This is a genomic window from Hymenobacter sediminis (assembly GCF_003231285.1).
In the GTDB taxonomy this organism is placed as follows: domain Bacteria; phylum Bacteroidota; class Bacteroidia; order Cytophagales; family Hymenobacteraceae; genus Hymenobacter; species Hymenobacter sediminis.
The window spans coordinates 742,856-1,537,913 of sequence record NZ_QKNS01000001.1 but is presented as its reverse complement, the minus strand read 5'-3'; the positions used below and the strand labels follow the sequence as shown (position 1 = coordinate 1,537,913).

The window sequence follows — 795,058 nt, the reverse complement described above, 5'->3', positions numbered from 1 at the left end:
CAAGAGAAAAACTTTTTTCGAAGCGTTTTCTTCTCAGTACTTAGTGCCGGCTTCCGATTGAAGCGGGCTGCAAAGGTAAACAGCTTTTTGCTTTTTCCAAGTTCCAGACCACAAAACTTTTTTTCGCTTTTTGGCGCCCTGGTGGGCGGCTACCCCGCTTTTACCGCTGTATCAGAGGCAAGGGGTGGGGTGCTGGTTCTTGGCTTTTCCCAAGCCTCCTTTCGGGGTCGGGCTCCGCTTCCGGCTGAATCGGGGTGCAAAGGTAGCACACCTCATTTCACTTTCGCAAGCCCGCAGGCAAACTTTTTTTTCGACTACCGGCTAGAGCACTGTACTCTCGCCGCTGGTCCCCTCCGCGTTTCGGATTGGGAGTGCAAAAGTGCACCATGCCACGCGCTTTTCCAAACCCTGCCCCATCTTTTTTCGTTTCAGGCACCTCTTAAGGCTGGGCGGCTTGTGCTAGGCAGCAGAAGGGCAAACACTTACGTGGTGAAAAAATGTTCCATACATACGTCTTTTGATTTATGAAACCTGTAAGAAACTACAAAAGCCGCTCAATTGAGCGGCTTTTGTAGTTTCTTACAGGAAAATCTAGTTAAGATGCAGTGTACTTACTCTATCAGGGCCAACACTTACAATGCTTACAGGTACCTCAAGCTTCTGCTCCAGGAAATTGATATATTCTAGCAGTTGCTGCGGCAGCGCTTCTGTGTTAGTAATCGACTGCAGTTCGGTACGCCAGCCTGGTAAGCTAATGTACACGGGCTTTAGATTCTGAAGGTCTCCGTGGTCAGGCAGATGATCTGTTTGTTCGCCGTTAGGGAGCTGATAGTGGGTGCACACTCGGATTTCATCGAAATCATCTAAGACGTCAGCCTTCATTAGATGTATTTCGGTAACACCATTGAGCATGATACTGTACCGTAGGGCCGGCAGATCGATCCAGCCGCAGCGGCGGGGGCGTCCGGTTGTAGCACCGAATTCCCGACCGGCTGCACGTATTTGCTCCCCTACCTCGTCGTGAAGCTCAGTGGGGAAAGGACCACTGCCAACCCGGGTACAGTATGCTTTACTGATGCCGTAGACCTTATTGATATGGCGAGGCGCTATTCCTAGCCCAGTGCATGCCCCGGCCACGATGGTACTAGAAGATGTAACGAAGGGGTAGGTACCGAAATCGATATCCAGCATAGAGCCTTGCGCACCTTCTGCCAACACGTTTTTGCCTTGCTTCAGCAAATCATTGAGCAAGTACTCTGTATCGGCAAGCTGTAGGGTGCGAAGGAATTCAACGGCGGAAAAGAAATCGGCCTCGAATTCTTCGATTTCGAGGCCGCGGCCGTGGAATTCAGCCAGGGTAGCATGACGCGCAACAGCATCTTGGTAACGTTGCTGAAAGTCGGGAAGAAGAATATCACCTACACGCAGTCCAGTGCGCCCAATCTTATCTTGGTAGGTAGGACCAATGCCTTTAAGAGTAGAACCTATTTTGCTACCCCCACGAGCCTCCTCACTGATACGATCCAGCGCGCGGTGCGAGGGTAGAATCAGTTGGGCCTTGCGAGAAACGTATAGGTTGCTGCTCCAATCTACACCTCTATCTGTAAGCTTTTGGAGCTCCTGCCGGAACACAACGGGGTCCAAGACCACGCCATTACCTACTACATTAATAATGTGAGGGTGGAAAATCCCGGATGGCACTTGGTGCAGTACATGCTTGATACCATCGAAAGTGAGGGTGTGACCAGCATTAGGGCCACCCTGGAAGCGGGCTACTACATCGTAGGTAGGGGCCAGTACATCGACAATTTTGCCTTTGCCTTCATCCCCCCACTGTAATCCTACTAGTACATCAACGGGCATTAGTTCGCAGCTTTCAATTGTTGAGCAGCCGATTGTTCATCGTCTGCAATGGAGAATATGGCATTCAGCTTGGTTAGAGCCAACATTTTGCGTGGGTGGTCAGCAGGGTTGATTAGCATCATCTCGCCACCGCGACTGCGAAATTTGGTTAGCAAGGACACCAGCACACCGATACCAGTGCTATTGATGTAACGGATGCTTGACAAATCGACAGTGCAATGGCGAAGCTCATCACCGAGGTGCTGATCGACACTTTGCAGGAGCTGCTGAGTATCGGGGCTACCTATTAAATCACCGGAGAGGCGCACGAAGAGGATGCCGTCGCGGACGGCGGTGTCAGTTTTCATTCGGCTAAAGAGCGGGCAGCGGCTTTGGCGCGGCAGTCGCCGCACACGCCGTATAGGTTCAAAGAGTGGTGCAAGATATGGAAGTTGAGTAACTCCCCTACCATAGTCTGGATGCCGTGAATGCGCGGGTCACAGAACTCAACCACTTTGTGGCACTCAGTACAGATGACGTGGTCATGCTGACGATAACCATAGCTCTTCTCGTACTGGGCAAGGTTGCGGCCAAACTGGTGCTTGCTTACCAGGCCATGCTCCACTAGCAGATCAAGCGTATTATATACCGTAGCACGGCTTACCTGCAGTCCTTGCTCCTTCATGCCGGCATATAGCTCCTCTACATCGAAGTGGCCAGTACGGGAGTAGATTTCCTCCAAAATGGCATACCGTTCAGAAGTTTTACGCAGACCTTTATTTTCGAGGTAAGCAGTGAAAATCTTCTTCACCTCCTCAAATTTCTCTTTATCTAAGTGCTTCTCAGTGACGGACATTTTGATGCTCTATTATAAGGAGTAAGAACCAGTAGGTTTGGGAGAAGTTTGCATGATTATTAATCAGCTTCACACACCCATACTCCTGATCACCCCTTTATTTGTACCGTTTTATACTTCCCGCTTTTCTTAAAACTTTTTAAGGCTCCACTATGAGTCAAAGCGTTCAACGAGCAGCACCCCGTTCACCTTGGACAGACGTTGAATAAGCTTAGTTAAATGGTCTGTGTCATTCACAAATACCATAATCTGTCCTTCAAACATTCCGTCGTTGGAGTCGATGGTGATGGAACGCATGTTTACTTTAAGGCTATTGCTGATAATGCGGGTTACGTCGTTCACTAGCCCTACCCTATCAGAACCTTTAATGCGAATGCCAGCTAGGAAAGCTAATTCTAGCTGCTCCGTCCATTTCGCACGCACAATGCGGTTGCCATAGTTCGACATCATCTGCACGGCCTTCGGACAAGACGTCCGGTGAATCACAATGCCTTGCTCCGTTTCAAACCCAAACACATCATCGCCCGGTATGGGGTTGCAACAGGGAGCAATGCTATAATCAAACTTGTTTGTTTGCTCCCCAATAACCAGCATGTTGGCATTTACGCCGCGCACTTTCTGCACCTCATGGTCAAAGGCCTTTGGCTCCAGCATAGAGGGTAGGCGGGGCGCTTCTACATTGGAGTCAAAAAGGTGCTTTTGAATTTCGCGACCATCGACCTGCCCAATAGCTACCCTGTAAAAGAACTCCTGCGGATTGCTGGTATTAAAATGTGCAAGTAACCGATTCAGATTCTCCTGAGAATACTCTATGCCTAGCAGCTCTAAGCGCTTCTCAATGATGAAGCGGCCATCTTCCGCCTTATTGCGCTTATCGTCGCGGAGCCAGTCCTTTATCCGAGTACGGGCCTTTGAAGTAGTAACGTACTGAAGCCATTCCTCAGTAGGCTTCTGCTTATGCGAGGTCAGAATCTCGACCTGGTCGCCGTTACGCAACTGGTAGCTGAGCGGCTGCAGCTTCTGGTTTACTTTAGCCCCGAGACACTGTAAGCCAATGTGCGAGTGAATCTCGAACGCAAAATCGAGCGCAGTCGCCTTATCTGGCAGAATAACCAGTTTGCCTTTAGGAGTGAAGGCGTATACTTCTTTTACGAACAGGTTCTGGCGGAACTCGTCCATGAACTCCAGAGCACTGGAATTATTGGTTTCGAGCATCTCCCGGACCTTGTTGATCCACGACTCAAGGGTAGATTCGGGCTGGACAGTACCGCTGTCTTTGTACTTCCAGTGTGCTGCATAGCCTTTCTCGGCAATATCGTCCATACGGCGGGAGCGAATCTGCACTTCTACCCATTGCCCTGTGCGCGACATAACGGTAGTATGCAACGATTCATAGCCATTGGCCTTGGGTGTGCTGACCCAGTCGCGTAACCGGTCAGGATTTGGCTGGTAGAAATCCGTTACAACGGAATACACCTGCCAGCAAGCCGCTTTTTCCTGCTCCGGCGGCACATCCAGAATGACGCGAATGGCAAACAGATCATATACCTCATCGAAGGTAATATTCTGCTTACGCATCTTTCTGAGGATGGAATAGATGCTTTTTGGCCTACCCTTCACCTCGTACTGAAACCCCTGCGCCTTCAGCTCCTCATCGATTGGCTGCACGAACTCCTTGATAAAGCGGTTCCGGGCGGCACGGCTTTGCCGTACACGGTTTACTAGCTCCGTGTAAATTTCGGTGTCCGTATACTTCAGATAAAGATCTTCCAGCTCCGTTTTGATGGTATAAAGACCCAGGCGGTGAGCTAGCGGAGCGTAGAGGTAGATGGTTTCCGAGGCAATCTTCAGCTGCTTGTGCCGCGGCATTGAATCCAGAGTCCGCATGTTATGCAGGCGGTCGGCGAGCTTGATCAGGATAACGCGCACATCATCGGAAAGCGTAAGCAGCATTTTCCGGAAGTTCTCGGCTTGCTCAGAGGTGCCGTAGTCGAAGACTCCGGAAATCTTGGTCAGCCCATCCACAATGCGTGCCACCTTGGGCCCGAACTCCCGCTCTACATCGGCTACTTCCCAGGGTGTATCCTCTACCACATCATGGAGCAGCGCGGCCACAATACTGGTAGTACCCAGCCCAATTTCCTCCACCACAATTTGGGCAACAGCCAAGGGGTGCAGGATATAAGGCTCCCCAGACTTGCGGCGCATCTCCTTATGCGCTTCCAGAGAAGTGTTGAAAGCTTTCTTAATTAGCTTAGCATCGCCTTCCTTTAAATAAGGCTTAGCGGTGCGGAGCAGGCGGCGGTAGTGGCGCAGAATTTCTTGGCGCTCTACTTCAGGGTCGATGACAGTGGACATGGTACGCGGGCAGTGCCGGAGGCACCGAAATACTTGCTTGCTAAGGTACGGCTTGAGGCGGAAGCTTGGCTACCCCTCTCTGAGATATGAATCCATAAAGGGGGTAGCCCCTATAGAACATAGCTTCGGCTAGGTTGGTGCAGAATACTATTGTTAGGCGTTACACACTTAGTTTTTCGATGAATTTGCGGTTTAGCTGGCTCACAGGCCTGTTTTTCCTAAAAAGAATGCGCAACTATTGAGCTTAATTTGCTAAACCCGCTTGTTTTTAAATTTCGCTTGTGTAGTTTTGCGGCCCCGAGGCAGTTGGCCTCCGATGCGGATGTGGCGAAATTGGTAGACGTGCCAGACTTAGGATCTGGTGCCGCAAGGCGTGTGGGTTCGAGTCCCTCCATCCGCACTTATTTCTGGTTTTCAGCAGAAAACCGCTTTTAAACCCTCAACCCACCCGTTGGGGGTTTCTTTTTATCCGGGTTTTTTGCCCGACACTGACACCACTCGTAGTACCCTTAACCGACGACCCGTTTTGGACATTACCCTCGACAAGAAAGACGACCAGCTGAATGCCATCCTGACAGTAACCCTCACGGAGGCCGACTACGCTCCCGCCGTGGAGAGCAAGCTGAAAGAATACAGCAAAAAGGCGCAGATCAAAGGGTTCCGCCCGGGTAAGGTGCCGGTAACGCTGGTGCGCAAAATGTATGGCAAAGGCATTCTGGTTGATGAAATCAACGCCTTGCTGGGCAAGTCGGTTGATGACTATATCAAGGAGAACAACCTCCGGATTCTGGGCGAGCCCCTACCCGTACCCACGGACGTAGATTTCGACAACCAGAAAGACTACACCTTCCAATTTGAACTGGGCCTGCTGCCCGAGTTTGAGTTGCCCGCTGACCAGGCTGTTTCGGTTGACCGCCACAAAGTGGAGCTCGACGAGAACACCCTCAGCGAAACCTACGAGCAGTTGGAGCGTCAGTTCGGTGAAACTACGGAGCCCGAAACGGCTGAAGCTGGTGACTACATTTCTGGCAAGCTGAAAAAAGTTGGTGAAGAAGGCGAAGGCCGGGTAGTGTTGCTACCTACCAACAAGCTGAAGAACGATGCTGACAAATTTGTAGGCGTTAAGACAGACGACGAAGTAACCTTCGATCTGAAAAACGCTTTCGACGGCGACCTGACGGCTATTCGTAACTTCTCGGGCCTGAGCAAGGAAGAAGCCGAAGCTATTGAAGGCGAGTACGTGCTGACGGTGGGTAAAATCCAGCGTTCGGTTCCGGCTGAGTTCAACCAAGAGCTGTTCGATAAAGTATTCGGTAAGGACATCGTAACCTCGAAAGAAGACTTCGATGAGAAGGTTCGCTCGACGGTACAAGAGAACTACGACCGGGAAGCTGACAACCTGGTGAACCGTCAGATCATCGACAAGATGCTCGAAAACACCACTATTGAGCTGCCGAAGGAGTTCTTCAAGAAGTGGTTGCTGCGTGCCAACGAAGGCAAGCTGACTACTGAGCAAATTGAAGAGCACTACGAAGACTACGAGAAGGAGCTGAAGTGGTCCCTGATCCGCAACAAGGTAGTGGAAGCTCAAGAGCTGAAAGTATCGAACGAGGAAATCGTGGACCGCACGATGCAGAAGATCCTGGGTCAGTTCAACATGGAAATGACGCCGGAACTGGAAGAATCGGTACGCGGCTTTGCTGACAACTTCCTACGTCAGGAGAACGGCAAGAACTACGTGAACGAGTATGAGGCCATTCTGGCAGAGAAAGTGCTGGAAAACCTACGCGGCAAAGTTGTTGTTAATGACAACCCGATTACGGCCGAGGACTTCCGCAATCAAAATGCTGGCTAACCGCTAACATTTTTGGTTTTCAGACCAACAAAAAAGCCCTTACTTGTCGTATGGGCTTTTTTGTTGCCCTTGCGGTTTCGTTGTGCCACCTTACTTCTCCTAATTTTCTGACATGCTGAATAAAGAAGAGTTCCGCAAGTTTGCCGTGAAAGGCCAGGGCCTCAGCGGCCTGGGCGTTGATCAATACATTCAACACGTAGAGGGCCAGACCCGCAACGGGCTGATTATGCCCACGGGCATGACTCGCTCGGTTATTGAGGAGCGCCCTACCCGCTTCGCGGAGATTGACGTTTTCTCGCGCCTGATTATGGACCGCATTGTGTTCCTGGGTACGGCCGTGGACGATTACATTGCCAACATCCTGACCGCGCAAATGCTGTTCCTGGAGTCGGTGGATGCTAAGAAGGACATCTTGCTCTATATCAACTCGCCCGGTGGTTCGGTATATGCCGGTCTGGGCATCTATGATACCATGCAGTATGTAAACCCCGATGTAGCTACCATCTGCACGGGTCTGGCCGCTTCCATGGGTGCTGTACTGCTTGCTGGTGGTGCCAAAGACAAGCGCTCGGCCCTACCCCACGCCCGCGTGATGATTCACCAGCCTTCGGGTGGCGCACAAGGCCAGTCGTCGGATATTGAAATTACGGCTCGTGAGATTCTGAAGCTCAAAAAGGAGCTGTACGACATTCTGGCGCAACACACCGGCAAATCGTATCAGGAAATCCACGACAACTCGGACCGCGACTACTGGATGCGTGCCGATGAGGCCAAAGAGTATGGCCTGATTGACGAGGTTCTGGAAAAAAAGAAGGCGTAACCACTTAAGTTCACTTCTTTGCAGGGGGTAGGGAATCTGAGCTGTCACTCATTGAGTATCACCTAGATTCCTCTCTCCATTCGAAACAACAACAGCAAAAAGCCCGCTTCGGCGGGCTTTTTCTTTTAAGTAAGGGCCAAGCCCAACGGCACTTTTTTAGCGTAGCAGGGCGTTGGCCTTTTCGTACCTTTGGGGTAGGTTAGTGACAGTTATCTATCCTCCTCCCCTACCTGTGAGTTTTTCTGGCAATGGCTGATATAACGTGCTCCTTCTGCGGCAAGAGCAAAAAAGACGTTTCGGTGATGATTTCGGGCATCAACGCCCACATCTGCGAACGGTGTGTGGGACAGGCCCAGCAAATCCTGAACGAGGAAAATAAGATTCGGGCCAACTCCAAGGCTCCGAAATTTAACCTCGTGAAGCCGCGCGAGATGAAGGAGTACCTCGACCAGTATGTGGTAGGCCAGGACGAAGCTAAGAAGGTAATGTCGGTGGCGGTGTACAACCACTATAAGCGCCTGATGCAGAAACCCGCCAAAGACGATGTGGTGATTGAGAAGTCAAACATCATCATGGTAGGTGAAACCGGCACGGGTAAGACGTTCCTGACGCGCATGCTGGCTAATATTCTGCAGGTTCCCTTCTGCATTGCCGACGCTACCGTGCTCACGGAAGCTGGCTACGTAGGCGAGGACGTGGAAAGCATCCTGACCCGCTTGCTGCAAGCCGCCGACTACAATGTGGAAGCAGCGGAGCGCGGCATCGTGTACATCGACGAGATTGACAAGATTGCCCGCAAGAGCGATAACCCCAGTATTACCCGCGACGTGAGCGGTGAGGGGGTACAACAGGCCATGCTGAAGCTGCTGGAAGGCACTACGGTAAACGTGCCCCCGCACGGCGGCCGCAAGCACCCCGAGCAGAAGATGATTACGGTAAACACCGAGAACATTCTGTTCATCTGCGGTGGGGCTTTTGTGGGCATTGACCGGATTATCAAGAACCGCCTCAACACCAAGCCAATTGGCTTTGCCAAGACGCAACTGGAAGAGAAGATTGATACACAGAACTTCCTGCGCTATGTGACGGCTCAGGACCTGAAGCAATTCGGTTTGATTCCCGAGCTTATCGGCCGCCTACCCGTCCTGACTCACTTGAACCCGCTCGACCACGCTACCCTGCGCAAAATCCTGACGGAGCCCAAGAACTCCATCGTGAAGCAGTACCAGCGCCTGTTCGACATGGAGAACATTCAGCTGAGCTTCTCCGACGGCGCGCTGGAATATATCGTGGTGAAAGCCGACGAGTACCGCCTGGGTGCCCGCGGCCTCCGCAGCATCTGCGAAGCCATTATGACCGACGCCATGTTCGATATGCCCTCAGAAGAAGGTGTGAAGGAACTGGTAATTGACGAAGAATATGCCCGTAGTAAGTTTGAGCAGACGGCGCTAAAGCAGCTGCGAGCAGCGTAAAGAATTGAATAAGGTCAAAAAGAAGTGGTGCTACACAAAGAGTTAACTCTTTGTGTAGCACCACTTCTTTTTGACCTTATTCAACAAGAAAAGCCCTATGTTGATATTAGAATAATATTATTGTTATTCTCTAACATTTATAACACTATATACTCCCCTTATTAGTTTCGATCAAATAAATAATAACAACCGGTAGAAACAGTATTATCAGTGTCAGTAAATGTTGTTTTCGCTTTCTCTGACATCTAACAGCAGCAACAGCGAAACCGATGACATATGCTAAGATGATAAAGACAGTAATAAGGCCTAAGCCTATTGATGCACTACCACCAGCGTAGTTATTATCATACTCTTTAAAACAAAGAAAATAAATCAGATAGATCCACCATAAGCTGTACACCATTAACAATAGTTTTACCATATACTTACTTCATAAGTATTTAGACAGCCGTTCTGGCCTGTATTATTGCCTGCTCAGTAAAAGTGTTATATTCCTTTACCCCTTTAAATACCCCACCATTAGCTTAGCCGCTTTTTCGGCGGCGCGTTGCTGACCTAGCTTCTCGCGGATCTTAGCGTAGTCGGCTTTCTGCTGGGCAATGAACTCCTCGTCGGCGGTTATTTTCTTTAGCTCCGTGACGAGGTTACGGGCGTTGAAGTCGCCCTGGATTAACTCCTTTACTACCTCCTTGCCGGCAATGAGGTTTACCAGGGAAATGTACGGCACTTTGATTACCGCCTTGCCAATGGAGTAGGATACAGCGCTGGTGCGGTAACACACTACCTGCGGTACGTCGAACAAAGCGGTTTCCAAAGTAGCGGTGCCGCTGGTGACGAGGGCAGCGGTAGCGTGGGCCAGCAGGTCGTAGGTCTGGTCGAAGAGGATACGGACGTTGTTGCGCTCGAAGTTGGCGTAGTAGTTCCGGTCGAGGTTATCGACGCCGGCCACGATGAACTGGTAGTCCAGGAAGGGCGGCAGGATAGCCACCATTTCGTAGAGCATTTCCTCGATTTCCTGCTTGCGCGAACCGGGTAACACCGCAATAATGGGGCGCAGAGGGTCCAGGTTGTTTCGTTCGTAGAAATCCTCGGAATTGCGGTGTTCCGCCACGGCGTCGGCGGTAGGGTTGCCGATGTAATCTACTTTGTAGTCGAAGCGCTGGTAGAATTCCTCCTCGAAAGGTAGAATAACAAACATCTTGTCGACCAGCGCCTTCACTTTGTGCACGCGGCTCTGGTTCCAGGCCCAGATTTTGGGCGAGATATAGTAGAATACTTTCAGGCCGTTGGCTTTGGCGAACTTTGCAATCCGCATGTTGAAGCCGGCATAATCAACCAGAATTACTACATCGGGCTTGTAATCCAGCAGGTCGCGCTGACATTCTTTCAGGTAGCCGCGAAACTTGAGGATGCTGGTGGCAGCTTCCCAGAAGCCCATAATAGCCATTTCCTGGTAGTGGTGCACCAGCTCGCCGCCGGCCTCCTGCATCATGTCGCCGCCCCAGCAGCGAAACTCTGCCTGGGGGTCCTGCTGGCGCAGCTCGCGCATGAGGTTGGCCGCGTGGAAGTCGCCGGACCGCTCGCCAGCTATCAGGTAGTATTTCATTGAATGAAGTAAGAAGTAGCCCTTGTGAAGTAGTAACCGAGCGTACCCGCCGTTTTAAAGTAACTCGGCGGATACGCTCGGCATTTATTCTACTTATTCCTCTCCGAAGTATTCCACGAAGTTGCGCGGGGTTTCATAGAGCTTAATACTGTGCAGGTGGGCCGAAGAAATACGCTCTATTTCGGGCTGCAGAATCTTCCAGAAGGCCATCACCAAATTTTCGGTACTGGCCAGCTGTCCTTCCATAAAAGGCACATCTAGGTTCAGGTTTTTATGATCAACCTGATCTACAATGTGGGTGCGGATAACCGTGCTGAGCTGCTTAAGGTCGATGACAAAACCGGTTTCGGGGTCGGGCTTGCCTTTGACAGTCACAATGAGGTCGTAGTTATGGCCGTGCCAGTTGGCATTGGCGCAGGGGCCGAAGACTTCGCGGTTGCGTTCCTCGCTCCAGCTAGGGTTATAGAGCTTGTGGGCCGCGTTGAAGTGCTCCTGTCGGCTGATGTATACCATTCGTTCGGGTGTTGCAGTCGTAGAGCGTTGAGGGTTTGACTGATATAGTGGCCGGGATACTACCCTGTGCGCAACCGTCAACCCCCTTCAAACCCTACGAGCCTTGTTTTCGCAGCAAATATACGAAGAACGGTACGCCGAACAGGGCGGTTACGAGGCCTACAGGTAGGCCGGCGGGTGGGTAGAGCAGGCGGGCCAGCAGGTCGCAGATCAGCAAGAAATTTCCTCCGAGCAGAGCACAAAACACTAGGTTGCCACGGCTCACGGTGCCCAGCAGCCAGCGGGTGATGTGCGGTATAACCAAGCCTACAAACCCAATAGGGCCAGCCAGCGCCACTACGCACCCTGTAAGGCCCGAGGCAATGAGTAGCAGTAGCCAGCGCGTACGTGCAACCGGCAGACCCAGAGCGGTGGCACGCTCCTCGCCCAGCAGCAACAGATTCAGACTGTTATGCAAGAATCCGAGCAGCAGAAGCCCTACCCCCAGCGCCACTGCCGGATAAGGCAGAATGGCCCAACTGGCTTTATCAAAGCCGCCCAAGGCCCAGAACGTGATGGTGCGGAGCTTTTCTTCGGTAGCAGCCAGAAAGGTTAGCAAACCACCGAGCGAGGTAGTGAGGGAGCCCACGGCTACCCCAGCCAACAGCAGCTGAGCCGGAATAATGCGCCCCCGGCGGCTACCAACGATAACAACTACTAACGTGGTACCCAACGCCCCGAACAGCGCCGCCAGTGGGGGCAGATATAGCCCCGAAATAGTAAGCGCAGGGAAAAAGGTAAAAACTATACTGGCTCCCAACGCCCCGCCCGACGCCGTGCCCAGCAAATAAGGATCGGCCAGGGAGTTGTTGACCATGGCCTGCATGAGGTAGCCACTTACGGCCAGCCCGGCGCCGGCCAGCAGCGCTAATAGCAGCCGTGGCAAACGCAACTCAATCAACACCAGCTGCGCCGCATCCTGCGGGTTATAATGCAGCAGCGCCCGACCAATGAGGCCATAACTGGTTTCGTAGCTGCCCACTCGCAGCCCTACCGCCAACAACACGACGGTAAGCAGCAGACAAGCCAGAATCCAAGGCAAGGCGGGGCGCGACATCGGGGGGAAAGCCGTTTACGAGCCGGAAATTACTTGCTGCAGCTCCCGAACCCCTTCTACTACCCGCGGATTAGGGCGCGACATCAAATCGTCGGTGACGCGGTAGATGCGGCGGGTTTGGTAGGCCCGGATGCGCTTCAGCTCCGGGTATAGCTTGAAGAACGTGCTGTCCATTTTGCCGAAGGTTCCACCGATGATAACATCAGGGTTGAGCTTCAGAATATATTCGCGGGTGAGGGCGGGGTAGGGCTGGGCAAATTTCTCCACCACGGCATTCTGGCCGCCGGCCAAAGCAATTTTGTCAGTGAACAGCGTATTCTGCCCATACACATAGATAGGGTCTGACCACGTAATGGCGAGTACCCGGGGTTTGGGGCCGCTCAGGCTGGTAGCAGAAGAAATCTTCTTCAGCTCCGCCCGCAACGAATCGGTGAGGTGGCGGGCCTGCGGCTGCCGGCCCAGGATGCGACCCAAGTCGTTAAGCCCCCGAAAAATATGCTCTACACTGGTATACCGCTGGTAATAGACGGGAATGCCCAACTCCTGTAAACGCTGAGCATCAGCCAGCGAGGTTATGCCTTCGGTGGTAAACACCACATCGGGCTTAAGAGCCACAAGCCGTTCTATATCCAGGGGGTAGCTATTGATGACAGGCTTGCGCAACGCCGCAGCCGGGTAGTCGCAGACTTGGGTACGGGCCACGATGGTAGCCGTATCGGCTACGGCGTAAAGCATTTCCGTCATGGATGCCGCCAGAGACATGATGCGGCGCGGATGAGCCGGTATAATCAGGTCGCGGCCCAAGTCGTCACGCAGGTGTTGGGGGACAGCCGCTTCGGTAGTGGTGGGCTTATCGGGTTGGCAGGCGGTTGCCAGCAGTAGCAGGGGTAGCAACTTCCGGGCAGTGGCCGCGGAACGAAGAAATGAGAGCATAAGGCAAAGGTAGCGGAAGCAGCTTGGGGTTGCGCCTACCCCCTCCTTACAGATAAACGATGACGATTTCTGCTCAGATCAGGACTGTCATTCCTCGGCTTCTCTCGGAATTAGCCCCTTTCCCGCCTGCCAGCAACCTCCGGCAGGCCTAGAAGTAGTATAGCTGATTGGCGGGGGTAGGAGTTTCTGGGACCGATGTAGACCCGGTGCCACCGTGCTTCCGCCGCATCTGCTTACTTTTGGCTTAAATTTCTGCCTTATGATCGTCGTTACCGGAGCCGCCGGCTTTATTGCCAGCTGTCTTGTCACCCGCCTCAATGCCGCCAACTTCAACGATATCGTGGTGGTGGACAACTTCACCTCGGAGCGTAAGCTGGCCAACCTCACGGGTAAGCACCTGCGGGAGTACGTAGACCGCGAAGAGTTTTTTGAGTGGCTAGAAGCCAACCACGAGCAGGTAGAATTCATTTTCCACCTCGGGGCCCGCACCGACACAACAGAGCAAAACCGCGACGTGCTGAACGTACTCAACCTGGAGTACTCCAAAAATATGTGGCTGGCTTGCTGCCGCTACCAGTTGCCGCTGGTATATGCGTCCTCGGCTGCTACGTATGGCTCCGGCACCCTCGGCTACTCCGACGACGACGCCCTCCTACCCCTGCTGCGCCCCCTAAACCCCTACGGCGACTCCAAGAACGACTTCGATAACTGGGCCGTGCAGCAGCCAGAGAAGCCCTTCTTCTGGGCCGGCCTGAAGTTTTTCAACGTGTATGGCCCCAATGAGTACCACAAAGGCCGCATGGCCTCGGTTATTCTGCACGCCTTCCGCCAGATTCAGGAAACGGGCTCCATGACCTTGTTCCGCTCGCACAACCCTGATTACGCCGACGGTGAGCAGCAGCGCGACTTTGTATATGTGAAGGACGTAGTAGAAGTGTGCTTCTTTCTGATGCAGAACCGCCGTAACTCGGGCATTTACAACCTAGGCACTGGCGAGGCCCGAACCTTCCTGGATCTGACCCTAAGCACCTTCGCGGCTCTGGACCGCACTGCCGATATCCGCTTCCGCGACACGCCCGAGGATATCCGCGACACGTACCAGTACTTCACGGAGGCTGATATGAGCAAGCTCCGCAGCATCGGCTACGACCTGCCGTTCACGAAGCTGGAAGACGGCATTTCAGACTACGTTCGTAACTACCTTGTTCCGGGCCGCTACTACTAGCCCACACGCACTAGCAGCCACTTAGCGCTACTTTCCAGACAATATTTACAAAACCTCTGGGCTGCCCAAGCAACCCAGGGGTTTTGTTTTGATTATTAGGCGTTTATGCAGGTACAAGGTTTTAAAAGTCATTGCCTTACTGACTAAAACGTTTTACCATATTGCAAAAATTAATTTTTATATCATTTTTTCCAGAGTACCTTCCTGCCCCTAGTTCATCTCACTTCTACAGGCTGGTGCAACGAAAAAGCATAACTATAGTGGGTGGAGGGTTTTCCGGCTCCATGCTGGCCCTTCAGCTAGCCCGATTATCTAACCAGGAGTTAATTGCCTGCGACGTGCATCTGGTGGAACCCCGCCCGGTACCGGGTCCGGGGCTAGCCTACACGGCCCGCCGCCCTGAGTATCTGCTCAACGTACGGAGCCAGTTTCTGAGTGCCTTCCCTGACCAACCCGACCACTTTCTGAACTGGTTGCGCGTTACGCAGTCTGATGCGTGCGAAAACGACTTTTGCTCCCGGCAGAGCTACGGGCGCTACTTGCAGCAGCTCATCAGCCAGGTGCTGGAGTGGCCCTCCAGCAACGGCATCCGGTGTAAGTGGCACAACATGATGGCCCAAGCCGTAACAGTAGCCCCTGATGGCAAATCGGCCCAGGTGAAGCTGTCGTCCGGCACGGAAATCCACAGCGACTATGTGGTGCTGGCCCTAGGCAACTTTCCCCCACCCCCTCCTACCCGCGCTGATCTGCGCTACCTCCAGCACCCAGCATACCATGGCAACCCCTGGGCCCGGGGGGCACTGCGCGAAATTGCTTCCGACGACACTGTACTGTTAATTGGTACCGGCCTGACAGCCATTGACGTGCTGCTGGGTTTGCGGGCCGACGGCCATAGGGGCCAGATTACGGTGGTATCGGGCCACGGCCGCTGGCCGCTGGCATATCAAGAAGAGCCTACCCCCTACCCCAGCTTCTACGCCCAAGAGCTGGCCGGCCTAAGCAGAGTAGCAGATGTGCTGAAGATAGTGCGGCGGCATGTGCAGGAAGCCCAGCACCAGGGCATCGGCTGGCAGGCAGTTATCGACTCGCTTCGGCCTGATTTGGGACGTATTTGGGCGGCATGGCCGCTGGTAGAGCAGGCCCGGTTCCTGCGCCATTTGGCGGGCATTTGGTCTGTGGTCAGGCACCGCAGTCCGCCCCAGAACGCGCAAGCGGTGCAACAAATGCTGGATGCAGGCCTTGTGCGGGTGGAGCGGGGTAGGGTCCGAAATATTGAGCCAGAAGGAAAAGGCCTGGTTGTAACAGTACAGGCGGGCACGCAACAACTGGCCCGTCCTCTTGCAGCGCAGCACGTTATCAACTGTACCGGGCCGCTACTGGATTACAGCCGTATTCAGGCGCCGTTGGTGGTTAGCCTGCGAGAAGCCGGCCACTTGGTACCTGATGCGTTGCGACTGGGCGTCATGACGGATGAGCACGGCGCCTTGCACGATGCGCAGGGCAATGCGTCAGCGGTGTTGTTTACCCTCGGCCCCAGCCGCCGCCCCGCCTATTTCGAATCGACAGCGGTTCCGGAGCTTCGCAGCCAGGCCACTGAGTTGGCTCAGGAACTGGGTCGTCGGTTGCTGAAGGATACCGGTAGCTAAAGCTATTCTCCCACTTGGTTGAAGAGGGACCAGGGATAGTTGAACGCTCGTTGAGCATCTAACTAGTTTTAACTCTTAGGTCTAGTTCTTCAACCACCCCTACCCCCTCCTCATTGAAGGAAGGGAGGTTTCTAGTGGAGAACACCTATGACCATAAACAACAAAAGGCCGCACCCGAGAAGGGTGCGGCCTTTTGTGTATGTAAACAGCTGCCTGAAAACGCTAGGCGGCCAGATCGGGGTAGAGAGGACGCACAGTGGTCTCGGGTGCTTCCTCGGGTAAGGGCAGCGTGGGCAGTGCCGGGTAAGACACCTTGGTTTCGGCGGCGTGGCGGCGCAAGGCGCGCATCAATAGGTATTTGTACTTCTCCGCGTCGGCCAGGGCAAGCTCCACGGCCCGCACAGCATCGTCATACGCTACTACAGGCACCGATTCGGCGGCTTCGCCGGTAGGGTAGGTCAGCTCAAAAACAGGGCAGCTTAGGTATTCAGCAGGCGTTTTCATCAGGCAGCAAATCTAAGTTTTCAGTTGTCGGATAGATAACAGAACACCACGGATTTCTATTCCCGAAAACAGGATTTTTTATCTATTTTACACAAATTAAAATCACTGATTATTAACCTTTTATCTTCAATATTAATTTACCAAACTGTAGCCCTTCCGCCATGCGGTGAAGAGCTTGTTCACCGTCTGCCAAGGCAAACGTTTCATCCAGCACGGGCACAATAGCGTGCTGCTCAAAAAAGCTAACCATGCCGTTGAAGTCTTGGGTGGTGCCCATAGTAGAGCCCAACACCGATAGCTGCTTCCAGAAGATTTTGCGGGCTGTTATCATCGGGATATCACCGTGCGTAGCGCCGTAGAACACGATGCGCCCACCCGGAGTCGCGGCATCCAGCAGGTCGTTGAAACCGGGGCCCGCGGCGCTGTCGATAATCACATCGAAGCCGCCACCGGCCTGCTTGGTGAGAGTAGCGGGCCATTTCTCGGCCTTGTAGCTGATGCCCCCTTTCGCGCCCAACTCCACAGCTTTGGCTATTTTCTCTTCAGAGCCTGAGGTAACCCATACCTCGGCGCCATTGGCTACAGCCATCTGCAGGGCCAGCAAGGCCACGCCACCCCCTACCCCATTAATGAGCACCCGCTCACCAGGCTGCAGCCCCGCGCGGGTGAAAGCCGCCCGGTAGGCCGTAACACCGCCCAGAGGCAAGGCCGCGGCTTGCTCGAAGCTCAGGTGAGTGGGCTTGGCCCGCACCTGCACGGCATCTATGCACACAAACTCGGCAAACGTACCATCTTGGGGTAAACCCAGAATCTGGAAGTCGCGGCCCTGCGCGGCTGGATTATTCCCCCAGTAGTGGCCAGGGTTTATGAGCACGGCCTGCCCAAGCAGATCGGCATCTACGCCCTCGCCCAGGACCGAGACAATGCCCGCCCCATCGGAGCCCAAAATAATCGGGAATTTAAGCCCGGCGTACTGGCCTTTCTGAATCCAGACGTCGCGGTGGTTGAGGGCGGCGGCATGAAGCTGCACCTGCACCTGTCCGGGGCCGGGTTGGGGGGTAGGGAATTCCTGCAGCGTTACGGGTTGGCCAATTCCTTCGAGCACTAAGGCTTGCATAGAGGGGTAGTGAAAGCGTGAAAAGGAAATTATAGTTGACCCAGCTTACAAAAAACGGGCTTTCAATTCGGGGGTTGGAAGCCAGCAAGCCTCCTGCCGGCCAAACCAGCGGTAGCGGTTGCGGGCCACCAGCCGGTAAGCGGCGTCGCGCAGAAACCGGGGAAAAAGCTGGCCCACTGCACCTACTACCCCCCAAGCCCCTCCCAGGCCCCGCAACACCCCCAGGGCGGCGGCAGAATGGGTGTAGGCCTGGCCACCTTCCAGCAATACCACCGAATCGGGCTCTTGCTGGGGTTGCAGGCCGTGGTCCCGGAGCAACTCCTGCCCTACCCCCGACTGGAGCGACGCAAACCGGAAGCGGCCGGCGGCATCGTGCTCTATTACGAACTGCACGAAGCCGTTGCACAGATTGCAAACCCCGTCGAAAAGAATAGTAGCAGAAGGTGCAGAAGGCATGAGCAGAAGGGCTTAGATAGAAGAGCAGAGGAGTATAGTACCCGCCAGCTGGCCGGTTGGTTATGCCTCAGCCGGCAGCAGGTCGCAGTACCAAAACCCGGTAACAAAGGGCGACGATGCCGGCGCGGCATCTTCACTGGAGGCCGCGTCGGTGGTAGTGGAAGCGGGGGCCTGGTAGGTACGGCGCACTAGCTCGCCGCGTTGGAACGGAATAGGACTGCTGAAGTAGGGCGCATCGAAAACGAAGCTGTGGTACTCGCCATTCTCACCGCACGAATCGACGCCGGCGGGTAAGTCGCGCAGGAAGTCTTCATCGAGAAGGCGGCCGCAGAAGCTGGCATCAAGGTATTTCTCATTTACGCAGACGACCACCGCGCGGAAGCCTAGGTCGAGGTATTCGCGCAGCAAATCGGCGTTAGGGCGCTGCCAAAGCGGGAATACGGCGTGCATGCCTACCTGAGCCAATTGTTGCTCACGGTAGTGGCGCAGGTCTTCCAGGTAAATATCCCCGAACACTGCCCGCTGAATACCCTTGGCCTGCAAAGGAGCCAGAGTTGCGCGCATCTGCTGCTCGTAGAGGGCCATGTCAGGCATTTCGGGCAGTTCCAGCTTAGTAAGGGGTAGGCCGATGCGCTGGGCCTGTGCTTCCAGCAGTGCTACCCGCACGCCGTGCATGGACACGCGCCCGTAGTGAGCATTCACGCTGGTCAGCAAATCCGTGACGTGTAGGGTAGGGTCGAGCAGGGCGTGGTAGAGGGCCAAGGCCGAATCTTTACCACCGCTCCAGTTCATTAGGGTAGGAAAGGACATGGCCCAAAGGTAGGGCCCGCAGCCCTTGGCGCAACCGCAGCCTTGCTGGGTACGTTTGCCTTGGGAAATACTGAACTTCCTCTACCAAGTCTTCCATTCCCATGAAACGCCTTTTTTCTCTTCTGCTGGCCAGTGGCCTCCTGGCCTCCCTGGCTGCCTGCGACTACCGAAACACCCCGGGCAAAGACCCGCAAGCCTCCCAGGACTTCTCGACGTACCAAAAGGCACGCCCCGCCGAAACCATGCGTGACAGTGTCAGCGGCGGCGACGAGGCTTATACGCCCATCGGGACGGGCTCCGCGAATGATCAGAAAACTTCTACTGATGCCGCCATTGAAGGACAGCCCAACAATGCCAACTCACCCGTAGGCGATATGCCGGCTAACAACAGCGAAGTGCAGGCCACTAGCCGCGAGCAATAGTTTTAGCTCCTGAAGCCTACCTCTTGGTTTGGCCTCAACCCTCTACAGAAAAGCCCCGGCCGATGCTTCGGCCGGGGCTTTTCTGTTCTTAGCGCTATTTCATAGCTGCAGCCTTGCTACCTGTTGGGTACCTCTGTCTTCGACCCGACAGGTGGCTGGCTAATTCATTACAATACCCAACGCCGAGGCTGTGGGGCACCAGCATCCGTGCCTTTCGACAGGGCCAGCCCGATACCCAGCGTCAGGGCATCTTCCATACCGCCTACTACCCCACTAGAGAGGCCAGAACCCTCGGTGGCTTTTTTGCGCAGAAAATAGCCAGCATAGGTGGCACCAACGGCGGCTAGGGCCCCAACCAAGGCGCCAGTCAGTTGCTTGTCGTGATTGATTTTGTAGAGGGTAGCCCCTACCAGCGCCCCGGCCGCTGCCCGGCCCACCAGAGAAATAGGCACAATTCGGGCGGGCATTTGAGGCAGTTTATCGGCGGTCATTTCGCTGGCAGCCAGCAACTTTAAGCCATGGGCTACCAGGGGCTTTTTCAGCCAGCGCAGCGGCGACCCTTCCAAGGCGTGCGGATGGTAGGTTAGCAGGTTGCTGCTTAATAAGGCTGGTGCCGTCATGCTCCGCAGGCCGGCTACGGCGCCAAGCCCCACTGTTTGCCACAGATGCTTGCTCATATACAAAGGGTAGTGCAGCGTGAGTTTCGGCAGTACACTGCTGCCTTTAACGGATGTGGGCGTCGGAAGGTCAAGAAGGTTTGAAGGGTAGTTCGGGGTAGGAGCCACTAATATTTGCTTAACCATATTCCGTATTTATCCCTCCTATTTACGGGTAAACCCCCCTTTTTTTCTGCGTAATAGATTGATTAGAAATCCTTTCCTCAACCCATTACCACCACCGCTATGAAACACAAATGGATGTCCGTTCTCTTCGCCTCCATGCTCTGGGGCTCTTTAGCCCTCACCTCTTGCGACGACGATGATGACGACACAAACCCCGGTGGCACTACTTCGGGTAGCACCACCGGCTCTACCAGTGGCAACACCACCGGCAGCACGACGGGAACAACTGGCACCACCGGTACAACGGGCACTACCGGTACTACAGGAACAACTGGCACGACGGGTACCACCGGCAGCACGACGGGTACGACGGGAACGACCGGCACCACAGGTACGACGGGAACGACCGGCACCACAGGTACGACGGGAACAACTGGCACTACGGGCACAACTGGTACGACGGGCACGACCGGTACCACGGGTACTACTGGTACTACCGGCAGCACGACGGGCACTACTGGAACGACCGGCAGCACGACGGGTACGACTGGGACTACAGGTAGTACTACTGGTACCACTGGTAGCACCACCGGTACCACAGGTACAACCGGCAGCACTACTGGCACCACGGGTACAACTGGCAGCACCACTGGTACGACTGGTAGCACCACTGGTAGCACTACTGGCACTACTTCGGGTGGCGGTGGCACTACTTCGGGTGGCGGTGGCACCACTTCGGGTGGTGGCGGTACTACCTGAGCCCTACAACTGGCTTATTACAAAAAAGGGCAACCCATCGGGTTGCCCTTTTTTGTAATAAGCTTGTGTTTACTTCTGATTTATGGCCCACGTATCCATCTTGCGTTCCAGCACGGCCAGGGGCATTACGCCATCCTTCAGCAGTTCGTCATGGAAGTCGCTGAGGCGGAAGTGGGAGCGGCTCTGACCGGCGTATTTCTCGCGCAGCTTGTCGTTGTGAGCACCCAGCTGCTTCTCATACTTCTGGCGCAGCTCGCGGATTTTTAGGGCCCCGATTTTGTAGCTCAGGGCTTGGGCCGGAATAGCCATGTAGCGCTCAATTTCGGCCACTGCCCCGTCCTCGCTGATGGCTTCATTGTTCAGCATGTACTGAATGGCCTCTTCGCGGGTCATGTTCTTAGTGTGCATGCCCACATCTACTACCAGGCGTACGGCGCGGTGCATTTCGTCGCCAAGGGCGCCCATGTACTGGTAGGGGTCGGTGTAAAGGCCCAGCTCTTTGCCCAGGCTTTCGGTGTACAGAGCCCAGCCTTCGCCCATGGCGCCATACCAGGCAAACCGCCGGAACTTAGGCAAATCGGTATTTTCCTGCTGCAACGAAGTCTGGTAGTGGTGGCCCGGAATGGCCTCGTGCAAAAACAACGACTCCATGCCCGACGTGACATTGAATTTGGCAGCATCTACAATCGGGATGTAGAAAATGCCCGGCCGCGAGCCATCGGGGCTACCTGGGTTGTACTCGGCCGACGCCGAAGCTGCCCGGAACGCCTCCGTCTGGCGGATTTCAAATGGCGTTTTTGGGGTGCGCCCAAACATTTTCTTCAGGTTGGGCTCCATTTTGGTCTGAATAGCCCGGAAAGCTCCCAGCACCTCTTCCGGAGTTTTGTAGGGCATGAGCTTGGGGTCGGTTTTCAGGGAAGCGAAAAACGCCTTCAGGTCGCCTTTAAAGCCGACCTGCGCCTTCACTTTCTCCATCTCGCCCCGAATGCGAGCGACCTCCCGCTGGCCGGTCTGGTAGATTTCCTCAGGCGTCTTGTCGGTAGTCGTCCACGTTTTCACATAGTACTTGTACATCTCGGGGCCGCCCGGAATGGCTGCAATGCCCGTGCTGGGCCGCGACTTAGGCAGGTACTCCTTTTCCAGGAAGTCGCCGAGCTTTTTGTAGGTAGGCACCAGCTCTTCCTGAATAGCCTTTTTGTAGGCCGCCGTGATGCGCTGCTTGTCGGCGTCGATCAGGCCTTCGGGCAGCTTGTTGATGGGGCCGTAGAACAGGCTCTTGGTCGGGTCAGAGGTTTCCATGGCTCGCATCTGCGGAATCATCTTCACCACTAGCGCCTTGGGCAGCACTACTCCAACCTTCATGCCCTGCCGGAAGTTGCTGATGGCCGTATCGGCCCATACCGAGAAGCCGCGCACCCGGCCCAGCCAGTTGTCGTAGTCCTTGGCGGTTTTGAAAGGCTGCACACCCTCGCCCGAGCCGTATTGGCCCATGCTGAGGGGTAGGCCCCAGAACTGCTGGAAAGGCATCATCCAGGTGGGTTGCCGCAGGCCTTCCAGCTTGCTCTCCAGATCGTAGCGGAAGATGTCATAGCTGATCTTGTCGTTGGCCGACAGCTCCTCGCGGTTGAATTTCTGCAGGCCATTAAGGTACTTCTGGTAGAAGGCCTGAAGCTTGCCGCGAAACTCCTTGGTGCCGTCGTTGGGCAGCTGGTCGTTGTAGCGGTTGTCGCCCTGCGCGGTGGCTTCCAGCGGAAACAACCGGGCGTTTTCCTCCCAGTAGGCGTCAAAGAGTTGCTTTGTGTCTTTGATGTCGGCCAAGTTGGTTTCGGTGGTGGCCGCGCTGTCTTGTTCCGTTGATTTCTGCTGGTTGCAGGCGGCCAGGAGGGCGCAGGCGAACAGGCCGCCCAGAGCGAGTTTTTTCATGGAGAGAAAAGGAAGTTGCGTTCAGACCGGGAAGGTACACCGATGTTTTCTGAATTTGCTACCCCCAAGCTGGGCCGAAACCCGGGGCAGCAATGGGGGCGTACTACCGCAGGCGCGCTGTCTATTCTATGGAAAACCTCGAAATCGTAATTCTGCTGATGGCGGCGCTGGCGCTGCTTTACGCCCTGGCCAACCGCCTGAAGCTCCCCTACCCCGTGCTGCTGGTAGTGGCGGGGCTGCTGATTGGCCTGGTGCCCGGCCTGCCGGTAGTTCGCCTCAGCCCCAACGTGGTGTTTCTGGTATTTCTGCCGCCCCTGCTCTACGAAGCCAGTTTCAACACCTCGTGGCACGATTTCAAGCGTTACCACCGCTCCATTTCCCTGCTGGCCATTGGGCTGGTGCTGTTTACCATGGCAGCGGTGGCGGCCGTAGCGCATTACTTCATTCCGGGCATGACCTGGGCCCTGGGCTTTGTGCTGGGCGCCATCGTGTCGCCGCCCGATGCGGTAGCCGCTACCAGCGCTACTCACGGTTTGGGCCTGCCCCGGCGAGTATCTACCATTCTGGAAGGGGAAAGCCTACTGAATGATGCCTCGGCTCTGATTGCCTACCGCTACGCCGTGGCGGCCGTGGTAAGTGGCACCTTTGGACTCTGGGAGGCCGGCCTGCAGTTTCTGCTGGTGGCAGGCGGCGGACTGGCGCTGGGCGCGGCGTTGGGCTACCTCTTTACCCGCCTGCAAAGCCGCGTGCAAGACCCTACCCTGGCCACCGTGCTCAGCCTGCTCAGTCCGTTTATGGGCTACGTGCTGGCGGAGCACCTGCACATTTCCGGGGTGCTGGCAGTGGTGGCCACGGGCCTGGTGATGTCGTGGAATTCGTTTGAGGCCTACACGTTCCGGACCCGCATTCGGCGCAGCAACTTCTGGAAGGTCCTTACCTTTCTGCTCAACGGCTTTGTATTCATCCTGATTGGCTTGCAGCTGCCGGCTATTATGGAAGGGTTGGGCGCTTATTCCCTCCCCACCATTATCGGGTATGGGCTGCTGATTAGCGTGGTGGCCATTGTGGTGCGGCTGCTGTGGATTTATCCGGCGGGGTTTGCTTCCTACTATTTCGGGCGGGGCGGGCAGGAGTTTACTTCGTTTAAAGAGCAGGCCCGGGAGCTGTTCGTGGTGTCTTGGTCGGGGATGCGGGGGGTAGTGTCATTGGCAACGGCGCTGGCGTTGCCCATGGTGCTGAGCAATGGTGAGCCGTTTCCGCAGCGCAACCTGATTTTGTTTATCACCTTCTGCGTTATTCTCGTGACGCTGGTGGTACAGGGGCTTTCCTTGCCCTGGTTTGTGCGCCGCCTGGGTGTGCAGACACCGCCCGAGCAGGATCTGCAGGAGGCGCGGGAGCTGCGCCTGGAGCTGGCCCGTGCCGCCCTCACCTACATCGACTCGACGGTGGCCGGCGCAACGGATGCCCGCGCCTTCCGGGAAATCCGCAACCGTTTCGAGCACCGCATCAGCCGCCTGGAAAATCCCGTTCCGCCCGAAGCTACCTCTGATAATACCTTGAACCCCGCCGCCGAGCGCGCCGAGTTCGAGCAGATTCTGCGTCAGCAGCTGGCCGTTATTGAGCACGAGCGGGTACTGCTGGTGCAGTTGCACCGCTCCGGCACCTTCAGCGAGGAAGCCGTGCGGCGCGTGGAGCGGGAGCTGGACATCACCACCTCTACCCTCTATTCGCAGCTGAATGCCCTATAAGCGCCACACTGGCAACATCCGGCGGGCAAGCCGGTTGTAGTCTTTCTAAAACCGGCCGGAGCGGTACCCATGTCACCGCCGAGGCCGCCGAAAACCTCTTTTTCAACCTCTCCCTTATGGAATCATTAGCCGGTAAGAACGCCCTGGTAACGGGCGCTGGTAAAGGAATTGGCCGGGCCGTAGCCGTAGCTCTGGCTCAGGAAGGCGCCAACGTGGCCCTGCTGGCCCGCACCGAAAGCCAGCTCCGCGAAGTAGCCCAGGAAATTGAAGCCTTGGGCGTAAAAGCGGTGGTAGTAACCGCCGACGTAGCCGACCGCGCCGCCGCCGAAGCCGCCGTAAACCAAGCCCTCACCGAGCTGGGCAGCATCGACATCCTGATCAACAATGCCGGCATTGGCACCTTTGCCAAGCTCGTAGATATGGACCCCGAGGAGTGGGAGAACATCATTCGGGTGAACCTGCTGGGCACTTACTACATCACGCGTGCGGTGCTCCCCCAGATGATTCAGCGCGAGTCGGGCGATATTATCAACATTGCCTCAACCGCCGGCCAGCGCGGGGCCGCTACCACCAGCGCCTACAGCGCCTCGAAGTTTGCCCTGTTGGGCCTTACCGAGTCCTTGATGCAGGAAGTGCGGAAGCAGAATATCCGCGTATCGGCCCTCACGCCCAGCACCGTGGCTACCGAGCTTGCCATCAACAACAAGCTCACCGACGGTAATCCTGAGAAGGTAATGCAACCCGAGGACCTGGCTGAGTTCATCATCTCTCAGCTCAAGCTCAACCGTCGCATTTTCATCAAGGAAGCCGGCATGTGGAGCACCAACCCGTAATCGGGGCTTCGGTTAGCTTACGAAGACTTTCAAGAAAAAAGGCCCGTAGCGCAGTGCTACGGGCCTTTTTTCTTAGAATGCTATTGATTAACTCGTGCGCCGGGCTTCGGGGCGGGTTTCTTTACCATTGTCCCGAAAGCACCTTTCTGCTCGAAGGCCGCAATTACTTCGTCTTCGGCGGGGGTGCGTTTTACTACCGGGTTGTTGGCCCAGAACTCAGGGTCGTAGGGCTTGGCCCGAATGGCGTCCAGGTCGCGGTCCGTGAGGCTGGCGCGGGCATAGGGCAAGCGCGTGGGGGTAGTGGCCTGGTCGTAGAAAAAGGTGAACGACGACACGTTGATGGCCAGCGGTTTTTTGCCGGGCTCGGTCAGGTCGGTGGTCAGGTCCATCTTCATCAGCTCCAGGGGCGCCACGCTGGCTTTGCCCGCCGGGCGGAAGGCCATTTCAATGGTCAGCTTCGCGTTTTCGAACTTCTGGCGGGGGTTGTTAGTAGAGCCCGTGAAGCTAGGCTGCACCATGCGGTAACGCACCACCTGGTTGGTTTCAATATCAATCCAGACGGTGCCTTGGGCACGGTAGCGCACCTCGGGCCGGGTTTCAAACTCAATTTCGGCTACCCCACCGGTGGAGTCTTCGCCCACAATACCTTTCAGCTCCAGCAGGTAGTTTTTCTCCACGTTCGGGCTCAGCAAAGCCAGGGAGGTAGTGCTGTCCTGCTGAGGGTCGAAAAGGCCAAACTTGCGGGTGTACACCGAGAAGTTGCTCAGATTGATGGGCGCTTGCCGAGCGGCATAGCGGCCCTGAGCCAAGGTAGTACCATCAATACGGGCGGGGTTGGATTTTACATTCCAGACTACCTCCTGCAGCTCCGAAGGCTGGTTGTCGATGCGGGTAATTTGGCGGTAGAAGGCCTTGCCATAGTACGTGCGGCGGTAGTTGCGCTGCAAATTGCGGAAGGCGCGGTCTACCAGCTGGAAAGGGTAGCTGGCCACTTTCACTTCGGGCAGCACCACGGTGGCCGGTGCCAGTGCTACATCAAGCGCCGCACCTGAGGTAACACGCAGCGTATCCCGAACGTGGTTTAGCTCGGAGAAAAGCAACGTTACAGGCAGGCTCTTAACAACCAGAGTAAACTCGCCCTCCAGGTTGGTGGTAGTACCGTTGCTGGTGCCGGGCACTGCTACGCTGGCGAAGGGTAGCACCTCCTTGGTTTCCTTGTCGCGCACTACCCCGCGCAGCTGCACCTGAGCCTGGCTGATATGGGCAAGGCTAAGCAGCAACACCAGCAGCACAAGGGCGCCGCGAAGCGGCCGTGTAGCGGTTGAAGAGAAGACAGCGGGCAAACGAACTGGAAGCATAGCAAACGAGCAGCAGGAAAAAGAAAACGGCACACCGACCGGAATAACGCGGGCCCGACCCAAAACCGTGCCCACCTGCACAAAAGTAGGCGCTAAACGCAACAGCAAGGCCAGAATGTGGGTAAGTAGTGTACCTTGGGGCGCCGCTCCGGCCTAAATGGGGCGGCTGTCCTTCCACTTTTCCTTGTCCCCTACTCCCATGTTGAAGCGAGATTTCCTGAAAAATGGCCTGCTGGCCATGGTGGGTGCGCTGGTAAGCCCGGCCGTGCTGGCAGCGGCCCACGAAGAAAAACTCCTGCGCGAAGCCCGCGCTATGCCCATGGCCGATGGCCCCTTCACGCTACCGGCCCTTCCCTACGCTTTCAACGCGCTGGAACCTCACATCGACGCCAAAACGATGGAGATTCACCACGACGCGCACCACAAAACCTACGTTTCTAAGCTGAATGAAGCCGTAGCCGGTAAGCCCGAAGAAAAGCTGAGCCTGGCCCAACTGCTGGCCTCAGCCAACAAGCAGCCCGATGCCATCCGCAACAACGCCGGCGGCCACTGGAACCACTCGTTCTTCTGGCTTCTGCTCGACCCCAAAGGCGGCGGGCAGCCCACGGGCGCCCTGGCCGCGGCCATCAATAAGGACTTTGGTTCCTACGAGAAATTCCAGGACGAATTCACAAAGGCGGCTACCGGCCGCTTCGGCTCCGGTTGGGCCTGGCTGATTCACGATAAGAAGTCGGGCAAGCTGGCCATTACCTCCACGCCCAACCAGGACAACCCCCTGATGGATTTGCCCGGCATTCAGCGCGGCACCCCGCTGCTGGGGCTTGATGTGTGGGAGCATGCCTACTACCTCAAGTACCAGAACAAACGCCCCGATTACGTGAAAGCCTTCTGGAACGTGATTAACTGGGCCGAAGTAACCCGCCGCTTCGACGAAGCCAAGAAAGGCTAATTACAGTTTTCGATCAGCAAAAAGCCGCTTCTGAAAGTTCAGAAGCGGCTTTTTGCTTTTGTTTTCAGAAGGCGTACTGGCTACCCTATAGTAGAAGCGCGAAGTAGCGTTAGTGCAAGCGGGCTTGAAGTCGTAACAGTTCTTGTATACAGGATGAACTTCAGCGCAGCCTCTTTTCGAGGAGAAGCTTATCTAAAGGCAGAAGCCACAAAGTTTATTCCTCTTCGGCGGAAATAGCGGCTGGGCCTTCGGGTAGGTTCAGCAGGGAGCCTAGCAGCAGGGCATTGGTGAACAGGCGGGAAGTGCCATGCCAGTAGTGGCGGAAGTTGGGGTCGTCGGCGAACAGCACTACCCGGCCCGTACCCGCCTTGCTCACTACCACGGCCGCCGTGTTGCGAATCTGCTGCACGTTGTTGCGCGACACGTACCCGCTCACCAGCGGGGTAGCGGTGTACTGGGCCACGGTGGCGTAGGGGTTGCGGCTGGGCCGCAGGAACGTGGTACCATTGCGGAACACGTAGAGCTGTCGGCTGGGCAGCCCAAAGCCGATGGGGTTGGTAATGTCCACATCGGCGCGGTAGATGGAGCCGGCAATGGCGCGGGTGCCCTCCTGCTCCTGGGCCACGAAATCGAGGCGGCGGGCCGCGACGGATTTACCCTTGCCGCCGGCCGTGGCCGTGGTGTCGGCCCAGCCGCCGCTGGCCGGAATCAGCAGTTTTTCCTTTACAATACCTTGCTTAATAGCCCACTCCGAGGCGTTTTTGAGCGTAATGAGCGTGCCGCCCTCCTGCACCCAGCGGCGCAGTTTTTCCACCGCAGCTTTGTCGAGGGTAGTATAGGAGCCGCCTACCAGTACCAGACTGGTGTAGCGGCCCAGCGGGGCCCGGCCGAAGTTGCTCAGCTCCAGACGGCTCAGCGGCAACCCCAGCTGCTGGCTAGCTACAAACCAAGCCTCGCCCACCTCCGAGGCGTTCAGGCCGGTTCCCACCAGCAGGGCCGCCTTGGTTTCGGGCACCGTCCGCACGTTGTTTGAGCCCAGATCAATGCCGCTCAGGCTGAAGCCGGTGCCCACGCCGGTGAAGCTAACCTGTTGCTGCCGCCCTACCCGGCTCACTACCTGAAACAAGGAATCGGCGGGCAGCTTCTGGGCGGCTACCGGAATGACCAGAGTGCCGTAGCCGAAGTCGGTGGCTTGCTCGCTGGTGCCAGCCCGGAAGGGCTTAAAGCTGACCTTGGCCGTTACGCCGGCCCGCTGCAAGGCCACCAGGGCCCGCGGGGCGTTGTAGTCAGACCAAGGCAGCAGGTAGGCGTAGGAACTCTGGCCCCCGCGCACAGTGCCGGTCAGGGTTTTCGGCGCCGTTATGGGGGAGCCTTGCACCAAACTAGTGTTCTTCTGCTTGGCAAAGGGTAGGCCGTAGGCGTGGGCCTGGCTCCAGCCCGTCACGTCGTAGAATACGCTGTCGTGGAAGGTAGTCAGCTCCTCAAACAGGGAGTTGACGATGCGGTACTGGGGCTGGCTGGTGGGCACCACGTAGGCCTTGCCTTTCTCGAAGGTCTGCTTGTCCAAGGTGACGGTTTTGCCCAGTTCGTGCACCTGAATTTTGTGTTGGAGCAGCAAAGCCAGAAACCGGTTGGTCAGGGTCTCATCCTGGGCGTTGCCGAACACGTAGGCCTTGGTCTGGAACTTGCGGGCATCCGTAAGGGCTGAGGTGAAAAAGTCGCGCTGGTGACGCAGGTACAGGTCTTTTTCTTCCACCGCCCCGCGCACCGTGGCCAGGCCCGTGGCTACGTGGTTGCGAATGGTAAACGGAAAGGTCACTACCCCATTCGTGCCTTCCTGGGCCAGCCCGCGGGAGCTGCCTACCTCAAACGTCACCCCTACCCCACCCTGAAAATCGGGGTAGGTGGAGCCGTAGATGGGTGAGAGGTTATCGAACTGCTCCTTGGTCCAGTACAGGGAGCCCAGGTTGTCCAGGGACTTGGCAAAGTACTTGGCAAGGTGCACGTTTAGTACCTCGTAGGTGGCCCGCGGAATCAAGTCATTTTCAGTACTGAAGGGCTTGGAGGGCTCGAAGTAGTAGGTGCCGTTGGTGCCCATTTCGTGAAAGTCAATCATCACGTTGGGGTACCACTCATGGAAAAAGGCCATGCGGGCCCGGCTTTCCGGCTGGGTTAATGATAGCCAGTCCCGGTTCAGGTCGGTGTAGAAGTGGTTGGTGCGCCCGCCCGGCCAGGCCTCGGTGTGCTCCCGGTCCAGGGGGTCGGTGGGGTTAGGCCACGACTTGTTCTGGTCAAACCAGTGCGAGGCCCGGTCGCGGCCGTCGGGGTTTTCCAGCGGATCGATGGTAATGACGGCCTGCTCCAGCCACTGCTTGGTTTCGGGGGCGGTGGAGGCCGTGAGGTAGTAGGCCAGCAGCAGTGCCGCCTCCGAGGAGGAGCTTTCGTTGCCGTGCACTCCAAAGTTCAGGCTCACTACCACGGGCAGCTTGCGGTAGTCGGGCGCGGCCAGCTTGGGGTCGACGAGGGCCCGGCGGGCTTGCTGCAGGCCAGCTAGGTTCTGCTGGTTTTCCGGGGCCGTGATGGTGGCTATTACCTGGGGCCGCTCCTCGAAGGTGGTGCCAATTACCCGAAAGCTCACTTTATCCGACACCCGGTCCAGCTCCCGCAGGTAAGCCACAATCTGGTCGGTGCGGGTGTAGTGCGTGCCAATGGGGTAGCCCAGGAACTGCTCCGGCGTGGGCACTGCCGGGTCGAACGACGCAGCCGGGGCTGCGGGAAAGAAGTAGGTATTCTGGGCGGCAGCTGGTAAGTGTAGGGCAAAGCCCAAGGTCAGCAGGGCAGCGGAAGCGTAAGGTTTCAACATGGAAAGGAAAGTCGAAAGCGGTTGGTAGCAGAATGGCGCGGCTCTTCAGGTCGAGCCCGCGCAAGGGGTTTTTCGCTTGATATAGGATTGTCATGCTGAGCCTGAGCGAAGCATCTCTCCCGCTTCGTTGCTACCCTCTTGGATTAGCCAGAGGTAGAGATGCTTCGACTTCGCTCAGCATGGCAGTTAGTGTGGCAACGTCAGCACGCGAGATGTCTCGACAAGCTCGACATGACGGTCTGGGTTGGTCAGCAGTACTTTTAATACCCTGGGTTTTGCTCTAGGTCGGGGTCGGCTACTAAGTCGTTGAAGGGAAGTGGGAACAGCCAGCGGCGCTGGTCCGTGACGCCGAGCACGGCGCCGGCGCGGCCAGTGCGCACGAGGTCAAACCACCGGTCGGCCTCAAAGGCAAACTCCACCCGCCGCTCGTCTTCAATAGCTAGTAGCAGGGCGTCGGCGGTGGCGGCGGTGCTGGCCGGTACTCCGGCGCGGGCGCGCACGGCGTTCAGGTCGGCCAGGGCATCCGTCAGCTTGCCTTGCTTGGCCTGGGCTTCGGCCCGAATGAGGTATTGCTCGGCTAGGCGCAGCACGTAGCTAGGGTCGTCGCGCTGGGCGGAGCGGCTGTAGAGGTTGCCGTAGGTGACATTGCTGCCGGCAATGACGGTAGTAGCTAGCAGGGCCGAGCGGTTGCCGCCCACGGTGGGGTCGTTGAGCAGGGCAATGGCGGCGGGCACGGGCTGGAAGTTGAACTGCCCGCCCAGGGCGCTCGGAAACCAGTTGTTCCACATCGTGTTAGCATCGGAGTTGCTGAAAGTCAGCTCAAACACCGACTCCCGGCTCAGGAAGGGCGCCATAGAAATGGCGCGGTAGGGGGTCACAAGGCCATAATTGCTGCTGCTGATGACCTGGGTGGCGTAGGCTTCGGCTTCGGTCCACTGTTGGCGGTAGAGATGCAGGCGGGCGCGCAGGGCGCGGGCGGCGGCCTTCACCGCCCGGTTGCGGGTAGCCGCCTCGGGCAGCAGGGTTTCGGCCTGGGCTAGGTCGGTCAGCACCTGGTCGTAGGTTTGGGCAAGGGTGCTGCGACGGATGCCCCGGCCGTTTTCCTTGGTGCGAGTGGGCGTGAGTACCAGCGGCACCCCGCCCCAGCCCCGGCCCAAATCGAAGTACACCAGGGCCCGCAGGAAGTAGGCCTCGCCCAGCAACTGGTTTTTCTCAGTCGCTGTCAGTAGCGGGTCACTGAGGCCGGGCAGGGCAGCCAGCACGTTGTTGGCCCCGTTCACGGCCTGGTACATCTGAGTCCAGGCCTCGGTAATGAGCACATTATCGGCGCTGAGCTGGTTCTGGTCGATCTGCAGAAACTGGTTCAGCGTGCCATTGAAGCGTACATTCTCGCCGGGCAGAAAGCCCAGCACCGGCCAGTTCAGCTGGTAGTAGGCCTGCACCCGGTCGTAGACGCCAATGGTGGCGGAGCGGGCACTACTGGCATCGGTTATGGCTTGGTCGTCGGGGAGCTGTTGCACCGGCGTGGGGTCCAGCAAATCGTTGCAGGCCGAAAAGCTTAGGGTAGCAGCACCCAGCACGGCGGCAAACAGCAAGTGGTATAGCGAAGATTTCATCGTAGGAAAAGCTTAGAGTCCGACCGTCAGGCCTACCTGGAAGGTGCGGGGCTGGGGCACGGTGGCCCAGTCAATGTTTTTGGTGTTGGCTACCCCGCTCTGGGAATTCACCTCGGGGTCGATACCGGAGTAAGGCGTGATAGTGAGCAGGTTGGCGGCCTGCACGTAGAAGCGCAAAGAGTTGAGGTGGGCTTTAGTGGCTACCTCCTTCGGCACGGTGTAGCCCAGCGAGAGGGTACGCAGGCGCAGGAAAGAGCCGTCCTCCAGGTACCGGTCGCTCAGGTTCTGCACTACCCCCCCATAGTTGTTAGAGGCTGGGTTGGTGGTCAGGCGCGGAATGTCGGTTTGGTCGCCGGGCTGTTGCCAGCGGTCCAGCTGTTCGCGCAGGTAGCCGATGTTGCTCTGCGTGCCGCCGTGCACCAGGAAAAAGCGGTTCATGTTCATGATTTTCGCTCCCTGCTCGAAATTCAGAGTGAAGCCAAAATCCAGTCCTTTGTAGGTCACCGAGTTGGTCACGCCCCCGAAGTAATCGGGCCAGGCGTTGCCCACCAGCTTGCGGTCAGCCACCGACAGCTGCCCGTCGCCGTTCACGTCCTGGTACTGGGCGTCGCCGGTTTCGGGGTTCACGCCGGTTTGGTGGTACAGCCAGAACGAGTAGAGCGGGGCGCCTTCTTCGAGCCGGAAAATGTCGCGGGAGCCCGAGGTGATAGGGGCCGCCAGCTTCTCGATGCGGTTCACGTTGCGGGCCACGTTGAAGGTAGTGCTCCACTGCACGGCCGAAGCGGCTGGGAGCCAGTTGGCTGTTAGCTGCACCTCGAAGCCCTTGTTGCTCACGGCCCCGTAGTTTTCCACCACCGAGGCGAAGCCGGTTTTGCGCGGTACCGGCACGTTCAGCAGCAGGCCCGAGGTGTACTTGTCGTAGTAGTTCAGCTCCAGCAGCAGGCGGCTTTGCAGCACGGCCGCGTCCAGGCCCACGTTCCACTGCCGGGTGCTTTCCCAACTCAGGTTGGGGTTGGCCAGCTGCAGGGGGGTAGTGCCAGGCAGGTCGAGGTAGTTGGCCCCGCCCTGCACCAGGCCGCGGGCGGCAAAGTCGCTGATGCCAGCCTGGTTGCCGGTTTTGCCCACACTGCCGCGCAGCTTCAGCTCCTGAAACGCGTTCAGGTTCTTGATGAATTCTTCCTCACTCAGGCGCCAGCCCAGGCCCACGGCCGGGAAGTACCCCCAGCGGTTGTCGGCCCCGAAGCGGGAGGAGGCATCGGCCCGCAAACTCACGTCGGCGGTGTAGCGCTGCTTGAAGCTGTAGGTAGCCTTGCCGAAGAAGGACAGCAGCCCGGCCTGGGAGCGGGACGAGGAGCCCGTTTGGGTAGCCGCCGAGGCGATGCTGGTCAGGTCGTTGCTGGGGAACTGCTGGCCCGAGAGGCTGGTGCGCTGGAAGGTGTTTTTCTGGATAGTATTACCCACCAAGGCCTGCAGGGAGTGGTTTTCCCCGAAATCAACGGAGTAGTTCAGGGTCTGCTCGTTGAGCAGGGTAATGTCGCGGGAAAGGAAGGAGGTAGCCGTGCCCCGGGGCTGCCCAGCCAGGATGAGCGTGTTGTTGAAGTTGTTCTCGTACATGTCGTTGAAGTCGATGCTCCAACTGCTGCGCAAGGTGAGGTGCTTGCCGAACTGGTACTGGCCGTACACGTTCGAGATGACGCGCGAGCCCACCGCGTCGTTGTTCAGGTTGTCAATCAGGGCCTGGTGGTTGTCGAAGGAGCCGTACTTGGCGTAGGTACCATCGGGGTTGTAAATGGGCAGGTTGGTACGCGGAAACAGGGCCGAGTTGATGACACCCACCGGGTTGTTGTCGTTGCTGCTCACGTTGCGGTGGGTGCGCGTGAGGGCCGTGCTGGTGCCGATGCGCAGCCGGTCTGTCACCGAGTTGTCCAGGTTCACGCGCAGACTAAACCGGTCGAAGTTGGTAGGCCGGGCAATGCTTTCCTGCCGGAAATAGCCGCCTCCCACGTAAAACTGCGTTTTGGCCGAGCCCCCGGCTGCCGACAGTTCGTAGCTCTGGGTCTGGGCCGTACGGAAGACGTCGGAGAGCCGGTCGTAGGTTTGCTGCTCCTCGGGCAGGCCGCGCCCCCCGGAGGCTACCGAGCGGTAGGGCAGTTGGGTGGGGTTACCGCCGTCGTTCAGGAACCGCTCGTTCTCCAGCTGCGCCAGCTCCGGGCCGCTCACCAATTCGTACTGCTTGGGCGCCTTCGACCAGCCGTGGTAAGTGTTGAAGGTGATGCGGGTTTTGTCGCCGGCCTTGCCGCGCTTGGTGGTGATGAGTACTACCCCATTAGCCCCGCGCGAACCATAAATGGCTGTGGCGTTGGCGTCCTTCAGGATTTCGATGCTCTCAATGTCCTGGGGGTTGATGTCGGCCAGCGGGTTGCTGGATACCTGGTTGCCCAGGCCGGTGGCAATCAGGTTGGTATTGTTGATGAACACCCCATCCACCACGTACAGCGGGTCGTTGCTGGCATTCACGGAGTTGCTACCCCGGATACGGATGAACACCCCGCCCCCCGGCACCCCCGAGTTGGCCGATACCTGCACGCCGGGCGCTTTGCCTTGCAGCAATTGGTCGGGGCTGGCCGCCGGAATATCCTTAAGCGCGTCGCCCTTCACCGAGCTGATGGCGCTGGTCAGGGTTTTGCGGTTTTGCTCGCTGTAGCCCGTTACCACCACTTCCGAGAGCTGCTTCACATCAGCCTTCAGGGCTACGTTGATGGGGCCGCCGGTAGCTGCCACGGTCTGGCTTTCGTAGCCCACGGCGCTGATGGTCAGGGTAGTGCTGCCGGGCGGCAGGGTCAAGGAGAATGAGCCATCAGGCCCGGTGGAGGCACCCACGGTGGTGCCTTTCACCACTACTGTCACGCCCGGCAAGGGGCTGCGGTCCGTGGCATCCACAATGGTACCAGTTACGGTGGAGGCGGCCGTCTGGGCGAAGCTCGCCGGGGCCAGGCCTGCCACCACTGCTGGCACCGCCAGAAGGGTAGAGGATTTCATATGCAGGAAAGAGTTGGAAGGTGAGCACACCACTTCCCGGCCAGCCCCGGCACAGGGACCACGTTGGCAAATCCGGAAGTGGAAGCAAAGGGGGTGAAAACCCAGGAGCGGAAACCTTCTGCCCAAACCCGGCTCGTGCACAGCCGGAAGCTATTCGGTCGGCGGGAGCCAACGGAACAGCAGTTTGCGGGAAGACAAAGCGCCGCGGGGCGGCTACTCGGCAGCCGAAGTAACCGGCCGACAAGAAAAGCCCTCAGGCCTTATGGGCCCGGGTGATGCGTAGGAAAGTTGCGCGCTACCGCACTACCCTACCGGAGCAAGCAAAAAGCAAGTAAGGGAATCTCCCTCCGCCTTAGCAGCCCATGCCCAGCAGCCGCATACAGACGAGGCCACGCATCAGGCCACAACAGGCAGGCTGAGGCGCAACGTGACGATGGGTACTGCTGGGGGTGCTGGTGAAGGACTTCACGGCGTTGTTGTTTTTATATGGTCAGGACTTGGCACCGTTCCGGATGTTCCGGGGGTTGTCGGCGGTTCATCGAGCCTGTCTCTCCGCGCCTCTGTATAAAAACAATCCTTTGTGAGAGAAAGAATTGGTGCTGTAAATGTACAAGCGGAATTTTCAGAAATGCAAATCCTTCTTTCGAATTAAATCTTTGCCTAGTACAAAGCAAAGGTTGTGCTGCCCCTCACTCGTATGCGTTCTTCAGCTTTCAGCAGCTCAGCCTATACCATAGCGTCACTAGCTACAAGCCTGTATAACACGCATGCCTGGGTCACTGTTGATTAAACCAGTGACCCAGGCATGCGTGCTACATAAACTATTATAGTCAGATACTTATTTCAAAGCTTTGGCCGAATCCAGAGCGGCGGTCATCTGGTGTTCCAGTTCGGTTAGCTCTTGTGCTTCGGCCGCCCAAAAATCCTCGTACTGATGGGCGGTCAGCTGCACAGTGTCGGGCTCTTTGTACTGGTGCATCCACGTCATCATGGCGGCATCAGCGCGGCGCAAGCTCCTGATGGTGCGGTGCAGGCGCTCGGCTTTGGCCCGGCCCGAAGAGGTAGCGGAATCCAGGCCGACGAGTTGGGCGGCGAGGCGCTGGCGTTCCGATACCAAGCCATCCATGCGAGCCATCAACTCATCGTGGTGGTGCATCACAGCGGCCCGGGTAGCGGGCGTTTTGCTTTCGGCGGGTTGGTCTTGCTGGGGCTGGCAGGCCACGGCGAGCAGGCAAAGGGCCGCGCAACGCAGCCCTAAATTCAGGTTCATCGGCGTGCTCATTTCATCTTAATAAACAGCCACAAGCCCAGCACCGACACGGCCAATACACCCGCGGCCGCCAGCATCGTGATGATGTCGCGGATGTTTTTGCCCAGCTCCCCGGCGGCGTGGTACTTGTGCAGGAAGGCAAAGCTGAGGCCTTCATAGCGGGCCACATTCTCAACGCGGGCGGCCAGGCGGCCGGTGGCGGGCTCCACGTACAGGGTGGTTTGCTGCGGGGTATCGTAGGCCACTTTCATGACGGGCAGGCGCTTGTTGATGAAGCCGTACTCGCCTTCGAAATGATCCACCAGGGTAGGTTTGCCGCTCATGGCAGGGGTAGCACCATCGGCTTGTTGCAGGAAGGTGTTAGCCAGAAACGCCGCGTATTGGGTGGCGCCGTCGGGCAGCAGCTGGCCGTTAGCGGCATTGTAGTAGGTTACGGGGGTAGCCCGCACCGCTTCCACCGGCTGGCCCGTGCTGGCGCCGGCCGCCGGGCCGGTGGGCTTTTCGGCCGGAAGCTGGAATACCTGATAGTACACCTGCCCGTTCAGCTCCGCCAAGGTTACCTGCTGCACCGATTCCCAGGCCAGGGGCAGCTCCGTCAGGTCTACGGCCAGGACGGGGGTAGGCACGGCAGGGGCGTGTTGGTAGCGCAGTCGGTCGTCGGGGTGCAGCTTGAGGTAGACGTGGAAGGCCCCGCTGCCGGCAAAGGTGAAGGTGACCAGGGCCACGGCCAACCCTACCTGCCGGTGGTACTTACGCAGCCAGCCTACCTGATCCTGCGCATGGCGGGGCTTGCGGAATTTCTTCCATAGGAAGCCGTAAATCACCAGCCCGCTCACGGCTGAGGCGATGATGATGCCCAGCAGCACCAGCATGGTCAGCACCCGGAACGTATTGTTGCCTATCAGCTCCAGCCACGACCAGTTGTGGAACAAGTCGAACACCCGAATGAAGGCGCTACGGCTGGCGTTATTGAACGTAGCCAGCCGGGCCGGCGCGGTTTCTACATACACCACCAGTCCATCGGGCCGGTCGAGGGCAATGCGCCACACGGGCAGCAGCCGGTTCACGAACTTATACTCCTGGTCGAAGCCCGTGATGCGCACGGCGCTGCTCACCCGCGCCGTAGAATCCTGGGTGAAGTAGCGGGCCAATTGTTCGGCGTACTGCCGGTCGGCGGTGGCGGATAAGGACTGCCCGGTTTCGGCGCTAAAGTAGCGCGGCACGGCCGTAGGTGCTTCGGTACCCAGCTGCACCTGGTAGGCCGGCTGGCCCTGCCACTGCACTACGCGCACACTGCGCAGGCTGGTAATCTGATTCTGCTTCAGCACCTGCCGCAACGCCACTTTGGGCTTGACCACGGGGGTAGGTGCCAAGGCTTCGCGGGCTATTTTCGGCCGCAGCCAGTTGCTCATCAGCGGGTGCGCGAGGCCGCTGAGGGTCCAGAGGATGACCGGCACCACCGTCAGCAGCCCGATGATGCGGTGCCAGCGGTACATGTTGCGCTGCACCGCCCGCTTTACAGGGCCAGCGGCCCGAGCCGCCGGGGCAGCTTGTTGAATTGTTTGCATAGAAAATTTCTGTTGTCAAGGACGCAAAGCCTTGCTTGTTCTTTTGTAAGAGGCTATCCGGTACGCTGACGCACCCGGGTATCTGGCGGGCTGATGTTGCCACACTACTTGTCATGCTTCATCTGGCGTCCGCCCTGCAAAGCATCTCTACCGCTGGCTAACCCGTGAAGTCTGCCACGACCATTGCTCCATACCCCAAGGTGTAAACCTGAGCTGCTGAACCGCCCACGCGAAGCGGTAGAGATGCTTCGCGGGGCTCAGCATGACAGTTCTTTTACTTTGTCACCTGTCACTATTCACCTGTCACCATTTACCTCATCACTATTCACCTGTCACCTACTTCACTTCTTACCCACGAAATTGTACTGCACCCCTACCGACACGGTGTGGGGGGCAGCGGGGGTGAAAGTGGTGCGGTCGGTGGGGGCGTTGCCGCGGGTGGCGGCGTTGGCGTACAGCTCGTCGGTGAGGTTGATGACATTCACGAAGACTTCCAGCGTTTCGCGCCAGCTGTAGCCGGCCCGGGCGTTGAGCACGCTCACACCGCGGGCGCCAAACAGGGTCCGGTCATCGTAGCGCACCCGGTTTACCTGGTCCTGATACCAGCTGCTGATGCGCTGATATTCCAGAGAAGCGCGCAGACCACGCAGCCACTGCGGCTTGTAGGTCAGCTCGGTATTGGCGACCCAGCGCGGGGCCTGGGGCATTTGCTTGCCGTTCACGTCCTTTACCGCGTCGGTGGCTTTGGTGCTGAGGGCAAACTCCTCGAAGCGGTGCACGGCGTTGGTGCCACCGAAGCGAAAGAACAGCTCGGCGGTAGGCTTCCAGGTCAGGCTGTATTCGATGCCGCGGTGCAGGGTTTTGCCGGCGCTCTGGTAGTCGGTGGAGTTATCAGGCTGGCGGATGCTGAGCAGCTCGTTGCGCCCATCCAGCTGATACAACGCCACATCCACGTACACTTTGTTGTCTAGCAAGGAAGCCCAGCCCCCAATTTCGCGGTTGTAAAAGCGGGCCGGCTGCAGGTTGTAGTAGAACTCGGCGGGTATCACCTCGCCGGTGGGGGTAGTAACGCCAGTCCCGGGCCGCTTCCGGAAAATAGCCGTGAGGCCGGGCGGCGAGAAGCCCTGCGAGTAGTTGGCGTACAGTCCGCGCCCGTGGCCCAGGTCATAGGTCAGCCCGATTTTGGGGGTAGCCTGCTGGAAGGTTTTCGTGCCGCTCGACTTGTCTAGGTAGTTGTCGTAATCGAAAGACAGGCGGTCGAAGCGCCCGCCCAAGGTGAGCTGCAGCTTGGGCAGCGGGTGAACATCCAGCTGGGCGTACACGGCCGAGTTCAGCAGGTCGGTGTCGTAGTTGGCAATGGGGAGGTCGGGCCGGTTGGCGGTGATGGTGTACTTCTCCACCGACTTCTTATCGGCTCGCAGCTGGGCCGCCAGATCAATCTGGTGGGCGTCGTACTGGGTCGGCGAATAGTCGAGGCTGGCCCCACCAATCAGGCGCGAGTTCAGCCAGTTCCAGCGTACACTGTGCTGAGCAATCAGGCCGTAGCTTTTGAAGCGGTTCTCGTTGACCTCGCCCGTAGCAGTAGTAGCGCCGGCCCGCCACCGGATGCCGTACGAAGGGTTCTGGCCGATGCTGTTGTCGCGGAAGAAGCCCGTGAGGGTGGTCTGGTTCTGGGCATTCCACTGCTGCTCGGCGGTGAGGCGGGCGCGCAAAGCGTAGGTTTTGCGGTACGTGAAATCGGTGGGGCTGCTGTACTCGCGGCGGTAGTAAGCCACGCTGTCCACCGAGCCGCTGGTTTGGGAGTCGTAGTCGTTGTAAGAGGCGGCGGCCGTCAGGTGAGTGCGGGTGCCCAAGGCGTATTCCAGCCGGGCGTTCAAACTGATTTTGTCGTAGTCGGAGCTGGCGAGCCAGGAGTTGCGCTGCCGGGCCACGTAGCCACTCACGAAGCCCCCGAGCTGGGGCGTGAGCATGCCCCCGCCACCAAACTGCACCCGCCGGTAGCCGTAATTATCGGCCTGCACGCCCATGCTGGCCGTTGGTACGGCAGTAGGGCGCTTAGTCAGCAGGTTGAGGGCGCCGCCCACGGCCTCGGGGCCGTAGAGCGAGGAGGCTGGCCCCTTCACTACTTCAATAGAGTTGATGGCCAGCGGATTCGATTCCAGCAGCGCATTGTGGTTGAACACGCCCATGGGCCGCAGCGGAATTCCATCTTCCAGGTACAGGAAATAGGCGTTGGTGCCGAAAGGCTGACGGATGCCCATGGCGTGCTGTTCGTTGCCGTAGTTGAGCATCACCACGCCCGGCACCTTATTGATCAGCTCGGCCAGCAGGGTGGGTTTGGTGTCCTGCACCAGGGTAGGCGAAAGTTTGGCAATAGCCACCGGTGCGTCGGTGCGCAATTGGGCCTCGCGGCTGGCGGTTACCACCACCGTTTGCAGGTCCTGCACAGCCGGGTTCAGAGCCACGCGCAGGGGTAGGCCCTCGGCCGGCACGGTTACGGTAAACGGCTCATACCCCACTGCGGACACCACCAGCTCAGTAGCCGAGGTGGTCAGGGAGAACTGCCCATTCGCGTTGGTGGCGGTGCCTACCTGCCCATCGGGGGTCCGGATGGTGGCTCCAATTAAAGGTTCTTTGGTGGCCGCATCAAAGACGCGCCCAGTCAGGGCACGTTGGGCCCAGGCAGCCTGACTGGCGCACAGGGCCAGGGGCAGCAATACCGTTTTTATCACAGGAAGAAAGGCTGATTGACGGCAGGCCGCGCCAAGCCCCAGCACACACAGGTGCCGGGCCAGGCCGCGCGAGCCCACCAAATTCCGTAAAAACCGGGGTCAATCAGCCCTCTGCGGGCGGGTGGTCGGGGCCGGGCCGGTCCCAGGCGTAGGCCTCTACACGGTACGCCCCGTAGCGGGGGGTAGCCGGGAAGTGGGCCGGCGGTGTGAGGCGCAAGGGCAGCACCGTGGTGCAGAACAGGTTAATATCCTGCACTACCTGCTTGCTGCCGGGCTGCTGTTTTTTCTCGTGCTCGGCCACGGCCTTGAGCTGCTTGCGCAGGTGGCACTTGCCGTTACACTTCAGCTGGGGCTTGTCGCGGTTGATGCACAGCACCCGGGCAATATAGTCCTGATTCAGCCACCAGCTAACCGCAATACCCAGCTGCCCGGTGCAGTGCACCGAGAGCGAGAACAGCAGCAGAATAGCTATGGCCTGACGCACAGGAAACGGATGAGAAGCTATGAATACTGCTGCAAAGGAACGCCCTCCGGCCGCTCGCACCAAGTATTGTACGCCATTAGCGGGATTTTATACATCCTAGTACCCAGTTTTTGATAGCCGTATGCGGCCCTGGGCTATCTGTTACCATATTGCTACCCCGCGCGGGGCGGCGAAACCTAGATGCATCTTTGCCGCATGAAAACAGCCCTGACCTACCTGCTGGCCGCTGGCTCCCTGTTGCTGACCAGCCCGGCGGCTACCGCCCAAAAAGCCGGCACCGACCTGCGCATTGCCTTCGGCTCCTGCAACCGCCACGACCTGCCCCAGCCGCTCTGGGATGATATTGCTCAGGACAAGCCCAACGTCTGGATCTGGCTGGGCGACAATATTTACGGCGACTCCGACGACCCTGCCGTGCTCAAAGCCAAGTACGACGCCCAGCTCAGCCAGCCCGATTACCGCCGCCTGCGCGAGCAAGGCACTACCATCATCGGCACCTGGGACGACCACGACTACGGCCGCAACGACGGCGACAAGACCTACCCCTTCAAGGCGCAAAACCAGCAACTAGCCCTCGACTTTCTGCAGGAGCCCGCCGGTAGCCCGCGTCGCCAGCAGGAAGGTATTTACGCCGCGTACGAGTATAAGGCGGGTAAGAAAAAAGTGAAAGTCATCCTCCTCGACGACCGGTATTTCCAGGACCAGCTCACCCGCGATGCCCAACGGGTGTATCAGCCCAACCCTACCGGCGACATTCTGGGCGAGGCGCAGTGGCAGTGGCTGCAAACCCAGCTCCAAAACTCCGACGCCGACGCGCATATCATTGCCTCGGGTATACAGTTCCTACCCCAGGAACACCGCTTCGAGAAGTGGGCCAACTTCCCGGCCGCCCGCCAGCGCCTGTTCAACCTGCTGGCTTCCACCAAGGCCAAGGGCGTGCTGCTCATTAGCGGCGACCGGCACATTGGGGAGGTGTCAAAAATGACGGTACCGGGCATTTCCTACCCCGTGTACGAAGTGACCTCCAGCGGCCTCACCCACCCTGCCACCCAGAACACCGGCGAGCCAAACCAACACCGCGTGGGGCCCCTGGTAAACGAGAAGCACTACGCCCTCTTCCAGTTTCAGCCCAAAGGCAAGCGCCTGTTCGTCACGGCCTCGCTGCGGGGCGACGAGGGCAAAGTGTTTTACTCGGAGAAGATAGAGGTAGGCAAGTAGCGAGGAAGGCAGGTAGCAGAAAGGACAAAGAGTAAATAGACCGTCATGTCGAGCTTGTCGAGACATCTCGCGTGCTGATGTTGCAGTGGTAATCCAACGTCAGCACGCGAGATGTCTCGACAAGCTCGACATGACGTTCTTATTTTCAACAGAAGGACATTTCGACTGAGTAGACGGCCTGCCCATCCTCTTCAATTCCGCTAAATTCGCAGCCTACCCATTCTAACTGCTGCAACTGCCCTTGTCTTTCACTCGCTCCCTCCCGTTTCTGTGGCTGCTGCTGGCACTGCTGAGCCCCTTCGATGGCTCGGCCCAGCGCCGCAAAAAGAAGTCATCCGCTAAGAAAACTACTGCTACTGCTCGCCGGGCTGCCGCCCCAAAGGCGGCCGGAACCGCTAAACCGCTGGCCGCCAAAAAGCCTACCCCTACCAAGAACCGCAACCTGCCGGTACCCTTTGCCGGGCAGCTGGGCCAGTCGCGGTGGGTTGATTCGGTGATGAAGACCCTGACGCCCGATCAGCGGGTAGCCCAGTTGTTCATGGTGGCCGCCTACTCTAACCGCAAGCGCATTGATGAGGACTCCGTATCGGCCCTGATTCAGCAGTACGGCATCGGGGGGCTGATTTTCTTTCAGGGCGGACCGGTGCGCCAGAGCAAGCTCCTGAACCGCTACCAAAGCCAGAGCAAAGTGCCCCTGCTGGTGGCCATGGACGCCGAGTGGGGCGTGGGCATGCGCCTCGACAGCGTGCAGCGCTTCCCCTACCAGATGAGCATGGGCGGCATCCGCGAAAACCAGCTGGTGTACGACATGGGTACCGAGGTAGCGGCTCAGTTCAAGCGCCTGGGCATGCACGTCAACTTCGCCCCGGTGGTCGATGTGAACAACAACGCCCAGAACCCCGTCATCGGGTACCGCAGCTGGGGTGAAAACCGGGAAGGCGTCACGGAGAAAAGCTACCTCTACATGAAGGGCATGCAGGACGCGGGCGTGCTGGCCGTAGCCAAGCACTTCCCCGGCCACGGCGACACCGACACCGACTCCCACCTGGCCCTACCCCTGTTGCGCATCGACAAGAAGCGCATTGATACCCTGGAGCTCTACCCCTTCAAAAGCCTGATCAAGCGCGGCATAGGGGGCATGATGGTGGCCCACCTCAACATTCCGGCCCTCGATACGACGGGCCTGCCCTCTACCCTTTCCAAACCCATCATTCAGGGCTTGCTGCAGCAGAAGCTGGGCTTCGAGGGCATTATCTTTACCGATGCCATGAACATGAAGGGCGTCATCTCGAAGTATCCGCCCGGCGACGCGGACCTGCGTGCCCTGCTGGCCGGCAACGACGTTCTGGAGTTCTCGAAGAACATTCCGCTGGCCCTGAAGATGGTGCGCGAAGCCATCAACAAAGGCCAGCTCAGCCAAGCCGACCTCGATGCGCGCTGCCGCAAGGTGCTGGCCTTGAAAGAGTGGGCCGGCCTGAACAAGTACAAGCCCATTGAGCTGCGCAACCTTACCCAGGATTTGAACACGCCCCACGCCCAATACCTGAGCCAGCGCCTCACGGAGCTGAGCGTGACGGTGCTGCGCAACCAGAAGAGCCTCCTACCCCTCCAGCGCCTCGATACCCTGCGCTTGGCTACCCTCACCATCGGCACCAAAGACACCACCGACTTTCAGCGCATGGCCGCCGACTACGCCCCGGTGCGCCACTTCTGGCTGCCCGCTGCCCCTAGCCTGGATGAGCTGGCGCGCATGCGCGAAACCCTGAAACCCTACAACCTGCTGCTGGTGGGCCTGAATAACCTGGGGCGCCTGCCCGCCACCAACTTCGGTATTGCGCCCGAAACCAACGTGCTGCTGCGCGAGCTGGGCGGCAAGGGCCAGAAGTTGGTGGTGACGGTGTTTGGTTCGGCCTATGCCGTGGCGAAAGTCCGGGACCTGGACCGCGCCGATGCAGTGGTACTGGCCTACCAGGAAAGCAAGAACGCCCAGGACGTAGCCGCTGAGGTAATTTTCGGGGGCGTGTCGGCCAGCGGCAAGCTGCCCGTAACGGTTTCCGACCGGTACCCCTACGGCGCAGGACTGGCTACGAAGGGCGGCATCCGGCTGCGCTACAGCTTCCCCGAGGCCGTGGGCATGAACAACAACCTAGAAGCCCGCGTGGACTCCATCATGAACGGAGCGGTAGCAGCCCAGGCGTTTCCGGGCGGTGAGGTGCTGATTGCTCGCCGCGGCGTAGTGGTGCTGCGCAAAAGCTACGGCACCCACTCCTACCTCTCTGCCGCGGGCCAAACCGCCCGCCCCGTCCGCAACACCGACCTCTACGACCTGGCTTCCGTGACCAAGGTAGCGGCGGCCCTGCCCGCCCTGATGAAGCTGCAGGATGAAGGCAAGTTCAACCCCGACATGACCTTGGGCCAGCTGTTCCCGGAGTTCAAAGGCACCAATAAGGAAAGCCTGAAGCTGCGCGACGTGCTGACCCACCAGGCCCGCCTGAAATCCTGGATTCCGTTCTGGAAAAACTACACCAAGCCCCGCGGCCTGTTCAACTCTCTGCTCGGCAAGAGTCCCGATGCCAAGGACGTTTCGACTACCACACCCGCCGAGATGAGCCGCCGCTACTTCCGCCCCGATTCCTCGGCCCGCTTCCCACTGCCAGCCGGCCCCGGCCTGTGGGCCCGTCAGGATTTTCCGGAGCGCATCACCAAGGCCATTGCCGAGTCGCCGCTGAACGAGAAGCCGGGCTACGTGTACTCCGATTTGTCGTTTATCATGTATCCGCGCTTCATCAAGGCTACTTCGGGTAAGACGATTGACCAGTTCGTAACGGATGAGCTCTACCGGCCGCTGGGCGCTACTACCCTGGGCTACAACCCTACCCGCCGCATCCCGCTTAGCCGCATCACCCCCACCGAGTACGACTCCCTGTTCCGCCACGCCCAACTGCACGGGACCGTCCACGACGAAGGAGCAGCCCTACTGGGCGGCCTCTCGGGCCACGCCGGCCTGTTCGGCAATGCCAACGACCTGGCCAAACTGGTGCAGCTCTACGCTTGGAATGGTAAGTACGGCGGGCAGCTCCTCCTCAAGCCCGAAACCCTGGCCGAGTACACCAAGTGCCAGTTCTGCCCCGACAACCGCCGCGCCCTCGGCTTCGATAGGCCCGCGGCCAACCCCACGGTGAATTCGGCTAAAAGCGTATCACAGCTCAGCTATGGGCACACCGGCTTCACAGGCACCTACTTCTGGGTTGACCCCAAGGAAGATCTGACCTGCATCGTGCTGACCAACCGCGTAAACCCCACCCGCCGCAACAACAAAATCACGGAGCGCAGCGTCCGGAGTGGGGTACTTCAGGTGGCGCTGGAAAGCGTGCGGCAGCCCAAGAAACAGGCGGTAGAAAGCACCGTACCGCAGGAGCAGTAGACCAGTATGAACTGCGCAGATAGTAATAAAGCATGATAAGATAAGAGGACCGTCATGTCGAGCTTGTCGAGACATCTCGCTGGCTGACGTTGCAATGGTAACCTGACGTTAACTGAGCGAGATGTCTCGACTCCGCTCGACATGACGGTCCTCCAGAGAATGGCAACTCTTACTGTCCTTCCTGACAAGAAACCAAAAACACGAAGCCCCGACAGTAACTGTTGGGGCTTCGTGTTTTAAAACGACTTCGAGAACAGCTATTGAACAGCCAGGCGGCCGGGACTTAGCTGCAGCATCTCAATTTTACGGGTTGTTTCTTCCAGCTCCAGCCCCATGGCTTGCAGGGACTTCAGAATTTCCGCTCTACCGGCTTCCGGCTGTAGCTCCAGCTTCATATCATAACGCCCCAGCAGGCCCGTTTCATCTACCACGGGCTTGCTCGACATATTCTCCAGAAAGTCGCGCAGCATCTCCACCCGGCCCCCTTCTACCTCCAGCCCCCTACCCGACCACATGCCGCTTTCCGGCTTTTTGGATTCCGGCCAGGGTTGCCGGGTTTTGCTTTGCCGCAGCACGTACACCGGCCGGTTTTCACGCACTAGTTGGGGCTGTACCGGAAACTGGCGGGGTAGCTCCTGACGCAGGTGCCGGAGTAGATGCGCTTTATCCGCCGTGGGCACAATCAAATCCAGGCACACCAAGTTGGCGGGTTCCTGGCTGACTTGCAGGGTAGGCAGCTCGTTTTTCACTCGCAGGTGCGATACCCCATAGGCCTCGCGGAACAAGGTTTCCACGGGCACATTAATGGCCGTGAGTCGGCGCCCGCGCAGGCCGGGGGTCTGGTCGCGGCGCAGTTGGCTGTTTTGCCCCTGCAGATACGGCCGGACGCTCACGGCAAAACGGGTAGCTGTATCGGCCGGGAAGAACACCAACGGGTCCTTCACTACTACATCATGCTTGGCCTGCAGCTTAGCGTTTTTCCCAGCCAGAATAGCCCGCAGGGAAGTAGCAGTCAGCTGATCGGGCCGCGTAATGGCGAGCACGCGCTGGTCTTTGCCAATGATGATGGTGTGCGGTACGCTGTTGTGCGGGAAGTAGCGGTAGAGGGGAGCATCCTGATTGGGCAGGGCCGCCAGCGGAAGCTGCACCGGCCGCCGGGCCACAAACGTGCGCAGCCGTTGCTCCGAGTCGTTGGCTACCCCTACCACCTGCAGTTGCTGCGGAAAAGCTTGCTGCAACGAATCGAGGTGGAGCAGGGCCGGAATGCACGGGCCGCACCACGTTCCCCAGAACTCAATTACCAGCACCTTGCCTTTCGCTTCGGTAGAGCTGAAGCCGCCCCCACTACGGTTCACTACCTGCGAGAGGGTAAACGGCGGCACCAAGTCGCCTTCTCGCAAGGCTTGGCTAAACACCAGGGTGGGGCCGGCACACAGACCAGCTAGTAGGCATAATCGTGGATACATGGCAGGAGGTAGTTTATCGACGTCGTAAACTACTCTTTTCTCAGTAGCTTGTCTGCTACCTCGTTGCCTTCCGCCTAATTCCCCCGCTTACTATATGCTAGGTCTCATGATGAATACGCCCCTGCGCATTGCGGGGCTGCTGGAACACGCCGCCAAGTGGCACTCCGATACGGAAATAGTCAGCCGCCTGCCAGAAGGCGGCCTGCACCGCTACTCCTACGCCGCGGCCCACCAGCGCAGCAAGCAGCTGGCCAATGCCCTCACGGAGCTGGGTATCCGGCCCGGCGACCGGGTAGGCACACTGGCCTGGAATACGCACCGGCACTTCGAGCTGTACTACGGCATTTCGGGCCTGGGCGCGGTGTGCCACACCATCAATCCTCGGCTGTTTTTTGAGCAGCTCGTGTACATCATCAATCACGCCCAGGACCGGCTGCTGTTCTTCGACCTGACTTTCCTACCCCTGGCAGAGAAGCTGGCCGCGCACTGCCCCACCGTAGAAAGCTGGGTGCTGATGACCGGCCGGGCCCATATGCCCGAAGCTACTACCCTCCCAGACCTGCGCTGCTACGAAGACCTGCTCTCGGCCCAGTCAGCCGACTACGAGTGGCCCGTCTTCGACGAAAACACGGCTTCCTCGCTCTGCTACACCTCCGGCACTACTGATCAGCCGAAGGGCGTGCTCTACTCCCACCGCTCCACACTCCTGCACTCCTACGCCGCCTCCCTGCCCGACTGCTTTAACTGTTCCGCCCGCGACGTGGTGCTGCCCGTCGTGCCCATGTTCCATGTCAATGCCTGGGGCATCCCGTACATGGCCCCTCTGAATGGCTGCAAGCTGGTGATGCCCGGCCCTGGCCTCGATGCGGCCAGCCTTTACGAGTTGTTCGAGCAGGAAGGGGTAACGTTCTCGGCCGGTGTACCCACCATTTGGTTTGGGCTCCTGACGTTTATGCGGGAAAAGAAGCGCCGGTTTTCTACCCTCAGCAAGATGATTGTGGGCGGGGCCTCGTGCCCACCCGCGCTGCTGAAGGCTTTCGATGAGGAATTAGGGGTAGGAATCCGGCACGCCTGGGGCATGACGGAAACCTCACCGCTGGGTACCGTCTGTACCCTCAAGGCTCAACAGCTCAGCCTCTCGCCCGACGAGCAGTTTGCCATCCAGACCAAGCAGGGCCGGAGCATTTTCGGGGTGGACATGAAGATTGTGGACGACGAAGGCCGGGAGCTGCCCCACGATGGCGTGGCCTTCGGCGACTTGCTGGTGCGCGGCCCGTTCATTGTGGCCGACTATTTCGGCACGGAAAATCCGGGCGAGTTGACGGCCTCCGGCTGGTTCCGTACCGGCGACGTAGCCACCATCGACCCCGCCGGCTTCATGCAGATTACCGACCGCTCGAAGGACGTCATCAAGTCGGGCGGGGAGTGGATTTCGAGCATAGAGCTGGAAAACTTAGCCATCGGCCACCCCGCCATTGCCGAAGCGGCCGTAATTGGCGTGCCCCATCCCAAATGGAGCGAGCGGCCTCTGCTGGTGGTGGTACGCAAGCCTGAGGCCACTATTAGTAAAGAAGAGCTGCTGGCTTACTACGATGACAAAGTGGCCCGCTGGTGGATTCCGGAGGCCGTGGAGTTTGTAGACCAGCTACCCCATACCGCCACCGGTAAGCTCCTCAAAACCAAGCTCCGCCAAGATTTCGCCGAGTATCAGTGGTGAGGCTGCGAATGAGCGAAGTGGTGAGCTGACTATTATGCACACCAACATGCTACCCCTTGAAACGCAACAAGCCCTTACCTCCACCACGGAAGTAAGGGCTTGTTGCTTTTTGGGCTTATTACAGCAGCGAGGCAGGGCTTTACCTCATGGCTGTAACACTTCACCAACGCATTATTTCACTTCCCCAGCAGGAGCCTGGGTTTTCATTTTTTCGGCAATGGCCTGCTGGAGTTCCGGTAGGTGTTCCTGCATGCGCTTCTGGCCGATTTCCATGCCGGCGGCCATAAGCTGGGGCATTTTGGTGATGGTTTTGCGGCCGGTGGGCGTCTGGTAGAACTTGGTCAGGTCTTTCAGCTCTTTTTCCGTGAACTCGCGGGCGTAGAGCTGCACCATGTCTTCCTTCATCGACTGCCAGCTCATGTATTTGTTGAGGTAGGCGCGCATTTCGGGCTCCACGACTTTCATGCCGGGGTTTTGCTCTATCTGCGAGGCCAGCATCCGGTCGATGGTGGCGGTGAGGTTCTTTTCGGAGTCGGTGGCGGCGAGGAGTTCTTCGGCTGCCTTGCGCTGGCCCGCCGAAATGGGCGAGGACGCGCTGGTAGTGGCTGCCGTGGTCTGGGCCGTAGCGGCGGGGGCGGCCAGGGCCAGCCCGGCGGCCAACATCAGGAGTTTCTTCATCTTCCGAAGTACGAGAAATTATCCGACTAGGCTATTCCCCTACCCCCTCCGTACCCGCTACACCTTAATAATGATATTGCGGCGGTACATCAGCCAGAGCACTCCCAGCCAGATCAGCACGCACACAATGGCTCCGGCCAGGGAAGCATTTAGGGGGCTGAAGTAGGGCACGAAAAACGTAGCGTACAGCCAGTCGCGCAGGCCCGTAGGCTGTCCATCAGCGCCCGTCACCTTGATCATGTTCAGCAACCGCGGAATCAGGCCCGAGAGGAAAAACACGGTAATGGCATTCACGCCGTACACCAGTGGCGCTTTTATCCAGCCGCGGTAGCCTTGCACATCACACAACCAGTAGAGCCCGCCCAAGCTGGCCAGGGCCAACCCGCCGGTGTACAGCACAAATGAGCTGGTCCAGAGGCTTTTGTTGATAGGAAACCAGCCATTCCAGATCAGGCCCAGCAGCACGCAGCCGCTGCCGGCTACAAACAGCCACGCTACCCGGGTGGCCGGATCCACCTCTCGGCGGCGCAGCCACTGCCCCGCCAGCAGCCCCAGTAGCCCCGTGCCAATGGCGGGCAGCGTGCTCAGCAGCCCCTCTGGGTCCCAGGTGCGGCTTTGCTTCCAAAGGTGAGCCTCACCGAGCACAGTTCTATCGAACCAGGCGCCGAGGTTGGTGCCGGCTTCAAGGTTAGCGGGACCGTAGCCCGGCACGGGCACCAGCTGTAGCAGCACATTATAGAACACCAGCACAAATGCCAGCAAGCCCAACTGCTGCCGCCGAGAGGTTTTCAGGAACAGAATGCCGCACACCAGAAAAACCACTGCAATGCGCGCCAGCACGCCCGGAATCCGAACCGTACTGAAATCAAACGAAGGAAACAGGGCGCCAAACAACCCCAGCCCAAACAGAATAGCCGAGCGTTTCAGAATGCGGACAAAGGTGCGGCCGTGTGTTTCGGGCTGCCGCCGGGCTCCATCCAGCGCATAGGTAATGCTAACGCCGACAATGAACAGGAAGAAGGGAAAAATCAGGTCGGTGGGGGTGCAGCCGTGCCAATGCGCGTGTTCCAGCGGCGCGTAGATGTGGCCCCAGTCGCCGGGATTGTTCACCAGAATCATGGCCATGACGGTGAGGCCCCGGAACACATCGAGACTAACGAGGCGGCCGGGCTGAGTGGCCTCAGCAATGGCATTGGCGGTGGCGGCAGGGGTAGCGGCCTGGGTAGCGGTAGGCATAGATAGACGGGAAAGATGAGGCAGGGGCGAATACGAATTGGCGAGGTAAAAGCAAAAAGGTTGACTGACCCGACAGGGGTAGGAAAAACAGGACCAGCACAGCTTTCTGGCCAGGGCCTATTATTTAACTCAACCTCCAGAAAATACTAAATATAGTTGTTTCCATGAGTTTCATCTCATAGTTTTAGCCTTACCGCTCAGGTCTGCCACCACTCCTGAGCGTTCCGCCCCCTACCCCTCCTACCCACCCTTTTCTGTGCTGTCCGGCTGTTTTGCAGCCGCCCTGATGCCCTTCCTTCCCCGGCATAACCTTCCCATAATCCGGCCATAATGCAACTGCGCCCCGACGGTACCGGGGTTGCAGGCTCGTTTCGTTTCTCTCTCACTCTCTCATTTCTTTCCACTGCGTATGAAAAGACGTTTATGGTCTGCCCCGTTAGCTATGGGGCTGCTGCTGGCCGCGCCCACGGCGTGGGGCCAGCAGGCTACCACACGCACAGTTCAGGGCACCGTGACCGACGCGAACGGCCGCGCCCCGTTGCCAGGTGTAAACGTGCTGGTGAAAGGCTCTACCATCGGCACCCAAACCGATGTGGAGGGGCGCTACACCTTGGCCGGCGTACCCGAAGGCGCGACGCTGGTTTTCAGCTTTATTGGCTACACCAGCCTGGAGCGCCCCGCAGCCGCCGACAACCAGAATGTCACCCTGTCGGCCGATACCCGCAAGCTGGATGAAGTAGTGGTGACGGCCTTCGGCATCAAGCAGGAGCGCCGCCAGATCAACTACGGCGCCCAGGAAGTGAAGGCCAAGGACCTGATTGACTCGCGCCAGCCCAACATTGTAAATGCCTTGCAGGGCAAAGTGGCGGGGGTGCAGGTAACCAGTTCGGGCGGTGGGGCCGGCGAGGGCGCGTCCATCGTTATCCGGGGCGGCAACTCCCTCGATGCCGACAACCAGCCCCTGTTCGTTATCGACGGGATTATTATGGATAACTCCTCGTTTGCGGAAAGCACGGCGCCCGGCGGCGGCTCGGCCTTCAACGGCCTGCTGGGCCGCTCGGTGGGTAGCACCAACCGAGCCTCCGACATCAACCCCGAGGATATTGAGAGCATGACGGTGCTGAAAGGCCCGGCCGCAGCGGCCCTCTACGGGTTGCGCGCCGCCAACGGGGCCGTCATCATCACCACCAAGAAAGGCAAGGCTGGCCGCACATCCATCGACTTCCGCACCCAGTTTTCGGTGGATGAAGTGAACCGCCTGCCCAAGCTCCAGGACCAGTACAAGCAGGGCAGCGCCGGAATATTTGATGCTACCACCCGCAACTCCTGGGGGCCCCGGTTCCAGCCCGGCGAAACGGTGTACGACAACCTGGGCGAGTTTCACCAGCGCGGCACTACCTTCCAGAACTACCTGACTATGTCGGGCGGAACGGAGAAGGGCACTTTCCTGATTTCGGCCTCCCGCCTCGATAACAAGGGGGTAGTACCGGAAAGCCAGTACGATAAGTCAACGGTACGCCTGGCTGGTACACTGCAGCTTTCGCCTAAGCTGAGTGCTTCGGGCTCGGCGGAGTATCTGAACTCCGGGGCGGAGCGGCCGCTGCAGGGTCCGGGTCTGTTCGGAGGTACTGGCGGCTACCTCATCAGTTTGTTGAACTGGCCCCGCAACGACGATGCCCGGGTGTACCTGAACCCCAACGGCACCAAGCGGCGCCTGCTACCTGGCATCGTGGGCACCAACGATGCCGATAACCCGTACTGGACGGTCAAGAACAACCCCCAGACGGACCGCACCAACCGCTTTATCGGTAACACGCAGCTGAGCTATGACCCCACCAAATGGCTGAAAATCAGCTACAATATCGGCACTGACCTCTACACCGAGAAAACCCGTTCGGTGCGAGCCATTGGCACCTCCCAGCCGGGCAACCAGGACGGCGGGCTTTCGGAATCGACTACCCTCAACCGCCTGCTGAACTCCAACCTGCTGGCTATTCTTACCCACCAGTTCAACGAGAACCTGACCGGCGTGCTCACGGTGGGCAATACAGTGGAAGCCAGCAAGCGCGAAACCACCGACGTGCTGGGGCAGGTGTTCCGCACGCCGGGCATCAACTCTCTGAATAACACCGACAACCGTAGCGCACTGAACACGACGTACGAGCGGCGCCTGATCGGCAACTTTGCCCGCCTGAACCTGGACCTGCTGCAGCAGATTACCCTGGAGCTGAGTGGCCGCTACGACGTATCTTCTACGCTGCCGCGCAACAACAAGAACTTCGGGGGCGGCTTTTTCTACGGCTCAGCCGCCGCCGGCTACGAGTTTAGCCGCACTCTGGGCCTGGATCAGAACCCCATTTTCAACTACGGCAAGATTCGGGCGTCGGTGGCGCAGGTGGGCAAAGACCCCATCCCCTACCGCGTTGATTCGCCCCTGGCCCAGAGCACCTACATCGGTGGCGGCTTCCGGCAAGGATTTTACGGCGGAAACCCAGATCTGGTGCCGGAGCGCACTACCGCCTACGAGGCCGGCCTGGACCTGCAGTTTCTGCAGAACCGCGTCAGCCTGAACGCCGGCTACTACTACCAGGTAACCACCGACCAGCTGATCGCCCCACGCGTAAGTCAGCCCTCGGGCTACATCTTCCAGTACATCAACGGCGGTACCGTAACCAACCGGGGGGTAGAAATAGCCTTGGCCGGCACGGTGGTGAAGCAAGCCAATGGCCTGCAGTGGGATATTCTGGCCAACTTCTACCGCAACGTGAACGAGGCCACCAAGCTGCCCAGCTTCCTGACGGAAGTCAATCAGTCGGACGCCAACATTATTGACGTAGCGCGGGGTAGCGCCTTTCCCGGCCGTCCCATCAACTCTATTGCCGCCCTGGACTACGTGCGCGTAGCCGACGGGCCCTACGCCGGGCAGGTTATCATCGGGGCCAACGGCTACCCTACCATCAATACCAGCACCTACGTGTACGCCGGCAACCGGGCCCCCGACTTCACCACGCAGATTACCAACACCCTGACCTACAAAGGGCTGGAGCTGACCTTCCTGCTCGATTTCCGAAAGGGTGGCAAAGTGGTGAACGGCAACGACTGGTACACCACGCGCAACGGCCTAAGCACCCGCACCGAGGACCGCTTCAAACAGGCTGTGTTTGAGGGGGTAGTGCGGCAGGCCGATGGCTCGTACGCGCCCAACACCCGTCCGGTGGAACTCACCGAGCAGTACTTCCGGACGATTCTGGGCGCGGTGGGTACTCCCTTCATTGAAGATGGCTCCTGGACGCGCCTGCGCTACGTAACGCTCAGCTATTCTCTGCCGGCCGCATGGCTGGGCAACTCGGTGGTGAAGGGCGCGCAGATTAGCGTGACGGGCCGTAACCTACTGTTGCTGACCAACTACTCCGGCGCCGACCCCGAAACCGCAGCGGCCGGTGCGGGCGTCCGGGGCGGCGGGTCCGGCGGCTTCGACTATGGTAGCGTGCCCGGCACCCGCGGCGTGGATATGGCATTGCGCTTCAACTTCTAGCCGATGGCGTGAATGAGCCCAGCGGCGCGGTTTTACAACCTCCCCCGCCGGCTGCCTTCCTCTTCATTTCCTACTTCCGACTTTGATGAAAAAATATATTCTGGCCCTCGGGCTCTTATGTAGCAGTGGGCTGCTCACGTCCTGCGAAAGTTTCCTCGACGTAAACGACGACCCCAACAACCCGGTAGACGCTACGCCTAACTTCCTGCTGCCCGGCGCTATTTCTCAGGCGTTCCAGCAGCAGATGTTTACTTCCCTGACCACGCCCTACATCACGCAGTACATTGTGCGGCGCACGCCTCAGTCCAGCACTGACCAGTTCTTCCTGACGACGGGCAACGGCAATAACACCCTTAACTACTTCTACTACTGGTCGGCAGGCAATGCCCGCGAAGCCCTGAAAACGGCTGAGGCCGAAGGCTCGGTGTACTACGTAGGGGCTTCCAAAATCATTACGGCCATGGGCCTGGCCCATGCTACCGATATGCTCGGCGACGTGCCCTATTCCGAGGCCTTCCAGGGTGCCCAGAACTACACGCCCAAGTACGACCCCCAAGAGCAAGTGTACCAGAGCATTCAGCAGCTGCTCGATGAAGGCATTACGGAGTTGTCGAAGCCGGCTTCGGCTAACTTCCGCGCTTTTTACAGCACTTCTCCCAGTGTCAGCGGCGACATCCTGTACAAAGGTGATCCACAGAAGTGGGTTTGGCTGGCTAAAGCCCTCAAAGCCCGGCAGCTGCTGCACCTAAGCAAAAAAGCCAACTTCACGGCCCAGGTGGCGCCCCAGATTCTGAAGCTCGTATCCGAGAGCTTCAAGGGCTCGGCCGATGACGCCCAGATTCAGTTCCAAGCGGCGGTGGCACCTCTCACGGGTACTACTAACATCTTCGGTCCTACCCGCGCCAACTTCGCCAATACCACTACCTCGGCCACGTACTCAGCCAATATTATCAAGTACCTGAATGGCAACGCGCCGGGGGCTACCTACCCCGGTGTGGTGGACCCGCGCTTCCCCGTTATGGCTACGGCGGGTAGCACCGGCACTGACCCCGGCGTGGCCGGCGGCACCCCCATTTCGGCCGCTACTGGCAACGCCACCGACTTTTACAGCAGCTGGTACGCCCGCGACCTGGGCTACTTTGAGGTAATTACCTACCACGAGGTGAAGTTCATTGAGGCCGAGGTGAAGTTTATTACCGGTGACAAAGCCGGCGCCCTGGCCGCCTATCGGGAGGGCATTCGGGCCCATATGGCCAAAATTGGGGTAGGCGGCAGCAATGCCTCGCCCGCCGTAACCTTTGCCCCCATCACGGCCCAGCAGATTACGGACTACCTCAACAGCGCCGCCGTAGCCCAGACGCCCGATCAGCTGGACCTCAAGCGCATCATGGAGCAGAAGTACATTGCCATGTTCCTGAACCCGGAGTCGTGGTCCGACCTGCGCCGTTACGATTTCGACCCCAACATCTACGTGAACCTGCGCTACCCGGTGGGCGTGAATGCTACCCTGGCCAACCAGGCCGAGTACAAAAACCGCTGGCCCCGCCGCCTGCTGCCCGCTCTCACCGAAACCCAATACAACCCCCGCAATGTGGCGGCCGCCTATGCCGCCGTGGGCGCTACCAACGATTTCGAGTACATCAACAAGCCCGTGTGGTGGGACCAGCCGTAAGCGGCGCACTCCTTCAAGTTGATTTCTCCTGACCAATGACGCAACGAGTTGTATGATACCCTTGAAACCTACCCGCCGCTGGCTGCTGGCCGCGGCCCCCTTGCTGCTAACTGCCTGCAACGACGAGCTGGATACTATGTACACGGAGGTTGGCGAGCAAATCCCGACCTTTGTGGGGAACAACCTAGGCCTGAGCACGAAGTACGCCACCGGCGAGACCTTCACCTTCGAGCTGCAATACGCCCAGCAGACCGCACCCCTGCGCGACGTGCGCATTTACCAGCGCATCGAGCCGGCCACCGACTCCACGTTGGTGCAGACCATTCCCTACAAAGCGGCCTTCTCCAAGCGGAAAAACGCCGATACGCTGCTGGTTAATTACACCGTGCCCGCCGGGGTCAACAAGGCCAATGTGCGGGTGTCGGCGGTGGTAACCGCTGAAAACAGCCAGTCCAAGCTGCGCTCCTTTTCCTTCCGCCTGGCCGAGCCAACGCCGACCGTAAAAGTGAACAGCGTAACCAACGTAACCGCACCCGCCGGCAGCCCCCTGGTGCCCGGCGACGTGGTGCGTTACAACGTGGTGCTGAACGACGGCGGCATCAATGCCGCAACCAGCCTGACAGCGGCCGGCACGCTTTACAAAGACCTCGACAGCCTGATTACCTACGTGAAGGTAGGCACAGACCCCGAGCGGCGGGCCCTGCGCCAGCGCCTGCCCGCCACCGGCGCCCAAACCGGAGCCCGCACCGCCGTGGACGTGAACGTGACTCTGCCCGCCGGCTCCAGCGGCCAGGAAGTTACTTACCGTTTCGAGGCCAAGAGCCGGTTTGCCGGCACCCCCAGCGTACGGACCGGCTCGGCTACGGCCGCGCCCCTCACGCCGGGCACCGCCACGGCGCTGGCCACCGCTCGCACCCTCACGCTCACCTACACTGGCACCACCGGCGGCGACCAGGCCGCCCTGGACCTGACCACGCTGAGCACGGTGCCGGCCACCGGCGACCCACTGCTCAAGGACCTGGCCATTACCAGCACGGCTAGCAACGCCGTCCGGCTTCAGGCCCTGAACGGCCGGGCCGCCACGGGTACTACCCCCGCCGTGGAGCCCACCCGCTTCGTGAAAACCACGGCCGCCGTGTACACCGCTGCTACCCTCAACAGTATCCGGCAAACCTATCTGAGCGCCGCCACCACGGCCCAGGTAACCACCATCGACAACGCAGTGGTAGGTGACGTGTACATTGCCCGCCTGCGCAACGCCAACCAGTACGCCATCTTCACCGTGACGGGCCTCAACCGCACCGCCACGGATGTGACGCTGAACCTAGCAGTGAAAGCGCTGTAGACGCTTTTCGTTACGACACAAAAAAAGGGCCTTCCCGGTGTGGGGAGGCCCTTTTTGGTTAGGGCAGCTACCGCCCGCCGAACAGGCGGCGGAAGAAGCCGCCGCGCCGCTTGGGCTTGGTTTTAATTTTCACCTTAGTCGGCGTGCTGACGGTAGTAGTTGGTCGTGGGGTAACTGGGCGGGGTGTAGGGCGCGCCGGCGGCGCAGTGGGTTGGGTGGTGGCCGGGGCCGGGGTTGCAATGGGCGCCGTTCCGGGTGCGGGCGGTGCGGCTTGGGCCACTACCACCTCGGCGGCGCGGCCGGTGGTACGCACCGAAATCGGGCGGCTCTCATTGTGCAACCGGTCGAAGGAGGTGAGGTAGTAGGCGTAGCCGCGGCCGGCGCGGGCGGTGGTATCCGTGAACGTCAGGGGGCGGCCAGGCTGGGGCCGGACGAGGGCCAGCAGGTTACGCGGGTCGTCGGGGGTAGGCGTCTGGTCGTCCTGGAAGCGGTAGAGGGCGTAGTAGGCGGCCTGGTCGCCGTCGGTGGCGGCGGGGCCGGGCTGCCAGGTCAGGGTCGTGGCGGCGGCACCGGTTGCCACAGTCAGGTTCTGGGCCGGGCGCGGAGGCACGGCATCCAGCCAGGGCATCGTGGGCACTAGGGCGGGGTAGCGAAACTCATGCTGACGCAAGGAGTCAGTGGTGTGCAGCACGTTCGCCATCAACGACTTCGAGCTGAAGAATACGCTACCCCCCACTTCCGTCGGGAAAGTGCGGTTCAGGCGCACCTGACGGGGCAACTCGCGCGGATTGCGCCACACCGTATCCGACTTCGTGCTTTCCGACATGCGGTAGGCCCCGTGCCCGATATAGAGGTGGCGGCCTTTGCTGTTGCGGGCCCACCACTCTACCAGTACGGGGTATTGGGCTACCCGGAAGCCTGTGCTCCAATACAGCTGGGGCAGCACGTAATCAACCCAACCCTGGCGCAGCCACTCCAGCGCATCGGCATATAGGCCGTCGTAGCCCTGAAAGGCTTTGGTGGCCGAGCCGTTGGGGTCGGTGGTTTGGTTGCGCCATACGCCGAAGGGCGAAATGCCGAACTTCACCCAGCGCTTGGTGTGCTGAATGGTATCGTGCAGGTCGCGGATGAGGGTGTTCACGTTCTGGCGGCGCCAGTCGGCCAGCTTGAGGCCATCGGGGTTGAAGCGGGCGAAGGCGTCTTCATCGTGGATTACTTGCCCGCTTTCGGGGTAGGGGTAGAAGTAGTCATCGAAGTGGACGCCATCAATATCGTAGCGGCGCACCACGTCCAGAATTACCTCGCTGATGTAGTTGCGCACTTCGGGCAGGCCAGGGTTATAGAGCAGCTTGCCCGAGTAGCGCAGAAACCACTCGGGGTGTTTGCGGTAGGGATGGTTGGGGGCCAGCCGCCGCGTAACGGTGTCCATGGTGGCCCGGTACGGGTTAAACCACGCGTGAAACTCCATGCCACGGTTATGGGCTTCTTCAATCAGGAAGGGAAGCGGATCGTAGAACGGAGCTGGCGCCTTGCCCTGTTGCCCGGTCAGCCACTTGCTCCAGGGCTCCAGATTGCTCTGGTAGAAAGCATCAGAGGCGGGCCGCACCTGCACGAACACGGCATTGATGCCGCTGCGCTGGTGGTCATCGAGAATGCGGCGGTATTCGCGGCGCTGCTGCTCGGGCGTGAGGGCGCGGCTGCTGGGCCAGTCGATATTCTCCACGGTAGCAATCCAGACGCCGCGCAGCTCGCGCTTGGGCGGCACGTCGGCGGCCCGGGCATCCAGCCAGTTACAACTCAGAACCAGGAAAACGAGAAAACGGCAGGCGGCAAGTAATCGAAACATTACCACGAAGGTACGGGGTGCAAAGGGGAATCAGTGTGTAAAAAAGGTCGCGAAATAGCCTAGCCGCACCGAAAACACAGCGAGCCGGCACCGGCTGCTACCCCTTCATGAAGGGATAACCGCCTGGCACCGGCCCGCAGTAATAGGTTGTAAGCACAGTTTCAGCCGGCAAGAGCCGGACGACAACGGCTATTCCTGAGCCGATTGTTGCGGATCGGAGCGGTCCGATTTGGTTTGGCCGCCGCCTTCCAGACCGTTGGTCTGGTCACTGTCGCCGTAGCCGCCCCGGATGCCCGCGCCATCATCCTGCGAGAGTTCTTCTTGGGTGGTAGCGGGTTGCTTGGCGGCTTCGTTGGGGCCGGTGTTGGGTTGAGAGGCTTGCCCGCCGTTTTGCGGGGTAGGGTTGCCTTGCTGGGTTGCCATATTAGGGAGAGTTAGCGGTGGGAAATTAGAGTTGGGGTACCTGGCCGGTTTCGCCGCCCGAAACGCCCGAACCGGCGCTGATGCTGTTGCCGCCTACATCGCCATCCTGGGCGTTGCCGGGGGCATCGTAGTTAGGGGCGCCGGAACGCACGCGGGCGCCGCTAATAGACTGGCCGCCTTCGGTGCCGCCGCTGCCAAAGTTGTCATCGGCATTCATGCCGGTATCTTGGCTGCCGGGGAAAATGCGGCCTTCGGGCTGCTGGTCGTCGGAAATAGCGTCGGGGCGGTTGGGCAGCGAGCTGGCGTCAAGGAGTTCTTCGCGAGGAGTGCTCATGGCGTATAGTTCTTAGGATGAAGGATGCGGGCGGGTGGGGCCCGGCCTTGGCTATACGCAAGCGCTGCCGGGGTGTTGGCCTGCGGCAGCTGGTAGTCCGGACGCTTTTCACCAATTTGGAGGGATTTTTCCTGCTACTATACCTTACCGCCTTCGCATGGCTTCCCCTTCTGCGTCCGATTCTTTTCTGCAAAAAACCAATGAGGAGTTGCTGTACCTGGTGCAGCACCCAGAGCTGTATCATGCTGCCTTAGTGGCCGAAGCTGGCCGGGAGCTGCGCCGCCGTGGTGTGGGTTTGCCCAAGCCGCCCGCGCCCGAAGCCGCTGCCCCCGCCTACCCCCTCGATGATGCTGAACCTACCCCATCGGCCGTGGCGCGGTGGTGGCCGGCGCTGGCCCTGGCGTTGGTGATGCTCGGATTGGGCTGGTGGGGCCTGCGAAACCCTACTTCGGCTCCCAAGGAAGTGGCTGCCAAAAAACCGGCCGCGCCCATTGTCCTGGAAGCGGTAAAGGCAGAGCGTCTCCCCGATTTTGAAGCGGAAACAGCCGCACAGGTGGCTGAGGTACGCCGCCAGCTTTCGGCCGCCGACCGCGCCGACACAACCGCTACGGGCCGCTACCTGCGCATGGCCCGGCGCTACTGGCTGGCCGAAAATGCAGCCGTGCATCTGACAAACCAGGCCCGCCATGAGCCCGTCACGAGTGTCTTTCCCGGCCAGGTTGACCTTGCCTTGGAGCGCATCAGCTGGTTTATGCGGGCCAAAGCTTACAACCAGAATTTGACACTTACGATGGAAGCCAACCTGACGCTAATGCAGAAAGGCCTGAATCTGCGCCGCAGCTCGCTTCAAAGCTTTAAGTCGCGTTACAGGGCCCAGATGCCGATGATGGATAAAGAAGAGGAGCGCGTTCATCAGGAAGCGAGCGGCCTGGCTGATGAGCTGCGCGGCCGCTACCAAGCCAAGCCCGCTATTCGGGGCAACATCACGGAGCTATAAGGGGGTAGGGCGCAACCTTGTCAGGCCCTCGGGGGCTGGCAGGGTTTATGACGCCAGACACGGGCGCATCTTTCCGAAAACCGGAGAGGGGCGCCCGTTGTCTTCTTTGTGTATGTCTGCCGCCCCTGACCCCGCCACTCTCTTTGCTCAGAAAACCGATGCTGAGCTGCTGTACCTGGCTCAGCACGCCCGGCAGTACCCAGCGGCCGTGGGGCAAGCGGCCGTGCGGGAGCTGCAGCGCCGAGGCCTGATTCCGACTGAGCTACCTACCGGCCCCAGCCGCCCTCCCGAGGAACCTGCCCCCGTTGAGCCGGATGCCAGTCCGCTGGCCTGGGGAGTGTTGCGCGGCGTGTTCTGGCCCCGGCCCGGCTACCGCACTACTCCCCTGCTGCTTTGGCTAAACGTGCTCGTGTACTTGGCCATGGTAGTGATGGGCGCTGATGCCTGGCAGCCAGCCGGCGCCGACCTGATCCGGTGGGGTTCCAATTTTTCACCGCTCACTCCTGCTCAGCCGTGGCGCCTACTTACTAGCTGCTTTCTGCACGGCGGCGCGGCGCACTTGCTGCTGAATATGGCCTCGCTGGTGTTTCTAGGGCTGCTCACGGAAGGACTGGTAGGCAGTCGGCGCCTGCTAGTGGTGTACCTGCTAAGTGGAGTAGGCGGCAGCCTGCTGAGCTGGTGGTGGCACACGCAGGGCCTGAACTCGGTGGGGGCTTCTGGGGCTATTTTCGGGCTTTATGGCTTGCTGTTGGCGACGCTCATGCGGCAGCCAACGGCCTTTACCCGCTCGGGGCGCTACACGGTGCTGCTGTTTGTGCTTTACTTACTAGCCAGCAGTCTGGCCGGCGGCCTGCAGGCCCACACCACCGATAATGCGGCGCACGTGGGCGGGCTGCTAACCGGAGCGCTGGCCGGCGCGCTGCCCCGCCAGCGATAACCTACTGTCAGTCAGCGAATCACGCCTTGAATAATTATTATTAAATATTTCACTTTTCGCTTTATCCTTCTGGCCAATTGCCCGTAGTGCCTTTATCTACTTATCAAACTGAATACTATGCGACACCTGCTACGCACTTTTTCGGCAGCTTTAGCTTTGCTGATAACTGCCCCGGCGGCGATGGCCCAGGCCCCGGTCCCAAATGGCTCATTTGAAAACTGGGAGTTCCGCAATCCGGAGCGCGAAGTTCCTCAGAACTGGATTACTATAGAGGATATATTGGAGCAGGAGTTCGAAGAACAAATACCATCCTTCGGCCTTGTCAACAAGTCTACCACTGCCCGCCAAGGCACCTTTGCGGTGGAACTAACCAACGTTAACCTGGGCGACGCCGTGGAGCCGATCATTGTGCCAGGCATTCTGAGCAACGGCACCGTGGCCACGTATGGCGTGCCCTACACCTCGCGCCCCTCCCGCCTGGAGTTCTGGTACAAGCTCACCGGGCCCCAGGCTGCCGCCGATAGTGCTGGTATCCAAGCCATCTTAACCCGCTACTCAGAAGGCACAACCAAGTTAATCGGCGGCATCATCCTGTTCCTACCCCCCACTGAAACCTATACGTTGGTCAGCGAACCACTGGACTACACCCCCGAAGGCCTTTCCCCCGATACGCTGCTAATGGATGCCATCTCGGGTGATGCCGATGAAATTCATGCAGGCACCTCCTTACTACTCGATGATATCCGGCTGACGGGCAGCATTACGGCCACGCGCAACCCGGAAGCTGAGGCTGCCCTGCAGATTTACCCCAACCCCAGCACTACCGGCGAGTTTTCGCTGGCCTCCCTCACGAATGCGGCGGTCTCCACGGCGCCTTTCACAGTCACGGACGTAACAGGCCGGGTAGTTCTGCGCCAGGACAAAGCGCCGCTCAGCGCCGCCCGCGGCCGGCTGATTGACCTGCGCCAGCAGCGCGGCGGGGTGTACATGCTCCAACTGAACACCCCCGACGGCATCCTGACCCGCAAGCTGATTATTCAGTAATTTATTCTGAGAAGTCCTACCCCTACCTTCGGCCGCAAACCGGAGGTAGGGCTTTTTATTGCCTGGGTTGCGCCGCGCCAGACTACACGCCGGCCGCCGAAACTTTCGCACCTTCGCGGGCCGATCCGCGTTTTTAGGGCATACCATACCTGCCACCATGACCACCGAACCCAACGATTCTGCTCCACAGCCAGATGCCGATAAGCTGGCCTCGCGCTGGCAGCGGGCGGCAGCAGCGGTAGGCCGGGCGGCCCTGGCCCCATTGGAGGGAGTAGGGATGCTGTACCGCACGGGCCAGCAGAATATGCACTTTACTCTGCCCGTCCTCAACGGTGCATTTGGCGACCAGCTAGCGGCCCGCCACGACCGGCGCGCCATCCGGATGAACTTCCGCCGCTACGAGTCCGACGTGCCGGTAGAACAGCTGCGGCTGCCCAGTGCCCAGGGCCGCCCCCGCAAAACTGTGGTGTTTCTGCACGGCCTGATGGGCGACGAAATCATCTGGCAAACTGGTGAGGGGCCGGAGGATGTGCGCTTCGGCCCACGCCTGCAGCGGGAGCTGGATGTGCACTGCCTTTACGTACGCTACAATTCTGGCTTGCACATCTCCGAAAATGGCCGCCTGCTGCATAAGCTGCTTACTGACTTGGTTCGTACGTTTCCGGCGGCCGTGGGCGAGCTGGTGCTGGTAGGTCATAGCATGGGTGGGCTGGTAATTCGCTCGGCCGGCTATTACGCCTCTCAGGAAGCCGCCGCTGCTACCCCCGGTACAGCTGGCAACCCTTCCAGCCCGAACGAAAGCTGGCTGCCCCGGCTGCGCGACGTTTTTCTGCTGGGTGTGCCTAATGACGGCTCGTTTCTGGAGCAGAACAGCCACCTCACGTCCCTGATTCTGCGCAAAATCAACCTGTGGCCTACCCGCGCCATCAGTGGGCTGATTGACAAGCGCAGCAATGGCATCAAGGATCTGCGCTTTGCCCGGCTGGTGGATGAGGACTGGCAGAACGAGCACGCCGACGACCTGTTTCCGCCCCGCACGGTGGTGCCTCCGCTGCCGGGCGTGCGCTACCATGTGCTGGTGGGCTCCATGCTGAAAACCGCCGGCTCCGCCCTGCATGATTACTTTGGCGACGGACTGGTTGGTGGAGGCAGCGCCCGGGGCCGCATCTTCCAGGACCCCGCCGCCCCACCCGATTTGCTGATCAGTACCCACGTTTTCTCGAAGCTGCACCATGGCACCCTGCTCAGCAGCCCCGAGGTGTACCAGTACCTGCGCGAGCGAGTGGCCGAATAACTCGCGTTTCGCGGGCGGCGTACTGTCTGCGTAGCCTTATCTTGCTTTGGTGTGACGCAGCCCCTGATTATCCGCCGCATTGTTGAGGAAATTCCGGAAGTGAAAACCTTCTGGCTCGAGCCTCCGCAGCCCCTTCCCTACCAGGCCGGCCAATACCTCACCTTGCTCCGGCCCCGCCACCCGGAGCTGCGGCGCTCCTACTCCATGTCCTCCACGCCAGGGCTTGATGAAGGCTTGGCCGTGACGGTACGGCGGGTGGCCAACGGCTTTTTTTCGCGGTGGCTGATTGATGAGGCGCGGATAGGCGACGAATTACTGACGACCGGGGCCGGGGGCCTGTTTACCCTCCCTGACCCCACCCAACTGCCTTACCGCCAGGTGCTGCTGTTTGCGGCCGGCAGCGGCATCACGCCCATCTACTCGCTGCTGAAGGAAATACTTTATCACCAGCCCACCGTGCAGGTGCTGCTGGTGTACAGCAACCGTACGCCGGCCGCTACCATTTTCGGGGCCGAGTTGCAGCAGCTGGTTGCGCAGTTTGCGGACCGCTTCGTGCTGGAAATGCTCTACAGCGACCATCCAAACCTGGCCCGCGCCCGCCTCTACAAGGACCTGCTGGTGCAGCTTGTGCGGCAGCACGCTACCACTACCCCCAACCAAATGCTGGCCTTTAGCTGCGGCCCCGGCGAGTACATGCGCATGTGTGGCTACGGCCTACACGCCGCCGGAGTACCTTCTGAAAGGATTCGGCGCGAGAATTTCGTGCTGCCTCCGCCCGTCAAGCCAACCCTTCCACCAGACACGTCCACGCACCGCGTCGTTATCGAAACGCCACACCAGACGCATACCGTGGAAGTTTCCTACCCCCATACCATCCTGAAAGCCGCCCGCACCCAAGGCATAGCCCTGCCCTATAGCTGCGAAGCCGGCGTGTGCGGCAGCTGCACCATGCGCTGCCTGGAGGGCCAAGTGTGGCATTCCTACAATGAAGTCCTAACTGACCGTGACTTGGCCCAGGGCCTCGTACTCACCTGCACCGGCCACCCTTTGGGTGGCGACGTGCGGTTGATATTTTAAAATACTTACTTCGCCAGCTTTCCAATAAGTATACGCTAGCTTATTAAATAATTATAAAATAATCTCTCCCCAATATGGAATACTATTTACCTCATTACACATACTATCATTTTCAAAGATATGCTTAACCTCTTCTTTGAAATCATAATAATAGCCAGCATATCCCTTATCATAAATCAGCTCACCTATATTGAGATGACTATAAAGTTCATGCAATAGATAACTTCGCAGATTCCACCCATATACAATAGTATCGGCACCCCACACTGATAATACCGGCCTACAAGATAAATTCTGGCCACTTACTATAAACCGGTGTGACGTAAGCGGCAGTAGCTTCGGGGCTTTTTCAAACCAGTCAGAGTAAATCTGTTTTATATCCTCATCATGAGCGGGCCGCTCTCCCCATGATTTAAGCCATACTTTACTACGACCAGTAACATCATCATAGATAGTAGTAAAAGGCCAGTCTAATCTGTACCGTATTTCTTCGTCATCCTCTAGCCAGTTATAGAAAAAAGGACGTTCTTCTATCAACACCTCTGCATCTTCATCAAACGTCTCTGTATACTCGACCTTTTCCTTTCTATCGATAGTATGGAGTATTCTTAAAAACTCTCTATGCTCTGGCGTAAAAGCAATAGAATATTTCTTTTCAACATCATTGACTTGCTTTTCGGAAAGACCGACCCATTTAGCTCCAAAAAGCCAATTCTCACATACAATTTTATTTTTTGATGTTCCAGGGTTAATACTCCAAAATAATTCTGTTTTTGCCTTCACCCAGTATAAAAACTCAGTAAGGTTTTCAGGAATTTGATTCATTAGCTTCTTGCTGCTCTGGGTTATGTTTTTCTAGAAACTAACAAACCCCACTGGCTCACGCAACGCGCACACCAATGGGGTTCATAGATTGTTTGCAGGTAATGACTTACCCTACGGCCAGCTCTGTAAAGCCGGCGCTTACTACCACGCTCGGCAGGGTCAGGCCGGTTTCGGTGGTTACTTCGCTGATTTCGGCAGATTGACCGTCGGTGCTGAAGGCGGTAGCGGCGAAGGGCAGGCCGTGCAGAACTACGCGGTAGGTAGTCCAGGTGGGCTGGAAGTCGCCTCCGATGTGCTGCTGAATCAGCAGGCCTTTGTCGGTGCCGGTTACCGTGAAGCGGCGCGTGGTGCTCTGGCCCTGCTCATAGCCGTAGCCTTCGCCCCCGTCTTCATACAGCACGCTGGCTTCGGTGCCCTTCTTGTAGTACACATGCAGGGTAATTTCCTCCACGGTTTTCTCGCCTACGTACTGCATCAGGGGGTACATGGGTACCACGGCCCCGGCCTTAATGAAGAGCGGAATCCGGGTAAGGTCAGCAGCAGCCCACACTTCGGCACCACCCGCTTTCAGCTCGTCGGTGTAGTAATAGAACCAGTCGCCCTTCGGCAGGTACATCCAGCGGCCATCGGCGCCGGGCGTGGTGATGGGGCATACCAGCAGGTGGTCGCCGAGGCTGAACTCGGCCATGCGCAGGTAGGTATCCGTGTCGGTCTGGTCGAGGAAGGCCAGAGGGCGTAGCATGGGCGTGCCCTGCTGGGTGTACTGCCAGAACGTGGTATACATGTAGGGCAGCAGGCGGTAGCGCAGCTCAATAAAGCTACGGGCTATGGCCATGAAATCTTCGCCAAACGACCAAGGCTCCTGGTCGCCATGGTCGCCGGAGCTGTGGGTGCGGAAGAACGGGTGGAAGGCTCCCAGCGCTACCCAGCGCACGTATAGCTCGCCATCGGGCGTATCAATAAAGCCCCCGATATCAGAACCAATAAAGCTGAAGCCCGAAATGCTCAGGCGCTGGCATTGAATATTGGCCAGCCACAGGTGCTCCCAGGACGCGATGTTGTCGCCGGTCCAGCCGGAGGAGTAGCGCTGCCCGCCCGAGTAAGTGCTGCGGGTGATGGTGAAGGGCCGGTTGGGGTAGCTAAACTGCTTGACGCCAGCGGCTGTGGCGCGGGCCATCTGCATCCCGTAGATGTTGTGAGCCTTGCGGTGGGAGCCGGGGTGGCCCTCATAGTGGAAGCGCACGTCATCGGGGAAGGTGCCCTTTTCGAACACGGCCGGTTCGTTCATGTCGTTCCAAACGCCCTTCACGCCGGTTTCTGCAATCAGCCCTTTAAAGAGGCCAGCCCACCACTCGCGCACCTCGGGGCGGGTATAATCGGGGAAGTTGCAGAGGCCAGGCCACACAGAGCCCTTCATCAGGGGTCCGTCGGCGCGGCGGCAGAAGTAGTCGTTTTTCAGCCCTTCCTGGTACACCGGGTAATCGGGGTCAATCTTGATGCCGGGGTCGATGATGACAATGGTTTTGAAGCCATCTTCGGCCAGCTCCTGCACCATGCGCTTGGGCTCCGGGAAATGGGTAGGACTCCAGGTAAAGCACCGGAAGCCATCCATGTAGTCGATGTCGAGGTAAAGTGCGTCGCAGGGAATTTTCCGGTCGCGGAAGCCCTGGGCAATGGCTTTCACGTTGCTTTCGGGGAAGTAGCTCCACTTGCACTGGTGGTAGCCCAGGGCCCACAGCGGGGGCAGCTCGGGCGGGCAGGTCAGGCGGGTGTACTCCTGGGTTACTTCCAGCAGGCTGGGGCCGTAGATGAAGTAATAGTTCATCTCGCCGCCCTGAGCCCAGAACGAGGCCACATCGGCCCGCTCGGCAGCAAAGTCAAACCCGGCCTTGAAGGTGTTATCGAAGAAAATGCCATGAGCCGTTTTCTGGTGCAGGGCCAGGAAAAACGGAATGTTCTTGTAGAGCGGATCAGAGCCCTTCTGGTAGCCGTAGGTGTCGGTACCCCAGTTGGTGAACTGCTTGCCGCGCAGGTTCATGTTGTCGGGCTTGTCGCCGAGGCCGTAGTAGTGGGCCCCACTTTGCACCAGCTTGCTCATCTTCACGATGTCGTTGCCGGTTTCGTACTCGTACTCCCAATGGAAGCCTTTCTCATCTTCGCTTAGCACCAGGCCGGAGCGGTTGAGCACGCGGGTACGCAAGCTTTCCTTATCAACCACGCAAATGAGGCGGTCGGTGGTGATGCGGTAGTGGTCGGGCTTTTCGCGGAACTCCAGAAACTCCAGCTCCTGGCGCGTGGGCACGCCCTCAGGGAAGGCGTAGCTGAAATCGGCGGGGAAGCCAGCCTCGGTGGCGTAGCGGAAGCGCAGCACCTTGTCGGTAATCACCTGTAGGCTCAGCTGTACGCCATTGTCGCAACGGAAAATAAAATCGGTACCCTGCCGCTCGGCTTGCACTACCCGGCCGGGGTAGAACTCTTGCCTGGCTTGAGCGGCCAGGTCATTGATCATGTAATTGTTTTCCTGAATATTGTCGGCCATACGGGGTACGTTTTGGGAGAGAGAAGGCAAGCAGTTGCCGGCAGCACCGGTTTGCGCCTTACATAGTCGGCAAAGGTAAAAATGTTCCGGGCTACCGTAGAACTGGCTCAACCGTAGTTTTCGGCCGGATGCCGTAAAAGCACGACGGGTGGCTTTTTTCTCTACCTTGCCATACCTCGTGCTGCCCGCCGCTCATTTATCCACCGTATGATTTCCGCTCCGTTTTCTGTGTTGTTGCTTGGCTGGGATGAGGCTCCCCGGACCGGCAAATTGTCCGCGCCCGGTATCCGCTCATTGGTACAGGCGCTGGCGCCGCGCACCCCTTTGTCTGTGATGGTGCCCCGCCTACCCCATCCGCCCTTCGTAACCGCTCCCACTACGCGCCTCACGGCCCTGGCCGAGCTGACTCCGACCGAAGCGGCAGCCCCGCGCCCGCGCCCCGACCAGCGGCCCGGAGCCTGGCAGCGCCCGGCGGCTCCCTACCTCGGGGCTTCGGTGGTTGCTGCTACGGCGGCTTCAGGGCCAACTTCCTACCTAGCCGCTTCCGATGGCACCTGGCAGTCGCCGGCGGCACCTTACCTGGGCGCTTCCCCCTCCAGTGCTGGCCTGCCCTCCGACCTGACGATAGCCGTACTACCGGAAGCCAGCCCAGCGCCGGTGCCCCCAGTGCCAGCTTCGGCCACCTTCCCTACCCCTGCCGCCGCGCCAGACCCTACCCCGATTACGGAGCTTTCGGCCAGTGAGCTGCTGCTGAATGAAGATGAATTCGCGGGCGAAGCCGTGGAGCCCGACGCGACGGAAGCCGCCGACCTCAGCCAGCCCGCCGACGACCTGACGGCCGAACCCACGCCCCCTCCGGTTACGCCTCCGCAGCTGGCTACCCTCCCCGATGCCCTGGCTTCGCTGGCCGAGGAGCAACCTGCTACAGCCGACCTTAATTTTCAGGTGATTCAGTACGCCCGCTTTGCTACCCGCCGGGCCCTGCTGGAAGATTTTGGGGTGATTTACGCCGTTGACTGGCCGACGTGGCTGGCCGCGCTGGAAATCCGGCAGCAAACCGGCCGGCCGCTGGTGCTGCATGTGCTTAGCCTAGCTCAGGAACGCGCTACCCCCGCTGACCGAGGCTGGGCGCTGGAGCTGGAACGCTTGGCCCTGCGCCGCGCCGATGTAGTGCTGGCTGCCACCGAGGAGCTGGCGCAGCTGCTGCTCAGCCGCTACCCGGCGTTGGCACCCCGCCTGCAGGTGCTACCCCCCACCGACACCGAAACCCTCGACGCAACCCTCCGTCAGCTGGAAAACGGCCTGCCCGTTCGCCAACTGCCCTCCCCATTTTTTTCTCCTACTGCATGAGTACCGAAACTCCTCTCCGCCACGAATTCGACGCCCCCATGGAAATGGACGGGGCCGACAGCGGCGTTTTCCTGGTTGTTCCTTTCAGTGTACCCGAGGTGTACGGTACCAAGGGTCCGCTGCCCGTGCGTGGTACTGTGGACGGCTTCCCTATCCGGCTGAACCTGGTGCCCATGGGCGACGGCCAGCATATGATCAGCATCCGGAAGGAAGTACGCAACGCCATCAACAAAACCTGGACCGACACGGTGCATGTAGTTCTGGAGCGCGACACCGATTCCAGCGGCATTGAGCTGCCCGATGACCTCAAGTATGCTTTGGAACGGGCCGGCTTGCAAGTGAATTTTGATGCCCTACCCTACACCCAGCGCAAAGAGCTGGCCCAGCGGGTGGCCCGCACCAAAAAGCCCGAAGCCCGCGCTCAGCGCATTGAAGACGCCCTAGAGCAAGCTCAGTCCGGCCGCAAAACCAAGCACTAATTCCACTTCCTAGCAAAAACGCCCGTGGCTTCTTTCCTAATCAGGAAGGAAGCCACGGGCGTTTTCAGCGTATCCGGTACAAATAGCTACACTCTGCCTAGCACCAGCACGGTGCGGTTCGTGACGTAGAGGCTGAGCCGGTGCACGCCGTCTTCCTCGAAGGTTTCGTAGATGTAGTTGTTATCGATGCGGGTGAAGCCGCCAAACTCGGCATCGTCGGAGTTGAGCAAGATGCGGTAGCGGCCGGCGTGGGGCACGTAGAAGCGGTAGTCGGGCACGCTGCGGTCAACGTGGAAGCTAAACACGAAGATGAGTCCGCCCCGCTCGAAGATGAGGACTTGGTTGTGGGAGTCGATGTTCAACTCCCGGGCGGGGGTAGCGGCCAGCAGGCGCGTGGTTTTCGCCAGCTTAATCATCGACTTATCGAACTGCAGCAGAAACTGGTATTTCAGGTCGGGGTTATCGGCCAAGTTCCATTGGCGGCGGGCGAAGTGGTGGCTCCAGTTGTTACCCTGCCGCGGAAAGTCGACCCACTCCGGGTGGCCGAACTCATTGCCGATAAAGTTGAGGTAGGCCTCACCGCCCAAGCTCAGGGTAGCCAGCCGGATGAGCTTGTGCAGGGCAATGCCCCGGGCCGTAATTGGGTCGGGGTCATCTTTGTGCATGTGCTCATAAATGGCCTTGTCCAGCAGCCAGTGAGCCAGCGTTTTATCGCCTACCAAGGCTTGGTCGTGGCTTTCGGCGTAGGCAACAGTTTTCTCGCCCAGCCGGCGGTTGGTGAGCGTGTACCACAGGTCGTGCAGGTTCCAGTCTTCGTCGCGGGTGTGCTTGAGCAGCTTAATCCAGTAGTCCGGAATGCCCATACCCAGGCGGAAATCGAAGCCCATGCCGCCTTCCTCAATGGGTCGGCACAGGCCAGGCATGCCGCTCATGTCTTCGGCAATCAGCAGGGCGCTGCGCTTCACCTCCCGCACCAGGGTAGTAGCCAGCTGCAGGTACAGAATGGCATCATCGTCGGCATCAGGCCCGAAGTACTGGTCGTAAGAGCCAAACGCTACCCCCTCGCCGTGGTGGTGATAGAGCATGGACGTAATGCCATCGAAGCGGAAGCCATCAAAGTGAAACTCTTCCAGCCAGTAGCGCAGGTTGCTGAGCAAAAACTGCTGCACCTCGGGTTTGCCGTAGTCAAATAGCTTGGAATCCCAGCCCGGATGGTCGCCACGCGGGCCTTCGTGGAAATACTGGTGGCCCGAGCCATCGAAGTTGGCCAGGCCCTCAGCCTCGTTTTTCACGGCGTGCGAGTGCACCACGTCCAGCAACACGGCAATACCGCGGTTGTGGGCCTCGTTGATGAGGTGCTTGAGTTCCTCGGGCGTACCGAAGCGCGAGGACACGGCAAAGAAATTGGCCACATGGTAGCCGAAAGAGCCATAGTACGGGTGCTCCATCACGGCCATTAGCTGCAGGCAGTTGTAGCCTTCCTGCTGAATGCGGGGTAGCACATGCTCGGCAAACTCAAGGTAGGACCCCACCTTGGCTTCTTCCAGGGCCATGCCTACGTGGGCTTCGTAGATGAACGGCTCCCGCACGAAATTCGGCACCCTGAATTTTTGGTCGGTCCAGACGAACGGCGTTTCCGGCTTCCAGACTTGCGCGGCAAAATCTTTGGTTTCGGGGTTCTGCACGGCGCGGCGCAGCATGGCCGGCAGCCGGTCTTTGCCACCTGCGTGGGTTACTACGTGTACTTTGTAGAGCGAATGGTGGGTCAGGCGGTCCTGGTAGTCTTTATCGGCCAGGAACACTTCCCACACCCCGTCCTGACCACGCGTGAGAGGGGTAGCCTGCCGGTCCCAGCCGTTGAAGTCGCCGACCAGGTACACCCCTTCGGCAGCGGGTGCCCACTCCCGGAACCAGTGGCCGCGCCGGCGCTTATCGTAGTTGAGGCCGAGGCGCTGGTGGGCCTGGGCAAACCTGCTTAGGGAACCGCACTCGGCCACAATGTCACTGAGGCGCTGGGCCAGGCGCTGCTGGCGCTGAAGCAATACCGGCTCGTAGGGCATCAGCCAGGGGTCTTGCTGCACAAGCGGCAGGGTAGGTTCGGCGGTGTCGGCGGCGGTCAGCAGGTCTGGAGTCATAGCGCGAATTAGCAAGTCGGTCGGGCCCAAAGCTACAGGATTCGTTTAAGTTGCAGTAGGACGATGAGCCGGGGCTTCATACGGAAAACCATTCCTGAGCGGTGGAGTTTACTTCCTGCCGCCGGATTTTGAGGGGCTCGAGGGCACTATTCTGGTCAATCAACCTGCGGCTCCTGGCCGGTAACTTCCTCTCCATTCGGCATCCTACCCACAGATTTGGGCGGTGTACTGCGTGAGCAGTTTATTCGGCCCGTTGCTGCCTCCGGGCTCCCGACGGCAGGTTGTCGGGTGGCCTTACCTTTACTGTATGAAACGCTTTTTTTACCCGCTGGCCCTGGCCGGCCTGCTGGCTTGCTCCACCACCCAGACGACTACTGCCCCGGCCACTTCCGCCGTGCTGGCTACCCCAGTGCCGGCCGCTACCCCCGTCATCACCGACAAGGCCATGGTGGTATCGGCACACCCCGAGGCGACAAGAGTGGGCGTGGAAATTCTGCGCAAAGGCGGCAATGCCTACGATGCCGCCGTGGCGGTGCAGTTCGCCCTGGCCGTGGTGTTCCCGGTGGCGGGCAATATCGGGGGCGGCGGCTTCCTGCTCTACCGTGGAGCCGATGGTAGCGAAGGCGCCCTCGATTTCCGCGAAACCGCCCCAGCTGCCGCTACCCGCGACATGTACCTGGACCAGCAGGGCAACGTAATTCCGGACCTCAGCACCCTGGGCCATTTGGCCGCCGGCGTACCCGGCACCGTGGCGGGCATGGCCGAGCTGCACCAAAAGCTGGGCAAGCTCCCCTGGAAAGATGTGGTGCAGCCCGCCGTGGACCTGGCCGCTAAAGGGGTGGTATTGACCGAGAAGGAAGCCGCTGGGCTGAACCGCACGACATTTTTCTCTCCAGCCAGATTTGAGTTGCCCGGAGAGGGTCAGATGGAATGGGGAGATTATGCCAAACACCTAGGTAAATCCGCAGCAGCTTTCAAAAAGGAAGGAATTGAGTATTCAGGTCCTAGCTCACAAGATCTTGCCGCGCTTTACAACCCGTACAAACGGCCAAGCCGTGGAGCTTGGCAGCCCGGCGACACGCTACGACTACGAGGACTAGCCCGCACCCTGGAACGCATCCGCGACCAAGGCCGCGCCGGTTTCTATGAGGGCACTACTGCTGTACTAATTGTTCAAGAAATGCAGCGCGGCAAGGGTATCATTACCAAGCAGGACCTAGCTAACTATCAGCCCAAATGGCGCACGCCCCTACATGGTAAGTACCGTGGCTATGAGGTGCTGACGTTTCCGCCGCCCAGCTCCGGTGGGGTAGCGCTGCTGCAGATGCTGCAGATGCTGGAGCCTTACAACCTAGGCAAAGCCGGCTGGCACTCGCCCCAGGCCACGCACTGGATTACCGAAGCCCAGCGCCGCGTGTACGCCGACCGCGCTACCTACCTCGGCGACCCGGACTTCGGGCGGGTGCCGGTGGCGCAGCTGCTTGAAAAGCCTTACAACAAGCAGCGCATGGCCTCTACCCTGCCCTATCGGGCCACGCCCAGCGCCCAGGTAACGGCCGGGGCAGGCCTACCCGCTTACGAGTCGGACCAGACGACGCATTACAACATTGTGGATGCCCAAGGCAACGCCGTGAGCTGTACTACCACCCTCAATGGGGCCTACGGCAGCAAAGTAGTAGTAGCCGGGGCTGGTTTCCTGCTCAACAATGAAATGGACGACTTCAGCAGCAAACCCGGCACGCCCAACGCCTACGGGCTGGTAGGGGGCGCGGCCAACGCCATTGCGCCCGGCAAGCGCATGCTGTCCTCCATGACGCCCACCATCCTGACTAAGAGCAAGAAGGTAGCCCTGGTAGCCGGTACGCCCGGTGGTAGCACTATCATTACCAGCGTGCTGCAGGCTATCCTCAATACCATTGATTACGGTATGAACGCCCAGCAGGCTGTGGGCGCGCCCCGCCTCCACCATCAGTGGCTCCCAGATCAGATTGACGTGGAGGAAGGCGCACTCTTACCTGCTGCCAAGGATACCCTGCAGGCCCGCGGCTACCGCCTGAACCCGCGCGCGCCCTGGGGCCGGATGGAGGTGATTCGGGTGCTGCCCGGTGGTAAGCTGGAAGGGGGCGCAGACCCTCGCGGCGACGATTCAGCCCAAGGGTACTAATCCCCGCTAGCGCCACTTAATATCCTACCAACAGAAAAGGCCCCGCAGTGTGCGGGGCCTTTTCTGTTATACGCAGCCGGTAGGCAGATCAATTTATTGCTGTTGTTGCGCGTCGCGAGCGGTTTGCAGGTTGCGGGCCACATCGGTGAGCTGCTTGGAAAGCTGGTCTAAGGATTCGATGTAGCGCGGATTGGCATCATCCACAAAGCTGTTGATATGCTCGGCCAGGGTTTGAAGCACATCACTGATAGGGTTTGGGTCGGTACCGTTCAGGAAACCTTTCAGCTTTACCAGATCATCGGCAATGGTGGCGTGGGCAGTCTCACCCGAGTTCCGGAGCATATGCACCCAGCCATCAATATTTTCCGTGGCCTGGGCCACACCTTGGGTTACATCTTCACTGCGAAGAATGCGGAGGGTAGCCTCCAGTTGGTCGGCACTGGCAGAATGGGAAACGGACATAGGATATGAAGTTGGATGAAACATCAGGAATCTTCCTGTTTACTACACCCTTACGCTCAAGGTTAGCAACAGAGCCCGTACAACATTTGGTTTGTAGCCCAGCTTAGCCATTGTCTAACTGACCTGCAAAAGCATTTTTCCGGCCCGGCCTACAACTCCGCGCCTACCCCCAATCTGGGGCGCAGCGCTGCTAGAGCGTAGCCGCCGCCGCCCGGAGGGCCTCCGCTAACTGCATCAGCTTACCCTGAGAACCGGCATCAGCACTAGTGGCAGCCTGCGTGGTTAGCTCAGCAAGATTTTGCAGAATGCCCTGTACCTGCGGGCCAGCTGGGTTGTCGTGGCTGATGGCATTATACAGGTTCTGCAACTCAGCAATAAGCGGAGCAAACTGGTCGCCTTCCACGGTCTGGAGCATGTGCATCCAACGGTAGAGGTTGTCGCCGGCTGCCGGTCGCAGGTTGGGCAGGTGGTCGGTTTGCAGGGCGTGCAGGGTAGCTTCGAGGTGGGTTTGGCTACCCGCCAGTACCGAGCCGGGAGCATGGCCGTGGCCCGAACCCGTAGCAGATGAATCAGGTGTCATAGGAAAAGCGCTGAAGGTATTGGGAAAGGCCAAGGGTCAAAAAACAGCCCCGCCCGCTGGGCGAGGCTGCTAACCAAGGCTGAAAAGTGATGTAGGCTAGGAGACTTTCAGGTTGCCGGCGGCCGTAATCAGCACCTGGCCCAAGTGGCGTAGGTGGTCGCCTACCCCGTCGTGCATGTCGCGGGCAATGAGGGAGGTTTGCTGGCCCAGCAGCTGCAGAGAGTTGGCCATGGCCGGGCGGTCGTCGCGCTCTACAAAGGAGCGCAGGTTGCGCAGCTCAGTTTGCAGGCCGCTCAGGGCCGAGCCCCCAAGGCCATCGAGGGCCTGAATCCAGCTGTCGATGTGGCCCAGGCCAGCATCTACGGGGTGGTTATTGTGTTGCTCCAGGGCATGGTAGATGCCTTCAATAGTTTCTTCGATGCGGTCGGCGTGGTTCATAACGCAGGGAGTTGGGAAGAATGACGTAGGTAGGAGAACTGTACGCCAGCCACGGCGCGGGCGTTGCCTTCGGCTTCTCGTTCAGCCCGCATTCCTACCCTCAACCCACCCCGAAACCTCCTCGCGTATTGGGCAAAATGCGAGGCAGAAAGGTTGCGAATCGGTTTCCTTGGAAACGCAGCGTAGCAACCGCCGGTATCTTTGACGAACCTGATACCCTGCTGGCTCCGCGCTGCCTACCCCCTCACCTACTATGAAACCTAAAATCCGTGAATGGCTGCGCCGCTACCTACCCGCCGAGGTGCTATCGGTGGTGGCCACGCTGGCCGGGGCGGGCGTGGCATGGCACCTGGCGCCGGAACAGGATTTGCGGGCCGCGCTGGCAGGTACCTGGGCCGGGAACGTGGCTTATTTTGGGTGGCTGCTGGGGCAGGATATGCGGCTGGCACGCCGGGAGCTGCGGGCCCAGGGTCGGCACTACAGCGCGCGCACCTTTGGGCGCAACGTGCGGGCCCTAGCCGTGGAGTTTGGGCCGGCCGAAATACTCGACAGCTTCCTGATCCGGCCGGCGCTGATGTACTGGCTGCCCCGCTGGACCGGCAGTCGGGCGGGCGGCATACTGGCCGCTAAGTTTCTGGCCGACATCACCTTCTACATTCCGGCCATTATCAGCTACGAGCTCAGCAAGAAGCGGCTCCGTAACTTCGGCGAGTAACCTACCCTTTATGCAACCGCCCCGCCTGCCCGTCCTGACGCTTGAATCGTTTCCGCAGCAACGGCCGCGGCCGTGGTATCTGGAGCGGTTGGCGCGGCATGTGGCCAACTTCCCCGGTACCAGCCAGCCCCACGCCCACGACTTCTACCTGCTGCTTTACGTCACGCAGGGCCACGGCACGCACACTATTGACTTGGTGAGTTACCCGCTGGAGCCGGGCAGCCTGTTTTTCATGACGCCGGGACAGGTGCATCACTGGCAGCTTTCGGCAGACGCCCAGGGGTACGTGGTGCTGTTCGAGGCCGATTTCTACCTGGCACGTTACCCCGGTGGCCGACTCTACGAGTACCCGTTCTTCCACCACTTTCACGCGCCCGCACTGCAGTTAGGCAGTCCGGAAACTGAGCTGCTGCCACTGTTTGAGCGCATGTGGCAGGAGCACACTACCCCAGCCCCGCAGCAGGATGAGGTGTTTCGCTCCTACCTCCACATTTGCCTTGAACTGGCCGCGCGTCATTACCCCACCACTGCGGCTCAACCCGCTAGCGGCGAGCCGCGCCACGCCCAGCACCTCCTGCGCGAGTTTGGGGCCCTCATCAACCAGCATTTTCGCACTCAGCGGGAAGTACAGCATTACGCTGATCTGCTCCACGTTTCACCCAACCACCTCAATGCCCTGTGCCGCCGCCACCTAGGCAAAACCGCCAGCGCCCTTGTTCAGGAGCGCGTACTGATGGAAGCCCGCCGCCTGCTTCGCCACACGTCCGCCACCGTGGCCCAGGTAGCCGACACGCTCGGTTTCGACGACGCTTCCTACTTCGGCCGCTACTTCCGCAAGCACACTGGGCAAACCCCGGAGGGCTTTCGGTATGAGGGGAAGAGGTGACAGGTGACAAGTGAAATGAGAATGGTAGATGGTGACAGGTAGTGTAAATGATGATAGGTAAAAGCATCGTCCGGTCGAGACATCTCGCGTGCTGATGTTGTAGTGCTACCCCAACGATTCGGGCAATATGTCTCGGCAGCTCGACATGATGGTCCGGTTGCCAGCAGCCTCCTCACTCTTTACCTGTCACTATTCACCTACCTATCATCTTACCTCCCCACCATCACGAATTGATTTGTACCGGACAAACCCGGAAATGGCTCTTACGGGCGCAGGAAGGGCATTTTATCTTTGTTCTACGATTTCACCAACTACCTAGAAATCATGACGAAGATTCAATCTACGGCTTTGGCTATGCTGCAGCAGCGCTGCCCCCGCTGCCACGAAGGCCACTTGTTCACGCACTCTGCCGCTAACCCCGTTCACTTTGCTGAGATGCCGGAACGCTGCCCGGTTTGCGCCCAGGCTTACGAGCCCGAGCCGGGGTTCTATTGGGGCGCCATGTTCATTAGCTACGCCTTTTCCACGGCTATTATGCTGGTAACCGGCTTTCTGGTGTACTTCCTGCTCCACGACCCGGCCGTGTGGGTGTACGTGACCAGCGTAGCCGTGGTGGCCGTACTGCTGACCCCGCTCAGTCTGCGCTACTCCCGCACCCTGATGCTGTACTGGTTCGGCGGCGTCCGCTACGAGCCACGGGCCGCGCTGAAAGTTGGCTAGGGTTAAGTGTTAGACCGTCATTCCGAGCGCAGCCGAGGAATCTTGCGTGCTGACGTTGCAATGGTAACTTCAACATCAGCACGCAAGATTCCTCGGCTGCGCTCGGAATGACGGTCTTCTTTTATCCAACAGCTTTGCTGCTTAAACATCTTCACGCCGAGCTGTATGCCTTGCCGCCCGGCGCTTTTGCTACCTGCCATTGGGAGCCCAAGTGCCGGAAAAGGGGTACTTTTCGGCATGTCCCGCACTGTTCTTTCTTTACTGCTTGGTTTGCTGCTTCTGGCAGCCTGTCGCCAGACACCCACCACCGATTGCGCCCCGGCGGCCCCCGAAGCCTACACCATTCAGCACTCAGCCTGGGCTGATTCGGCCAGCATTTACGAGGTCAATATCCGGCAGTACACCCCCGAGGGCACCTTCCGGGCCTTTGAAGCGCACCTGCCCCGCCTCCAGAAAATGGGGGTAGGAATTCTGTGGCTGATGCCGGTGCAGCCCATCGGCAAACTCAACCGCAAAGGCACGCTGGGCAGCCAATATTCCGTGCAGGACTACCGGGCCGTGAACCCGGAGTTTGGCACCCTCGATGATTTGCGTCACCTGATTCAGACGGCTCACAAGCTGGGCATGCACGTTATTCTGGACTGGGTAGCCAACCATACCAGCTGGGACAGCCAGCTACGCCAGCAACACCCCGAGTGGTTTACCCGCAACGCTCAAGGTCAGTTTGTGCCACCCGTATCCGATTGGCAGGATGTTATTGACCTGGATTACAGCAAGCCCGAGTTGCGCCAGTACATGCAGGAAAGCATGGTGTACTGGCTGCGCGACGTAGGCTTCGATGGTTTCCGCTGCGACGTAGCCGGCCTCGTACCCATGGAGTTCTGGAACCAGACGCGCCCCATACTCGAGAAAGTAAAGCCCGTGTTTATGCTGGCCGAATGGGACGAGCTGCACAACCCGCCCTTTCTGAAAAAAGGCGAGTTCAACCCCAACACCGGCATGCTGGAAAAGGCCTTCGATGCCACCTACGCCCTGCGCATGCGCTACCTCCTCGACAGCATCAGCCGCCGCCAGCAGCCCCTCACCGCCCTCGATGCCTACCGCGAGGTAGAGCGCACGCGCTACCCGGCCTCGGCCTACCTCATGTACTTTACCAGCAGCCACGACATCAACAGCTGGGATGGCACCGAGTACGAGCGTCTCGGCAAAGACGCCCTCCCCCAGGCCGTACTCACCGCCCTGCTGCCCGGCATCCCGATGGTGTACAGCGGCCAGGAAGCGGCCCTTAAGAAGCGGCTGCGTTTCTTTGATAAGGACACAATTCCGTGGCGCGACTACCCCCTGCAGGAGTTCTACACTACCCTGCTTCAACTCAAGAAGCGCCACCCGGCCCTGCGCAACGGCGACCCGTGCAGCGAGTTTATCCGGATGGCGCCGGAGGCCAGCCCCGAAACCTATGCCTTCGTGCGTCGCAAGGGGCCAAAGGCGGTTTTGGTGGCCGTGAACCTAGGCCAGCAGCCTCACCAAATTCGTCTGGCTAACCTGGGCCCCGGCGTTTACCGCGACGTATTCAGCGGACAGGTAACTAAGCTAGGCTCAGGCTCCGACCTGCTGCTGACCCCGCACAGTTACCGCGTGTACGAGCAACTCCCGGACCCCGACAATAGCTGGTTTTAGAAGCCAGTATTTCTCTTGAACGTCATGTCGAGCTTGTCGAGACATCTCGCGTGCTGACGTTGAGCTACTATTACAACGTCAGCACGCAAGATGTCTCGGCAAGCTCGACATGACACGTTTTCGAGATAACACGTTTTCGGAATGTCCAGCTACTTCAGAAGAGGTAGGCGTTCTTGGAGTTCGGCTATGGAAGGCTGATTTCGCGTAGGCAGGTGCAGTCCAACTTGTTTTCGCCTACCCCTCTGCCGTGTCTGAACCTCAGTTGCACCCCAGCGCCCACCTGTTTCAGGTGCGCCACCCCGATTGGGCCGCCAACGCCACCATCTACGAAGTAAACCTGCGCCAATTCACGCCAGAAGGCACATTTCGGGCGTTTGCCGCGCACCTGCCGCGGCTGGCTTCCATGGGCATCAGCATCGTGTGGCTGATGCCTGTCCACCCTATTGGGGAGGTAGGGCGTAAGGGCACGCTGGGCAGCCAATACGCCGTGCAAGACTACTTCGGGGTGAATCCGGAGTTTGGGACGCTGGATGATTTGCGCTACCTGGTGAAAACTGCGCACGATTTGGGCCTCCGGGTGCTGCTCGATTGGGTAGCTAACCACACTAGCTGGGACAACCCGCTGGTGCAGCAGCACCCCGAGTGGTATCAGCACGACGCACAGGGCAACCTCCTACCCCCCGTGCCCGACTGGACCGACGTAGTGGCCTTCGACTACCGCCACCCCGAACTGCGCCGCTACATGACCGATGCCCTACTCTATTGGGTGCGCGAAGCCGATATTGACGGGTACCGCTGCGATGTGGCCGGCCTGGTGCCTACTGATTTCTGGGATGCCGCCCGCCTAGAGCTGGATGGGGTAAAACCCTTGTTTATGCTGGCCGAGTGGGACGAGCTGTACCCCTCGGGCGGACTGACCTGGGAGCAGTTTAACTCCGATACCAAGCTGCTGGAAAAGGCCTTTAACATGACCTTCGGCCTGCGCCTGCACTACCTCCTCGACCACATTGCGGAAGGCAAACAGCCCCTGCACGACATCGACGAGTATCTGGCGGCTGAGCGAGCGAAGTACCCGCCCTCAGTGTACCTGATGCACTTTACCAGCAACCACGACGTGAACAGCTGGGACGGCACTGAATATGAGCGCCTGGGTCCGCTGGCGTTGCCGTTTGCGGTCCTGACGGTGCTGCTGCCGGGCATGCCGCTGGTGTACACCGGCCAGGAAGCAGCCCTGAACAAGCGCCTAGCTTTCTTCGAAAAAGATACAGTGGATTGGCAGGACTACCCCCTGCAGGATTTCTATACCCGCCTGCTCCAGCTCAAACGCCGCCACTTCGCCCTGCAAAACGGCGACCCGCTCAGCCGCTTCCAGCGCTTGCCTGGCCCCCCTGACACGTACAGTTTCCTGCGCCAAAAAGGGCTGGCGGCAGTACTCACTGGCATTAACATCAGCCCCGAGCCTCAGTCACTCGCTGTTCCCGCTGAAGCTGCTGGCACCTGGATGGATGTTTTCAGCGGCGAGCAGCTTGTGCTTGCGGCAGGCGCAACCCTAGTGCTACCGCCTCAAGGCTGGCGGGTGCTGGAGAAACACTAGTTATGACCTAGGCTTCTACATCCAGCCCATTTCGCGCAGAATGTCCTCCGTTAGGGCCCGACGACCGGCCAAAAACTGCTCGTTGGCGGGTTGGCCTTTGGGTGGTTCTACGTTTAACGCAAAGAGAGCTGTGCGGCCATCGGGGCGCTGTACCCAACCCACAAACCAGCCGTTGTCGGGGTTGGTGGCGGAGCGGAAGCGCCAGCCGGTTTTGCCATATAGGGCATAGCCGGGCGTTTTCTGGAGCAGCAATAATTGCTTCACGGCCCGCTGGTGTCTCACCTCCACGGGCAGGGTTTCCGCCTGCAACCGACGTAGGAAATCAATCTGCTCGAACTGGCTGATGCGCGATTTTCCATCCAGCCAGAAGGTATCCAGGGTGCCAGATGTAATGAGGATGCCGGGGTAGCGCAGCTTCCGGAGCCACTGCTGGTAGGCCCCTACCCCCACCCGGCGCGCCAACTGCTGGTAGCACGGCACGCAGGACACGCGCAAGGCCCGGGCGTAGCTCATATCTTGGTTCCACTGCGGGAAGTCGCGCTTCACCCCGTCCCATTTGCAAATGGTGGCCGTGTCGGGCAGGGCGCCGGTTTGCAGCCCGATAAGAGTATTCGGGATTTTGAAGGTGGAAGCCGGTAGGAAGCCTTGGCGGCAGCGCTTTTCATTGTATGCCGTGAAGCCGCCCGTGCCTGTTTCATACAGCAGAAAGGAGCCCTGCACCCCATACCGGTCGAACTGCTTCTGAAAGTTTCGTTCGATTATGGGGGTAGCAGGCGCAGCGCCCAACAGCAGCGAAATACCCGAAGCGAAAAGCAAGTAACGAAACCGTAGCATGCCGCGAAGATAACGGCCTTGGGGCAGCCAGGCTTACTTCACGGCCATCAGCTGTTCTATTAGTTGGGCAATGCGCCGCTGTCGGGTTTCGGGACGGCGCACGGCGGTTAGCTGCTGCAGGTGTTGCTTGCGCACGCTGGGGGCCAAGCGCTGGAAGTTTTGCTCGGCGGCGGGGGTAGCGGCCAGGGCTGCGGCTAAGTCAGGGGGTAGCTGCAGGGCATCTACTTCATCCAGGGCGGCCCAGCTGCCATCCTGCTGGGCCAGGTCTATTTTGGCTTGCCCGGCCGGCATTAGCAGCCCAGCGGCGCGGAGCTGCTCCAGGCGCTTTTTATTCACTGCCGACCATACGCTGCCTTTTTTGCGGGGCGAGAAGTAGAGTTGGTAGCGGGTTTCATCGAGCTTGCGGGGTAGGGAATCAATCCAGCCGAAGCAAAGGGCTTCTTCCACTGCTTCGGCGTAGGTGAGGGTGCCAGATACGCTGTTTTTCTTGTGCAGCACCACCCACACGCCCACGGGCTGCTGGTGATGCGCTACCAACCACGCCCGCCACGCCGGCCGGTTAAAAACATCCACCACTTCCAAAGTATCGAGCTTGCGGGCCATGGGCATCAGCGTTAAAGGAGCATAAAAGTAGCCAACCTTGCCGCGTTGGTCTGGTTTAAGGTATTCATCCTACTTCATTTCTACTCCTTACGTGCATGCAACACCGTGAACTGGGCCGCTCTGGCCTGCGCATCGCTCCCCTCGTGCTAGGTGGCAACGTCTTCGGCTGGACCGCTGACGAGGCTACCTCTTTCCGCATCCTCGACGCCTTCGTGGCCGGGGGCGGCAACGCCATAGACACTGCCGACGGCTACTCCGTGTGGGTGCCGGGCCACGTCGGCGGCGAGTCCGAAACCATTATCGGCAAGTGGCTGCATCAGCGCGGCCGCCGCGACGACGTGGTTATTGCCACGAAAGTGGGCTGGGAAGTCAACCCCGAAAACAAGGGCCTGAAAAAGGACTACATCCTGCGCGCCGTGGAAGGCTCCCTACAGCGCCTGCAAACCGACTACATCGACCTGTACCAGTCGCACAAAGATGACCCGACCACGCCCGTGGAGGAAACACTGGAGGCCTACGCCCAACTGGTGCAGCAAGGGAAAGTGCGCGTTATCGGGGCTTCTAACTTTGATGCCGCCCGCCTGCGCGAGTCAGTGGAGGCCAGCCAACAACATGGGTTTCCGCGCTACGAAACGCTACAGCCCCTTTACAACCTCTACGACCGGGCCGAGTTTGAGCAGGAGCTGCTACCCCTCGTGCAAGAGCACCAGATTGGTGTGATTCCGTACTACGGCTTGGCGGCGGGCTTCCTCACAGGCAAGTACCGCACCGAGGCCGATCTGCAGAAAAGTGCCCGCGGTGGTGGCGTAGGCCAGAAATATCTGAATGAGAAAGGTTTGAAAATTCTGGGTGCGCTAGATTCCGTAGCAGCCCGCCAGCAGGCCTCGCCCGCTCAGGTAGCCCTGGCCTGGATTATGGCCCAGCCTGGTCTTACGGCCCCCATTGCCAGCGCCACCAGCCCCGAACAAGTAACGGAGCTGCTCAAATCCACGGAGCTTGCCCTGAGCCCCGATGACATCCAGGAGCTAAACCAGGCCAGCGCCTAGCCCTACCTTCTTTTAGCATTACATGCCGAACCCGGATCAGTCAGCAGTGGCTGCCCCGGGTTCGGCATGTGGCTTAATAGAGTGTTACCTCACTGCCAGAAGTGGGGTAATTTATCCCGGCAGCAGGGGTAGCGCCCTAGACCAACCCGATGATACAACACCAAGCTGCTGCAACGTGGAGCATGGCTTAGCGTCGTTTTCCGACTACCTTCCGCAAATTTTGCGCTTGCTCTTCCCTTGGTTTCCTTTGGTTTTTGCCTATGACCATCCGTACCGCTACCCGCACCGACCTCGACAACCTGTACCTGATTTGGCGCGAGCTGATGGATGAGCACCAGGCCTACCACCCCATTTTTGGGTACTACCCCCTGGCCGAAGCGGAACTAAAGCGCGTGCTGCTCCAGCGCCTGCAGGAACCCTATACACGCTTTTTTGTGGTAGAAAACGAGCAGGGCCTGATGGGCCTACTGGTAGCCATGTACCAGATCGGCAACAATGGCATGCACTACAACCGCCGCGGCTACATTGCTGAAACCATGGTGCGCCCCCAATATCGCCGCACCGGGCTGGGCCGGCTGCTGTTCGAAACGGCCCGCGAGTGGCTGACCCGGCAGGGCGCCGACCACCTGGAGCTGCAGGTGGCCGTGGCTAACCCCGGCGGCTTTCAGTTCTGGACGGCCCTAGGCTTCGCGCCCTCTACGCACCACCTCGTGCTGACCCTGCCTGCTGCCGGCTGAGCGAAGACACTTTTGGGTCAGGGCATTAATACCGTTTTAATTAACTGTTGAGCTACCCCCTACGTTAGACCAGAAACGGCCGAGCTGGCCGGTGTCTGCTTTTACGTTGCTCATGCTGCTTGCCTCCCCTATTGAACCCTTTGACTGGAAACGCATCTTCCTTTCCGACGACGCGCCCGCGCTGTTTCTGCTGGAAATTGCGTTCCGCTGCATAGTTACCTACTTAATGGTGCTGGGGGCCCTACGCGTAACGGGGCGGCGCGGCGTGCGGCAGCTGTCCATCTTCGAGTTAAGTATTATTCTGGCCCTAGGCTCCGCTGCCGGCGACGCCATGTTCTACGACGACGTGCCCCTGCTGCACGTAGCGGTGGTGTTCGTGCTGGTATCGGCGCTGTACCTGATTTTTAATCGCCTTACGGAGCAGTACCCGCGCTTTTCCGATTGGCTGGAGGGCGCTCCTATTTTGCTGATCGAGGAAGGAGAAATTAAGATAGAAGCCCTAAAAAACCAGAATCTGACGCAAAAGGAGCTGTTCGGGGAGTTGCGGCAACACCAGGTAGAGCACCTGGGGCAAGTGCGCCGGGCCTACATAGAAGCTACCGGCAATGTGAGCATCTATTTCTTCGAAACGGAAGACGTCCGCCCCGGACTCCCAATCTGGCCCGAGCGGGTTCAGCAAACCCAGCAGCGGGTAGCAGAAGCTGGTGCCCATGCCTGCGCCTGCTGCGGCCATGTGCAAACATTACCCCGCGGCGGCACTGCTAACTGTGTTGTATGCCACAAGGATAAGTGGATATCGGCTTGCACTTCCAAGCGTCTAGCATAAAACCGCACGCTACTACTAAGATTTAGTACTGTCCGATAACTGGTTGGTGAGCCAGCGCACTACATCGGCATCTACTTGGTCGCGGCACTCATCCAGGCCATGGCGGCAGCCCGCATAGAGCAGCAGCTCCTTGGGCTGGCGGGCCCGCTGGTAAATGCTTTCGGAGCAGATATGGGGCAGTATTTCATCGGCAGTGCCGTGAACCAGCAGCAGGGGCTTGGGACTTACGTGCGCAGCCAAGTCGGTGCCGTAGGTTTGGCTGCTCATGGCCACCACCGCTGCAACAGCCGGACTCAGGGCCCCGGCGCTGATTACTACCGCCCCACCAAATGAATGCCCCACCAGCGCAATGGCGCCATAGCCCCGCTGCTCTACTAAATACTGCACGCTTAGTAGCACATCTACTACGCAGTCTTCAAGATAGTTGGGCTGCCGGTAATGCAAACGCAGGGAAGCAATACCCTGGGAAGATAGCTGTCCGGCCAGCCGCGGGTACATCCCCCAGGCCGGTCCGTCGAGGCCGCCACCCGCGCCACCTACCCATACCACAGCGGCAGCCCCAGCTTCAGCCGGGTGCAGGCGGGCTATCATTGGGCCAGCATTGGTGCGCAAGGTTAATTCTTCTATGCCATCCACATAGTTATCCACTGTTGCGGCTTCCAGCACGTATTCCTTCTGTTGTCGTGCCATACTCTTAGCTAGTTTGCAGTTGCTTTTAAGAGTGTACTATAGCAGCTTGAAATGGATGCGGCCGAGCTAGCTGCTACCCCGCGCTACTGGCTTAGCTTTACTCCTATCCACTTTCCCCGAACCGCCTATGCTTCCCCTGCTCCACGTTCATCACATTGCCATTATCTGCTCAAACTATGCGCGCTCCAAACAATTCTACACCGAAGTGCTGGGCCTGCGCATCATTCGGGAAGTGCACCGGGCGGAGCGGCAGTCGTGGAAGCTGGACCTGGCCCTGGGCGAGCAGTATGTCATTGAGTTGTTTTCTTTTCCTACCCCTCCGGCCCGCCCCAGCCACCCCGAAGCTACCGGCCTGCGCCATTTGGCTTTTGCCGTAGCTGACCTGGATGCTACGGTGCAGTTGCTCACTACCCACGGGGTAGCCTCCGAACCAATACGAGTTGATGAATTTACCGGCCGGCGGTTCACCTTTATTCAGGACCCGGATGGGCTGCCTTTGGAATTTTACGAGGGGTAGGCCAGTGGCCTCACAACCGCAGCCTTTTCACTCTCCTCTGAACACAAAAAAGCCCGCTACTTATAGCAGTAGCGGGCTTTTTTGTGTGAGCTAGGCAGAATCTATTCTACCACTAGCTTCTGCACTACCTTACCATCCGGCAACTCAGCTTCCAGCAAGTAGATGCCCTGGGGTAGCTGATGCTGTACGGTAGTTTCAGTGGCATTTTTAGCCGGATGCTGCACCAGCACGACTCTGCCGGTCAGGTCGCGCACTACCAAGCGAGTAGGCTGCTGGCGGGCATCCTCGAAGCGCACCCGGAAGCTGCCGTGGCTGGGGTTAGGATACACCAGCAGACCTGCCGCGGCCTGTCCCGATTTGCTGCTCAGCACCGATTGATACTTCGCTTCCAGCCAGTTCAGGTTGAACTCCTTGGCTTGCATCAGAACACGCAATACGTGGCGACCCGCCGTGAGGGGCACGGCCACGGGAGCCGTGAAGGTGCGCCACGTTTGCCAGCCGCCGGTAATGGCGAAGGTGGCCGTATGCAGGTCCTGGGCGGTGCCGCTGTCCATGAGTTGCAGCTTCACGGCGCCAGCCGTGGTTTCGCTGGCTACCCGGTAGTCGATCTGGTACATGCCGGCCTGGGTCACGTTCACCACAAAGTCGAGGTAGTCGCCGGGGTCGGCGTGGCCCACGTTCAGGCCCCCGTCGGTGTCGCTGCTGTTCTCGGTTTCCAGACCGCTGTTCACGGAGAATTCAGCAGCCTTCACCCTGCCCGGCAGCTGATGTCGGATAACCTCTACTTTGTTGAGTATAAACTCGGCGTCAAAGGCTTGCAGTGGCGCATTGCCTACCGTCTTCACGTCGCCGGTGCCATCGTAGCTAACTTTTACCACGGTAGTTGGCGTGATGGTTTGGGGTAGGGTGAGTACCAAGCGCTGCTCGGCATCCAGGGAGGCGGCGCTTGCTGTGGCCGCTACCCCATTCAGCAGCAAGCGGAAGCCTTTCGGACTAACCGAAGCCGATGCTACAGGCTGGTTCAGGGTCAGGAGCACCGCAGTGCCTTCGGGATTCGTCTGGCCCGATACAAACCGCAGCGGAGTATTAGCTGGTACGCCCGTCAGGCGGAACTGCATCCAGTTCAGGTTGAACTCGCCCGATACTACATCAATACGCAGTTGCTGGCTACCGGCCGCAAGGCTGAAGGCTTTACCGCTGACGGTTTGCCAGGTCTGCCAGCCGCCGGTTGGGGCTACCGTCAAGGTTTCCAGCAGGGTAGTTTGTCCGTTAACTACGCTAGATATAGTGACCACGCCGGGAGGAGTAGCCCCGTTGGCTACCCGGTAATCAACCTGGTAAGTGCCCGTTTCCTTTACTGCCACATTATAAGCGAAGTAGTCGCCGGGGTTGAGGTAACCTACTTGTGAGCCACCGCCTACATCGGCCGCGCCGCCAACGGTTACTCCTTCGTTCACGTCAAAATTTTCAGCTTCGACGCGGCCCGGAATCAGCTTTACCGTGGCAGGGTTCACCAAGTCCAGGGTCACGGGTTGGTCGGTGAAAGCGGCCAGCGCTACGTTGGCGTCGTTCGTGACGGTAGTACCCGCGTAGCTGATGGTTACCACGTCGCCGTAGGTTACCGGTTTGTCCAGGTTAAGTACCAGCAGTTGGGGGCTACCCGCCTGCAGGGCTGCCGCGCTGATGGTCGCCGCCGTGCCGTTTACCTTTAGGGTGAATCCTGCAGGAGCCGTTACGGGAGCCAGTGCCTGGTTGAACGTCAGCACGATATTCTTGCCGGCCTCCGTAGTTTTGGCCGCCAGCAGTTGTGGGGCCGCCGTAGCAGCATGGGGGGCGCTAAATTGCAGGTAGTTCAGGTTGAAGCCGCCGTTTACTACGTTCAGCCGGAGCTTATTGGTACCAGCCGTCAGGTACACGTCCTTAATCTCCGCCGAAGTCCACTTCGCCCAGTCGCCGGAGCTGGGTAGCGTAACGGTTTTGGTGAGCGGCACGCCATTGCTGCTCAGGCTGATCTGACCGCCGCCCGAGGCCGAAGCTATACGCACCTGCACATCGTACAGGCCGCTAGCAGGCACTTCCACGGTGTACTGCAGCCACTCCCCCGTCGAAACCCAGCCCACATTGTAGCCATTCGTCACAGCGTCCCGGTTGGCTTCTATGTCCACACCGTCGTTGCGGTACGACCAGCCTTGGTTCCAGGCTTGGTACTGGTTAGTGTCGGAGTGGTAGGTAGCGGTGTCGAGGTCGTAGTAGGCTGCTCCGTTGCGGCCCAGGTCGTAGTTGACAGCAAACAGCGGCGCAGTGGGGCTGAGGGTATACTTCTGGAAGGGCTTGGTAGCTGCAGTAGCTACCTGGCGGAACAGAGCGTCGATGTAGTCGGGGTGGTAGAAGGTGTTTTCGATTTTGTAACCTTCGGCCAAGGCCGACAAACCAGCTACGGCTTCGCTTTCCGTGGGCTTGGCGCCCGAGCCTTTCCAGTAGTTCAGCAGCTTTTCATAGGCCGCGGGACGGCGCACTTCCAGCGGGGTGTTCAACCCTACCTTCTTCATCGTCCACCACGACCAGCCAATGTGGTTCTGCTCCAGCAGCTGAATGGCCGAGCGGTGCCAGCTGTTAGAGTTTTCGCCCGACTCGCCCATCCAGAGCGGCACGTTGTAGCGGCTGCTTTGATCCAGCATGCCCTGAATGGCGCTTTTCGTGTTAGCATTCCAGTATTTATGGAAGCTCATCACTACGTTGTTGTCGCTCATAGGCCACAGGCCGGAGTGGTTGCCCGCCCAGCAGTTGCCCTCCACGTAAATGATGTGCTGCTTATCAACCTCCCGGATGGCCGTGGTAATTTCCGTGAGTAGCGCTTTAAGGGGGGCGTTGGTTTGCTCGCTACAGCCGTGCGAGTCGCCGGTGGGGTCCGTGAAGCCCCAGTTGGTTTCGTTGATGACGTCGTAGCCACCAATCCAGGGCTCGTTGGCGTAGTGCTCGGCAATGCGCCGCCACAAGGCCACGGTTTTCTGCCGGTTCGCCTCGCTCTGCCACAGGCTGGGCTTGGTGGGGTCGTAGTCGGAAATGGCTGCATCAGTGCCCTGCCCGCCGGGCGCGGCGTGCAAGTCCAGAATCAGGTAGATGCGGTTCGCCTTGCACCAGGTCAGTAATTGGTCGGTCAGCTCGAAGCCTTTGGGTCGCCACGTATTTTGCCCCGCTACTGGCTCTTCTTCAATAGGCGCCGTGAACAGGTTGTAGTGCAGCGGCACCCGAATGGAGTTGAAGCCCCAGCGGGCCAGCGAGTCCACGTCGCGCTTGGTAACGTAGTTGTTGAGCCATGCATCGTAGAAGGCCTGCGTCTGGGCTTCACCTACCAGATCCTTGATTTTGGCCCTGATCTGGTACTGGGGGTTGGCAAAGCTTTCGGTTTGCAGCATGTAGCCTTCCTGCAGCATCCAGCCGCCCAGGCCCATGCCGCGCAGAATCACTTCCTGCCCTTGGTCGTTTACGATGCGCCGGCCGTCGGCGCGCAGGAGTTGGCCATAGCTAGGGGTGGTGCCCAGCAGCAACAGCAAGAGCCCGATGGCCCATGCGGGTAGCAGTTTTCGCATAAAATATGGTGGGTTTGGAAAGGTTGGCGCGGGAGCGAGGGGTAGCAACGGCGGCTACCAATACCCGAGGAATACCCCGGATATAGTTAAGTAGGTAGGAATTACCCCCGGGAAGAAACAGGAAAAACCCGCAAGTAAAAAGCTCCTTGATGCTAGGCCCGGGCCTTTCTGCTACCTCACCTTGGCTTACTTGCGACGTACGTGTATAGCAGCTACCAGCGCAAAGCCGGTATTCAACAGCGGGCTGCCCGTTTCGCGTGTGCCCATTCTGTAGCACAATTTTTTAGGAGTATTTGAGGGCCGCGCCGACGAAAGGCTACGGCCAGCCAACGAGGGTAGCAGGTTGCTGCTATCGGCATTTGTCTATCTGGTTCGGAAGTTTCTGGGCTATCGACCTAGTATTTCACGTAGTTTTTCCGCTTGAACCAGTCTTCCGTTCTACCTTGCTCCTACTATGCCCGAACAGTTGCAGCCACTCCCCTACCTCATTATCGATTTTGACAGCACCTTTACCCAGGTTGAAGGCCTCGACGAGCTGGCCGATATTGCCTTGGCAGGTCAGCCCAACCGGGAGGAGGTGGTAGGTGCCATCCGGGGCCTCACGGACCGGGGCATGAGCGGAGAGCTAAACTTTTCGGAATCCTTGAAGCAGCGGCTGGCCCTGCTGCCGGCCCGGCGCGAGCACCTGCCGCTGCTGGTGGAGCGTCTGCGTGGCAAAGTGTCCGAAAGCATCCAGCGCAACCGCAGCTTTTTCGAGAAGTTTCACGGGCGCATTTACATTGTTAGCAGCGGCTTCCGGGAGTTTATTGAGCCGGTGGTGGCCGAGTTTGGCATTGATGCCGACCATGTGCTGGCCAACACTTTCACCTTTGACGCAGATGGCCACATTACCGGCTTCGATGCGGAAAACGTGCTCAGCCGTGACGGCGGTAAAATTTTGCAACTGCGCCAGCTGGACCTCGACGGCGACGTGTACGCCCTTGGCGACGGCTACACCGACTACCAGATCCGGGAAGCCGGGCTGGCCAACCGCTTCTACGCCTTCACCGAAAACGTGCACCGCGAGGCCGTAGTGGCCCGCGCCGATGAGGTGCTGCCTTCCTTCGACGAATTTCTCTACCAGAACAAGCTTCCGATGACCCTCTCCTACCCCAAAAACCGCATCAAAGTCCTGCTCCTCGAAAACCCCGACCCGCGCGCCGCCGAGCTGTTCCGCCAGGAAGGCTACCAGGTAGATACCGTGCCCGGCGGCCTCGACGAGGACGAGCTAGTGCAGCATATTGAGGGCGTGAGCATCCTGGGTATCCGGAGCAAAACCCAGGTAACCCAGCGGGTGCTGGATGCCGCCAACCGCCTCATCAGCATCGGGGCGTTCTGCATTGGCACCAACCAGATTGACCTGACGGGCTGCATGAAAAAGGGCGTGGCCGTGTTCAATGCGCCCTTCAGCAACACCCGCTCGGTGGTAGAGCTGGCCCTGGGCGAAATCATCATGCTGGCCCGCCGCATCCCCGAGAAAAGCCCCAAAATGCACCAGGGCGAGTGGGATAAGTCGGCAAAAGGCTCGTTTGAAATCCGGGGCAAGAAGCTGGGCATCGTGGGCTACGGCAACATTGGCTCCCAACTATCGGTAGTGGCCGAGGCTGTGGGCATGCAAGTGCTTTACTACGATGTAGCTGAGAAGCTGCAGCTGGGCAATGCCGTGAAGTGCCGCACTCTGAAGGAGCTCCTACGTCAGTCCGACATCGTAACCCTCCACGTGGATGGTCGCCCGGCCAATACCAACCTTATCGGGGCGGCCGAGCTGGCTATGATGAAACCCGGCGCCCTGCTGCTCAACAACAGCCGCGGCCACGTGGTAGATGTACCGGCCCTGGCCGCCGTGCTGCGCTCCGGCCATCTCGGCGGGGCTGCCGTCGATGTGTTTCCCTACGAGCCCAAAACCAACCAGGAAAGCTTCGAGAGTGAGCTGCGCGGCCTACCCAATGTGCTGCTTACGCCCCACGTGGGGGGTAGTACGGCCGAGGCCCAGCGCAACATTGCCGAGTTCGTGCCCGAGCGGATTATACAGTACGTGAATACCGGCAACACCCAGCAGAGCGTCAATTTCCCCAACATTCAGCTGCCGGAGCAGCAGGCTCACCGCCTCATCCACATTCACCACAACGTACCCGGCGTACTGGCCCGCATTAACAACGTGCTGGCCCAGCACCACGTCAACATCCTGGGGCAATACCTGAAAACCAACGAGCACATCGGCTACGTGATTACCGACATCGACAAGCAATACGAGCAAGAGGTGATAGGTGAGCTGCGTAAAGTAGAGCACACCATCAAGTTCCGGGTGCTGTATTAAGGTCCACTATCCGCTACTACCCTAGTGGCTTTAGGATAGAAACTACCTTATAAAATTGAGTTACTAATATAGCTAATTGAGAATATGAAGAGAATTATCAGCGTTCTGTACCTATTGCTCGGACTTGGGTCAGCTAGCTACGCAATGACGCCTGAAACGCCCATTACCGTTGCTGGCTCAGAACCTTACGAGCTAACCAACATCATTCTGGCCTTAACTCCCTATGGCCGTGAGGATGAGTTTGAAGTGTATAAAAAGTCGCGCTACTACCGGCAGGTTTTGGCGCACTTTGAACCTTATATGCAGCACCCGCTCCTTGCTAAAGTTAATTACTCGCGCAAGGAGTGGGATAAGTATTTAAGCTTTCGAACCGACTCTTATGCCTTCGACTTCGCAGCCGATGGACAATTGCACCGACGCTTCCCATTTGCTACCCAAGATGATATCAAGCCGTTTGAGGATAACCTGAGTCTGGTGAATGATTTTGTGCGGGTCACTGGCTTCCGAAAGTTTTATCAGGCGCACAAGCCCTACTATGATTCTCTGCTGGTGGGCTACCAGCAGTCGCAAATGCTGCCCGAAATGATGGCGTTTCTGAAAGCCGAAATGGGTGGCACCTAGACGCTAGTGAAGTACGCCGTGGTGATTTCACCGCTGGTACACCGTATGAACTGCCACCGTACCGTGAATGGCGTGGCCACTGATTTTGTGAGCCTGCCTGGCTACGTTATTGACGGTACTACTCCTGCTAAAGTATCAGATTCGGAAAAGGCCTCTGGAATTCACATGCTTTTTACTGAGATGGATCATGGCTTTGTAAATCCGGTAAGCGACCACCATGCCTCCCATATAAAGGAGAGCTTTAGTAGTAAGCAGTGGGACACGGGCAGCGGCTACGAAAACCTGCAGCTGGCTACTTTTAATGAGTATATGACCTGGGCTGTATATGATTTGTTTTTGTACAAATACTTTCCGCAGGTCGCTCCGCAGGTTGCTCAGGATTGGGCCATGCAAAATGAGAGTCGAGGCTTCTTTGCCAGTTCTCTGTTCAATGCCAAGGTAAAAGCACTATACGACAACAAGCGCAAAAACCAGAAGATCAGCGACCTATATCCGGCTTTGTTAAAATGGTGTAAGCAAACCCAGCCGCAGCTTAGCCAACCCACCATCACGGCCTGTCCTCTGCAAAACGCTACCCTCACGCAGAGCCAGATGGCCGCTTATGAAATCACGTTTTCGGAACCCATGCAGGAGCTAAAAACCATTGATATGGTGCAGGTGGCGGCCACGGAACCCCGAAAAGCGCAAGTGGTAGCCCTGACCCCAGAAGCCAATAAACTGGCTTGGCGCGACAATGGTCAGAAGCTGTACTTTGAGGTACCTCTAGAGAACAACTGTCAGAACCAGGTTGCATTCAATATTCCCTGGCGGACTAAAACAGCGCTTAAAAGCAAGAAAGGGGTTGATTTGCTGGTCTACAAATCTATCATAACTACCCAAGTAAAAGCCACAAAGCCCGAGTAGACAAACTTCATCTACAGCCGCTCCCGCAACTGGGTCAGAATCTTCTCCATCTCGGAGCGCACCGGAGCATCGTCGCCGGGGAGGTTGTTATTCAGGAAGCTGAAGGCTAGCAGCCGGCCCGATTTTGTCCGGATGTAGCCCACCAAGTTGTGGTTGTTGGTGAGGGTGCCAGTTTTTCCCCACAGCCAGGGTTTGCCCGCCACTGGGCGGTAGCGGCGGCGCAAGGTGCCCTGCCCACCGCCCGCCGCCAGCAGGCTTAGTAGGCGAGGCTCCTCCACCTCCTGATGCAACCGCACGAGCAAGGCCGTGAGGGTGCGGGGTGTTAGCAGGTTGAGGCGTGAGAGGCCGGAGCCGTCTACCCAGATAGGGCGGTCGGGGAGCGTGCGGAGGTAGTTGGCCTGCATAGCCTTGATGACCCGGGCAGCACTCAGCGAATCTGGACTTAAGGTGGAGGCACACATAAGCAGCAACTGCTCGGCTAGGAAATTGTCGCTCACCCGAATCATGCGGCGGTACAGCGAATCAACGGGCAGCCCGCGCAGGGTGTATACTGCATCCTGGGGCCGCAGCCGAAAAGGGGTTTGCACCACCGGCCGGCGCAAGGTATCCTGCAGCAGTTGTAGCAGCAAGGTCGGGCTGGTGCGGAAGGGTGTTTCATCAACCCAGTTCTTAGCACTCGGAAACACGGTGAAGCGGTTTTCCAGTGGGGCGCGGCGCACGTGGTCGTCGGCAAGGTTGGGAGTGCCAGCTGGCGCCGCCTCCGTCAGTGGCCGGAAAAAGCGCGGGTACACGCGCGGCAGGGGCTGTCCGGCTTTGGCATAGAAGCGCACTGTGTGGCCATACACCGGAAACGCCCCGCGCTCCGGCTGAAAGTAGTAGTTGTAGTCGTCCCAGCTCCAGCCGGGTCCGAAGGCCGTGACGGTGGGAACCTCAGCGTAGAACAGTTTTTCGGAGCGGCTCTGCAGGAAAGCCAGAGCCCGCCGGGAGGGTATATCGCCGTGGAGCAAGGTAGGGTCGCCGGTACCCCAGAACAGGAGGGTATCGGGGCGTACTACGTAGCGCAGGGCCGGCAATGAATCGGGCAGCATGCGCAGGCCGGCATACAGGCTGAACAGCTTCATGGTGCTGGCCGGGGTGAAATACCGGTCTTCGTTCTGGCCGAAAAGCTGCTGGCCCGTGGTGGCATCGGTGAGGCACACGCCCACGTTGTGCCGTCGCAGCACTACCGACTCGCGCAATAGCTGTTCCAGCCAGGGCAGGTTGGTGGCGGAAGCAGGGGTAGCAACGGGCAGATTTTGGGCCGCAACAGCGCCACCCGACAGGCACAACAGCATCAACACGGCGCGTTGCAGAAAGCAAAAGAACGACATCAGGGCAGCAGCAATAGGCAAAACATCCGCAACTTGGGCAAAACCGCGGCGCTTTTCAACTATTAAGCTTTTCCGGGAAGTAGTCAATTAAGGCTTGCGCTCAAACTGCAGCCCTGCATGATGTTGCTTTTACCTGCTGACTTGCCATCTGGGGCCTGCCCTCTCCTACCCCCGCACGGCGCTTAAACCTTCGCTACCTCCCGCATGGCGGTCAACCTTTTCCAGCGTCGGCAGCGCCGGAGGTCATAATTTCATAGTGGCGGCACCACTCGCAAAGGCAACCTCCTCAGCACCTGTCAGTATGAGATATTATATCTATCACGAACTGCCTGCTGGTTATGTCTGTCACCAACGAACTACTCAATACCGTCCTGCGCCATGCTGGCCAGGAAGTTTCGCGCAAGGAATTTCTGAGCTTAGCGGGGCGCGGCCTCGCCGTGGGGGTAGCAGCTAGCACCCTCGCTAGCTGCCAAGATAAATCGTCTTCTGCCTCGGCGGCTACTACGCCTACTACCGGCACGCCTGCTTCGGAGGTAGATGGCTCGACGATTTACACCGCACCTGATGGCCAGAAAGTACCTTCTTCCGAAGCCGTATCGCCACCGGCCAAGGTGCCCACCGACCTGAGCAAGCCCATTGAACTGGAAGCGTGGAAGTCGGATGTGGACCCCCAATCGGGCCCGGTGCCTACCCCCCTGCCTATGGACAAACGGGTCGGCTACGCCTTAGTAGGCCTGGGTCACCTGACGCTGGAAGAAATTCTACCGGCCTTTGGAGAGTGCAAAAAGTCGAAGCCGGTGGCCCTGGTTAGCGGCTCGCCGGAAAAGCTCAAGAAAGTAGCCCAGCAATACGGTATTAAGCCCGAAAGCTGCTACAGCTACCAGGATTACGATAAGCTCAAAGACAACCCCGAGGTGCAGGTAATTTATATTGTACTGCCCAACTCCATGCACGCTGAATACACCATTCGGGGGGCCCAGGCAGGCAAGCACATCCTCTGCGAAAAGCCCATGGCTAACTCCTCCCAAGAGTGCCAAGCCATGATTGATGCCTGCAAAAAAGCCAATAAAAAGCTGATGGTGGCTTACCGCATTCAGTACGAGCCCTACAACCGGCAGGTGAAGGAGATGGTACGCGGTAATAAGTTTGGCAAGCCCAAGTACATCGAAGCTCAGAACAGCCAAAGCTCGGCCAACCCCGACCACTGGCGCCACAAAAAGGATTTGGCTGGCGGCGGAGCCCTCCCGGATATTGGCCTGTACTGCCTTAACACCAGCCGCTTTGTACTGGGCACCGAACCCACCGAGGTGTTTGCTTATTCTTACAGCACGCCGGGTAACCCCTTGTTCAAAGAGATAGAGGAAACCATGTCGTGGCAGATGCGCTTCCCGGAGGGCGTCATCGTCAACTGCATCACCCACTACAACACCCACGACTCGCGCTTTTATCGCGTGAACACCGAGCGGGGCTGGATTCATGTGGACAACGCCTACGCCTATACCGGCCAGCAACTGCAAACCTCGCACGCCGAAGGGCCAGCCAAGCTAAAAACGCAGATGGTATTGAGCGAGAAAAACCAGTTTGCCGCCGAAATGGACCACTTCTCGGAGTGCGTCATGGAAGATAAGCCGCCCCACACTCCCGGCGAGGAAGGTTTGCAGGACCACCGCATTATGGAAGCTATTTATCAATCGGCCCGCGAAGGCCGGCCGGTGAAGCTTACAGAAGTAAAAGGCACCGATGTATTCCGCGGCCCTGAGCCCAAACAAGCGTAAAAAACTGCTTCAGCCCAGCGCACAAAAGCACACTGGCCTCCCCGGAATAAAGCTATTCTGGGGAGGCCAGTGTGCTTTTGTGCGCTGGCAAGATCTAAAATTCAGCCGCTATCAGCTCATTATTAAGAAAAGCGCCGGCCTTGGACCCGTTGGCAGCAGCCTGTGCCAACTGACGCATGGGGGAGCTATTGTCGCCGGCCGCCGAAACGCCCGGCACTGAGGTTTGCCCGAACTCATTCACCCGAATAAGCCCCTGCTCAGTTAGCTCGCAGCCCAACTGCTGGGCTAAGGTGCCGGGCAGCACAAATGGCACGCGGGCATACAGTGCCGTTAGCGGTAAGCGCCTTCCCTCGGCTAGGTGAAGATGGTGCAGTTGGCCCCTCTCGTGCTCAATTTCAAATAGTGGCGCTTCCTCAATCCGGATGCCGTGGGCCACCAACTGGTCGGTCTGCGCTGCCGACAGCGTGGACGGGCCGTTGGTCAGCAAGTGCAGATTAGGCGTCCAGTGGCGAATGAGGCGAGCAAACTCAAAGCCCATATCCCCGTTGCCGAGCACCCCTATCTCCTGCCCGCGCACTTCATAACCGTGGCAGTAAGGGCAGTGCAACACCGATATTCCCCAGCTTTCAGCCAGACCCGGAATGGGCGGCAGCTGGTCCTGAATGCCGGTAGCCAGCAGTAGCCGCTTCCCTCGGAACTGATGCCCTTCAGCGGTAGTAAGCTGAAACAGGCCATCTTCCTGACCTGCTTTTGTTACTGTATGCATTAGCACCTGCACAGTTGGGTAGGCTTGCAACTGCGCCCGCCCCAGGGCCAGCAGTTGAGCTGGCGTTTCACCGTCGCGGGTGAAAAAATTATGCGAATGGGGTGTCTGGCGGTTGCAGGGCTGGCCGCCATCCAGCACTACTACCCTACGGAGGGCCCGCCCCAGCGATAATGCTGCGCTTAGCCCCGCTGTGCTACCCCCAATAATTAGTACGTCCGCAACAAGGTCGTTTTCCATTGGTACCGGAGTGATTAGGAAAAGAATAAAACAAGTGCAAATATATGAAACATTGTTGCATTTAAGAACAGCCAAAAGATAAGATGATAGGTTCTGCCACGCGCGTAGCACAAAGTTTCGTGGGCGCCCCCAGATATATCCGCTAACTTTGTTTCCCGTTATGCCAGACCGAACCTCCACTTCCGCGGCTGCCACTACGGCCAAGTTCATTTTCGTAACGGGCGGCGTTACGTCCTCACTGGGTAAAGGCATCATCTCGGCCTCCCTAGCCAAGCTGCTGCAAGCTCGCGGCTTCCGGGTTACTATCCAGAAGTTCGACCCCTACATCAACATCGACCCCGGCACGCTCAACCCTTATGAGCACGGCGAGTGTTATGTAACCGACGACGGCGCCGAAACCGACCTCGACCTGGGCCACTACGAGCGGTTCCTAAACGTACCCACCTCCCAGGCCAACAACGTCACCACCGGCCGCATCTACGACCACGTTATCCGGCAGGAGCGCGAAGGCGCCTACCTCGGTAAAACCGTGCAAGTGGTGCCCCACATCACCGACGAGATTAAGCGCCGCATGCTGCTGCTGGGCCAAACCGGCGACTTCGACGTGGTGATTACCGAAATCGGGGGCTCTATTGGCGATATTGAGTCGCTGCCCTTCGTGGAGTCGGTGCGCCAGCTGCGCTGGGAACTGCCTGAAAACAGCTCTCTGGTAATTCACCTCACCCTCCTACCCTACCTCAAGGCGGCAGGCGAGCTGAAAACCAAGCCTACCCAGCACTCCGTGCGCGACCTGCGCAGCGCTGGCCTCCAGCCCGATATTCTGGTGTGCCGCTCTGAGCACCCGATTCCAGCCGAAATGCGCCGCAAAATCGCGCTGTTCTGCAACGTGAACATCAACTCGGTTATCGAGAGCCTCGATGCCGACAGCATCTACTCGGTGCCCCTGCTCATGCTGAAAGAGCACCTCGACGAGCGGGTTATCAAGAAGCTGAAGCTGCAGGGCGGCGCCCCCCAGCCCGACTTGGAAGCCTGGAAGGATTTCCTGGGCCGCCTGAAAAACCCCACCGAGGAAGTGACGATTGCCCTGGTAGGGAAGTACGTAGAGCTACCCGACGCCTACAAGTCTATTAATGAAGCCTTCGTGCACGCCGGCGCACAGAACGAGTGCAAAGTGACGGTGCGCAGCATTCAGTCCGACCACATCAACCCCGATAACGTGGCTCAGCTGCTGCACGGCGTAGATGGAGTGTTGGTAGCGCCGGGCTTCGGCGAGCGGGGCTTTGAAGGCAAGATCCTGGCGGTGAAGCACGTTCGGGAGAACAACATTCCGTTCTTCGGCATTTGCCTGGGCATGCAGGTAGCGGTAGTAGAATTTGCCCGCAACGTGCTGGGGCTGCAAGAGGCTTCGTCTACGGAGATGAACGCCCAGACGCCCGACCCCGTCATTGCCATGATGGAGGAACAGAAGAACATTACGCAGAAAGGCGGCACCATGCGCCTAGGGGCCTACGACTGCGAGTTGCGTAAGGGCTCGAAAGCGGCTAAAGCCTACGGCCGCAACCACATCAGCGAGCGGCACCGCCACCGCTACGAGTTCAACAACGAGTATCTGAAGCGCTACGAGGAAGCGGGCATGCTGGCCTCGGGCCTTAACCCTGACACAGGACTGGTAGAAGTGGTGGAAATTCCGAACCACCCGTGGTTTGTGGCCGGCCAGTTCCACCCCGAGCTGAAAAGCACCGTCCAGAATCCGCACCCCCTGTTTGTGCGTTTCGTGCGCGCCGCCATTCAGAACCGCAAGGGGTAGGAAGCGGTGAGTTGATCTTTTGCCAAAACAAACGTGGCCGCTATGCTTCGGTAAGCATAGCGGCCACGTTTGTTTTAGTTGGTGCTTGCTCCCTCTTTTCACGATTTCCCTACCCCTATTTCACGTTTCTACCTGACAAAAGTGCCGGTGCGAAAAATATTCGCCTGACAAGTCCGACCTTTGCGGCAGCGGCGCCGGATTTTTGCTGGCGGTGCGCCTTCTCACTTCCTTTATTCGCCTTCATTAGTATCTGAATGGACCGAAATTCAGCAATAGGCATCTTCCTGATGGCTGCCTTGCTCCTGCTTTACCTGCAGTTTGCCCCCAAGCCAAAACCGGAACCAGCGCCGCAGCCGGCTAAAACCGCCGCGGCCGCCCCCGGCACTACGCCCGCGGCGCCCGATTCGGCGGCACTGGCCCGGCAGTTAGGGTCGTTTGCGGGCGCAGCCCAGGGCACTGCCCAGACTACCCAGCTCCAGAACGAAAACCTTACCGTCACCTTCTCCTCGAAGGGTGGCCGGGTGGAAGCAGTGCGCCTGAACAAGTACAAGACGTTCCGTGGGCAGCCCCTGGATTTGCTGGATGCCCAAAGCGCCCAGCTGGATACCCGCTTCCGTACTACTGATGGCCGCCAGATCAAGCTGTCGGATTTGTACTTCCGCCCCGAGCCCCAGGGTAGCAACGCCCTCCGTTTCGTGGCCGACGTGGCCGGCGGCCAGATTGAGCAGCTGTACACCCTGCCCGCCAATAGCTTTGAGTTGAGCTACAACCTGCGTTTCAATGGGCTGAACAATGCCCTAGCCCAGGAGCCTCTGACCTTCACCTTCCTTGATCGGGTGCGCCAGACGGAGAAGATGGCCAAGCAGAACCGCAACCACACCACCATCAACCACTACCTGGTTTCCGGCGACCATACGGCCTTGGCAGAAGCCTCGGAGAACCCCGAAGAAATTAAGGTGGCCGAGCCTCTCAAATGGGCTGCGCACAAGCACGACTTCTTCGTGGCCGGTATCATTGCCGATAAAGAATTCAGCACCGGGCAGTTCAACTCCACCGTTGACCTGAACGACACGACCTTCATCAAAACCCTGACCTCGACGCTAACCATTCCGGCCGCCGACGTGCAACAGGGCAATGCCAAATACCGCTTCTATTTCGGGCCTAACGCCTTTAATATTCTGAAGGAGGTAACTCCGGGCTTTGACCGGAACGTATACCTGGGCTGGGGCTTGTTCCGCTGGGTAAACCAGTTCGTGATTCTGCCGGTGTTCCATATTCTGGAGAAGTTCGTCAGCTCCTACGGCATCATCATTGCCCTGCTGGTAGTGCTGATTAAGCTGGTTACCTGGCCCCTGACGTATAAAACCTATGAGTCGCAGGCGCGCATGAAGGTGCTGAAGCCGGAGCTGGATGCCATCAAGGAGAAGTACCCTGATGATGCTATGAAGCAGCAGCAGGAGCAGATGAAGCTGTACCAGACCATGGGGGTATCGCCGCTGAGCGGTTGCATACCCACGCTGCTCACCATCCCGATTCTGTTCGCCATGTTCCAGTTCTTCCCCAACGCCATTGAACTGCGGCAGGAACACTTCCTGTGGGCGAATGACCTGAGCACCTACGATGACCTGATTAAGCTGCCGTTCACCGTGCCTTTCCTCGGAAACCACATCAGCCTGTTTACGCTGCTGATGACGATTTCGACGCTGGCCATGACCTACCAGACCAATCAGAACAACCCCACGGCCATGCAGGGCCCGATGAAGTTCTACAGCTACCTGATGCCGCTGATTTTCTTCTTCGTGCTGAATGACTTCGCCGCTGGTCTGACTTGGTACTACCTCGTTTCTAACCTCGTAACCCTGGGTCAACAGGCCCTCACCCGCCGCTTCGTCGACGACACCAAGGTGCGTGCTAAGCTGGAAGCCAACAAGGTGAAAAACAAGGACAAGAAGCCCTCAGGCTTCAGTGCCCGCCTGGCCGATGCCATGAAAGCCGCTCAGGAGAAAGAAGCCCAGGCCCGCCAGGGTGGAGGCGCCAGCCGCCCCGCCGCTGATGATACGGACGATACAGATTCCGAACCCGGCACCGGCGCCTCGGATATCTCGCCGAAGCGCCCACGTAAAACGCGCCGGTCATAATTCGTAGCCTGCGGCTACCCCCTCTAACACCCCGCATCCTTCCGGTGCGGGGTGTTATTGTTTTTGTTCGGTCCGGTTTTTGGCTTGGTTAGGCTGTCACCATTTCCCTACTCTCTATGCGCCTGCTCCTGCTGCTTCTGCCTTTTCTATTAGCTTGTTCTACGCAGGCTCAACAGCCCACTCGTTCTAAGGCTACCCTTTCTACACACACCAAGGCCAAACACAAGCAAACTGCTGCGGGCAAACCGGCTACTGCTACACAACCTGTTATTACGCTGGAGCGCACGCCCTGCTTTGGCCGCTGCCCCCACTACAGGGCCCATATCTTCCCCGATGGGAGGGTACAATACGAGGGCTTCCGCTACGCCCCCACAGAAGGCAAAGCCGAGTTCCGCTTACCGCTTGCAACAGTCCAGAAAATCCTGCAGCAAGCCGACGAAATTGGATTCCAGCAGTTGCAGAACGAGTACACAGGAGAAATTTCTGATCTTCCTTCTACTATTCTAACCATCCGCTACGGCACCACTACCAAGACGGTAAAGGCCGAGCAAGGAGCCCCGGCTTCGCTCCGGGAGCTGCTGGCTTTTGTGAGCACCGAAGTGGAGAGCAACGTAGGTAGCTCTGTCAAGTAAAGAAAAAGGCCCGCTGCATGCAGCGGGCCTTTTGTGTATATCCTTCTGTTTACTCTTTTCGCACCCGCTCTAGCACCAGTTGGTTCATGGGGTTGGGCGTGAGGCCCTGCACGTTGTTCTGGGTTAGGCGCACTACTTCGTCATAATACACCGCCACCACCGGGCACTCCTCCACTACAATGCGGTCCATCTGTTGGTAGAGGGCGTACCGCTTGGCGGCATCTTGCTCCAGCTTGGCTTGTTCGTAGAGCCGGTCGTAGGCAGCGCTTTTGAAATGGGTTTTGTTAGGACCGGCCGGGGCGAAGTTCTTGCTGTAAAATAGGGCGAGGTAGTTTTCTGCATCGGGATAATCGCCGAGCCAGCTGCGGGTGAAAAAGGCTGCCCGGCCGTTGTCAATCAGCTCCCCGTGGGCTGCTCCCTGGTTCACGTCGATTTCTACCTGCACCCCTACTTCGGCCCACTTTTTCTGGTAGTACTCGCAGAACTCCTTGGTTTCGGCTACCGTGCTCAGCCGCAGCCGCAGCGGTTTACCGGGTCCGTAGCCCGCGGCGCGCAGCAACTGCCGGGCCTTCTCGGGCTGGTAGGTGTAGCCAGGCACCTTCTGCTGGTCGAAGGAGGGTAGGGAAGCTGGCACGAAGCCCGAGCTGCCGGGCTTACCGACGTTATTGAGAAAGTAAGCCAGAAACTCGGGCTTGTTGAGGGCATAGTTCAGGGCCTGCCGCACGCGCTTGTCCTGGAGGGCCCGGCCGGTTTCGGCATTGTCGCCGAGCAGGTTCTTCAGGTCCTGCTGCATGCCCAGGTACTCGGTATTGAGGTAGGGCACTTTCTGCAGCCGAAACTTGCCCCGGAAGTCTTCGCGCACTGTCCCATCAGGGTACATAATTAAGTCGCGGGAGCCCGAGCGGATGCCGCTCAGGAAATCTAGCTTGCCCTGCATAAAGGTCAGGAACTCCGTCTTTCGGTCCTGAATGAAGCTGATCTGCACGGCATCCAAGTAGGGTAAGCGCTGGCCCTGGGCATCCTTCTTCCAGTAACGCGGGTTGCGGTGGTAGATGATGGCGTTGCCTTCGTCCCACTCCTTGAAGCGGAACGGCCCCGTGCCCACCGGGTGCTCCCGAAAATCCTTGCCGTATTTCTGCACTGCCTCGCGCGGCACCACGTAGGCGTAGGGCATGGTTAGGATGCCCAGAAACGGAATAAAGGGTTCCTTCAGGTGAATGCGCAAGGTAGAGTCATTTACCGCCACAAAGCACGTATCCGAGGGCTCCCCGTCTGCCTTCTCCAGCACTTTCCCCCGGAAAATCCAGCCGCCGGGACTGGCCGTAGCTCCGTCCAGCAAGCGCCGGAAGCTATACACGAAATCCTGGGCCGTTACGCGCCTACCCTTGCCACCCGGAAAAACCTCGGCGTCGTGAAAGTACACGTCGGGGCGAAGCGTGAAGGTGTAGCGGCGGCCATCGGGACTGATGTCGTAGCGGCGCGCGACCGAGGGGCCGGGCTTAAGGCTGTCGTCGAGCTCCACCAGCCCGTTGTAGAGCTGAGTCACGGCCCAGGTATTGGCCTGGTTGCGGGCAAAAGCCGGGTCGAGGGAGGTCAGGCTTTCCGGCTGGTTGTAGCGAAATACCCGGCGCGCATCGGTGGTAGAAGTCGGTTCGGAACAGCCCGTGAGCAGGCCGGTCAGAAGTAAAGCAAAACCGGCAACACGGCGCGAAAACGAAAGCATGGGAACGGCGAAACAGTGTATATTTGCAAAGGTATCCCACATCCGGGGTTTGCAGCTACTGCGCTGCTTAACTACCCTTTCCTTATGAACCTGACCTATTACGGCCACGCTTGCTTCTTGCTCGAAGCCGGTGGCAGCAAAGTGCTCTTCGACCCGTTCATCCGCCACAACCCCCTGGCTCAGGATGTTGATGTAGATAAAATCGAGGCGGATTTCATTCTGCTCAGCCACGGCCACGGCGACCATGTGGGCGACGTAGAAGAAATTGGTCAGCGCACGGGTGCTGAGCTGCTTGGTATGGTAGAAGTACTGGGCTGGTTTGGTCAGAAAGGCCTGAAAGCCACCTACGCCATGAACCTGGGTGGTACCGTGAAGCTACCATTTGGCTCGGTGAAAATGGTAGCAGCAGCGCATTCCAGCTCCATGCCCGATGGCTCGTACGGTGGTTTGGCCGCCGGCTTCGTTATCGAAACGGAAGGCAAAACCTTCTACTTCGCCGGCGACACGGCCCTGACCTACGACATGAAAATCATTGGTGAGCGGCACCAGCTCGACTTCGCCATCCTACCCATCGGTGGGCACTATACCATGGGCGTGGACGATGCCCTGATTGCTGCCGACTGGACGGGCGCTTCCAAGGTGATTGGGATGCACTACGATACCTTCCCTCCTCTCGTCATCAACCACGACGAAGCCAAAAACCAGGCACAGCAAGCCGGCAAAGAATTGGTGCTGCTGGCCATTGGCGAAACGATTACCTTATGAGTTACCAGTTGTCAGTTGCCAGTTGCCGGTTTACTAGCCTAGACTGCAGCTTGCACTCACTGACAACCGGCAACTGACAACTCACAACTGACGAAAATGGGCAAAATCATTGCGGTAGCCAACCAAAAGGGCGGGGTAGGCAAAACCACCTCCTCGATTAACCTCGCGGCCTCGCTGGCAGCGCTGGAGTATCGGACCTTGCTCGTGGATGCCGACCCCCAGGCCAACGCTACCTCCGGCGTGGGCTTCGACCCGAAGGATATTCAGACCAGCATTTACGAGTGCATGGTGGACGGTATCAACGTGCAGGACATCATCCTGCAAACCACCCTGCTCCCCCACCTCGACCTGATTCCTTCCCACATCGACTTGGTAGGAGCCGAAGTGGAGATGATCAACCTGCCCAACCGGGAAGAGAAGATGAAGGAGGCCCTGCGCCCCCTCGCCGATCAGTACGACTTCATCATCATCGACTGCTCGCCTTCCTTGGGTTTGATTACGGTAAACGCCCTGACGGCCGCGCACTCGGTTATTGTGCCGGTGCAGTGCGAGTACTTTGCGTTGGAAGGCCTGGGCAAGCTGCTCAACACCATCAAGATTATTCAGAGCCGCCTGAACGAGGAGCTGGAAATTGAAGGTATTCTGCTGACGATGTACGATGTGCGCTTGCGCCTCTCCAACCAGGTAGTAGAAGAAGTAAAGCTGCACTTCCAGCAGTTGGTGTTTGATACCATCATTCCGCGCAACGTAAAGTTGTCGGAGTCGCCGAGCTTTGGTATTCCGGTTATCCTGCACGACGCCGAAAGCAAGGGCAGCATCAGCTACCTTAACCTGGCCCGCGAAATCGTGGAAAAGAACGTTGTAGCAGCTGACCCCGAGCAAGAGCAAGCCGCCGAGGATACGGCAGCTTAGAGACAACAATGCTCCAAGAGTTCGTATGAACCAGCACTTGAAAAGTCGGCCAGTAACTTAAGTTGCTGGCCGACTTTGTTTTTGCCCGTATGTTCCACATTTTTTTTTCTGCGTGGAACAAAATTCCCCGGCATCCCGGGCGTTTGTGTATTTTTGAATTCCGCTTTCGTCCCGTGCTATTGGGCGAGGGCTGATTGTAGGTATGTCAGAGAAAAACGAAGAGAAGAATACGCCGGCCGCCGCTCCTGCCGCCGCTAAGCGCAAAATCGGCGGTCTGGGCCGGGGTCTGAACGCACTGATTGAAGGCAGCTACGAAAAGAAAAGCGAGCGGCTGGGTCTGGTGCCGCACCCGGTAAACTCCGTGGGCCTGATTGCCGTGAATCAAATTGAGGCCAACCCTTATCAGCCCCGCACTCACTTCGACCAGGCGGCTCTGCAGGAACTAGCTGAAAGCATCAGGCTGCAGGGCATCATTCAGCCCGTAACGCTGCGTCAGACTGGCACGAACACCTACCAGCTCATCAGTGGGGAACGGCGCTTGCAGGCCTCCAAGCTGGCTGGCCTCGATGCCATTCCGGCGTACATCCGGAAGGCTGATGACCAGCAGATGCTGGAAATGGCGCTCATCGAGAACATCCAGCGCGAAAACCTCAACGCCATTGAAATTGCCCTTAGCTACCAACGCTTGGTGAGCGAGTGTAACCTGAAGCAGGAGGAACTCGGCGACCGGGTAGGCAAAAACCGCTCGACGGTGACCAACTACCTGCGCCTGCTCAAGCTGCCCCCCGATATTCAGATTGGCCTGCGCGACAACGTTATCAGCATGGGCCACGCCCGGGCGCTGGTAAACGTAGAGGACACCGAGCAGCAGCTCAACCTGTTCCGCCGCATTGTTGATGAAGACCTCTCGGTACGTCGTGTAGAACAACTAGTGCGCAGCGGGGCCGGCGCTACCCCCGAAACAGAGAAGAAACCTGCCCAACCTGCTACGCCCATAGTGCCACCCGCCGAGTTGAAGCGGGCTGAGCGCCACCTCTCCGAGCGTTTTGGTAGCCGGGTGATGGTGAAGCCTGGCCCCCAAGGACGCGGCGAAATCAAGATTGCCTTCGACTCCGTGGAGGACATGCAGCGCATCCTCCACATTCTGCAACCAGCCTAGCATACGGAAGGGCGGAACTGTGTTCCGCCCCTTTCTTTCTATACCCTGCTATGCGCGCTTTTTTCCTTTTTGCCGCCTGTTTACTGATGGCCTTGCTTCAGCTGGCCAGTCCGGCTGCTCGCGCCCAAACCGTCACTACGGGACCTGATTCGGTGCAGGTGGCTACCCCGGCCGTATCTGACTCGGCACGACGGACAGAGCGGTTTCTCTGGATGCGGGTTACTAGGCCCAAGAAAGCTGCGCTGCTGGCTTTGGTGCTGCCGGGGGCAGGACAAGTGTATAACCACCGGTACTGGAAGCTCCCACTAGTGTACGGAGCGGTAGGCGGCACGGGCTACGGGCTATATTATTACCAGAAGCGCTACAAAGCCTATACCCAAGCCAGAAAGCAGCTGGATAATAGAAGGCCGCTGACTGAAGTCAGCGATGCTCTAGCAGCGAAAGGGTATAGAAGAGAAACAACTGCCCAAGGCGTACAAGCCGGATTACAAGGTTCTCGGACTTACCGCGACACCTTTATTGCCTATACGGCTCTGGCCTATGGTATTACTGTTCTGGATGCCCTGGTCGATGCACACCTGCGTGACTTCGACATCAGCGACGACCTTGGGCTACGCCTTAACCCGACTGTTCTGCCTACCCCCTCCCCAGTACCAACTGCTGGGCTGGCGCTTACTTTGTATGTAAAATAGAGCACCTAGCTTTTGCTCACTTGCCCTCAAGTAGCAAATTCCCACAGCGCTCTACACTTAGAATCCTTTCCAATGAAGCTCCTGCTGATTGGCTACGGCAAAATGGGCCGGGCCATCGAAGCCCAGGCTATTGCCCGTGGCCACCAGATTGCCGGCATCGTGGACCCAACCCGCCCCGATGTACGCATCTCCGATTTCACCGCCGCCACTGTTGACGCGGCCATTGAGTTTACCCACCCCGACGCGGCCTTTCAGAATGTGGTTGCCTGCCTGGAACAGGGCATTCCGGTGGTATGCGGCTCCACAGGCTGGCTTCATCATTTCCCGGAGGCACAGGCACTCAGCCAGCAAACCAGCACACCGTTGTTTTACGCCTCTAACTACAGCGTTGGCGTCAATCTGTTCTTTCACTTCAACGAGTACATAGCCGCCAAAATGCACCAGTTCGGGGGCTACGACGTGCAGGTGCGTGAGATTCATCATACTCAGAAAGTGGATCAGCCCAGCGGCACGGCTCTCACAGCCGCCGAAGGAATTCTGCGTCACTTCCCAACCAAAACCACTTGGCGCAACGAGGCTACGGAAGCTCCCAATGAGTTAGCTATTCTTTCGGAGCGTGAAGGCGCGGTGGTAGGCACCCATATTGTCACATACACTTCCCCCGCTGACACCATCGAGCTGAAGCATGAAGCCCACACCCGCGAAGGGTTTGTGCAGGGTGCTTTACTAGCTGCCGAATGGCTACCTGGCCGCCAGGGCGTATTCGGTATGAAGGATTTATTGGGGTTGTAAGAGCGAGTTGGTGAGTGAGTGAAGCAGCCCGCTGCCATTCGTCCTGACTAGGCCCCTACCCCCTAAAACCGCGCAAACCCTCGCCCCGCAAATAGCAGGGGGGTGTTAGTTAATCAGGAAGGGTACTCCGGCAAGATGGCTCGGGTAGCCTCCTTAGCGGGGTACTTTGTTTAGGACCTATTCACCAACTCACTATTTCACCTCTATCCGCATTATTTCGCATCTTCCGGCGTTCAAACCGGAAAGGGGCCGGCGCGTGCCGGCTGTTCGTTTTTTCTGGCCTCTGATTTATTATGGCAGTACAATCCTGGGAGAAATACCTCGAAGCAAATAAGCCGGCCCCCACTACCCCTACCGGAGAGCCCAAAAAGCGCAAAAGCGTAGCCCGTGAATGGGGCGACGCCATTCTTTTTGCGGTGGTAGCTGCCACTCTTATCCGGTGGGCTACGTTCGAGGCCTACACGATTCCTACCCCTTCCATGGAGCACTCCTTGCTGGTAGGCGACTACTTGTTTGTGAGCAAGCTCCACTACGGGCCGCGCACTCCGCAAACCCCACTGCAGGTGCCGCTTACGCACCAAACCATTTGGGGCACGAGCCTAAAAAGCTACTCCGATCTGATTCAACTGCCGAGCTACCGCCTCCCCGGCTTCTCGGAAGTTAAAAACAACGATGTGGTGGTGTTCAACGTGCCTTTCGAGGACAAGCACCCCGCCGACCTGCGCACCAATTACATTAAGCGCTGCATTGCCATTGCCGGCGACGTGCTGGAAATCAAGCAGGGGCAGGTGTTCATCAACGGGAAGCCCGCCAAGAACTATCCCGAAATGCAGAGCAGCTACTTCCTGCAGGTACCGCAGCCCGACGATGCCCTGCTGGAAGATTTCAAGCGCCTTGGGGTGGTAGAATACAATACCCAGGACGGCATTCCCTTCTATGGCGAGCGGCCAGGTTTGGGCCGAGGGTTCGATGTGCACATGACCCGCTCAGCCTACGACTACTTCCGGAAGCTGCCAACGGTAAAAGGCATTGTTGATTTGCAGACTCCTGTAGGACGTCCGGAACCGGGCCAGCAGGTATTCCCGAACTTCCCCGACTATTTGCCCAGCGAACCGGGCTACCCCCAGACACTGCCGTTAGCCAATCCGCCTTTCCCTACCTGGAACAAGGACAACTACGGCCCGCTGCAAATCCCGAAGGAAGGCCAGACAGTGCAGCTCACGCCTCAGAACTCGCCTATCTACCAGAAAATCATTCAGCGCTACGAGCACAACGAAGGCATAAGCGTGGATGCTACCGGCCAGATTCTGCAGAACGGTCAGCCCCTAAAGAGCTACACCTTTAAGCAGAACTACTACTTCATGATGGGCGATAACCGCCACAACTCCCTCGATTCGCGCTTCTGGGGTTTTGTGCCCGAAGACCATATTGTGGGTAAGGCTGTGCTTATCTGGCTGTCGGTGGACCCCAACGCTTCTTTCGCCAATAAAATCCGCTGGAACCGCCTGTTCAACTTGGTAGATTAAGCATCACAGCTGCAGACGAACTAATCGGAGGACGCTGATTTTAGTGACCATTTCATCCTTCAATAAAAAGGCCCTTGCTACGCGGCAAGGGCCTTTTTGTTGGTTAAAGCAACCTGAACGAATCCGTGCAATCTGACAAATCCGTGATTTACCAGGTGATGGGGGTTTGGCCGTGCTGCTGGAGGTAGGCGTTGGTTTGGCTGAACGGGCGAGAACCGAAAAAGCCCCGATCGGCAGCGTAGGGCGAGGGGTGCGCGGCCTTTAGGACCAGGTGCTTACGGGCATCAATGATTTCACCTTTCTTCTGAGCCGATGCTCCCCAAAGGATGAAAACCACATTCTGCTTCAGGGCAGATATTTGCTGAATTACGGCATCAGTGAACTGTTCCCAGCCTTTCTTCTGGTGGCTGGCCGGCTCTCCGCCCCGTACAGTAAGGGTAGCATTGAGCAACAGCACGCCCTGTTGCGCCCACCGGTCGAGGTTGCCATTAGGAGCGGGCGGCGTGCCCGGTATGTCGCTCTGCAATTCCTTAAAGATGTTCTGCAAAGAGGGCGGCGTCCGGACTCCCTCAGCTACTGAAAAGCTAAGCCCATGCGCTTGGCCTTTGCCGTGGTAGGGGTCCTGCCCAAGAATAACCACCTTCACCTCATCAAAGGGGCAAGCCTCAAAAGCATGAAAAATTTGGGGGCCGGGTGGATAGACAGTAGCGGTAGCGTACTCACCCTTCACAAACGCAATCAGGTGCTGAAAATACGGCTTTTCAAATTCGGCGGCTAGCACCTTGCGCCAGCTTTCTTCTATCTTTACAGACATACGGGAGAGGATTATTTTTTCGGTTGAGTGGGCCTTAACGTGCACTGGCTACGTAGATAAACCAAATTCCGCATACTGCTGTTAGCTTTTTCTACTCGGACCCCAAGCGCTATGAATACCATTTCCACCCAGGGGGTAACTGTTAGCGTTACCACCAACTACTTGCCCGATTATTCAAGCCCGGGTCAGGAGCATTACGTTTTTGCTTACAAAATTGATATCCGCAACAATAGCGAGTACACCGTGAAGCTATTGCGACGCCACTGGTACATCTACGATGCCAATGGGGTAGTACGCGAGGTGGAAGGCGAAGGCGTGGTAGGCCAGCAGCCAGTACTGGAGCCCGGCGAGTCTCACCAGTACGTATCGGGCTGTAACCTGAAGTCGGGGCTGGGCAAGATGCGCGGCACCTACCAGATGGAGCGCCTGATGGATGGCAGCGAGTTTACCGTTGAGATTCCTGAGTTTACGCTCGTGGTTCCCTACCGCCTCAACTAGGCCAAACCCTTTGCTTAGTGCTTTTCCTTGCCGCGCCGGAAACATCCGGCGCGGCATTTTTTATGGTTCTTGGCTTTGTGGGCAAGAAACCCCTACCTGAACACAGCGGGAGCCGTTGAACTCCAGCACAAGCACCCCTAACAGAAGCCAGACATAGCAGCGGGTTGGTGTATCTTCGCCACTCAGATATTTCTTTTCATACCGGCCTGCTTATCCAGCCTTTTCGCGTCTGCACGTTGTTTTTTCAGATTTTTAGCTACCTCCGCTTCCTGGCTCAATCCGGCAACGCGCACGGGCTGCACTCGCCCTTCGTATTCGGGCTGTACGCGCACGTTATCAATCATACGGGTCATTTCGCGGCCTACGATGCGGTAGAGACCCGGCGGCAGGAGCTTTTAGCCAACTCAACTGAAATTACGGTAAAGGACTTCGGTGCGGGTTCCCGAACCGGGGCCGGGCGCACCCGCCGCCTGCGCGATATTGCCCGCACGGCGGCCAAGCCTCCCAAGTTGGGCCAACTGCTTTTCCGGCTGGTTAATCATTTCCAGCCGCACACTATTGTGGAGCTGGGCACCTCTTTAGGCCTAACCTCGGCTTATCTGAGCACCGCTGATTCCCGCGCTCAGGTTATTACGTTTGAGGGCTGCCCCCAAACGGCGCAGGTTGCCCAAGAAACCTTCACCTCCCTGGGCCTGACAAATATTGAGTTGGTGGAGGGCAACCTTGATGACACCCTGGCCCCTACCCTTTCTCAGCTCGTAAACCCCGTGGACTTTGCCTTCTTCGATGGCAACCACCGCCTGGAGCCGACCTTGCGCTATTTCGAGCTGCTCAATCAACACCGCACCGAACACAGCGTCTTCGTGCTGGATGACATTCATTGGTCCCGGGAAATGGAGCAAGCTTGGGCGGCTGTAAAGCGCCATCCGGACGTTGCCCTAACTATCGACCTGTTTTATATCGGGCTGGTATTCTTTCGTCAGAATCAACCAAAACAGCATTTTTCCCTGCGGTTTGACCATATTCTTGACAGGGCTCTAGAGCGTACTCGGGTGCTTTCTTCTTGACAGTAAGCTCGACAGCAGTATTTTTACTAAAAAAAATAGCAAAACAAACCAGCCGAATACTAGTATATTTGGCACACGTACGGTTGTCACCCCGCCAACACGGCTGCCTAAAAAGCAGTGAAGCCCGTGTTGCGAGCACGGGCTTCGGGATAAGAAGGGTGTTTTGGCCACCCTCAAATCCATTGGTTATGGGACAGGGTCGTACTGACATGGATGGGCTTCGTTTCCAATGCTCCATTCATGTGACCACTACATTCGTTGTGAAGGTAGTGGCCGCTTTAGGCGGAATAGGAGGCTTATACCTCTTGTTTAACCCTTAGCGGTAACGGTAGCAGGGGGCGCGAGCTTCCTGCTACTTTCGTTTTCAACGAAACAAATATACTGGATGTTTTGGCAAACAATTTACCGTTGCCACCAACTATCCGCCGCTAATTTTTTCGACCCGAAGACTGTTTCTAGCGCACAGCTTCACGTACGCGCGTGAGCTTCACCAGCAGGTCTTCAAGCCGGTCGAGAGAGAGCATATTAGCGCCGTCCGATTTGGCCGTAGCCGGCGTTGGGTGGGTTTCGATGAACAGGCCATCGGCCCCCACGGCAATAGCCGCTTTGGCGATGGTTTCGATGAGTTGGGGCTTGCCACCCGTCACGCCACTGCTCTGGTTGGGCTGCTGCAAGGAGTGCGTCACGTCCATTACCACGGGCACGCCAAACTCGCGCATCACGGGCAGGTTGCGGAAATCAACTACCAAGTCAGAATAGCCAAAGGAGTTGCCGCGGTCCGTCAGGATAACGTTGTCATTGCCCGACTGCTTGACCTTATCCACCGCAAACTGCATGGACTCGCCGCTCAGGAACTGGCCTTTTTTCACGTTCACTACCTTGCCGGTTTTCGCGGCGGCAATCAGCAGATCGGTCTGGCGGCACAGGAAGGCCGGAATCTGGAGCACATCCACGTACTCGGCCGCGAAGGCAGCTTCTTCCGACTCGTGGATGTCGGTAACCGTGGGCACCCCAATTTCACGTCCTACCTTCTGCAGGATGCGCAAAGCCTTTTCATCGCCGATGCCGGTGTAAGAATCGAGGCGCGAGCGGTTGGCTTTGCGGTAGGAGCCCTTGAAGATGTAAGGAATCTGGAGTTTGTCGGTGATGTGGCGAACCTGCTCGGCAATGCGCAGGGCCATGTCTTCGCCCTCAATTACGCAGGGACCAGCCATCAGGAAAAACTGGCCGGAGTTGGTGTTGCGAAAGTGAGGCAGTACGTTGGCTAGGGCTTCAATCATGGAGAGGGGGTAGTGTAGTAAGGAGGTGATATGGTGATGAAGTGAATCGTAACAGGTTTCGGAAAGTAAGAGGGGTAGGAAAGAAGAGCGAGAGCCCCATCGAGCTATTCGCCTGATTGCCTTTTCCTCTGCCACGATTCACTTTCTTTCACTTCTTTTTCAAACAAATGAACAGTTCCCTGCCGCGGCGAGGAGGTAGAGAGTTGGTGGCCGTATCGAAATGCACGAAGTCGAAATAAGGCGCAAAGTAGCGCCGGTATTCTTCTTTCGACCCACCAAAGGGCGGCCCCGGCTGGCTAAACTCAGTATCGAACAGCAAACCCATTAGGGTACCTCCCGGCCGCAGCAAATGGGCACATTGCCGGGCGTAGGCCGGGCGCTGATGCGGGTTGAGGGCACAGAAGAATGTTTGCTCCACTATCAGGTCGTAGGGAGGGGTAGGCGGCAGCTGGAAAAAATCGGCTTGCAGCAGGTGCTGGGCAGGGAAATCAGGTACGCGCTGCTGCAGGTCGTGCAGGGGCGCGGCGGCTACATCGGCCACCCACACGCTGGGCCAGCCCTGGCGGTGCAGATACTCGGCTTCGTAAGCCCGGCCAGCACCCGGAATCAGAATGCGGCGGGCATCGGGTGGGCCAAGCTGCCTGAAATAATCCTGCAAGGGCGGCGTTATGCCACCCGTATCCCAGCCGGTTTGCCCAGCCAGGTAGCGTTGCTGCCAATATGCGGCATCAAGTAGCGAATCCGGGTGCATATTGTGGCGGGGTTGTACCTTCGGCACTTGCCTGGGTACGGAACTCCGTTATTTTTGCCCAAAGGTACTACCTGCGCCCGGACTCTCCGGGCTTCACTTAATCCCTCTTGCTATGGAACAAGACCAGAGCCCCGAGCCGAAGAACAACAACCGCGTCCTCCTAATTGTGGCCCTGATTCTGGTGCTACTTGGCATCAATGGTCTGCTGTTCTACATGAACCAGCAGAAAGCCAAGCAAAACGAACAACTTCAGGCCGATGTAGTCACCAAAGACGCTAAGCTGGAAGAACAAATCAAGCAATACGAGGCTTTGAAGGCCGATTACGAGCGCCAAAGCCAGGAAGTACAGGGTATGGGCCTAGCCAACGACTCGTTGGTAGCCAAGCTGGCTCAGATCAACGCCGACCTGCTCAAGCTGCGTTCTTTCCGCGCCGGTAGCTTCAGCATTGCGGAGCAACAGCGCTTTAAGCAGCGTGCAGCCAACTTTGAAGTTCAACTGCGCAAGAAAGACGAGGAAATTGCTCAACTGAAAGCCGACAATGAAGCCCTCTACACCGAAACGACTACTCTCAAGGAGCGCCAAAATAAGCTCACTGACACGATTTCGACGGTAGTACGCTCTAACCAGGAGCTAAGCGAGAAGGTAGCAGTAGCCTCGCGTCTGCAGGCCGAGAACATTCGGGTAGGCGTTATCAACAGCCGTGAAAAGGAAAAGGCAGACGACGACAACGAGTTTAAAGCCAAGCGTGTAGAGAAAATCAAGGTAACCTTCAACCTGGCTCGTAACGACGTATCGCCGAAGGAAACCAAGCAGATTCTGATGCGCCTGATTGAACCCGATGGCGCTGCTCTTTACAACCTGAGCACCGGCGGCGGCACCTTCATGATTGATGGCGCTGAGGCTTTCTACACCGCCAAGCAGGACATTGTGTACGATAACACCCGTCAGCCCGTGCAATTTCTGTATGCTAAAGGCGCTGGCTACAAAACCGGCCTGCACACAGTAGAGCTGTATGAAGGTGGCGTAATGATCGGCAAAACGACCTTCACCCTGAAGTAACCGCTAAGTTTAATTTTGACATAAACAAGAAGCCCCGGCTATACCAGCCGGGGCTTCTTGTTTATAGACCTCACTTGTAGCTCCGGGCTACACTGCCAGTGAAGCTTCAAACTCATCCAGTTTCTTGAGGGTGGCCTTGATGTTCTCAGTAAACAAGACCACAACAGAGCCAGGCTGAGCCGTATTCAGAACGTGGTCGATGGCTTCCATCTCGTTTTCAATGTAGGTAATGGGTAAGTCTGGCGTATCCAGGCGCAGGCCGCGGGTCATAATTTCCTTTAGCTCCTCGGCTGTTTTACCGCGCAGGTCCCGGTCCTGACGCAATACTACCTCATCGAAAATACGGCCGGCTACCCGGGCGAAGCTTAGGGTATCCTCATCGCGCCGGTCGCCTAGGCCCGATACTACCCCTACTTTACGCGTGGCCTCGGTAGCATCCAGGAATTCCGCAAATTTCTCGATGCCATGAGTATTGTGGGCATAATCCACAATCACTTCGAACGTGGGAAATTTGTATACATTCATGCGGCCCGGGGTTCTGGCCGCCGACGGCACGAAGGTGCGTAGCGCCTGCTTGATGTCGTCCTTATCAAACCCGTAGCAGTAGCAAGCCAGAGCGGCAGCCAGCGAGTTTTCAATATTGAAGGTGGCCCTACCCCCAAACGTAATGGGAAACTCGGCTGCCCGATCAATCCGCAGTTTGTAGCTGTTCTTGTAAATCGTGATGTAGCCTTCCTCGTACACCGCGGCCAAACCACCGTTTTCAGCATGCTCACGGATGCGAGGGCTATGTTCGTTCATGCTGAACAAAGCTACCCGGCATTCCAGCTTTTCGCGCATGGCGTACACCAAGTCGTCATCAGCATTCAGTACCGCCCAACCGTTTTTATGCACGGTGCGGGGTAGCACGCCTTTAACGGCGGCCATATCCTCCACGGTGTAGATGTCGCGCATCCCGAGGTGGTCGGCGGCCACGTTAGTGACAATGGCTACATCGCAAGTATGAAAGCCCAGGCCTGAGCGCAACATACCGCCCCGAGCCGTCTCCAGCACCGCAAAATTCACTGTTGGGTCTTTCAGCACGAACTCAGCGCTTTGACCACCCGTGCAGTCGCCGCTCTGCAGCTGCACGCCCTGAATGTAGATGCCGCTGGTGGTGGTATGACCTACTTTGTAGCCTTTAGAAGCCACAATGTGGGAAAGCAGATGGGTAGTCGTCGTTTTCCCATTGGTGCCCGTTACGGCAATAATAGGAATGCGCGACTGGCTGCCGGGCGGGAATAACATGTCAACCACTGGCGCCGCTACGTTGCGGGGTAGCCCCTCAGTTGGCGCAATGTGCATCCGGAAACCGGGGGCAGCATTTACCTCAATTACTGCTCCGCGGGTTTCGTTCAGCGGAATAGCAATGTCCGACGTCAACAAGTCGATACCACAGATGTCAAGCCCGATGATGCCGGCCACGCGCTCCGCCAGCAGCACATTATAGGGGTGTACCAGATCGGTCACGTCGGTAGCGGTGCCACCCGTGCTAATGTTGGCGGTGCTCTTCAGGTAGATTTCCTGCCCAGCCGGCAGCACCGAGTCCAGGGTCAGGTCGTGAGTTTTCAGGATATCCAGCGTGTGCTGGTCGGCCTTGATGCTGGTGAGTTCCTTTTCGTGCCCCACGCCACGACGCGGGTCTTCGTTCACTTTATCAATGAGTTGCTGAATGGTGCTGGTGCCATCACCGGTAACGGCGGCCGGAGTACGTTTTGCAGCGGCAATCAGCTTGCCATTCACTACTAGCAGTCGGTAGTCGTGGCCTTCAATAAATTGCTCCACAATCACGGCGCGGGAATACTTCTGCGCCGCTTTCAGTCCTTCTACCGCATCTTCCCAGTTCATAATGCGGATAGTAGCCCCTTTGCCGTGGTTGCCGTCCAGGGGCTTAGTTACAATCGGGAAGCCCAGATCCTCTATGGCATCGCGCAAGCCGGCCTCTGAGTACACGGTGGTGCCGTACGGCACCGGCACCCCAGCATCCTTGAGCATAGCCTTGGTGCGGTTCTTATTACCGGCTACCTCTACCCCCGCGTGCGAGGTGTAGCTGGTGGTAGTAGCCCAAATGCGCTTTTGATTAACCCCGTATCCCAGCTGAATAATATTGCTGTTCTTGAGCTGGATGTACGGGATATTGCGCGAAGCCGCCTCTGCCACGATGCTGTACGTGCTGGGCCCGAAGAACTCTTCTTCCCGGATTTCGTGCAGCTCATTAATGATGGGCTGCAGGTTTACGGCCCGGCCCTGGCATAAGTCTTCCACTATCTGCACGGCAGCCTCGGCCGCCACCCGTCCGGCGCGCTCTTCCTGGTAGCTGAACACCACAAAATCTACCCCTGCCTGGTGGGCCGGGTACGACTTCCCCCAGAATACCGGCATGCCTGCTGTGCGCTGCAGGGCCAGAGCTACGTGCAAAATAACGTGTCCCAGAGGCTCCCCATCAGCTAATTGCTCTTCCGTAAGGGGCGGGTGCTTTGCCGATGACTTCTCGGAGTCGGTGGGCTGGGGCTGCGCCAGCTCCGGCAGTAACACTGGCAATTGCTCGGCCAGGGCCGGTACGCTGTTCGACCACGTATCGGCCATGTCCTGCAAGTCCACTTTCATCACGATCAGCTTGTGATGCTTCACAGACCAGTAGCTAGGGCCGCGCATTGTGCGCAGGTCAATAATTTTCATGAGGAAGGGTGGAAAAGAGTACGTATGTGCGCGCTTCTACGCGGGAATGAAATGTAGGGATTATACTGATAGCATCATTTTTAGCAGCTTTTCTTCCACAATCCGCGCAGCGGCGTCATTTTCAGATATAATGCGTCAAAATTATTTTTCTCTTGGTTGAGTTATATCTGACCGCTGATTTAATAAGCTGATCCGTGCTACGGAGGCCTAAAATGCAAAAACCCCGGTCGGGGCTAATCGACCGGGGCACTAGGCACTCTGAAAACAGGAAAAAAGAGGTGACGAGCGGATTCGAACCGCTGTAGGAGGTTTTGCAGACCTCTACCTAGCCACTCGGTCACGTCACCAGTGGTTTTGAGGATGCAAACATACGCCTTAATCCGACTTTAGCCAAGCCAACCAGCGTATTTTCGCTTATTGGTAAGGTAAGTAGCTGGATTACTGCAAGAAATTTTGTTTGTATCTAACTTTTTGCGCCAAAGGAGTTCCGTATCCCAAGTAAGCAGAGAAATCTGCGCCCCGATCAGGATGCCAGGCTATCTTTCTTTGGTAGGTATGATAAATTTTCCTACCCCTTACTTCAACAAAAAGGCCCCGGATTGCTCCGGGGCCTCTTGTTTGGTCAGCCAATAGGCCAGCGAAATTACTCGCCGCCTTGCTCGTTGCCCAGCATCTTGTCGCGCAGAGCCGACAGAGCGTCCAGGTCACCGAGGGTCGACTTCTCAGCCTTCTTCAGGTCGGCCACTTTGCCTTCGCCTTGAGTAGCAGCAGCGCCAGCGGCGCCAGCAGGCTTCTTCTTAGCGAATTTGGCAGCACGGCTGTCTTCTTCCTGAGCTTGGTTGAACACCGCAGTGTGCGACAGCACAATACGACGGTCATCCTTCGAGAACTCAACCACGCGGAAGTCCAGCGTTTCGCCGTTTTCAGCGTTGCTGCCGTCTTCCTTCACCAGCGACTTCGGATAAGCGAAGCCCTCGATGCCGTAAGGCAGTTCGAGAACTGCACCACGGTCGTTTTTCTCGGTGATGGTAGCCTTGTGCACCGAGCCAGGAGTGAACACCGTCTGGAACGTATCCCAGGGGTTTTCTTCCAGCTGCTTGTGACCCAGGGCCAGACGACGGTTAGCTACGTCCAGTTCCAGAACTACCACGTCCAGACGGTCACCCACCTTCACTACTTCGGAAGGATGCTTGATCTTCTTGGTCCACGACAGGTCAGAAACGTGCACGAGGCCATCAACACCTTCTTCCAGTTCTACGAACAGGCCGAAGTTGGTCAGGTTGCGCACCAGACCGTTGTGGTTGGTACCTACAGCGTACTTCGTAGCGAAGTCACCACGGGTCCACGGATCTTCGGTCAGTTGCTTGATGCCCAGGCTCATCTTGCGGTCTTCGCGGTCGAGGGTCAGGATCTGAGCCTCCACTACGTCGCCCTGCTTGATGAAGTCCTGCGGGTTACGCAGGTGCTGGCTCCACGACATTTCCGAAACGTGGATCAGGCCTTCTACGCCGGGGATGATTTCCATGAACGCACCGTAGTCGGCAACGTTCACGATGCGGCCTTTCACCTTCGAGCCTACGCCCATGTCGGCGGGCAGCGAATCCCATGGGTGAGGAGTCAGCTGCTTCAGGCCGAGGCTGATACGCTTCTTGGCTTCGTCGAAGTCCAGAACTACGATGTTCAGCTTCTGGTCGAGCTGCAGTACTTCGCTAGGGTGAGCGATGCGGCCCCACGAGATGTCGGTGATGTGCAGCAGACCGTCTACGCCACCGAGGTCGATGAACACACCGAAGTTGGTCATGTTCTTGATAACGCCCTCGAGGATCTGGCCTTTTTCCAGGTTGTTGAGGATGGCTTCGCGCTGCTTCTCGAGGTCTTTCTCGATGAGGACTTTGTGCGAAACTACTACGTTGTCGAAAGCAGCGTTGATTTTCACCACTTTCACTTCCATACGACGACCTACATAGATGTCGAAGTCACGGATAGGCTTCACGTCAATCTGCGAGCCGGGCAGGAAGGCTTCAACACCGTCCAGGTCCATGATAAGACCACCTTTGGTACGACGCTTCACCACGCCTTCCAGAACGGTATCGTTCTCCAGAGCGTCGTAAATAGCTTTCCAAGCCTGCTTGATCTTAGCCTTCTTGCGGCTCAGAATCAGCTGACCGTTCTGGTCTTCCTGGTCCTCAATGAACACCTCAACCTCGTCGCCCACTTTCAGCTCGGGCAGGTCGCGGAATTCGGAGAGGGGCACCAGACCATCGGATTTGAAGCCGATGTTCAGGATTACGTCGCGGTCAGTGATGCCCACAACGGTGCCTTTGATTACTTCTTCTTCCTGGACAGTCGTCAGCGTGTTGCTGTACATCTGCTCCATTTCAGCGCGCTGCTCAGCGGTGTAGTTGCCACCGAAAGCGTTAGCTGAAACGTTGTCCCAGTCGAAGTTGTCTACTACTTCTGCCATGATATAGCGGATGGCCCTGGTGTACACGTCCGGCGCAGGGCCCGCCTCCGGAACGCGTTTTTACTTGATACACAGAGCCAAAGCCCTGGCCTCGCCACCCTGGCGGGGCGGCAAAGATACTGAAGTTTGAGGCTATTTGCTACAGCAGCAACGTGTTATTACTCGACCAACTTTATGTTATCTATCACATCGTATCGGACGCCCACGCTGCGCTTACTTAGCTCTTCCTTCAACTCTTTTAGGAACGTTGTGGCAGCATATAGTAACTCCTGCTCATCAATGAGTCTGTGGCAGGTGAATTTTTGCCAGATAGAACAGATAAGATAATTCGTATCATCAACGGGTGCCAACTTCAGTATTGCTCCTTCTGCCTCATCATGATCCATCGTGAAATACTTTAGAGTTACTGCCTTCTTCTTCACTTCAATTGTGCCTAGCCACTTTTTCAGTGCAAGACTGAACTCAGCTAGCAGCATATTTGGCTCACTGAAAAATACTTGCCCATCAATTTTTATGGTGAGCTCTCCTGCCAAGTAGGCTATAAAATATTTTGTCTGACTGTCGGTAGGGTACTCTTGAACAGCAAATTCAAAGACAAATCCTGAGTTATTCACTGATTCTAAAAATATTAGATAATAGAAAAAGGAGGACTGCTTCGGATATAAAGCAGTCCTCCTTCTCAATTTGTTTTTGAATTACGTTTAGGCCCTACCCATCTGACGCAGGAAGGAAACGTGCGAGGCTACGGCGTAGCGCATCTTTGGGTACTCGTTATAAACAATGCCATACTCGCTGCATACTTGCTTCAAGATTTTGCTGATGGCGGGGTAATGAACGTGGGAGATTTTGGGAAACAGATGGTGCTCCACTTGGAAGTTCAGGCCGCCGACCAGCCAACTGATGAGGCGGTTTCCGGTGGCGAAGTTGGCGGTAGTTTTCACTTGGTGAATAGCCCACTCGTCTTCCAGCTTATTGGTGGTTTCGTGGGGCACGGGGAAGGAAGTGGCCTCTACAGTATGGGCCAACTGAAACACAAGGCTCAGTACCAAGCCTGCGAAGCAGGTAGTAACTACAAAACCCACAAGCCAACCCAGGAATCCAACGGTGTAAATGGGCAGCGCCACATAGAGTATCAGGTTAAATACCTTGAAACCCCAGAACACCAGATGGTCGCTGAGAGCCATTTTCTTGAGCGGCATGTTCCCGATTTTGCGCGTGAAGTACTTCTGGTAGTCCATCACGAAAATCCAGGAGATGTAAAGCATGCAGTACAGAAACCAGAAGTACAGGTGCTGGAAGCGGTGCAACTGGTGACGAGGCTGATCGGGGGTCATGCGCATAAAAGGCCGAATATCGATGTCGTCGTCGTGGCCCTCAATGTTGGTGTAAGTGTGGTGTACCAAGTTGTGCTTGGCGTTCCACATGTAGCTGCTGCCACCGAGCACGTTCAGGGTAAATGCGGCAAAGTTGTTCAGCCATTTATACTGACTGAAGGAACCGTGAGCGCCATCGTGCATTACATTAAACCCAATGGCGGCAATAGCGCCGCCCAGAAGCAGGCACTCCAGCAGGGCCCAGGGGGTAGCGGGCGTGAAGAACACCAGATGCACATACAGCCCCACAAAGCTGAGCGTCAGTAAAACAGCCTTGCTGATGAGACTGAAGTTGCCGGTGGGGGTAGTACCAGCTTCCTCGAAATACTGGTTGATGCGAGCCTTAAGATCGGCGTGGAAGGACCGCGGGGCGGCAAATTTGGGTAGTGCCATACAGAAAAAGGGAAGTACACTAGTGAGCCCCGGTTGGCTGGCGCGTTGCGGGGAGTGCCGTTGTTCACCTTTCGGCAGACACAGCTGATCTGTTGGCACCTTGCCCAGATCAAACGCTATAAAAAAGAAAGCGTCGCTGACGGATTACCCAAACGAATGGGTCTTATCCGTCAGCGACGCTTTAAAAGGTCAGCTGTATAACGTGGGCTGCCTGAATAAAGTGCAGCTTCCTAATTTATTTCCGGCCTAGCTCCCGCAAGTGAGCTACGTGCGAGGCTACGGCGTACCGCATTTTTGGGTACTCATTATACTCCACACCGAACTCCTGGCACACTTGGCGAATGATTTTGTTCAGGGCCGGGTAGTGAACGTGGGAAATGTTCGGGAACAGGTGGTGCTCCACCTGAAAGTTCAGCCCACCAACCAGCCAGCTGATTATGCGGCTATCGGTAGCGAAGTTGGCGGTGGTTTTTACTTGGTGAATGGCCCACTCATCTTCAATCTTGTGGGTGGTTTCATGAGGTACCACAAAGCTGGTGTGCTCCACGGTGTGGGCCAGCTGGAACACGATGCTGAGGGTGAAACCAGCTACGGCCGCGAATACCAGGAAGCCGACCAGCCAAGCCACAAAACCGGTGGTATAAATGGGCAGAGCCACGAATAGACCCAGGTGCAGCGCCTTGAAGCCCCAGAACACGCCCTGGTCAGAGGCTGTCATCTTCTTGATGGGCATCTCCCCTATTTTACCACGGAAATACTTCTGGTAATCCATGTAGAAAATCCAGGCGATGAACAGCAGGGCGTAGAAAAACCAGAAGTACAAGTGCTGGAAGCGGTGCAGCTTGCGACGCGGCTGATCGGGGCTGAGACGGAGCCAGGGCTGGGCGTCCAGGTCGTCGTCCACACCTTCCACGTTGGTGTACATGTGGTGGATGAGGTTATGCTTGGCATTCCACATGTAGGAGTTGCCGCCCATTACGTTCAGGGTGAAAGCGGCAAACTGATTCATCCACTTCTTTTTGCTGAATGAACCGTGGGCGCCATCGTGCATGACGTTGAAGCCGATGGCAGCCCCGATGAGGCCTAGCAGCACGCACTCCAGCACGGCCAGCGCCGCAGAAGGAGTCCAGAACACAACGTGCAGGTACACGGCCACGAAGGCAGTTGTCAGGATAAGGGCCTTCACGAACAGGCTGGTGCCGCCAGTGGTAGATTTACCGGCTTCCTGAAAGTAGGCGTTGGTGCGGCGCTTCAGCTCCTGATGAAAGGAGCGAGAGGCCGCAAATTTGGGTGCTTGCATAAAAGTGGTGTGGAGAAACGTCTACAAAGATACCGCTTCTATAGCCGTAGTTCAGCTAAGGGCCTGGAAAGGCCGGATTTTACACGCGCTCCGCTCAGTGGTAGGGCTTGCTGCTTGAAGTGAGTTCCTTGGTAAGCTCAACGATGCTTACTTCGTTTATTTCCGCACTACCTCTGCCCTACCCCCTAAGGGTAAGCCAGGCTTCAGCAACGGCTGCAGGGCTGACAATGGCACAAACACCCGAATTTCACCTTGGGCGTAGGAGGCAACCTCATAAGGAGCATACACAAACACAGCCCCACCGCTGGTCAGGTACACGTTTGACGTAGCGGGTAGTGTATTTTCAAACAGCGCATCGGAAAGCGGCTGCGTGGGTTTCAGGCCCAATGTCAGGCGAGCATAGCGCCCCAACAGCTTTTCCAACTGAGCCTCAGTGCCGGGCCGGAAAATATCGGCAGAACGGAGGGAGCGGCCGGTGCGAGTATCGTAGCTGCACACGGTGGTGCCGTAGTTACCGTGGGCCCCACCTCCGTAATAGTAACCAAAGTATCCGATGCTGAGCAGGTCGCCTTCGTTCCAAAGCACATAGGTACTGGTTTGGTCTTCGTAGCGCAGGGTAGCAAATGGGCGGTAGCTGCTGGTGTCATTTTCCAATTCTGTCAGCATTAGGCCAGCCTCCTGCTGATAATCTGAGGTAAAGCTGCTGAGTTGCTCTTTCCAAAGGGCATCAAGAGTGGGAGCAAGCTGGGTATCGAGGGTGTCGCCGCGCAGACCACGCAGGATGTTAGCCGTTAGCGCCTTTCTCGCTACCCCCGAAACCGGCACCAACGCATGCAGAGAAACGTGGCCCATAATGGTATCCTGCGGGTGGTCGGGGCGGGCAAGAACTTTGGAGGCAAAGCTGCGTGCCACCAACTGGATGCCATGAGGCGGCTGCACCAGTCGCAGCTGCACGGGGCGGCCATTGCGCGTACCTACTAGGGTAGCCCCCTGCTCCCGCAAGCGCCACAGCAGACTCACATAATTCTTGTCTGTTACTTCTGCACTGATGTCGCGCAGGTTGAGGCTATCTGTATCGGCGGGCGTATCACCGGCCAACTCATAAGGGTGACCATCAGAGGCGGTGTAGAATCCAACCAACCGGCCCAGAGTGGTTTCGCCGGGGGCGTCGGACAAGCGTTGCAGATGCACTGTAATGCTATCCGTTGAGCCGGGCAGCACGCCCCGGTACTGCCGGTACCAAGTACCGGGCGAGTCGGTGAGGGAAGGTTCGGACTTCGTTGCTCCGGGAGGGGTAGTGGCGGTTTGTCCGCCTGGTTTATCGGAGCGGGAGTTACAGCCCGATAGAAGGGCACTGAGGCCAGCGCTGCTTAGCAAGCAGAAGAAGCAAACAGAACGGAAGCGGAGAGGTAAGCTCATCTGCCAAAGAACGTGGAATCCGGCCTAATCTGCTACTGCGTGCAACATCTTGTCATTGATGAGCCTGCAGACAAGCTCAAGCGTATGTAGGAACACAGCTTCCTTCCACATCTTCCAAACTATCTTTCCTTCCCTCACCATGAGCTACATCAAAGTAGGCCAAGATGCCAACGGCAACGACGTAAAACTGCATTATACGGACCAAGGAACCGGCAATCCTATCGTACTGATTCATGGCTGGCCCGCCACCTACGAAATGTGGGAATATCAGCTGGCCGAGCTGCCAAAGCATGGCAACCGGGTGGTAGCCTACACTCGCCGGGGCTTCGGTAACTCTTCCAAAACTTGGGAGGGCAACGACTACGACACCTTCGCTGACGATCTGAACGCTGTGCTGGAAACCTTAGACCTGCAAAACGTGACGCTGGTAGGTTTCTCGATGGGTGGCGGCGAAGTGGCCCGCTACATGAGCCGCTACAACGGAGCCCGCGTGGCGCGCGTAGCGTTTGTGTCAGCCGTAACGCCATTCCTGCTCAAAACCGATGACAACCCCGACGGTGCTGACAAATCGGTGTTCGATGATATGGTGGAGAACATCCGCAAAGACCGGTTCGACTTCCTGCAGAGCTTCGGCAAGAAGTTCTTTGGTGTAGGCGTCATCAGCCACCCCGTAAGCCAGGCCACCCTGGATTGGATGCAGTCTATGTGCCAACTGGCCTCGCCCCGCGCCACCGAGCAGTGCGTGTACGCCTTTGCCGCCACTGATTTCCGCCAGGATCTGGCAACTCTGAAAGTTCCTACCCTAGTAATTCACGGCAGCAGCGACGATACTGTACCAGCCAAGAACAGCGGTGAGCGGATGACCCAGTACGTGCCTCACGCGCAGTTTGTGGAGTACAGCGGCGCCCCCCACGGCCTATTCATCACGGAGAAAGACCGCCTCAACCGCGACCTGCTGGCCTTTGTTACCGGAGGCAAGGTAGGCGGTACCGCTAACGAGTTTTAGCCATTTGCCTGTTTATTGATAGAAAAGGCCCCTGCTGTCATAGTCAGGGGCCTTTTTGTGTCAGCGGATATCCCAGTTAGGCAAAGAAATTTCTGCCCCAATCGTTAGGGATTCGCAACAAAAAAACCGGTCAGCCACGCAGGCTGCCGGTTTTAGTGTAAGTAAGGATGCCAGTTTTGGTCGAGGGTACCGGCGCTGAGTTTGAGGAAACCTGTAAGGGTAGGTTTTTTAGGCTGCTGCCGAATGGTGAGGCCGGCTTCCTGCGGGGTGCGGTGGCCTTTGGCGTGGTTGCACCGTGCGCAGGCCGTAAGCAGGTTGCTCCAACTGGAGTCGCCGCCCCTACTTCGAGGTAATACGTGGTCCAGGGTCAGATTTTTCGTGGAGCCGCAGTACTGGCACTCGAAATGGTCGCGCTTCATCACGTTGTGCCGACTCAGAGCAATGCCTTTGTAGGGCACCCGCACGTAGCGTTGCAACCGGATGATGCTGGGCTTGGGGTAGGCTTTGCTTACCGTGCGCAGCACCCCGTTTTCCGACTTGGCAATCAGTTCGGCTTTTTCCAAAAACAGAAGCACAAAGGCCTTCTGTACACTGCACAGCGTGATAGCCGTGTAGTCACCATTTAACACAAGCACTTTTTGGTCCATACACGCTAAGAAAAAAGAATCTGGTCTGCCAGAAAGCTAGATGATTCTTAGCGCATTAACAACAGTTACTGGTTGCGAGTTGCCTGTTGCTAGGTATTCGTCTTCGAGGTAAGATCAACGAGTTAATCGTCGGGGAGGATGCGCTTAATCAGGCGGAGCTTGTGCGAGTACTTCTGCCAGTCGCGGCGGAAGATACCGTTGTGGTCCAGGGGGTCGATGCGGACCTCGCCGCTGGCGTGAATAATCTGCTGGTCTTCTAGCAGCAACCCTACGTGAATAATGCGCCCTTCGGCGTTATCGAAAAAGGCCAGGTCGCCGGGAAGAGTCTGGGATACGAAATGAACGGTCTGGCCCAGGTGAATCTGCTGGTTGGCGTCGCGCGGGAGCTGCACCCCAATCAGGCCGTAAAGCTGCTGCATCAACCCTGAGCAGTCGATGCCGAACAGCGTTTTGCCACCCCACAAGTAAGGCGACTTCAGAAACGTGAGGGCCATTTTCTGGAGCAAGCGCAGGCGCTGATCGACGGGGCCGTGAGGACCGTGGCCATTTTGGGGATTGGTAGCGGCGCCGTTATAGAACATCTGCTGCTCGCCCAAGCGCAGGGTCATGCCGTCGTAAAAGGGTAGGCGCGTGCCCAGCGTTACCGGAATGCGGTTGGCCGAGTCGCTCACCATCTGCACTACATCCAGGGTGCGGGGGTGGTCCTGAGACTGCCAGGCGTGTAGGTACTCCGCAGTGACCGGCAAGTGCTGCTTTACGTCAATCCAGCCCACGTACTGGTCGGCGGTCAGTTGTATCTGTCGCCACTGGTCTTGGGTACGCAAAATAGAATAGCACTCCCCAAAGATGAGCTGCGTAACAATTTCGGCCTTATCTGTAGGTTCGGCTCGCACCGGCACGGCGCTCAGGGCGCATATTCCGTAATCCACAATTGCTGATTAACGCTGATATTCTTGATTTCGCTGATTCAAATTATGCCTGATGCAAGCGCTGGCTTTTTTGATTCGTCGGGTACGAAGCTCCGGATAACTCTTCGCTTATCAAAAAATAGCCTTCCACCGATAGTATTCTTCATCAGCGAAATCAAAAAAATCAGCGCTCATCGGCTAATTAATAATCTCGGGCGCGGTCCATTTCGCGCTTCTGGTCTTTGGCTTTCAGATCGTCGCGCTTGTCGTAAAGCTTTTTGCCTTTGGCCAGGGCAATTTCCAGCTTGGCAAATCCCCGGTCATTCACGAACATCCGAATGGGAATGATGGTCAGGCCCTGCTCCTGGTTTTTGTTGGCCAGCTGCTTTAGTTCGCGCTTGTTGAGCAGAAGCTTGCGCGGGCGGGTAGGCTCGTGGTTGTTGTAGGTACCCTCCGTGTATTTGGCAATGGTGAGGTTGTGCACCCACAGGCTACCGTCGGGGTGGAAGGTGCAGAAACCGTCCTGAATCTGCACGCTGCCGTCCCGGATGCTCTTGATTTCGGTGCCTTGCAGCATAATACCCGCGTCGTACTTAACGATAAAGGCGTATTCGTGGCTGGCGCGGCGGTTGAGAATATTAACGCGCTTGGGGGTATCGTCTTTTTTGGTTGCCATAAGGAAGGAGCCACAGAAAGGGTGGCAGTAGCAAGGTTCGCAAATGCCGGGGGCAAGGTTGCGAAATAGGTTCGGGGAAAAGTCAGGGGGTAGGAAAGCGGGCTTGGGTGGCTACCCCAGCTTCAGGCGCGGATCGGAGCTGACGAACTGGTCGGCAAAGTCGCCGGCCTCGTACTGAAACTGAGCTGTCATGGCCACCATCCCGGCGTTGTCGGTGCAATACTGAAAGGCCGGAATAAATACCTGCCAGCCTTGGGTATCGGCCTCCTCCTGTAAGGCTTGGCGCAGGCCGCTGTTGGCCGCTACCCCGCCGGCCAAAGCAATCTGGGTAAGGCCTTGGTCGTGGGCGGCGCGGCGCAACTGGCGCAGCAGCGTCTGGATAATAGTATGCTGAATGCTGGCGCAGAGGTCGGCCAGGTTTTCCTGCACGAAGTTGGGGTTTTGGGCCGTTTCTTTCTTGAGAAAGTAGAGCACCGCCGTTTTCAGACCGCTGAATGAGAAATCATAGCCGGGCATGGCCCCTACCGGGAACTGGAACCGGGTAGGATTGCCCTGGCGGGCCAGCTTATCGAGGTGGGGGCCGCCGGGATAAGGTAGCCCGAGTAGCTTGGCCGTTTTGTCGAAGGCTTCACCAGCCGCATCGTCAATGGTCTGGCCAATAATTTCCATATCCAGTGCGCTGCGCACTACCACCAGCTGGGTGTGGCCACCGCTTACCGTCAGGCACAGAAACGGAAATACGGGCCGTGGCGCCTCAATAAAGTGTGCCAAAATGTGGGCCCGCATGTGGTTTACGGCAATGAGTGGCTTACCCAGTGCCAGAGCCAGGGTTTTGGCAAACATGCCCCCTACCAGCAAGGAGCCTAACAACCCTGGCCCCTGGGTAAACGCTACTACATCGAGCTCTTGTTTGGTGATGCCAGCCTTCTGCAGCGCCGCCTCCACCACCGGAATCAGGTGCTGCTGGTGGGCGCGCGAGGCTAGTTCAGGTACTACCCCTCCATATTGTTCGTGTACCTGCTGGGTAGCTACCACGTTTGAGCGAATTTCACCGCCCACCATAACGGCGGCCGAGGTATCGTCGCAGGAAGATTCAATGGCGAGAATGACGGGATTCATCTTTTGAGCAGCTAGGAGTTAGGAGCTAGAGGTCAGGAGCGGGAGTAAGAGGAAACAGAATGTATACATTCTCGCTCCCAACTTATAACTCCGGGGTTCTATAAAAACAGCCGCAAAGGTCGGGGCAAAACACCAGATTGCCACCGGCTGCGTTTTCAACTAACCCTGGCGCGGCCCGTAACGTTTTTCTGCCGGGCTTATTTGCCAGGCAACGGTCGGGGCCAACCCTGTATCTTTGCTTCGGGCTGCCTGTTGCGTCCTTTGTTTCTGCCGTCTGTGCCTCGTTTTCTGTCCGTAACGCTTAAGGTTCTGTTTGCCCTGCTCCTGCTGGTGATTCTGGCGGTGGTAGGTGCACTGGTAGCCCTGCGCATTCCGAGCGTGCAGACTGATCTGGCCCAGCGCGCCGCCAGCATCCTCACCGACAAGCTGGGGCAGAAAGTATTGGTAGGCCGAGTGGATATACGCCCCTTCTCCCGGGTGCTGCTGGAGGGGGTGCGGGTACTCGATCGGCGCGGTAATGAGTTGTTCAATATCGGGCGGGCCGACGCGGATATCCGGTTGTTCACGGTCTTCGACCCTAGCCACTTGCATGTAGGCAAGCTTACGCTGGAAGAGCCGCGCTTTAATTTGGTTACCTACAAGGACCAGCCCGATTCCACTACCCTCACCCAGTTCATCAGCTCCGTCAAGCGCTTGCTGGGCCCCTCGGATACCACCAAAGTCAGCAAGCCCTTCGACTTTAAGATTGAAGCCATTGGCCTGCGCAACGGCCGCTTTGTGCTGGAGCGCCAGGATGTTCCGCGCATCCCGGAATACGGCCTCTCGATGGATTATGCCCACATGTATCTGGATAGCATCTACGCTGATGCCGACCAGCTGTGGTTTAAAGGCGACACGATCCACGCCAATATTAAAGGGCTGCGTACCGTGGATACACCCTCCGGCACGCGCCTGCGGGAGCTGACTTCCGACATGACCTATGCCGGCAAGTTCTGGGAGTTTGACAAGCTGATGCTGCGGGTGCAGAACAGCCAACTCAGCAACTACATCCGCTTTGAGTACGACCATTTCCTCAACTTCACCGATTTCAACGACTCGGTAAAAGTAATTGCCCGGCTCCAACCCAGTCGTGTTAACTCCGACGATATTGCCAAGTTCGCGCCGCAGAAGTTTATGCGCGAGCTAAAGGAGACCGTCCTGATTTCGGGGCAAGCGAAAGGCTACGTCCGCAACTTCACCACCAAAAACCTGGATATTCAGTACGGCCGCAACTCGCGGGTGAAAGGGGATATCAACGTGGAAGGTCTGCCTAATATAAAGGAGAGCTTCGTGGAGATGCGCCTGCAGCCTTCCATAATTGATGGGCGCGACATCCGGCGCTACATTCCGGCCTCGGGCTGGCCCTACGTACAACGCCTGGGGGTAGTAAAACTCAAAGGCCAATTTCTGGGCTTCTACAACGACTTTGTAGCCAACGGCTCGTTTCAAACGGCGTTGGGTTCTGTAGTATCCGACGTCAACCTGAAGTTTAAGACCGACCCGCGCTACTCCAGCTACGAGGGGCAGGTGCGTACTACCGGATTTCAATTGGGCCGACTGCTGGGCAATGAAAGCGTGGTGCGCGATGTGACCATGAACGGCAAGGTAGCCGGCGTCGGCTTCGACCTGAGCACAGCCCGCCTCACGGCTAACGCCACAGTGCAAAGTATCTGGCTGAACGGCTACCGCTACCGCAACATCACCACCAACGGCAAGTTCAGCCGCGAGTCGTTTACCGGTACGGTGGCCGCCAACGACCCCAGCCTGCAGTTTGACGCCGATGGCACCATTGACTTAAACAAAGCAACGCAGGCTTTTGACCTGCGCGCCCGCGTGCGCCGCGCCGACCTGCGCGCCCTGGGCCTCACCAGCCAGAGCGTCACGGTGGCCACTACCGCCGACGTCAAGTTTTCGGGCCTGAAGCTGGACAACCTGCTCGGGTACGTACGCCTGCGCAACTCGCGCCTGGGCTACGACGGCCGCACCGTGCCTATTGATACCCTGGACGTTATCAGCCGCTACGGAGGGGGGCAGCGCCGCCTGACGGTGCGCTCGGAAGTGCTGAACCTAGATTTGGCCGGTAGCTTTACCCCGACCACCGTTATCCGCGACGTGACGACGCTGGTGAAAGAGTACCGCCTTAATTTCCAGAGCAATGACGCCACCATTGCCGACTATTACCGCCGCAAGCGTCAGCGCCCCCTGCCTGAATACCAGATTGCGCTTAACCTCTACCTGAAAAGGCCGAACCCCGTGTTGCGCCTGTTCATGCCCCAGCTGTCCATTTCCGACTCCACGCGCATCGACGGTAGCTTCCGTAACGGGCAAACCTCGTTTTTTCAGCTAGGGGGACACATCAACGAGTTCCGCTACGACAGCCTGCAACTGGCCGACAGTGACTTCGACCTGACAACTTCGAAGCTTCCCTATCAGCCCGAGGTACTAGCCCAGACCAGCATTACCTCGGCCCGGCAGCGCGTGCCGGGGCTGGGAGCTACCGAGAAATTCTACGTGGAAGGCGTATGGGACCAAGAGCGCATCAACTTCTCTACCTCCCTGGCCCAGACGGGCACCACCAACAAAGCCCAGATTAACGGAGCCCTCGCCTTCCTGGATGATGCCGTGAAAATCACCTTCCGCCAATCGGGGGTGAATGTGCTGGGCCGGGAATGGGCCATTGCCCCGGATAACTCCCTGCTCATTTCTGGGGGTGGCAAGGAGTTTGACTTTCAGAATGTAACCCTGAGCAATGGCACGCAAAGCATTAGTGCCCAGGGCTTTCTTTCCGAAAACCCCAACAAACCTCTGGCTCTCACCGTCAAGGACTTCGAGCTTTCCACGCTTAACGGCCTGACCGGCGGGCAAAAGTTTGCGGGTCGGGTAAATGCTCTTGGGACTATCAGCGGCGTGTATGGGGCGCTGGTTATCAACTCAACGCTGCAGGTTGATTCGCTACAGATGGACAAGGTGCTGATCGGCAACGTGCAGGGTCGCGGCGACTGGGACAACGCGGCCAAGCGCTTGGCGGTGAACCTGGACGTAGAACGGGACCAGCAACGTGCCCTGACGGTAACGGGCACTTACACCCCTAGCGCTGAAACCCAGCAGCTCAACCTCACCGGCGTGCTCGATAACGCACCCATCAAGCTGGCCGAGCCCTTCCTAAACACCCTGTTCCGCGACTTGCAGGGCACGGGGGTTGGGACGCTACGCCTCACCGGCAAGCTCTCGGCACCCGTGCTCACCGGCAACATCGACGTGACGGACGGGCAGCTCACCTTTATCTACTTAGGCACTACCTACACCTTTGCCGACCGAATCCGGTTTCTGGAGGACCGCATTGCCCTGCAGAACATTACTGTGCGCGACCCGCAGGGTAATACGGGGGTAATAAACGGCAATATTTTCGAGCGAGGCTTCCAGGATATGCGTCTGGACCTGAATGCGTCCTTCCGAAAACTGCACGTACTCAACACCACCCGCAAAGACAACGAGCTGTATTTCGGACAGGCTTATGCCACGGGCACGGCCACGGTGCGCGGCGATGCTGATAACCTGTTTATGAACGTTACGGCCCGTAGCGAGGCCGGCACCCGGGTATCCCTACCCTTCGACAACGCCGCAAAGGCCGAGCAGGCCAGCTACATCAAGTTTGTGAACCGCAACCTGCCAGACACAGCCCGCACCAAGGCCATAGAGGTAGCAGGCACCACCGACTTGTCAGGCATCCGGCTGAACATGAACCTCGACATTACCCCGGATGCCTACGTGGAGCTGCTGCTCGATGAAAGCACCGGCGACATTATTCGGGGTACGGCTACCGGCCAGCTGCGCCTCAACATTGACACCCGCGGCGACTTCAACATGTACGGGCAGGTAGAGATTGTGCGCGGAGCCTACAATTTTACGCTGCAAGGCCTGGTAAACAAGGAATTTGTAGTGCGACCTGGTGGCACTATCGCCTGGAACGGCGACCCGCTAGCCGGCGAGTTGAACGTGTCGGCCACCTATACCCAGCGCACCTCCCTCGCTCCTATCATCTTCAATACCGGAGAAGGCCCTACTAACGCGGCAGTAGTGCCAGTAACGGCCGTGATGAACCTGACGGGTCCGCTGCTCCAGCCTATTATTAGGCTCAACCTGGAATTCAATGATATTCCGTCATCGTTGGAAGGCGACCTGGCTCCGTTTTTCTCGGCCATTCGCAACGACGAGCAGGAACTAAACCGGCAGGTGTTCAGCCTGGTCGTATTCCGGCAGCTGACCCCGGTCGGCTCTCTGGCCGTCGCCCGGCTGGAAGGCGGCAACAACGCCCTAGGTAACAGCTTAGGGCAAATTATATCGACGCAGTTAGGTTTGCTGACTTCGCAGATTGACCCCAACCTGGAAATCAGCTTTAACCTGAACGGGTTGACTGCCGACGACCTGCAGGCCCTGCAACTCCGCCTAAGCTACTCCTTCCTGAACGGCCGCCTACGCATTACGAGGGAGGGTAGTATCGGGAGCAATACGAGCACCGGGGTACCAGGTGGCCCACCACCGGTAGGCAACGCCCAGAACTCCCTGATCGGTGACCTGAGCCTGGAGTACTACCTGCGCCCCGACGGGAAGTTCCGGGCCAAACTCCGCTACGAGACTACCCCCCGCGACCTGACCGGCCTGAGCCAGGTAAACCAGGCCCGCGCGGGTGTGTCGCTGCTGCACACCGAGCAGTTCGACTCGTTTCGGGAGCTATTTGCCCGCAAGCGCCTCCGCCGCCGCGACCAGAACGCCCGCAAAGCCCGCGAACTACAAATCGACGACGACCCAAGAACCGTGATGTAAAGGTGAAATTGGAAGGCGTGAAGTTGTGCAAGACACAAGTCGCCCTTTACCCATGTTCACGATTTCACTCTTCACAACTCTACCCTGATCCATGAATCGACCAACCCGAAAGAAGAAGCTGGGCAGCTACCCCCACACCATGGTAGTGTTTAGCATTACGCTGGCGCTGCTGGTCATTGGCTTGTTCGGGCTGCTGCTGATTCATGCCCACAAGATTTCGACGCTGGTAAAGGAAAACCTGGAAATGCAGGTGTACCTGGAGCGTGGCCTGCCCGAAACGCAGTTGCTACGCCTGCAGCAGGACTTTTCGCGCAAGCCTTACATTGCTATAAAAGACCAAAAGCCCCAGGTGCGCTTCCTTTCCAAAGAGGAAGGGGCCAAGCAGCTCATTGACCAGACCGGCGAAGACTTCCAGCAATTCCTGGGCGACAACCCCCTGCGCGACGCCTACCTCCTAAAAATCAACGCCGACTTTGCCGACGCCAAGAACCTAGCCCGCATCAAGCAAGAGCTGAAACAGGAGCCGGGTGTGTTTGAGGTGGAGTACGTGGAGAGCCTGATTACCTCCGTGAATGAAAACCTACGCAACGTGGGCTTGGTGCTGCTCGGTTTTGCGGCGGTACTCACGTTTGTGGTGGTGGTGCTTATCAACAATACCATTAAGCTGGCTTTGTTTTCCCAGCGCTTCCTGATCCGGAGCATGCAGCTGGTGGGCGCTACCTCTTCTTTCATTCAATGGCCATTCTTGCGGCGCGCTGTGTGGCAGGGCTTGGTGAGCGGAATTCTGGCCGGGCTACTGCTGCTGGCGCTGCTTCAATACGCCTACCTACAGCTGGAGGAGCTGCGCCTCTTCCGCGACGAACGCCTGATTGGCGCCCTGGTAGCTGCCCTCGTTGTGTTGGGTATGGGCATTGGCTTTCTGAGCTCTTGGCGGGCGGTGCGCAAATACACTGGTATGTCACTAGACGAACTTTATTAAGTAAGGAAATAGAGAATAGGCAGGCCTAACGTTCAGCTGGCGCTACCTGCGCACTTGAAACGTCGACCTCACCTGTTCACTAATTCACTATATCCCCATTTCACATTCCCTACCTTTGCCCTCATGGAACCGAATACAACTCCTCGCTTTGCTTTCGGGCCGCGCAACTACCGGCTGATGTTTATTGGGCTGGCGGTGCTGGCCGCGGGCTTTATCACGATGACCCTGGACTCGGAAGATTACGGGGAAGGGTTTCTGGGTATTACCCTTGGGCCGATTTTGCTGGCCATTGGGTTCCTGATTGAGTTCTGGGCCATCATGACGCGCCCTGGCACGTCCGCGCCCATCGCCCACGATACCACCACAACCAGCACGGTACCCTCTCAGCCTACCCCCGCCGCGCCATCGGCTCCGGTTGCACCGCCGGTAGCTACCCCGCAGGCTCCTACTTATAAGCGTTAATTTCTTTGGGCCTTATGGCCTGAGTGGGGGGTAGGGCCCTGGCTAATGCTCCCGCGTACCGCCGTGTACGCCGGATGTAGAATACGTACCTACCCCTCTCAGGTCATAAGGCCCTAATTCCCAAGCTATGTCCTACTGGCACGCGCTGCTGCTGGCTATTGTTGAAGGCCTGACCGAATTTCTGCCCGTTTCTAGCACGGGGCACATGATTATCGTTGCCAACCTGCTCGGTATTGGTCAGTTGCCCTTCACCGATACGTTTATTACCTCCATTCAATTCGGTGCTATCCTCTCGGTAGTGGTGCTGTACTGGCGGCGCTTCTTACAGAGCTTTGACTTTTACCTGAAGCTGGCGGCGGCGTTTATTCCATTCGGCATCCTGGGTTTTTTGTTGAAAGACGTCATTGAAGCCCTGCTGAAAGATGTGTCGGTGGTGGCCTGGGCGTTGGTAGTAGGTGGTATTGTGCTGCTGTTCGTGGACAGGCTGTTTACCGGGGAGCGGAAGCAGGTAACAACGCCCAACTTTGGGCAAGCCATCCGGATTGGTTTGTTTCAGTGCATTGCCCTGATACCAGGCGTGTCGCGCTCCGCCGCTACCATTGTGGGAGGCCTGGCCCAGGGATTCGACCGTCGCTCCGCCGCCGACTTTTCGTTTCTGCTGGCGGTGCCCACCATGTTCGTCATCACGGCGTATCAGCTCTATAAAACCTTCAAGGTAAGTGCGCCGGGCGCCGAGGACATCAAGCTGTTGCTGTTTGGTAATGTGGTGGCCTTCATCGTGGGGCTGCTGGCCGTCAAGTCGTTTGTTGATTTTGTGTCGCGCTTTGGCTTCCGGGCCTTTGGCCTCTACCGCATCGTGGTAGGCGCCGTTATTCTGCTGATGCTGGCCCTGGGCATCCCGCTTCAGATTATCTAATTGCCGCTTTTTAGTTGCCAGAAGCCGCTGATTTATCTGCCTTCCGGTTGTTGATGGGTATTCGGGCCCGGCCCCTACCCCCTCTTGCTTATGGAACACCCCGAACAATCTTCCGCTGCGCTGCCTTCCGAAGCCGCACTTCCTGCACTTTCTGCTTTCGACTTTGAAGCCGGCGAAGTTTTGCTGGTTGATAAACCCTTAACCTGGTCATCGTTCGATGTAGTGCGCAAGGTGAAGAACACGCTGCGCATCAAGAAAATCGGGCACGCGGGCACCCTCGACCCCCTGGCTACGGGCCTACTGATTTTGTGCACGGGCAAGAAAACCAAGGAAATCGACCAGATTCAGGCCCAGGAGAAAGAGTACACCGGCACCTTCCGCCTCGGCCAGACTACCCCCAGCTTCGACTTGGAAACCCCCGTGGACCAGGAGCTGCCCTACGAGCACCTGACGGAAGAGCAACTCCGCGCCGCCCTGCTGCCTTTCATCGGCCTGATTGAGCAAACGCCGCCTCTATTTTCGGCGGTGAAGGTGAACGGCGAACGGGCTTATGAGGTAGCGCGCCGCGGCGGCGAGGCCGAAATCAAGAGCAAGCAGATTACCATCCGGGAGTTTGAGCTGACGCGCATTGCCCTGCCGGAGGTTGATTTCCGGGTGACGTGCTCCAAGGGTACCTACATCCGCAGCCTGGCCCGCGACTTTGGGGCGACGCTGGGGGTAGGCGCCCACCTAACCAAGCTGGTGCGCACCCGCATCGGGCAGTATAGCCTCACCGATGCCCTGACCATGGAAGCCATCCAGGCCCTGCGGCCGCCGCGCCCGGCCGGGGAAGCCGAGCGGCCGGAACGCCCGCGGCGGCAGCGCCAACCGGAGCGCCGAACTGGCCTCGACTACTTCAACGCTACCCACGCTACCCCTACCCCTCCCGCCGGCGAAGAACCTCAATAGGCTCCGGGCAGTACACTCTAGCGCAGTACCACTCACTATCACCATCTCACCGCTGATGCACATCATTCAGGACCCCACGCAGTTTCCGCACCTTGGCAATGCCGTGGTTACCAGCGGCACCTTCGACGGGGTTCATGTAGGGCACCAGCAGATTCTGCGGCGCCTGCGCGAAGTGGGCCGGCACACCGGCGGCCCCACCGTCGTTATTACCTACTGGCCTCACCCGCGCCTGGTGCTGGCCCCCCCGCCTACCCACCCCGAGCCGCTGGATCTGCACCTGCTCAACACCTTGGAAGAGCGCACTGCCAAGCTTGCAGAAATGGGGGTCGATTACCTGCTGACTATTCCGTTTACCCGTGAGTTTGCGGCCTGGACTTCGGAGGAATACATCCAGAACATTCTGCTGCGCACCGTAGGCACCCGCACCCTGGTTATCGGCTACGACCACCGGTTTGGCAAGAACCGGGAGGGCGGCTTCGACTACCTCAGCCAGCACTCGGGCCGTTATGGCATGAGCGTGGAGGAAATTCCGCGCGAAGACGTGGACGCGGTGGGCGTGAGCAGCACCCGCATCCGGCGGGCTCTGGAAGCCGGCGACGTGCAGACGGCTAACCGTTACCTGGGCTATGCCTACCCTCTCACGGGCATGGTAGTGAAAGGCCGGCAGCTAGGCCGCACCATCGGCTGGCCCACGGCCAACATTGTCTGCCCTGAGCCGCTGAAATTAATCCCGGCCCGGGGCGTGTATGCCGTGCGCGCTACCACCGCTGCGGGTACCACCTACCCCGCTATGCTCAACATTGGAGTACGCCCCACTGTGGCCGGCGGCCTCGACCAGACCGTGGAAGCACACTTGCTTGGCTTCGAAGGTGACCTGTACGACCAAGACTTGAAAGTAGAATTTGTGGCCCGCCTCCGCGACGAGCAGAAGTTCAACGGCCTCGATGCGCTAAAGGCCCAGCTAGCCCAGGATGCCGAGTCGGCGCGGGCGGCTCTATAAGCCCGCCCGATACAAGCAGCATTTCCTTACCAAGTACCGCCAGTGGCTCACAAAGTGGGGCTGCTGGCGGTACGTTGTTTTGGCCCTTTTGGTACATGCTGCCAGAACCTACTACCTTGCCGCTCCCCAAACCACCCATTTTCCCATGATCAACAAAGTAGTGGCCGGTCCGGCTGAAGCCTTGCACGGCCTCCGCGACGGCATGACCCTTATGCTGGGCGGCTTCGGCCTGTGCGGAATCCCCGAAAACTCTATCCAGGAAATTTTGCACCTGGGCGTGCGAGGCCTCACCTGCATCAGCAACAATGCGGGCGTCGATGATTTCGGCATTGGCCGCCTGCTCCAGACCAAGCAGGTGCGCAAGATGATTTCCAGCTACGTGGGCGAAAACGCCGAGTTTGAGCGCCAGCTGCTGAGCGGAGAGCTGGAGGTAGAGCTGATTCCGCAGGGCACCCTGGCCGAGCGGTGCCGGGCCGGCGGCGCAGGCATTCCGGCCTTCTACACCCCAGCCGGCTACGGCACCGAGGTAGGCGAAGGCAAAGAAAGCCGGGAGTTTAACGGCAAGATGTACCTGCTGGAAACCGCCCTGCACGCCGATTTTGCCTTTGTGAAAGCCTGGAAGGGCGACACGGCCGGCAACCTCATCTACAAAGGCACCGCCCGCAACTTCAACCCTATGATGGCCACGGCCGGCAAAATCACGGTGGCCGAAGTGGAAGAGCTGGTACCAGCCGGCGAGCTAGACCCCAACCAGATTCATACGCCTGGCATTTTTGTGCAGCGCATTTACCAGGGCCAGAACTACGAAAAGCGCATTGAGCAGCGCACGGTCCGGCAGGGCTAGGGTTTGCCCGGCAGCATCTGCCATGCTGCCCTCCCGAAAAAGCCAGCATATCCCTACCCCTTGGGTCGAGGTGAACCTAGTTTCAGGAATATGAAAAAGACCGTTTTCGCGCTTGTATTAAGTTTCGCCGCCACCCACGCCTGGGCCCAAACTGCAGCGCCGGTCAAGGCCCAGACTGCCAAGGCCCAAACGCTGCAACTGGCACCCAAGCCGTTGCCGGCCTTGGACAAGCTGCTGCAGGAATATACCGCCGCCAACCGCGTGCCCGGCGCCATTGCCCTAATTGCCCAGAACGGAAAAATCATTTACCGCAAGGCAATAGGGATGGATGACGTAGCCACAAAAAAGCCCCTGCGGGAAAACGCCATCCTGCGCATAGCCTCCCAAACCAAGGCCATTACCAGCGTGGGCGTAATGATGCTCTACGATGATGGGAAGCTGCAGCTCGACGACCCCATTTCCAAGTATCTGCCCGCCTTCCGTAACCCGCGGGTGCTGGCTACTTTCAATGCCCAGGACTCAACGTACACCACCGTTCCGGCCCGCAGCGAGGTAACTATCCGACAGTTGCTCACCCACACGTCGGGCATTAGCTACCCCGTCATCGGCACCAAAGAAGCCCGCGCCATTTACGCCAAGGCCCGTATCCCTAGCGGTATTAGTACGCCAGGCGGTACGCTGGCCGAGGCCATGAATGCACTGGGCCCGCTGCCGCTTATGCACCAGCCCGGCGAGCAGTTCACCTACGGCCTGAGTGTGGACGTGCTGGGCCGCCTAATTGAGGTAGTGTCGGGTCAGTCGCTCGATGCGTTTCTGCGCACCCGCCTGTTTGAGCCCCTGGCCATGCGTGACACGTATTTCTACCTTCCGGCTGAGAAGCAGCCCCGCCTGGCCGTGCTTTACACCGAAGACGCCAGCAAGAAAACGGTGAAGATGGCCCCACAGGGCAGAATGAGCCCCGATTACCCCAAGGCCAAGGGCACGTACTTTTCGGGCGGGGCCGGCCTGTCGTCTACTATTGATGACTACGCCGTGTTCCTGCAGATGATGCTCAATGAGGGTGAATACCGCGGACAACGGCTGCTCAAACCTGCCACCGTGCGCCTGATGACCTCCAATCAAATCGGGGACGTCAATCAAGGTGAAAACAAGTTTGGGTTGGGCTTTAGCCTGACTACCAGCAAAACCGCCGCGCAAACCGGCCTTTCCGAAGGCTCTTACGAGTGGGGCGGCATCTTCGGGACTACCTACTGGGTTGACCCGAAGGCGAAAATCGTGGCCCTGCTCTACACCCAAAAATACCCCAACACTACCGGCGGCGACCTGGCCGGCAAGTTCAAGCGCTTGGTTCGGCAGGCGGTAATTGAGCCCCAGGCCGCGGCAGTGAAATAAGTTGCTCCTCCCTACCCCACCCATCATGTTAGATAAACACGGCATTGCCCGGCGCATCGCGCAAGAAGTAGAAAATAACTCCTACGTCAACCTCGGTATCGGCATCCCGACGCTGGTGGCCAACTACATTCCCGAAGGCATCAATGTGGAGCTGCAGTCCGAAAACGGGCTGCTGGGCATGGGCCCCTTCCCTACCGATGCTGAAGTGGACCCCGACCTCATCAATGCTGGCAAACAAACGGTGACTACCCTACCCGGCTCCAGCCTCTTCAGCTCCGCCGATTCCTTCGCCATGATTCGGGGGGAGCACGTGGACCTGACCATTCTGGGCGCCATGGAAGTATCAGAAACTGGTGACATTGCCAACTGGAAGATTCCGGGCAAAATGGTGAAAGGCATGGGCGGTGCTATGGACCTGGTGGCCTCAGCCAAAAACATTATTGTGGCCATGCAGCACGTCGCCAAAGACGGTTCCAGCAAGCTACTACCTGCCTGCACGCTACCTATTACCGGCCTGCGCTGCGTCAAGAAAATTGTAACTGAGTTGGCTGTCCTCGATGTGACGCCCGATGGCTTCGTGCTGCGTGAGCGGGCGCCCGGCGTAACCGTGGAGCAGATTAAAGCAGCCACCGCCGGCAAACTGGTCATTCCCGACAATGTACCGGAAATGAGCGGGGTATAGGCAGTATGTAAAATCGCCTGTCATCCTAAACGCTGCAAAGGCCCTTACTACGCAGAAACAAGTCGTTGTTACGGCTCGTGCTGGCGTAGTAAGGGCCTTTGCTATACTCAGATGATATACTTAGCTAGCGGCTACCTAATTATCTACTCCCCAAAAACGCCTTGGTCATAATGTGTTTGGCGGCTTCTAGGGTGAAATGAGAAAAATAGCGGCGGAAATGAACGAGGGCGTCGGGCGCTGAAAGCCCGCCAGCCTTCACAGCATCGGCGAGGTAGAAGGCTAGTGTTTCGGGCTGGCCAGTTAGCGCCGGAAACTCATGGTAGTCTTTGTAACGGCTCAGGATGCTCACGCGCAAGGTGGGGGTAGCCCCCGGCACTTGGCGCAGCAGCCGCTCCATCACTAATTGCACCTCATCCATAAACATGGTCCGCACCAGCCCCGGCGGTGCCGGTATGGCTTGTCCAGCTACTGCCGTCAAGACCACCGCGGCAGTAGTTTCGGGCTCCCAGCCCGTGGCATTGGGCGGGGCGCACAGCCAGGCCGTGGGCGGGAATGCCTCCGGGGCACGCAAGATGCGTTCCAGCGTTTGCAGACGTCGTTCTTCGGGCGGTAGCATATGGCAAGGTACGACGATACGGTCGGATGAGGATACGGGAGCTGGCTCAACCAAGCCAAGGCTTCTCCTATTTCCTACCCCTCTCTTTCCTCATAAACCATGCTGTTTCATTTGAGTGAGCCTTTTTGCTACCAAAGTTGTTGTGCAGCCGTAAGACAACCGCCGCGCCAATAAACAGGCCGGTATCTTTACGCTTCTTCCCTGACAATCTGCTCTGACGTATATGGCAACGAGTTCCAACGGCAAGGCTGGCAGCAGCCACGCCAAAAAACAAACCTTACCCGGCATGCCCCAAACCCCGGAGCTGCTGACGCCTACCGCCATTCCGGCCCACAAACTGGTGCTGCGCACGCTCAAGCGCGGCGACTTTAAGGCCGTGAAGGAAATTATGGATAAGGTGTACTCCAACATGGAGGGCTCCTGGGCCCAGGATGAGTACAACGCTCTGATCAAGAAATTTCCAGAGGGCCAGATCTGCATTGAGGACAATGGGCAGGTAGTAGCCGCAGCCTTGGCCATTATTGTGGAGTATAGCAAGTTCGGTGACAAGCACACCTACGCCAAAATCACGGGCAACGGCAAGTTTGACACCCACGACCCGGATGGCGATACACTGTACGGGGTTGACGTGTTTGTGGACCCTGAGTACCGTAGCCTGCGCCTAGGGCGCCGCCTCTACGATGCTCGCAAGGAGCTCTGCGAAAACCTGAACCTACGCGCCATGGTAGCCGGGGGCCGTATTCCGGGCTACGCGGCCTACGCCAACGAAATGACCCCGGGTAAGTATGTGGAGATGGTGCGTAACAAAGAACTCACTGACCCCATCCTGACCTTCCAGCTTTCCAACGACTTCTATGTTCGGAAGCTTATTCGGGGCTACCTCCCCTACGACTCCGAGTCGAAGGCTTACGCTACCCTGCTGGAGTGGATCAATGTGTATTACGACGAGGACGCTGGCAAGCTCATTGGCAACCAGAAGTCAAATGTGCGCATTGGTATTGTGCAATGGCAGATGCGCGCCACCAAAAACCTCGACGACTTCTTCCAGCAAATGGAATTCTTCGTGGATACCGTATCGGGCTACAAGGCCGACTGCGTGCTGTTCCCGGAGTTCTTCAACGCGCCTATGATGGCCCTAACCAACGAGGAGTCGCCTTCGGTGGCTATTCGCTCGATGGCGGCCTTCACTGAGCCCATCAAAACCAAGATGATGGAGTTGGCCGTGAGCTATAATATCAACGTTATTGCCGGCTCCATGCCGCTCTACGATGATGGCAAGCTCTACAACGTGAGCTACCTCTGCCGCCGCGACGGCACCGTGGATGAGCAGTACAAGCTGCACGTAACCCCCGACGAGGCCAGCTACTGGGGCATGCGCGGCGGTGACAAGCTCCGCTGCTTCGATACAGACTTCGGCAAAATCGGCATTCTGATCTGCTACGACGTAGAGTTCCCGGAGCTCTCGCGCATGCTGTCAGATGAAGGCATGAAGATTCTGTTCGTGCCGTTCTGGACGGATACCAAGAACGCCTACCAGCGCGTGCGCCTCTGTGCCCAGGCCCGGGCCATTGAAAACGAGTGCTACGTAGCCATTACCGGCTCGGTGGGCAACCTACCCCGCGTCGAGAACATGGACATTCAATACTCGCAAAGTGCTGTGTTTAGCCCTTCGGACTTTGCCTTCCCTCACGACGCCATTGTGGCTGAGGCTACCCCCAACACGGAGATGACTCTGATTGCGGACCTGGACCTGGACCTGCTGAAGGACCTGAACACCAGCGGAGCCGTACGGAACCTCCGCGACCGTCGCAAAGATCTGTACACGCTCAGCTGGAAGAAAACAGAACGCGACGATGAGCTACTGGCCCAGGGCGAAGAACGGGTGCAGAAGAGTGCCAGCCGCCGCAAAGCAGTAGCAGCCGGCTAATTTTTGGCTTTCTGCTTTTATTGAAAGCAACCATTGTCTTCAACGGCCTGTCAAGCGCTTGACAGGCCGTTTTTGCGTATAACAGGGTGTAGATTTTTGTCTTTATGAACCAAAAACCGGCTTTCCGATCAGATAGAATTAAAAGCAAATTAATTACTGTCGAGCCCAAAGCCAGAGTCTGTACCACTTCGTATCTATTCCAGACTATATAGGTCAATCACCCTAATCTGTCACTCATTCACCAATTCTACTTACTCCATCCATGTTTACACATTCTACTCGCCGGAAGGTAGCTCGTGGGGGCGGCTTTCTATTGGGCGCACTGGCCTTGTCGGCGGCTACCCTAGGTACCACGCAGGCCCAGACAGTTTATGGACTTACTTCAACTGCTGCTCCTAAACTAGTCACGTTTCAAGCCACCAGTCCCGGCACCTACACCTCAACTGTAGCTATTACCGGTTTGGCAACAGGCCAGACTCTGGTAGGTATGGATGTACGGCCTAATACCGGAGAGCTATTTGCGCTTGGCTATAACGCCAGCACCACTCAGGCACAGCTATACACGCTAAGTACCACGAGTGGGGCACTAACCCCTATCGGTAGCGCACTTACGCTTAACCTGGGCAATACTCCTTCTCCTATACCTTTAGACTACCCAATACGAGTAGGTTTCGATTTCAACCCTACCGTGGACCGGATTCGAGTGACTGGAGTAAACAATAGCAACTTCCGCCTAAACCCTAACAACGGAGCCCTGGCGGCCACTGATGGAAACTTAGCCTACGCCGCTACAGATGCCAATGCCGGTCAAACGCCATCTATAGGAGCGGTTGCCTACACCAACAGCTACATTGGGGCAACTAGCACCCGGCTGTATAATATTGACGAGGCGGCCAACCGGCTCACTTTCCAAGATCCGCCGAATAGTGGCACTTTGAATACTGTTGGCTCTCTAGCGCTGGGCAATGTTCTTCCGCAGAGTTTCGATCTGGATATATATTTCAATCCTGCTACGGGTACGAACCAGGCATACTTGTCGGCCTCTACCCTTGACCCAGCGGATTATATCAATGATTTCTACACTGTGGATCTGGCTACCGGAACTGCTACCCGTGTAGGTAGAACTGCTGGCGCGACCATAGCACCTTTAACGGATATTGCTGTTGCCATTGACCGCCCGGCTACCCTGCCGGCCGTAACAGGCCAGCTGGCCTATGCCCTGGCTGGCACCAACCTGCTCACGTTTGACACGGCCACGCCGGGTACCATCCGTACTTCGGTGGGCATTACGGGGGTAGCAACTTCCCAGACGATTGTGGGCATGGATGTGCGCCCCCTGAACAATGCCCTCTATGCGCTGGGCTACGATGCCACGGCTCAAACGGGCCAATTGTACACCATCAACGCCACTACGGGGGTAGCAACCCCGCTGGGCGGCACACTGGCCCTGGCGCTGGGTGCGGGCAGCATTGCCTTCGACTTCAACCCCAGCGCGGACCGCATCCGGATTGAGGGTGTAAATCGGGCTAACTTCCGCCTAAACCCGAATGACCTTTCGGTGGCTCCTACAGCGGATGGCACCATTAAATACGCCGATACTGACGCTAATGTGAGTGCTACTCCGGCCATCGGATCCGTAGCCTACACCAACAGCTACCCCGGCCCAGCCAGCACCACAACCCGCACCACTACCCTCTTCGGCTACGACGAAGCCCTGAACTTATTGGTTCGCCAGAATCCGCCAAACGACGGCCTACTGAACACGGTAGGTCCTTCGGGAATTACGGTTACGCCCGGAGCCAACGTTGATATGGACATCTTCAGCACGGCTGAAAATACCAATACTGCCTACCTGGTAGCTACCTCGGGCGGCTCCCTTAACTCCAGCATTTATTCGCTGAACCTGACTACCGGTGCCGCTACGGCTCCTATGATGATCGGCAACGGCATTACCGTCCGCGACATTGCCATTGCAAGCGCAGCAGGCGTCACGACGGGTATCCGCCGCGCGGAAGTCGCTACGGGTTTTACACTCTACCCGAACCCTGTTACGGCAGCCACCCGCCTCAGCTTCCAGCTGCCCCGCGCCGGCCAAGCTGAGCTCATCCTTACGGATGCTCTAGGCCGCACCGTGGAACGCAAGGCCGCTGGCAGCTTAACCGCTGGTGCTCACACGCTCAACTGGCAGTCGAACGGACACCAGGCTGGCGTGTACTTCCTGCGCCTTCTGGTTGATGGCCAATCGGCCGGCGCCCAGCGTGTAGTGGTGCAATAAACAACGAATAGGTCGGCACTTTCGCCTACCCCCATTCTTCACAAAAAAGCCCCCGGCCATAGCGGCTGGGGGCTTTTTTATGGAGCTCAGGGTATACTAGAAAGTCTTAGGCGTAAGGGCTTTCCTGGGCCGCCAGGTGGGCATGGTCGCGCAGAATGGTGCGCAGAAAGGCCTCGTCGGGCAAATCGGTATTAATGCCAGTTATGCTTTTTACTTTATCGGCTAGCTCATTCAGCAGCAGGTAATTTTCACTTGCCAAGCCTTTTTGCAGCAGCTGCCGGATGGTTGCCACGTCGTGGTCGGCAAGGCGACTAGCTTCGGGGAATACTACTACATAGCCGGCCTCCGTGAAAGCGGGAGCTAGGGCCCCCTCGCCCTGGCGAGGACGGGTGCTCACCACGGCCGTGCCCGCCGCCATATCGCCAATGCGCTGACCTTTGCCATTTACTAGCACCGCTACCACGGCTACCAGCCCACTCATGATGCCGGTATCCACAATGCGCAGAATCCAGCGAATCAGATAGTCGCCGAAGCGGGGCGGAGTGCCATCGAGGCGGATTACCTTGATGTGGCGTGCCTTCTTGCCCAAGCTCTGCCCATTCATGAATACTTCGCAGAGCAGATCATAGCTGATGTAGGGTATCCCAATCAGTAACCCCAGCACCACCACGAATACAGATTCGTTTGCATCCGTCCAGATAAGCAGCAATGCTACAATCCCGAACCATGCATAAAGAATAATATTATCAATGATGGCCGCCAGCACCCGGTCGCCAACACTGGCTACTTCATACTCAAGGCTGACGTTTTGCGTGGTCTGGACGCGAATGGTACTCATGGTGCAAAGGGGGTAGCGGAAATAAATAAGTAAGGGGAGGTATTCGCCATAGCACCGAAAAATTGCTAATCTTCGCAAGCCGGGACGCTGCGCAAATTACAGCCGGAAGCTTCAACTTCCGACCTCGCTTATCCGATTTCTATTCTGCGCCCCGGCCCCCTGTTGCCTACCCCATCTTTATGCGCGAAGCTGTATTTCTACGCCAGAACGAAGCCCGCTGGAAACAGTATGAGCAGCCCGCTGCCGGCCCCGAGGATCTGGCGGCCCGCTTCGTAGCCCTCACCGATGACCTGGCCTACGCGCAAACCTTCTACCCCGGCTCGCCAACCACCCGCTACCTCAACGACCTGACTGCGCGCCAGCACCAGGCACTGTACAAAAACAAGCCCGAGTCTACCGGGCGTTTTGCTGATTTCTGGCGCCGGGAGCTGCCGTTGCTAGTAGCCCAGCACCATGGCCCGTTGACATGGTCCCTGGTGCTGTTTACGCTGTTCACGGCCATTGGCGCACTTTCAGCGGCCTACGATGACACGTTTGTGCGGGTAGTGCTCGGCGACGCCTACGTAAACCAGACCCTGGCCAACATTGAGCGCGGCGACCCCATGGCCGTGTACAAGGGCCACGATGAAACCCCGATGTTTCTGCTCATCACCATGAACAACATTTACGTGTCGTTGGTGGCGTATGCGCTGGGGGCCACCCTCGGGCTGGGCACCATTTGGGCTCTGTTCCGGAATGGTGTGATGTTAGGCTCGTTTCAGTATTTCTTCTACCAGAAAGGCCTGCTGTTGCCGTCCTTCCTCACCATCTGGATACACGGCACATTGGAAATTTCGGCTATTGTGCTGGCCGGCGGGGCGGGGCTGGTGATGGCGCGCGGTATGCTGTTTCCGGGCACCTATTCCCGCACCGAAGCTTTCCGCCAAGCCGCCCGCGACGGCCTCAAGCTGGCCATTGGGCTGGTGCCTATCTTCATCACGGCCGGCTTTCTGGAAGGCTTTGTCACGCGCCATACCGAAATGCCGCTGCTACTGAGCCTGCTTATCATCGGCTCTTCTGCCGCCTTTATCATCTGGTACTTCATTCTGTATCCGCGGCAGCTGGCTTCCCGCCGCTAACTACCCGCCTTTGCTTTCAGACTGTTTCGTTATGCAACAAAAATTTACCCAGGAAGCTGAATTTCGGCAGGAGCGGGATTTTGGCCAGAAGATCGGGGCCACGTTCGAGTTCCTGGGGGCTCACTGGAAGCCGCTGGGAAAGTGTATCGTTTACTTTGTGCTGCCCATTTCGCTGCTGATTGGGGTAGGGATGGGCCTCATGTTCAACCCCCTCTGGGATTTGATGGGCGCTGCTCAAGCTGGCAAAGTGGGCACGATGCGAACTACCAGCTTCCCTTTTTCAAGCAGTTATTTCGGAGGGATAGGCTTAGTAATGATAGGCGGCTTTCTGGCCTTTACCGTACTGCTGGCCACGGTATACAGCTATATACGCCTGCTGGTGCTGTATGAACCCACAGGCGCGGCTCCTACCCCCTCGCAGGTATGGCAACAAGTGAAGCAGCACTTGGGCAAGGTGTTCCTGGCCTTCCTGTTTTTCTTCGGGTTGTACCTGGCCATCATGTTCGGTGGAACTATGGTTATTGGGCTACTGGCGCAGCTGCTGGGCAGTTGGGCGGCCCTGCTGTTTTTCGCTGTGTTTATTGGGGTAGCCTATGTGGTGGTGCCGCTGGCTCTGTATTTTCCGGTTCTGTTTCTGGAAGAGCGGGGGGTAGTCAACACCTTGCCCCGCTGCTTTGCGCTGATTCGGGGCAAGTGGTGGTCCACCTTCGGGGTCGTGCTGGTGGCAGGCATGATTCAGGGCATGATCAGCATCCTGTTCATGATTCCGCAGTACGCCATCATGTTTGGCAAAATGCTGCACCTTCCCGTGCTCAGCTCCGATGTGGTGGGTATTATTACGCAATGCCTGTACTCCGGAGGTATTATGCTCACTTACCCCATTCCATTGCTGGCAGCTCTGTTTCAATACTTCAACCTCGTGGAGAAGAAAGAAGGCTACGGGCTGCGCCAGATGGTGATGAACCTGGGCGGAGCCGCGCCGCACACGCCCTCCAACTCGGTACTGCGCCCCGATGACGAAGGCGAATACTAAGCGGTTTTTTTTACGCTCTATACGTTCCGTTTCGTCTCTTGATTTCTGTGCTCTGGTCTGCTGTTTTTCGTTCGGTTAGCGTACTGCTACTTAGCATGCTGCTTGCTACGCACGCGGCTCCGGCTGCCGTGCAGCCGCCCCCTACCCCTTCTACCTTATCCCAGCCTGCCCGCCCAAATCAAACACCTGCAGTACGGGTGCGCCGCCCCCAAGCAGCCCACCTGCGCGACTTGCGCGGACAGCGCGACTTTCGGTACGTGGAGGTGAAGGAGAAAAGTGAGCCAAGCGGCTGGGATTGGTTCTGGCTCCGCATTCTGCACTGGCTATCTGAAATGTTGGAAACGCCCACAGGGCGGGTGGCCTGGGAGTACGGGGGCTATGCCTTCTTGGTGCTGGCGCTAGGCTTTGCCGTGCTCAAATTTCTGCAGGTTGACCTGACCCGTGCTTTCGGGCGGGCTCCGCGCCGTACAGCTCTCAGCTACGACACCGAAGTGGAAGACCTGCATGCCCTCGATCTGGAAGCTGAGCTAGCCTCTGCCGAGCAGCAGCACAATTACCGGCTAGCCGTGCGCCTGGGCTACCTGAGTGTACTCCGCCAGCTGTCTGATAAAGGTCTGATCCGGTGGCAGCCCGACAAAACCAACCACGATTACCTCTATGAATTACCGGCTGGTGCGCTGCCGGAGGCTTTCCGGGAGCTTACCCGCCAGTTCGAGTATGTGTGGTACGGCGAGCAAGACGACCTGACGACCGCGGACTACGAGCGCGCCCGCACGGCCCGACTGGATTTCCAGCGCCGCCTCACTCCTGGCCGAAACGCTGCCTAACTTCTCCTTGCTATGACAACTTTCCGGTGGTATCTGGTGGGGCTGGCAGCATTGTTCGCGGCTTACGTGGCTGTGGAATACTACCGTCCCAAGCCCATCAACTGGACCCCTACCCTCGAAAACGACGACAAGATTCCCTACGGCACCTACGTGCTCTATGACCTGCTGCCGGGCCTAATGGGCGTTGAGCAGTCCTCGGTGCGTACCGTGCGGGTGCCGGTGTACAGCCAGTTAGAAGGTGTTGATGAGGAAAATGCTTCCCATTTGCCGGAAGAAATTGAGACAACCGCCGAAGAGGTAACGTCTCCCGAAACGCCCGCTCCTACCGATACGGCGCAGTGGGCCACCACCTCATCAGCACCTGATAGCATTGCCCAAACCCCTACCCCCTCCAGCGCCCCAAACGACGCAGATGAGTCGGATGCCGACTACGCTTCCGGTCTGGCTGATGGTGGCTACCGGCCCGCTACCTACCTGTTTGTGGCCAACAGCTTCGAGCTAACTCGGCTGGATTGCAAGTCGTTGCTACGCCATGTGGCGCGGGGTAACGATGTCTTTATTGCCGCCAGCCATTTCGCTGCTCACTTTGCTGATAGCCTCGGCTTCCGGACCCAGGATTACATGCCGCCGGTACAATGGCAGAAAAAAGGAGCTACCTCCTCCGACAGCTCCATCCTAAACCAGAGCCAACCCGGCCGGCAGCAGGATTCAGTGCGTCTGCATTTCACCAACCCGGCCGTGGCCCAGCAGGTAGGCGCTAATCGGTTTGCAATGCCGGCCCTATCCGCTACCAGCCGGTTTACCCTGCGGGCCGAACTGGCTGCCAAGGCTACAGCGCTGGCGGCTGATGAGCAAGGCCGTCCGGTGCTACTACGGGTGCCGCACGGGCGGGGGCACTTGTATTTGTGCTCCGTGCCGCTGGCTTTCTCCAACTACTTTGTGCTACAACCCCGGTCCGGCGATTTTGCCTTTGCCTCTCTTTCCTACCTGCCTACCGGCCGCGAAGTGTGGTGGGATGAATACCTGAAGCAAGGCCGCCGTGGGGAGCAGTCGTTGCTGCGGGTGGTACTGGAGCACGAAGCCCTCCGTACGGCTTTCTACCTGGCCCTGATTGCTGCCCTGTTGTTTGTGCTGTTCGAAGCCCGCCGCCGTCAGCGCATTATTCCGGTCCTGAAACCGCTGCCCAACACCACGCTGCTGTTCACCCGCACTGTAGCCGGTCTTTACCGCCAAGGCTCCAACCACGCCCTGATTGCTGAAAAGAAAATCGGGCTATTCCAGGAGTATCTGCGCAACCGCTACCACGAGCCCGGTCTCGACTTATCCGATGATGCTACCCGGGAAAGGCTTGCACAAAAGTCCGGTATTCCGCGGGCCGATGTAGATGCGCTGGTGCGTCGTATGAACTTTCTGCTGACTGCCCCTCAGGTTTCCGACGCGGAGCTACTGGCTCTAAATAAGGCCATCAACCAATTCCGTCAGCAGGCGGCTTGAGTTTTGTATTATTCTGCAAATGGTATTTTATTAATTTATAACAATTCTAATATCAACGCTATGGCCTTATATGCAAGTTTTTCACGTTATATACCCGGTAACTAATTAAAATATACTCATCTCACTCTTTGGCATGTTACTTCTGAAAGATGGAAAATAATTTAGACACCAACGAATTCGCAGAGCCGCTACCAAGCACCGAGTCTACGGCGGCAGCTACTACCGCTTTTGCGCCCCGCACCGACCTGAGCCACCTTAGCCGCCACGCCGAGGCCATTCGGCAGGAATTGAGCAAGGTGATTGTGGGCCAGCAGGCGTTAGCGGAACTGCTGCTGACGGCACTCCTCGCCGATGGACACGTACTGTTGGAAGGGGTACCGGGGGTAGCAAAAACCCTTACCGCCAAGCTCCTGGCCCGCACCCTGAGCGTGCCTTTTAGCCGCCTGCAGTTCACCCCCGACCTGATGCCTTCTGATGTGCTGGGCACGTCGGTTTTTCGGCCTAACAAATCGGAGTTTGAGTTCCGGCCCGGTCCTATCTTCGCCAGCATCATCCTCATCGACGAAATCAACCGCGCTCCGGCCAAAACACAGTCGGCGCTGTTTGAGGTGATGGAAGAGCGGCAGGTAACCCAGGATGGTACGCGCTACCCCATGCCAACGCCCTTCATCGTCCTGGCTACGCAAAACCCGGTGGAGCAGGAAGGCACCTACCGCCTGCCCGAAGCACAACTTGACCGTTTCCTGTTTAAGCTGAACGTGGGCTACCCCACCGTGGAAGAGGAAGTTGCTATTCTGCAGGGCCACCACGCGGGCTTCGGCGGCACACCCCTGGATGCGGTGCGCGCAGTAGTTTCGGCCGAGGACCTGCAGAAGCTGCGGGAGCAGGTGCGCCGACAGCACGTAGAGCCCAAGCTGCTGGAGTACATTGCCCGCCTCGTTGGCCAGACGCGCGCCCACAAGGGCCTATACCTTGGGGCTTCACCGCGGGCTTCTTTGGCCTTACTCAACGGCGCCAAAGCCCTGGCCGCCCTCCGCGGGCGCGACTTCGTGACGCCCGAAGATGTGCAGTACCTAGCCCCAATGGTGTTGCGCCACCGCATCCAACTCACGCCGGAGCGCGAAATGGAAGGCGGCACCCCCGACGACGTAGTAAAGCAGATTCTGCAGCAGATTGAGGTGCCTCGGTAAATGCGCTACTCTATTCCCTGGCTCCTGGAACAGCTGGCCCAAGGCCAACGAATCAAGTACTTACTCTTTTGGGGGCACCAACCAGCCAAAGGCGGGCAGATTACCAAAACCTGTTTTAGCCAATGGTGGCTATCCGATTTTGTAGTTGATGGCTGCACCTATCATTCGGCCGAACATTGGATGATGGCGGAAAAAGCCCGGCTGTTTGCCGATGAGCACATGCTAACAAGAATTTTAGCGGCAAATAGCCCGGCTGAGGCTAAAAAGTTAGGTAGGGAGATAAAAGGGTTTGTGCCAGCACTTTGGGATGAGCATAAATACTCCATTGTGGTAGTAGGTAACCGACATAAGTTCGGCCAAAATCAGCCGTTGGCTGACTTTCTCCTTTCCACCAAGGACCGGATACTGGTTGAAGCCAGCCCAGTAGATGCTATCTGGGGTATTGGCTTGGCCTCCGACCATCCGGAAGCAGAAAACCCAGCCAAATGGCAGGGAGAGAACCTACTGGGCTTTGCGCTTATGGAAGTAAGGGATGAATTAGCTAGCCTCTTATGAAATCCTTCTTTCTCACGCGCCGCTTTTTCCTGGTTGTGGTGGCCTTACTGGTAGGGCTGGTGGTAGCCTTTTTCCTACCCGGTTGGCTGGCCCCGGTGCAGTTGGCCCTGGGGCTACTGGTAGTCCTTGCGGGGCTGGACACAGTGCTGCTCTATGCTCCGGCGCGGGAAGGGGTAGGCAGCGTGTTCGGGCGGCGGGTGCTGGGCGACAAGTTGGCCAACGGCTCCGACAACGACATTGCCATCTACGTCGAAAACCACTACCGCTTCCCCATCAGCACGGAAACCATTGACGAGATTCCGCACCAGTTTCAGCGCCGCGACGTGCTGTTTCGGGCGGCCATCAAGCCCGGTGAAACGAGTGTAATTCGCTACCAACTGCGCCCTACCAAGCGCGGCGAGTACGAGTTCGGGGCCGTGAATGTGTACGTCACCTCGCCTCTGGGGCTCGTACGGCGGCGGTTCCGGTTTGATGAAAGCCGAGTAGTACCCGTGTATCCCTCGTTTCTGCAGATGCGGCAGTATGAGCTGCTGGCCATTCATAACCGCCTCACCGAAGCCGGAGTAAAGCGCATCCGGCGGGTAGGGCACAGCATGGAGTTCGAGCAGATCCGGCCCTACGTGCCCGGCGACGACCCGCGCGCCATCAACTGGAAAGCCACTGCCCGCCGTGCCACTACCCCGGAAGCCGCCGACGCCCTGGTTGTCAATCACTATCAGGATGAGCGCGCCCAACAGGTGTACTGCCTCCTTGACAAAGGGCGGGTGATGCGCATGCCGTTCGAAGGGCTGAGCCTGCTGGATTACGCTATTAATGCTACCCTCGTCGTCAGTAATATTGCCTTACTCAAGCACGACAAGGCTGGCCTGCTCACCTTTTCCCACCAGCCCGGCGCCATCGTGCCCGCTGACCGCCGCAGCGGCCATTTGCGCCGGCTGCTGGAGGTGCTTTACCGCCAGAAAACCAAATACCTGGAAACCGATTACGAACGGCTCTACATTTCCGTCCGCTCCAACATCCGGCAGCGGAGCCTGCTGATTCTGTTTACCAACTTCGAGACGCTGTACGGCATGCAGCGCCAGTTGCCTTACCTGCGCCGGATGGCCAAAGACCACCTGCTGCTGGTAGTGTTCTTCGAAAATACCGAGCTGCGCACCTACCTCGATGGGCCCGCCGACTCAACTCAGGATGTGTACAACCAAACCGTAGCGGAGAAATTTACCCAGGAAAAACGGCAGATTGTGCGGGAGCTGAACCGCTACGGCATCCACGCCCTGCTTACCGCTCCCCAAAACCTGACGGTAAACACCATCAACAAGTATCTGGAGTTCAAGGCACGCGGCCTAATATAAGCGCCGCTGGTTGCGACAGAGAAGCCCATCGGCGGCATCTTTCCATTCCTGATACCTGACAGATTCAAACCCCTGCTACTCTCCAATAGCAGGGGTTTACGCGTTTTGAGGGGGTAGCAACTGGCCTGATTGGCTGGTGTACCACCTTGCGCGGCAGCCCAACCATGCACTTCTGGCGCGGGGCTTGCTACCTTCGCTTCTCTGCCTACTTCATTCCCAATGATGCGCTCCTTCCTGTTTCTTGTGTTGCTGGCGTTGGCCGGCACACTCTCTGCCCAGACGCCTGACACCCGCACCCTGCTGCCCGTACCTACCCAAACAACCTGGGGCCAAAGCCGCTTCACCGTCAAGCCTGATCTGTCGTGGCAGGTGTTTACGCCCACCCAAACCGCGGCCAGCCAGGCAGCCGATTCAGCGGTGGCGCAGGCGGTAGAGCGGTTGGTACTGCCAGCCCTGTTGCCCGGCCGGACGGGGGTAGGCCCCTCACGCAAGCAAACTTCGCCCATGCCCACGGCCAGCATCGTGCTGCAGTATGGCCGGCCGGGAAATTTGCTAATGCTGGGCGAGGATGAGTCGTACACCCTGCGCGTGACGCCCATGGGCGTGGCCCTGAATGCACCCACCCACTTGGGCATTCTGCGCGGACTGGCAACGCTGCGCCAGCTAGCTACCACGGAGAAAAAGACGGTTTGGCTGCCGGAAGTTGACGTAGCCGATGCCCCCCGCTTTCCGTGGCGCGGGCTGCTACTAGACCCAGCCCGGCACTTCATGCCCGTATCGGTGATAAAGCGCAACCTGGATGGCATGTGGGCTACCAAGTTCAACGTTATGCACTGGCACCTCGCCGACGACCAGGGCTTCCGTGTAGAAAGCAAGCTATTCCCGCGCCTGCACACTGTTGGGGGCGAAGGCCAGTTCTACACCCAGCAGCAGGTGCGCGAAGTAATTCGCTACGCGGCCCAGCGGGGCATTAGGGTTATACCGGAATTAGATATGCCTGGCCATGCCACCGCCTGGCTGGCTGCCTACCCCCGCCTGGCCTCCAATGACTCCGTTTATGGTGTAGCGCGCAAGTGGGGCGTACTCAACATCGCCATGGACCCCACCAAGGAAACCACCTACTCGCTGATTGATTCGTTGCTCAGCGAAATGACGCGCCTGTTTCCGGACCCCTATTTTCACATTGGCGGTGATGAAAACGATGGCCGTCAGTGGAAGCGTAACCCGCGCATTGTGGCGTTCATGAAGCAGAAGGGTTTCGTAGATGCCAAGGGCCAGCCCGATAAGCACGCGCTGCAAACCTACTTTAGCCGTCGGGTGCTGCAGATGCTGACGCGCTATCAGAAGAAGATGGTTGGCTGGGACGAGATTCTAGGTCCTGATTTGCCCAAGGATGCCGTTATCCAGAGCTGGCGCGGCAAAAAAGGTCTCTACGATGCGGCCAAGGCCGGCCATGCTACCCTGTTGTCCAACGGCTACTACATCGACCTCAACCTTACCGCTGCCTCGCACTACGCCTCCGACCCCCTACCCCAGGATGCGCCCCTAACCCCGGAGCAACAGAAACTAATTCTGGGTGGAGAAGCTACTATGTGGAGCGAGTTTGCCGATTCCCTCATCGTGGACTCGCGCATCTGGCCCCGCGCCGCCGCCGTAGCCGAGCGCCTCTGGAGCGCCAGCACCGTTCGCGACGTGCCCGACATGTACCGCCGTCTGGCCTTGGTCAGCAAGCAGCTGGAAACGCTAGGCCTGCGCCATCGCTCTGCACCAGAGCAGCTCCTAACTCAACTGGCCGGCGGCCGACAGACAGCAGTTGCCCCGTTGCGTACGCTAGCTAACATGTTGGAACCCGTAGAAGAATACAAGCGTCACTTCCAGGGCTTCAAGTACACTACTCAAACCCCACTCAACCGCCTGGTAGATGCTGCCCCGGCTGAGTCGGAAGAGGCGCGGGAATTTAGCGTGGCCGTGGATGGCTTGCTGGCTTACCGCCGCACCGCGCAGGGCCAGGGTGCCGCTGGCCTTCAGGGCCAACCGGGCAAGGCGCTGGTGGCTTACCTCACCAATGAGCTAGAATACTGGCAGGCTAATGATGCGCTGGTGCAACCCATTCTCAAGCAAAATCCCAGCCTCCAGGAATACGCCCCCCTTTCTACCCAACTGAAAGCTGTGGCCACCTTGGGCCTGGAACGCCTCCGGCTGCTAGAGAAAGGCCAGGCCCCTACCCCCGCCTGGCAAGCCAATGCCCTCAAGCAGCTCGATGCCGCCAAAGCCCCGGCCGGCCAAACCGAACTGGCCGTGGTGCAAGCTATCCGGCGCCTTGTAGAGGCGAAGTAGTAATTTTGACTTAGCTGACAGCTTGCTGTTTCACCTTTACTGTTTATGAAGCATGTTTACCGGTTAGGAATTCCTTTTCTAATCTACAGTTTCGTCTTTTTTGTTTTTACATGGCCGCTCGCGGCCAATTTTTCTACTTCTTTTTTGGCTGTGCCGGGGCATGACACTTACCAGTTTTACTGGAATGTCTGGCACTTTCGGGAAGCAGTAATAGCTGGGGTCAATCCATTCGTTACTGATTGGATGTTTTACCCCACTGGCTCCTCACTCATCATGCATGCCTACATTCCAATTGTGGGAGCTATAGCAGTGATGCTGGGTGACGAAGTATTGGCAATTAACCTTGCTCTACTCGCCAGCTTTGCCCTCTCAGGTTTGGGGGCTTATCAATTAGCGAAGCGTTGGATTAGTAATCCGGCGTTGCAGCTGTTAGCTGGCTTTATTTTCGCGTACTCACCTTACAAGCTTCAACGGCTTCCAGAGCATTACAATTTAGTGCTCACCGCTACCGTGCCTTTTTATGTCCTAGCTTTTCTGCGGGCATTCGAGTTTCAAGAAGGTCAGTTTCTACCCAAGATTAAAAGCAAAAAAGCTATAGCATGGTGTATAGCGCTGGCTTTTATTACTCTGCTGAGCGACTACTACGCCCTATTTAGTCTTATTTATTTCTCTCTGCTCTACGCAAGCTGGTACTGGCTTCGAATTGGACGATTAAACTGGCGCCACTGGCGAACGTGGGCCGGCTTGGCAGTGCTGCTGATCATTAGCCATATTATTATTCGGCTGATGCGCTTAGCTGGGCTACACGAAACTGGCAGTTGGTGGGGCGGTGACCTGTTAGCTTACCTGATGCCTCCTGCCACCAGCCGCTGGCTCTACTTCGATTGGGCTGACCGTCTCTACCATGATCCAAGCATATTCAATATGCCTGGCTCCATAGAAAACACGGTTTTCATTGGTTATACGCTGCCTGCTTTAACGCTATTCCTATGGATATGGTCCTACCGCCTCCGCTCATTGCGAGCACAGGATGCGGCGGGACGTCCGCTGATTTGGGTGGTTGTTTTGTTTCTGCTATTTACTGTACCCACCTTCCGCATCCACGGACACAACTACCTAAACCTACCTACCTCTATTCTGCATTTTATTCCGTTTTTTAACAACATCCGCTGTCCTACCCGGTGGATTATGATGGTTGGGCTCTTGCTACCCATCATCTCTTTTAGTGCGCTGGAAGCCGCCTGGCAGCAAGCAAAACCAGCCTCAAGGCATGTGTTCACTCTATTGCTAGGGGTAGCCATTGTGTTTGAATTCTGGCCCAAATCTTACCAACAGACTGCCGCCACCGACATTCCGGCACTTTATGGCCAAATCGCGGCTCTACCAGGTACCACTCTCATTCCTATTCCAATGGGCGTTATGGATGGTAACACTCACACGGGGGAAATGTCAACTGAGCAGTTGTATTACCAAACCCGTCACCGCAAGAAACTACCGGGCGGCTATCTGTCGCGGGTTTCACCAGCGTTATTTGCCTCTTTTGAGCAGCAACCAGTCTTGCATGCTCTCCTCAAAATTCAAACTGATTCGGCGGCTATACATGACACTCCACAGTTAACAAATCAGCAAATAGAGAATTTCCTGCGACAGTATCGGCCGGCAGCGTTTGTTATTGACTCTAGTTATGCTCACCAGCCTATCCGTTTCTACTTGAGAGAATTGCTGCAACCTTACGGGTTCACCGAGCAGGTAATAGGTCAACAAGTACTACTGAAGCCTACTTCTCAACCTGACAAGTTTTAAAACTGATCTCAACGCTGTGCATATCCTACTTGCGCCTCACTAAAACAGCACCGATACCTGCATGCGGCCGGTATGCACGGCGTTGAGGCCGTTGGCTTTGCGGCCGTCGTAGGCCAACGTTACGTTGAGGCCGTTGCTGAGGCGCTGCTCCAGGTTCAGGTTCCAGGTGAAGTTGCTGCCGGGGCGCAGGGCATTTAGGATTTCCAGCCCGACCAAAGAGCCCTGGTCGCCCTCGAAAGTGACGCGCACGTAGCGGGTAGTAGCCGATAGAGTGCGCTTGCCCACTTGGCTGATGCGGGTTTCTACCCCTAACTCATCGAAAGAGCCTTCCGCATCCTCGTCGGGACCAGCGGTGTTTTGCTTGGTAGTGCGCAGGTAGGTACCGGTGAGGCGCAGCACGTTGGTGGGCTGATAGCTAATCTCGGGGGCCAGCTCATACTGCAGTACCCGGAAATTACGCGTTACCAGGTAATTCGAAAGATTCTCGCGGATACTGCGGGTAGCCGTGAAGCGGCCCGTGAATGACTGGGCCAGCGTCCGGCGCAGCAGCACGCTTTGGCTGGCCAGGTTGCGCGTGTCAGAGCCCTGAGTCAGCAGTACTTTCTGCTGGGTTTGTTGCACCGTAAACTCGGCCCCAAAGATGGGATTAGACCGGTTGAAGTAGAGCGTATTGCGCAGCAGCTTATTCAGGCTCAGTAGCAAGGAATCAGCCGTCTGGAAAGCAAAGGGGTTCAGCCGCGACGACAGTGTGTTCTCGGTGGTGCGGCGGTCAAGTGTTACCGTGCTCAGGGCCGAAAAGCGTCCGATAAAGCCGCGCAGTCCCGGCAGTTCGCGCCACCCGCGCGGGGCGTTGGTGGTAAGCCGGTAGCTGAAGCGGTTGGTGAAAGCTGGAATATAGTCGTCGGTGGGCAGAAAGACTTTGATGTGGGTGCGATACTGAGCGTCCGAGGTCTGGGCCTCGAAAAACTCGTCCTTATCCTGGCGGTTGTTGTTGTTGGCGTCGCCGCCGTAGTAGTGAGTGCCTTGGCCGTTGGGCACCGGCAGGAAGGTGTAGTCGCGCTTCAGCTCCCGCCCGGTAGCCACGGCGTAACTGAGCTCAGAGCGCAACAGGTTATCAAAGAAGCTGGCATTCCAGTCGAGCTTCCCCAGCACGGTGCGCTGCCGGGCTGAGTCGCGGGCGGCTAGGTCGCGGTAAGTAGCCAGAATAGCTAGGTCTTGCGTGGCGCCGAGGCGGGAAGTAAGGGTGCCCTGCCAAGTTTGAGCGCGGCCCCGCTCCTGCAGCTTGGTTTGCTCTAGGTTCGGGGTTTGGTCGCGGCGGTAGCTGTAGTCGAGGCGGAAGCGGGTGCGGGCAGAGTCGCGGCTTTGCAGGAACAGGGCGTGCTCATCGAAGTAATTAGCCGACGTTAGGGAGTCACCGTTCGCCTTGGCTACCCGGTTTTTATCGAAGCGGTAGGCGTAGCCGGGCACCACTGGCCCCGTCACGTAACGGGCCGTTGCCTCGCCCCGCGCCCACCGCGACTGGCGCCGGCCAGCCTCGGCGTTCAGCACAAACAGGTTGCCTCGCACCTGCACTGGCCCTACCTGCCGGGCTACATCAATCCAGTGCTGCACTCCGCTTACTTCTCCGGCCCGGTAGCGCCGGCTCAGGCGGTACCCAATGGCATTGTCTGCATCTTTTACTACCCCCACTGAAGCGTTGAGGATGTTGTCTTCGCGCGGCTGCTGGTTGTTGGTGATGAGCGTGTTCGAGGTACTCCAGTTGCGGTCAAACTCAATATCCCGGTACCGGTCGATAGGGGCGAAACGGCGGCTGGTGTATTCGTAGTCGAGGGTGCTGCGCAGCTTATAGCCCTGCAGACCAGGTAGGCGCACGGGCCGATCCTGTACCACGTAGCCCACGCGCATGGCCCGCCCCTGCGCCGACTCCGGCGAAAACCGGTTTACATCCAAATCCGACGCAGCCAAATCAACAAACACTGTAGCCGTCGAATCCAGCTGGTAGCTGGTGCCTACCGTCATGAGTTGCTTTTGCAGGGGGGTAGGCAGCACCCGCACGGGCTCGTAGGAGCCCAGGCCAGTGCCCACAAACTTATATACGCGGCCGTTGGCGAGGGCATCTTCAGGGGTGGTGCTCAGGTTGTAGCGGCCCTGCCCGGCCCCTACGTTGGTAAAGCGCACGTTATACACGGCCTGGGTAGTATCCAGGGGCGGATACACGTACACGGCTACCTGCTGCTGCGTGGCGGGGTCAAGCTGAGTTTCCTCCCGGTACTGTACCTGCTTCCGGTCGTACACCACAGTATCTACCCCCGACACAACGGCCTGGCTTACATTGTCGCCGATGGAGCGCAGTACGTTTTTCTCTGAATCCTTGAGGCTCAGATTCGGGGAGTTGTCGGGGTTGTCGGCTTCGCGGTAGAAGTTGGCGTGTACCTGCAGGCGGCCCAGCTGCTGGTAGTGGCTGGCCTGCAGCAAGGAGCGGGAATAGTTGAAATCGGAATACTCGAAATCAACCTTGATGCGGGAATTGCGGGTAATCAGGTGGCGCGGCGAAAACGTTACCTCCGCCTGGTTATAGTCGATAACGTAGTCGAAATCGAAGCCCCGCACCAGCAAGCGCCCATCTAAGTATACCCGCTCGGAGTTAGCTAATATGATAATAAACTGCTCTCCATTCAGCCCGCGCAGGCGGTAAGGGCCCTGCACGTTTTCGAGCGGAGAAATATCGATGCTAGCAAACTTGCCCTTGGCTACCCCGGCCGCCACGGAGGTAGTGGCAAACGCTTCACCCGGCTTAAAGGAAAGCAGCCCGCTTCGGCGCGGACCGCCCGTGGCCGTGGTGACGGTTTGACTGACACCGTTGGGCCCTACCCCGTTCGGGGTAATATTGTTGGGGCTGCCGGGTGAGAGGTTAGTGCCATTCTGAGTGGCGCCCGAGCCAGCGGGTGGTGGCACGGTAGGCGGCACCGTCACGAAGGTACCCGTGCTGGTTCCGGCCGCGTTGGGGTACTGAAACAGCTGGGGGTTGCTGACGCCCGGCCCGCTACCCCCGCCAAAGCCACCAACCGGCAACTGCCCGAAGTTGGTTTCCAGCGCCCCGCCCTGGATGTTCTTGTAGAAGCGAAGAAAGTAATCGGGCTTGTTGCGCAGCACCACGTCGCCGGCTGTCAGGTTCCAGCGGGGGTGGGTCAGGGTGATATAAATTCGGTCGAACTCCTGGAGCTGCTGCGTATTGCCCTCGGGCTGAAATGGCACATTCTGGTCCGAAATGGCCGCCGTTAGGGTAATTTGGTCGGTGAGTTTGCCTTCCAGCTGCAGGTTCAGCGAGGAGTTGACAAAGACGTTCTGCGCGTTACCGAAGGAAACACCCCGCGAAAGATTACCGGTTTTATTGATGCCCGGCGTTTTCAGAATCTGCTCTTTCACCATGAAGTCTTCTACCCCTATCATGGACGGGCGACGCCAGAACTCCAGGCTATCCATCAAGCGCTGGGGCCGCAGGTAGCGCGCCGCAGCCAGCTGTACCGGCAGCACCCGGTAGCACACCAACACGGAATCGGCCCCGGCGGGCAGCACAATATCAGGGCGGCCAGGCTCCGGCGCGGGGAAGCGCGTGCTGGGCCGCACCAGCTGGTACTGGTCGGTTCGGGCATCATACGCCAACGAGTGACCCGGCGCACTAACGGAGGTAGGAACAATGGTCAGCGAATCGCGAAGGCGAAACACCAGAGTATCCCGGTTCGGGGCCCAGCGCACCCATACGCAGCGGCGGGTGCTGGGTGGCATCTCGGGGCGCTGCTGGGCTTGTGCTGTTTGGCTTTTCCAGCTCAGGAACAGCACCATCAGCAGCCCGCACAAGCGCAGAAGGAAAGGCGTAGAGCTGCTGATCATTCAGTAAAAATACGAGGCCGGAAAGCTACGGCCACCATAACGCCAAAGGCCCCAGAATTCGTGCCACTTGTCGAGCCTGAATCCCTACCCTGCCAAGGGCAGCTCAATGCAGAATGACGTGCCTTTGTCTTCGTCCGTTTCAAACCAGATGCGCCCCCCGGCACTCTCAATGCCGCGCCGGGCTACGGCCAGCCCAATGCCCGAGCCTTTTTCCTTGGTCGTAAAGTTTGGCACGAACACCTTGTCGCGTACATCCACCGGAATGCCGGTACCGTTGTCCTGAATGCAGATGCGGATACGGTTGTCAGGCTGGGCCTCCAACCGGGCTTCCACCTCCGGCTTTCTGCCGGGCGGAATAGCCTGCAGGGCGTTGATGAGTAAGTTATTGAAGGTCCGGACCAGCAGGCTTTCATCAGCAAACACCACGTAGCGGCCGTCGTCAGCATCGTCGGGCAGCACCAGTCGGATGCCCGCCCCACTGGCTCCGCCCTGGTGCAAGCCTACGCACCGCCTCAGCACCGGCGCCACATCGAGGCGCTCAGGGCGCATGGCAGGCAGGTTGGTAAAGTTGCTGAATGAGGTAGCAATATCCGTCAGCACGTCAATCTGAGTGATGAGCGTCTGCGAAACCTTGTTCATCAGCTCATCGAGGTTGGGCCGCTTATCCTGGATGGCGCGCTGCAGAAACTGCAGGCTCAACTTCATGGGTGTAAGCGGGTTTTTGATTTCATGGGCTACCTGCCGGGCCATTTCGCGCCACGCGGCTTCTTTTTCCTGGGTAGCCAGCTCTTGCTTGCTTTCTTCTAGCTTCAGCAGCATCTGGTTGTACTCGCGCACCAACAGCCCAATCTCATCTTCAGACTCGTAAGCTAGCATCTCGTTTTGGCCCGTGAGGGTCGTGTGCTTCAGCTTTTCGGTGATAATTTTCAGGGGTTGGGTCAGAATTCGCGAGGCTAGAAAAGCCAGCATCAAAAACAGGATGAACATCACGGTGAAGATGTTCAACAGGGTAGATACCAGCTCGGTAAGCTTGTTATCCAGGTCTTTCTCTGAGTCGAAGAACGGAATGCCCACGTACCCGAGTACTGCCCCCGGCCGCCCGGCCTGCACGGACCCCGCTCGCAAGGGTAGGTACAGGGCGTTGAACGACAATGTACCGGCGCGCTCCGTAAGTAGCACCCTTGGCTGCCCGTCTTCGGTTAGTGCTGATACGGCCTGTGGGTTCATCAGCGAGCTTAGCACACTCGCCTCAAAAATGAGCGGCTGACTGCTGACCAGCAGCTCGCCGTGGGCATCATACAGGTTCAGGTCGGTTTCCGTGAGAGCAGCCACGTTCTCTGCCAAATCGACGAGGTAGGCGCGGTTGCCGGGGTCCGTCAGCAGGTCGCGGTTCTTGAGCAGGTTTTCCTGCACGGCCTGCCCGCGGCGCTGATAAGTGCGCAACAGATCATGCTTGTAGGAGTTGGTAACCTGACTGGCAATGGCTACGCTCACCACAATTAGGGGCACCAGAATGCCGAAGTTGAGGAAAAGCTGAATTTTGGTTCCGAAGTTCGTGCGCAACAGCTCCCGATACTGTCCTCTGGCTAGTAGGAAAGTACCCATCAGCAGGAGCCAGCAGAAGCTATGAGCCAGGAATAAGAACGAGAAGTTGGCCAGCCAGTCGGAGAAGGAGTAGGTAGCCGTCGTCACGACAATCATGCGCCCGGAGCGGTCATTTGCCCGAACCGCCAAGTGGTGGTATCCTTCCACAGCCACCCCGGTAGTGTATAGCCGCTTATCTCGGAAAAATCCCTCTGGAAACCGGTTTACATAGTCAAAATCGCCCTCACTGTATATGAGTTGCTGCTTCTGATAGCCTCCGTAGCTTAGCTCAGTACCCAGGCGGGGCTGAAAAAACTTCTGGTCCACCAGCAGTTCAGGCACTACACTGTTTGCCGTTAGCTTTTTCAGGGTGAGCTCTAGCACAATGGTACTTGGCCCCTCTTCTACCTCTTGGTTGGGGGTAGGCACTGAGAAGAAGGCAACGTAGCGGCGCGAGTTGAACTGCCCGCCTCCATCCCGAATCAGGTAGATGTTAGGATGATCGGTAGGGGTAGCATTTTCCAGTAAGAACTCACGGGTCTGCGCTAAGCTGCCGCCTACCGCTACGCCCCGCCCGGCAGGGTTAAAGACAATTACCCTAACCGCATACTTATCAAAGTAATTACGCAGGTAGTACTTAACCACCTTTTGCCGAATCAGATCTAGATTGACAAACGGGCTAGCCAGCATATTTTGCAACACTGCGTCCTGAGCCATTTCCTGCCCCCGCTCTACCAGCAGGTATTCTCCTTGCAGGTCGTTATCGGTCAACAGATTACTGGCTAGATTTTGCTTATTTATCTGGAGTTGCCGGTTAAAATGCTCGTACAGCGCAAGGCTGCCCACCGCGGAGCTTACGCCTAGCATCAGGAAAATAAACAGGTACACCTGATACGGCAGTACTACCCCTGCCGACTTCAGGCCCGTAAGACGCAGGACAAAAAAGAACAGCAGCGTAATACCCAGAATAGTAGCATGCACCTGCCCTGCTACCAGACCCAGGCTCAAAAACATTACCGCACTTACTAGCAGCAGCAGCAAGCCAGCATTACGGCTAGATGGCCGGACAATGCCTGTAAAGAGCTGCGACAATAGGTAGAAGCCCACAAGATAGCTACCCGTATGTAGCACTATAGCCACCACTAGCAGCACCTTGAAAATACTTACCTGAATATCCTGGGTAATATCAAGGATGAGTTGGGAGTTGCTGAAGCTACTGGTATAAAAGTCGAAGAGCAGTTCCAGCAGTCCGTAAAAAGTCAGCACAGTTACTGAACCAAGTAGCACGCGCTGTGGTAGGTGGCGCACCCGTTGGGTAAAGCGCATAATGCCGTAGCGCCGGAATAGTAGTAGTACATAGTAGGAGGCTACCACAAAGATGCCCGCGTTAAGCAGCAAGTCGCCAAGGGAAGGCGAAATCCAGGAAGCCGCGTACACCCGGGGGTCAAACAGCCGCACTTCCAGAAAGGAAAAGGGCAGCCCGAAGTAGAGCATAACAGCCCGTAACCCTACCAGAGGCATCACTACCGCTAATGCTCCCGCCCAGGCTTTGCCTGCGGCAAACTGCTGCCGGGCCACATAGGTCCAGGCTCCAATGTAAGCCCCTACCCCCAGCAGCAGCAGCAACAAGGGCAGGTACTTGCCAGTAATTGGGTCGGCCTGCAGGCTTTCAATGGAGAAGAGGTAATTGCCTTCGTTCGAGACAAGTCGTGGCCGGGTAGAAGTACCCTTCTCTACAATCAGCCGAACATTCTGGCCCTGGAAAATGCCCTGTCCATTACCCTCACGCAGGTAGCGGTTGCTGATACCATACTGGATTTCCAGCGGAATGTACGTCAGTACGGTATAGGGCCCTTCGGTGTGGCGCAACACCAGAAACTTGCCAAAGCGGGTTTCCAGCAGCCGCTCGTGGTAGCGCTGAGCCACCTGTTCCACATCGGGCCGCACGCTGTGGTCCGACCAGTAAGCCAACTGGTCGCCCCGGAAAATGAAGGTAGGATAGGTGGTGTGGCTGGTAAGACTTTGAAAACTTACCCGGCGAGTAGCCAGCCGTTGCAACACATCCGTCGATTCCCGCTCGCCTGCCAATTCCGCTTCCATCAGCAGTTCTTGTAGCCGGGTGGCCGATGCCCGCAGTACTACCTCCGGGTTTTGGCTGTAAAGGTTGCTGAGGTAGGCAGCCCCAAAGCACAGGAGCGCCAGCGTAAGCAACCAGGCCGGGGGAAAGCGGAAGAACTTCAAAGGGGAATAGAAATGGTGGAATCTGAACAGTGCAACCTTGATACCAAACAAAAATGCCGCCCTGCGGCGGCATTTCCTAACCTATACTATTGCACCGCAACTCAGCGGCGGCTAGCTGCATATCGGGCATCGTAGCGGATGCCACCAAATAAGTAGAGCATGAGAGTACGCGAGTAACGCAAGCTGAGCGGAGTCAGAAGCAGCGCAAAAATAGCCACCGCTGTGATGTACACCCAAGTATCAGGGTCATTTAGGAGGTAGTAAACTGCAAAGCCCACTACCAGCATAATTCCTGTTGAGAAAGCAAAGCTAATGTACATAGCCCCCCAGTAGAACCCCGGCTCCGGCTCATAAGCCTGCCCGCACACCGGGCAGGCTTCTGGCATTTCTGTGAACCGTGCCAAGTTCAGGGCCGAATGCGTGAACAAAGGCCCTTGATGGCAGCGAGGACAGCGTTGCTGGAGGATACCTACCAGGGAGGAGCTAGTGTTAGCCATGCGCGTTTTTCTTCTTTTGCTGGCTGTGCCGGTACCAGAAGTACCCCACGGTCCCAATCAATACGTAGGGAATCGTCATCAGATACAGGATTCCTTTGTTAAGGCCAGTTGTATCGTAACCGTCTTTCTCCTGGCGCGAAGCTTCTACTTGGGTTTTACACATAGTGCACTGCGCCTGCACGCTAAGTGGCAGCGCACTCAGCACTACCCCCAAAAACACGACGAACAGCCCGTTTAACAGTATCTTTTTCATGACATTGCTTGATTTCGTTGTAAGAGTAACCCCCTAGGTACTACCATAGTTCGGTTGTGCAAAGTCTTAATCCGTGTACTCTATTTTACCTGAACTTAGGTATAGTACGGAGCAATCATGAAATACACAATCACACCCGTCACCGACACATACAGCCAGATGGGATAGGTCCAGCGGGCAATCCGGCGATGCTTCTGGAACTGCTCAGTTAAGGCGAAGTACAGGGTAAACAGTACCAGCGCTACCGTAATAGCTGCTAGCAGAATGTGGGTAATCAGGATGAAGTAGTACACTCCACGGATCAGCCCCTGGCCCCCAAACTTGGTTACGATGCCTTGAGAGTGGTAGGCTACGTAGGAGACCAAAAACAAGGAGCCCAGTAAAAAGGCCATTCCCATCATGGCGCGGTGCTTAGCCACATCCTTGCGCCGGATGAAGTAGTAGCCTAGCACGAGGAACACTGCAGTCAGTGAATTCAGCACGGCATTTACTGCCGGCAGCATCTTCACATTAGCGCCCGGAATCCGAAAAGCACCCGGCATGAAATACAGTACGGCAACGGCGAGTGGCACTACTGCTCCCAAGACGCCAGCAGCAATTTTATACTTGGTGAAGTTGCCATGGTTGGCAACTGGTGAGTTATGGGTGGTCATAGGTGTAAAGCAACACTTCAATTTCAGTGATGAGCCGGTTCACGTCCTTTTCATTGCCGCCATCATACCGGCCGCGCAAGTGTCCGTCACGGTCTATCAAGAACAACTCATGGCTGTGGACCATTCCAGAGCCACTGCCAACAACGGGGGGTAGGCGCAAATCCTGAGTTATTAACCGATTGACAGCACCTTTGTCGCCGGTCAAGAAAAACCATTTGCCAGCAATAGCGCCGTATTGCTCGGCGTAGCGAGCCAGTACGGCAACTGAGTCCTGTTCCGGGGCCACCGTCATAGAAGCTAGCCGTACCCGGGTATCCTGCCGAAACTTTTCCTGTACACGCACCAGTTGGCTGTTCATGCGCGAGCAGGTTTGCGAACAAGCTGTAAAGAAAAAGCTGGCTACATACAGGCCTTTATTCCGCAGCTCCGCTCCTGTCACTTCTCTTCCCGATTGTGATACCAGTCGAAAGTCACCGATTTGGTGATAAACAGTATCGCGCTGCCACTTTCCATCAACCTGAGTAGAATCTACTCGCTCAGGCAGGAAAGTTGGCAGCGCGTAACGGTTGGTACCAAAGCTTTTCAGGAAAAGGAAAGCCAGAACCGGAACCAGCAGAATCAGGCCCAACACCAATGTTTGTTGGGGCCTCATCAAGTTAGCTAATCAGATTCTGAACCGCTTCGCCGATGTAGGAACCTTCAGTGATGAGTGCTACTAGCAGCCAAATCAGCAAGGCCATCGGAATCAGAATGCTCCAGATCAATCCTTTTGTTTCATGCTTCAAGTGCATGAACTCAGCCACGATAAAGAAGGCTTTGAAAATGGTGAGGATGATGAAGATAGAGTTACGGAAGGTGCTAGCCGGCATGAGGTAGGCAATAACAAATTCCAGGGCCGTAATTGCCGAAATAATCCAGAAGGTTCTCCAGATCCAAGCAGTATTTGGTTTTGGAATCTCGCCGGTCGGAACGGTATCGTGCGTTGCGTGCTGAGCCATGATGGTGGGTCGCTGAGTAACGAAGAAAAATACACGTAGAGCCGGGGTCCATAAAGGCCACCCGGCTCTACGTGCTTGCTGAAATTAAACCAAATAGAAGAAGGTGAAAACGAACACCCACACCAAGTCCACAAAGTGCCAGTACAGGCCAATCTTCTCTACCATTTCGTAATGGCCGCGCTTCTCGAAGGTGCCATTCGTGGTGGCAATAAACGCCCAAACCAGCAAGCAGACACCCGAGAATACGTGGGTACCGTGGAAGCCCGTGATAAAGAAGAACAGATCAGCGAACAGAACTGGGCCATACTGGTTCATAGCCAAGTTTGCGCCATGAAACACCGTACCGTCATTCATCACAGTTCCCGCTTCGGTACCAGTGATAAAGTGAGTCCATTCCCACGCCTGGCAGCTCAGGAAGGTAGCGCCAAACAGGATAGTCCACAGCAGCCACTTCTGTACGTCCTTCTTGTCGAAACGATGACCAGCTTCAACCGCCAGTACCATGGTAACTGAGCTGAAGATGAGGATCATTGTCATCAGAGCTACGAAGCCCAGCGGCAGGTGAGTGCCGTGCAGGCCAGGGAAAGCATCAAATACTTTCTCAGGGATGGGCCAGTAGTTGGTCGAGAACTTGAAAGCTTCAGGCGTACCCTCATACACCCCGTGGCGGTGACGAATCAGACCGTACGTGGTGAGGAAAGCGGCGAAGGTGAAGGCATCCGACAACAGGAAGAACCACATCATCAGCTTGCCGTAGCTCGCCTTAAAGGGCTCGTTCCCGCCATCCCAAGTGCCGGTACGCGGCTTATCCAGGGCGGAATCAGAAATTGCCTGCGTCGTGGAAATGGTGGACATAGCGTGCGGGGGTTGACAAAAATCAGTGGTTCAAAAGTAGGAACAAATACAGGTACAACCAAAGCGCGCCTAGGTAGTGCCAGTAGATGGTTACGTTGCCGATGGAGAGCATTTGGCGGGAATGCACCTGATAATTAAAGCTTTTACGCAAAACTATCAGCAGAAAGATAAGCCCTGTAATCAGGTGAAATGCATGGACGCCGGTTAATACATACAGAAAAGAGCCGGAAGGGTTGGCATCTGTACCCGCAAAAAAGATACGAGCCCCTACCAGTTGCTCCCACATCTGCCATTGGCCGATCAGAAAAGCTATGCCTAGCACCGTAGTTAACGCCAGAGCCGTGCGTACCTGAGTTAGCTCATCCTTGCGGGCGGCAAACCACGCCCACTGTACAGTGGCGGAGCTGGCGGCCAGAATAAGGGTAGTAATCAGAAAGCCAAAAGGCAGGTCAAACTCCAGCCAGTTGCCTTCGTTGCGACGTACGATGTAGGCACTGGTATAAGCCGCAAAAATCATGAAGATGCTGACCATCATCAGCACCAACAGGAAGCGCAAGGGATGAATCCCGGTGGCCGGCTGCTTGGTGGTTAATGCTTCGGAAGGATGCATATGATGAAAAGTAAAATGAGAAACAAAGTGCTACCTGTTCAACATGAGTCGAAGGTACTTTGTCCCACTCCCATGCTATCCTTTTGCACTTTTTAAACAAGGCTATAGCTTGTCTAAAACCAACGCTATCTGAACAATGGGCAAGTAGAGAAATGACCCAAACATGATGCTCATGGCCGCTTTCTTACTGACGGTGCGCATGAGGTAAAAGGTCTGCATTAGGAACAGCACGCCGCAAATAGCCGCCACCATTGGATAAGTGGTACTCGTCATGCCAAAGTAGAAGGGTAACAAGCTCAACGGAATCAAGACCAGCGTATAGGTCATGATCTGGAAGGCAGTGCGTAAATCCTTTTTGCCGGGGGTAGGCAGCATTTTAAAGCCTGCCTTCTTGTAGTCATCGTCTAAGACCCAGGCAATGGCCCAGAAGTGCGGAAACTGCCACATAAACTGGATGCCGAATAAGATCCATCCTTCCAACCCGAGGTAGCCCGTTGCTGCAACCCAGCCAATTAGGGGAGGCATCCCGCCTGGAATAGCTCCTACAGCTACACAGATAGGCGAAATAGTCTTGAGTGGGGTATAGATAAACCCGTATAAAATCAGCGAAATCAGGGAAAGCGCCGCTGCAATAGGGTTGAAAATAAAAGCTAGCAACCCTAGCCCTGCTACCCCAAGCAATATACTGAAGATCCATGCCTCGCGGACGCTGAGCACCCCTAATGGTAACGGACGCTTAGCTGTCCGCTTCATCAATCTATCAAGATCTATCTCGAAAATCTGGTTGATAGTATTGGCTGAACCCGTAACAGCCAGACCACCTAGCAACACTAACGCAGCACGCCCCCATTCCAACTCATGGGCTCCCAGCAGGTAGCCGATGGCGCTGGAAAAAGCTACCGTAAGCGCCAAGCGGAATTTAATTAACTGAAAGAAAGCCCTAGCCTTACTCATCAACTCCTGAAATAAGTTGCGCGGCGAAAAATCCGCCAAACGGGGCCGCAAAGTTACGCAACAACAGCCGGAGTAACCACCTGCGGCCTCAACTTCGTAGCCTGCCGGTAAGCTACCAACGCTAAAAACTGCGCTCCGAACAACAGGGTGGCCAAGGTAAGATGCACAGGTTGCACTGCAGCCGGGAATGAGAAATAGGCCAGAAGTATTCCAGCAGCTATTTCTGCGGCTATCAGTACAATGACTGAGGCGGCCAAACGATGTAAACGCCGCGATGGAAGATGATACAACCGATACACGAGGTAGGCGTTCAACAACAGCAGTAGTGCTGAAAATGACCGGTGCACCCGGAAGGTATTCCCTAATTGCTCTACCCATCCTTCTCGGTTCAGGTATTGAGCTGCCGAAGCCACTAAGTCGATTTCCTCTCGCACTTGGGTGCCCAGCACTATCTGTAAAAATGTTGTCAGCACTGCGACCCAAAGCCACAAGGTTAATCCTCGCACTCCCTGAATAGGTTCTATGGCCACTTCCCTACCCCTCTGCGACCGGTCAACAGCGTAAATCAGCATTGCTACAATCAGCAGTGCTAGCCCCATATGGATGGTCACCATGATAGGGAGCAAGTTGGTTGAAACTACCAAAGAACCCAGCCAGCCCTGTACTCCGGTTAGCAGAAATGATGCTAGAGCCAGCCAAAATACTATCCGGTCGCGGCGCCAGTAGGGCAAGGCAAAAACTACCGTGCCAAATACGAATACGCCAATCAGAGCTCCAACCAATCGATTCACATATTCAATCCAGGTTTTGACCGGATTGAAGTCAGTTTCTATGTACTGGGTGGGATGAGCGAATATGTCTCCTGCAACTTGGTGGAAGCCCATCCGCTCAAGTTTACTTGCCAGCTTTCGATTTTTCTCTACTCGCTGTGCGGTATAGATTTCCTTGTAATTAGCTGGTAACTGACTTATATCCGTAGGTGGCACCCAAGTGCCAAAACACTTCGGCCAGTCAGGACAACCCATCCCAGAACCGGTACTTCGCACAATACCACCTACCAAAATCAGAATGTACACGGCTACTACCGTGAGTATTCCAACAAACCTAAATCTACGAACAAATGTGGGGCTTGACATACTCAATGTGACTATGCAGGGTGTGCTGCTTTAACCATCAAAATGGCTATTTGCTTACAACAACAAAAGGGAAATCGGTATCCGGCACAGCCGGTCCGGATTTCCCTTCAGAAGTAAAGAAAATGGGCCGCCGTAGGTACAGCGGCCCATTTCAGAAGGCGAGGTGCGCGAAGCACTTATTCCATTTCCTTTTCGTACGGCAGGTTCGAAGATTGAGTCTGCGAGTATGGAACGTGCTGAGGGATGAAGTCTTCAGCAGCACCGGGCTTACTATAGTCGTAAGGCCAACGGTGAACAGCCGGAATAGCACCAGGCCAGTTGCCGTGGCCAGGTACTACCGGAGTAGTCCATTCCAGCGTGGTTGAGTTCCAAGGGTTCTCGGTAGCACGACGGCCGCGGAAGATGCTGTAGAAGAAGTTAAAGATGAAGACAAACTGAGCAAAGAAGGCAATGATAGCCGCTGCTGAGATGAACTTATTGAGGTCAGCAAACTGGCTGAAGGTATCAAAGCCAGTCCATGCATAGTAACGACGGGGGAAACCGGCAATACCAACATAGTGCATAGGCAAGAACACCAGATATACACCCAAGAAAGTCAGCCAGAAGTGTACATAGCCCAGCTTCTCATCCATCATCCGGCCGAACATCTTCGGGAACCAGTGATAAACGCCGGCCCACAGGCCAAAGAAGGCTGAAGAACCCATTACCAAGTGGAAGTGAGCTACCACGAAGTAAGTGTTGTGCATCTGAATATCCAGAGCAGCGTTACCCAATACAATACCGGTCAAACCACCAGCAATGAACAGCGACACAAACCCAATGGAGAAGAGCATTGCTGTTGTGAAACGGATGTTACCGCGCCACAGAGTAGCCAACCAGTTAAAGGTTTTTACCGCTGAAGGAACTGCAATAATCAGCGTCAGGAACATGAACACTGAGCCTAGGAATGGGTTCATCCCTGTCACGAACATATGGTGAGCCCACACAATGAACGAGAGGAGCGAAATCCCTAGCAGTGAGCCAATCATAGCACGGTAGCCGAAAATTGGCTTACGAGCATTGGTAGCAAGGATTTCCGATACCATGCCCATAGCAGGCATGATAACAATGTATACTTCGGGGTGCCCCAGGAACCAGAACAAATGCTGGAACAAGATGGGCGAGCCACCCGTGTTAGGCAGAGCCTGACCAGCAATGTAGATATCCGATAGGAAGAACGAAGTGCCGAATGAGCGGTCAAAAATCAGCAGAAGAGCTGCTGAGAATAGAACTGGGAAAGATAGCAAACCCAGGATAGCAGTTAGGAAGAATGCCCAGATAGTCAGGGGCAGTTTGCTCATGCTCATGCCCTGGGTACGCAGGTTGATAACCGTCGTGATGTAGTTCACACCACCTAGCAACTGCGACACGATGAATAGTGCCATTGATACCAGCCAAAGAGTTTGGCCAGCACCCGAGCCAGGAATAGCTTGAGGAAGCGCGCTAAGAGGAGGGTAAATTGTCCAACCAGCAGCAGCAGGACCCGTTTCGATGAACAGGGAAGAGAACATCACTACGCTCGACAGGAAGAAGAACCAATACGAGAGCATGTTCATAAACCCGGAAGCCATATCACGGGCACCAATTTGAAGCGGAATCAGGAAGTTGGAGAATGTACCTGACAGGCCAGCAGTCAGCACGAAGAACACCATGATAGTGCCGTGCATCGTCACCAGGGCCAGATAAAACTCTGGATTCAGTTTACCAGCTTCAATCCATTTACCAAGAAATGGTGAAAGCCACTCGAAAGTTGACTCAGGCCAGCCTAGCTGCAGACGGAAGAGGCTCGACAGCGTGCCACCAATGATAGCCCAGAAGATACCTGTAATCAGGAACTGCTTGGCAATTACTTTGTGGTCAGTGCTGAAGACATACTTCTGCAGAAAACTCTGCTCGTGGTGCTCGTCATGGTGCGCATGCTCATCGTGCGATACGCCCGGCTCGGTTACACCGGCGCCGCCTTGCACTTGCGCTTGAGTAGGAAGATTAGCAGCCATAGTGGAAGCGTGCAATTAAGTGATATTAGAGCGAAGCCTTAGCTGAAACCGGAACTACAGCTGCAGCCGATTCGGAAGCAGCTGATTCTTTCTCAACCAGTTTGTCCGACTTCTGTTTGAAGCTAGCCAATACATCAGGGTTCTGCTCAGAGAATGACTTCTGTTGACCAAACCACGCTACGTAGTCATCTGGTTCATCTACCACAATGTTCAGCTTCATAGCGAAGTGACCACGGCCACAGATTTGATTGCAAGCAAGCTCATAATTGAACTTCGGGTTACCCGTTTGAGCTCGCATCTCGTCAGTCGTTTTGGTAGGAGTAAACCAGAACTTAGTTGGCATACCAGGTACCGCATACATCTGTACACGGAAGTGAGGCATGTAAACCGCGTGAAGTACGTCGCGCGAACGGATTTTGAGCAGCACTGGATGTCCTTTAGGTACGTGTATCTCAGGTGCTACGAAATCATCAACCCCATTCTTATCGCTCAGATCAAAACCAAATTCGTTGGTAGCATCAATAAGACGATAGTTTACAACACCCAATTTCTGATCACGACCAGGGTAACGAACCAACCAGTTGAACTGCTTGCCCATTACCTCTACTACAACAGAATCTTTCGGAGCAGGCCCAGTAATACGTGTCCACTCCTTCCAGCCAGCAAACACGAGTCCTGCCATAACAATGGCCGGAATCAGAGTCCAGATAACTTCAATCTTGTTGTTATGGGGAAAGAAGAATGCGCGGCGGCCTTCTTTATGCTGGTATTTGTAAGAGTATACAAATAGCAGTATTTGAGTCAGGGTAAATACGATACCCAGAATGATCATCGTGGTCCAAAACATCCGCTCGGTAGCATGACCATGAACAGATGCAATGGGAGGATTCATCTTATCGTAATTATCGATGAACGACCATGCAAAGGCCGCTCCACCAACAACTAGAAAAATGATGAATAAGATGGCGTTTACGCGGTTACTAACGCCAACTTCTCGCGCCGAGCTGCCCGAAAAGATTGAGGTTAGAATCTGGAGACGGAACAGCAGGCCAAACACGACCAGCAGCAACACCAGCACCAGAAGAATACCAAGAGTAGTCATTAGCAGGAGGTAGAAGTGAGTACTGAGAGCGAGAGGTGAGTGGTGAAGGGTGTTCGCCCCTCACCTCTCCCAACCCAGCGTCTGAAATCAGGTGGTGTGGTGGACGCTTTCATCCAAGAATGGATGATGAACTGGCACAAGTGAAGCTTGCGAAAGGCGCTTAGTCATCAATAGAAGGAAGGCACCCAGGAAAACCAGAGCGGTACCTATTTCAATGATAAACCCGTTCTCGGCCTTCATCGTTCCGGGCATCAGCATCAGATAAAAGTCCGACCAGTGTCCGATCAGAATAGCTATGCTCACAATCTTCAGCATGATCATCTGACGCTTGGCATCACGAGTCATGAGCACAAGGAAGGGGAATACAAAGTTGATAACCAAGTTACCGAAGAACATCCATGTGTAACGGCCGTCGAAACCTCCCAAGCGCTGGTTATAGTACACAGACTCTTCCGGCAGGTTAGCATACCAAATCAGCATAAACTGGGAGAACCATACGTAAGTCCAGAAAATGCTGAAACCAAACATGAACTTGCCTAAGTCGTGCAAGTGGCCTTCTTTAACGAAGCGTAGGTAGCCAGCTTGTTTGAGGAAGATTGTGCACAGCGTTACAGCAGCAATACCTGATACCCACCAAGAGGCAAATACATACCAGCCGAACATTGTAGAGAACCAGTGCGTGTCTACTGACATTACCCAGTCCCAAGCAGCAATCGGCGACGACACTGCATAGATTACCAAGAACAGTGCTGATACATTGATACTCTTATGGAAATACTCAGTACCACCGTTGAGGTCCTCAGCCAGAGACAAGTCGCGCAGACGCTTTGTAAAGAACGCCCACAGTCCGAGGAACAGAACCATACGGATCAGGTAGAAAGGCAGATTTAGAAAACCTGATTTACCAGCAATGATGGCATCGTAATTCTCGTTGCCCTTTTCCATGATTCCTGGCATCGTCCAGTGGAAAATATCATGGTTAATGAGGCTAATGAGGAAAATGCCAATCATCAGAGCCAAGCCAGGAATCAACCAAGCACTTAGTGCCTCATTGATGCGCTTGATCAATACAGACCAGCCAGCATAGGCTACATACTGAATAGCCATAAATACTGTACCAATGGCAGATACACCGGTGAAGAACACGTTGTTATGCCACAGGCTTACGATTAGTCGCTTAAGCCAAGCAGGGCTGCCATGGTGTCCAGCAGCTGGACCTGCCCCATGGCTGGTAGCCTCGTGAGCAGCTGCCGCACCTTCGTGGTGTTCAGCGCCAATTCCCAGAGCTGCCAGCAGTAACCCGATAGCTAGAACAATAGCTCCGGCTACAATGATTAGGATGAACTTTTTACGAGCAGACGGCGAAACCTCCAGGTATTCAGCCGTAACGCTTTCTTGATGCGTCAGAGTTGCCATAGGAGTATATTAAAGTGCCGTACCGTTACGTGCTTTGTCACCTTGTCCAGGAGTTTGTGAGGCTTTGTCAGCCTGTGCTTCCTGTACGGGGCTCTGCGTTTGTGAATCGGTAGTTTGCGAAGAATCCGCTACTGCCGCATTATTTACTCCTGCTGCTTTCAGGAAATCAGTCATTCCATCAGGACCTTTGCCTTGCTGCAACATCCGGACATACATGGCAATTTTCCAACGCTCTTCCGGATTAACTTGTGAGCCATGAGGCATCATCCGGCCCTTACCCCATTGAATGACGTGGTAAATGTGACCGTCGTTCATGGTTTTGTATGCGCCAACTGAATAATTAGGCACACCCTTAAACTTAGCCCCAACTGGTCCATCACCAGCGCCTGATTCACCGTGGCAGTGTTGGCAGTTACGCGTGTAAAGAGTCTTACCCTCTTCCAAGGCATCCTTGCTGTAAGCAAAAGGATTACGCAACGTAGTTTCCGCAGTTGCTATATCGTCTTTGGCAATATGGGTGTAGTAGTTAGCCTTTCCACGCGGAACGGTACCTACAGCAGGAACACGCATGTTCAGACCTAAAGGATTTACCTTGTTTGTATGCTCCTGTTTGAGTGGCTCGTAAGGAATCGAGGCATACATCTCAGGGGCATACTCTAGGCCGGGGTCATCGGCTCGGTTGCAGGCGGTGGTGAACACCGATGCCAGCAGAACCGCCGACGCTTGCAGAGTCAATTTCAGCGAATGCGTCATTAGAACTTGGACATTTCTTTTTGGTTCACCTCCGAAGCGCCATTGTCACGCAGCAGCTGTGTCAGTTTGGTCATATCGGTGTTTTCATTCACCTCAATGGCTACTACAAACTTATCGTCAGTTGAGCGTACGTCCAGCACAGGGGTTTTCCAGCGTGGATACAGCTTGCTGATGGTATAGAATGTGATTACCATTCCATGGCAGCAAAACAGTACAGTCAACTCGAACGATACCGGAATAAAGGAGGGTAGTGCGATGTGGGGTTTACCACCGATAATCATCGGCCAATCGAAACCCAGCATGTATATCTGCATCCAGAGGGCGAAGCTCAAACCCGTAAGCCCGAAGAAGAAGGCTGCGATTGGTAACCGCGACCGTTCGATGCCAAGGGCATCGTCCATGCCGTGGATTGGGAAAGGAGTGAAAACTTCGTAGATCTTAACGCCCGCCTCGCGGACGTTTTCAACGGCGTGCAGCAGCACGTCTTCGTCGTCGAAGATGCCGAGGGCGAAGCGCTTAGTCATGCTTATCGTAGTTTACAGAGGCCGAGGCGGGAACTCCGTGGGTGGTAGCAGGCTGAGGAGTATGGTGATGCGGGTCATGGCCAGTATAGGTTGGGCCGTTATCCACCGTATATTTCAGTACAGACTTTACTTCTGCCATGTTGATTACCGGGAAGAACTTGGCAAACAGCAGGAACAAGGTGAAGAACAAGCCGATAGTACCAACATAGATACCGATATCGATGATGGAAGGCGAGAACATTACCCAGCTCGAAGGCAGGTAATCACGGTGCAAGGAGGTAACGATAATTACGAAACGCTCGAACCACATACCGATGTTCACGATAATCGACAACACAAAGGTTAGCGGAATGCTATAACGAACACGACGAATCCACACCAACTGCGGAGTGATTACGTTGCAGGTCATCATCGACCAATATGCCCACCAGTAAGGTCCCGTTGCGCGGTTGATAAAAGCGTACTGTTCGAATTCGACTTGGGAGTACCAAGCGATGAAGAACTCCGTGATATAGGCTACACCTACAATAGAGCCCGTAACCATCATGATTTTGTTCATGAGGGCAATGTGCTCAATAGTGATGTAGTCTTCCAGCTTAAATACTACCCGGGTAATGAGCATCAGCGTCAGTACCATTGCAAAGCCTGAGAAGATAGCACCCGCTACGAAGTAGGGAGGGAAGATTGTGGTGTGCCAGCCTGGAACTACCGAAGTAGCAAAGTCCATCGATACGATGGTGTGTACAGAGAGTACTAGAGGCGTAGATACACCAGCTAGAATCAGCGACACAGTTTCATAACGAGACCAGTGTTTAGCGGAACCTTTCCAGCCGAAGCTCAGCAGCGAGTAAGCTACTTTAGCAATGGGGCCTTTAGCTCGGTCACGGATGGTAGCAAAGTCTGGAACCAGACCCGTATACCAGAAAACCAAGGATACCGAGAAATAGGTCGAGATGGCAAACACGTCCCACAAAAGCGGGGAGTTAAAGTTTACCCACAGCGAGCCAAAGGTGTTTTGCAGTGGGAATACCCAGTATGCAAGCCATGGACGACCCATGTGCAATACAGGGAACATAGCGGCGCATATTACCGCAAAAATGGTCATTGCCTCAGCTGCCCGATTAATCGAGGTCCGCCACTTTTGACGGAACAACAGCAGAACTGCTGAAATAAGAGTACCGGCGTGGCCGATACCAACCCACCACACGAAGTTGGTGATGTCCCAGGCCCAGCCGACGGTTTTGTTCAGACCCCATTCACCGATACCATACCAAAGAGTACGGTAAACAGAGTAGAAGAACACGCCGAGGAGGACGAGAGCAACGCTGAGAGCGGCCATCCAGCGGATGTTGGGGGCGGCTTCTACCTGGTGCGCAACGTCCTGGGTGACGTCGTGGTACGTTTTCCCCCCGGTAACGAGCGGCTCCCGTACAGGCGATACGTGCTGCATAGTTTTTGGACTTAAAGGAGTAGGTGGGAAGAGCACTGGTACAGCAGGCACCGCTGCTCTTCCCCGTGGCTCAATTTCTAGGCGTTGAACTCCGACGATTCTGTGTTACGAATCTTCGTGAGGTATGTGATATTCGGCTGCGTGTTGATCGAGTCAAGTACGTGGAAAGCACGTTCTCCATCTTCACGGCGTAGGATCTGTGAGATACGCGAGTTAGGGTCACGCATATCACCGAAGACGATGGCTTGCGTGGGGCAGGACTGCGCGCAAGCTGAAACTACCTCACCATCTTGCGGACGACGCTTCTGCTTTTTCGCTTCCAGCTTACCGAGTTGAATACGCTGCACGCAGAACGAGCATTTCTCCATTACACCACGAGCACGAACAGTTACATCGGGGTTGAGAACCATACGGCCCAGATCGGTAAACATGTGGCCGTTTACAGTCTCGAACTTCTCGTTGGTGTAGTAAGAGAACCAGTTGAAACGACGAACCTTGTATGGGCAGTTGTTAGCGCAGTAGCGCGTGCCAACACAGCGGTTGTATGTCATCTGGTTGAGGCCTTCCGAACTATGTGTAGTAGCGAGTACTGGGCACACTGTTTCGCAAGGGGCGTGGTTGCAATGCTGGCAAAGCATGGGCTGGAATATTACCTGCGGATTCTCCGAAGGATCTTCCATAGCCGCGTAGGTATCTAACTTGCCTTTGGCTTCGAAATCTGACTTATGAGCCGCGGAGCTGTAATACCGGTCGATACGCAGCCAGTGCATCTCGCGACGATTGATTACTTCTTGCTTACCGACTACAGCTACGTTGTTTTCAGCTTGGCACCCAATTACGCAAGAGCCACAGCCGATACACGAGTTGAGGTCGATAGCCATGCCCCAATGGTGGTTCTTGTACTCATAGTCCTGCCACAGGGACACCTTGTTGGGCTTAGCCAGACCTTCCGGGGTCGAAATCTTTTCGTACTCCGTTACCTCCTTCGGATTCTCGACATACTGCTTCAGCGTCGCCTCCTGAACCACCTGTTTGCGGTCCATGATGGTGTGGTGCGTCTGGGTCTGAGCAATCGGCGATTTAGCTTCCGTCGGAGTGATCTGAACTGCGTTGCTATAGATGATAGCATCGTTGCGCATGGCTACCAAGGGTAGCACATTCTGCCCAAGTTCATTACCTACCTTACCTGCCTTAGTGCGGCCATAGCCGAGAGCAATACCAATCGTACCTGCTGCTTGACCTGGCTGGATAAGTACGGGAAGTTCAACCGACTTACCGTTTACACTCACTTTTACCACATCGCCCTGCTCCCATTTCTGGTCAGCAGCATAGGCACGTGGCACAGTTACATAGTTGCCCCAAGTAGCTTTAGTTACCGGATCTGGCAACTCCTGCAGCCAGGGGTTATTTGCTAAGAGGTTTGAGCCATTGCCGATAGCTACTTTCTCATAGATAGCTAACTCAATGCCTGAAGGCTTGGGCGCAGACTTGATAGCGCTGATGGCACCATTCACGTCCATAGCAGCAGCAGTCTGAGCTATCGGAGCAGGTGTAGCGGTGCCAGTGGCAACGCCATCGTGTACAGCCTTATCCCAGGCCTTGTTGAAATCACCACCTAATACTGCTTTCCACTGATTGCGGAGGTAGTTATAATAAGTGGTAGGATTACCAGCCCAAGTCAACAGAGAATCCTGTGCCTGACGGGTAGCAAAAAGCGGTGTAATTACTGGCTGCGCGAGGCTAAGGAAGCCACGCTTGGGCTCATAGTCATTCCAAGACTCAAGGAAGTGGTGGTCCGGAGCAGCGTAGGTGCACAACTCACCGGTTTCATCAAGCCGGTCATTCAGAGAAATGGTAGTACGAACCTTACCTGACTTTAGGGCGGCGGCTAAGTCAGCCCCCATCGGGTGGTCGAATACAGGGTTAGCGTTATAGAAAATAACGGCCCCAATTTGTCCGTTGCTGATATCGCGCAGAAGACGGCTCATGCGAGCATCATCACCTTGACGGATATAGGAAGGATTAGCAACATCAACCGCGGCTGATCCGAGTGCTTGGTTGATTGCCGCTACCAGCGTTTGAACTGCTGGGTCGTTTGAGCCGGATACTACCAGACCACGGGCGCCAGCACGCTTCAGTTCAGCAGCAGCAGTTTGCAGCAGCTTGTTGTTGTAGGAAGAAGCACTGCCGCCTCCTACTACTGTGTTGTAAACGGCCAGCACTGCCTCACCCATTTCGGATGGTTTCAGTGGCACGCGTACATCAGCATTAGAGCCTGTTAGGCTCATGTTGCTCTCGAATTGGAAGTGACGAGACATCGTCTGCTTCTCTTTCGAAACCTTACGGTTAGTGATATACTGACGGGCGTACTCTACTGGCGAGAGCCAAGTACCAAGGAAATCAGCACCGAAGCTTACAATTACATCAGCTTTGCTGAAGTCGTAAGCGGGTACTACCCCCCCGTTGGCACGCAACAGGCCCGAAGCCGAGTCTACGTCGTACATAACGTGCTCGGTACCGGCAAATCGGCCTGCAAATTCACCAATAACCTTCTTCGTAGAAGGGCTGATAATCGTAGGCGATACAACAGCAATTCGACCTGCACCAGCCAATGCGTTGCGCACTTCTTGGTCGAGTTGATCTTTATCAATCTTAGCGCCTTTTTTAGCAAAGTGCTGAAGGCGCCCACCATCGTACAGGCTTAGCACGGCAGCCTGTGCCCGGGCCGACAGACCACCGCGGGTAACAGGTGACTCTGGATTGCCTTCAAACTTAATCGGACGGCCCTCACGGGTTTTCACCAAGATGCTGTTATAATCTTGGCCGTTGAAGAAAGTGGAAGCATAGAAGTTGGCAATTCCCGGATCTACTTCCTCAGGTTTGTTGAGGTAGGGAATAGCCTTTCTAATTGGGGTTTCGCAGCTGGCGAGGGTGGCGGCGGCAATACCGAAGCCCATTAGCTTGAGGAAGTCGCGGCGGGGCGCAACGGCAGCATCGGTGCTGCCGTTGGATTCCTTCACCGGCAAGAAGTCAGCAAACTCAGTGAGTGCATTCTTCACGAACTCCGGTGAGTTCTCCAGTTCCTCAATTCCCTTCCAGTACTTAGGCGACTCTTGCATCGTGTTTTTGGAACTTAGGGTCTTAGAGACTTAGGGACGTCGTATCAAATTCCAGACAGTCTCTAAGCAGGCTTTTTAAAGGGAAGTGGGGGCTTAGGCTCTAGGAATCTTGGCAATAAATACTACCCCGTTTCCCGAGCCTAAGCCCCTATGATATTAGTAGTGGCACTTCGAGCACTCAGTGCCGCCGTTCGACGACACAGTGAATGGTACAGCACCATTCGACTTATCATGCAGCTTCACCAAGTTGTCGTAGTAACCGTTGCCCTTAGTATTCAGAGGGGTTTCGCGGTGGCAGTTGATGCACCAGCCCATGGTGAGAGGCGAATACTGATATACCACATCCATATTCTGGATAGGGCCGTGGCAGGTCTGGCACTCAATGCCACCTACTTGGGTGTGCTGAGCGTGGTTGAAGTAAGCCAGGTCAGGCAGGTTGTGAATACGTACCCACTGAATAGGCTGCTTACGCTCAATAGCACGGTAGATTTTCTTGATTTCGGGCGACTCCGTCTTGATCTGCGAGTGGCAGTTCATACAGATGTTAGCCGAAGGAATATTAGCCGAACGGCTCTTGTACACCGAGGTATGGCAGTATGCGCAGTTAATCTGGTGCTCGCCAGCGTGCAGTTTGTGCGAGAAGGCAATAGGCTGAGTAGGCTGATAGCCCTGAGTCAGGCCTACACCCATTGCGCCCTGAATCGACTCATACAGCACCGCAAGCACAAACACTACCCCTACAATGGCGCGAACTGCGGTTGACTTGTAGATTTTCGAGAAATCGAAACGCTGCTCCAACACTTCCCGGTCGCGACCATCGAGGTCCTTGCGGCCACGAAGTACGTCCTTCATAATGTTGGCAATAATTACTAGTGTTACTACCAACACAATCAGTACCACTACCAATACAATGAGCAGTACGTTCATGTATTTGCCAGCACCAGCTTCAGCAGTATCAGCACCGCCAGCAGGTCCTTGCTCGCCGGGCTTAATGCCCGTGCCAGCAGCATTGTCGTTAGGTCCGGTGGCCTTACCTTCTTGAGAAGTTACCCAAGCAACGATGGAAGTGATTTCCTGATCTGACAGCTGGAAGCTGGGCATCTGCTGCTTAGAGTACTGGTTGAAGATTTTTACCGAGTACTCGTCGCCACTGGCAACCATTTTGCTCGAGTTTTTCACCCAAGGAATGATCCAGGACATAGGCCGGCGCTTGGAAATGCCAGCAAGAGCAGGCCCTACTACTACCTCATTCACAGCGTGACACTGAGCGCAGTTGCCTTTGAAAAGAGCATCGCCGGCTGCGATTGCAGCAGCGTCGCCACCGCCAGCAGCGGGAGCAGCCGCCGTGGCGGGAGTTGCGGCAGCCGTAGCGCCGGGGGCCACGCCTTCCTTGCTCACGGCCGGAGCCGCACCAACCGCTTGCGCCAAGGATTCACCAATGGTAGCAACGGTCAGGAATAGAGCGAGAAAAAGGCGGGAAAGGGGACGAAGTCGGATGCTATTCATAGCACAATTTGACTGGAAAAAAGAAACGCGGGGGTGCTTCAAGGCCACAAATGTAGGTCGGGAAACCCAGAGAACAAACCAGCGTTGGCTAATTTTCGCCCTTACCAGCAAGCTTAGAATCATTCTAAAATACCAGCGCCTGCATACCTTATATATATAGATATGCTACCTCTAGGACTTTCACCAACAAAGCAACTGCTTGCCCAATGGACACCCATCTGCCAACGTCCTGCATTGCAGAAGGTTTTGCCGCTGGCATTCAAATTATTATCGGTGCCTTCTGTACTTAATAAAGTATAGGACATGAATAGAACTTGCGCTAATTACTGTTATCTTTGCCCCTCATTTAGTTTTTCACACAATTTTCACCCCGTCGTAATGGCAGTAAGAAATTACGAGACGGTCTTCATTCTGACTCCCGTGTTGAACGAGAGCCAAGTGCAAGAGACGGTCGAGAAGTTCTCGCAGGTGCTTAAGGAAAATGGCGCCGACATCATCAACACTGAAGCTTGGGGCCTCAAAAAGCTGGCGTACCCAATTCAGAAGAAAAACACTGGTTACTACTTCCTCGTGGAGTTCACCGGCGAAGGAAACATCGTTGACACGCTGGAGCTGGCATTCCGCCGCGACGAGCGCATCATCCGTTTCCTCACCACGGTTCTGGACAAGCACGCTGTGGCTTATGCCGAGCGTCGTCGTAAAGGCGAGATGAACCAGCAGAAAGCCAAACAATCGGAAGCCGTAGCCCAGTAGTTAAGAAAATGAGCCTCGCCAACGAAAAAATCCACAAGCAGGATACGCGCAAGAAATACTGCCGCTTCCAGAAGAACGGCATTAAGTACGTAGACTACAAAGACCCGAACTTCCTGTTGAAGTTCGTGAATGAGCAGGGCCGCATTCTGCCCCGCCGTATCACTGGCACCAGCCTGAAGTTTCAGCGCAAAGTAGCTCAAGCCGTAGCCAAAGCCCGTCACTTGGCTTTGATGCCCTACGTAACTGATTCGCTGAAGTAACCCGCCAACCGTAGTACTGACATGGAAGTAATTCTGAAAGACGACGTAAAAGGCCTGGGCTACAAGAACGATATTGTTACTGTAAAGCCCGGCTACGGCCGTAACTACCTGCTCCCGCAGGGTCTGGCTGTTCTGGCCGACAAATCCAATAAAAAAATCGTAGCTGAGAACGTACGTCAGGCTGCTCACAAAGCCGAGAAGGTGAAAGCTGATGCGCAGGCAGTAGCTGACAAAATCGGTGACGTAGTACTTGACATTCCGGCTAAGGTGGGTGAAAGCGGCAAAATCTTCGGCCGCGTAACCACGCTGCAGCTGACGGACGCCCTGAAGGCCAAAGGCATTGAGGTGGACCGCAAGCGTGTATCGTTCGACTCAGAGCCCAGCGTAGTAGGTTCTTACACCGCTACCATCGATCTGCACCGCGAAGTGAAGCACAAAGTGAGCTTCAACGTAGTTGCTGAGTAAGCTGTCATTAAATTGGCCTTTGAAAGCGCCCGGTTGCTTGAGCAGCCGGGCGCTTTTATTTTCTCACCAGGCAACACCTGCATTCATCTAATAGCGGTTGCAGCTCACTGAGCTTGTGCGGCTGGAAGTGAGAAACATATCCGGCTTTCTTTCGTGTATAGCTAGATTCCGCGAGAGACCGGAGAACCAGTGTGCTTTTAAAGGCTGGTCTGCTTCGTTTGGCTGAACGCGGGATGTTGAGTAGGTTGCCTGTCCGTTGGCCCGCAAAGGCCGTATCAAAGAAAATGTTTCGTACCGAACTACCGCTTACGCCCCACCCGCAGCAACTGCCGCATTCGGCCCGGGTATTGACGCTAGGCTCCTGCTTTTCTGATTCTATTGGGTCCCGGCTTCGCGACTTTAAAGTTGCGGCCATGGTGAATCCCTTTGGCACAGTATTCAACCCCATCTCAGTCTGCAAGCTGCTGCGCGCGGCGGCTGGGGAAGACATGGACTGGCAGCAGCACGTAGTGGAAGCCCGCGGCCGCTGGCAGAGCTACGACCTGCACGCTGAGGTAGGAGCCGATAGCCCAGTTGAGCTGCTACAGAATATTCAGACCCTCACGCGCGAGGTAGGCGTTTTTCTGGCTACCGCCGACGCAGTAGTATTGACGTTGGGCAGCGCCTATGCCTACCGCCTGCGGGAAACCGACGAGATTATCAGCAACTGCCACAAGGTAGCCGCCGATAAATTCAGCAAGGAATTGCTGACTGCAGATGATATTATTGCGGCCGTTGCGGAAACTCACGCCTATCTACGACGCATCAACCCGCGGCTACGCTTTATTCTGACGGTAAGTCCGGTTCGTCACATCAAAGACACGTTGGTGCTGAACTCAGCCAGCAAGTCTATGCTGCGGGTAGCGTGTCATTACCTGAGCGAGCTGTTGCCGGATGTTTCGTATTTCCCAGCGTATGAGCTCCTGCTAGACGACTTGCGGGACTACCGCTTCTATGCCTCCGATATGCTTCATCCTTCAGATGTGGCAGAAAACTACATTTGGGAGCGTTTCACCCGCACCTACTTCGATGCGGCATTTGGTCGTTTCAAGAAAGAGTGGGAAGGCATCCGACAGGCGCTGGGGCACCGCCCCTTATACGCCGCCGCACCAGAGCACCGGCAGTTTTTGGAAAGCACGCTGGAGCGGCTGCGCAGGCTTAGCTCTGTGGTGGATGTACGCATGGAGTTGCTGCATCTGGAGCGTGAGTTGGCGGCCCTACCCCTCCCTCCTCCCCCACCCGTGGAGGAGCCGGAAGAATTTGACGACGAGGAAGAGCGCATCGATATTGGAGAACCAGAAGAGGAAACCGCTTTGCCGGAAGCCAGTGCCCGGCTGGTAACGCGTGGATCTGGGGTATTGGTAGAGCCAGAACAGGATGAAGATGCCGAACCAGAAGAGGCAATTATTTCTTCGGAATCGGCTTACGAACACGCTTACTCGGCGGCACTAGCTGAGGAGGACGACGAAAATGACTCTGCGGAAGCGGAGGAAGCAGCACCAGAAACCGGCGAGGAAGAACCGGTGCGCAAGAAAAAGCGTCGCTCCCGGGGCGGGGCCAAACGCACGAAGCGCAAGCATGCACGCTTAGCAGCGGAGGCAGCGGCTCAGGAAGGCATTACAACAGAAGTTCCAGCCCCTGAAGCGCCGGAGCAGGAACTCGCTACCCCTGAATCCACAGCCGATGTCGTGTATATCACGGAGGCCGAACTGCGGGGTGGCAGACCAGAAATTCCTACCCCTGAGGAGGACCCGAAGCCATTAGGAGACACGACTGATGCAGCTGAGACAACGCCTGAGGAACCGGTTCGTCGTAACCGGAATCGGCGGCGCGATGCGCGCGAGGAGCGCCCTACCCGTGCTGGTGGTCGTAATGCCCGTAAACCCTTGTATGCTTCGGCCGAAGAAACTCCTGCTGAAGCTGTAGCGCCGGAAGAAGTATCTGTTTCGGTGCCAGAGGTATTGGCAACTCCTGAGGTAACGCCAGAAGCACCAACCAACGAGCAACCGATTGCTGTTCTACCGGCAATTCCTGTGGAACCGACGCCTGCCATAACGCCCGAGCTACCTGAGGTACCAACTGCAAGCCCTGAAGAACCTACTCCGACCAGCCGTAAACAGAGTAGAAGCAAGCCCGCCGCTGAACGAGCCCCACGTCCATCGCGGCGCAAGAAGCCGGAGCCAGCTTCTGCTGAGCTGCCTGCTGTAGCAGAGGAGGCAATAGCGCCAGCTTCTGATATTCCAGCTACTGCTCCGGAAACTAAGCCAGCAAAAGCGGCAGCAAAGCCTCGTAATCGGCGAAAAGCCCCAGAAGCAGAAGCCACCCCTACGGAAGTAACGCCCACAGAGCCTGCAGCGCCTGCACCAACGGCACGCAAACGGGCTCCTAAGCGGCCGGCAGTCGAAACCCCAATTGCTCCGGCCGAAGCCCGCCCGCCAGCAGAACCGGAAACGACCCCGGAACCGCCCAAGCGTCGGGCCCGACCACCCCGACGGAAACCAGCTGCTGATGCTCCGGCACCTGAAACTACGTAATCTGAAAACCCGACCGTTAGTGGTCGGGTTTTCTTTTGCACCAAGCATTAGCTTCTACAGTTGTCCATCTGAGTCGTCAGGACCTACCCCCCTATCATCCATGAACCCCTCCCCTAACCGTCTGGCGCTGGAATCAAGTCCTTATCTGCTGCAGCATGCGCATAACCCCGTGGATTGGTACCCATGGGGAGCTGAGGCACTGCAGAAAGCCAAGGTTGAGAACAAGCCCATTGTAGTAAGCATAGGCTACGCGGCCTGCCATTGGTGCCACGTTATGGAGCGCGAGTCGTTTGAGAACCTGCAGGTAGCCGCCGTGATGAACACGCACTTCGTGTGTATCAAGGTGGACCGGGAGGAGCGGCCCGACGTGGACCAAGTGTATATGGATGCCCTGCACGCCATGGGGGTACAGGGCGGCTGGCCTTTGAATGTCTTCCTGACTCCTGAGGCCAAGCCGTTTTACGGGGGCACGTATTTCCCGCCCCAAAACTGGCTGCAGCTGCTCACCAGTATTGGACGCGGGTACGCGGGTGAGTACCGGCACGAGCTACAAGCCTCCGCTGAGCAATTTGCGCAGGTGCTTCAGCGCAGTGAGCTAGATAAATACCGCCCCGCAGAGGTTTCCAATGGTCTATCGGACGAGGAATTCAAGCTTCTGGTGTATAATCTGGCGGCGAAGTTTGACCGGGAGAAGGGCGGCTTGAACCGAGCACCGAAGTTTCCGATGCCCAGCACCTGGCGTTTTCTGCTGCATGCCCATGCACTGAGCGGCAGCCCTACCCTCCTGAATCAACTCAACCTAACCATGCGCCAGATGGCCCACGGCGGTCTTTACGACCAGATTGGCGGTGGCTTTGCTCGTTACTCGGTGGATGAAGCCTGGTTGGTTCCGCACTTTGAGAAGATGCTCTACGATAATGGGCAACTGCTGACTTTGTACGCGGAGGCATTTCAGGTAGCCGGCGACCCGCTCTACCGACAGGTGGTCTATGATACCGTAGCTTTTCTGCAGCGTGAGTTGATGAGCCCAGAAGGCGGGTTTTTCTCTTCACTCGATGCAGACACGGAAGGCGTGGAAGGTAAATTCTACGCCTGGACTCAGCAGGAACTACAAGCCGTGCTAGGCGACGAAGAGCCGCTGGCCTCAGCTTACTATGCTTGCACCACTGAGGGCAACTGGGAGCACGGCGCGAATATTCTGCACCGCCTCGGCACGGATACGGAGTTTGCCCAACAGCACAGCCTACCCCTGGGTGAACTGCAAACTATGGTTAAACAATGGCAGGAAAAGCTACTAGCCGCCCGCAACACCCGTACCCGCCCGGCCCTCGATGATAAAATCCTGACTGGCTGGAATGCCCTGGCCCTGCAGGGTCTGACGGATGCCTACCGAGCCTTCGCGGAGCCACTGTTTCTGGAACTGGCTTTGCGTAATGCAAATTACCTCCGCACGAAGCTCCACACAACCGAAGGCCTTCAACGCAACTACAAAAACGGGCGCGCTACCATCCCGGCTTTCCTAGAAGATTATTCTCTTCTAATTCAGGCCTACATCAGCCTGTATGAGGTCAGCTTCGCGGAGGAGTGGCTACGAGAAGCCGAGCAATTGACCGAGTACGTGCTTGCCCATTTCTTCGACCCACAGGAGCAGCTATTCTTTTTCACGGCCGATAACGGGGAAACCTTGATTGCCCGCAAAAAGGAACTCTTCGACAACGTCATTCCGGCTTCTAACTCGGTTATGGCGCACAATCTACACCGGCTGGGCCTTCATCTGGAAAACAGCCACTACCAAGAACTGGCTGCTGCCATGCTCCGGCAAGTACAGGCATTGGTGGTGCAGGAACCCCAAAGCCTCACGAACTGGGCCATGCTGTACACGGCGCTGCTACGGCCATCGGCCGAAATTGCCATTACCGGGCCCAATGCAGAGCAGTTTCGTCAGGAACTCAGCCGACATTATTTGCCCAATACGGTTATAGCTGGCAGTGTGCATGCTAGCCCCCTACCCCTGCTGCAAGGCCGAACCTCCCGGAACGAGCAGACCACCATCTATGTCTGTTTTAACCGGGCTTGCCGACAGCCGGTGCATTCCGTAGCGGAGGCTCTGGCTCAGCTTTGATGCGTCGGCGGCTACCGGTTCCGGCCGCGGGTGTGTTATCTTTACCTTTCGCTTTCAGTCTGATTTTCCCTTGAGCCTCACGTTTGACTTTGTCCAGCCCCAGCCGGAACCCGCCGCCGACCGCCTCACGCTGTTCGCCGACGTGATTCTGCCGTTGCCGCTGCCCAAGCTGTACACCTACCGCGTCCCGTTCGAACTGAACGACCAAGTAGTAGTGGGCGGCCGCGTGATTGTGCAGTTTGGGGCCAAGAAAACGCTGAGCTGCATTGTGGCCGCCGTGCATGAAAATCCGCCCAAGGAGTACCAGGCCAAGTACATTCTGGAGTTCATTGATGATGCCCCGGTAGTAACCCAGCCGCAGCTGAAGCTTTTCCGCTGGATGGCCGATTACTACCTCTGCACCCTGGGCGAAGTCATCAACGCTGCCCTGCCTTCAGCGCTCAAGCTCAGCTCCGAAAGCCGCGTACAGCTGCATCCCGCTTTCGAGCCTGAAACCCATCCCTACCCTCTCAGCGAGCAGGAACAGAAGATAGTAAACGCCCTGAGTACTGGCGAAGAAGGCAAGTCCTTAACGTTTACGGAGGTAGGCGACCTGCTCGGCATTGCCTCGTTTCATAAGTACATCAAGTCCCTGATGCAGAAGGACGTGGTGTTCCTGTTCGAGCATTTGCAGGACAAGTACTCGCCCAAAGTGGTGAAGAAGGTGCGGCTGGCTCACCACCTAGTGGCCGAGGCGGCGCTGGAACAGCTGTTTGCCCAACTGGCTAGTAAAAGCAAGCAGCTAGACGTGTTGATGCGCTACCTGCAGCGCGTGCCGGTGTACCAGAACGAGTACGCCAACCACAAAGGCATGGAAAAAGCGGCCCTGACCAGTGCGCCGCACCTCTCGCCCTCGGCCGTGAACACGCTCATCAAAAACGGCATACTAGAGCAGTTCGATGTAATTGTGTCGCGCTTTCCGCTAGATGAAGACGATGCCGAGGCCAAGATGCACTTCACCCTGAGTGAGGCCCAGCAGGAAGCCCGCAACGACATCATGCGGCAGTTTCAGGAGAAGGACATCGTGCTGTTGCACGGCGTAACGGGAGCGGGCAAAACCGAAATTTACATTGACCTGATCAAGCAGGCTTTGGATGGCGGCGGCCAGGTGCTGTACCTGTTGCCCGAAATTGCGCTTACCGCCCAAATTGTTACTCGCCTAATGCGCGTTTTTGGCTCGCGGCTCGGGGTATATCACTCCAAATTCTCCGACAATGAGCGGGTAGAAGTATGGAATGGGGTACTGTCGGGGCGGTTTCAGGTGGTGATTGGGGTACGCTCCTCGGTGTTTCTTCCCTTCGATAACCTGGCGCTGACCATTGTGGACGAGGAGCACGAATCGAGCTACAAGCAATACGACCCCAGTCCCCGCTACAATGCCCGGGAAGTAGCCCTGATGATGGCTAACTTCCAGGGCGCCAAAACTCTGCTGGGCTCGGCTACCCCCGCCGTAGAAACCTACTACCAAACGCGTACGGGCCGCTACGGCTTGGTGTCCTTAACAAAGCGGTTTGGTGAGGCAGGCCTACCTGAGGTAGAGCTGGTAGACACCCGCAAAAGCCGGGAGCAGAAAACCATGCACAACCATTTCACGCCGGAGCTAATGCAGGCGATGGAAGGCAAACTGGCGGCCAAGGAGCAAGTCATTCTGTTCCAGAACCGCCGGGGCTACGCACCTTTCATCAACTGCCTCGACTGCGGCTGGATTCCGAAGTGCAAGAGCTGCGCCGTGAGCTTGAGCTACCACAAGCACAGCCACGAGCTGCGCTGTCACTATTGTGGCTACCACGAGCGTATGTATGCGCAATGCCCGGCCTGCGGCTCACGCAACGTAAAGACTGTGGGTTTCGGCACCGAAAAGCTAGAGGACGACCTGAAGGTGATGCTGCCCGAAGCCAACGTGCAGCGCATGGACCTGGACACTACCCGGGCCAAGAACGCCTACCAGCAGATTATTTCTGACTTCGAAAAGCAGAATACCAACGTGCTGGTGGGCACCCAAATGGTAACCAAGGGCCTCGACTTTGCCAACGTAAGTCTGGTAGGCATTATCAATGCCGACTCTATCATCCATTACCCCGACTTCCGGGCCCACGAGCGGGCCTTCCAGATGTTTGTGCAGGTAAGCGGGCGGGCGGGCCGCAAGGGCAAGAAAGGACGCGTTATCATCCAGACGGGCGACCCGCAGCAGGTAATCTTCGACAAGGTAATTCGCAACGACTACCTGGAGTTCTATGAGTACGAGATTCTGCAGCGGCGCGAGCATGGCTACCCCCCGTTCATGCGCATTATCCGGCTTACCGTGAAACACATGGATGCCGTGGTAGGCGAGCGAGCGGCTATTCTGCTCACCCAGGAACTAGTAGACCGGTTGGGCCGCGAGGCCGTACTAGGCCCTGAAGCGCCTTATATCTTCCGCATCCGCAACTTCTACCTGCAGGAAATTACCATCAAGCTCAGCCGGGAACATACTGTACTCCGTGCTGCCAAAGCTGATATTCTGGAAGCCGTCAACCTCGTCCGCGACCAGAAGGAGTTCAAACAGGTACGTATCGCCGCCGACGTGGACCCCATGTAAGCCGGTTCGTCGGATTACTTGAGCATCAGCAGTACTAAGCCAGTTATCAAGCACGCCAGCACGACAGACAACAAGATCAGGGCCAGGCCGCTTGGAAAGAGCAGATAAATAGCGCATGCTCCCACAATGCCGATTATAAACAGCGCTGCTTTACTCCGGCGGCTTCTCTGTAGCGGAGTAAGCGGAGGAGATAAATCAACTGGCTCCTCTTTCCGCTCCCGCCCCTCCCGAGCCTCGCGCAGGCGGCGTACCCGGCCGTTTTTTCCCTGGAAAAACAGCAATGGCGCCCCAAGCGCCATTATAACTAGCCCCTGCATAGCTAGCATAGCATTCCTTAATCCGCCCCACTCAGTTTTTGGCGTTTCAGCCGTAAGCCCAACAAACACCATTGCTATGCCTGCCACCGCCAAGATTACCCCTAAGGTGTTGACGAAGGTAGTTTCCGGGTCGTCCTTAAGGGCCACGGACTGCGGTTTATCCAAGGAACGCGCCCATATTGTATCGGAGCCTGCTACCAAGAACGTGTCGCGGGCAACGGGCTTTGTCGCGGAAGCTCGCTTCTTCACGGCAGTCCGCTTCGTGGTATCAACGAGTGCGGATGGCTGAATGCGGAGGGAGTGGAGCTTATTGGCGGCTTCCTTTCTCTGCGAAGGCAGATGCTTAGGTGTGATTCTTGCCTGCGTGTTAGAGTGTTCAGCTGGCCGCGCATCCAGCAACATTCTATATGATGGTGCTACGGGCGAAAACTGAGGAAGACGAGTGCTATGGCATGCACATAGCCCCCAGCACAACAGCCAGATTAATCCTAATCGTACACCCATACCGACAGAACTTAAGCTAATAATATTTGACTAACAGATTTATTCTTAATAATAGCAAATTATATATACATAGGAAAAATCTACTGCTGACCAGACTTTTCTTAATAAGAACAGGTGCTAGTTATACCGGGCGTTGGTACCCCCCTCAGCCAGCCAGCCTGGCTACCAGAGCTTTCCTGACCAGATCCAGCTTGGATGCGGTGGCTACTACCTGACGTTCGGCTACCACAGTCAGCGGAGTTGCCACCGACGTGAACCCGATATAAAAATCGGCGGTATTACTGGTGAGTTACAAGGATGCTACTACCGCAATCAGCCCTGATAAGGCGAGAACAATACCCGGAAGTCCAAAAAAGAATATCGCGTATCCTCCTAATAAGTAGGCGGCGGCTGTTAATAAAGCACCTGCAATAAATACAACGGCACCTATTTTAATCAAACGTGACTTTCTTCCCACAGGAGGTGCTTCTTCTTTTGGCTCACTACCCTGAGGATTTCTCGCCGCTCGCCGCGCCTTTCTTCGGGCTTGCCTACGTAGCCGTAAGCGACCGTTTTTGCCCTGATAAAGCATCAAGGCTACACCTACTGGAAACAGTGCTATTGCTACCAACAATAAGCTTAGGTTTACCCATTCCGAGGAAAATTCGCTATTGAAAGCTACTAAGGCACCTATTATTCCCGTCAGGCTAAGTGCGCCACCAATCAGGTTTACGGTAGTGGTTTCTCGATCAGGACCCGGTGCTGGTGGAGTCGCGCGTGCTACGGTTGTATCAGGCAGCGTAGCTGGGCGCTGTTGCAATGTGTCAATGGGTCGGGCTAGCTTTGGCCGAACCGGTTGAGGTAGTAGATACGAGCGTTTTGCTATACTGGGAGCACCGGAAGCATCTGCCAGCAGTTGGGGTGGCTCAGCCACCATATTATCTGACGATACATTCCGAGAAACCGGCTGTCGGCCGTACTCCTGAACTGCGGGCAATAAGGCAGGGACCCGAGCCGATTGGCAGCTTGTCAAGAACAATCCGCTTACCCAAAAGGCAAATAATCGAAATTTCATTCTGGATAAAAGTTGGTAGATAGTCTAAAAGAAATATTTCTGGCTCTAAGCACGAGAATTCTAGCATATAAAAAAAGCCCCGACCGCCAGTTGGCAGTCGGGGCTTTTTACAGATAGTAGCTGGCTACGCTACTATACTTCGTCGAGCAGGCCTAGTACGATGAATACGATACCGATAATGGCAATTACAGTACCCAGAATCGGAACGAGAAGTCCTACCAGAATACCGATCAGCAGCAGGATAATACCGAGCTTGATGTTGCGGCTGATGGCGTTGGCATCTTCCTTGGCAGCCGTTTCCGACTTCTTGTTCACTTGGGCCTTGGCAGCGAGTTTGTCGGCTTTCTTAGCCAGTTTAGCTACCAGCGCTTTCTGAGCCAAGTTCAGCTTGGGTGCGGTGGCCATTTTAGCCGGAGTGGCGGCTTGAGCCGGAGCGCTGGCTACAGCCTGACGCTCTGCTACCGGAGCCTGCACTGCCTGCGGAGTTGCTGGGGTGGCTGGTGCTTCCGTTGCTGCAACAGCTTCTGGAGCAACCGGAGCTTTCGTTTCCGGGGCAACAGTAGCAGCGGGGGCCGGAGCTACTACCACTGCCCGCTGGGTGCCATGGTAAGCCGACGACGTTTTGGGCAGCATAGCATACTCAGCGCGGTTGCAGCTGGTCAGGGCTAGGGCAACAGCCGCTACGGCCGTTAGCTTGTGCGCGATTCCGGATAGGTGTTTCATACTGGAAAAGAAGTTAGGGTGATGAATGTAATCGGGACTTGTACGGGCCAAATTAAAAAATGAAAATAAAAAACAGGATCTATTCCCTGCCAAGAGCTGCCCGTGCGCTGTTTCCATGCGGCTACGCAGGTACTTAACGTAGGGTTATTTTTTTGTAGCTACCAGCTCTGTCGAACGGTTCGAGCCACACAAATGTTAGTGTTCCGCTGTTAATTTGCACCTGTGCATATGCCGTTCCATCTGAAATACCTGCTGCCCTTGGGCGCATTTGGTTTGCTACTCGGGCCTCTGGCCTGCACGCAGCCCCTTACTGAAAGTACTGCTGCCCGAATGGTCGAGCATCAGCAGCGCGTACTGCCGGACACTACTGGATACGAGCGCCGCGCTCCTCAGGACCCCAACGGCATCAGCAAGTACTACATGGGTCGCCAGATTGCTCACGTAATGGGCCACGAAGGGGCTGGCTGGCTTGAGCGCGCCGACCGGCAACAAGAGGAGGGCACCGATATTCTGCTGCGGGAACTGAAGCTGAAGCCCTCAGATGTAGTTGCTGACATTGGCGCCGGTACGGGCTATTTCTCGTTTCGCATCAGCTCCCTGGTGCCCAAAGGCAAGGTGCTGGCCGTTGACATTCAGCCGGAAATGTTGCAGGCCCTGCGCGAAACGGCGGAAAAACGTCATATCCACAACGTAGTGCCGGTACGGGGTACTACACAAAACCCCAACCTGCCGGAAGGTGGAGTGGATTTGGTTTTGATTGTGGACGCGTACCACGAGTTTGACCATCCGCGCGAAATGATGCGGGCCATCCGCAGTTCCCTTACCCCATCGGGCCGGGTAGCACTGGTAGAATATCGGGCCGAAGACCCCAAGGTGCCTATTAAGCGTATTCATAAGATGAGCGTGGCCCAAGCGCGCCGGGAAATGGCGGCCATTGGTTTGCGTCTCACCGATTCGGTGGAAACCTTGCCTCAGCAACACCTGCTTTTTTTTCAGAAATAACCGAAGGCTTACCGGCTGCTTAGGCGGGGCGCGTGGGGTAGTGAGCTAGCTGCTTCACGCGCCCCGCTTTATCTTTGTTGGCTATGTCAGCTCCTACCTCCCCCGATCCGCGCCAGCTTTCTATTCACGACTTTACCTACCAGTTGCCTCCGGAGCGCATCGCACCGGAACCGCTGCCCAACCGCGACCAGTCGCGGTTGCTGCTCTACCAAGCCGGCCTTATTTCCAACCGGCAGTTTCGGGAGGTGCCAGCCTTGCTGCCGCCCGATAGTCTACTGGTGTTCAACGATACTAAAGTGGTGCGAGCCCGCCTGTTTGCCCGTAGGCCTACTGGAGGGGTAGTAGAGCTGTTTTGCTTAGAGCCGGTGGCTCCGCACCGAGCCATTGAGCCTGCCATGCAGCAAACAGGTCAGTGCGTATGGAAGTGCTTGGTGGGCAACGGTAAGCGCTGGAAATCCGGCCCTGTAACGCTAGAGTTCCAGGCACAGGGCCAGGAAGCAATACTTACGGCTGAGCGAATAGAGCAGGGAGAAGGCTACGCCCTAATTCAGTTCACCTGGGAGCCTGCCATGCTGCCTTTTGCTGAAGTGCTGCGCGGGGCTGGCCACCTACCCCTACCCCCTTACCTGAACCGAACCGATACCGAAGCCGATGCTGTGCGCTACCAAACGGTGTACGCCGTCCACGAGGGCGCGGTAGCAGCTCCTACCGCGGGGCTTCACTTCTCTGATGACGTATTAGCAGAATTAGCGGCCCGGCAAATTTCGTCGGCGCGCGTAACACTACACGTTGGGGCCGGCACTTTCCAGCCGGTGAAAGCAGAGCAAATGGCTGGGCACCCGATGCACGGAGAGCCCATTAGCGTGACGGCCACCACCCTGCAACAGTTGCTGGATCATCTGCCCCGGCCCATTATTCCGGTTGGTACTACTAGCTTACGGACCTTGGAAAGCCTCTACTGGCTGGGGGCACGCTTGGTGCAGCAGCCTACCCCCCAACCCACCTGGCACGTCAGCCAGTGGCAACCGTATGAGAACCAGCCCGACGTACCAGCTGCAGAGGCGCTGAAGGCCTTGCTGCAACACCTAGAAGCAAGCGGCTCCGACACGCTGCACGCTACAACTCAGCTCTTGATTGCACCCGGATATCAGTTCCGGTTAACCCGTGGGCTTATCACCAACTTTCACCAGCCTGAAAGCACCCTTCTACTGCTGGTAGCAGCGCTGATAGGCCCCAACTGGCGCACCGTGTATGAGCATGCGCTTGCCCACAATTATCGTTTCCTGAGCTACGGCGACTCCTCTCTCCTGTTGCCCTAAGCCAAGACATTTAGCCATCTTTCGAATACGAAAAAGGCCTCATATCTCTGTATATGAGGCCTTTTTCGTATAATCAATCGACTTGCTTTACAATATTCATCATGCGTGAATATATAAAGCATCAGCTTGCTTCACATTATAGCAGATTCCCTGAGGGGTAAAGCAAAGCTTAACAGGCTCTGTTATTGGCGATACAAAGAGCCTTGCTTGAAATTCTTTGACAAGAAATAGAATAATCGGGTAGAAATCTATTTCACTGATGAGTTTCAGCTTTTTCCGAGGGTAGCCAAATGCTCATTATCCTTTCTGGAGTGGTGATAGAGCCGCTTCTCACAACCAATTTTTAGCACGCCGTATAAGGACACATAACCTGTTTACCAACTCAGACTCTCCTCATGAAAAAGATATTGATGCTGGCCGCTGCCATAGCTTTCTCGACAGCTGCCTTTGCCCAAGGTGATAAAACAACTGTCCGCGACGATGCTAGTGGTGCTAAAACCACCGTTACGGAGCGCGACAACGGCACGGTGAAAGTAGAAGCCCGCTCGGGCCGCACAAAAGCCGGCCAGAAAGCTTACAACACGAAAGAAGACGTGAAGTATGCTGGCAAGAAAACGGGTGCCGTAGTAGAAAAAGGCGCTAAGAAAACTGGCCACGCTGTGAAAAAAGGCGCTAAAGCCGTGAAAAATAAAGCTGAGGATGTAGTAGATTAATCTGCCCCTCCTTCGGCAAAAGAAAAGCCCCGCTGGTAGCTACCGGCGGGGCTTTTTCGTGTTATCAGGGGTAGGGAATTTTTACTGGCCTACCATGAATACTGCGTTTCCAAATAGCAGCTTACCGCCCTGCCAGAAAGCTCGGAACAGCGGATTATCAACGAGGTATATCACTTGCCCGCGGCCCAAGTCCTGGGTACCGAGCACAAAGCTGTCGGTGAGGGCTGGTTGGGCTTTTCGACCGGTGAAGCCGGCTGCGTAGGCATTTTTCTTGAGTACACCCACGTTCCAGCCACCTTGGGGCATAAAGCGGTAGTTAGGCGTATCGCGCAGCAGAGCATAGTAGGTGCTGCCGTATCCGAAAGCCAGAGGGTGGGTGTTATCGAGTTGCACCCTGTAAACGCTACCCTGCACCTGTTCGCCAATCTGCTCACGCTCTGCATCAGCATAGCGGCGGAGGGCAGCATAGGGGTTGGGCTTCCTGGAGGAGGTAGTATCAGCCGATTTGGTTTTCAGCAGGAAGTCTTTTTTGCCGGCCAGAAAGCGGGACGCGCCTTCCAGGGCAATGAGGCGGCCACCACCGCGCACCCAGGTCTTTACGTTTTCTAGTCCACGCTCTGTCAGCACATTGTCGTATCGGCCATCGGGCAGAATCAACACTTCAAACTCACCTAGCGGCACGCTGCTGAAGTAATCGGTTCCGAGCACCGATACGGGGTAGTTAATCTGCTGCTCAAAGAAGTGCCACACCTCTCCGAATGCGGTAGCATCGACGCCCGGACCGGCCAGAATAGCCACCTTGGGTTGTTTAAGGGGCCGCACGGAGCGCGAGCCCAGGTCGCCGCCGCTAGTAGAAAGCCCTGACTGCACCACTTGCACTAACACACCAGCCGAGTCGGCCTGGGCGCGTACCAGTTGATCAAAGCGGGCACCCAGCCGCTCATTGCCCGTGCGCGGAATAATGAGCGTACCCCGCTGATATTTCTGACCTTCGGTTTCGAAGGGCTCATCAGCCACGCGTACTTTCACGCCCTGCTGCTGCAAACGTCCTAAAAACTGCACATCCTGCAGGCTATTCCACCGGGCCAGGTAAGCGTAAGGCGCCTGGGCAGGGGTAGTAGCCTGCGAACTGCTGACCACCATAGCCGACTTAGGCGCCGAGTTGTTGGCATCTACCCTGCCTTTCAGCGCGTAGCTCTTTAACCCGAAAGCATAGGGTAGGGACCATGCCGTGAGGTCGTAGGTCAGGGAATCTTCCAGATCAGCCTGGGGCTCAAACAGCACTTTTACCAGCGTAGACTTCGGTTGATACATGCTGATAACCAAATCCTGGGGCTCAATCTGTACGCTTTCAGTTTTGCCAGTTGCATAGTTGTAGCCCTGCTGTCGGCCGCGCTTGCTGGCAAAGCCATACCTGATCTGCTGACGGTCGAGGTACTGGGTGAGGGCCCGCACCTGGCCGGGGTCGGAGGAAGCAGCCACCACAAAGGATTTGTAGTCGCCGCGGGGTTTGGTGCGCGCATTGGTGTAAAACTTCTGAAACTCCCGAATTAGGTCGTCGTGACGGTCGGCGGCGGCCTGAATGGTAGCCAGGCTGGTAGCGTGGTGGTGGGCAATGCGCTGAGTCAGGGTCAGGGTGTCGCCATCGGCTTTGGTGTAGCTGATGCCGGCCGGGCCGCCTCCCCCCTGCTCGTAAGTCATGCCAATGGCGCCATTGAAGGAGGGCCAGGTGTCGCCATAAAAAGGCGCGAACAGGTCGTAGGTTTCGCGGGTAAAGTACAGCCAGTTGTTTTTGTCGAACACCTTGCGGTTGTAGTCACCGATGATGTTCTGAAATTGCCGCTGCCAGTCGGTGAGGTCGGCGTGGAAAGGTTTGGCCGCGGGCGAGAAGTAGTAGGGATTGTTAGGTCCCATTTCATGGAAATCGGCGTGCACCTGCGGCAACCACTGGTTGTACACGGCAATGCGCTGCCGGCTTTCCTGCTGGGTTTGCCAGGCCCAGTCGCGGTTCAGATCGAAGTAGTAATGATTATAGCGTCCGCCGGGCCAGGGCTCGTGGTGTTCCCAGCTCAGGGCCGAAGAGTTGGGCCGCTGGTTGGCCACGCGGTTGTACCACTGCGCGTACCGGTCGCGCCCATCGGGGTTCACGCAAGGGTCCACAATAACCACCAAGTTCTGGAGCCACTGCTGCATCTGCTGGTTCTGGGGGTTGGCTAGGTCATAGAGCACCTGCATCACGGCCTCCGACGACACCGCCTCATTACCGTGTACATTGTAGCTGAGCCATACCACAGCCGGTTGTTGGGTGGCTGCAGTACCGCTTTCCAGCCCTGCCAGCCGCAGGTTATTGCGCCGGATGTCTTCGAGGTTGGAAAGGTTGGAGGGGGTAGCCACATACACCAGCTCCAGAGGACGGTTTTCGTAGGTTTGGCCGTAGCGCTGCAGCTTCATTTGGGTGGGGCTGTGCTGCACTACGTGCTCTACATAGCGAAGCAGCTCGGCGTGGGGCGTGAAGCGGGTACCCAGTTCGTAGCCTAAGAATTGGCGCGGGGTAAGCAACGGACCGTCGGGGGCAGCTGTAGGGGCCTGAGCAAATACCTGTGGCACCGCCAGCAGGCATAGCAGCCAAAGCCAGGCCGCTCGTAATCGGGAGTTAAGCACGAGAGTAAGGGTAGCGCCGGCCTAGGCCGACGGGTTAAGAAAATGTTCGGTAATCAAAGAAAGCAGAATACCGGCTTCTGTGAGGAAAAAATGCGTTTGTCGCAGCTTTATAGAGCTGTGCTTCGGGCGCTTAGTAGCGTTGCATCAGCTGCTTTACTACCTTACCTCTCAGTGTCCGCCTCTTCCTCCTACCCTCTTTCCGTATGCCAACCTCTATCCTGCGCCCGAACCTTGTGGCCGCCCTCCTGACAGCTGGCACGTACGTCGCACAGGCGCAAGCGCCCATAACATACCCGCTGCCTTCCGCAACAGAAAAGCAGCAGTTAGCCATCACTCAGGCCGATACGCTCTTCATTCAGCAGCACTACAACAAGGCGGAATACCAGATTCCGATGCGCGATGGAGTAAAGCTGTACACGGTGGTGTACGTGCCCAAGGATGCCGATAAGGTAAGATATCCCATTCTGCTCAACCGCACGCCCTATGCCGTCGGCCCCTACGGTCCAGGTAAGTACAAGAAGAATCTTGGCCCGAGCAGCACCATGATGCACGAAGGCTACATTTTCGCTTATCAGGACGTGCGGGGCCGGTACATGTCGGAAGGCCAGTTCATGGATGTGCGCCCGGCAAAAACCAGCTATAAAGGCAAAACTGACACCGATGAAGGCACGGATACTTACGACACTATTGAATGGCTGCTTAAGAAAGGCCCGAAGAACAACGGCCGGGTAGGCCAGTGGGGCATTAGCTACCCTGGCTATTACACCGCTACCGGCCTGCTTAGCCGCCATCCGGCCCTGAAGGCTTCTTCCCCCCAGGCTCCCATTGCCGACTGGTTCTGGGACGATTTCCACCACAACGGGGCCTTCTTCCTGCCCCACGCCTTCAACTTTCTGGCCTCGTTCGGGCTGCCGCGGCCCCAGCCTACCCCTACCGGTAACCCAAGCTTCCAGCACGGCACCCCTGATGGGTACGACTTTTTTATGCGCCTAGGTCCGCTGAAAAATGCTGATACCCGGTACTACAAGGGCCAGGTAGCATTCTGGAACGAAATGGCTAGCCACCCAAACTATGATGAGTTCTGGCAGGCGCGCAACCTGCGGCCTCACCTCAAAAACCTCAATAAAGGCACGGCTGTGCTAACAGTGGGCGGCTTCAACGATGCTGAGGATCTGTTCGGGGCCCTGAAGATTTACGAAACTATTGAAAAGCAGAATCCCGGTATGCGCAATGCTCTCGTGATGGGCCCCTGGGTGCACGGCGGCTGGGCGCGCGGTACGGGTGAAATGGTGGGAAACGTGGCCTACGGTGAGTCGCCTTCCCTGTACTACCAAAAGGAAATTGAGGCGCCGTTTTTCAAGTCATACCTGAAGGACGGTAAGCCTGCTGCTACCCCCGAAGCTACCGTGTTTGAAGGTGGTACCAACCGGTGGCGCACCTTTGCCACCTGGCCGCCCAAGGAGGCCCACGAGCGCACGCTCTTCTTCCAGCCCAGCGGTAAAATTGGGTTTGAGCAGCCGACTACCGGAGTAGAGTTCGACCAGTATATCAGCGACCCAGCGCATCCGGTGCCCTTCACGGAGGCCACTGCCACCGGCATGACCCGTGAGTACATGACCGACGACCAGCGCTTTGCCTCGCGCCGCCCCGATGTACTGACCTACCAGACCGACGTGCTCACGGAGGACATGACCCTGGCCGGCCCCATTGAGGCGCTGCTCCAAGTGGCCACCACCGGCACCGATGCCGACTGGGTGGTGAAAATCATTGATGTGTATCCCGACAGTACTCCAAACAACCCCAACCTGAACCCGGCTGTGAAGCTAGGTGGCTACCAGCAGATGGTGCGCTCGGAGGTAATGCGTGGCCGGTTCCGTAACAGTTTCAGTAAGCCCGAGGCCTTTGTGCCCGGCCAGGTAACGGCCGTGCCGTTTACGGTGCAAGACCTCTGCCATACGTTCCGCAAGGGGCACCGCCTCATGGTGCAGGTGCAAAGCAGCTGGTTCCCGTTGGTTGACCGCAACCCGCAAACCTTCGTCCCCAATATTTTTGAGGCCGATGAAAAAGACTTCCAAACCGCTACCCACCGCCTTTATCATTCTCCGCAGCACGCTTCCCAGTTGAAAATACGAGTGCTCTGAATTTCCAACCAGTGAACCAACGGGTTTGCCGTTCTGGCTGTGCTAGTGGCACAATTAGCCTCAGCAAAGTCTATCAGTGGAAAGCCAAGCGTAAATGATAAAGCCCCAGCGGTAGCGACACCCGTTGTTCAACGATAGATGCCGCCCCGCTGGGGCCTTGGTCTAGTTAGGAGGGGTAGGCCGACGGCGGCTAGCTCAAAGCTCCTCCGAAATTTCAAAAGAAAGAGGATAAGCACTAGTTAATACCTACCCCACTAGTACTTGGCAAAGGGTGACAAAACGACAAAATCATCAGTTCGTCAACTCACTGTTTATAGCCGACCAATATTGCCGTAGTCTATGTCCCGGGGCTTTTCCTTGATCTGATACAAAACACTCTCTGCCACTCCGCGTCCGAACAGGCTGAGCCCGGCGTTGAATACAACCAGAGCGGCGGTACCAGCGGCTACCCACTCAGAAGTAGAGTGACCGTTGCGCTTTTTATCGGCGGCCCATTGCACCAGGCAGGAGCCCAGTCCAACAACTACCAGCCCGGCGGGGGCAAATACCAACCATTTGTCTTTGTGCGTCATCGCCATGCGGAACAAGTTAGGTGTGGGAGAGGAATACACGCAACCAGTAGCGGCAGCGTGACTACCAAAATACACAATCGTACCTTTGCCGCGTGGGGTTACGCTCAGCCCCAACTATATTTTGCCTTGGCACTTAATTGAGCAAGGCGTTTTTCTGCTTTTTATGCTTGTTCCTCCTTATCAGCGGTTGCTGCAACTGGCTTTCCCGACCGAGGCTGATGCGGCCCGCTACCTCCACCCTACTACTTTAGCCGCCTACCGCACCTTTGAGCAGGCCAGTCCCGATGAGCTGCCCTTCCGCTTCGAGCGGGTGCGCTTGGGTGTGGCCCTGGCCCTCATGAAGCTCCTCTCCGACCTAGGCGACCTAGAAGAAAGCCGCCGAGTACTGGAGGTACTACATCGAGCCCTCAAGGCAACTTCCGTGGCTGCCATCGATGCTACCATCACCAAAGAAGCTAACGTCTTCGAGAGGCTCTATACCAACCTCTACGTGAACGAGGACGGAGAGCAACTTCTCAACCTCTTCGAGCGGGCGTTAGACGCAGATTCTCAGCCCCTCATGGACGATGTTATCCGGGAGGCCCTCAAGCTGGCCCCTACCCTAGACTTCAGCCATTTGGATGAGGAAGATGACGATTAGAAAATATTGCATCTTTTACATGACTAAAAGCCAGAACCAGCCACAACAGTAAATAAAAAAGCCGCTCTGAATTCAGAGCGGCTTTTTTATTTACTAAACTCAACAAACTAGTAACCTGGATTTTGCTGAAGTAAGGGGTTTACGTTGATTTCACGCTGAGGAATAGGAAGGACTAAAATATCTTCTGTAATGGGCTCTGACGAAGTAACCCGCTTTCCTGTACGCTTAAGATCATGAATGCGGAAGCCTTCGAAAGCTAGTTCTAGCTGCCGCTCCAACAAAATTGCGTCTAATGTTAGATCTTCCGCCTTAATAGGTGTAGCACCTGAGCGCTCACGCACCCGATTAACATCTAATAGTGCCGCATCCTTGTTTCCTGCTCTAAATGCTGCTTCAGAGCGGATTAAATACATCTCAGCAAGGCGAATTACAGGGATATTTTGCCCATAAGCAGTGTATTTACCCGAGCGTAAAGCGCCCGCGCGGGCACCATTGCCCACATAAATCAGCTTTCGGGTCCGGTTGGGTGGCAGCGAGTCGGTTCCGCGGGCATCCTGCAATTCATACATCTCCGCGAAATACCCTTCTACGGCTACGTCAGCACGCCCCAGTTGCCCAATGCTGGCAAAGTGCGTAGCTAGGCCACTGTTAGCAGTACCTGCATTATTCTGATCATTTTGCTGAATTTCGAGCAGCGTTTCAGAAGAGTTGCGATTGGTAAAGACCGCCTGTAAGGTAGGCGATAATGATTTGGCGCTGTATGTGATTACGCTATCCGCCATTTCACCCGCCTTCTGAAAGTTGCCCTGTTGCAGGTACACTCGTGCCAGTAAAGCCTTGGCTGTATATCTGGAAGCCCGCGTGCCATTGCTCTTAGGTAGCAGTTTATCTGCTTGAACCAGGTCTGTGATTACCTGATTATATACCTCCGCCACTGTGCTACGAGGTACCTGTACCCCTGCCTGTTCTACATTTTTGACGGGAACTAGGTTGATAGGAACACCTAACTGAGTATTGGTCCCGCCAGCCTCATACTGCTTCGCATACAGACGCACCAATTCAAAATACAGGTCAGCACGAACAAAGCGGGCCTCCCCTTCATATTGCTTTTTAAGCTCCGGGGTAGTGACTACCGGCAAGGCATCCAGGATCAGGTTGGACTGGTTGATAGTCTGGTAAGCAACTCGCCAAATGCCCTCAGCCGTTGAGTTACGAGCATTGGTGGTGCGGTTGGCTATATCAGAAAAGTTAGTGAAGGTTCCTTGCCAGTTGATATAGGTTGAGTCAGCAGCTAGCAGTTCGGGTACCAGAATAAGGTTTGTTCCATACAGATTCGGGTCGTCGAGCAGGGCATACATCCCTACTACACCACTTCCTACCTTCTCCTCTGTGTCCAATGCAGTGGCTGCATCTACAGATTGAGCAGGATTCAGATCCAGTTGTTTTTCGCATGCTGTCAGCCCCATAGCTAAGCTCAAGGCGATGACAGAGGCGGAACGAGAGAATATTGTTTTCATCAGAAGTTCTTGCCAAAAGATTAAAAGCCCAGATTAACCCCTACCAAGAAGGTCTTAGCCAGCGGCGGAGTGTAGAAATCATGGCCCAGCAAATAGCTGGCGGCTCCGAATGAAGCTGTATTCACTTCCGGATCGTAGCCGTCATAATTTGTAATTGTGAACAGGTTTTGTGCCGATACATAAATGCGTGCCGATTGCAGATACCCGCGCTTGATCAAATCTTGGGGCAGCGAGTAGCCGAGCGTCACATTTTTCACCCGTAAGAACGAGCCTCCTGACACCCAGCGCGACGACACTCCTGTACCGTTGCTTGAGTAAAGTCGAGCCTGAGGCACATCGGTAAACCTATTATCAGGAGTCCACCGCTTCAGCTGATCAATCGTTTGATTGTCGAAATAAGTACCATTCGAGGATTGGTACGGCCCTGCTGCGTTGTAAATGTCATTCCCATATACAAACTGCCCCAGTATGCTCAAATCGAACCCCTTATAAGAGAATGTATTTGTAACACCACCCGTGTATTTGGGGTTCGGATCACCTACTTTCTGCTGAGCAGCCTGCCCAATTCGGTTCGTAGTGGAGCCCTCCGCTGTATAATAGAGCGCATCCCCATTTTCTGGATTAACGCCGGCGTACTTAGCTCCCCAGAATACACCGATGGGTTGGCCTTCCCGGACGCTTCCTAAGAATTGGCTCTGAATGGGTGCTGCCAGAGCTGTAATCTTGCTTCGGTTAAAGGAGATGTTGAAGTTAGTGGTCCACTTAAAGTCCTTATCGAAGTTGCGGGTATTCAGCGAAACCTCCAAGCCACGGTTTCGCAAGGAACCTACGTTTTCGGTTACGCTGCTTGCCCCTGTTACATAAAGTAACGGCCGGCTCAGCAGCAGGTCACGAGTTTTCTTCTCGTATACATCTACCTCGCCCGAAATCCGGTTATCGAGGAACCCAAATTCTACCCCTAAGTCTGCCTGAGCCGTGTTTTCCCAGGTCAGATTAGGATTTCCCACTACGTTGCTCCGAATGATACCCGCCTGGTCAGCATAAGGCAATGCGTTGTACAGATTACGCGAGGCAAAGTTGCCAATCTCAGCGTTACCCGTCAGGCCGTAGCTAGCCCGAATCTTCAGAAAGTTGAGCACACCATTGTCTTGTAGGAAGCCTTCTTCTGAAAGCACCCAGCCAATTGAACCTGCGCCAAAGGTGCCATACTGATTGTTGCTACCAAAGCGCGAAGATCCATCTCGACGTACACTTCCCGAAATCAGATACTTATTCTGGAAAGCGTAGTTTACCCGTCCGAAAAAGGATATAAATGAGAACCCGCTCTGTAGGGAGCCAGTGCCAGCAGTCTTAATGGCCGCACTTGCTATCCGGGTGAATTCAGCATTAGGGAAACCACGTCCTTCGGCTGAGGTTTCCTTTGTATCGGAACGCTGGAAAGAGAAGCCTGCCAGTGCTTCAATACTATGATCCTCTCCTATTGTTTTAAGATAGGTAGCAGTGTTATTAGTCGTATAGTTGATGACCTGTACTTGGTTGCTGAAACCATAGCCAGAGTTACCACCCGTCTGAGTACCGGCTGCCCGGTAAAAGTCCTCGTTCAGGTTCAGGAAGTCTGCCCCCGCCTCTGTACGCAGGGTCAGCCCTTTAATTGGCTGAAAATTCAGGTAGGCTGTGCTAAACGAACGATACGTACCAGCCCGGTTGGAGCCGTTTTCTAAATTGAGCAGATTGTTGTAATACAGCGTATTGGGATTAAGCTGTCTGGTAACCGGGTCAATTTTTGGCTGTAGAGGTGGTATAGCATTCAGCTGAATCGGGTTGTCAAACGCGTTATCAGTAGGAGTCCGGTCGTTCACAGAACGCGTAAGCGAGAGGTTTAGCCCTACTCGGAGCTTTTCGCTAATAGAGTGGTCTAAGTTAATGCGCGCGCTACCACGGCGGTAGCGGTTTCCTACAATAATACCGGTTTGGTCATTATATGTGGTACTCAGATAAAACCGGGTTTTAGCATCGCCACCACTTACGTTGAAATCATATTGGGTTACTTTGCCATCCCGTAGGCCGGCATCTACCCAATTTTCATCCACTCCGGAATTAAAATCGATGTTTGTGCGCTCGGACTCTGCTTCTTCCTGAATATCAAGTCGGCCAAACGGCGAGTTAAGTGCCGCTTCGGTGAGTAGCTCTGTATACTGCGCAGCATTTAGGAACTTACGTTTGTGGGTAGGGGAGCTAGTACCAATGTAGTAGCCTACGTTCACTTTGCTCTTACCCTGACGTCCCTGTTTGGTAGTTACTAGCACTACCCCGTTAGAAGCCCGCGAACCGTAAATAGCTGCGGAAGCAGCATCTTTCAGGATGGTAATCGACTCAATGTCATTAGGGTTCAGATCGGCTAGTGGGTTCAGCGGCTCAGTATCGGAGCCTACGTCCTGCGAGGTTACCGGAATACCATCAATCACATAAAGCGGCTGGTTAGAAGCCGTTACCGACGATGCTCCCCGCACTCGAATCTGCACGCCAGACCCAAGCTTACCAGAAGTTTGGTTGATGGTTACACCTGGTGTCCGGCCCTGAATAGCTTGCTCGAAGCTCACGACCGGGACGTTTTCAACGTCTTTAGCGCTAAGTTGAGTAACAGAGCCGGTTACATCGGCCTTAGTTTGGGTACCGTAGCCCACAACTACTGCCTCACCCAGTTCCGTAGCACTGCTTTTCAATGACGCCGCAATGGTCGTGCGGTCACCTACTGCTATGGTCTGTGTTTCGAACCCAATTGAACTGAGTACTAGAGTAGCGCCGGGCTGCACCGTCAGCGAGAAGCTGCCATCAGCTCCCGTGCTGGTGCCGTTGGTAGTGCCTCGCTCGAGAACAGTTACACCAGGTAACGCTGAGCCGCTGGCATCCGTCACGCGGCCACTAATGGTACGCGTCTGGGCCGTAGCGGAGGTAGCTACTAGCACACCGCATGCCAGTGGAATGAGGAAATTTTGTTTCATACAACCTGGCTTTCCTTAAAGCCGATTAGAGTGAAAAAAAGCCGGTCCGCTGAGCCGGCAAAAGCGGGTAAGACCGCAATGTACAAGCATTTGTTCAGCATGCATAACATGCGCCTGCCTGACTGGACCGAATTGGAAGTAAGATGTTTGCAATTAGCAATATAAAGTTTAAACTAAATCATATGAGATTCCCTATAGTTCAGCAGTGGCTTTGGTAACCTTGGCTGATTACCTTTACCCAAACTATAAGCAGGTATGTTATTGACATCTGCTTTTTTCTTCCCCTCGAACCTCCCCTAGTACATGCCTGATATTCAATATATCACGGAAGGGCCTGCAGTAGCGCAAGCTGCTCAGCGCCTTCACCAAAGCACACGTATAGCCGTTGACCTGGAGTTTGATGATATGCGGCACCGCTACGGCCGCAATCTGGCCCTGATTCAGATTTTTGACGGGAACACCGTATTTCTCATTGACCCCCTACCCCTTACCAACCCCGCTCAGGAGCTTGAACCCCTGTGGACGGTGCTCCGCGACCCAGCCGTAGAGAAGGTGTTCCACAGCTGCAAGTCCGATATCCTCCTGCTTGATGAGCTATATGGTGTGCATGTGCGCACCATCACTGATACCAGCGTACAATATACACTTTTAGCAGAAGCCGACAACAATATCTCGCTAGGCCGCCTAATTCAGCAGGAGCTTGGTTTTGAAGTGGATAAGGGGGAGCAGAAATCGAATTGGTTGAAGCGCCCCCTCACGGAAGCGCAGATGCACTATGCCGCCAATGATGTACTCTACCTATTTGAGCTGACCGACCGCCTAGCCGCTAAGTTAGCTGCATTGGGCCGCACCGACTGGGCCCAGCAGGAAAACCTGGCTCTAGAAGAAGTACGCTATTCCCGCGACGAGCGCCCCTACCTGCGCTTGGCGGGGAAGTATCGTATTCAGCCCCAAGAGCTGCCCATGTTCCGCGACCTGTTTCTGCTGCGCGATGAGGTAGCCCGCTACATTGACCGCCCTACCTACATGGTAGCCAGCAACGACCGCCTGGCCGAGCTTACTCGCCTGCCGGTAACCAGCTCGGGTAATTTACGCAATGCTCCTGGCCTGCACCCTGAACTAAAGCGCAGCCCCTTTGCCGAACGCCTGATTAACCTCACGCAGGAAGAGCGGGAGCCTGAGCCACCGCTTCCAGCTGAGCAGCGCCGCTTCCCGTTCCGGCGCCGCCTGACGGGAGCCAAAGCCGCCCAGGCCGATGCCCGCGAAGCCTTGCTCACTGCCCTGAAAACCCATCTGGCCGAAGACCACAGTCCTATTATGGCCAACCTTGTACTCAGCAACCGTCTGATTGCGGATATTATTGAGCAGGGAGCAAACCAAACATTGCGGGCCTGGCAGCACCAGCTTTTGCGCGATACGGCGGAACGCCACGGCCTGGATTTCGAGCAGATAGCTCATCCTTTTGACCTCAAGAACTAGCCAGCCCCTATCTCGCTATTTGGGAACAATCCTACGCGAAACCAGAAGCGGATGTGCTTCTGGTTTCGCGCATTTTAGGGGGTAGGCGGACTAGTGCAGCTTCTCATTTTGCTGGTGACGGCTAGCATCGCGGATGGTTTTCTTGGCAAGGTTGCGTTGCAGGGCTTCCGTGAGGTTGACACCGGTTTGGTTAGCTAAGCAAATCACCACGAACAGCACATCGGCCAGTTCATCGGCTAGTACCTTATCCTTGTCTGATTCTTTGAAGGACTGCTCGCCGTACTGGCGAGCAATGATGCGGGCCACCTCGCCTACCTCTTCGGTAAGCATGGCCATGTTGGTTAGCTCGTTAAAATACCGCACGCCGGTGGTTTGTATCCACTTATCTACGGTTTGCTGGGCTTCTTCAATGGTCATAAATACATGATTAAGTTGGCGTTTGACTGTAGCATATTCGGGCGCTTCACTCATTGCCTTTATCAAGGACGATGGTTACCGGGCCGTCGTTGAGGAGCTCTACCTGCATGTCGGCCCCAAACTCGCCGGTAGCTACCGAGCGACCTAGCTGCGCGGCTACCAACTGCACAAACTGCTCATACAGCGGAATGGCTATGGGCGGAGGGGCCGCCTCCGTGTAGCTGGGTCGGTTGCCTTTGCGGGCATCGGCCAGCAGTGTAAACTGGCTCACGACTAGCACCTCGCCGGCAATATCCAGCACGGAGCGGTTCATTTTGCCTTCCTCATCAGAGAAGATGCGCATCTGCACTAGTTTGCGCGCCATCCAATCGAGGACGGGGGTAGTATCCGTGGGGGCAAAACCAGCCAAAACCAACAAGCCGGGTCCAATTTGCCCGGTGATGCGCCCTTCTACGGTAACCTTGGCCTGCCGAACGCGCTGCACTACAATGCGCATAACTAGTGAGAGTGAGAAGTAAAGGAAAGGGTTGCTGGTACCGGAGGGGGTAGCAACCGTGCCCGCAAGTACGCCGCTACAGCCGGCAATTCGTAGTATTCAGGCCTGAAAACCTAATATTGCCTTTACTCAGCCCTGGTGGCGGGGTAGCTTCACCGATTTACATCTCGTCACTTGCCTTTCTCGCGCCCTCAACTTCCGTGGCTGCTAGCTGCCTTGCTGCTGGTAGCCTTGGTGCGGCTGTATGGACTGGCGGATGCAGCCCTGCCCGACTATGACTCCGTGCGCAACTGGCAAATTGTGCAGGAGGTAGCGCACGGGCAACTGCTACATCTTTTTCATCATGGCAGCCCACTGTTTTCGTTGCTGTATGCGCCGGTAGCTTGGCTGACTACTGATTACCGGGTGTTTCAGCACTTGAACGCGCTGGTAGCCGTGGCGGCGCTGGGTTTGCTGGCCAGTTTTATAGCGCGAGAGGCCCGGCTGGCTGGTTGGCAAACGGCGCTGCTCACGCTCCTGATGGGCACCAGCCTGTTCCTGACCTTTTCTGGCCGAGACTTCACCATGAGTTCCTGGAGTCTGCTGTGCTTTGCGGGATTGTTGCGGGCGTATTACTTCCGGCTGCAGCACGCCACGGCTACTACCCTGTACCGGGCGGCGGGTTGGCTGATGGTGGGTTTGTGCTTCAACTACAAGTTTCTGCTGACCCTACCCATTCTGTCGGTGCTGGAGTGGTGGCAGGCCGATAACCTGCTCTGGCGAAATGGCCACTGGTGGCGGGTAGCAGCATTGTTGCTGGCCCCTTACTTGGTGCTGGGTGGGGTAGGCGTACTGGCAGGCTTACCTTGGTACATTTGGCCCGCTATTTATTACAAGGTCGCCTTTCCGGAAGCAGCCAACGCAGCGGGCCGGGCCGCCACCATCCGGCCCGACGGGCTGTATTACCTGCGCTACCTCTGGGACTTTGAGTCGGGGATAGTGTGGCTGGGGTTGCTGGGGCCGCTGCTGGGGTTACTGCGCCTTCGTCGGGGCGCAGCCCTACCCTTAGAAATGTATCTGGCGGTATGGGGATGGTGCCTGCTGGCTGGCATGTCATTGCTGATTAAGGCTCCCCGAGGCCTTTTGTGGGCTTACGGCATCTGGTACGCGCTGGCGATGCTGCAGCTGCGGCAGTTACCCAAAGTAGGTATAGTGGTGGTAGTGTTGGGCGCTGTGGGGCTGAACGTAAGGCGGATTCAGCAGGAAATCTATGCCTACTCGCCCACTAGCTACCCTGCGGTAGCAGCCTGGCTGCAGCATCACAAGGCCGGACCAGTTATCAGCACAGTGGGCATAGGGCTGGCTCCTTTCCGTTCAGCTTCCGATTCAGTGAGGGCGGTGTTTTCAGACCAGCAAGCAGCTTTCTTACGTCGACGCGGCCACCGCTACTTACTACTCGACAACTATTGGCGCGTTACCAATGTGGCCGCCTTCGACTCTTTGCGCCGCTTGCCCAGCGTAGCTGCTTGGCCAGAGCCGCTGCTTACTTCTCCCCTACTCTTTCTGGAGCACTCTGAGTTTACCGGCCTCAGCTACGAGCAAACCTTGGCCCGCCAGCGTGCCGCTCACCTCGACTCCGCCCAACTCCGGATAATTCGGTGGTGAGTTTAACATACTGCACTGGCAGCGCACATAGCACGTCACACTCACCATCTTACCTCTTTACCCCCAGGCTATCCAGCCATTGTTGGTAGCGGCGGGCGTTTTTCTTGTGCTCGGCGAAGGTGGCGGCAAAATCGGAGTAGCCACTACCCCCAGGACGGGCGCAGAAGAACAGGTAATCGTGTTGGGTGGGCTTCAGCACGGCATCAAGACTCTGGCGGTTGGCGGAGGTGATGGGCCCCGGCGGCAGACCTTTGTGCTTGTAAGTGTTATAGGGTGAGTCTACCAGCTTGTCCCGGTTCAGCACCCGCCGTACTCCGAAGTTGCCGATGGCCCAAAGCAGGGTCGGATCAGCTTGCAGGCGCATACCGCGGCGGAGGCGGTTGAGGTAGGTGCCCGCAATTAGGGGCTTGTCTTCTTTCTTGGCCGTTTCACGCTGCACAATGCTGGCCAGTACATGCACCTCCGTTGGCGAGAGGCCCAGCGAATCGGCACGGCGGCGGCGCTCTGTCGTCCAGAAACGACGGTGAGTGGCGGCGGCAGAATCCAGAAATTGCGGGGCCGAGGTATTCCACAGAAACCGGTAAGGCCCCGGCAGAAACAGCGTCAGAATAGTGGTGGTATCAAGTTGGTAGCGGCGCTGGAGGTAGGCGTTATCTTGTAGCAACCGCCGCAGCCGCACAGAATCGGTTTCCAGCTGGCGGGCTACCTGCCGGGCCAGTTGAGGTTTGTATTTGAAAGCATCAAGCGTGAATGCTACCGTGTCTTGCTCGCCCTGGGCCAGCATCGTCAGCAATCCGGAGTTGCTTAAGCCGGGCTTCAGGAGGTATCGGCCAGGCCGCACCTGCTCAGGGTAATTGCGCCAGCGGGCTACCTGCTCAAACGTGCCAAAGTCGTGCAACAACTCATATTTGCGCAATGAGTCCAACACGGCTGCGTAGCCGGTTCCAGTGCGAATGTACAGGTAGGCTGGCCCAAAAGCCGAGTAGCGCACATTGGGCTTCCAGAGCACATACCAAGCTCCTCCTAGTCCGCCCAACAGCACAACCAACCCCAGTAAAGCGGGCACCAAGAGCCGACGAAAAATAGAACGAGAAGCAGCAGTCAAAGGCGGGAATAGTCTGTTCGTTAGTTTGATTAGATGCCGCCTACTCAGTCCGACGCCGAGGACGCCTGACCGGTTGGCTTCGTGCTGATGCCCGCCAAGGGTTTACCGACCGTGAAGGGGGTAGGCGGGTTTGTATGGGCGGCGCTGGCGTCGGACCCAACAGACGTTAGAGTTTCGCGCCTACCCTCCGTTTACCAAAGCAGCCACCGCGGCTTCCAACTCTTGCTGGCGCTGGCGGCGTTCTACTTCTACGGGGGCAGCGGCCCGCACCTCACAGTTTGGGATGGTGCACCGCTCACAGGTTTCGTTTACTTCCCGCTGCACAATGACCGGATCATCGAGAAAGCGGACCTTCTGGCGCAAATTATCATCGCAGAGCAGGCCTACGGTGACACTCACTGCGGGCTCGTTGGCCGCCCCGGCCCGGGCCACTGTCAGGCAGAGGTATTCGTCGTTGTTGGGGTAGCGCGAGCGTTGGGCGCCCAACGTGTAGTTAGGGGCCGTGGTAGCAGGCTGCTGGCGCAGTTCGGCAATCATACGCAGGGAAATCCAGCGGCGGCAATAGTGCTCGTGGAGCTCGTTGCCGTGAGGGTTGTGCAGGCGCGAGAGGTGCAACTCTTTGGTCAGCTTGTAACCAGCCGAAGCGTTGGCCTGATCGAAACGCAGGAAAAACAGGCTTTGGATTCCGAAGTGGCGCGGCAGCAGGTTGGTGATGCGCTGCATAAACATCTCCGGCGATACATCATACTTGGCCAGCAGTTCTAGCAGCAAAGCGGGCTCCCATTTCCGGGCCGTAAAGAAACGGGTGAGGTCGCGCACCAACATTTCTTCTTCCATCAGGAGCGCGCCCGCGAAGTAGGAGGCTTTGAAGTTGTTGAGCACTTCTTCAAAAGAACGTACCGGAAACGAGGCATTCACGTAGGGCCGCTCCCGCAGATTGAGGTAGTTAAACGCTACCTCCCGCCCCAGCACAAACCCTTCTTGCGCCCCGCTCATGCCGGGGCGCAGCAACAACCGACGAGTTTTAGGCTGAAACACGGAGCGCAGGCGCCCGAGGTGGGCGTACTCGTCTAGGCCGGTACGGTCAATGGTGTAGCCGTATTTCTCCACCAGCACGCGCTCTAGTTGGCTACGGTCGAGGGGAGCGGCGGCCGGGAGCTTGTGCTCTACCATGAAGGTGCGCACGTCCTGCTCTAGCTCCTCGAAATAGTTGTCGTGCATTTCTTGAAAAGAGCGCAGCGCAGCCAGGAAAAAGTGTTCCTGGCGCATTTCATAGTTGCGCGCTATTTCGAAAAGGGTGCTGATGAAGGCGTTCATCTTGGCCGGCGCATCGGCAATAAGCTCCACAATGCGCAGCGGGTCCAGCCCAAACATATCAAGCGGGAACTCCTTGAGCAGATCCGACTGCAGCAGCTCCGAAATAGGCTCCAGCCGGCGGCTCAGCGTCAAGGACGTCAGTTGGTCGTAGCTTACGCCCAGCACTTTGCTTAGGCTGAGAATCTTATCGGCTTTAGGATACTTCTTGCCCTTCTCAATCTCATTGAGGTAGGAAACCGAGACATCGCAGGCACGGGCCAGCTCCGCAGGGGTGTAGCCGCGCTCCTGGCGCAGCTCCCGCAGTTTCAGTCCAAAAATCAACCGGACAACCTGACCGTGACTTAGCATACCTGTGAATACATTAAAAGGGTGCGGCAAAAAGCGCCAAAGCACTCAGCCAACGCCTATACGTAGCCTAACCGCTTTGGTAACCGAAGGTCTGATTGCTGCTTTCGGCTCCAGTTCACTCCGGTTAAGCCCCGGAGCAAGCACATTTTACATCAAAAACCTGCAAATCTAGGCGTATAAGCGCACTTAAAGAAATCAGCAAATATTTGCTCTAGGGTAAAATTCGCTTGGTGGGCAACCAGCTACCCCCAAGTTGTAAGAGAGGGAGTTTACGCTCCATTAATTGGTTTCAGGACCTTGAGGCACCAGATAGACGTAAGTACTAGCTATTTTTACGCCGTGTAGCGCACAATCACCACCTACTAAACCAGCACTGCCGCCCTAGCCGGCAGCCGGAACAGGCTCAATTTTCATAGCGGAATTCGGTCAGGTCACCAACCCGTTTCTCGAAAGCTGACACCATGCACAACAACAAAGGCGCTCTGAATGAGCGCCTTTGTTGTTGTGTCAACAGCCTGTTGAGGTGCCACCTACATCCGCTAAATCATTCTAGACTAGTGGCGCTATCTTTCCCTCGCGAAACACCGGCACCAAGTGATACTCGTCTTGTCGCATGCAGAACTCCATGTCTTTGTGAGCCTCCAGATGATTCAGGCGGCGCACATGCGAGGACTTAAGCAGGTAGGAAGCGGCATCGGGTTGGGCAGCCTGCCAGAGGTCGAGGGCGGCCAGGGTAGCGTCAGAGTCGGTGGTGTTGAACTCAGCCTGCAGACGAGCGGCCAGGGCGCCCCCGAACAAGGTATCTTCAAGGCAGAAATTACCTTTCCAGCCGGCGCAGACCACCACTACATCTTTACCCTGCTTCCGCAGGTAATCCGCTACGGCCCCAATGTTCAGGAAAGCGCCCACCACAATATCATCGGCATCGGCAGAAAGGTGCAGGGCGCGGGTGCCGTTGGTAGTGGTGATGGCCACGGCGCGGCCGTGCACGGGTACTACCCCATCGAGGTAGCCGAACGGCGAGTTCCCCAGGTCTACACCTTCTGCCTGCCGGCCGTCGCGCTCAGCGGCGGTCAGGTACCCCTCAACCGATAGCGCCCGGCAAGCTTCCAGCTCACTGAACGGCACCATATGCGTTACGCCCTGAGCCAGTGCCGTAACAATGGAGGAAGTAGCCCGCAGAATATCCACTACCACCGCTACCCGGCCTTGCAGGTTAAAGAGGGGGAGCAGTTCGGGCGAAAAACAGATGTCAAAAGTGGGCATAATTGGGGTACCGGCAGGTAGTTGCCGGCTAAGGGGGTAGCAGGTTCAAACGGAGGGTTGCTACTTGTTGAGCAATGAAAACGCAGTTGCCAGTCGCCACATCACTATTGGCAACTGGCAACTAATAATTGGCAACCGCCTACGCTTCCTCAGTACCTTTCACAAAAGGCAGCTTCACGACGGTAGCGGGCAGCTGCTTGCCGCGCACTTGCACGAAAATTTTGCTACCTGGCGTGCTCAATTCAGTTTTCACGTAGCCCAAGCCAATGCCTTTGCTTAGGCTCGGCGACTGGGTGCCGCTGGTTACGTCCCCGATTTTTTCACCGGCTTCGTTTACCAGCTCGTAGTGGCCACGCGGAATGCCAGGGCCATCCATCAGGAAGCCCACCAGCTTGCGCTCCACGCCGGCGTCCTTCTGCTTTTTCAGATTATCGGCGTTGGTGAAGTCTTTGGTGAACTTGGTAATCCAGCCCAGGCCGGCTTCCAGCGGCGAGGTTTCGTCGGTGATGTCGTTGCCATAGAGGCAGTAGCCCATTTCCAGGCGCAGCGTGTCGCGGGCACCCAGACCAATGGGCTTCAGGCCGTGCGGCTGGCCAGCTTCCATAATTTTCTCCCACACCTGCTGAGCATGCTCGTTGGGCACGTACAGTTCAAAGCCACCCGCCCCGGTGTAGCCGGTAGCTGAGATGATAACATCGGGCGCGCCGGCGAAGGTGCCTTGCACGAAAGAGTAGTAAGGAATGCTGCTCAGGTCAGTTTCGGTCAGGGGCTGCAACGCGGCAATGGCCTTAGGCCCCTGCACCGCAAACAGGCTAATGTCGTCGGACACGTTCTGCAGCTCGGCGCCATCCTGGTTGAACTGCTGAATCCAGTTCCAGTCTTTCTCGATGTTGGAGGCGTTAACTACCAGCAGATAGTCTTCCTCGCCCAGCATGTACACCAGCAAATCGTCCACGATGCCGCCTTCCTGGTTAGGCAGGCAGCTGTACTGCGCTTTACCGGGCGTGAGCTTGCTGGCATCGTTGGAGGTTACGCGCTGAATCAGGGGTAGGGCCTGCGGGCCACGCACCCGAAACTCGCCCATGTGCGACACATCGAAAATGCCCACGGCGCGGCGCACGGTATGGTGCTCGTCGAGGTCAGAGGAGTAGCGCACGGGCATGTTGTAGCCCGCGAAAGGCACCATTTTGGCACCTAGCTGCTGGTGCACATCATTCAGCGGAACGGTTTTGAGCGTTTCGGACATAGGGTGGTAGGTGGAATTTCAATTACGTGAGTAAAGTGGCCATACCTCGCGGCCCGCACACCGTACAGATGGTTTGCTACTGCTGAGTAGTTGGCAGGGCGAAAGTAGCCAATTATGACCGGCTGCACTGTGGGTTTGGTTATCTTTGCAGGGTAGACTTCTGCCAAAGACGGGCACAACGCAGTGGCAGCTTTTCCGCCTACCTCGCCTGTTGCCGCTACCCTCTTACTGGCCTCTCCCTCCCCCTCGCATGAACCACGACCTGAAACAGGATTTCGAATCGGCATCCGTTAAGCATCTGCTGTTCAAATCGAAGCTGCGTTCTTTCCTGTACGGCAATGGCACCAGCGAAGGTCCAATCCGCGACCCGCAAGCCTGTATTTTTGGGCAGTGGATTACTAACCGAGCCCTCACCGACTATGGCCACCTACCCGAAAGCCGAGAGTTGGATCGGGTGCACACCCAGATTCATCTGGAGGCCAACCGCCTCATGGACCTGCACCAGAGTGGCCACCAGGAAGAAGCCATTGCGGGCTTGAGCGAAATCAACAAGATGGCCAACCGAATCACAGAGCTGTTGCGTACGATGGAAGAAAAACTCCGCGCCGGCCGGTAGCTGCCCTGCATGAAGCTAAAAATATCGACGAAACTCTTTGCCGGCTTTGTGGCCATCTCGCTGCTATTTGCGGGGGTAGTGGCTATTAATTACCAGCTTTCCAGGGCGGTGCTGCGCAACTCGCAGCGGGTTGAGCGCTCCACGCGCATTACAGGGGAAGCCACTACCCTGCTGCGCAACATCATTGATATGGAAACCGGGTTTCGGGGCTATCTGCTCATCGGCAACGAAATCGTGCTCGACCCCTATTATGCCGGCGAACGAAACTTGCTGGGCCGCTTTGCCGAGCTGCGCAACGAGTTGACCGTAGGCACGCCCCAATACGAGCGAATGGTACGGGCGCAACAGCTGTTTCAGCAGTGGGCCGCCTTCTCGCACCTGCTCATTAGTGAGAAGCGGGAGGCACTGCGTCGCAACCCCGAGCAGATGGGCCTCAACGGGCTAGAACACCGCAACCTCACTACCGATCTGACGGGCAAAAACCTGATGGATCAGATTCGGGTCCTGTTCGCGGCTTTTGAAAAGGTAGAGACAGAAACCCGCATCAAGCAGCGCATTAAGCTGCGCGACAGTATTCGGGAAACCCGCATTCTGTCGGTGAGCATTACGCTATCCACTATTTTCCTGGGGCTGCTATACGCCTCCTACCTGGTGCGGCAGCTCTCACGCCGGATTGGCAGCATGGTTAGCCAAGCCCAGCGCATTGCGGCCGGCAACTACACGGCTCAGGTGCGTGACAAGGAGCAGGACGAGATGCGGGAGTTGGCTGACTCGCTCAATACCATGACCGATACCATCAACACCAACATCCGGCAGTTGGAAAAGCGCAATCAGGAGCTCGACCAGTTTGCCTACGTGGTGTCGCATGATTTGAAGGCTCCGCTACGTGGTATTGAAACGGCTTCGCGGTGGATTGAGGAAGACATGGGCAAAGACTTGCCTGAGCACATTCGGGAGTTTCTGAAGCTGATGCGTACCCGCGTCCGGCGCATGGAAAGCCTGATTACTGGTATTCTGGACCTCTCGCGGGTGGGCCGCACGCTCCAAGCCGACGAGCCGGTGTTCGTGCGGCAGCTGCTGCGCGAAATCATCGACTCCTTGGAATTGCCCACCGGCTTTGAGGTAGAGCTGCCCTTTTACCTGCCTACCCTGCTCACCAACCGCGTGCAGTTGCAGCAGGTATTTACCAACCTGATCAGCAACGCCCTCAAATATCACCACCAACCTGAACATGGCAATGTGCGCATTGGGTGCATAGAGGGCCCGCAGTTTTACACCTTCTCCGTATCAGATGACGGCCCCGGCATTGCGCCAGAATACCACGAGCGGATTTTCGTCATTTTCCAGACCCTTACCGAGCGCGACACGCTGGAGAGTACGGGGGTAGGCCTGGCTATTGTAAAGAAAATTGTGGAAGGGCAGGGCGGCACCATCCGCGTTGAATCCGTTGAGGGTCAGGGAGCATCTTTCATCTTTACCTGGCCCAAAGAGCCGGTTCGGCGAGCTGAAAATAAGACGGTGCCGTCAGCTACTTCCGCCGTTGTGCGTTAATTGCCGTATAAACTCCGTGTAAATACGGCTGCCATATAGGCAACTACTGCTCTTCTTGCTATGGCTTCTGCTACCGAACACCCCAGCATTCTGCTCGTCGAAGACGACCAACTCGATATCATGAACGTGCAGCGCGAACTGCGCAAGCACAATGTGGATGTGCCCCTTTACATTGCACGCAACGGCCGCGAGGCCCTGAATATGCTGCGCGGCGAAGGCGGACAGGCACCCATTCCGAAGCCTAGCGTGGTAATGCTCGACCTGAACATGCCCCGTATGAACGGTCTGGAACTGCTTTCCACCCTGCGCTCTGACCCCGAGTTTGTGGGTCTCAACGTTTTCATCACCACTACTTCCGACCTGGAAACCGACCGCCTTAAAGCCCAGGACCTAGCCGTTAGTGGCTATATCATTAAACCTCTCAGCTTTGATAGTTTCGGCGAGGGCGGTACCACCGTTGATGGCTTCAGCCTTTTCCTCGATTTGCTGCGGCTGAAGGAATAACGAGTCAATAGCCTCGTTTTAACAACCCTTACTCAAGCCACAAGCCCCTACTTCTTATTTAGAGGTAGGGGCTTGTGGCTTGAATAAAGGCAGGCAATTCATCTAAAAATTTTGCCTAGTAGCCCTACCCCTTATAGCAGCCGAAAACCCATGCGGTGGTGTTCAGTAGGGCCAAAGTCGCGGATGGCGGCGCGGTGGGCAGTGGTAGGATAGCCAGCGTTTTGCTCCCAGCCATATTCCGGGTACTCCAGGGCCAGCTCTCGCATCCGCTCATCGCGGAAGGTTTTGGCTAACACTGAGGCAGCGGCAATGGAACGGTACACAGCATCGCCGCCAATGATGCAGGTATGGGGTAGGGAAGCGTGGGGCCGGAACCGGTTGCCATCTACCAACAAATGAGTTGGGAGTGGCCGCAACTGATCGGCGGCGCGGTGCATAGCCAGGTAGCTTGCCTGGGCAATGTTGATGCTGGCAATTTCTTGCGGTGAGGCCTCCGCTACGGCCCAGGCAATGGCTTCCTGGCATATTTCAGCGCGTACCTGCTCGCGCCGTTTGGCCGTCATCTGCTTAGAGTCGTTGAGGTAGCGCGGCGCAAAATCGGGCGGCAGAATAACGGCGGCGGCAAAAACGGGACCGGCCAGGCAGCCGCGGCCGGCTTCGTCGAGGCCAGCTTCCAGCGGCTCGCCAGTGTGAGAGGCTAGTAACATAGCCCGCAAAAGTACGTGCTGTCGGCAGCTCCTACCCCATCCTTAACCGCCAAACCCTTTGAAAATGGGAAAAGCCTCCGCAGTGGCCGAAGCACCTGCGGAGGCTTTTCTAGGGGATAATCAAAAGCTACTTTACTACGCTCATCGAGCGTGCGGCATGTTTATTTGTGGCTGCCAGCAGCGGAGCCAGCATCAGGACCGGCCGATTCGCCACGACGGAAACCCTGCTTGTCACGGGGACCTTCGTCAATGGAGTCGTCCTCGTCTGTAGTAATGTACACGTTAGTAACCGGGCCAAGGCCGCCGGTTTTCTCTGCCAGCTCCGACTCGGCCTGGGCATGCTTCAGATTGAATAGAGGATCGCCGGCTTGGGGCTGAGATGCTTGGTTTTTCGGTTGGTTAGCCATAAAAAGAAAAGCATCGGTCGGGAAATGAACGGCCGATTACGCTTTCCTACGCAGGCTAGAAGGCTGAGGTTAGCCTCACTTGCCTACAGGATTCGGGCTGCTACCCCTGAGAAAATAAAAAAGCCACTGCCTGAGGCAGTGGCTTTTTCCGTCGCATTGACCGGCAAATATCATTCATCCACCCTACTCCTTTTGCCGGCGGTCAACACTTCGCGGTACGAGCCTTCCTTTCCATAAACCCTACGCGCGCTGGTTAATTACTAAGTCAAAGGTAAGGCGGCCCTTAGCCTGCGTGCTGCATTATTGGATTAACGGCAGGCCTTACCCGGCCAACTACGCTTTCTGACCGGCGAGAGAGAAAGCACCGTGGGCAAACCGCCCTGTGTCCTACCTTTGCTGCTGTCACTTAGCCTTTCTTATACCCCGTATGGCCGCTACCTCTGCCCCCGAAGTTGATGAAAACCACAACCCATGGCAACGCCTGAGCTCCGAACTGAAATATCAAAATCCATGGATTCGGGTGCGCGAAGACCAGATTATCAACCCCGCCGGCAACCCCGGAGTTTATGGGGTGGTGTCAATGAAAAATAAGGCCTTGGGCATCGTTCCGGTTGATGAAGAAGGCAATACCTGGCTAGTAGGGCAGTACCGCTATGCGCTCAGCGAATACAGCTGGGAAATTCCGATGGGCGGCGGCCCTATTGAGCTAGACATTTTGGAATCGGCGCAGCGAGAGTTACGGGAAGAAACCGGTCTGCTGGCTACCCACTGGACTAACATGATGCGCTTGCACACCTCTAACTCCGTCACGGATGAGGAAGGCTTCGTGTTCCTGGCCCAGGGTCTGACTCAGGGCGAAGTAGAGCCTGAAGAAACCGAAGACTTGCGCCTGTGGAAGCTCCCACTGGCCCAGGCTGTAGAGCTGGTGATGGAAAGCCGAATTACTGACGCCATCAGTGTGGCTGGGTTGCTGAAAGCCGCCCGTTTGCTGGGCATCTAGAATTAGGTAAGAGCGGTTTTAGGCCCGGCTATCATCTGGTTTTCGGTGGTTGCGGCGCAGCCTGAGCCGCCCTTACGTGTAGGGCGCTTCTTACATTCCCCGTACTTTTGCACCTATGTCGCGCTTACTTCGCTTTATCGGCCACCGATTGTACACCACTTGGGCTACGTTCTGGTTTGTAATGCCGTTTGTGCTGACGTATCCGCTGCAACTCATACTGAGCCGCCGCCCGCAGTGGCACCGCTATCTGCACGCCCTGAACCGCAACTGGAGCAAGCTCTTTATCCAGATGTGGGGCATGCCGGTAGAAACCGTCTGGAAGAATCGACTGCCTGCCAATCAGCCCTGCGTGTACATCGCCAACCATAGCTCCTATATTGATATTCCGCTGCTGTTCCGCACCATTCCGGGCTGGCTGAATATCATGGGGAAAAGCTCTTTGGCGAAAGTACCGGTGTGGGGCCCCATCTTTGGCCGCGTTTACATCACGGTGGACCGCGAAAGCGCTGTGAGCCGGGGCCGCGCCATGGTGCAGGCCCGGCGCACTCTGGAGGCAGGTCGTTCCGTCATTATTTTTCCGGAAGGCGCTATTTCTAAAACGCCCGGGCAGCAGTTGGAGCCGTTTAAAGACGGAGCGTTTCAGCTGGCCATTGCCGCCGGGGTGCCTCTGGTGCCGGTTACCATGCCTCTGAACCACCGCTTCATGCCCGATGTTGAGGGCCTGCGGGTACGCTACTCGCCGCTGGCTATTATCGTACATGAGCCCATCCCGACAACTGGCCTTACCGCTGCCGATGCACCGGCCCTGAAGCAACGTGCGTATGAGGTCATTGCTAGTGCGCTTCGGCCCGAAGCGGGTGGCATTCCGGAAGCCAGTACCTGGCGGCGCCCTGCTCCACAGCCAGAGCAGCCGCCATTGGTTAAGCAAAGCCGCTAAGTAGGCGCATCTACCTTCACATTTTCATCTTCACATTTCTTTTTCCTGTGAGCACCGACCTTGCTACCCTCCGCGGGCTGGCCCACTTGGCCCGCCTCGAATTCGACGATACCAAAGAGCAGCAGATGCTCGGCGACCTAAATAAGATTCTGGACTGGGTGGATCAGCTCCGCCAGCTCGATACCACTGATGTGGAGCCCCTCGTGCACTTGTCACAGGAAATTAACGTACTGCGCCCCGATGAGCCGCAGAATACCGTAAGCCACCAAGATGGCTTGCGTAACGCTCCGCGCAAAGATTCGGACTACTTCCGCGTACCTAAAGTACTGGACTAACCACTGGTGCCTGCTCCTGCTACCCCCGCCGTTTCGCCGCGCTCCAGTTGGTGGTGCGGCCCACTTCTGCTGCTTGCCCTGTGCGCTATATTTGCTGTGGCCGCAGCCGGCTGGCACTATTTTACCGCTGCCGATGCCGTGCTGCCGGTGCGGCCCGTGGCCCAACTAACGCCCGTACCTACTACGGTAGCTACTGTGCGAATAGGCCTGGAGGCCCGGCCGGTACAAGCCAACACGTATCTGGTTACGCAGACGTATGACGTGGCCGGTCCGTTTCTGCGCTCTGAGGCAGCGTTTGCCTTGGTAGGTCTGCTGGGGGTAGGTCTTGCATACTTTTTAGGGGTAGTAAGTGGTTTCGCTCGACCGGCTTTCGTAGCCGGAATGGCCTTGGTCATCTTCCTGCTAATGTCGTTGAACGCCGACTTGCTGGGCGTGTTCAATGCCGAACAGCAGTATTTCCTGGTGCTAGCCTTAGCGGTGCTGGGGCTGCCGGCCTACTACTTCCACGCGTTCCGGCCCGACATTGGGTTTGAGAAACGCCTGCTGGTATTCGGTGTGCTGGTTGCGGGGCTAGGTCTACTGCTGTTTACTCAAAGCCCCAATCCGGCAGAGGTGACGGCCTTGCACTTAAGTGGCTTCTTCACAGTAAGTGGGGCGGTAGCCTTTGCGCTGCTGGTTTTGTGGGTGGCCTTCGAGAATGTGTACGGTCTGCTATGGCTGAATACGCAGGCTGAAACGCCGGCCGGCCGGTTTGGACGGCTGCCATTTATACTAGCCAGCAGCCTGTACCTGGGCACCCTTTTTCTGTATTACTGGAATAACGGCGAGGTAGAAATATTCCCTGGCTGGCAATTTGATCCGCTGGTGCTTCTGCTTCCAGCAGTCCTAATCAGCTGGCTCGGACTGCGGCGCCGGGCAACTACCTACCAGGCGTGGGTTCCCTACCAACCTGGTATGATGCACCTGTATTTGGTGCTCGTACTAGTGGCCGCTGGTGCTCTTGGCTATGCTTTGGCCACCGCCAACGACCCACTTCTGCTGGCTGCCCGCGACTTTACGGCCGTGGCTTTTCTGGCGGTGGGGTTTGCTTTCTTACTCTACGTGCTGCTGAACTTTGGTCCACTGCTTCGGCAGAAATTGCCAGTGCACCGGGTAGTGTATGAGCCCCGCCGTTTCCCTTTCTATGCCATGTATGGGCTAGGTATTGGATTGCTGGGGCTGGTGCTGCTGCGCAATCAGTTCATCATTGCCGATCAGGTAAAAGCCGGCTATTACAACAACCTGGGCGACCTTGCCCGTCTGCAAAGCGAGCTAACCCCCGACGATCTATCCCAAGCCTTGTTAGCGGAACGCTACTATGCCGAAAGTGACGTGCTAGACCAGCACAACCACAAGGCCAGCTTGGGACGGGCCGCTTTGTACCGCTTCCGGCAGCAGCGGCAAAACGAAATCAACATCCTGCGCCGGGCCCTGAGCCGGAGGCCGTCCGAGCGCATTTCTCTGCGCTTGGCTGCGCTTTATAACGAACCGCGCGACTTCTTTGACCGGCTTGCTATCCTGCGTGAAGCGCTAAAAGCGGCTCCTCGTAGCGCCCGCCTCAACGGCGACCTAGCCCAGCTGTACACCCGCGCCGCCCTCCCCGACTCAGTAGCTCTCTACCAGAGCCGGGCCCAGGCTGCGGATGCCGATGACGTGGTGCTGCAGGCCAACCATCTCGCCTACCTCATTCGGCAGCAGCAGTGGTCAGAGGCAAACAAGCTGGCTCAAGCGGCCTTGGCGTCTGACAACGATGCGCTGCGCAGCAATGCCTTGCTGCTAAACCGCTTCACGAATAAAGCAGTCAGCCCCTCTCCCCTGCCCGATACCGCAGTGGCTCTTACGCCCGCCAGCTTTGCGCATCTGTACCATGATGGGCTGAACCGCGCCCTGCGCCATGATACAACTCTGCTCCAACTGCTGCCCTACCTAGCTGCTCACGCTGAAAACGGCTCTTATCTTGATCAGCTGAATTTCCTGCGGGCCTTTACGCAGCATTACGGCGGACGCCCGGTAGCGGCCCAAACTACCATCCTACCCCTTGCCACTGGCTCAGGTCCCGCGACTGGCTACTACCAACAGCTCCAGGGATTGTGGCTGCTCGACCAGCACTTGCCTGCCCCAGCAGCTGGCCGCCTGACGGAAGCGCGCCAAAACGGAGTGCCTAGTGCTACCCTAGCTGCGGCCTACGCGCTGGCTCTAAGCAACCAGCCCGACTCCGCCCGACGGGTGGCGCGCCAAGCAGCTACCGGCTCTGACCTGGCTTCTATTCAGCCCGCCCGGCGGTTACTGGCCATTCTGGAGCCTGATTTCCGTACATATTCTGCCCAGGCACCTGACTCCTTACAGGTTCAGTATCTGGTTGTGCGCGGTGACGAGTTGCCCGCGACAGAATTATTGCCTGCTGCCCAGCGAATTGCTACCCCCTCGCTTCGCACGGAAGCCCTTCTAGCACAGTTGCCCCGGGCTATTCAGGCAGGCCAGCTTCCAGCTGCTCAGCAGGTGCTGGCGCAATTTGCGCCGGCAGTTAACGCTCCAAGCGCTTCTCGCTGGAACGTGGTACGGGGTGAGGCCTATGCCCAAAGCAAGCAGTGGCCGGCGCTTCGTCAGTTGGTAGCACAGGGGCGTTTCGAAGGATTTGACCGGTTTTACCAGCTTTATTTCAGGGCCGCCTTGGCCGAGGCCGCTAAGCAAGACAAACAGGCCGAGCAACTGTATACCCAATTGGTCCGGGAGGCTCCTTTTGTGGAGAATGGGGTAGTGGCAGCAGCAGGTTTTTACAGTGGTCGGCGCAACTTCTCAGCCGCTTACAACACCCTACTCCGGGGCATCGAATACAACCCAGAATCGGCGGTTTTACTGAAGGCTTATGTACTATCATCAGTTCCTGTTGGACTTACTGAATATGCAGAAGCACCACTTGCCCACCTGGGTGCATTGCTTTCCCCAGCAGATTACGCTACCTTTCGTACAGAGTACGCGGCTCGTCGGGCAGCTTACGCCTCAGCCACTGCTCCCTGGAACTAACCTGGCCTTCCTTTCTGGTTATGCTGCATCCTGTTATCGAAACCACTGATATTTCCAAAGTTTACCGCATGGGAACTGAGGAAATTCACGCGCTCCAATCGGTGTCCATTACCATTCAGCGCGGCGAGTACGTGGCGTTTATGGGCCCTTCAGGATCCGGCAAATCCACCCTCATGAACATTGTGGGTTGCCTAGATACTCCTTCCGGCGGGCGCTACATCCTCAATGGTAAGGATGTAAGCAACATGACTGATAACCAGCTAGCCGACGTACGGAACCGGGAAATTGGCTTTGTATTTCAGTCTTTCAACCTACTGCCCCGCGCCACTGCCCTCGATAACGTGGCCCTACCCCTCATTTATGCAGGGTATGGCAAGAGCGAGCGGCAGGAAATGGCCCGCGAAGCCCTGCGCAATGTGGGCCTTGCTGAGCGTGCCATGCACAAGCCCAATGAGCTGAGCGGTGGCCAGCGGCAGCGCGTAGCTATTGCCCGGGCGCTGGTCAACAACCCCAGCATCATTCTTGCCGACGAACCAACCGGCGCCCTCGACACCCGCACCAGCCACGAAATCATGGAGCTGTTTGAGGCTTTGTACGTGCGAGGCAACACCATCATTATGGTAACCCACGAAGAGGACATTGCCCGGCATGCGCACCGCATCGTACGCCTGCGCGACGGTCTGATTGAATCGGATGTGGAGAATACCGACTTGGCTACGCACCAACTCGCCGACCACTAGCCACAAGCGGCACTTGGTCCTGGGCAGAGGGGTAACATTTCGGGCTGGTTGTTGGTAGTTCAACTTTCCTTTCCACTGTTTTTGCCTCGCTATTGAAAATCTACACCAAAACCGGCGACCAGGGCCTTACCTCGCTTATTGGCGGGACGCGCGTGCCCAAATCCAGCCTTCGTATTGAGTGCTACGGCACAGTTGATGAGCTAAATTCCTACTTGGGCTTGGTGCGCGACCAGGAAGTAAATGTCAGTCGTCGCGGCCTTCTCAAAGAAATTCAGGACCGGCTTTTCACCATTGGCGCCTCCCTGGCTTCTGACCCCGAGAAGTCCAAGATGAAGATTCCGGACCTGCATGCGGAAGACATTACCTTGCTGGAGCAGGAAATGGACCGCATGAACGAGGGCTTGCCCGAGTTGCGGGTATTCATTCTGCCCGGCGGCCACCAGTCAGTTTCTTTTGCTCACGTAGCTCGTTGCGTGTGTCGGCGGGCTGAGCGGCTGGTTATCCAGTTGCGCGAAGACTCCTTCGTGGCTGATTTGGTGGTAATGTATCTGAACCGCTTATCTGATTTTCTCTTTGTGCTCAGCCGCCAAATGGCGCACGAGCTGCAAGCTGAAGAAGTGAAGTGGGAGCCGCGCATGTGACCCGCTGCTCTTGGCTAAACTAACAAGTGTTCGGAAGAAATTCTGCACCTTTACTTCACATTCGTTCTTATCTGCTGTTCCCTCCCGCCCCAGCACAAATGGCTTTAGCCCGTTTTAGGCTCCAAGCTCATCTTGTGTATTTGTTACCCTTTTCCCACCCCACTCCTCATGCTTGCTACCCTATCCATTCCTACGCAGCGGACTTCCGCTTCGCGGCTAGCTGAAGTTGATTTCGATCAGCTTGAGTTTGGCAAAACGTTTTCTGACCACATGCTGGTGGTAGATTACCACAACGGCGAGTGGCAGGAGCCCCAGATTCTGCCATACGGCGATATGCCTGTTAGTCCGGCCAACTCAGCCCTCCACTACGGCCAGGCCATTTTTGAAGGCATGAAGGCCTACAAAAATCAGCAGAACGAAATCTTCATCTTTCGTCCCTACGACAACCTCAACCGCCTGAACCTTTCCGCTGAGCGGATGTGCATGCCCGCCGTGCCCGAGGAAATCTTCATGCAGGGTCTGAGCCAGTTGATCCGGCTGGATGCGGAGTGGGTGCCCAACTTCCCAGGTAGCGCGCTTTATATCCGCCCGTTCATGTTTGCAACGGATGGTCTGCTGGGTGTGCGTCCTTCCGAATCTTACCGCTTCATGATTATTACCTGCCCGGTCGGTCTGTACTATAACAAGCCGCTGCGGGTACGTTTCGAGGAGAAATATGTGCGCTCAGCTGAGGGCGGCGCGGGATTTGCAAAGAACGCGGGTAACTACGGTGCGGCCATGTACCCCACCAAGCTAGCTCAGCAAGAGGGCTACAACCAACTCATCTGGACTGACGCTTCGGAACACAAGTATGTGGAGGAGTCAGGTACCATGAATGCCATGTTTGTTATCAACAACCGCGTTGTTACGCCGGCCCTCAGCACTTCTATTCTAGACGGCATCACCCGGCGGAGCGTGCTGCAGCTGGCCCGCGACTGGGGCATGACTGTAGAAGAGCGGAAAGTATCTGCCTTGGAAATTCTGGCTGCCCAAGCCAATGGCACTTTGCAGGAAGCTTTTGGGGTAGGCACCGCGGCCACCATTGCTCCTATTGCAGTTATTGGCTACCAGGGTCAGGATTACACCCTCCCTACTCCTCCAGCCGATGCCTTCTCCCACCGCGTATCCGCTGCGCTTGCAGCTATTCGCAGCGGCGAAGCACCAGATACCCACGAGTGGATGGTGCGCATCTAAACGCCTACCTCCTGCTTACCGCAAAACAAACGGACGATGCCTTATGGCGTCGTCCGTTTGTTTTTCACTCTAATTTCCCCGAAGGCCCTACCCTACTTATTTATGCTGACCTTTGTCAGGCCACAGCAGTGAAATTGGGCTGAGCATATTCTCGTTTTATCATTCATTCTTTTTTCCATGACCCACGACCAGGTGAAGGAATTGAAGGGCCGCGCTGAGGCCCTGAGGAGGTATCTTTGACTACGATGCCCGAAAAGCTCAAGTAGTCGAAACTGAGCAGCAAACCACCGCCCCTGGCTTCTGGGACGACTCGAAGAAAGCAGAGGCCACTATGAAGGAAATCAAGTCCATCAAAGTATGGACGGATGATTACGAAGCCGTCGAGAAGCTTGTCGGCGACGTGGAGGTTCTCTACGACTTCTATCGTGAAGGCGAGGTAGAGGAGGCGGAAATGCAGCAGGAATTTGAGGCCGCTCAACAGGCAGTGGAACAGCTCGAATTCAAACGCATGCTCTCCGACGAGGAAGATCAGTTATCGGCCATCCTGGATATTAATCCCGGTGCTGGTGGTACTGAAAGCCAGGACTGGGCCGAGATGCTCATGCGCATGTACATCATGTGGGGCGAAAAACACGGCTTTACGGTACGGCAGGTTAGCTATCAACCTGGTGAAGGAGCCGGCATCAAGTCGGCCTCGCTGGAAATTGATGGACCCTTTGCCTATGGCTACCTGAAAAGCGAAATTGGGGTACACCGCCTCGTACGCATTTCGCCCTTTGACAGCAGCGGCCGCCGTCATACCTCGTTTGCCTCTGTATTCGCCTACCCTGTTGTCGATGACACCATCGATATTCAGATTAACCCGGCCGACATTTCCTGGGATACGTTCCGCGCTGGTGGGGCAGGCGGACAGAACGTGAACAAGGTAGAAACAGCCGTGCGCCTTACCCACGCCCCATCCGGCATCATCATCGCTGTTCAGATTGAACGGAGCCAGCTGATGAATAAGGAACACGCCTTACGCATGCTCAAGTCTCGTCTCTACCAGATAGAGCTGGATAAGCGCAACGAAGCGCGTGCCGCAGTAGAAGCCGGCAAAAAGCGCATTGATTTCGGCTCCCAGATCCGTAACTACGTGCTCCATCCCTACAAACTCATCAAAGACCTCCGCACCGGCATCGAGCGCACCGATGTGCAAAATGTGCTGGATGGAGACCTTGATGAGTATATCAAAGGCTATTTGATGCAGAGTTAGTGGCGTTGTTGTATCTGTTGATATGATGTTTTACAAAAATCAAAGGGCTGCCTAATTAGGCAGCCCTTTGATTTTATCTAATCTGGGTTAGTTAGTCTACTACGTCCCAGAATATTTTGTTATACTGATTAATTCCTCCAGGAACATTTGCTGAGTTAGTACTGAGTTCATTTAGAGGGTACAACAATCGAGTAGGCAACTTATCCGGACGAGCAGATGCTGACTGGATAGAAGCTGGAAAACGGGGTAAGCCAGTACGCCGATAGTCATCCCAAGCTTCAACGCTTGCAATTGAGTTCAATGCCAAGTACTTCTGATAAATAATGATAGCTTGCTTACCTAGGTTGCCATTGGTTGCCGCCTCATCAAAATTTACCAAAGGGTTCTTAGCGTTACTACCATTAGCATCAGTAGTAGATATAAACGTGTTATACTGAGCAACACCCGGGGTCGCTGTAGTTACAGCATCAAGTGTTGTAGCATTAATTTCTCCTAATGAAGCGCTAGCGGGACGGTAGAAGTAAACGAACGACGCTTTAACAGCATTTAAATAATCTGTTTTAGCAGTAGCATCACCACCATCGAAGAGACCACGAGTTTCAGCCTCTGCCTTGTTGAATAGATGCTCAGATAACAACATTAGAGGCGTGGGTGCAGTTAAGCCTTTGAATATACCGCCAGGAGTTGCCGCACCAGGAGTAGTAGTTTCTGCCCCACGGAAGCGTGAGGCTTGGCGCGTAGTAGCTGTAGCTGTACCTGTAGCAGGAGGCGATGCTTCTCCCAGCACACCACCTACGTACTCGCGAACCGTCGCACCATTGACAACACGAGCGCCCATCGTATACAACTGAGAAACACGTGGGTCGTTGTTGTTAACATATTGATCAAGTACATACTGAGTAGGGACTTGATAGTTACGCTCAGTAGCAGAGGTGCCAGCTACCGTATAAGCATAACGATTGAACAGCGGGTTTTGCTGATTAGAGTTTGGCGCATAACCAGGCTGAACTACTACATCGGAAGTGATAAATCCATCTGGAGCAGTTTGTAGAGCTTTTAATTGAGTATTAACATCAGAGTCAATAGCAGAATTACCAGTCTGAGACTCACGTAGTAAGATACGCAGCTTCAAGCTATTAGCAAACTGCTTCCATTTAGTCATGTTGCCAGCAAACACTATATCCTCAGTGCTTACCAAACGCGCAGTTTGATCCTTAGCGGCAGCATCAATATCAGTGATTGCACCCGATAGCTGCACCAATAGGTCTTTATAGATATCTGCAGCTTTGTCATATTTAGGAGTCACATTACCTTGGCCCTGCAGAGCTTGAGAATATGGTATGTCACCATACTGATCAACCAACAACAAAAAGTTGTAGGCTTTCATAATACGGGCGATAGCGGCGTGATTAGGGTAACCACTGGCAATACCACGAGTCTGAATAATATTATAGTCGTTCAGATTATCGTAAGTATTATCAAACAAGCCTGCATAATATGAAGTAGAATAGTTATAAGTCTGCTCTTCTCCATAACCGCTAACTGTATTAGTCTTAGTCCAATAGCCTGCAACCCAACTAGCATAACTATTGTAACTGGGGTTGTTGCCAGTATAGTTAGCTGCTGTGGTACTCAATGCCTGAGCTAATACAACGTCTGGCGTTACTGTTGACTCCCTGAAGGCATTAGGATTCTCGTTTATATCGAGAAAATTATCGCAACTGGTTGTAGCAGCTGTAAGTGCGGCCGCAAACAGAACTCGTGGTAAGATTTTCATGGATATTAAAGCAGCTTAGAGAGTTACGTTGAGCGTTGCTCCGTAGAATTTGGTCGGAGGAGTGTTCAGGTTGGAATTGATACCAATAGCATTAGGGTTATTGGTAGAAGTGCTAAATTCCGGATCAGTGTAAATATTTTCCTTCGGCACCCAAGTGAAAATATTACGACCAAATACGTTCACTGACGCCCCTTTTACTAGTCCAATCTTTGACACAATAGAGGTTGGCAAAGCGTAAGCTAAAGACACTTCACGAATTTTAAAGAATTTACCAGAAGTGACGTAGTTCTCAGCTACTGTCCGGTTCCAAGTAGAATTCTGGGCCCAGAATTCTGCGCCACCTGGAGTCAGACCTGATGTATTCCGCACATAAGTAACATTACCGCTTGCGTCCGTCTGAGGAATAGCAGAGTTAGGGTAAACAAAATTCTGCCGATCGTACATCACACTACGAGCGCCACTACCAGTAAAGTCAAGATCCTCTCCTATTGAATTATACACTACATAGCCTGTACGAAGTTCCCCCTGCCCAGCCAAAGTGATTCCTTTGAATGTAAATGAGGTGTTAAAGCCATATCTGTATTTAGGCTGAGTGTTGCCAAATGTTTTCAGATCGCCCGCTTTGACAGGATAATAGTACTGTGTTGGGTCACCTGTTGGGTCGTAAGTATTACGCGTTGGAGCCATTACGACAAGGTTATCCGGAGTACGTTCGTAATATGAGCCCCGTAAAATTGGAAAAGGCTGCCCCACAATCGCATATACTTGGGCGTTACCCCCAGTTGACAATGCTAATTGAGTTAGTCCTCCAGGTAGTGCAACAACCTTGTTAGCATTGTAGTTGAAGTTACCACCTACTGTCCATGTCAGACCGTTGTCCAAACGAATTGGTGTAAGATTTAAGTCAATCTCAACGCCACGGTTCTCTACCTCACCTGTGTTGATCAAGTTTGTAGAATAACCGGATGCACGAGATACTTGAGTGGGAATTGTCTGATCCTTACTGTTTTGCTTGTAGTAAGTTATGGCCCCTGCTACCCGACGCTTTAAAAAGCTCAGCTCGATACCAGTTTCATACGAAATTGTAGTTTCCGGACCTAAAGCAGGATTCACTAATCCGTTGCCGGCCGTATAAGACGCAGTTGCACCAAAAGGATAGCCTGTTCCCAAGTTAAATACTGGTTCCAAAGCATAGGCACCAAATGATTGATACACCCCAACCGTGCTATTGAAAGCTCCAGAGGTAGTACCCCCCAAGTTAATCTGGCTTACTTTAGTGATACCACCACGAACCTTACCGTAGTCTAGAAATGATACATCTTTAAGGGCTGGAATAGCGTTACTAAAAATGAATGAAGCATCAACAGCCGGATAGAAGAAACTACGATTTTCTGAACTTAAATTAGATACATTATCGTAGCGTCCCGAACCGTGTAGGTATACAAAATCCTTATAACCTATAGTAGCATCAGCGTAAAATGCATATGATCGAACCCGAGCAGTAGCATCTTCGCCAGTTAGGCTACCAACGCGGTTTGATAAGTTATACAAACCTGGCGCAGACAACCCTGTAGAAGCAACATTACTATAATTCGAGCTGAACTGCTGTACGTTGTTACCAAGAATAGCCTGTAATGTGATGTCACCGAATGTCTTATCTAGGCTTAGAAAGGCATCTGAGTTAATACGATTCTGATTGCTTGCAATTTCCCGCACAAAGCCACCTGGCTGATAGGTTTTGTAAGTATTATCAGTTGTGTAAGTGCTTAGCAGAAGCTTATTCTGGAACTGCTGGCTGGATTGATCAATATTTGTGATACCGATGCGATATTGCGCACGCAGCCAGTCAAAGATTTTATAAGATAGATCAATACTACCAATCAGAGTATTACGCCGGTCATTTGTACGATTATTGTCGAGGATATAGTAAGGGTTGTGGTAGAAGTTATTATAGTAGCCATCAGGGGTTGCATACGGATTGTTGCGCCAGTCTTTATATGATGTAAGAGGCACCTGTACCCCCGTATTGAACCAATTCCAGTATACTGTCTCGTCACGAGTCAAGTTTGATGTAGCATCAACGCGTTGTAGAGTATAGGAAATGTTCGAACCAACTGACAAACGGCCTATTTCTCGTGAAGCATTAAACCGAAAAGTATTTCGATCAAACTTGTCCTTAGGCACAATACCGCTATTGCGCACATTCTGATAAGAAGCATAGAACTTCGTTTTTTCGTCACCACCTGAGAAGGTTGCCGAGTTCTGCATCTGGTAACCTGTATCCCAGAAGTCACGCTTCTCATCAGGCCGTGCGCTATAAGGCAATAGCTGTACACTTCCATCTGACAGTACATTACCCAGCGGCCTTAGTACACCATCGAAACGAGGGCCAAACTGCTGATTTTCGAAGCTATTGTACTGATAGTCTTCATTGATATCAACTTCGTTATTTGGCGCAAATACTGGACGCGTTTGGTTCCAAGAGTTTGCTCCCACACCAAATCCGGTCTGGAATTTGGGAAGAAAGGACACTGACTCAAACTGTGAAGTATGCGAGAAAGTAACTTGCTGAGTAGTGCTTCCTTTTTTAGTTGTAATAATCAAAGCCCCGTTTGAAGCCTGCGATCCATACAATGCTGCAGCATTTGCACCTTTCAGTACCGAAATGTTAGCAACATCGTCTGGGTTCAAAGCCAATAAGGCGTCATTAGTCGATATGTTTCCGTCTATTACGACTAATGCTTCGTTATTACCTAGCAGTGAGCGGTTTCCACGCAAAGTAACACGCACTTGCGGACTAACACCAGCACCAATTGTCTGGATCTGCAAGCCTGAAACTTTACCAGCTAAGCCATTAGTTACGTTAGTCACTCGAGCTTGATTGACCTCTTTCGTGTCAAGCGTAGCTGTAGCATACCCAACTTGCCGCTCTTGGCGTTGAATACCTAGAGCACCTGTTACAACTACTTCGCCAAGTTGCTTAGCATCAGTAGCAAGAGCAACATTGATAGCAGAAGCATTCCCGATAGCACGTTCTATAGCTGAGTAGCCAATAGAGCTAAATACCAGTGTAGTTGCAGAGGCAGGAGCACTAATGGTATAGGTGCCGTCGGCATTAGTCGATACGCCATTAGTAGTTCCTTTTACGAGTACGGTTACCCCCGGTAGACCCTGGCCATTAGCGGCATCAGTTACACGCCCCGAAATTTCGCGGTTCTGTGCGGCAGCCTGCTGCAACAGGATGGGGCCAGCTAGAAGCGCGGAAAGCATTGTTTTGCGCATGTGAGTGAAAATGTTAGAATGAACTTATATTCCGTAAAGAAACGAATACTTTTCTTGTTAACATTACAATTATACAGTGTATATGCTAAAAACTTTCCACTATGAGTTAGATTACGCACCTGCTGTTAGGTGACAATCATAGAAGGCCGATCAAAGATATATCACAAGAGTACAGACATTTATATAACAAAATCAACAATAAATTGACACTACAACTTATAATCTTCTTGGATAAATACAATAAATTGCTTTTTTAATTAAAAACATTTGTGGGATATTCTTTTAGCTAAATCACGTGGACCTATAAAGCTTGCATTTATAATGTACAATTATTTAATATAGACTATTGTCAATATATAAATAACTGGTGAATTATAAAAATTACAAATATCTACGCCCCCAAATACAAACTTTGCATACTGATGCTTACAAGTTTTTATATTATACAAAACCTAAGCATAATGCTATATCTGTATAAGATCAATAATAAAGACAAATCGGCTATTTTTATTTAATATATGAAGTAAAATTATGCTCAATTTATAAAATTGAAAAAAATGTAAATTTTAACAATTTTTTGATAAATTATAACACTATACCACGTTTATATAAATATTCAGCTGCTTTAATACCTTATGTTTGGGCATTTTGCTTTGCATAAAATGCTTACCATCATACATTTACTTATAGACAAAAGCTAAAATCAACCTAATTTAGATCTAACTAAACAAAAAAGTTACTGTAACATCATAGTTCTTTTATTAACTTCGCAATTATAATAAGCATACACACCTCGCTTTTTCAACACTTTCGCTTTTCTATGAAAAGATTACTACCTATAGCATTGCCGTTGCTTGCCATTGCAGCAACTGACGCAGTTGCTCAAACCCGGAGTATATCTGGCCGGGTAACAGATCGAACCACGGGTGAGGGACTTCCGGGTGTAACAGTACTTCTAAAAGGAACTACTAATGGTATTTCTACAAATTCGGACGGCACTTTTACCCTAACCGTACCAAGTACGGATGGCACTTTAGTATTTAGCTCTATAGGATTTATAACTGTAGAACGCCCAATAGGGACAGATCCTCAAATTAATGTAGGATTGGCCAGTGACTCCAAACAGCTTAGTGAGGTAGTTGTTACAGCACTAGGTATTGAGAGGGACACACGCACCCTAGGTTATGCTACTCAGGAAATTAAAGCTGACCAAATTGCTCAAAAGTCTGAGCCTAACGTCCTGAGCGCGCTACAAGGTAAAGTTTCTGGTGTAAATATCACCACCGCCAGCGGTCTACCAGGCGCATCATCCAATATTAATATTCGTGGCATCACGTCCTTTTCAGGTAGCAACCAACCTCTATTTGTAGTGGATGGTATTCCAATCAGTAACAACTTGGAAACTGCAGCAGCTGGCGCAGTGGGTTCCTACGGTTCACTGGGAGCTCCTCAGACTGCGAACCGAGCATTGGATATTGATCCAGAAACAGTCGAGAGTATTAACATCCTTAAAGGCCCAGCAGCAGCGGCTCTTTATGGCAGCCGTGCTTCTTCTGGTGCCATTATTATCACCACTAAAGGCGGACGTGGAGCAGCTAATAAGAAATTAGAAGTAACTGCTACTTCTGGTTTAACTTTCCAGAATGTATACGGCACAGCCGAACTACAGAACGATTATGGCCAAGGCACTGGTTTTCGTAACCTACGTACTACAGGCAACGATAACAGTGGTTCTGCTAGCTCTTGGGGCCCACGCTTTGGCACTACACCTACTATTTTCAATGGTCTATTAGATGCGAATGGAAATCCATTACCATACCAGTTGTACAAAGATAATATTAAAGATTTTTATCGTACAGGGCGCATTCTGACTAATGGCATCAACATTCAAGGAGGCAATCCAGATCAGAATGTATCGCTTAACATCAACAACACAGACCAAAAGGGTATAACAGAAACTTCTTATTTGAAGCGCACCAATGTTCAGTTAGCGGGCAATGTCAAGCTCATTAACAAATTAAAGGCTGGTGGCTCGGTTAACTTTATCCAAACAAACCAGCAAGGACCGCTCCAGGGTAACTCTGGATCAGTATTTGGCGCATTAGCTAACGTTCCTCGTAGCTATGACCTCCAAAATAACCCTTATGTAACAGCAGATGGCAGGAATATTTTTATTGCTGGTGCTGGCGATAACCCCTACTTTAACCTAAACCAAAACCCATTTACTTCTAACCTGACGCGTTTCATTAACGTAGCTAATGTTAGCTATGACGTGGCTCCTTGGCTTAATGTTGCCTATCGCGCAGGTCTTGATACCTATACCGATCGTCGTAAATCCGTGTTCTCTATCAGTGCTCAACGCGTACCGCTTGGTGCTGTTCAAGATCAATCTATCTACCGTAGCGAGATTAACGGAGACCTTCTTATTAATCTAAAGAAGGATAACCTCTTCTTTGAAGGCTTCAATGCCAACTTGTTACTTGGACAGAATATAAACCAGCGTCGTTATCAAAGCGTAGTAGCCCGTTCCGAGAACCTTATCTTCAACGGGTTTCCAAATTCAGCTGTTGGCAACGTGTTTTCTAATGGCACTGGTGAGTTTAGCTCGGTTCGCCGCCTGTTAGGTTACTATGGACAATTATCCCTTGGCTATAATAACTATTTGTTCTTGGAGTTGACAGGTAGAGCTGACCAATCCTCTACCTTACCTACAGCAAATAATACATATTTCTATCCATCTGCTACAGCTAGCTTTGTATTCTCAGATGCGTTCAAAATAGCTTCCGACATCTTTTCTTACGGCAAAATTCGTGCTAACGTAGCAAAAGTGGGTCGCGATGCAGACCCTTATAACCTTCAGACTAATTATAGTGTAGCCTCTTATGGAAATAACGTGGCAGCGGCGAACTTCCCCTTCACCGTTATCCCTAATGGTGGCAGTGCTTCAGTAATCTATCCAGGTTTTGCCCTAAGCAACGTAGCCGGTGGTGGCACGACGCTAGAGCCAGAATTTACAAAGTCATTTGAAGTAGGAACTAACTTAGGTTTTATAAATAATCGGGTTTCGTTAGATCTGACTTATTTTAAGACCATTAGTGAAAACCAAATTTCCTCAGTAGCGACTCCTGGGGCAACTGGCTATGTAGCTCGTGTAACAAATGTAGGCCGTATGGATAACCAAGGGATAGAGGGCTTGCTGAATATTACCCCAGTAAGAACAAATAGCTTCCGTTGGGACATCAGCGCTAACTACACCCGTATTCGAAACAAGGTTGTATCTATTGCTCCAGGGGTAACGCAGTCAGTAATATCTGGGGTCGACTACTTCGGAGGTATAGAGCCGTCAATTAAAGAAGGTGAACCCTATGGCGTAATAATTGGCTCTAAGAAGACTCGAGTAACCGACGAATCTAGTCCTTATTTTGGGCAATACGTCATCAATGGCACTACAGGCCTTTTTGCAACTGAGACAGCCAATCAAATTATTGCTGATCCTAATCCCAAATGGCAGGGAGGCCTGAGCAACACATTCAGCTTCAAGGGTCTATCGCTCTCTGTTTTAGTTGATACTAAGCAGGGGGGTGATGTATTCTCATTTACTAATTACTTCTTAAAGGCCCGTGGCGCCTTGAAAGAAACTGCAGAAATTGATCGTAGCTTGCCACGTATTATCCCAGGTGTTATTGAAAACGGTGATGGCACTTACCGTCCAAATAACATCCAGATTGCTGCTCAAAACTACTGGGGTTCTTTTGGCTCGGCAAATGAATTGAACGTTTACGATGCAACTGTGTATCGCCTACGTGAAATGACATTGAGCTATGCATTGCCTAAAACGTTGCTCGAAAAAACACCTTTTGGTCAGGCAAGTATCTCGCTCACAGGACGTAACTTGTTCTACTACGCTCCAAACGCTAATTTTGACCCAGAAGTGAACACCCAAGGCGCTGGTAATGTTCGTGGACTCGAGCTCCAAGGTGCCCCTAACACCCGGAACTATGGTGTTAACATTCGCTTCACTCTCTAATGGCATTTCTGCTTCATAAATAAATGAAACAACACCGTTATATAACGCTCACATTAGCCGCTAGTTTTGCTTTTGCTAGTGCTAGCTGTAGTAAGGACGAGTTCCTAGATGTGAACAACGACCCAAATAGCCCTTCAACTGTTTCGGCAGGCGTAAGCTTAACAAACATTGAGGTAGCCACAGGTTTTAATATGGGCAATGATGTTAATAGAGCTACATCTGTTCTCATCCAACACAATGCTGCCCTTGGGAATCAGGTTCGTGACTTCGATGTCTACAACTTGCGTGCTGTTGACTTAGGTGACACTTGGAACCGTTTCTATAGTGCTATCTTCAATGGAGAGCAAATGATCCAGACCGCCAATAGTACGAGTAGCCCGGCTTATGTAGGCGTTGGAAAGATCCTTAAGGCCTATAATTATTCAGTGCTCACTGATATGTTCGGTGATGTCCCTTATTCACAGGGGGCACAGGGCTTAAATAATTTGGCTCCGCGTTTCGATAAGCAGGAGGATATTTACAAAGGCAATGCTGGTCAAAATATTCAAAGCTTATTCGACTTAGTTCGAGAAGGTTTAGCAGACATCGATAAAGCTTCTGCTTTGAAGCCAACTGCTGCAGATGACCCGATCTACCAAGGTGATATGGCGAAATGGAAGAAATTTGGCAATACACTGTTGCTCAAATTTGCTAATACAATTAGCCGAAAGGATCCTGCATTAGCTAAAACGGTTATCGAAGAAGTATTAGCAAAAGGCGCTGCTAATTATATTAGCAGCAATGCTGATGACTTTCAAGTTCCTTTTGGAAGCACCTCCGGGAACCAGAACCCAATCTATTCTTTCAATTTTATAGGCCGCGTAGACGATCAACTGTTGAGCCAGCGTTTACTAGATAGCATGGTAGTGCGAAATGATCCGCGTTTGCCATTCTTCTATACCCCTACGCCTGCGAGAACAGCTACTGTCAACACAAGTGGCACGACTACTTCGTTACCGCTTCCAACGGGATCTGGCTTCTATACTTTCACTGGATTCCAAAATGGATCGACAAATGCTACTCCTGTGCTAGCTAATCGATCTAAGCCTGGTCCTTACCAAGTTGGCCCAAATGGTAATGCTCCTATTCGCTTAGTAACTAATTTCCAGAGAGCATTTATCTTAGCTGAAGCAGCAGTGAATGGTGTAACAAAAGCAGGCGATGCTCAAGAGCTTTATACAGAAGCTATAACTGCTTCTATGACTAAAGCGGGACTTACTCCGGCTCAAATCACTTCTTACTTAGATGCAAACCCGAAAGTGGCATTACTATCTGGTAGCAACGAACATAAGATAAATCAGATTATCACACAGAAGTGGATTGCGTGGGTAGGCAACGGCTTTGAAGCCTATAACGATTACCGTCGTACAGGCTTCCCACGCCTCGAATTGGTGCAAAATGCTATCGGAGACGACCCAACGAAAATCCCTGCTCGTTTTCCATACCCTACTTCTGAAATTAGCTCTAACCCGAATAACGCAGGTAACCCGCGTACCAACGAGCGTGTGTGGTGGGATGTCGACTAATAGTTGATATATACACTCAACTCAAACCTGACTTTTTTTATGAATAAGAACATTCTGAAAGGGTTTACCTTGTTGGCATTGACCTTTGGTATACTCTCCTGCGAAAAAGAATTTGATGACAACTCCTTGGCTCCAACTGAAGACCGTATTGCAAACATTCCGGTTACAGTTACAAATGCTGAGTTTTTCGAATTGTATCCAATAAAGACAACTTCGGTTGCTGCGGGCGGGAAGTTTTCTATCAATTTTCAAATTCCTGCCGATAAGGGCAAAATCAAAGAAATTTCGCGGGTTACGACTGGCACATCAATTGGCTTACCTAATGTGCAGGCTGGTAGCATCTCAACAGCTTATAACACAACAGGCTCAGGCACAACTTTAACAGTAAGTCCTATTGCTGGCAATGGAACAAATGAAATTGTGTTCTCCTCGGACTTAGCAACCTATACAGCTTACCGTAACAGGATAGGTACTAATGCTGGCCCTTCCGGACCAGCAACAACAACAGGAGGTCCTGTTACTGCACCGGTCCCTAGTACCACACAATCACCTACAGAGATTACATATTACTTCCTTCTTACTTTAGAAGATAATACTACGGTTATTCCAATGCCTGTGCGAGTCCGAGTTGTACAGTAAGCAAAAAAGCCCTGATTTAATCAGGGCTTTTTTTTGCCTTATCAAATAACTATCCTCTGAATTTTATTACAAGAGATATCATAAATCTGTAATTCGCAATACTACAGACCTATTTTCATATGACGTTTCACGTAGCCAGCTTACAATTTTATCTACTATGTCTACTGGGTTTGCTAACTTCCCTTTCTGATAGAAACTGGCAAACTTGGCAGCTTCGCTGAAGCTGTACTCATCAGCGGTGCGGATGTGCTCCTGCATGGCGGTGTCGAGGATGCCGGGGGAAAGGCTGCGGATACGGATACCGCTGCCGCGTAGGTCCTGCTCTTTTTGGGCGGTGCGGGACAGTGCATCAAGAGCCGCTTTGGATGCGGAGTACGCGCCCCAGCCATCTACTGCCCGTTGGGCAGCGCCGCTGCTGATATTGAGGATAGTACGCGGTATAGACAAGCCACTGTAAGCGCTGAGAAAGGTGTTCATTAACATGGCGGGAGCCACGATATTTACATCAAATACAAACTCGAAGTGCTCGTTCTGGTGCTCTCCTAAGTAACCGATTTCGCCGAGCACGGCGGCGTTGTTGATGAGGGTGATGCTCTGGGCATCGGGCCATTGGGGGAATACTTTGTGCAGGTTGTTTTGCACGGCCAGCATATCGGAAAGGTCGAGGGGTTGGTGGGAATACCGCTCGTGCTCGATGGTAGCGTGGCGCGAAACGCCAATGACCTTTGTATCGGGAAGGCTCAGTACGCTTTCCGCCAAGGCTTTGCCCAATCCGCGGCTGGCTCCGGTGATGATGTAATAGTGCATAGGGATGGTTGAGGGAGATGAGAGACCGATAAAAAGTACGGTCTAAAACGAAAAAGAGGCTACCGGGGCAGCCTCTTTTTCGTTTTCTGATTAGCAGATCATCACTCTCCTACCCCTTCCTCAAAGAATATACTGGCTAAGGTCGCGGTTGCGGACCATGTCGCGGAGACGGTCTTCTACCATGTCGCGGTTGACCAGAATCTGGGCATTCGGACCAATCTTATCCGGTACATCGAACAGGATATCATTGAGCAGGCGACTCATAACTGTGTGCAGGCGCCGAGCCCCGATGTTTTCTACCTCGCTGTTTACTTCAAACGCAATTTCAGCCAACCGCTCCAGAGCTGAATCTTCGAACGACAGGGCTACCCCCTCGGCCTGCAGCAAGGCCTCGTACTGCTTGGTGAGGGCATTTTTCGGGTCTTTCAGGATGCGGAAGAAGTCGTCCTTACTCAGGCTCTGCAGCTCCACCCGAATGGGAAAACGGCCTTGCAGCTCCGGAATTAGGTCAGAAGGCTTAGCAACGTGAAAGGCGCCGGCCGCAATAAACAGAATATGGTCGGTGTGGATAATGCCATACTTGGTGCTGACGGCTGAGCCTTCCACGATGGGTAGCAGGTCGCGCTGCACGCCTTCCCGGCTTACATCGGGGCCACCGCCCCCCTTGCCGCTACGACTAGCCACTTTGTCGATTTCGTCAATGAAGATGATGCCCGCATTTTCAGCGTGCCGAATGGCTTCATCCTTTACCTCATCCATATCGATGAGTTTGGCCGCTTCCTCATCGAGCAGAATCTTGCGGGCCTCGGCTACCGTTACCTTGCGCTTGCGAGTTTTTTTGGGGAGCATGGAGCCGAGCATGTCCTGGATGCCGGCCATGCTGGCCTCATCCATACCAGCTGGACCACCGATTACGCCGATGCCCGGGCTGCTGTTCTGCTGGACCCGAATTTCAATTTTGCGCTCGTCCATTTCTCCGTTCCGGATTTTCTCCCGAAACCGCTCCCGGGTGCGCTCATTCAGCTCATGATCTGAATCGGGCATCTCGTTAGCGGCCGTGGTTGGGAAGCCCAGGGCAGGTTTGGGGGTAGCAACCGAGGTAGTAACCGGCGGAATTAGGATGTCGAGGATAACATCCTCCACGGCCTGGGCCGCCTGCACCTTTACTTCTTCCTTACGGCGCTGCTTTACCATGTTCACCGACTGCTCCACTAGGTCGCGCACCATACTCTCCACGTCGCGGCCTACGTAGCCTACCTCGGTAAACTTGGAAGCTTCCACTTTGGTGAATGGGGCCCCCGAAATGCTAGCCAGGCGGCGGGCAATTTCAGTTTTGCCGACGCCGGTGGAGCCAATCATCAGAATATTATTGGGCACGATTTCGCGCTGCATCTCGCCGGGAGCATGCAGGCGGCGCCACCGGTTGCGCAAGGCAATGGCCACATGGCGCTTGGCCTCGTGCTGGCCAATGATGTACTTATCGAGTTCAGCCACAATTTGGGCTGGGGTGAGAAACTCAGCAGAGTCAAGCATAAGAATCAGGGTAAACAAGCCAGATAACGAAGCGGTGTGACTTCTGAAGTCCGGCGGAAGGAAGAACAGGTAGTTGCAGCAAAAGCAGGAAGCCTGCCAGATTAGCTACGAGCCAAGGGGTAGGAAAAGAGAGTAGTTACTGTGATTTTTTAAACAAGGAATCAAGGTTGCGGGCAATAGTGAAGTAGTTGGCCCCGCCGGAAGCATGGTAACCGGCGTGGGTATAATCAAGCTGAAACTGACTGACGCGCAGCATCACCCCAAAGGAAAAGCCCGCACCACCCGAAGTATTTTCCAGACGCAGTTCCCGGCGCTGCAGGTGGTTGTAGCCTACGCGCAGGTTGAGATTTTTGCTGAGCAACAGCTCTCCGCCTACCACAAAGTGCCGGGCAATCTTGTCACCTAAGCTTTTCTTGGGCTTGATTTCCTCGCCGTTCTCGTCTAGTTGGCCCCGCTGGTTGGGGTCGAGGTACACGATGTCAAGCTGCTGCAGGTGGTGGGCGGTGAAGGAAAAGCGCAGCGGTAGGTGTTCGGGCTTAAACGAAGTGCCTAGCTCCACATCCAGCGGCATCGGCTCCCGGTCGGCGCCATCGTAGGGCTTCAGCTGAATACCGGCATTGCGCACTACCAGGCCTACGGTAAAGTCCTGCTCTGGGTGTTTGAACAATCCGCCTACATCGGCCAGTGCTGCAAACGAGTGGTTGCCAGCAATACCCGAGCCGGCCAGTTTGAGGGTGCCGCCTATGGTAAAGGCCCCGCTAGTGTAGGAATCGGCGATGCTCAGGGCGTACTCGTTCACCGAAAACTGCCCCAAGGAGTTACCAGCCGCATCAAACTGCTCGAAGTTGCCATAGCTCAGGTACGTAAGACCTACCCCAAAGCGGCCCGCCTTCTCGGTATTAAACACGTACACGGCCGTGCTTTGCTTGATATCGGCCAGGTAGTCGACGTAGCCCAGGGCCAGCCGGCCATCCATATCGGCATTCAGCAGGGCCGGGTTGCCGTAGAGCATGGTGCCGTCGGCGTCGCGGGAGGATACATTCACGCCGCCCAGCCCGGCCAGCTTGGCACTGGTAGGCAGGTTGAGAAAAGAAAATGCCCGCTGCCCGCCAATCTGGGCTGTAGCCGGGGTAAGGCCGCCGAGGCCCAGCGCCAAGAAAGGAAGCAAGAAAAGGCTGTGGCGTAGAGGTCGAATCATCGGGGGAAAGATAAAGCAGGTTGCCCGATAAGGCGCCTACTTCCGCCGCTTTATTGCGTACCCAGTCGGAGACTTTCCTACCCCATTTAAGTTCATCAAAGAGGTAGGAAAGTCTCTGACAGCTTTAGCTAACCTCCACACTTGGGGAAGCTGGCACCGGTGCCTCGTCGCGCACCACCAGCTTCATGGGGTGAGCAACCTTTTCTTCCAGCAGCGCTACCCGTAACACATCATCCACGCGGTCGGCGTAGTGGATGGTCAGGTCCTTGAGGTAGTCGGCCGAAATTTCGTCGATGTCCTTTTTATTCTTGGGGCATAGAATAATGTCGCGGACGCCGGCCCGCTTGGCCGCCAGAATCTTTTCCTTGATTCCGCCCACCGGCAACACCTTCCCACGGAGCGTGATTTCGCCCGTCATGGCTAGGTGGCTCCGTATTTTGCGCTGGGTAAAGACCGAGGCAATGCTGGTAAAGATGGCAATGCCCGCGCTGGGCCCGTCCTTGGGCACGGCTCCTTCGGGGAAGTGAATGTGCAGGTCGTACTGGTCGAAGAGACGGTAGTCGATATCCAGCTCCTCGGCCCGGCTGCGCAGGTAGCTTAGGGCTGTCACAGCCGATTCCTTCATCACGTCGCCCAACTGGCCCGACAAGGTGAGTTTGCCCCTACCCCGGCTCAGCAGGCTCTCAATAAAGAGAATGTCGCCGCCCACGCTCGTCCAGGCCAGGCCTGTTACTACCCCGGCGGTTTCGTTATCCTGGTACTGGTCCCGGTCGAAAATGGCGGCCCCAAGGATGCGGTTGATGTCCTTAGGTTCCAGAGTCGAAGGGAAGGTTTCGTTCATGGCTTTGCTCTTGGCCACGTTGCGCACCACCGCGCCCAGCTTGCGCTCCAGACTGCGCACTCCACTCTCGCGGGTGTAGTCATCAATCACGCGCTGCAGGGCCGAGGTGCTAATGCCCGCATCCTTCGGGCCGAGGCCGTGTTCCTGCAGCAGCTTGGGCCAGAGGTGCTTTTTGGCAATCTGGGTTTTCTCCTCCAGCGTGTAGCCCGTCAGGTCAATGATTTCCATCCGGTCGCGCAGGGCCGGCTGGATGGTTTCCAGGGAGTTAGCCGTGGCAATGAAAAGCACCCGCGACAAATCGTATTCTACCTCCAGGTAGTTGTCGGTGAAGGTGGAATTTTGCTCGGGGTCCAGCACTTCCAGCAGCGCCGACGATGGGTCACCGCGGAAGTCAGAAGCAAGTTTATCAATTTCGTCGAGCACGATAACCGGATTAGAAGCGCCGGCTTTCTTGATCTGGGAGATGATGCGGCCGGGCATGGCCCCTACGTAGGTTTTGCGGTGCCCCCGAATTTCGGCCTCGTCGCGCACGCCGCCCAGGCTCATACGCACGTACTGCCGGCCCAGCGCCTTGGCGATGGAGCGGCCCAGCGAAGTTTTTCCTACCCCCGGAGGGCCGTAAAGGCACAGAATCGGAGCTTTCAAATCCTGCTTCAGCTTGAGCACTGCCAGGTACTCAATAATCCGCGCCTTCACCTTTTCCATGCCGTAGTGGTCCTGGTCGAGGATTTTCTGAGTCCGCTTCAGGTTGAAGTTGTCCTTGGTGTATTCGCCCCAGGGCAAGTCCAGTAGAAACTCCACGTAATTCAGGCTTACCGGGTACTCGGCAGCCTGGGGGTTGATGCGGGTGAGTTTGTCCAGCTCCTTGGTAAAGTGCTTGGCTACAGCCTCGGGCCACTTTTTGTCTTTGGCACGCTGGCGCAGCTTTTCTACTTCCTGATCGGGCCCATCGAAGCCCAGCTCATCCTGCAGCACTTTAATCTGCTGGCGCAGGAAATAGTCGCGCTGCTGCTGGTCAATGTCGGTGTGAACCTTAGTGTGGATTTCGCGCTTAATTTCCAGCAGCTGAATTTCCTTCAGCATAAGCTCTAGCAGCTGAGTGCCGCGCTCCACACCGTCGTTTATTTCCAGCAGCTGCTGCTTGATGCCTACCTCCACATTGATGTTGGAAGAAAGGAAGTGAGTCAGAAAGGAGGGCGACTCAATATTATCCAGAGCCACCTGAGCTTCTTGCGGAATTTCGGGATTCAGCTTCAGCATTTTGGCCGCCGCTTCCTTTAGCGACGACACCAAGGCCTTTACCTCCTTGGATTGCTTGTTGGGGAAGGCCTCGGGCGAGTAGCTTACCCGTGCCGTGAGGTAGGGCGTGGTCTGAACCTCGGCCTCAATGCGGAAGCGCGACTGGCCTTGGATGATGATAGTAGTATTGCCATCGGGCAGCACCAGCAGCTTCAGGATTTTGGCCATGGTGCCCACCTGATACAGATCCTGCAGGGTAGGATCGTCGCTCTGCCCGTTTTTCTGGGCCACTACCCCCACAATCTTGTTGCCGCGGTAGGCCTTGCGCACCAGCCGGATGCTTTTCTTGCGGGTAACCGTTACGGGCAGCACTACCCCCGGAAACAGCACCGTATTGCGTACGGGCAGCAGCGGCAGCACATCCGGCGATTCATCGGCGCTGAGCGTCTGATCGGGGTCGGCAGCCACAATGGATACCATTTCTTCAGAATCTTCAGCCATCAGCAGCAAGGAGGAAAGTGGTGACTTGGGTGAATTATATTGACTCATGCAGGGAGAGACAGGAAAGCAAAGCTGCGTGCCAGAATGACAGAAGCACGGTATAGCCTTGAACTTAAACGTAGGGAGTTATTCGAAGGTACGGATTCGGCAAGCGCCGTGCCACCAACCGGGCCGGCCACATCGGCAGAGCTCTACGGTAAGCTGCCGGTAGCCCAACGCTAGAAGCTAACGGATAGAGTATGTATACCTGCATCCAAAAATTCCTATTTTTGATGCTTGCCGGCTCCCACCGCTTCTGTGCTCTATCATTGCTATGCTTCGCTTTTTCCGTTTAGTGCTTTCTGGACCGTTGCTGCTGCTGGCATTGGTATTACCTGCTGTGGTAGAGGCGCAGCAAAAAAACAACTTACCCAACGCGCAACGGAAGCTAAGCGCCAAAGTTATCCGGAGTGCCCGGGCCCGCACCGATGCTACCCCCGATTTCCCGAACATTAATCGGTTGGCTTACTTCGAGGACAAGAAGGCACTACGGGAAATTCAGCGGGCCGAGAAACGCAAAAACTGGACGGCCGCCCGCAATCTGCTGGACGTGTACGTGAGCCGGTTTGGCATTGAGAACTTCTACAAGGATACCGGCTTGCTCTGGCGCCTGGGCCAGCTCTGGGAAAAAGCTGGCAACGAAGCCCGCGCCAAGGCCTATTACCGCCTCGCCCTCAAGCACCGCCGCCAAGATCTGAAGAAGGTGCAGCTCTACTACGACTCGCTGGAGCAAAAAACGGCTGACCTGTACGTACCCCTCAAAACGTACTACGACATTGTGGAGTACCGGAAAAACATTGCTGCTTTCCGGCCGCCCAAAGGCGTATACACCAGCATGGGCGACGCCATTAACTCCAAAGTGGAGGACTACGGCCCTACCCTCAACGCCGACGCGGACCAGCTTATCTTCTCCTCTAAACGCAAGATGCGCGGCATTCATGGGGTAGTAGATGAGGACCTGTACACCTCCCGGCGCGAAAACGGACTCTGGACGGAGGCCGAGCCTCTGCCCAAGCCCATCAACTCGTCGTACAATGAGGGTTCGGCTTGCATCAGTAAGGACGGCAAAACGCTATTCTTCGCCCGTTGCGAGTGCCCTACCTGCCACGGAAACTGCGACCTGTACGTTTCTACCTTCAAGGATGGGCAGTGGACTGCGCCCAAAACCCTCGGCAGCAACGTCAACTCCACGGCCTGGGACTCGCAGCCTACCCTCTCCCCCGGCGAGGATACGCTGTACTTCGCTTCTGACCGCCTGGGTGGCTTTGGCCTCTCGGATATCTGGTACACGGTAAAGCAGAAGAACGGCCAGTGGGGCAAGGCTCAGAATATGGGGCCGGTGGTGAATACCCGTGAGAGTGAGGTGAGCCCCTTCTACCACCCGCTCTACCACGTGCTCTATTTCAGCTCCCGCGGGCAGCTGCTCAACTTCGGCGACTTCGATATTTATAAGACGTACCGGGTACGTGGCCGCTGGCAGGAGCCGATCAACATTGGGCCGCTCGTGAACGGTAGGGGCTCAGAATATTACTTCACAATCGATTCTGAGTCGAAGAGCCTGTACTATGCCCGCTCTGAGGAAAAGGAAATGAAGAACCTCGACCTCTTCTCGTTCCCGCTGCCCATGGAGGCCCAGCCCTTGGCGACTACTCACGTAGAGGGTTCTCTTATTGACTCGGTAAGCCGCAAGCCGCTTAATGGCATCGTCAGCATCATCGATACGGATAACGGTATTGAGGTAGCCAGCAAGTATCTGCGCGACGACGGCTCTTTCGACTTCGACCTGATTGAAGGCTCGCACTACGTGATGCTGATTCAGAGTCCCGACTTTTTCAGCGTGGAAAAGAAGTTCGCGCTGCAGGGCGACACGGTGATGAAGCTGATGACCAACTCCATCGACTACAAGCTGCCGCTGATTTTCAAGAACATCGAGTTTGACCAAGACAAGGCCAACATCCGGGCCAGCATGCACCCTATTCTGGACCGGATTGCGGTATTCCTGGTAGATCACCCCACGTTCCGGCTCAGCATCTCGGGCCACACCGACAGCAAAGGCGACCCGGACTTTAACATGACTCTCTCGCAGGACCGGGCCGAAGCCATCCGCCGCTATATTGAGCAAAAGGGCAAACTCAAGCCCAACCGAATTGAGAGTATGGGCTACGGCAGCACCCAGCCCCTCAAGGCCGAAGACACCGAAGAAGACGCCCGCACCAACCGCCGCGTAGAGTTCCGCCTCATTAAGCCGGAAAACGAGCCTAAAGACGCCGGCAGTAGCGGAGGCTGGTAAGGCTTGTCAGGGCCAAATAGGCCAACGATGCTATGCTGCCTGATAGATTCGCTACCTCCTAATACGCGCCAAACCCTTACCTCCAAGCTGGATGTAAGGGTTTGGCGCCTTAGATGGTTTGCCAGTTATAAAAGGGGCAGGAAACTTTATCGGGCCACTAACTCATGGCAGACAGCGCCTACCATTTCAGTTGCTGTTGCTCCTCGCCGTCACGGAAAAGCAGGCTTTGCTTCTGGCCCTTGGCTTCCAGGTTGACGATGTTCATTTGATCAGGAAACAGATCCAGCAGCAGCTTATGACGCAGGCTCACGCTGGTAGCCGCGGCGGGTAGCGGCGCGGTGAAATACACCCAGTACGAGTCCTTTTCTTTCTGCAGCCCCACCAAGGTAAATGGCAATGCCTGCCCCGGCCGGGAACTGAACTGCACCGAGCGGCGCAATAGGTCCATCAGTAGTGGATCTAGCTGGGCCCGCGAGAGTTGGTCGGTACGCACGGGGGTAGGCTTCCCAACGGACAGGCTCTGCTCCAGGTCGTCAATAAAGATTTTCAGGGCCATTTCCAGCCGCTGCTTGCCGGGGTTAAAGCGCACTTCCATAATGCTGGCGTGGTAGGCGTGCGCCCAGGCTACTACATGAGCCACCAGCAGTAATACCGCTACCAGCCCGAAGCGCCGTAAGAAGGAAGAAGAAAACATGGGCAAAAGGTGTGAAACACAACCAGATGGTTGCAGGTACCAGGTCTATCATAAAAGCCGTGCCACCTCGCGGCAGCACGGCTTCTGAAAGTCAATAAGTCGAAGCTTACTTTCCGAATGACTTGAGCAGGGGGTTAATGATAAGCACGAATGCCATCAGTCCCAGAATCAGGATCATGCCCACTTTCTGCGCGTTTTCCAGAAACTTATCGGAGGGCTTACGGCCGGCAATCATTTCGTAAAGCAGGAAAATGACGTGACCACCATCGAGGGCCGGAATGGGCAGCAGGTTCATGAAAGCCAGCACCATGGACAGCATCCCCGTCAGGGTCCAGAAGCGGAACCAGTCCCATTTGCCACCGTACTGCTGGGCAATTTCAATGGGGCCCCCAATAGACTTGCGGAAGGAAGCCTCGCCGCGGAAGATCTTGGCGAAGGCCTTCACTTGCGTAGTTACTACCCCAAAGGCCTGCTTGGTACCCACCGGCACCGCCTCCGCCAGCCCATATTGGCGAGTAGCGTACTTCAGCAACGACTTCGGCAGAAAACCGATTTTGCCATCCTCATCCACATTTACGGTAAGCGTCAGGGGCTGGCCGCCGCGCTCTACTTGCAGCGGAGTGGCTTTCCCGGCATTATCCTTTAGGGCTTTTTGCAGCTCCGGGAAGAACTGGATGGGCTGGTTGCCTACCTTCAGAATCCGGTCGTTAGGTTGCAAACCAGCTTTAGCGGCGGGGCTGCTTCCTACCACCTGATCCACTACGAAGGGGTCGAGGGGCAGTACGAAAGCCGACTGGCCTTCATCGGCCAAACGGTCCATGAAATTATTTGGAACGTCGATGTCGAGCAGTTGCCCGCCCCGGTCAACAGTGTAATAAGCATTGTTGCCCAGCACTACTTCGGGGCTGTACACATCGTTAAATTCTGTGAAGGGCTGGCCGTTGATCTTCACAATCTTATCCCCATTCCGGAAGCCAATTTCCTTACCCAGCTCGTTGGGTACTACCCCATAGCGCGCCTCAGTAGCCGGCAAGTAGCTTTCACCATACTTAAAGGTGATAAGCGAGAAAATGATGATGCCGGTGATGACGTTCATGATGATGCCGCCCAGCATTACAATCAGGCGCTGCCAGGCTGGTTTGGCCCGAAACTCGTTGGGCTGGGGCTCGGCAGACAGGCTGTCGGCGTCCTGGGTTTCGTCGATCATGCCGTGGATGGCTACGTAGCCGCCCAGCGGAAACCAGCCCAGGCCGTACTCCGTTTCGCCCACTTTTTTCTTGAACAGAGCGAAATTCAGAACGCCCGGCAACGGAAACAGGAAGTCGAAAAAGATATAAAACTTATCGACCCGGATTTTAAAGTATTTGGCGGCTGCGAAGTGTCCGAACTCGTGCAAACCAACCAGAATGGAAAGGCCCAGCAGCATCTGCCCGGCCATGATAAGTCCTTCCAAAGGGGGTAGGGTATTTTAGGTGATTAGGTAAGTGGCAGGCCGCTGCCTAACATAACAGCAGGATACAAGCCTAGGAACAGAACACAAACAACGCACCGAACCCGAGAGTAGTGCCATTCCGGCCAGGGTGTCAGGCCCGGGCCCCGATCAGCTCTTGGGCAACTCGGCGCGTTTCGAGGTCGGTTTGTATGTAGTCCTCCAGGCTAGGAGCGGCAAGGTACGAAACCCGCGCGAGGCTAGTTTCTACTACCTCCGACATTTCCAGAAACCCGATTTCGTCGCGCAGGAAGGCGGCCACGGCTACTTCGTTGGCAGCGTTCAGCACACAGGGCGCATTGCCGGCCCGCCGCATTGCCTCGAACGCCAAGGCTAGGTTGCGGAAGGTACTGGTATCGGGCTGCTCGAAGGTAAGCTGGGGGTAGTCGAGGAAGCGGAAGCGCGGGAACTGACTGGGCAGACGCTGCGGGTAACCGAGGGCGTACTGAATTGGCAGCTTCATATCGGGCAGGCCCAGCTGAGCCTTCAAAGAACCATCCTCAAACTGCACCAAAGAGTGGATAATGCTCTGCGGGTGCACAATCACTTCAATCTGGTCGTCGCGCAGCCCAAACAGCCACTTGGCTTCAATTACCTCCAGCCCTTTGTTCATCAGGGAGGCCGAATCGATGGTGATTTTGGCACCCATGTCCCAGTTGGGGTGCTTGAGAGCCTGGGCCTTGGTGACAAGGGCCAGCTGCTCGCGGGTGCGGCCCCGGAACGGTCCGCCGGAAGCCGTCAGGACAATCTTTTCAATCGGGTTCTGCTCCTCCCCTACCAGGCACTGAAAAATGGCCGAGTGCTCGGAATCGACGGGATAAAGCCCTACCCCGTGTTTTTTCACCAACTCGGTAATCAGCTGGCCAGCTACTACCAGGGTTTCTTTGTTGGCCAGGGCAATGGTTTTGCCGGCCCGAATGGCGCGCACCGTGGGCAGCAGCCCGGCGTAGCCCACCATGGCCGTGAGCACTACATCGGTATCCTCGCGGCCGGCCACGTCGGCCAGGGCGGCCGCGCCGGTTAGCACTTCGGTTTCGGGCTGGCCGGCCAGGGCCGCTTTCACAGCTGGGTACTTGGCTTCGTCGCCGATAACCACGGCGGCTGGCTTAAACTCGCGGGCCTGCTGAATCAGCAAATCAGCATTTGACTGCGCCGACAGGGCTGTAACCGTAAACTGGCCGGGCTGGGCGCGCATTACATCAAGGGCCTGGGTCCCGATAGAACCAGTGGAGCCGAGCAGGGTAACGCGCTTGGGGGTAGGAAAGGACATACACAAAAGTAGCGCGAAGCTGGACTTGCACGCGCATCCTATTTCACTAGGCTATACTTTCTATACGTACCGGCTTGCCGTTGAACGTTGCCTGCTCCCCCGCCCGCTTGCCCGCCAACGCTACCGCCACGGGCGCCGCCGCCGATACGGCAAAGTAGTCTTGCCCCTCCACGGTAAGCTTACCGGCGCTGATGCTGATGTAAAACTGGCCCATGCTGGTAGAGACCAAGGCGCCAGGCCGCACTGTATCGCAGGGCAGTTCGGGGTTGATGCGCTGCACTTCGCCCTGTAGCTGCAGGGCCTGCTGGAGCTGCACGGCGTTCCGGTCCCGCTCGTTCTGGGCCATGGCCCTGCCGGTTTCGTACTTGTCGCCGGCGCTGCTTTTGGTTTCGGAGTTAGCCGATTCCTGGGCCGCCTGAATGGCTGCCTGGCAGGCTTCGATGCGCTCCTGCACGTAGGCCAAGCATAAGATGTGGAGGTGAGGTTTAAGAGTATTAGTCATTACCGGTCTTTTTCACTCTGTCCATACACCTTCATTTCTAACTCTTTAATTCGAGAAGTATTTTCGTTTGTCTTTATTAGATTATTAATATAAGTAGCAACACTTATAAAGGATGCTACAGCTATACCTAATATTTGCGCCCACCTTAAAAGATTTGCCTTCCCTTTTTCTTTACCATCTTCTAAGAGCTTTCTACTTAAAAAAGCTTTTGCCCCTTCAGGTGAACAAACAACTATAAATGGGGTCTTCTCTCTTTGTATATGAACCAGACCATTCATATTTAGTAAATAAGCAGCTTGTAACACATCTTCTGGTAGTATCCTCGTTTCACTTGCTATTTGATCAATGTTTGGAAATTGATTAACGCTAGGAGCATTGTAAGAAGCGCCTAGAACTAAATGCTGGTTTTTATAAATTTTAGGCAGTATCATTCCTTATATTTTTTCCTGTTCTAGTGCCTCTACTGCATCACCATGTTCACTACCACTGGAAAGTGGTCAGAGGGATAAAGGCCGCGCATAGAATCAGTGAGTACGGCGTAGTCGAGCACGCTAAATTGCTTGCTCACGAAGATGTAGTCGATCCGGTCAGTCAGGGGGGCGTCGAGCTTGAACCCAGTGAAGGTACCCACGGGACCATAAGCGGGCTGCTTGGTAGCGCGGAAAGAATCCGCAAGCAGGGTTTGCATGGCCTGAATCTGCTCTGTATCGGGGATAGAGTTGAAGTCGCCGACGCAGATAACGGGCGCATCTTTCGCAATTTCCTTGATCTTCTGCACCATCAGCAGGCCCGATTGCCGACGGGCTTCTACCCCTTCGTGGTCGAAATGGACGCTGAAGAAATAGAACTCCTTTTTCGTGCTGAGGTCCTTGAACTTGGCCCAGGTGCAGATGCGGTTGCAGCACTTGGCATCCCACCCTTTGGAAGGAACGTTGGGGGTCTGGCTCAGCCAGAAGTCACCGGTTTGCAGAAGCTGAAGGCGGCTTTTCTTATAGAAGATGGCGGAATGCTCGCCCGCTTCTTTTCCATCGTCGCGGCCGTGGCCCACAAAAGCATATTCGGGTAGTTCCGCTACATCCGTCAGTTGGCCGCGGAAGCCTTCCTGGGTGCCAAACACATCAAAGTTGTGGTAGCGCACCAGGCTTTTCACCATCTCCTTACGGTTAGGCCAGGCATTGATTCCGTCGCTGGCTACGTTCAGGCGCAAGTTGTAGGTAGCCACGCGTAGCGGCAGCCCAGCTTGTCGTGCAACGATTGGGTGGCTCCACAGCAGAGCATGTAACAGAACGAGAAAAAGTAGACGCATAGAATGGAAAGGAGAACGTGACGCAGGGCCAAATTACGTTTTCTAGTTTTTCTCTCCGTTTCCTTCTTGGTGTCGTTGCACAGCTGCCTGCACAGTGGCTACCCAATCCAGAGCCTCGGGCGGAACCACCACAACCCGAAATCCGTACCGCTCCCCTTCCAGTCGCACCCCTTCGGAGTCATCCACAAGCAAGTCAATACCGAATGTGGGCGGGTGCTTGGTACAGCGTACCCGCACTTCTCGATTGTGGCGCTGCTGATTGACGACGCCATCTAACCAGATGCCGTGCAACCAAAACAGCCGTCGGATATGCCACACACTTCGGTAAGAGGTAGTGTACACCCATACTTCCCACCCCTGCGCCCGGCAAAAGGCAACAACTTCCATTATTCCCTGGCGCAGTCCTTCGTCACCGAGCAAACCGGCCAGTAGCGGCCAGCGGGGCCGTTCCAGTGGAAATGCATGGTTGTTCTGAACCAGCGTATTGTCGAGGTCGAAAGCAAGGCGCATTCTAGGTCCAGCAGAAGAAAATGGTGCCTAGCAAGGCTCCACATACGGGGCTGAGGGCAAGTATCCAGGCAGTTCGGCCTAACGCTACATCACGCACCCCCTTCGTTATTACCAAAACCAAATTAATAATCCACCATACGCCAGCCCCTAGCAAGCCTAACGCGCTAAAGCCGTACCAACGCTCCCAGAAGGTAGTCCACCTTTGCTCCGCCAGCAACTGAGCGTGTTGCTCCTGAGAACCCAGAAAAAAGCAGGCTGCCAGGAGAAGCATCAACAACCCTAGCCCTACCGCTACAACCAGATTCACCGCACGCATCATTAGCTGCTTAGTAACCCTTCGGCTACCCCTCTATCATTGCTCAGCCTCGGCACTTTATTCTGGCCGCCGAGCTTGCCCAGGCTTTTCATGTAACGCTGGAAGGCCCCTGCCGACAGCGGTGTGAGTTGCAGCGGCGCCAGGATGTTACCACTCAGTAGGTCATCATAATACACGTTGCGGCGGCGAAGGCCGGTATCGAGAGCAGCGGCGAAGGCGGCGGCATCGTGGGGCGGGCGGGCAAACTCAATCAGCCACTCGTGGCGGGAAGGCACGGCGGGGTCGTCGCTCACGCGGGGGGCCACCGTGAATTCTACCACCTCTACCTCGGGATGTTGCTGCATAGCCTCGCGGAGGGTTTGCTCTACCTCTTCCCCGATGACATGCTCGCCGAAAGCGGAAAGGAAATGTTTAATGCGGCCCGTCACGACGACGCGGAACGGGTATTTCTGAGTAAAGCGCACCGTGTCGCCGATGCTGTAGCCCCAGAGGCCAGCGTTGGAGCTAAGCACCAGAGCGTAGTTTTTATCCAGTTCCACATCGGCCAGGGTCAGGCGGGGTGGGCACTTCTCAAAAAACCGCTCGGCCGGAATAAACTCGAAGAAAATGCCTGCGTTCAGGAGCAGAAGCAAACCAGGGTTGCCGGGCTCATCCTGGAAAGCCAGGAAACCTTCGGAAGCTGGAAACAGCTCAATGCTGTCCACGGGTCGGCCAATGGTTTCGAACAGCTTTTTACGGTAGGGTTCGAAGTTGACGCCCCCGTACACAAACAAATCGAACTGCGGAAACACCTCCCCTACCGGCCGGCCCGTGCGCGCTACAATCCTATCAAAGTACATCTGCACCCAAGGCGGAATGCCCGAAATCAGGGACATGGGCTGGGGTAGCGTTTCCTCCACAATTCGGTCGAGCTTGGTTTCCCAATCCTCGATGATGTTGGTTTGGTAGCTGGGCAGCTGGTTGCGGCGCAGGTAGGCGGGCACATGGTGGTTGGCAATGCCCGAGAGACGCCCGGTGTGAATACCCGCCACGGTTTCCAGCTCCGGGGAGCCCGACAGGAAAATCAGTTTGCCATCCAGGAAGCGACTTTTGCCGGTGGCGTGCACGTAGTGAAGCAGGGCATCGCGCGCGCCGTTGATGTGGTTCGGAATGCTGTCTTTGGTAATCGGGATGTACTTGGCACCGGAGGTAGTACCGCTGGTTTTGGCCAGATAGAGGGGCTTGCCGGGCCACAGTACATCGGGCTCCCCCGCCTTCACCCGGTTGAAGTAAGGGCTGAGGCCCTCATAGTCGCGCACGGGCACCTGCCAGGCAAAATCCTGAGTTGTCCGGATGCTGGCAAAGTGATGGTCGTGGCCGAAGGCCGTACGCTGCCCCTGGGCCAGCAGCACCTGAAGCAACCGTTGCTGGGTGCCGATGGGGTCTTGCTGCCACTGTTGGTACTGACGGGCAACGAAAGCGGCCAACGGCCGGCTCAGAGTAGATTTCAGGCCCATGGATGCTGAGGAGAGAAGTGGAGGAAGCGTGAACAGGGTTTGCCTTCTGGCTAAAGAAGGAACTCAAAGGTACTAGCTGCTGCCACACGGGTTTGCTACCCCTGAGCTTATCCTTAGTCGCTTATTTTCGTAGGAAGCACACAAGTTTACTTCTTCACTCTTCATTACCTCATCTCATGATCAACCAGCGTGGCAACGCCGAATGGAACGGCGACATCAAAGGCAGCGGCACTATTACTACCCAAAGCGGCACGGTATCGGCCCCGTATTCTGTGGGCGCCCGCTTTGAAGGGCAGAAAGGCACGAACCCCGAAGAGCTGATTGGGGCGGCCCACGCCGGCTGCTACACCATGTTCCTGACCAGCATTCTGACCAAAGACGGCAAGCAGGTAAAACAGATCCGCACTGAGTCGAAGGTGACGCTGGATACCTCCGGCGAGGTGCCCAAAATCGTGAAGATCAGCCTGACCACGGAGGGCGAGGTTGAAGGCATCTCGCAAGAGGAATTTCAGCAATATGCCCAAACAGCTAAGGCAAAATGCCCTGTTTCGCAGGTGCTCAGTGCCGTACCGGAAATGGAGCTGGCCTCAGCTACGCTGAAATAAACCTGCCATCCGTTGTTAGCTTTCTCACCTCGACTTACCCCTAGCCTACCCCACCGGCTGGCGAAAATGTAAAACGAAGCGCGAAAAGCAAACAACGAAAGCTGAACTCCTTACTTTTGCGAGTCTCAGCGACTTCAACGCCCTTATGCATCCCAACTCTACCCGCATTCGTCTTCAGCCCGCCAACACCCAGCGCATCCCGTTTCTAGGCCAGCTTTTCCTGGGTTTGCTCTGGATTGCCTACACGGTGGCGCTCATCGTAACGGGCGAGGGAGCCAGCGACATGCATTTTCTGCACTACGTATTCCTGGTGTTCAGCTTAATTTATTTGGGCTACGTGCTAGTACACAATGCGCCGGTGTTTGGAACGCAGAGCTACTTAGAGTTTACGCCCGCCTACATTGTGCATAAGGACGGACTGTTCCGGCCCAAGCAGGCTTTCCCAGCCGAGGGCATTGCTAGCCTGGAGCTAGTGCCGCAGCAACTGCGCGTGCTGCTCAAGGAAGGCGGCACCTACGCCATGAGTCTACGCCAAGTGAAAGGTGCTAAGCGCAAGCGTCTCATGCGCGAGCAGGTGAGAGCCTTCGCCGCCAAGCACAACATCGACCTGCGCGATACCCAAGCATAGGCGTACCCGCCCCTTTCTGCACCAGCTTCGCCTACCCCTTGCATCTGCCTAAACCCTCGGCAGATATCAGCACGAAGCTACCGGTCGGGCTCCTCTTGGGCCCCACTAGGCAAGGCCTCAGGTAAATATTCCTACCCCCAAGAAAAAGCCCAACCGGTAGTACCGGTTGGGCTTTTTCTTGGGGGTAGGAATGTACAATCTACTTTCCGGCGAATTTCTTCCGTAGCTCCGCAATGGTACCCCGGAAGGCTTTATCGGAGTCGATCAGGTCTGAAACCGTCTGCACGGAGTGGATGACGGTGCTATGGTCGCGCCCACCGAAGTGATGCCCAATGCTTTTCAGGGAGTGCGTAGTGTGCTCCTTGGCGAAGTACATGGCTACCTGCCGGGCCGTTACCACCTCTTTCTTGCGAGTTTTAGCTTTCAACAGGTCCAGCGGCACGCCAAAGTATTCGGCGCAGGTTTTCTGAATAAAGTCGAGGTTTACTTCGGCCTCCACTTCCTCAATGATGTGGCGTAGCGCCTGCTTGGCCATTTCCAGGTCAATCTCGCGGCGGTTGAGGCTACTCTGGGCCACCAGCGAAATCAGTACACCTTCCAGCTCCCGCACGTTGGTATTCACTGAGTGAGCCAGATACTCCACTACCTGCGGCGGAATGTCGATGCCATCCTGCTGCATTTTGTTTTGGATGATGGCCATGCGCGTCTCAAAGTCGGGGCTTTGCAGGTCGGCAGTCAGGCCCCACTTAAAGCGGGAAAGCAAACGGTCTTCCAGGCCCACCAAGTCGCGGGGCGGCCGGTCGGAGGTCATCACAATCTGCTTGCCCGCTTGGTGCAGGTGGTTGAAGATGTGGAAGAACATTTCCTGAGTCTTGTCCTTGCCCGACAGGAACTGCACGTCGTCCAGAATCAGGATATCTACCAGCAGGTAGAAATTGGCAAAATCCTGCACAGCATTGGAGCGCAGGCTTTCAATAAACTGATTCGTAAACTTCTCCGCCGACACGTACAGCACAAACTTGTCGACGTTGGTCGCCTTGATGTGGTTGCCAATGGCCTGCACCAGGTGCGTCTTGCCTAGCCCTACCCCTCCGTACACCATCAAAGGGTTAAAGGAGGTAGTACCGGGTTTGTTCGCCACGGCCAAACCCGCCGAGCGGGCCAGGCGGTTACAGTCCCCCTCAATATAATTCTCGAAGGTGTACGTAGTATTCAACTGCGACTTAAGGTAGTCGCGCTCAATAGTTTTGCTGGCTTCGAAGGGGTTACGCAGGGTAGGCGGTGCCGGGGCTGGCGCTACCGAGGCGGCGGCCGTGTTCCGGGCCGAGGCAGTCATGGCACTGGCCGCCATGGAGGTAGCCGCGTGCGTGGCTACCGTAGCCGGACCAGCCGTTTTGCGGGTGGTAGGCAGGTTAAGGGTGCGCGGCTTCTGCTGGGCATTGCCCTGGTCCACGACAATACTGTACTCCAACCGACCCTCCGGGCCCAGTTCCTGGTGGATGGCACGCTTGAGCTCCTCTACATAGTGCTCCTCCAGAAACTCGTAGAAATAGGTGCTGGGCACCTGTATCAATAAAACGTTATTGTGGAGCTGCACCGGCACAATGGGTTGAAACCACGTCCGGAAGCTCTGCTCACCAATTGTTGCCTTGATGACGCGAAGACAGTTGGCCCATACGGTTCGACAATCCTTCAGCATCAATCAGATAGGGCAAAAGCAACGGGTGTGCAGGTGAGGGGAATAACAGGCCAGCCACAGGCCCGGGAAGGCCTGTTTTTTTTAGGGGGAGACAAAAATGTGGAAAAGTCAGGAGACAAAAAAACGCCCCAAACTCTTGCTTCTTATGCCTTTTTACCAGAGAGCGGCCCCACCATAACAATGGAGCCCCTCCCGGTAACCTACGCGGCTTGTACGGGAACAACGGCGGTAGCGGCCACCGTAGGCTGGCGCGTGCCCCGCTCAAACGAGTAATCGAGGCGACCCAGGTTGATGCCCGACCAGCCCACTTGGTTTACCAAGGTGTTGCGTCCGTCGGGGCTGGCAATGGGCTCGGGTTGGTCAAGGAAGGTATGGGTGTGCCCACCCAAAATCAGGTCGATGCCGCTGACCTGGGCGGCCAGTTTTCGGTCATCAATCTTGGCGCCTTCGTACTTATAGCCCAAGTGAGACAGGCAGATAACCATGTCGCACTTTTCGGGGCCGCGCAGCTTGGCTACCATGTCCTTGGCAGTAGCCACGGGGTCGAGATACTTCGTGGCGCCAAAGTTTTTGTCGCCTACTAGGCCAGACAGTTCAATGCCCAGCCCAAACACACCCACCCGAATTCCCTGCTTATCGAACACCTTGTAGGGCTGAAACTTGCCGGCCAAGATGGTTTGAGAGAAGTCGTAGTTGGCAATCAGGAAGGGGAAGGTGGCATTGGGCAGTTGCTTCTGCAAGCCCTCTAGCCCATTATCGAAATCGTGGTTGCCAAGGGTGCTGGCGTCGTAAGCCATCTGGCTCATGAGCTTGTACTCCAGCTCACCCTGAAAGAAGTTAAAGTAAGGCGTACCCTGCCAGATGTCGCCGGAATCCAGCAGCAACACGTTGGACTCTTGCTTGCGTATTTGCTCAATGAGTGTGGCGCGCTTCGCCATTCCGCCCATGCCGGCCCACTGGGCCGCGTTGTCGGGAAAGGGCTCGATACGGGAATGCATATCGTTGGTATGCAGAATGGTCAGGCGGGTAGCCTTTTTATCGGCGGCAGCCGAGGGTAGCGCCGAAACGCCCAGCAGACCCAGCGTAGCGGCACCCAGGCCGGTATGTTTCAGAAATTCGCGACGATCCATGATGGAAGAGTAACTGAGTAAGGAGGTGGTTGAGTAGAGGGCAACTAGGTGAGGAAATAGCTGAGTAACCGTCTGGGCTAGCGTAAATAGCGCTGCAAAAGGCATTTACTCAGCTACTCTTTTTGCTTAGTTACTCACCCGTACCCGGCCTTCTACTTTGGCCTCAATAGGTTTGCCTTGCTGGGTAAGCTCGCGCATGTAGTCCACAATAGCCGAACGCAACAGCACCCCCGTTCCGCGGGGCTTGAGAGCCTTGAAAAACGTTAGGTTATCGCCGCCGCCGGCCAGGTAGTCGGAAATGGCAATGGTGTAGGTGCGGGATGGGTCGAGGGGCTGACTACCGATACGCACCTCCTGGGGCTTACCCTCCGCCGAAACTGTGTAGGTAGCACCCGAAACAGGCATTTTAACGCGGGCGGCGTAGTCAAAGAGCTGCTGCACTACAGCACCGGGGGCATCCAGCACCACCAGTTCATTTTCGAAAGGCATGAGTTCAAACACCGAGCCCACGGTAACGGCTCCGGCCGGAATAGGCGCCCGCAGGCCACCGCTGGTCATCACGCTTAGGTCTATGGGCTGCTTAAACTCCCGGCTGGCCCGCACCCGCTGGATATCGGCCACAAAGTTAGCTAGTGGCGACTCGCCACCGTTTTTGGTTATGGCTACCGGGGCCTGACCCAGTACGGCCGTCATCTGCTCGGTCACACGCTGGCGGTAAGGAGCAATGGTAGCGGCCGCTTTAGGGTCCTCAGGGATGGACTTACCTACGGGCTGGGCCGTAACGGGCGCTAGCTGGGCCTTGGGCACGTAGGCGCCGCGCTGGCAGGCGGGGGCTAAGGCCACTGCCGTCAGCAGACTTAAGGCAGCCAGACGGGAACGAAGAAGTTGCATGGGTCAGAGGAAAGAAAATCGAGCGACAAAGGTAAGGCCACGCGGCGGGAGTTGGCACGCCCCTGCTTTTCGCCCAAAAGAAGAAGCCGAGAACAGAAGTTCACTCTTCTGCTCCCGGCTTCTTGGCAGTGCACTTATTTAGTTAATTCATAGCTCAGTATCAGATAAAAGCGGTTAAGTAGGATACCGGATCTGTTGCATTTAAGAGCCCATCTGGGCGCTCATAGCACATATCGGAATCCAGGTTGCGGCCACCGACACGGGCCTACATAAAGCTCACGCCTATAATATCTCAATCTGGCATGCACGGGGTCTCTGCAAAAGCAATATGTCCCCTTTAGCTTTCATAGTGTTCGTCAGAAAAGACCAAATCCACATGACTGCTTGTTACATGGCGCATGTTTGTAGCGAGAAAAGCAGATAGGGTAGCATCCTAAAAAAGCGTATAGAGGTATAGCGTTAAGCTACCCGCATCCAAGGCTGCTTTATAGCCCCGAACCGGTATCTTTAAGCCCGCCTCTCGGGGCCTTTGTTTTCCCACCCCACCCCGCCACATTATGGCCGATTCGCCGCGCCCAGCGCCTGTTTCGTTTTCTGAATTTGATGCCGTTACTACCCCTCAGTGGCAGGAGCGTATTGCTCGTGACCTGAAGGGGAAAGATCCTGCCAGCCTGACCTGGCAAACGCCCGATGGTTTTCCGCTGCAGCCTTTTTACCACCAGGAAGCCCTGCAGAAGCTGGGTGGCGCCCCTACCCCCCAGGTGCGGCCGGGTCAGCACTGGCGCAACGTACCTACGTATTCAGTTCCAGCGCTGGAGCGGGGCCGCAACGCCATTGAGCGGGCCGCCGAAGCCCTAGAGCGCGGAGCCGACGGGGCCCACTTCGTGCTGGGCCACGCCGAGGGTTTTGATATTGACCAACTGCACCAGCGCCTACCCCTGACCGATACTTATGTAGCCTACACCGTCCGTAGCGGCGCGGGCCGCCTGATGCAGCGCTTGGCCGATCTGGACATTGCGCCCCGGGGCTTTCTGGTAGCAGACCCCGTAACCCGCCACGCTCCCGACATGGCACATCAGCTGGATGAGGTGCGCGCAGCCATTGATTTAAGTAAGAACTGGCCTGAGTTTCGGGCGTTGGGGCTGGATGTGGCCTATTACGGCAACCGTGGCGCCACCGCTACGCAGCAAATTGCCTTCGCTCTATCCACAGCCGCTACTTACCTCAGCGAGCTTCCTACCCCCGAGCTTGCCCTAAACGAGGTAGCAGCGGCTATGCACCTGCACGTAGCAATAGGTCCGAACTACTTTTTTGAAATAGCCAAGCTACGGGCTCTGCGTCGCGTGTGGGCTACCCTGCTGCACGCCTACAACCTCCCGGCTGAGGCAACCCAGCAGCTTACCATCTTCGCCAGCACGGCCACCTGGAGCCAGACTACCCTCGACCCGCATACCAACCTGCTACGCACCACTACTGAGGCCATGAGCGCCGTATTGGGCGGAGCCGATGCCGTAAGCGTAGGAGCTTTCGACTGCCTGTTTCATGCCCCCAACGAGTTTGCCGAGCGCCTGGCCCGCAACCTACCGGTGCTGCTGCGTGAGGAAGCCTACCTCGACAGGGTACAGGACCCGGCCGCCGGCTCCTACTACCTCGAAACCCTTACCGACCAGTTGGCTCAAGAAGCATGGGCGCTGTTCCAGAAGATTGAAGCCGCTGGCGGTTTGCCCGCCGCTACAGGCCTCGTGATGCAGGAGCTACACGCCTCGGCACAAGCTCAGTTCCGGCGCATTGCCAACGGCGAACAGGTGGTAGTAGGCACCAACAAGTTTCAGAACCCGAACGAGAAGTTCGACTATAACCCCAAGCGCCTGCTGCGCAGCCGGGAATTCGATAGCACCCGTGCTACCTACCCCACGGAGGTACTTCGCCTGGCTACAGCGCTGCACTTCGAGCGGCGGGAGAAAAAGAAGAAACGCGCCGCCATGGTGCTGCTTGGTGCTCACACCAATCAGATTATCCTGGAGTCGTTTCTGCAGACCCTACCCGAAACCGAGCGGACGGAACTGCACAGGGCGCACCCCGAGGGCACATTATCGGTGCTGTTTTCCTCGGCCGAAGAGGCTACGCTGATGTACGCTACCCCTGAGCAGTTCGGGCGTCTCTCCCGCGCCATCAGCCGCGTGCCGATTGATGAGCCCAACTTCATCCCGCCCGCCCTGCTCACCGCCGACCTGGCTACCATGCAGGAAGCCGTGCACGTCTTCGGCTTCAAGGAGTTCACCGTGCAAGGCTATAGCACCGAGGATGTACTAGCTCGCCTGCAGGGAAAAAAGTAGAGTCAGACAACTCATCCATCATCTGTCATCCTGAGCAAAGCGAAGGACCTCTGCCGCTTTGTTAGGGTAGTAAGTGATTAGTATTACAACGAAGCGGTAGAGGTCCTTCGCTTTGCTCAGGATGACAAACGGCACTCTTAGCGCCACCCCACCACCCATGAAGCCCGACTTCTCAACTATAGCCTACGACGCGGCCCAGCTGCCCGCGCCGCCCGCTGACGCCGCCGAAACCTCCACGCCCGAGGGTATTGCCCTGAAGCAGTTTTATACCGCTCAGGACGTGCAGCACCTCGACCATCTCGGTTTCGGGGCGGGGCAGGCGCCCTACCTGCGCGGGCCCTATAGTACCATGTACATCCAGAACCCCTGGACCATCCGGCAGTACGCGGGCTTCTCGACCGCCGAGGAAAGCAATGCTTTCTACCGCCGCAACCTGGCGGGGGGGCAGAAGGGCCTCTCGGTGGCGTTTGACCTGGCTACCCACCGGGGCTATGACTCCGACCACCCGCGCGTGGTAGGCGACGTGGGCAAGGCCGGCGTAGCCATCGATTCGGTGGAGGACATGAAGCTCTTGTTCGATGAGATTCCGCTGGATCAGATGTCGGTGTCGATGACCATGAACGGGGCGGTGCTGCCCATTATGGCCTTCTACATTGTGGCAGCCGAGGAGCAGGGCGTAATGCCCGAGAAGCTAGCGGGCACCATTCAGAACGATATTCTGAAGGAGTTCATGGTGCGCAACACCTACATCTACCCGCCCCTGCCGAGCATGCGCATCATTGCGGATATTTTCAGCTTCACGGCTCAGAATATGCCCAAGTTCAACAGCATTAGCATTTCGGGCTACCACATGCAGGAAGCCGGTGCTACCGCTGATCTGGAGCTGGCCTACACCCTGGCCGATGGGCTGGAGTACGTGCGGGCCGGGCTAGCAGCGGGTATGAGCATCGACCAGTTTGCCCCGCGCCTGTCGTTTTTTTGGGCCATTGGCATGAACCACTTCATGGAAATTGCCAAAATGCGGGCCGGCCGCCTGCTCTGGGCCAAGCTCATCCAGCAGTTCGAGCCCCAGAACCCCAAGAGCCTAGCCCTGCGCACCCACTGCCAGACCTCGGGCTACTCCCTTACCGAGCAGGACCCCTTCAACAACGTGGCCCGCACCTGCATTGAGGCCATGGCCGCGGCCCTGGGCGGCACCCAGAGCCTGCACACCAACGCCCTCGACGAAGCCATTGCCCTGCCCACCGACTTCTCGGCCCGCATTGCCCGCAACACCCAGCTCTATATTCAGCACGAAACCGACATTACCCGCGTGGTGGACCCCTGGGGCGGCTCCTACTACGTGGAAACCCTCACCCACGAGCTGGCCGACAAAGCCTGGGCCCTGATTCAGGAAGTAGAAGAGCTAGGCGGCATGGCTAAGGCCATTGAAACCGGCCTGCCCAAAATGCGCATCGAGGAGGCCGCTGCCCGCAAGCAGGCCCGCATCGACTCGGGCAAGGAAATAGTGGTAGGCGTGAACAAATACCGCGTGGATGAGGCCACCGACATTGAGGTGCTCGACATCGACAACGCCGCCGTGCGCGAGTCGCAGATTGCGCGCCTGAATCAGATTAAAGCCACCCGCGACAACGCCGCCGTGCAGCAGGCCCTGGAGGCCCTCACGGAAGCGGCCCGCACCGGCAACGACAACCTGCTGGCCCTAGCGGTAAATGCAGCTCGTCTGCGCGCTACCCTCGGTGAGATTTCCGATGCCCTGGAGAAGGTGTACGGCCGCCACCAAGCCACCATTCGGGCTATTTCGGGCGTGTATTCTCAGGAAATGAACTACGACGAGCAGTTTGCCAAGGCCCGCCAGATGGCCGACGAATTTGCCGCCCGCGAAGGTCGCCGCCCCCGCATGATGGTGGCCAAAATGGGCCAGGATGGCCACGACCGGGGCTCCAAAGTAATTGCTACCTCCTTCGCCGACGTGGGCTTCGACGTGGACATTGCGCCCCTGTTCCAGACGCCCGCCGAGGTAGCCCGCCAGGCCGCCGAGAACGACGTGCACGTAGTGGGGGTAAGCAGCCTCGCCGCCGGCCACAAAACCCTGATTCCTCAACTTATTGAGGAGCTCCAGCACCTCGGCCGCGAAGATATCCTGGTAATTGCCGGCGGCGTCATCCCCGCCCAGGATTACGACTTCCTCTACAACGCCGGGGTAGTCGGCGTGTACGGTCCCGGGACGGTTATTGCTGTGGCGGCTCAGGAGATTTTGGAGAAATTAGGAGAGTAGTATGCAAATGTTTTTGGCTTATAAACTTCATTTATATGAGTAGCAAGAATAAATCCTTGAAATTAATAAAAGAACTACTACATAAATTTAGACTAAACAGTGACGGAAGCAGTATCGCCAAACTTTATAATTTAGATGGAGAAGTTTCTAGCAACGATAAAATTATAGATTATTTAGATGTAGTAAGGAAAGGATTTATAGTCTCAGGAGAGGCCAAAATACAGCAATCATTCGTTTATGTAAGTATTCCGCAACCACATATTCGAAATCAAGACTTAGAATATATATTAGAAAGTCTTAACTTTTTCATGAGTGTATGCGGCTTTGAATATCAATCAGAAGAAGAACCCATTTTTGGGTCTTTTATTCAGAGTTTAATTTTCTGGACAAAGAAGCCTAAGACACAACAGCAAGTCCATGAAATTTATGACAAGGGTAAAGCTGCATTAGAAGCGAATTACCTAGGCAAGCCAGTTGCAGAGTCAACAGCTCAACTATCAAGTGCAGCCGCACAACTTATAGCAGCTTGTCAGAATGTTGATGAAATAGTTTTACGAACAGGAGCATTGATTCTAGTAAAGGCCATAATAGATGGAAGGACAATAATGAGTGTAGAGACTATCTCACCTCAGTTGATGGCTCATCTTGACCATAATCCAGGACTACTTAGAGACCCTCGCCTAGTTTATTATTTTCTAGAAAATCTTCCAGCAGCATTGAAACCTAACTCTGGTCAGACATTGACCTTTGGTGGATAGCCTTGATTTTACTATAACAATGAAGGTCTCATTGGCAATTCTTATTGCAGCTATAGCCTTTTTACTGGCATCATGCAGTACATATGAATATGAATCTCCAGACAATTCTAATGATGGCGTAGCCGGTATAGCCAATGTACTTATACTTAGTGACTCCAAAAGAGTAAACGAGCATGACATGGTTAAATACTTTAGAATCATATTAATTACAACTCATGATACTTTCTTGCTTCAACCTATTAACTCTAAAATAATATTTCCCAAACTGCATCACCCTTTAATTAGAGCAACTATTTTATTCAAAGACTTTGTATGCGAAGGTTATGATGGTTTGTTAAAGAACGAGCAAGGCAGTTTTTATTTCCCCGATGCTGATACCGCTAAGTTCGTGTTAGACCACTACCCATTCGAGACAGAGGGTTCTAAGCGTTGGAAAAATTTATCAAAGAATCAGATATACTTCGAAGTCAACGCAAAAAACGGACGTCGTTTTTACGGTAAGACAGATAAGGCTATCTATCAAAAATGATGTAGAATTCTGCTTACACCTGCCAGAAACAAAATGCGCATTGACGAAATAGACCAAGAGGACGCTGACATTGATTACTTCGCTACCGATGCGGTCGGCCATATCGTGCACGTAGCTTCCGGCGGCGGGATACTGCCTGAATCGGTGGCGGCTTCCCAGGAGGTGCTGCTGGAGCTGCACCAGTATTTCCTGACGCTGCCGGAAACCGATTCGGCGGTGGCGGCGGGGGTAGCCGAGGGCACGGATGAGGGCAGTTACCAGGGCTTCGCGCGCTACGCCCGCCGCGGGCTGTTCTCCTTCGCCAAAACCCGCCTGCACGAGCGCGCCGATACGCGCTACTACGTGGTGGCCCGGCCCCTGCAACCCCTCACGGTAAACCAGTTGCCCAAGCACATTGCTACCCTGCTGCGCCGCACGCAATTGCCCGGCCCGGTGGCGGAGCAAGCTACCCTCGATGTAGCAACGATTTTATAGTGCACTTCCTGGAAAGTGTCATCCTGAGCAGCGCGAAGGACCTCTACAGAAGGTAACTACTACCCTAACGAAGCGGTAGAGGTCCTTCGCGCTGCTCAGGATGACAGATACTTTTGGCTTGCTGAACAGCCCATACCGGCCCGCCTCTAGCGGGCCGGCTTGCTTTTAGGCTGGGTAATTACTTGATTTTACTACCTTAAGCGTCTTATCCTAAGTACCTCAGGCCGCGGTACCGGGGCTACCCTACCCGGGCGTCCGTGGGTCATTGTATTCGTGCTTCCTTGTCCTACCCATCTCATATGAGCCAACTTCCTTCCTTTCCCTCCCGCCGCGAGTTTATTAAGCAGAGCGCCGCCGCTGCGGCCACCTTCATGATTGTGCCCCGCTTTGTCCTGGGTGGCAAAGGCTACACCGCCCCCAGCGACCAGCTCCTGATTGCTGGCGTGGGGGTAGGCGGCAAAGGGGAAAGCGACCTGGCGTCGTTTGTTAAATCGGGCAAGGCCCGGATAGCCTACCTCTGCGACGTGGACGACCGGCGGGCGGCCCGCGCCGTGCAGGCCTACCCCCAGGCCAAGTATTACAAAGACTGGCGGCAAATGCTGGAGAAGGAGGGCAAGAACTTCGATGCCGTATCGGTGGCCACGCCCGACCACAACCACGCCGCCGTAACGCTGGCCGCCATGCAGCTGGGCAAGCACGTGTACGTGCAAAAGCCCCTCACCCACGACCTCTACGAAGCCCGCGCCCTTACGGAAGCGGCCAAGCGCCACAAGGTGGTTACGCAGATGGGCAACCAGGGCGCCTCCGGCGACGGTGTGCGCCAGCTTCAGGAGTGGTACGACGCCAACGAAATAGGCAAGGTGCACACCGTGTACTGCTGGACCGACCGCCCCGTGTGGCCCCAGGGTATTGCCTGGCCTACCACAGCGGCCAGCGTGCCCAAAGAGCTGGACTGGGACCTGTGGCTGGGCACGGCTCCCTACCGGCCCTACGTCGATAAACTGGTGCCCTTCAACTGGCGCGGGTGGTGGGAATACGGCACCGGCGCCCTCGGCGACATGGGCTGCCACCTGCTGGAAGCACCCTTCCGGGTGCTGGGCCTGCAGTACGCTAGCTCCGTGCAGGCCAGCGTGGGCAGCGTGTACGTAGATGAGTTCAAGCGCGGCTACTTCCCCGAGAGCTGCCCGCCCTCCAGCCACGTCATCCTGAAGTTTCCGAAAACCAATAAAACCAAGCACGAGGTAACGGTGCACTGGATGGACGGCGGCATTCAGCCCGAGCGCCCCGAGGAACTGGGCCCCAACGAGCTGTTCGGCGACGGAGGCAACGGCATTCTGTTCGTGGGCACCAAGGGCAAGATGATGGCCAGCACCTACGCCGCCGACCCGCGCCTGCTGCCTACCTCCCGCAACCAGGAGGTAAAAGTGAAACAGACCCAGGCCCGCGTGCCGGGCGGCGCCGAAGGCCACTACGCCCAATGGGTAGAGGCCTGCCTGGCTGGCCACGGCAACCACTACGTCAGCGCCCCCTTCGAAACCGCCGGCCCCCTGACCGAGGCCCTGCTGATGGCCAACCTTGCCATTCGGGGCTACGATTTGCAGCGGCCCAAAACTACCGGCCCCGGCATGGACTACCCCGGCCGCGGTGTTGAGCTGGTCTGGGACCCCAAGCAGCTACGCGTTACCAACTTCGACGAGGTAAACCAGTTTGTGAAGCGCAACTACCGCCCGGGCTGGCAGTAGTACCAACGACGACCGGTTCTAACCAGCTGCCGCAGCGGCTGATTAGAACCGGTCGTCGTTGACTTCAATCCAAAAGTTGTCGGGGTCTTGCAGGTACACTTGCTTCACGCCATCCGGGCGGGCGGTGGTTTGCTTTGCCTCTCCGGTCCAGCTGCTGTAGCGCGTCGCCGACTGATCCAGACGAGCCATGAATTTCCGGAGGTCTTTCACCCGAAAGGCTAGGTGCGTGTCTTTGGCGTGGTCTTCTACCCGGGCCGCGCCCTGAATGAGGTGGAGCTGGCTGTGTGGCCCCATTCGAAACCACGCGTGCCGCCCGTCATGGAAGGGCTCCGGGATTGGCTTTAGCCCCAGCACATTCTGGTAGAATGCGGTGCTTTTCTGCAAGTCATACACGTACAGCGCTACGTGGTTAACAGCCGGGCGCACCTGGGCTGCTACCTTGCCAGCGCCCATCAGGGCCAGTGCCAAGGCTGTGGTACCAAGAATCCTGTTGCAGGTCATTGAAATCGTCACGGTGATTGACACAGTATAAGGTCGGCAGAATTGCTGCCCCGCCGGATAAGTACGCTATTTCTCGGCAATTCCAGTAGGATAAGCTACTCCCAGCACTTAGCGCTGCTGTTGCAGCCACTTCACTGCTTCGGCTTCGGTTTCGCAGAACTGGTAGGTTAGGCGTTTTTTATGCGACTCTGCTGTGACTGACTTGGAGGCCAGACGGGCAAATACATCCAGGGGCAGGAGCACGGCGGCGTAGCGGTACGGGCCTTCGCCTACGGCGCGCGGTAACCATTCTTCCAGCACCCAGGTGCGTTCGGCTTCCGTGAAGGCCGTCAGGTCGCGTTGGTCGGCCAGCAGCTTGCTCCACTGGCGCAGCCGTAAGAGGCGGTCGAGCTGGCTGAGCACAGCCCGAAAGTCCTCGGGCTTGCGGCCCCCCTTGTGCCACTTTACTACGGCAAATCCCTCGGGGCTCTCACAAATGCGGGCCGCGGCATTTTCAAAGTAAACAGGCAAGGCCAACGACATACAGAGGAAGGCAAGGAGTAGAGAGTCAATCAAATATAGGCGGAAGAACACAAGTAACCGCGCAAGCAATGCGCCTGGCAGTCTGGGCACGGAGCACGCCTTGGTGCCCGGCGATGCACTGAACCTCGGCCCTTTGCGGTAAAATCGGCGCGCAGGCTTGGGCTTGCGTATAGGGGTAGGAAAACCTCAGCACCTATGGAACCAGATACCTTTTCGACCGGGCCGGCGGGCGTGTACGCACAGATTGAGCACAAGGGCCAACACCTCACAGTAGTGAAGCTGCAGGAAGCCTACGCCGACGACCCTGCCACCCTACTCCACCAGCTCACGGCTGCACTGGGCCTCTCGCCGGCCGCGCTGCTGCTGGTGCTACCCTCCGAGGGGGAGCCGCTGCTGGGCCAGGGCCCGGCCGAAGACCTGTACAACGATTTTCTATCAACCAATACGGCCGCCGTGGTAGAGCAAACCTGGAAGCCTCTGGAAAAGCGCGGGTAGGCCCAAACAGCCCGTCATGTCGAGCCCGTCGAGACATCTCGCTCGAATCGTTGGGTAGTAACTCAACGTCAGCACGCGAGATGTCTCGGCAAGCTCGACATGACATTAACTTACCCTACATCTTCTACTTCCTACCCCTACCCTACAAGCAAAAGCCTCCTGCCGCACGACGCGGCAGGAGGCTTTTTCATCGATCAGAAACTTACTGGTTGCTGCTATCCGTGCTGTTTCTGCCCGATAGCACGGCGACTAACACGCCGCCGGCCAGGGCCGCGAAGGTAGTCGCCAGGACGGGGTGCAGGCTGGCGCGGGTGTACAGACTCTTTTTCATGACGTAGCCCGGATGGTCGCCGTGGACTTTACCGTCCCGGACTTCGGGGCGGTGCAGGGAGCCGGCGGGGTGGCGCGGGGCCTCGTCGCGGGTCTGCATCTTCATGTTTACTTTTTCATTCATGAAGTCCATAGCGCGCGGGAAGTGCTTGTTCATGGAGCTGAACATCTTTCCGCCTCCGCCAATGTACACGTCGCGCTCCGGGTGCTGGGCAGCGTGAATAATGGCGTGGGCTACTTCCTCGGGCTCATACACGGGTGGGGGCAGTTGGGGCTCCCGGTCCATGTAGTTGCGGGCGTGCTGGGGGAAGGGCGTGTTGATGGCGGCCGGCTTAATCAGCGTTACCGACACGGGAGCGCCTTCTTCTTCCAGCTCAATGCGCAGGGCATCGGTAAAGCCTTTGATAGCGTGCTTGCTGGCTGAATACTGCCCCTGGAGCGGAAACGCAATGTCGGAGGCTACGCTGCCCAGGTTGATGAGGGCCCCGCCGTGCTTTTTGAGGTGCTTAATAGCTTCCAGGGAGCCATTCACCACGCCCCAATAGTTGGTATCGAACATGCGGCGGCTGTCCTCGTCGCTGATTTCTTCCAAACGCCCCCAGATAGAAGCCGCCGCGTTGTTAATCCAGGTATCGAAGCCACCAAACCGCTCTTGGGCCGTGGCGGCAATGCGCTGCACGTCGGGAATGTGGGCCACATCGGCCACTACGGTAGCTACCTTGCCGCCGCGCTTGGTGAGGTCGGCGGCTACGTGACGCAGGTCTTCCTCGCTGCGGGCTGCCAGTACCAAGTTGGCCCCAGCTTCGGCCGCCATGCGGGCCGTGCAGAGGCCAATGCCACTGGTGGCACCGGTAATAACCAGCGTTTGTTTTTTCAGGGGTTTGAGTTTCATAGTCGTACAGGTAAGATGCTTAGATCATCTTTCCCATACGACCAGATACCACTGACGGCCAGGCGATGCCAGAATTATGCTAAGCTTGACCTTACACGCTGATTATTCAGTAGCCCAGGGATTTCCCCTGGGCTATGGGCCGGTTGCAGCTTTTGCCCAGGTACCTACTCCTTACTCCTGAGGAAGCAGGTTGAGCGCGGTTTCGTTGCCTTGCTGAATGGCCAGGTCGCGGGCAGAGAGGCCGCGCACATCGCGCAGGGTAGCATCGGCCCCAGCCTTGAGCAGCACGGGCACAATGTTGTGGCGGCCGAAGAGGGTAGCAAACATGAGGGCCGTACCGTCGTTGCCATTGCGGGCGTTCAGGTCGGCGCCGTTGTCGATGAGCAGCTGGGCTATTTCGGGGTAGCCTTTAAAGGAAACGCCCATGAGGGCGGTGTTGCCGCTGGCGTCGTGCACGTTGGGGTTGGCACCGGCCTCCAGCAACACGCGGGTAGCTTCGATGTGCCCATCGTAGGCGGCCAGAATAAGGGGCGTGAAGCCGCGGCCATCCTGATAGTTTACGTCGGCACCTTCGGCCAACAGGGTTTTAATAGTTTCTACATCGCCCATGCGGGCCGCATTCGTGAGCAGATCTTCGGGACGGGAAGAGGTAAAAGACATGGGTAGGGGTAGCGTTGGTGAGTAGTGAATAACCCGCACCCACCGAATAGGTTGGGCTCTCCTTGCGGGGGGTGGGGCTGAAAGACAGTACGGCGCCGGCCCGAAATGGATCAGGTTGGCCGCTTGATAAAAACTAGTCGGCGGGCCCTGACAAAATGCTTCGTTACGGGTTATCCTACCTCATCCTGACTTCCAAACCCTTTCCCTAATGGATTTACAACTCACTAACAAAACGGCCCTGGTTACGGGCTCCACCGCTGGCATTGGGCTGGCCATTGCCCGCCGCCTAGCCGCCGAGGGTGCCGAGGTAATTCTGACCGGCCGCACCGAAGCACGCCTGCAGGAAGCCCGCAACGCCATATTGCAGGAAACGCCCGAAGCCACCATCCGCACCGTGGCCGTCGATTTCAGCAAGCCGGAACAGGTAACCTACCTGCTGCTGGAAGTGCCTAAGGTGGATATTCTGATCAACAACGTGGGTATTTTCGAGCCCAAGCCTTTCGCCGAAATTCCGGACGAAGACTGGCTGCGTTTCTTCGAGGTGAACGTAATGAGCGGCGTGCGCCTCTCGCGCCAATACTTCCCGCAAATGCTGGAAAAGAAGTGGGGCCGCATCGTATTTATTTCCAGCGAATCGGGCCTACAGATTCCGGCGGAAATGATTCACTACGGCACCACCAAAACCGCCCAGCTGGCCGTAGCCCGCGGCCTAGCCGAGCTGACAAAAGGCACGGAAGTAACCGTAAACTCGGTGCTGCCGGGCCCTACGGCTTCTGAAGGGGTAGAAGAGTTTTTGCAGAAGCTGGCCGGCGCGGGCAAAACCCGCGAAGAAGCCGAACATGAGTTCTTCCGCGACGCCCGCCCCTCGTCCCTGCTCCAGCGTTTCATCACCCCCGAGGAAATTGCCAACATGGTAGCCTACCTCGCCAGCCCCTTGTCGGTGGCCACCAACGGCGCCTCCGTACGAGTTGATGGCGGCGTAATCCGCAGCATTGGCTAAGTGGTCAGATACTGAAATGGTGAACGGGTGATTTTACCGTTCCGCCATGGTGTGCGGGCTACCCCTGAAAACAGCGTAAACCCTACCCGGCTGCCGGGTAGGGTTTACGCTGTTTTCAGGGGTAGCCTTTTTATGGTTAGCGGATGGCCTCCGCCACGCCTGTCCATTCCGGTGCGCTTTCTGGCTTGGCCGCCACGCGCTGGCGGCGTAGGTGCCACACCGTACCCACAATTGACAGGGCAATGGTCAGGCCGCGGAATACGTTGGCCCACAGGCTGCCCACGGCCGTATCCGACACCTCGAAGAGCATCCACCAGGCGTTCATGAAGATGTGCAGAAATACGGGCACCCACAGGTTGTTCCAGCTTTTGTAGAGCCAGGCAAACCACACGCCGCCGCAGAAAGTAACGCCCAGCACAGTGGCGGCCGATGCCCAATCGTGACTCTGGTATAGGTGCACCGAAGCAAAGAAACCGGATTGGACCAGCACCGCCAGCAGCCAATGCAGCCGCACCCGCCGGTAAAGCTGCCCGAATAGAAAGCCCCGAAACAGCGTTTCCTCGCTTATCCCAGCCCACCAGGCCCCCCGCAGTAATTTCGAGAACAGCTCGGGGCCAGCGGCGGAAGTAAACTGGAATACCCCGGCATAGCCCAGCAACATGGGCAAGGTGCAGCCCAGGCCCATCAGCAGGCCAGTGCCTACCGAGGCTTGCCAGCCCAGTTCCGGTAGCACCCGGCGCCACCCGTACAAGGCAGCCAGCGTGAGCATGGGCACTCCCAGCCACCAGGCCGCCCGTTGCAAGGAAAACATCAGGTCTGTAGCCTGCCGCGAGCTGTAGCCCAGCAGCGGATTGACATAACGAGCCCCGTACAGAGCCACCAGGAAGGCTACCAGAATAACGGCCGCAAGGAGTAAGCGCTTTTTCATAACCAACTAGCTCAGAAAGATGACGATGCGGGCAAGATGGTATGTTCGTCAGCCTCAGTCAACTGCTGGTGCGCCAAGTGTAGAAAAAGGCCGATGAAGCGGCAGCTTACTATTCTCAACTTTTGCTGAGTTGTTGCCGCTGCTAGCGGGGCCGCTTCATTTCCTGCTGGCGCATGGGCATGGCATCAATGGTAGCAAACAGCTGGGCTGGCGGCAAAGCCTCGGTTTCGCGCCGCTTCACGCCGCCATCCTTCCCAATCAGGACCACCTGAAAGGCCGTACCGCTTACCCCCAGCTTCTGGCTTAAGTAGCGCTGGTCGGCTGCCGGAAGCTGGCTCCAGATAACCTCACGCACAAGCAGGTCGCGGGTGTTCAAGTCGGCCTTTACGGGTCCCAAAAGCTGCTGCTGCCGGCGTAGTTCGGCATCGTCGGGAGTAGGCGCACAAAGCAGTAGTACCCGTTTCTGCCATTTGGCCTCTTTCACGAAGGTTGCCAAAGGAGTTGGGGGTAGGGTCTGCGCTGGCCCAAGGGTGCTACCCAGAAGCAATGCGCCTGCCACACCACTGATAAGGGAAAGAAAAGTCGTCATGGGCAAGAAACAGTGAAGTGAAAGCTAAGTCTAGTGACTAGTTCCCCTCCTTAGATGAGAAGAGGTTAGGAGTGGTTGACTACTCGTTGAACGACTTACTAGCTCTAGTCTTTCAACCACCCCTAGCCCCTCCTCATCTGAGGAGGGGAACTAGTCACTAGCTCTGGTTTCAGTTACGGCTTGAGGGTAGCATGTGCTACCGTGAGATGTTTCAGTAACCTTATTTCACCACTTCAGCCAGCCATTGAAACACTTGCTCATACGCCGAGGCGCGCACTTCCGGGGCCGATAGAAAGACATCGTGCACGGCGCCGGGTATGGCTTGCAGCGTTACCTGCGGGCCGAGGCGCGGGGCCAGGGCTTTGATGTGGGCCACGTTCAGCACGATGTCGGTGCGCTGGAAGTCGGGGTGCCAGGTGCGGCCGCCAGCACTGCGCTCGGAGTGCAGCACCAGCACCGGAAGCGCCAGTTGCAGCCCGCGCCGCACTTGCGCCTGCCCCCGCCGAATGGACCGCAGCCACCCGGCATTCACCCGAAATACGTGGTTGGGTTTCCAGGCTAGGTCATAGTCCCAGCAGCCGCGGTAGGCCCGGTGCAGGCTTTGGCCGTAGGTATCGGGTAGGCCGGCGGGCAGGGGCATATCGGGCCAGCGGGCGCCCACCGCCACGGCCAGGGGCACCGCTACATGCCGCCGCAGCCAGGGCTGGCGCAACTCCAGAAACGGACTATTCAGCACCAGCGCGGCCAGCCCGGCTTTCGGGCGCTGGGCAGCATAAAGGGCGGTGATGAGGCCACCGGTAGAGTGCCCGCTTAGCACCACATCAGGGTAGCCTTCTGCCCGCAGCTGTGCCAGGGCCGCATCCAGGTCAGCAAAGTATTCGGTCAGGTCGCGCACGTTGTTGGGCCGCTGGTGGGGTAGCAGGGCCCGGCCGTACTTGCGCAGATCAAGGGCGAAGAACCGGCAGCCGTGCCGGGTGTACTCCACGGCCATTTCGCGCTGAAAAAAGTAGTCGTTGAAACCGTGCACGTAGAGCACCGCGCAGGCAGTGGGTTGCGGTGGCTCGCGGCGGTAGCGCACCAGCACAGCCTGCACCCGACCCTCGTAATCGTTGGGCTGAGGAAGAACGAGCTGTTCAAAATCGTGGCCCAGCGGATCAGGGCAGTAGGCTACCGTGGAGGCAGCAACAGAAACGGCGGAAGCGGAAGGCATAGCAGCGGTACGAAAAACGGCCGGTGGACGATGACGTTCTACTTCTCTAACCTAACCAGAAATTAGGTTTATTTTCCTATATAACTCTTTCCCTATACTAAGCATTATGCAAGTACCGTTGAGGTTAAACCGCGTCCCGGCTGCGTTTTCGGGGACTTGCTATTTTTTATTCTATGCGTTTTTTAGTGCTGGTTGGAGCGGCCTTGCTGCTTACCCTGTATGCCCGCTCCACTGCGCGCCGCCCCGAGCCTAACCCTACTTTCCGCAACGAGCAGCTCCGGTTTCCGCGCGTACGTGCCGCCTATGGTTTGCACGAAACATCGGCCCACGCCCTGCTCCGCCGACATGGGTTGGCCCCCGAACGGCTAGAGCTGTTTCTGCGGGCGTTTAAGGTAGGGCGGCGGCTGGAGGTGTGGGGCCGCAACGAGGGGGCGGGGCAGTTTGTACTGCTGCGTACCTTCCGGCTGGCTGGCACCTCGGGCACCCTCGGCCCTAAACGCCAAGCCGGCGACGGCCAGATTCCGGAAGGCTTCTATACCATCGACAGGTTTAACCCTGACAGCAAGTACCACCTGTCTCTGGGCCTCGACTACCCCAACGCCGCCGACCGGTACCGCAGCGCCACTCTCGACCCCGGCAACGACATTTTCATCCACGGCTCCAACGTCACCATCGGCTGCCTACCCATCACCGACGCGGGAATCCGGGAGCTGTATGTGCTGACTGTGGAGGCCCGCGCGGCCGGACAAACGGCTATTCCGGTTCACATTTTCCCGTTTGAGCTTACCACTGAAAACCTGGCCCGCCGGCTGATGAGTCCGCACTTGGGGTTCTGGCAGCAGTTGGCGGTAGGGTATCAGTATTTCGAGGATAACCACCAACTACCCCTGGTTACAGTGGGAAGTGCCGGCGCGTACTCCGTGCGCTAGCCGAACAGGGAGACCGGGCCGTGCGTACCTTGCACCCATGGCAACCCCTAGCATTTACGATTTCATTGTTCCCAAAAACCTGCGCGAATCGGCCGTACTGGTGCCCGTATTTCGCGACGAGCACGGCGAAATTCAGGTAGTGATGGTACGCCGGGCAGCATTTGGCGTGCACGGCGGCCAGCTGGCTTTCCCGGGTGGCAAGCACGAGCCCGAGGACGAAAACCTGCAAGCCACGGCCCTGCGTGAAGCGTTCGAGGAAGTGAGCCTACCCCCCTCCAACGTGGAAGTGCTGGCGGCCCTACCCACCGTAGTAGTGCCCAGCGGCTTCCGGATTGCGCCTTTTCTGGGCCGTATCCGTCGGCCGGAAGCGTGGCAGTGGCAAACCTCGGAAATAGATGAGGTGCTGGAAATTCCGTTGCGCCACCTCGCCGACGTCACGAACCATACGGAGGAAACCTGGGAACTAGCCGGCTGGCCCGGCCCCCGCCTCGTACCGTTCTACCGCGTGGGCAACAATTACCCGCTGTGGGGTGCCAGCTACCGTATCATCCAACCCATTATCCCACGCCTGCTAGCCGGTGAGTGGGAAATTTAGGGGTTGTTGGTGATGAGGTGACAGGTGACAAAGAACAGTCATTCCGAGCTTGTCGAGGAATCTCGCGTGCTGGTGTAGGACTAAGACCCTAATGATTCGAGCAAGATGTCTCGGCAAGCTCGACATGACGTTCCTTTTACCCGTCACCAATTACTATTCACCTCCTCACCCCATCACCTTTTACCTGTCACGGTTTACTTCCTCCCCTATCTAAAACTGGCACGAAATTGCGTTCTGTACGTCTGTTGCTGTTTATGACTTCTATGAAACGACTTTCGCTTCTGCCGTTGCTGCTGGCGCTGCTGTTGCCCGGCGCGGTACTGGCTCAACGTGAGCAATCTATCTGGCTGTTTGGCCAACAGGCCGGACTTACGTTTCCGGCCGATGGCTCTGCCCCTACCCCCTTGCTGACCAGCAAGATGACCACCTACGAGGGCTCGGCGGTAGCTACCAACCAGCAGGGCCAACTGCTGTTTTATACCAACGGCGAGTATGTATTCAACCGTCAGCACCAGGTAATGCCCAACGGCAAAAAGCTGATGGGCTCCAACTCCAGCACCCAAAGCGCCCTCATCGTGCCCGACCCGGGTAGCGGCAACGTGTTTTACGTGTTTACGGTGGGTGCCCAGGGCGGCCCCAACGGCCTGCGCTACTCCACCGTGGACATGACCCGCGAAAATGGCCTCGGCGACGTACCCCGCTCCAACGCTCTGCTCATCACGCCCGTGGCCGAGAAGCTGGCTGCCGTGCGCCACCAGAACGGCCGCGACGTCTGGATTGTGGCGCACCGCTGGAACTCCAACGCCTTCGTGAGCTTCCTGGTAACAGCCGATGGGGTGGAAAGCAAGCCGATTATGAGTAACGTGGGCAGCATGCACGCCGGCCCTGGCCGCAATGCCATTGGCGCCATGAAGTTTTCGCCCGATGGCCGCAAGCTTGCCGTGGCACTCTGGCGCGAAGCCAACAAGTACGAGGTGTTCGACTTCGACCGGGCTACTGGCCAGGTGCGCAATGCAAAATCCTTCGCGCCCTACCCCGAAGCCTACGGGGTAGAGTTTTCACCCGATGGCAGCAAGCTCTATGGCTCCAGCAACGGTGAAGGCGGCGGTGAAGCTCAGATTTTTCAGTTCGACCTGAAAACCGGCAAAGCCACCGTCGTCGGCAAATCAGCTAACCGCAAAGTAGGCTCCCTGCAACGTGCCCCCGATGGCAACATCTACGTGGCCCGCGAGGACAACATGTTTCTGGGCATCATCCAGAACCCAAACTCCGCCACCGCCAAATATATTGATAACGGCCTGAAGCTAGGCGGCCGCCGCAGCAAGCTCGGCCTGCCCAACTTCATCACCGAACCAGGAAAGTAGTGGTAGTCAAGAAATGAGTTGCCATACCGCTAGCACTCATTCTGACCACCATCCTACCCCCTACTAAAGCAACAAGCCCTTACTTCCATGTGGAAGTAAGGGCTTGTTGCTTTAGTAGGCTTGTTGCCAAGAGCAAAAGGATGGCTTCACTGCTTTCCTCCTACCATCTTGCCAACCCGCTGCTACTGTGTTTTACTGCCGAGCCGGAAGCGCAAGAATCCGCTGGCCAGGGAGAGGTAGGGATTTTTGGAAGTGAGCAGGCCGGTGACGTCGCGGGTGCTGATGCCAGCTTCGTACACTTTGGTAGCCAGGGTAACACCGAAGGGCACGCTTACGCCGTAGCCTGCGCCGCCAGTAAGGCCGCTGCTCAGGCGCAGCCAGCGGGTGGGCTTGTAGTCGAGGCCAGCCCCCACGAAGGGGGTAGTAATGTTGCCAGCCACGTTGTTTAGCGGCAGGGTCACGTCGAGGCCGGCTTCAAAAAACTCGCTGATGCGTAGGCCCGCCCCGGCCCGCAGCTTGGTGGGCAGCTCGGCTCGGCGCTCCTGACCGGTTTCGTAGGTGAACAGGCTGTCGGTGCCGGTAGCGAAGATTTCGGCTGCTTCCTTGATGAAGTTGTAGCTCCCTACCCCCTCTGACTTCAGCTGCTTCAGCTTCTGGTCGTTGGCCGTAAGCAGGTTGCCCTCCCAGGTCATGTGGCCGATGTCGGTGACGGCTACCCCTAGGCGTAAGGATTTGCCTACCTCGGCAGCCAGGCCCAGGTCGAAGCCGTGACCCTTGCCAACGGGCCGAAGGCCGCTGCCGCCGCTGCGCAGGTTAAAGCTGGGGTCGTTTACCATGCTGCCGTAATCAATATCAAACACTGGCGACATGGAGCTGTAGGCCCGCAGGTTACCCGGCTGCACCCGAATATCAATAATGCCTACCCCCTGAATGTAGCGGTAACCCGCGCCAGCCGAGAGCTGGAACAGCGGTAAATCAATCACGCGGTTTCCCCAGGCCAGGTTAAACTCATTGAGCACGGCCAGTTGAATATCGGTACCTGCCAGCGCCTCCGACACCAGCGGCAAGTTGCCGGCACTAGCCGAGGCGTAAATGGGTGCGTCGCGGCCCAGGAAGGTAATTTCGGCGGCATTCTGGTTCAGTCCTACGTGCCCTGATGTACGCACCCGGTTGCTGATGGCAATGCCGCCAATGGCCGGCAGTTGCACCGCCAAGGCCAGGGTAGTAGCATCGCCGCTGAAGTTGAGGGCATTATCGGAAGTAAACGCACGGGCCAGCTCCTGCTTGTCGGCCAGGGTAAGGTTCTGGTTGGTATCCGTAATAAACTTACGCAGCTGCTGGCGCGTGAGCGACTGAGAGCCAGCTCCTACCCCAAACTCCCCAATCGTAAACGCTACCGTTGCGCCGCCTACCCGCCCCAGGTTAGCCGGGTTGATGCCGATAGATTGGTAGTCGGTGGCGAAGGTAGTGGCCACGCCACCGCGGCCGGTAGCCGTAAAGTTGCTCAGCTCGGTCTGAGCGTAAAGCGGCAGGGTACTCCCCAACAGAAAGGCCGCGAGAAGAGAGTAGAAATTTTTGCCCATACTGCTGATCAGGTAGAGACGGAAGATGAACGACGCGCACCCGCGGCCATTTTTTCAAATGTACGATATGGGGTAGTTTGCAACTCTATTCCCCGGCCGATGCGCTACTTTTCCCGCCCGGCTACGTTTCTGCTCTAATGGCCAAACGCTTTTCCGTTTCTGAATACACCGACGGCATCCTTTCCGGCAACCGCGTGCTGCTGAGCCGGGCCATTACCCTGGTCGAAAGCACCCTGCCTTCGGACCAGGTCCTGGCTCAGCAAGTACTGGATGCCGTACTACCCCATGCCGGCCGCTCAGTGCGGGTGGGTATTACGGGCGTGCCGGGGGTAGGAAAAAGCACGTTTATTGAAGCACTGGGGCTACACCTAGTGCAGGAGCAGGGCAAGCGCTTGGCCGTGCTGGCCGTAGACCCCAGCTCCCAGCGCAGCGGCGGCAGCATCCTCGGCGACAAAACTCGCATGAACCAGTTGGCCGCCCACCCCCAGGCTTTTATCCGGCCCTCCCCGGCTGGGCGCAGCCTGGGCGGCGTTACGCGCAGCACCCGCGAGGCCCTGGTACTCTGCGAAGCGGCCGGCCACGATGTCATCTTCGTGGAAACCGTGGGGGTAGGCCAGAGCGAAACCGCCGTGCACGGCATGGTCGACTTTTTCCTGCTGCTGATGCTGGCCGGGGCCGGCGACGAGCTGCAGGGCATCAAGAAGGGCATCATGGAAATGGCCGATGCCGTGACTATCACCAAGGCCGATGGGGGCAATGAGCAGGCTGCCCGCCGGGCCCGCGCCGAATACCAGAATGCGCTGCATCTGTTTCCGCTGGCGCCTAGTGCCTGGAGCCCCGTAGTCACCACCAGCTCGGCCGTTTCAGGAGCGGGCGTGCCGGAGGTGTGGGGCGTGGTGGAGCAGTACGTGCAGCAAACTCAGGCCAGCGGCTACTTTCAGCGCCGCCGCCAGGAGCAAAACCTGCACTGGCTCCACGAAACCATTCGCGAGGCCCTGGAAACCCGCTTCTACGCTCGCCCCGACGTAGCGGCCCAGCTTCCCGCCATCCGCCAGCAGGTAATGGACGGGCGTAAATCGGCCTTCGGCGCCGCCGAAGAATTACTGGGTTTATAGCGCAGAAATTCGTTTCGCGCTACACTTCACTAGTTAGCTCCGCAGCCGCTTCAGCATCAGATAGTCGAGGTAGTACAGTATCTTGATGGAAACGTTGTTGTTGTGTGGAGTATTGATGGTGTTGTTGAGGTTATTGAAGTAGAGGGGGGTAGCCTCATTGGCTTCCAGGAAAGAGGAGCTGGCATTTTTCCAGACGATGCTCACCTGGGAGCCGGGCGCGAACCACCACGAGTACACTGCATCCACGTTGAAGGCATTGAATGTGTTGTCGCGGTTGCGGCGGTAGTCCACCAGGGTTTCTTCTCCGTTTTTACCCAGACGAACAAAGTCACGGTAGTTTACGGTGCTGGTGTAGTGCCGCGTCCGGATGGTCAGGGACATGCGGTTGTTGAAAGTATAGGCCCCCGACAGCGTGTTGGTAACGGTCAGCACCCGGCGGCGGCCCAGCAGCACATCGGAAGGGTGTTTATCCCGAAAATCAGCATCGTCGGGCAGGCTTTCGTCCAGGCCTCCATTCACGTAGCCAATCTGATTGTTGGTCAACTCCCAGTTCAGGGTATAGCGGAAATTGAGCTGGTTGTTTACACGGTAGCGCGGAGATATGCTCCAGCCGTAATACATGCGGCGGGGCCGCACCAGCCGCTCATCCTCCGCATACCACCGAACACCGCCGGAGATGTCTCCAGCCAGCTTTTTACGATAATCCGACGACATATAGCCGCTCAGGTTAGCATTACCGGGTACGCGCACATAGTACTTACCCAACGGATACTGCCGCGGCTCATAATAATCGTGGGTTACCGGATTTGCCTCGAAGTTCGCCTCTACCGTCAGGAAATTCTTGGTAAATGTGGTGTTGAAGCCGCTGGAAAAGCTGAGGTTTTGGTAGCGGGTAGGCTTGTACAACAAGGAGTGATTCAGGTTGAACCACGTGTACAGGTTATTTACCTTCCAGAAAGGCTTGTATTTATTGTAGTTGGCATATGCCCCCTGGCTGATGTTGTTGTTGCCAAACAGGATACCCAAATCGTTCGGGTTGTACTTGTCCGACTCGATGCCGTGGTTCAGCCCCCAAGTGAAGCTGCCGCTGATTTTGCTGATGCCCACCTGGTACTTGTAGCCGTCCTGGTCGCTGACGCGCAATGTATCAGACCCGAACTCATTACCGCGCCGCCGCGAGTACACCAGTCGCCCGTCAATGGCGTAGGCGTTCTTCTTGTTGGCAAAGCGGAACAGGCCGCCCGTCACGTTGGCATCGTAGGTGCTGCCCCAGCGCGTCACGTTGGTGTTGATAAGCGAAACGTAGGAGTTGTTTTTCAGGCTTTGGTCGAGCACCACAATGTTGTAGTTACTGAACGGCTGGGTCAGTACCTCCCGCTCGCGCCCGCTGGCGGAGTCGCGCACGGTAGCGTACACATCATTGCTGAGGGCATTGAACACGCCTACCCCCAGCCCTTGCTTGGTACGCCCCGAGACCTTAGTGGCATTAAGCAGGCGCGTCACGCCGGGGTTGCTTACCACCGCCTCGCCCGGCCGGCGCTGCCCATCCAGCCCCATTTCGCCGGCACGCAGCTGTTTTTCTACGCTGCTGAAGCCGATGGGCTGGGCCCCTACCCTGCGGGAATAGAACAAGTTGCCTTTGTTGAACAGCTCGGTGCCTTCGGTGAAAAACTGGCGGTTTTCCTGAAACTGCACTTCAAAGGGTGAGAGGTTCAGCACTTGGTTGTCGCTCTGCACCTGCCCGAAGTCGGGCACCAGAGTAGCATCCAGGGTAAAGCTTTCGTTGATGCCCCATTTGATGTCGGCGCCGCCGTTGAAGCTGGTGCTGGAGTTGCGGGTTCCCTGCTCGTTGTAGGGGTAGTGATTCACGTAGCCCGACACGTAGGGCGTGAGGGAAAGGCGCAATGGAGGCTGAATATCGCGCAGGCCCTGCAGCTCGCCCCACTGGTTTACAAAGCCATCGACGGCGGGCTTCACCTCATTCCAGAAAAAAGCCTGGTTATCGCGCTTGCGCTGGCGCATAAAGTTGAGGCCCCAGAGCTGCTCGGCCGTCTTGCTGAAGCGAATAGCCGAGTACGGAATCCGCATTTCTGCTACCCAATCGGTGCCTTGCATGCTGGTGCGCGAGTCCCACACGGCATTCCAGTTAAAGTCCTCGCCCCCGGCCGGCGAGTAGCGGCAGTCCATCTGCACCCCGCCCGTCGTCACGAAGAAGCCATAGCCGTTGATTTTGTCGTGGTAGGTATCCAGAAACACCCCAATAAAGTCGGTGTTGTTGGCATCGTCGCGCGGCGAGAGTTCCCGCAGAATGGAGTCCTGGGATACGTCGTGCATTATCGCCCCAATGTAGAGGTTGGCATCATCATAAAGCACGCGCACCTCGGTGGGGTGCTTCTCGTGGGGGCCGGGGTTGGGGCGATTCTGGATGAAATCGGTGGCAATGGGTGCCTGCTGCCATAAGGCCTCATCAAGCACCCCATCCAGCTTTATGGCTTCCGTAATGCGCAGGGCCTGCAGTTGGCGCTTGGGCGCAGGCACGGCAGCCGTGGTGGCTTCGGTGGCGGGCTTTTGGGCGCGGGCCACGCTGGCAACCAGCAACAGGCATACCAAGAGAAACGCACGGTAACGGTTCACGACAAGGCGGCGGGAGTAAACGTGGGACAAGCAGGAAGAAACTGGGGGTGGATAAGGCGCCCGAAAACCGGCAGTGGGTGGGTTACGGCGTAGCAAGGGGGTAGTACCGCCGGCTGGGTAGCACCGGCGGAATGCTGCAATAGATGCGCTATGGGGCCGTACCGTTGCCTCTCTTTATTCAGAAATTACTATAAAAAACCGGCCGCCGTTGCAGCGGCGGCCGGGGAGGCAATAGAGCACTTACTCACTCACGGAAATCTGGATGTTACTGCGGCTTTTACCCCCATTACCAGAGGGCGCATTCAGCAGGCGGCGGTACTTATCGGCTAGGGTATCTGACTGCTTTTTGCCGTTTACCATCAGGCCCGACTCGTTAAGTTGGAGCTGAAACCCTTTCTCGTTGGCCCCGAGCAAGCCATCCTTCCGCAGTTCGGCGCGCACCTCATCGGAGTTCATGCGGGGTGGCAGCGGAGGTAGGGGTGGCAGGGATACATCAGGAGCACCCGGCGCGGCAGGGGCTGCAGGCACCGGTGGTACCATTGGCGCGCCCGGAGCCTGCGGGGCCCGCGGTGGGCGCGGCGGCCGGGGTGGGTTGCCCGCCCTATTGTAGGTAGTGTTGCGTGCGGTCTGGGTGTTCAGCACGAAGGAGCTGTTCGGGCCCAGCTTCCGGCCGGTTTGCTTTTCAACTAGCTGCAGGTATTTGTTGCGCAGGGCTGTAGATTGCTTCTTGCCATTCACAGTAAGCGTGTTGGCATTGAGGCTGAACTGGAAATTATCCGTGTCCTTAACCAGGCCATCCTTGCGTAGCTCCCGGCGCAGCGCATCTTCGGAAACCGAGCCCGGCCGGCGGGTAGTGGCGCTGGTATTGCCGCCAGTACGCACGGTGCGCTCCGTTTCGCGGTGGGCAGCTTCGGTTTCCCGGTGAGCCGCCTCGGTGTCGCGGTGGGCGGCCTCCAGTTGCCGCTCCAGGCCCTTCAATTCCGCGTTGAGGCGGTTAGCTTCGCGGGTATCCTTGCGGCTCTCAGCGGCCATCTGCTGGCGCGCTACTTCACCAATGCGGCGGGCAATATCTCCTTCCCGGCGGGCCCGGTCACCTTCCCGACGAGCAATGTCACCCTCGCGGCGGGCCGCTTCACTGATGCGGCGGGTAGTTTCTGCATCCAGGTCTGATTCCCAGCGTTCCTCCTGCTCCTCACGCAGGCTTTCCTCCCGGTCGTGGAGGCGCTCTAAGGCTTCTTCTATCTTCTCGCGCTCCTCGTCGGTTTGGGCGTTGTTGGCGGCCTCACGCAGGCTTTGCTCAGCGCGGCGCAGGGCCTGGGCGTGTTCGTTGCGGAAGGTGAAACCGTTACGGCTCCACTGTGGGTTTTCGCGCAGCTGGCGGCGGGCATCGGCCACAGCCCGGTCGGCGTCGCGGCGAATACGGGCTACATCGGCCTCATCAAGACCCCGGAACTGGAAGGAGCGGGCAAAGTTGTCGTCGAAGCGGAAGTTGTTGCCGGACCAGCCGTTGGCCGGCACCCGAATAACTTCTACCTCCTGATCCGATTTCTTGCCTTTCTTCTTGCCCGCTGAACCGGTATCTACAGGCTGCCCATTGACTGAGAGGTTGGTGATGCGGCCTTTCTTGTCTTTCTCGATAACCACCGTGCCGGCGCCGCCCCGGCGGGGCTCCTGCACCACTACCACCTGCTGGGCACTCTTCCGGCGCTTCTTCTTGTCTTTGTCATCATCGTCGTCGGCAGCAGCGGCCGAAAGGCTCAGGGCTGGCGCGGCTTCTTCCGCTTCGGCTACCTCTGCCACCTCATTGGGAGTAGTAGCCAGGGTAGCGGCCGGAGCCAGGGGTTTCAACATATCAGCATCCGGAATGGTGAAGTCGGTGCTCGCTAGTTCTCCCTTTTTGCGGGTAGTATCGGGTTCAGCTTCCAGGAAGGGTAGGCGCAGCAAAGCACTGCTTCCACCCTCTTCTGAGCCCGAAGCCGGTCGGGGGTCAGCCATAGCCACGGCCGACGTCAGCAGCACCATACCGCCCAGCACAACGCAGGCAGCCATAAAGCCCTCGGTGAAGGTGGGTGCCGTGCGGCCCTGCACCAGCCGCCGGATGCGACCCAGTACGGAGCCATCGGGACCCAGCGCCGACATGGCAAACTGGTTGACCGGCTCGGGAGCTGCACTCAGCTCGGCCAGAGCGGCCAGGGCACGGGCTACCGTCAGGGGGTTGCCGCCCACCATGGCCGTGGCCGCGTCGTCGCAGCAGTTTTCACGCTCGGTGCGCAGGCAGGCGGTAATAAACCACACGGCCGGATGATAAAAGAACATCGTTTCGGCAACTGACTGCAGTAGGTTCATGAGGTAGTCGCGGCGCTGGACGTGGGCCAGCTCGTGGGCCAGAATAGCCTCCAGATACGTGGCGCTCAGGCCCGTGACCGTACCAAGGGGTAGCAGCACAACTGGCCGCAGATGCCCTACTACCACCGGCACGCGCACCAGCGCCGACTCCAGCAGCTCAATGGGTTGGTGCAGGCCGGCCCGGGCGGCAAGGCTCGTCAGGCGCTCCTGCCACTCCTGAGCCAGGGGCTGCACCCGGTAGCGGCGCAGGCGCTGCACATAAGCCAGCCCACCCAGCAAGCGGAGCGTCATGGCCAGCAACCCCAGCAGCCACAAAGCCACCAGCACCGGAATATTTTGGTCAAAGTACACCAGCCAGGCCTGCAGACCGGTGGGAGCCGCCTCCACAGCAACGGCCTCCGTGGTCACGAGGCCATCGGCTGGAATTGCAGTTGTGCTGATGGCAGCTTCGGTGGGCATGATGCCGTCGGCCAGCACAGCCGCCTCATCGCCGGCCATGTAACCGGCCACGGTTACTGCTTCCCCGGGGGCCGCCATGTAGTAGCGCCCGAACGTGACGGCGGCCAGCAGCAGCAGCACGGCCAGGCCCAGGCCGGCGGTGCGGTAGCGAACCTCCGCGCTGTGTTTGCGCAACAGCAGCAGCAGGCCGGCCAGGGCTAGGGCTACCACAGCGCCCTGCCACAACGAGTGCACTAACGTCCAGCCCAGGGCGCGAATCAGCGCGGGCGGCAACAATTGTTCGAGCCAGTTCATGGGGCTTCGTCGGTTGAAGGTGGGGTAGTATCGTTCTGGATTTCAATGTCGTTGAGCAGGCGCCGGATCTGAGCCAGCTCCTCGCGGGACGTGCGACGGTTGCCGAGGGCCTGCATCACCAGCTTCATGGCGGAGCCGCCAAATGCCGATTCCACGAACTTATCGAGCAGCAGGCCCTGAGTTTCCTCTTCCCGCACCGCCGCGCGGTACACGTGGGTTTTGCTCTCGTCGTCGCGCAGTACCAGGCCTTTGTCCAGCATCAGCTGCAGCAGCTTGAGGGTAGTTGTGTAGCCTACCTCTCGTTTCTGGCTTAACTCGTCATTCACGAACCGAACCGTGCTGGGACCGTGCTGCCAGAGCACCTGCAAAATTTCCAGTTCCGATTCAGTAGGTTTGGGAAGGGGGGATTTACTCATCACACAAGAAGTAAGCGGTACCAGGTAAAAGACGTCTGACTGATTCAGGGCCGTTGCCTGCGGTTGGTTTCCTTCGCGCCGGAAAGCAGGCAGCCGAATCCTACGAATCAGTTCGTACATCAAACATATACGAAGCATATCGTAGAAGCAAGTTTAATCTACGATTTTTTTCGTATAATATTTAATCTCCCTGCAAATGAATTGCTTACTCTAGCTTTACCGCCTTGTTCAGCTTATATCTTCTACTTTGGACTCCCCTACTATAGAATCCTTCCGGCAAGCCTTCTTTGGCCCCATTGACAACTACCTATCCTGGCACGACGGCTTCGACTCAGTTATAGATGTAGCCGCCTCGCTTGGCGGGCTGACACCAGCGGAGAAAGAGCAGGCCGCCGCTGAGCTTATTCTGGCCCTGGAGCATGGCCCCGCCGATGCGCGCGTTGTGCTAGGGCTGGCGTACTTGCGGCACCGCCCGGCTCTACCTGCCCTAAACAGCTACATGCCTAACGCGGCGAACTACGTGCTGCAAGCCATCAGCCAGATTGACTCTACCCAACTTGATTTACAGCGGGTAGCGCGGGTGCTCGAAGCTCCGGATACACAATCCCTTATTGATGTGCTGACGGGGTTGGGCTATTACTACACCCACGCGCAACTGAATGCGGACATCGTTCAACGCATTATCAACCTGCTAACCCACCCCGATTACCTGGTCCGGTACCACGCTCTGCAGGCGGCCCGGAACATCCACGGCGTACCTGGCTTGGCCGACGACCTGAACAGCTTACGCGAGGATCCAATTTTCGCCAACATTATCAGCGACAAACGCCCCCGGGATTTTCGGCGCGCCCAGGAGCTCCTGCTAGCTGAAATCAGGAAAGTCACCGGCCCTGATAGCAGAGCCTAGGCAATGCCCCTACCTGTTGCCCCCGGCCGGACGCTTTCAGGGCCGGACCGGGGGTAGGGAGGTTAGCGGCGGCGCTCCAGGGTAATGCGGGCGCGGTGGCAGATGCCGCCCAGCGGTGGGTTAAACTTTGAAACGCTTACCCGCACCCCCTCGATGTAGGGAAACTCTTCCAGCACCCGGTCCATGACGCGGTGGCCCAGGTGTTCCAGCAAGCGGGCCGGGGCCCGCATTTCCTCAGCTACTACCCGATAAAGCACTTCGTAGTTAACCGTTTCGCGCAGCTGATCGGAGGCGCCGGCCGCGTGCAAATCGGTATCAATGTAGAGGTCGATGCCATACTTGTTGCCAATTTTCTGTTCCTCGTCGTAGTATCCGTGAAAGGCGAAAAACTCCATGCCTTCCAGTGCAATCTGGCCCATGTGTATAAAGTAGGGTGAGGTGGTGGGTGGTTAAAATGCGTGCAAGGGATTTGGCTTGCACATCGGGGGTAGGGCTTTCATCAACAGAAGCCAGCCCAAGGCTTTATTCCTTTAAACAACAAAGCCCACCCCGAAAGGTAGGCTTTGTGTGTAGAAGAGAGGTAGCAACAAAGGCTTACAACTCATCGAAAAATGACTTTTCACCGAGAGAAGCGGCAGTAGCGAAGCTAGGCTGGCCCGGATGCGTAACGGGTGCCGGCTGGTTGATTTCGGGGTGGCCGGGGCCGATGGGCTGAATATCCGGCGCCGTGGGCTCAACCTGCGGCGCGCCGGGGTCGGGCACGCGCGAAGGGCTTGGGGGCTCAACATGGGGAGCAGGAGAAATGCCAGGATTCTCGCCGGGGTTGCCAGGGCGCTCAATCTCGGGACCGGGCTGTTGGGCCGGGGCACCGGGGTCGGGCTGCTGACCGGGTTTGGGGTTATAGCCGGTGGTAGCGGGTTTCTCGGCTGGGGCGGCAGTACGCGCTGGGGCCGCTACTGGCTCGGCAAAAGAAGCTGCAGAGCCGCCGGCAACTGCGGCAACAGACGAGGTAGAGGCAGTGGAAACGTACATGGTAGCGTCGGGTTTAGGTGAGTCGTCGGCAGGAGTGTGCGGACGATTCACTTTTACGCTCGCGGCCCGCGAAAGGATGGCCGCCGTACTGGTTTTCGGACGGGAACGGGCCTTTTCCACTTTATCGAGAGCATCGGAGGCCAGGCGGTGCAAGTCGCGGGTGAGGCCATCCAGGAGGCTTTCCAGGCGCTGGCACTCTTGGCCCAAGCCATTCACTTCCTTCTGCATGTCGGCCAGGGTGCGCTCGGCCTGCTGGTAAGCATCATCTACCACACTGCGGGCTTTCTGGCGGGCATCGGCCAGGAGTTGCTCGGCCTGCAGCTGAGCCTCACGGATGCGCAGCTGGGCGTCACGCTGGGCCTGCTCTGTAATGCTGTTGCCGGTGTCTTCGGCGGTTTTCAGGGTGCGGTAGAGGCTGGTTTCTACCTCTCGCATCTTCTGTACCTCCTGGGTGGCGTGGTCGAGTTTAAGGCGCAGCTCCCGGTTTTCGTCTCCCATCCGCTCCCACTGCTGGGAAAGCGTCAGCAAAAAGGCTTGTACTTCGTCCTTGTCTAATCCCCGAAAGGCTTTTTCAAAGGTTTTCTGCCGGATATCGAGGGCGCTGATTTTCATGGGTAGTACCGGGTATTAGGTGGTAGGCAACGAGCGGCGGAAGGGTACGCCGTAGAATTACCCGATAACAGGGCCACAACGGCGGTTTTACTACCTATTCCCAACTACTCTATACCAATCTGCCACACCGCAAGGCTGCGGTCGTCGCTACACGAAACTAGCCTATTCTGCCTTCCCGGCCAAAATAACTTGTTTACAGACGTACCGTGGCCAGCGTGGCGGGCGCGGTCTACCACCCGCAGCAGTTCCCAGGAGCGGGCATCCCAAAGCTTAATGCTCTTATCCATGCTGCAGGTAGCCAGCAGAGCGCCATCAGGCGAAAAAGCCAGGTGGTTGATGGTAAACATGTGGGCCACAATGCTACGGTGCTCCCGATAACCCGCCGCTACCTCCCAAATGCGCAAGTGCGCATCGCGGCCGGCCGTGAGCAGGTAGCGCCCGTCGGGCGAATAGGTGGCGGTGAACACAGAGTTGGTAGCGCCCTCAATAACGTGCTTCACCTGTAATGATGCAGCATCCAGAATGCGCACCTGCCAATCGGAGCCACCTACGGCTAGTTCCCCACGCTCCTCGTGCAGAGCCAGGCAGCGCAGGCTTTTTTCGGAGAGGCGCACCAAGGTTTCCACCTTAAAATCGGCGGCACGCAAAACGGCCAGGGTGCCATCGCCGAGGGCAACGTAGAGGCGCTGTTGGGCTTCAGAATAGGCGATATCGAAAATAGCGGCCGCGGGCAGGGCGGTGGCGTAAGCCAGCTTTTTCTGGGCCAGATCAATGGCCTGAATGCCCTGAAAATTATGGCCCAGCACCAGCAAATTGCGCTGCGGCAGATGCAGCAAGGCATATACCGAGTTTTCAACTTTGGCCACTAACTCCCCATCCTGCTCGGGCACCTCTGCACTCCAAGCCGCTACCATCCCATCAGCCCCGGCCGAATAAAATACGTCTTGCCCCGGCGTGCCCGTCAGCGCGTACACACAGTCGCGGTGGCCGGTGAGGGTAGCAAGTTTCTGGACCTGAGGGCGGGAAGACAAGCGGTAATGGAATAAATGAGTGGATGAGTGCGCAAAGATACCGTCGGAACAATACCCAGGCGTAGTTCTGCCTCTCAACCAGCCCTACCCCATCTACTACGCAAGGAGCTCGGGGCAACTGCTACCAAAGAACTCAGGCTTCTTCCTTCGCTTAGAATGACGATTTTATCAGGCAGACGTACCTTCACTTATTCGCTCATCTACACCTTCACCGCTTGCCCCTCCATTCGCTTTCTCCCGTCTCCCAAACCTGCGTGCTGGGCCTCTGGCACCTCACTGAAGTCCTTGAGGAGCTGTGGCCCCTGTTACCAGCGCAAGCCCACTACCTAGCCCGCTACCCCGATGGCCGCGACGAACTGCGGGCCCGGCAGTGGCTGGCTGGGCGGGTGCTGGCCCACCATCTGCTGCGCGAACTAAACGACACGCCCGCTACCCTGCACAACGACCCCAATGGTCGCCCCTACTTCCCGGAGCTGCCCGCCGTAGGCGTATCTCTCTCGCACTCCGGCGAGTGGGTGGCCGGTTTACTTTCTACGCAAGCTGCGGTTGGCATAGATATTGAACAGGTACGTTCCAAAGCGCAACAGTTGGCTCGCCGGTTTCTATCGGAAGCGGAGCAGGCCAACGCCGGCAACGAAACAGCAAAATATTGTCTCTATTGGAGTGCCAAGGAGACGCTCTACAAGCTGCATAGTCGCCGGGGCCTGGTGTTTAAAGAGCAGTTACTGCTCAATCCGTTTGAGCTGCGGGAGGCTGGTGTTTTGACGGGACACCTGCTCCTCGAAAACTCCCGCAGCCAACACCAGATTCACTACCTGCGCCCAAATCCCGACTACGTCTTAACTTACGCCCTTGGTGATTAAGTGAGTTTGCTAGCTGTGCCTATGCACGGGTATCTACTTTGACTTGCTCAACCATCATTTCACTAACTCACTTTTCATGTCCCTCCGCCGCATTTCTATTGTTGCTGCTGCCGCCTTGCTTTTTTGCACCGTTGCGGTGAGCGTGGCCCGCGCGCAGGGTAGCCGCTCCGTGTCTGATTTCAGTTTGAAAAACAGCGCAAACACCGAGGTAGCCCTGAAAAGCTACGCCACTAACAAGGCCGTAGTGGTGGTTTTTGTAAACCCTTCCTGCGCCTTCTCTAAGCTCTATGAAAGCCGCCTGAACGCACTGAACACTGAATACAGCGGCAAGGGTGTGCAGTTTCTGTTCGTGAACGCACCCATCAACCTGGAAGCTAGCGCCGACGCGGGGGATGCTGAAAAGCTCAAAATCAAAACAACCGGCGGCGCGGCGCTACCCCTACTCACCGACGAAGGCCAGAAGGTAAGCACGCTGCTCGGAGCCACGAAAACGCCCGAGGTAGTTGTGCTGCAGCCCGTAGGGGGCAGCTTTGCCGTGCGTTATAAAGGCGCCATCGATGACAACCCACAGGTAGAAGGCTACGCCAAAGAGCACTACCTGGCCGATGCCCTCAATAACCTGCTGGCCGGCCGGCCGGTAGGCGTAGCAGAAAAGCGTGCGGCCGGCTGCCTGATCAAGCGGTTTTAAGGCGTATTCGCCTCTGAGCCACTGGCCTTTGCTTGTTTCTGACAGCTCAGGACAATAAAAAGCGGAGCCGCTGATGATGCACATCAGCGGCTCCGCTTTTTTTCAGGAGTCTGCTTATTCCTCACTCGGCTCTGAGCTTCCATCGGTTGCCTCTGACTCGTTGGTCAGGATGGCCAGGAGCTGGCCTACCTCTAGGGCTTTGGCTGGTTCCTGCAGTTTCTCAAAGCTGAGTTGCAGGTTGCGCAAGGCCCGCCGTACAATATCAATGTGCGAGCAGGGCTCAAAGAATATTTCGTTGGGCGTAAGGTTGAGCTGGCCGATGTAATGCTCAATATCAGTGCGCGAGAGCACCAGGCCGCGGTTATAGCAGTTGATGTAAAAGGGCTCCAGGGCACCCTCGGGCCGGTAAGTCAACACGAACAGGTTGGGCAGGTTCACCCCAAACACCGGCATCTTGAGCCGCTGGGCTACCAGCAGGTAAATCACGCAAAGCGTGAGCGGATTGCCCCGGCGGGTTTCCAGCACCCGATGCAGCATGGAGTTAGCCGGGGAGTGGAAGTTCTGGGTGTTAGCCGCGAATTTGTGAGTCCGGAACAGCACATGATTCAGCGTCTGCACCTGGTCGGCGGGGTGCATGCTGGGCTGTAGCAGAGTCCAGGCCTCAAAGCGCAGTTGCTCAATGGCCCGGTTCAGCACCTGAAAATCGGCGTCGGGGTATTGGTAGGAGTTCAGTAGCCACATGCCTTCCAGCAGGTTCTCGCCGCCAGAGTCGCGCCACACCCGGAGGCGCTGCTGTAGTCCCTCGAACTGCAGGTGATGAATCAGGTCCTCCAAACGCTGCTGCTGCTGGGGGTCCAGGCTTTCCTCCCACGATTCCTCCAGAAACGGAATAATGGTTTCGCCCAGCGTCTGGATTTTCTCCTGAATCTGCGGGGCAACTTCCGGGTCGTCGAGCAGGGAGATAAGGGCTTTGATTTCTTTGTTGGTCAAGGGAACGAGGCTTCGTACGAGGGTCGGATTCGGCAAATAAAAGCAACCGACGCGGTTTCCCATCGTCGGCTGCTTGAAATTAACAGGGTTGAGGGGGCAGATTGTTCAATCCTCGGTTACCCTTGATTAGATAAGCAGGGGTAGGAAAATAGGTTGCATTCCCTACCCCTGCCGGTAGCTCTAGCGCAGTAGATTTGTCTTGGCCAGTTCCAATACCTCGTCGCCGCGCCCGCTCATGATGGCTTTCAGGGTATAGAGGCTGAAGCCCAGCATCTGCTCCTTCTGGATGGTAGGGGGCATGGAAAGCTCTGTGCGCTTGACAACGGCATCCAGGATTACCGGCCCCGGATAAGCGAGCATTTCGGCAATGGCGGCAGGTAGAGCAGCGGGGTCCGTCACGCGGAGGCCGCGCACCCCAGCCGCTTCGGCCAAGGCCGCGAAGTTGGGGTTTTCCAACTCGGTGCCGTATTCAAGAATACCAGCCGCCTTCATTTCCAGCTCTACAAAGCCTAGGCTACTGTTGTTGAAGATGACGATTTTCACCGGCGTCTTCAGTTGCTTCAGGGTCAGCAGCTCGCCCATCAGCATAGCAAAGCCCCCGTCGCCGGCCAGGGCAATTACCTGCCGCCCCGGATAAGCCAGCTGAGCGCCTAAGGCCTGGGGCATAGCGTTGGCCATGCTGCCGTGGTTAAAGGACCCGATCAGGCGGCGCTGCCCGTTCATGCGCAGGTAGCGGGCTGCCCAGATGGTAGGCGTGCCCACGTCGCAGGTGAAGATGGCGTCCTCGGCGGCTTGTTCGTTGAGCAAGCGCATCACGTATTGGGGGTGCATACTGGTGTCGCCGGGCTCGCCGGTGGCTAGCTCATCGAGACTTTCGCGGGTGTCGCGGTAGTTTTCCAGGGCTTTCTCCAGGTGGTTGCGGTCTTGCTTGTGATTGAGCAGGGGTAGCAACTCTCGCAGCGTGGCGGCCACATCACCAACCAAGCCTACCTCTACCCGCGCCCGCCGGCCAATGTGCTCCCCGCGCACATCTACCTGTACGGTGCGTACATCTTGGGGCAGGAATTGGGCGTAGGGAAAATCGGTACCCAGCATCAGCATGGCGTCGGCATCCATGAGGGCTTCGTATCCTGAGGAAAAGCCCAGCAGGCCCGTCAGGCCCACATCATAAGGGTTGTTTGGTTCCACATATTCCTTGCCGCGCAAAGCATGCACCACGGGAGCCCCTAATAATTCAGCCACCTGCAGCAGTTCGGCGTGGGCTTCGGCGCAGCCCGCCCCGGCCATAATGGTCACTTTGTTGGCGGTATTTAACAGGTCGGCGGCTGCGCGAATATCATCCAAGACCGGCACCAGGGTAGCCCGACTGCGCAGTACGGGTAGGCGCGGCTCCTGGGCTTCTGCTTGTTGGTGGCTGATGTCGCCGGGCACTACAATTACGGCTACACCGCGCTGAGAAATGGCCGTTTGGATGGCAATTTCGGTGGTGCGCACGGTTTGGTCGGGGTGGCCGATCAGCTCACAATAGGCGCTGCACTCCTTGAACGTATTCTCGGGGTGGGTTTCCTGAAAATACTGGGTACCAATTTCAACGCTGGGAATTTGGGCGGCAATGGCCAGCACTGGCACCCGGCTGCGGTGGCAGTCGTAGAGGCCATTGAGCAGGTGGGTGTTGCCGGGGCCGCAGGAGCCGGCACACACAGCCAGCGCGCCGGTCAGGTGAGCCTCGGCCCCTGCGGCAAAGGCGCCGGCTTCCTCGTTGCGGACGTGAATCCACTCAATGCCTTCCCGCTTCCGAATTTCGTCGGTAATGCCGTTAAGCGAGTCGCCCACTACCCCATATACCCGCGTAACGCCGGCCGCCTGCAGGGTATCTACTATTATTTCCGAGACGGTTTTCTTCGCCATAGCCTTCCGTGTTAAGTCCGAAGGCTATACGGCTCTAGGCTACTTGGCGCTGCCTGCTTGCGGCATTTTGCGGAGAAACCTGGGTTCGGGCTTTCGGCCCCTCCCCCCTCCTACCCCAGCAAACCGGCCAAACCCTTCACATTCAACCGCGCGAACTTGAGCACCCGCTCAAACTTATCGGCGGTGGCCGTCAGCTCCTCATCCTCGGGCAGTTTGGAGGTCACATGGGTACGCAGCAACTCAAACACCGAAGCGGCAATATCCATATAGCCCAAAATCAGGAGGTAGAGCTGCTTTTTCTGGTCCTCGGTATAGCCTTTGGTCCGAATGGCTTTTACCAAAGTGTCGAGCTGGGTTGTTTCGTCGGTGTACAGGTCGCGCAGGGTGCTGCGGGCGCTCAGGTAAGCAGCTTGCTGCTCCTCGGTGGCCGTGTGCAGCGCAAAGGGGTAGGCCTCCACGAAAGCCGTAGCCGCCAAGAAGCTTTTCTCGGCGCCATACACCGCTGCCAGGTGTTTCTGCAGACTGGTCCAGAGGCCGGTGCGGGCTTTTTCAAAGGCGGCGGAGGTTGCGTCGGTCACGAGGGGTAGGCGGTTGGATGGGCGGCAAAGGTACGGGGCCGAGGCATGAATTTTTGCGACTGAGCTGGATTAGCAGCCATGAGCAGCGGTAATAACACTCATTTTCTCATTGATTCTGCTGATGCGAACGGAAGGTATTCACAAAAGCAGAGCCTGCTACTATAGCCAGCCGGTCCGTGGCCCCCTGATGCTAGGTGCTGCCTTGCCAAGAGCAACTAAACTTTCTGTTTGGTGGCGAGTTGCTCGTGCTTTGAATCCTACAACCGACTGGCTGCTATGACGACTACCGCACTCAGCGCCTCTTACGTGGAGCTTACGACCGCCACCGGCCTCGACTTGAGCGCGCTGCTACCCCAGGACATTCAGCGCGAGGTTGGCCATTTTAACGTGTTTGATGTGGCTGACCTTTGGAAGGAAGCTCCGCTACCACTGGCTGCATCTTATACCTGCCGCTCTTTCTACAAGATTAGTCTGCTGCGTAGTCACAGCCACGCGGAATACGCCAACCAAACCATTGCTATTGCCCCCGATGCCTTGGTGTTTTCAACGCCCAAGGTGCCGTTTCAGTGGGCACCGGCCGAGAAGCAGCAGGGGTATTTCTGCCTTTTTACCGCCGAGTTCATGTTACCCGTGCTCGGAGCCAGCACCCCTGATGACCTTCCTCTGTTTCAGACCGAAGGCTACCCCGTGTTTCAGCTGACACCGACCGAAGCCGCGCGGGCAGCTGTTCTGTTTGCTCAGATGCAGGAGGAATTGGCCTCCAACTATGCGTACAAGTATGACCTACTGCGAGCTTATGTGCTGGAGCTGCTGCACTTAGGCCAGAAGCGGCAGCCAGCCACCGAGCTCCACCCTGCCCACACAGCTTCGGCCCGGCTTCTGTCACGCTTCGTGGAGCTGCTGGAGCAGCAGTTTCCGCTCACCACCCCCCAGCAGCGGGTACAGCTGCGCACCGCCAAGGACTTTGCCGACCGTCTGGCCGTGCACGTCAATCACCTGAACAAAGTACTTAAGGAAAGCACCGGCCGCACTACCACCGACCTGATTGGGGGCCGCCTGACCCAAGAAGCCAAGGCCTTGCTGCGCCACACCGCCTGGTCACTCTGGGAAATTGCCGACAGCCTGGGCTTCGTAGATGTGGCGCACTTTTCGCACTTTTTCCGCCGCTACGCCGCCGTGAGCCCCGGCGCTTTTCGCTCCCTGGAAGTAGTGCCGGCTTGATTTATACAAGAAGCTGATTGGCCCGTACAACGCAGCCGCCAGCCGGCCGGAGGACCTTTGTCGTGTTCCATTAACACAACAAGCGCATCCTCTATGAGTACTTCCAAAATAGCCCTAGTTACTGGCGGCAGCCGGGGGTTAGGCAAAGACATGGCTCTGAAACTGGCCCAGCAGGGCATTGATGTTATCCTGACCTACCGCAGCCAACAGGCCGAAGCCGCTGCTGTGGTTGCCGATATTGAAGCCCTGGGCTGCCGTGCCGTGGCCCTACCCCTGAACGCCGCCGACATCAGCACCTTTGCAGCGTTTTTCGGGCAAGTGTCCGATGCACTGACTACCACCTTCGGCACCGACCGGTTCGACTTTCTCATCAACAATGCCGGCACTAGCTTAAACACGCCCATTGCTGAAATGACCGAGGCACTGTTTGATGACATGCTCAACGTGCACTTTAAGGGCGTGTATTTCCTCACGCAACAGGCCCTACCCCTACTGCGCGACGGAGGCCGTATCATCAATGTTTCCTCGGCGACGACGCGTAGCTCCTTCGTGGGTGTTTCGGCTTATGCCAGCATGAAAGGCGCCGTGGAGGTATTCACGCGCTACCTGGCCCTGGAGCTGGGCAGCCGCGGCATTGCTGCCAACGTGGTAGCGCCCGGCGCAGTATTTGGCGGCGGGACTATGACGGACACTCCTGAAATGCGAGCCTGGGTAGCGCAGGCCACGGCCCTGGGCCGCACCGCCGAGCCCGACGATATTGGCGGGGTAGTAGCCTTCTTGTGCTCCGATGCTGCCCGGTGGCTCAATGGCCAGCGCCTTGAGCTAACCGGTGGCATGATGTTGTAAACCGACTGCCGGCGAAAAGCCTCAGATTTCAGCTTGGGCTAACGTAAAGAAGCAGTTACCGGCAATGGCGGTAACTGCTTCTTTACGTTAGCCTAATGAGGCACGTCATCCACGCTACATGTGTGCTACACGCGAATAGCTCTGGCGGGTTGTTTATAAGGCCAGCTTCAAGTAAACCACAATCTACATTCTCACCTGATCAGCACTCGGCTGTGCACTGAAACTTAGTAAAGCCAGCTTCCTACCTAGTAAAAGGGCGTAAGCTGTGACATTGATTTATGAACCGCCAGGCACGATTCCGCCAAGCTTTAGCGAAGTAAGCCGCTAAACAGGTAGGCTCGAAGGCTTTATAACAGGTATTTATGAGGAGTTTCTAAGGACAAAAGGATAGTTTTCTTATCTAGCATTCCCTGATTTACGCTCCGCAGGTACGGTCTTATACTATCGGGGTGCTGGTTACGGCACCGCTCTGTAGTATTGGCACTGGCCTGGTCTTCTGTCTTCCTTTCTTATTTGAATGCGCAAACTACTCCTCGCTTTCCCTACCCTGCTGCTAGCCGTAAACCCGCTGCTGGCCCAACCGTCGGCCCCCAAAGATTACGCCCAGTGGGTAAATCCGCTGGTAGGCACCGATTCTAAACCCAGCCTCTCCAACGGCAACACTTACCCCGCCATTACCCTGCCCTGGGGCATGAACTGCTGGATGCCCCAAACCGGTAAAATGGGCAACGGCTGGGCCTATCAGTATTCAGCCGATAAGCTGCGCGGCTTCAAACAGACGCATCAGCCCTCGCCCTGGATGAATGACTACGGGCAGTTTGCCCTTATGCCCATTACCGGCAAGCGGGTGTTTGATGAGGATGAACGGGCCAGCTGGTTTTCGCACAAGGCCGAGGTAGCCGAACCCAATTACTACCGCGTATACCTTGCCGACCACGACGTAACCACGGAAATGACGCCCACGGAGCGCGCCGTCCGCTTCCGCTTCACGTTCCCCCAAACTGATAGTGCCTACGTAGTGATAGATGCCCTGGACAAGGGCTCCTACGTGAAGCTACTGCCCGAACAACGCAAGATTATCGGGTATACCACCCGCAACAGCGGCGGCGTACCCCAAAACTTCAAGAACTACTTCGTCATTGAATTCGACCACGCTTTCACGAGCACGGCCATTTACAAAGACAAGGTGCTGGATGCCGCTGCTCTGGAAGCGCAGGTAAACCACGCCGGAGCGGTAGTAGGCTTTAAAACCCGCAAGGGCGAGCAGGTGCAGGCCCGCGTGGCTTCCTCGTTCATCAGCCCCGAGCAGGCCGAGCTCAACCTGCAGGAAATCGGTACCAACGACTTTGAAACGGTTCGTCGGCAGGGCCGGGCAGCCTGGAACAAGGTGCTGGGCCGCCTCGATGTGGAAGGCGGCAGCATTGATCAGCAGCGCACATTTTATTCGTGCCTGTACCGCTCCCTGCTGTTTCCGCGCAAGTTTTACGAGGTTGATGCGAAGGGTGCCATCGTGCATTACAGCCCTTTTAACGGCCAGGTGCTGCCAGGCTACCTCTACACCGACACCGGTTTCTGGGATACTTTTCGGGCCCTATTTCCTTTCCTGAATCTGCTTTACCCCGATGTGAATGCCGAAATTCAGCAGGGCCTCGCCAACGACTATAAGGAAAGCGGCTGGCTGCCGGAGTGGGGCAGCCCAGGCCTGCGCAATGTGATGGTGGGCAACAACTCGGCCTCGGTGGTAGCCGATGCTTATCTGAAAGGCATCCGGGGGCAAGACATCAATGTGCTGTATGAGGCCCTCACGCACGGCGCCAACAATGCGGGTCCGCTCACGGCCGTGGGCCGGGTAGGCGTGGAGCAGTACAACAAGCTGGGCTACGTGCCCTACGACGTGAAAATCAACGAAAGCGCGGCCCGTACCCTAGAGTACGCCTACGACGACTTCACGATTTACCAGCTGGCCAAAGCACTGGGTCGCCCCAAAAAGGAAATCGACCTGTACGCCAAACGCAGCCAGAACTACCGTAAGCTCTTCGACAAGAAAACCGGGCTGATGCGGGGCCGGAACCAGGATGGCAGCTGGCAAACCCCCTTTAACCCCTTTAAGTGGGGTGATGCCTTCACGGAAGGCAACAGCTGGCACTACACCTGGTCGGTGTTTCATGATGTGCAGGGCCTGGTGGATCTGATGGGGGGCAAAAAGAAATTTGTGGCTACGCTGGACACGATATTCACCCTACCCCCGGTTTTCGATGAATCGTACTACAAGGGAGTAATTCATGAAATCAGGGAGATGCAGATTGCGGGCATGGGCAACTACGCCCACGGCAACCAGCCCATCCAGCACATGATTTACCTCTACAACTACGCGGGCCAACCCTGGAAAACGCAGCACTGGGTGCGCGAAACCATGAACCGCATGTACCAGCCTACCCCCGACGGCTACTGCGGCGACGAGGACAACGGCCAGACCTCGGCCTGGTACGTGTTTTCTGCCCTAGGCTTTTACCCGGTGTGCCCCGGCACCGATCAGTATGTGCTCGGCGCCCCACTCTTCCCGAAGGCTACTCTGCACCTGCCTTCGGGTAAGGACATCGTGCTCAATGCCCCCCAAAACTCGGCGGCCAACCGATACGTGCAGCAGCTGACGCTTAACGGCAAACCCTACGATCGAAACTGGCTGAGCCACCAGGAGCTGCAACAAGGTGCTACCCTGCAGTTTGACATGAGCGCCACACCCAACAAAAGCCGAGGCACCAAGGCCGAGGCTGCTCCTTTCTCTATGTCAAAAGCGAAGTAGCTTATCCCACCTCCTTTCATGAAAAACTTCTTTCTGCCGGCTGCTATCGGCCTGCTACTCACCACTGGAGCCCTAGCTCAAACGTCTACCCCCGGCCGCAAAACGGCTGCCGGCAAAACCAAGTCCACAGTTCAGTCGGCCAAGTCGGGCAACCCCGTGTTGCCCGGCTGGTACGCTGACCCAGAGGTCATTGTGTTCGGCAACCGGTACTGGATTTACCCCACGTATTCCGCGCCCTACGTCCAGCAGGTGCACATGGACGCTTTTTCGTCCCCGGACTTGGTGCACTGGACCAAGCACCCGCGCATTGTTGATACTACTGCCGTTAAGTGGGCGCGCAAAGCCATGTGGGCGCCATCCATTATCAAGAAGGCCGATAAATATTTTCTGTTTTTCGGGGCCAATGATGTGCACGAAGGCGAAATAGGCGGCATTGGTGTCGCCGTGGCCGACCGTCCGGAAGGGCCGTTTAAGGATTACCTGGGCAAACCCTTAATCGGGCAGATCCATAACGGCGCCCAACCCATTGATCAGTTTGTTTTTCAGGACGCCGATGGGGCGTACTACATGATTTACGGGGGCTGGTCGCACTGCAATATCGTGCGCCTCAAGGACGATTTCACCGGTTTTGTCCCCTTTCCCGACGGTACCATTTACAAGGAAGTGACGCCGCAGGGCTATGTAGAAGGCCCATTTATGTTTCGTAGAGGCGGCAAGTACTACTTCATGTGGTCGGAGGGCGGCTGGACCGGCCCCGACTACTCCGTAGCGTACGCCGTGGCCGACTCACCCCTGGGGCCGTTCCGGCGGGTAGGCAAAATTTTGCAGCAGGATCCGCAGGTGGCTACCGGAGCAGGGCATCACTCCGTGGTGCAGGTTCCGGGCAAAGACGAGTGGTACATCGTGTACCACCGCCGCCCTCTCACCGAAACCGACCAAAACCACCGCGTCACCTGCATCGACCAGCTTTCCTTTGACAGCCAGGGCCTGATTCAACCGGTAAAGATTACCACGACGGGTGTGGCCGCGCGGAAGTTGAAATAATGCCCCTACCGTTCGCAGGCCGCCGTAAGCCAAGCACTCTACTCCGTTCAATCAGGAGCCCTACCCCTCCTTGGGTGTCCAACCCTACCTAACCTCTATCTTAAGAAACCACGCAAACACGCGTTTGCAAAAACGTAAAAGGCCCGCCGCACCATCCAGTGCGGCGGGCCTTTTACGGTGTGATCAATAGCAAATCCAGATCAATAATTCTCAATTCGCCATTCTAAATCAATTGAATCAAGGTTGACATCTTGATAACCATATTGCTGTATCAACTTCTCTATTTCAATATCTCGCTTTAGCGGGTCTAATATCAGCCAAAGTACATTATCAATACACTCTGTATTATCCCGGATGAGGTCTTTTAGTTTGTTTCCAAGCTCTTTGCCATATAACAACCCAACTGAAAACCCCTCATCCATTCCTCGGTTAGGATATGCTACTTCGTATACTTGTTGTCTAAAATTGAGTAGCCAATTATACATCCACCCAATATTTACTGGCCGAACCATATGCTCTTCTGGTACGTGAGGATATATCTCACGCATTGTTATTAATGCTTGTGTTATTAGTTCTTGGTTTTCCTCATATGGTCTGTCTCGTAAGAACTCTCCTTTCAGGACATACTCTAAGTTTGTGAGGCCATTCAAGTAGTGGGAGCGTTCTAACTCCTGTTTCTTGCCTAGAATACTATACTTTACCTGCATTAAAGGATTAACATGCTTTTTCGTTAATCCAAAGGCCTCTAATAACGTATTTATTTGTGCTAATCGAATGGTAGCCGGCTTATCAGACGCATATGATGAGGCCCACAGATATCTATAATCCAATATTTTTTGCAATAGATCTTTTGCCGTCATAAGACTTATTTTTTAGCACCAACTTGTTTCTACTTATCACACCTGAATTACGCCCACGTTGTACGCCTTCTCAATGGGTGCATGGTTAGCCATGCTAATGCCCTGGGAAATGACTTTGCGGGTTTCCAGCGGGTCGATGATGGCATCGACCCAGAGGCGGGCGGCGGCGTAGTAGGGCGAGAGCTGCTCGTCGTAGCGGGCTTTGATTTTGTCGAACATCTCCTTCTTGGCTTCGTCGGTGAGCTTTTCGCCTTTGGCTTCGGCGGCGGCTACCTGAATCTGTAGGAGGGTGTTGGCGGCAGCAGCTCCGCTCATCACGGCCAGCTGGGCGGTGGGCCAGGCCACAATGAGGCGCGGGTCATAGGCCTTGCCGCACATGGCGTAGTTGCCGGCTCCGTAGGAGTTGCCCACAATCACCGAAAACTTGGGCACCACGGAGTTACTCATGGCATTCACCATCTTGGCTCCGTCCTTAATAATGCCGCCGTGTTCCGATTGGCTACCCACCATAAAGCCCGAAACGTCGTGCAGGAACACCAGCGGAATGCGTTTCTGGTTGCAGTTCATAATGAAGCGCGCCGCTTTGTCGGCCGAGTCGGAGTAGATGACGCCCCCCATCTGCATAGCACCCTTCTTGGTTTTCACGATTTTGCGCTGGTTGGCTACAATGCCTACGGCCCAGCCATCAATGCGCGCCAACCCGCAAATCAGCGTTTGGCCATACAGGTCCTTGTAGGGTTCAAACTCTGAGTCGTCCACCAAGCGCCGAATGATGTCCATCATGTCGTAGGGCTTCACCCGGTCGGCGGGCAGCAGACCGTAGATTTCCGCTGGGTTTTCCTTGGGCGGCGCGGGAGCTTTGCGGGAGAATCCGGCCGTAGGCTGCCCGCCCAGCTTATCGAAAATGTTGCGGATGTGGTCGAGGCACTCCTCGTCATTCTGGAACTTGTAGTCCGTCACGCCCGAAATTTCGGAGTGGGTAGTAGCCCCGCCCAGCGTTTCGTTGTCGATACTTTCGCCAATGGCTGACTTTACGAGATAGGAGCCCGCCAGGAAAACCGAGCCGGTACCGTCCACAATCATGGCCTCGTCACTCATAATGGGCAAATACGCCCCGCCAGCTACGCAGGGGCCCATAATGGCGGCCAGTTGCACAATGCCCATGCTGCTCATTACGGCGTTGTTGCGGAAGATGCGGCCGAAGTGCTCCTTATCGGGGAAAATTTCGTCCTGCATGGGCAGGTACACGCCCGCCGAATCGACGAGGTAGATAATGGGCAGCTTGTTTTCGATGCTGATTTCCTGAGCCCGCAGGTTTTTCTTGGCCGTAATCGGGAACCAGGCCCCGGCCTTCACAGTGGCGTCGTTGGCGACAACCACGCACTGCCTACCCTGCACCCAGCCAATAACCACCACTACGCCCCCGCCGGGGCAGCCGCCTTCTTCTTTGTACATGCCCTCGCCCGCAAACGCCCCGATTTCCACGGTTTCCGCGCCTTTGTCGAGCAGGTACTCTATTCGCTCCCGGGCCGTGAGCTTGCCCTTGGCTTTGTGAGCGGCAATGCGCTTCTCGCCGCCGCCGAGGGCCACGCGCTGCAAGCGCTGCTGCAGCTGAAAATTGAGTTGCTTAATGCTGTCTTCGTTTTTGTTGAACTCGAGGTCCATTCGGGGTGGGATGAAAGTGGGTGGGATGGGAAAGGTGATGCGGTAAAATTGCACAATGCTGAGTCGGCGTTTCAGCGGAATTTCGGACTCACTATTGCGCGGGTTTACTGCTTCACCAAGGGTAGGAAAGCAAGAAATCCGCCCCGGTAGGGCGGATTTCAAAGGTACACGTTGTTGCGGGAAGCGGAAGCCTCTTAAGGGTTTACTACCGCGCCGGTGGTAGCGGGCACCACCGTCTTGGTTTCTTTTTCCACTTCGCCATTGGGCTTGGTCGTCGTTTCGGTTTTCTGCTTGGCCTTGCCGCCCCCAAACACCGAGAAGTGCACGTAGTTTTTGGGGTTAGCTTTTAGGTCCTGCAGTAAAGCGTTGGAGCTGGCGGCGGTAGCATTGAGGTTGTTGTAGAGGGTAGAGTCGCGGAGCAGCTTGCCCAGAGAACCCTGCTGGTCGCTGAGGGAGCGGTTTAGGGTCGTCATCGTGCCCTGGGCTTCCGTCATGGTGGCATTGAGCTTGCGCATGGCCGGGCCTACCGGGGCGCTCTTAAGCGAGTCGCTGAGCACCGCGAAGTTAGCCGCAATCCGGTCGAATTTTGCGCTAGTCTTGTTCAGGTCAGCCGTCAGGCGGGCCATGTTGGTGGTAATCTGGTTGATGTTGCGCTGGTTCATCAGCAGCAGATTCTTTAGGGCCTCGGTACTGCCTTGGGCATTGAGCAAAGTAGCCTGCAGACTAACGCGGGCATCTTTGTTCAGGAAGCCATTTACCTTAATCAGAGTCGAATCGACAGTACCCAGCACAGGCAGGGCCTTGGCCTGGAAGGCGTCGGTGATGCTGGCCACGGTGTACGACTTTAGCTCCTCGCCCCCATCATAGACCTTGGTGTTCTTGCCTAAGAACAGAGTAATGGTTTTAGAGCCCAGCAGTGAGCCGCTCAAACTGGCCACGGTGGAATCGCCCACGGTTACGCCTTTCTGCAGCTCTACGGCCACTTTCACGCGGTTACCCTCTTCGGGCAACAGGCTCATTTCCTTCACCTGGCCCACCTTAATGCCGTTCAGAATAACGGGGTTGCCTACGTTCAGGCCATCCACGTTGTCGTACTTGGCGTAGTAGGTCCGGTCCGTCGATAGAATATTACTACCCTTCAAAAAATTGAAGCCTACAATGAGTAGGGCTACGGCCACAATGCCCAGTAGGGCTACTTTGATTTCTTTTGACACGGGGTCATCGATTGGTTGGAGAGGGAGTCGGAAGAGGTTGGCCGGGGTTGCACGGAGCCGGCCGAGCTATTCACTGGTGGTTGCTTCCAGCTCGTTTTTATAGTCGCGGAAGGCCCGGTAAATACCTGAAGCCATATACGACTGCCCGGCTTTATCGTTTAAGTATTGCTCTTCCTGGCGGTTAGTCAGGAAGCCGGCCTCTATCAGTACAGAAGGCATGGTAGATTTCCAGAGCACCAGAAAGCCTGCTTGCTTCACTCCGCGCGAAGGTCGCCCTACTGTGGTCCGGAACTGGCGGTCCACCTTCTGGGCAAACCGCAGGCTGTTTACCATGTGGGCGCTCTGGAACAGAGAAAACAAGATGTGGCTCTGAGGCGAGGTAGGATCGAAGCCGTTGTAACGCTCCTGATAATTTTCTTCCTGCAGAATTACGGCGTTTTCGCGCTTGGCCACCGAGAGGTTGGCGTCCGTCTTGTGCGGGCCCATGGTCCAAACCTCGGTGCCAATGGCTGCCGGCGCGCTGGCGTTGCAGTGGACGGAGATGAACAGGTCGGCGTTGTTCTTGTTGGCTATGCCCGCACGGTCGGCCAGTTCCACAAACACATCGGTTTTGCGGGTGTATACCACCTTCACTTCGGGCATGGTTTCCTCAATCTGCCGGCCCAGCTCCAGAATAATTTTCAGCGCTACATCGGCTTCGCGAGCCTTCACCCCGGCACAGCCGCGGTCCTTCCCCCCGTGGCCGGCATCAAGCACAACGGTCCGGAGGCGGTATTTATAGGCCGCCGCCCCACTGGCTACCGTAGCCCGTGGAGTAGAGGAAGAAGTAGAGCCGGCGAGAAATAACAGGGCCGCCGTGCCCAGAGCGACAATATTCCGCACGGAGTTCGTTAGTTGGGGCAGCGACCCGCTACCTTTGCAAACCGCCACAAAATAAACGATAAAAACTACGTGGCCCCACTCGCGCCTGTGTTCAATTCTATGTGGAGTGTGCTTTCCTCGCTGCGGCGGTGGCCACTGCTGCTTACTGTACTATTCAGCTTCGGGTTGCTGCGCCCCGGCCACGCCCAGCAGCGCCCACGTACTACCAACGTGCCGGAAGACGTGCGCCCGGCCCCCCAGATTCTTAATGCGCCCAAGCCCGGCACGCCCGTGCGCGATACCACCGGACTGGTCCGGGGCACGCCCGACTCGCTGAATGTGGCGGCCGGCGGCCGGAAGGGGGCGGTAGAAACCACCGTTAAGTATAAGGCCCAAGACTCCATCCGGTTCGAGGTGCAGAACAAGCGCGCCATTCTGTTCGACAAGGCCAACGTGGACTACGGCGACATGAACCTGAAAGCCGCGTTGATTACCGTTGACTACAGTAAAAACCTGGTAACGGCTGAGGGTGCCAAGGACTCTCTGGGCCGCGTGCAAGACCGGCCCCTGTTCAAGCAAGGCGCCGAAACCTACCAGGCCGGCCGTATCGACTATAACATCAAGAGCAAGCGGGGCCGCATTACTGATGTAGTAACTCAGCAGGGAGAGGGCTATATCCACGCTGAAACCATCAAGAAAAATAACCTGAACGAACTATTTGGGGTGCACGGCCGCTACACTACCTGTAACCTAGAGCACCCGCACTTTTTCATCAACGCCTCCAAGATGAAGGTGATTCCGGGCCAGAACGTGGTAACCGGCCCCTTCAACCTAGTTATCGGTGACATTCCGACGCCGCTGGGCTTTCTGTTCGGTTACTTTCCTACCCCTAAAACCAACAAAAGAGCCTCGGGCCTCATCATCCCTACCTTCGGACAAGGCGCTGACCGTGGCTTCTTCCTGCGTAACGGCGGCTACTACTGGGCCGCTAATGAGCATATTGGCGTGCGCCTCACCGGCGACATTTATTCCGGCAACGCCGACCGGTTCGGGGGGTGGCGCGGCACTGCCGAAGTGCAGTACATCACGCGCTACCGCTACAGTGGTCTGTTTTCCTTCAACTACAGCTCGCAGCCTACCGAGCGCATCCTGAACACTACCGACGCTAATACTAACCCAGCGTACAACATCCCGCGCTCCTCTCGCAACTTCGCGCTGGCCTGGAACCACACGCCGGTACCGCGCCCCAACGGCGGCCGTTTTTCGGCCAACGTGAACGTGAGCAGCAACAACTACTACCGGCAGAACTCCTACAACCAGCGCCTCTACCTCACGCCGGCGTTCCAATCCAACATCAGCTACTCTAAGCAGCTGCGCAACGCGCCTATCAACTACAGCGTCAACCTGAGCCAAAACCAGAATACGCAGGCAGGCACCATGGACTTTATCCTGCCCGACGTATCGGCGCAGCTGGCCCGTCAGTACGTGTATGAGCTGCTGGGTCTGGAGTCGCGGGGCCGTATTTATGAGCAGCTGGCTTTCTCCTACACAGTTCGGTACAACAACACGCTTTCCAACTCGCTGCCGGCCCGTCAGCTTAATAGCGGCGCTATTCCGCTGCTAGGCGGCTCCAACCAGACCAGCGTTCTGCCCGTCCGTTTTTCCAACCTCAATAAGCTGCTGCGAAACTCCCAAACCGGTATGCAGCACGATTTCGGTATTACACTAGGTAGCTTCAACCTGCTGAAGTATTTCAACTTCAACCCCAGCGTGACCTACGGCGAGACCTGGTACTTTAAAAAGCTGCGGTACGAATTTATACCTGAGGCGCAGGCCGTACGCATCGACACCATACGCGGCTTTAACCGCTTGTATAATTATACATTCGGCGCCAGCCTGGGTACCAACTTCTACGGAACTTTCAATCGCAAAGGCACGCACAAGATTCAGGCGCTCCGCCACAAGGTAACCCCTTCCGCTAGCTTCAGCTATTCGCCGGCTCCCCCTTCGGCCAGAAATAACCCAGCCTACCAGTTGGTGCAGCTCGACGGTTTGCGCGACCCTTCCACCGGACAGCTGTATTCAGAAGGCCAGACCTATCAGGACAACCGAGGTTTCCTATTGCCCCGGTTCAGCAATTCGCTATTTTCGGCGCGTACCACCACTGAAATACGGCAGCTGTCCTTTTCGCTCCAGAACTCGGTGGAAATGAAGGTGCGTAACTCTAATGATACTACCGGTACTACCCCCTTCAACAAGGTCAGCCTAATTGATGGTCTGGATTTCAGCACCGGCTACAACTTCGCGGCGCGACGCCTGAACCTGCAGCCCCTGAGCAGCACCTTCCGCACCCAGGTAGCCCGCAAGCTCAACATCACCCTGAACGCCAACTTCGATTTCTACCAGCGCGATTCATTGGGTAACAACAAGAACAAGTACCTCTGGCAACAAGATAAAATCAAGCTGGCTCGCCTCTCCACGGCCAACGCCTCGCTCGGCTACCAGTTCAACCCCACTCAGGGTAAGCGCAAGTCGGCTATTCCGCGCGATGTAGCTCCGGTAAACGACCCATCCTTAGGCTCTCCTACCCGTATCGACCCCTACGAAGACTACGTGGATTTCAGTATCCCGTGGGATTTGAACACCAACTTCACGCTCTCTTACGCCGACCAGGGCCCCCTACCCGCCCGCAACAACCGTCCTCGTCGGGGCCCTTACACGGCCGCTTCGTTGAACCTGAATGGCTCGGTAAAGCTGACTGAAACCCTGCGCTTTGGCTTCAGCACCAACTACGATTTCGTGAATAAAACCCCCGCCTTCACGAACCTTGATATCACTAAAGACCTGCACTGCTGGCAGATTACGGGCAACTGGCGGCCTTTCGGCCCTACCCGCGGTTATTTCGTGACCATTGCAGCCAAATCGTCGCTGCTCCAAGATCTGAAGCTGAGCCGTAACAAAACCTTCCTGAACTACTAGAAAGTGGATTCCCGGACTAGAAAGCGGCACTTTGGAATAGCTGGCCAAACCATCTGCCACCGATTACAAAGAAATTAGTGACTTTTACTGCCGTCTTTTCCTGTTTTCACTTTTTATCCGCACCCCATGTCTCAGCATAAAGAAGTCAAACTCGTGACCACGCACCAGTTGCTGGCCATGAAACAACGCGGTGAGAAAATTTCCATGCTCACAGCCTACGACTTCTCGATGGCGCAGATTCTGGACGGAGCTGGTGTAGATGTGCTGCTCGTTGGCGACTCAGCTTCCAACGTAATGGCAGGCCACGAAACCACCCTACCCATCACGCTGGACCAAATGATTTACCACGCCCAGAGTGTGGTGCGCGCCGTGAAACGGGCCTTTGTGGTGGTGGATATGCCGTTTGGCTCCTACCAGGGTAATTCGTCGGAAGCCCTTCGCTCAGCTATTCGCATCATGAAGGAGTCGGGAGCACATGGCATCAAGCTGGAAGGCGGCGCTGAAATAAAGGACAGCATCACCCGGATTCTGACGGCTGGCATTCCCGTGATGGGGCACTTGGGCCTTACTCCCCAAAGTATTTATAAATTTGGCACCTACACGGTGCGAGCTAAGGAAGAAGCCGAAGCACAGAAGCTCATTGAAGATGCCCAGTTGCTAGAGGAAATCGGGTGCTTCGCGCTGGTGCTGGAAAAAATACCTTCTTCATTGGCCAAGCAGGTAGCCGAAAAGCTGACCATTCCGGTTATCGGTATTGGCGCCGGGCCCAATGTTGACGGCCAAGTGCTCGTTGTGCACGACATGCTGGGCATCACAAAAGAGTTTAAGCCGCGCTTCCTGCGCCGGTACGCCGACCTCGGCGATATTATGCACAATGCCGTGCAGCGCTACATCCAAGATGTAAAGTCGCGCGACTTCCCTACCCAGGAAGAAGCGTACTAGTTTTAATTAGTAATGAGTAATTGATAGTTGATAATTCTGGATTGGAGCGGTTCTTCTCTGATAGTTGAAAGAAGGCTCTGATGCTTAATTACTGATTATTGATTATTAATTCTCCCCCAGTGAATCGTCCGAATCTGTGGTCGGAGCGGAAAGAAATTCTGTTCGAAGACAACCACCTGCTCATCATCAACAAGCCTGCCGGCCTGCTTGTGCAGGGCGACGCTACCGGCGACGAACCTCTGTCGGCAAAGGCAGAGGAGTACCTGCGCTTTAAGTATAAGAAGCCAGGGGCCGCCTTCGTGGGCGTAGCACACCGCCTTGACCGGCCCGTGAGCGGGGTAGTTGCGCTGGCTAAAACTAGCAAAGCCCTGAGCCGCCTGAACGAAATGTTCCGCGACAATAAGGTGCATAAAACCTATTGGGCCCTTACTGGCAAGTGCCCGGAGCCTACCCAGGGCCATCTGACCCATTGGCTGGTAAAAGACCCTATTCGCAACACCACGAAAGCTTATTCGGAGCGCCATAGCCAAGGGTTAAAATCAGAATTGGATTATCAGGTGCTGGGCCAAGCTGGTTCACGGTGGCTAGTGCAGGTAAACCCCATTACTGGTCGGCCCCATCAGATCCGGGTGCAGCTAAGCTCCGGATTGGGCACACCCATTGTTGGCGATGTGAAATACGGCTTTCTGGCTCCGCTGCCCGACGTCAGCATTGCCCTGCATGCTCGGCAGTTGGAGTTTCAGCACCCCGTCACGAAGGAGGAAATGTGCTTCCGGGCCCCGCTACCCGATGTAGCACATTGGGAACCGGCAGGAGCATACTATTAAGTAGCTTCGACTTGAAATAAGGGGTAGTAGATGACAAAAATCATTGGTTGTCATCTACTACCCCTTCACTTTTGTTGAACCTGAACAACATTTTGGCCTTTTGGGGAGGCCAATTGGACTCCGGGCAGGTGTGGCCGTAGTTTTGCAAAACGGCTTCTGAACTAATACCTGGCTTTTGGGCTTTGCGCTTTGAAGCTTTGGCCGCTGAATTCGACCTCTAATTTCTTGCCCTATGGCGATACTCTTCTTTTTTGTAGCGCACTACTACCTGTCGCTCTTCACGCAAACCTTCTATTTGCACCGGTACGCGGCTCACAAGATGTTCACGATGAACAAGTTCTGGGAGAGATTCTTCTTCCTGTTCACCTACATCTGCCAAGGCTCCTCGTTCCTTTCGCCACGGGCATATGCGTTGCTGCACCGGATGCACCATGCCTACTCCGACACGGAATTAGATCCGCACTCCCCGTTGTACTCTTCTAATGCTTTCACAATGATGTGGAAGACTAAGAACATCTACAATGATGTGCTGAACAACCGCTACGAGCTGGCCCAGCGCTTCGAGGGCGACTACCCCGAGTGGCGGGCCGTAGAGAACCTCGGCGACAAGTGGTATTCCCGCATCGGCTGGGGCGCCCTGTACGTACTATTCTATGTACAGTTCGCTACGGCTTGGTGGCAGTTCTTGCTGCTGCCCATCCACTTCTTGATGGGTCCTATCCATGGCGCCATCGTGAACTGGGGCGGCCACAAATACGGCTACCAGAACTTCGACAACCACGACCACTCTAAGAACACCCTCCCCTTCGACTTCTTGGCTTTTGGAGAACTGTTCCAGAACAATCACCACAAACTGCCCATGCGCGTCAACTTCGGCGTGAAGAAGTGGGAGCTTGACCCTACCTATATGTTCATTTGGGGGTTAGATAAGCTGGGCGTGGTGAAAGTAAAGCGCAAGTGGCAGCAACCCGTAAATATGGCCGCGTAAGCAGCTACCCATACCTTACAGAAAGGCTGTTCCTCATCAGGAGCAGCCTTTTTTTATGCTGCTCAGTGTAGCACAGACATTGAGGTACAGATTGAATCTGCACAATCCTTTTAATCCGCAAAATCTATGATTACCTTTGCACCTCATTTTCAACCAGACGCACGGGATGCGTCGCTTAACCAAACCGGTTTATGGCAGTTAAAATCCGCCTCGCCCGTCGCGGCCGCAAAAAGGCCGCTCAGTTCGACATCGTTGTTGCCGACTCCCGCTCGCCCCGCGACGGCCGCTTCATCGAGAAAATCGGTACCTACAATCCCCAGACTAACCCTGCTACCATCAACTTCGATGGCGACAAGGCATTTGACTGGATTATGAAAGGTGCCCAGCCCACGGATACCGTGCGCGCTATGCTTTCTTACCGTGGTGTGCTCTACCGCAAGCACCTGCAACTGGGCGTAATCAAAGGCGCCATCTCGCAGGAAACTGCCGATGAGCGCTTCACTGCCTGGAAAGAGCAGAAAGACGCCAAAATCGAAGGTAAGCGCACCAACCTGGGCAACGCTAAGGAGGAAGCTCGTCAGCAGCGTCTGGCCGCCGAAACCAAGGTAAAAGAAGCCCGTGCTGAAGCTCAGCGTGCCAAGCAGGCTGCCCTAGAGGCTGCCAACGCTCCGGCTCCTGCTGCCGAAGGCGAAACGACCGATGCTGAAGCTTCGGCCGAAACCACTGAGGAAGCTGGCGCCTAATTATAGGCTTACGTAAGAAGGTGATGAGGCAATGAGGAATCCGGATGGCCTAACCCGCCACCGCCTTATTTAGCTTCATCACCTTCGCACGTTTTCTCTCCTCATTTTTTGCCATGACTTTTGACGACTGCTACGAGCTGGGTTCGGTGGTAAAGCCTCACGGCCTGAAAGGCTTTGTGGTAGCTGCCTTCGACGTGGACAACCTTGATGAATACCGCAAGCTGAAATCGGTGTGGGTGGAGTTGCCCACCGCACTGGGTAAGCTCACGGAATTCACAGTAGAAAAGCTCCAGCCCCAAAGCAACGAGCGGGCACTTGTCAAGTTCAAAGGCATTGACCGCATCGAAGAAGCTGAGCCTCTCCGCAATGCCAAGCTATGGCGTCCATTAACGGAGCTTCCTGATCTTCAGGATGACCAGTTTTACTTCCACGACGTCATCGGCTACACGGTAGTGGATGAACAGTTGGGCGAATTAGGTACGGTAGAAACGTTTTACGAGCTACCTCAGCAGGATGTCCTGTCCATGCGTTACAAGGGACAGGAAATTCTGATTCCAGTAGCAAATGAGCTTATTCTGCACGCCGACCAGTCAGCACGGAAGTTACATGTCAACCTGCCGGAAGGCCTCTTGGAGGTGTACCTCACCCCTGCCTCGCGCGAGCGGGACGAGCCGGATGAATTCGTAGAGCCGTAACTGGCCCACACCATGCGTATTGATATCGTTACGTGCCAGCCGGATTTGCTGGTCAGCCCCTTCGCGCATTCCATCGTGAAACGCGCTCAGGATAAAGGCCTGGCCGAAATCTATGTGCACGATCTGCGCCACTATGCTATTAACAAGCACGGCCAGATTGACGACTACGTGTTTGGTGGCGGTGCTGGTATGGTATTACGGGTAGAGCCCATTGCTGCCTGCTTCGATGAACTGCTGGCTCAGCGTCCTTACGAGGCCGTTATCTATATGACGCCAGATGGGGAAACGCTGCGTCAGTCTTTGGTCAACCGGCTGTCATTGGCAGGGAATCTGTTGATTCTCTGCGGCCACTACAAGGGTGTAGATGAGCGTATTCGGCAGGCTTACATCACCCACGAAATTAGCGTAGGCGACTACGTGCTGAGTGGCGGTGAGCTAGGGGCAGCTATTTTGGTAGATGCCGTGGTGCGGTTGCTACCGGGCGTACTAGGTAATGAAGAATCGGCCCTGAGCGACTCGTTTCAGGACAACCTTCTAGCCCCGCCTGTGTACACCCGCCCCGCCGAGTGGAGAGGCTTATCGGTACCAGATATTCTGCTTTCGGGCAACACGCCCAAGATTGATATCTGGCGCCACGAGCAGGCGCTGGCCCGTACGGAGCAGCGCCGGCCCGACTTATTACAGGGGTGACCTTGGATGATTGTGAAGCCGATTTGCCATGCTATAACTGCAAGTAGCGCAAGCAGAACGCTAAACTCACAATTTCACCAGCTCCCCATTTCACAATTCAAAAATAGAGGGCTATATTTGCGCCTCTTTACCTGAAACCCTTCAGGGCGGCGCGGCCGTCCTTCACAGTTTTTCCAGCCATGAGCGTACTACTCGATTTTATCCAGCAGGAATCCCAGGAGCGCCGCGCCAGCTTCCCCGACTTTGCCGCCGGTGACACTATCAATGTTCACGTGAAAATTCGCGAGGGCAACAAGGAGCGCGTTCAGCAGTTCCAGGGTGTAGTTATCCAGCGCAAGAACACTAACTCGAACGGTGAGACTTTCACGGTTCGTAAGATTTCGAACCAAATCGGCACCGAGCGTATTTTCCCGCTGCTGTCGCCCAACATCGAGAAAATCGAGATGGTGCGTCGTGGTAAAGTTCGTCGTGCTCGTCTGTTCTATCTGCGTGGCCTGTCGGGCAAAGCTGCTCGCATCAAAGAAAAGCGCAACACCAACGTAAGCGCTAAAGCTACTGCTTAAGCCTTATTGCTTGTTAAATAACAAAACGCCGGCTTCCCTTACAGGAGGCCGGCGTTTTGCGTTATGGCAGTTCTGCTTTAAGCTTTGCTTAAACGCGCTACTTTATTATGAGTTCTGAGCTGAATTTTGCTGCAGGTCCTGCTCCGGGCTGTTTTGCCCGCCGGTGCTTACCTGCCGGGCTGCAGCGCTTAAGGCTTGCCCCAGGGAAGAAATGCGCTGAACTGTATTAGGATTCTCAGCTGTAGAAGCCGCCTTGCTGGTATTCTCACCCAAACGGTTGAGTAGCTGGCTAACCAGAGCCTTATCGATAGTGCCCCCGCCAAAGTGGGCCTTTAAGGCTTGCAAGTCAACCACAATCTGATGCAAATCGGGGTTGTTGGTGTCTTTTAGGTCTTCAATCCAGCGTTGGAAGTGGTTGTCGAGGCCAGCACGGGTAGCCTCCTCCACCAAGTTGCCCGTCAGAATATTTACGGCGCCATCAAGGTGGTTTTGGTGCTGAGTATCGTCTTTAGGCACTTTATGAAAGGACATAGCTCAAAGGGTTAAGTGCCTGTATGGCACTGTGGTGGTTAGGAACACCTTTGCAAACGCGGCTATCGGCCAAAGGTTGTGGCATTGGTTCCGGGGCGAAGGGCTACTTTCGCTTTGCTATTTGCTCATCCTTACCCCTTCATGAGAAAGTTTCTACGCCTATTTGGCTTGCTTCTGTTGCCCTACACTACCCTCGCCCAAGCCTCCAAGGCCAGCTGGCAGCAACAAACCGACTATTCTATTAATGTAATCCTAGATGACCGTCAGCACACGCTTAGCGGCCAAGAAGAACTGACGTACACCAATAATTCGCCTGACACTCTCCCCTACCTTTGGTTTCACCTGTGGCCCAATGCGTACCGCGACAACAACACAGCCTTCGCCCGGCAGCAGCTCCGGTCGGGTAACCGGGAGTTTCAATTTGCTACCCCAGCGCAGCGCGGATTTATAGATGGGCTAGATTTTCGGGTGAATGGCCAGCAGGCTGTTTTACAGTATGATGCTGCCAACCCGGATATGGCCAAGCTGATTTTACCGCAGCCGTTGTCTCCTGGTGCTTCTATCACGATTACTACCCCCTTCCGGGTTAAAATTCCGGATTCGTTTTCCCGGTTCGGGCATGTAAAACAGAGCTACCAGATTACTCAGTGGTATCCGAAGCCAGCGGTATATGACCGCCAAGGCTGGCATCCGATGCCCTATCTTGATCAAGGAGAGTTTTACTCAGAATTTGGGTCGTTTGATGTCCGCATCACGTTGCCGGCCAATTATGTGGTAGGCGCTACCGGCGTACTCCAAAACCCCGACGAGCAGCAGCGCCTCGATCAGTTGGCGGCGGCTACGGCAATTAAAAAAACGCCAGCTGATTTTGGTGACGACCTTAGGTTTCCGGCTTCAGCCCCTGAAACCAAAACCCTGCGCTACGTGCAAGACCGGGTGCATGACTTTGCCTGGTTTGCCGACAAGCGCTATAACGTGCTAAAAAGCAGCGTCACGCTACCCTCCGGCAAGTCCGTAACCTCGTGGGTGATGTTTACCAATAGAGAGCCTGAAAAGTGGATACAGGGCCTGCAGGATGTCAATAAGACGCTGACTCTCTATTCCCGCTGGGTAGGCGAGTATCCGTATGCTTCAGCTACTGCCGTGGAAGGAGCTTTAAGTGCCGGATCGGGCATGGAATACCCTATGGTAACCGTGACTCAGCCAGAGGCTATTGTGCACGAAGTCGGGCATAATTGGTTTTATGGCATTCTGGGCTCTAATGAGCGAGATTTCCCGTGGCTGGATGAAGGTGTAAACTCGTACATGGAAACCCGCGTGACCGAGCAGACAGACCCCGACGCCAGCCAACTTGACTTTTTCACGAAACGACCGGAACTGGCGGCGAAGCTGGGATGGGACAGTCTGCCCGCGGCGGCCCTGAATCAGGTTGTATACCACGTAATAGCCTCGCGCGGTCTGGATCAGCCCATAAGCGGCATCCCCTCGCCCGACTATGGAAAGATTAACTACGGCCTTATTTCATACAGCAAAACGGCTTCCCTACTAAAGTACCTGGCTGGTTATCTGGGCCAGGAGAAGTTTGATGAAGCCATGCACGTATACTATCAGCGCTGGCAGTTCCGGCATCCTTACCCGGCAGATATGCAAGCCGTATTTGAAGAGGTAAGCGGGCACAAGCTGGACTGGTTTTTCCGGGATATGCTCGCTGCCAAGCATTATTATGAAGCGGCCGTATCGGATTTAAAAGCAGAACACGACGCCATAAAGGTGTTGATTCGAAATGACTCGCCTGCTCCGTTTGCAGTACCTGTTGCTACCCTCGATGCTCAAGGCAAAGTACTGGAAAGGCAATGGACACCCGTGTTTGGAGGCACCGAAGACGACGAGCAGGATGAAACCCAGCTTAATTTTCGTCGAGCTGGGGTAGCCCGCGTGGTAATTGACCCCGACTACCTTACCCTTCAGCTCAACCGCCGCGACGACCAGATGAAGATTAGCGGCTCGCTACGTACTTGGGAACCACTGCAGTTGAAACCCCTGATTAGTCCGGAGCGGTGGGACCGGCACTTTATCAACTGGGTGCCCGTAGTAGGTGCCAATACCTCCGATAGGTTTATGCTGGGGGCTGCGTTCTACAACAATCTTCTGGCCCTGAAGCGGCTCAACTTCCTGGCCATGCCAATGTACAGCTTCAACCGTAAGGAGCTGAATGGCATAGGATCTGTAAGTCTGAACGTGTTACCTCGCACATTCGCACGTCAGCTGCTGACGACTCTTCAGGTTCAGCGTTTTGAGCGCTACCGTAAGCTTGAGCCTAGCGTTACCCTGATGCTGCCGCACTCGGCTTTTGGCGGTCTGCAGCACCAGTTACGCTTCGCCAACACCCTTGTGCGCGACCAAGACCAGCAACAAACCAGCAGCTTCCAGGCCCTGGAATACCGAGTTCGGAACGGCAATGCCCTACAAAACTGGACCGGCCATGTAGAGTTGAACTACCTGACGCCTGACTTATCCGTGGATAATAAGAGGCAGGAGGCGGCTCTTATCCGGGCTACTGCTACGTATGCCCGCTACTACAGCGCCAGCAAGCAGGTCAGGGCCCGCCTGTTCGGGGGTGGTTTCTTAAAATCATCCTCTGAAAATCCGTTCTATATTGGCCTGAGTGGCAGCCCGGACTACCGCCGCCAGACGGTCTTCCTCGACCGGCAACAGATTTCGGAAACCTTCACGGCTCAGCGTCACCAAACCGATGATCGGGATGGGGCTTTCAAAGCCTATCTCCCCGTAGGAAGCCAACGGTGGCTGAGCACCTTAAATCTGGAAGCTGATTTACCGGTAACGCCCCTGGCGGTTTTTGCCGATTTTGGAGCCGTAAGCAAAAGCCGACAAACCGATATAGTAGGCCGAAGCCCTCAAAGACTGTACTACGATGCTGGCCTGATACTACCGATCAGCAAGTTTATATTGCCGACAAGCCAGAATGTTCTGCGGGTTTACCTGCCCGTAGCTGGCTCACAATATCCCGATGGGTTACCCAGCAGCCGTAAAGACTTCACCGACCGGATTCGCTTTGTACTGCACCTAGAGGAGCTAAGCCCCTTCCGGATACTAAATGAGCAGTTAGCCAACTAATGGATTGCCGTAGATTCTCTATATACACTTTTGGGTTGCTGCTACTGACGGGGGTAGGCGGGCTTACTGCCTGCCGCACCGACTACGCTGATTTGCCGACTTTCTCGGCCGAGCGCAAACTGGTGCAGGTGGTAGTGGAAATGCCCGCCGGCAGCAACCATGAGCAGCAATACAATCCCGGAACTCAACAGTTTGAGCTCCCGCAGAAACCCGGCGCTAACGAGCTGATCGAATTTCTACCGGTGCCCGGCAACCTAGGGTTTATTCCCGGCACCCAAACAGCCCCAATCTCACCCCAAGCCCCCGCCGACCCGATACCCGCGCTGGTACTAGCCGAAAGTCAGCCGGTGGGCACTGTGCTGGAGGTTATTCCGGTGGCGCTGCTGGTTCTGGATGTAAACAGCAACCTAGAGCCCGTGGTGCTGGCTGTACCCGCGCGCCCTGCTCAGCGCATTTTGCCTGACGCTACTGACTGGGTTTCGTTGAACCGCCACTACCCCGGCGTGCGCCAGTCATTGAGCTTGTGGTTCCAGCACCGGAACAGCGCCGCTGAAACCCGCATTGCCGGTTGGCAGGATGAAAAGGCAGCTGACCAGTACATCCGGCGGTGGCTACGGTAAATCCTACCCCCAATACAAACACAAAGCCCCGGCTGCCAGCAGCCGGGGCTTTGTGTTTGTATATAACCTAATTCGAAGGCAGACTACTCAATCTTGTTCATACGCTCTTTCACTGCTTCCAGTGCTACGCGCATGTTCACAATGTCGGCGCGGGCAGCTTCCTGCTCCTTCAGATTCATGTCAATCTGGTTGTTGTACTGCTGCAGTTCAGCAGCGTTTTGAGCCAGCTGCTGCTGAATCTCAATTTTGCGGGCTTTGTTTTTCTCGATGTCCTTCTTGATGGCATCGGCTTTAGCAATTACCGCCGTGTGGTTGTTCTGCGACGATACCAGCGCTCTTTCAGCTTCTGCTACCTGCACAGCCAAGTCTTCGCGGTAGAGTTTGCGAGCAAAATCCTTCAGGTAGCCTTCAGCGGCTTTCCACTGCACCGGCGTCGATTCTTTGCTCAGGTAAGCGTTACCCAAGTCAATTGACCACCAAATAGTGGTACCGGTCGGCACGGCGTCAACCTTGCTAATTACGCGCACAGGCGTTTTGGCAATGGCTTCAATTACGACCCCATCCATGGTGTAAATGCCTTTATCGGCTTTTACTTTGCTGCCGAACTGCTCGTCCAACTGCTTTTTCCAGGAGTCTTCCACGCGCTTGCTATCCAGCTGCACGGAAACACGCTGACCTTTGCGCGGAATGCCTTTAACGGCCATTTCCGTTTCATCCACAGGCGACTTTTGCGCGAAGCTAGTCACCGACGTTGCCAACATCAGCAGCAGAGAGAAGAGTACGCCTCGTTTCATAGACAATGAAATAGGTTGAGAAGAAATGATTTGCAGGTGTGATATCCGGCTTATTGAATTCCGGTTCATCAAATTTAACTACACTCCCAGCATCTTGCCACAGGCCAGATTGTTTTTTTTGAAGAAAGCTGTGTTTTGTTAGAAAATTAATATTCATAATTACTTATATGCTAACATTTATCATTTCTTCCTGTTGAGCTACCGCCTTCATTTTGTGTCAACTATCTGATATTCTCGACAGTACTTTAAACAAAAGCCGCCTGTTCCCGTTTATCCTCGACTATGCCCATTACCGTCTGCCGCAAAGAACACTTTAATGCTGCCCACCGCCTGCACAATGCGGCCTGGGATGAGGAGCAGAACCAAGCCACGTTTGGCAAGTGCAACAACCCTCACTATCACGGACATAATTACGAGTTAATCGTAAAGCTGACGGGAGAGATTGACCCGGCAACAGGGTACGTCTATGACATGAAGCGGCTAAGTGACCTGATCAAACGCGAGATTCTGGATACCTTTGACCACCGGAACCTCAACCTAGACACGGAGGAGTTTCGCCACCTTAATCCTACGGCCGAAAATATTGCCGTAGTGATTTGGCAGCGGCTACGCCCACATCTGGCGGAGCATCTGGCCCTATCGGTCACGCTGTATGAGACCGAACGCAATTTTGTAGAATACCATGGATAACACCGCTACTGCGGCTGCCGCCGCGGACGGTGCCGCTGACCGTCCGGCCGTCGATGGCCAATTGCCGGCTGACTTGCGCACCCCCCTCCGTCCTGACGCTTTCCAGCTCAGCGACGATGAAAAGATTACCGCCATTTCGGGCCACTTCCGCGAAATCATGCAGATTCTCGGGCTTGACCTCACAGATGACAGCCTAAGCGGCACCCCCAAACGGGTAGCGAAGATGTACGTGCAGGAGTGGTTTAAAGGCCTGGACCCCAAGCACCGCCCCGACGTAAAGCTGTTTGAGAACCGCTACCAGTATCAAAACATGCTAGTGGAGCGGGACATTACGCTGTTTTCGTGCTGTGAGCACCACTTCGTCCCGATTATTGGCAAGGCGCACGTAGCTTACCTGCCGGGCGAGCATGTGGTAGGCCTCAGCAAGCTGAACCGGGTAGTGCAGTACTTCGCCCGCCGGCCTCAGGTACAGGAGCGCCTCACCCGCCAGATTGCGGAAGAGCTGAAAACAACCCTGCGCACCGAAAACGTGGCTGTCCTGATTGAGGCTGACCACTTGTGCGTAATGAGCCGGGGAGTAAATGACACCAGCAGCAGCACGCTCACGGCCGAGTACGGCGGTGCTTTCAGGCGCGATGAGGCCCTGCGGCAGGAGTTTTTGCGGCTGCTTGGCAAATAAAAAGCTAGTAGCTTTCCGCTCATCTTCGGGCGTGCTACCTCTTACTGGCATGCTACCCCTATTGCAGCCCTGAACTACCTGTTCCCACCCATGTCGCGCAAAGTTTTGATTACCGGGGGTACCGGCATGATTGGCACCCGCCTCGCTGAAATGCTCATTGATGCCGGGTACGAAGTAGCCCTGCTAAGCCGCACCCCTGGTAGCGGCCGCTACCGCAGTTTCCGCTGGGACCCGCTGGCGGGAACCGTAGATGAAGCGGCCGTGCGCTACGCCGATTATATTATCAACCTGGCCGGCAGCAGCGTTTCCGATGGCAAATGGACCCAGGAGCGCAAGCGCGAAATTCTGTCGAGCCGGCTGGCAGGTACGCAGTTGATGGCGCGGGAACTGGCCCGGCATACGCATCATGTGCAGGCCTTTATTTCGGCTTCGGCTATTGGCATCTACGGCGACCGGGACGACGAGATAGTAACCGAAGAAACCGCTCCGGCCCCCGGCGACTTTCTGGCCGAAGTTTGCCAGCAATGGGAAGCGGCCGCCCAACAGGTAGCGGCCGATGGTATTCGGACGGCTATTTTCCGGATTGGCATTGTGCTGAGTCCGGAGGGTGGCGCCTTGGTGCCGTTGGCTCGCACAGTGAAGCTCATGGCCGGTGCTCCGCTGGGTTCGGGCCGTCAGTATATGTCCTGGATTCACCTCGACGACCTGTGCCGCTTGTTTATACAGGCCATGGAAGAACCGCAGTGGCAGGGCACCTACAATGCCGTGTCGCCTACCCCCGTTACCAATAAGGAGTTCACCGAAACCTTGGCCTCGGTGCTGCACCGCCCGCTGGTACTGCCCAAAGTTCCGGAGTTCGGGCTGAAGCTGGTGATGGGAGAGATGAGCGAGATTGTATTGGCGAGCCAGCGGGTAAGCGCCGAAAAAACGCTGAAGCAAGGTTTCAAATTCGAATTCCCTACCCTGCAGGCAGCGCTGGAGTCATTTTATAGTAACGAGGGGTAACTACCGTTTCTCCTTCTGCAGCATGTTTAAGGTTATCGTATCGACTAGCTTACTGCTGCTAATGCAATTCAATTCCTTTGCTCAAAACTCGGCCACAAGAACATTAGCTGAATTGGTAAATCACCAGGATTCAGGGTGGCCACTAGTTCAAAGCTGGATCAAGGAAGCAAGAAATCCTGTTCAGATTTTACCGAAAGACCAGACTCAGGCAGATAGCGTTTTGCAGGCTGTTCAGGTGACAACCCGCTCCCCGATGGGAGCAATTATTTATGAAACCGGGGGCCTTTTGGTAGATCATGGCTGGCTTCGTATTCTCGGCTCGGGCTCTGTGCTGCTTAATCGAAACCTTGCGGCATGGAACCATGGCCGGCAAGATGGCTTTCTTCTTGTTGCAGATGATGTACTAGGTGGCTTCTTCGCTATTAACGGCGGCGCGTTCGGCACAGAAACCCTAGGAAAGGTTTACTACTTCGCACCCGATACGCTACGGTGGGAGAACACCGACATGACATACTCAGAATTCCTGATTTTCAGTTTCTCCGGTGACCTCAAGAAATTTTATGAGGGCTTACGGTGGGCTACTTGGGAACAAGATGTAAAGCTATTGGACGGCACACAGGGGTTTAGTTGCTACCCCTACCTATTCACCAAAGAAGGTAAAGACATGCGCAAGCTTAGCCGTCGGCCTGTGCCGTTGGCGGAGCTTTGGACACTGAATAATCAGTTTCGTCAGGAGCTTAATATTCACTGAGTTTTTCTAGGTCTTTGCGTGACCACAATAAAAAAAGCCCCAGCAGCAATTGCCGGGGCTTTTTGTTAAAAATCAGTGAGGCTACAAGCTGTCCGGCACGGGTACGGTACCGTTGTTTAGGTTTTCCAGCAGGTTATCGACCACAATAGTATCTACCGCTTCTACCCGGCGGCGACGCGGCTCAGCAGCCGATACGCAGTTATACTTTTTCGATATTTTGACGGTAGGCTGAGGGAAAGGGCCCATTCGGATGTCCAGTTCAGGGTCCTGATAAAGTTTCTCCATGTAAGTGCCGAAGATGGGCAAGGCCGTGCGCCCCCCCTCCCCTTGCTGGGAGTTCAGAAAGTGAATGCTCCGGTCCTCGCCGCCTACCCATACGCCGGTCACCAAGTCCTTCGTGACGCCCATGTACCAGCCATCAGAGTAGTTAGAGGTAGTACCGGTTTTGCCTCCAATCTGGTTATTCTTCTTCCACAGCTCGTAGTCCCAGAGGGCCTGAGAAGTGCCGCCGGGTTCTTCCATGCCGCCACGCAGCATATAAGTCATTAGCCAGGCGGTTTCGGCCGGAATAACCCGTTTCTGCTGGGGGTCGAACTGCACCAGCACGTTTCCATTTAAATCTTCGATGCGAGTCACAATCCTGGGCTCCGGGCGGAATCCCTGATTCACGAAGGTGCTATAGGCATTCACCATTTCGTACACGCTCACATCGCCGCCTGAGCCAAGGCCGATACTAGGCACCGGCAGTAACTTGCTCCGAATACCTACTTTATTAGCGTATTTGGCTACGTTGTCCCAGCCTACCTTCTCAGTAAGCTGAGCTGTTACGGAGTTCACCGAGCGAGCCATGGCGTAACGTAGCGTCATGTTCATGCCGGTGTACTCGCGGGTCACGTTGTCGGGCTTCCACTCCATGGGCTGCCCGTTCTCCACGTAGTTAATGGTCACGCGTTCATCCCGAATACGGTCGCAGGGCGAGTAGCCGTTATCGAGGGCCGTCAGGTATACGAAAGGCTTAAAAGTAGAGCCTGCTTGGCGCTTGCCCTGCTTCACGTGGTCATATTGGAAGAAGCGGTAATTGAGGCCACCCACCCAGGCCTTAATTTGGCCGGTGAAGGGGTCCATGGTCATCATACCTGCCCGCAGGAAGCGCTTGTAGTAGGCCAGCGAATCGAGCGGCGACATTACCAGGGTGGTATCACCATCGCCCTTCCAGGTAAACACCTTCATGGGGCGCTTGCGGTGCAAAGCAGAGTCGAGCAGATCAGGCCGGCCTTTATAGCGTGCGGCTAGCTCCTTATACTGCTCCGTGCGTTTCATTTGGGTTTCAATGAAGTCGGGAATTTCATTGCCCTCCTCATCTACCCACGGATTTTTGCCCCGATTGCGCCAGAAGTTATCGAAGGTGCGCTGCAGGGTCTTCATCTTCTTCTGCACGGCCTCTTCAGCATGACTCTGCATGCGCGAGTCGATGGTGGTATAAATGCGCAGTCCGTCGCGGTACATATCGTAGCCGTTCTTCTTGCACCACTCATTTACGAACTGACTTACAGCTCCGCGGAAATACGTTTCGGGTCCATCGACGTGCTTTTCAACCTGATATTGGAGCACGATGGGGGTAGCCTGCTCGGCCTTCACCTGCGCCGCCGTCAGCACGCCGGCCTGGCCCATGCGGGTCAGCACCAAGTCGCGGCGTTTGCGAGCCGCTACGGGGTGAAATTTAGGGTTGTAGGCCGTAGGGTTGTTGAGCATACCCACCAGCATAGCTGCCTGCTCAATGGTCAGGCTATCGGGCGAGGTGCTGTAGAAGGTTTTGGCGGCTACTTTAATGCCGTATGCCTGGGAGCCATACTCAACGGTATTGAAGTAAAGAGCCAAGATTTCATCCTTGGTGTAGCGGCGCTCCAACTCTACAGCAGTCAGCCACTCCTTGGTTTTGCTGATGAGTGTGCCTACCAACGGAACGTGGCCTAATAGGCCAGTATTCTCTTTGCGGCGGGTTTTATACAGGTTTTTGGCCAGCTGCTGGGTGATGGTGGAGCCCCCACCCCCGCTTCCGCCCGTGGCTACTCCGGCCACGGCCCGGGCAATAGCAATGGGGTCAATGCCAGAATGGTCCTGGTAACGAATATCCTCCGTGGAAATCAGCGCTTTTAGCAGCCAGGGCGACATTTTGCTCAAGGGCACGGGCGAGCGGTTTTCGCGGAAGTAGCGGCCTATCAGCACCCCATCGGCGGTAAACACCTGAGAGGGCTGCTCTACCCGCGGGTTCTCCAGCTCCTCCAGGCTTGGCGACTTTCCAAACAGGAACATGAAGTTCATGCTCACCAGAATAGGGTAAAGCAGGAAAGTACCGGCACCTAGCACAAAAATTCCCCAGAACGTGCGGGAGAGAATATTGGGCCAGTTCCGGGCGGGGCGCGTTGAAGAATTCGGGGTAGAAGAGTCGGGAGCGGACATTCAGGGCGCGTTGAGGCGGACGAAGCGGGACGAACCGGCAACGGAGTCGCAAATATACCAGTTCAAGGCGGGAGGCACGATGAAACAATCGTTGTACTATTGCTTTAACATATAGCCTCTATCCTTCATCTCAGCTTTTATGGTATCCAATATGTCAGTTTACTCCCTCTCCTCTGATGAGCTTGCCCGAAGAGCGCGACTACATACTTGGCTGACTGTAGGTGGTGGCCTAGTGTTATTCCCACTATTACCCTTAACCACTGCCTTGCTGGGTATGTCGCTTCCCTCTGTTGCAGATTACGTAAATCTAACCTTTGCATTACTAGGTATAAGCATTATACCCGCAACAGTGTTCGCCCTACTGCGGCAGCCCGCCATGCGGCGACTTTTTCAGCGAGTGAGTGTCCTACCTCATTTTGTGCAGCGCGCTGCATATGTTCTACTTGGCACTTTGCTTATTTTTCTGGCATTTGTAGCCCTGGCTTCGGGCGTTACACTATTGTATTTCTGGGGACAATACGACTTCAGATCTTCCTCTCTGACTGATCAACTTCTACTTGGGACAGTGAATATAATGCTGTTATTCAGTATGCCATGGCTGCTGGCGGCACTTGCGTCAGTCTGGTACGTTAATCGTGATTTACTGTAGAAAAGAGTGACTGGAAGCTATTAGCCCGTTAGCGGACCGCTACCACCCCGCCCGCACCGGGTGCCCACAGCAGCATTACATGTAGCAGTGTCCAGAGCATAAGTCCTAACAGTACGACCGAGCCCGGTAGCACAACTGTTACCAGACGCCGCCACCGCTCTGGGGCCGAGGCGGCCCGTTCGCGCCAAGTTAACAGAACAGCCAGGGCACCGATGCAGCATGCGCAGAGCAGGCCGCCTGCCAGCGTAAGGCCAAGTTGAGCAAGGTTCATGGGGTAGGAAGAGGTAGGAGGTGAAGTAAGAACTAAACTTGCGTAGACGGGCTATGTGCCCTTGGACCAGCGGGCAGCCTGGCAGCCACAATTGAGGTAGGATAGCCGATAGGTTTATAGGGTAGGAAGCAGGTAGGGTAGCAATACAGGCGGATAGGATAAACACATGGCTGCCAGGGAAGACGCCGGGGCAACGGGAATTCTTATTTCGTTAGCTGCTCGTAGGCGCTGGCCTCTGCGTAGGTCCAGCTTTGCCAGCTGTGGTACTCGGGATAATTGCGGCGCCAGGCGGCAATACGGGCCTGAATGGCTTCCTGGGCTTCGAGGGGGGTAGCACGCCGCTCGGTGTAGCTGCCGGGCGGACTAATAACAATGCGCGTCATGCCCTGCAGTACCTGCTGCCGGGCCGCTAGCTCGGGCAGCACCCGCTCGGGCATTTCCAGCAGAAAACCCAGATCTACATCTTTGAACCGGGGGCTTAGGTTGTAGCGCACCATCCAGATTTCCCAGTTGCCCAGTGCCAGCAGCAGCAGCACGCCATACGCGGCTAACCCATTGAGGCGCACCAGGGAGTAGGCCGAGCGGCGCTGCCAGATTTTCAGCAGTACCGTACCTAGCCCAAACAACGTCAGCAACAGAAACCCATATACCCCAATGCGCTTGTAGGCCAAGCCCGTGTAGGTGATGTAGTAGTAATTGCGCAGCCCCACTGATATTACGAGTACCGCGTTCTGCACCACCCACACGGTAGCACCCCAGCGCAATACCTGTAGGCCGGGCGCATAGAAATTCAGATTGCGGCGGAAAAACCAGAGTACAATACCCATAGCTACCAGAATACTCAGAATCAGCACATAAGTACCCTCATGCACAAACTGGGTCAAATCGAAGCCGGGAGTAGGCGCGAAGCCCAGCCATATCCAGTTGATATCAATGATGTTCACCACCAGCAGCAGTGCATTCACCAGCCCAAACACGGCCAGCGCCATGAGGTACTCCTTGCGCAAATCGAGGGAGCGGAAGGTGCGGGCGTGGAAGTTGGGGTGCCGCACTCCAAAGGAGGCTACCCGGTCGCGCTGCCGCCGCACAAACTCTCCCAAGCGCGACTCCTGATCCTGGAAGAAGTGAAACGGTACTACTACCAGAGCTCCGGCTGTAAGGGTCAGCCCCAGCACAAAGAACAGCACATGCCCCACTGATATGGCCGGTAGCAAGGCCGCCAGCCACTCTCCTACCCGGGCAAAAACGGCGGTAGCCAGCTGGTCGTAGCGCGGGTTAGCTAGGCTAAACAGGATGTGGAACCCTACCACAATCAGAATGGGTAGCAGCAGCAGCCGGCCATAAAAGCGGGTGCGCCTCCATTTGTTGGAAGCACCCGCCTCCTGGCGCGAGGGCCACAGGTAAGGCAGGAAACCCGGCAGAGCCCGCGCGGCACCTCCTACAGCCGTAAGCAAGGCAAATGCTACCAGCTTCAGATGAGGTTGGTTCACGTAGCCCAGCAGCATAATCATTGAAGCCACGCAGGCCAGCTTGGCTGCCCCAGAACCCAGCACCAACACACAGCCTGCACTTAGCGCCGTACCGGCCAGCATCAGCCAGAAGTAGCCTGAGCGCCACACCGCCGCATAGCGCGGTAAACCGGCCAGCGTGGCCCCTACCACAAATAGCGTATATAAGGCCAGATTGAGGCCGACCTCCTGGTTCCAGAACAGCACATCAAATAGCACCGCGCCCGTTGGCAGCAGCAGTTTTTGCAGGGCTGTGAGGGCAATAGGCGTAGCGCGGTTCCGGGCCGGCACAGTAGCAGCGCCAGGTAGCGCAGAGGCAAGTGAATTCATAGCTAGTTATTTTTTAAAAGAACTTTGCAATTCAAAGTATATAGGCAAAAAAATTACGCTCCTCCGCGCAGAAGCTTTTCTAAAGCGGCCAGATGATCTTGAAACGCCGATTTCCCTTCCGTGGAAGCGGCGTAGGTGGTGTTTGGCTTCTTGCCTACAAATTGCTTACTGACTTGCACGTATCCGGCTTTTTCGAGGGCCGCGACGTGGCTTGCCAGGTTGCCGTCGGTCAGGTCCAAAGCTTCTTTCAACTCATTGAAACTCACTGAGTCGTTAGCCATCAGCACAGCCATTACGCCCAACCGAACCCGATTGTCGAAGGCTTTATTAAGCGTGTGGATGACGTGTTTCAAGGAGGAAAGAAATGTGGAGATGAAGTGCCGAAGCTTTGGGGTAAAGAAAACAGATGACGTGCCATGGCCTTTTCTAGCCTACGGATATCGTCCTGCTTACCTCATTGCTTCATTACTCATTTACCGTTCGTAGCGGTTATACATCAGGAGGCCATACCCGATATGCCCCAGCCCAAAACCGAGCGCAAAGAACGCCAACCCAAAGCCGGGGAACAACACAGCCACCAATCCTAGCACCATTTCGGTGAGACCCAGCCACCTAATTTCATCAAGGGTGTATTTGCTGGCGTTCAGCAAAGCTAGGCCATAGAACAGCAGCAGCCCGGGTACCACCAGCCCTACCGCCCCCTGCCAGAACAAAGCCAGGCAAAACAGTCCGCCGGCCACCAGCGGAACCATGAGGCTGATAGCCAGCCGCCGTCCCAGAGCGCTCCACAACGGCTGCCCGGCTCGGCGCGCCCGACGCACCGTGAAGAAGGTAGCCACGGCCAGCGCTGCCCCAATAATACCGAATGCCAGCAGCAGCAGGGCTGGCAGTGCTTGCTGCCGCTCAGCTGGAGTGCTTTGTACCAACTGCAGGTAGCCCGCGTAAGGGTAGCGCTGCTGCAGATACAAATGCCCGGCCCCAACTCCCAGTAAGGCCACAACGCCCGCTCCTACCCCCGAAAGGCCACTGAGCGAGATAAAGCGGGAGGAGCGCTCCATAATGGCGCGAATCTCGGTGAGCTGAGCAAGCGGATCAGTAACAGGCTTCGACATTGTCTAAAGAACTTTGCGTTACAAAGCAAGAAAGGTTTGCGCGGGTTTCCTAGTCCTGATGGCAATTATTTTCATTTAGGCTCCACTTCGCTAGTAGCCGGTGTCTACTAGTTACTGTTATAACCCAACAACTAAACGGCTGGCAACAGCCCCTTAGTGCTGTGGCTAAACTTTCCAGGGCTTCATTTTAAGCTATGCGCAGCGCCCTACCCCCGCCTTGCTTATCAACCTTGTAGCAGAATAACCAAGGATTAAGCTCCGCTGACACTGGACAAAGACTGCTACCTAACCTTGCCCAGCTTCCTAGCCTAGTCGGCAGGACCATTTCGGGATAGTCAATTCCCAACAAAAAACTGGATTTACACAATCCACAGCGTTTTTCTGAGCGTATTGCCCATTGGCCTAACCTTTGTTGCTACCCATATCCTGCTATGCTACCTGCACATTGTTACTAAGCCCGCTTTCCTTTTAAACGCTTTGCAATGTTGTCACTTCTTCTCTCGACCTCTACATACTCCACCACAGCCCGGGCTTTCATCCTATGGATCTTCGCCAACCTGGGTGGCACGCTGTGGCTTCTTCTCGATTTCGCTCTCGACCGATTCGACGACTACCCTATTGCCCTCATGACGGGGCTGGTAGCCGCGCTGGTTTCCCTGGCCATTGTGCCGCTGGTTATTCCGTTTTTCAGTTTGATGTGCAAGCTGCGGGTGGGGCTTTCAAGGCGGTCATTGGCTTTAGTGGGAGTTACGGCTTTCTTCCTGCTAGCCAACCAACTGCTGGAACTGCTACTGCCCGTCAATTCTATGCGCGATGTTCTGAACATGTCGCTGCCTTATTGGGCAGCCGCTATGCTTACCGTACTGTGGCTCTATAGCCCCAGTCAGCGTGAAAACGTGAGCCAAGCCACTGCCTGTGACTAGTAGGGTACTAGTTAGTATAATAGATAGCGTAGTGCCGAGCATGGCCGAGCGAGATTCCTCAGCTGTGCTCGACATTACGCTATCTTATTGAGGGCATCTTTCGTTTTCGGGTAGCCAAAGCAGACGGCTTCGCGTAGGGTATGCCCATGAAGCTGCGCCTCCAGTTATTCGAGTTTGAAGATTTAGCCTGGTTTCCGGCCGTAATCCGGGCGGGTATGATGGACTACTTGCGGTTCATGATTTCGGCCCTGGAAACCTACCAGCCTATTGTACCGCTGTTACTAGAGGCCCTGCGCGAAACCCGCAACACGCAACTGCTGGAGTTAGGTGCGGGCGCTGGCGGTGGCACGGCCGGCGTGCTACGCCGCCTGCAAGCCAGTGGACTCCCTCAGGCCAAGGTGCTGCTCACCGACCTCTACCCCCAGCCAGCAGCCTGGCAGCAGTTGCAGGCCCAAACGCCCGGCCTGGGCTACGAGGCAGCACCCGTTGATGCTACTGCCGTGCCGTCAGGGCTTACGGGGTTCCGCACCATTTTTTCGGCATTTCACCACTTCCCTCCAGCCGCTGCCGAGGCTATTCTGGCCGATGCTGTGCGCCGGGAGGCAGGTATTGGGGTGTTTGAGGGCGCTGGCAAGCATTGGTGGGAAATACTGCTGGCCTGTACCGTGCTGCCAGTAGCCCAACTGCTCATCACGCCGTTTATCCGGCCTTTCCGGGTTAGCCGGCTGATTTTCACCTACCTCATTCCCCTGATTCCGCTGTTTACCATCTGGGACGGTTGCGTTTCAATTTTGCGTCTCTACCCCCCTGAGCAATTGCGAGCATTGGCGCTCCGTGCCGATCCGGAAGGGGCCTTTCGGTGGCAAGCGGGGGTAGTGCGCCACTGGTGGGGCCCCGAGGTAACGTATTTAATCGGGGTACCGGCTCAGGCCAAGAACTAATCGGTAACCCGTAGCTTGCGCCTCGCGGCCCGTAGGCTGCCTGCCCTTTATATCCCCTCCGCTCCTGCCTCTTGCTATGCCGCTTGCCGCTTACCGCCGCGCTCTGCCTTTGCTGCGCATCCCGTTTTCGGTGTATCTGATGCCCGTTTTCTGGTTTGGGCTGAGTGCGTTGCGGCAGCCCTTCAGCGGTTGGCGGGCCGCCGCGGTGTTTGTGGTGCTCCACCTGCTGGCCTACCCCGCCTCCAATGGCTACAACAGCTACTACGACCGGGATGAAGGTAGTATTGGAGGCCTGCGCCGCCCCCCTAAGGTGTCGCGGGAGCTACTGCACTTGGTTTGGCTTTTTGATGTACTGGCTGTGCTGGGAGCGGCTCTGCTGAACCTGCCTTTTGCGGGGCTAGTAGCAGTCTATCTGTTGGTATCGAAGGCGTACAGCTACGAAGGCATTCGGCTGAAGAAGTACCCCTTGCTGAGTACAGTCGTGGTTGTGGTTTTCCAGGGTGCTTACACCTTCCTGATGACGCAGGTGGGGGTAGGCACCTCCTCCGTCCAGCTCCTAGCACCCGACAATGTGGCCCTGGCCCTAGTCAGCACCCTGTTTCTGTGCGGCTCCTACCCCCTTACCCAAGTGTATCAGCACGCCGAGGACGCCCGGCGCGGCGACCGTACGCTAAGCTTGAGGCTGGGCATTCGGGGCACGTTTGTGTTTGCAGGTGTAGCCTTGGCGGCAGGAGCTGCCGTGCTGGTGGCCGTGTATGTTTGGCGGCAGGAAACCAGGCATGCCCTGGTATTTCTGGTAGCTACCGGCCCGGTTGTGGTTCTGTTTTTGCGGTGGGCTATGGCCGTATGGCGACAAGAAGCCGCTGCCGACTTCGACCATACCATGCGCATGAACCAGGTTTCCTCACTGTGCCTGAGTGCCGCCTTTTTGCTGATGCTGTTGTGGTAAAAAGCAACCGTTCAGCGGAGGAAACGCCAACCGTTCAGCTTGCGTAGTGCCTTCTACTCTCCCTCATTTGCTTTTTCTTATGCGTGCCTTTCTGCTGTTCTCGCCTCTGCTGCTGGCCGCCGCCTGCTCCTCGCCCACTTCCGACTCGGCCAGCGCCACTGCTACATCTGCTACCCCCGATTCGGTGGCCGAACCCATGGACACTGCCCGACCCGCTGCCGTGGATGCGCAGGCCGATACGCTTCTGACGGCTCGGAGTCGGCATGTCTTCTCCGCGCCTGGCTCGCCCGATGCGTTTTCGCTGGTTATGCGCGGGGCCTCCGTACTTACCGGCGAAGCCACCTTCACAATCACAAGCGCTTCCGGCCAGGTTATTTTCCGCGAAGTGCTGTCGGCTCCTGATCTGGAAGCCGCTATGGTGTATGAGATGAAAGGCCCCACCGCCACCCAGGCGGAGCGCGAGGCTTATGTACGCCGCCGCATCCAGGAGTTCTTCGCCGATAAGAATTTCCGCCGCCCCGCCGTAGCCTCGTCCGCTACCTTCCCAGATTCTACCGAAGCTCCCGCTGGCACCGACCGCACCGCCTGGGACGACCTGCGTCGCCGCCCCGATGCCGTAGCCTTCCAGTACCTGCTAGGGAAAGAAGACCGCCACACCATCGCCTGGTCGCCGTTGCGCAAGCAGGTAGTGCGCCTTCCCTAACGGCTGCATTAAGCAGTGCTACCTCAACTACAAAGCCGAAACCCATGGGTTTCGGCTTTGTAGTTGAGGTAGGTTAAGATATGATAGTTTCCTACCCCTCCGCTTGCCGCAAAGCCTCTTCCAGGTCGCGGCTGAGGGCATCGAAGGGCTGGAAGCCGCGGGCCAGCACGTAGCCCTGGCTACCCACCCGCAGAATCAGGGTAGGAAAGCCCTGCACCCCAATCTTTCCAACGGCGGCGAACTCCAGCTGCGTCCCCCGGATAATTTCGGGGCGGGTGAGCTGCTGACGAAATTCGGCGGGCTCCAGGCCGTAAGCTGCCGCCAAAGGTTCGTAAGTGGTCAGGTCATTTAAATCGGCACCGTCCTGAAAATAGGCCTGCTGCACGGCGTGGGCGAACTGGGCCGTCTGATCTTGCCGCAGCTGCCGGAAGGCGTGAATAGCCCGGCAGGGCGGCTCGGAGTTCTGCACATAGCTGCCTTCCTCACCTCTTGCCCGAAATCCAGCTCCAAACTGCACGCCGGCCACTTTTTCCACCTGTTCCAACGCCCCGGCCAGGTAGGGCCAGTCCTCCCCAATGGGGCCTACGTGCTCCCCGGTTACCATGCCGCCGCAAAGCACCGATACCTCTACCCGGCCGGCAAAAGCCTGCTGCACCTGCTGTACCACGGGGCTCATGCCGTAGCACCACGCGCAAAGCGGGTCAGAGATATAAAGAAGCTCGGGGAGGTCGTGGTGTTGCTGTTCCATAGGCTGCAAAGAACCGATGTTCCGGGCGGCGGCGCAACTTTCCCTACCCCTGCGGCTTCCGAAAACCCAACATCACCAGAGCCTCAGCACTCAAAGCGGACCATCCAATGCTCGAAATCCGCTACCCATGCAAAGCAAAAAAGGCCGCTCGGTAGGTACCGAGCGGCCTTTTTCTAGAATAGGTTCAGGAAGCCTTAGCCATTCATGGCCATTAGGAACTCCTCGTTGTCGCGAGTGCCTTTCATGCGGTCCTTCAGGAACTCCATAGCTTCGGAGGCCGTCATGTCCGACATGAACTTGCGCAGTACCCAGATGCGGTTCAGCTCGTCTTTGTTCATGAGCAGGTCCTCGCGGCGAGTACCGGAGGCCGGCACGTCGATGGCGGGGAAGATGCGCTTGTTGGCCAGCTTACGGTCCAACTGCAGTTCCATGTTGCCAGTGCCCTTGAATTCCTCGAAGATAACCTCATCCATTTTGGAGCCGGTTTCGATAAGAGCCGTGGCAATGATGGTGAGCGAACCGCCATCCTCCACGTTGCGGGCCGCACCGAAGAAGCGCTTGGGCTTATGCAGGGCGTTGGCGTCAACACCACCCGAGAGAATCTTGCCTGAAGCCGGCTGTACCGTGTTGTAAGCACGGGCCAGACGAGTAATCGAGTCGAGCAGTATCACCACATCGTGCCCACACTCCACTAGGCGCTTGGCCTTTTCCATGGCAATGGTGGCAATTTTTACGTGGCGGTCAGCGGTTTCATCGAAGGTTGAGCTGAGCACTTCCGCTTTCACCGAGCGGGCCATATCCGTTACTTCCTCGGGGCGTTCATCGATGAGCAGAATCATCAGGTACACCTCGGGGTGGTTTTCCGAAATGGCATTGGCAATTTCCTGGAGCAGCACCGTTTTACCGGTTTTGGGCTGCGCCACAATCAGGCCCCGCTGGCCTTTACCAATAGGAGCAAACAAATCCAGAATGCGGGTGCTATACTGAGCCGATTTGGTGGTCAGCTTCAGGCGCTCCTCGGCAAACAGCGGAGTCAGGTTGTTGAACGGAATCCGGTCGCGCGCTTCTTCCACCGAGCGGCCATTGATGCCTTCTACGCCCACCAAAGCAAAGTACTTCTCACCGTCGCGGGGCGGCCGAATGGTGCACTTCACAGTGTCGCCGGCTTTTAGGCCAAACTGCTTTACCTGCTGTGGCGACACATAAATGTCGTCGGGCGAGGCCAAGTAGTTATAGAAAGGACTGCGCAGGAAGCCATAGCCGCCATCGGGCATCATTTCCAGCGTGCCTTCACCCGGAATTACGATGTCCATTTCCTGGCGAGCCGGGCGTTGCTCGGGCCGGGGCTGATCGGCTACTCCTGTAGCTTGGCGCTCGGCCTGGCGCTGTTCCTGCCGTTGCTGGCGCTGCAGTTCCCGGGCAGCGTAGCGCTCCTCGCGGCGCTGCTCGCGTTGCTCCCGGGCGTCGGGGCGGCCACCTTCACGTAAGCCACGAACCTGGTCTGGGCGGCCGTCGCGCGCGGCACCATCCTGCCGGAAATCAGCTCGGGGCTGGTCGTTGCGCAGTTCACGAGGCTGATCGGCGCGGCCATTGCTTTCCGGGCGGGCAACTCCGTCGGAACGGAAATCGGCGCGCGGAGCATCGTTGCGACCTTCGCGGGGAGCATCATTACGGTACTCACGGCCCTCCCGGAAAATCCGGGGCTGGTCAGGACGTCCCTCCCGAGCGGGTGCCGGAGCGTCCGCCGGACGAGCTTCTCGCACGGCTGGAGCCGCCGGAGCTTCCGGCACGGCAGTAGCCACTTCGGCTACTTCAGCAACCGGGGCTTCTGCTACGGCAACATCGGAGGCAACTGGGGCAGCATCTGCAACCGGAGCTGCAATGGGCCGGCCGGCACGGTCAGTGCGTGTCCGGCGCTCTGGGCGCTGGTAAAGCTTAACCGGGCGGTCAGGACCGGCATTTACATCAGTTGCTGCAGCCGGAGCTACTTCGGGTGCCGGAGCTTCAGTGGGCGCAGCAGTCTCAACAGGAGCCGAAGCCACTATTGGGGCTTCTACGGGGGTAGGAGCTGCAACAGGTTCTGGGGTAGATGGAGGGGTAGCAACTTCAGCAATGGGCGCTTCGGCAGCTGCTGCAGCCACTTTTCCGCGGGTGGCAGGCTCACGGCGCGGGGCGGCCGGGCGCGGTGCCCGGGGCGCACGGGCCGGAGCAGCTTTGGCCGCCGGGGCAGCAGGAGCTTCCGGCGCGGGAGCTTCGGCAGGGGCTGGCTCAGGCGATGCAGCAGGGGCAGCCGCCGATTTAACTTTTTGTGGAAGCTTATCCGGGGGGGTAATGGCTTGCTGATCGAGAATCTTGTAAATCAGATCCTGTTTACTGAGTTTTTTGAAATTGCCAACATTCAGTTTTTCAGCAATTTCTTTTAGTTCGGACAACAACCGGTCCTTCAACTCGTCAATAGTGTACATATAAGAAGCTGAGCGAAAAGTTCAGGCGGGGCGGCGGCCAAAGAAAATCAAATAGGACAGCACAGGGCATTCCGGACACAGCGGACAACCGCAACGCGGGGCCAAACGCGAGAAAGAAGCGAGAGGTAAAAACCTTGGGTGGTGGGCCGGGCAGCACAGATTAAGATTGCGGGCCAGGCGCGGGAAATGAATACCCTACGCACCCGGCAGCCAGCGCCGGCTTATACTTGCAATGTTAGCGTAATGTGCCGGAACTGCCAAATCACAGCTAAGATTTTGCTGCTGGGTTGATAACGCAGCTTCCGCCCAAAAGGATACACCCAGCCAAGCAATTATCTTCTAACTTCTTTCGGGCAATTATCATTCCCGATTACGATAATCCTTAGCTAACCAGAATAGCGCCTGAGAGCATACCAGCTCGATTTTTCGGCCCGGCTCAGCATCTATTAAATAAGCCGTTTACTTTTGTCTTATTCCATTCTGCGTTTTCTAGCTGTTATGCTGCAAGTTTCTGTCCTGAAAGAGCACACCGATGCGGTGCTGGCCGGCCTGGCCAAAAAACATTATAAAACCGCCGAAGCCGATGTGCAGGCCATTCTGGCGCTCGATCAGCGCCGCAAGGATTTGCAAACTGCCCACGACTCAGCTCAGGCCGAAGCCAATGACTTAGCCCGTCAGATTGGGGGCTTGATGAAAAGTGGCGACAAAGCCGGGGCCGAAACCCTAAAGCTGCGCACTGCCGAGTTGAAGCAGCAAACCAAAGCCCACGCCGAGGAGCTCAGCCAGGTGGAGGAAGCCCTGCAACAAACTCTCTATAAGCTCCCAAACCTGCCTCACAGCAGCGTGCCGGAAGGCCGCTCAGCCCAGGACAATGAGGTAGTGCGTGAAGTAGGCCAACAGCCTACCCTGCCCGCCAATGCCCAACCCCACTGGGAGCTGATCAAAAAGTACGATATCATCGATTTCGACCTAGGCGTTAAAATTACCGGAGCGGGTTTCCCAGTGTACAAAAACCAGGGAGCCCGTCTGCAGCGCGCGCTCATCAACTTCTTTCTGGATGAGGCCCGCGACGCCGGCTACACCGAAATTCAGCCACCGGTGCTCGTAAATGAGGCCTCGGGCTACGGCACAGGTCAGCTACCTGACAAGGAGGGCCAGATGTACCACGATGCCCAGGACAACCTATACCTCATCCCGACGGCGGAAGTCCCCATTACCAACCTCTACCGCGACGAAATTGTAGCCACCGAGAAGCTGCCCATCCGCAACGCCGGCTACACGCCTTGCTTCCGCCGCGAGGCTGGCTCTTGGGGTGCCGATGTACGCGGCCTCAACCGTCTGCACCAATTTGATAAGGTTGAGATTGTGCAGATTGCCCATCCTGAGCAGAGCTACACCCAGCTGGAGGAAATGCTGGCCCACATTGAAGGGCTACTCCAGAAGCTGCAGCTGCCCTACCGCGTACTGCGCCTCTGCGGCGGCGACATGGGCTTCACCTCCGCCCTTACCTATGACCTGGAAGTATGGTCGGCGGCTCAAGGTCGGTGGTTGGAAGTGTCGTCGTGCTCGAACTTCGAAACCTACCAGGCCAACCGCCTCAAGCTGCGCTACCGCGCCGAAAACAACAAAACCCAGTTGCTGCACACGCTCAACGGCTCGGCCCTGGCCCTACCCCGCATTGTGGCCGCCCTGCTCGAAAACAACCAGCAGGAAGACGGTATTCATCTGCCGGAGGTGCTGCACTCCTACTGCGGCTTCAGCAAGATTGGCTAAAGGCTCTTCCTGACTTTAAAAAGCCCGTCCAAATTGCTTTGGGCGGGCTTTTTTGGTGTTATCTGATCAGTACTCTCCCAGTTGACTATCCACATAGCACCAAGCCCACTGTTCGCCGGGTTCGGCAGAAACAACCACGGGGTGCTGAGTAGCCTGAAAGTGATGGGTAGCGTGCTTGTTTTTCGAGGAATCACAGCAGCCAACGTGGCCGCAGCTCTGGCACACGCGCAGATGCACCCAAGTATCGCCCAAGGCCAGGCACTCTGTACATACTGGGTTAGCCGGTACAGGAATTACAGTTTCAATGGCTTGTAAGTGCTGGCAGAGAGACATACGAGTAGCTATTTGCTGATAAGATGAACGTACGGCCGCTAAGTTGCTACCCCACCACCGTAGTTACAACCCGGAGGGCACCGCTGGTCAGGGTTTTCTGAACGGGGCATTTATCGGAGATAATGTGGAGGCGCTGGCGCTGCTCGGCAGTTAGGGGGCCCAACAGGCGCAACTCTTTGTGGATTTCCTCTAGCATTTCGCCGGTCTGCTCGCATTGGTCGCAGTCGTGGCGATGAACGCGCTGGTGGCTCAGGCGCACCTCAATGCCTTCGAGAGGCCAATGTTTTTGGGAGGCGTAAATCCGGAGGGTGATGGCCGTGCACGCTCCCAGCGCCGATAGCAGCATATCGTAGGGGGTAGGGCCACGGTCTTGGCCACCCACTGCCACAGGCTCATCAATGAGGTAGGTATGGCGACCGGCCTGAATTTCGGCAAGCAGGGCTTCGGGTCCCACTTTAATCAGAACAGACGGGAAAGAAGGAGTATCAGCTAGCATACAGGGAAAAGAACAGCTCAACCGTAGCGTACGGCACTTGGCACCGAACGTTAATACAAGCTACGGTATTTATGGCAGTGGCAACACCTGACTGCGCTTTGAATATCGTCCCCTACCCCCTAGCCAACACAAAGGCCGCTCCTGCGGGGTAGCAGAAGCGGCCTTTGTATTGCTGGCCTTGGTCAGGCAAAAGCGCCTTTAGGATTTAGGCGTATAAGGGAATTTCTTGGAGGCGTTGCGCATCAGGGCATCCACAATGTTTTCAGTGGAGCTGAACACCGAGCCAGCGGCTACATAATCGTACTTCCAGAGCAGCTTGCCAGCTTCACCCTCGTGAATGTTCACGGTGATGTTGGCTTGGTTGGTAGCACCCCAGGTGCCTACCAGCAAGCCAACGGCCACGGCGGCGCCGTCGCTCATGGGCTTGGTGGTGCGCACGCTGGTGCTCAACACGGCGTCAACGCCCAGAATTTTGGCTAGTTCCTGCGGGGAGCGGCTGCGCAGCTCAGAGTACGGGATGTTGCTTTCGCGTAGACGGGAGTTGGTTTGCATCACATCCTGGAACTCTACGGTGTAGCCGCGCTGGGTTTTACGACGCAGCAGCCAGGAATAAATCTTCTCCTGAAAATCAACGCCGCTTTTCAGCTCCATGTCCTGCAGCTGAGCTTGCGTGGTATTTTTCATTTGGTTCGGACGGAGCTGCATGGTCACAGCAGCCGGCAGAATAGCAACGGTTTTGTGCTTGGGAGCATAGGCCCGGAAATCCTGTGCCAGATAAATACTAGGTCCGCAAGCCGTTAGCAGCACGGACACGCATAGAACCATTAGTACCCGGAGGGTAGAAATTTGCATAAACTCGAAGATGAGGGAAATGAAGAATTTTAGGATTTTGCCTGACCAATCAGCTTACAAGTATAAGCGGTCCGCAGGCAATTTCATGCGTTCTTCATTTTCTACAAAGTCGAAATTTATCGGCCGTCGCGGGCGGGTGGTAAGTCGAGGTTGAAGACGATGTCGCGCATGCAGCGGAAGTGCCCCTGCGGACATTTCTCGTAGCCGATTTTAGAGCAGGGCCGGCACGGTAGCCCGGGCACCTCCAGCACGCGGAACTCGGTGCGGTACGGGTACATGCCAAACTCCGGAACGGTATTGCCCCACACACTGAATATCTCTTTCCGGAATGCCGCCGCAATGTGCATCAGCCCGGTGTCGTGGCTGACTACCAAGCGGGCCTGCCGCACCAAGGAGGCCGACTGGTTCAGGTTGAATTTCCCGCAGGCGTTGTAGATCAGGGTCTGGGCATTTGAAGTGCCGGAAGAGGTAGGGAAATAGTACGGGCTTTCCGGAATCCGGCCAGGTGCGGGCGGCGAAACGGCCGTTTGGGTATCGAAAGCCAACTCGATAATGTGGCCGGTACTTTCGTCGCCGGGGCCGCCCAGCAATATCACCGGCTGGCGGAGCAGGCCACACAGCTCAATGATGCGCTCTACGGGCAGGCGTTTGGTGGCATGCTGGGCCCCAATAGCAAACGCCACGTAACCCCGCTGAAAAGCCGGGGGTAGGGCGCTGCGGACATCTACCTCGTCGTGGGCCGGAATAAAGTAATCTAGCCCTTGTCCGTCGTTCTTCACCCCCAGGGGCGCGGCGGCCTCCAAGTACCGGTCTACGATGTGGACGCGGGGTAGGGTGTTGATCTTAAAGCGCACCAGCAACCACTTACGCCAGTTCAGCTTGTCAAATGAAGCTGACTTTACCCCAAGTTGGGCCTTGATAAGTGCCGTGCGCAGGTTATGGTGCAGATCTACAATGAAATCAAATTTTTCGGCTCGCAACTCGGCCACCAGCTCCTGCAGAGAGCCACTGAGGCAGTGCACCTTATCGATGTAAGGATTGGGTTCCAGGAAGCTGCGGAAGCCCGGCTTGGTAGCAAAATGTACCTGCGCCCCTGGCACCTGCAGCTTCAGGCACCGCACTACGGGCGTCGTCAGCACAATGTCGCCGATGGAAGAAAAGCGCAGAACCAGAATTTTCATACCTCCTACCCCTATCCGAACAGTGAATCCTTAAACTCCAGCGGAGCCTTGATACCGGCCTTGCGCTGGGCGAAATACGCAGCTACTTCCTCCGCCGATTTAGTATTGAACGTCATGTCCTTGGTCAGACCACCCTTTCGGCCCATCAGTACGCCGTAACGCATGTCGGCGTAGCCGTTGGTGTGGTGGGCATCGGGGTTGATGCTGAGCTGTACGCCTTTGTCGAGGGCATAGCGGACCCAGCGCCAGTCTAGGTCGAGGCGCCAAGGGTTGGCGTTGATTTCGATGATGACGTTGTGTTGAGCGCAGGCATCAATCACGGCCTTATGGTCGAGGGGGTAGCCTTCGCGGCGCAGCAGCAGGCGCCCCGTAGGGTGGCCCAGCATAGTGGTGTAGGGGTTCTCGATGGCGCGCAGCACGCGGGCAGTGGCTTTGCGCTCGTCCATTTTCAGGTTGGAGTGCACCGAGGCCACAATGAAATCGAAGGTTTCGAGCACTGGGGGGGTGTAGTCCAGAGACCCATCGGAAAGGATATCTGACTCGATGCCCTTAAAAATTCGGAACGGGGCCAGTTCCTGGTTCAGCTCATCGATTTCGCGCTGTTGTTGGCGCACCCGCTCTGGCTGAAGGCCGTTGGCATAGTGTGCCGCCTGCGAATGGTCGCAGATACCGAGGTACTCGTAGCCTTGGTCGCGCAGAAACGTGGCCATTTCGCGGAGGCTATGGCTGCCGTCGGAGTAGGTACTGTGGTTGTGCAGGGAGCCGCGCAAGTCGGCGTCGGTGAGCAGGGTAGGCAGCTTGTTGGCGCGGGCTAGCTCCAATTCACCGAGGCCTTCGCGCAACTCGGGCTCCACGTACTGCAGGCCGGCCCGCTGGTACAGAGCCTGCTCGGAGTTAAATTGCTCGCGCTTTAGCCACTGGCGCAGGGTAGCGGGCTGACCCGGCCGGGCTTCCTCTAGAACAGCGCCGCTGAGGTGGGGCTCGGCCGCTGAGTGCAGCAGCAACTGGTTGGTGAAGTTGGCGGGGGTAGCCAGTATAATTTCCACTTTCACGCCGGAGGTAGTGGCTGTACCGCGCCACGCAAAAGGCCCGCTGCGGCGCGCATCAGGTGTAATGCCTTCCAGCTGGTCCAGCAGCTCATGCACCTGCGCGGGCTGGGTGGTGGCTACCACCAGCAGCACGGTTTCCACAGTTTCGAGGCGGCGGCGCACTTCCCCGGCCACGGCCGCCTGCTCCACGCCGGCTACTTCCCGCACGCGGCGGGCTAGGTCTTCGGCCAGCTCCTCGGCCTGGGGGTAAAGCAGCTTGCCCTGGCTTTGGCTGGTAAATTCAAGGGCGGCCAGAATAGATTCCTGGGTTTTCTTCCCGAAGCCTTTGAGCTTGCTGACCTCGTCGTTTTCGGCGGCTTGGCGGAGCTGTTCGGGGCTTTCAATGCCCAGCTCTTTCCACAAAGCCCGGATTTTCTTGGGGCCAATGCCTTTGATGTTCAGCAGCTCGATAACGCCGGGCGGCGTAATGCTCAGCAGGCGCGTGAGTTCTTCAAACGAACCCGTATCCAGCATTTCGGCCACCTTAGCGGCGGCGGTTTTGCTCAGGCCGGTGCGGTCCGGGAGGCCGTGGCGCTCAATATCGGCTACGGGCACGCTCAGCTGCTCCAGTGCATTCACGGTGCCCTCGTAGGCTCGGATTTTAAACGGATTTTCCTCGTGCAGCTCCAGCAGTTGGGCAGTGAGGCGGAAGGCTCGGATAAGGGCGCGGTTGTCCATGGCGGGCAAAGGTAACTTGTGGGAAAGGCTTTCGGATGCACGAGGCCAAAACAGAGTTCCTCGCCCCCGATTTGCTACCTTGGGCGCGGAAAGCAGGCCTGAAATGGCCTTCTTTGGTACGAAAGCCGTAGGTAAATGGCTACTTCCGCTTTCTACTTCTTCCTACCCTCCCTGAAACTGTAAACCCATGCGTCTGTTCGCCCTGTTGTGTTCCCTGAGCGTGCTGTTACTGGCCGCTACCTGCCAAAGTGACCCTCGCGCCGCCAGCCAGCTTAAGAAGCTAGAGCGGACCTGGCTGCATGCCCACGAAGAAGACCAAGGAGATATACAGGTGTACCGGCCCAACACGTACGCCTTCCCGCCTTCCCGGGGCCGCACCGGCTTTGCCTTCGACCATAATGGCCTGTTCACTCAGTACGATATAGCCCCTACCGATGGCATTGAGGATAGGAAAGGCCGCTGGACTCCTGAAAACGAGCACGCCGTGCGTATCACCCTCGATGACAAGAAAGACCCCGACTACACCTTGGAAATTGTGTCTCTGGAAAACGACGTGCTAAAAGTGCGCCGGGTAGAAGGAGTGAAATAGTGGCTGAGCGAAAAAGTCCGGTTCAGGTTGTGCTGGTGGACATCCGAGCCCTTGCGTTCAGGGCAATTATAGCCGTTCCCTTGCTCGAACAGAGCGCAAAGTGAAACTTCGCGGCAGGTTCTTCGCCTACCCTTACCGGTCAGCCGCGAGAACGTAATTCGCACTTCACCATCTCAGTATTGCACCACTTGAACTACTGGCTCGTTAAATCTGAACCTGCGGCCTACTCCTGGGCCGATTTCACCCGCGACGGCGGCACCGATTGGACCGGCGTCCGAAACTTTCAGGCCCGCAACTTCCTGCAACAAATGCAGCCCGGCGACCTGGTGCTCTACTACCACAGCGTCACTGACAAAGAGGTAGTGGGTATTGCCACCGTGGCCGCGCCCGCCGCCCCTGATGCTACCGCCGAGGCAGGTAGTGGCTGGGTGGCCGTACATTTGAAACCACACCAGCCCCTACCCCGCCCGGTGTCTCTGGCCCAGATAAAGCAGGATGCCCGCCTTACCCAGATTGGGTTGCTGCGCCAGTCGCGGCTTTCCGTGATGCCCCTGAAACCTGAGGAGTTCGACGTGCTGCTGGAACTAGGCAGCTAACTACTTCGGTTGGTTTTACTGGTTACCTGCTACCCTTGCCGCTCCCGGCAGGGGTAGTGTTTTTTTAAAGCTTGCGGGAGCTGTGCTATCCAAACAAAAATGCCGTATGAGCTAGGGCCTGGGCTAGGTGTTACGCGGGTTTCGCTGTATCTTACTTAGCCGCGCTCCTACCCCCTCCGGCCTGTGCTATGAGATACTTGTACCCGCTGATCAGCCTGCTGCTTTGCCTCACGGCAGCCCAAGCCCAGAATGCAAAGCAGCCCCCTAAGCCACCCGTAGAGCCCGCCCAGCCCTACCGCCTGGAGCTTCCGCTGGAACCCTATACCAGTGATGTGCTCGTGCAGCCTATGCCCGAAGACAGCAGTGTGGTGCTGCTGGTTGAAAAAGACCCGCTGCTCTTTAGCAAGACAGAATACACATTCCAGAAGTTTGACCACCGGCTGAAGCCTGGCGTGGTTGTGCCTATTCCGGTGCCGAAGGGCTACGAGTTTCGCCAGATTTGCGCCGAAGGCACCGACGTGTACGCTCTGTTTCAGGGCACCGTGGAAAGCACACTCTGGGTAGCCGCTTTCGATACCCGTACCGGCGAGCTAGGCACCGGCGAGTTCAAGACCAAGCGCGTCCGTGAAGTGCATGACCTGAAGGCCCTGCATGGCAACCTCTTCGTGACGGTGGAGGTGGATATGCACCTGACGCTGCTGCTGCTGGATTTAGAAGAAGCCAAGTTTCAGTTTCTGCCCTCGGTGTACGAGCCTCTGCCGGCTACCTTCACCCTGCTGGCCGACTCGGTAACCAAGCGGGCCGAGCTGATTCTAAGCGAAACCAACGGCTTTAAGTCGCGGCTGCAGCTGAAGCAGCTCTCGGACAACGGTCAGTTACTCCACTCCGAATTTGTGCAGGCTGGCAGCGAGCGAGGACTGCTGGAAGCTCAGCTCAGCCCCGGCGACAGCGCTGCCCGCCTACTAGCTGGGACCTACACCCTCCGCGACTCCCGTTACTCTCAGGGCTTGTTTGCGGCCGATTTGAATGCGGGAGTTACTACCACCGGGCAGCGCCGCTCTTTGCGCTACTACGATTTTCTGAACCTGAAGCACTTCTTCGATTTTATGAAGCCCGCCCGCCTGGCCCGTTTGCGCCAGCGCAGCGAACGGCTCAAAGCTACCGACCGGCAGTACCGCCACCGCTACCGCCTGCTTATGCACGATATGCTCCCGACTCGCGACGGGTACGTGCTGGTAGCAGAGGTGTACTATCCGCGCTATAACTACACCAGTTACAACAACTTTGGTGGCCTTTACAACTACGGCTACCCCGGTTTCGGTCCCCTAACCCGCTCCTACATTCCGTACAACAACCGCCGCAACGAAGCGTACCGTACCACCCACGCCCTCATCTGTGGCTTCGACCGGCAGGGCAACCTTCTCTGGGACAATTCCTTCCTTATGGAAGAGGTAGAGCAGTTCGCTCTCCGCGAAACCGTGCGGGTGCGCCCCCTACCCGATGGTCAGCACATGGCCATGGCCTACCTCAAAGATGAAGACCTGTACTACAAGATTGTGGACAAGGCGGCCCCCTCGCCGAACGACTGGCAGGTAAAAATTCAAACCAACGCCACTGGCGCCGAAGAGAAAATCACGAATACCCAGCAGGAGCAGCTATCTGCCTGGTACGGCAGCCGCTTTCTGGCATCGGGCTATCAGAGTGTCAGACCCCCAACCGGCCCCAACCGGGAGATATTTTTCCTGAACGTGATAGAGTTTAAACAGGCCCTTCAATAGGCTTTAGATTGCTCAGGATATCGGATAATAAAAAAGCTACGCTGCCAGGCAGCGTAGCTTTTTTGTTGAGGTTACGGGCTCTTAGTTACCTGTTTCGTTTATCACGTTGGGCAGAATTTTGGAAAGCTGGCTGACTTGTTCTCGGGTGAAATTGCCGGCCACTGATATCAGCACAAAGGAATCAGCTGAGTTCTGCTTGCCAACAGCCACAAACTCGGAAACCCGGCCGCCCTGCTCGCGCACGGAATACCGGAGTTGGTTCGGGTTATCGGTGGCGTTGGCTACAGTCAGGGGCGTGTATCGTTCGTTGGCCAGCAGTCCTTCCACCTCCCGGTCCAGGCCTTCCGTTACGAGGTTGCGGGCGCTGCTAGTGGTAGGCGCAAAAGTGATAATCTTGGCGCTGCGGATAGAGGTGAGAGCTTCGCTGATGTCGTTGCCGCCGCCTAGTTTGGCAATGCGCCCCAGTAGGAAGCGGGTGGTCAGGCCGGCATTCCAGTCGGTAGCTTTAAAGCCAGGGCGGTTTTCATACTTGTTGAAGAACTCAGCTACCGTGCGCGCCGGCTTGCCCGGCCCGCTGGCGCGGCAGCCAGCCAGTACCATCAGGACCACGGCCAGCAAGAAGGAAAAAGAACGAATTTTCATGGGCTTGAAATAAGGAGGATTTTTTGGTTTCTACAGCGCCCTGGGCCAACCGTTCCCAGGGCAGGTTCAGGCTACGGCCGGGGGTAGGCCATTTGACCACACAAAAAAAGCGGCGTGCCACTTGGCACGCCGCTTTTCAAGGGTTACTCCGCCGGATTAGGGCTGGGGAGCATTCGGGATGAAGAATTCGAACTTAAACTCTACCCGACGGTTCTGCGACATGTTTTTCGACGAGGTGTTCGGAGCAGCAGGCTCCGATTCACCACGACCTTCCGTCACGATGCGAGCTGGGTCAACTTGCTTGCCAGTGAAGTAGCGCTTCACCGAGCCAGCACGACGCTCCGACAGGCCTTGGTTGTACTCATCGGTACCGCGCGAGTCAGCGTGGCCGATAACACGGAGGCTGTACTCGGGGTGGTCTTTGAGGGCTTTCACCATTTTGTCAAGCGTGCCGTAGGAGGTGCGCTTAATTACGGTGCTGTTGGTTTCGAAACGAACTGGTTGCTCCAGTTTGCGCACGCCCGGATCGATTTCCATGGGGCAGCCATTGGCATCTACGCGGGCACCTTTCGGAGTATCGGGGCACTTATCAGCGCTGTCTGGAACACCGTCGCCGTCGGCGTCAACCACCAGCGGGCAGCCGTTAGCATCTACTTGGGTACCAGCCGGCGTGCCGGGGCACTTATCATTCTGGTCAGCTACACCGTCACCGTCAGCATCAGGGCAGCCGCGCAGAGCGGGCAGGCCAGCCTGGTCGGGGCACTGGTCGTCTTTGTCAGCCACGCCGTCGTTGTCACGGTCGGGGCAGCCTTGCATAGCAGCGGTGCCAGCTTCGGTCGGGCACTGATCCTGGTAATCTGGAACGCCATCCTTGTCGCCGTCGAGGGGGCAGCCGTTTTCATCAACTGCTACGCCAGCGGGTGTGTCGGGGCATTTGTCTTTGCGGTCAGAAACACCGTCACCGTCGGTGTCTTTGGCTTTACCAAGGGCAATGTTCAGGCCCACAGTGTGCTGCAGGAATTTGTCGTCCCACTTGTTATCGTCGCGGGCGGGGTCGCCATCGATGTTGGCGTTCAGCGGAATGTGCTGCCCGGTCTGAATGAACAGGCCAACAGCCTCACCCAACCGGAAGTTGATACCAGCGGCCCCAAATAGGTCGAAGTAGCTCTTATCCTGGTCAGTATTGATAGTTTGGTTGTTGCGGAACACAGTGCCTTCGCGGCTGGTGTACGTCAGGCCGGGAGCGGCCAGCAGATAGGGCTGGATGAAAGCATCCTCTTTCAACGCCCAACCATTGTTCAGCTTCAGCTTCAGACCCAGGTTCACGTTCACTACGTTGGTAGCGAAGTTGCTGCCAAAGTACGGCGCGGCGTTCGGAGCATTTTTCTTGAACTCCACATAATTACCGCTCAATTGCAGATCGAGGCCAGGAGACAAGTAACGGCTGATGGTAATGCCGGGAGCATACTTGTTTTCGCCCCACTTCCAGTAGTCGGAACCGAAGTTGCCTTTGTACTGCATGGCACTAACATTGATGCCAATGGCTGTCCGCCGGTCGGCGGTCTGGGCCTGGGCCCGCGGGGCTGCTGCCAGAAGCGACAGACCCAAGGCTGTTGATGTTGCTAAAAGATGTCTCATGGGTGCGAAATTAGGTGGAAGAATTGCACAGGCGGAAGCCGCCACCGTCCGAGCAGGATGAATCCGGACTATCCGCCTATACCTACCCTATCCCAATAAAGTTGCCCCAAGACTAGTAAAAACCCATTTTATATGGCATTTTTCTCAGCTCAACCACAACATATTCAGTTATTTATATTCAGCTCAACCAATATTCGCAAGTATTGTACTTGTATTGCAACAGGAAAATTTTTTCTGAGATAAGGTCAATAAAATAAAATGTAAAAAAAGAAGGTGCTTCTTATTCGAAGCACCTTCTTTTAGAAGAAAAACTGTACTTATCGGCGCTGAAGTCAGCCGCTAGCGTTGCATCAGACGCTCAATATCGGCGGCCTCCAGTGGGATATTCTTCATTAAATCCTCGTTGCCGGTTTTTGTAATGAGAATATCATTTTCCAGCCGGATACCGAGGCCTTCCTCCCGGATGTAAATACCCGGCTCGCAGGTGTAAACCATGCCCGCCTCAAAGGTGCGATACTTAGCCCCTACATCGTGCACATCGAGGCCAAGGTAGTGGGAGGTACCGTGCATAAAGTACTTCTTGTAGAGCGGCGCAGCTGGGTCCTGGTTTTTCACATCCTGCGCGTTCAGCAGGTCCAGCTTAATCAACTCCTGCTCCATAGTGCGGCCCACGGCGGCGTGGTACTCTTCAATGTTATTACCGACCACCAGTTGGGAGGTAGCAAACTTCATCACGCGTAGCACCGCCTCGTACACGTCGCGCTGGCGTTTCGTGAATTTGCCGTTCACGGGGATGGAGCGCGAAAGGTCGGCGGCGTAATTGGCGTACTCGGCCCCGAAGTCCAGCAGCAGCACGTCGCCATCCTGGCACTCCCGGTCGTTCGAGACGTAGTGCAGAATGCAGGCGTTGGCTCCAGAAGCAATAATGCTACCATAGGCCGGGCCGCGGGAGCCGTTGCGCAGAAACTCATGGAAGATTTCGGCTTCAATTTCATACTCCATCACGCCGGGGCGCACAAAGCCCAGCAGGCGGCGGAAGGCCTGGTCAGTGATGTCAGCAGCGCGGCGCATCAGCCGAATTTCCTCATCGCTCTTGATGGCGCGTAGGTGATGCAGGATGGGTGCAGCCCGGCGGTAGGTGTGCAGGGGGTAGGCCTCCCGAATCCACTTGATGAAGCGGGCGTCGCGGGTTTCTACCTCCACCACGGAGCGAATGTGCTCATTGGTGTTCAAAAACACATTTTCGGCCTCATTCATGAGGGCCGGCAGCACTGTTTTAAACGAATCGAGCCACATGATGGTGCGCACGCCGGTTTGCTCACGGGCCTGCTCCTTAGTCAGCTTGTAGCCTTCCCACACCAGAATATGCTCCGAGGTTTCTTTCAGAAACAGGATTTCGCGGTATTGGGGCAGGGTTGCATCCGGAAAAATCACCAGGATGCTTTCTTCCTGATCGACACCGGAAAGGTAAAACAGATCGTTGTTCTGGCGGAAGGGCATCGTGCCGTCCGCGTTAGTCGGCATGATGTCGTTGGAGTGGAAAATGGCCAGGGAAGCGGGCGGCAGTTGCTGCGTAAAGCGGCGGCGATTTTCAATAAACAGATCGGGCGAAATAGAGCCGTAGCGCATGAGCGGGAAGCGGGTAAAGTGGCACAAACGGAAATCAGGAGGAGCCGGCGGAGCGGCCGGGGCAAGTTAGGCAGAAGCCGGCGGCTTTGGCTGTCTTAAAGAGGTTGCTACCCCCTAAAGAACCACCTAACCTGGCAAAAGGCTGTTGCCGCCGCATGCTTCAGGCGCAGGCGTTGTTTTGCGCTTAGTTGAAAGAGAAACCAGCGGCTTCCGCCGAGTAATAAGACAAAAAGGTGGCGAACCTGCGGCGGAGCGGTATCTTTGTGGCCTGCTATTGCACTATGCCTGAGCCAGCCAACCGTCCTGCCGTCCTGCTTATCCAAACTGCCTTTATCGGCGATGTTATTCTGGCCACGGCGCTACTGGAGCATTTGCACCACACGGAGCCCGGTACACCCGTCGATTTTCTGGTGCGCAAAGGCAACGAAGGGTTGCTGAAAAGTCATCCGCATGTGCGGCAAGTGCTCATCTGGGACAAGAAAAAGGATAAATACCGCGGGCTCTGGAAGCTGCTGCAGCAAATACGTCGCTTTGACTATGGCCGCGTGGTTACGCTGCAGCGCTTTGCCAGCACAGGCTTCCTGACGGCTTTTTCGGGCGCGCCGGAGCGCATTGGTTTCGATAAAAACCCCTTTGCGGTGCGCTTCACGCAGGCCATCCCGCACGTTATTGGCTCGGGTGTGCACGAGGTATCCCGGAACCTGCACCTACTGGATCCTGCCTACTCCGGCCCACTCACTCCGCCCCGCCTCTATCCTACCCCCACTGATGAAGCCGCTGCGGCCGAAGCAGCGGCCCTGGCCGGCGGCAACCCTTACATCTGCATCGCGCCTACCTCGGTGTGGTTTACCAAGCAGTTTCCGGAGGAGCAATGGCTGAAGCTGCTGGCCGCCCTACCCCCTCAGTACACCGTGTACCTGCTCGGCGGCCCACCCGACGTCGAAGGCTGTGAGCGAATCAGGGTGGCTACTACCCGCCCCAATGTGATAAACCTGGCCGGTAAACTATCGTTGCTGGCCTCAGCGGCCTTAATGCGGGGAGCTGCCCTTAATTACGTCAACGATTCAGCACCCATGCACTTGTGCTCGGCCGTGGGCGCGCCGGTATGTGCTGTGTATTGCTCCACAGTGCCCTATTTCGGGTTTGGGCCGTTAAGTCCGTTTTCGCGGGTAGTGCAGATTGAAGAAGAGTTGGAGTGCCAGCCCTGCGGCCTGCACGGCTACCGCAAGTGCCCACTCGGCCATTTCCGCTGCGCCCACGGCATCCGGACTCAGCAACTGCTGGCGGCTCTTGCGGAGGCGGAGGCCTTCAGGGTATAAGAATAGAAGTTTAGGGGTTGAAAAAGGCATCGGGGTAAGTGTTTACGCCAGCTGACAAGCTACTTTGCTTGGTTAGGCGTGGCATTGCACCTCATTCCATATTGCCCGCATACCCTACCCTTCTCGTACCTTTGCAACCACGCGCATAGCTGCGTGGTTATACAGGGCCGGGACTGCTATATTCCAGCTCCGAACCTACCCAAGACCCCATAAAATGTCTGATTACGACCTGTACGAGTTGCCGAATGGCATCCGGGTTCTGCATAAACAAGTTCCGCATACCAAAATTGCCCACTGCGGCTTCCTGCTGGACATTGGTTCGCGCGATGAAAAGCTCCACCAGCTGGGCCTGGCGCACTTTTGGGAGCACATGGCTTTCAAAGGCACCGAAAAGCGCAAGAGCTTTCATATTCTTAACCGCCTTGAAACGGTAGGCGGCGAGCTGAATGCTTATACCACCAAGGAGAAAATCTGCTTCTATGCCTCTTTGCTGAGCACTCACTTCGAGCGGGCGTTCGAGCTGCTGACCGACCTGACGTTCCACTCAGTGTTTCCGGAAAAGGAGATTGAAAAGGAGCGCGGGGTGATTCTGGAGGAAATGTCGATGTACCACGACGCGCCCGAGGATGCCATCATTGATGACTTCGATGACGTGGTGTTTGCTCGTCACCCACTAGGCCACAACATTTTGGGCACTCGGGAAAGCGTAGCGGGATTTCAGCAGGCCGATTTCCGGCAGTTCCTCAAAGACAACGTGCGCACCGACCGGCTGGTGTTCAGCTCCGTCAGCAACCTACCGTTTAAGGAAGTGAAGCGCTTGGCCGACAAGTTTCTGGCGCCGCTACCAGCGCAGTTGGGCGCCCGGCCGCGCACCCCTTTCTCGGGCTACCAGCGCCTGGAGCGGCTGGAGCGCAAGCCCATTACTCAGGCTCACTGCCTGATTGGTGGCCCCGCCTACGCCCTGCACGACGAGCGACGGATTCCATTTTTCCTGCTGAGCAACCTGCTGGGTGGCCCCGGCATGAACTCCCGCCTCAATCTGGCTGTGCGCGAGAAATATGGCCTCGTGTACACCATCGATGCTACCTACTCGCCCTACACTGATACCGGGCTGTTCGGTATCTATTTCGGTACTGAGAAGAAGCAGGTGAACCGCACAATTTCCTTGGTACAGAAGGAGCTGAAGCGCCTGCGGGAGCAAGCCCTGGGCACCTCCCAGCTGCACACCTCCAAGGAGCAGCTCATGGGCCAGCTGGCCATGGCCGAGGAAAGCAATGGTGGCCTTATGCAGTTGCTGGGCAAAAGCACCCTTGATCTGGGCCGGGTGGAAAGCATCAATGAAATTTTCGACCAGGTGCGCCGCATCACGTCGTCGCAGCTGCTGGAACTCGCCAACGACATTCTGACCGAAGACAACCTAAGCGTACTGCAATACGTGCCGGAGTAGGTGGTTGATTAAGTGCATGGCGAAGTACAGTTGGCGCCATCCTTCTTCCTCTGTGACACGCTTGATACAATGACAAACCCTTGACGATTGCACAACCGTCAAGGGTTTGTCGCGTTTCGTGGGGGTAGGAAAGTGGCAAGGGAGACTAATATTGCTGCGTCGCTTGCTAAGCCATTTCACTCATTCGCTCAACTACTTACTCACCACTTGCCCACCTTCGGACACATAAGCTACTACCGCCCCGGCGATGTGCTGGAGAACCGGCTGGCACTGAGCCGGGCAGGGCTGCACCGGCCTACCCGGGCCGGCGTGAGCGGCAGTGAGGCAGATGGGGCCGATTCCATTATTCTGGCTGATCAGTATGAGGATGACGATTTCCGGGAAGATGACATCATCTACTCGGGCAGTGGCGGCCGTGACCCGCGCACCGGCAAGCAAGTCACCAACCAAGAAATGACCGGCCGGAACCTGATGTTGCGCCGCAGTCTGGAAACCGGCCAGCCCGTGCGCGTATTCCGGAAGGTACCGACGGAAACCGGCAGCGGCTACCGCTATGAGGGCCTGTTCAAAGTAACTAACGCCTTGTACGAGAAAGGCAAGTCGGGCTTTCTGGTCTGGAAGTTTTTCCTGGTGCCACTGTCTGAATCATAACGGTTCATTGGGTAGAGAAAAATGCAGAACTGGGGGCAACCTACCCCGCCTACCCCCTATTTGCTACTGAACCCGGCACGGCTGGGTTATCTTTGCCCCATGTACTCCGCCGACGAAACCCAGCTCTACGCTGACCGCCACACTACGCCCGAAAGCCCCTTGCTTGCCCGCCTCAACCGCGAAACTCATGTGCAACTGCTGTACGCCCGCATGATTTCGGGGCACGCGCAGGGGCGGCTGCTGAGCATGCTGAGCCATATGGTGCGGCCCTGGCGCGTATTGGAGCTGGGCACATTCACGGGCTATTCGGCCCTGTGTCTGGCGGAGGGGCTAGCGCCCGATGGGGTGCTGCATACCATTGAGCAGAACCCGGAACTGGAGGACCGCATTCGGCGCTACGTACGGGAGGCGGGCCAGGAGCAGCAGATTCAGCTGCATATTGGTGATGCCCGCCGTATTATTCCTACCCTACCCGAAACCTGGGACCTAGTGTTCATTGATGCCGATAAAATCAACAACGACACCTACTACGAGCTGGTACTGCCGCAGGTGCGCCCCGGCGGTTTCGTGCTGATTGATAACGTGCTGCGCAGTGGGCAAGTGCTGGACTCCTATGTGGTGAAGCCATCGGATAAAGACACCCAGGCCGTTCGGGCATTTAACGACAAAGTACAAGCTGATGAACGGGTAGAAAACGTATTGCTACCCCTGCGCGACGGGCTGCTAGTGGTGCGCAAAAAATAGCTCCCGGCGGGGCTTAGCAGGTTAGAAATCGAATTCCTTTAGAAAATAAATAATTGGTTTTCAAGGCTCAGCCTTACAATTAGCCAGAATCTATATCTGCCGCCTTCCAACTGGTTAAACGATTACGAGGAATTTGCGTCTATGCGGGCTAGTGACTTATGCTCCCCCTACTGATGCAAAAACGTTTTCTATTCCTTTTGCTGTTTCTAGCGGTGCTTGTGCAGGCGGCGCAGGCACAGACCTCCACCGTTAGCGGACGGGTGCTTGATAGCAAAGACCAATCGCCGCTGATTGGGGCCAATGTGCTGCTCACCCAGATACCTGACTCAGTGCGCCGAGGCGCGGCCGTGGAGGCCGATGGCTCTTTCGCGGTGCCTGGCGTAACTCCTGGTCGCTACATCCTGACGGTTTCGTTTCTGGGCTACCAAAACCTGCGCCGTACGGTGGAGGTAGGCACTGAGCCGCTGGCGCTTGGCACGCTCTCGTTGCAGGCCGGCGGGGGCATTGCTTTAAAGGGTGTGGAGGTAGTAGGCCGCGCCGCAGCAGCAGTACAGAAGGGCGACACGGCCCAGTTTAACGCTGGCTCCTACAAAACCAACCCCGACGCCAACGCCCAGGACCTTATCACCAAAATGCCCGGCGTGACCGTGGACCCTACCTCGGGGCGTGTGCAGGCCCAAGGCGAGCAGGTACAACGGGTGCTAGTAGATGGTAAAGAGTTTTTTGGCAACGACCCCGACGCTGTGCTGAAGAATATTCCGGCCGAGGTCATCGACAAGATTCAGGTGTACGACCGGTCTTCGGACCAGGCTCAGTTTACGGGTTTCGATGATGGCAACCAGCAGAAAACCATCAACATCGTAACCAAGCCCAGCTTCCGCAACGGCACGTTCGGGCGGGTGCTGGCCGGCTATGGCCCCCAAGACGACCGGTACCGCATCAGCGGCAACATCAACCAGTTCAAGGGCAAGCAGCGCCTCTCTATTGTGGCCCAGAGCAACAACGTAAACGAGCAGAACTTCGGAACCGAGGACCTGCTGGGGGTAGTAGGCAACTCGCGCCAGGGTGGCGGTGGTGGCCAGGGCCAGCGGGGCCAGGGCGGCGGCCGCGTGGGCGGTGGCGGACAAGGTGGCGGCGGAGGCGGTGGTGGCAACGCCGGAGACTTTCTGGTGAGCCAGCAGGGCGGCATCTCGAAAACCCACGCCCTGGGCCTGAACTACTCCGACACCTGGGGCACCAAAACCGATGTGCAAGGCAGCTACTTTTTCAACCTCAGCGACAATACCAGCCGCACCAACCTGCTGCGCCGCTATGTGGCCCCCACCGGCCAAAGCCAGGATTTACGGTACAACGAAAACTCTCTGGCCAGCAGCCGCAACATCAACAACCGCTTCAACCTGCGCCTCGACCACAAGTTCGACTCGCTGAACTCCTTGCTGTGGCGCCCCAGTCTTTCGGTACAGCGCAACACGGGCAACAGCCTGCTCGATGGCCGCACGTTTGAGGTGGCGGGCAACGAGGCCGGCATTGACCAGGGCGCTAACAATAGCACCTACCGCTCGGCCCTAACGGGTATTACGGCCACGAACCAGTTGCTGTATCGGCATCGGTTTCAGCGCCGGGGCCGCACTTTCTCGCTGGGCCTGAACACGAGCTATAACAATAAGGATGGCGACAACAACCTGTTCTCGAACACCTCTTTCCTGCGCCAAGACACGCTACGCACAACTACTCTCAACCAGTTTTCGGAGCTGGAGCAGACCGGCTGGGCCTGGACCGGCAACGCCAACTATACTGAGCCTCTGAGCCAGAACAGCATTCTGCAGCTGAGCTACACGCTTTCCTACACACCAAACGACTCCGACAAGAAAACCTACAACTTCTCGCCCGGTGAGCAGCAGTACTCTATCCTGAACGATACGCTGAGCAACGTTTTCCAGAGCCGCTACCTCACGAATACCGGTGAAGTCACGTACCGCTACCAAACCAAGGAAATTCAATGGTCTTTAGGGGCAGCCGTGCAAAGTGCCCAGCTCCGCAGCGAACAGGAGTTTCCGCGCCCCGGTACTACCCGCCGAAACTTCCTGAACGTGCTGCCCAATGCCCAGTTCCGCTACAATTTCTCGAAGCAGCAGAACCTGCGGGTGAACTACCGCATGAACACCAACCCACCGAGCATCAGCCAACTGCAGGAGGTAGTCAATAACTCCAACCCGCTACAGCTGACCACCGGCAACCCCAATCTGCGCCAGGAAAACCGCCACAACCTATTTGTGCGCTACTCCTCGGCAGTGCCCGAAAAATCGACGTCGTTTTTTGCGCTGTTGGGTGGCTCTTATGTGGACAACTATATCACCAACAACACCATTTATGCTGGTGCCGAGCCGATTGTGGAAAATGGCGTGATTATTCCGGCCGGCGGCCAGCTCACGCGCCCCGTCAACCTAAACCAGCAATACTCGCTCCGGTCATTCCTGAACTACAGCTTGCCGCTGGCTTTCATCAAATCAAACCTGAATCTGAATGCCAACGCTACCTACTCCCAAACGCCGGGCTTGGTATTTGGGGAGCTGAACTATAGCCGCACGCCCAACGTGGGGCTGGGCGCAGTGCTCAGCAGCAACATCAGCCCCGAGCTGGATTTTACCCTGTCTTCGAACTCCAGCCAGAGCTACGTGCGCAACACCCTGCGCCAGCAGCTCAACAACCGCTTTTTCCGCCAAACCACCAGCCTGCGCCTCAACTGGATTATTGTGAAGGGCGTGACGCTGCAGTCGGACGTGAACCACCAGCTGTACACCGGCTTATCGGCGGGCTACAACCAGAACTTTGTGCTCTGGAATGCCTCCCTGGGCAAGAAGCTGGGCGCCAAGCAGCAGGCCGAAGTGAAGCTTTTCGCCTTTGACTTGCTGGGCCAGAACAACAGCATTCAGCGCAACATCACGGCGGCCTACACCGAGGACATTCAAACGAATATTCTGCAGCAGTACTTCATGCTGATGTTCACCTACAACATCCGCAGCTTTGGCGGGGGCCGCGGCGACGCCCTGCCCGGCACCGATGGACAGCGGCCCGGTGGGCAGCGCCCCGGTGGTTTCGGACCTCCTCCGGGTGGCGGTAGCCCCGGTGGCTTTGGTCCGCCCCCCGGCGGTGGTATGTAAACCTTACCCCCTTTAAAGCCAGCAAGGCTCCTGCTTCCGGTGGGGGCCTTGCTGGCTTTAAAGGGGGTAGGAAACAGACCTCTTTCCTGGCAATCAGCAGGAGGCCAGAGAGTAGTATTCTACCATTCTATTGGATTTGCGGCGAAGAGGCCCGTCGGCACCCAATTTTTCTTCTACTTTGTAGGCTGACGGGGCCGGCAACGCATTTGAGGGTGGCCCCGCATGTTGCTTGCCTCTTTATGAAACGAGTTGTACTCCTGCTGTTTTTTCTGCTGCCCCTGCTGGTGGCCGCCCAAACCGTTCCCGTTCCGCAGGAGCTGAGCATAGCCGGGCTACGGGTGCGGCTGACGGATGGCGGCCGGATGGCCATTCAACAAAAGGTAGATGCCCTGCGTCGCCACCAGGCCTCATTCCAGGCCCGCGTGGTGCTGGCCGATGCCTACTTCCCGCTTATTGATCGGGTATTTCAGCAGGAAGGCCTGCCCCTCGACTTTCACTTTCTGGCGCTCCAGGAAAGCGGCCTGCAGGGCGATGCGCAAAGCATTCATGATGCCATTGGCTACTGGCAGTTCAAGCGCGAGTCGGCGGCAGACTATGGGTTGGTGATGAACGATGCGGTAGATGAGCGCAAGCACATTGTAGCTTCCTCGAAAGCCGCCGCTCAATATTTGCTGCGCAACAACAAGGTGCTGCACAACTGGGCCAATACGCTGCTAAGCTACAACCTGGGCCTAACCGGTACCAAGCCCTATACCCTACCCACCGATTTCGACGCAACCGAGGTAGAAGTTTCGGAGCAGACGCACCAGTACATTCTCACATTTCTGGCCCACAAAGTCGCGTATGAGTCAGCCATTGGCTTGAACACGCGGCCGCCGCTGCAGTTTCAGGAGTTTCCGGCCCCTGCCGGTCAGCCACTGTCGGTGATGGCGCAGGCCATGCAGCAAAACCCCGAGGACCTAGCCAAGCACAACCGCTGGCTGCTGGCGCCCACCGTGCCCACCGACCGAGTGTACACCATGCTGGTGCCCATTACTGACCCGCTGCAGCTTACGGCCCTGGCAGCCCAGCAGAAAAATGCTACCGCCGGTCAGCTGCTCAACCAACCTACCCCCGACCCCGAAAACGCGGATTTCGTGCGGGTAAATGGCCTGCGCGCGTTGGTGGCTCTGCCCGGCGACACGAAGGAAAGCCTAGCCAAGCGGGCCGGCCTGAAGATGAAGAAGTTCATGCAGTTCAACGACCTGTTTGCCTTCGATAACATTGTAACCGGCCAGCCCTACTTTGTGCAGAAGAAGCGCGACAAGGCCGCCGTGGAATACCACGTAGCCCGCCCCGGCGAAAGCGTCGCAACGGTGTCGCAGAAATATGGGGTGCGCGCCAAGGCCATCTGGAGCAAGAACCGCATGCCCCGCAACGAGGAGCTACGGCCGGGCCGGGTGCTGTGGCTGCAGCACACCCGCCCGAAAAACGTGCCGGTAGAATACGCCGATGCCACCAACGCCACGGCCCTGGCCACCTTCGAAAAGCCAGTAGCTACCACCCCGGCAGCCCCCGCTCCCGCCGCTACTCCTACCCCTGTCCCGCAGCCCAAGCAGCCTGAGAAAAAGCGTAAGCTGGATGAGACGGAGCCCTACATGGGCCGCACGGTTGGCTCGGCCCGGGTGCTGGAAGATGCCGTGGAAGAGGAAAGCAGCACCGTAGTGCAGCCCGATAGCGCCACCGACGAGCACACCGAAAACCTAAACGAATTACCACCGGCATCTGCCCCATCGGCTCCTACTGCTACTCCGCGTCCTACCCCTACCCCATCGTCCAACGCCCCGGCTCCTAAAAAGCCACTGCCCGCTACTACCAGCGTAGCAGATGAGCCCACCGGCGAGGAACCGTCCGCGCTGCCACAAACGCCGGCTACTCGTCCGGTTCCGGTAACGCCTACCCCCGCTCCAGCCCCGAACCCGGTTTCCGCAGCCCCGACAGCCACCCCAAAGCCGGCTACCACAGCCACACCTCGGCCGCTGCCGCCTGCTCAGCCTACCCCAGCTACTACTGTGGAGCCAATACCGGCTAATGGTCGGCACGTAGTTCAGCCCAAGGAAAATCTGTACTCTATTGCCCGCCGCTTCGGCCTGCGCCCCGCCGACATTGTTGCCTGGAACAACCTTCCGCAAAGTCCTTCCCTGCGCATCGGACAAGTGTTGCAGGTTACCGCCCCTGATTCTGTAGCTGCTCCGGTATCTCCGGCTCCAGCCCCGCGGCCTGCGGCCCCAGCACCCAAGCCAACGGCCCCCGTTGCGGCTCCGGCCCCAGCAGCGGCTTCCGTGCGCCACACTGTGCAGGCTGGGGAAACAATGTATAGCATCTCGCGCAAGTACGGCGTCACTATCAAGCAGATTATGGAGTGGAATAGTAAGCCCGATTTCTCTGTGAAGCCCGGCGAAGTGCTCCTGATTCAGCCGGCCAAATAGCTTCTTCTCTTACGTTACCCCGAGTTAGTCTTCGTTTTATTTCGCATGCGTTTTCTTTCCCGCACCTTTTTCCTGGTGGCCGGCATTTCTCTGGCTTCCTTCGCCGCCCAGGCCCAGCAGTCAGCGCCTACCCCCGCCCTATCCGATGACTCCGTGCGCGTAATGTCGGGCTTGGTTCAAAGCAGCGTCCGGCAGTTACGGGCCATTTATTTCGAGCCGAAAGATGCCCGCGCTGTGGAGCTTATCAATGCAGCCTTGGTAGAAATTCCCGCCCTAAATCAGCGCCTCAGCCATTACACCGCCAGCCTACCCCGCGAGCAGCAGCAGCAACTGGCCCAGCGCCTGCGCCGCCAGCCCTGGCAGGTGGAGTTGAACACGTTACTGCGCAGCCCCCAGTTCAAGGGCTTCGATGCCCGGGCCGCCAAAAATGCTGACCTAAAGCTGGCGGCCGAGCGCCTGCGGGCGTCCGGGTTTATCGGAACCAGCAAAGCGCCGGTTACCCCGGTAACGCCCGCAGCAGTTGCTGCTACCCCTGCCGCCCCGGCCAAGCCGGCCGCTGCTCCGGCAATAGTGGCTGCTGGCCCCGTTAAGTCGTTGGTTCCGGCCGCGAAACCCGCTGCTCCTGCCCCGGCCACGGCAGCGCATCATACCGTACAGAAAGGCGAAACCTTGTTCAGCATCTCGCGGCAATATGGCGTTACGCCAGCTCAACTGCAGGAATGGAACGACAAGCCCGATAATGGCGTGAAAATCGGGGAAGTGCTGGTAGTAGAAGCTGGCAAATAGCCCTGGTGCTTACACCTCAGAAGAAAAGGCAGCCCACTCGGCTGCCTTTTCCTGTTTAGTGGGCTTTTGCTTGGTCGTGCCCACCAAGGGGCACGCTACCCACCGCTTTTCTGTTAATACACCAAAATCCGTTGTCGCGCAACGTTTCCTACCCTCACATTTGGCGGTAACTTTACTATCCGCTTGGGGCCTCTTATGGCCCGAGCCGTTTGCCCATGCCCGTATTCTCGCACCTCCACTGTCACACCCAATATTCGCTTCTTGATGGTCAGGCCAGCATTTCGGCCCTGATGAAAAAGGCCCAGGCCGATGGCATGCCCGCCGTAGCCCTCACCGACCACGGCAACATGTTCGGGGCCTTCAACTTTGTAGCCGAGGCGAATAAGTACAACGTGAAGCCTATCGTGGGCTGCGAGTTTTACCTGGTAGAGGACCGGCACAAGAAAAGCTTCAGCCGCGAGAAGGGCGAGCGGGACGTGCGCCACCACCAGCTGTTGCTGGCCAAGGACCAGGCCGGCTACCAGAACCTGGCTAAGCTCTGCTCCATGAGCTTCATTGAGGGCGTGTACTCCAAGTATCCGCGTATCGACAAGGAACTGCTGTTGCAGTACAGCGAAGGTCTTATTGCCACCTCTTGCTGCATTGGTGCCGAGATTCCGCAGGCCTTGCTCTGGAAAACCGAGGAGGAAGCTGAGGAGCTGCTGAAGTGGTGGCTGGACGTATTCGGCGAAGACTACTACATCGAGATTCAGCGCCACGGCATCGAGAACATCGATAATACCGGTAAAAGTCAGGAAGACCTGAACCAGGTGCTGCTGAAGTGGGCGAAGAAGTATAACGTCAAGGTTATCTGCACCAACGATTCGCACTACGTGAATCAGGAGGACTTTGCGCCCCACGATTTGCTCTTGTGCGTGAACACGGGCGAAGAGCACAGCATTCCGGTCGGTGACTTCCAAACCAAATACTTCCGCCTAATGTCGGGCGAAGGCAAAGTGCTCTACGACCACCTGGACAACCTGCGCCCCCTAGCCGCCTCCGACGACCAGGTGCGCCGCCAGCTCATGCGCATTGATGAGGAAGCCCAGATGCCCAAGCCTCGCTCCCGCTTCGGCTTCCCCAACGACCAGTTCTATTTCAAGAGCCAGGACGAGATGAACCACCTGTTCCGGGACGTGCCGGAAAGCGTGGATAACACCAACGAAATCGTCGACAAAATCACGCCGCCCAAGCTGGCGCGGGACATCCTGCTCCCCAACTTCCCGCTGCCGGCCGGCTTTGCCAACGCCGACGACTTCCTACGGGAGCTGACCTACGTGGGGGCTTTCGGCCCGAGTGCGGGCAAGGGCATCGTGACGATGACCAAGCCGCCGCGCTACTCGGAGCGCACGCCCGAAATTGAGGAACGGCTGGAGTACGAGCTGCGCATCATCCAGACGATGGGCTTCGCGGGCTACTTCCTCATCGTGCAGGACTTTATCAACAAGGGCCGCGACATGGGCGTAGCCGTGGGCCCAGGCCGGGGTTCGGCAGCCGGCTCGGCGGTAGCCTACTGCGTAGGTATTACCAACATTGACCCCATCAAGTACTCCCTGCTGTTCGAGCGTTTCCTTAACCCGGAGCGTGTGTCGATGCCCGATATTGATATCGACTTCGACGACGTGAACCGCCAGCGCGTGATTGACTACGTGGTGGATAAGTACGGCAAAACGCAGGTAGCCCAGATTATTACCTTCGGCACCATGGCCGCCAAGTCCAGCATCAAGGACGTAGCGCGGGCCATGGAGCTCCCCTTGCCTGCCACCAACGAGCTGGCCAAGATGGTGCCCGAAAAGCCCGGCACTACCCTGGCCGGAGCCTTTGCTGAAAACCAGGAGTTGGACATGATCCGCCGCGACGACGCGCCGGATAACCTGCGCGGGCAGATTCTGCGCCTAGCTGAAAAGCTGGAAGGCTCGGTGCGCAACACCGGTATTCACGCGGCCGGCGTTATCATCGCCCCCGACGACATCACCAAGTACATTCCGGTGTCCACGTCCAAGGACTCGGACCTGCTGGTTACGCAGTTCGACGGCAAGGTGATTGAGTCGGCCGGGATGTTGAAAATGGACTTCCTGGGGCTCAAAACGCTCACGATTATCGTGGATGCCCTGGCCCTAATTAAGAAGAACCACGGCGTTGACATCAACATCGACGACATTCCGCTCGACGACCCGAAGACCTACGAGCTGTACCAACGCGGCGACACCATCGGCACGTTCCAGTTTGAATCTGAGGGCATGCGCATGTACCTCAAGGACCTCAAGCCCACCAACATTGAGGACTTGATTGCCATGAACGCCCTCTACCGGCCGGGCCCGATGCAGTTCATCCCCAACTTCATCAACCGCAAGCACGGCCGCGAGGAAATCGACTACCCCCACGAGTTGCTTGAACCCATTCTGAACTACTCCCAGGGTATCATGGTGTACCAGGAGCAGATCATGCAGACGGCCCAGATTCTGGCTGGCTACTCCCTGGGCGGCGCCGACTTGCTGCGCCGCGCTATGGGTAAAAAGGACATGAAGAAGATGGCCCTGGAACGGGAGAAGTTCTGCAAGGGCGCCCTGGAGCTGCACGGCATCAAGGAGAAGAAAGCCAACGACGTGTTCGACGTGATGGAGAAGTTTGCAGCCTACGGCTTCAACCGCTCCCACTCGGCCGCCTACTCGGTGGTAGCCTACCAAACGGGCTACCTCAAGGCCAACTACCCCGCCGAGTACATGGCCGCTGTACTGACCAACAACATGTCGGACATCAAGAAGGTGACCTTCTTTATTGAGGAAGCCCGCCGCCAAGGTGTAGCCGTACTCGGTCCCGACGTGAACGAATCCATCCTGAAGTTCAACGTAAACGAAAAAGGGCAGATCCGCTTTGGCATGGCTGCCGTGAAAGGTGCTGGTGAGGCAGCCATTGAGAATATTGTGGCGGAGCGCGAAAAGAGCGGCCCGTACTCCGATATTTTCGACTTCTCGAAGCGCGTAAACCTGCGGGCTGTCAACAAGAAGACGTTTGAAAGCCTGGCCTTGTCAGGTGCTTTCGATTCGTTTGAGCGCTATCACCGCCGCCAGTTTGTGGAAGCCCCCACCGGCGACCAGAACCTAATTGATAAGGCGGTGCGGATGGGCCAGCAATATCAGCAGGAGCAGGAATCGGCGCAGCAGAGCCTATTTGGCGGCGGTGCGTTCGGGGCCGTGGCCATGCCCCTACCCAAAGTAGCCGACATGGAGCCCTGGCCCGCTACCGAGCAGTTGCGCCGCGAGAAGGAGGTAGTAGGCTTCTACCTCTCGGGGCACCCCCTCGACGATTTTAAACTGGAAATTGACTCGTATTGCACCTGCGGCCTGGATAAGGTAGAGAACTACAAGAACCGCGAGGTGACGGTGGCCGGTCTGATTTCGAACGTGATGTTCAAGACCACTAAAACCGGTCAGCCCTTCGTGTCATTCAGTGTGGAAGACTATGAGTCGTCCCTGAACTTAGCCCTGTTCCGCGATGATTACAGCCGGTTCTCGGCCTTAATCAATCCGCGCAACTACGACAAGGAACAGGTGCCGCCCATGTACATCCGGGGCAAATACGCCCAGCGCTTCCGCGACTCCGACCAGTTTGAGTTCAAGATCCTGACCATGGAACCGCTATTCAACGTGGCCGAGAAGCTCGCTAACGGCGTGCGCGTACAGCTCGACCTGCGTACCATCACCGAGCCATTCATGGACCGATTTATGGAGGCCGTGGAAGGCTGCGCCGGCTCGAAAAAGCTCGAAATTAAGTTTGCTGAGCCCCACGAGCACCTGACGGTTGATACTTACTCCCGCCGCTACCGCATAGAACCCAAAGAGTTCATCCGCCGCATGCGCGAAATGGAAATCGACGCCTGTCAGCTGATCTAAACTAGATTAAACAAGAAAGGTCATTCCGAGCAAAGAGAGGAACTTCGCATGCTATACAGATATGAGCATGTGAGGGTCCTCTCTTTGCTCGGAATGACCTTTTTCCTAATAGTACTACCGGCACAAAAATATTCTTTCAATTTTTATTGAAAGTTTAAAATACTCTTCTACATTTGAACCATGCAACTCGACGAAGCCAAGCGCAGATTCATTGAAGGTTGGGGCACCCTAGGCTCAGCCTGGGGCGTGAGCCGGACAATGGCGCAGGTGCACGCGTTGTTGCTGGTGTCGCCGGGCGCCCTGAGCGCCGAGGACATAATGGAGCAGCTTCAGATTTCCAGAGGCAATGCCAACATGAACGTGCGGGCACTTATGGATTGGGGAATTGTCCGTAAGGAGTTACGCCCTGGCGAGCGGCGCGAGTTTTTCTCGGCCGAGAAGGATATTCATCGGGTTGCTACCCTGATTTTGAAGGAGCGCCGCAAGCGGGAATTGGAGCCCATTATGCGCGTGCTTAGCGAAATTAAGCAGGTAGAGCCTACCCCCACCGCTACCCCCGAGGAGACAGAAGCCTTTACTAAGATGATAGGCAGCATTCAAAGCTTCGCGGAATTCGCTGACGGTGCCGCTTCTACCCTCATCAAAGCCGATGAAAACTGGTTCCTCAGCACCTTTATGAAGCTGATGCGCCCAGGCCAATAGAAGGGTTATTTTTTTGCTTCTACCTTTCAAATTTTACTGAAAGTTTAATACTAATGAAATAACCCATTACCATCCTTATCACCTCTCCTACCCCCACGATAAGCATGAATCAGCCCTTAATGATTTTGGCCGGTGGCACCGGGTTTCTGGGCCGGCACGTCGCCAAGTATTTCCGCCAGCTGGGCTACGAGGTAATAACACTCACGCGCCATGCCCGACGCTTCGGTGAAATAGCTTGGGATGGTCGTACGCTGGGCTCCTGGGCCGCTAGCCTAGAAGGCGCCGCCGTGGTGCTGAATTTGGCGGGCAAGTCGGTGGATTGCCGCTACAATGCGGTAAATAAGTATGCTATTACGCGCAGCCGCACCGAGAGTACGCGCGTGCTGGGAGAGGCCATTGCTCGTTGCCACAATCCGCCGGCTGTGTGGCTGAACTCCTCTACTGCTACTATCTATCAGCATACCGAGGACACGCAGCCAGCCAATACTGAGATGACAGGAGTGATTGGCCGCGACTTTTCGGAGATGGTGGCGCAGCAGTGGGAAGCTGAATTTTGGTTGGCACAAGTGCCGCACACCCGCCGCGTGGCCTTGCGCACAGCCATTGTGCTGGGTGCCGACGGTGGGGCGCTACCCGTTATGGCGCGCCTGGCCCGTGTAGGGCTTTGCACCCCCCAGGGTAACGGGCAGCAATGGGTTAGTTGGCTGCATGTCGCGGATTTCTGCCGGGCCGTGGAGTTTCTACTGAGCCGCCCTACCCTCGAAGGCACCGTTAATCTCTGCGCTCCACAGCCCCTCCGCAACCATGAATTCAACGCGCTGCTCAATCAATACTACCAGCCGCGTTGGCACCTGCCTCAACCCCAGTGGCTGCTGGAACTGGGCGCTTTTCTGCTCCGCACTGAAACCGAACTGATTTTGAAGAGCCGCAAAGTAGTGCCTCAGCGCCTTCAGGAAGCTGGCTTCCAATTCAACTATCCTGCCTGCGAACTAGCTCTGGCCGATCTGCTGCCGCAGCTGGGGTAGGATCATCACCTGGCTTTTTTATGCGCTTCTATTCCTTCTTCTCACTTCCAATTTTTCAAAAGCCATGAACTATCATCTGCTGGTGTACGGGGTGTACTTGCCCGTTACGGTGCTGCTTACCATCTGGGTAGCACGCACGCTTTTCAAGAATGGTCGCTTGTTTCTGGTTGACATTTTTCATGGCAACGAGCAGTTGGCCGACTCTGTCAACAAGCTTTTGCTTACGGGTTTCTACCTCATCAACATCGGTTACGCGACCCTCACCCTGCGCAGCGTTGAGCAGATAACCAGCTACCAGCAGAGTGTGGAAACGCTCAGCATCAAGGTGGGCACTATCATCCTGATTCTGGGAGCCATGCATTTCTTTAACCTCTATGTGTTCTATAAACTTCGGCACCGGGCCCAAGAATATGCCCGGGCGTATCATTCTTAGTGTCCTGATTTTTACCTGATGTATCCGGCCCCGATGGCCCTGCCTAAGCGCAGCGGGAGTTATCGGGGCTTTGGTACTGTTGACCGGCGAAACCATAGCATCGGGCCAGTGAACTTTCCGACGCGCTGCTTGTTGAAACGCAATCTGCTACCTTGCGGCCCGGTTGACCGTAAACAGCACACACATTCCATCAAACCCCTCACTGTTATGGGACATAAAGCCATCGAAATTACCGATGCTAACTTCGACCAGATCATCAACTCCGATAAGCCCGTGCTCGTGGATTTCTGGGCCGAGTGGTGCGGCCCGTGCCGCATGGTAGGCCCGGTAGTTGAAGAGCTGGCCGGTGAATATGAAGGCAAAGCCGTTATCGGTAAGGTTGACGTAGATTCTAACCCTCAGACTTCGGCCAAGTTTGGCATCCGTAGCATTCCTACCTTGCTCGTGTTCAAGAACGGCCAGGTAGTTGACAAGCAGGTAGGTGCCGTTCCGAAGCACGTACTGGCTCAGAAGCTTGATGCTCAGGTAACCGCCTAAGCACTACCAAGCCCTAAGCAAACGGCCCCGCTTCCTATGCAGGAAGCGGGGCCGTTTGCTTGTAGAAAGTTCTTATTCTGCCGGAGCCGAAGCGCGGGCTTCTGAAGGAGGCACCTGCGGGGGCCGCAGCCCGGAAAGCAACGAGAAATTGGGCGCGAAATAAATTGGAATGGTGAACGTCATGGCCGTGGGCAGGTTGTACTCGCGGCCCGGCTCGAAGGCCGGCAGACTGGCCACCACCCGGCGCGCCTCCTGGTCAGCTTCGGGGGCTAGGCCCTGCACAATCTGCACCTCTCCTACCCGGCCGTCCTCGCCTACCGTGTAGCGCACGTACACATTGCCCGTAATGCCCTTTCGGCGAATATCGCGTGGGTAATTGGTATTGCGTGCCACGTAGCTGAGCAGCGCTGCCTCACCGCCCGGGAACTGGGGTAATTCCCGTGGGCGCACCTTGCCCATATACGGCGAGCCATCTTTATTAAAGAAAGCCAGGGCCAAGGGTTTGCCCTGGCGGTCGGGCATTTCGATGGCGCTCAGCTCGCCCGTATCGTAGTAATAGTGCCACTCACCCACGGCGCGGCCCGCGTTGTAGCGGCCTTCAGAGCGTTTCTGCCCGTTGCGGTGTACCGAAATCCATCGGCCTACCCGCTGCCCGTTGGCATAGTCGCCGCGCTGACTTACGCGGCCATCTTCATACCAACCCACATAGAGCCCATCGGCTTCATCGTTGCGGTAGTGCACCTGCCCAGCCTTGCTGCCGCTAGGGTGATACCAGGTAAAGGTACCATCGCGCACGGGCGGATCAATGGCCGAAAGCGTACCCCGAAGCAGCAGCGTACCGGAAAGCGAGTACTCGCGCATGGAGTAGGTGTTCAGCAACTCGTTTTTCCGGTCTACAATGCGGTAATGCGTCGCACTGTCGGGCACGGTGGCCTGGTCTCGGTCGTTCAGATATATGGCCGGCATGCTTTGAGCAAGGCTAACCTGTGCTGCCAGCAGGCATGGCAAGAGAAAAGCGTAATGTATTCTCATGAGCAACCAGTTAAAGACCAGAGGGTGACCGTACGAAATATACCGAGGCGAGTGCCAACCCCCAACACCTTCGCTCACTTAACTTAAAAAATACTATTTCAGCTAGTTACCGGCCAATATTTATTATCCGCACTGCAAGGCCTACCCCCTTAAAAGCAAAGCAGCCGCTACCCCGGCAGAGCGGAGCAGCGGCATTTGATGCCATGGAAAATTGTGCAAACAGGACTTAGCTAGCCCGCTCTTCCACTTCCTGCAGTTGAATAGGACGGTTAAAAGCTTCCTCTAGAGAAATCAGGGTTTCGGTTCGTTCAATTCCCTCTATCAACTGAATCTGCTCATGCAGCACCTCACGCAAGTGGTTGGTGTCGCGGCAAATGAGACGGGCAAAAATGCCGTAGGCGCCGGTAGTGAAATCGATGCTTACTACCTCCGGAATCTGACGCAATGCAGTTACTACGCTCTCGTACACGGAGCTTTTCTGCAGATAAATACCGAGGAAAGCCCGCACACCATAGCCAAGCTTCTGATAATCAATTTTCAGGGTTGCTCCCTGCACAATACCTAACTCCTCCAGCCGAGCCATCCGGACATGGACTGTGCCTCCGGAAACGTGCACCTTACGTGCTATTTCGGTATATGGGATCTTGGCATCTTCAATCAGCAAGGCCAGAATCTTCCGGTCGGTGTCGTCAAGTTCGTAATTGCGGGCCATTTTTTTCCAGGTTGATTGTATATATTACAATGAGAGAGGTTGACTTTTAAAAAGTATGTAAATTTTTATTCAAATGTCTGTAATTATTTTATTACAACGATTAAGACGCTACATTTGTCATAATCCAACGCGAACGGCAAGGGATTGTTTTACACACTGTAGAATGATGAAACTGGCAGACATGCCCTCCTCTCTCGAGGGTGGAGATTCGGGAAAAACTGGTCCGGCGGCCGGCTAACTACTCCGTGAAGGTTCGACTCCTTCTTCTACAGCGCAACGGTATTGGGTGGACTTCGTGAGGAGGGAAAACGGGACGTATCTGGGTGGGTACGTTCTGAATTGAGAGGCGGCATCTGGGTGGGTGCCGCCTTTTATTTTTTTACATCTGGTGCTAAGCATATTTTATGCTTTTTCTTAAAAAGCACCGCTTTTCAGCTAAATCGGCCGCAAAGTTGGCAGATTATCCCCGAAAAAGCACTGGTTGTCGCAAAAAAAGCCCTCAATTACCTAGAATAAGCGTGTTGTATCTGAGTTGCTCCCAATTACGCTTTACGTAACACCAGCCCTCTGATTCATTACTGCTTATTAAACGAAAGCCTCACTTCGTTCTTAGACAAAGTGAGGCTTTCAGAGATGATCTTTTCATGAATTTATCGCCCAGCCAGAGCTGATTGCTGCCGGAACCGGGCTAGGCCAGCGTCCAGAAACTGGACAAAGGCATTTGCATCCGGCTCGTAAGCAATGGGCGGAGCCAAGGTGTGCGCCAAGTCAGGGGTAGCATTCGGGTCGAGGAGCACATAGTAGGGCTGCGCATTCACATTGAAGCCGGTAAGCTGAATATCGGCGTTTTTCTTGCCCAAAGTAGCTTTGGTTTTCCCATCGTGAGTAGAAACGTACTGTTCGTTCTGGGGTAGCTCGGCTTTATCATCCACATAAAGGGCCACGACTACAAAATCGTCGCGTAGGCGCTTGAGCACTCGTGGGTCCTTCCAGACGGTAGCCTCCATTTTGCGGCAGTTCACGCAGGCGTGCCCCGTAAAATCGATAAAGATGGGCTTGTTCTGGGTACGAGCGCAGCGGCGGGCTTGCTCCAGATCGAAATAGCCCGGCAGGCCGTGGGGTAGCTCCAGAAACTCGGCGTAACGTGGTGCCTCGCAGAGGGCGTTGGCTGCAGTAGCAGCAGGTACGGCAGTGGTTGATTCACCTGCCGCCAGAGTAAAATCGTTGCGGCTTTGGGGCGGTAGGTAGCCCGCCAGCAAAGGCAGCGGCGCGCCAAATAGCCCAGGCACCAGATAGGTCATGAAGCTGAATGCCAGTACGGCCATCAGCAGGCGCCCTACGCTCAGGTGCGTCAGGTCGGAATCGTGGGAGAGTTTGAAGCGGCCAAGTAGGTAGAAGCCCAGCAGCCCCGACAGAGCAATCCACAGGACCAAATAAATATCACGCGGAAGCAGGTTCCAATGGTAAGCCAAGTCGGCCATGCTCAAGAACTTGAGCGCCAGCATCAGTTCCACAAAGCCTAGCACTACCTTCACTGTGTTCAGCCAGCCGCCCGAGCGGGGTAGGCCTTTTAGCCAAGCCGGGAAGATAGCGAACAGGGTGAACGGCAGGGCGAAGGCCAAAGAAAAGCCCAGCATGCCCACTACCGGTGTCAGCCGCTCGCCTTGCGCCGCCAGGCTCAGGATGGTAGCCACGATGGGGCCGGTGCAGGAAAACGACACCACTACCAGGGTCAGAGCCATGAAGAATACGCCTCCCCAGCCGCCTTTATCAGCCTGAGCGTCAATCTTGTTAACCATACCGTGGGGTAGGGTAATTTCGAATAGACCCAGAAAAGACAGGCCAAACACCACGAAAACCACAAAGAAAATCAGGTTGGGCAACCAGTGTGTACTGATTAGGTTGAGCCCATCAGCCCCGAGAAGAACCGTGACAAGCAGCCCCACCACCACATACACAAAGATGATGGACAGCCCATACACCACGGCCTTCAGGATGCCTTGTTGCCGGGAGCCGGAGCCGCTGGTAAAAAACGACACTGTCATCGGGATGAGGGGAAATACGCAGGGCGTAATCAGGGCGAGCAGCCCCGAAACGAAAGCCGCCAGAGCAAAGCTCCAGAGCCCGCCAGCCGACGCATCAGTAGCCGCTGCTGCGGCGGTTGAGGCTGCAACTGCTGGAGCGGCCGCAGAGGCGACTCTAGCCGGAGAAGCTTCAGTGGGGTTGGCGGCTGAATCGGGGGTAGCAGCGGGGGCAGCGGAAGCTGTTACAGGCGCGGCCGTATCAGCAGCGACGACGGCTGTGGTGGTGGCAGCGGGAGCGGCCGGCGTTACGCTGGCCCCCGAGGAGCCGGCGCGGGTAGGCGCGGGGGAGGCTGCTGAGCCGGTAACTTCTATTGGGCCGAAGCTCAGGCTTTCTTCACCGGGAATGCAGCGGCCATCTATGTCAGTGCAGGTCTGAAACTCGGTTTCAGCTTTAATGGTGAGTGTGCCGGGTTGCAGCACCCGAATGCGCTGCTTAATCAGGCCGGTGCGCTCGAAGTAGGTGACATCACCTTTAAAAACTTCGTCGAATTTCTTTTTGGTACCGACGGATTGCGGCTTACCTACTAGCTCGTAGGCAGGACTTTTAGCAAAGGTGAAGGTGAACACCGTCGGGCCCAGGTCGGGGTCGAAGTTGGTGGCGTACAGGTGCCACTTGTCGTCGATGCGGGCATTTACGATAAGCTCCACTTCCTCGCCCACCTTCGCCGCAGACTTGCTTACGGCGCTGGAAAGCTTGGTGGGCGTCAGGATTTGGGCTGCTGCTGGCCAAAAGGCCAGTAGCAGAAGCACCAACGGAAGCAAAAGAAATTTACTGCGAGGCATGAATTCAGGGAAGAAACTACAGGGACAAGCCGATGGAAAAACAAAGGTCGGTAGAAACCGCAACAGCCACGCTAGGCTACGAGTTTTACAAACTAACTGGTTTGCTTCGGAGCTCACACATAACCTTTCCCCGCATCCGGCGTCATTCATTCCGAACCGCTTGCGCCGAATGTCGTACTTTTGCCTTATAAAGGAAGGCAGACCGGTCGAGTCTCGCTTCCGAACCTATGGGCTTAAACATCTTATTTACTATTCTGCTCGTTGTAGCTAACGGCTTTTTTGTGGCTGCTGAGTTCGCCCTTGTTAAAGTCAGGGTGTCACAGCTGGAGCTACGGGCGCAGGAAGGAAACCGCTGGGCCAAGCTAACGCTGGGCTTAGTGCATAAGCTAGATGCCTACCTCTCCGCTACGCAGTTGGGCATTACGCTGGCATCACTGGCGTTGGGTTGGGTAGGCGAAGAGGTTATGGCCGAAATCGTGCTGGATGTGCTGCCCTACACCGGCCTGGAGCCGTTGCTGGCGAGCTTTGGCGTGGTGGTTAATGAAGCGCTGGCCCACCGCATTGCCGTCCCGATTTCTTTTGCTCTGATTACCATCATGCACATCGTGCTGGGTGAATTAGTGCCCAAGTCGCTGGCTATTCAGCGGTCTGAAGCAGTGAGCCTAGTCGTGTCAGGCCCATTGAAAGTGTTCTACAAGATATTCTCCCCCATTATTGGGCTGATGAATATGCTGAGCAACGCTATTCTGCGTCTGTTTGGTATTCAACCGGCTTCGGAACACGAGGTGCACACCACCGAGGAGTTGCGCCTGCTGCTGGACCAAAGCAAGCAAAGCGGTGAAATTCAGGAGTCGGAGCACGAGCTACTGGAAAACGTGTTCGAGTTCAATGACCGGATGGTGAAGCAGATTATGGTGCCGCGCACCAAGCTCTCGGCCATTGATGTGAGCACCCCGCAGGACGCAGTGCTAGAAGCGGTGTACAACGAAGGATACTCGCGCATTCCGGTGTACGAGGGCAACATCGATAACATTGTGGGGGTGCTCTACGTGAAGGACCTACTCCAGATCATCCGGCGTCAGGAACCCATTGAGCTAGCCAAAATCATTCGGCCGGCCTACTTTGTGCCGGAAACCAAGAAGATTAACCGCCTGCTTCGCCAGTTTCAGCGCAAGCACATGCACATGGCCATTGTCTCCGACGAGTTTGGGGGTGTATCCGGCATCGTGACCATTGAGGATATTATGGAGGAGCTGGTGGGCGAAATCCAGGACGAGTACGACAACGAAGTTCCAGTAGTGGAAAAGGTGTCGGAAACCGAATACCGCGTGAATACCGCCACTGCCATTCCCGATGCCAACGAGTACCTCCCCTACCCCCTCCCAGAAGGCGACGACTACGAAACCGTGGGCGGTCTGCTGAACGTGCTGTACGGCAACATCCCGGAGGTCGGCGATGTGGCCGTGCTCGACAACTACGAGTTCCGGGTGCTACAACGCTCACGACGCTCAGTAGAACTGGTACAGCTTCGCGTTACAGTTCAGGAGGAAAATGAAGACCCTGACGAAGCACTGGATTTATAGCCGTTAGCGTATTAATGGCAACACAAAAAACGCCCTCCTGTTGTGGGGGCGTTTTTTTGTGTTGTTACCTCAAGCAAGAAAACTTACGAAGCCGTTAGGATACGCAATAAGGCGAGAGCTGCCGCTACACCCACTACTATCCACACCGTTTTACCTGATTTCTTTTTCTTACGAACTACTTCTTTTGTAGAAGCAGATTGAGAATAGGCTGTAGGAGCTGCGGCCTGAACCGAAGCTAGGGCTGGTGTCTCCGCCGGAGTAGTAGCCAAGGCTACTACTGTGGTAGGGGTAGCAGTACGAGAAGTTATAGTTTGTCCATGCGAGAACACGGAAGTGAGGGTTAGCACAGCAGCTAACCCTAGAGAGTAATGTTTTTTCATAAAGGAAATAAGGTAAGGCCTGCCCAATTATTCCCTTGGACAGTTTAGTCCAATGATAAAACAAAAGGTCCAGCTTTCCATTAGAGCCCTACCCCCTTATTCCGGCTTAAACCAGCCAGCGTACATCACATAGTTGTCGGCGGTGCGGAGCATGTTAGCGCGCTGCTCCTCCGTTACGGGTTTGATTTTACGCGCCGGAATGCCCGCATAGAGGTGGCCAGGCTCGCACTGGGTATTCTCTAGCACCACGGCTCCAGCCGCAATAATGCAGCCGGCTCCCACTACGGCGTGGTCCATTACAATGGCGCCCATGCCAATCAGCACATCGTCTTCCACGGTGCAACCGTGCACGATGGCCTTATGCCCAATACTGACGCGGGAGCCGATAGTAGTAGCTGCCTTCTGATATGTGCAGTGAATCACGGCTCCGTCCTGCACGTTGGTTTTGTCGCCGATGCGGATGCTGTTCACATCGCCCCGAATAACGGCATTGAACCACACGGTGCAGTTAGGCCCTAGGGTCACGTCGCCGACAATGGTAGCATTATCTGCCACGAAGCAGTCGGTGCCAAGCTGCGGATGTTTGCCCTGAACTGGAAGAATAAGAGGCATATGGTCGGTGGTGAGATGGTGCGTGTAGCGTTCTGTTGGCGCAAACTACACCACTAGCGCCGATTGAACGATACACTCACCACTTCACCATGCGCTTCCAAGTGCCTTTTTCCCAGTTATACTTCAGGGTGCTGGGCAGGGCCTGCCAAAAGTACTTGCTGGTTTCTACCGCGAAGCTGGGCTGCATGTAGCAGTTAATGGTACAGCCTTCGCATTGGGGTAGGCGGCCTTCCAGCGCGGCTAGCTGCTGCACTGGCTCCGAGGTGTAAAGCTCATGGAGCTGGCCGTTGATGGGGAATTTCTGCTCACCCAAGTGGTAGCAAGGCAGCACCAACTCGTTGCTAGGCGAAATGACAAGGGTAGTGCTGGCCGCCCGGCACACCGGAGCAACCACATGGTTACCACCGTCGCGCCGCAGCTGAATAAACGCCTCGTTCAGGTACACACCGGGCCGCTTGCCAAAAGCAGAGAGGTAGTCCAACTCATCTGGCGTCAACTGTTCGCCGGTGTCCACGGCATTGTACTCAAACGCTGGGTTAAGAATGAGCACCAGCTTGTTAGGCCGGGTTATTTCCTGGTACACCTTTTCCAGATCAGCCAGGTTTTCGCGGAACACCGTGAACAACACATCGGGCCGCTCACCCAGCTCCCGGGCTACCCGAATACTTTCCAGTACAAAATCAAAGCATGCTACCCCCCTACCCTTGTCGTGCACTTCTTTCTCGGAGGCATCGAGGGAGAAGTGCAGCATGTCTACCTTGCCGCGCAGCTTCTCGGCATATTTAGGGTAGAGCAGGCAGTTAGTTGTCAGGGTTGTGATGAAACCCATGTCGTGCGCTAGCCCCACAAACTCATGGATCTGGCGGTGCAGCAGCGGCTCGCCGCCGGTAAAATCTACCACCGATACGCCCAGCCGCTTTAGGTCACGCAGGTTGCGCTCCACATCCTCGAGCTGAATGTAGGGCGAAGGCTTCTCCCAAATATCACAGAACGAGCAACGCGCATTACACCGGTAGGTAACGTAATAGTTGCACAGAACCGGATGACGAACAAGGCGCATAGGGCGGTAAAGGTACAGCTTGGAAACACAAGCCGCCGCTACATAACCCTGAAACCGCTAAAAGGATATCAGGTTCTCTACCCCCTTCTAATGTGGTAAAGCCCCCCAGGCCGTATCCCAGCGGGAAGGGGTAGCTGCCAGGGCCTCAGGGGTAGCAGGGCCGTAGTGCTCCAGATAATAGTTGCAGAAGCCTTTCAGGGGGCAACGGGCACAGTCGGGCTTGGTAAAAAAGCAAATTTTCTGGCCGTGCCAGTAGTTGTGCTTATGGAAGTTGAGTAGCAGTAAAGAGTCTTTGGGCAACTGATCCAGCAGTACTTGATGGGCTTTTTCCACAGAGGCTTTGGGTCCGATCATGCCCACGCGCTGGGCCACGCGGTGCACGTGCGTATCCACGGGCAGCACAGGCTTGCGGAAATTAAACAAGAGCACCAAAGAGGCCGTTTTAAGCCCAATACCGGGCATGTCGTTTAGCCACTGCATCCCCTTCTCGGTGGGCCATTCGTCCAGAAAATCTAAGTTGTACTCGCCACGCTCGGCTTTGATGCGGCGCAGGATTTCTTGAATGCGAGGAGCCTGCGTGTCGGGCCAGCGGGTAGTTCGGATGGCATGAGCCAACTCTTGAGTAGGTGCATTTACTACCCCCTCCCAGTCGCCGAAAGCCTCTAGCATCCGGTCGTAGGCTAGCTCCTCATCGGCATGCGTGGTCCGGTGTGAAAGCACAGTGGAAATCAGCTCCCGCATGGGCGAGCGGCGTGTCGTCTCCTGGGTTAGCGGCGGGTAGAAAGCCTGCAGAACCCGCTGATTTTCGATGGTTTTCTCAGCGGCAGGCGCGGTGTAGGTGGTAGGCATAACCTGTTGTACCGCCGAGCCGAGCGGCAGGTTGCGCCTCTGGCGTTGCTTCCCGCTCTGACCTATATCAACAAAAAAACCCGGTGGCCCTACTATGGAGCCACCGGGTTTGGTGCTTGCAAATTGCTGGAGGCTTAGATGGTGCCTTTTTCAGCAGCTTTCTTCAGCTTTTCGTTAGCGAAAATGGCCACTTCCACGCGGCGGTTGGCCTGACGACCAGCTTCCGTTGAGTTATCAGCAACCGGCTGTTTGGAGCCGTAGCCTGATACCGTGAAGCGCGAAGCATCTACGCCTTGCTGCTGGGTGTAATTAGCCACAGCCTGGGCGCGGCGCTGCGAGAGCGGGTCGTTGATGGCATCGGTGCCGGTGTTGTCAGTGTGGCCTTCCACGATAACGTTGGTGTCACCGTACTTGATGAGGGTCTTCGCCAAGTCTTTGATGTTTTCCTGAGCCGAAGCCGTCAGAGACGACGAGTTTTTGGCGAACAGCAGACCCGAGTCGAAGGTGATTTTGATACCCTCGCCCACGCGCTCTACTTTGGCGCCCGACATTTCTTTCTGCAGCTCAGCAGCTTGCTTGTCCATGCGGCGGCCAATGAGAGCTCCACCAGCACCGCCCACGGCGGCTCCTATGATAGCACCTTTAGCCGTGCCCGACTTACCGCCGATGATGCGGCCCAGTACGGCACCGCCCGCAGCCCCGCCCAAACCACCGATAACACCGCCTTTAGCGGTTTTGCTCCACGGCTTTTTCGTGGTAGTAGTTTGAGCCTTGGCGCTGCTAGTACCCAGCAGCAGTACTGCCAGCAGCAAAGCAAACAGGGAACGAAGATTTTTCATGATTTCAGAAGTTAAAGTGTAGTGGTGTAAATAAGCAGTGAAGTTTGGCAGCAAAGGTATTCGGTACAACTTTCATTCGAACACCTCCTCCGTAAATCCTGGAATTGCAACCACCTTGCCAAAAACGCAGCCAAGGCCAGAAAATTGTTTAAAACCACAACTACCCCACGCCGAGCTCCGATTGTAGCAGCGACAGGAGGCGCCTGAACTTCTTCAAAACCAATGATTTTCCCTACCCCTTCTTCAGTTGCCTAACCCGTAAAAATCCTTTTTACCCACTCCCGTTAGCCTTTCTGAAAACAAAAAAGCCGCTCCCGAAGGAAGCGGCTTTTTTAACTACTAAAAAAAGGAAGTTTACAGCGTGCCGTTCTCGGCAGCCTTCTTCATCTTTTCATTGGCGAAGATGGCAATTTCTACGCGGCGGTTGGCCTGCTTGCCTGCAGCCGTGGTGTTGTCAGCAATGGGCTGGCTGGAACCGTAACCTTTGCTCGTGATACGAGCTGCATCAACACCCTGCTGCTGGGTGTAGTTAGCCACAGCTTGGGCCCGACGCTCCGACAAAGGCTGGTTGATGGCATCAGAACCGGTGTTATCAGTGTGACCTTCTACCAGCACGTTGGTGTCGGGGTACTTCTTCAGGACTTCGGCCATTTTCTGAATCTCCGTCATGGAAGCCGGCCGCAGGTCGCTCTTGTTGGTATCAAACAGAATGCCTGAGTCGAAGGTAATCTTGATGCCTTCGCCTACCCGCTCTACTCGGGCGTTTTGCATGTCACGCTGCAGTTCTTCGGCCTGCTTGTCCATTTTACGGCCAATCAGGGCTCCACCGGTGCCACCTACTGCTGCACCAATAATAGCACCAGCCGCCGTGCCCGATTTGCCACCGATAACGCGGCCCAGTACGCCACCAACCACAGCGCCACCGCCGGCGCCCAGTAGGCCGCCTTTTGCAGTTTTGCTCATGCCCGTTTTGCGCGGGCCGGTGCCGTTGGTATCAGCTTCCGGAATGTTGGGGTTGCGGGTAGTAGCACAAGAGCTCATGAACAGCACCAGGGCCATCAGCAGCGTGAGAATCGAATTACGAGAAGTCATAATCAAGGAACTTGGGTGAAGGGAAAGACTAGGTTGAGTGTTTGATTCTTACTTGGGTTGAACCGAAAATGTTCTGCAAATATAGATTAGCTTCTATACTACGAGGACATTGAATCGGTGCGCATCGGGACAAGAAAAAGCCCGCTACCAGCCTCGATTAGGCTGATAACGGGCTTTTCCCAAAAAGCTTGCCGAAAACGGCAAAAGCCGGAAACAATAACTGAGCAGTACCTATCGTACGAGTGCAGCTGACTCAGCAGCAGGCACTTCAATAGGCTTAAGCATAGTCAGCAAATCGGTGAGCTTATGCTTAAGTTCTTTGCGGTCCACGATGAAGTCAAGGAAGCCGTGCTCTAACACGAACTCTGCGCTCTGGAAACCCTTAGGCAGGTCCTTGCCAATGGTTTCCTTAATCACGCGGGGGCCAGCAAAGCCAATCAGGGCGCCCGGCTCCGCAATATTGAAGTCGCCTAGCATGGCAAAGGAGGCCGTTACGCCGCCCGTGGTTGGGTCGGTCAGCAGAGAAATATAGGGAATACCAGCCTCGGAAAGCAGCGCCAGCTTGGCCGAAGTTTTAGCCATTTGCATTAGGGAGAAACCAGCTTCCATCATGCGGGCCCCACCAGAGCGCGAAATCATGAGGAAAGGCAGCCGATTCTGACGAGCATAATCAATGGCGCGGGCAATTTTCTCACCCACTACTGAGCCCATAGAGCCCCCAATAAACTTGAAATCCATGGCAGCTACTACCAGCCCTAGGCCGTTCATCTGGCCGTGGGCCGAGCGTACAGCATCTTTCAGGCCGGTGCTTTTCTCGGTTGCGGCCACGCGCTGGGGGTAGGCCTTTGTATCCACGAAGTTCAGCGGGTCAGCGGAGCGCATATCGGCGTCCAACTCCTGGTACTCGTGGTTGTCAAACAGAAAATCGAAATATTCTCCGGCATCAATCCGGTCGTGGTGGCCGCAGTTGCCGCAGGTAGAAAGCAGGCGCTTGTGCTCGGCCATAGTAGCCACGGTTTTGCACTCGGGGCACTTGTACCACAGGCCATCGGGGGTTTCCTTCTTCTGTTCCGTGGGCGTGACGATGCCTTTTTCTTTGCGCTTAAACCAGGAAGACATATAAGATGCGATGCTTGAGTCGGTGAGAGAGGGGGAAGTAGGTGCGGGCGCTACGGGCGGGCGGCAGCGGCTTCCGTGGTGCAAGTTAAGCCAGATGTGGAAATTGTGATTTAGTGTAGGACTGATTTCGTGAGTTGTTGTGAGAAGCAGGAACCAACGCCGCTTGCCCTTCTGGCTGTCCTACCCCCTCAAACGCACCCAATATCGGTTTCTTCCTTTCCCTGGCCTCCCGAAAACATATTCCAGGCTTACTAACCCATTTAGATCTGGAATACCGCGCTTGCTACCCCTTCTCCGGCCACGAACCTTAACCAGGCAGCCACTCTGGCCAGCAGCAAGGGGTAGCACTTCCCGCCGGAGTACCCTACCTTGCCGCGGGGAAGCCCATCCGTGACGCTTTCCTGCCTAGACTTGCACTCCAACAGGTTCTTTTTGTGAAAAACTTTCCTACTCTCGCGGTTGTCGCGCTTCTCGCCTCTTCTGCTCTGCCAAGCTGCGTGGCTTCCAAGAAATACGATGACCTGAAAGCCCGCCAAACGGCTACTGAACAAGCCAAAACCGATTTAGAGCGCCAACAGCGCCAAGCCGTAGCGGAGCTGAAAAAGGCTTCGGATGAGTTGGCTCAACTCCGCCTCGACACCCGCAGGCTTATCGACGACTCCACGGAAACTGGCCGCAGCCTGCGCCGCATGCAGCAGCTCAATGCGCAGCTTACGGACTCCTACGACAAGCTGCTTAAAAACTCCGACCGCGCCATGGCCGATAAGTCGGCCGACTATAATAAGGTAGCCAAAGACCTGGCCCGCCGCGAGGCCGAGCTAGGCGAGCTGGAAACGAACCTCAAGAAAAGCCGCACCGACATCGACAAGCTGAATGCCGACTTGAGAACTCGCGAAGCTAAGCTGGCCGAGCTGCAGAAAGCTTTGGCTGAGAAAGACAAGGCCGTGGACGACCTCAAAGCCAGCGTGAGCAATGCCCTACGTGGTTTCCAGGGCACCGACTTGCAGGTAAAGATGAAGGATGGCAAGGTATACGTGTCCTTATCGGAGCAGCTCCTGTTCAAGTCGGGTTCTACCAAGGTGGACCCCAAGGGTCAGGAGGCGCTTAAGCAGTTGGCTGCCGTGCTCCAGCAGCAGCCCGATGTGAACGTGGTAGTAGAAGGCCACACCGATAACGTGCCCTTCAGCCGGCCCGCCGGCGCTATGCAAGACAACTGGGACCTGAGTGTGCTGCGTGCCACCGAAATAGCACGTTTGCTGACGGTAGGTGGGGTAGCTCCAGCCCGCATTACGGCCTCAGGCCGCTCCCAGTACGTGCCCGTCGCCACTAACGACTCGCCCCAGAACAAGGCTTTGAACCGCCGCACCGAAATCATTCTGACGCCCAAACTCAACGAGCTGCTCAAAATTCTGGACAGCAACTCCACCGCCAGCGGACAATAACTGAAAATTAGTATATTAGAACGATTAGCAGTTCCATCTTCTACTACCGACAGTTTGCACTGCTGGTAGTAGAAGATGGAACTGCTATCATATAGCCAATCATCTCACTTTTTATCTACTATTATGCTCATTTCTTTTCTATCTCGCTTGTTACTGGCATCCAGTATTATGTTGCTGTTTACCACGCAAGCGCTAGCCTCCCACGTGCGAGGTGGGGAAATTCATTACAGCCCCGTTGCAGGCTCACCAAATAGGTACCACGTCACAGTTAAATTATATCAGGAGGTCGGACAAGACCTGGCCTCAACCCGTACAGCCAATTTGGTTTGTGGCCGAGGAGAATGCTCAGGCAGCACTCCGGGCAGCTTTTTGGTGCCACTAACTCTAACCCGCAACTTTTTTCTAAACCCCACTAGCTGTACCAAGGCGAGTACCATTGAGGCTGTCGTGTTTGAAGTTGAGGTAGATCTTCCTCCCGCGCGCTGGATTCTGAGCGTAAACCAAGTAAACAGAACAAGGGGTATATCCAATATTTCTGGTTCTGACTCTCAGAGCCAGTATATTGAAGCTATGCTGGACAACACCAGCGGGCTGATTAATTCTTCTCCTAAATTTATCAGTTCTCAGTTTCCCAACCTTCAGGGTTCGCAGCTTCAACGGCATAGCTTCAGCGCTTTCGATGCGGATGGCGACTCGCTGGTATACCGACTAGTAACGCCTTTAGATGGTGGCGATGCTAGGAATGGCCTCCCAACCACCGCGTGCGCACAACCAGTTGTTGGCTTTACACCTTCCCAATTTCAGCTTAATGCGGCCACCGGTGAGGTTAGTACGGCTCCCTTTTCGCTGGTGGTAGGCAACTTTGTGATTGCGGTAAAAGTGGAGGAGTATCGGCGTATTGCTTCGGCTTGGACGTTTATCGGTAGCACTACCCGCGACATAACGTATCTGGTGAGCCCCGGAGGCAATACCGCCCCAGTTTTTACGGCCCAGCAGGTTGGGACAACGGCGCAGCCATTTGAGAAGGCCATTTTGGTAAATCCAGGAAGAACGGTTTCTGTTCTTCTTGATGCGCGAGACGACGATACCGGGCAGACACTAAGTTTCGGTAGCGACGCTACTACCACCGTACCCGGTGTTTCATTGCAGACAGTGTCAGCAACCCAAGCTCGCCTGACGTGGCAAGTCCCTACCAATCTACCAACAGGCCGCTACTACTTACCCGTATCTGTAACAGACAATGGATGTCCAACTATTAGCTCAGAAGATCGGGTCATCACATTTCTGGTGACCAGCCAGGTTTTAGCCACTCACACAGAACAACGTCCTATCCTGCCAGCTTACCCTACCCCCTTCCGCGAACAGGTAAGCTTTCAACTCAGCCAGAAGGGTAGTCAAAAAATCACGGTACTCGACGGTTTAGGTCGTACGGTAGCCAACCTTACCAGCCGCCCCGATGGTAGCGTGACCTGGCAGCCTGGCCCTACCCTGCCCGCCGGCCTCTACATAGCCCGCAGCGCCAATGGACAGCAACTTCGTCTGCTGCGCGAATAATTTTTTCCTACCTCCTTGATAGATAAACAAACGGCCGGCCCACTCTTCTGGGCCGGCCGTTTGTTTACTGTTTAGCTCTGCTTTTATCAAAAGCTTTACGCCACCTGCTTTAACTAAAACGACAGATTTACGCGCCCGAAGTAGAAGGCGCCGCTGTAGCCGAACTGGTTGGAGTTGTAGGGGAAGCGGCCCCGGTTGGTGGCATCAAGGGTGGAGTAGCTCAGGCTGCTGGGGTTGTTGTTGGGGTCCTGATAGAGGCGGTCGGGGTACACGTTGAAGAGGTTGTTGGCCCCAATGCTTACGCCCACGTTCTTGATTACCTGCGCGCTCAGCACCAAGTCCGTCACCCAGCGGGCCGAGAAGGTCTGGTCGATAAAGGAACGGTCGGGGTTGGCATCTTTGGTTTGCACCTCTCCAAACCGCACTGTGCGCAGATTCACGCTGAAGATTTTATAGCCGTAATCGGCGCTCAGATTGATTTTGCTGCGAGGCTGACCATTTTCGAGGCGGGCGCGCTGGGCCCGGTCGAAGAGAGTATTCTGCAAGCTGGGCTTGGCATCAATGAAAGCCGAACTGTTGAAGCCACGCACAGTGGTTTCATTGAAGTTGGCGGCGGCCGTCAGGGTCAGGCGGCTGTCGGCGCTTAGCTGTAGCCGCTCGTTGGCCACGATATCAATACCGCGGGTGCGGGTATCCACGGCATTGGCAAAAAACTGGATGCCCTGCACCGGCAGCGTGCCCAGAATAGTATTCACGTCCGCGTTGCCGCGGTTGAACTGGCTGCTGAGCACAATCCGGTCTTTGATGTCAATCTGGTAAGCGTCTACCGTCAGGGTAATCGTTTTGAGCATCCGCGCCGTGAGGCCTAAGCTGTAGTTCTTTGACTTCTCCTGCTTCAGAGGGCCTATACCGAAGGCACGGGTCAGGGGGTCGTCGTTGTTGGTAGTCAGCACCTCGCGTAGCTCACCGCTGGTAAATTGGGTGCTGGAGTTGGTGAAGTAACGTTGCTGCAACGAAGGCGCACGGAAGCCGTTGCCCAAGTTACCGCGCACGGCCAAGTCGGGCAGGATGCTGTAGCGCGCGGCCAGCTTACCGCTGAAGTTAGAGCCAAAGTCAGAGTAGCGCTCAGCCCGGCCCGCCACGCTTACGAGTAGCTTTTCGGTGATGTCACTCTCCAAATCGAGGTAGCCGGCCACATTAGTGCGGCTGCGGTCAGTGGCATCCTGGGGCTTGTATCCAGGAAACCCCTGAGCCCCAAAGGCGGCGCGGGCTCCGTTTACTGTACGGTTACCAGCAGCATAGGAGCCTTCTTCGCCAGCTTCAATCTCGAACATATCGGTCCGGAACTCCCCCCCAAATGCCACGTTCAGGGTGCTCAGGGCGGGTACGCTAGTGAATTTGCGCGAAAAGCCCAGGTTCACGGTGTTTTGCTGGAAAATCAGCGTGCCAGCGTAGAATTCGGTTGGGCTAGTACCTTGGGGTAGGGAAGCATTTAAGGTGTTCGTGACGTCGTAGCGCAGGCTGTTGCGGCCGTAAGTGTTGCTCAGATCAGCCGCAAAGCCCAGCACTGTGCCCCGGATGCCGGTAATCAGCGAGGCATCATCCACCGTGCTATTGATGAAGGGCAGGTAGCCGTTGGGGTAAATGGTCAGGTCGCTCTGGGTGGCTTGGTTAGGTAGGCGGTACAGCGCCCCAGCCCGACCAGTACGCCGGGTAAGCCCCCCCGCTACATACACCTCCATATTTAAACGAGGTGCCACCGTGTAGGCCCCGTTCACAAAGCCGCCATAGGTCCGGACATCGGAGCTGCCCACCCGGATATTGCGGCGGTTGAAGCCACGCTCGGTTACCAGCGCGTCGTCTTGGGCCTTAAGGTCTAGCTTCTGCTGATCGGAGAGGCCGCTGGGGTAGGTGCCACCGCTGCCTAGGTAAATCAGGGGAGCCGTATCGGGGCGGCTGCGGTCCACAAAACTGCGGTTGCTAAACTGTCCGCTCACGTTCAGGAATCCGCGACGACCCAGGCCGAATCCGGCATTGGCATCGGCTTGCACCAGTTCACCATCACCTTCCACCGTCTGCCCCACTGTACTGCTGGCAAACACGCCAGTAGTGTCGTCCTTCAACTGAATATTGATGACGCCGGCAATAGCATCGGAGCCGTACTGGGCGGCTGCACCTTCACGCAATACCTCGATGCGCTTGATAGCCGCTGGCGGAATTACGTTCATATCGGTACCCACCGAGCCGCGCCCAGGCGTACCGTTGATGTTCACCAAAGCCGAGGTATGGCGACGCTTGCCATTCACCAAAACCAGCACTTGGTCGGGACCTAAGCCGCGCAAGGTAGCAGGGTCCACGAAATCGGTACCATCAGTTACGGTTTGGCGGCTGCTCTGGAAGGAAGGCGCGATATACGTCAGAATTTGGGTAACGTCCGTCTGAGCGTATGCCTTGATTTCGCGGGCCGAAATAACATCGACGGGTGAGGTAGTCAGGATGTTGGAACGCCCTTCGGTGGCCCGCGAGCCAGTTACTACCACTTCATTCAGAGCCGTCTCGTTATCGGTGAGGCGGGCATCAAGAGTAGTGCGGCCGTTCAGCGGAATTTGCTGGGTAGTAGAGCCGATAGCCGAAAAAACGAGGGTAGCAGTAGGCGCTACATCCAGACGGTAGCGGCCATCGGCATCGGTGCTGGTGCCATTGGTAGTGCCGCGCTCGAGCACTGTTACCCCGGGCTGACCCTGCCCGGAGGCATTCGTGACGCGCCCCGTAACGCTCACGTTCTGAGCAAAAGCGGCAAAGCTGGTCAGCGACAAGGCCGTCACCAGCCCGATTCGGCTTGCGGATAGATGGTTCATAGAAAACAGGAAATGAGGGAAACACTACCTACCGCCGGGGCTGCAACAGCGGCCGGCGGCAGACGTCAACACACAGGAAATTTTATTTCTTCAGCACACCCTACCCCTTTTGGGAGCAAGCACCGAGGGCAACCAGTACACAGTCAGAAGCAGAGCCTCTTGGGGCCTTTTGCCGCATACGCACGCGTGGCTAGAAGGGCTGTTACCGTTCAGCTCAAAAGAAAATCAACAGAAAGGCCTGGTAACAGCCGGTGAATGGCCTAGTCTACTATCCGCAGCAACAACACCCTTGCGCTAGCGTGCCGGTAGCATTGCGAAGGATGTATACAGAAAGGCAGGCAGGATTCAGCCAGTTCAAGGGGGTAGGAACAGGGGCTGAAGAATACTTTTTCACGCGGCAAGAGTAAAGCAGGTTATTCGGTTATCACTGGCTTCATAAGGTGTGACGCCGAAACAACAGGCCTATGACAAGCACCCTCACCACTTTGTTTAGGAAAAACAAAAATGCCCCATACCTGCCTACAGGTAAGGGGCATTTGTAAGCAAACGATTAACCAGCGTTTATGAAGCGCGGGCCTAGCTTGAAACAGATTTCAGCATTGTCTGTACGCCTGCTTACAAGCTACTATGCCTGTACCAACGTAGCAGGTGCCTTAGGTGAACGGAGAATCAACCGGATTTCGCTCACCAAACCTTTCACCCGGGCTAGCCGATATACCTCCCAAATTCCTCCAATAATACAGAGTGTAAAGAGTCCGGTAATAAAATTTATATCGAAAAATAAGATGGAGTACTTACGCAGCATAAGATAGCGCAGCACCGCTTCCAGTTGTAGGAAATAAGCAATAGAGGCTACTATGTACAGCCAATAACGCCGCGTCAAGAAAGCGGAACCCGCTAGAAAGAGAATCGCTGGATGCCAATAACGCTCGTGCATCTGTGTATTGAAGTACGTGAACAGAAGAGGAACCATGCCGCAGCATAACAGTACTAACGCTTGGTCCATACTCGTGTAGCGGCGCCGGGCCAGCGAATTACGCACTACCAGTATAAGCAATGGTAAAAGCGTAATGGCAGACGCGACCATAAACATCACCAAGCCCCATTGCCGATATGTAAGGCCAGCGGCCTCCAGGTCATCCGAAATGCTATAAATATTCATAAGCGCTTTTTCCTGGAATATCAATACCCACACGTTGTAAGCATTCATAGAAACAACTGGGTATAGCCCAACAGTACCTATATTGATTTCCAGTATGCGAGCTCCTGTGTTCTGCTCGCCGCCCCATAGAAAGGGGCTTAAAATAGCTACTTGCAAAGCCGCCGCGGCTCCTAATGCTATAGGGAGTTGTCGAGGACGACGTACCCATTCGCCTATCCAAAGCACTAAAAGTGGCGGCAGAAAGACAATGCCTTGGGCTTTCGTGTTAATCGCCAATATGAATAGCATCAGGCTACCCGCAGTATTGCCACGTAATGCTACCAACACGGAGGCAAAGGCAAAAAACGCTAGAATGGCATCTACTTGCTCCCATATCATGGTATTATAAACGTAGCCTATATTGAACAGCAGTAGCAAGGAAAGCATAAACTGCCGCTCACGTCCCGCTACCAACCGGCTGGCTAGTATAGCTCCCCCTATGTCGAACAGAAGCGTAAATCCTTTCAGTTGATGGCAATAGTATTCTATTTTGGCAACGCTTCCAGCCATTTTCCCATACAGCCACAGCACATACATGTAGAATGGGTTATAATTGATGCCGGGTGTTTGATAGGTATTCTCTAACCCATTGGTAAAGATGTAACTGGCCCAGCCCCTCCAGCAGCCCACATCTCCGTCTAGACCAGCGCGCGGACTAAGCACCAGTAGCATCACAAAGAATAATAAATACAATAGTGCGTGCTGGCGAGAAACTTTCATAAGAAAAGATAGCGCTGTTCAATGTGTTACAAAACTAGCAGAAAACGCTGTGTGAAGGAAGTCAGCTTCTTCACGTTATCTTTCTAATGACTTTTCGAGGTGGTTATTGTAGGGATATGCCAGCGCACCAGCTTTTGCTTTCTATCTAGGCGACGAAACCTCTAAATCAGGTGCGCAATCGTCGTCTAACTTAGCTACATCGCCTAAAACTTTCCTCTTAGAACTAACATTGTATTCATTACTTCAGTAGTTGCCGGGCTACGGGTAGGGCACGCTGAGCCCACTGCTGCATGTGCCGACCCGAGTAGTGCAGCCCGTCGGGGGTGAACTGAGTAGGGTCGTCCGCGGCGCGGCGCGTTAGGTCGGTTATATCAATAAAGGCCACACCGGCTTGTTGGCACTCTTCCTTAGCTGCTGCATTAAACTGATTTATTTCTGTGGCAATTCGTTCCTGGTCGTAGCTGCGGGCGTAGGGGGTACGGCCCCAGTCGGGAATGGATAATACGAACACCCGGGACGGTTGCCCGCCAGCAAAGCGCGCGGCTGTTTGCAGCAGCTGCCGAAGCTCCGTGCGGTACGTAGCTAGCGGCTGCCCCCGGTACTGGTTGTTCACCCCAATCAAAAGGGACACCAACCCATAAGTTTTCTTATTATTAGCTGAATTGATGGCCTGCTGCAGCTCGGCGGTTGTCCAGCCGGTTCGGGCAATGATATCAGGCTTCTGAATGCCATCTACCTGTCCTAATTGCGCCAGTTGCTCGCTCCAGCGGTCGGCCTCGCCTACCCCCTCCCCAATGGTGTAAGAGTCGCCGAGGGCCAGGTAGCTTACGGGCGCAGCAGCCGGCCTGGGCGGAGAGACAGGGGTAGTACGCGGGACCGGCTCAACGGTAGGCTCGGTGCAGCTCCAGCTCAGCAATAGGGAAAATAGGATCAGGATACGCATGCCTGGTAACGCAGAAAGGAAAGTTCGTTTCCACATCTACGATGAGGCCAGCGCCGCAGATTGCAGCCTCCCCCTACCCCCACTATAAACACAAACGCCCAGCCTGGCGGCTGGGCGTTCATTCTAAATACTCTATTACCACACCATCTTCAGAGCCTCTTCCAACTTGGTCAATGCCCCAAAGCGGACTTTAGCCCGGTTGTAGCTCAGAGTTCCGCGGGGTATGGTGCGGGCCAAGGCCTCCACTTCTCGGAAAGCTATTTTGTCGGGAGCATTTTCCAGCCCCAGAAACTGCGCCGGAAACGCCGTAGCATTGCCACGCCCCGGTCCTTCCAGTGTGAAAAGCCCCGTCAGCTTCCAGCCATCTGTTACCTGCACAGCTCGCAGCTTCATCTGTTCCTGCGGGCGCTGGGCGGGCACTACCACCTTGGTAGTCAGCAAGCCGCGCGTAGCATCTAGGCTATCAATAGTGAAACCATGGGAGGTCAGGTGCTGCTTAAGTTGTGTGAGCACAGAGTCAGGCCGGACGGGAGTTTGTACCAGAACGATGTTGGCTCGACTAAACGGCTCGTTTGGCTTGGGAGCTTGCTGCTGGGCTACGGCCGCACTAGCACTACCCAACAGTAGGCCTACCCCCATCAGGAGCCTGGACCTGCGCATTACCCAATAGCTTGCTTTAAGTCCTCTATCAGGTCTTCGGCGTCTTCGATACCCACGCTCAAACGAATCAGCGAATCCGACAAGCCGGCTTTGCGGCGCTCTTCGGCCGGAATGCTGGCGTGCGTCATGGTAGCCGGGTGACCCGAGAGGCTTTCCACGCCACCCAGGCTTTCGGCCAAGGAAAACAGCTGAAACTTCTCTAAGCAGACTACCGCATCCTCCTGCCGGTCGCCCTTCAGGACAAAAGAAATCATGCCCCCAAAGTCGCGCATTTGCTTGGCGGCAATAGCGTGGTTGGGGTGGTCTTCGAAGCCAGGCCAGTACACTTTTTCCACCTTAGGGTGGGCCTTCAGAAACTCGGCAACTTTGCGGCCGTTTTCGCAGTGGCGCTGCATACGTACGTGCAGCGTTTTAAGGCCGCGCAGCACCAGGAAGCAGTCCTGGGGGCCGGGCGTGCCACCGCAGGCATTCTGGTAGAAGCTTAGGCGCTGGTGCAGCTCATCGTCGTTTACAATCACGGCTCCCATCACAGTATCGGAGTGGCCAGCCATATACTTCGTCAACGAATACATGACCATATCGGCTCCGAGCTCCAGCGGAGTCTGCAAATAAGGCGTCGAGAAGGTATTGTCCACCACCAGCAGGGCGCCAGCTTTCTTGGCTACTGCCGAGGCAGCGGCAATATCAATAACGTTCAGTAGCGGGTTGGTGGGCGTTTCCACCCAAATCAGCTTGGTGCGCTCGGTTACAGCAGCTTCCACGGCCGTCATATCGTGCATGGGCACGAAGTGAAACTTGATGCCGTAATTCTGGTACACCTTCGTGAACAGCCGGTAGGAGCCACCGTACAGGTCGTTGGTGCTAATAACCTCGTCGCCGGGCTGCAGCAGCTTCACAATGCAGTCGATGGCGGCCATCCCGGTAGCAAAGGCTAAGCCGTGCTTGCCATTGTCGAGGGCAGCCAGCGCATCCTGCAGTTGAGAGCGGGTAGGGTTATGGGTGCGCGAGTACTCAAAGCCCTTGTGGTCGCCGGGCGAGCGTTGCACGTAGGTCGAGGTCTGGTAAATGGGCGTCATGATGGCCCCGGTGGTGGGGTCAGGGTGCACGCCCGCGTGAATAGCCTTGGTTCCGAATTTCATGCGTGAGAGCTGAAAAAGAATAAGTGTCTGTAATCGTGTTGGCAAAGGTAACCACGCGCCGGAAGCTTTAGTTACCACATACTCCATTCCTCCTATAGTCAAATATGCCCGCCCACGGAGCAGCTTGTAGCCCTTGCCACCATTATTACGTTCTTACCTTCGGGGCTAACCGCACAGTGCCGGCCCACTTGTTTTTCCTGCCTATGGCTTTTCTAAAAGAGCTTTTTCACCAGAATACCTCCACCCTCGTTTCCCTATTCCTGCTGGCTGTGCTGCCCCTAGTGGGCGACAGCGCCCTGGCCTGGGGGCTGCACGAAAACTCAGAGTGGCTGCGACACCCTTCGGCCTTGCAAATGCTGCTCTACTTTGTAGTAGTAGCTTTTACCATGACGTTTGCTCTGACCCATACTACGGTGGTGGTACTGGTCACAGCTTTTTACTTCGGGTGGCCTGGTTTTGCGGGCATGCTCCTGACCTATATTCTGGCGGCTCTGTTTGGCCATATGCTCGCTACCTCCCTTGACAAGGGCAAGCTCATTGGGCTACTGGAAAAATTTCCGAAGGCCCACGCTGTGATGCACGAGCTTCGTGCCGACAGTTGGCGGCTGGTACTCCTCACGCGCCTCTCGCCGGTGTTGCCGTTTGCGCTTATCACGTTTATTCTGGCTGTAATGGGCGTTCCACGGCGGCAGTTTCTTACCGCTTCGGTAGTAGGGATGTTGCCCCGCACCTTATTTTTCTACTGGCTCGGTACCAAAGCCCAGGATGTACTGCTCCTTATTCAGGACCCCGACACGGGCACGGCGGGAAAAGTATTGGTGGTAGTGCTGGTGGCCGTATCGTTGTTTGGTCTGTATTTCGTGTTTACCCAAGCACTGAAGCGAGTTCTGCAGCAAGGCGCGAAAAAAGAGCAAAAAAATTTAGGCTGAATTTCAGCATCTTGCGGTCTTTCTCTCCCGCTTTTAGGAGAAATTTCACTTCCCCGCTTGCACGTCCGGATTTTTACCCGCTATCTTTGCACAACCAAAACGGAGGAACGCTCCTGAAACGGTAACAAAATGGTTGCGTAGCTCAATTGGATAGAGCATCTGACTACGAATCAGAAGGTTTGGGGTTCGACTCCCTACGTGACCACTACCCGAAGCCCGTAAGAGACTCTTAATGAGAATCTTACGGGCTTTTTCGTTATACCATAGTATCCTTTAAGTATCCTTATCGGTCTGCTGGGGCCTCTTTTCCGCTATTCTCCTCTGTTTCTCCTATTGGCTTGCAGCCTTGTGGCGCTGGGGTATTTACTGCGACGGATAACAAATCAGCCGGGGCAACACTACCTTATTACCGAACGCCAATGTTCGGGGTAACATTTCCCAGGTAGGCAATATATCGGTGCGCTGGGGTTGGGTAACAAAGTGCTGGTCTCAGGCTTACCTTAGTATTTACCACCAAATCTTACTGCCTATGACGCTGAATCTGAATCCTCAGGAACTGCAAACGCTTGCCGAACTGCTGTATAACGGGCTACTACCAGTCTTTGAGAAACGTGCCCAGGAGCAAGCCAAAATTGTGAAGCGGGAACTTCACTGCCTTACCGTTGCCGACGTTGCCCAGCGGCTTAAATGGAGTGAAAAAACGGTTCTGAGCCGCATAGAGGCTGGGGCATTGAAGGCGGCAAACATTGGGAGTTGGGAGCGGCCCGCGTACCGTGTGAGTGAGGCCGATTTGACTGACTTTTACCAACGCCACCGGGCGGGCAAGTAAATATTTTCTGATGGTGCAGCACGGGAAGCTTGCGGATGCCGCCGGGGAGGTATGAATCTTTGTCTATTGGGTAGAATCCGTGTTTTTGGTTTCGAGCAAGTAAGTTCTTCACTGTTCACTACACTGCCTCAAAAGCCAATTATTGCACTGTTTTACCGGATTTTTGCACTTTGTTTCCAGCGTTGCGGGAGTAGGTAATGTTCTACGTTTCGCTGTGTGTTTTCCCTTCGCTTCGCTGCGAGAAACCAAAGCCTACGGCCGCTCCACTACCCGCCCAACGCTCACTGTTTCCTTTCTCTCTCCGCTGCGCTGCGGTCAAAAGAAAAGCCTCCGGCCGTTTGCTGCCGGGGGCTTCTTTATTGTTGTTCTACGGCGGGAAAGCTGAGGGGCTTCCCACCTACCGGGGTTATTGTTCTGACGTGGTATTGGGGTTGTTATCCGAGGGCTGGGGTTATATAGTAGTTTCTCTATCGTAGGGTATTCACCTATTGTTATCGGGGGAATACCCTACGATGAACTACCCAAACATTTCCACGCGGGCCATTTGATCGGCCATTGTTGAACCCGTGAAGTGCTGAGCATACCGCTGAAATAGGTGCTGCCAGTCGGTACCTTTTGGGGCCGTTACCCGCTTGCTCAGGTAGTCGAGTTGGGCAAGGTCTTCCGAGCGCCCGTAGCGGATATACCGATGTACGGCGTTCTTGGCTTCTATCCGGTTTCGGTGTTCGGATTCGTCTCTTTCATCTTTCCAGGTGTAGGGGGCCGCACGGGGTTGGGTAACAATATCCGGCAACTCTATAATGGTTACCGTAGCTGTTTTCTTGTTCCGGTTGGCGTCAAATGTTGTCTCTGTGATCTTACGAAAAGTAAACGTGTCCCCTACTGCTTTCCGAAAGATGTGCCATAGGGCCGGACCGTGTAGGTCTGAGGCTTCAGGTAGGCATTCATCCTTTTGCCGGGCAAAGTATTTGCTGCCAAGCTTGGCCTCTATGCGTTCGGCGGGCTTGTCCAGGTCAAAGCCGTTGGCTTGCCAGTAGTCCAGGATGTATTGCTTTTCAAAATTCTTGTCCGCTATTTCTTCCGACTTGTTATAGACCTCTATCTGCTTGCCGTCTTTTTTGCTGCCGAACGTGTAGGTCTTACCGTGGTGCAGGCTACACGTTTGCCGCCCGCGTAGTGGTGCGTATTGGGGGCTGGGGTTATCAGCTACGAAGGTGCTATGCTGGTAGATGTGCCACAGGCGGGGCCGTAGTAGTTCTGGGGCTTGGAAGTCAAAGGCTATTTCCAGGTAACTGATAGACTGAAACGCAAGCGGCAATTGCTTCTCAATGATATTGAGGTAATGTTGCCAGCCGGGGGCCGTGTAGAAGATCTCGTTTTCAAAGCTGAGTTTGATACTTGCAGGCTGGGAAGGTTGGCGGCAATCGGTGCTCAGGTTCGCCACGTGCCGCCCGTCAACCCATACTCTGAACGTGTGCAGGTAGTGAAGTTCATACTTGCGCGTTTCGCGCAGTTGGAGACGGTTATTTACAATGTAGGCGTTGCCTTTATAGTCAAAATGTTTGCTGACGTATTTATTGTCAAAGCGGGATTCCGACGTGCTGACCATTTGGAGTGTCAAGCTGTCGAGGGTAAGCAGATACTTCAATCGTTAATGATAGAAGCCGGGCCATTGGAGGGGTCCGGCTTTTCTGTTATTTATGCGGCCCCAGGGGCGGTTTTCAAGGGTTGTGAGGCCACGTAAGCCTCCAAGTAGGCACGTAGTACCCGGCTGAGGTTTTGATGCTGCTGACGGGCTTTTTCCGTAGCTTGACGGTGAAGTTCGGGCGTCAATTCAAAGCGGAATTGTTGGGTGTATTTCTTCATTGTGAGTGTGTGTTCATTGGTAAATAAGGTACCAGTTGGTACCGTGCCCAATCATACACCCACTGAGCAATGCGGCGAAAAGGAAAATGAGCGTCAAACGCGCAATACTTTGAATTATCCTTGCTGCGTACAATCTGATATGGGCAAAATAAAACCCCAGCTTTTTTTGTGCTGGGGTCCTTTGTAGTAATGTCTGAGGTTACATTTTGAGCCGGGCGGAAAGTTCTTCGTTGAACTTGGCAATAGCAGACCCCAGTTCCGCGTGTGGGTTTACGTAGCGGCTGAATGCGGCTTCGGTTTTGTGCCCGCTCATTGCTTTGACGTGGTGCCGTGCTACCCCCATATCCAGGGCACAGGTAACCAAAGACTTTCGCGCTGTGTGGGTAGTTACCAACTGCCAAGCCGGTACCGAATGCTGCACAACCTTGGGGCCTTTGTCATTGATGACTGTCACCAGCCGGTCAAAGGCGGGCACCAATTGCGCAAGTTCTTTGAGGTACTTGTTCTGTTTGACGTCGCTGCGTACGGGCAATGCCAGCAGCCCCTTTTCGTCCGTGTACTTGCGGATAATAGCGCGGCCCGGTTCCAATAACGGGGCCGATACCCATTGCTGCGTTTTTTCCATATAGATGCGGATACCTTCGGGCGTAATGTGGTCGCTGCGTAGCTGCATTATGTCCCCCCAGCGTAGCCCGCACATCATTTGCAGCACCAACAAATCCCGCGTACGTTCCAGGTAACCCGCAGGGGGCAAATTCAGCCCCATTATGGTCTCCAATTCGGTAAGGCGGAGAGTGAACACGGGTTTGTCTGCCAGGGTGTGCAGCGGGCTTATTTTGGCGAACTTCAGCTTCAAGGGCTGGGTATCTGCAATGTGTTTCAGCAGCTTCTTAAGCATCATCAGACGCTTGCGCAGGGTGCTATTTTCGTAGTTGTAGGTAACCCGTAACCACTTCTGAAACTGGGTAACATCTTCGTTGGTCAAGTTGGCCGCTACCCAGGTTGTTTTGTTTGCCGCTTCATAGGCACTGAGGTTATTCAGCAGCGTTACGTGGTTCTTACGGGTAGCCGGTGCCCACTTGTGCCCCTCTGAATCCATAAAGTTCCGCAGGGCGTCGCTTACGGTCAATTCTGAGGGCTTGGGAGCGGCTTGGGTAACCTTGGCTGCGTTCAGTTCGGAGACGTAGGGCCAACGCTTGAGAGTGCGTTGCAAGTCGGTAATGACTGCGTTTACCTCTGCCAATTTCGTGCGGGCGGTCTGGGTATCGGTAGCCGGGTCTTGCGAACCTCCGGCTTTGATGGTATCCGTAGTGGGGTCCCATTTCCCAGGCACCACTTTGATGCCCGTGGATACCCGCTTGAATTGCCGCTCTGGGTCTTTGTACTCCACAGTGAGGGTCGCAAGCCCGTCTTTGGGGTTCCGGAGCACCAACACGGCGGCTTGGGTTTTGGCTTTCATCTGGGCGAAGTTCTGAGGGTGAAACTGTGCCCGAAGGTAAATAACAATTGGATACTTAAGTATCCTTTAAGTATCCTTATGAGAAAGATTATAGTATCCTTTACGGGGGCTGCAAATTCAAAAACTCGCTTCAATGAGCATATAGGTCACTTTTTCAGAATACAGATTATATAGGTCTGGGTCCCTACGTGACCACAAGAAAGGCCCTCAGCGCACTGTTGAGGGCCTTTTTTATTTTCTACTATTATCATCTTTGCTCTTTCTATTTATCTAGCTATAAGTAATAGGTGTGGGGTAAGAGTCTGGAATTGCTTATGCTTGCCGATTAGCGAAGGAAGCAGTTTCGGGCATGGTAATCAGAACGGGTAATACCAGTAGCGCAACCAGGGCAATCATAGCTCCAGGAACGAGCGGCCACCCGGTATACTTAATGAGTAGTTCTGCTACAAAGGGGGCCAACCCGCCAAAAATAGCCGTGGCGGCCGTAGCGCCCAGAGCTAATCCACTTAAGCGGCCTTCGCCGGGGAACTGCTCAGCGGTGGCTGCTGCCCCTACTGCACTCACGCCCCCTGCTACGGCTGCTAGTATTACGGCTCCCACTACGGCCTGTCCAGCACTGCCGCCGCGCATGAACGAGAACAAGGTAATAGGCAGTAGGGCACTAGCGACTGCTAGCACAGTCAACACAGGTTTGCGGCCTAGCTGGTCAGATAGTAGTCCAACAAAGGGCGTTACCAAAATCACTACGACGGCTGCAATAGTTGATAGGCCTAGAGCTTCTCCTTCGCCCCGCTGACCAGTGGTAGCCAGGAAGGTCGGCACGTAGGTGATGCCCACGTAATAGGTAATAGATCCGAGGGCAGAAATAGAGAATGTGCGTAGAATAGCGGCACGGTGATGACGAAGCGTGTAGCGAAGAGGCTCAGGAGGAACCGTTCCAGCCTCTTGCTGACGCTCAAAGTCTGGCGACTCCTGCATGGTAGAACGGGCTGCCCAGACGCCGCCGGCTAGGATTGCGCCGAGTAGGAAGGGTAGGCGCCAACCCCAGGTGTCGACGCTGGTTGCAGGTAAACCGTACACAAGTAAAGCACATACCCCTACGGCTAATAAAGCACCCACTTCACTAGCTGCTGCTGCCAGCGAAGTAATTAAACCACGCCGACTAGGTTGGGCGCCCTCCAGAAGGTAGGCTACCACTCCGGTGTACTCCCCTCCTACTGAAAATGCCATCAGGCAACGTAACAGCAAGAGCAGCCAACCAGCCAAGTTTCCAATTTGCGTGTGGGTAGGCAACAGTGCCGTGGCGAGCATAGCACATGTCATCAATGCCATGGATAACAGCATCATGCGTCGCCGACCATACCGGTCGCCGATGTGCCCAAAAACCAGTGCTCCTAGTGGCCGCATCAGGTAGGACACGGCAAACCCACCCAAGGCCGTTATCAGCGACGCTTCGCCTGGGCCGAAAAACACCCGGGAAAGTACAGTAGCAAAGTAAAGACACAGGGTGAAGTCGTACCACTCAATGATAGTGGAACAGGCGGCTACTGCCAGCGAAGCACGGGAAAGCACAGCGCGGGGTGCCGATTGGTTGATCAAGGAAGGCTGCACTGACGTAGCTGAAAAGTTTGGAAAATGAATAACGCTTTGAGTGCTGTTAGGCAGCCACCTGGCTATACCACTATAGGAGGGTGCGTAGCTGAAGTGTACTACCAGAGTATAGCAAAACCACCTGCTCTATGTTTTCCAGAAAGTTAGAAAGTTGTAGATCCATAGTAGGTTCTCACCTCCTACCCCAGCACTTCTCCTCTTTCCCAATACTAGAAAGACAATCTTCCCAGCTGTGGACTCTTTTTGCTTGAGGCTGCGTTTACAGGCCACGCTCTTGCTTTTTACCACACACCTCATGCAACTCGTCGCCTACCGGCCCGAATACCGAATCTATTTAAACACGCTACAAAACCACATCACTTACGAGCGACTCGAGCAGCAGACACTCGCGCAGGACATGCCTTACTTCTTGTCAGACTGGCAACGTATCCTGCAGCTTGTGCAGCCGGGTTTTACTGTATTGTGCGACGTTTCTCAGACGTTGGGACCCAACGTAAGCCTACTGCCCCTGTATGTGCAGCTGCGGGAATTTCTGAAACAAGCCGGGTTGTTGGTAATGGCCGAGGTTCATCCAGCCTCTCTAACCATGCAAGCCCTCAGCCGATTATTAGGTGAACGGCTGGCCTTACCGGTGCATCGCTTCACGGATAGAGCTGAGGCTGAGTACTTTTTACTGGAGTATAGCCTGGCGCAACCTGCTTAAAGTAGGGAATTTTGTCAGGGGTGGGCTGGCTGCCTCGCCCTGCCTATCTTTGCGCCCGCAAGTGAGGCGCGCCCAACGTTTTGGCGGGTTTGGTGGTTACTACCCCAGCGCTTCGTCCGCTCGTTGTTTCGTTTTCACTTTTCGCTGATGAATTCCATTTCCACCGATATCTGCATTATTGGGGCCGGCCCGGTCGGCTTGTTTGCTGTGTTTGAAGCTGGTCTGCTGAAACTGCGTTGCCACGTAGTAGACGCCCTACCCCAGGTAGGCGGGCAGCTCTCCGAGATTTATCCGAAGAAGCCGATCTACGACATTCCCGGCTACCCCGAAGTGCTGGCCGGTGACCTGATTCAGAACCTGATGCGCCAGATTGAGCCCTTCCACCCCACCTTCACGCTGGGTGAGCGGGTAGAGGGCTATGAGAAGCTGGAGGATGGCTCGTTCCGCGTAACGACCATTGACGGCACTGAAATCCTGTGCAAAGCTATTGCCATTGCCGGCGGTTTGGGCTCCTTCGAGCCGCGCAAACCGGCCATTGATGGCCTCACCGATTTTGAAAGCGGCAAAGGTGTGTACTACATGGTGCGCGACCCCGAAACCTTCCGCAACCAGCGCCTGGTAATTGCCGGTGGCGGCGACTCGGCCCTGGACTGGACCATTTTCCTGGCCGACGTAGCGAAAGAAGTAACCTTGGTGCATCGTGGCACTACCTTCCGGGGCGCCGCCGACTCAGCTGAAAAAGTAAAAGTTCTGCACGAGGCAGGCAAAGTGAAGCTGGTACTGAGCTCTAATGTAACCCACGTACACGGCAATGGCCAGCTCGAAGCCGTTACCATCACCGCCAACAGCGGCGAAACCGAAACGGTGCATGTGGACAGCTTTATCCCCTTGTTCGGCCTGACGCCCAAGCTGGGCCCAATTGGCGAGTGGGGCTTGGAGTTGGAGGATGACGCCGTGAAGGTGAACACCGTGGACTACTCTACCTCGGAGCCCGGCATCTACGCCATCGGCGACATCAATACCTACCCTGGCAAGCTGAAGCTGATTCTGTGCGGCTTTCACGAGGCCGCTCTCATGTGTCAGGGCGCCTTTAAATACATCAACCCCGACAAAAAGTACGTGCTGAAGTACACCACCGTCAACGGGGTACCCACGCTGTAATTAGTTGTCAGTTGCCGGTTGTCAGCTACTGAGAGTGACAAAGCAGGGTGCTACCTGACAACCGGCAACAGATGACTAGCAACTAAATAACCTATGACTGACGAAGTACGCGTATATGTAGAGGAAGCGCCCGGGCAGCGGCGGGAGATTGTGGCGCCCACCGACATGGGACTGAGCCTGATGGAAATCATGAAGGCCGATGGCTACGATATTCAGGCTACTTGCGGCGGTATGGCGCTGTGCGGCACCTGCCACGTAGAGGTGCTGGCCGGCCCTGAGCTGCCTGAGCCCGGCGACGATGAGCTGGCCATGCTGGAAAGCCTACCTGTTATGACCCAAGGAAGCCGTCTTTCCTGCCAGATTCGTCTTACCCCACGCATTGATGGGCTGGTGGTACGCCTCATGCCCCAAGACGCTTAATAGAACTTATTGCAGCTCTGGCTAACGAAAAGAGCCGGCCCGAATGATTCGGGCCGGCTCTTTTCGTCAGGTAGATTCTGCGCTGTTCACTAGCGCCGACGGCGGCTAGTGGTTTTCTTTTTAGCGGTTGATTTTTTGGCGGTCGTCTTTCTCCGCGACGAGGACGAAGAGCGGTGGCTGCTGGTGCGGGAGGAAGAGCGGCGGCGATACGTGCTGGTGCTCCGGTGGTGTACGGCAGTAGGCGCGGCTTTCACCTCAGCGGTGGCTTCGGTAGCGGGCTTTTCCTCTTCCACCGCCTCCAAATGGCGGGCCGTTACTTCTACTGCGGGCTGGTGCACGGCAGCTTCCTCAGCGGTAGCGCGCAGGGCAGCCGCCTGTTTGCGGCGCACAGGCATCAGAAAGTCGCGCTCCGCACGCTCCTGAGCCGATAATTTTTCCTCACCCGGCAGCTGGGTGGGGGTAGCAGTAGCATTCGTCTTTTTGTCTCCCTGAGCCCACGCCGAGGTGCCACTTAAGAGCAGCACTGCGGCAACCATTACTAGTTTATGCATCAACTTCATCCTTCTGAAAAACAAACGAGGCGCAAAGGTACAATTGACGGGCGGTAGTCTCAAGATGCAGGGGTAAAGCCCAGGCAATCTGTTCTAATAGTCCATCTTCATCGGCTCAAATTACAGTATTATTTCTTACGGTTGAGCTCCAATTTGCACGCGGGTGCCAGCAGAGTAGGCCGTAAACTCCGGAGCATACAAACACTGCAGCTGCGAGAGGCCTCCTGAGAAATTACCACTCTGAGCGGCCCGCAACCGGTACTCGAAGGTGTGCGTGCCCTTGGGGAAAAAGCTGATAAAGAAATTGGTGGCCGCATCGCGGGGGCTTTCATAGTAACCAAGCCCACCTTGGTAGCGGTAGCCCGAGGTCTGGCCGATGAGTTCCAGGCCGGCCGCACGTTGGTCCTTCAGGTGTACGTATTCCAGGTTCCGGTCGGAGCGCAGCACCAGGCGCACCACCAGCACATCGCCCACGCGCAGAGGGGTAGCGGCCGTGAGGGGCTGCAGGACGGGGCCGGCTGCCGTGCGCTGCTCACGGTACAGTTGGCGCTCCAGCTGCAGGGGCGTCGCGGCGGGGGTTATCTTGTCCAGCTGCTCAAAATATTGCCAGTACAGAGCGCCCCAGGCCACACCCGCATCGGTTTTCTGGACCACTACCTTGCCTTGCTCGGGCCTTATTTCAGCAGCCGGGAAGGTGGTTTTGTAGTAGCCGGTACCGGCTTGCTGGGCTGTAACGGGGGCTGCCTTCCCTCCTACTTTTACCTGAATGGGCGCGGCAGGCTGCAGCCAGTTGGTACCGCGCAACAGCAAGGCGTAGCAGGCATCGGCGGTGGCGCGGGTACTTTCCCAGTTTTGAGTATGTTTCTGCTGCAGCAGCCACAGTTTCATTTCATCCACGGCCTGCTGGTTGTTTTCTACTTCATCGAAGGCTTCAATAAGGGTAGCCTGAGTTTCAGTGGGGGCTTCGCGCCAGTAGTAGCCGCCGCGTACTTCCTTCCAGTACATGCCCAGCTCGGGGCTGTGCAGGGCATTTTCGCGGAGAGCCGTCAGAATGGTTTTTACGGCCGCCGGTTGGGCTTGCTGGCGGTGCAGAGCTAAAGCAATCTGAGCCTGGAGGTAGCGGGTTTGGTTTTTCCAGTAGGCACCCGCCTGTTGCTGATAGAACGCTTGAGCCGGCTGGGCCGATTTCGCTACGGGCTGCTCACCCCAGAAGCTGCGAGCATACAGGGCCTGCACTTGCAAATCAGTAAGATGGTTTTGCTTCAGATCAACCTTGGGCTGCCGACGCAGGGTAGTATAGTCACGTTGCAGCTCGGCATCGAGGTAGGCCAGGGCGCGCTGCAGAATCTGGCGGGCTTGTTCGTTCTGCGCTGCGTCAAAGGCACCGAGTTTTTTCAGCTTTCCGAAACCAGCTACAATCAGCTGGGTGATGTACCGGTCGTCGGGCATGCGCTCAAACCACGGGAAGGCTCCGTTAGGCTGCTGCATTTTAGCCAGCTTGGCGAGAGCCCGGCTGGTTTCGGCCTGCAAGCGCGGCTCATCAAACAACTCCGTGAGGCGGCGCATGCGCTCCGTATCCGACTGCCCATCGCGCACCCAGGGCGTTTCCTGTAGCAGCAGGTTTTTTAGCTCCTGATTCTGCTCCAGCTTACTGCTGAGGGCGGTTTTGTTGCCGGCCTGGGCGGCGCGTTGCCACTCAGCCAACATGGTTTTGAACTGGGGGTTGCTCTGCAGGATTTTGGCGGGCAGCAGGTTGGCGTAGAGTCGGCTGAACACCTGCTCCGAGCACTCATAGGGGTACTCCATGAGGTAGGGTAACGACTGCACCGCGTACCAGGCTGGGTTGGGCGTCATTTCCAGCGTGAGCGAATAGTTGCGCCGCGTAGATGAGGTAGTGCTCGTCAGCTTTTTCAATTCAAACTCCCGGGTTGCGGGCCCCACCAGGGGTAGGGGCAGACTTTCGGTAACGAGCAGACGGTTGGGCAAAACAGGCAACGTGTTTTCCTCGCCATCCTGCACAGCTACTAATTGTGAATTGCTAGTTGTCAGTTTGTTCTGGCGGCGCTGTTTTCTCCCTTCTTTACCTGACAACTCAGAACTCGCAGCTGACAACTGACCCGATGCCACCACGCGGTAGGTAATGGCTTCAAGGGGAACCTGGCCTTCGGCAGTTTCCGGAATGGTTAGCTCCCAGCCCAGGGCACTGCTTTGGTTGGCTTGCAGGTCGAATTTCACTTGAGCGGGCCCCTTCAGCAGCTTGGCTTCCAGGGGTTGCTGGGTGCGGGCGTCGAGCAGGAATACTTGGGCCGTGCCGCGCATAGGTTGGGCCGTAAGATTACTGAGCTTGGCAGTGAGGCGCAGTTGGTCACCCTCGCGGAAAAAGCGCGGCGCGTTGGGCGTTACCTGCAGCTGCTTCTGGGTGACTAGCTCCCGCTGCAGCAGGCCGGTATGCAGTTGCTGATCGTGGGCTAGGGCTAGCAGTTGCCAGCGCGTTACGGCTTCAGGCATCTGAAACTCCAGCACGGTTTCGCCCTGGGCGTTGGTGCGTACGTCGGGCAGCCAGAAAGCTGTTTCGCGAAAATCCTTGCGGGCCTGCACGCCGCTGAGGTCGGGCCGGGAAGCCGTGCTGCCACTGGGCGGGGCGGGGGCAGTGTCCATCATAGCCATGGCGGCTACCTCCGCGTCCTGCTTGACTACCGGAGATGCCAATCGTGCTACCGACAGCTTTCGTGGCGCCCGGGGCAGGGCACCAGTGTTACCTTTCACGGTTTCTGCAGCTACTACTTTATCCTTTAACTCTTCTTGATCGGGAATTTCATCCTCGCCTCTGTATCCCCACATGTTCAGACGGGGGTAGCGAATGGCCGCCGGGTAGCGGAAATCAGTTTGCTGATTGAATAGCACCTCCGACTCCGCGTTATCGAATTGCCCTTGCCAGGCCAGCCCGGCACGGTAATAGGACTGCCAGAACTCTAGCGCCGGGAAGCTATGCGGCGCAAAAGCATCCAGGGACTTGTCGTAGAGAGTAGCCAGCAACTCGGCATTGGCAGGCTTACCATTGGCCTGGTGAATGGTGAGGCGCCAGGTTTCTTTCTGGCCGGGCTGAAGCTTGTCGCGGAAGGTAGCTAGGCTGAGGCGCAACGGGGCCAGCGGGGTAGCTACCTGCACGGCAGCACTGTGAGTATAGAGGCGGTTGTCGCGCACCTGGGTAGTGTGCAGGTAAAGCTGGGCGTTGGAAAGGGAAACCGGCACTGGAATTTCAAGGAGGCGCTGCTCTCCGGCGGCCAGCGTCAGCCACTCGTGCCGCAGGGTTTCGCCCTGGGCCTCTACTTGCAGTAGCACCCGCGCACCGGCTTCGGAACTACCTATAAGTAGGCGTGCTACCTGGCCGGGGGCCACGCTATCCTGCGGGTTCACGAACCAGTTGGGGGTAGGGACAGGCAGCGTGTTAGCAGTGACGGAGTAAAGCGTGAAGCGCTGCTCAGCGCGGGCAGGCGGGGTGTTGCTGGGGCTGGGTGCGGTGGCTTCGAGCAGGTAGCGGCCGGGTTGCTGCTGGGCGAGCGGGGCCGTTAGTGCGGCCAGCAAGGGGCTTTTCTCGGTGTCGAAGTCCTGCGTAAGGACGAGTGTGCGAGCCCAGGTGCTGTCGTTGTCTTCGGAGCCGTAAGCATCCAGCGGAAACAGGCGCTTGAACTCCTCCCGGCTCAGGGCTTCGCGCTCCGGGCGCTGCCAGGCGCGGGGGCGCAGGGCACGCTCGGGCGGCGTGAGTCGGTAGAGCCGCAGTTGCCCACGGGCAGGTAGGGCTTCGCCGGCAGCATTGGTAGAAAGCAGACGCAACGCCGGTAGCTTTTCCCGGTTCAGCAGTTCCGGCATTTCCAGGCGGAGCGTGAGGGCGTTGGCACCCAGGCTCAGGTGCTGCTCGCCGGTACGGGTTTCGCCGGCGGCATCCGTAACGTCGGCCGTTACCTCGAACACGTAGCCGGGTTGCCAAGGGCCGCGCTTGTTGCGGGCTGGTGCCTCGCCCTGGGCCACGAAATTTACCGTAAAGCCGCCCGCCGAATCGGTTTGGGTTGTGCCGTTGAGGATTTCCACTTCCGGCCGGCCACCACCGTAGCCCCGCCCAAACAGAGGCCAAAGCGTACGGCGCACCACCCGGTACTGTACCGTGGCCCCATCAATGGGCTGACCGGCATAGGCATTGGCCTTGCCACGCACGGTTACCTGCTGGCCAAGAACAGGCGTGCCCGCCACAGGCTCAAAGGTTACCTGGAAGGTAGGGCGCTTGTAGTCCTCCACCCCAAAGCCGATGCTGCCGTGGTCGGTTTCTAGCCGCATCTGGCCGTTGAGCAGGCCGGTAGGCAGCACGATGGAGCCGTGAAAAGATCCGAAATCGGAGGTAGTAAAGGGTAGCGTTTGTACGGTTTGGCCGTTCACGTCCAGCAAGCGCACCGACACCGGTTGCTTTATCAGGAGCTGCGACTTGCCCGCCTGCGTTTCTGTAAGGATGCCTTTGAAGTAAAGCGTCTGGCCGGGCCGGTAGATGGCGCGGTCGGTGTAGAGGAAGGTGCGGCGCTGGGGTTGCTCAGCGGGACGTGCAGCACGGCGCGGACCGTAGTAACCCAGGTTTTCCCCCATCAGCAGAGAGTCTTGGCCGCGAGTGAACAGCAGTGCTCTAACCTGGGTGTTTTCGCCCGATGCCTGACCAAGCGGAATCTGGGCTAGGCCTTCGGCGGAAGTAGTCAGGAGGCTGCCGCGCCGCTGTAGGTATTCTTGGCGGGTTTGGTTGAAGTACCCAAACAGGGGTAGGACCGATACGCCGGGCAACGGGACACCGGTTTGGCGGTGTAGCACCAGCAGCTCGGGCCCTTCCGTGCGCTCGGAGTTGCGGCGCAGGTGGCTTAGCTCGCTCACGCTCATCTGAGCGTAGGCGGTAGTTACGCCGGCTTGCTCCTTGGTTGGGGTTGAGGGGGTAGTACTTACCACAAGGAGGTAGTGGCCGAGCGGTAGGGCCGGACCGGCCTGTTGCACGCTGTGCGCTTTGTAGTCGGTGGGGCCCGGAACCGGTAACGCCCAAGTGGCAGCGGGCTTAGCAGCCAGGGTGCGGGCATAACGCTTTTGCAGAGGAAGGTCTTCATACCGCTCAGGCTGCTCCAGGGTCCGAAGCTGCTGGGCGTTGCTGATGCGGTAGGCCTTGGCGTAGAGTTGGGTGGAGTTGCGTACGTTCAGGCTGAGCAGCCAAGGCTGCTGGGGCAGCACCACTTCTTCGGTGGTGAAAATTAGCTCTACTGCTTCAATGCCCTGCCGGAGTAGTTGCGCCTGTTTGGCGCCGCGCGAGTTGGGGTAACGTTTTTCCGCATCCAGGGCTATTTGCCGGGCCTGAGCGGGCGCCGCTTCTGCCAGACTTTCCACTTGCTCAGCCAAAAATTCCGCGGCTATAGGCAGTGCCCGGAAGGTCTCGGCGGCGCGGGCCAGCGCCCTTTGCTGCAGCTTGTCTTTGTTCTCCAACTCGGTATGCTGGTGCACGAAGCGTAGGCGCTGCAGCTCCACATCGGCCAACGCCGCCGGGTTACGGGCATCCTGCAACCGGAAGGCAGTAAGCTGCTGCAGAATCTGCAGGGCGTGGAACTGCCCATTCAAGGAGTCGGCGACGGGTGCCGTTAGCTTATGTTGGGCAAAAGTGGCAGCCGGAGCAAATAGTAGGGAGTCGCGCAGCTCGAACTGCTGGGCTGGTTGGGTGAGGTAGAACTCGTCGTTGCCGAGGCCTGCTACGGCGCGGTGGGCCAGCAAATCATAGAGGGTAGGGCGGCGGGCCAACCCTTCGACATTGGCACCGCGCACGGCGTAGCCCAGGTTAGCCAGCTTCAGCTGCTGCTGGCGCTCAGGCGCATCGGCCAGGGAAGCGCGGTAGTGCTGCACCACGGCGCTGCCCAGGCGGGTAGCATCCCAGGTGCGAATATCTCCGGCACTTTGGTTGGTCGTATCCGCCCCGGTTACGGTGGTGCGGCTGTGCAGCTCGTAGCGGTGCCCAGCGTAATACTGAGCATAGAGCTGCCCGAGTAGGCTGTGCAGGATGGGCCGGGCCGGAAACTGAGCCGTTTTCAGGTCAGCTTCTATCAGGGCAATGGCTTTTTCTCCGGACTCTTCCTCCCTCGCTTCCAGCAGGCGCAGCTTATACAGCAAAGCCCGCAGGTACTCCGGCGTGTTCTGTTGCTGCCGGGCCTGTTGGTACAGAGGCTCTAGCAGTTTGCTTGCCGAAGCTGTCTGGTCTTTGGCCAGAAGCTGATCGATCTTCTTCCAGGTGGCAGGGTTGCCCTTGCCGGAAGGGGTAGGCGAGGTTTGGGAGGAACCAATGGAAAACAACAGCAGTAACAGTAGGAAGCTTAACAGGAAGGAGCGCATAGGGGCAGAACGAATCAGGAGAGCAAGTTGATAAACTTTAGATGCCTACCCTCTGCAGATTCCATAAGTCCCGCGAGAATTAATTCCCTTTTTCCAGGCTTCACAATAACTTTATAATATAACTATAATTAGGTAGATAAAGATTACATGACGTCCTCTACCTTCGTGCCGCGGCCCAGAAAGCCGCTTATAACTAACCCTTCTATATCATGTTCAAAAAACACTACACTCCTATTCTGAGTGCAGCGCTGCTACTGGCAGGAGCCCATGTTGCCCAAGCACAAGTAAGTATTGCTCCGCGCATTGGCCTCAATGCCAGCAGCATTAAGTTCGACGTTGAGGGCGAGAACCCAGATTCAAAGCTACTCTATGCACCCCAAGCTGGCGTAACGCTTAACGCTCAGTTCGGAAACCTTTCGCTGCAACCTTCTTTACTATTCTCGCAGAAGGGCGGCAAATTTGTGGAGAAGGGTGAAGAATCCATCACAGACGATGATGGCAAAACCTATAAAATCAAAGGAGAGGAAAAGCTCACCTTTCGTCTGAGCTACTTAGAAGTACCCGTGAACCTAGTGTATAACACAAGCGGGGAAGAAGGTGGCTTCCAAGTCTTTGCTGGTCCATATATCGGCGTTGGCTTGAGCGGCAAGTACAAGGCAGAAAATGAGGTATCCGTCAATGGGGAGGTAGTGGAGGAATTGTCGGGCTCCGATGAAGACGATATCGAGTTTGTAGGCGAAGGCACTGACGAAAACAACGCTGAGCTGCGCCGGATTGACTGGGGTTTAAATGCTGGCGTGGGCTACAAATCAGGTCCTTTCCAGGCCCAGATAGGCTACGGCTTAGGCTTGGGTAACCTCGTTCCCAAGTATGATAACAGTGACTCTAATGACAAGCTCCACAACCGTGGGGTACATTTTTCGGTAGCGTACTTCTTCGGGGCGAAATAAGCTATTAGCCTACCCCCTATAACAACACAAAAGCTCCCGCAGCCTACGTTGCGGGAGCTTTTGTGCTTTGTTAACCAACTACTTAGCTGCGGGCGTCCAGTACCCGCTCGGCCTGCTGGATATGCCGCTTCATGTGCTCTATCAGCAGCTCCAGGGCATCGGTGAGGCGAGGCAGCAGCAGCGGAATAATGGGATTAGGAATGCGCACGGCATTGGCGTTAACGGTGCGTGTTTGGGTAATCAGGTTGTCGAGCTCATCAAGCTGGCGGCTGAACACTTCTACCACCGTGCGGGGTAGGCGCGAGCCGCTGGGCGCGTACTGCTGGGGCGCTTTCATGGGCTTCTGGCTGGCGGGTACGCGCATGGCCTCGGTCATTTTCTTCCCGAAGAAGCCGTGCACAACCATGTCGGAGGGCTTAGAGCCACGCTCCTGTGCCGCCTTAATCTTGCGGCTCATGATGGGTAGATACAAGCCCCCCACAATATTCAGATGCTCCAGGCATTGGCCCACGCTCCACTTGCCGGGCCCCAGCCCCCGGTTTAGCTGGTCGTCGGTGAGGGGGCGGAAGCGGCGGTTGGTAATTTCCCGCACCCGCTGCAAATCAGCAGCCAGGGAGTCCAGGAAATCGGTGGTGCGACGGGCGGTGGCGCTCATGGTGATACGGGCAGAAAAGCGGAATTGACCGTAATGATACACCCCCCAAACGGTTTCGGCAACGCCCGCAGTACGTGGCCCGCCAGATTCGCTTAAAATTCAGGGGGTAGCGTACCTTCGGGGCATGATGCGTTTTTATTTCGGCCTGTTACGTTTCCTTGGAGTGCTGGCACTGTCCCAGCCGTTGCAGGCTGCCGCTCAGGCCGTGCCCAACCCCGGCGAAAATGTGGCCTTCATTGTAACATTTGGTGCCCAGGCCGACAAAAGCTGGGGCGACGACGATTTCACTCAGACGTTCTTCTTTCTGGTTCCGAAGGAAAACCGTCAGCCGGTCTACATCCGCGTCTTCGATCCTGATTGTGGCGGCCAGCACGATGAGGTAAAGTACGGCTGGAACACCACCACCGAGTTCAGCCTGTACGGCGGCCCGGGCGCCCACTCCGGCCCCGATGCTCGCAGCACCGACCCCAAAGGCAATTTTCGATCGGGCACGCTGCTCAAAACCAAAACCTTCGGCCCCGATAAGGCCTACGATAACCAATGGTACACCTTTGGGCCGCTCAACCCATTGGAGGGCGAGTTTGTGAAGGAGTTTGATGGCTACGTGTTCAAAATGATAGCGCAGGGCAAAAAAGGCGACGATGGCAACCTGTACCGCTACTTTTTCAGCACTTCGCCTACCCAGAACGTTGCCGTGGAAGGTGGCAACGCTTTCACCTACGAGTACTCTTTTCGGCTTTCGCCGGAGCGCCGAGCCAAAACCCACCTCTACCCTTTCGTTAACGACCGGGTAGTCAGCATCAAGCAAAGCAATTTTGATGTGGACGGCGACGTAACCCTGAAGATTTTCAGCGTTTCGAAAAATGGCCATCCGGCCACCGTCAGCGGCGACAAAGCGTGGGCCAGCAGCACGCATGCCATCACCAATAAGGAGCACGGCCTGTCTCTGGATATGCAACTGGTTTCTCTTTCGAAAGCCGCTAACGACCTGGTTTTTTACGTGACCGACCAGTACGACGTGGCTCTGCCCTTTTTCGCTATTCCGCTGGGCGGCCCGCCGCGCTACCGCTACGAGGTAGACGTGAAGATCAGGAAGTAAGCCTACGGCTGGCTTCGCGGCGACAGGAGGAGGTAGCGACGGGTTGACATTCTGCGGATTCCGCTTTATACTGGATCTGTAAGTAGTCTATCTGCCCGTTATAATATCCTAGTTATGCCCGCTTCGCGTCCTGCCGTTCCGCAGCCCGCTTCCCCTCCTCGCCGCCGCAAGGCGGCCCGTCCGATACAGCGCGCCATCCGGCGCTACTTTGGGTTTTCCCGCCGCGAAACCTCCGGGTTTGTGGTGCTTTTGCTGCTGATGCTGCTCTGGCTGGGCCTACCTTACCTCCTGCGGCCGGCGCTACCCACCTACAACCCCGCCCCCGATCAACAACAGCTCAATACCTGGGCCGCGGAGTTGGCCGCGCGCCGCACTACCCGGCCCACCTACGCCAGCCGCTACCCCCGCCGCGCTCCTGTAACCCGGGTAGCCCTGGCTCCCTTCGACCCCAACCAACTCACTGAAACTGATTGGGAGGCCCGTGGGGTGCCGCGCTACGTAGCCCGGCGCATGATAAACTACCGCACAGTTATCGGGGGCTTTCGGGCCAAAGAGCAAATCCGGCGCACCTATGGCCTCGACGATGCGATATATACCCGGCTGGCGCCCTATATCCTGCTGCCCGACCAACTCCCGCCCCGTGAGGCCCGCACCTACGCTGATAACCGCTTTGGCACCACCCCAGAGCGCAAACCATTTGGACCAAACGACAAAAGCCGATTTCCACGCAAGCCTACCCGTTTGGCTGCCTTCGACCTGAATGCTGCAGATACCACCCAACTGATGCAGATTCGGGGGATTGGGCGCGGCTACGCCCGCCGCATTGTGGAGTACCGCCAACGGCTGGGCGGCTTCCATAGCAAGGAGCAAACCGCGGAAATATATGCCCTGCGCGACGCGCCCGACCTGGTGGACAGCCTGCGTAAATACACATTTGTAGCGCCAAGCTTCACCCCTACCCCTCTCGATTTAAACAATGCTTCCTTCGAGGTTTTGCAGGCTCATCCTTATATGGGCAAGCGTTTGGCCCGGGTGGTAGTAGCATTCCGGCAGCAGCACGGCCCTTTCCGTCAACCCTCCGACTTACGTCAGATTCGGATTCTGGACCAGGCTACCTACGACAAGCTGGTGCCTTATTTGGTACTGAAGTAGAAGCTGCTGTAAGCGAGTTTTCGGGCGGCTTCCGGCGGGATGTCGTAATTTCCCGGCTCGGGCTGGTTAGCCAGGCGCGCCTCAGGGCGGCTGCATAGGGTAGCCCGGCACTTCACCTTTTCATCTGCTCTATGGCGTTTTTGCCGCGTACTGCCGCGCTTGCTCCCTACCTCCTGCTGCCGCTCCTGCTCGGCAGCTGCTCCCGCGACAAAGGCCGCGGGGATTTTGCTAGCGCGACCGATCAGTACGAGGTAAAGGAAATAGGCCGCCTTGACCGGCAGCGGGTAGCCGAAAGCTCAGGCTTGGAAATAGCTGGCCCCGAAGGCGACCTGTGGACCCACGCCGACGGCGGCAATACCTCCCGTCTTTATAAGATAACCCGCCAGGGCGACCTGCTGCAGACGCTAAACCTAGACCCGTTGCAGAACATCGACTGGGAAGATTTGGCCCAGGACGATGAGGCTCGTCTTTATCTTGGCGACTTCGGTAACAATCAGAACAAACGGCGCAACCTGTGCATCTACCGCCTCAGTGGCCTTACTCTGCAGCAGGTAGATACCATCCGGTTTGCGTACGCCGATCAGCGGGACTTTCCGCCTCGTAAGCCGCTGCGCAACTTCGATTGTGAGGCTTTTTATTACTATCAGGACAGCCTGTACCTCTTTACCAAAAACCGGGGCGAGAGCCGCTGGCTGAAGCAGTACGTACTACCCGCCCGCCCGGGTCGGCACACGGCCCGCCTCACCGACAGCCTACAGCTGCCTACTTGGGTTACTGGCGCCGATATTAGTCCGGATGGAAAACGGGTGGCATTGCTGGGCGAGAAAAAAGTATACCTGTTTGAGCGTTTGCCCGGTCGTCGCCTCTTCGATGGCCTGAAAAGCACCCTCGATCTTCCGGACTCCGGTCAGGCGGAAGCCCTGGTATTTGTCACGGCTCAGGACTTTATTTTCAGCAACGAGAAGGGCAAGCTCTTTTCAGCTACCCGCAAACAGAAAGCCCCGACCCACTAGAACGTTGTTCCAGCGAGGCGGAGCTTTCTTTGCAAATATTAGCAGCCTACCCTACTCTGGTGAGCCAGGTCGGCCGGGCATAGGACCATAGTCGGGGTTGCGCTCAGTGTTGGTACGGTCGTCGGAAGCGCCGCCATAGTTAGGGGCCGCGTCCTGGCGGGTATAGTCGCCGCGCGAGGGTGAGCTGTCGGGCTGGTTGCCGTTGTTGGCTGCATCGTACTCATCATTATACGAGCCGCCTTTGGAGCCAAAACCAGTCTGTTCGCCGCCCTGAGCGTCGGGCGAGCCGGCGGCCTGATAGCCGCTGCCCGAGCCGGTAGTCGGCGTAGCATCTGCCTCATCGGTGCCTTGGCTGGTGTTGTTGGGTGCCACTCCGGTGCGCTGGCCTTCGGGGCCTCCATCTGGGTGGCTGGGGCGGTAGTCTTCTTGCTGGTTGCGCTGCGAGGCAATAGGCTGACCGTTGCCGGCCCGGTTCCCGCCCAACGACGACGTGCCATAGTTATCGGCGTAGCCCGAATCGGGACCCTGCGGGGCCGCGTTGTCGTTGGCAAACTGGGTTCCTACCCCCGAGGAACTGGGCGAAGTGCCCCCCACCGGCTGGGTGCCATGGGAGCCATTGGTGCTATCGGCAAAGCCCGACTGGCGCTGCTCCCGCTCCCCGATGTAGCCCGTAGTAGCGGCCGGCGTATCAAGTGTACCTGCGTAGGTAGCATTGCCGCGGCTAAGCTCGGCCCCGTAGCCAGCATGCGTAACGCCCTGGTCTGACTGCCGCCCGAACTCGCCGCGGCTAGCCCCGGCCACCTCGTTTTGGTCGTGGTTGGCATCGTGGGCAAAGGGCTGCTGGCCGGTGGTATTGGCAGGAGCCGACAGCTCATGGGGTTCTATTTCATTAGCAGTTGGGGCCGCTTGGCTGGCAGCGGCGTTGGGCTCAGCAGCAGGCGGAGCTTGGTTGCTAGTAGGGGTTATTGCAGAATTATGGGAGCCGGAGGTGGAGGAATCAGTCATGACAGAAAAATATAGAGGAGCTGGAATCCACTTTCATACGCAACCATTCCGCCGACGTTCCACACCGGGGGGTTTTGCCAAGTTGGAAAAGCATGTAGATTTACCGCCATTCTTTCAACCCACAACCGCTTACACCCTGCTATGAAAACCGGCAAAGTGAAGTTTTTCAATGAATCAAAAGGCTACGGATTCATCGTTCAAGACGAAAATGGTCAGGAGATTTTCGTTCACCAGACGGGCCTTGTGCATGAAATCCGGGAGAATGACCGGGTAGCGTTCGACATTATTGATGGCAAAAAAGGCCAGAACGCCGTGAAGGTAGAGCGCATCTAACTTGGTTGCTTGAGCCAAAGAAAAACCCCGATAGGCTGGCCTATCGGGGTTTTTCTTTGGCTGAAAAAGACAGCAAGCTATTTTTCAGGGGCCTGCTTGGCTACCCGTACCCCCACGGCCATGATGCCACGGAGTTGATCTTGGCGCATATACTGCTCCAGCATCAGGCGGTAACGCCCCACCTGATGAAACTGCTGGTTGGGCAGAGCCAGAATCTGGTGGTCGTAGATGTCGCCAGTGCCGTTGCCGCGGGGCTCCCCGGTTTGGGGGTCCAGCAGCAGCATCTGGTGCAGCCGCCGCGACACCAGCTTTCCATCGGGGCCCGTGAGGGTTTGCTTCACGTACAGGTTGTAGTACTCGTAGTCGGCGGCGTTACGGATGTTGAAATACACGTTGTAACGCTGGGTAGTATCGGCAATATCAAACTCGAAGGTGGGCTTGTCCTGCACGGCCCACACGTAGGGGTCACCAGCCGGCGACTTCAAGTCGATGTTCTTTTCGAACACCTGATTTGGGTCGCAGGCCGTCAGCAGGATTCCGACACTTAGGGCAGGTAGTACGCGGGAGAGAAAGCGCATAGCCAATACTATCAGGATGCAGATGGAGTAGAGCCAGCTTCTGGGTTGCCCCCACGGCCCGAGCGGTTGCCCCGGCGGCCGGAGCGCCCACGGCGACCATCAGAGCCTTCCCCGCGTCCGGCCCCGCCTTCCGAGGCATCAGGGGGGGTAGCAGCCCTAGGCGGACGATTCTCGCGAGGTGGACGGGTGGCCTCCGGAGCGCCGCCTTCCGGAGTACGGGGGCCTTCTGAGGAGCGTTTGCCGTCTCCTCGGCCGCGGCCGCGCCGGTTCAGGGGGCGAGCCGCAGCCCCGCGAGGCCGGCTACGTTCCTCCGGAGAGGTGGCTGAGCCGGCGTCGGCTTCCGGAGCCGATGCGGGTGCGCCGGTGGCTTCGGGAGCATCTGATGAAGAGTTGAAGCGGGCGGAAGGGTTGCGGGCCGACCGGGGGGTAGCAACTGCGGCGGGCGCAGCACCTTCAGGGCCTTTTTCCTTTTTCTTCTTGCCGCGCTTGGTCCGCTTAGATGCCTTGATTTTGTCGTCGAGGCGCTCGAGCGAGCCTTCCACAATGGCCGTTACCTCGGGCGCTTTTTCCTCTTCCAGCACGGGAGCCAGCAGGCTTTCGGGCTTTTCGCCGCGCTTATTCAGCTCCAGCACTTCGCGCACGCGCTCGGTGGGTACTACTACCCAGTTATTGTCGCCGCGCACGGCAAACCACATCTTCTTCTTGAAAATGTCGGTCTTCTGCAGGGTATAGTCGCCTTTTTCGGTCAGAAGCGGGCGCTGCACCTGCGGGATGTCCTTGAGGGCATCGAGGTAGGTATCCAGTTCATAGTTGAGGCAGCACTTGAGGCGGCCACATTGGCCCGAGAGCTTGGCCGGGTTGAGGCTCAGGTTCTGGTAACGGGCAGCGGTAGTGCTTACACTCTTGAAATCGGTGAGCCAGGTGGAACAGCACAGCTCCCGCCCGCACGAGCCGATACCGCCAAGGCGGCCGGCTTCGTGGCGCAGAGAAATCTGGCGCATTTCTACCCGCACCCGAAATTCATCGGCCAGGCGCTTGATCAGGTCGCGGAAATCAACCCGGTCATCGGCAGAATAGAAGAAGGTAGCACGGGTGCGGTCGGCCTGATACTCTACGTCGGAGAGCTTCATTTTCAGGCGTAGCTCATCTACTACAGCCCGGGCCTTGAACATGGTACCCGTTTCCAGGTCGCGCACGGCCTGCCAGCGCTCCACGTCCTGCTCGGTGGCTACCCGCAGAATCGTGCGAATGTCCTTCGAGTCCTGGGGCACTTTCTTCTTTTTCATCTGCAGGCGCACCAGCTCGCCTTTCAGCGAAACGTGCCCCAGATGCCAACCACTACCCGCCGACTCCACCACTACGGCATCGCCGATGATGAGGGGTAGGCGGCTTTTATTACGGTAAAAATCTTTGCGTCCGCCTTTGAAGCGGACTTCTACAAGATCAAATTCTTTAAAGTCGCTGGGCATATCCAGGTCCTGGAGCCAGTCGAATACATTGAGGCGGGTACAGCCGCTACTGCAACTGCCTTTGGAGCCGCAGCCCTTGGCAGAAGTAGTGGAGCAGCCCCCGCCGGAGGAGGAGCAGGATGAGCAAGCCACGGCCTGAAAGATCTATATGGTAAAGCGGAAAGGAATGGTCCGCCTGAAATCGGTTCTAGACAAAGATACAGATTTAGAGACGGAGGGCCTTGTGCTCCTTGCCGCGGTGAAACAAGTTAGCCGCTAATCGTCGGCATTTAATGTAGCTACAACAGTCCTATTCCAAGGATAGATCAATCGGGGCGAAATTTGGTTCTAGCGTAAATAATCAATTATCACCGAATATTTACAAATCGAAATAATACAATTCCTCCGGGCTTCCCACCCTGTTTAACAACTCAACAATTAAACGTTAGTTTGTATATAATTTTGATAATCAATCAGCTTTAATTTTGAAATATCAACAACAAGAACCTATGTTTACAGCGTTCTTTCATCCACCACAACCAAAACACATGAAGAAGTTTAAATTACTCGCCCCCCTGGCGCTGTTCGCAGTTACCAGCCTGTCTCTTTCCTCTTGCCAAGAAAAAGCCAATGTTGAAGTGAAAGGCCAGGTGTCGGAATCGACGATCAGCCAGATCAAAGCGTTGGGCTTTAGCGCTGCTGGCGCTCAGGTAGTAGAAGGCGGTGTGCGCGTAGAAGGTGACATTCTGCTGACTAACGAAATGCTGGCTAGCAAGCCTGACGCTCAGTTGCTCCGCGTTGGCCAAGACGAGCAATACCGCACTACGAACCTGGTAACGGGCCTGCCCCGCGTACTCACTGTGAAGCTGGAAGGCTCCTTCCCATCAGCCTACGTATCGGCTATCGACGAAGCCATCCGCCGTTACAACGCCGAAGGCCTGCGCATCACCTTCCGTCGGATCACCTCGGGCACGGCTAACCTGCCGATTACTTCCGCTTACCTGGGTGCTGGCGTACTCGGTCAGTCGGGCGGTTTCCCCTCGGGTGGTAACCCTGCTCCGGGCTTCAAACTGTCGCCGACAGCCATCAACAGCACCAACGTTGGCTACATTGCCACCATTATGGCGCACGAAATTGGCCACTGCATCGGCTTCCGCCACACCGACTACTTCAACCGCGCTTATAGCTGCGGGGGCGCTGCCTCGAACGAGGGCGCTAGCACGGTTGGTGCTATCCTCATCCCCGGCACTCCTTCGGGCGCTGACCCGAACTCCTGGATGCTGGCTTGCGTGGGCAATGGCGTTAGCCGTCCGTTCAACAGCAACGACCGCACTGCACTGAACTACGTGTACTAAGCAACCGCTTAGCACCTAGTACAAACGGCCCCGGCTCACATGAGCCGGGGCCGTTTTTTGTGTTTTAAAAAAGGAAGAGGCAGGACTTCTCTTCCAATTCAAGAGGGTAGTACACCAAGGTTTGTTGTTTGGATGGGGCTGCCAGAAATGCACCTGAAACGTCTACCTCAAATCATGCCCTCCCTGGGCATAGCTTTTGGTTACGCTATTTGCACCAGCAAGCGAATCCCTACCCCTTGCTCTCGACCCAACCCTACCTGCAGGTGTCAGCACAGAGCCATTTCCGGCCAAAAATTTTCAGTATAGAGCAGGGTTAAGCATACGCTTGGGAAGCACGATGAAAGCTCGGCTAAACCTAACACATGTGGTGCAAAGCCTAAAGGATCAGGATACGTCGCGTCACCTCCTTGCCACCTGGAATACTAACTCTCATCAGAAAGGTGCCGCTTCCCAATCCGTGCGTATCGAGGGTTTGCAGGTTACTGCTGCTGGTGGTGACATTGAGAAGCAGGCGGCCTGTGAGGTCAAATACCCGGATGTGCAAGGCCTGATCCTGGGGACCTACTACCGTCAGAGGCTCGCCGGCAACTACGGGCACCGGGTACACGAGCACATCGGCGGTGTTGCGCACAAAGAATACCGTTTCTACACTGCTATAATAAACGCGTCCGTTGGTCAGGTCAAGCCGGACCCGGTATTCGCCCGGGCCCGGTACGGGGCTGGGGTCAGTCAGTACTAAAGAGGTGCCGGGCACGGAAGTCTGGCGATGCACACTGCCGAAGCTGCCATCGGTGCCACGCCGCTCCAGGGTTAGGGCCTGCACCTGGTAGGTAGTGCCCAGCAGCAGATCAAAGCGCACATTGTCGGCTACGGGCTGGGTAGGCAAGAACGATTGAATGTAGCAGCCGTTGTTTTCGGGGCTGATATTAGCCGTAAGTCCCCGGTCCTGCACCCGGCCGCCTACCCTAGGTGCTACAGCAAAGTAGTGTGCGGCCGCATCGGTAGGCGGCACGGATACCATGGTATCAGTGAGGAGGCGGTAGGGCTCCATATGGGTAGCTCCTAACCGGTAGAGCTGATATTGGGTAGCTCCCGGTACTCGTTCCCAGGCTAGTAAGGTTTCTTCGGGGCAGCTGTAAAGCACTTGCGTCATCAGCGGCGACGCTACGAAAAAAGTATCTGACTCTACAGCGCCGGCCCCCGTTAGCAGGCGCACTTGTGCCAGCGTAGGCGTAAGCGGGGCAGTCCAGCGGAAGACCTGCTCTTGCAGATTAACAGAGGCAGCAAGGGTAGTCCAGGCGGTTTGGCCTACTGGCCGGTACTGAAGCTGCGCCGTACTGGCGGGTCCGGCCCACTGCCAGCGCAGCACCGCCGCCTCGGCAGCGCGGAGGGTGCGGGCCGAAGTGGGCTGAACCCATTGTAGGCCAGATTCAAACTCGTAGGCTAAGCTGAAGGCCTGCGTACCCTGTGTTACCTGATACCCGTGTACCCGCAGCTCATAGGTGCCCGCTGCAGGTAGGTCCAGGGTAATTTGTTCGGCATTGTCGCGGCGGTTAGGACGACGCCGGGCGGGTAAGGACAGGGAATCTAAGTGAGGGAAAGCACTCAGCGTCCAGGGCAGCCAGCGCTGCTTGTCGGCTACGCTGGTCAGGGTTAGATCCAGGTCATTGATGAGGGTAGCCGAGGCATTGGCCGCCGCCTCCGGATCAGTCCAGACTAAGGTGGCCTTCACCCGATGAACGCCAGCCGGAACCGTAAGCGTAAAAATTTGCTCCTGATCTTGTGCCACGGTCCCCTCTCGGAAACGGCCGTCTAGTAAGGTCTCAACGGCTCCTAGCGCATCAGCCTGCCCGTAGCCCCCCACAAAATCAACGTTCGGGCGGCCCGTATCATCTGCCGAGTTTAGCAGGGCTGCTTTCACCAAGGCCGCTGAAGGTAGCTTCCGCTGCTGGGCGAGGTAGGCATGCTGCGCCAGCAAGCTGATTCCCGATACCAGCGCCGCCGCGTCGGAGGTGCCGCCGTCGCCGAAGGCCACGAGTTCGGGCTTGATGCGCCCATCGGCAGCGGGGCCACGGGAGCTAAGGGGCGCTACCTGGCCTAAAGCATCGGTAGCGCCTACGGTTAAGGTGTTCTTGGAATTCTTGAACTGCCCCGTGAGGTTGGCTACCCCGGTTAGTGCCGCGTAAGGCCCCGCGGCGGCGGGTTGGTTGCCAGCGTTGCCGGAGGAAAATACGTGGAGCAGTTCCGGGCGCTGCAGCACCTGCTGATCGTAGGCGCGGGCTTCTAAGCCGTAAAAGTTTTCCACGCTCACCCCGTACGAGTGATTCTGCACCGATACGCCCTGGCTGGCCAGAGTGGCTACGTCATCAGGCAGCAGGTTATCGTAGCTCGATTGGGCAATGCGGGCCCGCCAAGCAGCCCCCTTGCCGCCGGGGCCCGAGTTGCCACCTCCCGCAATCAGGGTCGTCATGATGGTGGAGTGCGAGTTCAGCATTGGGCCCTGAGGAGCAGGACTGAGCAAGCGGCCTTTGAAATCAATGTCCTCAACATCGAGCGGGCTTTCCTTTACCGAGACTGTCAGGCCCTGACCGGTGAGCTGGGGGTAGCGGGCGTGAACCGTGGTTACCTTGTTGGCCCCAAAATCAGCTCCGTTAAGCTGGCGCTCCGGTCGGGCCGTGCGGTCAGCCGCTTCCACAAAGCTGACATAGGGACACTGAGTCAGCTCGGCCGCGGTGATGCCGCGTACCTGCCAGAGGCGGGCGTAGCGGGGCTCGGGCCGGGCCTGGGCCCGAGGCTTGTTCTGGCGAAGCCATTTTTGAAAAGCAGCCTCATCGGAAACGCTTACGCGCAATACACGCCCACCCCGGCCGGGCTCCAGCCCCGGTGCCAGCCGGACACTGGGCCGGGTTTGCACCGTTTGAGCCAAGCCTGAACTTCCACCCAAAACACCTACTATCAGCAACAGAAAACGAAGGCACCAGTGGCAGAAAGGGGGAGCAGACATGGAAAGGAATTGGTTGTGGCAGAGGCAGAAGGGCGGAACAGACAACCGGAGTCGTCTCTTTCAAATGTAGGCAGAAATAGCCTCTTGCCCCTACCCCCCACCGGCACGAAAAAGGCCGGCAAGTTGCCGGCCTTTAGGGAGGTAGTGCGTCAGAAACACCTTAGGGCTTCAACACCACTTTCACGCAGTTATCTTTCTTGTTTCGGAAGATGTCGTAGCCATGCGCGGCTTCTGAGAGGGGTAGGCGGTGGGTGATGATATCATCGAGAACCACTTTACCCTCAATCACATATTGCAGCAGCTTATCGATGTGCTTGTGGGCTGGAGCCTGGCCGCCTACAATCTTGATGCCTTTGTCGAAGAACTGCCCAACGGGAAAGTTATCATAAGGGGTGGCGTACACACCCAGCACAGTTACAATGCCGCCACGCCGCACGGCGCTCATGCAGGCTTCCAGCACTTTAGGCGAGCCTTTTTCAAAATTAACAACTGCTTTGGCCCGATCCAGCAGGTTACGGTCGGGCTCGAAGCCCACGGCTTCCACGCATACATCGGCGCCACGGCCGCCACTCATGGCCCTGATCTGCTCCACCACATCCTTGGCATTTTCCCAGAGGATGGTTTCGCAGTTGGTGGCGTGCTGGGCTTTGTCGAGGCGGTACTGCAAGGTATCTACAATAACTACCCGGGCGGCCCCGCGCAGCCACGCCGATTTTGCGGCCATAATACCTACTGGGCCGGAGCCGAAAATAGCCACCGTTTCGCCGCCCTTTACTTCGCCCCAGTCAATGCCAGAATAGCCGGTTGGGAAGATGTCGGTCAGGAACAGCGCCTGCTCGTCGGTGAGGCTATCCGGAATCACGCGGGGGCCATAATCGGCGTAGGGCACGCGCACGTACTCAGCTTGGCCGCCGTTGTAGCCACCGTATAAATCGGTGTAGCCAAACAGCGCCCCGCCTTTTTCTGTCAGCAGGCCGCCTTCGGGGCCGTAGTGCTCAGGGTTGGAGTTTTCGCAATGGCCTGGCAGGGCATGGTTGCAGAAGTAGCAGGTGCCGCAGGCCACCGGGAAGGGCACCACTACCCGGTCGCCTACCTTGAGCTTGCCGCCTACCCCCTTGCCTACTTCCTCCACAATGCCCATAAACTCGTGGCCCAACACCATGGGCCGGGGCTGCGGAATGCTGCCGTTGTAGATGTGCAGGTCGGAGCCGCAAATGGCCGTGCTTGTCACGCGAATAATGGCGTCACGGGAGTCTTCAATCTTCGGATCCTCTACGGTATCGACGCGCACGTCTTTGATTCCGTGATACACAAGTGCTTTCATAGCTAACCGGGGTTGTGGAGTGGATGAACAGCCGCTGACCACGGGGCCAGCTCATCCGATAACGCCACGCCGGGTTAGCGAGTTACGACCCAACGCATCGGCCCCTACCCCCTGAAGAGCCTGAAATCCTCTTTCCCGGTATGTAACAGCAGTTCACAGCACTAACCTCAACCGTTGCTGCTGGCCCGAAGAACCTATATTTTATACACTTGTACCCCCGCACTAGTCAGCACGTAGGCATACTGCTCCCCTACCAGCACTTGCTGCGCTCCGGCTATAGGCAGAGGTAGCACACGCTCAGTCAGACTATACAGATGCAGAAAACGCAGGCCATCAGGGGCCAGGTAGTACAACTCGTCGCCGCGGAAACCTACGTAGCTTAAGCCAGGCAGCGGCAGCTTTTTGCGGTAGTTGCCCAGGTTATCAAACACATAGATGCCGCTGTTGCGGTCCACGAGATACAGGTTGTTCTGGTACTCCCGCAGAAACCGGAAGTCAGGACGGCTACGACCTATCAGCAGGTCGAGGGGGGTAGTAATGGAAAAGCGTTTCTGGTTGGTATCGAACTGCCGGAGCGTCAGGTCCGATTCGTTGAGCAGCCAGTACCGGTCGTCGGGAGCCAGGGTGGCCGTGCGCACTTGCCCATCGAGGTAATCCTGCCAGCGTACTTCCGCAATGGGGGCCAGAAACCGATCCAGTAGCACCACCTGCTGGCGGTCATCATAAAACACCAGAATTTTGGCCGTGTTCCAGGCTTCTACCTGAGCCGTATGGCCAGGCAGCGGCGGAGAAAACGTGTTCAGCACTTGCCCATCGGGCCCGTACTGGCGCAGGTTATTCTGCGAGTCGGTTACGTACAGGTTGCCCCGGCGGTCTAAGGAAGCCACGCCCGGCTTAGGTAGGGCAATGGTTCGTACTGGAGCCCATGCAGCAACAGCTTCCTTGGTATCGGCGGGTACCGTAACTACGGGGGCAGCTTGCCCAGCAGGCGCTACTGAGCCGGCGGCCGGCGCGGTGGTTTGGGCAGATGCTGAGCCTAGAGCGAGGACCATAGAGCTCAGAACCAGAAAACCGGCCACTACCTGCTTCTTGGTTCTCAACCCTATACCCTCGGTTCTATTTTCCTTGCTCAAAGTGCCGAAGCTCCAGTTGGTTGCCATCATACACGCCGTAGGAGCAATAATTGACCCATTCGCCTAGGTTTATGTAGCGGCTCCCTACCCCTACTTCCACATCAAGGGGTAGGTGGCGGTGCCCGAACACATAGTACTCATGCGGAAACTGCTGCTGCACTTCGCGGCAATAGGTTAGCAGCCATTCGTCTTCTCCGAAATACTCCTCATCAGCCGCACCGTTCTGCAAACGACTATGCCGACTCCAGCGGTTGGCAATACCAATACCAAGGTTGGGGTGCAGGCGGGCAAACAGCCATTGTGCCACTGGCGAGGCAAACACGCGCTTCAACACCTTATAGGTATGGTCGCCGGGACCTAGGCCGTCGCCATGCCCTATGTGGAACTGGTGCCCGCCAATGCGCTGGCTGACGGGGTGGCGCAGCACCGGAATGTTCAGCTCTTTGGTAAAGTAGTCGAACATCCACATGTCGTGGTTGCCGGTGAAGAAGGTAACGGGCAGGCCGGCATCGGTTAGCTCCGCCAACTTGCCCTGCAGCCGGATAAAGCCGCGCGGAATGGCATGGCGATATTCAAACCAGAAATCGAAAATGTCACCTAGCAGGTAAATAGCCGCGGCATCCTGAGCCGCCGCATCCAGCCAGCGCACAATACGCCGCTCCCGCTCCAGCGAACGGGCGGCATCGGGGGCACCTAAGTGAAAATCAGAAGCAAAGTACACGCGGCGGCCGGCGGGCAGCGCGAGGTCAGGCAGTTGCGGCGGGCGCGTCATCCAGTAAAAACAACACGATGCTGCGCGGGCCGTGGGCACCGAGCACCAGCGTTTTTTCAATATCCGCCGTGCGACTAGGCCCGGTGGTGAGGGAAATCATAGAAGGTAATTTATCGGCACCATACTTCTGCTGCATCAGCTTCAGCGCATCACCAATGTCGGCTACTACCTGAGAGGTGCGGGCTACTACGAGGTGCTGATCGGGGTAGATGCTGAGGCGGCGGCCGCTGGCCGTAGCCGCGGCTACCAATACGCTACCAGTACGGGCTACCAGGGCTTCACAGCTGGTTAGGCCAGCATCGGCTTTAGACCGAAAGTCGGCTTCGTCGCCCTGAAACACGATGTTTCCTTCATGTAGCACCTTCTTTAATTCTGGCTCCCATACGTAGAGATTCTCTAGCTCCTTCTCCTTTTTGTAGGCAAACAGTTGGTCATAGAAATGCTCTACTGACTCACAGTAGTAAAACACGCCGCCAACCCGAACAAAGCTCTGCGCAAAAGCCACGGCTAAGTCGTCGCCGGAGGTAGGGCGCGGGTGCAGTGGTGCCGAAAAGTCGGGGCGCGCCGGCTGTTGGGCAGGCTGCCGCAACGACTCCCGAATGCGGCGCAGGATAATGTCACGAGAAGTATCCGCCATACAGTAAAGGTACAAGGATTAGGCATGTGTACTACTGCCTACGCCTACCCCGCCAGCAGGACTGAAACCTTCGCCTCGAAAGAGCACAAAAAAGCATGAGTACTGCAAAAGCAGAATTGACTTCACTCGCAAAATTTTGGGGTAGCCGCTTCTCCATACTAGCGACTTACAGCTGGTAGAGGCTATTCTTATATTATAGCCCATCACGAGGCAGCCCTCCAAAATTGTATAAAATCAGTAGCAAAAACGACTGGCACTCTTTTAGCAAGCTTCGCCCAAAACAACTTGCTAATGAACGAGATACCTCCCTATTGCCTAGCATCAACCAGTCCTCAGCCCACTGCAGCTGACTTTGAGCAGTGGATAGCCGAGTTATTGCCTGGAATTGGAGCTGCTATTGCCCAGCAAGGCTTTGAGCGAGGCTGTCAACTTCCTGCGTTCCAGAGTTACCTGCAAGAGCGGGCCCAGCTCCGGCTGCAATCCACGTAACAGACTTGTTATCTTATATCCATGAAAAAAGCCGGTGCTTTTTACAGCACCGGCTTTTTAGGAATGGTTTTGCGAGTTGACTATACAGGCGTTACCGCCGAACCGCTAGGCTCAGTGGTTGAGCCTGTTGAGTCAGTACCGTTATCGACGCCGGGCAGCTTGAGGTCCGGCAGGTCGTTGCCTAGCGGAACACCGGGGTGTTCCTGCTTTCGCTCGCTCAGCGTTTCTGAACGGTCCGTACCCGACATGTGAGCTTGATAAGTCGTCTGGCTATCGAAGGGGCGCTTACCAACAAGACGCTCGAGGTCATCTTGCAGCAGGATTTCCTTTTCCAACAGTTCCTTGGCAACTACTTCCAACTCGTGGCGGCGCTCCGTGAGAAGCTCCTTGGTCCGCACGTATGCTTGGTCGATAATAGCACGTACTTCCTCGTCAATCATCTGAGAGGTAGCTTCCGAGTAAGGCTTGGTGAAACCATACTCATTCTGGCCTTTCGAGTCATAAAACGATACGTTGCCCAACTTGGCGTTCATACCGTACATCGTCACGATGCTGTAGGCTACCTTGGTAATGCGCTCAAGGTCAGAGAGGGCACCGGTCGAAATCTTCCCGAATACCAACTCTTCTGCAGCCCGGCCACCCAGCGTCATGCACATTTCGTCCATGAGCTGCTCGGTGTTGTAGAGGAACTGCTCGCGCGGCAGATACTGCGCATAGCCTAGGGCAGCAACCCCACGGGGCACAATGCTCACTTTCACCAACGGATCGGCGTGCTCCAAGAACCAGCCAGCAATGGCGTGGCCAGCTTCGTGGTAAGCTACAATCTTCTTCTCGCCGGGGCTGATGATCTTGTTTTTCTTCTCCAAGCCACCAATCACACGGTCAACAGCATCGGTGAAGTCCTGCATGGTCACCATCTTCTTGTCGCGGCGGGCAGCAATCAGAGCGGCTTCGTTGCAGACGTTAGCAATTTCGGCACCAGCAAAACCAGGAGTCTGGGCAGCTAGCTTCTTGGCTTCTACATCGGGACCCAGGGTCAATGGCTTCAAGTGCACATTGAAAATCTGGGTACGGCCGTTAATGTCTGGCTTGTCAATGCTAATCTGACGGTCGAAGCGGCCAGGGCGCAACAGAGCCGAGTCCAGCGTATCAGGGCGGTTGGTAGCAGCCAGGATAATAACCCCGGAGTCGGTACCGAAGCCGTCCATTTCTACCAGCAGCGAGTTCAGGGTATTTTCCCGCTCGTCGTTGCCGCCGGGCACGTTACCGCGCGAGCGGCTACGACCAATAGCATCAATTTCGTCAATGAAGATAATGCAGGGCGCTTTGGCTTTGGCTTGCTTGAACAGGTCACGCACCCGGGCTGCGCCTACCCCTACGAACATCTCCACGAAGTCGGAACCCGACAGGGAGAAGAACGGAACGTCAGCTTCACCAGCCACTGCTTTAGCCAGCAGGGTTTTACCCGTACCGGGAGGACCTACCAGCAAAGCACCTTTCGGAATTTTACCGCCTAGGATGGTGAACTTCGAAGGGTTCTTGAGGAACTCCACGATTTCCTGCACTTCCTCTTTGGCTTCTTCCAGGCCGGCTACATCCTTGAAGGTAACTTTCACCTTGTCGCCACCCTCAAAGAGGGCCGCGCGAGATTTACCAATGTTGAAGATTTGGCCACCCGGTCCGCCCGCACCGCTCATGCGGCGCATCAAGAACCAGAAGCCCACGAACAGCAGAATCATGAAACCCCAAGTGGTTACATATTCGCCGTAGCCCGTGCGGTCAATAATTTTCAGGCCTACCTGCCGATCAGGGGGTAGGGTGGCCTGCACCTTGTCCAGATCCTCCTTGAAGGTTTTGCCATCTACCACCCGGAAGCTGTACTGCGCGCCCTGGTCCATAGAGAGCGGGCCCCGACGCTTCAGCTCGGCATCATAGGGAGCTTTCTGAATGGCCTCCTTTTTAAGAGAAACTTCAACCTGACGGTCGTTCACGAGAGTAATGTCGCGCACGTCGCCGGCAGAGAGCATCTGCTCAAAGCGTTTCTGTGTGATATCAATTAATGGATTGCTGCGCGAGAGGTACACCATCCCGAGGATGAGTACCACCAAGCCCGTCAGCACCCAGAGCTGCATCCCGGGCCGGGGCGCGGGATTAGGCAGCATAGGTTTTTTCTTTTTGGGCGTCGTATCAGACATGAATTGAGGTTGCTAAGACAAGAAACAAAGGCGCAACACGCCACTTGAATGATTGTTGGCGCATCCGCCAGTATTTTGCAAGACGCCGAAGGAAAGGTTTTACCTTACCGCCGCCGGAGTTTCCTCTTCTTCTACGTACGTAATCTGCGCATCGCCCCAGAGTTCTTCCAAACCATAGAACTGGCGCCGGTCACGCAGGAAAACGTGCACTACTACATCCACATAGTCGAGCAGAACCCACTCCCGGTTCATACGCCCTTCGGTTTGCCAAGGGTTCTGGCCGGTAAGCTTTTCTACCTCTTCCTCTACGGAGCGGGCAATAGCGTCAATTTGCGTATCTGAAGAAGCCGAGCAGATTATAAAATAATCGGCTACGGCATTTTTTAAGTCTTTAAGGTTGAGTACCACGATATCGGCTGCCTTCTTTTCTTGCATGCCGCGCACTACTACATCTGCCAACTTGTCCGAATCCTGCCGAACCAGGGTACTTTTCATGGGGTATTGTTAGGTTTGAACGTCACAAAGTACGAAAAACAGGTGGAGGCTATATACCCCCAAACGCTCTTCACGGGCCAACAGCTTGTCTGGTTGCCCGAATGCCCCTCGACGAACACCGAGGCATACCAACTAGCTGTCCAAAACCGGGCCACGGATGGCTGTTGCGTTATTACCGACAAACAGACCGCTGGCCGCGGCCAACGTGGCAATCAATGGGAAGCTGCGCCCGGTGAAAACCTGACACTGTCAGTGGTATGGCATCCAGGCTTTCTGCCAGCCGCCGACCAGTTTCTGCTGAGCCAAGCCGTAGCGCTGGCCGTGCATGACTGGCTGGTAACCCTGCTCGGCCCCGACCCGGCGTTGCGGGTGAAGTGGCCGAATGATATCTTCTTTGGAAATCAAAAGCTGGGTGGCATTCTGATTGAGAACACACTTAGTGGCCCGAAGATTCAGCATAGCATCGTCGGAATAGGATTAAATATTAATCAACGGCAATTTGGAGTGCCCACTGCTACCTCGCTGGCATGCTTAACCGGTCGGGCGTACTCGTTGCCCACCCTGGTAGCCCGGCTGCTGGAAAGCCTGGAGCGGCGCTACCTGCAGCTGCGCTCTGGTAAGGTAGGGGCGCTGCGGGCCGAATACTTGCGAGTACTTTACCGCTTTCAGGAAGAGCACGAATATGAAGCCGCCGGCCGTCGCTTTTCAGGCCAGATTGTGGGTGTTGATGAAATTGGCCGTCTTGCAGTAGCAACGAAAGGCGAACTGCATTATTTCGATTTAAAAGAAATTCGCTATATATGAGGGCATTGCTATGCCGTCTTAGTAGTACTACTCTTCCGGCTGCGTCTGGTTTGTAGTCTTTGCTCCTATGCTTACAGAACGTCTACCCGCGAAAAAAAGCAGTAATTATATTCATATTTACCACCTTCACTTTCAACCCTTTACTAGCACCTGTCGTAAGTTTACTTAAACCTCGATGCAACCATATCCTCTAAGCAAGCATCTGCCTGACAACCCAGCCGCTTTAATGAGGCATGGTAGTTGTCTATTCAGAGGCAGGCGGCTGCATCTGCCGCTTTGTCCTGTAGAGGATAACCGTACCTATTTGACTTTGCCGCACGGCTTGTCCGTGCGCTCCAGACGCCGACTGAATGCCATGAAACTTACTACGCGCTTTTTCCCCGTACTGCTGCTGCTCCTGTGGCAATTGCCGCTGCTGGCCGCTACGGTTCGGCTGGAAAGCTTACGATACGCTACCCCCTCCCGGCCCCTGCAACAAGTAGCTCCTGCAGTTGCTCCCCCTTCTCCCGGTGTTACTGCTTCAGTAGCTGCCCGAACGCTGACTCCAGCTTTATCTGTTTACCCGAATCCTTCGCGGGGCCTGATTACGGTATCCGTGGGACAGAAACTGCCTTGGGGTGACTTCAAGCTGCGCCTGAGCAACATCATTGGGCGCGAGGTGCGCAGTGTGCTGCTACGGCCGGAAGCGGCTGATGGAGGCATGAACCTGAACCTTTCCGATTTACCTCCTGGCATGTACTTCTACAGCCTCGTGCAGAATGATAAGGTAGTTTCTACCAAACGCTTGGTGCTACAGAACTAAGTGCTTCTGAATAGAATTAGAAAAGCAGCCTCCTCCTGGGCTGCTTTTTTTGTGCCCTTGGGGGTAGCGCAGTAGAAACTAGCCGGTGGTGCGCAACCCGATTCGTGCCTCTCGCTACTTATTCTCTACTTTTGATCTTTCACTGATTTCCTTCCGGACCCTAAAACCCGTCGTTCAGCAGCGGGCTGGCCGTAGTCAGCCTCACTTTATTTCGTATGCGGAGTTACAAAAGCCTGAATAATCTGGTCGGTTGGCTGGTATTTGCCCTTGCCACCATCACGTATCTACTCACCCTGGAGCCTACGGCTTCGTTCTGGGACTGCGGCGAGTTTATTGCCTGCTCCTACAAACTGCTGGTGCCTCACCCACCCGGGGCCCCCACCTTCCTGCTACTGGGCCGCTTGTTTTCCCTGCTTTCCTTTGGTGATTTAACCAAAGTATCGGTGCTGGTAAACGCATTGTCGGCGCTGAGTTCCTCTTTCACGGTGCTGTTCCTGTTCTGGATTATCACCATGCTGGCCAAAAAGCTGGTGCTGCACCGCCCTGGCATGCACGACGACCGGAACCTGGAGCCAACCTCCGGCCAAACCCTGCTGATTCTGGGTGCCGGCGCGGTGGGTGCTTTGGCTTACGCCTTTTCTGACTCTTTCTGGTTTAATGCCGTGGAAGCCGAGGTATACGCCATGTCGTCCTTGTGCACGGCGGCCGTGGTGTGGCTGATGCTGAAATGGGAAAACCGTGCTGATGAAGCCGACTCCGACCGGTGGCTGGTACTCATTGCCTATGTGATTGGTCTCAGCATTGGGGTTCACTTGCTGAACCTGCTGGCCATCCCGGCGCTGGGCTTTATTTATTACTACCGCCGCACCCAGAACCCAACTACCAAAGGCGGCATCATTACGCTGGTAGTGAGCAGCATCATTGTAGGTCTGATTCTGGCCGGTATTATCCCTGGCCTCCCTACCCTAGCGGGCGCGTTCGAAGTGTTCTTTGTGAATAGCTTCGGCCTACCCTTCAACTCGGGCTTGGTGTTCTTCCTGCTCCTCTTTGTGGGTTTGCTCTGGTTTGGTTTCCAGCAGTCGTTCAAGCGCCGCAGCCGTCTGCTGAACACGGTTATGCTGAGCCTGGTCTTCATCCTGATTGGCTATTCGAGCTACCTGATTGTTCCGATCCGCAGCTCCTACCACCCTACCATCAATGAAAACGCCCCGGAGGATGTGTTGTCCTTCGTGAGCTACCTGAAGCGCGAACAGTACGGCGACCGGCCCCTGCTCTATGGTCCTCAGTTCAATGCCCAGCCTATTGCCCAGGAAGATGGTGCCCCCCGCTACGTGCGCCAAGGCGACAAGTACGTGGTGGCCGAGTACCGCCCCGTGCTGCAGTATGCCTCCGAGGATAAAATGCTGTTGCCCCGTCTGTACAGCAACGACCCGCTCCACCTCTACAACTACAAGAAATGGGTTGATATTCAGGATGGGGTGAAGCCGACGATGGGCCAAAACTTGAGCTTCCTGTTCAAGTACCAGATGGGCCACATGTTCTGGCGTTACTTCATGTGGAACTACGTGGGTCGCGAAGGTGATATTCAGCAGTCGGGTATTTTGTGGGGTAGCGGCGCCGGCGCCGGCCTGCCTGAGCGCATTGCCGATAGCCCCGCTCGTAATGCTTTCTTCGCCCTACCCCTCATTCTGGGTGTATTAGGCCTGTTCTTCCACGTCCGCCGCGACGGCCGCAATGCCTTTATTGTGGGCTTGCTGTTCCTGTTCACTGGTCTGGCCATTGTGCTGTACCTGAACCAGCCGCCGATTGAGCCCCGCGAGCGGGACTACACCTTTGCGGGTGCTACGTTCGCCTTCGCCATCTGGATTGGCCTGGGCGTGCTGGCTCTGGCTGAGCTGCTGGAAAAAGTGGTGAAGTCGGAAACGGCACGCGCTGGCGTGGTGACGCTGCTGGGCCTAGTAGTACCGGGCATTATGGTGGCCCAAGGCTGGGATGACCACGACCGCTCGGACCGCTACAACTCCGTGGATTCTGCCAAGAACCTGCTGAACTCGCTGGCTCCAAATGCCATTCTGTTCACCAACGGCGACAACGACACTTTCCCCCTCTGGTACGCCCAGGAAGTAGAAGGCGTCCGCACCGACGTGCGCGTGGCCGTGCTTAGCTACCTGAATACCGATTGGTACATCGACCAAATGAAGCGCCGCGCTTATAAGTCGCAGCCGCTACCCATTTCGATGGAGAATGCCAACTACAAGCAAGGCACTAACGACTACCTCCCCTACGCCGAGAACCCGGCAGTGAAGGACATCGATGTGCGCCAGTTCATGCAGTTGGTAAACCAGAACAGCCCCCTGCTGCAGGTAAGCTACGGCGACGGCTCGAAGTCCCTGCTGTCCTTTCCTTCCCGTAAGTTCTACCTGCCTATTGATACCGCAGCCGTAGAGAAGCTGGGCATTATTCCGGCTGACCGCCGTGCTCAATTGGTGCCGCGCATGGAGTGGGAGGTAGGCAAGAGCGCCATCGAGAAGAAGAGCCTCGTGATTCTCGACATTCTGGCTACCAACAACTGGCAGCGCCCCGTGTACTTCTCCAGCACTGTGGACTCGCGCGACTTCATGGGCCTGCAGCCGTACTTCCAGCTTGATGGTATGGCCTACCGCATCTTGCCAGCCAAAGACCCCAATTACGACCCCAAAGGTGGCGATGAAGGCTACGTAGCAACGGAGCTGATGTACGATAACCTGATGAAGAAATTTGCCTTCCGGGGCCTGAACAACCCGAACATCTTCTACGACGAGAACAACCTGCGCTTCCCGGCCAACTACCGCGACAAATTCTCGCGGCTGGCTAACGCCCTGCTGGCTCAAGGCGACAAAGCCCGCGCCAAGCAAGTACTCGACAAAGCGTTTGAGGTGATGCCTGACAAGGCCATTCCGTATGATTACTACGTGCCGCAGTTCATTCCGGCTCTGGTAGCCGTGGGTGAGCAGCAGCGCGCCAACGAAATCATGGACACGATGACTGGCCGTGCCGAGCGGGCCCTGGCCTACTACAGCACCCACAACAGCGCCCTGTTCGACCAGGAGTTCCAGACCTACCTGATGTCGTTGAACAGCATCGGCCGCGCCGCCGAGCAGATTGGCGACCAGCAGCGGGCCACCAAGGCCATCAGCCTGCTGCAGCAGTACTACCAGCGCTAAGCCGCACGGTTTTTGCCGCCACAGAAGCCGGCTCCGGAAACGGGGCCGGCTTCTGTTGTTAGAAACCCTACCTTGAAGTCGTCTCGTCCTACCTCCCTACCTCCTTCCTTGCCGTGAAGCCTTTCTATCTGCTGCTATTTGTATGGTTGGGCCTGGGCAGTACTTTCTGCCTCCAGGCCGCGCCGCGTCGGGATTTTGCTACCCAGTACCGAGCCGAACGACGCATCATCATCGACACCCGACGGGAAGGCGACAGTGTACGGCTTTACCTGCGTTTTCCGAACACGGCCCTTATCCGGCGCGGCTTCCCACTGCACATAGCCCTCTGGGCGGATTACGATGCTAAGCGGGCCATTTGGCAGGATACTGTTCGGCGGTTTGCCCGGCGCCTGCAGCCTGATGGGGAAGGTGCGCGGATAGATTTCTGCCTACCCCTGCCGCGGCTGCGAGCTGGCCAGGTCCTCAGCCTGGCTGCCGGCCCCGCCGACGAAGCGGCCTCTGGCGAAGCAGCCTGGCTTCGCCTGACCCCAGAGCACCTTTCCCGCTCTTTTATTTTAACTGACTCGGTAGGGCAGCCGCTGTTGCGCCACTACGTGAGGGCCGGAGAGCCATTCATGGTTGATTCGTATGGCGAAGACCTGAACGTGCAGGCTTACCGCTACCCTCTCAGCTCCCTACCGGCCGCTCCGCCCATGACCAGCCCCAGCGCCATGCCAGCCCAGCCACGCAAGCTCAGCGCTCAGGACTCGGCCCGGTACCGGGCCGGTAGCTTGCTTCGCTTTCAAGCAGGGATGTATCTGCTACGGGTGAACCCAACGGAGCCGCGCAGTGGGCTGTTGGTAGAAGATAATACCTTCCCGGCCCTCACTTCGGCTGATGAGCTAATTGCGCCCTTGGTTTACCTGACTACCTCCGTAGAACGCAAAAAGCTGTTTGATGCACCTGAGCCCAAGAAAGCTGTAGATCAGTTCTGGCTTACGGTGGCGGGCAACAACCAAACTATTGCCAAGCAGCTGATCCGGACGTACTACGGGCGGGTGCAGGAAGCCAACCAATTTTTTTCAGCCCACAAAGCTGGCTGGCTTACCGACCGTGGCCTGTTATACCTGGTGCTAGGGCCGCCGGAAAGCGTGTATCGGGAGGCGGGTGAGGAACGCTGGGTATATCGTGCCGACCAGGGCATGGGCGGCACGTTCGTGTTCCGCGCCAAACCCAGTACCTTTGCACCTGATAACTATGAACTGGTGCGCCGCCCCGAGTACGAACAACTCTGGTATGCCGCCGTGGAGCAATGGAGAAAAGGACGAACCGCCCGCCCCGGCCGCTAACTGAGCGCCGCCAATTTTTTGATTCTGAAAACCGCCCGGTACCCAACCGGCGGCCGGCCTCGCGTGATGCGGAAGGTAGCCGCTTTGAAGGTGACCGGGCCGAAGGACGCCGCCCCGAGGGCGACCGGCCGGAGCGTCCGCGCTATCCCCACCGCCCGGCCCAAGACCGCAGCATCGACATGATTTTCGGGTTGCGCCCGATTCTGGAGGCCCTGAACGCCGGGCGTACCCTGGACAAGATTTTCTTGCTGCGCGGCACCAAGAACTCCATGACCCAGGATATTACGGCCCTGGCCAAAACGGCCAATATTCCGGTATCCATGGTGCCCATTGAAAAGCTCGATGGCATCACCCGCAAAAACCACCAGGGCGCAGTAGCCTACGTATCGCCGATTGACTACATGCCCCTGGACAGCATTCTGGCTGGCTTGTACGAAGAAGGCAAGACCCCGCTGTTGCTGGTGCTGGACCGCATTACCGATGTGCGCAACTTCGGCTCCATTGCCCGTAATGCCGAGTGCATGGGCGTGCATGCCATTGTAGTGCCCAGCCGCGGTGCCGCTCAGGTAAACGGCGACGCCCTGAAAACCTCGGCCGGCGCCCTCAACCTAATTCCGGTGTGCCGGGAGCCTAACCTGAAAGAAACCCTCACTTTCCTGCGCGAATCGGGGGTGCAGGTAGTAGCCTGTACGGAGAAATCTGACGCCAGCCTAGAAGCCGAAACCGTGGACCTGACTGGCCCTCTGGCTGTGCTGATGGGTAGCGAAGAAGACGGCATCAGCCCTGAGTACCTGCGTCTCGCTGACCACAAGCTGCGCATCCCCATGGCCGGCCAAATCAGCTCCCTCAACGTATCGGTAGCCAGCGGCATTATGCTCTACGAGGTACTGCGTCAGCGTCTTATTAAAAAGTAATTAGCCATTGCCAGGACGTAGCAATTCGTCCATTTGGGCTAATGGGATGGATAAAAGAATAAGCCCTTACCTTCATGCTGGAGGTAAGGGCTTATCTTATTTTATGAGGTAGGGGCTGGTCCGGATAAACTATTTCTTAGGTCTAAGCCATCCAAGGCTAGTTATACCCTACCCCCTTCTTCGACTTCACATCGGCTACAAACTCCTTCACGCGCTGTTCTTCAGTGCGCTTGCAGATGAGCAGCACGTTGTCGTACTCAGCTACAATGTAGCCTTCGAGACCTTGTACTACTACTAAGCGCTCGGGTGGTGTTTTGATAACGCACTCACTGGTGTCGTAGAGCAGGGCATTGCCGTCCACCACGTTTTCGTCGGCATCGTGCTGGCCCATGCGGTGCAAGGAATCCCAGGTGCCCAGGTCACTCCAGCCGAAGTCGGCGGGTAGCACATATACGTTATCGGCTTTTTCCATCACGCCGTAATCAATGCTGATATTGCGGCAGCGGGTATAAGCGCGAGAAATGAAATCTTCTTCCTGGGATGTGCCTAGCTCATTCCAGCCTTCATCAAATACTTCGGCAATATCACTGAGGTATTGATGGAAGGCGTGAATGATGGCATCGGCCCGCCACACAAACAGCCCCGAATTCCAGAGGAAGTCCCCGCTGGATACAAACATCTTGGCCAGTTCCAGATTCGGCTTTTCGGTGAAGGTTTTCACCTTGCGCAGGGTCTGCGGAAAAACGCCGTCTTCATGGCCAGGAGCAGTCTGCACATGCTGGGGCTGCACCACCTCATCAATAAACTGAATGTAGCCGTAGCCCGTGTCGGGGCGGGAAGGCTGAATGCCCAGCGTAATCAGCACATTGTGGGTGCGGGCTCCATCTACAGCCGTCCGGATGGCATCCCGGAAATTTTCCTCGTGCATCACAGCATGGTCGGCAGGCGTCACTACAATCACAGCCTCCGGGTCGCGCTGGGCAATACGGTAGCTGGCGTAGGCAATGCAGGGGGCAGTGTTGCGACCAATAGGTTCGCCCAGAATCTGGTCGATGGGTAGTTCCGGCAGGTGCTGGTGCACCAGTTCCGTATAGTCGCGGTTAGTTACTACAAATACGTTTTCGGGCGGACAAATCCCCCGAAATCTATCCACCGTGAGTTGGAGCATGGAGCGACCTAGACCCAGCACATCATGGAACTGCTTAGGGTGATGCGTGCGACTAAAGGGCCAGAAGCGGCTACCAATGCCGCCAGCCATTACAACGAGATACGTATGCTGTTCCATCGAAGCCGGACCGAAAGCCCGTAGTTAGGAGGAAAATATTCTTTTGCAGAAAAGCCAAAATAGGAAATCCTCACTCTTTCAAGACGGACTTCACGGGCTGATGAGAACGTTCACCCCTTCTTTTGGTTTTCGGCAATGATAGGGGAATATTTACTAATATAACAATTCTTTAAAATTATTTAATTATATCCATGAGCCAACTGATACCACTCTAGTCTTCAACTCCACATATAACTAGCAGAGAATAAGCCAGCTGATCCGTAACTAAGGTCACAGCAGAGCCAGAACTGCTTCTTAGCAGTTCTTTTTATAAAGCATTAAGAATGTGTTATGCCGATGCCGGCTTATCACCAGTTAGACCAAGCCCTCCCGCAATAGGTCGTGTAAGTGGATAAAACCTGCGAACTGTCCTTGCTGCGTCACAACAAGTTGCGTGATGTTGCGGTCCTGCATTCTGGTTAGAGCCTCTGCCGCGAAGTCTTCAATATCAATCGTAACCGGACTAGGCGTAAGGATGTCCTTCGCCCGCACAGCTTGCAAACGCCCTTCGAAGGTAGTAAGCATGCGGCGCAGGTCGCCATCTGTGATGATTCCTATTAGCGCCCTATTGGCATCGAGCACGGCAGTAGCCCCAAGGCGCTTGCCCGATATTTCCAGGATGATGTCTTTAAGCGGAGCGGAGTCGGTTACTTGAGGCTGCTGGTTTTGGCGGCTCAGGTCGCCAACTTTCAGGTACAATTGCTTGCCTAACGTGCCACCGGGATGCAGACGAGCAAAGTCCTGGCGGGTGAACTCCCGGCTTTCCAACAAACACACGGCCAGGGCATCGCCAAGGGCCAACGCCGCAGTAGTGCTAGTGGTGGGAGCTAGGTTGTGGGGGCAGGCTTCGCGGTCCACGGGGGCGTGCAGCACGTAGTCGGCCTGCACCGCCAGGTAGGAATCGGCGTTACTAACCAGGGCTGCCAGTGGCACCCCCTTACGCTTAAGCAGCGGTACGAGCACTTTGATTTCGGGCGTGTCGCCGCTCTTGCTGATAGCAATTACAAAATCATCAGCCTGAATCATACCCAAGTCGCCGTGGATAGCATCGGCGGCGTGCATAAATAGGGCTGGCGTACCCGTAGAGTTGAACGTAGCTACCATCTTGCCCGCAATGTGGGCGCTCTTACCAATGCCGGTTACTACTACCCTACCCCGCAAAGAGAGTATGGCTTCTACGCATTGTGCAAAATCAGGAGTCTGTGCTATGGCCTCGGCAACTCCCTGAATGGCTTCCGCTTCCTGCTGAAGCACTTTTTTTGCAAGTAAGTTGAGTTCGTTCTGTGGTTTCAATCTAAATTTGGTATTGCGTATCGGAAGCTCAGCAGTAGCATGCATTTTCGGTTAAACCCGAATTCTATACCCTAACTGCTTAGTACCAAATACCATAAAATCCCTAGATTGAGTAAGCAACACCGTCGTGTCGTTTATCCAACCTACCACCCCAATTGAGTAAGTGAGGATGTCCATGCCAGCCGTGAAACAACAAGTGCAGCAAGAGGCTGATTTGAAAGGCAAGTTAAAGGAAGTTTTCGGGTACGGGCAGTTCCGCGGCGTACAGGAAGACATCATTCAGAACGTTATTGCTGGCAATAACACGTTCGTGATTATGCCTACGGGCGCGGGCAAAAGCCTGTGCTATCAGCTACCTGCGCTTGTACTGCCGGGCACGGCCATCGTTATTTCGCCCCTTATTGCCCTGATGAAAAATCAGGTCGATCAGCTCAACGCCTTCGGGGTAAACGCGCAGTTTCTGAACTCGACCTTGTCGAAATCAGAGATGAATAAAGTGAAGAAGGACGTTATCAGCGGTGAGGTAAAGCTGCTGTACGTAGCGCCCGAAAGCCTGACCAAGGACGAAACCATCGAATTCCTCAATAAGGCCACTATTAGCTTCGTGGCGATTGACGAGGCGCACTGTATTTCGGAGTGGGGGCATGATTTCCGTCCCGAGTACCGTAAAATCCGCAGCATTATTGACGGGCTGGGCGTGCAGGTGCCTATTATTGCCCTCACGGCTACCGCTACTCCCAAGGTGCAGCAGGACATCCAGAAAAACCTGCAGATGGACGACGCCTCGGTTTTCAAGACGTCGTTTAACCGCACCAACCTGTACTACGAGGTGCGGCCCAAGCACAACACCAAAAAGCAGCTGATTCAGTACGTGAAGCTGCGCAAGGGCCAGGCCGGCATTGTGTACTGCCTGAGCCGCAAGAAGGTAGAGGAAATTGCCGAGCTGCTGAAGGTGAACGACGTGCGGGCCCTCCCCTACCACGCCGGCCTCGACCCCCACGTGCGCATGGCCAACCAGGATGCTTTCCTGAATGAGGAGTGCGACGTGATTGTGGCTACCATTGCCTTTGGTATGGGCATCGACAAGCCCGACGTGCGCTTCGTGATTCACTATGACACGCCGAAGAGCATTGAGGGCTACTACCAGGAAACCGGCCGCGGTGGCCGCGACGGTTTGGAAGGTGACTGCCTGATGTTCTACAGCTACGACGACATCGTGAAGCTGGAGAAGTTCAACAAGGATAAGCCCGTAACGGAGCGCGACAACTCCAAGCTGCTGCTGCAGGAAATGGCCAACTACGCTGACTCGGCGGTGTGCCGGCGCAAGCAGCTGCTGCATTACTTTGGCGAGCATTTCGAAAAAGACTGCGGCTTCTGCGACAACTGCAAGCACCCCAAGGAGCGGTTTGAGGCTAAGCACGAGGTAGTAATGGCCTTGAAAGCAGTAGTACAAACCGACGAGCGGTTTGGGCTCGACCACATTGGCACCGTGCTTATGGGCATGAACAACCCACATGTAGAAAGCTACGGCCACGACAAGCTGCCCGTGTACGGCCAAGGCAAAGAGCACGACGCTCAGTTCTGGCACTCGCTTTTGCGCCAAGTGTTGCTGAGTGGTTACCTGGAAAAGGACATCGAAAACTTTGGCGTGGTAAAGATTACGGCCAAGGGCATCGACTTCATTGAAAATCCGCATTCAATCAAGCTCACCAAGGACCATAACTACGAGGAAGAGGTGAAAGAGGAACAGGAACAAGAAGAAGTTCAACAGGCCGCCGGTCACGACGAAGCGCTGTTCGACATGCTGAAGGCCCTGCGCAAGAAAGTGGCCCAGCAGAAAAATCTGCCCCCCTACGTGCTATTCCAGGACCCGAGTCTGAAGGAAATGGCGACGACTTTCCCCACCAAAATGGACGACCTGGCCCATGTGTCGGGGGTAGGCCAAGGCAAGGCGCAGAAGTTTGGTGCGCCCTTCCTGGCTCTGATCCAGAAGTACGTGGACGAAAACGACATTGTAACGGCCGCCGACGTGGTAGTGAAATCGGCCGTTAACAAGTCAAAAATCAAGATTTACATCATCCAGCAAATCGATAAGAAGATGGACTTGGAGGAAATTGCTTCCTCCAAGGGCATTGACATGCGGGAGCTGATGGAGGAAATCGAACACATCTGCTACGCTGGCACCAAGCTCAACCTGGATTACTACATTGACGGGGTGCTGGATGAAGAGCGGCAAGAGGAGATTTACGATTACTTCATGACGGCCCAGACCGACAACATTGCGGTAGCCCTCAAAGAACTCGGCACCGACGACTACACCGAAGAGGACATTCGGCTTATGCGCATCAAGTTCCTGAGCGAGGTAGCAAACTAAATCACGGATTTATCGGATTGCACGCCTTTCGTGTACGCCAACTTATTAGAAGCCCCACCAACTTGGTGGGGCTTTTTTCATGGTTATCTGCTGGCTGGTTCTTACAACCAAATGTGGTACACATGCTCTTCGTGTTCCTGCACAAAGCCTTCACGCAAGTAAAATCGGCAAGCCCCTTCGTTGTCGAGCTGGGTAGTTACCTGTATGCGTGGCACCTGCCAAGTGTGGGCATAATGCAAGCCAGCCTCTACCAGCTTCCTCCCGATACCTTTTCCCCGGTGTCCTTCCTGCACCGCCAGCAGCCCAATGGTAATGTGCGTGGGTTGGTAGCCAAGTGTGATGAGGCCTAAGGGTTCAGGCGCGGAAGGGGGGTAGGAAGCCAGCACCTTCCGCGCTAATTGCCCATCAACGCTACCCCGGATCCAGTTTTCATACAACCGCTCGTAGGTACCCGCCGGAAAATTTAGGTCGAGGCGAAACCGGGAGTAGTGCGCACTCTGAATAGCTAAGTCAACTAGGTTGGGAGTCACGCTGGGGGTAGGGAGTACATAAGCAGGTATTTGCGGAGCCGTTTCCGGCACAGCCCGCCCGAACCGAACCTTCCGATCTAGCAGGCTGGCCCCCACTGCCCGGGCACTTGCCGTCGATTGCACATCGGCAGGGTCAAGAAACCAGTAGAGCAGCCTCCATTTATCATGGCGGGCCTGCTGAACTACTTGCTGTAATTCCGGCTCGGATACGGCCGACGCCTGGAGCCGGCCCACTGGAAAACCGAAAAACTGGGTGTCCCAGTGCAACGGCTGAATAGATGGGACAAGTGGATTCAGCATAGCGCTATCGAAAAAGAACTTGGCAAGGGCACAAAGAAAAACCGTTCGCGGCGCATTGCCACGAACGGTTTAACAAGCTCGAAACTAGCACGAGTTTCTAGCAATACTCTTCGAAAGCGCCCTGCAGGTTGTTTACAATGCGCATCAGGTCGTTGCCTTCAATGTGGTAACGCTCAATCATGTGCACTAGCTCACCATCTTTGAACAGGGCTATGCAGGGGCTGCTGGGGGGGTAGGGCAGCATATGCTCCCGCGCCTTGGCTACGGCTTCGGTTTCCATACCAGCAAACACCGTCACCAGCTTAGCCGGCTTCTTATCGGAACTGGAAACGGCCATTTTTAGGGCGGGGCGAGCCTTAGCGGCTGCGCAACCGCACACCGAATTTACGGCTACCAGCACGGTACCGCTTTGCTCGTTGAGCACAGAATCAACTTCTTCGGGGGTCATCAGCTGCTCGAAACCGGCCTCAACGAGGTCTTGGCGAATCGGAGCTACCATGTATTCAGGATACGTGGCCATAGGTGAAAGCTAGGCTTTAAGGTGAACTATTCCGGCGGCACGAAGGCTGACGGCAGCACGAAATTACGCAACTGTCGCGGCACTCCCGCAGTCGGCCTATACAACCACAAACCGGAGCCGGAAGTTTACTCAGCGGCGGGATGGTCCGAGAATTGCTTTAACTCCCGAAACTTGCCGCCTATTGCCATGACCTACGCTGAATTTCTTGCCTCCCAAACCCACTCAACAGCACCCACCGGATTATCGCCCCTCCTGATTGCGCTCTGGCACGCCGGGCGTGATGAGTGGCACCAAGCCCACGATATTGCACAGGACAACGAGCACGACCCGCTGCAGAACTGGCTTCATGCGTTTCTGCACCGCCAAGAGGGCGACCAAGGCAATGCTGCATACTGGTACCGCCGCGCCAACCGGCCCGTGTTTAGCGGCACGCTCCGCCGCGAATGGGAGGAAATTGTTAGGACCCAGCTTCCCGATTAATAAGATATGGCTTGCTCTATTCAGCTAGCTTTAGATTCTATTACATCTTGATATAATTAAATATAAATTCATTTATAATCTTGATTTACGGCTCATTGCGTATTTAAAATTATATTTATGCCGGGCCACTGAAACTGGCTGGATGCTATGCGAAAGATTACTCTCTTATCTGCTACCCTCCTGTTGGCCGTCAGCGCTGCCCAGGCTCAGGTAGATACTGTTCGGGCAACTACCCTACCCCCTGCTCAGCTGGCGGAGAAGCTTTACAATAGCGGAGTAGCCAAATACAACCAGAAAAGCTACCGTGCCGCCCTGCAGGATTTTGACCGCGCCTTAGCCGCCAAGCCCGATTTCGCCAAGGCCTACTACAACCGGGCGGCGGTGCGTTATGAGCTAAAAGACTATCAGCCGGCTATTCAGGACTACGACCAGGCCATTAAGCTCGATCCTAATACGTTTGGGTCTTATTTCGGGCGAGGCCAGGTACGGGAGGCGTTGAAGCAAACGGCCGAAGCAGAACAAGATTACGGCAAAGCTACTGAGCTGAAAACCGACTACGCACCGGCTTGGTATTACCGCGGGGCGCTGCGTTTCGAGAAGGCCGAGTACGCAGCAGCCAAAGCTGACTTTGACGCCGCCATCAAGGCCGACCCAACCTACGCCTATGCTTGGCACGACCGGGGTAGCACGCAACGCCAGCTAAACAACCTGCCCGCCGCCATTCAGGACTACAGCCAAGCCCTGAAGCTCCAGCCCGAGCTACTGCCTGCCCTACTGAACCGGGCTGCTACCCGCCGCCGCTCCGGCGACCTGAAAGGAGCCCTGCAGGATTACAACGATTACCTCGCCAAAAAGCAAGACAACGCCTTGGCTTACACCAACCGCGGCAGCACCCGCTATGAGCAGGGGGACTACAAAGGTGCCGTGGAAGATTTCGGTAGGGCTGTGGTGCTGGATGCCGGATATGCCTTTGCATGGAATAACCGCGCCGCTGCCTACCTCAAGTTAGAAGACTACAAGCGCGCTGAAGCGGACGCCTCCAAGGCCATCAGCCTGAATGCCCAGTACGCTGAGGCTTACCTCAACCGCGGCCACGCCCGCGAAATGCTGCGCCTACCTGATGCTGCTTGCCAGGACTGGCGCAAGGCGGCAGAGTTGGGGTTAGAAATTGGTAATACGCACGCGGCCAATGCCGGCTGTGGCGCCGAGTAAGAGAACAGCTCTGTGCCTACAGTAAAATATTCTGCGCCCACTACGGGCGAAAAACGCCGCGACGACAATGCATAAATATCTACTAGCCTTTCTCTTACTTTCTGCCACAGCCGCATCGGCCCAGAATGTTGAGTTCAGCAAAGACCAGTTCGGGAACGATAAGGATGGACTCAAAACGGCTCTGAAGGAAATTAAGGCCGGCGACGAGTTCTATGATCTAGACCCGCCGCGCTACGAGCAGGCGCTGCCGCATTACCTGGCCGCCCAGAAATTCAACCCGAACAATGCGCAGCTCAACCTCAAAATAGGAGAAAGCTACCTCCACTCCGGCTTCAAACCCCGCGCCCTGGAATATTTGCAGAAAGCCTATCAGCTCAACCCCGACGTAGATCCGCGCATCCACTACCTGCTGGGCCGGGGCCTGCACCTGAATGCGAAGTGGGACCAGGCTATTGCTGAGTATAAGCGGGCTACCCCGGCGGCTGGCACCAAAAACACCGCCGCCTTCACCCAAGACATTCAGAAGAAAATCCGGGAGTGCGAAAACGGCCGTAAGCTGGCTGCCAAGCCCAGCCGTGTTTTTATTGATAATGCTGGCCCTGGCGTGAACTCGGCATACGCTGATTATGGCCCCGTTATTACGGCTGATGAGTCGGTAATTCTATTCACCTCGCGGCGCGACAACTCTACGGGCGGCCAGAAAGACCCAGAAACCGGCGGCTTCTTTGAGGACGTGTACCAAAGCACGCGCACCGGCAAAGGCGAGTGGAGCCCGGCACGCAACCTCGGCGAGCCAGTAAATACCGATGGCCACGACGCTACGGTGGGCCTTGCTCCGGATGGTCAGCGCCTGCTGGTGTACCTAGAGGAAAACGGCGGCGACCTGAACGAAGCCAACCTACGGGGCGCGGAGTGGCGCAAGCCCCAGAAGCTGGGCTCCCGCATCAATTCCAAAGCTCACGAATCATCGGCGGCTTACACGCCGGATGGGCGCAGCCTCTACTTTGTAACTGACAAGGAAGGTGGACAAGGCGGGCGCGACATCTACAAAGTTGAGCTTGAAGGTCGCGGGCCAGCAGTCAATCTAGGCTCGGTCATCAATACCCAATACGGCGAAGAAGGCGTATTTCTGCACCCCGATGGCAAAACGATGTATTTCTCCTCAGAGGGGCACAACTCCATGGGTGGCTACGACATTTTTAAGTCGGTGTACCAGAACGGTAAGTGGAGCGCTCCGGAAAACCTGGGCTGGCCCATCAACACCCCCGACGACGACGTATTCTTCGTGATTTCCGCCTCGGGCCGCCACGGCTACTACTCCTCATTCCGCGACGATGGACTGGGCTCCAAGGATATCTACCAGATAACCTTTCTCGGGCCCGAGAAGCCACCGATGCTCAGCCAGGAAGATCAGTTGCTGGCCTCGCGGGTGCAGCCAGTAAAAGAAACGCTGCTGGCGCCGCCCGTGGCTATTGCGTCGGCTCAGGTTACCATTCTGAAGGGGGTAGTAACGGAGGAAGCCAGCAAGCAGCCCACTGAGGCTACTATTGACGTAATCGACAATTCGCTTAACCAGATTATTGCCTCGTTCCAGTCCAACGCGCAGTCAGGTCGCTACCTGGTGTCGTTGCCTTCGGGCGTAAACTACGGTATTGTGGTGCGCAAAGAGGGCTACTTGTTCCACTCCGAAAATTTCGATTTGCCGGCGGGTGCTGCTTATTCTGAGGTTGTGAAAGACATTGCCCTGAAGAAGCTAGACGTGGGGGTGAAGGTCGTGCTCAACAACATTTTCTTCGATACGGGTAAGGCCACACTCCGTAAGGAAAGCACCGGCGAGCTGGAGCGTCTGCAGAAGCTGCTAGCGGAAACCCCAGCTCTGCGCCTGGAAATTTCGGGCCACACGGATAACGTAGGCAAAGCCGAGTTCAACAAGGACCTTTCCCAGCGTCGGGCCCAGGCCGTGGTAGACTACTTGGTAACCAAAGGCATTGATAAGGCCCGTCTGACCTCATTTGGGTACGCCGATACGCAGCCGGTGGCAACCAACACAACTGCCACGGGCCGTCAGCTGAATCGCCGCACCGAATTTAAGGTGACCGGTAAGTAAGACTAACCAACCAGGAAAAGGCCGGGCTGCTGTTTTAAACAGCAGCCCGGCCTTTTCCTGGTTGGTTAGTCTGCCAGACTGCCTTTCTTTCTGATTCAACGAGGAAAATAGGTCACCCGGCCAAAGCGTCCTGAGCACTGCGGCGCAACAGTGTAACTTGCTGGAACTACCTGTTTCGCTCATGCGCCTCTGTCGTTGGCTTGTTCTGATCTTTCTTTTCTGGGGGCTTTGTAGCCGCATAGCTTCTGCACAGTTTCTACCCGGCCAACGATTTTTAAAGCAGTTTGGCGCGGCAGAAGGCTTGCCTCAGCCTTTTATCTATGCCCTGACCCAGGACCGTGCCGGTTACCTCTGGATTGGTACTGCCGAGGGGCTAGTGCGCTTCGATGGCACAGAGTTCGTTACGTTTACGACTAAAGAAGGGCTGGCTGAGGATTTTGTGACCCGGCTGTATGTGCATCCGCGCACCGGCCAGTTGTGGGTGGGGCACTACCAGGGCAACGTGTCGCGCTGGGATGGGCAGCGGGTACTTGCTGTATCTAATCAGAAAGCCCAGGATGCCGGCTTCTCCGCCGCGCCGGGTATCGCGCCTCCGGATACAGCTTTGGCCCCTGATAACGGCGCGCCTACCCTGCAACGGGTCCTTCCAGCCGGCACCACGCCCCAATGCGTGCTGACCGACCGAGAGCAGAACGTATGGATTGGAACAGCCGGGCAGGGGTTGTGGCGCTGGTCGGACCGCCATGTAACTTTTTACCCCTACCCCACCGGAGGAAATATCACAACACTGGCTAGTGATGGCCGAGCAATGGGTGGCCGCACTGGTGGTCAACTAGTTGGAATAAGACACCGACCAGACCAAACGTCACCGATAACATGGTCTGAAGACCTGTTAAGCTATGCTCCCAGTGTGGTTTTGCGCACGCCCAACGAGCATTCCTTACCAGCGTTTACCAAAGGGCGCCCTACACCATCTTCAGCCATTTGGGCAGGCACGGCTGGGCACGGACTCTGGCGGGTTTCAGTACCAGCGCCGAAAGGCCGGCCAGTAAAAATGACGCAGGTTCGGCGGCTCCCGGCTGACCTGACTGTTACGGCTCTTACCCAGCACCCGAATGGCGACCTATGGGTAGGTACTGCGTTGGATGGCGTGTACCGCTTGCCCGCCGATTCTGCCCAGCCAGCCCAACACTTTACTACGGCGAACGGCCTGCTTCACAACACCATTTATGCCCTAACGGCCGATACAGCTGGCAGCGTTTGGATTGGCACCCACGATACGGGTTTGGCGGTGTGGCAGCGCGGCCGGTTCCGATACCATCGTTTTCCCAAAGGCGGCATTGATGTTACAACACTGGTTACCGATGATGCCGGCCGCGTCTGGATTGGTACGGAAGGCGCGGGAGTGCTTTGTTATACCAAAGGTAAGTTTCGGGCCTACAGCACTTCGCAGGGTCTGGCCTCACCTTACTGCTACGCCTTACTGCCCGTTCGCTGGGGCACAAGTTACCACGGTGGCTACCGGTATGACGCTCGACGGGAGCAGATAGTAGCCGTGCACCGCAATGCCATCAGCTTCGCCGATTCTAGCCTGCATTTCGCGTCGGCTACATTACCCGGTAACCCCTTGGTGCGCGACCTGCTGCCCCAAGCAGCCGTAGCGTGGAGAGAATACTGCATCTGGATTTTAACTCGTACCGGCCTGCTGTGCCTACGCACCGATAAACCAGAACTACTGCCAGGCACCAGCGCTCCTACTCCTATTTTGCTGGCTAGTGAGGTAGATGGCGCCTCCCGTCCGCCGCACCAGTTAGGGGAGCTTTCCGCAACCCAGCACCGAGTCAGTTTTCGGTTTCGGGGGGTGAGCTTGCTGCCCGGGCTGGCGGGTGTATCCTATCAGTACAGGCTGCGGGGCTACCACGCTCAGTGGAGCCATCCGACGACTGTTGGGGAGGCGCAGTTTCCGCGTTTAGACGCCGGGCAGTACATCTTTGAAGTTCGGACCCGGCTAGGCGAGCAGGGTTGGTGGTCGAGGCCCGTTGCTACTTCTTTCAGCATTGCTACCCCTTTTTGGCGCACCTGGTGGTTTACAATATTGAGCCTGCTGGCCGCCAGCGCAGGCATTTGGGCCTTTGTGAGGGGTAGGGAATTGACTTTGCGTCGGCAGAAGCTACAACTGGAAACCACCGTGCGCGAACGAACCGCCGAGTTACGGCAGCAAAAAGCTGAAACGGAACAGATAAACGCCGATTTAGTAATTGCCCGGGATGCAGCCGAGGCATCGCGCCAAGCCAAGGCGCAGTTTCTGGCCAACATGAGCCACGAAATCCGCACGCCCATGAATGCAGTGATTGGCCTGTCTCACCTGCTGCGCAACACCGCCATGAATGCCGAGCAAAGCGAGTACCTGGCAGCCATTCAGTCATCGTCCCAGAATCTGCTGGTCATTATCAATGACATTCTGGATTCCTCGAAAATGGAAGCCGGCAAACTTACCCTAGAGCAGGCACCGTTTCGTCTGCCAGAGCTGATTGAGCGGGTAGCGCGCATGTTCGAGTTTGCCACCGAAGCCAAAGGGTTGTACTTCCGTACTGAGGTAGGGCCCGGGGTACCGCCCGCTATCTTCGGCGACTCCGTGCGGCTCAACCAGGTACTGGTGAACTTGGTGGGCAACGCGGTAAAATTTACAACCCACGGTGGTGTTAGTCTGCGAGTAGAGAGGGTGGCCAGCGAGGAACTGAGCACCCTGCGCTTTGCCGTGCAGGATACCGGCATTGGCATTGCGGCCGATAAGCTGGACGCCATTTTTGAGGATTTCGCTCAGGCTAATACCAGCACAACCCGGCAGTTCGGCGGCACCGGCCTGGGCCTCAGTATAGCCCGCAACCTGGTGCACCTACACGGCGGCCGCGTTTGGGTAGAAAGTGAGGAAGGCCGGGGCTCTACGTTCTGGGTTGAAATTCCCTGTTTGCCTGCTGATGCAACCAGCGTCCGGCCTGAGGCGGCTACGTTGCTGGCTCCGTTCGAGCCGGCGCTGCACGTTCTGGTTGCTGAAGACAACGACCTAAACCAGTTGGTAGCTCGCAAAACGCTGGAAGCCTGGAATGTGCACGTAACCATTGCCGCCAATGGCCGCCTAGCGGTAGAGGCCGCGCAGCAGCAGCCTTTTGATGCCGTGCTGCTAGATGTGCAAATGCCCGAAATGGATGGTTACGAAGCAGCCCGCCAACTGCGGCAGCTGTATCCGGATGCCGAGCGCCTACCCCTCCTGGGCCTCACGGCTTCGGCTCTGCCCGAAGACCGCGCCCTGGCTTTGGCCGCCGGCATGAATGACACCTTAGCCAAGCCCTTCGACCCAGCTGTGTTGTACGCCCGCCTGGCATATTTCACCGGCCGCACTACCACAACTCTGGAGGCTCCTGAGCAGCCTGCGCAAGCCGAAGTTTCTGCTGCCGTTTCCCTACCCCCACAACCCGACTGGAGCCTGCTCGAGGAATTGGCCGGTGGCAATGAGGCTTTTGTGCAGCAAATTGTCCGGACGTTTCTGGCGCAGGCGCCGCCGCTGACGGTGCAGCTACAGGCAGCAGCCGCATCGGGGCCGGAGTTGGCAGCTGTAGCGCACAAGCTCCGGGGGCAGGTAGCCTATTTCGGGGCGGAAGCTTTGGTTCAGCAGTTAGAACAACTGGAACAGCAAGCCCGCGCAGAAAGGCCGCTGGATATGCTGGCAGAGCTGAGGGCTAGCATTCATCAGCAAATCACCAGCTTATACCCATTGCTGCAACTGCGTTTGCCCCAAACTCAGAGGTAGCCGTATAGGCTTTTTCCGGGTTGACCTGTACCTTTGAAGTTATGGCTGAAACTGCTACCACCCTGCGCTGCCTAGTTGTTGATGACGACCCGCTCGCCCTGCAGATTGTTGAGAACTGCATAGCCAGTACGCCCTTCCTGGTGCATGCCGGCAGCCACAGCAGTGCCATTTCTGCCGCCGAAGCGCTCCGGACCCAACCCATCGACCTGCTGTTTCTGGACGTGGAAATGCCCCTGATGTCGGGCCTGGATTTGCTGCGCACCTTACAGAACCCGCCTCTCGTTATCCTCATTACCAGCAGTAAGAGCTACGCCGTGGAAGCCTTTGAGTACGAAGTGCTCGACTACGTGGTGAAGCCCATCAGCTACGCACGCTTTCTGCAAGCCGCCCAAAAGGCCCTCACTACCCACGAAGCACACCTCAACCCCGCTCTCGATACCATTGAAGCGCCTACTAACACGGAGTTCACCTTCGTGAAAGTGGACAGCAAATTGGTGAAAGTGCTGTTCGACGAGGTTCGCTACGTAGAGGCCCTCGGTGACTACGTCCACATCGTGACGGGTAAAAGCAAGCTCATTGTGTACAGCACCATGCGGGCCGTGGAAGAAAAGTTTCCTTCTACATTGTTTGTGCGCGTGCACCGCTCCTTTATTGTTAACCTGAAGCGGGTGCAAAGCATCGAAGACAATACTGTGGTCATTAACGATAAGCACATTCCCATTGGGCAAACCTACCAGCGCGAGGTTTTTCAGCGCCTGAACAGATTTTAAGGCTTTTCTCTACTCCTCAGCTTGCGCTATTTCCTGCTTGCCTTCCTGACTCTTAGCTGCTGGCTTATGTCCGCAGGAGTGAGTTATGCCCAAGAAGCAGGCGACACTCTGAGCGTGGATTGCCCCTTGCCGCGGGTAGTAGAGTTGTGCGTGGAGCTAGATGCCAGCCGGGCTATGGACCCCGGAGCCGGCCCCCTTACCTTTCGCTGGCATATGGGCGACGGCACCCAGCTGACGGGCCCTACCATCTCGCACTGCTATCAGGAGCGTAAGCTGTACACTGTGCAGCTCGATGTAGTGGAGGAAGCCACCGGCGAAGTGCGCCGCGCTGAAAAACTTATCCCCGTCGATTTCACCAAGGAAATTGTGCTCAACTTTCGCCCTACCCCCTCCGATACGGTGAAAGTCGGCCAACCCGTCGTCTTCGACGCCCTCGATTCGCAGCTACCCTTGTGTCAAAACGTAGTGGTGCTATGGGACTTCCGCGACGGCCACGTTACTAACGGCCGCCGCGTGCAGCACACTTTCCGCCGCCCCGGCCAGTACCCTATCCGGATGAGCCTGCGCGGCAACGGCCCCGATGCTTGCCCCACTAGCCATTGCGTAAGCCGGATGCTAGTGGTAGTGCCCTGAGCTTTTCGCTAGCCGGGTTATTGCCCTGATTTGACGCCCAACCGCCCAGGTTCAGCCAAAAGCACAACCGTAGGCTTTACCCGCTTTTAGTTTTGCAGCAGAAAGTTTCTGTGAGCCCACTGCCTAGGCTGGGTTCACTTCTCCTCTACCCCTCTGCATCATGAAAAAGCTGCTTTTCGTCATTGTATTTGCTTTGGGCTGCCAGCTAGCCGGAACTGCGCAGGCAGCTCCTCCAACTGATTTCAAGACAGAAGCCTTAGCCGCTACCCAGCAACTGGCCGCCGTAGTCATTCTCGATGATGCCCGCCTGTTGCCTGTTCGGCGCCTCACCCAGGCTCGGCTAGCGCAGGAAGAAGAAATGCGGCAACTGTATGCCAACGATCCGGCTATGCTCCAGAATAAGCTCCGCGTGATTGGACAGGAGTACACTGCCCAGCTTAGCTCCCTGCTCTCGGTAGCTCAGTACCAACGCTACCTCGCGGCAGCTCCTGGCGTGCTGCCCGCTATGGTGGCTCCTACCCTCCTCCCCGAACGGGCTACCACGGCAAATGCACTGAAAAGTGGTTCTGTGCCTAAACAAGTAAGCTCCACTGTCAATAGAAGCCTCTCAGCGTCCAAGCAGCCGAAGCTCTAACCCTTGAGTAGGACTGTGATAAATGCGTCAGGCCCCAACCGTTTGTAGTTGGGGCCTGACGCATTTATAGCACTTGGTTTCGCACAGCTTGCTCCTCAGCTTGCTGATCGGCCGCCAGCTGACGCAGAATATCTAGCGCCAGCGCCCACAAATCCTCGTAAGGGATAATTTCTATCTCCCCGTAGGCTTCGCCCGGCTGCGGTGCGGCGCGCAGTCGCTCCAGCAAGGGCGCAGCCTTTTTTTCACACGCTTCCGGTTTGAAGTTTTGCTTTACGGTCATCAGCAGCATCCGAAAAAACAGCTGACTTCGCAGCGTAGCTGGGTCGCGCAGGTGACGCTGCTCGTACTTGCGCAAGCCCTCCAAACGCGCCAGCAACCCTTCAATATCGCGCCGACGCAGATAGTACAGAAACTGCAGAATCAAGATGGCCACATTGTAGCCCTGCTTGTCGCGGCTGTAGTCGGGCACGGTCTGCACAAACTGGGTAAAATGGCGCATTTTGAGTGCCGACTGCTCCGGGCGCACAAATTGAATATACGCCTCATACAGCTCCCAGCGCTGCTGAGCGGCTACCCGCTGTTTCCGATAGTACGGGTTTTTGCGGGCCTGCTGCAGCAAATCATACGCTTGCTCATAATGCTTGGCATGGGCGGCCAGCAAAAGGTAGGTTTCTAAGTAGTAAAACCAGTTGCCGGAGGAGTAGTGGAAATCCTTGAAATACTCTTCCGCCAGAATCAAGCCCTGTTCTGCCTGCCTACAGCGTAGGTGAGCATATACGCTCATGTAATTATTGAAGCGCTTATCGAAGCGCTTCTCATTGATTTTACCCTGCTTGCGCGCCTTCTCTGTGTCGGTTGTAATCCGGATGATTTCCTGATAATTTCCTACCAGTTCCTCTCGTGTAAGCTTTGTTACATAGAGGTAGTAGAAGGTATTGTAACTATTTACTTTCTTATGGAGCTTTTCCAACTTTCCCAGATAATCAGGGAGTTGTTTGATTAGGGCCTGACGCCACCGCACCCGGTAGATTGCAAACATCTTCACCTCGAAAAATGCCTGCTCCGCCTCATCTTCCAGGGTTAGCTTTTCCTGCAGCTTGGTTAGCTCCTGGTTCATGGCCTTGAAGCGGGTAGGATTGCGCATCTCCGCGTACAGGTTGCGCAGAATCCGGGCGCACATCACGGCATACTGGGTCAGCTCTGCTTCCCTGGCCACAGTCAGGGCTTTACGGTAGAGCTTTTCGGCTAGCTTGTACTCTCCTTCCCCGGTCAGAATCCGGGCTTGGTGCAGCAGCCCAAGGCATTGCTGCTCATGCCGCCGGGCAACTACGTGCCGGATATCTGTATGATCGAGGAAGTATAAGTGATTCAGCAACTTCTGCTGCACTCTCGATTTCAACTGCCGGAAAGCTGTCTGACTTTTAGACTCGGTGTTGCCATAGAGATTCTTAATCACCTTGTTCTGCGTAAGGCCGGGCTCCTGCTCTAGCATCCGAACCAATTGCAAGTCTTTGTTCATGGACTTGCGGGCCGAAAAATCTAGAAAAGGAAGAACCGCCAACCTACGATCTGTCACAATTTTTACTAGAGTAACTAATTCATCCATATCGAATTCTTGTTTTTGAGCTTATAAAGGCGGTTATGCAATATACGAGCTTATTTAAATCGGTGTCACAAAACAACGCATAATGGCCTTTACCTCTCCTGTGTATTGGACTTCCTTTGTAGTGGTATAATTGGATCTTTTTATAACTGATTATGTCACATTTAAGATATAAATGACCAACTGTTCAACTCGGCGCAAGCTCATTATTATGCTTTAGATAAGTAAAGCGGGCTATTGCCGAGGCTTTTTTGTAAGGGTTATACACCGAAAAGGACGTCACATTTACACCTTTTCTTTCCTTTACGTCACATGGTTTGGAGCCCACTTTTGTGTCAGTCAATTACTTGAACCACAAATAAATCCAGGCCATGTTCGAATTATTCCTCTTCAGCCTTCTCCAGCTTTCTAGCTTCTCTTCCTCTTTCTCCGCTACCCCCGCAGACCAGAGCACTGCTACTACTCAAACTGCTACCCTTGATGGACATGGCACCAGCGGTTGGGGCGAAGGACATATTACCGCTGATCATGGCACCAGCGGCTGGGGCGAAGGCCATTAATCTAACCCTATTTATTCCTAGCTCCTGTTTAAACGTGGTAACTTGCCTGGCGTAAACGTATGGCGCGGTTATCCGTTCATGAAGCAATTACTTTCTGGTGTGGTTATGCTGGTATGGGCGAGCGTAGGCCTTAGCGCTTGCTCGCCCACCTCCTCCGGCACGACTACTGAAAATATCCGAATCCACTGGGCCCGGGACCCCGAGAACCTTGATCCGCTACGCGTTGATAACCCTAGCTCTTTCGAGGTTACTAACCTGCTACATTGTAGCTTGTTACGTGGCAATGAGGCCATGCTGGACATTGTGCCATGGCTAGCTGAGTCGGCGCCCGTTACACGCCTCCTCGGCGACTCGTTGCAATTTGTGACCTACCGTCTGCGGCCAGAGGCTACTTGGGACAATGGCAGTCCTATATTAGCTCAGGATGTAGCCTTCACCTTAAAGGTGATGAATGCGCCGGGCCTACCCATTGAGCGCAGCCAAGCCACCTTTGGGTTTATTCGTGACATTCAGCTAGATAAGCAGGACCCGCGCCGGTTTACGCTGGTGTGTGCGGGCCAGTCGGCAGACCGCGCTAAGATTTCCGGCGACTTCTCAATTCTACCTGAGTACGCGCTTGACCCCCAAGGCTCGTTACGAAGTGTATCACTTCCGGCCATTGGCAAGAGCGGTACTCAACCTGCAGTGCAAAAATTTGTGCAGCGCTATGCTGCCCTCGACCTTGCCCGCCATCCAGAACGCCTACCCGGCTGCGGGCCCTACACCCTAAAGTCGTGGCAACCGGGGCGCTACCTCACCCTCCGGCGTAAAGCGCACTGGTGGGCTGATACCCTGCCTACCCCTCCTGCGGAGCTGCAAGCCTTTCCAAGCCAGCTAACCTATCAAGTAATTCCCGACGCCGCTACCGCCACCTTGGCTCTGCGTCGGGGCGAGTTAGACGTGTATGCTATGATGCCGGCAACTCAGTTTAGCCGGCTGCAGCAGTCAGCATCCGATAAGGAAAAGCTGCGCTTCTACACCGCTGATTCGTACGAGTTCCTGACGGTTAACTTTAATGTGCGCCGGCCCATGCTGCGTGATGCACTCACGCGTCAGGCGTTGAGTCATCTGCTTAATGTTCCGGCCTTAATTAAGGCTACTCAGCAGGGCGTGGCAACCCCCAGCGTGGGACTAATTAGCCCGCGCATTAAAGCCTATTACCACGACAGCCTACCGCTTCTCACGTTCAGCCCAACCCAAGCCACTACCTTACTTGGCCGTGCTAAGTGGCAGCGGCAGCCTGATGGCAGCTGGCAACGGCCTGGCACTGGCAACACCCCCGAGCGCCTTCAGCTGACGATTAGCTATAGGGCCGGCGAGCCAAGCTTTGAAACCGTAGCACTACAGTTCAGAAGCGCGGCAGCAGCCCTGGGCATTCCCGTGCAGCTTGTAGCCGCTGAACAGTCGCGCCTAAGCCAGCAGCTACGGGCCGGGCAGTTTGACCTAGCGATTCGGAACTTGGCAGGAAACCCGTTTTCGTATGACTTCACTCCCCTGCTTCATTCGCAAGGGATTGGGGTTGGAAACATGACGGGCTTTTCTTCACCCCTAACCGATCAGTTGATTGAAGAAATTGTGGTAGCGACTGATCCTGCTCAAAAGGCTCGGCTGCTTCGCAAATTTCAACTCGTGATGGCCTACGAACGGCCATTCACAGTACTGTACTTCAGCAAATACCGCATAGCTGCCTCACGCCGGCTGGGCGAACTGCCCGTCACGGGGTTGATGCCCGGTTATGAAGCTCATCGGATTCAGCTCCCAACCGAAGCGTCCCTGCAATAACGCTCATGAAAGCTCGAACGGCGTGGCGCTATCTTGGCAGACCAATAGTGGCGGCGTGGCTGGTTGTGTCCATTCTATTCCTGCTTACCCGCGCTGTCAGTAACAATACCAGCTTCATCCAGGCTACGCTGGAGGCCGATTCCCGGCTTCAGTTGGCAGAGCGGGAGCAGCTAACTCAACAGTTGCTGCACCGCTCCGGCCTTGACCGCCCGCTTTTCTACGTTTCCTTTCATCCTATTACCGGCTGGCAATGGCAGGGCATCCACAATCAATACCATGCGTGGGCTTCCCGCCTGCTGCACGCTGATTTGGGATTGTCTTACCGCAGCCAGAACCCCGTTAGTGAATTGTTGGTAGAAGCACTGCGCTACACATTGCCTTTAACGGTGCTAGCGGCCTTGCTAAGCCTTGGGCTTGGATTAGGGGTAGCAACAGGCCTGCACCTAACCTCCCCGCCCCGACGCACAGCCGTGCTTACCGCGCTACAAGCCTTGCAGGCAGCTCCCCTATTTCTGATTGCTACCGGCCTGCTTTTACTATTCGCTAATCCTGATTTTCTGGATTGGTTTCCCTCGTTTGGCTTAGGTACGGAGGAAGAAACCACTGCGTGGTGGCAGCTACCGGGCCGGCAGCTTTACTACTTAGCGCTGCCAGTTTTCAGCCTGGTTTTGGTTAGTACCCCACCGCTCATCATCCAGCTGGATGGCGCTTTGCAGCAGGAACTTCAGCAGCTCTATGTTGTAACGGCGCGGGCTAAGGGCGCTTCCCAGCGGCAGGTTATCTGGCGACATGCCCTGCGAAATGCCTTTCTTCCTACCCTTACTCTACTGTCGGAGCTATTACCGAACCTGGTAGCTGGTGCCGTAGTGGTGGAAGTGCTGTTTGCTCTACCTGGTATGGGTAGGCTCTTGGCCGAAGCCGCTGCTACCCAAGACCACCCTGTGCTACTGGGAGGAGTAGTACTCATCGTCGTGACCCGCGTTGTGGCGCAGTTGCTGGCAGATGGAGCTTATCGGCTGGCGGACCCGCGCATTCGATTGTAGCCATGAAGCAAATGCAGCGTTTCTGCCAGAACTGGCATCGGGCCTTGGCTTTGTTTTGGCTGACCAGCGTGGTAGTAGCGGCCTTGCTTGCTACAAGTACCGTACTCGTGCCTGATTTACTGCATACGGCTTCCCCCCCATTTTTGAGCCCGCACTGGCTGGGCACCGATCCGCAGGGCTTTGATGTAGCATACGCTTTGCTGCAAGGGGCTCGTACTATCTTGTATGTCAGCATCCCGGCGGCGGCACTTACTCTGCTGCTGGGAGGAGCTCTGGGTAGCGCCGCGGGCTATTGGAGTAATACCGGGCTGCGAGTGGCTCGTAGTTGGTGGATAGCGAGTGGCCTGCTAGTGGCGGGATGCATTGGGCTGGCAACTCAGTTGTACGCTGCGTTTCTGGTCACGAGTGGTAGCCTACTAACAGGGTGCGGTCTGATAGGCTGGCTTCTCCACCAATCTACGTGGGGCCGCCGCCCCTGGGCATTTCCTATCGATGCGCTAATAGCTGGCCTGATTGTATTGCTTGACTCAATTCCGCTGCTGGTTTTGGTACTGGTAGTGGCTGCCATTCAGCAACCTTCTGCCGGGGGATTGGTCCTCCTGATGACTCTCACCTGCTGGACTACCCCCGCCCGCCTGATGCGGGCGGCTACCTTACGCACTCGTGAACTGGCACACGTAGAAGCGGCCCGTGCGGCCGGGCTCTCCGATTGGCAGGTGCTCCGGCGTCATATCTGGCCACTGACCTGGCCAGTCGTTATGCTGCGCCTTCCTCTCACTATTGCTTTGCTTATTGGCCTAGAGACTACGCTGTCTTTCCTGGGGGTAGGACTACCGCCCGAAACCCCGAGTTGGGGGCGCCTGCTGGCGGGTATTCGGCAAAGCCCTGCTGCTTGGTGGCTTATACTTTGGCCAGGAGCGGCGCTGGTGCTTACTACCCTCAGTTTGCACCAGCTTAGCCGAAAAAAACAGTAGCCCCCTGTTTAACATCTGATGTCACAAATAAGGCCTTTTTTGCCACTAGACCTTGAGCATACAAAACGCCTGTTCCTTTATCAATTATCTGTTATTACAAGCTTTAGGCAAATGGCAATGCGGACTTCGCTTTGCACTGTATCGAATTAGCTCTAATTATCACAGCAATTATACAAGTCACAACTTTAGCAGAAGCGTCCTTTACAGACGCTTTTATACACCCTAATATTGTCATGTGGAACGGCTAAAACGATAGCGCTAAGCCTTTCCCCACCTGCTCTCTCATGACCAAGAACAGGTGTATTGAACAGTAGATTTTGATTGGACGGACTGTGAGATGCCGCCCCGCGTGCCTTCTCGCCCAATGGTTCACATAATAAATTGAGTAAGAAGCTCGGCAGCTGCTTGCCGCATGCTTCTCTACTCCAAGGTTGTTGCAATAGGTGTGTGAAAATCCCGCAGACATTGTCTGTGGGTTTTTTGCGTTATAGCGTCTAGTTACTAGGTATGCAATAGACCGAACTCCTAAACTGGTTTAAACAGAAGCAGTCTGCTGAGCGAGCAGTGCTATGCCCTCTCGAAAGGAATGTGGTTGGTATCCTAGCTCCTGCTCGGCTTTGCTGATAATAAAGCCGGTACGTGCCGGACGACGAGCAGGCTGGGTAAAGCTTGTAGCATTAACCTGTTCAATCAGGCTGCTATCCAACTGGAAGAAGTCGGCGGTTTGTAGCGCCATTTGGTAGGGCGTGAGCATCTCTCGCCCACTAATATGGAAGATGCCAGTGGCACTATGCTGGGCCGCCAGCCAGCAGCCCTGAGCTAGGTCCTCGGCCAGTGTAGGTGTCCGGAATTGGTCATCAACCACCTTGATGTGCTTACCAGCACGCAATGAGTCGCGGACCCAGAGCACTATGTTGGTACGGCCATACTCGTGCGCTACTCCATACACTAGCACAGTGCGCAGAATGGTCCAGGGGGTACGGCACTGCTTCACTAGTTGCTCAGCGGCCAGTTTGCTTTGACCATAATAATTCACCGGCGCTGGCACGGCATCTTCCGTGAGAGGACCTTCCTGCCCGCTAAAAACAAAATCGGTGCTGACGTGGAGCAGATGGATGTGGTGCTGTTCGCAGGCCTCTACTAAATGCTGCACAGCCGTCACGTTTTGCAACCAACACTCCGTTTGGTTTAGCTCGCACTCATCTACGTTGGTCATGGCGGCGGTGTGCAGCAGGTGGGTTGGCTTCTCTTGAGCCAGTACCTGCTGCACTTGCTGCCGGTTGGTTACATCGAGGGGCACAAAGCGTACGGCCGGGAAAAGCGCGGTCAGTTTGTTGGTTCCGCGCGAGGTAGCTATCAGCTCCACATTGGGCTGCTGCTGTAACAACGCTATCAGTTTCTGCCCTAGCAGCCCATTGGAACCTGTAACCAAAACTTTCATACCTGATAAAGCCAGTGGGCGTGCGAAAACGAGACTGCAGAAAAATACTGGGAATGGCTATTGGTACTGATAGCCGTAGAGTTCGGTAATCTTTTTCTTCTTCATCTTTTCCACCTTCACCGTCATAGCAATGTTGGTTACCGGCCGGTTACGCTCGGCAGTGGGCTGCTGCACAATTTTATCTACCACTTCCTGCCCGCTGATTACTTGCCCGAACACAGTGTATTGGCCGTTGAGGTGGGGAGTGCCTTGCGGATTCTGTACGATGTAAAACTGCGAGGCGCTGCTCTGGCGCTGCGGATTAATAAAGTCGGGGGTGCGGGCGGCCGCCACGGCACCGCGCTTATGGGTTAGGTTGGGCAAGATTTCTGCCGGAATCATTTTTTCATCAGAGGCGCCGGCTCCATCATTAGCCGGATCGGTGTCCTTGGAGTTGGGGTCGCCCCCCTGAATCATGAAGTTCGGAATGACCCGGTGGAAGGTAGTGCCGTTGTAGAAGCCACTTTGCGCCAGCTTCAGAAAATTCGCTTTATGCAGAGGTGTTTCATCAAACAGCACCATGCGAATATCGCCCTGGGGAGTGCTGATGGTTATCACCTGGTCTTTGCTGCTTTTCCGGGGCTTTTTGGCAGCATGCACGAAGGGGGTGGCCAATCCAACAATCAAACCCATCAGCAGGGTGTAACGAAAAAACGATTTCATAGCAGAAACGGAGAACGAATTAGACAGGCGAAAGTAAAACAGTTTCGGGCAGGTAGCTACTTACGAATAGAGGAGATACTGTTTCTGCTTTTTGAAGTAAAAATTCGCTTTGAGTGCCCTAGGCCTTCCACTATCAGCTGGCCACCAATAACAAGGGCCGCCCAAACCGGGCGGCCCTCAGGGTTAAGGCAGTGAGCGGGGGTAGGGAGCCTACCCCTCCTGGCGCACTCGCCGAATGTCGTCCAGAATCTGCCGGCCGCCGCGGGCCAGTACATTCTCCGCCAACTGCGTGCCCATTGCCTCGGCATCGGCAACAGGGGCTGTGTGTGTTTCCTGAATGAATTGCTGCCCATCGAGGCTGATAAGGCCGCCGTGCAGCTGCACCGTTTGCTCATCAGCACTGAGCGTTGCCAGCGCGAAGGACGGAATACTGCAGCCGCCTTCCATGGTGCGCAGGAAGGCCCGCTCCGCCGCCAGGCAAACGTGGGTAGCCGGGTGGTCGAGGATGCGGCGCAGCTCAGCTTTCAACTCCGGCTCCAGATTGCGGGCGCACTCAATAGCCACGCTACCCTGCCCGGTGGCCGGAACGTATTGCGTTTCGGGTAGTACGTAGCGAATCAGACCATCGTACTCCATGCGGTGCACACCGGCATAAGCCAGCACAAGGGCGTGGTACTGGCCATCTTCCAGCTTGCGCAAGCGCGTCTGGAGGTTGCCGCGTGCCTCAGCGGTAGTAGCATGGGGTAGGAAACGGCGCAGCATGGCCTTGCGGCGGGTACTGCTGGTGCCCAACACTAAGTCGGGGCGCTGCAGATCCAAGTTGGGGTCGAAGCTGACCACCACATCATTGACCCTTTCCCGCTCCATAAACGCCAGCAGCTCTAGGTCGGCGGGAATGCTGCTTTGCACATCTTTGGCGCTGTGCACCGCTATATCCACGTAGCCGGTGCGCAGGCCTTCTTCCAGCTCTTCCGTGAACACGCCCTTCGCCCCAATCTTATCGAGGGAGCGGTCCAGCACTACGTCGCCTTTGGTCGTGATAATGACAATTTCCGGGGCGAGACCCGCCGCCGTGAGTTGGTCCGCTACGTGGTTGGCCTGCCACAAAGCCAGCTTGCTACTACGAGTACCGATGCGAATGGAAGTTTTCAAATCAGAGTCAACTAGTTCGGAATGTACGCTCCAAGTCTTTTCTTTGCGAAGCTCAGCAGCCAAACACCGGCTGCTGACTATTACCCTGGAACCTCCCGGCAAAGATACGCCAGCCACCGCCGCTAACGTTGGCTATAGCTTGTTTAGCACTTGCTATAGCAATTTAGCAAAGTGTATTTCATGGATTTCCAGCCTCTGGAAGCAGTTTTTGCTTGGTCACTAACGTCGCTCAGGAGGCCCGCAGCAATTCAGCTACTCGCAAGGATGTATCCACGAATACCATTCGTGGATTAGCGTTTCGCTCCACATGGTAATGGGCCTCGTTGATTTCCTGGGCCAGAGGCTCGGCATTACGGGGCGTTACAAAGCGGCTGAAGCCTTGAATGAATTGCTGCTCCTGCGCTGGCAGATGCGGCACCAACTTCGAGTCGAGGCCGAACAGCAGCACTTTGCGCAGTAAAGTCAGGGCATATTGCAGGAATTCCTTCTGGTTTTCACGGCCTAGCTTCTGAAACTCATCAGCCTTCTCCAGCATCTCGGCCACCTTGTTGCCATAGCAGGTGCGCATCCACTTAGCAAATAAGTCGAAGTAGTCGGTATCGGCCGTAGCAGCCGACTGCGCAGCCAGGGCCAGCCCCAGGTTGCCTTCTGTAAGTTGGGCCAACTGGCGGGCTTTAACTTCCGGCAGGTGGCGCTCAATATGCAGCCAAGTTGTTAGCTCCTCTTCTGACAGCGCCCGCACCACTACCGGCTGCACTCGGCTGATAATGGTGGGGAGCAATTGCTCCGGGGCGTGACTGACCAACAGAAACACAGTAGCAGGTGGTGGCTCTTCCAGCAGCTTCAGCACGGCATTGGCGGCCGAGGGGTGCATCAGCTCCGGCAACCAAATGATAACCAGCTTAAAACGAGCCTCAAATGCTTTTAACGATACCAATTTCAGCAGTTGCAGGCTTTCTTCCTTGGAAATACTACCCTGCTTGTTCTCTGCCCCGATGTGCTGCATCCAATCGTTGAGGCCCTGGTAGGGATTCTCCAATACAAAAGTCCGCCACTCGGCCGCAAACTTGCTGCTGATAGCGTCCTTGGTTACGGCTTTGGTGGTCGTAACGGGCAGGATGAAGTTGAGGTCGGGGTGGATCAGCTTGTCGATTTTCTGACAGCTGGGGCAGCTTCCGCAGGAGTCCTCGGCCTCTGGGGTGCGGTTTTCGCAGTTCAGATAGGTAGCATACGCCAGGGCCAAGGCCAGCGCCGCTGAGCCTTCCGCTCCCCGAAACAGCTGGGCATGCGCTACGTGGTTACGTCGTACGCTCCCAACAAGAAGCTGCTTCACCTGCTGCTGACCCGGAATTTCAGAAAAACGCATCTAGGTATTGTTGGAAATGAGTCGTGGATGGTCATTCATCGGCTACACGACGGTCTAGGACGACGAACTTCTGGCCGCTGCCCGCACTCTGCTGCTTATTTAGAGCTCCACACCATTTGCGGGGGTAGGCGCCGAAGTTGTGCGCTCCCACACCCGGTCCTTGGCGGTAGCCTCGTATACATGGTGCATAATAGCCTGCTCGGTTTCATTGTACTCCAGCTGGCGACGGGCCATGACGCGCTCGGCTACCTCGGCTGCTTTCGGCAGCTTAAATGTTTCGAAGCCCGCGGCACCACCCCAGCTAAAGCTCGGGATAAACGTGCGCGGGAAGCCAGCTCCAAAGATGTTGGCCCCTACCCCTACTACCGTGCCCGTATTAAACATGGTGTTGATGCCGCACTTGCTATGGTCGCCCATCATTAGCCCGCAGAACTGCTGGCCGGTGTTCACGAAGCGACCTGCCGAGTGGCTCCAGATTTTCACCGGGGCGTAGTTGTTCTTGAGGTTGGAGGTGTTTGTATCAGCCCCCAGGTTGCACCACTCCCCAATTACGGAGTTGCCGAGGTAGCCGTCGTGGCCCTTGTTGCTGTAGCCCAGCAGAATGCTGTTGCCTACCTCGCCCCCTACCTTAGAATAAGGGCCCACGGTATTGTCGCCGCGCATTTTGGCCCCGACGTTGATGTGGCTGCCCTCGCACAACGCTAGCGGTCCGCTAATGATAGCTCCCTCGTGCACCTGAGAGTTTTTGCCTAAATAGATAGGCCCATTTTCGGCATTGAGAATGGCCGCCCGGATTTTCACGCCCGGCTCGATGAAGATGTTTTCCGGTGCGTACACAATAGTATGCGCATCGCCCACCGGCGCCGACTCCCTACCCTTGGTCAGCAGGTCAAAGTCGCGGCGGATTTCGGCGCCATTTTTCAGGAACAGGTGCCATACTTGCTTAATAGCTATTACAGGCTCGGCCACCTCGTGGGTTTTCTGGAAGCCGTCCTGAATCAACTCTGCTACCTGGCTGGCGTCGGCAAGGTGCGCGGCTACCAACATTTCTTCATCGAACAGCGCCTCACCGGAGGCCAGGGCCTGCACCTGCTGGATGAGCAGGTCGTCGGGGCAGATGGCGCCATTGATAACCAACGCCGGGCCCTGGGTATTGCCAGCCGGATACTTTGCCTGCAGGTAGCTTTCAGTCAGGTAGCCTACTTGCGTGACTTTTAGCCGGTGCTGCCACTTCTCAGCCAGCGTCAGAATGCCACAGCGGAGGGCGGCTACCGGCCGGGTGAACGTGAAAGGCAGCAGATGAGGCCGGATGGCCGGGTCATCGAAAAGCAGAATATGCATGAGGAGAAAAATCAGAATAAGAGCTGCGACCAGTTCGGCCGACGGAGGGGGGTAGGCAATGAGCAGGCCAGTACCACCCTACAAAGAAAAACTCCTGCCGGCGAATGCCAGCAGGAGCTTCGAGGAAAAGTCTTTTCGCGGCGGCACAAACGCAAGGCTCGCAGCCTACCTGCCGAAATTACTTCTTCTTGTTGTAGCGGTTCATGAACTTCTCTACGCGGCCAGCAGTGTCGAGCAGTACGTTTTTGCCGGTGTAGAAGGGGTGCGACTCCGAGCTAACTTCCACCTTGATTACGGGGTAAGTTTTGCCGTCTTCCATCGTGATGGTCTCGTTGGAGTTCATCGTCGAGCGGGTCACGAATTTGAAGCCGCTGGAGGTATCCTGGAATACCACTTCACGGTACTCGGGGTGGATGTCTTTTTTCATGGTCGTAGTGCCGTTTGTACCTTGTTGCCTGCCGATTTTGCGGAAGGGACTGCAAAAGTACATGTTACGTCTGGATTTCAAAAGCCTTTTTCGCTTTTCCGCGGGTAACACAGGCGTAACATGCCCCCCGCCAGCATTCCGTTGCCTGTTGCCTATACTTGCCCTGTTTTCAGAACCCTGCATTTTACTTGATATGGCTCGTGTAACCACCCTGCTTTTGCTGCTAGTGGGTATGATCCTGGTCTGTGGGGCCGTCATTATCCTGCTCCGGCCGGAGCCCGCACCCGCCAAGGCTACGGCTCTTTCTGCTGTAACCCACTCGTGGGCTACTATTAAACTGATGTTCCGGTAAGCCAGCTGCTCCTGACAACGCCAGATTCATTGAACTAGGCACTCTTGCTTACTTTCCTTCACCGCTCTGCTTTTTACCTTACCTGCCTTCTATGCGTCTCTGCTTCGCTTCTAACAACGCCCACAAGCTGGATGAAATCCGGCCTTTACTACCTACCTCCGTTGAGCTGCTAAGCCTAGCCGATATTGGCTGCGAGGAAGAACTACCCGAAACTCAGGACACTTTAGAGGGCAATGCCCGTCAGAAAGCCCAGTACGTGTGGGACCACTATGGCGTAGCCTGCTTTGCTGATGATACAGGCCTGGAAGTAACCGCCCTGAACGGTGCCCCCGGCGTGTACTCGGCCCGCTATGCTGGCCCCCAGCGCCTGGCCTCCGACAATGTGGCCAAGCTCCTGCGAGAACTGGCGGGCCACCCCGACCGCTCAGCTAATTTTCGGACGGTAGTGGCGTTGATGCTCCCAGATGGCGAAGTACACGAGTTTGCGGGTGCCGTGGCGGGCCTTATTACCGAGGAAGTACACGGCACCGATGGTTTCGGCTACGATCCTATCTTCCAGCCTACGGAAGGCGATGGGCGCACTTTTGCTCAGATGAGCCTAGAGGAGAAAAATGCCATTAGCCACCGCGCCCGCGCAGTGGCCGGGTTGGTGCGCTACCTTGATGAGATAGTGAAAGAGTAGCTGAATGAAGCTGTGCACTTGCGCGCTTGACGCTTAACTGATTTTCAGGGGTAGCCCTGTGACGCGGCCCACTGGTAGCAGGCCTACCCCTTCCTCAACCATCCAAAGCTCCAGCAAGGTAGCCCTGACCTCTCAACGGGCCACCTTGCTGGGGCTTTGCTATTCATAAACAGATTAATCTCCGCCAATAGGCTATCTATTTATAGCTACCCCTGAAGATCAACCTAAACGGCAAGCTTACCAGTGCGCTGGTCCACAATTTCACCATTTCACCAACTCAGCGCCTTGGCCTCCGCTAGATTTCGTACTTTTGCAGGGTTGGCCCCGCCGGTACGGGCCTATTCCCACCTCCATGCAACACCCTTTCATCGTCGGAATTACGGGCGGCAGCGCCTCTGGCAAAACCACGTTTCTGCGCCGGCTGCTGGCCTCGTTTCCCGAAGAAGAAATCTGCCTGATTTCGCAGGACAACTACTACCACCCGCGGGAAGCCCAGCAGGTGGATTCTCAGGGCGTCACGAACTTCGATCTGCCCAGCAGCATTGATTCCCACGCTTACGCTGCCGACGTGCTACGTATCAGCCAGGGGCTGGAAGTACGCCGCCAGGAATACACCTTCAATAACCCGAACGTAGTGCCCGCCGAGCTGGTGTTCCGGCCCGCCCCTATTGTGGTAGTAGAAGGCATCTTCGTGTTTTACTTTGAGGAAGTAGCTAAGCTGCTTGACCTGAAAGTGTATATCGATGCGCGGGAGCACGTGAAGCTGCAGCGCCGCATCGTGCGCGACCGAGACGAGCGAGGCTACGATCTGGAAGATGTGCTGTACCGCTACACCAACCACGTAGCGCCTACCTACGAAAAGTACATCAAGCCTTTCAAGCACGACGCCGACCTTATTATCCCCAACAACCGTCATTTCGACAAGGGGCTGGATGTGCTCGTATCGTTCCTGCGTAGCAAGGTAGAAGCTGGCCGCACGGCGCTGTAATTATTCTGTAAGCCATGTACGGTAAAGCCGAAGCCGCCCAACTGCGACAGGCCTTCTGGACCACCTTCGGCCAGTACATGGCCCCTGTACCTTCGGCCGAGGGCGAAACGATCAACTGGATTAACTACCGCACCGGCCTGAAGTATGTACAGCTGCGCATGCGGGCCGAGAGCCGCCGGGCCACCATTGGGCTAGAGCTGGTGCACCCTGATGCTGACATCCGAGCGCTGCACTATGAACAACTGCAGGCCCTCAGCAATATGCTACCCCCTGTTCCGGGTCAAACCTGGGACTGGCAGGAAGAAGCCGAGGAAAACGGCCAGCCCATGAGCCGAGTGCAGCAGCAGCTCAACGGTGTCAGCCCCCTGAACCGTGAGGACTGGCCCGCCCTGATTTCCTTTTTCAAGCCCCGGCTGCTGGCTTTGGATGAGTTCTGGAGCCAAGCCCGCTACCCCTTAGAGGATTTGATGTGAACCACGTATTCAGATGGATTACTCGGGTTTTCCGGCCATCTGTTCTATAAAATCATCTACACAAAAAAGCCCCACCAGCAGGTGAGGCTTTTTTGTGTGGGTTTGGGTGTTTTATGATTATAGGACAGCCTAACGCCGATACAGAATCTGTGTAATCCGACGAATCCGTCTAAATCCGTGGTTCTGTGCCGTTGCCGTACCCACAGCAAAAAGCTATATTTGTAGCTCTTACCCCGAACACATTGCTTTCCTTCCCTCGCCTTTTAGCCCGCTTGCGCTTCGCCTGCATCACAGCAACTCTGCTGATGGTGCTGGGGCTGAATCATCAGGCGGTGGCTACGCTACGGGTATTGCCGGCTTCAGGCGCTACCCGCGTAAGTGCTGGGCCTAAGGCAGCGGTAGTAAAGCAACGTGTTACACTGGAGGCTACCTCCCCGCTTGGGTTCTTCGTAGCCCCGGTGGCCGATGCCTGGCTTCCGCAGCCGCTGGAGCTTCCGGTTGCGCTGTGGCTTCCTACCTGCCCTGCGGGGCCGAACCCCTCGCCCAGTGCTGTACCGGACTGGTTCCGGGTGCGGTTGCTGGTTACTGCCCTCTCGCCCCAGGCTCCCTAGCGGCCGGGGCCGTTTTTGTGCTGTTGTAGCTGACAGCTGGTGACTCGTTGCTGATGCCGACGCCAGCGCTTTTCAGGCCCTTGTTGCGGCCTGCTTTTCACTACCCTCACGGTCCGGAACCCGCGCATCAGCCTTTCCCACAGGACATCAACAACTTATTTCATGCGTAATAAAGGACTCGTCATTACGCTGACGCTTCTGGTGTCAGCGTTGTGCATCTACTTCCTCTCGCTGACCCTTGTGTCGCGCGGGGTGCAGAAAGATGCCGTGCGCTACGCCTCCCGTAGCGGCAAGCTCAACGAAAAACAGCGTCAGCACTACCTCGACTCAGTGTGGCGCGCGCCCGTATTCGGGCCCCTGACCTATAAAGAAGTACGCCAATCGGAGCTGGGCCTGGGCCTTGACCTGAACGGTGGTATGCACGTAACCCTGGAAGTATCGCCGGTGGAAATTGTGCGGGCCATGAGCGGCAACTCCAAGGATGCGGCTTTCAACAAGGCGCTGGAGCAGGCGCAAGAGTTGCGTAAAACCAACCCTTCAACGCCATTCACAACCCTGTTTGCGCAGTCGTTCCGTGATGTAGCCCCTAACGATAAGCTGGCTCGCATCTTTGCTAACACCACCAATAAGAGCCGTGGCATCGACATCAACTCGACCAACGAGAAGGTAATCGGGGAAATCAACAAGGAAGTGGACGAAGCCATCAACCGCTCGTTCAACATTCTCCGTAGCCGCATCGACAAATTCGGTACCAGCCAGCCTAGCATTCAGCGGGTAAAAGGCACGGGCCGCATCCAGATTGAACTGCCCGGCGTGGATAACCCCGACCGGGTACGTAAGCTGGTGCAGGGCCAGGCCAAGCTGGAGTTCTGGGAAGTATGGCGCCAAGATGAATTCGCGCCCTACCTAAACCAGCTCAACCAAGTGCTGAGCGCTAAGGAAACGGCCGCTGCTACCACGGCTGCCGCTACCCCCGCTACCGCCTCCAACGATACTACAGCTACGGCCGCTGCTGCCGGCGACTCTACGTCCCTGGCCAGCCAGCTGGCTAAGAAAAACACCGCCACGGCTAAAGCTGATTCGGCTGCTCCCCAGAAAAACGTACTGGGCAGTCTGTTCACCATGCCCGGCACGCTGGGCGCCAATATCCGCGACACGGCCCGGGTAAACGCTATGCTGCGCAGCCCCGACACCCGCGCGGTGCTACCTTCTAACCTCACCTTTATGTGGGGCGTGAAGCCTGACGTAATCGACGGCCAAGAATACCTGCAGCTCTACGCCATTCGGAAGAGCCGCGACGTGCAGGCCCCAATTGGTGGCGAAGTAATCAGCGACGCTCGTGGCGACTTCGACCAGATGAGCGGCCGCGCTGAGGTTTCGATGCAGATGAACCCTGGTGGTGCCCGCAAGTGGCAGCGCCTGACAGCGGCCAACATTGGCCGTCAAGTAGCCATTGTGCTCGACGACAACGTGTATTCGGCGCCGGTGGTGCAGGCAGAAATTGCCGGTGGCAACTCCAGCATTTCGGGCAACTTCACCATTGAAGAAGCACAGGACCTGGCCAACATTCTGAAGGCCGGTAAGCTGCCTGCCCCTACCCGCATTGTAGAAGAAGCCATTGTAGGTCCTTCGCTGGGTAAGGAAGCCACCAACCAGGGTCTGTACTCGACGCTGGCTGGCTTGGCCATCATTATGGTCTTCATGGCCGCGTACTACGGCCGGGCTGGTTTGGTAGCCGATGCTGCGCTGCTCTTCAACCTGTTCCTGATTATGGGCGTGCTGGCTCAGTTGTCCTTCGCGCTTACCCTGCCGGGTATTGCGGGTCTGCTGCTGGTAATTGCTGCTTCCGTAGATGCCAACGTACTGATTTTCGAACGGATTCGGGAAGAACTTGACCATGGCCTGTCGCCGACGGATGCCATCAACAAAGGCTACTCCCGCGCCATATCGGCCATTTTCGACTCCAACGTAACCCAGCTGATTATTGCGGTTATTCTGGGCTTCTTCGGCACGGGTCCGGTTCAGAACTTCGCCATTACTCTGGGTATCGGCGTGTTTACCTCGTTCCTGTCGGCCGTGTACGTGTCGCGCCTCATCATTGAGCGCATGGTGAAAAACGGCAACACCAAGCTGAGCTTCAGCACTGCCCTTTCACACAACCTGTTCAAAGGCATCAACCTCGATATCGTAGGCAAGCGCAAAATTGCCTATGCGGCTTCTACCGTATTCATCGTTATCGGCTTTGTGCTGATGTACCTACAGGGTGGCCCGAACCTGGGGGTTGACTTCCGCGGCGGCCGCGAGTACATCGTGAGCTTCAACCAGCCAATTGTGGCCTCTGACGTACGCGACCTGCTCACGAATGATTACTTCGGTGGCGCTGGTACAGAAGTGAAAACCTTCGGGGCGGAAAGCCGCCTGCGCATTACCACGGGCTACTTAGCTGCTGATGAAAGTGCCGACGCCGATAACCAGGTAGAGGCTGCCATGTTCAAAGGTCTAAACGCCAAATACAGTGCCCTGAACCCCACAAAGGTTAGCTCCTCAAAAGTAGGTGCTACCATTGCCGACGACATCAAGCGTACTTCGGTGCTGAGCTTGGGCCTGACGCTGCTGGCCATCTTTGTGTACGTACTCTTCCGCTTCGAGAAGTGGCAGTATTCTATGGCAGCGGTAGTAGCTCTGTTCCACGATGCCCTGCTCGTTATTGCCTGCTTCCCGATTGCCCGCGCCTTCGGCCTGAACTACGAAATGGACCAGGTATTCGTGGCGGCTATCCTGACGACCATCGGCTTCTCGATGAACGATACTATCGTTATCTACGACCGAATCAGGGAATACCTGCGTGAGAACAAGCACCTCACGTTTGCCCAGGTAGTAAACCCGGCCCTGAACAGCACGTTCTCTCGCACCATGATTACGTTCACCACGGTATTCCTCGTGATGGTGGTACTCTATGTGTTCGGCGGTGAAACGCTCCGCTCGTTCTCCTTCGCCATGATCCTTGGTATCATCTTCGGTACGTACTCGTCGCTGTACATTGCCGCGCCGCTGATTCTGGACACCTACGGCCGCAAGGAGAAGGATCGTCTGAACACGACTACCGATGCTGACGCTCCTAAACTGAGCACGGCTCAAATCTAAACTTACCCCCCGGCGCTGGTATCAGCGCCGGGGCCCTACCCCCACAAAAAAGCCCGACTGATTGGTCGGGCTTTTTTGTGCTCTGCATGCATAGTGGCTGCCAAGGACACTCTGGTCGGTGGCCCCAGTTGGTCTAGCGCAGTGTGCTAGCTTGCTTTCTCTACCATAAAAAAAGCCCCGCCAGATGACGGGGCTTTTTTATTACATGGATTAACTACAAAAATCCGTGATTAGAAGCTGGCGGTTACGCCTTCGGCTACTACCTCTTTTACTTCGGGTACCATGCGCTTGAGCAGGTTTTCGATGCCCGACTTCAGGGTAACGGTGGCCGAGGGGCAACCAGAGCACGAGCCCTGCAGGTTCACCGTCACGATGCCATCCTGGTAGCTCTTGAAGGTGATGTTGCCACCATCCTGCTCCACGGCAGGGCGCACGTAGTTATCGAGCAGGTCGATGATTTTCTGGCTGGTTTGCTGATCGGCTTCCGAGGCGTCGCCGGTAGCAGCTGCTTGCTGGGCCGCGCGCTGCTCAGCAGCTGGGTCAACGGTGAAGATGGGACCACCTGCTTCCACGTACGACTTCAGGAAGGTGCGCAACTCAGGAATAAGTTGGGCCCACTGATGCTCGGTGGTTTTGGTGATGGTCACGAAGTTCTGGGCAATGAACACGCGGCCCACGTAATCGAAGTTAAACAGCTCCTGGGCCAGCGGCGAGTTGGTGGCGGCTTCCAGGTTCGGGTAGTCCACGCTCACCCCCTCCGTCAGGAGTTGAGTGTTGAGCACGAACTTCATGGATTCGGGGTTGGGGCTGGCTTCGGCGTAAATAGAAACCGGCGCAGCGGGGGCAGTGAGTTGTTCAGCCATGTTTGAAAGACTTGGAGACAAGCGGGAGAAAGTCAGCCGAACTAGTATCGGCCTGACCGTGTAAACCGCCGGAGGCGGCAATGGTTGCAAAGGTAACCGAATGTAGGAACAACGATGAGCAAGAGGAAGTGCACTTTCCTTATTTTCAGGTGAGGTTGCGTGCTTTATAGGGGGTAGGAAGAGGTCAGCCCCTGCCTACCCCGCCAAGTCAGGCTGAAGCGCTACCGCAGACCATTCTGGCGAGCATCCGTAGTTTTGGCTATGCCTTTACTTATCCCGCTGCTTCTGATGGCCTCTCCTACCCCCCCGGCGTGGCCGTTGCTGCTACCGTTTTTTGGCCTGCTGGGTCTCATTGCCACCGGGCCACTGCTGTTCCCGAAGTTTTGGGAGAAGTGGTACGCGCACATTGCTGTGAGCTTGGGGCTGCTGATGCTGGGCTACTACGGGCTGGCCCGCCACGACTGGCACACGGCCGTGGAAACACTGGCTGAATATTCCTCTTTTGTGGTGTTGCTCACGGCGCTGTTTGTGGTGGGCGGCACCATGTATCTGAACATCAACGTACCGGGCACGCCGAGCCGCAACGTGGCGCTGCTGGCCGTGGGTGCCGTGCTGGCTTCTATTGTGGGTACCACGGGTGCTTCTCTGATGCTGGTTCGGCCGTTTATCCGGCTCAATGATAAACGCATACGGCCCTATCACATTATCTTCTTTATTTTCATTGTCAGCAATGCGGGCGGCATGCTCACGCCTCTCGGCGACCCGCCGCTGTTCATCGGCTACCTGCGGGGGGTGCCGTTTTTCTGGACGACCTGGCACCTGCTGGCACCTTGGCTGCTGGCAAATGGCTTACTGCTACTACTATTTTGGCTGATGGACCGCCGCACGGCTTATCCCGCTCCTCTTTCCCGCAGTGAGCAACGGCGCGCCCAGTCGCAGAAAGGCCTTCCGCTTTTCGACTTCAACGGCCGCTATAATCTGCTGTGGCTAGTGCTGATCCTGGGCGCCGTGTTTCTGGACCCCGCCCGCCTGCCCTGGCTGCCGTCGTTGCCCATAGCCGGGCTCAATGTTTCGTTTGTGCGCGAAGCCATTCAGCTGCTAGCGGCCTGGGGGTGCTACCGTACGGCTAGTCGCAAGGCTCTGGCGGCAAATCATTTTCACTTCGAGCCCATTCTGGAGGTAGCGTTTTTGTTCTTCGGCATCTTCCTGACCATGATGCCGGCCCTGCAAACCGCCGCCCACGTAGCCGCCGATCCGGCTATATCTTCCCGCCTCACACCCGCCGTGCTTTACTGGATTACCGGCGTATTATCAGCCTTCCTCGACAACGCGCCTACCTACGCCTCCTTTCTGGGGCTGAGTCTGGCCGGTCATCAGCTGGATTTTGTTCAGGCCAGTGCCGTGCAGAAGTTTGCCACGGATGCCGCCACCCTGCCGCTGCTGCGGGCTATTTCCAGCGGCGCAGTGTTGTTCGGGGCTCTCACTTACATCGGCAACGGACCAAACTTTCTGGTGCGCGCCATTGCTGAAAAGGAGGGCGTACCCATGCCCAGCTTCTTCGGCTACATCGGGCGCTACGCCCTGCCCTACCTGCTCCCAATACTGGGTATTGTAAGCGGATGGCTATTGTGGATGTAGCGGCGGGTGGGCTAGCTCGGCCTAATCTGTAAACGTTGGGGTTGCGTATGGTTATAGATATGGCTACACGCTTTACCCACGCGCTATTTCGTCCGGTTGATATTGCCTGGCTGGTTTACTTCCGGCTGGGGGCTGGCATTTTGCTGGGGCTGGAGCACGTCGGCGGCATTGTCAGGGGGCGGGTACTCAACTATACTCAGCCTCAGTTTCATTTCCGCTACCTAGGATGGGAGTGGCTACCGGCCCTGCCTCCGGCTGGCATTTATGCTGTGTACACCTTGGTGGCCGTAGCAGGGGTAGCCGTAGCAGCGGGCTGCCACTACCGCCTCATGGCAGCGCTGTTGAGCTTGGGCTACACAGCTTTGCTGCTGCTAGAGGAAACTGAGTACATCAACCACTTTTACCTCTATGCTCTGGTAGCGGCCCTGCTTGCCCTGCTGCCTGCGCACCGCGCTGCCTCGGCCGATGTACGGGCGGGCCGGGTAGCCCCGGCTACCGCCGTACCTGCCTGGACGCGCCTGATTCTGCTGTTTCAGATTGGCCTCGTGTACCTGTTTGCGGCGCTGGCCAAGCTGAACCCCGACTGGCTGGCGGCCCGCCCCCTTACCATCTGGCTGGCAGCAAAGGCCCACTACCCCTTGGTTGGCCACGCATTGGCTTCGCCTGCAGCGGCCTGGTTTATGAGCTACGCGGGCTTGGCTTTTGATGCGTTGGTAGTACCCCTGTTGCTGATACGGCGCACCCGACCTTGGGCATTTGGAGCGGCGGCCCTGTTTCACCTGAGTAATGTGGTTGTCTTCGGGCTGGGTACTTTTCCTTGGTTTTCGCTGCTGATTACCAGTCTGTTTTTCGCTCCCGATTTTCCGCGTCGGCTGCCCGGATTTGTGGGCCGCTGGTTTCGCCAGCGTATTCCGGCCCCAGACCTGGCAAATCCCCTACCCCCTCCCAGCCCGCCAACCCTCTGGCAGCGCCGACTGGTGCTGGCCGGGCTGGGGCTCTATGTACTGGTGCAGGTGTTGCTTCCGCTGCGCTATTTGCTTTACCCCGGCTCTACTCACTGGACCGAGCAGGGCCACCGCTTCAGCTGGCACCTGATGCTGCGCACCAAGTCGGGCTCAGCAGTATTCCGGGTGCGCCTACCCAATGGCCGCGAGGATACCGTTTGGCCTAGCACCTACCTTACCCGCAACCAAGCCAATAAGCTTACCTACAGCCCCGACCTGCTCCTACAGTTTGCCCATTTGCTGGCCCAGGACTACCAACGGCGCGGCCTACAGCCGGTGGCGGTGTACTGCGATTCGTGGGTGAGCCTGAACGGGCATCCTTCCCGACCACTGGTCAGCCCCCGCCTCAATTTGCTACCCCTAAAGCGCGGCCTAGCTCCCTACCCCTGGATTGAGCCGGAACCGCTTGGTGGGTTGTAGCATACCGTTTGTCTTATTGGCTGATGCGTAGTTTTAGGCAAAGATTATATCACGGCAGTTTCTGTCAGTTACTATTCCTATGTTCTTCTTACCATCGCTACTCCTGATACTAGCAGTTCTGCTCTTCTTTTCGCTACTGCTGTACAAGATCATCCGGCTGGTCTTTCAGATTAAAGACATATCCGCTGTAGCGGCGCTTAGGGTATTCTTTGTTTTTCTGTGGCTGTCCTGCCTAGCGTTTGCCTTCTTCGAAGAAGAGCTTTTGGGCAGCGACAGTATGCACGGGTTTAAAATTTTGCTAATAGCCTCCTATTTAGCCAGCATCATGGGCATCTTCACCTACTGGATTCTGAAAACTGTGTTGGCTGACGACTAGCTTGAGGCATTAAAAAGGGAGCCGATACACATAGTATCGGCTCCCTTTTTTAGTCTATTGTCGAAGTAGCTCGCTACACCCGGTTCGCGCGGGCGCGCAGCAGCATATCGGCTAACACTAGGCTAGTCATAGCATCTACGATGGGCACGGCACGGGGCAGCACGCAGGGGTCGTGGCGGCCACGGCCAGCTAGGGTTATTTCTTCACCTTGGTCGTTGATGGTGGCCTGGCTTTGCAGAATGGTGGCTACCGGCTTGAAAGCTACGCGGAAGTAGATATCCTGGCCGTTGCTGATGCCGCCCTGAATACCGCCACTGTGGTTGGTGCGGGTGCGCACCTGGCCGGCTTCATCGGTGTAAAACGGGTCGTTGTGCTCGGAGCCGAAAAGCAGGACGCCCGCAAAGCCCGAACCGTACTCGAATCCTTTCACGGCGTTGATGCTGAGCATGGCCCGGCCTAGTTCGCTGTGCAGCTTGTCGAACACTGGTTCCCCAAGCCCAGCGGGCACACCGCGCACTACCCCAGTTACCAGGCCGCCTACCGTGTCGTGCCGGTCGCGGGTCTGGCGGATCAGGTCGGCCATGCGCTCGGCCGTTTCGGGGTGAGGGCAGCGCACGGGGTTGCTGTCAATCAGCCCCAGGTCAAGCTGCTCATAGCCCACCGGTACGGCCACGGCCCCCACCTGCGAAACGTAGCTCTGCACCTGAATGCCTTGTTGGTCTAGCAGCTTCTGGGCTACGGCGCCTGCGGCTACGCGCGCGGCTGTTTCGCGGGCCGAGCTACGGCCGCCGCCGCGGTAATCGCGCCGACCGTATTTCTGGTCATAGGTGTAGTCGGCGTGCGAAGGGCGGTAGGCGTGCTCGATGTGGGAGTAGTCGTGGCTGTGCTGGTCCTGATTGCGGATGAGCAGGCTGATGGGCGTGCCCGTGGTAAAGCCTTCGAATATACCCGATTGAATCTCCACCCGGTCGGCTTCTTTGCGGGGAGTCGTCAGGTCGCTCTGCCCCGGGCGCCGGCGGTCCAGGGCCGCCTGAATTTCGGTTTCCGTTATAGCCAGGCCAGCCGGGCACCCATCAATTACCACGCCTACCCCCGGCCCGTGTGATTCCCCGAAGGTGGTAATGCGAAACAGGGTGCCGAAGGTATTCATGCCGTGAAATATGAGGTGGTGAGATGGTGAGTTTGCTACTATAAGCTGCACCAAAGGCGCAAATACAGCAGGAAACTTTCCATTTCACAATTTCACGGGCTCACCTTTTGGCCCGCCACCACCCAAAACCAGCTGCTACCAGCAGCCCAACTACTACCAGATTGGCGTAGCGCTGTACGTTTTGATAGATATTGCGGGGCTGTACTACAGCATTAGCCTCCGGAAGAGCATCCCGGTAAAACGGATCATCAAGCCGCCCCCGGAAAGCTGATGCTTGTTGCGCTACGCCCCTAACCACGGGGCGCAGTTCGGCCCGGAGCGTATCGTAGCGCCGGCTAACGGGGTTGAAAACCACCATCCGGAACAGGGTATCCAGCGCTAGCGGGCCAGGCTGGCGCGCTACCAGCCGGAACCGGAAACTCTTGCGCCCCCCTACCCTACCCCCCTCACGGGTCAGAGCCTGCTCTACCTCGGGCCCGTATATCTCCAAGTTGTCGGAGGGGGTAGGAGGCACTGCTAGATTCAGGGTGGCCAGGTTGCCTTCGCCCTCCACCGTAAAAGTGTAGGCAAAGGCCTGTCCGGTCCGGAACGTGGTGCGGTCAATGGCTTCCCGCACGCGGTAGTTGCCTACCGGCACCTGGTCGCGGAGCGGATGCGGGGGTAGCGGCTCTACGGGTATGGTGCGGGCCCCGGAGTAGTAGATCTTGTAGCCTTCCATCCGGTTGTCGAGGCCAGGGACGGGTTTCTTGGCTACCCGGTATTTAACCATTTGGAGGGCCACCGCCGGGAACACCAGAGGTTGCGTGTTCAAGGGGTAGAGTTCTGCCTCCCAGAGGCGGTAGCGCAAAAAGGGCTTGCCACCTACCGTCACGTTTTCGGGCAATACTTCCTGCTCGTTAAAGCTTTCCTCCCACACGCTACGTTGCCGCAGCTCCCGGATGATGCCCGGCAACTGGCCCGCGAAGTTGTGGAAGTTCAGCACAGCTTGGTCCTGAGGCGCGAGGTAGAAATACAGCCCTACGTGCAGGCCCTGGCCCACATATACTTTGGCTTTGTCAGGCACCACAGCCAAGAACGCCTGGTCCTGGGGCTCCACATATTCCTGGGGCTTGGGCTTGCCGAATAGCTGATCTAGTAGCCCAATGCCCTGCAACGGACTGGCTCCCGGCGCGGGCGGAGGGGTAGGCGTTGTGGCCTGAGGCCCTACGCGCAGGGTAGCCCCCTCCGAGCGAATTGTTAGGCTATTCACCGTCATGCTGAAAGGTTTCAGCGGGAAAGTACCCTCAGCAAAAGCAGCGTAGCGCTGCGTGATAGTCAGCTCGGTGGTGCTCTGGCCGTTTACTGTGCGGGTAGTAGTCGTGCTGGACTTGCCACTTTTCTTGAAGCCTTCCAGCTCCGGAAAGTTTGAGTAGCGCTCCAGCGGCGCGCCGCTCAGCCGAAAGCTGATGGTATAATACTCGTTGATGGGAAAGGCTGGCTTGCCCAAGACAATTTCTGCCGTAGGCGTAGGCTTTTGGGCCATCAGCGCGCCGCTGCCCAACCATAATACACCCCATAACAGAAAAAGAAACCGCATAACCAGGAACAACAAACCAATCAAAGCTAGGCAAAACCATGGGATGCGGGAAGCACAACCGTAGTAACTCCCCTCTTTTACTCCGCGACCAAAACAGCTAGCGGCACTTACAAGATTTTGGCCTCGGGAATCCACTGTTGAGCTCAGGCCGTATCTCCCCACAAATCCACCTACCCCCCTTTCTCACCCCATTCTTCTGGGATTCAGAAAAAAACTGCTCATCAGCAGGGTGGCTTTGTATTGCCTACACTTTTTCACTCAACTCATCCTTACCATGTCCAACATCACGCAAAAAGGCAGCGACGAAGCGGAGTTCGCCAAGCCGCTGTACACGCCTATTAAGCGTCGCTCCTTCTTTATGTATGCCGGCGCTACGGCGGGTGCTACAGCGCTGCTGCTCTCTGGCTGCGACGATGACGATGACAACGTGACTACCCCCTCCGGCACCGTGAACCTCGGCTCCGGCGACGTAGGTGTCCTCAACTACGCCTATGCCCTGGAACAGTTGGAAGCGGCTTTTTACGCTAAAGTGATTGAAACCCCCTATTCCGGTATCACGAACGACGAGCGGACCGCCCTCACGGCTATTGCTAGGCACGAAGCCATCCACCGCGACTTTTTTAAGGCTGCGCTGACCAAGGCTGCGGCTACCCAAATTATTCCGGGCCTGAATCCTGACTTCAGCAAAGTCAACTTCAACGACCGTAACTCCGTGCTGACTACGGCTCGCACTTTCGAGGACTTGGGTGTAGCCGCCTATAACGGCGCAGGTTCCTTGATCAAGACGAATGATTACCTGCTGATTGCCGGCAAAATTGTGTCGGTAGAAGCGCGTCACGCCGCCTACATCCGCGACCTGATTACGCCGGGCAGCTTCTCAGGCAGCGACGTGGTAAATGCTCAGGGCCTCGACCAAGCACTATCGGTAGCTCAGGTTCTTGCCGCCGCTCAGCCTTTCATCAAGGAGACCCTAAACGGCAACGACGTAGGTAAATAATCCATCTTCTCTCATTTCTGACTTTCCAGTACTATGAATCTGTTTAAGATAATTTCCGAGCTTGAGAAGGTGGATCCTGAAATCATGGACCGCCTGACCCACCGCCGCAGTGCCCTCACCGCCCTCGGCGACATCAGCAAAAAGATGGCGCTGGCTGCGGCTCCTATTGCCATCGGCTCAGCTTTCAACAAGGCTATGGGCCAAAACAACCTGAGTACGGTACCGGCCGTGCTGAACTACGCCCTGCTGCTGGAGCGCCTGGAGTACAGCTTCTATGACCAGGCCTTGAAAGCTCCTACCCTCACAGTTCCTCTGACCGGTGCCGCCCGCACCGCCATTGAAACCATCCGGGCCCACGAGCAGGCGCACGTAACGCTGCTGACTACGGCACTAGGTAGCCAAGCCGATCCGGCTCCCAACTTCGACTTCGGTACTACGGCCTTCGCTACCTACGATTCATTCCTCACCTTCGCGCAGGCGTTTGAGGACACGGGCGTACGGGCCTACAAAGGCCAGGCTGTAACCATCAAAACCGCCGGCAACCCCAATAACGTGTTGCAAACGGCCCTTCAAATCCACTCGGTAGAGGCGCGCCACGCGGCTCACATCCGCTACATGCGCCGGGGCGTCACGGCAGGCAACCAGACCACCATCATGCCCTGGATTGTAAATGCTGAAGCCAACGGGGCACCCGCACCCGTGTACGGAGCTGGTAACCCATCTGCTACCTTCCCCGCTGAAGACAACTTGGCTCAGGGAGGCATAACAGACCTCACTACTGCATTGGGTGCTACCTATACTGCCGCCGATGTAAGCGCTGCCTTCGACGAAGGCCTCGACAGCACTACTGTTACCACCATTGCCCGCTCGGTAGTCAAGTTTTAATCTGTTTCTATCTGGCTTGGCCACAAAAAAGGACGACCTATCCGGGTCGTCCTTTTTTTGTGACCGATGGGTACGCAACCTTTCTCCGGTGGCGTTACTCTTGCTACTGGTGCATCCGGCTGAATCGGAGTACCTTTGCTAATCGGGAAGTTGCGGTCTGCGTTAGGCCGCTCCCCGCCGGGTTCCTTACGCATGTCTGACTCCGCATTCTCCTTTCTGGGGCGCACGTTGCGCCGCCGCTCTTTTCTCCGGGTAGCCGGGGCCACAGCCGCTTCCTCGGCCCTTGTGCTGGCCGGCTGCAGCGACGATGATGACGAGGTAGTAGCCCCCACTACCCCCGCCAACACGCTCATTTTCGCCAACGGCACCTCGGGCGTGCTTAATTACCTTTACCTCCTGGAGCAGTTGCAGGCGGCATTCTACCAGAAAGCGGTAGATGCTTTTCCCAGTGATTTTACAGCCGAGGACAAAGCGGCCTTCATTGACCTGCGCGACCATGAGGTAATACACCGCGAAACGCTCAAATACACCCTGGGAGTGCTATCCAGCGCCTACGATGCCAACCTGACTACTCCGCTGGCTTTCAAGTTTGAGTCGTTTACACTGTCTACCCGCACTGGCGCGTACACGGCGGCCCGCACACTCAAAGAAATCAGCGTAGCTGCCTACAACGGCGCGCCCAAGCTGCTTGTGGTTGATAATGCCACGGGTAGTCACGTTACGTATCTGAAGCTGCTGACGAAAATGGCCTCAGTGGAGGCTCGCCACGCAGCCTTCGTGCGCGACCAGTTGCAGCCTAACTCCTTTGCCGCCCCTGATGCCGTAGGTGCTGCCGGCCTCGATACCGTGAAGACGCCGGTGGAGGTGGTTGCTCTTATTGCCCCCTACGTACCCGTGACGCTCGACGCCTCCTTCTTGCCCACTACTTAGTCGCGCCTTCTCTGCTCTTATGGACTTCCTGAATATACTGGCTCGACTCGCCGACCTTTCTCCTGAAACGGATACCCAGGCCCCCGCGCCACGCCGGGCGGCCCTTACCCGCATAGGCCAGGCCAGTACGGCTCTGCTCCCGGCCGTACTGGCGGCCCTGCCTCATCCCGCTTCGGCCCGTGTGCGCGACAATAACACCACACTGGATGTGCTGAAGCTGGCTCTGACGCTGGAGTACCTGGAAAGTGAGTTTTACACCCAGGCCCTGAATCAGTCTGCTCTCTTCAGCTCTGCTACCGACAGGGCAGCCATTGAAACCATCCGGGCCCATGAGGCGCAACACGTAACGTTGCTTCAGGGCCTGCTGGCTGATGCTGGTGCTCCCCAGCCTGCCAAACCTAACTTCGATTTTACGGGTAGCAAGAACGGCGCGCAAGCTGCTTCGTTTCCGGATGTCTTTACCAATCTCGACACCTTCCTGAAAGTGGCCCAACTGCTGGAAGACGCCGGCATCCGGGCGTACAAAGGGCAAGCCGAGTTTGTACAGTCGGATAACCAGTTGCTGGAAACCCTGCTCCGCATTCATTCTACTGAAGCACGCCATGCCTCCCACATCCGGACCATGCGCCGCCAGCGCGGCGCTACCGTAAAAAGCTGGCTAAGCCCCACCGATACTGCCATTACTAGCGCTGGCTCAGTGCCTGACAAAGCATACGCCAACGAGTCGAACGTGGCCCAGTATGTTCCTGGCCCGCGCTTGGTTCCCTTCGAGACGACGCTGCCCATCAATGTAGGCAATCCAACTCTGAGCAAAGAAGCCCTTCTGGCCAAAGTAGCCGAGGCCTTTGATGAACCTATTGACACCGCAGCAGCCACCGATTTGGTGCAGTTGTTCACGTATTAATAACTCCGCCTACACAGTCAGCTCATACTCGGCACTGATCTTTGCACAAAAAAAGGAACATAAGAATGTTCCTTTTTTTGTGCGCTTTTCGGAACCGTTTCGGTCTGCTAGGCGTCTGGCGCTTGTACTGAAAATGTATTTTTTTGTATCTTTCAACAAAAGAAATGCAAAGCCTCCTCATGGTTAAGCCTTTTTCATCTGCTCCCGTATAAGGGCCCGACCCACCTAAACAACCGCTCTTTTACCCACTCAGTGAAAAACAAATTCCCCCATGCTTGAGTACGCTAAAACCATTCTCCTCAAAGTAAGCTTCGACAAAATTCTCTTCGAGAAGGAGCTACGCAAGGCCCTGCGCACTTTGGTGCCAGCAGAGCTTTCGGAGTTGAAAGCTTGGTGCTACCAGCAGTTCTCCAATCTGTACCGCCGCATTCTGAACCGCGTGTTCACTCAGCCGGTGGTTGCTTAACTGACGCGTTCTACTTCCTTTCCAAACCCTCGAAGCCGTGAGCGGCTTGCCTTCTGGCAGGCTTCTCACGGCTTCGGCACATATGGAGGGTAGGGGCTCCGGGTTACATGCGCGGCTCTTCCGTGTCAGAAGCAGAGGTAGCAATGGGAGCTACCTCCTCGCCCAGCACAAACCGAATATTCCGCTGCAACCCTGCATAACCGGTGCGTTTCACCGCCGACTGCCGGAACAACTCCGAAAACAACTCGTGGGTGATTTCCTGCCAGTCGCCGGGAGTAAGGTCCTTTAAGCCAGGGTGGGCATTGAACTGGGGCTCCTGATGGGGTTTCGAGAAGCGGTTCCAAGGGCACACATCTTGGCAAATGTCGCAGCCGAACACCCAGTTGCCGAACTTACCTTCCACTTCCCGTGGTATCTGGTCTTTCAGCTCAATGGTGAAGTAGCTGATGCATTTGCTGCCATCTACCACATAGGGCTCCGTAATAGCCTGGGTAGGGCAGGCATCTACACACTTGGTGCAGGTGCCGCAGTAATCCTTGATGGGGCCATCGTAGTCCAGTTCCAGGTCCACAATCAGCTCGGCAATAAAGAAAAAGCTGCCGGTACCGGGCCGAATGAGGTTGGTGTTTTTTCCTACCCACCCTAAGCCGCTCTTCTTAGCCCAGGCCTTGTCCATCACGGGGGCGGAATCCACAAAGCAGCGCCCCCCTACCTCCCCTATTTCCTCCTGCATGTCCTGCAGCAAGGTTTTGAGCTTGTCCTTGATGACAAAGTGATAGTCGCGGCCGTAGGCGTACTTGCTGACTTTGAGCGTGTCGTCCGGCTGTTGGGCTTCCTCGGGGGGGTAGTAATTCAGCAGCAGCGAAATGACGGATTTGGCCCCATCTACCAGCAGGCGCGGGTCGAGTCGCTTATCAAAGTGGTTGGCCATATAGGCCATTTTACCGTTCATCTGACGGTTCAGCCAGTTTTCTAGGCGCGGCGCTTCTTCCTCTAAAAACTCAGCTTTAGAAATGCCGCAGTACATAAAGCCCAGCTCCGCCGCCCGGCGTTTAATGAAAGCAGTATAGTGGGCGGTCGGCAGCATAGGTTCAGAAACAAAGAATTACAAAGTTAGCTCTTTCCTTTCTGCAGTCTACTTAGTGAATCAGTAATATAAACTAGAATGATCTTGATAATCAATCTACTACAACAATCCTCTGCTCAAAAAATCTCACCATAGAAAGCATAGCTCTCCCTAGAGCCTCTTGATCTGTTTGCAGTGGAAACTGATCTACTAAATCTATCTTATTATTACTATTGAACCTAGGCCAGAAAATAACATCGTAATAATAATTCCATATTTCTTTTACATTCTCCTCTCTATCGTACTCAATTCCAATTTGATATATATAATCCTCGTAAAAATTAATTATTTTAACCAATTCATCTAATTTACAGGTATTTAGTTCTGAATTTAAAATAGAGCCGATTATAGAATTTGCGTCAAAGCAAACATCCGCTTTAGGCATTATTTCGCCAAAGCACTGCAGCCAATTACTTATCTGGGTACTCACAGCTAAATTTTGTTGCTCCTTCAAAACCATCTCATACATAGATTTTATATTTGATGTACCAAATATTTTTTCATCATTATATACCAACAGCTTATCATTATCATCATCTTCAAAATCAGTGTACCACACTACAAATACTGATTTTTCATGAGAATAAGGAACATACTCAATAATCCATACGCGGTGCTCCTGGCACAAATTGGAGAAGCTTTTGATATTCATAAGCGTTAAATAAAAAAGGTGTAGCTATTTTAAAATAGCTACACCTTTCGGTAGTGATAATTAACTAGAACAGCTCCCCAGTAGCCGTATTTCCTCGCAGGTGCTGGGGCATTTGGCGGCCTAGGTGCTGGTAGGCTAGCTCAGTAGCTTCGCGGCCGCGGGAGGTGCGTTTGATGAAACCTTCCTGGATCAAGAAGGGCTCGTACACTTCCTCGATGGTTTCGGCTTCGTCGCCGCAGGCAGTAGCAATGGTGCCGAGGCCGACGGGGCCACCCTTGAACTTATCGATAATCGTGCTCAGGATGCGGATGTCCATTTCGTCGAGGCCGTTCTGGTCCACGTCGAGGGCATTGAGGGCAAACTGGGCAATTTCGCGGGTGATGGTGCCGGTGCCTTTGATCTGGGCGAAGTCGCGGGTGCGGCGCAGCAGATTGTTGGCAATACGCGGGGTACCGCGTGAGCGGCGGGCAATTTCGAAGGCCGCATCTTCATAGATAGGCGTACCCAGGATTTCAGCCGAGCGCTGCACGATGCTGGTCAGCAGAGCCGAATCGTAGTATTCCAGGCGGGAGCTGATGCCGAAGCGGGCGCGCAACGGCGAGGTCAGCATGCCCGAGCGAGTAGTAGCCCCGATGAGGGTAAACGGCGACAGTGAAATCTGCACCGAACGCGCATTCGGACCCGAATCGAGCATGATGTCGATGCGGTAATCCTCCATGGCCGAGTACAGGTACTCTTCCACTACCGGGTTCAGGCGGTGAATCTCGTCGATGAAGAGCACATCATTTGGCTCCAGATTGGTGAGCAGGCCGGCCAAGTCGGAAGGCTTATCCAGCACCGGGCCGCTGGTCATCTTGATGCCCGATTCCAACTCGTTGGCGATGATGTGTGACAGGGTAGTTTTACCCAGGCCGGGAGGGCCGTGCAGCAGCACGTGGTCGAGGGCTTCGCCGCGGTGCTTAGCGGCCGCCACGAATACCTTCAGGTTTTCGACTACCTTGCCCTGGCCGGTGAAGTCATCGAAGGAAAGGGGCCGCAGGGCCTTATCGATGTCTTTTTCGGTGGCGTCCATGTGGTCTTTACCACCAGTCATATACGGTTCGCGCATAAGCGTAAGGAGTAGTTCAGCGTGTCGAAAGGTAACAGTTCAGGACCGGGGTTGGTGCCTTTTTTAGCAAAAAATATTGCCAATTGTCTATCTAACTAATATAGTTAGCAAAAACTCTTTTCCTTATTGCTCAACCGCAGGTCAGGTTGCGCTTCTCTTCTAACTTGCGGCCTCACCCGCTCCGCTCCTCATGTCTGACGCTGCCTGGCTTGATGCCCTTCCTATCGATTTCTACGACCAGCTGGCCCATTGCTTGAGCCTGCACGGCATGGCCGCGGCTGAGCTGTTAAGTCAGCCCGAAACGCACCGCTTGGCTACCCTCACAGCGCTGGATGGCCGCAAAGTACAGGAACTGAACGGTATCCAGAATCACGAACAGCTCTTGGCCAGCCTGCGCACTGAGCCGTTGGCCTTGTATCATTTGCTGCTGCTGGGCCGCCTGACGCTGGAAACCTCTCTGGCCACGCCCGTACTAGCCTATGTGCAGGAGCAGATGCGCGTGGATCAGCAACAGCTTGATTACCTAAAAACCTACTGCCTGGAGCTGAGCGCAGCCTTTTTGAATACTCTGGAGGAACACTTGCCAGCCCCCGCGGGGGTAGCCTCGCTGGGCCTGCACCGCCTGCATATTGAGGAGGCTTTCACGAAATTACTTGCCACTCACCCCACGGCAGCCCCGCCGGCAGCCAACCTGCGCTTGGCCGAGCCGCAGCTGCAAATGCTACGCCTAGCCCTACTGCTAGTGCACAGCCTACCCGCCACCGCCGACCATCCCTTTCTGCGGGCTGTGGGCAAACTTTCGCATCTGCAGCCCGAAGCACTGGAGCCGCTAATTGAGCACCTGGGGCGGGTGCGGGCCCAGGATCAGCTCACGCTCACCATGCCCGAGTTGGTGCAGCTTTATCAGGGCATGCAGGTCTGCGGGATGATTTTCGTATCGGATGTGATGAGCCGCTTGGGGCTGGAGGATGCTTTCCCTACCCTATCGGAAGCTGAAAACGCTGCCACCGAAGCGGCACCCGTGAGCAACCGCCAAGCCGTGGGCGAAATGGTAAGCGGCTTCACCCACTGGGTGCAGCACACCTTCCCCGAATCGGAAGAAATTCAGCAAGCCCGCCAAGAAATTCTTGCCCTGGCGGATACGTTATGATGTAGGGGAAGAAATGATGGGTAATGAGGCAAATAGTCAATGCTGACAGGTGAACAGTAAGAACATCATGTCGAGCTTGTCAAGACATCTCGCGTGTTGACGTTGCCATACTAACCAACGACGCACGCGAGATGTCTCGACAAGCTCGACATGACAGCTGTTATTACGAGGTGGGCACGCCAGACTCCGCAAAGAGCTCTACATGACAGTTCATCTTATCCCCTATCACCATTCACCTTGTCACCTTATTTTTCCAACAACACCTCAATTTCTAGGTGTAGCCAGTCTTCTTCCCAGGCTTTGTGGGTTAGACGGCCGCTGAGGGGGTAGCCGGCATCGAGCAGGCGCGCCACGGTTTCGTTACGGCCTTCGGGCAGGTAGCCCAGCCAGAAACCATCGGGGCCGCTGGTGTACACGCGCACGGCCCAGTCGTCGTAGGAGCTGTCGGATTCGCGCTGGAGCGCAAGTTTTTGGTTGGGTTGCAGGCGGGGCTCGTACTCGGCCAAGCCCTCACGGTGAGTAGTGCCAGCTACCAGGCACTCAAGCAATACCAAGGGGGATGTAGCAGCAGTGGACATAAGTGAGAATACAGCAGATGAGGCCGTAAAGTAACACCGGAACCCGGAGCTTTGCCGCACGTCACTTCATTTGAGGCTACCACAAGGTTTCGGCTGGATCGATGGGTAGGGAGTTTCGGTATGCTTAGCCTCCTGCCTGCAAACGAAAAAGCTCCGAATACTGCTTGTTGCTTAAGCAGTATTCGGAGCTTTTTACCGATGCTGTTTTTTACTCCTGACTCCCGCTTTTGCTGCCCTGGCTGGCACTGTGTCCGCCCTCGCTCTGGGGGCCTTTGCTGGTGTGCGAGGTTTGGGCGCTGGGTGTACGTAGCTGGGGCTCGCGACTCTGGCCAGCTCCCATGGTGCCGTTTTGGCCGGCGTCGGGGGTAGGGCTGTGCTTTACCTCATCGAGGTTATGGTAGCGGCCGCCGTTGTTGCCACCATCACCACCGATGGTTTTGGCAATGCCATCGGAAGAACCAGTGTCGGCTTGGCTGTCTGGGGTGAAGCTACCGTCGCCGGAGCGGGTGCGGTCGTGGTGGCTCAGGTTGGGGTCGGGGCCGCCCTGGCGCATTTCGTCACCTTCCTGGCGGTATTGCTCCTTGTCGTGTTCCCGGCGCTCCTGCCGCCGCGACTCGGCGTTGTCGTGCTGCTGTTCGTTTTCCATAGCGTTGAGGTAGATTGGTGTATACCAACTATATACGAACAACCTATTACCCATGGACGCAAGCACTTAGAATAAGCCTTTTACCGATGAGCTAGCTTATCCATTCACTGAGCAGCTTTACTTTTCGCCATTTGCCGTGGTGCCGCTGAAGCAGCCACGTTTCTCCGCTGCCACATAGTCCGCCGCCACAAGTCATATTTGTTGCAACAATAACAGTGCGACCATCGCAGGAGAAAAGCGGCGCGCTCAACCAAGAGAAATAAGAAGTATGGTGCCGCTGACGCAAAATCTGCATAGCGGCGAAATGAGGAGCATAAGCATGTTGTAATCGTTCTAATTGCCACACCGTATCTGCTGGAATTACCGTGTAGCCCGGTAGCTTCCGCTGCTCGAGTCCGAAACCTACCGAAAACTTTATTTGCTGACGCATGAAAGCAGCATCGACCGAAGAAAGTAGTCCTTCTGAACAAAGCTGCTCTAACCCTAACTCCTGTTCGGAAGGAGCATGCCTTATCTGATATCTTCGCTCTCTTAGTTTGTATCCGGGTAACAAATCATTTTCGAGAAGTACTTTACTGATATAAAATGTAGTCGGCTGCTGTACTGTGTCTACCATTACAGTATCGGATTGAGCAAGTAGCTCCCGCACGAAACCATAGAGCACACTATCCGAAACTAACAAGCGTGGAGGGCCAGCATATCTTTTCAGCTTTGGCCTAGGTCCCTCGATGCTATAGTACACTACCGCAAACAAGGCGTAAAGCAGCAGACTGCTAATCAGTAGATTTCGAACAGGCTCTTTCATACTATCCATCATAAAAACGGCCGCCCTGTTTACAGAACGGCCGTTTTCCTGTTGCTACCTCTTTAGCTTACTTAAACGCCTGAATACCCGTAATATCGGCACCCGTAATAAGCAGGTGGATGTCGTGGGTGCCCTCGTAGGTTACTACCGATTCCAGGTTCATCATGTGGCGCATGATGGGGTACTCGCCCGTGATGCCCATGCCGCCGTGAATCTGGCGGGCTTCGCGGGCAATGTGCAGGGCAATTTCTACAGAGTTGCGCTTGGCCATCGAAATCTGGGCCGAGGTGGCTTTGCCTTCGTTTTTGAGCATGCCCAGGCGCCACACCATCAGCTGGGCCTTGGTAATTTCAGTAATCATTTCGGCCAGCTTGCGCTGCTGGAGTTGGAAGGAGGCAATGGGCTTACCGAACTGCTCCCGCTGCAGGGAATACTTCAGCGCCGACTCGTAGCAGTCGATGGCTGCGCCCAGGGCGCCCCAGGCAATGCCGTAACGGGCCGAGTCGAGGCAGGAAAGTGGACCCTTGAGGCCGTCGATGTTAGGCAGCACGTTTTCCTTGGGCACCTTCACGTTGTCGAATACCAACTCGCCGGTGGTGCTGGCGCGCAGGCTCCACTTGTTATGAATTTCGGGGGTAGTAAAGCCTTCCATGCCGCGCTCCACGATTACGCCCCGGATGCGGCCGTTGTCGTCCTTGGCCCACACCACGGCTACCTGGCACTCAGGCGAGTTAGAAATCCAGAGTTTGGCCCCGTTGAGCAGGTAGTAGTCGCCCTGATCTTTAATGGTGGTGACCATACCGCCGGGGTTGGAGCCGTGGTCGGGCTCGGTGAGGCCGAAGCAGCCCAGCCACTCGCCGGAAGCCAGCTTGGGCAAGTACTTGCGGCGCTGCTCCTCAGATCCGTACTGGTAAATCGGGAACATCACCAGGGAGCCCTGCACCGAGGCCGTGGAGCGCATGCCGGAGTCGCCACGCTCAATTTCCTGCATAATCAGGCCGTAGCTGATGTAATCCAGGCCGCCGCCCCCGTACTCCGTCGGAATGGTGGGGCCGAAGGCGCCTACCTCGCCAAACTTGCGCACAATCTCGGAAGGGAAATGCGCCTGCTGGGCCCACTTCTCGATGTTGGGGCTGATTTCCTTCTTCACGAAGTCGCGGATGCTCTGGCGGATGAGCTTGTGCTCCTCAGTCAGCAGGTCGTCGATGTCGTAGTAATCGGTGAAACCAGCAGCATTCAGGGAGCCTTTGTTGCGCTGCACCTGGGCCTTGGTCGAGAGAACGTCAGCTTGGGAAGACATAGTGAGAAAGTGGGTGGGTTGATTCCCAAAGATAAGAATTTCACTACGCCGGATCGGCAGTATTCCCTACCCCCCAGCAAACGAAAAACCCTGACCAGAAAGGGGGCTGGTCAGGGTTCCGGGGTGTCGCTACGCTGGGTTGGGAATGCCAAAGACCCACCAACAGCCAGGGCACCAATACGACCAGGAGGCAGATTCCGGGCCGGGAAATGTCATTGGCAAGCTCCTCACAAAGCCTGTGCCGAAAGTATGAAAATGCAGCTAAACAATGGTAAATTTTTCAATTGAAATTCACTCGTAAGCTGAACCATACAGCACAGACTACTGCTATTAGAACTTCACCCCAATAGAGGCCAAGAAATTACGGGTAGCCTGCGGAAAATAGAAGTTAAAGTTTAGGCGCTGACCGGTGGCATCGAGGTTGCCGTAGGTGTAGCCGTTGGCCTCGTAGCGGCGGTTGAGCACGTTATTCACCAGCAGCCCAAGCTCTATCTCCTTGACAAACGATGGCCGGATGGCGTAGCGCAGACGGAAGTCGAGGACCTGATAGGGCTTGATGCGCCGGTCTTCGCTGGCGGAATTATCGAGGTACTGGCGGCTCACAGTTTTGTAAAGCAGCGCCAAGCGCAGGCCTTGCAGCGGCTGCCCCTCCAGCGTATGCGCCGAAACCACCGACGGCGAGTAAGAAATAGTGGAGCTGCGGGTTTCAGCGGCCACAATGGGGCTATAGTTACTGTCCAGCACAATTTCGCGGAAATCCTCTACCCGGTTGCGGCTAAGCGTCAGGGTGCTGCTCAGACTCAGCTTATCATTGGCGGAGGCAAAGCCGGTTAGCTCAAGGCCGGTGCGGTAGCTGCGGCCCACGTTGGTGCGCAGCGGGCTCCCTACGTCGTTGAGCTGGCCAGTAGCTACCAGCTGGTTGCGGTAGCGCATGTAGAAATAGTTGGCCTCCAGCCGCAGGGTAGTGTTGGGCCCAAGCAGGCTGCCGCTGGGCTGGGTGAAGCGGTAGCCACCCTCAAAGTCGTCGAGGCGCTCGGAGGTAGGCTGGGGCTCACCGGCGGGGCGGTCGGTGAAATCGGAGCGCACAGGCTCACGCTGGGCCACGGCAAAGCTAGCGTAGAGCTGCTGATTGGCCGAAAGGCTGAAGGTAGCGCCGGCTTTGGGGTTGAGGAAGGTGTAGCGGGCGCGGGTGGTTACGTCGTTCTGGTCATCCTCCACCCCATCAATGTTGTAGCGGATGTGGCGCACCTGCACGTCGCCGTACACGCCTAGTTTGGGCAGTACCTGCCAGGTAGCGCGGGCGTAGGCGTTGTAGTCGGTTTTGAGGGCGTCGTTGAAGTAGTAGCGCTGGCGGATGCTGCCGTTGGAAGCGTACTGCGCCCAGATTATTTCGCCGTAGTGGTCGTTGGTGAACTGGTTGGCGGCGCCCCCAAGGGTAGCCTGCAGCTTGCCTTCGCGGGGCTGGTAGTTCAGGGCGAAGGTGCCACCGTAGAAATAATTATCTAGCCACTTACGGCTGATCAGATTGGTTTCCCGAATGGTATCAGCACCGACAATGACGTTGGCCAGACCGTAGTCTGACAGCGTTTGGCCCGGCTCGTAGTTTTCATAGTAGCCAAAGCCGCGCGTCAGGTGCAGGGCCGCGCCCAGGTTCCAGTCAGCGCCCAGGCCCTGCGAGAGGTGAAGCTGGTAGTGGTTCTGCTGGTAGTTGTCCGTTTGGTTATCGTAGGTGTAGTAGCTGTAGCGGCGGCCTTCGCGCAGGGCGCGCTCCACGTCCCCATCCATCAGGGCGTAGTTATCGGCGTACTGCTGCAGCAGGGCGCGGTTGCCAGTCAGGGCGGGCTCGGGTACGCCGTTCCACGACTGGTAGGTTTTCTCGCGGCCCGAGAAGGTGATAAACTTCACCAGCGTGTTCTTGCCCTGGTAACCCGCCGAGAGGTAGTACGACTTCAGGTCAGAAGCCCCACGGTTCACGTAGCCATCCGACGACACGCGCGAGAGGCGGCCATCAACGGTAAAGTGCCCGCCCAGCAGCCCGGTCCCGAACTGCACGTTGTTGCGCCACGTGTTAAAGGAGCCAAACGTATTCTGGGTTTCGGCGTAGGGTTCGAGGCGGTTATCGAGGGTAGAGATGTTGAGGCTGGCGCCGAAGGCAGCTCCGCCATTCTGGCTGGTGCCTACCCCTCGCTGCACCTGAATACTGCTGACAGAAGAAGCCAGATCGGGCAGGTTCACCAGAAACGAGCCGTGCGACTCCGCATCGTTCAGCGGCACTCCATTGATGGTCATGTTGATGCCCACGTTGTTGGTGCCCCGGATGCGGATATCGGTGTAGCCTACCCCGGCCCCGGCATCAGAGTTCACCACCACCGAGGGGGTTTGGTCGAGCAGGTAGGGTAGGTCCTGTCCGAAGTTGCGTTTCTGCAGATCCTGGCGGCTGAGGTTGGTGTAGGCAGTGGCGGTGCGGTCGTTGGCGCGGGAGGCGGTTACTAGGGCTTCACCAGTCAGTACGCCCCCGGGCTGGAGGCGCGGGGTTAGGCGCTGCTCCGTGGGCTGGCCTTGCAGGCGCTGGGTCAGGGGCTCGTAGCCCAGAAATGTAATGCGTAGCTCGTGCGAGCCGGCGGGCACGGCTGGCAACGTAAATGCCCCGGCGGCATCAGTAGCCGCGCTGGCCGCCCCATCCAGCAGAATGGTAGCGCCAGGCAGCGGGGTGCCCGTGCGGGCATCAGTAACGGTACCGGACACGGGGCCTTGCGCCCATGCCGTGACAGGCAGTGCCAGCAGCACTGCCCCGGAAACCAGGTAATTTTTCAACAATTGAAACGGAAAAGATTGAACGGACCCAGTGCCAGGGGTCGGCACCTTAGGTTTTTCGTTCGCGGATCGTTTGTTCCCTTCGCCGGCATTACCCGGGCAGGTTCAATGGGTATGATCTCAGCCCCGCACTACTGGCAAGGCACCCCTAAACTTATGGCTCAAAGGTACGCTGTAAGTTGGAAGTTTAGCACGAAAGCCGTGTAAAGCAGGAATAAATCGAGCTAGAAACCCTCCGTTATTTCTTGACAATCAAGTAAATTAGATACCTCTTCATACAGTCTTCAGAAAAAACGGCCGGAAGAAAACAACCCGCCCCGCCGCTCCGTTTCTGTTCTGAAGCCCGCTGCTTCTCGGGTGTACCGCCGTTGAACTTCAGTTCTTTCCGCCATGACCATCACCAGCCTTCTCTACCTGCTCGTGGTACTTGTGTTCACCGGGCTTTTATTGGTACTGCCGCGCCGCCGCTCGCGGCTCCCTCCTACCCCCGACAGTGACGACGATGGCGGCGAACCCCTCGACGACGGGCTACCTGACTTCGACCTTCCTCCCGGAATCTCACGCCCCATCAATGACTGGGAGCCGGATTATAACCGCCCGCGGGTACCGCTGGAAATGTGAGTATTAAAGCAAAAAAGCGGCCGCCGCTATACCCTAGGGCATAGTGGCGGCCGCTTTTTTGCTTTAATGCTCTATTGGCCTACAAATCTTTGGCCATGCGCACATACGGGATGGTGCCGCGGTAGAAGCGGTTTCCTTCGGGCTCAAGGCCAAAAGCACGGTAGAAGTTTTCGTTCACGGCGCGGGCGTCGCACCAGATGCGCTGGGCACCCTCGGCGCGGGCCGTTTCCAGTACCTGGCGCAGCAGCTGGGAGCCAATGCCTTGTCCCTGGCAATCGGGGCGAGTGGCAAACTTGCGAAAGCGGGCCACGTTGCCGTCAATGAACAGGGAAATAACGGAAACCAGCTTGGCATTGCGGAAAGCCCCGAAGTGGTACCCCTGCTCGTCCTGGTTTAGTTTCACGTAGTCGATTGACTCTTGGGGCCACAGCACTTCGTGGCGGAGCGGGTAAGTATCGGCCGCCTTAATGGGGCGGATGGTAATCTCAGAGGTCATGAATGGGTTACTCAACGGTGATGCTATAGGAGGTGACAAACTGCTGACCTGGGTTTAGGCTCAGAATGCCTTCTTTATCGGCCAGCTCTGCGGAGCCGGTGGTGGAACTCGCAATACCCTGCCAGGGCTCAATGCACACAAAGGGGGCACCGGGGCCTTTGGTCCAGAGGCCGAGGTAGGGGAACCCATCGAAGCGGACGCGCACGGAGCGGCCCGAGCGGCGGCTGCGCAGGGTTACGTGGGTAAAGTCAAAATGCTTTAAAACCAGCGCATCCTGGGCAAATAACTCGTAGCTCAGGGGCAGCACTTCCTGATTTTGCAGCAGTGGCTCGGTTTTTCCGGTCAGCAAGCCGCCTTCCAGCAGGTAGCGCTCCGCCGTGGTGGGCTGGTCGAAAACAAACTCGTAGTCCTCAAAGGTTTCTCCTTCCTGCAAGGGGCAGCGGAAAGCCGGGTGCGCCCCAATACTGAACAGCAGCTCGCCGGAGCCAGGGTTTTCCACTTCCCAGCCGATGGTAAGGGTAGGGCCTGCCAAACGGTAGGTGATGCGCAGTAGAAAATCGAACGGAAATTTGGCCCGGCTTTCTTCCGTGGCGCGCAGCTCAAAGGCTATGGCCGTGCCCGAGTGGCTGTGCAGCTCAAACTCCTGGTCGCGGGCGAAACCGTGCTGGCTCAGGCTATACGATTGGCCCTCATGCTGGTACTGATCCTGGGGCAGGCGCCCGACGATGGGAAAGAGCACCGGCGCATGGCGGTTCCAGAAGGCCGGGTCGGCGGGCCAGATATACTCCAGGTTATCGAGGTCTTTGCGGACAAAGCTGCTGAGCTCAGCACCGTGGGAGTTAATCCCAACGCGGCACTGCTCATTTTCGAGGTAGTAAGTCATTCAACTATCAATTGCGGAGTACCAGAGAAAGCACGAGGTAGCCAAACGAAATTTGTCCCGAAAAGATCAGGCTATAGTGCGGGGCCGCTCTGAGGGGTAGCAAGCGACTCAACTACCCCTGAGCTTCGGCCAAGCAGTGCATCTACGTGAAAGCAGGCCGCATCAAGCCGTTGCGCAGGGGTACCGCTAATTTCCGCAAAGTTCGCAAACTGGTCGCGGAGTTCGCGCTGGTATAGCTCATAGAAATACTGGCGGTGATTGGGGTGTTCGCGCAAGGGGTCGGGCTCCCAAGGCAGGTCAACGTTCAGCAGCAAGACCAAATCGTAGCGCTGCCCCTCCATCTGGCGCCTGATCCACTCGGGGCACTGGCCGAACGCATGCTCTGCCCAGATTTTTATCACCAGCAGGTCGGTATCAAAAAACACCAGCGGTTTGCCCATCCGCGAAGCCGTAGCAGTAGCTGAGGCCTCGGCATCTAGCTGACCACGGGCAATTTCTTCCAGATCAGCCAGGGTATAGTTCGGGCCGCGCTCCTCTAAATATTGGCGGGCATACTCGGGCGCCCAGGCGGTGTGGTAGTGGTGGGCCAGGGCGCGGCTCAGGGTGGTTTTGCCCGTCGATTCGGGTCCGGTCAGGGCAACTCGCAGCATGAATCAGGCAGGTTGAAACGCAGAGGAAGAAGTAGCTTGCTGACGCCGCAGGGTCCGCCGCCACTCCAGGAAGCCGTACAGGGCCAGGCCCAGGTACAGAGCATACAGGGCACTGGTTGGGTAAAGCTGTTTGTACCACAGAATGGGCACGTACATGATATCTACCGCAATCCAGAGCCACCAGTTTTCCAGGCGCTTACGCATGAGCAGGTACTGAGCTGCCAGGCTGATGGCCGTGGTCAGGCTGTCCCAGTGCGGCAGGGCAGCATCGGTGTGGTTCTGTAGGTAGTAGCCAAAGCCCAGGGTGAAGGCGGCAATAAACAGCAGGCACGCCATCCACTCCCACGGCCGCACCCTCGACACCGGCAGCTCTGCCCGGTTTTTGCCGCCGTGCAGCCACTCGTACCAGCCGTACACGCTCAGCAGAATAAAGGCCCCCTGCAGGCCACAGTCGGAGTACAGCTTGGCCTGGTAGTACACCACTACAAAAAGCGCACAGCTGAAAATAGCCACCGGGAAGTTCCAGAGCGACTCGCGGGCGGCCAGCCACACGCAGGCAAAGCCCGTCAGGACGGCTACCCACTCCAGTGGACTACCTCCGGCAGCGGCGGTCCAGAACTCATATAAGGATTGCAACACGGCAAGGCAACTAAAAGACGGCGCAAGCAGGCTATGTGAAGTAGCTTACTCACGGCAGAGGTCAAAGCTAACCAGCATTAGGGTAATTTTGCCGTAAATCTGCGTCTCTCCTACCCCCTCATGCACCTGCCATGCTTCCTGAACTCACTCCCGAAGACCTGAACGCCCGCCTCCAGCGCGGCGAGGATATTCAGCTGATTGACGTGCGCCAGCCCGAGGAATTTGCCTACTGTCGCATTGAAGGCAGCCAGTTGATTCCGCTGGGCGAGCTGGCGCGGCGGGCCGAGGAAATAGACCCCGACCGGCCGACGGTGCTTATTTGCCACCATGGGGTGCGCTCCATGCAGGCCCTGGCCTACCTCCAGCATCGGCATGAACTCACAAACCTGCTGAACCTGCGCGGCGGCATTCATGCCTGGAGCCTGCAGGTTGACCCCTCGGTGGCTGTTTATTAATTCTTTCTCGCCGAGACCTGTGCGGAGGCTGGGGAATGACTTTCCTTTCTCTCGGCACGTCCCTCCGCGGACCTCTGTGAGGAAACCCTACCCCTATGCTCCTCCCTAACCTTCCCATCACCGACGCCCTTCCGGAACTGCTTGCTACGCTGGAGAACCATAGTGTAGCCGTGCTGCAGGCTCCGCCCGGCGCCGGCAAAACCACCGTTGTGCCCCTGGCCCTGCTGGAGGCTGCTTGGCGCGAAGGAGGTAGGATTCTGGTGCTGGAGCCGCGCCGCCTGGCTGCCCGCGCCGCCGCTACCCGCATGGCCCAGCTCCTAGGCGAGCCGGTGGGCCAGACCGTTGGCTACCGCATGCGCCTGGAAAGCAAGGTGTCGGCCAAAACCCGCATCGAGGTAGTAACTGAGGTCATTCTGACCCGCCAATTGCAGGATGACCCAGCCCTGGAAGGCGTGGCAGCAGTTCTCTTCGATGAGTTTCATGAGCGTAGCCTGCAGGCCGATTTAGGCCTGGCCCTAGCCTTGGATGCGCAAAGCGTGCTGCGGCCCGATCTGCGGATTCTGGTGATGTCGGCGACGCTGGATGCCGACCGGCTGGGCAATTGGCTAGGCGCGCCGGTGGTGCGCAGTTTGGGCCGCATGTTTCCTGTAGAAACCCACTACCTCAGCCCGCAACGGGCCGCCACCGTTTCGCGCCGCCCCCACGAGAAGCTCCAGGACCTCACCCCGGCCATTATTCGTGAAGCGCTGCAGCAGCACGCTACCGGCGACGTGCTGGTGTTCTTGCCCGGTTTGGCCGACCAGCGCCGGGTAGCGGATAAGCTGGCTTCTCTACCTGACCACATCGACATTCATGTGCTCCATGGCGAGCTGCCCGCCGAGCAGCAGGATGCCGCTCTGCGCCCCGCGCCGGCCGGCCGGCGCAAGGTGGTGCTGGCTACCAGCATTGCCGAAACCAGCTTGACCATCGAGGGCGTCACAATTGTGGTAGATGGCGGCTATGCCCGCGTGCCCCGCTTCGAGCCTCGCACCGGCTTAACAACCCTTGGCACCGAGCCCGTGAGCCAGGCCGCCGCCGACCAGCGCCGGGGCCGAGCTGGCCGCCTAGGCCCTGGCACCTGCTACCGCCTCTGGACCGAAGCCGAATACCGAGAGCTGCCCCACCACCTCGCCCCCGAAATCCTGACCGCCGACCTTAGCCCACTAGCCCTGGAACTGGCCCTCTGGGGTGCCCGCGACGCCTCGGCCCTGCGGTGGCTGGATGCGCCGCCTGCTCCCGCCCTGGCTCAGGCCCGCGACTTATTGGTGCGTCTTCAGGCCCTCAGCCCCGATGGCCTACCTACCTCTCACGGCCGAGCCCTGGCCGGCCTCGGCCTAGCGCCGCGCCTGGCTCACTTAGTGGTGCGGGGGAAGGAAACGGGCCATGGAGCCACCGCCTGTGCTCTGGCAGCTTTGCTAACGGAGCGCGACATTCTGCGCCCGGCCGATGGCTCTTTTGGCCCGCCAGATCTGCGCCTACGGCTTGAAGCCTTAGCAACTGGCCGCGCCCCCTTGCCAGGGTTGATGCCAGATGCGGCCGCCGTGCGGCGCGTGCGGGAAGCTGCGGCCGTGCTGCGCAACCGGGCGGGAGCCAAAGGTGAAATTGAGCCCGATGTGGCCGGGCTGTTGGCCGCCTTCGCCTACCCCGACCGGCTGGCCCAACGCGAAACACCCGAACGGGTGCGGCTGGTCAGCGGGCAGCGGGCCACTTTGCCCGCCGAGTTTTTCAGCCAACAAGACGTATTCTTTGCGGTAGCCGCCCTGGATGGAGTAGCCGCCCAGCCCCGCGCCAGCCTGGCTGCTCCCTTAAGCAAAGCCGAGTTGGAGCAGTACTTCGCAGAACAGATTGAAACGCGCGACGAGGTGCGCTGGGACGAAGCCGCCGGCCGCGTAACTGCACGCCGCCTCCGCCGCCTGGGCGCACTGGTGCTAGCTGATGCTGCCCTACCCAACCCCGACCCTGATGTACTGATGGCTACTCTGTTGGAGGTTATCCGGGCCGGCGGAGTAGGGCGCCTACCCTGGAGCGAGGCTGCAACCCAACTGCGGGAGCGGCTGGCCTTTCTGCATCACCTATTGCCGGAAGCCTGGCCCGATGTATCAGATACGACTCTGCTGGATGGACTGGAAGAGTGGCTGGGCCCTTATCTGACAGGGGTAAAATCGTGGGCGGAGCTAGGAAGAGTTGATTTTGCGGAGGCGTTGCTGAGTTTGCTGCCCAACGGCTGGGCCCAACGGCAGGAGTTGGACCGGCTCGCTCCCTCCCACCTGGAGGTGCCTACCGGCTCTCGCATCCGACTCGATTACGCCGACCCGACCGCGCCCATTCTGGCCGTGCGCCTGCAGGAGGTTTTTGGACTATTGGATACGCCTACCGTGGCTGGGGGCCGCGTGCCGCTCACTCTGCACCTACTCTCTCCCGGCTACCGCCCCGCCCAGGTTACCCGCGACTTGCGCAGCTTCTGGACCAGCAGCTACTTCGAGGTGCGCAAGGAGCTGCGCGGCCGCTACCCCAAGCACTACTGGCCCGAAAACCCGCTGGAGGCCCAGGCCATCAGAGGCACGAAAAAGCAAAACGGACTGTAGCAAATCCGGCCAACTCCGGGGTTCGTCCGCTATTCTTTCACCTTCATCGACAAGGGGTTAAAACATAACATAACACACTAGGCAAGATTGGTAACAATTCAGTAACATTACTCTATGCAGACAGCTCCTCTACCAGCCCGGGGCCTGCTGCTGCTGACGAGCCTGTTGTTGCTGTTACTGCACCCGGGCGCCGCCCAGCAGCTTCGCTCCGGCACCTCGCAACCTCCTACCCGCTCTGGCACTCGCAATGCGTGGCTGATGTTTTTCAGCGACTCGCGCCTGAGTAAGCGGTGGGGTCTTCACGCCGAAGCCCAGCTGATTCGGGCCCGCACCGCGGAGCTGGACTGGCAGAATGTGGTGCGGCTGGGGGTAAACTATCACGCGGCAAATGTGCTGGTGTTGTCCGGAGGGTATGCGCACTCCCGCTCTTACCTGGAGGCGGGCTACCCTGCCCCCGTTAGTGCGCCCGAGCATCGCCTTTACCAGCAGGTGCAGCTGCAGGACGACAAGAGCCGGGTGAAGTTTCAGCACCGCTACCGGCTGGAGCAGCGCTGGGTGCAGCTTATGCCTATGCGCTCTTATACTTACTTAAATCGGATGCGCTACCAGCTGCGGCTCGCCCTGCCGCTGATTGGTCGGGAGCTGGTTCCTGGAGTGCCGTTTGCGGTGGTTTCGGATGAGGTATTTCTGGGTTTCGGCCGCCAGGAAACAAACAGCCTGATCAAGCAGAACCGAGCTTACGCAGGCCTGGGCTATCAGATAAGCAAAGCGTCGTCGGTGGAAGTGGGCTACCTGAACCAGCTAGTGCAGCTTCGGCAGGAAAGCCGCTACGAAGTAAGCGAGAACTTACAGTTGAGCCTGTCCTTCCACCCCGATTTCCGGCGGGCACTGCCTGAGTCTGAACGTTAGCAGATAAAGCTGCTTCTAATGTAAAAGCCCCGTGGCACATTGCCACGGGGCTTTTACATTAGAAGCAGCAAACCTTACTCGCCAGCCGGATAATCGGCCGAGTCGCCGAGGTCGGCTACCTGTTCCAGCTCTTTCACCAGGGTAGTAAACTTGTCGCGGGCACCTTTCACGGCGGCCTTGCCGAGGGGCAGGTGCAGTGGCGGGTTTTCCTGACGCACCAAATCAAACATGATTTTTGCGGCGCGCTGCGGGTCGCCGGGCTGGCGGCCGCTGTAGCCTTGAATGCCTTTCAGGTTCTCGCCCACGGTAGCGCGGTAGTCTTCAATGGCCGTATCGACGAAGGAAGCGGAGCGACCAGCCCAGTCGGTGCGGAAGCCGCTGGGCTCGATGTTGGTGACTTTGATACCGAGCGGGCCAACCTGCTGGGCCAGGCTTTCGCCCAGGGCTTCGAGGGCAAACTTGCTGGCATTATAAACCCCTACCCCCGGAAACGTCTTGAGCCCGCCAATGCTGGTGATATTGAGAACGTGGCCGCTTTTCCGCTCGCGCAGGTGAGGCAGCACCGCCCGTAGCACCCGCAGTGGCCCGAACACGTTCACATCAAACTGGCGCTGCACTTCGGCATCGTCAATTTCCTCAATGCTGCCCAGGGAGCCGTAGCCGGCGTTGTTTACAATAACATCAAGCTGCCCGAAATGCTGAATGGCGGCCTGAACAGCATTTTTTACTTGCTGCTCGTCCACTACATCACATACGAAGCCGTGGCCTTCGCCGCCCGCTTTCTGCGTGAACTCATCGGCCTGCTCCTGCTTACGGAAGGTAGCGGCTACTTTGTCGCCTTGGCTGAGGCAGTATTCGGCCAGCTCTTTACCGAATCCGGTGCTGACGCCAGTAATAAACCATGTTTTCGTGGTTGCCATGTATCGAGGGGAATGATGGATGAGGCTGCCTTATGGAAGGCAGTTGGAAGGTTTAACCAGAAAACGGGGGTAGGGGTTTTCCGCGCTCCAGGCCACTAGGTTTCAACCCTAGAGCAGAGGTAGTAAACTTGGCTTCCACAAAGAAATTAACAGAACGACAACAGGAAATAAGTAGGCCGAAACCGGAAACCCGATTATTCACCGTAATTTTACCCGGCAATAAGAAGCCCTTTGTGTTGGCAGCCCGAATCCCGCTCTATAGGTTGGAATCGGGCTTTTTTCATGCCCTACCCCTCCTTTACCCTCTTCATTTCAGTTACCCCTTGCCGCCTCTTGCCCGGGCGGCTTTTTCTTGTACATACATGGAACTACAAGTATTGCGTTACCCCTATATCCCGTGCCAGAGTGATAGTAAATCACATCTTAGTGCCGCTTATGCATTACCTCTTATTGCTATCACCATGACCTGCCCCCGCCGCCCTATCCATGCGGCACGGGACACATGTCAACACACCTTGCTCTTACCGATTGCGCTGTGAAAACGCGCTTTTGGCTCAAAACGCACAAGGCCAACAAGGCCGGCAAAGCTCCTATTAGTTTACGCCTGACGCTAAACGGCACTGCCGAAGTCAGCACCCACATCCGCGTATTGCCCTCCGAATGGGGTGGACACGACGCCAAAATTATTACCAGTACGGCCGCCGCGGTCACCTACAACAAATCCTTGGATATTCTCGCGGCGAAGGCAACGCTTACTGCTGCCCAGCTAGAAATGTTACCGGATCGCACGGGCCCGGTAACAGCAGCGGAAATAGCCAGGGCTATGCGTCCGAAAAAGATTGTCTTACCAACTCCCTCTACTCCAGAACCAACCCTCACTGACCTATTAACTACGGCCTTACATACCGCCTACGGGGCGGGCAATGAGGGCACGCTTACGTCCTACGGTGCCAGCTTAAAAGTCTGGACTAAGTGGCCCGCCTCCCAAGGGTTGCTACTGACCGGGCTTACTGCGTCCGTTACCGCTGCCTTCGCCGGGTGGTTAAAGCAGCACTATGCCCCTACCTCCCGCGCTACGATGCTGGCCGGATTGAACGCGCTGCTTAAACACGCAGCCCCTGCTCATCCGGCTACCTTCGCGGGCCTAGCGAAAGGATGCAAAACTCAGCGCAAGCAACGCAAGTCCGTTAAGCGAGATACGATAGATGAATTATTCTCATGCGAGAATCTGACCCCTGCTCAAACCTTGGCCCGGGATGTGTTTATGACGCAGTACTATCTACACGGATCCCGTGTCGGCGCCATACTGGAGCTGCGGAAAGAACAGATAGACTTAACAGCGGGCCGGGTACGCTTTACCACGCACAAGAGCACCCGGTACAAGGATGTAGCTATCCCTTCCCGCTTGCGTCCTGTGCTAGAAAAGTACATGGATAGCGCAGGCCCGTTACTATTCCCCTACCTGCCAGCCGACTACTTCAAACTAGACAAGTCTACCAAGTTCAAAGAAAAGGATAATGCCCGCGCTACGCTGGGCAATGCTTTATATAGGTTATCGGAGCGGGTTGGGCTTCCGGTGCGGCTACACTCTCATATTGCTCGGCATACGGCCGCACTTCGTGCCTATGAAAAGACAAAGGACTTACGTGTGCCGCAACAGATGCTAGGCCATGCCTCTATTGCAGAAACCGCTGGCTATATAGCTAGCCTCAGCACCGATGAACTAGATTCCGCCGTGGCTTCTGTGTACGAGGACTAGTAAACCAGAAACCGCCCCGCCTCTACGTGGTACGTGGAAGCGGGGCGGCAAGCGTTCCGGCGCGGCCGGTTCTAAAGGTCCAGGTATGGGGGCCCGGTCCGGATGGCTCCTACCCCCAGCACGTGAAGCTGGTTCGGAACCAATAATAGTGGATAAACGGCGCGATGCCGACCTTACCCAAATATACGACTACTGACCGACATAGATGTCGGCTAGTTACACAATTACCGCCCCGCCTCTACATAGGGCGGGGCGGTGAAGTGTTAGGCAGCTTATTGATACACCTTGCGTTTACCACGAATGAGCTGTCCTGCCATATTGTGAGCCTTTAATTCTGCTGTCAGTTTAGCGCTTACATATTTGCAAAGGTCTTCACGGGTTTCAGCACAAACGTTGTCAATAGAAGCCTTGCTTTCTGGTGCAACCAAGCAGTAATCCCGCATATGGGGATAGTCGCCACTTGTATAAATAAACCCTCGCTTATCTTCTGGGAACATCGGGCCAAAGCGATTGCCTTCGTGCTGGTATTTGCGAAACTTCCAGCGCTCTACCTTAGTAGCTTCAATCTGCCGTGGGCCGTAGAGCCCTGCTACCCAAATTTGACTTGGCTCTGTTGCCCAGCGCTCTACAGTCGTATCAGCGTAGCCCGGCAGGCCTCGCCACTTACCCCATCCCTGTTCTGCTGGTAGTAATTCCAGTTCTTCAAACGGAAGCAAGTCGGCACTATTCTTCATCTGATTTAGACAGATACTTATCTACTCGTTCCCCTGTATTGACAACAACCTGAATGGCTCTGTCATCCCACAGCTCTGTCATTGCCATATCCTTCACACAGGTAACAGGAAGCACACGCCCCAAGTGTTGGCGGCACCATGCTACAATTGGCCGCAACACTTCGGGCGAAGGGTCAAAAACGCGGGCGGTGAAGATTTTCACATGCTTGCCCTGTGCCAGCCACTGCTTTACGCGGGCCTGCATAGCAGGCACTGGCTCCCCTATATGGTTGATAGACTTCCAGCCGTCATAATGCGCCAACGTCCCATCTAGGTCTACTCCTATCCACGGCTCTTGCTTCTTCGGCTTGCCATCTCCCGGCATAAACTGCCCACCAGTAAAGGCAAAGCAATGGTGAGCGTCATAGCAATCACAGTTAGGACTAACACAGTTTTGCCGGGCTAACTCCTGTCGCGCGGGGTCATTGCTTGAGGGAACGGCAATTTGCTTGAGCAACGACTCTTTAGCTGCCTTTTCTTCTTCTGCTATCTGCTGCGTATCTCTGCCAAGTAGTTTTGTGAGAGTGTTTTCTAAGGGCATCTGCTTAAACTGGTCCAAGCTATAGCCGCTGAGGTCATTACGTTCTGCCATATCAAATAGTAAAAGGTTTGCCACAGAAGCGGCAGTGATAGGTATGAAAGTGACTTGGGATACCATCCCCGCCCATACTTACAGGGTAGTCGTGCAAGTCGAAAAACTTGCGGCTAAACCAGCATACAAACCGCATAGTGAAACCGTTGGTGATGTATAAATATACGTATAAACGCATTGACAATCAGACAATTAACATGGTTTTTTATCAACAAATTATCCACATCATGTGGACTAGTCAGCGCCTTCCGAAGTACCGAAAACCGCAACGGTAGTTATAATCCCTCCTCATACAGCCCGGGCCCATTTATACACTGGTTCAAAGACAACCCTTCCAGCCAGCTCCCCACCGATAGCCCACAACGTAGCGCCGGTATAGGCAGCCAGTACCACGGCTACCCCCATACACAGCCAGGCGAGTAGGTTGGTTAGGTGCCACCCATCGGTTAGGGCCACCAACCAGGTAGTTGACCCGGGGAAGGCCGGGCCGTTGGCGGGGTCGCTGTCTTTGTATTTGAGCCTCCAGCTGGTTGTGCTATCCCAGAACGGGCCCCACTCACCCGGGCGGCCTTCCCCCGGGGAGTGGGTCATGGTATCATGCAGGGCGCGAAACACCCGGGCCGCAATCAGCAGCGCGACCATTAGGACAACTAGCGCACCGACCATGCCGTGCTATCGTTTTCCCAGGTGGCAGGCATCTCCGTTAGCTGTTCCCACTTAGCGGAGTCGGTAGGCTTCTTTGCGCATGCAGTAGCGCATGCAGCCAGTAGCAAGATGGCTAAGGCAGGAACAATCGAGGAGCGTACCCAGCGGTACACGGCATAGCCTAGGGCAATACCCCCCGCGCCGCCGGCCAACACCAGCCAGAACGAGTATTCACGCGGGGCACCCAGGCAGGCCCATAGGATAGTAGCACCTAGTAGGAAGTGCCAGCCCAATACCAGCGGGTAGGGCAGCAGGAAGAAGATGGCAGACAGAAGCTTTTTCATAGGGAAGGGTTTAGGTTAGAGCGTCCAAAAACACGGTGTAGTAAGAGGCAATCAATTGAGCTTTGTCCAGCCCGTTGATGATGCGCCTAGCGTTGTAGGGGTCAGCTTTCGGACCTAGGAAGTAATCGGCTAACTTCTTGCCGGTGAACCACCCGCCGACCATGCCCTCTACCAGCACCTTTACCGACACGTCGAGCTGCAGCATCAGGTCGGGATTGTTTAGCAGGTCTTGCCCAATGAGCTTGCCCGTTCGCTGGTAGTTCTCATACCAGGTGAGTTGAACCAGCCCCCGGCCGTAGTAGATGTGCTTCGGCGTGGTGTAGGGCTGCCGGTCCATCCGGAGCTGACGGCCGTAGTCGTAGCCCTTGCCCCGGCCGAACTCCCGGACCGGCTGCATGGTGCGGGCGGTCTCGTGGTAAGCCGTAGCGAGAATATAGGCGAGGCTTTCGAGGTCGGAGTACCGTACCTTATAGTACGTCAGGATAGCCTCAATGCCCTGCACCTGGGCTTGTGTGAGTCGCCCTTCAAAGAGGCCACTGCGCACAGAGTCAAAGAATTGCTTGATGTTCGCGCTCATGATTCGGCAGGGGGTTTGGGAGCGTCAGTGTCTGTGTTGGCGGCAGCCTGTAGCCGGCGGCGCTTGTTATCCTGCAAGCCAAAAGAGTAGGTCAGCAGCAAGGCAATCAGGGCAGGTATCTCAAGCCCTATCTCCCGGCCATAGGCCAGCTTGGCTACTGTTATGGCAATCGAGAGAGCCATTGCCATAGCAAAAGAGAAAGCCTTCATCACGTCACCCGCTACTGCTCGGCCTGTCTTGGGGTCTACCACCATCTCACACCACCAGCGCGAGTTGAAGAAGCGGTAAGCCAGCCACGCGCCGGCTAAGGCGTTGATGCCGGCGGCTAGTAGAATGACATCATGTGTAGTGAGGACTGGGAGTTTCATTTCTTATCGACTAGCACGGCCTCCATTTTGTCGGTTGTCGTGTTGGGGTTTTTGTTCTTTAAATCCACGTACACCCGGCGCGGCTTCCAGAACTGCCACCAGTGCTTTGCATCCCGCTTGGAGTAGGCCCGTACATCGAATTCGTTGCGGATGGTGTACTTCACCGACATACTGTCATCGGTGACTATACCCGTCAGATTCAGCCACTCATCTTTGAAAGTGCCAGCCTTCGCCTGCTTCACTACCACCCCACCCCCAGGCTTGGGACGCCGCACTACTGTATCCGTCAGCGCTACCGTGGGCAGTTGTTGCTGGGTGGTGGTGGCGGCGTTTTGTCCAAACAGGAGCTTGGCGTTCTGCCCTCTAAACTCGGCGCGTAGATCATCCCGCAACCGGGCGGCTATACCGGCCTCCAGGCTTGCCAGCGTGGCGGGGCTGACGGTTACGATGGGCCGGTACACCGTCTGTTGCCCCTTCTCATTCACTTCTGCCCGGAGCGAGTCGTTCTGCAGCTCGTAGTAGTTCTTGGTTTCGTGGTACTGGTCGCTCAGCTCCCCATTCCGGTAGGCTTGCCACCATACCAGGGCTCCAAGCAGCAGGGTTACAGCGCACGCTACCAGAAAGAGGCGCCAGAGAATCGTCGTTGTCATAGGACTACTGCTCAGAGAGAATGAAGGAAGCTTCACGTTGATGTTCTACTAGGCCAGGGAGGGAGATATGTTCGTCGGTAAAGTGGCCTTCCCCCCAACTCATCACCAGCACCCCCAGCCACGCATTCTTTGCCCCTTTCAGCAGCACGGCCAGCGAACAGGCATAGCCCCGCTGCCGCATCAGGCGGTTCATTTCATAGTCCTGGCACTCATCCCGGTACAGCCACACATGGGCCTGCGTACCGATGGACTCGATAAAGTCCGAGAACACCACGGTCGGCATGTTCTGGGATTCAATCTGCCAGCGCCGAATCAACTCTGACTCGACCCCCTCCCCCGTCATGCTCATCTTTTGGATGCTGTCATGGTTGGCGAAGTATTGGCCGTTGTGGAACTGGTAGATAGCAGCGTGGTCGGCTCCACTCCACAGGCAGGCTCTATCAGCCGCCCGGTCTAAGCTCTTTTGTTTCTGGGCCAAATAGACCGGGTGGCTTTGCTTGGCTTTCTTGCGGGCCTCGCGCCAGTTGCGAATCAGCTCCCAGAGGTAGCGACCCAGCAACGCGAAGCCGCCCGAGATTAGGCCCCACAGCGCTACCGCAACTGCTTTGCCTAGTTCTTTTTGCGCATTATCAAGGAAAGGGTTGAGGTCAGGCACGGGGTTACGGCGGGGTCATCGGTGGCAGGTAGTAGCTGCGTAGGTGGGGTTAGAGCAAGGGTACTTCCGGTAGCTCAGCGGGGAAGTCAGTTTCTTCCAACTCCACCAGCGTTACCCGGCGCCCTTTGAACAGGTCGGGGAACTCAATCAGGGAGTTGTGCGCGCAGACATAGCGGCCGTCTAAGGTTTGCAGGCTGCGGAAGGTGTTGGTGTTGCGGACCGTGCCGTTGGCGGATTCGGCCAGGGAGGCGGCAATGACAAGGAAGAACGGCATTAGACGGCGCGGTTTAGACTGGTTTGAAAGCGTTGAATGGCACGGGCGTACGCTATTTCTTCCGCCGTCGTAAAGGCAGCCCCGAAGGAAGCCCAGGCGCATTCCCGGTCCGAGAGCTGGCTGTTGCCCAAGGCTAACTGCATGTCGAGCGTATTCCCCGCTCCCGTCGTGGTGGCCGCATTGGGGTTGGTGTGCAGCAGCGTTTCGCCTCGATACAGGCGGCTGCCCGCTGTGTCACGCACTACCACAAACAGCCCTTGGGTGGTGGGCGTGGCTGTTTGAGCATTGGTCACATCCGACATGTAGTAGTTCGTGCTCGACCCGGTGTAAATGAAGATGCCGGTAAAGTCGTTGTTGACCACGGCTCCCTGCCCGATGTCCGCTCCTCCTTTCGTGGATTGCGTGCGCGAGTAGTAGCAGATATGCCGGTTGGTCACGGGCAAGCCCGCGAATCGGTAATAGGTATTGGCGCTCTGGTTGATGCCGTTCCACTTCACCCCCGTGGCGGTGTGCAGCGGGCTCCCGACAAAGCTCAGGAAGTTCGCCGCCTGCACGGGGCGCGGGTCGATGAAATTGTAGGCGTGGGTCAGAGAGGTTCCGCCGACCATTGGATAGGCTACCCGAATCTTGCCGGCGGTGCGGTCCGTGGGGGAAATCAACCCCGCCGCCTTTAGGTCTATTTCCAGCTGCTGCAAGGCCGCTTCTATGGTCGGGTTATTGAGGCCCGCCATGAAAATGAAATCGTCGGCGTAGTGGATTTCCGTGGGGCCTGATATCGTACCCCAGGGTTCCAGTACAAAGGCTGCGTCGGCGCCCAGCCCCATCGTATCGTCGGGGCTGAGCAGCGTGCCTCCATCCGGGCTAAGTCCTAGCAGGGCCATTAGAGTTCTTTGGTAAAGAGGCAGTCCACAAACACCGCCCACTTGCCCGAGCTGGCCGTAGCGTAAATCGTTGAGCCAACCGGCAGCACGGTCAGTACTTCGGGGCTTAACTCAAGCAGCTTGTTCACCCCCGGCAACCCCGTGAGTAGGTAGGTTTGGCTTTTGATTTCCGACCCGCCGGGGGGGGGTCCGATTTTCACGGTAGGGCCCAGCCCGATTGCGGCGGTGGTCATAAACAGATAAACCTTCAGCACCACCGCCTTGCGGTTCTGGCCCAGCGGGTCAATCAGGGCAGGCGTCAGCGGCGTATTCGCGGTGCCGATGTTGAATCCCACGGCCACGGGCCGCTTCACGCCAATGGCTACCTGCCGATTGGTAATAAAGGCGTCGTTGGTCATGCCGTCCGGGCCAATCTGCTGCCCCGTTGAGGTATCCCCTGCACGGGAAAGCTTATCGGCTAGGCTAGTCGTGTGGGCGGCAATCGTGGCCTCTGCCTGTACTAGCTTTGTTTGAGACTGCTGATAGAGATTCGCCAGGTTGGTGTACTTGGTGGCGAGGTCCGCCAGGTTAAGCCCCGCCAGGTTGAGCTGCATTTCCTGCTGCTGCACCGTAGCGGCCAGGGTTTCGTTGCGCTCCGTGGGCGGGATAGCGGACGGGGTAAGGTCCGGCACTTCCTTGCCGCGCAGCAGGGTAGCGAGTTGCAGCAGTTCCTTTTTCGTGTCTCCGTGCATGGCTATTGAATGCGGGTGCGGTTCCAGAAAATGACCGTGTTGCCGTTGGTGTCGGCGGATTGGTCGCAGGTAAAGCGGTAGGGGCTGGTCGCTATGCGCGTGTCTATGAAGACTTTCCCCAGCATACTGGAGTCGGATTCACTGGTGCGGGCCGGCCCGCCGCCATTCACGCTCGTAGAAATCGCATCCGCTACTTGGGTGCGCTTAGTCGAGCTGACATCGTAGATGTTGCGCAGGGTAACGGACTGCCCTTTTAGAGCGTAGCGGTCATCACTCTGCGTTTTGGTGTAGTAGTTGGTTAGGTCGGTACTGCCTCCTCCGGTAGCTACGCGCTGATCTACCACCACCTGCGCCAGCACGGCGGCGGTCATGGGCTGATTGGTCGTTACGTCCGTGAAGTCCCACAGCGGGCGGCCGTTGCCCGTTGCCAGGGTGGTTCTCCCCTGCAGGTAAATGCGCGTGTCCGGATGCAACGGCCCGCTGGCAATCGCTCCGTCCGTGGTAGACAAGTCGCAATCCAGCAGGTAGATATCGCAGGCGTGGCGCACGTCGTTGCTCATCATGGTGCGCAGGATGCCGTTGCCGAACCCTTGCGGGTAGAGGCCGGCCCCTTTGGCCGTAGGACCGGCGTAAGGCAGGACTGACCGCAGGCGCACAGCTTCAAAGCGGTACTCGTCGCGGGTGTTGTTGCCGGGATTGTACTTGTCGGAAAATGCCGTGTACAGGTCTACATACGCCTGCGGCCCTCCGATGGCATTTACTACCCGGTACACGGATTTGCCTAATCCTTGGGTGTGGAAGGCGAGGCGGTCCGTCCAACGTAGTCCGTAGGTGGTAATGGACAGGGGGTTTGAGTCGCCATTCGGGAAAGCTCCCAGGCTAGGGTTACCGATCAACCCCGTGAAATACGCCTCACAGTTGCCTATCAGGGTCACGAACATGTTTCCCCCATTCAGCAAGAGCTTGTCCGTGCCGCTGGCAGCGACGGTATTGGCGGCGTCCTGGTGCGTGCTGTAGCGCACGAAGGACCGCTCCCCGTTGGGATTGAGCGTCACCCGTACCGCTACCGGGGTATTGGTTAGCCTAGGGTCACTGGTTGGCACAAACCACCCACTGTTGAAGGCGGCCTTTGCGGCCAGCTCATCGTTGTAGAAGGGCCACTCCTCCCACAGACCGGTCTGGTCTTCTGCGGGATTGGTTGTCGTGGCTGCTTCGTCACGGGTAGCGCGGTAATACCGGCCCGAAATACGGCTACGGTACAGGTCGCCCTCAACTATTTCCCGAGGTTGGGGAAGGTAGTCTCCTTCGGGGTCGTTGGGGTCTGGGTAGAAATCAATCGTGAAATCGCCCCGTAGGGTGAACTGCGTGCCACCACCAGCAAGCGGGCTTACCGTGTCCGTTGCCAGGTCATAGGCTACACGCTCTACTAGTCCGGTTTCCGGGTTGCGCCAGAAACCTTCCGGGGCAAGGGTGGTCGCATCGTAGGTTTGCACCAACACGTTGCCCATCTCCTCACCATCTTCGTTTACTCGACCAGTAAGAAGATAAAGCTGGCCCGGGGTCAGGGCAGGCGGGAAGGAAGCAGCCAATAGCTTCACTTCTTGTGTAGAGGTGACAATCAGCGTAGGCCCCCCTTCTCCAGCACCTTCCCCTGTTCCGCTTACTCGGCTACGAGGCACGCGGTGGTCTTTGCCTGTAACAGGGTTACGGGCCAGCAGCAGCGCCCCGGGGGGTATTTGCCCTATTCCAGGGTACTCAAATAGTCCATCTAATGGATAGTCGGCCATATCAACGGTTGATTAATAGTCGGTTGCCTTCTACCAGCAGGAAGTCTCCTGAACCTGAGTCCACATCTTCCAAATCATCCCCGTTGCCACTGCCCAGGAAGTAGCGTTGCTCTACCGCCACACTGCCATTGCTGAGCGTGTAGCGCTCTACTGGGGTCGTTGTATAGGCTTCTTCGGCCACGATTTCCAGTCCGTCAATGGTCACATAGTCGTGATCCAAGGCCACGGCTATTTTCTCATGCAGCCAGTCAGGCAGCAGGAAGGTGGTCAGTGTTACTTTGCGGCGGGCTTTGGCAGAAAGCAGCACCAGCGAGTCGTCGCTTTGGCGTAGAACTTCCTTTTCAGACTCCACCCGCCGCTCAAAGAAGCGGGCCCGTAGGCGCAGGCGGTGTACTATTCCGGCGGTGTAGTTGACGCCGAACGCATTATCGAAATTGCGGTAGCTTAACAGCAAAGTATCCGCGTGGGCGGAGGCTACTTCTACCGGCTCCGATACAGCCAGCGCGCCGGGCAATTCCGGATCGGTAGCGGACAGCTCGACCGTGTAGCACCCGCGCGCCACACCAGAGAGGGGGAGTGCGACTTGGTAGGTGTCAAACGCTTGGATACTGTAGGTAGTCGTAACCGTGCAATCCACGCGCTGCGCACCCGTCGGGTAGGCGGCCACCAGCACTAGGTAGGGCACAGCCGCCGTAGCATCTTGCAGCACCGCCTGAATGGGGTAGGTGCCATTTAGGCCAGGGGCGCTACTGATGGTAATTCGGTTGCCCACGGCAAACGGCAGGGGCAGCGCTTCGCTGTTGAAGTACACCCGTGCTTTTCCCGCAGTATCGGGCCGGATAAAAGCAGAGAACTCGCCGCTTTGGCCCGCTCCCTGCACCACGCGAACCATGGTCAGCGTCTTGGCAGCAGCCCCTCCAGCGCAGGGCAACAGACGAAGCGTAGGCGCGGCAGCGTAGTTGCTTTGTACCTGCACAATCAGCGTGTCGCCGGTTTCCAGCAGCTGACAAAACCCGGGGTTGTTTAGGTTCAGGGGGCTGGCTTGGCGCAGTGGCGTGTTGTCAAAGCCGCGACGCCCGGGATAAGTAAACCGCAATGCTACGGGTAGCGGCACCTCAAAATGCGGTTGTTTGGCAACGGGAGTATACACACACGTCCCATTGTCCTGGGTAGCCAGGGGGTTGTAGTTATCCGCGGCGGGGTCTGTGCAGCCTAGGACCGGCTCCGGGCCCGGGTCTTCCTCGCCACCGCTTGGAGGTGTATACCCGCACTCGACACTGTTGGGCACAATTTCCAGCCGAGCATAGGGCGGCTCCAGTGTGGCGTAAAACCTTACCTGCGTCATGCCCTCGCAGCGCTGGCTGATCGGCTCGTCTTCGGCGCGCTGGCGCTGGTTGGTGGGCAAGGGGTTGAGTAGGTTCGTGCCGGCGGGGAGCACGTACTCTTTCAACGTGCGGGTAGCCGCATGATAGTACACAGCCACCTGTACATCTGCTGTGGGCTCGAACGAGTCAATCACTATCCCCGCTGGGGGGTTACCGCCACTTCCTCCCGTTGAGCCAACAACCACGGTCTGCTGAGCCGTGCAGGCTTTAGCGTCGCGCATGCGAAACAGGTGTTCCCCTTGGGGCAAGCCTGGGTAATAGGTCTTGCCCTCCTCAAACGGGCTGCCATCGTAGGAGCTGAACCAGGTGCCGTTGGTCGTGAACTCGTTACGCCCCGGCGCAAATACGAGCGTCGCGTTTGTGCCAACCAGGCTAACGCGAAAATCCAGGTCGCACACGGTGCCCGCTGGCACGTTGCAGGTAGCCGAGTTGGGATCAGCGACAACCCGCGCGTAAGGGTAGGCGTCCTGAGCCAGTAGGCTAATGCCTACGGTGTCCTCGCAGAATTCCGGCTCTAGCAGGTCACCATCGGCGTAGCCATCTTGGGGAGCCTCGCCGTAGTCTTCGCCATCATACACCTCATTCGGGCGCGCAGCCGTGCTTTCTACGCTTAGGCTGTTGGCATCCAGTGGCCCCTGGTAGTACACCCGCCGCACCAGATTGGCGGTCGAATAGGTGAGCGTGCGGATAAGTCGTTTAATAGCCATCAGACGGTTGCTGCCCGCAGCAGAGTAAAAGAGGTTTTACCAGATACTGGGGTGCGGTCTGCTTTCAGCAGGTATCCCGCCTTCAGGCGCCCGGACTCATCGCGGAAGCGGATTAACCCGTAAGGGTTACGGCGTAGTTGGGCTAGCTCGGATAGCGTCAGGCGCCAGGTGAACTCGTAGGTTTCGGCTAGTACGTAAGGAGCTGGCAGGTCTTCTACCAACACATCTGCGCGCTCGGCAATCGGTTCAGCTTCCCCGTTTAATTGGCTGCTGAGTTCATCATTACCCTGCGTGGCCGTGCGCTGCAGCTTGCGGTCTTCACGGTGCAGTAACCCAGCCCGGAGCCATGCCCCATGCCGGTGCAGGTTGCGGGCGGGCGTAATACGCAGGTTATAGGCGCTATCCGCGGCCAGCGTTCCCTCCACCAAGCTGAAAGCTTCTGCCCGCTCCGTTGCCAGCGTGCCGTCGGGGGCGCGGCGCAAGCGAATCAAGAAGTTATTGCTATCCGCTTGCCCTTCCTTCTGCTGGGTGCTCACGTAGGGCTGACGGCGGGTTTCCTCAATTAGACACCCGGCCGCGCTGTAGGGGCTTAGCGCGTTGTAAGAAGTAGATACTTGGGAAATAGGCAGGGCGTAGCTACGCTGTCCGTTAAATTCGGCTAGCCCGTTCGGGGCTCCGCTTTCCCAGCGGGTATAGCCTACCTGCGCTTGATTGTAGAGCAGGGAGGGGTGACAGGCCTTGCGCAAGTCCGCCACTCGGCCCAGGGTTAACACAACTGTATCCTGGTAGAAGTAGCGGCGGTTTTCCACTCGTACCACTTCGCGGCCGTTGCGGTGCTCAATACCTACTCCCAGGCATTCTACGGCATCCAGCGAAGCGTACAAGTCCTCAAACGAGCAGGTCAGGGGCTTATCAGCCAGGGGGAACCCACGCAGGGCAAACCCCGAGGTAATGAACGTCAACGCTCCGGGTCCATCGGCTTTATACCCGAGCTCGGGCCGCCCGAAGTATTCGGAATACAACACGGCTCCCGGCGTGTCGGTAATGGATTGCAGGGTACGCTCTATGGCTTCGTACACCAGCAACCCTTTCGCGGGGGTTGGTTCCGTCGTAGTCGAGGCCTTAATTGTCAATTCACTGCCTTTGAGAACTTTGGGCGTGACCTTGAAGCTGTAATACCCCAGAATCGGGTCGTTTGGGGTAATGTCGTAGACGTGCAGATCAGCGTACAAGTACACCTTGTCTCCTGCTTTCAAATCAAGTACCTGCGTGAAGTCCTTGTCGAAGGTGCGGCGGTAGTCCTGCCCCTTGTCTACACTGTTGGAAAACGAGCCGAGCGTGGCAACGATTTCCTCATTTACCCGCATGTAGTAGCTGATATCAACCTTCTCAAACGAGGGAGTTTTCAGAGGGAACGGCTGGTCGTCGCCTTGCTCAATTAGCAGAGAGCTGCGAAGCTTGAACGAGAGCGTGAACTTGCCATTGGCGGCGGCCGTGAAGAAGTGGGGGCGCGCTGTGCCACTGTCTTTTTCTACCGTAAAGGCACCCGATGCCATCACACCAATATTGAATTCGTCTACTTCGGGGGTGCCGAATCCAAAGAGAATCGTTTGAAACCGGCTTTCGCCGTCCATCACGTAGTTCTCGCCCGCCGTCGGAATGAAACTATCTTTTTTCGGGGCCTGGTACTGCTGGGTCAAGACCTGGGAGTGCATCTGCAACTCAATGGGTTCGAGCGGTGGCAGAGCTACCCCTTCTACTGACTCCCCCCGCTGCAACTCGACATCGGTAGAATCCCGGTTCAGGAACTTGGTGGTAAACCCTACCTCTTTAAGCTTGACTGATACCCCACGGGCGGAAGAACTGTACTGTGTGAAGTCTACCCGCTGGTACGCGGCCAAGTCTGCCCGGAACTCATTGGGGTTATGCTGGTAGACGCTCAGGTGGGCCACTGCTTCTACCCCCTTGCCTTCATAGAGGGTGCGCAGGTAATCAGCTCCTTTCTTTACAAAGGTGAGGTCGGTGCTCATCTCCAGGGTTACCCCGTGGTATTGTTCATCCCGCTGCAAGACATAGCGCAGCGAATCCCAGCCGATCGGATCGGTTTCCAACTGGTAGGCGGGCAGCGCGTCAGAGGTGAGCAGGAACGTGAACAAAAGCAGTAGCATGCTAGATGGTTACGCCGCTAAATTAAAGTATTACTTTAACTTTGAAGCAACGAGACCTAATTTTTCTTGCTGCATGGACACTTCCGCTATCCTTGACTTTAACGACTATATCCGCGGCGGCCAGGCTTTGCAGGAAGCCAGTCAATCCGTCCGCGCTCTCAAGCGAGATGTAACAGCGTTTAGCAAGGCGGTAGATCAGGACGGAGACCGGATTAAGGCGGGGCTGCAGAAAGTAGCCGATGCTATCCGAGATATTCAGACCCGGGGCGGAAACCTGAACATTAGTTCAGAGGCTGACCGGCAGACCCTACGGGACCTAATCAAGGAGGTAGCCCGCCTGAAAACAGAACAGGCGGGGCTCAAAAGCACTGGCGATGGGGTAGCCGCCGCCCAGCGCAACGTAACCCAAGCCGCCAGCCTCTACACGAAAGAGCTAAAGGAGCAACGCGAGGCCTTGCTTGCGGCCCGTAAAGCCAACGACATAGAGGGGCAGAAGCGTTCGGCTATTGCTATTCAGGGACTGGTAGCCCAGCAGAAAGAATTTTCCAAAGCAGTACGCGGAACTTCTTCCGAACTCACAGCGGCCGCTGGCAGCTACAATGCTGCCAACCAAGAACTAACCAAGCTTCGGGCTGAATACCGGGCGCTGGGCGGGGTATTGGATGGGGCCAACCCGAAAGCCGCCGAGCTGGAGCAGCGCATTCAGCAACTAGACGCGCAGTTAAAGGCCAGTGATAAAACGCTGGGGCAGACCTACCGCAACGTTGGCAACTACACGCAGAGCATCCTAGATGCGGTATCTGCCCTAGAAAAAGAGAAGCGCGAGTTGGAAGCCGGCGCCGCGGCCCTGCGTACCCAGGCCAAGGCCTCGGGACTCAGTGCTGAGCAGCAGCAGAATCTACAACAGGAGCTTCAGGAAACCGACCAGAAGCTAGAGAAGGTCAACAAAGACCTGGAAGGCTACGGGGTGAAAACCCAGGAGAATACCTCCCTAACCGCACAGGCAGGTTCCTCTTTCAAAAAGTATCTGCTCACGCTGGCGTTGGCTACTGTCAGCTTCGAAGCTCTAGCGGGAGCTGCTCAGCAGGTTTTCCGCAACAATGTGGAATTCTCTGACCAGCTAGCGGATGTTCGTAAGACCACGGGCCTAACCGCCGATGAAGCGGACCGGCTGGCTGAAAGCCTCAAGAAGATTGATACCCGCACGTCGCTGGCTGGGCTACTTGACATAGCCAAGGTGGGCGGCCAATTGGGGATTGCCAAGGAGGATATCCTTGGGTTTACGAAGGCTGTGGACGTAGCCGTTCAGGCCCTTGGGGATGACTTTTCGGGAGGAGCCGAGCAAATAGCCGATGAGCTCGGGAAAATTTCCAACGTGTTCCGCAAGGAGCTGGGCCCCGATGTTGCCCAGAACCTGCTTTCTATTGGTTCGGCCGTTAACGAAATTGGCGCCCAGGGTGCGGCTACGGCACCGTTCCTGACTGATGTGGCCCTGCGCGTGGGTGCCGTGGCGGCTCAAACAGGCGTTGGTTTGAAGAACGTGCTGGCCTATGCGGCGGTACTGGAAGAGACGGGCAGCACCTCGGAGCGCGCCGGCACCAGTCTAAACCGGTTGTTCAGCACCCTGAGCACGAAGACGCAGGAGTCCTTCCGCATTGCCCAGAAGGCTAACCCTGCGCTGACCCTTCGGGAGTTTACCAAGCTCGTTAATACAGACTTTAACGCGGCAGTCCAACTCTTCCTCAAGGGGTTGAATGCCGGGGGAAAGACGACTACCCAGCTATCCAAACTACTCAGTACGCTGAAGTTGGACAGTGGGGAAGCGAAGTCGGCTATCATCACCCTGGCTCAGAATACCGACCTGTTTGCCCAGCGCCAGGCCGTGGCGAACCAGCAACTTACGGAAGCTACTTCCCTCGCGCAGGAAGCGGCAATTAAGAACGATAACCTTGCAGGCAGCGTCAATAAGCTGGTTAACGAAACCAGCAATTTTTTCACCAGCGGAGCGGCGGGCAAGTTTCTCAAGTGGGTGGTAGACCTGGTGCGCGAGTCGGGCGGCCTGGCCCTGGTGGCTGCTGCTTTTGAAAGCGTAGGGCAGGGCATTGACTTCGTGCGGGAGAAAACCGGGTTTGCTCGGAAGGAGCAGGACAATTTTGTACAGGGCGTGGTATCTACCATCACCAGCCTCAACAAGCAAGCCATAGCCCAGCAGAAGCTCCTCGACAGCTACACCCAACTGAGCGAAGTAAAGAAGCGCAGCACAGCCCAGGATTTGGAGCTGGCCCGTCTGCAGGACAAGCTCGTTACGCAATTCGGTACGAGCGACAAGCAGCGGATTCAAAACCGCATTAACGCCATCAAAGGCGACGCAGAGGCCAACAAGCAGGAGTTGGTCCGTAACCTAGAATTGTACACCCAACTCGTTGACCAGACCAGCCAGGAGGTAACCAAGTTGCAACAGGAGGCGACCAAGTCGCAACAAGCGTTCGCGCGGTTTGGACTGAGCCCCGAGGGGCAGAAGAACCTGCAGGAAGCGGCCCGCAACACAGACATCCTCAACAAGGTGCAGGGGCTCTCTTTCCCGAAAGCGCAGGTAGATGCGGCCAAAGACCTGAACAAAGCCCAGGAACGCCTCACCAAGGGTACGGAACGTCTAACGGAAGCCGAGCGCCAGCGTGCCCTACTCGCTGCGGCCCTGGCGAAGCTGCAGCCTGCCGTTGCGAAAGCAGTGGAGGATACCGCCGACGCGGAAGAGGAGTCACTGGATGTGTTCAACAAGGCCGCTAAAGAACGCGCCGCTGCCCGGCGGCAACAGTTAGAGAATGATTTGGCCGCTCAGCAACGACTCATCGAGCAAACCAAGAAGTTTCAGGAAGAACAGGGACGGCTATTTGAGGCCCGGGTAATTAATGAAGACCAGTACGCGCAGGCTGTCATTGGCACGCAGGACATCATTATGGGTGCCGAGCGGGAATCGGCGCGCATTCGCCTCGAAATTGCCGATGCCAGTCAGCAGGAGTTGGTAGCACAAGCCGATGAGGAGTTGAATGCCGTGAAGCGCAAGCGTAAGGTTTCGGCTGAAGAAATCGAAGATGCGGAGAGGGCTCATTCTTTCCGTAAAAAAGCCATTGCCCTCAAATACAAATCTGAACGACTCAAGATTGAGCAAGAGCTGCAGGACAAGCTTGTTGAATACAACAAGCCCCTAGATATCAAAGCCCCACTGGACAATGTGAAGTTTAAAAACTCCTTAGAAAATGTTCAGCGTGACTTCGCCCGAGGCGAGGAGTTGGCTTTAAAAAGAATGCAAGCCAGAGCTGATAAAGAAAAGGAAACTGCTGAAAAAAGTCTGGAGAAAACCCAAAAGATTGAGGCCGAAAAACAACGTATTCGGGAGGGGGCAATGGATGTTGCCATGCAGGCAACGCAGGCCTTCTTTAATTTTCAGCAACAGCGCGACCAGCAAGCTATTAGCAACCTTGAAGCACAGAAGCAGCGAGAGCTAGATGCCGCCGGTGACAACGCGGAACTGCGGGCTCAGATTGAGGAGCAATACCAGGAGCGTATTAAGAAGGCCAAACAAAAGGCCGCCCGCGACGAGCGCACGGCGGCCTTGTTTGAGGTGGCTATTAATACGGCTATTGCTGTCAGTAAAACCATTGCCGAGTTCGGTTTCACCCCGGCATCCATCCCCTTTGTAGCGCTGGCTGCCGCAACAGGGGCAATTCAGATAGCGGCTATTCTGGCGGCTCCTTTACCCCAATACTTCAAAGGCCGGAACGGTGGCCGGGCAGAATGGGCAGAGGTGGCCGAGCGAGGGCCTGAACTCATTGAGGGGCCTGCCGGGGTGCGTTTGGCTGAAAAACGACAGATTACATTCCTAGAAGCTGGTGCTACCGTGCATACAGCTGATAAAACACGGGAGTTACTACGCGCGTCGGAAGCCCCTCCCCTGCCTCGTTTTGCCGAATCCATGGGTGCCGCCTCTCAGCAATTGCAGGGTGCCACCGCTAAGCCGATGAACCTCGATGAGCTTATTAAAGGCCAACAACAGATAGTGAGTGCTATCAAAAACCAAAGAACGCACTACACCAACTACAATGACTCAGGGGCTATTGAGCGTGCTGTTCTGCAGGCGGGCAGCCTTACCTACTATGCAAATTGGCGCATGGGCAAGGCATAGCCTACCACTCGCGGCTGTAGATAGCTACTCTGGCTTTCGGGAAAGTAGTTTCCTTGTTGGTGTTATCTAGCCGGGTACTACGGGCTTTCACACCATCCACGTACACGTCAAAGCTCAAGTAGGCATTACTGGGGATGGTTTTGCCAGGCTTAATGGCGTAGAAGGTGGCGGTCATATAGAAGTCGCGGTCAGTCGTCACCACGCCCGCCGAAGCTGTGCCAGAGGGAGATCCTGTCAGGTCAAGCGATATACCGTTCTTTTCTTGGGTGCCGTCTGGCAGCGAACTTCCCCCGCGAAGGGTAGCCTCTAAGCCCGTTAGGTTAGCGCCTTGATAGCGGACTTCTACCGTATGTGAGGCTGGGGCGGCTGTTTTCTTTTGCGGTTCATCGTCTTTGTCACAGGATGTGAGAAAGCCGCTAGAGAGCAAAATAGCGGATACGAAGGGTAGGATAGTTTTTTTCATAGCCACCAATATAGCAAAAGCCCCGTCAGTTAGGCGGGGCTTTTCTTTTGGCTCTGATACTGAACCCGGGCATAGAAGGCGTACAGGCTCAACTCTCCGGGCCGCTGCACCCCCTTCTCTTCCAGCTGGATGCACACCCGCTCAAAGCTACTCTCACTGCCTAGGGCCGCTTCGGTGCTGTCTACGGGCCGTAGCATCTGCGTTAGAATATCCTCCACTTCGGCCAAGTGTTCTCCTACATCGGCGCCCAAGGCCTGCTCACATTCCAGCAGGAGCTTCTGCTGCAGGTGCTGGTCGAATAGATGGGGGTCTGGGGGGAACAAGACCGGGAATAGTTTTACGAGGTCGCGCTCAAGTGCTTTTTTGCCTCTTCCAGCGTATCAAGTATCTGGCCTTGGGTGGCCCCAGCCTCCAGTAGCAGGCGCGCGGTTTCCATAAGTCCCGTATCCGTCAGATCCGAACACGGCCGGCCGTCAATACTGGCTACCAAAGACGAAAGCACAATGGCCGGGCCAGATGCTTCTTCCTGCACTGCGCTAAAGGAACGTACCAGCTGGTTAAATTCAAGCTTGACGGCTTCCGTGTTGTTCTGGCCCAGAAACAAGGCCATCCGGCTTAGGTGGCTTTCGGCGGCAAAGATGTTCGTACCCATGGAATACTCTAGGTACTTGGCCGAAAACCGTTGGTACCGGGAAGCAGGAATGGCCCGCACGTCGTCATACACGAGAGCGGTAAAGCCGGAAGGCGTGGAAAGAGTCAGCATACTAGGATCGGAAGAAGCGAGCGGATAGGTGTTCAGTAAGCAGGGCCAGCGACAGGGGGATGAGCAAGGAATACCAGTGCAGCCAGTAGGCGCTCAGCAGCATGGTCGGAATACCTACCAGCCAGAACGAGGCGCAGAACACGCACCACGTCAACTTTTCGGGCACCCATGCGGGGCGGTGCAATTGCACCCATTCGAGCAGTCGCGCGGCTGGCCGGTGGAGGATTTCGCCGGGCAGGCAGCAGCGCAACAGCGCCGCGGCGGTCATCGATACCAGTAGAACCAGGCAAAGGGCCGTAATCATACCGTGCTAGGCTCAACGTGAGGCGGGCATTCTACCGGCCCCGTTAGCGGTGTAAAGGGCAGCAGACAGGGGTTGTAGCGCTCCGACAGGGTTAGCGCGATCTTGAAGCCCGCAAAGGGGTACATCAGCAGCTGCTTGGCTCCCAGCGTGTAGCGGTCAAACACCCGCTCCGCGCGTTGCTCTACCCCAGACACTGGAATACCAGCCTCTACCAGCACCCGGATAACATCTTGGGCCAGCAGGTCGGAAAAGTCTTCGTCTCGGGCATCAATGCGGGGGAGGTTGGCCCACACCACCAGATTCACCGGGTGTGCCCACGAGCCGGCCACTTGCAGGGCGCCGTCATCCCACAGGATAGTTGAGGGGCCGGTGCGCTCAAAAAAGCACATGGCCGGCATGGACTCATCTGGCAGCACATCAAAATGATAGGCGCTGCCATCCTGCTGATATACCTGGGGTATGCGCTCTTTGCCCTTTTCGCGCACAGCGGTTTGCACCAGGCCGTAGCGGTGGGTTAGCCATGAGAGTTGATCGGCGAACAAATCCAGCAAGGCCTGCACGGGGGCGTGGGCCAGACCAGGGTTCTGCAGGGGAGTGCTATAAGATACGGGAGGGCAGGACATGCTAGTTGGCTCCAATGGTGGGCAGGTGGGTACGCCGACGGTATTCGCGCCAGGCTCGGGCTACATCCGCGAAGGGAGCCAGGATTTTGATTTCTGTGCCGAGCCAGAACAGCACGCACTTCGCCCCTTCTGGCGTCACATTATCGGGCAAGGGGTTTGGTGTGGCCCAACCTTGTACCCCCTGCACATCCTCCCACTCAAAGACGGTGTTGGCTGTATAGAGTGTATGCACCCCTTGCTCTTCGATAACCCAGAACTGAACAGCTCTAAACGAGCCGTCGCCAAAGTCGCGGAAGTAGTCAGCGCGTTTCATAGGGCAGAGAAGTAGCGGCGGATAAACTGTTCCAATTCAGGTTTGAGGATGGTTGCCACGAAGTCATCGAGGTCAAGGGCTCGAATACCCAGCAATTCCCCGTAGCGTTCAAGGAAACCGTACTTGGCATCGGTGGCTACAATCTGATAGCGTAGACCTCCCAAGTGCAGCAAATCGAACGATTCGAGGAAGTCCCCAGTCAGCTTCAGGTCAACATGACCCACTTGCTTGAACTTGCCGTACTTAGCTTTGTAGGCCGCGTAAGCAGGTGAGTAGGTGTTGGGGTTGAGTTGGTTGCCGTCGGCGCCGTAGCCCGCCTCGATGTAGCCCCGATTGATATCCAGCAGCGCCCCCGCGAACTGATCCACCACCTGCCGCAATTCCTGCCGCAGCAGGTCGGGCAGGCGGTCCAGGCGCAGGGCCAAGCTTTCGAGCTTTTCGGGGGCGGTGATGGGCATTAGCCTAGTTGTTTTACTGCTTTTTGCATGGCTTCTACAAAGGAGGGAATGTCTTTCGTGGCAACGCCTAGCGCTATAGCGGTTTGAACAAGCTGCTCTGTGTCCTTTACCTGCGGGGCGCTTATATGATCTTCGAAATTGATTTTGTCAGCCATCTTACTATCTGCTTAAGCTTCCAATACTGAGTCGGTCCTTGGGCAGCGTCTGACACGCTGTATCCAGGCCGGATAAATCAAGTTGCACGGTCTTGAGCAAGGAGGGATAGTAGTTATCCGTACCCTGCTCCTTGCCTCCGTATAGCTTGGCCTCGTAGTGATACATCAGCGCCAGCGCATCAGCCTGCACATCTTGACGGGAGGTGAGCTGCGTAATGTTGGCCGTGGTTACAATACCCGTGCAGATGCGGCGGGCCAGGGCCAGCTGCAACGCTTCCGCCAGCCGCTGCTGGTTCACGTCACTACTCAGGGTAGCGGCTACGTCACACATGGAAGCCAGCTCCAGGTTCAGGCCGAAGTTCTGGGTTTCCAGTACCGCCTCGTTGGGGCCCCACAGCGTGAAGTCCTCCTGCACGGCGGTTGCCGGTACGCTGATAGCGCGCGGCCAGGCGTAGCTTCCCCACTTCAAATAGGGGTCATTCGGGCATTGACAGGGTAAGTGCCCGAAGTCCCGTTGCACGGCCCTGGCTCCTAGTGCGGCTAAATCCTGCTCGTAGTACCCGATGTAGGCGGTTTGCTCTCCCGTTGCAAAGGAAATGTCCAGTCCTTCTGTGTCGAGCCATTCGGTATAGCCAGCGCGGATGTTCTCAAACTCCAGCACCTTCACCGGCTCCGCTTGGGCGTCGGAGTACACATAAACCTTGAGGGGCTCAGTTAACACCTTGTCGAGTTGCAGCCCAATGCGGGGAATGAGCGTCTTCAGCCCCGCGCGGGCGGGAAGCTTCAGGCGAAAGCCCACGAACCGGCCCAAGTGGTTGACGGTGTTGCTCAGGCTACCCTGCCCGTTCAAGAGCGGGGCGGCGGGTAGCAATACCTTGGGGGTAATGTTCTGCTCTGTCTGCACGCGGGCCACCAGCTTTGTAGTCTCATCCAGCGTAATGCGGGTGAGAAAATCAGCCAGCTTCTCCCCTCTCGGTACGATGTGCCGGATAACGGCTGAACTCAGGAGTTCGGAGAGGTCATTAACAACAAGCCCCGACCGGGAATCAGTCAGGGTTTTGGGCAGCGGGTCACTACACGAATCGTCGGCTGACACACGCCAGCCGACGATTCCGAGGAGTTTCTGCGCTATGGTATCCGGGCGCAGCATAGGGATTAAGCGCCTTGCAGCAACTCGTACTTGTATACGCCTGTGTCGCCGGTTTCTTCGGCGTAGGCACCGAGGAAGGCCACATCAATGTGCATCACGTACGATTCCGTGTACTCGGCTTCCCCTTGGCAGCCATACTTCACTTTCAGCTCTACTTCCAGGCCCTGGGCCATGCCGGGCATAGCAGGCAGGCGGTAGGTCATCCATACGTCGGTGCCGATGTCACGACCACGACGGAAGTCGGGGCGCAACCAGTCGAACATGCCCACGGTGCCAGCTTCGAAGGCGTAGGCCGTATCGAATACGCCCGCGCCGTTGTTCATGGCCGTGAAGTAGGGGTTGAAGTTCTGCAGCTGGTACTGCAGGTTCTGCGCGTTGGCAGGGCCCTGGTTCTGCTGGAAGCCATAGAGGGCGCCCATGTTGAAACCAGTTACCGCTTCCGCTACACCCGAGAAGTTGTTGCTCCGCAGCTCAGCCTGAATACCGGCAAACAGCTCGTTGCGCTGGGCATAGGGCACGCGCTTAGCACCGGCCAGGGTAGTACCGAAGTAGGTACCCTTGTTTACCGTAGCCTTCTGCGACTCCAAGAACGCCTTGGCCTTGTCGTCAATGCGCTGGTAGATGTTCTTGGCTTTTTGCGCTACCAGGTAGGCGAAAGCCATGTCGCGGGTTACCGCGTTGCCCTGGTGGTCGAGGTCATTAAGGTTGAACTCCTCCGTGATGCCCTCGTACACAATCGGCACCAAGGCAACAGAGCCCGTGCCCGTGCCAGCGCACTTACGCAGGGTGCCCGTACCAGCAGGCACTTTGTTGAATACGGGGATTTTAACCGGCTGCGAGGTGCTTTGCTTCAGATCAGACACGCCGCTAATAAGCTGCGGGGCGCCGTTAATCAAGGCATCAGCGGCCCCGAAGTAGGGGATACGCAGGTTGTTCTGGTTGATGCGGCCCGCCATAGCCGACTCAATGGTGGCGCGGGCTTCTAGTAACTGGGTTGGATCAAACGCCATGGTTTATTTCTTGTCGCGGGCGGCGATGTATGCGGCAATCTTGTCTTGACCAGCCTGTGACGACAACGTGACCCCGCTTTCGGTGAGGTGTTTTTTGTAGTCGTCCAAGGAGGTGAATTCCGATAGATCAGCGTCCTGGTTGTTATTGTGCGAGGAGCTTTGTACCCCAGTCCCGCGCTTCTGAGACGTTTGTTTGAGACTCACCACCGTAGGGGCGAACTGTGCAATGATTTCGGCTTCGGTTAGCGGGGTTTGCGTGGTGGGGTTCTTCACCACTTTGCCCGTTGCCTTGTCCGTGAACTCTACCCGGCCATCTACTACATCTACCGAATACTTCTGCTCCAGCTCATACTTGAGAAAGCGGCGCTGAGAATCCAGCTTTTCGGTAGGTGCGTCAATGGGCAGGGTGTTAATAGCCATGTCGAGGCGGCTGTTAATCTGCAGCGTCTTGGCTTCGGTCGCGTGCTTCACTTCCAACTGCTCGTACTCCGTATTGCGCTTCTGGAGCGCGCTACGAGTCTCTTCCAGGTCCGTGCGCAGGCGCTGCATTACCTCCGACTCGTTGCCGGGCTTGCCGAACTTCTCTTTGGCGGCCCGGGCCATGTAATCGACCGTGCTTTCTCCGTCTGCTTTCGCAATACCGGTTTCGGCAAGGATACGCTTGTCCATGGCGCCATAAGTATTTCCTACAGCGGTCTTTCGGGCATCTTCCGCAGCGGCTGCCTTCTCATTATTGAGACGCTCTTCCAACTGGGCTTGTCCGAAGACATGCAGGGTGCCGAGTTTTTCGGCGAGGGGGTTGACTCCATCAGCCGGAACATCGGCGGAACGGAACTGCTCTAGGACTTCCGGCAAGCCGAGTTTTTCGGCCAAGTCGGAAACGGTTTTTTCGTTGAAAGCCATGTTTATTGGGCTTGTGATACACCTAGCACCTCAGCCTGTTCGTCAGGCCGGGCAAATGGATTCTGTGGTTGTAGCCAAATGGGCGGCGTGGAAGCCCCATACACACCCATGTAGATCTTGCCTCCGTTGCGGTTAATCTCCTCTAGCTCCTCCTCTGTCAGTTTCCAGCAGCTTACTACCTGCGTTTGATCGACAAAGCAGGGGAGCGAACAGCACTGCTCATCCGTCATGTCAGCCGGCTTAGCCAGCAGCCAGTTCTGCTCGGGGAATTCGATAGGAGTTGCCATGTAGAAGGGGTTAAGCGCGGGAGCGTTTGCCAGTTGCGGCCGGGGCCTCGCTGGTTTCTTCGGCAGCCTCGGGGGCGGCAATAGCTTTCGCCTCAGCAGCCTCGCCTTTCAGCTCTTCCCAAATAGTACCAGGATAGGCCAGCAGGCGCTTGGCGTGGTCTGCGCTGAACTCCTGGGTCTTGCCACCCTTGGCGCGTAGTTGAACAGGATTCTCCATGATGGTCTGATGCGTTACGGTTCAAAGTTAAAGCAATACTTTAATTTATCAACAAAAGAAATGCCCATGACGCCGTAGCAGCCATGGGCACTCTTTCGGTTAGCGGTTGGCTTTACGGGGCGCTGGCTTGTCTGATTCCACCCCTTCTTGCTCAGCCACCGTAGCCTCGCCTTTTTCAGGCTCCGCTAACTTGCGCTCGGCTCCCTCTACCAAGCGGCGCAGGCCGTCCGCGTCGGCGTTAAAGGGGGCCTCTTCCTTGAATAGCTCCTGGTAGCGGGCCTGCAACTGCTCCACCGTTTCCAATGATTCTGTGGTTTTTACCACATCGGGGGCGGGGGCAGCGGTGCGCTTCTCGGCCGCCGTGCGCGGGTCATGCTCGATGGTGGCTTTAAAGCCGGCCAGCTTGCTTACCTGCTCATAGTCGGCGGGATAGTAGTATTCAATTACGGGCTCTTTCAGCTCCGCTCCCTGCTTATGGGTTACTTTCACCCGCAGGTAGTTGTTGATTTCGGCTTGCTGACTCATTGTCGTACGTAGTGAAGGTGTCCAGAATGTTTTTCACGCGGTCTTCGAAGGGAATCCGGATACCGAATTGCACCAACGGCCCGTTCTCGCGCTCAAAGCGGGCTACATAGTCGTTGAGGTTGCGCTTGCGGCGGAACAGGACAATCAAATCCTGGTCGTCGGGCCGCTCCTTCAGCCACTGCTGTACTTCGGTGGTGCTTCGGGTAGGCACGGGTTCCAGATAGAGCTTGAGACGATTATATTCCAGCTCCATGGGGTCGCCTGCATACTCCGTGTAGACGATATCCTCCAGCAGGCCAAACAGCGCGGAATCAGGATAGCCCGCTTCCTTCGCCAGCCGGTAGCGAACCTTAAGCTCATCTACCGTTTCGATATCGTACTTGTGTCCTACGTTAATAGCCGACTGCCGAAAACCAGCGTCGTAGCGCAGGCGGGCCATGGTATCCACAATGTTCTTGAGCACATGCTTCCAGGACTCGCCGTAAGCCTTGCACCGGTCAAAGACAGGCTGCAGATCAATTGTCTTACCGGTGGCAGTTTCTACCCGGGTATCCCGATTGAGCACGCCTTCTTTCCCTAACGCGGCCTGCTCCAGCTGGCGCTCCTTCTCGGCTAGTTCTTCCCGCTGCTCTTTCGAGGTTGCAATATCAGGTTCGATATAGCCAGCAGGGGGCCGAATGTCGGGCGCCGTGGAATCGGTGGGCACCTGAATGATATACGTCTTATCTGGGCCCACCGGGATAATACGCCCCTGCCCTTTGCACTTGGGGCAATCCTGCGTAGAACCGTCGGGCAGGTTCAGGGAGCCCGAGCCACCGCAGGCAACGGGAACGAGCTGCGCGTCTTCGGCACAGGCGTCTTTGTAGCTGATTTGAGCCTGGTAGTTACAGGGCACGCCGAAGGACCAGAACTTACGGAAGCCGTGAAAGGTCTTATCCAGTTCATGCACGTTGTAGTCGCGCAAATACACCTTGGCTACGGGCAAAGCCTTGTGCAGAATGCTGGTGCGAATTACATCCGTATCGTTTTTGGCGGTGTGCAGTGACGGGGTAAAGGCAGGCACGTAGCCTAGCCCGTGGACTGCGCTACGAGCAGGGCTGTGAACGAGCTTACCCCCTTCCCCACGCACCACAACGTGGGCGTTCAAGTCGTCAAAGCAGACAAAGTACTCGTCCTGCGTACCGGCCTGCTGCTTGATAATCACGTACTCGTACGTGTTTTCCTGAATCCAGGCGTCGTGAATCAGCTTCGAGGGGATGTACTCCCAGTAGGGCTCAGGGCGTCCGTCCTCGGCGTTTTGCTCTAGGGGGAGATCCACTAGAAAACACCCCTGAAAGCCCGTAAAGCTGACCTTTTGAAACTTGTTCTGCAGGCGCTGCTGGACTTTCTTGTCTTCCAAGAAGCGCTCAAAGTCCTGTTGCAGCTCGGGGGAGGCAAACTCGTAGTACTGGTTGGCGCCCCGAGCTGTGAAGACCTTGCCCAGCATCTGGGTGTACGCCCCGAACTTGGGTTCCGTCGCGGCCACGGCAATCTCTCGAATCGTTTTGCGCTCCTCTGGGGTTGCCATGGTCGTGTACTCATTCATAAACTCTTCCAGCAAATCGGGAGAGCCTTCGATGTGCAGACGGTGGCGCCGCTCCAGCTTACGCCCCTCCGCTAGGGACGAGGCGTAAGCTGGGTTTTCGCAGAGTTCAACAACACGCGGGGGAGAGAGCAGCACGGGCGGCTAGGATTAAGCGTTGGTCAGAGACTTCAGGAACTTGAGCTGCGCAGCCGACACGGGAGCCTCGGCAATGCTGTCGAAAGTCACCGTCAGCGGGTAGTTAGCGGGGATAGCCTGACCCAGACCGGGGCGCTCTAGTCCACCAAACACAATGGAAGCATTCTCCCAAGGGCCCTGTAGGTAGTCGTTGTTGTCCAGCAACCACACACGCACGGGGCGCTGAGCTTGGTTGTGCTGGGAAACAGCCGCGTGGGTGGCATTGGTGGGGTACTGCGCCCGGGCCGTCATGGTGCGGGTGCGGTTGGTGAGGATGGTAGCGCCGTAGGGCACATCATTCCCCGTCAGGGTTTGATCCGTCGGGGCAGGCACGATACCCACCGCCAGGTTCTTGAGGATAAACACCTGGTTAACACCGGTGGCCGTCATGGCGGCCTGCGCGCCAGCCTGAGTAGTCAGGTCAGGGGCGGTGCCTTCCATGTCCTGGTAGAAAATAACCGGAATCTGCGTACCCAGCGCAGGAATCGGATTGCCAGAGCCGTCGCAGTTCTTGGCGTCGTTGTCCACTGCTACGAGTGGGAGGTCGCAAGTTGCCATGTTGTCTTCTGATGAAGTTGAAAAGTAGAACTTTAGCGAGCGAAGTTAAAGTAATACTTTAACATTTTCCAAAAATAAAGGTTGGGTTATGCCCCAACCTTCTTTGCTGCTTTAATGCAGGCACGGCAATATCTTCGCCCATTACTGTGATATGTATTGCTTTCGCTGTATTCGTGACCTTTCCGACAATGTGTTTTGTTTTGCCCAGCATGGCGGCGTTTGCGCATTTTGTCATCCACATTATCCTGCACGCTTCCAGCAAACAGGTGAGACGGATTCACACAGCGTCTATTGTCACAAGTATGGCAGATAACAGTCCCAGGCGCCACTTCCCCATTGGATTGCTCAAAAGAAAAGCGATGCACCAGTACCTTCTTTGAGGCAATTGTGATTTACCCATAGCCCGAGCTATTCAACCCACCATTCCACACCCAGCAATCATTCGTTTTATCGACTTTGTTCCAAAATCTATCCATAAGACTTATTGTTTTATTTATATTAAAATAAGCATTTTACCGCAAAATATCAAGATCAATCATGTTTAAATAAAAGCAAGTAGTTGCCTACAGCAGACCTTGGTAGTTGCCCACCAGCTCAAAGTACTCTCGCATCATCAGCGCATCCCACCAGTCAGGAGAGCGGCCCAAGGCCTGGGCCATGACCTGCTTGGGCTGCAGACGCAAGGGGCCGTCCTTGTCGGCATCCCGGCGCTTGACCTGCTCCATTTCTTCGGTGAGCTGTTCTTGTTCTTCTACTGTGGCGTTGACTACCCAGATACTCCCCTCGTTCACCCGCTTGGCAAGTCGGTAGCCGCACTGGGTCTTCAGGTTCTCGTAGTTTTCCTTTTCGCCGGCCACCTTCACGGCGCTGCTGCCGTTGAGGAAGCCTTTCGCCCCGGGCAGTTGGTCGCGCACGCCGCCCCCTACCCCGTCCTCATCCACTACCACGCGCGACATGGGCACCTGGTACTTGATAGCCAGCTTAAGGATTTCCGCAGCTACCTCCCGGGTGTCCTTCTTGGCTAGGCGCAGGGTGTGAACGTTGCGCCAGCCGCTCCAGACGCGGATAACGGTCTTGTCGTCGCCCATCCGGGCAATGTCGGCCGTGATGTAGCCGAGCCCTGTTGGAACGTGTTGGTTACGGAAGAGGTCACAGATAGCATCATACCCCATCAAGGCCGTGGGGTCGTCGTCGTACTCCCAGTTGCCGAGCATCAGTCTTTCCCGGCTGGCCTGGTCCATGGTGCGCAGGTTCTCCAGGTAGTGCTTGCTGATGTGCGGGTTATCCGTCAGCAGGGATTGTATAAATGCTTTGTGCGGTTCGAGCTTGCCTTCCTTCTGCGCTTTGTAGAAGTAGGCATACACCCAGGCTTTTGAGGGGTTGCAGCTGCCGAGTAGCTTCGGGCTCAGGCCAAAGTCATCAAGCTTATAGCGGATACGGGACTTGGCTACCTGCCAAGCCTTCTGGGTAATCTGCGGTATCTCGTCAATGAAGCCGCCGGTTATCTCCAGGGAACCCAACGAGTCGTACTGTTCATCGGAAGGCTTGTACTTAAGTTCCTTGAGTAGAATGATAGAGCCATTCTTGAAACGGATTTCATTCCGGTTTTCACTGTACTGATAGAGGCCCGTAGCGCCTTGCCGCTTCATCACGTCGAAGAACGATACCAGCGTGGTCTCCTTGAGCGTGATGATATCCTTTCGGGCCATCAGCCACCGGGTGCCGGGATACTTCAGGGCTGACTTACCCAACCAGTACGCGCCTACCTGGGACTTACCCCCGCCGGCTCCACCCCCAAATAGGATTTCAGACACGCCGTTGGTGTGGTCTTCCAGCAGGTCGAGGGCCCTAGTTTGTTTCAGGGTCAGGTGCATAGGTGCGCTGCTCGTTCCAGGTGATTGCCTGCCCGTCGGTAGTTACATCCAAGTGCTTCGTGCCGTACTTCTTTGGCGCCAACAGGGCCATCAACTTAAAGCGCGCATCTATCTTGAGCTTAGCCCGCGTGGTGGCTGTGAACTGCTCACGGGTATAGGTCTTGCCTTCCTCTCCGGTCTCTATCTCAATGATGTCTCGGCTATCATCGTCGGCAATATCCAGTATCTCCTCGGCCATGTGGTCGGCCTGCACCTCGCGCGCCTGCGCATAGATGGTCCGGAAATGTTCGTGCGCGGCTAGCCATTCCATGACGGTACTCTTTCCGGGCATGGTTTCTTCCTGGCAAATACTACGCAGGCTCTCTCCGTTGGCAATGCGGCTGCAAATCTTCTGCACCAGCTCCAGCGTGTACTCCGACGGGCGCCCCGCCTTGGGTTGACTCTCAGTGCTCATGGCCTGAAAACGGTTAAAATGTGCTACCAAAGTTAAAGTAATACTTTAACAACAGGACAGCAAAAAGCCCCAGCGGGTTCGACTGGGGCTAGAGTTACTTCTTGGGAGGAATTGTCTGCTCGTACAACTGCTCTATCCGTTCCAGCGGCACCGTCTGGTTTTCCAGCGCCATAGAGGCGTACACCGACCGGACGACCATGGACTTTACCACGGCAGGGTCTTGCAACTGCGGGTATTTGTCTTTCAGCTTCATGGCTGTCCCGGTTTCGGCTTCTGTCGACGGGCAGCGGCTTGGGCTATCCGTTCGGCGGTTTGGTATAACTGTTCCCCTGGCCGGCGCAACTGCTCAAAGGCGTTTTTGGTCTGACCGGTCACCCACATTTGTTGAGGATTGCTATTCTTCAGCATGCGAATGTGATATTTAATGTGATATTTGCGCCCCGCTAAGGTACGCAAATCCTATGGTTCAGCATGATACCCTCCCAGAAGTAAAGCAGGAATTTACACCGACAGCCTATCAACGTCGCTTCAAAGAGGGGCGGATAGCGGCCGGGGCTTCCCTAAAAGCCGTGGCCGACGAGGTGGGTGTATCTCTGCAGACCATTGGGCAGTTTGAACTGGGCAAGCAGAGCATGAAGATTGACAACTTCCTTAAGGCCTGCGAGGCGCTGCACTTGCGCACAGACTGGGTGCTCCATGGTACAGGCCCAATGTTTACCGGTGCCAGACCTGTACCAACGAAGCGAGGGGGCCGGCCAGCCGACCGGGCGAAATAACTGCCCGGGCTCTCTGGTGTAGTCCGGGTACTTGTCGGAAGGAAGCAGGGCCGGGGTCTACTGGTGGAGTGGGGTGGCTTATTCATCCTATATCGTAGAATTCATGAGCAATCGTAAGCAAGGCAACTCGGCAGATAGCCAGCGGGGCGTTAGCGGCCCGAGTCTCCCGGCCTGGCCCGTTTTGTATATCCCACACCTCGGCTACGTAGGGGTATTCCCCTGTCTCAAAGTCCTTAGCCCGGGTCAGATCTATTAGGTAGCCTTTGGTTTCGAAGTGTTCTATAATCTTCCATGCGGCGGCTATGTAGGTTGAATAATTCGGTATCATATACCAATTACCCTTGCCAGGCTCTCGGGTATAGTCCTCATCAAAATTACGTTCTGGATAAAGCATCTTAGCCAATAGTATATCCATCTCCCGGCCGGCGGGCATCTGCTCAATCTGTTCTCGTGTTAGTTCCATCTCGTTCTATCGGTTTCGTTGTTAGGATACCCGTATGCCCAGATTCACTTAGTGGGCTGCCATTCCTCGGCAACGGATTGAATAACTTCCACCATAGCCAGCGCGAGGTCATGGTCGGTAGCTAAGTCGTACACCACATCGGCACGGTATACATCAGCCGACAGGGTTTGCAGCTTGATATTGCGGGGTTGCTTTTTGTCGTAAGCATAGCAGGGCATCAGGCAGTGTTCGTAATCGTCCCGGAAGTAGGAGTTAGCTTTTGAGACCTGTAGCCCCATTTGTTTGCATTCGGCCTCGAAGGATTGTAGAGCCTGAATAGTGCCGATAATCTTGAAGGATGGGATGTTGGAGTCTCCTAGAAAAGTCTTCATGGCTTTGTCTGTTGCTTAAGGTTGGACGCATATGCCCAGATTACGGGCGGTTTCTAGTAGCCCTTCAGCCTGTTCTTTCGTGAGGGAGTGCGCGACGAATCGGAATCCATCCAACCCTTCCCAGGTGGTCACGTCACAGGCGGGGCGTAGTCGGGCGGGGGCTTGTTGTCTCTCCCTCTCTTCGGTACTCCGACGATTGCTCTGTTTTCTTGGCTCTGTGGCCTTCGCGGGTTCCGGTTGGGGCGATGGTGCAGGCGGGTCGGGTTCGTGTCTTAGAGGTGTATTTCCCGGCGTTTTAGCGGCACCCTTGCCGTACAGGGCCTGATACTCGGCGCTGGTCATGTTGAAGTGAACTGAATAACCTTAGCCTCGGACACCACTTGCTCAGCCTCGTTCACCTTCAAGCTGGTATCTAATTCATGCCGCACGTATGGCGTCCAGCGTTGACGAAATAGGGCACGCATAAGAGTACATAGGTCAGTGGCATTTGTCCAGCAAGGAGGTCTGCGGCTTTGAGGGCTCATCTTTGCATACTGCCAGACAATGAATTCCTTGGCTGTCTTGCCTGTAAAGTGGAAGCGCATTGTTTCCCCTTGGGCGTATCGAAAGCCATAGCCAGCCCAATCAAACACAACCCCGTGGTCTTGGATTTCGACAATGGTGACCTTCTCAGCATTGGGCAGGGCGGCTAATACCAAAGCGGCCAACTCGTTTCCGGTAATAAGATTGTCGCTCATTCCTTCACCCCTCCTTCCTCCCCTCCCTTACTTGCTGGGGCAGCGGCCCGGGCGATTACCAAGCCTCTCTCGACTTGTGCTATCTGACCTTTCACCCACTTTGCAACTAGCTCACGCTCAAACAGCCTCCCTTTTCTAAACTCATCATCCGTTGCACGGGCTGGCTCAAACTCACATTCGTAGAGAATCAGCTTCAGTACTTCTGCTTGCGTTTCTAGCTTTTGAATATCCCATTGCCCTTCCGCTTCCTGTGTGGCGTGGTGGAGCTGGTCGAGTAGGTATTGAATGTCGCTGGGGGCGTGGGCAATCAGTTCGGCATCTTCCGGCATCACAGGGCAAGCCTCATAATCAGCGGTAATCTTCTGGTTTATGCCAGCTTCATACTTTGCCATCACTAATCCATCGGCAACAAACCACGGCCCTGGTGTTGCCGCTTGCAGGCGCTGGCGTATCTCCTCTATTCTCTGCTGTTCCATTGGTAAGAAAAGGGGTTAGAGTGCGTTGAACTGCTCGTGCAACTTCGCCGAATCGTCTTGCCGGCGGGCTATCAGCTTGGCTAAAAACTCTCGCGCTGCCTCTGCGTCAGGATGTTCGCAGTTTCCACCTGTTCCGATGGTTGTTAAAAGCGTGAAGTCGGATTCATTAGTGTATACCCGAATGATGATACCCGGCTTCTGGAAGCTGGCTAATTCCTCATTGGTGGTGGCAATCTTTTGGTCAAGCTCTTTGGCTTTGGCTAGTGTGGCTTGGTTCATAAGTCTGGTGGCGTTTGGCCTTTAGGTTCACAAGGGGAGGGGGAAAGAGGGCTAGTCGTGTGTCTCTTTGGCGTTTTCAATGTGCCATTCGTGGATATTGCCGCTCACCCCGGCCTGGGCGGCTCGTAGTCCAGCGACATACATGCGGCTGAGGGCTTGACCGACGGTGAGTTGCTGCCAGCTAAAGCACTTATCCCGGCGAAGAGGGGCATTCATAGCCTGCTCGTAAGCGGCATTTACTTCATCCATAATGGCGCGGTGTTCTGGAGATAGAGGCATGGCATCGGGGGTTGTTCACTACTTGCAATTGGGGAGGGGGCTAGGCATCTATTCGCCTAGCGCTTCGGCCTCTTGTCGAGTGAAGTAGCACCCCTCCTCATCCGTCACGTAGTCGTCTCCCTCAAATACCGGAAGCCCAGAATATTCATACCAACCAATCACTATTTCATCATTGATAGCGGTTATGCTATAACCTGGGTGGTCTTTTCGAAACTGCTCAATAGCTTCTGCTTTGCTATTGAACTTGCCTACTGCGATTAGGGTGTCTTGCCCTGTGATTTCAAACTCTTCCATGTGATTGCGAAATGTTGTGGGTTGAGGTTAGGCGGCGTTATCGTCTCGTAGTACTTGCATGGGGGAAGGAGGGGGCTAGAAGGGTGGTTCCTCATCGAAATCCGACGGCGGGAACTGGTCAATCCGGGGCGGGGTGCCGGGTGCGTTGAACTGGCAGGTTTCCAGCGGGTGCTGTGCGTCGCCTATCACAGGGAAGTAGCGGGCCTGCTTCACGTCGTAGAGTAGGTCCAACTGTCCAGGCTTCCCGACGCGACCGCGCTTCTTAATTTTGTGAATCCAGAGTTCCACTTCCGGGTCGGGGAAGTTGGGCCGAAAGACGGCCAGCACGTTGTCGAACTTGTTCGCCCACATCTTGCCGCCGCTGATAGAATAAGCATTGGGCACGGTTAGCTTGCCCTGCTTGTCCTTCACGTCGCCGCCAGGGTGGGCAGTGATAACCACTGCCATGTTGTGCCGAATGGCAAAGCGCTTGAGTAGGCTGAACTGCTGAGACAAGTAGAGGTCTTCCCGGCTCTGGAATTCGTGGGTTAGCTGGTTCCACGGGTCAATCAGCAGGGCGTCGAAGGGTTCTTCTGCGTGCAGCTCGGCAAAGCGGTCTAGTAGTTGGGCCGGGGTGGCTCCGTCGGGCGTAGTCACGACGCGGAAGTGGTCGTAGAGCCAGCGTATAGCGTCTTGCAGCTCGTCGAGGCTCATCCGGTTGGATTCAAACTTCAGGTTAGCCGTGCGACCGACCAGGATTTCGGCCATTTCCACGTAGAAGTCGTCTTCATTCTCTGGGATGCAGACAATAAAGCGCCAGTTGCTAAACACGGCTTTGAGGAGCATTACCGACATAATCCAGCGGCTCTTGCCCTGATTGGCATAACCCGTGATGGCGGTTATCTCTTTGCGAAGCCAGGTCCAAAACTCGTCGAGGCAAGGCCAGTGGGTGGTTTCGCCGTTGCCCGTTCCCCGCAAGTAGAAGTCGGTGGCGGCGGCCAGAATATCCTCTAAGGTCTGAATGGGCAAGGGCACCGTGGCTGGTATGCTAGGCGCTGCTTGCGGGCGGATAGTGCGGCCCGGTAGCGGGGCGGGTTCCAGGGCCGCCAGCGGGTTGGGGTTGTAGCGGCGGTTAGACATCGGTCGGAACGTTTTGAGTGAAGCGGCCTTGCAGCAGCTTGTAGAGGTCTTGCTCTTGGTAGTAGCGGGCGTTGGCACTCTGCGCCTCGCGCTGGTAGAAGTCGCGGTCCAGGGCCATCTGCGTGTACTTGAATTGGGCGTCTACCATTTCCAGGTTCATTTCCTCTTCGCGCTGGTCGAGCAGATTCAGCAGGGAGGCGTTGGAGGTGAGGAAGAACTCCAGGGCTCGGAGGAAGGCAAGGTTGCGGTCGTAGCGGGCGCGGGCCGTCGGGGTGTCAGCCGGGGGCGTTTGTAGGGCTTCCCGCATCGTGGCCACGAACTCAGCCAGCTTGCGACCGGCAAACTCCTGCTGCCAGCGGGCGTCTTCCAGTTCTTTGGGGTCGGGCAGGTTCATCGGCCGGGTTGGTTTTGGTAGGGGTTCTGCGGATAGGCCAGCGAGACGACGACGGCTTTCGGGAAGTGCTTCAGGTAGGAGGCGGCTTTCATCCGGTCCATGTTCTGGTCACCCGGTACGCCGTCGATGTAGATGCGCTGGCCGGGGGTTTCCTGTCCGGGCTTGGGCAGCAGGTCTTTCGGGGTGGGCTTGCTGGGTAGGGTGTGGCCGGCCGTCGGTTTGAGGAGGGGACCACCTTTGCCCTGGTTTTCGAGGAAGCGCCGTACCCAGGTGTTCCACTGCTTGATTGTCCGGCTGGTGTCGTCATCTTCGGCGGCGACCAGGGCGGCCCGACGGTAGTACTCGAAGTCGATGTCGAGGTAGCCGTGCCGTTCGCAAATGACTTTGAAGACGTGGGGCTTGGTCAGCGGGCCGACGGACCAGTGTTGTTCATCGTCGGGGTCGGTCAGCGCCCGCACAGCTTGTTGTTCGGGCGTCAAGCTTTTAGGAGGTTGTTGGACCTCGACCGGCGGCGCTACGTCGTTAGACGTATTAGAAGATGAAGTAGAAGATGAAGAGCTTTTTTTGGGTTCCATTTGGGTTTCGCCAAAAAAACCCAACCCTTTTGTTTGGGTTTCATCTGGGTTAGCTGTGGCTTTTCGGGGTCTTCCGCCCCTCTTGCCGTTCTCAGCTTGCTTCTCCCGAAACGATTCCTGCTTGGCTCTTTCCTCTTCTAAGCGCTTGTGAATCAAGCGACCCGGCAGAGAAGGCGACTTGATAAACAAGGCCAGCGCGGGCTTAATCACCTTCACATCGGCGTACTTACACATCGGTACGCACAACTCAGGTTTGGCGGGAATACTACCCTCTCGCCAGCAGTAGTTCAGGAGGCGGACGTAGGCGGCCTCTGATTCGAGGCTCAGCAGCATTACCCGCTCGTCGGCTAGGTAGTCAGCCGCGTACCATTGAAAGGCGGGCGACTTCATGCGGCGGCAGCGTCAGAGGGTTTAACCTTCCGCGTGTAGGGCTTGCGAGCCTTCTTTGACTGCCCATCGCCCGGGCCTCGCACTGTTGCCCACCCTGTTGGCGCGGCATCGGGTCGGGGCTTGGGATTCAGCGGCCGGCCTGGGTAGTCCCTGTGGTAGTTGGCGGTTACGCGCTCCATCATGGTCCGTGCCGCCTCGCTTTCAGCGGTGTCTGCATCCTGCATCATGTAGGCTATTTCAAGCTCATAGATGCGGTACTCATAAGCTTCTGCCTTAACACGCAGCTTGAGTTGCAGCGGCTCCGGGTCAGGGCTTGACTCCGGTTCAGGGGTCGGCTGTTGGTCGCGTAGGGCAGCCACCTCAGATACCAAACCTGGGATGGTTTCTGTCTGCATCAACATGCAGGCAAGACGCCGTAGCAACTCATTTTCCTGCTGTAGTTGGCTATAGGTTTTCATGTCTCTGCCAATAATGAAGCCGGCCGCCCTCCCCACTACAGGAAGGCTAAACCGGCTTCGGGTTGAAGGGTGGCAGCCCTAGTTGAAGTCGTTGCAAAGGCTGGTAGTGGACAGCCTGTTTCTCGCGTCATTCCCCTGCCAGGGTATTCGCTCTTGCGTATTACGAATATACGCAAACGTATTACGTTTGACAACGATTGTCAATAATTATTTTCATCCGTATACCTTTGCACTATGGCAAAGCAGGTGTACCCCGTTCGTGTGGATGAAGAAATGAAGCGCAAGCTGGAGGCAGTGGCCAAGCACGAGCGGCGCAAACCCAGCGACTTTGTGCGCCTTCTGATTGAGGATGCCATTGCCGCCTATGAAAAGGAACACGGCCCGATAGAACTCCCCTCCCCCACCAAGTAACCCCCACTAGGGGGAGGCTAGAACCTATTGTGGTTGCCACGGGTCGTAATCATCTTCATCCGCTGGGGCATCCTGTAGGGTAAGCCGGATGATATCAACTGCTGCCGCTATGCCGAAGATGATAGCATAAGCAGGTGTCGGAGAAGTGACGAAGATGAAGGCCCCTCCCAGGTTCGTAACCAGGGAGAGGTAATTCAATGTCTTGCTGCTCATTGTCCAGTAGAGCCAAGACCGCCGGTTCGCTCCTTCGTGTCAGCCGTAAAGCCCTGCACCGCCCGCAGCACTGGGGAGAGTACCCCCTGGGCAATCCTGGCACCGGGTTCAATGGTGAAAGGCTCATTACCGCAGTTAATCAGTAGCACCATCACTTCGTCCCGGTAATCAGGATCTACCGTACCAGGGGTGTTGAGCACTGTTACCCCATGCTTCACAGCAAGACCAGAGCGAGGGCGGATCTGCATTTCACTGTTTTCAGGCAGCCGCAGCCACAAGCCAGTCGGCACCAGGCACCGCCCAAACGGGGGTAGTTCAATTGGTGCTTCTATTTCGGCGGTTAGATCCAGTCCAGCGGCGCTACGGGTGGCATAGTGCGGGTGCTTATGGGTGCCGCGGTAATCAAGTACTTGGGAGAAATCAAGTCGGGAGCACATACTACTTACTTAGTAAAGCCATAGGAGAGAGAAGCCGCCGAACCGCCGCGGGTGTTGGCACCGACACGAGCCGTAATGCGGGGCTTTGTCGGGTCTTGTGGGGTTGCCATCTGGCTGGGGTAGGTGCGGGCCTTCAGTTCCCGCTGCTTTAGAGCTTGCTCGATGCGCTCCCGCTCTATATGCAGGTTAGGAGACATATCCGGGCGGGTTAGCCCGGCGGCCATATCTTCTAGGTGAGAGAGGCGCTTAGTTAAGTCAGCCGTGGAAAAGGCAGCGCAGTTGATCGTGGGATTGTATTTCATGACAGGGAAGAATCAGGGGTAGTAGGGGAAGGCACGTAGGCAATGTTGAGGCGGATCATCTCGTCCATGTGGCGCAGCACCGCATCCATTTGCGCCGGGTTCAGCTGGCAGAACTTCTCACCGCACAGCCCCAGGGCATCACTAATGGCGTTGGTGGCGTCGGCATCCTCCATATCGAACTGTGCCTGCATGGCGGCTATGAGCGTATCAGAGAGCTTGACCAGCTCATTCAGGGCGCGTTTGGCTTCGTGGCGAAACAGCCCCATCGGGACCAGCCCGCGGGTTGCATGGTCAATCATCACAGCCCCAGCGGATAGCTCTCCGATTAGTCCAGCCACCTTGTGCTGCACGGCGGGGTCCGGATGGTCAGAGGGGCGCGTTTTGGGTTTTGCTGCGATGTTGGCGCGGGGCGTGGATAGTCCGGCATGGTACACGGCTTGGCGTATGGCTACAGTCCGCTGAGTGGGCTCCTTATGTGGGTTGCTGAGCCCTAGTTTCTTGATATGGTTCATACTTTCGAGAGTTGAGAGAGCGGCAACAGCTTGTGTTGAGCGTGGGCCGTCTTTTTATAGGTCCGTTCATCGGGGGCGGCGAACGTGGCGCCTCCTTTCCCAAAGGCTACCCAGATTAGATTGTCATCTGGGCTGGGCTCTAGCACCCTGCCGACCCAGCCATTCATCTGGCGGCCGGGCCGGTTTACTTTCACGATGTCGTTGGTATTCATGGCTGCAGCGGTAGTTTCGGCTCGGACCATCCCCTATCTCCCCCAGCGGGTCGGGTGCCTACGGCTACCTCTATCTTCTCTGGCTTCGGCTGGGCTTCGGGCTTCAGATTCCACAACCCGCCGGATACCACGGCTAGGAAGACTGAGAAAAGGATTACATACTTTGCCCCCTGCTTGCCTCTCGCTTCCTTCTGCTCGTCCGTATAGCTCGGGCGGGTCCATAAGCGGGGTGTGGGGCAGACTATATCATTGTAGTGGGCGGGCTGGGTCATGGCGTGGGGGTGGGGTAGACTGGTGATAAACTTCCGGTTGTAGTATCCCAGCGCAGGCCGTGAAGCGGGCAGGTGACACAACCATTTTCAACTTTGCAGGAACTAAGCCGTGCTCCTTTGTGCGGGCACACCATACCTGGCTTTAGCTTGCGGTGGAGATAAGCAGCCTCTAACCGCTCAGGCCAATTCCCCTTTTTTATGGGGAAGGCGGTGGCGTGCCGCCTCATCTGCATTTCCACCTCTTCAATGCGGATAATGTCTTCCTCTGTCAATACCATCGCCTTTTCTATACCTGGCTGCTCATCCCAGTATAGACTGCGGGCGGCTGAAAAGGCCTGTGTTGGGGCAAAGCGCCAGTCTAAGTGGTAGTGCCTCCAGTGAAAGCCGATAATGTCTTGGTCTTCGTGTTCGGGGCCAAACAAGGGCACTGGTAGCCCATTGAAACACCTGGCTATGCTTGCACTATGTTTGCAATCACGCGCTGGCTTCAAAATGGCGGCCTTAACCAAGTAGGTGCGCCTAAGTACCGCTTGGGTTACTTCTTCTATGCGCTCTATCATAACTCGGCCCCTCCTTCCTGCTGCTGCGCCTGTAGGCGGGGTGCGGTTGGTAGTGGTTGCCAGTGGGTGATGGAGTTCTCGGCTTCCCCCTCTTCGTTGCTGAAATAACCATCTACCCATTCGGAGTACTCAGGCTCTTCATCTGTATATCCAGCGGGCATCCAATCAGCTATCCAGATAGAGCTACCTTTTTCTCCCCTAGTGCATACCAAATAGGAGTCTTCCGAGTCTGGCAGCTTGTCCTTTACCGATACCCATCTATCCCACGGCACTACTGCCTCTGGTGTATAAGCCGGCCGCCCCATGTGCATCAGTAACACATCTTCGTAGGCTTCTTTCCTAGTAGCGCGGGCGTTGGCGCTAGGGGCCTTATCCCCTGCCAGCTGACCAAAGAACCGGCCGTCCTCCATTACCCGGACATATCCGATAATGACTCTATCCAGCGTAACCGCATTGGGGTCAGGATGAAGGAAGGCGTGAAGGCGGGCCGTGAGTTTGATTGCCTCTTCGCTGGGTGTATCGTTCGCCGCCTCTACCCGTACCGTCAGCACATTAGTCCAACTAGGCTTTGAGAGGGTGCCTTTATTGCTTACCATATACAGTAGGTTGGTTGCGCTATTGCGGTACCACGTATTCTCTTTGTAATCTTCCATTAGCTTTGCAGTCGTTAATAGTTGGAGTATCGAGCCCGCCCGGATTGCGCCCGTGCGGGCTCCTTTCGTTTAGGTGAGGCGGGTAACACATTGCACTGGTAGGCCCGGTGCGGGTTTGGGCCGGGGTGGTACCGGCGGCAGGCTCTGCATGTAGGCGCGGGCGGCCTGCTGTTTATCTGTCACGGCAGCGGCTAGCAGCTTCGTGGTGTCGCGGTGGGTGGGCATGGCTCAGGGGCGACCTATAAGAGAGGGGCAAACCTGAATCTGGCTTAGCAGGGAGTCAGGGCCGTAGTAAGTCAGGTGCCGATTGATTTGAATGTGCAAGTCTTCTGCACTCAGGCCGTCGAATGCAGCCCGGCCCGTTCGGGCTTCTGTTAGGCGGTGTATATCTGCCACGTTACCACCATCTGACACCGCCCGGATATGGTAGAAGAATTCGGTATCAGGCAGGGCAGGGACTTTAGCAGGGTATCCAATAGTTGATTCAACACCCAAGTCGGTGGCGACACAAAAACTGACAGCGTTCGGTCGGATTGTGAATTGAGGAATTATCATACCTGTAGGCACTTAAAGAAGCTGAGGAGTTGAGGGAGGGTCAGGCCAGCGGCCCGGCAGAGGCGAGGGCGGTAGTTCATCCGAGCCGTTGGGTTAGTAGCCGCGGCTCGGGGCCGGTGAAAAAGGAACTGTTCAGGTACTCCTCTGTCTCTTTATTCTCCTGCGCAAAGGCCACTGCAGCGGCGTGGCTGGCTTGCTGGTAGGAGGCGAAAGCTTCCATCTTCTGCTGACAGAGCCGCTCGTACTCTGCTTTGCGGGCGTCGCGTTCAGCGGCTAGGCGTTGGTAGGTATTCATGGCTAGGCGGCGTATCGTTCGGTATCAGTCAATCCAGTTTCTTTGGTCACTCTTGCGGCGTCAGCTTCGTGCTGCAGTTGGCCGGCCCGGTCGGCGGTGCGGGCCGGCAAGTCGCTAGCCCTGCTCACCATGCTGGCGGCTGTCTGCACCCGCCACTCTTTCTTCACCGCCTCCACTCGCATCAGCAAAGCCAGTACTTTATCTGGGCGGTAGGCTGCTATCTGATAGGTCAGGTAGTTGAACCCTTGCGTTTTCGTGGTGGGGTCGAACCCCTCTCCCAGTGTGGCCGTGGCCTCGTAGATATCGCGGGCGGCTGTCTGCCAGTCTGGGGCGGCTCCGTCAAGGTGGTAGCCATCTACCCGACGCATGATGACAGCCGTAGCAATGGCACTATAGAGCTTGCAGCTAAAAGGGGTAGGCAAGTCCAGCTTATCTAGGTAGTCGCGTTCTGCTGGGGTCAGCGAATCGTGGCGGCAGAGGTGGGGAGGCAGGTACATGGCTAGACCTTTTCGCCGCCGTGGGCTTCAATAAAGGCCCGAACCAACTCCACCGGCACGTAGCCAAAGACAGTGTCTGTATCTGCCTTCTCACTACTATCCTTATATGGTTGCCAGTCTGAGCCAACCTCACAGGAAGGGAAACCAACCTCTACCGCTTCATAGGGGCCGCGGTCTTCGCGAGGAGAGCAATAGTGGAAGTTGCTGGCCTGCACGCTAAGGGTAGTCCCATCTGCACATTCAATAGGAGCAACCACCCACGGGCGAATAGTCGGGCAGTTGGCAGGAGTAGACAACCGTCCGTTGCTATTGAGGGGGTCTACAGCTGTATTAAGTATCCAATTCAAGCGAGGCGTATTCATCGTCGTAAATCAGTTAGCGGTTGGCGTAGGCTAGGCGGGGTTGCTGGGGCTGCGTTTCCAGCTTGTAGAGCAGCGCGGCGGCTTCATCCTTCAGGCACATGCCACTGTGTAGCTTGGCGTAGGTGACAATGCTTTGGATGGCTTCGCGCTTGCAGCCGATGGCCGTATCGTTCACGGCTTGTTCGAGGAAGCGGTACTCGGCTAGGTTGATGCGGAGCTTTTCAGGAGCAGCTGCCCACATCAGGGGCGCGGTGGTTGCGGTGGTATTCATTAGATTTGCAGTAGTTGGGATTCGTAGTCTGTTTCTCTTCCGGTAGCGGCCCCTGTTGTTTTCGACGGCGACAGGGGCCGCTTTGTGTTTAGGGGTGGGCGGGGTGTTGAGCTAAGCCAATCACGCTGGCGGGGCATTCCATCATCCGGCGAGTAAGAGCCGCGCCCATTGTTGGCTGCCCAATGCTGGCTTTTGTGCCATCTGTGAATTCCACTGCCCACAGATTGAAGGCATTGGAGGCATCCCCGCTAGAAGGGGTGGCTGACTTAACTTCTCGTAAGGCACCATCATGGCGCAGGTGTATGGCGCCCTTCTCGGTTACTAGAATGCCTTGCCGTTCTGTGTAGATGTTCATGGCTCTCGTTCGTTACTAATGGTAGGGGTAGGTACTCGCAGCAGGGGATGTGTCGCTGTTGATGATGCAAGTATACCGAAACTTCGGTAATACGCAATACATCGTTATCAATATTTCGTTTAGACTGAGCAAAAAAATATTGCTCTTAGGAAGTAAGGCTTGCCGCGAGGTCGTCTTTGATGCGGTTGGCAATCGAAAGAATATTGCCCTTGTGTATCTGTATCGTTACCTCTCGCCCTGTTCCCTCATCGAAAAAAGAAATACAAGCAAGGTCTCCCTCAAACTTCACCAGCGGGGCCTCCCCTTCATTCGGATACAGCACGTCCAACTGGTTCTCAGATTCTTGAATCAGCAACGTCATTATTTCAGCATCATTTCAAGTTGATTCTTATGCACATACACCCGGTCAAACATCAATTCAAAATGCTCCTTGCCAGAACTGGCAACCATTAAAGTATTTATTGACATGATGTGCGCTTGCAGAGCTTCGCGTGCTGGCTCCCCTAAGAACTGGTGCAGGAAAGCCACCTCATCATCCCCAGCGAAGGCGGCACGGGCTGCTTTCAACTCGCGGGTCATGTTCTTATCCATGCAGTTATAGACGTACTTATTGATGAAGTGCCCTACGAACTGCGGAGTGCCTTTCTTTGGGTTGTACTTCTGCCCGTAGAGCTTGAGCACGTTTTTCATAAACTCCGAGGGGAAGGTTTTCTCCCATTGGCGGGGCGCTGGCAACAGCTGGCTACGAAGCGAGTAGGTTCCTGTCTTGCGCAGAGAGGGTAGCACCTCATCGAATATCCACGCCTCAAACACCTCTGCCTGTGGCATCTCTGACTTGGCAGCCAAGCGGTAGAGGTTTCCTTCATTAATCAAAAGGGTGCTTTGTTTACCCCCTGCGGAAGGTAGTACCATCTTGGTACACCCTTGCGGCCGGCAGTGCAGGCCCAATACGGCAGTCGTTGATTTCTTGTATTCAAGGATGCGGCATACATCCGCCGCTACAAACCACGGGTTGCCGTTTTCATCCGTCAACGAACGAATGTCTTTGCCTTCGAAACAAAAGAGCTGTACTTTTTTCATGGCTTTATGCGGTTGCTTTAGAGGGTTTTCGGAGTGGGCCAGCCAGCAGGGTTAGCGCCTTTAGTATCTCGTCATCATAGCGACGAATCGGAGTCCGTAGCACGTTCTGCACTCTTTCGGGGTCGAGGTCGGGCCGAATAGCGCAAAGAATTGCCACCGTAGGCTTGGGTAGCTGGGGCCGGATGCGGGCTAGTTTCTTCTCGAAATCAGCCTTTTGCGCCTGCGTTTTCTGTGGCAGGGTTGGGATACCCGCTCGTCGTCCTGGCTGTGCTTTCATCGTTGCCTGCATATGTTTTATCGGTTTACTATTGCTTAATGCCGATTCTTCGGTATAATTGCACCGAATTACCGGACTAACGGTAGTAAACATACACCGATAATCCGGTAATAGCAAAACTTCGGACAACAATTTAACGACATTTCGATATGGACCACATTGGCAGTCGCATTAAGGCGCTGCGAGAGGAGTTGGGCCTCACACAGGCTGATTTGTTCCGATCAACAGGAATAAAGCAAACAACCCTCTCCAGCATCGAAAGCGGCACAGAACCCAAGGCGGGTATTGTCAGCTCACTACTGGCAGCTTACCCCCAAGTAAATCCCGAATGGCTGCTCTTAGGAAGCGGCCCCATGCTCCGCAACGGGCGCAGCCTCGTGCCAGTAGAAGCCTCAGCCCCAAAGGAGATGAAGCAAGAGCAGGCACCTTACCTGAGTCACACTACACTGACGCCAGAGCAAATCGGACAACTACTTATTAAAGTTGCTGCACTGGAAGCCCGCGCCGAAGCAGCCGAACGAGAAGCCGCCCGGTACTGGTCCGTTGTAGAACGGCACGCCGGAAAAAAGACTGAGGGTAACCGACCTCCAGCAGCAACGGAGCCAGAAGCAGTGTACACGATGGAACGCACCCCGATTGGGTGGCAGCCTGCAGCTCGCAAAGAAGAGCCTGCGGAATGCAAAGTATTCCAATTAGTGCCTGTGGAGGAGTCCGTATCGGTTACCCCCTCCTATGCTCGTAACGAAAAGTTAGCATAGGACGCTGCCAACGCATAATTTTTATTGTCGTAATTTTACCCGGCAATAAGCGGAACCTAACCTACTTGTTGCCATGGCCGACCACGCTGCCAAAATTGCCTTCGAGGCGCTTACCTACGACGACGTCCTGCTACTGCCCGGTTATTCGGAAGTACTGCCCCGCGACGCCGACCCCAGCTCCCAGCTCACCCGCAACATCCGGCTCAAGCTTCCCTTCGTTTCGGCGGCTATGGATACCGTAACCGAAGCCGAAATGGCTATTGCCATGGCCCAGGAAGGCGGCATCGGCATGATTCATAAGAACATGAGCATCAAGGCCCAGGCCGAGTTGGTGCGCCGGGTGAAACGCTCGGAAAGCGGTATGATTCTGGACCCCTTCACCTTGGAGGAAACTGCTACCCTCGCCGACGCTAAAAAGCTGATGCGTAACAACAACATCGGGGGCATTCCGATTGTGGACGAGCAGCGCCGCCTGAAAGGCATCCTGACCAACCGCGACCTGCGCTTCGAGAAAGACATGACGCGCTCCGTAGCCGATGTCATGACCCGCGACAACCTGGTAACAGCCAACGCCGGCACCGACCAAGCCCTGGCTGAAGACATTCTGCAGGACTCGAAAGTAGAAAAGCTGCCGGTAGTAGATACCGAAGGACGTTTGGTAGGCCTTATCACTTATAAGGACATCCGGAAGCGCCGCCGCACCCCCAACGCCTGCAAAGACGAGTTCGGCCGCCTGCGCGTGGGCGCCGCCGTAGGCGTTACCGCCGACCTGATGGACCGTATTGCCGCCCTAGTAGAAGCCGGTGTGGACGTAGTGAGCGTAGATACCGCCCACGGCCACAGCAAGGGCGTATTGGATGCGGTGCGCAGCATTAAGCAGCAGTTTCCTAAGCTGGAAGTTATTGCCGGCAACGTGGCCACCGCCGAAGGTGCCCGCGCCCTCGTTGACGCCGGCGCCGACGCGGTGAAAGTAGGGGTAGGCCCTGGCTCCATCTGTACCACCCGCATTATTGCGGGCATTGGTGTTCCTCAGCTTTCGGCTGTGCTGGAAGCAGCCCGCGGCCTCGAAGGAACCGGTGTTCCGCTCATTGCCGATGGTGGCATCAAATACTCCGGTGATGTAGTGAAAGCCTTGGCCGCCGGGGCCGGCACCGTAATGGTTGGCTCCTTGCTGGCTGGCACCGAGGAAGCGCCTGGTGAGGTGACCTTGTTCGAGGGCCGCAAGTACAAGAGCTACCGGGGCATGGGCTCGGTGGAAGCTATGGAAGAAGGCTCCAAAGACCGTTACTTCCAGGATGCCGAGGATGACGTAAAGAAACTGGTGCCCGAGGGCATTGTGGGCCGGGTACCCTACAAAGGCCTAGCCGCCGAAGTGCTCTACCAGCTGTCTGGTGGTTTGCGCGCAGGCATGGGGTATTGTGGTGCTGCTACCATTGAGGCACTGCAAAACGCTCGTTTCGTGCGCATCACCGGAGCGGGCCTGCGCGAGTCGCACCCCCACGATGTGCAGATAACCCGCGAAGCTCCCAACTACAGCAGCCGCTAACAACCGTAGGTAGCTGCCTACCCCTTGTGCTTCTTGAAAAGCCGATGGTTTTCCAAGCCATCGGCTTTTTTTGCGTTTTCACGTACTAGCCCTCATCTCCCTAAATGCACCGGGTAGGCAGAGCTTTTCAGGAGTAGCGCTTATCTTGCCCATTCCTTTGCCTCCTTCCAGCCTCCCGAATTCCTAGTACCCGCACTTACATGTCTTCTGCCCAGAAGCTGAACGCCTTTCTGCTACCCCTTTCTATTCTGAGCTGGCTGGGGCTGTTGGCTTGCACGCTGCTATACGCGCACCCAACCTTGCTGGAGCCTACCGTTGCGGTGCCGAACTGGCTGCTGCTGCTCATGCAGGCTGTGTTCACCGCTACCGTTTTTATTCAGGAGCGTAGCCGGTCCGACCGCCTGCGAGGCCTTAACTTCATTGGATTGCTGCGGCAGCTCGTGCTCGGGCCCGGGTTGTTAGCTACGGCCTGCGTGGGTCTGCACCTGCTGCAGCAACTTATTCAGAACAAGCTACCCTCCACTGGCTCGCTCACTTACACGGTTATCTACACCGTGAACGTGGCGCTATTCGTTGTTCTGCTGGCGCGCACCAACTACGCCTGGCGCTCTTTGGTTTTGTTTCGCTCCACTAACCGTCTGCGGAGCCTCTGGACCTGGTTTGAAGTATTGCTGGGCATTACACTGCTCCTGCGCTTGTTCACCTGGACGCTGCCTTATGAATTGGGCACTGCGTTACTAGGCGTGCTGGCCGCTTTCGGGGCTTACATCAGCAGCCACCAGAAATGGGTGGCCTACCTCAACCGGCATCAGAAACTGGAGGCCGTGCTTTTGCAGCTGGCCGTGATTATCGGCATGGGGGTATTTGTGTTCTATTTCCTGCAGGCTAAGCACGACCCAGAACTGGTAGCCCCGGCCACCCAGAATGCCTTCCTGCTACTGAATGCCTTCTTCGCTGGTTTCTATGCTCTGATGGGGCTGCTGGTTACTTTTTTCAACCTGCCTACTGCCGGAGTCTTTGAGCAGAAGCGCGAAGAAATTCTTAAGCTACAGCGCCTAACCCAGTTGATCCAGCGAGGCCAAAGCTCTCGGGAAATCTACCAGATGTTCTTTGAGTCGTCGGTGCAAACGGTGGATGCCGATGCCGCCTGGCTAGAGCTGGACCCCGGCACCGAGGAAGAATACGAAGGGCAGTACTACCACATCCTGCCCGAGCAGGCACAGGCAATTCAGCACTTGCTGGCCGACTACAACCTCGGACACATTGAGTACCTCAACAACGACTTACTCAACAGCAGCGGCTTCCGAAACCTGAATCTAGCGTATGGTTCTCTGATTGTGATGCCTTTGCGCTCCAGCAAACGCCAGTACGGCGCTTTGTATATGCTCAAGGAGCCTACCCAGAGCTTCGACCGTGAGAACCTGAGCATTCTGCAAACCTTTGCCAGCCAAACCGTTCTCAGCATCGAGAATCTACAGCTGATGCAGGCTTCGTTGGACACCCAGCGCGTGCAGGATGAGCTGAAGATTGCCTCGGCGGTGCAGGACAGCCTCATCCCGAAAAACCTCCCGATTGATAACTGGTTTGAAATCAGCTCCCACGCTCTGGCCGCTACCGAGGTAGGGGGCGACTTCTACGACTTCCTGCACCTGCCAGGAAGGCGGCTGGCTGTACTCATCGGCGACGTATCGGGCAAGGGCGTGACGGCTGCTTTCCACGTGGCCCAGATGAAAGGTATTTTTCATGCGCTCATGCAGGAAAACCCGCTGGCCCGTAATGAGCGGGAGAAATTTCCGGTGCCCAGCAAGTTTATGGCCCAGGCCAACACGGCCCTGGCCCGCTGCCTTGAAAAAGCGGCCTTCATCACAGCCTCCCTATATATCATTGACTACGAACACGGGGGCTTTGTATTCGCTCGTGCTGGGCACTGCCACACGCTGTACTACCACTCCATTAAGGAGGAAGTGTCATACTTCCGCACAGCGGGGCTGGGGCTGGGTATCATCCGGAACGAGGGCTACGAAAAGCACATCAAGAATCAGTTCTACGATTACAACCCCGGCGACGTAATGGTGATTTACACCGACGGCATTGTGGAAGCACGTGGAGCTGATCAGGAGGAGTACGGCGAGGACCGCCTCCGGCAGATGCTGGAGCGCACGTACTACCTCGATGCCGACGAAATAAAGGAGCAGATTCTGACCGACTTAAACGAGTTTAGCAAGGGCCAACCCATGCACGACGACCAGACCTTGCTAGTCATTAAATTTAAAGCTTCTCAACCCGAACCCAGCGTTTAACGTAGCACGGAGGTATGAAAATAACTCAACAGTCAACCGAAAATAGCCTCACGCTAAGCCTGGACGGCGAACTGGACGCCAGCTCGTCAGTAGTACTTGATACAGAGCTGAGCAAGCCGGAAATTCTTCGCAACCAGAAAGTACTCATTAATTGCCGGCAGCTGAACTATATTTCTTCCGCCGGCCTGGGGGTATTCATTTCGCACCTGCAGCGCTTTCAGGATGCCGGCGTAAAGCTGGTTTTTTTCAATATGCAGGAGAAAGTCCACAACGTCTTCGAGATTTTAGGCCTCGACTCTCTGATGACCATTGTGCCATCGGAGGCCGAAGCCACTGCTATTTAGTCGCTCAGGAGAGCACCCGCGGGGAATGGAACACGCAATCCGAATCAGCTGCACACGCCGCAACCTTAAGGTGGTGCGCGACTTCGTGAGCGAATTTTTACTACGCTACCATCTCACCGATTTACTGATTAATCAGATAGTACTTGCTGTGGATGAAGTAGTTGCCAACCTTATTATCCACGGCAATGGGGAAGATGAATCACAGTTTCTGGATGTGCGCGTGGGCGTAGTCAACCAGGAGTTTGGCATTGAAATCGAAGACACGAACCTGACTTCTTACTCTCCTACCAGCTACCATGAGCCTGACCTGCAGGAGTATGTACGTATTGGTAAGAAAGGAGGGGTAGGGATGATGCTAGTGAACCGGATTATGGACCGGGTGGAGTTTACCACTGTTGGAGCCCATAATGTATGCCGGTTATATAAGAAACTTCGCTAGCAGCTCGTTAGCACCAAAAGCAGAAAAGCACTCCCGCAATGGAGTGCTTTTTTTGTAACTGTGGTTGAGCCTCTCAAGGACGAGCATCCGCACCCGGAGCCCCGAAAAAAAATCCGTAAAATTGCAACAGTAGCTATTCGTGCCCGGGCCATTGTCCGGCCGGATTACCCGCCTTGCCGATTCCTTATCTCTGTATGCACAAACGCATTCTGCTTGCCAGTACCGCTGCGGCCGCCTTCCTGGCTGGGTGCCAGGCTTCCAAATCTACTACCGCGGCCAAATCGCCTACTATTGAAACCCTAGGCAGCACGGAAGTTCCCGTATCGGAGTTTGCCTACGTATATCGCAAAAACAACAGCTCTGCCCCGGAATACGGCACCAAAGCCAGTGTACAGGAGTACCTTGACCTTTATACCAATTTCAAGCTGAAGGTGCTGGAAGCGGAGCAGCGCGGCCTCGATACTACCCAGGCTTTCCGGCGGGAGCTGGATGGCTACCGGCAGCAGCTGGCCCAGCCCTACCTCACTGAAAAGAGTGTAACCGACAAGCTGGTGCGCGAGGCTTACGAGCGCCTGAGCAAGGAGGTAAATGCTTCGCACATTCTGGTGCGTGTGCAGCCCGATGCCGCTCCTAAGGACACACTAGCGGCTTACCAGAAAGCAATGACTTTGCGCCAGCGTGTAACGGGCGGCGAAGACTTCAGCCGTGTAGCCCGTGAGGCTTCCGAGGACCCTTCGGCCCACGAAAATGGCGGTAAGCTGGGTTATTTCACGGCTATGCAAATGGTGTATCCATTTGAGTCAGTAGCTTATGCTACTCCGGCCGGCCAAGTGTCGCAACCGGTACGCACGCGCTTCGGCTACCATATTATCAAGGTGAACGATGTGCGCCCGGCACAGGGCGAAATCAAGGTGGCGCACCTCATGATTCGGGCTACCCCCGGCATGCCCGCCGCTGACTCGGTTACGGCTCGCAAGAAGGTAGATGAGCTGTACAACCGCTTGGCCCGCCGCGGCGAAAACTGGGATAAGCTGGTAGCGCAGTTTTCCGAGGATGCCGGTTCGGCCGCTAATAGCGGTGAGTTGCCGCCCTTCGGCACCGGCCGCATGATTCCGAGCTTTGAGGAGGTAGCCTTCAAGCTGCAGAAGCCCGGCGAGATTTCGCAGCCCGTCCAGACGCCTTACGGCTGGCACATCATTAAGCTGCTTGAGAAGCAGCCCGTGCCGGCTTTCGAGGCCATGGAACCCACCCTGAAAAGCAAGGTAGCCAAAGACTCCCGTTCAGAACTGAACCGCACGGCCTTCCTGAAGCGCGTACGCACCGAGAATAACTTTACGGAAAATCAGGCTGGTAAAGACTACGCCTTTTCTAAAGCTGACAGCGCTCTGGTAACCGGCCGCTTTGCTTACACGGCTCCGGCAGCTGTAATGAAAGCGTCAAAAACGCCTACTGACAACTCGACTCTCTTTACCATTGGCGGTAAGCCTTACTTGGTAAAAGACTTCTTGACCTTCGCGCAGCAAAACCAGAAGCCCCGCCCCGGCGCCGATGCCCGCTTTGCTATGCAGCAGCTTTATGACCAATACGTGGACCAGAGCCTGACCGAATACGAAAAGGCTAACCTGGAAACCAAGTACGAGGATTACCGCATGCTGGTGAAGGAGTACCGCGACGGTATTCTGTTGTTCCAGCTCATGGATGAAAAAGTGTGGAGCAAGGCCATCGAGGATACTGTGGGGCTGCAGAAGTTCTTCACTGAAAACCAAGCTAAGTATCAGTGGGAACCCCGCGTACAAGCTACAGTTATCAGTGCTGCTACCCCCGAGTTGCTGACTAAAGCCCAGCAGTACCAGAAAGTGGGGCGCTACCCCCTGAAGAACGGTTTACCCGCTCCGATGCCGTTCCGGGCCAACTCGGCTGAGTTACCTGCTTCCGTACCGGCACTTGATGATTTGGCCGCTCGCCTTTCCGCCGACCAGGGCCTGAACGTAACCGCAGTGGGCCGCGTGAAAAAAGGGGAAACTACCGCCTTGGCTCGGCGCCGCGCCGACCGAGTAGTGGCTTATCTGAAAGGAAAAGGGGTAGCAACTGACCGCTTACGCGCAACTGCCGAAACCAAACCCGCCGCTTCGCAGGTAGCTTTTGAGCTGACGACCACCAACCCGGTGGCAATGGAGGAAATGCTGAACGCCCAGAATCCGCTGGCTGTGCAAATCCAACAGCGCAACTTCCAGAAGGGAGAAAATAAAGCCGTGGATCAGTTCCTGAGCAGCGCCCCCGGCACGTACACCGCCCAGCAGGATGGCCGCTACTACGCTGTTATCATCGACAAGCAGCTGCCTGCTGGCCCCAAAACCCTAAACGAAGCCCGCGGCCAAGCCACCTCTGACTACCAGAACTACCTGGAGAAAGAATGGCTCAGCCAGTTGCGAGGCAAGTACCCGGTTAAAATCAATCAGTCGGAAGTAGATAAGCTGGTGACCAAGTAGCACCCGGCTGCCGACGCCACAACAGGTCATCCTGAGTGAAGAGAGGAATCTTCGCTCAGGATGAGCTGTTTTTGGGCCAAGCCCACTGATCCTTATCGTAGCCTGCTTGCAACCCGACTGGCAAAAACTGCCTCTCCAAAGCAGTAAGGGCACCAACTGAGCCCTACCTCCTGTTTTTGCCGGAGAAAGGATTTATGATGAAATTTACGGGCAGCTTTTGGCGTTTTGCCTGCTGTCTGGCCGGTGAAGCGTTGGTTAAGCGCCCCGGCATTACGGAACTACTCCATGATTCATTTTTTGCAAGTATCGGCCCGCAAAGCACTGCTCAGTGCGGCCCTGTTGGCGGCTTCGGCCACGGCCAGCTACGCCCAGCTCGGCATTGGCCGGCCGGTAGGGCAGCGCATCGTCGATGGTATCATTGCCAAAGTCGATAACCAGATTGTACTCCGCTCCGACCTCGATGCCATCTACGCTCAGGAAGAAGCACGCGCCGAGGGCAAACCGTTGCCTCCGGATACGAAGTGCCGCATCCTACAAAGCTTGGCCCTCAATAAGCTGCTGTTGGCTAAAGCCGAAACCGACTCGGTAGTGGTGGAGGACACCCAGGTAAAAAGCGAGCTAGACCGCCGTATGGCGTATTTCGTGCAGCAGATTGGCTCCGAAAAGAAGCTAGAGGAATACTACAACAAGCCGCTTAAGCAGCTGAAAGAAGAACTGCGGATACAAGTGAAAGAGCAATTGGTGCAGCAGAAAATGCAGGACCAGATTGCTGGCAAGGTATCCGTAACGCCACGGGAAGTGCGCCAGTTTTTCTCGCGCATGCCCAAAGACAGTTTGCCTTACTACTCTACTGAAGTAGAAGTAGGCCAAATTGTGATGCTGGCCAAAACCAACTCCAAGGCCAAACAGGAAGCTCAGGCCAAGCTGAATGACTTGCGGGCCCGCATTGTGGCCGGCGAAGATTTTGCTACCCTGGCAAAGCAGTTCTCCCAGGACCCTGGCTCAGCGGCGGAAGGCGGCTACCTCGGTTTCTTCAAGCGCCGTGAGCTGGTACCAGAGTACGAGGCCGCCGCCCTGCGCCTGGAGCCCGGCGGGTTGTCGCCCATTGTCGAGTCGCAATTTGGCTTCCACCTGATTCAGCTGATTGAGCGCAAAGGTGACTCGTTCAGCACCCGCCACATCCTGCTCAAGCCTGAAACCGGTACTGCCGATACCAACGAGGCCGCGAAGCAGCTCACTAAGTTGCGCCGCCAGATTCTGGCCGACTCACTCACCTTCGCTAAAGCCGCCAAGGATAAGTCGGATGACAAGCTAAGCGGCGGTAACGGTGGCATGCTGCAAAACCGCCGCGACGGGAGCACCTACCTGCCACTAGATCAGCTGGACCCGGCTATCTTCTTTACCATTGACACCATGAAGGTGGGTAGCATCACGCCGCCCCTCCCCTACCGCACTGACGATGGCAAAGACGCCGTACGAATTCTGTGGCTGAAGTCAAACACGCCGCCTCACCAGGCTAACCTCACCGACGACTACCAGAAAATTGCGGCGGCGGCCCTGAACGAGAAGAAAAACAAAGCCCTCGACGCCTGGTTTGCCCAGAATCGGGGCACGGTGTACCTCGAAGTTGATCCGGAGTATTCTGGCTGTCAGCTGCTGAACGCCACATTATAATAGTAAGAACCAGACCGGGAGAAGTAAGACGTTGGCTGTGCCGTAGCGCCGCAACATTGTCTTGCTTCTCCCGTCTCTGTACTGGTATTTAACCTTCCGATTGCTTTCTATGACATTTGCCTCCGATAAAGAAGCCGCCGACGCGCTGGCCCGTTCCTACCAGAAGCTGCGCCAGGAAATCGGCAAGGTGATTATCGGGCAGGAAGAGGTAGTGGAGCTGGTGCTGACGGCAGTTTTTTCCCAGGGCCACTGCCTGTTGGTAGGAGTGCCCGGCTTGGCCAAAACGCTGCTCATTCAAACCATTGCCGACTCGCTGGACCTTTCCTTTAACCGCGTTCAGTTCACCCCCGACCTGATGCCTTCGGACATTGTGGGCTCAGAAACGCTCAACCAGCAGCGCGACTTTCACTTCGTACCGGGCCCCATCTTCGCCAACATCGTACTGGCCGACGAAATCAACCGGACCCCGCCAAAAACGCAGGCCGCCTTGCTGGAAAGTATGCAGGAATACGCCGTGACGGTTGCCGGTAAGCGCTACCCCCTGCAGCGTCCTTTCTTTGTGCTGGCCACTCAGAACCCTATTGAGCAGGAAGGCACCTACCCCCTGCCCGAGGCTCAGCTCGACCGTTTCATGTTCAACATCGAGCTGGGCTACCCTAGCTACGAGGCTGAACTGCAGATTGTGAAGAATACCACCTCTGATACCAAGACAACAGTTAGCAAAGTGCTGCACGCCGCCGAAATTCAGGCATATCAGCAGCTGGTGCGCCGCGTGCCGGTGGCCGATAACGTGGTGGAGTATGCCGTAAGCCTCGTGCACAAAACTCGCCCTAATACGGGTCGGGCAGCGGCACGCGCTACGCAACTGCTGGAATGGGGCGCAGGCCCGCGGGCTTCGCAGCACCTCATTGTAGGGGCCAAGTGCCACGCCTTGCTACACGGCAAGTACTCGCCCGATATTGAGGATGTAAAGGCCGTAGCCCTCCCAATTTTGCGGCACCGTTTGGTGCGCAACTTCAAGGCCGAGGCTGAGGGCATCAGCATCGACCAGATTGTAAAAGAACTCCTTTAGCGGTGCTGAATTGCGCAGGAGCACGGTATAGCGGTGCTACCTTATTAAATTCATCATCCACACCTCAACACTCAACTTTTCAATAGTGGAAGCAGCCGGTTATTACCAGCAATTTGAGCGCAACCTCGAAATTATTCTCAGCGGCCTAGAAGCGGGGCTCAACATTCAGCCTACAGCTCTGGGCGTCTCGTTGCCTCTGGAAGTGTACGTGCTGAGTGAGGTACTCAACCAGGCCGGCGGCCAGTTCCGCCTGACCACAGATGACGTTCTGGGCCGTCTGCGCGAGTTCTATGCGCAATTCCGCCAGAACGAAGCCGGCACTGAGGCACTCATGCAGCAGATTTTGGCCGACAAGAAGTCGATGATGCGCACGCCGGAAGGCCGGGTACTCACCAAGGAAATGCTGATTCGTCGTCTGGAGTATTTCAACGAAGCTGCCCGCCAAGTAAATGTGATGCGCAACCAGCATGCCCTGGGCAGCCCACCCCAGTCCCGTTCCGGTGTAGGCGCTGCCCTTCAAAAGTAACGTTACGGATATAGACGAATGCACCGTATTTTGGCTGTGCAGCCGTATCAAAACAAAGAAGCCGTTCCTAGGTAGGAACGGCTTCTTTGTTTTGATACGATACCAACTCACGCGAAGCAGTAATACCCCTTGTGAGTTGAAATTCGTGAAATCTGATGTCTCCGTCTAAATCTGTGATTTATGACATGGAGGCCAGAGCTTCTTTGCGCACTTTGGTATTGCCGTCTTTGGAGTGTTTCAGGTTCAGCTCGCCGGAGGGTTCCTGCTTGAGATGGCTGGGCACTTCGTCGCCGTGAGGGCCTTTGGATATGGTTACGCCACCATCAACGTAGTAAGTAGCACCGGTCACGTAGCTGGCCTCGTCCGAAGCCAAGAACAGGTACACGTTGGCTACCTCCTCGGGGGTGCCCCGCCGGCCCAGCGGTACGCCTTGTACCGTCAGCTTTTCCATCTTGGCGTTCATGGGGCCGGTTTCTTTGTGGGTCCAGGCGGTGTCAATTGGGCCGGGACCTACAATGTTGGAACGCACGCCAAATTTGGCTTGCTCCACGGCTACTCCACGCTGGAAGGCGTGCACGAAGCCCTTAGTACCGCCATATGGCGTGTTTTGTGGCTCACCCATGTGCCCGGCTTCTGACCCAGCCGACACGATATTGCCCTTGCTTTTCTGCAGATGCGGAATGGCAGCCCGCGTCATCATGAAGTTCGAGTAGATGTTGTTCTTGATCATGTACTCGAACGCCTCCGTGGGGTATTTGTCGATGGTGGAGACGGTAGGGAATGCGCCGGCATTGTTGATCAGAATATCGAGCTTGCCGAACTCCTCCACAGCCGCTTTTACGCAAGCTTTGGCCGTTTCTTCGCGGGAGATGTCGCCGAGGTAGCCAATAGCTCGGCCGCCTTCAGCCAGAATTTCATCTACTACTTCCCGTACTGGGTCACTATCGAGGCCTACAACGACCACGGCTGCCCCTTCGCGGGCGAATTTCTTGCTGATGGCTTCACCAATGCCCGCGCCGCCGCCGGTTACAATGGCTACTTTATTTGTGAGTCTGCCTGACATGAGGAGAGTAGATAAAAAGGTTGAACGGATAAAAGCAGGTATCTAAGCTTTGGCAAGTACTTCGCCAGTAGCTAGATGGTGCTTTTCAACGGCTGACGGGCGCAGGGGTTTCTATGTGTGCTTCCCTCAAACCCCGATTTGGCCATTGTCACGGCATCCGCCGTACTCCTTGCAGCCGTATTCTCCAAATCATGTACGACGTCGCTCCGCCTTTGCCTACCCCCTCCGGTGCGCCCATCCTTTCGGCGCGGCTTACCCTGCGTCCCTACCTGCCTTCCGATACTACCGACTTCTTCCAACTGATTGACCAGAACCGGCTACGCCTCCAGCCTTCCTTTCCGGCGCGGGAGGCTGCGGTAAGGGCGCCTACCGATGCCGTGCAGGTGCTGGCTCAGTTTCGGCAAGATTGGGCTTCGGGCCGCCTGTACGTGCTAGGCATCTGGGACACAGCCACTAGCCGCTACCTCGGCGACATCAGCCTGAAGCCTAACTGGTCGGCGCCCGTGACCCTGGAAATTGGGTACTACCTCGCCGAAGCTGCCGAAGGCCAAGGCTATGCCCGGGAGGCGCTGGGGGCCGTGGTTGGCTTTGGCTTCGACACGCTGAACGCCTCCCACCTATTGGTTCGGTGCCGTGCCAACAACCCCCGAAGCTGCGCAGTAGCCGAAGCAGTAGGATTCCAACACCTGCCGCCACGGCCACGCCCTTGGCCGCTGCGGGCCCTAGCTTCATCGGATATTCTGTATTACTACCTCAAGCGGGAGCAGCAAACCATCTAGCGGAAACGCATCCGCTGGCCCACGTTGCCCAGCAGCCACTCCTGCCGGAAGTTCAAATAGACCCCAAAGGAGAAGTCGGTAATATTCTCCTTGAAATCATGCACCGGCTCTACACGCACGGTAATAGCGGCAGCCTCGCCCAGGGAAAAGTCGCGCATCAGGCGCACAAACAGCAGCTGGCGGTTAGGCTGCCGGTAGTCGGGGCTCGTCACGCTACGGGAGGCCGATTGGTATAGGTCGCCGCCTAAGGGCGAGAGGTAGCGCTGCCCCTGCCAGTAGCTGAGCATCACATCCAGCAAGCGGGTTTCTACGGTTCCGTTAAGGTAGAGCGCCGCGCCCCGCTTGTAGGGCAGTTCATAGGTAAACGACTTATCGTAGAAACCCACCCCGTAGGCCTGCAGGCGCAGCGCCGTGCGTTTGTTGGGTAGCTGATAGCGCGCCTCCAGGCCCGTGGCTCCATTGAACAGGGTTTGTAGCGGCCGGTTGATGGTATCAATCTGCCCGCCGCGGTGGGTTGCCGTGAATTGGAGGGGTAGGAAAAGGGTGACAGGGCTGTTGTTGCCGGTCAGGCGCACAGAGCCACTGAGGCCACCGGCAATTTCTTCTTGGTAGTTGCTGTACCGATACTGCTGCCGCTGCCAGTCCACCCATACATCCAGGCCCACGCGGCCGGAGTTGTAGCGGTACTGCAGGCCTTCTTCCAGAGGCCTTGAAATAACCCGCTCGAAGTTGAACAACGGCTCAATGTAGCCATGATACAAGTGGGGCTGAATGTTGCCCAGCACAATAGTGTGCGCCCCTTTGGCATACGTAGCCCGGAACGTGGGCCGCACCTGCCGCAGCCGTGCCGTGCCGAAATCCTTCCACAGAAACACGCCGCCTTCCAGTCGCAGGTTGGCCGTAGGGTAGTACACCAACTGCGGATTCAGCTGGGTGCCAAACAGCGTGTAACCCTCCACAATGCTGTTGAAATACTCGTTGTCTTTGAAGAAGGTGAAGGCGTTCAGTGAAATGCGCAGGTCACCGGCTTCTTCAGCCGGATATTCTTCGGCCTGCCTACCCCCTATTGTGTCTCCAGGCAGTAAGCGCCCGGAATCAGGACCACTCACATAAGAATGAGCCGCGCCAGGCCGAGAGGAAATAAATGCTCGGTTATTCAGCTGTCCAAACCCTACCCCCGTACTACCGAGCCACCCTACCAACGTCAGTATCAGAGAGGTATAAAATGAGCTATTTCCCAAAAATTTTAGCACAGGAAAAACTTACTAAACTCAACGAATTTTTTTAGCATTGTGGGCACAAAATATAGCCCAGGTGCGTTACTACTAGCCGACCCGAAAAGGGCCCGGCAGTGTAGTTCCGGCAGGCTTCGGGCGCCGTTGTGCAGCCGAGCGAAAAAGGCCTACATTCACCAAACCTAAGCATTTCCAAACAACCCCTCCTATATAATGGCTGCAACTACTGACAAGGCCGTCAACGCCAACGCCGAGAAAATGAAAGCCCTCCAGTTGACCCTGGACAAGCTGGATAAGAACTACGGCAAAGGCACTGTAATGAAGCTCAGCGACAACAAGGTGATGGACGTTGAAGTCATCAGCACCGGTTCGTTGGGTCTGGATATTGCCCTGGGTGTAGGCGGTTTGCCTAAAGGCCGCGTGGTTGAGATTTACGGTCCGGAATCGTCGGGTAAGACGACGCTGACCATGCACGCTATTGCCGAAGCACAGAAGAAAGGTGGCATTGCGGCCTTCATCGACGCCGAGCACGCCTTTGACCCGCTGTATGCCAAAAAGCTGGGTATCGACACCGAAAACCTGCTCATCGCTCAGCCCGACAATGGTGAGCAAGCCCTGGAAATTGCCGACCAGCTGATTTCCTCAGGTGCTATCGACATTATTGTAATTGACTCCGTGGCCGCACTGGTGCCGAAAGGCGAACTAGAAGGCGACATGGGTGACTCCAAGGTAGGTTTGCACGCTCGTCTAATGTCGCAGGCTCTGCGTAAGCTCACCGGCACGATCAATAAGACCAACTGCCTGTGCATTTTCATCAACCAGCTGCGTGAGAAAATTGGGGTAATGTTCGGCTCGCCCGAAACCACTACTGGTGGTAATGCCCTGAAGTTCTACGCTTCAGTTCGCCTCGACATCCGTCGTATCGGCCAGATCAAGGAAGACAAGGACAACGTAACTGGTAACCGCACCAAGGTGAAGGTGGTAAAGAACAAGGTAGCTCCTCCCTTCAAGGTTATCGAGTTCGATATCATCTACAACGAGGGCATCTCGAAAGTGGGCGAAATCCTGGACTTGGGCGTTGACATGGGTATCATTGCCAAGTCAGGCTCCTGGTTCTCCTATGATGGCAACCGCTTGGGCCAAGGCCGCGAAGGTGTGAAAACTGTGTTGCTCGACAACCCTGAGCTAGCCGACAAAATCGAAGCTCAGATTCGCGCCAAAGTGAAAGGCGACCCGGAGGAAGCACTGGCCGCTATTCCCGAGGACCGCTCCATGGACGATGATGAAACTGTAGACCTGTAAGACGTTCAACCGTCTGGTTCTGAAAAGCCCCGCTAATTGTTAGCGGGGCTTTTTTTGTGTTTTGCTTCAACCTTGACTCCTATCCCCTCAAATCGACTGAAACCTCAGTAGCAGTGCTACATTTTGTGCTTTCATCATTGGAGCAGCTCTTTTCGTACAGCCTATTTTTTGCCCTGTTAGAATCCGATTATCTTTGCTGGCACCGCATTTGAGAAGGTACCGGCTACACCTTTATTTTGCCGCTCTTACATGATTCGCCGCTGGCTCTTGTTTCCTGTATGCGCGCTGCCTTTAGCAGCGGTACTTACGGCTTTTGGCCCGTCTTCTGAGCCGACCCGCACTATTGCTAATAACAGCTTTGAGCGAGGCGAAGTGCTTCAATACAAAGTGCACTACGGGCTTATTAACGCGGCTGAAGCCACTATTGAGGTAGATGACGCGGTGCATCGAATAAACGAGCGGCCTTGCTACCGCGCCACTGTTACGGGGCGCACGCTAGGCTCTTTCGACTATTTCCTTCGCATCCGGGATACGTGGCGCTCCTACATCGATACGACTAGTATTCTGCCGCAGCGCTTTTACCGCAATATTGAGGAGAAGAATTATCGTAAGCGCGAAACGGTTGACTTTGACCATCTGCGGGACGTAGCCAATGTAGAAAGCCATAAAAAGGACAAGAACGATGTCAAGAAGGGCACGTTCAAGACGCCTAACAATGTGCAAGACCTCGTCAGCGGCTTTTATTTCCTGCGCACCCTGAACTACGACCAGCGCCGGCCCGGCGAGGTAATCAAGGTGCAGGGGTTTTTCGACGAGGATGTCTTTAACATGGATGTCATTTACAAGGGTAGGGAAACCGTGGAAACCAAGGCGGGCGTCATCCGCACTATCCGACTGGTTCCTAAAATGCCTAGCAATAAACTTTTCAGAGGAGAAAACGCTGTTTCGGTGTACCTCTCCGACGACCGAAATAAAATACCGGTCCTGATTCAGGCGGAAATGTTCGTGGGCTCCGTTAAGGTGGACATGTACAAATACAAGGGTCTCCGAAACCGACTGAATTTGGTGGCAACAAATTGATGCTTGCGCGAAGCGGCTCCCGTTGGGGGCCGCTTTTCTTTTTTCATTGCCTTTCCCTTAGCTCGACCTTACCTTTCTGATGCAGAAAGCCTTAGTACCTCTCAAACGCTCCATTCTCCCCACACCTCGCACTGTTTCGGCACCAGTCACCCTCAAGCCCACTCCTTCCTTAGTTGATTACGTTTGGCCCATTCCGCTGCCTGCCCCGCGCACAGCCCGAGCGGCTAGTAATGAAAACGTAATACGCCGTGCCCGCCGGCCGGCAATACTTTTGTCTTCGCGCATTCTTTTTTACCCCAAACCACCTCGCCCCGTGCAGCCAACCGTCGCCCCGAACGCCTACAAGATCCTGGTAGTTGATGATGATCCGGACATCGTAGAATTGCTGGAGTACAATCTGCGCAAGGAGGGCTACGAGGTAGCCAGCGCTCCTGATGGCCGCAAGGCACTCGAAATAGCCCCCCAGTTTGGCCCTGACATTATTCTGCTGGACGTAATGATGCCTCACCTCGATGGCATTGCTGCCTGCCGCCAGCTCCGGGAGTTGCCCCGCTTCAAGGATACCTACATCATCTTCCTGACGGCCCGAGCCGAGGAATTTTCGGAGGTAGCTGCCTTTGAAGCCGGCGCCGACGACTTTATTGCCAAGCCCATCAAGCCTCGGGCCCTACTCAGCCGCCTAGCCGCTTTTGTGCGCCGCGACAAAGACCCGCAAACCCAAACCAGCAGCATCGAAATTAACGGCCTCAAGATTGACCGCACTGGCTTCGCTGTGTATCAGGATGGCCGCAAAATCACGCTGCCTAAAAAGGAATTTGAACTGCTGGCCTTCCTGGCCGCCTCTCCCCATAAAGTATTCGGCCGCGACGAGCTGCTGCAGAACATCTGGGGCAACGACGTTTTCGTGTTAGCCCGCACCGTGGACGTACACGTCCGCAAGGTCCGCGAAAAAGTAGGCGACCACCACATCCAGACCATTAAGGGGGTAGGCTACAAATTCAACACCGATAACTAGCGGTGAATTAGTGAAATAATAAAATGGTGAGTTTGATGTTTCCGCGCCACCTACGCCGTGAGAACATTAAACTCACCATTTTACTATTTCCCAACTCACTATTTTCACCTATGCGGCTCACTGTTTCTTCCCGCACCATTGCTATTATTCTGTCGCTGCTGGTGGCGGGGGTACTCACCGCGCTGGCTTGGCTAGGCCCTACCCTCCCTCCGCGGGAAGGTGTACTGGTTGCCGGAATTACTATAGCTACCTGTTTTCTGCTGCTTTACCTGATGTTTGAGGCCCTGATTTTTCGGGAAATCAATAACATCTACGCTGGCCTGGAGCACATCAAGCGCAAGGAGTTTCGGCGCATGTCGAACAAATTCCTGTTTCGGCCGGAGCCCCTGAAGCGTATGCGCGACGAAATCCTGGACATGGCTCAGCGCAAGCAGCAGGAAATTGATGAACTGAAGCGCTTACAGGTACTGCGCCGTGAGTTCCTGGCTGATGTATCGCACGAGCTGAAAACGCCCATTTTCGCGGCTCAAGGTTTTGTGCATACCATCCTGGATGATGACGACACCGACGAGTTTACTCGCAAGAAATTTCTGCAGAAGGCAGCTGCCAGCCTCGATGCGCTGGATTTATTGGTGCAGGACTTGGTAACTATTTCGCAGCTAGAAAAGGGGGTAGTGCGCATGCGGCGTCAGCCCTTTGATATTGCTCAGTTGGTGCGCGACATCTTCGAGCAGTTGGAGCTGAAAGCGGCCCGGCGCAACGTAACCCTGGAATTAGCCCAGTTGCCCTCCGAAACCTTGCACGTAGTAGCCGACCGCAACCGCATCCGGCAGGTATTGATTAATCTGATTGACAACGCCATTAAGTACGGCCGCGAAAACGGCCACGTAACCGTGTCCTTAGCAGAAAGCGGCAAGGCTGTGCGCATCAGCGTGCAAGATGACGGCGAAGGTATTCCAAAAGAGCACCAGAGCCGCATCTTTGAGCGCTTCTACCGCATTGACAAAAGCCGCACCCGCGAATCGAGAGAGTCAGGTGGCTCTGGGCTTGGCTTGGCTATTAGCAAGCATATTGTGGAGGCACACAAATCGGCTATCCGGGTGCGTAGCGAGGTAGGGGAAGGCACTACGCTAGAATTTAAGCTACCCCGCCCTCGCAATTCTGCTGTGGCGTTGGCTGCCGATGCCACGTAAGAAGTGAGTACCTTTGCAGCTCTTTATGAAGCTGCCCAATTTCACCGACCTGATTCTGTTTGAGGACGAAGACTTCGTCATCATCAACAAGCCCCCTTTCCTAGCTACCCTCGATGAGCGGTTTGGCGGGGCACCCAATATTCTGCGCCTGGCGCGGGAGCACTACGACGATATTCAGGCTTGCCACCGCCTCGATAAGGAAACCAGTGGCGCACTAGCCCTGGCCAAAAACCCGGCGGCCTACCGCCATTTGGCCATGCAGTTCGAAAACCGAGAGGTAAAGAAGGTGTACCACGCTGTTGCCTGGGGCGTGCACCAGTACGAGGGTCTGCGCGTAGACCGTAGCATTGAGACTACTACCAAAGGCAAAGCTCGTCTAGCTTACAAGGGCAAGCCTGCTGTTACCCTAGTGCGCACTCTGGAGGCCTATGCCCGCCACACGCTGGTAGAGTGCCAACCCATCACTGGCCGCATGCACCAGATTCGCCTGCACCTAGCATACCTGCAGGCTCCTATCGTAGGCGACGGCATGTATGGCGGCGACGATTTTTACCTTTCCTCGTTGAAGCGAAAGTTCAACGTGAAGCAGGGCGAGGAAGAGCAGCCCTTTATCAAGCGGTTTGCCCTGCACGCTGCTCAGCTCACGTTCGCGAAGATGAATGGGGAGCAGGTAAGTATTGAAGCCCCTTATCCCAAAGATTTCCGGGTACTAGTTGAAACCCTGCGGCAATACCAATAAGCTTTATTTCCTGTTTCAGTAAGATAAGCGGCGGCCTAATTCAGCCGCCGTTTTTCTTTCCTCTTTGCTTTACTTCTATGCGGCGAAATCTTATATATTGGCTACTTGCACTATTTGTCCTCCTGGACCTTCTCTACTCCTTTATCCAGAATTACCAGTTGCCACTTGATGGTGACCTAGCAGCTATTGTACTGCCTGGCTCAACTTACCAACGTGTGCTCCAAGACCCATTTGGCTGGGCTGTGCTTAGTAATAACGCTCAGTACGCTGGTCCCAATCGGTATTTTGCTCATGCTTTGCTCTCCGGCTATTTTCGCAACGTCCCCCTTTGGCTTCAGATCTTCACTGACCCAGTTACCAGCGTATACGCGGCAGCGGCTATAGCCAAAACCTTGACACAGGCGCTGCTTTTATATAGCATGGCCCTATTCTGCTGTACAGAGGAAGGTCCTATCAGCAAGCGCCTACTGATTGCAGCGGCACTACTGCTACCCCTGTTTCAAGGAGCAGGCTACAATGCACAAATGGGCATCATAGATCATTCCATCACTTATACCTTTTTCTACGCAGTCCCGCTCATGCTGCTGCTGTTTTGGCTGCTGCCTTTCTACCGGACTAGGCTTAGAGAAACTCAGGGCTGGTCTATATGGCGGGTAGTTGCTCTTGGAGTGCTAGCTGTTGTGCTAGCTTTTAATGGTCCGGTCATTCCGGGAGTTATGGCAGTGTTAGGAATTGGCATAGTAGCATACGCTTTAAAACAATATCATTCAGTAGGGCTAGGACATCGGTTCATTGCGCAGTTTGGAGGCTGGCGCCCTTTACTCCTTCTGCTTGGTTTTGGAGCGTTATGCTTGTACTCCCTTTTCATTGGGCGCAACAATTCAGAGAACATGATAACCACGCCTACCCTCTGGGAACGATATAAACTGCTGCCAATGGGTATATTTTATCAGCTTAGCGGAAAGCTAGGACTACCGTTGCTATTAGCTGTGTGTTTACTAAATGATCAATTGATAAAGCGCCTAGTGCCAGTCACCGCCGAAAACAAGCGTTTACGCCAGTTTCTGCGTTATATTGGGTGGTTTGTGCTAGCCTACGTGCTGTTGTTACCGTTAGGTGGTTACCGTCCCTACCGCCCCTATCTGCTACGCCGCGACACCTCCCTACCTATTATCCTAGCTTTCGTGTTGTTCTATGGCATGTCTGGCTATTATTTGCTCAGGAATCTGCCAGCTCGGCAACGCAGTTGGTACATAGGGCTAGTAGTATTATTTGGTGCCATATTTATGAATGCCGATAAGCTTCATATCACTGACAATAACGGCTGTGAACGAGTTGCTTTTCAACAGCTAGCGCATAGTACATCTGCTGTAGTTTCCCTACCTATGAATTGTGCTGTAATGTCGTGGGAAACAATTACAGACCCGGAGGCTTCCGCGCTGAACGCCTTGCTGCTACAGCACTGGCGCATTATTGATCAGCCCCGCAGGTATTACCATAGTGGCTCCAATGATGACACTAAAGAAACTGTTCAATAATAGTGTAGAAAGTGTAGGCTGGCCACTTTGCATACAGTCTATTTTATCTTTTCAAACACCGCTATGCGTACCGAGTCGGCGGTGGGCTTGCGTCGGTTGCGGGGCACGGCACCCAGCCACCGCAAACGGTAGCTTGGATTGTTGTGCAGAAGCTCGAATGGCACCTGCTTTTCCTTTATGGCATACCATTCATCCCAGAAGATATACGTACCTACTGGCAAAGGCCAATCCGAGGAATGCACTGCAATTAAATCAGGCCGCTTGGGGCCGAAAGGATCCACCTGTAGTGGCAGCGCCGCGTATGGATGCGCGTAAGTCACATACCGCATAGGCCCCTGCCGATTAGCCCAGCGGACGGCTGCATCAATCAGGAGTTGATCGGAAGCGCGGCCAAAGTCGCGCTCCAGGCGAAAAGCCACCCGCGAACCGCAGAACAGAAAACCTACCACCGCGACAGCTAGTATCAACCGAATTCGTTGCCGGGCAGCCGGATTGGGGAACAGCGCGCTGAGCATTGCTACTCCTCGTAAAGCTACCAGACTCATCAAAGGCACAATACTGCAAAGCACCCGTACCAACCCCAGCGAGCCAAAAATTCCGTAGGTCCAGAAGATAGCGTGGGCCGTGATGAAGACCACCACATTGCCATACACCAACAGCAGGTCTGCGGTAAACAGCCGTGGCTGCAGCCGAAACTGAGGCCGCAGCCACTCCCAAATCATCCGCAACCCACCCAGCCAGAACAGCCCAAACAATACCCATCCAATAGTGTTCGGGAGGCTTTTGATGAAGTGCATGGGCGCTCCGTGCCCATAGTTAGGGTTGCGTAGGGGGTATGAGTTGCGAGTCAATACCCACAGAAAATCGTCGTACACGAACAATCCGGCTACACCATACACCACAAACCCCAGACCCAACAAGGGCAACGCCCGCCAGTTGCGGCTTAGCAGCAGATAAAACCCGTACACGCCGAGCAGAATAAAGCCTTCCGACCGCGCAAAGGGTAAGAAGGAAACAACGGCCGCACCCAGTCCGGCGCGCCCACACAAGGCCAGCGCTACCCCTGCAATCAGAAACAAGCTAAACAGCGGTTCGGTCAGCCCTGAGAACTGAATACGGAAGTAATCGGGTGAGGCGTAGCAGAACAGGATAGCTAGCCACGGCCAGGGTAAGCGCAGCATACAGGCAGATCGGTAGGCAAGCCAAGCCGAGGCCGCTACCAGCACGCATTGCAACACCATTACAGCCCGCAGTCCTAACTGGGCCGGAATGGCCATCACCTGCACTACCAACGGCTTTGACCACGATTCCAAAAAGTTAATTGGGTGCTCAAAAGCGTAACGAGCGTAGAGGTAATGATTGATACTATCCCCAGAATCGTAGGTACCCTGCGTCAGGAAAGTTACTCCCACGGAAAGCAAAAACAGAGTAAACAGGAGCCCAAGGGCCCGGCGGTCTGGGGAGAGCCTTGGTGCGAGGGTTAGCGAGGATGAGAGTGGTAGCATAGACAACCCTAAAAGTACGCATACACGGCGGAGAGGCCACTCTGCAACTGTTTCAGAGACAATAATTAGCCACCAGCTTGCATATTGCCTGAAAGGCGGTAACTTTGTGTCCGTTTTTCCCGAACCGTGTTCGGCTTCTTCTTCATTTTCAAACGCTTATCCTCCTCCCCAATGGATCATCTGAGCTTCAAGACGGTATCCGTCAACAAAGCCAACGCCAACAAGGGCTGGGTTGTGGTTGACGCCGCCGACGCTACCCTGGGTCGTCTGGCCAGCCAAATTGCCAACATGCTGCGTGGCAAGCACAAGCCCTCCTTCACGCCCAACTCGGATTGTGGCGACAACGTCATCGTCATCAACGCCGACAACCTGCGCGTGACCGGCAAAAAGATGACCGACAAAATCTACATCACCCATTCGGGCTACCCCGGCGGTCAGAAGCGCATCAACCTGCGCGACAAAAAAGCCAAGGACTCGACCCGTGTGATTGAGCACGCTGTACGTGGCATGCTGCAAGGCAACAAACTGGGTGCGGAGCAATTCCGGAACCTGTTCGTATATGCCGGCGCTACCCACCCCCACGAAGCTCAGCAGCCCAAAGCTGTTTCTTTGACGAATCTCTAAGCCGTATTCGGCCCCTCTTTAACTTCTTCACTTAATGGAAATCTCCAATACCTCTGGTAGAAGAAAAACCTCGGTGGCCCGCATCTACATGCAGGCCGGGCAAGGGAATATCACTATCAACGGCCGGGACATCAAAGCGTACTTCGCTAACGAACTCCTGGAAAACATCGTGAACCAGCCTTTGGCGACGATCGAGCAAGTCGGTCAGTACGACATCAAGGTAAACGTGCGCGGTGGTGGCATTTCGGCTCAGGCCGAAGCTATCCGTCTGGCCATCTCGAAAGCCCTTGTAGGCGACAACGCTGAGGTTCGCCCAGCGCTGAAGAAAGAAGGCTTCCTGACCCGCGACCCGCGCATGGTGGAACGTAAGAAATTCGGTAAGCGCAAAGCTCGTCGTTCGTTCCAGTTCTCGAAACGCTAATCTTCCAGAGGAACCCTTATCATGGCTCAGACCACCACTTATAAAGAACTGCTTGACGCTGGTGCCCACTTTGGTCACCTTACGCGCAAGTGGGATCCGAAAATGGCGCCGTACATCTTCATGGAGAAGAACGGCATCCACATTATCGACCTGAACAAAACGCTTGTTTCGCTGGACCAGGCCGCTGCGGCCATCCGCAACATTGCTAAGAGCGGCCGCAAGGTAATGTTCGTAGCAACCAAGAAGCAGGCTCAGGAAATTGTAACGGAAGAAGCGAAGCGCCTGAAAATGCCTTTCGTAACGGACCGTTGGCTGGGTGGCATGCTCACCAACTTCACTACCGTTCGCAAGTCGCTGAAGAAGATGAGCACCATCGACAAGATGGTGAAGGAAAACACGGCTTACGCTGCACTGGCTAAGCGCGAGCGTCTGATGCTGTCGCGTGAGCGCGAGAAGCTGGAGCGCGTTCTGGGTGGCATCGCTGACCTGAGCCGCCTGCCCGCCGCTCTGTTCGTAGTAGACGTGAAGCGTGAGCACATTGCTGTGAAAGAAGCTCAGAAACTGGGCATTCCAGTATTCGCTATCTGCGATACGAACTCGAACCCCGAGCTGGTTCAGTTCCCTATCCCGGCTAACGATGACGCTTCGAAGTCTATCCAGCTGATTGTAAGCGTAATGGGTAAGGCTATCGAAGATGGTCTGTCGGAGCGGAAAGTCGACAAAGAAGATGCCGACAAGAAGCAAGCCGAAGAAGAAGGCATCCAAGAGAAGCAGAACGCCGACGAATAGGCTAGTTGCCCTCTAAGGAAAAGGGAACATGCGAAGCACTCGGCTCCGGTGTTCCCTTTTTCTATAACTGCTCTCCCCGCTCTGGCGGCAAGGGCAGTAGCTCAACTCAGAAAACCCTCTCAACCTCATATAACTCACAACAATGGCAGCAATTACCGCCGCAGACGTGAACAAGCTGCGCACCATGACCGGTGCGGGCATGATGGATTGCAAAAAAGCTCTGACCGAGGCTAACGGCGACTTCGAAGCCGCTCGCGACATCCTGCGCAAGCAAGGCCAGAAAATTGCCGACAAGCGTTCGGAAAACACTACTTCGGAAGGCCTCGTGCTGGCTGCAGTTAGCGAAGATGGTACCAATGGCAAATTGATTGCCCTTGCTTGCGAAACGGAGCCCGTTGCGAAAGTAGAAGACTTCAAAAACCTCGCGCAGCAGATTCTGGCTACGGCCGTAAAAACTAACGCTGCCTCGAAAGAGGAGCTGCTGGCTGCTGCTCAGGAAGATGGTCGTTCCCTGCAGGAGCACATCACCGACCTGATGGGCAAAATCGGCGAGAAGCTGGACGTGGTTGCTTACGAAAACGTAACGTCTGAGAAAGTAGCTTCTTACATCCACTCGGATAACAAGAAGGGTGTGCTAGTGGCCATGAAGAACGTAGGCGGTGCCGACGTAGCTGCTGTTGGCCGCGACGTAGCTATGCAAATTGTAGCTATGCGCCCCGTTGCTCTTGACAAAGACGGTGTTGATGCGGCTACCATCGAGCGTGAGATTGAAATCGGCAAAGAGCAGGCTCGTGCCGAAGGCAAGCCCGAAGCTATGCTGGAGAAAATTGCTCAAGGCAAGCTCAACAAGTTCTACAAGGAGAACACCCTGCTGAACCAAGAGTTCGTGAAAGATAACTCAGTTACCATTGCTCAGCTGCTCGACAAGACGCAGAAAGGTCTGACTATTTCGGACTTCAAACGCGTAGCTATTGTAGGCTAAGCATACGTAGTTAAACCCAAACAAAAAGCCCCGGCCACTTGAGTGGCCGGGGCTTTTTGTTTGGGTTTAACTACGTATCATAAAAATTTCCCCTTCTTGGAAAAACCTAATTACTACTTTTTACGTATAGCTACTGACGAGCTTAGCACGCTTATATTCAGCATGTTTGAGTCGACAAAGCAATTCCCATACTGGGACACGTTTGTATTTTCTAAGATAGTAAGTACCTACATACTTTTTTTTTAACCAAACAATAGATGATTTGGTCGTCTACGTTCCCTGGTTAGTCTTGCAACAGTTATAGTTCAGCGAAAAAATCCATATATGACTTATCTAATAAATGATAATATTAATTATTTATTGTTCCCTTCAGCCATTAATATTGTACACCTCATAATACAATTATGAGGTGGTTCCTTTTTTCACCTTCTTCAACTCACTTTTATGAAACTAAGTGCTAACCCTTTTCATCCGACGACGGGTGAGTTGCTTCCGGTATATCGGGACGCTTACCTCCGTGGAGATTTGTCTATTGAAAACACGGAGGCTGTAGACGCCTACATGCAGGCTAATGCTCATCAGGCCGATGACACTCTGCGTCGCTTTTATGAAATGAACAACCAGGGCCATCAGGTTCGGCCTGTAGGTTGGGTTCAGCGGCAGTTTGACTTGATTCGCACGGAGCCTCAGCGTTTTCGTCGGCGGGCTGCATCTTTTGTTGCAGGAAGTGCCTTACTTGGTGGTGCCGTATTCGCAGGAACTAATCTTCCGACCTCTGGCACAATGACTGACAACATTCCCGTAGTAGCCGATGCCTCCGTAGCTGATTTAGCCGATATATCTTCGACTAGCGCTGTACGTTTGGTGACGATGCGTGGCAGAATTCTGAATGAAGATGGTAAGCCCCTGGTTGGCGCAACCGTACTGGACCGCACAACGGGCCGAGGCGTAAGCACCGACAATGCTGGCAACTATGCGATTTTGGTTTCGGCTAACAAAGCGCACCACTTGCAGTACGGCTACGGTGGATACACTGAGGAAGAGGTACAACTGAAAGGCCAGAAGACCTACAACGTTACCTTGTTACCTCGCGAAGCAAAAGCCAAGAAGCGCCATTGGTGGCAGTTTTAGCCACTGGTTTAGCGTATCGTTCTACAGTACCATCTAGTAAATGAGGATACCTTTTCTCAGCAGACCCAGCATCCGCCAAATTATAGTGGGTACGTCCGATGAGGCAGGCAAGAAGGCGCACACGCTCATTCAGAACGTGCGAGCTGATTTGCCGGAGATGCTCATGGCCTGCGTGGTAGAAGTGCACTCCGGAAAAGTACTTGCCTCTTATACTACTTCAGCAACATTGAACCCCAATCAGGTTAGCCTGCGCTACGCTAAGCTGCTTCGGCAAACCTCCGACATTCTGGCAAAACGCCAGATTCCGGGAGGCGCGCTAACTGATATGACGATGATGTTGGAAGACCAACTACACACCTTACGTCCGCTCCGAAACGGGCAATGGTACTGCTACCTTGCCATCCGCTTTGCTGATGCGAACCTGGCTATTGCCTTGGAAGTTTTGCGTCGGCACAGCAATTTTGAATAACATAAACCGCTTTTCACATTTACTTTTTTTGACTTATGTCAACACCTAAACAAGCTATTAAGGAAATTCTGGACGAACTGCCTACCCTACTGGCTGTAGCCGTAGTGGAAACTGAAACTGGTATGCCTCTGGCCTCGCACTCTAACCTCGCTGATTTCGACATCGAGACGGCTGCGGCCTACAACACTGAGGTGGTAAAACAAAAGCTGAAAGCTGTACAGGCTTTGAAGCTGAACCAAACGGTACAGGACATTCTGTTGACCTTGACCGACCAGCTGCACCTGATTAAGCTTTCTCCTACCGGCGATAAGTTCATTTACCTGGCTGTAAACGCCCGTGACACGAACCTGGCCGTAGCTCGTCAGATCCTGAAAGGTCAGACTTCGGTTCTCAACTAAGTTACTCCTGGAGAACGAAAAGCCCCCGCTAGCTTGAGTTAGCGGGGGCTTTTGGCTTTATTACACTATGACGGAAAATCAAAAAGATGCCTACCGCTATCTTCTATATCATTTCCTGATTGAAATCAGAACTATACCAGTTCCTAATCAACCGCAACAAAATGATAACAAGAGAATCGCATTTCACAGTTATTATGCTGGATCAATAGCTTATCAGCTACACAATCTAGCTTTAGCAGCGGCCACCGATTTTGTCGGATTTGATGAGCTTAACTTCTGGAATGGATTACAACAGTTTTCAGCTAATAACCCATCCATAAACTTAGACCATTACCAAAGGATTTTCAACAGTCGTTTGGCAGAACTGGGTTGTTCCTCCTACCCCCCGGACGTCAGCAAGCGGTAGGCGCGCACGCGGGCCGCGGCATTTTGGCGGATGTTGTTGTAGAACAAACCATAATCGGCAATGTGGAAGGAATGGCGCAACTCTGGGCGACCGGGGAGCAGGAAGCGCGGGTAGCCGGGGCGTGAGGTAGGATGAATCCAGACAAGGCCGTTGTGAACCTTGGCATCAACTACCTGCTTATCAAGACCGGCAAAGCTGTAGGGTACGCCCCCAAGGTTGAGGCTGGCAGAAGCCGCGGTAGTGTCGCGGGTCCAGGTAAGCGGATTCACGGCTACCCCGCCCTGAAACGGCGGATACTCGTTGCCCCACTCTACGGTGTTCCAGCCCACGTAACAACCGGTTTGGGTAGAATCATCGCAGGGGCGTAGCACCTGATATTCTTCGGGCTTTACCTTGAACCCAATAAGGTAAGCAGCTACTAACTGCTTGCGCAACTTAGGGTTCTGGTCGAAACACTCACGGAGCAGACGCGTGGCGTGGAAAGTGCCCTGGCTATGGCTGGCAATGATGATGGGACGGCCCTGGTTATAGTGGTCGAGGTAGTACTGAAAGGCCGTTTTTACATCGGAGTAAGCCAAGTTAAGAGCATCCTGACCGCTGGCTGTTTTCTCATCGAAGAAGGAAAACAAGGTAGCCTGCCGGTAGCGAGGCGCATAGATGCGGCCGACACCGTTGAAGGCAGACGCCTGTTTGCGGATAGTACTGGCATCGGTGAAACGGTTTACACGGGCATCGGTGAGGCTGGCGTTCCATTGGGTGCGACCGTAGTAGGTGGTCGGATGCACGAAGAACACGTCAACCGGAGCCGTGGCCTGCTGATCGTGCAGGAGCGTGTTGCGTGGCACGGCATCGGCAGAATCGCGGCGGGTAGGTAGGGCAGCCCAGTTATCTTCTTGGCTGTAATCGGGAGCAGAGGGTGTAACCGCCCGCGTGAAATCCTTACCCGGCTTGATGACATTGATGCAGGAACCCAACGCCAGCAGAACTCCCAACACAGGCAAACAGAATAAACGGGTACGCATCAGACTACAGAAAATAGGCGGTAAAAAGACAACGCGCGCCACCAATTGCCGGTAGCGCGCGTTGGCGGCCTAAAATTACGGAGGAATTGGCTACGAATTGACGTAGCTGCTACCCTCGCTTACTCGATAAAGGTGTTCTCTAACAGGCGCTCCTGACGCAGATACACGATTTTAAAGTTCTTGTCGAAGCGGACGCGCACCTGCGCGGAGGTTTGCTGGCGCTTCTGCAAGGACTGCCGCAGGGCAGTGCTTTTCTCAACGAAGGTTACCACCCGCGAGCCGTCGGCGACTGGGGGGCTCACTTTCAGGCTGCCAGGTTCAATGGTGCTCTGTCCTTCCAAAAACTCAGGGAAGTGTGATTTCTCCAGCTCGGCGTTAATGGCTGCCGGGGTAGTGTTTTGCTGCAGATAAAAACGCTCTACGCGGGGCGCAAAGTAGGCCGAGGCAGAAAACGGCGCGGCCTGAAGGTCAGAGTAGTAGTTCTGCAGTACGCTTTCAATGCGGGCCTGCGCCGCACTTTCATCTACTGCGGGGGTAGCCGTAGGGGCTGCTTCCTGGGCTGGCGCGGACGTGGTTGGATTGGCCGTGTCGGTGGGGGTAGCAGCAACCGGAGGCACTACTGGCGCAACGCGCACCGTTTCGGGAGCAGCCACCGGCGGCAAGTCAATCTGCTCCGACTGGGGACCAACTTCCGGGGCAGTTGCTACTGAATCGGCGGCGGTAAGCGTAGTACTGGTCAACCGCTCCGACTCCTGGTTACCCCACATCAGGTAGGCTACTAATGCCAGCAGGGCTACAATGCCGCCCACAATCAGGATGGTACCCAGCGGGCTTTTGGGCGGTGCCACGTAGGGTTCGTCTTCTACTATCTCCTCCAACGGCTCCTCTCCTACCGGCTGATTGGAAGGCACGAAAGCATCCTCACGGGTAGGCGAAGAACCGGGCCGGCCGGCTTCTAGCGGATGGGTAAGACCCGGTGTAGCCATGGGCGGCGCGGGCGGATCTGCGACGTAAGGCGTATGTAGGGGCCGCGACGTAACCGGAGGCAGCAAGGGGTCCTCAACAGGGCCACTGGTAGTAGCTGGGGGCGTGGGCACATTGGCCGTAACCGGAGGGGTAGGCGGAACAAGCGTCGCCGCGGCAGGGGCCGGCATTACGGGTGGTGGGGGTGGCACCACAGCCCCCGGCGCGGGTGGGGCCTCGGGGAAGAGCAGCTTTTTCTTTAGCGTGTCGAACTCCTGGGGCGTGATGAGGCCTTTTTCCAGCCACTCATTGAGCTGGCGGAGGGTGTCGAGGGGAGAGGGGTCTTTTTCCATGGCTGATGGCCGTCGAGGCGGCACGGGGCTACTTCCGGTCGAGGTTGGTGAGGCGGGCGCGACGGCGCTCTACTTGCGCTTTACGCAATTCGGTGAGCCGAGCGTTGTCGAGGAGCTTTACGGAGTCCTCGGCCGATTTCAGCTTGTTGGCAGCATTCTGCTGTTTCAGCAGCTCTATCTTTTCGAGGTTGGCTTTGGTAGTATTGGCCAGAGTGACGCGCTCCTTCTCCAGTTTCTCCTTGTCTTTCTCAGCAGCTACCAACTGCTTTTCGGCTTCGGCAATCTGCTCACGGTAGGCTTTCAGGCGGGCAGCGGCGGCAAAGCTCTGGGCAATGGTGCGCAGGGAGCTGAACTCGGAAGGCGTGCCGGAGGCCGACAAATAGGCATCGGGGCCCATGGCCGCCCATACTGATAGCTCCGATACCGTATCGGAAGGCGAAGTGACGGTAGAATACAAATCGAGGAGCTTGCCCGTTACGCTGGACATGGGCACCTGCTTGGCTTCCAGCACATCCTTCTTCCCTACCCCAAACACACCGGAACCCTTCAGCTTAATATTATAGGTGTCCTTGAGCCAAGCCTGCCAAAAGTCGCGGGTCCACTGGGCGGTACCTTCTACCTGCACTTTCACGGCGTCCCGCTCGCGCTTTTCAAAATTGACGCTGCTGCTGCGCGCGTCGTAGAGCTGAGCCTGCACGGCCAGGGGCGAGCAGAGAGCAGCCAGCACCAGCCATAAGCCGAAAAATTGTTTCATATAAACTGAGTAGAAAAACAGAAAAACGAGGTCAGAGCGTGGGTTATCAGATACCGTGCCGGTCGAAGGCCGCCTGCAAATCCTGCTGCATGCCCGCAAACCGCTGGACTGCCGCCTGCACAAATTCCTGGTCGAGGAGCAAGTGAATGTCTTCCTCCCCAGTCAGGTCCAGTTCACTTACCTTATAAGTTTGTTCGAAAGGGCCCTTTTCCAGCTTGATCAGGTACTTGCCATTCCAGCTGAAGAGGGTAATCTTGACATCGGGGTGCGGAATAATGGCGAGCTGGCGCATGGCAGAAGACGACTGGTGAACGAGGGGCGAAGATAGGTAGGCGTAACTAACCGGAAGCCGAAAGCTCGGCATAACAACCTGAAAAAGCTCGCGTAAACCGGGTTCAGGCACGAAGCCTAATTCGTTCACCCTCAAGACACCTGCATCATGCCACAAGGAGATAAATCGGCCTACACCGACAAGCAAAAGCGGCAGGCTGAACACATCGAAGAAAGCTACGAGAAGCGCGGCCTCTCGGAAGAAGAAGCCGAGAAGCGCGCCTGGGCCACCGTGAATAAGCAAGACGGCGGTGGGAAGAAAAGCGGTTCGGGCCGCAAAAAGGCCGGCGAATAACGGCTGCCCCCTACCCCCACTTACAAAGGCAAAGCCCCGGGTCCGCGCGGACCCGGGGCTTTGCCTTTGTAAGTGGGGGTAGGACTTAAATGTTTACAGGCTATACAGAATAGCGTAGAGCGACACAAGGGAAACTACCAGCCACAGCCCGCTACCCAGGATGAACGGCTTCGGCCCAACGGCCTTCACCGCCCGCATCGACAAGCCCGCCCCGATAAAGAATAAGGTAGCAGTGAGGCCCAGTTTGGCTAGCTGCACCAGGTACGGCGCTACTACGTGCGTAGCTGGCACGTAGGTATTCAAGAGCATAGCCCCGATAAAGCCCAGAATGAAGTAAGGAATCTTGACTTTTACATCCTTTTGCCGGAACGCCAGCGCCGTGCCCAGCGCAACCGGAATAATCCAGAGGGCGCGGGCCAGCTTAACGGTGGTAGCTACCTGCAGGGCCTGCTCGCCATAAGCAGCGGCCGCTCCTACCACAGAACTGGTATCGTGAATAGCAATGGCGCACCACAGCCCGAACTGGTTCTGGGTCATGCTAAGCGTGTGCCCCACCACCGGAAACGCAAACAAGGCCAGCGCATTGAGCACAAATACCGTGGCTAGTGCCACCGACATTTCCTCTTCCTTGGCGCGCAACACCGGGCCGACCGCCGCAATGGCTGAGCCGCCACAAATGGCGGTGCCGCAGGAAATCAGGTGGGTAATGTGGCGGCCTAGCCCCAGCCAGCGGCCAGCCACGTAGCCCAGCACAAGGGTACCAGCAATGGAGGCTAACGTAAACAACAGCCCTTCCTTACCCGCCTGCACGGCCGCATGCGCGTTCATGCCAAAGCCCAGCCCGATAACAGCGTATTGCAGCAGCTTGGCTGTAAGCTTGCGGGTTTGCGCCAGAAAAGGGTTGCCTACCGTTTGAGCCAACACCAAGCCCAAGGCCAAAGCCAGCGGCGGCGACGCCCAGGGAGTAAGGCAGAAACCCAGCAGAATGACAAATACTACCTGTGGTAAGCGCCCGGAGCGGTTGGCCGCCGAAGCAGGGGCTGCAACTGCTGGCGTCGAAATTGGTGGGGTTTGCAAGGCCTGCGGATGCGGCTCGGGAGCATCAACAAAGGCTGAGGTGTGGGCGAGGGGGCGGGTGGTTTTCATGGGCGAGGGTACTGCTGGTCAAAAGTACGGCAGCCCCTACCCCCATGATAATCCTAAATGGTTATCGGTAATTACTTAAAGTTATACTGCTGGTGCGCGTAGCGCAGAAACCGCTCGGCAGCTCTAGACAGGGGCTGACCTTGTACCCACAACGCCTCGAAGCTGCGGAGCAACTGCAGATTCTGAATGGGCACTATCTCCAGCAAACCTGCTTCCAGCTCACGCGCCAGAGCCCGCCTCGACACAAACCCGAGGGCTTCGGGCGCGGCTTCGAGGTAGGATTTGATGGCTTCCGTGTTGTCGAAATAAAAAGCCACGCGCAGGTCGGTGAGCTTGGTTTTTTGTTCGCGCAGTGCAAATTCCAACACCTCTAGCGTGCCCGAGCCCCGCTCCCGCAGCACGAGCGGATGGGCTACGGCCTCGGCCAGAGGCATGGGCTCTGGGGGCGGGCCTGCCGGGGTAGCCTTGCGCACGGCTACCAATTCATCGGCCAGCAGGGGCTCGTAGTGCAGGTCGCGGCTTTTGGAGCGGCCCTCCACAAAACCCAGGTCGAGGTGGCCACTGAGGATGGCTTCGGCAATTTGCTCGGAGTTGCCGTTGAGCAGCGTCAGCTCTACCTGGGGGTAGCGTTTCTGGAAACCGGGCAAAATGCCGGGCAGCACATATTGCGTGAGGGTAGTGCTGGCCCCCAGGCGCAGGCGGCCGGCCGCTTCGCCGTGGAGGTTGTGCAACTGCTCCGTAAGCTGCTGGTGCAACTGAGCTACCTCGTCGGCGTGGGCCAGGAGCAGGGTGCCGGCCTCCGTGAGGCTTACCCGGTTGCCGCGCCGCTCAAACAGGCGCTGCCCATAAGTGCGCTCCAGCTCCCGGATGTGCTTGGTAATGGCTGGCTGGGTGATATAGAGCTCCTGCGCGGCCTTGGTAAAGCTGAGGTGCCGGGCTACCGACTGAAAAACGCGCAAACGAAAATCGGGCATAGATGCAAGGTACGGGGGTAGGCGAACAGGGCAAGAGCAGCCCCGCCAGCCTACCCCCTTCCGCTGGTGAAAACCTGGTTCTGCCTAACTTGCTTCTTTCCTCTGTTTCCCTGAATCCACCCTATGAAAAGACCTTTCCTGACTGCGCTGGCCCTATTGCCGCTAGCCGCAGCAGCTCAACAAAGCACCGTGTACACCCCCGAGCTGCTCTGGAAGCTGGGCCGCCTGGGCGAAATGCAGGTGTCGCCGGACCGCAAAACGGTGGCCTATACCGTGACGCGCTACAACCTCAGTGAAAACAAAGGCAACTCCGACATCTGGGTGGTACCAGTAGCGGGCGGCCTAGCCCGGCAGCTCACCAACACGCCTACCTCTGAAAGCACGCTAAACTGGCGCCCGGATGGCCGGCTGACTTTTCTTTCCGGCGAAGGCGGCACGGAGCAGCTTTACGTGATGAACGCCGATGGCTCGGGCAAGCAGAAGCTCAGCGAGTTTCCCGACGAAGGGTTGGCCAACCTGAAATTTGCGCCCACCGGTAAGTTCATCCTGTACACCCAAGATGTGAAAACCGGCAAGTCGGTGCAGGACTGGTACCCCGACCTACCCAAGGCCGACGCCCGCATCATCGACGACCTGAACTACCGCCACTGGAACGTATGGGACGATTATAAGTCGAGCCACGTTTTCTTTCAGCCGATTGGGAAAGATGGCAAGCCCATCGGCTACGCCAAGGACATAATGCCCGGCGAGCGGTTTGACGCCCCGCTGGCCCCACTGGGCGGCTCTGAGCAGCTAGCGTTTTCGCCCGATGGGTACCGGCTGGCCTACACCTCACGCAAGCTTTATGGCAAGGCCGAGGCCGAAAGCACCAACTCCGACATCTACCTCTACGACATTCGGGAAGGCAAAACCCAGAACCTCTCGGAGGGCCTGGGCGGCTATGATGTGGAGCCCGTTTTCTCGCCCGATGGTACCAAAGTAGCATGGTTGAGTATGGCTACCCCCGGCTTTGAGTCAGACCGCAACGGCATTGTGGTCTATGACTTCAAGACCCGGAAGCGTGAGGATATCACCAAGGGTTCGGAGCAGTCGGCGGCCAACATCCGCTGGAGCCCCGATAGCAAGACGATTTACTTCCTGAGCGTGCTGGAAGGCACCGAGCAGCTATTTTCCATCCCGAGTAAGGGCGGCAAGCTGAAACAGCTGACTAAAGGAGCTCAGAACTACAACTCCTTCGAGCTGGCCGGTAATGATGTAGCCATTGCCAACAAAACCACCCAAGCCCAGCCCGCCGACCTGGTACGCCTCGACCTGAAAACCGGACGCGAAACCCCGCTCACCCGCATCAATGAGCAGGAGCTAGCAGGCGTTCAACCCGGCAAAACCGAAGCCCGCTGGGTGAAAACCACCGACGGCAAGCAGATGCAGGTGTACGTCATCTACCCGCCCGACTTTGACCCAAGCAAAAAATACCCTACCCTGCTCTACTGCCAGGGCGGCCCGCAAAGTCCCATTACCCAGAGCTTCTCGTATCGTTGGAATTTCCAGCTGCTGGCGGCCAACGGCTATATTGTGGTGGCCCCGAACCGCCGCGGCCTGCCGGGCTTTGGTACGGAGTGGAACAACAGCATTTCGGGCGACTGGGGCGGGCAGCCCATCCGCGACTATCTCTCGGCCATTGACGCCGTGAGCCAAGAGCCCTACGTGGATAAAGACCGTCGCGGCTGCGTGGGCGCCTCCTACGGTGGCTACTCAGTGTACCAGCTGGCGGGCAAGCACGAAGGCCGCTTCAAGACCTTTATTGCCCACGCCGGCCTCTACAACCTCACCAGCTGGTACCCCAGCACGGAGGAAATGTTTTTCGCCAAGCACGATATGGGCGGCGCACCCTGGGATGCTACCCTAGCAAAAAGCTACACCGATTTCAACCCGCAGCTTTTCGCGAGAAACTGGGATACGCCTATGCTGGTGATTCATGGCGGCAAGGACTTCCGGGTGCCCGAGGGCCAGGGCATGGAAGCCTTTGGTACGGCCCAGCTGCGCGGCATCCCCAGCCGCTTTCTGTACTTCCCCAACGAGGGCCACTGGATCAGCAAGCCCCAAAACTCGGTGCTCTGGAACCGGGTGTTCTTCGATTGGCTAGCCCGCACCCTGAAACCCGAGGGCCAAGCGGCCAAGTAGCCCTACCCCTCTCCGTTGTTTGAACACACAAAACCGTAGCCTCCTGACATGCAGAGGATGGCCTTATCGGACGAGTTCATACGTTTTATCACCGCTACCCCCTTCCTTCGCCTTAGCGAGCCGGAGGAGTTGCTAGTAGCAGCGTCTCTGGCATTTGCCTACCCCTTCATTCATTCCAAACCTGCCTTTACTACCCCTTCCTAATGCCTTCTATTATTCAAAGCTGGCGCTGGTACGGCCCCGCTGATCCGGTAAGCCTATCCGATATCCGCCAAGCCGGCGCTACTGACGTCGTCACGGCCCTGCACCACATTCCGAACGGGGAGGTCTGGCCAGTAGCCGAAATCCGTCAGCGGCAGGCGGAAGTATCCGCGGCGGGTTTAGTATGGAGTGTGGTGGAGAGTGTACCTGTGCACGAGCAGATTAAAACCCGCACCGGCGACTTTACTCGCTACATCCAGAACTATCAACAAAGCCTGCGCAACCTGGCTGCCTGCGGCATTTATACGGTTACCTACAACTTCATGCCCGTGCTGGACTGGACCCGTACGGACCTGGCCTATGAGGTAGAAGACGGCTCCCGTGCCCTTCGCTTCGAGCGCGCAGCTTTCGTGGCGTTTGATGCCTTGCTCCTACGGCGCCCCGGCGCTCAAGCTGAGTACTCGGCAACTGAATTGGCCCTGGCAGAAGCCCGGTTGGCTGGCATGAGTGAGGCCGAGAAACATCAGCTTGTTCGCAACCTGATTGCTGGACTACCAGGCAGTGAGGAAAGCTTTACGCTGGAGCAGTTTCAGCAGGCTTTGGATACGTACCAGGGCATAGATGCCGACACGTTGCGGCAACACCTCATCCTGTTTCTGCAGGATATTGTGCCCGTAGCGGAAGAAGTGGGCATCAACCTGGCCATTCACCCCGACGACCCACCTTACCCCATTCTGGGGTTACCCCGCGTGGTGAGTACCGCCGCCGATGTTCAGGCGCTGTTTGATGCCGTGCCCTCGGCCAGCAACGGGTTGTGCTTCTGTACCGGCTCATTCGGGGTGCGGCCCGACAACGACCTACCCCGGATGGTAAGCCAGTTTGCCGACCGAATTCACTTCCTGCACCTGCGCAGTACCCAGCGCGACGAGCACGGCAATTTTTACGAGGCCAACCACTTGGAAGGCGACGTGGACATGTATGCCGTGATGCGTGAACTGGTGCAAGTAATGCGCCGCCGCGGCCGCAGCCTGCCCATGCGCCCCGACCACGGCCACCAGATGCTCGACGACCTGCACAAGAAAACCAACCCTGGCTACTCCGCCATTGGCCGCCTGCGGGGCCTGGCGGAGTTGCGCGGCCTGGAGCTCGGCATTACCCGCAGCCTTCCGGCGGAATAGCTGCCACTGGTGCCCTACGCTAAGGGCCAGCAAAAATCCACCCGTCAACCAAGGCTCATGGCCAGGTTAGCGGGTGGATTTTGTGCCTAAGTATTTTACCATAAGTATTACCTGCGGGGGCAGATGCAGGTCAGCAGCTCCACCGAGGGCACGAGCATTGCCGTGGCACTGCCGTGTTAGGAAGCGGCCGTTACCTGCGGCGTAGGCAGCGCCTGCCGTTGGCGCTGGCGGAGCAGCACTACCCCCAACCCTACCACCACTACCCCGCACAACAGCCCTAACCCCGGCGCCGAAATTACCCGCAAAGCCCAGCCCGTAACGTAGGAGCCACTCACCCCGCACAAGTTTACCAGCGCCATATAGGTAGTAAACTGGGAGCCTTCGATGCGCGGACGGCACAATCCCATCAGTAGCGGCAGAGCGGCCACGCTCAGGCTGGGGTCGGCAAGGTTCCAGATAAGCAGGCCCAGAGTAGCCACCGGTTGGTGGTGCCACAGAAAGCTCAGGCTACAGAAAACTAGCAGAAAGCTCCCCAGACCCAGCGTTACCCACCGCTGCAGTTGCGCAGCCCCCAGCCGATCGGCCAGTACGCCCCCCGCCACCATTAGGCATAGGGTGGCCGCGCTTCCCCAGCTACCCTGTAGCACCGATACGTCGGCATCGGCCCAGTGCAGCTCATGAATGAGGTGGTAGGAATATGCCCAGCCAAACACGCCAAAGCACAGATATGTGAGGGCAATAACGCTGAACAGGCGCAGAGTGCGCGGCTCCCCAATGGCCCGCAATAATTCCCGAAACAGCCAGGCCACCGGTGGGTTATCGGCGTTTCGGCGCGCGCCGGGGGGTAGGGCTCTAAATCGCGGCACCAGCCGATCAGCGCGCTCTAGCCGAACAAAAAACGTGAGCACCGTGAAAGCCAGCAGCGCCACCGACTGCACCAGCGCGGCCTGAAAAAAGCCGTAGCGGTGCAGCATCCACGACAAACCGGCCGCGCCCAGTGAGGAGCCCAGCAGGAAGCCTCCGCGCATAAAGGCATTCACCCTACCCCGCTCTGCCTCCGGAACCACCGCAATGGCAATGGCATCGACGCTGGCATCCTGAACGGAAGCAAAGACGCTGTGCACGACAAAAGCCAGCAGCATAAGCCGGAGCTGACTTGCGGGGTCGTGCACCAGCAGCAACACCAACGAAGCCACGGCCGCCAGCAGCTGCGTGAGTAGCACCCAATGCTTACGCTGCCCAATGATGGATTCCTGGTACTTATCAATGAGGGGCCCCCACACGAACTGCAGGGTCCAGGGTAACCCTACGGCCGCCGAAAAGGAAGCCACCGTTGCCGAGTCCAGCCCCCGCCCGGTCAGGTAGTTTACCACAGCCGTCAGCCCGAAGCCCGCCGGGATGCCCTGCATTACATAGAGGTAGAAGAAAGTAAAGTACCGCAGGCCGGCACTCTCACGCAGGACAAGATGACTCACGGGCCGCAGGCTGATAGTGAACAGGATAGCTCACGAATCTAACCATTTCCTGTTGAGTTACTACCCCATACTCTCCTCATCACTGGAAGCCTCTGACCGATGGGCTTGGCGCTGATTTCTGCTTGGGTGGGTTTGGCCCGCTTCAGAGGGGTAGGCGGGTATCGTTCCTTATGCGCGGGAGCCACAGACGTGAGCCAGCCGAGCACTTCCGCCATTGGCCTGGAGCAGAAACACTACTTCAGCACGGCTTCTGTCACCTTATTGATGTCACTGCTGACTTTCTGGATAAACTCCAGCTGCTCGATGAGTTGGGCATCGGGCACGGCGGGCGGGGTAGGCACGGCGGGCTCGGTGGGAGCGGCTTCGGGCTCCTGCGGATCGAGGCGGCGGAGGCTGCGGTGCAGGGCTTGTTGGGCTTGGCGCAGGGCTTTCAGGCTGGCCAGGGGTAGGCGGGCCTCCAGCTCACCGGATAAAATAGCGGAGGTAATAGATGCCACGTTGGAGGAAAGAATGTGATTAAGCACCACAAACTCGTGCACCTCGGTGGGCCGGTGCTGCTTGCCCCGCGGCTCCGACATCATGCGCTGAAACGCAGCCCCCAGGTTAGCCGAGCTGACGTACACATCTTTCCGCGCCAGCTTGTAGTCGAGCAACGCTACTGGGGAGCCGGTGAGGGTTTCCTGCAGGGTACGTAGGTAGTGCAGGTTGGCCCGCAACACCGCCTTCAGGTAGTCGTGCAGCTGCCCCGATTCCCAATTGGGAAACAGCAGGTAGCCCGTCGAGAAGGCAATCAGGCAGCCCAGCACCGTATCAAACACCCGCTCCTCCACTATCTGCACGTAACCCAGCCCCAGGAAGCTGAATAAAATCAGGATGAAGGGCGTCATGAAGGTGACCGTGACGAGGTAGTTAATGCGGACTAGGCTGTAGGAAATCAGCATGAACAGCACCATCAGGCCCAGCAAAATCCGGTGGTCGGGAATCAGCCAGAGCACGACGGCTCCAATGGCCCCACCCGCCAGCGTGCCCAGCACGCGCTGCACGTTGCGCTCCTTGGTGAGGCTGAAAGCCGGCTTGAGCATGTAGGTAATCGTCATGATAACCCAATAGCTATGGTGGCCGGGCAGTACCTGTGTAACCAGGAAGCCCACCGAGCAGGCCACAAACATGCGCATAGAGTGCCGGAAGATGCTGGATTGCAGCGTCAGGTGGTCACGGATTTGCTTCAGATCAAAGCTTTGGTGAGCCACAAAGCGGCCGAACTCCAGTTCCCGCCCGGAGGGAGCCGGCGCGTTGGCATCAAAGTAGGCCAGAATATCCTGGAGGCGCTGGCTGAGGTTGCGCAGGTTCACCAGAATCTTCTTGAGCATGAGGGTATGCCCGGGCCGGCTGGGCTCGTCCAGAGCATCAATCCGGGCCTTTATTTTTTCCAGTCCGGCCAGTAGGTTGCGCCGGGAGGTGTAGCCATGATTGGCCTGAATGGCGAAGCCGATGTTTTCTAGCTCGGCGGCATGCTCCTCAATTTCCTGGGCTATCAGGTCCAGCACGCCGGTCGCCTCGAAGCGCTGGTGCAAGGCCGCATAGTCGTGGTAGGTAATGGTGATTTGCTCGTAGAGGTCCACCACATCCACAAACGTGAGCACCAGCCGGCGCCCCGTCCCGGTAGACTCTTTAATGGTCTGGCGGGTTTTGAACAGCAGTTCCCGCACGGCGTCCTGCTTTTCGCTCACGGTTACCTGCTGGGTTACCAGGCGGCGGTAATCAGCCTCGAGGTTGGTGCCGGTGCGGTAAAACTCGGCCTTCAGGCGCAGGAAATCAGCAATAGTCCGGATACAGTCGCCGAGGGCCTGCTGAGCCGGCCGGTACGGGCGTAGGCTGTAAAGCAGCATGGTTACGCTCAGGTACCACAAGCCGCCAGCCACTACCATGCCGGCATAGGGTAGCACTTCCTCGGGCTTAAGGGGCCGGTCCAGCATCAGAATAATAACGAGCAGACCAGCCGTGCCTACGGCCCCGGCGCGGTTGCCGTACACCAGCAGCATGGTAAACACGAAGCTGCACAGCACTACCTCTACCCCCAGCAGCCAATGGAAAGGGTGCAGAAAGCCCGTGATAATGGCCATCAGCCCGATGAGGCAGGTAGCGGCCAGCATGCCATTGCGCTTGTGCACCATGGGGCCGGGCGTATCCGTCAGGCTGACGCACACGGCCCCGAGCGACACCACCAAGCCGTTGGTTAGCTCGCCCAGCAAGCCCAGCACCAGGCCAGGCAGCAGAATAGAAAGTGTGGTCCGCAGACCATCCGAAAATTCCTGACTGGTAAAAAAGTACTGAAAGGAACGGACCCGTTCGTTCATGGAGGAGGCTACACCGAAAGGTAAACCCGGCTTATACGCACCAGCTTCGGTTCGGGGGCGAAAGGTAGGGGCTATCCGGCAGGGATACACCACGATATTTCAACTCGTGGCCCGAGGTAGGTGCTTGGCTAGAGCCAATTTCCTACCCCATACCACGGTCTGAAGCCTGTGCTGCTGTTATTCCGTTACGGGCAGTAAATCAGAATTAGCGGGGCCGGTCATCAGCTTGCCGTAGGCATCGAAGCGGGAGCCGTGGCAGGGGCAGTCCCAGCTGTTTTCCAGTCCGTTCCAGTGCACAATGCAGTGCAGGTGCGGGCACACGGCCGAGCATTCGTGCACCTGGCCGGCGGGGTCTTTGTACACGGCCACCTTCAGCGGTCCGCGCCCAATTACTGCTCCAGTGCCGGGCGCCACTTCCTCGGCCGTTTTCACTTTGCTTCCCGTGAGCAGCTCGGTGTACTCGGCCGCTACGTTGATGTTTTCTTTCACGTACTCTTTCACCGATTCGGCCTTCACGGTTACGCGGCCGGGGTCGTAGAGCTTGGCCCAGGGGTTTTCGCGGCCCAGAATCAGGTCGGTAATAATCATGGGGCCGAGGGTGCCGTGAGTCATGCCATGGCCCGAGTCGCCGGTGATGATGTACATGTTGTCATCATCGAGGGGGTTACGGCCGGCGTATCCCAACCCGTCCACCGGCTCCATCACCTGCCCCGACCAGCGGTATTCTACCTGCCCGGCGGTAGGGAAGTGGTCTTTTACCCAGGTTTCCAAGCAGCGCAGGTTTTCCTCGGGGTTGGGCTCCTGGCCGGTTTTGTGGTCCTCGCCGCCCACAATCAGCAAATCGTAATCGGCGTTTTCTACCTCCTGCAGCCGGATGTAGTGGTAAGGGTCAGCAGTATCCCAGTACAGGGCTTTGGTTACTGACCCTTTGGGTACACGAGCCCCGATGACGTAGGTGCGGTAAGGGTGCTGCTTGGTGTGCATCACCACCAGGTCGTTGAAGGGCGTGTTGGTAGCCAGTACTATGGCTTGGGCGCGCACCTCATGGCCACCGTCGGTTACTACGTGGGCGTCGGAGCCACCGTGCACTTCCTTGACGTGGGTGCGGGTGAAGATGCGGCCGCCCTGCTGCTCAACGGCCTGGGCTACCCCACGCAGATACTTCAGAATGTGAAACTGCCCTTGGTTAGGAAATACCAGACACTCGCCGGTCCGGAAGCCTTGCGCACCAGCATCCGGTAGGCGCTCCACGTTTACTAGGCCTGCCCGGTGCGCAGCTTTTTGCTCGTCGTCCAACTCCTGCACCGTGCCATTCTGGGGCAAGAATAAGTAGCCGGGCAAACGGGTAAAGTCGCAGTCAATTTGCTCCTGCTTTACAATACGCTCAATACGGTCCACGGCGGCGCGGTGGCTATCAGCAGCCAGGCGGGCACCTTCTTCGCCAAACAATTGCTCCAGGGTGGTATACCGGTCATCGAGGGCGAAGCTGAGGTGGGCCGTGGTGCGACCGGTTTCGCCGCTGGCCAACTCCCCATCTTCCAGCAGCACTACCTTTTTCCCTTCCAGCCCGAGCAAATAAGCCTGGGTAAGGCCAGCAATGCCCCCGCCTACCACCACCACATCGGCTGTTAGGTTTTCGTGCAGGGGTTGGAAAGAAGGCAGGGCCGGGGCGGTACCTATCCAGGAGGAGATGGTAGTGCCAGAAGTCTGGGCAGGGTTGGGCGTAGGCATAGTGGCGTTGGGTCAGGATAAGAAGTGTCCTGAAGAGGTACGCCGCGCCTTCGGCTGGGGTTAAGGTTGAGCTTGGCTAACCCAGCGCTCTTTTGAGGCCAGATGTGGTTTCGCTACGAAAGCGCGAGGTTCGTTTTCCTCCTGATAAGTAAGAAGGGAAACGAACCTCGCGCTTTCAGTCCTGTAGCCTTTACGCCGCTTAGTACAGAATATCTTCTACTGGATCCAGCTTGGGTGGCACTTCAGTTTCGCCGAGCATCTGGCGCAGGTCAATTTCAATGGAGCGGCAGATGGCCGTCATGGGCACATCGTTCATATTGTTCTCAAAGGGGTTTTCGCTGCTGTGGCCTACCGCCTCAATGGTGGCGAACACCCAGGATACCAACACCGAGAAAGGCACCGTCAGCCAGACATGCTGCGGTCCGATTTTGGCGAATTCCATTACCAGCCCCAAGGGCATTAGGGCCGTAAACAAATACACGAACACCATGCTAAAAAAAGCATATTGCCGTGGGAAAGGCGTGTTTTTGATTCGCTCGCAGCCTCCTTGCAGGTTGTAGAGCACTTCCAGCGTGTTCATCATGGTCACGTGCTGGAAGTCGTTGAGCAGGCCGCGCTCCTCACGCAGCATGCGCAGCTCAGCGGCCTGCCGCCGAATCAGCTGGGCCGGCGGGTTGGCCATCTGGCGCAGTTGCTCCGATTCTTCATCTTCCAGAAAAGGAGCCACGGCGGCATCCCATTGCTCGGGCTGGCGGCGCAGATGAATGCGCAGGGCGTTGCACCAGGCAATCTGGCGGTACACCATGCGGCGGTGCCTGTTGGTCAGCTCGGCAGCGGAGGCAGCAGGAGCATCAATACCGGGCGCATCAACCACGGAGGTAACAAACTCCAGAATCTGGACGGCCGTGGTGCGGCTGCTGTTTACTATGCCACCCCAGAGCTGCCTACCCTCCCAGAAACGGTCGTAGGAGCCGTTATTTTTGAAGCCTATGTAAAAGGCCACCGCCGTACCCAGGGTAGCCACGGGCTGCCACGGAATAGCCACGGAGTGGAAACCCAGCGGGCCATAGATGATGCAGACCAGCAGGCTGTACACGGTAAAAATCGTGACAGCCTTCCAGCCAAGTTTCCAGATAATATGCCAACGGAGGTTTTCGCGGATGTACACGCAGAAGGAGTTAAGGTGCTAGAAGCAGGTAGGCTCGTTAAAGTAGGTGCCCAACATTAACCTCGGGTTAAATGCTGACTGCTTGCTCTTTCTACGAATTCCCTTAGCCCGACAGTTACCAAATAGGCAGTTAAGCCGGAATGTTTACTCCTCGCTCAGCACAATGCCCATCAGGCGCATCAACTGGCTGGCATTGAAGGATCGGCACACGCCCGGCGTGAGGCGGTAGTCGAAATGCAGAGTGCCATCGGGGTTCAGGAAGCTGTTGAAGCTGACGTTGCGCACCTGCTCCGGCAGTTCTTGTTCCAGCGCGGCCAGTTCCAGGTCGTGGGTGCTGATAAGGCCACTAGCGGCGCGCTGCCGCAGCTGGTGCACCAGGGCCCGGGCCCCGCGGTGGCGGTCCTGAGAGTTGGTCCCCTTCAGAATTTCATCGAGCAGGTAGAAAACCGGCAGGGAGTTGGCTGTGGCCTCGGGGGTAGTAAGGTCCAGCAGCAGGCGTAAGCGCTTCAGCTCGGCATAAAAAGAGGAAGTGCTTTCGGCTAGGTTGTCGTTGGTGCGCATGGCCGTGTACACCTGGGCCGGTCCGCAGGCGAAGGTTGCTGCAGGTACTACCCCTCCTGCCTGCGCCAGCACCAAGTTCAGGCCCACTGTGCGCAGAAAGGTGCTTTTACCGGCCATGTTCGAGCCGGTAACTACCACCGTCTGGCCCGCACCTTCAGTCCGGAAATCGTTACGCACCCCGGTGCCGCCAAACAGCAAGGGGTGCCCCATGGCTTCGGCCACCACGGTAAGCGGCGTTTCTGTTAAGGCAGGCTGCACGAAGGTGGGGTTGGCGGCGCGGAAGGCAGCCAGACTAACCAGGGCATCCAGCTCGGCAGCAGCTTCCAGCAACGGTTCCAGGCCCTCGGGCAGGCGACGCTTCCAGCGCTCCAGCTGCCATATACCCCACAAATCCCAGAGTAGCACCGTGTTCAGTAGGCCGGCCACGGCGGGGTTCTGGCGGGCCGAAAACCAGCCTGCTACCCCCGAGAGCTGCTCCAATAGCCGGGCCGCCGCTACCCCTCCGGTATCGTGCAAGGTGCGGTGCAGGCGGCGCAGAGCCGGGCTTTGCCACTGGCCAGCTTCGAACAAGGCCAGTTGGTCGTGGGCGGCGCGCAGGGCATCGCGCATGGTGGTGGCGTGCTGGTAGTACTCAGCCCGGATAGCACCGAACCGGGCGTTCAGGGCGCTGGTTAGCAGCAGCACCAGCAGGGGCCAGGTGCCGTAGCCATTCAGCGCAGCTACAATACTCCCTACCCCTGCCAGGGGCAGCAAAGCCATTAGGGGTAGCAGCCAGCCTTTACCCTCGAAAAAATTGGGCTGCCGAAGCCAGGCTGCAAACCCACGCGGGTCCGACTCCTGCCGGGGGTAGTGGCGGGCCCGGGCCTGCCACTCCTGCTGCCAGGCTACATCGGGGGCCAACTCGGCGGTGGCCTGCTGCCGCTCCTGCACCGCCGCAACCGGGCTGGGCGCTAGCAGCCAACCGGCCAGCCAGTCTTGCCCCAGGCGGGAAGTGCTGCGGTTTAAGAGTTGGAATAAGGAGTGCGAGCCGAATACATCGAGGTCGGTGGCATAGGCGTGTTGGGCGTCGAGGTAGCGCAGGCCGGGGTCGAAGCCCGCGAGGTTGCCTTCCAAGCGGGCCAGCTCGTCGCGGTTGAGCTGTGCCAGCAGGCGCTGGTGCTCCCGCTTATAACCTACCCGCGTGTGCCAGCGCACCAGCCCCAGAAATAGCAGGTAGGCTACTCCTATCACCCCAAAGCCGGCCGCTACTTCTCCTTGGCTGAACAAGGCCCAGGCTCCGGCAGCTGCTCCCCCAAACACCAGCAGCCGCACCAGCGCTACTACCCTATGCCGGCTGGCAAAGTAATTTTCGCGCTCCGTGTAATGAACAAGGTTTTCCTGAAATAACTCAGCAGGCGGAACGGTAAGCGGGCGAAAAGCGGTGGTAGTAGCAGGCACGGCAGCAGAATCAATGAAGCCACGAAGGTACGCAGCCCTAAGGGGAGGTAGGGCTACCGCTTTACGAGCCGCTGCAAGGGACTATCAGGCTTCAGAAAAGGTGCTAGCTCGGTGTGCGCGAAAGCTACCCGAAAATGGTATTCCATGTCTCTTCGCACGAAGTGGGTCATGCCTTCGTAATCCACCTCGTGGTGAAACGTCACGCTGTCAGCCGTTACGTGCAAATCGGTGGGCGGGCCTGCCCCCGTTACGTGCTGGCTGCGCAGCCCAGCTTCATCAGTTGAGTCTTGTGGGTTTTCGTGCAGGTAACGACTGATTTGCCGCTGTAGCTTCTGCTCGCACACAGCCAGAAAAGCAGGGCGTTTGGCGGGGTCGATTTCATCGGTCAGCTGCTCGCCCGTTCGCAGGTCCATCACCACCGACCACATCCGGGCAAACAGCTGCCCTCCGCCCGTTATCTGCTCACTGCGTAGCCACACACTCAGCAGGCCCCGATCATTATAAGTCACTTTTGCATCAGTGCCCAGGTAACCGCGTATCTCACCACCCTTACGCGCTTTTGCTTCTTGCTCTAAGTCCTCCCACGTCATGCCAGCCAGTTGCGCCACATCGAAAGCCTCCCACAGCTTCTCGGACACGCGGGAATCGGGTACGGTAAATACAGGTTCTGTAAATTCCCCGAAATATGTTTGTTCGCCTACGTGTGCCTTCTCAGCAAACCCGGTGCTTCGGTAGCTTGTCAGCTGCGTGGAGAGTTGCCGCTCCGATTTAGCTGCCCGCCAAGTACCCGCAAGAACGCCCACCCCTGTACGACGCAAATGGAAATAGGCAAAGGGCTGGCGCGGCTGTCGGCTACCATTCCAATGTTCGGTCAGGTCAGACTGCGCCGGGTTTATCTCCCCCAGCCACAGGTCGCCTGAGGAGGTTACGTACCCTTCGAGCCAGATGGGTTTTTGCTGGCTGAGGTAGTAGTACCATCCCCGTACCTGCTTGCTGTCATCTTGTGCTGTGATGGATAGCCGAAACGGGTACTTTCCACTCAGGGAGCCTTCGTAGTCGCCTTGCCAGGAGGAAGCAGTTGGCACCGTCGCTGGAGTAGTAGCATTGCCCAATAAGGCAGCTTTAGCCGGGGTAGCAGCCGCAAGCGTAGTCTTCGATTTTGATTCACAGGACCACAACACGAGCAGTCCTAGGAAAACAAAGTGTAGTTGCACGCAAATAGATAGTAAGGTAAGCGCTGTGGAGGACTACCGGACCTCAAAAAATGTACCCTGCGGACGTGCGGATACAGGCCTACCAATCCGGGATGAAATATGGGGAGAGCAAGTTACATCAGAGGCCATCAGACCAAAGCTACCGAAAACCGGCACTTTTCGTAGAACCCGGAAACTCCGCTGTGGGCTGGTGCGGTTGTTGTGCCAATACTGTCTTGCTCCCCACACTTTCCTCCCCTATGAAACAAGCTTTTCGCCTCTTCCTGCTTGCTGGCGTGTTGGTTGGTACTACTCCGGTTCTGGCCCAACAGAAGCTAAAATATCCCAAGCAACCCGCCGCCTCCGACATTTATGATGCCGTAGAAAAGCCTGCCGTGCCGGTGGGCGGCCTGGAAGCCTACGCGCAATACCTGGCCGATAAGCAGCAATACCCCACGGCGGCCTTGCAAGCGGGCGTGCAAGGGACGGTTACAGTATCATTCGTGGTAGAAAAAACCGGCTCTATTTCTAATGTAGCCGTGGCCCAGCCTATTAACCCCGCTCTGGATGCAGAGGCCATCCGGCTAATCAAAGGCGGCCCGCGCTGGACCCCAGCCCAACACCGAGGCGGGGTAGTGCGTCAGCGCGTATCCGTACCTATCACCTTCCAGATTCCGGCCGACGCGGGCGGTGCTACAGCCAGCGACGCTGCTTCCCCGGCTGGTTCCGGCAGCACTACCCAGGTAGTGGCTCCCGATTCGCCGGCCCGGCCCGTGGGTGGCACCGATGCTTTTTTCGAGTGGATTCAGCAGAACCAAAAATACCCGGCTCTGGCCCGGCAGCGCAAGGTTCAGGGAAAAGTGATGATGGAGTTTATTGTGGAGAAAGACGGCTCCCTTACTGGAATCAAGCCGGTTAAGCGCATGGGCTCCGGCCTTGATGAAGAAGCCATCCGGCTACTGAAAGCTGCGCCGAAGTGGCAACCAGCTACCTACAAAGGCCAGCCGCTGAAACAGAAGATGGTGCTACCAGTCGTGTTTACTCTGTAACGACACGCATCGCCACCGGAAAGCAATTTGGCCTTTTTGTGGTTATACTAATCAGGGGTGCTAACAGCTCCAATTATATTGCATTGGCAGAATATTTTGCGCTGTTTGCTCGTTGGCGGGCAACGTTGCGCCGGTTTTCGGCCTCTTTTAAAGTAGTTTCCTTTCGTTTGCGTCAGCCTACCTACGGGGTCAGACCTACGAAATTCAGGTCTGACCTTTCCTGCCCCCGACCTGCCTTACCTTTTCGCTATGCTTTCCCCTCTGCCGCTCGTTTCTGCCCCACCTGTCGCTTTTGGCACTCCCCTACCCCTGCCTGCCAGCTACCCCATCTGGCCCTACCAGGCCCGGTTCCGACAGGCGGCCCAGGCCGTAGCCCAGGGCATTTTTGAAGCGCTGGATGAAGACTTGGCGCCTTACGTGCTGCTGCTGGCCTTGCCTACCGATACTGACGAGGAACTAGAAGCCGTGCCCGTGTGCCTAGAGCCCATTGATTGTGGCCTGAATACTGAGGCCTTCATGGAGGCCCAGGCCCGTGGCCGCTACTACCAGTACCTGCACCCTTGGAACTCGCCCGACCGAGAGCTAATGAGTGAGGAAATGATTGAGCGCAAGAAAAAGGCGGTGGGCCTGCGCCAGGCTGTGCAGGAAGTGCTGGATGAAGTAGCTACCGGCTCGCGTCACATCTATTTCGCGGGTGCCCCCGTGCCCATCAATCAGCATTCAGTGGTGCCGGTGCTACGCCTTAACCGCAAGGCCATGCAGGCCTACCCCACCCTCCAGAAAAACCGCTACTACACCGACGGTCGCCTGTTGTCGCACTCCTTGCTGATGGCCGCCGTGCTGCGCTTTCATGAGGAGTGCCTGAAGTCGTTGACGGAGCCGGAGCCTGGCTCGGGCCTGCTGGTGCGCCCCCGCGACGCCGACGAAATTATTCGCTCGGCGGGCAAGCTGTTCATGGATACCCCGGCCCAGGACCTGGGCACCAACCCTTCCGCGGCCAAGCTGTTCGCTACCTGCAACACCATTTCCTCCTTGCGTTACGAAGGCGCCGAGGGGGTAGGCAAAGTGCTGCTAGCTCGGCGCGGCCACCCCAACCTCTCGGAGATATTCGCCCTTACCTGCCCTACCCCCCTCACCGATTACCGGGCTGTGCGCAAGCTCCTCGAAATGACTACGCCCGAGGTAAGCCTGCTGGCCGATGGCGAAAACGTGTATGCCCTTGGCCGCCAGGTAGGCAGCTACGATGTCAGCCGCGAAGACTTATTTGTCATCAGCTTCGTGAATCACTATGCCTGGGAATTTCAGCACGGTAACCAAGTGCTGATGCGCGCCCACTATGGGTTACCCAGCCTGCCCAGCACCCGCTTGCACCGGGCCCGTTTCCGCCGCGACCTGAAGCATACGTTTCAACTCACGGACCCGGCCAAGATTGAGCGCCTTTGGGATGTAGTGCTGGAAGCCAGCCGCCAAAAGCACGGTACGCTCCTGGTTATCACCACCGAAGCCTTGGCCGAGGCTGACCGCCTCAAGCTACAGTGTACCCTCATTGAGCCGGTGCCCCTCACCCCGCTTATCACCCGCCTCGTTACGGCCATCGACGGTGCGGTGCTCCTGGACCCGGAAGGCTATTGCTACTCCATTGGGGTTATTCTCGACGGCAAAGCCTCTGGGCACGGCACCAGCACCCGCGGGGCCCGCTACAACTCGGCCATTCGCTACGTAGATAGCTCGCCCTACCCCTGCCTGGCCATTGTAGTTAGTGAGGATGGCCTGGTAGACGTCATCACCAAGGAAAGCCTGCGGGAGGAATAAAGCCTGGCGGCAGACCTAGGCGGCCGGGCCGCCGCGTCTGCCGCCTGAGCTTTAAGCAGGAACACGCTTATTTATTTCTTGGCCCGAAACGACCACGTAATGCGGAAGGTGGCTACTACGTCGCCGGCCTGGTCTAAGCCCATGCTAGTGCACACAACGGTACGCCCCTCGCCGGTGGCGCGGCTTTCCGCTATAGCTTGCCCGATGGCCCCCCCATCCTGACTGGTGAAGCGAATTAGCCCGACGGCCTTCTTCGTAAAATCAGCTTCCAAGCTTACTACCAGCATGGAAACCGGCGAACCGCTTTGCACATGCATCATGGCTAGTAGGCCACTGGCTATTTCGGCAGCCATGCTCAAGCAGGCAAAGTAGATGCTCCGGAACGGATTCTGGGTTAAATACTTGTACCGTATCGTCACCGTTGCTGCCTCCGCCGTGAGGGTGGCCACGCGCAGTCCAGCCAGGTAGGCCATGGGCAGGCGGCGCAGCATGAAAAGCCGCAGCTTCAGCGGGTTACTGATGTCGCGGCGAAATTTCTCCATTCGGGCGGCATTGGCAGGTGCGAGCGGGGTAGTCATGGCTTGGGCTGTAGTGAGGCGCAGAAGTTAGGGTCTTTTGCCAGAAGCTGTCCGTTTTTTCGCAGGTTGGGGCTCGGCCGGATAAACAGTTAGCTCCTGATAGCCATACGTGGGGTCAGGCTCCCGTCGGAAGTCCAGTTCCGGCATCTCCCCGATAACCAGCTCGACGGTCGTGTAAATGATGTTGCCATCAAGCAGGTGCCCGCCCACGGTACGCCCCGTTGAGTCGGCTACGGACATGTGCAAATGGCTGCCGTTGATGGACAAGGTGCCTACCAACGAGACTATTTCAAAATGCCCCTTGTACTGAGTGGGCCCCGGCTGGTTAGCCAGCCGAAGACTGGCTGTAGTCAGGCTGCCTACCCCCGTAAGTATGGCCGAAGCCCGCAGCTGATGTTGCTCGGCAAAGGCCAGCAGTTCCTTACGCAGGTCCTGGCCCGGCTTCAGACGCAAGGCATAAGTGCGAAGAGTAGAAGCTTTAGGGCTGACAGTTGTAGGAGCAGACATAGGGAGGGACGAAGTTTGGGCCGTTGCCCTGCCCTCCAGCAATGCCAGCAGGAGAGCTATAAATAGAGTACGCATACCCGGCAAATAAACAGAGAAAAGCCCGTTGGCCCGGCCGCTCCCAAAGAGCAACCGGGCCAACGGGCAATTGACATAGAGGCAAGCTGGCTGTTAGCGTTTGAAGCTCACGTTGCCGTAGCGCACTTTGATATTGACGTTGCTGGCATTACGCGGCTGAATGGCCCCGAAGCTACCCTGCATGTCGCTGGAAGAAGGACTTGTTTCCTCCGAATCTACTTTCACCAGGCGCTTATCCACCAGCAGCTTGCCGTGTTCCGTATTCACATCGAAGTTGAAGCCAGCCCCATCTGGGAAATTGAGCAGAATGGTGCTGTAACCGCCATCCACATTGATTTGCCGGAAATTTTTACCCGTACTGCGCACCTCGAAAGCGGGGCAATACTGCAGCTTCATATCCAGCTGGTTGCTGAGCTTATCGATGCTGAACTTGGAGTAGCCGGAGCTGCCGCGCAGGTTGCGCACCGTGCCCAGGGCTACGTCGCCGTATTTGCTGTGCACGGTCAGGTCCTGCACCGAGCCAATATCAATATCCGAGTAGTTATTACGCAGCTCCACGGTGCCGCCTTCTGTCAGGCGAAGCTTGGAGTACGAGGCATCTACGGTAGCTCGGCCCGCGTAGGGCACAGCTGCTTGGGCGTTGCACACCCGCACGGAGTTGCGGGGCCCTTCTAACCGGGCGGTGCGCAGCGTGCCGTACTCAATGGCTAGCTCGGTAGCGCCGGTCAGGTCGCTAGTCAGGCTGATTTCGCCAAATGCGTTGTGCAGGGCCAAGGGTGTGTTTTTGGGCACCCACACGGTGTAATTTACCTCATACAGCTTGGTGCGGCTCCAGCACTCCCGGGGCATGGCCCCAAAGCGCGAACGGGCCACGATGCCGCCCGTGGTCGGGTCCTGGTCTTGCAGCTGCACCTGAATCATATCCTGCAGCTGCTGGGCCTTCTCCTCGGTTTCAGCCCGCGTGATAATGTCCACGTCGGTGCGCACCTCGGCCCGGTTCCACACGTTCACCTGCACCCGTCCGTAGCGGGTATCGAGGGTATACAGCTTAGTGGCACTGGCCGGAAAGGTGCGGCTGATTTTGCGCACCTTTTCCACGGCAGGCGTTGGCTGGCCTTCTTCCTGGGGGCCTTGCCCACCCTGGCGCCCGTCCAGCAACGAACCACTGCCTTGCTCCTGCTGGGCCAAGGGAGCTGCCGTGGGCTGGCAATAGTGCAGATCTGCCTCAACGGGCGCTTCCGTTTGCTGGCCGTAGCCCGAAGTGCGAACCCCTCCCACCAGCATGGCGGCCAGAAGCAGCGGCCCTACCCCTCCAACAGAAAGCAATGAGCGGCGCATAGCTTAAGGCTTGCGGCGGCCTTCGGCCACCATATAGGGCTGGGAATGATAATCCTTGATTTGCTCGCGGGTGCGCAGCTGCTGGTTCAATAGGTCCAGCCGAATCTGCAGGTTGCGGTCCATGGCATCGAGTACTACCTCCGGCTCCGGGTTGCGATATAGTTCAGTCCGCAGCTGCTGGTAGGTAGAGTCCAAGCCGTGCAGCTCCTGCTGCCAGTCCGACTGTGGGGCTGTGGCAGAAGTTTCTTTATCCAGGGCCCGAAGCTCCTGCTGACGCTCGGCAATTTGGGTGGCGTAGTAAGCCTCCATGCGTTGTACGGCGCCGGCCAGGCGTTGCTCCGGACCGGCCGCCGCCGGGGTGGCAGCCAGTGTAGGCTGCCCTACCCCTTCTGGGGTCGCCAACCCGGTCACGGCTACCTGCTCTGCGCGCGTCCAGCGGGTAGCTTCCGTCTGATGCTGCCAGAACCAAGTGCCAACCATCAATAAAGCAGCTACGGCAGCGGCAATACCATAAGGGCGGGCCGAGCGCACGGCAGAATCAGCGGTAGTCAAAGGCTGGGTGGCCAGTACTTCCGGTACCTCTGGTGTACTTTCGGGGGTGATGTGAAGGGGGAGTATGCGCAGGGATGCTTCCTCTTCGGCAGCCTCAGGCGCAGTCAACTCCAGTTCAATGTCGTCCCATAGATTTGGGCGCGGCTCGAACACATCGAAGTCGGCGCGGTGGCGCTCAACAAAAGCTTCCAGTCCGGTTTTCTTCTCGTTCATGTCAGGTGGTAGTGGCAGGCTGCTGGAGGCGGCGCGCTGGTCAGTGAGGGGGTGGGCCAGCGCCGCCGCAAAGGCAGCATCAGGTCGAGGATAAAATCAGGTCGCCAGGCTTACAAACCGTGCTGACGGGCCAGCTCCAATAGCTTTTTCCGGGCCCGGCTGTACTGCGACTTCGAAGTAGATTCAGTGATGTTGAGAATGCCAGCAATTTCGGCGTGGTCGTAGCCTTCCAGCAGGTATAAGGAGAGGACTACCCGGTATCCATCGGGCAGCTCCTGTACGCAGCGGCGCACTACATCGGCTCGCCAGCCCAGGTCCTCCATGTCGGGGCCGTGGTCATCGGAGTCGGGAGCGGCGCCGTCGTGCTGGTCGGCCAGAGGCACCAGTTGCAGGCGCCGGTTGCGCAGGCAGTTGATGCTTTTATTGATAACGATGCGCTTAAGCCAGGAGCCGAAAGACGAATCGCCTTTGTAGCTGTGCAGCTCGCGGAAGGCGCTCAGAAACGACTCCTGCAGCACGTCCTCCGCCTCGGCATAGTCGCCGGTGATGCGCAGCGAGGCATTGAACATGGCCTTGGAGTAGCGCTTGTAGATTTCGGCCTGGGCGCGCCGGTCGCCCAAGCGGCACCGCTCGACTAGCGGGGCGTTAATATCGGTATACGCAAATGCCTCCATAGGTTGCTGCTGGGTTGGCGGGGGTTCGGAAACGAGAGAATCGTAAATATCCAACTTTCCGGGCGAAAACGACTGGCGTGTTATCAGGTAAGCAGGTGAAAGACAGCTGGCGGTAAGCGGGGTTGCATGGGGTAGCAGGTATTCAGTTCGGCAGTTAGCTTACCTGCACTAAACTGCCCTGCTTCTCTAACCAGCTACGTCGTGAATTCCTTCCCTACCCCTATCAATTTCTCAAACTACCAAGCCATTGAAGCAGCGTTTATCCAGAACTTCTGATAAACAGAATGGCCCGCCAGATTCTGTCCAGCGGGCCATTTTATAGTAATGCTACCCCTACTTACACATCGAACTTAATCCCCTGCGCCAAGGGTAGCTGGGTGCTGTAGTTGATGGTGTTGGTCTGGCGGCGCATATAAATCCGCCAGGCGTCGGAGCCAGATTCGCGGCCGCCGCCGGTTTCCTTCTCGCCCCCGAAAGCGCCCCCAATTTCAGCCCCACTGGTACCAATGTTCACGTTGGCAATGCCGCAGTCGGAGCCGGCGTGGCTGAGGTAGGTTTCAGTTTCGCGCATGTTCAAAGAGAAGATGCTGGAAGACAGCCCCTGACGCACCCCATTCTGCACGGCAATGGCTTCTTCTACCCCGCCGCTGTACTTGATGAGGTAGAGAATAGGGGCGAAGGTTTCCTCTTGCACCGTATGGTATTCATTGCGGGCTTCTACCAGAGCCGGCTTCACATACGTGCCAGTTTCGTAGCCGGCGCCTTCCAGCACTTCGCCTCCAATGAGTAGCGTGCCACCCTCCTGCTGCACAGCGTCCAGCGCTTGGCTGAAAGATTCTACGGCGGCTTTATCAATCAGTGGACCTACCAGATTACCCTCTTGCAATGGGTGACCGATGGGTAGGTTGGGGTAGATTTTCAGCAGGCGCGCCTTCACGTCCTCATAAATAGAGTCATGAATGATGAGGCGGCGGGTGGTGGTGCAGCGCTGCCCGGCCGTGCCTACTGCCCCGAACACTACCGCGCGCATAGCCATATCCAGGTCGGCGTGCTCGGTGAGGATGATGGCGTTGTTACCGCCCAGCTCCAGCAGGGCCCGGCCCAGGCGGCCGCCTACCACTTCGCCTACCTTCTTGCCCATGCGGGTGCTGCCCGTAGCCGATACCAGCGGTACGCGCGGGTCGGCGGCCATGGCCGCGCCAATTTCCGCATCCCCAATAACCAGGTTGAAAATTCCCTCGGGCAGCTCATTTTCCCGCAGTACGTCGCGCAGAATGTACTGTACGGCCACGGCTACCAGCGGCGTTTTCTCGGAGGGCTTCCAGATGCACACGTCGCCGCAAATGGCGGCCAGCATGGCGTTCCAGCTCCACACAGCCACCGGAAAGTTGAAGGCCGAAATAATACCGACTACCCCCAGCGGATGGTACTGCTCGTACATGCGGTGAGCCGGCCGCTCCGAGTGCATGGTGTAGCCCGTGAGCTGGCGCGAAAGCCCCACCGCGAAGTCGCAGATGTCAATCATTTCCTGCACTTCGCCGAGGCCTTCCTGCAGAATCTTGCCCATTTCGTAGCTCACCAGCTTGCCCAGGGCTTCCTTGTTTTCGCGTAGCTTATTACCGATTTGGCGCACGATGTCGCCGCGCTTGGGAGCCGGCACTAAGCGCCAGGTCTGGAAAGCTTGCTGAGCCTGCTCCACCACTTTGTCGTACTCCTGGGGGGTAGCCATAGCTACCTTGCCGATCAGGCGGCCATCGGTGGGCGAGTGGATGGCGCGCACGTTGCCGTTGGTGCCACCCCACTGCAGTCCGGTGCTCCAGGCGGCGTTAGTGGCTTCTATTCCTAGCTCCTGCAGCACCTGCTGAATGCCGTGGGGGTCATGCTCCTGTACATCGGTGCCGGTGGCAGTGGCTTCTTCGAGAGCTTGTTTCATGGAAGGGGTATGATTGGGTGGGAAGTTTGAGCTAACTAAAATACACGGCCTACCCCACGCGGGTGCGGATGGACCTTTCTGCAAAACAAGGTATAAAAACTAACACTCGGCGGCGGGCCAGCCCGGCAGGTTGGGCCGATTGTATTCGGCTGGAAGGTGGTTATATTCACAGTATGTCCGATGATGCCTGCACCATAACTTCCCGCCCCGATTTGGGTATTCTGGTAGCCCGTTGGAATGCTGATGCGCCGCCCGCTCAGCTACGGGCCGATTATCAGGCAGTGTTGGCCACTGCCAAGCAGAACCAGCTGGGACGCTGGCTGCTCGATGTGCGCCGACGCAACAACCTCGACCCCGAAATTGGGCAGTGGACTACCCACGAGTTCTACCCGGAGGCGGCCACCAAGCTAGCCCCTACCCCCCTGCGAATGGCGATACTCTGCTCTCCAGCCCGCCTGGAAGTATATAAGGCTACCCCCGAGCAGGAACAATATCTTACGTTCGGGTTGGCACCGGAGCGCCCGTATCAAATGCACCTTTTTATTGAAGAAGGCCCAGCCATGCAATGGTTGCTTGAGTAAGATGCAGTGTTATCCAGAACAAAAGCAAAAGCCCTCCGCTATAGCAGCAGAGGGCTTTTGCTTTTCAAGTCAGGTGGCGCTTATTGAGCCTGCCCGATGGGGTAATAGGCTTTGCGGCCGTCGGGGTACACGCCCTCTACCAGTGCGCCATCGGTTTCTTTGGCGGCTTCGAGGTAGCGTTGTACGTCCTGGGGCTTGGTCACCTTGTTCTTATCGATGCGGGTGATGATGAAGCCGTCGGCAATACCGGTTTCGCGGAAGTTGGAGCCTTTGATACCATTGATCTTAGCTCCGCCTTCGATGCCGAGCTTATTCAGCTCCTGACGGCTCACCGGCGCCAAGGTAGCACCTTCATATTTCAGAGCCGAAGCAACTTCTTCCCGGATGATGTCGGTGGTGCCGGTAGCATTCCGCAGGGTAGCTGTAGCCACCCGCGAGTCGTTGCCACGCAGGTAGGTTACCTTAATTTTATCGCCGGGGCGGAAACGGGCTACCTGCTCCTGCAGCTGCGAAGAGGTGTTCACCTTCACGCCGTTTATTTCCGTGATGATGTCGCCTTCCTGCAAGCCTGCATCAGCAGCCGAGCTGTTTTTGCCCAAGCCCATCACGTACACGCCGTTCAGGCTCTTGAGCTTTTTCTCCGACGCCAGGGTAGCATCTACTTCCCGAATTTGTACGCCCAGCAGTGCGCGCTGCACCGTTTTGTACTTCAGCAGGTCATCAATCACCTTGCTTACAATGGAGCTAGGTACGGCGAAGGAGTAACCTTCAAATGAGCCCGTGCGCGAAGCAATGGCCGAGTTGATGCCAATCAGGTCACCGTTCAGGTTCACGAGGGCACCACCCGAGTTACCCGGGTTTACTACGGCATCCGTCTGCAAAAACGACTCAATGCCCATGTTGTCTTCGCGGCGTAGGATGTTGATGTTGCGCCCCTTGGCCGAGATAATACCAGCAGTAACCGTCGAGTTCAGGTTGAAGGGGTTGCCTACAGCTAGTACCCACTCGCCTACCTTCACGTTATCGGAATTACCGTAGCGAATGAAGGGTAGGTTGTCGGCTTTCACCTTAAGCAAGGCCAGGTCTGTGGTGGGGTCAGCGCCTACCAGCTCAGCCTGGAACTTGCGCTTGTCGTCCATCACCACCTCAATCTTATCGGCCTTATCAATTACGTGGTTGTTGGTCACGATATAGCCATTAGCCGCAATGATAACGCCCGAGCCTGAGCCCTGCTGCGGCCCTTGCTGGCGGCCACGGCCTTGGTATTGGTCAAATTCATCCCCAAAGAACTGACGCAGGAAGGGGTCCATGCGCGACAAGTCTCCGCCCTGGCTGGCTCTGGGGGCATATTCTGTCATAACGTGCACTACGGCCGGAGTTACGGTGGCAGCAGCAGCAGTAAAATTCAAACCTTCGGGTACGGTGTAGGTGCTGCTGCGCAGCTCACTCGTGTACCGAACGTTCGGGTCGGCAGCTACGGTTTGGGGCGCAAGGCCGCGCTCCGGCTCCAGCAGCTTGTACCCACCCACGGCCACGCCTCCACCCAGAATGGCGGAACCGAGCAGGCCGAGCATCATTTGTTTTGCTTGCATGGGTAAGAAAGAGGTGTGATGAAAGATATCGAGTTGAAAATACAACAGAATCGTGAGCGAACCATGAGGTGGCGACTCAATAGTAAGCCACTACCTATGGGCTGCCTACCTAACGCTAGATACCCAGCAGATGGTGTCCGGTTGCACGACTGTTGAAGGAGAGAATTGGCCGGTTGGTAGATTATTTGCCCGGATGCTCCACTGAAACGGCTTCACTTACTGCTACTACAGCAACACGCGAGCCAAGAAAAAAGGCACCAAAACCGGTGCCTTTTTTCTTGAACTGTCGCGCTTAGCGCACTTCAATCTGATGCTTGGTCACCTTCTTGCTATCCAAGGGCAGCGTCAGGCGGAGTACCCCATCCTGAAGCTGGGCTTCAATAGCGGTTACGTCAATAGTTTCGGGCAGGCGGAAGGTACGGGTGAAGGAACCGTAGCCCGACTCCACGCGCCGGAACTTTGGTCCGTTCTCAGCGGCTTCTGGAGCTTTTCGCTCACCGCTTACGCTGAGCTTGCCGTCCTGGAAATCAATTTTCACGTTTTCCTTAGCCACACCGGGTAGCATTAAGTGCAGCTCAAAACCTTGCTCCAGCTCTACAATATCAGCTTGGGGAATGAAGCTCTGGGAAGGAGCTGTTTGCGTGGGTAGGGTGTCACGCAGCATTTCATTAAGAACCGAGCTGAAAGCACGGGTAGGACGCAGAGCGGGGAGGTTGTTATACAGCAGCGTTGCCATGGTAGTATATATATTTTAGAGTTCAGGTTTTAGCGTCGTCAGCAGTGCTGCGACACCTGTACTCTATAAATTCTATACCAACGAAGCATTACAGACATTTTGTCTTACTTTAAAAAACCCGATTTTACTCTCTTAACTCTTTATTTCTCAAGATTAGCTTCATTAGCTCTTAATCAAGCAAAATAACGTTTTGCAACCAATGTCAAATTGTCTCATTATATATAGACAAGAAACAAAACTTGTCATTTCAGACCATGAACTATACTCTATTCCGATGCTGGATGTGCTAGACTAGTCGACATACGTGCTGAAGGAATAGCATCCTCCTACCCCTCTCTATCATCCAAATCCATCCGCCAGAAGTCGGCACTAAACTAGGCGGTCCGATGCTGGAGGCATCGGACCGGAACAAATTGGAGTAAGAACCGACTGTTACTTCTCAGCTAGTTCCCGCAAAGTAAGCCAGGCCATCAGGCCGGGGCCGGTTTCCAAGGCCTTGGGGTCGATATCGAAGGTAGGCGTGTGCACGGAAGAGGTGTGGCGGTTACTGCCATCGGCAGCGGCAGTACCGAGGCGGTAGAAACAGGCACTAGCCGCTTGGCTGAAGTAAGCGAAATCCTCGGCGGCCATCCACTGGTCTAGCTCCACCACGTTTTCTCGGCCCAGATATTCCACAGCGGCCTGCTCAGCGCGGGCCGTTAAGGCGGGTTCATTTTCCAGGTAGGGGTAGCCCCGGCGGATTTCCAGCTCGCAACTGGCTCCCATGCTGTCGGCCAACCCCTCGCAAAGGCGGCGCAGATGCTGGTGAGCCTCTTCGCGCCACTCCTCGTTCAAGGTTCGGAAAGTACCCTCGATGTATACCTCGTTAGGAATGACGTTGGTGGCTCCCTGGGCAATTACCTTCCCGAATGATAGTACGGAGGGCAGTTTCGGGTTAGCTCGACGGCTGACAATCTGCTGGGCCGCCACAATGATATGAGCAGCTACCAGCACCGGGTCCAGGTTTTGCTCGGGCATGGCGCCGTGGCCACCCTTACCGCGCACAGTCAGGTACAGCTCGTCGGTGCTGGCCATGTAGCGGCCGGCGCGTAAACCTATCTTGCCGGCTGGCAGGCGCGGAAATACGTGCTGGCCCAACACGCTGGCAGGCCGTGGGTTTTCCAGTACCCCTTCCTTAATCATCAAAGAAGCGCCGCCTGGCAGCAGTTCCTCGCCCGGCTGGAACATCAGCTTTACAGTGCCCTCAAACTCGTCGCGCAGCTGGGTCAGGATGCGAGCCGCGCCCAGCAGGGAGGCCGTGTGCACATCGTGGCCGCAGGCATGCATTACGCCAGGGTTTGTTGATTTGTAAGGCACCTCGTTTTGCTCTGTTATGGGCAGAGCATCCATATCGGCGCGCAGGGCTACGGTGCGGGAGCCAGGGTTGCGGCCTTCGATGAGGGCTACTACCCCCGTACCGGCAATGGGCTGCGTCTGGAGACCCAACTGCTGCAACTGCTCCGTCACGAAGGCCACCGTGTTATGCTCTTTGAACGACAGCTCAGGATGGGCATGCAGGTGCTCGCGCACCGCTACAGTGTCGGCTGCTGTTTCGGCAGCCAGAGCTTTGATGCGAGGTAGTAAGTGAAGCATAAGTTAGCGGCGCGACAAGGGGTAGGCGGACAAAATTATGGCTGAGCCAGAAACGCTTCAGACTAATTATCGGAAGCCTAAAAAGTGGTTTTGTTGATGATGACCTGGGCTGACTCCAGCTCGGCTTTCGGAGCCAGCGGCCGAATTCGTAGCAGGGCCTGCTCAGCTTCCAGGCGCGTGAGGTAGTCGCCTACCCACAACCGGAAGACGGGCTGCTTGTAGGTCAGATAATCGGCCTCCTCAGGGTAGCGGCTGATAACGGCCCGGCGTATGGCCATGGCCTGGTCTTTATGCAACCCCACGTAGGCCAGAATCCGGTAGCCCTGAGCGTACTTCACATTTTGGTTGGTGAAGGCCTGGTCTCGGAGGCGCTGCTCAATCTGGGGGTTTACGTGGTTGGTGGGAGTAACCGGGCGGGCGGGGGTAGTAGGCGCAGCGGCCGGAGGTTTGGGCGCAGCAAACACGGGCCGGTACCGGCTTAGGTCTTCGGTGGGGGTAGCAGCGGTGGCAGCGGGCCGCCGGGTAGTGTCGGGGGTAGCGGTAGAAACTGCCGGCGCCGCCGGGCCCGAGGAGGCGCAGGCGCCCAAAGAAAACAGAGTGGACAGCAGCAGCACGTTACGTAGCAGATGTTTCATGGGAGGGTTCTTCCAGCAAAGCCAGACTATTAGAGGAGCCAATGCGGTCAGCGCCGGCCGCTAGCAGAGCCAGCGCAGCTGTGCGCGTCCGGATGCCGCCGGAAGCCTTGATACGCACTCCGCCCGGCAACGACCGGCGCATAAGCATGATATCGTCCACAGATGCGCCCCGGTTGGCAAACCCGGTGGAAGTTTTCACGAAGTCGGCACCGGCTTCTACGCACAGCCGACAGGCCGTTACAATTTCGTCTTCCGTAAGCAGAGCGGTTTCGATGATAACCTTGAGAATAGCGCCGCGCAGGTGGCACAGCTCTGCCAGCTGCCCAATCTCCTCCTCTACTTCTTCCTGCCTACCTGCTTTCAGCGCCCCAACGTTGATAACCATGTCCAGCTCAGTGGCGCCATCAGCCAGAGCCTGATGGGCCTCAAAGAACTTCACCTTGGCCAGCGCATAGCCCAGCGGAAACCCAATGACAGTACATACGGGCACGCTGGTGCCCTGCAACTGCTCGGCGGCAAAGCGCACGTAGCAGGGCGGCACACATACACTAGCGAAATGATGGGTAGCAGCCTCCTGGCAGAGCTGGGCAATCTGATCCGGGGTTGCGTCCGGCTTCAGCAGGGTATGGTCGATGGCGGCGGCGAGCTTTTGCGACATAAGAAGGCAAAGGTAACGGACGTGAGTGGCACTAGCGAAGTGCCGCGCATGCTACAACAAACGGGCCGCGCTTCCAACTGGAAACGCGGCCCGTAAGCTATTTACTTTCTGAAATTTAGTCGATCAACACGGCTCGGTCGTTCAGCAAGTCGTCTTCTACCTGCTTAAACTTCACGTCGCGCAGGATGCGGCCATCCATGTACTGCACACTCACCTTGTCATTGCGGTTAGCAACTTTCTGAGATTTGGCGGGCTGCTGTTTTTCCAGTACCTGAGCACCGTCCTGCTCCAGATCCTCCGGGCCAGCGCCCAGCGAAGCCGACGATACTTCTTTCTCAGCTTTCAGGCGCGGCTGGGGCGGAGCTACAGGCAGTTCGTCTTCGGTGAAGTACTCGGGCTCGTCGTAGCCATCCTGGCCGGGCTGCATCGGCACGTCGGCGCGGAACAGGAACTGTATGGTGTCCTCGTTTACCTTGCTGATCATCTGCTTGAACAGCTCGAACGATTCGAACTTGTACACCAACAGCGGGTCTTTCTGCTCGTACACCGCGTTCTGCACTACCTGTTTCAGGTCGTCCATGGCGCGCAGGTGCTTGGTCCAAGCCTCGTCGATTACCGAGAGAACTACTACCTTCTCCATGCCCCGAATTACCTCGTGACCACCAGTAGCTTGGGCGCGACGCAGGTTGGCAATAGCCTGAATCTGCTTACGACCATCGGTGAAAGGAATGGCAATGTTCTCGTAAGGTGCATTCTGGCTCAGCAGATCGTTGATCAGCGGCATGGAGTTGCCGGCAATGAACTCGTTTTTGCTGTGGTAGTAGCCGAGTGCTTCATCGTAGAGGCGCTGGGTAAGCGGCCCTGGCTGCATGCCGCTCAGGTCCTGAGCCGTCAGGTGCGTATCGTAGCCAAACACCCGGATAATGGCCAGCTTGAAGTCCTCAAAGTCGTTATTGCCTTTGTGACCGATTACGATGTCTTCGCAGACGTCGTAGATCATGTTCCAGATGTCCAGCTCCAGACGCTCGCCGTGCAAAGCGTTGCGGCGGCGCTTGTACACTACCTCGCGCTGGGCGTTCATCACGTCGTCGTACTCCAGCAGGCGCTTGCGGATGCCGAAGTTATTTTCCTCTACCTTCTTCTGAGCACGCTCAATAGAAGACGTAATCATGGAGTGCTGAATCACTTCGCCTTCTTCCAGACCCATGCGGTCCATGAGTTTGGCAATGCGGTCAGAGCCGAACAGGCGCATCAGGTTGTCCTCGAGGCTCACGAAGAACTGCGAAGAACCTGGGTCGCCTTGGCGGCCAGCACGGCCCCGTAGCTGACGGTCAACGCGGCGCGACTCGTGGCGCTCGGTACCGATGATAGCCAGACCACCGGCTTCCTTTGCAGTACCCCGCAGCTTAATGTCGGTACCACGGCCGGCCATGTTGGTGGCAATGGTTACGGTGCCGGGGTAGCCAGCAGCAGCTACAATTTCAGCTTCACGCTGGTTCTGCTTGGCGTTCAGAACCTGATGGGGAATACCGCGCAGTTTCAGCATGCGGCTTACCAGCTCTGAAATTTCTACGGAGGTAGTACCTACCAGCACGGGGCGACCGGCCTGCACCAGCGTCTGGATTTCCTCGGCCACGGCGTTGTACTTCTCGCGAACCGTCTTGTACACCTTGTCGTGCTCGTCTTTGCGGGCAATACCGCGGTTGGTAGGAATTACTACCACATCGAGCTTATAGATTTCCCAGAACTCGCCGGCTTCAGTTTCGGCTGTACCCGTCATGCCGCCCAACTTGTGGTACATGCGGAAGTAGTTCTGCAGGGTTACCGTGGCGTAGGTCTGCGTGGCATCTTCTACGCGCACGTTTTCCTTGGCCTCAATGGCCTGGTGCAGACCATCGGAGTAGCGGCGGCCTTCCATTACGCGGCCGGTCTGCTCATCCACAATCTTCACCTTGCCGTCATCGGTCAGGATGTACTGGTCATCCTTCTCAAATAGGGTGTACGCTTTCAGCAGCTGGTTGATGGTATGGATACGCTCCGACTTCACCTGGAAGTCGTCCATCAGCTTCTCCTTGATGTGCAGCTTTTCCTCACCCGAGAGGGTAGCATCTTTCTCGATGTTAGCCAGCTCCGTCCCGATATCGGGCATGATAAAGAAGCTGTGGTCTTCACCCTGACCAGTAATCAGGTCGATGCCTTTTTCGGTCAGCTCGATCTGGTTGTTTTTCTCGTCGATGGTGAAGAACAACGGCTCATCGGCCTTGGGCATCTGGCGCTGGTTGTCTTGCAGGTAGTAGTTCTCCGTCTTCTGCAGAATGGCGCGCATGCCGGTTTCCGACAGGAACTTGATCAGCGGCTTGCTTTTGGGCAAGCCACGGTAGGCTCGGAACAGGGCCAGCCCACCTTCGCCTTCCTTAGGACCATCTTTACCTTCTTTGATCAGCTTACGCGCTTCCACGAGGTAGTTCTGCACCTGCTTCTTCTGCGCGTCCACCAGCATCTGAATGCGGGGCTTAAGCTGGTAGAACTCGTGCACGTCGCCGCGGGGTACCGGGCCCGAAATGATAAGCGGAGTCCGGGCGTCGTCAATCAGTACGGAGTCCACTTCGTCGACCATGGCGTAATGGTGGCGACGCTGCACCAGCTCCTGCGGGTCGCGGGCCATGTTGTCGCGCAGGTAGTCAAAGCCGAACTCGTTGTTGGTGCCGTAGGTGATGTCGGCGAGGTAGGCCTGGCGGCGGGCATCAGTGTTAGGCTGGTGCTTGTCGATGCAGTCTACTGTAATGCGGTGAAACTCAAACAAGGGCGCATTCCACTCCGAGTCACGTTTGGCCAGGTAGTCGTTTACCGTTACGAGGTGCACACCACGGCGGGCCAGGGCATTGAGGAAAGCAGGCAGGGTAGAAACCAGCGTTTTACCCTCACCCGTCGCCATTTCCGAAATCTTACCCTGGTGAAGCACTACCCCCCCGATGATCTGCACATCGTAGTGGATCATGTCCCAGGTTACTTCGGCTCCGGCGGCCGTCCACTTGTTGCTCCAAATAGCTTTATCGCCCTGAATAGTTACGTTAGACTTGCGACGAGCATATTCCCGGTCGTAGTCGGTAGCGGTTACAACCAGTTGGCCGTTCTGGGTGTAGCGGCGGGCGGTTTCTTTAGCAATAGCAAAGGCCACGGGCAGCACTTCCATGAGCACTACCTCCAGCTCTTTGTTGCGCTGCTTTTCTAGCGTGTCAATCTGATCAAACAGCTGCTCCTTCTGCACAGCGTCAAGCGAGGCATCCTCGTTTACGCGCTGGTGCAGGGCAGCAATCTGGTCATCGATGGCTTTCAGGTAGGCGTCGATCCGGGCCCGGACTTCATCGGTGCGGGCGCGCAGCTCATCGTCGCTGAGTTGTGCCAAGTTGGCATATTCGGCGTTTACGAGCGCCACGTACGGAACAATCTCCTTCAAATCCCGGTCCGATTTGGTACCGAAAATCTTGGCGACTGTTTTCCCTAGAAAATCAAACATGCTGGTTTACCTTAATTGAAACGCCGGGGCGCTCCCCAAATTTACAGGATTTCTAGCCAAAATCGCCCCATATCATAATCAACAGACAATCTGGCCGGTTTCGCTGGATAGCAGTGACTCCTGACCGACACAGCAACTGGACACGCGGCGTTATCTGAGCTACATGAGCCTCCCGGCAATTATATAATGCGAACTACGCTTCAGCCAACGTTTTTCTACCAAGTGCCAAAGTAGAAATGAAACTAGCAGTACTGTAGACAACAAACCGGCAAATCCGAGCCACGGACTCAACTGGAATGCTCCCCAATGGATAAACAACTGAATTAGCGGAAAGTGCACCAAGTAAATACCATATGATATATCACCCCACCTACCAGCGGGCAATTGTACAGGTAAACGGGTAGCTAGGTAAAGAACAATGGCGGCATAACAGACCGGCTCTACCAGTTGCCGAAAATCAGTGTGCCGCATTAACAGAAATGCAACTCCAGCCCCCAAAACAAGCCAACGCAACGATGGTCCCAACCGGCTCTCTTCCATCGTGAAAACTGCTCCAAGGGCAAAAAACTGCAGCATTCCCGGAAACTGCCTACTTAATTCCAGAACCGCCTTTGGGCTTAGTCCGGGTACGTTGGGTAGCAGCCAGCCGTAGAGTAGTGAACTTAGATAAAGCAAAGCAACGCCAGGGTATGGGCCCAGGCGTCGAAAGAGCCATAGAATAACGGGGACACAGCAGTAAAGACACAACTCTACCTTAATGGTCCAGAGGGAACCGTTGAGGGCCGAAAACCGATGACTCTCAAATGCACCTGGTAGTGTAGGTTGCAGAAAGTTTAAAAAGGTAGCGTTAGCTCCGATATAGCGATACGCAGTTGGATGACGCAAATACTCTTCAACTGGCAATGCCGTAGCAAGCAGACCTACCAACCAAGCCAATCCAATAGTTACTAAGTAGGCGGGGTAAATACGGCGGACACGCTTCTCTGCGTATTCCCAACCAGTGGTGCTGCTCAGAAAGCTACGCGTGACTAAGCAGCCGCTGATTACAAAAAAACCTTTGACTGCAAAGTCAGCGGATAGGACGCTGAGAAATGGTTGAAAGGAGGGCACCTGTGATAAAGCTGCCAAATGGCAAAGGACTACCGTCAGAGCCAGCCCCAGCCGCACGGCATCGAAGTTATTTCGCATGAAAGAGGCACAGAAAAAGCCGGGGCACAAGGTACGCTGCCAAGCAAATATTCACGTGCAACAAACTCCTAAAAACGAGGAAACCCCGCGCCCTGAACAGGCTGCGGGGTCCACGAAAGGAAGCGTGTAATAGATGAGTTTATAACGAAATCTAACTCGTTAAGACGCCACGGCCATAGACACTTCCGACGGAGTTCTCAGGGCCGTCATCATCTCCGGGATGCACTTTTGCAGACGTTCTTCGGCGGAAGGCAACAGATTCCCTTGCTTGCTACCTAGCACGCTATACACAGGGCGGGTGGCAGCCAAACCAAATGCCTGCATAGACCGGGGCACCACGAAGGAAGTATCCAAGCTGGCCATATCAGCTGCAAGGCGTGCTAGGTCGGCCCAGGTGTAGGCGCCTTGGTTGGCCAGATGCCATACGCCCCGTTCCTCGTCAATGAGTAGATCTAGGGATACGTTCACTAGGTCAGGTACGTAGGTAGGGGAGATAAGCACGTCATCGGCGGCCTCGAAAGCCTGTTTGTTTTGCCCGGCCTGCAGAGCGGCATACACGAAATTATATTCGTCCCAAGGACTGAAGAAGGCACTCGTGCGTACTACCAGCGCATTGGGCATGTGGCGTAGCACGTCGCGCTCGGCGAGGCGCTTGCTGTTGCCATACACATTCAGTGGGCAAGGGGTGTCGCTTTCAACGTAAGCGGCAGACTTGTTGCCATCGAAAACCAAATCAGAAGAGAAGGTCAGGAAGTGAACGTCGCGGTAGGCACAGGCAGCAGCCAGGATGGCCGGGCCGGTGGTATTTTCGCGGTAGCAACGCTTGAAGTCTTTTTCGGCTTCATCTACCCGCACGTAACCGGCAGTGTTTACTACGGCCCACGGGTTGTGCTTCACCAGGGCTTTTTCTACGGAAAGAGGATCAGAAATATCTAGCTCGTCGCGGCCTAAGGCAACAAAATCAATACCCCGAACGGCGCAGATGCGCTGGAAAGCTCGGCCCAGAGTTCCGTTTGCTCCCGTAATAAGTAGGGGCTGTACCGGGGGTAGGGCGGCCCCGAAGGTCAGATCGGTAAGGTCAAGAATTTGCATGATTCAGGCGGTCTTGGAGGTAGGACAATGGTGATGGTAGAGGTAACGGTCGTCTCGCTCCCACCATCCTTTGTTGCGCAGCAAGGGATGATGGTAATGCCCCTCTGTAGCAAGACTTTTAACCATTTTGAACAGAGCAGTAGGACGGGGAGTACCGCCGCGCATGTCAAATACGCCGCTCTCGTAGAAAACTCCTTCCTGGGTGAGCAGGGTGTTCCAATCGTAGGCGCCCAGCAACGACCAGATGGTAATGGCCCGTAGGTCTACGCCTTCTTCCTTGAGCTTATTAGCGGCATCCCAGATGTACTTTACCCACCGCATTTGCTCTTCGCGGGTGCACTCCAGGTGTACTTCCGTCACGGCAATAGGTAGCTTATACCGCTCCCAAGCCTCCAGCAGCAAATCATGAATGCCGGCCATTTTCACCAGTCGTACGCGCACGGCCTCCACGTCAGCATAGTCTACCCGAGCTTCACTCTGGCACAGGTGCTGGTTAGGAAAATACTGATGGTTCTCGTCCAGAAACCGCTCACTGGTGATATAGTGGTTGATTCCGAGTACATCGGGGGGTAGGGGGTCGTGCACCAGCTCCAACAGCTCGGCGGCGGAAGCACCATGTTTGCGCAGGTATTTCCACATGGGATGTTGCTGATCAATACGGCCGCAGAGCAGATCGTAAGTGAGCCAGCGCCGATTGTTCTCGAACTCTGCCTGATCCGTGAGCTTGGGCGTGCAGTGTGTCTTGCCCAAATCCTCGGTTTGAACCAATTGAGCATCCGGGGTCACTTTCCGGATAGCCTTCATGGCTTCCTTCACGCCCTTGATGTGGTTGAGCTGAATGCGCACGAACGTTTTATCGTCGAGGGCGTGCGGGTACCAGATGCCGTAGAGGCCGCTAAAGCGGGCCGTGGTCAGAGGTTCGTTTACGGGCGTATAGTGCTTTATCCAGGGGTAGCGCTCGGCTACCATGCCGGCAAAGCGGGCCAGCCCCGACACGAAGTTTTTCTTGTTTAGCGCGGTGTAGCGCGGGCCGCTGCCATGGTGCAGCAGCGTTACGATGGGGTCGATGCCTAGCTCGCGCAGGCGGTTCATCCGCTCGTCAGTCCAGGTCCAGTCAGGCTTATCGAGGCTTTCCGGGGCTACCTGTTCCCACAGGATAGGGTAGCGCAACTTGCGGATGCCCAGCTCGGCGAATAAGTCCAGGTCCTCAATGCGGGTGCGGTGCCCACTGCTGATGAGTTGGTCGGAGTACCCGTCGCCAACCCGACGAATGGTACACTCCAGTCCGCCCCATACTTCTACTTTTTCCATTCGATATGAGTTTAGGATTGCCCCGGATGGCAGAGGTAGCAGTGTTGAGTTGCGTCCGTCCGGAAACAGTTCTGTCACTCTGGGCGGCAGCGGGCAGCTCTACGGTTATCGGCTCTTGGCCTGTAATAACCCAAAACTTCCTGCTGCTCACTCAGAGTGACAGACTATTGACAACCAACTAGAAGGTAATCTATTCTTTGGCCGGGTCGCGGGGCACCAGCTTCTCCATGATGGAGGTGGAGCCAATGATAGCCGGCTTGGCAGCTTTCTGCGCTTCCTCGGTTTTCTCCGTGAGCTTCTTATACAACGTCAGGGCCTGAGCTACTACCTGGTCCATGTTGTAGTACTTGTAGGTAGCCAGGCGACCCACGAAGTGTACGTTGGGCGTCTCGTCGGCCAGCTTCTTGTACTTATTGTACAGCTCGGCATTTTCGAGGCGTGGTACGGGGTAATACGGGTCGCCTTCAGCCTTCGGATACTCGTACACGATGCTGGTTTTGGGATGCTTCTGGCCGGTGAGAGCCTTAAACTCCGTAATGCGCGTGTACAGGTTGTCGTTGGGGTAGTTGACTACTGGAGCCGCCAAGTAATTTTCCTGGTTCAGGGTCTCGTGCTTGAACTCCAGCGAGCGATAGGGCAGCTTGCCGTATTTGAAGTCGAAATACTCGTCTACAGGGCCCGTGAAAATCATTTCCTTGAACGGAATGAAGTCCACGATGTCGTGGTAGTCGGTGTTGAGCATCACCTTGATGTTGGGGTGGTCCAACATGCGCTCAAACATGCGGGTGTAGCCGTGCAGCGGCATGGCCTGGTAAGTGTCGGTGAAGTACCGGTCGTCGCGGTTGGTGCGGGTAGGCACACGCGAGGTTACCGACTTATCCAGCTCGGAGGGGTCCATGCCCCACTGCTTGCGGGTATAGTTCTTGAAGAACTTCTCGTACAGCTCGCGGCCTACTTTGCTTACCACCACGTCTTCCGACGTTTTGATAACGGGCACTTGCTCGGCTACTGACTCGAAGAACTGTTCTACTTCAAAGCTGTTCAGCGAAAGGCCGTACAGTTTGTTGATGGTGTCGAGGTTGATGGGCATGGGCACCATCTGGCCATCCACAGAAGCCAGTACGCGGTGCTCATAAGGGCGCCAATCAGTGAAGTTGGAGAGGTACTCGAAAACGTCTTTCGAGTTGGTGTGGAAAATGTGAGGTCCGTACTTGTGGACCAGGATGCCTTCCTCGTTGTAGTGGTCGTAGGCATTGCCCGCAATGTGGCTACGCTTGTCCACGATGAGCACTTTTTTATTGGAGCGCGTAGCGAGCCGCTCGGCCAATACACTGCCGGCAAATCCGGCTCCGACGATGAGATAATCGAACATAGCTAAGCGGAGTTTTGGAGAAAGAATGAGGGGGATGAACGGGCAGGGTGGACAGGAGGGCGAGGAATTTTGGTAGGGTAGCTGGGTCGCCAGGTGGCCTTTCGGCCCCTTGCTTACGCCAGCCGGTTAGGAGATAACTCGATATGACCAGCTAGCGGGTAGCCGGGGTAGAGGTCAGTTTCTTTTGCATCAGCGCTACCATTTGCTGCCAGGTCTGGTCCCAGCTGATGGTAGCGAGGTAGTCATCGGTGCGCTGGCGCCAGTCGGCATCCTGGTGCTGAAGCAGGGCTTTTTCAATGGCCGCGCCGAAGTCTTGGGCATTAGAGGCAATCTGCACCAGGTTTAGGTCGCCGTATGGGCGCACCACGTCGCGGATAGGTGTGCTTACTACCGGGCGGCCAGCCGCGAGGTACTCCGGCGTTTTGGTAGGCGAAATGAATTTCGTGCTTTCGTTGTCGGCAAAGAGCAGGGTAGCCACATCCCAGCCACGTAGGTAGGCGGGCAATTCCTGGTAGTCTTTACCACCGAGGTAGTGGATGTTTTGCTGGCGAGGCAGCATGGCCGGGTCAATTTTCACTACCGGGCCGATAATCACGAACTGCCACTCAGGGTGCGCGTCGGCCAGCTGGCGGAGCAGTTCAATGTCGAGGCGCTCATCTACTACCCCAAAGAAACCCACGCGGGGGTGGGCAATGCCAGCTTGGTCGGCGGGCTCGGGCATTTCCTGACGGGCCTGCCCAAAGTGGTCTTTATCGATGCTGCTGGGGAAAGGGTGTGCATCAGAGTGTTGCTTACTCTTGGCTTCGTACAGCGTATGGCCACCCGTGAAAACGTAATCGGCTTTCTTGAACAGCTCCTGCTCCCGCTCCTGCAGGGCTGGGGGCGCAAATTTGAAAGCTGCCAGCTCATCCATGCAATCATAGATGGTAAGTGCCGGCGTGAATTTGCGCGACTTGCCCAGGGCCATAGGGGTATAGTACCAGGCAATAAAATTCTCGACGTTGTGCTCCGTGAAGTATTGACGCAATACTTCATATTGGGCCTCCTCGGAGGCTTCCTCGTTGTGGCGCAAATGGTCTGGCAGGTGAACTACCAGCACTTTCAGGCCATGTTGCCGCTCCTTCACTTCCATGTGCGGCTCAATCAGATTATCGGCGTGGTAGAAGGCATCTTCCACGTAGAACACCCGACCCTGCTGCGCAAAGCGCGACATCAGGTGTTGGGGCCGCTGCCATACGAAGTCCCAGTGCAGGTGGGCAAAACAAACTAAATCAGGCAGGGCGTAGGGTAGCGTTTCGGCAGGGGCAGCAGATTGGGTAGCGAGGGAAGGTTGGGAGGCGCGCACTGGCGGCTCCGCTGGTGGAGACAGCGACATAAAGGCGGGATAATACGTTATAACAGCAGCCCATTTACCGAGCTGGGAGCAGGATGGCTAGCTGCTGTTTATCCCTCATACGCCCCCCATAAAAAAAGGGTATAGATGAGCTTCAACTAAATGTGCTCGGCTCTGTTGAGCCTAACATACGGGATATTTCTTACCTCAGCCTAGAATATATTGCATTTCTACAGCATCCAGCCAGCCTTCAGGGGTCCGAAGCCATTCTTTTCGAACCCCTACCTTACTGAATCCTACCCCCTCAAACAGTTGTAGACTGGCCATATTTAACACCGAAATAGTGCAATAAACCTGGTGAAGTTGTAGTTGCTGCCGGGCGTAGGAGAGCAACAGGGTTAAAGCAGCACGAGCGTATCCCTGCTGCCGAAATTCCGATAAAATGGTAATTCCTACCCCTGCCCGTTGGTGCAAAGGCTCAAACCCGAAAATATCCAATGTACCTACGGCCTGTCCTGTAGCTACTGCACAAATAACCAACCGTAGCTGCCGCACCTCAAAAAAATCGGCTGCGGCATTATCCAGATACTGCCGCAGCACGTGCCGCGACACAGGTACTAGCGTGTCGGACACCCCCCAAACCTCCGGATTATTTTCCAGCGCGTACAGAAAATCGAGGTCTTCGGCTTCCAGAGGGCGCAGAAAAATTAATTCGGAACGGAGCATGGTTCAGGCCGTGAGTGGGGGTAGCAAACCTACGGGCCTCGTCGCAAAACCGGGTTCAAGGCCCGAATTTTACCTTAACATTCCTTCGGGCCTCGAAGTTGAGTCAGGTATCATCCAATTAAATCTTCCTGACATGAAATATAACCTGCTAGGCAATACTGGTCTGAAGGTATCAGAGCTGTGCCTGGGCACCATGACGTTTGGTGGTAAAGGCTGGGCGGCGGCCATTGGCTCCTTGGATCAGCAAGCTGTTGACGAGCTGGTAAAACGCTCCCTCGACGCTGGCATTAACTTTATTGACACGGCCAACGTGTATTCGGAAGGCCTGTCGGAGGAGCTAACGGGCCAGTCGTTGCACAACTTGGGCATCTCGCGGCACGATATTGTGCTGGCAACCAAAGTGCGCGGTAAAATGGGTGAAGGCCCTAACGATGCCGGCCTGACACGCAAGCACATCTTTCAGCAGGTTGACGACAGCCTGCGTCGGCTGAAAACCGATTACATCGACTTGTACCAAACTCATAGCTACGACCCGCTAACGCCTTTGGAGGAAACCCTGCGCGCCCTCGACGATTTGGTGCGCAGCGGCAAAGTGCGTTACATCGGGGCCAGCAACGTGGCAGCCTGGCAACTTATGAAGGCGCTGAGCTACTCCACCTACAACCACGTTGAAAAGTACGTTTCGCTGCAGGCTTACTACACCATTGCCGGCCGCGACCTGGAACGCGAACTGGTGCCTTTGCTGCAGGATCAGAAGGTAGGCCTGATGGTGTGGAGCCCGCTGGCCGGTGGTTTTCTCAGCGGTAAGTTCAACCGCGAAAACCAGAACGAGGAAGGCGCCCGCCGCGTGAACTTCGACTTTCCACCCGTTGACAAAGAGAAGGCCTTCGATATTATTGATGCGCTTCGGCCCATGGCTGAAGCCAAAGGCGCTACGGTGGCCCAGTTGGCGCTGGCCTGGCTGCTGCACCAACCCGTGGTGAGCAGTGTCATCATTGGGGCTAAAAAAATGGATCAGCTGGAAGATAACCTCAAGGCTGTGGACGTTCAGCTCACGCCCGAGGATCTTCAGCAGTTGGACGAAGTGAGCAAACTGGCGCCCGAATACCCCGGCTGGATGCTGGACTTCACCAAAGGCGACCGGCAGCTGTAACCAGCCTGGTAGTAATCAACGCGGCCCGCAGGACGATATGTATCGTCCTGCGGGCCGCGTTGTTTTTTGTCACACAGTATAACAGAACGGTCATGTCTCGACAAGCTCGACATGACCGTTCTTTTTGTGTTTCTATTCAGATCTATTTTACCCGATCTGCTACCTCTATTTTGCCGTCGAACACCCGCGTGGCGGGGCCGCTGAGGAAGATGCTGGTAAAAGACCCATCAGGATGAGCCTCGAAGGACACGCGCAGGTCGCCGCCGGGGGTGCGCAGGTGCACCGGGCTGGTGGCGCCCCGGCGGGAAGCGGCCAGGGCCACGGCCGTAACGCCCGTGCCGCAGCTCAGGGTCTCATCCTCTACCCCCCGCTCATAGGTGCGCACTTGCCAGGGCTGACCGGGGGTAGCAGGTGCCTCCACGAAGTTTACGTTGGTGCCTTTCTCCCGGAACCGCTCGTTGTAGCGAATAGCCCGGCCTTCGGTAAATACGTTCAGCTCGGCGAGGGTGCTGGCGGGCTGAAAGCGCACGAGGTGAGGCGAGCCAGTATCGAGAAACACGCCGTATTCCTCTACCTCCTGCTGGCCAATAACGTTCTGCATGCGCAAGTGTACCGTGCCATCGGCATCTACGCGGGCATCGTGGGGGCCGTCGGCAGCCAGAAAATGGGTAGTGTCTTTTACTACCCCCAGCTGCTTGGCAAAGGCCACGGTGCAGCGCCCGCCGTTGCCACACATGGAGCCCACGTAGCCATCGGCATTGAAGTACACCATCTCGAAATCGTACTGCTGGTGCTGGCGCAGCAAAATCAGGCCATCGGCCCCAATGCCGCGGCGCCGGTCGCAGAGGAAACGCACGAGCTGATGGTTGTGCTCATCGAACTGATGGGCGCGGTCGTCCACCATCACGAAATCGTTGCCGGTGCCTTGGTATTTGTAAAAAGAAAGCGTCACTGGGGAAAGCAAAAGGAGGTTAGAAAAACTTGCGCAGCAGCGCTACCTGGCCGGCGTGGTAAAGATAATGCTGCACGGTGCCATGCAGCAGCACATAAAGCAAAACTCCTGAGCCTTCCGGCCGGTCATCAGGCTCGCCCAGCACGGTGTCCAGGTCGGTTTCGGCTAGGGCTTGGGTGGCTGCTAGTAACCGCTCGTGTGCTTGCCGGAGTTCCTGCCGGGCCTGCTGCCAGCGGGCTTCATCGGGCTCCGGGGGGTAGGCGGGCCAGTCCTCATCGGTGAGTGAAGTTACTTGCCGCTGCTCAATGCGCTGGGCTACGGTGGCTGCCCAGGTGGTGAGGTGGCGTACCAGTTCCCCTACACTATGCACGCCGGCCAGAGGGTAGGCAGCAGCCTGCGCGGCCGTGATACCCGCCAGGGTTTGCTGCAGGGAAGGCCCAGACCAGGCATCTCCATCAAAAGCCCGCCGCAGTTGGTCGGTAATTCGGTTGATTTCGTGTGGCATCTTGCTCCTGCTTTGTCTTCCCCTTCAAGATACGGTGCCGACCGAGACTGTGCCATACCGTACCTTTGCCTGCCTGCCCCCACGGGCAGCGTAAAGGTAGTTCTATGTACACGTTCCTCACCACCAGCCCCTGGGCCGACTACGAGCTGATTGACGCCGGCAACTTTGAGAAGCTGGAGCGCTTCGGCAAACACATTCTGTCCCGCCCCGAGCCCCAGGCCATCTGGGACCCGCACCTGCCCGCCTCGGAGTGGCAGCGGGCCAACGCCATTTTCACCCGCGAGAAGGGCAGCCAGGAGCGCGGCCAGTGGAAAATTAAGCCTGGTACACCCGAGCAGTGGGTTATCGGCTACGAGCGGCCCGATGGGCTGAAGTTGCGGTTTCGGCTGGGAATGTCGTCGTTCAAGCACGTAGGCCTGTTTCCGGAGCAGGACCCCAACTGGCAGTTCATTTATAACCAGACGCGCCAACGCCGCGCTACCCAGCCTCGGGTGCTGAACCTGTTTGCCTACACCGGCGCGGCTACCCTGGCCGCCCGCGCCGCCGGCGCCGACGTCACCCACCTCGACTCCGTAAAGCAGGTAAATTTCTGGGCCCGCGACAATATGGAAGCTTCCGGCCTGGACGGGGTGCGCTGGCTGGTAGAGGACGCCATGAAGTACGTGCGGCGCGAGGTAAAGCGCGGCAGCAAGTACCAGGGCCTCATTCTGGACCCACCCGCCTACGGCCGCGGCCCCAACGGCGAGAAGTGGCAATTGGAGGATGAGCTGAATGAAATGCTTAAGCTCTGCAAAGAGCTTTTAGACCCCGAGGACCACTTCTTCCTTATCAACCTGTACTCCCTGGGCTTTTCGGCGCTGATTCTGGAAAACCTGGTCCACGAAATATTTCCGCAGGCCCGCCAAAGCCGTGAAATCGGGGAAATTTATCTGCACGATAAAGCCGCCCGCAAGCTGCCACTCGGCACTTTTTGCCGGTTTGCGGTTTAAGCGGGGGTAGGAAATAAGAAGAACGTCATGTCTCGACAAGCTCGACATGACGTTCTTCTTATTCTCTCTTACCTGTTACTTTCCTCTTTCGGCAGTCACGATTTTTCCTCACCTGCCATTATTTTCTTCACCACTCCATCACCTATTCCCGTGTCACAGCATCCTCCTCGCCATCGTCGTCTGGCCCTGATTGATATGGGCACGAATACGTTTCACCTGCTTATTGTGGAGCTACCCGAGCCCAGCCACCAGCAACCCGTTACGCTGCTGCGCACCAAGGTAGGCGTGCGGCTAGGCGAAGGGGGCATCAGCAAAGGAGAAATTGCGCCGGCGGCATTCGAGCGGGCGCTGCACACGCTGGTTGGTTTCAAGGAGGAAATTGAGCTGCATCAGGTCACGGACGTGCGGGCTACGGCTACCAGCGCTATGCGCGTAACGCGCAACGGGCCGGCGCTGGCCCAGGCCATTTTCGAGCAAACCGGTATTCGGGTGGAGGTAATTCCGGGGGAGCGGGAAGCGGAGTTGATTGCCAAAGGAGTGCGGCGGGCCGTACCACTGGGTACGCAGCCCCACCTGATTATGGACATTGGCGGCGGCTCGGTAGAGTTTATTATAGCCGATGCCACCACCATCTTCTGGAAGCAAAGCTTTGAAATTGGCGCTCAGCGGCTGCTCGACAAGTTTTTTTCGGACCCCAGTGGCGTCTTCCCTCCCGAAGGGGTGGCAGCGGAGCAGCAGTACCTGACGGAGGTGCTGGCTCCGTTGGCGGCAGCTGTGCAGGAGTTTCGGCCAATAGGCGTGGTAGGCGCATCGGGCAGCTTCGATAGCCTGGCCGATATGCAGTTGGGTCAGTTGCGCACCGAAGCCGAGCTTCCGCCTCGCACCGAGTTAGCTCTGGAAAGCTTCCAACGCAGCTACCAGCAGTTGCTTAGCCTCAACCATGAGCAGCGCGTGGCCCTGCCGGGCATCCTACCCATGCGCGCCGATATGCTAGTCGTGGCCTCTGTGCTGATTGACTTCGTGCTGAAGATGACTGGCATCACCCACATCCAAACTTCGGCCTACGCTCTCAAAGAAGGCCTGCTGGCCGAAATGCTGGAAAAATAGTTGGTTCAAGCTGCAGACTAAAACCCCGTTTCTCTCCTCAGATCAGAAGAGAAACGGGGTTTTAATTTGGGTCCTATACCACCTCGGAAATTTGAATTAGGCGTAGCTTTTAAAACAAAGTCGCACCTTACCTCTACTTCCCTACCCCGCCCTGCTAACTCAAGCAGCCGTCTTCATACCGTCGGCCTTGGCCTGGCGGCACACCCGATGAATGAAGTCCAGCTTGCGCACCACGTCGGGCGCAATAATGAAGGGGTAGGAATCAGGCTGGCCCATGCTGCGGTTCAGGCTATTCATGGCAAATGAGAGGGGTAGCCACATTTCCATCACGCGGTTGAAGTCGGCTACTCCGTAAGGGTCCTCTGTAATGGCAGCGTCAAGGTTCTGCTCATCGGTAGCCCGGCGCGGGTTTACGCTGAGGCCGAAGGCGTAGGCGGTTTGCAGCGTATCCATAATGTGGAGGTAGTGGGCCCAGGTTTCGGCCCAATCTTCCCAGGAGTGCGTGGTAGCGTAAGCGCTGATGTAGTGCTCGGCCCAATCGGCGGGTGGGCCTTGGTCGTAGTGTTTTTTCAGTGCCTCGCCGTAATCTTCCTGCTCATCACCGAACAACTGCCGGTATTCTGCCAGCCAGTTGGTGTGCTCAATAAGCCGCTCCCAATAGTAGTGGCCTACCTCGTGGCGGAAGTGGCCCAGCACCGTGCGGTACACCTCATCCATTGACTTGCGGGCCATTTCGCGCTCCACGGAGTCGGCTTCCGCAATGTTGATGGTGATGAGCCCATTGTCGTGGCCGGTCATTACCTTCTCGCCTTCGGGCTTTTGCTCGTTGGCCAGAAAGTCGAAAGCCAGACCTGTTTCCTCGTTTTCGGTTTTGCTGATGACCGGCAGGCCAAGTTGCAGCAAGCTAAACACCAGCCGGTGCTTGGCTTTTTCCAGCTCTTGCCAGCGGGCTATGTGGCCGGGCTCCGTTAGCTTCGGAATGGTACGATTAAGCTGGCAGGCCACGCAAAACTCGGTATGGCTGCCCGCCGGCACCAGCCAGTTGCAGACCTCATGCGCGTGGTTGGCGCAATAGCTGTACAAAGACTCATTGGAGTGCCCATAGAGGACAAAACGCTGTTCTTGGCGTGGCTCCAGCGCCACTAGTTGCTGCTGCTGTGCATCAAAGCCCAAGGGGGAGTGGCACCGCTCGCAGTGCGTGTTTTCAAAATAAACCAACTGCCCGCAGTGGGTGCACTTAAAGAGTTTCATACCAATTTCTCCCGTCAACTGCTACCCCCACCTAGGGGCATCAAGCCCAGTCAAACGCAGAGGTGGTGGATAGGTTCTGGTTTAGCTTCTGGCGGGAAGACCACAAATTCACTAACCTCCACAACTTACTAATATCCAAACCAAGCTATACTACACGAGCGAAGCTCAAGAGTAGATAAGTCCGCCCTGGTTCATTTACACCTCTGCTAGAAAGCTGACAGATGCAGTATTTAAATAGCCTTTACTGCCCAGCTACGCTAGTTTCAGTAAGCTCAACTGCTATTTAACTCTAAGAATTTTTCAGCTAAATCATTAGCTGTGAGTATGAGCCACTAAGCGACACCGGCTATCCTACCTATCAATAAAATACAACTTCATATTTCCTTAACCGTAGGTAATGATAAGAGCAAAAATGCGCGCCGAAACCGCCCCTTCCTACCCTACCCACCATGAAAGAACACGCTCTGCTACACGCCTACCAAGAGCAGCCCAACGTTTGGGACGAGATGTTCCATGCCGAGCACATCCGCCCGGAGTACCGCAGCTTTGTTTCGGCTATTGAGAACCTGCCCCACGCCGAAATGACCCGCAAGGATGAGCTAGCGAAAAAGCTGTTCATGAGCCAGGGCATCACATTTACGGTGTACAACAGCGGCGAAGGCATCGAGAAGATTTTTCCCTTTGATATCATCCCGCGCATTATTCAGCACCAGGAGTGGAAGCACATTGAAGCCGGCATCAAGCAGCGGTTGCTAGCGCTTAATATCTTTCTCAAGGATATCTACCACCAGCAGTTCATCGTGAAGGATGGCGTCATTCCGGCGGCTCTTATTTACTCCTGCCCGCAGTTTCTGCGGGAAATGGTGAACGTGCAGGTGCCCTACGACATCTATACCCACATTGCGGGCGTAGATCTTATTCGGGACGCCGACGGGCAGTTTTATGTACTGGAAGACAATTTGCGCACGCCCTCGGGAGTGTCGTACATGCTGGAGAACCGCAGCATTACTTCGCGCATCTTCCCCGATTTGCTGCCCAAAAGCAATGTGCAGCCCGTAAAAGACTACCCGGACCTATTGTTCCGCAACCTGCTGGCGCTGGGCAACCGCCACGTCAGCGACCCAACGGTGGTCCTACTCTCGCCAGGCATCTACAACTCGGCTTATTTCGAGCACACGACCCTGGCCCGCCTCATGGGCATTGAGCTGGTGGAAGGCCGCGACCTGATTGTGCACAACCACCATGTGTTCATGAAGACCACCAAAGGCCTGCGGCAAGTGGACGTGATTTACCGCCGCGTAGATGACGAATTCTTGGACCCCTTGGTGTTCCGGCCCGACAGCGCCCTGGGCGTACCTGGCATTTATGCAGCCTACCGCAAAGGCAACGTAGCCATTGTAAACGCCATGGGCAACGGCGTAGCCGACGATAAGGCCGTGTACAGCTACGTGCCGGAAATGATTCGGTATTACCTGAACGAGGAGCCCATCCTGAAAACGGTGCCCACCTACCAGATGAGCAACCCAGACCAGCGCAACATGGTGTTCGAGCGCATGGACAAAATGGTGATTAAGCGTACCAACGAGTCGGGTGGGTACGGTATGCTCATTGGCAGCAGCGCCACTGAGGAGCAGATGCAGGCTTTCCGGGAAGCCATTACCGAAGACCCCCGCAGCTTCATTGCCCAGCCTATCATCAGCCTCTCCTCTACCCCCTGCTACATCAACGGTGTGCTCCAACCCCGCCGCGTGGATTTGCGCCCGTTCGCCCTCTACGGCCCCGGTGGTATCGACATCGTGCCCGGCGGCCTGACCCGGGTAGCCCTGCAGGAAGGCTCTTTGGTGGTTAACTCCTCCCAGGGCGGCGGCAGCAAAGACACCTGGGTATTAGGTGAATGAGCAAGCGAGTGGATGAGCAAAGTGTGTTGAGCAGGTGCAGCCCAGTCTGTGCCCCTCTTGCCGCTGAGGCATTTTTTGCCTACCCCCCAATGCCAGTGCAAACCCTGGCTGGGCAGGCATCAACGCAAAGCTAACTTCAGCGCCGCTTCACTCATCCATCGTTCACTACCTCGCTCATTCAAGCACTCCTTCACTATTTCAACTTTCCCCGCATGCTTAGCCGCGTTGCAGATACGATTTATTGGCTGGCCCGCTACATGGAACGCACCCAAGCCATGTTGCAGGTTATCCGCATTTATTACCAGGCTTCCCAGGACAGTCCGCACGACTTCAGCTGGCGCCCGGTGTTGTACAGCTATGGCCATTTGTCGGCGGAAGAACTGGCCGCCACGGAAGGCGACACGGCGCGGGTACTGGCGCATCTTATTCTGGATAAGCATAACGATGCCTCAGCATACAACAACGTGCTGCAGGCCCGCGAAAACGCCCGCTCGGCCCAGGACCACATTACCCGCGACGTATGGCAGTGCCTAAATGACTATTACCACGCCATTCGGAGCGAGGAAATAGCCCAGCAAATCCGGTACGGCGACCCGATGTCGGGGATTGATGCGCTGATGCGGCACGGGCTGGTGTTTACCGGGGCCGTGCAGAACACCATGCCCCGCGACGAGGGCTACGGCTACCTCACCATGGGCCGCCTGCTGGAGCGGGCTCTGCAAACCACCGACATTCTGCGCATCCGGTGGGCCAACAATGCCGATTCTATGACCAGCGGCCTGGATGCGCCCGAACTGCGCTACCTGCTACACTCTCTGTTCGGCCACGAGCTGTATCTGAAAACCTACCGCGGCAATTTCAACCCCGACAGCGTGCTGCAGTTTGTGCTCCACAACAGCCATTTCGCCCACTCACTTTCCTCCTGCCTAAGCCGGCTCAGCTGGTACTTCGAGCGCCTGCGGGCCGACAGCCTGCCGGAAAGCTACGAGCGGCTGGAGTTTATGGTGGGCCGCCTGGCCAACCACGTCAAGTACAGCACCGTTTCGGCGGCGGAGCCGGAGCAGCTCAACGATTTTCTGCTGGAAACCCGCCAGGAGCTGCTCGATGTAGCCGTGGCCTTCGGTAAATATTACTTCGGAAGAAGCTAATCCTACGCTCATGCCTGCCTACAACATCAAGCACATCACGCGCTATACCTACGCGGCCGAGGTAATCGACTGCGTCAACCAGGTCATGCTCTACCCCCTCGAGGACGACCGACTGGAGGTAATCGGCCACGAGGTAACTATTTCCCACGATTCGGGCATCACGCACGACACCCCCATCAGCAACTACACCGATTACTTCGGCAACACAGTAGGCATTTTCACGGTGCTGGAACCGCATACTGTGCTGGTTATCGAGTCGACGAAGGATGTGGTGACGCATCCCATTCAGTTTCCGATGGACGAGCAGCCCGCCGAGCAGCAGTGGCAGCACTTACAGGAAATCCACCACGACCCCACCTTTATCGACTTTCTGTGCGAGGAGTGCTTCGCTTCGGCGCAGAATCTGAAGGCTACCCTCGATCAACTGGTAAACCGTTCCGATAAGCCCCTCAAAAATGCTCTGGTGCTCTCGGAATACGTGTACGACAATTTCCAGTACCGGCAAGGGGTTACCAACATAGAAACGCCGGCCGAGGAAATCTGGCAGCTAAAAGCAGGCGTTTGTCAGGATTTTGCCCACATGCTGCTGGCCATGCTGCGGATAGTAGGCATTCCGGCACGCTACGTGAGCGGCTACGTGTGTCCTGATCGGGAAGGTGTGCGGGGCTCGGGCGCTACCCACGCTTGGGTGGAGGCCTACATTCCGTACTACGGCTGGCTGGGCCTCGACCCTACTAACAACTGCATCGTCAATGATGGGCACGTACGCCTGGCTATTGGCCGTAACTTCCCCGATTGCACCCCCGTGAAAGGCACCTACAAAGGCACCAGCTCCCACCGCCTCGATGTGTCGGTGCATATTGAAAGCGGGAAGTCAGGGAGCCTAGTGGCGCTGCCCCAGGAGCCCAGCTACACCTATGAGGTAAAGGATAAGCCCGCCGCCGTCAACTCCTACCGCCGCCACCTGGAGCTCCAAATGCAAATGCAAATGCAGATGCAACAGCAGCAGTAAAATTCGGATGGTGTAAGTTTGGGCCATGATGAAGGCGCCAGCGGAGAACAGCCTCCGTGGGCGCCTTCTTTCCCATCAGTTTCCGGGCCCAATCCCTACCCCTCCTCATGACGACAACCCTCCCCTATACCCAGCTTTTCACCTTCACGGAATCTGTTTTCAAAGGCATAGGCTGCTCCAATGAGGACGCAACGCTTGCCACTGAAACCCTGCTTTCCGCCGATTTGCGCGGCATCGACTCGCACGGCGTAGCGCGCCTGGTTGGGTATGTACGCCTCTGGGAAGCCGGCCGCATCAACGCTACCCCGCGCGTGGGCGTCACCTACGAAACGCCCAGCACGGCCGTAGTAGATGGCGACGGGGGCTTGGGCCTGGTAGTGGGGCCCAAGGCCATGGAGGTGGCATTGGAGAAGGCCCGGCAGGTAGGCACCGGGTGGGTATCAGTGAAGAATTCCAACCACTTCGGTATTGCCGGCTACCACGCCATGAAAGCCCTGGCCCACGACATGATTGGCGTAGCCATGACCAATGCCTCGCCCTTAGTGGCGCCTACCTACTCCCTGGAGCGGCTGCTAGGCACTAACCCTATTGCCGTAGCCGTACCCGCTGGCGACCAGCCCGACTTTGTGCTAGATATGGCTACCACCACGGCGGCCAATGGCAAGCTCGAAATTGCCCAACGCAAAAATATTCCCATCCCCGAAGGCTGGGCCCAGGATGCGGCCGGGGTAGGCTCCACGGACCCCAATGCGGTAAAAAATGGCGGGGCCTTGCTACCCCTCGGTGGCGCTACTGGCTCACATAAAGGCTACGGCCTAGGTGCTGTAGTCGATATTTTCTCGGCCGTACTCAGCGGCGCCAACTACGGGCCCTGGGTGCCCCCTTTTGTGGCCTTCCTGCAACCCTCAGCTAACCCCGTGGGTGAAGGCCTGGGCCACTTCTTCGGGGCCATGCGGGTAGATGCCTTCCGCCCGGCCGCCGAGTTCAAGGCCCACATGGACAACTGGATTACCACCTTCCGCAACGCCCGCGCTACAGAAGGCCAGCAGGTGCTCATTCCCGGCGACCCGGAGCGGGAAATGTCGGGGCATCGGCTGCTGGAGGGTATTCCGCTGCTGGAGCCGGTGCTGAGAGACTTGGAAACCGTAGGCACCAAGTTTGGCGTGAAGCTGTAAGTACTACCCCCAACCTGAACATAAAAGCCCGCCCGGATTACCGGGCGGGCTTTTATGTTCAGGTTCAGAAACCTTAAATCATGTGCGTTTCGCCGAGCAGCTTGCTCATGGCAACGTCTTGGTTCAGGTACTTCGAGGAGTATTGCGCATCGGGGCCATTCAGGAACAAGCAGGTTTGGCCGCCTACAGCTTCAATAATGGCATCTTTCTGGTCCATGGGCAACGCAGGGCAACCCAAGCTCCGGCCCAAACGGCCATACTGCCGGATAAAGTCCTCGCTTACGTACTCGGCGCCGTGCATCACCACCGCCCGCGACAAGGCATTGGTGTTATAGCCTTCATCTACCCCAGTCAGCTTCAGGGAGCGGCCATGCTTGCCGGTGTATTCGCCTTGAGTTACGTAGAAACCCAGGCTGCTCATGTTCGACTCATTCTCGTTGGAGAAGTTCGTCGCCATGTTTTCGCCGGAGTTATGGCCGTGTGCTACCAGCGTGTGAAACTTTACCTGCTTCGCGGCCAAGTCCAGCACCCACAGGCGCTTTTCGGTGGAAGGCAGACTAAAATCTACCACAGTCAGCAATTGCTTGGCACTCAGCTTGCCCTCGCTTTCCAGGTTGAGGTAGCCCGTCATAGCCTTCTCAAACACCTCAAAGCGCAGGCCCTGCTGCTCTACCCCCAGATCCTGATATAGGTCGTGGAGGCGTTGATTATAAACAGCCGTCGGGGCAACCACCGGTGTCGCTGCCTGGCGCGACGAACTGGTAGTAGCAGCCTTAGACTTTGCTACCGGCGCCGCCAAAGGAGTAGCCAGAAACAAAGAAGCTACGAAGGGCAGCAGACGTCGGGTTAGCCGGCGTGCCCGGCGCTTAAGGCGCTGACGACGAACTACACTTTGATTTTCCATCGGGCCGAATTCAGTGTTGGTTGCAGGATGAGGCACCTAAGTAAGATACGCTCATTCAGATAGAAATTCTATACGGGAGCAAGCGAAACCTGGATGCTTCCGGACTCTCACTTGCTTCATTGAGCTTATAACATAGCTCTTTCCATATTGATTCCTTAGCCAGCCAAACCGGCTTTCCTCTCCAACACCTTTTCGGCTTGACCGGGCCGACGAGGTAGGAAGGGAAAGGCAATCCTTACTGCCACCCTCGCAGTTGCAGCTGCTTGGCAGCCACTGCGCCTTCCAGCCACTTTGATTCCGCCCCGGGTCCACTCAGATACAAGCAGCCACCCTCTCCTACCGCTTTAATGATGGCTCGGTACTGATCGGGGGGTAGGGCGGGGCAGCCCCGACTGTAGCCAGCCTGTCCGTGCTTTTCAAGGTGCTGCTTGCTCACGTAATCTGCGGCGTGCAACACCACGTAGCGGCGCAGGGCGTTATCATTCTGGCCGGCATCGAGGCCCCGTAAGCGGCGCGAAAGGCCATGTTTGCCCTGGTAGGTGTCCTGCGTGCGGTAGAACCCCAAAGCAGTACAGGCAGACTTCATGACGTTGGAAAAGCGCTGGGCCCGCAGCTTCCCCGAGCCCCGCCCGTGCGCAACGTGGCTCTGGTGCAACACGCGCCCATTGGTCAGATCAATCACCCAAAAGCGCGGCTCCGAGGAAGGCAAATCCATGTCGGCTACGGCCAGCCGTCCCACTTGCTGCACTTTGCCCACCCGGCGCAGGTTCAGGTATCCCACGCAGGCCCGCTCCAGCACGTCTAGCCGCAGCCCCGCCGCTTCAGCCCCCAGCCGACTGTGCAGCACCCGCACGGCCTCATGGAGCGAATCGGGCACGCCGGCCAGTGGTGGCACCGGCGTCAGGCGCAGTGAATCTGGTATGGCGGCAGCCTTGACCGCTGCAGCGGGGGTAGGCGCGGCGGTAGCAGGCCGCAGCGGAGAAGCCGCTACATCGGCCACCGACGACTGACTGCAGCCCGCGCTAAGCACACCAACCAAAACCGGCAGTGCCCACCGCCACCAGAAACTACGGGCCACAGAAGCAGCCAGGAAAGGAAACGTAGCGCGTGGGTGCATAAGATCGGGGTTATGACCGCCGAAAATCGGCATTTACGCTGCTACATACAAATTAACGCGCCCGGTGCCGGCTTTTCCTACCCCCTGACTATCGTCAAAGCCATACCAGCCGTGCATAGCGGACTCTGCCCTAGCCGGGTAGCTTCTGAACTTCCGGCAGCCTGCTTTCTCGCACATTTGTTCCGTACTTTTGTGCCATTCGGGGCGCAGGTTGGTTATAGATGCCTCTCCCCTACGTTTTCGTACTTCTCCGGCGCGCCGCGGCGCGCTTTGTTGCTTATGGCCAAAGTTGCAATTAACCTCTCCACTGGCAGCATCCAGCAGGAAGAAATCATCGTCGGCATTGACTTGGGTACCACCAACTCGTTGGTTGCCTACATCCACCCGGAAGGCCGCCAGCCCCTTGCCATCAACGACCAGGGCCGCGGCACCATTGTACCCTCCGTGGTGCACTTTCCCGGGGGCGGCGATGCGCCCATTGTGGGCACCGATGCCAAACAGTATCTGCTCACCGAGCCCCAGAACACCATTTACTCCGTGAAGCGCCTGCTCGGCAAATCGTACCACGACCTAGGACAGCACGCCGAGGAGCTGGGCTACAAGGTAATTGATGACAACTCGGAAGGGCTGGTCAAAATCCGGGTTGGCGAAAAATTTTACTCGCCCATTGAACTGTCGGCTGAGATTTTGAAGGAGCTGCGCTTGCGAGCTGAGCACGCCCTGAAAACGCCGGTCAACAAGGCCGTTATTACGGTGCCCGCCTACTTTAATGACTCCCAACGCCAGGCTACTCGTGATGCTGGCCGTCTGGCGGGTCTGGAAGTGCTGCGCATTGTAAACGAGCCTACGGCAGCAGCCCTGGCCTATGGTATCGGCCTCTCGCCCGACGAAGAAAAAACCGTAGCCGTGTACGACCTGGGCGGCGGCACCTTCGATGTCAGCATTCTGCGCATTCAGCAGGGCATTTTTGAAGTACTGAGCACCAACGGCGACACCTACCTGGGTGGCGACGACTTGGACCGTGCCATCTACGACCACTGGGCCAGCGAGTACCAGCTTTCAACGATTTTATTCCAGAACCCCTCGGCCCAGCAGGAGCTGCGCTTACTGGCCGAGCAGGCCAAGCGCCAACTCAGCAGCCAGGATACGTTTGAGGCTGATTTTGGCGGTACTACCCTACCTCTTTCCAAAGCCAAATTCAATGAGTTGGTGCAGCCCCTCGTGGCCCGTACCATTACCTCTTGCCGCCAAGCCCTTGCCGATGCCAAGCTTACGCCCCAGGATCTGGACGCCGTGCTGCTGGTAGGCGGCTCTACCCGGGTGCCGCTGGTGTACGAGGCCGTATCAGAATTCTTCCAGCAGCCCGCGAACAACTCCCTTAACCCCGATGAGGTAGTAGCTCTGGGCGCCGCTATTCAGGCCGACATTCTGGGTGGTAACCGCCGCGACGTGCTGCTGTTGGACGTGACGCCCCTCACCTTGGGAATTGAAACACTAGGTGGGCTCATGGACCCCATTATTCCGCGCAACTCCAAAATACCTACCAAAGCCGGCCGCCAGTACACCACTTCCGTGGACGGGCAGGTAAACCTAAAAATTTCGGTATACCAAGGCGAGCGGGACCTAGTGAAGGAAAACCGCAAGCTGGCTGAGTTTGACCTGCGCGGTATTCCGGCCATGCCCGCCGGCTTGCCGAAGGTAGATGTGAACTTCATTCTGAATGCCGACGGTATTCTGAAGGTAGAGGCCATTGAACTGCGCTCGAACACCCGCCAGGCCGTGGAAATCAAGCCCCAGTACGGCCTCACCGACGACCAAGTGGAGCAGATGCTGATGGACTCGCTTACCCACGCTCGCGAGGACGTAGCGGCTCGCATGGTGATTGAAGCCCGCACCGTAGCCGAGCAAATGCTTTATCAGGTGGAGCGCTTCGTAGCCAAAAACGGTCAGCACCTCACCGAAGAAGAAATCAGCCAGACCACTGCTGGCGTGGAGCAACTCAAGACGGCTCTCACTACCCAGGACAAAGACACCATCCTGAAAGCGGTAGATGAGCTGGAAGAGCTGACTCGTCCCTTCGCCGAGCGCGTCATGAATATCAGCATCAGTCAGGCCATGGCCGGCAAGAAGATTGAATAGCCAGCTGCGGCTGTCTGGAATTTCTACTGAGAGGGCTCTACCGAATTTCGGTAGAGCCCTTTTGCTTTCTTTGCCGCTGAGTACGCCTACAAGCTCTTGCTGTGCCTGATTTGGTAATAGGAAGTACAAAAAATATTTCTCCTTAGGGAACCCAGTAGTAAACGGCACAAAGTCTACTTCAGCATGAATCAACATCTCGTCCACCTTTTCCGAATTGCCCAACAACCCAGTCGCCGCATCATCGGCCTTATGTCGGGCACCTCACTTGATGGGTTAGATGTGGCTTTGTGTCGGCTGCATGGGCACGGAGTTGAGACGCAGCTAAAGCTAGAGCATTTTACTACCGTGCCCTACCCCTCGGAGGTGCGCCAACGCATTCGGCAGGTTTTTGCGCGCGAGCAAGTGAGCCTGGAGTACCTGACGCTGCTGCACGCCTGGCTGGGCCGCCTGCACGCGACTATCATTTTGGACTGCCTCACCCAGTGGAAAGTGAGCCCCCAGGAAGTAGATCTGGTAGCCAGCCACGGCCAAACGGTGTATCACGCGCCCCAACATCAGCACCAGCACCCCAGCTTTCCGTTCAACGCTACTCTGCAGCTCGGTGATGCTGACCACATAGCCGTCCTGACGGGTATCATCACGCTCAGCGACTTTCGGCAGAAGCATATTGCAGCCGGAGGTGAGGGCGCACCGCTGGCAGCCTACGGCGACTATTTGCTGCTCAGTAGCCCCGACGAAGAGCGCCTGCTACTGAACCTAGGTGGCATTGCCAACTTCACCTATCTGCCCCGCGCAGGCCAAGACGCCCACACCATTTTCAGCACTGATACGGGCCCCGGCAATACCCTGCTTGATGCCACCGTGCGCACCCACTTCCCTACCCTAGCTTATGATGCCGATGGCAAGCTTGCCGCCGCCGGGCAGGTGCACACCGGCCTACTGGCGGCACTCCTGGATCATCCTTTTTTCGAGGCTCCCCTGCCCAAAACCACTGGCCCTGAGCTGTTCAATGCTTCTTACCTCTTGCAAGCCCAGCAACGGAGTAATACTACCGGTCTGCAGCCAGAAGATGTCTTGGCGACCCTCACGGAATTCAGCGCCCTCGGAGTGGCCCATGCCGCAGTTCAAGCCTTCGGCCCTACCCCTAGAATGGCGGTATATGCCAGTGGTGGCGGAGCACATAATCCTACCCTGCTTGCTGCCCTGAAGCGCCATCTGCCCCACTGCCAGTTTTCTTCCACCGATGTCCTGGGCGTACTTCCCGATGCCAAGGAGGCTATTCTGTTCGCAGTGCTGGCCAACGAGGCTGTTGCGGGCCAACCAGTTAGTCTGGGGGCCGGGCACCAGCGGGTACCGGCCGTGAGCATGGGTAAGATTTCTCTGCCCGGGTAGGCCGCAAATTTTCCTACCTCATCCTTATTTAGCCGGCCCTACCAGTGGTATTAGACTAAACCCCTGCACCTGCCGGGCTGTGGAGTCCCGGAACGTAACATCCAGCTGGAAGTGTGGCACCCGCCGTAGGGTATCGGAACGAAATGAAAAGGCCACAAAAGGCTCTGGCGTTTCGGCTCCGCGCAGGCGGTAGCCAAGCTTGTATAAGTCGATGACCTCACCGTAGTGGGCCGCCTTCGCTTTGAATGGCTGGGCTACCCCCTGGAACTGCTGCAATGTCAGGCCTTGTCGTGCCTCGGGTGTCAACCAAGCATACGCTGCTTCCCAATTGCCTTGCACAACCGCCAGCAAAAACCGACGGGCTACCTGCACTTGCGAGGGCAAATTTTGAGCCGAGGCTGCCCACAGTGGCAAACTTAGCAAAGCAGTCAGCAGGCCCAAGCGTTTTATCATGAGATACCCTTACGCAACTACTGAGCCACTACTTATTTAGTCCTCGGCTTCTTTATCTTGAGGTATAAGCACAAATACATCCTCGCCGGGGCGCTTCATGATATACTTCTCCCGGGCAAATTTCTCCAGCAGTTCGGGGCTACTGAGCAGTTCCGCCCGGTCTTTTTTGACTTTATCGATTTCCCGGAGGTAATACTCTTTATCGTTCTGCAGCTCCTGCCATTTCGCGTACATATCATACTGTTTCATGAAGTCGTTGGCATCAAACAGAAACATCCAGACTAGAAAGCACGAGCCGGCCAGAAAGTAAAAGCTGCGCAAAAAGCGCGGCACCCGTTCGAAAACGCTGGAGAAACTCATGGCAGAGAAGGCAAAAGGAAGTACTGATAAGCAGGCAGCTTTACAAATATCATGATTTCGGCTAATAACAGCACTAACGAAAACGGTGCCGCCGCCCGTAGGCCACGACACCGTTTTAGGTTAAGCATCAGAATTAATGCCCAGCGGCACTGACTCTGTTTTACATTTTGCGGCCGGGGAAGTAGGCCACCTCGCCCAACTCCTCCTCAATACGGAGCAGCTGGTTGTACTTCGACATCCGGTCGGAACGCGAAGCCGAGCCCGTCTTGATTTGGCCAGTGTTCAGGGCCACAGCCAGGTCGGAGATGGTGTTATCCTCCGTCTCGCCCGAGCGGTGCGACATAATGCTTTTATAACCGTTGCGGCGGCCCAGGTTGATGGCGTCAATCGTCTCCGAAAGCGTACCGATCTGGTTTACTTTGATGAGGATGGCGTTGGCAATCTTCTCATCAATGCCGCGCTGCAGGCGGTTTACATTGGTCACGAACAGGTCGTCGCCCACCAGCTGGGTAGTTGAGCCAATGCTGTCCGTCAGGTTTTTCCAGCCGCTCCAGTCGTCCTCGTCCATGCCATCCTCAATGCTGATGATGGGGTATTTCTTGGTCCAGTCGGTCCAGTAAGCCACCATTTCCGAAGAGGTCAGCTTGTCGCCGGTGCTTTTCTTGAAGTGGTAGTGACCATCCGAGTAGAACTCTGAGGCGGCAGCGTCCATGGCAATCATCACATCGTCGCCAGGCTTGTAGCCAGCCGTCTCAATAGCCTGCAGGACTACTTTAATGGCATCTTCGTTGGATTTGATGTTCGGGGCGAAGCCACCTTCGTCACCCACGTTTGTGCTCAGGCCTTGCTTCTTGAGTACATTTTTCAGGTGATGGAAGATTTCAGTACCCCAGCGCAGTGCCTCCGAGAACGAAGGAGCACCTACGGGCATAATCATGAACTCCTGGAAGTCGATGCTATTGTCAGCGTGCGAACCACCGTTCAGGATGTTCATCATGGGTACGGGCAGCGTGGTGGCGTTTACGCCGCCCACGTAGCGATACAAGGGCATACCAGCTTCAGCCGCCGCGGCGCGGGCAATAGCCAGCGAAGCCCCCAGAATGGCGTTAGCACCCAGATTGGCTTTGTTGGGCGTGCCATCCAGCTCCAGCATGATTTTATCAAGCAGGCCTTGCTCGAACACCGAGAAGCCGATCAGCTCTTCGGCAATTTTGCTGTTAACGTTTTCCACCGCTTTCAGCACGCCTTTGCCCATATACTTCGACTTGTCGTCGTCGCGCAGCTCCACAGCTTCGTGTTTGCCAGTAGAAGCGCCCGATGGTACGGCGGCACGGCCAACAGTACCGCTCTCGGTGGTCACATCCACCTCAACGGTCGGGTTGCCGCGGGAATCGAAAATCTGACGAGCGTGAATTTCGGTGATAATGCTCATAAGGAATGAGGAAATGGGGTGAAATGAATCAGGGTAGAAGCCAGACAGCTGCCTGGCGGGCTTTGCGCCGCAAGGTAAAAATTAGCCCCGACGTTTCATCTTCAGAATTTCGCCTATTCCTCCACTGTGCTCTACCCCTCCCTTACTCTAAAACCCTACTCAACGGAAATGCACAAAGCATGAAAGCACCTTTATGTGGTTCACTACCTTCAAAGTCAGCATGAAATTAGCCCTATTTGGCTTTTCCTACCCCTATCTACCAACTGAACCCTAATAAGGGTATTACACACTTACATATCTCTGCTTTGCAACAGAGGTTACCTATTGATATCGTTAATACAGTAAAGAAATAAAAAAGGGCTACTCCAACTGGAGCAGCCCTTTTCCAATATCTAACCGACTAAAGCTTACGAAGCAGCTTCTTCGTCAGCCTTAGCTTCGTCGCGCGTTTCGCCTTCCTGTACGGTAGTGGTAGCAGTGTCAGCAGGAGCAGCGGTTTCAACTACTGCAGCAGGAGCTACAGCTTCGCCAGCCGGGGCATCAGCTTTCTTCTTGCTGCGCGAACGACGAGTAGCCGGAGCAGCAGCCTTAGCTTCACCAGCATTCTTAGCTTCCAACAGGGTTTCGTTGAAGTCAACCAGCTCGATGATGCACATCTCAGCGTTGTCACCCAGACGTACGTCGCTCAGCTTGATAATACGGGTGTAACCACCGGGACGGTTAGCTACTTTGCTCGATACCGTGCCGAACAGCTCTTTCAGCGCTTCCTTGTTGCCCAACTCAGCGAAAACCAAACGACGCGAGTGCGTGGTATCGTTTTTCGACTTGGTGAGCAGGGGCTCTACAAACTTGCGCAGTGCTTTTGCTTTAGCAACGGTCGTTGAGATACGCTTGTGCAGAATCAGCGACGAAGCCATGTTCGAAAGCATGGCGTTGCGGTGCGAGGCCGTCCGGCCGAGGTGGTTAATGGTTTTACCGTGACGCATAAAAAAGAAAGATGTGTAAGCTTGCGAACAACGACCACGGCGGAAAACTGTCTGTTACCAGACTGCTTTCACATTAGAACCGCTGTCCCTCAGGGCTTACTGTGTTAAAAAGTGTGAAAAACGGAGTGCAAAGGTACTGAATGCAAAAATGTGGTGAAAGTGACTAGCTGTGTATTTGCACAACTACAGTCACATCCACCACATTTCTCGCTTTAAGCTTATTCTTCGTCGAGCTTGAACTTGCTCAGATCCATCCCGAAGGTCAGACCTTTTTCCTCAACGAGGTTTTCTAGCTCGGTCAGCGACTTCTTACCGAAGTTGCGGAATTTCATCATGTCAGCCATGTCGAGCTGCACCAAGTCACCGAGGGTCTTGATATCAGCAGCTTTGAGGCAGTTGTAGGCACGCACGCTCAGGTCCATATCCGCCAGCGGAGTCTTCAGAACTTTGCGCATGTGCAGTGTCTCCTCATCTACCGTCTCTTCCTCTTCGGCCTTAGCCGTTTCGAAGGTCATGGTGCTGTCAGAGAACAGCATGAAGTGCTGAATCAGAATGTTTGCAGCACCTTTCAGTGCGTCCTCCGGGTGAATAGAACCGTCCGTGTGAATCTCGATAAGGAGCTTCTCATAGTCAGTCTTCTGCTCAACGCGGGTATTTTCAATGCTATACTTCACGTTTTTAATAGGCGTGAAGATGGCATCAATAGCAATCTGACCAAACACTTGATCAGCTGGCTTATTTTCCTCAGCAGGAACATAGCCACGGCCTTTCTGAATCGTGAACTCGAACTCCAGTTCGGTAGCGGGGTCCACGTTGCAGATTACCAGATCCGGGTTCAATACCTGGAAGCCAGTAGTAAACTTGTTGATATCGCCCGCCGAGAAGGTGTCCTGTCCTTTGATGCGCACCGTGATTTTGTCTTCGATGGCATCGCTCACTTTCTTGAAGCGAACCTGCTTTAGGTTCAGGATGATTTCGGACATATCCTCAATCACCCCTTCAATGGTCATGAACTCGTGCAGTACGCTGTTGGTGCGAACCGACGTGATGGCATAGCCCTCCAGCGACGACAGCAGGATGCGGCGCAGAGCGTTGCCGATCGTGACGCCGTAGCCTTTCTCCAGCGGTTTGAATTCAAACGTTCCGTAGAAGTCGTCGGATTTCTCCATTACCACCTTCTCCGGCATTTGAAAAGCTAAGATTGACATAAGTGGGGCGTTTGAAGTAGTGAATAGCAGACAGTAAGAACGCGGCCAATGTAGCCTAATTTCTTACCGCCTGCTACCCAGTTCCAGTTATAACAAGGAAAAAAGTCGAAGCAGAGAAACGGCCCGGACTGCCGGGCCGTTCCATGAATTACTTCGAGTACAACTCGACGATGAGCTGCTCCGTGATTTTCTCCGGAATCAGGTCACGCGAGGGGGCGCTGATGAACTTGCCCACCAACTCCTTGCCATCCCACTCCAGCCACGAGAATGCACGGGCGTTGCGGGCGCTCAGGCTCGTCGTGATAGCCTCCAGCGACTTTGATTTTTCACGTACGGCAACCACGTCACCAGCACGCAAACGATAAGAGGCAATATTTACTACCTCTCCGTTAACAGTAATGTGCTTGTGCAGAACCAGCTGACGAGCAGCACGACGCGTAGGAGCGATGCCCAAACGATACACCGTGTTGTCAAGGCGCGACTCCAGCAAAGCCAGCAGGTTGTCACCAGTGATACCGGGCAGAGTTGCAGCTTTATGGAACAGGTTCTCGAATTGCTTCTCCAGTACACCGTACATATACTTCACTTTCTGCTTCTCCATCAACTGGACAGCGTACTCGCTCTGCTTCTTACGACGACCGCGGCCATGCTGGCCCGGAGGATATGCTTTTTTGGTGAGTGCCTTGCTTGGGCCGAAGATCGGCTCATTAAAGCGACGGGCAATCTTGGTTTTAGGACCAGTATAACGTGCCATTTCAGGTTTGTTGAGTTTTGAGGGGGTTGAACCGCGTGTGTCGGACTCCCGAGGCGCACCTTGCAGGGGTGAAAAGGCGCAACCGGAATCCGACACCGGTGACCTGCAAAGCAGGCCTGTTCACTAAATCAAACGCGACGACGTTTGGGAGGACGGCAGCCATTGTGGGGCAGCGGCGTCACGTCCTTAATGGTCGTTACCTCAATACCCACGTTACCCAGCGTACGGATAGCCGATTCACGACCTGCGCCCGGACCCTTCACGAAAACTTCGGCTTTGCGCAGACCGAGGTCGTGGGCAACTTTACCGCAGTCCGTAGCAGCCATCTGAGCTGCATAGGGGGTGTTCTTCTTCGAACCCCGGAAACCCATCTTACCAGCCGAAGCCCAGGAAATAACCTGGCCATTATTGTTGGTAATAGAGATGATGATGTTGTTGAACGAGGCCTTGATGTGTACTTGACCTACGGGTTCTACAACGACAACGCGCTTTTTGGCCTTGTCTTTTCTTTTTTGTGCCATTTGGTTATCGCAAAAAATGCGGGAGGTGTTGAAGCCCGCTTCTAACAAAAGAAGCAGGGCTTCGATTCCCGCTACGGATTATTTAGTAGCCTTCTTCTTGCCAGCAACGGTCTTGCGCTTGCCCTTACGGGTACGCGAGTTGTTCTTGGTACGCTGACCACGAACAGGCAGACCTTTGCGGTGACGCAGGCCTCGGTAGCAACCGATGTCCATCAGGCGCTTAATGTTCAACTGCACTTCTGAGCGCAGTACACCTTCGGTCTTATATTCGGCGGCAATCACGCCGCGGATTTCGCCAGCTTCAGCTTCAGTCCAATCCTTCACCTTCTTATTCAGGTCAACGCCTGCTTTAGTGAGGATCTGCTGAGCAGAAGGACGGCCAATGCCGAAGATGTAGGTCAGCGCGATTTCACCGCGCTTGTTGTCTGGGATGTCTACCCCTGCAATACGAGCCATGTGCTTTCTTAAAAAGTCTGGTGCTACTAGCCCTGACGCTGCTTATAGCGCGGGTTCTTCTTGTTAATCACGTAGAGCTTGCCTTTGCGGCGGATGATTTTGCAATCAACGCTACGCTTCTTTACTGACGCTTTGACTTTCATGTCGTCGGGTTATTTGTAACGGTACACAATTCGTCCCTTCGACAAATCGTAGGGCGACATTTCGAGTTTTACCTTATCTCCCGGCAGAATCTTGATGTAGTGCATCCGCATCTTACCCGAGATATGGGCAATCAGCTGGTGACCATTTTCCAGCTCCACGCGGAACATGGCGTTGGATAAGGCTTCCAGGATAACACCGTCCTGCTCAATGGAAGTTTGTTTTGCCATAAGGCTACTGTAAGGCTTTTTCTATGTATTCGAAGGAGGTAAGTATTTCCGCCTTGTCTTTGCGAACAACAACGGTATGTTCAAAGTGCGCTGAAGGTTTCAAATCCTTGGTTCGGATGGTCCAGCCATCTTTCTCCTGGGTTACATCCTTCTTGCCAAGATTGACCATTGGCTCGATAGCTATTACTAACCCTGTCTGTAGCTTTAATCCAGCCCCACGTTTACCGTAGTTAGGGACATCAGGCCGCTCATGCAGTTTCTTGCCAATACCATGACCTACTAGCTCGCGCACTACGCCGTACCCTTGTTTTTCAACGTGGTTTTGAATAGCGTAACTAACATCACCCATTCGGTTGCCTGCTACTGCTTGCTCAATACCGAGGTACAATGACTTTTTGGTTTCTTCCAGCAATTTTGTTACCTCCGGTGCTACCTCTCCTACTGGATAGGTATAAGCACTATCTGCGTGATAGCCGTTGAGTAAAACTCCACAGTCTATCGATACTACATCGCCGCCTTTTAGTGCATAGTCACCGGGAAAACCGTGTACCACCACCGAATTGGGTGAAATGCAAAGGCTGTATTCAAATCCATTATACCCTTTGAACGAAGGCTGTCCACCATTATCCCGGATAAATTCCTCTGCGCGTTTATCTAATTCGCGCGTAGTAATTCCTTCCCGAATCATGCTCGCCACCTCTCCATGGGCTTGAGCCAACACTTTAGCGCTAGCTCGCATGAATTCAATTTCCTCCTCGGTTTTGTAAAATATCATCTTACGAAGCGAGGGCGATATTTTGCGAGCGTCCTCGCACCTTACCAGTTTTCATCATGCCATCATAATGACGCATGAGCAAATAGCTTTTCACCTGATTCATGGTATCCAGTACTACCCCCACCATAATGATGAGCGAAGTACCACCATAAAACTGAGCAAATGGACGAGTGACACCTGCCACCGTAGCCAGTGAAGGCAGAATAGCAATTACAGCTAGGGCTACTGCACCAGGTAAAGTAATGCGTGTGAGGACTTCATCGATAAATTCTGAAGTATCTCGGCCAGGCTTCACCCCAGGAATGAAACCACCGCTACGCTTCAAATCATCCGCAATCTGGTTAGGATTTACGCTGATAGCAGTGTAGAAGTAAGTGAAAATGATAATCAGCAAACCAAACACTACATTGTATACCAAGTGGTCTGGTTGAAACCAGGTACCAATGAGAGTTGCCGTATCACTGTTTTTATTCCAAGCTGAAGCTGCAATAGCTGGTACAAACATCAACGACTGAGCGAAGATGATTGGCATTACACCAGCAGCATTTACCTTCATAGGAATGTATTGGCGTTGTGAGCTAAGACTTGCTGCACCACCAATTTGCTTAGCATATTGTACCGGGATCTGGCGCACAGCCTGCGTGAGGATGATAACAGCCATTACTACTAAGAACAATACTACTAGCTCAATCAGGAAAATTAATGAGCCACGCATAGTACGGGCCGTAGCTTCCCCAATTAGGGCACCAGGCAAGCGTGATACTATCCCGATCATAATGATCATGGAAATACCATTGCCAATGCCTTTATCGGTAATCTTTTCACCTAACCACATGCAAAACAACGTACCCGCTGTTACAATCATGGCAGTGGAAACAGTGAAAAAGACGCCAGGATTTACAATAGCCTCTGCATTAATCGTAGCAATGAACCCTACGGATTGCAGCGCTACAATCGGAATTGTAAGAATGCGCGTGTACTGGTTGATCTTCTTACGTCCTGATTCCCCCTCCTTTTGTAGTTTTTGGAAGTAGGGAACGGCAATCGTCAGCAGTTGCAGCACGATCGATGCCGAGATATAAGGCATGATGCCCAACGCAAAAATCGACGCATGGCTAAAGGCGCCCCCAAGCAGCGTATCCAAGATACCCAAAACTCCGGTAGCGCCTCCTTGTGTTAGCCGAGTTGGATCGACGCCGGGGAGCACCACGTAAGAACCCAGCCGGTAGATGGCAATGAAAAAAAGCGTATTGAAGATCCGCATACGCAGATCTTCAATCGCAAAAATGTTCTTAATCGTGGTGATGAACTTGTTCATTGCCAGTCAGGCTTACAGCGTCACAGCTTTGCCACCTGCTTTTTCGATAGCTTCGATAGCCGACTTCGAGAAAGCATGAGCATGTACTTCAAGGGCTTTAGTGATTTCACCACGGCCCAAAACTTTAATCTTGGCATTTTTAGAAGCCAAGCCCGCTGTTACAAAGAAAGCAGCATCCAAAGTGGTAATGCCATTCTCAGTCAAAGCAGCTAGCACGTCTAAGTTGACGGCTTTATACTCTACGCGGTTAATATTCTTGAAACCGAATTTCGGTACCCGGCGCTGCAGAGGCATCTGACCGCCTTCGAAGCCTGACTTCTTGGAGTAACCCGAACGGGACTTGGCACCTTTGTGACCGCGCGTTGACGTGCCGCCACGGCCGGAACCCGTACCACGGCCAATACGCTTTTCATTGCGTGTGGAGCCAGCGGCGGGTTGGAGATTGCTGAGATTCATTTTCGGGAGATTCCTAAAGTTCGGTTACTTCCAACAGGTGCTTTACGGCATCAATCATACCAGCTACCTGGGGGGTGTTTTCCACCGCTTTCGTGCTGCCGATCTTGCCAAGGCCCAAGGCCTTTACAGTGCGCTTCTGACGCTCGGGGCGGTCAATAACGCTCTTAACGAGTTTAATCTGGATCTGCGCCATCTGCTCTTAGCCGTTAAACACTTGGGAGAGAGTAATGCCGCGAGCCTGTGCAATCTGCATGGGGTCACGCATCTTCAACAGAGCATCAAAGGTAGCCTTTACCACGTTGTGGGGGTTAGACGAGCCTTTAGACTTAGCGAGTACATCCTTGATACCGGCGCTTTCGAATACGGCGCGCATAGCACCGCCAGCAATTACACCCGTACCAGCGGCTGCCGGCTGAACCAGCACGAAACCACCCGAGTACTTACCTTCCATTACGTGAGGAACCGTGTGCTTGTACAGGGGCACTTTCACCAAGTTCTTCTTCGCGTCGTCAATGCCCTTAGCAATAGCATCAGTTACTTCGTTAGCTTTGCCGAGGCCGTAGCCCACGGTGCCATTGCCGTCACCCACTACTACGATAGCTGAGAAGCTGAAGCGACGACCGCCTTTTACTACTTTGGCTACGCGGTTGATAGCAACCACTTTTTCTTTCAGATCGGAATCACCGGTGCGCGACTGCTCAGCGTTCCGGTCGTTGCCGCCGCGACGGTCGTTGCCACCACCCCGACGGTCGTTACCGCCACGGTCATTGCCACCACCACGGTTGCCGTTGTTAAATTCTGCCATGATGAGTTAGAAATTGAGGCCGCCTTCGCGGGCTCCTTCTGCCAATGATTTTACGCGGCCGTGGTAGAGGTAACCGGAACGGTCAAATACCACTTTCGAAATTCCTTTTTCCTGAGCACGGGCGGCAATTTCTTTGCCGACTGCGGCGGCGAGGGCTACTCCGTTGCCCCCTTCCACCGAAACGTGCTTCGAGGAAGCAGACGCCAGCGTGTGACCTTTCGTATCATCAATAATCTGGGCGTAGATGCCAGTGTTGCTACGAAAGACCGACAGACGCGGGCGCTCGGACGTGCCAGCGACCTTAGTGCGGATGATGCGCTGGATCCGTTTTCTTCTAGTTGCTTTATCGAAAGCCATGGTGTGATGTTATTTCGAAGCTGTTTTACCAGCCTTACGACGAATCTGCTCACCCACGAAGCGCACGCCTTTGCCTTTGTAAGGCTCAACCTTGCGCAGCGAGCGAATCTTGGCGGCTACCTGACCCAGCAATTGCTTATCAATGCTAGTCAATGTAACGATTGGATTTTTACCTTTTTCCGTTACAGCCGTTGCCGTTACTTCTTTGGGCAGAGCCAAGAAGATGTTGTGCGAATAACCTAGTGACAGTTCCAGCGTAGTACCCGACATCGAAGCCTTATAACCTACGCCAACCAGCTCTAGCTTTTCCTCCAAACCATTGCTAACGCCGTTAACAGCGTTGTTCAGCAACGAACGGTAGAGGCCGTGCATAGCTTTGTGACGCTTCTGCTCAGTCGGGCGAGTCACTACCAGCTGACCATCTTCGGTAGCTACGGTAATGTCGCGGTCCACCGGAACGGTCAGAGTACCTTTCGGGCCCTTCACGGTTACCGTGTTTTCGTTGCTCACTTCAACCTGCACGTTAGTGGGCAGGCTGATGGGCAGTTTACCAATGCGTGACATAGTCTCGTTTTCCTTTCAGATTAGTAGACGTAGCACAGCACTTCGCCGCCCACGTTCTCGGCTTTCGCCTCTTTCTCGGTCATTACGCCTTTCGACGTCGACAGAATCGCAATACCCAAGCCGCTCAATACGCGCGGCAGGTTCTCCACGTGAGCGTACTGACGCAAACCCGGGGTGCTGATGCGCTCCAGTTTCGTAATGGCGGATTTCTTGGTAGCCGGGTTGTACTTCAGCGCGATTTTGATCGTGCCCTGTACAGCGGCGTCATCAAAACGGTAGCTCTGAATGTAGCCCTTTTTATAGAGCACCTTCGTAATCTCCTTTTTGATGTTGCTGGCCGGGATTTCTACTACCCGGTGGTTAGCCTTGATGGCATTGCGCACCCGGGTGAGGTAGTCGGCAATCGGATCTGTGTTCATTTGATTATGAAAATGAAGCGCCCATTTTTAGGGAGCCGCAAAGATATGAAAATTTCGCCGCCACGGAAAGAGGCGACGAAATTTTCGGTTAAGACTACTCAACTCGGCTTTGGAGAGCTCGGCTGATGGTTTCTTTCGGCAACCTGCCAAATAACAATGCCTTACAGAAAACTCTGGTTTGGCAGGAACAGCGGTATTACCAGCTGGACTTGGTCACGCCAGGAATTTTGCCGGCGAGAGCCATTTCGCGGAAACGCACGCGGCTGATGCCGAACTTGCGCATATAACCACGGGGGCGGCCATCAATCTTGTCGCGGTTGTGCAGACGCACGGGCGAAGCATTGCGAGGCAACTTATCCAAAGCTTCGTAATCGCCAGCCTCTTTAAGAGCCTTGCGCTTCTCAGCGTAACGGGCTACGGTAGCAATACGCTTCCGCTCCCGTGCTTTCATTGATTCCTTAGCCATTGTTCTGTTTCTTGGCGTTAGCGAACGGCATTCCGAAGGCACGTAGCAACTCGTAGCTCTGTTCGTCGTTTTCAGCCGTCGTTACGAAGGTAATATCCATACCGGCAATTGACTTAATTTTGTCAATCGAAATTTCCGGGAAGATAATTTGTTCTTTGATGCCCAGGGTGTAGTTACCACGGCCATCAAAGCCCTTATCGTTGATGCCTTTAAAGTCACGTACGCGAGGCAGAGCTACAGTCAGCAGACGATCGAGGAACTCATACATCTGGTTGCCGCGCAGGGTAACGCGAGCACCAATTGGCATTCCTTCGCGTAACTTGAAGTTAGATACCGAACGCTTAGCAATGGTCGGAACAGCTTTCTGACCCGTAATTACGGTCAGCTCGTCAACACCATTGTCAACTAGCTTCTTGTCAGCTACTGCGCTACCAATACCGCGGTTAATGCAAATCTTGGTAATGCGCGGTACTTGCATTATGCTCTTAAACTGGAATTTCTCCTGGAGCGCAGGTACTACTTCTTTCTGATATTTATCTTTCAGTCGAGCCATGGTCGTAGAGCAGATTAGGCGTTGGTCGATTCAACGCGCTTCACGTTGCTCACGTGAATCGGTGCCTCGATCTTAGTGATGCCGCCCTGGGGATTCTTCGCACTGGGTTTGTTGTGCTTGGTTGCCAGGTTCAGGCCTTCCACGATAACACGTTGCGTCGAACGGTTAACCGATTTGATCACACCGGTTTTGCCTTTCTCGTCGCCAGCAATCACCAGAACGGTGTCACCAGTTTTTACGTGCAGTTTCGCAGGCGTTGCTTTCGTTTTCGTTGCCATTGCTTAGAGAACTTCAGGAGCCAGCGAAACAATCTTCATAAACTGTTTTTCACGCAGTTCACGGGCCACAGGACCGAAGATACGGGTACCGCGGGGCTCATCATTATTATTGAGCAGTACAGCGGCGTTGTCATCGAAGCGAATGTATGATCCGTCCTTACGACGAACTTCTTTCTTCGTGCGAACTACCACTGCCTTCGAAACAGCGCCTTTTTTAGCGTTGCCGGAAGGAATAGCTGACTTGATTGCTACTACAATCTTATCACCTACACTGGCGTATTTCTTGCCCGTGCCACCGAGGACACGAATGCAGAGAACTTCTTTGGCGCCGCTGTTATCAGCGACGGTCAGACGGGATTCTTGCTGTATCATCTTACTTGGCGCGTTCTACGATTTCTACCAGTCTCCAGCGTTTGTTCTTGCTCAGCGGACGGGTCGACATAATGCGAACCGTATCCCCTTCACCACATTCGTTATTTTCGTCGTGAGCCATGAATTTGGTCGACTTGGTAACGAACTTACCGTAGATCGGGTGCTTCATTTTGCTTTCTACTACTACCGTAATGGATTTATCCATTTTGGAAGAAGTAACTCGCCCGATAATCTCTTTACGCAGGTTCCGCTCTACGGCGGTTGTAGCCTGCTGTTCTTCGTTGCTTGCCATCGTTAGTTAGCAGAGTTAGTTGCCTGCTCGTTCTCGCGACGCTTCAACTCGGTCAGCAGACGGGCGACATTTTTGCGGGCTTGCTTTAGACGGATAGGGTTCTCCAGAGGCGATATGGCGTGTGCAAAGCGCAACGTCTGGCCATTAGTCTGCTCCGTCTTAATCTGGTTTTTGAGGTCCTCTAGGGAGAGGGCGCGGATTTCGGTGTTCTTCATCTTCTTAGGCTTCTTGATAGTCGCGACGAACAACAAACGAGGTACGTACTGGCAGCTTCTGAGCAGCCAGACGCAGCGACTCCTGCGCTACTTCCAGCGAAACACCATCAGATTCGAATAGAATAGTACCGGGCTTAACTACGGCTACCCAATATTCAGGGGAACCTTTACCCTTACCCATACGAACCTCAGCGGGCTTCTTAGTAATAGGCTTATCCGGGAAAATGCGGATCCATACTTGACCTTCGCGTTTCATAGCGCGGGTCATGGCAATACGAGCAGCCTCAATTTGGCGAGCTGTAATCCATGCTTGTTCCAGCGATTTGATAGCGAACGAACCGAAGTCAATGGAGCTGCCGCGGTGGGCTAAGCCATGCACGCGACCCTTTTGCATCTTGCGATACTTGGTCCTTTTCGGTTGTAACATGAGTTATCTTGAAATTGAATTCGAGAGAAAAGAAAAAGGCTAGCGGCGGGGGGCACCACCTGCCTGACCGCCACGGTTCTGACCACCGCCGCCACCGCGACGTTGTCCACCTCCTTGACCACCGCGGTTATCACCACCACGGTCGTTACGGTCACGACGCGGGCCACGGTCACCGCCACGGTCGCCACGCTCACCGCGAGGACCACGGTCATTACCACGGCTTTCGCCACCTTGGCTACCAGCAGGCTGCTGATTTGGAGAAAGGTCTGGCTTGCCAAACACTTCACCACGCATAACCCACACCTTAATGCCAATTTTGCCATACACAGTCTGAGCTTCTGACAGAGCGTAATCGATGTCAGCACGCAGAGTGTGCAGTGGGGTGCGACCCTCTTTGTATTGCTCAGAGCGAGCAATTTCAGCACCACCTAAACGACCACCACACTGAATTTTAATGCCTTCGGCACCAACACGCAGAGCAGCTTGAATCGCCATTTTCATAGCGCGACGGAACGAGATACGGGCTTGGAGCTGCTGAGCAATGCTCTCACCTACCAACTTAGCATCAAGTTCAGGACGCTTAATCTCGAAGATATTGATCTGAACGTCTTTGCCAGTAATCTGCTTCAGTTCGTCCTTAATCTTATCAACCTCAGCACCACCTTTACCAATTACAACACCTGGACGAGCCGTATTGATAGTAATGGTTACGCGCTTCAGCGTGCGCTCGATTACAATGCGGCTAATGCCACCTTTGGGAATACGAGCGTTGATGTATTTGCGGATTTTCTCGTCCTCAACCAGTTTGTCGGCAAAGTCCTTGCCACCGTACCAGTTCGAGTCCCATCCTTTGATGACGCCCAGACGGAAGCCAACCGGATTTACTTTCTGTCCCATAGTGCTTATGCGGTGGCTTCTGCCGTGGTTTCGTTGGATTTCTTAGCCGAGCTGCGGCGGGTCTTCTTGGGAGCCTCGTCAACAACCGTGGCGGCTGGTTTAGTTTCAGCAGCCTGCAGAGCGGCAGCTTTGCTACCTAGAGGTTCTACTTTGCTATCAATAACCAGCGTCACATGGTTGCTGCGCTTGCGAATGCGGTGGCCACGACCCTGAGGGGCGGGGCGCAGACGCTTCAGCTGACGACCTTCATCCACGAAAATCTCTTTGATATAGAGGTTAGCATCTTCAATGCGCTCATCCTCATTTTTCTGCTGCCAATTGGCCAAAGCCGAAAGGAGCAGTTTTTCAATTCTGGCAGCGCCTGAGTTAGCCTCAAATTTCAGCAGGCCCAGAGCACGAGTCACTTTCTGACCGCGTACCAGGTTGGCCACCAAGCGCATTTTGCGCGGCGAGGTGGGCACGTTCCGGAGTTTAGCTACTGCTTCCATATTAGCGCTTGCCTTTATCTTTCTTGGCGATGTGGCCACGGAAGTTACGGGTAGGGGCAAACTCACCGAGTTTGTGTCCTACCATGTTCTCCGTTACATACACCGGGATGAACTTATTGCCGTTATGCACAGCGAAGGTGTGGCCAACGAAATCGGGCGAAATCATCGAGCGGCGCGACCAAGTCTTCACCACCGACTTTTTGCCGGACTCGTCCATTGCCGATACTTTCTTCTCGAGCCGGAAGTCAATGTACGGCCCTTTTTTTAGTGAACGTGCCATTGCTTACTTCTTGCCTTTGCGGCTTACGATCAGGTTCTCGGAATACTTATTCTTGTTGCGGGTCTTCTGACCCTTAGCGAAGATGCCATTACGGCTACGTGGGTGACCACCCGACGATTTACCTTCACCACCGCCCATGGGGTGATCAACAGGGTTCATAGCAACACCACGAACACGCGGACGGCGACCTAACCAACGGTTACGGCCAGCTTTGCCCAAGCGTACGTTCATATGGTCGCCATTCGAAACAGTGCCTACCGTTGCCATGCAGGTAACCAGTACCATGCGCATTTCGCCGGAAGGTAATTTCAAGGTGGCGTATTTGTCTTCGCGAGCTACCAACTGAGCGTATGTACCGGCCGAGCGAGCCATTGCAGCACCACCACCGGGCATCAGCTCGATGTTGTGTACGATGGTACCCAGCGGAATTTCGCGCAGGGGCAGGGCATTACCAACTTCCGGAGCTACGCCTGAACCTGATACTACCGTAGAGCCTACAGCCAGACCGGCTGGGGCGATAATGTAGCGCTTCTCACCATCAGCATATTGCAGCAAAGCAATACGAGCGGTACGGTTTGGGTCGTACTCTATCGTCTTCACCGTGGCAGGCACAGTAGCCTTATCACGTTTGAAGTCGATAATACGGTATTTGGCCTTATGACCGCCGCCGATGTAGCGGTTGGACATTTTGCCCGAATTGTTACGGCCACCGGAGTTTTTGAGGGGTGCCAACAGCGACTTCTCCGGCGCCGACGCAGTAATCTCGTCGAAGGCCGGGGCGATGCGAAAGCGCTGACCCGGTGATGTTGGTCTTAGTTTTTTGAGTGCCATTACTCTTGCTTAGGGAAAATCTCTTGGCGATAAAGCAGGCTTACAGGCCGCTGTAGAAGTCGATAACGTCTCCTTCTTTCACGGTCACGATGGCTTTCTTGCCATGCGGACGACGACCAGATACGGCACCGCCTTTCGTGAACTTAGATTTCACTTTACCGATGGTGCGGATGGTGCTTACGCCCGTTACCGTCACTCCGTACAGTTGTTCAATCTCTTTTTTGATCTGAACCTTGTTTGCGTCACGCGAAACTTCAAAGGCATACTGGCCTTTTTCGTTCAGAGCCGTGGCCTTCTCGGTCACGATGGGCTTCTTCAGGATGCTCATTACTCAGCAGTGGTATAGAGTTGTTCCAATGCCGTCAGACCATCTTCCGACAGCAGCAGCGTATCGGTGTTCAGCAGATCGTGGGTGTTCAGCGCTACCGGAGTAGCTACGCTCACGCGCTGGATGTTGCGGGCCGACAGCACCACGTTCTTATCAACGGAGCCAGTTACTAGCAGAGTCTTGCGGCCGTTGTTCAGCTTCAGACCAGCTAGGATAGCGGCAAACTCCTTAGTCTTGGGAGCCGACAAGGAAATATTTTCCACTACAGCTACCTTGCCGTCTTTAGCCAGGCTCGACAGAGCCGACAGACGAGCGAGACGCTTGGTTTTTTTGTTCAGCTTGAAGCCATAGTCACGGGGCTGAGGACCGAACATACGGCCACCACCTACGAACACACCAGACTTCATGCTGCCGGCACGAGCACCACCGGTGCCTTTTTGCTTTTTCAGCTTTTTAGTGGTGCCATGCACTTCGTTACGCTGTTTCGACTTGTGCGTACCCTGGCGCTGGTTGGCCAAGTACTGCTTCACGTCGAGGTACATCACGTGCTCATTCGGCTCCAAGCCGAAGATGGCGTCGGACAGGGTAACCTTGCGGCCGGTGTCTTCGCCTTTGATGTTAATTACTGACAGTTCCATCTTGCTAGCTTATTTTTCCAGGACCACGAAAGAGTTCTTGGCACCGGGAACCGAGCCGCTCACCACGATGAGGTTTTTGTCGGCTACAATGCGCATCACCTTCAGGTTCTGCACTTTCACACGGTCGTTACCCATACGGCCACCCATGCGCATTCCTTTGAATACGCGCGAAGGCCAGGAGCAAGCACCGATAGAACCGGGGTGACGGCCGCGGTTGTGCTGACCATGCGTTTGGCCACCTACACCAGCAAAGTTGTAGCGCTTTACAACGCCTTGGAAGCCTTTACCTTTGGAGGTACCTACTACATCAACGAACTCACCTTCTTCAAAGAGGGTAGCGTCGATGGTAGAGCCAGCAGCGAAGCTAGAAGCCTCTTCTGTGCGGAACTCAACGAGTTTTTTCTTGGGGGTAGTTCCGGCTTTAGCGAAGTGACCAGCCAATGCTTTGGTGGTATTCTTCGCCTTTTTCTCGCCGTAACCGAGTTGGATAGCCGTGTAGCCGTCCGTTTCGATGGTCTTAACCTGCGTCACTACGCACGGACCCGCTTCAATGAGCGTGCAGGGAATATTCTTCCCGTCCGGAGTGAAGAGGCTTGTCATACCGATTTTTTTACCGATGATGCCAGGCATTCGATTGGGGTTTTAGAAAAAGACACAGTGAAAACGCCCGAGTGACGTTTTCGGAAATGGAGTGCAAAGCTATGAAATTGTATTCTTATATTCTAACCCGCCTACTAAATATTTTCATACACACACAGTTAGCATAGCTCTATCAGCTAAATGGATTGTAGATCAAGCATAAGCTAACCGAATAGACATATGTAAAGACTTACCTAATCAAACCTTGAAGGCAGCGACAATACATCAAGCATCCAGTTATGAGCCTATGTAAATAAAGACTACTGTACATCGGTACAGTAATGCGGCTACTTACGCTGGTCGCCATTCCGTATCTGGTAGTAGCGGTGCTTTATTTCCTTCAAGGGCTAACATCAGGAAGAACAAAGCGAATGCGAGACCTATTTGGGTTTCCAGCGTGTACTCAACCAAGAAGGAAAGGGTAATGATGGTATACTGTGCGAACAACAGTGGAGCGTATTGTGGCCAGATACATAAGCCAGGGTAATAAAAGGCTACAACGAATATTAATAGCCCAACGACACCAAAAGCTACAGTAGAGTATAAATATTGATTGTGAGGCTGAATGTATGATTCAGGCTGAATAAGCGGAAAATCCTTGCGGTAATGAACTGCCATTTCTTCTTCGATATCCGCCTTACCTACACCGAACCAAAAATTCTCTCGGATAACTTTTAGGGCAACTTTATAGGAATAGACTCTCCCGACCAAAGAATAGCTATTAGCAGAAGTAGTATGCTCAACTTGTCCTACATCCTCTTGGGTGTTGACTGATTTATTGCGGAAAGTAGGAAAGCACACATAGCTAACTAGAGGCAATAGCAACAGGCATAATGCTAGTTGTACGGCTTGGTAATAATTCCGCTTTCGTAGCACTAGCCACAGAAAGCCGAGGACTCCCAATGAGTAAAAAGCCATTAATCCACTTCTGACAGCCAACATATGCAGGTAAAGCGCCAGAACAATTAACACTAGTACAAGTAATGACTGCATCCTACCCACCACGTTCTTCTGAACGATCAGAAGTATTCCTGCTGCAATAGCCAACGTGATAATCAAGCTAAAGCGAATATGATCCGGTTCAGTCGGCATTACTTTAGAATGCAGGTATAGCTCATTAATCTGTTCGAAATGCAGTGCGTAGTTAACAGCACTTAACAGCGCCGCAATGGCTGCTGCTCCGATCAGTGTTAGCCATATATTTCGTAGGTATACTGCGGGCAGCGGGGGTAGAAGCCAGAAAGCCAGTGGCAATATCAGAAAGGGCAGCTGGAGCACAACATCCCGCTCGAACTCATTCCAGTTCGCATCCGATGTCAACAGACCTGAACTCAAGTTCAGGAAGTAAATAGCCACGAAAGATCCATAAACGGTACTACGCACTCGGGCATACTTATGCTTATGCAGGAAATAGCTAAGGAGCCCTGTTACCAGAATTCCTACCATACCAACGCTAGGCAGAATCCTAAAGAAGGAACTAGTAAACAACCCCACAATTGTGCAGATGCAAAAGAAAGCAGCGGCTATTAATAACCGTTGAAGAGTTAGAAAAGAACTCAAAAAAGAAATCATGCAACAAGATAAAGGGCGCTCTGACCTGCACTGAGCAGACCTATCACTCAGCTCCACTGTTATGTGGAGCCTTCATTTTAGGTACAAGTTGCAACCAATAAAAGAAAATGCCCCATTGGCTCCGTAGAACCAATGGGGCATTTTCTTTATTCAACGAAGAATCAGGTCCTCAGACTTTGATTTCAACGTCAACACCGCTAGGCAGTTCAAGCTTCATCAGAGCATCTACCGTCTTCGACGAAGTAGAATAGATGTCTACGAGGCGCTTGTAAGTGCAGAGCTGAAATTGCTCACGCGACTTCTTGTTCACGTGGGGTGAACGGAGCACGGTGAATTTCTCTTTATCGGTCGGCAGCGGAATCGGGCCGCTTACGATAGCGCCCGTAGCCTTTACCGCCTTCACAATCTTCTCCGACGATTTGTCCACCAAGTTGTGGTCGTAGGATTTCAGTTTGATGCGAATTTTCTGATTCATGTCTGTAATGAGGAAGCGGTATTAGCGGATGGCGTTACCCTTTTGCTTAGCGATGATGCCTTCAGCCAAGTTCGTAGGAACTTGATCATAGTGCGAGAAGGTCAGCGAGGCCGAAGCACGACCCGAAGTAATGGTACGCAGCGAGGTTACGTAGCCGAACAGTTCCGACAGCGGAACGTCAGCCTTTACCACGTTAGCACCACCTTTGGTGTCCATGCCCTTCATGATGCCCCGACGACGGTTCAAGTCACCGGTCACCGAACCCGTGTACTCGTCCGGCGTCACTACTTCTACAGCCATGATGGGCTCAAGCAGTTTCGGACCAGCTTGCTTAGCAGCTTCACGGAAACCACCACGAGCAGCAAGTTCGAACGACAGAGCATCCGAGTCAACATCGTGATACGAACCGAAGAACAGACGCACACGCATGTTGTCAACCGGGAAGCCAGCCAGCGGGCCGTTCTTCATAGCTTCTTCGAAGCCTTTCTGAACCGGAGCAATGAATTCACGGGGGATAACACCACCTGTGATGTCATTTACGAACTCCAGACCGGGCTTCTCAGGATCGGTTTCTTTCGGGCCCAGTTCGAACACGATATCACCGAATTTACCACGACCACCGGTTTGCTTCTTGTAGGTTTCGCGGTGCTCAACCTTCTTGGTCAGAACTTCTTTATAAGCTACTTGAGGAGCGCCCTGGTTGATTTCCACTTTGAATTCACGACGCATACGGTCGATGATGATTTCAAGGTGAAGCTCACCCATACCACGCAGTACCGTCTGGCCAGTTTCCTGATCGGTCTGTACTACAAGGGTTGGGTCTTCTTCAACGAGTTTGGCAATAGCCATACCCATCTTATCCACGTCAGCCTGAGTTTTCGGCTCAATAGCGTAACCGATAACCGGCTCAGGGAACGACATTGACTCAAGCACTACGCGCGACTTCTCGTCGGTCAGCGTGTCACCAGTCTTAATGTCTTTGAAACCTACGCCGGCGGCAATGTCACCAGCTTGGATTTTGTCGATAGGGTTCTGCTTGTTGGAGTGCATCTGCATCAGGCGCGAGATACGCTCCTTCTTGCCAGTGCGGTTGTTGAATACATACGAACCAGCATCAAGCTGACCGCTGTAGCAACGGAAGAAGCACAGACGACCTACGAAGGGGTCGGTGGCAATTTTGAACGCCAGAGCAGTGAACGGCTCGTCGTTGTCGGGGTGGCGCTCTACTTCTTCGCCGGTGTCAGGGTTGGTACCCATGATAGCAGGCATGTCGAGCGGCGAAGGCAGGTAGGCCATTACCGCATCCAGCATAGCCTGAACACCTTTGTTTTTGAAGGCCGAGCCGCACATTACCGGCGAGAACTTCATGTCGATAACCGCTTTACGGATTACCGTCATCATTTCTTCGCGGGTGATGCTGTCCGGATCCTCGAAGAATTTCTCCATCAAGGTGTCATCGTACTCAGCAACGCTTTCTACGAGCTTCTCACGCCACTCGGCAACGGTGTCCACGAGGTCCTCGGGAACTTCCACTTCCTTGTAGGTTTTGCCCTGGGTAGCGTCATCCCATACGATGGCTTTGCCAGTCAGCAGGTCAACTACGCCTTTGAAGGTATCTTCAGCGCCGATCGGAATTTGAAGGGGCACGGGGTTAGCACCCAGTTTCTCCTTAATTTCGGCTACAGCCTTGAAGAAGTCAGCACCAGCACGGTCCATCTTGTTGACGAAGCAGATGCGCGGCACTTTGTATTTGTCAGCCTGACGCCAAACAGTTTCCGACTGCGGCTCTACGCCCGAAACGGCGCAGAACAGAGCCACGGCACCGTCCAGAACACGCAGCGAACGTTCTACCTCTACGGTGAAGTCTACGTGACCGGGAGTGTCAATCAGGTTGATTTTGTATTGTTTGGTCTCCGGAGTCGGGTCGCCCTGTACGGTCGGGTAGTTCCAGAAGGTAGTAGTAGCGGCCGACGTGATAGTGATACCACGCTCCTGCTCCTGCTCCATCCAGTCCATCGTGGCAGCACCTTCGTGCACTTCCCCGATTTTGTGGGTTTTACCGGTGTAGTAGAGAATGCGCTCCGACGTCGTGGTCTTACCGGCGTCGATGTGCGCCATAATCCCGATGTTCCGGAGGTATTGCAGATCTTTATTAACAGCCATTGCTTTTTTTGTGACGTAGGGACTTCAGTAGTTGAGCTCGTAGAACGCGAAAATCTCTTTTCTCATTCCCTGAACCGGCAACTTCTAAAGCCCCTGCTCGGTCTGATTAGAAGCGGAAGTGCGAGAAAGCCTTGTTGGCTTCTGCCATCCGGTGCGTGTCGTCCTTCTTCTTAACGGCAGCACCTTCACCTTTGGCGGCGGCAATGATTTCGCCAGCCAGCTTGTCCTTCATGGTTTTCTCACCACGACGACGAGCGTATTGGATCAGCCACTTCGAGCCAACAGCAATACGACGGTCCGGACGAACCTCAGTGGGCACCTGGAAGGTAGCACCACCTACGCGGCGGCTCTTAACCTCCACAGTCGGCATTACATTGTTGAGGGCTTTGCGCCACATCTCCAGGCCGCTTTCCTTGGTGCGCTGCTCAACAAGCTCGCAGGCATCATAGAAAATGGTGTAGGCCAGGTTTTTCTTCCCGTCGTACATCATGTAGTTGACGAAGCGGGTTACCAGCGTCTCCTTGAACTTGGGGTCGGGCAGGAGGATGCGCTTTTTTGGTTTTGACTTTCTCATGGGTATAGAAATGAGCGACGGACAGCAGGCAACGGACTAAGAACCATTTGCTAGCCGGCGCCGGGCGCTGCCGCCCTCGTTTTCAATTACTTTTTCTTGCCGGGTGCGGGTTTGCCACCTTTGCCAGCTGCAGGAGCCTGGCCGGGCTTCGGACGCTTAGCGCCATACTTGGAACGACGCTGCAGACGGCCGTTTACGCCGGCGGTGTCAAGAGCGCCACGGATGATGTGGTAACGCACGCCGGGAAGGTCTTTCACACGGCCACCACGGATCAGCACGATGCTGTGCTCCTGCAGGTTGTGGCCTTCACCAGGGATGTAGGCGTTAACTTCTTTGCCGTTGGTCAGGCGCACGCGGGCAACTTTACGCATAGCCGAGTTCGGCTTCTTAGGCGTGGTGGTGTACACACGGGTGCAAACGCCACGGCGCTGCGGGCACGAATCAAGGGCCGGCGACTTCGACTTGGTCGTCAGCTTCTCGCGGCCTTTTCGTACTAACTGGTTGATAGTAGGCATCTACGGTAGGTTTTGTCAAGGAGGGTTCTCTCCCAAAAATTAGGCTTGCAAAGGTAGAGAAGTTGAGATGAAATAGCAAACGGGTTGAAAGAGTTAATTTTAGGGCAACCCGCAGTGTCTTTCCCAATAGCTACGGCCGGGGTTATTTCTTCTCACAGCTACCCCCCTCCTACCCCCGTGCAGGCTTCAAACCTCTAACAGGGGTAGCTGCCAGCGGCGACCGGTAAGCTTACGAAGCGTCCGGCGCCAACCAGGTAGGTTACGGTAGGCTAGCTCCTCTTGGTGGAACTTCGGCAGCTGCAGCTGATGTAAGCGCGCCAACAGCTCTGCGGAGCTTTGCGTGCCGTATTTGCTGAAGATTTGTACAAGAGCGGGCCGCGCTTCCTTCAGATTCCAGTAGTGCCACAAGTACTCCGGCACATCGTTTATGGACCCCTCGGCTGCGAAGCGCAGGCTAAACGCCAATTGCTCCATCATGTGCTTATTGTAGGTGGCGTACAGTTGCTCGGCTAAAGCCATTACTTCCTGTAGTAAGTAGGCTTTGTCGCTACGTAACCCAATGACGCCGGAATTAAACAGCTCCGTTTGAGGCGTTACACGGAAGGTCTTCCCTCCTACTTGCCACTGATGAGCTTTCAAATGCCGATACACTTTTCGGCTTAACGTATTGCCACTGATGAGTCGTCCTTCGTTTTGGTGCATGTAGAACTGCCCGCCGGCAATGGCCGCAAACAAAGGGGTAGGGTTGCGCCTCCAAATAGTATCTGTATCAAGGAAAAGCAGGTTGCCGGGGCAGTGCTCGGCCGCGTGTTCCAGTACCCCAATCTTCAACAGATAAACTTTATCGGCTGCTCCACGCCAGATCTGCCACTGTTCGGGCGCAATGAGAGGGTAGGAAATAGAGGTGCGGTTGCCGAGCACTTTCTGAAAGGCCTCAGCATCATCCGTGTAGATTAAAATACCAGTATCGACGGGAGGTATACCTACCTGTTCGTAGTAAGATAGAACACTATATAATGCCTCACTGCGAATTGCTTCTGAGCCGTACGCTAGGTAAATCAGGTAGTTCATGGGGTAAAGATAGGGTAGGCAATCTAACCTGTTTTATATCACCGAATAGCATATAAATAAGACAGGGCTTCTATCTTCTCGATAAAAGCCCTGACAATCGTATAATTATTTTCAGTTAGGCCTCGCCTACCTTACCCCCGAAGCCCATCGGGTACAGAGGGCCTTCACTGGACTGTTCCTTGATAGCGCCATTGGTCTTTTCAAACCGCTCAATGTTCTCGTTTAGGGCAGCTACCAGTCGCTTGGCGTGTTCAGGCGTAAGGATGATGCGGGATTTCACTTTGGCTTTGGGCAAGCCTGGCATCAGACGGATGAAGTCAATGACAAACTCGCTGTTGCTGTGCGCAATCATGGCAAGATTAGCGTACTCACCCTCGGCAATTTCCTCCGACAGTTCAATGCTGATGGCGTTCGGGTCTTGGGGCTGGGTAGCTTCTGCTCCAGGTTGGTTTGATTGGTCCATGTAAATAGATCTTGAAGACGCACACTGATGCGCGTAAAGCTAAAAGTACGGACAAAAGAAAAAGCCGGCCGGGTTTCCCCAGCCGGCTTTTCCACATTACTCAAATTTAAACTACTCCGAAACCGACTCGCGGCGCGAAGCACGGGCCGGACGCTTGGTAGGAGCGGCTACGTCGTCGGACTTGGCAGCCTGTTGGGCTTCCAACTCTTCCTTCGAGCCCACAATCTGACGAGTGTACTCGCGCAGACCGGTACCAGCCGGGATGAGGTGACCTACGATTACGTTCTCCTTCAGGCCCAGCAGTTCGTCGGCCTTGCCACGGATGGCAGCTTCCGACAGCACCTTGGTCGTTTCTTGGAAGGAAGCGGCCGAGATGAATGACTGCGTACCCAGCGACGCCTGCGTGATACCCTGCAGCGTGGGCCGCGATACGGCCGGCTGTGCGTCACGCACCTGTACCAGGGCAAGGTCACGACGCTTGAGTGACGAGTTTTCGTCGCGCAGACGGCGGGCCGTTACGATCTGGCCGGGCTTCAGGTTGCTGGAATCACCGGCTTCGGTAACCACCTTCATGTCGATGATGGTATCGTTTTCCTCCATGAAGGAAATCTTGTCCACCACCTGGTGCTCCAAGAAGGTCGTGTCGCCAGCATCGAGGATAACCACCTTCTGCATCATCTGGCGAACTACCACCTCGATGTGCTTGTCGTTGATTTTCACACCCTGCAAGCGGTATACTTCCTGAATCTCGTTCACGAGGTACTCCTGCACTGCGCCCGGACCCTGAATGTTCAGAATGTCGGTCGGAGTGATGGCACCGTCGGAGAGAGGAGCACCAGCCCGGATGAAGTCGTTGTCCTGCACCAGAATGTGCTTGGACAGCGGCACCATGTACTTCTTCTTCACGCCGTCTTTCGACTCCACGAAGATTTCACGGTTACCACGCTTCACCGTACCGTAGGTTACTACCCCATCAATTTCAGCCACAACGGCCGGGTTCGAGGGGTTACGTGCTTCGAATAGCTCGGTAACGCGAGGCAGACCACCGGTGATGTCGCGGGTTTTGCCCACGGCACGCGGAATCTTGGCCAGAATCTGACCAGCCTTGATTTTCTCGCCGTTCTCTACGTTCAAGTGCGAACCTACCGGGATAGAATAGCCCTTCGAGCCTTCCATATCGCCCTTCTTGCCAGGGCGAACAATGATGGCTGGGTTCTGATCCTTCGCCTTCGATTCGATAATCACCTTCTCACGGTGACCGGTCTGTTCGTCCGATTCCTCGCGGTAAGTGATGCCTTCGGTGATGGCGTCGTACTGAACGGTACCATCGAACTCGGCCAGAATAACGGCGTTGTAAGGGTCCCAGTTGTTCAGCTCTTGGCCTTTCTCTACCTCTTGGCCTTCGTCAACCAGCAGGAACGAGCCGTAAGGAACGTGGTGGGTGATGTATACCTTACCCGTGCCTTTTTCCACGATGCGAATCTCGCCCGAACGACCCATTACTACTTTCACCGGCTCGCCATCAGCGTTAGCGGTTTCTACAGTCCGGATGTCTTCAAACTCGATTACACCGTTGAACTTGGCGCGCAGGCTGGCTTCTACGGCAATGTTAGAAGCCGTACCACCTACGTGGAAGGTACGCAGGGTCAGCTGGGTGCCGGGTTCACCGATAGACTGAGCAGCAATTACGCCTACAGCCTCACCTTTCTGTACCATGCGGCCCGACGACAGGTTACGGCCGTAGCACTTGGCGCAGATACCACGCTTCGATTCGCAGGTCAGCACTGAGCGGATTTCTACCGATTCAATGCTAGTAGCATCAATGCGGCGGGTAATGTCCTCGGTGATTTCCGTACCAGCAGGCAGAATAACCTCGTCGGTCAGCGGGTCCACGATGTCGTGTACCGCCACACGGCCCAAGATACGCTCAGCCAGCGGCTCTACGATGTCCTCGTTATCCTTCAGAGCGAAGGTCTCGATGCCACGCAGCGTACCACAGTCGTTTTCGTTTACGATAACGTCCTGCGACACGTCTACCAGACGACGCGTCAGGTAGCCGGCGTCAGCCGTTTTCAGAGCCGTGTCGGCCAGACCCTTACGGGCACCGTGGGTTGAGATGAAGTACTCGATTACGTCCAGACCTTCTTTGAAGTTAGACAGAATCGGGTTTTCAATAATCTCGCCTACCGAACCCTGTAGCGACTTCTGTGGCTTAGCCATCAGACCCCGCATACCGCCGAGCTGACGGATCTGCTCACGCGAGCCACGAGCACCGGAGTGCATCATCATGTAAATCGAGTTGAAGCCCTGGTTCTCCTTTTCGAGGCGACCCATGAGGGTTTCAGTGATTTGGTTGTTGATGCGGGTCCAGATGTCGATAACCTGGTTGTAACGCTCGTTGTCCGTAATCAGACCCATCTGGTAGTTCTGCGTTACGGCAGCTACGTCGGCCTGAGCTTGGGCAATGAGGGCGTCTTTCTCGGCCGGGATGTTGATGTCGCCCAGACCCATCGACAGACCACCTTTATAAGCCGACTGGAAGCCCAGCGTCTTGATGTCGTCGAGGAACTGCGCGGTACGAGCCATACCCGTGCGCTTGAACACCAGCGAAATAATCTGCTGGAGCTTCTTCTTGGTCAGTAGCTCATCTACGAAACCTACTTCCTCAGGCACGAGCTGATTGAAGAGCACGCGGCCGGCTACGGTTTCGATGATCTTCGTCACGAGGTTATCTTCCTCGTCACGAACCTTCGTGCGCACCTTGATATAGGCGTGCTTTGAAAGCTGACCCTCGTTGATGGCAATTACTACCTCTTCATCGGAGTAGAACATACGGCCTTCGCCTTGGATGCTCTCCTCTTCTGTGCTACGCTTGCCTTTGGTCACGTAGTACAGACCCAGAACCATGTCCTGCGACGGCACCGCAATGGGCGCGCCGTTGGCGGGGTTCAGGATGTTGTGCGAGGCCAGCATCAGCATAGAGGCTTCCAGAATAGCGGCCGGTCCGAGCGGAACGTGCACAGCCATCTGGTCACCGTCAAAGTCAGCGTTAAATGCCGTACACACCAATGGGTGCAGCTGAATAGCTTTACCCTCGATGAGGCGAGGCTGGAACGCCTGGATACCCAAACGGTGCAGGGTAGGAGCACGGTTCAGGAGCACTGGGTGGCCTTTCAGCACGTTCTCCAAGATGTCCCATACTACTGCGTCCTTGCGGTCCACAATTTTCTTAGCTGATTTCACCGTCTTCACGATGCCGCGCTCAATGAGCTTGCGGATGATGAACGGCTTGAACAGCTCGGCCGCCATGTTCTTGGGCAGACCGCACTCGTGCAGCTTCAACTCGGGGCCTACTACAATAACCGAACGGCCCGAGTAGTCGACACGCTTACCGAGCAGGTTCTGACGGAAGCGGCCCTGCTTGCCTTTTAGCATATCGGACAACGACTTCAGGGCACGGTTACCTTCGGCGCGCACGGCGTTCACCTTACGCGAGTTGTCGAAGAGCGAGTCTACGGCTTCTTGCAGCATGCGCTTTTCGTTCCGCAGAATCACTTCAGGAGCCTTGATTTCGATTAGGCGCTTGAGGCGGTTGTTGCGGATGATAACGCGACGGTACAAGTCGTTCAAGTCAGAGGTAGCGAAACGGCCACCATCCAAGGGCACGAGGGGGCGCAGTTCCGGCGGAATCACCGGTACCATGCGGATTACCATCCACTCGGGCTTGTTCTCAATGCGAGTAGAAGCATCACGAAATGCTTCCACTACGCGCAGACGCTTCAACGCCTCAGCCTTGCGCTGTTGCGAGGTTTCGTGTGCAGCTGAGTCACGCAGCGAGTACGAAAGCTCATCGAGGTTGATGCGCTCCAACAAGAGTTGCAGTGCATCAGCACCCATACGAGCGATGAACTTGTTGGGGTCCTCGTTCGGCAGCATCTGATTCTCGCGGGGGAGCTTGTCGATGATGTCGAGGTATTCGTCTTCGGTGAGGAAGTCAAGCTGCTGCACGCCTTCCTCGGCCAATACGCCCGGCTGTACTACTACATACCGCTCGTAATAAATAATCTGATCAAGCTTCTTGGTGGGCAGGCCCAGCAGATAGCCGATTTTATTAGGCAGAGACTTGAAGTACCAGATGTGCGCAACGGGCACCACCAATTCGATGTGGCCCATCCGCTCCCGGCGTACTTTCTTCTCGGTCACTTCCACGCCGCAACGGTCGCAGATGATGCCTTTATAACGAATCCGCTTGTATTTGCCGCAGTGGCATTCCCAGTCCTTTACGGGACCGAAAATCCGCTCGCAAAACAGGCCGCCCATTTCGGGCTTGTACGTCCGGTAGTTGATCGTCTCGGGCTTTACTACTTCACCGTTCGACCGCTCCAGGATGGATTCGGGCGAGGCCAGCGAAATGGTAACTTTCGAGAAGTCCTGTACCAGTTTCTTGTTTTTTGCAAACGCCATGTAGGGTAGCTGTTGTTAGCTGGTGGCTTTTATCTGTTCGTTGGTTCCGCTATTCTTAAGAGTAGTCGGAAAGAACATAACAGTTCGACTCTGCGAAAAGTGCTCTGCGGGTCGGATAGGTACGCCGCGCAGTAGGTTTCCGCCAGGTCTGGTAATCGGGTGATCCAGCTAGCTGAATCAAATTGCGGCCACTTGCTTCCGGAGGTTGATGCCGTTCTGACCATATCTCGGAACGACGCCGGGAGCAGATGTTATCGGTCTCCCGAACCGCAGTTTATATATTCTGAAGGGGTAGGAGCCAACATTGAAATATCAGCCCCTACCCTTCAAAATTTAGTCAAGCGTGATTTCCAGGGCCAGACCGCGTAGCTCGTGGATGAGTACGTTGAATGACTCGGGGATATTCGGCTTGGGTAGTACGTCGCCTTTTACAATGGCTTCGTACGCCTTGGCGCGACCTACCACGTCGTCCGACTTCACCGTGAGGATTTCTTGCAGCACGTTGGAAGCACCGAAGGCCTCCAGCGCCCACACCTCCATTTCACCGAAGCGCTGACCACCGAACTGTGCTTTACCACCCAGCGGCTGCTGCGTGATGAGCGAGTACGGACCAATCGAACGGGCGTGCATCTTGTCATCAACCAAGTGACCCAGTTTGAGCATGTAAATCACGCCTACGGTTACTGGCTGATCGAAACGCTGGCCCGTGAGACCGTCGTGCAGGTAAGCACGACCAAAGTGCGGCAGACCGGCTTCCGCCAACTCCTTCGATACTTCCTCTTCGGTAGCACCGTCGAAAATAGGGGTAGCATAGGTGCGGCCCAGCTTCAGGCCAGCCCAGCCCAGTACAGTCTCGTAAATCTGGCCGATGTTCATACGGCTCGGTACACCTAGCGGGTTGAGCACGATATCCATCGGTGTGCCGTCGGGCAGGAAGGGCATGTCCTCATCGCGCACGATGCGGGCTACTACCCCTTTGTTACCGTGACGACCAGCCATCTTGTCACCCACCTTCAGCTTGCGCTTCTTGGCAATGTATACCTTGGCCAGCTGCACGATACCAGCGGGCAGTTCGTCGCCTACTTCCAGCGTAAACCGGTCGCGCTTGAAACGAGCCGTGATGGTGTTGCGCTTCTTGGTGTAGTTTTTCACCAGTTCAGACAACATCCGGTTCACTTTATCGTCGGCGGTCCAGTTCTCCAGAATGAGGTCTTTGAACATGTTCACCTCTTCCGGCACGGCGTAGTTGCTCTCGTCCTTGTAAGGGTTCTTCTCAGGGAACAACGCTTCCGTGATGTTCTTCTTCCCGAATTTCACACCCTTGGTCAGGATTTCATCGCCAAACTTGTGCTTTACGCCCTGCGACGTCTTGCCTTCCAGCAGTTGCACCAGCTTCTCGATCATTACGGCTTTGATACCGCGCAACTCGCGAGCATACGACTCCTTCAGCTCTTCTACTTCCTTCTTCGACTTAGCCCGTAGGTTTTTGTCTTTCTTCGGACGAGAGAACAGCTTAGTGCCGATTACTACCCCGTTCAGGGATGGTGGCGCTTTAAGGGAGGCATCTTTCACGTCGCCGGCCTTGTCACCAAAGATGGCGCGGAGCAGCTTCTCCTCGGGGGTCGGATCGGTTTCACCCTTCGGCGTGATCTTACCGATGAGAATATCGCCTTCGCGAACCTCAGCGCCCAGACGGATGATGCCGTTGTCGTCGAGGTTGCGCACAGCTTCTTCGCTCACGTTCGGAATTTCCGAAGTCAGCTCTTCTTCGCCACGCTTGGTCTCGCGCACTTCCAGCTCAAACTCCTCAATGTGAATTGAGGTGAAGATGTCGTCGCGAACTACACGCTCCGAAATAACGATGGCGTCTTCGAAGTTGTAACCCTGCCACGGCATAAAGGCTACCTGCATGTTGCGGCCCAATGCCAGCTCACCTTTGTTCGTGCCGTAGCCTTCACAGAGGGGTTGACCTTTGGTTACCCGCTCGCCTTTCTTCACGAGTGGCGTCAGGTTGATGCAAGTATCTTGGTTGGTGCGACGGAATTTGATCAGATCGTACGAAATCTTCTCAGCATCGAAGCTTACGAGGATATCGTCTTCCGTCAGGTCGTACTTCACCACGATCTTGTTGGCGTCCACGTAGTCGATAACACCATCACCCTCGGCTACTACCAGAGTGCGGGAGTCAATAGCTACGCGACCTTCCAAGCCAGTGCCTACAATAGGAGCCTCAGCCTTCAACAGCGGTACTGCCTGACGTTGCATGTTTGAACCCATCAGGGCGCGGTTGGCGTCATCGTGCTCCAAGAATGGAATCAGCGAAGCAGCTACCGATACAATCTGATTCGGTGCTACGTCCATGTAGCTATATTCCGTCGGGCCTACTACCGGGAAGTCACCTTCGAAACGACCTTTTACCAGCTCATTCACGAAATTACCCTCCTCATCAATGCGAGCGTTAGCCTGCGCGATGTGGTGAGTGTCTTCTTCCTCAGCAGTCAGGTACTTCACATTCTCCGTGGTATCTACCTTACCGTTTTCTACGGTGCGGTAGGGAGTTTCAATGAAGCCCATCGAGTTTACGCGGGCGTGTACACACAGTGACGAAATCAGACCAATGTTTGGTCCTTCCGGCGTTTCAATGGTGCACAGACGGCCGTAGTGGGTGTAGTGAACGTCACGTACTTCGAAACCAGCACGCTCACGCGACAGACCACCTGGCCCTAGTGCCGATACGCGACGCTTGTGCGTCACCTCGGCCAGAGGGTTGGTCTGGTCCATGAACTGGGAAAGCTGATTCGTACCGAAGAACGAGTTGATTACGCTCGACAGAGTACGAGCATTAATCAGGTCAACCGGCTTGAAGTCCTCATTGTCGCGCACGTTCATGCGCTCCTTAATAGTACGCGCCATACGGGCCAGACCTACGCCGAACTGAGCATATAGCTGCTCCCCTACCGTGCGCACGCGGCGGTTGCTCAGGTGGTCAATGTCATCGACAATGGCCTTTGAGTTGATCAGACCGATCAGGTATTTCACGATGAGAACGATGTCCTCGTTGGTCAGCACGCGGGCGTCCCAGTTTGTGTCAATACCTAGCTTCTTATTAATACGGTAGCGGCCTACGTCACCAAGGTCGTAGCGCTTATCCGAGAAGAATAGCTTTTGGATGATGTCGCGGGCAGTTTCCTCGTCAGGGGCTTCCGTGTTACGGAGCTGACGGTAGATTTGCTCAACGGCTTCTTTTTCCGAGTTGGAGTTGTCCTTCTGCAGCGTGTTGTAAATGATTGCATAGTCTGCAATGTTTACATTCTCGCGGTGCAGAATTACTGACTTGGCACCAGCGTTCAGAATAACGTCGATGTCCTCCTCTTCAATAGTAGAGTCACGCTCTAGCAAAACCTCATTGCGGTCAATAGATACCACTTCACCGGTATCTTCGTCCACGAAGTCTTCCGTCCAAGTGCGAAGCACACGGGCAGCCAGCTTGCGTCCTACAGCTTTCTTGAGATTCTTCTTATCGGCCTTTACCTCCTCTGACAGCCCGAACAGATCGAGAATGTCTTTATCGGTGCCGTAACCGATGGCACGTAGCAACGTAGTAACCGGGAATTTCTTCTTCCGGTCGATGTAGGCATACATCACGTTGTTTACATCCGTGGCGAACTCAATCCACGAACCTTTGAACGGAATGATACGGGCTGAGTACAGCTTAGTGCCGTTCGTGTGCTTGCTTTGAGCAAAAAACACACCTGGTGAACGGTGCAGCTGCGATACGATAACACGCTCGGCCCCGTTAATCACGAAAGAGCCTTTTTCGGTCATGTAGGGAATATTTCCCAAGAAAACCTCTTGCTCGATCGTCTCAAAGTCTTCGTTATCCGTATCGTTGCAGACTAAGCGGAGCTTAGCTTTCAACGGCACCGAGTAAGTTAACCCCCGATCAATGCACTCATCAACGGAGTACTTGGGAGGATCAACGTGGTAATCGATAAAGGTCAGTACAAAGTTTTCACGCGAGTCCGAAATCGGAAAGTTCTCGGCGAATACTTTGAAGAGCCCCTCATCGGTACGGTTCTCGGCAGCCGTTTCCAACTGGAAGAAGTCCATAAACGAGCGCACCTGCACGTCTAGGAAATCCGGGTACTCAATAACCTTTTTAATCTTGGCGAAGTTGATCCGCTCGTCAGCCGCCTGCAGTTTTTGCAGACCTGTCTGTGCTTTCGGTGTAGCCAATGTATGTGGGGTTAGGAAATGGATACTGAGAGAATCCACATCAGGATAGCAACAAGGCTACTATCTTGAAAATTTCGGAAGTAGTGGGCGCACGAAAGCGCAAAGCAGAACTTTGCGCCTCTAGCATCCGTAGGCACAAAAAGCCGCAAAGCGGCGTGCAAACGAACTTCCGATTAGTTTATTGCCTACAAACAGGAAAAGACCTGGCTTAGTTGCCAGGCCTCTCCTTATTTGCTGGTTTTAAGAGCAGGCAGCAGAAATTACTTAACTTCTACTTCAGCGCCAGCTTCTTCCAGTTGCTTCTTCAGCGACTCAGCTTCGTCTTTAGCAACACCTTCTTTCAGAGCCTTAGGAGCACCGTCCACCAGTTCTTTAGCTTCTTTCAGGCCCAGACCAGTCAGGTCTTTCACCAGTTTCACTACAGCCAGTTTGCCAGCACCAGCCGACTTCAGGATTACGTCGAATGAGGTTTTCTCCTCAGGAGCGTCAGCAGCACCAGCGCCAGCACCACCTGCTACCATTACGGGAGCAGCGGCAGCAGGCTCAATGCCATACTCGTCTTTCAGGATAGTAGCCAGTTCGTTTACTTCTTTTACCGTCAGGCTAACGAGCTGCTCGGCGAATGCTTTCAAATCTGCCATTTCTGTAGATTGTTAAAAAGGGGTTGTTGAACTTTTGGAAATCAAAATTGAAAAAGATGAGCAGCGGTTAGCCTGCAACCTCTTCTTTTTCGGAAAGCGTTTTGAGGATGCCAGCCAGTTTATTGCCACCGCTCGACAGAGCAGAGATAACATTTTTGGCGGGCGACTGGAGCAGACCGATAACATCACCGATAAGCTCATTTTTGCCTTTCAGCGTGCTGAGGCTGGTCAGCTGGTTAGCACCGATGTAGATGCTAGCATCTACGTAAGCACCTTTCAGCGCCGGCTTGGGCTCAACACCTTTACCGTAGTTCTGGGCTTTGTAGAAATCCTGCAGCAGTTTGGCAGGAGCGTTGCCTGACTCTTTTGAGAACAGGATGCCCGACTGGCCTTTCAGCGCGGTGTCCATCTCCGAAGTGTCGCCACCGAGGGTATCGAGCGCCTTGCGGATGAACGTGTTCTTGTACACTTTGAACTCCATGCCGCGGTTGAAGCACAGGCGACGGAATTCGTTGATTTTCGCCACCGACATCCCCGAAGCATCGGCGATGTAGAACGCGTTGTGCGATTGAAACTTCTCGCTCAACTCGTCGACGAGGGCTTGTTTGTCTTCCCGGATCATATCGTCGTGTTGATTAAAACTTAGGCGGAAGTTACTTGCGTGTCAACCGGAACGGCGGGCGACATCGTGCTCGAAAGCGTGATGCTCTTGATGTAGGTACCTTTGGCCGACGAAGGCTTCAGGCGCTGTAGCGTCTGGATAACTTCGATGGCATTTTCAGCGAGCTTTTGCTCGTCGAAAGACACTTTACCAACCGAGCAGTGGATGATACCGGTTTTATCAACTTTGAAGTCGATTTTACCAGCCTTCACTTCTTGCACAGCCTTGGCTACGTCCGTGGTTACAGTACCCGACTTAGGGTTTGGCATTAGACCACGAGGACCCAATACACGACCCAGACGACCAACCTTAGCCATTACCGACGGCATCGTGATGATTACGTCGATATCCGTCCAGCCTTTCTCAATTTTGGCGATGTAGTCATCCAAACCAACATAGTCAGCACCAGCTGCAGTAGCTTCAGCTTCCTTATCGGCAGTTACTAGAGCCAGAACGCGAACGGTTTTGCCAGTACCATGAGGTAGCGTGGCTACACCACGTACCATCTGGTCAGCTTTGCGGGGGTCAACGCCCAAGCGAACGTCGATGTCAACAGAAGCATCAAACTTGGTGTAGGTAATATCCTTCACCACTTTAGCTGCTTCTACCAAGTTCCGAACTTCGGTCAGGTCGTGCTTGGCAAGGGCTTCCTTGCGCTTTTTGCTAATTTTTGCCATGTGTCTTCTCCGTTGTTAATTATTCAGCAAAGGGAGAAGTACCCGAGATGGTGATGCCCATGCTGCGAGCCGTACCAGCTACCTGACGCATAGCCGACTCTACCTTGAAGGCGTTGAGGTCAGGCATCTTTGTTTCGGCGATGGTGCGCACTTGGTCCCATGATACCGACCCTACTTTGTTACGGTTCGGCTCTTTCGAGCCGCTCTGGAGCTTGGCGGCATCCATGAGCAGGACCGGCACCGGTGGGGTCTTAACCACAAAGTCAAAAGACTTGTCGGTGTACATGGTGATGAGTACAGGACAAACTTGGCCAGCCTTATCTTGGGTGCGAGCATTGAACTGCTTGCAAAACTCCATGATGTTAAGGCCTTTGCTACCAAGTGCAGGTCCAACCGGCGGCGCGGGGTTCGCGGCGCCTCCCTTTATCTGAAGCTTCAGATAACCTCTAATTTCCTTGGCCATTTGGTTTAAAAGGCTTCGGGCTAATACGGTAACTCGTAGCAGCCCTCAGATGAAAATTGCTCCAAAGTGGAAGCACCACTGGTTCGGAGCGAATAACCAGTGACGTATATGGGTTACGCTTCTTTTTCAACCTGTGTGTAGCTAAGCTCCATGGGAGTGCTACGGCCGAAAATTTTCACGATAACGTTCAGCTTCTTCCGTTCCTCAAATACTTCGGATACAGTACCCGACATACCTGCAAAACCGCCGTCTACAATCTTCACTAGTTCTCCTACCACAAAAGGAGTCTCTAGTGTAGCGGTTTGTTCCTCGGCTTCGTCCACAATTCCAAGAATCCGGTTCACCTCAGAAATGTGCAACGGTACAGGCTTAGTGTTCTGATTAGCTGCTTTACCTTCTTTATCACTGAGGAACCCAATTACACCAGGTGTGCTAGTGATGATATGGTCTACTTCACCGTGAGTCAGATCGGCATGGATAATGATGTAGCCTGGATAAAGGTTTCTTTCGCGTACGCGTTTCTTACCGTTACGCATCTCAAAAACCTTCTCCACTGGAATTAGCACCTGCGGCACTAGATCAGATAGGCCATGGCGACCAATCTCAGTTTCCAAGTAGGTTTTGGCTTTCTTTTCTTGTCCGCTAACCGAACGGACTACGTACCATTTTAACTCGCCCATTTTTGTCGTTTGCTTCTACCGATTAACGGAACGAGTTATAAAAGGCATCAAGCCCTTTATTGAAGATGACGTCCATTACACCAACTACAGATGCAAATAGCAACGAGCCGATTAGGACTAGCCCAGCGCTTTTCTGTAATTCTTCCAAAGAGGGCCACGTCACTTTGTAGCGCATCTCTTCGGAGGTCTCCCGGAAGTAGTTCGTTAGCTTGCTCATCGTAATGGCACCGGTTTGGTGTTTAAAACTACGGCTGCCGAAGCAGCCGTAGTTTCTAGTGGCACGGGCGGAGAGATTCGAACTCCCATCAAAGGTTTTGGAGACCTCTATTCTACCCTTGAACTACGCCCGTGTATGCGTCCCAGCCAGTCAAGGTGCTGGATTGGGACTGCAAATGTATGGAACTCTTTATACAAAACAAATCCGCCCTCGAAAATTTCGAGGGCGGATTATCTTATTTTACCAGATTCTGGTTAGAAACTAGTCAACAATTTCAGTAACCTGACCAGCACCTACCGTACGGCCACCCTCACGGATAGCGAAACGCAGGCCTTTTTCCATAGCTACCGAGTTGATCAGCTCAACCGAGATAGTTACGTTGTCGCCAGGCATTACCATTTCCACGCCTTCGCCCAGCGAGATGATGCCAGTTACGTCAGTGGTGCGGAAATAGAACTGAGGACGGTAGTTGTTGAAGAAAGGAGTGTGACGACCACCTTCTTCTTTCGACAGCACGTACACCTCAGCTTTGAACTTCTGGTGAGGCTTAACCGAACCGGGTTTGCAGATAACCATACCGCGACGGATGGCCTCTTTTTCAATACCACGGAGCAGCAGACCTACGTTGTCACCAGCTTCACCACGGTCAAGGATTTTGCGGAACATCTCAACACCAGTTACGGTCGACTTGAGGTTTTCAGCACCCATACCGAGGATTTCAACTGGCTCACCCGAGTTGATGATACCACGCTCGATACGGCCGGTAGCAACCGTACCACGACCCGTGATAGAGAATACGTCCTCTACAGGCATCAGGAATGGCAGGTCGGTCAGACGAGCAGGAATCGGAATGTAGCTATCAACAGCAGCCATCAGTTCCTCAATCTTGGGAACCCAGTTGGCATCGCCGTTCAGGCCACCCAGAGCCGAACCCTGAATTACCGGAATGTTGTCGCCGTCGAAATCGTAGAACGAGAGCAGTTCACGAATTTCCATCTCCACAAGCTCGAGCAGCTCGGGGTCATCCACCATGTCCACTTTGTTCATGAACACTACCAGCTGAGGTACACCTACCTGACGAGCGAGCAGGATGTGCTCACGAGTCTGGGGCATCGGACCGTCAGTAGCAGCTACTACGAGGATAGCACCGTCCATCTGAGCAGCACCCGTTACCATGTTCTTCACATAGTCAGCGTGACCGGGGCAGTCAACGTGAGCGTAGTGACGATTTTCAGTAGCGTATTCTACGTGAGCGGTGTTGATGGTGATACCACGCTCTTTTTCTTCGGGAGCATTGTCGATCGAAGAGAAGTCGCGCTTGGCAGCCAGACCCTTGTTAGCCAGAACCGTGGTGATGGCAGCAGTCAGGGTGGTTTTGCCGTGGTCCACGTGACCAATCGTGCCGATGTTTACGTGCGGCTTGGACCGGTCAAAATTTTCTTTAGCCATTGTAAAGAGATTAAGAGGAATTTTGAGGTAAAGAGGGGGAAACGCGACTAGACTATACAGTAAGAAAGCGAAACACAGCTCCGTTTAGTCGGGACTGCACGTCGCTTTACTTTGGCTGACAGTTTCCAAACGGTGCAGTCGCGCTGCCCCGTTGGTACTCGTAATTCTGAGCCATTTATGGGATTTGAACCCATGACCTCTTCCTTACCAAGGAAGTGCTCTACCACTGAGCTAAAACGGCTTATTTTGATTTGGCAAAGATACAACAGGAGAAGAATATTTACCAGCCAATGCTGTGGTTACAACTTCTCGCTGCCATTCCAGGCACCGAGCGGGAGACGAGGTTCGAACCCGCGACCTGCAGCTTGGAAGGCTGCCGCTCTACCAACTGAGCTACTCCCGCGTAAAGCAATCTAGCGAAGCAATAAAGTAACAGGTACAAACCTGTTACTTTATCAAGTCACTAATTTACTGTGTGGGGGGAGAAGGATTCGAACCTTCGAAAGCTTGCGCTAACAGAGTTACAGTCTGTCCCATTTGGCCACTCTGGAACCCCCCCATTACTTCTTGCCGATCACAAGAGTCTCCTTTCAACTGTCTAGCAAGTGGTGCTGGTGTGTTGATTGGAGCTGCAAAATTAGAGGGTTTATGATGCAAGTCAAGCGCTCGACGAAAAAAGGTTTTAACTTTTTTCTTTACTCCGGCTAGCTTACCCTCTTATACTTTGGCTAATCCATTGATTCCCTAACCAAAACGAGTAGGCCAGAGCCAATGCAGAAGCCTGAAAAAAAATCAAACTTTTTTATTGAATAAGGCTGTACATCGACTTTAGACCATCGTCCTTTTCCTTGCTCCGAATGTCTTGGAGTGTGGATTTAAGCGTAGGCATGCTTGCCACCAATTGGTGTAAGCCTTTATAAGCACCTAGTCTTACGTACATCTGCGGATGATTACGAGCCAGTGTCTCAAGCCGCATAATACCCTTTTCACGTTCAATTGGCGGGATGCGCTGCATCAGGGTACCAAAGTTTTCGAGCAATACATACAGTACTTCAGCAGGGGCATCCTGACTACGACGCAGAAACCAGCCATAGTCGTCAAGCGTGCCATTGATACCATAATAATTTGATAGGGCAGTAAGAAGCGCGGGGTTTTTGGTATCCTGCAGAGCGGCCATTTGGGCGCGTGTTGTGGGAGTAGGAGCCTTGGCTAAGGCTTCTACAGCAGCACCTACTACCAGATATGAGCTATCCTTTAAGGCAGCCCCATAGGCTTCGCTGAAGTCTTCATTAGCAAATGAAGAAAGAACGCTAATAGCCGTAGCGCGCACTACCCCCTTCTTCTCAGTCAAGGCGACCCGTTGCAAATCTTTCCGTACGGCATTACCTTCAGCGCCGCGGTAGCGTCGCAGGCCATCCAAAGCAGCGACTCGAACGGCCCAGAAGGGGTCGTTTAGGGCGTTACGGAATGCAGAGCTCACCAACAAGTCAGCAGTTTTTGTCCGTAACCCCTGAATAGCGTCGTACTTCTGCAAATAACCACGAGCGTGGCTTAACTGATACAGCAGTTCTTCCTGGCTTTGAGTTTCGTCTATCTGAGCAAGCAAAACACCCTCCTGATCAAACTTGACTAGACTTGGGCGCTGACTAACAGGTAGGCGAAATGTCTGATCAGCTTTAGTGATGAGGACTCGGTGTTCGGTAGCTTGATTATTGCTCCACGTAGCTATTGTAACCGGAAGACGATATACCGGCTGGTAAAGCGTATCCTGCACCTGCTGCACGCGCACTGTTACGTGATTACTTTCGAATGAATGACTTACGCGCAGTTCGGGGTGCCCTCGCTGCATAAACCATTGGTCGAAAAACCATGTCAAGTCTTCTCCAGTAACGTCCTCGAAAACAATTCGCAGCTTGGCTATTTCGGTGGTAGAAAGCTTATTCTGCGTCAGGTATCGATTGAGGGCCGTGAAGAAGGCGTCGTCGCCGACGTAATTGCGTAGCATATGCAAAACTCGGCCTCCCTTATCGTAGGAGTGCCGGTCAAACATATCCTCCTTGTCGGCATAACGGTAGCGAATTAAGGGCTCACGCTTTGTTTGAGCTTCTTCGAGGTAATTGCGCAGCTTAGTTTGCTGTACCAGCGCAGCAGCGTCGGCCCCATATTTATGCTCAGCCCACAACAGCTCGGAATAATCCGCAAATGATTCGTTGAGAGGCAGGTTCGACCATGACTCGGTGGTTACGTAGTCGCCAAACCATTGGTGGAACAGCTCGTGGGCAATAACCGACTCCGGCTCATAGGAAATATCAGCTAGCTCCCGGGGAGTAAACTGTACTAACTGCTGCTGAAAGGTAGAGGCCGTGGTGTTTTCCATGGCGCCCGACACAAAATCGTGAACTGCTACTTGCGAGTACTTTTCCCAAGGATAGTCAACTCCGAGTTTCTTGGAGAAGAAGTCCATCATTTCGGGAGTATTGCCGAACACCTGCTTTGCCGTGTGCTGGAAAGGTGGATCAACGTAATACTCCACCGGCTTGCCACGCCAAGCATCCGTTACTACGGCAAAGTCGCCTACTGCCAGCATTGCGAGGTAGGGCGCATGGGGTAGGCTTTGTTTCCAGACGTCGGTGCGAGTACCATCAGGATTTCGGCGTGACGCAATTAATAAGCCGTTGGAAAGAGTTTTCAAACCATTTTCTACCGTCAGGCTGATTTCCTGCGTCATGCGCTGGTTAGGCCGATCAATAGTTGGAAACCAGCACGAGCTACCCTCCGTCTCGCCTTGAGTCCATACTTGACGAGGCTTATCTTTTTCAGTCCCCAGCGGGTTAATGAAATACAGTCCCTTATCTTCTGTTATGGCTTCACTCCCACCCTTGGGCAGCTCATTTGGTTTGGCTACGTATTGAATGCGCACCTGATATTGCTCTGTGCGCAGGTACTGACGGTCAAGGCTAATGGTAAGTCTCTTTTTATCGTAGCCAAACTTCAGCTCTTTTCCCTTCTTACCGCCGTTAAGTAACTCTACAGCTTTTACGTCGAAGCCTTTGGCATCGAGCACCAGTTGGTTTTGCGGATAGAAGTGGGGCCGCAGCGTAAGCGTAGCTGTGCCGAGCAACCATTGTTTGGCCCAGTCAAGCCGCACATCAAGCTTAGTATCGATTAGATCGTGCAGAATAGTAGCCGCTGGCTGCACGGGATTGGTAGAGGGCAGCCAATTAGGAACAGGTAGAGAGGCCGGTTCAGAAACTGGCAAATCAGCAACGGGAGATTTCTTGCGAGCCGGTTGGCTGGCATTACTAGCCGGGCGGCTTGATTTAACTGCCTGAGCGGAAGCCGCAATCTGACTCATTAAGGTCAGAACAAGAGCGCCGAGGACCGGGTATTTCATGCGAAAAAGCACTAGGGTATTGGAGGGTCAAGTTCCGAATTTATTTCAGAATTGGCCTATCTTTAAGCCCTTTTCCGCCCCACCCCTGCTCTATTTACATGCTACAGGTACGCACTGGTACTACCCCCGACCAAATTTGGGAGGTTGATTATCGCCCGAACGGGCTCGTAACCGTCAACGGCCAGTCTTTTGAGTGGGACCTCATGCCACTCGGCAACGGGCGCTACCATATCCTGCACGAAGGACGTTCCTACAGTGCTGAGCTGATTTCTGTTGAATACGCCACGAAGACAGTGATACTGAAGCTAAATGGCCAGCAGTTGGAACTCCAAGGCAAAGACCGGTTCGATTTGTTGCTGGATAAGCTGGGAATGAGCAATGCTGCAGCAAACAAAGTAAACGAGCTGAAAGCGCCTATGCCTGGTCTGATTGTAGACATTCGGGTGGCATCGGGCCAGATAGTACAGAAAGGTGACCCACTGCTGGTGCTAGAAGCCATGAAGATGGAGAATATTCTGAAAGCGCCTGGGGAAGGTACCGTAACAGCCATTAAAGTCGGTTTGCGCGACAATGTAACCAAAGGGCAGGTGCTGATTCAGTTCAGTTAATCTGCTTTTCGCATATTTACCCAGGCCGTAACGGATGCCACGCGGCCTTTTCCGCCGGCACCCTTACGGCCTTTCTACGTACACTCGCGTTCCACGCTTAATCTCTCTCGTTTTGAAGTACAACCGAATCCTGCTGAAGCTAAGCGGCGAGGCCCTAATGGGCCAGCAACAGTACGGCATTGACGCCACCCGGCTCATGCAGTACGCTGAAGAAATTAAGGCGGTAGCCGCCACGGGCACGCAGGTAGCTGTGGTTATTGGCGGCGGCAATATCTTCCGTGGGGTACAGGCCGAGGCTTTTGGGCTGGACCGTGTACAAGGCGATTATATGGGCATGCTGGCCACGGTCATCAACTCCATGGCCTTGCAAAGCGCACTGGAAAAGCTTGATGTGAATACCCGTCTACTGTCAGGTGTTACCATACAGCGCGTATGTGAGCCCTACATTCGACGCCGGGCGCTGCGCCACCTTGAAAAGGGCCGAGTAGTTATTTTTGGGGCTGGTATCGGCTCGCCTTATTTCACTACTGACTCTGCGGCTTCGCTGCGGGCTATTGAAATTGAGGCCGATGTAGTGCTGAAAGGCACTCGTGTAGATGGCATCTACACGGCTGACCCAGAGAAAGACCCATCGGCCGTGCGCTACCCTGAAATTACCTTTGACGAGGTGATGGAAAAGAACCTCAACGTGATGGATATGACCGCTTTCACGCTGTGCAAGGAGAATAACCTGCCTATTATTGTGTTCGACATGAACAAGGAAGGCAACCTCCAGCGCCTACTTGACGGCGAAAGTGTAGGCACGTTGGTTAGCATGCACGGCTCTGAGGCCTACCAATTGGCTAACCCGAAGCACAGCAGCCTGCAGCCAGCAGTAAAAGATATTCCGGGCCAGCAGGCTTAGCTAGCTCAACGCAGGACAGGCCAAAGCGGCTTTATTCTGAAGAGCTTATCGTAACTCAACACTCACCTTTCAACACTTAACTTTTAAGAAGTGGACGAAGAAATTAAGTTCTACCTGGACGAGGCAGAGGAATCTATGGGCAAAGCGTTGCAACACACGCAACAGGAGTTTGCCCGCATCCGGGCCGGCAAGGCCACTCCCGCTATGCTTGACTCATTGCGCGTTGACTACTACGGAACGCCTACCCCTGTTGGGCAGGTAGCTAACGTAGCGGCTCCCGATGCCCGCACGCTATTCATCAAGCCCTGGGAAAAGAACATGATCAGCGAAATTGCCAAGGCCATTAAGAACAGCGACTTGGGCCTGAACCCGCAGTCGGATGCCGAGGGTGTACGCCTGAACATTCCGCCAATGACGGAGGAGCGCCGCCGTGACCTAGTAAAGCAAGCCAAAAACGAATCGGAGAGCGGCAAAGTACGTATCCGAGGCATTCGTAAAGACGTGAATGAATCGTTGCGTAAGCTCTTGAAAGAGGGCGCGTCGGAGGATGCTGTGAAAGACGCTGAAGCCAAAGTGCAGAAGTTTACCGACAGCTATATCAGCAAGGTAGATGAGCTACTGGGCAAGAAGGAAACTGAAATCATGACCATCTGATTTTCCTACCTGCCTCAAGCTAAAAAAGTCCCAACGGATGCTATCCGTTGGGACTTTTTCATATCCAATCTATACCTCAATTACATCTTCCAATAGCCAGCAGCTTGAATTTGCTGCTCTACAGCCTCTGGAACGAGGTAGCGGATGGACTTGCCAGTGCGCACACAGTCGCGCACAAAAGTTGCCGAAATGTCCAGTAAGGGAGCTTTTACCATCCGAACAACTGGGTGATCTTTCGGCTCGGAAGCGTCTATGCCAGGCCGTGGGTATACATATACCTCATGCTCGGCCAAAATCTGGTCGGCATGCTTCCAGGTGGGTAGGCCAGGTAGGTTGTCCTCCCCCATCAGCAGTACAAACCGGAAGTGGGGGTAGCGGCTCCGCAATTCACTAAGGGTGTCGACGGTGTAGCTGGGCTTTGGCATAGAAAACTCTATGTCCAGCGCCCGCAACTTATCATTGCCAGCAATGGCCAACTCTACCAATCGCAGTCGATCCTGCTCGGGCAGTAACTCCTGACCGATCTTAAACGGGCTTTGAGGCGACACTACTAGCCATACTTCCTGTAGGTCAGTATGGGTAGCGAGGAAGTTAGCCAGAATCAGGTGGCCCGTATGAATAGGGTTGAACGAACCAAAAAGCAGCCCTACTTTCCGGCCATTAGAGACGGAAGCAGGGCTGCTCACAGGATGGCCGATTCAGCCGTGATAAAATTACGGACGAGTTTTTCAGCTTCGTCAATGGCGCGCTCGAGGTCGTCATTCACGATAGTGACATCAAATCGGTCTTCGAACGTTAGCTCGAAATTAGCTTTATATAGGCGGGCGGAAATGCTGGCGTCAGAGTCAGTGGCGCGGTTGCGCAGGCGCTGCTCCAGTACCTCCAGCGATGGTGGCTTTACGAACACCGCAAGGGCGCGGTCTTTATAGAACTCCTTAATGCTGAGGCCACCTTTTACGTCCACATCAAGCACGGCGTGCTGGCTGTTTGCCCAGATACGCTCAATCTCTGATTTGAGCGTGCCATAAAAGGCCCCTTCATACACCTCTTCCCATTCCACGAAATCATCGTGCCGGATCTTCTCCTGAAACTCCTGAACGGAGATAAAGTAGTAGTCCTTGCCGTTGGCTTCGGTGCGCCCTCGCTTATCACGAGTACACGCTGAAATAGAGAAACTTAGCTCCGGAATTCGCTCCAGCAGCCGATGGACGATAGTAGTCTTACCGGCACCAGAAGGAGCCGAAAAGGCGATGATTTTACCCTGCATCGGGCAAAATTAGGCCATTTCCGCTTTAACTCGTGCAAGAATTGAATTCGACAACGAAGAAGGTGCTCCTTTACGCCCTACATGCTGCGCCAAAAAGTCAATGAAGATGTGTTGCTTCTCGATGCTATCGAAACACGGAGAGCAATCTTCGGCATGATGTACGAAGTAATCTTCGTCCTCAGCCGTGGGCTCCTGCCCGACGATGATTTGGTCAAGAATTGTGTTCACGCGTTCACAGTCGGGGCCGTTGGCGGCCGCCGAGTTCTGGTTGGTTTGCTTAGTAGAAGTGGTTTCCATAACGGGGACCTAGCATGAGGGGATTATTCGTTGTCGTCAGTATGTAGTTCTTCGTCGGCTTCGCCTTCTGAGCCATAACCCATAGATTTGGCGTAGCGTTCAAGCTTGTCTTTCAAAAAGTTACGAGCCCGGTGCAAGCGCGAGCGCACCGTACCAATGGGGATGTCCAATACCTTCGCCATTTCCTCATATGTAAACCCTTCCAGGTCGCAGAGGATAATAACGGTACGGAAATCCACGGGCAACGAGTTGAGTGCGCTGGCCACTTCGTCGCCGATGAGGTCGCGCACGGCTTGCTGCCGCATGTCGGTTGAAGTGCTGCCGGCGTCGCCTTCGGCCTCCACATCTTCCGAGTTGTAGTACCCTTCGATTTCGCTGTAGTCAACCTTGGCAGGCTGCTTACTTTTCTTGCGGAAATCGTTGATGAACGAATTTTTCAGGATGCGAAACAGCCACGCTTTGGCGTTCGTTCCCGGCTCGAAGTACTCAAAGAAGCGATATGCTTTCAGATAAGTTTCCTGTACGAGGTCATTTGCATCATCTTCATCGAGGGTGAGCCGGAAGGCGAAGTTGTACAGAGAATCGAGCACAGGCATCAGTTCGGCCTGGAAACGCCGGTCTTTTTCCTCTTTGCTCAGTTTTGGTACTCGTTCGGGGGAGTCGCTCATGGACACAAAAAAAATTCGGCTGAATATTGAAAAAATACCGCCGTTAGACAAATGTAGAACTTATACCATCCGCGGGAAGGAAGGTTTTACGAGTGGTGCGTCGCTCGGTAGCGACTACCAAAAACCCGTATAAAAACACAAACAGGTTATAACTGATCTGTAGCTCCAGCAACGAGTCGACCATCATGGCGAGGGCTTGCAGCAGTAGGAACCGATACACGTACGGGTTACGACGCTGGGCAGGTTGCATCAGCGGCCCGAATAACACAAATAACCATAGGCCTAAGCCTACCAGCCCTCCTCCTACCAGTTGGTGCAGGTACTGGTTATGAATCATTACGCGGTTTTCGCGCTGAAGGCCGTAGCTCTGCAAATCATACTGTTTCATCATGGCGCGGTAAGCATCAGCCGGGCCTACCCCCAATAATGGATGTTGACGTGCTATAACAGCAGCCGTTTGCCAAGCTGCTAGGCGTCGTGATAGAGAGTATTGATTGATGTCGTGCTTTAGCTCAAACTGAAGGATGTCGTAGATGGTAGATTCTACCCGCTGCTGCACTGACTCTAAAGATTGGTAAGCAATCCACGGCCCCAGAGTTAGTCCTAGCAGTAAAGCTAGCCCCAGCCACAGGCGGCGCTGCACTATCAGAACCAGGAAGGTATCAATCAGCAGCATTCCATAGAGGGCCATTAGGCCGGTGCGGTAAGCCAGCACATGCAGGGTTAGGATGCAACTACCTACTGCAAGCAGAAGCACTGTTCGTTGCAGCTTATTAGCCCATGGCTCGCGACGTAGCGAAACGCCAAAAAATGTTGCCAGAGCCAGCATCAGCCCAAAATGAATGTGGAAGATGCGAGTAATAGAAGGCATGCTCTGCCCCAAGCCGAAAGCTACATTAGCCGTAGCAGGGTCTAAAAAATATTGGCCCATGGTAGCGGCCCCAACTAAGCCTACCCCTCCTACGAAGAGCAAACCCACCCAAAACCGTTGCCGGGCACTCAGCGGAACCGCTACCCCGAATGCCAGCGGCACGCCCAACCAAGGAAGCAGCCGATACATTTCGTGGCGCCATGTGGGCCACTCTTGGGTGTACAGGCCACTCAGAAATAGGAGCAAGTATAGACCAGCAGGAGCCCACACTGTGCGAAGCCGCAGCCAGCAGGGTACTTCCTTTCTAACGTTTGGGTTGAGGAAAGCAGCTACCACCGCGGCTACTGGACTTAGGGCAACTAGGGCCCGGGACGTCAGCAACCCGGCTACCCCTGCTGCGCAAGCCAGCAGCAGCAGGTACTGCGACAAACGGCCAGAACGCCACCAGGCCTTCCATACCGGCGTGGGGGTAGTAGCTGGGGTGGTTATTAAGGTCATGCGGGCGGCAAGTAGCTTAGAAAGCAGCAGACGGCAAGGGCTGCCATTGCTGAATACGGGCTAAAGCCTGCGCAGGCTCCAACGCTTTGATACAGCTGCAGGCACTAGGCTGCGTCCGGCAATCCTGACAATCAGGTCGGTCGAAAACCAGATACTCGGCGTGAGGCCCCAGGGGGGCCCAGCGGCCGGGGTGCATAGGCCGGATGGGCGGGTATAACCCTAACGCATGTCGCCCAAGCGCCGCTGCTATGTGAAGGGGGCCAGTGCTACCGGCAATCAACCCATCGGCGGCAGCTATAAAGGCAATCAGTTCAGGTAGGGTGAGCTGCCCGGTGAGGTCGGCAGTCAGGAAAGGCTTGTGTTCGGTCAGCCAGTCGCCGAGTTCTTTGCCTTCGGCCGCCGTTCCAGTCACGAAAACACGGTGGCCTGCCTGGTGGAGTAAGCGGGCAAGTGTGCCGAAGTGCGCCAAGCCCCATTCGCGGGCACTGCCGCGGCTACGTGGGTGCAGAATGACGTTGAGCTGCCCGGGCCGGCGAGCAGCCAGCAGTTCGCCCAGAGCTGGCCGCACAGCCACTGCCGGAGTTAGCTGAACCAGGGTTGCTAGCGTTGGCAGAGGTAGCACTTCCGGGGTACTTGTGATAGGCTGGAGTAATTGCAGGTTCAGCTGGGCTTCATGCAGCGGAGAGTTTTTGCGGCTCAGGGTTACCAACCGGTTACAGGTAAGCCAGTGAAACCACCGGTTGCGGGTGCCAACACGCACCGGAATCTGGGCTTGCTTGGCTAGGCGGGCCAGCTGCTTGTTCGGAAAGATGTGCAGGATGGCGTCAGCCTGGCAATTGTGTAGGGCAGCTACTTGCTCGGAAGCAGGCAGCTGCAGTAGTTCATCAACATTCAGAAACGCATCAACCCAAGGACAGGCTTCGGCAATAGCCTGGGTGTAGGTGCGTCCCAGCAATACCACCCGGCAGCCGGGGAAAAGTTGTTTTAGCCGCCCCGCTACTGGTAGCGTCAAGACCACATCCCCGATGGCATCGGTGCGACTAATCAGGAAGGTTTTCATGCGGCGGTTTTGGTTTTCAGCTTGGCGAACTTCAAAAACACCCCCCAGGCCGAAATAACGGCGATGCTCAGGCCGGCAAATCCATCCAGAAAACCCAAACGGAAAAAGTAGCCGTGCACGAATTTCCACCACGGTTTCAGCAGCAAATGAAACACGGAAACACGGCGCTTACCCCGGAGCCAGAGCTCATCGGCTGCAATGCTGGTAAAACGGTTGAGCTGGCTGACGTGCTGCTCCACAGAGTTGTAGGAGTAATGCAGGGCATCACCCGCCAGCGGCAAGGGGGTAGGCTGATTGGGGTGCAGCTCATACCGCTCATGCAGGAGCAAGCCTTCCCACTGACCCAAGCGCCGATCATAGAGGCGCAGCTTACGGTCGGGGTACCAGCCGCCGTGGCGCACCCAAGAGCCGCAGTAGTTTGTCAGGCGAGCTAGAGTGTAGCCGGCACCCTGCCAGTTCTGTTTGGCTTCCCTGATGCTCTGGCGTAGCTCTTCGGTCAGTACTTCGTCGGCATCTAGTTGCAGCACATGGTCATGCTGAGCCTGGGCTGTAGCGAAATTCTTCTGCTGCACGTAGCCTTCAAACGGATGTTGTACCACGCGCACGCCCAGTTCTCGGCAGATTTCCATGGTACGATCAGTCGAAAAGCTGTCAACTACCACCACATCATCGGCTACCCCCCGCGCGGCTTCCAGGCAGCGGGCAATGTTGGCCTCTTCGTTGAAGGTAATGATGACGACAGAAAGCGGAACCTGGGGCATAGTGCGAGCAAATATCCGGATTTTATGCCGCCTGGAAACTGCCGCAGCCTTGTATCACCAACCATAGAGTACCGGTACGGTAGCAAATCTTCGTATAGTACCTACCACCACCCGCCCTACCCTATGACAACTGCCCTTAGCCCCTACCCCCTACTGTAAGCGCAACCCTTAGTATCGGTGTGGGTGCGCTCTGAGGAGGACAGCCCTGTTCGCCGGCTGGCTTCATCACTAGGCATCTGACGGGCGTGGGATTTCATCAGATGCAAGTATCAAAACATATTGCCAGCTGATAGCTTTACACTTCAATTCATGTACCTACCTGATTTAACCTCCCATGGAACTTGGCATTAGCTCATTCGGTGAAATAGCCCCCGCCCACGTAGCCGGCGGCGACAAATCGGCTGCACAGCGTGTGCAGGAACTGGTGGCCTTGGGGCGCCGTGCTGACGAGGCTGGCCTCGATGTGGTATCCATTGGGGAGCACCACCGCGCCGACTACGTGGTTTCGGCCCCCGAAGTAGTGCTGGCGGCTATTGCGGCTGTAACCCAACGGGTGCGACTTACCAGTGCCGTTACGGTACTTAGCTCCACCGATCCGGTGCGCACTTTCCAGAACTTTGCTACCCTCGATTTAATTTCCAACGGTCGGGCTGAAATCATTGCCGGCCGCGGGTCCTTTATTGAGTCGTTTCCGCTGTTTGGGCAAGATCTGAACGACTACGATGCTCTGTTCGCGGAGAAACTTGGGCTGCTATTGCAGCTCAATGAGCAGGAAATTATTAGCTGGCAAGGCCGGCACCGACCCGCCATTGTCGGCAAGGGCGTTTATCCGCGGCCGCTGCAACCCCGCTTGCCCGTCTGGATTGGTGTGGGTGGCACACCGGCCTCGGCGGCGCGGGCTGGCTCTCTGGGCCTGGGGCTTACCATTGCCATCTTAGGCGGCGCACCGGCCCAGTATGTGCCGTTTGCGGACCTCTACCGTCGCTCGGCCCAGCAAGCTGGCCATGATCACGCTACCCTCCCCCTCTGCCTGAACTGCCATTTTCATATAGCCGACACCTCGAAGCAGGCGGCCGATGAGTTCTTCCCGGCCTACTCTCTGGTTATGAACCGCATTGGCCGGGAGCGGGGCTGGCGTCCCATGTCGCGCCAACAGTTCGACTACCTCTGCGGACCGGAAGGCCCACTGTTCGTGGGTACGCCCCAGGAGGTTGCCGATAAACTGGTGTACCTGCACGGTCTCTTCCAAAATACCCGCTTCATCGGCCAATTGATGCTGGAAGGCATGCCCCACGAAGCTGTGCTGCGCTCCACGGAGTTGTTTGGACAGGTGGTGTCCCCGGCCGTGCAGCGGGCCCTGGCACCGCAGACTGCATAACCTCTGAGCTATTACCTCTAGATGAGCGCCGCTCCTGAGGCTCAGGAGCGGCGCTAGTATTTTTGCGCAACGTAGCTGTGGATAGCAAGCCGCAGATTTCTGCCATTTATAGCAGTTGGATTCCCCTAAGGAGGTTGGCTCTTCTCGGGTGACCTTTCGTCGGGAGCAGCATCAACCAACAGGTTCATCTTTTCTAGATGCTATGCGTTTCCGAAAAAACGTCCTTCCAATTCTGGGCGCTGTTAGCGTATTGAGCGGCTGCGAAAACGGTTCTGATCCGGGGGCTGCTTTCGATAGTTTTTCTGTGCCCAAACCTATTGATCTGGCCCGCGTGGTTGGCTCGGATATTACGCTCCTGGGAAGCTATGACACTTTGAAGCTGACCTTATGGTTAGACCCCGTTACAAGGCGCAATTTCGTCATTGACAAGTCAGATAGCAGCCAGATACTAGACGCCTGGGCATTCCGCTACCGCCGACTGTATTACCTAGCAGAACCGGTGGGCGACTCTGGCTACTGGGTACACGCGGTGCGCATCAGAGGGCGACAGATTCAGGGACTGGGGACAGGCTATCAGCAAATGAAGGATTTGGCTGGTGCAATCCGACGAGGGTACGCGCCGGGTTTGGTGCGCTTTCAAAGAGCCTCTGGCGACAGTATGCGTCTACGCTTTAACAGTGCAGAACTACAGAGTTTTTACCTGGCTGAGCTGGATAGTTTTCCTACCTACCGAATGCAGGTAAAGCGTTCTACTGCTACTGGGCAGCGGCTGTCCGTCGCTCATAGCTCTAACACGCTTTACTGCTACCCTAACCCAGCCAGCGTAACCACCATGCTACATTTCACCTCGGCCGAAACTCGCACCATTCAACTCTATGATATGAGAGGCCGCCTGCTACAGGTGCATCATACTCAGGCGCCAGAGTTGCGGGTTTCAGTGGAGCCTCTGGCCACTGGCACTTACATCGTACAAAGCTTTTCGGCAGGGAGTAAGTCGGCGGAAACAATTAAGCTGATGGTCAACCACCAATAGTAAGAGCCGCCTTACATGAAGTAAGGCGGCTCTTGTTGTTCGTAGATTTCCTACCTCTGTTCAGCTAGCAAATCCTCTTATAAACCTTAATACCCGGGGTTCTGAGGTAGCTTCCAGGCCTGAGCATCGGTGAGGGAGATGGGCAGCAGAGGCGTTGGGTTTACGGAAGGCTCGGTGGTAACGTGCGACAAGGCCCGGGCGCGCACATCGGGAGGGAGAGTAGCCATGTAGCGGCCCGTCCGGATTAGGTCCCATAGGCGCAAAGATTCTTCTCCGAACTCTACGCGGCGCTCGTGCCAGATGGCGTTCAGCAGCGCCTGCCCCGAGAGGCCGGCCGAAAGGTCGGGCAAGGTACCGGCGGGTGTGTTGGCAGGCTCATAGGTCAGCGAGCCTACGGTGGTGCCGGGCGGACGAGTTGACGTGCGGGCCCGTTGCCGTACCTGGTTTACCAGAGCCACGGCTTCGGCGCTGCGGTTGGTTTGCGCGGCAGCTTCGGCTTTCATCAGTAGGATATCGGCGTAGCGCACCTTTCGGATGTTCTGGGGGCCTGAAGACGTGTTGTTGGGCGCCAGAATAGCTACTTTCCGGTTGAGGTAGCCGGTGGCATTTTCCGTGCGGTCAATAACGTTGCGGATGCCCAGCACCACGTCGCCATCCTTGATGATGGTAGCCTCCAGGCGCGGGTCGTTCGGCTCGAACTCATCCACTAAACTCTGGGTGGGGTTGTTGAAGCCGTAACCGAAGGTTTTGCGGTTGTTCTGGAAGATGTTGTTCGTGGTGCCCGTCATGATGGGGCCGTACCCATCATTAGAGGTAGCAAACTGAATTTCAAATACCGATTCACTGCTGTTCTCGCCAATATCTTGGTGGATAGCCGCGTAGTTCGGCAGCAGGTTGTACTGGCCGGAGGTAATGATGGTGCTGGTCAGGTCATAGACTTCCTGCCACGTGTGGTTATTGCCATTCACGGTGCCTAGTTGGTACATAATGGCTCGCGCCAGATAGGCGTTGGCCGCACCTTTGGTGGCACGTCCGAGGTCGGCGGCGGGGTAGGCATTTTTCTCGGGCAGCGCAGCAGCGGCAGCCTGCAGGTCCTTTTCAATGAAAGCATACGTTTCGGCAATGCTGGCGCGGGTTACGTTGCTAGCCTCGGTAGGAGCCGGCGTTTTCTCGAACAGTGGCACCCCGCCAAACAGCTTCACGAGGCTGAAGTAGAAATAGGCCCGTAGAAAGTAGGCTTCTCCCTTCAGACGCTGTTTCAGGGCCTCGTCGATGGTGCCGGCGTCAATGTTATTGATAACCGTGTTCGCTCGGGCAATACCCGTGAAGCTGTGCACCCAAAGGGTAGTCGTGGGCGGATTGGAGGGCGGAATGTTCCAGGTTTTGAGCTCCGTGAGGGTAGGAAAGTCGCTGGGCGAGCTACCTTTCTCGGCGTCATCACTCATCACGTCCCCGAACATCCACTCGTAAGTCTGGGGCACAAACTGACCGTTGGGGTCGCCCCACTTCGGGCCCTGGTCCCAGGAAGCCACGTCGTAAATGGCATTCACAGCCTGCACGGCATTAGTAGGGTCATTGAACAGGTTACCTTGGGTAGTAGTACCTAAAGGCTCTTTATCGAGGAAGCTGTCACATCCTTGCGACAGGGCCGCCAGCACGGTAAAGGCTAGGAGGCGGGCTGCATGGGCAGTTTTCATCACGCGCGGTTGTGTGTATCGTTAAAACTGAAGGTTGAAGCCCAGGCGGTAGGTGCGGGCCTGGGGGTAGTTGCCGTAATCCACGCCATAAGCCAGGGGGTTACCGTAGAAGCCAGCCGTGGAAATTTCGGGGTCGTAGCCGGTGTACTTCGTGATGGTGAAGACGTTATCAACGGAGGCAAACACCCGGAACCCATTGATGCGGAGCTTCGACATCGCCCCCGCGGGTAGGGAATAGCCCAGCTCCATGTTGCGGGCGCGCAGGTAGCTGGCATCTTCCACGTAGCGGCTGCTGAACCGGTCGTTGCCGTTAGTATCGTTGGAGGTCACGCGGGGCTGGTCGCTGTTGGGGTTGCTGGGCGTCCAGCGGTCCATGCGGGAGGCATAAAAATTACTCCAGACACCAACCAGGTTGCTTGATTTCGAGAGGCTGAACGCTACCCCATTGATGGCTTCGGCACCCTGCACGCCATAAAGCAGCACTTTAAAATCGAAGCCGCTGTAGGCCAGGTTGATGGAGCCGCCATAGGTAAAGTCGGGCGTGGCACTACCCAGGTAGGTATTATCGAGGGCCGTAATTATCCCATCGCCATTCTCATCACGGTAGCGGATATCTCCGGGCTTGGCACCGGGCTGAATCAGGTTGCCATTGCGGCTATAGGCGTCTATTTCAGCCTGGCTGCGGAAAATACCATCGGTCTTCAGCCCATAGAAGTAAGCAATTTCCCGATCTACACCCGTGAGTGTGGTGTTTCCAATCTGTACCAGCACGTTGCCGCTGGCAATAGGATCAGCCCCACCCAGGTCGGTTACTACGTTATTAATCTTCGTGAAATTCAACCCTACGCCGTACTGCAGCTTCCCTACCTGGTTGCGGTAGTTAAGGCCCAGCTCTAGGCCGCGGTTGCGCAAGGAGCCTACGTTGGCGCTGGCCGGAGCCTGCCCAATGTATTCGGGCACAGGCAGCAGGGCAATCATATCCTTGGTGCGCCGCACGAAGTAGTCGGCCGTGAAGGACAGCTTGCTGTCAAACAGCTCGGCATCCAACCCCACGTCGGTGGTAACAGCGGTTTCCCACTTCAGATCGGGGTTGTTGATCTGGGTGATGGCCAGACCCGGCGCTGGCTGCCCACCGAACACGTAAATCTGGTTATTGGCCGCTACCGAAGCGTAGCCGTAGTTGGGAGCCGCGTTCTGGTTGCCCACGGCGCCGTAGCTACCCCGAAGCTTCAGGGAAGAAAGCCCGCTGATGCCTTTCAGGAATTCCTCGTTGGAGATGTTCCAAGCTACCCCTACCGAGGGAAAGGTACCCGTGCGGCTGGAGCCCAGAAATTTGGAGGTCTGGTCGAAGCGCAAAGTACCGGTCACTAGGTACCGGTCGCGGAAGTTGTAATTCGCACGGCCGAAGAATGAGAGCAAAGAGGCATCGTACTGGGAGCTGCGCACAGCGTTGTTGGCGCTGCGGTTAGCCGAAACGTACTGCAAAGAGGCATCGGCCGGCACATTGTAGGCCGTGATGGAAATACCGTTGCCGTAGCCGCGCTGAGCTTCCTGGCCCAGGGTAGCCGAGAAGGAACTGTTGTCGGCGAAGGTTTTGGTATAGTTGGCGTAGTTCGACCACACCCACGACACATTCTGCAGCCGGGTTTCATTCAGGGCACTCTGGTCGCGCTTGTCTACAGGCCCGAGGAAGTATTGGGGCAGGTAGCCCTTAGGGTTGCTCTGGTTGTAGGTAATCCCGAAAGATGACCGGAACGACAGCCCTTTCAACAAGGCTACATCGACGTAACCATTCGAGAACAGGGTGCTGTTGCGCGTCTTGCTCAGCTTCTGCTCATCGAGGTAGCGCGCCACATTCGGCACGTTCGTGATGTTGTCGTAATTATAGGTTCCGTTTGGCCCGATGGGGTTCAGGATCGGAATGTTCTGGGTGGCATACTCCAGTACCCGGTAGTTCAGGGTATTGCCCGTGCCATCGGAAGCACCTACCACGTTGGAGTTCGTGAACGTCGCCGAAACGCCGGCTTTCACGTTTTTGGTTAGCGCGAAGTCGTCGTTGAGGCGCACCACGTACTTCTTCAGCCCCGAGTTTTTCAGAATTCCGTCCTGCTGGAAGTAGCTGCCGCTGAGCAGGTAGCGGTTCTGCTCCGTACCGCCCGATACTGACAGGCTGTAATTGGTAATCAGTCCGCGCTGGGTTACCAGATCTTGGTAGTTGGTGCCGGTAGCACCGCTCTGGATGGCGCTTTGCAGCTGAGCCGCATAGTCTGAGGGTACAGTAGCACCGGCGTTGGTGTAGGCCTCCGTAACGAGGGTAGCGTACTCGGCAGCATTGGTCAGGTCCAGCTTCTTCCGGATTTCCTGAAAGCCAGTGTAGCCCGTGAGGTTAAATTGCGGCTTGCCTACTTTACCGTGCTTGGTAGTAATCAGCACTACCCCATTGGCTCCTCTCGATCCGTAAATGGCCGTAGCCGAAGCGTCTTTGAGAATTTCCGTCGATTCAATGTCAGTAGGCAGCAGAAAGCTGATGTCGCTGGTCTGGATGCCGTCTACCACGTACAGCGGGTCGCTGTTGTTAATGGTACCTACCCCCCGCACCCGGATGCGGGTGCCGGCACCGGGTTGGCCACTGTTGGTGGTTACTTCTACCCCGGCTGCGCGGCCTTGCAGGGCCTGCACGGGGTCGGAGGTAGCTACTTGGGTAAGCTGGGTGCCACTCACCGAAGCCACAGCACCCGTCAGGTCGCTCTTACGAGCCGTGCCATAGCCGATAACTACCACCTCATTCAGCGCCTGCGAGTCCTCGGCCAGAGTTACCGATAGGTTGGTGGTAGCACCAGTTACAGGCACCTCGCGGCGCGTGAACCCCACAAAGCTGAACACCAATACACTGTTCTCGGGAGCTTGTAAGGTAAACTCACCATCAGGTCCGGTGCTGGCGCCAATCGTGGTGCCTTTCACTACCACCGTCACGCCGGGCAACCCGGCCCCCTTGGCATCTACTACTCGCCCCGAGATGGTGACGTCCTGCGCTACGAAATCGTTTGTGTTGGGAACGTTTGCGGAAGTAGGCTTTGTGGGAATCCGCAACACAACACGACCATTGTTTACTTCATACTCCAGTTTCAGCGGAGCCAGAACTTCGTCGAGTACCGTAGCTAGGGGCTCATCAGTAGCGCGCACCGTCACACGGCGGTCTGACTTAATCAGCTGCTGGCTGTACACAAACCGTACGTCGGCTTGCTTGGCAATGCGGTTCAGGGCTTCCTTGATGGTTTGCCCTTCCAGCTGCAGGGTAATTTTTCGCTCCAGTACAGTTTGCACGAAAACGGGCCGGGCAGTAGCCATGCTTGTCAGCAGGCAGCCTAGTACGCCTTGCAGAACCAGCGCTTTGGCCGGGGCTCGAAAAGGGGGTGGGATGTGTACGAGGTTTTTCATAACTGATTTTCACTATGTGGTGGGAACTAAAGAGAAAACAGTAGCGGGCGGCGTTTTCAAAAACGCCGCAAGAAGCTGCAGTGCAATGACTTGTACAGGAGGTGTGTTTCAGCCGAAGGCTGGGGTAGGAAACGAGCGGCTAATGATTAATGCGCTAGGCGGCTCTATTCAATGGGTCGCGTTTGACAGCCAGAACTATGAATAATAATCTGGGCATCGGATAAACTATAGTAGGCTCCCAGCGACTGGCACAGCAAGCCTACCTTTTCCAGCAGGGGCTCATCGTAGAAAGCAATGCTCACGGTACAGCCCGCCAGCTTCTGCTTATCATAGACGATAGTAACACCATAGGCCTTTTCCAGCGCAGTGAGCACCTCCGGTACTGGGCGGGCATCAAACTCCAGCGCCTGCGCAGTCAGCACCACGGGCTTTTCTACCAGCTTCCGGCGCAATTGGCGCGTGGTAGCCGAGTACACCGCCTGCTGGTTGGGTAGCAGCACCACGCCGGCTACAGCGGGCTTGGTAGGAGTAGCATCCAGCTCAGCATCCTTGCGGGCTTGCACCGACACCTTACCCTCACTCACGGCCACCGATGCCTTCACCCCGTCGGCATAATCTTTCACCCGAAAGCTGGTACCCAATACCGTGGTAACCACCTGCTTGGAGAAGACCAGGAAAGGCCGGGCCGGATTCTTACTAACCCTGAAAAATGCCTCTCCTTCCAGGTACACTTCCCGCTTCGGCCCGGCGAGGGAGGTAGGGTATTGCAATTGGCTGCCAGGGTGCAACGTCACACGGCTGCCATCCGGCAGTTGAAGCTCCTGCTCTTGCTGGGTAGTATTGCGGTGGCGCGTCCAGCCACCTTGCGCTACCCCGCCCAGCGGCACCAAAGGCTCCTGAACGTAGGTAAACAGTACCCCAAGACCTAAGGCAAACACCAGCAGAGCCGCCGCCCACCACACCCAGGCCGGCTGGGATGCCGGGTGCTGCCGTACCTGTGGAGCCACGGGCGCAGGTGCTACCAGCGGATGCGGCAGCCGCTGCCAAATGGCATCTTCCACCGCCTCCTGGTTTTGCGCAGGCAGGGCTACCCCCTCCGCTTCCTCCAGGCGGTTATACCACTGTTCCACCACCGCTTGCTCAGCAGGCGTGCACTTCCCGTCGAGGTAGCGCTGAAGTAGCAGATGAAACTCGGATTCCGTCACGAGAGGTAAGAGTTAGGAAGGCTTCTATTTAACAAGTCAGCCAACTCGTCCGCATCCCTAAACTCACCGCAATTTTTTTTGTAAAAAGATTTTCCTACCCCACTATCTGCGCCAAACCTCACGCAGGAACTACTTATATAGCTGCAGCAGCAACAGCGGCAGCGTGGCAACTAGAAAATCTCGCAGGTAGCTCCGCAGCAGCTTTAAGGACTTGGTCAGGTGGTACTCCACGGATTTCTCCGATAGGTTTACCCGCACAGATATTTCCGGCACCGAATAATGCTCCAGCCGGCTGAGCTGAAATATTTTGCGTGATTTTTCGGGTAGCTTCCGTACACCAGCCAACAGCGCAGCACTTAAATCCTGTGCGGCCAGGGTTTCTTCGGTATTCGTGCTAACCTCCGGAGGCGCAAGTCGGCAGTATAGCTCATAGCCGCTCTTGACTTTCTGGGCCTTGATGTAATTGATGATCCGGTAGCGCAGGGCCGAGAACAGGTAGTATTCTATCTGCTGAATCTGGTGAGTGGCGCGGCGGCTCCACAGATCAGCAAACAGGTCCTGCACTAGCTCCTCGGCTACCTCACGGCTTTTTAGCTTTTGATAGGCTACGCTGAACAGGCGGTAGCAGTAGCGCTTGTACAACTCTCCGAACGCACCTTCCTCATCCGTCTGCATGGCGTCGAGCAGCGCAGCATCGGGCCAGGAAGCATACATCCGAAGGGGAATGGAAGTCACAGATTAAAGAAATAAGCACGGCAGGAATGGCAGCTAATATACTGTTTAACACCAGATAAATACCACATATTCATCTACCTAAATACTCTCCCTACCCCTTACGCAAAATAAAACCCCACCCGGCGCGAAGCCGAGTGGGGTTTTGGGAGACTACTCGAGGTAGCAGTACCTGATTAGTAGCGGTACAAATCCGATTTGAATGGGCCTTCAACCGGTACGTTGATGTAGTCGGCCTGCTTGGGCTTCAGCTCGTCCAGCTCCACACCAATTTTGGCGAGGTGCAAACGGGCTACCTTCTCATCGAGGTGCTTAGGCAGGGTGTATACTTTGTTTTCGTACTTCTCAGCGTTCTGCCACAGTTCCAGCTGGGCCAGGGTCTGGTTCGTGAATGAGTTCGACATCACGAAGGAAGGGTGACCGGTAGCGCAGCCCAGGTTCACGAGGCGGCCTTCCGCCAGGATGATAATCTCTTTGCCTTCGATGTTGTACAGATCTACCTGAGGCTTCACCGTGTCTTTGGTGTGACCGTAGTTCTTGTTTAACCACGCCATGTCAATCTCATCATCAAAGTGACCGATGTTGCAGACAATGGCTTTGTCCTTGAGGGCACGGAAGTGCTGCTCCGTGATGATGTCGCAGTTGCCGGTAGCCGTCACTACGATGTCGGCCTCCTTGATGGCGTTTTCCATCTTCTTCACCGCGTAGCCATCCATGGCAGCCTGCAGGGCGCAGATGGGGTCAATTTCCGTTACGATAACGCGGGCACCGGCACCACGCAGAGAGGCAGCAGTACCTTTTCCTACGTCGCCGTAACCAGCCACCACGGCAATTTTGCCGGCCATCATCACGTCGGTAGCGCGGCGGATAGCATCCACGGCCGACTCTTTGCAGCCATACTTGTTGTCGAACTTCGATTTGGTAACCGAGTCATTGATGTTGAAGGCAGGCATGGGTAGGGTGCCGTTCTTCACACGCTCAATCAGGCGCAGCACACCGGTGGTAGTTTCCTCCGAAATGCCTTTAATGCCAGCGGCCAGCTCTGGGTACTGGTTCAGCACCATGTTGGTCAGGTCACCACCGTCGTCGAGGATCATGTTCAGAGGCTGACGCTCCTCGCCAAACCACAGTGTTTGCTCGATGCACCAGTTAAACTCCTCTTCGTTCATGCCTTTCCAAGCGTACACCGGAATACCAGCGGCAGCAATGGCAGCAGCGGCATGGTCCTGGGTCGAGAAGATGTTGCAAGAAGACCAGGTAACATCAGCACCAAGCGCAATCAGCGTTTCGATGAGCACGGCCGTTTGAATGGTCATGTGCAGGCAGCCGGCAATGCGCGCGCCTTTCAGGGGCTTGCTGGCACCGTATTCCTCGCGCAGGGCCATCAGACCGGGCATTTCGGCTTCGGCCAATCGTATTTCTTTCCGGCCCCACTCGGCCAGAGACATGTCTTTTACTTTGTACGGAACGTAGGCCGTGGTCTTGGTATCAACCATGATGAAGATAGCTGGATGCGTTTTCGCGTTTCAACCACAAAGATACCGGATTTGTTACCTTTTGCGCCGTCCTTGATTTACAACCTATTATAACCAGAAACGCCTACCCCTGCAATTAGGGGTAGGCGCTGTTTAGAAGGTGTAATGAGTTAATTATTTGTCAGAAGTTCCAGGGTCAGTTGCTCATCAGCAGGTACGGCCTGCGAGTTACGACCGCGTAGCAAAACCGTGTAGATCTTGTTTGACTCAAACTTCACTGACTTGGAAGTGAGGGTATTATTCTGTCCGCCAGCTTGGCGAGCTTCCAGCACGTACACGCGCGGCTCAACAGTAGTGTAAGTTGAGGAGAACTGCCCTGAAGTAACTCCGGAAGCTATAGGCTGAGCGCCGGAACCCTGGGGAAGCAACGTGATGCTGCCTGCCTCATAGCCCAAATTCACAAACCGCACTTTTGCTTGGCCGCTAGTGGGGGCAGTCAAGTCGTCTTCAATAGACAGATACCCTACCGTGGAAGCCGTAGGGTTATACACATATACGCTGTAGCGTTTGTCTTTCGGGACTGAGAGCGAAAAGGGAGTCACTACATCTGCCTGCGTGGCAGAAGCCTTTATTTTGATAGAGCGGTTACCCGCATTGATGTTCTGGTAACCACTAGCCTTCGCATACTCGGCTTCCGCCAGCTTAGAATCGTCAGCTAGCAGGTCAACCTTTACTTTGTTATATGGAGCGGCGTGTACCAATTGAATCTGGCCCCGGTCAGGAACCGGCTCAACACTGGTATCATCATCAGAGCAGGCAGTGAAAGTAAGGGCGGCGGGCAACGCGGCCATCAATACTGCCGGACGTAGGAAGGAAGAGAAGGATTTCATGAGTTAAAAGTAGCTGATTGCCCGTCAGAACGAAGGCCTATGCGCTTTTGTTGAGCAGGCCCGAAAAATTTACTCGTTGAATTGCACTTTTTTCTCGCCAAAGCGCTTAGGACGCTGAATGACCGTAGTATAGATTTGTACTCATGCTTCAACTGCTTCCTATTCGCCTTTCGAGCGCCGTGCGTCGCTCTGTCCTTGTTGCATCCTGCACTATTGGCCTCAGCCTGGCCGCCCAGGCCCAGCAGGCGCCCCGCACTATTCACCTCAGCCCCGAAGACCAGCAGCGCGGCCTGAATGGAGTGCAGAAAAATTTCTTCTTCACGACCGGCGACGGAAGCACGGAAGCAGAATACAAGAATGCGGGCTTTTTCGGCCAGCGCCTGCGTCCCTACCTCGCCGGTAATGAGGAAGCCCTCGATAACCTGAACCGCTACCGTCGGCAGAAGTGGATGTACCTCACCGAGCGGCTTGTGTTTGTAGGTGCTGTAGGCATGTACAGCCAGCAGGTATTCTCACTCGACGACCGCCAGCAGTATTTCAACAACAACCAGAAAGTTGCGGCCGGCATTGCCTTGGCTAGCCTGCTGAGCAACGTATTTATTTCGCGCAACACTAACTCGCATATGCAGCGCGCAGTGGAAGCCAATAATGCTGGCCTGCCCGCTGCCCGCACTGGAGCCCTGCAGCTTCGGCCCAGCAGTGTGGGCCTGACGGCCAGCAACACGGGCCGTCCTCTGCTAGCCTTTACCTGGAACCTGCGCTAGGTTTCCCGGCGTTATACAGCACTCCAACCAGGGAATTGCCATTGAAGGTATTCCTTGGTTGGAGTGCTTCTTTTTTGCCTGTGCCTACCCTCTCGATATGCATATTTGGCGGCTCTTGCCCAATTCTGCTTACGTTTGATTATCCGTTGTTCTTAGTCGGGCCCGGCGCTACGTCCGGGCCTGCCGCATTTTCGTAGGAACCCTACATGGAATACCCGCTGCCGGCAGCGGCTCGGCAATACGTTGCCGACCATCTGCACGACGACCCCGCCCAACTTGCCCTGCAGGCCCGCCGCTATCCTGGCCTCCCCGTCCCAGACCTGGTGCGCCAGATTCAGGCCCGCCAGAAAGCCCGCACCAAGCTGCCGGCCTGGGCCGATAACCCCGACCTCGTATTTCCCCCTACCCTTTCCGTGGAGCAAGCCTCCTCGGCCCGCACGGCGGCCTTTAAGGCTTCGCTGGTGCAAGGCCAGCGCCTAGCCGACTTAACCGGTGGCTTTGGAGTTGACTCGGCTCACTTTGCAGCTACCGTAACCGAAGTGCACTACGTGGAGCGCAACGCGGCCTTGGCGGAGGTAGTGCGTTTTAACCTGGCCCAATTAGGTATCCAGAATGTGACGTGTCATACGGAAGATGCCGTTCATTTTCTGCGCAACACTGCTGACACCTTCGACTGGATTTACCTTGATCCGGCCCGACGCGATACGGCGGCCAAGAAGATTTTCCGGCTGCAGGACTGTGAGCCCGACGTGCTACGGCTAATGCCCCTGCTTCTGCAGAAAGGCCGCAGTGTGCTGCTGAAAACTTCACCTATGCTGGATATTGAGCAAGCTATTCAGGAGCTGCGGCACGTGCGGCGGCTGTGGGTAGTAGCTGTAGATAACGAGTGCAAGGAAGTTTTGTACGAGCTAGGTCCGGAGCCAGCTGTTGACCCGGAGCGATTTACCGTAAACCTGATGCGTACCGGCCAGCAGCAGGAGTTCCGGCTGAACCGAGCGCGCGAGGCCCGCGCCGTTGCCCGCTACGCCGAGCCCCAGCAATACCTTTATGAGCCTAACGTGGCGGTGTTGAAAGCCGGCGCTTTCCGCAGCGTTGGTACGGCCTTCGAGATGCTGAAGCTGCACCAGCATAGCCACCTTTACACTTCCGATACACTACGGTCAGAATTTCCTGGCCGCATTTTCCGCATCCGGGCTGTGGAGAAGTACGATGGACAGGCGCTACGGGCCCATTTGGGCCCGGAAGTCCGGGCCCACGTCACAACCCGTAACTTCCCGGATACCGTAGCTGAGTTCCGTCACCGCACTGGCATCCGCGAAGGCGGCGACCTGTACCTGTTTGCTACCACCAATCTGGAAGGCAAGCTGATGGTATTGGTGTGTGAGAAGCTGTAACGGCTAAGCCAACCGCACGGTCGGTCATGATGACTAAGGGACAACATATTAGCAGCCGTTCTACCTCTTCGAACTATTCAAACCCCAGCAGGAGCCACCAATTGTGAATAACTGGTGGCTTCTGCTGGGGTTTTACCTTCTATAACAAGGTGCTTACTACTAATATAACGCCCCCTGGCACTTCGAATAAATAAGAGGAGGTAGGCAGGTTAAGAACGGGAAACTTCCTATTTCGCTGGACTGGTCCAGGGGCTGCTTTTAAGGCGGAAGCGCCAGGGCAGCGCAGCATCTTCGCCGGCATAATCAATACCCACGCGGGGCGAGGCGAGTATTTCTGCGTCGGGCACTACCTCGCCTTTGTCTTCTAGCCAGATAGTGTCGCCGGTTACATCGAGGCCGTAGTGCGCTGTGGTGATGCCGAGCGCCTGGGTTAGAAGACCTGGGCCGCCGGTAAGGTTACGCCGTACCTGACTCATATCTCTACGCAGGAGCATTTCCGGTATACCCTCCGTAGGTTCCAGCCCCCTGATCAGAACGGCATCGGCCTTACCGGCATCGTTGGTAATGATATTAAAGAGCACATAACGACCATAGATGAGGTAAGTGTAGGCTACTCCGCCAGGCTCATACATTACTTTGGTGCGGGCGGTATAGCGGCCTAGGTGCGAGTGACACGCTTGGTCGTTGAGGTGGGCGTAGGCTTCGGTTTCCACGATACGACCGCCAGTCAGCACGCCATTGATGCGGGTAAACAGGTACTTGCCCAGCAGGTCGCGGGCAATAGCAACGGGGTCGGGGCGGCGGTAAAACGTAGCGGGAAGCTTCATGGAGTAGAAACGGGGTAGGCGCTAGGTGGTACCGCATTGGCGACAGAAGGTTACGGGGACGGTTAGTCGGGGGGCCCTACCCCTTGTTGTTACTCCAACCTGCCAGCTTTTAACTTCTATCCTCACTTTGCCTTACCTTTGCGCCGTAGAGGTGGCCAGACCCTAATTGCGGGGCGAGGCTGAAAAGGGAATCCGGTTAAATTCCGGAGCTGTCCCCGCAACTGTACGCTTCATGAGTCGGCGCGTCATCACCGGCCACTGTTTCAACGAAGGCTCTGCTAGCGCGGGCCGGAGGAATGGGAAGGCGACGCGCCCGGAGCAAGCCAGGAGACCTGCCTTTACATTTTCTATGTTCAGCGCCTGCGGAGGAAGGGCGGAGAATGAATACAGTAGCGGCGCTTCGGCGGCGCAGAATAACTATCTGTTTTCGGCCTCGGCTTCGGGGAAGGGGTAGCAGCCCGGCTGCTGATCTGACCACGAAGTTTTGAACTGAATTTTTCGATTGCGAAAATTTGGTTCGGAAGATGCGTTTTGTTTCCTGCCTGCGGTGCTATCCACAGCTCCTGGGTGCGGCTTTAGGAGTCACTGCTACCCTGCCGGCAGCTGCCCAATCGGGGTTGCCGGCTCCTGATTCAGCTCGTACTCAGCACTTGCCCTTAGTGCGGGTACCTGGTGTGCGGCCCGACCGGTTTGCGGTAGGCAGCCGCCGCTTTACGCTGGATTCATTGGCCCTGACCACCTACCGCACCGGTACGCTGGCCGATGTACTCAACGCCCGCACGGCGCTTTACCTGAAAAACTACGGACCAGGGCAACTGGCCTCTATTACCATGCGGGGCACCTCGGCCCGGCATACGGCCGTGCTCTGGAACGGCTTCAACATCAACTTGCCCTCCTTAGGGGAAGCCGACTTTGCCCTACTGCCTACCAGCGGTGCTACGCAAGTTGATATTCAGCCGGGACCGGCCAGTGCTACCTACGGCAATGGCGCGGTGGGCGGCACAGTGCTTCTTTCCTCCCAAACGCGCTGGGGCGCAGGGTGGCGCGGCAGCATGCAGGCCGACTACGGCAGCTTTGGGCTACGGGCAGGAAATCTGGAAGCGAACTTCAGCAACCAGAAACTTGCCGTGCGCACCAGTCTGCTCTACCGCCAGGCCGATAACGACTTCTTTTACTACGAAGGCCGCACCCGTCGCCAGCAGGTAAATGCGGGCCTGCAGCAAGCCAGCCTAACCCAGGATTTTACGTTGCGCCTGGGGCAGCGTGGAGAGTTGCTAGCCGCCGTCTGGCTGACGGATGCTGACCGGCAGATTCAGCCCGGCATTGGCACCAACAACACCCACGCCCAGGAGCGAGACCAGAGCCGCCGCCTGATGGCTGGCTACCGCTACGTAAGCACCCGCCACGAGTGGACAGCACGCGCCGCTTGGTTCGAGGACATTATCAACTACCGCGACGATGTAAGCGGCCTGAGCGAATCGAAGGTGCGCACGACCCAGGCCCAAGCCGAGCATACGTGGGGTTTTGCGCCTAATGCTTCGTTGCGGGTGGGCGCCGAAGCCCAGCACTTTGAGGCGCAGGTAGATGGGTACGGCGCACGGCCTCGCACGGAGAACCGCTTTTCTGGCTTTGCCCTGTTTCGCTACGACCCACGGCCCCGCCTGCGCCTGTCCCTGAATGTGCGTCAAGCGGTGTTGCCGGGTAGGCAGCCGCCGCTAACGCCCACCGCCGGCGCCGAGTGGGTTGCGCTAGAGACGCCCCAACACGCTGTCAGCTTAAAAGCTAGCGCATCGCGCAGCTACCGCGTTCCTACCCTGAATGAACGATACTGGCGCCCCGGCGGCAACCCCGATCTGTTACCTGAAGAAGGATTGGGCTACGAAGGAGGGGTAGTGCATGTGCTAACCCTGGAGCCGACACACCTCCGCCTGCAAACCGAGCTGACAGGCTATCGGCAGTTAGTAGATAACTGGGTGCAATGGACGCCGGGCGCTACTTACTGGTCGCCGCGAAACCTGCGGCAGGTGCGGGCCCAAGGCCTGGAAGCCAGCACGCAGCTAGGCTGGCAGCCAGGAGCTTACCAGCTTACGGCGCGGGCTTCGTACGCCTTCACGCACTCCGAGAAAACCAAAGGCACTGCTGCCGACTCTGACCCGGTTGGTCGCCAGTTGCCTTTCACCCCCTTACACACGGCAGCCTTCAGCACCGACCACCTGTGGCACGGCTGGCAGCTCAATACTACTCTGAATTTCACTGGGCTACGCTACACCGATGCCTCAGCCACCGATTTCCTACCCTCCTACTTGCTGCTAAACGCTACCGTTGGCCGCACCATAGCCGTGGCGCCCAGCTGGAAGCTGCTGGTATTGGCCCAGGGCTACAACCTCACGAACCTCAGCTACCAGAGTTACGACAACCGCGCCATGCCGCTGCGCCACGGCGCACTGAGCCTGCGGGTACTGTGGCGCTAAGCAGCGGCTTTGGCCGCGCTATCTATTTCATTCATCTTTTTTCTTTTTCTCCATGACGCTTTTTTCCACCTTCCCCTCTTCTGCCGCGCGCTTGCTGCTCGGCTCCGTCCTGGCTTTGGGCCTAGCCTCTTGCGACTCCGATGACGAGCCCGAAGCGGTCGATATCCCTTCAAACAGCGTGCTGGTTCTTAACGAAGGAAACTTCCAGAAGGCTAATGCTGAGGTAAGTGTGTTCAGCAAGAACACCAATGAAGTGCTCTACAAGTCGGCTTTCAGTGCTGCCAATAAAGAGTCGCTGGGCGATGTGGCCCAGAACATCAGCTTGCAGGGTTCCACCGCCTACATTGTGGTGAACAATAGCAACAAGCTGGAGGCAGTATCATTGCCCAATTTCAAGCGGGTAGGTAAGGTAGAGAACTTAAAGCTTCCCCGCTACTTTGTGGCGAACGGCAGCAAGGGCTACGTAACAGAAACCATAGCGTACGATGGGCAACCTGGCCAAGTATCGGTTATCAACCTGAACAGCTATTCGGTAGCCAAAACCATTACGGTAGGAAAGCAGCCCGAGCGCCTGCTGCTGGTAGGCAACCGCCTCTACGTAACCAACAGCGGCGACAACACCGTGACCGTCATCAACACCACTACCGACCAAGTAGAAGGTACCATTACGGTGGGTGATTCGCCGAACAGCTTGGCCCAGGATTTTGAGGGCAACGTGTGGGTGCTAAGCGGTGGCAAAGTGGCTTATAATGCTGATTACTCTGTGGACTATACCCGCACCACTAAAGGTAGCCTTGCCAAGATTATTCCTGGTCAGTTGACGGTTGCTACTACCCTCGAAATGCCTTCGAACCTTAGCTCCCCCAATCGTCTGACAATTAATGGGACTAAGAACGAGCTGTTCTACACTTATCAGAATGGGGTGTACCTCTATCCAGTTGGCAACGCTACCTTAGCTACTTCCCCTATTATCCGCCGAAACTTCTACGCCCTGGCCGTTGACCCTGTGGACCGCACCGTGTACGGCGGCGTAGCATCCTTTACCAGCACGGATAAAGTCATTCGCTACCGGACCGGCGCTCCTGGCAATGCGTACACCGCCATTGACTCCTTCTCGGTGAATATTGGCCCGAACGGCTTCGTGTTCAACTAAACCAAGCAAACCATTAGAGTTGATACGCCAAACGGCCCGCTTCCCTTGGGGAGGCGGGCCGTTTGGCGTGTTGCGAGGGGTAGGAAAAGCTAGTCGGCTAGGCCATCGTTGTTGCGGTCTTTGCGGTCGGCGCCTTCCTCATACACTTGGCGGCCGGTGGGCGTTTTGGCGGTATCGGCACTGAGGCCGGAGGTAGCAGAATCAGCCCCCAAGTTTTGGCCAGGCATGTTGGTATCCATACCTAAATCTTTGGCGGCGCCGCGTTCCACGTTAGTATCACCGGCTTCGTTGCCGGTATTGCAGGCAGTAAGAGGCCCGGCCAGCAGAGCCGTGGCAGCTATAAGACGAAGAAAAACAGAGGTTTTCATGGGCTTGGTAGGGTAGAGAAGAAAGACGTGTAGTATTTTGGCCTGTACGGCTGACCGCGCCGCTGGTTTTTACGTATGATGATTTCCCGCATTTACCGCCCTATTCTACCACCACAACCAACTTCATCCGTTATGCTTTGTTGTTACTCCTAACCGCTGCCTGTGCCCTGGCCCTCGGCGGCTCTTAAGTAGGACAGACTTCTATCTTTGTCTTCCTTTCTTCGTCGCCATGAACCGCTCCACCCTTCAACTCGTCACTTCTGCCGCCTTATTCCGGCGGGCTGCCTTGCTAGCAGGCATCAGCTTTTTACTGGCGCTGGCGCTGGTGGCGTATTTGTTTGGGGTGCAGAATCATTTCTTTGGCCGGCTCTTCGGAGCATTCTTTGTATTTTTCTGGCTACTGTCCGTAACATTTCTAGGGGTCGTACCCTTTGTAAATTGGGCGGCTGCCAACTGGTTTGGTAACGATTGGGCAGAACAACAAGCGGAACCCGTGCGGCGTCCGCGGTCTAATCCAAACTCAACCACTACCCGTAAACCCACGCGAACCGCAACGCGGCTGAACTCAACTCAACATCCGTGAAAACGACGCTCCTCCACATCAAAAACATGGTTTGCCCACGCTGCATCGAAGCCGTGCGCAGTCTTCTGGAACAGGCCGGCTACCGCCCCACCGACGTAACGTTGGGCAAGGCGCAGCTAGATCAGAGCACACCGGTTGACCCGGCCTCTGTGGCTCCCATCCTGCGCGAAGCTGGTTTCGATGTCCTGATGGGCCGCGCCGATCAGCTCACCGAGCAAATCAAGAGCGCCCTGGTAGAGTACCTGGAGCACCTGCGCACAGCGCGCATGCCCCTGACTACCTCCGCCTTTCTCACCGACCGGTTTGCCGCTACCTACTCGCACCTGAGCAAGGTGTTCTCGCGCACGGCCAACCTTACCATTGAGAAATACCTGATCCGCCTGAAAATTGAGCGTGTAAAGGAAATGTTGAGCTACAATGAAATGACGCTGAGCGAAATTGCCGAGCAAATGCGCTACAGCTCTGGCCAGCACCTGAGCAACCAATTCCGGCAGGTAACGGGCCGCTCCGTTAGCGAATTCCGCCGCGACCTGATGCCCAAGCGCCTCTCCCTCGATCAACTGGCGTAACGCACGCTTTACTTACTACCAAGAGCCCTGAAGCTGCTACCAGCGCTTCGGGGCTCTTTCGTGTTTTAAGGGGGTAGGAAAACTGTAGGCACGGGCAGCACCGGGGAACGGAGCCCGCAGGCTACGGGTTAAACCCACGTATCTTTGTGGTTCTTTTTGACCCAGCGCCCGTGTCATCTTCGCTTCGCATTCTGCTTGTTACCCCGCCGCTCACCCAGCTGAACACGCCGTATCCGGCTACTGCCTACCTGAAGGGCTTTCTGGGAGGGCGCGGCTACCACGTAACTCAGGCCGATCTGGGGCTGGAGCTGGTGCTGAAGCTGTTCTCGAAGGAAGGGCTGACACGCGTGTTCCGGGCCATTGAAACAGGTGACTTCGAGCTAAGCGACAATGCCCGCCGCATGTTGCGCCTGAAGCAGAGCTACCTGAGCACCATTGGGCCGGTCATTCGGTTTCTGCAGAACAAAGACAATACCCTGGCCCCGCGCATCTGCCACTCGCGCTTTCTGCCCGAGGCCGGCCGCTTTGATAACGTAGCCGATCTGGAATCGGCTTTTGGCACTATGGGCCTCACGGATCAGGCCCGACACCTTGCAACACTTTATCTGGAGGACCTCGGCGACCTGATCAAGGAAACCGTAGGCCCGCAGTTTGGCTTTTCGCGCTACGCCGAAAAGCTGGCTATGTCGGCTACTACCTTCGATGGGTTGCACGAAGCCCTGCAGGCCCCACCGAACCTACTGGACCAGATGCTGCAGGAGCTGCTTGATGAGCTAGTAGCTCGCGTGCAGCCCGATGTAGCCGGGTTTACGGTGCCTTTTCCCGGCAATCTGTATGGCGCCTTGCGCTTGGCCGGCCGCATTAAAGAAATCAGCCCCCGCACCCTAACCCTCATGGGCGGCGGCTACCCCAACACAGAGCTCCGAACCATCAAGGAGCCTCGCTTTTTCGATTACATCGACTACCTGACCTTGGATGATGGCGAAGGCCCCTGGCTGCGCCTGCTGGAGGCTATCAGTTGCCAGTTGTCAGATACAAGGTATCAGCTACCGGTTGCCAGTTATCAGGAAGAAGCAATTGGTAGTTATCCTCAGGTATACACCGCTACTTTGCCAAGAAGCCAGAAACCGGTCACTGATCAACTGCAGCGCACATTTTTGCGGAACGAGGCTGGTGAAGTCGAGTACATCAATCAGCCTTTCCCGGATGTCCCTCACCCAGAGGTAGGCACACCAGATTACTCCAATTTGCCCCTGACCGAGTATTTGTCGGTGATTGAGGTGCTAAATCCTATGCACCGGCTTTGGAGCGACGGGCGCTGGAACAAACTCACGGTGGCCCACGGCTGCTACTGGAAACGCTGCTCCTTCTGCGACGTCACGCTAGACTATATTAGCCGCTATGAAACGGCTCCTGCTACCCTGTTGGTAGACCGCATCGAGCAAATAATTGCCCAAACCGGCCAGACGGGCTTTCACTTCGTGGATGAAGCTGCCCCACCCCTGGCCCTGCGCGACTTGGCCATTGAGCTCCTAAAACGTCAGGTAAGTATTACCTGGTGGGGTAATATCCGCTTCGAGAAAACCTTCACCCCCGACCTGTGCCGCCTACTTGCTGCCTCGGGCTGCATTGCCGTGAGTGGGGGCCTAGAAGTAGCTTCTGACCGGTTGTTGGCGCTTATGGAAAAGGGCGTGACCATTGCGCAGGTAGCCCGCGTGACGGATGGCTTTACCCAGGCTGGTATTATGGTGCACGCCTACCTCATGTACGGCTTCCCGACTCAAACCACCCAGGAAACCATAGACTCTTTGGAAGTGGTGCGGCAGCTCTTTCAGGCCGGCATTGTGCAGAGTGGCTACTGGCACCGCTTCTCGATGACAGCCCACTCGCCGGTGGGTAAGAACCCTGCCAAGTACAAAGTAGCAGCCGTGGGCCCCGAACCGGGTCCGTTTGCCTGGAACGACCTGTGGCACGAGGACCCCACGGGCACCGACCACGAGGCTTTCGGACCTGGTCTGACAAAAGCCCTGTATAACTACCTGCACGGAGTAGCCCTACAGGAGCCACTCAGCTTCTGGTTTGATTTCCGGACGCCCAAGCCCACCGTACCCCGCCACCTAATTCAACAGGCCCTGCAGGAACCCGGCAAGCCCGATGCCTCTCGCCCCAACAACCGCCTGTTCTGGCTAGGCAATGCCCCAGAGCTGCGCTATGAGCCCGGCAAAAAAGGTCAGCGCGCCGTCCTGACGTTTTATGAGCAGGCCGAGGATTTTGAGGTGAAAGTACCTGCCGTGCTGGGCCCTTGGCTACAGGAGCTGCTCATCAGCCTAACCACCGATTACGACACCAAGCAATTGCTGAAGGATGTGGCAGCTTCCTACCCCTCCGGCGCACCCCAACCCTGGGAGCAGTTCTTGTTGTCGCCGGGGTGGCAGTTGCTCCGGGAAAAAGGCCTGCTGATTCTGTAGCTACGCCAAGCCGCTTGCAGTTGCTATTTGCCGCGTTGTCGTAACCATTCCACGAGTCCTTCCCAATACCCCTCAGCGGGTTTCGGCCACTGCCACTGTCCATCCGGGCTCAGGCGACCACGCTGCAGGAACTCGGGACCGGCTTGAGGATAAATGCGCACCTGGGAGCCACTGCGGTAACCCAGCGTGGTACGGAGGCGCCGGGCACTCTCTCGCACGTCAGTTGTAGTATCGAGGCCGGCATACAGAGCTAATACCGGAACACGTTGGCGGCTCAGCGGGAGGTAGACGGCGGCCTGCTCGCGGGTAGCGGCCGGCGCTGCTTCCATCACTAGGAAAGCAGCCGGTTTCACCTGACTAGCTACCGCGGCCACTTGCGGTGCCAGGCTCCCGCGCACCCAGTACCCTACCCGCCCCGAATCAACTGCACTGTGCCGGCGCAACGCAGACAGGGCCGTGCCGATAGCACGGTAGGCACCGGAATCAGAGGGTGCAGCTGGGGTAGCAACTGTTACAATCAGCGTAACAAATCCACGTCGCGCCAAGTAAGCCGCGCGGGTTTGGGCGGCGGCCAGGGTTTGGGGCTGAGCTACCAATGCTACTGCCGCGTGGCGAGTTACAGTATCATCGGGAACAAGTAAACGGCTGGCCTGAGCACCGGCGGCAGAGCGGAGAGCCAGCGTTTCCTCCCGGAACGGGCGCGGAGCGGCCTCACCCCGACGGGCCCACACAAAATCGGTGCGCACACTGTCCCAGCTCAGTAGGCCACGCAGAAAATCACCCTCCCGCACTGCCTGCAGACTGATGCCGCCTACCCCCTGCTCCAACTGCAACTGCGGCTCCTGGTATTTCAGCCGGGTGGCTTCAAACTCCAGCCCTGGCACCTGAGGAAAGCTAACATCGGCCTGCAGCTTGCCGGGCGCTACCTCACGCAGATCGAGGGCTACCCGCAGCTCCGTGCCCTGGTAGCTGATGGGGCCTTCGTAGTGGCCCGTGGGCAAGGCCACAGTGGTTTGCGTGCTGCTACCAGAATCAGATGAGCAGGCGGTCAGCATCAGCAGCCCAGCTACCCACCAAAGGGGCTTTATCCTACCCCAAACAAACCGCGCTGATTTCACTGGCATCAAGCTGAACTACATGAAAGACAGATGGGCGTAACGCCAGAAATGGACTCTACCTAATCAGTTTCCGTCGCGAGGGGGCCTTAGTGAAGGCCTTTGCGCAGAATAAAGTCGGTCTGCTCATCGGTGCCGATGGTGAACAGGTGCTGGCCAATCTGCCGGAAACCGAAACGCCGGTAGAACTCCAGAGCGCGGGTGTTTTTCTCCCATACGCCCAGCACCACAGCGCGGCAGCCCTGCTGGCGGGCCTCTTCCAGGGCACGGCGCATCATGGCCGCACCGAGTCCGGTGCCTATCCAGTCTTCACTAACGTAGAGACGCTCTACTTCCAGGCGCTCTTCGGGCGTTTTGCTGGGGTCGAGGCCGAGGGTGGAGTGCAGCTTCAGCTTGGCATAGCCGACGACTTCCTGCTCCATCTGGGCCAGCAAAAAGATGGTGTCTGGGTCTTGCAGCTCACTTAGCTGTTTCTCGGGATTGAAGGTAGCGGCCTCGTAGGCAGCCATGTCCTCGGCCGAGTTTTGGTCGGCGTAGGTTTCATGGAACAGGCGTTGACCCAGTTCGGCGAGTTGAGCGGCGGTGGCCGCGTTGCGCTTGGCTACCAGAATGCGGAGCGGAAAAGACATAGCAGAAAACCAGTTCGGCGGAAAGCGGCAAAGGTAAGGGGCTAATCCACGGTATCGTTGCCGCGTCGCTCGCGCCAGCCGTAGCGTATCATTAGCATAGCCGCTACCAGCATCATCAGGTTCAGGATCAGGCGGGTTGAATTCAGGGCCGCGCTACCCAACTGCTGGTACTCGTAGTACACCACACCCAGCCGCAACCCTACCCCCAACAACAGCAGAAAACCGGCAATCAGGAAAAGCCAGCCAACCAGGCGGCGTGTTGTAGGCGGAAGTGGCCAGGACATAAGTAGCTAGTATTCGGCGCACGGCACGCCGGTGGTGAAACACAACACAAAGGAGCTCAGAAATACGCAAGCAGTTGGAAATTGATTTTCCAGCCGTACTTTTGCCTTACCACGCGGGAGTAGCTCAGTTGGTAGAGCATCAGCTTCCCAAGCTGAGGGTCGCGAGTTCGAGCCTCGTTTCCCGCTCATTCAGAATCAGCCACTTAGGTATTAACCTGAGTGGCTGATTTCATTTCAAATTACACGATGAATTACACAAGTGTTATCCAAGCTCAGAGCATCCTACCAATTCAGCTTTTACAGTAGTGGGGTTAAGTCGATAGTAGCCTCGGGACGTAGTACTATACCTGTCTCTGCGAAAAATGAGTTTGCGCGCTGATTTCTCCCCGCATTGAATTGTGGTTGCGCCTTGTTAACCACATAAGCTCTTCGCATCTTATAGTTTTCTATATCATGCGAGACTTTGAAGGCGGTAATCGTAGCTTGTACCTGTTCTACAGCACCTTTTAACCAATCTCTCTTTTTGTCCTTTAGCTCAACAAAAATGATATTCTCTTCATAAAGTAGGATACCGTCACAACTGCTTTCTTTCTCAACTTGCTGGCCAGTTGCTGGCCGCTCAACTATGATGCAATTATCAACCCCCTTAAAAGTCACCTCATATCTAGGGTGATTGATAACCCTGGCAATCCATTTCTCCGAGTCGTGCTCATCTACGTAGGCTCTTTTTTTCGGCTGACCAGCTACATGTGGGTCATCACACAAGCCGAACTCAGCAGCATTGGTTACATCGTCTGAAAGTGAGCCATCGGCACATCGGCTGGTGAAAAAATCAACCACGTCGGGCATATTGTTCTAGTTCTAATATATCAGAGAACTGGGCATTGGTATCGCCTAGCTCTTCGTTCAACTTATTCTCATCAGAAGGTAAGCCGTCATACACAGGTAGACGAGAAATTTGACCTGTTTCGGATAGCTCATATACTATTACGTCTTCATTAGATACCCCAGCATTATCAGGCACTATTTCAGCTAGTTTTTTGAGCAATTCCTTGTAATGGTCCGTATCTACAATTTCATTTCTAACCTCATGGGCCTTGATAGCTAATGTGAGATAATTTATAATATATGGACTATGTGTAGTTATAGTCAATTCATTCATATCGGTTTTATTAACATATTCTAACAATTGATATAACATTGCCTTCTGCGAAGCAGGAAACAAGTTTTGTTCAGGTTCTTCCACAATACTAAGCAGCGTCTCTGTACGGAACCGCGTTCCCAAAGCATTTAAGGCAAGTGCCTGTGCCTCGCTAGTAAGTTTAGGATTATTTAGAATTTCCATCACTCTTGCTTCCAGCTTGCGGCGCTCTTCAGAGCTTAGCGTACTACGCGAATTGTCGCGCTCATGGTGCAAGGCAAGGTTTCGCAACACTAGCAGCAACGGAACTAATGATTGGAATCCACTTGACGCTTCTGATAAGCGAAGGTCGAAGACAACGCCACCGGCAGTTTTACCGCTGATACGAGGAATCTTTCGATGTTTATCGTACCGAAATTTTACCTGACCAACTGCTAGCTGTAGGTTCTCCGGGGCTGCTAGCTGTGCCTGACGCAGTTCCTCCCAAAAAGTCAATAGTGGCTGAGGTAGTCCTTTTAATTTGTCAGGTTCGTCAACAGCACTGAGGAAGTTGCGCTCCGCCGGAACATACATAATCTGCGGCACCTTATAATCAGGCGCTCCAGCGATGCGCTCTACCGATAACTTTTCATTCCGATATGTCAAATTGTAAGCTTTCCCACGGTATTCAACTACGGAGTCTTTTCGGAAATAGCTTAGCAAATTTTGGTATGCGCAGTACAGCTTAACAAATCGATTATATTTTTTGATATAGTCCGCGTTTACTCGCCCCTGAAACAATGCTTTCTCTAACCAGCTGCAAGTTGAAAACAGCTTGGCTACGCTGCTCTTCCCGGTACCCTGATTACCGATAAACACTGTCACTTTCCGGAAATCCATAAATCCGTCACCTTCAGCGAAGCCAGAGGTGATGGGGCCGAAATTTTCAACTTTTAGCTTACTCATACTAGTAAAATGAAGTTAGCTCAAAGGTAAAGAAACGTCACGGGTGTCCTTTGGCGCATTTACTCGTTCTAAAATTCGCCGATACACTTCACTAGATAGATATTGCTCTGCTGCCCGGCGCATTTCGGCGTCGCCAAAAACTCGAGTGAAAATATCCTCGTTTCCTTCCAGGCGCTCTACAAAGAAACCCTCAAACATTTTGCGGAACACATACTCGAAGTTTTGCAAGCTGTTATCCTGCGCTACCTCCTGAAGCTGTGCATTTAGGATAGCGGTTTCCACAATTTGGTCGAAGAAGAGCTGGTCAGCGGGTAAGAATTCGGTACCGAAGCGAGCATTCAGGTTATCGATGAGTTGCGACAGATTCACAGTGGCATCCTGGGCACGGCCGGTACCTACATCGGTGGGACCGTAGAGTGGGGCGGGCTGACCAACGGTGAGGCTAATAGAACCCTGGCTGAGCTGTTCGAGACGGTAGTACTTCAGGGCCACGTCGTCTTCCACGTGGTAGCGCTGTTCGGCAGAGCGGGCGGGTAAGCGTGTGAGCAGAAAACGGCTGTAGGTGTGCAGCTTTTCAAGGCTTGAGTCCTGATAGGGAATAATTTGGGATAGGAAAGCGTAAAGGTTGCGGAAGCTGGTGAGTCGGCCCTTGAATAGGTCCTGTTCAGCTTCTGGTAGGTCCTTGTAGCGCTCCACAGCTTTATCCAGTAGGGCATACATCTTCTGGTGGTCGGTAGGCAAGGGCTGGAGGCGGTTGCTGAACCACACATTGCAGAAGTCATCTACCTCGGTAGGCTCCCACACGCGGGCTTCTTCGAGACGATGTTGTAGCTCGTAGAGGTGGTGCGGGTCGGGCTGGCCGGCAGCGTTGGTGCGCTCATAATAGGGCTTGAAGGCAGCGTATATTTCTTCAGGGTCGTTCACGAAGTCGAGCACGAAGGTGTCGCCTTTGCCAGAAGCCATGCGGTTGAGGCGGCTCAGCGTCTGCACGGCTTGGATACCAGCCAAGCGCTTATCCACGTACATAGTGTGCAGTAGGGGCTGGTCGAAACCGGTCTGGTACTTGTCAGCCACTAGCAGAATCTGGAAATCGTCGGAGGCAAACCGTTCAGGCAGCTCCCGCTCAGCCAAGCCTTTATTCATGCCCACTTCGGTGTATGATTGATTGGGCAGATCAGGGTCAATGACCTGGCCCGAGAAAGCCACTAGCGTGCGGATGTCGGCATATCCCTTCTCGCGCAAATACTTGTCGAAGGCCAGCTTGTAGCGCACGGCCATTAAGCGAGAGCCAGTGACAACCATCGCCTTAGCCCGACCGCCAATCTTATGGCGGGTATAGGCACGGAAGTGCTCTACAATGACTTCCACCTTTGACTCCACATTGGTGGGGTGGTGGGCCAGGAAGCGAGCCAGTGCTGTGGCGGCCTGCCGCTTAGGCACTAGCGGGTCGTGCTTGATGGATTTAATTAGCCCGTAGTAGGCGCGGTAGGTCGTGTAGTTGGCTAGCACATCGAGGATAAATTTTTCCTCAATGGCTTGCCGCATCGAATACAGATGGAATGGAGGGAGCCCGGTGGTTGGGTCAGGCTCGTTGAACACGGCCAAGGTCTTAAACTTGGGCGTGGCCGTGAAGGCGAAGTACGACAGGTTAGGCTGGCGGGGACGCTTGAGCATCTCGCGCACCAACTCTTGGCGGGCGGCAGGGCTAAGCTCATCCTCGTCGAGGTCGAGCAGCTGTTCAGCCAAAGTGGCTTCAATACCGTCGCGGTTCAGGATTTTGTGTAACTCCTGGGCGGTCTCGCCGCTCTGGCTGCTGTGGGCCTCATCCACTATCACAGCAAAGCACTTGTCTTTGGTACCTATACTTACGGCTTCTCCACGCTTGGCTAGTGTTTCAATAGCCTGGGCGATATAGGGAAATTTTTGGAGGGTGCTGATGACGATGGGCGTACCGTCAGCCAGGGCCTTGGCCAACTGCTGGGTATTTTCGTCAATCTTCTGCACTACACCTTGCTTGTGCTCAAACTGGTAGATGGCGTCTTGTAGCTGCTGGTCGAGTACGAGACGGTCGGTTATAACTACCACTGTGTCGAACACCTTACGGTCTTGCGCGTCGTGCAGCGATGCTAAGCGGTGGGCCAGCCAAGCAATAGAGTTGCTTTTGCCCGAGCCCGCCGAGTGCTGAATGAGATAGTTGTGCCCCGCACCTTGAGTACGGGCCGCGCTCAGCAGCCCGCGCACGGCCTGGAGTTGGTGGTAGCGCGGGAATATGAGCGTTTCGCGCACCTGACGCACGGTGGTGCCGTCGGGCAGACGCACCACGGTAGTATCGGTTTGCAGGTGCAGGAAGCGGGCCAACAGGTCGAGTAGCGAGTCGCGTTGCAGCACTTCTTCCCACAAATACTGAGTGCGGTAACCAGCGGGTACGGGTGGGTTGCCAGCACCTCCCTGATAGCCCCTATTGAAGGGTAGGAATACAGTAGCGGCCCCTTGCAGACGGGTGGTCATCCAGGCGGCGTCTGGGTCGACGGCAAAATGCACTAGCGCCCGTTCCTTGAACTTGAACAGTGGGGCCTGCGGGTCACGCTCGTGCTGATACTGCCGGATGGCATCCTGGGCGTTTTGGCCGGTGAGGGGGTTTTTCAACTCTAGCGTGGCCACGGGTAGGCCGTTGAGGGCCAGCACCACGTCGATGCTCTGCGCCGCCTTATCGGGGTGGTAGTGCACTTGCCGGTGCACCCGCAGTTGGTTGAGGCGGTACTGAGCCTCAGTGTCGGGGTTGAGGCTGGTGTTGGGGGCGAAGTAGGCCAGCCGCAGGGTTTTGCCGAAGCACTTGAAGCCATAGCGCAGCACGTGCAGCGCGCCTTTGAGAGCCAGTTCGCGAGTAAGGGTGTCGAGCACCGTATCTGGAAGCGCGGCACCCAGGATGGCTCCCAACTGCTCCCAGGCCCGTGCCTGGCTGACCTGCAAAAAGGCCAACACGTCGGCCCCAAACAACCCATGTCGGGCATCTAGAGGCGAGGTACCCGATACGTAACCCCCAGCCGAGGTGCAGAGTGCGGCTTCCAGCGCGGCCTCAAAATGAATTTCGCGGTGCTTCATAGCGCGTCGACAAGGGCAGGTTCGGGTGTGGACGCCACTTCCGCCCGCACGTCGATACGGCCCGTGACTGCGGCCGTTATCAGCGCGGCGCGGTACTCGCGGAGCTTGGCGATTTCACGGTTGGTGATGTCAGTCATTTTATCGCTGCGCTCGTTAATTTGGTTGATAGCCGCCGCTATTTCGCGTTGCTCATCAATTGGCGGAAAGGGTGCCATTAAGTTTTTGATAAATTCTTCCGGCACCCTCTTCTGCCCACCGGCCCCTATCATCTCGCCTTCGCCAAGTTTGCGGAATGGCTCAGAAATAGTCAATAGAAATAAAAATTGACTGTCCATTTCTGCATTGTGCCGCAGTACGTGAAGCTCTGTAGTACCAAAGCCTACGCCGTTTGTTAAACCGGTTGCTAAAGCACCTTTACCATTCTCAAAGCAAGGTGTGATCTTAGCTACTACCACGTCGTTATCAGCGAAATAGGTGTATCCGCTACCGATCTCATCAAGCGGCTTTTCCATTTCAAGGTCGAGTCCACCGTATTCTCCAACCGCTGTCATTGGCACGAACGAAACGAGGGCATCTTCGGGCAATGGGAGATTAGAACCGACGGGATTAATAGCAGCTAATCCAAACTTTAACCGCTTCACCTCCCAATGCGCCGGCACCTGCCCCAACCAGGGCACCCCAGAGTCGCGCAGGGGCGCGACGACATCTAGGCCCCGCGTCACGGCGCGGGTGATGAGAGCAGCGCGTTGCTCGGTCAGCAGCTTCAGCAAGTCTTCCTTACGCCGGATGAGGCTGTCGAGGTGGGCCGTACGCTCATCTAAGAAGGCAGCAATGACGCGTTGCTCGTCAAGCGGGGGAACCGGCATCTTTAACTGCTTCAACAGGTCTTGGCTTAGATTAGGCTGCCCACCACCTGTTGATAAGCTGATAAGCGTTGGGCGTTCGGCCCAAAGCCAGTAGTAAAAGAATTTGCTATCAACACCTATTGGATTTTCGAAGACACAACATGCTTGATTTAGCGTAGCGTCAACGCCAAGAATACCCAAACGACCGATAGTAGCCCCGTACATGGCAATAACTACCGCGCCAGCTTTATACAGCTTTAAAGCGCTATGCTCAGCCAATGCAAGCTGTGTTACTTTCTGCTTAGTGTCATAAATAACGGTTTCGCGTAGTTCGGCTGTCGTTACCCATGGAATTTCACCGTCGTAGTAATCTACTGAATTAGTACTGGGTGTCGTTCCGCTGCCAATGCGGTCAAAAAGCCGTGTCAGCTTTATAACCTCCCAATGTGCGGGAACGTCGCCTAGCCACTCCACGCCGGAGGGCTTAGTTGTTGTATACTTTCTCATACCGCTACCTCCTTCAGCATGTCCAAGATTTCGCCTTCCAGTCCTTTAATGTCGGCCTCGATGTCGCTTAGCTCGCGGGGCGGCTCGTAGGTGTAGAAGTGGCGCGACACGGGAATTTCGTAGCCCAGCTTGGTTTTGGTGTAGTCAGGCCAGGCATCGGGCCAGTGTGGTAGCACCTCGCGGGCGAAGTGTGCGGCCAAGTGGGGCTGTACCAAAGTCAGTAGGTCAGTGTTGTCGGCATCTTTGGTGTAAAGTAGCGGCAAGGGCAACGGCACGGTGGGCGGTAGCTGTACCAACTCGGTGTCGCGCAGCTCGGCGTCGGGCTCAGGCTTACCGCTGGGCAGCGTGCAGATGTCGGCCGTGGGGTCGCGTTCGGCCAGGGCCGCCAGGATAGCTTTGAGCATTAGACCGCTCAACTTTACACCAGCACCTTTGCAAGTGGCTTTCACAGTGGCCGAGAAGTCGTCACGGTTGCGTACCAGCTTCGCCGCATCCAGCTTGCCTAGGGCAGCCAGTATACGAGCCTGCTCCTTTTCACCAGCCGCAATTTCTTCCCTAAAGGCTTCAGAGCCGTGCTTTTTCTTACTAGTGGCTAATTTTTTGAACTCGCTCGCCTCGCTCACCCGTGCTAAGCGCTCAGGACTAGCCTGGAAGTTTAGGCGCAGGGGGCGCTCTACGGTCAGGCGCAGATAGCCGAAGTCGCGGTTATCGAATAGTTTGGAGCACACCAGCTCCTTCATTTTTCCATCTACTAGCACGCGGCTGGTACCACCGTCCTTATTCTCGTCGTAGAGGCGCACGATGTCGGCAATATGGTCGGGGCGGCCGTCCAACCCGTCGCCAATTTCGTTGCGCTTGTTGCCTTGGCTCTTCTTCATCTTCACGTAGTGCCGCGTCGCGTCGATGAGTTGTACCTTACCCTGGCGGTAGTCTGGCTTGCGGTTGCTCACCAGCCAGATATAGGTGTTGATACCGGTGTTGTAAAAGAGCTGGTCGGGCAGGGCCACGATGGCATCGAGCAAATCATTTTCAATTATCCAGCGGCGAATATTGCTTTCGCTTGGTCCAGGCTCACCTGCAAACAAGGGCGAGCCGTTGAAGACTACCGCTATTTTGGAGCCGTCGCCCCCCTTAGATGGGCTGGGGTGCATCTTGCTTAGCATGTGCAGCAAGAATAGCAGTGAGCCCTCATTGATGCGGGGAAGCCCAGGTCCAAAGCGCCCATCAAAACCCAGCTTAGTGTATTCCTCCTCCACTGTTTTTTTCTGCGGCTCCCACTTCACCCCAAAGGGCGGGTTGGCCAGCATATAGTGAAACCGCTCGCGGGGGTGACCATCAAAGCTCTTGCCGTCGCCCAGCACGTCGCCGAAGGCAATGTGGCTCACCGGCTCGTTCTTAATAAGCATATCGGCGCAGCAAATAGCCCACGATTCGGGGTTGTAATCCTGCCCGAATAGCTCCAGATTGATTTTAGGGTTGATTTCACGTGTATACTCTTCCGAAACCGACAGCATTCCTCCAGTGCCGCATGTAGGGTCATACACCGTACGCGACACCGCCTTGCCAGAAGTCACGTCCTTGTCGTGCGTGTAGGTCAGGGCTGCCATCAGGCGAATCACTTCGCGAGGCGTAAAGTGGTCACCAGCCTCCTCATTGGCCTGCTCATTGAAACGCCGAATCAGTTCCTCGAATACGTAGCCCATCTGCCAGGGCGGCAGTACGTCGGGGTGCAGATTGATATCGGGCGACACAAAATCCTGGAGAATGAGGTAAAGCCGGTTGACATCTTCCAGCTTGGGTATCTCCTTCTCAAACTCGAAGCGCTGAAACACCTCGCGCACCACCGACGAGAAGCCGTTGATGTATGTCACTAGGTTTTGGGCTAAGTGTTCGTGGTCGGCCAGCAGTGTTTTGAACGTGTACTTACTAAGGTTGTAGAACGGCTGCCCTGCCGCTTTCACCAGGGCCGCGTGCTGTAGCTCCCGCTTCATGCCACGGGCTTCCAGTTCCTTATGCTTGGCCAGCACGGCGGCTTTGGTTGGCTCCAGTACCAGGTCGAGGCGGCGCAACACAATGAGGGGCAGCATCACCCGGCGGTACTGCGCGGGCTTATAGGGGCCGCGCAGTTTATTGGCAAGCTCGAAGATGAAATTGACAAGGGTAGAATGAGAGGTAGCCGCCATAATTTCAGATGCTAAATTGACTGCAATCTACATCATAGCAAGGCTCGTGACAGCAGCCTAGGAATTTATCTGAGAAGGATTGGTGGTAGCCGACTACCCATCAATCAGATAAAATTTAAAGTATTGAGATTGATGCTCTCCCTCTATTTCGTTGGGATTTACAGCATGTTGATTTCTAGTTAGGAGCTAGTACCTGTCTGTCATCACCAAGTTTGCTCAACTCTATCTAACCCCGCTACTTAGCTCAAACCCATAATCAGTTATGAGTGCTGGCTTCCTCCAGTTCAACTTGGTTTTTAGCATATTATCCTCTGCCCTCATCCAGAGCTTACACACTGAGAAATAATTAGCCTACTAAAGCTAAGAGGGTACCCGGTCTGAGAATCTCGTTTCCATTTGATTAAAGCCCCCCTCCCTCTCTAATAGTAGCCCCTTCCATCCGCGCCACACAGTCTTTTACAACTTCTACTGAATATGTGGTTGACAATTAGCCACCAGAAGCTTATTCGTCAATTCCAGGTGCGTTGGCAAACTCTCGGAACGGTAAATCCAACGCCTTCGACAAAGAGAGTAGCACCTCTAGCGTGGCAGCTGCCTGCCCCTTCTCGATACGCTGTATTGTAGGCTTGGCGATGTCGGCTTCATCTGCTAGGGCCTGCTGGCTCAATCCTCGCTCCTCACGTAGTTGCCGGACGTGGCGGCCGAAAGCCAATATGCCAGCAGCATTTTTCACCCTGGCAAGCTCCGCCTGGATTCCATCACTCTTGGCATCTAAAAAGATGCCACAAACAAAAAACGCTTATTTTTGCGGGAACCCTGATGGTCAAGCGCTCCTGCTTGCTTCAGCCCGAAAAAGTATGGATCAGTTCTACCTCGCCCCTAGCTTACTTCTACACATTGATTGGAGCCCTAGCATGGCACCTCATTTAGAGAAGCGGTTTTGGCCGGAACCTGACAGCACACCAGAAGGGGCAGATCGATTACAGTCAGAATTGGCTGAGTGGAAGCGTATCCAGGCAGATGCTTACAACCATATTTTACAATTTTTCAAAATAGCCAGCGCACTGCCTGTAGTAGGAGATAGAATTGCTGTGGCATCCGGCAAAGGATTTACCCCGAACCTGTATATCGAAGCGCGAACTCTGCTTAGTACTGATTCAGGTGAGATGACTGTATGCTATGAGGTGAGTATTGATGGCATTGATGTACTAGAGGAAGAGTATTACGATGCGACCCGGCTGAAAACAACTGAGTAACATGGTGAATATTCTTAAAAACATATTCTTCGCTTTTGCAGGGATACTCTACATCCTTGCCTTCCCCGTGCTGACAGTCCTCACCTGGCTGATAGAAGCCTACATATTCAGAGAGCTAGGAGTATCTGGTCACTTGGCTGCTCTCTTCTACTTCGGGGCCCCTTTAATGTGGTGGGGTATCCTCTACGATAGAAACGCCTCGAAAAAGTGATCATACAGGGGTGCACGTTGCATCCCGCAGAAATATATCCCCAATATCAAGGCCAGCTTGACGCTCTGCCGGGGTCACCATGTCCTCTAGGCCCGCGAACAGGCTGATATCGAAGCCTGCTTTACGTAGCTCGATTGCCTTGATGCTCCAGCAATCAAATGCCCCAGCATCAGGAAACAGCACGATGCGCCGATGTCGTAGCGGAGCCAAGCGTTCTGCTGTTAGGTAGCTCAGGCCCATCGTCGCCAACCATACAAAATCCGGTAAATAAGCGGTGGCCAGAATGGCCGTCTTGGCACTCTCTACAATGGCGATGGGCTTGTCTGGTGCCTCCGTTTTTAGCTGCGGCAAACCAAATAGGCAAGGGCTTTTCGGGCCTTGGCTGGCGTATAATTGCAACCACGACGGTACAGGTTCGTGGCGTTTCTGGTAGCCTTTGAGTAAAGCGGTGTGAACCCATGAAGTATGCCGGTAAGGGTCCTTGACGGTGTGCCCTCCTTCATCGTAGAGTACGACTTGCCCGCCCCGTACTCGGTCTTGTTCATCAATCAACCAGAACACGCACGCACCGGGCCAGTATGACGAGGTTCCTAATCGGAACCGAGCGCACAGGTCGGCTCCAACATCAACCCTAAAGCGTGATTGGAGGAGTTGGGCCAGGTTGTTCCGCTCGTAGTGTCCTAGGGAAGCCTGGTAAATTTCTGGGGGAATGGAGGAAGCCTCAATGCTGATCTGCTGCTCCTGCGCGGGCCGCAAAGTATTGAAGGAATGCCGTTGACGCTGTCGAGCGCCAGAACCAGAATGTCCGTTAAGATAGTTAGGCTCTTTGTAGGGGTGGCGGAAGTACCCGCAATTGAGTTCATGGTCACAGCGGCCAAACTCGAAGGGCAGGATTTCGCCCGTTTCGGTATCGATGTAGCGGGTGAAGCAACGAGGCTTACCGCAGGACGGGCAGGTAGTGCGCGACCGGGAGCCGGCATAGGGTTGTAGCCGGAAACGGAATGCAGAATGGTGATGCAAATAGTTGGCTGGAAGGCGGGGCAGACATTGGAAGCTGGAAGACTGGAAAAGGCCCCGAGGCTAATTTCCAGCTTTCCAACTTCCTGTGTTACCTTTTAGTGGTAGACTCAGGCGGCCAGTATTAGGCTGCCTGCATTACTGGAGCTAGAGAGTACCGCATCTCTCGGCCGCTGGAGGCCTTTGCCAGGGCGCAGACCACTCCGTCCTGGTTTGAAATGTATCCTGCACCAGCGTTCAGACTAGCGAGCCGGGTTCGAATGGTACGGGTGGTGGTACCCAGCCGTCGGGCCAGTTCTGCTTCTAATACACTGGCTGTCTGTGGAGTTTGTAGCAGGTCAGGGAGTTGTGCTAGTACAGCTGCTTCGCTGGCCTTGGGGGCGCTGCTAGGGTTCTCACTATTGTGGGAGTCCAGGTGGTCTGCCTCATCGCCAACATCAACCAGTGAAAATCCAAGATACCCAGCCTCGTCGCCCATTTCGCATACGATTACTCCTTGGAACTCCTCGTCCGTACGGTTTTTCAACTGCTTGATGTATCGCAGACGGTTCCCCTGTGCAGAGCGGGCTATAAAGAAAACGCTATCCGCGAAGTTGGATAGGTGCTTGCTGCCGGCCAAATTATTGAGTGATAGCGGAAGACCGGAAGGTAACTTAGGGGTATGGGCCAAAACCAAACTGGATACCCCGCGCTCAGTTTGTAGGCGCTTCAGACCCTTCATGATATTGATACTTACATCAGCATCGGCTGTGGTTTTCAGAGCCAACGCCGTAATGTTATCCAATATCAGGATGCGTGCCCCCGTCCGGTCCAGGTCGGCCTCTATGTGCTGAAAGTTGAACTCCGCAACGTCCTCCGATAGGGGGTTGGTGTCACCTAGAACAAGCTCATCGGTGAAGGGCAGGTGCGCAAACCGCTTACTGAACTGGCGGTCAGTTAACTCGAAATCGTAGTACAGAACCTTTTCGCGGGTGTGACACGGCTGCTCCAACAACTCCGAAGAAGAAGAACTGATGAGGTGCGCGAGGTGTACCGCTAGTACGCTCTTCCCCACCCCCGTGTCACCGGCTAGAATTGCGATACCCGGCGTTTCCCAGAAACAGCCGAATAGTGGCTCTAGCGGAGGCAGTTCGCTGGCTTCGGCAAGGCGCTGGGCGGCGGTACGGATACGGGTTGAATACGAAATTGAGGGCGGTACCTCTGCTAGAAGTTTGGCTTCGGCCAGGAGCTGAGAAAGGGCGGCGCTTGGCAATAAGGCTTCACTGGCAATAAGGGCAGGAGCGGATTTTACCATCAAACCGTGCCCAGCTGTATCATCACCCTTGCGGCGCGCAGATTTCGTCGAAGGGGTAGTCTGTGTGTCGGTCATCGTTGGAGACGTAAGCATCTACTTCTCCTGACGTTTGCCATCCTCCACCCAAGCTAGCAGGTCAGCGCGGTTGAAGTACAATTTGTTGCCTCGCTTGCTGTGAGGGATACCGCGCTGTTGCACCAGGGCATAGACACGGGATTTGCTCAGGCGTGTAACTTCCATTGCAAGCTCAATCCCACCAACGGCATTTGCCGATACTGCGGCGGGAGCTTGTAATAAGGATGCTAGTTCTTCACGTACGACGGTGCGGAACGCATCAATGAGAGGGGCGAAGGAGAAGTTCGCGGTAATGGGGGTTGTGAGCATTAACTGTTGCTTACCGGAAAAGGGGGTTAGATTAGTAGAAATGAGTGCCGGTAAGCGTTGGGACAAAGGTGCAGCAAGGGGTACCACATATTTTTTTAATATCTCCGAGCTGTCAAAAAATTTTCAAAGCAGGGAATCGAAGGCCGTATCCACCACATCTGAGGCAAAGCTATCGAGGTACACTGCCGTGACCGACTCGGACTTGTGCCCCATTGCCTGGGAGATCACCGCCGTTTGAGTGCCAGCCTGTTTCAGCGCGGTAGCGAAGGTATGGCGAGCTACGTAGGTTGTGAGGGGCGTGGCAATACCCGCCAACTGACCTAGCTCCTTCAGATCTTTGTTTACCTGCCCCAATACTTTATGCGAACGATTTTTAACCTGGGCAGGCGTAAGATGACGGTTCACATCAAGCACGGGAAATACATAGCTAGCCGGCGAGGCGTAGGTGAAAGGCCGGTAAGCCATTACAATAGCAGCAGCGGGGATTAGCAGCCGCAAGGAGAACTTGCCGCCGGTTTTCTGCCGCACATAACTCAGCCGTTCGGGATGCCCTGTACCTTGAGTTTCGCCGCTTAGGTCACGCCAACGCATCTGCGCCATATCCACAAAATTGATACCCCCGGCGTAGTATGAGAACAGAAACAAATCTTTAGCCAGGCGCTGACGCTCATTACTGGGCTGCAAAGCCTCTAGTCGGCGCAGTTCATCGCGGCTTATGGCCCGTTTCGCAGTGCTGACATCAAATTTGCCAACTTGCATTTTATGCTTTTCGGCTACGTTACGGGCGAAGGGATAAGCTGTGGCCTTCATTACACCTGCCGCAATAGCCTGATTGAGTAAAGAACGGAACGTTCGGAACCGATATGAAATAGTTGTTTCCTTTATCCCCTTGGCTCGTAATACTTGCTCCCATTGATAGCAGAATGCCACATTCACGCGGTCAAAGGGCACATCGTAATGATTTAGCCACTCGGACCATGCCTCCGTCTGCCCTCGACCAGTAGGAGGTGCAACTGTATTGTTTTCGTCAGCTATAAACTTTGCTAATTGATTGCGTAGGTCACGGTATACACCCGAGTTACCCACCTGCCCAGTTTTGAGGTAACCCGCACTCACCTCATCACAGTAGGCCAGTAGCTTTACTCGACGTGCAGCCTTACGGCCCTCTATTGCCTTAGCAGCTACAGTTCCTACGTCATGCTGCTCATCGGCCTCCGCCAATAAAGTGGCAGCCTCACTGTACTTAGCTAACCACTCGGCCAACTTTGTCAATAATTGCTCGCGTCCTGGTTCAGGATAGCTTTTCCGAATTTCCTTTTTGAGGGGGTTCCAGTATTTTGGATGTAAGGCTAGGCCGGTGGCAATGCGCCTACGCTCGCGTTTCTTGGTGATGCAGATATAGAAAGGATGAGAACCATCTTTCAGAGTATTGCTCGTGTAGTACTCTATTCTAACAGTTGCTTTTCCTTCTTTGTGCTCGGTGGTCTTACTCATGTTGTGTCATCGGTGAGTTGTTAATTACACGCCGGATTACACAAGTATAACAAAAACCGGAGTAACGATAGTGAGACATATGACTAAAAGCAGCTCAAAATGCCCTTACCGTAAGCCATGAGCAATATTAGTTACCCTTGAGCAAATAAGATATATAGCTTCCCAAGCTGAGGGTCGCGAGTTCGAGCCTCGTTTCCCGCTCATTCTAAATCAGCCACTTGCCTTTTGAGGCGGGTGGCTTTTTTGTTGGCGGCAACTACTGCGGGGCATACAAAGCAACAGGCTGCCTACCTCCTCTCCGGCGGAAAACATGCGCGAATGCTGGGCGGAAATACTAAAAGTGAACCAATAGAACGTTCAGATACTCCGGCGGGGTAGGCGCTCTGTGCGTACAGCATTTCCTGCTTATCCTTCAGCGGCACAGTCATCTTGATTGGCTCACTTTTACCTACTCGTGCTTTGATACGCTCTTTCTTTCAGCGGGCTGCGCTGAGCCTCACGCTTAGTGTTGCGTCCTTGGCGCCCGTCGGGGCCCAAGTTGCTCCTGCTCCTACCCCCACTACTCCCACCGATACCACCCATAAGTTTGAAAACCCGGCCGGCGTGCCAGACCCAGTAAAGCAGCCCTGGTACAAAGGCAAGCTGGTGAAGGCGGTGGTCGTGCCCGCTGTGCTCATCGGTTACGGGGCCTACACATTCAATGGAGGCGGCTTCTATACCAACCAAGAGGCCAACCGCGACATTCACAAGCTGTTTCCTACCTTCCGGACCAAGGCCGATGACATTCTGATTTTCGCACCGTACGCGGAGTTGGGATTGGTGGCGCTGGCGGGGGTAGAGTCGAGAAACGACCGGATAAACGTGGGGCTGGTGGTGCTAAAAAGTGAGCTGATTATGCTGAGCACCGTGTTTGCCGTGAAACACCTGAGCCGCGAAACCCGGCCCGATGGTTCCGATAACCTGTCGTTTCCGTCGGGGCACACGGCGCAGGCCTTTCTAGCGGCCAGCATTGTGCACAACGAGTTCCGCAACAAAAGCCAGTGGTACGGCATCGGGGCTTATACCATTGCCACCAGCGTGGCGGCTTTACGCATGATCAACAACAAACACTGGCAGAGCGACGTGGTGGCAGGCGCCGGCTTCGGAATTTTGTCGGCGCACTTGGGCTACCTAACTCACCGCAACCGTTGGGGCCGCAAGCCGCGCCTGCCCGAGGGCATGAGCTTTACCCCTACTTGGCAAAGCGGCTTCGCCCCGGGTCAGTTCAGCGCTTTCGGGGGTGGGCCCGGGCTGCGCTTTACCTGGCGGCCCAAGTAAGCAGCTGTTTTCTGCAATGGTTGGCGCTGGCTTATACTGTTCCGCATTGGGGTTTGCTGACCCTACCCCACGGTGCCGGCCCCGGCATTCAGTTCCCGCTGAAAAGCCTCCAGAAACAGCCCTACGTGGTAGCCGTCGGCCAGGCCGTGGTGCACGTTGATGGATACCGGTAACAGCAGGGCCTCACCTTGTCGGCGCGCCCTACCTACCGAAATTTTCGGAATGCTGTCGGGGTGAGCGAAGGCGCGGGCGTGGGTGAGGCCAGTGAAGGTCACCCAGGGAATGGCTGAGAAGTGAATAACATCGGGGCGGGCCGTGGCGGGGCTCAGGCGCAGCCCGTTACTTTGGCGCACTGCTTCCATTTCGGCCGTCAGCCCTACCCCAAATTCCGTGAGAGAAGCCGCGTACGGCACGAAGGAAAACGCAAACGTATGATCGGGGCGGGTGAGCGTAGCCGATGCATGAATCTGGTCGTAGCGGTACACCTGCCCATCCTCGATGCGGTAGCGCAAGGCCTCTACTGCGTTTACGGCTGTGAGGGCGCTGTGCAAGTAGAGCTGAAAAAACGACACGCCCAGGCTTTTGGCCCGCGCGTAGGCCTGGCTTGCATCTACCTCCGCCACCAGACCAAAGAACGGCTCTTCAAAGGCTGAAAAGAAAGTAAAATGTTCCTGTCGGCTCCAGGTGCTGAGGTCTACAAGCTGCTTCATAGGGCAGCAAGTTCGGTAACTTTGGCTTGCTGTTTTGCCCCCTACCTCTGCTTTTATGCCTACTCCCCGCCTCATTGCCTTCGACGCCGACGATACGCTGTGGCCCAACCAACCATACTTCGACTACGCCGAAGCCCAGCTATATGAGTTGCTGACTCATTACGGCGAGCCCAACGTCATCGGGAGCCGCTTCTACGAGGTACAACGCCAGAATATGCACCTGTTCGGCTACGGTGCCAAGTCGTTTATGCTCTCGATGATCGAAACCGTGATTCAGCTAACCGATGGCAAGGTAACCGGCACTGAAATCCAGCATATTCTCGACCACGGCAAACACCTGCTCAGCTTTCCGATTGAGTTGCTGCCGGATGTGCCCGAGGTGCTGGCCACTCTGAAAGAGCGTGGCTTCCCACTGATGCTGCTGACCAAAGGCGACCTGTTCGACCAGGAAAGCAAGTTGGCCCGTTCCGGCCTCGGCGACCTATTTGACCATGTGGAAATAGTAAGTGAGAAGAACGAAGCCACCTATCAGCGCCTGCTTACGCGCTACCAAGTGCGCCCCGAGGAGTTTCTGATGATTGGCAACTCCCTGAAGTCGGATGTGCTGCCGGTGGTCCGGCTGGGGGGCCAGGCTGTGCACATCCCCTACCACACCACCTGGATTATGGAGGAAGTCCCCGCCGAGCAACTCGTCGGCCTCGCGTTCAAGCAGGTAGCCACCTTACCGGATGTACTCACCTACCTCACGGAAGCAGATAAAGGCTAGAGAGCTAACTCCCTTGCTCATGTGTGAGGATGGGGATTAGCTCTCCATTCTCAGAATTCAAATTTGCTACCCTACCGGGGAGCCTCAACCACCAGTGTCTGGCAAGCTCCTACCTCCTGGACAGGGCGCAGCGTAAACCGAGCTGCCAGTTGCTGCCGAAGCCGGGCATCACACACCACAACTGTATCAGCGGTGTGCAGGGCCCCAAGCTGGCGCTGATTGCGCAGCGTTAGTTGCAGGCCCAGCTCTTGCTGGTAGGCCAGCTGGTAGAAGGTGAAAACCGGGGCATAGTCACGGCCAGGATCATGCGGGGTAGAAATTGTTGGACTCTGGATGACATCGGGGACTACCACGGTTAGCGCACGGGCGCCGGCAGCCGAGGCGGCTTTCAGATGGGCAGTATAAGCATCGTACTCGTTGTTGTGCTGCACTTCCGTGCGCAGATCTATAGTCATGTCGCGGTAGGGCAGCAGAAAGATAAGGGCTGTACCCAGCAGCAAGCCGACTGATTCGGGCAGGTAGCGGGCTACGTAGACAGGGTACATAGCTTGCCAAATCCAGGCTAGGCCTAGGCCTACTATCAGGGCAAGGGCGGGGTACACGGGCGCTTCGTACCAGGCCATTTTGGTGGTGGCCGAGCTGATTACGGCCAGCCAGCTACCGCTAAACAGCAGCAGAAGCCCAACAGCCCGGCGCTGCCGCATATCTGGCTGCAACCAAGCCAGCAACGCCGCCGGCAGCAAAAAACCTATCCACGGCACAAAATGCCGCATTTTGAGATACTGCAGATAGAAATTCCAGGGGCCGCCAAGGTTGTTGAGGGGGGTAGTGTACCGGCCACCCAGCTCGTTTTCCTGCACGGCTTGCCAGTAGCCGGGCGTGGCCCACTCGTGAGCCGCATAGTAGCCTCCTATCAGCAGCACAAACAACCCGATGGATGCATAGAGCTTTTTATCGGTAATCAGTTCGCCTAGCTTGCCCTGCCAGAGCACATACACCGCTAAGCCGGGCAAGCCCAGCAGTCCGGCTACTCCTTTGGTCAGGACGGCACAGATCAGGGCGGCGGTGAAGAGCCACCAGTCGCGGCTTTTTCTCAGCTCCAGATACCGAAAGAAGCCCACCATCAGCAGTAACTCCCACAACACCAATAGGCCGTCGTAGTCGCCGGAGCGGGCTACGTGCACCCGGAAATAGCCGCCGGAAGTCAGCAGCACCAGCCCGGCGAATAGCCCGGCGGGCACACTGCGCAGCACCCGCACGCTAAACCAGTACAGCAGGCTAACGGTAACTATTACAGCCACCAGTATGGGTAGGCGGATGGCCAGCTCCGTAAAGCCCAGCAGCCGAATACAAAGCGCCTGCAGCCAGATCAGCAGCGGCGGCTTGGTGTTCCATAAATCCGGTTGGCCCTCGAAGTGAGTAACCAGCCAGTTGCGGTTCAGCGCCATTTCGGCCGCATTTACCGCTATCCTCGATTCATCCCACAGGTGAATGGGCTCGTGGTACATCCCATAAACCAACGGCACAACCGTCAGCAACAGCAGCAACACATATAAGGCCCGGGCCGGATGCCGCCGAAACCAGGTTTGTAACGGGTATATCATATCAGTAGCCTTCCTGATGCCAGCTTCTCTGCTCCGATCAGACGAAGCATTGCGGGGAACTGGCCGGCCGAAGGTACCGGATTCAGCTAAAGCAGCCGGAATAGACGGGCTTTATTCTTTGTTGACTTTCTGCCTCACCTTTAGCTCAAGGAACGAGGTTTGGGGTGGCAGCGGGGGGTAGGACTTACTTGCTGATAGGCCGCCGCAGTAGGTAGCGGGTCTGGGTCAGACTTTCAAGGGCGGTAGTGGTGGTGTAGGTCGGTTGCTGCGGGTCGTTATAAGCCAGGGTAGTTTCCTGCTTTTGCGTGGCCTTCAGGGGCTGTACCGAAGTTTGGACTTCTACCAGCTCCCAACCGGCTTCGGCCAACTCATTGAGGGTAGTAAGCAGCATTCCGTCTAGCTCCCCAAGGTCGGGGCCGGAGAAAAGGCCGGCCTTTTTTGGTGCCAGCTTGGTGTTGCCGCGCCAAGCCGGGGCCAGATAAATGCATTGGTCGTTGTAGAGACGTACTTGCTGGTACTGATACCGCACACCGTTGGCCGCCGGGAGCTTGGTAGTGCTGGCTACTGGTTGCAAAGCGGCGTCTGGCAGCTTGGGTAGCTCCGGGTGGCGGCCCCGGACGGGGTTGGGGCTCTGAGCGACGGCCAACTGCCCCAGCAGCACAGCTGGTAATACAAGCGAGAACAGGCGTATAAATGGCTTCATAGCGAAACACGATTGTAGAAAACAGAAGGGGTAGGAAAGCCGTGGCTCCCCTACCCCTCCTGTTTTCTACAATCGTGCCGGAACGGCTAGTCGCGCTTGGTTTTGAGTACCTGCTTAAGCGCGGCCAGCTCGTCGCGGAGCTTAGCGGCAGTCAGGAAGTCGAGGTCTTTGGCGGCAGCTTCCATCTGCTTCTCCGTCTGCTTCACCAACTTCTCCAGCTCTACCTTGCTCATCATCGACACCACCGGCTCGGCCGCAATTGCCAAGGCTACATCCTCAGTGGGGCCAGCGTAGTTCGGGGTTTCCGCAATGCGGTAGTCCGACAGCGAGGTTTGCTCCATGATGGCCTCTCGCGACTTGCGCACGGTTTTGGGCGTGATGCCGTTCTCCTCGTTGTAGGCCATCTGTACGGCGCGGCGGCGGTTCGTCTCGTCGATGGCGCGCTGCATGGAGCCCGTAATCCGGTCGGCGTACATAATCACCTTGCCCCGGTCGTTACGGGCGGCACGGCCCATGGTCTGGATAAGGCTGCGCTGGTCGCGCAGGAAGCCTTCCTTATCAGCGTCGAGAATAGCTACCAAGCTTACTTCCGGTAAGTCGAGGCCTTCGCGGAGCAGGTTTACCCCAATCAGCACGTCGATTTCGCCCAGGCGCAACTGCCGCAGAATCTCTACCCTATCCAGGGTTTTCACATCGGAGTGCACGTAGCTGGATTTGATACCCAAGCGCTCCATGTACTTCTGCAGTTCCTCGGCCATGCGTTTGGTGAGGGTCGTTACCAGCACTCGGTCGCCCATTTTCACGCGGTTGTCTACCTCGTCCAGCAGGTCGTCAATCTGATTAACGCTGGGGCGCAGGTCAATTTCGGGGTCGAGCAGGCCCGTCGGACGAATTACCTGCTCCACCACTACCCCGTTGGCCTGAGTCAACTCGTAGTCGGCGGGCGTGGCCGACACGAACACGGCTTGGCGCACCATACCCTCGAACTCGTTGAAGGTCAGGGGGCGGTTGTCCATGGCCGAGGGCAAGCGGAAACCATACTCCACCAACGCCGTTTTGCGGCTTCGGTCGCCGCCCCACATCGCCCGGATCTGGGGCATGGTTACGTGGCTTTCATCGACCACCAGCAGGAAATCGTCGGGGAAGTAATCGAGCAAACAGAAGGGCCGGGAGCCAGGCTGGCGGCCGTCGAAATAGCGCGAGTAGTTCTCGATGCCCGAGCAGTAGCCCAATTCCCGAATCATTTCCAGGTCGAACTCCGTGCGCTCCATGATGCGCTTCGCTTCGGCATCGCGCCCCTCCTTCTCGAAGTAGGCGTGCTGCTGCACCATGTCGAACTGAATTTCCTTGATGGCCTGGTTGAGCGTATCCTTGCCGGTTACGAACAGGTTGGCGGGGTAGAGCGTTACCGATTTCTCGTCGCTGAGCTTTTTGCCGCTCACCGGATCAATCTTGTGGATGGCCTCAATTTCATCCCCGAAAAAGAAAATACGGAAAGCGTGGTCGGCGTAGGCCGGGAACAGGTCCACCGTGTCGCCCTTCACCCGGAAGGTACCACGGGTAAACTCCTGCTCCGTCCGCGAGTACAGAATCTGCACGAAGGAGTAGAGCAGGTTATTGCGCGAATAGCGCAGGCCCGGCGCCAGATAAATCACGTTCTTCCCGAACTCCTCGGGGTTGCCAATACCATAAATACACGACACCGAAGCAATGACCACCACGTCGCGGCGGCCCGAAAGCAGCGTAGACGTGCAGTGCAGCCGCAGCTTCTCAATTTCCTGGTTGATGGCCAGGTCTTTCTCAATGAAAACGTCGGTAGAGGCTATGTAGGCCTCGGGCTGGTAGTAGTCGTAGTAGCTGATGTAGTACTCGACGGCGTTGTTAGGGAAGAACTGCTTGAACTCGCCGTAGAGCTGGGCGGCCAGGGTTTTGTTGTGGCATAGCACCAGCGTGGGCTTGCCGGTTTGGGCAATAACGTTGGCCATGGTAAACGTTTTGCCCGTACCTGTGGCCCCGAGCAGCACCTGCGCCGGCTCACCGTTGTTGATGCCCTCCACCAATTGGCGGATGGCCTGGGGCTGGTCGCCGGTGGGTTTAAATTCCGAGGTCAGTTGGTATTCCATGCGGGGAAAGATAGGCCAGAAAGGGTAGCCTATGATAACTGAATTCAATAGAGGGAGGTTTCCCGGAAAAAGAAAAAACCCGTCCGGCTGGCGGACAGGTTTTCCCTTCGGATTACAAATCAGTTAATGCGGCACCCGCCTATTTATGTGGTTGAGCTCTTCCCAGCGGAGCGCAGCGCTTTGCTAGAGCTCTGCCACCCACCGTTTTTCTTCTCCTATAGGCACCTGCAACAAGGCTGATTTGCCGCCGGGTAGCTCCTGAAGCCGCAAGTCCTGCACCGTAGTTAGCCAATCCTGCTGATTTGGGACGGTCATATCTACCAGCCGGATGGTGAGCTGCACAGTATTGGTTTGGACGTTGTGTGCTATCTGCACAGGCCAATCGGGGGCGTTGGCGTAGGCTTTGGTAGCCAGTTGCCGGCGCAGGTAGTCGAGGCTGTCAGAGGGTAACGTGGAGCTATAACGCGCCGGAAACACATAGACCACGGACAGGCCACGTGCGTTGGCAAGAGTGAACAGCTGCGGTATTGTGGTGGCATCTTGGGTGCCAATTGCTACCTGCCCTGGTACAAAGTCCAGCGCTTCTTCTTTCTTGCTGCATCCCAGCAGCAAAAGCACTAACAACAGGCAACAGTACCGCGTCATAGGCCAAGTAGTAAGCCGGTTTACAAGAAACTTTCTGTCTCAGCAGCAACCGGCTCCTACCGCGGGTCGCGCCACACGAGCTTGCCGTCGGTAGCAGCAGAAGAAAAATCGGGGCAGCGGCCGTCGCCTTTTCCAGAGAGCCCACCGCTAGGAGCACAAATAGGGTTTAGACATTCATCATACACCATGTTGTACTGGTCGCAGCAATTCGCTGAAATCGTATATACCCGTTGGCCCTGATAAGTATATTCCCAGATTTCGGCTGCCGGGTTCTGCTTGGGTTTTCCTCTTAGCTCTTCAATCTTGAGCTGAATTTTCTCCTCGCACACGTCTTTATCCTCTTTGCACTGCGTCAGGCTCAGCATGGTGCCTACCAGTACCAGCAAGCATATTATCTTCCTCATGATGTATAACAATGAAAGGTTAGACTAATATGCTCACCTCTACCGTGGGTCGCGCCAGATCACGAGGGGGTCGGTGGCGGCGGTAGCGAAATCGGTGCAGCGGCCGTCGCCATCGTTGCTGGGGCCCAGGGTGGCAGCACATAGCACGTTGCCGCAGGCATCAAAGAGGTAGTTGAAGCCGGTGCCGCCGGTTACGAGGTACACCCTGCGGTTCTGGTAGGTGTACTGGATTACCTCGGCTGCCGGTGTTTGTTTGGGTTTCTGCTTGAGCTCCTCAATAAGGGTAGCAGCAAAGTTATTGGGGCAGGTAAGGCTGGCGGGTTCCTCCAGGGCATCGGAGCAGGAAGTAGCTCCTCCCAGCAGGAAAAGCCACAACAGAAAGCAAATGCGTAAGCGGCTCATGAAAGAAAAGGAGCTCCCGGACTCCGACTATTGGGTAATGGGTTGGGGCTTGGCCGCGCCGAACTCTACGCTGGCTTCCAGGCCGAAGCTGTAAGGCCGGCTCTGGCGCGAGCCATGTTGATTAGGGTTAGCGTTGAGGGTAGTCAGTCCAGCCTCGGCCGTGGGGCCTACCACTACGTTCCAGCCCGAGGCCGTAGGCTGATAACGAACTCCTGTACCGCCGCGCACCGAGGTCAGTATCTGCCGGTACGGCGACTCCGCCGATTTTAGGGTGTAGTTGAGGGTAGCTTGCGGGGTCCCTTCTACCTCGGAGCGGCTGCTCAACAGTACGCTTACGGCCGCTCCTACCTTGGCGTACAGGGAAAGGCCCTGTTTGGTAGAGCCGTAGCGCACGCTCACGGGCACGGCGGCGGAGCGGTAGCGGTAGTTGGTCACGCGCGGCTGAACCGGTGCCGGGCTGTACGCTGCCGGGCGGTTAAACAGGTCGGCGGCCGTAGGGCCTACCTGCTTGCCATTCACGAATCCATAGGAGGTAGCGGAGCTGGCACGCTGCTCAGCCACTTCGGCGCCGGAAGTAACCGTCCAGTGCTTGTTCAGGGCGTAGGAAACCAGCAAAGCAGCCCGTTGGCTAACCCCAGCCCGCAGGTTGCGGCGGAACTCATCCTCGGCTTCTTCCTGGTAATAGTCGCGCAGAGCGTTAGTAACTGCGGTAGAGCTCGTGCGGCCATCGGCGCGCGAGAAGTTGACGTTTGGATTGTAGGAGCCCACGGCATAGCCGCCACCCAGCCGCAGCCGCCGCCACAGCTTCTGGGTTTCTTTCTGCTCGGGTTCTTCTATATCGGTAAGCTCAGCCGGGATAGTAACGCGTTGCGGAGCAGTAACCAGCGCTGGCTTAAGGCTATCGGGGTGCAAAAGGCCAAGGTAGTTGCGCAGCTGGGCTGCACGGGGCTGCATACCCGCAAAGCTAGCCAGGAAGGATGGGCCACTGCCGAAAGCTTGGCTTTCATTCCCACCAGCTCCGGCCGCCCGATACAAAGTAGCGTAGTGGCCGGCGGCGGAGTTTGCTGGGTCAGCAGAATAGAACAGGCCCGATGATGCTGCCCGCTCACCTGCGACCTGACCACCACGAATGTTAGTGCTGCCCTGCGGCACTCCGGCGTAGCCTAGCTCAGACACAGCCGCAGCTTCAGCGGCACTACCAGCAGCCAGGGCCAGACCAGCAGCTTCTCCGGCAGCAACCGAAGCAGCGGAAGCTTCGGCCCCAGGCGTAGTTGTTGCCTCGGGGTTCAGGCCGGTTGCGGGGGTAGTGGCTTGGTCAGCAGGACCGGTTGGCAGCAGCACTGCCAGATCGGGGCCAGCCACAGAGCCCTTCTGCCACAGAAAAGCCCAGCTGCCAAAACCCAGCGCCAGCAGCAGGCAGGCGGCGGCTACCCACCGGTGCATCACCAGGCGGCGGCGGTAGGTTACGTTTTCCTGTACTACCTGCTCGTTCTGCTGAACTATCAGTTCATGGTCGAGCTGGTCCCAGAAACTGGCGCGCGGAGCCACCTCTGCTTCGGCAAACTTCTGCCGGAACAGATGCTCCAGGTCGCCGGTCGGGCGCTGGTCGGGGGTGTGAGGTGTATTAGGAGCGGATGCTGCCATGTGTGCGGTGGGCGTCGAGACGCTCGAGTTTACTTTTCAAAATGGCCCGGGCCCGGGAGTACTGCGACTTACTGGTTCCTTCCGAAATACCTAGCATTTCGCCGATTTCCTTATGCCCGTAGCCTTCAATGGCGAACAGGTTGAACACCATGCGGTAGCGCGGAGCCAGGTCCTGAATCATGTTCAGCAGCTCCTCGAAATTGTAATTGGAAAGCGTGAATTCCTCGCCGGCCAGGTCCTCGGGGTACTCGCCTCCGTCGCTGACTGCCACCAGCGGGGCATTGCGGCGGTGCTGGCGCAGAGCAGCATTGACCATGATACGACGAATCCAGAATTCCAGCGGGCACTCGCGGCGGAAGCTGGCCAAGTTTTTAAATACGGTCAGAAAGCCTTCCTGCAATACGTCCTCGGCCTCAAAGGTGGTTTGGGCGTAGCGCAGGCAAACAGCCATCATGCGGCCAGCAAATCGTTCGTAGAGATACTTCTGCATCAGGCGGCTACCGGCCAGGCAGCCATCAAGCAGCTCCAGGTCGGAGAGCTGCGAAGGCGGAGTAAGGGTGCGCACGGGAGCGGATAACGACGGGGATAGTGACTCCGAGCGGGCCGTAGTGGCGCTACCCGGTAACAGGCTGCGTAGGCCGCCCGCTCCCAGCGAAGCCGACAGGGCGCTCATCGGGTGCTCCGGCCCTGACCGGGTCCGGCGTTACGAGGCTCACCAGCGGTCTGCCCTTTCCGTGAGGGCTTGGTTCCGCGCAAGTAAGAATGCTGCATACGCTGCAATGTCAGATAAAATAAAGCAGGTAACCTTCTGTCTGGAAAGGAAGGCTGTGCCAGTAAGATGCCGCTCAGGCCAGAGAAGGTTGCATCGGAAGTTCAGGCTTTTTTCAGAACTCCGCCGCAACTGGATAACTCCTGAAAACTACCAACTAAAAAGCAGTTGGGCTATAACCTATTCCAGCAATACCATGTACATACACATGTAGCTTAACAGGTACGCTTTCAGCCATGTGAACGGCAGCTACGTATCAGCTTCAGCAAGCTACGGCCGAGTCTACCTGATTCGGCTGGGCTTTCCTACCTCTTGCTTTTCATTTAACCCTCTTCAACCCCACTTCTTGCTTATGAAAACGCTTGTGCTGTTTTACTCCACGTATGGTCACGTATACAAATTGGCGGAAGCCGTAGCTGAAGGTGCCCGGCAGGTAGCCGGCAACGAGGTGGCGCTCAAGCGCATCCCTGAAACGCTACCCGCCGCCTTGCTCGACCAGATTGGAGCCACGCAGGCCCAGAAAGCATTTGAGCACATTCCGGTGGCTACTCCCCAGGAGCTGGAGCAGTACGATGCCATTATTATCGGGACGCCCACGCGCTACGGCAACGTATGTGGGCAGGTGCAGGCTTTCCTGGATGCCACCGGCGGCTTGTGGGCCCAGGGCAAGCTGATTGGAAAAGTAGGCGGTGCTTTTGTGAGCACCGCTACCCAGCACGGCGGCCAGGAAACCACCATCCGCTCGTTGCATACCGAGCTGCTACACCACGGAATGGTAATTGTGGGGCTACCCTATGCCTGGCAGGGCCAGATGGGCCACGAAGAAGTTACGGGCGGCACGCCCTACGGCGCCAGCACCGTGGCTGGCGGCCAGGGCGAGCGGCAGCCCAGCGCCAACGAGCTGGAAGGCGCCCGCCACCAAGGCCAGCACACTGCCCAAATTGCCAGCAAGCTTGCTAGCTAACAGCCAGGCTACAGCTAAAACAAACACGGCGAGCCAGGTTTCTGGCTCGCCGTGTTGCGTTTAAAAGTTCGGGCTTCCTACCCCCGCTTGCAGTCATAAACCCTATCTATGGGGTTGATTGCCGGAAATACACGGAGAAAATTGACCCCTCATTCAGGGTGCTCTGGACTTCTATATGGCCACCGGCGTTTTCCACACTACGCTTCACCATGTAAAGGCCGATACCGGAGCCCTCAACGTGGTTATGAAAGCGCCGGAACATGGTAAACAGCTGGGGTTGCTGCGCCGGGGTCAGGCCCAGGCCGTTATCCTGAATGGAAAGCACGATGTACTCGCCCTGCTGATGGCAACGGATGCGCACGAGCGGCGGCTGATCGGGGCGGTGGTACTTAATAGCGTTGCTGAACAGATTGTACACCACTGAGCGCAGGTTTTTCGCCGAAAACGACACGCTGTTACACTCCCCCAGGTCTAGCTCCAGCCGGGCGCCGGTTTCCTGAATAAGGGGTTGCAGGTCCTGGCGCACATCCTCTATAATAGGCCCCAGCTCTACTTGAGTGATGGGCTGATCATACTCCTTTTGCAGCTTAGTTACGTCGCTGAGGTAGTTGAGGGTCCGTTGGAAGCGCTGCACCGATTCGTGCATCATGCCGAGCAGGGGATGCAGCTGTTCGGTAAGGACGGCCTCGGGGGGCAACTGGCTCTGCAGAGCATACAACAGTCCTTCAATGTTCGTGATGGGCGCCTTCAGGTCGTGAGAGGCCGTGTAGATGAAGTTGTCCAGATCGACGTTGGTACTCACGAGCTGCTGATTGGTAGCCCGTAGCTTCTCAGCCAGCTGCTGCAAGGCCTGCTCAGCCTGCTTTTGCTCATGGATATCTACCACCGTCCCGATAAAGCCTTCCATCTCCTTTTTGACATTGAAGCGGGGTAGGCCACTATCCAGCGCCCAACGGTACTGCCCGTTATGGTGGAGCTGCCGGTATAGTATACTGAACGGCTCTTGCCGGGTCAAAGCCTCCAAAAAGATAGCGCGGGTAGCTTCCTGGTCTTCCGGATGAATGGCTTCCAGCCAGCCAAAGCCCAGGGCCTCGGCGGGCGTTTGGTTGGTGTACTCATACCACCGCTGGTTGAGGTAGGTGCACTTGCCGACGGCATCTGTTACCCAAATTATAACGGGCACATTGTCAGCTAGGCGGCGCACGTACTGCTCGCTTTTCTCCACCATCTGGCGGGCTCTTACCTGGTCGGTTACCTCGTGGGCGAATACCATCACGCCATCTATGGTTCCAGCTAGGTCGCGGCGGGCTTGGTACGTGAATGTCCAGTACAGATCATCTAAGGGTCCGCCCTCATGGCGAGCTACCTGCAACTCCATTTCCTGGGCAACAAAGGTTTCGCCGGTGCGGTACACGCGCCCCAGCACCTCCGGCACCAGGGTTCCTTCTAGCTCGGGCAAAGCTTCCAGCACCGTTAAACCGAGGAGCTTCCGACCCGGAAAAATGCGCTGGTAAGCCGGGTTCACGAGCTGATAAACCAGGGTAGGTCCATTGAGAATGGCGACGGGGGTAGGCGCTTCCATGAACAGATCTTGCAGCAGGGCCTGTTGCCGATTAGCCTCCTGCCGGGCTTCAACCTGCTCCGTAATATCAAGTACCACGCTGTAGAACCCGACTACCTCGCCCTCTACTATATTGGGCACGTAGCTGGTGCGGATGTGTTTCACCAGATTATCTCGGTAGGGCATCCGAATCTCAAAATCGACCCGCTGCCCGGTCAAAGCTTGGTCGATATATTCTTTCGCGCTCTGGTAGGCAGCCGGCCCAATGATCGTCCAGATCGGTTGCCCCAGCAGCGTTTCCGGCTCTCGGCCAAACCAGGTTTTGTAGGCCCGGTTGACGAAGCGGTACTTTCGCTCCTGGTCTACATAACTGATCAGTACGGGAAGCGAATCAGTTACCAGCCGGAGTTGCCGGGCCGCGGCCTCGCTGGCCTGGTGGGCTTCTACCTGCGCCGTTACCTCAAAAGCAAACACCACTACCCCATCTATCTGTCCTGACTCATCGAAGTGAGGCTGCTGCACGTAGTCGAAGTAGCGGTTTTCCAGCACTCCGGCTTCTATATCCACCAGCGGAATTAGCATGCTCAGGTTTTCGTGTGCGCGGCCGGTTTCATACACTTGGCGCAGGAACTGGTACACGGCATGATCCGCAATTTCGGGGAGGGCATCCAGTACGGGGCGGCCCTGTAGCGTGCGGCCCCTGAACAGCTTTTGGTAGGCTGGGTTGACCAACTCAAAAACCAGCTCCGGTCCTTTTAAAATACAGATGGCCGCCGGAGCCTGCATAAATAGCCGCTCCAACCGGTCTTTCTGCCGTTCAGTGGCGGCCTGAGCTGCCCGCAGCTCTGCCGTGCGGCGCTGCACCCGCACTTCCAACTCTTCGTTCAGCTGCTGAAGTTGCTGCTGGGCCAGCTGTAGGGCCGCGTTATTGGTCAGGAATTCCTCATTGGCTACCTGTAGCTCTTCATTGGTCACGGCCAGCTCCTCGTTGAGGTACTGCACCTGCTGGCGGCTCGTTACCTGCTCCGATACGTCGAAGGCAAAGATGGTAACCCCGGTTATTTCTCCTTCCGCGCTGCGGATGGCCTGGTAAATAAAGTTGAAGTATAGAGGGTCGAGCCGACCGGAGTTGGAGATGTCGAGGTAGGCCACCTGCTCCCGCCCGTACACCGACTCACCGGTGCGGTACACGCCTTCCAGCAGAGCAAAATACGGCTGACCTTCTAGCTCCGGCCACGCTTTGCGCAGGGGCAAGCCCAGCAAGGTACGCTCGCCTACCAACGCCTGATACTGAGGGTTTACTAACGTGAATACCAGCTCAGGGCCTTCTAGGCTGGCAATGCAGGCCGGCGCCTGCATAACGAGGGTGTGCAATTGCTGGCGCTGGGCCTCAGCTTCGGCTAGGGCTTTCTGCTCGCGGCTTTGGCTTTCCCGCAGGGCTTGTTCCACTACAGCACTATCCGGTTGGCTTAGCTGCGTAAGAGCTAGCAGCAGCAGCGGACCGCTCCGCCGGGCCTGGAGGTGGTAGCGCAAAGTACCAGCAGGGTGAAAATAGTCGGCTTCGTGGTGGCCGGCAGCACCGGTTTCAGCAACTTGGTGCAAAAAGCGGAGTAGGCCGGTTTCCTCAGCAGTGGCGAAACAGGTGCTCAGGAGGCGGGCCGGGCGCTCAGGCAGCGCCAGTTCGCGCTGCCCGGCCGGATTCAGGTACTCCAGAAAAAAATCGGATGGCTTACCCAACGGCACCTCGGCAGGCCGTAGCAGCGCCAAGGGCGTTGGCGAGAGGCTTAATACGTCCTGCAGCAGCTCAGGGGCAGAAACGGAATCAGATAGAGGCAGCATCGAAAGCTAAACAGGCAGAAGATAAAACTGGATAGGGCCCGCTCACGCACACCGGTAGCACTCCTACCCCCCGCGCCGCGCCACCCCATGCGCCCGTTCTGGGCAGTTGGTCAGTGCTTAGTTGCTGCCTGGGGGTAAGCGCTACGTAAACATAAGGATTCAGCACCACAGCCGCCTCGCCGGCCCTAGCCACCCTACCCAGCCCAGCACTCCCAACCACCCGTCAGCCCCTGGGTTGCAGTTTAGGTACACCAAACTGCATTCAACTTGCTACAGCAGATTGTGCGCTTTGATGAGGTTGGCAAAATATTCCCGGTAGGTGTCGCCGATGGGCAACAAGCGCCCGGCCACTTGCACCTTGCCGCGCTCTACGTGCTCAATCCGGCTTAGGGCTACCAGGTACGATTTATGGATGCGCGCGAATCGCTCGGGCGGTAACACCTCCTCTACCCGCCGAAATGACTGCAGCGTAAGCACTTTCCCGGTGGTAGTGTAAATCATGAGGTATTCCTTCATGCCTTCGATGTACAGGATATCATCGAAGGCAACGCGCTGCAGGCGGTGCTCATTCTTCACGAACATGGCGTCTGGGGCGGTGGGATGCACTTCGGGGGCCGGGCCGGGGGTAGGCACCACGGGGGTTGCTCCTACTGCGGCCCCCAACTGCTGCCGCACTTTTTGCACGGCCTGCACAAACCGCTCGAAAGCAATGGGCTTAAGCAAGTAATCCACCGCATTAAGCTCGTAGCTGCGCACGGCATACTGGTCGTAGGCGGTAGTGAAGATGATGCGTGGGCCGGGCTGGGGTAGCAGCTGGGCCAGTTGCACCCCCGTGAGGCGAGGCATATGAATGTCCAGAAACACCACGTCCACGGGAGTATCCTGCAGGAAAGCCAGGCCGGCCAACGCATCGTCGAACTGTCCTTTCAGCTCCAGGCCGGGCACCTGAGCGCAGTAATCAGCCAGCAAGTCAAGGGCCAGGGGCTCGTCGTCGAGGATAGCGCAGGTCATGTGCGGAGGTTATAAGATGATGAAGTAAATAGTGACAGGTAACAGGTGCTCGGTACACAACACCAAAGCAGGCGCAGCCTTCTTGCCACGGACGAGCGCCTATCTGCCTGTGGTACGCTAAGATACTCGCCTACCCCAGCAGTACCAGCGTAACCAAGTGCTGACCGGGCGGACTTTGCACATCCAGAACGTAGCGGCCAGGGTAGAGCAGCTCGAGGCGGCGGCGCAGGTTCACGAGGCCTACCCCGCCGGGCTGCTTGGGCAGTTCCCGCTCAGCATCGGCGGGAGCTACGTGGTTGAGCACCGAGAAGCGCAACAGTCCATCGGAGGCCAGCACCAGGGAAATATGCACGGCCACGGGGCGGGCCGTGAGGTCGCCGTGCTTAAAGGCGTTTTCTACCAGCGGTAGTAGCAGCAGAGGCGCAATGGGGTGGGCGCACTCCGGAGAGGTGCCCGTTACGTCAAACTGGATGGCATCCTGGGCCGAGGCCGACAGCCGCAGGCGTTGCAGATCCAGAAAGCTGCGCAGGTGGGCTACCTCCCGGCTCAGGGGCACCGTATCGGTACTGCTTTCATAGAGCAGGTAGCGCATGATTTCGGCCAGGCGCAGCACGGCCTCGGGGGCTTTATCGGACTTGCGGCTGGTCAGGGAGTAGATGTTGTTAAGTGTGTTGAAGAGAAAGTGCGGGTTGATCTGGGTTTTGAGCATGGCTAGCTCCGTGAGCAGCTGCTGGCGCTCCATTTCGCGGCGGTTGCGCTGTCCACGGATGTAGTCGCCGGTGATGCGCAGGGCCGAGCTGCTCCCCACGATAAACGCCCCAATGATGCCCGCACTGATGATGCGCATCCAGAACTCCGGCATCGGGGGCTTTTCCTTGTGTTCTTTTATAGCCTCAGCTACTGCCTTCTGCTTATTAGTCGTTGCCGGCGCGCGGTACGCCGAAACCTGCACACTCTTGCGCGAAGTCTGGGTAGTAACCCACCCCAGCAGCGCGGCATAGGGCAGCACCAGTAGGGCAGCTAGTGCCACGTACTGCATTATCCGGGCCCGGCCCAGCGTACGCGGAATCAGCCAGCGCCAGGTGAGGTAGAACAGCAGGGCCCCGCACATATCTTCCAGGAGCAGGCGCCCCAGCAGGGGTAGCACGGGCTGCCACCCGGCGGCCGTGTCCGGAAACCGGGGCAGGGCAGCTAGGGCAGTGCCGAGCTTGAGGGCATCGAGGGCAAAAAGCCAGAGCCAGAGCAGCACATGAACGGAGCGCGGAATGGGGCTGTACTCGGAAGTGGCCGACCAGTTAGCCGACCGGAGCATGGGCCGCAGCCAAGCCCGCCAGCCCAGCCGAGGAGCTACTCGTTCTTCCACCACTGGGGCAGCACTGGGCGCGAGGGGTACTTCCATGCCTAAACATACGCTTTTAGGGGGCCGGAAAGGCCTTTTTTTCAATCAACTCCGCACCAGTACCCACCAACGCCCCCGCTGATGCGGTTAACCCGAAAGCAGCCGGCTCAGGGCACTTCAGGCGGGGTTGGGCTGACAAAAGCACTTGTTACGGGAAGCAACCGCCAGATTGGTTGAATAGCGCCGGGCCGATATAGTAAGGGCGCTACGTTTGCCAACGTCATCCAACCAACCCAGCGCCATGAACCCTTCCTCCTCTGCCTTACTCGCTACCCAGGGCCTGTACTTCAACTTCGGTAAGCGGCCCATCCTGCACGATGTAAACCTGCTGGTGGAGCCGGGCAGCATTTACGGCTTTCTGGGGCCGAACGGAGCTGGCAAAAGCACCACCATGCGCCTGCTGCTGGGGCTGCTGCGGCCGGCGGCGGGCTCGGTACAACTGTTCGGGCATGATCTGGCCCGTCACCGGGTGGCAGCCCTGGGGCGGGTAGGGGCTCTCATCGAGAACCCCTCCTTGTACGACCACCTGAGCGGGCGTGAAAACGTGGAGGCTACCCGCCGCCTGCGCGGTATAGCCGCCCACCGCACCGCCGAGGTGCTGGCGCTGGTTGGCCTCACGGATAACGCTCACCGGGCAGCTAAGGAGTACTCCCTGGGCATGCGGCAGCGCCTAGGTCTGGCCATTGCCCTGCTCTCTGACCCCGATTTGCTACTGCTGGATGAGCCGACCAACGGCCTTGACCCGAACGGCATTATTGAGATGCGGGAGCTGCTACGCCACCTGCGCGAAGAGCACGGCAAAACGATAGTGGTCAGCAGCCACCTCATCAACGAAATTGAAAAAGTAGCTACCCACGTTGGCGTGATTCAGCAGGGTAGGCTGGTGTTTCAGGGCAGCCTGCCAGACCTGCAGCGGCTACAAACGGGCCGGGCCCGGCTGGTACTGGAAACCGAAGACGCCGATACCTGCCGCAACCTGCTGCCGCGCCTGCTGGCCGGGGCTACCCTCGTGGGAGCGGGCACACTCTGGCTGCCCTGGATTTCGAAAGAGCAAACTGCCGAACTGGCCGCTGCCCTCACGTCGGCCGGACAGCCACTCTACGGCCTGCGCCTGGAGCAGCCCAGCCTGGAAGACACCTTCCTGCACCTAACCGAAGCGAAAGCCGAACTGGTGCGCTAATCCTGCCCTGTCTTTCCTCTATCCTACTTCATCTGCATCCTTATGAATCCGGTTCTGACCTCTGCCCTGCCCGACTTCCCTACCCTACCCTCGGCCCCGAACCCGTTTGTTCAGCTGCGCCGGGCCCTGGCATCTGATGCGCTGAAGCTGCGCCGCACGGCTGCCCTGCGCCTGACGCTGCTGAGCGGGGCTTTTCCGGTGCTGCTTACCTTTTTGATCCTGTTCTTCAAGGGCCACGTTATCCTGAAAGCGGGTGGCACGCCCTGGCCCAAGTTCATCATGATGAACTGGCAAACGGCCGGCACCCTGCTCCTACCCCTGTTTGTGGTGCTGCTGACGAGCCTGGTGATCAACATCGAAACCAAGGCTACTGCATGGAAGCACCTGTACGCCCAGCCCGTGGGTCGGGGCGCCGTATTTGTGTCCAAGCTGCTCGTCGTTCTGGCCCTGAATGCTGTGGCGCTATTACTTTTCGTAGCCCTGATACTGGGCGCGGGTGCCTTGCTCGGCGTGCTACGGCCAAAGCTGGGCTTCCAGACCTATGCCGTGCCGTTTGAAGCCTTGCTCTGGATGCTGGGCCGCACGTACATCGCCACGCTGGGGCTGCTGGCGGTGCAGTACATCGTGAGCTTGCTGTGGCGCTCTTTTGTGGTGCCGGTGGGGGTAGGAATGGGGGCAGTGGTGGCTACTATTGCTCTGCTTTCCTGGGAGCACGCCGATAAAATTCCGTACGCGGCGCCCCTGGCTACGGCGGTTTCCATGCGCATGAGCAAGGCAGGCGTTCTGGAAGTTTCTCACGAGCTACTTAAGCACGAAGGCTACAGCCTGCTCTGGTTTGCGGGTGCTCTGTTAGTGGGCTACGTGCTGCTCTACCGCCGCAACATAACCAACTAAAATTCCGGTCCGGCCTGGGTGGTTGCCGCTCAAGCCCCTCGCGCCATCCGAACGACATCGGCCTACCCTCTGCCACGACCTCAACCCTCGGCAACGTCAACCGCCCAGGCCGGGGTAGGCAGCGCTGCGGGCCGAATGGGTTAAGCTGAACAAATAAAAAATGGTGGTGGGGCAACGGTAGCGCTCCTTTTTGGTCTCTTGGCCCAATCCGTAGCATCCTACCCCTCACTCATCATCCAATCCCTACGGTTCAGAGGTTGATTCTGACGCTTCAGCTACCTGCTTTTTTCCTCTTCCCTGCTACCCCTTCTCTTTGCTACTACCCTCCCTCGGTTACTGATATGAAAAACGCTACCCTGCCTCTCCTGCTGACTAGCTTGCTCACCGTTCCAGCTCTGGCCCAAACCACGCCGCCGGCGGGCGCTCCGGCTGCTGGTCAGCGCCCGGCCGGCATGCCCGCCGGAGCGGCCCCGGCCAAACCTGTTTTGCCTACTGCGCCTAAGGGTGCAGGCCGGCTGGAAGGCACCGTGCTGGACGCAGGCACCAAAAAGCCGGTGGAGTTTGCCACCGTTACGCTGCTGCCGCTGAGCGGCAATACGCCCGTAGACGGCGGCGTGTGCGACGAGCGGGGCCGGTTTTCCTTGAAAGGCCTGGCCGCCGGCGAGTTCCGCCTGCAAATCAGCTTTGTGGGCTATGCTACCCAAACGCGCAACGTAACCGTGGGCGCGGGCTTAACCACGCTGCCCACCATTCAGTTGGAGTCATCGGCGCAGAAACTGGGCGAGGTAACGGTAACCGGCGAGCGGGACGTGGTAGAAACCAAGCCCGACCGCATTGTGTACAACGCCGATAAGGACTTGACAAATGCGGGCGGCACCGCCGCCGACGTGCTGCGCAAAGTACCCCTGGTAAACGTGGACCCCGACGGCAACGTGGAACTCCGCGGCACCAGCAACGTGCGCGTGCTCATCAACAACAAGCCCTCGGGTATTGTAGCCTCGTCGGTGGCCGATGCCATGAAGCAAATTCCGGCCGACCAGATCAAGAGCGTAGAGGTAATTACTACCCCCTCGGCTAAGTACGATGCGGAAGGCACGGGCGGCATCATCAACATCATCCTGAAAAAGAATAACCTGGAAGGCATAAACGGCTCAGTGGGCCTGGCGGGGGGTACGCGCAGCTCCAACGGCAACGCCTCGCTGAACTACCGCAAAGGCAAGGTAGGCCTGACTAGCTCCGTGAGTGGTTTCGGCTTTTATAGCCCCAACCGCAACGACCTAGTGCGCTACCTGAAAACCCCGGAAGGCGAAGTAAAATCGTTGGAGCAGGAAGGCGACGGCAACACGATTGGCGGCGGCGGCTTCGGGCGCCTTGGTCTTGACTACGACCCGGCCCAGTACCACAACCTGACCTTGAACGTGCAGGGCAGCATGTTCCGCAACAGCGGCAATTACGACCAGTTCAACAACGTGCTGCTGCCGGCTATAGCGGCCGACCAGTTCACCCGCGACACTGACCGCCGCTTCCGCACCCAGAGCTACGATGTGAGCGGTTCCTACACCCGCACCTTCGAGCAGAAGCGCCGCGAGTGGAGCGTGCTGGCCCAGCACACCCGCAACCGCAACTTCCAGGATTACTACCTCGACCAGTTCCGGGGCCGCACCGAGAGCAACGAGGCCAAGGACTACCGCGAAGAAAGCGAGAACCTGGCCCGCAACCTCGAAACTACCTTGCAAACCGACTACGCCCTACCCTTCTCGGAAACCGCCCTGCTGGAAACCGGAGCCAAGGCCATTCTGCGCCGCGTGAGCAGCGACTACGACATCTATAACAGCGCGCCGGGGAGCAGCAACATCGACCCGGTGTACAACCCCAGCCGCTCCAACCTCTTCGACTACAACCAGGATGTGCTATCCGGCTACGGCACCTACGGGTTTTCAGCCTCGAAGAAAGTAAGCTTTAAGCTGGGGGCGCGGGTAGAGCACACCCGCATCAACGGCGACTTTCAGCAGCAGGAAAATCAGAACTCCGGGGTATCGCAGAACTACACCAATTTCCTGCCCAACCTGAGTTTGAGCTATCAACCCCAAAACCCCAAGAAGCCCGGCCAAAGCGTGCGTTTGGCTTACTCAGCCCGTATTCAGCGGCCGCAAATCTTCTATCTGAACCCCTTCCGTAACACCTCCGATAGCCTCAACGTCAGCTACGGCTACCCCGATCTGGAGCCGGAACTGACTCATAGCTATGAGGTGAACTATACTACGTTCATTAAAGGCTCGGTGCTGAACCTCTCGGCTTACGCCCGCCGCACGGGCAACGCCATTGAGGCGGTGCGCTTTATTGACCGAAATGGCGTTAACAACCAGACTTTCAGAAACATAGGTCGCAACGCCACCTTCGGCGTGAGCTTGTTCACCTCAGTAAAGCCCATGCCGAAGTGGGATGTGAGTGGCAACGTAAACGTGTACTACGTGTCGCTGAAAAGCCCCGGGCTTAGCTTCGGAGAATTCGGGGAAGACGCCATTAATACTGCCGCCTACTCCAACGACGGGGTGATGTACAACCTGAACCTGAACTCCAGCTACAAGTTTGAGAAGGGCCTGAGCGTGCAGTTCTACGGGGGCCTGAACTCGCCGCGAGTGCAGCTGCAGGGCAAGCAAGCCGCCTGGACGTTCTACTCCCTAGGCCTGCGTAAGAACATGCTCAAGGACAAAGCCGACCTTACTTTGAATGCCGATAACTTCCTGCAGGCTACCCGCAACCTGCGCTCCGAGCTGAACACGGAGCAGTTCCGCCAGGTAAGCAACAACTACATCTACCTGCGCGGGGTGCGCCTGGCCTTTAACTACCGCTTCGGCAAAACCACCACCCAGCCTCAGAAGCGCCGCCGCAGCATCCAGAACGACGACGTGAAGCAGGGCGAAGGCAATGGCCAGGGCCAGCAGTAATGTGAAGTAACGATTGGGTGAAGGATGATGAGACCTGACTAAACAATTCATCAGTCACCCAGCCCTACCCCCTAGAATGAAAGCAGTCCCTGACGTGCGAACGTCAAGGGCTGCTTTCATTCTAGGGGGTAGGACGAGGATGATATTAGTGGGCCTTTTTACTTACTACCTCACTGCCCGGCCGTGGAAGCGGAGCTGCTCCAGGAACGCTTCGCGGTAGGTTTCGCCGATGGGCAACAGCGTACCGTACACCTGCGCTCGGTTGCGCTCTACAAATTCCAAGTGGTGCAGGTTGATGAGGTAGGACTTGTGAATGCGCGCAAAGCGGCCTGGGGGCAGCAGTTCCTCCAGGCCGCGAAAGGACTGCAGCGTAAGCATGCGGCCAGCGGCGGTATAGAGCATCAGATACTCTTTTTGCCCTTCGGCATAGTACAGGTCCGAGACGGATACGCGGTGCAGCCGGCTATCCTGGCGGATGAATAATACTTCATTAGCGTGTGCTTCTGGCTGCATGGGGGTAGGCGCAAGAGTCGGGCGCAGGGCGGCCTGGGCCCGATGGGCGGCCTGCACGAACCGCTCGAAGCGCACAGGTTTCAGGAGGTAATCCAGGGCGGGCAGCTCGTAGCTTTCGGCGGCGTACTGGGCGTGGGCCGTGGTGAAGATGATGCGCGGCGCAGGCTGGGGAAGCAATTGAGCGAGCTGCAGCCCGTTCAGGCGCGGCATGTGAATATCCAGAAACACTACATCTACAGGGTTTTCGTGCAAGAATGCCACGGCCGCCAACGCCTCATGAAAACGCCCTTTCATTTCCAGGAAAGGTACCTGCATGCAGTACTCGGCCAGCACGTTCAGGGCCAGGGGCTCATCGTCAATGATGACGCAGGTTAGCGGGCGGCGCGCCCCAGCAGTTTCCATAGCAAGCATTGTAATACAGTAAACATACACCCCAGCGAGCCAGGGTAGGCGACTATAACTGCACCTCCAGCGTAGCGCAGAATGCGGTGGTAGTGGCGGTGGTAGCCAGCGCGTGCTGCCCTGGGTAGAGGAGCTGCAGGCGGCGGCGCAGGTTAGCCAGCCCTACCCCACCGGCCACCTCCAGCCCCGGCCCGCCACCCACGGCTACATAATTTTCCACCCTGAACTGCAACCTCCCGTCGGGCTCCAGCCGGAGGTGGAAGCGGGCTACGTGAGGCCGGGCTGCTAAGTCGCCGTGCTTGAAGGCGTTTTCTACCAGCGGCAGAAGTAGCATAGGCGGCAGGCGCCGGGCGTACTCGGCGCCGGGCGGCAACAAAATGGTGAAGGGCAGTACCTCGTCGGCTTCCTCGGGCGGCAGGCGCAGCAGTTGCAAGGCCAAGAAACCGCGCAGGTTACTGATTTCGCGGGCTAGCGGTACCAAGTCGTCCGAGCTGTCGTAGAGCTGGTAGCGCATCAGCTCAGCCAGGCGCATCACCGCTTCGGGAGCCTGCGGCGAGGCCTGTAAGGTCAGGGAGTAGATGTTGTTGAGCGTGTTGAAGAGAAAATGCGGGTGTAACTGGGTTTTCAGTAAGGATAGCTCGGTGCGCAGGTGCTGCTGTTCTAGGGCCCGGCGGCTTTCCCGTTCTCGCAGGTAGTCGCCGGCTAAGCGCAGGCCGCTGCTGAGCAGCAAAATCAGCCCACCCAGCGGCACATGGTAAGCCAGCAGCAGTTGCATGTGCGCCGCCAGGTTCAGGCGCATGGGTCCTTGCTGCACGCCTTCCTGCCAAAGTACGCTCGCGCCTACCCGGGCGGCGGCAAACAACAGCAGCGCCGCCACCGCCGCCACCAGAAACGCCAGCCACCGCCGCGCCCGAAATAGCCGAGGCTGTAGCACCAGGTAGTTCAGGTAAAACAGGGCGCAGTCGAACACGTCGGCTAGTAGGGCGTTGCGCCAGAATACGGCCGGACTTTCGGGGGCTTGGTAGTACAGTCCGGCCCGGGTAAGCCACAATTGGGCATCGGTGTACACCAGCAGTCCTAGCCACACCAAATGCGGCCACGGCACCCGCAGCTCCCCCGATGGCAGTAGCAGACGGCGGGCAGAAGAACGAGGCATACGTGCAGAAATGAAAGTAGTGCGGAAGCAGGTGGGCTAATGTAGCACGGCAGCCAGCGAATGGAGCTGTTTTTTCAACTACTCCCCTCACCAACTCAATCACCACCTGTTGCCGGCCTACCACTGCCTCAGCAGCTAACCGCTTACCCGAGTAAACGGGAACTGATTTTACCTAACGGGAGGCTCTACCAGACTAAGCTTTTCAGGAGTTAGTTGAGGAAAAACCCCAGGTTGGTTGATTTCTGTGAGGTAGGTAGAAAAATAGAGAGTAGGTTCGTAACGTTCTGCCACCATTATCAGCGGACAAGGCTCTGTTACCTGCCCGCGTCTATCATCCGGCTCCCGGCTGCTTTATCTACCTCCTTTCTATATCTGCATGAAGCATACACCTACCCTGCTGTTGCTGGCCGTTTTGGCAGCGCCTGCGGTTCAGGCGCAAACTACTTCTCCTACCCCTGCAACCAGTACAACGAAAGGCCCCGGCCGCTTGACCGGCCGCGTAGTAGATGCCGCCACCCAAAAGCCGGTAGAATACGCCACTGTGGCCCTGCTGCCGGCCAGCGGGGCTACCCCTCTTACCGGGGCTACCTGTGACGCGCAAGGCCGGTTTGAGCTGCAAGACCTGCCTACAGGCTCCTTCCGGCTGCAAATCAGCTTTGTAGGCTACACCACGCAACTGAAACCCGTGACGGTAACAGAGCAGCCCGCCGACCTAGGCGCGCTACCCCTGCCGGCTGCTACTCAGAATTTGGGTGAAGTGAAGGTAACCGGCGAGCGGCCGGTAATAGAAACCAAGCCCGACCGCCTCGTCTACAACGCCGACCAGGACGCTACCAACGCCGGTGGCACGGCTGCCGACATCCTGCGCAAAACACCCATGGTGAACCTCGATGCCGAGGGCAACCCGCAGCTGCGTGGCACTGGCAACGTGCGCATCCTCATCAACAACAAGCCCTCCTCCATGCTCGCGGGCAATTTGGCGGAAGCACTAAAGCAGATTCCAGCCGACCAGATCAAGGCCATTGAGGTAGTGACGGCCCCATCGGCGCGCTATGATGCGGAGGGCTCAGGTGGGGTTATCAATATTGTGTTGAAGAAAAACAGCTTGCAAGGCGTAAACGGGAGCGTAGGAGCCAATACTGGCAACCGCAACCAGGGCCTGAACGGGAGCCTGAACGCGCGGCGCGGCAAAGTAGGCGTGAACACTAAGCTCAGTGGCTTTCACAACGTGTACCCGTACAAGAGCAGCAATGAGCGCACCGATTTCCTGCCGGGCGGCGCTACGGGCCAGCTTACCGAGCGCACTACCTCCCGCAACGTGGGTAATGGCGGCTACGGTCAGGTAGAGCTTACCTACGACCCTTCAGCCCTGCACAGCTTCACGTTCAGCGGCAACGGCAACCTCTACAGCAGCCGCTCGCCCCAGGACTTTTTCAATCAGTACCGCGGTCAGCCCCAGCTCGACACCCTTTACACCCGCGACATTACCCGGCGCGGAGAAAACCGCAACTACGACCTGAACGCCGGCTACACCCGCACCTTCGGGGAAAGCCAACCCCGACGGGAGTGGGCCGTGCTGGCCCAGCACACCCGCAACCGCTCCGACGAAAGCTACCGCCTCGACCAGTACGGGGCCGCCGAGCTACAGGGCGGCCCGCTGGAATACCGGGAGCAAAGCCTCAACCTGGCTCGCAACCTCGAAACTACCGTCCAGACCGACTATACGCACCCGTTCGGGGAGAAGAACACGCTGGAAACGGGGGCCAAGATGATTCGGCGCCACGTAACCAGCGACTACTCCCTGGACACCCTGCTGACGGACCGGCACGACGGGTTTGTGCGAAATCCGCGCCGCTCCAATGCCTTCGACTATCAGCAGAATGTGCTGGCGGCTTATGGCACTTACAATTTTGCCTGGGGCAAGAAGCACACGTTCAGCCTGGGCACCCGCCTGGAGCGCACAGACATTGCCGGCGAGTTTCAGGGCGAAAACGGTCGTTTCTCGAATGACTACCTTAATGTGCTGCCCAACCTGAGCGCCACCCGCACGCTTAAAAAAGAGGGCCAGACGTTGCGTTTCAGCTACTCGCGGCGCATTCAGCGCCCGCACATTTACTACCTCAACCCCTACGTAAACCAGGTTACGCCCAACAGCATTCAGTTTGGCAACCCCAACCTGCGCCCCGAGGTAACGGACAGCTACGAGTTAAGCTACGGCACGTACGGCGAGAAAAGCTCCCTGAACCTCTCGGCCTACGCCCGGCGCACGGGCAATTCCATTGAGCAGTTCTACCGCTACAATGAGGAGCTGGCCCGCTCCGAAACCACCTTCGGTAACTTGGCTACCAACACTACCTACGGCCTAAACTTTTACGGCTCCCTGAAGCCTACCAAAGACTGGAACGTGAGCAGCAACATCAGCACCGACTACACGCAGCTGCGTAGCACGGCCCTGAACCGCACCAGCCGCCGGGCCTCGATGTTCATGAACCTGAACTCCTCGTTGAAGTTCAAAACCCATTACACCCTGCAGGGCTACGGCGGTTTCTGGACGGGCGGCGTGCAGCTCCAGACGCGCTACTCCGGGGGCCTATATTACGGCTTGGGCCTGAAACGCATGCTCCTGCAGGAAAAGGCCGACCTGACGCTGAGCGCCAACAACTTTCTTTCGCCCGGCCGTGAATTCCGCAACACTACCGTTACCGACCAGTTTCGCAGTGTTGGGAGCTTCTATCAGTACCAGCGCTCCGTGCGCTTGTCCTTCAACTACCGCTTCGGCAAGGTAGACAGCAGCGGCCAGCGCCAGCGCCGCACCATTCGCAACGATGACTCTAAACAAGGCAGCAGCAACACGGGAGGGTAGCAGTAAGGTGGTGAAATTGTGTGTTTGTGAGCTAAAAGAATAGCTGGCCTCCTGAGCGGGAGCGAAGGACCTCTGCCGGGGGTAATTACTACCTCCACTCAAGCGGTAAAGGTCCTTCGCTCCCGCTCAGGAGGCCAGAAAATCAAACTCACCACTTCATCATCTCACTGTTTCACTGATTCCAGATTTTCCAGGCGGCTTCGGCTTGGAGGCAGAGCATTTCGAAGCCGTTTTTGGTTTGAGCCCCGGCGGCAGCGCCACGCTTCATGAACTCGGTTTCGGCAGGGTTGTAGATGAGGTCGTAGAGGTAGTGCTGGGGCGTTAGGGCCTCGTACGAGATAGGCGGGCACTCCTCAATGTTGGGCGCGGTGCCGAGCGGAGTTGTATTAATGATGAGTTGGTGCTCTTGCAGCAGGTGCGGTGTCAGGTCCTGGTAGGTAAGGCCAGAGCCTAAGGGGTTGCGCGACACGACCCAGTAGCCAATGCCCAGCTCGCGCAAGGCCACCTCTACAGCCTTAGAAGCGCCACCACTACCCAAAATCAGGGCCCGGGCGTCGGGGAGGCCGCCTTTGGGCAGAAACGTACGCAACGAGTCGCGGAAGCCCAGGTAGTCGGTGTTATGGCCAATCAGTTGCCCATCTTCCCGAAACTCAATTACGTTGATGGCTCCTACCCGCGCGGCCGAGGGTGCTACCTCGTGCAGGAAAGGCCATACTTGCTCTTTATAAGGAATCGTCACGTTCAGACCTTTCAGACCGGGGTGCTGGGTGAGCAGGGCCGGCAGCTCGTCCATAGAAGCCAGCTCAAACAATTCGTAATGATGATCCGTGAGGCCCAGATTGTCGAATTTCTGGGAGAAATACGTTTGAGAGAAAGAGTGGCGGAGCGAGCGGCCAAGCAATCCGAATTCAGGCATAACCGAGAGTATTTTCCTTGATAACAGCAAAAACCCGTTCTGCCTCTAAGCGGCCGAACGGGTTTTTGTTTCATATACGAACCAGGGGTAGGCTTAAGCAACCGGGCGGCTGGTCCGCCGCCCTTTCAGGAACTCAAACACGGCCGGCAGCACCGACAGCACGATAATGACCAGCACTACCAAGGAGAAGTTTTTCTGCACAATAGGCAGCTGCCCGAAGAAATAGCCTGCTCCCGTGAGCAGTACCACCCACAGCACGGCACCTACCAGATTGTACGACAAAAACTTGGTGTAGCTCATGGTGCCTACGCCCGCCACAAACGGCGCAAACGTGCGGATAATGGGAATAAATCGGGCCAGAATAATGGTTTTGGCGCCGTGTTTCTGGTAAAAGGCCTGGGTTTTCTCGAGGTGTTCCCGCTTCAGAAACCGTGAGTTTTCGCGGAACACCCGCGGCCCCAAATAATCACCGATGTGGTAGTTGAGCGTATCGCCGAGCACGGCAGCCAAAATCAGCAGCCCCATCATGGCCCACACATTGAGCGGCGAGCCGGGCAAAGCAGCCAGCGAGCCAGCCGCGAATAGCAGCGAGTCGCCGGGCAGGAAAGGCAGCACTACTACCCCCGTTTCCACGAAAATGATGAGGAAGAGAATGGCGTAGGTCCAGGCGCCGTAGTCCTGAATAATCTCGGCCAGGTGCTTATCGAGGTGGAGAATAAAGTCGATGAGATGCTTCAGGATTTCCATAGAGCCGGGGTTGAGCCTGCAAAGAAAGCACTTGCTCGTCAAAACCCTACCCCTGTTGCGGCCAGCAAAGCCCTTTGGGCTCAGTCTGGCTTCCGCAGAATAAGCAGGCGGTTGAATTCCTCTACTTCCACGTCTTTCACCAGAAACCCTACTTCCGCCAGATATTCATGAATTTCCAGTCTCTCCACCCACACCGGCGTGCTGATTAGGGTATTGAACACTACAAAGCCGCCTGGCCGCAGCAAGCGCCACAGTTGCTGCCAGAAGTCGGCTGTGTACAAGCCAGCTGGCAGGTCCAGGTCAATAAACAAATCCACTACAATCAGCCCGAACCCGGCCGCCGGAGCCGTGGCAACCCACGCAAAGGCATCGGCACACGCAATGTGCAACGTGGCATCAGGCTGGATGTTGAACTCTTCCGCCGCTACCCGGATAACCACCGGGTCCAGCTCCACGGCCGTAATGGGACCGGGCGCCTGGTACTCGTGGCGAAGCATGTGCACCACGGAACCGCCACCCAGGCCCAGCACCAGAATAGCGCCGGCCGTGGTGGGCTCCGTGAACAGCAGCCCGTAGCGCATTACTTTGTGCAAAGGGCCGTAGGAGTAATTGGCGTGCGCCGAGTTCAGCACCTTGCGGCCTTCCTGCCAGGTAACCTCCAGCACCCCACTATGTACAGATTTTATGCGGCGCGAACGGGGAACCGCCTGGTTCAGCCAACGACGCAGGGTAGCCAAAAGCCTTTTCATACCCGGCAAACATAGCAGCTTCCATCAATTACAAAACCCGGAAAGCCGCAGCCCCACCTCTGGCGCGCCTACCGCAAAACCGGGCGCACTTGGTAGCCTTGTTGCCGTAGCAGCTGGAGCAAGCCGTTGGGGCCGCCGAGGTGAGCGGCTCCTACCGCAAAAAATGTGGGCTCCAAGGCTGCCTGCCGGGTAATGGCCCCTACCCAACGCTGGTTCCGGTCGTCGAGCAGAAGCTTATCGTAGCCAGGGAAGGAGAAGGCGCTTTTGGCTGTCACGGTGCGCAGGGCTTCAATGTCCTGCGCTTTGTAGAGTGCCACCAGTTGCTCAAACTCCTGCCGAACTTCATTTTCTTGCTTTACCAAATTGGCCAGCAAACGGCTTTGCACCGTGTAAGGAATTTTATCGAAGAAGCCCATTTGCTCCTGCGCCGTTTCCAGGCCGGTTATTTCCTTGTGCTGCTCTTGGGCCATCTTCACTAGCACACTTTCGTAGCTGATGGGGTTGCAGCCAACTAGGTTGGAGTACAGCAGGGAGCTGACCAGAAAAGGCTTCAGCATCCCAACCTGCGCAATCGGAATATCGGCTTTCGTTTTCAGGTAGTGCCGTACGCGGGCGTAGTCACGGGCTTTCAGCAGCTTGTTTAGGGTCTGGCCGTTGCGCATCTTCATACTCGCCTGCATTTCCTGCCGAATGGTGGGGCTGTCCATATCCAGCTCCATTACTACCTGCCGGGAGCTGCTGAAGGCCCGCCGGGCCGCTTCGGAAAGGCGCACGTCCTGGGCGCACATCAGGTGAATGGTACCGAAAAGGTAAGATGGCTGCCGTAGCCCCTGGCCCGAAATCTTCCACAACAACGCCGCGGAGTTTGCCAGCGCGGCGGGGGTAGCCACTGCAGGAGCCGGGCTAGGTGAAGGGTTTGCCCATCCGCTCACTGACGCGAGCAGCAGGGCGCTGATCAGGACAAGGGTTCGGAGTAGCGGCATGGGTAGGCGGCGTTGAAGAGGCCGTTCTGTTATTCGGCGAAATCCGCTGGGCGTTGCGTTCGGCCCTCACTTTTTCAAGGCCGGCTCTGCTATCCTCAACACAAAACCCGCGCCTCGGTCCGGAAGCGCGGGTTTTAGTAGGTTGAAGCCGTATTCGACGACTTTGGAATAGGACGGGGCCTGAACGTTTATTGGGCCGCTACGCGCCAGAGCGTATCGGCTGCATCGTCGGCTACCAGCAAGGAGCCATCGGGTAGGTAGGTAATACCCACGGGGCGACCGTACACTTCTTTCTCAGCGGCATTGGCAATGAAACCCGTCAGGAAATCCTGCATGGGCCCACTGGGCTTGCCATCTTTAAAAGGCACGAATACCACTTTGTAGCCCGAAAACTCCGAGCGGTTCCAGGAGCCGTGCTGCCCGATAAAGGCGCCGTTGCGGTACTGGGCCGGGAAGGCGTCGCCTTTGTAGAAAGCCAAGCCCAATGAAGCCGTGTGCGCGCCCAGCGGTACTTCGGGCACCACCGTTTTCTTTACCAGATCGGGCCGCTCGCCCTTACGGCGCGGGTCTTCGTGCTGGCCGAAATAAGCGTAAGGCCAGCCGTAGAAAGCGCCTTGCTTCACGCTGGTCAGGTAGTCGGGTACTAGTTCGTCGCCTAGCTCGTCCCGCTCGTTTACGGCCGTCCAGAGGGTTTTGGTGCCAGGGGCCCAGTCGAGGCCCACGGGGTTGCGCAGGCCGGCGGCATATACTTTCTCGCCCGAGCCATCGGGGTTTATTTCCAGCACGTTGGCCCGGCGCTCTTCTTCCTTAATACCGTGCTCCGCCACGTTCGACGATGAGCCTACCGACACATAAATCTTGGAGCCATCGGGGCCGCCCAGCAGATTGCGGGTCCAGTGGTTGTTGTAGCCACCGGCCGGCAGATCCATGATTTTCTGGCCCTGACCCGCAATTTTGGTTTGGCCCACCTGATAGGGGTAGCGCCACACGCCATTGGTGTTGGCCACGTAGAAATACTTATCCAGTACCAGCATGCCAAAGGGCTGGTTCAGGCCGGCCAGAAATGTTTCGCGCAGCTCGGGCTTACCGTCCTTGTTGGCATCGCGGAGCAGGGTAATACGGTTGGCGCTGGTGGCCCGCAACGACCGGGACGGGTCCAGATCAAGCGCCGCTACTACCTTCTTCTTGGGGTTCTGGGGGATGGTGTTCGACTCAGCCACCAGCACGTCGCCATTGGGCAGCACGTAGGTATTGCGCGGGCTTTCGAAACCATCGGCGTACTTGGTTACCACAAAACCAGCTGGCGCGGTGGGCATTTTGCCCTGGGGCCACCCAATTACTTTGCTGCGCTTGGTTTTTGACTCCGAGGCGTAGGGCTCAGGCAGGTTTACGGCCGTGGTAGGGGTAGCAACCGTATCGGCAGGAGTAGTGGCGGCCGCTTCGGCTTTTTCCTGTTTCGAGGGCCCGCCGCAGGCCGCCAGCAACGTGAGCAGACTCAGGGCAGAGCCCGAAAGATTCCGATTCATCTCAGTAAGAATAGAAGACAACAAAAGCCCGACCTAATACAGTCGGGCTTTTCTCTTACTGAATTGGAGCCGTTGGGGTTGAGCTACCGGACGGGGGTAGGCGCCTGAGCCGCCGGTGCCTTCGAGAGCAATACGGGTTCTAGCTGGTAACCTTGCTGCCGCAGGAGTTGCAGCACCCCCGTGCGGCCGCCCAAGTGCCCGGCTCCTACCGCAAAAAACGTGGGCTTGGTTTGCATCATGGTTTTCATCTGCGGAATCCAGTTCTGGTTGCGCTTTTCCAGGTCAGCCACTTCGCTTTGGTCGGGGTTGTACTGGGGGTTGTTGATGAAGCGGTAGAGGGCATCCACGTTCTGGGCCTGGTACACGCTCACCATCTGCTGCATCAGGGGTGCGTAGGTGTCGTACTGCTGAATAGCTTTTACCAGTGCCTCCATTTGCCGGGGGTAGGAAATGCTGTCCAGCGAAGCCATTTGCTGCTGTACCGTTTCTAACCCCAGCAGTTCCTTGTGTTGCTGCTGGGCCAACTGCACTAGTTGCTCTTCGTAGCTCACCGGGGCACACGGCAGCAACGTGCTGTACACGTACGACTCCACAAAGGCGGGCTTCATCAGTATAAACGGCAGAATGGGCTGGTGCAGCCGGAACTTGAAAAACTTGCGCACCACCCGGTAGTCGCGCTGCCGCCTAACGCGACGTAGGCTGTTGGGCCAGGGCAGCTGCACGGCCCCGCGCATCTGCTTGGTGAAACCGGGCGCATCCATGTCTAACTCCAGCACCAACTGCTGGGTTTCCTGAAAGGCGGCCGTCAGTTCAGTAGGCATAGCCGCATCTTCGGGGCACAGCATGTGCATGGTCCCGAACACGTAGGAAGCGCCGGTAACGCCGGGCCCGGAAACCCGCCATAACAGCGTGCTGGCAGCATTGTAAGTGGTTGTATCGGTAGGTGCCGACTGTGCCCGCACAGGCTCGGCCAATAACATCGCGCTACCTACCATTAGCCATGCCCCGCAAGCCACCACCCGCCGTACTACATTCCTCAACATAACCCGATAGACAAGAAAAAGGCCGCACCAGGGGCGCAGCCTTTTTATAGGATAGAAAAAACCGTTTAGCCGCGTGGCATAGAGGTGCCGGGCTTACCAGCTACCTTAGGCTCGGGCTTGAACATCTCATCCACGTTGTCCATGTCCAGGAAGTCGGTGAACGTGTCGCCGCGCAGACCCAGGCGGATAGTCTCGAGGCTGATGATTTCATTGGGCGCGATGTTGCCCAGGTTTACGTTGGCCCCGAGCAGCTTGATAAACCACACCTGCTGAGCCTTTTGGGGTGCTTCCCAGATGATTTTCTCGAAGGGAATCTGGGTCAGAATTTCTTCTACTAGCCCCGAGCGCACCTCGCCGGTGCTCCGGAACAGGCCTACGTTGCCAGCCTCGCGTGCCTCACCAATGACCTTTACGGCGCCGGCTTCCAGCTCCGTTTTCATCTGCGAAATCCACTTGTAGGGCGGAATGATCTTTTCCGCATCCTTAGAGCCTACCTCTGACAGCACCTTCACATCCTGGCTCAGGGTCCGGATAAACTCCAGCTTCTTGTCGTGGTTCAGGTCAATGGAGCCGTCTGACACCTCAGCGTACTCCATCCCGAACGTATCCAGCAATCGGCGATAATCGTCGAACTGGTTGCGGATGATAAAGGCCTCAAACAGCGTTCCGCCGAAATACACCGGAATGCCCGCCTCCTTGTACACCTCCAGCTTGCGCTTCAGGTTGGGATTCACGTAGGAGGTAGCCCAGCCCAGCTTTACAATGTCCGTATAGGTGGCCCCTACTTCCAGAAAGTCTTCTACTTCGCGTACGCTCAGGCCTTTATCCATTACCATGGTGAAGCCTTGTTCGCGCGGTTTCTGGGTGCGTTCGGGGAGTTGGTTAAGCGTGTAATTCATTCTGTAGGGTCTTAAAGACGGAAAGTCTGGGGGACGGAGAACTAAATACGCCGACTACACTTCGCCGACGCCGGGGCCAAAAGTACGCCCGAATTCTGTAACCGCTTAACAAGCAAAAGGGCCCTACCCCCAATACAGCAGGCAAGGCCCTTCTTCTTGTTAATGCTTTTCTTATTTCCGGTACTGGTCAATCAGCCGGGCTAGGGCCTTCTGCGACTCCAGCTCCGGGAAGTAATCGAACAGTAGGCGGTGCTTATCAAAATCAAGCACCAAGGCGTTTTCCAGGCACTGATATGCTTCGCGGTAACGGCCGCCTGCTAGCAAATAGGCGCAGAGGCGGTAGTGCAGCTCGGCCTCCAGGGGCTGAATTTCCACGGCGTTGCGCATCAGGTCAATGGCCCCGTCGAAGTTGCCTTGCTCATACAGAATGATGCTCCAATTCAGCCAGGCGTCCTTATGGTCGGGGGCTACCTCCACGGCTTTCTCATAGGCTTCGATAGACGACACCACGTTGCCAATCTGGTATTCAGCTGCCGCCAGCGCCATCCAGTACTCCACGCTTTCCTCATAGAGGCTCACGGCCTTGCGGAAGAAGTGAATAGCCTCGAAGTACTTTTCCTGCACATTCATCACAATGCCAATGCCAAACCAAGCCTCATCCATCTCCGGATCAAGGTCGATGGAGCGTTGGTAGAAGCGACGGGCCAGGTCCCACTCAGCCAGTTTCTCGTGGCACTCGCCAATGTTGCAGAGGGCCTCGGGGGTAGGCTGGCCTTCGGGGTAGCTCAGCTCAAACTCGCTGATGGCCGCCCGGTAGCGCTCCTGGCTCACGTACACGCTGGCCAGAAAGCCGTGCGCCTCATGAAACTTACCATCAATCAGGATGGCGTACTCGAAAGCACTGATAGCATCATCAAGCTTGCCGGCCCGGTAGTAGGCTTGCCCCAGGTTGTACCATGCCACCGCTGAGTAAGGGTCTTCATCGGTGAAGCGCCGGAAGAACTCCAGGTTTTTCTCCAGCCGCTCACTTACTTCCAGGCAATACAGCAGTTCCTGCACCGCCACATCGTTGTCGGGGTTCAGGCGTAGGCTTTGCTTGTAGAATTTGGCAGCACTCTTGAACTTCTGCCAGCTTTGGTAGGCCAGGCCCAGGTTGAAGTAGATATCGTCGCGGTCCTGGGCGCGCTCAGCAGCCTGATGAAAGAATGCCACCGCTTCGGCAAACTCCCCTTTCTGGGTAGCAATGATGCCGCGCGTTACGGCTACATCGGGGTTATCGGGGTCGAGTTGAGCTACGTCTTCAATCTGGGTGCTGGCCGCGGCATATTCACCCTTCATAGCCAATACCTGCGAACGGTCAATGAGTAGTTCGGTACTGAAAGGGTAGAGCGCAATAGCCGCCTCGCAGGCCTGCAAGGCTTTGTCGTACTGTGTATTAGTAGTATAATGGTCGATGATGTTTTCGAAATCGGCCAGGTCAAAAAACACGGGCTCGTTCTGGGCTACCATGTGCTCAAACCGACGCACAGTAGCCAGCACTTCATCCCGGTCCTCAAAGTTCTCGTTCATTCTCATACTGCTACAATCGACACGCAGCCGCCAAAAAGGCAGACTTCGTGGGGTAAATAAGGCTTCTCTTATGATGAAAAACCTCTTGCCCTGAATATACAACAACCGCACCGGAGCCTGGCAGGTTCAGCGCAGATTTACGTTTTAACCTGCGGTAGCGCTTACTACCTGAAATAGTCAGAAGCTGGTTTGCAAGTGACCGACGGACGTTGCTTGCCGCAGGCCCGCGCAGCACCAAACAATGGTTTCCGACAGCGGCCGGAGCCGCATGTTCAGGGCTTGCTCTACCTTCCGGGTCCGGTACTCGGTGGCACGGCGGCCGGCGCGGGCCGTGTCCTTGGTGATAAGCGGGCGGGCTCCCGTCAGGATGGAGCGCACATGCTCTAGGCGCCAGATGGTTTCGGCTGCCCAATCAGGCACCGCCACCGTGGGTGGGCGCTTTCCGAAGCAAGTGGCTGCCTGGGTTAAGAACTCGCGCAGAGGTAGGGAGCCGCCGTTCAGCACGTACCGCTCGCCACTGTACTTCGTGTCAAGGGTCAAGCTCAGCAGTGCGTCTACTACGTCGCGCACATCTACCAAGTTGATGTTGCCGGGGGTATAGAACAGATGCTCATTATAAGCATACCGAAACAGGCGGGTACTGCTCCGGTCCCAATCGGCCGGCCCCAGAATTACGGATGGATTTACAATAACCGCCCGTAAGCCTTCCGAGATACCGCGCCATACTTCCAGTTCGCCCAGATACTTGGAGGTAGCATATGCGTTATGGTGAGCACCCAAATCCCACTTGCTGTTTTCATCTAGTACCACTGGGCCGACAGTTTCCGCCTGTTCAGGTGCTGCACCGCCCAGCGCCGCTACCGACGACACAAATCCTAGCCGAATACCAGGCCGCTCCAAGCAGGCATCTACTAGGTTAGCAGCTCCTTCCACATTGATCTGCAAAAGCAATTCCTCATCCTGAGGAGCGTAAGAAACTAACCCTGCGCAATGGAATACGTGAGTCACGCCTTCCAACGCGGCCCGTAGCCCTAACCCATCCCGAATGTCGCCTTCCACCCATTCCACTTGTTCGGCGCGGCTGATACTAGGTGGCTGTTCCCGGTATAAGGCTCGCACAGGCAGCCCTCGTTGCAGCAGCGCTGCAATCAGAAAGCTTCCTACCAGGCCACTGCCACCGGTAACAAAAATCATGGATGCGAGGGTAAGTCGTGTATCGGTATGTCCGAGTTAGAGCGTGGAATTCAATAGCGGCAGTTCCAGCAGCTTCGGCAGGTAGTCGCTGCGCAGTACTTTGCTACGGATGCTTTCCAAGTGCTTTACATTGTGCGCATCCGTACCCACCAGATCTACCATGCCGTTATCAACTAACTTTTCGGCCACCCGTTTCGCTCCTGAAGAGTAGTAGCCTACCAGTGAGTTTAAGTTTACTTGTAGAAGTACTCCTGTTTCCCTAATCCGAATCAGTTCTTCAAACCGGCCGTAGAGGTAGGTGTACCGCTCGGGATGGGCTAGCACAGGCTGGTAGCCAGCGGCCTGCATGTTGAATACGGTTTCCGAAAAGTTGAAGGGCTCATTTATATAGGAGGTCTCAAACAGAACATAGCGCCGCTCGCCGCCAAAGCTCAGCAGCGGCTCTTTCTGTTCTATCTTTTGACCCAGCCATTCGTCAAGGTAATACTCGGCGGCGCAATCAAGCTCCACGCTACCCAGACCGGCCTGAGCTGCCGCCGTGCGCAGCACATCCAGAGTTTTACGAATCCCCTCGGGCGTGTTCCGGTAAAAGTCGCCCATGATGTGGGGCGTCATCACCAGTTTGCGGTAGCCCAGTTCCTGCAGTTGCCTCAACAGCACCAACGACTGCTCCAGCGTTTCGGCGCCATCGTCAAGACCCGGAAGCAAGTGGGAGTGCATGTCTGTGCCCAGCGACGCAAGGGTAGCTAATGCTTCCCGTTCAGTTGCTTTAGGCCCGAACAACTTCTGAAAAAACGACATAGCCGGCAAATACGGAACTAAGACCTGCGGAATCGGCTTAGCAGCCCCCGCTTAGTAGTGGGCTCCTCATAATAACCTTGTCCGTAGCCATAACCGTAGCCATAACCATAGCCGTAGCCATACCCGCCACCATTTTGCGCGTCATTTAGGATGGTGCTCAGCTTCGTGAAGCCGTTCACCCGGATCAGCTTATTGATATTCTTCAAGAAAGCTTTCTTGGAATAATTGCTACGGACGATGTAAATCGGCACATCAGCTTTGCGCATAATAAGAATACCATCCGTCACCAGCCCTACCGGTGGGGTGTCAATCATCACCACGTCGTAGTGCTCGTGTAGGTTCTGAATCAGCTCGTCGAAACGGGGACTTAGGATTAGCTCGGAAGGATTGGGAGGAGTAGGACCGGCAGATATAAAGTCAAGAGTAGGAATGTTTGTGTGCTGGATGCATTCCTGCCAGCCATGCTTATCAATCAGAATGGTACTTACTCCTTTCACGTTCTCAGCGTTAAATGCCAAGTTGACCTTGGGCTTACGCATGTCCAGATCTAGGATAACTACCCGTTGATCAGAAGCAGCTATAATACCGGCTAGATTCACCGTCACGAAGGTTTTACCCTCTCCGCTGATAGTAGAGGTTATCGAAATCAGGCGTTTCTTCTTAGAAGAAGCAATAAACTCCAAGTTGGTCCGGATGGAGCGAATAGCCTCTGATAAAGCTGATTTGGGGTTTTTATCAACTACCAGTTTTGAAACGGCCATCTTTTCCTTGTCGTAAGTTGGAATGATACCTAGCACCGACGCCGAAGTAGCTCGCTCTAATTCACGTATGTTGGTTACAGTATTATGCATCAGGTAGCGAACAGCAATCAGGCCCAGTCCCAACACAATGCCTACCGCCAGCCCAACGGCATACACCATAGCTTTAACGGGTGAGATTGGTGCTGAAGGGAGTGTAGCCGGAGATAGAATTTGAAAATCGGCAGTGGTACCAGCCATGGAGATACCAAACTCGATTTTCTTATCCATCATGTTCAGGTTATACTTTTCGTATAGCTCCAATGGGCGCTGTAGGCGGGCCTGCTCTGTTGCCTTCTCAGGTAGTTCCCGTAAGCGGCCTTCTAGTTGGGCTCGCTTCCCATCCAGCAATATAATTTGGCGCCGGATCAGTTGCTGGTTACGCGCCAGCAGCTCCCTGATTATCCTCTTGGTATTGACTATTTCTAATTCCTTAGTCTGCAGGGCAGTGGTGGCACCTGGCTGATAGGATAATTCGGCACGCTTCAGGTCCAGCTGCAAATCACTCAACTCCACGATACGTTGAGCAAGCTGCTGATCCTTCATTTCGCTTAGCGCCGGTATGGCTTGAAAAACGTCCCCGTCCTCGCGCTCGGTCAGGCGGCGCTGACTAAGCAGCCGGCTCAGTTCGTCCATCACGTTGATCTGCTCCTGCAGCTTTTCCCGCTCTTCTTCCATCTCCACCAGCGATGTCGTAATAACGCCCACGTCGGCCTTGATGTCGTAGGTACCGTTGCGCTTCACAAACGCCTGCATTTCCTCCTCGGCCTGCTGCAGATCTTTGCGGTTTTCTCCTAATTGCTCGTTTATATAGCGGGTAGCGCGGGCCGCCTGCTCTTGCTTACGCAGGAGCTTTTCAACCATGTAAGCGGAATCTACCTTATTAACAATATCACGGGCCTTTAGTGGATTATGATCTGTAAAGGAAATGCCGATAATGTTGGCGTCTGCATTTCCAATTTCTACCAGCATATTCTCGCTTAGGTAGGCGTTCAGGCTCGCTTCATCATTGATAATGAAGTGGTATTCTGTCTCTAGGCTTTCAGCCGAATAGAGGGTAGTTGGATATATTCGGATAGTGAATCCCAGTACTTGTAACGCTTGACCAAACGAGTATTCCCCACCCTGTTCCTGGTTGTTCTGTTCATACTGAATTCGCACCTTGTTGTTGGGCAGAAGCTGCACGCTAACCTTGGTATTGTAGACAGCGTTGGGTGAAGCGGTATATTCAATGCGGAATGGAGAAGCCCGATACAGTTCGTTTTCCAGCACAGTACCCTTGGCGTAATAGTTTACTGCTAGGTTCAACGAGTCCTTCAAGCGGCGGTAGATGATATCGGATTTGATAACCTCCACTTCACCGGAGAGCTTATTGATGCTTTGCTGCTTTTCTACAGCTCCCCCTATTCCTTCTAGCCCGAGCACGCCGGCTTCCGTCTTCTCATCAATTTTGATAGATGACGACGATTTGTATAGTGGGGGGGTGTAGCGAAGAAATAGCCACGAAGCGGTCAGGCCCAAAAGAATAAGCAAAAGCATCCAAGGGAGGCTTTTGCGAACTACCATCAGCAGCGTAGTTAAATCAAGTCCGCCACCCTCCTCGTCGTCCTCGACCTCGCCGCCCGCATTACGAATTAGATCTTCCAGTTCAGCCTCTTCTTTCGCCGCCATGTAGTAATGAGTAATGAAACTATTCTTCAGGTAATACCTGAAAGAAACGCCGCGTGCTTGTGCTTATCTTGAAATGGCAATAATGAGGGTAGCTATACCCGAAAGACCGCCGAGAAATGAAAACAGAGGTGTCGCGTCAGCCAGAGCTTCATAGAAAGGCCGGCGAATTGGCTCCACGTAGATAATATCATTCGGCTCAACCTGCAGATTAGCCCTGCGCATCCCATCAATAGTTGTCAGATCAATTATTTGGACTTGGGGGTTCTTCAGGTCGCCTCTGATCAGGCGGATATTATCCGCCCGCCCAGCTTGGCCATTACCAGCAGTAGGGCCAACAAAGCCACCAGATATGCCTCCTACTTGCGCCAGCACTTCCAGTAGGTTCATATTATCGTCAAACATTTGCACTACGCGGGCACCGCCTGCAGTAGCACCTAACACGATAATTCGGTTGTTAGTGACACGGGTAGTCACAAATACATCTTTATAGAACGTAGTATATTTCACCTGCAGCATGCTGTCAGCCTCCAACAAAGTCAAGCCCGCTATTTTGACGTACTCAATCATGGGAAGCTTAACTATCCCATCGTGCTGCACCAGAAACTCACTGCTACCCTGCTGACCATTTCCAAAGCGCTGCTGTCCGCCCTGTTGGCCGCCCCGTTGAATTCCGCCGCTAGTGCCCTGGCGGGAAAATCCCCCACCACCTGTATTATTTCCTCCAGGTGAGCCAAAGAACAGTTCCCCGTTAGGGTCCAGTATTCGCTCCCCCTTGTTCGTATACACCCGAACGTCGAGGTAGTCGTTAGGTTGGATGATATAATTGCGTTCTGCCCGGTTCACTACATCACGCAGACGGGCTGTGTCCAGACGGCCGGCCCCATCGGTGCGGAATAGGATATTTTGCTGCCGCACCCGGGAGGTAGTACAGGACAAAGTGAGCACTACCAGAGGCAGACACAGCAGCCAAAGACGCAGTATGGAACGAGAAACAGCTTGATTCATGCAGGCCGGAGCAACCGGGGTTAGAGTCAGGGTGGGTAGGGCGCCTTTTGACAGGACAGTATTTCCCTAAAAAACCTTCAAAGAAACCGAATTAGTGCCCCCTTTCAAAATTCCGTGATTCAGGCCTTAATCCTACACTGGCTTGTGCGCCAGTAAAATCCTACTTTCGCGGACCCAAAATCATGCCGGCTCAGTTCTTCTTACTCATTACTGGCTACTTGATCCTCAAACACTCCCACCACCCCCACCCCACTATTATGGAACTGGTCACTACCGAAAACCAGACGATGATTGCCCAGATGGTGCGCGACTTCGGCGCCCAATACATCAAGCCCCACATGATGCGCTGGGATGAAACGCAGGAATTTCCTAAAGAAGTATTTCATAAGCTGGGCGAGCTGGGCCTGATGGGCGTGCTCGTGCCCCAGGAGTACGGCGGAGCCGGCTTCGGTTATGTTGAGTACGTAACGGCTATTGCGGAGCTGGCCAAAATTGATGGCAGCATTGGGCTGAGCATGGCGGCTCACAACTCGCTTTGCACCGGGCACATCCTGCAGCACGCATCAGAGGAACAGAAGCATAAGTATCTTCCAAAGCTGGCTTCTGGCGAGTGGATTGGAGCCTGGGGCCTAACGGAGCCGAACACTGGCTCTGACGCTGGCAACATGCGTACTACGGCCATTTTGGATGGCGACGACTATGTGCTCAATGGGGCCAAAAACTTTATTACGCACGGCAAAAGTGGCAACGTAGCCGTAGTTATTGCCCGCACTGGTGAAGTAGGCGACTCCCGCGGCATGACGGCTTTTATCGTTGAGCGGGGTACTCCTGGTTTTGAGGCTGGCCGTAAGGAGGACAAGCTGGGCATGCGCGCTTCGGAAACGACCGAACTTATCTTCACGGACTGCCGCGTACCTAAGGAAAATGTAATTGGACAGGTAGGCGACGGTTTTGTACAAGCGCTAAAGGTGCTCGATGGTGGCCGCATTAGCATTGCAGCCCTAAGCCTCGGTATTGCCCAAGGTGCCTACGAAGCTGCCCTGCAGTATTCTAAGGAGCGCCAACAGTTCAACCAGCCCATCAGCAACTTCCAAGGCATCAGCTTCAAGCTGGCCGATATGGCTACTGAAATTGAAGCCGCTTCGCTACTCACCTACCGGGCTGCTGACATGAAAGACCGCGGGCTGAACGTAAACCTGGAGTCGGCTATGGCTAAGCTGTATGCCTCGGAGGTATCGGTGCGCGTAGCCAATGAGGGCGTGCAAATTTTTGGAGGCTACGGCTACACCAAAGATTACCCCGCTGAGAAATACTACCGCGACGCAAAGCTTTGCACCATCGGCGAGGGTACTTCCGAAATTCAGAAGCTGGTAATTGCCCGCGCACTGCTCAAGTAGGTTGTGACCTTTTAGTTGGGTAGGAAATAAAGCGTATGGATTCTGATAGTTGAGCAAACCGGCTACGACAACAAAATCTGGCTAAAGCGCTTTTAATCTTCCAACTCTGTACTTATCTTTGCGGCCCCTCCAAGTTCGGGTTTCTAAGTTCACTGAAGATATGATCATCGTCCAAATCAAAGAAAACGAGTCGGTTGACCGTGCGCTGAAGCGCTTCAAAAAGAAATTTGAGCGCACGGGCGTTCTGAAAGAACTGCGTCGTCGCACCTTCTTCCAGAAGCCTTCCATCACCAACCGCAAGCAGAAGCAGAAGGCCATCTACAAGCTGGCTACCTACGGTCCCGACGCAAACAACGCGTAAGGCTGTTCCCTGCTTAAGCCAGGACGAAAAAACCGGCTGATTTGCTTTCAACGAGCAAGTCGGCCGGTTTTTTCGCGTCCAGGCTTTTGCACTTTCTTCTCTTGAATTCCATACATTGGTTGTCCGGCCTTAGCGGCTGGCGCCCGATGTATGGAATTATTTTTTGACTACCTGCGGTTTGAGCGCCGATACAGCCCGCACACGGTGCTCTCGTACCAGACGGATCTGCGGCAGTTCGCAGAGTTTCTGCTAAAGACCTATGAGTTGCCCGACCTTACCCAGGCCGACCATACGCTAATCCGCTCGTGGGTGGTGGAGCTAATGCAGAAGCAGCAGGACCCGCGCACCGTCAACCGCAAAATTGCTACCCTGCGCTCCTACTACAAGTACCTGCTACGGACAGGGGTTATTCAGAAAAACCCCATGCTGCGCATTACCTCGCCTAAAGCGGCTAAGAAACTGCCCGACTTTGTAGCCGAGGACTCTTTGAATGGCTTACTAAACTCCTTTGAGTTTCCGGACACCTTCGCAGGCGTACGCGACCAACTGGTACTGGAGCTATTGTACGGTACCGGCATCCGGCTTTCAGAACTGATTGGCATCCGGACCGATGACCTGAGTTTGCCGGGGAAAACTGTGCGCGTGACGGGTAAAGGCAACAAGCAGCGCATCGTGCCCCTGAACCCAAGCTTGCTGCTCGTACTCAGCCGTTATATAGAAGTTAAGCAACGCGAATTTGGGGTAGACAGCAACGCCGGCGCCGCCCTCCTCGTTACGGACAAGGGAGAGCCGCTCTATGAAAAGTTTGTGTACCGGACCGTGAAGCACTATCTGAGTCAGATAACCACTGCTTCTGGTCAGCAGCACCCGCACGTGCTTCGGCACTCCTTTGCTACCCACCTGCTGGGCAAAGGGGCTGACCTGAACGCTATTAAGGAACTGCTTGGGCACGCTAGTCTGGCGGCGACACAGGTGTACACCCACCTGAGTATTGACAAGCTGAAATCCGTATTTGAAAAGGCCCACCCCAAGGCCTGATTTTGTTTCTTCTCTTACCTCTTAACCCCACAACTGATGAAAGTACAGATGCAATCGGTGCACTTCAATGCCGACCAGAAACTGCTAGACTTCATCCAGAAGCGCCTCGATAAACTCGAAACCTTCTATGATCGTGTGATAGAAGGTGAAGTAATCCTTCGCCTTAATAATAAAGACGGAATTGATAATAAAACCGTGGAAGTGAAGCTGTTCGTACCCGGCACTACCCTCTTCTCTCAGGAAGATGCCGGCACCTTTGAAGCTGCTACCGACGCCGCCGCCGAAAACTTAAAGCGCCAGATCATCAAGCATAAGGAAAAGCTGGTTAGCCACTGATTTTCGCCTACCCCCCAGAATACAGCAAAGGCCCCTGACTTCTGAAGTCAGGGGCCTTTGCTGTATTCTGGGGGGTAGGCGTATCGTTACAGGCTGAACTCTGCCTTGATTTTATCGACGTAGTCGAGCTTTTCCCAGGTGAACGTTTCTACCGTGCGAGTGCTGCCATCGGCCTGCTGTACTTGCTTGGTACCGGGCTGGCGGCCCATATGGCCGTAGGCGGCCGACTCGGCGAAGATGGGGTTCTGCAGGCCCAGTCGCTGTACAATAGCATAAGGGCGCAGGTCGAAGATGCGCTGTACCTTCTCAGCAATTTCGCCGTCGGTGAGCTGGTGGCCGAAAGAGCCCGTGGCTTTAGTTGTACCATAGGTGGTCACGAACACGCCTACCGGTTCAGCTACCCCAATGGCGTAGGCTACCTGTACCAGCACTTGGTCAGCTACGCCGGCTGCTACCAGATTTTTGGCGATGTGACGAGCCGCGTAGGCTGCGGAGCGGTCAACCTTCGAGGAATCTTTGCCGGAGAAAGCGCCACCACCGTGGGCCCCTTTGCCGCCGTAGGTATCCACGATGATTTTACGACCGGTCAGGCCAGAGTCGCCGTGCGGGCCACCAATTACGAACTTACCGGTGGGGTTGATGTGGTACTTGATGTCGGAAGTAAAGAGCGCCTGCACCTCTTCGCTCAACTGCGCCTTTACGCGCGGAATCAGAATGCTCTTGATGTCCTGTTCAATCTGGCGGAGCATAGCCTGCTCATCCTCGCTGAACTCATCATGCTGAGTGCTTACCACAATGGTTTCGATAGCCTCAGGCGTATTGTCGTCGTTGTAACGAATGGTTACCTGGCTTTTCGCGTCGGGACGCAGGTAGGTCATTTCCTGACCTGCCTTCCGGATAGCCGACAGCTCGCGCAGCAGGCGGTGCGACAGGTCGAGGGCCAGAGGCATGTAGTTCTCGGTTTCGCGGGTGGCGTAACCGAACATCATGCCCTGGTCGCCAGCACCTTGCTCTTCGGGCTTGGCGCGCTCTACCCCTTGGTTGATATCAGCCGACTGCTCGTGCAGGCGGTTCATTACCTCGCAGGTATCGGCGTTGAAGAGGTACTCGGGCTTGTTGTAGCCAATGCGGCGAATTACCTCCCGGATGATAGGTTCGGCCTCTACGTGAGCCGTTGATTTGATTTCACCGGCCACCAGTGCGAAGTCGGTAGTAACCAGCGTTTCGCAGGCCACTTTGGCGGTGGGGTCCTGACGGAGGTACTCGTCGAGGATAGCGTCAGAAATCTGGTCGGCTACTTTATCGGGGTGGCCTTCCGAAACGGATTCGGAGGTGAACAGGTAAGGCATCAGCTTGTAAGGTAGAAGTACGCAAGGGGCCGGCAGCCCCTGCCCTACCCATATAGTAATGCCGGGCAGGGCCGCAAAGCTACAGGTTTTATAGATGAATGGGAGGCGAAGCGTTCATCTTTTGCTTACTATCATTAAGAGCAGGTTTATTGATTAGCATAGCTTATTTACCCATTATCAATATTTATTTATTGTTTTTCAATAATACATTCTTCACCTTTGACTTATCCTTTATTCAACTATCAGTACGCATGCCTACCATATCAAACGACCTTTTTCTGCGTTGCATCCGATTTATACTGGTGCTGTCTCTGATTACAGCCTGCGTGCACGTACTGGACGTATTGTTTGACACGGGTTACGTGACCGGGCGTTCTTTGCGTTTGCCAGCCAATACCGTAACCTTACAGCTTAACCTCACGCGCCCGCACCGCAACTTTATACAGGACATAGCCGAAGGAGCCACTGACGGGTGGCGGGCCGGCGGATCCGGCTCCGCGCGGGTTCGTCGGCCGGCACCTTTTGTTCCGGATTCGGTGGCGCCGCGGTTTAACGCGGCCGGCTTTGAGCTGCTCACCAACACCAACCAGCAGGTGCTCCGGTACCAGGAGCGGTCGTTTGGAAAGCGGCTCTCCCTGCTTTGGCTAGGAGCTTCGCACACTACGATGGGCCTGGGTGCGGCCGTGGCCCTGGCCGGAATTGTGTGGCAGTTGTGGCTGCTGGTGCGGGGCGTAACGCCTGCTGCCCCGTTCACGCAAGCCAATGCCCGACGGCTGCGCTGGATTGCGCTCCTGATTCTGGGCTGGGCCGTTTGGCAGGAAGTCGCGCACGCCCTGCTCCTGGTGCTGCTGCCCGACTTTCCGGCGCCGCACTTGCCCCTACCCCTGGCCCGCTATGTAGAGCTAACCGGCGACGCGCAAACCCCCAATCTGTGGGCCATCAGTGTGCTGGGCGTTATTGCCCTGATTTACCGCCGGGGCGTGGAACTCCAACAGGAAGCCGAACTTACCGTCTGATGCCCATACTTGTGAACTTAGATGTGATGCTGGCCCGGCGCAAGATGACGCTCAGCGCACTGGCGGAGGCTGTTGGTATAACATTGGCCAACCTTTCTATTCTGAAAAGTGGCAAGGCTAAGGCTGTCCGGTTCAGCACCCTGGCTGCTATTTGCCAAGTACTCGAGTGCCAACCCGCCGACTTACTGGAACACCGGCCCGACCCGGCCGACTTACGGTTGCACCCAGATACAGAAAGCTGAGAGCAACCACAAAGGCCCATCGGATAACCAATGGGCCTTTGTGGTTGCTCTCAGGTTCACTCTGCTACTCCCCTACTGTCCGCCAGTGTTTCGGCCGCTAGCGGGGGTAGGGTTCAGGTTGGTTTCGAAAAGCTTCAGAATGCGCTTGTACTCATCAGTCCAGGAGCTGGGTTCCACGAAACCGTGGTCTTCAACGGGGTACACGGCTAGCTCCCAGTTGTCCTTTTTCAGCTCGATGAGGCGCTGACTCAGGCGTACGATGTCCTGGAAGTGCACGTTGGTATCGACCATGCCGTGGCACATGAGCAGGTGCCCTTTCAGGCCGGCGGCGTAGTTAATGGGCGAGGACCGGGCGTAGGCAATGCTGTCGTTGTAAGGCTCATTGAGGATGTTATCGGTGTAGCCGTGGTTGTAGTGGGCCCAGTCAGTGACGGAGCGCAGGGCGGCCCCGGCCTGGAACACCTCGGGCTGGGTGAACATAGCCATCAGGGTGATGAAACCGCCGTAGGAGCCGCCGTAAATGCCGATGCGCTGGGGGCTGACGCCGTACTTTTCGGTTAGCAGCTTGGCTCCGTCTACTTGGTCGGTGAGGTCTTTGCCGCCCATGTAGCGGTAAATGCCCGTGCGCACGTCGCGGCCATAACCGGCCGAGCCGCGATAGTCAATATCCAGTACGGTATAGCCTTTGTCGGCCAGCAAGTTGTGGAACATATACTCGCGGAAGTAGGTGCTCCACCACTTATGCGCGTTCTGGAGGTAGCCAGCGCCGTGTACGAAAATCACGGCCGGGCCCTGGGGAGCGGCATTGGTGGGGCGGTAAAGGCGGGCGTACACGTCGGCCCCATCACGGGCCTTGTAGCTGATGACTTCGGGCGCGCGCCAGGGGTAGCTCTCAAACTCGGGGGTAGTGCTGTGGGTGAGTTGGCGCATTTTGGCCCCGGGCTTATTGTCCATCACAAACAGCTCCCAGGGCTTATTGGAGGTACTGTAGCGCACGGCCAACGTCTTCTCGTCGGGGGAAAGCGTGACTTCACTGGCCCCGGGCAGGGTAGTAATCTGGGTCATCGAGCCGCCTTCCAGAGGTAGGCGGTAGAAGTGCTGCTCGCCGGGGTGGGTTTTATTGGCCGTCAGGTACCAGGTTTTCCGGTCGCGGCTGAGCTGGGCCTTCTGCACTTCCCAGCGGCCGCTGGTCAGGGCTTTCTTCTGGCCCGAGGTGAAATCGGCAGTGTACAAATGGCTGAAGCCGGTTTCCTCGCTCTGGAACCAGATGCGGCGGTTGTCCGGGAGCCAGCCCACGTTGCCTTCGTCGTAGCCAATGCCAGGACCGTTAATCCAGGCGTCGTCGTGCTGGCGGTCCAGGAGGCGGATTTTCTGGGTGGTTGGGTCGAGGGCGACAATCCACCGGTCCTTATTGTCGGTGCTGCGGATGACGAGGAAGGCGTGCTGCCCGTTGTCGGACCAGAACGGCCCGTACGGGATTACGCGGCGCACTTCGGTGGCGGGCTTGTCTTTTTTGGTCCCGGCGGCTTTGGCCGTGTCGGTGGGGGTAGGCGCTTTGGCCTGCAGCTGGTACTCCTTGCGGTAGGCGGGCTGCTCATCAAGGCCTTTCAGCTCTTTGTAGCCCAGCACAAACGTGGTATCCCGACCCACATCGTAGAGGCCCAGTTGATACGCGGTTTGGGCGGCGCCTACCTTAGTGCGGGTACTGATGTCTTCGGTGAAGCCGGAAGCTGTAACGAAGTTGGGCACCAGCGCTACTTTCTGGGTGGCGGGCTCCTGCACCAGCGTATAGGTTATGTAGCGCCCATCGGGCGAGAGGCGCAGGTTGCGCACCATTTGCTGGCCCACCCAGATGGCTTTGGGGCGCAGCCGGGCCAGGGCTTTCTGCTGCTGCTGCCGGGCCTTGGCGTCCTGTTCCTTGCCGCGCAACACTTCAAACAGGGCGAGTTGCTGGGCCTTCAGAAACTTCTCCGACTTATCAGTGGGCTCCCCGGAGGCCGGCTTGCTACCGCGGCGGAAGTCGGAGCGCTGAGTGGTTTCGCCGGTGGCGAGGTCCCAGGTGAACAGGTTGCCGGCGCGGGTGTAGCTGATGGCCCGGCCCTGGAGAGCAAACTGAGCGTCGGTTTCCCGCTCGGCGGTGTTGGTTACGCGGCGCACGCGCTGGGTTTTCAGGTCGAGCAGGTAAATGTCACCGTCCTTCTCGTACACTTTGCGGGTGTAGCGCTGGTCGTACTCGCCGGCCGTGGTGGGCAGGCTCTGCTGCTCCCGCAGGCTTACTTTGCGCGGGGTACCACCGGTAGGCGAAAGGCGGTAAAGAGAGTCGCGGCGGGCTTTTTCGGGGTTCCAGGTAAAGTAAATGGTCTTGCCATCCTCGGCCCAGGAAATGTTGTTGGGGGAGCTGCCCAGCCACTGGGCCGGGTCGCGCATAATTTTCTCGACGGTGAGCGGGCCCAGCTGCTGAGCCTGGGCCGAGCCAGCCAGCAACACCAGCGCCGCACTCAGCGGCAATACGGAAAGCTTCAACATGAAACGAGGGGTAGGAATGTGTCCGGCCGCAACATAGCACAGCGGCAACGAATGGACACATATTCTACTTTCGTGTTGCGCAGATTAACAAGTCGTTTATTGTCTACTTACATTTCACTTTAGGTGGTTTATAATACCCCGTTGCCAACCTTGTGCGAACCTTCTTGTATCTACCTAAATTATTTTTGCAGAAATAATAATCCTCAGCCTGTTTCGTATGATCTATAATTCTGTCAGGCATAAAAACATTTACAACTGCAGTGTCGATATGTTGATATTTCGTTAGAACCCGAATTATGTCATGCGTAACTACCCCTGTGGAATCTTTCCAATAAAATAGCTTACCTCCTGCTTCTGTATAATTGGTTGGAAAGTTACTATAACTGAAATTAGTCCTGTCATTTGTAAGAACCCAAATCCTATTAGGGCCTCCGTATATGTGTACTACTACGTGAGAATTTTTGTAATTATGAATTGTCACACTGAATATGCTGTCCTCTTTCCTTAACGGACTATTATTTATAAAATCCTGAATGGCGATATGTACAGGATTTGGTGTGCTATCTGTTAAAGTCAAAGCGTACTTCCAGGAAGTACAACTGGTCGCCAACACCAGCGCCGCACCCAGCGGCAGTATGGAATGCTTCAACATGAAAGCAGGGGTAGGAAATGGAAGGCCGCAACTTACGCAGCGGTAGCTAATGGACATAGCCGAGCCGCCAGCGTTGCACTCTCTTGGCTGGGTGGCCCAACTGCCGCCTTCCAACAAGGCCTCCCTGGTACCGTATGGGCCTTACCGGGCTTCTGCGAGAAGTGTGTGCAATGTATTGCTGACCCGAAGCGCCTGCTGCCGGTTTACATCTTTTCCCGCGCACTGCTCATAATACTCCGGGGCGTAAAAGTGCACAGCTCGGATGGTGGCTCTAGTAATCAGATAGAGAGTGTGTTCATCGCCATCCTCAATTACACATTTGCTCGTCGATTTTGAAGCCTGCTGGTCTCCCTGTATCGTCCACAGTTGGGGCGGGTTCAGTAGGCGCCAATTGCGGCTCAGTATCTCGCCTGTTACCCTCTTGGGCAGCAGATATTGGTTGGTATCCGGAATAGTTGCCCGGAACTTGTTTTCCTCTTTGGTGAATCTGTGGCTCAGCTTACCGGGGAAATAGTGCCCCAGCGTATTGCGGTACGGACTGGTATAAGTAAAAAACTCCAGCCGATCCTGGTACTTAGCCAAGATCAGGTAGTTGGGCGAATTATTCCGGCTAGAGCCGCTCTGATAAACAATAGTGGTATCAAAGTTCTGCTGAAAGAATCGGTGTAGAGGGGTTACGGCTTGCGCCTGAACTGCTCCGGCCAGCAGCACTAATGCCGTGCTTAGTAAATAACGATTCAGCATGAAAACAGAGGTAGGGAATAGAAGGCCCTACGTACGGAGCCGTTCTGAATGGGCTTTTCTATTTCTGCCTTCCGCCGCTCTATAAGGCGGAAGTAATGTAAGTATGCTGCAAAAACATCAAAACCAGGGAGTAGCTGCTATACGCCCCAAAAATTAATCTTTGGTATTGACGGGCAACTTGCTTAAACATTGCAGAACATTCACCACCCTTCCTCCACATGCGACTACCGCAACTGAAAACATTCTTCGCCTTCCTGCTGGCACTGCTGGTCCGCAGCTTTGTGCTATCTGCACAATCGATTGACTTAACCAATCCCATTCTGACGGGCTTCTACCCCGACCCCAGCGTCATCAGGGTCGGCACTGATTATTATCTGGTTAATTCTACCTTCTCCTACTTCCCCGGCATTCCGGTCTTTCACAGCAAGGACCTCAAAAACTGGAAGCAAATCGGCAACGTTATCAGCCGGCCTTCCCAAATGAACTTCCTGGGCGACCGGATGACGCGCGGCTTGTTTGCCCCGGCCATTGAGCACCACAACGGCACATTTTACGTCACCTGCACCCTGATTGACCACAAGGGTAACTTTGTAGTGACGGCCAAAAATCCGGCTGGCCCCTGGAGCGACCCTATTTTCCTGCCGGAGGTAAAGGGCATCGACCCTTCGCTGTACTTTGAGGGCGACAAGGCCTACGTCATCTACAACAGCGACCCGCCCGAGAATAAGCCCCTCTACGACGGTCACCGCTCCATTAAGATTATCGAACTGGACCCCGTAAAGCTGCAGACGGTAGGCGAGGCCAAAATAGTGGTCAACGGCGGTGTGGACTTGAGCAAGAAGCCCGTCTGGATTGAAGGACCACACCTGATGAAGCGAGGCAACTGGTACTACCTCTACGCGGCCGAAGGTGGCACCTCGGTCAACCACACCGAGGTAGTGTTCCGCAGCAAGGCGCCTCTAGGTCCGTTTGTGCCCTACGAGAAGAACCCTATCCTCTCGCAGCGCGAGCTGCCTAAAGACCGCAAAGACCCCATTACCTCGGCCGGGCACGCGCAGTTTGTTGACGGGCCCGATGGCAAGACCTACGCCATTTTCCTGGCTGTGCGTCCTTACGAAGACAACTTCTACAATACCGGCCGCGAAACATTTATCGTGCCCGTGGAGTGGAAAGACGAGTGGCCGGTTACGGTGCCTGGCCCGAACGGCGTGCAGTACTCCTACCCCGCCAAATTTCCGGAAGTCAAGCAAAAGGATGCTCGGCCGCAGAGTGGCAACTTCAGCTACACGCTCACCTTCGAGAAGCAGCTCGACCCCGCGCTGCTGTTCATGCGCACCCTGGACAGCTCCAACTTTTCGCTGAGCAAGGCCAAAGGACTAACCCTAAAATTGAAGCCCGAAACAGTGGCCGAAACTGGCAACCCGGCCTTCATCGGCAAGCGGCAGCAGCACATGTACGGCAGCGCCGAAACTGAGCTGACGTTTGCCGCCAAGGCCGAAAACGAAACGGCCGGCCTGGTCATTTTTCAGGACGAAAAGCACTTCTACTACCTCTGCAAGTCGGTAGAAAATGGCAAGCCAGTCGTGCAGCTGCTCAAGAGCACCGCCGACGCGAAGAAGACCGAGCTGCTGGCCAAAGCCCCCCTGAAAGCAGCAGCCGGCAAGGTGCAGTTGCGCATCAATGCCGATGGCGACACCTACAGCTTCCGCTTTTCGGAGGACGGGAAGAACTACACGCTGCTGAAAGACAAGGTGGATGCGCGCTTCCTGAGCACGCAGGTAGCGGGCGGCTTCATTGGCTGCCTATATGGCATGTACGGCACCTCGGCCGGGCAGCCCACTACCAATACGGCCTCCTTCAAGTGGCTGAAGTACGAAGGGCACGACCCCATGTACAAGAAATAATCCGCGGTTTGCCAGCTCCTACCTCCTTTTTCTATGCGTTTCTTTCCACTGCTTTGCTTGCTGGTACTACCCCTCGCCGCAGCCCAAGCCGCTAAGCCCATCCGTATCAAAAGCCCCAATGGGGACGTGCAGGTGACAGTAGATGTAACCGCTCAGGGGCAGCCTACCTACGCCGTGCGCTACCGCCGGACTGAGTTGCTGCGGCCCTCCCACCTGGGGCTCCGCCTCGCTGGCGCCGACCTCACCCAGGGCCTCGAACTCACGAAAGCCGACAAGCAAACCACCGTAACCGACGACTACCAGCTAACTACCGACAAGCGCGCGAACTGCCACTACCGGGCCAACCGGCGCGTGCTGCACTTCGCCGGGGCCGCCGGGGCGCCGCAGCTTAGCGTGGTGTTTCAGGTATCGAACGATGGGGTAGCGTTTCAGTACGTGCTGGAAGGCCCGAGCCAGGAAGTGCAGCGCATCACAGCCGAGAGCACCACGTTTCACCTGCCGGCCGGCGCCAAGGGCTGGCTACATCCGCACGCCAAAGCCCAGACCGGGTTTGCCAACACCCAGCCCTCGTACGAGGAAAATTACCAGCGTGGTATAGCGGCCGGCACGCCCTCTACCATCGGGCAGGGCTGGTCATTCCCGGCCTTGTTTCAAACCAACGGGCACTGGGTTCTGCTGACCGAGGCTGGCATGGGCCGCACCTACGCCGGCACCCACCTAGCCCACGAGTCGCCCGATGCCGAGTACGGCATTGCCTTCCCGCAGCCGCCCGAAAAAACCACGCCCGATGCAGCTTTGCTGCCCGAAAGCCGCCTGCCGTGGAGCACGCCCTGGCGTGTGGTAGTAGTAGGCAATTCCCTGGCGCCCATCGTCGAATCGACCTTGACAACGGACCTGAGCGCGCCGGCTACCACGCCGGTGCTCACGGAGGGGCCCGGCAAATCGTCGTGGTCGTGGGTGCTGATGGGCGATCAAAACACCACCTACGACGTGCAGCGCCGCTTCATCGACTACGCCGCCAACATGGGCTGGCGCTACTGCCTGGTCGATGCCCTCTGGGACAAGCAGATTGGCTACGATAAAACCCAGGAGCTGGCCCAGTACGCACGCTCCAAAAACGTAGGCCTGCTGGTGTGGTACAACTCGAACGGCCGCTGGAACGAGGCCCCGCAAACGCCCACCAACGTGCTGTTTGAGCCTGAAAGCCGGCGTAAAGAGTTTGCCCGCATCAAGCAGATGGGCGTGGCCGGAGTGAAAATCGACTTTTTCGGCGGCGATGGACAATCGTTTATGAACTACTACCAGGACTTGCTCGTCGATGCCGCTCAAGCAGGTCTGCTGGTCAACTTTCACGGTACCACCATTCCGCGGGGCTGGAACCGCACCTACCCAAACCTGATGACCATGGAAGCCGTGAAGGGCTTCGAGTTCCTGACTTTCGACCAGCGCAACACCGACCAAGAGGCCACCCACTGCGCCACGCTGCCCTTCACCCGCAACGCCGTGGGCCCGATGGACTTCACGCCCATGGCGTTTTCGGAGATACGGGGCAAAGAGCGCCGCACGTCCAATGCCTTCGAGCTGGCGTTGTCGGTGCTGTTTCAATCGGGCATTCAGCACTACGCCGAGGTGCCCGAGGGCATGGCCGCGCAGCCGACCTATGTGCAGGACTTCGTGAAGAAGCTGCCGCCGCGTTGGGCCGATGTGAAGCTGCTTGACGGTTTCCCTGGCGAGTACGTGGTATTGGCCCGGCAGGCACCCGGCGGCGCTTGGTACGTGGCCGGCATCAACGCCACCGACGCACCCAAAACCATTCAGGTTAACCTAAAGAAGCTGGGCCTTCAACGCGGCACACTCATCACCGACGGAAACACCAACCGCAACTTTAGCACGCAGGCGGCGGGCAAAACCGTGAGCGTGACGCTGCCCGCGCAGGGCGGCTTCGTGGTGCATCCTTAAGCCGCTGGCCAGCATTTTCCTCCTACCCCTCACCCAGCGGGCAACCTGTGCGAAGCGCCGCACGGAGGCCCGGGTACCCTGACTCTATGAAAACATGCTTTACTTTCCTTGACCTCAGCCGGGTTAGCCTGTTGCTGCTGAGCCTGCTGTACGCGGGCCTGGGCAGCGCAGCCGCCCAGGCCCGCGTACAGCAGGCTCCTGCCAGCCCAAAAGGGGCGTTTTACACCGGCAAGTACCCCAACTTGTTTCGAGAGGCAGGCTACAAGCAGGCCGACATCGACCAGAAGATAGCCCAAACTTATCAGGCGCTTTTCAAGGGCCCCAACAAGGTGTACTTCGAGGTAGGCGATTCGATGGCCTACGTATCGGACCTGAAAAACCACGATGCCCGCACCGAAGGCCTCTCGTACGGCATGATGATAGCCGTGCAGCTGAATAAGAAAGGCGAGTTTGACCGTTTGTGGCGCTGGTCGAAAAAGTACTTACAGCACCAAAGCGGCCCCTTGGAAGGCTATTTTGCCTGGAGCATCGACCCTACTACACTGAAGCGTAACTCGGAAGGGCCGGCTTCTGATGGGGAGCTGTACTTTATCACCAGCCTGCTCTTTGCCTCTAACCGCTGGGGCAACACCACTGGTATCAACTACTACCAGGAGGCCCGCCGCATTCTAGATGCCATGTGGAAGAAGGACGGCACCGGCGACGTGTACAACCTGATTAACACCCAGCACAAGCAGATAACGTTTGTGCCCGTTGGTGACATGTACAACTGGACCGATCCGTCCTACCACGTTCCGGCCTTTATGGAGGTGTGGGCCGAGTACGCCAAGGATGGGCACGAGGCGTTCTATCGGGCCTGTGCCGATACGTCGCGGGCGTTTCTGCACCGCGCCTGCCGTGCCCCTACCGGCCTCAACTACGACTACACCGAGTTTAGCGGGCAGCCCCGGGAAACCAAGTGGGCGCCGCCTGCCTTCCGCTACGACTCTTGGCGTGTGCCCATGAATATTGCCATGGACTACGTGTGGTTTGGCAAGGACAAAGCCTGGCAGGAGCAATACGCCCAGCGCTTTCAGGGCTTCCTGCGCGGCAAGGGGCTTACTACCTTCGAGGATCAGTTCAACGTGGATGGCTCCCGGCCCGACTTTATCCTACCCGCCGGCAACGTCAAGAAGTTGCGGCACTCCCTGGGGCTGGTAGCTACCAGCGCCTCGGCCTCCCTGATCCGGGGCAAGACCAACGACCTGGATTTTGTGCACGCCCTCTGGAACGCCAAGCTGGAGCCCTATGCCGACGGCTACTTCGACCCGTACTACGACGGCATTCTGTACCTGTTCAGCCTGCTGCACCTGAGCGGAAAATACCAGGCCATCCATCCTCAGCAGCGCTAATACCCTGCACCGGTACTTCTTGCCATGCCTCACTACTTTAAGCGAAGTGCTTTCCTGTTCGGACTACTCCTGGCGTCGGCGGCCATGTTGCCGTTGGCTGCGCAGGTAAAGCAAGCCCAAAACCCCATCATCTTCGCCGACGTGCCGGACCTGTCGATGATTCGGGTGGGCAAGACCTACTACATGAGCAGCACGACCATGCACATGAGTCCGGGCGTGCCCATTATGAAGTCTACGGACCTCGTGAACTGGCACCTAGTAAGCTATGCCTATGACACCCTCGCCAGCCAGGATGAACTGACACTCAGCAATGGCAAGAGCACCTACGGTCGGGGCTCGTGGGCCAGCAGCCTGCGGTTTCACAACGGCACGTACTACGTTACAACGTTCGCCCAAACTACCGGCAGAACCTACGTGTACTCCACCAAGAACATCGAGAAAGGTCCCTGGAAGGTCGCGTCGTTTAAGCCCAGCTACCACGACCATTCCTTGTTTTTCGATGACGATGGCCGTGTGTATCTGGTGTATGGGGCGGGTAAGCTGCGGCTACTGGAGCTTACGGCCGACGCCTCTGCCGTGAAGCCTGGCGCCACGGAGCAGGTGCTGATTGAAAACGCCAGTGCCCCAGCCGGCCCGAATATTAATCTGCAGGCGGAAGGCTCGCAGCTCTTCAAAATCAAAGGCAACTACTACCTCTTCAACATTGTGTGGCCCAAGGACGGCATGCGCACGGTAGTAGTGCACCGGGCCGATAAGCTGACGGGCCCCTACGAAGGCCGGGTGGCGCTGCAAGATCTGGGTGTAGCGCAAGGTGGCCTGATTGACACGCCCGACGGGCGCTGGTTTTCCTACCTGTTCCGCGACTACGGAGCCGTAGGCCGCATCCCCTACCTAGTGCCCGTGACTTGGGCCGAAGGCTGGCCCGTGCTGGGCACGGCTGGCAAGGTGCCCCAAGCCCTAGCCCTCCCCCCCAGCAAGGGCTTAATCCCAGGCCTGGTGGCATCGGATGAGTTTACCCGGCGCAAGGGCGAACCCGCCCTACCCCTTGTATGGCAGTGGAACCATAACCCCGCAAACTCGCTCTGGTCGGTCACGGACCGCCCCGGCTACCTGCGCCTGAAAACCAGCCGCCCAGACACTACCTTCCTGCTCGCTCGCAACACCCTAACCCAGCGTACCATTGGGCCAACCTGCACCGGCACCACCGCCCTGGACGTAGCCCACCTGCAGGATGGCGATTTTGCTGGCCTCGCCTTGCTGCAAAAAAGGTACGGCCTAGTGGGGGTTGAGCTCCGCAACGGCGTGAAATCCATTGTGATGATTAGCGCAGAATCGGAAAGGCCCGTGGAACTGCAGCGCCTACCCCTCACGCAGTCAGTAATCCACTTCAAAGCGGAGTGCGATTTTAGGGAGCGTAAGGATGTAGCCACTTTCTACTACAGCCTCAATGGCAAAGCGTGGCAACCAATTGGGCAACCGCTTAAAATGGCCTACACCCTGCCGCACTTCATGGGCTACCGGTTTGGCCTCTTCAACTACGCCACCAAGAACCCCGGCGGCTACGCTGATTTCGACTATTTCCGGATTACAAATACGATAACAGGCGAGAAACCCTCTCAAGTGGCAAACTAGAGCTAGAACCTAGCTCCCCTCCTCAGAGGAGGGGCTAGGGGTGGTTGATTAATCGTTGAACGACTTACTAACTCTAGTTCTCTAACTCTAGTCTTTCAACCACCCCCAACCCCTCCTCAACTGAGGAGGGGAGCTAGGTTCTAAGCTTAGTGTATTACCTGCTTACTTCAAGAAAACTAGCCCACTGCGGCGGGTAAAGCCTCTTTTGCTGCAGCTTCTTCCCGCCTGCCTGCTTACCTCCACCACCGAAAACAACCTCATGATACTTCGTAGACTCCCTTATTTTCTGAGTGTGCTTGCTTGCCTGGTTGGGAGCACTGCCTGGGCGCAAAACCCGTTTATCACCAACCAGTTTACGGCCGACCCTACGGCGCGCGTATTCGGGGATAAGGTGTACGTGTATCCGTCGCACGATATTCGGGCTAGGCCAGGGCACGGGCGCGCTGGCTGGTTTGTCATGGAGGACTACCATGTGTTTTCTTCCGCCAACCTCACCGACTGGACTGACCACGGCGTTATCGTCACGCAAAACAAGGTGCCTTGGGTGAAGCCCGACAGCTACAGCATGTGGGCGCCGGACTGCATTTACCGCAACGGCAAGTACTACTTCTACTTTCCTACTACCCCCAAAGACACCACCCAGGTAAAGGGGTTCACCATTGGCGTAGCCGTATCCAACAGCCCCACCGGTCCCTTCGTGCCGCAGCCGCTGCCCATAAAAGGAGTACAAGGCATCGACCCCAATGTGCTGATTGACAAAGATGGGCAGGCCTACCTCTACTGGTCGGAGGGGCATATTTACGGGGCCAAGCTCAAGGAAAATATGCTGGAGCTGGCCTCCGAGCCACAGGTGCTGGGCGAGCTACCCACACAAGGCCTAAAGGAGGGACCTTACGTGTTTGAGCGCAAGGGCACTTATTACCTGACCTACCCGCACGTAGCCAACAAAACCGAGCGCCTCGAATACGCCACCAGCCCTACCCCCCTGGGACCGTTCAAAGTCCAGGGCGTGATTATGGACGAGTCGCCGACGGGCTGCTGGACCAATCACCACTCTATTCTTCCGTTCAAAAATCAGTGGTACCTGTTCTACCACCACAATGATCTGTCGCCCGCTTTCGATAAAAACCGTTCCGTGCGGCTCGACAGCCTGTTCTTCGAGCCAGATGGCTCCATCCGAAAAGTAGTCCCGACCCTGCGCGGTGTAGGCCTGACGGACGCCCGGCAGAAAATTCAGCTGGACCGTTACAGCCAGCTCAGCCCCGGCGGTGCTTCCATTGCCTTCCTGGATACGGCCAACAAGTTTCAGGGCTGGAAGACGGTATTCAATGGCAGCCAGGGTTGGGTGCGGTACAATGGGGTAGCCTTTGGCACAAAGCCCCTCCGGACGGTGACCATGCGCGTAACAGCCGCAGCTGGAGCCACGGTGCAGATCAGGGTTGATGGAGCCTCTGGCCCCGTGCTAGCTCAAGTTGCTGTACCGCAGGGAAGCCGCTGGCAGGAGGTGAAAGCCCCTCTATCTGCCTTTAAGTCCGGCACGCACACGCTGGTAGTATCAGCCAAAACCACCATGCCCGTTGAAATTGACTGGGTGAAATTTGATTGACGTGAACAGGCCGGAGTGCCGTGTCATGGCCAATCTTAATCCGTCGGCTACACTCTGACTCCGCTCTTATTACCTCACACTTCTCCCCCGCTTTCCCACACCTTCAGCTCGGCCCGTAGGTTGCGGCGGGCCTGAGCATCCAGCCGCTCCCGGAAGGCGGGAGTTTGATAAAGGACCGTAACGTTGAGCAGCTTCTCCAGCACCTTGCGGCGGCCGCGGCGGTACATGAAGTCGGGCACGAGGCGGTACTCCTGGCGCACCTGGCGGGCGTACTGCCAATAGTCAGCCTCAGGTGCTCCTAGAATTTGCAGGTCAGCATCGAGGAAGAAATGCAGGTCTGGGTCGGCAGCGGGCTGGGGTTGGGTGTGGTCTTTGGTACGCTCAATGAGGTAGGCTACGCGCTGGCGTCGCTCGGGCGAAAGGGTGGTATGCCGCAGAAACTCCAGAGCCAGGGCGGCACTGCGGGCTTCGTTGTCGTCGCGGAGGGTGCTGTACACGGCATCATGAAACCAGATGGCTAGTTCCACCACTTCCCGGTCCTGAACGAGGGTAGGGTGCTGTTTCACGGCATCCAGTAGAGCCCGGATGTGAGGCAGGGCATGGTAATAACGGTCGGAGGCGCTGTAGGCGTCGGTGAGTTGCTGATAGGTAGCTTTCTGCCGCGCTTCATCCGACAGCAGAGGGGTAGTAAGGCGGTTCCAACGGGCAAGCAAGGTTGTGTTCATAGCTAGTAATCGAATCGGGTAAATCAGGGCGGTGAACTAGAAATAAGGAATTAGATCTGAAACGCTAGTTGCCTGTCGGGACGCCATAGGGGTTGCTCCGCTTTACCTCCATGTACCGCTCGGGGTTGGCTATTGGGCGGAAGCCAAACTGCTCGTACAAGCCGTGCGCATCCAGGGTAGCCAGCATCTGTCGGCGTACGCCACTAATATCCGGGTGGCTCCAGACTTCCTGCATGAGTTGCTTGCTGATGCCCTGGCCCTGAAACTCGGGTAGTACAAACACGTCGCAGAGCCAGGCGAAGGTAGCCCGGTCGGTAATGACGCGGGCGAAGGCCACCTGTCCGCCATTGGGGCCATACACGCCAAAGCAGAGGGAGTTGGCAATGGCCCGCTCTATGGTTTCCAGCGGAATGTTGGTGGCCCAGTACGAGCCCTCGGCCAGGTAGCGGTGAATTAGGGGAATATCCAGGCGGTGAGGATCGGTGCTGACGGTGTACATGGCCAAGGAGAAGCAGATGAATGCCGGAAGAACGGAGGTTCTGGTAAAACTACGGCTTGTCGTCATCCAAAAGCTGAGGCATTACGTTAGCCCTATATTCCATTGTTCACTTAACTATCTGGCTATGAAATACCTGAACACGCTTCTTATTGGCAGCTTTTTATGCAGCACCCAGGCGCTCGGGCAAACCGCACCCGCCCTAACCACCTTTCCGGTGGGTGCTACTACCGTGACGGTTTCGGCCCTGGCTACGGGCCTGCAGGTGCCGTGGGAGCTGGTATGGGGCCCCGATAACTTTATCTGGATGACGGAGCGCGGCGGCCGCATCAGTCGCGTTGACCCAACCTCGGGCCAGGTAACAGTGCTCACTACCCTTCCCGACGTGGTGACGTCCTCCGAAGGCGGCCTGCTGGGCATGGTGCTCCACCCCGATTTTGCTACCTCGCCCTACGTGTACGTGGTGTATAATTACAACGACAATGGCTACAAGGAAAAGCTGGTACGCCTGACCTACGCCAACGGCGCGCTGGGTAGCCCTCAGGTGTTGCTGGGCAATATTCCGGCCGTGAGCACCCACAGCGGCTCACGCCTGCTCATCCTACCCGACCGCACCCTGCTCATGACCACCGGCGACGCCCAGAATCGTCCGTCGGCCCAAGACCGTGCTTCCCTCAACGGCAAAATCCTGCGCCTCAACCTCGATGGCACTATTCCGGCCGACAACCCCGTGGCCGGTAACGCCAGCTACAGCTTCGGGCACCGCAACCCGCAGGGGCTGGTACGTGCCAGCAACGGCCGCCTCTACAGCTCGGAGCACGGCGAAAACGCCGAGGACGAAGTCAACATCATCGAGCCCAACCAGAACTACGGCTGGCCTACCGTGGAAGGCCTCTGCAACCTCACCGCCGAGCAGTCGTTCTGCACGGCCAATAACGTGCGGCAGCCCATTTTCACCTGGGCGCCCACCGTGGGGGTAGCCGGCATTACTTACTATGACCACCCGGCTATTCCGGGCTGGCGCAACAGCCTGCTGGCGGCTACCCTGCGTGGCAACAAACTCACCCAGATTCCGCTGAATGCAGCTGGTACTACTGCCGGTGAAGGGGTTTTTACGCTTACCTCGTTTGGGCGGCTCCGGGCTATTTGTGTGTCGCCGCAGGGGCGGGTGTACGTGGGCACCAGCAACCGCGACGGCCGTGCTACCCCCGGCGCTTCCGACGACCAGATTCTGGTGCTGGAAAACCGGGCCTTTGTTCCGACCTCTACCACGGCCCGCCGCACCAGTCAGCTCAATTTGTGGCCTAACCCGGCCCGCCACGCCGTAACCCTGCAGCGCCCTACCCCTGCCACCGCAGCCAGTGCCGTACAGGTTCATGATGCCTTAGGCCGCACGGTACGCACATCCCAATTCACAGCCGGACAATCCAGCCTTTCCCTACCCCTCCAAGGTTTGCAACCCGGCTTCTACTCTGTGAAATCAGACCTGGGCACGCAGCGGTTGGTAGTGGAGTGATGCTTTGGGATAATGAGGTGATGAGATAAACGTTGATAAATAAGTAATTAAGAACGTCATGTCGAGCTTGCCGGGACATCTCGCTCGAATCGTTGCAATACTAATCCGACGTCAGCACGCGAGATGTCTCGACAAGCTCGACATGACAAATGAGCGTGTCGCCGACAAATCCTCACCTATCACCTGTTACTTATCGCTGTTTACCTCCTGCACTTATTCTACCACTTCCGCTAACTGGTGCCGTTCGTTTTTCACTACGTTGGCCAGGGTCCAGGGAATTTCCTGACTGAAGGGGTGCTGGCGCACGGGGCAATCGGGCATGCGGCAGTGAGAGCAGGCGGCAAAGTTACAGGGGTCGGCGTGCACGAACATTTCTACCTGTACTTCAAACTCTTGGTCTACCAGCACTTCAATGTTATGCACCTCGGTGTGGGTTTGCTCCAAGCTGAAATAGTAGGGCATGGTGATGTGGCAGTCGATGTGCAGATTGGCCCCGTAGCGCACCACGCGCAGGTTGTGCACGTCAATCCAGGCCGGCTCACGGTGCTCCTGCAACTCGGCCACTACGTGCTGCACAGTAGCTACATCCACCTCATCCATCAGCCCCGATACGGAGCGGCGCACCATGCGGTACCCGTTTACCACAATGAAAACACCCAGAATCAGCGCCGCGGCCGAGTCATAGACTACGTTGCCGGTGAATACCACCAGCAGCAGGGCCGCGCACGAAACCAAGGTGCTCACGGCATCTAAATACAGGTGCTGGCCGTCGCCGACCAGGGTAGGCGAATGATGCTTACGGCCCGCCTGCACCAGCAGAAACCCAGTGCCTAGGTTGACCAGAGCCGTGAAAGCCAGCAGGCCCATACCCCAGTCGGGGCGGGCTACGGCGTGCGGGTGCAGCAAAGACTGCAGCGCCGTGTAAAAAATATACACCCCCGCCATCCAAATCAGCCCACCCTCAAAACCTACCGAGAGGTACTCGATTTTGCCGTGGCCGTAAGGGTGGTTTTCGTCTTTGGGCAGGCTGGCCAGGTAGATGCTATACAGCGCAAAGCCACTGGCTACCACGTTGATAATCGACTCCAGCGCATCGGTCAGCACGGCCTGGGAGCGGGTCAGCAGCCAGGCGTAGAACTTCACCGCTACCAACACCACGCTCACTACCAGGGAAAGTAGGGCGAAGCGCGTTTTCAGCGGCAACGAAAATATGGAGCGGGCGAGCAGTCGAGAAGCCATGATGAGCAGTGAGGGGGAATAGTATACCGCGGAGCGGCTACTTCAGGTTCCGGTGCCGGGCAAGCAAAGACACGGAAAAGGGGCGCAAAATTCCGGGAAAATCTGCGGATGTGACAGCGGCAGTAACTTTTTCAAACAAAAGCAGTAGATAGACTGTCTTAAAAATAAATTTAGGCTACTCTAAATTTACCTTTCTTTGTGACTTTCAGTATCTCCGGGTACTAGCCGGACCTTCTGCTTGCCGATATGCCTTCAGTGTTACCTTCTACCCCCGATACGGAAGTTACTCCTCAAACGCCGCCCGAAGCAGGCTGGCGCCGTGCCCGCACGGCCCCCTCGCTGCAGGAGGTGTTTGCCACCATCCGGGTGCCCGCTCACGATGCCTCTTTCTGGCGCAAGCTACTGGCCTTTTGGGGACCGGGGCTGATGGTGGCAGTGGGCTACATGGACCCCGGCAACTGGGCCACCGACATTGCCGGCGGCTCCCGTTTCGGCTATACGTTGCTTTCCGTCATTCTGATTTCCAATTTGTTTGCCATGCTGCTCCAGCACTTGGCTGCCAAGCTGGGCATCGTGACGGGGCGTGACTTGGCTCAGGCCTGCCGCGACCATTTTTCGAAGCCGGTGGGCATGGTACTGTGGTTTCTGTGCGAAATAGCCATTGCTGCCTGCGACCTGGCTGAAGTTATCGGCTCGGCCATTGCTCTGAACCTGCTGTTTAGGTTGCCGCTGCCCTGGGGGGTAGTCCTGACTATTCTCGACGTGCTGGTGGTGCTGCTGTTTCAGCACAAAGGCTTCCGGGTACTGGAAAGCATTGTGGCCGGCCTGATTGTGCTGATTTTCGGCTGCTTCCTCTACGAAATTATTGTGTCGAACCCTGACTGGTTTGGCATTTTGGGTGGCTTGGTGCCCCGCCCCGAGGTAGTCACCACGCCGGGCATGCTCTACGTGGCTATTGGTATTCTGGGCGCTACCGTCATGCCCCACAACCTATACCTGCACTCCAGCATTGTGCAAACACGCGCCATTGAGCAGACGGAGCAAGGCAAGCGCATGGCCATTAAGTTTGCTACCATCGACAGCACGGTGGCCTTGTTTCTGGCCTTCTTCGTGAATGCCGCCATTTTAGTGACGGCTGCGGCGGCCTTCCACAAAAACGGCCACCACGAGGTAGCCGACATCAACCAGGCCTACGAGCTGCTGGCTCCTGTGCTGGGTGCCACTATGGCCTCCGTCGTGTTTGCCGTGGCGCTACTGGCTTCGGGCCAGAACTCTACCCTCACAGGCACCCTGGCCGGGCAGATTGTCATGGAAGGTTTCCTGAATCTGCGCCTCAAGCCTTGGCTGCGCCGCCTAATTACCCGCGCTATTGCCGTGGTGCCGGCTCTCATCGTGACTATACTCTACGGGGAGAAAGGTACTGGCGAGTTGCTGGTGCTAAGCCAGGTTATCCTGTCGTTTCAGCTCAGCTTTGCGGTAGTGCCGCTGGTGATGTTTACGGGCAGCAAGGCCAAAATGGGCGTGTTCGTGAACAAGCCTTGGGTGCAGGCACTGGCCTGGTTTGTCTCCGGCATCATCATTCTTCTGAACGTGTACCTGCTCTGGGAGACCTTCTTCGGATAAGTCAGCTAGTCACAGCCAGCTAGAAACCTAGAGCTAGACTAAGCTCCCCTCCTCTGAGAAGGGGAGCTTAGTCTAGCTTCACTGCCAACTTAACACCAGCGCGCATCGCCGCGCTTTTTTCAGCTCGACGGATTTAGACTCATCTAAATATTATCACCATACCCCGCTAAAATGAAACAGCTCTTACTTTGGTTGGTCTTGATGATAAGCGGCGTAGCCGTGGTAGCTCAACCCACTGGAACCGTGCGGGGTGTGGTGCGCTCGGAGGGGAAAGAGGTACCGTTTGCCAGCATCGGGCTGAAGGGGACTACCCTGGGCACCACCGCCGACGAGCATGGAAGCTACGTGGTGCCGAATGTGCCGGCGGGCAGCTACCGGCTGGTGGGTAGCGCAGTGGGGTTGCTACCTACTGAGCGGAACATAACTGTAACGGCAGGCCAAACCACTACCCTCCACCTCAGCCTGAACCCCGGCCCCAACGCCCTCGGCGACGTGGTGGTGAGCGGGACGCTGAACGAGGTGATAAAAAGTGAGTCGCCGGTGGCGGTGGAGCTGTACTCGCCCAAACTGTTTCGGAAAAACCCGGCGGTGTGCCTGTTCGAGAACCTGACGATGATCAACGGGGTGCGGCCCCAGCTCAACTGCAACGTGTGCGGCACCGGCGACATCCACATCAACGGGCTGGAAGGACCCTACACCATGGTGCTGATTGACGGCATGCCACTGGTGAGTTCCCTGAGCACGGTGTACGGGCTGAGTGGCATTCCGAGCAGCCTTATTGAGCGGGTGGAGGTAGTGAAAGGACCCGCGTCCACGCTCTACGGCTCCGAGGCCGTGGGCGGACTCATCAACGTCATCACCAAAAATCCGGCGAAGGCACCGCGCTTCTCGGCCGATGTGTTTGCTACCTCCTACCGCGACGTAAACCTCGACCTGGGCGTAGCGCGCAAAATCGGGGCAGCCTCTACCCTGCTCAGCACCAACCTCTACCACTACAATCAGCGCCGCGATGTGAACAATGACGGCTTTACCGACGTGCCTACCCAGCAGCGGGTGTCGGTGTTTAATAAGTGGACCTGGGCGCGGCCCGAGCAGCAAGTAGCTAGTCTGGCCGGCCGCTATTACTACGAAGACCGGTTCGGGGGGCAGCTGAACTGGAGCCCCGAGCACCGTGGCCAGGACAGCATTTACGGGGAAAGCGTGTACACGAGCCGCTACGAGTTGCTGGGCCAGTACCAGCTGCCGGTGCGAGGGCAGAAGCTCTTGCTCAGCGGCACCTTCAACCAGCACAACCAGAACTCGGCCTACGGTACTACCCTCTACCAAGCGGTGCAGCGCGTGGGCTTCGGGCAGCTGACCTGGGCCAAGGAGCTGAGCATCCGGCACAACCTGCTCACGGGCGCTACCTATCGCCTCACCTGGTACGACGACAACACACCCGCTACCGCCGCGGCGGGCCCCAACGACACGCGCCGCAACGCCCCCGACCTGGTGCAATTGCCCGGCCTGTTTGTGCAGGACGAATGGCGCCTCACGCCCGACGCAACCCTGCTCATGGGGCTGCGCTACGACTACAACTCCCGCCACGGCAACATCCTGAGTCCGCGCCTGAACTACAAGTGGGGCCGGCCCGATGGCAGCCAGGTATGGCGCGTGGGGTTGGGCAATGGGTACAGGGTAGTAAATCTGTTCACCGAGGACCACGCGGCCCTCACTGGCGCCCGGCAGGTAGTGGTACCCGAAGCCCTGGAGCCCGAGCGGAGCTGGAACGTAAACGTGAACTACAACCGCTTTCTGCAGCTACCCAGCGGCGCTACCCTCACCCTCGATGGCAGCGTGTTCTACACCTACTTCACCAACAAAATCAGCCCCGACTACGACACCAACCCCAACCAAATCATCTACCGCAACCTCGATGGGTACGCCATCAGCCGTGGCCTGACCCTGAACACTGACTTGGCTCTGTCTCGCCCCCTGAAGGTGATGCTGGGCGTGACCTTGCTGGACGTATTTCGGCGGGAGCAGCCTGTGGAAGGTGGCCCGCGGCGCCGGGTAGCGCAGTTTCATTCGCCGCCTTTCTCGGGTACCTGGGCCGTGAGCTACACCTGGGAAAAGCTGGGCCTCGCGCTGGATTACACGGGCCAGGTGAGCAGCCCCATGGCTCTGCCCGTCTTCCCGAACGACTTCCGGCCCGGCCGCTCGCCCTGGTACGCCCTGCAGAACATTCAGGCCACGCGCAAGCTGCGCGAAGGGCTGGAGCTGTACGGGGGCCTGAAGAACCTGTTCAACTTTCTGCCCCGCTACGCCCTGCTGCGGCCCTTCGACCCCTTCGATAAAAACGTGGGGGTAGACAACCCGCAGGGCTACACCTTTGACACCAGCTACAACTACGCGCCCATTCAGGGCCGGCGGCTGTTTTTGGGGGTACGGTACGCGCTGTAAGCAGGGGATTATTGTGAGCAACAGGCCTTTGATCTTGCCTAGGGGGTAGTGGGGGCACCAATTGAAGGTAGGTTGCGTATGAGGGGCACCGTACTCTCTTTCTCCCCTCATTTCATGTGTATCTCCCGTTACATCGCGCTGCTGGGCTTGCTGGCTTCGGCCGGCCTGGCCCAGGCCCAGGACAAGCCCAAAACCTGTCCCTACGACTCCGCTCACTTCAACCTGTTCAAGCCGGTGCCGCGCAACCAGCTGCGGCCCCTGCGCCCCGACCGCCCCGGCGTGACGGAAAGCCCATTTACGGTAGATGCCGGCCACTTCCAAACAGAAACCGACGCCATCCGCGTGGTGAATGAACGGGAAGGCACCTCGCGCGGCCGGGAGCTGAAGGTGGCTTACACTACCCTGAAAATGGGTCTGAGTCGCCGTACTGATGTGCAGGTGGAAATGCCGCTCTACAAGGTAGAGAAGGAGCGTGAGGTGGGCGAAACCAACTGGCAGCGCCAAGCGAGCTTCGGCGACGTGGCCGTGCGGCTCAAGCACAACTTCCTCGGCGACGATCAGGAAGGCCCCATTGCCATGGCCGTGGTAGCCTACACTCGCCTGCCTACGGGCGGCAAAACCGGCAGCGGCGCCGTAGAAGGCGGCCTGATTGTGCCCGTCAATATTGAGCTGCCCGACCGGTTCAACCTCGATTTGCAGGTGCAAGGCGACCTAAACTACGACCGGGAACAAGGCAAGCACTACGCCCGCGTGATGCCCTCCATTGCCCTCGACCATGAATTCACGGACGTGTTCAGCTTTCTGGTAGAAGGCGTGACGCAGTGGGATGCCCAGCGCCGCAACTGGCGCTCCTCCCTCAACCTCGCTCCCATCTTCACCCTCACCGACAACCTGCAGGTAGATCTGGGCACGCACCTGGCCCTGAGTAAGGAAATGGACCGGGAGTTTTTCGTCGGGTTTACGTTCCGGCGGTAGGTAGCAAAATGCACTACACCAAACGGCCCGGCACTCCTTATCAGGAGTGCCGGGCCGTTTGGTTGGCGGGCGGCCGGTATTTTCTGCTGGGTTAGCCTTGGTCGGTCATCATGCTGCGGGTCTGGCCTTTCCAGTCGGTGATGAACCAAGTTACTACCGATACTACCCCCAGCAGCCACGACAGGTTTCGCTCGGCGCTGCCATTTTCAAAATGAAACAGAAACGGCGCGGCCAGCAGGGCAATACCCGTCAGCAAATCCAGCCAGCCGTGCACCGGAAACGGAATAACGCGGAAGATGCCCAGCTTGAAATCGGTGAGCAGGGTAATGAGCAGGTAGCCCCCAGCCAACACGAAGCAGGCAGTATCTACGGCCGGTTCCAGGTCGAACATGATGGGGGCCATGGCCAGCACCGTGATAAAGGCTACATCAATGAAGCCGTGCGCAGTCGACGACAGGATTTTCATAAAGTCAGAAGTTGGGGTGGAAGGATAAAACTCGTACGGCGGCGAAGCAGCAAGGGTATAGCCAAGCTTGCTTATAACAGGCTACCGCTCAAGCAAAAGAGCCTGATAACACAGCGTCATCAGGCTCTTTCACTTAATCAATACTAGCTACCACAGCTTAGTGCTGGGGAGCCATGTTTTTATGGCCACGGGCATTCATATCATTTGCTGTGTGGGTATTGGCGCGCCAGTCGGTCAGCATCCAGGAACCCAGGAATACCACACCCATAATCATGAAGAAATTACGGGCTACGGTGTTGTCATCGTTGAAGCCAAAGATGAAAGGGGCTGCCAGCAGGGCCAGGCCACTCACCAGTTCCAGACCACCGTGCATGGGGAAGGGAATCATCCGCATGACGCCCATCGGGAAGTCGGTCATCAGGGTAATCAGCAGGTAGCCAGCGGCCAGCACGTAGCAAGCCGTAGCATACGGACCATCGAAGTTGAACAGCGTAGGAGCCAGAGCAAAAATGGCGATGGTGCCGTAGTCGAGCATGCCGTGCATGCGGGGTGATATAACTTTCATGGGGTAGACGTTTGAGGGTGAAGTCCTTGACTGCCTCTTCTTACGCCCTGTTTTTTTAAAGGATATTGTCGAGTATGGATTTTTTTGGAATTTTTATTTAGATTTCCGCGCAATGCCGAGCTTGCGTTCTGCTGCCTGCTCAACCGTAAACGAGGGGCTTTCTTGGTCAGAAACGGGCTCCTACCACCACCGTTTTCCGGTATTGCTGCTTCTGTCCGCCACTAGGCTTGAACAGCTCAATGAGTAGCACGTAGTAGCCCACGGCGGCTTTCTGGCCCCGGTCGGTAAGGCCGTCCCACTGCCAGAAGCCTTTCGTGCTCAGGGTTTCGTTGCGCACTAGTTGGCGGGCTAGTCGCCCCTGAGCATCATAAATCGTCACGGAGCCCACGTAGCCCGGAGCATCTAACTGATAGCTGAGGGTAGTGAAATCCTGCTGGCCGTCGTCATCGGGGGTGAACAGCTCGGGCGCCAAGGTCAATACATCTGAGCCAGTAGGGTCCGCCTGCTGCTGGGAGTTCGGGCGGCCGGGTGTAGCGTAGCCCGCGCTGCCTGCCGCCGAGTGAAAATTGCCGGCCTCACTCGGCCCCGTAGCCCGAATCCGCTCCAGGGACACGCCATTCACGTCGTCAAGAAGCTTGAGGTGCTGTTTTTCGGAGTAGGCTACGCGGTCCAGGGGCCGGGCCTGGGCATTGAGCAGCACTACTACCCCGGCATCGTCGGGCAGGGTCGGCAGGGCAGGCACCTGGAGTATATTGGCTGGATTGATGCTGGCGGGGTACTGGCTTTGCAGCACCGAAAGGCTGGTAGTAAACACCAACAAACCACCCGGCGGTAACAGCATCGGACCACTGCTTACGGGCTCTGCATCCAGGGTACCTCCAGCCCGCTCACTACCCACCTGCCAGCCTTGCACATCCAGGTAGTTGGTGGAACGGTTGAGCACTTCCACGAAATCAACCCCACCGGAGCGCGGATTGAACAGAATTTCGTTGATGACTACGTCGCCGGAGGCCACGGGAGCGGGCAGGGCAAACGTGGCCGAAGTAGCCGGGCCGCTGGCATTGCCCACGCAATCTAAGAAGCGCTGCACCGTTACCGTCACGGGCTGATTGGGCGTCAGCGGTGCAGCCAGGGTCAAATCTACCAATCGAAAATCGGGACCAACTGGCGCAACGCGGGTGATAGTTGCAACTGGGGTAAGGGTGTACAGCGCAGGATTAGCCGCCGCAGTGCTGTCCAGCTTCTCGCCAAAATACAGCCGCACTGTGGTTGGGGTAAGGGCCAAAGCCCGGAGCAAAGTGGGCGCGGTGCGGTCGGGGTTGGAGGCACGCACGGAGTTAGCACGGCCGGGCGTACCGCCGGTGGCATCCTGGCTGGCCTGCCAGTTTTCGGGGCCGCCGCAGGGGTTGGTGGCATCTACCATTTCCAGGGTCCAGCCGCCCTCTTTCTTGCGCGCGTCGCGGTACCAAGCATCGGTGTAGCTGAATTCAAACAGGGTGCGGCCGTCTTTACCCCGTAGCACTAGCTGATCGGCGCTGTTGGTCAAACTGGGAAAGTTGGTTAGTCCGAATACCTTGCCGTAGCCGGCAAACTGCGTCGCGCGGGTACTGCCGCACACCACCGCGTACTCGCCCGGCAGCAATACAGCGCCGCCCGGAAACACGGCCGGGTTACCGGTGCTACCCTGCTTCTGAAGTCGCACCCCGGCCAAGTCAAGCAGTGCCGTAGCTGAGGGGTTATGAATCTCCACGAACTCAGAAGCCGGCAACCCTACGCTGGGCGTTTCATCGGCCAGTATTTCGGTGATGAGCAGCTGGTTTAACGCGGGCGCTACCGGAAAGCCATTGTTCTGAAAATTCGCTGTAAGTGGGCCCGCCGCTACGTTCCCAAACACATCTGCTACGTTGCGGGCCTCTACCGTTATGCTACCCAGGGGCAAGTCGGCAGCGAGGGTAAAGTGCACGAGGGCCGGATCAGTGGCATCCCGGAGGGCGGCGGTTATGGCCGGGCCACCGTTGCCCCCGAGCCGGTAGCTCCCAGCAGCCTGGGTAGGCGCTACTGCTTCGTTGAAAGTCAGGTCGAGCTGGCGGGCGCTGGGCGCTGCGGCTCGCAGCAGCACCGGCGCCGTGGCATCCGTCACCCGAAAATCATCGAAGTAGAACCCACGGTTGTTGGCCTGCGAATAGGTAGCGTACACCCCGAAGTAAGCGCTGCGCTGATAAGTAGCATCGGTAGCGCTGCCTTCGGGCTTAAAGGCAGTACCGCCCGTCAGGTCGCGCTCCAGGGTCCAGAGGTTCTGAATTGTGCGCGTAACGCGCACCCGCACCAGGTTATTGGTGGTTGAGTTGAGGGTAGCATCCTGCCCGTTAATCACATAAACCGGGCTTCCGGTAGCATCTTTCCGGAAGAGCGACACCTCATCGGCGGTGCCGCCCAGCCGCACAAAGTAGCCTTTGGTGCCGGCCGCCTTCAGGTCGGGAGCATCAGCCATTAGCCACACATCGGCGTAGTTGCCGCCGCTGGTAGCCAATTTTAGATTAACCCAAAATTCCCAGGTAGTACCCGTAGTAGCGGTACAGGGCGTTACCAGCTGCAGCTCAGTGCCTGTGGTAGCAGGGCCATTGGTTTGCAGCTGCTGGGCGGCATTTACCTGGAAGGAAGCCGCATCACCGGTCCAGGTGGGGTTTTGGGTGAAGTTACCGTCGGCGAAGGTATCGGTAAGCTGGGCTGTAGCCGTAGTGGCGCCCAGGCACAGCGCCAGT

697 protein-coding genes, 9 tRNA genes, 1 pseudogene and 3 riboswitches (1 of these 710 only partly in view) are annotated in these 795,058 nt (G+C 56.2%); of the genes and pseudogenes, 286 read left to right on the top strand and 421 right to left on the bottom strand.

The window, feature by feature from the left end:
- Positions 1-591 precede the first annotated feature (591 nt).
- From DNI29_RS06635 to DNI29_RS06620, 4 genes are all read right to left on the bottom strand, one after another.
- The gene (locus tag DNI29_RS06635; protein ID WP_110977236.1) at positions 592-1,863 is read right to left on the bottom strand and encodes an adenylosuccinate synthase; all 1,272 of its coding nucleotides are present in this window, start codon (positions 1,861-1,863) and stop codon (positions 592-594) included.
- A complete protein-coding gene (locus DNI29_RS06630) occupies positions 1,863-2,210 on the bottom strand; it encodes an STAS domain-containing protein (protein ID WP_110977235.1) in 348 nt (115 codons plus the stop codon). Before DNI29_RS06630 ends, DNI29_RS06635 begins: the two co-directional genes overlap by 1 nt.
- Positions 2,207-2,698, bottom strand: coding sequence for a Fur family transcriptional regulator (locus DNI29_RS06625; protein ID WP_110977234.1), 492 nt, complete (start codon positions 2,696-2,698; stop codon positions 2,207-2,209). The genes DNI29_RS06630 and DNI29_RS06625 overlap by 4 nt, the downstream gene beginning before the upstream one ends.
- Before the next feature lie 150 nt (positions 2,699-2,848).
- Complete coding sequence (locus DNI29_RS06620; RefSeq protein WP_110977233.1) at positions 2,849-5,056, bottom strand: RelA/SpoT family protein; 2,208 nt, start codon at positions 5,054-5,056, stop codon at positions 2,849-2,851.
- Between the two features lie 318 nt (positions 5,057-5,374).
- On the opposite strand from DNI29_RS06620, the gene DNI29_RS06615 reads away from it, so the two are divergent.
- The 4 genes from DNI29_RS06615 to clpX all read left to right on the top strand — a co-directional run bounded on the left by DNI29_RS06615 (position 5,375) and on the right by clpX (position 9,203).
- Positions 5,375-5,456 (top strand) — tRNA-Leu (locus tag DNI29_RS06615).
- Positions 5,457-5,534: 78 nt separating this feature from the next.
- Complete coding sequence (gene tig, locus DNI29_RS06610) at positions 5,535-6,911, top strand: trigger factor (RefSeq protein ID WP_238388024.1); 1,377 nt, start codon at positions 5,535-5,537, stop codon at positions 6,909-6,911.
- Positions 6,912-7,023: 112 nt separating this feature from the next.
- Positions 7,024-7,731, top strand: a complete 708-nt coding sequence (locus tag DNI29_RS06605) for a ClpP family protease (RefSeq protein WP_110977231.1) — start codon at positions 7,024-7,026, stop codon at positions 7,729-7,731.
- Positions 7,732-7,979: 248 nt separating this feature from the next.
- Positions 7,980-9,203, top strand: a complete 1,224-nt coding sequence (gene clpX / locus DNI29_RS06600; protein WP_110977230.1) for an ATP-dependent Clp protease ATP-binding subunit ClpX — start codon at positions 7,980-7,982, stop codon at positions 9,201-9,203.
- A gap of 496 nt (positions 9,204-9,699) precedes the next feature.
- Here clpX and lpxB read toward each other — a convergent pair whose 3' ends face one another.
- From lpxB to DNI29_RS06575, 4 genes are all read right to left on the bottom strand, one after another.
- The gene (lpxB, locus tag DNI29_RS06590) at positions 9,700-10,809 is read right to left on the bottom strand and encodes a lipid-A-disaccharide synthase (protein WP_110977228.1); all 1,110 of its coding nucleotides are present in this window, start codon (positions 10,807-10,809) and stop codon (positions 9,700-9,702) included.
- Positions 10,810-10,902: 93 nt separating this feature from the next.
- On the bottom strand, positions 10,903-11,322 hold the full coding sequence (locus DNI29_RS06585) for a 6-pyruvoyl trahydropterin synthase family protein (protein WP_110977227.1): 420 nt from the start codon (positions 11,320-11,322) through the stop codon (positions 10,903-10,905).
- A 94-nt stretch (positions 11,323-11,416) separates the two neighbouring features.
- Positions 11,417-12,418 carry a FecCD family ABC transporter permease gene (locus tag DNI29_RS06580; RefSeq protein WP_110977226.1) on the bottom strand — a complete coding sequence of 334 codons (1,002 nt, stop codon included), beginning with the start codon at positions 12,416-12,418 and terminating at the stop codon, positions 11,417-11,419.
- Positions 12,419-12,433: 15 nt separating this feature from the next.
- Positions 12,434-13,351: an ABC transporter substrate-binding protein gene (locus tag DNI29_RS06575; protein WP_110977225.1), complete on the bottom strand. Its 918-nt coding sequence runs from the start codon at positions 13,349-13,351 to the stop codon at positions 12,434-12,436.
- Positions 13,352-13,610: 259 nt separating this feature from the next.
- Here DNI29_RS06575 and rfaD point away from each other — a divergent pair, with 259 nt between their 5' ends.
- On the top strand, positions 13,611-14,576 hold the full coding sequence (gene rfaD, locus DNI29_RS06570) for an ADP-glyceromanno-heptose 6-epimerase (protein ID WP_110977224.1): 966 nt from the start codon (positions 13,611-13,613) through the stop codon (positions 14,574-14,576).
- A gap of 236 nt (positions 14,577-14,812) precedes the next feature.
- Entirely contained in the window at positions 14,813-16,222 is a 1,410-nt protein-coding gene (locus DNI29_RS06565; RefSeq protein WP_162303527.1) for an FAD/NAD(P)-binding protein, read from the top strand.
- Positions 16,223-16,444: 222 nt separating this feature from the next.
- Here DNI29_RS06565 and DNI29_RS06560 read toward each other — a convergent pair whose 3' ends face one another.
- The 4 genes from DNI29_RS06560 to DNI29_RS06545 form a co-directional block, all read right to left on the bottom strand.
- Positions 16,445-16,726 (bottom strand): hypothetical protein, encoded by a 282-nt coding sequence (locus DNI29_RS06560; RefSeq protein ID WP_110977222.1) that lies wholly within the window; start codon positions 16,724-16,726, stop codon positions 16,445-16,447.
- A 112-nt stretch (positions 16,727-16,838) separates the two neighbouring features.
- Positions 16,839-17,843 (bottom strand): zinc-binding dehydrogenase, encoded by a 1,005-nt coding sequence (locus DNI29_RS06555; protein WP_110977221.1) that lies wholly within the window; start codon positions 17,841-17,843, stop codon positions 16,839-16,841.
- A gap of 45 nt (positions 17,844-17,888) precedes the next feature.
- Positions 17,889-18,299: a thiol-disulfide oxidoreductase DCC family protein gene (locus DNI29_RS06550; RefSeq protein ID WP_110977220.1), complete on the bottom strand. Its 411-nt coding sequence runs from the start codon at positions 18,297-18,299 to the stop codon at positions 17,889-17,891.
- Between the two features lie 60 nt (positions 18,300-18,359).
- Entirely contained in the window at positions 18,360-19,109 is a 750-nt protein-coding gene (locus tag DNI29_RS06545) for a Dph6-related ATP pyrophosphatase (protein ID WP_238388023.1), read from the bottom strand.
- A gap of 101 nt (positions 19,110-19,210) precedes the next feature.
- Between DNI29_RS06545 and DNI29_RS06540 the strand changes: the two genes are divergently transcribed.
- Positions 19,211-19,531: a hypothetical protein gene (locus tag DNI29_RS06540; protein ID WP_110977219.1), complete on the top strand. Its 321-nt coding sequence runs from the start codon at positions 19,211-19,213 to the stop codon at positions 19,529-19,531.
- Between the two features lie 167 nt (positions 19,532-19,698).
- Here DNI29_RS06540 and DNI29_RS06535 read toward each other — a convergent pair whose 3' ends face one another.
- Complete coding sequence (locus DNI29_RS06535; protein ID WP_162303526.1) at positions 19,699-20,208, bottom strand: DUF4126 family protein; 510 nt, start codon at positions 20,206-20,208, stop codon at positions 19,699-19,701.
- A 225-nt stretch (positions 20,209-20,433) separates the two neighbouring features.
- Between DNI29_RS06535 and DNI29_RS24070 the strand changes: the two genes are divergently transcribed.
- Positions 20,434-21,072 (top strand): hypothetical protein, encoded by a 639-nt coding sequence (locus tag DNI29_RS24070; RefSeq protein WP_202910372.1) that lies wholly within the window; start codon positions 20,434-20,436, stop codon positions 21,070-21,072.
- 69 nt (positions 21,073-21,141) lie between these two features.
- On the opposite strand, the gene DNI29_RS06525 is transcribed toward DNI29_RS24070, so the two are convergent.
- Positions 21,142-22,995, bottom strand: coding sequence for a DUF885 domain-containing protein (locus DNI29_RS06525; protein ID WP_110977217.1), 1,854 nt, complete (start codon positions 22,993-22,995; stop codon positions 21,142-21,144).
- Positions 22,996-23,123: 128 nt separating this feature from the next.
- Here DNI29_RS06525 and DNI29_RS06520 point away from each other — a divergent pair, with 128 nt between their 5' ends.
- Together DNI29_RS06520 and DNI29_RS06515 are read left to right on the top strand one after the other, a co-directional pair.
- Positions 23,124-24,743 (top strand): Na+/H+ antiporter, encoded by a 1,620-nt coding sequence (locus DNI29_RS06520; protein WP_162303525.1) that lies wholly within the window; start codon positions 23,124-23,126, stop codon positions 24,741-24,743.
- A 116-nt stretch (positions 24,744-24,859) separates the two neighbouring features.
- The gene (locus tag DNI29_RS06515; RefSeq protein WP_110977215.1) at positions 24,860-25,576 is read left to right on the top strand and encodes a 3-ketoacyl-ACP reductase; all 717 of its coding nucleotides are present in this window, start codon (positions 24,860-24,862) and stop codon (positions 25,574-25,576) included.
- 80 nt (positions 25,577-25,656) lie between these two features.
- On the opposite strand, the gene DNI29_RS06510 is transcribed toward DNI29_RS06515, so the two are convergent.
- On the bottom strand, positions 25,657-26,934 hold the full coding sequence (locus DNI29_RS06510) for a carboxypeptidase-like regulatory domain-containing protein (RefSeq protein WP_123823096.1): 1,278 nt from the start codon (positions 26,932-26,934) through the stop codon (positions 25,657-25,659).
- Between the two features lie 199 nt (positions 26,935-27,133).
- Here DNI29_RS06510 and DNI29_RS06505 point away from each other — a divergent pair, with 199 nt between their 5' ends.
- Positions 27,134-27,883 (top strand): superoxide dismutase, encoded by a 750-nt coding sequence (locus DNI29_RS06505; protein ID WP_110977213.1) that lies wholly within the window; start codon positions 27,134-27,136, stop codon positions 27,881-27,883.
- A 214-nt stretch (positions 27,884-28,097) separates the two neighbouring features.
- Here the strand turns inward: DNI29_RS06505 and DNI29_RS06500 are convergent, their stop codons facing one another.
- From DNI29_RS06500 to DNI29_RS06470, 7 genes are all read right to left on the bottom strand, one after another.
- Positions 28,098-30,746: a M14 family zinc carboxypeptidase gene (locus DNI29_RS06500; protein ID WP_110977212.1), complete on the bottom strand. Its 2,649-nt coding sequence runs from the start codon at positions 30,744-30,746 to the stop codon at positions 28,098-28,100.
- Between the two features lie 260 nt (positions 30,747-31,006).
- Positions 31,007-32,362, bottom strand: a complete 1,356-nt coding sequence (locus DNI29_RS06495; protein WP_238388022.1) for a RagB/SusD family nutrient uptake outer membrane protein — start codon at positions 32,360-32,362, stop codon at positions 31,007-31,009.
- Between the two features lie 12 nt (positions 32,363-32,374).
- Positions 32,375-35,401: a SusC/RagA family TonB-linked outer membrane protein gene (locus DNI29_RS06490; RefSeq protein WP_110977211.1), complete on the bottom strand. Its 3,027-nt coding sequence runs from the start codon at positions 35,399-35,401 to the stop codon at positions 32,375-32,377.
- 479 nt (positions 35,402-35,880) lie between these two features.
- Positions 35,881-35,972: riboswitch (SAM riboswitch) on the bottom strand.
- 267 nt (positions 35,973-36,239) lie between these two features.
- On the bottom strand, positions 36,240-36,671 hold the full coding sequence (locus tag DNI29_RS06485) for a hypothetical protein (protein WP_123823095.1): 432 nt from the start codon (positions 36,669-36,671) through the stop codon (positions 36,240-36,242).
- Positions 36,672-36,679: 8 nt separating this feature from the next.
- The gene (locus tag DNI29_RS06480; protein WP_110977209.1) at positions 36,680-38,239 is read right to left on the bottom strand and encodes a PepSY domain-containing protein; all 1,560 of its coding nucleotides are present in this window, start codon (positions 38,237-38,239) and stop codon (positions 36,680-36,682) included.
- A gap of 341 nt (positions 38,240-38,580) precedes the next feature.
- Positions 38,581-40,971 carry a TonB-dependent receptor gene (locus tag DNI29_RS06475; RefSeq protein ID WP_238388021.1) on the bottom strand — a complete coding sequence of 797 codons (2,391 nt, stop codon included), beginning with the start codon at positions 40,969-40,971 and terminating at the stop codon, positions 38,581-38,583.
- A gap of 103 nt (positions 40,972-41,074) precedes the next feature.
- On the bottom strand, positions 41,075-41,455 hold the full coding sequence (locus tag DNI29_RS06470) for a hypothetical protein (RefSeq protein WP_110977208.1): 381 nt from the start codon (positions 41,453-41,455) through the stop codon (positions 41,075-41,077).
- A 195-nt stretch (positions 41,456-41,650) separates the two neighbouring features.
- Here DNI29_RS06470 and DNI29_RS06465 point away from each other — a divergent pair, with 195 nt between their 5' ends.
- Complete coding sequence (locus DNI29_RS06465) at positions 41,651-42,673, top strand: alkaline phosphatase D family protein (protein ID WP_238388020.1); 1,023 nt, start codon at positions 41,651-41,653, stop codon at positions 42,671-42,673.
- A gap of 241 nt (positions 42,674-42,914) precedes the next feature.
- Positions 42,915-46,097 carry a serine hydrolase domain-containing protein gene (locus DNI29_RS06460; RefSeq protein WP_238388019.1) on the top strand — a complete coding sequence of 1,061 codons (3,183 nt, stop codon included), beginning with the start codon at positions 42,915-42,917 and terminating at the stop codon, positions 46,095-46,097.
- Between the two features lie 257 nt (positions 46,098-46,354).
- On the opposite strand, the gene DNI29_RS06455 is transcribed toward DNI29_RS06460, so the two are convergent.
- Positions 46,355-47,563 (bottom strand): TIGR03435 family protein, encoded by a 1,209-nt coding sequence (locus tag DNI29_RS06455; RefSeq protein WP_110977206.1) that lies wholly within the window; start codon positions 47,561-47,563, stop codon positions 46,355-46,357.
- A gap of 94 nt (positions 47,564-47,657) precedes the next feature.
- Here DNI29_RS06455 and DNI29_RS06450 point away from each other — a divergent pair, with 94 nt between their 5' ends.
- The gene (locus tag DNI29_RS06450) at positions 47,658-49,280 is read left to right on the top strand and encodes a 3-(methylthio)propionyl-CoA ligase (RefSeq protein WP_202910371.1); all 1,623 of its coding nucleotides are present in this window, start codon (positions 47,658-47,660) and stop codon (positions 49,278-49,280) included.
- A gap of 171 nt (positions 49,281-49,451) precedes the next feature.
- On the opposite strand, the gene DNI29_RS06445 is transcribed toward DNI29_RS06450, so the two are convergent.
- Positions 49,452-49,958: a DUF2059 domain-containing protein gene (locus DNI29_RS06445; protein ID WP_110977204.1), complete on the bottom strand. Its 507-nt coding sequence runs from the start codon at positions 49,956-49,958 to the stop codon at positions 49,452-49,454.
- A 57-nt stretch (positions 49,959-50,015) separates the two neighbouring features.
- Positions 50,016-51,194, bottom strand: a complete 1,179-nt coding sequence (locus DNI29_RS06440; protein ID WP_110977203.1) for an acyltransferase family protein — start codon at positions 51,192-51,194, stop codon at positions 50,016-50,018.
- Between the two features lie 409 nt (positions 51,195-51,603).
- Here DNI29_RS06440 and DNI29_RS06435 point away from each other — a divergent pair, with 409 nt between their 5' ends.
- The 3 genes from DNI29_RS06435 to DNI29_RS06425 all read left to right on the top strand — a co-directional run bounded on the left by DNI29_RS06435 (position 51,604) and on the right by DNI29_RS06425 (position 57,746).
- Positions 51,604-54,729 carry a SusC/RagA family TonB-linked outer membrane protein gene (locus tag DNI29_RS06435; RefSeq protein WP_110977202.1) on the top strand — a complete coding sequence of 1,042 codons (3,126 nt, stop codon included), beginning with the start codon at positions 51,604-51,606 and terminating at the stop codon, positions 54,727-54,729.
- Positions 54,730-54,814: 85 nt separating this feature from the next.
- Positions 54,815-56,401: a SusD/RagB family nutrient-binding outer membrane lipoprotein gene (locus DNI29_RS06430; RefSeq protein WP_110977201.1), complete on the top strand. Its 1,587-nt coding sequence runs from the start codon at positions 54,815-54,817 to the stop codon at positions 56,399-56,401.
- Positions 56,402-56,453: 52 nt separating this feature from the next.
- Positions 56,454-57,746 carry a hypothetical protein gene (locus DNI29_RS06425; protein ID WP_110977200.1) on the top strand — a complete coding sequence of 431 codons (1,293 nt, stop codon included), beginning with the start codon at positions 56,454-56,456 and terminating at the stop codon, positions 57,744-57,746.
- Positions 57,747-57,813: 67 nt separating this feature from the next.
- Here DNI29_RS06425 and DNI29_RS06420 read toward each other — a convergent pair whose 3' ends face one another.
- The 3 genes from DNI29_RS06420 to DNI29_RS06410 form a co-directional block, all read right to left on the bottom strand.
- Positions 57,814-59,592 carry a glycoside hydrolase family 10-like protein gene (locus DNI29_RS06420; protein WP_110977199.1) on the bottom strand — a complete coding sequence of 593 codons (1,779 nt, stop codon included), beginning with the start codon at positions 59,590-59,592 and terminating at the stop codon, positions 57,814-57,816.
- Positions 59,593-59,781: 189 nt separating this feature from the next.
- Positions 59,782-60,015, bottom strand: coding sequence for a hypothetical protein (locus tag DNI29_RS06415; protein ID WP_110977198.1), 234 nt, complete (start codon positions 60,013-60,015; stop codon positions 59,782-59,784).
- 25 nt (positions 60,016-60,040) lie between these two features.
- Positions 60,041-60,349: a hypothetical protein gene (locus DNI29_RS06410; protein WP_110977197.1), complete on the bottom strand. Its 309-nt coding sequence runs from the start codon at positions 60,347-60,349 to the stop codon at positions 60,041-60,043.
- A 157-nt stretch (positions 60,350-60,506) separates the two neighbouring features.
- Here DNI29_RS06410 and DNI29_RS06405 point away from each other — a divergent pair, with 157 nt between their 5' ends.
- The 5 genes from DNI29_RS06405 to DNI29_RS06385 all read left to right on the top strand — a co-directional run bounded on the left by DNI29_RS06405 (position 60,507) and on the right by DNI29_RS06385 (position 65,698).
- Entirely contained in the window at positions 60,507-61,346 is an 840-nt protein-coding gene (locus DNI29_RS06405; RefSeq protein ID WP_110977196.1) for a hypothetical protein, read from the top strand.
- A gap of 112 nt (positions 61,347-61,458) precedes the next feature.
- A complete protein-coding gene (locus DNI29_RS06400) occupies positions 61,459-62,283 on the top strand; it encodes a rhomboid family intramembrane serine protease (RefSeq protein WP_162303524.1) in 825 nt (274 codons plus the stop codon).
- Between the two features lie 117 nt (positions 62,284-62,400).
- A complete protein-coding gene (locus tag DNI29_RS06395; protein WP_110977194.1) occupies positions 62,401-63,327 on the top strand; it encodes a T9SS type A sorting domain-containing protein in 927 nt (308 codons plus the stop codon).
- Between the two features lie 157 nt (positions 63,328-63,484).
- Complete coding sequence (locus DNI29_RS06390; RefSeq protein ID WP_110977193.1) at positions 63,485-64,621, top strand: esterase/lipase family protein; 1,137 nt, start codon at positions 63,485-63,487, stop codon at positions 64,619-64,621.
- Positions 64,622-64,672: 51 nt separating this feature from the next.
- Positions 64,673-65,698 carry a ferredoxin--NADP reductase gene (locus DNI29_RS06385; RefSeq protein ID WP_110977192.1) on the top strand — a complete coding sequence of 342 codons (1,026 nt, stop codon included), beginning with the start codon at positions 64,673-64,675 and terminating at the stop codon, positions 65,696-65,698.
- Between the two features lie 51 nt (positions 65,699-65,749).
- Here DNI29_RS06385 and DNI29_RS06380 read toward each other — a convergent pair whose 3' ends face one another.
- Both DNI29_RS06380 and DNI29_RS06375 read right to left on the bottom strand, forming a co-directional pair.
- Positions 65,750-66,523 (bottom strand): hypothetical protein, encoded by a 774-nt coding sequence (locus DNI29_RS06380; RefSeq protein WP_110977191.1) that lies wholly within the window; start codon positions 66,521-66,523, stop codon positions 65,750-65,752.
- Between the two features lie 106 nt (positions 66,524-66,629).
- Positions 66,630-69,062 (bottom strand): glycoside hydrolase family 31 protein, encoded by a 2,433-nt coding sequence (locus tag DNI29_RS06375; protein WP_238388018.1) that lies wholly within the window; start codon positions 69,060-69,062, stop codon positions 66,630-66,632.
- A 207-nt stretch (positions 69,063-69,269) separates the two neighbouring features.
- Here DNI29_RS06375 and DNI29_RS06370 point away from each other — a divergent pair, with 207 nt between their 5' ends.
- Both DNI29_RS06370 and DNI29_RS06365 read left to right on the top strand, forming a co-directional pair.
- On the top strand, positions 69,270-70,412 hold the full coding sequence (locus DNI29_RS06370; RefSeq protein WP_110977190.1) for a glycosyltransferase: 1,143 nt from the start codon (positions 69,270-69,272) through the stop codon (positions 70,410-70,412).
- Positions 70,409-70,891 carry a YdeI/OmpD-associated family protein gene (locus tag DNI29_RS06365; protein ID WP_110977189.1) on the top strand — a complete coding sequence of 161 codons (483 nt, stop codon included), beginning with the start codon at positions 70,409-70,411 and terminating at the stop codon, positions 70,889-70,891. Before DNI29_RS06370 ends, DNI29_RS06365 begins: the two co-directional genes overlap by 4 nt.
- 86 nt (positions 70,892-70,977) lie before the next feature.
- Here DNI29_RS06365 and DNI29_RS06360 read toward each other — a convergent pair whose 3' ends face one another.
- Complete coding sequence (locus DNI29_RS06360) at positions 70,978-73,026, bottom strand: alpha amylase C-terminal domain-containing protein (RefSeq protein ID WP_110977188.1); 2,049 nt, start codon at positions 73,024-73,026, stop codon at positions 70,978-70,980.
- A 307-nt stretch (positions 73,027-73,333) separates the two neighbouring features.
- Here DNI29_RS06360 and ggt point away from each other — a divergent pair, with 307 nt between their 5' ends.
- On the top strand, positions 73,334-75,190 hold the full coding sequence (gene ggt / locus DNI29_RS24880) for a gamma-glutamyltransferase (RefSeq protein WP_238388017.1): 1,857 nt from the start codon (positions 73,334-73,336) through the stop codon (positions 75,188-75,190).
- Between the two features lie 93 nt (positions 75,191-75,283).
- Here ggt and DNI29_RS06345 read toward each other — a convergent pair whose 3' ends face one another.
- From DNI29_RS06345 to DNI29_RS06335, 3 genes are all read right to left on the bottom strand, one after another.
- A complete protein-coding gene (locus DNI29_RS06345) occupies positions 75,284-75,652 on the bottom strand; it encodes a hypothetical protein (RefSeq protein WP_110977187.1) in 369 nt (122 codons plus the stop codon).
- A 190-nt stretch (positions 75,653-75,842) separates the two neighbouring features.
- A complete protein-coding gene (locus DNI29_RS06340) occupies positions 75,843-76,232 on the bottom strand; it encodes a hypothetical protein (protein ID WP_110977186.1) in 390 nt (129 codons plus the stop codon).
- 96 nt (positions 76,233-76,328) lie between these two features.
- Positions 76,329-76,670, bottom strand: coding sequence for a hypothetical protein (locus tag DNI29_RS06335; protein WP_110977185.1), 342 nt, complete (start codon positions 76,668-76,670; stop codon positions 76,329-76,331).
- Between the two features lie 253 nt (positions 76,671-76,923).
- On the opposite strand from DNI29_RS06335, the gene DNI29_RS06330 reads away from it, so the two are divergent.
- From DNI29_RS06330 to DNI29_RS06310, 5 genes are all read left to right on the top strand, one after another.
- The gene (locus tag DNI29_RS06330; RefSeq protein ID WP_110977184.1) at positions 76,924-77,385 is read left to right on the top strand and encodes a hypothetical protein; all 462 of its coding nucleotides are present in this window, start codon (positions 76,924-76,926) and stop codon (positions 77,383-77,385) included.
- Positions 77,386-77,395: 10 nt separating this feature from the next.
- Positions 77,396-78,271, top strand: coding sequence for an AraC family transcriptional regulator (locus tag DNI29_RS06325; protein WP_110977183.1), 876 nt, complete (start codon positions 77,396-77,398; stop codon positions 78,269-78,271).
- A gap of 324 nt (positions 78,272-78,595) precedes the next feature.
- Positions 78,596-78,991: a DUF983 domain-containing protein gene (locus DNI29_RS06320; RefSeq protein WP_238388016.1), complete on the top strand. Its 396-nt coding sequence runs from the start codon at positions 78,596-78,598 to the stop codon at positions 78,989-78,991.
- Positions 78,992-79,228: 237 nt separating this feature from the next.
- The gene (locus DNI29_RS06315; protein ID WP_110977182.1) at positions 79,229-80,668 is read left to right on the top strand and encodes an alpha-amylase family glycosyl hydrolase; all 1,440 of its coding nucleotides are present in this window, start codon (positions 79,229-79,231) and stop codon (positions 80,666-80,668) included.
- A 247-nt stretch (positions 80,669-80,915) separates the two neighbouring features.
- The gene (locus DNI29_RS06310; RefSeq protein ID WP_202910370.1) at positions 80,916-82,262 is read left to right on the top strand and encodes an alpha-amylase family glycosyl hydrolase; all 1,347 of its coding nucleotides are present in this window, start codon (positions 80,916-80,918) and stop codon (positions 82,260-82,262) included.
- A gap of 15 nt (positions 82,263-82,277) precedes the next feature.
- Here the strand turns inward: DNI29_RS06310 and blaOXA are convergent, their stop codons facing one another.
- Both blaOXA and DNI29_RS06300 read right to left on the bottom strand, forming a co-directional pair.
- The gene (gene blaOXA / locus DNI29_RS06305; RefSeq protein WP_110977180.1) at positions 82,278-83,096 is read right to left on the bottom strand and encodes a class D beta-lactamase; all 819 of its coding nucleotides are present in this window, start codon (positions 83,094-83,096) and stop codon (positions 82,278-82,280) included.
- Between the two features lie 33 nt (positions 83,097-83,129).
- A complete protein-coding gene (locus DNI29_RS06300) occupies positions 83,130-83,699 on the bottom strand; it encodes a YdeI/OmpD-associated family protein (RefSeq protein WP_110977314.1) in 570 nt (189 codons plus the stop codon).
- A gap of 95 nt (positions 83,700-83,794) precedes the next feature.
- Here DNI29_RS06300 and DNI29_RS06295 point away from each other — a divergent pair, with 95 nt between their 5' ends.
- The 3 genes from DNI29_RS06295 (at position 83,795) to DNI29_RS06285 (ending at position 86,308) form a co-directional block, all read left to right on the top strand.
- A complete protein-coding gene (locus DNI29_RS06295; protein WP_110977179.1) occupies positions 83,795-84,745 on the top strand; it encodes an aldo/keto reductase in 951 nt (316 codons plus the stop codon).
- Between the two features lie 260 nt (positions 84,746-85,005).
- Complete coding sequence (locus DNI29_RS06290) at positions 85,006-85,482, top strand: GNAT family N-acetyltransferase (protein ID WP_110977178.1); 477 nt, start codon at positions 85,006-85,008, stop codon at positions 85,480-85,482.
- A 112-nt stretch (positions 85,483-85,594) separates the two neighbouring features.
- Positions 85,595-86,308, top strand: coding sequence for a DUF421 domain-containing protein (locus DNI29_RS06285; RefSeq protein ID WP_110977177.1), 714 nt, complete (start codon positions 85,595-85,597; stop codon positions 86,306-86,308).
- Between the two features lie 15 nt (positions 86,309-86,323).
- Here DNI29_RS06285 and DNI29_RS06280 read toward each other — a convergent pair whose 3' ends face one another.
- Positions 86,324-86,998: an alpha/beta hydrolase gene (locus tag DNI29_RS06280; RefSeq protein ID WP_110977176.1), complete on the bottom strand. Its 675-nt coding sequence runs from the start codon at positions 86,996-86,998 to the stop codon at positions 86,324-86,326.
- Positions 86,999-87,125: 127 nt separating this feature from the next.
- On the opposite strand from DNI29_RS06280, the gene gloA2 reads away from it, so the two are divergent.
- Positions 87,126-87,515 carry an SMU1112c/YaeR family gloxylase I-like metalloprotein gene (gene gloA2, locus DNI29_RS06275; protein WP_110977175.1) on the top strand — a complete coding sequence of 130 codons (390 nt, stop codon included), beginning with the start codon at positions 87,126-87,128 and terminating at the stop codon, positions 87,513-87,515.
- A gap of 101 nt (positions 87,516-87,616) precedes the next feature.
- Here the strand turns inward: gloA2 and DNI29_RS06270 are convergent, their stop codons facing one another.
- Positions 87,617-91,105, bottom strand: a complete 3,489-nt coding sequence (locus tag DNI29_RS06270; RefSeq protein WP_110977174.1) for a carbohydrate-binding protein — start codon at positions 91,103-91,105, stop codon at positions 87,617-87,619.
- 454 nt (positions 91,106-91,559) lie between these two features.
- On the opposite strand from DNI29_RS06270, the gene serA reads away from it, so the two are divergent.
- The 3 genes from serA to DNI29_RS06255 all read left to right on the top strand — a co-directional run bounded on the left by serA (position 91,560) and on the right by DNI29_RS06255 (position 94,985).
- Positions 91,560-93,461, top strand: a complete 1,902-nt coding sequence (serA, locus tag DNI29_RS06265; protein WP_110977173.1) for a phosphoglycerate dehydrogenase — start codon at positions 91,560-91,562, stop codon at positions 93,459-93,461.
- 144 nt (positions 93,462-93,605) lie between these two features.
- A complete protein-coding gene (locus DNI29_RS06260) occupies positions 93,606-94,082 on the top strand; it encodes a DUF4932 domain-containing protein (protein WP_162303523.1) in 477 nt (158 codons plus the stop codon).
- A 45-nt stretch (positions 94,083-94,127) separates the two neighbouring features.
- Positions 94,128-94,985 (top strand): hypothetical protein, encoded by an 858-nt coding sequence (locus DNI29_RS06255; RefSeq protein WP_123823094.1) that lies wholly within the window; start codon positions 94,128-94,130, stop codon positions 94,983-94,985.
- 11 nt (positions 94,986-94,996) lie between these two features.
- Here the strand turns inward: DNI29_RS06255 and DNI29_RS06250 are convergent, their stop codons facing one another.
- Positions 94,997-96,376, bottom strand: a complete 1,380-nt coding sequence (locus tag DNI29_RS06250) for a D-alanyl-D-alanine carboxypeptidase/D-alanyl-D-alanine-endopeptidase (protein ID WP_110977170.1) — start codon at positions 96,374-96,376, stop codon at positions 94,997-94,999.
- 317 nt (positions 96,377-96,693) lie between these two features.
- On the opposite strand from DNI29_RS06250, the gene DNI29_RS06245 reads away from it, so the two are divergent.
- On the top strand, positions 96,694-98,130 hold the full coding sequence (locus tag DNI29_RS06245) for a Gfo/Idh/MocA family protein (RefSeq protein ID WP_110977169.1): 1,437 nt from the start codon (positions 96,694-96,696) through the stop codon (positions 98,128-98,130).
- A 94-nt stretch (positions 98,131-98,224) separates the two neighbouring features.
- Here the strand turns inward: DNI29_RS06245 and DNI29_RS06240 are convergent, their stop codons facing one another.
- Positions 98,225-99,133, bottom strand: a complete 909-nt coding sequence (locus DNI29_RS06240) for an NAD(P)/FAD-dependent oxidoreductase (protein ID WP_110977168.1) — start codon at positions 99,131-99,133, stop codon at positions 98,225-98,227.
- 160 nt (positions 99,134-99,293) lie between these two features.
- On the opposite strand from DNI29_RS06240, the gene pyrG reads away from it, so the two are divergent.
- The 3 genes from pyrG to DNI29_RS06225 all read left to right on the top strand — a co-directional run bounded on the left by pyrG (position 99,294) and on the right by DNI29_RS06225 (position 103,710).
- Complete coding sequence (gene pyrG / locus DNI29_RS06235; protein ID WP_110977167.1) at positions 99,294-100,940, top strand: CTP synthase; 1,647 nt, start codon at positions 99,294-99,296, stop codon at positions 100,938-100,940.
- Between the two features lie 254 nt (positions 100,941-101,194).
- Positions 101,195-103,078, top strand: coding sequence for a membrane protein insertase YidC (gene yidC, locus DNI29_RS06230; protein WP_110977166.1), 1,884 nt, complete (start codon positions 101,195-101,197; stop codon positions 103,076-103,078).
- 116 nt (positions 103,079-103,194) lie between these two features.
- A complete protein-coding gene (locus DNI29_RS06225; protein ID WP_110977165.1) occupies positions 103,195-103,710 on the top strand; it encodes a DUF6438 domain-containing protein in 516 nt (171 codons plus the stop codon).
- A gap of 49 nt (positions 103,711-103,759) precedes the next feature.
- Here DNI29_RS06225 and DNI29_RS06220 read toward each other — a convergent pair whose 3' ends face one another.
- Positions 103,760-105,433 carry an ABC transporter substrate-binding protein gene (locus DNI29_RS06220; RefSeq protein ID WP_238388015.1) on the bottom strand — a complete coding sequence of 558 codons (1,674 nt, stop codon included), beginning with the start codon at positions 105,431-105,433 and terminating at the stop codon, positions 103,760-103,762.
- An 84-nt stretch (positions 105,434-105,517) separates the two neighbouring features.
- On the opposite strand from DNI29_RS06220, the gene DNI29_RS06215 reads away from it, so the two are divergent.
- The 6 genes from DNI29_RS06215 (at position 105,518) to lepB (ending at position 111,279) form a co-directional block, all read left to right on the top strand.
- Positions 105,518-106,198: a metal-dependent hydrolase gene (locus tag DNI29_RS06215; RefSeq protein WP_110977163.1), complete on the top strand. Its 681-nt coding sequence runs from the start codon at positions 105,518-105,520 to the stop codon at positions 106,196-106,198.
- Between the two features lie 96 nt (positions 106,199-106,294).
- Positions 106,295-107,110, top strand: coding sequence for a ParA family protein (locus DNI29_RS06210; protein WP_110977162.1), 816 nt, complete (start codon positions 106,295-106,297; stop codon positions 107,108-107,110).
- A gap of 202 nt (positions 107,111-107,312) precedes the next feature.
- Positions 107,313-108,269 (top strand): ParB/RepB/Spo0J family partition protein, encoded by a 957-nt coding sequence (locus tag DNI29_RS06205; RefSeq protein WP_110977161.1) that lies wholly within the window; start codon positions 107,313-107,315, stop codon positions 108,267-108,269.
- 50 nt (positions 108,270-108,319) lie between these two features.
- A complete protein-coding gene (locus DNI29_RS06200) occupies positions 108,320-108,961 on the top strand; it encodes a DUF5683 domain-containing protein (RefSeq protein ID WP_110977160.1) in 642 nt (213 codons plus the stop codon).
- A gap of 72 nt (positions 108,962-109,033) precedes the next feature.
- On the top strand, positions 109,034-109,753 hold the full coding sequence (dapB, locus tag DNI29_RS06195; RefSeq protein ID WP_110977159.1) for a 4-hydroxy-tetrahydrodipicolinate reductase: 720 nt from the start codon (positions 109,034-109,036) through the stop codon (positions 109,751-109,753).
- 293 nt (positions 109,754-110,046) lie between these two features.
- Complete coding sequence (lepB, locus tag DNI29_RS06190) at positions 110,047-111,279, top strand: signal peptidase I (protein ID WP_110977158.1); 1,233 nt, start codon at positions 110,047-110,049, stop codon at positions 111,277-111,279.
- Positions 111,280-111,427: 148 nt separating this feature from the next.
- On the opposite strand, the gene DNI29_RS06185 is transcribed toward lepB, so the two are convergent.
- Positions 111,428-112,093: a uracil-DNA glycosylase gene (locus tag DNI29_RS06185; protein WP_110977157.1), complete on the bottom strand. Its 666-nt coding sequence runs from the start codon at positions 112,091-112,093 to the stop codon at positions 111,428-111,430.
- A 111-nt stretch (positions 112,094-112,204) separates the two neighbouring features.
- Here DNI29_RS06185 and apaG point away from each other — a divergent pair, with 111 nt between their 5' ends.
- On the top strand, positions 112,205-112,591 hold the full coding sequence (gene apaG, locus DNI29_RS06180) for a Co2+/Mg2+ efflux facilitator ApaG/CorD (protein WP_110977156.1): 387 nt from the start codon (positions 112,205-112,207) through the stop codon (positions 112,589-112,591).
- A 236-nt stretch (positions 112,592-112,827) separates the two neighbouring features.
- The gene (locus DNI29_RS06175; RefSeq protein WP_110977155.1) at positions 112,828-113,658 is read left to right on the top strand and encodes an O-methyltransferase; all 831 of its coding nucleotides are present in this window, start codon (positions 112,828-112,830) and stop codon (positions 113,656-113,658) included.
- A gap of 455 nt (positions 113,659-114,113) precedes the next feature.
- Here the strand turns inward: DNI29_RS06175 and kdsA are convergent, their stop codons facing one another.
- Positions 114,114-114,938: a 3-deoxy-8-phosphooctulonate synthase gene (gene kdsA, locus DNI29_RS06170; RefSeq protein WP_110977154.1), complete on the bottom strand. Its 825-nt coding sequence runs from the start codon at positions 114,936-114,938 to the stop codon at positions 114,114-114,116.
- A gap of 148 nt (positions 114,939-115,086) precedes the next feature.
- Positions 115,087-115,689 (bottom strand): methyltransferase domain-containing protein, encoded by a 603-nt coding sequence (locus DNI29_RS06165; RefSeq protein WP_110977153.1) that lies wholly within the window; start codon positions 115,687-115,689, stop codon positions 115,087-115,089.
- Between the two features lie 112 nt (positions 115,690-115,801).
- On the opposite strand from DNI29_RS06165, the gene DNI29_RS06160 reads away from it, so the two are divergent.
- Positions 115,802-116,749 (top strand): DUF8428 domain-containing protein, encoded by a 948-nt coding sequence (locus tag DNI29_RS06160; protein ID WP_110977152.1) that lies wholly within the window; start codon positions 115,802-115,804, stop codon positions 116,747-116,749.
- 87 nt (positions 116,750-116,836) lie between these two features.
- On the opposite strand, the gene cphA is transcribed toward DNI29_RS06160, so the two are convergent.
- The 7 genes from cphA to DNI29_RS06125 all read right to left on the bottom strand — a co-directional run bounded on the left by cphA (position 116,837) and on the right by DNI29_RS06125 (position 126,416).
- Positions 116,837-119,467, bottom strand: coding sequence for a cyanophycin synthetase (cphA, locus tag DNI29_RS06155; protein WP_110977151.1), 2,631 nt, complete (start codon positions 119,465-119,467; stop codon positions 116,837-116,839).
- A 276-nt stretch (positions 119,468-119,743) separates the two neighbouring features.
- Positions 119,744-119,814 (bottom strand) — tRNA-Cys (locus DNI29_RS06150).
- Between the two features lie 296 nt (positions 119,815-120,110).
- Positions 120,111-121,931 (bottom strand): 30S ribosomal protein S1, encoded by a 1,821-nt coding sequence (rpsA, locus tag DNI29_RS06145; RefSeq protein ID WP_110977150.1) that lies wholly within the window; start codon positions 121,929-121,931, stop codon positions 120,111-120,113.
- Between the two features lie 158 nt (positions 121,932-122,089).
- Positions 122,090-122,545, bottom strand: a complete 456-nt coding sequence (locus tag DNI29_RS06140; protein WP_110977149.1) for a DUF7878 domain-containing protein — start codon at positions 122,543-122,545, stop codon at positions 122,090-122,092.
- Between the two features lie 87 nt (positions 122,546-122,632).
- Entirely contained in the window at positions 122,633-123,697 is a 1,065-nt protein-coding gene (locus tag DNI29_RS06135; protein WP_110977148.1) for a fatty acid desaturase family protein, read from the bottom strand.
- A gap of 235 nt (positions 123,698-123,932) precedes the next feature.
- On the bottom strand, positions 123,933-124,997 hold the full coding sequence (locus DNI29_RS06130) for a fatty acid desaturase family protein (RefSeq protein WP_110977147.1): 1,065 nt from the start codon (positions 124,995-124,997) through the stop codon (positions 123,933-123,935).
- Between the two features lie 156 nt (positions 124,998-125,153).
- Complete coding sequence (locus DNI29_RS06125; protein ID WP_110977146.1) at positions 125,154-126,416, bottom strand: DUF3298 domain-containing protein; 1,263 nt, start codon at positions 126,414-126,416, stop codon at positions 125,154-125,156.
- Between the two features lie 139 nt (positions 126,417-126,555).
- Between DNI29_RS06125 and DNI29_RS06120 the strand changes: the two genes are divergently transcribed.
- Positions 126,556-127,422 (top strand): alpha/beta fold hydrolase, encoded by an 867-nt coding sequence (locus DNI29_RS06120; protein ID WP_110977145.1) that lies wholly within the window; start codon positions 126,556-126,558, stop codon positions 127,420-127,422.
- A gap of 152 nt (positions 127,423-127,574) precedes the next feature.
- On the opposite strand, the gene DNI29_RS06115 is transcribed toward DNI29_RS06120, so the two are convergent.
- The 4 genes from DNI29_RS06115 to tsaD form a co-directional block, all read right to left on the bottom strand.
- Positions 127,575-128,069 (bottom strand): HNH endonuclease, encoded by a 495-nt coding sequence (locus DNI29_RS06115; RefSeq protein ID WP_110977144.1) that lies wholly within the window; start codon positions 128,067-128,069, stop codon positions 127,575-127,577.
- Between the two features lie 122 nt (positions 128,070-128,191).
- On the bottom strand, positions 128,192-128,998 hold the full coding sequence (locus DNI29_RS06110; protein ID WP_238388014.1) for a C40 family peptidase: 807 nt from the start codon (positions 128,996-128,998) through the stop codon (positions 128,192-128,194).
- Positions 128,999-129,179: 181 nt separating this feature from the next.
- A complete protein-coding gene (gene smpB / locus DNI29_RS06105) occupies positions 129,180-129,653 on the bottom strand; it encodes an SsrA-binding protein SmpB (protein WP_110977142.1) in 474 nt (157 codons plus the stop codon).
- A 111-nt stretch (positions 129,654-129,764) separates the two neighbouring features.
- A complete protein-coding gene (gene tsaD / locus DNI29_RS06100; protein ID WP_110977141.1) occupies positions 129,765-130,772 on the bottom strand; it encodes a tRNA (adenosine(37)-N6)-threonylcarbamoyltransferase complex transferase subunit TsaD in 1,008 nt (335 codons plus the stop codon).
- Positions 130,773-131,048: 276 nt separating this feature from the next.
- On the opposite strand from tsaD, the gene DNI29_RS06095 reads away from it, so the two are divergent.
- The 9 genes from DNI29_RS06095 (at position 131,049) to DNI29_RS06055 (ending at position 142,858) form a co-directional block, all read left to right on the top strand.
- Positions 131,049-135,635 (top strand): translocation/assembly module TamB domain-containing protein, encoded by a 4,587-nt coding sequence (locus tag DNI29_RS06095; RefSeq protein ID WP_123823092.1) that lies wholly within the window; start codon positions 131,049-131,051, stop codon positions 135,633-135,635.
- A 91-nt stretch (positions 135,636-135,726) separates the two neighbouring features.
- Complete coding sequence (locus DNI29_RS06090; RefSeq protein WP_110977139.1) at positions 135,727-136,614, top strand: cell division protein FtsX; 888 nt, start codon at positions 135,727-135,729, stop codon at positions 136,612-136,614.
- A 123-nt stretch (positions 136,615-136,737) separates the two neighbouring features.
- Entirely contained in the window at positions 136,738-137,076 is a 339-nt protein-coding gene (locus DNI29_RS06085; protein WP_110977138.1) for a DUF3098 domain-containing protein, read from the top strand.
- A gap of 127 nt (positions 137,077-137,203) precedes the next feature.
- A complete protein-coding gene (locus DNI29_RS06080; RefSeq protein WP_110977137.1) occupies positions 137,204-137,992 on the top strand; it encodes an undecaprenyl-diphosphate phosphatase in 789 nt (262 codons plus the stop codon).
- A gap of 90 nt (positions 137,993-138,082) precedes the next feature.
- Positions 138,083-138,940 carry a tRNA pseudouridine(55) synthase TruB gene (gene truB / locus DNI29_RS06075; RefSeq protein ID WP_110977136.1) on the top strand — a complete coding sequence of 286 codons (858 nt, stop codon included), beginning with the start codon at positions 138,083-138,085 and terminating at the stop codon, positions 138,938-138,940.
- A 55-nt stretch (positions 138,941-138,995) separates the two neighbouring features.
- A complete protein-coding gene (locus tag DNI29_RS06070) occupies positions 138,996-139,940 on the top strand; it encodes a bifunctional riboflavin kinase/FAD synthetase (RefSeq protein WP_110977135.1) in 945 nt (314 codons plus the stop codon).
- A gap of 145 nt (positions 139,941-140,085) precedes the next feature.
- Positions 140,086-140,784 (top strand): CoA transferase subunit A, encoded by a 699-nt coding sequence (locus DNI29_RS06065; RefSeq protein ID WP_110977313.1) that lies wholly within the window; start codon positions 140,086-140,088, stop codon positions 140,782-140,784.
- A 90-nt stretch (positions 140,785-140,874) separates the two neighbouring features.
- On the top strand, positions 140,875-142,176 hold the full coding sequence (locus tag DNI29_RS06060; RefSeq protein ID WP_110977134.1) for a serine hydrolase domain-containing protein: 1,302 nt from the start codon (positions 140,875-140,877) through the stop codon (positions 142,174-142,176).
- Between the two features lie 25 nt (positions 142,177-142,201).
- Positions 142,202-142,858, top strand: coding sequence for a CoA transferase subunit B (locus tag DNI29_RS06055; RefSeq protein WP_110977133.1), 657 nt, complete (start codon positions 142,202-142,204; stop codon positions 142,856-142,858).
- A gap of 139 nt (positions 142,859-142,997) precedes the next feature.
- Here DNI29_RS06055 and DNI29_RS06050 read toward each other — a convergent pair whose 3' ends face one another.
- Positions 142,998-143,474 (bottom strand): hypothetical protein, encoded by a 477-nt coding sequence (locus DNI29_RS06050; protein ID WP_110977132.1) that lies wholly within the window; start codon positions 143,472-143,474, stop codon positions 142,998-143,000.
- Between the two features lie 286 nt (positions 143,475-143,760).
- On the opposite strand from DNI29_RS06050, the gene DNI29_RS06045 reads away from it, so the two are divergent.
- Together DNI29_RS06045 and DNI29_RS06040 are read left to right on the top strand one after the other, a co-directional pair.
- Positions 143,761-145,401, top strand: coding sequence for a bifunctional GNAT family N-acetyltransferase/carbon-nitrogen hydrolase family protein (locus DNI29_RS06045; protein WP_202910386.1), 1,641 nt, complete (start codon positions 143,761-143,763; stop codon positions 145,399-145,401).
- Positions 145,402-145,663: 262 nt separating this feature from the next.
- Positions 145,664-147,676, top strand: a complete 2,013-nt coding sequence (locus tag DNI29_RS06040) for a DUF4394 domain-containing protein (protein ID WP_110977130.1) — start codon at positions 145,664-145,666, stop codon at positions 147,674-147,676.
- A gap of 106 nt (positions 147,677-147,782) precedes the next feature.
- Here the strand turns inward: DNI29_RS06040 and DNI29_RS06035 are convergent, their stop codons facing one another.
- A complete protein-coding gene (locus DNI29_RS06035; RefSeq protein ID WP_110977129.1) occupies positions 147,783-148,514 on the bottom strand; it encodes an RDD family protein in 732 nt (243 codons plus the stop codon).
- Between the two features lie 179 nt (positions 148,515-148,693).
- On the opposite strand from DNI29_RS06035, the gene DNI29_RS06030 reads away from it, so the two are divergent.
- The 9 genes from DNI29_RS06030 to DNI29_RS05990 all read left to right on the top strand — a co-directional run bounded on the left by DNI29_RS06030 (position 148,694) and on the right by DNI29_RS05990 (position 160,223).
- Entirely contained in the window at positions 148,694-149,632 is a 939-nt protein-coding gene (locus DNI29_RS06030) for a stage II sporulation protein M (RefSeq protein ID WP_110977128.1), read from the top strand.
- Positions 149,633-149,663: 31 nt separating this feature from the next.
- Positions 149,664-150,665, top strand: coding sequence for a hypothetical protein (locus DNI29_RS06025; RefSeq protein ID WP_110977127.1), 1,002 nt, complete (start codon positions 149,664-149,666; stop codon positions 150,663-150,665).
- Positions 150,666-150,760: 95 nt separating this feature from the next.
- Entirely contained in the window at positions 150,761-151,492 is a 732-nt protein-coding gene (locus tag DNI29_RS06020; protein WP_110977126.1) for a DUF4129 domain-containing protein, read from the top strand.
- A gap of 12 nt (positions 151,493-151,504) precedes the next feature.
- Positions 151,505-152,986 (top strand): DUF4350 domain-containing protein, encoded by a 1,482-nt coding sequence (locus DNI29_RS06015; RefSeq protein WP_110977125.1) that lies wholly within the window; start codon positions 151,505-151,507, stop codon positions 152,984-152,986.
- 149 nt (positions 152,987-153,135) lie between these two features.
- Positions 153,136-154,176 carry an AAA family ATPase gene (locus DNI29_RS06010; RefSeq protein ID WP_238388013.1) on the top strand — a complete coding sequence of 347 codons (1,041 nt, stop codon included), beginning with the start codon at positions 153,136-153,138 and terminating at the stop codon, positions 154,174-154,176.
- Positions 154,177-154,731, top strand: coding sequence for a riboflavin biosynthesis intermediates N-glycosidase (gene ybiA / locus DNI29_RS06005; RefSeq protein WP_110977124.1), 555 nt, complete (start codon positions 154,177-154,179; stop codon positions 154,729-154,731).
- Complete coding sequence (locus DNI29_RS06000) at positions 154,728-156,083, top strand: DUF58 domain-containing protein (RefSeq protein ID WP_110977123.1); 1,356 nt, start codon at positions 154,728-154,730, stop codon at positions 156,081-156,083. The genes ybiA and DNI29_RS06000 overlap by 4 nt, the downstream gene beginning before the upstream one ends.
- Before the next feature lie 219 nt (positions 156,084-156,302).
- On the top strand, positions 156,303-158,420 hold the full coding sequence (locus tag DNI29_RS05995) for a beta-N-acetylhexosaminidase (RefSeq protein ID WP_110977122.1): 2,118 nt from the start codon (positions 156,303-156,305) through the stop codon (positions 158,418-158,420).
- Between the two features lie 45 nt (positions 158,421-158,465).
- Entirely contained in the window at positions 158,466-160,223 is a 1,758-nt protein-coding gene (locus DNI29_RS05990) for a DUF6311 domain-containing protein (protein ID WP_110977121.1), read from the top strand.
- Positions 160,224-160,262: 39 nt separating this feature from the next.
- On the opposite strand, the gene DNI29_RS05985 is transcribed toward DNI29_RS05990, so the two are convergent.
- The 20 genes from DNI29_RS05985 to DNI29_RS24875 form a co-directional block, all read right to left on the bottom strand.
- Positions 160,263-164,114 (bottom strand): DUF8818 domain-containing protein, encoded by a 3,852-nt coding sequence (locus DNI29_RS05985; protein ID WP_110977120.1) that lies wholly within the window; start codon positions 164,112-164,114, stop codon positions 160,263-160,265.
- 84 nt (positions 164,115-164,198) lie between these two features.
- Positions 164,199-167,939: a sensor histidine kinase gene (locus DNI29_RS05980; RefSeq protein ID WP_110977119.1), complete on the bottom strand. Its 3,741-nt coding sequence runs from the start codon at positions 167,937-167,939 to the stop codon at positions 164,199-164,201.
- Between the two features lie 101 nt (positions 167,940-168,040).
- Positions 168,041-168,325 carry a DUF983 domain-containing protein gene (locus DNI29_RS05975; protein ID WP_110977311.1) on the bottom strand — a complete coding sequence of 95 codons (285 nt, stop codon included), beginning with the start codon at positions 168,323-168,325 and terminating at the stop codon, positions 168,041-168,043.
- Positions 168,326-168,428: 103 nt separating this feature from the next.
- Positions 168,429-168,689, bottom strand: coding sequence for a hypothetical protein (locus DNI29_RS05970; RefSeq protein ID WP_110977118.1), 261 nt, complete (start codon positions 168,687-168,689; stop codon positions 168,429-168,431).
- A 95-nt stretch (positions 168,690-168,784) separates the two neighbouring features.
- Positions 168,785-169,342, bottom strand: coding sequence for a DUF420 domain-containing protein (locus tag DNI29_RS05965; RefSeq protein WP_110977117.1), 558 nt, complete (start codon positions 169,340-169,342; stop codon positions 168,785-168,787).
- Entirely contained in the window at positions 169,329-169,994 is a 666-nt protein-coding gene (locus DNI29_RS05960; RefSeq protein ID WP_110977116.1) for an SCO family protein, read from the bottom strand. The genes DNI29_RS05965 and DNI29_RS05960 overlap by 14 nt, the downstream gene beginning before the upstream one ends.
- A gap of 4 nt (positions 169,995-169,998) precedes the next feature.
- The gene (locus DNI29_RS05955; protein ID WP_110977115.1) at positions 169,999-170,340 is read right to left on the bottom strand and encodes a cytochrome C oxidase subunit IV family protein; all 342 of its coding nucleotides are present in this window, start codon (positions 170,338-170,340) and stop codon (positions 169,999-170,001) included.
- 84 nt (positions 170,341-170,424) lie between these two features.
- Positions 170,425-171,195, bottom strand: a complete 771-nt coding sequence (locus DNI29_RS05950) for a cytochrome c oxidase subunit 3 (RefSeq protein ID WP_110977114.1) — start codon at positions 171,193-171,195, stop codon at positions 170,425-170,427.
- 22 nt (positions 171,196-171,217) lie between these two features.
- Entirely contained in the window at positions 171,218-171,805 is a 588-nt protein-coding gene (locus DNI29_RS05945) for a cytochrome c oxidase subunit 3 (RefSeq protein ID WP_110977113.1), read from the bottom strand.
- A 102-nt stretch (positions 171,806-171,907) separates the two neighbouring features.
- A complete protein-coding gene (cyoE, locus tag DNI29_RS05940) occupies positions 171,908-172,759 on the bottom strand; it encodes a heme o synthase (RefSeq protein WP_110977310.1) in 852 nt (283 codons plus the stop codon).
- A gap of 53 nt (positions 172,760-172,812) precedes the next feature.
- Positions 172,813-173,895 carry a COX15/CtaA family protein gene (locus DNI29_RS05935; protein WP_110977112.1) on the bottom strand — a complete coding sequence of 361 codons (1,083 nt, stop codon included), beginning with the start codon at positions 173,893-173,895 and terminating at the stop codon, positions 172,813-172,815.
- A 176-nt stretch (positions 173,896-174,071) separates the two neighbouring features.
- Positions 174,072-175,931, bottom strand: coding sequence for a cytochrome c oxidase subunit I (locus tag DNI29_RS05930; protein ID WP_110977111.1), 1,860 nt, complete (start codon positions 175,929-175,931; stop codon positions 174,072-174,074).
- Positions 175,932-175,956: 25 nt separating this feature from the next.
- A complete protein-coding gene (locus tag DNI29_RS05925; RefSeq protein WP_110977110.1) occupies positions 175,957-177,033 on the bottom strand; it encodes a cytochrome c oxidase subunit II in 1,077 nt (358 codons plus the stop codon).
- Between the two features lie 87 nt (positions 177,034-177,120).
- Positions 177,121-178,449: a quinol:cytochrome C oxidoreductase gene (locus tag DNI29_RS05920; protein WP_238388011.1), complete on the bottom strand. Its 1,329-nt coding sequence runs from the start codon at positions 178,447-178,449 to the stop codon at positions 177,121-177,123.
- A gap of 9 nt (positions 178,450-178,458) precedes the next feature.
- The gene (locus DNI29_RS05915) at positions 178,459-179,202 is read right to left on the bottom strand and encodes a c-type cytochrome (RefSeq protein WP_110977109.1); all 744 of its coding nucleotides are present in this window, start codon (positions 179,200-179,202) and stop codon (positions 178,459-178,461) included.
- Positions 179,202-179,726, bottom strand: a complete 525-nt coding sequence (locus DNI29_RS05910; protein ID WP_110977108.1) for a DUF3341 domain-containing protein — start codon at positions 179,724-179,726, stop codon at positions 179,202-179,204. The genes DNI29_RS05915 and DNI29_RS05910 overlap by 1 nt, the downstream gene beginning before the upstream one ends.
- Complete coding sequence (gene nrfD / locus DNI29_RS05905) at positions 179,719-181,176, bottom strand: NrfD/PsrC family molybdoenzyme membrane anchor subunit (RefSeq protein WP_238388010.1); 1,458 nt, start codon at positions 181,174-181,176, stop codon at positions 179,719-179,721. Before nrfD ends, DNI29_RS05910 begins: the two co-directional genes overlap by 8 nt.
- 77 nt (positions 181,177-181,253) lie before the next feature.
- Positions 181,254-184,295 (bottom strand): TAT-variant-translocated molybdopterin oxidoreductase, encoded by a 3,042-nt coding sequence (locus DNI29_RS05900; RefSeq protein WP_110977107.1) that lies wholly within the window; start codon positions 184,293-184,295, stop codon positions 181,254-181,256.
- Between the two features lie 156 nt (positions 184,296-184,451).
- Positions 184,452-185,801 (bottom strand): c-type cytochrome, encoded by a 1,350-nt coding sequence (locus DNI29_RS05895; RefSeq protein ID WP_110977106.1) that lies wholly within the window; start codon positions 185,799-185,801, stop codon positions 184,452-184,454.
- Between the two features lie 119 nt (positions 185,802-185,920).
- On the bottom strand, positions 185,921-186,106 hold the full coding sequence (locus DNI29_RS24875; RefSeq protein WP_238388009.1) for a hypothetical protein: 186 nt from the start codon (positions 186,104-186,106) through the stop codon (positions 185,921-185,923).
- A gap of 73 nt (positions 186,107-186,179) precedes the next feature.
- Between DNI29_RS24875 and rpsF the strand changes: the two genes are divergently transcribed.
- From rpsF to DNI29_RS24065, 7 genes are all read left to right on the top strand, one after another.
- A complete protein-coding gene (gene rpsF / locus DNI29_RS05890; protein WP_110977105.1) occupies positions 186,180-186,554 on the top strand; it encodes a 30S ribosomal protein S6 in 375 nt (124 codons plus the stop codon).
- Between the two features lie 8 nt (positions 186,555-186,562).
- Positions 186,563-186,814, top strand: a complete 252-nt coding sequence (gene rpsR, locus DNI29_RS05885; RefSeq protein WP_044002832.1) for a 30S ribosomal protein S18 — start codon at positions 186,563-186,565, stop codon at positions 186,812-186,814.
- Between the two features lie 21 nt (positions 186,815-186,835).
- Complete coding sequence (gene rplI / locus DNI29_RS05880) at positions 186,836-187,279, top strand: 50S ribosomal protein L9 (RefSeq protein WP_110977104.1); 444 nt, start codon at positions 186,836-186,838, stop codon at positions 187,277-187,279.
- 284 nt (positions 187,280-187,563) lie between these two features.
- Entirely contained in the window at positions 187,564-189,852 is a 2,289-nt protein-coding gene (locus DNI29_RS05875) for a GSCFA domain-containing protein (RefSeq protein WP_162303522.1), read from the top strand.
- 100 nt (positions 189,853-189,952) lie between these two features.
- On the top strand, positions 189,953-191,974 hold the full coding sequence (locus DNI29_RS05870) for a thioredoxin domain-containing protein (RefSeq protein ID WP_110977102.1): 2,022 nt from the start codon (positions 189,953-189,955) through the stop codon (positions 191,972-191,974).
- A gap of 70 nt (positions 191,975-192,044) precedes the next feature.
- On the top strand, positions 192,045-194,591 hold the full coding sequence (gene priA, locus DNI29_RS05865) for a replication restart helicase PriA (RefSeq protein ID WP_110977101.1): 2,547 nt from the start codon (positions 192,045-192,047) through the stop codon (positions 194,589-194,591).
- Between the two features lie 393 nt (positions 194,592-194,984).
- Positions 194,985-195,197: a hypothetical protein gene (locus DNI29_RS24065; protein ID WP_123823091.1), complete on the top strand. Its 213-nt coding sequence runs from the start codon at positions 194,985-194,987 to the stop codon at positions 195,195-195,197.
- Between the two features lie 504 nt (positions 195,198-195,701).
- Here the strand turns inward: DNI29_RS24065 and DNI29_RS24060 are convergent.
- Positions 195,702-196,211, bottom strand: a complete 510-nt coding sequence (locus DNI29_RS24060; RefSeq protein ID WP_123823090.1) for a hypothetical protein — start codon at positions 196,209-196,211, stop codon at positions 195,702-195,704.
- 387 nt (positions 196,212-196,598) lie between these two features.
- The gene (locus DNI29_RS05855) at positions 196,599-197,189 is read right to left on the bottom strand and encodes a hypothetical protein (protein ID WP_110977099.1); all 591 of its coding nucleotides are present in this window, start codon (positions 197,187-197,189) and stop codon (positions 196,599-196,601) included.
- 228 nt (positions 197,190-197,417) lie between these two features.
- Between DNI29_RS05855 and DNI29_RS05850 the strand changes: the two genes are divergently transcribed.
- The 3 genes from DNI29_RS05850 (at position 197,418) to DNI29_RS05840 (ending at position 200,223) form a co-directional block, all read left to right on the top strand.
- On the top strand, positions 197,418-198,191 hold the full coding sequence (locus DNI29_RS05850; RefSeq protein ID WP_110977098.1) for a class I SAM-dependent methyltransferase: 774 nt from the start codon (positions 197,418-197,420) through the stop codon (positions 198,189-198,191).
- A gap of 83 nt (positions 198,192-198,274) precedes the next feature.
- Positions 198,275-199,510: an S-adenosylmethionine:tRNA ribosyltransferase-isomerase gene (locus DNI29_RS05845; protein ID WP_110977097.1), complete on the top strand. Its 1,236-nt coding sequence runs from the start codon at positions 198,275-198,277 to the stop codon at positions 199,508-199,510.
- 395 nt (positions 199,511-199,905) lie between these two features.
- Complete coding sequence (locus tag DNI29_RS05840) at positions 199,906-200,223, top strand: hypothetical protein (protein ID WP_123823089.1); 318 nt, start codon at positions 199,906-199,908, stop codon at positions 200,221-200,223.
- Positions 200,224-200,304: 81 nt separating this feature from the next.
- On the opposite strand, the gene DNI29_RS05835 is transcribed toward DNI29_RS05840, so the two are convergent.
- Positions 200,305-202,884, bottom strand: a complete 2,580-nt coding sequence (locus tag DNI29_RS05835) for a M14 family zinc carboxypeptidase (protein ID WP_110977095.1) — start codon at positions 202,882-202,884, stop codon at positions 200,305-200,307.
- A gap of 203 nt (positions 202,885-203,087) precedes the next feature.
- On the opposite strand from DNI29_RS05835, the gene DNI29_RS05830 reads away from it, so the two are divergent.
- Positions 203,088-205,025 (top strand): CocE/NonD family hydrolase, encoded by a 1,938-nt coding sequence (locus DNI29_RS05830; protein WP_110977094.1) that lies wholly within the window; start codon positions 203,088-203,090, stop codon positions 205,023-205,025.
- Between the two features lie 311 nt (positions 205,026-205,336).
- On the opposite strand, the gene DNI29_RS05825 is transcribed toward DNI29_RS05830, so the two are convergent.
- A complete protein-coding gene (locus DNI29_RS05825; protein ID WP_123823088.1) occupies positions 205,337-205,603 on the bottom strand; it encodes a hypothetical protein in 267 nt (88 codons plus the stop codon).
- 157 nt (positions 205,604-205,760) lie between these two features.
- On the opposite strand from DNI29_RS05825, the gene DNI29_RS05820 reads away from it, so the two are divergent.
- The gene (locus DNI29_RS05820; RefSeq protein WP_110977092.1) at positions 205,761-206,237 is read left to right on the top strand and encodes a hypothetical protein; all 477 of its coding nucleotides are present in this window, start codon (positions 205,761-205,763) and stop codon (positions 206,235-206,237) included.
- 107 nt (positions 206,238-206,344) lie between these two features.
- On the opposite strand, the gene DNI29_RS05815 is transcribed toward DNI29_RS05820, so the two are convergent.
- Positions 206,345-207,754, bottom strand: coding sequence for a RagB/SusD family nutrient uptake outer membrane protein (locus DNI29_RS05815; RefSeq protein ID WP_110977091.1), 1,410 nt, complete (start codon positions 207,752-207,754; stop codon positions 206,345-206,347).
- 20 nt (positions 207,755-207,774) lie between these two features.
- Complete coding sequence (locus DNI29_RS05810; protein ID WP_110977090.1) at positions 207,775-210,756, bottom strand: SusC/RagA family TonB-linked outer membrane protein; 2,982 nt, start codon at positions 210,754-210,756, stop codon at positions 207,775-207,777.
- 303 nt (positions 210,757-211,059) lie between these two features.
- On the opposite strand from DNI29_RS05810, the gene DNI29_RS05805 reads away from it, so the two are divergent.
- A complete protein-coding gene (locus DNI29_RS05805; RefSeq protein ID WP_110977089.1) occupies positions 211,060-212,235 on the top strand; it encodes a ribonuclease D in 1,176 nt (391 codons plus the stop codon).
- 90 nt (positions 212,236-212,325) lie between these two features.
- Here the strand turns inward: DNI29_RS05805 and DNI29_RS05800 are convergent, their stop codons facing one another.
- On the bottom strand, positions 212,326-212,652 hold the full coding sequence (locus tag DNI29_RS05800; protein ID WP_110977088.1) for a nucleotide pyrophosphohydrolase: 327 nt from the start codon (positions 212,650-212,652) through the stop codon (positions 212,326-212,328).
- A gap of 46 nt (positions 212,653-212,698) precedes the next feature.
- Positions 212,699-213,148, bottom strand: a complete 450-nt coding sequence (dtd, locus tag DNI29_RS05795; RefSeq protein WP_110977087.1) for a D-aminoacyl-tRNA deacylase — start codon at positions 213,146-213,148, stop codon at positions 212,699-212,701.
- 174 nt (positions 213,149-213,322) lie between these two features.
- On the opposite strand from dtd, the gene DNI29_RS05790 reads away from it, so the two are divergent.
- Complete coding sequence (locus tag DNI29_RS05790) at positions 213,323-214,792, top strand: glycosyltransferase family protein (protein WP_123823087.1); 1,470 nt, start codon at positions 213,323-213,325, stop codon at positions 214,790-214,792.
- A gap of 49 nt (positions 214,793-214,841) precedes the next feature.
- Here the strand turns inward: DNI29_RS05790 and mltG are convergent, their stop codons facing one another.
- The 4 genes from mltG to gcvT all read right to left on the bottom strand — a co-directional run bounded on the left by mltG (position 214,842) and on the right by gcvT (position 220,074).
- Entirely contained in the window at positions 214,842-215,897 is a 1,056-nt protein-coding gene (mltG, locus tag DNI29_RS05785) for an endolytic transglycosylase MltG (protein WP_162303521.1), read from the bottom strand.
- 180 nt (positions 215,898-216,077) lie between these two features.
- Positions 216,078-217,535 (bottom strand): helix-turn-helix domain-containing protein, encoded by a 1,458-nt coding sequence (locus tag DNI29_RS05780; protein WP_238388008.1) that lies wholly within the window; start codon positions 217,533-217,535, stop codon positions 216,078-216,080.
- Between the two features lie 576 nt (positions 217,536-218,111).
- Positions 218,112-218,828 carry a 2-phosphosulfolactate phosphatase gene (locus DNI29_RS05775; protein ID WP_110977083.1) on the bottom strand — a complete coding sequence of 239 codons (717 nt, stop codon included), beginning with the start codon at positions 218,826-218,828 and terminating at the stop codon, positions 218,112-218,114.
- A gap of 139 nt (positions 218,829-218,967) precedes the next feature.
- A complete protein-coding gene (gene gcvT, locus DNI29_RS05770; RefSeq protein ID WP_110977082.1) occupies positions 218,968-220,074 on the bottom strand; it encodes a glycine cleavage system aminomethyltransferase GcvT in 1,107 nt (368 codons plus the stop codon).
- A gap of 250 nt (positions 220,075-220,324) precedes the next feature.
- Here gcvT and DNI29_RS05765 point away from each other — a divergent pair, with 250 nt between their 5' ends.
- Genes DNI29_RS05765 through DNI29_RS05755 form a run of 3 tightly spaced genes read left to right on the top strand, consistent with a single transcriptional unit; the run spans position 220,325 to position 222,745 of the window.
- Positions 220,325-220,690: a CZB domain-containing protein gene (locus tag DNI29_RS05765; protein ID WP_110977081.1), complete on the top strand. Its 366-nt coding sequence runs from the start codon at positions 220,325-220,327 to the stop codon at positions 220,688-220,690.
- 9 nt (positions 220,691-220,699) lie between these two features.
- Positions 220,700-222,241, top strand: coding sequence for a sensor histidine kinase (locus DNI29_RS05760; RefSeq protein WP_110977080.1), 1,542 nt, complete (start codon positions 220,700-220,702; stop codon positions 222,239-222,241).
- A gap of 60 nt (positions 222,242-222,301) precedes the next feature.
- A complete protein-coding gene (locus DNI29_RS05755) occupies positions 222,302-222,745 on the top strand; it encodes a response regulator (RefSeq protein ID WP_110977079.1) in 444 nt (147 codons plus the stop codon).
- 131 nt (positions 222,746-222,876) lie between these two features.
- Here the strand turns inward: DNI29_RS05755 and rnhB are convergent, their stop codons facing one another.
- Together rnhB and DNI29_RS05745 are read right to left on the bottom strand one after the other, a co-directional pair.
- Positions 222,877-223,452: a ribonuclease HII gene (gene rnhB, locus DNI29_RS05750; RefSeq protein WP_110977078.1), complete on the bottom strand. Its 576-nt coding sequence runs from the start codon at positions 223,450-223,452 to the stop codon at positions 222,877-222,879.
- A gap of 161 nt (positions 223,453-223,613) precedes the next feature.
- On the bottom strand, positions 223,614-223,859 hold the full coding sequence (locus tag DNI29_RS05745; protein ID WP_110977077.1) for a hypothetical protein: 246 nt from the start codon (positions 223,857-223,859) through the stop codon (positions 223,614-223,616).
- Positions 223,860-224,286: 427 nt separating this feature from the next.
- On the opposite strand from DNI29_RS05745, the gene DNI29_RS05740 reads away from it, so the two are divergent.
- From DNI29_RS05740 to prfB, 8 genes are all read left to right on the top strand, one after another.
- On the top strand, positions 224,287-224,859 hold the full coding sequence (locus DNI29_RS05740; protein WP_110977076.1) for an NUDIX domain-containing protein: 573 nt from the start codon (positions 224,287-224,289) through the stop codon (positions 224,857-224,859).
- A 115-nt stretch (positions 224,860-224,974) separates the two neighbouring features.
- Positions 224,975-225,796: a lysophospholipid acyltransferase family protein gene (locus DNI29_RS05735; protein WP_238388007.1), complete on the top strand. Its 822-nt coding sequence runs from the start codon at positions 224,975-224,977 to the stop codon at positions 225,794-225,796.
- 47 nt (positions 225,797-225,843) lie between these two features.
- Positions 225,844-226,131, top strand: a complete 288-nt coding sequence (gene gatC / locus DNI29_RS05730) for an Asp-tRNA(Asn)/Glu-tRNA(Gln) amidotransferase subunit GatC (protein ID WP_110977075.1) — start codon at positions 225,844-225,846, stop codon at positions 226,129-226,131.
- Between the two features lie 6 nt (positions 226,132-226,137).
- Positions 226,138-229,194, top strand: coding sequence for a hypothetical protein (locus tag DNI29_RS05725; RefSeq protein ID WP_123823086.1), 3,057 nt, complete (start codon positions 226,138-226,140; stop codon positions 229,192-229,194).
- A 20-nt stretch (positions 229,195-229,214) separates the two neighbouring features.
- On the top strand, positions 229,215-229,934 hold the full coding sequence (locus DNI29_RS05720) for an ABC transporter ATP-binding protein (RefSeq protein ID WP_110977073.1): 720 nt from the start codon (positions 229,215-229,217) through the stop codon (positions 229,932-229,934).
- Positions 229,935-230,026: 92 nt separating this feature from the next.
- Positions 230,027-230,575: a cob(I)yrinic acid a,c-diamide adenosyltransferase gene (locus tag DNI29_RS05715; protein ID WP_110977072.1), complete on the top strand. Its 549-nt coding sequence runs from the start codon at positions 230,027-230,029 to the stop codon at positions 230,573-230,575.
- A 168-nt stretch (positions 230,576-230,743) separates the two neighbouring features.
- Complete coding sequence (locus DNI29_RS05710; RefSeq protein ID WP_110977071.1) at positions 230,744-231,808, top strand: branched-chain amino acid aminotransferase; 1,065 nt, start codon at positions 230,744-230,746, stop codon at positions 231,806-231,808.
- A gap of 177 nt (positions 231,809-231,985) precedes the next feature.
- Positions 231,986-233,063 (top strand): peptide chain release factor 2 gene (gene prfB / locus DNI29_RS05705; RefSeq protein ID WP_110977070.1). Its coding sequence is split into 2 segments (ribosomal slippage): positions 231,986-232,045 and positions 232,047-233,063, totalling 1,077 coding nucleotides; the frame shifts between segments, so codons are not numbered across the junction.
- 91 nt (positions 233,064-233,154) lie between these two features.
- On the opposite strand, the gene DNI29_RS05700 is transcribed toward prfB, so the two are convergent.
- Both DNI29_RS05700 and DNI29_RS05695 read right to left on the bottom strand, forming a co-directional pair.
- On the bottom strand, positions 233,155-234,840 hold the full coding sequence (locus DNI29_RS05700) for a SusD/RagB family nutrient-binding outer membrane lipoprotein (RefSeq protein WP_110977069.1): 1,686 nt from the start codon (positions 234,838-234,840) through the stop codon (positions 233,155-233,157).
- 15 nt (positions 234,841-234,855) lie between these two features.
- Positions 234,856-238,122, bottom strand: coding sequence for a SusC/RagA family TonB-linked outer membrane protein (locus DNI29_RS05695; protein WP_110977068.1), 3,267 nt, complete (start codon positions 238,120-238,122; stop codon positions 234,856-234,858).
- 820 nt (positions 238,123-238,942) lie between these two features.
- Between DNI29_RS05695 and DNI29_RS05690 the strand changes: the two genes are divergently transcribed.
- Genes DNI29_RS05690 through DNI29_RS24055 form a run of 3 tightly spaced genes read left to right on the top strand, consistent with a single transcriptional unit; the run spans position 238,943 to position 244,353 of the window.
- Positions 238,943-242,149: a SusC/RagA family TonB-linked outer membrane protein gene (locus DNI29_RS05690; protein ID WP_110977067.1), complete on the top strand. Its 3,207-nt coding sequence runs from the start codon at positions 238,943-238,945 to the stop codon at positions 242,147-242,149.
- A gap of 23 nt (positions 242,150-242,172) precedes the next feature.
- A complete protein-coding gene (locus DNI29_RS05685) occupies positions 242,173-243,714 on the top strand; it encodes a SusD/RagB family nutrient-binding outer membrane lipoprotein (RefSeq protein WP_110977066.1) in 1,542 nt (513 codons plus the stop codon).
- 39 nt (positions 243,715-243,753) lie between these two features.
- On the top strand, positions 243,754-244,353 hold the full coding sequence (locus DNI29_RS24055; RefSeq protein ID WP_123823085.1) for a hypothetical protein: 600 nt from the start codon (positions 243,754-243,756) through the stop codon (positions 244,351-244,353).
- 78 nt (positions 244,354-244,431) lie between these two features.
- Here DNI29_RS24055 and DNI29_RS05680 read toward each other — a convergent pair whose 3' ends face one another.
- The 4 genes from DNI29_RS05680 to lon all read right to left on the bottom strand — a co-directional run bounded on the left by DNI29_RS05680 (position 244,432) and on the right by lon (position 250,472).
- Positions 244,432-245,160, bottom strand: a complete 729-nt coding sequence (locus tag DNI29_RS05680) for an SDR family NAD(P)-dependent oxidoreductase (RefSeq protein ID WP_110977065.1) — start codon at positions 245,158-245,160, stop codon at positions 244,432-244,434.
- Positions 245,161-245,280: 120 nt separating this feature from the next.
- Positions 245,281-246,693, bottom strand: coding sequence for an ATP-dependent protease ATPase subunit HslU (hslU, locus tag DNI29_RS05675; protein WP_110977064.1), 1,413 nt, complete (start codon positions 246,691-246,693; stop codon positions 245,281-245,283).
- 136 nt (positions 246,694-246,829) lie between these two features.
- On the bottom strand, positions 246,830-247,891 hold the full coding sequence (porQ, locus tag DNI29_RS05670; RefSeq protein WP_123823084.1) for a type IX secretion system protein PorQ: 1,062 nt from the start codon (positions 247,889-247,891) through the stop codon (positions 246,830-246,832).
- 124 nt (positions 247,892-248,015) lie between these two features.
- Positions 248,016-250,472, bottom strand: a complete 2,457-nt coding sequence (lon, locus tag DNI29_RS05665; protein WP_110977305.1) for an endopeptidase La — start codon at positions 250,470-250,472, stop codon at positions 248,016-248,018.
- Positions 250,473-250,785: 313 nt separating this feature from the next.
- On the opposite strand from lon, the gene DNI29_RS05660 reads away from it, so the two are divergent.
- The gene (locus DNI29_RS05660) at positions 250,786-252,801 is read left to right on the top strand and encodes an OmpA family protein (RefSeq protein WP_110977063.1); all 2,016 of its coding nucleotides are present in this window, start codon (positions 250,786-250,788) and stop codon (positions 252,799-252,801) included.
- Positions 252,802-252,979: 178 nt separating this feature from the next.
- On the opposite strand, the gene DNI29_RS05655 is transcribed toward DNI29_RS05660, so the two are convergent.
- The 8 genes from DNI29_RS05655 to DNI29_RS05615 all read right to left on the bottom strand — a co-directional run bounded on the left by DNI29_RS05655 (position 252,980) and on the right by DNI29_RS05615 (position 260,384).
- Positions 252,980-253,495, bottom strand: coding sequence for a DUF6702 family protein (locus tag DNI29_RS05655; protein WP_110977062.1), 516 nt, complete (start codon positions 253,493-253,495; stop codon positions 252,980-252,982).
- A gap of 106 nt (positions 253,496-253,601) precedes the next feature.
- Positions 253,602-254,948, bottom strand: a complete 1,347-nt coding sequence (gene rseP, locus DNI29_RS05650; protein WP_110977061.1) for an RIP metalloprotease RseP — start codon at positions 254,946-254,948, stop codon at positions 253,602-253,604.
- A gap of 130 nt (positions 254,949-255,078) precedes the next feature.
- The gene (locus tag DNI29_RS05645) at positions 255,079-256,254 is read right to left on the bottom strand and encodes a 1-deoxy-D-xylulose-5-phosphate reductoisomerase (RefSeq protein WP_110977060.1); all 1,176 of its coding nucleotides are present in this window, start codon (positions 256,252-256,254) and stop codon (positions 255,079-255,081) included.
- A 46-nt stretch (positions 256,255-256,300) separates the two neighbouring features.
- Entirely contained in the window at positions 256,301-256,708 is a 408-nt protein-coding gene (locus tag DNI29_RS05640; RefSeq protein WP_317048744.1) for a 3-oxoacyl-ACP synthase, read from the bottom strand.
- A gap of 47 nt (positions 256,709-256,755) precedes the next feature.
- Positions 256,756-257,187 (bottom strand): hypothetical protein, encoded by a 432-nt coding sequence (locus DNI29_RS24050; RefSeq protein WP_123823083.1) that lies wholly within the window; start codon positions 257,185-257,187, stop codon positions 256,756-256,758.
- 29 nt (positions 257,188-257,216) lie between these two features.
- Positions 257,217-258,062: an endonuclease/exonuclease/phosphatase family protein gene (locus DNI29_RS05630; protein ID WP_110977057.1), complete on the bottom strand. Its 846-nt coding sequence runs from the start codon at positions 258,060-258,062 to the stop codon at positions 257,217-257,219.
- A gap of 42 nt (positions 258,063-258,104) precedes the next feature.
- Entirely contained in the window at positions 258,105-258,572 is a 468-nt protein-coding gene (locus DNI29_RS05625; RefSeq protein WP_110977056.1) for a hypothetical protein, read from the bottom strand.
- A gap of 318 nt (positions 258,573-258,890) precedes the next feature.
- The gene (locus DNI29_RS05615) at positions 258,891-260,384 is read right to left on the bottom strand and encodes a GH3 family acyl-acid amido synthetase (RefSeq protein ID WP_110977054.1); all 1,494 of its coding nucleotides are present in this window, start codon (positions 260,382-260,384) and stop codon (positions 258,891-258,893) included.
- Positions 260,385-260,560: 176 nt separating this feature from the next.
- Between DNI29_RS05615 and DNI29_RS05610 the strand changes: the two genes are divergently transcribed.
- Positions 260,561-260,989, top strand: coding sequence for an OsmC family peroxiredoxin (locus DNI29_RS05610; protein WP_110977053.1), 429 nt, complete (start codon positions 260,561-260,563; stop codon positions 260,987-260,989).
- Positions 260,990-261,134: 145 nt separating this feature from the next.
- Positions 261,135-261,617, top strand: a complete 483-nt coding sequence (locus DNI29_RS05605; RefSeq protein ID WP_110977052.1) for a hypothetical protein — start codon at positions 261,135-261,137, stop codon at positions 261,615-261,617.
- A gap of 199 nt (positions 261,618-261,816) precedes the next feature.
- Here the strand turns inward: DNI29_RS05605 and dnaA are convergent, their stop codons facing one another.
- The 3 genes from dnaA to DNI29_RS05590 form a co-directional block, all read right to left on the bottom strand.
- A complete protein-coding gene (gene dnaA, locus DNI29_RS05600) occupies positions 261,817-263,316 on the bottom strand; it encodes a chromosomal replication initiator protein DnaA (RefSeq protein WP_110977051.1) in 1,500 nt (499 codons plus the stop codon).
- 200 nt (positions 263,317-263,516) lie between these two features.
- Positions 263,517-264,446, bottom strand: a complete 930-nt coding sequence (locus DNI29_RS05595) for a bifunctional metallophosphatase/5'-nucleotidase (protein ID WP_110977304.1) — start codon at positions 264,444-264,446, stop codon at positions 263,517-263,519.
- A 126-nt stretch (positions 264,447-264,572) separates the two neighbouring features.
- Positions 264,573-265,337, bottom strand: a complete 765-nt coding sequence (locus tag DNI29_RS05590) for a 5'-nucleotidase C-terminal domain-containing protein (RefSeq protein WP_110977050.1) — start codon at positions 265,335-265,337, stop codon at positions 264,573-264,575.
- Positions 265,338-265,894: 557 nt separating this feature from the next.
- Between DNI29_RS05590 and DNI29_RS05585 the strand changes: the two genes are divergently transcribed.
- From DNI29_RS05585 to DNI29_RS05565, 6 genes are all read left to right on the top strand, one after another.
- Positions 265,895-267,673, top strand: a complete 1,779-nt coding sequence (locus DNI29_RS05585) for a methylmalonyl-CoA mutase family protein (RefSeq protein WP_110977049.1) — start codon at positions 265,895-265,897, stop codon at positions 267,671-267,673.
- Between the two features lie 157 nt (positions 267,674-267,830).
- Positions 267,831-269,951, top strand: a complete 2,121-nt coding sequence (gene scpA / locus DNI29_RS05580) for a methylmalonyl-CoA mutase (protein ID WP_110977303.1) — start codon at positions 267,831-267,833, stop codon at positions 269,949-269,951.
- Positions 269,952-269,986: 35 nt separating this feature from the next.
- Entirely contained in the window at positions 269,987-270,709 is a 723-nt protein-coding gene (locus DNI29_RS24045; RefSeq protein WP_123823082.1) for a hypothetical protein, read from the top strand.
- A gap of 19 nt (positions 270,710-270,728) precedes the next feature.
- Positions 270,729-271,238, top strand: a complete 510-nt coding sequence (locus DNI29_RS05575) for a hypothetical protein (protein WP_110977048.1) — start codon at positions 270,729-270,731, stop codon at positions 271,236-271,238.
- 33 nt (positions 271,239-271,271) lie between these two features.
- Positions 271,272-271,712, top strand: coding sequence for a hypothetical protein (locus DNI29_RS05570; protein ID WP_110977047.1), 441 nt, complete (start codon positions 271,272-271,274; stop codon positions 271,710-271,712).
- Positions 271,713-272,011: 299 nt separating this feature from the next.
- Positions 272,012-273,454, top strand: coding sequence for a Gfo/Idh/MocA family protein (locus DNI29_RS05565; RefSeq protein ID WP_110977046.1), 1,443 nt, complete (start codon positions 272,012-272,014; stop codon positions 273,452-273,454).
- Between the two features lie 42 nt (positions 273,455-273,496).
- Here DNI29_RS05565 and DNI29_RS05560 read toward each other — a convergent pair whose 3' ends face one another.
- Together DNI29_RS05560 and DNI29_RS05555 are read right to left on the bottom strand one after the other, a co-directional pair.
- The gene (locus DNI29_RS05560; RefSeq protein WP_202910369.1) at positions 273,497-273,979 is read right to left on the bottom strand and encodes a VOC family protein; all 483 of its coding nucleotides are present in this window, start codon (positions 273,977-273,979) and stop codon (positions 273,497-273,499) included.
- An 84-nt stretch (positions 273,980-274,063) separates the two neighbouring features.
- Positions 274,064-274,477: a hypothetical protein gene (locus DNI29_RS05555; RefSeq protein ID WP_110977045.1), complete on the bottom strand. Its 414-nt coding sequence runs from the start codon at positions 274,475-274,477 to the stop codon at positions 274,064-274,066.
- Between the two features lie 195 nt (positions 274,478-274,672).
- On the opposite strand from DNI29_RS05555, the gene DNI29_RS05550 reads away from it, so the two are divergent.
- Positions 274,673-274,972, top strand: coding sequence for a hypothetical protein (locus DNI29_RS05550; protein ID WP_110977044.1), 300 nt, complete (start codon positions 274,673-274,675; stop codon positions 274,970-274,972).
- A gap of 202 nt (positions 274,973-275,174) precedes the next feature.
- Here DNI29_RS05550 and DNI29_RS05545 read toward each other — a convergent pair whose 3' ends face one another.
- Both DNI29_RS05545 and DNI29_RS05540 read right to left on the bottom strand, forming a co-directional pair.
- On the bottom strand, positions 275,175-276,194 hold the full coding sequence (locus DNI29_RS05545) for an SDR family oxidoreductase (protein WP_110977043.1): 1,020 nt from the start codon (positions 276,192-276,194) through the stop codon (positions 275,175-275,177).
- A 171-nt stretch (positions 276,195-276,365) separates the two neighbouring features.
- Positions 276,366-276,854, bottom strand: a complete 489-nt coding sequence (locus DNI29_RS05540; protein WP_110977042.1) for an ankyrin repeat domain-containing protein — start codon at positions 276,852-276,854, stop codon at positions 276,366-276,368.
- A gap of 208 nt (positions 276,855-277,062) precedes the next feature.
- Here DNI29_RS05540 and DNI29_RS05535 point away from each other — a divergent pair, with 208 nt between their 5' ends.
- Entirely contained in the window at positions 277,063-277,854 is a 792-nt protein-coding gene (locus DNI29_RS05535; protein ID WP_110977041.1) for an SDR family NAD(P)-dependent oxidoreductase, read from the top strand.
- Positions 277,855-277,990: 136 nt separating this feature from the next.
- Here the strand turns inward: DNI29_RS05535 and DNI29_RS05530 are convergent, their stop codons facing one another.
- The 3 genes from DNI29_RS05530 to DNI29_RS05520 all read right to left on the bottom strand — a co-directional run bounded on the left by DNI29_RS05530 (position 277,991) and on the right by DNI29_RS05520 (position 280,581).
- The gene (locus tag DNI29_RS05530) at positions 277,991-278,782 is read right to left on the bottom strand and encodes a CPBP family intramembrane glutamic endopeptidase (protein ID WP_110977040.1); all 792 of its coding nucleotides are present in this window, start codon (positions 278,780-278,782) and stop codon (positions 277,991-277,993) included.
- A 142-nt stretch (positions 278,783-278,924) separates the two neighbouring features.
- Positions 278,925-279,371 carry a DUF4174 domain-containing protein gene (locus DNI29_RS05525; protein ID WP_110977039.1) on the bottom strand — a complete coding sequence of 149 codons (447 nt, stop codon included), beginning with the start codon at positions 279,369-279,371 and terminating at the stop codon, positions 278,925-278,927.
- A gap of 220 nt (positions 279,372-279,591) precedes the next feature.
- On the bottom strand, positions 279,592-280,581 hold the full coding sequence (locus DNI29_RS05520) for an alpha/beta hydrolase (RefSeq protein ID WP_110977038.1): 990 nt from the start codon (positions 280,579-280,581) through the stop codon (positions 279,592-279,594).
- A gap of 173 nt (positions 280,582-280,754) precedes the next feature.
- On the opposite strand from DNI29_RS05520, the gene DNI29_RS05515 reads away from it, so the two are divergent.
- The 3 genes from DNI29_RS05515 (at position 280,755) to DNI29_RS05505 (ending at position 283,469) form a co-directional block, all read left to right on the top strand.
- Positions 280,755-281,510: a L,D-transpeptidase family protein gene (locus DNI29_RS05515; RefSeq protein WP_202910368.1), complete on the top strand. Its 756-nt coding sequence runs from the start codon at positions 280,755-280,757 to the stop codon at positions 281,508-281,510.
- A gap of 37 nt (positions 281,511-281,547) precedes the next feature.
- A complete protein-coding gene (locus tag DNI29_RS05510) occupies positions 281,548-282,105 on the top strand; it encodes an NUDIX hydrolase (RefSeq protein ID WP_110977037.1) in 558 nt (185 codons plus the stop codon).
- Positions 282,106-282,368: 263 nt separating this feature from the next.
- Positions 282,369-283,469: a YncE family protein gene (locus tag DNI29_RS05505; RefSeq protein ID WP_238388006.1), complete on the top strand. Its 1,101-nt coding sequence runs from the start codon at positions 282,369-282,371 to the stop codon at positions 283,467-283,469.
- Between the two features lie 182 nt (positions 283,470-283,651).
- Here DNI29_RS05505 and DNI29_RS05500 read toward each other — a convergent pair whose 3' ends face one another.
- Complete coding sequence (locus DNI29_RS05500) at positions 283,652-285,052, bottom strand: DUF5723 family protein (protein WP_110977035.1); 1,401 nt, start codon at positions 285,050-285,052, stop codon at positions 283,652-283,654.
- A gap of 137 nt (positions 285,053-285,189) precedes the next feature.
- Between DNI29_RS05500 and meaB the strand changes: the two genes are divergently transcribed.
- Complete coding sequence (meaB, locus tag DNI29_RS05495; RefSeq protein ID WP_110977034.1) at positions 285,190-286,167, top strand: methylmalonyl Co-A mutase-associated GTPase MeaB; 978 nt, start codon at positions 285,190-285,192, stop codon at positions 286,165-286,167.
- Between the two features lie 33 nt (positions 286,168-286,200).
- Here meaB and DNI29_RS05490 read toward each other — a convergent pair whose 3' ends face one another.
- The 3 genes from DNI29_RS05490 to DNI29_RS05480 all read right to left on the bottom strand — a co-directional run bounded on the left by DNI29_RS05490 (position 286,201) and on the right by DNI29_RS05480 (position 292,316).
- A complete protein-coding gene (locus DNI29_RS05490) occupies positions 286,201-288,831 on the bottom strand; it encodes a DUF5916 domain-containing protein (protein ID WP_162303520.1) in 2,631 nt (876 codons plus the stop codon).
- Positions 288,832-289,041: 210 nt separating this feature from the next.
- Positions 289,042-291,900: a M56 family metallopeptidase gene (locus DNI29_RS05485; protein WP_110977032.1), complete on the bottom strand. Its 2,859-nt coding sequence runs from the start codon at positions 291,898-291,900 to the stop codon at positions 289,042-289,044.
- Positions 291,897-292,316 carry a BlaI/MecI/CopY family transcriptional regulator gene (locus tag DNI29_RS05480; RefSeq protein ID WP_110977031.1) on the bottom strand — a complete coding sequence of 140 codons (420 nt, stop codon included), beginning with the start codon at positions 292,314-292,316 and terminating at the stop codon, positions 291,897-291,899. Before DNI29_RS05480 ends, DNI29_RS05485 begins: the two co-directional genes overlap by 4 nt.
- A gap of 247 nt (positions 292,317-292,563) precedes the next feature.
- Between DNI29_RS05480 and DNI29_RS05475 the strand changes: the two genes are divergently transcribed.
- Positions 292,564-293,223 carry a hypothetical protein gene (locus DNI29_RS05475; RefSeq protein WP_110977030.1) on the top strand — a complete coding sequence of 220 codons (660 nt, stop codon included), beginning with the start codon at positions 292,564-292,566 and terminating at the stop codon, positions 293,221-293,223.
- Between the two features lie 62 nt (positions 293,224-293,285).
- Here DNI29_RS05475 and folB read toward each other — a convergent pair whose 3' ends face one another.
- From folB to DNI29_RS05460, 3 genes are all read right to left on the bottom strand, one after another.
- The gene (gene folB, locus DNI29_RS05470; RefSeq protein ID WP_110977029.1) at positions 293,286-293,642 is read right to left on the bottom strand and encodes a dihydroneopterin aldolase; all 357 of its coding nucleotides are present in this window, start codon (positions 293,640-293,642) and stop codon (positions 293,286-293,288) included.
- Positions 293,643-293,817: 175 nt separating this feature from the next.
- The gene (locus DNI29_RS05465) at positions 293,818-294,867 is read right to left on the bottom strand and encodes a DivIVA domain-containing protein (RefSeq protein ID WP_110977028.1); all 1,050 of its coding nucleotides are present in this window, start codon (positions 294,865-294,867) and stop codon (positions 293,818-293,820) included.
- A 104-nt stretch (positions 294,868-294,971) separates the two neighbouring features.
- Entirely contained in the window at positions 294,972-295,898 is a 927-nt protein-coding gene (locus DNI29_RS05460) for a WD40 repeat domain-containing protein (protein WP_110977027.1), read from the bottom strand.
- Between the two features lie 215 nt (positions 295,899-296,113).
- Here DNI29_RS05460 and DNI29_RS05455 point away from each other — a divergent pair, with 215 nt between their 5' ends.
- Together DNI29_RS05455 and DNI29_RS05450 are read left to right on the top strand one after the other, a co-directional pair.
- Complete coding sequence (locus tag DNI29_RS05455) at positions 296,114-296,761, top strand: 4'-phosphopantetheinyl transferase superfamily protein (protein ID WP_162303519.1); 648 nt, start codon at positions 296,114-296,116, stop codon at positions 296,759-296,761.
- 76 nt (positions 296,762-296,837) lie between these two features.
- Complete coding sequence (locus DNI29_RS05450; RefSeq protein ID WP_110977025.1) at positions 296,838-297,449, top strand: redoxin domain-containing protein; 612 nt, start codon at positions 296,838-296,840, stop codon at positions 297,447-297,449.
- 114 nt (positions 297,450-297,563) lie between these two features.
- Here DNI29_RS05450 and DNI29_RS05445 read toward each other — a convergent pair whose 3' ends face one another.
- The 3 genes from DNI29_RS05445 to DNI29_RS05435 all read right to left on the bottom strand — a co-directional run bounded on the left by DNI29_RS05445 (position 297,564) and on the right by DNI29_RS05435 (position 300,925).
- A complete protein-coding gene (locus DNI29_RS05445; protein ID WP_110977024.1) occupies positions 297,564-298,439 on the bottom strand; it encodes a transglutaminase-like domain-containing protein in 876 nt (291 codons plus the stop codon).
- Between the two features lie 180 nt (positions 298,440-298,619).
- Positions 298,620-300,347 (bottom strand): ubiquinone-dependent pyruvate dehydrogenase, encoded by a 1,728-nt coding sequence (gene poxB, locus DNI29_RS05440; protein WP_110977023.1) that lies wholly within the window; start codon positions 300,345-300,347, stop codon positions 298,620-298,622.
- 110 nt (positions 300,348-300,457) lie between these two features.
- Complete coding sequence (locus tag DNI29_RS05435; protein WP_110977022.1) at positions 300,458-300,925, bottom strand: hypothetical protein; 468 nt, start codon at positions 300,923-300,925, stop codon at positions 300,458-300,460.
- 276 nt (positions 300,926-301,201) lie between these two features.
- Here DNI29_RS05435 and DNI29_RS05430 point away from each other — a divergent pair, with 276 nt between their 5' ends.
- The 4 genes from DNI29_RS05430 to DNI29_RS05415 all read left to right on the top strand — a co-directional run bounded on the left by DNI29_RS05430 (position 301,202) and on the right by DNI29_RS05415 (position 306,839).
- A complete protein-coding gene (locus DNI29_RS05430) occupies positions 301,202-302,146 on the top strand; it encodes a helix-turn-helix domain-containing protein (RefSeq protein ID WP_110977021.1) in 945 nt (314 codons plus the stop codon).
- A gap of 93 nt (positions 302,147-302,239) precedes the next feature.
- Positions 302,240-302,992 (top strand): SDR family NAD(P)-dependent oxidoreductase, encoded by a 753-nt coding sequence (locus DNI29_RS05425; protein WP_110977020.1) that lies wholly within the window; start codon positions 302,240-302,242, stop codon positions 302,990-302,992.
- Between the two features lie 517 nt (positions 302,993-303,509).
- Complete coding sequence (locus DNI29_RS05420) at positions 303,510-305,795, top strand: GH92 family glycosyl hydrolase (protein WP_110977019.1); 2,286 nt, start codon at positions 303,510-303,512, stop codon at positions 305,793-305,795.
- An 18-nt stretch (positions 305,796-305,813) separates the two neighbouring features.
- Positions 305,814-306,839 (top strand): glycoside hydrolase family 43 protein, encoded by a 1,026-nt coding sequence (locus DNI29_RS05415; protein WP_110977018.1) that lies wholly within the window; start codon positions 305,814-305,816, stop codon positions 306,837-306,839.
- A 200-nt stretch (positions 306,840-307,039) separates the two neighbouring features.
- Here the strand turns inward: DNI29_RS05415 and DNI29_RS05410 are convergent, their stop codons facing one another.
- The 4 genes from DNI29_RS05410 to DNI29_RS05395 all read right to left on the bottom strand — a co-directional run bounded on the left by DNI29_RS05410 (position 307,040) and on the right by DNI29_RS05395 (position 311,460).
- Entirely contained in the window at positions 307,040-307,699 is a 660-nt protein-coding gene (locus DNI29_RS05410) for a hypothetical protein (protein ID WP_123823081.1), read from the bottom strand.
- A gap of 36 nt (positions 307,700-307,735) precedes the next feature.
- Entirely contained in the window at positions 307,736-309,364 is a 1,629-nt protein-coding gene (locus DNI29_RS05405; protein WP_110977016.1) for an acyl-CoA carboxylase subunit beta, read from the bottom strand.
- Positions 309,365-309,558: 194 nt separating this feature from the next.
- Positions 309,559-310,578 (bottom strand): MlaD family protein, encoded by a 1,020-nt coding sequence (locus DNI29_RS05400; RefSeq protein WP_162303518.1) that lies wholly within the window; start codon positions 310,576-310,578, stop codon positions 309,559-309,561.
- Positions 310,579-310,644: 66 nt separating this feature from the next.
- Positions 310,645-311,460 carry an N-acetylmuramoyl-L-alanine amidase family protein gene (locus tag DNI29_RS05395; protein ID WP_110977014.1) on the bottom strand — a complete coding sequence of 272 codons (816 nt, stop codon included), beginning with the start codon at positions 311,458-311,460 and terminating at the stop codon, positions 310,645-310,647.
- A gap of 108 nt (positions 311,461-311,568) precedes the next feature.
- On the opposite strand from DNI29_RS05395, the gene DNI29_RS05390 reads away from it, so the two are divergent.
- The 8 genes from DNI29_RS05390 to rplS all read left to right on the top strand — a co-directional run bounded on the left by DNI29_RS05390 (position 311,569) and on the right by rplS (position 319,866).
- Complete coding sequence (locus DNI29_RS05390) at positions 311,569-314,418, top strand: putative LPS assembly protein LptD (RefSeq protein WP_123823080.1); 2,850 nt, start codon at positions 311,569-311,571, stop codon at positions 314,416-314,418.
- Positions 314,419-314,544: 126 nt separating this feature from the next.
- On the top strand, positions 314,545-315,360 hold the full coding sequence (gene panB, locus DNI29_RS05385; protein WP_110977012.1) for a 3-methyl-2-oxobutanoate hydroxymethyltransferase: 816 nt from the start codon (positions 314,545-314,547) through the stop codon (positions 315,358-315,360).
- 119 nt (positions 315,361-315,479) lie between these two features.
- Positions 315,480-316,187: an RluA family pseudouridine synthase gene (locus tag DNI29_RS05380; RefSeq protein ID WP_110977300.1), complete on the top strand. Its 708-nt coding sequence runs from the start codon at positions 315,480-315,482 to the stop codon at positions 316,185-316,187.
- 232 nt (positions 316,188-316,419) lie between these two features.
- Positions 316,420-317,175, top strand: coding sequence for an acyl-CoA desaturase (locus DNI29_RS05375; protein WP_110977011.1), 756 nt, complete (start codon positions 316,420-316,422; stop codon positions 317,173-317,175).
- Positions 317,176-317,366: 191 nt separating this feature from the next.
- The gene (locus DNI29_RS05370) at positions 317,367-317,918 is read left to right on the top strand and encodes a 30S ribosomal protein S16 (RefSeq protein WP_110977010.1); all 552 of its coding nucleotides are present in this window, start codon (positions 317,367-317,369) and stop codon (positions 317,916-317,918) included.
- A 113-nt stretch (positions 317,919-318,031) separates the two neighbouring features.
- Positions 318,032-318,613 carry a ribosome maturation factor RimM gene (gene rimM / locus DNI29_RS05365; protein WP_110977009.1) on the top strand — a complete coding sequence of 194 codons (582 nt, stop codon included), beginning with the start codon at positions 318,032-318,034 and terminating at the stop codon, positions 318,611-318,613.
- Positions 318,614-318,625: 12 nt separating this feature from the next.
- Positions 318,626-319,303, top strand: coding sequence for a tRNA (guanosine(37)-N1)-methyltransferase TrmD (gene trmD / locus DNI29_RS05360; protein WP_110977008.1), 678 nt, complete (start codon positions 318,626-318,628; stop codon positions 319,301-319,303).
- 179 nt (positions 319,304-319,482) lie between these two features.
- Positions 319,483-319,866, top strand: coding sequence for a 50S ribosomal protein L19 (gene rplS / locus DNI29_RS05355; protein WP_110977007.1), 384 nt, complete (start codon positions 319,483-319,485; stop codon positions 319,864-319,866).
- Between the two features lie 105 nt (positions 319,867-319,971).
- On the opposite strand, the gene DNI29_RS05350 is transcribed toward rplS, so the two are convergent.
- The gene (locus DNI29_RS05350) at positions 319,972-320,397 is read right to left on the bottom strand and encodes a hypothetical protein (protein ID WP_110977006.1); all 426 of its coding nucleotides are present in this window, start codon (positions 320,395-320,397) and stop codon (positions 319,972-319,974) included.
- Positions 320,398-320,538: 141 nt separating this feature from the next.
- On the opposite strand from DNI29_RS05350, the gene DNI29_RS05345 reads away from it, so the two are divergent.
- Positions 320,539-323,532, top strand: a complete 2,994-nt coding sequence (locus DNI29_RS05345) for a M1 family metallopeptidase (protein ID WP_110977005.1) — start codon at positions 320,539-320,541, stop codon at positions 323,530-323,532.
- A 35-nt stretch (positions 323,533-323,567) separates the two neighbouring features.
- On the top strand, positions 323,568-324,152 hold the full coding sequence (locus DNI29_RS05340) for an inorganic diphosphatase (RefSeq protein WP_238388005.1): 585 nt from the start codon (positions 323,568-323,570) through the stop codon (positions 324,150-324,152).
- Between the two features lie 83 nt (positions 324,153-324,235).
- On the opposite strand, the gene DNI29_RS05335 is transcribed toward DNI29_RS05340, so the two are convergent.
- Positions 324,236-324,946 (bottom strand): DNA repair ATPase, encoded by a 711-nt coding sequence (locus DNI29_RS05335; RefSeq protein WP_110977003.1) that lies wholly within the window; start codon positions 324,944-324,946, stop codon positions 324,236-324,238.
- Between the two features lie 282 nt (positions 324,947-325,228).
- On the opposite strand from DNI29_RS05335, the gene DNI29_RS05330 reads away from it, so the two are divergent.
- The 4 genes from DNI29_RS05330 (at position 325,229) to DNI29_RS05315 (ending at position 328,071) form a co-directional block, all read left to right on the top strand.
- Entirely contained in the window at positions 325,229-325,636 is a 408-nt protein-coding gene (locus tag DNI29_RS05330; protein ID WP_110977002.1) for a 6-pyruvoyl trahydropterin synthase family protein, read from the top strand.
- A complete protein-coding gene (gene folE / locus DNI29_RS05325; protein ID WP_110977001.1) occupies positions 325,629-326,315 on the top strand; it encodes a GTP cyclohydrolase I FolE in 687 nt (228 codons plus the stop codon). The genes DNI29_RS05330 and folE overlap by 8 nt, the downstream gene beginning before the upstream one ends.
- A 90-nt stretch (positions 326,316-326,405) precedes the next feature.
- Positions 326,406-327,320 carry a TIGR01777 family oxidoreductase gene (locus tag DNI29_RS05320; RefSeq protein ID WP_110977000.1) on the top strand — a complete coding sequence of 305 codons (915 nt, stop codon included), beginning with the start codon at positions 326,406-326,408 and terminating at the stop codon, positions 327,318-327,320.
- Positions 327,321-327,381: 61 nt separating this feature from the next.
- A complete protein-coding gene (locus tag DNI29_RS05315; RefSeq protein ID WP_110977299.1) occupies positions 327,382-328,071 on the top strand; it encodes a DUF2625 domain-containing protein in 690 nt (229 codons plus the stop codon).
- Between the two features lie 81 nt (positions 328,072-328,152).
- Here DNI29_RS05315 and DNI29_RS05310 read toward each other — a convergent pair whose 3' ends face one another.
- The 5 genes from DNI29_RS05310 to DNI29_RS05285 form a co-directional block, all read right to left on the bottom strand.
- On the bottom strand, positions 328,153-330,531 hold the full coding sequence (locus tag DNI29_RS05310; RefSeq protein ID WP_238388004.1) for a transglycosylase domain-containing protein: 2,379 nt from the start codon (positions 330,529-330,531) through the stop codon (positions 328,153-328,155).
- A 677-nt stretch (positions 330,532-331,208) separates the two neighbouring features.
- Positions 331,209-331,451 (bottom strand): hypothetical protein, encoded by a 243-nt coding sequence (locus tag DNI29_RS05300; RefSeq protein WP_110976998.1) that lies wholly within the window; start codon positions 331,449-331,451, stop codon positions 331,209-331,211.
- A gap of 203 nt (positions 331,452-331,654) precedes the next feature.
- Positions 331,655-333,289 (bottom strand): DUF4153 domain-containing protein, encoded by a 1,635-nt coding sequence (locus tag DNI29_RS05295; protein WP_110976997.1) that lies wholly within the window; start codon positions 333,287-333,289, stop codon positions 331,655-331,657.
- Between the two features lie 53 nt (positions 333,290-333,342).
- The gene (locus DNI29_RS05290) at positions 333,343-333,642 is read right to left on the bottom strand and encodes a winged helix-turn-helix domain-containing protein (RefSeq protein ID WP_110976996.1); all 300 of its coding nucleotides are present in this window, start codon (positions 333,640-333,642) and stop codon (positions 333,343-333,345) included.
- 120 nt (positions 333,643-333,762) lie between these two features.
- Positions 333,763-334,401, bottom strand: coding sequence for a hypothetical protein (locus DNI29_RS05285; protein ID WP_110976995.1), 639 nt, complete (start codon positions 334,399-334,401; stop codon positions 333,763-333,765).
- Positions 334,402-334,883: 482 nt separating this feature from the next.
- On the opposite strand from DNI29_RS05285, the gene DNI29_RS05280 reads away from it, so the two are divergent.
- From DNI29_RS05280 to DNI29_RS05265, 4 genes are all read left to right on the top strand, one after another.
- The gene (locus DNI29_RS05280) at positions 334,884-335,324 is read left to right on the top strand and encodes a hypothetical protein (protein ID WP_110976994.1); all 441 of its coding nucleotides are present in this window, start codon (positions 334,884-334,886) and stop codon (positions 335,322-335,324) included.
- A gap of 146 nt (positions 335,325-335,470) precedes the next feature.
- Positions 335,471-336,265, top strand: coding sequence for a class I SAM-dependent methyltransferase (locus DNI29_RS05275; protein ID WP_123823079.1), 795 nt, complete (start codon positions 335,471-335,473; stop codon positions 336,263-336,265).
- 76 nt (positions 336,266-336,341) lie between these two features.
- The gene (locus DNI29_RS05270) at positions 336,342-337,214 is read left to right on the top strand and encodes a UbiA family prenyltransferase (RefSeq protein ID WP_110976992.1); all 873 of its coding nucleotides are present in this window, start codon (positions 336,342-336,344) and stop codon (positions 337,212-337,214) included.
- A 79-nt stretch (positions 337,215-337,293) separates the two neighbouring features.
- Positions 337,294-337,917: a hypothetical protein gene (locus DNI29_RS05265; protein ID WP_110976991.1), complete on the top strand. Its 624-nt coding sequence runs from the start codon at positions 337,294-337,296 to the stop codon at positions 337,915-337,917.
- A gap of 91 nt (positions 337,918-338,008) precedes the next feature.
- Here the strand turns inward: DNI29_RS05265 and DNI29_RS05260 are convergent, their stop codons facing one another.
- Both DNI29_RS05260 and rho read right to left on the bottom strand, forming a co-directional pair.
- On the bottom strand, positions 338,009-338,665 hold the full coding sequence (locus DNI29_RS05260; RefSeq protein ID WP_110976990.1) for a DsbA family protein: 657 nt from the start codon (positions 338,663-338,665) through the stop codon (positions 338,009-338,011).
- Positions 338,666-338,859: 194 nt separating this feature from the next.
- Positions 338,860-341,130 (bottom strand): transcription termination factor Rho, encoded by a 2,271-nt coding sequence (rho, locus tag DNI29_RS05255; protein WP_110976989.1) that lies wholly within the window; start codon positions 341,128-341,130, stop codon positions 338,860-338,862.
- A gap of 498 nt (positions 341,131-341,628) precedes the next feature.
- On the opposite strand from rho, the gene serS reads away from it, so the two are divergent.
- Complete coding sequence (gene serS / locus DNI29_RS05250) at positions 341,629-342,903, top strand: serine--tRNA ligase (protein ID WP_110976988.1); 1,275 nt, start codon at positions 341,629-341,631, stop codon at positions 342,901-342,903.
- Between the two features lie 66 nt (positions 342,904-342,969).
- Here the strand turns inward: serS and DNI29_RS05245 are convergent, their stop codons facing one another.
- The 5 genes from DNI29_RS05245 to DNI29_RS05225 all read right to left on the bottom strand — a co-directional run bounded on the left by DNI29_RS05245 (position 342,970) and on the right by DNI29_RS05225 (position 347,531).
- Positions 342,970-343,236, bottom strand: coding sequence for a UBP-type zinc finger domain-containing protein (locus DNI29_RS05245; protein ID WP_110976987.1), 267 nt, complete (start codon positions 343,234-343,236; stop codon positions 342,970-342,972).
- Between the two features lie 46 nt (positions 343,237-343,282).
- Positions 343,283-343,732: an OsmC family protein gene (locus tag DNI29_RS05240; RefSeq protein ID WP_110976986.1), complete on the bottom strand. Its 450-nt coding sequence runs from the start codon at positions 343,730-343,732 to the stop codon at positions 343,283-343,285.
- Between the two features lie 198 nt (positions 343,733-343,930).
- Positions 343,931-344,584 (bottom strand): hypothetical protein, encoded by a 654-nt coding sequence (locus tag DNI29_RS05235; protein ID WP_110976985.1) that lies wholly within the window; start codon positions 344,582-344,584, stop codon positions 343,931-343,933.
- 116 nt (positions 344,585-344,700) lie between these two features.
- The gene (locus tag DNI29_RS05230) at positions 344,701-345,765 is read right to left on the bottom strand and encodes a glycosyltransferase family 9 protein (RefSeq protein ID WP_110976984.1); all 1,065 of its coding nucleotides are present in this window, start codon (positions 345,763-345,765) and stop codon (positions 344,701-344,703) included.
- 11 nt (positions 345,766-345,776) lie between these two features.
- Entirely contained in the window at positions 345,777-347,531 is a 1,755-nt protein-coding gene (locus DNI29_RS05225; RefSeq protein WP_110976983.1) for a DNA polymerase/3'-5' exonuclease PolX, read from the bottom strand.
- Positions 347,532-347,718: 187 nt separating this feature from the next.
- On the opposite strand from DNI29_RS05225, the gene DNI29_RS05220 reads away from it, so the two are divergent.
- The 3 genes from DNI29_RS05220 (at position 347,719) to DNI29_RS05210 (ending at position 350,494) form a co-directional block, all read left to right on the top strand.
- Positions 347,719-348,120 (top strand): hypothetical protein, encoded by a 402-nt coding sequence (locus tag DNI29_RS05220; RefSeq protein WP_110976982.1) that lies wholly within the window; start codon positions 347,719-347,721, stop codon positions 348,118-348,120.
- Between the two features lie 188 nt (positions 348,121-348,308).
- Positions 348,309-348,716: an EVE domain-containing protein gene (locus DNI29_RS05215; RefSeq protein WP_110976981.1), complete on the top strand. Its 408-nt coding sequence runs from the start codon at positions 348,309-348,311 to the stop codon at positions 348,714-348,716.
- A 188-nt stretch (positions 348,717-348,904) separates the two neighbouring features.
- On the top strand, positions 348,905-350,494 hold the full coding sequence (locus DNI29_RS05210; protein ID WP_123823078.1) for a hypothetical protein: 1,590 nt from the start codon (positions 348,905-348,907) through the stop codon (positions 350,492-350,494).
- An 81-nt stretch (positions 350,495-350,575) separates the two neighbouring features.
- Here the strand turns inward: DNI29_RS05210 and DNI29_RS05205 are convergent, their stop codons facing one another.
- The 3 genes from DNI29_RS05205 to DNI29_RS05195 form a co-directional block, all read right to left on the bottom strand.
- Positions 350,576-351,136, bottom strand: a complete 561-nt coding sequence (locus tag DNI29_RS05205) for a DUF4252 domain-containing protein (RefSeq protein ID WP_110976979.1) — start codon at positions 351,134-351,136, stop codon at positions 350,576-350,578.
- 156 nt (positions 351,137-351,292) lie between these two features.
- A complete protein-coding gene (locus tag DNI29_RS25235) occupies positions 351,293-352,774 on the bottom strand; it encodes an OmpA family protein (RefSeq protein ID WP_110976978.1) in 1,482 nt (493 codons plus the stop codon).
- Positions 352,775-353,113: 339 nt separating this feature from the next.
- Positions 353,114-354,403 (bottom strand): aminopeptidase P N-terminal domain-containing protein, encoded by a 1,290-nt coding sequence (locus tag DNI29_RS05195; RefSeq protein ID WP_110976977.1) that lies wholly within the window; start codon positions 354,401-354,403, stop codon positions 353,114-353,116.
- A gap of 281 nt (positions 354,404-354,684) precedes the next feature.
- On the opposite strand from DNI29_RS05195, the gene DNI29_RS05190 reads away from it, so the two are divergent.
- The 12 genes from DNI29_RS05190 to trxA all read left to right on the top strand — a co-directional run bounded on the left by DNI29_RS05190 (position 354,685) and on the right by trxA (position 371,608).
- Complete coding sequence (locus DNI29_RS05190) at positions 354,685-355,722, top strand: glycosyltransferase family 9 protein (RefSeq protein WP_110976976.1); 1,038 nt, start codon at positions 354,685-354,687, stop codon at positions 355,720-355,722.
- A gap of 214 nt (positions 355,723-355,936) precedes the next feature.
- A complete protein-coding gene (locus DNI29_RS05185; RefSeq protein ID WP_110976975.1) occupies positions 355,937-357,169 on the top strand; it encodes a M16 family metallopeptidase in 1,233 nt (410 codons plus the stop codon).
- Positions 357,170-357,376: 207 nt separating this feature from the next.
- On the top strand, positions 357,377-357,820 hold the full coding sequence (locus tag DNI29_RS05180; protein ID WP_110976974.1) for a YDG/SRA domain-containing protein: 444 nt from the start codon (positions 357,377-357,379) through the stop codon (positions 357,818-357,820).
- 99 nt (positions 357,821-357,919) lie between these two features.
- Positions 357,920-358,564 carry an O-methyltransferase gene (locus DNI29_RS05175; RefSeq protein ID WP_110976973.1) on the top strand — a complete coding sequence of 215 codons (645 nt, stop codon included), beginning with the start codon at positions 357,920-357,922 and terminating at the stop codon, positions 358,562-358,564.
- A 173-nt stretch (positions 358,565-358,737) separates the two neighbouring features.
- A complete protein-coding gene (locus DNI29_RS05170) occupies positions 358,738-361,725 on the top strand; it encodes an outer membrane beta-barrel protein (RefSeq protein WP_162303517.1) in 2,988 nt (995 codons plus the stop codon).
- A 239-nt stretch (positions 361,726-361,964) separates the two neighbouring features.
- Positions 361,965-364,193 (top strand): LysM peptidoglycan-binding domain-containing protein, encoded by a 2,229-nt coding sequence (locus DNI29_RS05165; RefSeq protein WP_110976971.1) that lies wholly within the window; start codon positions 361,965-361,967, stop codon positions 364,191-364,193.
- Positions 364,194-364,238: 45 nt separating this feature from the next.
- A complete protein-coding gene (locus DNI29_RS05160) occupies positions 364,239-364,979 on the top strand; it encodes a LysM peptidoglycan-binding domain-containing protein (RefSeq protein ID WP_110976970.1) in 741 nt (246 codons plus the stop codon).
- Positions 364,980-365,194: 215 nt separating this feature from the next.
- Complete coding sequence (dnaE, locus tag DNI29_RS05155; RefSeq protein WP_110976969.1) at positions 365,195-368,911, top strand: DNA polymerase III subunit alpha; 3,717 nt, start codon at positions 365,195-365,197, stop codon at positions 368,909-368,911.
- A gap of 180 nt (positions 368,912-369,091) precedes the next feature.
- Positions 369,092-369,613 carry a GbsR/MarR family transcriptional regulator gene (locus DNI29_RS05150; protein WP_110976968.1) on the top strand — a complete coding sequence of 174 codons (522 nt, stop codon included), beginning with the start codon at positions 369,092-369,094 and terminating at the stop codon, positions 369,611-369,613.
- Positions 369,614-369,717: 104 nt separating this feature from the next.
- Positions 369,718-370,638, top strand: coding sequence for a TIGR01777 family oxidoreductase (locus tag DNI29_RS05145; protein WP_110976967.1), 921 nt, complete (start codon positions 369,718-369,720; stop codon positions 370,636-370,638).
- 64 nt (positions 370,639-370,702) lie between these two features.
- On the top strand, positions 370,703-371,071 hold the full coding sequence (locus DNI29_RS05140; protein WP_110976966.1) for a hypothetical protein: 369 nt from the start codon (positions 370,703-370,705) through the stop codon (positions 371,069-371,071).
- 207 nt (positions 371,072-371,278) lie between these two features.
- Positions 371,279-371,608, top strand: coding sequence for a thioredoxin (gene trxA, locus DNI29_RS05135; protein WP_044003005.1), 330 nt, complete (start codon positions 371,279-371,281; stop codon positions 371,606-371,608).
- A 72-nt stretch (positions 371,609-371,680) separates the two neighbouring features.
- Here the strand turns inward: trxA and DNI29_RS05130 are convergent, their stop codons facing one another.
- From DNI29_RS05130 to DNI29_RS05120, 3 genes are all read right to left on the bottom strand, one after another.
- Positions 371,681-372,574 (bottom strand): TonB family protein, encoded by an 894-nt coding sequence (locus tag DNI29_RS05130; protein ID WP_162303516.1) that lies wholly within the window; start codon positions 372,572-372,574, stop codon positions 371,681-371,683.
- Between the two features lie 292 nt (positions 372,575-372,866).
- Positions 372,867-373,352 (bottom strand): AsnC family transcriptional regulator, encoded by a 486-nt coding sequence (locus DNI29_RS05125; protein WP_110976964.1) that lies wholly within the window; start codon positions 373,350-373,352, stop codon positions 372,867-372,869.
- 650 nt (positions 373,353-374,002) lie between these two features.
- On the bottom strand, positions 374,003-376,219 hold the full coding sequence (locus DNI29_RS05120; RefSeq protein ID WP_110976963.1) for a protein-disulfide reductase DsbD family protein: 2,217 nt from the start codon (positions 376,217-376,219) through the stop codon (positions 374,003-374,005).
- Between the two features lie 227 nt (positions 376,220-376,446).
- Between DNI29_RS05120 and DNI29_RS05115 the strand changes: the two genes are divergently transcribed.
- Complete coding sequence (locus DNI29_RS05115) at positions 376,447-377,802, top strand: hemolysin family protein (protein ID WP_110976962.1); 1,356 nt, start codon at positions 376,447-376,449, stop codon at positions 377,800-377,802.
- An 83-nt stretch (positions 377,803-377,885) separates the two neighbouring features.
- Here the strand turns inward: DNI29_RS05115 and DNI29_RS24040 are convergent, their stop codons facing one another.
- From DNI29_RS24040 to accD, 7 genes are all read right to left on the bottom strand, one after another.
- A complete protein-coding gene (locus tag DNI29_RS24040; protein ID WP_123823077.1) occupies positions 377,886-378,182 on the bottom strand; it encodes a hypothetical protein in 297 nt (98 codons plus the stop codon).
- Positions 378,183-378,278: 96 nt separating this feature from the next.
- A complete protein-coding gene (locus DNI29_RS05110; protein WP_110976961.1) occupies positions 378,279-378,794 on the bottom strand; it encodes a gamma carbonic anhydrase family protein in 516 nt (171 codons plus the stop codon).
- A gap of 76 nt (positions 378,795-378,870) precedes the next feature.
- Positions 378,871-379,854 (bottom strand): radical SAM protein, encoded by a 984-nt coding sequence (locus tag DNI29_RS05105; RefSeq protein WP_110976960.1) that lies wholly within the window; start codon positions 379,852-379,854, stop codon positions 378,871-378,873.
- 87 nt (positions 379,855-379,941) lie between these two features.
- Positions 379,942-380,703: an endonuclease III domain-containing protein gene (locus DNI29_RS05100; protein WP_110976959.1), complete on the bottom strand. Its 762-nt coding sequence runs from the start codon at positions 380,701-380,703 to the stop codon at positions 379,942-379,944.
- A gap of 134 nt (positions 380,704-380,837) precedes the next feature.
- On the bottom strand, positions 380,838-381,542 hold the full coding sequence (locus DNI29_RS05095; RefSeq protein ID WP_110976958.1) for a YiaD family glycine zipper/OmpA-like lipoprotein: 705 nt from the start codon (positions 381,540-381,542) through the stop codon (positions 380,838-380,840).
- 354 nt (positions 381,543-381,896) lie between these two features.
- On the bottom strand, positions 381,897-382,634 hold the full coding sequence (locus tag DNI29_RS05090) for a YiaD family glycine zipper/OmpA-like lipoprotein (RefSeq protein WP_238388003.1): 738 nt from the start codon (positions 382,632-382,634) through the stop codon (positions 381,897-381,899).
- A 231-nt stretch (positions 382,635-382,865) separates the two neighbouring features.
- The gene (gene accD, locus DNI29_RS05085; protein WP_110976957.1) at positions 382,866-383,753 is read right to left on the bottom strand and encodes an acetyl-CoA carboxylase, carboxyltransferase subunit beta; all 888 of its coding nucleotides are present in this window, start codon (positions 383,751-383,753) and stop codon (positions 382,866-382,868) included.
- Positions 383,754-384,250: 497 nt separating this feature from the next.
- Between accD and DNI29_RS05075 the strand changes: the two genes are divergently transcribed.
- Together DNI29_RS05075 and DNI29_RS05070 are read left to right on the top strand one after the other, a co-directional pair.
- The gene (locus tag DNI29_RS05075; RefSeq protein WP_238388002.1) at positions 384,251-385,195 is read left to right on the top strand and encodes an OmpA/MotB family protein; all 945 of its coding nucleotides are present in this window, start codon (positions 384,251-384,253) and stop codon (positions 385,193-385,195) included.
- 570 nt (positions 385,196-385,765) lie between these two features.
- Positions 385,766-386,749, top strand: coding sequence for a hypothetical protein (locus DNI29_RS05070; protein ID WP_110976955.1), 984 nt, complete (start codon positions 385,766-385,768; stop codon positions 386,747-386,749).
- A 113-nt stretch (positions 386,750-386,862) separates the two neighbouring features.
- On the opposite strand, the gene DNI29_RS05065 is transcribed toward DNI29_RS05070, so the two are convergent.
- From DNI29_RS05065 to DNI29_RS05045, 5 genes are all read right to left on the bottom strand, one after another.
- Complete coding sequence (locus DNI29_RS05065; protein WP_110976954.1) at positions 386,863-389,607, bottom strand: TonB-dependent receptor; 2,745 nt, start codon at positions 389,605-389,607, stop codon at positions 386,863-386,865.
- A gap of 625 nt (positions 389,608-390,232) precedes the next feature.
- Positions 390,233-391,528, bottom strand: a complete 1,296-nt coding sequence (locus DNI29_RS05060; protein WP_110976953.1) for a putative hexosyltransferase — start codon at positions 391,526-391,528, stop codon at positions 390,233-390,235.
- 238 nt (positions 391,529-391,766) lie between these two features.
- Complete coding sequence (locus DNI29_RS05055) at positions 391,767-392,471, bottom strand: SGNH/GDSL hydrolase family protein (protein ID WP_110976952.1); 705 nt, start codon at positions 392,469-392,471, stop codon at positions 391,767-391,769.
- Between the two features lie 135 nt (positions 392,472-392,606).
- Positions 392,607-393,131 carry a hypothetical protein gene (locus DNI29_RS05050; protein WP_123823076.1) on the bottom strand — a complete coding sequence of 175 codons (525 nt, stop codon included), beginning with the start codon at positions 393,129-393,131 and terminating at the stop codon, positions 392,607-392,609.
- Positions 393,131-394,270 carry a cystathionine gamma-synthase gene (locus DNI29_RS05045; protein ID WP_110976950.1) on the bottom strand — a complete coding sequence of 380 codons (1,140 nt, stop codon included), beginning with the start codon at positions 394,268-394,270 and terminating at the stop codon, positions 393,131-393,133. The genes DNI29_RS05050 and DNI29_RS05045 overlap by 1 nt, the downstream gene beginning before the upstream one ends.
- A 203-nt stretch (positions 394,271-394,473) precedes the next feature.
- Here DNI29_RS05045 and DNI29_RS05040 point away from each other — a divergent pair, with 203 nt between their 5' ends.
- The 3 genes from DNI29_RS05040 (at position 394,474) to DNI29_RS05030 (ending at position 396,028) form a co-directional block, all read left to right on the top strand.
- Positions 394,474-395,199: a TVP38/TMEM64 family protein gene (locus DNI29_RS05040; protein ID WP_110977295.1), complete on the top strand. Its 726-nt coding sequence runs from the start codon at positions 394,474-394,476 to the stop codon at positions 395,197-395,199.
- Between the two features lie 131 nt (positions 395,200-395,330).
- Positions 395,331-395,404: transfer RNA gene (locus DNI29_RS05035), tRNA-Arg, on the top strand.
- A gap of 324 nt (positions 395,405-395,728) precedes the next feature.
- Positions 395,729-396,028 carry a helix-turn-helix domain-containing protein gene (locus tag DNI29_RS05030; RefSeq protein WP_110976949.1) on the top strand — a complete coding sequence of 100 codons (300 nt, stop codon included), beginning with the start codon at positions 395,729-395,731 and terminating at the stop codon, positions 396,026-396,028.
- 517 nt (positions 396,029-396,545) lie between these two features.
- Here DNI29_RS05030 and DNI29_RS05025 read toward each other — a convergent pair.
- The 3 genes from DNI29_RS05025 to DNI29_RS05015 all read right to left on the bottom strand — a co-directional run bounded on the left by DNI29_RS05025 (position 396,546) and on the right by DNI29_RS05015 (position 400,964).
- A complete protein-coding gene (locus DNI29_RS05025; protein WP_123823075.1) occupies positions 396,546-397,676 on the bottom strand; it encodes a hypothetical protein in 1,131 nt (376 codons plus the stop codon).
- Between the two features lie 417 nt (positions 397,677-398,093).
- Positions 398,094-399,353 (bottom strand): site-specific integrase, encoded by a 1,260-nt coding sequence (locus DNI29_RS05020; RefSeq protein ID WP_110976947.1) that lies wholly within the window; start codon positions 399,351-399,353, stop codon positions 398,094-398,096.
- 312 nt (positions 399,354-399,665) lie between these two features.
- Positions 399,666-400,964 carry an MFS transporter gene (locus DNI29_RS05015; RefSeq protein WP_202910367.1) on the bottom strand — a complete coding sequence of 433 codons (1,299 nt, stop codon included), beginning with the start codon at positions 400,962-400,964 and terminating at the stop codon, positions 399,666-399,668.
- Positions 400,965-401,259: 295 nt separating this feature from the next.
- Here DNI29_RS05015 and DNI29_RS05010 point away from each other — a divergent pair, with 295 nt between their 5' ends.
- The 3 genes from DNI29_RS05010 (at position 401,260) to DNI29_RS05000 (ending at position 403,248) form a co-directional block, all read left to right on the top strand.
- On the top strand, positions 401,260-401,667 hold the full coding sequence (locus DNI29_RS05010) for a hypothetical protein (protein ID WP_110976946.1): 408 nt from the start codon (positions 401,260-401,262) through the stop codon (positions 401,665-401,667).
- A gap of 147 nt (positions 401,668-401,814) precedes the next feature.
- Complete coding sequence (locus tag DNI29_RS05005; RefSeq protein WP_110977293.1) at positions 401,815-402,828, top strand: NAD(P)/FAD-dependent oxidoreductase; 1,014 nt, start codon at positions 401,815-401,817, stop codon at positions 402,826-402,828.
- A 93-nt stretch (positions 402,829-402,921) separates the two neighbouring features.
- Positions 402,922-403,248 (top strand): 2Fe-2S iron-sulfur cluster-binding protein, encoded by a 327-nt coding sequence (locus DNI29_RS05000; RefSeq protein ID WP_110976945.1) that lies wholly within the window; start codon positions 402,922-402,924, stop codon positions 403,246-403,248.
- Positions 403,249-403,337: 89 nt separating this feature from the next.
- Here DNI29_RS05000 and DNI29_RS25435 read toward each other — a convergent pair whose 3' ends face one another.
- Both DNI29_RS25435 and DNI29_RS04990 read right to left on the bottom strand, forming a co-directional pair.
- Positions 403,338-403,799 (bottom strand): hypothetical protein, encoded by a 462-nt coding sequence (locus DNI29_RS25435; RefSeq protein ID WP_238388001.1) that lies wholly within the window; start codon positions 403,797-403,799, stop codon positions 403,338-403,340.
- A gap of 135 nt (positions 403,800-403,934) precedes the next feature.
- The gene (locus DNI29_RS04990; protein WP_110976943.1) at positions 403,935-410,195 is read right to left on the bottom strand and encodes an alpha-2-macroglobulin family protein; all 6,261 of its coding nucleotides are present in this window, start codon (positions 410,193-410,195) and stop codon (positions 403,935-403,937) included.
- 209 nt (positions 410,196-410,404) lie between these two features.
- Between DNI29_RS04990 and DNI29_RS04985 the strand changes: the two genes are divergently transcribed.
- Positions 410,405-411,145: a porin family protein gene (locus DNI29_RS04985; protein ID WP_110976942.1), complete on the top strand. Its 741-nt coding sequence runs from the start codon at positions 410,405-410,407 to the stop codon at positions 411,143-411,145.
- 82 nt (positions 411,146-411,227) lie between these two features.
- On the opposite strand, the gene DNI29_RS04980 is transcribed toward DNI29_RS04985, so the two are convergent.
- Positions 411,228-411,800, bottom strand: a complete 573-nt coding sequence (locus DNI29_RS04980; protein ID WP_110976941.1) for a DinB family protein — start codon at positions 411,798-411,800, stop codon at positions 411,228-411,230.
- 124 nt (positions 411,801-411,924) lie between these two features.
- Here DNI29_RS04980 and DNI29_RS04975 point away from each other — a divergent pair, with 124 nt between their 5' ends.
- The 3 genes from DNI29_RS04975 to DNI29_RS04965 all read left to right on the top strand — a co-directional run bounded on the left by DNI29_RS04975 (position 411,925) and on the right by DNI29_RS04965 (position 415,064).
- Positions 411,925-412,899: a hypothetical protein gene (locus DNI29_RS04975; RefSeq protein WP_123823074.1), complete on the top strand. Its 975-nt coding sequence runs from the start codon at positions 411,925-411,927 to the stop codon at positions 412,897-412,899.
- 114 nt (positions 412,900-413,013) lie between these two features.
- Complete coding sequence (locus DNI29_RS04970; protein WP_110976939.1) at positions 413,014-414,051, top strand: ComEA family DNA-binding protein; 1,038 nt, start codon at positions 413,014-413,016, stop codon at positions 414,049-414,051.
- 131 nt (positions 414,052-414,182) lie between these two features.
- Complete coding sequence (locus DNI29_RS04965) at positions 414,183-415,064, top strand: hypothetical protein (RefSeq protein ID WP_110976938.1); 882 nt, start codon at positions 414,183-414,185, stop codon at positions 415,062-415,064.
- 51 nt (positions 415,065-415,115) lie between these two features.
- Here the strand turns inward: DNI29_RS04965 and DNI29_RS04960 are convergent, their stop codons facing one another.
- Positions 415,116-416,069, bottom strand: a complete 954-nt coding sequence (locus DNI29_RS04960) for a hypothetical protein (RefSeq protein ID WP_110976937.1) — start codon at positions 416,067-416,069, stop codon at positions 415,116-415,118.
- A gap of 141 nt (positions 416,070-416,210) precedes the next feature.
- Here DNI29_RS04960 and DNI29_RS04955 point away from each other — a divergent pair, with 141 nt between their 5' ends.
- Positions 416,211-416,402 (top strand): cold-shock protein, encoded by a 192-nt coding sequence (locus tag DNI29_RS04955; RefSeq protein ID WP_110976936.1) that lies wholly within the window; start codon positions 416,211-416,213, stop codon positions 416,400-416,402.
- Positions 416,403-416,479: 77 nt separating this feature from the next.
- Here the strand turns inward: DNI29_RS04955 and DNI29_RS04950 are convergent, their stop codons facing one another.
- Positions 416,480-416,980: a gliding motility lipoprotein GldH gene (locus DNI29_RS04950; protein WP_110976935.1), complete on the bottom strand. Its 501-nt coding sequence runs from the start codon at positions 416,978-416,980 to the stop codon at positions 416,480-416,482.
- Positions 416,981-416,991: 11 nt separating this feature from the next.
- On the bottom strand, positions 416,992-418,581 hold the full coding sequence (locus DNI29_RS04945; RefSeq protein ID WP_238388000.1) for a PSP1 domain-containing protein: 1,590 nt from the start codon (positions 418,579-418,581) through the stop codon (positions 416,992-416,994).
- Between the two features lie 395 nt (positions 418,582-418,976).
- Between DNI29_RS04945 and DNI29_RS04940 the strand changes: the two genes are divergently transcribed.
- On the top strand, positions 418,977-419,783 hold the full coding sequence (locus DNI29_RS04940; RefSeq protein WP_110976933.1) for a M57 family metalloprotease: 807 nt from the start codon (positions 418,977-418,979) through the stop codon (positions 419,781-419,783).
- A 376-nt stretch (positions 419,784-420,159) separates the two neighbouring features.
- On the opposite strand, the gene DNI29_RS04935 is transcribed toward DNI29_RS04940, so the two are convergent.
- The 7 genes from DNI29_RS04935 to rsfS all read right to left on the bottom strand — a co-directional run bounded on the left by DNI29_RS04935 (position 420,160) and on the right by rsfS (position 429,832).
- On the bottom strand, positions 420,160-422,787 hold the full coding sequence (locus tag DNI29_RS04935) for a S8 family peptidase (protein ID WP_110976932.1): 2,628 nt from the start codon (positions 422,785-422,787) through the stop codon (positions 420,160-420,162).
- A gap of 160 nt (positions 422,788-422,947) precedes the next feature.
- A complete protein-coding gene (locus tag DNI29_RS04930) occupies positions 422,948-424,111 on the bottom strand; it encodes a zinc-dependent alcohol dehydrogenase (RefSeq protein WP_110976931.1) in 1,164 nt (387 codons plus the stop codon).
- Positions 424,112-424,305: 194 nt separating this feature from the next.
- Positions 424,306-425,163 carry a hypothetical protein gene (locus tag DNI29_RS04925; protein ID WP_110976930.1) on the bottom strand — a complete coding sequence of 286 codons (858 nt, stop codon included), beginning with the start codon at positions 425,161-425,163 and terminating at the stop codon, positions 424,306-424,308.
- Positions 425,164-425,227: 64 nt separating this feature from the next.
- Positions 425,228-426,016, bottom strand: a complete 789-nt coding sequence (locus DNI29_RS04920) for a UDP-2,3-diacylglucosamine diphosphatase (protein WP_110976929.1) — start codon at positions 426,014-426,016, stop codon at positions 425,228-425,230.
- Positions 425,991-426,653 carry a LutC/YkgG family protein gene (locus DNI29_RS04915; RefSeq protein ID WP_110976928.1) on the bottom strand — a complete coding sequence of 221 codons (663 nt, stop codon included), beginning with the start codon at positions 426,651-426,653 and terminating at the stop codon, positions 425,991-425,993. Before DNI29_RS04915 ends, DNI29_RS04920 begins: the two co-directional genes overlap by 26 nt.
- Before the next feature lie 569 nt (positions 426,654-427,222).
- Positions 427,223-429,337: an ATP-dependent zinc metalloprotease FtsH gene (gene ftsH / locus DNI29_RS04905; RefSeq protein ID WP_110976926.1), complete on the bottom strand. Its 2,115-nt coding sequence runs from the start codon at positions 429,335-429,337 to the stop codon at positions 427,223-427,225.
- A 99-nt stretch (positions 429,338-429,436) separates the two neighbouring features.
- Positions 429,437-429,832, bottom strand: coding sequence for a ribosome silencing factor (gene rsfS, locus DNI29_RS04900; RefSeq protein WP_110976925.1), 396 nt, complete (start codon positions 429,830-429,832; stop codon positions 429,437-429,439).
- A 15-nt stretch (positions 429,833-429,847) separates the two neighbouring features.
- On the opposite strand from rsfS, the gene DNI29_RS04895 reads away from it, so the two are divergent.
- The 5 genes from DNI29_RS04895 (at position 429,848) to rlmB (ending at position 436,883) form a co-directional block, all read left to right on the top strand.
- The gene (locus DNI29_RS04895) at positions 429,848-430,636 is read left to right on the top strand and encodes a biotin--[acetyl-CoA-carboxylase] ligase (RefSeq protein ID WP_110976924.1); all 789 of its coding nucleotides are present in this window, start codon (positions 429,848-429,850) and stop codon (positions 430,634-430,636) included.
- Positions 430,637-430,991: 355 nt separating this feature from the next.
- Complete coding sequence (locus DNI29_RS04890) at positions 430,992-431,438, top strand: T9SS type A sorting domain-containing protein (protein WP_162303514.1); 447 nt, start codon at positions 430,992-430,994, stop codon at positions 431,436-431,438.
- Between the two features lie 215 nt (positions 431,439-431,653).
- On the top strand, positions 431,654-434,641 hold the full coding sequence (locus DNI29_RS04885; protein WP_110976922.1) for a glycosyltransferase family 117 protein: 2,988 nt from the start codon (positions 431,654-431,656) through the stop codon (positions 434,639-434,641).
- Positions 434,642-434,754: 113 nt separating this feature from the next.
- Positions 434,755-435,969, top strand: coding sequence for a GWxTD domain-containing protein (locus tag DNI29_RS04880; protein ID WP_110976921.1), 1,215 nt, complete (start codon positions 434,755-434,757; stop codon positions 435,967-435,969).
- On the top strand, positions 435,933-436,883 hold the full coding sequence (gene rlmB, locus DNI29_RS04875; RefSeq protein WP_238387999.1) for a 23S rRNA (guanosine(2251)-2'-O)-methyltransferase RlmB: 951 nt from the start codon (positions 435,933-435,935) through the stop codon (positions 436,881-436,883). The genes DNI29_RS04880 and rlmB overlap by 37 nt, the downstream gene beginning before the upstream one ends.
- 157 nt (positions 436,884-437,040) lie before the next feature.
- On the opposite strand, the gene DNI29_RS04870 is transcribed toward rlmB, so the two are convergent.
- Both DNI29_RS04870 and DNI29_RS04865 read right to left on the bottom strand, forming a co-directional pair.
- Positions 437,041-438,168: a mannose-1-phosphate guanylyltransferase gene (locus DNI29_RS04870; protein WP_110976920.1), complete on the bottom strand. Its 1,128-nt coding sequence runs from the start codon at positions 438,166-438,168 to the stop codon at positions 437,041-437,043.
- Between the two features lie 354 nt (positions 438,169-438,522).
- Positions 438,523-439,500 (bottom strand): KpsF/GutQ family sugar-phosphate isomerase, encoded by a 978-nt coding sequence (locus DNI29_RS04865; RefSeq protein ID WP_438834623.1) that lies wholly within the window; start codon positions 439,498-439,500, stop codon positions 438,523-438,525.
- 175 nt (positions 439,501-439,675) lie between these two features.
- Between DNI29_RS04865 and recQ the strand changes: the two genes are divergently transcribed.
- A complete protein-coding gene (recQ, locus tag DNI29_RS04860) occupies positions 439,676-441,874 on the top strand; it encodes a DNA helicase RecQ (RefSeq protein WP_110976918.1) in 2,199 nt (732 codons plus the stop codon).
- Positions 441,875-441,975: 101 nt separating this feature from the next.
- On the opposite strand, the gene DNI29_RS04855 is transcribed toward recQ, so the two are convergent.
- On the bottom strand, positions 441,976-442,704 hold the full coding sequence (locus DNI29_RS04855) for a GNAT family N-acetyltransferase (RefSeq protein ID WP_110976917.1): 729 nt from the start codon (positions 442,702-442,704) through the stop codon (positions 441,976-441,978).
- 97 nt (positions 442,705-442,801) lie between these two features.
- Entirely contained in the window at positions 442,802-443,224 is a 423-nt protein-coding gene (locus tag DNI29_RS04850) for a BrxA/BrxB family bacilliredoxin (protein WP_110976916.1), read from the bottom strand.
- 186 nt (positions 443,225-443,410) lie between these two features.
- On the opposite strand from DNI29_RS04850, the gene DNI29_RS04845 reads away from it, so the two are divergent.
- The 7 genes from DNI29_RS04845 (at position 443,411) to DNI29_RS04815 (ending at position 452,868) form a co-directional block, all read left to right on the top strand.
- Positions 443,411-443,704, top strand: a complete 294-nt coding sequence (locus DNI29_RS04845) for a hypothetical protein (protein WP_110976915.1) — start codon at positions 443,411-443,413, stop codon at positions 443,702-443,704.
- Between the two features lie 147 nt (positions 443,705-443,851).
- Complete coding sequence (locus tag DNI29_RS04840) at positions 443,852-444,916, top strand: tetratricopeptide repeat protein (protein WP_110976914.1); 1,065 nt, start codon at positions 443,852-443,854, stop codon at positions 444,914-444,916.
- 67 nt (positions 444,917-444,983) lie between these two features.
- Entirely contained in the window at positions 444,984-447,023 is a 2,040-nt protein-coding gene (locus DNI29_RS04835; protein ID WP_110976913.1) for an OmpA family protein, read from the top strand.
- Between the two features lie 301 nt (positions 447,024-447,324).
- Complete coding sequence (locus DNI29_RS04830; RefSeq protein ID WP_162303513.1) at positions 447,325-450,831, top strand: hybrid sensor histidine kinase/response regulator; 3,507 nt, start codon at positions 447,325-447,327, stop codon at positions 450,829-450,831.
- A 41-nt stretch (positions 450,832-450,872) separates the two neighbouring features.
- On the top strand, positions 450,873-451,601 hold the full coding sequence (locus tag DNI29_RS04825) for a LytR/AlgR family response regulator transcription factor (RefSeq protein ID WP_110976911.1): 729 nt from the start codon (positions 450,873-450,875) through the stop codon (positions 451,599-451,601).
- Between the two features lie 66 nt (positions 451,602-451,667).
- A complete protein-coding gene (locus DNI29_RS04820) occupies positions 451,668-452,234 on the top strand; it encodes a PKD domain-containing protein (protein WP_123823073.1) in 567 nt (188 codons plus the stop codon).
- A 160-nt stretch (positions 452,235-452,394) separates the two neighbouring features.
- Positions 452,395-452,868, top strand: a complete 474-nt coding sequence (locus DNI29_RS04815; protein ID WP_110976909.1) for a hypothetical protein — start codon at positions 452,395-452,397, stop codon at positions 452,866-452,868.
- A 64-nt stretch (positions 452,869-452,932) separates the two neighbouring features.
- On the opposite strand, the gene DNI29_RS04810 is transcribed toward DNI29_RS04815, so the two are convergent.
- Entirely contained in the window at positions 452,933-454,387 is a 1,455-nt protein-coding gene (locus DNI29_RS04810; protein ID WP_110976908.1) for a hypothetical protein, read from the bottom strand.
- Between the two features lie 455 nt (positions 454,388-454,842).
- Here DNI29_RS04810 and DNI29_RS04805 point away from each other — a divergent pair, with 455 nt between their 5' ends.
- The 4 genes from DNI29_RS04805 (at position 454,843) to DNI29_RS04790 (ending at position 458,869) form a co-directional block, all read left to right on the top strand.
- Positions 454,843-455,031, top strand: coding sequence for a hypothetical protein (locus tag DNI29_RS04805; RefSeq protein ID WP_110976907.1), 189 nt, complete (start codon positions 454,843-454,845; stop codon positions 455,029-455,031).
- Between the two features lie 78 nt (positions 455,032-455,109).
- Complete coding sequence (locus tag DNI29_RS04800) at positions 455,110-456,852, top strand: ABC transporter substrate-binding protein (protein ID WP_110976906.1); 1,743 nt, start codon at positions 455,110-455,112, stop codon at positions 456,850-456,852.
- 5 nt (positions 456,853-456,857) lie between these two features.
- Positions 456,858-457,895: an ABC transporter permease gene (locus DNI29_RS04795; protein WP_110976905.1), complete on the top strand. Its 1,038-nt coding sequence runs from the start codon at positions 456,858-456,860 to the stop codon at positions 457,893-457,895.
- Positions 457,896-457,897: 2 nt separating this feature from the next.
- Complete coding sequence (locus DNI29_RS04790) at positions 457,898-458,869, top strand: ABC transporter permease (protein WP_110976904.1); 972 nt, start codon at positions 457,898-457,900, stop codon at positions 458,867-458,869.
- 535 nt (positions 458,870-459,404) lie between these two features.
- On the opposite strand, the gene DNI29_RS04785 is transcribed toward DNI29_RS04790, so the two are convergent.
- The 6 genes from DNI29_RS04785 to DNI29_RS04760 all read right to left on the bottom strand — a co-directional run bounded on the left by DNI29_RS04785 (position 459,405) and on the right by DNI29_RS04760 (position 465,298).
- On the bottom strand, positions 459,405-460,310 hold the full coding sequence (locus DNI29_RS04785) for an SDR family oxidoreductase (RefSeq protein WP_110976903.1): 906 nt from the start codon (positions 460,308-460,310) through the stop codon (positions 459,405-459,407).
- Between the two features lie 57 nt (positions 460,311-460,367).
- Positions 460,368-461,012, bottom strand: coding sequence for a peptidylprolyl isomerase (locus DNI29_RS04780; protein ID WP_110976902.1), 645 nt, complete (start codon positions 461,010-461,012; stop codon positions 460,368-460,370).
- 210 nt (positions 461,013-461,222) lie between these two features.
- On the bottom strand, positions 461,223-462,164 hold the full coding sequence (hemC, locus tag DNI29_RS04775; protein WP_110977291.1) for a hydroxymethylbilane synthase: 942 nt from the start codon (positions 462,162-462,164) through the stop codon (positions 461,223-461,225).
- 229 nt (positions 462,165-462,393) lie between these two features.
- On the bottom strand, positions 462,394-463,530 hold the full coding sequence (locus tag DNI29_RS04770; protein WP_110976901.1) for a DNA polymerase III subunit: 1,137 nt from the start codon (positions 463,528-463,530) through the stop codon (positions 462,394-462,396).
- A 99-nt stretch (positions 463,531-463,629) separates the two neighbouring features.
- Positions 463,630-464,871, bottom strand: a complete 1,242-nt coding sequence (locus tag DNI29_RS04765) for a GlmU family protein (protein WP_110976900.1) — start codon at positions 464,869-464,871, stop codon at positions 463,630-463,632.
- 178 nt (positions 464,872-465,049) lie between these two features.
- Positions 465,050-465,298: a type B 50S ribosomal protein L31 gene (locus tag DNI29_RS04760; protein WP_110976899.1), complete on the bottom strand. Its 249-nt coding sequence runs from the start codon at positions 465,296-465,298 to the stop codon at positions 465,050-465,052.
- A gap of 193 nt (positions 465,299-465,491) precedes the next feature.
- Between DNI29_RS04760 and DNI29_RS24445 the strand changes: the two genes are divergently transcribed.
- From DNI29_RS24445 to secDF, 6 genes are all read left to right on the top strand, one after another.
- On the top strand, positions 465,492-465,650 hold the full coding sequence (locus DNI29_RS24445; protein ID WP_162303512.1) for a hypothetical protein: 159 nt from the start codon (positions 465,492-465,494) through the stop codon (positions 465,648-465,650).
- Between the two features lie 91 nt (positions 465,651-465,741).
- Positions 465,742-466,332, top strand: a complete 591-nt coding sequence (gene rdgB, locus DNI29_RS04755) for an RdgB/HAM1 family non-canonical purine NTP pyrophosphatase (protein ID WP_110976898.1) — start codon at positions 465,742-465,744, stop codon at positions 466,330-466,332.
- Positions 466,333-466,684: 352 nt separating this feature from the next.
- Positions 466,685-467,320 carry a uridine kinase family protein gene (locus DNI29_RS04750; RefSeq protein WP_110977290.1) on the top strand — a complete coding sequence of 212 codons (636 nt, stop codon included), beginning with the start codon at positions 466,685-466,687 and terminating at the stop codon, positions 467,318-467,320.
- A gap of 14 nt (positions 467,321-467,334) precedes the next feature.
- The gene (locus DNI29_RS04745) at positions 467,335-467,793 is read left to right on the top strand and encodes a DUF4268 domain-containing protein (protein ID WP_110976897.1); all 459 of its coding nucleotides are present in this window, start codon (positions 467,335-467,337) and stop codon (positions 467,791-467,793) included.
- Positions 467,794-468,035: 242 nt separating this feature from the next.
- Positions 468,036-468,404: a hypothetical protein gene (locus DNI29_RS04740; protein ID WP_123823072.1), complete on the top strand. Its 369-nt coding sequence runs from the start codon at positions 468,036-468,038 to the stop codon at positions 468,402-468,404.
- A 162-nt stretch (positions 468,405-468,566) separates the two neighbouring features.
- Positions 468,567-471,548, top strand: a complete 2,982-nt coding sequence (gene secDF / locus DNI29_RS04735) for a protein translocase subunit SecDF (protein WP_110976895.1) — start codon at positions 468,567-468,569, stop codon at positions 471,546-471,548.
- 230 nt (positions 471,549-471,778) lie between these two features.
- On the opposite strand, the gene DNI29_RS04730 is transcribed toward secDF, so the two are convergent.
- A complete protein-coding gene (locus DNI29_RS04730) occupies positions 471,779-472,411 on the bottom strand; it encodes a NifU family protein (RefSeq protein WP_110976894.1) in 633 nt (210 codons plus the stop codon).
- Positions 472,412-472,699: 288 nt separating this feature from the next.
- Between DNI29_RS04730 and DNI29_RS04725 the strand changes: the two genes are divergently transcribed.
- The 3 genes from DNI29_RS04725 (at position 472,700) to DNI29_RS04715 (ending at position 475,849) form a co-directional block, all read left to right on the top strand.
- Positions 472,700-474,049: a sodium:proton antiporter gene (locus tag DNI29_RS04725; protein WP_238387997.1), complete on the top strand. Its 1,350-nt coding sequence runs from the start codon at positions 472,700-472,702 to the stop codon at positions 474,047-474,049.
- Between the two features lie 59 nt (positions 474,050-474,108).
- Complete coding sequence (locus DNI29_RS04720) at positions 474,109-475,473, top strand: HTTM domain-containing protein (protein WP_162303511.1); 1,365 nt, start codon at positions 474,109-474,111, stop codon at positions 475,471-475,473.
- 79 nt (positions 475,474-475,552) lie between these two features.
- Positions 475,553-475,849: a hypothetical protein gene (locus DNI29_RS04715; RefSeq protein ID WP_110976892.1), complete on the top strand. Its 297-nt coding sequence runs from the start codon at positions 475,553-475,555 to the stop codon at positions 475,847-475,849.
- Positions 475,850-475,922: 73 nt separating this feature from the next.
- Here the strand turns inward: DNI29_RS04715 and aroC are convergent, their stop codons facing one another.
- The gene (gene aroC / locus DNI29_RS04710; protein ID WP_110976891.1) at positions 475,923-476,999 is read right to left on the bottom strand and encodes a chorismate synthase; all 1,077 of its coding nucleotides are present in this window, start codon (positions 476,997-476,999) and stop codon (positions 475,923-475,925) included.
- Between the two features lie 100 nt (positions 477,000-477,099).
- A complete protein-coding gene (locus DNI29_RS04705) occupies positions 477,100-478,575 on the bottom strand; it encodes a BatD family protein (RefSeq protein ID WP_110976890.1) in 1,476 nt (491 codons plus the stop codon).
- A 274-nt stretch (positions 478,576-478,849) separates the two neighbouring features.
- Between DNI29_RS04705 and DNI29_RS04700 the strand changes: the two genes are divergently transcribed.
- The 5 genes from DNI29_RS04700 to DNI29_RS04680 all read left to right on the top strand — a co-directional run bounded on the left by DNI29_RS04700 (position 478,850) and on the right by DNI29_RS04680 (position 482,757).
- Complete coding sequence (locus tag DNI29_RS04700) at positions 478,850-479,572, top strand: ferritin-like domain-containing protein (RefSeq protein WP_110976889.1); 723 nt, start codon at positions 478,850-478,852, stop codon at positions 479,570-479,572.
- Between the two features lie 33 nt (positions 479,573-479,605).
- Positions 479,606-480,457, top strand: coding sequence for a ferritin-like domain-containing protein (locus DNI29_RS04695; protein WP_110976888.1), 852 nt, complete (start codon positions 479,606-479,608; stop codon positions 480,455-480,457).
- A gap of 192 nt (positions 480,458-480,649) precedes the next feature.
- The gene (locus tag DNI29_RS04690) at positions 480,650-481,387 is read left to right on the top strand and encodes a ferritin-like domain-containing protein (protein WP_110976887.1); all 738 of its coding nucleotides are present in this window, start codon (positions 480,650-480,652) and stop codon (positions 481,385-481,387) included.
- A gap of 19 nt (positions 481,388-481,406) precedes the next feature.
- Positions 481,407-482,291: a ferritin-like domain-containing protein gene (locus DNI29_RS04685; protein ID WP_110976886.1), complete on the top strand. Its 885-nt coding sequence runs from the start codon at positions 481,407-481,409 to the stop codon at positions 482,289-482,291.
- Between the two features lie 271 nt (positions 482,292-482,562).
- Complete coding sequence (locus DNI29_RS04680; protein ID WP_110976885.1) at positions 482,563-482,757, top strand: hypothetical protein; 195 nt, start codon at positions 482,563-482,565, stop codon at positions 482,755-482,757.
- Between the two features lie 103 nt (positions 482,758-482,860).
- On the opposite strand, the gene queG is transcribed toward DNI29_RS04680, so the two are convergent.
- The 3 genes from queG to ruvB all read right to left on the bottom strand — a co-directional run bounded on the left by queG (position 482,861) and on the right by ruvB (position 485,643).
- Positions 482,861-483,844: a tRNA epoxyqueuosine(34) reductase QueG gene (queG, locus tag DNI29_RS04675; protein WP_110976884.1), complete on the bottom strand. Its 984-nt coding sequence runs from the start codon at positions 483,842-483,844 to the stop codon at positions 482,861-482,863.
- Positions 483,845-483,935: 91 nt separating this feature from the next.
- Entirely contained in the window at positions 483,936-484,535 is a 600-nt protein-coding gene (locus DNI29_RS04670; protein WP_110976883.1) for a hypothetical protein, read from the bottom strand.
- 64 nt (positions 484,536-484,599) lie between these two features.
- Complete coding sequence (ruvB, locus tag DNI29_RS04665) at positions 484,600-485,643, bottom strand: Holliday junction branch migration DNA helicase RuvB (protein WP_110976882.1); 1,044 nt, start codon at positions 485,641-485,643, stop codon at positions 484,600-484,602.
- Positions 485,644-485,833: 190 nt separating this feature from the next.
- Here ruvB and DNI29_RS04660 point away from each other — a divergent pair, with 190 nt between their 5' ends.
- The gene (locus DNI29_RS04660; RefSeq protein ID WP_110976881.1) at positions 485,834-486,793 is read left to right on the top strand and encodes a hypothetical protein; all 960 of its coding nucleotides are present in this window, start codon (positions 485,834-485,836) and stop codon (positions 486,791-486,793) included.
- A 245-nt stretch (positions 486,794-487,038) separates the two neighbouring features.
- Here the strand turns inward: DNI29_RS04660 and DNI29_RS04655 are convergent, their stop codons facing one another.
- From DNI29_RS04655 to DNI29_RS04635, 5 genes are all read right to left on the bottom strand, one after another.
- The gene (locus DNI29_RS04655) at positions 487,039-487,371 is read right to left on the bottom strand and encodes an HIRAN domain-containing protein (protein WP_110976880.1); all 333 of its coding nucleotides are present in this window, start codon (positions 487,369-487,371) and stop codon (positions 487,039-487,041) included.
- Positions 487,372-487,579: 208 nt separating this feature from the next.
- A complete protein-coding gene (locus DNI29_RS04650) occupies positions 487,580-488,017 on the bottom strand; it encodes a hypothetical protein (RefSeq protein ID WP_110976879.1) in 438 nt (145 codons plus the stop codon).
- A 91-nt stretch (positions 488,018-488,108) separates the two neighbouring features.
- A complete protein-coding gene (locus DNI29_RS04645) occupies positions 488,109-488,822 on the bottom strand; it encodes a hypothetical protein (protein ID WP_123823071.1) in 714 nt (237 codons plus the stop codon).
- Between the two features lie 67 nt (positions 488,823-488,889).
- A complete protein-coding gene (locus DNI29_RS04640) occupies positions 488,890-490,122 on the bottom strand; it encodes an acyl-CoA dehydrogenase family protein (protein WP_238387996.1) in 1,233 nt (410 codons plus the stop codon).
- A 330-nt stretch (positions 490,123-490,452) separates the two neighbouring features.
- The gene (locus tag DNI29_RS04635) at positions 490,453-492,936 is read right to left on the bottom strand and encodes a TonB-dependent receptor (RefSeq protein WP_110977287.1); all 2,484 of its coding nucleotides are present in this window, start codon (positions 492,934-492,936) and stop codon (positions 490,453-490,455) included.
- Between the two features lie 58 nt (positions 492,937-492,994).
- A riboswitch (TPP riboswitch) is annotated at positions 492,995-493,096 on the bottom strand.
- A gap of 260 nt (positions 493,097-493,356) precedes the next feature.
- Between DNI29_RS04635 and DNI29_RS04630 the strand changes: the two genes are divergently transcribed.
- Entirely contained in the window at positions 493,357-493,557 is a 201-nt protein-coding gene (locus DNI29_RS04630; RefSeq protein ID WP_123823070.1) for a hypothetical protein, read from the top strand.
- A gap of 79 nt (positions 493,558-493,636) precedes the next feature.
- Here the strand turns inward: DNI29_RS04630 and DNI29_RS04625 are convergent, their stop codons facing one another.
- From DNI29_RS04625 to pnuC, 4 genes are all read right to left on the bottom strand, one after another.
- Positions 493,637-494,053, bottom strand: a complete 417-nt coding sequence (locus tag DNI29_RS04625) for a GNAT family N-acetyltransferase (RefSeq protein ID WP_110976876.1) — start codon at positions 494,051-494,053, stop codon at positions 493,637-493,639.
- Positions 494,054-494,060: 7 nt separating this feature from the next.
- Entirely contained in the window at positions 494,061-494,936 is an 876-nt protein-coding gene (locus DNI29_RS04620; RefSeq protein WP_110976875.1) for an aldose 1-epimerase family protein, read from the bottom strand.
- 71 nt (positions 494,937-495,007) lie between these two features.
- Positions 495,008-495,586: an AAA family ATPase gene (locus tag DNI29_RS04615; protein WP_110976874.1), complete on the bottom strand. Its 579-nt coding sequence runs from the start codon at positions 495,584-495,586 to the stop codon at positions 495,008-495,010.
- 3 nt (positions 495,587-495,589) lie between these two features.
- Positions 495,590-496,225 (bottom strand): nicotinamide riboside transporter PnuC, encoded by a 636-nt coding sequence (gene pnuC, locus DNI29_RS04610; protein WP_162303510.1) that lies wholly within the window; start codon positions 496,223-496,225, stop codon positions 495,590-495,592.
- A 131-nt stretch (positions 496,226-496,356) separates the two neighbouring features.
- On the opposite strand from pnuC, the gene DNI29_RS04605 reads away from it, so the two are divergent.
- The 3 genes from DNI29_RS04605 to DNI29_RS04595 all read left to right on the top strand — a co-directional run bounded on the left by DNI29_RS04605 (position 496,357) and on the right by DNI29_RS04595 (position 500,213).
- On the top strand, positions 496,357-496,680 hold the full coding sequence (locus DNI29_RS04605) for a rhodanese-like domain-containing protein (RefSeq protein ID WP_110976872.1): 324 nt from the start codon (positions 496,357-496,359) through the stop codon (positions 496,678-496,680).
- 95 nt (positions 496,681-496,775) lie between these two features.
- Positions 496,776-499,304 carry an ATP-dependent helicase HrpB gene (gene hrpB, locus DNI29_RS04600; RefSeq protein WP_110976871.1) on the top strand — a complete coding sequence of 843 codons (2,529 nt, stop codon included), beginning with the start codon at positions 496,776-496,778 and terminating at the stop codon, positions 499,302-499,304.
- 114 nt (positions 499,305-499,418) lie between these two features.
- Positions 499,419-500,213 carry a DUF2490 domain-containing protein gene (locus DNI29_RS04595; protein WP_110976870.1) on the top strand — a complete coding sequence of 265 codons (795 nt, stop codon included), beginning with the start codon at positions 499,419-499,421 and terminating at the stop codon, positions 500,211-500,213.
- Between the two features lie 74 nt (positions 500,214-500,287).
- On the opposite strand, the gene DNI29_RS04590 is transcribed toward DNI29_RS04595, so the two are convergent.
- Entirely contained in the window at positions 500,288-501,133 is an 846-nt protein-coding gene (locus tag DNI29_RS04590) for an oxidoreductase (RefSeq protein WP_110976869.1), read from the bottom strand.
- A 535-nt stretch (positions 501,134-501,668) separates the two neighbouring features.
- Here DNI29_RS04590 and DNI29_RS04585 point away from each other — a divergent pair.
- Positions 501,669-502,892 carry a tyrosine-type recombinase/integrase gene (locus tag DNI29_RS04585; protein WP_162303509.1) on the top strand — a complete coding sequence of 408 codons (1,224 nt, stop codon included), beginning with the start codon at positions 501,669-501,671 and terminating at the stop codon, positions 502,890-502,892.
- 272 nt (positions 502,893-503,164) lie between these two features.
- On the opposite strand, the gene DNI29_RS04580 is transcribed toward DNI29_RS04585, so the two are convergent.
- The 14 genes from DNI29_RS04580 to DNI29_RS04515 form a co-directional block, all read right to left on the bottom strand.
- Positions 503,165-503,626 carry a hypothetical protein gene (locus DNI29_RS04580; RefSeq protein ID WP_110976867.1) on the bottom strand — a complete coding sequence of 154 codons (462 nt, stop codon included), beginning with the start codon at positions 503,624-503,626 and terminating at the stop codon, positions 503,165-503,167.
- Positions 503,616-504,281, bottom strand: coding sequence for a hypothetical protein (locus DNI29_RS24715; RefSeq protein WP_202910366.1), 666 nt, complete (start codon positions 504,279-504,281; stop codon positions 503,616-503,618). The genes DNI29_RS04580 and DNI29_RS24715 overlap by 11 nt, the downstream gene beginning before the upstream one ends.
- Before the next feature lie 264 nt (positions 504,282-504,545).
- Positions 504,546-504,899, bottom strand: coding sequence for a hypothetical protein (locus DNI29_RS04570; RefSeq protein WP_110976866.1), 354 nt, complete (start codon positions 504,897-504,899; stop codon positions 504,546-504,548).
- A gap of 8 nt (positions 504,900-504,907) precedes the next feature.
- Complete coding sequence (locus tag DNI29_RS04565) at positions 504,908-505,246, bottom strand: hypothetical protein (RefSeq protein ID WP_110976865.1); 339 nt, start codon at positions 505,244-505,246, stop codon at positions 504,908-504,910.
- Positions 505,247-505,256: 10 nt separating this feature from the next.
- Positions 505,257-505,823, bottom strand: coding sequence for a glycoside hydrolase family 19 protein (locus tag DNI29_RS04560; RefSeq protein ID WP_110976864.1), 567 nt, complete (start codon positions 505,821-505,823; stop codon positions 505,257-505,259).
- Complete coding sequence (locus DNI29_RS04555) at positions 505,820-506,191, bottom strand: hypothetical protein (RefSeq protein ID WP_110976863.1); 372 nt, start codon at positions 506,189-506,191, stop codon at positions 505,820-505,822. Before DNI29_RS04555 ends, DNI29_RS04560 begins: the two co-directional genes overlap by 4 nt.
- On the bottom strand, positions 506,188-506,841 hold the full coding sequence (locus DNI29_RS04550; protein WP_110976862.1) for a DUF6549 family protein: 654 nt from the start codon (positions 506,839-506,841) through the stop codon (positions 506,188-506,190). The genes DNI29_RS04555 and DNI29_RS04550 overlap by 4 nt, the downstream gene beginning before the upstream one ends.
- A gap of 4 nt (positions 506,842-506,845) precedes the next feature.
- Positions 506,846-507,496, bottom strand: coding sequence for a hypothetical protein (locus DNI29_RS04545; RefSeq protein WP_110976861.1), 651 nt, complete (start codon positions 507,494-507,496; stop codon positions 506,846-506,848).
- Between the two features lie 49 nt (positions 507,497-507,545).
- Positions 507,546-507,770, bottom strand: a complete 225-nt coding sequence (locus tag DNI29_RS04540; RefSeq protein WP_110976860.1) for a hypothetical protein — start codon at positions 507,768-507,770, stop codon at positions 507,546-507,548.
- On the bottom strand, positions 507,770-508,651 hold the full coding sequence (locus DNI29_RS04535) for a hypothetical protein (protein WP_110976859.1): 882 nt from the start codon (positions 508,649-508,651) through the stop codon (positions 507,770-507,772). The genes DNI29_RS04540 and DNI29_RS04535 overlap by 1 nt, the downstream gene beginning before the upstream one ends.
- The gene (locus DNI29_RS04530; protein ID WP_110976858.1) at positions 508,651-509,382 is read right to left on the bottom strand and encodes a hypothetical protein; all 732 of its coding nucleotides are present in this window, start codon (positions 509,380-509,382) and stop codon (positions 508,651-508,653) included. The genes DNI29_RS04535 and DNI29_RS04530 overlap by 1 nt, the downstream gene beginning before the upstream one ends.
- Positions 509,383-509,384: 2 nt before the next feature.
- Positions 509,385-511,169 (bottom strand): hypothetical protein, encoded by a 1,785-nt coding sequence (locus DNI29_RS04525; RefSeq protein ID WP_123823069.1) that lies wholly within the window; start codon positions 511,167-511,169, stop codon positions 509,385-509,387.
- A gap of 1 nt (position 511,170) precedes the next feature.
- Entirely contained in the window at positions 511,171-513,261 is a 2,091-nt protein-coding gene (locus tag DNI29_RS04520; RefSeq protein WP_110976856.1) for a hypothetical protein, read from the bottom strand.
- The gene (locus tag DNI29_RS04515) at positions 513,261-515,429 is read right to left on the bottom strand and encodes a hypothetical protein (protein ID WP_110976855.1); all 2,169 of its coding nucleotides are present in this window, start codon (positions 515,427-515,429) and stop codon (positions 513,261-513,263) included. The genes DNI29_RS04520 and DNI29_RS04515 overlap by 1 nt, the downstream gene beginning before the upstream one ends.
- Positions 515,430-515,502: 73 nt before the next feature.
- Between DNI29_RS04515 and DNI29_RS04510 the strand changes: the two genes are divergently transcribed.
- The gene (locus DNI29_RS04510) at positions 515,503-519,612 is read left to right on the top strand and encodes a phage tail tape measure protein (protein WP_162303508.1); all 4,110 of its coding nucleotides are present in this window, start codon (positions 515,503-515,505) and stop codon (positions 519,610-519,612) included.
- Between the two features lies 1 nt (position 519,613).
- On the opposite strand, the gene DNI29_RS04505 is transcribed toward DNI29_RS04510, so the two are convergent.
- The 20 genes from DNI29_RS04505 to DNI29_RS24435 all read right to left on the bottom strand — a co-directional run bounded on the left by DNI29_RS04505 (position 519,614) and on the right by DNI29_RS24435 (position 531,681).
- Positions 519,614-520,075 carry a hypothetical protein gene (locus DNI29_RS04505; protein WP_110976853.1) on the bottom strand — a complete coding sequence of 154 codons (462 nt, stop codon included), beginning with the start codon at positions 520,073-520,075 and terminating at the stop codon, positions 519,614-519,616.
- 29 nt (positions 520,076-520,104) lie between these two features.
- A complete protein-coding gene (locus DNI29_RS04500; RefSeq protein ID WP_110976852.1) occupies positions 520,105-520,398 on the bottom strand; it encodes a hypothetical protein in 294 nt (97 codons plus the stop codon).
- A gap of 14 nt (positions 520,399-520,412) precedes the next feature.
- Complete coding sequence (locus tag DNI29_RS04495) at positions 520,413-520,838, bottom strand: hypothetical protein (RefSeq protein ID WP_110976851.1); 426 nt, start codon at positions 520,836-520,838, stop codon at positions 520,413-520,415.
- Position 520,839: 1 nt separating this feature from the next.
- The gene (locus DNI29_RS04490; protein ID WP_123823068.1) at positions 520,840-521,142 is read right to left on the bottom strand and encodes a hypothetical protein; all 303 of its coding nucleotides are present in this window, start codon (positions 521,140-521,142) and stop codon (positions 520,840-520,842) included.
- The gene (locus tag DNI29_RS04485) at positions 521,139-521,765 is read right to left on the bottom strand and encodes a hypothetical protein (RefSeq protein ID WP_110976849.1); all 627 of its coding nucleotides are present in this window, start codon (positions 521,763-521,765) and stop codon (positions 521,139-521,141) included. Before DNI29_RS04485 ends, DNI29_RS04490 begins: the two co-directional genes overlap by 4 nt.
- A 1-nt stretch (position 521,766) precedes the next feature.
- On the bottom strand, positions 521,767-522,078 hold the full coding sequence (locus tag DNI29_RS04480) for a hypothetical protein (RefSeq protein ID WP_110976848.1): 312 nt from the start codon (positions 522,076-522,078) through the stop codon (positions 521,767-521,769).
- Complete coding sequence (locus tag DNI29_RS04475) at positions 522,075-522,536, bottom strand: hypothetical protein (protein ID WP_110976847.1); 462 nt, start codon at positions 522,534-522,536, stop codon at positions 522,075-522,077. Before DNI29_RS04475 ends, DNI29_RS04480 begins: the two co-directional genes overlap by 4 nt.
- Complete coding sequence (locus DNI29_RS24440) at positions 522,536-522,691, bottom strand: hypothetical protein (protein ID WP_162303507.1); 156 nt, start codon at positions 522,689-522,691, stop codon at positions 522,536-522,538. Before DNI29_RS24440 ends, DNI29_RS04475 begins: the two co-directional genes overlap by 1 nt.
- 4 nt (positions 522,692-522,695) lie before the next feature.
- A complete protein-coding gene (locus DNI29_RS04470; protein WP_110976846.1) occupies positions 522,696-523,841 on the bottom strand; it encodes a hypothetical protein in 1,146 nt (381 codons plus the stop codon).
- Between the two features lie 5 nt (positions 523,842-523,846).
- Complete coding sequence (locus DNI29_RS04465) at positions 523,847-524,851, bottom strand: hypothetical protein (protein ID WP_110976845.1); 1,005 nt, start codon at positions 524,849-524,851, stop codon at positions 523,847-523,849.
- Positions 524,852-524,854: 3 nt separating this feature from the next.
- Positions 524,855-525,754 (bottom strand): hypothetical protein, encoded by a 900-nt coding sequence (locus DNI29_RS04460; protein WP_110976844.1) that lies wholly within the window; start codon positions 525,752-525,754, stop codon positions 524,855-524,857.
- Positions 525,755-525,756: 2 nt separating this feature from the next.
- Positions 525,757-526,041, bottom strand: coding sequence for a hypothetical protein (locus DNI29_RS04455; protein ID WP_110976843.1), 285 nt, complete (start codon positions 526,039-526,041; stop codon positions 525,757-525,759).
- A 10-nt stretch (positions 526,042-526,051) separates the two neighbouring features.
- Positions 526,052-526,258 (bottom strand): hypothetical protein, encoded by a 207-nt coding sequence (locus tag DNI29_RS04450; RefSeq protein ID WP_110976842.1) that lies wholly within the window; start codon positions 526,256-526,258, stop codon positions 526,052-526,054.
- Between the two features lie 99 nt (positions 526,259-526,357).
- Positions 526,358-526,783 carry a hypothetical protein gene (locus DNI29_RS04445; RefSeq protein ID WP_110976841.1) on the bottom strand — a complete coding sequence of 142 codons (426 nt, stop codon included), beginning with the start codon at positions 526,781-526,783 and terminating at the stop codon, positions 526,358-526,360.
- Positions 526,731-528,503 carry a DnaJ-like cysteine-rich domain-containing protein gene (locus DNI29_RS04440; RefSeq protein ID WP_110976840.1) on the bottom strand — a complete coding sequence of 591 codons (1,773 nt, stop codon included), beginning with the start codon at positions 528,501-528,503 and terminating at the stop codon, positions 526,731-526,733. The genes DNI29_RS04445 and DNI29_RS04440 overlap by 53 nt, the downstream gene beginning before the upstream one ends.
- A 12-nt stretch (positions 528,504-528,515) precedes the next feature.
- Positions 528,516-529,100, bottom strand: coding sequence for a hypothetical protein (locus DNI29_RS04435; RefSeq protein WP_110976839.1), 585 nt, complete (start codon positions 529,098-529,100; stop codon positions 528,516-528,518).
- An 86-nt stretch (positions 529,101-529,186) separates the two neighbouring features.
- Entirely contained in the window at positions 529,187-529,465 is a 279-nt protein-coding gene (locus tag DNI29_RS25310; protein ID WP_162303506.1) for an HNH endonuclease, read from the bottom strand.
- Positions 529,466-529,663: 198 nt separating this feature from the next.
- Positions 529,664-530,974: a phage terminase large subunit gene (locus DNI29_RS04425; protein ID WP_110976837.1), complete on the bottom strand. Its 1,311-nt coding sequence runs from the start codon at positions 530,972-530,974 to the stop codon at positions 529,664-529,666.
- The gene (locus DNI29_RS04420; RefSeq protein WP_110976836.1) at positions 530,949-531,428 is read right to left on the bottom strand and encodes a terminase small subunit-like protein; all 480 of its coding nucleotides are present in this window, start codon (positions 531,426-531,428) and stop codon (positions 530,949-530,951) included. Before DNI29_RS04420 ends, DNI29_RS04425 begins: the two co-directional genes overlap by 26 nt.
- 94 nt (positions 531,429-531,522) lie before the next feature.
- On the bottom strand, positions 531,523-531,681 hold the full coding sequence (locus tag DNI29_RS24435) for a hypothetical protein (RefSeq protein WP_162303505.1): 159 nt from the start codon (positions 531,679-531,681) through the stop codon (positions 531,523-531,525).
- Between the two features lie 208 nt (positions 531,682-531,889).
- On the opposite strand from DNI29_RS24435, the gene DNI29_RS04410 reads away from it, so the two are divergent.
- Positions 531,890-532,204, top strand: coding sequence for a helix-turn-helix domain-containing protein (locus DNI29_RS04410; RefSeq protein WP_110976834.1), 315 nt, complete (start codon positions 531,890-531,892; stop codon positions 532,202-532,204).
- 82 nt (positions 532,205-532,286) lie between these two features.
- Here DNI29_RS04410 and DNI29_RS04405 read toward each other — a convergent pair whose 3' ends face one another.
- The 11 genes from DNI29_RS04405 to DNI29_RS04355 form a co-directional block, all read right to left on the bottom strand.
- Complete coding sequence (locus tag DNI29_RS04405) at positions 532,287-532,667, bottom strand: BC1872 family protein (RefSeq protein WP_110976833.1); 381 nt, start codon at positions 532,665-532,667, stop codon at positions 532,287-532,289.
- 44 nt (positions 532,668-532,711) lie between these two features.
- A complete protein-coding gene (locus DNI29_RS04400) occupies positions 532,712-533,038 on the bottom strand; it encodes a hypothetical protein (RefSeq protein WP_110976832.1) in 327 nt (108 codons plus the stop codon).
- Positions 533,039-533,376: 338 nt separating this feature from the next.
- Positions 533,377-533,775, bottom strand: coding sequence for a hypothetical protein (locus DNI29_RS04395; protein ID WP_110976831.1), 399 nt, complete (start codon positions 533,773-533,775; stop codon positions 533,377-533,379).
- A complete protein-coding gene (locus DNI29_RS04390) occupies positions 533,772-534,251 on the bottom strand; it encodes a hypothetical protein (RefSeq protein WP_110976830.1) in 480 nt (159 codons plus the stop codon). Before DNI29_RS04390 ends, DNI29_RS04395 begins: the two co-directional genes overlap by 4 nt.
- A 15-nt stretch (positions 534,252-534,266) precedes the next feature.
- Positions 534,267-534,530 (bottom strand): hypothetical protein, encoded by a 264-nt coding sequence (locus DNI29_RS04385; protein WP_110976829.1) that lies wholly within the window; start codon positions 534,528-534,530, stop codon positions 534,267-534,269.
- Between the two features lie 51 nt (positions 534,531-534,581).
- The gene (locus tag DNI29_RS04380; RefSeq protein WP_123823067.1) at positions 534,582-534,809 is read right to left on the bottom strand and encodes a hypothetical protein; all 228 of its coding nucleotides are present in this window, start codon (positions 534,807-534,809) and stop codon (positions 534,582-534,584) included.
- A gap of 48 nt (positions 534,810-534,857) precedes the next feature.
- On the bottom strand, positions 534,858-535,103 hold the full coding sequence (locus tag DNI29_RS04375) for a hypothetical protein (RefSeq protein WP_110976827.1): 246 nt from the start codon (positions 535,101-535,103) through the stop codon (positions 534,858-534,860).
- Between the two features lie 75 nt (positions 535,104-535,178).
- Complete coding sequence (locus DNI29_RS04370) at positions 535,179-536,222, bottom strand: hypothetical protein (protein WP_110976826.1); 1,044 nt, start codon at positions 536,220-536,222, stop codon at positions 535,179-535,181.
- A complete protein-coding gene (locus DNI29_RS04365) occupies positions 536,215-536,616 on the bottom strand; it encodes a hypothetical protein (RefSeq protein ID WP_110976825.1) in 402 nt (133 codons plus the stop codon). The genes DNI29_RS04370 and DNI29_RS04365 overlap by 8 nt, the downstream gene beginning before the upstream one ends.
- Positions 536,613-537,581, bottom strand: coding sequence for a DUF1376 domain-containing protein (locus tag DNI29_RS04360; RefSeq protein WP_110976824.1), 969 nt, complete (start codon positions 537,579-537,581; stop codon positions 536,613-536,615). The genes DNI29_RS04365 and DNI29_RS04360 overlap by 4 nt, the downstream gene beginning before the upstream one ends.
- On the bottom strand, positions 537,578-538,039 hold the full coding sequence (locus tag DNI29_RS04355) for a hypothetical protein (protein WP_123823066.1): 462 nt from the start codon (positions 538,037-538,039) through the stop codon (positions 537,578-537,580). The genes DNI29_RS04360 and DNI29_RS04355 overlap by 4 nt, the downstream gene beginning before the upstream one ends.
- 234 nt (positions 538,040-538,273) lie before the next feature.
- Here DNI29_RS04355 and DNI29_RS24430 point away from each other — a divergent pair, with 234 nt between their 5' ends.
- Complete coding sequence (locus tag DNI29_RS24430; protein ID WP_162303504.1) at positions 538,274-538,450, top strand: hypothetical protein; 177 nt, start codon at positions 538,274-538,276, stop codon at positions 538,448-538,450.
- A 24-nt stretch (positions 538,451-538,474) separates the two neighbouring features.
- Here DNI29_RS24430 and DNI29_RS04350 read toward each other — a convergent pair whose 3' ends face one another.
- From DNI29_RS04350 to DNI29_RS04270, 16 genes are all read right to left on the bottom strand, one after another.
- The gene (locus tag DNI29_RS04350) at positions 538,475-538,663 is read right to left on the bottom strand and encodes a hypothetical protein (RefSeq protein WP_110976822.1); all 189 of its coding nucleotides are present in this window, start codon (positions 538,661-538,663) and stop codon (positions 538,475-538,477) included.
- On the bottom strand, positions 538,660-539,100 hold the full coding sequence (gene dut, locus DNI29_RS04345) for a dUTP diphosphatase (RefSeq protein ID WP_110976821.1): 441 nt from the start codon (positions 539,098-539,100) through the stop codon (positions 538,660-538,662). Before dut ends, DNI29_RS04350 begins: the two co-directional genes overlap by 4 nt.
- A 5-nt stretch (positions 539,101-539,105) precedes the next feature.
- The gene (locus DNI29_RS04340) at positions 539,106-539,402 is read right to left on the bottom strand and encodes a hypothetical protein (RefSeq protein WP_110976820.1); all 297 of its coding nucleotides are present in this window, start codon (positions 539,400-539,402) and stop codon (positions 539,106-539,108) included.
- Positions 539,399-539,914: a hypothetical protein gene (locus tag DNI29_RS04335; protein ID WP_110976819.1), complete on the bottom strand. Its 516-nt coding sequence runs from the start codon at positions 539,912-539,914 to the stop codon at positions 539,399-539,401. The genes DNI29_RS04340 and DNI29_RS04335 overlap by 4 nt, the downstream gene beginning before the upstream one ends.
- On the bottom strand, positions 539,911-540,126 hold the full coding sequence (locus DNI29_RS04330; RefSeq protein ID WP_110976818.1) for a hypothetical protein: 216 nt from the start codon (positions 540,124-540,126) through the stop codon (positions 539,911-539,913). Before DNI29_RS04330 ends, DNI29_RS04335 begins: the two co-directional genes overlap by 4 nt.
- Before the next feature lie 268 nt (positions 540,127-540,394).
- Entirely contained in the window at positions 540,395-540,532 is a 138-nt protein-coding gene (locus DNI29_RS25305; RefSeq protein ID WP_369073969.1) for a Rieske (2Fe-2S) protein, read from the bottom strand.
- 422 nt (positions 540,533-540,954) lie between these two features.
- Positions 540,955-541,611 carry a DUF551 domain-containing protein gene (locus DNI29_RS04315; RefSeq protein ID WP_110976815.1) on the bottom strand — a complete coding sequence of 219 codons (657 nt, stop codon included), beginning with the start codon at positions 541,609-541,611 and terminating at the stop codon, positions 540,955-540,957.
- A gap of 69 nt (positions 541,612-541,680) precedes the next feature.
- Positions 541,681-541,836: a hypothetical protein gene (locus DNI29_RS24420; RefSeq protein WP_162303501.1), complete on the bottom strand. Its 156-nt coding sequence runs from the start codon at positions 541,834-541,836 to the stop codon at positions 541,681-541,683.
- 406 nt (positions 541,837-542,242) lie between these two features.
- The gene (locus DNI29_RS04305) at positions 542,243-542,461 is read right to left on the bottom strand and encodes a hypothetical protein (protein WP_110976813.1); all 219 of its coding nucleotides are present in this window, start codon (positions 542,459-542,461) and stop codon (positions 542,243-542,245) included.
- Between the two features lie 2 nt (positions 542,462-542,463).
- Positions 542,464-542,958: a hypothetical protein gene (locus DNI29_RS04300; RefSeq protein ID WP_110976812.1), complete on the bottom strand. Its 495-nt coding sequence runs from the start codon at positions 542,956-542,958 to the stop codon at positions 542,464-542,466.
- A 2-nt stretch (positions 542,959-542,960) separates the two neighbouring features.
- The gene (locus DNI29_RS04295) at positions 542,961-543,320 is read right to left on the bottom strand and encodes a hypothetical protein (RefSeq protein ID WP_123823065.1); all 360 of its coding nucleotides are present in this window, start codon (positions 543,318-543,320) and stop codon (positions 542,961-542,963) included.
- A gap of 13 nt (positions 543,321-543,333) precedes the next feature.
- Complete coding sequence (locus DNI29_RS04290; protein WP_110976810.1) at positions 543,334-543,591, bottom strand: hypothetical protein; 258 nt, start codon at positions 543,589-543,591, stop codon at positions 543,334-543,336.
- 88 nt (positions 543,592-543,679) lie between these two features.
- Complete coding sequence (locus DNI29_RS04285; RefSeq protein WP_110976809.1) at positions 543,680-543,946, bottom strand: hypothetical protein; 267 nt, start codon at positions 543,944-543,946, stop codon at positions 543,680-543,682.
- Positions 543,947-544,091: 145 nt separating this feature from the next.
- The gene (locus tag DNI29_RS04280) at positions 544,092-544,307 is read right to left on the bottom strand and encodes a hypothetical protein (RefSeq protein WP_110976808.1); all 216 of its coding nucleotides are present in this window, start codon (positions 544,305-544,307) and stop codon (positions 544,092-544,094) included.
- Positions 544,307-545,026, bottom strand: coding sequence for a BRO family protein (locus tag DNI29_RS04275; RefSeq protein ID WP_110976807.1), 720 nt, complete (start codon positions 545,024-545,026; stop codon positions 544,307-544,309). Before DNI29_RS04275 ends, DNI29_RS04280 begins: the two co-directional genes overlap by 1 nt.
- 4 nt (positions 545,027-545,030) lie before the next feature.
- A complete protein-coding gene (locus DNI29_RS04270) occupies positions 545,031-545,303 on the bottom strand; it encodes a hypothetical protein (protein WP_123823064.1) in 273 nt (90 codons plus the stop codon).
- 149 nt (positions 545,304-545,452) lie between these two features.
- Here DNI29_RS04270 and DNI29_RS04265 point away from each other — a divergent pair, with 149 nt between their 5' ends.
- The 9 genes from DNI29_RS04265 (at position 545,453) to DNI29_RS04225 (ending at position 556,451) form a co-directional block, all read left to right on the top strand.
- Positions 545,453-546,061 carry a helix-turn-helix domain-containing protein gene (locus DNI29_RS04265; protein WP_110976805.1) on the top strand — a complete coding sequence of 203 codons (609 nt, stop codon included), beginning with the start codon at positions 545,453-545,455 and terminating at the stop codon, positions 546,059-546,061.
- A gap of 73 nt (positions 546,062-546,134) precedes the next feature.
- Positions 546,135-547,607: an IMP dehydrogenase gene (gene guaB, locus DNI29_RS04260; protein ID WP_110976804.1), complete on the top strand. Its 1,473-nt coding sequence runs from the start codon at positions 546,135-546,137 to the stop codon at positions 547,605-547,607.
- A gap of 200 nt (positions 547,608-547,807) precedes the next feature.
- Positions 547,808-549,907 (top strand): PP2C family protein-serine/threonine phosphatase, encoded by a 2,100-nt coding sequence (locus DNI29_RS04255; protein ID WP_110976803.1) that lies wholly within the window; start codon positions 547,808-547,810, stop codon positions 549,905-549,907.
- Between the two features lie 14 nt (positions 549,908-549,921).
- The gene (locus DNI29_RS04250; protein ID WP_110976802.1) at positions 549,922-550,251 is read left to right on the top strand and encodes an STAS domain-containing protein; all 330 of its coding nucleotides are present in this window, start codon (positions 549,922-549,924) and stop codon (positions 550,249-550,251) included.
- 25 nt (positions 550,252-550,276) lie between these two features.
- Positions 550,277-550,690, top strand: a complete 414-nt coding sequence (locus DNI29_RS04245; protein ID WP_110976801.1) for an ATP-binding protein — start codon at positions 550,277-550,279, stop codon at positions 550,688-550,690.
- A gap of 194 nt (positions 550,691-550,884) precedes the next feature.
- Positions 550,885-553,179 carry a peptidylprolyl isomerase gene (locus DNI29_RS04240; RefSeq protein WP_110976800.1) on the top strand — a complete coding sequence of 765 codons (2,295 nt, stop codon included), beginning with the start codon at positions 550,885-550,887 and terminating at the stop codon, positions 553,177-553,179.
- A gap of 285 nt (positions 553,180-553,464) precedes the next feature.
- The gene (locus DNI29_RS04235) at positions 553,465-554,853 is read left to right on the top strand and encodes a peptidylprolyl isomerase (RefSeq protein WP_238387995.1); all 1,389 of its coding nucleotides are present in this window, start codon (positions 553,465-553,467) and stop codon (positions 554,851-554,853) included.
- A gap of 109 nt (positions 554,854-554,962) precedes the next feature.
- On the top strand, positions 554,963-555,925 hold the full coding sequence (locus tag DNI29_RS04230) for an AAA family ATPase (RefSeq protein ID WP_110976799.1): 963 nt from the start codon (positions 554,963-554,965) through the stop codon (positions 555,923-555,925).
- A gap of 85 nt (positions 555,926-556,010) precedes the next feature.
- Complete coding sequence (locus DNI29_RS04225; RefSeq protein WP_110976798.1) at positions 556,011-556,451, top strand: hypothetical protein; 441 nt, start codon at positions 556,011-556,013, stop codon at positions 556,449-556,451.
- A gap of 178 nt (positions 556,452-556,629) precedes the next feature.
- On the opposite strand, the gene DNI29_RS04220 is transcribed toward DNI29_RS04225, so the two are convergent.
- Positions 556,630-557,514, bottom strand: a complete 885-nt coding sequence (locus DNI29_RS04220; RefSeq protein WP_110976797.1) for an SDR family NAD(P)-dependent oxidoreductase — start codon at positions 557,512-557,514, stop codon at positions 556,630-556,632.
- A 191-nt stretch (positions 557,515-557,705) separates the two neighbouring features.
- On the opposite strand from DNI29_RS04220, the gene DNI29_RS04215 reads away from it, so the two are divergent.
- Positions 557,706-558,293: a GNAT family N-acetyltransferase gene (locus DNI29_RS04215; RefSeq protein ID WP_162303500.1), complete on the top strand. Its 588-nt coding sequence runs from the start codon at positions 557,706-557,708 to the stop codon at positions 558,291-558,293.
- Here DNI29_RS04215 and DNI29_RS04210 read toward each other — a convergent pair.
- Complete coding sequence (locus DNI29_RS04210) at positions 558,290-559,402, bottom strand: lipid A deacylase (RefSeq protein ID WP_110976795.1); 1,113 nt, start codon at positions 559,400-559,402, stop codon at positions 558,290-558,292. The two genes, DNI29_RS04215 and DNI29_RS04210, sit on opposite strands and share 4 nt — an antisense overlap.
- A 339-nt stretch (positions 559,403-559,741) precedes the next feature.
- Between DNI29_RS04210 and recA the strand changes: the two genes are divergently transcribed.
- The 6 genes from recA (at position 559,742) to DNI29_RS04180 (ending at position 566,395) form a co-directional block, all read left to right on the top strand.
- A complete protein-coding gene (gene recA, locus DNI29_RS04205; protein ID WP_110976794.1) occupies positions 559,742-560,830 on the top strand; it encodes a recombinase RecA in 1,089 nt (362 codons plus the stop codon).
- Positions 560,831-561,079: 249 nt separating this feature from the next.
- The gene (locus DNI29_RS04200; protein WP_110976793.1) at positions 561,080-561,910 is read left to right on the top strand and encodes a DUF3108 domain-containing protein; all 831 of its coding nucleotides are present in this window, start codon (positions 561,080-561,082) and stop codon (positions 561,908-561,910) included.
- Positions 561,911-562,223: 313 nt separating this feature from the next.
- Positions 562,224-562,925, top strand: a complete 702-nt coding sequence (locus DNI29_RS04195) for a response regulator transcription factor (protein WP_238387994.1) — start codon at positions 562,224-562,226, stop codon at positions 562,923-562,925.
- Positions 562,926-563,035: 110 nt separating this feature from the next.
- A complete protein-coding gene (locus DNI29_RS04190) occupies positions 563,036-564,118 on the top strand; it encodes a sensor histidine kinase (RefSeq protein ID WP_110976791.1) in 1,083 nt (360 codons plus the stop codon).
- Positions 564,119-564,143: 25 nt separating this feature from the next.
- The gene (locus DNI29_RS04185) at positions 564,144-564,857 is read left to right on the top strand and encodes an RluA family pseudouridine synthase (RefSeq protein WP_202910365.1); all 714 of its coding nucleotides are present in this window, start codon (positions 564,144-564,146) and stop codon (positions 564,855-564,857) included.
- Between the two features lie 77 nt (positions 564,858-564,934).
- Complete coding sequence (locus DNI29_RS04180; protein WP_110976789.1) at positions 564,935-566,395, top strand: hypothetical protein; 1,461 nt, start codon at positions 564,935-564,937, stop codon at positions 566,393-566,395.
- A gap of 38 nt (positions 566,396-566,433) precedes the next feature.
- Here the strand turns inward: DNI29_RS04180 and DNI29_RS04175 are convergent, their stop codons facing one another.
- Entirely contained in the window at positions 566,434-567,807 is a 1,374-nt protein-coding gene (locus DNI29_RS04175; RefSeq protein WP_123823063.1) for a hypothetical protein, read from the bottom strand.
- Positions 567,808-568,071: 264 nt separating this feature from the next.
- Between DNI29_RS04175 and rplM the strand changes: the two genes are divergently transcribed.
- From rplM to DNI29_RS24035, 8 genes are all read left to right on the top strand, one after another.
- A complete protein-coding gene (rplM, locus tag DNI29_RS04170) occupies positions 568,072-568,524 on the top strand; it encodes a 50S ribosomal protein L13 (RefSeq protein ID WP_110976787.1) in 453 nt (150 codons plus the stop codon).
- 34 nt (positions 568,525-568,558) lie between these two features.
- Entirely contained in the window at positions 568,559-568,945 is a 387-nt protein-coding gene (gene rpsI / locus DNI29_RS04165) for a 30S ribosomal protein S9 (protein WP_110976786.1), read from the top strand.
- Positions 568,946-568,966: 21 nt separating this feature from the next.
- Positions 568,967-569,734: a 30S ribosomal protein S2 gene (gene rpsB / locus DNI29_RS04160; protein WP_110976785.1), complete on the top strand. Its 768-nt coding sequence runs from the start codon at positions 568,967-568,969 to the stop codon at positions 569,732-569,734.
- A gap of 142 nt (positions 569,735-569,876) precedes the next feature.
- Positions 569,877-570,716: a translation elongation factor Ts gene (gene tsf, locus DNI29_RS04155; protein ID WP_110976784.1), complete on the top strand. Its 840-nt coding sequence runs from the start codon at positions 569,877-569,879 to the stop codon at positions 570,714-570,716.
- Between the two features lie 444 nt (positions 570,717-571,160).
- Entirely contained in the window at positions 571,161-571,847 is a 687-nt protein-coding gene (locus DNI29_RS04150) for a carboxypeptidase-like regulatory domain-containing protein (RefSeq protein WP_110976783.1), read from the top strand.
- Between the two features lie 40 nt (positions 571,848-571,887).
- Positions 571,888-572,316, top strand: a complete 429-nt coding sequence (locus DNI29_RS04145) for a hypothetical protein (protein ID WP_110976782.1) — start codon at positions 571,888-571,890, stop codon at positions 572,314-572,316.
- A gap of 35 nt (positions 572,317-572,351) precedes the next feature.
- Complete coding sequence (locus tag DNI29_RS04140) at positions 572,352-572,714, top strand: hypothetical protein (protein WP_110976781.1); 363 nt, start codon at positions 572,352-572,354, stop codon at positions 572,712-572,714.
- A 67-nt stretch (positions 572,715-572,781) separates the two neighbouring features.
- Positions 572,782-573,120: a hypothetical protein gene (locus tag DNI29_RS24035; RefSeq protein ID WP_123823062.1), complete on the top strand. Its 339-nt coding sequence runs from the start codon at positions 572,782-572,784 to the stop codon at positions 573,118-573,120.
- Here DNI29_RS24035 and DNI29_RS04135 read toward each other — a convergent pair.
- The 4 genes from DNI29_RS04135 to DNI29_RS04120 form a co-directional block, all read right to left on the bottom strand.
- Positions 573,093-574,142, bottom strand: a complete 1,050-nt coding sequence (locus DNI29_RS04135) for a DUF3089 domain-containing protein (RefSeq protein WP_110976780.1) — start codon at positions 574,140-574,142, stop codon at positions 573,093-573,095. The two genes, DNI29_RS24035 and DNI29_RS04135, sit on opposite strands and share 28 nt — an antisense overlap.
- Before the next feature lie 119 nt (positions 574,143-574,261).
- A complete protein-coding gene (locus tag DNI29_RS04130) occupies positions 574,262-575,458 on the bottom strand; it encodes an SHOCT domain-containing protein (protein ID WP_110976779.1) in 1,197 nt (398 codons plus the stop codon).
- A 28-nt stretch (positions 575,459-575,486) separates the two neighbouring features.
- On the bottom strand, positions 575,487-576,212 hold the full coding sequence (locus DNI29_RS04125) for a hypothetical protein (protein ID WP_110976778.1): 726 nt from the start codon (positions 576,210-576,212) through the stop codon (positions 575,487-575,489).
- A 46-nt stretch (positions 576,213-576,258) separates the two neighbouring features.
- Complete coding sequence (locus DNI29_RS04120) at positions 576,259-576,504, bottom strand: hypothetical protein (protein WP_110976777.1); 246 nt, start codon at positions 576,502-576,504, stop codon at positions 576,259-576,261.
- 147 nt (positions 576,505-576,651) lie between these two features.
- Here DNI29_RS04120 and DNI29_RS04115 point away from each other — a divergent pair, with 147 nt between their 5' ends.
- Entirely contained in the window at positions 576,652-576,837 is a 186-nt protein-coding gene (locus DNI29_RS04115; protein ID WP_110976776.1) for a hypothetical protein, read from the top strand.
- 93 nt (positions 576,838-576,930) lie between these two features.
- On the opposite strand, the gene DNI29_RS04110 is transcribed toward DNI29_RS04115, so the two are convergent.
- Positions 576,931-577,983: a YeiH family protein gene (locus DNI29_RS04110; protein ID WP_110976775.1), complete on the bottom strand. Its 1,053-nt coding sequence runs from the start codon at positions 577,981-577,983 to the stop codon at positions 576,931-576,933.
- A 71-nt stretch (positions 577,984-578,054) separates the two neighbouring features.
- Positions 578,055-578,957 carry a LysR substrate-binding domain-containing protein gene (locus DNI29_RS04105; RefSeq protein ID WP_110976774.1) on the bottom strand — a complete coding sequence of 301 codons (903 nt, stop codon included), beginning with the start codon at positions 578,955-578,957 and terminating at the stop codon, positions 578,055-578,057.
- 123 nt (positions 578,958-579,080) lie between these two features.
- On the opposite strand from DNI29_RS04105, the gene DNI29_RS04100 reads away from it, so the two are divergent.
- Both DNI29_RS04100 and uxuA read left to right on the top strand, forming a co-directional pair.
- On the top strand, positions 579,081-581,138 hold the full coding sequence (locus DNI29_RS04100) for a S9 family peptidase (RefSeq protein ID WP_110976773.1): 2,058 nt from the start codon (positions 579,081-579,083) through the stop codon (positions 581,136-581,138).
- A gap of 203 nt (positions 581,139-581,341) precedes the next feature.
- Positions 581,342-582,517: a mannonate dehydratase gene (gene uxuA, locus DNI29_RS04095; protein WP_110976772.1), complete on the top strand. Its 1,176-nt coding sequence runs from the start codon at positions 581,342-581,344 to the stop codon at positions 582,515-582,517.
- A 176-nt stretch (positions 582,518-582,693) separates the two neighbouring features.
- On the opposite strand, the gene DNI29_RS04090 is transcribed toward uxuA, so the two are convergent.
- The 6 genes from DNI29_RS04090 to DNI29_RS04065 all read right to left on the bottom strand — a co-directional run bounded on the left by DNI29_RS04090 (position 582,694) and on the right by DNI29_RS04065 (position 592,460).
- Positions 582,694-583,992: an MFS transporter gene (locus DNI29_RS04090; protein ID WP_123823061.1), complete on the bottom strand. Its 1,299-nt coding sequence runs from the start codon at positions 583,990-583,992 to the stop codon at positions 582,694-582,696.
- A 233-nt stretch (positions 583,993-584,225) separates the two neighbouring features.
- Positions 584,226-586,349: an FUSC family membrane protein gene (locus tag DNI29_RS04085; RefSeq protein ID WP_110976770.1), complete on the bottom strand. Its 2,124-nt coding sequence runs from the start codon at positions 586,347-586,349 to the stop codon at positions 584,226-584,228.
- A gap of 177 nt (positions 586,350-586,526) precedes the next feature.
- On the bottom strand, positions 586,527-588,080 hold the full coding sequence (locus tag DNI29_RS04080) for an FAD-dependent oxidoreductase (RefSeq protein WP_110976769.1): 1,554 nt from the start codon (positions 588,078-588,080) through the stop codon (positions 586,527-586,529).
- A 199-nt stretch (positions 588,081-588,279) separates the two neighbouring features.
- Positions 588,280-589,248: a bestrophin family protein gene (locus tag DNI29_RS04075; RefSeq protein WP_110976768.1), complete on the bottom strand. Its 969-nt coding sequence runs from the start codon at positions 589,246-589,248 to the stop codon at positions 588,280-588,282.
- A 144-nt stretch (positions 589,249-589,392) separates the two neighbouring features.
- Positions 589,393-591,246, bottom strand: a complete 1,854-nt coding sequence (locus DNI29_RS04070; RefSeq protein WP_110976767.1) for a MutS-related protein — start codon at positions 591,244-591,246, stop codon at positions 589,393-589,395.
- A 53-nt stretch (positions 591,247-591,299) separates the two neighbouring features.
- Entirely contained in the window at positions 591,300-592,460 is a 1,161-nt protein-coding gene (locus DNI29_RS04065; RefSeq protein ID WP_123823060.1) for a hypothetical protein, read from the bottom strand.
- A 239-nt stretch (positions 592,461-592,699) separates the two neighbouring features.
- Here DNI29_RS04065 and DNI29_RS04060 point away from each other — a divergent pair, with 239 nt between their 5' ends.
- Positions 592,700-593,488, top strand: coding sequence for an energy transducer TonB (locus DNI29_RS04060; protein WP_162303499.1), 789 nt, complete (start codon positions 592,700-592,702; stop codon positions 593,486-593,488).
- Between the two features lie 249 nt (positions 593,489-593,737).
- A complete protein-coding gene (locus DNI29_RS04055) occupies positions 593,738-595,300 on the top strand; it encodes a DNA integrity scanning protein DisA nucleotide-binding domain protein (RefSeq protein ID WP_110976764.1) in 1,563 nt (520 codons plus the stop codon).
- A 71-nt stretch (positions 595,301-595,371) separates the two neighbouring features.
- Here DNI29_RS04055 and DNI29_RS04050 read toward each other — a convergent pair whose 3' ends face one another.
- The 6 genes from DNI29_RS04050 to amaB all read right to left on the bottom strand — a co-directional run bounded on the left by DNI29_RS04050 (position 595,372) and on the right by amaB (position 601,170).
- Positions 595,372-595,878, bottom strand: a complete 507-nt coding sequence (locus DNI29_RS04050; protein WP_110976763.1) for a PaaI family thioesterase — start codon at positions 595,876-595,878, stop codon at positions 595,372-595,374.
- Positions 595,879-595,905: 27 nt separating this feature from the next.
- Positions 595,906-596,385 carry a PPC domain-containing DNA-binding protein gene (locus tag DNI29_RS04045; RefSeq protein ID WP_238387993.1) on the bottom strand — a complete coding sequence of 160 codons (480 nt, stop codon included), beginning with the start codon at positions 596,383-596,385 and terminating at the stop codon, positions 595,906-595,908.
- Positions 596,386-596,553: 168 nt separating this feature from the next.
- A complete protein-coding gene (locus tag DNI29_RS04040) occupies positions 596,554-597,798 on the bottom strand; it encodes a hypothetical protein (RefSeq protein WP_123823059.1) in 1,245 nt (414 codons plus the stop codon).
- A 3-nt stretch (positions 597,799-597,801) separates the two neighbouring features.
- On the bottom strand, positions 597,802-598,563 hold the full coding sequence (locus tag DNI29_RS04035) for a hypothetical protein (RefSeq protein WP_110976760.1): 762 nt from the start codon (positions 598,561-598,563) through the stop codon (positions 597,802-597,804).
- 110 nt (positions 598,564-598,673) lie between these two features.
- Positions 598,674-599,237, bottom strand: coding sequence for an RNA polymerase sigma factor (locus tag DNI29_RS04030; RefSeq protein WP_110976759.1), 564 nt, complete (start codon positions 599,235-599,237; stop codon positions 598,674-598,676).
- Positions 599,238-599,574: 337 nt separating this feature from the next.
- Positions 599,575-601,170 carry an L-piperidine-6-carboxylate dehydrogenase gene (gene amaB, locus DNI29_RS04025; RefSeq protein WP_110976758.1) on the bottom strand — a complete coding sequence of 532 codons (1,596 nt, stop codon included), beginning with the start codon at positions 601,168-601,170 and terminating at the stop codon, positions 599,575-599,577.
- A gap of 173 nt (positions 601,171-601,343) precedes the next feature.
- Here amaB and DNI29_RS04020 point away from each other — a divergent pair, with 173 nt between their 5' ends.
- Positions 601,344-601,751, top strand: coding sequence for a hypothetical protein (locus tag DNI29_RS04020; protein ID WP_123823058.1), 408 nt, complete (start codon positions 601,344-601,346; stop codon positions 601,749-601,751).
- Between the two features lie 80 nt (positions 601,752-601,831).
- Here DNI29_RS04020 and DNI29_RS04015 read toward each other — a convergent pair whose 3' ends face one another.
- The 12 genes from DNI29_RS04015 to DNI29_RS03965 form a co-directional block, all read right to left on the bottom strand.
- A complete protein-coding gene (locus DNI29_RS04015) occupies positions 601,832-603,343 on the bottom strand; it encodes a Do family serine endopeptidase (RefSeq protein WP_238387992.1) in 1,512 nt (503 codons plus the stop codon).
- A gap of 292 nt (positions 603,344-603,635) precedes the next feature.
- A complete protein-coding gene (locus DNI29_RS04010) occupies positions 603,636-604,079 on the bottom strand; it encodes an Hsp20/alpha crystallin family protein (RefSeq protein ID WP_110976756.1) in 444 nt (147 codons plus the stop codon).
- A gap of 432 nt (positions 604,080-604,511) precedes the next feature.
- On the bottom strand, positions 604,512-605,711 hold the full coding sequence (locus DNI29_RS04005; RefSeq protein WP_110976755.1) for a M20 metallopeptidase family protein: 1,200 nt from the start codon (positions 605,709-605,711) through the stop codon (positions 604,512-604,514).
- A 77-nt stretch (positions 605,712-605,788) separates the two neighbouring features.
- Positions 605,789-606,346 carry an LptM family lipoprotein gene (locus DNI29_RS04000; RefSeq protein WP_123823057.1) on the bottom strand — a complete coding sequence of 186 codons (558 nt, stop codon included), beginning with the start codon at positions 606,344-606,346 and terminating at the stop codon, positions 605,789-605,791.
- Positions 606,327-607,004, bottom strand: coding sequence for a deoxyribose-phosphate aldolase (deoC, locus tag DNI29_RS03995; protein WP_110976753.1), 678 nt, complete (start codon positions 607,002-607,004; stop codon positions 606,327-606,329). Before deoC ends, DNI29_RS04000 begins: the two co-directional genes overlap by 20 nt.
- A gap of 115 nt (positions 607,005-607,119) precedes the next feature.
- Positions 607,120-610,521, bottom strand: coding sequence for a preprotein translocase subunit SecA (secA, locus tag DNI29_RS03990; protein ID WP_110976752.1), 3,402 nt, complete (start codon positions 610,519-610,521; stop codon positions 607,120-607,122).
- A 159-nt stretch (positions 610,522-610,680) separates the two neighbouring features.
- Entirely contained in the window at positions 610,681-611,709 is a 1,029-nt protein-coding gene (locus DNI29_RS03985; protein ID WP_110976751.1) for an acyltransferase family protein, read from the bottom strand.
- Positions 611,710-611,868: 159 nt separating this feature from the next.
- Positions 611,869-612,801: an SDR family oxidoreductase gene (locus DNI29_RS24845; protein ID WP_238387991.1), complete on the bottom strand. Its 933-nt coding sequence runs from the start codon at positions 612,799-612,801 to the stop codon at positions 611,869-611,871.
- Positions 612,802-612,804: 3 nt separating this feature from the next.
- Complete coding sequence (locus DNI29_RS24840) at positions 612,805-614,112, bottom strand: family 1 glycosylhydrolase (RefSeq protein ID WP_238387990.1); 1,308 nt, start codon at positions 614,110-614,112, stop codon at positions 612,805-612,807.
- A 190-nt stretch (positions 614,113-614,302) separates the two neighbouring features.
- Entirely contained in the window at positions 614,303-615,484 is a 1,182-nt protein-coding gene (gene glf / locus DNI29_RS03975; protein ID WP_110976750.1) for a UDP-galactopyranose mutase, read from the bottom strand.
- Between the two features lie 151 nt (positions 615,485-615,635).
- On the bottom strand, positions 615,636-616,859 hold the full coding sequence (locus DNI29_RS03970; RefSeq protein ID WP_110976749.1) for a glycosyltransferase family 1 protein: 1,224 nt from the start codon (positions 616,857-616,859) through the stop codon (positions 615,636-615,638).
- A gap of 165 nt (positions 616,860-617,024) precedes the next feature.
- Positions 617,025-617,543 (bottom strand): GNAT family N-acetyltransferase, encoded by a 519-nt coding sequence (locus tag DNI29_RS03965; protein ID WP_110976748.1) that lies wholly within the window; start codon positions 617,541-617,543, stop codon positions 617,025-617,027.
- 133 nt (positions 617,544-617,676) lie between these two features.
- On the opposite strand from DNI29_RS03965, the gene DNI29_RS03960 reads away from it, so the two are divergent.
- Positions 617,677-618,696, top strand: a complete 1,020-nt coding sequence (locus DNI29_RS03960) for an aldo/keto reductase (protein WP_110976747.1) — start codon at positions 617,677-617,679, stop codon at positions 618,694-618,696.
- 142 nt (positions 618,697-618,838) lie between these two features.
- Here DNI29_RS03960 and dapF read toward each other — a convergent pair whose 3' ends face one another.
- Both dapF and DNI29_RS03950 read right to left on the bottom strand, forming a co-directional pair.
- Complete coding sequence (gene dapF, locus DNI29_RS03955; protein ID WP_110976746.1) at positions 618,839-619,648, bottom strand: diaminopimelate epimerase; 810 nt, start codon at positions 619,646-619,648, stop codon at positions 618,839-618,841.
- A 19-nt stretch (positions 619,649-619,667) separates the two neighbouring features.
- A complete protein-coding gene (locus DNI29_RS03950) occupies positions 619,668-620,153 on the bottom strand; it encodes a DinB family protein (RefSeq protein ID WP_110976745.1) in 486 nt (161 codons plus the stop codon).
- Positions 620,154-620,257: 104 nt separating this feature from the next.
- On the opposite strand from DNI29_RS03950, the gene DNI29_RS03945 reads away from it, so the two are divergent.
- Both DNI29_RS03945 and DNI29_RS03940 read left to right on the top strand, forming a co-directional pair.
- Complete coding sequence (locus DNI29_RS03945; protein WP_110976744.1) at positions 620,258-621,142, top strand: class I SAM-dependent methyltransferase; 885 nt, start codon at positions 620,258-620,260, stop codon at positions 621,140-621,142.
- A 150-nt stretch (positions 621,143-621,292) separates the two neighbouring features.
- The gene (locus DNI29_RS03940) at positions 621,293-622,249 is read left to right on the top strand and encodes a Ppx/GppA phosphatase family protein (RefSeq protein ID WP_238387989.1); all 957 of its coding nucleotides are present in this window, start codon (positions 621,293-621,295) and stop codon (positions 622,247-622,249) included.
- A gap of 159 nt (positions 622,250-622,408) precedes the next feature.
- Here DNI29_RS03940 and DNI29_RS03935 read toward each other — a convergent pair whose 3' ends face one another.
- On the bottom strand, positions 622,409-623,500 hold the full coding sequence (locus tag DNI29_RS03935) for a zinc-binding metallopeptidase family protein (RefSeq protein ID WP_110976742.1): 1,092 nt from the start codon (positions 623,498-623,500) through the stop codon (positions 622,409-622,411).
- A 449-nt stretch (positions 623,501-623,949) separates the two neighbouring features.
- Here DNI29_RS03935 and DNI29_RS03930 point away from each other — a divergent pair, with 449 nt between their 5' ends.
- The 4 genes from DNI29_RS03930 (at position 623,950) to DNI29_RS03915 (ending at position 628,733) form a co-directional block, all read left to right on the top strand.
- Entirely contained in the window at positions 623,950-625,398 is a 1,449-nt protein-coding gene (locus DNI29_RS03930; protein ID WP_110976741.1) for a circularly permuted type 2 ATP-grasp protein, read from the top strand.
- 212 nt (positions 625,399-625,610) lie between these two features.
- The gene (locus tag DNI29_RS03925; RefSeq protein WP_110976740.1) at positions 625,611-626,546 is read left to right on the top strand and encodes an alpha-E domain-containing protein; all 936 of its coding nucleotides are present in this window, start codon (positions 625,611-625,613) and stop codon (positions 626,544-626,546) included.
- A gap of 10 nt (positions 626,547-626,556) precedes the next feature.
- Positions 626,557-627,558 (top strand): transglutaminase family protein, encoded by a 1,002-nt coding sequence (locus DNI29_RS03920; RefSeq protein ID WP_110976739.1) that lies wholly within the window; start codon positions 626,557-626,559, stop codon positions 627,556-627,558.
- A 107-nt stretch (positions 627,559-627,665) separates the two neighbouring features.
- Positions 627,666-628,733 (top strand): Ldh family oxidoreductase, encoded by a 1,068-nt coding sequence (locus DNI29_RS03915; protein ID WP_110976738.1) that lies wholly within the window; start codon positions 627,666-627,668, stop codon positions 628,731-628,733.
- Between the two features lie 73 nt (positions 628,734-628,806).
- Here DNI29_RS03915 and DNI29_RS03910 read toward each other — a convergent pair whose 3' ends face one another.
- Together DNI29_RS03910 and DNI29_RS03905 are read right to left on the bottom strand one after the other, a co-directional pair.
- Positions 628,807-629,637, bottom strand: coding sequence for a murein L,D-transpeptidase catalytic domain family protein (locus tag DNI29_RS03910; RefSeq protein ID WP_110976737.1), 831 nt, complete (start codon positions 629,635-629,637; stop codon positions 628,807-628,809).
- A gap of 235 nt (positions 629,638-629,872) precedes the next feature.
- Positions 629,873-630,754, bottom strand: a complete 882-nt coding sequence (locus DNI29_RS03905) for a murein L,D-transpeptidase catalytic domain family protein (protein ID WP_162303498.1) — start codon at positions 630,752-630,754, stop codon at positions 629,873-629,875.
- A gap of 279 nt (positions 630,755-631,033) precedes the next feature.
- Between DNI29_RS03905 and hscA the strand changes: the two genes are divergently transcribed.
- Both hscA and DNI29_RS03895 read left to right on the top strand, forming a co-directional pair.
- A complete protein-coding gene (gene hscA / locus DNI29_RS03900; protein ID WP_110976735.1) occupies positions 631,034-632,893 on the top strand; it encodes a Fe-S protein assembly chaperone HscA in 1,860 nt (619 codons plus the stop codon).
- 183 nt (positions 632,894-633,076) lie between these two features.
- The gene (locus DNI29_RS03895) at positions 633,077-634,285 is read left to right on the top strand and encodes an anhydro-N-acetylmuramic acid kinase (RefSeq protein ID WP_110976734.1); all 1,209 of its coding nucleotides are present in this window, start codon (positions 633,077-633,079) and stop codon (positions 634,283-634,285) included.
- Between the two features lie 24 nt (positions 634,286-634,309).
- On the opposite strand, the gene DNI29_RS03890 is transcribed toward DNI29_RS03895, so the two are convergent.
- From DNI29_RS03890 to DNI29_RS24415, 54 genes and pseudogenes are all read right to left on the bottom strand, one after another.
- Complete coding sequence (locus tag DNI29_RS03890) at positions 634,310-634,738, bottom strand: hypothetical protein (protein WP_110976733.1); 429 nt, start codon at positions 634,736-634,738, stop codon at positions 634,310-634,312.
- 36 nt (positions 634,739-634,774) lie between these two features.
- Positions 634,775-635,098 carry an FtsB family cell division protein gene (locus DNI29_RS03885; RefSeq protein ID WP_110976732.1) on the bottom strand — a complete coding sequence of 108 codons (324 nt, stop codon included), beginning with the start codon at positions 635,096-635,098 and terminating at the stop codon, positions 634,775-634,777.
- Positions 635,099-635,258: 160 nt separating this feature from the next.
- Positions 635,259-636,530 carry a phosphopyruvate hydratase gene (gene eno, locus DNI29_RS03880; RefSeq protein ID WP_110976731.1) on the bottom strand — a complete coding sequence of 424 codons (1,272 nt, stop codon included), beginning with the start codon at positions 636,528-636,530 and terminating at the stop codon, positions 635,259-635,261.
- A gap of 407 nt (positions 636,531-636,937) precedes the next feature.
- Positions 636,938-637,516: a 50S ribosomal protein L17 gene (gene rplQ / locus DNI29_RS03875; RefSeq protein ID WP_110976730.1), complete on the bottom strand. Its 579-nt coding sequence runs from the start codon at positions 637,514-637,516 to the stop codon at positions 636,938-636,940.
- 218 nt (positions 637,517-637,734) lie between these two features.
- Positions 637,735-638,724 carry a DNA-directed RNA polymerase subunit alpha gene (locus tag DNI29_RS03870; protein WP_110976729.1) on the bottom strand — a complete coding sequence of 330 codons (990 nt, stop codon included), beginning with the start codon at positions 638,722-638,724 and terminating at the stop codon, positions 637,735-637,737.
- Between the two features lie 148 nt (positions 638,725-638,872).
- Positions 638,873-639,478: a 30S ribosomal protein S4 gene (gene rpsD, locus DNI29_RS03865; protein ID WP_110976728.1), complete on the bottom strand. Its 606-nt coding sequence runs from the start codon at positions 639,476-639,478 to the stop codon at positions 638,873-638,875.
- A 128-nt stretch (positions 639,479-639,606) separates the two neighbouring features.
- Positions 639,607-639,999 (bottom strand): 30S ribosomal protein S11, encoded by a 393-nt coding sequence (gene rpsK, locus DNI29_RS03860; protein WP_110977283.1) that lies wholly within the window; start codon positions 639,997-639,999, stop codon positions 639,607-639,609.
- A gap of 78 nt (positions 640,000-640,077) precedes the next feature.
- On the bottom strand, positions 640,078-640,455 hold the full coding sequence (gene rpsM / locus DNI29_RS03855; RefSeq protein ID WP_045688471.1) for a 30S ribosomal protein S13: 378 nt from the start codon (positions 640,453-640,455) through the stop codon (positions 640,078-640,080).
- A gap of 26 nt (positions 640,456-640,481) precedes the next feature.
- Complete coding sequence (rpmJ, locus tag DNI29_RS03850; protein WP_045688470.1) at positions 640,482-640,598, bottom strand: 50S ribosomal protein L36; 117 nt, start codon at positions 640,596-640,598, stop codon at positions 640,482-640,484.
- A 9-nt stretch (positions 640,599-640,607) separates the two neighbouring features.
- Positions 640,608-640,826, bottom strand: a complete 219-nt coding sequence (infA, locus tag DNI29_RS03845; RefSeq protein WP_022822146.1) for a translation initiation factor IF-1 — start codon at positions 640,824-640,826, stop codon at positions 640,608-640,610.
- Between the two features lie 4 nt (positions 640,827-640,830).
- Positions 640,831-641,601 carry a type I methionyl aminopeptidase gene (gene map / locus DNI29_RS03840; RefSeq protein ID WP_110976727.1) on the bottom strand — a complete coding sequence of 257 codons (771 nt, stop codon included), beginning with the start codon at positions 641,599-641,601 and terminating at the stop codon, positions 640,831-640,833.
- Between the two features lies 1 nt (position 641,602).
- Entirely contained in the window at positions 641,603-642,919 is a 1,317-nt protein-coding gene (gene secY / locus DNI29_RS03835; protein ID WP_110976726.1) for a preprotein translocase subunit SecY, read from the bottom strand.
- A 12-nt stretch (positions 642,920-642,931) separates the two neighbouring features.
- Positions 642,932-643,375 (bottom strand): 50S ribosomal protein L15, encoded by a 444-nt coding sequence (gene rplO / locus DNI29_RS03830; protein WP_110976725.1) that lies wholly within the window; start codon positions 643,373-643,375, stop codon positions 642,932-642,934.
- Between the two features lie 13 nt (positions 643,376-643,388).
- Positions 643,389-643,568 (bottom strand): 50S ribosomal protein L30, encoded by a 180-nt coding sequence (gene rpmD / locus DNI29_RS03825; RefSeq protein ID WP_110976724.1) that lies wholly within the window; start codon positions 643,566-643,568, stop codon positions 643,389-643,391.
- A 6-nt stretch (positions 643,569-643,574) separates the two neighbouring features.
- Positions 643,575-644,180, bottom strand: a complete 606-nt coding sequence (rpsE, locus tag DNI29_RS03820) for a 30S ribosomal protein S5 (protein ID WP_220614391.1) — start codon at positions 644,178-644,180, stop codon at positions 643,575-643,577.
- A 6-nt stretch (positions 644,181-644,186) separates the two neighbouring features.
- Complete coding sequence (gene rplR / locus DNI29_RS03815) at positions 644,187-644,537, bottom strand: 50S ribosomal protein L18 (RefSeq protein WP_110976723.1); 351 nt, start codon at positions 644,535-644,537, stop codon at positions 644,187-644,189.
- A gap of 9 nt (positions 644,538-644,546) precedes the next feature.
- Positions 644,547-645,101, bottom strand: a complete 555-nt coding sequence (gene rplF, locus DNI29_RS03810; protein ID WP_110976722.1) for a 50S ribosomal protein L6 — start codon at positions 645,099-645,101, stop codon at positions 644,547-644,549.
- A 20-nt stretch (positions 645,102-645,121) separates the two neighbouring features.
- The gene (rpsH, locus tag DNI29_RS03805; protein WP_110976721.1) at positions 645,122-645,520 is read right to left on the bottom strand and encodes a 30S ribosomal protein S8; all 399 of its coding nucleotides are present in this window, start codon (positions 645,518-645,520) and stop codon (positions 645,122-645,124) included.
- A gap of 196 nt (positions 645,521-645,716) precedes the next feature.
- Positions 645,717-645,986, bottom strand: coding sequence for a 30S ribosomal protein S14 (gene rpsN / locus DNI29_RS03800; RefSeq protein ID WP_110976720.1), 270 nt, complete (start codon positions 645,984-645,986; stop codon positions 645,717-645,719).
- Positions 645,979-646,539 (bottom strand): 50S ribosomal protein L5, encoded by a 561-nt coding sequence (gene rplE / locus DNI29_RS03795; protein ID WP_110976719.1) that lies wholly within the window; start codon positions 646,537-646,539, stop codon positions 645,979-645,981. Before rplE ends, rpsN begins: the two co-directional genes overlap by 8 nt.
- Positions 646,540-646,568: 29 nt before the next feature.
- Positions 646,569-646,817, bottom strand: a pseudogene (gene rplX / locus DNI29_RS03790) (50S ribosomal protein L24); the annotation flags it as partial.
- Positions 646,818-646,820: 3 nt separating this feature from the next.
- Positions 646,821-647,189 carry a 50S ribosomal protein L14 gene (gene rplN, locus DNI29_RS03785; RefSeq protein WP_110976717.1) on the bottom strand — a complete coding sequence of 123 codons (369 nt, stop codon included), beginning with the start codon at positions 647,187-647,189 and terminating at the stop codon, positions 646,821-646,823.
- Between the two features lies 1 nt (position 647,190).
- On the bottom strand, positions 647,191-647,481 hold the full coding sequence (rpsQ, locus tag DNI29_RS03780) for a 30S ribosomal protein S17 (protein WP_110976716.1): 291 nt from the start codon (positions 647,479-647,481) through the stop codon (positions 647,191-647,193).
- A gap of 2 nt (positions 647,482-647,483) precedes the next feature.
- Positions 647,484-647,696 carry a 50S ribosomal protein L29 gene (gene rpmC / locus DNI29_RS03775; protein ID WP_110976715.1) on the bottom strand — a complete coding sequence of 71 codons (213 nt, stop codon included), beginning with the start codon at positions 647,694-647,696 and terminating at the stop codon, positions 647,484-647,486.
- Positions 647,697-647,700: 4 nt separating this feature from the next.
- Positions 647,701-648,123, bottom strand: coding sequence for a 50S ribosomal protein L16 (gene rplP / locus DNI29_RS03770; RefSeq protein WP_045688456.1), 423 nt, complete (start codon positions 648,121-648,123; stop codon positions 647,701-647,703).
- 39 nt (positions 648,124-648,162) lie between these two features.
- Positions 648,163-649,020, bottom strand: a complete 858-nt coding sequence (gene rpsC, locus DNI29_RS03765) for a 30S ribosomal protein S3 (RefSeq protein WP_110976714.1) — start codon at positions 649,018-649,020, stop codon at positions 648,163-648,165.
- Positions 649,021-649,025: 5 nt separating this feature from the next.
- Positions 649,026-649,508, bottom strand: coding sequence for a 50S ribosomal protein L22 (gene rplV, locus DNI29_RS03760; protein WP_110976713.1), 483 nt, complete (start codon positions 649,506-649,508; stop codon positions 649,026-649,028).
- Position 649,509: 1 nt separating this feature from the next.
- A complete protein-coding gene (rpsS, locus tag DNI29_RS03755) occupies positions 649,510-649,788 on the bottom strand; it encodes a 30S ribosomal protein S19 (RefSeq protein WP_110976712.1) in 279 nt (92 codons plus the stop codon).
- A 3-nt stretch (positions 649,789-649,791) separates the two neighbouring features.
- Complete coding sequence (rplB, locus tag DNI29_RS03750) at positions 649,792-650,619, bottom strand: 50S ribosomal protein L2 (RefSeq protein ID WP_110976711.1); 828 nt, start codon at positions 650,617-650,619, stop codon at positions 649,792-649,794.
- Positions 650,620-650,659: 40 nt separating this feature from the next.
- The gene (rplW, locus tag DNI29_RS03745) at positions 650,660-650,947 is read right to left on the bottom strand and encodes a 50S ribosomal protein L23 (protein ID WP_110976710.1); all 288 of its coding nucleotides are present in this window, start codon (positions 650,945-650,947) and stop codon (positions 650,660-650,662) included.
- Entirely contained in the window at positions 650,947-651,585 is a 639-nt protein-coding gene (rplD, locus tag DNI29_RS03740) for a 50S ribosomal protein L4 (protein WP_110976709.1), read from the bottom strand. The genes rplW and rplD overlap by 1 nt, the downstream gene beginning before the upstream one ends.
- A gap of 9 nt (positions 651,586-651,594) precedes the next feature.
- Positions 651,595-652,215, bottom strand: a complete 621-nt coding sequence (gene rplC / locus DNI29_RS03735; protein WP_110976708.1) for a 50S ribosomal protein L3 — start codon at positions 652,213-652,215, stop codon at positions 651,595-651,597.
- 300 nt (positions 652,216-652,515) lie between these two features.
- Positions 652,516-653,796 (bottom strand): O-antigen ligase family protein, encoded by a 1,281-nt coding sequence (locus DNI29_RS03730; RefSeq protein WP_110976707.1) that lies wholly within the window; start codon positions 653,794-653,796, stop codon positions 652,516-652,518.
- A 169-nt stretch (positions 653,797-653,965) separates the two neighbouring features.
- A complete protein-coding gene (gene rpsJ / locus DNI29_RS03725) occupies positions 653,966-654,271 on the bottom strand; it encodes a 30S ribosomal protein S10 (RefSeq protein WP_022822123.1) in 306 nt (101 codons plus the stop codon).
- A gap of 21 nt (positions 654,272-654,292) precedes the next feature.
- Positions 654,293-656,434: an elongation factor G gene (gene fusA / locus DNI29_RS03720; RefSeq protein WP_110976706.1), complete on the bottom strand. Its 2,142-nt coding sequence runs from the start codon at positions 656,432-656,434 to the stop codon at positions 654,293-654,295.
- Between the two features lie 106 nt (positions 656,435-656,540).
- On the bottom strand, positions 656,541-657,008 hold the full coding sequence (gene rpsG / locus DNI29_RS03715; protein ID WP_110976705.1) for a 30S ribosomal protein S7: 468 nt from the start codon (positions 657,006-657,008) through the stop codon (positions 656,541-656,543).
- A gap of 86 nt (positions 657,009-657,094) precedes the next feature.
- Positions 657,095-657,523, bottom strand: coding sequence for a 30S ribosomal protein S12 (gene rpsL / locus DNI29_RS03710; RefSeq protein WP_110976704.1), 429 nt, complete (start codon positions 657,521-657,523; stop codon positions 657,095-657,097).
- Positions 657,524-657,709: 186 nt separating this feature from the next.
- Positions 657,710-658,594, bottom strand: a complete 885-nt coding sequence (locus tag DNI29_RS03705) for a putative nucleotide-diphospho-sugar transferase (RefSeq protein WP_110976703.1) — start codon at positions 658,592-658,594, stop codon at positions 657,710-657,712.
- A gap of 115 nt (positions 658,595-658,709) precedes the next feature.
- Positions 658,710-659,057: a DUF3467 domain-containing protein gene (locus tag DNI29_RS03700; RefSeq protein WP_110976702.1), complete on the bottom strand. Its 348-nt coding sequence runs from the start codon at positions 659,055-659,057 to the stop codon at positions 658,710-658,712.
- Positions 659,058-659,168: 111 nt separating this feature from the next.
- A complete protein-coding gene (rpoC, locus tag DNI29_RS03695; RefSeq protein ID WP_110976701.1) occupies positions 659,169-663,521 on the bottom strand; it encodes a DNA-directed RNA polymerase subunit beta' in 4,353 nt (1,450 codons plus the stop codon).
- Between the two features lie 333 nt (positions 663,522-663,854).
- Positions 663,855-667,730, bottom strand: a complete 3,876-nt coding sequence (rpoB, locus tag DNI29_RS03690; protein ID WP_202910380.1) for a DNA-directed RNA polymerase subunit beta — start codon at positions 667,728-667,730, stop codon at positions 663,855-663,857.
- Between the two features lie 287 nt (positions 667,731-668,017).
- Positions 668,018-668,398, bottom strand: a complete 381-nt coding sequence (gene rplL, locus DNI29_RS03685) for a 50S ribosomal protein L7/L12 (protein WP_110976700.1) — start codon at positions 668,396-668,398, stop codon at positions 668,018-668,020.
- Between the two features lie 67 nt (positions 668,399-668,465).
- Positions 668,466-669,020, bottom strand: coding sequence for a 50S ribosomal protein L10 (gene rplJ / locus DNI29_RS03680; RefSeq protein WP_110976699.1), 555 nt, complete (start codon positions 669,018-669,020; stop codon positions 668,466-668,468).
- 20 nt (positions 669,021-669,040) lie between these two features.
- Positions 669,041-669,736 carry a 50S ribosomal protein L1 gene (rplA, locus tag DNI29_RS03675; protein WP_110976698.1) on the bottom strand — a complete coding sequence of 232 codons (696 nt, stop codon included), beginning with the start codon at positions 669,734-669,736 and terminating at the stop codon, positions 669,041-669,043.
- Between the two features lie 19 nt (positions 669,737-669,755).
- Complete coding sequence (gene rplK / locus DNI29_RS03670; RefSeq protein WP_110976697.1) at positions 669,756-670,199, bottom strand: 50S ribosomal protein L11; 444 nt, start codon at positions 670,197-670,199, stop codon at positions 669,756-669,758.
- A gap of 113 nt (positions 670,200-670,312) precedes the next feature.
- Positions 670,313-670,879, bottom strand: coding sequence for a transcription termination/antitermination protein NusG (gene nusG / locus DNI29_RS03665; RefSeq protein WP_110976696.1), 567 nt, complete (start codon positions 670,877-670,879; stop codon positions 670,313-670,315).
- Between the two features lie 22 nt (positions 670,880-670,901).
- Complete coding sequence (secE, locus tag DNI29_RS03660; protein ID WP_110976695.1) at positions 670,902-671,096, bottom strand: preprotein translocase subunit SecE; 195 nt, start codon at positions 671,094-671,096, stop codon at positions 670,902-670,904.
- A gap of 59 nt (positions 671,097-671,155) precedes the next feature.
- Positions 671,156-671,229 (bottom strand) — tRNA-Trp (locus DNI29_RS03655).
- Between the two features lie 128 nt (positions 671,230-671,357).
- The gene (gene tuf, locus DNI29_RS03650; protein WP_110976694.1) at positions 671,358-672,545 is read right to left on the bottom strand and encodes an elongation factor Tu; all 1,188 of its coding nucleotides are present in this window, start codon (positions 672,543-672,545) and stop codon (positions 671,358-671,360) included.
- Positions 672,546-672,714: 169 nt separating this feature from the next.
- Positions 672,715-672,786, bottom strand: a tRNA-Thr gene (locus DNI29_RS03645).
- Between the two features lie 89 nt (positions 672,787-672,875).
- Positions 672,876-672,948, bottom strand: a tRNA-Gly gene (locus DNI29_RS03640).
- Between the two features lie 73 nt (positions 672,949-673,021).
- Positions 673,022-673,104 (bottom strand) — tRNA-Tyr (locus DNI29_RS03635).
- 243 nt (positions 673,105-673,347) lie between these two features.
- Positions 673,348-675,900, bottom strand: coding sequence for a M1 family metallopeptidase (locus DNI29_RS03630; RefSeq protein ID WP_238387988.1), 2,553 nt, complete (start codon positions 675,898-675,900; stop codon positions 673,348-673,350).
- Between the two features lie 188 nt (positions 675,901-676,088).
- Positions 676,089-676,163: transfer RNA gene (locus DNI29_RS24415), tRNA-Phe, on the bottom strand.
- Between DNI29_RS24415 and DNI29_RS03625 the strand changes: the two genes are divergently transcribed.
- The 3 genes from DNI29_RS03625 (at position 676,143) to frr (ending at position 678,105) form a co-directional block, all read left to right on the top strand.
- Entirely contained in the window at positions 676,143-676,547 is a 405-nt protein-coding gene (locus DNI29_RS03625; RefSeq protein WP_162303496.1) for an acyl-CoA carboxylase biotin carboxyl carrier protein subunit, read from the top strand. The genes DNI29_RS24415 and DNI29_RS03625 overlap by 21 nt on opposite strands.
- 112 nt (positions 676,548-676,659) lie before the next feature.
- Positions 676,660-677,451: a UMP kinase gene (gene pyrH, locus DNI29_RS03620; RefSeq protein WP_238387987.1), complete on the top strand. Its 792-nt coding sequence runs from the start codon at positions 676,660-676,662 to the stop codon at positions 677,449-677,451.
- 90 nt (positions 677,452-677,541) lie between these two features.
- Entirely contained in the window at positions 677,542-678,105 is a 564-nt protein-coding gene (frr, locus tag DNI29_RS03615; protein ID WP_110976691.1) for a ribosome recycling factor, read from the top strand.
- Positions 678,106-678,185: 80 nt separating this feature from the next.
- Here the strand turns inward: frr and nadD are convergent, their stop codons facing one another.
- Genes nadD through DNI29_RS03580 form a run of 7 tightly spaced genes read right to left on the bottom strand, consistent with a single transcriptional unit; the run spans position 678,186 to position 683,527 of the window.
- On the bottom strand, positions 678,186-678,791 hold the full coding sequence (nadD, locus tag DNI29_RS03610; protein WP_110976690.1) for a nicotinate (nicotinamide) nucleotide adenylyltransferase: 606 nt from the start codon (positions 678,789-678,791) through the stop codon (positions 678,186-678,188).
- Positions 678,788-679,372 carry a guanylate kinase gene (gmk, locus tag DNI29_RS03605; protein ID WP_110976689.1) on the bottom strand — a complete coding sequence of 195 codons (585 nt, stop codon included), beginning with the start codon at positions 679,370-679,372 and terminating at the stop codon, positions 678,788-678,790. Before gmk ends, nadD begins: the two co-directional genes overlap by 4 nt.
- 9 nt (positions 679,373-679,381) lie before the next feature.
- The gene (locus DNI29_RS03600; RefSeq protein ID WP_110976688.1) at positions 679,382-679,669 is read right to left on the bottom strand and encodes a hypothetical protein; all 288 of its coding nucleotides are present in this window, start codon (positions 679,667-679,669) and stop codon (positions 679,382-679,384) included.
- 23 nt (positions 679,670-679,692) lie between these two features.
- Complete coding sequence (locus DNI29_RS03595) at positions 679,693-680,337, bottom strand: sigma-70 family RNA polymerase sigma factor (protein WP_110976687.1); 645 nt, start codon at positions 680,335-680,337, stop codon at positions 679,693-679,695.
- A gap of 43 nt (positions 680,338-680,380) precedes the next feature.
- The gene (locus tag DNI29_RS03590; RefSeq protein WP_110976686.1) at positions 680,381-681,706 is read right to left on the bottom strand and encodes an O-antigen ligase family protein; all 1,326 of its coding nucleotides are present in this window, start codon (positions 681,704-681,706) and stop codon (positions 680,381-680,383) included.
- Positions 681,707-681,722: 16 nt separating this feature from the next.
- The gene (locus tag DNI29_RS03585) at positions 681,723-682,766 is read right to left on the bottom strand and encodes a glycosyltransferase family 9 protein (protein WP_110976685.1); all 1,044 of its coding nucleotides are present in this window, start codon (positions 682,764-682,766) and stop codon (positions 681,723-681,725) included.
- The gene (locus DNI29_RS03580) at positions 682,763-683,527 is read right to left on the bottom strand and encodes a glycosyltransferase family 2 protein (RefSeq protein ID WP_110976684.1); all 765 of its coding nucleotides are present in this window, start codon (positions 683,525-683,527) and stop codon (positions 682,763-682,765) included. Before DNI29_RS03580 ends, DNI29_RS03585 begins: the two co-directional genes overlap by 4 nt.
- A 334-nt stretch (positions 683,528-683,861) precedes the next feature.
- Between DNI29_RS03580 and DNI29_RS03575 the strand changes: the two genes are divergently transcribed.
- Entirely contained in the window at positions 683,862-684,905 is a 1,044-nt protein-coding gene (locus DNI29_RS03575) for an LLM class flavin-dependent oxidoreductase (RefSeq protein ID WP_110976683.1), read from the top strand.
- Positions 684,906-685,209: 304 nt separating this feature from the next.
- On the top strand, positions 685,210-685,938 hold the full coding sequence (locus tag DNI29_RS03570; protein WP_162303495.1) for a T9SS type A sorting domain-containing protein: 729 nt from the start codon (positions 685,210-685,212) through the stop codon (positions 685,936-685,938).
- An 86-nt stretch (positions 685,939-686,024) separates the two neighbouring features.
- Here DNI29_RS03570 and DNI29_RS03565 read toward each other — a convergent pair whose 3' ends face one another.
- The 6 genes from DNI29_RS03565 to DNI29_RS03540 all read right to left on the bottom strand — a co-directional run bounded on the left by DNI29_RS03565 (position 686,025) and on the right by DNI29_RS03540 (position 695,375).
- On the bottom strand, positions 686,025-687,635 hold the full coding sequence (locus DNI29_RS03565; RefSeq protein WP_110976681.1) for a RagB/SusD family nutrient uptake outer membrane protein: 1,611 nt from the start codon (positions 687,633-687,635) through the stop codon (positions 686,025-686,027).
- A 21-nt stretch (positions 687,636-687,656) separates the two neighbouring features.
- Positions 687,657-691,073 carry a TonB-dependent receptor gene (locus DNI29_RS03560; protein ID WP_110976680.1) on the bottom strand — a complete coding sequence of 1,139 codons (3,417 nt, stop codon included), beginning with the start codon at positions 691,071-691,073 and terminating at the stop codon, positions 687,657-687,659.
- Positions 691,074-691,237: 164 nt separating this feature from the next.
- Positions 691,238-692,278 carry a FecR domain-containing protein gene (locus tag DNI29_RS03555; protein WP_110976679.1) on the bottom strand — a complete coding sequence of 347 codons (1,041 nt, stop codon included), beginning with the start codon at positions 692,276-692,278 and terminating at the stop codon, positions 691,238-691,240.
- Positions 692,279-692,407: 129 nt separating this feature from the next.
- Complete coding sequence (locus tag DNI29_RS03550; RefSeq protein ID WP_123823056.1) at positions 692,408-693,013, bottom strand: RNA polymerase sigma-70 factor; 606 nt, start codon at positions 693,011-693,013, stop codon at positions 692,408-692,410.
- 173 nt (positions 693,014-693,186) lie between these two features.
- Positions 693,187-694,506 carry an adenosylhomocysteinase gene (gene ahcY, locus DNI29_RS03545; protein WP_110976677.1) on the bottom strand — a complete coding sequence of 440 codons (1,320 nt, stop codon included), beginning with the start codon at positions 694,504-694,506 and terminating at the stop codon, positions 693,187-693,189.
- Between the two features lie 149 nt (positions 694,507-694,655).
- Positions 694,656-695,375, bottom strand: a complete 720-nt coding sequence (locus DNI29_RS03540) for a DUF4397 domain-containing protein (protein WP_110976676.1) — start codon at positions 695,373-695,375, stop codon at positions 694,656-694,658.
- Positions 695,376-695,518: 143 nt separating this feature from the next.
- On the opposite strand from DNI29_RS03540, the gene DNI29_RS03535 reads away from it, so the two are divergent.
- Both DNI29_RS03535 and DNI29_RS03530 read left to right on the top strand, forming a co-directional pair.
- Positions 695,519-696,139: a hypothetical protein gene (locus DNI29_RS03535; protein ID WP_123823055.1), complete on the top strand. Its 621-nt coding sequence runs from the start codon at positions 695,519-695,521 to the stop codon at positions 696,137-696,139.
- Between the two features lie 206 nt (positions 696,140-696,345).
- Entirely contained in the window at positions 696,346-697,533 is a 1,188-nt protein-coding gene (locus DNI29_RS03530; protein ID WP_110976674.1) for a THUMP-like domain-containing protein, read from the top strand.
- Positions 697,534-697,760: 227 nt separating this feature from the next.
- On the opposite strand, the gene DNI29_RS03525 is transcribed toward DNI29_RS03530, so the two are convergent.
- Complete coding sequence (locus DNI29_RS03525) at positions 697,761-698,360, bottom strand: DNA-3-methyladenine glycosylase (protein ID WP_110976673.1); 600 nt, start codon at positions 698,358-698,360, stop codon at positions 697,761-697,763.
- A gap of 132 nt (positions 698,361-698,492) precedes the next feature.
- Positions 698,493-698,714: riboswitch (cobalamin riboswitch) on the top strand.
- A gap of 170 nt (positions 698,715-698,884) precedes the next feature.
- On the opposite strand from DNI29_RS03525, the gene DNI29_RS03520 reads away from it, so the two are divergent.
- On the top strand, positions 698,885-700,831 hold the full coding sequence (locus DNI29_RS03520) for a TonB-dependent receptor (RefSeq protein ID WP_110976672.1): 1,947 nt from the start codon (positions 698,885-698,887) through the stop codon (positions 700,829-700,831).
- 52 nt (positions 700,832-700,883) lie between these two features.
- Entirely contained in the window at positions 700,884-701,984 is a 1,101-nt protein-coding gene (locus DNI29_RS03515) for a YncE family protein (RefSeq protein WP_110976671.1), read from the top strand.
- Positions 701,985-702,073: 89 nt separating this feature from the next.
- On the opposite strand, the gene DNI29_RS03510 is transcribed toward DNI29_RS03515, so the two are convergent.
- Positions 702,074-702,352 (bottom strand): hypothetical protein, encoded by a 279-nt coding sequence (locus DNI29_RS03510; RefSeq protein ID WP_110976670.1) that lies wholly within the window; start codon positions 702,350-702,352, stop codon positions 702,074-702,076.
- 229 nt (positions 702,353-702,581) lie between these two features.
- On the opposite strand from DNI29_RS03510, the gene DNI29_RS03505 reads away from it, so the two are divergent.
- The 3 genes from DNI29_RS03505 (at position 702,582) to DNI29_RS03495 (ending at position 705,972) form a co-directional block, all read left to right on the top strand.
- Positions 702,582-702,935 carry a hypothetical protein gene (locus DNI29_RS03505; protein ID WP_110976669.1) on the top strand — a complete coding sequence of 118 codons (354 nt, stop codon included), beginning with the start codon at positions 702,582-702,584 and terminating at the stop codon, positions 702,933-702,935.
- Positions 702,932-703,504, top strand: a complete 573-nt coding sequence (locus tag DNI29_RS03500; protein ID WP_110976668.1) for an AraC family transcriptional regulator — start codon at positions 702,932-702,934, stop codon at positions 703,502-703,504. Before DNI29_RS03505 ends, DNI29_RS03500 begins: the two co-directional genes overlap by 4 nt.
- 170 nt (positions 703,505-703,674) lie before the next feature.
- Positions 703,675-705,972, top strand: coding sequence for a B12-binding domain-containing radical SAM protein (locus tag DNI29_RS03495; protein WP_110976667.1), 2,298 nt, complete (start codon positions 703,675-703,677; stop codon positions 705,970-705,972).
- A 23-nt stretch (positions 705,973-705,995) separates the two neighbouring features.
- On the opposite strand, the gene DNI29_RS03490 is transcribed toward DNI29_RS03495, so the two are convergent.
- From DNI29_RS03490 to DNI29_RS03480, 3 genes are all read right to left on the bottom strand, one after another.
- Positions 705,996-707,027: a dienelactone hydrolase family protein gene (locus tag DNI29_RS03490; protein WP_110976666.1), complete on the bottom strand. Its 1,032-nt coding sequence runs from the start codon at positions 707,025-707,027 to the stop codon at positions 705,996-705,998.
- Between the two features lie 149 nt (positions 707,028-707,176).
- Positions 707,177-707,716, bottom strand: coding sequence for a GNAT family N-acetyltransferase (locus DNI29_RS03485; protein WP_110976665.1), 540 nt, complete (start codon positions 707,714-707,716; stop codon positions 707,177-707,179).
- A 41-nt stretch (positions 707,717-707,757) separates the two neighbouring features.
- Complete coding sequence (locus tag DNI29_RS03480; protein WP_110976664.1) at positions 707,758-708,000, bottom strand: hypothetical protein; 243 nt, start codon at positions 707,998-708,000, stop codon at positions 707,758-707,760.
- 113 nt (positions 708,001-708,113) lie between these two features.
- On the opposite strand from DNI29_RS03480, the gene DNI29_RS03475 reads away from it, so the two are divergent.
- Positions 708,114-708,186: transfer RNA gene (locus DNI29_RS03475), tRNA-Gly, on the top strand.
- A gap of 111 nt (positions 708,187-708,297) precedes the next feature.
- On the opposite strand, the gene DNI29_RS03470 is transcribed toward DNI29_RS03475, so the two are convergent.
- From DNI29_RS03470 to DNI29_RS03445, 6 genes are all read right to left on the bottom strand, one after another.
- On the bottom strand, positions 708,298-708,849 hold the full coding sequence (locus DNI29_RS03470; RefSeq protein ID WP_110976663.1) for a hypothetical protein: 552 nt from the start codon (positions 708,847-708,849) through the stop codon (positions 708,298-708,300).
- The gene (locus DNI29_RS03465) at positions 708,833-710,086 is read right to left on the bottom strand and encodes an AAA family ATPase (protein WP_110976662.1); all 1,254 of its coding nucleotides are present in this window, start codon (positions 710,084-710,086) and stop codon (positions 708,833-708,835) included. The genes DNI29_RS03470 and DNI29_RS03465 overlap by 17 nt, the downstream gene beginning before the upstream one ends.
- A gap of 15 nt (positions 710,087-710,101) precedes the next feature.
- Entirely contained in the window at positions 710,102-713,188 is a 3,087-nt protein-coding gene (locus DNI29_RS03460; protein ID WP_110976661.1) for a type I restriction endonuclease subunit R, read from the bottom strand.
- Complete coding sequence (locus tag DNI29_RS03455) at positions 713,185-714,540, bottom strand: restriction endonuclease subunit S (protein WP_110976660.1); 1,356 nt, start codon at positions 714,538-714,540, stop codon at positions 713,185-713,187. The genes DNI29_RS03460 and DNI29_RS03455 overlap by 4 nt, the downstream gene beginning before the upstream one ends.
- Positions 714,537-716,723 carry a type I restriction-modification system subunit M gene (locus tag DNI29_RS03450; protein ID WP_110976659.1) on the bottom strand — a complete coding sequence of 729 codons (2,187 nt, stop codon included), beginning with the start codon at positions 716,721-716,723 and terminating at the stop codon, positions 714,537-714,539. The genes DNI29_RS03455 and DNI29_RS03450 overlap by 4 nt, the downstream gene beginning before the upstream one ends.
- 502 nt (positions 716,724-717,225) lie before the next feature.
- On the bottom strand, positions 717,226-717,456 hold the full coding sequence (locus DNI29_RS03445) for a helix-turn-helix domain-containing protein (RefSeq protein ID WP_162303494.1): 231 nt from the start codon (positions 717,454-717,456) through the stop codon (positions 717,226-717,228).
- Between DNI29_RS03445 and DNI29_RS03440 the strand changes: the two genes are divergently transcribed.
- Together DNI29_RS03440 and DNI29_RS03435 are read left to right on the top strand one after the other, a co-directional pair.
- The gene (locus tag DNI29_RS03440; protein ID WP_238387986.1) at positions 717,437-717,979 is read left to right on the top strand and encodes a hypothetical protein; all 543 of its coding nucleotides are present in this window, start codon (positions 717,437-717,439) and stop codon (positions 717,977-717,979) included. The two genes, DNI29_RS03445 and DNI29_RS03440, sit on opposite strands and share 20 nt — an antisense overlap.
- A 1-nt stretch (position 717,980) precedes the next feature.
- Positions 717,981-718,190, top strand: a complete 210-nt coding sequence (locus tag DNI29_RS03435; protein WP_110976656.1) for a hypothetical protein — start codon at positions 717,981-717,983, stop codon at positions 718,188-718,190.
- Here DNI29_RS03435 and DNI29_RS03430 read toward each other — a convergent pair whose 3' ends face one another.
- From DNI29_RS03430 to DNI29_RS03410, 4 genes are all read right to left on the bottom strand, one after another.
- Positions 718,191-719,210 (bottom strand): DUF6371 domain-containing protein, encoded by a 1,020-nt coding sequence (locus tag DNI29_RS03430; protein WP_123823053.1) that lies wholly within the window; start codon positions 719,208-719,210, stop codon positions 718,191-718,193.
- 121 nt (positions 719,211-719,331) lie between these two features.
- On the bottom strand, positions 719,332-720,576 hold the full coding sequence (locus DNI29_RS03420; protein ID WP_162303493.1) for an AAA family ATPase: 1,245 nt from the start codon (positions 720,574-720,576) through the stop codon (positions 719,332-719,334).
- 18 nt (positions 720,577-720,594) lie between these two features.
- A complete protein-coding gene (locus tag DNI29_RS03415) occupies positions 720,595-720,951 on the bottom strand; it encodes a helix-turn-helix domain-containing protein (protein WP_123823052.1) in 357 nt (118 codons plus the stop codon).
- A 57-nt stretch (positions 720,952-721,008) separates the two neighbouring features.
- On the bottom strand, positions 721,009-722,379 hold the full coding sequence (locus DNI29_RS03410) for a site-specific integrase (protein WP_110976651.1): 1,371 nt from the start codon (positions 722,377-722,379) through the stop codon (positions 721,009-721,011).
- 459 nt (positions 722,380-722,838) lie between these two features.
- Here DNI29_RS03410 and DNI29_RS03405 point away from each other — a divergent pair, with 459 nt between their 5' ends.
- Complete coding sequence (locus DNI29_RS03405; protein ID WP_110976650.1) at positions 722,839-723,696, top strand: phosphatase PAP2 family protein; 858 nt, start codon at positions 722,839-722,841, stop codon at positions 723,694-723,696.
- Positions 723,697-723,758: 62 nt separating this feature from the next.
- On the opposite strand, the gene DNI29_RS03400 is transcribed toward DNI29_RS03405, so the two are convergent.
- A complete protein-coding gene (locus tag DNI29_RS03400; protein WP_110976649.1) occupies positions 723,759-724,406 on the bottom strand; it encodes a chloramphenicol acetyltransferase in 648 nt (215 codons plus the stop codon).
- 55 nt (positions 724,407-724,461) lie between these two features.
- Here DNI29_RS03400 and DNI29_RS03395 point away from each other — a divergent pair, with 55 nt between their 5' ends.
- Positions 724,462-725,172, top strand: coding sequence for an HAD family hydrolase (locus tag DNI29_RS03395; RefSeq protein ID WP_110976648.1), 711 nt, complete (start codon positions 724,462-724,464; stop codon positions 725,170-725,172).
- A gap of 71 nt (positions 725,173-725,243) precedes the next feature.
- Here DNI29_RS03395 and DNI29_RS03390 read toward each other — a convergent pair whose 3' ends face one another.
- The 8 genes from DNI29_RS03390 to DNI29_RS03355 all read right to left on the bottom strand — a co-directional run bounded on the left by DNI29_RS03390 (position 725,244) and on the right by DNI29_RS03355 (position 733,370).
- Positions 725,244-726,776: an ArnT family glycosyltransferase gene (locus tag DNI29_RS03390; protein WP_110976647.1), complete on the bottom strand. Its 1,533-nt coding sequence runs from the start codon at positions 726,774-726,776 to the stop codon at positions 725,244-725,246.
- A gap of 184 nt (positions 726,777-726,960) precedes the next feature.
- Complete coding sequence (locus DNI29_RS03385) at positions 726,961-727,479, bottom strand: hypothetical protein (protein WP_110976646.1); 519 nt, start codon at positions 727,477-727,479, stop codon at positions 726,961-726,963.
- Positions 727,480-727,565: 86 nt separating this feature from the next.
- Positions 727,566-729,602, bottom strand: a complete 2,037-nt coding sequence (gene uvrB, locus DNI29_RS03380) for an excinuclease ABC subunit UvrB (RefSeq protein WP_110977280.1) — start codon at positions 729,600-729,602, stop codon at positions 727,566-727,568.
- 183 nt (positions 729,603-729,785) lie between these two features.
- Positions 729,786-730,247 carry a hypothetical protein gene (locus DNI29_RS03375; protein WP_123823051.1) on the bottom strand — a complete coding sequence of 154 codons (462 nt, stop codon included), beginning with the start codon at positions 730,245-730,247 and terminating at the stop codon, positions 729,786-729,788.
- A gap of 56 nt (positions 730,248-730,303) precedes the next feature.
- On the bottom strand, positions 730,304-730,651 hold the full coding sequence (locus tag DNI29_RS03370; RefSeq protein WP_202910364.1) for a DUF6970 domain-containing protein: 348 nt from the start codon (positions 730,649-730,651) through the stop codon (positions 730,304-730,306).
- Positions 730,652-730,690: 39 nt separating this feature from the next.
- Positions 730,691-731,053 carry a DUF6970 domain-containing protein gene (locus DNI29_RS03365; RefSeq protein ID WP_110976644.1) on the bottom strand — a complete coding sequence of 121 codons (363 nt, stop codon included), beginning with the start codon at positions 731,051-731,053 and terminating at the stop codon, positions 730,691-730,693.
- A gap of 27 nt (positions 731,054-731,080) precedes the next feature.
- Positions 731,081-732,697 (bottom strand): hypothetical protein, encoded by a 1,617-nt coding sequence (locus tag DNI29_RS03360; RefSeq protein ID WP_110976643.1) that lies wholly within the window; start codon positions 732,695-732,697, stop codon positions 731,081-731,083.
- The gene (locus DNI29_RS03355; protein WP_110976642.1) at positions 732,678-733,370 is read right to left on the bottom strand and encodes an RNA polymerase sigma factor; all 693 of its coding nucleotides are present in this window, start codon (positions 733,368-733,370) and stop codon (positions 732,678-732,680) included. Before DNI29_RS03355 ends, DNI29_RS03360 begins: the two co-directional genes overlap by 20 nt.
- Positions 733,371-733,818: 448 nt before the next feature.
- Between DNI29_RS03355 and wrbA the strand changes: the two genes are divergently transcribed.
- Positions 733,819-734,430 carry an NAD(P)H:quinone oxidoreductase gene (wrbA, locus tag DNI29_RS03350; protein ID WP_110976641.1) on the top strand — a complete coding sequence of 204 codons (612 nt, stop codon included), beginning with the start codon at positions 733,819-733,821 and terminating at the stop codon, positions 734,428-734,430.
- A 106-nt stretch (positions 734,431-734,536) separates the two neighbouring features.
- On the opposite strand, the gene DNI29_RS03345 is transcribed toward wrbA, so the two are convergent.
- The 3 genes from DNI29_RS03345 to DNI29_RS03335 form a co-directional block, all read right to left on the bottom strand.
- Positions 734,537-737,830 (bottom strand): PAS domain-containing sensor histidine kinase, encoded by a 3,294-nt coding sequence (locus DNI29_RS03345; RefSeq protein WP_110976640.1) that lies wholly within the window; start codon positions 737,828-737,830, stop codon positions 734,537-734,539.
- Positions 737,831-738,100: 270 nt separating this feature from the next.
- Positions 738,101-738,841, bottom strand: coding sequence for a LytR/AlgR family response regulator transcription factor (locus tag DNI29_RS03340; RefSeq protein ID WP_110976639.1), 741 nt, complete (start codon positions 738,839-738,841; stop codon positions 738,101-738,103).
- 130 nt (positions 738,842-738,971) lie between these two features.
- On the bottom strand, positions 738,972-740,240 hold the full coding sequence (locus DNI29_RS03335) for a sensor histidine kinase (RefSeq protein WP_110976638.1): 1,269 nt from the start codon (positions 740,238-740,240) through the stop codon (positions 738,972-738,974).
- A gap of 241 nt (positions 740,241-740,481) precedes the next feature.
- On the opposite strand from DNI29_RS03335, the gene DNI29_RS03330 reads away from it, so the two are divergent.
- The 3 genes from DNI29_RS03330 to DNI29_RS03320 all read left to right on the top strand — a co-directional run bounded on the left by DNI29_RS03330 (position 740,482) and on the right by DNI29_RS03320 (position 745,262).
- Entirely contained in the window at positions 740,482-741,420 is a 939-nt protein-coding gene (locus tag DNI29_RS03330; RefSeq protein ID WP_110976637.1) for an ABC transporter ATP-binding protein, read from the top strand.
- Between the two features lie 42 nt (positions 741,421-741,462).
- Complete coding sequence (locus DNI29_RS03325) at positions 741,463-742,314, top strand: ABC transporter permease (protein ID WP_110976636.1); 852 nt, start codon at positions 741,463-741,465, stop codon at positions 742,312-742,314.
- A gap of 341 nt (positions 742,315-742,655) precedes the next feature.
- A complete protein-coding gene (locus DNI29_RS03320; RefSeq protein ID WP_110976635.1) occupies positions 742,656-745,262 on the top strand; it encodes a TonB-dependent receptor in 2,607 nt (868 codons plus the stop codon).
- 165 nt (positions 745,263-745,427) lie between these two features.
- On the opposite strand, the gene DNI29_RS03315 is transcribed toward DNI29_RS03320, so the two are convergent.
- Positions 745,428-746,177, bottom strand: a complete 750-nt coding sequence (locus DNI29_RS03315; RefSeq protein WP_110977278.1) for a LytR/AlgR family response regulator transcription factor — start codon at positions 746,175-746,177, stop codon at positions 745,428-745,430.
- A gap of 52 nt (positions 746,178-746,229) precedes the next feature.
- Positions 746,230-747,333, bottom strand: coding sequence for a sensor histidine kinase (locus DNI29_RS03310; protein ID WP_110976634.1), 1,104 nt, complete (start codon positions 747,331-747,333; stop codon positions 746,230-746,232).
- 376 nt (positions 747,334-747,709) lie between these two features.
- Between DNI29_RS03310 and DNI29_RS03305 the strand changes: the two genes are divergently transcribed.
- Complete coding sequence (locus DNI29_RS03305; RefSeq protein ID WP_110976633.1) at positions 747,710-750,196, top strand: TonB-dependent receptor; 2,487 nt, start codon at positions 747,710-747,712, stop codon at positions 750,194-750,196.
- A 172-nt stretch (positions 750,197-750,368) separates the two neighbouring features.
- On the opposite strand, the gene DNI29_RS03300 is transcribed toward DNI29_RS03305, so the two are convergent.
- The 12 genes from DNI29_RS03300 to DNI29_RS03245 all read right to left on the bottom strand — a co-directional run bounded on the left by DNI29_RS03300 (position 750,369) and on the right by DNI29_RS03245 (position 764,096).
- Positions 750,369-751,112, bottom strand: a complete 744-nt coding sequence (locus DNI29_RS03300; RefSeq protein WP_110976632.1) for a shikimate dehydrogenase family protein — start codon at positions 751,110-751,112, stop codon at positions 750,369-750,371.
- Between the two features lie 93 nt (positions 751,113-751,205).
- Positions 751,206-751,859: a DedA family protein gene (locus tag DNI29_RS03295; RefSeq protein WP_110976631.1), complete on the bottom strand. Its 654-nt coding sequence runs from the start codon at positions 751,857-751,859 to the stop codon at positions 751,206-751,208.
- Positions 751,860-751,939: 80 nt separating this feature from the next.
- Positions 751,940-752,608 (bottom strand): spermidine synthase, encoded by a 669-nt coding sequence (locus DNI29_RS03290; RefSeq protein ID WP_110976630.1) that lies wholly within the window; start codon positions 752,606-752,608, stop codon positions 751,940-751,942.
- A gap of 68 nt (positions 752,609-752,676) precedes the next feature.
- Positions 752,677-753,591, bottom strand: a complete 915-nt coding sequence (locus DNI29_RS03285) for a TraB/GumN family protein (RefSeq protein ID WP_110976629.1) — start codon at positions 753,589-753,591, stop codon at positions 752,677-752,679.
- A 188-nt stretch (positions 753,592-753,779) separates the two neighbouring features.
- Positions 753,780-755,117, bottom strand: a complete 1,338-nt coding sequence (locus tag DNI29_RS03280) for a PQQ-dependent sugar dehydrogenase (protein WP_110976628.1) — start codon at positions 755,115-755,117, stop codon at positions 753,780-753,782.
- 83 nt (positions 755,118-755,200) lie between these two features.
- The gene (locus DNI29_RS03275) at positions 755,201-756,160 is read right to left on the bottom strand and encodes a TraB/GumN family protein (RefSeq protein ID WP_110976627.1); all 960 of its coding nucleotides are present in this window, start codon (positions 756,158-756,160) and stop codon (positions 755,201-755,203) included.
- Between the two features lie 65 nt (positions 756,161-756,225).
- On the bottom strand, positions 756,226-757,059 hold the full coding sequence (locus DNI29_RS03270) for a phosphosulfolactate synthase (RefSeq protein ID WP_110976626.1): 834 nt from the start codon (positions 757,057-757,059) through the stop codon (positions 756,226-756,228).
- 171 nt (positions 757,060-757,230) lie between these two features.
- Positions 757,231-758,628, bottom strand: a complete 1,398-nt coding sequence (locus tag DNI29_RS03265; protein WP_110976625.1) for a tetratricopeptide repeat protein — start codon at positions 758,626-758,628, stop codon at positions 757,231-757,233.
- Between the two features lie 177 nt (positions 758,629-758,805).
- Entirely contained in the window at positions 758,806-759,822 is a 1,017-nt protein-coding gene (locus tag DNI29_RS03260) for an NAD-dependent epimerase/dehydratase family protein (RefSeq protein ID WP_110976624.1), read from the bottom strand.
- A 36-nt stretch (positions 759,823-759,858) separates the two neighbouring features.
- Positions 759,859-760,623, bottom strand: a complete 765-nt coding sequence (locus tag DNI29_RS03255; RefSeq protein WP_110976623.1) for a tyrosine-protein phosphatase — start codon at positions 760,621-760,623, stop codon at positions 759,859-759,861.
- Positions 760,624-760,640: 17 nt separating this feature from the next.
- Positions 760,641-763,091 (bottom strand): polysaccharide biosynthesis tyrosine autokinase, encoded by a 2,451-nt coding sequence (locus DNI29_RS03250; RefSeq protein ID WP_110976622.1) that lies wholly within the window; start codon positions 763,089-763,091, stop codon positions 760,641-760,643.
- Positions 763,092-763,154: 63 nt separating this feature from the next.
- Positions 763,155-764,096: a polysaccharide biosynthesis/export family protein gene (locus DNI29_RS03245; protein WP_110976621.1), complete on the bottom strand. Its 942-nt coding sequence runs from the start codon at positions 764,094-764,096 to the stop codon at positions 763,155-763,157.
- A 257-nt stretch (positions 764,097-764,353) separates the two neighbouring features.
- On the opposite strand from DNI29_RS03245, the gene DNI29_RS03240 reads away from it, so the two are divergent.
- From DNI29_RS03240 to hpf, 4 genes are all read left to right on the top strand, one after another.
- Positions 764,354-765,493: an acyl-CoA dehydrogenase gene (locus DNI29_RS03240; RefSeq protein ID WP_110977277.1), complete on the top strand. Its 1,140-nt coding sequence runs from the start codon at positions 764,354-764,356 to the stop codon at positions 765,491-765,493.
- A 160-nt stretch (positions 765,494-765,653) separates the two neighbouring features.
- Positions 765,654-765,854: a 30S ribosomal protein S21 gene (gene rpsU / locus DNI29_RS03235; protein WP_110976620.1), complete on the top strand. Its 201-nt coding sequence runs from the start codon at positions 765,654-765,656 to the stop codon at positions 765,852-765,854.
- Between the two features lie 150 nt (positions 765,855-766,004).
- Positions 766,005-766,892 (top strand): tyrosine-type recombinase/integrase, encoded by an 888-nt coding sequence (locus tag DNI29_RS03230; protein WP_110976619.1) that lies wholly within the window; start codon positions 766,005-766,007, stop codon positions 766,890-766,892.
- 36 nt (positions 766,893-766,928) lie between these two features.
- Positions 766,929-767,228 (top strand): ribosome hibernation-promoting factor, HPF/YfiA family, encoded by a 300-nt coding sequence (gene hpf / locus DNI29_RS03225; protein ID WP_110976618.1) that lies wholly within the window; start codon positions 766,929-766,931, stop codon positions 767,226-767,228.
- Positions 767,229-767,314: 86 nt separating this feature from the next.
- Here hpf and metK read toward each other — a convergent pair whose 3' ends face one another.
- Positions 767,315-768,577 carry a methionine adenosyltransferase gene (gene metK, locus DNI29_RS03220; protein ID WP_110976617.1) on the bottom strand — a complete coding sequence of 421 codons (1,263 nt, stop codon included), beginning with the start codon at positions 768,575-768,577 and terminating at the stop codon, positions 767,315-767,317.
- A gap of 251 nt (positions 768,578-768,828) precedes the next feature.
- On the opposite strand from metK, the gene DNI29_RS03215 reads away from it, so the two are divergent.
- Together DNI29_RS03215 and DNI29_RS03210 are read left to right on the top strand one after the other, a co-directional pair.
- Complete coding sequence (locus DNI29_RS03215; RefSeq protein ID WP_162303492.1) at positions 768,829-769,593, top strand: DUF2975 domain-containing protein; 765 nt, start codon at positions 768,829-768,831, stop codon at positions 769,591-769,593.
- On the top strand, positions 769,593-769,835 hold the full coding sequence (locus DNI29_RS03210; RefSeq protein WP_110976615.1) for a helix-turn-helix domain-containing protein: 243 nt from the start codon (positions 769,593-769,595) through the stop codon (positions 769,833-769,835). The genes DNI29_RS03215 and DNI29_RS03210 overlap by 1 nt, the downstream gene beginning before the upstream one ends.
- Before the next feature lie 72 nt (positions 769,836-769,907).
- Here the strand turns inward: DNI29_RS03210 and DNI29_RS03205 are convergent, their stop codons facing one another.
- From DNI29_RS03205 to DNI29_RS03200, 3 genes are all read right to left on the bottom strand, one after another.
- Positions 769,908-772,361, bottom strand: coding sequence for a prolyl oligopeptidase family serine peptidase (locus DNI29_RS03205; protein WP_110976614.1), 2,454 nt, complete (start codon positions 772,359-772,361; stop codon positions 769,908-769,910).
- A 103-nt stretch (positions 772,362-772,464) separates the two neighbouring features.
- On the bottom strand, positions 772,465-773,013 hold the full coding sequence (locus DNI29_RS24030) for a hypothetical protein (protein ID WP_123823050.1): 549 nt from the start codon (positions 773,011-773,013) through the stop codon (positions 772,465-772,467).
- 141 nt (positions 773,014-773,154) lie between these two features.
- Positions 773,155-773,757, bottom strand: coding sequence for a hypothetical protein (locus tag DNI29_RS03200; RefSeq protein WP_123823049.1), 603 nt, complete (start codon positions 773,755-773,757; stop codon positions 773,155-773,157).
- 218 nt (positions 773,758-773,975) lie between these two features.
- Between DNI29_RS03200 and DNI29_RS03195 the strand changes: the two genes are divergently transcribed.
- The 5 genes from DNI29_RS03195 to DNI29_RS03175 all read left to right on the top strand — a co-directional run bounded on the left by DNI29_RS03195 (position 773,976) and on the right by DNI29_RS03175 (position 782,249).
- Complete coding sequence (locus tag DNI29_RS03195) at positions 773,976-775,661, top strand: glycoside hydrolase family 43 protein (RefSeq protein WP_110976612.1); 1,686 nt, start codon at positions 773,976-773,978, stop codon at positions 775,659-775,661.
- 33 nt (positions 775,662-775,694) lie between these two features.
- Entirely contained in the window at positions 775,695-777,620 is a 1,926-nt protein-coding gene (locus tag DNI29_RS03190; protein WP_110976611.1) for a glycoside hydrolase family 97 protein, read from the top strand.
- An 86-nt stretch (positions 777,621-777,706) separates the two neighbouring features.
- Positions 777,707-779,011 carry a family 8 glycosyl hydrolase gene (locus DNI29_RS03185; protein WP_110976610.1) on the top strand — a complete coding sequence of 435 codons (1,305 nt, stop codon included), beginning with the start codon at positions 777,707-777,709 and terminating at the stop codon, positions 779,009-779,011.
- An 84-nt stretch (positions 779,012-779,095) separates the two neighbouring features.
- Complete coding sequence (locus tag DNI29_RS03180; RefSeq protein ID WP_110976609.1) at positions 779,096-780,643, top strand: glycoside hydrolase family 43 protein; 1,548 nt, start codon at positions 779,096-779,098, stop codon at positions 780,641-780,643.
- A 292-nt stretch (positions 780,644-780,935) separates the two neighbouring features.
- Positions 780,936-782,249 (top strand): family 43 glycosylhydrolase, encoded by a 1,314-nt coding sequence (locus DNI29_RS03175; protein ID WP_202910363.1) that lies wholly within the window; start codon positions 780,936-780,938, stop codon positions 782,247-782,249.
- Positions 782,250-782,323: 74 nt separating this feature from the next.
- On the opposite strand, the gene DNI29_RS03170 is transcribed toward DNI29_RS03175, so the two are convergent.
- Positions 782,324-782,974: an HD domain-containing protein gene (locus tag DNI29_RS03170; protein ID WP_110976608.1), complete on the bottom strand. Its 651-nt coding sequence runs from the start codon at positions 782,972-782,974 to the stop codon at positions 782,324-782,326.
- A gap of 64 nt (positions 782,975-783,038) precedes the next feature.
- On the bottom strand, positions 783,039-783,473 hold the full coding sequence (locus DNI29_RS03165; RefSeq protein WP_110976607.1) for a GNAT family N-acetyltransferase: 435 nt from the start codon (positions 783,471-783,473) through the stop codon (positions 783,039-783,041).
- Between the two features lie 124 nt (positions 783,474-783,597).
- On the opposite strand from DNI29_RS03165, the gene DNI29_RS03160 reads away from it, so the two are divergent.
- Positions 783,598-784,986, top strand: a complete 1,389-nt coding sequence (locus tag DNI29_RS03160) for a PQQ-dependent sugar dehydrogenase (protein ID WP_162303491.1) — start codon at positions 783,598-783,600, stop codon at positions 784,984-784,986.
- Positions 784,987-785,199: 213 nt separating this feature from the next.
- Here DNI29_RS03160 and DNI29_RS03155 read toward each other — a convergent pair whose 3' ends face one another.
- Positions 785,200-786,225 (bottom strand): cation diffusion facilitator family transporter, encoded by a 1,026-nt coding sequence (locus DNI29_RS03155; protein ID WP_110976605.1) that lies wholly within the window; start codon positions 786,223-786,225, stop codon positions 785,200-785,202.
- Positions 786,226-786,471: 246 nt separating this feature from the next.
- Here DNI29_RS03155 and DNI29_RS03150 point away from each other — a divergent pair, with 246 nt between their 5' ends.
- From DNI29_RS03150 to DNI29_RS03140, 3 genes are all read left to right on the top strand, one after another.
- The gene (locus tag DNI29_RS03150; protein WP_110976604.1) at positions 786,472-787,848 is read left to right on the top strand and encodes an Nramp family divalent metal transporter; all 1,377 of its coding nucleotides are present in this window, start codon (positions 786,472-786,474) and stop codon (positions 787,846-787,848) included.
- 171 nt (positions 787,849-788,019) lie between these two features.
- Positions 788,020-790,290, top strand: coding sequence for a TonB-dependent receptor (locus DNI29_RS03145; RefSeq protein ID WP_110976603.1), 2,271 nt, complete (start codon positions 788,020-788,022; stop codon positions 790,288-790,290).
- Between the two features lie 114 nt (positions 790,291-790,404).
- Positions 790,405-791,265: a transporter gene (locus DNI29_RS03140; RefSeq protein WP_162303490.1), complete on the top strand. Its 861-nt coding sequence runs from the start codon at positions 790,405-790,407 to the stop codon at positions 791,263-791,265.
- 91 nt (positions 791,266-791,356) lie between these two features.
- On the opposite strand, the gene DNI29_RS03135 is transcribed toward DNI29_RS03140, so the two are convergent.
- From DNI29_RS03135 to DNI29_RS03125, 3 genes are all read right to left on the bottom strand, one after another.
- Positions 791,357-791,731: an SPW repeat domain-containing protein gene (locus DNI29_RS03135; protein WP_110976601.1), complete on the bottom strand. Its 375-nt coding sequence runs from the start codon at positions 791,729-791,731 to the stop codon at positions 791,357-791,359.
- Positions 791,732-791,888: 157 nt separating this feature from the next.
- Positions 791,889-792,296 carry an SPW repeat domain-containing protein gene (locus tag DNI29_RS03130; protein WP_123823048.1) on the bottom strand — a complete coding sequence of 136 codons (408 nt, stop codon included), beginning with the start codon at positions 792,294-792,296 and terminating at the stop codon, positions 791,889-791,891.
- 166 nt (positions 792,297-792,462) lie between these two features.
- Positions 792,463-795,058, bottom strand: the 3' portion of a protein-coding gene (locus DNI29_RS03125; RefSeq protein ID WP_123823047.1) for a lamin tail domain-containing protein. It continues 17 nt past the right edge of the window; only the last 2,596 of its 2,613 coding nucleotides appear in the window; the start codon falls outside the window, past its right edge — the gene reads right to left on this strand; it ends in the stop codon at positions 792,463-792,465.

Coding starts and splice junctions, on each gene's coding strand:
- DNI29_RS06635 (WP_110977236.1), bottom strand. CDS start 1,863: ATGCCCGTTGATGTACTAGTAGGATTACAGTGGGGGGATGAAGGCAAA.
- DNI29_RS06630 (WP_110977235.1), bottom strand. CDS start 2,210: ATGAAAACTGACACCGCCGTCCGCGACGGCATCCTCTTCGTGCGCCTC.
- DNI29_RS06625 (WP_110977234.1), bottom strand. CDS start 2,698: ATGTCCGTCACTGAGAAGCACTTAGATAAAGAGAAATTTGAGGAGGTG.
- DNI29_RS06620 (WP_110977233.1), bottom strand. CDS start 5,056: ATGTCCACTGTCATCGACCCTGAAGTAGAGCGCCAAGAAATTCTGCGC.
- DNI29_RS06605 (WP_110977231.1), top strand. CDS start 7,024: ATGCTGAATAAAGAAGAGTTCCGCAAGTTTGCCGTGAAAGGCCAGGGC.
- clpX (WP_110977230.1), top strand. CDS start 7,980: ATGGCTGATATAACGTGCTCCTTCTGCGGCAAGAGCAAAAAAGACGTT.
- lpxB (WP_110977228.1), bottom strand. CDS start 10,809: ATGAAATACTACCTGATAGCTGGCGAGCGGTCCGGCGACTTCCACGCG.
- DNI29_RS06585 (WP_110977227.1), bottom strand. CDS start 11,322: ATGGTATACATCAGCCGACAGGAGCACTTCAACGCGGCCCACAAGCTC.
- DNI29_RS06580 (WP_110977226.1), bottom strand. CDS start 12,418: ATGTCGCGCCCCGCCTTGCCTTGGATTCTGGCTTGTCTGCTGCTTACC.
- DNI29_RS06575 (WP_110977225.1), bottom strand. CDS start 13,351: ATGCTCTCATTTCTTCGTTCCGCGGCCACTGCCCGGAAGTTGCTACCC.
- rfaD (WP_110977224.1), top strand. CDS start 13,611: ATGATCGTCGTTACCGGAGCCGCCGGCTTTATTGCCAGCTGTCTTGTC.
- DNI29_RS06560 (WP_110977222.1), bottom strand. CDS start 16,726: ATGAAAACGCCTGCTGAATACCTAAGCTGCCCTGTTTTTGAGCTGACC.
- DNI29_RS06555 (WP_110977221.1), bottom strand. CDS start 17,843: ATGCAAGCCTTAGTGCTCGAAGGAATTGGCCAACCCGTAACGCTGCAG.
- DNI29_RS06550 (WP_110977220.1), bottom strand. CDS start 18,299: ATGCCTTCTGCACCTTCTGCTACTATTCTTTTCGACGGGGTTTGCAAT.
- DNI29_RS06545 (WP_238388023.1), bottom strand. CDS start 19,109: ATGTCCTTTCCTACCCTAATGAACTGGAGCGGTGGTAAAGATTCGGCC.
- DNI29_RS06540 (WP_110977219.1), top strand. CDS start 19,211: ATGAAACGCCTTTTTTCTCTTCTGCTGGCCAGTGGCCTCCTGGCCTCC.
- DNI29_RS06535 (WP_162303526.1), bottom strand. CDS start 20,208: ATGAGCAAGCATCTGTGGCAAACAGTGGGGCTTGGCGCCGTAGCCGGC.
- DNI29_RS24070 (WP_202910372.1), top strand. CDS start 20,434: ATGAAACACAAATGGATGTCCGTTCTCTTCGCCTCCATGCTCTGGGGC.
- DNI29_RS06525 (WP_110977217.1), bottom strand. CDS start 22,995: ATGAAAAAACTCGCTCTGGGCGGCCTGTTCGCCTGCGCCCTCCTGGCC.
- DNI29_RS06520 (WP_162303525.1), top strand. CDS start 23,124: ATGGAAAACCTCGAAATCGTAATTCTGCTGATGGCGGCGCTGGCGCTG.
- DNI29_RS06515 (WP_110977215.1), top strand. CDS start 24,860: ATGGAATCATTAGCCGGTAAGAACGCCCTGGTAACGGGCGCTGGTAAA.
- DNI29_RS06510 (WP_123823096.1), bottom strand. CDS start 26,934: ATGCTTCCAGTTCGTTTGCCCGCTGTCTTCTCTTCAACCGCTACACGG.
- DNI29_RS06505 (WP_110977213.1), top strand. CDS start 27,134: ATGTTGAAGCGAGATTTCCTGAAAAATGGCCTGCTGGCCATGGTGGGT.
- DNI29_RS06500 (WP_110977212.1), bottom strand. CDS start 30,746: ATGTTGAAACCTTACGCTTCCGCTGCCCTGCTGACCTTGGGCTTTGCC.
- DNI29_RS06495 (WP_238388022.1), bottom strand. CDS start 32,362: ATGAAATCTTCGCTATACCACTTGCTGTTTGCCGCCGTGCTGGGTGCT.
- DNI29_RS06490 (WP_110977211.1), bottom strand. CDS start 35,401: ATGAAATCCTCTACCCTTCTGGCGGTGCCAGCAGTGGTGGCAGGCCTG.
- DNI29_RS06485 (WP_123823095.1), bottom strand. CDS start 36,671: ATGAACCTGAATTTAGGGCTGCGTTGCGCGGCCCTTTGCCTGCTCGCC.
- DNI29_RS06480 (WP_110977209.1), bottom strand. CDS start 38,239: ATGCAAACAATTCAACAAGCTGCCCCGGCGGCTCGGGCCGCTGGCCCT.
- DNI29_RS06465 (WP_238388020.1), top strand. CDS start 41,651: ATGAAAACAGCCCTGACCTACCTGCTGGCCGCTGGCTCCCTGTTGCTG.
- DNI29_RS06455 (WP_110977206.1), bottom strand. CDS start 47,563: ATGTATCCACGATTATGCCTACTAGCTGGTCTGTGTGCCGGCCCCACC.
- DNI29_RS06450 (WP_202910371.1), top strand. CDS start 47,658: ATGCTAGGTCTCATGATGAATACGCCCCTGCGCATTGCGGGGCTGCTG.
- DNI29_RS06445 (WP_110977204.1), bottom strand. CDS start 49,958: ATGAAGAAACTCCTGATGTTGGCCGCCGGGCTGGCCCTGGCCGCCCCC.
- DNI29_RS06440 (WP_110977203.1), bottom strand. CDS start 51,194: ATGCCTACCGCTACCCAGGCCGCTACCCCTGCCGCCACCGCCAATGCC.
- DNI29_RS06435 (WP_110977202.1), top strand. CDS start 51,604: ATGAAAAGACGTTTATGGTCTGCCCCGTTAGCTATGGGGCTGCTGCTG.
- DNI29_RS06430 (WP_110977201.1), top strand. CDS start 54,815: ATGAAAAAATATATTCTGGCCCTCGGGCTCTTATGTAGCAGTGGGCTG.
- DNI29_RS06425 (WP_110977200.1), top strand. CDS start 56,454: ATGATACCCTTGAAACCTACCCGCCGCTGGCTGCTGGCCGCGGCCCCC.
- DNI29_RS06420 (WP_110977199.1), bottom strand. CDS start 59,592: ATGTTTCGATTACTTGCCGCCTGCCGTTTTCTCGTTTTCCTGGTTCTG.
- DNI29_RS06415 (WP_110977198.1), bottom strand. CDS start 60,015: ATGGCAACCCAGCAAGGCAACCCTACCCCGCAAAACGGCGGGCAAGCC.
- DNI29_RS06410 (WP_110977197.1), bottom strand. CDS start 60,349: ATGAGCACTCCTCGCGAAGAACTCCTTGACGCCAGCTCGCTGCCCAAC.
- DNI29_RS06405 (WP_110977196.1), top strand. CDS start 60,507: ATGGCTTCCCCTTCTGCGTCCGATTCTTTTCTGCAAAAAACCAATGAG.
- DNI29_RS06400 (WP_162303524.1), top strand. CDS start 61,459: ATGTCTGCCGCCCCTGACCCCGCCACTCTCTTTGCTCAGAAAACCGAT.
- DNI29_RS06395 (WP_110977194.1), top strand. CDS start 62,401: ATGCGACACCTGCTACGCACTTTTTCGGCAGCTTTAGCTTTGCTGATA.
- DNI29_RS06390 (WP_110977193.1), top strand. CDS start 63,485: ATGACCACCGAACCCAACGATTCTGCTCCACAGCCAGATGCCGATAAG.
- DNI29_RS06380 (WP_110977191.1), bottom strand. CDS start 66,523: ATGAATCAAATTCCTGAAAACCTTACTGAGTTTTTATACTGGGTGAAG.
- DNI29_RS06375 (WP_238388018.1), bottom strand. CDS start 69,062: ATGGCCGACAATATTCAGGAAAACAATTACATGATCAATGACCTGGCC.
- DNI29_RS06370 (WP_110977190.1), top strand. CDS start 69,270: ATGATTTCCGCTCCGTTTTCTGTGTTGTTGCTTGGCTGGGATGAGGCT.
- DNI29_RS06365 (WP_110977189.1), top strand. CDS start 70,409: ATGAGTACCGAAACTCCTCTCCGCCACGAATTCGACGCCCCCATGGAA.
- DNI29_RS06360 (WP_110977188.1), bottom strand. CDS start 73,026: ATGACTCCAGACCTGCTGACCGCCGCCGACACCGCCGAACCTACCCTG.
- ggt (WP_238388017.1), top strand. CDS start 73,334: ATGAAACGCTTTTTTTACCCGCTGGCCCTGGCCGGCCTGCTGGCTTGC.
- DNI29_RS06345 (WP_110977187.1), bottom strand. CDS start 75,652: ATGTCCGTTTCCCATTCTGCCAGTGCCGACCAACTGGAGGCTACCCTC.
- DNI29_RS06340 (WP_110977186.1), bottom strand. CDS start 76,232: ATGACACCTGATTCATCTGCTACGGGTTCGGGCCACGGCCATGCTCCC.
- DNI29_RS06335 (WP_110977185.1), bottom strand. CDS start 76,670: ATGAACCACGCCGACCGCATCGAAGAAACTATTGAAGGCATCTACCAT.
- DNI29_RS06330 (WP_110977184.1), top strand. CDS start 76,924: ATGAAACCTAAAATCCGTGAATGGCTGCGCCGCTACCTACCCGCCGAG.
- DNI29_RS06325 (WP_110977183.1), top strand. CDS start 77,396: ATGCAACCGCCCCGCCTGCCCGTCCTGACGCTTGAATCGTTTCCGCAG.
- DNI29_RS06320 (WP_238388016.1), top strand. CDS start 78,596: ATGACGAAGATTCAATCTACGGCTTTGGCTATGCTGCAGCAGCGCTGC.
- DNI29_RS06315 (WP_110977182.1), top strand. CDS start 79,229: ATGTCCCGCACTGTTCTTTCTTTACTGCTTGGTTTGCTGCTTCTGGCA.
- blaOXA (WP_110977180.1), bottom strand. CDS start 83,096: ATGCTACGGTTTCGTTACTTGCTTTTCGCTTCGGGTATTTCGCTGCTG.
- DNI29_RS06300 (WP_110977314.1), bottom strand. CDS start 83,699: ATGGCCCGCAAGCTCGATACTTTGGAAGTGGTGGATGTTTTTAACCGG.
- DNI29_RS06295 (WP_110977179.1), top strand. CDS start 83,795: ATGCAACACCGTGAACTGGGCCGCTCTGGCCTGCGCATCGCTCCCCTC.
- DNI29_RS06290 (WP_110977178.1), top strand. CDS start 85,006: ATGACCATCCGTACCGCTACCCGCACCGACCTCGACAACCTGTACCTG.
- DNI29_RS06285 (WP_110977177.1), top strand. CDS start 85,595: ATGCTGCTTGCCTCCCCTATTGAACCCTTTGACTGGAAACGCATCTTC.
- DNI29_RS06280 (WP_110977176.1), bottom strand. CDS start 86,998: ATGGCACGACAACAGAAGGAATACGTGCTGGAAGCCGCAACAGTGGAT.
- gloA2 (WP_110977175.1), top strand. CDS start 87,126: ATGCTTCCCCTGCTCCACGTTCATCACATTGCCATTATCTGCTCAAAC.
- DNI29_RS06270 (WP_110977174.1), bottom strand. CDS start 91,105: ATGCGAAAACTGCTACCCGCATGGGCCATCGGGCTCTTGCTGTTGCTG.
- serA (WP_110977173.1), top strand. CDS start 91,560: ATGCCCGAACAGTTGCAGCCACTCCCCTACCTCATTATCGATTTTGAC.
- DNI29_RS06260 (WP_162303523.1), top strand. CDS start 93,606: ATGACGCCTGAAACGCCCATTACCGTTGCTGGCTCAGAACCTTACGAG.
- DNI29_RS06255 (WP_123823094.1), top strand. CDS start 94,128: ATGAACTGCCACCGTACCGTGAATGGCGTGGCCACTGATTTTGTGAGC.
- DNI29_RS06245 (WP_110977169.1), top strand. CDS start 96,694: ATGTCTGTCACCAACGAACTACTCAATACCGTCCTGCGCCATGCTGGC.
- DNI29_RS06240 (WP_110977168.1), bottom strand. CDS start 99,133: ATGGAAAACGACCTTGTTGCGGACGTACTAATTATTGGGGGTAGCACA.
- pyrG (WP_110977167.1), top strand. CDS start 99,294: ATGCCAGACCGAACCTCCACTTCCGCGGCTGCCACTACGGCCAAGTTC.
- yidC (WP_110977166.1), top strand. CDS start 101,195: ATGGACCGAAATTCAGCAATAGGCATCTTCCTGATGGCTGCCTTGCTC.
- DNI29_RS06225 (WP_110977165.1), top strand. CDS start 103,195: ATGCGCCTGCTCCTGCTGCTTCTGCCTTTTCTATTAGCTTGTTCTACG.
- DNI29_RS06220 (WP_238388015.1), bottom strand. CDS start 105,433: ATGCTTTCGTTTTCGCGCCGTGTTGCCGGTTTTGCTTTACTTCTGACC.
- DNI29_RS06215 (WP_110977163.1), top strand. CDS start 105,518: ATGAACCTGACCTATTACGGCCACGCTTGCTTCTTGCTCGAAGCCGGT.
- DNI29_RS06210 (WP_110977162.1), top strand. CDS start 106,295: ATGGGCAAAATCATTGCGGTAGCCAACCAAAAGGGCGGGGTAGGCAAA.
- DNI29_RS06205 (WP_110977161.1), top strand. CDS start 107,313: ATGTCAGAGAAAAACGAAGAGAAGAATACGCCGGCCGCCGCTCCTGCC.
- DNI29_RS06200 (WP_110977160.1), top strand. CDS start 108,320: ATGCGCGCTTTTTTCCTTTTTGCCGCCTGTTTACTGATGGCCTTGCTT.
- dapB (WP_110977159.1), top strand. CDS start 109,034: ATGAAGCTCCTGCTGATTGGCTACGGCAAAATGGGCCGGGCCATCGAA.
- lepB (WP_110977158.1), top strand. CDS start 110,047: ATGGCAGTACAATCCTGGGAGAAATACCTCGAAGCAAATAAGCCGGCC.
- DNI29_RS06185 (WP_110977157.1), bottom strand. CDS start 112,093: ATGTCTGTAAAGATAGAAGAAAGCTGGCGCAAGGTGCTAGCCGCCGAA.
- apaG (WP_110977156.1), top strand. CDS start 112,205: ATGAATACCATTTCCACCCAGGGGGTAACTGTTAGCGTTACCACCAAC.
- kdsA (WP_110977154.1), bottom strand. CDS start 114,938: ATGATTGAAGCCCTAGCCAACGTACTGCCTCACTTTCGCAACACCAAC.
- DNI29_RS06165 (WP_110977153.1), bottom strand. CDS start 115,689: ATGCACCCGGATTCGCTACTTGATGCCGCATATTGGCAGCAACGCTAC.
- DNI29_RS06160 (WP_110977152.1), top strand. CDS start 115,802: ATGGAACAAGACCAGAGCCCCGAGCCGAAGAACAACAACCGCGTCCTC.
- cphA (WP_110977151.1), bottom strand. CDS start 119,467: ATGAAAATTATTGACCTGCGCACAATGCGCGGCCCTAGCTACTGGTCT.
- rpsA (WP_110977150.1), bottom strand. CDS start 121,931: ATGGCAGAAGTAGTAGACAACTTCGACTGGGACAACGTTTCAGCTAAC.
- DNI29_RS06135 (WP_110977148.1), bottom strand. CDS start 123,697: ATGGCACTACCCAAATTTGCCGCCCCGCGGTCCTTCCACGCCGATCTT.
- DNI29_RS06130 (WP_110977147.1), bottom strand. CDS start 124,997: ATGCAAGCACCCAAATTTGCGGCCTCTCGCTCCTTTCATCAGGAGCTG.
- DNI29_RS06125 (WP_110977146.1), bottom strand. CDS start 126,416: ATGAGCTTACCTCTCCGCTTCCGTTCTGTTTGCTTCTTCTGCTTGCTA.
- DNI29_RS06120 (WP_110977145.1), top strand. CDS start 126,556: ATGAGCTACATCAAAGTAGGCCAAGATGCCAACGGCAACGACGTAAAA.
- DNI29_RS06115 (WP_110977144.1), bottom strand. CDS start 128,069: ATGGACCAAAAAGTGCTTGTGTTAAATGGTGACTACACGGCTATCACG.
- smpB (WP_110977142.1), bottom strand. CDS start 129,653: ATGGCAACCAAAAAAGACGATACCCCCAAGCGCGTTAATATTCTCAAC.
- tsaD (WP_110977141.1), bottom strand. CDS start 130,772: ATGAATCCCGTCATTCTCGCCATTGAATCTTCCTGCGACGATACCTCG.
- DNI29_RS06090 (WP_110977139.1), top strand. CDS start 135,727: ATGAATCGACCAACCCGAAAGAAGAAGCTGGGCAGCTACCCCCACACC.
- DNI29_RS06085 (WP_110977138.1), top strand. CDS start 136,738: ATGGAACCGAATACAACTCCTCGCTTTGCTTTCGGGCCGCGCAACTAC.
- DNI29_RS06080 (WP_110977137.1), top strand. CDS start 137,204: ATGTCCTACTGGCACGCGCTGCTGCTGGCTATTGTTGAAGGCCTGACC.
- truB (WP_110977136.1), top strand. CDS start 138,083: ATGGAACACCCCGAACAATCTTCCGCTGCGCTGCCTTCCGAAGCCGCA.
- DNI29_RS06070 (WP_110977135.1), top strand. CDS start 138,996: ATGCACATCATTCAGGACCCCACGCAGTTTCCGCACCTTGGCAATGCC.
- DNI29_RS06065 (WP_110977313.1), top strand. CDS start 140,086: ATGATCAACAAAGTAGTGGCCGGTCCGGCTGAAGCCTTGCACGGCCTC.
- DNI29_RS06060 (WP_110977134.1), top strand. CDS start 140,875: ATGAAAAAGACCGTTTTCGCGCTTGTATTAAGTTTCGCCGCCACCCAC.
- DNI29_RS06055 (WP_110977133.1), top strand. CDS start 142,202: ATGTTAGATAAACACGGCATTGCCCGGCGCATCGCGCAAGAAGTAGAA.
- DNI29_RS06050 (WP_110977132.1), bottom strand. CDS start 143,474: ATGCTACCGCCCGAAGAACGACGTCTGCAAACGCTGGAACGCATCTTG.
- DNI29_RS06045 (WP_202910386.1), top strand. CDS start 143,761: ATGCCCCAAACCCCGGAGCTGCTGACGCCTACCGCCATTCCGGCCCAC.
- DNI29_RS06040 (WP_110977130.1), top strand. CDS start 145,664: ATGTTTACACATTCTACTCGCCGGAAGGTAGCTCGTGGGGGCGGCTTT.
- DNI29_RS06035 (WP_110977129.1), bottom strand. CDS start 148,514: ATGAGTACCATTCGCGTCCAGACCACGCAAAACGTCAGCCTTGAGTAT.
- DNI29_RS06030 (WP_110977128.1), top strand. CDS start 148,694: ATGCGCGAAGCTGTATTTCTACGCCAGAACGAAGCCCGCTGGAAACAG.
- DNI29_RS06025 (WP_110977127.1), top strand. CDS start 149,664: ATGCAACAAAAATTTACCCAGGAAGCTGAATTTCGGCAGGAGCGGGAT.
- DNI29_RS06020 (WP_110977126.1), top strand. CDS start 150,761: ATGCTGCTTGCTACGCACGCGGCTCCGGCTGCCGTGCAGCCGCCCCCT.
- DNI29_RS06015 (WP_110977125.1), top strand. CDS start 151,505: ATGACAACTTTCCGGTGGTATCTGGTGGGGCTGGCAGCATTGTTCGCG.
- DNI29_RS06010 (WP_238388013.1), top strand. CDS start 153,136: ATGGAAAATAATTTAGACACCAACGAATTCGCAGAGCCGCTACCAAGC.
- ybiA (WP_110977124.1), top strand. CDS start 154,177: ATGCGCTACTCTATTCCCTGGCTCCTGGAACAGCTGGCCCAAGGCCAA.
- DNI29_RS06000 (WP_110977123.1), top strand. CDS start 154,728: ATGAAATCCTTCTTTCTCACGCGCCGCTTTTTCCTGGTTGTGGTGGCC.
- DNI29_RS05995 (WP_110977122.1), top strand. CDS start 156,303: ATGATGCGCTCCTTCCTGTTTCTTGTGTTGCTGGCGTTGGCCGGCACA.
- DNI29_RS05990 (WP_110977121.1), top strand. CDS start 158,466: ATGAAGCATGTTTACCGGTTAGGAATTCCTTTTCTAATCTACAGTTTC.
- DNI29_RS05985 (WP_110977120.1), bottom strand. CDS start 164,114: ATGATCAGCAGCTCTACGCCTTTCCTTCTGCGCTTGTGCGGGCTGCTG.
- DNI29_RS05975 (WP_110977311.1), bottom strand. CDS start 168,325: ATGCCAGAAGCCTGCCCGGTGTGCGGGCAGGCTTATGAGCCGGAGCCG.
- DNI29_RS05970 (WP_110977118.1), bottom strand. CDS start 168,689: ATGAAAAAGATACTGTTAAACGGGCTGTTCGTCGTGTTTTTGGGGGTA.
- DNI29_RS05965 (WP_110977117.1), bottom strand. CDS start 169,342: ATGACCACCCATAACTCACCAGTTGCCAACCATGGCAACTTCACCAAG.
- DNI29_RS05960 (WP_110977116.1), bottom strand. CDS start 169,994: ATGAGGCCCCAACAAACATTGGTGTTGGGCCTGATTCTGCTGGTTCCG.
- DNI29_RS05955 (WP_110977115.1), bottom strand. CDS start 170,340: ATGGCTCAGCACGCAACGCACGATACCGTTCCGACCGGCGAGATTCCA.
- DNI29_RS05950 (WP_110977114.1), bottom strand. CDS start 171,195: ATGTCCACCATTTCCACGACGCAGGCAATTTCTGATTCCGCCCTGGAT.
- DNI29_RS05945 (WP_110977113.1), bottom strand. CDS start 171,805: ATGCATCCTTCCGAAGCATTAACCACCAAGCAGCCGGCCACCGGGATT.
- cyoE (WP_110977310.1), bottom strand. CDS start 172,759: ATGAGTAAGGCTAGGGCTTTCTTTCAGTTAATTAAATTCCGCTTGGCG.
- DNI29_RS05935 (WP_110977112.1), bottom strand. CDS start 173,895: ATGTCAAGCCCCACATTTGTTCGTAGATTTAGGTTTGTTGGAATACTC.
- DNI29_RS05930 (WP_110977111.1), bottom strand. CDS start 175,931: ATGGCTGCTAATCTTCCTACTCAAGCGCAAGTGCAAGGCGGCGCCGGT.
- DNI29_RS05925 (WP_110977110.1), bottom strand. CDS start 177,033: ATGACTACTCTTGGTATTCTTCTGGTGCTGGTGTTGCTGCTGGTCGTG.
- DNI29_RS05920 (WP_238388011.1), bottom strand. CDS start 178,449: ATGGCAACTCTGACGCATCAAGAAAGCGTTACGGCTGAATACCTGGAG.
- DNI29_RS05915 (WP_110977109.1), bottom strand. CDS start 179,202: ATGACGCATTCGCTGAAATTGACTCTGCAAGCGTCGGCGGTTCTGCTG.
- DNI29_RS05910 (WP_110977108.1), bottom strand. CDS start 179,726: ATGACTAAGCGCTTCGCCCTCGGCATCTTCGACGACGAAGACGTGCTG.
- nrfD (WP_238388010.1), bottom strand. CDS start 181,176: ATGCAGCACGTATCGCCTGTACGGGAGCCGCTCGTTACCGGGGGGAAA.
- DNI29_RS05900 (WP_110977107.1), bottom strand. CDS start 184,295: ATGCAAGAGTCGCCTAAGTACTGGAAGGGAATTGAGGAACTGGAGAAC.
- DNI29_RS05895 (WP_110977106.1), bottom strand. CDS start 185,801: ATGAATAGCATCCGACTTCGTCCCCTTTCCCGCCTTTTTCTCGCTCTA.
- DNI29_RS24875 (WP_238388009.1), bottom strand. CDS start 186,106: ATGTCCTATACTTTATTAAGTACAGAAGGCACCGATAATAATTTGAAT.
- rpsF (WP_110977105.1), top strand. CDS start 186,180: ATGGCAGTAAGAAATTACGAGACGGTCTTCATTCTGACTCCCGTGTTG.
- rpsR (WP_044002832.1), top strand. CDS start 186,563: ATGAGCCTCGCCAACGAAAAAATCCACAAGCAGGATACGCGCAAGAAA.
- rplI (WP_110977104.1), top strand. CDS start 186,836: ATGGAAGTAATTCTGAAAGACGACGTAAAAGGCCTGGGCTACAAGAAC.
- DNI29_RS05875 (WP_162303522.1), top strand. CDS start 187,564: ATGTTTCGTACCGAACTACCGCTTACGCCCCACCCGCAGCAACTGCCG.
- DNI29_RS05870 (WP_110977102.1), top strand. CDS start 189,953: ATGAACCCCTCCCCTAACCGTCTGGCGCTGGAATCAAGTCCTTATCTG.
- DNI29_RS24065 (WP_123823091.1), top strand. CDS start 194,985: ATGCCTGCCACCGCCAAGATTACCCCTAAGGTGTTGACGAAGGTAGTT.
- DNI29_RS05855 (WP_110977099.1), bottom strand. CDS start 197,189: ATGAAACACCTATCCGGAATCGCGCACAAGCTAACGGCCGTAGCGGCT.
- DNI29_RS05850 (WP_110977098.1), top strand. CDS start 197,418: ATGCCGTTCCATCTGAAATACCTGCTGCCCTTGGGCGCATTTGGTTTG.
- DNI29_RS05845 (WP_110977097.1), top strand. CDS start 198,275: ATGTCAGCTCCTACCTCCCCCGATCCGCGCCAGCTTTCTATTCACGAC.
- DNI29_RS05840 (WP_123823089.1), top strand. CDS start 199,906: ATGAAAAAGATATTGATGCTGGCCGCTGCCATAGCTTTCTCGACAGCT.
- DNI29_RS05830 (WP_110977094.1), top strand. CDS start 203,088: ATGCCAACCTCTATCCTGCGCCCGAACCTTGTGGCCGCCCTCCTGACA.
- DNI29_RS05825 (WP_123823088.1), bottom strand. CDS start 205,603: ATGGCGATGACGCACAAAGACAAATGGTTGGTATTTGCCCCCGCCGGG.
- DNI29_RS05820 (WP_110977092.1), top strand. CDS start 205,761: ATGCTTGTTCCTCCTTATCAGCGGTTGCTGCAACTGGCTTTCCCGACC.
- DNI29_RS05815 (WP_110977091.1), bottom strand. CDS start 207,754: ATGAAAACAATATTCTCTCGTTCCGCCTCTGTCATCGCCTTGAGCTTA.
- DNI29_RS05810 (WP_110977090.1), bottom strand. CDS start 210,756: ATGAAACAAAATTTCCTCATTCCACTGGCATGCGGTGTGCTAGTAGCT.
- DNI29_RS05805 (WP_110977089.1), top strand. CDS start 211,060: ATGCCTGATATTCAATATATCACGGAAGGGCCTGCAGTAGCGCAAGCT.
- DNI29_RS05800 (WP_110977088.1), bottom strand. CDS start 212,652: ATGACCATTGAAGAAGCCCAGCAAACCGTAGATAAGTGGATACAAACC.
- dtd (WP_110977087.1), bottom strand. CDS start 213,148: ATGCGCATTGTAGTGCAGCGCGTTCGGCAGGCCAAGGTTACCGTAGAA.
- DNI29_RS05775 (WP_110977083.1), bottom strand. CDS start 218,828: ATGCCCACTTTTGACATCTGTTTTTCGCCCGAACTGCTCCCCCTCTTT.
- gcvT (WP_110977082.1), bottom strand. CDS start 220,074: ATGTCCGAAACGCTCAAAACCGTTCCGCTGAATGATGTGCACCAGCAG.
- DNI29_RS05765 (WP_110977081.1), top strand. CDS start 220,325: ATGAACCACGACCTGAAACAGGATTTCGAATCGGCATCCGTTAAGCAT.
- DNI29_RS05760 (WP_110977080.1), top strand. CDS start 220,700: ATGAAGCTAAAAATATCGACGAAACTCTTTGCCGGCTTTGTGGCCATC.
- DNI29_RS05755 (WP_110977079.1), top strand. CDS start 222,302: ATGGCTTCTGCTACCGAACACCCCAGCATTCTGCTCGTCGAAGACGAC.
- rnhB (WP_110977078.1), bottom strand. CDS start 223,452: ATGTTACTAGCCTCTCACACTGGCGAGCCGCTGGAAGCTGGCCTCGAC.
- DNI29_RS05745 (WP_110977077.1), bottom strand. CDS start 223,859: ATGGCTAACCAACCGAAAAACCAAGCATCTCAGCCCCAAGCCGGCGAT.
- DNI29_RS05740 (WP_110977076.1), top strand. CDS start 224,287: ATGGCCGCTACCTCTGCCCCCGAAGTTGATGAAAACCACAACCCATGG.
- DNI29_RS05735 (WP_238388007.1), top strand. CDS start 224,975: ATGTCGCGCTTACTTCGCTTTATCGGCCACCGATTGTACACCACTTGG.
- DNI29_RS05720 (WP_110977073.1), top strand. CDS start 229,215: ATGCTGCATCCTGTTATCGAAACCACTGATATTTCCAAAGTTTACCGC.
- DNI29_RS05710 (WP_110977071.1), top strand. CDS start 230,744: ATGCTTGCTACCCTATCCATTCCTACGCAGCGGACTTCCGCTTCGCGG.
- DNI29_RS05700 (WP_110977069.1), bottom strand. CDS start 234,840: ATGAAAATCTTACCACGAGTTCTGTTTGCGGCCGCACTTACAGCTGCT.
- DNI29_RS05695 (WP_110977068.1), bottom strand. CDS start 238,122: ATGCGCAAAACAATGCTTTCCGCGCTTCTAGCTGGCCCCATCCTGTTG.
- DNI29_RS05690 (WP_110977067.1), top strand. CDS start 238,943: ATGAAAAGATTACTACCTATAGCATTGCCGTTGCTTGCCATTGCAGCA.
- DNI29_RS05685 (WP_110977066.1), top strand. CDS start 242,173: ATGAAACAACACCGTTATATAACGCTCACATTAGCCGCTAGTTTTGCT.
- DNI29_RS24055 (WP_123823085.1), top strand. CDS start 243,754: ATGAATAAGAACATTCTGAAAGGGTTTACCTTGTTGGCATTGACCTTT.
- DNI29_RS05680 (WP_110977065.1), bottom strand. CDS start 245,160: ATGCACTATTACATCATCACCGGAGCCAGCCGCGGATTGGGCAAAGCC.
- hslU (WP_110977064.1), bottom strand. CDS start 246,693: ATGCTTGACTCTGCTGAGTTTCTCACCCCAGCCCAAATTGTGGCTGAA.
- porQ (WP_123823084.1), bottom strand. CDS start 247,891: ATGATTCGACCTCTACGCCACAGCCTTTTCTTGCTTCCTTTCTTGGCG.
- lon (WP_110977305.1), bottom strand. CDS start 250,472: ATGGCTGAAGATTCTGAAGAAATGGTATCCATTGTGGCTGCCGACCCC.
- DNI29_RS05660 (WP_110977063.1), top strand. CDS start 250,786: ATGCTTCGCTTTTTCCGTTTAGTGCTTTCTGGACCGTTGCTGCTGCTG.
- DNI29_RS05655 (WP_110977062.1), bottom strand. CDS start 253,495: ATGTTTTCTTCTTCCTTCTTACGGCGCTTCGGGCTGGTAGCGGTATTA.
- DNI29_RS05645 (WP_110977060.1), bottom strand. CDS start 256,254: ATGTCCTTTCCTACCCCCAAGCGCGTTACCCTGCTCGGCTCCACTGGT.
- DNI29_RS24050 (WP_123823083.1), bottom strand. CDS start 257,187: ATGATACTGCCTAAAATTTATAAAAACCAGCATTTAGTTCTAGGCGCT.
- DNI29_RS05630 (WP_110977057.1), bottom strand. CDS start 258,062: ATGCGTCTACTTTTTCTCGTTCTGTTACATGCTCTGCTGTGGAGCCAC.
- DNI29_RS05625 (WP_110977056.1), bottom strand. CDS start 258,572: ATGCGCCTTGCTTTCGACCTCGACAATACGCTGGTTCAGAACAACCAT.
- DNI29_RS05615 (WP_110977054.1), bottom strand. CDS start 260,384: ATGGGCCTGAAATCTACTCTGAGCCGGCCGTTGGCCGCTTTCGTTGCC.
- DNI29_RS05610 (WP_110977053.1), top strand. CDS start 260,561: ATGATCAACCAGCGTGGCAACGCCGAATGGAACGGCGACATCAAAGGC.
- DNI29_RS05605 (WP_110977052.1), top strand. CDS start 261,135: ATGCATCCCAACTCTACCCGCATTCGTCTTCAGCCCGCCAACACCCAG.
- dnaA (WP_110977051.1), bottom strand. CDS start 263,316: ATGCTGAAGGATTGTCGAACCGTATGGGCCAACTGTCTTCGCGTCATC.
- DNI29_RS05595 (WP_110977304.1), bottom strand. CDS start 264,446: ATGGATCGTCGCGAATTTCTGAAACATACCGGCCTGGGTGCCGCTACG.
- DNI29_RS05590 (WP_110977050.1), bottom strand. CDS start 265,337: ATGCAACTTCTTCGTTCCCGTCTGGCTGCCTTAAGTCTGCTGACGGCA.
- DNI29_RS05585 (WP_110977049.1), top strand. CDS start 265,895: ATGGCCGATTCGCCGCGCCCAGCGCCTGTTTCGTTTTCTGAATTTGAT.
- scpA (WP_110977303.1), top strand. CDS start 267,831: ATGAAGCCCGACTTCTCAACTATAGCCTACGACGCGGCCCAGCTGCCC.
- DNI29_RS24045 (WP_123823082.1), top strand. CDS start 269,987: ATGAGTAGCAAGAATAAATCCTTGAAATTAATAAAAGAACTACTACAT.
- DNI29_RS05575 (WP_110977048.1), top strand. CDS start 270,729: ATGAAGGTCTCATTGGCAATTCTTATTGCAGCTATAGCCTTTTTACTG.
- DNI29_RS05570 (WP_110977047.1), top strand. CDS start 271,272: ATGCGCATTGACGAAATAGACCAAGAGGACGCTGACATTGATTACTTC.
- DNI29_RS05565 (WP_110977046.1), top strand. CDS start 272,012: ATGAGCCAACTTCCTTCCTTTCCCTCCCGCCGCGAGTTTATTAAGCAG.
- DNI29_RS05555 (WP_110977045.1), bottom strand. CDS start 274,477: ATGTCGTTGGCCTTGCCTGTTTACTTTGAAAATGCCGCGGCCCGCATT.
- DNI29_RS05550 (WP_110977044.1), top strand. CDS start 274,673: ATGGAACCAGATACCTTTTCGACCGGGCCGGCGGGCGTGTACGCACAG.
- DNI29_RS05545 (WP_110977043.1), bottom strand. CDS start 276,194: ATGAAACTCAAACCCCTGAAAAAACAAACGCTGGTTATTACCGGTGCC.
- DNI29_RS05540 (WP_110977042.1), bottom strand. CDS start 276,854: ATGTCTTTTACCTCTTCCCGTCCCGAAGATCTGCTCACGAATGCGGCC.
- DNI29_RS05535 (WP_110977041.1), top strand. CDS start 277,063: ATGGATTTACAACTCACTAACAAAACGGCCCTGGTTACGGGCTCCACC.
- DNI29_RS05530 (WP_110977040.1), bottom strand. CDS start 278,782: ATGAAAAAGCGCTTACTCCTTGCGGCCGTTATTCTGGTAGCCTTCCTG.
- DNI29_RS05525 (WP_110977039.1), bottom strand. CDS start 279,371: ATGACGACTTTTCTTTCCCTTATCAGTGGTGTGGCAGGCGCATTGCTT.
- DNI29_RS05520 (WP_110977038.1), bottom strand. CDS start 280,581: ATGCCTTCCGCTTCCGCCGTTTCTGTTGCTGCCTCCACGGTAGCCTAC.
- DNI29_RS05515 (WP_202910368.1), top strand. CDS start 280,755: ATGCGTTTTTTAGTGCTGGTTGGAGCGGCCTTGCTGCTTACCCTGTAT.
- DNI29_RS05510 (WP_110977037.1), top strand. CDS start 281,548: ATGGCAACCCCTAGCATTTACGATTTCATTGTTCCCAAAAACCTGCGC.
- DNI29_RS05505 (WP_238388006.1), top strand. CDS start 282,369: ATGAAACGACTTTCGCTTCTGCCGTTGCTGCTGGCGCTGCTGTTGCCC.
- DNI29_RS05500 (WP_110977035.1), bottom strand. CDS start 285,052: ATGGGCAAAAATTTCTACTCTCTTCTCGCGGCCTTTCTGTTGGGGAGT.
- meaB (WP_110977034.1), top strand. CDS start 285,190: ATGGCCAAACGCTTTTCCGTTTCTGAATACACCGACGGCATCCTTTCC.
- DNI29_RS05485 (WP_110977032.1), bottom strand. CDS start 291,900: ATGAACTGGCTCGAACAATTGTTGCCGCCCGCGCTGATTCGCGCCCTG.
- DNI29_RS05480 (WP_110977031.1), bottom strand. CDS start 292,316: ATGAGTAAATCCCCCCTTCCCAAACCTACTGAATCGGAACTGGAAATT.
- folB (WP_110977029.1), bottom strand. CDS start 293,642: ATGGGCCAGATTGCACTGGAAGGCATGGAGTTTTTCGCCTTTCACGGA.
- DNI29_RS05465 (WP_110977028.1), bottom strand. CDS start 294,867: ATGAAAATCAGCGCCCTCGATATCCGGCAGAAAACCTTTGAAAAAGCC.
- DNI29_RS05450 (WP_110977025.1), top strand. CDS start 296,838: ATGTCCCTCCGCCGCATTTCTATTGTTGCTGCTGCCGCCTTGCTTTTT.
- poxB (WP_110977023.1), bottom strand. CDS start 300,347: ATGGCGAAGAAAACCGTCTCGGAAATAATAGTAGATACCCTGCAGGCG.
- DNI29_RS05430 (WP_110977021.1), top strand. CDS start 301,202: ATGACGACTACCGCACTCAGCGCCTCTTACGTGGAGCTTACGACCGCC.
- DNI29_RS05425 (WP_110977020.1), top strand. CDS start 302,240: ATGAGTACTTCCAAAATAGCCCTAGTTACTGGCGGCAGCCGGGGGTTA.
- DNI29_RS05420 (WP_110977019.1), top strand. CDS start 303,510: ATGCGCAAACTACTCCTCGCTTTCCCTACCCTGCTGCTAGCCGTAAAC.
- DNI29_RS05415 (WP_110977018.1), top strand. CDS start 305,814: ATGAAAAACTTCTTTCTGCCGGCTGCTATCGGCCTGCTACTCACCACT.
- DNI29_RS05410 (WP_123823081.1), bottom strand. CDS start 307,699: ATGACGGCAAAAGATCTATTGCAAAAAATATTGGATTATAGATATCTG.
- DNI29_RS05405 (WP_110977016.1), bottom strand. CDS start 309,364: ATGGACCTCGAGTTCAACAAAAACGAAGACAGCATTAAGCAACTCAAT.
- panB (WP_110977012.1), top strand. CDS start 314,545: ATGTCTCAGCATAAAGAAGTCAAACTCGTGACCACGCACCAGTTGCTG.
- DNI29_RS05375 (WP_110977011.1), top strand. CDS start 316,420: ATGGCGATACTCTTCTTTTTTGTAGCGCACTACTACCTGTCGCTCTTC.
- DNI29_RS05370 (WP_110977010.1), top strand. CDS start 317,367: ATGGCAGTTAAAATCCGCCTCGCCCGTCGCGGCCGCAAAAAGGCCGCT.
- rimM (WP_110977009.1), top strand. CDS start 318,032: ATGACTTTTGACGACTGCTACGAGCTGGGTTCGGTGGTAAAGCCTCAC.
- trmD (WP_110977008.1), top strand. CDS start 318,626: ATGCGTATTGATATCGTTACGTGCCAGCCGGATTTGCTGGTCAGCCCC.
- rplS (WP_110977007.1), top strand. CDS start 319,483: ATGAGCGTACTACTCGATTTTATCCAGCAGGAATCCCAGGAGCGCCGC.
- DNI29_RS05350 (WP_110977006.1), bottom strand. CDS start 320,397: ATGTCCTTTCATAAAGTGCCTAAAGACGATACTCAGCACCAAAACCAC.
- DNI29_RS05345 (WP_110977005.1), top strand. CDS start 320,539: ATGAGAAAGTTTCTACGCCTATTTGGCTTGCTTCTGTTGCCCTACACT.
- DNI29_RS05335 (WP_110977003.1), bottom strand. CDS start 324,946: ATGAAACGAGGCGTACTCTTCTCTCTGCTGCTGATGTTGGCAACGTCG.
- DNI29_RS05330 (WP_110977002.1), top strand. CDS start 325,229: ATGCCCATTACCGTCTGCCGCAAAGAACACTTTAATGCTGCCCACCGC.
- folE (WP_110977001.1), top strand. CDS start 325,629: ATGGATAACACCGCTACTGCGGCTGCCGCCGCGGACGGTGCCGCTGAC.
- DNI29_RS05320 (WP_110977000.1), top strand. CDS start 326,406: ATGTCGCGCAAAGTTTTGATTACCGGGGGTACCGGCATGATTGGCACC.
- DNI29_RS05315 (WP_110977299.1), top strand. CDS start 327,382: ATGCAATTCAATTCCTTTGCTCAAAACTCGGCCACAAGAACATTAGCT.
- DNI29_RS05310 (WP_238388004.1), bottom strand. CDS start 330,531: ATGTCCGCTCCCGACTCTTCTACCCCGAATTCTTCAACGCGCCCCGCC.
- DNI29_RS05300 (WP_110976998.1), bottom strand. CDS start 331,451: ATGAACCTTGCTCAACTTGGCCTTACGCTGGCAGGCGGCCTGCTCTGC.
- DNI29_RS05295 (WP_110976997.1), bottom strand. CDS start 333,289: ATGAATTCACTTGCCTCTGCGCTACCTGGCGCTGCTACTGTGCCGGCC.
- DNI29_RS05285 (WP_110976995.1), bottom strand. CDS start 334,401: ATGTCGAAGCCTGTTACTGATCCGCTTGCTCAGCTCACCGAGATTCGC.
- DNI29_RS05280 (WP_110976994.1), top strand. CDS start 334,884: ATGTTGTCACTTCTTCTCTCGACCTCTACATACTCCACCACAGCCCGG.
- DNI29_RS05275 (WP_123823079.1), top strand. CDS start 335,471: ATGAAGCTGCGCCTCCAGTTATTCGAGTTTGAAGATTTAGCCTGGTTT.
- DNI29_RS05270 (WP_110976992.1), top strand. CDS start 336,342: ATGCCGCTTGCCGCTTACCGCCGCGCTCTGCCTTTGCTGCGCATCCCG.
- DNI29_RS05265 (WP_110976991.1), top strand. CDS start 337,294: ATGCGTGCCTTTCTGCTGTTCTCGCCTCTGCTGCTGGCCGCCGCCTGC.
- DNI29_RS05260 (WP_110976990.1), bottom strand. CDS start 338,665: ATGGAACAGCAACACCACGACCTCCCCGAGCTTCTTTATATCTCTGAC.
- rho (WP_110976989.1), bottom strand. CDS start 341,130: ATGTACACTATTGACGAGTTGAAGGACCGGTTGTTGTCCGAACTAAAA.
- serS (WP_110976988.1), top strand. CDS start 341,629: ATGCTGCAAGTTTCTGTCCTGAAAGAGCACACCGATGCGGTGCTGGCC.
- DNI29_RS05245 (WP_110976987.1), bottom strand. CDS start 343,236: ATGTCTCTCTGCCAGCACTTACAAGCCATTGAAACTGTAATTCCTGTA.
- DNI29_RS05240 (WP_110976986.1), bottom strand. CDS start 343,732: ATGCTAGCTGATACTCCTTCTTTCCCGTCTGTTCTGATTAAAGTGGGA.
- DNI29_RS05235 (WP_110976985.1), bottom strand. CDS start 344,584: ATGCAAATTTCTACCCTCCGGGTACTAATGGTTCTATGCGTGTCCGTG.
- DNI29_RS05230 (WP_110976984.1), bottom strand. CDS start 345,765: ATGAAAATTCTGGTTCTGCGCTTTTCTTCCATCGGCGACATTGTGCTG.
- DNI29_RS05225 (WP_110976983.1), bottom strand. CDS start 347,531: ATGGACAACCGCGCCCTTATCCGAGCCTTCCGCCTCACTGCCCAACTG.
- DNI29_RS05220 (WP_110976982.1), top strand. CDS start 347,719: ATGCGTCTGTTCGCCCTGTTGTGTTCCCTGAGCGTGCTGTTACTGGCC.
- DNI29_RS05210 (WP_123823078.1), top strand. CDS start 348,905: ATGAGATACTTGTACCCGCTGATCAGCCTGCTGCTTTGCCTCACGGCA.
- DNI29_RS05205 (WP_110976979.1), bottom strand. CDS start 351,136: ATGAAAATTCGTTCTTTTTCCTTCTTGCTGGCCGTGGTCCTGATGGTA.
- DNI29_RS25235 (WP_110976978.1), bottom strand. CDS start 352,774: ATGAGACATCTTTTAGCAACATCAACAGCCTTGGGTCTGTCGCTTCTG.
- DNI29_RS05195 (WP_110976977.1), bottom strand. CDS start 354,403: ATGCGCTACGGCTCTATTTCGCCCGATCTGTTTATTGAAAATCGCCGC.
- DNI29_RS05190 (WP_110976976.1), top strand. CDS start 354,685: ATGCCTGAGCCAGCCAACCGTCCTGCCGTCCTGCTTATCCAAACTGCC.
- DNI29_RS05185 (WP_110976975.1), top strand. CDS start 355,937: ATGTCTGATTACGACCTGTACGAGTTGCCGAATGGCATCCGGGTTCTG.
- DNI29_RS05175 (WP_110976973.1), top strand. CDS start 357,920: ATGTACTCCGCCGACGAAACCCAGCTCTACGCTGACCGCCACACTACG.
- DNI29_RS05170 (WP_162303517.1), top strand. CDS start 358,738: ATGCAAAAACGTTTTCTATTCCTTTTGCTGTTTCTAGCGGTGCTTGTG.
- DNI29_RS05165 (WP_110976971.1), top strand. CDS start 361,965: ATGAAACGAGTTGTACTCCTGCTGTTTTTTCTGCTGCCCCTGCTGGTG.
- DNI29_RS05160 (WP_110976970.1), top strand. CDS start 364,239: ATGCGTTTTCTTTCCCGCACCTTTTTCCTGGTGGCCGGCATTTCTCTG.
- dnaE (WP_110976969.1), top strand. CDS start 365,195: ATGCCCGTATTCTCGCACCTCCACTGTCACACCCAATATTCGCTTCTT.
- DNI29_RS05150 (WP_110976968.1), top strand. CDS start 369,092: ATGCAACTCGACGAAGCCAAGCGCAGATTCATTGAAGGTTGGGGCACC.
- DNI29_RS05145 (WP_110976967.1), top strand. CDS start 369,718: ATGAATCAGCCCTTAATGATTTTGGCCGGTGGCACCGGGTTTCTGGGC.
- DNI29_RS05140 (WP_110976966.1), top strand. CDS start 370,703: ATGAACTATCATCTGCTGGTGTACGGGGTGTACTTGCCCGTTACGGTG.
- trxA (WP_044003005.1), top strand. CDS start 371,279: ATGGGACATAAAGCCATCGAAATTACCGATGCTAACTTCGACCAGATC.
- DNI29_RS05130 (WP_162303516.1), bottom strand. CDS start 372,574: ATGCCGGCCATATATCTGAACGACCGAGACCAGGCCACCGTGCCCGAC.
- DNI29_RS05125 (WP_110976964.1), bottom strand. CDS start 373,352: ATGGCCCGCAATTACGAACTTGACGACACCGACCGGAAGATTCTGGCC.
- DNI29_RS05120 (WP_110976963.1), bottom strand. CDS start 376,219: ATGCCTCGCAGTAAATTTCTTTTGCTTCCGTTGGTGCTTCTGCTACTG.
- DNI29_RS05115 (WP_110976962.1), top strand. CDS start 376,447: ATGGGCTTAAACATCTTATTTACTATTCTGCTCGTTGTAGCTAACGGC.
- DNI29_RS24040 (WP_123823077.1), bottom strand. CDS start 378,182: ATGAAAAAACATTACTCTCTAGGGTTAGCTGCTGTGCTAACCCTCACT.
- DNI29_RS05110 (WP_110976961.1), bottom strand. CDS start 378,794: ATGCCTCTTATTCTTCCAGTTCAGGGCAAACATCCGCAGCTTGGCACC.
- DNI29_RS05105 (WP_110976960.1), bottom strand. CDS start 379,854: ATGCGCCTTGTTCGTCATCCGGTTCTGTGCAACTATTACGTTACCTAC.
- DNI29_RS05100 (WP_110976959.1), bottom strand. CDS start 380,703: ATGCCTACCACCTACACCGCGCCTGCCGCTGAGAAAACCATCGAAAAT.
- DNI29_RS05095 (WP_110976958.1), bottom strand. CDS start 381,542: ATGAAAAATCTTCGTTCCCTGTTTGCTTTGCTGCTGGCAGTACTGCTG.
- DNI29_RS05090 (WP_238388003.1), bottom strand. CDS start 382,634: ATGACTTCTCGTAATTCGATTCTCACGCTGCTGATGGCCCTGGTGCTG.
- accD (WP_110976957.1), bottom strand. CDS start 383,753: ATGTCTTCCTGGTTTAAGCGCAAAGAAAAAGGCATCGTCACGCCCACG.
- DNI29_RS05070 (WP_110976955.1), top strand. CDS start 385,766: ATGCTGGACAACACCAGCGGGCTGATTAATTCTTCTCCTAAATTTATC.
- DNI29_RS05065 (WP_110976954.1), bottom strand. CDS start 389,607: ATGAACCATCTATCCGCAAGCCGAATCGGGCTGGTGACGGCCTTGTCG.
- DNI29_RS05060 (WP_110976953.1), bottom strand. CDS start 391,528: ATGAAAGTTTCTCGCCAGCACGCACTATTGTATTTATTATTCTTTGTG.
- DNI29_RS05055 (WP_110976952.1), bottom strand. CDS start 392,471: ATGCGTATCCTGATCCTATTTTCCCTATTGCTGAGCTGGAGCTGCACC.
- DNI29_RS05050 (WP_123823076.1), bottom strand. CDS start 393,131: ATGCGCAGGTCCAGGCTCCTGATGGGGGTAGGCCTACTGTTGGGTAGT.
- DNI29_RS05045 (WP_110976950.1), bottom strand. CDS start 394,270: ATGAAATTCGGAACCAAGGCTATTCACGCGGGCGTGCACCCTGACCCC.
- DNI29_RS05040 (WP_110977295.1), top strand. CDS start 394,474: ATGGCTTTTCTAAAAGAGCTTTTTCACCAGAATACCTCCACCCTCGTT.
- DNI29_RS05030 (WP_110976949.1), top strand. CDS start 395,729: ATGACGCTGAATCTGAATCCTCAGGAACTGCAAACGCTTGCCGAACTG.
- DNI29_RS05020 (WP_110976947.1), bottom strand. CDS start 399,353: ATGAAAGCCAAAACCCAAGCCGCCGTGTTGGTGCTCCGGAACCCCAAA.
- DNI29_RS05010 (WP_110976946.1), top strand. CDS start 401,260: ATGCAACTCGTCGCCTACCGGCCCGAATACCGAATCTATTTAAACACG.
- DNI29_RS05005 (WP_110977293.1), top strand. CDS start 401,815: ATGAATTCCATTTCCACCGATATCTGCATTATTGGGGCCGGCCCGGTC.
- DNI29_RS05000 (WP_110976945.1), top strand. CDS start 402,922: ATGACTGACGAAGTACGCGTATATGTAGAGGAAGCGCCCGGGCAGCGG.
- DNI29_RS25435 (WP_238388001.1), bottom strand. CDS start 403,799: ATGCATAAACTAGTAATGGTTGCCGCAGTGCTGCTCTTAAGTGGCACC.
- DNI29_RS04990 (WP_110976943.1), bottom strand. CDS start 410,195: ATGCGCTCCTTCCTGTTAAGCTTCCTACTGTTACTGCTGTTGTTTTCC.
- DNI29_RS04985 (WP_110976942.1), top strand. CDS start 410,405: ATGTTCAAAAAACACTACACTCCTATTCTGAGTGCAGCGCTGCTACTG.
- DNI29_RS04980 (WP_110976941.1), bottom strand. CDS start 411,800: ATGAGCGCCACCGCCCGTCGCACCACCGATTTCCTGGACTCCCTGGCT.
- DNI29_RS04975 (WP_123823074.1), top strand. CDS start 411,925: ATGATGCGTTTTTATTTCGGCCTGTTACGTTTCCTTGGAGTGCTGGCA.
- DNI29_RS04970 (WP_110976939.1), top strand. CDS start 413,014: ATGCCCGCTTCGCGTCCTGCCGTTCCGCAGCCCGCTTCCCCTCCTCGC.
- DNI29_RS04965 (WP_110976938.1), top strand. CDS start 414,183: ATGGCGTTTTTGCCGCGTACTGCCGCGCTTGCTCCCTACCTCCTGCTG.
- DNI29_RS04960 (WP_110976937.1), bottom strand. CDS start 416,069: ATGACTGATTCCTCCACCTCCGGCTCCCATAATTCTGCAATAACCCCT.
- DNI29_RS04955 (WP_110976936.1), top strand. CDS start 416,211: ATGAAAACCGGCAAAGTGAAGTTTTTCAATGAATCAAAAGGCTACGGA.
- DNI29_RS04950 (WP_110976935.1), bottom strand. CDS start 416,980: ATGCGCTTTCTCTCCCGCGTACTACCTGCCCTAAGTGTCGGAATCCTG.
- DNI29_RS04940 (WP_110976933.1), top strand. CDS start 418,977: ATGAAGAAGTTTAAATTACTCGCCCCCCTGGCGCTGTTCGCAGTTACC.
- DNI29_RS04935 (WP_110976932.1), bottom strand. CDS start 422,787: ATGTCTGCTCCCCCTTTCTGCCACTGGTGCCTTCGTTTTCTGTTGCTG.
- DNI29_RS04930 (WP_110976931.1), bottom strand. CDS start 424,111: ATGAAAGCACTTGTGTATCACGGAATCAAAGACGTGCGCGTCGATACC.
- DNI29_RS04925 (WP_110976930.1), bottom strand. CDS start 425,163: ATGGTCCTCGCTCTAGGCTCAGCATCTGCCCAAACCACCGCGCCGGCC.
- DNI29_RS04920 (WP_110976929.1), bottom strand. CDS start 426,016: ATGACGCGCCCGCCGCAACTGCCTGACCTCGCGCTGCCCGCCGGCCGC.
- DNI29_RS04915 (WP_110976928.1), bottom strand. CDS start 426,653: ATGGCGGATACTTCTCGTGACATTATCCTGCGCCGCATTCGGGAGTCG.
- ftsH (WP_110976926.1), bottom strand. CDS start 429,337: ATGTCTGATACGACGCCCAAAAAGAAAAAACCTATGCTGCCTAATCCC.
- rsfS (WP_110976925.1), bottom strand. CDS start 429,832: ATGAAAAGTACCCTGGTTCGGCAGGATTCGGACAAGTTGGCAGATGTA.
- DNI29_RS04890 (WP_162303514.1), top strand. CDS start 430,992: ATGAAACTTACTACGCGCTTTTTCCCCGTACTGCTGCTGCTCCTGTGG.
- DNI29_RS04885 (WP_110976922.1), top strand. CDS start 431,654: ATGCGGAGTTACAAAAGCCTGAATAATCTGGTCGGTTGGCTGGTATTT.
- rlmB (WP_238387999.1), top strand. CDS start 435,933: ATGGAGAAAAGGACGAACCGCCCGCCCCGGCCGCTAACTGAGCGCCGC.
- DNI29_RS04870 (WP_110976920.1), bottom strand. CDS start 438,168: ATGGAACAGCATACGTATCTCGTTGTAATGGCTGGCGGCATTGGTAGC.
- recQ (WP_110976918.1), top strand. CDS start 439,676: ATGCCAGCCGTGAAACAACAAGTGCAGCAAGAGGCTGATTTGAAAGGC.
- DNI29_RS04855 (WP_110976917.1), bottom strand. CDS start 442,704: ATGCTGAATCCACTTGTCCCATCTATTCAGCCGTTGCACTGGGACACC.
- DNI29_RS04850 (WP_110976916.1), bottom strand. CDS start 443,224: ATGGCCACGTATCCTGAATACATGGTAGCTCCGATTCGCCAAGACCTC.
- DNI29_RS04845 (WP_110976915.1), top strand. CDS start 443,411: ATGACCTACGCTGAATTTCTTGCCTCCCAAACCCACTCAACAGCACCC.
- DNI29_RS04840 (WP_110976914.1), top strand. CDS start 443,852: ATGCGAAAGATTACTCTCTTATCTGCTACCCTCCTGTTGGCCGTCAGC.
- DNI29_RS04835 (WP_110976913.1), top strand. CDS start 444,984: ATGCATAAATATCTACTAGCCTTTCTCTTACTTTCTGCCACAGCCGCA.
- DNI29_RS04825 (WP_110976911.1), top strand. CDS start 450,873: ATGGCTGAAACTGCTACCACCCTGCGCTGCCTAGTTGTTGATGACGAC.
- DNI29_RS04820 (WP_123823073.1), top strand. CDS start 451,668: ATGTCCGCAGGAGTGAGTTATGCCCAAGAAGCAGGCGACACTCTGAGC.
- DNI29_RS04815 (WP_110976909.1), top strand. CDS start 452,395: ATGAAAAAGCTGCTTTTCGTCATTGTATTTGCTTTGGGCTGCCAGCTA.
- DNI29_RS04810 (WP_110976908.1), bottom strand. CDS start 454,387: ATGAACAAAGACTTGCAATTGGTTCGGATGCTAGAGCAGGAGCCCGGC.
- DNI29_RS04805 (WP_110976907.1), top strand. CDS start 454,843: ATGTTCGAATTATTCCTCTTCAGCCTTCTCCAGCTTTCTAGCTTCTCT.
- DNI29_RS04800 (WP_110976906.1), top strand. CDS start 455,110: ATGAAGCAATTACTTTCTGGTGTGGTTATGCTGGTATGGGCGAGCGTA.
- DNI29_RS04795 (WP_110976905.1), top strand. CDS start 456,858: ATGAAAGCTCGAACGGCGTGGCGCTATCTTGGCAGACCAATAGTGGCG.
- DNI29_RS04790 (WP_110976904.1), top strand. CDS start 457,898: ATGAAGCAAATGCAGCGTTTCTGCCAGAACTGGCATCGGGCCTTGGCT.
- DNI29_RS04785 (WP_110976903.1), bottom strand. CDS start 460,310: ATGAAAGTTTTGGTTACAGGTTCCAATGGGCTGCTAGGGCAGAAACTG.
- DNI29_RS04780 (WP_110976902.1), bottom strand. CDS start 461,012: ATGAAATCGTTTTTTCGTTACACCCTGCTGATGGGTTTGATTGTTGGA.
- DNI29_RS04770 (WP_110976901.1), bottom strand. CDS start 463,530: ATGCGTTTTTCTGAAATTCCGGGTCAGCAGCAGGTGAAGCAGCTTCTT.
- DNI29_RS04765 (WP_110976900.1), bottom strand. CDS start 464,871: ATGCATATTCTGCTTTTCGATGACCCGGCCATCCGGCCTCATCTGCTG.
- DNI29_RS04760 (WP_110976899.1), bottom strand. CDS start 465,298: ATGAAAAAAGACATCCACCCCGAGTACCGTGAAGTGGTATTCCAGGAT.
- DNI29_RS24445 (WP_162303512.1), top strand. CDS start 465,492: ATGGCTCGTGTAACCACCCTGCTTTTGCTGCTAGTGGGTATGATCCTG.
- rdgB (WP_110976898.1), top strand. CDS start 465,742: ATGCGTCTCTGCTTCGCTTCTAACAACGCCCACAAGCTGGATGAAATC.
- DNI29_RS04750 (WP_110977290.1), top strand. CDS start 466,685: ATGCAACACCCTTTCATCGTCGGAATTACGGGCGGCAGCGCCTCTGGC.
- DNI29_RS04745 (WP_110976897.1), top strand. CDS start 467,335: ATGTACGGTAAAGCCGAAGCCGCCCAACTGCGACAGGCCTTCTGGACC.
- secDF (WP_110976895.1), top strand. CDS start 468,567: ATGCGTAATAAAGGACTCGTCATTACGCTGACGCTTCTGGTGTCAGCG.
- DNI29_RS04730 (WP_110976894.1), bottom strand. CDS start 472,411: ATGGCTGAACAACTCACTGCCCCCGCTGCGCCGGTTTCTATTTACGCC.
- DNI29_RS04725 (WP_238387997.1), top strand. CDS start 472,700: ATGGCCTCTCCTACCCCCCCGGCGTGGCCGTTGCTGCTACCGTTTTTT.
- DNI29_RS04720 (WP_162303511.1), top strand. CDS start 474,109: ATGGCTACACGCTTTACCCACGCGCTATTTCGTCCGGTTGATATTGCC.
- DNI29_RS04715 (WP_110976892.1), top strand. CDS start 475,553: ATGTTCTTCTTACCATCGCTACTCCTGATACTAGCAGTTCTGCTCTTC.
- aroC (WP_110976891.1), bottom strand. CDS start 476,999: ATGAATACCTTCGGCACCCTGTTTCGCATTACCACCTTCGGGGAATCA.
- DNI29_RS04705 (WP_110976890.1), bottom strand. CDS start 478,575: ATGCGGTTTCTTTTTCTGTTATGGGGTGTATTATGGTTGGGCAGCGGC.
- DNI29_RS04700 (WP_110976889.1), top strand. CDS start 478,850: ATGTCCAACATCACGCAAAAAGGCAGCGACGAAGCGGAGTTCGCCAAG.
- DNI29_RS04695 (WP_110976888.1), top strand. CDS start 479,606: ATGAATCTGTTTAAGATAATTTCCGAGCTTGAGAAGGTGGATCCTGAA.
- DNI29_RS04690 (WP_110976887.1), top strand. CDS start 480,650: ATGTCTGACTCCGCATTCTCCTTTCTGGGGCGCACGTTGCGCCGCCGC.
- DNI29_RS04685 (WP_110976886.1), top strand. CDS start 481,407: ATGGACTTCCTGAATATACTGGCTCGACTCGCCGACCTTTCTCCTGAA.
- DNI29_RS04680 (WP_110976885.1), top strand. CDS start 482,563: ATGCTTGAGTACGCTAAAACCATTCTCCTCAAAGTAAGCTTCGACAAA.
- queG (WP_110976884.1), bottom strand. CDS start 483,844: ATGCTGCCGACCGCCCACTATACTGCTTTCATTAAACGCCGGGCGGCG.
- DNI29_RS04670 (WP_110976883.1), bottom strand. CDS start 484,535: ATGAATATCAAAAGCTTCTCCAATTTGTGCCAGGAGCACCGCGTATGG.
- ruvB (WP_110976882.1), bottom strand. CDS start 485,643: ATGCGCGAACCGTATATGACTGGTGGTAAAGACCACATGGACGCCACC.
- DNI29_RS04660 (WP_110976881.1), top strand. CDS start 485,834: ATGTCTGACGCTGCCTGGCTTGATGCCCTTCCTATCGATTTCTACGAC.
- DNI29_RS04655 (WP_110976880.1), bottom strand. CDS start 487,371: ATGTCCACTGCTGCTACATCCCCCTTGGTATTGCTTGAGTGCCTGGTA.
- DNI29_RS04650 (WP_110976879.1), bottom strand. CDS start 488,017: ATGGAAAACGAACAGCAGCACGACAACGCCGAGTCGCGGCGGCAGGAG.
- DNI29_RS04645 (WP_123823071.1), bottom strand. CDS start 488,822: ATGAAAGAGCCTGTTCGAAATCTACTGATTAGCAGTCTGCTGCTTTAC.
- DNI29_RS04640 (WP_238387996.1), bottom strand. CDS start 490,122: ATGTCTTCCCAAGCTGACGTTCTCTCGACCAAGGCCCAGGTGCAGCGC.
- DNI29_RS04625 (WP_110976876.1), bottom strand. CDS start 494,053: ATGACCTCTGAGATTACCATCCGCCCCATTAAGGCGGCCGATACTTAC.
- DNI29_RS04620 (WP_110976875.1), bottom strand. CDS start 494,936: ATGACTTACTACCTCGAAAATGAGCAGTGCCGCGTTGGGATTAACTCC.
- DNI29_RS04615 (WP_110976874.1), bottom strand. CDS start 495,586: ATGCTGCGAGTTGCCCTGACCGGACCCGAATCGACGGGCAAAACCACC.
- DNI29_RS04605 (WP_110976872.1), top strand. CDS start 496,357: ATGCTTCCTGAACTCACTCCCGAAGACCTGAACGCCCGCCTCCAGCGC.
- hrpB (WP_110976871.1), top strand. CDS start 496,776: ATGCTCCTCCCTAACCTTCCCATCACCGACGCCCTTCCGGAACTGCTT.
- DNI29_RS04595 (WP_110976870.1), top strand. CDS start 499,419: ATGCAGACAGCTCCTCTACCAGCCCGGGGCCTGCTGCTGCTGACGAGC.
- DNI29_RS04590 (WP_110976869.1), bottom strand. CDS start 501,133: ATGGCAACCACGAAAACATGGTTTATTACTGGCGTCAGCACCGGATTC.
- DNI29_RS04580 (WP_110976867.1), bottom strand. CDS start 503,626: ATGAAGAATAGTGCCGACTTGCTTCCGTTTGAAGAACTGGAATTACTA.
- DNI29_RS04570 (WP_110976866.1), bottom strand. CDS start 504,899: ATGGTCGCGCTGCTGATTGCGGCCCGGGTGTTTCGCGCCCTGCATGAT.
- DNI29_RS04565 (WP_110976865.1), bottom strand. CDS start 505,246: ATGAAAAAGCTTCTGTCTGCCATCTTCTTCCTGCTGCCCTACCCGCTG.
- DNI29_RS04560 (WP_110976864.1), bottom strand. CDS start 505,823: ATGAGCGCGAACATCAAGCAATTCTTTGACTCTGTGCGCAGTGGCCTC.
- DNI29_RS04555 (WP_110976863.1), bottom strand. CDS start 506,191: ATGAAACTCCCAGTCCTCACTACACATGATGTCATTCTACTAGCCGCC.
- DNI29_RS04550 (WP_110976862.1), bottom strand. CDS start 506,841: ATGACAACGACGATTCTCTGGCGCCTCTTTCTGGTAGCGTGCGCTGTA.
- DNI29_RS04540 (WP_110976860.1), bottom strand. CDS start 507,770: ATGCCGTTCTTCCTTGTCATTGCCGCCTCCCTGGCCGAATCCGCCAAC.
- DNI29_RS04535 (WP_110976859.1), bottom strand. CDS start 508,651: ATGGCCCTGCTAGGACTTAGCCCGGATGGAGGCACGCTGCTCAGCCCC.
- DNI29_RS04530 (WP_110976858.1), bottom strand. CDS start 509,382: ATGCACGGAGACACGAAAAAGGAACTGCTGCAACTCGCTACCCTGCTG.
- DNI29_RS04525 (WP_123823069.1), bottom strand. CDS start 511,169: ATGGCCGACTATCCATTAGATGGACTATTTGAGTACCCTGGAATAGGG.
- DNI29_RS04520 (WP_110976856.1), bottom strand. CDS start 513,261: ATGGCTATTAAACGACTTATCCGCACGCTCACCTATTCGACCGCCAAT.
- DNI29_RS04515 (WP_110976855.1), bottom strand. CDS start 515,429: ATGCTACTGCTTTTGTTCACGTTCCTGCTCACCTCTGACGCGCTGCCC.
- DNI29_RS04510 (WP_162303508.1), top strand. CDS start 515,503: ATGGACACTTCCGCTATCCTTGACTTTAACGACTATATCCGCGGCGGC.
- DNI29_RS04505 (WP_110976853.1), bottom strand. CDS start 520,075: ATGAAAAAAACTATCCTACCCTTCGTATCCGCTATTTTGCTCTCTAGC.
- DNI29_RS04495 (WP_110976851.1), bottom strand. CDS start 520,838: ATGCTGACTCTTTCCACGCCTTCCGGCTTTACCGCTCTCGTGTATGAC.
- DNI29_RS04490 (WP_123823068.1), bottom strand. CDS start 521,142: ATGATTACGGCCCTTTGCCTGGTTCTACTGGTATCGATGACCGCCGCG.
- DNI29_RS04485 (WP_110976849.1), bottom strand. CDS start 521,765: ATGTCCTGCCCTCCCGTATCTTATAGCACTCCCCTGCAGAACCCTGGT.
- DNI29_RS04480 (WP_110976848.1), bottom strand. CDS start 522,078: ATGAAACGCGCTGACTACTTCCGCGACTTTGGCGACGGCTCGTTTAGA.
- DNI29_RS04475 (WP_110976847.1), bottom strand. CDS start 522,536: ATGCCCATCACCGCCCCCGAAAAGCTCGAAAGCTTGGCCCTGCGCCTG.
- DNI29_RS24440 (WP_162303507.1), bottom strand. CDS start 522,691: ATGGCTGACAAAATCAATTTCGAAGATCATATAAGCGCCCCGCAGGTA.
- DNI29_RS04470 (WP_110976846.1), bottom strand. CDS start 523,841: ATGCTGCGCCCGGATACCATAGCGCAGAAACTCCTCGGAATCGTCGGC.
- DNI29_RS04465 (WP_110976845.1), bottom strand. CDS start 524,851: ATGGCGTTTGATCCAACCCAGTTACTAGAAGCCCGCGCCACCATTGAG.
- DNI29_RS04460 (WP_110976844.1), bottom strand. CDS start 525,754: ATGGCTTTCAACGAAAAAACCGTTTCCGACTTGGCCGAAAAACTCGGC.
- DNI29_RS04455 (WP_110976843.1), bottom strand. CDS start 526,041: ATGGCAACTCCTATCGAATTCCCCGAGCAGAACTGGCTGCTGGCTAAG.
- DNI29_RS04450 (WP_110976842.1), bottom strand. CDS start 526,258: ATGGAGAATCCTGTTCAACTACGCGCCAAGGGTGGCAAGACCCAGGAG.
- DNI29_RS04445 (WP_110976841.1), bottom strand. CDS start 526,783: ATGAGTCAGCAAGCCGAAATCAACAACTACCTGCGGGTGAAAGTAACC.
- DNI29_RS04435 (WP_110976839.1), bottom strand. CDS start 529,100: ATGGCAACTTGCGACCTCCCACTCGTAGCAGTGGACAACGACGCCAAG.
- DNI29_RS04425 (WP_110976837.1), bottom strand. CDS start 530,974: ATGCACCTGACCCTGAAACAAACTAGGGCCCTCGACCTGCTGGAAGAC.
- DNI29_RS04420 (WP_110976836.1), bottom strand. CDS start 531,428: ATGAGCACTGAGAGTCAACCCAAGGCGGGGCGCCCGTCGGAGTACACG.
- DNI29_RS24435 (WP_162303505.1), bottom strand. CDS start 531,681: ATGAAGCTGAAAGACAAATACCCGCAGTTGCAAGACCCTGCCGTGGTA.
- DNI29_RS04410 (WP_110976834.1), top strand. CDS start 531,890: ATGGTTCAGCATGATACCCTCCCAGAAGTAAAGCAGGAATTTACACCG.
- DNI29_RS04405 (WP_110976833.1), bottom strand. CDS start 532,667: ATGGAACTAACACGAGAACAGATTGAGCAGATGCCCGCCGGCCGGGAG.
- DNI29_RS04400 (WP_110976832.1), bottom strand. CDS start 533,038: ATGAAGACTTTTCTAGGAGACTCCAACATCCCATCCTTCAAGATTATC.
- DNI29_RS04395 (WP_110976831.1), bottom strand. CDS start 533,775: ATGAGCGACAATCTTATTACCGGAAACGAGTTGGCCGCTTTGGTATTA.
- DNI29_RS04390 (WP_110976830.1), bottom strand. CDS start 534,251: ATGGAACAGCAGAGAATAGAGGAGATACGCCAGCGCCTGCAAGCGGCA.
- DNI29_RS04385 (WP_110976829.1), bottom strand. CDS start 534,530: ATGAACCAAGCCACACTAGCCAAAGCCAAAGAGCTTGACCAAAAGATT.
- DNI29_RS04380 (WP_123823067.1), bottom strand. CDS start 534,809: ATGCCTCTATCTCCAGAACACCGCGCCATTATGGATGAAGTAAATGCC.
- DNI29_RS04375 (WP_110976827.1), bottom strand. CDS start 535,103: ATGGAAGAGTTTGAAATCACAGGGCAAGACACCCTAATCGCAGTAGGC.
- DNI29_RS04370 (WP_110976826.1), bottom strand. CDS start 536,222: ATGTCTAACCGCCGCTACAACCCCAACCCGCTGGCGGCCCTGGAACCC.
- DNI29_RS04365 (WP_110976825.1), bottom strand. CDS start 536,616: ATGAACCTGCCCGACCCCAAAGAACTGGAAGACGCCCGCTGGCAGCAG.
- DNI29_RS04360 (WP_110976824.1), bottom strand. CDS start 537,581: ATGAAGTCGCCCGCCTTTCAATGGTACGCGGCTGACTACCTAGCCGAC.
- DNI29_RS04355 (WP_123823066.1), bottom strand. CDS start 538,039: ATGAAAACCTATAGCCAACTACAGCAGGAAAATGAGTTGCTACGGCGT.
- DNI29_RS24430 (WP_162303504.1), top strand. CDS start 538,274: ATGGCAAAGCAGGTGTACCCCGTTCGTGTGGATGAAGAAATGAAGCGC.
- DNI29_RS04350 (WP_110976822.1), bottom strand. CDS start 538,663: ATGAGCAGCAAGACATTGAATTACCTCTCCCTGGTTACGAACCTGGGA.
- dut (WP_110976821.1), bottom strand. CDS start 539,100: ATGTGCTCCCGACTTGATTTCTCCCAAGTACTTGATTACCGCGGCACC.
- DNI29_RS04340 (WP_110976820.1), bottom strand. CDS start 539,402: ATGAAATACAATCCCACGATCAACTGCGCTGCCTTTTCCACGGCTGAC.
- DNI29_RS04335 (WP_110976819.1), bottom strand. CDS start 539,914: ATGAACCATATCAAGAAACTAGGGCTCAGCAACCCACATAAGGAGCCC.
- DNI29_RS04330 (WP_110976818.1), bottom strand. CDS start 540,126: ATGAATACCAACGACATCGTGAAAGTAAACCGGCCCGGCCGCCAGATG.
- DNI29_RS25305 (WP_369073969.1), bottom strand. CDS start 540,532: ATGGTGTGCCCGCACAAAGGAGCACGGCTTAGTTCCTGCAAAGTTGAA.
- DNI29_RS04315 (WP_110976815.1), bottom strand. CDS start 541,611: ATGGAAGATTACAAAGAGAATACGTGGTACCGCAATAGCGCAACCAAC.
- DNI29_RS24420 (WP_162303501.1), bottom strand. CDS start 541,836: ATGCCCACCCACCGCGACACCACGAAGCTGCTAGCCGCTGCCGTGACA.
- DNI29_RS04305 (WP_110976813.1), bottom strand. CDS start 542,461: ATGAATACCTACCAACGCCTAGCCGCTGAACGCGACGCCCGCAAAGCA.
- DNI29_RS04300 (WP_110976812.1), bottom strand. CDS start 542,958: ATGTACCTGCCTCCCCACCTCTGCCGCCACGATTCGCTGACCCCAGCA.
- DNI29_RS04295 (WP_123823065.1), bottom strand. CDS start 543,320: ATGAATACGCCTCGCTTGAATTGGATACTTAATACAGCTGTAGACCCC.
- DNI29_RS04290 (WP_110976810.1), bottom strand. CDS start 543,591: ATGAATACCACCGCAACCACCGCGCCCCTGATGTGGGCAGCTGCTCCT.
- DNI29_RS04285 (WP_110976809.1), bottom strand. CDS start 543,946: ATGAACATCTACACAGAACGGCAAGGCATTCTAGTAACCGAGAAGGGC.
- DNI29_RS04280 (WP_110976808.1), bottom strand. CDS start 544,307: ATGACGTTGCTGATTCAAGAATCTGAGAACCAGTTGGACGTGCTGTAT.
- DNI29_RS04275 (WP_110976807.1), bottom strand. CDS start 545,026: ATGAAAAAAGTACAGCTCTTTTGTTTCGAAGGCAAAGACATTCGTTCG.
- DNI29_RS04270 (WP_123823064.1), bottom strand. CDS start 545,303: ATGAAAGCACAGCCAGGACGACGAGCGGGTATCCCAACCCTGCCACAG.
- DNI29_RS04265 (WP_110976805.1), top strand. CDS start 545,453: ATGGACCACATTGGCAGTCGCATTAAGGCGCTGCGAGAGGAGTTGGGC.
- guaB (WP_110976804.1), top strand. CDS start 546,135: ATGGCCGACCACGCTGCCAAAATTGCCTTCGAGGCGCTTACCTACGAC.
- DNI29_RS04255 (WP_110976803.1), top strand. CDS start 547,808: ATGTCTTCTGCCCAGAAGCTGAACGCCTTTCTGCTACCCCTTTCTATT.
- DNI29_RS04250 (WP_110976802.1), top strand. CDS start 549,922: ATGAAAATAACTCAACAGTCAACCGAAAATAGCCTCACGCTAAGCCTG.
- DNI29_RS04245 (WP_110976801.1), top strand. CDS start 550,277: ATGGAACACGCAATCCGAATCAGCTGCACACGCCGCAACCTTAAGGTG.
- DNI29_RS04240 (WP_110976800.1), top strand. CDS start 550,885: ATGCACAAACGCATTCTGCTTGCCAGTACCGCTGCGGCCGCCTTCCTG.
- DNI29_RS04235 (WP_238387995.1), top strand. CDS start 553,465: ATGATTCATTTTTTGCAAGTATCGGCCCGCAAAGCACTGCTCAGTGCG.
- DNI29_RS04230 (WP_110976799.1), top strand. CDS start 554,963: ATGACATTTGCCTCCGATAAAGAAGCCGCCGACGCGCTGGCCCGTTCC.
- DNI29_RS04220 (WP_110976797.1), bottom strand. CDS start 557,514: ATGTCAGGCAGACTCACAAATAAAGTAGCCATTGTAACCGGCGGCGGC.
- DNI29_RS04215 (WP_162303500.1), top strand. CDS start 557,706: ATGTACGACGTCGCTCCGCCTTTGCCTACCCCCTCCGGTGCGCCCATC.
- recA (WP_110976794.1), top strand. CDS start 559,742: ATGGCTGCAACTACTGACAAGGCCGTCAACGCCAACGCCGAGAAAATG.
- DNI29_RS04200 (WP_110976793.1), top strand. CDS start 561,080: ATGATTCGCCGCTGGCTCTTGTTTCCTGTATGCGCGCTGCCTTTAGCA.
- DNI29_RS04190 (WP_110976791.1), top strand. CDS start 563,036: ATGCGGCTCACTGTTTCTTCCCGCACCATTGCTATTATTCTGTCGCTG.
- DNI29_RS04185 (WP_202910365.1), top strand. CDS start 564,144: ATGAAGCTGCCCAATTTCACCGACCTGATTCTGTTTGAGGACGAAGAC.
- DNI29_RS04180 (WP_110976789.1), top strand. CDS start 564,935: ATGCGGCGAAATCTTATATATTGGCTACTTGCACTATTTGTCCTCCTG.
- rplM (WP_110976787.1), top strand. CDS start 568,072: ATGGATCATCTGAGCTTCAAGACGGTATCCGTCAACAAAGCCAACGCC.
- rpsI (WP_110976786.1), top strand. CDS start 568,559: ATGGAAATCTCCAATACCTCTGGTAGAAGAAAAACCTCGGTGGCCCGC.
- rpsB (WP_110976785.1), top strand. CDS start 568,967: ATGGCTCAGACCACCACTTATAAAGAACTGCTTGACGCTGGTGCCCAC.
- tsf (WP_110976784.1), top strand. CDS start 569,877: ATGGCAGCAATTACCGCCGCAGACGTGAACAAGCTGCGCACCATGACC.
- DNI29_RS04150 (WP_110976783.1), top strand. CDS start 571,161: ATGAAACTAAGTGCTAACCCTTTTCATCCGACGACGGGTGAGTTGCTT.
- DNI29_RS04145 (WP_110976782.1), top strand. CDS start 571,888: ATGAGGATACCTTTTCTCAGCAGACCCAGCATCCGCCAAATTATAGTG.
- DNI29_RS04140 (WP_110976781.1), top strand. CDS start 572,352: ATGTCAACACCTAAACAAGCTATTAAGGAAATTCTGGACGAACTGCCT.
- DNI29_RS24035 (WP_123823062.1), top strand. CDS start 572,782: ATGACGGAAAATCAAAAAGATGCCTACCGCTATCTTCTATATCATTTC.
- DNI29_RS04135 (WP_110976780.1), bottom strand. CDS start 574,142: ATGCGTACCCGTTTATTCTGTTTGCCTGTGTTGGGAGTTCTGCTGGCG.
- DNI29_RS04130 (WP_110976779.1), bottom strand. CDS start 575,458: ATGGAAAAAGACCCCTCTCCCCTCGACACCCTCCGCCAGCTCAATGAG.
- DNI29_RS04125 (WP_110976778.1), bottom strand. CDS start 576,212: ATGAAACAATTTTTCGGCTTATGGCTGGTGCTGGCTGCTCTCTGCTCG.
- DNI29_RS04120 (WP_110976777.1), bottom strand. CDS start 576,504: ATGCGCCAGCTCGCCATTATTCCGCACCCCGATGTCAAGATTACCCTC.
- DNI29_RS04115 (WP_110976776.1), top strand. CDS start 576,652: ATGCCACAAGGAGATAAATCGGCCTACACCGACAAGCAAAAGCGGCAG.
- DNI29_RS04110 (WP_110976775.1), bottom strand. CDS start 577,983: ATGAAAACCACCCGCCCCCTCGCCCACACCTCAGCCTTTGTTGATGCT.
- DNI29_RS04105 (WP_110976774.1), bottom strand. CDS start 578,957: ATGCCCGATTTTCGTTTGCGCGTTTTTCAGTCGGTAGCCCGGCACCTC.
- DNI29_RS04100 (WP_110976773.1), top strand. CDS start 579,081: ATGAAAAGACCTTTCCTGACTGCGCTGGCCCTATTGCCGCTAGCCGCA.
- uxuA (WP_110976772.1), top strand. CDS start 581,342: ATGCCTTCTATTATTCAAAGCTGGCGCTGGTACGGCCCCGCTGATCCG.
- DNI29_RS04085 (WP_110976770.1), bottom strand. CDS start 586,349: ATGAACGAACGGGTCCGTTCCTTTCAGTACTTTTTTACCAGTCAGGAA.
- DNI29_RS04080 (WP_110976769.1), bottom strand. CDS start 588,080: ATGCCTACGCCCAACCCTGCCCAGACTTCTGGCACTACCATCTCCTCC.
- DNI29_RS04060 (WP_162303499.1), top strand. CDS start 592,700: ATGAAACAAGCTTTTCGCCTCTTCCTGCTTGCTGGCGTGTTGGTTGGT.
- DNI29_RS04055 (WP_110976764.1), top strand. CDS start 593,738: ATGCTTTCCCCTCTGCCGCTCGTTTCTGCCCCACCTGTCGCTTTTGGC.
- DNI29_RS04050 (WP_110976763.1), bottom strand. CDS start 595,878: ATGACTACCCCGCTCGCACCTGCCAATGCCGCCCGAATGGAGAAATTT.
- DNI29_RS04045 (WP_238387993.1), bottom strand. CDS start 596,385: ATGTCTGCTCCTACAACTGTCAGCCCTAAAGCTTCTACTCTTCGCACT.
- DNI29_RS04040 (WP_123823059.1), bottom strand. CDS start 597,798: ATGCGCCGCTCATTGCTTTCTGTTGGAGGGGTAGGGCCGCTGCTTCTG.
- DNI29_RS04035 (WP_110976760.1), bottom strand. CDS start 598,563: ATGAACGAGAAGAAAACCGGACTGGAAGCTTTTGTTGAGCGCCACCGC.
- DNI29_RS04030 (WP_110976759.1), bottom strand. CDS start 599,237: ATGGAGGCATTTGCGTATACCGATATTAACGCCCCGCTAGTCGAGCGG.
- amaB (WP_110976758.1), bottom strand. CDS start 601,170: ATGAAACAAGCTCTCGAAGAAGCCACTGCCACCGGCACCGATGTACAG.
- DNI29_RS04020 (WP_123823058.1), top strand. CDS start 601,344: ATGTCCGATGATGCCTGCACCATAACTTCCCGCCCCGATTTGGGTATT.
- DNI29_RS04015 (WP_238387992.1), bottom strand. CDS start 603,343: ATGCAAGCAAAACAAATGATGCTCGGCCTGCTCGGTTCCGCCATTCTG.
- DNI29_RS04010 (WP_110976756.1), bottom strand. CDS start 604,079: ATGGCAACGCTGCTGTATAACAACCTCCCCGCTCTGCGTCCTACCCGT.
- DNI29_RS04005 (WP_110976755.1), bottom strand. CDS start 605,711: ATGCTTCACTTACTACCTCGCATCAAAGCTCTGGCTGCCGAAACAGCA.
- DNI29_RS04000 (WP_123823057.1), bottom strand. CDS start 606,346: ATGAAACATCTGCTACGTAACGTGCTGCTGCTGTCCACTCTGTTTTCT.
- deoC (WP_110976753.1), bottom strand. CDS start 607,004: ATGTCGCAAAAGCTCGCCGCCGCCATCGACCATACCCTGCTGAAGCCG.
- secA (WP_110976752.1), bottom strand. CDS start 610,521: ATGTTTGATTTTCTAGGGAAAACAGTCGCCAAGATTTTCGGTACCAAA.
- DNI29_RS03985 (WP_110976751.1), bottom strand. CDS start 611,709: ATGCGAAATAACTTCGATGCCGTGCGGCTGGGGCTGGCTCTGACGGTA.
- DNI29_RS24845 (WP_238387991.1), bottom strand. CDS start 612,801: ATGCAAATTCTTGACCTTACCGATCTGACCTTCGGGGCCGCCCTACCC.
- DNI29_RS24840 (WP_238387990.1), bottom strand. CDS start 614,112: ATGGAAAAAGTAGAAGTATGGGGCGGACTGGAGTGTACCATTCGTCGG.
- glf (WP_110976750.1), bottom strand. CDS start 615,484: ATGTTCGATTATCTCATCGTCGGAGCCGGATTTGCCGGCAGTGTATTG.
- DNI29_RS03970 (WP_110976749.1), bottom strand. CDS start 616,859: ATGTCGCTGTCTCCACCAGCGGAGCCGCCAGTGCGCGCCTCCCAACCT.
- DNI29_RS03965 (WP_110976748.1), bottom strand. CDS start 617,543: ATGCTCCGTTCCGAATTAATTTTTCTGCGCCCTCTGGAAGCCGAAGAC.
- DNI29_RS03960 (WP_110976747.1), top strand. CDS start 617,677: ATGAAATATAACCTGCTAGGCAATACTGGTCTGAAGGTATCAGAGCTG.
- DNI29_RS03950 (WP_110976745.1), bottom strand. CDS start 620,153: ATGCCACACGAAATCAACCGAATTACCGACCAACTGCGGCGGGCTTTT.
- DNI29_RS03945 (WP_110976744.1), top strand. CDS start 620,258: ATGTACACGTTCCTCACCACCAGCCCCTGGGCCGACTACGAGCTGATT.
- DNI29_RS03935 (WP_110976742.1), bottom strand. CDS start 623,500: ATGAAACTCTTTAAGTGCACCCACTGCGGGCAGTTGGTTTATTTTGAA.
- DNI29_RS03930 (WP_110976741.1), top strand. CDS start 623,950: ATGAAAGAACACGCTCTGCTACACGCCTACCAAGAGCAGCCCAACGTT.
- DNI29_RS03925 (WP_110976740.1), top strand. CDS start 625,611: ATGCTTAGCCGCGTTGCAGATACGATTTATTGGCTGGCCCGCTACATG.
- DNI29_RS03920 (WP_110976739.1), top strand. CDS start 626,557: ATGCCTGCCTACAACATCAAGCACATCACGCGCTATACCTACGCGGCC.
- DNI29_RS03915 (WP_110976738.1), top strand. CDS start 627,666: ATGACGACAACCCTCCCCTATACCCAGCTTTTCACCTTCACGGAATCT.
- DNI29_RS03910 (WP_110976737.1), bottom strand. CDS start 629,637: ATGGAAAATCAAAGTGTAGTTCGTCGTCAGCGCCTTAAGCGCCGGGCA.
- DNI29_RS03905 (WP_162303498.1), bottom strand. CDS start 630,754: ATGCACCCACGCGCTACGTTTCCTTTCCTGGCTGCTTCTGTGGCCCGT.
- hscA (WP_110976735.1), top strand. CDS start 631,034: ATGGCCAAAGTTGCAATTAACCTCTCCACTGGCAGCATCCAGCAGGAA.
- DNI29_RS03895 (WP_110976734.1), top strand. CDS start 633,077: ATGAATCAACATCTCGTCCACCTTTTCCGAATTGCCCAACAACCCAGT.
- DNI29_RS03890 (WP_110976733.1), bottom strand. CDS start 634,738: ATGATAAAACGCTTGGGCCTGCTGACTGCTTTGCTAAGTTTGCCACTG.
- DNI29_RS03885 (WP_110976732.1), bottom strand. CDS start 635,098: ATGAGTTTCTCCAGCGTTTTCGAACGGGTGCCGCGCTTTTTGCGCAGC.
- eno (WP_110976731.1), bottom strand. CDS start 636,530: ATGAGCATTATCACCGAAATTCACGCTCGTCAGATTTTCGATTCCCGC.
- rplQ (WP_110976730.1), bottom strand. CDS start 637,516: ATGCGTCACGGTAAAACCATTAACCACCTCGGCCGGACGGCCTCGCAC.
- DNI29_RS03870 (WP_110976729.1), bottom strand. CDS start 638,724: ATGTCAATCTTAGCTTTTCAAATGCCGGAGAAGGTGGTAATGGAGAAA.
- rpsD (WP_110976728.1), bottom strand. CDS start 639,478: ATGGCACGTTATACTGGTCCTAAAACCAAGATTGCCCGTCGCTTTAAT.
- rpsK (WP_110977283.1), bottom strand. CDS start 639,999: ATGGCACAAAAAAGAAAAGACAAGGCCAAAAAGCGCGTTGTCGTTGTA.
- rpsM (WP_045688471.1), bottom strand. CDS start 640,455: ATGGCTCGTATTGCAGGGGTAGACATCCCAGACAACAAGCGCGGTGAA.
- rpmJ (WP_045688470.1), bottom strand. CDS start 640,598: ATGAAAGTCAAAGCGTCAGTAAAGAAGCGTAGCGTTGATTGCAAAATC.
- infA (WP_022822146.1), bottom strand. CDS start 640,826: ATGGCAAAACAAACTTCCATTGAGCAGGACGGTGTTATCCTGGAAGCC.
- map (WP_110976727.1), bottom strand. CDS start 641,601: ATGATATTTTACAAAACCGAGGAGGAAATTGAATTCATGCGAGCTAGC.
- secY (WP_110976726.1), bottom strand. CDS start 642,919: ATGAACAAGTTCATCACCACGATTAAGAACATTTTTGCGATTGAAGAT.
- rplO (WP_110976725.1), bottom strand. CDS start 643,375: ATGAATCTCAGCAATCTCCAACCCGCCGCTGGCTCCACACGCAATGAA.
- rpmD (WP_110976724.1), bottom strand. CDS start 643,568: ATGGCGCAGATCCAGATTAAACTCGTTAAGAGCGTTATTGACCGCCCC.
- rpsE (WP_220614391.1), bottom strand. CDS start 644,180: ATGGCAGAATTTAACAACGGCAACCGTGGTGGTGGCAATGACCGTGGC.
- rplR (WP_110976723.1), bottom strand. CDS start 644,537: ATGGCTTTCGATAAAGCAACTAGAAGAAAACGGATCCAGCGCATCATC.
- rplF (WP_110976722.1), bottom strand. CDS start 645,101: ATGTCACGCATTGGTAAACTGCCCATCAGCCTGCCCACTAACGTGCAG.
- rpsH (WP_110976721.1), bottom strand. CDS start 645,520: ATGAACACAGATCCGATTGCCGACTACCTCACCCGGGTGCGCAATGCC.
- rpsN (WP_110976720.1), bottom strand. CDS start 645,986: ATGGCTAAGGAATCAATGAAAGCACGGGAGCGGAAGCGTATTGCTACC.
- rplE (WP_110976719.1), bottom strand. CDS start 646,539: ATGGCTCGACTGAAAGATAAATATCAGAAAGAAGTAGTACCTGCGCTC.
- rplN (WP_110976717.1), bottom strand. CDS start 647,189: ATGATACAGCAAGAATCCCGTCTGACCGTCGCTGATAACAGCGGCGCC.
- rpsQ (WP_110976716.1), bottom strand. CDS start 647,481: ATGGCAAGCAACGAAGAACAGCAGGCTACAACCGCCGTAGAGCGGAAC.
- rpmC (WP_110976715.1), bottom strand. CDS start 647,696: ATGAAGAACACCGAAATCCGCGCCCTCTCCCTAGAGGACCTCAAAAAC.
- rplP (WP_045688456.1), bottom strand. CDS start 648,123: ATGTTACAACCGAAAAGGACCAAGTATCGCAAGATGCAAAAGGGTCGC.
- rpsC (WP_110976714.1), bottom strand. CDS start 649,020: ATGGGACAGAAAGTAAATCCGGTTGGCTTCCGTCTGGGCGTCATCAAA.
- rplV (WP_110976713.1), bottom strand. CDS start 649,508: ATGGAAGCAGTAGCTAAACTCCGGAACGTGCCCACCTCGCCGCGCAAA.
- rpsS (WP_110976712.1), bottom strand. CDS start 649,788: ATGGCACGTTCACTAAAAAAAGGGCCGTACATTGACTTCCGGCTCGAG.
- rplB (WP_110976711.1), bottom strand. CDS start 650,619: ATGGCACTCAAAAAACTAAGACCAACATCACCGGGTCAGCGCTTTCGC.
- rplW (WP_110976710.1), bottom strand. CDS start 650,947: ATGAGCATCCTGAAGAAGCCCATCGTGACCGAGAAGGCCACGGCTCTG.
- rplD (WP_110976709.1), bottom strand. CDS start 651,585: ATGGAACTGTCAGTAATTAACATCAAAGGCGAAGACACCGGCCGCAAG.
- rplC (WP_110976708.1), bottom strand. CDS start 652,215: ATGCCTGGCATCATCGGTAAAAAAATCGGTATGACAAGCCTCTTCACT.
- DNI29_RS03730 (WP_110976707.1), bottom strand. CDS start 653,796: ATGATTTCTTTTTTGAGTTCTTTTCTAACTCTTCAACGGTTATTAATA.
- rpsJ (WP_022822123.1), bottom strand. CDS start 654,271: ATGAATCAGAAAATTCGCATCAAACTGAAATCCTACGACCACAACTTG.
- fusA (WP_110976706.1), bottom strand. CDS start 656,434: ATGGCTGTTAATAAAGATCTGCAATACCTCCGGAACATCGGGATTATG.
- rpsG (WP_110976705.1), bottom strand. CDS start 657,008: ATGAGAAAGTCAAAACCAAAAAAGCGCATCCTCCTGCCCGACCCCAAG.
- rpsL (WP_110976704.1), bottom strand. CDS start 657,523: ATGCCTACTATCAACCAGTTAGTACGAAAAGGCCGCGAGAAGCTGACG.
- DNI29_RS03705 (WP_110976703.1), bottom strand. CDS start 658,594: ATGAACTACCTGATTTACCTAGCGTACGGCTCAGAAGCAATTCGCAGT.
- DNI29_RS03700 (WP_110976702.1), bottom strand. CDS start 659,057: ATGGACCAATCAAACCAACCTGGAGCAGAAGCTACCCAGCCCCAAGAC.
- rpoC (WP_110976701.1), bottom strand. CDS start 663,521: ATGGCGTTTGCAAAAAACAAGAAACTGGTACAGGACTTCTCGAAAGTT.
- rplL (WP_110976700.1), bottom strand. CDS start 668,398: ATGGCAGATTTGAAAGCATTCGCCGAGCAGCTCGTTAGCCTGACGGTA.
- rplJ (WP_110976699.1), bottom strand. CDS start 669,020: ATGATCCGGGAAGACAAACAAGCCCTCGTCGACGAGTTGAGCGAGAAG.
- rplA (WP_110976698.1), bottom strand. CDS start 669,736: ATGGCAAAAATTAGCAAAAAGCGCAAGGAAGCCCTTGCCAAGCACGAC.
- rplK (WP_110976697.1), bottom strand. CDS start 670,199: ATGGCCAAGGAAATTAGAGGTTATCTGAAGCTTCAGATAAAGGGAGGC.
- nusG (WP_110976696.1), bottom strand. CDS start 670,879: ATGGGCGAGTTAAAATGGTACGTAGTCCGTTCGGTTAGCGGACAAGAA.
- secE (WP_110976695.1), bottom strand. CDS start 671,096: ATGAGCAAGCTAACGAACTACTTCCGGGAGACCTCCGAAGAGATGCGC.
- tuf (WP_110976694.1), bottom strand. CDS start 672,545: ATGGCTAAAGAAAATTTTGACCGGTCCAAGCCGCACGTAAACATCGGC.
- DNI29_RS03630 (WP_238387988.1), bottom strand. CDS start 675,900: ATGAGTCAGATTGCGGCTTCCGCTCAGGCAGTTAAATCAAGCCGCCCG.
- DNI29_RS03625 (WP_162303496.1), top strand. CDS start 676,143: ATGCCACTCGGCAACGGGCGCTACCATATCCTGCACGAAGGACGTTCC.
- gmk (WP_110976689.1), bottom strand. CDS start 679,372: ATGCAGGGTAAAATCATCGCCTTTTCGGCTCCTTCTGGTGCCGGTAAG.
- DNI29_RS03600 (WP_110976688.1), bottom strand. CDS start 679,669: ATGGAAACCACTTCTACTAAGCAAACCAACCAGAACTCGGCGGCCGCC.
- DNI29_RS03595 (WP_110976687.1), bottom strand. CDS start 680,337: ATGAGCGACTCCCCCGAACGAGTACCAAAACTGAGCAAAGAGGAAAAA.
- DNI29_RS03590 (WP_110976686.1), bottom strand. CDS start 681,706: ATGACCTTAATAACCACCCCAGCTACTACCCCCACGCCGGTATGGAAG.
- DNI29_RS03585 (WP_110976685.1), bottom strand. CDS start 682,766: ATGAAAACCTTCCTGATTAGTCGCACCGATGCCATCGGGGATGTGGTC.
- DNI29_RS03580 (WP_110976684.1), bottom strand. CDS start 683,527: ATGCCCCAGGTTCCGCTTTCTGTCGTCATCATTACCTTCAACGAAGAG.
- DNI29_RS03575 (WP_110976683.1), top strand. CDS start 683,862: ATGGAACTTGGCATTAGCTCATTCGGTGAAATAGCCCCCGCCCACGTA.
- DNI29_RS03565 (WP_110976681.1), bottom strand. CDS start 687,635: ATGAAAACTGCCCATGCAGCCCGCCTCCTAGCCTTTACCGTGCTGGCG.
- DNI29_RS03560 (WP_110976680.1), bottom strand. CDS start 691,073: ATGAAAAACCTCGTACACATCCCACCCCCTTTTCGAGCCCCGGCCAAA.
- ahcY (WP_110976677.1), bottom strand. CDS start 694,506: ATGGTTGATACCAAGACCACGGCCTACGTTCCGTACAAAGTAAAAGAC.
- DNI29_RS03540 (WP_110976676.1), bottom strand. CDS start 695,375: ATGAAATCCTTCTCTTCCTTCCTACGTCCGGCAGTATTGATGGCCGCG.
- DNI29_RS03535 (WP_123823055.1), top strand. CDS start 695,519: ATGCTTCAACTGCTTCCTATTCGCCTTTCGAGCGCCGTGCGTCGCTCT.
- DNI29_RS03530 (WP_110976674.1), top strand. CDS start 696,346: ATGGAATACCCGCTGCCGGCAGCGGCTCGGCAATACGTTGCCGACCAT.
- DNI29_RS03525 (WP_110976673.1), bottom strand. CDS start 698,360: ATGAAGCTTCCCGCTACGTTTTACCGCCGCCCCGACCCCGTTGCTATT.
- DNI29_RS03520 (WP_110976672.1), top strand. CDS start 698,885: ATGCGTTTTGTTTCCTGCCTGCGGTGCTATCCACAGCTCCTGGGTGCG.
- DNI29_RS03515 (WP_110976671.1), top strand. CDS start 700,884: ATGACGCTTTTTTCCACCTTCCCCTCTTCTGCCGCGCGCTTGCTGCTC.
- DNI29_RS03510 (WP_110976670.1), bottom strand. CDS start 702,352: ATGAAAACCTCTGTTTTTCTTCGTCTTATAGCTGCCACGGCTCTGCTG.
- DNI29_RS03505 (WP_110976669.1), top strand. CDS start 702,582: ATGAACCGCTCCACCCTTCAACTCGTCACTTCTGCCGCCTTATTCCGG.
- DNI29_RS03490 (WP_110976666.1), bottom strand. CDS start 707,027: ATGCTGACCGCCTGCTCATCTGATTCTGGTAGCAGCACGCAAACCACT.
- DNI29_RS03485 (WP_110976665.1), bottom strand. CDS start 707,716: ATGTCTTTTCCGCTCCGCATTCTGGTAGCCAAGCGCAACGCGGCCACC.
- DNI29_RS03480 (WP_110976664.1), bottom strand. CDS start 708,000: ATGTCCTGGCCACTTCCGCCTACAACACGCCGCCTGGTTGGCTGGCTT.
- DNI29_RS03470 (WP_110976663.1), bottom strand. CDS start 708,849: ATGCCCGACGTGGTTGATTTTTTCACCAGCCGATGTGCCGATGGCTCA.
- DNI29_RS03465 (WP_110976662.1), bottom strand. CDS start 710,086: ATGAGTAAGCTAAAAGTTGAAAATTTCGGCCCCATCACCTCTGGCTTC.
- DNI29_RS03460 (WP_110976661.1), bottom strand. CDS start 713,188: ATGAAGCACCGCGAAATTCATTTTGAGGCCGCGCTGGAAGCCGCACTC.
- DNI29_RS03455 (WP_110976660.1), bottom strand. CDS start 714,540: ATGAGAAAGTATACAACAACTAAGCCCTCCGGCGTGGAGTGGCTAGGC.
- DNI29_RS03450 (WP_110976659.1), bottom strand. CDS start 716,723: ATGGCGGCTACCTCTCATTCTACCCTTGTCAATTTCATCTTCGAGCTT.
- DNI29_RS03440 (WP_238387986.1), top strand. CDS start 717,437: ATGCCAGCAGCATTTTTCACCCTGGCAAGCTCCGCCTGGATTCCATCA.
- DNI29_RS03435 (WP_110976656.1), top strand. CDS start 717,981: ATGGTGAATATTCTTAAAAACATATTCTTCGCTTTTGCAGGGATACTC.
- DNI29_RS03420 (WP_162303493.1), bottom strand. CDS start 720,576: ATGACCGACACACAGACTACCCCTTCGACGAAATCTGCGCGCCGCAAG.
- DNI29_RS03410 (WP_110976651.1), bottom strand. CDS start 722,379: ATGAGTAAGACCACCGAGCACAAAGAAGGAAAAGCAACTGTTAGAATA.
- DNI29_RS03400 (WP_110976649.1), bottom strand. CDS start 724,406: ATGAAGCAGCTTGTAGACCTCAGCACCTGGAGCCGACAGGAACATTTT.
- DNI29_RS03395 (WP_110976648.1), top strand. CDS start 724,462: ATGCCTACTCCCCGCCTCATTGCCTTCGACGCCGACGATACGCTGTGG.
- DNI29_RS03390 (WP_110976647.1), bottom strand. CDS start 726,776: ATGATATACCCGTTACAAACCTGGTTTCGGCGGCATCCGGCCCGGGCC.
- DNI29_RS03385 (WP_110976646.1), bottom strand. CDS start 727,479: ATGAAGCCATTTATACGCCTGTTCTCGCTTGTATTACCAGCTGTGCTG.
- uvrB (WP_110977280.1), bottom strand. CDS start 729,602: ATGGAATACCAACTGACCTCGGAATTTAAACCCACCGGCGACCAGCCC.
- DNI29_RS03375 (WP_123823051.1), bottom strand. CDS start 730,247: ATGACGCGGTACTGTTGCCTGTTGTTAGTGCTTTTGCTGCTGGGATGC.
- DNI29_RS03370 (WP_202910364.1), bottom strand. CDS start 730,651: ATGAGGAAGATAATATGCTTGCTGGTACTGGTAGGCACCATGCTGAGC.
- DNI29_RS03365 (WP_110976644.1), bottom strand. CDS start 731,053: ATGAGCCGCTTACGCATTTGCTTTCTGTTGTGGCTTTTCCTGCTGGGA.
- DNI29_RS03360 (WP_110976643.1), bottom strand. CDS start 732,697: ATGGCAGCATCCGCTCCTAATACACCTCACACCCCCGACCAGCGCCCG.
- DNI29_RS03355 (WP_110976642.1), bottom strand. CDS start 733,370: ATGAGCGCCCTGTCGGCTTCGCTGGGAGCGGGCGGCCTACGCAGCCTG.
- wrbA (WP_110976641.1), top strand. CDS start 733,819: ATGAAAACGCTTGTGCTGTTTTACTCCACGTATGGTCACGTATACAAA.
- DNI29_RS03345 (WP_110976640.1), bottom strand. CDS start 737,830: ATGCTGCCTCTATCTGATTCCGTTTCTGCCCCTGAGCTGCTGCAGGAC.
- DNI29_RS03340 (WP_110976639.1), bottom strand. CDS start 738,841: ATGACCTGCGCTATCCTCGACGACGAGCCCCTGGCCCTTGACTTGCTG.
- DNI29_RS03335 (WP_110976638.1), bottom strand. CDS start 740,240: ATGGAAGTACCCCTCGCGCCCAGTGCTGCCCCAGTGGTGGAAGAACGA.
- DNI29_RS03330 (WP_110976637.1), top strand. CDS start 740,482: ATGAACCCTTCCTCCTCTGCCTTACTCGCTACCCAGGGCCTGTACTTC.
- DNI29_RS03325 (WP_110976636.1), top strand. CDS start 741,463: ATGAATCCGGTTCTGACCTCTGCCCTGCCCGACTTCCCTACCCTACCC.
- DNI29_RS03320 (WP_110976635.1), top strand. CDS start 742,656: ATGAAAAACGCTACCCTGCCTCTCCTGCTGACTAGCTTGCTCACCGTT.
- DNI29_RS03315 (WP_110977278.1), bottom strand. CDS start 746,177: ATGGAAACTGCTGGGGCGCGCCGCCCGCTAACCTGCGTCATCATTGAC.
- DNI29_RS03310 (WP_110976634.1), bottom strand. CDS start 747,333: ATGCCTCGTTCTTCTGCCCGCCGTCTGCTACTGCCATCGGGGGAGCTG.
- DNI29_RS03305 (WP_110976633.1), top strand. CDS start 747,710: ATGAAGCATACACCTACCCTGCTGTTGCTGGCCGTTTTGGCAGCGCCT.
- DNI29_RS03300 (WP_110976632.1), bottom strand. CDS start 751,112: ATGCCTGAATTCGGATTGCTTGGCCGCTCGCTCCGCCACTCTTTCTCT.
- DNI29_RS03295 (WP_110976631.1), bottom strand. CDS start 751,859: ATGGAAATCCTGAAGCATCTCATCGACTTTATTCTCCACCTCGATAAG.
- DNI29_RS03290 (WP_110976630.1), bottom strand. CDS start 752,608: ATGAAAAGGCTTTTGGCTACCCTGCGTCGTTGGCTGAACCAGGCGGTT.
- DNI29_RS03285 (WP_110976629.1), bottom strand. CDS start 753,591: ATGCCGCTACTCCGAACCCTTGTCCTGATCAGCGCCCTGCTGCTCGCG.
- DNI29_RS03280 (WP_110976628.1), bottom strand. CDS start 755,117: ATGAATCGGAATCTTTCGGGCTCTGCCCTGAGTCTGCTCACGTTGCTG.
- DNI29_RS03275 (WP_110976627.1), bottom strand. CDS start 756,160: ATGTTGAGGAATGTAGTACGGCGGGTGGTGGCTTGCGGGGCATGGCTA.
- DNI29_RS03270 (WP_110976626.1), bottom strand. CDS start 757,059: ATGAATTACACGCTTAACCAACTCCCCGAACGCACCCAGAAACCGCGC.
- DNI29_RS03265 (WP_110976625.1), bottom strand. CDS start 758,628: ATGAACGAGAACTTTGAGGACCGGGATGAAGTGCTGGCTACTGTGCGT.
- DNI29_RS03260 (WP_110976624.1), bottom strand. CDS start 759,822: ATGATTTTTGTTACCGGTGGCAGTGGCCTGGTAGGAAGCTTTCTGATT.
- DNI29_RS03255 (WP_110976623.1), bottom strand. CDS start 760,623: ATGTCGTTTTTTCAGAAGTTGTTCGGGCCTAAAGCAACTGAACGGGAA.
- DNI29_RS03250 (WP_110976622.1), bottom strand. CDS start 763,091: ATGGCGGCGAAAGAAGAGGCTGAACTGGAAGATCTAATTCGTAATGCG.
- DNI29_RS03245 (WP_110976621.1), bottom strand. CDS start 764,096: ATGAATCAAGCTGTTTCTCGTTCCATACTGCGTCTTTGGCTGCTGTGT.
- DNI29_RS03240 (WP_110977277.1), top strand. CDS start 764,354: ATGGAACTGGTCACTACCGAAAACCAGACGATGATTGCCCAGATGGTG.
- rpsU (WP_110976620.1), top strand. CDS start 765,654: ATGATCATCGTCCAAATCAAAGAAAACGAGTCGGTTGACCGTGCGCTG.
- DNI29_RS03230 (WP_110976619.1), top strand. CDS start 766,005: ATGGAATTATTTTTTGACTACCTGCGGTTTGAGCGCCGATACAGCCCG.
- hpf (WP_110976618.1), top strand. CDS start 766,929: ATGAAAGTACAGATGCAATCGGTGCACTTCAATGCCGACCAGAAACTG.
- metK (WP_110976617.1), bottom strand. CDS start 768,577: ATGCCTTACCTGTTCACCTCCGAATCCGTTTCGGAAGGCCACCCCGAT.
- DNI29_RS03215 (WP_162303492.1), top strand. CDS start 768,829: ATGCCTACCATATCAAACGACCTTTTTCTGCGTTGCATCCGATTTATA.
- DNI29_RS03210 (WP_110976615.1), top strand. CDS start 769,593: ATGCCCATACTTGTGAACTTAGATGTGATGCTGGCCCGGCGCAAGATG.
- DNI29_RS03205 (WP_110976614.1), bottom strand. CDS start 772,361: ATGTTGAAGCTTTCCGTATTGCCGCTGAGTGCGGCGCTGGTGTTGCTG.
- DNI29_RS24030 (WP_123823050.1), bottom strand. CDS start 773,013: ATGTTGAAGCATTCCATACTGCCGCTGGGTGCGGCGCTGGTGTTGGCG.
- DNI29_RS03200 (WP_123823049.1), bottom strand. CDS start 773,757: ATGCTGAATCGTTATTTACTAAGCACGGCATTAGTGCTGCTGGCCGGA.
- DNI29_RS03195 (WP_110976612.1), top strand. CDS start 773,976: ATGCGACTACCGCAACTGAAAACATTCTTCGCCTTCCTGCTGGCACTG.
- DNI29_RS03190 (WP_110976611.1), top strand. CDS start 775,695: ATGCGTTTCTTTCCACTGCTTTGCTTGCTGGTACTACCCCTCGCCGCA.
- DNI29_RS03185 (WP_110976610.1), top strand. CDS start 777,707: ATGAAAACATGCTTTACTTTCCTTGACCTCAGCCGGGTTAGCCTGTTG.
- DNI29_RS03180 (WP_110976609.1), top strand. CDS start 779,096: ATGTTGCCGTTGGCTGCGCAGGTAAAGCAAGCCCAAAACCCCATCATC.
- DNI29_RS03170 (WP_110976608.1), bottom strand. CDS start 782,974: ATGAACACAACCTTGCTTGCCCGTTGGAACCGCCTTACTACCCCTCTG.
- DNI29_RS03165 (WP_110976607.1), bottom strand. CDS start 783,473: ATGTACACCGTCAGCACCGATCCTCACCGCCTGGATATTCCCCTAATT.
- DNI29_RS03160 (WP_162303491.1), top strand. CDS start 783,598: ATGAAATACCTGAACACGCTTCTTATTGGCAGCTTTTTATGCAGCACC.
- DNI29_RS03155 (WP_110976605.1), bottom strand. CDS start 786,225: ATGGCTTCTCGACTGCTCGCCCGCTCCATATTTTCGTTGCCGCTGAAA.
- DNI29_RS03150 (WP_110976604.1), top strand. CDS start 786,472: ATGCCTTCAGTGTTACCTTCTACCCCCGATACGGAAGTTACTCCTCAA.
- DNI29_RS03145 (WP_110976603.1), top strand. CDS start 788,020: ATGAAACAGCTCTTACTTTGGTTGGTCTTGATGATAAGCGGCGTAGCC.
- DNI29_RS03140 (WP_162303490.1), top strand. CDS start 790,405: ATGTGTATCTCCCGTTACATCGCGCTGCTGGGCTTGCTGGCTTCGGCC.
- DNI29_RS03135 (WP_110976601.1), bottom strand. CDS start 791,731: ATGAAAATCCTGTCGTCGACTGCGCACGGCTTCATTGATGTAGCCTTT.
- DNI29_RS03130 (WP_123823048.1), bottom strand. CDS start 792,296: ATGAAAGTTATATCACCCCGCATGCACGGCATGCTCGACTACGGCACC.